Below are 922,746 nucleotides of genomic sequence, written 5' to 3' on the forward strand. Positions count from 1 at the left end.
TGTACATTTTGCTCAATCATTAACTTTTTCTTCTGTAAATCAGAATAAATCGTAAAGAGTGTCTCTAAACTATAAAATTCAGCCAGTGGCTTAAAATCCAAATCATCATTCTTTAATGATTGATTCAACTTTAAACTAATCAAATCCCCTAACAGATATTCAAACATGGTTATCCATTCAGCGAAATTTAATTCTTTAGACCACTTATTTGAATAGTTTAAAGGCATATTCTTTTCGACAACCAACTTAAGCCAATCCTGTAGAAATAAGGCACGTTTCTGTAGCCATTCACTCTTTTCAATTTCAATAGCCGTTAAAGGCATATCATTGGCAAGGTTCAGCAATAAAGAAACTTGCTCAGCACTAATTTCAGGAATTTGCTGTTTTATAAATGCTTGTGCATCTGAGATCGTTAATCGATCTAAAGCAAAATGCTGTAATCGACTTCGAATCGTTGCTGGAAGTTTTAAGTAATGATCAGCCAATAAGATCAGTACCACTTTCTCGCCAGGTTCCTCCAGAGTTTTGAGTAGTGCATTGGCTGAGGCCGTATTTAATGCTTCAGCAGGCTCAATAACGACAACACGCCAACCCTCTCCTGTTTGCTGAACAAATGGAAGTAGATCGCGAATCTTTTCAATTTTAATTTTAGCATTTTGTTTTTTATTCTCTTCATCCGTGGTGATATGCACATAATTTGGGTGAGTGTCAGACTTTAACCATTGGCAACTCGTACATTCACCACAAGCAGCCTGCACTTGCTTATTCAAACAAAGAACCCAAGCCACAAATCGCGCCGCAAACTCTTTTTTTGCGCAGCCTTGCTTTCCATAAAACAAAAGGCCGTGCCCAAGCTCAGGAAACCGTGTAGTTAACAATTCCCATGTTTGGGTATGCCAAGGATATTTCACCGTAGATTGAATATCGACCATAATTATTGAAAGGCACTCACAGGCATAGTGTTTAATCGATCCAGATCCGCTTGCGTATCAACGCCTGGTGGTAAATTGGCTTCTGCAACGGCTATGGCAATACGATGACCATTTTCAAGTACACGCAGTTGCTCTAGACTTTCTAATTTCTCAAGATGCCCCTGTTCCCAAGTGATATACTCTTGCAGTAATTTAACACGATAAGCATATAAACCTAAGTGACGAAAAGCTTGATCATGTAGTGTTAGCTCAGCCTGTTTCGCACCATCACGATCATATGGAATAGTGGCACGGCTAAAATATAGCGCCTCATTACGCTTGCTCATGACCACTTTGACAATACTATCTCGCTGAAACTCATCCAGCTGATGAATCGGTTCACATAGTGTTGACATTGAGCACTGCGGATTGTCGACCAAAAGTTGGCTAACCTGCTGAACAAGCTGTGCTGGTAGCAATGGCTCATCACCCTGTACATTGACGATAATATCATCTTGCAACCATCCCTTCAGCCGCGCAACCTCACTTAAACGGTCTGTACCTGAAGGATGCTCTGTACTGGTGATGACCACATCAACGCCTTCTGCACGGCATACTTCAGCAATCCGCTCATCATCTGTCGCTACACAAAGGTCATCAAAGCCAGCAACTTTTTTGGCTTGATCAACCACACGCAAAATCATTGGGCGGCCATGAATAAGCAATAAGGGTTTTGCAGGCAGGCGAGAACTCGCAAAACGAGCCGGAATAACAATATGTTTCATGGTCGCTCTCTAAGAAAATTGAATACCAACTTGCTGTAGTTGCGACTTCAGCAAATCATAGCAATCAGATGATAAAACAGCCTCAACGGGTACAACCCAGATTGGAATATTAAATTCAGAGTTTTGCTTTAATAATGCCTTGAACTTTACCGCATCTTTCTCAGTGGTAATAATCGCATCATGATTATCGAAAGTTAGATCAGCAATCTCATAATCATGATGATCTGGAAACTCATGGGCCTGATATTGCTGCACCTTCAAGGTATTCAAAGTTTGATAAAAACGCTGTGGAAAGCCGATGCCAACAACTGCATTAAAGTACTGACTGGCATCAAACCATTTCGTCTCTACATCAGGATTTAACAGATAAGGTTCCCCAACTGCTAAATGCATATTTCTTTGTGCTTGTGCAGTTTTAGTATGTGCAATCACGGTGCTTTTTTTTAAGCGTGATTTGGGCTCACGCAAATATCCTTCAGGTAAGAGTTTTTCATTGCCTAAACCACGATTCTGATCCAATACAATCCATTCGATTTGCCGCGCTAAAGCCCAATGTTGCAGGCCGTCGTCACTAATAATTAGATCAAGTTTTTCATTTTCAAGAAGCAACTCAATAGCAGCTTGTCGGTTTGGCCCAACAGCCATCGCTACACCGGTCGATTGTACGATCAGACAAGGTTCATCCCCTGTAGCCTCAGGTTCTGAACCCTTCGTCACCAAAAGTGGAAATGGGCCTGTGCCACCATAACCACGGCTAATTACTCCAACTTTTAAATTATGCTGTTGTAAGTACTTAACCAACTGGATCAATAACGGTGTTTTACCACTACCACCAACTGTAATGTTTCCAATCACCATAACAGGCACTGGCGCTTGATAAACAGGCTTAATTCCATGTTGATACAGCGCCTGATTCGCACAAAAACCGAGTCGATATAACCATGACAATGGGCGCAACAGCACTAACCACGAAGCCTGTTCATTCCAAGCATCCTGAATCCGCTGTGCCATCGACATGCTTAATTTTCCTCAAAATTGCGTTGATGTAGTTGATAGTACATACCATGCTTGGCAAGCAATTCAGCATGTGTCCCTTGTTCAATAATTTGCCCTTTATCCATGACTACGATCATATCTGCATTTTCAACTGTTGAAAGACGATGTGCAATTACAATTGTAGTACGTCCTTGCATGGCTTCATCAAATGCCTGTTGGATGAAATATTCAGATTCATTATCGAGTGCACTGGTCGCTTCATCCAAAATCAAGATCGGAGAATCTTTTAAAATCGCCCTTGCAATTGCGATACGCTGACGCTGACCACCTGACAAATTCAGGCCTTGTGCCCCAAGAATCGTGTCATAACCTTGTGGCAAGTTCATGATAAAATCATGTGCAAATGCTGCTTTAGCGGCTGCAACAACCTGTTCATCAGTCGCATCTTGTAGCTGACCATAAGCAATATTATCACGCACTGAACGGTTAAAAAGTACGACCTGTTGATTCACTGTCGAAATTTGTGACCGCAAATACGACAATTCAATATCTTGAACAGGAATATTATCAAAATAAATTTTCCCTTCGCTTAACTCTTGAAAGCGTGGCAACATATTCACCAGTGAGGTTTTTCCTGCGCCAGACCGTCCTACCAATGCAATAGTTTGTCCTGCTTTGATATCCAAAGAGAAGTCTTTAATTGCATGCGTGCCATCTTCATAACGCAAATTCGCATGCTCAAATTTAATATTACCGTGTAAGACTGGTTTAAGCTGTCCGTTATTGACTTCTTCAGGCATATCCAGCAATTCAAATACGGAATGTGCTGCGGCTAAACCACGTTGTAGCTTTTCATTGATATCTGTTAAGTTTTTTACTGGTTTTGAAATTAAACCTGCTGCAGTAATATAAGAGACAAACTCACCTGCAGATGTATCACCCAATACCTGTGGACGTAGAGCCAACCACAAAATGATTGCCATTGCCATCGACAATAACAGTTGAATGATCGGACTATTAATATTCTGTACCACCACCATTTTCAAACCGCGGCGCAGGTTCTCCTCAGAAGACTTATAAAAACGCTTCTGTTCAAACGCTTCACCGGTAAAACTCTTTACAACAGAGTTTCCTGTAATGGTTTCTTGTACCACGTGGTTGACATCGCCCATGGTATTTTGGACCTGGATCGACAGTTTCCGCATCTTTTTCGATGCAATTCTCACCAGCAAACCAATAAATGGCATAAAAACCACAATACATAGGGTTAAACGCCAATTGGTATAAAGTAAATAACTCAATAAACCAACAACAATCAAACCATCTTTAATCAATGTTTGCAGAGATTCGGAAGACGCTGCTGTTAACTGCTCTACGTTATACATCAGTTTCGCACTGATATGACCCGCACTGTTATCAAGATAATATTGTGATGGGAGCCTTAAAAGTTTTGCATAAACTTCCTGGCGAATGCTAAACACCAAACTGCGTGAAATCACCGCAGAAAAGTAACCACCGAGAAATAGACCAAAACCACGGAAAAACATCAATAAAACAATTAGCGCTGGAAACCAATCCAGATTTGTTCGGCTACCTTCTTGAATGGCATCAATAATGTACTTCAACAGTTTTGCCACAGAAACTTCTGTCGCTGCATTGATTCCGAAACCAAGCAAGACTAATAAGGCAACGCCCCAATAAGATTTTAAATACGATATTAAACGGACATAAACCTTAAAATCCTGATTCACTCAGTAAAACCTCTTGTTGGAACCTTGGTGCTGATATTGACGTTAACAAAACCGAGTTGACCGGCAACATCCATCACGCGAATCACGTCTTGATGCGCAGCTTTGGCATCAGCCGCAATAATGAACATAAAATCACGACGATCTTGTGCAATCTGCTTGATAGCCGTGCTTAAATCAGCAATATCCTTGCTTGATAAAGCTTGACCATTAACAGAATAATGTCCTGTGGAGTCTACCATGATTTCAATTTTGTGATCGAATTGTTTAGGCGGAACACCTTGTGCATCGGGTAATGTCAGATTTATACGACTTTGCTGACTAAATGTCGTCGATAATAATAAAAACACCAAAATAAATAACATACAGTCAATCATTGGTGTCAAATTGATATGAATATCTTCAACTTGAGAGCGTTTAAATTTCATATGAACACCTCGGCTTAGCTTGCACGACGATGTTCATGTGCATAAGCTGCTTTCTTATAAAAAAGTGCAGCATGAAATAGTGTTGATTGCTGTTCCAATTCGGCAACATACTCATGTACTACTCGTTGAAAATAACGATAAGCAATCATTGCAGGAATCGCAATCAGCATCCCTACAGCAGTCGTAATTAAAGCTTTGGAAATACCTGGCATCATCATACTGGCATTACCCGCTGAACCGACATCAATCACTAAAAAAGATTCAATAATCCCGAGCACTGTTCCCAGCAAACCCAACAAAGGAGCAATCGCACTCAAAGTTCCCAAGAAGTTAATATTTTTTTCAAGATGACTAATCTCTTGAGATGCGGTTGCTTCCATCTGAGCACGCGCAAATTGCTCACCCTGATCTTGATGGTCATAACCTGCTTTTAAAATACGACCTAACGGGCTTTTTGATGCTTCCTGTTGTTGTAAATGTTGAATCACCGACTCGGCATCAGAACCACTGATAAGCAAAACTTGCGGTAAAACTTGTGACCGTTTTAAACGAATGTATCGTTCAAGTGCAATGGCAACCGTAAAAATTGATGAGAGAATAAGGGGCAGCATTAACCAACCACCCGCTTTCACAAGTTCCCACATATTATTCCCCAATAATATTTAAAATATAAAAGGATGGAACAGGATTCGCTCATCATTCAATTATCTTTACAGACCCGATAAAGGAACCCAATCCTTAATATTAGTTAGGTAAACAAATATTGAGGATTCCATCCAACTCATCCAATGAGTGGTAATGAATGACCATTTTCCCTTTACCTTTTTGGTTATGGTCAATTTTCACATTTGCCCCGAAACGCTCTGACAGCTTCAGAGTCAAGTGTTCAATATCAGGAGATACCTGAACCTTTTCTTTTTCAGGTTTTGGTTCACTCCACTCACGAACTAACTGTTCAGTCTGTCGTACCGACAAACCTTTTTCAATCACGATCTGTGCAACCGCGATTTGATCTTTTGCTTTCAAAGCCAAAATAGCACGGGCATGTCCCATATCAATCTGACCTTGTTGCATCAAATCTTTAACTGGATCTGCCAAGCTGAGTAAACGTAATAAGTTACTGACTGTCGTACGCGCTTTGCCAACAGTATCTGCAATTTCTTGATGGCTCAAACCAAACTCATCATGGAAACGTTGTAGAGCCACCGCTTGGTCAATCGGATTCAAATCTTGACGTTGAATATTTTCGATCAATGCCAAAGCAATCGCGACTTGATCATTTAAGTCACGCACAATTGCAGGAATTTCTGTTAACCCTGCTAATTGTGCCGCACGCCAGCGTCGCTCACCTGCAATAATTTCATAGGGGTGTTGTTCATCGTCGACAGGACGAATCACAATCGGTTGCATCACGCCATGTTTTTCAATCGATGCGGCAAGCTCTTGTAAATCTTGTTCTTGAATAAAGCGACGTGGTTGGTATTCGCCACGCTTCAATAAATTGACATCAATTTGCTTGAGTTGACCATGATCCAAGGCTTGTGCTTCAAGTTGCAATTTTTCTTTTTGAATTGAACCCAATAGCGCATCTAAACCACGACCTTTAGCCAATCCGCGTTTTTTGATGCTCATACCGCACTTCCTTTTTTCACTTTACTTTTCTTCAACATTTCAGCGGCTAGGTTCAAATATGAAACAGCGCCTTTAGAACTTTTCTCAAAATAAATCACTGGCAACCCATGCGCGGGCGCTTCTGCCAAACGAATATTTCGGGGAATGACCGTTTCATATAACTTTTTACCAAAATATTGCTCCAGCTCTGCTGACACATCACGTGTCAATGCATTCCGAGCATCATACATGGTACGTAATACCCCAACAATTTCCAAGTTTGGATTAAGGGCTTTTTGTATACGATCAATCGTTTGAGTGAGATCAGCCAAACCTTCCAAGGCATAATATTCGCATTGCATTGGAATAATCACACCATTAACCGCAGCTAAGGCATTCACCGTAATCAGGCTTAAGCTTGGTGCACAATCCACTATAATATAGTCAAAGGCAGCATCGACCTCTTGCAATGCATTTTTAAGAATAAACTCTCGTCCTTCCTGCTCTGCAATCGCCAACTCTACGCCAGCAAGCTCTCGGTTTGCCCCAAGTACTTTATAACCCACTTCTGCTTTTTGAATGGCAGTTTCAATCGGCACTTCACCCAACAACACATCGGTCACAGAATAAAGTAAATCATTCTTTTGAATACCAGACCCCATGGTGGCATTCCCTTGCGAGTCCATATCAACCAGCAAGACACGTTTTTTCAAGATCGCCAAAGAAGCAGCAAGGTTGACTGCTGTCGTGGTTTTTCCGACACCACCTTTTTGGTTTGCAATCGCAATAATTTGAGCCATGACTTCCTCTTAATATTTTTATTGAATGCGTTGAAGTAAAAGTAAATGACGTTGTTCATCTAATCTCGGGACACGAAGTTCAATGATCTTACATGAATACTCATCTTTCATCTGTTCAACTTCATCCGCTGGCACCAAGCCTTTCATTGCAGCAATAATACTCTGCTCATGCATATAAGGTTGTGCCGCATCCACAAAGTCAGTCAACGAAGCAAATGCCCGGCTGGTAATCACATCAAACTGCCCCAACTCGCCAATGCTGTCTTCATTTTCAACACGTGTTTGCACAGCAATAACATTTTTCAATTTCAAATCAGCAATAAACTGCTTCAGGAAACGAATTTTTTTCCCATTTGAATCCAATAATACACAAGAACGTTCTGGCTGACACAAAGCAATGATCATGCCCGGCATTCCGCCACCTGTCCCAACATCCAGTAAACGGCCTTGTGGTAAATCATTTAAGATACTTAAACTATCCAACAAATGTTTAACCAACATTTCTTTCGGCTCACGAATCGCCGTTAAGTTGTAGGCCTTATTCCACAGCACGAGAGCATCTTGATATTTCAATAAGAGTGTTAGGCTATCCTCACTCAGGTTTAAACCTAGAGCTTGACTACCTTGCTTTAATTCTTGAAAAAAAGGATGCATAACAGTGCAACATCTCGATAAATTTGCTGTGCAGTATACCGATTTCTGATACAAGGCACAGTAGGACTTGTTGAACGATTATGCAGTTAAACATTTACAAGCATGATAAACTGCACAATCCGCTAATTTTTTGTCTGTTCTTATGCAAATCACAGATAGACAAAGCATTTTTCTTAGGGCTATTGACATTTCAGCCGTGCATTGTGCTATCGGCTAAAATGCCATAAACAAGCCATAACCTTATGCAAATACACCTTGTTGGATTTGCTGATCCAGTTGTTGCAAACGCTCTGGTGTACCAACATCCACCCAAATTGCCTGCATCTTTTCAGCTGAAACCTGCTGCTGTTGCATCGCTTGTTTCAGTAATGGTGCTAAAGGCCGTTTACCGTTTTCCAATCCATTAAACATCTGTGGATCAAATATCGCAACACCACTATAAGTTAATGCCTCACCAAACTGTTCCTGCTCAAAAGTATAAGCTAGATTATTCGCAAGAATAAAATCACCTTTCAAATGCTGTGGTGGATTCTCCACCAGCACCAAATGTGCTTGCTTACCATCTAACTGAACACTGAGCAATGAAGAAAAGTCCATCGTGGTCCAGACATCACCATTCACCAAGATAAAAGGCTGATCACCCAGCAAAGGTAAAGCATTAATGATGCCACCTGCCGTTTCCAGCCCCTCGCCTTCATGCGACCATAAGATCGTCACACCAAATTGCGAACCATCACCAAGCGCCGCCACGAGCTTGTCAGCCAACCAAGCCGTATTAATCACGATCTCAGTCACGCCAATCGCTTTAAGTTTCTCGATATGCCAGACAATCAGTGGTTTCCCACCAACCTCAAGTAAAGGTTTAGGGGTATGTAATGTTAAAGGCCGCATGCGATTACCCAAGCCTGCAGCTAGAATCATGGCTTTCATTATGCTGCAACCTCGTAATCACCATATTTTGCAATAAATTTCGGCATGACTACATCACGGATAAACTGCATGAAATCATTCAGTTCATCATAGCCTTGGCTTTCTTCAAGCAAATACCACATCACACGTGGTAAATCTTTTAAATAGCCAGATTTACCATCACGTTCAAACAGGCGTACAAAGATACCTAAAATTTTCAAATGGCGCTGAATTGCCATCAAGTCCGCATCTCGCTTGAATTGCTCAAAACTACGGTTTTCTTTTGCTGCCGCGGGTAATAAGTTATAAAACACCTCAAACCACTCATATACACGCTCAGCATTCCACTGTACATACGCATCACGTGTAATCGAAATCAAATCATAGGTATCCGCACCAATCACGGCATCCTGAAAATCAATCACGCCAAGCTCTTGCTCATTTTCAATTTTCATCAAGTTACGACTGTGAAAATCACGATGTACAATCACTTGTGGTTGTTGAGTTGCTTCAATGGCAAGGAAATCAAATGCCTGTTCAATTGTTTCCAATTGCTGCTCTGTCGGTTGAATGTTCAGTGAAGGTAACATCCAGTCCGTTAGCAAACGCATTTCAGTCATTAACTTTTCGTATGAATAAGCTGGCAATTGCCCATGACCATCGACCTGTTGCAACGCTATTAACTGCTTAAAGCTTTGTGCGTAGTACTGATCAACCGTGTGATCTGTGAGCAGTGTCGAAAGTACAACATCACCAAAATCTTCCAGCAATAACAGACCATGTGCTAAGTCTTTCGCAATAATATGCGGAACACGCACACCATGTTTGTCAAAAAACTCATCAATACTTACAAATGGTGCACAATCTTCTTTTTCAGGAGGCGCATCCATAAGCATGTATGTTTTGTTTTGTAATCCAATTCGCGCATAACGACGAAAGCTTGCATCTCCTGCTAAAAAATTGATCTCAAATTGATCAGATTGGAGAGTGGCTTGAAGCCAAGTTTGTATCAATTGTTCACGTTGTGTATTCATTTGCAATAAAATCTAAAACTAGCTGAGATTTTGAAAGCTTAAGTGTAGCCACTTATCAACTTTTTCTCTATGATGCGACAATAATTAATTGTGAATTAGCGTACTGGTTAATGAGACAATGAAACATCAGTTTAAATTTAATCCTTTAGCAACAGCTATTTTGACACTCTTGTGTGGCGGCTCGATCCAGTCTGGTTTCGCAGCTCAAGCTGATGCTGTCTCTACGCTTGACAACAAACAGCTCAAAGCAGCAATTCGAAATCAAGGACAGCAAGATCAAGAAAGTTATCCTGGGGAAAGCTTTTTCCAGCAATATTATGTAGATAAATCTGCGCCAGAAGCACAGTTACGTGATAATCGTTATTTAAGTTCTTCCTTTTGCCAAGGGACTTGGGTCACTCCAATTAATCCCCAAACAAAAGCAGGCAACGAAAACACCACGACTTCTGTCATTACTGCTGATTATGGACATTACAACCCTACAGGTGACTCAGTCCTACAAGGCAACGTCGTAATCGATCAAGAAGGTCGTACGATTCGTGCAGATCAAGTTACTATTGATTCAACCCAAACCTATGCCAATGCCGAAGGTCGTGTTCAACTCGCCCAATCTGGCTTACTCAGCCAAAGTGATGAAATTAACTATAATTTAAAGACCCAGACAGGCGATTTAAATAACAGTTACTACATTTCTGAACAACAGCATGCACACGGACATGCAAGCCAGATTAAACGTGCCAATGAAAATTTAGTTATTTTAAAAGATGCGAGCTATACAGCTTGCCCACCAGAACAGAAACCAGCCTGGAAAATTCAAGCGAAACAAATTGAATTAAATCAGGATACGGGGCGCGGTGTCACTCGTGGTACAAAACTTTATGTGAAAAACGTACCTGTACTTGCAGTCCCTTATTTCAACTTCCCAATTGATGATCGCCGTACTACTGGCCTGCTCAGCCCACTTTTCGGCTATAGCAATGATGGCGGGGCTCAACTTGCCACACCAGTTTATCTCAATCTTGCACCTAACTACGATCTTACGCTAACACCAAGCTATATGAGCAAGCGTGGCGAAAAACTAGATGCTGAATTCCGTTATATGACGGAAAACTTTGGTTCGGGCCGTATTTGGGGCGGATATATTGCTAAAGATAAGCAATATGGTGATGAAAATCGTGATGACTTACACTTCCTTCATCACTGGAGCATTAATGATCAATGGTCAACTAATTTAGAATATAATTACGCTTCTGATAAAGACTATTTTGCGGATTTCAATCACAACCCAAATACAAGAACCGATCTCAACTTACGTCGAGCCTGGGAACTGAATTATCGCAATGGTATTCCAGGTCTAAAAGCTCAATTGAAAGTTGAAGACTTCCAGACACTCGATAAAACGATCCCTGATGCAAATAAGCCATATGCTCGATTGCCTCAATTTTTATTAAACTACGTTACAGGTGACCCACAAGGGCTACAATACGAGTTTAACAACGATACCGCTTACTTTAAAAAATCGATCAATGATGGCTCTGCGCTTGAGTCAAGTGGTACGCGTATCTATAACCAGTTTGCAGTTCGATATAATTATCTCACGCCATCTTGGTTCTATGCAGTTCCTGAAGTATCTGTTCGGAGTATTAATACCTATTACGACCAAGATACCAAAGCAAACCTTAGATCTGACAACCAAGAAAAATCTGTTGTCGTACCTCAGTTTACTTTTGCAACAGGTCTAACATTTGAAAAAGATGGAAAATACCTTCAAAGTATTTCTCCACGCGCTTTCTATGCGTATTCACCATATAAAAACCAAGACAACAATCCAAACTTTGACTCAACGACAGCCTCGGTCAATTATGATCAACTGTTCAACCCATATCGCTTTTATGGGCATGACCGCTTAGATGACAACAATTTCCTATCGCTTGGTATTACCTATAGCTTGTTAGACACTGAAGGTTTAGAACGAATTAAAGCCAGTATTGGTCAAAGCTATTATTTTAGTGACCGTCGTGTCAGCCTAAACGAAAAACTGGATGAGTTCGACACTCAGCGCCGTACCGGACCTATTGTAAGTCTTTCTAGTCAACTCAACCAAAATGTCACCATCAGCTCCAACTCCGCATGGACAGAAAATGGTGACAACGCACAACGAGATTTACAAGCGTACTATACGGGTGACAAAGGTAATCTTTACAATCTGGGTTATTTCTATAGAAAAAAAATTACAGACCGACAAGATGCCTACGATCAAGTTGTTGCATCCTTTATACAACCTGTGAAGGACAATTGGCGTATCATGGGCCATGCCCAATATGATATCGACAACAATGTTATGCGTGAATATTTACTCGGTGTAAATTACGAGTCGTGTTGTTGGGCTGTATCCGTCTATGGTCGTTCTTACTACAATGATTTAGATGATCCAAACACCCCAGGCGTTCATAAAAAGAATGCTGTTATGGCTGAATTCACTCTCAAAGGCCTAGGTGCTTTAAACAACAAACTTGCTTCTCTGCTTGAGAATAGAGTTTTAGGTTTCGACAAAATTAATCAATCTTGGACACAACGTTAATGAAGATAAAACCTTTTCAACATATCTTTAAAGCGACTGTTCTCGCTGCCCTAATTTCTTCATCAATGCACAGCTTTGCACAACCAACGGATGAGGTTGTTGCAATTGTTGATAGTAGTGTCATTCTTAAAAGTGATTTAGAACAAGGAGTTGCTGAAACAGAGCATCAGTTAAAGGCGCAAAATAAAACAATTCCGCCACAACAGTATTTACAAATGCAAGTACTGGATCAACTGATTATTCATCAAGCTCAATTAGAGCAAGTCAAACGTTATGGCATCAAACCTGACGAAAAAAGTTTAAATGCGGCTGTTTTAAAAATCGCGAATCAATCAGGTGCAAACTCACTTGAAGCATTCCAGCAAAAGCTGGATTCAATCGCACCAGGAACTTATGAAAATTTACGTAACCGTGTTGCCGAAGACCTTGCTATAGGACGTTTACGCCAACAACAGGTTATGTCTCGTATCAAAATCAGTGATCATGATGTCGAAAACTTCTTAAAATCTCCTGAAGGTCAAGCTGCCCTTGGCACACAGGTCCACGTATTACATATGCGTATCTCTGGAGAAAATGAGAAGGACGTACAGCAAGTTGCTCAACAGGTTAAACAATCGTTAACAAATAGTGATGATACAAAAGCGATCAGCTCTAAGCTATCAACAGCTTCAGTTAAGGTCGATGGTGCAGATATGGGCTTCCGCTCACTCGCAGAAATCCCAACTGAACTTTCGGCACGTATTGCACCACTCCAAATTGGACAAACCACAGAGTTAATCAATGTTCGTGATGGCGTACATGTATTAAAATTACTTGAACGTAAGCAAAACGATCAGAAGGCCTTGGTTCCGCAATATCAGACCCGCCATATTTTGATTCAACCTTCTGAAGTTGTCAGTGTAGATCGTGCGAAACAAATGATCGATAGCCTTTACAACCGCGCTAAAGCAGGTGAAGACTTCGCAACACTGGCTGCAACCTACTCAAATGATACAGGTTCGGCGCGTGATGGCGGTAGCTTAGGCTGGGTTAGCCCGGGCGTTATGGTCCCTGAATTTGAAAAAGTGATGAAAGACACCCCTGTCGGACAAATTAGCAAACCATTCCAAAGCCAATTTGGTTGGCATATCCTGCAAGTGACGGATACACGCCAACAAGATATGACCAAAGAAGTGCAAGAACGTATGGCACGTCAGATTTTAGGTGAACGCTTATTTGATACTGAGGTGGATAGCTGGATGCGAGAGCTACGTGCAAACGCCTATGTTGAAATTAAAGATGCCAATCTAGACTCCAAAGCAAAGCAAAAATAATTGATTTAAAAAAATACCAGCAAATTGCTGGTATTTTTTTAAATCACAAATGAAAAAAGCGGCTATGGCCGCTTTTTTCATTTCACAAATAACGCTTAGATTACTTGTAACGATCAACCATTTTCTCTAAAGAAATTGGGCGAATCTTACTCGCATTACCCGCTGTACCAAATGCTTCGTAACGAGCAACACAGATCTCTTTCATTGCTTCAACAGTTTCACCGAAGAATTTACGCGGATCAAACTCGCTTGGTTTCTCAGCCATCATACGACGCATTGCGCCTGTAGACGCCAAACGCAAATCGGTATCAATATTAATCTTACGCACACCATGCTTGATCGCCTCAACAAGCTGATCGACAGGTACACCATAAGTCTCTTTAATATCACCACCATATTGGTTAATCACAGCCAACCACTCTTGTGGTACAGAGCTTGAACCATGCATAACAAGATGTGTATTTGGTAACGCGGCATGAATTTCTTTAATACGGTCAATGGCCAAGATATCGCCCGTAGGTGGACGAGTAAACTTATACGCACCATGCGAGGTACCCACTGCAATTGCCAAGGCATCGACATTGGTATCTGCAACGAATTGAGTTGCTTCTTCTACAGAAGTTAACAACTGAGAATGGTCAAGCACACCTTCTGCACCAACACCATCTTCTTCGCCAGCCATACCAGTTTCAAGGCTACCTAGGCAACCAATCTCACCTTCAACCGACACACCACAAGCATGCGCCATTGCCACAACACGACGAGTTACATCTACATTGTAATCGTATGTTGTTGGTGTTTTACCATCTGCACCCAATGAGCCATCCATCATCACCGAGCTAAAGCCCAATTGAATAGAACGTTGGCAAACATCTGGACTTGTACCATGATCTTGATGCATTACCACCGGAATATGTGGCCACTCTTCAATCGCAGCTAAAATAAGATGACGTAAGAAAGGTGCACCCGCATATTTACGTGCACCCGCCGAAGCTTGCACGATCACAGGTGAGTTTGTTGCATCCGCAGCGAGCATGATTGCACGCATTTGTTCTAAGTTGTTTACGTTAAATGCTGGTACGCCGTAGTTATGTTCTGCAGCGTGATCCAAGAGCTGGCGCATTGAGATTAGAGCCATAATATCCTCCCAGGTAATGCGCCATATTCTACATGCTGATGTATTTCAATTCAGCAACTAATCACAGGAATTATAAAAAAATCTTCAGTCTTTTGTGTAATTTGAGTAGCAAACCTTATGAAATAAGCAAAAAGACCAAATCATGTGATGATTTGGTCTTTTCAAAGAAGATCTTATCGTCTTAATCAAATACCTTATAAGACTTAGCAATAACCTTCTAAACGCGTTAATGGTAATTTTTTACCAATCGCTTTTTCAATCTCAGGTAAATAGAATGCATCATCTTCAGACAGGAAACTGATACTGACACCTTGCGCTCCCGCACGACCCGTACGGCCAATACGATGTACATAATCATCTGATTGCTCAGGTAAGGTGAAATTGATCACGTGCGAAACCCCATCGACATGGATACCACGACCTGCAACATCGGTTGCAATCATAATATTATTCTTACCTTGCTTGAACTGATCGAGCATTTTCAGGCGTTTATCTTGTGCAATTTCACCAGATAACATCCCGACCTTATAACCATCACGCTTTAAATGATCATATAAACGACGAACCTGATCACGGCGATTCGCAAAAATCATCACCTTATCAATTGGCTCTTCACGAAGAATCTCTTGTAACAGCTTATATTTATCCTGCTTCGCAACCACATAAACACGTTGTTCAACATCGTTATTTGTTTTTTGTTCAGGTTCAATTTCTACCGTTACAGGCTCAAATAACCATTGACGTGCAAGATTCAAAACATCATAGCTAAATGTTGCAGAGAACATTAAGGTTTGACGCTGCTCTTTAAATGGTGAATAACGAACAATTCTTTTAACAGATGGAATGAAGCCCATATCAAGTAAACGGTCTGCTTCATCGATCACCAAGAATTCAATTTTGTCTAACCACACTTCTTTTTGTTCAACAAAATCGATCAAACGCCCTGGCGTTGCCACGATAATATCAACGAAGTTTCGATCCAACATTTTCTTTTGTTTTTCAAAATCCACACCACCCAACAGCGTTACGAGGTGCAAATTTGAAAATTTCGTTAATGCTTGTGCATCACTTTCAATCTGTAATGCTAACTCACGTGTTGGCGCTAGAATTAACGCACGTGGTTCACCACGGAAACGTTGTTCTTTCACTGGATTATTAAGTAGATCATTGATCACACTAATCAAAAAGGCCGCAGTTTTACCTGTACCTGTTTGCGCTCGACCAATGGCATCATGCCCTGCCAATGTATATTTTAAAACCTTTTGTTGAATTGGGGTCATTTGTGTAAAACCCAAAGCATCAATCGCTTTCTTCAACTGCGGATGTAAATTTAAGGTTTCAAAACCAGACGTCATATATGCTCTCGAACCATCAGTGATCAAAAGAAAGTGGCTATTATAAACAAAAACGCCCCAAATTACATTGGAGCGTTTTTATATTGCGTATAAGGCAACAAATTAGTCTAAAGGCTGAACGTTTTCAGCTTGGAAACCTTTTTGTCCTTGAACTACGCTGAATTCTACGCGTTGGCCGTCACGTAAAGAACGGTGACCTTCACCAACAATTGCACGGAAATGAACGAATACGTCATCACCGCCATTACGTTGAATAAAACCAAAGCCTTTAGTGTCGTTAAACCACTTTACTACGCCTTGTTCACGAGCTGTCATAAGTCAATCCTCAGATTTTGAAAGATAAGGACCTTCCGGTGTTGCAAACAGCAGAGCCAACAAGGTTTTAAAATATTTATAATTTTAAAGCTTGTAATCATTCTGTAAAACTATCAACAATTTCCGGTTACATCCATTTGTTATTAGGGTTTATTACAATAATATTGCATTAAACTCTTCCTAAAACGCATCGAGCTTATCACGGGTTTATGACAATTAATAGAATTATTTTTAGTTATTTCCCTAGTTTCTATCTGTTTTTTCACTAATTTAGCTATTTTTTAATGAAATTTTTCTCTCAAAAATTACGCAAAAATTTGTTAATATGATTTTGAATGAAACAATTTAAATGCATATGACTGATACCCCCAATTCTCCTGAAATAATTGATGCACTCGGACAGCCTTGCCCTATGCCATTACTCATGTTGAAACGCGCGTTAAAGAAAACTGAAGGTTCAAAACAATATTTACTGAAATCTTCTGATCCACACAGCGAAATTGATGTAACACGATATTGCAAAATCCAACAACTTCAATGCCAGACACAGAAAATTTCAGATCATGAATTTCACTATTTAATTGAATCTATGTAATTCTTTGCTAAACTCTTGGTTAAAGATAAAATTGCTTAATTTACATTTCTATACTCAAATTTCCTTAGTGATGAAGAACATTCGCATTAAGATGAAATTGTTGACTCAAATATCATCCTATAAGGAGACTCCATGACTACTGACAGCAGCAATCAATTGATGCCCCTGTCATTGTCTGCGCCAGGTGTAAACCTTGGTGCATATATCAGTACTGTCAATCAAATTCCAATCTTAACGGCCGAGCAGGAAAAAGAACTTGCTGAGCGTTATTATTATGACCAAGACCTTGATGCTGCCAAACTATTGGTAATGTCACACCTACGCTTTGTCGTACATATTGCACGTAGTTATGCAGGTTATGGATTACCACAAGGTGATCTTATTCAAGAAGGTAACCTCGGATTAATGAAAGCGGTAAAACGCTTCGATCCGAATATGGGTGTTCGCTTAGTTTCTTTTGCTGTGCACTGGATTAAAGCCGAAATACATGAATATGTGATTCGTAACTGGCGTATTGTCAAAATCGCAACGACCAAGGCACAACGTAAATTATTCTTTAACTTACGTAGCCTTAAAAAATCAAGCAAACGACTCACTTTGGAAGAAGCGAAATCAATTGCCAATGATTTGAACGTCACACCAGAGCAAGTGCTCGAAATGGAAGGTCGTTTAACCGCTTATGATGCTGCTTTTGAAGCACAAGGTGATGATGATGACGATACACCACATACTGCTCCTGCACTTTATCTAGAAGATAATCGTTACGACCCTGCGCGCCTGATTGAAGAAGAAGATTATGAAGAGCAAAGTACCTCTGCCTTACACGAGGCAATGGAACAGCTTGATGATCGCTCTCGTAATATCTTACAACGCCGCTGGTTAGATGATGATAAATCGACTTTGCATGAACTGGCTGCTGAATATAACGTTTCCGCAGAACGAATTCGCCAGCTTGAAAAAAATGCAATGGAGAAAATCAAGACTGCAATGTCTGCGAGCTAGAACCAATACAAACACAAGGGCTTTAATGCCCTTTTGTTTTATCTGGCTTTGTTTAAGCCCTCGAATATGTTAACTTTGTTCATCAAATTTCCAGTTCCATTATCATTATGTGGATAGCTATCTCGGCGCTTAACCTTGCGCTTGCAGTTATGTTGGGTGCTTTTGGTGCTCATGGACTCAAATCTTTTGCAACCCCAGAGCAGCTCGCTTGGTGGGGTACAGCAACCCAATACTTCTTTTATCACGCGATTGGTTTGCTTATCTTGGGTGTCCTGCATAAAACCACAGTAACCTTCCCAATAAAAATTCCTTTTATTTTGATCCAAATTGGTATCATCTTTTTCTGCGGTTCGTTGTACATTATGGCGCTCGGCCTGCCTCGAATCTTAGGTGCAATTACCCCAATTGGCGGTGCATTTATGATTGCGGGCTGGTTGCTACTCGCATGGCAAGCAATCAAGCATGCGAAATAAGGATTGATCATGCACATCTATTTAAATGGCGAGTCAACAGACACGTCTTGTGAAAACCTACAGCAATTGATTCAAAGCTTAGCGCTTGAAGGCAAACGCTTCGCTGTAGAAAAGAACCAACAGATTATTCCGAAAAGTAGACTTGAGCAAACCGCAATTGCTCCTGAAGATCATATTGAAATTATTCAAGCTGTTGGTGGCGGCTAATTGGCTAAAAATGGAGTAAGCCCATGCAAGATTCCCCTTTAATTATTGGTTCTCGTACTTTCCAATCTCGTTTATTGGTTGGGACAGGTAAATATAAAGACCTCAATGAAACTGATTTAGCCATTCAAGCCAGTGGTGCCGAAATTGTGACCGTGGCAATTCGTCGTGTAAATATCGGACAGCATGCTGATCAGCCGAACTTGCTTTCAGTAATTCCACCAGAGAAATACACGATTTTGCCGAATACTGCAGGCTGCTTTGATGCGGATAGCGCAATTCGTACCTGTATGCTGGCACGTGAACTGCTTGATGGTCACAATCTAGTGAAGCTAGAAGTGCTCGGTGATGAAAAAACCTTATATCCGAATGTAACCGCAACGCTTAAAGCAGCGCAAACCTTGATTGATGATGGTTTTGAGATCATGGTTTATACCTCAGATGACCCAATTGTTGCGCAAGAACTTGAGAGCATGGGTTGTGTTGCGATCATGCCATTGGGCAGTTTGATTGGCTCTGGTCTCGGCATTCTGAATCCACATACCATTTCAATTATTAAAGAAAATGCTAAAGTCCCTGTCTTGGTTGATGCTGGTGTTGGTACTGCCAGTGATGCGGCGATTGCAATGGAATTGGGTTGCGACGGCGTATTAATGAATACAGCGATTGCAGCTGCGCAAAATCCGATTTTAATGGCTTCAGCCATGAAGAAAGCGGTTGAAGCGGGTCGTGAAGCATTTTTAGCAGGTCGTATGCCACGTAAGCGCATGGCCAATGCGAGCTCACCAGAGACTGGGTATTTCTTTAAGTAAATCAACTCAGCATGTTTTGGGCGAACATAGTTTGCCCATTACACTCATACAAATTATTTTTAAATAAGCGTTATCATAAAATTATAGATGAATACAGCTACAATAAAATTAAGAAAAGAGATGGTTTATGACAGATTTTATTTTAGAATCAACATATGAAATTATTCCCGTTCAACTCGAATATGGCGCTGAAGAGTTCTTTTGGGAAACTCCTTTTGAAACGCTTACCGAGATTATAACTTGGTGGGAAAATCAGGAAGATATAGACATTTATACAAAAATGTTATAGATATTCTTAGTGGAGGTGTAATACATCGTATTAAAACAGATCTTGAACATGATTTATTTTACAAATTATGCAGCCATTCAATTAATTTAATGATTGATGACAATTACTCATCTTATTTATTTTATCAAGGAAAAAGTATCTTCATAAAGGGATAAAATATTATCCGTAATGGAGTTTTATTTTTTCAAATGATATTGATCTCTCAGGTTTCTAATAAAAGGCGTTATATTCCAACTATCCTCAAATGACTCTACGCCATTTGCCCAATAAAGAACAGTTTGTGTGTGCAAATCAAGATTATTTTCAACAAGAGATAGTGTCCGATACCAACGAGAGTCTTTCTCTAAATCATTCACTTCTTCAAAAGACTGAAAAAGCATTTCAATCAACAGAAATCGCTCATCTTCTGTAATATCGTTTAGATCATAAGCATTCAAAAAATCATCTATGTGAACTGCGTCAGCAACTTCATATTCCCAATCTTGCATATTATCGTGATAAGGTAAGTTCAACCGCTTTGCTAATGCCACCCTAGCATTAGTGTTAGGGAACTTAGGAATGTTTAAACTATTTTCCATCTAATATTCCCCTCAAATTCCCTTTCGCCCTTTGCTCAAAACTCTGTTGAAAATATTCTGTTTGATACAGCGGTTCAGTCTGATAAAAATGCGCTAGAACTTCTTTTCTTTTAATCGAATAGACATCTGGATCAACCCAAGCATTTTCCTGCTGAATCTGCTGCTCATATTCCGCAAAACGGTCTGGTGAAGCCGCTAGAATCGCCAGATCAATATCCAGTAAAAACTGTAAATCCAACTCATCTGTCGATGCATGCTTTTGCGTGGCAACAATCCACCGCTTTATCTTTTCAACAATATCGTTTGGTAAGTCTTGAGCCAGATACTGTTCAAATAGCTCAGCACTTTTAAGTTCATTGTCTTTGGCTTGTGGGTCATAAACTGCATCATGGAACCAGAGCGCCAAGACAACTGCATGTGCATCATTTAAATCAGCTCGAATCGAGTCAACTAGAACTAGACATTCATATAAATGCTGAAGCGTATGATAAGCGCGCTGCTTTTCACTATAGGCAGCAATCAATTTGTTAAAAACCTTCTGCGGCTCAGAAAAATGATAATGCTGATGCAGCTCAAACCATGATTTTTCTAATACGGTTAAATATTGCTGCATTGCCAATCCTCACTGAATCTCTTTATTCAGCCACTTTGCTAAAGATTCCGCATCTTTACGCTCAAGAAAAAGCTGATATAAGGTACAGGAACCAAACTCATGTTTCAGTTCCTGTTGGCGCATAGGATGATTACCAAATCGAAATCGTCGAGTACCATCCCGATCTAAAGGCAGTGCATATACCCCATAACTCCGAGGTTCTGTCAGGTGGCCTTTAATCAGGACTTGATCAGACGATATTGCGTGTTTTAACAAATGCTCTTTGGTTAACATCCCACCCTGCCCAAGGCAAATCTAAGCTGCGTGCTGTTCATCTCGCTTAAAGACCAATTCTTTATCCGATGAACTTTCAGCATCAAAGTAATACCCTTCACTATCAAATGCTTTTAATTGTTCTGCTTGGCTTAATTTATTTTCAATCAAGTATCTTGCCATCAATCCACGCGCTTTTTTCGCATAGAAACTAATGACTTTATATTTTCCGTTCTTCTGATCCAAGAATACAGGCTTAATAATTTCTGCCTGAATTTTCTTTTCATTCACAGATTTATAATATTCGTCAGAAGCCAAATTTACCAATACTTTCGCATCAATTTCAGCTAAATCTTGGTTAATTTGATCAGTGATAATGCTGCCCCAAAATTCATATAGATTATGACCACGCTTATTTTTTAGTTTAGTCCCCATTTCCAAACGGTACGGCATCATCAAATCCAACGGACGCAATAAACCATAAAGACCAGACAACATACGCAAATGCTGTTGGGCAAAATCAATCTCTTGGTCTTTTAAGTGATAAGCATCTAAACCGGTATATACATCGCCTTTAAATGCAAACAAGGCTTGGCGTGCATTGGAAAAATCAAAATCAGCATTCCAGTCACGAAAACGCTCTACATTTAAATTGGCAATTTTTTCGCTTACTGTCATCAAGGATGCGATTTCAGTCGCCGAAAGTTTACGGCATACATCAATCAACTGTTGAGATTGCGCCAATAAACGTGGTTGTGTATGTGTATCAGTAGGAAGTGCTGTAGTGTAATCAAGTGTTTTGGCTGGAGAAATTAAAGCAAGCATAATCAATCAAAAATAAATTTATCTTGGTGAAACTATAACAGTTGATAATTTTTAATGCCAATTCGTGTTCTCGTTCAGTTTTATCGGTAAAATAGTGGATTCTTCCATTATCCATTGCGTATCTTATGTCTGAGCAATTATTCATCCAAGGTCCTGTTGGTCAAATTGAAATGTTTGTTGATCAACCCCAAGGTGAAATCACAGGTTTTGCTGTTGTCTGCCATCCACATCCCTTACAAGGTGGTACACCGCATCATAAAGTCCCTGTTTTATTGGCTCAGATTTTCAATGAAATGGGCTGTGTTGTTTACCGCCCCAGCTTCCGCGGTTTAGCTGGTAGTGAAGGCACACATGACCAAGGCCATGGCGAGACTGATGACATCATGGCTGTGATTGAATATGCCCGTGAAAAGCATGCAGGTTTAACCTTCTACGCAGGTGGTTTTAGCTTTGGTTCACATGTACTGGCAAAATGCCAAGCCCAACTCAGCAATGAGTTACGTCCTAAACAGTTAGTGTTATGTGGTTTACCTACTGGCTCAGTTGTTGATTTACGTCATTACAAAACCCCTGCAATTGACGGCGACATTCTATTTGTTCACGGTGAACAGGATGATATTACCTTGCTCTCAGATATGATCGCTTGGGCAAAACCACAAAAACATCCGATCACGATTTTGCCAGGCGCCAATCATTTCTTCACAGGGTATCTAAAACAGTTGCGTCAAGTTATTACTCGTTTTTTAAAACTGTAGGCTTAACAACAAATTACTAAGAAAAATATACTTTTTTGAATCCAATGTCTGTTATATCAATATAGATGTACAGACATTCGGGTTCTTTAATAATGAAATTAAATAAAAAACAGGGACTTTTTTTAAAGCAAACCATTGAACAATGGCAACAACAAGGCACGATTACGCCTGATGTAGCCAATGAGTTAAATCAGAGTTTTTCAATTCGGCCGTTTGACTGGGAACGGCTGGCAAAATATTCATTCTGGATTTCAATAATTTGTGCCGTGATTGCGATTGCTGCAATTACCGCTGATCAGTTCTTGATGGAATTGATTGAAAAAATCTTTATCAATTCCAAAATCATTCCCTGTTTGATTTTTGCTGTGGTTGCAGCAGCCTTTTATGGCTTTGCATATCATCGACGTAAAACCAAACCCTTACATCAATTTAGTAATGAGGCGATTATTTTTGCAGGCGTGCTCTCTACCGCAGCGTCTGTCGCCTATTTTGGCCAAGCGATTGATACTGGTAGTGGGCATTTTTCTTTATTATTCCTGCTCTCCACCATCATTTATGCAGCACTTGCCTTCTGGTTCCCTTCTAAACTGATCTGGGTGTTTTCGCTGCTATCACTCGGCTCATGGTTTGGGACGGAAACAGGCTATATGTCTGGCTGGGGTGCCTATTATTTAGGCATGAACTTCCCTTTACGCTTTGTCTTTTTTGGCGGTGTATTGATTGGCTTAAGCCTACTGTTTAAACGCTATGCGCATTTTAGAGACTTTGCACATTCGACTTATGTTATGGGCCTGCTGTATCTATTTATTGCCTTATGGATTCTCTCAATCTTTGGCAATTATGGAGACTTGAATAGTTGGTATAGCGTTAAACAATATGAGCTGTTGCATTGGGGTATCTTGTTTGCCTTTATTGCCATCATCGCAATTGTTTATGGTTTAAAACACGATGATGCTACCTCACGTGGTTTTGGTATCACCTTTTTATTCATTAACCTCTACACCAAATATTTTGAGTTCTTCTGGAATGGCATGCATAAAGCCATTTTCTTTATTCTGCTGGCAGCATCTTTCTGGTGGCTTGGTCGGCATGCCGAAAAGCTCTGGAATTTAGAATTTCTACCCAACCAATCCCAAATCAAGAAAGATCATCCGATTGAATGATTATTGAAAATCGCCCCAACTCAAGCCAAACCGAGCCAAATACTTTTTGACTCGGTCACTATCATTGGTGGTATTACGTTGTTGGCGTGAAGCTGCAAACAATTGACGTCCAGCATCCGCCATTGACTTGGCATTTTCACAGACTTGCAGCACCCCACGCAGTTGAATCTGATCAAACTCATCGATCTCGCTCAACTGCGCTTGATCTAAATACTTGAGTAGAACATCCTTTTCCTTGAATTCACTTTGTGTGGTTTGAATCGACCACAACTGCTTTAAACGCTGAATCTCTTTTTCGACTGTTTCTGAACGGATCAGCTCACCACTGGATAATGTCGCTAACCGCGTCACACTGGCAGTTAAATCACGAAAATTGCCTTGCCACGATGCTTCTTTAGACTTGGCAAATTTCAAATACACATCGAGTGCATCACGTTGAAAACGTAGTTGTCGTTGATGATTTGCCGCGAAGCGTTGCAACTCAAATTCAATATTCGGGGCAATATCTTCAATTCGATCTTTAAGATTAGGTAAAAAGAAAGTCCATGTATTCAATCGCGCCCATAAATCCTCTCGGAAACGACCTGCCTGCACTTCAGTTCTTAGATCCCGATTGGTTCCTGCAATCAGTTGGAAATCTGCCTGAACCTCTTTGTCACTTCCGACAGGAAAAAAGGATTTATCCTCCAACGCCTTGAGCAGCATCGCTTGCTCATCCAGTCCAAGTTCACCAATCTCATCCAAAAACAAAATACCCTGATCGGCACTTTTTAATAGACCTGTCCGCGAAGCCGCTGCACCTGTAAATGCTCCTTTGATATGACCAAACAAACTCGACATGGCACTGTCACCACGTAAGGTCGCACAGTTGACATCAATAAAGCGACCATTCAAATGAAACTTATCTTTCTTTAATTGAAAGATTTGTTTGGCTAAATGCGATTTTCCAACCCCTGTTGCCCCCATAATCAGGATCGGGGCACTGGAGCGTGTTGCCACCAGCTCAACCTCGGTGATCAGTTGATTAAATTCGGGGTTATAGGTTGAGATATTGGCTTTTAGTTGCTGCCAGTTTTGTTGTTGTTCATCTTCAAAACGTTGCTTGAGAACATCATAGCGAGACAAGTCCAGATCAATGATACGATATTCACCTTCTGGTGTTTTTTGTTGATTGGGTGCACTTTGAATCAGCTTGGCAGGCAAATAATTGGCATCGACCAAAAGATACCAACAGATTTGACCAACGTGTGTGCCTGTCGTGATATGCAAAAGATAGTTATTTTTTTCAGTATCAAATGGATAGGTTTTTACAAAGTCATACAGCGCACCATAGACCTCGGCAAAATCCCAAGGATCACAGATACTCACTCGCTGCCCGGACACGGTAGTCGATGGCGACACATCCTGCACATCTTCAGCAATAAATTTAACTAAATTATGATGTTGTCGATCATGCAATAGTACCAATTCATCCACAATCAAATCTTCATGCATCAGAAGGCTCAAAGTCGGACGCCAGCGTTGCCATCGATCAGGACGCTTTCCTTGATCTAAAGTAGAACCCACAAAGCCAATCACAACGGTTTTTTTATTCATTTAAATCTATCATGTTGAATATTTAAAATAGCTTGATATTTCCCTGATTCAGGAAGAAAAGCCTTAAACTGATTATTTCCAATACCTATCCATAATCGCCCACATTGCGTACATTCATACATATCTGCAGAATATCGTATAAACCTATCTATAAACTGCTCAGAAAATGTCTGTTTATGATTTAAAGGCGTATTCATCGTGCCATCGACTGCATCATAAAAATCAAATAAATCAACATCAGTAATAAAAGAAGCTTTGTATGGAATTTGATCTGTCTGATCAACAATCACATGACCACATACACATCCTAGTTTACTCATTTGAGGCTATGCCCTTAAATCTTTTTATTGATCTTATGATCTTTGCACATCATTTTCTATAAAATTTTATAGTTTCATATACAATAACCTTTTCATTAAAAAATACCAACAAGATGCTTCATTTTACTTTTTTAGGCACATCATCTGGTGTACCCACACTGACACGCAACGTTTCTGGTTTAGCCATCCGCAACAGCAAGAATAAAGACTGGATATTGGTCGATGCTGGTGAAGGCACACAGCATCGCATTCAACAGGCCAAACTTTCATTACAAAACTTAATCGCGATCTGCATTAGCCATGTTCACGGCGATCACTGTTATGGCCTAGTTGGCTTACTCGCAAGTGCAGGTATGAATGCCCGTACTGCACCTTTAACCATTATCGCTCCCAAAGAAATTCAACAATGGATTGCAGTCACAGCACAACTGACCGATTTACATTTACCTTACCCACTCCACTTTATTGATGTAAATGAAGCGACTCAGATACAGCAACTGACAGATAATCTTTCAATTCAAGCTCACCCACTCAGTCATCGTGTACCCAGTTTCGCATTTAGTATGATTGCGCAATACACTCAAAAAAAATTAGATACGCAGGCTTTAATTCAACTCGGCGTACCCAAAGGCAAAGCTTGGGGCGATTTACAACAAGGTCTGGACATTCAATTTAATGGACAAACTTTAAAAGCAGTCGATTTTACCCAGTTACAGATACAACGCGCACATGCCATCGTCGGCGGCGATAATGACCGTCCTGAATTATTGGCACAGGCTTGCGAAGATGCTCAACTTTTGATTCACGAAAGCACCTACACGCAAGCCGGTTTAGATAAAGTCGGTTCAGGCCCAATGCATAGTTCAGCAAAGATGGTTGCAGAATTCGCTCAGCAACAAGGCCTAAGCAATCTAATCCTGACGCACTTTAGTCCAAGACATCAAGACAGTGCTGGACAGCAAGCCATTGCAGAGGAAGTGCAAGCTTTCTATCAAGGAAACTTCTATTTAGCCCATGATTTCGATCAATTTAGCTTAGATGAGACAGGTCAACTTTCAAAAATTGATAAATCACTATAGTTCTTGTGCAATGTGACCTATCTACAAAATTTTCGGATAGATCACATGGCATTTTAGTAATTATTCAAATCAATAAACCAATCTAATTCTTCTTAGAATCAACTTAATTATTTATGGCACATCAGGATTGAAAAAATCAAATACTCTTCGTAAGAGACGAAATGGTAAGTTAATGATCAAATAAACAGCCTCAACAAACATATCTATTGGATCAAACCAGTACCAAGCATCACTTCTACGTTCACGCTGCTCTCGCTTTGGTTTTACCCAGTAAGCAAATAAAAAACAAACGATACTTAGCGCGAAAAAAATAAGATCAAAATTCTCCCCTAGGAACTGAACAAGATAAAACACCCCAGCTGCAAATAAAAAAATTGTGATTAAATAACGAAAAATATCCATTCGGCTTAGCAATTTATTTGTATTTTGTTATGTTTATAGCATGTCCTTATGCAAAGACATACTTGAATTTCCATAAACACACCACTGCCCATCTGAAAAATATTAGCCTTGCCAATTACCCCCTTTCATAGTCATAAGAAGTGAAATTTGCTTTTCCACATAAAGACAACACCTTAAACAAAATATCTAAAAAGATATAAACTTATATATTTTTATATTAAATTTTTAATCATAAGCTTGCCAGATTGAATAGAAAATATTTTAAAAATTAATTAAATTATGTATATCAAAAACTTACGTAAATTATTTTGTATTCTATAAAAAGTTGGCACACTCGCTGCTATAGTATAAGCACACAACATCATTGGGATCTTGTGAATATCACCTGCCTGCAAACGCTTGGCAGGCAGGCTTTGAAAGGAAAATGAAAATGTCTGTCGTTGAACAACTTAACCAACAAGCTCAATTTGAACAAGAACAGCAACAACGTGCTTATCAGGTTCTACAAAATGGAAAAAGTATGCCAGTAAAAATGTGGACCAATGGCGTACTGGTCGATGACAACTCAAAACAACAATTGCTGCAAACCGCACAAATGCCGTTTATTTATAAATGGATGGCCGTAATGCCAGACGTTCACTTTGGCCTAGGTGCAACCATCGGAAGTGTGATTCCAACCAAAGGGGCGATTATCCCTGCTGCGGTCGGTGTCGATATCGGGTGTGGAATGATGGCGACGCGTACCAGCTTAACCGCTTCTGATTTACCCGATAACTTATATGCTTTACGTACTGAACTGGAACGTCTGATTCCACATGGAATGACCAAAGGCCGTGGTCGAGATAAAGGTTCTTGGGAAACGCCACCTGAAATGGTAGACCAAGCTTGGGCTGATTTAGTTGCAGATTTTGACTTCATCTGTGCAAAGCATCCTCGCCTAAAAAATACCAATAACCGCAAGCAACTGGGAACTTTAGGAACAGGAAATCACTTTGTAGAAATCTGTTTGGATGAACACGACCATGTTTGGATTATGTTGCACTCAGGTTCTCGCGGTGTGGGTAATGCCATCGGTAATCATTTTATCGAGCTGGCACGTAAAGATATGCAGAAGCACTTTATTAACTTACCCAACAAAGATTTGGCTTATTTAGTCGAAGGAACTGAACATTTTGATGATTACTGGTTTGCAGTAGGTTGGGCACAACGCTTTGCCATGAAAAACCGTGAAATCATGATGCAGTCTGCGATTAAGGCCTTAGCAACGATTATTCCGAAACCGTTCCAAGCACGATTGGAAGCCGTGAATTGCCACCATAATTATGTGGAAAAGGAAGAACATTATGGCGAAGAAGTTATGGTAACCCGTAAAGGTGCTGTACGTGCACGTTTGGGAGAATATGGAATTATCCCGGGTTCAATGGGCGCCAAGTCCTTTATTGTTCGCGGTCTTGGAAATCAGGAATCATTTTGCTCATGTTCACATGGTGCAGGCCGCGTAATGAGCCGTGCTGAAGCAAAACGACGTTTTACTGTGGAAGATCAGATTGCGCAGACTGAAGGCGTGGAATGCCGTAAAGATGCTGCGGTAATTGATGAGATTCCATCGGCCTATAAACCAATTGAAGATGTTATGAAAGCACAGCAGGATTTGGTTGAAGTGGTGTATACATTAAGACAAGTAGTATGTGTTAAGGGCTAATTATGGAAAAGGATTGTTTAGATATTCGAAGCTATAGAATCAGAGCAAATGAAGCAGTTCATCTCGCTCTACCTGAGCAATCCTATTACATCATCTTGGCTGTAAATACTGATGAAATTTTACCTGAATGGCGTAATTGGATTTGTGAGCAGATTGTCTATTCAAGACTATGCATTCAAGCAATGGTGGCAGGACATGAGTGCTCTATTTGGGATGATGCCTAGATGAAACGTATCTAGGTTTTTATAACGATCAACCACCAGTCGATCATTGCTTCATGACAACTTGGCATAAAAATGAAACTTTAGAAGATATTACTGAATTTGCAAAATTTAGTATGGAATTGGAAAATGTTTCAAACTTAGTCATTGTACATATTGAATAAAAGGTAAATAAAATGAAACTCGCAGAAGCACTTTTACTGCGAAGCGATCAACAAAAAAAGCTCGCTTCATTAAAACAACGGATCAACGCCAATGTATTGGTACAAGATGGTGATGAACCGAGTGAAGATCCAAATGAACTGATCAAACAGGTGTTTGCTTTGAGCCAAGAAAGCAATCAATTGATTTGTCGCATTCATTTGACCAACGCACAAGCAAAATTAGAGGATGGCAAAATCCTGCTGTCCCTATTAAGCTTACGAGATAGTTATGCTGAGCAACACAAGATTCTCGTTGATGCGATTGCCAATACCCATCGTGAACCTGATCGTTATAGTTCACGCGAGATCAAATGGCAGAAGGTTATCCCTGTCTCTAGCTTGCAAAAACAAGCCGATGATATCAGCGCGAAATTACGTGATTTAAATATCAAAATTCAGGCTGCAAATTGGCAAATTGATTTAGTTGAATAGACAACAGATTTTGTGAATTTAGTTCACAATCACAGTTTGGACATACTGGGCGAGTACAAGATCCTGCGTTACTCCGATCTGAGGGATTGAAAATAATTCAGGCGGCTATGGCAGCATGCGAGCCGTGCATCAATCTTCACTGATTAGGCTCAGCACCATGGACCTCGTAAACCTTTGCCAAAAGCAAAGTCACGCGTTACTTCGCATTACCATGTACTGACAGTATGTTCATTTAATTAGAAAATAAGGAAAATAGACGTGAATAAGGCCTTGGCAAATATGCCAGCAACCATCCAGATTGATGGTTCACAAGGTGAAGGTGGTGGACAAATTTTAAGAACTGCCCTTGCCCTTTCGATGATTACAGGTCAGGCATTTGAATTAATTAACATTCGGGCTAGACGGAAAAAACCAGGTTTAATGCGTCAGCATTTGGTCTGTGTACAGGCATCCCAACAGATTAGCCAAGCGTATGTTGAAGGTGCTGAACTCCATAGCCAGCGCTTGTACTTTGCACCTCAACATGTACAAAGTGGCAAATACCAATTCCATATTGGTTCAGCAGGCAGCACAACTCTGGTTTTACAGACCCTATTGCCTGCTTTGTTATTGCAAAATCAAGCTAGTGAACTCATCATCTCAGGCGGTACTCATAATCCGCTTGCACCGACAGCAGATTTTATCGAGTATTGCTTTTTACCTACACTCACCAAGATGGGAATAGAAACCGAGTTTAAGTTAAATAAAGCAGGTTTCTTCCCGATTGGTGCAGGTGAAATTCAAATCAAGATTCAACCGTGGCAACATCGAAACAAGTTTAGCTTGTTAGAACGTGGCGCTTTACAAAATACTGAACCGTACCGGGTTTGTCGGAGACTCAATATTCTGAGAGACTATTCCGATGAAAAAACCAAACTATACCCCCGAAATTAGAGAAAGAGCGGTTCAATTACTAATTGAATCTGAAAAAGATTATCCATCGAATTGGGCAGCAGTTTCCGCAATTGCTCCTAAAATTGGCTGTACTCCTGAAACACTTCGTGTTTGGTATCAAAAATACTTAGATCAACAAAATCCCGCCAAAGTACAACAGGTATCTGACCAAGAAAAAATGAAGCAAATGGAACGTGAAATTAAAGAATTAAAACGTGCCAATGAAATTCTACGTAAAGCAGCCGCTTTTTTCGCCCAGGCGGAGCTCGACCGCCCACACAAATAATGGTGGATTTTATCCATAACAATAAGGCGTTATATGGTGTTGAAGCGATTTGTAGAATTTTACCGATTGCAGCTTCGACCTATTATCGGGCTTTAGATTTCGTTGATAACCCAGAACATCGAGCGAAACGTGCTCTGCATGATTTACATCATGCAGAGCAAATCAAACGTATTTGGAAAGAAAGTTCAGGTCGATATGGTGTACGTAAAGTTTGGCAAAAATTGAAACGTGAGGGTTATGTTATTGCATCGTTGTACAGTTGCTCGATTGATGCAAAAGCTAGGTATACAAGGTGTTTGGCGTGGTAAGAATAAACAAACCACCCGTAGCCGAGATGATCAAAAACGAGCAGATGATTTAGTGAAACGGAATTTTAGTGCTGATCGACCTGACCAATTATGGGTCAGTGACTTTACGTATATTCAAACACATTCAGGCTGGGTCTATACCGCCTTTATTATTGATGTGTTCTCACGAGCAATTGTTGGATGGAAAGTATCTACACGGATGAATACAGATATGGTGCTCGATGCATTGGAGCAAGCATTGCACGATCGAGGCATGCCAAAGAATGTGATTCATCATTCCGATAGAGGTGTTCAATATCTTTCTATTCGCTATACCAATCGTTTAGATGCTGCAAATTTACGAGCATCAGTCGGTACGACAGGTGATTCATACGATAATGCTCTGGCTGAAACGGTGAATGGCTTATACAAAACAGAGGTGATTGAATATTTAAAAGCAGATTGGCAAGGTTTAGCAGATGTACAACTTGCGACACTAAACTGGGTAGATTGGTTCAATAAAAAGCGTGTACACAGTGCACTGGGTTATGTATCGCCTTTTGAGTTTGAAGCAATGTACTATGATAAGATTAACCCGTTAGGTCAGGTGGCCTAACTTAAATAAAAAAGTCTCCGACAAACCCGGTACGGTTCATACTGCAGCTTTTGCAGCTGTATTGAATGTTTCAAAAGAAGCGCAAATCGCAGAGCGGGAATTAACAACTTTAAGTAAAAGACTGAAATTAGATGCACAACAACAGTTCCATTTAAATGGGATTAGCCAAGGCAATACGGCGTATGTCAGAGTTGAGCATCAACACCACACTCAACTATTTACTGCTTTAGGTGAAATGCGAAAAAGTGCAGAACAAATTGCCAATCATTTGGCTGAACAGGTGCAGCAATATATTGCTTCTCAGGCGGCTGTGGATGAATATTTAGCAGATCAGTTGTTATTGCCTATAGCATTGGGTCAAGGCGGTGAATTTACCGCACAATGTATTAGTGAACATACCCGTACTCAAGCCACTATGATTGAAAAATTTATTAATTGTGAAATTGAATTTATCGAGCTGGATAAAACACTGTTTCAGGTCAAAGTAAACGTAGAATAGTGAATATTAAATATGAAAGAACATACTCAAATAAGCAAATTTTTAAGCCTGATCTTAAGACATAAGCCTGAACAAATTGGGCTTCAGCTTGATCAAGAAGGTTGGGCAAAAATTGCTGAGCTCATTGAAGCTGCGCAACAACACAATGTTCTTCTAGATCAAGCATTCCTCCAACTAATAGTAGAACAAAATGATAAAAAACGCTTCCAAATCTCAGACGATGGTTTGATGATCAGAGCTGTGCAAGGCCACTCAACAAGCACTGTACAGCGGCAAATGATTGCACTAAAACCACCACAATATTTATATCATGGCACAGCGAGTCGATTTATAGATTCAATTCAGACGCAAGGCTTAATTGCAGGACAGCGTCATTATGTACATTTAAGTGAAAATAAAGAAACGGCTTTGAATGTAGGTCAACGCTATGGCAAGCCTGTGCTCTTCTTAATCAATACGGTACAAATGCATAAAGATGGCTTTGAGTTTTATCAGGCAGAAAATGGTGTTTGGCTAACAAAGCATGTACCAACACAATATTTATCACTAAATGATCAGACCAAGGCAGAATCATTGGTCTGATCTGATTCCGAGATTGAGTTAACGCACACTTTCCAAAGCCGTCACTAACAACGTCCAACATTTCTCGACCGTTTCTACTTTAACTCTTTCACCCGGCGCATGCGCCCCTTGAATATCAGGGCCAAACGATACCATTTGTAAATTCGGATAATGTTCAGCGATAATGCCACACTCCAAACCAGCATGAATCACTTTCAAGTTTGGTTCAATTTTAAATGCGGATTGATAAGCTTGTTGTAGACATTTCAATGCAGCCGAATCTGGATTTGGTGTCCAACCCGATACTAACGGCGTTAATTCGGATTGAATCTGGAAATTGGCAAAGTGTTGTTGAATATTTTGTGCAAATGTCACGGCTTCTTGGTTCACCATCGAACGAACCATAATTAAGGTTTTCGCTTCATCTTTTGTCAATTTGATCACACCAATATTATTTGAGGTCTCAACCACATCGGGTAAAGCAGCACTCCACTGTGCAACGCCATAAGGGCAAGTTGCCAAGGCCTGCAACCAAGCTTGTTGCTGCTGCATTGTAATAACTTCATGTATCTGATTGGCATTTTTTTGTATGGTAATGTGCAGTTGATCATCAATACCTTTTAGTTTTTGTTGCCATTCAGCCTGTGTAGCTGCAACTGCTTTTTCTAGAGCAGTCAATTGATCTATCTCAATTGCAATGGTTGCCACAGCTTCACGCGGGATGGCATTTCGTGCCGATCCACCGACAAACTCAACCAGTCGACCATTGAATTGTGCTAAATAGTCATTCAGGAAATTGGCTAAAATCATATTGGCATTACCACGACCTAGATGAATATCAACCCCAGAGTGACCGCCCTTTAAACCTGATACCAGTAAATCTACATAAATTAAATTTGCTGGTGCTGTTTCATATGCAAGTGGCTGCCCCACTTCCAAATCAATACTTCCTGCACAACCAAGATACAATTCGCCCCATTCTTCAGTATCAATATTAAAGAGCCATTGTCCAGTTAAAACACCGGACTCAAGCAAACGAGCACCGCTCATTCCCGCTTCTTCATCAATGGTTAGCAGAACCTCAATCGGCCCGTGCGCAATATCATTTGACTCTAATACGGCCAACGCTAGTGCAACCCCAATGCCATTATCCGCACCTAAGGTCGTATTTTCAGCAATCAACCAGCCATCTTTTAATACAGGTTGGATTGGATCTTTAAAAAAGTCATGTTGGGTCCCGCGGTTTGCCTGAGTCACCATGTCCAAGTGTCCCTGCAAAATCACACCTGCAACCTGTTCTTTACCCGCTGTAGCGGCTTTTCGAATGATTAAATTCCCTATGTCATCAACATAGGTTTCCAAGTTGCGCTGTTCCGCCCAATCTTTTAAATGTTGCCTTAATTGTTGTTCATGCTTGGATGGTCGAGGAATCGTACATAAGGTCTCAAAGTGTTGCCAAACCGCTTGGGGTGATAATTTAGAAAAATCGACCTGTATCATGCACCTATATCCTCAAATAAAGCGTTTAAACCAATATACACCATACACTCAAAGGGCGATGATGTTAAATCACTTCATTTTAGATTTTATGTGCAAATTTGACTTAGCTTTTCCACACAAACTGAGAAAAACTATGCTCTGCTTTTAAGCTATTTTCAACAGCTTGAGCCAATTGGCGAATAACACTCTGGGTTTCAATACGCTCAAACCAGGCTTGTTCTTGCTGAGGATTGGCAGAGATTTCACAGAGAATATGCCCTTCGGTATCTTGCTGTGAGCATAAGATGGAAAGCGGTAATTGGTGATTGTCGATACGCACTTCAATTTTTTCATGCTCATGACGGATATGCTTCGCATCAAAACCGTATTGTTCTAATTGTTTATACAGCAGCGCAGCCACGTACTCTTGCGTGATATAGCATTCATTCGGTGGATGATCAACCATCCCGTGTTTTGGGCAATCTGCTATAAATTGCAACGTTTTCATGCTATTCCCTCTATTCTTATGTTTTTTAGCTCTGGATCGCAGCGCTAAACCAACTGGTACGCTAAGAATTATTATATATACAATTGTCTTTAATGGATTAGCTGATTGTCTTAGTTCTATAGCTAAATTGATAAATTTAGACCCGATTAGATATGTACATCGACAAACTCCGTCTTTTTATTATTTAAGCGTTTTAGCATTATCTTTAGCCAATTGTCTTTATCGATATGCTTATATAAAAAAGCAGCATTTAACTTATTTTCAAAGCTAAACACTGCTTTTTTAAAATCAGCTTATGGATTCACAACCTGTACATCCAAACCCGCTGAATTTGCGAGTTCAGTAAATGTCGGGAAACTTGTCGCCACAGTTTCTGTACCATGAATGGTAATGTTACCCGAGGTACGCAAACCAGCCATACTAAAACTCATGGCAATACGATGGTCATGGTGTGATTCAATTTCACCACCAGTAAAGATCGCAGACCAATCACCAGACTTGCCTTTCCCTTCGATGATAATGCCATCTTCGGTTGGGGTGCAATCAATCCCCATGATTTTCAAGCCATCTGCCATCACTTGGATACGGTCAGATTCTTTAACACGAAGCTCAGCAGCACCTGTCAGAACCGTTTGGCCTTCTGCACATGCAGCAGCAATGAATAATGCAGGGAATTCATCGATGGCTAACGGCACTTGATCTTCTGGCATATGAATGCCTTTCAGCGTTCTAGAACCTTTGATATGAATATCTGCAATGGGTTCACCGCCTGCAATACGTTCATTTTCTACGCTTAGATCAGCACCCATCTGCTTAAGAATTTCAATCACACCTGTACGCGTTGGATTAATCCCCACCGCTTCAAGAATGACGTCTGCTCCTTCAGTAATTGCAGCACCCACCATAAAGAATGCAGCAGATGAAATATCAGAAGGTACCTGAATATCAGTCCCCACTAATTTACCACCACCCACGAGTGAAATTTTATTGCCTTCGGTTTTTACCTCATAACCAAAGGCACGTAACATACGCTCGGTATGGTCACGGGTTGGTTCAGGTTCAGTCACTGAAGTTTCACCAGCCGCCCATAAGCCTGCCAGTAAAATGCCTGATTTCACTTGAGCAGACGCCATTGGTAAATCGTACTGAATCCCTTTAAGGGCTTGGCTACCTGTAATACTGACTGGTGGTGTACCTTTCTCACCTGTGGTTTGGATTTGTGCACCCATTTCACGTAATGGCTTGGCAATACGCTCCATTGGACGTTTAGACAATGAGGCATCACCTGTCATCACTGAATCAAACTTCTGCGCAGACAACATGCCTGACAGCAAACGCATACTGGTACCTGAGTTCCCCATATACAAAGCACTTGCTGGCGCTTTTAAACCGTGCATGCCCACACCATGAATGGTGACTTCACCATTCTTAGGCCCTTCGATGCTCACGCCCATGTCACGGAAAGCCTGCAAAGTTGCGAGTGCATCTTCACCCTCCAAGAAGCCAGTCACATGGGTTGTGCCTTCAGCAATCGCACCAAACATGATGGAGCGATGTGACACAGATTTGTCACCTGGTACGGTGAATTTACCTGTAAATGTTTTCTTTCCCGGTAAAATGGTAAATTGCTGTGTCACCTTGTTTTTCTCCATCAAAGGTTTTTTGGCCAACATATGGTTAAAGTGCTGACGTGCCGCTTGAGCATGCCCAAGTAGTCCCATCAACGCTTGCGAATCTTCCTGTTCAATCAATTTCTTTAAAACTGACAATTGCTGTTCAAAGCCATCAACAGCATTCAAAATTGCAGTCTTATTGGCAAAGAAAATGTCATGCCACATCTGTGGATCACTGGCTGCAATCCGAGAGAAGTCACGGAAACCGCCAGCAGCATAGCGGAAAATGTCTAAATTATCTTCACGATTTGCCAGTTGCTCAACCAAGTTGAATGCCATCAAATGCGGTAAATGACTGGTATGTGCCAATACCTCATCATGTTTTGCCACATCCATGCAAATAACTTCAGCTTTTGCCGCAGACCAGAGTTGAACCAGCTTTTCAACAGCCCAATCCGCACTACTTGGCAAGGGAGTCAAAATTACTTTATGGTTAACAAATAAATCAACTTTACCTGCATGTACCCCAGTATGCTCAGCTCCCGCAATCGGATGCCCAGGTACAAAACCGACTGGCAAGTTTTCGCCAAAGACTGCTTTCGCCGCTTCAACGACATTGCCTTTGGTACTTCCTACATCAGTAATGATGGTATTGTCTGCCAAATAAGGTTTGATTTGCTCAAGCACGTTTTGCGTTGCACGAACAGGCAAGGCTAAAACAATTAAATCTGCATCCTGAACTGCTTCTTCAGGCGTAGCATAACCGTGTTGAATAAGACCGAGTGCTTTGGCATCTTCTAATGTTTTTTTTGAACGTGTTGAAGCCACAATTTGAGATGCAAGCTGTTCTGCCACAATCACACGAGCAAGGCTAGACCCAATCAGTCCAAGCCCAATAAATGCAACTTTTTTAAATAATGGTTGAGACATAAAACATATTTGCCTATGTAAAAATCTCCCCTAACCCCTCTTTTAAAAGAGGGGAAACTCCTCCCTTTATAAAGGGAGGTTGGGAGGGATTTTAAAATTTATTACAATAAATAGACTTACAAAACAGCGATTGGATACGATCCAAGTACACGTAGTTCTTTGACCATTGGACGAATTTCTTCCAATGCCGCCGCAACATTTTCCTGACCAATATGCCCTTCCAAATCGATAAAGAACACATACGCCCATTTTTCAGGTAATGCTGGACGCGTTTCAATGCTGGTCAAGCTGATTTGATGCTTAGCAAATGGTGCAAGAATTTCCAGTAAAGCACCAGCACGATCATGCGCAGAGATCAATAACGAAGTCTTGTCATTACCACTTTGAGGGATCTTCTCACGACCAATGACAAGGAAACGTGTGGTATTTTCAGGGTTATCTTCAATATTGCTATGTAAAATCTCGAGGTTATACATGTTTGCTGCAATATCAGATGCAATTGCTGCTGAATGCCATTCGTTACGAATACGGCGCGCCGCTTCCGCATTTGAGTTCAGCGCAACACGCTCTACACCCGGATAGTGGGCATCTAACCATTTGCGGCATTGTGCCAAGGTTTGCTGATGCGCATAAATCTGTTTAATGCTGTCTTTACGGGTATTCTCGGATACAAGGAATTGATGATGAATACGTAGTTCAACTTCCCCAATCACATTGACGGTCGATGATTTAAAGCAATCCAGCGTATGGTTAACAATACCTTCAGATGAGTTCTCCACTGGAACAACGCCATAATGTGCGCTACCCGCTTCGACTTCACGGAAGACTTCATCAATGGTTGGTAATGGACGTACAACCGCATCTTTACCAAAATGCTTTAACACAGCAGAATGCGTATATGTTCCTTCCGGCCCTAAGAACGCAATACTTTGTGGTGCTTCAAGTGCCAGACAAGCAGACATGATTTCACGGAATAAACGTGCCATGGTCGCATCAGACAAAGGTCCCTGATTACGCTCCATCACTTTGCGCAGCACTTGAGCTTCACGTTCAGGGCGATAAAACAGTGGATTTTCTTCGGATGCAAATTTCGCTTTAGCTACCGCTTCTGCCAGTGTCGCACGGCGGTTGAGTAACTCTTGGATTTGTTGATCAACACTATCAATATCGTTACGAATTTGTTCTAAATTAAGTGAATTCGATGTGTTTTGTCCATCGTTTACCATTGAATGCAGCCTCAGCAAAATCATCTATAAGAATGGATTAAAATCTATGTATGAATCGATTATCCGAACTAGAGTATAACAATACTTTTATGCATTAAACACGCTGAGTTTTAACTCTTTTTCGCATTAAACTTTATTGATAATGATTTTCATTATATATTTCCTGTCAAATTTTTGACGAGTGTAAATAAAGTAATGTTTAGACGTCTTGGTATTTTGACTTTTTCTTTCATGATCGCTAGCCAATCAGTGGTTGCACAGCCTGCTACGGCAAGTTCCAGCTCAACTCAAGAAGTACAAGCAAATACCCAGACCAAACAAAGTTTTATCCTGAAATCAAAATATACTTCTCAAGACTACCTGATCCAGATTGCCGTTCCCGATCGTGCAGCACCTGTAAATGGCTTTCCTGTTTTGTATGTGCTGGATGGCAATGCCGCCTTTGAAAGCGCGGCCAATATTGCGAGATCAGTTGGTGTAGGTGCAAATCGTTTGGGGCTTAGCCCTGTGGTAATTGTTGCAGTTGGCTATCCCCACCAGAGCACCTTTGATGTGCAAAAACGCGCCTTAGACTATACCCCTAAAACGTCTGCCGAATTTCAAGCGCAGGCAAAATATCAGTATGGTGGTGCAGACCAGTTCATCCAGTTCTTAGATAAAGAACTTAAACCTGCAATCAGTTCACGAATTAAGGTCAATGCCCAGCAACAAAGCTTATTCGGACACTCCTTTGGCGGATTGTTTGCATTACATACCTTCTTTTCGAAGCCACAGACATTTCAGCGATATATTGCCGCAAGCCCTTCACTTTGGTTTGACAACTACGCCTTAGCCAATAGACAGGCTGAATGGCTAAAAAATAAAACCAATACAACTCAAAATGTAATGCTTATGACCACCATCGGTACGCAAGAATTAGGGAAAGGACCCGCGGCAGATCCCAATGCTTTAAAAAAGCAAAATGATTTTTATCAAAATTTTAAAGACCAATACTCGAAACAATTTTCTTTTTGGCATTTTCAGCATCCCGCTGAACAGCACCTGACCAATCTGTACGCCAGTCTCCCAAAAGCCATTCTACTTGCAGGATGTCAAACCGAACATTGTGCTGCTTTATTTAATGAGCCAAAGCCTTAATCTCTTCCTGCATAAAACAAAATAGCCTGCTATAGAGCAGGCTATTTTTTTGAGGGGCTGAATTAAGCTTTACCGATAATGCCACGTGCCACGATTTCTTTCATGATTTCGTTAGTACCACCATAAATACGCTGGATACGTGCATCAACGAAGAAACGTGAAATTGGATATTCAATCATATAGCCATAACCACCGAAGAGTTGAAGCAAGTTATCAGCGACTTTCATTTGCATATCAGTACTAAAGCTCTTCAATGCAGCGGCTGTTTCAACATCTAACTTGCCTTCATTGTATAAAGCTACATTTTGGTTATAGAAAGCAGCTGTTGCCAACTCATCAATCTTCGCTTGAGCCAAGACAAAACGTGTATTTTGGAATTGTGAAATTGCCTGACCAAAGGCTTGGCGTTCTTTTACATACGCTGTTGCTAAATCAATTGCGCCACGGATTGCACCCAATGCCGTTGAAGCAATCGCGGTACGTTCACGTGGAAGCTCCTGCATCAGGTAAGCAAAACCTTGCCCTGCTTGGCCCAACAATTGATCTTTCGGTACTTTGACATTATCAAAGAACAACTCTGACGTATCTTGTGAGTGCAAACCAATTTTGTCGAGGTTGGTTCCCTTTTTAAACCCTTCTAAATGTGTATCCACCAACATGAGTGACACACCTTTGGCACGTGCTTGTGGATCAGTCTTCACAGCTAGAACCACAAGATCCGCATGTTGACCATTTGAAATAAAGGTCTTCGAACCATTTAACACATAATGATCATCTTGCAAGATAGCACTGGTACGCATCGCCTGTAAGTCAGAACCTGCACCTGGCTCAGTCATACCAATCGCACCCACGACTTCACCCGACACCATTTTTGGCAACCAATACTGTTTTTGTTCTTCTGTCGCAATGTGCTGAATATACGGCGCAGCAATTTCAGAATGACATGAAATCGCAGTTGATAATGCGCAATAGCCTGCACGTGCAGACTCTTCAACCAACATCAATGAATAATGCGTTGGTACACCATAACCGCCGTATTCTTCTGGAACATCGACACACAAGAATCCATTTTCACCCAATGCGCTCCATACCGAACGTGGCATAATGCCTTCACGCTCCCATTGGTCATAATGCGGTGCAATCTGCTCGCTCATAAAGCGTTTAAAGTTATCGCGGAAGAGTTCCAAATCTGAATCGTAAGCTAACATCATTATTTCCTTTCGCTTTCATTGTTCTTAAAAGTTTGTTCGCAGTCATGCTAATAACTTTTAGATGGGATGTCATGTCCCGTTTACATCAAATCACTAGACTGATTCGGTCAATAATTTTGTTTGCATCACCGATCTTCAGTTCACAGTTGTTTATTGATTAAACAGCTTGTTGGTTTTTTTATGCTATACAGCGCAGTTTTATGTCATATTGATTTTATTCTTTGTGACAACCTTCACTACGGCCATGAACACCAAACGTAATATTTATAAAACCGCAGAACATCCATTTGCTCAGTATGTGCGTATTTTAGGTAAGGGCAAAACAGGGTCTCGTTCGCTCAGTTACGAAGAAGCTTATCAAGCTTTTACGATGATTTTAAAAGATGAAGTACTGGATGTGCAGTTAGGTGCATTCTTGATGCTGTTGCGTGTTAAAGAAGAGTCTGTGGATGAGCTGGCAGGTTTTGTTCAAGCCACCCGTGACCAACTCAGTTTTCAGCCACTTGATGTTGACCTTGACTGGTCTTCTTATGCAGGCAAGCGTAAGCACTATCCATGGTTCTTATTGGCAGCACTGACTTTAGCACATCATGGTTACAAAATTGTGATGCATGGTGCATCTGGTCATACCATTAACCGTGTCTATACCGAACAAGTACTACAATACTTAGGCTATTCAATTTGCCAAAATGAACAAGAGGTTCGTGAGCAGCTGGAACAACACCATTTTGCCTACTTGCCACTTGAGGTCATCTCACCAATTTTAAGTGAATTGATTTCACTACGAAATGTCATGGGATTACGCTCACCAATTCATACACTGGCACGCCTGATCAACCCCTTTAATGCCAAAGCAACCTTACAGGCAATTTTTCACCCTGCTTATCGTAGTTCACACCAGCAAACTGCGTTTCGTTTGGGTTATCAAAACAGTGCAGTGATTAAAGGTGAAGGTGGCGAGTTTGAGCGTAATCCTGATGCCAAAACCTTAATTTGTGGGATTAAAAATGGTGAGTTATACGAACTCGAACTGCCTAAATTGACCCCTGACCGTAGCCCAATTGAAGAAGAGCTTGATTTAGCTGTGTTTAGAGCCGTTTGGCTGGGTGAGCAAACACATGAATATGGAGAAATGGCAGTCATTGAAACTATGGGAATCGCACTATATACCATGGGTGTGGTCAATAGTTATGATGAGGCAATGGAGAAAGCTCAAGCCCTTTGGCAGAGCCGTTTCTAATATCAAATAGACCAAGGCTATCAAACGGCCTTGGTCTTATGGTTCAACATAATAAAAATCTGGCCAAAACGGATATTCATGAGCGGAAGAATGAATATTTCTTAAGCTCAATTGATCACCGATTTTGATTGTAATCTTATTCGAATCATAAGGACCAGACAGATACGCATCTCTTTGTTGACCAATAAGTGTCTTACAATAGGCATGATGCGCTTTGATCTTTTGGGAGTTCCGCATGGTTTGAGCGTCCATGACCTCAATCCCAATCAACAACATAGGATAACCATCATTTTTTATTGCTGTATATTCAGTTTGAGGTGAAGTGTATTTCTGGCTGGCAATCACCTTCACCTTGAGTAAACATTCAATCGGCTGTTTAGCCAAGGCAGTGCCACTCAGTAAACTAAGCAATAAGAACGTGCAGACAAGTTTTATAAGTTTCATCCCATTCATTATTATCTTTTGATAAAGATAAAAAAAGCCCAGTGTTGACTGAGCTCTTTAAGTTTAAACAAAACGAATCGGCTTAAATTCAGGTTCGTTATGATGATGATCATCATCACATTCCTCACCGTCTTTTTTTGTACCGCGGTCGATATAACCACTGCGCTGTTCTTTAGGCAAATGTTCCATTTCCCATGCATACACAGCTTGCATACAAATTTCACGCTGCTCTTTAGTTAATGCAATCCCATTAGGCCATTTACCAATTTCAACAGCAGTTTTCAGGCGCTCAACAATTTCAGGATTTAAAATAGCGAGCATTTGTTCAATATTCATGAGTCATCCTGTTGAAAAGATTCAAAATCTTGATTCCACCCCAATTTGGTACGACACGCCATATAAAAGTCATAACCCGGTGGATGTAATAAGCTTAGTTTAAACGGATGTTTGCGGATATGCACCGTATCACCGACATTTAATGCAACACTATGTTGACCATCAGCACTGACCATCGGCAAAACACGGTTTTCACGGATCGTGATCTTAATTTCACTTTGCCCACCAACCACAATCGGACGTGATGACAAGGTATGCGGATGCATCGGAACCAGTGCAATTGCATCCATACTCGGATGCAAAATCGGCCCGCCTCCAGAAAGTGCATAAGCAGTTGAACCTGTTGGCGTTGACACAATCAAACCATCGCTATGCTGACGATAGACATATTGTCCGTCAATATTCAGTTCAAAATCGATCATATGAACCGATCTGCCCGAATGTAGCACTACATCATTCAGTGCAATGGCATCATAAATTGTTTCACCATTGGTTCGAACTTCCATTTCTAATAAGAAACGGCGATCCAGCTGAAACTGACCTTGTAAAACCTGATCGAGTTTAAAAATCGCTTCAGCAGGTTTGATGTCTGTTAAAAAACCCAGTCGACCACGGTTAATCCCGATCACAGGGGTATTATGCCGAACCAACGCACGTGCAGCATGTAGCAACGAACCATCACCACCGACTACAATCACTAAATCTACAACTTCGCCCAGTAAATTTCGACTTACGGTCTGCCCATGGCTATAGGGAACCAGTTTCGCTGTTTCCTGATCAAAAACGGGGTTTAAACCTAAATTGATCAAATGATCATGAATTAAACATAACGTTTCTACTACAGAATATTTATCTGGTCGTCCAATTAGACCAATATTTCGAAAGGATTTATGTGAAATTTGCACGAATAATTCAGCTCCGTCGCGATTACTGACTATCATATCACTAACAACCAATGTTGCGTTGATGATTGATTAAAAAGTATAAAAATGTCTATCCGTTGTTTTTTTATACGATTAATGTCAACGCATCCTTAAAGTTTTTATTGCATGTAGCTATTTATTCACAGTTTTATGATTGCAAAATGACAATAAGCTATCGCATCATTACCGACATTGTTTTGGTTTTAACGCAAATCTATGAAGTTTGAACGTGGTATTGGTTTTCTAGCACTCATTTTTTCAATGTTAGTGATAGGTGTCTTTGTTGCTTTTAGTATCTATCTGATCAGCTTAGATAATATTATTCGTGACAAGTTTGAAGGTCAGCGTTGGGACATCCCTGCCAAGGTGTTTGCTCGCCCATTAGAAATCTATTCTAATGCCCAGATTACTCAAGAGAATTTTACTCAAGAGTTAAAATTATTGGGTTATAAAAACACAGCGAATTACGATAAGTCAGGCAGCTATGTAGTACAAGGCAATAAAATGTTTGTGCATACTCGTGGCTTTGACTATGGTGACAGTACTGAGCCTGAACAGGTACTTGAACTTGCCTTTACCGATGGTCAGGTGAGTGAGATTCGCTCAACCAAACCCTCAAATACAGGCATTGCACGTTTAGAACCTTTATTAATTGGCGGTATTTATCCTCAACATAATGAAGACCGTGTGCTCATTAAGCTGAATAAAGTACCCAAAACCTTAATTGAAGCGTTAATTTCAACCGAAGACCGTAACTTCTATCACCACCACGGTATTTCAATCCGCGGCACAGCCCGTGCCTTGGTGAGTAATGCGACAGGTGGCCGCCGCCAAGGTGGTTCAACCTTAACGCAACAGTTGGTCAAGAATTTCTATCTCTCTCCAGAGAAAACACTGAAACGTAAAGTCAATGAAGCACTAATGTCTCTATTGATTGAATTACATTACAGTAAAGATGAAATTCTGGAAGCTTACTTGAATGAAGTGAACCTTGGTCAAAATGGTAGTTACTCGATCAATGGTTATGGTTTAGCATCACAGTTTTACTTTGGCCTGCCTTTGCGTGAGCTAAACGTCTCACAGCAAGCCTTTTTGGTTGGCCTCGTCCAAGGTCCATCCTTATACAATCCTTGGCGCAACCCTGAGTCAGCCAAGAAACGACGAGATGTTGTGTTAAACAACATGATGGTGATGGGTTACTTAACCGAAGCTGAATATCAGGATGAAATTGCCCGCCCATTAAATGTGGTGAGTAAACCGACTTTGGGCCCTGCAAAGTTCCCAGATTTCCTTGATATCGTGCGTCGTCAACTCCGTACGGAATATCAAGAAAGCGACATTACCAATCAAGGCCTAAGAATTTTTACGACGCTGGATCCAATTGCGCAGACCCAAGTTCAAAATGCCTTTAAGAATACCGTTGATCGTTTAGCCAAAGCCAATCCCGGCCGTTTGAAAAACTTGCAAGGTGCTGTACTGGTTGCACATCCAGAAAACGGTGAATTAGTTGCAGCAGTAGGTTCAACCCAAGACTTTACAGGCTTTAACCGTGCACTCGATGCCAAACGTCAAGTCGGCTCATTATTAAAACCAATTATTTATTTAAATGCGATTGAGTCTGGTCGTTATACCTGGGCAAGCCCAATCGAAGATAGTGCAGTGAATATTCCAATTGATGGGGATAAGAGCTGGACACCGAAAAACTATAGTGGCGGCGAGCATGGTGTAGTACCGATGCAACAAGCATTGGCCAACTCTTATAACCTCTCTACTGTGCGTTTGGCCAATGAGTTTGGCTTGTCTGCATTTACCAATAAATTAAGACAATTTGGCGTCAGTTCTGATATTCCGGCCTACCCTTCTATTTACCTCGGTGCAGTGAACATGTCACCAATGGAAGTATTAAGCATTTACGGAAATTTTGCGACAGGTGGCTTTAAATACCCTCCACGCTCGATTCGTACAGTCGTCGACGCAAAAGGACATCTACTCGATCGTTATGGCCTAAATGTGCAGCAGACCATAGATCCTGCTGCAGCTTATATTATCAACTACGGTTTACAGCAAGTGATGCGCTCTGGTACAGGCCGCTCTGCTTATAATAGTCTGCCAGAATCGCTTAATCTGGCGGGTAAATCAGGAACCACCAATGACACGCGTGACTCTTGGTTTGCGGGTTATTCCGGAAACCATGTGGCGGTTGTCTGGTTAGGTCTAGACGACAATAAAGTAACAGGCTTAACAGGTTCCTCAGGTGCATTACCAGTCTGGATCAATGTGATGCGCCAGTTACGTCAGGAACCTGTCAATCTGCGTCAAACCGACAATGTGCAATGGCAATGGATTGATAGTGCAACAGGCGACTTATCTGCTCAAGGCTGTGATGGCGCCATGTATATTCCATTACTGCGTCAAACCGTACCGCGTCGTGCAACCCTGTGTGGCCAGTCTCATTATGAGGTAGAACCCACCTATATTCCTCAGAATAATGAAACCCCTGTGGAGGATCATCAGGACGGGATCAGTAATTACATTCGTGAAAGTGAAAACCAAATGGATACAGATTTATCCAATCGCCAGCCAAGCCGTGTGATCTCTAGCGGCAGCTATAGCGGTGACAACTAAGTCAAAAGGATGATGGCATATGATGAAGCATACAACGGTGATGATCGGTGTGTTACTACTTGCAGGCTGTACCGCTGCACCTGAAAAAACACCCACCAAAACAGCACCTACGCAGCCACCAAAGAAAGTAACCCAACCTTCTTCTGGTGTAAAAATTACGCCTTATGATCAAAAAGAGATTAAACGCCAAAGTGTTCCTGTCGTTGTACCGCAACAAAAAGTTCAGCAAACGTTTAATGATGGCAGTCAACTGCCTGCATTTAAAACTTTAATGCAAAAAACACAGGTGGCATATAAGCAGCAGCAACTTGCAGAAGCTGAACGTTATGCTTTACAAGCGCAGCGCATTGCACCACAAGCGACTGAGACTTATCTGTATTTGGCATTAATCGCAGATCAGCGCAAGGAATATGCCAATGCCGAGGCACTGGCACGTCGTGGCTTAAGCTATGCGCAAAGCAATGCCATGAAGAAACAGCTCTGGCTGATCATTCTAAAAGCCAGTGAAGCACGAGGTCATAAGATTCAAGCCCAAGAGGCCAACAAAGCCATTCAAGCACTTTAATTTAAAGTTTGAACTGACGAATCCCTGCAAGCCCATAAGCATGATGTTTTTGGGCTTGTTCTAAATCTGCAGGAGCAACCCCTCCTAAGGCAAATACAGGAATATCACAGCCTTGTGCCAATTCAGCAAAACCCTCCCAGCCTAAGCCCTGTGCTTCAGGATGTGTTGTTGTCGCATTTACAGGACTGAGAAACACCGCATCACAGCCAATCTGATGGGCATGCTGCAAGGCCACAGCATCATGACATGCCGCAATCAAACGTTTCCCTACCACCAATTCAGCTTTGTTCAACTGCATCAACTGGGATTGTTTGAGGTGAATAGTTTGAATTTTTGCTTGCAGATCACTGCTCAATTGCTGCCAAAGTGCGTAATTCACAATCAAGCGTGAATATTGTTCATCAGTTAAAATCTGCAATTGTGAATCAATCTGAGCTTGATCCTCTAAAGCAGTCCGCCAATAGAGCAAGGTGTTGTGTTGTGACATCTGATTGAGCTGATCACTGATTTGAATCAGATGTGGCCAGCTTAAACGTTTTAAAATTGCGGCATTGGCTTTGGGAAAATTTAAATTTACCAACTCATCACGGCGATACCATGCCCAAGGCTGATGGATGAGATTAAGTAACCCATCAGGTACATAGGCATGGAATAAATGTAAATTGACAATGATGTCATCATATTCGTGACAAATCCGATCAAATACATGCCAGTCTTTTAGTCCAATCCCTACTTCTTCAAAAATTTCACGGCGGCAGGCCTGTTCAGGCGTCTCCCCCAATTCAACTTTTCCGCCTGGAAATTCATGTTTATTGCCTTGATGTTGATTGGCTTGTCTCCAGCCCACCAATACTTTGCTTTTATGTAATAGAATTGCGATCGCAACATCAACCGTAGCTTTGGCCATAACAGACTAAAATCTCTCATCTTTTCGGCTTTATTTTAAGGGCTTTAAGGCACTATTCCCATGTCAAAAAACAAAATTAATAGAGGATTTTGTAAATTGTTAAAATTTCCGTTGACAGGCCTATTCGATAATGATTATCATTTAAATCATTAAAAAACACACCACGGAGCATAACAAATGAACGCACCATTTAGCCTTTTCACTCGTAGTACTGATGCAGCTCAATCTTTACCAATGTTGCATTCAAATAACCTTTTTGCCCTAGGCCGAGAAATTCGGATTATGCATGCTGGTGAGGAGTACCGCTTACGTTTAACCCGCAACAATCGCCTGATTTTAACAAAGTAATATAATAATAATCGGACAAAAATAACAAACGTGGGAATAGCAGTATGTCAGCGCATACTGCTTTTTTAATCGCATAGCCCATTTAAATTTGCCTGATTACGTCAACATGATGGTGGCTTTAAAATCCACGTATTCAGCAAATGCATTCATGAGATCTGTCACTTTAATCTTAAAAATAAAACACATGCAAAAAATCAGATGATAACCATGTTGAGTTCTGGAATAACCTAGTGGTTTAAACTTGATCGACAGCAACCTCAAGGTGCTTGACCAGTTTATAGTTAATATCCATTTCACTAGTCAATATCATGGCCTTTTATTTTTAAAGACATATCCTCTTTCATGGTCAGCTTTTTTTGAGCCGTGATGATTTAAACAGACCTCATACTGCTGTCATCAATTCGCGATATCCATTAAAGCAAATGAAATGAGCTGAATCTGAAAATTAGAGCCAGTCTGCACAAATTATCAGCTCAACGGCACCACACGCAGAACTTCTTCAAGCGTGGTTACACCCTCTAGTACTTTACGCGCACCAGCTATACGTAAAGGTTCGATGCCTTCTTTTTTGGCCTGTGCCTTTAAATCATTCAATGTACCATGCGCACTAATCAATGACTTGAGTTCTAAGCTGACTGGCATAAACTCATAAATCCCAACACGGCCTTTATAACCCGTATGGCGACATGCTTCACACCCTACTGCGTTATACATGGTCGTCGGCATATCCATCATATAGTCAAAGGTTAAATGTTCCCATTGTTGTTCATTCATCGGCCCTGCTTGCTTACAGCTTGGGCACAGTCTTCGAACTAAACGCTGAGCCAAAACCCCTAAAATAGTAGCTGCGGTGAGGAACGGCTGGATACCGAGATCATGTAAACGCGTCAAACTAGAAGGAGCATCATTGGTATGTAAAGTGGAAAGTACCAGATGGCCAGTTAATGCCGCTTGAATCGCCATATTTGCGGTATCATGGTCGCGAATCTCACCCACCATGATAATATCAGGGTCTTGACGCATTAATGCGCGCACACCATCAGCAAAACCTAATTCAATATTGGGATTAACCTGCATTTGGTTAAAGCTGGGCTCTAACATTTCAATCGGATCTTCGATGGTACAGACATTGACCTGCTCGGTTGCCAATTGTTTTAAAGACGAATATAGCGTGGTGGTTTTACCCGAGCCCGTTGGTCCGGTTACCAAGATAATGCCATGACTATGCTGAGTCAGTTGCTGCCAACTCTGCAATAAATGCCCTTCAAAACCCAACTGCTGGAAACTACGCACTAATACTTCTGGATCAAAGATACGCATCACCAGTTTTTCGCCAAAGGCCGTTGGCAACGTTGAAAGACGTAATTCAGTCTCTTGTCCTTTTGGTGTTCGCGTTTTTAGGCGTCCATCCTGTGGTTTCCGCTTTTCTGCAACATTCATTCGACCCAAGATTTTAATCCGGGAAATCACTGCAGTAAGCGTATTGGCAGGCATGTTATAGATGGTATGCAACACTCCATCAATACGGAAACGCACCTTACCTTTATCTTTACGCGGCTCTAAGTGAATATCACTGGCGCCTTGCTCAAAGGCAAATTGCAGCACCCAATCTACCAGTTTGACAATATGTTGGTCATTAGCATCGGGGTTCTGGGTATCGCCTAACTGCAGTAAGGCCTCAACACCTTTATTTTCCCGATCATAAAGACTGGCATTTTGCGATGAACTCACTGCCCGACTGACTTGATAATATTCAATAAGATAACGTTGTAGTTGTTCTGGGTTGAGCAGAACTTTCTCAATTTTCTTGGGTGCTAGGCTACGTTCTAGATTATTGAGCCACTCTGTCGTAAAAGGCTGATCCGTTCCAATTAGAATGCGGTCAGGCTGTACTTCAACTGCTAAAATATGGTTTCGTACCGCAAACTCTTGTGACATCACACTGGTTAAAGCCGCCACATCTGCTTTTAACGGATCAATCACAAATAAAGGAATATCGGCTTTTTCAGCCAACCATTGACATAAACGATTCAACGCTAAGGTAGAACCTACATTGAGTTGATCCTTTAAATTGAAATTGGCTATCCACTGTAAGGGATGCCATTTCAACTGATCTTTTTGACGATGTGTGGTTTGGATGAGTAACTTATCCCGTTCAGTAATCCGACCGTCTTTCAGTAGTTGCTCCAAGCACCACGTCACATCAACCGTAAATGAAAAATTTGCAAATTTTGCCTGAGCTTGCATTACCGTCATTTCCCCAAATTTTTAACATATTTATATTTTTAAAGTTTTTAACTTTGCTCTACACTGACTACCGTGACATGCCTATCATCAACTGTAAAACGAATATTCAGTTCTGAAAAACACATACCATAGACCCGTTCAGCATCATCTTGATAAGCCGGCCGTGGATCTAAAGATAACACTTGTTCCAGCTCATCGAATATCTTTTTATCTAAAATCCTCTGCCCCAGTAACTGCTGTTGTTGCGACTGTGCAGTTTCTGTCCAGAGTACTTTTTTTCGAATGGGTTCTTGTTGCGCATAACCACTTATCGAGTTCTCAATGGCATCAGAATATTGGATATACGGTTTGATGTCGAAAATCGGTGTGCCATGTAGTAAATCACTCCCCATCACATAGACGCGCACAGCTTTCCCCTGCTTTTCAACCCGTAAAAAACGCACCACCGACAAACCGATTGGAGATGGACGATACATACTCCGTGTGGCAAAAACTCCAATTTTCTGATTGCCGCCTAGCCGTGGCGGGCGTACCTGCGGACGAAATTTAGACATTTGATTCAAAGCGTTATCTTGATTTTTATTTTCATGAAACTGCCACAGCAGCCACAAATGGCTAAAATCTTCGATTCCCTCAAAGGCTAAAATATCGTTATAGGGTTCCGCCATCTCTATATAGGACTCGACTTGCACGAGATTTGGTTGTCGTGGAATACCAAATTTCTCACGATAAGGAGAATGCATATGACCGATGATCGGCATGACTACAGAATTACTCATCACTTTTTCTTATAAACACAATTAAATATATTCAGTTTATCGAGAATGATTTTAGATTAGAATAGCCATCTGTTTCTTTTAACTGTGATCGAGACCTTTAATGGCTGCTTTTAACGTTGAACGCATTACTCATGTTCACCACTGGAATGACACACTTTTCAGTTTTAAAACTACACGCGATACCAGCTTACGTTTTAAAAATGGTCAGTTTGTGATGATCGGTCTTGAAGTAAATGGTAAGCCTTTGATGCGTGCTTATTCGATCGCGAGTGCGAATTATGAAGAGGAACTCGAATTCTTCTCAATTAAAGTACAAGACGGTCCATTAACTTCTATCTTACAAAAAGTACAAGTGGGCGACGAAATTCTTATTTCTAAAAAGCCGACAGGCACTTTAGTTCATGATGACCTATTACCAGGCAAAAACTTATACCTTTTATCTTCTGGTACTGGACTTGCTCCATTCCTTGCACTGCTTCGTGATCCAGAAACTTACGAAAAATTTGAAAAAGTAATTATGGTTCACGGTACACGTTATGTATCAGAACTTGCATATCAGGATTTAATCCTAAATGAACTCCCGAACCACGAGTTCTTCGAAGAATTAGGTATCAAAGACAAACTGATTTACTATCCAACAGTGACACGTGAACCATTCCATACTCAAGGTCGTGTAACCACTGCAATTGAGTCTGGTGAACTATTTGAAAAAATTGGTTTACCACGTTTCAACCGTGAAACTGACCGTGCCATGCTTTGTGGTAGCCCTGCCTTCCTGAAAGATGTTGCAGCGTTACTTGATCAACATGGTCTGGTTGAATCACCGCGCATGGGCGTGATGGGTGATTATGTAATCGAACGTGCATTTGTTGAAAAATAATTTTCAGCCATAAAAAAACCGAGGTTTCAGCCTCGGTTTTTTTATTATAGCAAGCTTAAAATCAAACTATATCTTATTAATTTGGTTAAAATCGCTATTTAATAAAACTAAACTTAATAAATAATTAAGCAGCTTCCAAATGAATTAAACGCTCAATATAATACCAGCACTCTTCAATTTTAGCGCGATCCTTGTTCACTTTCGCATATGCAGTCATACCATCAAGTATATTGATATACATCGCGGTTAATACATGTGGTTGAAACACCTTCGCCTTTTCAAATAAATCTTCGATCAGCGCCATTAACCACTCACGATATTCAACAATCGGCCCAATAATTGAAGGATACTGTTGTAGTATTTCTAAAGAGGCTTTCTGAAACATACAACCATGAAAATCATCTGTATTAAACCAAGCCAAATGCCAAAAATAAACGGCTTTGATTTTCCCCAAATAATCACCTTCTGCTATTAAACTGATTTCGTGTTCAATGGCGACTTGAATACTTTTATTCCTACGAGAAAGGCATTCTTCAATCAAATTTTCCTTAGAAGGAAAATATTTGTAGAAAGTCATTTTGGCAACGCCAGACTCACTGATAATTCGGTCCACACCTACAGAGCTGTAGTTATGACGGTTAAAAAGATCTAGAGCCGTTACAATGATATCTTCTTTTTTTGACATTTTATTATCCTTTTAGAATTCTATCAAAAAACTTAATGCATTATTTAGACATAGTTTAAGTGCTGGAAATTCTGGCCACTCACTATGTGTGTTTATGTTATTGTAAGAGCATTATAGAAAAGTCATATTTTCTTTATTGTCCCTCTTATAGGGTATGTAAAAATCAGTCTATAAACAAGATCATTTGTAAAAAACCTTTCTATTTTTAAAATATTTTTTTAAACGTGAAGCAATTCACTCTTTATTTACAGTTAAGTTAATTAACCCGAATCGCGGATAAGAAATTGACTTGAAAAATAAGAGGACTAGAGCCATCAGTTGAGTTACCACACCAAACTCACAACTCTAGTCCTGATGTTCAATAGTACCGAATTATTCTGCGTAATTGATGATTTTTTTCTTAAATTTGAATCAACTTATTGGGAGTTTCTCAAACAAAACTGTGGTTCCTTAAGAATCAGAACTGCTCAACTCAAAATTTCAGAAATCTGCTTTATTGCCATTTGGTACAAATGCTCTCATTTCAATAATTTCAAAGCCTTTTTCACCTGGTTAAAAGAAGATAAAAGCCATTTATTTAAGTACTTGCCTTGCTATCAAAGGATGATTCATCTGATCAATATGCACCAATTGGCCCTACACGCTTTACATGTGGCGCTGATGAAAGACCAAACTACACAATATTTATGGATTGATTCAACAACTCTGCCAGTTTGTAAAAATCAACGGATTCAGCGTCATAAATCATTAGTCCAAATTGCATCACGTGGTAGAAGCTCAATGGGCTGGTTTTATGGCTGTAAATTACATATTGCGATGAATCAATTTGGTGAAATTGCCTGTTCTGCTTTATCGAATGGACATGTTGCTGACATAAAAATGGTTGAGCAATTGGTTGCTGGTATAGAAGCAAAACTTTACGGGGATCGAGGTTACATCAGCCAAGAATTAAAAATCAGATTGAAAGATCAAGGTATTGATTTAATTACTTATCATCGAAAGAATATGCAGGCTATTCAACTCTGTGCATCAGATGAATATCACCTAAGACAACGCAATAAGATAGAAACATTATTCAGTTTATTGAAGGGGCAATACAATTTAGTGACGAGTAAAGCACGTAGTATTCATGGATTTCTTGGAGGAATTTATGCCTCGCTATGCGCATATCAATTAACCCATCAAAATAAGCCAACAATTCAAATTAAGGAATCATCGGCTTAAGCAGGATCCGGGTTAATTAATAAACTTTCTTACTATTTTTTAGCCCACTTAATAAATTGATTTCACAAAAAAATCATTTTATATTTAAATCATCCAATAAAAAGATGTTTGGTTGAACCAATAGTTATATTCATAAGCAACCAAAAAAATCTAACTAAATAATTGGAAAAGCAATAATATTATTAATTCATCGAGTACAAGACCATGCCAAAAAAATTTGAAAACTTTAACGACCCAAGACAGAAAGCTATTGAAGGTATGAAAAATAGTATTTCTGCAGATGTCTGGAATAAGAACTTGAATTTTCTGAATGAACTTCGCGCAGAAATTTCAAATCATCCTGTTTCACGACATCCTGCCATTCAACTTTTAAATGACGGTGTCATTGACAAAGAAACTTTGAAACACATTCATTTAGAATATCGTCATGCTATCGTACAAGTATTTACCGATGCATTATTGATGGCTCAATTCCAAAGCAAACAACTAGAACCACGTTTATTATCTGGTTCTAAAATGTTCCCTCGTTTTTTACTTAATCTAAATATTCTGGATGAATTCGGTTTCCGCCCTGGCTTAGACGAAGAAGGTTACTATTCAGGCAACCCTGAATATGCTCATTACCCTCTCTTTGAAGACGTGTTAAATGACTTTGAACTAGGTCAAGCAGAACGTAATGACTATCAACCGTCTCTCATTTCACAACGCGTTCGCAATTTTCTGGAAAACTCATTCCATAGCTATCAGGCGGTGTCGGCACTATTGGCTGTCGCCGAAGAAGAGGTCATTTTATTTAGCCCCGCATTACGTCAGGCAACTAAAGCCGTTGGTTTTGATGTTGATAGCGGTTATTACTATGTCCATGGTGTTTCACATGACGCTTCAGCTGAGGCAGCTGATGATGATCATGAAGATGATTTATGGTTTGTGCTGGCACAAGCTTGCGTTGAATCTGAATACGCATCGATTCGTCAACTCTGTCTTGAATACTGTGATTTATGGGAACAGTTCTGGGATGAACAAATTGCCTACTACGGAAGTTTCAAAAAATTGGCTTAATTTCTTTTATATCAAGGGCCATCGTCAACTTTTCAGTTGAATGATGGCTTTTTTACAACCTAAAAAATTCATTAATACAAGCATAGCAACATATCTTCAGATATCACCTGAAAATGAATTGGCTCAAAGCTAGTGCGTAATTTACGATATAATTCACCTTTCTTTCGCACATATATTCAGCACATGTTTTCTCAACTCGATGTCAACTTATTGGTTCTTCTCGTTTTATTAGGCTGTGGTATCTTTAGTCAAAATACAGCCGTAACCATCGCGGCAGCATGTCTCATTTTGGTCAAACTCACCCCATTGAATCAGTTTTTTCCTTATATTCAAACCCATGGTCTGAATATTGGCATCATTATCTTGACGATAGGTGTCCTTGCTCCTATCGCAAGTGGTAAAATCAGTGGTGAAAGTATTCTGAAATCATTTATCAGCATTAAGTCTTTAGCTGCAATCGCTGTTGGACTCTTGGTCGCATGGCTTGGTGGACGCGGAGTTAAACTGATGAGCAATCAACCCGATGTTGTTGCAGGACTTTTGATTGGAACCGTGGCAGGCGTTGCTTTACTACGTGGCGTGCCCGTCGGCCCTCTAATTGCGGCTGGAATATTGTCCCTGCTGATTGGTAAATCTTAGTACTTCCCAAGCGAGCAACAAGAACATCGCGCTAATCAATAGCAAGGTAGTGTATTTCCCACTACCTAATGATAAACAATGCTTGATTAAGCCTCATAATAAACAGTACGTAATTTTGAAAACTTCTCCAACTGCTTAATAAAACCTTCAAAATAACTCTTCTCTTTATCCTCGACTCGATAGCCTGCATATAAGGTCCTTCTTAAGCCTTGCGGTGAAACACAATCCAGACGACGACTCACCACCCAGCCCTTTTGTTCATATTCATTTACCACCCAATCAGGCAAAGCGGCAATACCTCGTCCACTGGCAACCAGTTGGATCAGCATTTGAGTTAAATCCGTGGTTCGAATCTGCTTAGGGTGAATATTTGCGGGAAGAAACAAATGCGCCATGATATCCAAACGATGCTTATCAACTGGATAAGTAATCAAGGTTTGCTCAGCTAAATCTTCAACAGAAATCTTTTCGGCACGAACCAAAGGATGCGTATTTGAAAGTACTAGTCGTGATTCATATTCAAAAATCGGAAAGTATTCAATTCCTTTTAATGCAATCGGATCAGCAGTAATCAATAGATCAAATTCCGCATTTTGCAGTAATTCATGAGGATTCGATTCAAAACCCGCTGCAAAGTCCAGATCGACATCGGGATATTGATGACGGTACTGATTCAATAAAGGCATAAGCCAATCGAAACAACTATGACATTCCGATGAGAAGATAATCCGTCCGGTTTGGCCATGCACAATACGGGTAATATCGGTTTGTGCAATTTGAACCTGTGGCAAGACATCATCTGCCAGTTTCAGTAAGCGCTCTCCAACATTGGAAAAACTCACTGGACGACTGCGACGATTCACAACTTCTACGCCATACCAGTGGTCTAATTCTTTTAACTGATGTGAAATCGCTGAGGGGGTCAGACATAGATCGGTTGCTGCTGCAACCAAAGAACCGTGCTCTCTTAAAGCAATTAAAGTTTTCAAATGACGAAGTTCTAACATGGCTATGGCCTAGTGATTTAATCCCCTTGCATCCCCCATTTTTAAGCGAAACCGATTACAAATCATCATCAAATTCTAAATATGGGTTTGCTTCCTCGTTAAAGGCAAGCTGCTAAAAAGATTTTTAGTTGAATTTATTTCATCTTAACACAAAACTCATTAATTTGTCTCAACATAAGCTTTTTGTTTAGCTCTTACTCGTGTGTTGTATCAACAATCAACTGCCCGTCATCTCATCGTCGTAATCTCCGACTTGGTACAGTTTTGAAACATGATAACGCTGGGGACTTAGAAATAGAGTCATTAAAAAATTTCAGCTTAAGCTGAGAACATTTCATTTTATTGAGCCGCCACAGGCTTCTAAAACTTTTACAATAGAAAATTACTTTTGCAGACCATGCCTACGATGACAAGACAAAGTCAAAAGACGCTTGAACGCCAAACGCTCAGCCTACCCGAAGGACACAACAAACTGCTGCTGCATTCTTGCTGTGCGCCTTGCTCTGGTGAAGTGATGGAAACCTTGATTGAGTCAGGCATCGACTTTTCGATCTTTTTTTATAATCCGAACATTCATCCTGTGAAGGAATATTTGATTCGTAAAGAGGAAAATATTCGATTTGCCGAAAAACATAATATCCCGTTTATTGATTGCGATTACGATACTGACAACTGGTTTGCCCGTGCCAAAGGCATGGAAAACGAGCCCGAGAAAGGCATTCGCTGTACCATGTGTTTCGATATGCGCTTTGAGCGAACAGCCCTGTATGCCTATGAACATGGCTTTAGCCTGATCAGTAGTTCACTCGGTATTTCACGCTGGAAGAATATGCAGCAAATTAATGATTGTGGTTTGCGTGCAGCAGCGCATTATCCCAATCTTCAATATTGGGACTATAACTGGCGTAAACACGGCGGCGCAGTTCGCATGCTTGAAATCAGCAAGCGTGAAGAGTTCTATCAACAAGAATACTGCGGCTGTGTTTATTCACTCAGAGATACCAACCGCTGGCGTATGAGTAATGGTCGTGATCGCATTCAATTGGGCGTTAAGTTTTATAGTAATGCGATGGAGGATGAGTCAAATCAATCAGACTAATTCTTCGATGTTAATATTGTAAATATATGATCATCTAAATGATTTATATACCATATAAAAGGCAGCTTATATATTTAAATACGCGGCAACGCCATTCGCAACTGTTTGAGACAGGATTACTTTTGCTTGATAATGTTTTTGCGATATAAAGTGTTAAATATTGGTAGCGAACGAGTTTTGCGAATGGCAATGATTTTGCCTACTTTTCCTAAAAGAAAAGTAGGTCGAAATGAAGTTGAATCCTTATACTAATCTTTTCAATTAAAGACTCTGAAATAGCATAATTTCTCTAGATTAAACTCCATTAAAAGGTCAGTTTACAGCAACACTAATTATGCTGTAGAACTGATTACTTGGCTTTTGCTTGGCATCGACCGCCTCACTGACTTCAATCAGATACTCGCCTGCTTTGGCAAATACCAGATCAGCACTGCCATCTGCCGCTGTTCTTAAGTTAATCCCTTGCTTATCGGTTGCACCTTTAGCGCGAATCACAACATTCGCATTGGCCAATGCTTGATTGGCTTTCGATGCTTTAATTTTCGCGGTTTGATTGGCTTTTAACTCACTTGGATGGGTTAAAAACTCAACTTGAATCGGTGCTGTGCTTGCCTGCACAGGCGTATTCTTGTGTTTAGATACATAGGTCAATAATGTCCATTCACGAGTAATCTCAACAGGTGTAATTTTTTTAGCCTTCAAGTCCGCAGGAATGACAAAATCACGCTCAGCTTTTGCAGGTGCTTTGTCTGCTGGCATATCAAAGAACATTTTCCATTGTTTTTGATCTTGTACATATTTCAATGGATAACTGGTGCTAGTTTTAACACTATACGTCCCCACTTCAGGCAACTTTAGATCAAATACAGTTGCCGACCCCAATTTAGACGTGGCTGCAATTGTGGTTTTGCTGTTATTCGGACTGGTAACTTCAAACTTTGCATCTTTTAATGCATATTCACTTTGCAAAGCTTCTTCTGCATAACCCGAGATCATTGCGACTTGAGTTTGTTCCGTGGTATACGCAAGCGGTGCAACATAGGGTTCATGAGCAAAACTATAACCTGAAGCAAGCAGCAATGAACTGATCAATAATTTTTTCACTCTTTTTTCCACCCTTTATAAAAATTCTGCTAAAAACATCTGCTTTGTATTATATATTAATGCAAATAATTATCATTAAAATTATCATATCCTATTTACAACACTTCAGAATTCTACCTCATCAAATCAACAGAGCTTGGTTCTTTTTAGAAGCAATAAAATGCGATGTTTTGGGTTAACAATAGTTTACAAAGGAACGTCGCTATTGTTCAGCAGTATAGATGGGTTCAACATATTCTTTAAAATCAAACTATAAACATGGATCGATAACAATGAAGAAAGTTTTTATTTTAATAACCCTGCTGTTTTCTACCACACTTAGTGGCTGTAATGACGATTCAAAAATGGATAGTGAACCACAAACCACCAATCATCCCCAACAGCAGCAACTGGAGCAAAATAAAGCGCTTGTTAAAACCTTCTATGAAGGTGTATTTGTAGCTAAAAAGGTAAAAGAATTCTCGGATCGTTATATTTCCGAAAATTATATTCAGCACAATCCCTACTTGCCAGACGGACGACAAGCATTTGTCGACTTTTTTGAGAAAGAACTTGCTGATCATCCTGATGCGGCATACAGCATTGAACGCATAATTGCAGAAGATGATCTTGTACTCTTACATGTAAGAAGCAAACTCAATACAGAGGTCGCCACCAATGCAGGAGTTGATCTTTTTCGCATCGCGAATGGCGTTATTGTTGAACATTGGGATACGAATCAGGATGTACCTGAAAATGAACGCACAGCAGCCAATCCAGAGATCATGTTCAATGGGAATAAGAACCATGCGACTTCTCCGGCACACACTAGTGAGAATAAGGCATTAGTCACTACATTTGTTAAAGGTGCATTTGAACAACATAAGGTCAGAGAGTTTTCTGAACGCTATCTCGCAGATCACTACATTCAACATAATCCTTGGATTGAAAATGGTAGAGAGCCTTTTATTTCCTTCTTTGAACAGCTCTTCCAAGCTGACCCCGCTGCCAAGTATGAAATTAAACGCGTGATTGCGGAAGGAGATCTGGTTGCAGTCCAACTGCGCAGCAAATTGAGCAATGAACCTGAAAATGCGGGCTTTGATATTTTCCGAGTAGAGAATGCTAAGATCGTAGAGCATTGGGATGTCAATCAGGCTGTTCCAGAAAACAGTGCAAATAGCAATACCATGTTCTAGACTGATCAAATCTAGTTGAAGACCGATGTGATTAAATAAGGCCCATATTATCTGGGCTTTTTAGGTTTCATCCGCAGGAATTAAATCATAATAATTCATCCTGACCACTTTACTATCAAGCCATTCAGTTCAACGATAGATTTATTTGAAGATTCCTCTTTTTTCTATATCGGTTTATATCGAGGTATGAAAAAATAATCAGCTTTATTGAAATTATTTTTTGAGATATATGAGCTCTCCCGCACATCGCTATTCCCTATTCCTCGTTATTTTTTCCCTTGCTGTAGGTAGTTTCTGTATTGGCACCACTGAGTTTGTAGCGATGGGGCTAATTCAGGAAATCGCCACTGATCTAAATGTCAGTGTGCCGCATGCAGGTTATTTCATCAGCGCCTATGCCCTCGGTGTTATGGTCGGTGCACCAATTATTGCGATCTTAGGGGCCAAAGTACCACGTAAAACGCTCTTGCTCAGCTTGATGCTTTTTTATGGCTTGGCCAATGCAGCGACGGCTTTTGCAACAACACCAGAAGCCATGCTGCTGTCTCGCTTTATTGCAGGTTTTCCACACGGGGCTTACTTTGGCGTAGCCGCCTTGGTTGCGGCTGAACTGGCGGGTAAACAACGCCGTGCCACCGCAATTGCACAGGTGATGATGGGACTCACCATTGCCAATGTGATTGGGGTACCAATTGCCACATGGTTGGGGCAACAATTTGGCTGGAAATCAGGCTTTGAATTTTCTGCGGTCATTGCCTTTATTACCCTAATCGGTGTCAGTTTATTTGTTCCCAATATTCCACTGCAAAAAAGCGCCAGTATTAAAGCCGAATTGGCAGGCCTTAAAAATATCAATATGTGGCTCACTCTTGCCGTCGGCGCGATTGGCTTTGGCGGTATGTTCTCGGTATATAGCTATGTTTCACCGATTCTGACGGAATATACCCATGCCGATATTCGTGTGGTTCCCATCGCCCTTGCCATTTGGGGCATGGGTATGGTGATTGGTGGCTTGGTTGCTGGCTGGTTGGCAGATAAAAATCTGTTTAAAACCATTATCGGCATCCTGATCAGTTCTGCACTCGCCTTTGTCGCTGCCAGCTTTATGATGTCTCATCTCTATACGGCAATTGCGGCCTTATTCCTGATTGGCTTTACGGTGATTGGCCTTGGTGGTGCTTTACAAACCCATCTCATGGATATCGCAGGTGATGCGCAAACCTTGGCTGCATCACTAAATCATTCTGCATTTAATTTGGCCAATGCACTCGGCGCCTTCTTGGGTGGTTGGGTACTCAGCCACAATATGGGCTGGTTAGCACCGATCTGGGTGGGTTTCGTATTAAGTTTGGGGGGCTTGGCGATTTTATTGATTGCTTTGGCTTATGCCAAATACTCACAAAAAAATGGATCTGTTGTGTCTTAAAGGCAAATCATAAAAGAACGATACAGAGAAAACCCGAAAATCAAACTTCGGGTTTTTATTCTAAAATCATCCAGCTGAGTCTTTATTTCACCGCATCTGCCACTTCTTTTAACATGGCCTTCATGCCATCCAAGCCATTATTCATCAAGTACCAGTTACTTGAATCCAGATAGACGATATTGCCATTTTGCGCCGCTTTGGTTTGATTGATAATCTTGTTATTCAAGACCTGCTTGGCACCTTGCTGATTTTCAGTAATCGCAGCGCCACGGTCAATCACAAACAAATAGTCAGGATTTTTCTGAGCAATAAATTCATGTGACACTGCCATACCATGCAAGCCGACTTTGATCGAGGGATCGGCTGGGGTAAAACCATATAGATTATGGATATTACCAAAGCGTGAGCCTGGCCCATACGCTGCAATCTTGCTGTTATTCACCAAGATCACCAACGCTGTTTTCCCTTTGGTTTTGGCTTTTAAGGCGGCAATCTCTTTTTCTAGCGTTTGCAATTGCTGCTCAGCATCCTGTTTTTTGCCGACCATTTCTGCAATATTCAGGGTCTGCTGCTTAAATGAGTTGAACTGATCGTTATAGTCCACATCGACAAAATAAGTCGGTGCAATCTGTTTGATCTGATTCACCAGATTTTCCATCCGTCCACTCATCAAAATCAACTCAGGTTGACTGGCTGCAATTTTTTCCAGATTTGGCTCTTTGACTGTGCCGACATCCAGATATTTGCCATCACTATAGTTTTGTAGCACTTTCGGTAATGGTGTGCCTTTCGGCAATGCCACCACTTTATCATCTGCGCCCAAAGCATGAATGGTATTCAACGCACTGGTATCCAATACCGCAATTCGAGACACGTTTGCAGGAATCGTGATCTGACCCGACTTACTTTCAAAGCTAAGCGTGTCATGTGTAGCAGTCGTATTCCCTTCCTGTGTTGCAGAAGGTGTGTTGGAATTACCACATGCAGCCAGCACCACACTCAGCATCATGACTGGCAATGTTTTTTTGAAAAGCATAACGAACTCCTAACTAATGAAATACAAACCTAATTTATGTTGTTGAACCTGTTGGATCGGGATATGAAAATCAAAAATATCCTTGAGAATACGTTCATCCATCATCTGCTGTGGATGACCTTGATAGACCAATTGCCCTGCTTTCATGGCAATGATGTGATCGGCATAGACCGAGGCAAAATTGATGTCATGAATCACTACAATGATGGACTTGCCATGATTTTCAGCCAGATCCTTTAACACTTTCATAATCTGTGAAGAATGCTTCATATCCAGATTATTCAGAGGCTCATCCAACAAGATATAATCGGTGTCCTGTGCCAGAATCATGGCGATATATGCACGTTGGCGCTGCCCCCCCGACAATTCACTGAGTTGACGATGGCGTAATGCTTCTAAATCCATATAGGCAATGCAGCGATCAATCATCTCACGATCTTCTGCGGTCAAGCGTCCTTGTGAATATGGGAAACGACCAAACGCCACCAAATCTTCAATGCTCAGCCGTAATTCGGTATGATTAGACTGTTTTAAAATCGCCAGCTTTTTCGCAATATCGGCACTTTTCATCTGCTGTAAGTCCTGTCCATCCAGCAACACTTGCCCTTGATCCGCCTCAATTAAACGGCTCATGATGGAAAGCACCGTACTTTTACCCGCACCATTCGGGCCAATAAAAGCCGTAAACTGGCCTTTTGTGATGCTCAGTGAAACATCCGTTACCACCTGCTGTTGCTGATAGCTTTTACTTAAATTCTTTAACTCTATTGCCACTTTTTATTTTCCTTCAGTAATATCCAGAAGAAATAAATTCCACCGACAAAGTTGATAATCACACTGAGCGTGGTTTTAAAATTCAATACATGCAGTACGATGAACTGCCCAATCATCAGACAAAGAATGCTGACCAAAATAATACCCAGCAGTAAAATATGATGCTGATGGGTCTTGAACAGCTCAAGGGTAATGTTAAGTACCAGTAAGCCAAGGAACATCATGGGGCCTGCCAAAGCAGTTGCTGAGGCCAGCGCCAAGACCACCAGAATCAATAACAAACGGCTGGTCTTGTCATAATCCAGTCCTAAATTCAGCGCATGATCACGTCCTAGCGCCATCACATTCAGCTTGTGGTAATGCTTTAAGCTATAAACCAGAATCGGCACAATGGTCAGCAGAGACAATCCAACCGTTTCCATTTTCACCACATTAAAACTGGCAAAACCAGCATAAGCGGCGATCTGAAACTCATCAGGATCGAGCAAGACCTGAAAGAAAGTGGTCATATTGTCGAAAAAGGTTGAAAAAATCAGTCCCACCAACAACAGAAAGTAAATATTTTGCTGTGCCACTTTCTGGAAAATAAAGCGATACAGCAATAAGGCAAAAGTGACCATTAACAACAGGCTGATCAGATAATCCAAGACAAAGTTGAGTGACAGCAAAGTACTGGCACCAAAGAAATAAATCATCTTGGTCTTGGACAATTCATACAGCTTATCTAGTCCTAAAGCCTGTGGAGTCACCACCCGATTATTCACAATGGTATGAAAGACCAAAGTTGACACACCGACAGCGACACCTGCGACAATGATGGCCACAACAGTCTTCAAACGTAAACTTAAGGCATATTGCCATGCCACACCCAAATTCCAGCCCAGATATAAGGCAATGCTCAGCAGCATCAACAGAGCCAGAACAATCAGCTTGGTTTTGTTAGGCATAGCGATACCTCCTGAGCAATAACCACAGGAAAATCACGCTGCCGACCACGCCCATAATCAGACTTACAGACACTTCATAGGGATAAATCACCACCCTGCCAAAAACATCACAAAGCAACACCAGCAAAGCACCCAATAATGCAGTATGCGAAAGCGTTCGACGAATATTGTCACCCAAATACAAGCTCACGAGATTCGGTACAATCAATCCAAGAAAAGGAATTGCACCAACCGTCACAATCACCACACCTGTAATCACTGAGACGAGCAGCAAACCCAGAAACAAGGTCTGCTTATAATTCAGTCCAAGATTAGTAGCAAAATCCTGCCCTAAGCCTGCCAAGACAAAACGATTGGCAAAGAGATAGATCAGAATCAAAACAGGAACACTGAGATAGATCAGCTCATATTGGCCATTTAAAATGGTAGAAAAGTCACCCTGTAACCAACCTGCCAAGTTTTGTAATAAATCCATTTGCAAGGCGATAAAGGTGGTAAAAGCCGAGATAATACTGCCGAAAATCATCCCCACCAGTGGAACGAAGACTGTATCTCGATGCTTGAGGGTCGCCAGAATACTCATAAATGCCATTGCCCCCATCAGTGTCACGGCAATCGCAAAGCCAGTTTTGACAAAGATTGAAGCGCTTGGCAGTAAGATAATCGAAACCAGTACCCCCAAACGTGCGCAGTCATATAAACCTGCTGTGGTTGGAGAAACAAAACGGTTGCGGCTGAGTGACTGCATAATCAAGCCACAGACACTTAGACCCGCACCTGCGACAATAATTGCCATGAGACGTGGTAAACGACTGGTCCAGAACAGTTGCCACTCTTGAAGATTACCAGCCCACAAGCCTGCAAGACTCATCTCACCGACACCGACAAATAAGGAAATAAATGCCAAAGGAAGCAATAATAAAACGAGATAACGCCGCTTAATCATGTTGGGAGAACTTCATAGGATGCGCAAACTTAAAATAAGCTTAAAAAATACAAAAAAGATAATAAGAAACTATCACAAATGATAAAGATTATTGTTAACTTTTTTTAAATGAAATATCATCGATGTGAAGTACGACTTAATTCAGTCAACTTTCCATTCTTTATAAAAAAGCTCCAAACCTCAGCATAACTGCGATTTAGAGCCACATTGAATATCATCTGAGCAGAATGAATAACGTTAAATCCCGAACTTATGCCCGATTGCTCGTCTACATTTTTATAATAAATTTCAAATTATTCCGAAAGTTTTTCGCCACAATGCGGGCAAAAACGGTACGGCTTCTTTTCCTGATCTTGATCTTCAAGTAACTTTTCTCTGACCAGTTGCATAATAATTTCATGAGTTTGCTCTTTAGGCAAACCCACCTTTTTCCGAATCCGTTCAACTTCCACTTGATCATGCAGTAAATCTAAACCTTTGGCCTGTAACGCTTCGCGGAATTCCTGTTCTAGTCTTTGGTTACGCATATTTAATTCGTTGGCAAGCCCCGAAGCCAGAATACCCGCCGGTAAAGCCGCAATACCGACACCCAGAATGGTAATAAATGCACCCAGTATCCGACCTAAATTAGTGACAGGAGTAACATCGCCATAACCGACGGTGGTTAAAGTGACCACAGCCCACCACATGGATTGTGGTATCGAACTAAATGCTTCGGGCTGAGCTTTATTTTCAACCACATAAATTGCAGATGCGGTCATCACAATCATGATCACCAAGATAAAAATAACCGCTTGGAAAGAACCTTTTTCGCGTTGGATGACGCGCAATAAAATTTGCAAGGAAACAAAATAACGAGTCAGTTTCAGTAACCGCACCAAGCGCAAGACCCGCAAGAAACGTAAATCGATCGGAACAATGAAATTGAGATAGGCTGGTAAGATTGCCAATAAGTCGATAATTGCCCCACCACTTTTCATCCAGCGAATCCGCTGTTTCCAAGCCGCTTGTTGTGGTTCTTCCTCAACAATACTCCACAGCCGCAGCAAATATTCCCCGCTAAAAATGATGATCGATAAATTTTCAAAGATATCGAAATAAGGCTTGTACAGCTTATAAAATTCATTGACAGATTCAAGTAAAACCGCCGCTACGTTGCCAATGATCAAGGCAATCAGCAGATAGTTTACGTAGGTACTGACCTTACTTTTATAGTCATCATTATGCAGATTGTTATAAACAAAACGTCTTAACTGTTGCCATGAAAATTGAGTCATACCGTATTTTTTGTTCGATTCAGCAAGCTCAAAATGTAGCATGTTGCTTTCATATTTGATAAGAAATTTTAACCCTAAGCTCCATTTCCCTCACAAAACGAAGCCATTTGCCAATTCATTGCCCTATATCACGCTGTTTCAACAAAACTCTCTTTGCAGTTTGACATTCGCTTCAACGATAATAAAAGCTTAGTGGTTATTTTCTTTAACGATTCATTCATAAAGAACTATAAATTTTATTAAACCCGTGACAACAAGGGGAATTTACATGGGATTTAAAGCTCTCCCGACGCTGATTTCTTTATTTATTGCATTCATCATCTGGTTTGTCATTCCGGTACCCGCTGGCGTTGATCCTGATGCATGGCATTTACTGGCGATGTTTGTTGGTGTGATTGCTTCCATTATTGGTAAAGCCATGCCGATTGGTGCAATTGCAATTATTGCCATTACTTTGGTCGCCGTGACGGGTGTCACCAATGACAACCCAAGTGGCGCCATTCAAGATGCGCTTAGTAGTTTTGCCAACCCGCTGATCTGGTTGATCGGTATTTCGATCATGATTTCTAAAGGTTTGCAAAAAACCGGATTGGGTGCACGCTTAGGCTATTTATTTATCGCGGTTTGGGGCAAGAAAACCATTGGTATCGGTTATAGCATGGTGCTGTCTGAACTGATTCTTGCCCCTGTTACCCCAAGTAATACCGCACGTGGCGGCGGAATTATCCATCCGATTGTCCGTGCCATTTCGACCAGCTATGACTCTGACCCAGCCAAAGACACCGAAGGTCGTATGGGGAAATACTTAGCTTTGGTGAACTACCAAGCCAACCCGATTACTTCTGCCATGTTTATTACCGCAACCGCCCCTAACCCCTTGGTGGTTGATCTGGTGGCAAAAGCAACCAACAGTCAGATTTCCTTGAGCTGGAGTACATGGGCACTGGCGATGTTATTACCGGGTTTGCTTGCCTTGATCATCATGCCATTAATCATGTATTGGATGTATCCACCCGAAGTCAAAGAAACCCCGAATGCAGCTCAGTTTGCCAAAACCAAGTTAAAAGAAATGGGCCCTGTCAGCAAAAATGAAATCATTATGCTCGGCGTATTTGGTATCTTGCTGCTGTTATGGGCAGGCATCCCTGCCATGATTTTTGGTTCAGCTTGGGCGGTTGACCCAACCACAACTGCTTTTATTGGTTTGGGCTTGCTACTGATTACTGGCGTACTGACTTGGGAAGATATCCTGACGCAAAAAAGCGCATGGGATACCATCACTTGGTTTGCTGCCTTGGTGATGATGGCGACTTATTTAAATAAGCTCGGTTTAATCACGTGGTTCTCAGGTGTGTTAGAAACAGGGATTGGTCATTTAGGACTGAGCTGGATGCCGGCCTGTTTACTATTAATGCTCGCCTATCTGTATGCACATTATATGTTTGCCAGTACCACCGCACATATCACGGCTATGTTTGCCGCCTTCTATACGGCTGGACTGGCATTAGGTGCACCACCGATGTTGTTTGCCTTAATGATGGCAGCAGCATCAAGCATCATGATGACCTTAACCCATTATGCAACGGGTACATCACCTGTGGTATTCGGTTCAGGTTACACCACACTGGGTGAATGGTGGAAAGCTGGCTTTGTCATGAGTGTCGTCAATATCATCATCTTTGTGCTGATTGGCGGACTTTGGTGGAAAGTATTGGGTTATTGGTAGGATGATTTAGCTTAAAAAAAGCCCCTTACAAAGGGGCTTTTTCATGTAACTAATTTAAAGGATACTAGAAATATAAACCCAGACACCGAATAAAATGATATCAGCTTCATTCATTAGGCTTGATGTCATAAACCCAGTTTCGTGCTTGCTGATCGGTTGTCGTTTCGCAGACATAGTAATCTTGATGCCACGAGTCTTGATGGAAGATTTCCTTTTTGTGGTAGCTGACTTGTTTGCCATTTTCGACACAGATAAAACTGTCACCTTGATCTTTCACAGCTGAACCGTTAAGAAATCCACCAATACATAAGAAGCGGGATTGTTTCGCCATTAATTTCGATTAACTCCAAATAATTGAATGATAAAAAATAACTCAATTACATTTATGTCGAAAAAATTATAATTGCCATTAGTTAAGCCTTTTTATTTAAAAACTACTTACAATTCTTCACAAAATATTGATAAATTTTCTGAAAAATTGGCAAAATGCTATCAACCTCCATTATATAAAAACTAGGCGCTTGATAAGAACTCGCTCCATTTAAATAATTGTGAGCAGCTTCATTACGTAGTGTTTTAAATGTATTCAACTTAGATTCTAATAAGGCTAAATCACCGGAGCTACGTAAATGGTTTAATAAACTTTCTGTTTTTCCAAACCTAAACTTTTAATTAATAGAACTCTAAAATGATTATCATATGTAAAGCCATAATTTCTCTTAATTGAATCTTCACCAATTTTAACTAGATCAGGGTCATTAATATTCTTCATAATTCTACGTATTAATATATCAATACTAACTTCCAACCATCCACAATATTCTATTAAAGCTAATTTACTATAAAATATCATATGAAGATTGGTATTAACTGATGTATTTTGTGCAGATTTATCATATAGAACTTTCAATTCTTTAAGATTATGCTTAATTTTACTTTTAGACAATCTAGACATTAAGCTCTACCAAATATTTCTTCTGCCACATTCAAACGACTATTCACTTTTTCTTTGCTAGCTAAGCCTTCTTTTAATGATATTAATGAAAAATTCTCGTGCGATTTAAGTTCATTTACTTTACTTCTAAATACTTCCTCATTTAAGAGTGCTTCATTATTCAAATTTTTATAAACACCATAGAGTATGGCTTCTACAATTGTTTTACTAAATTTAGCTATACGCTCATCACGGAATACAAGTGAAAGTGTCTGTAATAGTTTGTTCTTCCATTCTAAACACTTACTATCACTAGGATTAAGATGGTCATCCATAAAATCATTCAAGAAATTTGACAACTTACCATTATATTTATCTAACTTTTCTGAAAAAGCTATCACCCTTAGATATAACTCTTCATATTGATATCTATAATTACTGCCCAATAATGCATTTGCACTCGATATATTTGAAGTTTTATACTTAAAGAAAGATTGGGATTCAGGTGTATTTGCAATTTCTTTCAATAAATTATTCAATTTACCTGAGTATATACAATTACGAATTTCCTGATTATTTAGTTTTGAACCACCTGAATTTAATCTATGGAATATTGTAAACAGATGGCGCATATGCGATTTTTTACTATAGTCACATCTTAATACAGTAATAGGAATTGTTACATTTTCAATCCGAGAAAATAAATCAGGATTTTCATTTTTAATTTGATTAGGTGTTTTACCTCTAAGCCTTTGATCAATTTCTTTAATATTTGATAGAGTCCAACTTTCTTCATTCAAAAACTGACAATAGTAGAAATACGTTGTAAACCATCAATCACCAATCTTTTATCAGTTTTGTAATCGAGACTGATACACATACTTGGAATAGGTAGCTGCTTAGCTAGAGAATCAATAAATTTAGATCGAGCACTAATAGACCATACTAAATTTCTCTGGAACTCGGGATCGATAGTTAATTGATTGGATTTATACATTCTCAATAAATCAGCACATGATCTCAATTCATTAAATGCAATTATGTCACTTGGAGGTGTTTCATTATCATCATGTTCTTCTGACAAACGCTCCTCTTCCTCTACAATTTGCTCTTCATTAATCTCTATTTGTGTCATTTTGAACCTCTAAAATACTTATTTATAAAAATAAGGGCTGATTACTCAGCCCTTATTTTTAGCTCACTAACATATTAGGTTAATTGAGCCGCTTGGATTTTCTTGGTATCAACTTGATCAGCTTCTTTTGTATATTCGCTCATCTTGTCGAAGTTCAAGTATTTGTAGATGTCCGCAGAAGCGCTGTCGATTTGCGACGCGTACTGTTGATATTCTTCTGGGCTTGGTAATTTACCAAGCACCGCAGCAACAGATGCAAGCTCAGCAGATGCCAAGTAAACGTTTGCACCTTGACCTAAACGGTTCGGGAAGTTACGTGTAGACGTCGATACACAGGTAGTGTTCGGTGCTACACGTGCCTGGTTACCCATACACAATGAACAGCCCGGCATCTCTGTACGCGCACCAGCACGGCCATAGATGTTATACAAGCCTTCTTCCATCAATTGATGCTCGTCCATACGTGTTGGTGGAGCCAACCATAAACGAGTAGACAATGAACCACCAGGTACTTTGTCAAGTAATTGACCCGCTGCACGGAAGTGACCGATGTTAGTCATACAAGAACCGATGAATACTTCATCAATCTTGTCGCCTTGAACATCAGAAAGAAGTTTTGCGTCATCTGGATCGTTCGGGCAGCAAAGAATTGGTTCTTTGATGTCAGCAAGATCGATTTCGTAAACTTTTAAGTATTCTGCATCAGCATCAGCTTTTAACAGGCTTGGGTTGTCTAACCACTTCTGCATGTTTTCAGCACGACGCGCTAGCGTACGCGCATCGCCATAACCTTCAGCGATCATCCACTTCAACATGGTGATGTTAGAACGTAAGTATTCAGCAACTTTCTCTTCAGAAAGTGTGATTGAACAACCAGCAGCAGAACGCTCAGCAGATGCATCAGAAAGTTCGAATGCTTGCTCAACCGTCAAGTCATTTTCCATTTCTGATAAATCGATCTCAAGGATACGACCAGAGAAGATGTTTTTCTTACCTTTCTTCTCTACAGTTAAGTCACCCGCTTGAATCGCGTAGTAAGGAATTGCATGTACTAGGTCACGTAAAGTGATACCAGGCTGCATTTTACCCTTGAACTTAACCAGTACAGATTCAGGCATATCCAGTGGCATAACGCCAGTTGCAGCTGCGAACGCAACAAGACCAGAACCCGCTGGGAAAGAGATACCGATTGGGAAACGTGTATGTGAGTCACCACCAGTACCAACAGTATCTGGAAGTAACATACGGTTTAACCAAGAGTGGATAATACCGTCACCTGGACGTAAAGATACACCACCACGGTTCATAATGAAGTCAGGTAATGTATGATGAGTTGTTACGTCAACTGGTTTTGGATACGCAGCAGTGTGACAGAAAGACTGCATCACTAAGTCAGCTGAGAAGCCCAAGCATGCCAAGTCTTTTAACTCGTCACGCGTCATCGGACCTGTTGTATCTTGAGAACCAACAGTCGTCATTTTAGGTTCACAGTAAGTACCCGGACGGATACCTTGGCCTTCTGCTAAACCACATGCACGACCAACCATCTTCTGAGCTTGTGTGAAGCCTTTGCCAGTGTCAGCAGGTTGTACTGGTGTACGGAACAATGTAGACGGTGCAAGACCCAATTCTTCACGGGCTTTCGCAGTCAAACCACGACCAATGATCAAGTTAATACGACCACCAGCACGTACTTCATCTAAAAGTACAGGCGTTTTAAGCTCAGCTTCTGCAATTTGTGCACCGTCTTTAAATGCAGTTACTTTTGCAGCAGCGTGATCAATTTTCAATACAACTTCGTCGCCCATGTTCATGTTGGCAACGTCGATTTCTACAGGTAATGCACCTGCATCTTCCATTGTGTTGAAGAAAATTGGCGCAATCTTAGAACCTAAGCACACACCACCATCTTTTTTGTTTGGAATGTGTGGAAGTTCATCACCGAAGAACCAAAGAACAGAGTTCGTTGCAGATTTACGAGAAGAACCTGTACCAACAACATCACCTACGTAAGCAACTTGGTTGCCTTTCGCGATCAGTTCTTTGATTTGGTTTAGTGGACCAACTTCACCTGGTTTTTCAGGGTTGATACCGTCACGCTCGTTTTTCAACATTGCGTTTGCGTGTAATGGGATGTCTGGACGACTCCAAGCATCTTGAGCTGGAGACAAGTCATCCGTATTGGTCTCACCTGTTACTTTGAACACAGTGATTTTGATTTCTTCTGGAACATCAGCACGGCTTGTGAACCATTCTGCATCAGCCCAAGATTGTAATACCGCTTTAGCAGCAGCATTGCCTGCTTTTGCTTTGTCAGCTACGTCATGGAATGCATCAAATACAAGAAGAGTTTTCTTTAACGCTTCAGCAGCTAATTCAGCCAGCTCAGCATTGTCTAGAAGTTCAACAAGCGGTGCTACGTTATAACCACCAAGCATGGTACCTAGTAAATAAACTGCACGTTCTTTAGATACGAGTGGAGAGGTTGCTTCGCCTTTTGCAACAGCAGCTAAGAAAGCAGCTTTTACATATGCAGCTTGGTCAACACCTGCTGGAACACGATTTTCTAGTAAATCGACTAAATAAGCTTCTTCACCTGCTGGTGGATTTTTTAATAAGGCTACGAGTTCAGCAGTTTGAGCATCATCAAGCGGCTTCGGTGGGACTCCGAGTGCGGCACGTTCTTGAACGTGTTGGCGGTAAGCTTCTAGCACAGTGTTATTCCTCTTTTTTAAAAAATTACTTGTAAGTTCCAGCTTTGTACAAGCTTTACAAGTAATGTGGACAGCAAAATTTTACTAGACTTCGCGTTAAATGTTAATGCAACTACCGTATTTCTACGTGATGCCCATTATTTTATAGCGAAATGTTCATCTATTTAAAATACCGCTTTGGTCTTAGGTTAAAGTCTAATAAAACAATAAATTACATCCATAAAAAAAGACAAACGGTGTTGTCTTTTTTATATACGCATTAAAAAAGTTTATAGTTTGGCAGCTTGTCATGTGGGGTAACCAAGCATTCTTCCATAAACTGTTTCTTTAAGTTTTCACGTAATGCTTCTGGATCTTTTTTCAGTTGATCGGCAGGAAGTGCATAAACCGTGTCCAAAATTTTAAAGATAAATTTGCGTGTGGTCTCATCTTCAATTTTTGCCGCATGTTCCGTTGCTTGTTTTTGCTCAATTCCATTTTGACGATCTAGCGTGATCGAACGTGCTGCGTTGCCCACACTGACACAATAGCCATGCCATCGTTCTTCAGGGGTTAACGGCTTTTTCTCAGCACAACCAGCCAAAACTAAACCTATTGCAATAAACAAAACTTTTTTCATCATCATACTGCGGCTAATTTGATGCACACATCATACTGAAACTTGTTTATTTTGCAAAAGGAAGCCTTTAAAACAATGCTTTCCGTAATAAAAACATACAAATCATTTACTACAGTGCATGTTATTGCCTAACTTTTGACATTTTCCACCATTAGCAGAGAGATACGTTGTTCCAGCGACTAGATTATAGGACTTGCCTTTCATATCCCAACATCTAACCCCGTTGCAGTTTTTGACAGGGATAAGCACTTCACTTGTCGTGACAACATTGCTTGTAGCTGCCGTGTTCGCATTGACAGGCTTAGTCGATGTTGTTGCGACAGTTGCAGTCACCGTTGTGATTTTTGGCTCTTTAGAAGTAGTCAGCGATTGTGCACTCGCCTGTTGGGTGGCCGAAGTACTGGCATTCTTTTTAACAGGATCAAGCTGAGGTTCTTGTCGTTGTACTGGTTGTGGTGTTGCTGAATAGGTAGTAACACCTTTGGCATCCACCCACTTATAGTATTCTTGGGCATTGACGTGGAGTGTTGAACTGATGAACACTAAGCCAAGCACTGCCCAAAGCTGACCAAAAGTGACAGATTTCATTTATTTTCTCCAAAAAACGTCATAAAATCGTTTATTATCAATAATTTACAATAATTCTATCACATTTTTTTATTTTCAAGAAACTTACATCATAAAAAACCTGCTTTAAATAAAGCAGGTTTTTTATATCTACAATCAGAAGCGCCAATTGTAGAATACGTCAATCGCACGCTCTAAAGACTGACTCGCTTCCAGATATAAACGACGGTTCATCTGATAACGCAAGGTCAATTTATTTACAGGGGTAAATACACCAATACCATAGCGAATGAATAGGTCTGGTGTGATATATCCGGTCAGACTGACCTGCGTATCATCGCCCGTACCCTGCGCATCCAACGCCAAGCCACTCAAACCAAAGGTTCGACCAATCTGGTTGGTCAAGGCTCGTGTACCGCCCAAGCCCATACTAATCCCCGCAGCAGCAATGGTGTTATTCACGTCAGACTTAAAGCCTTCGGTATTACTTAAACCACTGTTACCTTCATTAATACGACCAGTAAGTAAAGCATTCAGGGCTTCCTGTTCAGACAAGCCTGCATCGTTATAAATTTGAATATTCGGTACAGTGGCTGTTCCTGTGACACGTACCCCAACCATGCTACCTTGAACGGGTTTATTGGCATCAATATCCAAGGTCGGGTTGGCCAATGGTCCATTGAAACGCGCAATAGCACGGTTCAAATCAAGACTTTGACCGTAGGCTTCAATCTTCACTTTTTGACTGACACCAATCGCACCATTCGCACGCATTGCTGTTTCTAGACCACGTTGAGAAAGGTGTAAACGGCCAGCTAAAGGAATGGTACTTTCGAAGCCTTGGAAGATCACCTGATTGCCAAGAGTTACCGTCATATCGGCACGGATATCCCACGGTTTAGCTGCTTTTAAAGTCGCAAGCAGGTCTTGACCTTGTTGTACTACACGCACATCTGGCGACAAGTTCACCACAGTCGCCGAGCTTTCCGGCATCGAAATGCGCGCACGCGGCACATCAATCGTCCCTTTTAGACTTAAGCGCTGATTAAACGGATAAACGTCCAGCGTCAGATCAGGTTCTACAATTGCAGTAATCATCGGTGCCTGACGCACCAGTAAATTATCACCTTTTAAGGTCAGGTTGAGATGTGGGTCATTTTTCCAGTCAAAGCTACCTTTTAAGCGCCCTACACCTTGTCCACTATTAAATGCACCATCAATACTTGCAGAGTCCTGTCGTATAGAAGAATAAAGCTGGATATTGCTTAAATTGACTGGCAGGGAGATCATACTGATTGCGCCATTTTTTAAACGCATCTCACCTGTAACCTGTGGCTGAGTCAAGGTTCCATTGACCTTACCAGCCAATGATAAAGTTCCAGCCATTGAGCGTACATCTTTAATAAATGGTTTAAAGACTTTTAGCTGTACGTCATCAAATGCCACTTCGCCACGCATCGGCATATTATTTTGAAATGGGTCAATAATCACATTGGCATAACCCGTACCAATATCAGGTGTTTTCATATCCACACGGAATAACAGACCTTCACTGATACTCTTGGCAATCAAACTTAACTCATCATAAGTTACAGTCGTTGCAGGATCCTGAGGATCATCCGCTGCCAATCCAATCTCACCTTTACGCGTCACTAAACGTGCATCAAGTTTAGGATGACTACCATTTGCCCAAGCTGCTTTGGCATAGCCATTCAATTGACCCGTCACAGCCAGACCTTCAGGCATAAATGCCGTGAAGTCTTTTAAATCCAGATTTTTGGTAATAAATGAAAAACTACCTTTTTCCTTACTCATACGTGCAGGTTGATCTAAACATAACTGGCTGCTCGAACTTTGCCAGCAGTGCTGACCTATATAAAGCTCTTGTTGCGCGGTGGTATAGATAATCGGCGCACTCTGATTTTGTACCAAACGAATATTACGTGAAGTAAAATTACCTTTTTGCAGCTGTCCAAGCCAGTCATTCTTCGGATTAAAACCACCCGCAAGCTGAAGATAAAAATTCGATTGACGGTTTTTACTTTCTACTTTTAATACGTGTGCTTTACGTGTTCCCGCCAAGTTTACTGTTGCTTGTTCAATTTCACGATTGCCATTACGCAATCGATCCAAAGTCGCTGTCAATTGTGTAGGTGTGGTTTCAGAAGTCGGCAATTCACCCTGTACACGCAAAGAACGAATCGTCACCAGATCGTTAAAAGCAAAATTATCGACCATGATGTTCGCAGTTGCTCTTAGACGTGGTTTGGACTGTACATTCAAACTGCCATAAGCTCGACCACGCAAGCCCGGATACAGCTCATACAATGCAGGCGCATTCAGTTTAATACGTAAATTTTGTGCATTACCTGTGGCTTGAAGCTGGTTCTGAGCATAAGCAAAGAATAGATCATTGGCTTCAAATTGCTGCGGCAAGAAGCCTTCTTGATTTGAGTCCAATAACAGGCTGAGATTACCACGACCACGAATCGGTTTATTATTGATGAAACCCGCCGTATTCAATTCACGAATATCAATACGCTTGAGCTTGTCTGACCATACGCCCTGTGTTTTTACCCGCCCAGAAATTTCACCTTTCACACTTGAGACAAAATACTGTGGCTTGAAGCGTACCAATGAAGCATTAATATCCCAACCCAGTTTATCTTTGAGATTGACTGCGCCTGTGGCATAAACCTTGCCTGCAACACCGTCATGATTGAGTTCATTAATCTTGATGTAATCTGGTGTGCCCGCAATTTTAATTTTTAATATGCCATTACCTTGATTCAATGCATTTAAGGAACCATCATAATTCACTGCAAAACTCTTGAAGCCACCACCCGCTTTTTCATCATTAAAAATCAGGGCGGCGGTACTTTTACCTTTCAAAGCAAGAGTTTCTGTCTTATTTTCTTGTGGCAATTGCCCTTTTAAATCAATCTGTTCAAGCTGAATAATTTGTTGGTTTGGTTTGGCAAAACCACTGGCTTTGATTTCACCATTTAATAAGTTAATCGGTGCTGCTGCCGCAATCGTTTGCGGGTTAAAATCCTGTGCCTTGAGCTGTGCTTGCCATGATAGCTGTTGTTTTTCAGTTGGTAATTTAACTTTTGCCTGTCCAGTCAAACTGCCTTTTTCAGCTTCATAACGGAAATTTTCAACATTTAACAGGTCACCCTTAACGTCTAAACGGGCATCATATTTACCTGTTGGCAATAATGCCTGCTCATGCGGACGGATTGTCGTTGATACATAGATATCTTGCTGACCTTCTTTTAAGGTCAGATTGGTATGACCTTCTTCACTACTCAGCCAGCCAATATATGGCATAGCACGATCAATCCCTTTCCAAGAAATATCCAATAACATCGGCTGAGGCTTATTGTCTTTTTCTTCGTCCTGATTGAGCTTAACTGCCCAAGTTTCATATTTATCAAATGCGAGCTGTGCATTGACAACCAAACCTTTTTGCAAAGAACCGGTTGAGCTTAAGTTCGCATCCAGATTGGGTGGCAAAAAGTCTTGCGCAATTTGCGGTACAGTTTTGTCTTTTGGATCTAAACGTTCCAAACGTCCTTTTAGATCCCAAGAGACATGATCGTGCCAATTAACGGAACCCAGCAAATTTGCTGTGCCGCCCATCAGTTGACCATTAAACTCGCGAATATTCAATTGATGGGTTAAATCCGTATCCATCAGCGCAGTATATTGCCCCTCAGGAACTTGCTCGCCTTTTAAATCCGTATCTAAAGTCAAGACTAACTTTTGAATATCACCTTTAAATCTAGCGATGCCATCTTTTGCAAATAACTTCTGATCTTTAATTAATGGTAAGTGATAATTTTTAAAGAATAGCTCACCATTCATTGGCACATGATCACGTACTGGATGAACAACTGCCCAACCCGTCAGCAAATCTGGTGTAAGCGTTGCAACACCGACCTTCAGGGTATCCAGACTACCTCTAGCGGCAACTTTGATGATCTCAATATCTAGACTTTTTAATGATGGGATAATCAGATCTGCTTTGGCATTTAATGGGTATTTACCACTAAAATCCATCTCTCCAGAAGCATTTTGCACGGCTAAATGCTCCATCTTCATGCGAGAGTCTTTAAACTTTAATTTGGTTTCCGACCACAATGCGTCTTTTAGAAAGATGTCACTAAAGTCAACCTTCGAGGTTGTGGTTTGAAACTCTAAATGATCTAAAGTTGCATCATCAACACGCAGTACAAAGGGTAATTTAATTGGATCAAATCCAAAGGGCTTGCCCGAAGGTGGTTTTTTATCAATAATTTTGAGATTACGTACATCGGCATGGCTGAGGTGTACTTCTTTTTTTAAAATCGCTCGCCAACCTAAAGACACGTCGGCACGATCTAAAGAGATTTCAATTGCATCCAGTTCAACCAGCACATTTTTAAGAATGATGCCAGATAACAGGTTACCGCTCTCATATTGATATTTGATAATTTTTTGGCTTTGAAGTACACGGTCTAATAAAAAGCGACTCCCTTTATCCGTAGACATCATAACAAGCAAAGAACTGACCAATAACAAAAGAATGATCAATAAAATCAGCGCAATATTTCGAAAAATACGCCGTTGCTGTCTTGGTTCTGCTGGAGGTGTAAGTTGCTGTTCTACTTCCGTCATAATCAACCCGAGATTGTTTTACCCTTATTAAATTAAAGGGCTAAAAAGTTTTAAAGCTGTGGACCAATAAAGAAATGCAAACGAATTGGATTGTTATCATTCGAAATACCCGATGCGATATCTAATCGAATTGGTCCAATTGGCGATCTCCAGCGGATACCAACACCCACACTATATTCTGTTGGGTTGCTAAATTGTTTGTCATAGGCGTTACCAAAGTCCGAGAACACGGCAGCTCGCCAGCCATCTTTAAATTGATAATTATATTCCAAAGAGCCAACAGCCAAGGCTTGACCCCCTATTTTATAGCCGTTTTCTTCGGGCGATAAGCTCTTGTAGTCAAAACCTCGGAGAGATTGATCTCCACCTGTAAAGAAGCGTAAATTATACGGCACTTTATTGAAATTATCGGTGAAGATATAGCTTGTATCGCCACGACCAACAAATTGATGATTGTCGTTTTCACCCAATGAGTAAATAAAACGCCAGCCAGCACTTACAATTGCCATATTGGCATCTGAAAGCAAAGATTCCGTCCCCAATTCAACTTTATAGGTTTGCTTAAAACCACGCGTTGGATTTAAACGCGTATTGGTATTGGTTTTAGAAGCCTCATAACCAAGCAATAATGATTCTTGTTCAGAATCGATCCCGGATACTTTAAAGGCATCTGGTAGCTCATTAATATTCACATCACCTTTTTTGGTTAAGCGATCTAAACGATAACGTAAGCCAAAGGTATGTTGCCAGTCGCCTAATGGGTTTTTAATGACGCGCTCACCACCTAGAACTGCCGACTCAACCAACAAATTCACATCAGGACCAATATCGTTGCGGGTTTCACGCTCATAACCACCCACCAGGTTGAAGTAGTCATTTAATGGATGCTTATAAGGAATACTATAACGCCCATCTATTGATTGACGAATCTCAGATAACTCGAAGTTGGCATCAAATGAGTGACCATATTTATTCACAATCGCACGACGATACTGGGTACGAATACGTGCCCCCGTATCAGTACCATAACCAATACCTGTTTCAAGACTATTTAAGCGATCTGCATTCAGCGTCACCACAACAGGAATTTTTCGTTCTACCCGCGCCTGTTCTTCTAGCTTCTGACGTTGTTCGTCATCATCATTATGTACAGGCGGCATTGGCATAGATCGTGCTAATGCATAAGGTTGAGCAGGTTCACCACCAGAGAATTGTGATTCATCAACAACATCCTGCGTGACTTCTTGCGCAGAAGTGATTTTGGCCCGCGCAATATCCGCCTTTTGTTGACTACTCATCAATTGGGATTGCTGGATACGTTGCTGGTCGACCAACGCCTGTAAATCTGGCGGTAAATCTAAAGGTGGCTGAATTGCATCCGGCTTGATAGTATCAACCAGGGTATAATTAAAATAACGGGTGTTGGTTAAGTTATTTGCCAAAACATTGACACGCCAGAAGGCATAGTCATCACCTTCCTTCCAAGGTGCCAAACTATCTAAAACTTTTTGGGTCAATGGTAATGGCTTGCTCGGATCACTCATCCGATACTCAACTTGCTTTAACTTATAACGTTCACCTGTTTCGTACTTTAAGTTAATGTCAGCCGTTTTATCAGGCTGAGTAATCTTGACATCATGCAAGCGCCAAAACGCATCAAAATAACCATTATCTGCAGCAACGTTGGTAATTTTAGTTTTCATCGCTTCGTACGAGCCATGATTGAAAATATCACCAACATCCTGTTCTGGAATTAAACGAATGACTTGGAACTGTGGTGTATTTGCGCCTGCACCGGTAAATTCAATATTTTGTTCTTTAATTTTGACGGGGTCATTGGGAACCACTATCACTTTTACCTTACTGTCACTTTCTTTGACAAAAGTATAAGTCGCATTGTAATAACCCACCGCCTGTGCAGCTTGATTGGTCAATGCACGCAACTGAGGCAACGCAACATTAAAATCTTCAAAAGACTCTTTAGTAAAGCTTGACAACTTGGCCTTGATATTAAGCGCCAGAATAGGTGGTGCACCACTCACATCAGCAGAAATACGCGGAATTTTATCAGCATTGATTAAATTATCCGGACGCAAACGGTTAATAATGCGCTTAAAGAAGCCAACTTTTTCAGCAGGTTGATCTGACTTGGTTTGGAACTCGGCTAAGGTTTTACCCGTTTCATTGGCTTCAACCACAATTTTACTGTCTGACTGGATATCACTCATTAACTGGTCAATATTCAACGGAGCCTGTTTAATCTCAGTTAATTCAGTTTGCGAAACATCGCCAATGACAGGAGCAGGATTTTTAGCGGTTTGGTCTCGATATGCTTGTGCTTCATTTTTGGCATCTTCTGCAACACGAAAAATTTCATTTGCCATACTCTGATCGACGGGAATCACAGGCAAATTTTCCAGATTATCATCCAACTGAATTGGTTTTAATTCATTAATCTGATTACTTGACTGTTCTTGTTCTTTTAATGCAGCCAAACTGTCTTGTCCGGGTAATATCCCCGAATCAGAAGTATTCATCGCTGGCGGGATTGGTGCAGCGGCAGCAACTGCCACTGCAGCGACATGCTCGTTCTGTTCGGTTGTCTGATTTTCAGGCGCACCCAAAATTTGCTCTTGAGCATAAACAACTGATATACAAGAACTAATTAAAAAACTACTACAAATAAGTTTAGGAACCCCCTGCATTTTAAAAATTAAATGCATAGAATGAACCAGTGTCGACTGTTTAAACTTCGTTTTAGATGGCATGTAAAACTCTAAACTTGTTTTTTAATTTATCGTTTTTGATGGGTGAAATAACTTCAAATCTTTGATTTTTCATCCAATCAGACATAGGTATCATACATGCATTTCATCACATTTTTACAGTTCGTCACATTTTTTTATAAATCACAATGAAGTGAACACATGATGAAACAAGATGAGCGCTTAATGACATCGCGTCGCTTCGCCCCGATGTTTTTCACTCAGTTTTTTGGCGCACTGAATGATAATGTTTATAAGCAAGCGCTACTGTTAGTGATTACTTATGGGTGGATTCAACAACAAAGTGCTGAGATCAGTACCTTAAATAATTTAGCTGCCTTATTGTTTATTTTGCCCTACTTCTTTTTCTCGGCAACTGCTGGGCAAATCGCAGATAAATATGAGCGCTCTCAACTGATTCGTTTTATTAAAATATTAGAAATCGTGATCATGTTGATTGGTACTGCTGGTTTCCTGCTTGGAAATCTATGGTTATTGCTATTTGCCTTATTTTTAATGGGTACCCATTCCACTTGTTTTGGCCCGATTAAGTATGCGATTTTGCCTGAAATTTTAAAACCACAAGAGCTGATGTCAGGTAATGCCCTGTTTCAGTCAGGTACTTCAATTGCAATTTTACTGGGAATGATTTTAGGCGGCGCGGTTATTGCTTCGTCTGCCGGCAACCTGCTGTGGATCAGTGTGACTGTCGTAGCGATTGCCTGCATAGGCTATTTATGTAGCCGCTTTATTCTGCCGCAAAAAGTTGCAGCACCAGATCTCGAAATTGACTGGAACTTTATTCGTACCAGTTTTCAAACCATTGCCTACGCCAAAAGTATTCCGATTGTGTTCGTGATTTTATTAGGTAATTCTTGGTATTGGTTTTATGGTGCAACTTACCTGACTCAAATCCCACAGCTGACCCAGCAAAATCTGCATGCTTCAGAAAATGTCGTCAGCCTATTACTTACCTTTTTCTCGGTTGGTATCGGTGTCGGTTCTTTACTTTGTAGACGCATCGGTGGTACTGATATCAATATCAAAATGGTGCCCTATGGGGCAATTGGTTTGACTGTGTTTGCCCTCTATCTGGCAGCCAGCCTGGCTTTTGTTCCTGAGCGTACAGGTGAGTTACTCAGTTTAAAAGATATGTTTACACTGGGTGCGGTCTATTACCATGTGATGCTGGCAGTGACTTTACTGGGAATTAGTGGTGGGTTCTATATCGTGCCTCTCTATGCCATGATGCAAGCCTATTCACCACGCTCACATCGTGCTCGTGTTGTTGCCGCAAATAATATTTTAAATGCTGTATTTATGGTCTCTTCCGCAGTTTTTTCTATTTTGATCTTAAGCATTTTAAAAATTGATATTAAAATCTTATTTACCATTACCGCTGTTTTAAGTGCAATTTTTTCATTTTGGTTATTAAAACGTCTAAAACCGTTATTGGAAAATGCGCCCAACACATTAGAGGATTAATATATGCGTCATTACACAGGTCTCGATAAACTTATTAATTCCTTTGATCAAGCTTTACGTAGTTTGGTACCTGGTGCGACCAGTGCACAACGCAGTAATCCTGCCAATGAAGAACCGTCACAACTGTGTGTCAGTGATGCCCGCCATGTTGCAGGTTTAATGCGCGTCAATCATAGTGGTGAAGTCTGCGCTCAAGCCCTTTATCACGGTCAGGCACTGACTGCAAAACTGCCACATGTACGTGAAGAAATGCAGCAAGCCGCGATTGAAGAACAAGACCATTTGGCATGGTGTGAAGATCGCTTAAAAGAACTAGATAGCCACACTAGTGTATTAAATCCAATTTGGTACGGGTTGTCTTATGGAATGGGTGCAATTGCAGGGATTGCAGGCGACAAATACAGCTTAGGCTTTGTCGCTGAAACCGAACGCCAAGTGAGTCAACATTTACAAGAACACATCCAGCAGCTCCCCGCTCATGATGACCGTTCACGTAAAATCCTGGAGCAGATGAATGAAGATGAGTTGCATCATCGTGACACTGCACTCAATGCAGGTGGCGTAGATTTGCCTGTACCTGTACGCATTACCATGACTGCCATTTCAAAACTGATGACCAAAACCAGTTATTATCTTTAAACTGTCCGAGGGAATTATTGTAAAATAATTCCCTTTGATTTTACCCAACACAATCAAAATTAACGAAATACAATTTTGCCTTTATCAGTTGAATAACGGTCATCCCAAAAACTTTGCGACTGCTTATTTAAATCAGTAAAAATGGTGTAATTAATTTTACCCTGCCTAAAAGTCAACCGATCCTTTTTATTGACCGCAATCACACGCGTGTCATTAACCCAGACTCGTTGTTGCTGGTCAATTCTAATGAATGCCAGTGCTGTTCCATCCGACCTTTCGGCAATCCACTGTGGTTGCTGAGTCGATAGGGTTGGCGGTGGTGTTTCTAGCGTTTGTTCAACAAATCCAGCGTTGCTATTTTCTTCTTTGCTTTTGCTAATATCACAACCCTGTGCTTCACTAACTTGTGTACAACCTGATTGTTCTAATTGTTGTCTATATTTGGCATCAATTGCATAGGCTGAGTTCATGCTGCCATAGAGCATAATCCCCAAGGCAATAAGTAACTTGGCTTGCATACAGAATTCCTCCCTTCATTATTTATTTGTTTCTTCACCATTTAAACATCCCTATACCATCAGGTATGTAACTCAAATGTGTGCACTAAAAACAAAAAATCCACGGCTGCAAGCATGGATTTTCTAAAATAAGCGTTATTACTTAAAGTTTTAATTCAAACCATGTTCTGCCTTAAAACGTTCCAGATTTCGGACAGCCTGTTGATAACGAGACTGTACCCAACTGCTATTGATACGTAGATCATATAAGCGTTTTTGATAATCATCCCGAACTTTATTCGAAAGATCTTTACGTTCCAACTCTTTTAAATAACGATTCATATCGCTTTGGGAGCGATTAAACTCTGAATCTGCCTGATAATATTCATTGGCAACTTGATAGTAACTACGTAAAGATTCACGCTTTTCGATTGGACACACATGAATATCGCCACGACCTTCCAAGGCTTCACTAAAAATATTTTCCGGTCGGCAGTAATAGCTCAAGCCTTTTTGATAACCTTGATCATACAGCTTTTGATTCGGCACAATATTGGCTTTTTGACAGGAAGAATAATATTTATCCAAGCGTGAATCATGCCCATTCGAGCCATCTTTTTCGCCCACATTGAACCAATTGGCTGTTTTACATTGCTCGACGCTCATGGCCGCACAACCCGAAAGTAAAATCGTCAACGTCGACAAAAGCAAAATCTTTTTCATGAAAATTCTTCCTAATTATTATGGTATTACCCAGCTACAACATTACATTGTAATGACAGGATAATCTGTACTTTGGAAATGAGCTAAATCTGCATGCTGCCACAAATCATATAAAGGAATTTTGACATCCAAAGCTAATGGTAACTTTTTTGGATTAAATTGCATATGCTCTAAAGTTTCACCCCATGCAATCACATCAACATCCAAACTGATCTGATGTGATGGACGAACTCGACCAGATTGTGCTTCTAGTTTTTTCAGAATTTCAGTCATTTCAGCAAGACTGCATCGACTTTTTAATAAGCAGGCTGAATTCCAATAATCGGCACCAATTCCATCCCGACATGGGATTTCATAAATTGGCGAAAACTCCACTACACCCAAACTTGCGATTTGTTGATAAGCAAAAGTGAAATTTTGTTGTTGCTGGAGATTACTCGCCAGTGCGAGCGCAAAAATTGTTTCTGTTGCGTTCAAGGCGAATTCCTACTGCATTGGCTTGTGCAATGATGGCGGGTTTGCGAATGGTGATACTGATCGATTCAATCGAAGGAAAGGTAGTAAATAGACATTCAAGCACCAATTGTGCAGCGTGCTCAATCAGCTTAGGTTGGGCTTGTTGAATCACTTGAGCTGCAAGCTCGCAGATTTGCGCATAGTTGAGCGTATCGTTTAGCTCATCTGATTGTGCAGCTTGCATTAGATCATTATGAATAGTGAGATCTAGCATTAAAGGTTGAATAATTTGGCGTTCCCAGTTGAAACAACCAACCACGGTATCAACCTTCAACCCTTCAATTATAATGGCATCCATAATGACCTAATGAACCGATAAATAAATTAATGCTTTAAAAACGAAGCAGGTTCAATATTGTGAACCATTTTTAAACGTTGGTCAGCATAAATATCGGTATATGGTGCGAGAACACGCATGAAACGATCAAAATATAGCATTTGCTTGAATAACAAAGCGAAGTCACGCGGGAATTTAATACCGTGACGCTCACCTACTGCCACCATATCCATCATGATGTCATTTAAATCTGCCGGATTAGAACTAAGAATTTCTTGTGGATCTGCCAGTAACACCCCACTAAACAAGCGCTCTAAATCATCAGCCAAGATTTGAGTATCAATTTTCTGATGGGTCATGCCCATTTTCAGCATGTTCTCAGCCATGGCGATGTAATTGGTTTGCTGTAATGCATCCATAAATGCCATACACGCAGTCCAAACCTCAGGTTTTAATTGACCGACAATACCAAAATCAATAAAACCGATACGACCATCTTCTAGCAGCATCAGATTGCCTGCATGTAAATCGGCATGGAAACTCTTGCACAGCATTAAACTGCCAAACCAAGTGTTCATGGCCGTAATCAAGACCTGAGTTGGGTCTTTGGCATATTGTTTGACCACATCAAAGTCAGTCAATGATACCCCATACAAACGCTGCATGGTGAGTACACGGCGCGTTGAAAACTGGTGATAAACTTTCGGTGCCGTTGCCGCTTGATTACCTGAAACATTCAAATATTGAATAAAGTCATCCAGATTCTGAGCTTCTTCAATAAAATCAACTTCACGCACCATACGTGTTTTGATCTCATCTACAATTTCAGAAAGTGATGCAAACTTGATTTTTGGAACAGCTCTTTCAAGTAGCTTTGTTGCCCAATGCACCACATTCAAGTCGGTATAAAGAATAGTTTCAACACCTGGCTTTTGCACCTTTAAAACCACATCTTCGCCCGTGACCAATCGAGCGGCATGCACTTGTGCAATTGAAGCCGAAGCCAAAGGCTTTTCATCAATAAAACTAAAAATTTCATTGAGGTTGCGCCCTTCAAACTCTTCTGCCAAAACTTTTTGGATATAGCTAAATGGTAAGGTTGGCGTTTGATCTAAACAGCCTTGGAATTCCTGAACGTATTCACGTGGGAATAAAGACGGCGTACTAGCGATAAATTGACCCAGTTTAATATAAGTCGAACCAAGCGACTCAAAGGTCTCACGCATAAGTTTGGCGTTGCTTGGTTTTTCAGTTGCATACTTCACACCTGCTTGTGCTGCAACCACCACTGTTTCACCAATACGTGCAACAGAGCGTAATCCATCGAATAAAATATTTCTTTTCATAATCTTTCTTGCCTCACAGATGGCTTTAGTTTAGCAAATTTTGCTCAATTTACCGATCAAGTTGCCTGACAAACTGGACAATTTATATCTTTTTCAAATTTAAGAATACGTTGCGTTAAATTTAAGCCATTCCAAAGCAATAGTTTTTGCTTGAGTGGAGTCAAACCTAAGCCTAAAAATAGCAATGTGTGATGTGCTTGTAATGACGCTATCATTACAGGAGTGGTGGCTAATACGCCTGACTCCGCACAGCGCAGCCCTTCATTGGCATGATCTTCTTTCGGAAACAGGCATTCATAACAGGCTGAATCAGCATCTACCATAAACATCTGTCCTTCAAAACCAATCGCCGACGCACTAATTAAAGGGACTTGATGTTTTTTACACACTGCATTGACCAGATAACGAGTTGTAAAGTTATCACAGCCATCTAAGACTACATCTTGATGCTGTACGAGTTCATCAGCATTCGTTTCATCAAATCGTATATTTTGATAACTGACCTGTATATGCGGATTAATGTCTTGTAGATGCTTTGCCAATATTTCTGCTTTGTATCGACCTAAATCATTTGTCGTAAAGGCAATTTGTCTTTGTAGATTACTTATTTCAATCGTGTCGGCATCGACAATGGTAATTTTACCTACACCTGCACGTGCCAACAGCTCGGCACTGGTACAGCCGATTCCGCCTGCGCCGATAATCAACACATTGGCGAGTTTTAGTTTTTCTTGTGCTTCGATATCCCAACCATCTAATAAAATCTGACGACTATAGAGATGCATTTCCTCATTGCTTAGCTCAAATTCGTTTTCTAAATGGTCTGACACGTGGTTTGCTTCTTTATCATCAAGGGTATTGCTGATTTTAAGTCGATGTCTGCTTGGAGGAAAGTAATAAATTGGAACCAGCTCTGTTTTCTTTTGACAAAAAGCTATTTTTACCCCAATATTTTTCTTACTCTTTAACAGCTTAATAAAATCAATAAGTTACTATATCAGTTAGAAACTTTGGGTAATGATGCTTTTTAAGTATAACTTGATGTTTTGGCTGATATTATTTTCATTATTTTATAGTTCATGACGGCATACGTCATTTAGAAATTCATTGGATGCAACAAGAATAAGATTGTTTAGTTCATGACGGCATACGTCATTTAGAAATTTGATTGTCACATTAGATCGAGCCTTTAATAGTTCATGACGGCATACGTCATTTAGAAAGGAAAATAAAAAAACCCCCGAAGGGGTTTGATGTTCATGACGGCATACGTCATTTAGAAAAAGGTCAAGCTTGGTGATTCTGCTCGACAAAAGTTCATGACGGCATACGTCATTTAGAAATAGGAAAGGATGGCTGGAAATCAGACTACCCTGTTCATGACGGCATACGTCATTTAGAAATGATAAAGCCTGTTTGATTCAACCGCAAATGCGTTCATGACGGCATACGTCATTTAGAAAAGTAAAAGGGTTTGCTATTGCAAGCATAGCGGGTTCATGACGGCATACGTCATTTAGAAATTTTGCACTATCTACAATGGATTTTAATGCAGGTTCATGACGGCATACGTCATTTAGAAATAAAATCCGTGTTAACAGAACCACAATCTACTGTTCATGACGGCATACGTCATTTAGAAAAATTTAATGACAGGCGAGTGTGACATACTCGAGTTCATGACGGCATACGTCATTTAGAAAATAGACAGGAATGATCGGCAACATTGGTACAAGTTCATGACGGCATACGTCATTTAGAAATTACCGCCTCCCCGATTCCATTTAGGAAATTCGTTCATGACGGCATACGTCATTTAGAAAAGTCGCTCATTTGGGCAAAGAGTCACAGAATTGTTCATGACGGCATACGTCATTTAGAAAACTTTGGAATATATCATGAGTGGTTTTAGCTTGTTCATGACGGCATACGTCATTTAGAAAAGATCAAAGACATTGTCGAGCAAAACAATGTTGTTCATGACGGCATACGTCATTTAGAAATCACTTGCAACGTGCAACGGTAATCAAGGAGGGTTCATGACGGTATACGTCATTTAAATTAATTTACTAATCGGAGATAAGATTTAAATTGAAAACCACGATGTATCAAAGCGTTTAAAGAAATAGGAAATCGAATTCTGGCAGTTTGTAATACTTGAAGAACCCATGTTTTTTCAGCTAAAAATTCAAATAAGATTTTATCATTACATATCCTCGGGCCAGTAAAGATATCTGTCTGATAAGCCTGTCCTATGCATAATGACTCCAACAATATATTTTTATCCAGGTCGACTAATGCCAAAGTTAAATTTTCCTCGAAGATACAATCCTGACTAAGGAAAAGAAGATAGCAGTGAGAATATACACAGACCACACCTTCTAACACTTTACCCTCAACCATAACCCCTGTCTTTTTCCCCTTAACCAAGACTTCAGACAGAGGCAAACTCTTATCTGTCATATCTTGGATCAATGCTAAACCAATATAATCAGCTACATACATATCCAACCTTACCTAACTAAAATTATGACTGATTATATTTCCATCTATTACTTTTGCTCTACTTCCGATCATGCATCATTTCATAAGACTGCGCTCTTAACAAATCCTCTTTGCTGCCAAAGGATTGATTACGTAACTGATTAATCGCCTGCTGCTTACTGGCATCCGTGGCGTCACTCTTTAAAATCTGATCACGTGCGGCCAAGTAGCCATTGACCTGTGTTTGCCACCCTGCTTCTTCTTGATCGACCTTTTCCAAACGATCTGCCGCTTCTGGCCCTAATAAACTTTCACGCATATTCCGAAGCTCTTGTGCAGAACCACCCTTTTCCCGTACTTCTTGAGTTAATTGCTGCAATTCAGAAAATTGCATCGAAACCCGAACGCCATCGGCCAGTGTACTCGGAAGCTGATCAATCAATTTCGCCAATTCAGCTGCCTTTTGCTGAGCGGTCAGGGTTTTATTGGCATGGATACGCATTTGATCAATATTGAACTGATTCAGGTTATGTTCATTACCAAATAAGGCATTAATCTCAGCCGCATTAAAAAACTGCTGCTGTACTTTATACATCTGATCAATCACTTTCTGATACCCATCAATATCGCCCGTCTTAAAGTTGCCCGTTGGTTTTATATTTTTTAAGGCATGACTATAGGCTACATATTGATCTAACAGATGACTGGCATAACTCGAAGCTGTGTCAGGTAAAGTCGCAGTAAGGTACTGTCGGATATCAGCAACCAATTCTGTTTCGGTTTTCTCTCCTAAACTGGAAAAGAAATAATCGAAACAACTGCGAATACCAACCGTTAAAATTAATTTACCATTGGCATCGACCTGAATTGGACAATCAATTTCTGTACCGCGCAATGAAGCAGCCAATTCTGGTATTTTGCCTTTTTGATTATTTTGCGCGTTGGCTTCTAAGCCATTGCCTATAAGCTGTGATTGAGCCTGTTGGTTTGGCTCATGCGGTGTATTTTGAGCATCTGGTCTAAATATCCAATAGATTAAAGCCAACAAGAGCAATAAACATACAATCAAAACTAAACTGATGGTTTTATTATTCAAAAATTTACCGTTCATAATCCCTTGCTCTATTTATCATTCTTTCTTTGTTTGAACCGTTAAAAATGAAAGGAGCAACGGATTGCTCCTTTCATTAATGAATTACAAACCTAGATTTTTCAGACGATTTGCCTGAGTCCGATAAGGGGTGACCGGATTTTGTAAGAATCCAACCAAACCGAGGATTTGATTGACTTCATCCAAATGGTTAAATGCATAATTGTCACGGATTACCGTACCCAAATGGCTCGAACAACGCGGTACCAAGCCATCATTTTCTCCAGAAATCAGTAACGATGTTGCAGTTAATGCATAGTCCATTGGGTCTAATGCATTGGTAAATGGACTGGTTCCACTCCACGAATAATAACGCACGCCATTCACCAGTTCAGTACCTGAACCACATGCTGTAGTTGGTACAGCTGCGGGGAAACGTTGGTTAAAATTGGCTGAACCGCTGGTGGTTAATGAGTTTAAACCTGCAATCGCATCTTGATCATAATAATGCCCTGAACCAATCCCCACTAATGAGAAGAAGGCATTAACCCCTGCTGAGATCACAGGTGCCAAGACTGGACCCGCAGGTGATTTAACCACTGAGTCGACGACATCTGCCACATCTGAACCTTTAGTTGGACCACCAACTGCTGTGACTGATGCAATTTTATTCGGCAACAAGCTGGCAACATAACGAACCGATTGAGAGCCATGACTATGGCCAATTAAATTAATTTTCTCTGCACCAGTAATCGCCAACACCTGCTTTGCCTGTAGCAATAGTTGCTCACCGCGTACTTCCGAAGAATTAAACGAAGCTTGCTGTGCAACGAAGACATTCGCACCATTACCAACCAAGTCTTCAGTAATCCCATTCCAGTATTGCAAAGGACCTACCGCAGAGAAACCGGCCATCCCATGCGCCAATAAAATTGGATACTTGGTTTTCGCATAACTTGATGTAACACTGGTGCTACCGCCGATTGAACAAGAGTTCACATTACAGTTTTGCCATGATGCCTTGGGTGCAAAAAAATCAAACAAACCTGCGTGTACCACAGATCCGCTGCTCACCACCATGCCTGCCATCAACGCCATGACATTTAAATATTTTTTCTTCACGTTTTTGCTCCTAGCATTTTTCATTTTTATTACAGAGATTTAGTCTTTTTCTTCGTATCTGGAATCATTCCGAGCATACAAACGACTGGCAAAAATCATACTCCTTCAAACTTTTATGTGATTTTTAGACTAAAACAATTTGTGCCAAAATCATAACAATTCGCGCCAAAATTATGATTGATCGAAAAGATTCCGATGAATGCACATTTTCAAATTATCTTGACTGTTTAAGTTCAAACAATCAGCTGGATTAAAAATCGGGTACTGTCACATTTGCAGTTTTAATCGTGCCTGTAAACGTTGGGAAATTGGTTAAAATTTTGCGGAAGTTTGTGTAACAATGACAGAGTACTCCCACCTTTTGGATGTTGTATGCGCCACTCGGAAATAAAGGCTGTTGAACTTTCCAAAGCCTATCGCTTATTAAATCACGGCCCAACGGTTTTGGTTTCTGCTCAATACGGACAAGAATGCAATGTCATGGCAGCAGCTTGGGCCTGTGCTTTGGAATTAACACCTGCAAAAGTCACTGTAGTCTTAGATAAAAGCACCAAAACCCGTCAACTGGTTGAGCAAAGTGGTTATTTTGCCTTGCAAGTTCCCTGCTATGCACAGATTGATCTAGTGCATCAACTCGGAACGATCAGTCAGTTTGAGCATCCAAACAAATTAGAAGAATGCAAAACCGAATTGTTTTACCAAGATGATTTCCCTGTGCCACTGGTGGCAGGCAGTCTGGCTTGGCTAGTCTGTAAAGTGATTCCAGAACCACACAATCAACAAGCGCACGACTTATTTATCGGTTCCGTAGTCGGTGCTTGGGCGGATTCACGCGTATTTCGCGATGGACATTGGCACTTTCAAGATGCCAGTAAAGCGTTGCGCAGCCTACATTACATTGCAGGTAGGACATTCTATTTGATTGGTGATGAAGTTAAGGCCAAATAGTCTTTGATATAAGGCAAAGCCAAACAAGCTTTGTCTCTTTTATTGATCATTGACTTTCATCAACTCACTATACATAAGATCTAAAAACTGCTGCTGTTCTTGAATATTTTTAAAGTAACGTTGATAAAGACCACTACAGCTTTGCACATCAGCAATATTGGCTTTGTTAAATGACCAATCCTTTCGATCTTTGATACTGATTCCTAGATCATCATTACAACGCTGCCATAACTGAGAAAATCTGGTTCGTTTATTTGCATCCAATTTTTTAAAGTCGGCATGTACAGAATAGCCGCGCATAGCTGAATTAAAGAACTGAGAAATCATGGTGACCGGTACACCGCCCCAATCAATGCTTTGACCAATCGGCAACCGAATATCGGTCAGTTTATTTTCTGACATGATCTCAGGCTGCCTACCTTGTTTGAAGTACTGTTCCTCATAAACCAAGGTTGTTCCTGCTGGAACATAGATCTTTTTAACCAACATCGGTTGCTGTGTCACATAGTACGGATAATTCGGGCTTGAATTGCCACCTGTCGGGTTCATATTGCCGATACAGCCTGTTAAGGTCAGTGCCAATGTTATGGATAAAAAAATCATGGGTTGCATCGGTCTATTCCTTCTTGTTGAATCATTTTTATTATTCTTCGACCTTAAATCGAAATTGCTCTAGAAACAATATCCAATAGCGTAAACACCAAAGTATAAAAAACCGTTATGAAATGCTCTCCACAACGGCGTTTGCATAAAAGCTTAACTTATTTCGGCGCCATACGAATCGCACCATCTAAACGGATCACTTCACCATTCAGATAGGAGTTTTCAGCAATATGTGCCACTAAACGCGCAAACTCTTCTGGGCGACCTAAACGCGATGGATAAGGCACCATTTGTCCCAAGGCATCTTGCACATTTTGAGGCAAGCCTTTCAACATTGGCGTTTCCATAATCCCAGGGGCAATGGTCATGACACGAATCGCATGGCGAGCTAGTTCCCGCGCAATCGGTAGCGTCATTGCCACCACTGCACCTTTTGATGCTGAATAGGCCGCTTGTCCAATTTGGCCGTCAAAAGCAGCAACCGAAGCAGTATTCACAATCACGCCTCGATCTTCATCACCTTCTGCAACAGTATTTTTACTCATGGCGTCTGCTGCAAAACGCAGCATATTAAAAGTCCCCGTTACATTGATCTGTAAAGTTTTAGAGAACATCGCCAAATCATGTACGCCGTCTTTACCCACTACTTTTGCAGAAGGGCCAATGCCGGCACAATTGATCAGGCCATATATGCTGCCATGTTTCGCCAACACATCTTTAAAGAACTGCTCTGCCGCAGCTTCATCCGTCACATCTAGTTTTACAAATTCTGCTGCTGCCCCCAAGGCTTGCGCTTGTTGTTCTCCAGCATCGACATTCATATCGACCAATGTGACCGAAGCGCCCTTTTCAACCAAGTATTCCGCTGTTGCTGCACCTAAACCTGAACCGCCACCTGTAATAACAAAATGTTTTCCCTGAATTTTCATTTACGTTTCCTATCAAATTAAAGATATAAATTTTTATCACTAAGCCTAAAGGCAACTTTTTCCGATACAATTTCAAAAAGTAGCAAATTTAATGCAACTTTTGAGCATTCAATCTAATTACTCTCCTGTATTTTATTGATATATGAATAAAAACCTAAACTTTGATCTTAATTCAGCTAAGGACACCATTTCAAATGCTTTGCTTCGTGAAGCGTTGAGTGTCGCCGCAAGTCGTGGTTTAAATATTGTCAATATCGCCAATCGTGCAGGCATTTCAGCAGAATTACTAACCTCATCCAAAGCCCGTGTGCCCGTGACGCAATGTGCGCAGTTATGGGTCGAACTTGCAGAAAGCATGAATGATGAGTTTTTGGGCATGGATCGCCATCCCATGCGCCGAGGCAGTTATCGTCTATTGGCAAAATTAGCCTTCAATGCTGAAACCTTAGAGCAAGCCATTCAGGAGATTTTAAAATTCCTGAGTCTGGTGCTTGATGATATTCACGGTGAATTGGTACAACGCGGTTCCAAAGCCTATCTGATCTTGCACGATCGTGAGCATCCCAAACGGATGTTCACTTATTCTACCTATCTAATGCTGGTGCATAGTTTGATGTGCTGGTTGAGTGATCAGCGTATTGGCTTTCATAAAATGAGCTTTAGATGTCATTCTCCAGTCGAACTACAGGATTATCGGGTGCGCTTTTGCGAAGATATTCAATTTAATGCCGACCAGAATCAGATTGAGTTTGATGCCCATTATCTCAAGCATAAAATCAAAAAAGACAAACAGGCGCTCAATGATTTTCTAAGAAAAACCCCTTATAACCTGATTGTACGCTTTAAGAATGAGAACTCGTTAAGCTTACAAATTCGTCGCCAATTGCTGTTACAACCGCCATCGCAGTGGGATGAATTGAAAGAGATTGCACAACAACTCAATATGTCAACTGCCACCATTCAGCGTCGCTTAAAGCAGGAAGGTGTCAGTTATCAGCAACTTAAAAATGACATTCGCTGTGATATTGCGATTGAACGATTGTGCAAAAGTAATGATTCAATTCAAAATATCAGTGATGATCTGCATTTCCATGACCCAAGTGCGTTCCATCGCGCCTTTAAGAAATGGACAGGACTCAGTCCAGGCAGCTATCGTAAATCTTCACCATATAAAAAGGAACTTTTGGATCGCTCAGAACGCTCAAAGGAGTAAATGATGTATTTACCAGAAATATTTGAAGAAACAGATCTTGAGAAACTCTATCAATTGATTCAGGACTATCCTTTTGCGACTTTAATGAGCCATAGTGCTGAAGGCATAGAAGCCAATCATTTGCCCTTTCATTTATTGCGTGATGAGCAAAGCCAGACAGCGACACTGGTTGCACATATTGCCAAGAATAATCCGTTGCATACGCAAATTAAAAACGACACTGAAGTTCTTATTATTTTTCAGGGTGAGCAAGCTTATATTTCACCAAACTGGTATCCGAGCAAGCAGCAACACCATCAACATGTACCAACATGGAACTATCAAGTGGTTCATGTCAAAGGTCGCATTTATTTCTTACATGATGAAAAAGCCCTACGTGGCATTTTGGCTAAACTGACACGGGTTCATGAAGCCAAACAAGCAACGCCATGGAAAATGTCGGATGCACCAAGTGAGTATATTGCTCGGGAACTGCAAGGGATTGTTGGCATTGAAATTCAGATTTCGCACATTACAGGCAAGTTTAAGCTGAGCCAAAATCGAGATAAAGAAGATGCCTTAGGGGTTGTAAATGGACTGCAACAACAAGGTGACAACCGATTAGCCGATGCAGTACAGCAATATATTGAAGATTAAACGGGCTTTCGTCCTAGACTTACACGATCATTGCCGCCATAGTCCTGAATGGTCTTGATCTGCTCAAAACCTTGTTGCTCAAAAATATCTCGTACTGCTTGGCCTTGGTCATAGCCATGTTCAAGCACAATCCAGCCATTCGGTTTAAGCCAATTCTTGCCTTGGGTGATAATGATCTCAATATCCGCCATGCCTTGCTTATCAGCCGTCAAGGCACGCTCAGGTTCGGACTGGAGCTTTTGCATATGCACATCTTCAGGATCAATATACGGCGGATTCGACACAATCAGATCAAACCGTTGCTGTTCTAAAGCATCAAACCAAGCCCCACAGGCAAATTTCACCTGCATCAGCCCGTGTCGAACAGCATTGTCCTGAGCCACATCTAAAGTCGGGGCATAAATATCTGTTGCAGTCACTTGCCATTGAGCACGTTCACTTGCAAGCGCTAAAGCAATCGCACCTGTGCCCGTACCTAAATCGACAATATTGGCCTTTGCATCAAGTGGCAGTTTTAATACTGTTTCAACCAGAATTTCAGTATCTGGACGCGGCACCAAAGTGTCATGAGTGACTTTTAAATCGAGCGTCCAAAAGGGTTGTGAACCTGTGACATAGGCCAAAGGTTCACCTTGTTCGATACGAGCCAGACCATCCAGATAAGCCTGCTCCTGCATTTCGGTCAACTCTTGCTCAAGTCTTAATTTGAGTTCTAAACTATTTACACCCAAAAGATGTTCGAGTAACCATGCCGCCTCCTGACGTTCATAGCTATCAATTTCACCTTTGATTTCTAAGGCTTGAGCAATATTCATTAGCCGCCATTTTCCTGTGCAAGCATTGCCAACTGATCCGCCTGATATTCACGATGCAAGCTGTCCAGCAATTCTGTTAAATCACCTTCCATAATCGCATCTAACTTATATAAAGTCAGGTTGATACGATGGTCAGTCATACGACCTTGTGGATAGTTATAGGTACGGATACGCTCTGAACGGTCACCAGAACCGACCAAGTCACGGCGCATTTCTGAAGTTGCTGCATCAGCGGCTGCACGTTTGGCATTTTCTAAACGCGAGACCAACAACGCCATCGCTTTGGCTTTATTCTTATGTTGCGAACGTTCTTCCTGACATTCCACTACCACACCCGAAGGAATATGGGTAATACGTACCGCTGAATCAGTTTTGTTAATGTGCTGACCGCCTGCGCCGGATGCACGATAGGTATCAATACGTAAATCGGCTGGATTGATTTCGACTGTAGTATCTACATCGACTTCAGGCAGAATCGCAACCGTACAAGCCGAAGTATGTACACGACCTTGGGATTCAGTTGCAGGTACACGTTGTACACGATGGGCGCCACTTTCAAATTTCAAACGGCCATAGACACCTTCACCATCAATACGGCAAATGATTTCTTTATAACCACCATGCTCGCCTTCATTTTCAGAAAGCACTTCAATACGCCAACCTTGTGTTTCAGCGTATTTGCTATACATACGGAATAAATCGCCTGAGAAGATAGCCGCCTCATCACCGCCCGTTCCAGCACGCACTTCAAGATAGGCTGCATTGGCATCATTTGGATCTTTCGGAATCATCAACACGTTTAACTGCTCTTCAAGTGCAACCAAAAGTGCTTTATTTTCTTTAATTTCTTCTTCTGCCATATCTTTGAAATCAGGATCTGATTTCATCGTTTCAGCCGTTTCGATATCTTCTTCAGCTTGACGATATTTGCTCCAAACTTCAGTGATTTCAGTTAAATCATTGTGTTCGCGAGACAGTTTACGAAAACGTTTATTGTCCGAAATTACTTCTACATCTGCAAGTAATGCAGTCAGCTCTTCGTGACGATCACAAAGTTGATCGAGTCTTAAACGGAGTGATGCTTTCATGGGCGGAATATCTCAAAATCTAAAGACTCAGTGCCGATGAAGCACGAGCAAAATCAAAAAATTGCGCATAGTTTACAGACTCCACCGCTTAAAAGACATAGAGAATCAGGGGAACTTACTATTCCTCACCCATTTCATCACAAATTGTTCAGTTTTAGTTTTCAGTGCTTGTTCTCTGATCAAGGCTTATATATAAATAACGAAGGACAAATAGAAAGATAAAACAACAGGATAATCTATGAATAATTTTATAAACCGCCCCACCTCAGCCTTTATTGCTGCAAGCTGGGTGGCCTTACTCGCAGGTGGCGTTGGCTTTATGATTGGTCTATGGAATGCCAATATGCCCTTGCATGAAAAAGGCTATTATCTTGTGATCTTGCTTTACGGACTTTTTTCCGCGGCTTCTTTACAGAAAACTGTTCGTGACCAACTGGAAGAGATTCCCGTCACGGCGATTTACTATGGCTTATGTTGGGCTTCAATGGCCCTATGCATCGGACTACTTTTAATAAGCTTATGGAACGCAGAGCTCAGTATGAGCGAAAAAGGCTTTTACATCATGTCATTTCTATTAAGTCTGTTTGGTGTAGTGGCAACCCAAAAGAATATTCGTGACTTAAACTATCTACGCCTGCAAGCCGAACTCAATCCACGTCAGCCCAAACTCGAAGAACAAACAATAAAAGATGAACCATTAAATTAATCAAAAAATAAATGGAACCTTAAAATAAGGTTTCATTGTTTTTGTGCAGTTATTGACTATCTTGTTGTTTAATCGAACTTAACTCGCATTTTGCGCTATTTTAAGAAACAAAACACTACAATCTAGACACCAAAGAGTAATAATTCAGAAAAGCTTCTCCATACTTTCATACTCAAATTTTGTTACATTTGCAGCCATGAAAAAGAGGTCCGATGAATTGCGGACACGGAGTCAAAAATGAAATTAAATACTTGGTTATGTGCTGCTATTTTTGCAAGCTCATCATTGGTTACTGCTGCTCATGCTGATAATGCAACCCGTGTTGCTGCAACATCTGCACTTGGTAGTGTGGTTGGTACTGCAGTAGGTAAAGAAATCGGTGGTAATAACGGTGCAATGATTGGCTCTGCTTTGGGTGGCGCTGGTGGTGCAGCAGCAGCAAGTAGCAAACGTACCCGTACTGAAGCTGCTATTGGCGGTGGTCTAGGTGGTGTCGGTGGTTATACTGTTGGTAAAAACATCGGTGGTAGCACGGGTGGTTATATCGGTGCTGCAGCTGGCGCAGCGGGTGGTTCTGCTCTAGGCCGTAAAGTCGGTCAAGACCGTTATTATGACAATCAGCAATCTAAAAAATACAAGAAAAAAAGAAAGCATCGTCATCACTAATTTAAAAAGCACCTTCGGGTGCTTTTTTATTCTCCTAAAAGCCACATCAAATAACAAAATCCGGAGCAGATATCATACTGCATCTTCAAGTTGTTATTGTTATGTCATATCTCAATATAAGAAATTTTAATTTATACGCCGAATAAGCCATCATAAATAAAGTTGAACATCATGTGTTTTTATTAAATAACCTTAGACGATTATTACTAAAGAAAATTCTATATTTTCTCATCGACAACACCCGCCTATCTCACCTACTGAATATAGAATCATATTTTTCTTATAAATTTCAGTAAGTTCCACATCCTCTAACGAATATATTTCTTTAATACTTTTAGATTTGATAAAATAAAATGTAATTATTAGAATAAAAACACCAAATCCAGCAATCGTCAAAGGCAAACCAATATGATCAATCAAAAAACCACATACAACGTTACCAAAAGGAACCATTAAACCTGACATGAATGCGACAGCACTAACAATCCTATTCTGAAATTCCCTTGGTGTAGCTTTAAGCCTAACAGCCATTGTATTTGTCGCAATAATGCTAAAGGATATACCACACAATAAAAATATAAATGAAAGTATCAAAGCAAGCAAATAAACATATTTTCCAAGAAAAATATTCCAAGCCCCATTAAAAACAATGAGAACCCCATACCATAAAACCCTAGACGTATTACTGTATATCGATTCCACTTTTCATTTAAATATGCAATAATTTTTGATCCCCCTAAAAACAAGCCAGTAGCAAAAGCCCCTTCAGCAAAAACCAGCAACCACACATCCTTATTGTATTTATTATAAACCAAAGATGGCATAACTATAGTAAACATTGATGAAAAAACAAAATTAGTTAAAAGTATCAATATACATATATAAAACTCAGACTTAATCTGAAAAACAAAATACAAACTATCTTTAGTATTTACATACCATTCATAGAAAAAATTCTCCTTTATCAATTTTTACTACTCTCAAAATAACTAACATTCAAAATTAACAAAAAGCAAAAAGCAAAATAGAAAAAATTATTATTAACCCATAAAGAATATTAAACACTGATAGAATAGCTGTAGCCAAAATTGGACCAGAAAACATTACAAATGAAGAAATCACCGTTTTAAATCTTAAAGCAATATCTAATTCTTCTTTAGGTACTAGCGATGACAACATACTTGAGTGAAGTGGCTCTCTAATACCAGCACAAACTCCAAGAATAACTAAAGAGAAAGCAATAATCAGAATATTGTATAGTTTCACAAAATAAAAAAAGTTAAAACCAATATAACAAGCATGCTAATAAAATTACAAAATAAAAGAATTTTTCTTATTAAATATATCCCCAAAAACCCAAATATCACTCTTGAAAAAGATCAAAAAACCACCTAAAGCAATCATAGCAGCAAAAATCTTGACATCATTTGTTGCACTCATTATCCACCAAGCAATTATAACTCGTACACTTCTAAGACTTGTGGATGTAAAAAGAATATTAAATTGAAATAAATAAAAATTTTTACTCAGTCCTTGCAAAAAAATCATGTCAACCTATAAATATATAACTAATTATTAACCAATACACTTCCCATTAAACGTGTATTTAGACCTAAAGCCATGTAAGAATTTACTCCTCCATTAAGAGATTTACACAAACCTAATCCAACATACTCTTCAATTAATCCTAAAACCTCTGAACTTCTCTTCCCACTTTGACAATATACTATGGTATCTATATTCTTTTAATAATATTGAGACACTTAGGATCATCTTTTAACAATGCCACAGGTAAGTTAATTCCACCAATAGAAAACTCAATGTGTTCAGAATAATCTCTAACATCAATCAGCTGCACTTCACGATCTGATAATAAAATTTCATTCAATATATTCGGTGGAATTGATTGATGATTAATTTCACACACACCATAATCAATATTAGTTAAATGCTCTTTTTGTGAGGCTAAAAGTCTTAAATTTCTTAATGGATTTTTGGCATTTACTTTAACTTCAACCTTGTTTATTTCAAAATTTTTAACATCAAACAAAATCAACTCTCCACTTTTAAGCTTTTATCACTTATAATTGATTTAATGACTAGAGACGCTTGAAGTGAACCAATAGTTCCCGCCAAAAAACCAAATACTCCTGCTTCAGCACAGTTCTGTGCTAATTGTTTAGGTGGCGGCTCAGGAAAAATATCTCTTAAATTAATAAAATCGCCACTCAAATCTTGGTCTGTATTGAATGCACAGATTTGGCCTTCAAATTGACTAATAGATGCATAAATAAGAGTTTTTATTAAAAAACAGAAATCATTAAGTAAATATTTCGTAGAAAAATTATCTGTTGTATCAACAATAATATCTTGATCACTTAGTATTTCATCTAAATTACCATAATGGATGCATTGATCTACATGTTTAACATTAACAAATTTATTCAAACCTCTAAGTTTTCTTTCGGCAACAACACCTTTCTTCTGCCCAACATCTTCATAGCTATATAGCGTTTGACGATGAAGATTACTAATATCAATAATATCATCCTCTACTATTGTAATATTTCCTATACCTGCCGCTACCAAATAATTTAATACTGGGCAACCTAACCCACCAGCACCAATAACTGCAACTTTTGCAGTTTTCAGCATCATTTGTTTTTCAAATGAAAAATCTGTTAGTAATAAATGTCGTGAATAATGTAAAATCTCTTCTAAACTAAATTTTATGTTAGACATAATCAACCACCTGCAATTGCTGTAAGAAGAAGAATATCATCACCATCCTTAAATTCAATTTTTTAATTTCATCGTAATCAATATATGCTATACCATTTATAATTAATGAAACAAAAGTATTTAACTTATTTTCTGTAACTATTTCTTGATAAAGCTTATCCAAGTTAAATTCTAGAAAAAAATAATATCCTGAATGTTTCGAGCCTCGAGTACGAAGTCTTTTTTCCATTTGTTAATTTCGAAAACTGATTACATAATTTCAAGTCAATCATTTCAACTCCAACTCTTTTTGAACAATGTATATCTAAAAATCTAAGAGGTCTTTTGTCTTAATACGATATTTATTAAATTCTTCCATCTCATTTTTAATTGTTCTTTAGTTAATATTTTTCTATCAATTAGCATCTGACCTACTAAATTTAAAGTCCGCTCCCCATACCAACGACTCTTTACTGAATGCAATATTTCCTCTGAATTAATAATATCTATTCTCCCTTGTAAATAAAGAGAATTCATCCACTCTCTTATATGAACCAAAGGTTCTGTTAATGGAGTAAATGGCGCTTCAGCTTCATGAATTAATGTTACTTCATCATCATCCAGATGATCTAGAAGAAACATATTGTAAACCTGACCAAAACCTTGCATTCCTAAAAAATTCATCTCTGCAGCACGTATTGCCCCCATCGAAGATGCTCCCCATAATTCACAGCCTTTTTCAATGGCTGTTCTTAGTTCAACATGTCCAACAGCAGCCTGTGAATGGAAAACTCCATCGACAATAAGTAATTTAACTGGCTCATCTATTAATTGAGTTAATTTATCAATATCACCTCGTTTAACTGGTGGGTGTATTTCAATGAATGGATTCAACATCAATTCATCATTAAAACCGTATCCTGTTGGTCCAATAAACACATGAAATTTAATCTGATTTTTCATTTTTTTGTTCCTTGATAAATTTCATCAATCTATTTCCTACTCTTTTCAATTCAGGACGGAAATACTCCATCTTTGGAACTATCACTTTTACGACTGTAAGTTGTGAGTTCTTAGGCGTAAGTTCAACACGTAATACCTGATCTATCCCTACAGATTTTAGTTTCTCAATCAATAGATATATACCATCGCCAATTGATCGTATTTCATCTGATTTATCGGGTATTTTAGAATAATGGATAAGCTTAACTTTAGAGGTTACTAACTTTCGAACAATATTAACTGATTGCTGTTCAAATGCTTTACCACCATTTACTGCAAAAAAGTTTGTTCTATCAATAACATCATCACGACCACCATGTATCTGTGTAAGTCTTGATTGTGCCGCTTCACTTATTGCTCTAACGGCAGCAATATTCTTAATAGGATGAAATGCTGAACCATAACTAACCGCTACAGGTGATTCATCACTAGGATCAAGTATGTAAGCATGAAAATATGGAAGTTGATAAATATTATCAACATAGCGACAACTTAATTCAAACCCAGCTTTTTCAATTTTTTGTTTTAGATCGATAATATTTTCATGCTTCTCATCAAATTCAACAAACTGAGACTGATTGGCAAAACTATCAAATGCTTGAATATCTCTTTCAAATAATTCAGCTAAGCCATGTAATGTCGCCTCATCTAAAGAGTTTCCAGAACATAATCCATTTGTACTGGTTCCCAATATACGTTTATTTTTATTTTCTAGAAATGGATGGTAAACAAGTTCAGCGGGGATATAAATTTCTTCTTTTGTAACAATATCTTGTGCCAAAACGCAGGTCACTAGGTTATCTTCCATTAATTCAATACCTAAGATAGGATTTAAATCAAGAAAATTAAATTTACAGTTCGCCTGTTCTATTATTTCCTTGATTTTTAAATCAATAGTTGGAATTATTCGATTTCTATATTCTGCATAACTAAACTCAATAGCTTCCATATATGCGCCAACCATTGCTTCTTTTGGAAACCTACCTTTTCCTGCATTAACACATAATGATCCCTTTACAGCATTTGGACGAATACTTGAAAATACAGGAATACCTATCTTATCTAACCAAGTTATATTAGTAACGCGTGAAACTCCAACTTTCTCACCTATATTTACTGCAATCTCAAGGGTTTCATCTAGATCCTTTATTCTTAAACTCGATGTCATTTGATACATTTTATCACCTAATAATATATTCCATACTTATCCCCTTGAATTAAGCTTATAATCAAATAATATTTATCAAAAACACCCCACTAATTTAAGCGGGGTATTTAGAGCATATTTTACAACTCATCCTCATAAGAACATACTACTTGCGTTAAATTCTCAGCAGGCATTAGCTTTAAAACCATTTCCACTTCCGCACTTGTTAATGATAATTTCATAATATTACTCCTAGTTTTTATTAACGAATAAAATATTCGCAAAACAAAAATAAAATTAAATCTCACTCATTTCAAGGCTTAATCATCAAATAAAGCAATCGTATTTGTAACAAAATATTTATTAAAAATAAAAAATTAAAATTACAATTTATCATCGTAAAAATAAAAACACAATTAAATAAACCATTAAAAATCAAAACAATATCAAAAAAACACTAACACCTAATTAAATAAAATTAATCGCACCATTATAATGCAAAACCAATCCATGTATTTTAATTAAAAAAATAATAATAAAAACAAATTATTCAAAATTTAACATTTAATACCATTTAAATTCAAATAAAAGACCATAAAAATTTAGATTAAAAATCAATAATCGTTTTAAAATTAAAAACTAAACATTAAAAAATCATTTATTCTGAAAAACATACTTAACAATAAGTACAATAGACATAATAATCCCCCCTCCATACACGTATCGTTTTGATTCATTCACTGCACTCTTTTAGTGATTAAATGACGCGTTAGATTAAAAACCTTAATATACTTTCAGGGAAAAGCTTTGACCCCAGTCTCATGACCCAACTAGAAGGTTTGGCCAATCGTGGTTATACCGAAGGCTTCTTGCGCCGCCATGTGCATAGCGATTATCAAAATTATGCCGATGGTTCATCGCATTTTGACTATCAACAATTTTGCGGTGAAGTGATTGGACGCAATGGTGACCATATCCGCATTGAGGTAAAGAACCGCTTTGTGGTTGGTGATTCACTTGAGTTAATGACACCCAAAGGCAATCTCCACTTTCACTTGGAACAGATGCGTGATCTTAAAGGCAATGCCATTAAAAATGCCAAGGGTTCAGGCCATATCGTGGAAATTCCATTTTCTCCAGACATCGATATTGAATATGCACTGTTGATTCGTAATTTGCCGCACGCAAAAACCAAATTACAATCTGCAGCGCTTGCTTATTCGGCAGATTAAGATGGCACTGTTAATTACCAACGCATGTATCAATTGCGATATGTGTTTGCCTGAATGTCCCAATCAAGCGATTAATGAAGGTGCAAAAGTCTATGAAATTGATCCACAACGTTGCACTGAATGCATCGGTTTCTACACAGCACCCACCTGTCTCGCTGTCTGTTCCATCGATTGTGTTCAGCCTGATCCAGCATGGGTGGAATCTACAGATCAACTGCTGATTAAATTCAATAATCTGAATCTATTCAAACATTAAAGACTTGATTACAGATAGGCACAAACCCATGAAAAGTATGGAAAAGTGCCTATCCCACCCTCAACGCAAAACAGCTCATCATGATTTGACCCTTTAAGCTCAGTACTGGCATCAAACTTGCTAATGAGTATTACGTTTTATTCAATTAGTATTACTACGGGTGTGCACCTATGCATCATTCAGTACTGTCCAAAAGGAAAAAGCTTTATTTGAGTTTGGGGTCTTTTCTGATTCCCATCCTGATCTGGAGCTGCGTCAGTTACTTGCCTTTTATCTGGCATCCACAAGTTCAAATTACCCATGCAGGTGCTGATGCTTATTTACAAGTTGGCACGCGCATTGAGAAACAGGCCTATTATGCGGCGGCCCAAGATGCAGTCAATCAAGGTAAAGCACCACCTACAGGAATTCTGGTCAATCCCATTTATTTGCCTGCACCGCATCAAGTCGCGAAAGCCTTATTTACCTCTTTTACCACGCCACCTCAACAGGCCGATGCGCCGTGGTTACATCAAAGTCTGTGGCACAGTATCAAGATTGTATTTACGGCGTTTTTTATCTCTTCATTGATCGGTGTGCCGCTGGGCATCCTGTGTGGCTTTTCCAATACCATTTCCAAGCTGACTGAACCCTTTGTCGAGTTCTTTCGCTACCTGCCAGCACCTGCCTTTGGGGCATTGGCAGTGGCGATTTTAGGCATTAATGATGCCCCGAAAATTGCCATTATTGTGATTGGTACTTTATTTCAACAAATTCTGATCATTGCCAATACCACTCGCATGGTTGATCGCGGCTTGGTTGAAGCTGGTTATACACTAGGTACCAATAAGCTTAAAAGCCTGTTTCATGTGGTGATTCCTGCTGCACTGCCTGACATTTATCGAGATCAACGGGTGTTGCTCGGTTGGGCATGGACCTATCTGATTGTGTCGGAACTGATTGGTGCCACCTCAGGAATTACCTGGTTCATTACTCAACAAGCACGCTATCAAAACTTTGACAATGTTTATGCCGCCATCCTGATTATTGGGGTGATTGGACTGTTGTGTGATTTGATTTTAATGAAACTGGGCACATACCTATTTAAATGGAAAAAGGGAGTATAAATATGACGGATAATTTTGATGCCAAAGCCTATTTTGAGCATATTTATACACGTCCCGTGATGTTGGAAACCAAGCAACTGACGCAGATTTTTCAGCATGGCACATCTGAACGCACGGTACTGAACCAAATTGATTTAAGTATTCATAAACGCGAGTTTGTCTGTGTGATTGGCCCTTCCGGCTGTGGAAAATCAACCTTGAGCCGTGTGGTTGCAGGTCTAGATGACTACCACAGTGGTGAGGTTCTGGTTGAGGGGCAAAAGATTAAAGGCCCAAGTTCAGAACGTGGCATGGTGTTTCAATGCTATACCTTATTTCCATGGAAAACCGTCAAAGAAAATGTGATGTTTGGCCCTTTGATGAAAGGCATCAGTCAAACCCGTGCCGAAGAAATGGCACGTGAGTGGATTAATATTATTGGCTTAGAAAAATATGAAAATCAGTTCCCACATGAACTTTCTGGTGGGATGAAACAGCGTGTCGCTATTGCCCGAGCTTTAGTCAATGAACCCAAAATTTTACTCATGGATGAACCTTTTGGTGCACTCGATCCCTACACCCGACAAAAAATGCAAAAGCATTTGATGGACTTATGGCAAAACATTGATATCACCATTTTATTTGTCACGCATGACATGGATGAAGCTATTTTACTGGCAGATCGTATTGTGGCCTTAAAAGCCAATCCGGGCGAGATCAAAGAGATTATTGAGGTGAATTTACCGCGTCCACGGACAATTGAGCTGGTGCATTCGCCTGAATTTAAACAACTACGGGAACGGGTTGATCTGTTGGTACATCACCAAGAGGAACAACTCGACCCTGCACTACAGGATTTACCTAAAATTCCACGTATGACTCAAATGAGTACACAGAAATAAAATAGCGTTTGGGACGACCCAATCTGCTTCATTTATTGCTGGACGACCAGCCAATGGTGAATCTCATGAACCATGATTATGTGTTGCCCTTAATTGATATTTCACTCCTCAACAGTGCGAGTTTAGAAGATCGCAAACAGGTGGTGAAGCAACTTGATCAAGCCTGTAAGGACATTGGCTTCTTATACATTCAAGGGGAACAATTTCAGCCCGAACTGTTCGATCAGTTAAAACAAACCGCACAGCACTATTTTAGCCAAGACCAAGCCACTAAAATGCAGCATTATATTGGTCTTTCCGAAAATCATAGTGGTTATGTGCCAATCGGTGAAGAACAATTCAAAGCCAATGTCTATGATTTAAAAGAATCTTATGACATTAATTATGACTATCTCGGTGAGCTGCATCGTCGTCCTTTACTCGGCCCAACGCTATGGCCAGAGGATGCAATCTTTAAGCAAAGCGTCCTAAATTATTATCAACATATCAAAGCCATCGGCAATCAGCTATTTAAAGCTTTTGCTTTGGCACTTGAGCTGAATGAAGATTTTTTTGAACCACATTTAAAGCATGCACCGAGCCAATTGAGACTGATTCATTATCCTTATAATCCTGAGGCACACGATCAATCGGGCATTGGTGCACATACCGACTATGAATGTTTTACCCTGTTATTTCCAACGGCGGAAGGTTTACAGGTTCTGAATAAACAAGGTGAATGGATCGATATTCCCTTAATTGAAAACACCATGGTAATGAATATTGGCGATATGATGGAGATCTTGTCCAATGGTCGTTATCTGGCAACCAAGCATCGTGTGAAACGCGTACAGCAAGAACGTTATTCTTTTCCGCTGTTCTTCTCCTGTGATTATGACTATCTGATTCAGCCACTGATTCCCAATGAAGCGCCGTTATATCCACCAATCAAAGGCGGTGAGCATCTATTCAATCAGACGGCTCAAACCTTTATGTACCTCAAGCAACGGATTGAGTCGGGTGAACTGGTACTTGTAAATGCCCGTCCACTGTACTCCTTTGGTTTAAATGAACAAGGAGCAAGTGAATGAATCTAATCAACTTACTCGCGCAACTGGAGCCAACCCCAATTGATGATCACTTGCCCTTACCCCGCTATTTACTGGGATGTTTTAGACGCAAAAGTATCAGCTTCTTTAATGGTATGACCGATGAAAAAACCATTGTGTATTGGTTTCAGTCCAAATCTTTCAGCATTGACCTACGACTGATCGATGCCAATCAAACCACAGTACATGATCGACAAGGATGGATTGGCGATACTCTATGGGATTCAGATCGCGAATTACTCTCTTGGCAGGTTCATCAAAACTATCAGAATCATATTCAATGGCCTGAACCTGCTAAGCTTTACCCAATAGGCAACAGTATTTTAGAGTTTTCACCTTCCCATGCCTATGTAGAAGATTGGCGGCAACAGGCTCAACAGGGCTTACTGCTCGGTTTACGCCTCTTTCAGATGCAACATATCGCAACACAACAGATGATAGCTATAGATGGCGGCTTGATGATCAGCGGTCAGCACATGGCTTATGCACAATCACGCCTTCCCCAACAACAAAATCAACTGAAAAATGGTTCAATTGATCATCCTGAAAATGATCCTGAAGTGATCGAAAGCTATGAAGTCTCAGTTGCTTTAAATGGTTCTTCTATTGATTTTAGTACAATCAGTAGTCGTTTGCAGCAATCGATTTCACTCGATGATTTTGAAATAGAAGATGCCAATACCCTGACCCAACTGAAACAGATTGAAGGTGAACTGTATCGACTTTATTTTCATCTGGATATCTATCAACCTGATTTTGTATTTAGTACCACAACCGCAACCACCACGGATACACAACAATGGCTGGCTGCCGAACAAAAGCATTTATTAAAAAATGCCACGCGGACTTATTAATCCTGTTTGTATGTGATTGATTCTAGAAAGGACTATCAATTATTTAAAAAGATTGTCCTTCAGATTTTAAAATCTGGAAATAAAAAATCGCTCTATGAGAGCGATTTTTTATAGATTAGCTATTTCAACTCATCCACCAAAGCTGGATAAATCAAGCCATCCACATCCACTGCCGTTTTATAAATGCCATTACTGAGATTGAATTGATTGACGTGATAGGTCGAACCATAAATCGAATCAAAACCAGTTCCCTTCTGGAACACTTTCTTATTCGCTGCGATATCCAGTAAATATGTCCCCTCAATAAATTGCTCATACTGTTGAGAATCAACGCCGACACGATTGGCCATGATCTTTACCGCATCGGCATGTGTGGCAGGGTCTTGGATATACTTCACCGTTTTATCCCACACTTTGATTAGCTTTTTCCAGTCCTCTTGATGCGCAGATAAATGACTTGGATTCACCGCAAGGGTATCGTAGATCAAACCCGGCTTGTCTTTGGAGCTATAAATAATCTTGGAACCTGCAACAGCTTTTAACGCTTGATTGGCCACAGGTTGCCAAACTGCAATCGCAGCAACATCCTGACTGCCAAACACTTGAGGAAGTTCATTGGTTACTGAATTGACCAGTTTAATATCTGAAAAAGGAATCCTGGCATCCTTTAAAGCCGTCGATAACAACAGGTGATCGACCAATCCTTTTTCTGTAGCAATGGATTTGCCTTTTAAATCCTGAATACTGTTGATACCATTCTTGGCAATAATGACATCATTACCCGCAGAATAGTCTGTCACCATAATGATCATGCCCTTGCTCCCGCCCGAGGCATTGACCAAATTATCGCCATTGGTAATAAACACCGCATCCAGTTGATTAGCCGCAAATGCAGAAATTGAAGCTGAATAATCGAACCATTTAAAATCAACATTTAAGCCTGCGTCTTTGAGCCAACCTTTTTCAATCGCCACTTGCCAAGCAACCCAACCTGGCCAATCACTATAGCCAATCGTAATAGGCGTGGTTGTCGTTACATCTTTGGCCTCGGTCGCTTTCTCCGCCGTTGGTACTTTAGCCGAATTATCACACGCGCTAAGTACCAGCCCGAACAGCACTGAAACAGATAACGTTGCTATTGCTTGCTTCATAATCACCCCATATCTTTTTTGAAAATTTTGCCCAGAGCACGTCTCAATCACGTGTTCAGCGACAATACCAATGCCGACGCTTCCTATTCATTTTGCTGTAAGGGTGGCATCACCGCATCCATGAGTTCCAGATGCCCTTTAATGACTCCTTTTAAGGCCGTAAATTGTTGACTAATCTGTTTAAGGTCATTACTGCCCCCTTGTAACAGCATGACTTCCAATATTTTTTGTTGATCCAGTTGAATATGTAATGAACTGATCACCTGTTCTAAAAATTTCTGCTGTAAGTCTAAGAGTTGCATCCGCAGCGGCATACAACTGGCGTCGTACAGCAAGGTTAGCGTGCCGACCATGACTGCATTTTGCTGTGCCTGTTCAGCAATGAGATGCTTATTGATCATGTCGACAATCGCCTGAGAGCGACTTTCATAATGCTCTTCAACAATGGTTTGATCTAAAGCTTCAACCGTTTTTTCAGGAACGGTAATGCTGATTCGAGTCAGTTTAGGGCGCGCATTCATCATGATCAGACTACTGTTTAGGCAGCTGGGTTTGCTTTACATACAGACCTGCTCGGACGCTCAGTAAATTGGCAAAACAGCGCGCTGTAATTTTTAAATACTGAATCAGGATTGATTGCGTTTTCATAACCACCTCAGCCTTAGTAATACCAAATTTATAATTCGTAATATTTAATGCAGTATCTATGCCAATTTTTTAGCCAAATAAAGTAGAAAAACCGTGTGAATTGCTGAATAAATGCACACAAAAAAAGCCCGATGTTTCATCATAGGGCCTTTTCTGCATCATGGATTTTGATTGCTATACAGCAGGTGCAAGCGTAAACAATGCCTGTCCTGTTTTTACCGTTTGCGCTTTATCAATCAAGATACTGTCGACTTTCATTTTTGCAGGCGCAAGGATTGGGATTTCAATTTTCATTGCTTCAATCACCGCCAAAGTTTCACCTTCTTCGATAATATCGCCTACGGTACATTCAATTTTCCAGACCGAACCCGGCATATGTGACTCCACGATCATGCCACCGCTCGGAACAATTATTTCTGAATCATCCAGTACTGCATCCATACTTTCGGAAACATATTCAGCCAAGCCTGCTTCATGCCAGCGACGGCGTTCCGCTTCAAAATTACTTTGTTGAACCTGTTTAAAAGCCTGAATACTGCTTTCATTGTCTTTTAGAAAAGCATTGTAGTCTTTGAGATTCAGCACCCCTTCTTCGATCCGCAGTTGCAAACGCCCTGCTTTAAAGTCTTCCCGCATTTCCAACAGCTCAGATTCGGACACTTCATAGAAACGGATTTGGTCAAAGAATCTGAGCAACCACGGTTTGTGCGCTTCAAAATTCGGATTTTGACGATAACGACTCCACACTTGTGTGGTACGTCCTACAAACTGATAGCCACCCGGCCCTTCCATGCCATAAACACACATATAAGCCCCGCCAATTCCGACGGCGTTTTCAGGTGTCCATGTTCGGGCAGGATTATATTTGGTGGTGACTAGGCGATGTCTCGGGTCTAGCGGTGTGGCAACAGGTGCACCCAGATAGACATCTCCCAATCCCATTACCAAATACGCGGTGTCATAGACTACGTCTTTGACTGCTTGCTTAGATGCAAGACCATTAATACGGCGAATGAACTCGATATTATCTGGACACCACGGTGCATCTGGACGAACCAATTGGGTATATTTTTCGGTGGCAAGTTGGGTTTGTGAATCTTCCCAAGCTAGAGGTAAATACACAGTTCTAGACGGTACCTGCATATGTTCAATATCAGGTAATTCACTTTCAGCCACCTGTAACAAGCGAAGTAAATCCAGTTGCTCTAGAACCATTGAATCATAATGAATCTGCAATGAACGAATGCCTGGGGTCAAATCAATGATGCCCTGAATATTTTGTTGCTGCACCCATTGCATCAAGGCATGAATACGAAAACGTAAATTGAGATCTAAGACCAGTTCACCATATTCGACTAACAGATATTGGTTGCCTGCGGGACGATAGCTCACCTTCGGTTTATCGGCACCCTGATCCAAAGTCGCCAACACGGCATTTTTTAAAGTGACAGGCTCTGCTTTGAATATAGGTTCAAAATTAATCTGTGATGCCGTTTCATTCTGTAAGGCCGATTGATAACGCTGTTCTAACTGTTGCGCCTGTGCATAACTGACAGGGATAAATCTCACTTTATCACCTGCTTTGAGTTGACCTAATTTCCATAACTCTGAGTTGATCACCACCGCAGGGCAAACGAAGCCGCCTAGGCTCGGGCCATCAGGCCCCAAGATAATTGGCATATCCCCAGTGAAATCAATTGCACCAATTGCATAAGCATTGTCATGGATATTCGATGGATGTAAGCCTGCTTCGCCGCCATCAATCCGTGCCCATTCAGGTTTCGGGCCAATCAAGCGAATACCGGTACGACTCGAGTTAAAGTGAATCTCCCAGTCTTGATCAAAAAACATGGCAACATCATTCGGCGTAAAGAAATCAGGTGCGCCATGCGGACCATACATGACCGCGATTTCCCATTCGGTTTGAAAACTTGGGATTTGCTCAGGTTTTAATGCAACTGTTTGCTCAGCTTTCGCCTCAGTGATGGGCAACATATCACCGATCAGTAAGTTACGCCCTGCATGACCACCAAATTGCCCCAGAGTAAACGTGGCTAAACTTCCCAAATATGCAGGCAAATTAAATCCATGTTTAATCCCAATATAACTACGGCAACCCGTACTGATACGACCGCATTTTAACACCTGACCTTTACGCACATTGATGCTTGACCACATCGCGACTGGCTGACCATCCAGACTGACCTCCATCTCACCACCTGTGATGGCAATCTGACTATCACAATGAAACTTTAAAGTAGGTCCAAGTAAAGTACATTCTAGCCCCGAACTGTTGAACGCATTGCCCAACAATTGATTGGCAACATTCAAGCTCAATGCATCCATCGCACCTGAAGGCGGAACACCCACATCCCAATAGCCCAAGCGACCTGTTACATCTTGCACTGCAGTTTGAATCCCTGCCTGTAACACCTCTATTTTTTGGGTTTTCCATTCAAACTGATTCAAGAAACGAGTGGTCTGTGTGCCGTTCCGAAATACCTCACCTGCAATAATTTCCTGTAGATACTCGAGATTGGTTTCAATCCCTGCAATCTCTGTATTACTTAGGCTATTTTGCATAGCAACGATGGCCTGCTCTCGATCCGTTGCCGTCACAATAATTTTTGCAATCATCGGGTCATAGAATGAGGAAACATTTGAGCCAGTTTCGACCCAAGTTTCCACCCTTGACTGGGTGTCAAATTTGACACTGGTCAATAAGCCCGCGCTGGGTTGAAAGTTCTTAATCGGATCTTCAGCATATAAACGCACTTGAATCGAATGACCTTTGGGCGGTGCAATCTGTTGCGGTGCTTGCCAATCCCCACTGGCCAAGCTCACCATCCATTCAACCAGATCAACACCATACACCTGTTCCGTCACCCCATGTTCCACTTGCAAGCGTGTATTCACTTCCAGAAAGTAAAACTGTTGTGTGTCGGTATCCATCACAAATTCAACCGTACCCGCGGAACGATACTGCACTGACTGCATCAGTTGAATGGCGACCTGTTGAATATACGTGCGTTGCGCATCATTCAAATGTGGTGCAGGTGTTTCTTCGATTACCTTTTGGTTACGGCGTTGTACCGAACAATCACGCTCACCCAGTGCAATGACATGGCCTTGACCATCTCCAAAAATCTGCACCTCAATATGACGGGCATTTTCGACAAACTTTTCCAGATACAGTCCTGCATCTTTAAAATTGGCTTGCGCCAGATACGAAACGGTTTGATAGGCTTCTTTTAATTCCTGTTCATTCCAGACCAGACGCATGCCAATACCGCCACCGCCTGCGGTACTTTTCAGCATCACGGGATAGCCAATCTGATCGGCCTGAAACAGTGCATCATCCAAGTCATGGAGTAACTGACTGCCTGGTAGCAAGGGCACATGATTCTGAATCGCCAATGCTCGTGCGGTATGTTTTAGACCAAAATCACGCATTTGCTGTGAGCTTGGGCCAATAAAGGCAATCCCCTGTTGCTCGCACAGATCACAAAATTCGGCATTTTCTGATAAAAAACCATAACCCGGATGAATCGCTTCAGCCCCAGTGTGCTGTGCTGCAGCCAAAATTTTTTCAATATTTAAATAACTTTGCTGTGCAGGTGAATCACCGATAAAAATCGCTTCATCCGCTAAACTGACATGCAAGGAGTCCCGATCTGCTTCGGAATAGACCACAACCGATTGAATCCCGAGTTTCTTTAAGCTGCGAATGACACGACAGGCAATCGCACCACGATTGGCAATCAGTACTTTTTTAAACATTATGCCACCTCACGCGTCACGTATAACAAGCTGGATTTTGGTCGGATTGTAGGCATTGCACGGATTATTCAATTGTGGACAGTTTGAAATCAGCACGATCAGATCCATTTCGGCCTTGATCTCGACATATTTACCCGCTGCCGAAACACCATCTTCAAACTTTAAATGGCCGTCTGCAGTCACGGGCACATTCATAAAAAAGTTAATATTGGGCCCAATATGACGGACATTGAGCTGATGCTTTTTGGCGATCGGATGCTGTGCCAAGGCGTACATAAAATTATTACGGCAACTGTGCATCGGATATTTATCATGTGCATAACGGACCGTATTACTTTCACATGAACATGCCCCGCCTAAGGTGTCATGTCTGCCACAATTGTCATCGACAATGCGAGCAATTGGGCGGGCAAAATTACTAAATAAGGTCGTGCCTTTTTCCAAATAAAGCTGTTGATTTTGCGCCAAGGTATCGGTTGCGCTATAACGTTCTTCGGCGTTGTTGGCACTGATAAATAAGGTATCAACGGCTTGGTTGCCTTCCAGATCAATAATGCGGAAATACTGACCTTGCTTCACCTCACCCATCCATGCTTCACCTGCAAGGCAAATCTGGTCTAAAACAATCTGTTCAATTTTTGCTGATGCTGTCATTTTCTCGCTCCCCACCTTAATTGGACAATGCGTAATAGCGTGTGTTATTGGCAAAACCACGCTGATTTTGCGCACATGAATCCCGACAAACATCCTGTTCAGTTAAGGCATTGGCTTTGAATAGGCGGAGTTGGATATCAGAAGGTTGGTATTGTGTGGATGAATCGAGTGGATGTGGTGCCGCAGAAAGAAAGACGAGACAATCCATTTCAAAGCGCAGTTCGATCTTTTGCTGTTGATTATCCACTGTGACATAGCTTAATCGCCCCTGATCATCGGGCTGGACTTTTGAAAATAAATTCACCGTCGCGCTCAAATCCGCTTGGCCTAGACCAAACTTGGTCAGTTCCACCAATAAACTATCCAAACCATTTCGATGCATATCATTACGCGCATCCTGAAAGTTTTTCTGGCCAAACTGTTGTGCAATGTGCTGTGCGGTACTTGGACCACAAAATACATCATTCCAGCCATGCTCATCTTGAATAATGGAGGCCATCACACGGCCCAGATCAGAATACAGAACATGCCCTGTCGAGAGAAAAGCCGTGTGTTGGGCTTTTAGACTATCCGGCATATTAAAGCGCTCGAACTTGTCATCTGCATTGACACAGAACAAAGATACATTGGCCTGACGCCCCAATGCTTCAAACTGTAAAACACCACCACGTTGAATGCGACCAGACCAGTGATGCCCACCCGGTAGTGTTTCTTGCCACAGTATTTTATTGTCGTGATAGAACGATTGATTCATAACAAACCTCTTGCGGATGCTTAACCTCGTTATGGCAATATGCCTGTCCTCCCGGGCTTTTATCCCTCCGTGTAGTTCTATCGAACCGTTATCTCTCGGACCAGTCATGCCTCCATACAAAGACATCGGAACCCTAGACAACTTTATCTAGGTTGTTATGAAGCAAAAGACATGCCAGATTAGTAATACGATTTTTCATATTCGTAATACCAAAAGGATCATTTTTAGCTTGTTCAGAGTGCACTTTTAAAAACAAAGCACCAATGTGAGGCTGTGAGATTAGAATGATTGATATTTTCAGGTTTTCTTTATCCATAAAAAAAGCGCCTTATGGCGCTTTTTTTAGCTATACAAATTAGTTTGCATAGACTGGGAATTTTGCACAAACAGCTTCTACTTTAGCTTTTACGTCAGCAATCACTTTCTCGTCACCTTTGCTGTCGATCACGTCAGCGATCCAACCTGCAAGTTCACGTACTTCAGCTTCACCGAAACCACGAGTTGTCACTGCTGGCGTACCAATACGGATACCAGAAGTTACGAACGGAGAACGTGGGTCATTTGGAACCGCATTTTTGTTTACAGTGATGTGTGCTGAGCCTAACCAAGCATCAACCTCTTTACCCGTTACGTCTTGTTTAATCAAAGACAATAAGAATAAATGGTTTTCTGTACCACCAGAAACAACATCATAACCACGTGAAATTAATACTTCAGCCATTGCTTGTGCATTTTTCACAACTTGTTGCTGGTAAGTTTTAAACTCATCAGACATGGCTTCTTTGAAGCAGATTGCTTTAGCAGCAATCGCATGCATCAAAGGACCGCCTTGGTTGCCTGGGAATACAGCTGATTGAAGTTTCTTCTCGATTTCTTCATTTGCTTTCGCAAGGATTAAACCAGAACGTGGACCACGAAGTGTTTTATGCGTTGTTGTCGTTGTTACGTCTGCAATTTGCACTGGGTTCGGATAAACACCCGCAGCAACTAAACCAGCAACATGCGCCATATCAACAAAAAGGTATGCACCTACTTTGTCTGCGATGTCACGGAAACGCTGCCAATCAACGATTTGGCTATAAGCAGAGAAACCAGCAACGATCATGCGTGGCTTGTGTTCCAACGCTAAACGCTCTACTTCTTCATAATCAATTTCGCCAGTTTCAGTATTTAAACCATACTGAACAGCATTATAGGTTTTACCAGAGAAGCTTACTTTAGCACCGTGAGTCAAGTGACCACCGTGAGCCAAGCTCATACCAAGAACGGTATCACCTGGGTTAAGAAGCGCTAGGTAAACCGCAGAGTTTGCTTGTGAACCCGCATGTGGTTGAACGTTTGCATAGTCTGCACCGAACAACTCTTTTGCACGATCAATTGCAAGTTGTTCAATCACGTCCACATATTCACAACCGCCATAGTAGCGTTTGCCAGGATAGCCTTCTGCATATTTGTTGGTAAGTTTTGATCCTTGAGCTTCCATGACAGCTGGTGAGCAATAGTTTTCAGATGCGATTAACTCGATATGTGCTTCTTGGCGTACGCCTTCAGAAGCAATCGCTTGAGCTAATTCTGGATCAAATTCAGCAATAGAGATATTGGCAAACATTAGCGGAGGGTCCTATGAATTAGGGCTTTTAAGCCGTGCTAAAGATTGGTGCATATTGTAGCACGAAGTTTAGAGTTTCACAGATTGATATTTATTTAATTATTCGTGAATTTTATTCATTCTTACTCATGGTTTTAATAGATAAAAATCAACAAGCTATTTTTTATACATTTTTACATCTTAGAAGCTAAAATTGAAAAAAGCCCAATCTTCTCAAACAGAAAATTGGGCCGCTGCTCTCGTCTCTTAATTATTCGCCGGCATTGCTGCTTTCACATCATTCACAACATTGCCAATATTCAGGACATACGCCGTGCCATGATCCCATTCAGTATTGGTAATGTACTGGATTTTTGACCCTTTATTTTGTGCAGTTGATACCAACACATCCGTTGCAGCTTTAGGAACCGTTGTATCTTTCGCACCTTGATAAATCACCACTGGTTGATCCAATTTCACCTGAGCTGGCTGCGAATCAGTATCCAAGAACGTTTTTACCAATGGAACCGTCATAAAATTTGCTTGTGTCCGAGGATAATTCGCTAAACTATTATTGTTTTTACTCGCATAATCTGTCATTTTATCAATAAATTTATTCTCAAGTGCATCATAACAATCTGATTCAGCTTGACTTGCTATGGTATCCGTTGGCGTCATAAAAACATTAGAATAACTAAAACTTGGATTAAGATTTCTTAATCCCGCCGTGATCAAGGCAGTAAAAGTATCTAGCTGTGCATACATCCCTATCTGTTGTGCAATTGGTGCATTTGCAACTGAGGCATTACCATTCACCAAAATTTCCCCTAGGTTAGAGGCAGGCGCAATAGCAACTGTCCCTTTATAATCCAGCTTAGCCCGACTTTGATATTGCGCTGCACCCAAAGCTGCTTGTCCGCCTTGAGAATGACCAACTGTCATCCATTGACGTGAAAGCAGTTTACCTTGTCCAGCTAAATAATATCGTGCAGCAACCACTGCATCGGTAATCGAATAGGCTTCACTTTTTACATTTAGGAATGGATGAAGTTCTCGCCCGCTTGGCTCTCCTAAACCTTCATAATCGGGTGCAACCACCACGTAACCTGCTGCCAGAAATTGGCTAATCATACTTTGAATGGCTGGATTAGTTGCATTGCGACTTGGCGCGCATTGATCTGCAACACCTGTGGTGCCATGTGCCCAAGCAACAATTTTCCAGCCGCCTGCAGGTGTTGGCCCACCAGGTACAAACAATAAACTGGTTGCCATGGTCTCTTTTCCATCCTGCCCCAACATCTTATAAGTCATGACTGAACTTTCAGCGGCCACGGCACTAAAGTCGGTCTTGGTATAGGCAACAGGAATACCCACCACAGGGTTTTTAATATTATTTTCTGGAATATCTGGCTTAGGTACAAACGAAATATTGTCATTATCGTCATTACAAGCTGTAAGCAACAAGCTTGAGCTAAGAAGTGCAACCGTTAATAATTTCATATTCATGTCATGTTTCCCTGATTATTATCATTTTCATTCTAAAGCTTAGTAATTATTTTACTAAGGCAATTAGTTACATAAGAATGCGCTTAATATCAAATTGTTCAAGTACTTTTTATTTTGTTGCTTATTTATCCACTTTCTTAAAAATTTAAAGCCCCTCTCTCTCATTCAATACTGCTTGCCGTAAATTTCTTGTAAGATATCTCAGCACTCAATTCAAGCTAGGCGGCCTTTAAATGCAAGCAATCATCTTAGATACTGAAACACATACACTGAATGGTTTGCCAATTGAAATCGCCTATGCTCCAATTGAAATCGACAATGGAAAACTCAGTCTCGATAAAAAACAAATTTTTGACCAGCTTTATCAGGTTGGTCAACCAATTTCCTATGCAGCAATGGCTGTGCATCATATTTTAGAGTCTGATCTAATCGACCAACCTTTTTATAATGAGTTTCAGCTTCCTGCTGAAACAACTTATATCATTGGGCATAACGTTGACTACGATGTGGCCGCAATTGCGCGTTGTGGTGTCGACATCTCAAAATTAAAACCGATTTGCACCTTAGCTTTGGCTCGTCGTGTCTGGGAAGATGCTGAAGCGCATAATATTTCCGCCCTGATTTATTTGATTTCAAAAGGGAGCGATAAAGCACGAGAAATGTTGAAAGGCGCGCATCGTGCAGATGCTGACATTATCCTAACCGCCAACATCTTGATGCATATTATTCATCAACTCAACATTCAAAATATCGAACAACTTTATCTTGCTTCAGAAGAAGCGCGTATTCCTAAAAGTATTACTTTTGGCAAACATAAAGGTACAGCCATCCAAGACCTCCCTGCCGATTACATTCAATGGCTGATGCGGCAGGATGATCTTGACCCGTATTTACGCAAAGCTTTAGAGGCTAAACTCGTTAAATAAGGGATTATGTTCTCAGTTTTTAGATTATTTGCCACTTACTTTAAACAAGGCGATGATATTTAATAATTTGTTAACATAATTGTCATTTTTAACCTTATCTTAATCTCCGTCTAGATCTTGATTTGGGGGAGATTAAGAGATGTCACATTTTTTTAAAACTGAGCTTGGGCAAACTGCGTTACAAGAACGTAATATTGCATTAACAGCACGTCAACGTCGTCTATTGCTTTTAATTGATCATGAAGATTTTAAAGACCTTGATCAAGACTATAAAGAACGTATCGCACCCACTGAACTGGTTCAGCAACTCATTGATATGGGCCTGTTAGCTGAACAAGCCCCCCCTCAGGTTAAACAAGCAGACCTAGAACCGATACTAAAAAATAATGATCACAAAACTGTATCAACACCTGTTGTAGTACAACAAACCATTACGCCTGTACCAACACTGGCTGTAACTGAGCCAGTAATAGAACCTGAAATCATCGAGCTAGAAAAATTACCCTTTGTTGAAATCCAGCAAGTCATGATTCAAACACTCACGACCTATTGCGGTCTAATGGCTCGCCCGCTCATCCAAAAGATTCAGTCAATTAGTTCGTTGCAACAACTTAAAGCTTGCCAAATGCAATGGACCACCTCTTTGCAAGAATCACGGATTCCGCCTGCTCAACTGAATCAAACGTTGAAATTAATTAATTATTCAGTGCAGCATTTATAGTTAGATGTGCAGAATCTTGATAAATCTAGAATAAAATTGATGTTTTAATAATCAAGAAGCACCTTTATTAGAAGGTATATATTTACCTGCCTGTGTTTTTTGCCTATGATGTGGCACGCATGCGCTCATAGCTCAACTGGATAGAGTACAGGTCTCCGAAGCCTGTGGCGTGGGTTCGAGTCCCGCTGAGCGCACCATTGCTTCTTCTTTTCTGCACTATTTCTCTTATTTTTATAATCGTTCTGTTTTTAACACGCCATAAACCTATTTTTCTACTTGGTTTATTTTTTCATATCGCTCAAAATACGCGTTCTATTTAACAACGTGAGACGTTTATGACTGATGCTTTGGTGTTGAGCGATTTGTCCAAAACCTATCGTAATGGTTTTCAGGCGTTAAAAGGAATTGATCTGACCGTTCCTGAAGGCGAATTCTATGCATTATTAGGGCCTAATGGTGCAGGCAAATCAACCACAATCAGTATCATTAGCTCTTTAACCAAAAAAACATCTGGTTCAGTTGAAATTTTTGGGCATAACTTAGATACCCATCCTTCACATGCAAAACAATGTCTTGGTGTTGTTCCACAAGAATTTAACTTTGGTCAATTCGAAAAAACCTTCGATATTTTAGTGACTCAAGCAGGCTATTACGGCATTCCTAAAAAACTGGCCGAACAACGCGCTGAACACTATTTAGAAAAACTCGGTTTGTGGGAAAAACGCAATATTCAATCACGTATGCTTTCAGGTGGTATGAAACGCCGCTTGATGATTGCACGTGCCATGATGCATGAACCTAAATTGTTGATCCTTGATGAGCCAACCGCAGGTGTCGATATCGAGCTACGTCGTTCAATGTGGGACTTCCTCACTGAAATGAATGAAAATGGCACGTCGATCATTCTGACAACACATTATTTAGAAGAAGCAGAAATGCTGTGTCGTCGCATCGCGATTATTGACCGTGGTGTAATTAAAGAAGATACCACCATGAAAGGTTTCCTCAATCAGCTAAATGAAGAATCATTTATCTGTGATTTAGCTGAGCCAATTGAAGCCTTTGACCTCAATATTATTGGTTTTAAATTTAATCTGATTGATCCTGTTACTTTAGAAGTCACGATGGATAAAGCACATAACATGAATGACTTATTCTTGTTATTACAGTCACAAAATATCCAAGTCAGCAGTATGCGTAATAAATCCAATCGCTTGGAAGAACTGTTTGTAAAAATGGTCGAAAAGAATCTTGCAGGAGCGGATCAATGAATTTCAGTCAATTACAAACCGCTCTCTGGACTTTAGTGGTTAAAGAAATTCGTCGCTTTATGCGGATTTGGCCACAAACCCTGCTCCCACCCGCCATCACCATGAGTTTGTACTTTGTGATTTTTGGCAATCTGGTTGGTTCACGTATCGGTGAGATGGGTGGCTTTAGCTACATGCAGTTTATTGTGCCCGGCTTGATTATGATGGCCGTGATTACCAACAGCTATGCCAACGTTTCATCAAGCTTCTTTAGTGCAAAATTTCAGAAAAGTATTGAAGAACTGATCATGAGCCCGGTACCTTTACATCTAATCCTATGGGGTTATGTCATTGGTGGTGTCAGCCGTGGCGTGTTGGTCGGCTTGATCGTCACGATAATGAGCCTGTTCTTTACCCATTTGGAAATTTATAATTTATTTGTGACCATATATACTGTCATTATTACTTCATTATTATTTTCACTTGGTGGTTTTATTAATGCCGTCTATGCCAAGTCCTTCGATGATATTTCAATTATCCCGACTTTCGTATTGACGCCACTCACCTATTTAGGTGGTGTGTTTTATGCCATTAGTGCACTCAGTCCATTTTGGCAAAACGTCTCTTTAGTTAATCCAATTGTATACATGGTCAATGCCTTCCGTTACGGTATTTTAGGACACAGCGATGTCAACGTTGCCTTCTCTTTAGCTGTCGTGACGCTTTGTTGTGTTGTCCTCTATGCAATTGCCTATCATTTATTAGCTCGTGGTTCAGGAATGCGTGAATGAGTGTTGAACATTCTTTATTGGGTAAAGATACCCAATACCCTACTCAATATCAGCCAGATGTTTTATTTCCAATTGCGCGTGCAGAGTCTCGCCAACACTATGCGCATATTGAAGGTATTACTCAAGGCAAAGACTGGTGGCATGTTTTTGAAATTTCATGGCTAAATAGCCTTGGTTTGCCTCAAGTCGCCATTGGTCGCTTGACCTTACCTGCCAGTTCGCCCAACTTAATTGAATCAAAGTCACTTAAACTTTATTTCAATAGCATGAACTTCACTCAATTTGAGTCTAAAGAGGCTTTTATTGAAACCGTTGAACGTGATTTATCTCATGCTGCTGGCGCGAAAGTTGAGTTACAGCTTTTTCAAGTCGACGATTTAGAGATTTCCAAACCACAAGGAATCTGTATCGATGATCTGACTCCTGAGCGTTTATCAGAACATCCTGACTCAAGCTTGCTGCAGTTCGATATAACTGCAGAAGATGAGGTTGAAATTGAGCTGTACTCACATTTATTAAGAAGTAATTGTCCTGTGACTGGTCAGCCAGACTGGGGCACTGTTTTTATTCGTTTGCAAGGTAAAAAGCCTTGTTATCGCAGCATTTTAGCTTATATTATCTCGTACCGTCAGCATAATGGTTTTCATGAACAATGTGTTGAGCAAATATTTGCAGATATCTGGCAACTGTTAAAACCAGAAAAGCTGATGGTCTATGCAACTTATACTCGCCGCGGGGGCTTGGATATTAACCCATGCCGAGTATCAGATTTGTCATGGATGCCCGAGCCAATTCGCTTGGCACGACAATAAAACGAATAAATTTGATATAGAGGACGTTCTTCAATGACCAGTTATTTCGGGATTCTTCCGTCAGCAAGTTTGAGCCAGGACATTCAACTTGCGCAAGCCAACCGTGACAGTAAAGAGCCTCAATACCCTTTACGTGACAAAATTTCTCTACAGCTAACTGATGAGTTAATTGACACTATGTTGGTTCACTTGGTTCAACAATTTCCACCAAGTGACAAACGAGATACAACCGAAGGTCTTGCAATTAAAATTCGTAGCATTGTTGAAACCTTAATGAAACAGCTACTGGGTAAAGCTTCTAATGAACAGGTGCTTGAATCTTTAGCCTTCATGGAAAAGAGCCTGTTTATTGATAATGATGGCAAACAACGTATTGGTACTGTGCTACCAGATAGCCTCGTAAACGATATGAAGAAGAGCTTTGCAGAAGTCGCTGCTGGAAACGGCAAAGAACAACGTGATGCTTTAACGCAACAGTTTAAAAAGTTTGCAGATGCCTTGATCCATCACTTTATGACTGAATTCAATAAAACACTTGGTCTAGGTATGGTGAAACGCGGTGTCGCAAGCGTTGCGACCAGTGGCGTAGAAACTGCTGTCCATATCGTCATTAAGAAACTGATCCCAAGCTTGAGCCAAGTTGAACTTGAAGTCTTTACCAAGCACTTCGACCAACTTCTGGTACAAAAATAAGCTAACCATGATCAGAAAGCGACGATTGCAAAATCGTCGCTTTTTTTATGCCAAAATAATCACGTCTAAATGTCACAATTTCTAAATTTGCATTGTCTAAATCGGTGTTTATGTTAGCATTCGCGGAGCGTTGATTTACTTGATTTAGAATCGCATGTCTCCAAGCTCACAATACAAATTTTTGCGTCAAGCACCACGTGATGGCTTGAGTACCGCTAATCAACCCTCTCGTTGGCAACAACTTCACCTCGACCCTTGGCTGTGTCTATTTTTAGTCCTGAATGCCACACTCGGCTTAACTGTTCTCTATAGTGCATCGGCACAAGATGTTGGTCTTGTAAGTAAACAGGCCATCAGTTTTGCGATTGGATTCGGGGTCATGTTCGGTTTGGCTCAGATTCCTCCCAAAGTGTATCAGGCATTTTCACCTTACTTTTATGTATTCGGTGTATTGTGCCTGATTGCAGTGATGATCTTTGGTGAAGTACGTATGGGTGCCCAGCGTTGGATTGATATTCCAGGCTTTGGTAGCGTACAACCCAGCGAGTTCATGAAAATTGGCATGCCAATGATGGTTGCTTGGTTTTTGTCACGCAAAGCACTACCTCCCAGCTTCCCACAAGTCATAATGTCTTTAATGTTGATTGTTGTACCTTTTCTTTTAATTGCTGAACAACCCGACTTAGGCACTTCATTACTGGTACTTGCAAGTGGTATTTTTGTACTGTTCCTCAGTGGCCTCTCATGGAAGCTAATCGCGGGTGCTGTGGGTGTAGCAGGTGTTATTATTCCAATTGCATGGGAATTCTTGCTGCATGACTATCAACGTCAACGAGTCTTAACTTTATTCAATCCAGAAGCCGATGCACTCGGAACAGGTTGGAACATTATTCAATCTAAAACGGCGATTGGCTCGGGTGGTTTCTCAGGCAAAGGTTTTTTGGAGGGAACGCAATCCCATCTGCACTTTTTACCTGAAGGTCATACCGACTTTATTATTGCAGCCTATTCAGAAGAGTTCGGCTTGATTGGTGTTAGCCTGCTTATTCTTCTCTATTGTGCAATTATTTTTAGAACCTTCCAAATAGGTCTTCAAAGCTTCCATAACTATGGCCGTTTGGTTGCAGGTGCATTTGGTTTGTCCTTTTTTGTTTATGTATTTGTAAACGCAGGCATGGTCAGTGGTATTTTACCCGTAGTAGGTGTGCCTTTGCCGTTCATGAGTTATGGCGGAACTGCAATTATTACTCTTATGTCAACTTTTGGACTGGTTATGTCTATTCATACACATCGATAATGAGGAATTTTATAAACTTATGTTTCTTCCTACTTTGAATAAAACTTTTAAATTTTTGACTTTAAGCGCTGGTTTATTCTTGAGCAGCAATTGGGTACAAGCAAATGAATTCTACACCCATCCCAATTATCCTGCATTCAAACAAAAAGCGATGGCAACGTATGGTTTAAGCAGCGAGCAAATTGATGCAGCCATGAGCGGCGCGCGCAACTTGCCCAATATTTTAAACATCATGACACGCCCTGGTGAAAGTAAACCATGGTACGAATATCGTTCAATGTTTTTAGCTGAAGGAACCATCCAGCGCGGCGTTCGTTTTAAAAACCAGTATGATGATGTGCTGAATCGTGCAGAACAGCAATATGGCGTGCCTAAGTCAGTCATTCTCGGGATTCTGGGGGTAGAGACAGGTTATGGCGCCAATAAAGGCTCTTTCATCACTCGAGATGCTTTGGCAACACTGGCCTTTGGTTATCCACGACGTGCTGATTATTTTAGTGATGAACTCGCAGCCTTGATTTCTTGGACCTATAAAGAAGGTTACCCAACCAACAGTATCGTGGGCTCTTATGCAGGTGCAATTGGTTACCCTCAGTTTATGCCAAGTAATATCCAAAAATTAGGTGTGGACTATGATGGTAATGGCCATATTGATTTAAGAAATTCTGCTGCAGATGCCATCGGATCAATTGCCAACTATTTAGCTCAACATGGTTGGCAACGTGATCGCCCAATTGGCTTCCCTGCACGATATACAGGTAACAATCCTGATAGCATCATTGCCAAGGATTTAACCCAACCAACACCTTATGGTGAGTTGAAAAGATTAGGGATCGCACCCGTCAACCCTTTGGTCAAAATTGATGATCTCGACTTGGTCAATGTCATTCAACTACAAGATCAATTTGGTCCCATCTACTATATTACTTATCCAAATTTTCAAGTCATTACGACCTATAACAGAAGCCGTATGTATGCAACTGCTGTATGGTTATTAGGCACAGAAGTAGCTAGCCGATAGGCTAGCTTTTTTAACATAATGAAAAGTCAATAAATTTTTATTAAAAAAGTACATAGATTCGGCATATTTTATAAATTGTTACAATATTGATTATTTTTAACCAGAAACTGTAAGTTTTTGCCCTTTTGTAACTATTTATCGTGAAGGACTAGACACACTTCGTAAGCGATGAATATTATCGCCGCAAGATAAAGTAATTGCAAAAGTGAATAATTAGACATGTGCACTATATTTCAAGGCGTTTTATTGAAATAGAAAAGCATGTTCTCTAGGAGTTTATACAATGCAGTTTTCGCTAAAATATATTCTAGCGCTGACGGCAGGCTTAAGTTTAAGCCCGTTACATGCTGAAATGGTACAGTCTTCATCATTATCAAATGATGTGGAAGGTTCTAATTTGGCTGCCCGCGTTCTAAGCAAAGATTCTCAAAATTTTAATTCTCGTTTCTCTAACGTTAATAGTCTTTCAATCACTGAGAGTTCAGGTGACAAAGTACGTCGCCAAACGATTGCTGCTAAGATCGATATCCCTGAAGAAGAGCCTTCAGTGATTGAAAAACTGAATACTGTTGCTTCGAACACCGTTCGTAAATTCAGCCAAAGTGGCGTTGCGTCATGGTATGGCCGTCAATTCCATGGTCGCAAAACAGCAAGTGGTGAAACATTCGATATGAATGCAATGACTGCTGCGCACCGTAGCCTTCCTTTGAACTGTTACATCCGTGTGACTAACAAAGACAATGGTAAAAGTGTTGTTGTTAAAGTTAACGATCGTGGTCCATTCCATGGTAACCGTGTATTAGACTTATCTTATGGTGCTGCCAAGCAACTCGGTATGTCGAGCGCAGGTACAGGTAATGTAAGTATCGAACGCGTTGATGGTCCTAACTCTTAATCGTTAAGACCTCAACTAAAAAGCCGCTTATTGCGGCTTTTTTTATTTTATACATGCTCATTTTTAATGCTTTGCGCCCTATCCTCTTCTTCGGTATATTGAACACATAAAAATGAATACAGCAAGGAGCGCGCAGTGAAATCGATCGACGAATGGTTTGACGAATATAGTGACAGTCACCAAAACCAAACCAACAAAAAAATCCATTGGGTCTGTGTTCCCGCAATTCTATTTTCAATCATTGGTATTCTGGCGCACTTTAGTACCTTGCTGACCGCATTACTCTTAGTATTAACGCTGGTCTTTTATGCCCGTTTAGATATTGTTTTAGCTGTGGCGATGGCAGCGTTATTAGCAGTAATGGCGTGGTTAATTGTGATTTTACCTGTCGGCGTTGGCTTCTATATTGGCGTGTTTGTGATTGCATGGATCGGGCAGTTTTATGGGCACAAAGTTGAAGGTAAGAAGCCTTCATTCTTTAAAGACTTGCAATTCCTTCTAATTGGCCCTGTATGGTGCATGGACGCTTATTTAGCTAAAGTCCTACCTAAATGGAAACTTCGTCAAAAATCAGCGATTACAGGCTAATTTAGCGCACATCTTGCAACTGACTGACTAGGGAAGAAAGTTATTGATACATTCTTCCCTGATATTTCAGCCAGCCATCCACATGTTTGCCACGTGGATCGTGATGGGTCCAGTGAACAACCCCGCCTTTCTGGCTGTATTCATATTCCCCAAAGAACTCAACTGTATCACCTTTTTTAAGACCTTCGATTCTTGGCGCCAAATCAATATTATGCGCAATTAAAACCGTTAAACCATTCTCCAGCTTGAGAATCATTTTTTGATGTCTTGAACCTTCGTTATCATCTGGCAAAATTGCTTTCACGATACCTTGTGCCTGTACTTGCACATTGCTCCGTTGTTGCTGGTATGCCTGCATGATCTTCTGTTGATCATCAATAGAAACTTGATTACTTGAAGTCTGCGCAGGTGAATTACGACCTGAATTTTGTTTTTGCTTAAAATCAAAACCCAAATAAGCAGCAACTAACACAATGATGGCAATAATGATCAAATTATTTTTTTGAGAGTTCATATCTACTTTTCTCAAGCATAAGACAGCAAAATGCCAATCGATTTGATTGGCATTTTAATCATACAACGTCTAAACCAGTTAGAACAGACGATTCATACCATTCAACGCTGCAACGCGATAGGCTTCCGCCATGGTTGGATAGTTGAAGGTTGTTTCGACAAAGTATTTCAACGTATTGTTTGGGCTATGCATCACCACTTGTCCAATGTGAATAATCTCTGCCGCATTGTTACCAAAACAGTGAATACCCAAGACTTCTAAAGTGTCACGATTGAACAGAATCTTTAATTCGCCTACTGTATCACCTGTAATCTGCGCACGCGCCAAGTGACGGAAAGATGCCTGCCCTACTTCGTAAGGTACTTTTTCTTCAGTCAATTCCTGCTCAGTCTTACCAATCGATGAAATCTCTGGAATAGTATAAATGCCTGTTGGTACATCACGGATTGGCTTAACATTCTTTTCGCCTACCATGTTTGCACCCGCGCAACGACCTTGGTCATACGCAGCCGATGCTAAAGATGGCCAGCCAATGACATCACCCGCCGCATAAATATTTTCAGCTTCAGTTTGATATTGATCATTCACCATGAGCTGGCCACGACCATTTGGAACCAGGCCAACATTTTCCAAACCTAAACCATCAGTATTACCCGAACGACCGTTACACCATAAAATTGCATCAGCTTTGATTTTCTTACCGCTGAGCAAATGCAAGACCACATGGTCATCAAAGGTTTCTAAACGATCGATTTGTTCATTGTGACGAATCAATACGCCTTGTTCACGTAAGTGATATGACAATGCATCGGCAATTTCATCATCCAGATAGCTTAAAAGTTTTTGCTGAGTGTTAATCAAATCAACTTTATGATCGAGTCCAATAAAGATAGATGCGTATTCACAACCAATCACACCTGCACCGTAAATGATGATTTTCTGGATTGAATAATCAAGATCAAGAATCTTGTCTGAATCAAATACACGTGGATGATTAAAATCAAGGCCTTTAGGCTGGTATGGACGACTACCTGTTGCAATCACAATTTGCTTGCAAATAATGGTGTCTTTAATGCCATCCTGACCAAAAATCAAAACTGTGTTTTTGTCTTGGATATACGCACGACCGTGGAAAACTTCAATTTTATTGCGGTCATAAAAACGTGTATGTGTGTCGACTTGCTGCTGAATCACTTTATGCGCATTACGCAACACCTGTTTCATCGTGAATTGTTTCCACTCACCGACTTTTTGAAACATTGGATCACGTTGATAACGAATAATACTTGAAACTGTTTGACGTAATGCTTTACTTGGAATTGTTCCTACGTGTGCGCAGTTACCACCGAGTTGATCACGAACATCAACGATTGCAACACGTTTACCTGCTTTTGCAAGCTTCATTGCCGCGCCTTCGCCAGCTGGGCCAGAACCGAGAATTACTGCATCATATTTAACAATATTCCCACCAACGACCTCTTTCTTACGTGGCATTCAAAGCTCCTTTGTTTCTAACCGTTTTTGCTTTATATATGATAACCAATATGCAGGCAGATGATGTATTTCACAACTATATATTTTTATATATTTACATTTTCAAAATGAATACCACTTTTCATGCTTTATTACGGCAAATTTGACTATAATAACGGGATATCTCAAGTCAAAGGCTGTAGAAATTATATGTCTGAACACCGTAAACCTGAACAGGGTATAAAACTTCGTGGCGCGGAAAAAGTCGCAAGAATTCCTGTAAAAGTTATCCCTACGGTTGAAGTACCTCGCAAACCTGACTGGATTCGAGTCAAGATGACCGCTCCAGAAGAAGTTCAGCGTATCAAAACAACCTTGCGCTCGCAAAAACTGCATACGGTATGTGAAGAAGCTGCATGTCCTAACCTACCTGAATGTTTCGGTGGTGGTACAGCAACCTTTATGATCATGGGTGACATCTGTACACGTCGTTGTCCTTTCTGTGACGTTGCACATGGTCGTCCAAATGCTTTAGATCCAGATGAACCTCGTCATATGGCAGAGACCATTTCCAATCTCGGCCTTAAATATGCGGTGATTACCTCGGTTGACCGTGATGATCTTTTGGATGGCGGTGCTCAACACTTCGTTGATTGTATCAAAGAAGCACGTGAATTGAGCCCTAAAACCTTATTGGAAATTCTGGTTCCCGACTTCCGTGGTCGTATGGATATTGCTTTACGCATCATGACAGAATGCCCACCAGACGTATTCAACCACAACATTGAAACTGTGCCGCGTTTATATAAAGCGATGCGTCCAGGTTCTGATTATCAGCACTCTTTAACACTGTTAAAAATGTTTAAAGAATACTGCCCTGATGTCCCAACCAAATGTGGCTTGATGGTCGGTATCGGTGAAACTGAAGAAGAAGTGATCGCCCTGCTTGATGATCTTAGAGCACATGATGTTGACTACATCACCATTGGTCAATATCTACAACCCTCTAAGCAACATGCACCCATCGATCGCTTTGTTACACCAGAAGAATTCGAGCGTTATGCAGAACATGGTCGCAAACTCGGTTTTAGAAATATCTGGTCTGCGCCAATGGTTCGCTCAAGCTACTTTGCTGATCGCCAATACCATGGTGAACCTGTACCGGCAGTACGTCGAAAAGTTGATCCTGCCAAGAAAATTGCAGTTCAAACCATTGAAGCTTAACGTTTAGTTGGCAATAAAAAACACCACGATTGTGGTGTTTTTTATTATTAAAGTAAAAACTTAAGCAATATGCTTTTGTACCACAATCGAACCAACAGAATAGCCAGCACCGAATGAAGAAATCACAGCGAATTCGCCATTATCTACCTGCTCACCAGTACGATGCATCGCAATGATGACGCCCGCAGATGAAGTATTAGCAAACTCATCCAAGATGATCGGTGCACGATCAAGATCAGCGTCTTTACCTACCACTAATTTTAAAATCAGTTCATTCATGTTGGCATTGGCTTGGTGTAACCAGAAACGCTTGATTTGTTCAGGGGTTAATTCAAGTTTCTCTAATTGTGCCGTAATGATTTTCGCAACCAGCGGACAAACTTCTTTAAAGACTTTACGGCCATCTTGACGGAACAGTTTGTCATCCACCACCGCATCTTCACTGCGGTTTAAGAAACCGAAGTTATTACGAATATTATTTGAGAACTGGGTAAACAAATGAATATCTAAAATTTCAAAGCCAGATTTGCTTTCCGTTTCCTCAATGATCGATGCAGTTGCAACATCACCAAAGATAAAGTGTGCATCACGGGTACGATAATCCAAATGGCCTGAAGTAATCTCAACATTTAGCAGCAACACACGACGAGCACCACATTTCACTGCATCATAGGCTTGTTTCAAACCAAATGTTGCCGCAGAACAAGCCACATTCATATCATAGGCATAGCCTTGAATACCCAAGGCTGACTGGATTTCAATCGCCACTGCCGGATAGGCACGCTGCATATTTGAACATGCCAAGATGACTACATCAATGTCTTCTGCAGTGACACCAGCATTTTCCATCGCTTGTTTCGCTGCGATCACACCCCACTCCGCTTGGAGTGAAAGCTCATCATTACTGCGCTCTTGTAAACGCGGGCGCAAACGATTCGGATCTAAAATACCAGATTTTTCGACCACGTAACGGCGTTTAATCCCAGAGGCTTTTTCAATAAACTCAGGGCTTGAGCCGCGTAAAGCCTCAATCTCGCCTGCTTCGATTTGAGCTGCGTGGTCTTGGTTATACTGTTCTACATAAGCATTTAAACTTTCAACCAACTCTTCATTGGAAATAGATTCGGTTGGGTGGAATAAACCTGTACCAGTTATACGGATGCCCATGTAAAACTCCTGTAAAGAATGCTTCTAACTTTCATATTTCTCAGTTTAACCGATTGCTAATCGATCCCATAGTTTTTGTAATCTAGTTGGTGAAATAGGCAGCTTTGTTTTCATCGGCTGAGAAAACAAGGAAATTCTGAGTTCTTCCAACATCAAATACAATTCTTTGATTCTAAGATCATTTTTAAATTTAAACACTTTGTCCATCCATGGATCGACATCATCAATTGCAGCAAGGTCTCGTTGTAGATTATTGGGCAAACGATCTAAACGCAATAGCAGTGCTTTTAAATAGCGCGGGTATTCCTGCCAAATCTCAGGTGGACGGCTATACACAAAGTTTGCCAAAGACATTAAATCAAGCTGATCTTCAATATCATCTACACTTCGGCCAAAGATCGTCTGATCCAAGACCAATAATTCACGGCGAATCTGCTGCCATTGGGTAAATATTTCAGTTAAATCACTTAATGTCTGTTGACCATTTGCTAAAAACTGCTTTTTGGTTTCAGTCAGTAGTTGCTGAAACTCATCTGAATTTTTAGGTAGCTCCTGAATCGAAACCTGTAAGGTTGCATAGACCAGCATTTGTTCCAGTTTGGCACGATCCCCCAACGGCGAATAAGCCAATGCCAACGGCTTGGAAATCTGCTTTTTCAATTGACGGATTAAATCTCCCAATTGCATATGCACCAGACGAATCACCCCTTCACGATGTTGCTTGATCGCTTCATCTTGATCATTGAAGGTTTGAATCACCACGCCCGATTCATCTTTGGCATCAAGCTCAGCAAATCGCTTACTTGGAACCAACGCCTGATATTGCTTGACGATCACGCCCGTCACTTTTTGAGAGGCTTCAAATACAAAATTCTCAGGGAAGGTCTGGAACTCACCGGCTTGCTGTTTCACTGGACGATGAGTTTCAACACGACAACGTGCTTTTAATTCGTCTAAGTCACGGCCTTGAGCAATGAGTTTACCTTTTTCATCTAACACCTTGATAAAAGGCACCAGATATTGATCAATCCGCTCGAAAGAAAAATCTTTTTCCGTGATCTGCTCGCCACGTAACGCAAAAGCTAAATAATTAAATAGATGCTCACGTAAATGTACCGCATCAATGCCTTGCATCAACTTTTTTGCCGTATCTGGAATCGGAACCAGATTACGACGTTTATCTTTAGGAAGTGCCTTCAGTAAAGCTTCAATTAAATCTTGTCGCCAACCTGGAATTCCCCAAGACCATTGCTTTTCATCCACTTGCGGTAAAGCCTGTACAGGAATTTTAACCGTTGCCCCATCTTCATCATGACTTGGATCAAAACGATAGCTTGCAGCCAAACGTAACTGACCATTATGCAGATAATCTGGAAATTGTTGCGTGGTCGGACGATCATTCATCCACAAAGCATCGTCTTCTACAAAAAGATAACGTGGATTTTCTGTTTCTACCGTTGCGCGCCAATCTTCAAAGCTACGACGACTGGCAATTTCCTCTGGCACTTTCTCGGCATAGAACTGGTAAATGGTTTCCTCATCGACCACCAAATCGCGACGACGCAACTTATCTTCTACCCGTTCAACTTCTTCGAGTTTCAACAGGTTGTGCTTTAAAAACGGCGGTGTAACACCTAAATTACCTGTAGTCAGAGCATCTCGTAGGAAGATTTCATGTGCCGCAGGCTGATCTACTTTCTCAAAATTCACCATGCGTTTCGGTTCAATGATTAAACCAAACAGCGAAATCTGCGCATAGGCATTGACGATGCCTGCTTTTTTCGACCAATGTGGCTCAAAGTAATGATATTTCAATAGATCGCGTGCTGCCAATAAAATCCATTCTGGATCAATTTTGGCCAAGGTACGTAAATACACCTGAGAGGTTTCCACCATCTCAAAGGCCATGACCCAAGCAGTATTGGTCTTATGTAAGGTACTGGCAGGAAAAACTTTGGCCTTCTGCTGGCGTACCGCCATAAAAGTATTACGTTCATCGGTTTTGTTGGCGATAAATGAAAGCAAGCCAGTTAACAGCGCACGGTGTAAGTTTTCATAGTTGGCTGATTTTTCATTAAAACTGAGTTTTAAACCTTCAGCCAGTTCAACCAACTGCTGATGGGTTTGTTTCCATTCACGTAAGCGCAGCCAACTCAAGAAATGCTGCCGTGCAAACTGACGGCGCTTGTTTTCGGTTTGTGTATCTGGACTGGTTTGAATGGTATTCCAAAGTTTTAAATAGAATAGAAAATCAGAGTCAGCTTCTTTAAATAAAGCATGCTTTTGATCTGCCTGCATTTGTTTATCGGCAGGACGTTCACGCGGATCTTGAATGGCCAAGGCACTGACAATAATCAGCGTCTCTTTAAGTACGCCAAAGTGCGCACCGCCAATCAACATTCGTGCCAGTCGTGGGTCAATCGGCATACGCGCCATCATTTGACCGACTTTGGTTAAGCTATCTGGACTTCCCCCTTTGGTAAAGGGGGATTGAGGGGGATTATCTCTAGATGAATCTCCCTTGCGGAACATCGTTTGTTCCTCACCTCTTTGGGAAAGAGGGGCTTTTTTATCTGTTAATGCCCCCAATTCAATCAAGAGTTTGCGACCATCATTCACCAGACGAAAATCAGGTGGTTCAATGAAATCAAAATCTTCCAGACTGCCCAGACCTAAACTTTGCATCTGCAAAATCACGGAAGCCAAGTTGGTTCGTTTAATCTCAGGTTCGGTAAACTCAGGACGGCTTAAAAAGTCTTCTTCGCTGTACAAACGAATACAGACACCCGCAGCAATACGACCACAACGGCCTTTACGCTGATTGGCTGCTGCCTGTGAAATCGCTTCAATCGGTAAGCGCTGTACCCGTGAACGGTAGTTATAGCGGGAAATACGGGCAAAACCACTATCAATCACATAACGAATATTCGGCACCGTCAACGCCGTTTCCGCCACGTTGGTGGCAATAATAATGCGCCGTCCTTTACCACTTGGACTAAAAATCTTTTGCTGTTCAGCCAGCGCCAAACGTGCATATAAAGGCAGTACCTCAGTATGTCGAGGACCATACTTTTGCAAGGTTTCCTGTAATTCCCGAATTTCTTGCTCGGTACTGGCAAAAATCAGAATATCGGCATGTTCAGGATGACCACGACTTTCTGCATCGGCAAAACATTCTTCGACTGCTTGTACCACAGCACGTGGTAGATTTTCTTCAAAGTCATCGAACTCATCATCATCACTACCGACAATACTCAACTCGGAGATGGGACGATAACGTACTTCAACAGGGAAGCTTCGCCCTTCCACTTCAAAGATTGGGGCATTATGAAAGTATTGACTAAAACGGTTTACATCTAAAGTCGCCGAAGTCACGATGACTTTTAAATCAGGACGCTTTGGCAATAACTGCTTGAGATAGCCCATGATAAAGTCAATATTGAGTGAACGTTCGTGCGCCTCATCAATAATAATCGTGTCGTATTTTGATAAAAAACGGTCATTGGTCAATTCAGCCAGCAGAATACCATCTGTCATCAAACGGACGATGGAGTCTTGCGAACCTTGCTCATTAAAACGAATCTTAAAGCCAATTGATTCGCCAAGTTTCTCGCCCACTTCTTCCGCAATACGTTGCGAGACACTGCGTGCAGCCAGACGACGAGGTTGCGTATGACCGATCATGCCTGTAAGACCACGACCCGCCAGCATCGCAATTTGCGGTAGTTGCGTGGTTTTACCAGAGCCAGTTTCCCCTGCCACAATAATGACTTGATGCTTTTGAATCGCAGCAATCAGGCGATCTGCATATTGAGTAACAGGCAAGTCTTGATTGAGCTTGATTTGCGGTATACGGGCTAAACGCTGTTTAACTTTATGATTGGACTGTTCAAATAGTTTTTCGATGTCTGCTTTTTCTGTTTTCTTATCCTTGCGCAGTCGATTTAAACGGTGACGGTCACGTGCCATAACCCATTGATCTACATTTAAATGACTCTGCACTGAACAGCTTTCCTGAAAATAAAAAGAATCGCCTATTTTACGCCTTAAAACCTTGCTATGCAAAGAAAGCTTTTCTAGACCTTAGCCACCGCAGAGACTTAGCACTAAAAATTCAGATCTTGAATCAAGTTAAATAATTATTCATCCGAGGCTGAAACAATAAAAATAGACCTTAATTTTGATTCACTTACTTCGTTTGGATCAAAATCAACGACAAGATTAAGAAAAGTAGAGACCTGTAACCAGTGTTGATAATCTTTTCCTTTTAATACTTTTGGTATGAAAATAGCGCCTTCTCTGATTTCTTGCTGACTTTGTTTTGCATCCAATACAATTATCGAACATGAGAATAAATCAACCGCCTAATGATTTGGAATAAATATTGCCCCCTCTTTTGGGAGATAAGTTTTTGCTTGTGTAAGACTTACTAGACCACTATATGATTCCATTCCTTCACTCCTGCCAATTAATTCCTGTATTTTTATAGTAACAAATCAATAATCTCATCAAACTAATTTCTCTTCTCCTTATCGTATTCGTATTTTTTCTTTTGCAAATCTATCCTAACGCTCAAGGATCACGACCAGATATTTTCAAAAATGAAACAGATAGCCGTAGAAAATTTAATCGTATATCTTGGTTTTTATATATTTTTAGATTTTTTCAATTTTACCCTTGAATTTTAACAGCGTAGACTTCATGTTGTTATGCACATTAGTTTTGGATAGTTTGTCATGTTTGCTTCATCTGTATGCAGTCAAATAAGGCAGATATCCTTGGGTGAAAGTCGTTTTTGATTGAGTTATTCAATTTTCCGATTTTAGTCATGTAAAAATACTATTTCCCCAATAACTAAAAATTATTTATTCTTGACCTCGTAAACAAGTAAGGCGTTAGCCTCTCAATAAAACCTCAATCATGGAGACAATGATGAGCTTAATTAATACTGAAGTTAAACCATTTAAAGCAACTGCGTACCACAACGGTCAATTTGTTGAAGTATCTGAAGCTGATCTTAAAGGCAAATGGTCTGTTGTATTCTTCTACCCAGCTGACTTCACTTTCGTATGTCCAACTGAGTTAGGCGACCTTGCTGACAACTATGCTGAATTCCAAAAATTAGGCGTTGAAATCTATGGCGTATCTACTGATACTCACTTCACGCACAAAGCTTGGCACGACACTTCAGAAGTTATTGGTAAAATCCAATATCCATTGATCGGCGATCCAACTTGGACGCTTTCTAAAAACTTCGAGGTATTAATCGAAGCTGCTGGTCTTGCTGACCGTGGTACTTTCGTAATCGATCCAGAAGGCAAAATCCAAATCGTTGAAATCAACGCGGGTGGTATCGGTCGTGATGCATCTGAACTTCTTCGTAAAGTTAAAGCTGCTCAATACGTTCACGCTCACCCAGGTGAAGTATGTCCAGCTAAATGGAAAGAAGGCGAAGCTACACTTGCTCCATCTATCGACTTAGTTGGTAAAATCTAATTATCTAGATTAGACCTAGTCGTCTGAAACCACCCTTTTTAGGGTGGTTTCTTTTTGCCTGTTTTTTTCAAAATCGTAGATTAGTAATCCTATAATTTTATAGCTAATTTTTTACAATTCTTATACTTATAAGTTTATAGCAAGCTGCACATATGAATTGTCAGACCGTCCCAGTTGGAGTACTGTCAAATGAGGAAACACCAGAGTTATTCATTATGTACTAAAAGATCAAATCAATATGGGGACGAATATATGGAAAAACCGGTTGTTGTAACCTCTTGGAAATACGATGTTTCTTCACGCTATTTAAAAATTTTCTATAGCAATGGCTCAGGCGAGCTTTATCATCCTGTTCCAGAGTTTATCTACAATAATTTGCTTCGTACCAACGATAAAACAGCCTTTGTGCACAAATATCTTGAATTTGATCTACATTTTAAACGGCTCTGTATCTCAGCTTAAAATATAAAAAATCAGCCCAATTGGGCTGATTTGCATTGGATCTGGTCGAGCTTTAAGTGGCACTATGTTGTTCAGCATATTTCTCTAACATTTTCTGTCTGGCCTCAGGATAAACATTAATTCTGTCTAAATCACCTTTGTAGTGCTGCACCACTCGATCATCCATAATTTTTGACCACCACGATGGAATAAACGCAGGTAAAATCATTGCGCCATACCCTGCTGGTAATTGAGGTGCATCTTCAAAATGACGCAAGGTCTGGAAGCTTCGGGTTGGATTGGCATGATGATCCGAATGGCGTTGTAATTGATACAAGAACAAATTGGTCACCACATTATTATTGTTCCAACTATGCTCAGGTAAAGTACGCTCATATTGACCATTGGCCTTTTTCTCGCGCTTTAAACCATAATGTTCAATGTAATTCACTGATTCAAATAAAGTCACCGCATAGGCAGCTTGCGTGACTTGGAACGGTACCGAACGCATGCCAAACTTGCTAAACATAGCCGCATGATACACGGCAGACATCGCCCAGCCATGTATCAACTCATTTTCCTTACAGAAGAAAGGCAACTTCTTACGTGCTAAACGATTCTTTTCAATTTCAATCGCGGATTTAAAGCTGCCAATGACAGTACGCGGTAAGAATTTCCAGAAAGTTTCGCCAAATTGTGACGATGCAGGATCTTCTGGTGTTGCAACACGACGATGATGCCCATATGGATGTTCGATGCGAAAGTGGTTATACCCCGATGGTGCCAAGGCTAAATGGGAAAGGTAATGTTCAAGCCGCCCAGTTTTATGGCTAAGTTCATGCGCGGTATTAATCGCAATCCCATTGACCATGCCCACCAAAGTTCCAAGTAAAACTTGATCCGCGACGGGTGTATTTTTACGACTGGCTAAATAAGCGCCATAAATATTGGTCGCATATTGTAATGGTATGAAAAGCTTCACAATACGTGAATAATAAGGATCTGCTTCCAAGTCTGCGATTGCATCTAATGGCGGATTTTCCGTGTCTTCACCAATTAGTTTATCCAGTGCAGGAATAACGCCATGAATAAATAATGGACCAAAAGAAGCGAAGAATTTTTTGGTTTTCTTCGGGCCAAATTGATAACCCGCCAGACCGCTCATTGCAATTGTAGGGACAGCCAACCCCAATAACCATAAATGACGTTTTTTATCTTTAAAGTTTGTTGTTGCCTGCTCTACATCAATTTGAGTATGCATATTCATTAGAATTTCCTCAATCAAACACAAAATGTTTTGCCTGAATTGAGTGTGTGCTTTTATCGCCCCTCTATATTATCATTTTAAGACTTGCTATTATCATTTTAAGACTTTAATGAACAATTCTTGTGCAAAAGCAGCAAATTCCCGTAATTCCATCGCGTTATTATTTGCGGCTGATTGAAATACTGATCAGTACACATCAATACGATAATGATTTGCTCATCCGTTTAAAAGATGAACTTGCGAAAACAGAACTGCTGTCAGTTCAACAAATTGAACAATTCATTGCGATTGGTTTAAGCCTACCCAATACCCAAGACCTCGCCTTTGAACTGGGGAAAAATCTAAAACTGAGTTCACATAGTTTGGTTGGTTATGCCCTGATGACCAGTCCTCATCTAGAGCATGCACTTAGACTGATTGCACAATACTTTAGACTGATTATGCCGAGCTTTAAGTTGAGCATTCATTTCCCAGCAGAATCAAACAAGGTTGAACTATTATTTGAACCGATTTTACACATGAACAAGCAGTGTCTGGCCTTTCATATTGAAGCGATTGCGGTAGCCTTTTACTACAGCTTATTAGAGTTGGCTGGTCAGCAATTACAACGCTATCAAGTCTATTTAAGTATCCCAGAACCAGTTTATCAGGAACGTTATCTACATTTAGTCAAAGCCAATTTCCACTTTAACTACACCTGGATGTCAGGCATACGGGTTGTCATTGACGCACAACAATTGGCACTGCCCTTACCATTGGCAGATGCGCATAGTTTAAAAGTGGTTGAACAACGTTGTCAGGAACAAATTCAGAAAATCTATCACCAAGGTGAAATTGTGGAATGGGTCAGCATGATGCTCAAGCAAGCCAATCAAGTCCCGACCTTAACTGAATGCGCCAAGGTCTTGAACATTTCTACCAAAACCTTACAGCGTTATTTGCAGCAGCAAGGTGTTGAGTTTCAGGTATTAAAACAGCAGATCAGCACTGAACGTGCCATTGATTTGTTAGAGAATTCTAGCTTTACCATTACAGCGATTGCTTATGAACTGGGTTATTCCAACCCTGCCAATTTTACCCGTGCCTTTAATAAAGTGATGGGTTGTAGTCCACAAGCTTATCGCTTAAACCACCAAGATAAAATCAATTCACTTCAAGATCACCATACATAAGCCCGCGCCAATCGGCAAAGTTGTACTCATGTAATGTTCATCATGCTTGATCAATTCCAGAAAGGTTTTTACTTCGGCAGCATGAGAAATTACGTTATCAATAATCAAGGTACTGCCAGCGTTTTGTAATAAACGCTTTAAATCGGCCCAGTAACTCACGTAATGAATACGCTCTGCATCCAGTAAAATAAAATCAAACGGTTCACTGGCTTGGGCCAGAAAATCCGCTGCGTCTCCCACCCAGAAATCAATTTGCTGTTCTAACTCAAATTCTTCTGCATATTTTTTCGCTTGAGCACTACGTAAAGGATCAATTTCTACAGTTTGAACGTTGCCATCTACCGCTTGGGCAGCCTCAGCCAACCATAAGGTTGAATAACCAGTAGAAGTACCGATTTCCAGAATACGTTTTGATTGCTGGCAACGAACCAACATTGCCAATAATTTTGCCGACTCAGCTTCAATATTCCGATAGCGACTCAGACGATCAGACTGTTGAGCATCATGTTGCTTGAACTGATCATATAAATCAGAAATACGTTGTAAGAATACACTACTGGTCATCTCTGCCCCTCCCAATACCAAGTCAGCAAATTACGCTTAAGTCGCTTGAATCAATTTAAAACGGGGCTGGATTTGTCCATCAGCCAGTTGAACCGTTTCACGAAACATCGCTAATGGACGTACCCACATGGAGTAATCCCCATATAGGCATTGGTAAACAACCAGCTCTTCTTCGGTTTCACTATGACGAGCCACATTGAAGACCTGATAAAGTTGTCCTTTATAGTGTTGATAGATGCCGCGCTGTAATGCCATATTGCTTACCCTTTTATGCCACGCAATGATTGCAGTTGTATAACAAGTTTGATTGTACTGTTTTTTTTATCGAAAGGTACATTTCAAAAATTCAACTGATATACCAAAATTCAAAAAACCGATTAAACTCATAAAAACATACTGTTTTACCTATTTAGTACTTTTGCGTACTATAGCCTCATTGAATGAATTTAGCTGATTTGAAAGTCTTAGCGTTTGGAGAAATAGATGTTAGATCAAAATATTAAAACTCAATTAAAAGCTTACTTAGAACGTTTAGAAAGTCCAATCGAGTTGGTTGCTGCTTTAGATGACTCAGATAAAGCAGACAAAATCAAAGAACTCGTGACTGAAATTGCTGAGCTTTCTGACCAAGTTACGGCGCGTTTTGACGGTTCAAACGCTCGCCGTCCTAGTTTCGGTGTGGCCAAAGCAGGCGAACAACCTCGTGTGTTCTTTGCTGGCTTACCGATGGGACATGAGTTTACTTCTTTGATCTTGGCATTGTTACAAGTGTCGGGTTATGCCCCTAAGGTCTCTGATGAAGTACTGACTCAGATCAAAGGTTTAAATTTAACTGCAAACTTCGATGTATTCGTATCGTTAAGCTGTCACAACTGTCCAGATGTAGTGCAAGCTTTAAACTTGATTGCTATCAATAATCCAAATACCACGGCGACCATGATTGATGGTGCCTTCTTCCAAGACGAAGTTGAAGAACGCAAAATCTTGGCTGTACCCATGGTATTCCAAGACAATCAGCATATTGGCCAAGGCCGTATGACACTGGAAGAAATCGTAGCCAAACTGGATAGCAATTCAGCTGAGAAAGATGCAGCCGCAATCAATGCCAAAGATGCATTTGATGTGTTGGTGATTGGTGGTGGTCCTGCGGGTGGTACAGCGGCAATCTATGCAGCACGTAAAGGCATTAAAACCGGTATCGTGGCTGAACGCTTTGGTGGTCAGGTCATGGATACCATGGACATTGAGAACTTCACTACGGTTCAAAAACGGTAGGTCCACAGTTTGCCCAAGATATGGAAGCCCATGTGCGTGAGTACGGTGTAGACATCATGAACCTGCAACGTGTCAGCAAGATCACGGGGGCAGATCAAACGGCCAATGGTCTGGTTGAAGTGGAACTGGAAAATGGTGCCAAACTTGAATCGAAAACCATCATTCTTTCAACGGGTGCACGTTGGAGAGAGATGAATGTCCCAGGTGAAGCAGAGTATCGGACGCGCGGTGTTGCGTACTGCCCACACTGTGATGGCCCATTATTCAAAGGTAAACGTGTTGCGGTGATTGGTGGCGGTAACTCTGGTGTAGAAGCAGCCATTGACCTTGCAGGCATTGTTGAGCATGTGACTTTGGTTGAGTTTGATACCAAACTTCGTGCTGACCAAGTATTGCAGGACAAATTAAACAGCTTGCCAAATACCACCGTGATCATGAATGCCTTGAGTACTGAAGTGGTAGGTGATGGTTCACAAGTCACGGCGCTGAAGTATAAAGACCGTGCCACTGATGTTGAGCATACTGTTGAACTTGCAGGGATCTTTGTACAAATTGGTTTATTGCCAAACACCGATTTCTTGAAGAACAGTGCAGTAGAGCTGAGTAATCGTGGCGAGATCGTGATTAATGAGCGCAACGAAACCAATGTCAAAGGTGTATTTGCCGCAGGTGACTGTACTACAGTGCCGTACAAGCAGATTATCATTGCGACCGGTGAAGGCGCGAAAGCATCATTATCTGCCTTTGACTATATGATCCGTTCTGGTGTTTAAGCTCACCTAATAGCTATGCACGCACTTACACGATCTGATGTAAGTGCGTGTTTTTACAAGTTATCAACAATTTTTCTACTTTATTATTCCTGTGGTTTATGTTTATATTTTCGCTATCCATTCCTATTGGATGCCACAAAGAAAAGGAAATATGACAATGAATAAATTACTCGTTGCTTTAGGTCTCGCTGCGACTGTTGCCCTTGTAGGCTGTAATAAAGAAAAAGCGCCTGAAACAGGTGCAACAACTGGCGAACATTTAGAGCATGCTGCTAACCAAGCTGGTGCTGATCTTCACAATGCTGCTGATGCCGCTTCAAGTGATGTTGCGACTGCTGTAGATACAGCAAGCAACCAAATTGATGCTGCTGCTGATCACACTGCAAATGCAACTGCTGAAGCTGCTGCAAAAACTGAGGCTGCTGCACGTGATGCAACTGCTAAAGTTGCTGGCGCGGTTGAATCAACGGCTGCTGATGTAAAACAAAAAGCTCAACAATAATTTCGATTATTGCTGAAATAAAAAAGCCTCTGTAAACAGAGGCTTTTTTATTGGAATGCATCAATTAGCTCAATAAGCCTTCATCACGCATTGCGATTTGCACAGACTGACGTTCAGCCACTTTATTACGCAACGCAATAATGTTGATATAAGGCGTCAAGTCATGTTCGATATGATTAGACCAGTTGGTTAACACAAATAAATAAGCATCTGCTGGGCCAAAATTATCATCGACCAGATAATCATATTCAGATTCAGCTAAGTAGTTATCGATATAACTGAGTAAACGATCAACTTCGGCATAGGCTTTGGTCTTTTCATCGTCGGTTAATCGACCACCAAAGAAGACTGAATAAGCATCATGTAATTCTGAGTTGAGATATCCCAACCACTCTAGCACCTTGGCACGCCCCATACCTGAAGGCGGAATCAAATCCTGTTTTGGATCATGCTGAGCCAAGAAAGGTAAAATTGCTACATTCTCAGTTAAAATCAAACCTGGATTAATTTCCAAAGCAGGCACATAGCCCTTTGGATTAATCTCGTAATAATCTGCACCTTTAGAGGTTTTATGTGTTTTTAGATCAACTCGTTCTAAATCAAAATCTACGTTAATTTCATTTAAAATAATATGGGCTGCCAATGAGCATGCACCAGGTGAATAATACAACTTCATAATTGATCCTTGTTATCTAACGACTTATGCTCTAGAACGTTCCAACGAAACTCAAGAACAGAAATAACTAAAATTTATAATAGCTTTCATGCTAAGAACATCCACACCACTACTATTAATGAATTTTTTTCTGCCTTGCAAGTTATATTCCGTGACGATTGATTAATTTATGAAAAAACAAATTAAACAAGGTCACGGAAATCGTGTTACGCCCGACCAAAAATCTTGCCTAACCATTCAAATAATGAGTTTAAAAATTCAACGATAATATTCTTCGGATTGTTTGGTTCTAGTTGCGAATCCGAGCTTTTCATGTCCAGATCCACAATTACAGGATCGTGATCTGAAGAACGATAAGCATCAGCAGCAAAGAACAGTGCTTTTTGCTCATCGGTTTTATATTCCTCGTTATAGTCCAATACCGTTGGCTCATCAGCATTGATATGCCAAGCAAATGTTTTAATCACACGCTTATACAGATTGGCATCGGCAATGGCATGATCAAGGTTTCCTGCCCCACCATAACCATCGGCATCACTCGATACACCAAAGACATAGCTATAGGCCTTGCTGCCTTCACCTACTTTGCTGTCATTCAACAAGACTTTATAGTTGGCTTTCTCAAAGGTCAGAATCGGATCTTCTTTGGCATAACTGTTCATATCACCCAAGAGCAAGATATTCGGATTTTTCACTTGAGTCGGATTCTTGGCAATCCACTGGGTGAGTTGTTCAACCGCTTTAACACGGGTTGGGTTCCAACAGCCTTGACCATCTCTTTGATCGGCATCGAGAGAGTTGGCATCTACGCCCTTACAGCCTTTAGATTTAAGATGGTTTGGAATGACCGTGAAGATCTGACCACCTTGTACTGGTTTAAATGATTGGGCAAGCGTCGAACGGTTTTTATCTCCCAAGTCCAATACTGCGGCCTTATTGACAGGCTGAACCCGCTTGCTGTTATAAATAATCGCAACCGCAATCACATCAGTACCCAGCTGATTCAGGCCTTCTGGAATCACATATTTCCAGTCTGGTCCTAAGGCTTTAGTCAGATTGGCAACCGCACTATCACTCCCATAACCATTGTTGGCAATTTCCATTAGGCCATAAACGTCCGCATCAATCGATTTTAACGCATTCACGATTTTGGCATGCTGTTTATCAAATTCAGCCTGACTGTTGGCACCACGTTCTGTTGGGAAGCCATTTTTACCGTTGTCATAGTTCAGCACGTTAAATGCTGCAGCACGAATATGCTTACTCTGTTTCGCTGCAATCGTTGTGCGTGGATTGGTGGTGGTCACGATTTCTGGCAAGTTTGCCCCTGCAATCGGTTGTACACGCCAAGCATTAAAACGATATTCCAAAATCCCTTGTGCATTCTTTAACTGGTAGCCAGAGCGCAAGGTATTAAGGGCGCTAAAGTTCTGTGGCAACCACGGTGCACGGTTTTGATTGCTATAGCCATCATCAAAAATAATCTTGGAAAGCAGATTTTGCTGTGCCAATGCTTTCGCTTCATTGGACAATGCTGGATAAAGATTGGTTGGAATAAATAAGCGACCTAAACTCAGTGACAATTCACCATAACGGCCAAAGTTATAGTTTTCGCTCACCGTCAGCGTTTGCGGTAATTTTACCAGCATGCCCTGATAACGTTTTGGAGAGTTCCCAGATGCATCGGTTAAACTGCTAAAAGGTAAATTCAAATCCAGTGGTTGAATCAGCGATGCCATATTCTGGTTACAGCTTTGAACATCTTGCTGTAACTGATCAATTTGCAGTTGGTTCTGATAACTGGTTAAACGACCACGCAGAATTACTTCATCGCCAACCTGCCCGCCTTTTACTGCACTGCTGGCAGGAATATAGACAAAGATGGCATTACTGACATTTGCGGTGGCTTTACTGTCAGGGGTTTGTACATAAAAACCAGAGAAACCATTACTATAGCGATAGTCTGCCGTGATCACACCACGAATGGTATAGTTTTGATTCTGTGTCGATTGCGCTAGGCTGGCAATCGGCGTGTCACTGCTATTACAACTGACTGCATCTGTAATCGGTGGTGTGGTGGTTGAGCCCGTTAAATTCGAAAAGTCATTCCGATCTGTCCATGCCTGCCAAGATTGATCTAAATCAAATGGGCTAGTTGGATCAACACTGACGACAGGATTGTCAGTTTGAATGCGCTTAAAGCTATTGCCCATACTTAGCACTGTGGTGCCCCAACCATTTGTTGGACGTTCACCAATGCGACCAAAACGATCTACAGGCGTACCACGATAGAGCAAGACAATGGCATCGTCACCATTAAAGGACAGACCCGCCACCTGATTCACCTTACCTCCCAATTGCGTCTGTAATTCAGAACGACCAATCAAGAATTTTTGTTTACTGGCCAAAGTTCCCTGTAGTGGGAAAGCTACGGTTTTAACTGTACCGCCATTATTGAACTGCTGGATTTCATAATCGGCCAAGTTTACTGCTGTCGCATCGGGGTTATAAATTTCCAGTCCTTTTTTATTGCTGCTGCCATCGACATATTGGCTAAACATCAATTGTGCATTTGCAGCGGAAAAGATTGAAGATGCACCTAACAGCCCTAAACAAATGGCGATCGAATGGTATTTAAAATTGTTCATCATTTTTTACTTAGTGTTAAAATTGTAATTAGGCTATGCAATTTCTGTGACAGCTACATGAAGATTTTTTGACAAATTTTAATCAATTTCAGAAATGACTGGCTAAATAAAATCACTTAAAGTTTGACTTGACCACCTGAACACTTAAAATACGGCATTTCTATATTTATATCTCCAGAATCATGTCAAACGATCAGTTAGAAACGCAAATTACGGAACTCGACAATTTGCCTGAGCACCGTGAAATTGTGACGTTTATGCGTCGTTCAGCTCCGCTCAATACTTCACAACGTACTGCTTTAGAAGATTATCGTGATTTAATTTTGGAATACCCTGTTGGTGATTTACGTCAACACTTTGAACATCCTGAACGCCCATTAACCGTTGAAATCGGTTTTGGTATGGGTCGCTCTTTGGTATTAATGGCAAAAGCCAATCCTGAACGTAACTTTGTCGGAATCGAAGTACATATGCCTGGTATTGCACAGTGCGTCTATGAAGCGGGTATGGCTGGCTTGAAGAACCTATTTGTACTAGATGCCGATGCCATTCAGGTCTTACGTGAAATGCCAGATAACAGCATTAACTGTGTACAGCTTTACTTCCCTGATCCATGGCAGAAGAAGCGTCACTTTAAACGCCGTTTTGTGATTCATGAGCGTATGCAACTGGTTGAACAGAAGCTTGAGCTGGGTGGTACCTTCCACGCAGCGACAGATTGGGAACCGTATGCGGAGTGGATGCTTGATATCCTAGACAATCGTCCTGATATGGAAAACTTGGCAGGTAAAGGCAATAGCTACCCTCGCCCAGAATGGCGTCCAGTGACTAAATTCGAGCGTCGTGGTCTGGAATCGGGTCATAAGATTAATGACTTTATCTTTAAGAAAATTAAATAAGCTGATTTATTTTTCGAAGGAAGCCACTAATTGTTTAGTGGTTTTTATTTCCAAATGTTTAAGTTCTATGCTTTCTTATCAAAATAATCTTCTGGATAAGGGTCTTGACCTTTTAACTTATTACGATATTTCATTACACTAATCTGAACACCGTCATCTGTTAAAAACTCATTATAAAAATCTTGCTCTTTAGGATCATCAAAATTTAATTTTTCAAATATTTGTTCGGATAATTCACCAAAAATTTCATAAGATTTCCGAAAACTAAAATAATTTATGAATGCAGAAAATGAAACTGAAATAAAAATGCAATAAGCACCGTCTGAAAGAAAAATAATATTCCCTCAACAGAATAATCAGAAGAAGAAATAAAACTGAATATCAGTACAATTAGGAGCAAGCCAAACGATGCAATACCCAAATAATAGGTCTGCATCATAATCGCTTTATAACCCATTTTTTTTGAACGACCCATTTCATAGATCATATAAAGCAAACCTGATTTAGGATCGACAACTGCATAAACTTGATGTCGTCCCTTTACAGGCTTTTCATTAATTACAGCAATCAATTCATCATTTTCGTCAAAACGTACAGTGGTAAATTGTCCTAGTAAAGGACACTCTTCTATTTCACCAATAAAAGTTATTCCATCTTTTGCTTTTCCAGCCATTAATAAAATAGGCGAGCTTGTAAGCAATGAACTACTTCCAGCAAGTACACCTGCAAAAGCGGTGCCTGCTGCAATCCCACCCACATTCTGATTTACAGGAATTTTAGACTTGGCTTTTTCTAGAGAGTGGATTGGACCTTGAACAAGCTTTAAGTTTAGTTTCAAATGATTTACCTTATATAACCTTTTAATTTCTAGCTAGTTATGCATTACGTTCTTTTTGATCTATATAACTTTCTGGGTATGGGTCTTTTGAATAACTTTTCTATATTCATATACAGACTCTAAAAGAATTTTATAATCATCACTATAGTGACGTCCAGACAATAAAAAAATTTCTTCTGGATGATCAAAGCCATAGATCTTAAATATTTCCTCTGACTTTTCTGAAAAATGCTTAAGTGATTTAACAGTCCCTTTCATGATAAAAATAACTACAAAATAAAATAATAACTCCACCAAAAATTATAAAGTTATCTTTAGAATAATCATCTATATATAAATAATCCTATCATCATCACTACAGTAAGAGCATATAAAATATTAGCTCCTTTCATAGATGATCTTTCATGACTTTTTATTGAAGTTCCCATCCCTACCTGCATATGAAGTAAGCCTGTTTTAGGACTCAATATAGAATAAAGCTCATAGAGGTTTTTTTCTAATTGCCTAGCCACACAAATAATATATTCATTTTCAACTATTAGCGCACGATGAAATTGACCTACACAAACTTTACCACCTATTTCCATAACAACTGATTTGACATGTAAACGACTATGCGAAGCGAGAAATACCGTCTGTGCAGACAATGAAACACTTTCTGCTACACCACTCAAAATCGCTGAAGATGCAATTTGGGCATCACCAGACTTTCCAAATGCACTTAAAGAGTCATCATAAATCTCTAATCTTTGAATGCGACCTTCGATTTTTAGTAAATCATACATTCCGTTCTTTTTGCTCTATATAGCTTTCTGGGTATGGATCTTGTTCAATGACCTTACGGTATTCATATACAGACTCAAGTAACAAGTGATCTTTTTCACTTAGATAGCGACCTGGCAATAAGAAAACCTCTTGAGGGTCTTTAAATCCATACAAAGCAAAAATCTGTTCTGACTTTTCTGAAAAATGTTTTAATGAATTTGAAGCATTTTTAATAATAAAAATAAAATAAAATAAAATAGAGACTATCAACCAACTCAAAAAATCATCAAAAGAAAAATCCCTCCCAAATAAAAGAATTAAAAGAAGGCCTATCACAGAAATAAAATACATCCATAACCCGCCTTTTCTTGCTGATATATTATGTTTTTTGATAGATGCTCCCATGCCAACCTGCATATGAAGCAAGCCTGTTTTAGGGCTCAATACTGAATAAAGCTCGTATAAGTTGTTTTCTAGCCGTCTTACAATGCAAATAACATACTCTTCCTGTTCGAATAGAGCACGATGAAATTGACCCACATAAACATTACCGCCTATTTCCAAAACAACGGACTTAACATGCAAACGACTACGTGAAGCGAGAAATACAGTTTGTGCAGACAATGAAACACTTTCTGCTACACCGCTTAGAATTGCTGACGCTGCAATTTGAGTATCACCAGACTTTCCAAATGCACTTAAAGAGTCATCATAAATCTCTAATCTTTGAATGCGACCTTCTATCTTTTTCATTTCTTATCAAAATAATCCTCTGGGTAAGGATCTTTTCCTTTTAAATTTTTTCTGTATTCCATGACACTAACATGTATACCATCCATATCAAGTAAACTTTTTTGGAAAAATCCTGACTTTTAGGGTTTTCAAAGCCTAATTTATTAAAAATTCTTTCTGATATTTTTGATAATGAGATTACAGAATTTCCAATTGTAATATAACCTAGCATAAATACAGTAGAAAAAATAAAGCAGCTTAAAAATATTATTCCGCCATATTTAATATAATCTCCACCACCACCATCTAAGAAATTTAAAAGAGAAAAAGTACAGAAAAGAAAAGAAAAAGAACTGACTTTATAGTACTTACATATAGATTTTTAATGATCGTCCCATCTCATACATCATATAAAGCAAACCAGATTTAGGATCAATAATGGCATAGACCTGATAACGTCCATCTACAGGCTTATCATTAATTACAGCGATCAGCTCATCATTTTCTTTAAAACGAGCGGTCGTAAATTGCCCCAATAAATAATGTCCTTCTATTTCCCCTGTAAACGTGATGCCATCTTTAGCTTTACCTGCCATCACCAAAATAGGAGCACTGGTAAGTAATGAACTACTTTCAGCCAGTACACCGGCAAAAGCGGTGCCAGTTGCGATTCCTCCCACATTTTGATTTACGGGTATTTTGGATTTGGCTTTTTCTAAAGAATGGATTGGGCCTTCTACCAGTTTTAGGTTTAATTGTAGGCCAGTCATCATTCATTAACTTTTTTCTTATCAAAATAATCTTCTGGATAAGGATCTTGGCCTTTAAATTTTTTCTATAACCCATAACACTAATGTTGATTCCATCATTAATTAAATAATCATTGTAAAAATCCTGCTCTTTAGGATCATCAAAATCTAGTTTTTCAAATATCTGCTCTGACAATGTTCCAAAATTCTCATAGGATTTTCTATAGCCAAAGTAATTAACAAATCCCATAACTGCAATCACAAGAAACAACCCAAAAAATCCCAAAGCATCAATTTTAAAAATAAATCCCATGAATAGTTAAAATCAAAGATATAAAAAAGTAAAAGTACTATTGTCATTCCTCCCCAGCAAATAAGCGTAAAATAATAGGTTTGCATAATAATCGCTTTATAGCCTTTTTTTACTGAACGACCCATTTCATAGATCATATACAATAAGCCTGATTTAGGATCAAGAATGGCATAGACCTGATAACGCCCATCTACAGGCTTATCATTAATTACAGCAATCAGTTGATCATTTTCTTTAAAACGAGCCGTTGTAAATTGCCCCAGTAAAGAATGTCCTTCTATTTCCCCAATAAACGTGATGCCATCTTTAGCTTTACCTGCCATCACCAAAATAGGAGCACTGGTAAGTAATGAACTACTTTCAGCCAGCACACCAGCAAAAGCAGTGCCTGCTGCAATTCCACCCACATTCTGATTTATAGGAATTTTAGACTTGGCTTTTTCTAGAGAATGGATTGGGCCATCTACCAGTTTTAGATTTAATTGTAGACCGGTCATCATTCACTAACTTTTTGCTTATCAAAATAATCTTCTGGATAAGGGTCTTGACCTTTTAACTTATTACGATATTTCATTACACTAATCTGAACACCTTCATCCGTTAAAAATTCATTATAAAAATCCTGTTCCTCTGGACATTCAAAACCAATTTTTTCAAATATTTGCTCTGATAATGTTCCAAAATTTTCATAGGATTTACGAAACGCAAAATAATTAACAAAAGTAGAAAAAACAATTGATATAACTAACATAATTAAAATGAAAGAAATTAACTTAAAGAAAGTTTCTAAACTGTAAGAAAAATCAAATATAAAGAAAAGTAAAAATATAAAAGAAATAAAAACCCATGAAATTAAAGAAAAATAGAATATCTGCTTGATAATGGCTTTATAACCCATTTTTATTGAACGACCCATTTCATAGATCATATACAATAAGCCAGATTTAGGATCAATAATTGCATAAACTTGATGTCGTCCATCTACAGGCTTGTCATTAATTACAGCGATCAGTTCATCATTTTCTTTAAAACGAGCCGTCGTAAATTGACCTAGTAAAGAATGTCCTTCTATTTCCCCTGTAAACGTGATGCCATCTTTAGCTTTACCTGCCAACACCAAAATAGGGGCACTGGTAAGTAACGAACTACTTTCAGCCAGTACACCTGCAAAAGCAGTTCCAGCGGCAATTCCACCTACATTTTGATTTACGGGTATTTTGGACTTGGCTTTTTCTAAAGAATGGATCGGGCCTTCTACCAGTTTTAAATTTAACTTTAAATCTTTCATTTAGACACTCACCACCGCACTGTTAAACTCTTTTTCTTCTTCTTTAATATCTTTAAACGGACTTTCAGCACTTGTTTTTAATCGAAAAGCACACTTCTGACACCAGTCTTGCATTGCATTGTCCAAAACATAATTTTTTAAATAAATTTCGAGCACCACTAAAGCAATACCTGCAACACTCAAAATAGCACCAACTCTTATAGCACTTATACTTAAAAATGCTCGCCCTAGCATATAACGGTCAATAGAATAATAAAGCGAACTATTTCTCATTAACGGTAGGTTTAAAAGTGCATTGAAACCCACACCAAAAGTAAATAATGAATTGAATACCTTTAAACCACTTAGAACTATAGCATATGGATTTCCTTCATTTTTTGCTTTTACACTACCTTTCACATCAATAATAAATGAAACGATTGCTCCTGCAATCGCAAAAGATGCACCACACTTAGCAATATAAGCGGCACGCTCTGCAAAAGAAAACTTCTCCATCGAACTGCTACCCACTTCCAAAATAGCAGCAGTTGTCGCCATCATACCCGACATATACGACAGTGCATTATCTACCGATGGATCATTATTAAATTTAGAAACCTGTGTTCCAAAGTTAATTAACTCAAATATTGCAACCACACCAGATACACGCAAACCTGCACTTGGTGAGCTATTTGCAATAATCCGATCAATTTGTTTTGCAGCTTTACTTGGGTTGGTCGCGGCTGAAGAATACTTTTTCCAGTTGTTCTGTACCATTTCAGGTGTCAGTTTAATCCGACCCGTTAAAGTCTGAACTGGAATAAGATAATACAGCGAGTTCTTTGCAACATGCTCAACCAATGCCCCACTATGAGCAAAGGTATAAAACGTTAAGCGTCCAAGTTTTTTTGCAAATTCTGAGTCTGGCGTATATTTCATACTCCATTTCACTGCACTTTGAGTCAGTTCAGACATCCAGTAGAACGTTTTTAATAGGCTAAACTTTTGCCCATGTAACATATAACCATTATTGGTTTTATCTGCTGCCCATTCTTGCCAAGCTTTATCCGCAGCAACAAATGCAGCAATTACAGTTTTGGTCGCATTTTGTCCGTCATCCCAAGATATATCGATAATGCTTGGTGCAGCTGTATTATATTTATTTTTTAAACTTTCTTGGTTATAACAAATTGCGCGCATATAAATGTTTTCTTTCGCAATTTTTTCTACCCCTAACCAAGTTTCAAGTAATGCTTGCCCACTTGGAACTCCACTCATGCCATTGATCATATCCATGGCATGAACATAGAAAATATTTCCATAAGGAACTTGCACTTGATCATCATATGCATGCAGCGCATTGATCACAGCTTTAGATAACAACCATTTAATATGATCATTTGCAACGGCTCGCGCCCCCGCCAGCCCTTTCTCGATTAACTCATTTACAGTCGTGTCAAATTTTGATTTTGCATCCACATCTAGATTTATTTTATATTTCTCATTCCAGATTTTCTGACCTTGATCTTTACTTAAAGTTCCCATGTCTTGATTAAAGATACCTTTAGACGGTTGTTGTCTCTGTTGAACCTGACGTAATAATCGTTCTTGCTCTTCTTTTGACTTTCTCTTGTATATTTTTTCTAATTCATAAGTAATATCATCTGCATCCGTTAAATTCTTTGGCAACTCATCCATTAAGGTATATAAAGCTAAGTCTTTTGTGATCTGAGTATTAAATTGGTTACGTTCATTTAACAATTTATTTTCTAAACAAACCTTTATACTATCAATACATTGAGAGCTATGTAATTTATGTTCATTAGAGAACAAACCGTCTTTCTTTGCCAGATACTCCATCACATTTTTAAATTCAGAATTACGCAATGAATTTAACTTTCTCGTAATACCAACTGGATCATACAATGCCATGCAAGCAAGTGAGTTTGGTTCATTTTTAAATTTATTCAGCGTTGCATTAATACGGTTTTCACCAAAACTCTTTATATTATAAACCGTAGTTTTAAACTGGCCAGCTGCAATACAATGCTCTTGTGTACTTCCAGCACTGATTAAAACTTTCTGCCATTTCCCTTCTGTTACGAACTTCTCTGCATTTTTTTCATATTCACTCAGCTTTGCCTTACTCATAGGCACATGCGTATGAATGATATACGCAATTTTGGCTTCATCTTTAGGATTGCTTTCTACCGCAATGACAGAAGAATTAAAGTTGTGTCCAGCACCTTTACAAGCAAATTCAGGCACGCTTTTTGGGGCTTCTTTACCTACAGGGAAATACGATAAATGTCCTTTCGGGGTAACTAAATAACCTGCCCACTCCAAAGCTCCAGATGCCCGTTTTACTAAACGGTATATATATCCAGTATCAATCATTTCAACGGCATATTTAAAATGGTTTAACTGGATCTCTTTTACATTTTTTCCTAAAGTTGCAGGCAAAGCAGGTGCATTGCCACTGACCACCGTATAACGTAAAGGTAAAATATTAAAACCCATTTTACGACAAAAGTTAGAACATTCCTTTTGTGCTTGCCCTGCACTATTGTTCTGTACATTTGCAGCAGTAGACTGCTTAGCAGACTTGGCAATTTCACTTTGTTCTATTTTTTTATTTACGTCTTTAGCAACTGTAGGTATACGCATATCACCAACAGGCTGAGTTTGTCCGAGCTTAGGAATTTGAGCTTGCTTTTGTTTTTGCTGTTGAATTATCTCATTGAATTTTGAGTTGGACGCATTGGGTGCTTTAAGATTTGCTTGTTGATTTGTTGTCATATCACACCTTATACATTTAAATCTTTTTGAATAACTAAATAAGCATCAGATTTCAGATAGTCCATAGCCTCTGAAAATGAGAGCTCGCCCTGCACACAATGTTCATAAAGAATATCCGTGACCAAAGGATGAGTCATAAAATCCTTATGAATAATTTGCCCATACAAACCATAAGTGACGAGATCTAAATTATTTTCTAGTCCATAAACTTTGTATGCCTGTAGTAACGTTTTATGAATCTCTACGGGGCGTAATTTTGAAACATCGACGTCTTTAAAATCATTCAGCTGTTGGAATACACTATTTGCTATTTCAACCAGATCTAATGCGACCGATTGAGATTGATCCAGAGAACGGAGAGCTAATGTTTTAATTTGAGCGCGTTCTTCCTGAGATTCGATGCTATAGAAGCCAGTAGGATGTAAAAAATGCCATGCTGCAAAGCTATCCAATAAACTCAATAAATTTTTTTCTTCTAAAATATCATTTAAGTAGATCAATACTCGTGGATCATACCAACGGAATAAAATTTTCCGTCCCTGATCAAACACAACCAACTTATTTCTTATCTGATCTCTTAACTCCTCAAGAGATTCTGTTTTTGATGCACCAAAGCCATGTACAAAGTAACAGTCATTGGTCATATCTTTATTGCGCAATAAGTTTAGCAACACATCATCTTTTACTTGCTCAAATACCCTTTGATCATCAATACGTATCAAAAAAAGATTAGATGTTTCCATATCCTTTTTGATTGCTAAGGGAATATAAGCAATGTTCTTTTTCGCTAAGGCATTGACCACATCATCAAAAATTGAAGGATTTAAGGTGCTATCCAATAAAAAGATAAGATGTCCATATTGAGTTAAAAGTTTTAAACACTGCTGTTCTAACTGAGCACGATGATTCTGTTCAGGATCATTTTGAACAGCTATAAAAACCGATAAACTCATGATAAGTCTACCTTTGCAGAACCATTTTGAGCTGCCTGTGTCTGCTTCGCAGAACAATCTGGTAAATCAATTGCAGGTACATTTACGGACGCCCCACCCATAAACAAATGCTGCCCTGCTTTCACCTCAAACTTGCCGCCTGTGGTTGGAAAAATCCCCGAACCATTCAGCTTGAGTTCAGATGTATCCCCTTTAAAAACGATCTCTTTTGGACTGATAATCTCAATCCGATCTTCGGTCGAAATAATCTGAATCCCTTGCTTGGCAAGAAAGTCCATCCCTTCGGCCTGAGCCAGCATCTCAAATTTGCCTTTGGCCGCAACTTGTTTGATACCACCTTGTGCAGCAAAAAGACTGGCTTTACCACTGACATGTGCTACTAAATTTTTTTGTGTGCTTAGATTAATACTGTCACCAGCAAACTGATTGATCTGCCCATCTGCAGATAAATGAATATCTTCATTGGTGCTCAGCCCAATACCTGCTGGCGAACTAAGCAACAACATCGCTTGATTAAACTTGGCTATATCAGACTCAATTTCTTCAGCAAAAGCTTTCAATTGTTCCAGTGATTCAATCTCATCAGTCTGTTGGTTCTTGGCTACTTCACTTAAGGCCATGGCATTGTTTTGATTGCCCTCTAGCTGCTGTTTAGCAACTTGGGCATCCAGATGCTCACCTTGGGCTTGATCCTGTTTATGTGTGGAAAGCAGCAAACCCTCGCCTGCACGGACTGCACCCCACTGGTCGGTGCGCAGTTCAAAACCTTCACCGCGGTCTTCACTTTCGGCTTTGTCTTTAGGGTGGCTGAGTTTCCCAAGGTTCAGTTGACTGGCCGCATGGCTACTTTGCAACTGGGCACTGATCTGACCTGTGGTGTCATCAAAGCGCAGTTGGTTAAAGCCTTCACCTTGGTACTCTTTAGATTTGATCCCTGCCAGTTTCTTGGTGTCTGGCAGCTTGCCTGCGTTGTCAAACTTGGTCGGGCTACGATGACCTTCATGAATTCTTCCCACCACAAATGGACGGTCAATATTGCCATCAAAGAAATCAATCACTACGATTTCATCTATACGCGGTAAGAAACGTGCACCATAGCCTTCACCAGCCCAAGGCGTGAGTACATCAACCCAAGCTGAATCGGTATCGTTGTCATTGGCACCCGCACCGCCATCATGGCTATGATCGTCGTTGCGGGTAAACAGGAAGCGGACTTTAATCCGTCCCCATTCATCCACATGGATTTCTTCACCACTTGGCCCAACCACTTTGGCGCGTTGCGGTGAAGCAGTTGGACGGTGTTGCAAGGGATTAAATTCGGGTACGGTTTTAATGCTGCGGCGTTGTAAGGTCAGTTGATTGGCTTGGCGTTCTTGATTGTTGGTTTGGGTTGGCTGCCAATTACTCTGTGCTAATAATTGATTGATCTGTTGATGTAGATCTTTGGGTAAATTATTTTGGTTATAGAAGTTTTTGCCTGTAATCAGAAATTCTTTGTCGCTGCCATCGTGTTGATCAATTTCAGGATGCTCAGCCAATTCAAACCAGTAACCCACATGGGTATCGCGCACGGTGGTATCGGCAGTAAATTGTTTGGATTGCAGGTCGTAGTATTGACCCAAGTTCTGATTCAGCTTTTCAATTTGTGCATTGCCCGATGCAGTTGCACCATCTTCACCATTCAGGTCTTGCATCCAAGCCGGTGAAAAGTGCCATGCCTGTTCCAGACCTAAACTGGCATTGTCGTATTGAGCACTGTGTTTATGCGTGCTTTGTACGCTGCCTGCACCATCTTCTTGTTCTAATGCATCGGCTTGCCAACGCTGTACATGCACGCTACTCGGTTGTAAGCTGCGTTGCCCCACCAAACTGGTCATGCTGTCGTATTGTTCAGTGGCACTGCTGCGGTGGTAACGAATCTGTCGACGATCGAGCGCTTGGTATTGGCTATTGTCATCAATCAAACGTAGCTTTTGTGGTTGAATGGCAGCACTACTGAGCGCAACGGTTCGCTCGGCTTCATCAATTAACCAGCAAATCGATTCGCTCCGTAGCAAACGAGTCAGGAAGTCGTAGTCGCTTTCCAAAGACTGCATAATAAAGGGGCGGATATCGTAGTCTTGACTGAGTCCGCTTAAATCCAAAGTCAAACTGGAAGCAAATAAGGGACTCTTTTGCTGCCACTCCTTGAAGACAATTTGCACCACATCAGGCACGCTCTTGTTCATAAACACGCGACTGTTACGGCGTTGTTTCCACAGTGCGGTTGGATCTTCTAAAGTCAGCTTATATACCGTGAGGCTACCATCAGATTGCCCTTGCAGGGCTTGGGTGATAATGCCTGTGACACGAGTCAGCTGACCTTGATCAGTCACCGTATCAATTGCGGCTTGGCTACCAATAAATTGTTTCAGCGGAATAGTAGCGTTGGTCGATAAGCAAATTAATTCTGCTTTAAAACCCGCATTCAGTTGATGCTGCCCATCAATACGTTGCAGAAAGACTTGAGTATTTAAATTGTGATTGGAAAACTGAATATGGATCGCACGTCTCTGTGCAGTAAGGCCTAGACGCTCTAACGCTTGAAATATATTAGCCAACATTTTTTATAAAATAAATAAATCAAATTTTAGGTATGGTATACAAAACAGACTGATTTGTCTATTTTGTATATTTATTGTTAAATCTCTTTAATGATGCCGTTTTAAAATGGATTCACTCATTAATTGATATATATTCCGTAGATCAGATCGATTCGATTCTGTTAATAACTGGCCATGCATACTTAATATATTTTGATCCCCTCGCATGGCCGGTCCTGTCTGCATATGCTTGGGATCATTGGCTGTGGCTTTGTTTGCGGTCTCCAGAATCAAGGGATATAACAGGCTAAAATCCACCTGCTCGGCATCCACTACTTGCTTGGCCATGTCATAACAATAATTACTAAAATTGCAAGCAAACACCGCTGCCAAATGCAAAGTGAGTCGTTGTTTCGAGCTATATTGATAGACAAATTGGCTTAAACTGTTTGCTAAATCGGTTAATAAGGTTAAATCTTGCTGCTGCACTGCCTCAACAAATAACGGGGTATCCGACCAATTCACCGCTCTTTCCAGACTAAAAGTCTGTAAGGGATAAAAAACGCCTGATCGCACATGCGTTTGTGAAAGTATTGATAAAGCCGTACTGCCCGAAGTATGCACAATCAGATTATCAGGCAAATATGCTGCAATAGAATCCATCACACTGGAAATGGCCTGATCACTCACAGCAATCATCACCAAATCTGTTTGTGAGTTCAGCTGTCTGACATCGTTAATTGCTTGAGCATTGACTTGATTGGCAAGCACTTGCGCGCGCTGTAAATCCCGACTAAAGATTTGAACGATCTGATGCTGTAACTGCAATACTCTGGCTAAATGGGTTGCCACACGCCCTGCACCAATCAATGTAATTCGCATAATTTCTATTTACCTTCGTGATGACTCAAGCATGCCAATAAAAAAAGGACGAATCAATTCGTCCTTTTGCTTGTTGTTCAATTAATTGACATTATTGAGATAAACAATGCGCTCAATGGTACGCTGCGTAAAGCATTTGGTATATTGCATGGCTTGGTCTTGTTGACGCATTGCCTCATTCCAGTAACCTGACTGCTTCTGATACGTTTCACGGTCTTTCTCAGGAATATCATAGACACTTTTCTGTGACAGCACCTTACAATCCACATCACGCTTTTCAAACCAGTCTGATTGATCTTGCTGCAATTGTGTCTTCTGTTCAGGCGTGAACTTATCCCAAGTCTGATTTAAACGCTCAACCTGTTTTGATTTTTCCGCATCCAGTTCTTTCTTACGGATATCCATCGCTTTTTGCGCCAAGTCCATTTGCGCCGAAGATTGCGCATTATATTCTTGTTGAGCCTTTTCACTATCTTGTTCTATCAGGCGATTTTCTTTTAGGTAGGCAACATACTGTACAGCCTTGGTTGCCATAAACACCACACCATCAATCACGGCATTTTGATCTGGAATATCGACAACTAAGCCATCTTTATCAGTTTTGGTTAGATTATAAGTAAAATCACCACGTAACTGATCATCCTCCAGAGTCAATGGATATTCACTGTCAGAGAAGTAATCACCTAAAGTATAAGTCGTTGTACGTGCTTCGCCCTCGCCATCGCCTTGATACTTTTGCGATTCAAGATAGGCATTTTCTGCACGCTTTTGCAGACCTTTCGGGAACGAAATAATTAATTGGCTATCACAGCTCAACAGTGTTTTTGAAGCAGATTGGGTTTCTGTCGCATCTAAAGTCCGAACATTTTTAATTTCGAATTTTAGCCCCTTATTGATTTTATCTAGAACATCATAATCGGCCTGATATTCACTTGCACGCAAACTACGTTCAATTTGCTTTAAATAGGCTTTCTTTAATGCGGCCTGAATATTATTCAGATTATCCTGATTGGTACAGCTCCACTCAGCAACGGCAGCGGCATCAGTATTTTCCGCTTTATCTTTGGGTTTGAACTTATCACAACCAGCTAATAAAACTGCTGCTGTTAATGTTGTGAATATAAAAAACTTATTCATATTAAGACCCTGTAATCTTGTTTTTTCGGGCGTATTCTACTCAATTTAAATCTAGACTTTCGAGTCTTTTCTTTAATTTTATTTAAATCACTGCATATTCAAATTACAACACCAAATAAATAGCTAAAATAAAAGGAGTTATTGCAATAATAACTCCTTTTATTTTTAAAGGATATCAGTTATGGGGTGATTGAAAACTCAATACGGCGATTTTTAAAACGTCCTTCCTCTGTCGCATTATCTGCAACAGGGTTATCGGCACCATGTCCCACGGCTGTTAGTTGAGTTGCAGCAACGCCTTGGCTAACTAAATAGTCCACCACAGCTTGTGCACGTTTTTGAGATAATGCCTTATTGCTATCCGCGTTTCCGGTAGAGTCGGTATAACCTGCAACTGTCAATTTAGCATCCTTGATATTTTTCATTAAGGCAGCGGCTTTGTCTAAAATCACTTTATTTTCATTCGGAATCTTATTTGACCCTGTCGAGAAATTAATAATTTGCAGATTAAGAGCCTTAATCACAGCATTAATATCAACCTGATTTGCATCAATACTTGCCAATGCATCATGAGCGGCATTCAAGCTATTGCTGACAGAATCATCTGCATTGACAGGCGCATCAACCACGACCTCTGTATTTGGCACCAAAGCTTTGATCTTGCCCAGTAACTCATTCAGTTTGTTCGTATCGCCACCTTTTAAAGTAATTTTATCCCCTACCCAATCCAAAGAAACATTTGGAACACCTTTCAGTAGGCCAAGCACACCAGCAAGTCCAGCCTGATCTGTAAATGTCGCCGCATGTGAGGTTGCCGTATCGACAGTACAATCCTGACTGCCCGAAAAAATCTCTTTTACTTTAGCCTGAATATTGCTTAGGAAGCCTTGATCACCGACCCCCACCTGACACTGCGCAACTTTAGCATTTGCATCCGTACTTAAACTCAAGCTTGCTGGAGCAGCCTCTGCCGCAGTCACCTGTGAAGCAGCTTTATCTTGATTATTTACAGGTACGGCCATTTGTTGGTGCTGACAAGATTTCCATAACCATGCAACCAATAGCGCTAAAATAATCAGCGCCACAATCGGCAGCCAAGCGCGTGATTTGGTTGCTGTTTCAGTTGTATTATTGGCAAAATTTGAAACGGGGACAGATGCATTGGAGACCAGTCCTAATGGCGCAAGTAAACCCAATGCCCATGCAGGTAAAAGTGAACGAATGGAGTCGGCATGCTGTTTTAAATAATTGACGATACTCTGAGAGTCATTGCCAGCCTCATTGGTCAAAGCAACAAGACTTTTCGGAATCGCTTGGTTTAATGTTTGTTCTGCTTCTGTAGTAGACAGTTGACCGTCCGTTAGATTCGATAAAAGCGCATTTTTGACTTGATCATTATGACCAAACAAATCGAATAAAGATGGTGAAATCGATTCCTTTAGTTTCTGAATCAGCTCTGGCTTTGCAGTCAAGACTGAAAGAAAAATCGGATAAAATTTGGATAACAGGTTACTTTTTTCATTAGCCAGACTATCTTGGCGACTTACAAGTACAGATGTTACTTGTTGCTTTAACAATTCCATTGGGTTTATTGACATTGTTATTCACTCCAATCAGTTAAATTTATAATATTCAGATCACTTAAGAAATAATGCGAAGTACAAGCAAGCTGATGTTTTTTCATTCTAATCATTTGTTTAGTTTTTAGTCATTTTTAAATAATTTAAATACAATACTTACATCACACTTTACAAAACCGATCACAGACAAAGCGTTAGTGGCTGGCTCAGATTTATATTGAATTACTAGTGAGCCTGTCGACTTAGCGCTTAGATCAGTTATATGTCACTTCGTTATATGGTACAGAAACAGCAAAGAAAAACTGGCAAAAATCAAAGTAAGGAAAGGAAATAACCGATAAGATTTCTTTTCAGCAGGCAGTTCCACTGGTTCATGCATTGTTTCTAATAAAGGTTCTTTTCGCTCCACTTCATCCAATAACGCAAGCACCTCATCAGACCAATGAGGTAATAAGGCAAAGATTGATTCTTTATGCTCTCGAAGATAATGCAGAATACTGATTGCCTCATTTCCCACTTCGTTTGAGAGTACTGCCAAACTTTTAGGAATGGCTCGATTTAATGTGATCTCCACTTCTGTCACTGCAACTTTGCCTGCTGCCAACCTTATCAGTAATGCATTTTTTACTCGCTCGTTCCCTTCCAGCAAATCAAAAACAGAAGGCGTCAGTTTCTCTTTGAGCTGATCAATTAATTCAGGCTTATCTAGAAAAATAGATAAAAAAATTGGGTAAAATCTTGATAAAATATCATTTTTCTCATTAACCAAACAGGTTTGATCATTCACAATCATAGACGATACTTTTTGTTTAAGTAGCTCCATTGGATTCATAGACATATTATTAAGCTCCAATTATTTAAGTTTTAAATAATGTAATTCTCATTTTTATAATTTTATGTAAGGTATATCTCAATTTATTTTTTTACTTTAATCTATTTTTTTAATCTTTATCAGTTTTGTAAAATTTAAATACAATATCTACTTCACATTTAACAAAGCGGAATAAGACCTTGTCGCCTTATCCCGTTGTTTTAGTGCATTTTAGGCAAATGTATGAACAACTTTACCAGTCAACTGCTGTCCAAGTAGTGGTGTATTTTTGCCTTGAGAAACGATTGTTTCTTTAGAAACAGTCCACTTTCGTTCAGGATCAACCAGAACCCAACCTGCTTCTTGTTGCCAGCGCTCAGTCATATTTGCAACTTGAGCCGGCGTTGAAGTCACTTTTTCGACCCACTCTAGTGGCGCAAAAACACCTTCCTCAATCAACTGTATCCCCAAAGCGACATAGGTATCAAAAGCGCTAATACCTGGCTGTGTTTCAGCAAATGGTGCCATTTTTGCAGAGCTGCTTAACGGCTCATGGTGCGTACAGATCGCATCAATTACCCCCTCTTTAACACCCTGACGTAACAAGTCCTTGTCTTGCTCAGAACGTAATGGTGGACGCACATGCGCAAGTGAATTAAAACCATCGGTCAGATGTTCAGTTAAGTGTAACTGATGCATGGCAACATCTGCCGTTACAGGTAAACCTTTGGCTTTTGCTGCACGAATCAATTCAACTGAAGCGCCACAAGACAAGAGTCCAAAGTGTGCTTTCACCCCTGTTGCTTCTATCATGATCAAGTATTTTGCAATCGCGACCGTTTCAGCAATCGCAGGTATCATCGGTAAACCTTGACGAGACGCAATAAAACCTTCATGGGCACAACCATCTTTGGCAATCTGTGGTTCTTCAGCATAGAACACCACCGTCAAGCCCAAGCCTGCCGCATATTCAAGGGTACGAATCACCACATCATCATTTTCAAATGCAGCATTGGCATTTGAAACCGCAGTACAACCACCTTTCTTCAATCCCGCCATATTGGCAGGTTGTTTACCATTCAAACCTTGGGTTTGTGCACCAATAATATGTAGATAAATGCCGCCATCCAAATATGCTTTTTCAATCAAACCATGAATCAAAGCGCCATTATCCTGCACGATTGGCTTCGAATCTGGTGGGGTGATGACATGCAAAATACCATTGGCACGCGCTGCTTTACCTTCAGATTTTAAAGTTCCATGTTGTTGTTGCCCAGGCTCACGTAAACGCGCACACAGATCAACCATGGTTGGCATTAACCATTTGCCTTGGCCGTCAATACTTTCATCGAACTGGCTTACTGTATCAGTCAGCTTACCATTTTCGATATAAACCGTTTTAACTTGATCTATGTTTTGAATTGGATCGAGCACACGGACATTTTCAATTTTTACAATACTCATGTGATCTATCCCTTACAGTGCAATCGCTTCAATTAAACCTTGTTCTTGTAACTGCCCTTGCATTGCAAGTGCCAGTACTGCCATACGAACAGCAATACCATTGGTGACTTGTTTCAAAATCACTGACTGATCGCCATCGGCAACACTCGAATCAATCTCGACACCACGGTTCATCGGGCCTGGATGCATCACAATACAATCAGGCTTAGCCAGTGCCAGACGCTCTTTGTTCAAACCATACATTTTGTAGAATTCAGCTTGTGAAGAGAGTGCTGGCGAGTCAATACGCTCATTTTGGATACGCAAGGCAATAATCACATCACAATCTTTGACACCTTCATCCATTTTATTAAACAGACGTACATGCTCGCCATATTCATTAAAACCCACTGGTAATAGAGTATTCGGCGCAATCACACGAATATCTTTACAACCCAGTGTCTGCAATGCTGCGACATTAGAACGAGCCACACGTGAATGCTTAATATCACCGATGATGGCAACACTTAACGCTTCAAATGGTTTTTTGGTTTCACGGCGGATAGTTAACATATCCAGCATCGCTTGGGTTGGATGCGCGTGGCGCCCATCGCCTGCATTAATAATCGCAACTTTTGGACACACATCTTTGGCAATAAAATGTGCTGCCCCAGAGGATGAATGGCGCACCACGAAGATATCTGCTGCCATCGCCTCCAGATTCCAGAGCGTATCACGTAAAGTTTCGCCTTTAGAGGTACTTGAACGTGCAATATCAATATTCAGGACATTGGCAGACAAACGTTTTGCTGCAGCCTCAAAAGTAGTACGGGTACGAGTAGAGTTTTCAAAGAACAGATTCATCACCGTTAGCCCTTCAAGCAACGGACGATTGATCAAATTATTATTTTCATCTAAAAAGCTTTGCGCTGTATCTAGAATCTTGGTTAAGGTTTCTTTGGAAAGACCTTCAATGGTTAAAAAGTGCTTGAGATTTCCTTGTTGATTGAGCTGGATCTGACTCAAAGTATGCAATGCCGCCAAGTGCATAAGAGATTCCTAACACGTTAAGTTAACGCATTATACAGACTTTGGATTTCATTCGCAGTTGAACTTTTCAGCACTTAAGTAAAAATCTTTTAGATTTTTTCATGATCTTATTTTCTAATTGCTCTAGATAAGATTACTTTTTGGTTTTTAAAATTGCGCTGCCACCTGCTAGTTAAACCACACAAATAAGGATGTCAGCACCTTGACTACATCCTTTGCTTATTTTATATTTTTAATAACTTACAATCTATCTTAATGCACCAATATAGTGATGATGTACCTGTGCCTGATAAATTTCTTCATCAGTAACTTCCATTGAATAAGTTTCTAAAACCTCAACAGGCTGTTTCTCGGTCGCGGTTTTTGTCTCCACAACCAATGGATTTGGCTCAGGATATAAATCAATCAGTGGGCTTAAACGATGTACAAAACGTTCCAACTCTGGGTCCTGAGTTGTTAAAGCAATATCCAGCACATGCTTGGCATAATCTTTATTGTTAACCAGATACATTACATCGATTACACGTCCACAGACCCGTCTTAAACGGACATACATTTGAGTTGCAATCGTAAACGCTTCAGCATTGACCAATACTTCGTTTTTCATGCTTTCCTTCATAACATCCTCACAGCCATCAAATTAAAATTCTTAAATTTCATCAGTTTTAATTAAAATTACGTCACTGATGTACTGTGAATATAGAAGCAAAAGCTATACCAACTCTCTAATAAAATTCAGAATAAAAATGATATATCTCACATTGCAAACAAATTAGGACAGCAGAAATTGAGCAAAAAATGTAATGAATCGCTGATAAAGCTAACAATCACACAAATATGCACCGACAGAACAAACAAAAATCAGTTAAAATAGCCAATTGCTAAAAATGTTTTGGAAATTTGAATGAACGCTAAACCACGTCTAACAGACTATTGGGTGACCTGTGCGGACGGGCTTGAAACCTTATTACAACAAGAGCTTGAAGATTTAGGCATTCAAAATATCCAACGTTTTGCAGGACGACTGGTTTTTAAAGGTAGCCTCGAAAATGCCTATCGCGTTTGTATGTGGTCTCGTCTTGCCTCTCGTGTACTTTTGCCGATTCATACACATGAGCTAGAGCATACGCATGATGCACGTGATGTCGCAGAAGAACTTTATGAGGGTGCAATCAGCTTTGATTGGTCACTGATTTTTGCACCACAAAGTACCTTTGCCGTTCGTTTGCATGTTGAACGTGAAATTAAGGTCAATACCCAATTCGCCACCCTACGTGTCAAAGATGGCGTGGTTGATTCCTTTATGGAAGCAGTGGGTAAACGCCCAAGTATCGATATTAAACAACCTGAAATTACCCTTTACGTTTTAGCTGGTAAAACAGAACACACCTATTGTTTAGATTTATCAGGCGATTCACTGCATAAACGTGGTTATCGTCATTTTATGACTGATGCCCCGATCAAAGAAAACTTGGCTGCAGCGATTCTGCAAAAAGCCCAATTAGCCCAGTATCAACCTGATATTATCCTTGACCCGATGTGTGGTTCAGGCACATTTATTATTGAATCACTCTTGATCTTGACCGATCGTGCACCTGGTTTAGTTCGTCGTTTTGGCTTCAATGGCTGGCATGGACATGACCGTGATCTATGGCTCTCACTCAAAGCTGAAGCAGCAGAGCGTCATCAAAAGGCTTTAGAACAACCTTTACCGAAATTCTATGCCTACGATGCGGATTGGGAAGCGGTCAAAGCCACTCGCCAAAACATCATTGCTGCTGGTTTTGAAAAATTACTGGATCAGATCCAAATTGAAGAACGTACGCTGGCAGATTGGGATGACTTCCACGCCGAAGGCAAAAAAGCCTTTATCGTCACCAACCCGCCTTATGGTGAGCGCTTAGGTGATAAAGCGTCTAGCCGTTCATTCTATTTAGGTTTGTCTGGACTATTACAAAAGAATTTCCCAAACCAGTCTGTTGCTGTGATTGCAGCACAAATTGAACAGGCAGATGTACTTGCTATCAATGATCCACAAACACTACGGTTGATGAATGGTAAACTGCCGATCTACATCCGTTTTGGTACAGTCAAACCTGCAACCGTCACCCAGCCTTTCCTCGCGAACTGGCAACCACAACAGTTTGAGAAAATTGAAGGTGCCGAAGACTTTACCAACCGTTTGCAAAAAAATATGCAAGCCTTGAAAAAATGGGCTGTAAAAGAAAATGTATTCTGCTTACGTTTATACGATGCGGATTTGCCTGACTTTAATGTCGCAGTTGACTTATATGGTGATAAATTACATGTGCAAGAATATGCACCACCAAAAAGCATTGACCCAGAAAAAGCTAAAAAACGCTTTAACTTGGCGCTTGCAGCTATTCGTGCTGTGACAGGTTTAGGCCGTGATGCCATCTTCATTAAAACCCGTGCACGTCAAGCAGGTAGTAATCAATACACTAAACAAAGTACCGCATCTAAACGTTTTATCGTGCAAGAAGGCAAAGCGCGTATCTTGGTGAACTTGACCGACTATCTAGATACAGGGCTATTCCTCGATCACCGTCAAATTCGTTTGCGTATTGCCAAAGAAGCGCGTGGTAAACACTTCCTTAATTTATATAGCTATACCTCTACCGCAAGCTTACATGCTGCGCTCGGCGGTGCAGCCAGCACCACCAGTGTCGACTTGTCCAATACTTACCTAAGTTGGTCAAAAGAAAACTTTGTCTTAAACGGCTTAACTGTAGATCATGCCGATGAACAGCATATGTTCTTTGCCAGTGATTGTTTTGAATGGTTAAAAGAAGGTCATGAACAATATGACCTGATCTTCATTGATCCACCAACGTTCTCGAATTCGAAAAAATTCTATGGAACTTTTGATGTACAGCGTGACCATGTATCCCTGCTCAAACGTGCAATGAATCGTTTAACCAGTGATGGAACCTTGTACTTCTCAAATAACTACCGTGGTTTTGAGCTGGATGAAGAAATTGAGGCGATGTATCAAGTTGAAGAAATCACCTCCGAAACGATTGGTCTAGATTTTAAACGCAATCAAAAAATCCACCGTGCCTGGAAAATTCAGCACCCTGCTATCTAACGACCAGTTCGGCTTTAACATCATCGTTATAAGTCACATGAACATTGCCTGAATCGAATTCGTAAATCATGTATCGATCAGACGGTTGCTCATGTGGCTTGATGGTGGCTATCCTCTTGTCTCTCGGATCAACCGCCATCACTTTCTTCTGTTCTTCATGCGGCGATAACACGCCACCCAAAATGGTGTTGACACGAATTTCGCCTAAGTACTTATCACTCAGGCTCCGTTGTGAGCGCCAACGTTCTTCCTCAGGTTTCAAGGCATCCTGTTGTGCTTTAATGAGAATACTGGGCAGCGCATTGTTCAGCATAGCGGTTTGTAAGGCAAGAGTTCCCTCATTCAATGGCTGAGCAGCATGCAGCATTGAAGTTAAGACGATCATCAACATAATTACACCAACACTTTTGCAATGATGTCTATTCTTTTCCATTGTAATTCATCCTGAATTTTTTTCTTATTTGTTCAGAAACTAGCAAGTTTTTTATAATGTCGCAATGTCATTGGTAATATTCCTGCAAAAATCTGACCAATTGCACCAATATAAAAAAAGATGGTGATTTGCATCACCATCTTTTTTGTCAATCCTTCACATTTAACTTAGCTCAGTTTTACTTTATCGAACACCAGATGACTACCTTCACCTTTGATCAAAATATTATCTCCAGGCTGGAACTCACCAGAGAGTATTTTCTGAGCCAAGTTATTTTCAACTTGCTGTTGAATTGCACGTTTTAGTGGACGCGCACCATATACCGGATCGAAACCAGCATCAATCAATATATCAAACGCCGTATCATCCACGGTTAAGCCCATATCACGATCACTCAAACGTGCACGTAAACGATCTAACTGAATATCCGCGATACCACGAATCTGTGCTTTTTTAAGTGAATGGAAGATCACCAGTTCATCAATACGGTTAATAAACTCAGGACGGAAGTGCTGCGTAACAGCATTCATGACTACAGTACGAACTTCATCATCTGTTGCCCCTTCACCCAGTTCACGCACATCTTGTGAACCCAAGTTAGAGGTCATCACAATCACCGTATTTTTAAAGTCGATAACACGACCTTGCGAATCGGTCAAACGTCCATCATCTAACACCTGTAGCAAGATGTTAAACACATCGGGATGCGCCTTTTCCACCTCATCAAATAACACCACACTATAAGGCTTACGGCGGACTGCTTCAGTTAAAACACCACCTTCTTCATAACCCACATAACCTGGAGGTGCACCCACCAAACGACTGACCGAGTGTTTTTCCATAAATTCGGACATATCAATACGAATCATGGCATCATCACTGTCAAACAAGAAGTTTGCCAATGCTTTGGTCAGCTCCGTTTTACCCACACCTGTTGGTCCAAGGAATAAGAATGAGCCGCTTGGACGGTTCGGGTCAGATAAACCTGCACGTGAACGACGGACTGCATTCGACACGGCAACCACTGCTTCATCTTGTCCAACCACACGGTTATGTAAGAACTCTTCCATATTCAGCAGTTTTTCACGTTCACCTTGCAGCATTTTCGCCACAGGAATGCCTGTTGCAGCACTGACCACTTCAGCAATTTCATTTTCGGTGACTTTGGTACGAATCAGCTTCGGCTCTTCATTTTCCTCAGCCACTTCGGCTTGTTCCAAACGCTTCTGCAATTCTGGAATCACACCATATTGCAAACGCGCTGCTTCTGCCAAATCACCTTCACGTTTTGCCTTCTCTAAAGCAACACGTGCCTGATCAAGTTCAACCTGCGCCTTCTTGTCACCTTCAACCAGTGTTTTTTCAGCTTTCCAGATTTCTTCCAGATCGTTGTATTCTTTTTGCTTCTCAGCAATTTGCTGCTCAAGATGATTGACTTCGGCTTTACTGCCGGCATCTTCATCTTTTTTCACTGCCTCCAATTGCATTTTCAACTGAATTAAACGGCGATCAAGTTTATCTAGAGCTTCTGGCTTAGAGTCGATCTCCATTTTGATACGAGATGCTGCTTCATCAATCAGATCAATCGCCTTATCAGGTAACTGACGATCGGTGATATAGCGATGTGACATCTTCGCTGCAGCAATAATAGCCGAGTCCAAAATTTGCACCCCATGGTGAGTGGCATATTTCTCTTTGAGACCACGTAAAATTGCAATCGTATCTTCAACACTCGGTTCATCGACCAATACTTTCTGGAAACGGCGCTCAAGCGCAGCATCTTTTTCAATATACTGACGATACTCATCCAAAGTGGTAGCACCAACACAACGTAATTCACCACGTGCTAACGCAGGTTTCAACATATTGCCTGCATCCATTGCACCATCGCCCTTACCAGCACCGACGAGTGTATGTAACTCATCAATAAACAGGATGATCTCGCCTTCATGTTTAGCAAGGTCTTTGAGTACTGCTTTTAGACGTTCTTCGAATTCACCACGATATTTCGCACCTGCAAGCAATGAACCGAGGTCTAATGACAATACACGTTTATTCTTCAGGCCTTCAGGTACTTCACCATTGACAATACGCTGTGCCAAGCCTTCCACAATCGCAGTCTTACCCACCCCAGGCTCACCAATCAATACTGGATTATTTTTGGTACGACGGGACAAAACCTGAATGGTACGGCGAATTTCATCGTCACGACCAATCACAGGATCAAGCTTGCCTGCTAAAGCACGTTCAGTTAAATCAATGGTATATTTATTCAGTGAATCACGTTGATCTTCATGATTGTTGCTCATGACTTTGTCATTTCCTCGAATATTTTCAATTACTTTACGTAAATTCTCTGGTGTTACACCAACGCTGTTTAAAATCGTTTTGGTTTCACCCGTTTCCGCTAAACTTAACAACACCCAATCGGTAGATAAAAACTCATCTCCTGCCTTTTGTGCATAACGGTCAGCTAAATTCAAGGCCTTTACCGCTTCAGGATTCAGATTGATATCACCCGTAGGATTGGCCAAGGTTGGCGCATTTTGCAGGGCTTGTTCCAGTTTTTGCTTTAACTCTGGTAAACGAGCGCCCGCTTGTTGCAACAAACTCAGATTGGCAGGTTCTTCAAGTAAGGTAGTCAGGATATGAATTCCTGCAATTGAAGTATGATCCTTACCCATTGCCAATGATTGTGCATCTGAGAGTGCTTGCTGTAAGCGGTTTGTAAATTTTTCAAATCGCATTCTTGTTATTCCTCACAACAAATTTTTAACTTATCACTAAGATGGGAACGATTTTTAAAATTTCAAATAAAAATTATATATTTTTCAATATTTTATAAAAATATCAAGAGATAAAACTCAGTAATAATATGGGTGTATAAACAATCTATTTCAAGTATCTTTTGTATAATTTTTCTGTCTATTCTGTTTTGCACAAAATCCTTATTGTGATTTTAAGGCGAACGTTTTAGCTTAACGCTTTGCTTCAACTAAAAATGCTCATCATGTCGCTAAAAACAATTTTACTCAGCGTTGCTTCTCTTCTTCCACTTCATGCTGCGTTTGCACAGCTGCCACAAGACTCAAGGCGTGCAGGTGGTATTGCCGTGATTCCATTAACGACCAATACAACTCAAGTCTTTTATCAACAAAAACCTGTTCTGATTTCCCAAGAAGGGGCTCAGCGCTATGCCGTGTTTGGTATTCCCCTTTCCGCCCCCTTAGGGACTTTAACCTTAACCACCAATAACGATCCGATTCAGGTAGAGATCAAACCGTATGCATATGCGGAGCAACGCCTTAACGTCAAAAATCAGGACTATGTCAGTCCTAATCAAGAACAACTTGATCGATATGCCAGAGAAGCCAAAGAGCAGAATGATATTTACAGCTCATTTACACCGAGCGCATGGACACAATTCCCCAATTTTATCCGCCCTACTGCAGGGAAATTCAGCAATTCGTTCGGCCGTAAACGATTTTTCAATGGCGAAGAACGCGCACCGCATTCTGGTCTAGATATTCCTGCACCTGTTGGACAAACCGTCATTGCGCCTGCAAATGGCGTCGTGATAGCAACAGGCAACTATTTCTTTAATGGGAATACGGTACTGATTGATCATGGCCAAGGCTTGGTCAGCATGTTCTGCCATTTGAGTAAAATTAATGTACAAAAGGGGCAGCAGATTCGTCAGGGAGAAACGCTTGGGTTCGTCGGTAAAACTGGACGTGTCACTGGACCACATTTACATTGGGGAATGAGTCTGAACAATGCTCGCGTAGATCCACAATTATTTCTAAAATAAAAGAAAAGCTTATAAAAAGTGATCTATAAAAATAGATCACTTTTTAGTAGAACTAATAATTTATAACTTAAGCAGCTTCAATAATTTCAAAATCATGGGTGATTTCAACACCGCCATCTGAAAGCATTTTACTGGCTGAGCAATATTTCTCGGCGGAGAGTTCAACGGCCTTTTCAACTTGCTTGGTTTTTACTGCTTTGCCAGTGACCACGAAATGCAAATGGATTTTTGTAAATACTGCTGGAATGGCATCTGCTCTTTCTGCTTTAAGCTGACATACAACATCCGTCACATCTTGGCGAGATTTCTTTAAAATCGTCACAATATCAAACGAAGCACACCCACCAAGTCCCATTAAAATCAACTCCATAGGACGTGGACCACGGTTTTCACCTCCATATTCAGCAGAACCATCCATCACCACAGTGTGGCCACTTTCTGATTTCGCCTCAAAAGCAACATTCTCTAACCAATGTACACTTGTTTGCATTGCAACTACCCGAAAAACGTTATAAATTTACTCTGTTCTTGTACACTAACATAAAATGAGTTGATAAGGAATTTCATCTCTTCTGTGTAGAAAAGGCTCTATCAAGAGTCTGTGCGATCGGTTTTATCCAAATTCGGAAATTTTAAGCATGACTTCAAATTTTTCACAACTTAGCACTGATGCTTTATCACCAGGCCAACTGCCTGAATCAGTAAAAGCTCTGCTAAAACGTGCTCATATTAATAGATACCCTAAACGCACCACGATTGTTGACGCTGGAACGGAATCAAAATCACTGTATTTAATATTAAAAGGTTCAGTGTCAATTATCTTACGTGAAGATGACGAACGAGAAATCGTTGTTGCTTACCTCAACCCTGGTGATTTCTTTGGTGAAATGGGGCTTTTTGAAAAGAACCCTCAACGTACCGCAGAAGTACGTACACGAGATGTCTGCGAAATTGCAGAAATTTCCTATGACAATTTCCATGAGTTAAGCAAGCAATACCCAGATTTGAGCTATGCAGTATTTGCCCAGCTGGTACGCCGTCTTAAAAACACCACACGTAAAGTGACTGATCTGGCCTTCATTGATGTGTCAGGTCGTATCGCGCGTTGTTTAATTGACTTATCTGCACAGCCTGAGGCAATGATTTTGCCGAATGGCCGCCAGATTCGTATCACCCGCCAAGAGATTGGTCGAATTGTCGGTTGTTCTCGTGAAATGGTTGGCCGTGTCCTCAAGACACTGGAAGATCAAGGCATGATCCAGACTGACGGTAAAGCCATCCTTATTTTTGATGCTTCTCTAGAAGAAAACACCTTCTCTGAAGATGAATATGATGATGAAGATTAATTTGATCTGAGATCGGATTGATTCTAACCAAGCCAGTGCCTGTCACTGGCTTTTATTTTTGAGCAAACAATAAGCTTGGCTGATTACATAATTACAATGATTATAGAGCTATTCAGAATATTAACTATCGCTAACATTTTCTATAATCCACCCTGATCACGACTATATTCATAAGATACTGATTTGGAGAGAATAAGTATGAAGAAATTCGCTTTGAGCCTTTGTGCTGTAACCGTAATGACAATTTCTGGCTGTGCCTCTTTCGCAGACATGGCTGGCGCAGATAGCGCAACTTTAAATGCTCAATCAGCACAAAGCTTCTCAAAAATGACTCAGGAAGCACGTGCAAAAAATCAGCTGGATAGCAGCTCAAGTACGTATCAGCGTATCAATACTGTATTTAACCGCTTAAAACCGTATGCGGATCAAATGAACCAGACTGGTCAGCGTTTTGATTGGCAACTGGCTGTATTAAAATCTGATACCGTGAATGCTTATGTTGCACCAGGCGGTAAAGTTGTTTTCTATACAGGTATTGTCAACAAGCTCAATTTGACCAATGATGAAATTGCAGCGGTGATGGGACATGAAATGACTCACGCGCTTGAAGAACATGCCAAAAGTAAAATTGGCGCTCAAGCGTTAACCAATCTTGCGATTGGTATTGGTAAATCTTATGCTGGCAGCAGCATTGGTGATCTAGGCAGTGCTGCAATCGATTTAGGCAGCCAAGTGGGTATTGGTCTACCTTACTCTCGTAATTTGGAAAGTCGTGCCGATTACGGTGGTTTGATGCTTATGGCAAAAGCGGGCTATAACCCAAATGCAGCAATCAGCTTGTGGGAAAAGATGAATCGTTTAGATGGCGCTGGTGCTGGCGGCTCGTTCTTGTCAACTCACCCATCTAACAGTCAGCGTATTAGCGATATGCGTAAAAATCTTCCTGCAGCCATGGCTGTTTATAATAATCGCCGTTAATCCATACGCCCTTAAATGCTCAAATGCATTTAAGGGCTTTTTATTTAATTACATCAAATACTCTGCAACTGTAGATGTAACATATGTGTCGCAATGGTATGACGGATATGATCAGGACGAGCATGAAAATAACGCTCACTCAAACCATTGCCAGATAAATCCTCAATAACGATATAACCCATTTGCGTGACTGCCTGATGCAATGCCTTGGGTCTAAATTGCCCTTTTAAAGGTTCTTTCAGAAAACGGGTAAATTGAGAGACAAACAAAGTCCCCAAACGCTCTATCCCATCCAACTCGCGATAATCAATCGAATAATCCAACACCACTTCACTCTCTCTCACTGCAATCTTTGCAATACTGGCCAAGGTTTTCAACGTCGTTTCAGGTTCCAGATAATGAGTTGTTCCCAGCCATGAGAAAAAAGCAGTATGCTCCTGTTGAAAAGTGCTGCGTGCCAATGCATCAGCAATCGACTCCTTTTCAAAATCGATGGCAACAAATTCCACATTCTCTGGCAGCTCACCCAATTGATGTAGTTTGTTTTGTTTAACGGCTTGGGTATCAGGATGGTCGACTTCAAAAATCCTGAGTTGTGGATGCTGCTGTGCTTGTCGCAAGGCAAAAGAATCCAATCCAGCGCCAACCAGTACATATTGCGTTACGCCTCGTGCTATGGCGGCCTTGAGTTGATCTTCAGCATAACGGGAGCGTCCAACCACCTGTCCTGTCAATAAGCCTAAAGTACGGTTAAATACAGCTGAATTCATCACCTTAACTGTCAGTGGCGTGGTCAGTAATTTCTTCCAGCCCCTGCTGGTCAACTCAAGCGCAAAGGGATCTGAAAACACTGGGTTGTTCGCATTTTGAAAATGATTGGCACGTAATGCTGCCGCAGCCTCAGCAGTTCGGCTCGACTGTCCTTCTTTCATCTTTTTTTTCCTGTATTTCTTTCTATCTTGCAAAAAATAAGCAGCAAATTCCATCACGAGACAAAATTTACTGCTTTTGATGATTAAGCTAAAAATCAGTTGGTTTTTTCAGTTTGATAGGTCACTTGGTAATCATTTAAATCTATCTGTTTTAAGCGTTGCTTTAACTTCTTCAATGACCAAGGCCAAGCAGCAAAGTTACGGCCATTGGCATCTAAATAATAACTCTTACAGCCACCTGCATTAAATACCGTGGTTTTTAGATGTTTTTGTACCAATTCATTATGCTGCTTAATCACTTCAGGCTTAATGTTGAGTTTGGCAATGCCTTTGTCTCTGATCTTGAGTAAACCATCTACAATGTAGTCGAGTTGTGCTTCTGCCAAACCAATAAAAGAGTCATAGACCAACACATTTGGTCCCAATACCAAGAAAGCATTCGGTACATTTTCAATACTGGTGCCTAAATAGGCTTCCGGTGAACTGCTTTTCCACAGATCATTCAATATCTGCCCTTTTTCATTGCTCACACGTTTGCCAATCGGTGGATGGGATACTTCAAAACCAGTTCCCCAAATAATCACATCCACTTCGTGACGTTCACCATTGGCAGAAACTACCGTATTCCCTTCAACTTTTACCAGTCCATGCGGAATAAGCTTAGTATTCGGCTGCTGTAAGGCTGGATAATAGTTGTTAGCGAATAAAAGACGTTTACAGCCGATGGTAAAGTTCGGCGTTACGTTTTTGCGTAATTCAGGATCTTCGATCTGGAAACGTAAAATCAGTTTGGCTAATTCACCCACAGGTTTTAACACAGCTGGATTACGTAAACCAAAGTTAATCGCATTCAGTGACTGCGCAACCGTTTTGCGCCAGGTTTTTTGAATCAATGGGAATTTTTCAATTAGTGCTTTGCTCACATCACCAAGGTCAGTGTCTGGCTTAGGCACCACCCACGGCGCGGTACGTTGATAGACATATAATTCTTTAGCTAAAGGCTGAATCTGAGGTACAAACTGAATCGCGGATGCACCAGTCCCAATTACTGCAATACGCTTGCCAGTCAGATCGTAGTCATGATTCCACTTTGCCGAATGGAACATTTCTCCTTTAAAGGTCTCTAACCCATCAAGCTTAGGAATTTGAGCCTCGGTAATTGGCCCTGTAGCAAAAATGGTGGTCCGGGCCAAGAATTGCCCTTTATTGGTGTCCATGACCCATAAATTTCGTTGATTGTCCCATGCCGCATTGAGCAACTCAGTACCAAACTCTATTTTTGAGCTCACCCCAAAATCTTGACTGACTTCTTCTAAATAGCTCAGAATTTCAGGTTGACGAGCAAATAAATGGCTCCATTTTGCACTTGGTGCAAAAGAGTATGAATACAGTGCCGATGGCACATCACAGCCACATCCTGGATAAGTATTTTCACGCCAGGTTCCCCCCACACGTGTCGCTTTTTCAATAATCTTGTAATTGTTGTACCCTACTTGATCAAGGCGAATCGCAGTTGCAATCCCTGAAATACCTGCACCCACAATAAAGGTGTCATAGATATGTTGTGGTAATGCCTTTCCTTCAGCTGAGTTTAATTTTTTTGCTTGAGCTGTCATTTAAAATATCCTTTATTCATCCAACTGAAATATGCAAATTGCCTGTGCTGTTTTCGCTTATTTCAATACTTAAAAATGTGTCTTCACTTTGGGTTACTTCATGAATCGGTATGAGTTACCCAAGAATTTGGCATATAAATTCGGAGCAGTACGTTTCATTAACCAGAATAGCTTGGCATCAATTTGTGGGATGGTATAAAGCTGATCTTTATCCAAACGGTCTAGTGTCAATTTTGCCACCTTGTCACTGGTGGTAAATGCCAAATTGGTCAGTGCATAATCCAGAATACCTTTATGTGGAACCTTGCCATTTTTAATGATGTTGGTCGGTACCAGCGTCGGACAAAGTACATTCACCTTGATATTATGTTTTCGAAGCTCGGCAGAAAGCGTTTCCGATAATGCACGTACCCCCGCTTTGGTCACGTTATATGCTGTCATTTCAGGTGCAGCGGTATATGACGCGGCAGAGGCCACATTAATAATTGCACCATGACCAAGTTGCTTAAACTTCGGTACAAAATAGTGGCACCCATGGATGACTCCCCACAAGTTAATGTCAGAAACCCATTTCCAGTCTTCCAGCGAAGTTTCATCAAACTTGCCACCTAGCCCCACACCAGCATTGTTAATGACCAATGTAGTTGGATGCTGCATTAACTGCTCCGCTTGCTCTGCCAGTTTTTCCACTTGCTTGGCATTACCAACATCACATTTCACAGCAAAGGCTTTTGCTCCTAGGCTTTCAATTAATACAACAGTTTCTTTGGCTGCCTCGAGATTGATATCTGAACAGACCACTGTGCCACCACGTTTTGCCAACTCAAGCGCAAAACTACGACCAATACCGCTTCCCGCACCAGTCACCACAGCAAATGCCTTTTGGCTTGGTTTGTTTTTTTTCCCAAATAATTTCATTTTATTTTCCAGCGATCTTGTTATGCAGAAGCTGCACGTACAGGTGGTACAAACTCTTTAAGGAAATAAGGCGTTAATAAGCCTGTTTCAGGGTTTAATAACCGCTCTTTGTAATAGGCCATATAAGCAGTGGTATCATGGTCGTTGGGATGAAAGCTTGGACGTAGATATTCCAGAATATGCATGAAACTGCTGCCAAATACCCCACGTTCACTGCCAAATAACAACGCAGTGCTTTCCACAATATCTTTCATATAGCGTGGATTAACCAAATTGCTGGGTTTACGCACGAATGGCATCAGATATCCTCCCAATGACACCCCGCCAAGAATCGTTAAACTTGCTAACAAGAAGCCTGTAATTCTGAGCCAATAATTACCTGATAACTCAAGGAAGACATCATAAGCAATGTCTTTATGTTCAGATTCTTCCAGCATGTGCCACATCCACATAGCGCGCTGCCGTTCATCTTGCGAACCCAGCAAGTAGTATTCATGTTGCATCATAAATTCAGCAAGTACGGCAGTGTAATGTTCAATCCCGGCCATTAATGAAAGCTGTAAAGATTGCGGTAGCTTGTAGATACCATATTCAAATACTTTATCGGCAATGGCTCGTAGCAACTCAACGGGATAGCCATTTTCCTTTAGTACTTCATCATTAAATTGATTATGGATTTTTGAATGAATCGCTTCTTGTCCAATCAGTGAAGTCAGTCTTTGTTTTAAAATCGGGTCTTCAATAAAATCACGATGATGACGTGCAGTATCGATGACCACATCTTCACCAAAGGTTAGGAAAATGGATAAAGCATGAAAATAGGAGGTTGCTAACTCTTTATTTAAAAAAAACTTTTCATCCAATTCATTTGGATTGAACTTAAAATCAAAATGACGTATTGGAATCGGTGATTTACTCGCAAGGTTCTGAACGATCCCTTGATATTTGGTACTGAGTTTGTCTGAGAAGACATTGCGAAGAACTTGAGCGACCATGTCTTAATTCCTATAGGGAGAGTAAAATAAAATCAAACAGCAATGCATCCATCAAAAATCGTAAAGTTGTCTATAAGATTATTTCTGCAACTTTAACAACTTCGATTCTTAAACTTTAAGTCGGGATGCATCACCCCATACACGGGTCAGTTGAGAATGGTTATTTGCATAGTGCATGAGCGAAATAACGGCAACAAGAACCAAACTGCTCATCACACGCTGAGCTTTTTTGCCAACTCAGCGGGCAATAACAGATATACTGTGCATACATCATTCAGCCTTATGCGGCTTGTACCTTTGGCGTAAATTCCTTCACAAAGAATGGATATAAGGCGCCACCTTCTGATAGAAGTTTCTTTTCGTAATATTCAAAATATGCAGATGCATCATGATCATTCGGATGGAAATCGGTACGTAAATAATCAAAAATACGACCTTGGGTACTACCAAATACACCATCCTTCGGACTAAAGATCAGCTTGACACCACGACGTGCATCTTTCCAGAATTTCGAAGTCAGCATTTCTTGTGGTTTACGTAAGATTGGCACCATGGTTGCCGAAAATGGAATCAATCCCAGAATGGTGAAATAGGCAAGCAAGAAACCCGAAATCCGTAAGGCATAATTACCATTGAGAGTTTGATAGACATCATAGGCAACATCTTTATGCTCAGACTCTTCCAGCATATGCCACATCCATAGCGCACGTGTTTTGGCATCATCAGAGAAATAGAAGTTCTGTTCATGCGCCATCATGTATTCCGCCAATACCGCAGTAAAATGCTCGATCCCAGCCATCAATGAGAGCTTAAGCGGTTGAGGAAATTTTAAGAAAATGTAATCAAAGAATTTTTCACCCAAGAAACGATAAAGTCTGACTGGATAATCAAGCTCAACAATTGCATCATTAAACTCATTATGTAGTTTTGAGTGAATTGCTTCCTGGCCAATCAATGAAGTGACGCGTTGTTTTAAAATCGGATCTTTCAGTTGATCACGATGATGGCGAGCGGTTTCAATCACCAAATCTTCGCCATAGGTCAGAAACACTGAAAGTGTTGCGAAAAAAATCGTTGCGAATTGATTGTTCATATAAAATGATAGATCAACTTGTTTGCCTTCAAATCCGATTGCCAAGTGGCGAATTGGAATTGTTTTTTTACTCGAAAAATCGATTTGCTCAGTTATCGGGTTCGATTTAAATAGATTTAAACCTTTCTTTAATGTGCTGCTAATCATGGCTACACCTACCTACTGCACTTGAGCGTCATTTGCCCTTTTACATTCTTTGCGTCTGGCTCATCTCTTTTTCGCATCTCCATATTTCAGGAAGGTACGAAAAAATATTCGGGAGATTTTTCAGAACCATTTCTTCGTATGAGACAACTGTAAACCGATCTTATGTTCGGATTCAATTCGGGTAATTTTTACACTGATTTATAGATATTTTCTCGATCAGCCTTAAAGCAATCTTTGCTTTAAAAGCTACATACTTTATTAAAAATAATTTATTTTTAATAATTATCAATAAATTAAAACAATTTAAAAATTAATATTTTCTAAAAAATGAATTGATGTATTTCATAAATACTTATTTATTACATCCTAAAGAACAAATATTAAAAACCTGTAATTTTACTTGTTCGGATTAATGAACTAATCCTTTTCACACATTGACCCACATGTTAATCTGACATTATGTTCGGATTTTAACAATAAGACTTCATGGCGACACGAAAACCACGTCAGTCACGTTCGAAAGTGACAGTAGACACGATTATTGAAGCAGGCTTTATTGCCGTTGCAACCAATGGTACCAGCGGCACCACCACACGACATATTGCAGATATTGCGGGTGTCAGTGTTGGATCTCTTTATGAATATTTTAAAAATAAAGAAGAAATTTATGATGCTATGGCAAGAACCTTTGTCAAAGAAGTCTTGGATATGGTGAAAGAGCTGACGCCCATCATGATCGAACAAGAGCTAGAGCCTTTATTTGAAATGATTTTCTATACATTTAGAGATTTACTGACTCGTGATGACGATCGTTATCTCATTTGTCTACGCTATGCAACCGAATTGAAATACGAAAGGTATATTAGTCAGATTGAGATGGCACTGATGGAGGTTTTGATGAAATACATGATTCGCCATCCTCGCTATTTAAAAGTGAATAACCTCAGCGTAACTGCGTATATCAGCATTAACAGCAGTATTTTCAATGTTGCCCGTCACTTAATCTTGCCCAACCCGCAAATCAGCTTTGATGAAATGGTGAAAGGACTCAGTACCATGATTATCAGTTATATTGAGGCCGAATTGGCTAAGGCTGGGGCTTAGCAGGAAGTTTGATTCTGAACACGCTGTTCTGTTGTGGATTAAGGTACTCAATAGAGCCCTTGTGCGCAATGACAATGGCATGAACGACAGCCAAACCCAATCCCGTTCCCCCAAATTCTTTATTTCTGGACTGTTCTAATCTAAAGAAAGGATTAAATAAGTCTTGCTGGTATTGCTCTGCAATACCCGGCCCTTGATCTTCAATTTGCAGCACCCATTCTTGGGCGATCAGAAGCGAAGAAATTTTCAGTTTTCCCGCATTGGCATAGCGAATCGCATTATCAATCAATGCCATAAAAACTTGTTCAATACGACGCTGGTCACAATGGACTGGTGTCGTTGACATCTCAAGTACAGGTTCTAATCCTGCTTGCTGTAAACGATGTTCAAACAGTTTCAATACGTTATCTGCAAGCACTTTTAGATCAACAGCTTCATAATGTAATCTGAGTTGCTGATTCTCAACCAGACTTAAAGTCCGCAAATCCTCCACCAGATGTGACAGTCCTTCCACTTGTCCTAACAAACTTTTAAATAAAGCTTCATCAGGTTTAAATACACCATCAAGAACACCTTGTAAACGCCCTTGTAAAATAGTGATGGGAGTTCTTAATTCATGGGCGATTGCGGCATTCCACACCTGAGCATTTTCCACTGAACTTTCTAATTTTTTCGCCATATTATTAAAATTATGCATCAGTTCAGAAATTTCAGCAGAGTGAATCTGACTGTCATCTGCTCTGGCTGAAAGATCTCCCTGACTAATTTTTTGGGCAGCTTCCGCCAGATAATTAATCGGTTTAATAAAGCGTTGAGCAAGGTGCATACCGATGATCAAGGAAATCACCGCGCCACAAAAAATGACCGTCGATAACCAAATCCAGTCAACAAAATGGAATTCAGTCCAGTCCCCCTGTAAAGAGCTTAGCGTAATCCAGCCTGCATCAATGGCATAGTTATAAATAAAATAGCCAAGCAGGATAGAAAAAAGTGTCACGCTTAAGTTCACAATACTTAAGGCAATAAAGAGTTGTTTACTAATACCTGACTTGTTTTTCATCTCAATTTTCCAGATGGGTTCTTTTGAGTATTTATAATTAAGGCTTATGCATCTTGTGGATGATCAAGTCGATAACCCACCCCTCGCACATTGATTAACATCTGTTGCAAACCGTGTTCTTCCAGTTTTTTTCTCAGCTTACTTACATGGCTGTCGACTGTGCGTTCCAAAGCATCACTATCTGACAGGCAGTGATTTAAAAGCTCACCTCGCGTAAAAACTTTATGTGGATGATCAATCATTTGCATTAATATTTTATATTCGGTCAGGGTAAGGCTAAGCATGACTTTTTTGTCTTGTTGATGAACATAGACACTATGAATATCGGTATTAATTTCGATGTTTTTATAGATGAGATTTTTGTTGATGGGTTGACTGTTTTGCTGAGCCCGTCTTAGCACAGCCTGTACGCGCGCAACGACCTCATTCGGATTAAAAGGCTTGACCACAAAGTCATCTGCACCAATTCTTAATGCCATCACCTTATCAATATCCTGATCAAGTGCAGTCAACATAATGACTGGGGTTTGTGCCTTTTGACGAATTTTATTGAGCACATCCCAACCATTCAGTTCAGGCAATTTAATATCGAGTAGAATTAAATCAATCGGTTGTGCAGCGTGTGTTTCAATGGCTTGCTTACCATTCATGGCACGAATCACGCGCATACCTTCGCGTTTGAGATAGTGTTCGATAATATCGCCTATCTCATACTCATCCTCGACTACGAGAATCAACTTATCCTGACAATCAAAAGAAAAAGAATGCTCAAACATAACCATCTTGGCAAATAAAACAATCTATTCATCATACGATGATTTATCTGTAAATCTCCACACTTTTTCCATACTTCCCCGATGTTGGTTACACAAAGCTGGAAAATAATAGCAGCATCAAAAACTCCCAAGGTTTGGACAGAATGCAAAAGCATCTATTACTTCCATTATTTTTATCCATCGGGCTTGTATTACAAGGCTGTGGTTCTGAACAGGCGAAGCCCGCTGAGACGCCCCCAGCAAAAGTGAGTGTGTTAAATATTCAACCGCAATCTGTGAATTTTAGCGAAAACCTTCCTGCTCGCGTACAAGCATTCCGAACTGCTGAAATCCGACCTCAGGTGGGTGGCATTATTGAAAAAGTCTTATTCAGACAAGGCAGTGAAGTCAAAGCTGGACAAGCATTGTATAAAATTAATGCAGAGACCTTCCAGGCAGATGTAAATAGTAATCGTGCTTCACTCAACAAAGCTGAAGCTGAAGTGGCACGTTTAAAAGTTCAGTTAGAGCGCTATGAACAATTGCTACCAAGTAATGCAATCAGTAAACAAGAAGTCAGTAATGCACAGGCTGAATATCGTCAAGCCTTAGCAGATGTTGCACAGATGAAAGCTTTGCTCACTCGCCAAAACCTGAATCTGCAATATGCTACTGTTCGCGCTCCGATCTCGGGTCGTATCGGGCAATCATTTGTCACTGAAGGTGCATTGGTGAGTCAGGGTGATGCCAATACCATGGCAACCGTACAACAGATTGATAAAGTTTATGTCGATGTAAAACAGTCGATTAGTGAATATGAACATTTGCAAGCCGCATTACAAAGTGGTGAGTTAGCCGCCAATAATGAAAAAACCGTGCGGATTTCAAATAGCCACGGCAAACCTTATAACGTCACTGCCAAGATGCTGTTTGAAGATATCAATGTCGATCCAGAAACAGGTGATGTCACTATTCGAATTGAGGTGCACAACCCAGAACGTAAACTTCTTCCAGGCATGTATGTACGTGTCAGCATTGACCGTGCTTCAGTTCCTCAAGCTTTACTGATTCCAGCCCAAGCGATTCAACGCAATATTAACGGCGATCCTCAAGTTTATGTGATCAATGCCAAAGGTTCAGCAGATATTCGTCCAGTTGAACTGGGACAACAATATGATCAGTTCTATATCGCCAATAAAGGCCTTAAAACAGGCGATAAAGTGGTTGTAGAAGGTGTTGAGCGTATTCAACCCAATCAAAAACTTGAAATAAGTCCGTGGAAAGTACCCGCAACATTAGGAGCTCAATGATGATGTCACAATTCTTCATTCGTCGCCCTGTATTTGCATGGGTGATTGCAATTTTTATTATTTTATTTGGGGTTCTAAGTATTCCCAAATTACCGATTGCCCGCTTTCCAAGTGTGGCACCGCCTCAAGTCAACATTACTGCGGTATATCCGGGTGCAACTCCTAAAACCATCAATGACAGCGTTGTGACTTTGATCGAACGGGAATTATCTGGGGTTAAAAACCTGCTTTACTATAGCGCGACTACAGATACCTCTGGTACGGCTCAGATTTCTGCGACCTTTAAACCAGGTACTGATGTTGAAATGGCTCAGGTCGATGTCCAAAACAAGATCAAGGCAGTTGAAGCACGTCTACCTCAAGTGGTTCGCCAACAAGGTTTGCAAGTAGAAGCCTCCTCATCTGGTTTCTTGATGTTGGTCGGTGTCAATTCTCCCAGTGGTCAGTATTCTGAAGTTGATCTCAGTGACTATTTAGTCCGTAATGTGGTGGAAGAACTGAAACGTGTTGAAGGTGTCGGTAAAGTCCAATCCTTCGGTGCTGAAAAAGCCATGCGGATCTGGGTTGATCCAAATAAACTGGTGTCCTATGGACTGTCGATTAGTGATGTCAACAATGCCATCCGTGAAAATAACGTCGAGATTGCGCCAGGTCGACTGGGAGACCTCCCTGCTGCCAAAGGTCAACTGATTACCGTTCCACTCTCGGCACAAGGCCAATTAGGGAATGTTGAACAGTTTAAAAATATCAGCCTTAAAAGTAAGACCAGTGGTAGTGTGATTAAACTATCTGACGTTGCTAATGTGGAGATGGGTTCACAAGCCTATAACTTTGCAATTCTAGAAAATGGTAAACCTGCCACTGCTGCCGCGATTCAGCTTAGCCCAGGTGCCAATGCAGTAAAAACGGCTGAAGGCGTCAGAGCAAAAATTGAAGAATTAAAACTCAATTTACCTGAAGGCATGCAATTTAGTATTCCTTATGACACAGCGCCTTTCGTAAAAATTTCAATCGAAAAAGTGATTCATACTTTACTTGAAGCCATGGTTCTGGTTTTCATTGTAATGTATCTATTCCTGCATAATGTTCGCTATACCCTAATTCCAGCGATTGTTGCACCGATTGCTTTGTTGGGTACCTTTGCGGTGATGTTACTTGCAGGCTTCTCGATTAATGTGCTGACCATGTTTGGTATGGTGCTCGCGATCGGGATTATCGTCGACGATGCAATTGTAGTGGTGGAAAACGTCGAAAGGATTATGGCAACTGAAGGTCTGCCACCGAAAGAAGCCACCTCCAAAGCCATGAAAGAAATCACCAGTCCAATTATTGGTATTACCTTAGTTCTAGCGGCGGTGTTTTTACCAATGGCTTTTGCCAGTGGTTCGGTCGGGATTATCTATCAACAATTCACCTTAACCATGTCAGTGTCCATTCTGTTCTCTGCGTTATTGGCATTGATCTTAACCCCTGCACTATGTGCCACGATTTTGAAACCAATCGATGGCCACCATCAAAAGAAAGGTTTCTTTGCGTGGTTTGATCGTAGCTTTGATAAAGTCACCAAAAAATATGAATTGATCCTGCTGAAAGTGGTCAAACATAGTATTCCAATGATGGCGATCTTTGCGGTGATTACAGGTCTTACCTTTGCAGGTATGAAATATTGGCCAACAGCATTCATGCCTGAAGAAGATCAGGGCTGGTTCATGACCTCATTCCAATTGCCTTCGGATGCAACTGCAGAAAGAACGCGAGGCGTGGTAAATGAGTTTGAAAACAGCTTAAAAGACAATCCAAATGTAAAAAGTAACACTACGATTATGGGTTGGGGCTTTAGTGGTGCTGGACAAAACGTTGCTGTCGCGTTCACGACACTGAATGATTTTAAAGACCGTACTGCAACTGCAACCGAGATGACCAACTCCGTCAATAAGACCATGGCACATAGCAAAGAAGGCGCGACCATGGCTGTACTTCCACCAGCTATTGATGAACTTGGGACTTTTGCCGGTTTCAGCTTACGTTTACAAGATCGAGCAAATTTAGGTATGCCTGCGCTTTTAGCTGCACAAGACCAGTTAATGCAAATGGCAGCCAAAAATAAGAAGTTCTATATGGTCTGGAATGAAGGCTTACCGCAAGGTGACAATATTTCTTTAAAAATTGACCGTGCTAAATTGAATGTTCTTGGTGTGAAATTCTCTGACGTTTCTGACATCATTTCAACCTCAATGGGTTCGATGTATATCAATGACTTCCCAAATCAGGGACGTATGCAACAAGTGATTGTGCAAGTTGATGCTAAATCCCGGATGCAATTAAAAGATATTTTGAATCTGAAAGTGATGGGTTCAAATGGACAATTGGTCTCTTTATCTGAAGTGGTCACACCGCAATGGAATAAAGCGCCACAGCAATATAACCGCTATAACGGCCGCCCATCGTTAAGTATTGCAGGTATTCCAAACTTCGATACGTCATCAGGCGATGCCATGCGTGAAATGGAGAACCTGATTGCCAAATTACCAAAAGGCATCGGCTATGAATGGACCGGTATTTCACTGCAAGAAAAGCAATCTGAATCACAGATGGCATTCTTACTTGCGCTCTCTATGCTGGTCGTATTTCTGGTTCTTGCTGCGCTTTATGAAAGTTGGGCCATTCCACTTTCAGTGATGCTGGTGGTGCCTTTGGGTATTTTTGGTGCCATCGTTGCGATTATGTCTCGTGGTTTGATGAATGATGTGTTCTTTAAAATTGGCCTGATTACCATTATCGGTTTATCGGCCAAGAATGCGATTCTGATTGTCGAATTTGCCAAGATGTTAAAAGAAGAAGGTATGAGTTTAATTGAGGCTACAGTTGCAGCAGCTAAACTTCGTTTACGTCCGATTCTGATGACTTCGCTGGCCTTTACCTGTGGTGTGATTCCATTGGTCATTGCTTCTGGTGCCAGTTCAGAAACACAGCATGCCTTAGGTACAGGTGTATTTGGCGGCATGATTTCAGCGACGATTCTGGCGATCTTCTTTGTCCCCGTGTTCTTCATTTTCATTCTGGGTGCAGTTGAAAAGCTGTTTGCTTCGAAAAGCAAAAATCCATCTTAACTGACAATGGGCAGAGGAAATCAACCTGTTTCCTCTGCCCCTGCTCTGCCTTCATTTTTATATTATTTGGAGAAGACCATGTCTAAAACGACTGTCTTATCTCGTGGCCTGCTTGTTTCTACGCTTTCAATGGCCTTGACGGCATGTATGAATATGCAGGCACCCCAACCTGTGATCAAATCTGATATTCCACAAAATTTTACACAAACAGAAACTGGCTCTTCAATTGCCATTCAGGGCTATAAACAATTCTTTGCCGATGCACGTTTACTACAAGTGATTGATATCAGTTTAAATAACAATCGTGACTTACGTACTGCAACACTGAATATTCAGCGTGCGCAGCAACAATATCAAATCAGCAAGAATGACCAGTTCCCCACTATTGGTGCAAATGGCAGTGCAGTTCGACAGGTCAACCCTGCGGTGAACCCCAATAATCCTTACTCGACCTTTCAAGTGGGTCTTGGTGTGACCGCCTATGAACTGGATTTCTGGGGGCGTGTACAAAGTCTAAAGGATGCGGCACTGAATAATTACTTTGCCACGCAAAGTGCCCGAGAAGCCACTCAAATTAGTTTAGTCAGCCAAGTGAGCCAAGCATGGCTAAATTATGCCTTTGCACAAGCCAATTTAGACCTTGCAGAACAGACCTTAAAAGCACAATTGGATTCCTATAACCTCAACAAAAAACGCTTTGATGTCGGGATTGATAGTGAAGTCCCTCTACGTCAGGCACAGATTTCAGTTGAAACGGCCCGAAATGATGTGGCGGCTTATAAGACACAAGTTTCACAAGCACAAAACTTACTTAACTTATTGGCAGGTCAAGCCATTCCCCAGAACCTCCTGCCCAATCGTGCACTTCAGCGCATTACCGCGGAAACCAGATTTTCCACTGGCTTAAGCAGTGAATTACTGAATAATCGACCAGACCTCAAAGCTGCTGAATATCAACTTCGTGCCGCAGGTGCCAATATTGGCGCAGCCAAAGCACGTTTGTTCCCAACCATTAGCCTGACTGGATCAGCGGGATACGCTTCGAGCGATCTGAAAGATTTATTTAAGTCGGGTGGTTTTTCTTGGTCAGTTGGCCCAAGTATTGATGTTCCGATTTTTGATTGGGGCACCCGTAAAGCCAATATTAAAATTGCAGAAACTGAGCAAAAAATTGCCTTGTCTGATTATGAAAAAGCCATTCAATCTGCTTTCCGAGAGGTCAATGATGCACTTGCTGCGCATGCCCATATTGAAGAACGTTTAAGTGCACAACGCCGTTTGGTCTCAGCAACCGATACGACCTATAAATTATCTACGGCTCGGTTTAGAGCGGGTATTGATAGTTATTTAACAGTTTTGGACGCACAACGTTCTGCATATGCAGCCCAACAAGGTTTATTGATGCTGGAACAAACCAAATTGAATAATCAGATCGAATTGTATAAAGCGCTCGGTGGTGGTTTTTCTAGACCAGCAGCTTAGCGTTCTATTTTGCACCCAAATTCTAGTTAAGACATCTCGCAATTTTTTATTTGAAATTAAACATTTTGTTTTAACTAGAAAATTTAAATTATTTAACCCGAATCGCGGATAAGAAATTGACTTGAAAAATAAGAGGACTAGAGCCATCAGTTGAGTTACCACACCAAACTCACAACTCTAGTCCTGATGTTCAATAGTACCGAATTATTCTGCGTAATTGATGATTTTTTTCTTAAATTTGAATCAACTTATTGGGAGTTTCTCAAACAAAACTGTGGTTCCTTAAGAATCAGAACTGCTCAACTCAAAATTTCAGAAATCTGCTTTATTGCCATTTGGTACAAATGCTCTCATTTCAATAATTTCAAAGCCTTTTTCACCTGGTTAAAAGAAGATAAAAGCCATTTATTTAAGTACTTGCCTTGCTATCAAAGGATGATTCATCTGATCAATATGCACCAATTGGCCCTACACGCTTTACATGTGGCGCTGATGAAAGACCAAACTACACAATATTTATGGATTGATTCAACAACTCTGCCAGTTTGTAAAAATCAACGGATTCAGCGTCATAAATCATTAGTCCAAATTGCATCACGTGGTAGAAGCTCAATGGGCTGGTTTTATGGCTGTAAATTACATATTGCGATGAATCAATTTGGTGAAATTGCCTGTTCTGCTTTATCGAATGGACATGTTGCTGACATAAAAATGGTTGAGCAATTGGTTGCTGGTATAGAAGCAAAACTTTACGGGGATCGAGGTTACATCAGCCAAGAATTAAAAATCAGATTGAAAGATCAAGGTATTGATTTAATTACTTATCATCGAAAGAATATGCAGGCTATTCAACTCTGTGCATCAGATGAATATCACCTAAGACAACGCAATAAGATAGAAACATTATTCAGTTTATTGAAGGGGCAATACAATTTAGTGACGAGTAAAGCACGTAGTATTCATGGATTTCTTGGAGGAATTTATGCCTCGCTATGCGCATATCAATTAACCCATCAAAATAAGCCAACAATTCAAATTAAGGAATCATCGGCTTAAGCAGGATCCGGGTTATTTATGATTCCAATAATTTAGGTTATCAGGAACATGGGAGGGCAAAATATGATTAGGAATATGCAAAACAAGGCCGTCTCCTGTTTTACAGGACTGGATATATAAATCAAATGAAGTCGTGATACTTGGGTCAATTGAAGCATGTGTCACAAATATTTCTTTGAGCTTGGAAATGTAGTAATCGATAAATTCTTGTTGTTTTTCAAAATCAGCCATAGATTTTAGGTTGCGTTGAAACTCTTGTAAAGTGCTCATATCAGGTGGAATATTAAAACATGATATATCCACCTCCCACTCCATGATTTCATACAAATATAGAGAAGTTTGATTCCTTGTGTCACTATCAAAATCTTGTTGGAAAAAGGGCTGCATGGGAATTGAATATAATAAGGTTTTTCTCCATTAAACATTGAAAATATAATGGTATTATTTTTTAAAAATTCTATAGGGACTCCCTCTAATAATCTTCTTATGATTTCTAAGTAAATTATATTGATATGCTTGATCTCTGTGTCACTTTCTTTAATATTTGTAAAATATTGCATAACACGATTCAAAAGGTAGTTTCTCCAGAGCTTATAAGTGCTCCTCTACACCATAACCTTACTTTTTGTTCATTATCATGAAATAAATACATTCTTCCTGTTTCTACATCACATTTCATAGCACGTTTATCTGCTGCAATGAGTATACAGTCGCCCAAATGGGCTGAGAGGATCATCGTCATAATTAGTCTAAAAATTCCTTTTCCATGATATTATCCACCAACCATTTCACAATATAGGAACAATAATGGCTGGTGGTTCACGAATTTTAATCAATGATCAGGGTATAACAATATCAACTGGCGGACAAATTTTATATCAAGCTGGACAACATAAATTTGATGGTGGAAAGAAAGTTAAAGCTGAAATTCCATCTCTTCCTCTTATTAACCCAACCAATGTATTTACCAATAAATGGGATTTTTATGATTTATTTTATGAAATAGATTTTTCAAATGTAAAATATAAACTAATCAACAATAAAAATCATACCTATGTCTCTGGTGGACTAGATGAACATGGCCGCACACAACGTATAACCACATCTAAAAATGAACATTATGACCTCCTCATAGGAACAGATGATGAGTGGACTGTTTCAATAGATGATGAAAGTGACGATATTGATTTTCAATATGACTGTAGTTGTGGATCACATAAAGACCATGAGGACGAGATATAATTATGGATTGTTTAGCAAATATTAAATTTTTAGATGCCTTAGATCAACCAATTCAAGGATTAGCCCATCAACTTTGGATTGGGCCTTTACTTATATCTGATTATATTAGCTCCGAAAGTGGAGAATCTGTTTGGATTAAACGTCCTATAGGCACCGTCATTGACGTTCGGGTAAGAAGTATGGTCACTGGAGAATACAATTCTCAAGTTAAAATACAGCTTATTGGTGAAAAAACTGTTTTTATTGTACGCAGCCCTAAAATCTTACTTAAAGGGGTAAATCTTTCAGCTAAAGATGTTGCAACTGGAAACTACTTCAGATCAACTTATATCGTTGCCGAAGGAGATTATTTAGGTCGAATTGCAGATGATAACGATACAACTACAGATGAATTAATTAGAATTAATAACTTAAAAAGTGATACAGATATCCGCCCTGGGCAAGTTTTAAAAATTCCTGTCAAAAAAGCTGAGGCACCCGTGCCACCACCAGAAGCCAAGCCAAAACCACAAATACCAAAGCCAAATCGGCAAGAAAAAACAAAGATTATTGTTGTCCAACAAACGGATACCTTACCGTTAATTGCAAAGCTTACAGGTAATACAGTTGATGAAATTAAAAAATTAAGTGGTCTTACGAGTGATAGATTGAGCCATAATCAAAAATTGAGAGTTTATGATCGTCATGTAGAGTCTACAGCCTCACAACCTACGACTCCGAAGAAAAAAATAGAGAAAAAGCCAGCTACACCACCAAAAGTTACCCAAGATGCTTCTAAAAATAAAGACAATACACCTATTGCTAAAGTTGAGTCTGAAAATACTGTAAGTTCAAAAGTTTCTCAAAGAAATGAAAAAGCAATAGCTCGATTACATCCTCAAGTTAGAGATAAAATGAGAAAGTTTATCAAGAGTGTTTATCAAAAACATCAAGTTCAGTTAGTCATTGTTCAAGATTATCGCACATACGCACAACAAGATGCTTTATATGCAAAAGGCTGGTCTGCTGGTGGCCGTGTAGTAACTAATGCTAAAGGTGGTCAAAGTAATCATAACTTTGCCTTAGCTGTCGATGTTTTTCCTATATGGGAAGATGGCCTATTACATATGGATGCCAAGTCTGATAAGAAAAATATCGAGATTCTAAAAAAAGTTGCCCCTATTGGAAAAGAGATAGGATTAGAATGGGGCGGAGATTGGAAATCAATAGTTGATAATCCTCATTTTCAACTTAAAACAGGTAAAAGCATGGCTCAATTAAGACAATTGACTAAAGATGCGGGTGGTGATCCCCTAAAGGTGAAATATGATGTTCAATAAATTAGCAAAAAAATCCTGGTTTTTCTTATTAGCTTTTTAGTAGCATGTAATATTACAGAAAATCAAAATGTTAAAGCAAATGAATCAAATATATTTTCTTTGGATTTAACCGATGAGGGTATAAGTTCAGAAGGAGGAGGAATAGAATTACATAAAGAAGGAAAATTCTGCTTACTTCTCTTGAATGTCTACGAAGAGTCAGGACAAGAAAAATATCGTTTTAAATTTCAAAAGAATAATTTAATAGAAACATCCTATTTGAAATATAGATACCCAAATGGTTTATTAGTTAATGATGATGATTTGAAAGGTCTGATCGCCCATGATGAAAATGCTAATCCTAATAGCAAAGATGAAATGGAACTTGTTAAAAATGAATTAATCATTGGGCAAAAAAATAAAGAAATTTTGCAAAAATTTTTTTATATAAACAAAAAGTTCCTAGTGATCTTTTAAATAAAAATTGTAATTAACATTTATAAAGAAAAATCTATGTTTACACTTTCGATTACACCAAGATTCTATGAAACCGATGCATTCGGACATATCAACAATACCGTGATTACAGGCTGGTTTGAAACTGCACGCGAACCCGTTTTTCGTCTCTTTAATCCAAGTATGGAAATCAAAAATCTGCCTTTGATTCTGGCACGTGTCGAAGTCGATTTTGTGGCGCAGATTTATTATGGTGCGGATATTGAAATCAAAACCTGGATTGAGCTTATCGGCAATTCTTCATTCATTGTTGCGCATGAAGCTTGGCAAAATGATCATTGTGTCGCGCGTGGCAAAGCGGTTCAGGTATATTTTAATTTCAGTACGCAAAAATCGGAGCGTATTCCAGATCAATTCCGCACTCAATTACAACACTATCTCATTGCAGCATCATGATGTTCAGCTGAAATGAAATATTCCATTTCAGCTGATTTAATTTATTCACCCAAATCTTCGAGAAAGTCAAAGGTAGGCACAAAGAATAAACTGCCTGAAACAGGTGTACTAAAATCTAATAAACGATCAACATGTCCTGTTTCCTTACCCAAGAACATATTTTCAAGCATGGTTTTGGTAATGTTAAACGAGCGTGAGTAGCCAATAAAGAAGGTACCGTACTCTCCTTCTGTTGGATTGGAAAATGGCATATTGGCTCTTAAAATTTTGAGTTCATTGCCCTCAGCATCATGTGCCTTACTGGCCACATTATGTGCGCTTTGTGGTTTTACATCATCACCAAGTTCCACGTCATCATATTTCTTGCGACCAATGACTTTTTCCTGCTCTTCAGTGCTGAGGCCTTTCCACATCTCCATGTTATGCAAATATTTTTGAATAAAGACATAGCTGCCGCCAAGAAACTCGGCATCTTCTTCCCCTACATAGGCAATCTCTTTGGCAATTTCATGTTCAGGGTTCTCTGTCCCGTCCACAAAGCCAATAATGGCACGACCATCGAAGTAACGGAAACCTTTGGTTTCGCTGATCGAATAGGTATCGTCTTTGAGTTGTTCATGCAGAATTGCCGCTAACTCATAGCAAATTGCCATTTGATTCGCTCGAATATGGAAGAACAAATCACCTGCCGTTGCGACTGCGGTATGTCTTGGTCCTTTAATTTCTTGAAATGGCGCCAGCTCTTTCGGTTTATTCAGCTCTGGAAAAAGTAAATCCCAAGCATGAGAACCAATACCAACCGAAGCACTAAAATTACCATGAGGAAAACGGTTGGTCAGGCTTCGAACCAATGCAGAAAAATTGGCCAGAAAATCGATTACACCCGAATGATCAGGTTGGGTATTGATTCCAAGCACAATAAATAAGGCATTCTCACCCGAAAGATTATTGATAACAGGTTGATATCTTAAAGGAACATTCATAATTTTTAGGAATAGAAGAACTTAGTGCTCATATCCTACACAATTCAAACCATGAGTCAGCAGCATAATCACAAATTTTTACTATTATTCGGTATATAAAACAAAGCTATCTCCCCGACAGAAACTGGCTAAAGTCAGATTCGATTGCTTTGCCATTGCGATGGCCATACTGGTCGGTGCAGAAATGGTTGCCAGTAAAGCAATATTGGATTGTGCGCACTTACGAATCAGTTCATAACTGGCACGACTGGTCATCACCACAAAACCATCGGCAACATTGAACTTTTGCTCCGCCAGATAACCCAATAGCTTATCTAAAGCATTGTGCCGTCCAACATCTTCAAATAACGCTACGATTTGCCCTTTCACCACCCATGCTGCCGCATGTGCACCACCCGTGAGCGCAGTAATTTTTTGTCTGACTTTGAGTTGGGCAATCGCATTGGGAATCTGATTTAACCATGTTGATGGCACTTGAGTACTGACCACAGGTAAATCAGCATAAAGTTGTTTTAAACTTTCAATCCCGCAAAGACCGCAGCCTGTGCGTCCCACCATCATACGCCGATGCTCTTTTAATGCGACAAAAGCACGGGTTGAAATGGTCATATCGACTTCAACCCCCAATTCATTTTGACGGATGTCGAGTGAATACAGTTCGCTTAAACTATGTAGAATTCCTTCAGACAGACTAAAGCCTTTGGCAAATACCTCAAGATCTGACGGCGTCGCCATCATCACTGCATGAGAGATGCCGTTATAGACCAAGGCAACAGGATATTCCTGCACAATATAGTCTATTTCATTTTCAGAACGATCATGATTGAAACGATGCACTTGCACCGTTTCGTAGCCTCGTGTTTTTGTGTCCACGCCTTACCTCTTTTACATCCAGATTGATGCCCATAAACTATGCGTTACTGACGCGTTCATTGGCATGCTCAGGATCAACTTCCACATTCAAATTGAAATGCGCGGGGGCATTACCGGCATGTAGAATCACAGGAATGCTTTTTGATGCTGGGATTTTGGCATATTTATCATGGCTGCCCAAAGCCACCAATGGATTGGTTTCAGGATAATAGGCCGCCAGACTGCCTTGCGGAATGTTATACGGCACTATACGGAAACTATGTACAATCCGTTTCACACCATCCGAGAACACACTTTCGATATCGACCCACTGATCTGCCACGAAGCCTGCTGCATCAATGTCCGCCTGATTCATAAACAGAACCCGACGCTGTCCGAATACACCGCGGTAGCGATCATCCAAACCATACAAGGTGGTGTTATATTGGTCATGCGAACGTGTGGTCATCAGCGTATAGACTTGCTGCTCCGTATAAGCCGCAGCATACTGATTTTCCTTGTCCTCATAAACTTCTGTTAATGGCGTAATTAAAAACTGGGCTTTGCCACTTGGCGTATGCCAAACATGTTGATTGGCAGGATGCTCTAAATGGAAACCGCTCGGTTGATAAACCCGTTGGTTGAAATCATGAAATTCATCAAAAACATCGGCAATAGAGTCGCGAATACGATCATAACTTTCAATATACCAACGCCATTTCACTGCACTGTCAGGCAGAGCTGCTTCCGCCATACGCGCCACAATATCGGGCTCGGATAAGATATTTTCTGAAATTGGCGGATTGCGACCTGCAGACAGATGCACATTACTCATTGAGTCTTCGACTGAAATTGCTTGAGGTCCATGCAGTTGCATATCCACTTCGGTCCGTCCCAAACACGGCAACATTAAGGCTGTCTTGCCACAGACGAGATGGCTACGATTCAACTTGGTGGTAATGTTAACGGTCAAATCACAACGGCGTAATGCCTCTTGAGTATAGGGCGTATCAGGTGTGGCAACCGCAAAGTTTCCACCCAAACCAATAAAGACTTTGACCTCGCCTTCATACATCGCCTTGATGGTATCGACCACTCCAAAACCATGTTTACGCGGTGACTTGATACCAAAGACCCGATCAATACTATCTAGAAGTGCATCACTTGGATTTTCATTGATGCCCATAGTCCGATCACCCTGCACATTACTATGCCCCCTGACTGGACAGAGACCTGCCCCCGGACGACCAATATGGCCACGTGCCAGCATCAGGTTTGCCAGCATATGAATATTGGCTGTCCCGTGACGGTGCTGGGTAATCCCCATCCCCCAACAGAAAATGGCAGTTTTCGCATCCAGATACATCTTGGCAATTGACTCTAAATGTTCAGGTGACAGTCCCGTATGTTTATGAATCTGTGACCATTCTGTGCCATCGATCTCAGCCAGCATTTCATCAAAACCAATGGTATTCATCTCAATAAAACTGCGATCAAAAACACTCGGTTTCCCTTTTGCCAAAGCTTTTTTATCCCATTCCGATAAATGCTTCATCACCCCAAACATTAGTGCATAATCACCACCAATTTTGGGCTGAAAATAATAACGGCTGATTGGGGTACTGCCATTGGTCATCATTTCCAGTGGCGCTTGCGGATCTTGGAAGCGTTCTAGTCCACGCTCTTTGATCGGGTTAATGGCAACAATATTACCGCCTCTTCGAGAGACCTCTCTCAAGGTTGCTAACATCCGTGGATGATTAGTGCCCGGATTATGCCCAAAACTAAAAATAGCATCGGCCTGATCAAAATCATCCAGAATCACGGTGCCTTTGCCTAAACCTATCGCATCTTTTAAACCGACACTGGTGGTTTCATGACACATATTGGAACAGTCTGGAAAATTGTTGGTACCAAAGCTGCGAACAAAAAGTTGATACAGAAATGCAGCTTCATTACTGGCACGCCCTGAAGTATAAAAGGCTGCTTGATCTGGATGATCCAGCGCCTGCAAATGCTGAGCAATCAGCTGAAAAGCATCATCCCAAGAAATCGGTACATATTTATCCGAAACAGGGTCATAACGCATTGGATCGGTTAAACGCCCGAGGTCTTCTAGATAGAAATCATTTTGTTCAGCCAGCCAACTCACCGTATGTTGCGCAAAGAACTCAGGCGTAACCGTTTTACTGGTTGCTTCAAAAGCAACGGCTTTGGCGCCGTTTTCGCAGAAGTTAAAGGCATGCGCATCTTTTTTCTCAGGCCATGCACAACCTGGACAATCAAAGCCTGTGGGTTGATTAATATTGAGTAAGGTGATTGAACCCTTTTTTAAAACATCCTGCCTTTTGAGGTTTCGGGCAACACTTAACAATGCGCCCCATCCACCTGCAGGTTGGGTATAGGGTTCAATTCTTGCAAAACTGGTATTTTCTTGCTTATGTATAGGTTGTTCTGAGTTATCCATTATGTTGCCCTCATCTGAGCTATTCTTAACATTTGCTACAGATAGGATTAACATGAATTGTGCTTCTTTTCTATTCTTGATTTGTCTTATTCTATTAATAAAAATCTGCGAACTTCATTCAAAAGTAATAAAAAAACTTACTGGTGCGTGCTCTAAGCACCAGTAAGTGAGAAAAACCGCGACATGGTATTTGCTTGTTGATCCATTATTTACTGACAGGCTGAGTATGTTGAGCTTGGGTACTATTTTGCTTTTGTTGAGAAGGCATATAGTCAGGCTGATTGCTGACCGCCAGAAAGAAAAACACCAGAAATAAACAACCCAATAAAATACTGATGCCAACGGCAAGGTATGGAAACTTCGATTGCTCTTGAGACATCGCTCTGCTCCTATTCAAATATTAAAATTCAATTCAATCACATCGTAGACAAGGCCTTAAAACTGGCGCCATTTTGAATACGGGTTTGCATGTATTCTGCATAGACCGATAACTTTTCAAAAATGTGCTCTGAATAAAACATATCTTCAATTAAATGCGCTGCTTGAGCTGGACTAAACTGACCAATTTGTGCGATCAGTTGGGCATTCAACTGTGCAAATAAGGTACAAACTTTTTTGTGCCATTCATCTTTGTTTTTAAATAGCAACTTTCGCGTATTGATCAATTCATCATCCAGCATGCTTTCAATGCTATCCGCATCAATCACATCAATTTTCACATCAAAATAATCTTCCAATATCTTTATCTGTTGGCGATCAATCGGCAAATGTGTGATCAGGAAGATATGAAAGATATCCGTTCGACACAACGCCTTGACCAGACAGCGAAATAAGAAATCTTCTTCACTTTTGGGTCGATCAACCAGATCAACATACAATTTCAGACTATGTAGTACTTCTTCGATTTTCAAACTAAGTTGTTTTTCGGCTTGATAATATTGCTTTAAAATCGACAAAACAGGCGCTGAAATTGGCGTCGTATAAATCACAGACTGATTTAAATTGGCAATAATAAATGGCGCGAATAAATAGCCGAGATTATTGTCATTTTCCATAATTTCAGCCTGTGCAATATAAGCGACCTTCTCTTTAGAAAACTCTCTCAGCACTTTTCCTCTTAGCAAGGTTGCTTCAAGATTTACATATTCAAGGCGTAGCTGTTCTTGTACTGATTGCGAAGGTGTACCGTCTTTAAACAGTCGAATCATCGCATTGAGTTCTTCGGTTACAAACATAGTCATACGCCATTCAGTCAAAAGTTTTGCTTAGACAACTTACAATGATTGATCAATATTCAAACACAATGCATCGTTGCTTATGCTATTTTGAATCAGGTCTAAACTGCTGAATAGCTACAGAGTTTACTTAAAAAAATATAACAGATCATGCTAGAAGCACGTATCTGTTATAAAAACAAAAAGAAATTGTATCTACTTATATACAACAGAAGATTGGATGATGAATAAAACTTAAATTGCTTTGAAATATCCCAATACCGTTTTTAGGTTCTGCTTATTTTGATAAGGGTTTAAGTCCGTTCTTTCACATTTTCCTAGCGACTCGTTTCAGTCTGTTATAGGAGAGGATATATGGATCTCGGTCTCACTGCTTTAGAATTAGCCCGAATACAGTTTGCGTTTACTGTTTCATTTCACATTATCTTTCCCGCCACCTCGATTGGTCTGGCCTGTTTTCTTGCCATGCTGGAATGGAAATGGCTACGTACCCAAAACCCGATTTATAAAGATCTATTCAAATACTGGATTAAAATCTTTGCAGTTGCCTTTGGGATGGGTGTCGTTTCTGGCGTGGTGATGAGCTACCAGTTTGGGACTAACTGGAGCGAGTTTTCCCGCGTTGCTGGGAGTGTCACAGGTCCTCTACTCAGCTATGAGGTATTGAGTGCTTTCTTCTTGGAAGCAGGTTTCCTCGGCATCATGTTGTTTGGTTGGGGACGCGTTGGTCCCAAAGCACATTTCTTTGCCACCTTAATGGTTGCGATCGGCACCTGTATTTCCATGTTCTGGATTTTGTCCTCCAACAGCTGGATGCAAACGCCGCAAGGCTTTGCCATTGAAAATGGCATTATTGTGCCGACCGACTGGTGGGCGATTGTGTTCAACCCCTCCTTCCCTTATCGCTTTGCCCATATGGCAGCCGCTGCATTTTTAGTATCTTCATTATTGGTGGTTGGTACTGCTGCATGGCATCTGATTAAAGGCCGACGCGATGAGTTGGTGAAAAAATCCTTTTCCATGGGACTTTGGATGGTACTCGTCACTTCATGTTTGCAAGTGGTGATTGGTGACAATCATGGTTTAAATACCTTGAAGCATCAGCCTGCAAAATTAGCCGCTATCGAAGGGCACTGGGAAACCAATCATAATGAATCCATGCCACTGCTGTTATTTGCCATTCCCGATATGGATAGTGAAAAAAATCACTATGAAATTGGCATCCCTCATCTTGGTAGTCTGATTTTGACCCACTCTATGCAAGGTAAGGTTACAGGTTTAAAAGATTTCGCAGCTGAAGATCGTCCAAATGCGACCATTGTGTTCTGGAGTTTCCGTGTCATGGTCGGGCTTGGCATGTTAATGGTATTGCTCTCTTTCATTGCCTTATGGCTACGGAAGAAAGGTAAACTATATGGTTCATCTTGGTTTCATAAATTCGCTTTTGTCATGGGTCCAACGGGCTATATCGCGCTACTTGCGGGTTGGGTCACCACTGAAGTCGGTCGTCAACCTTGGGTGGTGTATGGAGTAATGCGCACCAAAGATGGTTTATCGCATGCGGTCACTGCAGATCAAGTCGGCATCAGTCTGATTATCTTTGTGGTGGTGTATACCATCGTGTTTGGTAGCGGTATTTATTACATGTTGAAGCTACTGAAAAAAGGGCCTCAATTTGTAGATGCGATTGATCTTGAGCCTACAGGTCCCGGGCATTTCAAAACCCCGATGCGTCCTTTAAGTGCTGTCGATGAAAGTATTGATCAGCAAGACTCAAAACCAAATAAGGAGAAATACCATGATTGATTTATCTCTGATTTGGGTAGGCATTATCGGCCTTGGTGTCTTGATCTATGTCATTCTCGATGGCTTTGATCTCGGCATTGGCATTCTGTTCCCCTTTATCAAAAGCAGTGAAGAACGTGATGTGATGATGAATACCGTCGCACCTGTGTGGGATGGTAATGAAACATGGATGGTACTTGGTGGCGCTGGCCTATTCGCTGCCTTTCCACTGGTGTATTCAACAGTGCTTTCAGCCTTGTATATGCCGATTATCTTGATGGTGATTGCACTAATTTTCCGTGGTGTGGCCTTTGAATTTCGCTTTAAGGCCAATCGCACCAAGTATTTATGGGATCAAGCCTTTATTTGGGGATCAGTTCTCTCCAGCTTTCTGCAAGGCGTGATTCTGGGCGCCTATATTCAAGGCATTCAAACCACCAATGGTATTTTCTCTGGTTCAGGCTTGGACTGGCTGACTCCATTCGCTCTGTTTACAGGGCTGGGTGTGGTTGCGATGTACGCCGCGCTTGGTTGTGGCTGGCTGATTATGAAAACTGATCATGAACTACAAGATCAGATGTATGGTTTGATGCCTAAACTGATCATCTTACTGTTTGTGGTCTTCGCCGGTGTCAGTCTATATACCCCACTCACTCATCCTGAAATTGCAGCACGTTGGTTTGCCTTGCCAAATCTACTGTACTTTAGCCCAGTGCCGATCTTGGTGTTATTGTTTACCTTCCTGATTTTAAAGGCATGTAAACAACGTCAGGATTTCAAGCCGTTTATCTATACTTTGGCGCTTGTGTTTTTGGCCTTTACTGGATTTGTCATCAGTCTCTGGCCGAATATTATTCCGCCATCCGTTACCATTTGGCAAGCAGCAGCACCACATTCCAGTCAAAAGTTTGCCTTGGTTGGAGCTGTCATTTTAATCCCGATCATTATTGGCTATACCATTCTTTCTTACTGGGTATTCAGAGATAAAGTACGGGTTGGAGATACGGGTTATCACTAAGGAGCAGCTTTGCATGAAAATAAAATCTCTGCATTTAAGCCAAACACAATGGTTTATAATCTTATGGTTAGTTGGTTTTTTTGCACTTGCCATCATTGCAGGTTTATTTAGACTGTTATTGATGTTTGCTTATTAAAAAAAGAGATGGAACAGCTGGCATAAAAGCTGTTCCATCTATACGGATTCACTTGAGTTTATGTATAAATCAGAACAGTTAGCACACCAGCTCAAACTTCTCATTGAGAATGGGTCATGGAAACCCCACACCAAACTGCCCTCTTTGCGTGAACAAGTACAACGCTCAGGCTTTAGCTTAATTACAGTGATGAATGCTTACCAAGAACTGGAAGCACAAGGGCTGATTTATTCCAAAGAAAAATCAGGTTATTTTGTGGCTGAGCAAAATAATATTCAGATTCCGCAAGCCTATTCAGTGGTGTCTTTAAATCCAAAAATTGAAATCAACTCCTTGGTGTTTAAGTATCTTAAATCGATTCAGTCTAAACAGGTCAGCCCCCTAGGTTCGGCTTTTCCAGACAGTCAGTTGCTGTATCCACCCAAGCTGATTCAGATCATGGGACAGCTTTCCCGTAATCGACATAGTTATGATCAGACCACCAATCTACCGCCCGGAAATTTAGCCCTCCGAAAATTGATTGCGCAACGCTATTGTATGCAAGGGATTCCAACCGATGCCGATGACATTGTCATCACCTCTGGAGGGTTGGAAGCCCTCAATCTTTCCCTGCAAGCGATTACCCAACCGGGCGATTATATCTTGTTGCAGCAAACCATTTTCTATGGTGCATGGCAGGCGGCAGAACGTTTGGGCCTGAAAGTGATTACGCTGCCAGAACATCCACAGCATGGCTTTGATATTGAAGCCTTTGAACAGGTCATTAAAAGTTATCCGATCAAGGTCTGTTGGTTTATGTTGAATGCGCATAACCCGATTGGGTTTACCGTCAGCGATGAAATTAAATATAAAATTGCCAAATTGCTGCATGAGCATCAAATTCATTTGATTGAAGATGATGTCTATGAAGAGCTGTTTTATGGCAATCAAAAACCACTCCCAATGAAGTATTTTGATCAGCAGAATCTGGTGTTGCACTGCTCTTCTTTTTCCAAAACTTTAGGTTCAGGTTTTCGTATGGGTTGGGTCTATGCAGGTAAATTTTCCGAGCATATTCAGCATCTGCAATTGATGAGTACCATTTCTGCCAATGCGCTGATCCAGAATGCACTGGTAGAGTTCCTCTCTCATCATCATTATGAAAAGCATTTAAGAACGCTTAGACGGGCGTTGGAAAAGAATAAAAAGCAGTTCTTTCAATATCTGAAACAGCATCTGCCTAAAGACTGTAAGGTGTATAACTATCCAAGTGGCTATTTTCTCTGGATTCAACTGCCAGAAAAAGTCAGTAGCATGCAGGTGTATGAACAACTGATTCAGCAACAGGTGGGTGTTGCGCCAAGTCCGTTATTTAATGTACTGCCCTCACATCAACATTTTATTCGGATGAATTGTTCCTTTGAATGGACCGAACAGATTCAACATGCACTGGAACGCTTTATTCAAACCATTCAAAATGTGATGTTAGATGAATCAGTCTTGGACAAATAGCTTTTCCGATACTGACTCGGCGTTTCTCCAAACATCTTTTTAAAAGCACGGATAAAATTAGTGGCTTCTTCATAGCCCACCAGAGCTGCAACATCCTGAACACTGTATTGTGGCTGTTGCAATAATTTCTTGGCTTGACTAAAACGAACCTCCGCTAAAATCTGTAAGAAGGTGGTTCCTTGCGTCTGCAAATGCCGCTTGATAGTTCGCTCCGACATATTCAAGCGCTGTGCAATTATGGGCAAGGTTGGATAGGCATTACCTGCCTTATAGAGCAGCTCGGAACGAATGCTTTTCTGTAGGTCACGCGTACTTTCTTTTAGCAATTTCAGTTTGTCATTTTCGCAATACAGCAGTGCTTGCTGAAAAGCAACTTGATCTGCATTCGAATTTTTACACTGTAGATAATGCTTAGGAAAACGTAGACCATTACGTTGCTGATTAAATTGAATCTTGATCTGAGATAAATCGACACTTTTATAATTCTGTGAATCTGCCCAGTCGACAAAGACCTCACAATTTTCTGCAATTTTTTCAGAAAATAAACTGAGAAAATGAATGGCACCAAATAGTAAGCTTTCAATTAAAAAGGACCTTAATTGATCAGATTGTTCTGCCCCACCCAATTTTACAGGATGTACATCATCCAAATGCACATAGACAAAGTCGTTCTCGATGTGCCATTCAGGGGTGAAATTCTGGATGCGGGTACAGAAATATTGCTGGCAAAGGCTTAAAGCAGTTTCGACATCGGTACAGCTAAGAAATGCAAAACCTAGCGCCCCATGCGACGTTGGGCGTAATTTAAAGCCATATTCAATGCCTAGACGTGGATTGTCCGTCAACTTTAAGGCATTCACCACCAGCTTCGACCATTGATGTGCACTCATTTTGGCATCGGCTTGTTTCATTTCTGCGAGCCTTAATCCCGTACCAGACAGAACTGTTTCAGTATCAACGGCATAGTCTTGCACAATTTCCAATAACAGATGTGCATAAGAAACAGAAATGGTTTCCTGAAACAATCCAAACGGATCTCGCATCGAACATCCACTGTCCTAAAATGATCATCAATATGGCATAGTCCCACCTATTGTGCGAGTGTTTTATTGGGAATAATGACTGTAATCAAAAAACTAACGCACTATCAGGAAGCGCTTCAATGACCACCATGACGCTTGAGCAACAGCAGTCTATTTATGTTCTCACCTTAACCAATGGCGATCAGGACAATGTCTTAAACCAAGATGTGCTGAATGAATATATCGAGATCTTTGATGAAATTGAGCGTGATTCGCATAACGCCTGTCTGGTGATTCAAAGTGATCACCCCAAGACCTTTTGTAATGGTCTAGACCTCGCTTGGCTAATGCAACAGTCTATGCAAGATAAAAAAGCCTTCACCTTACAACTGGAAAATATGCTGCTGCGTTTGGCCTTGCTCAATCTTCCTGTGATTGCTGAAATTAACGGTAATGCTTATGCAGGTGGTGCAATTTTGGTATCAGCCTGTGACTTTCGCTTGATGCGGGCAGACAAAGGACGCTTTTGTTTTCCCGAAGTCAAACTGACCATTCCCTTTACTGACTGTATTGCAGAAATTGTGCAACTCCTTCCCAATCAGCATGCGATTTGGGAAATGTCTTTAACAGGTAAATCTATGACTGGCCTCGAATGTTTAGACGCGCAAGTGGTGCATCAGATTCACCCTGCCGAATCATTAAATCTGGAAGTATTTAAGTTTGCGGAAGAAATGTCACAAAAGCATCGCCTGACCTATGCCGTAATCAAACGCCAATTACGTCATCGGATTGTCGAGATTGCCAAGCAACGTCAGCTTTATCAGCCTGAAAAATTCGCTCACCCATTTATGATTTAATTCAACCCCAATAAAAATTAAAGACAGGACTTCACCATGAAAAATATGCAAGGAAAAACCATTTTTATTACGGGCGGTAGCCGAGGAATTGGCCGAGCCATTGCACTGAAAGCTGCACAGGCAGGTGCAAATGTGGTGATCGCTGCAAAAACCGAAGTCGAGACCGCTAAATTAACAGGCACAATTTATAGTGTCGCCGAAGAGATTGAGGCTGCGGGTGGTCATGCATTGCCACTGCTTTTAGATGTAAGAGATGAACAGCAGATTCATACTGCCATACAACAAGCAGCCAAAAACTTTGGTGGTATTGATGTATTAATAAATAATGCAGGTGCAATTGCCCTCACCGGTGTGGAAGCCACTTCATTAAAACAATATGACCTGATTCAAAGCATTAATCACCGTGCCACCTTTATTTGTGCCCAAGCCGCCTTACCTTTTCTTAAACAAGCAGAACATCCGCATATTCTGAGTCTATCACCACCTGTGAATATGTCACCGCAATGGTTAGGTATGCTCTCACCTTATGCATTGTCTAAATATGGTATGACCATTTTGACTTTGGGGATGGCAGAAGAATTTCGACACTATGGTATTTCTTGTAATACCCTGTGGCCTGAAACCTATATCGCCACAGCAGCAGTTTCGAAAAACCTAGGTGAGGAAAATACGCGTCAATTGAGTCGTAAACCTGAGATCATGGCGGATGCAGCTTTTGCCATTTACAGTACGATACAAGGTGAACTTACGGGACAAAGCCTCACTGATGAACAAGCGTTGGCGCGTATTGGTATAACTGATTTTGCTCAATATGCCTGTGTCAGCGGCAACACCCAGCTACAAAAAGATTTCTTTCTTGATTAATTCAACAATAAAAAACGACCTTAAAACAAGTGTCTTAAGGTCGTTTCAAAAGCAAAGTTAAAATTAGCTAGTAACACCTACAATCACCACATTTGTAGCAATTGACATAACCTGTGATTTAAAAAAGAAAAGGTCTGATTTTATAATTTTAGGTTATTCATTTAGGCAACCCGGTATAGACCATTAGAAATACCGATCTGAAATATAAGCATATATTATGAGTAACATGGAAGTTAGGCCTGCAAAGAAGCCTAAATATTGAATTAAAAAAACAAAGGATATTTTCTAAGCAAATTAATCAACTGCTCCTTATTAATAGGATAATAAAATTCTTTACCATATAGTTTTTAAAAGATTTATTATATTTTATATTTAGTATTTCACGCCAAAAAGTTGTTGGCAACATACTCACAAAGAAAAAGTTAAAAGGTTCCAATGGCCTTTTATATGTTTTCTTCTCTGGAAACATAATTTTGAATATACCTTTATAATTGAAATTTATATATACATAAAGAATAAAATAAAGAATTGAAGAAATTGCAAAGAGTAAAAACTAGTTGCTATCATAGGAACTTTACTAAAAATTATAAAAATAACATCCATTATTACCTACTCTTATTTCTTCAACAATGTCATATATTTTTCCTGCGCCCCATCCCAATTTCTCACCAAAAACCTTTCCTATTATTGGTGCTGCAATAGCAACTATCCCAATAACTACTAACCTAGCACCACTTATAGCCAAACTAATAATTAAAGCACTCGTTCCAATCCCAAAACCTATTCCACCCCCAACTTTCGCAGTCTCAACCACGGTTGTTCTCGCCTTATCCTCTGGTGCAGCTTCATAAACAGCTATACTTGAATTCACAGCATCCTTATAACAATTGCAAGATATCCTGCTGCTATTTAAACAACAAATTCAAAATCTGAGCACACCTCAAATTTTAAATAAATCCTATTTAAAAAAGTGCTCTATAGAATAACCAAGGAATAATAAGGACATACTTAAAAGCCCCGATAACATGAAAAAATAATGAAGAAAAAGAACATTGGATAATTTTTCAACAACTCTTTTAACTGAGAATCACCTATTTTGTAATATACATTATTCCCATAGAAAGCCTTAAATGAAGTGTTAAACTTTACATTTAATATCTCTTTCCAATATGCACTGGGCAGAATACTCAGATAAAAAAATCAAATGGTTCCATCAATTTTGTAAACCGCTTCTCATCTTTATATACAATCTTGCAAATCCCTTTTAAATAAATATTTATATAAATATAAAGACTTATTACAACCACCCATGCCACTATAATGAATAAAACACTAACTAGAATAATAAATAAACCAGGTCTATCTTTAGACATAGACAATAGAATTTCAAACATTACTTATTCCTAATTTCGTCAATATAGTCATAGGCTTCACCTACGCCATATCCTGAAATTTCACTAACACCTTTCGTAGCTATCGCTCCTGAAGCAGCCACAATACCTATTACAATCAACCCAGTTCCACCTGTGGCGAGTCCAACCACAATAGCACTCACTACAGCTCCAGCAATCAAGCCTGTACCAACTTTAGTTGTCTCAACCACTGTTGTTCTTGCTTTATCCTCTGGTGCAGCTTCATAAACAGCAACACCAGAACTCACCACATCCGCCGCAATCGACATATAACCTGCAATTTTCAACTGACTGGCAAATTTTCCAATCTCACCCATTTTTTTCACATAATCTTTAATCCCACCCTTATAAGTATTATCTCTTACTAAAGCAGATTGTTTCAGTATCCGTCGCATATTATTGGTTTTAATCGACTGATCCCAACGCAAGAATTTCTTTACGGACTCCTGATCTAGCTGATTATATAGGCTGGCGTATTTTTGCTTAAATTGAGCAAAGTTTTTCGGATTTGCCAGTCCTGAGCCTTTGGCTTGTTCTTCGGCATACTTCTGTGCAAGCTCACCATGAATTCGGTAAATTCGATGCGATTGCCCTTCTGCCATACTTAACGCACCATCAACCGCCATTTTCTGCTCAAAAAAACCATCCTTCTCTTCTTTCTGATCAAACTTGATTGTGAGAGGATGCTGATTTTCTTCAAAGATGGTTTTCCCAACAATCCTTGTATTTTCTCGTAATAACGCATCATAAAAAAATTCGTAATTCTGAGCAAAAAAATCGGCATCAAAATCTTTATCCTTTTTCATTTGCTCCAAATTTTGTTGGGCTTGTTGTGCCTGTTTTTTATATTCAGATAATTCCTTGGCTGTGGTTGAATTTGCAATAATAACCACCTGCCCAGACTGTAAAACCCCCATGGAAACGAGGTTAGATAAATGCGGGTTATTTGCCTTTAAAATTTCCCAGTCTTTTACACTCAATGGTTTTTTAAAGATACGCTGTGACCATGTCATCACGGGTTCAGCTTTTTTAATGAGATACCATGCAACCTCACCATCATGAATCTGGATTTCTTTTATATTTTCCTTGGCTTTTTTAGTTGCTTCAACAGTCGTTTTAAACTCAAACAGACTCCACTTATTAGGCTCAGGATATGCTTTGGCTGTAACAGTTTTGATGACCTCGCCACGATATTTAATTTTATACATCAACAATCGATTGGGTTGATAGATATGAAACCATTTGCCAAAACCATGATCGTCAAAATTTCCCTCATCTTTAAAAACAGTCTTGCCAAGCTCTCGGTTCACAACCAAAAACTGAAAGCTAAAATCTTTAAATTGTAAGGGCGGCTTGAGCTTAAATTGCAATCGGGAATAATGTGTTGCCATCTTATTCTCCTTCCGCTTCCTGTGCTTCTTCTATCTCATTCACCATTACATGCGTAATCAGATTTTGAGCGGACGACGTTGTCGTGAGTTTCATTAAACCCTCGGCGCTTGTGATACCTTTTTGCAAATTTCCCGCTTGGTCAATCAGGAGATACGGCTTATTTGCCAATGGAATGTTGTCTTTATTCTTCACCAAATATTGAAGAATATAGGGTTGATCCACCACAGCTAATCTGGGAAGTTGAACAGAAACCTTCTGCCCAGCAACAAATTTATGTTGCCCTGCTTTTGCTTCAAATTTTGCAGGGGTAATAAAAGTAATTCCATCTTTATTAATAATTATTTGAGACCCACCAGCCATAAACATCCCTTTATTTGACACAACTCTCCTAAATAATACAATAATAATATCTACCACCCTTAAAATTTATCGTATGACTTTTATTATAGCCATTCAATTGCAAGATAGTATTATTGTTGCTGCTGATAATAGAAGTGCAACCATTGATTATAAAATTCATTCAGATCAAACACCTAAACTATATGCATGGAAAAATGGGATTATCGTAGGTTCGGGTGAAATGACTGTTATATCCCGTGCAGTTGAGTTCTTTATAAAGTTATCAAAATCGAATATTAAAGACCTACCAAAATGTCTTAAAATTTCAAGACTTATGAGAGAGTTGGAAGCAAAACACTTCCAGATAACAACGACAAAACTAATGTATTCCAAGAGCACGCCATCAGGGGCTCAGCTTTACACCATACAGCCAAACAAAAATGATGAATATCGATTAGAAAAATTCCAAATCAATGAAATTATATTATGGTTTTTCAATCCCGATATTTCACATATTAGGACCGAATTAAAAACATTATATGCCAATCTAAAACCTTGTTACCATTTTAATAATAAAAACGAATGGATAATTTATTATCTCGAACAGTTAAATATAACATTTAACAAACAAGCCCAAATAGATCAAATGATGAGTGCGAGTTTTGATATCTTCTTTCAAACAAAAGATGATTATTTCCATGAGTATATTAGTAGTACCCGTACAATATCGGGACATGGGGAATGATCCAAAACCAAGAGTGCACTGAACAATAAAAAACGACCTTAAGACATGCGTCTTAAGGTCGTTTGGGTATTGATTCGCAGGATTAGCCTGGGAAAATACCACGCTCTTTACGTGCTTTTAAGATACGTTCACAGCCTAAAATGAAGGCCGCAGTACGTAAGGTACATTCTTTCTCACTTGATTTATGCCATACATCATTGATGGCTTGAATCATTAGCTTGTCTAGTCTTTCGTTAATTTCTTCTTCAGACCAGAAGTAGCTCGACATATCTTGAACCCATTCAAAGTAAGATACGGTTACACCACCCGCGTTACAGATTACGTCAGGAACAACGGTAATACCGCGTTCAACTAAAACGTCATCCGCTTCTGGGAAAGTTGGACCATTCGCACCTTCGAGTACCAGTTTTGCCGACAAGTTTTTCGCACGTTCAACCGTGATTTGGCTTTCCAATGCAGCAGGGATCAAAATATCCATGTCTACAGTCCAGAACGCTTCATCACTGATTACTTGTGCACCAGCAAAGCCACCCACACCTTGGTGAGTTTCCATGTGTGTTTTCAATGCAGCAAGGTCGATCCCTTCTGGATTGAAAATCGTACCAGTGTGATCTTGAATCGTCACGATTTTAGATTTTGATTCTGCAAACAAATAAGCAGCTTCACTACCCACGTTACCAAAACCCTGAACCGCAATTTTTGCGCCTTCTAAAGGTAGTTTGATTTTTTCAGCCACTTGTTGACCCGTGATAAATACACCACGGCCAGTCGCTTTAATACGACCCAACGAACCACCAAGATGTACAGGCTTACCCGTTACAACACCTGTCACAGTATGACCTTGACCCGATGAATAAGTATCCATGATCCAACCCATGACATTCGGGTTAGTCCCTACGTCTGGCGCAGGAATATCTTTCTGTGGGCCAATGATATGGCTGATTTCGCTGGTATAGCGACGTGTTAAGCGTTCTAATTCACGTGGAGAAAGCTGACGTGGATCAACACGGATACCGCCTTTTGCACCGCCAAATGGTAAATTTACCACCGCAGTTTTAATTGTCATCCATGCTGAAAGAGCCATTACTTCATTTAAATCTACATCTGGGTGATAGCGAATACCGCCTTTACCCGGACCACGTGACAAGTTGTGTTGTACACGATAACCTTCAAAATGACGAATTGTGCCATCGTCCATAACAATTGGCACATCAACAATCAAAGCACGTTTTGGGCGCTTCAATGTATCCACATAACCTTCTAGACCATCTAGATATGGAGCTACACGCTCGATCTGTTCAAGATAGGTTGCCCATGGACCGTCATTTTGAGAGACATAAGATAAATTAGACATGTTTTAACCTTTTGATGAATTCACATGATCCATCAATCAAATATGTAGTTAAAAATTATATAAGCGGCTAATTTGGCAGTTCTACTATCCAAATCAAACCGTGGATTACATTCCGCCACATCAAAAACTTTAATCTTTCCGGTTTCCTTAATGGCCTCTAGTAATGGGTCAAAAACTGATAAATCAATTCCTTTTACCGCAGGTGCGCTTACACCTGGCGCAATGCTAGCACTAAATACATCAAGATCAACTGTAATATACAAATAGTCAACTTTTCCTGTAAAAGCTGTCAACTTTTCGATTAAAGTTTCAACACTTTGTTTCTGTAACTCATAATCGTAAATATAAGTACAATTCAGCCGATCTGCGGTTTCAAATAAAACCTTGGTATTTGAATGTTTCGCTACGCCAACACACAAATAATGAAATTCTTGCTGATGCTGTTCAGACAGTCTGGCTGCATTCAAAAATGGCGTGCCAGAGGTCACCTGTTCAGCTTCACGCAAATCAAAATGTGCATCGAAATTGATGATGCCAATTTTCTTATTGGGTTCATTGTTTTGCAGATATTGAAACAAGCCAGAAAAGCTGCCAAAAGCCACTTCATGGCCACCACCTAACACAATCGGTTTCATGCCCTGTTTTAAGCTTCTTTCGACCTGTTCAGCCAGTTCAGCCTGTGCTTGTTCCAGTTTTGAACCGTCACACACCACAGTCCCAATATCTGCAATCGTGATGGGTTGATGTACAGGCAAATTGGCTAACTGCGCACGAATGCTATCTGGAGCATCTGCCGCACCTAAGCGGCCTTTATTGCGCTTTACCCCTTCATCCGAGCTAAAGCCAATCAGGGCATAATCTGCTTTTGGCGTGGTATTGATGACTTGGTGAATCCTCAAGTGTTCAGCACCCTCGCCATCTTTACGCCCTTGCCATGTAAATGAATGATTCATTGTCTCTAGCATCCTTTATAAATGAGCTACATCGCTAGATTGAGATTTCTTGGCCATGCTGAATAATCCGCTTTGGCAGATCCCCACCCAACCAGTAAACGATCTCGGATGGATGCTCAATCTGCCATGCAATAAAATCGGCAACTTTACCGACTTCCAACGTACCGTGTGTATCTTGTAAGCCCAAGGCATGCGCTGCATTTGTGGTCACACCCGCTAAGGTTTGTTCAGGAGTTAAACGGAACAAGGTACTGCCCATATTCATCATCAATCGCAATGACAAGGCTGGCGATGTGCCCGGATTTAAATCACTGGATAAGGCAATCCGCACTCCATGTTGATGCAAACTCTCTAACGGTGGGAATTGGGTTTCTCGTAGAAAATAGAACGCACCCGGCAATAACACTGCAACTGTACCTGCGGCAGCCATCGCCTTGACATCATCCTCGGTCATAAATTCTAAATGATCTGCTGACAACGCTTGATAACGTGCTGCCAAACTAGATCCACCAAGTGAAGAGAGTTGCTCTGCATGCAGTTTGATCGGTAAATTCAGAGACTGAGCCGTTTTAAAGAGACGTTCAACTTGTGCTGGAGAAAAGGCCAAGTATTCACAAAATGCATCGACCGCATCGACCAAGCCTTCCTGATGAAGTTTTGGCAGCATCTCATTGCAGATATGCTCAATATAAGCATCACTTTGATCCTTATACTCAGGCGGTAAAGCGTGCGCCGCCAAGCAGGTACTGCGAACTGTCATTGGCAAAGTTTCTGCAATCTGACGAATCACACGCAGCATTTTGCGCTCATTGGCATAGTCCAGACCGTAACCCGACTTAATCTCAATAGTGGTGACACCATCTTTGAGCAAACAGCGAATTCGTTTTAACGCCGATGCCAACAACTGTTCTTCACTGGCTTCACGGGTAGCACGAACGGTACTGGCAATCCCGCCACCGCTGGCTGCGATTTCAGCATAGCTGACACCCTGCAAGCGCTTTTCAAACTCAACACTACGGTTGCCACCAAATACACTATGGGTATGGCAATCAATCAAGCCCGGCGTTACCCATGCCCCATTTAAGTCAATGGTTTCAGAATATGCATCGGCAGGAAGATCTTTAAATGCTCCAATCCAGTGAATATGCTGTCCCAGCGTGACCATCCCTGCATCTTCAATACTGGAATATTGTCCATCTTGCATGGTGGCAATATGACAGTTTTTCCAAAGCTTTTTCATTTAAAACTCCTCTCACTGCTCAGGCATAATCAATACCTGAGCAGTTTGATTGTTAGCTTTCCAATTCAATGTTTTGTTGCAACGTCTGATTTTCTTTTACGCTGTTTTGCTTGGGCTTCACCCAAATGGTATAAGCAATCCAAAGGAGAATTAACCACGTTACCCCGACATAAATCGCAGGTCGTGAGTCAGGGAAATATCCCATCATCGCCAAGATAAACAGCATGAATACAATCGCAAATGCAGGTGCATACGGCCAGCCAATCACAGGGAAATCCAAGGCTTTAATTTCTTCTTTCGACAGCTTACGACGCATTGCGACCTGAGAAAGTAAAATCATCAGCCATACCCAAACGGTTGCAAAGGTTGCGATTGAAGCAATGATGATGAAGACATTTTCAGGAATCAGATAGTTCAGCACAACACCGATCAATAACACCCCAGCCATCACCACAACCGTCATCCAAGGCACGCCATTCTTTGAGATTTTCTGGAAAACTTGCGGCGCTTGTCCACGGTTCGACATGCCATACAGCATACGCCCTGCACCGAATACATCACTGTTAATTGCCGAGATTGCTGCGGTAACCACCACAATATTCAAAATCGTAGCTGCTGATCCAATGCCTAGATTTTCAAAAATTTGAACAAATGGACTACCTTGGCTACCAATTTGATTCCATGGGAAAATCGACATCAACACAAAAATTGTCAATACATAGAACAGTAAGATTCGGACTGGAACGGCATTAATGGCACGAGGAATGGACGTTTTCGGATCTTGCGACTCACCTGCCGTCAAACCAATAATTTCAATCCCACCAAAAGCAAATACCACTACAGATAAACAGGCAACCAAACCTGCAATTCCATTTGGCATAAAGCCATCATGAATCCATAAGTTTTGAATGCCTGTGGTAAAACCACTGTGGTCAGCATGGAAACCATAGAACATTAAACCAAAACCACCCAAAATCATGGCAACAATAGCCGTGACCTTGACGATTGAAAGCCAGAACTCAAGTTCACCAAAGACTTTCACATGAATCAGGTTGATTGCGCCCAAGAACATGATCAGTGACAGAATCCAGATCCATCGTGGTACATCGGGATACCAGAATCCCATATAGATCCCAAAAGCCGTGACATCGGCCAAGGCGACAATCACCATTTCAAAAACGTAGGTCCATCCCGTGGTAAACCCCGCCAATGGACCAATATAATGTGATGCGTACTCACTAAACGAGCCCGATACTGGATTATGGACAGCCATCTCACCAAGTGCACGCATCACGATATAAATTGCAATCCCTGCAACAATATATGCGAGTAATACGGACGGCCCTGCCATTTTGATTGCAGTCGCCGAACCGTAAAAGAGTCCTGTCCCGATGGCTGAACCCAATGCCAAGAAACGAATATGACGGGTGTTTAACCCCCGCTGTAATGTGGAGTGTTGTGACATTATAATCTCCAATCCTTGAGGAAATTTAGTTAGATTCGGCCACTCCATGTGACCGTTTTATTGATCACACTTCAGACAAACTCGGTAATAGCTTCGGAACCAGCAATGCGTTCAAGCAACCACTTGCGAGCAATTCACTTGCCTGCTCGATATCGGGTGCAAAGAAACGATCTTCACTGTAGTAAGGTACTTGGTCACGCAACAGTTTACGCGCGCGCTCCAGTTTTGGAGAACTCTTCAATCCTTCACGGAAATCTAGCCCCTGACATGCACCTAACCATTCAACTGCAAGAATGCCGCGAACGTTATCAGCCATATACCATAAACGTTTGCCCGCATTCGGTGCCATGGAAACATGGTCTTCCTGATTTGCAGAAGTCGGTAAACTATCAACACTGGCAGGATGTGCAAGTGCTTTATTGTCACTTGCTAACGCAGCAGCTGTTACTTGGGCAATCATGAAGCCAGAGTTGACTCCACCATTGGCAACCAAGAACGGCGGCAATTGTGACATATGACGGTCCATCATCATAGAAATACGACGTTCAGATAGCGAACCAATTTCAGCAATCGCCAATGCAAGGTTATCCGCAGCCATTGCCACTGGCTCGGCATGGAAGTTACCACCTGAAATTACATCACCTTCAGCGGCAAACACCAACGGGTTATCTGAAACAGCATTTGATTCAATTTCTAAAACTTCTGCCGCTTGACGGATTTGAGTCAAACAAGCACCCATCACCTGAGGTTGGCAGCGTAATGAATATGGGTCTTGAACCTTGCTACAATCTTCATGTGAATGCGAAATTTCACTTGATTCAGTTAATAGGTCACGATACGCAGCCGCAACATCAATTTGACCACGTTGACCACGCACTTCATGAATACGGGCATCGAATGGTGCACGTGAACCCAGCATTGCTTCAACGCTTAATCCACCGCAAACCGTTGCGGCAGCAAATAGATCTTCTGCTTCGAATAAACCACGCAATGCATAAGCAGTTGATGCCTGTGTACCGTTCAGCAATGCCAAACCTTCTTTCGCCGCCAAAGAAATCGGCTCTAAACCTGCAATTTTTAGCGCTTCAACCGCAGGTAACCATTCACCTTTATAACGCGCTTTACTTTCACCAATTAACACCAAAGACATATGTGCAAGTGGCGCCAAGTCACCTGAAGCACCCACCGAACCTTTTAATGGAATATGCGGATACACTTCAGCATTAATCAAAGCCAAAAGTGCATCAATCACTTTACGGCGAATCCCTGAAAAACCACGAGCCAAGCTGTTCGCTTTCAGCAACATGATCAAACGTACCATAGCATCATCTAGGGGCTCACCCACACCTGCTGCATGTGAAAGTACCAAAGAACGTTGTAATTGCTCTAAGTCTTCTGGTGCAATTTTAGTCGAAGCAAGTAAACCAAAACCTGTATTGATCCCGTATGCGGTACGACCTTCATTGACAATTTTTTCGACACAAGCAACGCTGGCATCGATTCCTGCTGCAGCACTCTCATCCAATTTGACTTTGATTGGATTGAAATAGGCTTTACGAAGGTCTGCTAAGGTGAGTTTGCCGGCTTGAATTAAAAGTTCCATTATTGGCGTCCTGTTTTGCACTCTATTGTTCGCTTACAATGCTCAATGCACAATTGCAAAAAGCATCGTAATGTCCTTGTCTGTTTATTGTGTGATCATTGGCAAGTTCAAGCCTTGCTCTTTGGCACAATCAATTGCGATGTCATAACCCGCATCGGCATGACGCATCACCCCTGTTGCAGGGTCATTGGTCAATACACGTGCAATACGTGCCGCTGCTTCATCAGTACCATCACACACGATCACTACACCTGAGTGCTGAGAAAAGCCCATACCAACACCGCCACCGTGATGTAATGATACCCAAGTTGCACCGCCAGCAGTATTCAACAAGGCATTTAACAATGGCCAGTCAGATACCGCATCAGAACCATCTTTCATTGATTCTGTTTCACGGTTTGGACTCGAGACTGAACCTGAATCCAAATGATCACGACCAATCACGATCGGTGCTGAAAGTTCACCACTACGCACCATTTCATTGAATGCCAAGCCCAATTTTGCACGTAAACCTAAGCCAACCCAGCAAATACGCGCTGGTAAACCTTGGAAGCTAATCCGTTCACGCGCCATATCTAACCAGCGATGTAAATGTTCATCATCTGGAATAAGTTCTTTTACTTTGGCATCTGTTTTATAGATATCTTCTGGATCACCTGAAAGTGCAGCCCAACGGAATGGACCAATACCACGGCAGAACAATGGACGGATATAGGCAGGAACGAAGCCTGGGAAATCAAAGGCATTTTTTACACCTTCGTCTTGTGCCATTTGACGAATGTTGTTGCCATAATCAAAGGTTGGAACACCCATTTTCTGGAAATCCAACATCGCTTGAACATGTTTGGCCATCGATTGTTTTGCTGCTTTGACCACAGCATCTGGCTCAGTTTTAGCACGTTGACGATACTCTTCCCATGTCCAGCCAATTGGCAAATAACCATTCAATGGGTCATGTGCGCTGGTTTGGTCTGTCACCATGTCTGGGTGTACACCACGACGGACTAATTCAGGCAGAATTTCAGCGGCATTGCCATGCAGTGCAATCGAAACTGCCTTGCCTTCTTTGGTGTATTTTTCAATACGCGCCAAGGCATCATCTAAATCCGTTGCTTGTTCATCGACATAACGGGTACGTAATCGGAAATCGATACTGGTTTGTTGGCATTCGATATTAAGTGAACATGCACCTGCAAGTGTTGCAGCCAAAGGTTGTGCACCACCCATACCGCCTAAACCAGCGGTCAACACCCAACGACCTGTTAAGTCGCCGTTATAGTGTTGGCGGCCTGCTTCTACAAAAGTTTCATAAGTGCCTTGTACAATGCCTTGGCTACCAATATAAATCCATGAACCCGCTGTCATCTGCCCATACATTGCCAGACCTTTGGCATCCAATTCATTGAAATGCTCCCAGGTTCCCCAATGTGGAACCAGATTCGAGTTTGCAATCAAAACACGCGGTGCATCTTTATGGGTTTTAAATACGCCAACTGGCTTACCTGATTGAACCAATAAGGTTTCATCTGTTTCTAAGTTTTTAAGTGTTTCAATGATCTTGTCAAAACATTCCCAGTTACGTGCAGCACGACCAATACCACCGTAAACAACAAGCTCTTTTGGATTTTCTGCAACATCAGGGTCAAGATTGTTCATCAGCATGCGTAAAGGCGCTTCTGTTAACCAGCTTTTTGCATTGAGCTTTGTACCACGTGGTGCGCGAATTTCTACATCACGAAATTTTGTTGTCGTTGTTGTCACAATCGGACTCCTTCCATTGAGTTTGAATCAGCAAATTAACCTGCTTTACTGTATAGCAATGTATTAACTTGTATATACATCCATATACTACACAAAACTTTTATCTTGAAAAGATGCTTTTCAATGCTTTTATGAAAATAATTTACAAGCTTATGAAATAAATAGATTTATTTTTATACTGGCAATAAAAACACATACAACCTGGGGTTGCATGTGTTTTAAGAAAAAGTAAAAAACTTAATTTTTCGTGAGTTCGATCAGACAAGCTTGCTTTAAACGCTGTGATTTTAAAACCAGTTTTTTCAATGCTTTTTGCTGCTCTATTTTAAGACTCTCATGCTGGGCTAAACAGAAAAGCTGTTGTTCTACTTCAATTTCTAATGTTTCTGGACTCTGATTGAAAATAAAAATCAGATCGGCTGAACTGAAAATCTCAGAACTCGTTGGCTCACATATCCATTGATAACGAGAACACCATTTTTCAGGATTATAGATCAGATTAAAGTCCCGAATCGGCCCATTGCTGAGTTCACAACTGGTCGTGCTATCTCCACTAAATTGGGCGGACTGTAAGGTTTGCAGATGCTCAGAACCATCATCAATCTTCAGTATAATACCAGCACCCTCCAATACTGTAAGGATGCGCTGCATGCCATCAAACTTGGAAAAGTCACCCGAAGTTTTGACATCCGCCATCGAAATGCGCCAATCAAACGCATCCAGACTGTCCCCGTCGCTTCTGGCGAGCTCTACGGTATAGCCCGCACCATTCTTCCACAGCATCTGCTGATAATCAGATACGCTTAACTGTTGAATCATTGGGTAAATTTACCTTCCAAATAGTAACGGCTACCTGGATAAATCAATCGAGCGCTGGAAATCAGCTGTTTACTCGACCAAGTGCGACGACGAATCAATAGACACGGTTCAGTCTTATTGATTTTCAGCCATTTGCATTCTTGTGCAGAAGCCAGAATCGCTGTGACCACATGCTCACCCTCGGTCACAGGTGCTTTCGACATCAAATACGCATTCGGTGTAATGCTTTTAAAGTCTTGTGACAAGTAATCAGGAATCAACATCGGATCGACCAATCGGTCTTCAATCTGTACAGGCACATCATTTTCATAATGCACAATGATCGAGTGAAAAAGCTTTTGCCCTTCACGCATCTGCATCAACATGCTTTGCTCGGCATTGGCCTGAATTTGTTCCAGCACCAAGACTTCGGCATGATGTTTATGGTTTCGGGCAATGATTTCTTCGGCAATATTATTGACATGAAATAAAGCGGTACGCCCTTGCCCTTCGGCAACAAAAGAACCAACACCTTGAATACGCACCAATAAACCTTCACTGGTCAGTTCGCGTAAGGCACGGTTCACGGTCATGCGGCTACAGCCGAGTAAATTGACCAATTCACTTTCTGAAGGAATCTTTTTATTAACTGTCCATGTTCCCTCATAAATTTTTTGTGAAATCATTTGTTTCACGCGCAAATACAATGGAACTGGACTATCTTCTTCTAAGGACAAATCTAAATCGTTTTGCTTTGTCGCTCTTGACATTGACTAAAACTCATACTAAATATTTTAAGGCATTGTATCTTTATTTTATGACAATTGTATATACAAGCCTATACATATAAAATTTTCCAGTTCCATTATTTTATTTACTCTTTTTAATCTCCATAGAAAATACAGTTATTTCTAAAGCTAGACGGTGTATCGTTTGCTTAACCCCCATTCTGCCAAAATACGACGATACATAGTCGAAGAACGATCTGCTTCAAAATGCGCTTCCATACTTATATCCAAAGGCAATTCTTCTGGCTTTTGCGCCTCAACCATCTCCTGATCTTCAGCAAAAATCTGTGCATTAAAATCATAAACCGCCTGTAAATCACCCGTGGTATCAAAATTACGAGTTAATGGTACAAATAAACGGGTCTTGTTATGCGAGACCGGACAACAGGCGTTTAAAATCTTGAGCACCCCGTCATTCGGAAAATGAATGGTCAGCACTGCTGAAAATGGTGGATAAACATCAAAGATTCTTTCCCACAAGAAATCATCGGGTGCTAAATGCTGCATGCCATGCGGATAGTTGCTGACGTTACTGGTGTAGTTTGTATGCAAGCCATAATTGGTACGTTCAGTCGAATATTTAGGTACGACGGGATTATCTCGATCGGCAAAAGCCTGATGATGTACCCAAGCAAAATGTGCAACATCAATAAAGCCTTCCAGTTGACGGCCACTTGAGCCTGCAATATCTACAGAAGGTGGCAAAATGGCTTGATGTGCCTCATTCTCCCATGTCTCTAACACGGGAAAATTCGCCAAATGTTCATCTCTGCCCCAAATGCTGGTCCAAACCAAGCCATATTTCAAAACCACTGGAAACTTAGTCAGCGAAAAGCGCTCTGAGATTTTGGTTAAGTCAGGCTGAGCGGGGATTTTGCTACATTTGCCCTCTTCATTAAAATGTAGCCCGTGATAAGGACAAATCAAAGTGTCTCCCTCAACCCAACCTTTACTCAAAGGTACACCACGATGTGGACAAATATCCCGAGCCAAATGAATCTGCCCTGTTTCGGTCTTATACAAAGCTAGATTCATATCCAATAAAGTCACTTGCTGAGGTTTGCTGCTTACATCCTCAATGCGTGCAACGGGATACCAATGTTGTGCAAGAATCTGCCAATCCTGATCATCAAATTGGCTATGGCATGGCTTATTTGGAAGATTGATGAATGGAATTGCGTTCATATCCAGTGCTCGTTATTTCGTCTTTCCTCTGTTGTTTGCAGTGTGGAATAGATCATTATTTTCGTCTATTAGAATGATTTACATGACTCATTCTAAAAATTAGAACAGTCTAGGCACTAAAATTGCTTTTGTATTGAAATCTGCTTTATCTCAAGTGAGTTTGCAATGGCCTTGCCATTTTCACGTTTTGCCGATTATTTTATTGCCGTTGCCAAAACAGGCAGTTTAAGAAAAGCGGCCGATCAACTGTTTATTTCTGTCTCCGCGGTACATCGGCAGATCGTGTTGGCAGAAGAAGAACTCGGTGTTGCTTTATTTGAACGGTTACCCAGTGGACTCAAGCTGACTTTGGCAGGCGAATTGCTGTATGCCGATCTACGCAGCTGGCAAAAAGAGTTTCAAATTACCCAGAAACGTTTGAATGAAATTCAAGGGATACAACGTGGTTCAATTGATTTTGGGATGATCGCAGCACTCAGTGAAAGCTTTGTCAGTGCGGTGATGCAGTCTATTATTCAGCAATATCCCTGGATTAATTTTAAGCTTCGTGTCTTGGACAGTGATCGTATCGCGGATCTGGTGATCAATGCTGAGCTCGACTTTGGTCTGATTCTCAACCCTAAACATCAACACCAATTACAGATCGGTGCTTTTATTGAAATGCCCTTGGGTTTCGTGATTCCCAAACAGCATCCGTTAGCCCATAAAGAAAAAATCTACTTCTCCGATACACTGGAATTCAATCATATTGTTCCCGCCGAGCCTTTGGTTATTCATGACCATGTTACGGCCTTATATAAAAAGCAGGACTTTCACCCACGTCATACCATCGAGTGCAATGATATCCATATGATGATTTCATTGCTCAGACAGAACTTAGGCATCAGCATCATGAGTTATCTAGATGCAGCCCCTTATATTGAAAATGGTGAGTTTGAATTTAGAGCAATCAATGACCATGGCCTACATCCAATTACCGTTGCACTTTGTGTTGCACCAAAACGGCAACTTTCTCGGATTGCGCAAATCATGATGAATCAAATCATTATCGAAATGGAGGCACTAAAATCGCGCATGTTAAAGAACATTCATCAATAATATAGTATTTTTGCACCAAAATAAAACACATAAACCACTGATTTAAATCAATATAATATTTGACACTCAAAGATTTTATCGGTTAAGTTGATGTGAAGATTCACCTTTTTCACGATTCAGGCATTACTATGGTTTGGCCCAATATAGACATTAACTTAACAGCAGATTATCCACGTGATATGGTCGGTTATGCCAATCAACCGCCCCATGCCCAATGGCCGAATCAAGCGAAAATTGCGGTGCAATTTGTGCTGAATTATGAAGAAGGCGGTGAAAAACATATTCTGCATGGCGATGAAGGGTCAGAACAGTTTTTGTCTGAAATCAGTGGTGCTGAAAGTTATCCTGCACGGCACCTTTCAATGGACTCGATTTATGAATATGGCTCACGGGTCGGTTTTTGGCGCATTCAGCAGGAATTTGCCAAACGTCAATTGCCTATGACCATTTTTGCCGTTGCAATGGCTTTGCAACGGAATCCTTTGGTGGTCGAAGCGATCAAACAAAACAACTATGATGTGGTATCGCATGGCTTACGCTGGATTCATTATCAAAATATGGATATTGAAACTGAGAAACAACATATGGATGAAGCCATGCATATCCTCAAAGATTTGTTTGGTGAAATGCCAACGGGCTGGTATACAGGCCGCGATAGCCCTAATACCCGCCAATTATTGGCGGAATATGATCAGGTGCAATATGACAGTGATTATTACGGCGATGACTTACCTTTTTGGACAACGCTCAGCAATGCAGCGGGTGCTACACGCCCACATTTAATTATTCCTTATACGCTAGATACCAATGACATGAAATTTGCATCTCCTACGGGTTTTAATCGTAGTGAGGATTTTTTTGAATATTTAAAAGATGCTTTCGATGTTTTATACGCCGAGGGTGCAACCTCACCCAAGATGCTTTCTATTGGCATGCATTGCCGTATTTTAGGACGTCCTGCCCGCTTTAAGGCACTGCAACGTTTCTTGGATTATGTGCAAAATCATGATCGGGTCTGGATTTGCACCCGTCAGCAGATTGCGGAGCATTGGTATACGCATCATCCTCTTCAAGCTTAGGCTTTTTAAAACGTCATAAGGTGTCGTTTAGCCAATTTAAACAATTTACTCAAAGAAAATAAGTTCTAAGATACTCCTTTTAAAATAAGGAGATGATCAGGATGAAAGTACAATATTTTGCAGCGAGTACACTAGACGGATTTATTGCGACCGAAGATGACTCTCTAGAATGGTTATTTGCATTAGGCGAACTAGACAACTCAAGTTATCCCACGTTTATTGCAAATGTTGGTGCTTTGGTCATGGGCTCGGCAACTTATCAATGGATGCTAAATAATGCCGAACAAGTTGCTGCCGAAACAGGTTCATCATGGCCCTACTCTCAGCCAACTTGGGTATTTTCTAGCCGTAAACTGCCCTTGATTGAAGGTGCAAATATCCATTTTGTGCAAGGAAAAATCGCTCCTGTTTATGCTGAAATACAATCCGTCATTGGGGATAAAAATATCTGGATTGTAGGTGGTGGCGAATTAGCGGGCCAGTTTTATGATGCAAATTTGCTTGATGAACTCATTATACAAATTGGTTCAGTCACCCTTGGGAAAGGAAAAGCACTTTTCCCTCGAAGATTACTCGCTCCAACACTTAAATTGATCTCTGTTCATCCAATGGGTGAAGATATGGTTGAGTTACATTATACCGTTGAACATAAAACAAAATTAGCAGAATGCTGAAAGCCTTAAACGGTCTATTTGCCTTACCGTAGATAGTAGCAAGGCAATCGAAAAACACCTCAACTCAATCTAAATAGCCCATTCTGTTAAATAAAATGGGTTATTCGGACGAATTTTCCAATCTTTGAACTGATACAATTTTATGACCTGATTGCAAATCGACGAGATATGTTTATACGACATTTGTTAATGCCTAAATGGAAAATAACTTAAAAAGGAAGAACACTTATGGCGCTTATTTCATGCCCCGAATGCAGCCGTCAGGTTTCGACCCAAGCCAATTCCTGCCCGCATTGCGGCTATCCACTGCAGACACAACATAGAGCGCCTGAGTCAAAGGGATTGCAATCAACGCATGTCTGGAGCCGCTCCATCACGGCTCTCGGCGCTTGGTTGGTGATACCCTGGATCGCGCGACTCCTCTTCGGACTAGCGGTGCTGGTATTTGTCTATCTCTCGCTCAAGAGCCAATGAATAACCTTAATTAAAGAACTACATCGCCTTGTTGTACATGTGGTTTTTTGTAGCCGAAGATCGGCATTCAAAGGACTTAACGCGACTCAATTAAAAACAAAACACAGTCAACATATAAGTAGGGTGATTATTCATGTCTTCAATCAACAGATTCATGGTGCTGGGAATGGCATTGCTCGTTTGCGCCTGCACAAAGTCACCCTCAACTGATGAGGATAATGCCAATACCCAGCCGAAAACAGCCAGATCAGCAGTGAAGTCCGCTGGAGATATCGACTTCCCAGTGATCCCGCAAATCGTCGTGCCAGAGATTATAGGCATTGGCCCAGCCCAACGAGCGTTGGAAACATCAATGCAAGACATCATTGATCCAGTCGCAGGCATTAGTGTCAAACCGGCCAACTGTGCCGCCGACGGCGCATTACTCAACGATGCGGGCATTACCAGCATGGATGCGCAAGGCAATCTGTCGCGCAACGGCGATGAAGGCATCTTTCATGTCAATGCAGACGGTAGTGGTACCGCCAACTATGAAGGCGGCGTCATCGTCGTCAACGCAGATGGCAGTGGTACAATCAACGGCAATGGTGACGGTGGTGCTGACGATGGGATCATCTCGGTCGAAGCCGATGGTTCGGGCACATATAATGGCAAGTACGGCATCATTGTGCTAGATGGCAAAGGCGGTGGCACATGGAACGGCGACCACGGGGTGATTCGTAACCAAGGTGATGGTTCAGGCAGTTGGAACGGCCCGCAAGGCATTGTCACCATCAACGCCGACGGCAGCGGTACATGGAATGGTCCGTACGGGTTAGTGAGCAACGACGGTAAAGGCAATGGTAGCATCGGTACACCAGCACGTCAAGTGAAAATGGCACCAATTCCCAAGGTCGCGCCAGCCGGCAAGTTTCCGCCATTAAAAAAATTTGCTCCTCTAGGTATGCCATGCGGGTTCATCATCACACTCAATGATCAGGTGTTGTTCGATTTCGACAAGTCGGATATCCGCCCTGATGCAGCCAAGGTGCTGGACACCTTAGCTGTAGCCTTGCAGAAAGTGCCAGCCAAGACAATAGAAATCCGTGGTCATACCGACGCCAAGGGCAGTGATGCTTACAATCTAAATTTATCTGAGCGTCGTGCCAAATCAGTAAGCATGGCCTTGCGCCAGCGTGGTGCTGCAACCGACGCCAGCACACATGGTTACGGCGAGTCGCAGCCAGTGGCACCCAACGAGGTCAGTGGCCAAGACAACCCTGCCGGTCGACAGTTGAATCGACGGGTGGAAATCTTCGTACGCACTTAATACGGTATGGTTGAACTAGAGTGTACAGTTGATCGTAGTAGCGTGATTGGATGGGCAGAATTTTAACGCCCTCTCAGAAAATGGTGCGTTACGCTGCGCTAACGCACCCTAAGCTTGTTATTCATCTCGATTATCGCCAAAAGGATAGTTTACTCGCATATTCAACCCTATATCTGCAGAAATCTCTGGTAAATTGCTACTTTGATTAAAGTATATTCTATAACCTGCTTCTAATAACTCATAATCATTGCATATTCTATAGCCAATGATAGAAACAGCATAAACACCTGAAAACAGAGGCAATTTAACTAATCCAGATACTTCATTTTTCCAATTCATTAAGGCATCAAGATCACCAATATAGGCACAGCTCTCAACCCTCAGCGCATAAAAATGATTCTCCACAATATCGAACTTCGTGCGTTCTACTTCTTCGTTGCAGAAAACTTTAATATTATATGTTCCATCATCTATTGCCAAAACAGGTACAAATGCACCACCCGCCAGAACCAAATCGCCGACATCAGACATTAAATATTTCTCAAGCAGGTTTTCGCCAATTGTCGCCGAAGGATCTATAAAATCAACAGTTAGCGGATCAAATATCACAAATCCATTAAAATCTATATCCATTTTCAACTGCATTTTTTTGGCTCGTAGCAGGGCAACACATTTTAGATTAGCGCCAAATCACTCATTCTTTGACGCAGTCGCGCTGTTAAATTATCTTTTTTGGTATCATATCTGAACTTAAACAATTGATCTAATTCAATAGCGTTTAACAGTGCAAAACTAATATCATCAAATTCTTCATCATACGCATCAGCATATTGTACCCATACTAGCAATTCATCACCCTGCGCATTACGTAATTGCCCTCGATTACGCATATCAGTAAGTACTGCTAAAATATGCGCTTGGTAAGTTTGGCGCAGACTATCATATTCAACGTCATCATTGGTTTTTTCAGCAAGTGCTGCAACGACGTTATGGACTAGATTGGGCAAACCATCAAATTGCTCTGTTTTCCATTCGGAAATATACCAATAATTGTATGCTTCATCTTCATCACGGCAAGCTTCTGCTAAATGCTCTAAAGTATTTCCTATAATGAAAAAACCACAAATATCCTCTACCATGCCTAGACCTAATGCATAAAAATGCTGATCTGAGTATCGTTCTTGATAATATTTAACAGCGGCTAATACTTTCGTATGAATTGCTTGATCTAATTCAGGCAAAAATAGCGTTAGCGTCATCGCTGACCTCCATGTTTAAAAAGTATGCGGCTGATAAATTTTACTCATCTTAGGCTATTTTCGCCATGTCCATACTTCGCTGTTGTAACAACTTCACCGCTTGCTTGGCTTGCCAAGCCAACTCCATCATATCCAGATCAGGAATCTGATCATTTTCCATCACCATTTTCCCTGCTACAAACATCGCCTTAATATGCGCTCGTCCGCCACTTGCCACAGGCCCAATCGCCATATCATGCAAGCCAAAATAACGAGGATCATCTAACTGATAAATGACCAAGTCCGCCTGTTGGCCTACCTCAATTGTACCGACTTGATCGAGTCCCAATATCTTGGCACCGCCTACCGTTCCCCAACGGATCACATCCTCAATACTGGCAGCATCTGCACCGCCTTCAAATTGTCCACCCTGATATTGTGGTGTTGCCAGCATCCCTTTTCGGGCCCGTTGTAATAACCAAGCGGCATGGGTTTCAGACAACATATCTGCGGCTTCATTGGAACCCGCACCATCCACCCCAATAGAAATGGTCATACCTGCCTGTTCCAGAGCAACAAGATCAGCAATACCGCTACCCAAACGTGCATTACTCTGCGGACAATGCGCAATGCCTGTTTGAGTTTGGCCCAACAACTGAATTTCTTCAGGCAGTAATTTCACCAGATGCGCAAACCAAACATCATTGCCAATCCAGTCCTGCTCGGCACAGAACTGGACTGGGGTCATAGCAAACTTGGCTCTAGCTGCATCCAGATAATCCACTGTTTCGGATAAATGGCTATGCATCCGAATCCCCAATTGTCTGGCGATTTTGGCACTTTCCCTTAATTGCTGTGCTGTGGTTGAATGCAAAGTTGAAGTTGGTGCCATCACGATTTTTCGGAAAGCATTTGAATCTGGCTGATGATAGTGCTGCACCAAACGCTCAATATCCGCTATATAGTCTTCAAATTTTTCTGGACGTAAGGCTTGAGGTAACTCACTTTCCAAACCACGCGTTAAGGTTGCACCACCACGACACAGCACAAAGCGCATACCCAATTTTTCGGCTTCATCAAATAAAATTGCAGCGCCATCAAACGGCATTTGTGGCCAATATAAATAATGATGGTCTGCTACCGTTGCACACCCTGAACGTAATAATTCAATTAAGCCAATACGCACTGCAATCCGAAAAGTCGCTTCATCGAATGCACCACGAAATCGATACGGCGTACTGGCAAGCCATGAGGTCAGGTTTTGATTCAACCCTTGTGGTTCACCCTTGAGTAAAGACTGAAATAAATGATGATGGGTATTCACCCATGCTGGGTAAATCACACAATCTTTGGCATTCACAATCTGCTCATTCGGCTGAGCGATTAGCCGCCCTATTTCCGTAATTTGTCCTGATTGAATGCGGATATCGGTGGATGTGCAACGTGCTGCATCTCCAGATAATCCCGTCAAAATGGCATGGGCATTTTGAATTAAATAACTTTGATTTAATTGGATTAAACTCATACTTGCTCACTCTCATGCCATTTGCTTAAAAACAACTGGCTTAATAAGGACATCAATACAAATAAGCCCAGACCCGTACAGGTAATCAGGAATAATGCAGCAAACATCAAGGGTAAATCCAACTGAAAACCAGCTTGTAAGATTTGATAAGCCAAGCCTGCACTGGTGCCACCCGCACCTGCAACAAACTCGGAAACTACAGCACCAATCAGTGCCAAACCACAAGAAATCCGTAAGCCACCAAAGAAATAAGGCAAAGCATTCGGCACCCTTAAACGCATTAGAATTTGCCAGCGACTGGCTTTGTTGATTTGGAAAAGGTTAAGCAAACCTTTATTGACACTACGCAAACCTAAGGTGGTATTGGTCAGTATTGGAAAAACCGCAACCAGCGTGGCACACACCACCAATGCCAAAGTGGTATTTTGAATCCAGATGATGACCAGAGGTGCGATTGCAACAATCGGTGTGACCTGAAATAAAATGGCATACGGCATAAAACAGGCTTCGAGCACACGGCTTTGTACAAACACAAAGGCCACTAATGTTCCAATGATCACGGCGCAAGTAAAAGCCAATAAAGTGATTTTTAAAGTTACCCATAAACTACCAAATAGCACATTGGACTGATTGATCATTGCCATGACAATATCACTGGGTTTAGGCACCACATACACAGGTACTTCTAATTGTTGAAAACTCAGTTGCCAAAACATGAGAAAAATCAGACCAAGCCCAAGTGGAGCAGCAATACGTTGTACGGTTGGATGTTGTAGCAATGGTTTAATCATGAGCACGTCCTCCGCTTGCCTCAGCTAATAATTGTGATAGATGCGAACATTGTTGAATAAAAATGTCTGAGCTTCGGAAAGACTCATCACGTTGATAAGGCCCTTTAATCTTCAGATCTGCCACTACGCGCCCTGGTCGTGCCCCCATCACAATAACTCGTGAAGACAGATACACCGCTTCATAAATACTATGCGTGACAAACACCACCGTTAAATCTCGTTCTGACCATAATTGACGGATATCACTGTCGAGTTTATGACGGGTAAATTCATCCAATGCCCCAAAAGGTTCATCCATTAACAATAAATCAGGTTCAGTTACCAAGGCTCTGGCCAAAGAGGCACGCATTTGCATGCCACCCGAAAGTTCACGTGGATAAGCGGTGCTGAATTTTTCCAAACCAACGGCTTTTAAAGCAGCTTGGACTTTGGGCGTACTGGTTGATTTGGCAATATGCTGTAAATCCAAAGGTAAACGTACATTGTCTTCGATATTGGCCCAGGGCATTAGCGTTGCTTCTTGAAATACCATGGCCATTTTGCATTGAGATTGTATTTCAGCCTTACCATTCCAGCGCACCAAACCTGCAGAAGGTTGTTCCAGATCAGCAAACATTTTGAGCAAGGTACTTTTACCGCAGCCTGATGGCCCTAGTAATGAAACAATTTCACCACGGGCAATGTTTAAATCTAGTCGCTGTAAGGCATTGGTCCCATTGGGATAGGTTTTTTCAACTCCTCTGGCCATAATCATCGGCGTGATAAAGGTTGAAGATTCATGTATTGGCGTATCAACTGGTAAAGCAGAATTCATGTGGTTTCCCCTTCGTGCGAGTGCCCTATTGTGTTAACCCTTTCACCATGACTTCCTTCTAAGGGAAGTATCTCAGGTTATTTGGCAGCTTTAACAAACTGCGTGGTATAAGCGGTTTTCCAATTGGTTTGAGCTTTGAGTAAACCTGCATTCACCATAAAATCTCGGGTTGCTTTCCAACGTACATCTGTCATGACGCCAATGCCTTGGGTCTTGGCATCGCCACCATCAATCAGTTTTAATTTGCGCATTTGCCCGACTGCAAAAGTCAGTAGTTCATCATTCATATTCGGGTTTTCTTTTTTAATGATGCTATTGCCCAAACGTGGATCAGCTAAATAGTTTTTCCATCCTTCCATCGATGCTTGAACAAAACGGCGCAGCACATCAGGTTTATTTTGAATGACATCATTGCGAGTCACTAAAATACCGCCATAAGCTGGATAACCTGCATCAGCAAATAAAAAGAAATTACTCGAAGGTTCTGCTTTTTTCGCCTGAAACACTTCTGAGGTGGCATAGGCTTGCTGGACTACATTTTTACCTGCTAGGAATGGCTGCATATTGAAGGTATAAGGGCGTGCCTGTGCGGCATCTAATTTGTATTTGCCTTTTAACCACGGCCACCAGCTTGCTTGTCCGCTGGTCGAGACTAGAATGGTTTTGCCTTTCAGATCGGCCAAAGACTTTACATCGCTGTGAGTTAACACGCCTTGTGGATCAAACTGAAATGGTGCAGCCACCGCTTTGATGGGAAAATTACTTTCGATGCCTTTTAAAACCTGTAGGTCATAATTAATAATAATATCGGCACGTTTTGATAATAATAAGGTCATGTTATTGACCTGTGGCCCACCGATTTTAATATCGACATCAAGCCCGTATTTTTTATAAATTCCTTGTGCCAGTGCTTGGTAATATCCTCCTTGTTCGGCTTGTGCAAACCAAGTGGTTTGTAAAACCAGTTTATCGGCTGCAAAACTGGTTGAGCTCAGAACTGTACCTAGCCCCAATAACGCGCCCACGATAACAGTACGTCGCCCTTTGCCCACATAGTGCTGAATATTCATATTAAGCCCCCTAAATCTGTATGGATTCATCTTGCTATTCTTTTTAGGGGGTCAATCAGTGTATAAGCTACACATTTCTCTCAAAGCCAAATCAATTGGCTTTGTCCCCAAAAGAGGAACAGCAAACGCTGTAGAGCAATGTCCCGTATGTTTGCAACATACTGACCGCTTATACTCAATTATGATTTAGCAAGCTCTATGCCAAGATTGATTTGATCTTGTTTTTTATAGCAATTCTCTAGCTTGGATTTATTATTAGTTGTTTTCAGGTGAATCAACTGCATTGTGTCTTTGGTTTTGTATGCAGTTTAATGGTGCGTTAAGTAAGTGGAGATGCACTCTCGGGGTGCTTGAATTGCCATTTGAAAATGATTTAACTACCAATGTTCAGCTTTCCCAACTCACCGTGACAAATTCACCAGTCTCCGTGAATTTAACAGCAAGAATTTGATCGCTAACCTCAGGGCTAAACACATAGTCCATGACTATGGTGTACTCCTCCACACCATCACTTAACCATAAATCAGGTTGGCATACATATAATGATATGTTTTGCAGTCGCATCGCCAACACAAAATCAGCAATATTTACAGTCGTAACATCACCAAATGGCATAAGTGTTTTGATAAATGACCAATCATGATGAGGTATTTGCTCAGGAATTTCTATTAAATGAAACTCAATAAAATCCCGATCCGCTTCGAGGTATCTGCCAATTTGTTGACGAGCAGTCATGTCAAGTTCAGATAAATGCTTCAAACGACTGGCAAAGGCATCCAGTCGATGTGCGTCCATAGGTTTGTCGGATGTTGCCCAAAGTTTTGCTTGGACATTATCTCTAGTCAGTGAAAACTCCTTATGCCATACAACATCAGCATAATCGTGACTGATCGCATCCGTATTCAATGCACCAAAATAAGAATGATCAATTTTGTTCATATATTCCCTCTGCAATAATTCTTTTCAGGAATTTTAACACCATTATTTGTCCAAAAAATTTATAAACAAAGGCATTAAACCTAGCTCAAAATCTAAACTGATTAGAGCCTGTCTGGTTTCAAATTTCAATATTTTCACAAGAAATTGCAGCGTTTCTCGTCATATTGACCTGTTTCACTTTATAAACTGGCACAAAAAGTGCTTCATTCTTTTTGTCAGAGTAGAAGCGTTCAGCATAGTCCGTTACATCGGCTGTTATGCGGGTCATTGCTCAGAAATCAGCTCACTTTTTTATAAAGCTTTCTCTTATGGAAAAAGTGCGGCTCTTTTTTGAATGTGACCCCGTCTCTTTCAATCTATTTGATTGGGTCACGGTTTATCCAAAAGATGAGGTTGAAAATATGAATAGCGCCAATATGACTGCATTAGCTGAACATGACTACAGCTTAGAAGAACTGCAAAAAGAAGCGCGTATGGGAGCTTTGGGTCAAGAAACTTTTGAACGAGAAGTTCGAGTAATTGATTTATCTGACTTCGAACAACGCAAATATGAAATTGCGGAGCAACTCTGGGCGGCTGCCACTGATATTGGTTTTTTTCAGGTCTCGCATCACGGTATTCCATTTGAGCAGATTCAAACTGCATTTGACATGACACAACAATTTTTTGATCTGCCAGAACCGGTCAAAGCACGCTACCCACTCCATCGAAATGCAGGTTGGGAAAGCAAAGCTCAAGTTCGTCCATCAACCAGTACCCCAGACCAGAAAGAATCCTACCAAATCACTCGTCCACGTATGGCTGGGCTTTATCCAACCGAGCAAGAGCTACCTGATTTTAAAAATACCATGCTTGAATTTGAACAGGCCTGTTGGCACGTGGGTATGAAAATACTCTCCTGCTTTGCTTATAAACTGGGTTTTGCCGATAATTTCTTTAGTCTTGCCCACGATCCTGAACAAGACAGCTATCAAAGTACTTTAAGAATGTTGCATTACTATGCCATTGATCCTGCTTTAAAAGATCAATTGGGTCTTTGGCGTGCAGGCGCACATACCGATTTTGATTGTTTAACCTTATTGTTTCAACGTAACGGTCAAGGTGGTCTGCAAGTCTGTCCAGGTAAAGATATGGAACAGCAACAATGGACCAGTATCGAACCACGAGATGATGTGATCACTTGTAATATCGGCGATATGTTAATGCGTTGGAGTGATGATCAATTACCTTCTAATTTCCACCGAGTCAAAAATCCAGAAGCAGATGAATATCAAGGGCCGCGTTATAGTCTGGCATTCTTCTGCCAAGCCAATGAAGATGTGCTGATTGAAAGCCCACAAAAGAAATATCCAGCAATTACAGCCAAAGAATATCTAAAACAACGCATCAGTGCGAATTTTAAAGGGAAATACTAATCGGTGATTCCTTGTAGACAGAGGCAAATGGTCTCTGTCTGCTATTAGACAATTATCGATTTATTTTTCTCGTTTCTGATCTTTTCCGTGATCTCTCCATCGTATTTTAATATTCACGCTGGATTTTTCGTCCTAAAAACTTTTCTATTTCATCAAAAATTTGGTCAATTTCAAGCACCAGCAAATCGCGGTGGTTTCTTAGCCATTGCCCATTTAACAGGGTTAAATTTTCAGTCTTATTTAAATCATAAAACGCATCATTTTTAAGTGCATCTCTGATTAGGTTAGGACCAAAATATTCGCTGTTAATATATTTTTCCAGTTCACCATCGGGTAGGTTGTCTACTTTTTCACATTGTTGAACAAACAAGTGCAAATGCTTCTCTGCGCCTATTTTTTTAAGGCTATTGCTGATTTCCACATTTAACTCTGGCGACCATTGTGTGTTCCATACAAACTGTGAAAAATTACCATTGTTGTATTGAGCCAAATAAAAATCTACGTAGAAACTGCTCATAGCATCGGGGTGGATAGACTCTATATCAATACCTTCTTCTCTCAATACATTCACTACTGAAATATTAGATTCAATCAGTCTAAAAGAGTCACTACTCTCAAAGGCTTTTTTTGAGACAACAATTTTGTTTAACTGCTGCATGAGTAAATTTTCCCTTTGGTTTTAAGCTAAAATAATGTATCAGCCAAAGAACCTAAAAAAGCTTCTGAATGCACTAGATTACTGAACAGAATAGGCCATTTAAAAGAAAATATAAAAGCATGGTTCAATGGTTACAAATTGACGATCTCTGACTGTACTAAAGCTTCAGTGATCCAGCACGGTTGAGATAAATGATGGACATCACAATTACTGCCACCACCAATACGATCAACAACTAAAAAATCACTATCTGCTTCCAAAGTAATTAAAGGATGATGCCATACCCCTTGATGGTAGGTAACTCCCTGCTGCCCATTGCTGATAAAAGCTTGAATCCGTTGTTCATCAGGTCCTGTTTGATCAAATGGCAACGCCACAACAACAATAAACTGCTGTTGCTGCAATGGAATAAAAGACTGTGAACCATAAGGATGTCGTTCTAACATCTCAATATGAAATGGAATGGGAGTTGCAAATAGATTATGAAAAATGCTCATCCCTACAGCAACTTGATCGCCTGACACTTGCGCCAGAGATAAGGCATGATAGCGTTCAGTGAGTCCCTGATTAATCGGAATAAAGTCTTTGTTACTCTTTTCAATCACATCCCCAAAAGCAGCAAAACTGTCTTGAGTTAAAGGCCGAATTTCAATATTTTTTTCATGCATAGCCATTCTCTTTAATACAAAGAAATATTAGCTAAAATCTCACTTATCTAAATGAAAATCATAGTAATATTTCACTATCGTGGTTGGCGGTATGGATGCCACCTGTTTGGCTGTGGTATCAAGGACGTACCATCAGCCAATGAGCAGCGGCTAAAGCTGCGAAAGATTTTTGCCTTGCGCTGTTTCACAGCTCATCATCCTTGAAAAGTAAAATAACACCTATATAAAAATCAGCTTATAAACTGCCAATTTATGAGATCGCACAATCGTACTAAATAATATAATTTAACTTATTCAACTACTTTCCCCCATAAACGAATCCGACTAATCCCGCCATCAGGAATCATATTGACGCGGATATAATTCACTTTTTGATGCTGAAGCACTTCTGCAACATATTCATGAATATTGTCCATCGTCAAAGGCTGCTGTTCCAATAAAAAAGGCCAGAACATACTCTGCGGAATAAGTTGTGCATCGGTCGCATCTTCAACATAAGCAGCTTGAATCGAACAAAATGCAGGAAAATTGCCTTTAAAATACGCGGTATCGACGTCAATTTTTTCAATCTGCCCGGTTTGACCCAAAGCAATAATGCACCAATCAAAACCAGGGGCACGACGACGTTTGGTCTCCCAACCATCGCCCATATTTAAACCACGATCAGGGCTGAGCAGATTATTCGGATGGCCAAAATGCGCATCGCTAAAGGCCACAATACGCCCGCCATTTTTTAAACCAATCAAATCCATCTGCTGGGTTGTATCGACATTTTCGAGCAGCACACGGCCATAGACTCTTAAACGTGCAATACCGCCATCAGGGAAAATATTAATGCGAATATGGGTAATTTTCTGTGCAGCACAGTCAAAAAAATGATGCTGGTCTGGAGATAAAACCGAGTTTTCCAATAAAGCAGTCCATGTGATACCTTCCAATTGATTATCTGGTGCATAGCAGCCCTCAATAGAAGCAGAGGCTGGATAATTGCCTGTGAAAAATGAGGTATCAATATCAAATCCAGATACAACCCCTGTTGCACCTAGACGAACAATGCACCAATCATAACCGGACTCACGTTTACGCCGCGTTTCCCATCCATCCATCCATTTACCATTGTCATCATATTTTCCTTCAATGAATTGAGCGGGTGTGCTTTGCAACATTCTTGCCGCTTCTGCAAAAAACTCATCGGAACAACTTACGATAGTTGCACCAATTCTGGCATCAGCAAGATTGGTGAACGCCTGCAAATGGGTCGGTAAAGCTACGGTTTTAGCAACATGCACTGTCATTGATCATTCCTGAAGGTTTCATTTCTATTCTATTATGCAAGATCCAGTCCAACTGGTCTGACCTGTTGTTAAAAATATAGCTATTTTTAAGCAACAGCACCAACAAAAAGATAAATTTTGTGTAGAATCAAACTGTTTATTTTGATATTTAAGGTACGTTGCAGATGAATCCACAGGCGATGCTTAATGGAAAATCATCTCAGGTGACTGAGCAAGCGGTGGAAGTGATTCATCAACGCATTCAACAAAATACGTATGCAGTCGGTTCTACCTTACCCTCGCAACGTGATCTTGCCCTCCAGTTGGGAATCAGCCGCGCTTCTTTACGTGAGGCATTAACCCGTCTTGCCGCTTTAGGCTTATTGGAAATCAAGGCAGGTAAAGGGGTTTATGTAATTTCACAGCATAGCCAAGCGGCAGAACAATGGGATGGTGAACACCGTGTTTCACTTAAAGATTTCTATCAATTACGTTATGTACTGGAAGGTTTCTGTGCCCTGCTGGCCTGTGAGTACTTAACCGAAGCGGATAAGTCGACCCTGCAACAACACTACCAGTCTCTTGCCAATGCAATCAAACAACAGAACTGGCAGGCAGCTTCTGAATTCGATTATGTATTTCATCAACATATTATTGAACTCAGCCATAATCAATCAATTATTCAAACACTTAAAATGCATACCGAATGGATTAAAAAAAGCCAGATTCTGCCTTTTGTTCAACCTAATCTGGCATTTAAAACCATTCAGGAACATGAATTAATTCTGCAAGCCTTATTTAATCAAGATGCAGTTGCAGCTGAAAAAGCCATGCAAGCGCATATTATTGGTGCTGCGCAACGAGCGGGTGTGTACTTTTCTCGGCATGAGAAGGTTTAAAAAGCTCTTTATTTAATTGCAATATAAGCATCTAACCACTGTCGTGACTGGTGGCATGGATATCGTATTAAAGTCTACCGAAGCACATTATTTATAATGTGTTTTAAACATATGTATCCTTTCGCAATCACACTCGTTTAAGAAAAATCTTACTTGTGTTTTAGATAAAAACTTGAACTTTTATTCATGCACCACTTTGCCCCATGCTTTGAACCATATCCATGCAGCCTTTCTATTTTTGCTTTTTAATAAAGCAAATTATCTGGTATGACCAGTAAAACCAGTTACTAAAATTGGCACACTTCTCGCTTAGAACTGTTTAGAAACTTATTTATATTTTAGGGTCTGAACGATGAATATTGCGATTGTAGGTGCAGGTATGGGCGGTTTGACTGCTGGTATCGCTTTAAAAAAATTTGGTCATCAGGTCACGATCTATGAACAAGCAGCGGAAATCTTACCCGTCGGTGCAGCCATTTCACTTTGGTCAAATGGGGTAAAGTGCCTCAACTATCTGGGCTTAACCGATCAAATTCAGGCGCTTGGTGGACAAATGGAGTCTCTGGCTTATGTGGATGGACTGAGCCAGCAAACCATGACTCAATTTAGCTTATCACCTTTATATAAAGAAGTTGGGCAACGTGCCTACCCTGTCGCCCGAGCAGATCTACAACAATTACTCATGCAGCAATTTGGTCTGGCAGATATCAAACTGGGCATGAAAATGATCGAGATTGAAAGCCATCAAGATGATGTTACCCTTCATTTTCAAGATGGCTCACAAATTACAGCTGATTTGTTGATTGGTGCAGATGGCACACACTCTCTCACTCGAAAATTTGTCCTCGGTTATCAGGTAGAACGCCGCTATGCCGGTTATGTGAATTGGAACGGTTTGGTCGATATAGATGAAGCGATTGCGCCTGCCATGCAATGGACGACGTATATCGGTGAAGGTAAGCGTGTCTCACTGATGCCCGTTGCCCTAAATCGTTTCTATTTTTTCTTTGATGTGCCGTTAGCGGCTGGATTGGAAAATCAGCGTGAGCAGTACAAGCAAGACCTGAAATTCCATTTCAGTGGCTGGTGTGAACCTGTACAAAAACTGATTGAACGTTTAGATGCGCAAAAAACCAATCGTGTCGAAATCCACGATATTGAACCATTTATGAATTTTTATAAGGGACGAGTGGTGCTATTAGGTGATGCAGCACATAGCACTACGCCTGATATCGGACAAGGCGGCTGCCAAGCCATGGAGGATGCGATTTATCTCGCCCGTGCCCTACAAATTAACACCTTTGGTTTAGAGGATGCATTGGCACGTTATCAAAACAAGCGCAATGATCGTACCAAAGAAATGGTACTTCGGGCACGTAAACGTTGCGATATCACCCATATGAAAGATCCACAAGTGACTGAAGAATGGTATCAATCTCTGTATCAAGAACAAGGTTCACATATCATGCAAGGCATCATCAGTAATATTATTGGCAATCCACTCGATTAAATTAAAAAAGGGGGCGCTTATCAGCCCCCTCCTTTAAATCAATCACGATTTCTTAAGCCGCCAATAAGGCTTTTGCTGCGGCACGATGTTTTGCCTTCAGTTGTTCTAAGTCAAGCCCTTGAATCTCGCCATGTTTGACTTGCCACTGGCCTGCAACCATTACATGTTCCGCTTTATCCGCACCACATAAGAGTAAGGCTGCAATCGGGTCATGACTGCCTGAGAATTTCAATTCATCGAGCTTATAACAGGCTAAATCGGCCTGATAATCAGGTGCAAATTGTCCTAAATGCTCTCCACGCCCTAATAGCTGTGCGGAACCATGAGTTCCCCAATGCAAGGCCAACTCAGGAGTAATCTGTTCAGCACCATATCTTAAACGCTGTAAATACATGGCTTGACGAACTTCCAGAATTAAATTTGAAGCATCTCCAGAGGCAGAGCCATCAACGCCCAAACCCACCTTGGCACCTGCCTGCATTAAATCGAGGGTTGGGCAAATCCCTGAAGCGAGGCGCATATTTGAATGTGGACAATGACAAATCCCTACTCCAGCCTGCCCTAAACGCTGAATTTCATCTGCATTAAAATGAATACCATGCGCCAGCCAAGTCCGTTCATTTAGCCAACCCACATGTTCTAAATAATCTACCGTACGCATACCAAACTTTTCCAGACAGAAGCTTTCCTCATCCAAGGTTTCTGCAAGGTGTGTATGCAATCTAACATCCAGTCTTTGGGCAAGTTGCGCGCTTTCTCGCATAATCTCCTGTGTGACCGAAAAAGGTGAGCATGGGGCCAAGGCAATATTAACCATACCGTTATCCCCGCGTTGATGATATTTCTGCACCAAGCGTTCACTGTCCCTTAAAATGACCTCCATGCTTTGTACGGTGTGCTGTGGCGGCAACCCACCCTGTTCTTGTCCGAGACTCATCGAACCACGAGTTAACATCACCCGCATTCCCAATTGTTGCGCCGCATTGACTTGAATATCAATCGCATCGGTCAACTGTTGCGGGAATAAATAATGATGATCCGCGGCAAAGGTACAGCCCGATAATAACAACTCCGCCAAAGCCACTTGGGTCGCCACATGTAACTGCTCTGGATTGAGACGTGCCCATACCGGATACAGATTAACCAACCATGGAAATAAAGGTAGATTAACCACAGGAGTCCAAGCCCGCGTCAAGGTTTGATAAAAATGATGGTGGCTATTCACCAACCCAGGAATCACCACCAAGTCTTTGGCATCGAATATGTCATCACATGGCAGACTGGGTTGCTGATCCTTTGCCAAAACCTCGACAATTTTATTATTTTCAATCACCAAGCCATTACTCGCGTCGAGTTGATTTGCGGTAAAAATTGCGAGTGGTTGTTTAATCCAGATTCTTGAACGGCTATTTAAGCTGGCCATCATGACTATTATCTCGTCCTTTAAAATTTGTAGCTCAGTGCAAAACGGTTTTGTAAGAAATTTTTGTCATAACGCGGAGAAGTCTGAATCCCTGCAAAATTACTGACACTAAAACCTTTCAAAGCACCCATGAAGTTATAAATGCCAAACAGCATGTATTCAGATTGATTTTGACTGGCAACATTCTCTGCCTCTTTTAAATCCATAATAGATAAAAAGCAGGATTCAGTTTGAACATCCAATCCTGAATCCGTGATGATCAATGCCCTGAATTCAAGGGCAAGCTGGCTACTTGCATTGATTTTTTAGTGAATGGAAGATGATTGAAAATGATGTTAAGTAGAATTGCTGTAATACAGGTTGAACTAATACCAGAGTGTAATAACATCTGCACAGAAACAGGGAACTGCGCATAAAATTCATGGTTTACAATTGGAATCATGCCGATCCCCAATGAGGTTGCGACAATGATCAGATTCTTATGCTCGTTATAATCCACTTTTGCTAAAGTGCGAATTCCACTGGCTGCGACCGTTCCAAACAGGACAATCCCCGCTCCGCCTAATACTGGCATCGGAATCGATGCGACTAAGCGCCCGACAATCGGTAGTAAACCTAAAACAATCAGGATTCCCCCTGCCGTTGCCACCACAAATCGGCTTTTAATTCCAGTAATCGCCACCAGTCCAACATTCTGTGCAAATGCCGTTTGCATAAATGAGCCGAAGATCGGTGAAATTGCACTCGATAGCATGTCTGCACGTAAACCATCCCCAATACGTTTGGAATCGACTTTGCTGCCAACAATTTCACCAATCGCAATAATATCTGCAGTGGTTTCCGTCATCACCACCAATGTCACAATCACCATGGACAGAATGGCAGAAAACTCAAAGACAGGAAAACCGAAGCGGAAAAAGCTCGGCAATGCAAAAATAGAACCTGAACCGACATTGGAAAAATCAGTGAATCCTGCAAAATAAGCCAGTACAGTTCCCAGCACAATGGCAATCAAAATCGCAAGCCGACGTAAGATCTGACTCCGCAACATACTAAAAATAATCACAATCGCCAAGGTCATCAATGCCAAACCAACATTGGCTGGATCACCCCAGTTTTCAGCTTTTGGATTGCCGCCCATAATCCAGCGAATTGCCACTGGTGTTAGCGAAATACCGATCATGGTAATCACACAACCCGTCACCACGGGTGGAAAGAAACGGATAATTTTTGCGAAAAATGGTGTGAGCAACAGGCCAATAATCGATGCCACAATCACAGCACCAAACGCCGAGGCCAAGCCACCGCCTGTGGTCACAATGGCTAGAATGGTGGCGACACCTGCGAAAGAGACCCCTTGAACAATCGGCAATTTTGCGCCGAAATGCTTAAAACCAACAGTTTGCAAAACGGTGGCAATTCCCCCAACAAATAATGCCGCCGCCACCAATAGTCCAATTTCAGAGGCCTGCAAGCCTGCCGCAGCACCAATAATTAATGGCGGTGCAATGATACCGCCATACATGGTCAAGACATGCTGCAAACCATAAATGAGGTTTTTGTTCATGCCTAAATATTGATGTTCTGCTGATCCGTGAGCCTCACGGTCTAGGTTGTCTTGCTGCATGGGTTAATTCCTCTAATTTAATTCATGATGTCCACATTGCTTGAGTTGATTTAGCTGCCACGATAGGTTGAATATGAAAAAGGACTGATTAATAAAGGCACGTGATAGTGCTGTTGAATATCAGCGACCTTAAAATCAATACATACACGTGGATAAAAACTTTCGGTATTTAAAGCTTGAAAATAATCGGCAACTTCAAAAATTAATTGATAATTGCTTTGCGCAAATACCTCGATATTAAATGTTTTAATACGGCCATCTGCATCAGTATATTGTTGGTCCAATAACATATAGTTCTGATCCACTTGTTGCAGTAATTTCACCAGAACCTTTGTCGCAGGCTGACCCAGTGATGCATTTAAAATATGTGTACTGATACCCGCCATTATTGAATCTCCTGATTTAAACGAAGCAGCGCAATTTCAGCCAATTGCTGCTTCACTTCGGCCTGTTCCTGTTCTGCTGTATTTTTAAGTCGGCGCTGCAACTCTGACAATATCTGCTGCCCTGAACGACCTGCCGCACGAATCAAATAGATATGCCCAAATTTGTGCTCATAGTCTAAATTGCCCTGATAAAGTGCCAATTGCAGGACTGCATCTATTTGGATCTGCCCTTGTTCTTGCTGAGAAAACTGCTGTTCTTTTTCAGACAACACCGCTGCTGCTTTTTTCTCGCCAATACGTGGATGTTGCGCCAAAGCCGCAGTGATTTCAGGCCATTGCCAGGTTTGAGCTTGTGCCAGCGCAGTTTGATAAAGCTGTGCTTTAGAGCTGTAAGGACGTTGCTGTAGCAGCTCGGAAATCCAAGTGGGAATGTGCACACAGCCTTGCAAGACCCGTTGGGCCGCATCTGAATCGAGCTGATTGAATGTTTCGAGTTGCATCACTGCTCCAAATTAATGCATTGTCTGACTGGTCTGACCAGATATCATAAATGAAGCAATGAATATGCCAACTCTACTTACCCACACGCAATATCGACTTTCTGACTGTAATGTTCGAATGATTTAAACTAGAAAATACGGCATCTAATTATTTATTTTTATTTAAAATAATATTTAAAAATAGAACCCTATATTTATATTAAAACTATTTGACTATCAAAATATCCTCTGCTAGTTTTTTAAATACTCAAACGATCTTATATATTTAGAGCACTTACATAATAATTTAAGATCAAATAAAAACCAAAAATCATGATTTATTCTAATAATCAAAAGAGAAAATAATATGTGTACCGAGTTTATTCTACCTCAAGCAACAGGCTATCGTATCTCTGGACGTACCATGGATTTTGCCGCCACCTTTACTTGGCAACTGGCTGCAATTCCATTGGCAACGTCCTTAAAGGCAATTGATACCTTAAGTCCGAACACACCAGCTTATCACTGGACTGCAAAATATGGTTTTATGGGGATTGGGATTAAGCTCCCTTTAAATCTGCTTGATACCAAACTATGCGATGCCATGAATACAGACGGATTTTCGGCAGCTGCACTTTGGTTACCACCTTCCCGTTATCCTAAAAAAGCCGATGCACCACCAACTGCCAAACTCATTTCAGCTTTGGATATTTGTGGCTGGGCGGCTTCTAACTACAATTCAGTTGAAACACTAAAACAGGATTTATACGCCATTCAGCAAGGACAGCCGACGTCTCTTGGAGAGGTCTTATATTTTTGGGATCCGCTACAGTTTTCTGAACATAGCGAGTTCAATCACACGGATGAGCTCAAAAATTTAATCCCGATTCATTTCCAGTTTCACGATAAAACTGGCGCAAGTCTGGTGCTTGAATTCCGTGATGGGCAATTAGCAATTACTGACAATACCGATATTGGAGTCATGACCAATACCCCGTTTATTGAATGGCATCGTACCAACCTAGAAAATTATCTGGGCGTTACCAATGTTGAAACGGACAGCCAGACTATCATTGGTCTGAATGTGAATAAAGCCGGTAATGGCGGTGGTTCAATCGGGCTCTCTTCTTCTGCATTGCCTTCTGATCGTTTCCTACGTACTGCCTTCACACTGAATTATTCAATTCCTTGGTTAAACCAAACACAACGCCCAACTAACACTGCCGCGATTGCCCATGTAATGAATGTGATTAAAGGTATTTATGTTACTCGCGAACAATGCATTGATCAAAGTGGCAATATCAAGGGTGACTATACTCAATGGGAAATCGTTCGTGATCACAGCAATCAGGTTTTCTATATTTCAACAACCGCAAGCTTAGGTTTTTGGCAAATTAACTTCTCAGATTATCAACTAGGTCAAAATGCTCAACCACAATTCGTAGTAATTTCTGATGCTGTACAGATGCCCGTGTTAAAAGCGACAGCTTAAGATCAGTTCAATGAAAAAACGGCAATCATAGAGATTGCCGTTTTTTAAGTCAGTTTAAACAGCTTAGTTCAAGCTATACGCAATCACATAATCACCATGATCAGGCGACTGGCGTGCACCGCCCGCAGTAATCAACACATACTGTTTACCGTTTTTTGGAGACACATAGCTGATTGGGGTACCTTGACTCCCTACAGGTAAACGCGCTTTCCATAACTCTTTGCCCGAAGACGAATCCAATGCACGTAAATAATAGTCTTGTGTTGCGGCAAAGAATACCACCCCACCTTGAGTTGCCATTGGCCCACCAATGGTCGGCATTCCAATCGGTGCTTTAAGCCCCATTTTGATGCCCATTGGCCCTGTATCCTGCACGGTTCCCATTGGAACCTGCCAAGCAATTTGACGGGTTTTCATATCAATTGCGGTCATGGTGCCATAAGGTGGTTTTTGGCATGGGATATTCAACTTTGACCAGAAACGATCTTTGTTGACTTTATAAGGGGTGCCTTTCATCGGCACTGCACCCATGCCTGTATTCACTTTCTCTCCACCATTGGCTTGAACAGCCAAATCTTCTGGGGTTTGTTCAATCAGCTGAATCCATAAACCTAAGCGCATGTCATTGACAAACATATATTGATGACTTGGATCAAAGGCGATACTGCCCCAGTTCATGCCGCCCAAAGAACCCGGAAAACTTAAAGATTTATCCGTACCTGGTGCAGTAAATAAACCTTCATAACGCATCGATTTAAAGTTAATTCGGCACATCAACTGGTCAAATGGCGTTGCGCCCCACATATCCGATTCGGTTAAGGTTTGATTGCCAATCTGTGGCATTTCCACCGAACGCGGTTGAGTTGGGCTGTATTGCTCACCTTTGATATCAGCAGGTTTCACTGGCTGCTCAATCACTTTGGTGAGTGGTTGGCCTGTGACACGATCCAAGACAAAGAACTGACCTGATTTGTTGCCAATCACCACAGCGGGTTTATTGCTGCCATCTTGCATTGGGAAATCCACCAAGCTGGGTTGCATTGGCAAATCAAAATCCCACAAGTCATTATGAACAGTCTGATAAACCCACTTTTCCTGACCTGTGGTCGCATCTAAAGCCAATACGGATGAGTTGTATTTATGGTCCAATGGTTGACGATTACCGCCCCATACATCAACAGATGAGCTACCCATTGGCAAGAATACTGTGTTCATTTGCGGATCATAAGACATCGCTGCCCAAGAGTTAGCAGAACTGCGCTTATAGGTTTCACCTTCTTTTAACACATGGTTTGGATCTGGATTACGTGGATCAAAGGCCCAACGTAATTCACCTGTAATGACATCGTATGCACGAATCACTCCACCCGGCATATCGGCGGCAAAGTTATCGGCAATCCGACTCCCCACCACGATCACTGTCCCCGCAATGGTTGGTGCAGATGTCACCTCAAAGCGTGGTGCAGCTGTACCCTCACCCAAACCTTTGAGTAGGTCAACGGTACCTTCTACCCCAAAGTCTTTACAACGCTCACCTGTATCTGCATTGACTGCAACCAGGCGACCATCTGGTGTATTGGTATAAACACGGCGTAGACATGAGGTGTTGTTTGCGACAGCTTTTACAGGCGTCGCACCAGCCAAAGTTGGCTGAACCAAGGTTTGGGTAGAATCGAAATACGCAACCCCACGACAACGCTCCCATGCATCTGACTTGGAGTTGACTTCGGCTTTCCAGAGTTGTTTGCCTGAGTCCGCTTCCAAGGCAAAAATATTGTTATGCGGGGTACATAGGTAAATCTTATTGCCCACCTGTAACGGGGTCATTTGATCTTCTGCACCATTTCCCGAGCCTGTGGTGAAATCACCCGTACGGAAACGCCAGACCTCTTTCAACTGATGCACATTGTCTCGTGTGATCTGATCCAATGCAGCAAAACGACTACCACCTGTATCTTGACCATAATGCTGCCAGTTGCTCTGTTTCATATCAGTTTTCACAGGAACCAAAGGCAAGGCCTGTCCAGAGGCCGCAACCGTTGGATGTGGCTGGAACATCTGATAAAAACCTATCACCATGCCAATCACCGTTAATATCCCAAGACCATAAGCAGGTAGATCTGCACTCGGCTGGAATTGATAACGGCGAATGGCAGGTAAAGTAAACATCAGCGCGGCAAATAAGCCTGCGGGGAACATCAGTCTTGAAAATAAAGGCCAGAATTCCCACCCTGCATCGATCAATGACCAGATAATCGTTCCTGCAAAAACCAGACTGAATAACCAGACACCCAGCGCTTTTTTCTTAAAAATAAAAACAGCCGAGATCAGCGTGAATACACCCGAGATCACGAAATACCATGATCCACCTAACGTCGCGAGTTGAAACCCACCGACTGTAAAAAACAAGCCTGTGAGTAACAAAACTAGCGCCAAAATAAAGCACCATATTTTCAGTATGATATGCGAGCTTGAAGATTCAGACATCTGGCATACTCCTGTATTAAAAATTCAGCCCAACTGAAATACCGGCTACCCAGACATTATCACGAGACTGATTGCCGCTTGGCTGATAAACATACTGGATATTGGGACGGAACATCACTGCTGGGGAATAGTTGTAAACATAGTTCAGTTCAACATTCATCTCATCATCACGATCGCGATTGGCTGCCACCTGATCATTAAATTTATAACGCCCTACACCAAAACCGATCTGGTCGGTTGGTCGTGATGGCAAGGCTCCCTTGTACCAGAAGGCGATTTGCTGAGTATCAGAAATATTGGCGGTTTTATCATTGTTCCAGACCAGATTCACGGCGCCATATAACCCCCCCTTTGAATCCGTGGCATTGCTGCTCAACTGTTGCTGGGTATTCAGCCAGATGGCTGATTTTGGATCTTGTCCTGCTTGTGCATCAACTCGATCATAGTCATGACTACTCCAGAAACCGCCAACTTTATACTCGCCCGCCAAACCGTTTAATTTATTGGTTTTCCAAGCCAACTCGACAGGAATCAAGACACCTTTTGCCCGATCCGTAGACAGGTTGAAATTTGCATTGTCCTTCACTTCAGTATTTTCGGGATTATTTTCATAAACGCCGACACCAAATGTCCATTCAGGCATAAACTGGTATTTCACATTTGCAGCCCACCCACTCACAGGGCCGTTATACCAGACATCGCCCTGACTCTTGCCCACTTGGCCACCACATAAAATCAAACTCTGAAAATTACAGTGTGAGCTATTAAAGTCCTCAGACATTCCCATACGCCCCAATTTAAACTGCAGGGTATTGTCTAGAAATCCTGTTTTAATCCATGCTTGCGTCAAGCGCCAGATATTACCGCGCCCATAAATTTCCGTTGGACTACCGTTCATGCCTATATTACTTGCAATATTACGTCCATCCCGTTTGGTCACAGTTAGAGCGGCTGTCGTGTTGGGTAATCCTGCAATTTTAGCCAAATCAAAATTTGCGCCCAATGCCACCTGATTGGCATTTTTGGTGGGATGATGTTCCAGACCGTCCAGCACTGTTGCCGTTTGGTTCATGACATTCAGGTTAAATTTATAACCGTCTTTTTCCAGTTGCTGACGCTGACCATTCCAGTCACCGAGGAGCCATTGACGCTCTGGTGACCACGGCTGATCCGCAAAACTAGATTGAGCAACACATACAGTAACTGCCAGACAGCTCAGTTTGAGCAATAATGCATTCGACTTCATATTCGGCCTCCTTGCCGTTTATTTCAGTTTTACAGCTGAACTGAGTTCAGATGTTGCACCTACACGGTCAGTGATCGTTGCTGTCACTGAAGCCACTTGGGTTGTTGGTTTCCAAGTCAGCGTTGCGGTTCCTTGTGCATTGGTTGCAGCAACCGCTGAACCTAAATAAAGCTCTGCTTCATTTGAATTTACTGATGTGTTGCCAAAAAACTCGACCTGATAACGCTGGTTCGGCTGGCCTTTGACTTCGACTGCAATTTGTCCTTTGGACAAGCTTAGTTTCGGTGCCTGAATATTCTGGTTCGGTTGAGCATTACAGCCTTGCTCATCTGGTTTGTTGCAGGTTTTTTGCAAGTTGGCAGGATCAATCTTGACCCCATGACCACGTGAACCGACGAAATGTGCATGCTCTAATCCTGGAACGTCAAAGATAATCGCGCCAACACGTTGATTCGATACGCAACTTCCACCCGCCTCACAACGTTTAATATCTTTGCCGTTATTCCAGATTAAGTTTTTGGTCAGAGTAATGTGGGCATTGGCATCTTTTTCAGAGCGGATCGCGATACCCACCCGATTGCCATGTACTTTATTGCTGTCAAAAATGTTGCCGTCACCCGTCAGGTTAAAACCGTTGGAATTATTGGTCAGTTCGTTATAGGCAATATAATTACGTTTACCCCAATTGATCTGTAAACCATCTGAGTAATTTTCAAATTTATTCCCCACAACGGCATTGTCATTGCCCCACAAAATCTCAATTCCTTGAGATGGTTCAGGATTTGCGGCTGTTGATATAAACTGGTTATTGGCAACCAAGTTAAATGCTGCACCACGGGTCAGTTCAAGCCCGTCACCATTGTCCTGAAAATAGTTGTTCAATACTTTGTTGTTATTGGTGGTGGTCGCGGTTGGATTACCCTTGCCATCATCTCCTGTCAACATCACCCCTGCGCCACCATAGTTATGCATGATACGGTTATTTTGAATCAGGTTATTACTGGCACGATTCATCAAAATCCCAATACAGAAATGACGAATTTCCAAGCCTTGGATGGTGACGCCATTGATGTCGCGTAATACGATGCCCGGCAAAGTGGTGGTACGGACATTGGTGCCGAATTGCCCCTCGACTGCACCTGGGCAGGCTTCGACCCCTGTGCCTTTAATATAATTTGATCCATCAATCGCAATAAATTCACCAGTTTTTGCCCATTGCGTTCCAATGATTTTTACAGGCGCTTTGATTTCAGGTAATGGACTGTTGACCTTAATCGCATAGGGTGCTTTGCCTACCGCTTGAATCAGAATCTCGCTGGCTTCTGTCGGTTTGCTATTGGCTTGTTCAATTGCCCAACGTAAAGAACCTTGATCCGCATCATCCTGATAACGATCGACAATATAAGTTTCTGCTGCTGCCCAACCCGAAACGGCCATAGCGATGGCTAAAGTACTTAAACGTAAGCAAATTGTTTTCATATCAAAAAATCCTTTTTAAATTATTGTGTCGGTTGAACCGTTTTTAAAAACTGTTTTAGTTGGGTCACATCAATCTGGCCGGGTGCCGATGCTTCACCAATCATGCCAAAACTGAAACTGCCACCCATATTGGCCGTCGCGATGCGGGAAATGGTGCCGAGTTTCCCCATCGACATGGTGAGCAATGGCTTTTTAGATTGCTGACTCACTTTTAAAGTCGCATTCATGAGGGTAAATACATCCTGTTTGCTTTGCGGCATCACTGCAATTTTCAGAATATCGGCACCTAACTCATCCTGCTTGAGTAAGCGCTTGATGATTTCGGCCTCAGGTGGTGTTTTTTGAAAATCATGATTGGACATCACAATCAGCACTTTTTTTGCATGCGCCAATTTGACGGTATTCTTCACAACTTGCTGATCACGGAACATTTCCACATCAAGAATGTCCATAAATGGCTGCTGTAAATACGCTTGATAAGTCTTGCCATAATCTGCATCGCTAATGGTTAGCTGTCCGCCTTCGTTATGAGTACGAATCGTGGCAATCATCGGCTTAGCGCCCAGAATCTGTTTTAGCTCTTGGCCCAAGGCAATCACTTGCTTGCTATCATTGGCAAAATTGAGTAAATCAATCCGAAACTCCGCGAGATCAGCATCAGGATTCGCGGCAATCACTTTTGCCTGAGCAATTGCCTGCTCTTTGGTTTTGGCAGTGATGGGTACAATAGTTTTCACCGGCAGCGTTGCCAGTTCAGATAATTCAACCTGCTTTGGCAGATTGTCTTGCGCTTGTACTGTTTGAACCATCAATAAGGGGCTAACAAGCAACATTACTGCTGCCAGTGTTTTCATTTTCATCGGTATCGTCCTTAATAAATTTTTTGCAACTCTGCGACGTCTTGCCGAGTTCTCATTTCATTTTCTGATTGCTCCTCACAAATCAAAAGTGAGGAGTATTTTCAATTTCAGGAATTAAGTAATTCCATGATCAGCCCATCCCAGAAACGAAGACATTTAAAGAAATCTCTAAATATCAAAAAACACGGTTTCATCATCACCCTGAATACGAATATCAAAGCGATAAACCACTTCACCATCCACTTCACTGCGTTTGGCGATTAAAGTCTGGCGACGTACTGCCCATTCAATGCTGTTTAAAACAGGATCATTGGCATTGGCGTCCACTTCGTCTTCAAAATAAACGCGGGTGTGCAAACCAATATTGATGCCACGGGCAAAAACGGCGACAGCAATATGCGGTGCCTGAATTGAACCTTTACGCCCAGCAACAGCGCCCGGTTTTACCGTATTAAAGCTCCAAAAGCCTGTTTCAAAATTAGCCCCCGTACGGCCCCAACCCTGAAAATGTGGATCGGCTGTTTTGCCTTGGGTATCGGCCTGACTTGGATAAACCCCATTGGCATCTGCCTGCCAGATTTCCAGTAACACATCTCGTAATGGCAAACCCAGCCCGTCAAACACCTGACCTTCGAGACGAATACGTTGTCCTTGCGTTTGCTCATTGACTAACTGGTTATCAAAGTTATGCTCAAATACTTCAATATTAGCTTGTTGCGGTAATAAACCGATATGCACATAAGGACCGCCGGTTTGTGATGGGGTCTCTTTCAATTCCTGAAAATTCCATGCATTCATCGTATGTCTCCCTTATGTCAAATCATTTTCAAAATAAGTCGCACGACGACCACGCAGATGAATATCAAAGCGGTAACAACGGCTATCTGCTTCAATGAAATTGTTTTTATCTTCCAGTGCGATCAAGGCACGACGCTGATCTTCAGATGGAATGGTTTTTAAAATCGGACAGGTGTCAATCAGCGTGTCGCCTTCAAAATAGAACTGCGAAATCAGACGCTGTGCCCAACCATCTGCGATTAAGGAGAAATGAATATGCGCTGGGCGCCACTCATTAATCCGGTTGCGCCACGGATACGGACCTGGTTTGATGGTACGGAAAATATAAAAACCATTTTCATCGGTTAAGGTACGACCACAACCACCGAAATTAGGGTCCATTGCACCAATAAATTTGTCATTGGGATGACGATAACGACCTGATGCATTGGCCTGCCACACTTCTAATAAGGCATTTTTCACAGGACGACCAAACTGATCACGCACATAACCATGCACAATGATACGTTCACCCACAGGTAGACCTTCTTTGGCATAGTTCAGGATCAAGTCATTATCTTTAGGACCAAAAATACTCGGTGAAAAATGCGGTGAAGTGACTTCAGTCAAGGTTTCATTAATTGAGATCAAGGCATTCTTTGGCGAGCGTAATACACTGGTCTTATAACCGGGTGTATATGCTGGCGGATGATCATCGGTGTTTCGTTGTGGGTATGCACCTAATGTATGCTTTAACATGCCTGTCTCCTTAATCCTGTGGTTGTGCCGCAACGGGTTGCACGTCAATGCCAAGTTCTTTAAAGACGTCTTCGGCCATATGCATCGCCGCATTCGCTGCTGGCAAACCGGCATATAAAGAACTATGTAAAATCAGTTCCTTTAATTCATCTTTAGTCACACCGTTATTGAAGCAGGCACGTAAATGCATTCTCAGTTCGTCTTCTCGTCCTAAAGCCAATAAGATGGCAATCGTGACCAGACTGCGGGTATGGCGTGGTAAACCTTCACGTGACCACACTTCCCCCCAGGCGAAGCGACTAATAAAGTTCTGGAAGTCCTGATTGAAATCATTCAGGTTCTCTAAAGAACGTCCGACATGTTTTTCGCCCAGTACTTCGGTACGGACTTTCAGTCCTTGTTGATAACGCTGCTCATCATTCATTGACTTTTTCCTCGATTAGGTTGCATCGGTATGGGCAACGATAGATTTAACAAAAATGGCGACTGCTGCTGCGGCTGCGGGAATCATTAGCAGGCTCAGAATGGCGGTAAATGACCAGTTATTTCCAAGCAGGATCGCCCCGATCCACGCACCAAATACCGCACCAAAACGTCCAATTCCCATCATCCATGCAATCCCTGTTGCACGACATTGAGTTGGGTAGAAACGGGCACTTAATGCAGGCATGGAAGACTGGGCACCATTGATGGCAACACCGGCACAAAGCACCAGAATGGCCAATAAGGTCGGGCTATTCAGACTTTGACCAACGGCTACAGCGAAAATACCTGCCACGACATAGAACACTGCCAATACTCGATTTGGATTGAATTTATCCATTGCCCAGCCAATCACCAATGCACTGAGTACACCGCCAAACTGGAACAATCCGCCGATAAATGCCGCACGTTCCATGCTCGCACCGGTTTCACGCATCAAGGTTGGCAACCAACTGGTCAATAGATAAATGATGACCAAGCCCATAAAATAGGTGAGCCACAATAAAACCGTACCTTTGGCATATTGTTTGGAAAACAACATCTTGAATACGTTGCCCTTGGGTGCAACATTCGATTCTTCTTCAGGAATATGAAACTGGGTAATACCTTGGACTTGTGAAGGCGCAATATGGTTTAAAATATTACGTACTTTTTCAGGGCTCTTATTTTTTACGATCAGGAAGCGATAAGACTCCGGCAAGAACACAATCACCAGAAGCATCAATATCAAAGGAATAATTCCGCCAAACAGGAATAAGCTGTGCCAACCAAAAGCAGGAATCAGCCAACTACTGATAAAGCCACCAATCGCCATGCCTAGGTTAAAACCGCAGAACATACACACCACTAAAATAGAGCGTACACGTTTCGGGCAATATTCCGAGAACAAAGTTGTGGCATTCGGCATGGCTGCACCCAAACCAATACCTGTTAAAAAGCGTAATACCACCAATTGATTCAGGTTGTCAGCATAAGCAGATGCCAAGGTAAAACCACCAAAAATCAACATTGCAACAGTTAAAACAATCTTGCGCCCAAAACGATCAGCGGTTGGACCTGACACCAGTGCTCCAATAATCATGCCACCGAGTGCTGCACTCATCACCGGTCCAAGCTGAGAACGGTCAATGCCCCAGTCCTGAGTTAATGCTGGTGCAATAAAGCCCATTGCCGCAGTATCGATTCCATCGACAAATACAATGAGAAAACAAATGATTGCGATCATCCACTGATATTTACTTATCGGTGCATTATCAATTAATGCCTGTGCATCTATACTATTTTTTGATACAGCAAATTCCTGTGCCATAGTTGCCTCCTTGTAAGCGAATTCCTTGCTAACCCTGATGGTTATATATTTTGAATAAACTTGGACAGTGCCTGATTAAACACTTGGGGTTGTTCGATATTGGATAAATGCGACGCCGCCAAGATCTCAAGCTGACTGCTTGCAATGAGTTGGTGCATAAACTCTGCATCCTGGATTGTGGTGACGGGGTCGTATTGCCCTGCGATAATTAAAGTGGGAATTTGAATCTGACCAAGTTGCGCCCGAACATCGGCATCAGCTAAAGCACGACATGCATTGGCATACCCCTGGGCAGGTGTCACTGCCAGACTCTGAATGGTTTTTTGTGCCAGCACATCGTGTGCATAATCAAAATGCTCACTAAACCAACGGATATGCGTGGTTTTTACAAGTTCTGCCAAACCGTTTTTCTCTACACTATCTGCACGGGTATTCCATGCCTCGGCATGACCGATTTTTGCAGCCGAATTTGCAACCGTAATGCTATGAAAGCGTTGTGCATGATCGATGGCCAAGGCCAAGGCTGTAATTCCGCCCATTGAAATACCGCAGAAATGTACTTTTTCAACGGCTAAAGCATCAAGAATATCAACCACATCCTCTGCCAGATGTTGCAAGGTCGTATCGGCAATCACGCTACTGGTACCATGTCCACGTGTATCATAGGTGATGACCTGATAATGCTCAGTCAAGGCTGCCACTTGCGCCTGCCACATACCGTGGTCAGTTCCCAAAGAGTTAGAGAACATAATGATTGGTGCATCTTTTAAACCTTCGACCTGAACAGCTAGAGGATGTCCTTGACGATTATTGATATGCGTGATCATGCACTTACTCTCCTTGTGCTGCGTGTAGTACGGCATCAATTTGCGCCTGAATATTGCCGAGGTAAGTTGCGGGCTGGAACAGCTCATCCAAAGCCTGATTATTAAAATGAGCGTTGACTTCATCCATCGCTGACAAAATGACTTTTAAATGCTGCTGTTGGGCAATCGCTTGCTGACAGGCCTGTTCAACCAGATGATGCGCATGTAAACGTCCAAGCTTTGGTGCCAGTGCCATCATCACCGCTTCGGCCATGATCAAACCTTGTGTGCATTCTAGATTGCGTTGCATCGCATCTGGATTGACTTGCATATGTTCAATCACATCACAACTACGTTCTAAAGCACCTGCACATAACTGGAAAATTTCTGGGATTGCTAACCATTCTGCATGCCAAGCCCCCAAAGCACGTTCATGTTCTTGCACCATGCTTTGATACACACTTGCCATTAAGGCAGGCACACGATTAGCTGCGGCAAGAATTGAGGCTGCTGCTACAGGATTACGCTTATGCGGCATGGTCGATGAACCACCTCGCCCTTTTGCTGCTGGCTCGAAGACTTCTGCGATTTCGGTTTGCATCAGCAATGACCAGTCTTTTGCCATTTTGCCGACATTTCCAACGATCAAAGCAAGCGTACTGGCAAGCTCAACCATACGGTCACGTTCACCATGCCAAGTGCATTCAGGAGCAGTTAAATCGAGTTGTGCAGCAAAAGCTTGAACTACCGCTGAACCTTGATCTTGTAGCGAGGCCAATGAACCTACTGCACCACCGAGTTGTGCAGTCAATACGCGAGGTTTCATTGCTTGCAGACGATCAAGATCACGTTTCAAGGCTGCTGCCCATCGGGCAAATTTATGTCCCAAAGTAATCGGCAAAGCTTGCTGTAACCAAGTCCGTCCAATCATGACCTGATGGCGGTATTGTTGGGCTTGCTTTAAGCTCACTTGATACGCCTGTTGCAATTGCTGTTCAATCAATGCCAAGGCATCACGGCACTGTAAAATCGTTGCCGTATCAATCATGTCTTGACTGGTCGCACCCCAATGTACATAGCGCGAAGCATCTTCATCTTGCTGTTTCACCAAAGCGGTGAATTGCTTGACCAATGGAATCGCAATGTTACCTGCCAGTCCTGTTGCTGTAGCCAATGCATCCATATCGATTTGCGTTACGGCATTGTGTCCAACCTGCTCAACCATCGTTGCCGCTGAAGCGGGAATGACATCGACCTGCGCCTGAGCTTTGGCTAAAGCCACTTCGGCTTGAATCATATAACTCAATAAAGCTTGATCACTAAAAATGGCAGTGACTTCAGGCTGATAAAATAAGCTGGCGTATAACTGGCTCATGGCAAACCTCACTCAACACGTTGAATAATCAAGGCAATACCCTGACCGACACCGATACACATCGAACACAGGGCGTACTGACCTTTGATTTGTTCAAGTTGGTTTAAGGCCGTTGTCACCAATCGCGCACCAGAGGCACCTAAAGGATGACCCAAAGCAATCGCACCACCATTCGGATTAATTCGTGCATCATCATCACTCAAGCCTAAATCACGGGTCACCGCTAAAGCCTGTGCCGCAAAAGCTTCATTCAACTCAATCACGTCCATCTGATCTAAAGTCAAATTGGCCTGTTTCAGTAATTTCTTAATGGCAGGTGCAGGCGCAAAGCCCATAATCCGCGGTTCAACACCAACTGTAGTCGCAGCAATGATTTTGGCGCGTGGCTTAAGTTGATATTTTTTCACCGCTTCATCTGAAGCAATCAGCACAGCCGCAGCACCATCATTAATCCCAGAGGCATTACCTGCTGTCACAGTGCCTTCAGCTTTAACCACACCCTTAAGTTTAGTTAGTGCTTCTAACGTGGTTGATGCACGTGGATGCTCATCTGCATCTACAACAATCGCATCACCCTTACGCTGTGGAATCGTCACAGGCACAATTTCATTGGCGAAGAAGCCTTTGGCTTGCGCCGTTGCAGTACGTTGTTGGCTGTTCAGGGCAAACTGATCTTGATCGGCACGATTGATGTTGAACTGTTCCGCCACGTTTTCAGCCGTTTGCGGCATGCTATCGACACCATACATGCCTTTGAGTTTTGGATTGATAAAACGCCAGCCCATGGTGGTGTCTTCAATCTTTTGACTACGGCCAAAGGCACTATCCGATTTACCCATCACATAGGGTGCACGGCTCATGCTTTCCACACCACCCGCAATGATTAAATCAGCTTCATTGGCTTTAATGGCACGGGCAGCCATCGCAATCGCATCTAATGATGAACCACATAAACGGTTCACAGTGGTGGCGGGTACTTGATAAGGCAAACCTGCCAATAGTGCCGACATACGTCCGACGTTACGGTTGTCTTCACCTGCCTGATTGGCACAGCCATAGATCACATCATCGACGTGTTGCCAATCGACACTTGGATTACGTTGCATCAAGGCCTGAATTGGAATCGCCCCCAAGTCATCTGCACGTACTGGAGCTAATCCGCCCGCATAACGACCGAATGGGGTACGGATAGCATCGATGATATAAGCGTTTTTCATTTTAAATATTTTCCTTTATCTAAAATCCCTCCCAACCTCCCTTTAATAAAGGGAGGAGTTCCCCTCTTTAAAAAGAGGGGTTAGGGGAGATTTATTATCCTTACGTCGCATCAATCAACTGAGCACCCGTCAAAGCTTGCAATTCCTCAAAGCTCAGACCATCCACTTTCTCAATAACTTTTAAACCTTCTGTGGTCACATCAATCACACACAAGTCGGTATAAATACGGTCAACACATTTCAGTCCTGTTGCTGGATATGAAAGAGTTTCAACAATCTTCGGCTCACCTTGCTTGGTGTTGTGATCGGTGGTGATAAATACTTTCTTGGCACCGACAGCCAGATCCATCGCACCACCCACCGCAGGAATGGCATCTGCTGCACCAGTATGCCAGTTGGCCAGATCACCATTGGCTGCCACTTGGAAAGCACCGAGTACTGCAATATCCAAATGACCACCGCGCATCATGGCAAAAGAATCACCATGATGAAAAAAGCTTCCGCCCTTCAGCATGGTCACATATTCCTTACCTGCATTGATCAACTCAGGATCTTCTTCACCTTTGGCAGGCGGTGGACCGAATGCCAGCAAGCCATTTTCAGAATGCAGAAATACATCTTTATCGGCAGGAAGATAATTGGAAATCTTGGTGGGCAGACCAATACCGAGATTGACATAAGCACCATCGGGAATATCTTGTGCGACACGTTCAGCAATCTGGTCACGGCTTAATTTTTGATAGCTCATTGTTCTACTCCTGTGCCATTGGCTACATCAACAGCGACCACATGCTGTACAAAAATCCCAGGGGTAATAATGTGTTCAGGATCAAGCTGACCGAGTTCGACCAGTTCAGACACTTGAGCAATGGTGACATCCGCCGCCATCGCCATGATTGGACCAAAGTTACGCGCAGATTTGTTATAGACCAGATTGCCCCAACGGTCGCCTTTGTGTGCTTTGATTAAGGCAAAGTCGGCTTTGATCGGATATTCCAGTACATAGTCTTTGCCATCAATATGACGGGTTTCTTTGCCTTCCGCCAATAAGGTACCAAAGCCTGTTGGCGTGAAGACCGCACCGAGTCCCATACCTGCCGCTTGAATGCGACAGGCCAGATTGCCTTGCGGCACCAGTTCCAGTTCAATCTTGCCAGCACGATACAGTTCATCGAATACCCAAGAGTCTGACTGACGTGGGAAGGAACAGATGATTTTGCGTACTGCACCTGTTTTAAGCAGTTTGGCCAAACCAGAGTCGCCATTACCAGCATTATTATTGACAATGATCAAGTCCTTGATGCCAAGTTCAATTAATCCATCAATCAATTCTGCGGGTTGTCCTGCAGTGCCAAAGCCGCCAATCATGATGGTGGCGCCATCCTTGACCTGTGACAGTACCTCGGTGAATGAGGTGCTACTCTTATCAATCATCTGACTACTTCCTGTACGATGCATCACTCGTATTTTCATCCTGAAAACCGATGAAATTAAGTCGAGTGCTTTGTTCGGATTTCTTCTATTTATTCTTGATAAATTCGGCGCTCACTTCTAGGCTTAGAAGTGCATTTTGTTCGATGATTAATTTTTATGTTCGATGATCGAACATTATCCAAGTAAATTGGTCATCTTTCGCTTAGAATGTTTTTGATAGAAAAACCGTTTTAGCAAGGATGTCTAAATTATGGAAAATGATCAGGAAAAGAATCCGCGTTTGATTCATCATACCGAAAACAAAAAAATGATTCGGCACGAGGATTTTATTGCAGGTATTGCAAAAGGTCTCAGCATTTTGGAATGCTTTGGACCTGATCGCCACCGTCTCAACATGAGTACCGCAGCAGAAAAAACAGGCATGACGCGTGCCGCTGCGCGACGGCATTTACTGACGCTAGAATACTTAGGCTATTTGGATTTTGATGGGCACTACTATTATTTATCGCCCAAGATCCTTAAATTCTCTGGGGCTTATTTAGATGGCTCACCGCTTCCTAAAATCTGTCAGCCTTTATTAAACCTTTTAACCAATCAAACTTCGCTGATTTATTCGGTGATGGTTTTAGATGGTTATGAAGCAATTACCATTGCCCGTAGCGCCGCTCATCAACAAACCGATCGGGTCAATCCTTATGGTTTGCATTTAGGCAATCGACTTCCTGCCCATGCGACTTCCGCTGGAAAGATTCTACTGGCACATTTAACCCCTGAAGCACAAAAACGATGGTTAGCAAAATATCCCTTAAAACGTCTCACCAAATATACTCATACCGAGAGTGAGGCTTTTTTAGCCTTACTACATGAAATCAAAGAGCAAGATTGGTGCTATTCCTGTGAAGAACATGAATTAGGCGTGCATGCGGTCGCAGTGCCAATTTACGACTCTAATGCGACCGTCGTTGCTGCCTTAAATATCGTTTCTCCCACCATGCGTACCACCAAAGATTATTTAATTACTCACATCTTGCCCTTATTACAGGAAACGGCGCGTGATCTACGCCAAGTGATTTAACTCACAATCAAAATATTAAGACAAAAAAAAGCCACATCTGGAAATGTGGCGAAAGGTGTATTGCGACAACAATTGTGTCGGTATGTTTAAGTTAATCACCTTTGCTTAAATGAACATTAATTTTCTGATGATTGTGCTGTTTTATTATTCAGTTATTTCAAAATCCCGAATACTGCTTCATTAAAATAAATAATATTTAAGTGAAATTTTAATTCCCATAGTTTATGAGTTAGATCTAAACGTTTATATTTGATGACAAATATGAAAATTAAATGTTATGAGGATTTAATATTTTTCTTTAATGTGATATTTATCTCACACTTTATACTTTACGACCCTAAATGTTATGTTTTGTATGTAAAAATTACATATTGTAATTAACACCACAATGTTTAAATTTTCTACCAAATTTCTTCTTAAAGTATTCTAATAAAAATTGATATATAAATAATTTTTTAAAAAATAAAGCTAAAAACCAGCTCATTTGTATTAGCGTGAGAAGCATAGTATTTTAAAAAAACATTAAAAATAAATAACTTTAAACCTAAAGATAGATCGAATAATAACAGTGAGATCAAATAATGATTGAATGGTTACAAGGCGAATTAAAACATAGTCCAGAGATATTACTGTTCTTGTCTTTGGCAATCGGTTTCTGGATCGGTCAGTTTCAATTCGGAAAATTTCAGTTCGGTGGTGTAGCAGGCTCTCTACTTGTTGCAGTGGTACTCAGCCTCATCGGTGTCCCAGTCGACAACGGCGTCAAGGCCATTTTATTTGCCTTGTTCATTTATGCCGTTGGTTTTGAAAGCGGTCCCCAGTTCTTTAAATCATTAGGCCCTCAATCAATCAAGGAGATCTTGTTAGCCGTATTCATGGCAGTGAGTGGTTTAATTACCGTGTTGGTGATGGCGAAACTGTTCCACCTCGATAAAGGTTTAGCCGCAGGACTCGCTGCAGGTGGCATGACCCAATCTGCAATTATCGGTACTGCAGGTGATGCGATTTCCCGTCTCGACCTCCCCTTAGCTGAGATTCAAAAGCTGCAAGCCAATGTCGCAATCGGCTATGCCGTGACTTATATTTTCGGTTCATTGGGTGCCATTATTGTCTGCGTGAATATCCTGCCTAAATTTATGGGCAAAGAAATTCATGATGATGCGTTGAAAGCCCAGTCAGAACGTCTCAAGGGTGCTTTTGAATTATCCCCAGGTCAAGAACTGGCGATGCCTGAAATTGTTGGCCGTATTTATAAAGTTAAACAAGCCAGTGGGCAAACTGTGGCAGAGCTGGAAGCAAAACAAGCCAGCATCACCATTGAACGGTTAAAACGTAAAGATCAACTGATTGATGTAGCACCAGAACTGACTTTACAAACCGATGACGTAATATTACTCGTCGGCCGTCGTGCCAGTGTGGTGGCTGTTTCAGATCAAATTGGTACTGAGTTACAGTCCTCACAAGGCATGGAAATGATTATGGATACCACCGATGTAATCCTGAGAAATTCCAAATATATCAATCGTAGTTTAGGCGATATTAAGACCAATACCCCTGACACTTTAAAACATGGGATTTACGTACTGGCAATTAAACGTAATGATGAAACCCAAACGTTGAGTGATGATACCGTGCTGCAACAAGGCGATGTCATTACTGTTTATGGCACCAAAAGTGATCTTGATCGTTTAGTCAAAGAAGCAGGCACGGCCTTGCCAGAAAGCTTAAAAACCGACTGGATTTTTCACGGTGCAGGCCTTGTGGTTGGCTTACTGATTGGTCTGTTTGTGATTCGTATTGGCGATGTCCCTTTAACACTGGGTGCAGGTGGCGGTGCATTGCTCTCAGGGCTTCTATTTGGTTGGCTACGCAGCCGTAATCAGGTTCATGGCAATATGCCTTTAGCTGCTTCGCAACTGCTTAAAGATTTAGGGCTTGCAGGTTTTGTCGCTGCTGTAGGCTTGCAATCTGGTCTACAAGCCATTCAAACCATTAAAGATAGTGGTCTGTCCCTATTTATGATTGGCGTCGTGGTTACCTTAGTTCCACTGATTCTTTCCATGCTTTTCGCCCGTTATGTGCTGCGTTATGACAATGTTGCGGTTATGGCAGGTGCCTTATCAGGTTCGCGAAGTGCCAACCCTGCCTTTGGTGCGATTTTAGATAAAGCTGGAAATTCCATTCCCACGGTTCCATTCGCCATTACTTATGCACTGGCAAACGTATTCTTGACTTTGCTAGGTCCCCTCATCGTCGGCCTTGCCTAAAGATGATTTGTATTCAACTACTTATTGCTTCAACTATAATTAAGGAGACTTCCCATGGGGAACGTTGATTATTCAAAATACTCAAAACTTAGTCCATTCGAACTAAAAGATAATTTAATCGAACTTGCCCAAAGTAAAACAGACAGAATGATGCTGAATGCAGGGCGTGGCAATCCGAACTTCTTAGCCACGATTCCACGTCGAGCCTTCTTTCAATTGGGGCTGTTTTCCACCACCGAATCAGAGTTTTCGTTCTCTTATATGCCAGAAGGTTTAGGCGGATTCCCTCGCCCCGTTGGTTTACAGTCTCGCTTCGACAGCTTCATTATGCATAATCGGGATAAACCCGGTGTAGTATTTTTAGGCAAAGCCATTTCCTATGTCCGAGATCAGCTCGGCTTAGATCCTGATGCTTTTTTACTGGAAATGGTTGAGGGGATTTTAGGCTGTAACTACCCTGTTCCAGACCGCATGCTACGTATCAGTGAATCCATCATCAAAGAATATATCCTGCGTGAAATGGGCGTCCAAGGCATGCCCAAAGAAGGCTTGGACTTATTTGCTGTCGAAGGTGGAACGGCGGCAATGGCCTATATTTTTAACTCCTTAAAAGAGAATAAAATTATCGCCAATGGCGATCGTATCGCGATTGGTGCACCCATTTTCACTCCGTATTTGGAAATTCCAAAACTGAATGATTATCAACTGGAAGAAGTCCTGATCGAAGCCGATCCAAAGCTCGACTGGCAATATCCAGAATCTGAATTACGGAAACTGGAAGACCCATCGATTAAAGCGTTCTTTCTGGTGAATCCAAGTAATCCACCTTCAGTAAAACTCAGCGATGAAGGCTTGGCTATCTTGGCTGATATCGTTAAAAAACGACCTGACCTGATTATTTTAACGGATGATGTGTACGGTACTTTTGCAGACAACTTCAAATCACTATTTGCGATCTGTCCAGACAATACCATCTTGGTGTATTCATTCTCGAAATATTTTGGGGCAACCGGTTGGAGATTGGGCGTGATTGCGCTCTCAAACAATAATATTCTGGATCAAAAGCTAGCGGCACTCTCGAAAAAAGACAAGAAAGAACTGGAAGAACGCTATTCATCTTTAACTACCGATCCTGCCAAGATCAAATTTATTGATCGTCTAGTGGCGGATAGCCGCAATGTGGCTCTGAATCACACGGCAGGTCTTTCTACACCGCAACAAGTGCAAATGGTGCTGTTTGCCCTGTTCAATATGATGGATTCTCAACAGAACTATAAAAAAGCAGTTAAATCCGTGGTGCGTGAACGTGATGCTGCGCTATATCGCCAGTTAGGGGTTGAAGTGCCTGTCGATCCAAATTCGGTCGATTACTATACTTTGGTGAATTTGGAAAACACCTCTCGAACATTGTACGGAGATGATTTTGCAGATTGGGTGATGAAAAACAAGAATCCGACCGAATTATTATTCCGCGTCGCAGATGAAACAGGTGTAGTGCTGTTACCCGGTTCAGGCTTTGGGGTACAGCACCCTTCTGCCCGTGCGTCATTGGCCAATCTGAATGAATACCAATATGCTGCAATCGGAGACTCATTAAGACGCTTTGCCGAAGAAGCCTATCAAGAGTACTTAAAAACTAAGAAAGGCAAAAAATAAATCTGAATCAAGGTTTCAGTCAATAAAAAGCAGCTTCGGCTGCTTTTTATACTTTAAAAATCAACGTTTAAAATTAAAGATCGAGTACCAGTTTTTTACCTTTGGCACGCGACACACAGATCATCATCGATTGCTGTGAGGCTTTTTCATCATCACTCAAGTACTGATCAAAATGTTCGGCTTCCCCTTCCAGAATCATGGTTTCACAGGTGCCACAAACCCCTTCACGACATAAACATTCCACATCAATATTGAGCAATTCAATTGCTTGTAAAATGGTTTGATTGCCTTGCACTTCGACTTGCTGATTGGATTTTGCCAAGACCACCGTAAACGCTTCACCTTCTTCGGGTACAGTAGATGCAAATTGTTCCCAATGGATATATTCATCACGATAACGATGGTAATTACAACGATCAATCACCGCATCAATCATCGGCTTAGGCCCACACACATAGACGTGCGTGCCTTTCGGCTGAGATCCAATCAGTTGATCTAGATCCAGAGATTTTCCATCCGAATCGATATAGCTAAAAATATGTTCAGCATGTTTTTGCTTGAGTTCTTCTAACAGCGCGGCATGCTCTGGAGAACGATAGGCATAATGCAACTCATAGTCAGCACCACGTGCAGCCAGTTCATCCATTTGCGGCACAAACGGGGTGATGCCAATTCCACCCGCAATCAGAATATGTTTCTCCCCATCTTCTGCTAGTGGAAACAGATTCTTCGGTTCAGAAATCAGAATTTCACAGCCTTCATTGCACTGATCATGCATATAGACTGAACCGCCTTTACCTTCAATATCTTTACGGACACAGACTTGGTAAGTTGAAAGATCTTGAGCACAGCTCATCAGTGAATAGGCATTGGATAGCTGGTCATTCATTTTCACAATGATATGACTGCCACCATTGAATTGAGGGAAATTTTGTCCGTCCTGACGTTTAAATGTAAACCGTTTGATCAGTGGGGTCAGTTGCTCTACGCGTGTGACCACTGATGCAAACATTTCATAATGACTAGCCATGTCTAAATCCTCTTTACCGCATGCTGCTCATCTAAGCATTTTCTAATTTTAAGCGCATATTGCCTGCCGGACCGTCCATCAAGAGAGTCCAAACAGGCATTGTTGCTATAACCCTAAACACATATATTTAATGGTCATGAACTCTTCCAAACCATATTTAGAGCCTTCACGACCAACACCTGATTGTTTCACCCCGCCAAATGGCACCACTTCGTTGGAAATCGCGGTTGAGTTCATCCCGACCATGCCATATTCCAGCTGTTCAGCGACACGCCAAATCCGTGAAATGTTTTCGCTATACACATAAGCGGCCAAACCAAAAATAGTATCGTTGGCTTGTGCAATGACATCAGCTTCCTCAGTAAAGCGGATTAACGGCGCGACTGGCCCAAAAATTTCTTCCTGAACAATCTCCATATCACGAGACACATCGGTTAAAACCGTTGGTTCAAAGAAAGTCTGACCCAGTGAATGCTGTTGACCACCACAAGCGACTTGTGCACCTTTGCCACAGGCATCATCAATCAACTGTTTTGCTTTCAGTACCGCCTTGTCATTGATTAACGGTCCGATCTGCACATTAGATTCCAAACCATTGCCGATTTTGAATTTCTGTACCTCTTGTACAAATTTCTCGGTAAATGCCTGATAAATCTTGTCGTGTACATAGATTCGATTGGCACAAACACAGGTTTGTCCTGCATTACGGAACTTGGCAAAGATTGCACCTTGTACCGCTTTATCCAGATCTGCATCATCAAACACGATCAGTGGTGCATTGCCACCCAGTTCTAAAGCCAACTTTTTAATGGTGCCTGAACATTGCTGCATCAATAAACGCCCCACAGGTGTAGATCCGGTAAAGGTCAATTTTTTGACTTTTTCATGGCTAGTAAAGACCAAACCAATCTCTTGTGATTTGCCAGTGACGACATTCACTACCCCTGCCGGAATACCAGCCATTTCCGCCAGTTTGGCAAGCGCAAGTGCACAATACGGCGTTTCATTGGCGGGTTTAATCACGATGGTACAGCCTGCCGCCAAAGCAGGTGCAGCTTTACGGGTAATCATCGCTATCGGGAAATTCCACGGCGTAATTGCCGCAACCACACCGACAGGTTCTTTGGTGATAATAAATCGCTGCTGGCTATTGGTGGTTGGAATCACATCACCATAAACACGCTTGCCTTCTTCGGCAAACCATTGGATAAACGAAGCCGCATATTTCACTTCACCCAACGCTTCAGCTAAGGGTTTACCCTGTTCAATGGTCATCATTCGCGCCAGTTCATCGGCATGTGACAAAACCAATTGATACCAAGCCAATAACAGGTCTGCACGTTTTTGTGCTGTCAAGCCTTTCCACGCTGCTAAAGCCTGATACGCCGCTTCCACCGCGACAGTGGCTTCGTCTGCCCCCATATTGGGAATGACACCAATTTCCTCTCCTGTCGCAGGATTGGTCACAGCAATGGTGGCATCGGATTGTGCACTGACCCATTGACCATTGATCAATCCGCGCTGTTGAAATAACGGACTTGCTTGCAAACTTGACATGTCATGTTCCTATCGATTGAAGCAAGGTACGGCCTGATCACCGCACCTTAAATTATCTAATGCCTGAGACAAAATTACTTGTGATGTTGCGCAACCAGATTCTGGAAATAAGCAATACCGTGTTCACTGATTCCTGAACGTTGCTTGTCGGTCATGATACGCCCCTGACCACGATAACCCCGTGATTTTAAACCACGTTGTACGCTTTCAACCAGTTCAAGGTCTTCAGGGCGGAAGACATTGCGATACCATTCAATCAGATCTTTCTGATCTTGGGTCAGCTCTTCATTGGTGAAGAAAATGTCATAGTGCTGCAAAGTGGTTTCCGCATCCATCGGGAACTCATAGATCACCGTCATGAAGTTTGCACCCGGCGGTACGTTAAACATGGTGCACGGCCACGTCCAGAAACCACTAAAGGTCGGATCTTTAACCGATGGATCAAGCTTGAAAGATTTTTCTGAAGAACGTGCATAACCATATTGCAGCGTCCAGTTTTGATGGGTGGTGTGCCAGTATTTATCCACCTGTACCGAGTCAGCAAAACCCGGATGCGCTGGACCACAGTGATAACATTCTAAATAGTTATCCACGATCACTTTCCAGTTCGCAGGTGTTTCCGTTACAAAACGTGCCGCCAGTTTCAAGTCTTTGATGACCGCACAGGCTTCATTCAGTTTTTGTGCAAATTCAGGCAGCTGATCTTCAACACAGGTGGCATTTTCATCCATATTAATAAAGATAAAACCACCGTATTCTTCAACTTTTAACGGCACCATGCTGGAGTTTTGCTTGTCAAAAGACTCAACATGATCACAGTTGCGTGCCAGCGCCAAACTACCATCCAGCTTAAAGGTCCATGCGTGATACGGACAGGTAATCACGTTTTTGGCTTTACCACTGCCGCTTAATAACTCATGACCACGATGCGGGCAGACATTATAAAAGGCACGTAATACGCTGTCTTTACCTCGAATCACGATGATATTTTCCCCAATCACCTTACGGGTAATATAGTCATTGGCTTGGGCAACTTCACTGCCATGTGCCACGCAAATCCAGCTTTTCGCAAAAATTTCTTCTTTTTCGCGCTCAAACACCTGAGATGAGGTATAGAACACCTTTGGAAATGTCCATGCCACATCTGGGTTTGAACAGAAATCTTCTGGTAATTTTTCAACTGCATTCATGGTTTTACTCCATTAAACTGTTTTGTCCTAACGACCGTTTTATCAAAATTGGCTGATGTCCAAATCACTTGAACATTTGCTTTAACGAACTCAGCATGTGCTGATATAAATCCTGCACTACAGGACAGTCCCGTACTAAACGTAAACTGCCATGTAGTAATCCTTTGCCGAGATAAAACTCGGCGGCAATATTGGCTTGCTTTAACTTGTCCACAAAAATACGTCCGTCATCACTTAGTGGATCGTATTCCGCCACCGCAACAAAGCTGCGTGGCATATCACTGAACTCTTCTGCCAAAAGTGGTGCTAAACGTGTGTCCTGCCAGTCACTTTCATTCGGTGCATATTCCTTCAGGTAATAATGCATTTCCTCGAGCGTCAATAACGGCGCATGTGCATGCTGCTGGCAAGACGCGGTATCAAAACTGCTGCCCAAACATGGGTAGATCAAAGCCAAACCACAAGCCTGATTGCCTGTATGCTGTAACTGAACTGCCAGTGCTGCAGCTAAATTGCCACCTGCACTATCTCCTACTAAGGCAATCTGCGTTGGATTAATGTTCCAGTCTGCGCCATGCTCACGTAGCCAATGATAGACTGTTTCACAGTCTTCATAAGCGGCTGGAAAATGATGTTCTGGTACCAACCGATAATCTACGCTCAGTACCGCAACATTCAGATCACGACATAAATAGCGGGTGATAAATTCATGTGAATCCAGATTGCCCAGCATCCAGCCACCACCATGGATAAACAGCACGCAAGACCAACCTTGCGCAGGTGCTTGGCCCAAGGGTGAATACAACCGAACATTGACGGGATGAGTGGCATGCGCAACGGTTTTATCTTCAATATTCACCGTACCATCGCGGGGTAAAGTGTAGTGCAAGCACATCGCATCGTAGGCTGCACGAATCGAATCAATATCGTTATCCGCTGCTGAATAAATGCTGCTCCAGTACACCAGACTTTGCATTTCTTCGCTTAACGCATCGCGCGTGTTCGGTTGTGCTGTCATGACAATTCCTTTTGACTGCTTTTATGCGCAACTTGAGTTGCCGCAATATCAATCTGCATCTGTTGATTGGAGTCAATGTGCTCAAGCGCTTCCAAGTCATTAAAGCTATTCTGCTCAATCAAATGCGATGGCACTTTTGAGTAATCCTCGATCAGCCATTTCACCAAGCCGTAAGTCTGTACCAGAATAATCACAATAAATGGCAAGGCAGTCACAATGGTGGCGGTTTTCATGGTATCTAATGGCGCTTTAGAGAAAATCATCGCAATCGGCACCAGTGTTAACATCAGACACCAGAATAAACGTGCATTCGGTGACGGGTCTTGCCCTTCACGCAGACCTCGGGTACAAGTGGCAGAGACCGCATAGCCCACTGCATCCATATGTGCTGCGAGGAAAATCACCATAATGCCAAGGAATAACCACATCATCAGCTTGCCTGCGGGCAACAAACCCAGCAGTTGACCAATCGCTACTTCACCACCTTGCTGACTCAAAACTTGCGGTACATTGACCATGCCGTGAATAAAACTATAGACACTGTAGTTCTCAAACACACCGAAGATGAACCATAAACCAACGCTACCGCCGATGACCATGGCAAGAATCACTTCTTTAATGGTGCGACCTTTAGATACACGGGTCACAAACAAAGCCACGCCCGGTGCATAAGAAATCCACCACAACCAATAGAATACGGTCCATTCACGGGTGAACTTCCCATCGCCCATCGGGTCGGTAAATAAACTCATATCGACAAAGTTGGTCGCCATCAGACCAAAACTCATCAATGAATTATTCATAATGAACTGGGTTGGCCCAAAGCACAGCACATAGATCGCAAACAACACCACGCCCAAACACACCATATGGCTTAAACGCTGCATCCCTTTATCCATTCCAACATAAGAGCTCAGTGCGAATAAGATGGATACCGCCAAGATGATGATGACTTTGGTCATGAAGGTATTGGGAATACCCGTGAGCTGCGACAGAATGTTGGTAAAGGTCACCGCAGTCAGTACCAGTGAAATGGTCAAGGCACCAAACATACACAGCAAGAACATCAGATCAACCACACGACCAACTGGGCCTGTAGCTTTAAAGCCCGTCACCGCTTCAATCACAGATGCCAGACTCAGCCCTTTATTCTTTCTGACATGGTAGCTGTAGCACAATGAAATCGACGCCAAGGCATAGATCGACCATGCGCTTAGACCAGAGTGAAAGAAGGAATAGGCCACACTGTATTTCAGTGCTTCTGCCGATTCAGGCGCTAAATTTAACCCAGGAGTTTGATAATAATAAGCCCAGTCTAAAAAGCCCCAGTACAAGGTGGAAGACCCAATCCCTGACAAAATGAACATGAAAATCCATGACATGGTGCTGTATTGCGGTTTGCCCTCACCCAGCTTGATTTTGCCGTATTTACTAAAGGCCAAACCAAAGGTAAAAATAATTGATAAAAAAGCAAATAACAGGACTGGCGTGGTGAACATCGAAGTGGTCCACTGCATCCATTTTGCAGCCAGTTGTATTGATTCAGATGAGTAGATTGCCAGACCAGCTACCCATGTAAACACAACGGCAAGACTGGTGATCGCAAGCGTCTTATCTGTATAAGGTTTTGTAATTTGATTATCCATATCTATTCAATCCATCTCGGATAGTGACTATTCCCTAAGAGATACTTACTCCATCGCGAATAAATCCATTTTCTGCTCAGTCACACAGGAGGCAATCGCATCGCCCACTTCATAGGTCTTGGCAGTACCACCGACATCAGGCGTTTTTGGACCATTTACCAAGACATGTTCAATTGCCTGCATGATTTCCTGTCCTGCCTGAATCACCTGCTCATCTCCATCTGCCAAGAAATCCAGCATCATGGCACCCGACCAGATCGCCGCAATCGGATTGGCAATCTGTTGTCCGTAAATATCAGGTGCTGAACCATGTACAGGTTCAAATAGCGAAGGAAACTTACGTTCAGGGTTTAAGTTTGCCGAAGCCGCCAAACCAATAGTGCCAGTACAGGCAGGTCCTAAATCCGACAAGATATCCCCGAATAAATTCGACGCTACCACCACATCAAAACGCTCAGGCTGCAAGACAAAACGTGCTGCTAAAATATCAACATGCTGCTTATCAGCCTTGATCTGCGGATAATTTTTTGCCATTGCATCGACACGTTCATCCCAGTACGGCATGCTCACCGCAATACCGTTGGATTTGGTTGCAGCCGTGATTTTTTTAGCCTCACGCTGGTCCGCAAATTCAAAGGCATATTTCAAAATACGATCGACGCCATGACGGGTAAACACTGCTTCCTGCAACACAAACTCGCGATCGGTGCCTTCAAAAGCTTTACCACCAATGGCAGAGTATTCACCTTCGCTGTTTTCACGCACCACATAAAAATCGATATCGCCGGGTTGTTTGCCAGCCAGTGGACATTTCACCCCAGGCATTAACCGAACAGGCCGTAAATTCACATACTGATCAAAACGACGACGGAACTGCAGCAATGACCCCCACAGTGAAATGTGATCAGGCACCTTTTCAGGCCATCCCACCGCACCAAAGAAGATGGCATCATATTCCTGCAGAACCTCAAACCAGTTATCCGGCATCATTTTGCCGTGTTCAAGGTAGTAATCACAGCTGGCCCAATCGAAGCTATCCATTTGAAGTTGAATGCCATATTTGTCTGCTGCTGCCTTTACAACCTTGATGCCTTCTGGTAGAACTTCTAAACCAATCCCATCACCCGCAATCGTGGCAACTTTATACTTTTTTGCCATAACGCACCCTTACACCTTTGGTTAATATCCTTAGCTGTAAACATGCTGTTTTCAGCAACAATGATCAATAAGAAAACTATCACCCCAATGGACACGGATCGTGAATAATCTACCTAACCTATCGGATTTAAAGGTTTTTTGCACAGTCGCAAAACGCAAGAGTTTTGTCGATTCAGCTGAGGAGCTGGGTGCTTCACCTGCATTTATCAGTAAACGCATCAACATTTTAGAAACCAACCTGAACTGCAAGCTGTTTCATCGCAGTACCCGTCATGTCAGTTTGACTGAAGATGGCAAACTGATTCTGGATCGGGTTTCGAATATTCTGGATGAATTTGATGAAATCAGTGAGCTGGTGAATAACCCCTTAAGCACACCCACAGGTCATCTCGATATTGTCAGCAGCTTCGGTTTTGGCCGTAAACATGTTGCGCCTATTCTGTCTAAATTGATGACCATGTACCCCAAACTGGAAATTCAATTTGATACCATCGACAACACCAAGGACCTGATTCAACACAGCATTGATCTGGATATTCGCATTGGCAACGACATTGCCCCGAATATGATCGCGAAAAAAATGGTCTCAAATTTTCGGATTTTCTGTGCAGCACCCAGTTATCTGTTAAAACATGGCATGCCTGAAAGTCTGGAGGATTTACGTAACCACGATTGCCTGACCATCAGTGAACGCGATCAATCCTCGGTATTGTGGAAATTACGTCATCCTTCGGAAGATCGGTCGGTGCATGTCACGCCGCGCTTTATCTCCAATAATGGCGAAATTATTCATCAACTGGCCATTGAAGGACATGGCATTATCTTACGTTCAATCTGGGATGTCGCCGATGAACTGATTAGCGGTGAATTGCAGCATATCTTGCCTGAATACTGGCAAGATGCCGATGTTTGGGCAGTGTATCCTTCGCGCTTAAAAAGCTCATCTAAATTACAGACCTGTATCCTGTTTATTCAGAATGAACTGATCAACCGCTTACAGCATGTTCAGAATCTGACTCGGGGTCAGTTGATCCAGCCGATTGAGCCGATCAATCCAAATACGGGAAAAGTCTTTTTATAAGGGCGACAAGCTGCCTGCTTTCTTTTTTCAGCAACATCATGCACATTAGCGAGATCATGAATCAGCAGGCAGCTTATGAGCACGGCAATATTTGTCCTTATTTTAATCGCAGCGGTATGCCATGCCACATGGAATGCCATTGTAAAAGCAGGCACAAATAAGTTTCTTACCACGGTACTGGTCACTGCCTCAGCAGCAGTTTTAGCAGCGCTGCTCTTGCCCTTCTTCCCAATGCCGCACAGCGACAGCTGGTCTTATATTCTGGCTTCAACGGCAATACAAATTCTGTATTTTGGCATGGTGGCTAAAATCTATCGCATCGCCGATATGGGACTGACCTACCCCTTAATGCGTGGCACAGCGCCGCTGATTGTGGCAATTCTAGGTACATTTTTGCTGCATGAAAAACTACAGTTCAATGCATGGCTCGGCATCATCACCATTTCCGTCGGGATCTTATCCATGATCTTGGCTGCTCCCCAAACGGGACGTAAAGGTATTGGTCTAGCTTTGCTGAATGCCGTCCTGATTGCAGGCTATACCTTGCTGGATGGTCATGGGATTCGCCTGTCGGGTTCGCCAATTGCTTATATCCTGTGGAGTTTCGTGCTGTCTGGTCTGATCTTTTTTATGTTTGCCTTGAGAATGCAATATCGTCAGATGGGTGCATATTTCCGTCGTAATTGGCATTTGGGCTTAATCGGTGGCATCGGTTCATTTTTCTCTTATGGCTTGGCGCTATGGGCGATGACCTTTGCGCCTGTTGCCGTTGTGGCGGCACTACGGGAAACCTCAATTCTATTTGCCACGCTGATCTCGATCTTTATTCTAAAAGAACGCATCAATGCGGTACGGATTATTTCCTCTTGTCTCATTTTAATTGGGGCTTTGATTCTAAGAATTGCCTAAACAAAAAAGCCAGTCTATCTCAAACAGACTAGCTCATTTTCAGTGCTGAGTTTAGAAGTAATAACCCAACGATAAATAGAACAGTTTATTCCATTGATTGCTGTCCCCTTGCGCCAGTCCATCTGCGCCACTACCCGTCATTGGGTCATTACGGCTCCAGATATATTCGCCCTGTATGCCGACTTTTTTATAGTTAAAATATAGGCCTGCGATTAAGCGATCTGAATCTTGATAGCCTGATTCATCTTTATAAAAACGGCTATACGACACATAAGGTTTAATATTTTCTAACTGATGGAAAGGCTTGGCAAAGGTGTAGTTAATTTCATTGGCCATATATTTGCCTTTGTTCGCTACTTGATAAGGATAATCAAATGCGCCAATGGTCGAGCTTTTTGGCAAAAGATCATCTGCATTTTTAATATTCTGCTCTCCTGCCAAGAACAACCATTGCCATGCCTGATAATTGGTAGTGCTAAAAACACTCCAAGTACTGCGATGCCCATCTCGATTGGTACGATTATTTTCTAGTTCTGAGTACCAGTAAGAACCGCCAATTTCAGTCGAAAAATTCTGAGATTGATCGAGCTCAAATTTTCGGGATAAGCGTGTCACCCACATATTCTTTTCATCAATATCGGTGCCTTGAGTCAGATCATCTGCCCTCACAAAGTTACCGCTATAGCGACTGGAATCCTTGGAGGTACCTTTGTAATTGCCACCATCGGTTGGATAAAAACCAAGAATGAAATTATACAGATTGTCCTTAAACTGATATTTCACTCCAAGGTTTTGAATGTCTTCCAGTCCAACGGTATTCAGCAAAGTTTCATAATAGCTATTGCCCCATAGTCGTCCAAAGCCAAAATCAACCGATTGAAAACCGACTGTCAGTCGTTGCTGATCTGAAAACTTATAGCCTACCCAAGCATCTTTTAAAAATAGTGCATCACATAAGCGGTCATACTGGTAGCAGCGTACATCCATCGATGCAATCCAGTCTGGGTTTTCATAACTGAGTACCGCTTTAATATCTGCCAGCCGCCAGTCATCGTTCTTAGAGCCTTCATTGGCTTCGACAATATAGTCTTTATGGATATAGCGGGTACGGATTGCGCCTGTCAGTTTCAGTTCACCCGCTTGTGTTTTCGGATCACCGATACTGAAATCGGCGGCCAAGACTGGCGTATTTGCCAAGATACCCATTGAACCCAAGAGAAATAGTGCTTTTTTCATTGTTGTACGTCCTTGTTTAACCTCATAAGAAAATGAAGAAATTCATGCTCACAAACAATGGTTAAACTATAAAGTCGGTCTTTACGGAGTGTGTTTAATGGAACAGGATTAAGCTCAGACAAGTATGGAATATCCTTTTAGATAGATAAAATTATCAATAATTGAATTACAGCCAAAAGAGCATAACTGAGCTTATAACTATCGTAGAACCAAAAAAACAGATAACTTAATATAAAACCATAACTTTTTATGCTGCTCTACCACTCTCATAGCCGAGCTGAAATCCAAGACATAGAATAGTTTTCTTTTTCAAAAAAATTTTAAGCTCTTCTCAGAAAATAAGGAAATTATATTAACAAAAGTAACACTTAAAATTACTGCTTCAATATTAGCAACATCCATTTGCCTGCGTTGTCGAATTTGGTTGGACTACGATGTGCTTCGTGAATCCGACCAACTACAAAGGGAGGATCATTTTCAAAATAACTACTATTAAAAATCAGTTATTTCTCATATTTAATATTGTAAAAACTAAAGTATAAAGAGCTAAAAAATACACCATAAAATTAAGTAGATATTATGATCAAACTTAACTGTATTAATAATGAGTTGGTTTAAAGGATCACTATCGGTCATGAGTGCACATAAGAACAGGAATACATAAGCAAAAAGCCAACTCTCAGAACATATATAATATTCTTCACAAAGAACATTATAGTACCAAGAATAACACTTACAATACCGAAGAACCAAAGGAGTACGCTTTCATCTTCGTTTGAGCCTTCCATTTCCCTCAAATAGACAAATCCTCCCCCGCCATGAGGCACGTAAGTGACAAAACCTTTTGTAAGAGATTCAAAACAAATAGCCAAGATACCTGAAAGAATCAGAATAAGCGCCAAGTAATGTTTTAATGTTAAATTTTTCATAGTCCTGAGTAGCGTGTCCAATATTTATATACTGTGCGTGGAGTTGCAGTACAAGCACTGGCTTAGAGTAAATAATTCCTCGTAAAGCTTCATTACGATTCACATATCTTGCTGCTAATTGATGAAAAATAGCCGCAGCATTAGCAGATTCAACTTTTTTATTTAGGGTAATCTCTCCAAAATAGCTTTTTTATGTCCTTCAACCGTTTTAAGATAATCAACTCTAGCAACCTGAACTTGCAATAATAAAGCAAATTAAATTCAATCCAGAATAAGGGCTACTATCATAAACACCCCAAAGCATTACAAAAAATATATTAAATATTGGAGATAAAAGAAAATTTTATACTTAGCTAACATTTTATTTAATTTATATTTATCTACTGGATAGTAAAAATCTTTACCATAAAGTTTTTTAAATTTAACTTCTTTTTATATTTAAGACTTCACGCCAGAAGACTATTGGTAAAACACTGACAAAAAAGAAATTAAAAGGCTCCAAGGGGACTTTAAAATATTTTTCCTCATTAAAAATAACTTTACACATCCCCTTTAAATGATAAGATACATAAAAATATTGTATAATATAAAAAAGAAGAAAAGGAATAAAAAAGAATGAAAGAACAGAAAATAAAAATTTCCTATCATTAATAAGTAAATCAAAAATATGATTCATTTATTTACTCGCTTTATCATATATATATTCTGAAAGAATACCAGCTCCTTCTCCACCAGCCCATCCAAGAAAAGCAGATGTTCCAGCAGCTAAGCCTAACACAACTAGTGAAGTTCCCCCTGTAGCAACAGTTAATACAATAAAGGCTCCAGCAGCACCTGCAGCAAGTTCTCTAGCTCTAAGTAATATTTTCACTTAGGAAAAATATTATTATTGCTAATATTGATAAACAAAAAGCTGAGAAAATTAAATTTTTACAACCGATTTATACCACTCTCCATGATTGAGTAATAATAGGTTAAGATTTTTATCATTCATATTAGGTGCTAATGGAAAGGGACCTCTAGAAAAACGGTATCTCTTTTAGTACTTTTAGCTCTCTGAATCTAGCAGCTGCAACCATTCCTGTCGTTGTTTCTATTAAAAAAAGCTAGTCAAATCTAACTTTTTAAAGTATTTCGGATTATCAAAGAGTAAACTGGAGATAGAACTCAGATTTTTTTAACATATGCATAACTTTTGAAACTAGATATTAAGGAATAAGAGATCCATATAGAACTAATAACTGCAAAAGCTATTTCAAAATACTTTTCTAACATTTTATTGGGTCATCCATTCTATACTACGATCAGCACCAGTTCCTATAATCTCACCAATCTTCCCTCCTAATATTCCCCCACCTATTCCACCAGCAACAGCACAAGCACCGATAACAACTAATCCAACACCACCTGTTCCAACCCCAATAACTATAACCGCAGCGGCTGCACCTAGAGAAGCTCCTTTTACCCCTCCATAAATACTCCCTCCTAGCTTTAAGGGTTCTACTAAGACTGCTTTTCTAATTTTTTTATTCTCCCCCGTCTCAGTTGCTTGGTAAATATTAATTCCAGCTTCTGCAATTCCGACCCCAATCATAAAGTTACCACCTTGTTTAAGAACACTAGTCACACGTCCAACCTCATTCATATTCTTTAAATAGGCTGGTAATCCACCTTGATAGTAAGCACTTTTTACAAATGCTGTACTTCTCAAATTTTTTCTTAAATTTGTTGTTTGTATTCCCGTATCCCACTTAAACATCCTTTGGGAAATGCTATTTTCAAAATCTTTCAGCAATGCTGCATTGACTGCTTCAAACTTATTAAAGTGCTTAGGATTGGCTAAACGTGTTTTCTTCTGATGTTCTTGGGCATAATTTTTTACCAATTGAGAATAAGCTCCCAAAGTTCTATTTTTAGTTGCCTCAACAAATAATAGTGCGCCATCTACAGTATTTTTTGCTCTTGTTGCTAACATTGTACCAGTACCATCTACATTATCTATAGGTGTGTGGCTAAGGCCGATAAAATCTTCATTTGTTAAGGAGTTATAAAAAAATTCATAGTTTTGTGCAAAGAATTCAGCATCAAAATTTGATGATTTATCAAGAGTAACGGATAATTTTACTATGCTTAAGTCATTAATTTTCAAATATTGAAGTAAAAGTCAAGTCACATATTTATAAGATACAATCTAACAATTCCAAATTTCAATATCTCCCTAAACCTAATACCTCTCTAAAAAAATTAAAGCAAAGATATAGAGCAAACAATACAAAAAGAAGAAGAAATTAAAAAAAACCACTTAGGAAAATCTTCAATTAATTTAATAGCATTAATAAAATTTAAACTTGGATAAAGATACGTAGGACTATTTTCTCCTTCTCTAAAAAGAACATTTTTTCTTTCTTAAGAATCTTGATTTCGATAAAATATGAAACAAAAATCCTTGCAAAACTAGAAGTAAATATAAAAATCTCCTCCAAACTAAATTTTTCTATATATTTTTCATCATTAAATAGAAGTTTACCAATACATTCTTTATTATCAAAAATCATTTTTTTAGAAAAATAATAATAAAATAATATTAAACACCAATGATAAAAGAATATTTTTCACCAAAATTTAGCTCATTCAAAAATTCATTTAATGAACATCCTGTTTTCTATCGCCCCACAGACATAAAATTTATTTTCTTAATAAACTAAAAGAGATATGTGAAAAAGATACACAAAAAATAAAATAAGCCAAAATAAAGTTTAAGAAAAATTTATTTTCTCTTATTACTAAAATAAAAATTTCATTTGTTAAATTCGGAAAAATATAATTTACATTTCTTTTAAAAACATGTATACAATCACGTCTCATCAAAACTACTTCGAGCAAATAAAAATATATAAACGACCAAATGTAGTGGATATTATAAATTTTTTTCAAAATCTATACTTAAAGTATATTCTTTATCTCCAAACAATTTTTCAGAAAAATCATCTCTATTTTTCTAATAAAGTATCCAACCATGGCATAGAAAAAACTGTATATAGTCCTCCAAAAATAATTAAACTAAAAAAACAACATCTGCTGTTGGTATATTTTCCAAACTGATCATTTACAAATCTCTAAATATCTTGAGGCTTTCTCTTGTATTAAATCACTACTTTGTTTTCCGCCGTAATAAGCAGCAATAGCAATAATTACAATAGCACCAGCTCCTGAAGTTCCAACCACTATACCAGCAATAAATCCTCCTAAGTAACAGCAACTCATCTCCACTCCCGCTCAAATTATACCTTTAAGGAAAAGATAAATTTTAAACCCATTAATTTTAATAGGTTTTCTTTTCAACAAGATTAAGATATTAAATTTTAGACTTCCAATATTGTGCTTTTTCTGGATTATACTTCAAACTACTTTCATTGGCATAAATAGAATAAATTAATTTGATGGCAGAATTACTTCCATTATTAGCCGCCATTTCTGCATATTTAACGGCTTCATCTAAATTTTGTTCAACACCCGCACCATTATAATATTTAAGTGCAGTATTATATTGAGCTTCAATCTGTCCATTTTCTGCTGCACGCTTAAACCAAGTGAGCGCTTGAACTGGATCTTTTTGAACCCCTTCTCCTAACTCATAAGAAAGCCCTACATCATTTTGTGATTCTACATCACCTTGCTCTGCTGCTTTTAATGACCATTTAAAAGACTCCTTAACATTTTTAACGATGCCATCACCATTATATAATTGAGATGCCACAATAGTTTGGGACTGTAATAGACCTAATTGAGCTGATTGAATAAAATATTTAAATGCTTTAGCTTTATCTTCTTTTACACTTAAACCTTTATAATAGGCCAATCCGACATTATGAATTGCAGAAGGATTTCCATTTTTAGCCCCTTCTTTAAACCACATCAAAGCTTTTTGATCATCTTTTTTTACAGCCTCATTACCATTACGATAGATCAAGCCTAGTTGTAACATTGCATTAGAAGAACCTAACTTGGCAGATTTTTCAAATAACTCAAAAGCTTTCTCCTGATTAAAATCAGCACCTTCACCTGTAGTAAACATAGACCCCAATACAAATAATGCTTCTGGATCATTCGCTTTTGCTGCCCTTTCTAAATCATTCTTTGACTTGAAATCGGAAATTTGTTTGTAGTCTTTAGTTAAAGTCTCAGGTTTATTATTCTGGTTACCCTCGCTACATGCTAATGTAAAAACAACAAAAAGTATTAATAAGATACGAAATTTCATCATTAATTCCAAAGTTTAATAGAAAATCACCACTTTCAATCCAATCAAGTATTTGATAGTTTTTACTAACTTATGGGCCATTACCAAATAAGATAGCACACTTAGTACAGGGTTCTGTAGTATCTAACTCACTAACTTAAATTTCAATATCTCCTAAACCTAATACTTCTCTAAAAAAATTAAAGCAAAGATATAGAGAAAACAATACAAAAGAAGAAAAAATTAAAAAACATCCTCTTAGGAAAATTTTCAATTAATTTAATAGCATTATTAAAATTAAAATTTGGATAAAGATACGTAGGACTATTTTCTCCTTCTCTAAAAAGAACATTTTTCTTTCTTAAGAATCTTGATTTCGATAAAATATGAAACAAAATCCTTGAAAACTAGAAGTAAATATAAAAACCCCTCCAAACTAAATTTTTCTATATATTTTTCATCATTAAATAGAAGTTTACCAATACATTTCAAAAGAAACTCCCACCTCATCTAAATAATCTTCAATACCATAGATTCTTTCAAAAAGTTCCTTACTATTTTTCTTTATGAAAATGTAATTATATATATAATTAACATCAAAGAAAGAACTAAACCCATTAAACCAAAAGCAATCCAATATCCATAATTAAATAGTTTATCATTCATTCACAGATTCCTGTTTTTTGCTTTTGCCAATCTTCGAATAGCTCACTACCATATTTACCACCAACAATAATACCTGTCCCCACTACAACGGCAGTAATTGTGAACGAAACAGGTAAAGATATGTATAGCTAACTTATTTTAAAACATATTAAAAACCTAAATATATTAGAAAATCAGCAATAGACTCATAGAAAAAAATGCGATTCCAAAGATAAAAACAAACAAAGACAAGATCTCAATTATAATAATTTGTTTTTAAATTTTTCACATAAATAAATAACATTATCCTGATACAGATTTGGATACAAGCTTGGACTTTTTCTCCACGTTTTGCAAAATACGGCATCTTTTCATAATGTTTGTATGTTATAAAATATGAAAACCACATCATGGAGATTATAAAATTAAGTTGTAGTACCTTTTCAAAAGATATTCCTACCTCATCTAAATACTCTTCAATACCATATATTTTTTCAGAAAGTTCTTTACTATTTTTCTTTATAAATAATAGGTTATATATATATGTATATAAAAGTAGAATTAAGCCAATAACAAGCAAGCTAATTAAAACGCTACCATAAAAATCAACTAATTGATTTTCCATTAGCATACCCCCGTCCTTTTCTTGAGTTCATCCTCAGCAAAATCTGCACCATATTTACCACCACCAATTACACCTGCACCAATAACAACAGCTGTAATAGTCAAGGAAACAGGTAGGGATATTGTATATCCAACTGCCCCAGCCACAGTACCAATAATATAAATTAATCCCCTTGCGGCCACTTTTCCTCCAAAGTTACCAGCAGCTCCTCCCATAATGCCACCAGCAATCTTACTACCTTCAATCAAGGCTACTTTCTTTGTGAGTTCCATATCACCCGTGTTATAGGCATCCATTGTATTTTTAAAGAAAATTGCAGCACCTAAACCAACCACCAATTGCTTACCCATTCTTAAACCGATGCTAATTTTCCCTAAATCAACGATCATTTTATCGTAATGCTTCAAACCACCTCTGACAGCTTCTGAACGTATAAGAGAATCTGTCTTCATATATTTTTTCATTAACGGGATTTGAGTTTGAGGCTCTATAACATGCATATCTTTTAGCGCAGTACCCAATTGACTATAAAGTGAGGCATATTTTTTCTTAAAATCTGAATAATGCTTAGGATTCGCATATTTAGATTTCATTAGCTGTTCACTTTGATAAACAGCCATAATCGCATCATTGCTCTTTATCACTTTTTCCAGTGATTTTTCTTTCATCACTTGAAGTTCATTTTTTTTAAGTTTTTTATCTCGTTCACTTTTTTGTTCGGCACTATCTACAATTTGTCCCGTTTTTTCTGCAACTTGATCAAGTAGATTACTATCACCTTGACAGTATTCCTTTTTAAACTCGTCTACTGTGGCGACTTTCTTTCGGTCACTTACATTGGCTAATGCCACTTCAGTAGCATGTGACCAATAGTCGTATAAAAGTTCATAATTTTCTGCAAAAAATGCCGCATCAAAATTTGATGATTTTCTTAATAAATTTAATTTCTCTTCAACACTGCTCGCCAAACTCTTATATTCATTTAACTTTGGATCCTCAGCATATTTATTCGACAAAATGACCACTTGACAAGGCTTAAGCACAGTCATTGGTCCATTGCTTGATAACTCTGACAAATGGGCATTGTTATTTTTAAAAATCGAAAACTCTTTTGTCGTAGGCGGGTATACATAGATGCGTTTTAACAATGCATCAACGGTCTCGTCCTCCCGAATCAGCAGCCAACCAACTTCGACACCTTCTTTTATATAAACTTTTTGGATTTTATTTTCTTCAATAGGGGAACTTTGTGCTTGATGGTACTTAAACTTGATCTCTGTAAACTTTCCGCTTTCAGCTTGTGCTAAATGTGGGAGTATTGCCCCTTGATACCATTTACCATCTAAGAAAATATCTACTTGAACAACTGCTGTATCATAGTTAACCTCAATTTTATGAGTTTTCATAAACTTATTAAAAGATGTCAGTTTAGATACATAGGTAGACTTAGCTTCAGATGTTTTTGCTGTAATCACATAGGTCAAACGTGGCAAAGCGATATATTTTGGAACATTCGTTAATACGGCTTGTGTAATCTTAGGTTGAGGATACTTCGCCATCTTAATTATCCAATTTCTTTATTTTGTCATTAATTGCATGGAGATAGTAATTCTCTTGCTTGTCCGTGACAAATGCCTGAGTCAAACTATTCGCATCTGTTTTTCCATAGCTCACATGTCCTTGATCATTCATTAACATGTAAGAAGTGAAAGGTAGCAGTTCTTGGGTTTCAGTATCCCTCAATTCAAACTGTATTTTGTGCAGCCCCAATTTAGGCATTAACGGAATGGTTGCATGAACATTTTCACCACCCATAAACAAATGCTGCCCTGCCTTCACCTCAAACTTGCCACTGGTCACAGGAAAAATACCTGAACCATTAATTTTAATTTGAGCGTCTTTAGTCGTAATTAAAATTTCTTTAGGACTGGTAATCTCGATCCGATCTTCAGTCGAAATAATCTGAATGCCTTGCTTAGCAAGCAAGTCCATACCATCCCCTTGAGCATGCACTTCAAACTTACCTTTCGCTGCGACTTGTTTAATGCCACTTTGTGCTGCAAACACACTGATTCTGTTTTGCGCATGTGTAATCAGGTTTTTTTGTGTACTTAGATTGATACTATCGCCTGCAAACTGGTTAATCTGTCCATCGGCAGAGAGATGAATATCTTCATTGCTACTTAGGCCAATCCCTGCTGGTGAATTCAGCAATAGCAATGATTTTTTAAACTGGGCGATTTTTTCTTGAATTTGCTCCGCAAACTCTTTCAGTTGATCCAACGATTCTATTTCATCGGTTTGCTGATTCTTGGCAACTTCGCTCAGTGCCTTGGCATTGCTTTGATTGCCTTCTAGCTGCTGTTTAGCAGGTTGGGCATCAAGGTGTTCACCTTGCGCCTGATCTTGTTTATGTGTGGAAAGCAATAAACCTTCGCCTGCACGTACAGCTCCCCATTGGTCGGTACGTAGCTCAAAACCTTCGCCTCGGTCTTCACTTTCGGCTTTATCTTTAGGATGACTCAGTTTACCCAGATTCAGTTGACTGGCCGCATGACTGCTTTGCAACTGGGCACTGATCTGACCTGTGGTGTCATCAAAGCGTAACTGGTTAAAGCCTTCACCTTGGTATTCTTTGGACTTGATCCCTGCCAGTTTCTTGGTGTCAGGCAGTTTGCCTGTATGGTCAAACTTGGTTGGGCTGCGATGACCTTCATGGATACGTCCCACTACAAATGGACGGTCAATATTGCCATCAAAGAAGTCGATGACAACAATCTCACCAATCCTCGGTAACAAGCGTGCACCATAGCCTTCACCAGCCCAAGGCGTGAGTACATCAACCCAAGCTGAATCGGTATCGTTGTCATTGGCACCTGCACCACCATCATGGCTGTGGTCTTCATTACGGGTAAACAGGAAGCGGACTTTAATCCGTCCCCATTCATCCACATGGATTTCTTCGCCACTTGGCCCAACCACTTTGGCACGCTGCGGTGAAGCGACTGGACGGTGTTGTAATGGGTTAAATTCGGGTACGATTTTAATGCTACGGCGTTGTAGCGTCAGTTGATTGGCTTGGCGTTCTTCATTGTTACTTTGTTGGGTTGGCTGCCAGTTGCTTTGCGCTAATAATTGATTGATCTGCTGATTGAGGTCTTTAGGCAAGTTGTTTTGGTTATAGAAGTTTTTACCTGTAATCAGAAATTCTTTGTCGCTGCCATCGTGTTGATCGATTTCAGGATGCTCAGCCAATTCAAACCAGTAACCCACATGGGTATCGCGCACGGTAGTATCGGCGATAAATTGCTTGGATTGCAGATCGTAATATTGACCCAGATTCTGATTCAGCTTTTCAATCTGTGCATTGCCCGATGCAGTTGCACCATCTTCACCATTCAGGTCTTGCATCCAAGCCGGTGAAAAGTGCCATGCCTGTTCCAGACCTAAACTGGCATTGTCGTATTGAGCACTGTGTTTATGCGTGCTTTGTACGCTGCCTGCACCATCTTCCTGTTCCAGTGCATCGGCTTGCCAACGCTGTACATGCACGCTACTCGGTTGTAAGCTGCGTTGCCCCACCAGACTGGTCATGCTGTCGTATTGTTCAGTGGCACTGCTGCGGTGGTAACGAATCTGTCGACGATCGAGCGCTTGGTATTGGCTATTGTCATCAATCAAACGTAGCTTTTGTGGTTGGATTTTTTCATTGATACTACTTACCTTAAGCTGAGCTTCGTCAATTAGCCAGTTAATCCCTTCGCTACGCATCAAGGATGTTAAAAACGCTTCATCTGATTGATTATATTGCATAATAAAAGGACGAATATCGTAATCTTGACTGAGTCCGCTTAAATCCAAAGTCAAACTGGAAGCGAATAAGGGACTCTTTTGCTGCCACTCCTTGAAGACAATTTGCACCACATCAGGCACGCTCTTGTTCATAAACACGCGACTGTTACGGCGTTGTTTCCACAGTGCGGTTGGGTCTTCTAAAGTCAGCTTATATACCGTGAGGCTACCATCCGATTGCCCTTGCAGGGCTTGGGTGATAATGCCTGTGACACGAGTCAGCTGACCTTGATCAGTCACCGTATCAATTGGGCTTGGCTACCAATAAATTGTTTTAGCGGAATAGTAGCATTGGTCGATAAGCAAATTAATTCTGCTTTAAAACCCGCATTCAGTTGATGCTGACCATCAATGCGTTGCAGGAACACTTGAGTATTTAAATTTTGATTGGAAAACTGAATATGGATCGCACGTCTCTGTGCAGTAAGGCCCAAACTTTCCAAGGCCTGAAATATATTACTCAACATTATTTTATAAAAAATCAACTTAAATTTACGCTATTCTATAAACAGCATACAAATCTGTCTATATTTTTAATGTTATATTCTGCAACGAATTTAGGAATAAAGATTTTATTTTAATATAAGTGACTAGAATGATTAGCAATAATTTTTTTAAGACTATCAAATCAAAATACATATTAATCAGTATATTTTATCAAATAAGGACAATTGGCCTTATTTGATAAAACAGCGTTTACTTTAAACTAAATTGTTGCTTTAAAATAATCCTCTTTGGGCATATCAATCACTTCAACACAGAGCTGAACGGGATAGCTGACCTCAGCTTGCATATAGCTTTTTTGCTCGAGTTGACGCAACAATGCTGCACCCGCGGCTTGCTTCTGTGCCTGCGTTCGTCCACTCAATATATACAGCTTTAAATGAATATAGGCCTCTTCTGTTTCATTCAAACCAATTAAAAACACCTCATCTTTAAATGCACGGGATTTAATATCATTTGCGATAAATAATTCCGTTTCAACCAATGCAATATTCGCATCTTTTAATAATTGATGCGGATTTAATTCAGTTAAATTGGCTGAATAGTGGGCAATCAAATGCGGCATTTTTTATCATTCCTATTCAATAAATAATAAGGCTAAACGGACTTGATCATACGCCATTCGCGGACTAGTGGCTTCAACAATAGGACGTAATTTAATTGCACCATCATCGGTAAAATGTTCAGGGTTTTTACGTTTATGCAAACGTTTATAAATCTTACGCACTTCTTCAATCACTTCTTCGCCTGGGCTGGCGACTGAAATATCCAAGCCCTGCTCTTTATGCAAACGCGCCAGATGATTGATGATCGTTGCAGGCGTTAAACCACGCTCATGTGCAATATCTTCAATTTCATACCCCTCTTCAAATAAAGTACGGGTTTCATCCAAGGTTGCAGCGGCATAGTTCTGTTTCGCACCCTTGGCAATTTTCTTTTCATTACGGGCAATTTCAGTGGCATTCAATGTGCCACCACAATGACGAATAAAAGCATTATGCTGTGTGGTTAAATCAATATTTTCAAAGTTGGCTTCTGCTTCACTCGATAACTCCTGAAAACGGCGATCCGCTTTAATGGCTAAGCTATCCAGTTCAAGCGCCTGTTCATTAAAGCCGAGTAGCTTCAGCCCTGTCAGTGATTTTAAACGTGATAAAGCCACATAGCCCTGACCTTTTTCAAAGGTATGGGTGAGATTGATTTCTGCAGCTTCCAAAGTCATCCCTTGGCTTTTATGAATGGTGATTGCCCATGCCAAACGCAACGGAATCTGTTGGAAACTGGCAATCGCCTTACCCGCTTCATTTTCAATCGACCATGTTTCTGGTTCAACCAAGAAGGTTGTACCATCAGTCAATTTTACTTTTGGCAGAATGCCCTGCTTGTCATCTTCTTCAAAGCCGATCACTTCGCCCAAACTGCCGTTGATATAGCCCATATCAAAGTTGTTTTTGACAAACATCACCTTGGCATTTTTCTTCAAGGTCAGTTCTTCAGGCGCACGTACCGATGATTTTAGGGTTTCCATCAACTTTTCATTGCCATCGACAACCGCATTGAATTGATGGCTCTCATTGTCGATTTCATTGAGGTGCTGATAATTAATATTATCGACATCCATATTGTGCGTATATAAACGGGTAAAGGTCTCGCCAATATCATGCTGGCGCGATTGTTGTAAGGCGGTGATGTGATTGCTTTGAATATTCTGGGCACGAATCGCATTTAAAATCTGATTGAGGATTTCATCATCCTGACGATGCTGTTCCGTTAAATAACAGACACGGAATTTGGCTTCGACCCAAGCCTCCGACATAAAGCAGAATTTATCGCGATTGCTTTCATCCTTTTTACCAACGGGCGGTAACTGAAAGAAGTCACCGGCCACAATGACCTGAATCCCGCCAAAGGCCTCATCACTTTCTTTAAAGTACTTCAGGACTTGATTGACCAGATTCAGTTGCTTGGCATGCAACATGGAAATTTCATCAATAATCAGCACTTGGGCATTTTCTAAATGCTCTTTTAAATATTTACGTTCTTTCATTCGCTTGAGGTCATCATCGCTCAAACGATCTTTAATCCCAATCCCTGCCCAAGTGTGAATGGTCATACCATTCATATGGGTTGCTGCAATCCCTGTCGATGCAGTAATCGCCACAGGCACTTTACGGGCTTTTAAATAATGGATGTATTGATTAAGCGTATAGGTTTTACCTGCACCAGCTGAGCCCGTTAAAAAAACATTTTCCCCAGCTTTGAGTAACTTCAGTGCAGTCTCTTGTTTCATAATTTCTTCAGTCAAAAACAACAGCGCATAGCTTAACGATTTTTTGCCTAAAATAAAAATGCAATACGAAATCTCTCCGTATTTCCTCACCGAATCGCCACTTTTTGTGAACGATAGCTATCGCATAATTGCATTGACATACAGATGATTTCATTTAATGTGGTTGTTAATGAATTCAGACTTGATCTATAAAAATGACTACTTCAAATCTCTATACATATCAACCAGATATACTAGGTGAAAATTATCAGCAACTGACCTTAAATTTCGCTGATGATTATGATGGAAAAGTTGTTGCTACTTTGGTTCGCAAGAAGGCTGCTGAAGCGACCAAAAAAGCGGTTTTATATATTCATGGTTTTGCAGACTATTTTTTCCAAAAAGAAATGGCTGAACAATTTAATCAGCATGGCTACGATTTTTATGCCCTTGACCTAAGAAAATATGGTCGCTCTCGCCTCCCTCACCAAAAATTCTACTATGTGCTGGATTTACGTGAATACGATGCCGAAATCAGCAAAGCACTGGAAATTATCGGGCAAGAGAATCACAATCAAGTACTACTAGCTGGTCATTCAACAGGCGGTCTAATTGCCACCTTATATGCGGCACATTATCCAGATCATCGCTTAATCAAAGCAGTCTGGAACAATAGTCCATTCTATGATTTCTATAAAAGTGTGCTTGAGAAAAAAGTGGGCATTCCACTCTTGAGTAAAGTAGGTAAACGCCTACCGAATGGTAAATTTCCAAGCGGTCTAAATCAATGGTATACCCCAAGCTTACATAAAAATTTTTATGGTGAGTGGGATTTCAACCTCGATTGGAAACCGAAAAGCATGCCTTTTGTGCACTTGTCTTTTGTCACGGCGATTCACGAAGCGCAAAAGGAAATTCATCAAGGCGTGACTTTAAATGTACCGACTTTGATCATGCATTCACATCAATCTAACAATCCAAGAAAATGGGGAATCGACGCTCAACAAAGCGATGTGATTCTCGATGTCAAAGACATGACTCAGAATGCCAAGAAAATGAAAGGTGATGTACAAACGCTGTCCATTCAAAATGGTCTGCATGATTTGGTTTTATCTGCACCGCCTGTGCGTGCACAGGTTTATAAAGATCTGTTTGCTTGGTTAGCAGAAAAAATCCAGTAATACTGACGCCCCTTTTAAATATCTGAATGCTCAGTGGTCTTGGTACTTACTGAGCATATTTTTAGCAGGATGCGAAGCTGGCAGTAACTCCAGTAAACGTTCAGCGGCATCAATTGCTTCAGGCGAATAGGCCAAATGCTTTAATAAAGCGTCACTGCCCTGTGTCTGAAAAATGGCATGACTCAAACGGGATTCCAAGCCATCTCGCCATGCACATAAAAATGGACTTTCGGTTTTCGCTAAGAAAATACCGGTATAGCCTTGCAGTGCGGTACTGATATAACCGGCATCCAAGGCTTGCTCAAGTTGCAAGAAATCTGCCTCGACGGCAACGTTGAGACGATAAGGTCGTGAGCCGAGCGCATCGCCTAAACGGTCTCTCAAATGCGACATCTCTGCTTTTAATGTCCCAAGACTGACTTTGCGTTCCCCATACAACGCCTGATGTAAATTCTCTAAATTCAATCCCTGCGGGCACAAGGCTAAAATCACCAGAATTTCAATTTGTCTTGGGGTTAAAGTCAAATTCTGCCCGTTCAGCAAGACCTGTGCCGTATTAAAGGTACGTAAATACAATTGTTGCTGCTGTAATTGCTGTACTGCCATTTGCAAAATTGCGGCACAACGCTCGACGGCCAATAACCCTAAACTATTGTGGTGTTCCCATGTGGTGGATAAATCCACCACACCTAAAAGCTGCTTGGAATAAGGGTCAATAATCGGCGCAGCGTAACAAACCCAATCATGTACCGACGCCATATAGTGTTCATTGGAAAATACACAACTGGATTTACGGGTCTTGAGTGAAAGCGCCAAGGCATTGGTGCCAACCAGTTCTTCCTGCCATTGCCCACCTGCAACAAAGTGAACCTGTTCAGCCGCATTGCGCATTTGGGTACAGGATGCTGTCCAAATAATAGTACTGCCGACATCGCCGACCGCAAGCACCATTGAAGACTGTTCTGCTACATGCTTGAGGTCTTGTTGGCAAACCTGTAATGCCAAAGCCAAAGAACCTGTTTGAGTCGAAACTTGATTGAGCAAAGGCGCAGCTAAACGTTCTTTAGGAATATCAGCGAGTGTAGAACGCTCCCATGAACTGGCGATACTCTGTTCCATTTTTTCAGCATGTTGCGGGTTGAGGCTGCTTTGCGTCCTCAGTTGTTCAACCTGCTTGCGCTGTTGCAATAATTCCTTTTTTGTATGCATTTGTAATTCCCTACATCCTTGACATGCAATTCCAACCTTTTTCCAACCTTTAGCGCGATATGTTCAGTGTTAATAACCTACTGGGTACTTTATTTAAAAATATCAAAACACATAAAGGAGTATGTATATGCGCTATGTTGATCCCAATCAATCTGGTTCAAAAATCCATTTCAAAGACCAGTATGAAAACTTTATTGGTGGGCAATGGGTTGCGCCAGTCAAAGGAGTTTACTTTGACAATATTTCCCCTGTCGATGGCAAAAGTTTTACTCGTATTCCTCGCTCCAGTGCCGAAGATATTGAACTGGCACTGGATGCTGCCCATAAAGCCAAGCAGGAATGGAACAAATCCTCTCCAACCACGCGTTCTAATTTATTGCTTAAAATTGCTGACCGAATGGAAGCCAATTTGGAAATGTTGGCGGTTGCTGAAACCTGGGATAACGGTAAGCCAGTCCGCGAAACACTGGCGGCAGATATCCCGTTAGCCATTGACCATTTCCGTTATTTTGCTGGCTGTATTCGTGCTCAGGAAGGTGGCATCTCCGAAATTGATGAAGATACCATCGCCTACCACTTTCATGAGCCACTCGGTGTGGTGGGGCAAATCATCCCGTGGAACTTCCCGATCTTGATGGCGGCATGGAAACTGGCCCCAGCATTGGCTGCGGGGAACTGTGTGGTGATTAAACCTGCGGAGCAAACCCCAGTTGGTATTTTATTGGTGGCGGAACTGATACAGGATCTCCTACCAGCAGGTGTCCTCAATATCGTCAATGGTTACGGCGCCGAAGTGGGCCGACCACTGGCCACCAGTCCACGCATTGCCAAAATTGCGTTTACCGGTTCAACCCAAGTTGGGCAATTGATCATGCAATATGCCACTGAAAACATTATTCCTGTGACATTGGAACTCGGCGGAAAATCACCGAATGTATTCTTTGCCGATGTGATGGATCATGACGATGATTTTCTTGATAAAACCCTTGAAGGTTTTGCCATGTTTGCGCTGAATCAAGGTGAAGTCTGCACCTGCCCATCTCGTGCCTTGATTCAGGAAAGTATCGCCGATCAATTTATGGAAAAAGCCATCGAACGGGTCAAGCGCATCAAACTTGGACATCCACTCGATACCGACACCATGGTCGGTGCACAAGCCTCCTTAGAACAACAAGAGAAAATCCTGCGTTGTATCGATACAGGCCGACAAGAAGGTGCCGAGGTACTTTTGGGTGGCCATGGTCGCCAAGAAGTCGGCAATGGTTATTACATCGAACCGACCATCTTTAAGGGCCACAACCAGATGCAAGTGTTTCAGGAAGAGATCTTTGGCCCTGTGCTATCGGTAACTACATTTAAGGACTTTGATGAAGCCATTCAGATCGCCAATGACACCATGTATGGCTTAGGTGCTGGGGTCTGGTCACGTTCAACCCATACCGCCTATCGGGCTGGTCGTGCCATTGAGGCGGGTCGAGTTTGGACCAATTGTTATCACATCTACCCAGCTCATGCTGCATTTGGGGGCTATAAAAAGTCTGGGGTTGGCCGTGAAAACCATAAAATGATGCTCGATCATTATCAACAAACCAAAAACTTGTTGGTGAGTTATTCAACCAAAGCCATGGGCTTTTTCTAGGCGATTCAAATCGGTTTGCTGACCGGTATAAGCCTTATCTTTAAAGACTTATACCGGTTTTAAATCGGCAGCTGTTGGTTTATAAACAAAACCTCTATTTTTCACTCAAACTGAATCACCAAAGCAAATAAAAATTAAATTTTGGCACAAGATGTGCAACATCGGCATTGCTTTTGCATCTTGCTGATGAGAACCATACACGGAGCTTTGTATGAACAATCAAGAACCACTTTCTGTACTTTCAGCATCGACAACCTCTTCCGAAGATTATTTTGCCCAGAGAAAACTTAAACAAGGTGCCGTGGGCTGGTTATTGCTGATCGGTCTAGGTGTCGCCTATGTTATTTCAGGTGATTTTGCTGGCTGGAATTTCGGTATTGCACAAGGCGGTTGGGGTGGCATGTTTGTTGCCACCGCAGTCGTTGCCGTGATGTATCTGTGCCTATGCCTTGCCATGTCCGAAATGGCGACCATGCTGCCAACAGCAGGTGGCGGTTATAGTTTTGCCCGTATCGCATTTGGCCCACTCGGTGGCTATTTAACAGGTACCGCAATTCTGATTGAATATGCGATTGCTCCTGCCGCTATCGCGACCTTCATTGGGGCCTATTGTGAATCGTTATTCGGTATAGGTGGCTGGCAGGTTTATTTAGCCTGTTATCTCATTTTTATGGGCATCCACCTGAAAGGTGCAGGTGAAGCGCTTAAAATTATGTTTGCCATCACCTTAGTTGCGGCAATCGCACTGGCTGTTTTTATTGTTGCGATGTTGCCGCATTTTAATTCGCAAAATCTGTTTGATATTGCTGCGGGGCAACAATTTGGCGCAAGCCACTTTTTACCTTATGGCTATTTAGGTATTTGGGCCGCTGTTCCCTATGCGATCTGGTTTTTCTTGGCTGTTGAAGGTGTACCCTTAGCCGCAGAAGAAGCCAAAGATCCTGCCAAATCACTGCCACGCGGATTGATTGGTGCCATGCTGATTTTAACCGCCTTTGCCCTATTAATTCTATTTTTAGGCGCAGGTGCAGCAGGTGCCAGTACCTTGCAACACTCCAGTGCGCCTTTGGTCGATGCCCTTGTCAAAGTCTATGGACAAGGTACTTGGTTGGCCAACTTTGTTAATTTTGTCGGTCTTGCTGGGCTCATCGCCAGTTTCTTTTCAATTATCTATGCGTATTCACGTCAAATTTTCGCCCTCTCCCGTGCTGGCTATTTACCTACCTCGCTGTCATTAACCAATAAAAATCACGCCCCTTATTTAGCCATCATTATTCCCGGCATAATCGGATTCTTGTTGTCCTTAACTAAAGAAGGTGACCTACTGATTTTAATTGCAGTCTTCGGTGCAACCATTTCTTATGTATTGATGATGCTCTCGCATATTAAACTGCGCGTATCTCGACCTTTAATGCACCGTCCCTATAAAACACCTGGCGGTATTTTCACTTCAAGTATTGCCTTGATTCTGGCAGCGATTGCAGTTGTCGCAGGGTTTCTAGTCAATCCTAAAGTGTGGTGTATTGCAGCAGGCATTTATATAGTCTTTATTGCTTATTTTATATTTTATAGCCGTCATCAACTCATCCAAGGAACGCCAGAAGAAGAATTTGCACAGATCACCGCAGATGAAAAGCAATAATCAGGAAGATTAAGGAGAAGCGCATGCGTTACCGTCAAATCGTGGCCCAACAACACTATCAATTTGCTGATCTTAAAACCTTGATGGCAAAAGCCACCCCTTTACGTTCTGGCGATCAACTGGCAGGTGTTGCGGCACAGGATGCAACTGAACGAGTTGCAGCACAAATCACCCTGGCAGATGTGCCTTTAAAAAACTTTTTAAATGAAACCGTGGTCGATTACGAAAGCGATGAAATTACCCGTCTGATTATTGATGAACATCGCGCTGATCTGTTTGCGCCGATTGCGCATTTTACGGTTGGCGATTTCCGTAATTGGTTGCTCAGCGAGGATGCTACCACCGAAAAACTGCAACAGCTTGCAGCAGGATTAACCCCTGAAATGGTTGCCGCTGTGAGTAAAATCATGCGCAATCAAGATCTGATTTATGTCGCAAGCAAATGTGAGGTCATTACCCAATTTCGCAATACCATCGGTTTAAAAGGACATTTATCCACGCGTTTACAACCCAATCATCCGACCGATGATGTACTGGGTATTTCCGCCAGTATTTTGGATGGTTTAATGTATGGCAATGGAGATGCCGTGATCGGAATTAATCCTGCAACTGACAATCTGCATAATTTATCTGAACTGTTAAAACTGATCGATCATGTCATTCAGGAATATCAAATCCCGACCCAGTCTTGCGTTCTGACCCATATCAGTTCAGGCATTCAACTGGCAGAAAAAAATGTTCCAATTGACCTGATGTTTCAATCCATCGCAGGCACACAGAAAGCCAATGAAGGTTTCGGTATTTCGCTTGCCATGCTGCAAGAAGGCTATGAAGCGACGCTGGCTTTAAACCGAGGTACGCTTGGCAACAATGTGATGTACTTTGAAACAGGTCAAGGCAGCGCCCTATCCAGCAATGCGCATCATGGCGTTGATCAGCAGACCATTGAAGCGCGCGCCTATGCAGTGGCACGCAAATACAATCCCTTATTGGTCAATACCGTGGTCGGTTTCATTGGCCCTGAATATCTCTATGATGGCAAACAAATTATCCGGGCAGGTCTGGAAGATCATTTCTGTGGCAAACTGCTCGGTCTGCCAATGGGCTGTGATATTTGCTATACCAATCATGCCGATGCCGACCAAAACGATATGGATGTGCTGCTGACCCTATTTGGTACAGCAGGCATTAATTTTATTATGGGCATTCCGGGTTCAGATGATGTGATGCTGAATTATCAAACCACTTCCTTTCATGATGCACTTTATCTCAGACAATTACTCGGACTACAGCCTGCGCCTGAGTTTGCATCTTGGTTAGAACAGCAAGGTATTTTAAAACAGCAACAACAGCATATTCATTGGGCAAAACAGATGCCTGCTCAATTCTCTAGATTATTGATGCATTGAGGAGAGTTTGATGAAACTTTCAAAAGACATTCAATTTCCAGCCCAAACACATCACGACCAATGGGAAACCCTGAAACAGTTTACTGATGCGCGGATTGCCATTGGGCGCACAGGTTGCAGCATCCCAACCCGCGCTTTACTGGATTTTCAACTCAGCCATGCTCAGGCTAAAGATGCGGTTTTCCAGTGCTTAAATGTTGAATTACTCACTGAGCAATTACAACAATTGGGGCTTAATCCTATCCATGTACAAAGTCAGGCAGAACATAAAGAGCTGTATTTGAAGCGGCCTGATTTAGGACGATTACTTTCAACCGATTCGACGCAACAGCTTCAGCAGATGCAACAAGATCAGCAGGATTATGATGTCTGCATCGTGATTGGTGATGGTTTATCGGCTCGCGCCATTGAAGAAAATGCGCTGCCTTTCATACAGGCACTGATCCAACCTTTTGCAGAACAACAGTGGTCTTTAGCGCCTATTGTGATTGCTACAGGCAGTCGTGTTGCGTTGGGTGATGAAATTGCTGAAATTTTTCAGGCACGTATGTTGATTATGCTGATTGGTGAGCGTCCTGGTCTCAGTTCGCCTGACAGCATGGGCCTCTATTACACATTCGATGCCTTCAGTGGCTGCCTGGATTCGCAACGCAACTGTATTTCCAATATTCGTCCCGCAGGATTAAGTATTCCGATTGCTACCCAACGCTTACTGGCCTTAATGCATAACTCCAAACGGCTGGGGCTGTCTGGCGTTGATTTAAAGGATGAACATGTGGTACCAGTAGTTGAGGAACATCATCAACGCAAATTGCTTTTTTAACGATACAACACTTGGTCAGCCTTATTTTCAGTACTGTCCAAAGTACATAAGATCAAGACATCGATCTTAAAAATGATTTAAGATACAAAATAATTTTTATTCATCGGTACTCGGTCATGACCCTCGCCGCTCATCTCAAAACTGTTTGTGCCATTCAACATCTTACTTTTGAAGATCTCGGCTCTTTAGAAGATGTTTTTTATCAGTTCGGCTTCCGTGTCCGTTATTTCGAAGCGGGTGTCGATGACCTGAGTCCTGCACTAAACTATGAAGGGCTAACGGTAATTCTTGGCGGCCCCATCGGCGTCTATGAAACCGAGGACTATCCTTTTCTAGTCAATGAAATTGAAGGCTTAAAACAACGCTTAAAAGCCAACAAGCCGACCATTGGCATTTGCTTAGGTGCACAACTCATCGCACATGCATTGGGTGCAAAAGTCTATGCAGGACATCAGAAAGAAATCGGTTGGAGCCAATTGGAAATTAAGGCTGTTGAGCAGAGTCCTTTAGCCGCACTGGAAAATGTGGAAGTATTGCACTGGCATGGGGACACTTTTGATTTGCCCCCAAATGCAACTTTATTGGCAAGTTCTGCAATTTATCCAAATCAGGCCTTTTCTGTTGGCAATAATATTCTCGCCTTACAATTTCATCTTGAGGTGGTTGGGCAAAGTTTTGAGAAATGGCTGATTGGACATACCTGTGAAATACGCCATGCAGGTTTATCAATTCCTCAATTAAGACAAGATAATCAGGCCTATGCGGCACAGTTAGAGAATAAAATTGCCCAAATTATGAGCCATTTTCTTTCTCATCTAGATTGAGGCTAAAATCTGCATGCCAAACCCGTAATTCATTCTACCGACTCAATAAATTGAGACGGTAGAAAAACCTGAAGAAACAAACCTTTAAAAAATAATAATTATTCTTAAAAGAAATAAATATTAAATTTTGATGACTAAAATATTGAAAAAAAGTGTAGTTAGTTACAATATTTAATGAAATGTATATTAATTAATACAGTACTTAGTTATATTTTTTGAGTCGGGAAAATGGATATTTTAAAGTTTATTAAAAGTTTTCATACAGTTAACACTTATCTCATGGCTGCTATTTTTTTATTAATTGCGATGATAATTTACTTTTATCATATTAATCCAACTGCATAGAACTTTACTTTAGGTTTTACGTAACTCAATCATTACAGTTCTACGCAGATCTAAATTGAAAGGGCCTAATAAAGTATTAGGCCCTTTTTTTAATTACTTTTTATCTGCTTTAAAACTATCCTTTAAATCAAGGATACGGTTAAACACGGGTTTGTCAGCTTGATGATCATATTGATCCGCAACAAAATAACCTTCACGTTCAAACTGGAAACGATCCTCAGGTTTCGCTTGTGCTAAAGCAGGTTCAATCACCGCTTGTACTACTTTTAAGGATTCAGGATTTAGATGTGCCAAGAAATCATCATCCGCATCTGGTGCCGCTTCGGTAAATAAACGATCATAAATACGAACTTCTGCAGGTACACCTTGACTAGCTGATACCCAATGAATCACGCCTTTTACCTTACGGCCTTCGGGATTTTTACCCAAAGTTTCAGGGTCGATTGAACATTTAAGCTCGATCACTTCACCATTGGCATCTTTAATCACTTCATCACATTTGATCACATAAGCATGGCGTAAACGCACTTCACCCTCAGGAATCAAGCGCTTGAAACCTTTTGGTGGTACTTCTTCAAAATCTTTACGATCAATATAAAGTTCACGTGTCAAAGGAATGATACGTTCGCCCATATCCACGTTCGGATGACGCGCATGCGTGAGATCCATTTCTTCTGGCAAGTTCGTTAGCGTTACTTTAAGTGGATTAAGTACCGCCATCCCGCGTGCTGCGGTATTTTCCAAAGATTGACGAATACAGAACTCAAGCATTGCCACATCGACAATACCATCTGTTTTAGAAACACCAACACGCTTACAGAAATCACGTAGGCCTTCCGCAGTAAAACCACGACGGCGCATACCAACAACAGTTGGCATACGTGGATCATCCCAGCCTTGTACATAATTGCCTTCAACCAATTTACGCAATTTACGTTTAGAAGTAATCGTATAATCAACATTTAAACGCGAAGACTCGTACTGACGCGGAACGGCTTGCGAGTGAACTTTCTCGACAATCCAGTCATAGAATGGACGATGATCCTGGAATTCCAGTGTACATAAAGAATGCGTAATGCCTTCAATCGCATCTGACAATGGATGCGCATAGTCATACATTGGGTACATTTTCCACTTATCACCAGTTTGGTGATGCTCTGAATGCAGGACGCGATAAAGAATCGGATCACGCATATGTACATTCGGGCTGGCCATATCAATTTTGGCACGAAGTACAGCGCCACCCTCTTGAATTTCACCATTACGCATTTGTTCAAAACGCGCAAGATTTTCTGCAACAGTCGCATCACGATAAGGTGAGTTTTTACCCGGCTCAACGAAATTACCACGGTTCAACTTAATTTCTTCTGGTGTTTGCAAATCAACATAAGCATCACCTTGTTCAATCAATTGGACAGCCCATGCATAAAGTTGATCGAAATAACCTGATGCATAACGTGGCTCACCATTCCAGTTAAAACCTAACCATTTCACATCATTGGCAATACCATCAACGTACTCTTGTTCTTCGGCATCCGGATTTGTGTCGTCGAATCGTAAATTACATAAACCTTCGAATTCTTCAGCAATACCAAAGTTGAGACAAATCGCTTTCACGTGACCAATATGTAGATAACCATTTGGCTCAGGTGGGAAACGTGTCACCACTTTTTGGGTACGGCCTTCTTTTAAGTCATCTGTAATCACTTGACGTACAAAGTCTAAGCCTGCCTGTTGTTCTTGCTGCGCAGCATCGACAGAGGCATGAGTATTCGGTGTCGGGGTCTTCGGCAGTTCAGAAACAACATCATTTGGCTTCATAGGGTGTAAATCACTTCTTACAGTTAAAAATGGGAAATAAAAACGCAATCTTTGCTTTTTATGAAAGATTTTAACGTTTTTTACTTGCCTTGTAGTTTACAGTTTGCTTATGCTTCTCTCAACCAAAAACCCATGGTCAATTTGCCCATGTTTAGGAGATTAATGTAATGAGTTTTCCTCAAGTCGAATTAAATACCAATAAAGGTCGTATTGTTCTTGAGCTTAACGCTGAAAAAGCACCAAAAACGGTTGCAAATTTCTTAGAATATGTACGTGACGGTTTCTATGACGGCGTAATTTTTCACCGCGTGATTGATGGTTTTATGATCCAAGGCGGTGGCATGGATGAAAACTTCAAAGAGAAAGCAACTCGTGACTCTATCGAAAACGAAGCTGACAACGGCTTAAGCAACGATGAAGGCACGATTGCAATGGCGCGTACTCAAGCTCCTCACTCAGCATCTGCACAATTCTTTATCAACGTTAAAAATAACTCTTTCTTAAACCACACTGGTAAAACAGCGCAAGGTTGGGGTTATGCCGTGTTTGGTAAAGTTGTTGAAGGTATGGACATTGTAGAAGCAATCAAAGGCGTTCGTACAGGTAACCGTGGTTATCATGCAGATGTTCCTTTAGAAAACGTTGTAATTGAGTCTGCTAAAATTATCTCTGAATAAAAATCTCCCCTAACCCCTCTTTAAAAAAGAGGGGAACTCCTCCCTTTATAAAGGGAGGTTGGGAGGGATTATAAAATAGGATAAAAGTGTGACCTACCTGTTTATTTCAGATTTACACTTGTCACCCGATCACCCTCGACTCATTCGAGGGTTTTTGGCTTTATTAAATGAATATCACAATAAAAATACCCAGCTCTATATCTTAGGAGACTGGTTTAATGCATGGATTGGCGATGATTATACTGCACCGTGGTTAGATGAAATTGTCAATGCCTTACAAGCGTTTACCGATGCAGGCAACCAAGTTTACTTTCAGGTCGGTAACCGGGATTTTGCTTTGGGTCAAAAATTCCTATCTCGATTTAACGGCATTCTATTGCCAGACGTTTATAGCCTACAGATTCAGCAGCATACCTTCCGACTGGAGCATGGTGATGCGCTCTGTACCGATGATGTTGCTTATCAACGTTTTCGCAAAGTGATCCGTAACCCATTAATATTAGGGTTATTAAAACGCACCCCATTGAGCTTTAGACAAAAACTGGCCAATGGTTTCCGGAAAAAAAGTAGCGAAACCAAACAGCTGAAAAGCTATGACATCATGGATGTCAATGCTCAAGCAGTCGAATCCGTGATTGAACATGTTGATTATTTAATTCACGGTCATACCCATCGTCCAGAGATTCATCATGTCCTGAATAAACAGCGTATTGTTTTGGGAGACTGGCGAGCAGATTCAGCTTGGATTTTAGAGCTCAACGAGCAAGAAAATTATCAATTAGAGTTTAAACAGTGGAATTATTAACACTCAAGACATATAAGTAAAATCAATAAATTAATATAAATTTCTTTAAATAAAATTTACTCCCAATATCATATAGCTGTAATTTTTAGTTTCATTTTATTTTAGAAAAACTTAACAATGTTCATCTATATTGAATTTACACAACACAATTCAGGATGAATTTTCGATCCTAAAAAGAGTGTCTTTTCTCACTTTGTTAATTATTTCGACCAACTCTGCTTTCGCAGATGACTCAAATCTCATAAATGAGGCAGAAGCTTTAGCAATTGATGCAAAATTCTATGCAGCTTCATATGATGTACCTTATGATGAGGCCATACGAAGATTATTGATTATGCATGGGACATCTTCTGATATTTCCAATATTAGAAACAATGTAAAAGGTGATCTACAAGGAATGTATTTTGACAACAGTAAAAATGACTTTGCTTTAAAAGTGAATGTCGCGAATTATGCTAAAAATTTACCAACGTCATTAACGGTTAAACCTAAGACTTCACAAGCAGTCCAAAGCATTATCTCAAGTAAAGGAAATTCTAATTTAAGAAAACAATTTAATATTAGCGATGCAGACATCAGAACAGTGGCTACACAATATTCACAACCATTGTCCGCTCCTATTAATTTTAGTCAACAAAATTATAAAACAAAAGAACAACGTTTAAAGAATATTGAATCTAAACGAGAGCAGCTAAAAAAATCACTCCCAGAACTACAGTTAGTCTATGACGATGAGAAAACAGGAAATGCGAAAGTGTATGTTAAATCGGATAAAGGCAATGCAAAACAAATAGCAGAAGTCCTTTTGGCTGTTCCTGTTGAAATTAGTGTTGTTCCTTTTGGGGGAAGAGTGGCTACTCGAGGAGGATCACCCCTACTAGCAACTGCACCAGATTCTGTAAAAGGCCAAATTGCTTGTTTTAGTGGATTTATTGGCAAAAGAAACAATGTATTAGGAATTATAACTGCAGGACACTGTGCATCGGTAGGCCAATTTTCTGAATATCAATATTCAGATCGGGATGGAACAAAATATATCATCCCACTTCTACCCGCATCTCAACCCATTTCAAGTGGCTGGAGAGATGATAGTGTTGCTGACCTTGGATTCCTTCCAGCGGGAACATCTTCAACTCAAGCGGCTAAAGCCGAATTTTATGCAGATTCAAGCGTCAACTTTAGAAAATTAACAGCAACAAAAACTCGTGCAGGAACTCCATATGATAATGGTACAGTAAATGGAGCATATATTTGTCATCTTGGTAAAACAGGTCAATATGTTACAACTCTGACACAGAGTTGCGGTGAAGTTGAAAGCATAAGTGGAGGAAATGCAGAAAACAATGGTAATACCTTTGTTATTGTTAAAAATACCAACGGGAATGCAGGACATGACCATACAACTGGGCAAGGTTCTTTACGTTGTTATCCTGGAGACAGCGGTGGCCCTTGGTTTGCATTAACTACTGGATATGGAATTATGCATGCCTGTTTTTGGAAAGGCCAAGATTCAACGAGTCCAGTAGATATCTCAATCTATACCAGTCTCGATTATTTAAATTCGATAGGTGCCAGCATTGTTACTCAATAAACACCATAACCTTTTTATTATGCTCCTAACTTTCGCCATGTTAAGTGGATGTCATTCAAAAGAGGACATTATGAACATATCTCAGCTTAAACCTGAAATTGAGCTAGTGACTTATAAAAAAATGGGTACGGGCTCAAGACTGGGTATCGCAGGAGGAACCATTAAAGTCATTAACAACTGTGTTTACCTCTCAACAGCGAACAATAATCTTCCACTTATTTTCCCAAATGAATTCCGATGGGAAAATGGAATAATTACCGATGGAAATATTCAACTAAAGCCTGAGCAAGAGGTGAGAATGAATGGTGATATGCTGGAATTAAACAATAAAATAATTGCCTCTTACCATATATCAAATAATCATTGCCTAAATGGAGTGAGTCGAGCTTTGTTTTATATTCAATAATACATTCACATTCCTATTGATAGATACCTCCATACAAAAGCCTGATCGCTGAGACTTGTGATCAGGCTCTACTTTATTTTCTTACAACTCATCAGAACGTTAACCAATCTGATAAAACCCACATACGACTTAAATCGATATCAAAATCACATTTAGCTACTTTCAGCGACAGTGAGATCAAGTAGAATAAATTAAATTTTTTAAATCGAGTGAATGACGGATGGATACTTTAGCTACAGCAAAAACACGTTATGCCACAAAAGCTTATGATGCAGAAAAAAAGATCCCCCAAGCCCAGTTTGAGAAACTGTTAGAAGTATTACGTTTTAGCCCTTCCTCAGTCAATATTCAACCGTGGCACTTCTTGGTTGCAGAATCTGACGAGGCAAAGCAGCGTATCGCATCGGCATTGACAGGCAATTATGTGTATAACGCAGCCAAAGTTCTCAACTCTTCACATACGCTTGTATTTTGTACCCGTACAGATATTTCAGCTGAATACCTAGAGCAACTCTTACAACAAGATGATCTCAGTGGTCGCTTTAAAGATGAAGCAGCCAAACAAGGCCAACGAGATACCCGTCATGGCTATGTTGAATTCTATCGCAATGAACTCAAAAATCTTCCCGCATGGATGGAAAACCAGACCTATCTTGCACTCGGACAATTATTGTTTGCAGCAGGCTTAGAAGGCATTGATGCGACTCCAATGGAAGGATTTGACCGAACACTGATTGATCAAGAATTCGGATTAACTGAAAAAGGGCTAAAAGCCTCTGTAGTTGTTGCTTTAGGTTATCGCAGTGAAACAGACTTCAATGCCAAATTGCCTAAATCACGACTCCCAGATGAAGTGGTTTTTACTCGTCTATAACAGCATTGCTTGAATCAACGCCCTAATAATGACCAATTACACCTTATTATTAGGGCTTAACATTACGCATTCGTATTGATTTGAGATTGACTTAAAACAGTCTGGTCTAATTCTTCAAAGAAGGCCTTCAGATCATCGGCCTGAATAAAATCTGCTTTAAACAGCATTGATGTCTGAACATCATCAATCCCACAATAGGCAAAAATACCTTCTACGATTTGTTTATGAATCGCTTGTGTATAACCATGCCGATCGTATCCAGATTGCGTTCCTGTTGCCGTCCCTATCAATTTGACTGGAATATTTTTTAGAATCCCCAATAGATTCCCCTGTTCATCGTATTTATAGGCCCAGTCCTGACTAAATACACGTTCAATCCAGCCCTTTAAGAAAGCAGGAACTGACCACCAATACACAGGAAAAATAAAATAGACAATATCTGCACGATCAAAGCGCGCTTGTTCAAATTGAACATCGGCATCCAAAGCTTGACGACCACGATAAGCTTCAATATCAGAAAGCGTCATCACAGCTTGAAAGCCTTCCTTATATAAATCAGCAATTTCTACTGAAATTCCCTTTTCTGTTAAATCACGGAAAATATGCTGTGCAATCTGATGAGAAAGTGATCGTGTATCTGGATGTGTTATGACAATCAAAGCATGCTGGAGTTTATTTGAATTAGACATAGATCAATTCCGAATAAATGATTCACACAAGTTACCAATAGTAACTTATACTGTCAACTCAGTTCTTGATGCCTGTATTTAGGTCGCTGAATAATCTTGTAAAATAACTAAAAGTGAATTTTCCATCACCTGTTGTGCAGTCAGTGCATCAATTTGATTTTTACTTGCTGCTGTCGATACCGTTTCAATCAGACCCATGATCGCGATCACGATCGCCTCACCCTCTTTTCCATCCAATTGAATAAATGGACGCATGCTTTGTTTAAAAATTTCTGTGAATTTTTGCTGACATTGCTGAAAATAGTTTTGCAAGATATCACTACCAGACAAAGCAGCAATCACCAATCCAACCTCTGGACCCGTTGAAATAAAACAACTTAAATAGGCTTCGCAAAAAATATGAATAGTTTGCTGTAAGGTTTTTGCTTCGGCAGCTAAAGACCGATTAAGCTCAGCAGTCTGTTTATGATCAAACTCTTGATAAATCGAAATCAATAAACCTTCACGGTCGATAAAGTGTCGATATGTAATTGGCTTAGTAATACCAGCTTGCTCTGCTAAATATCCCAGAGTTAGGGCTTCTACACCCTGAGTGCGAATAATTGAACGGGCCACCTGCAACAACTGTTGTCTACGCTCTTCTTTACTCAGTCTCTTACTAGTCATAATTTTACTTCCATCAAATTTAACCAAGTCGCTTTACATCATTGCTTTGGCTAAACACAGGACAGCAACCACACCACAGATCAATCCAATCCATGTATAGGCTTTTAAGCGTTCTTTAAATACTACTACGCCACTAAGCACGCCAAGTACCACGACAAGAATATTCATACCAGCAAAAACAATCGCTGGGGTTTCTTTAAACATCATATGGGCCTTGACATATAAAGCGATATTGGCGAAATTTAGCACACCCAAAAACAAACCCATAAAAATGTTTTTAGGCTGCCAGTTCGGCTGAGTAATTGCGATATACGCAATCGAAAAAACGAAAGCCACAATAAATGTTAAATTCAGTGTGACTGCGAACTGCAAACCTAAGCTACTGCTATATTTGAGTAGTACATCAACTGCAGCATAACCGGCCCAGACACTCAACAAAAACAAGGCTGATTTTAAATTTATGCCTTTACTTGCTTGCTCTGTGGCCTGTCCAATAATGATCGCTAAAATCGCAATAATCCCGAGTGCTACACCTATTAATTTTAACTGGCTAAACTGTTCGCCAAAAATAAAATAGGCCGCTAATAACGACAGTATCACGGCTAAGCGTTGCGCAATTTCAGTTTTGAGGATGCCTGCAAATTGCAAAGATTTGGCTAAACATAAAAATATACTGGGCAATAACACCGCAAGAATAAGGATCAACCACCATGGGGTATTATTTAAAGATATATGCGTGATATCAGGTTTAAACCAATAAAAACATAAAAGACTGGCGCTCAAATAATTCCACGCGATCATTTGAAAAACATCAAATCCTTTCGCTTTCAAATATTTCAGCAAGATCGAGACAAGTACACTACAACATGCCGCAGCAACAATCATTTCCATAATATTTATTCTAGCTTTTTAAAGACAAAAAAATGCCAGTCTACGCAGAGACTGGCATTTGATTAAAGATCATTGATCAATTAACGATTATTTTCGTCTTCTTGACCATCTTCAAATTTAGTTTCGCCGTCGAAGCCACCTTGATGACCAAAGCCACCTTGACCACCGAAGCCACCTTGACCACCGAAGCCACCACCTTGACCGCCGAAGCCACCTTGACCGCCGAAGCCACCTTGACCACCGAAACCACCTTGACCACCGAAGCCGCCACCTTGACCACCAAAGCCACCTTGACCACCGAAGCCACCAGTAGAACCTTGACCGCCAAAGCCGCCTGCTGCACCTTGAGCTGGGAAGCCACCTGCAGCACCTTGAGCACCAGCTGGGCGTGGATTACGCGCAGGAACAACTGTAGAAATTGCGTGTTTATAAACCATTTGACTTACAGTGTTTTTTAATAAAACAACATATTGGTCAAATGACTCAATATGACCCTGCAATTTGATACCGTTTACAAGGAAAATAGAAACTGGAATACGTTCTTTACGGAGAGAATTTAAGAACGGATCTTGTAAAGTTTGACCTTTAGACATTTTTAACTCCAAAAAATTTTTAAATCAGCGCAAAAAACTATCTTTATTTTTCAACTAAAAATTATAAAAGACAGCCTGCGAATTTTGCTTTATCCAAAGAAGTTTCGCAAGTCTTCTTTCGCCTGCTTTATCGTCACGTAAGTTTTAAAATCGTGTAATTCTTGCAAAGAACGTAACCATGTGTATTGACGTTTGGCTAATTGCCTCGTCGCAAAAGGGCTTTATTCTCCATTTCTAGTTTATTTTCGAGACTTAAATCACTTTTTAATAAAAAATCCAATGCTTGACGATAACCAACAGACCGCATAGACGGTAAATTATCATTTAAATCGTATTTTTAATTAATTCCTCTACTTCATTTAAAAAACCAATACTCCACATTTTGCTCAATCTTTGCTCAATGCGTTGATGTAATTCTAAACGATCAGGCATCAAAGCGTAGTTATGAAATGTGTAACGATATGGTTGATTTTTAGGCTGCTCAGCTTGTAGTTTTGTTATCGGCTGACCGGTAATTCGATAAACTTCAAGTGCACGAATAATGCGTTGTTTGTCCGACACTTTAAATTTTAGCCCTGCCACAGGATCAACTGCAGCCAACTCATCATAAACCGCTTGCCACCCCTCAAGATCAGCTTTAGCAATAATCTCATCCCGTATACCTTGATCAGCATTGGGTAAATTACTCGCTAAACCTTCAAGCAAGGCTTTAAAATACAGCATAGTTCCCCCCACTAAAATCGGGGTTTTGCCGCGTGCATGCATATCATCAATCAGTGGGCATACGTCTTCCACAAATTGTGCTGCTGAATACACCTCTAAAGGCGTAATAATATCAATCAAATGATGCGGATATTGTTGCTGCTCTGCTTTGGTTGGCTTTGCCGTACCAATATCCATATCTTTATACACCAAAGCGGAATCAACCGAAATCAGTTCAAAATTACCGCGCTCATACAGCTCACATGCCAATGCTGTTTTACCACTTGCGGTAGGCCCCATTAAATTGATGACGGGCAATTGATTTGACATGTAAAACTACTCTCCTCGAGCAAATAATTTATCTAATTGATGAAGTGGAAATGCTCGCCAAGTTGGACGCCCATGATTACATTGGCTGGCAAATTCTGTCTGTTCCATTTGACGCAATAAAGCATTCATTTCAGAAAGGCTTAACTGGCGATGGGCGCGCACAGCACCATGACAGGCCATACCTGCAAGCAATTCATCACGTTTTTGTAATAAACCTCGTGCCTCATCATTTGGATCAAGATCATTTAATAATTCAGGAACTAAGTTTCCAAAATCAGCTTTATGCAAAATCGCAGGTACACCACGCACAATCACCTGCTCATCGCCATACTGGTCAATCTCCAAACCCAAACGCTGCAATTGTGGTTGTAAATCTTCTACACGGGTGGCCTGCATACGGGTAATGGAAACCACTTTTGGAATCAGCAACTGCTGTGAGATCCAAAATTCCGGTTTATCCCATGCCGACTTCATTTGTTGCAACAAAATACGTTCATGTGCGGCATGCATATCCACAATGATCAAGCCTTCGGTATTTTGCGCCAAAATATAGATACCATGCAGTTGTGCAATCGCAATCCCCAACGGGAACTCATCCACACGAGAAGGCATCGTTTGATCATCTATAGCTTCTCCTTTATCAAAGGGAGCTGAGGGGATTTGCTCTTCACGCAAAGGCGCCAGATAGGTTTTGAGTGCATTATTCAACTGCGCAGAGCCATTATAACGCGGCTCTTGTGGTGCTGAATTATACTGCACCGCTTGTGGACGACTTTGATTAAACTCAGTCAATAAATCTGTCGACACAGCAACCTGTTCATTTAATTCTGGTTCTGCTTCGACTGCCGCACGATGTAAACTGAATTGTTCTTGGTATTTGGGTTGAGGCTGATAATTAAAATTTTCTGTTGTGGCCTCATCTGTTTTCATGGCTTGTGCCAGATCTGCAGTTGCTGTCTGAAATTGCGATAGAGTAGCTTTGGCATAATGGCGTACAAACTCATGCACTTCACGCTGGTTCAAAAACCGAATTTCATGCTTGGTCGGATGCACATTGACATCAATATTTTCAGGATCAACTTCTAAAAACAATAAATAAGAGGAATGCTGGTGCCCATGCAAGATTCCCTCATAGGCCATACGTAACGCATGCGAAATGGTTTTGTCTTTGACAATACGACCATTCACATAGACATACTGCAAGTCTGCCTGCGCACGGGCATCAGAAGGATGCCCCAACCAGCCAGATAAACGCATATTGATACTTTCAGCATCAATCCAGTAGGCATTTTGGATGAATGCTTGACCCAACAATTGTTGTACGCGCTGATAGCGTAGTTCGCCACTGTCCGCCACTGGCAGATTTAAACGGATATTGTCATTATGCTCCAATACAAAACGAATATCGAAATGTGTTAAAGCCAAACGACGTACAATTTCTTCAATATGATTAAATTCTGTCGTCGGTTTTTTTAAGAATTTACGGCGTGCGGGTACATTAAAAAATAGATCTTGGACACGAATATGTGTGCCTTTTTGTGCAGCCACCGCTTGAATCTGCTGATGATCAAATGCGGTACCATTCACTTCCACCTGGTAGCCCACGCCCTGCTCGTCTTGACTACTCGTGAGAGTCAAGCGTGATACCGCTGCAATCGAAGCCAAAGCCTCTCCACGGAATCCCAAACTTACAATCGCATGTAAATCATCTGCTGTTTGAATTTTACTGGTGGCATGGCGCATCACGGCCAAAGATAAATCATCCGGATGAATACCATTACCGTTATCAATGATTTCTATCAAGGTCGAACCGCCTTGTGCCACACGAATAATCAGTTCGGTTGCACCCGCATCAATTGAGTTTTCTAATAACTCTTTAACGACTGATGATGGACGTTCAATTACTTCACCCGCAGCGATCTGGTTGGCTAAAGCAGCATCAAGGGTATGAATACGACGGGTTGAATCATGCGCCATTCAATTGTTCCTGCAAACTTTGAGATAAAGATTCAGAATTGGTAGTTAAAGTCACGAATCGAGTCAGTTCATCTTCCGATTTTTGCATATCAATCACAATATCGGGTTTTGGAATTTCATCACCACCTTTCGATGGCCATTCAAATAAAAATAGCGCATCTGCTACATCTAAGTAATCACGGATTCCCATCAATTCTAATTCATAAGGATCATTCAAACGATACAGGTCAAAATGAAAAATTTCTTTGCCATGGATGGTATAAGGTTCAACCAAGGTATAAGTTGGACTTTTTACCGAACCTTGATGTCCTAAGTTTTGTAGAAAATAACGGGTAAATGTGGTTTTCCCAGCTCCTAGATCACCAATTAAATAAATAATGCCTGAGTGCACCTGTTCAGAGAGGATCTGCGCAAAACGCTGAGTGTCTTGTTCATGATTTAGAGTAAATTTCACTGAATACGACATGGCAAATAAAACAAAATTGGAATGGCAGCTATGATAACATTGCCCTGCTTTAAAGCCTAATAAAGTCCTTTTAGACTGACTTTTTTTACACCGTTTACCGAGTCGATATCGCTGTATGTCATCAATCATTGAATTTACGCCACCGCTACTCAATGGCGTCAGTGCCAGTAAAGTCTTTTTACCCAATGATGTTGCTGCACATACCGTTTTTGATTATCTCTGCCAGCAGTTTCCACATATTCAGATCAATGAATGGCAACAGCGTTTTGCCGATGGGCTGATTTATGCGGCAGATGGACTCAAACTCCAGTTAGATAGTCTTTACACACCCAATACTCATATTTTTTATTATCGTTTTCTGGCCCATGAAATTCATGTACCGTTTCAGCATAAAATTTTATTTGAAAATGATGAACTACTTGTAGTCGATAAACCGCATTTTTTGACCATGAGTCCAACAGGACAATATGTACAAGAAACCCTGTTAGTCCGACTTAAAAAACAGACGGGCTATGCAGATCTTACCCCCATTCATCGACTGGATCGTGAAACAGCAGGTGTGGTTCTATTCTGTAAAAAAGCGACTGCCAGAGGCATTTATCAGCAGCTTTTTGCCGAAAGAAAAGTGCAAAAAACCTACCATGCGATTGCAGCTTATCGCCCTGAACTGCATTTTCCGCAAATTTTGCAGCTGCATTTAGAAAAAGGCCAGCCTTTTTACACCATGCAAATTAATCAAGAAAAAGCAAATAATACAGAAACCTTGATCGAACTATTGGAACATAATCAAGACTACGCCAAATATCAACTAATGCCTAAAACGGGCAAACAACATCAATTACGTGTTCATTTAAATTATCTTGATATTCCAATACTTAATGATTCATTTTATCCAAATATTGAACATAAAGCAGAAGATGATTTTAGCCATCCTTTACAATTACTGGCCAAAGAAATTCAATTCCTTGACCCGATTTTGAAACAGGAAATGCATTTTAGTTCTCACTTTGAACTTGCATTGCCACCACAACGTAATGACAAAAAATCTATTTTTTCGCTTCAAAAATATTGAAATTACATTGCAATGGTTTAAAATACATGACGATAACTAAAAATATGTGGTTACATTCTTCATGCGAAAAACAGAAGTTTATCAGGTTCGCCTCGATTCACAGGAAAAGAAGCAAGCCTTTGCTGTATTTAAACAGTTGGGGATCTCCCCTGCTCAGGCTGTTCGCCTTTTCTTCAAACAAGTGGTATTGACCAAGTCGATCCCTTTTACGATCGAAAACCAAAACATCAACATGGAACAGTTACTCAAACTGCGTAAATCCAAGGCCGTGGCTAATGCTGAAAATCCATCGGCGACCGAGATTGAAGATGATCATGAAGATTTGTTTGAAGAATTGAATGCATTGCTCGGTGAAAGTGACAAAACTTAACAATGTTGCATTTACAAACAAGTTTTTATTTTTCAGCTGAATTTTTTTGGTTATTCTGACAGTCCGAATAAAATTATAAGTGTAAGGATGTGTAGGAATGATTGTTAAGCGAGCCACAAAAGAAGATCTACATCAACTTGCTGTCTTGTTTGACGAATATCGTCAGTTCTACGGAGCATCATCAAATATTGAACAATCTTATCAGTTTTTAAAGCACCGCTTTGACAATAAAGACAGTGTCATTTTCATTCATGTGAAAGATGATGTATTTACAGGCTTTGTCCTGCTTTATCTCGCCTTTTCTTCCGTTGCTTGTGAAACCTATTACATCCTTGATGATGTCTATGTGACACCATCCTACCGTAAACAAGGCGCCGCCAAACAACTCATTGATACTGCAATTCTATTTGCGCGGCATGAAAATGCTCAACGCATCAGTCTAGAAACCCAGAAAAATAACTATCAATCCCATCGTCTTTATGAACAAATGGGATTTATTCAGGACAGTGAATTCAAGACCTATCACTGCTTCCTTAAATAATTAATCTTCTCCCGAGATATTTTGGCTCAGCTGCTTTTGCTCATCGCTTAAATACATCCATTCACCTTGTGACAATTCAGGCAATTCGAGTGAGCCTATCTGGTGACGATGTAAAGCTTCAACTTTATTACCAACAGCGGCAAGCATTCTTTTGACTTGGTGGTAGATGCCTTGATGAATGGTCATCGACAGTTGATGGGTTGAAAAAAGTTGCACATCTGTTGCCGCGTAAATCCCTTTTTCATTCCGCAGCTCAACGCCCCGCTCTAGTCTCATTTGCTGTTCAGCTGTGACAGGATCAGCAGTGCTGACATGATAAACCTTAGGTACATGTTTACGTGGATGAGTCAATGCCTGTAGATATTGGCCATCATCGGTCAGCAATAATAGCCCTGTAGTATCTTGATCCAAGCGTCCTACACATTGAATACCACGATGAATCAGAATCTCTGGCAATAAACTGAATACACTCTTATGATGTGTGGCTTGATGCGAACACTCATACCCTTGAGGTTTATTTAAGACAATATAAACGTGTTCGCGATATTGATATTCTTCACCAAAGACCTGAAAACAAAGTTGATCTGTCGCAATATTCTGCTTCGGATTATTACAAACCTGCTGATCGATCTGGACAGACCCATTTTTTATTAACTGCTGGCAATACTTACGTGAACCAAAGCCTTGTGATTGCAAAATTTTTTCCAGCAGCATATATGTACCCCAATTTAAACTGCAGCTATTGTACTCGATTCGCACGTGCACCGTTGTTTGTTGCGTATTCATTCTTTATTTTTATAATTTATTCACAATTTCTACACTTGTAATATAAGCCATACAAAAACCTCCTCAAACTCTCTCAATCCAGAGATTGCACTCCATATTTTCACTCAAATCTCTTGTTACATTTATCGCAAGCAAAAGAATACTGTCCAAAAGAATGGACAAGGAGTTTCATTATGAAATCAAATCTGTGGTTATGTAGCGTGGTTCTTGCAGCATCATCGATGATGACTGTGGCACATGCAGATAATACAGCTCGTGTAGCCGCAACTTCCGCTTTAGGCAGTGTAGTGGGTACCGCGTTAGGTAAACAACTAGGTGGTAATACAGGTGCCATGATTGGTTCTGCTTTGGGTGGTGCAGGTGGTGCAGCCGCATCCAGTAACCGACGTGACCGCACAGAAGCCGCGATTGGTGGCGGCTTAGGTGGTGTTGGGGGCTATACTGTTGGCCGTAATATGGGAGGCACAAATGGTGGTTATATTGGCGCCGCTTTAGGTGCTGCAGGTGGTTCAGCTTTAGGCCAAAAAGTTGGTCAGGATCGTGATGCTGACCGCCGTTATGATGACCGTCGCTATGATCGCCGTTATGAAAACCGCCGCCATTATGATGACCGCCGTTATTACAATTCCCGCTATGATGATCGCCATGATAATGGTCGCCACCGTGGTTGGTATAAAGATCGCTAAATTAACAGAACAACAAGTTACCCTTTTAGCGCCTTCGGGCGCTTTTTTTATAGCAACAACACAATATATCGATCAAAAACGATATACAAAACTCAACTTATATCGTATTATTTCGATATATGGTTTTGAGAATCAATGATGAAATCACTACAAGATATAAAATTCTCTATACTTGAACTTGCACCAGTTCGGGATGACAAAAGTATCGAGTTTTCACTGCGACATGCACTAGAACTCGCACAACATGCTGAAAAATTAGGCTATGAGCGATTCTGGCTGGCTGAACATCATAATATGGATGGGATTGCCAGTTCTGCAACTGCTGTTTTATTGGGCTTTATTGCCGCAAATACGCAGCACATCCGTCTTGGTTCAGGCGGTATTATGCTGCCAAACCATGCACCATTGGTGGTTGCAGAGCAATTCGGAACCTTGGCAACACTTTATCCAAATCGTTTTGAACTTGGTTTAGGTCGTGCTCCTGGTACGGATCAAATGACCATGCGTGCCCTGCGACGTGGCCGTCAGGAAACTGAAGATCAATTCCCTCAGGATGTAGCGGAAATTTTGCAATACTTTAAAGCACCACAGGCCAACCAAAGAATTATTGCGACACCAGGTCAAAACACCCATGTCCCAGTTTGGCTACTCGGTTCAAGTTTATTTAGCGCACAACTGGCAGCTAGGCTCGGGCTGCCCTATTCTTTTGCCTCACACTTTGCCCCAAGAATGTTAGGCCAAGCAATCGAAATTTATCGTGATAATTTCCAGGCGTCTGAATATCTGGACAAACCTTATGTTTCCATGGGGGTGCCAACCGTAGTCGCGGCAACAGATGCGGAGGCTCAATATTTAGCGACCAGTTCTTATCAACGTATTTTAAATCTGATTCGTGGTCATAGTTTAAAGCTCAGACCACCGATTGACTCAACTCAAGGGCTTGCAACAAGTGCTGAGCAATTGGCTATTCAGAATTTTTATGCCATGGCACAAATTGGCTCTCAAGCTACAGTACAAGCGGGTTTAAATAAAATTGCAGCACAATATGATGTTGATGAGTTTATTTTTACCTGTGATATTTACGATACAGAAAAACGTTTAGAAAATTTTAGTCTCTTGATGGATCTTAAAGCTCACTAAGCACCTCACCTAAATACAAGGCTTAATATGATAAGCCTTGTTATTTAATTTTTATGATTGAAGTGATACCACTCATACGCCATGTTGAAGCATTGCTGTGGCTTGTTGCACATTCACCGCAGCACTAAATAAATACCCCTGCCCAATCGAGCATCCAGACGATTTGAGTAATTCAAGCTGTTTAATATTTTCAATACCTTCAGCAACAATATCCAAAGACAACTTCGGCCCTAAAGCAATAATGGCCTGAACGATTGCTAAAATTGCATCATCTTCGTTCATTTGACGAATAAAATCACAATCAATTTTCAGACAGTCCACTGGATAATCACGTAAGCGGGTTAAAGATGAGTGACCTGTACCAAAATCATCCAACGCAATTTTAACACCTTGCTGTTTTAATAAATTTAATGCCCGAATCACATAATCAGAACCACGGTCATCCAAGATATGTTCAGTAATTTCAATTTCTACCAGATGGTGCGGAATTTTATATAAATTCAAACGCTGCAATAAACGCTCAGCATAATTATCTTTCAAGAATTCGACTGGTGCTGCATTGATTGACACAGGAACAACATCTAATCCTTGTTCAATCCACATGGCAATGTCTTTAAACACTTTATTTTGAATTGCATCACTAATTTTCGTCGCTAATGAATAGTCTTGAAAAGCCTGTTCTATTTTATGAGGCGAATGAATACATTGATCCTCTGTTTGCCAACGCAGTAATGCTTCAAAACCCACAACTTTCGCATCTGATAACCGTACCTTAGGTTGGTAATAGGGAACCATTAGGCCATCACGGATAATATGTCGTGCCTCATTCAATTGAATGGCAATATTCTGTGCCGCGATCTGCATTTGCGGATTAAACATACGGAAACCACCACGACCGGCAGCTTTCAAATCATTTAAAGCTGTATCCGCACACTTCATTAAATTTGAAGAGTCTTTGGCATCACGCGGATAAATCGCACAACCGATACTCATGCTACCGTTAATCACACTTCCCGCATAAGTAATAGGTGCATCTAGCTGTCGACTCACATCTATAGCCACTTTTTCAAGTTCTGCTTCGGTATCAATACCATTCACGACAATTGCGAACTCATCCCCCCCCAAACGGGCAACAAAGGTATTTTCTGGCAAAATATTTTCGATACGTTTAGATAGAATACGCAGTAAATGATCACCTGCTGAGTGCCCCAGCGTATCATTGATGTGCTTGAAGTAATCCAGATCCAGTAACATCAAGCCAACCAGTTTTTCATCTTTTTTATGTCGATGTAGGGCACGTTTCAACTGGCGTTTCAAAAAACGACGATTATAAAGCCCCGTTAATTCATCTAGTTCACTAGACAGGCGGAGCTGTATTTCCGTTTGCCTCTGTGTCGTTATATCCCGTGACAAACATAAGACCTGCTCAATCTGTCCCTGATCATTTAATATAGGTGTCAGCAAATTATCCCAATATTGCCGCTCTGTGCTCTCGCCACTCATTCCACGAAAGCGAGCTGTCTTTCCTTTGAGTGCTGTTTTCAAGGCATAGGTTGCTTTAGAACGCATTTCTAAAGGCAAAAGTTCAGCCCACTTCATGCCAAATCGATGATTATTTTCTTGGATATTAAGTGCGATACAGCCTGTTTTATTGACATGTAATAATGAGCCATCTGCTTCTAATAATTTGATACAGTCAATACTATTATCCAGCATACTGGTTTGCTCATTAATACACTTCACCAGGTTTTGTTGATATTGTTTGGTTTCATGAATATCAACACTGTTAACAAACCAATAGCCTTGACCCTCAACTTCAGCGTTCAAAAACTTTGCAGACAATGAGAACCAGCGGTACGAACCTGATCGATGTTTCAGGCGGCATTCGAGTTGAAAAGGTAAGCGCGAACAAAAAGCATGCTCCCATTCATTACGGAGCAGTGAAATATCATCAGAATGAATTAAATCCACCCAATTTTGCGCAAAATGTTCTAGATTATTAAAGCCGATATATTCTTGGCTGACACTATTAAAAAAATAGGCATCACCTTGCTCTGAAAGCAACCAGACCAGACTCGGAATACTGTTATAAATGTTTTGCTGAACTTCACTCATTTGGTGGCTGGAGTGAAAAGGGAACGCGAGATTCACAGACTTCTGTTCCAAACAGAACTCTTTCGATCAAGATATTCAGTCGCAATAAAAGCCATAGAGCACCAACAACAAGAAATAAAATGAGATATAAGTCACAATATTATAGCAGAAATGCAGTCAAATTATCACCTGCTATATGACTGGCCAACCATTTTTATTTATTGTTTAATATCAAAAATTTATTAGTAAATAGTATTTCCATACAAATTTTAAATCCGACTAAGATAGTTTTGAGGCAGTCTAACAGACATTTTTAGACTGCCTGATCCACTTAACCAATACGACGCTTTAAACCCGTCATTTGTAAAACACGTGTTGAAATTTCTTCAATCGACATTTCAGTTACATTTAAATATTTAATTCCCTCAGAGATGTAAATCCCCTCAATGGCGCGCAACTCCATTTGGCATTGGCTAAAGCTAGCATAACGACTATTCGCCTTACGCTCATTACGAATTGCCACCAAACGTTCGGCATCAATCATTAAACCAAAAAGTTTATTTTTATGTTCGCGTAGTACTTTAGGCAAGCGGTTATCATCCAAGTCTTCCTCGGTCAAAGGATAGTTCGCAACACGCACACCAAATTGCAGTGACAAATAAATCGAAGTTGGTGTCTTCCCCGAACGAGACACGCCAATTAAAATGATATCGGCTTTATCATAATGGCGCGTTCTTGCCCCATCATCATTATCCAGTGCGAAATGAACGGCATCGATACGTGCTTTATAATATTCTGAATCAGTTACTGCGTGGGTTTGTCCAACTAGAGTTGTTGGCGGGATCCCGATTTCCTGTTCTAGTTTACTAATTAATCCTTCAAATACATCAAGATTTACAGCCTTGGCCGTGTTAATAATTTCACGGACATGCGGATCAACCAACGTATCAAAAACCAGTGGTAAAGAGCCATCTCGAGATTGACAAGCATTGATCTCCACCACCACATTCATTGCGGCTTCTTCTGTGGTGATATAAGGCATAATATGAATGTCAAAATCAACATTCGGAAATTGCGCAAGTAGTGAATGTCCAAGGGTTTCTGCGGTAATTGCGGTACCATCTGAAATAAAAAAAACGCTCCGTTTAATTTCTTTACTTACGGGCATCAAAATTCTCCTTAAACATTTGTCTTAGTGCTCTATAATCTTTATAGTAAACTCATCTAACATGACTGTCGCTTAGTAAAATACTAAATCTAAGCACTTTTGTATAATTTCATACCAATGATGGTCATTCATACTGCAAAAAAAGTGGAGTAAATACTTTGGAAGCGCGCGTAATCGGTCTGGAAAAATTAGGAAAACACGATGTCGAACTCGTAGGCGGGAAAAACTCATCTCTGGGTGAAATGATCAGTCATTTATCCAATGCTGGTGTATCGGTACCGGGTGGCTTTGCAACAACTGCTGCTGCCTATCGTGAGTTCTTAGATCAAAGCGGCTTAAACGCTCGTATTCAAGCTGAACTTTCTCAGCTTAATGTTGATGATGTAATTACACTTGCTGAAACCGGTGCAAAAATCCGTCAATGGATTGTTGATACTCCGCTCACTGCAACTTTAGAACAAGAAATTCGTGATGCATTTGCAGCACTTTCAAACGGTAACCCAGACATTGCCGTTGCAGTTCGTTCTTCTGCGACTGCTGAAGATTTACCCGATGCGTCTTTCGCAGGTCAGCAAGAAACTTTCCTCAACATTCGTGGGATCGATAATATTCTGATCGCGATTAAAGAGGTTTTTGCTTCTCTTTATAATGACCGCGCCATTGCTTACCGTGTACACCAAGGCTTTGAACATAGTGTTGTCGCTCTTTCTGCTGGCGTACAACGTATGGTTCGCTCAGAAACTGGCGCTGCGGGTGTTATGTTCACGCTAGATACAGAATCAGGTTTCCGTGATGTGGTATTTATCACCGCATCTTACGGTCTAGGTGAAATGGTGGTGCAAGGTGCAGTTAACCCTGACGAATTCTATTTATCTAAACCGCTCTTAAATGCAGGTAAACACTCTGTTTTACGTCGTAACCTCGGTTCTAAACACCAAAAAATGATTTATGGTGAAGAAGGTGCGGCAGGTAAATCTGTGGTTGTGGTTGATGTTGAAAAGCAAGAACGTCAACAATTTGCACTCAATGATCATGAATTACATGAATTGGCTAAACAAGCCTTGATCATTGAGCAACATTATGGCTCGCCAATGGACATTGAATGGGCAAAAGATGGCGATGATGGTCAAATCTATATCGTTCAAGCACGTCCTGAAACTGTAAAAAGCCGTCAAAATGTCGGCACAATGGAACGCTACCTGTTAAAACAACGCGGCACCGTGATTTGTGAAGGTCGTTCAATTGGCCAACGTATTGGTTCTGGTAAAGTTCGCGTTGTGACTTCAATTAAAGAAATGGATAAGGTTCAAGACGGTGATGTACTTGTCTCTGACATGACTGACCCAGACTGGGAACCCGTCATGAAACGTGCTGCTGCGATTGTCACTAACCGTGGTGGTCGTACGTGTCACGCTGCCATTATTGCACGTGAATTAGGTGTTCCAGCAATCGTAGGTTGTGGTAATGCCACCGAAGTCCTTTCAGACGGTCAAGAAGTGACTGTTTCTTGTGCTGAGGGTGATACAGGTTTCATCTATGAAGGTGCATTAGATTTCGAAGTTCAACGTAACTCGATTCACTCAATGCCATCACTACCATTCAAGATTATGATGAACGTCGGTAACCCTGACCGCGCATTTGACTTTGCTCAAATTCCAAATGAAGGGATTGGCTTAGCACGTCTTGAGTTCATTATTAACCGTATGATCGGCGTACATCCAAAAGCATTATTGAATATTGAAAGCTTGCCACGTGAAACACGTGCTGCTGTCATGGCACGTACAGCGGGTTACTCTTCACCAGTTGAATTCTATGTTGAAAAGTTGGTTGAAGGCATCTCTACACTTGCAGCTGCATTTGCAGACAAGCCAGTGATTGTACGTATGTCCGACTTCAAATCGAATGAATATGCGAATTTGATCGGTGGTAAGTTATACGAACCTGAAGAAGAAAACCCAATGTTGGGCTTCCGCGGTGCAAGTCGTTATGTTTCTGACAACTTCCGTGATTGTTTTGAGCTTGAATGCCGTGCCTTGAAAAAAGCACGTGATGAAATGGGCTTAACCAACATTCAAATCATGATCCCATTTGTTCGTACTGTTTCTGAAGCAAAACGCGTCATTGAGTTGCTTGCTCTAAATGGTTTAAAACGTGGTGAAAATGGTCTTAAAGTCATTATGATGTGTGAACTTCCAACCAATGCATTATTGGCTGAGCAATTTCTTGAACATTTCGATGGCTTCTCTATCGGCTCAAATGACTTAACACAATTAACACTAGGTCTAGACCGCGACTCTGGTATCGTGTCTCACTTATTCGATGAGCGTGATCCAGCAGTTAAAGCGCTGCTTTCTATGGCCATTCATGCTTGCCGTAAAGCAGGCAAATATGTCGGTATTTGTGGTCAAGGTCCTTCGGATCACCCTGACCTTGCTAAATGGCTTATGGAACAAGGGATTGAATCTGTGTCACTTAACCCTGACTCAGTACTTGATACATGGTTCTTCCTTGCTGAAGAACAAATCAAGCAAGCCTAGTCTTTTTTAGAAAAAGACCCTCCTTTGCAGGGTCTTTTTTCATCTTTCGTAATTGAGATTTTTAAATTATGCAAATTTACTTGGCTCGTAACAATCAACAAGCAGGACCTTATAGTTTAGAACAAGTGAACCAGATGCTTGCTAGTCAACAAGTTTTATTGACCGATTTAGCTTGGCATGAAGGCATGGCCGAATGGAAAACACTTGGCGAACTAACACAAGGCAAACTTGTCTACGAACCTGTAGGTTACTCTCCTTTTAGTGCTCAAGTTAAAACTGAAACGAATGAACCAACTTACAAAATCAAAGTCGAACAGAAAGCACCTGAACTAGCCCCTTTTCACTCTCGTGCATTGGCAAAGGTTTTTGATTTAATCTTATGGCTACCAATGGCCTCAATTCCATCTTTCTTTTTTAATGAAAGCCAATATCAAGAATTATTCGAGATTCAAAAACAGATGCAAGCAACCCAAATTGCATCGGATAAAGCAGTAGAATTACAGCACCAACTGATGCAGTTAATTCCAAGTGAAGCATGGATAATGATCTTTACTTACCTGATTATTATGCTCATGATCCAAGCATTTTTCATTGCAAAATCAGGCCAGAGCCTAGGTAAAAAAATCGCCAAGATTAAAATTGTAGATGTAGAAACCGCTGCGCCAGTCAGCACAATTCGGGCCTTCTGGGTAAGAAGTGTGCTCTTCATTATTCTTAACCTTCTTCTAATCCCAATCATTACCGTGATTGATTATGCTTTATTCGCATTTACTAAAAATCGTCAAACTTTGCACGATAAATTGGCAAAAACCAAGGTAATTAAGCAGTAATCACAAATCAATAAACAAAAGAGGATTTATTCCTCTTTTTATATATTAAATTGATATCTATAGAAAAAAATGTACCGAAACAACAATCCCTACAAGATAAATCGGGTTTTAAAACAAGCAGTTCAGACCACTTTATCAGTAGCTTAGTTTTTCAATATGAGGCATAATGCCCAACAACGTAGCGGTGTCGCGTGATTGCTAAGCATTTTTTATACAATTCTTATCAATCACGCGACACTTTAATCGCTATCCCATAATTTAATTAGGGAATGGGACTCTTCACCGAGGTTGTAAAATGAGACAAACGATTTTAGCTGTATTGTCTTTATCAACGATGGCTGCACTCTTAACTGGGTGCGGTGGTGATATGGTACTTCTAAACAATAAAGGTCCAGTTGGTCAAGGTCAAAGTAACTTGATGATGACTGCGATCTATCTAATGCTATTGGTGGTGATTCCATCAATCGTCATGGCATTATGGTTTGGTTGGAAATATCGCGCGTCGAATAAAGATGCAGACTATAAACCTACTTGGGCACACTCTACGGCAATTGAAATTGTTGTATGGGGCGTACCTGTCATTATTATTGGTATTTTAGCTTGGTTAACTTGGTGGGGTTCCCACAAGTACGACCCTTACCGTCCGCTAGAATCAGATAAAGCACCATTGACTATTCAAGCTGTCGCTGAACAGTTCAAATGGATTTTTATCTATCCTGAGCAAAATATTGCAACGGTAAACGAAGTACGCTTCCCAGAACAAACACCAGTAAGCTTTAAAATCACTTCTAACTTTACGATGAACTCGTTCTTCATCCCACAGTTAGGCGGTCAGATTTACGCAATGGCTGGTATGCAAACTCACCTTCATCTATTAGCCGATGAGCCAGGAGTTTTCCGTGGTTTCTCAGCAAACTATTCAGGTTACGGTTTCTCACAAATGCGCTTTAAAGCACATAGCGTGACTGAGCCAGAATTTGCACAATGGGTAGAAGCAGTTAAAGCTGGTAATGGTACAAGTATCAACCCTGAAGCAATTCAAAAAGGCACACTTGACCAAGCTGAGTTAGCAACGCTTAAAGATGGCGATCGTTCTAAGCATCAGATCGAACATTTAGTGAATCGTGCTAAAGCTGCTGGTGATCAAGAAGCACTTGCTAAAGCTGAAGCGATGAAACCGTTCCCGACTAAGCCACACCCAGTGACTTATTACTCATCAGTTGAGCCAAAATTGTTTGAAACAATCATCAACCATTATATGAGTAACTATCACGGTGCTGACCATTCTGCTGGACATAATGCAACAGCAGAAACTCATGCTGCAGCAGAACACGCTGCTCAAGGGGAATAAGACATGGATATGATTTTTGGTAAATTGGGGTGGGATTCTATCCCGACTGAACCCCTTGTACTTGTCACCATGGTCTTTATGGCACTTGGTGCAATTGCTGTTTTGGGCGGTATCACCTATTTCAAGAAATGGGGATATTTGTGGAATGAGTGGTTTATCACTGTAGACCATAAAAAGATTGGTATCATGTATATCATCGTATCTGTGGTCATGCTTCTGCGTGGTTTCGCCGATGCGATCATGATGCGTCTACAACTTTTCCTCGCGAAAGGCGGCGGCGAAGGTTACTTACATCCTGACCACTACGACCAGATCTTCACCGCGCACGGTGTAATCATGATCTTCTTCGTGGCCATGGGTCTCGTTGTTGGTATGATGAACATCTCTGTACCTTTACAGATTGGTGCTCGTGACGTTGCTTTCCCATTATTAAACTCTTTAAGCTTCTGGTTATTCGCAGGCGCTGCTGGTTTGATGATGCTTTCACTTGTATTAGGTGAATTTGCTGCGACTGGTTGGATGGCTTACCCTCCTCTATCTGGCATTCAATATTCTCCTGGTGTAGGTGTTGACTACTATATCTGGGCACTTCAGGTTTCTGGTCTAGGTACGCTTTTATCTGGTGTTAACTTCTTTGTTACCATCATCAAGATGCGTGCGCCTGGCATGAAATTGATGGACATGCCTATTTTTACGTGGACTTCACTGTGTACGGCTGTATTAATCATTGCATCATTCCCTGTATTAACAGGTACGCTTGCAATGCTTACACTTGACCGTTACTTCGGTTTCCATTTCTTCACCAATGAGCTTGGCGGTAGCCCAATGCTTTACGTGAACTTGATCTGGACATGGGGTCACCCTGAAGTATATATCTTGGTATTGCCAGCATTTGGTCTATACTCAGAAATCGTTGCAACCTTCTCTCGTAAAGCGTTGTTCGGTTATAAATCTATGGTGTATGCAACGATTGCGATTACTGTTCTTGCGTTCGTTGTATGGCTTCACCACTTCTTCACCATGGGTGCTGGTGCGAACGTTAATGCGTTCTTCGGTATCATGACCATGGTTATTGCGATTCCAACAGGTGTGAAAATCTTCTCTTGGTTATTCACAATGTATAAAGGTCGCATCACCTTTACTACTCCTATGTTATGGACGCTTGGCTTCCTGGTAACATTTGGTATTGGTGGTTTAACTGGCGTACTTATGGCTGTTCCACCTGCGGACTTCCTTGTACACAACTCATTGTTCTTGATCGCTCACTTCCATAACGTAATTATCGGTGGTGTGGTGTTTGGTATGTTTGCCGGCATCATCTTCTACTGGCCAAAAATGTTTGGTTGGAAGCTCAATGAAGCATGGGGTAAAGCTGCATTCTGGTTCTGGTTCTTCGGTTTTTACTTTGCATTCATGCCACTTTATATCCTTGGTTTCATGGGTATGACACGTCGTTTGAATACATATGACAACCCAGAATGGGATCCGTACTTGGCGATTGCGTTGTTTGGTGCTGTTCTTGTTGCGATTGGTATTGCCTGCTTCTTGATGCAAATCATCGTTGGTTTCTTACAACGTAAGGACAACATGGACCATACTGGCGATCCGTGGGATAGCCGTACCCTTGAATGGGCAACGTCATCTCCTGCCCCATTCTATAACTTTGCACATGTACCGGAAGCTAGCGGTGTTGATCGTTTCTGGACTGACAAAGAAAATGGTGTAGCATACGCACGTAACACTAAATATGAAGACATCCACATGCCGACTGATCGTGCTGCTGGTTTTGTCATTGCAATGTTCATTACATTACTTGGCTTTGCACTTATCTGGCATATTTGGTGGCTTGTTGTTGTTTCATTCGTTTCAGCTGTTGTTAGCTTGATCGTGAGTTCATTCACCAAGAATGTTGACTACTACGTTCCTGCTGCTGAAGTTGAGCGTATTGAAAACGAACGCTATGCTTTACTTGAAAAACACTTGAAGAAGGACTAAGGAAATGGCTGAAGTACTTCATCACGACAACCACGGCCACGATGGTCATCATGAACATGATGATACGGACTTAACGGTCTTTGGTTTCTGGACATACTTGATGAGTGACTTGATTCTTTTCGGATCACTCTTCATTGCGTTCGCTGTATTAAGCAGTCATATCCCGCCAGGAACCCCAAGTGCATATGACCTGTTCCATGATTCATTAGGCTTCGTCTTAACTGAAACATTTGCCTTATTGATCTCATCGGTAACATTTGGTTTTGCTGTACTTGCATCTTATAAAAAGAATGTAAATCAAGTCATCACTTGGTTATTCATTACATTCCTTTTCGGTGCATCGTTCATTGGTATGGAAATCTATGAGTTCCGTCACCTTGTACATGAAGGTCATGGCCCTACTCACAGTGCATTCTTATCATCGTTCTTTACTTTGGTTGGTACACACGGTATCCACGTAACTTCTGGTTTAGTGTGGATGTTGGTATTGATATATCAAATCAAAAAGAATGGTTTGACCTTACCGAATACACGTCGTCTCGCTTGCTTAAGCTTGTTCTGGCACTTCCTTGACATCGTTTGGATCTGTGTATTCAGCGTCGTTTACTTACTGGGAGTTCTCTAATGAGTAGTCATGACCATAATGCTGCAGGTGCGTCACACGGTAACTTTAAACAATACACTGTTGGATTTATCCTTTCTGTTATCCTCACCATCATCCCCTTCGGGATGGTGATGTCGGGTGGTTTCAGCCGTGGCGTTTTAGTTACAGTAATTGCAATTACTGCTGTTGCTCAGGTACTTGTACAACTTGTGTACTTCTTACACATGAATACATCATCTGAACAACGTTGGAACCTTATTGCATTTATCTACACAATTTTATGTATTGCCGTACTCTTGGTCGGCTCTGTGTGGATTATGAATTACCTACACTACAACATGATGATCTAAACTGATTGTCATGTGGAAAAAGTACTTATTCCTGACTAAACCAGGAATTCTCTTCGGTAATTTTATTACCACCTTGGGCGGCTTCTTCTTAGCCGCCCAAGGCTCTATAGACTGCCTCTTATTATTACTGACCCTACTCGGAACAACTTTTGTTGTTGCTTCAGGTTGCGTCGTCAATAATGTAATTGATCAAGACATCGATCAAAAAATGCAACGCACCATGAACCGTGCCCTTGTGCAAAAAACGATTTCTCCGACTGTTGCCATGTCTTATGCATGGGTTTTAGGCGTAATTGGTTTTAGCATTCTTTGGTTCTATGTGAATGGCTATGCTTTTTTATTTGCTGTCATTGGTTTTGTCGTCTATGTCGGTTTTTATAGTTTGTGGAGCAAACGCACCACCATCCATCAGACCGTCATTGGTAGTATTTCTGGAGCGAGTCCTCCTGTTATTGGTTATACGGCTGTAAGTCATCAGTTCGATGTTGCGGCACTCCTGATCTTTGTTGCATATGCTTTATGGCAAATGCCACATTCCTGGGCCATTGCAATTTATCGTTTTGATGATTACAAAAATGCAGGAATTCCAATTTTACCTGTAGCGCGCTCTATTTTGAGAACGAAAATCGAATCCGTGATTTATGTGATTTTATTTAGCGTTGCAATGAATGCACTGTATGTTTATGGATATACCAACATCATTTTCCTGGTCATCTGTAATGCACTATGTATTTATTGGCTCTATATCGGTATTTTAGGATTCAAAGCTAAAGATGATCAGCTTTGGGCAAAACGCTTTTTCCTTTTCTCAGTAATTCTCGTTACTGTTATCAGTCTAAGCTTTAGTTTTACCTTTAAAAGCCCTGCACCATTCCTCCCTCTTTTTTAAAAAGATAGAGAATGCTCTATCTTTTTATTCTCCCTCGCTGTAATCATTTCGTGCAATAAAAACATTCGCTTCTTTATTGCCTAAATGAAATCTCTCCCCCCTTCCTCGTGATTTTTATTTTCTCACATTAAAATCGGTGGTTACTCACCACAAGATCATTTTGTTTTCAATCCGATCCAACCTACCTCGCTTTTTTCACGGCTATACCCAAAAACTAAAAATCGAGACCACGCCAGATTTGCTTTATCGCGCTGATTTGCATATAATCGCCGCTTCGCAATTTGCGACATAACTTTTAAGTTATGACTCCTTGCTTCTGATTTTTATAATTAGGGGCTGCTTAAACCGTAAGGAGCTGACAATGCGTCACTACGAAATCGTACTATTGGTACATCCAGACCAAAGCGATCAAGTTGTAGGTATGGTTGAACGCTATATCTCTCAGATCAAAGAAGCTGAAGGTCAAATTCACCGTTTAGAAGATTGGGGCCGCCGCCAATTGGCTTACCCGATTAACAAAATTCACAAAGCACACTACATTCTTATGAATGTTGAATGTGGTCAAACGACTCTTGATGAATTAGAAGAATTGTTCCGTTATAACGATGCAATCATTCGTAACATCATCATCCGTCGTGAACACGCAATTACTGAAGAATCTTTACTTGCTAAGAGTGCTGAAGAAAAACGTGCGCGTAAAGCTCAACGTGAAGAAGCACAACAAGCAGTTCAAGAAGCTGAATAAGGAGAACATCAATGGCACGTTTTTACCGTCGTCGCAAGTTCTGCCGCTTTACAGCTGAGAATGTTGCGTACATCGACTACAAAGATATCGACACTTTAAAACAGTACATCACTGAAAACGGCAAGATTGTTCCTAGCCGTATTACAGGTACTAAAGCTCGTTATCAACGTCAATTAGCGTTAGCTATTAAACAAGCTCGCTATTTGTCTTTGATTCCGTACACTGACAACCATAAGTAAGTGAGGTGAGCTGTGGACGTTATCTTATTACAACGCATTAAGAACCTTGGTAAATTAGGCGACAAAGTATCAGTTAAAGCTGGTTACGGTCGTAACTTCTTGATCCCTCAAGGTAAAGCTGTAGCTGCAACTGAAGCAAACACTGCTGCTTTTGAAGCTCGTCGTGCTGAACTTGAGAAGCAAGAAGCTGAAGTATTAGCTGCTGCGAATGCACGTGCTGAACAATTGAACGAAGTTAACATCGTAATCACTGCGAAAGCTGGTGACGAAGGTAAACTGTTCGGTTCTATCGGTACTCGTGACATCGCTGATGCTTTAACGAATGCTGGTCTTGTTGTTGACCGTGCAGAAGTTCGTTTACCAAACGGTGCGCTTCGTCACACTGGTGAATTCAACATCGCAATCCAATTGCATCATGATGTTGTTGCTGAAGTTCTCGTTACTATCGTATCTGAGTAATTTCTGCAAAGAAAAAGAGCATGTTTTACATGCTCTTTTTTTATGTCTAATTAAATACAGAAAATCTAACTCTAAATTAAATTTATATAATTATTTTTCTCTAATAGGGCCCTATATGCAAAAGAAAAATCGTATCATTGCTTTAATACTCGCCATGTTTTTAGGTTTCTTCGGAATAGATCGTTTCTATCTCGGCAAGAAAATCAGTGGTATTCTAAAATTGATCACCTTTGGCGGCTTAGGTTTCTGGTGGTTTATCGATGCTACCCTACTCTTGCTTGATGCTTTCCTCTATTCTTTAGGCAAAGACACGGGCTTTGTTAAAGATGCACAAAAAAATAATCTTCGCTATGGTCTTTCAGCATACCGTTTTAAAAACGGACGCTTTGAACAAGACTGGTTTGTAAAACCTTAATTCAAGACCATCCTCAAAATCACAAGCGTCGATGCAATCACATATATGACTATCTATTGTGCTATTGCATCGCTTACACAATTTTCCCTGAATTAAATTGTCCCGATAGCTTCCATTTGGATTAAGATAGTCAGTCGTTAGGGTTTCATCTTTTTATTAGGTCTTGTTATGTCACAGGCGAATGCCAATTTTTCCAAAAATGCTCCAAACACAGAGAGTAAAGTGAATGACTCTGGTCAACTAAAAGAATTCCGCACCCCACCGCATAATCTTGCCATTGAGCAAGCTGTTTTAGCTGCTTTGATGACAGTTGCCGAATCATTCGAACAAGTCAGTGACTTACTCAAAGAAAATGATTTTTATGCCACACGTCACAAATATATCTATCGTGCCATTGAGAAACTAGCACAAGAGAACTCGCCTTATGATGCAGTTTTAGTGAATGACTGGTTACTCAAACAGAATTTGCTCGATGCTATTGGCGGTGAGGAATACCTGATGCAATTGATGGCAGACTCTCCTTCAAGCTTCTACAATCTTGAAATTTATGCAAATAAAATCAAAGAGTTCTCAACGCTGCGTAACATGATCAAGATCAGCAGTGATATTTTACAAAATGCCTATGACACTAAAGGTCGTCCAGTCAGCGAAATTCTTGATTTAGCAGAAACCAGTATTTTCTCTTTGGCGGAACAGCACAACAACAATAAAAAAGATTCTGGACCAAAATCCATCAGCTCTGTGACTGCTGATGTGATTACCAAATTAGATGAACTATCTAAACTCGATGGTAACATTACCGGTTTAACCACTGGGTTCCTAGAACTGGACAATAAAACTTCAGGCATGCAACCCGGCGACTTAATTATTGTCGCGGCACGTCCATCGATGGGTAAAACCACATTCGCCATGAACCTTGTCGAAAGTGTACTGCAATATAACCGCCTACCTGCATTAGTATTCTCCATGGAGATGCCAGCAGACTCGATTGCCATGCGTTTGATCTCTGCCATGGGTAAAGTCCATCAAGGACATTTACGTTCAGGTAATCTGGATGCCGATGAATGGACCAAAGTCACCGGAACCATTCTTCAGCTACAAGAAATGCATCTTTACATCGATGACTCATCTGCCCTCCCACCTACCGAACTTCGTGCGCGTGCACGTCGTGTGGCTAAAATGCATGATGGTAAAATTGGCTGTATCATGGTTGACTATTTACAGCTGATGAAAGTTCCTGGTATGGGCGATAACCGTGTGGGTGAGATCTCGGAAATTTCGCGAAGCTTAAAAGCGCTTGCCAAAGAAATGCAATGTCCTGTGATTGCACTGTCTCAGTTAAACCGTAGTTTGGAGAACCGACCAAACAAACGTCCTGTCATGTCAGACTTACGTGAATCGGGTGCGATCGAGCAGGATGCCGACTTAATCATGTTCATTTACCGTGATGAAGTCTATAACAAAGAGTCGAAGGAAGCAGGCACAGCTGAAATCATTATCGGCAAACAGCGTAACGGCCCTATTGGTAGCGTTCGTCTGGCCTTCGAAGGCCAATATACCCGTTTTAGTAACCTCTCGCCTGAGTTCTATGCTCAGTATGAAGATGACGAATAATATCTAAACGATTCCTGCTTTATATATGTTTCAAGTCGACCCAAAGGAGAACTCAGGGTGCGCCAAGCTACAGTTTATATTGACAGTAACGCACTGCAATATAATTTAAACCGTGTTAAACAACTTGCTCCACATTCAAAAATTGTCAGTATGGTCAAAGCCAATGCCTACGGACATGGAGTTAAAAACTGTTTAGCCGCCCTTGAGGCCACGGACGCTTTTGGTGTCGCCTGCTTAGAAGAAGCCTTGGAAATCAGGCAACTGGGATATACTCAACCCATTACTCTGATTGAGGGTGTATTCTCTGAAGATGAAATGGCACAAGTCATTGAACAGAAACTCGAATGTATCGTTCATCACACTCAACAAGTTGAATGGTTGATTCAACATAAAACGGCTTACAATGCATTAGGCCTAAAAGTTTGGGTCAAGCTAAACAGCGGAATGAACCGTTTAGGTTTTAAAGTAGATGAAATTATTAAAGTCATTCATCGCTTAAAAACTGAAGGTTTTACTTGTGTACTGGCCATGCATTTTGCCAATGCCGATGTAGAGCATCCTTTAAACGAGCAACAGAAACAACAGTTCTTACAGGTAAAGCAGGCCTGCGAACCCATCTTGGTATCTTGTTGTAATTCAGCTGCAATTTATAAATATCCCGAACTACATTTTGATTTTGTACGCCCGGGTATTATGCTTTACGGCGCGTCTCCCTTTGCCGATAAAAATGTGCATGAGCTTGATCTAAAGCCCGTCATGACCTTTAGTGCCGAAATCATTGCACTGAATCAGATTCAACAAGGGGAATTTGTCGGTTATGGTTCGACCTATTCAGCCACATGCCCAACAAAAATTGCGATTGTTTCAATTGGCTATGGGGATGGCTATCCACGGACTTATATCAAACAAAACTTTGTTGCGATCAATCAACAACTTGTCCCTGTTGTTGGCCGTGTCAGTATGGACATGATCGCCATTGATATCAGCAATGTGGATGCCGAAATTGGCACAAAAGTTGAACTCTGGGGGCAATCTCGCTTGGTTGATGAGGTTGCAGCAGCGAATGGAACTTTAGGCTACGAGTTGCTTTGCCGCCTAACTGCCCGCCCTATACGGCAACTAGATCACTAAATACCACTTGATCATTTTCTGTGTTTTATCTCTAATATGGTTTTAACCATTCCAGAATCGAATGCTCAAACTGGTTTACGATAATCCGCTCTATAAAATGCCGATTCAGCAATTCGTGCTATTTCTAATACGAATTTCAATCGGCATTTTTTTCTTTAGCACGGGATTCAATAAGCTTTTCGTAGAGAAAAACCGATTGATTATGCTGGAAACCATCACCGGAGCTGGCATTCCTTTTCCAGAAATCATGAGTAGCTTTGTTTCTGCCACAGAAATGCTCGCAGGTTTATTGTTGATTATCGGTTTATTTACTCAAATCAGCAGCATTTTACTGTTTGTGATCAGCATGACCGCTTTATACACCGTTGGCATACATACCATTCCTAATGGCTTAGATGCTATGAGCTGGCTGAGTTGGTTCTTCTATGTGCACGACCTGTTGTATATGTTTGTTCTTGCCATACTGATCACAACTCGGCCCACCATCCTGTCACTGGATCGTCTTCTAAGCAAGAACATTTCAAGGGTTTAAATAACTCCCTCTCAAACAAACATCGTTATCAGTCTGAGAGCGAGTCATGATTTACAAACCATAATCGGCAGTTGGCTTGGGCAGCTCTTGCAAACCACGGCGTAAAGTCTCTGACCATTGTTTACTGATCTGCGTAAAGTATGGGTCATCTTCCCCTATGCGCTTACCCTCTGGAATTTTAAAACTGTCTTTATGGTAAACCAAAGCATCTAGGGGTAAACCAACCGATACATTGGAACGTAATGTCGAATCAAAAGAAATCAATGAACAACGTAACGCATCATCCAGCGGCATATCATAGTACAAGGCACGATCCAGAATAGGCTTACCATATTTACTTTCACCAATTTGAAAATAAGGTGTATCCGTGGTTGCACAAATAAAATTCCCTTGTGGATAGACATTATATAGCTGCATCTCTTCGCCTTTAATCTGCCCCCCTACCAAAATACTGCATGAGTAATTCATTTGCTCCTGAGTATCAGTGGTAATATCCTCTAGCACCTTACGTAAGGTTTTACCAACTAGCTCAGTCACCTCAAACATGGTATTGGCACTATATAAGTTTGGTTCTTGATGCAAGGCCAAAGCATTTTGCAAATGTCCAATCACAGCCTGAGTCGTTGCCAGATTGCCCGATGTTTGTAGCGCAATAAAACGCTCACCTTCTACCCCAAAAGTATGCAACTTACGAAATACAGAAATATGATCGACCCCGGCATTGGTTCGAGTATCGCTAATCAATACCAAACCTTGCTCTAATCTTAATGCACAACAATAGGTCATCTTTCTCTCTTTATACTTAACATGCCAAAACTTGTACCACAGACATCATACTTTCCACCCCACCTTGCTCGCGAATACCTCGCACTGGTGCTACATCTAAATAGTCGCGCCCGACCGCAACATAAATATGATTTTGGGGTGTAAATATCTGGTTACTGATATCAAAACAATACCATTCATTCTCCACAAAAACCTCAGCCCATGCATGACTGGCAAGGTGCGGTTGGTTTTCATCATAGATATAACCCGATATATAACGTGCTGGCAACTGTAAAGCACGACACATGGCAATGAAGATATGCGTATGATCCTGACACACTCCCTGCCCTGCATAAAAAGCATCAATCGCCGAGGTGGTTACCGAAGTCGTTTCTGGTTGATATGGGACTTGCTGCAAAATCTTTTCTGCTAACACAATCAAATGCTGGCGATCTTTTAGCTTAACAAACGAATGAGCAAAGTCCGACATGGTCAAATCACAACATGTCATCATTGTACGCTGTAGAAATAGCATCGGCGATACATTCGTTTCTGCATGACCCAACTCAGTTGGGTGTAGATCAACTACCCCCTGTGCCATGATGGTTAAATAACGATAATCATGGCGCTGCGTTGCCGTAATCCACAAATTATTAAATGCATCGCGCTGACAGGAATATTGCCCAGGCACGCTGATCTGCCAGTTTTCAATATGCTGATGCCGTGAACTCTGCGGCATCATTTTAATCGACTGGACACTATTCCTCGCAACCTCCGTATAACGATAATGTGTCTGATGATTGACCATAAGTTTCATGAGGATGCCTCAAATTGATTTTCCAACTTATAAGTAAATGCATAAAACTGATTCAAATAAGGCTGATCTTTCAATATCTCCCAACTTGGTTGTAAATCCTGCCATCCCAACTGAAATAACTGCTCTATTTCAGGATCAATAGCTTCAAATACTTCAGGCACATTGTATTGAAATCTGAAATGTGTATCTATTTTCTCAATACTTTGCCCAATATGAAAGAATAAAAAGATTTCTTCTTGCTCCTTGCTTAGAATATCACAGCAGCTTTGCACGACACTTTGAATCGCCAAGCCATCCGCTACTGTATTTTTAATCAGATAATTCAACTCAGCATAGGCCTGAGCAGATAACAACCCCCTCAATTCTTGAATATTGTCACGCGCAATCTCAAGTTGGCTTAATAAAGAGTAGGGTTGCTGCCGATCCAACATAAAATAATTCAAGCTCTCGGCATCAGCAATATGCAAACAAAGTGCCTGTGCAAAATCTGTGGCCTGAAGATTATCAACAAAAGGCAATTGCCCAGCCACATGACCGATACGAAACAAATAACGTCCTAACCAATAAATATGTTGAGCACTTGAACTCAGTAAAAGCATACATCTCCTCCTGTATATTTGTTATAACGCCACAACACTGTCTTATTTCATCATTCAGACGATGGCATATCATTTAGGAACGTAAGGTTTCAACCACCCATGTATCTTTAATGCCCCCCCCCTGAGAGGAGTTAACAACAAGTGAACCTGCCTGCATAGCGACCCTTGTTAATCCACCAGGTACAATTTCGGTTCGATAAGGTGAACTTAAAACAAATGGACGCAAATCAATATGCCGCTCTGCAACCCCTTCAGTAGTTAGCGTTGGCGCAACAGAAAGTGCCAAAGTCGGTTGTGCTATATATAAATGTGGCGTCTCGATGAGTTTTTGTCTAAATCCGTCAATTTGCTCTTGATCTGCTTGAGGGCCAATCAACATGCCATAGCCACCCGAACCTTGCGCCTCTTTAATCACCAATTTTTCGATATTGGCCAATACATAATCCAGCTGGTCAGCATCTCGACATTGATAGGTGGGTACATTATTTAAAATCGATGTTTCACCTAAATAGAATTGAATCATTTGATCGACATAAGGGTAAATGGATTTATCATCCGCAACCCCAGTTCCTGGTGCATTAGCAATCACTACATTATGTTGTAGATAAGCAGACATTAAACCTGCTACGCCCAGACTGCTGTCAGGTCTAAAACTCAGTGGATCAAGGAAATCATCATCAACGCGGCGGTAAATCACATCGACCTGCTGACGGCCACGGATGGTTTTGACAAAAACTTTCTCATCCTCGACGAACAGATCTCGACTGGTCACCAATGGCACATCCATTTCACGGGCTAAAAATGAATGCTCGTAATAGGCACTGTTAAAACGGCCTGGGGTGAGCACGACAATCATAGGCTGATCAACATAAGCATTTTCTTCCAGAACCGCTTTTAACAAACTTGGATATTGCTCAATGCCCTGCAAATTATTGCTGCTACATAGATCTGGCATCAATTTCTGGCTGATTTTTCGGCTTTCCAGCATATAAGACACTCCTGAGGGCGTCCGTAAATTATCCTCCAAGACAAAGAAATCACCCTGACCATCGCGAATAATGTCAATGCCGCTGATTTGTGAATAGATCTTTCCTTTAAGCTGGTGTTTTAACATATGCGGTTGAAAAGCTTCATGGGCAATGACTTGCTGTGCAGGAATCAATCCTTCTTTTAGAATATGCTGGCCATGATAAATATCATCTAAAAACAAGTTCAGCGCTTTCACTCGTTGCTCACAACCTGCGGCAATCTGTTCCCATTGCTTCTTTTCAATCACACGAGGAATCAGATCATATGGAATGGTTCGTTCTGCACCTGCTTGATCACCATAAACATTAAAGGTGATCCCTTGGTAGAGAAAATGCTGCTTTGCCTGTGCCTCTAACGTTTTTAAGTCTTCAAGACTACGAATACTCAACCACTGTTCAATTTTTTTCGATGCTTCACCGTTAAAGCTTTTGTCATCCAACATTTCATTAAAAAATTGTGATTTAAGCTGTTCAAATAAATTACTGGTCACATTGAACTTTGGAATAAATGTAGACCTGTCAACGGCGACCGCTGCATTCTGTTCTGGTGCATAATAATCTGTGCTGACATGTAGGTTGTGTTCTTGTTCTGACATAAAAAACCTCGTCTCATCATTTATCTATATTTAGTAAAAGCAATTTCAATGCCACTTATATAAAACGATCAATTTTCAACCAGACTTAGAATATTTATGCAAAAGCATACCCATTTCAGTCGTAAATACGTAATCCGTATCCGATAGACTTGATAAATAGGGAGAGTTTTTTTATTGTGTCTGCTTTAGATCATTAAATTACGTATTACGCTTATGTCATCCGTACAAGAAAAAGAAACCTCCAATAGCCTATATCGCCAATGGCAAATTTTATCTCGTCTTTCGACAGGGAAATGGATGGGCACACGTGAATTACAAGAAATATTAGAACGTGAAGGCATTGATATCAGCTTGCGTACCATTCAGCGTGATTTAAACCAAATTGCTCAACGATTCCCTATTGAAAGCAATAAAACCGTACCACAAGGCTGGCGTTGGCGCTCCGATGCACCAATTCAGAGCTTGCCACATATGACCAGCTCACAAGCCGTCACTTTTATGATGGTCGAAGAACATTTGCGCCACTTGCTTCCCCCCAGTTTATTAGAAGAAATGACACCTTGGTTCGATCTGGCCAAACGTAGCCTATCAACGCAAAACAATGTTAGACAATGGATCAACCGTGTCCGTATTGTACCGGCGACACAACCTTTAATCCCACCTGTGGTCGATAAACATGCGCAACAGGCAATTTATGAAGGCTTATTGCAAGACAAACAGATCGAATGTATTTATCGTGCACGAACTCATCAAGGTGAAGATAAAACTTATATTTTGAATCCATTGGCTTTAGTTCAAAAAGGTGCAGTGATTTATTTGATTTGTACCCGAAACGATAAAACTGAAGTGCAAACTTTTGCATTACATCGTTTTAAGGCTGCAACTGTATTGGAAAGCCGCGCCTTGCACCCTGTCAATTTTGAGCTTGATAGCTATATCGAATCGGGTGCACTCGGTTTCCGCGTTGACTACAATAAACCAACCGAACAGATCCAATTAAAGCTGACCATGAGCGAAAGTACGGCCAAAAGCTTCTACGAAAGCCAACTGAGCAGAGATCAAATCATTCAATCCCTAGAAGAAAATATTGTTGAGGTTTCCGCAACAGTCCCGTTCACCTCGCAACTGGTGTGGTGGCTCAGAAGCTTCGGTAAAAAAATCCTCAATATTGAACCTGCAGCGGTCTACAATGCAGTGAAAGAGATTGAACAATAATCCTAATAAAAAGAGAACCTTTCGGTTCTCTTCGATTTTTATAAATTTTATTATCAAACACTCAGTATTATTATTGTTTAAATGTTCAAACCAACCTCTCTCCCCGCCTTGATCAAAATTGGTTTGTACCTTTTTAAGCGCTTAGATTTAAATCAACATCGGCACGCCAATTCATAGCCATTGTAGCGAATTCTCTTTTTGGTCATTATTAAAACCCTCTTTGTTTGAACGTAAAGCTAATATAACGAGGATTTTTCAGGCTGTGAAATAATAAAGATGGGAATTCAAAGCTGTTTTTTTGCTATTGCTGGTTTGGGATCAAGAACTCAATTAAATTACTTAGTTTCTTTATGGGGCAATAAAACCTCAAAACGATGTAGATGGGTAAAACGCCCTATCTGTACTTGATATTGATCAATTTGCGGCACTAATCTTTGGAAATGTTCAGATTGCACATGTAAATCCAGTGCTTCACGATTTATCCATTCTTCAATAAAAACAAAATGTCCTCTTTGCTTATGATCATGATAAAGATCATAAGCAATGCATCCTGCTTCGGTTCTAGTTTTCTCAATCAGTTCCTGATAAAGCGGTAAAACCCTATCAATATGTTCTGGTTGAATAAAGTCTTCAGCAATCAGTTTCAGAGTCACACCCTAACCTCTCACTTGAAATTTTCCCCATAAAAAAAGCCCTCAAAATGATGAGAGCTTTTTTATCATCGACTCAGCTTATGCTGAAAACGGATGACGTAATACGATTGTTTCTGCACGGTCAGGGCCTGTAGAAACGATATCAATTGGGCAACCAATTAAAGTTTCGATACGGCGCACATATGCCAATGCATTTGCAGGAAGTTGCTCGATTTGAGTCAAGCCAACAGTCGACTCGCTCCAGCCCGGCATGGTTTCATAGATAGGTTTCAAGCTTTCGAATGAAATCGCATCAGAAGAACCTGCACAACCTGAATCCACATCTTCATAACCGACACAGATTTTTACTTCTTCCAAACCATCTAGTACATCAAGTTTAGTTAAGCAAATACCAGACAATGAGTTCACTTCAACTGAACGACGTAGGATCTCAGCATCGAACCAACCACAACGACGTTGACGGCCAGTAGATGCACCAAATTCATGACCAACCGTACCTAAGTGACGGCCAATCGCATCGCCAGTATCTGTTGCCGCATCATAGTGTAACTCAGTTGGGAATGGACCTGCACCGACACGTGTTGTATAGGCTTTAGTGATACCCAATACATAGTCTAAATGCAATGGCCCCATACCTGAACCAGAGCTTACACCACCCGCAGTGGTATTTGAACTGGTTACAAATGGATAAGTACCATGATCGATGTCAAGCAATGAACCTTGTGCACCCTCAAACATGATTGCCTTACCTTCTTTACGGTAATCATGTAATACTTTAGTCACATCAATGACTAATGGTGCAAGCACTTCACGCCATTCATTACAAAGTGCAAGAACATCTTCAAACTTAACTTCGTCAACACCATAGAATTGAGAAAGTTGGAAGTTATGAAGCTCAAGCATTTCCTTGAGTTTTTCTTCAAGCAATGCACCGCCACGAATCAAATCTGCGACGCGTACCGCACGACGTGCAACTTTGTCTTCATATGCAGGGCCGATACCACGACCTGTCGTACCAATTTTGGCATTGCCACGTTTTTTCTCACGTGCTTGGTCAAGCGCGATGTGGTTTGGCAAGATTAATGGACAGTTTGGAGAAACACGCAAACGCTCCTTAACAGGTACGCCTTCTTGTTCCAAAATCGCCATTTCTTTAATTAATGCTTCAGGAGAAAGAACGACACCATTGCCAATTAAGCACAATACGTTTTCACGTAAAATACCTGATGGAATGAGGTGTAATACAGTCTTCTTACCACCTACGACAAGAGTATGTCCTGCGTTGTGTCCGCCTTGATAGCGAACTACCGCAGCCGCTTGATCTGTGAGCAGGTCGACGATTTTACCTTTTCCTTCGTCGCCCCATTGGGTACCAAGTACCACAACATTTTTGCCCATAATAGCCTCATTACATCATGCTGTTAAAATTGGAAACCAAGTCTTGAGTGACTTGGCAATTAAATTTTTTCAATCACCCATTGCCCGTTTTGAGACACCAACTGATGGGTCGCATAAGGCACTGAGCTTAAATCATCATTACCTAACAATTGCACCACACGTAAACCTTGGCTACGCGCATCTACAATTGCATTTAATAAATCTTGGTCTTGGCCTTTTGGGGCAACTACAGTTTCAATTTCAACAAACTGAGTTGCACCTAAAGCATATAAATCACAACTAAAACCGGTTGCTGGACGGGCACGACCAAAGTGCTCACCAATACCATCATAACGCCCACCTTGTGCCAGTGGTGCTGCACGATTTGGTGCATAGATGGCATACATCAAACCTGTATGGTAGTGATAACTACGCAACTCCACTACGTCAATGCCAACATTGAGGTCAGACCAACGCGACTGGATTTGCGCCAATGTCGATTTCAATGCATCCAATGCAGTTTTAAAATCAACATCGCTTAAAATATCTTGGCTTAAATGCGCCTGTAATGCATCAAGGTCACTTGCATAACGACCTAATGCATAAAAATCCGTACCCATTGCTAAATCTTGGGTAAACGCCTCAAGCTCTGGCAATGCTTTACGCTGATATAAATCAGAAAGTTCACTTTCTGTATTTTTATTTAAACCAGCACGTTTCACCAAACTACGGAATAAACCGACATGACCGAGGTCTAAGTGAGCCCCTTCTAAAGTATGGGTATGCTCAATTAATGCGAGCATGACATTGATCATTTCAACATCGGCCTCAATGCTGTCATGACCATACAACTCTGCACCTAACTGTAATGGTGCACGTGTTGCATTAAAATTCTGTGGTTTGGTATGCAAGACTGAACCTGCATAGCAATAACGCGCTACGCCTTCAACTGGGCGTACATGAGCATCGATACGTGCCACTTGCGGTGTCATATCCGCACGAACACCAAGTAGACGACCTGAAAGCTGATCAATGACTTTGAATGTAACTAAATCCAAATCTTGATTAGATTCTGAAAGTAACGAGAGCGATTCGATATACTCAATAAATGGTGTATACACCAATTGATAACCTCGAACTGCGAGGAAATCTAACGCTTCTCGACGCAAGGTTTCAACCACTTGCGCTTGTTCTGGCAATACATCTGCTACCCCGTCAGGGAGCAACCATGTCTCTGAAATGGCCATGTTCCAAACCTAAAATCTGTTCAATGTGGAAGCATCCACACAAAAAGCAACCACATAAAAAAATCGGGAGTACGCCCGATTTCTCTAAGTCTAACACGTTAGTGAATACCATGCACAAAAAATTTAGACTAATCTGGATTTAGCTGTATAAATTTTAAAATCATATTTTCAACATCTTTTCTGCATAAATAATTCAAGCATTAAACTGAGCTGTCCCTCAAGCATGGCTTTTCCAAAATGTATTTGGGTGTGTTGCTCAGCCAGCGTTAATAACTTTGTTTTTTCAACTGTTACAACACATTCTGCCACCATTTTTGCTTTTTTAATTATATCTTCTGTCGTTGGCAATGGATCTGCTTCATTCATGCCAAGCGGAGTTGCATTAATAAGCAAATCAAAATGCTCAACCACTTTTTCATTAATTTTGATCTTAATATTTTTAAATTTCGCCTGTAGATGATGTTTTAATTTTTCAGCCCGTTCATGAGAGCGATTCAAAATATTGAGTTCCAAACATTCTTCAGCCAATAAGGCATATGCAATTGCTGAAGCAGCTCCACCAGCACCCATCAAAACGCAGCGCTTATTTTTCAATACATATCCGTTGCTTTTCAGACCTGCAACAAAACCAACTCCATCAAAGTTATATCCATGCAAACTTGCATCTGGCTGACGGTAGATTAGATTGCATGCTTCGATAAACTTTACTTCACTTTCATATGAATCAATTAAAGAAATAATCTGCTGTTTATATGGCATGGTCACAACTGCTCCAACAAAGTTATGAATTTTTTTGATGCCTTCTATTGCATCCTTTAAATGTTCTGGAGAGATGTGAAAACCAATTGCAATATATTCTCCCAGCAATCCTCTATTTGCTAATAATTGATTCATCAACTCTGGCGTTTTAGCTTTTTCAATCGGATCACCAATTAAAACGATTAACTTTGTTTTCCCATTTATATTGATCAATTTAATCCCCTTATTTTTATTAGTATTATATTAAAAATAGAACCTACTTAAGTTCCACCTTGGGTTTCGCTCCACATAATCTTACAAATGAGCTTATTTTTACTACTAAATACTAAGTCTCAAGATTCAAATTTTAAACTTAGCTATCATCTTTAAGATTTTTAGGTGTCTGTATCAACACCTCCAAAACATTCACCAGCTCAACATTTTGTTTTTCTAAAGCAGTAATATTGACTACAGTGCGATCTAGTACCTCTTGTTGTACATGCATCTTCTTAGCGAGATCCTGCATGATTTCCAGACTCTTTTTCAGGTGTAATTCCAGATGCAGTACTTTTTCTTCAAGTTGTTGCACCTGAACATCTTGGTTTCGTACGTCTACGCTTTTAAACTGAAACCAGAATAAAAAAGCCACCGCCAACAATAAAACAGCAATAAATCCCCAAACCAACATCAATGTCATGCAATACCCCACATTATTATTTATATCTTATTTAAAATATTAATTACAAAAGATTCACACAAATCCAGCAAGCGATTTGCATATCCCCATTCATTATCATACCACGCAAAAACTTTTGCTTGATGCCCCACCACCATGGTCTGGGTTAAATCAACAATTAGAGAATACGGTGAATGATTAAAGTCACTCGAAACCAGATCTTCATCTGTCACTTGCATAATCTGCGCATAATCAAATTGTGCAGCTTTGCTCAAAACTTCATTCACTTTATGCACGGTAATCGGCGAATGTGAAACAAAAGTAAGATCAATCGCTGCCACATTAATGGTCGGTACACGAATGGAATAACCATTGATCCGATCTTCCATTTTCGGCATGACCTGCTTCAGTGCACCCAAGGCACTTGATGTGGTTGGAATAATATTTTGCCCAGACGCACGTGCACGACGTAAATCCCGATGCGCATGATCCAATACCGATTGATCTGCCGTAACTGCATGGATTTCTGTCATTAATGCCGTATCAATACCAAAGGCATCATCAATAATTTTGACCAATGGTACCAATGCCTGTGTAGTACATGAAACACTAGAAATAATTTGATCTGAGGCTTTAACCTCGTTGTGATTGACACCATAGACAATCGCCGCATCGACCGAATCAAAAGGTGCAGCACCAATAATCACTCGCTTCGCACCCGCTTCAACATGACGAGTGGCATCAACCCGTGAGCGGAATAAACCTGTACATTCAAGTACTACATCAATATCTAAGTCTGCCCACGGTAATAATTCAGGCTGGGCCTGTTTAAAAACCTGTAGCTTTAACTGGCGTTGGTTGGACTGAATATTCAGAAAAATATGCTGGTTTTCAATCTGAATTTCAACTTTTCCGGCAAAACGCCCATGCGTGGTGTCATATTTGAATAAATGCACCAAGGTCTGTACATCAGCAATATCATTAATGGCAACGATATCAAACTGAAATTGCTTAGGACTCTCAAACCACGCACGTAATACATTCCGACCAATTCGACCAAATCCATTGATAGCGATACGTTGCATGTAGCGTCCTTCTTCATCAAAACATCATCTTTTCTATGCTATATGGTAAAACATCAAGCGCATTGTTGAATATAGATTTTTAGCTTAAACACAGTTTTATATGATATTGCTTGTAAAATCGTTGGTGAGGCGGGTATTTTCCGTTATAATTTAGCACTTTTAAAATCTATGCCACGCACTGGGTTCGATTGTAGAACATTAGACACAACGTACCTTGTTGCAAATAGCCAAATTCAAAATTATGGAGTGTCTTGGTTGTGAGTACTCGCTTTATGACATCAGCTGAAATCCGTGAAGCATTTTTGCGTTATTTCGAATCGCAAGGGCATACACGTGTCGCTTCGAGTTCTCTGGTTCCCGCCAACGACCCAACTTTGCTGTTTACCAATGCTGGTATGAACCAGTTTAAAGATTGCTTCTTAGGTTTAGAAAAGCGCGATTATGTACGTGCTGTTTCATCACAAAAGTGTGTCCGCGCCGGCGGGAAACACAATGACCTCGACAATGTCGGTTATACCGCACGTCACCATACCTTTTTTGAAATGTTAGGTAACTTCTCTTTCGGTGATTATTTCAAACAAAATGCGCTGAAATTTGCTTGGGAATTTTTGACCAGCGAACAGTGGTTGGGCTTACCGAAAGATCGCTTATATGTCACGGTTTATCACACCGATGATGAAGCATTTGATATCTGGAACAAAGAAATCGGAATCGATGCTGAACGTATTATCCGTATTGGTGACAATAAAGGTGGTCAATACGCATCAGACAACTTCTGGGCTATGGGTGACACCGGTCCATGTGGTCCATGTTCTGAAATTTTCTTTGATCATGGAGACCATATCTGGGGTGGCTTACCAGGCACGCCTGAAGAAGATGGCGACCGTTTCATCGAAATCTGGAACAACGTTTTCATGCAGTTCAACCGTACTGCAGATGGTGTCATGCACCCTCTTCCAGCACCTTCTGTTGATACAGGTATGGGCTTGGAGCGTATTTCGGCTGTACTGCAACATGTCAATTCAAATTATGAAATTGACCTGTTCCAACACTTATTAAAAGCTGCGGCTGACATCATTGGTCTAGATACCACTGCAATTGAAGCAGAAGCGAAAGCTCAAAATAAACCAGTTGAATACCCAGCTTCATTAAAAGTCATTGCTGACCATGCTCGCTCATGTTCATTCTTGATTGCTGATGGTGTTAACCCTTCAAACGAAGGTCGTGGTTATGTATTGCGTCGTATCATTCGTCGTGCGGTCCGTCATGGTAACAAGCTAGGCGCAACCGGTTCATTCTTCTATAAGATGTTGCAACCGCTGATTGAAGTGATGGGTGATGCCTATCCAGAACTTGCTGCACAGCAAGCGCGTATCGAAGCACAACTGTTGAAAGAAGAAGAACAATTCGCAAAAACACTTGAGCAAGGCTTAAAACTTTTAGAAGGCGAATTAGCTCAACTGAAAGGGACTGTCATTCCAGGTGAAACTGTATTTAAACTCTACGATACTTATGGCTTCCCGACAGACTTAACAGCTGATATCGCACGTGAACGTGATCTGACGATTGATGAAGCCGGTTTCGAAGTAGAGATGGCAGCACAACGTCAACGTGCGCGTGATGCAGGTAAATTCGCAGTTGACTATAACAGCATTGTCAAAGTTGAAGGCGAAACTCAATTTGATGGCTATGATGCGACTCAGGGTCAAGGCCAAATTGTTGCAATCTATAAAGATGGCGTTCAAGTTGATGAAATCAATGAAGGCGACGAAGCGCTTATCGTATTGAACCAAACCCCTTTCTATGCAGAAAGTGGCGGTCAAATCGGTGACACAGGTCTATTCAAAAATGATACTGGTATCTTTGAAGTTCAAGATACTAAAAAATCTGGTGGCGCTTTTGTACACCAAGGTATCGTGACTATGGGTAACCTCAAAGCGACTCAGAACGTAGACGCGACGGTTAAAGCGGATATTCGTGCAGCAACAGCACGCAACCACTCTGCAACTCACCTCTTACACGCTGCTTTACGCCAGATTCTAGGTGCGCATGTGCAGCAGAAAGGTTCTTTGGTTGCGAGCGATATTTTACGTTTTGACTTTGCCAATGACCAACCTGTTTCATTTGAACAATTGCAACAAATTGAGCGCTTAGTCAATGCCGAAGTTATTGCCAATACTGCGGTAAGTACTGAGTTGCTTGATATCGAAACAGCCAAAGCCAAAGGTGCGATGATGCTGTTCGGTGAAAAGTATGGTGAAGAAGTTCGCGTACTGTCTATGGGTTCAGTAATTGACGAGAAAAACTTCTCAATCGAACTGTGTGGTGGTATTCACGTGAAGCGTACAGGTGACATCGGCCTGTTCAAAATCACTTCTGAAGGTGGTGTTGCTGCGGGCGTTCGTCGTATTGAAGCCGTGACGGGTACTAAAGCACTTGAAGTCGTTCAAAAAGCTGAAACAGATATCCAAACGATCAATGGCTTATTAAAAGCACAGAAAGATCAAACAGTAGAAAAAGTTGAAGCAATTGTTGAAACTGCTTCTAGCTTACAAAAGCAAATCGAACAACTGAATCAAAAGTTAGCCAGCTTCCAAGCAGCAGAACTCCTGGATCAAGTGAAAGACATTGCCGGTCGTCAAACGTTGATTACCACGGTACAAGGTTTAGATGCCAAATCATTACGCAATTTGCACGATAGCGTGAAATCAAAATTGGAAGATGCAGTCATTATTTTAGCTGGCGTTGAAGGTGATAAAGTGAGTTTAATCGCCTCTGTCGCTAAACAATATACTGCAACTCTAAAAGCAGGTGACATCATCAAACACTTGGCTCAAGAGCTAGGTGGTAAAGGTGGTGGCAAACCTGACTTAGCACAAGGTGGCGCGCCACTAAACGAGAAGTTTGATCAAGTGATTGCAGCATTACCTGCTTGGCTTGAACAATAATCAAGACTTCACTTTTGTGTAACTGACCCTGATGCCTCTCAGGGTCATGGCTTATATGGAACAACTATGGCATTAATCGTACAGAAATATGGCGGTACTTCTATGGGTACTCCTGAGCGCATTTTAAATGTTGCTCGTCGTGTCAAGCGTTGGCATGATCATGGTCACAAAGTGGTCGTGGTTGTTTCAGCAATGAGTGGTGAAACCAACCGCCTACTTGCGCTTGCCAAGGCCATTACCAGCACCCCTGACCCACGTGAATTAGATCAAATGGTGTCAACGGGTGAACAAGTAACGATTTCCATGTTAGCAATGGCACTGAATTCAATTGGCGTAGAAGCGAAGTCATATACAGGTCGTCAAGTTGGGATTAAAACCGACAGCGCGTTTACTAAAGCACGTATTGAATCAATTGATACTGATGTTATGACGGCTGATTTAGATGCAGGTCGTGTCATCGTCGTTGCTGGTTTCCAAGGTTATGATGCCAATGGCAATATCACCACTTTAGGTCGTGGTGGTTCTGATACTTCTGGTGTTGCACTGGCAGCAGCCTTGAAAGCAGATGAATGCCAAATCTATACCGATGTAGATGGTGTTTACACTACTGACCCACGAGTTGCACCAAAAGCAAAAAAAGTTGACCGTATCTCTTTTGAAGAAATGCTGGAAATGGCATCTTTAGGCTCAAAAGTGTTACAAATTCGCTCTGTTGAATTCGCAGGCAAATATCAAGTTCCATTACGTGTATTATCGAGTTTTGATAATGAAAACGATGGTGCATTTGACGAAGATTTCAAACAAAATGTAGGCACACTAATTACCACTGAGGCAGAAGACGACATGGAACAACCAATCATTGCAGGCATTGCATTTAACCGTGACGAAGCAAAATTAACAATTTTGGGTGTTCCAGACGAACCGGGTATTGCGTCTAAAATCTTGTCACCAATTAGTGATGCCAACATTGAAGTGGATATGATTATCCAAAATGTTGAAGAAGATGGTACAACTGATTTTACTTTTACTGTAAATCGCAACGACTTAGCGAAAGCAAAAGCGATTTTAGAACAAACAGCAAATAGCATTGAAGGTTGTGAAGTTGTGACCCGTGACGACATTGTAAAAGTGTCAATCGTCGGTGTAGGTATGCGCTCTCATGCTGGTGTCGCGAGTAAAATGTTCACTGCTTTAGCCGAAGAAAGCATTAATATTCTCATGATTTCTACATCAGAAATCAAAGTGTCTGTCATCATCGAAGAAAACTATTTAGAGCTAGCAGTTCGTTGTTTACATACAGCTTTTGGCCTAGATCGTGAACACGGTGAAAGTAGCGCTCGTGCTTAATTATTAGCTGCTTAAACATATTTACTCGCAAGTAAATAAGAAAAAAAACAGAGCCACTATAGTTTTTTTTATAGTGGCTCTGTTATATTAGCTCTGAGGTTTTAAGAAAATTCTCACAGAACTTACGAAAAAGAATGTTTTTTACATATTTCTGTTAGAATTTTCTGTATATTAGGCTGTGCTTTCAAACAATGAATTCCCTGTCGCAAGTTTAAGCGTTTAGCAAGGAGATAAACATGCTGATTCTGACCCGTCGTGTCGGAGAAACATTAATGATTGGGGATCAAGTCAGTGTTACTGTGCTTGGCGTAAAAGGCAATCAAGTGCGTATTGGTGTAAATGCTCCAAAAGAAGTCTCTGTACATCGTGAGGAAATTTACCAACGCATCCAACATGAACGTGCCATGCATGAGCATCTGCAACATCTTGATCAAGATTATCAACATTCTTATGAAGAAGAGAATAACGAGTTCCCTCGTCATAATAACTTCAATCGTTAATGCGCAGAATTCTTCTCGAATAATTAAAGCGACTATCCTTAGTCGCTTTAATTATTTTTATAACCCTAAAGCTTTCTTCACTGGGCCATAGCTGCGTCGATGTTGCTCAATCACACCATGGGCCGCAATCGCTTCAAAGTGTGCTTTAGTTGGATATCCTTTGTGTTTAGCAAAACCATAATCTGGAAATTGCTGATCAAGTTCTTGCATCTGACGATCACGTGTCACTTTAGCCAAAATACTTGCAGCACTGATCTCTGCATGACTGGCATCCCCTCCTACAATCGCTTCACATGGAATCGTTATTCCTTTTGGAATTTGATTACCATCCACGATCACTTTTACGGGTGGAGTATCCAATGCTTCAACTGCACGACGCATTGCCAGAAAAGTGGCTTGTAAAATATTGAGCTCATCAATTTCAGCATGAGTTGCTTCGGCAATTGACCAAGCAAGTGCTTTTTCCTGAATTTCAACAAAAAGCTTTTCCCGTTTTTTTTCGGTCAACTTTTTAGAATCATTCAAACCTTCAATCGGATTATTTGGATCTAAAATAACTGCGGCAGCGACAACAGAACCCACCAAAGGGCCTCGCCCCGCCTCATCCACACCAGCAACTCTCATTTCATCTTTCCATTCACATCTTCAATTCACATATCTCATAGCCATCTCCATCTTATTCAGATTTTTATCCGGCCTTAAATCAAATGACAAAGCCATACATACCCTGACTAGTGCTGTTGAACTACATTCAAAGTGATTAAATGCACTATAAGCTTGGGTAGAGACATGCTGCCCAACCAATTAACTCAGTCTTGGTCAATCTTATCGTTGTAGATATGGTTTTGAAATATGCGCTGGAGCACATTAAATTTGACCAATTTTCAGGTCTTTTATTCGGTGTACTCATAGCATTCTCACACATCCATTCTACGCAATGTGTGATTTTCAAGAAGCAGGCTGATAACTCAGCCTTTTCCGCTTAACTTGCTTTCTTTAACGTCTCTGCAACACAAGCATTTACGGTCTGTGAAACTACTTGAGTCACAATCGTTGCACGTGCAGTCGGATCAATTGCAGCAGTAGCCAATTCAACAGCTGTAACACTATTTGGCGCTTTTTCGCTGACACAACCACATACTTCAGTCTGGATATTGTCACGTTGTTCGGTTGTCATCAAACGTGTCGCTGTCTTCCATGCTGGAAGAGTATTGATTTCATTAATACATTTTGCATTTACAGCAACTTTTAGTGCAGCCATACCAAGCTGCTGAGAAGTTGTTCCTGCAGAGTTACTGCCATTTGGCGTAACGCATCCTGTTAAAGCTAAAACAACAGGGGCAACTATAAGCACCAACTTTTTCATGATTTCTAACCTGTATCTAAATTTTGGCAGGCGTATTGTGCCTAAACGGCACATTTTATGATATGACTCTAGCTAATCTTTACATAATATAACAATTATAACTTAAGATTACCCTTTTGACCGTTCCAAGCATAAAACGCTCCGTTACATTTACACTGTAGGAGAAGCTCAATAGGATATCTATTATTAAAAATAATTACCTATAACAAAGCCAGGATGTTGCAATGTCAAGCTCAGCACAATATTACACTCGCACGGCACAAGTTATTCATTGGCTCATGGCTGCTATTTTCATTGTCGCCTGGTTGATTGGTTTCTATAGTGGTAACTTCCTCAGTTATGACGTTGATGGAAGCCTTAAGGGCAATGTGATTACCCTACATAAAAATATCGCCACCACCATTATCTTTCTGGTCGTTATCCGTATTTTTTGGCGCTATACCCACCCTGTCCCACAACTTCCCGATACCATGTCACCAATGATGAAAATCTTGGCACATGTTGGACATTTCTTGCTTTATTTAATGCTGCTTGCACTTCCAATTACAGGCTGCTTATTTAGCTGGAGTGCCGGGCATCCCGCACCAGTCTTGTACTTATTCGAAATTCCACGCTTAGTGCAAGACAATCCAGACTTGCTCGCCATTGTAAAACCTTTACACATCTACCTCTCTTGGTTTGCGGGTTTACTGGTGGCTGGACATGCTTTAGCTGCCATTAAACATCACTTGATTGATAAAGATAATGTGTTACTTAGCATGTTACGCCAGCCTAAATAAATTTTAGGCTTTAAAAAAACCGCTTAACGCGGTTTTTTTTTATGTGAACTATTATAACTATTATCGTTCCAATTTTGCACGTTTAGCAAGTTTGATGCCTTGCTATCATAGTACAAGTGAACTAATAAATATTTTAACGTTCCTATATTGCACGTTTACATATTAAATAGTAAAATCGTGCATATGAAGAACGTATTGAGCATTCAGAGAACGACCAATAGTTCACATTCGGTAGATTCTACCAAAGTGAAGGTCTATAACTTTTCTTACTTAAGAGGAGATGAACAGACTTATGCTATTAATTTGTTCAAAGATTGGATTGCTCAAGTAAAACATATTCAAGGTTTGAAACAGAATACAATAAATAATCATAGAGATAATTTGATCCGATTATTTAACTTTAGCCAAGTTGCTCCTTGGAAGTTGAAGCCTCATCATGTAGTCGCTTTTTTTGAATCTAAATTTGATGAAAAAACAGGCTCATCAATTTCACCAAGCACATATGCAGCTTATTGTTCATCATGGCGTTCATTTCAGGGTTACATGTGTGATCCTGAACGTGCAAATGAAATTCAGAGAGTGTTCAATATACGTCCATCGAAGTTTGTTAACGATGAGAATAGTATTGCAGTAAAAAGATCTAAAGCTAACAATTGTCCTAAAGCTCAGGCATTAACTCCTGAAGAAATTTCATCAATGGATGAAACATTTAAAGCACTTATTTTGGAAGCTTATAAATCAAGGAGTAAATCATTACTCCCTTTGCAAAGAGACCGTGTGATGTTTCATATAGCAATACATTTTGCATTGCGTATATCGGAGTTAGTTAGCTTGCAAAAGCAACAATTTTCAGCTCACCATGATCAACGTATGAAACATTTTCATAATCATGCATTACTTACTATCACAGGTAAAAACAGTGTGACTGGTACAGTTCCAATGAGAGAACCTGAAATTTATAATTTACTCATTTGGTATTTGGAAAATATTCGTCCCAAAATTTTGATGAGACGAAAAGACCAAAAAGATGGGGTATGTCTTTTTGAGGGAACAGAATATTTAATCTCTAATTTGGTTTTTCCAAGTGAACGTGGTGGTGTGATTACTCCAAATACTTTTAGAAAGAGATTAGAGCAAGTTGCTCTTCTTTCTGGAAATGTTGGATTTAAACCCACACCTCATACGTTACGTCATACAGGCTGTACATTGATGCTACCATTATATTCGCCAGATATAGCACAAAAATACATGCGACATAAAAATCTATTTACCACTTTAGGGTATTATCATCCTACTGTTTTAGATGCAGCTACACAGCCTAATCTTCCTATTGATTTATTTGGCGATGAATCCTAGTGAGGATGATTAAAGGAACATTGTATGAAAGTTAAGTTGAGAAACCGTTTAGAAGTCTTGATGAAAGATAATGGTGTTTCTACATTTGAAGAAATGGCAGAACGTATGACTAATAACCAAAATTGGGAAATTACTCGTTCAGCTCTGAGTCGAAAGTTTAGAAATCCTAACCCCCCTTTGACACTTGAAATTATTGCAGCCATCTGTAATGAATTACAGTGTCTACCTAATGATCTATTTGAGATAGAGATTTCAGATGCTAGTGAAGAAGATATAAGTGACCTACAAAATAGAGTATTACCGTTTCGTTATGGTCAAGTGAAAAAACTACCTAGCAAAGAGGTTGGGCATGAGAATAAAATAGTGGTATCACCACAACAAAAAAGAAAGCATAAAGTTGATACTACCGTTTTAGAAGATGTTCTTGGCCCAAATGTAAGCCATCTACATAAAGGTAAGATTGACAATGGTTGACAAAGCAATGGGATCATGTGTTCTGTGCAATCAAATCCTTTGTAAAGCAAAAAGTGGTTTGATAGGGACACATTGTTCTAAAGCTAAAATTTCGAAGAGAAAAATTAAAAGCGATGAGATATGTTGGGCCGATAGTCATGGACTAAAAAAGTCATGCTCTGATCTGCTGAAAAAAAATTCTAGATTACATCCTCCAAAATTTATTAAACTTGGAGAACTCCTTAAATCATTGGTTGAAAAATCCGAGAAAGGTGAAGCTTCCTTAGAAAAATTTGTAATTGATCTTTCTGATAATGAACGCCATTTTTTAATGCAATATGCAAATGGTGAAATTAAACTTCTTATGGCTGAAATATTTAACAAGTATAATTTGGTTATTAAGCAAGATTTAATTGATTTAAAAATTCCTGAAGATTTACCAGATGACTTTATTTTATTACTAGAAAGTTATAAGCATTTTTTTATACGAAGATATAATGTTTTGATGAGTAAAAATCATTATAGAACTCCGCAATATATGAGGAGAAATCTAACAAAATCTATATCATTAATTCGTTATCTTAGTTCAATTGGAATGACAGACTGGTATCAAGTAAAAGATAAACATATTGTGAGTTATCTAGAAAGTACAAGAAAAAATCTTCATATAGAATTAAAAAGATTTATTAATTATGCCAATAATGATCGAAAACCATTTAAAAAACTAGGTTAGATAAAAAAGATCTGGCTCTGCCTTAAAATCATCTGTAAAAGTAAAAACTTATACAGAGTCAACTATTGATAGTTTTTGGAAGAAATATATGCAAAACATAGTCATGCTGAATATTTGATTGCATGGTTAGTCTGCAAGTTAGGGCTTACCGTGGAATTTTCTTACAACTTAAATATGTCACAAATTGTTTTAAATAAAGAAAATAAATATATTTTTAAGCCTTATCAAGTATGGTTAAAACTACCTAAGAATATAGGCGACCTTTTTTATGAGATATTTGATCAAACTTTTCCAGATTGGAGAAGCTATGATCAAGAAAAATTAATTTTTTTGAAACCTTTTCATTCTCTATTTACTGATGCTAGTAGAGCAAGTAAGGTTCTATTAAAAGGGAAAGCCAGAGAACTACGAACTACTGCTATTATAAATTTAATGAAAAGTGGCTTTCTTGATCGAGTGACTTTACATCAATCTATTGGCGTTTCTATGCCCTCTATCACTAAGTATGAAAATATATTCTCTGTTGACCTTCATTCGACAATACAACCTCATATTATTAAAGATCGAAATAAAGTGATTCAGGGTGAATTCAATGAATCTAAGCCTTTAATTAAAGAAGTCGATAAGAAAAACATAGATATTACTTCTGGAAAGGTTATATGGTATGTATATTTATTAGAATGTGAGAATAATAAAATTTATACAGGTGTAACACCTGATATAAATAATAGAATATTTCTTCACTATGAGGGTAAAGGTGCATTAATGACCAAATTGAATAAACCAAAAGCTTTATTGGCCTATAAGGCGTTTTCATCAAAAAGTGATGCTTTAAGCATGGAGCAACGAGTTAAAAAATGCCTAAAATTGGAAAACTACTACTTGTAAAAGAATGGAATAAAAATTCATCAAATTTCGTAGATGTAAATTAAATGACCATTTTCTTTACACTCATAAAACCATCCTAAAAATTACATTTTTCCTTTCATGAAATGTAAAGAAATTGAGATAATAAATCTATGTAAAGTTTAGGTACGTTTTATTATGATTATTGGATATGCTCGGGTCAGTACACATGACCAAAATCTAGATTCACAATTAGATGCACTCCAAAAGGCAGACTGTGAACAAATTTTTCAGGAAAAGATAACAGGAAAAACTAAGGATCGTCCTGAACTGATAAGTTGCTTGAAAGCCCTAAGAAAAGGTGATGTTCTGATTGTTTGGAAACTTGATCGCCTTGCCCGTTCATTAAAAGATTTAGTCGAGATTATTACTGACTTAAATCAGCGTGAGATAGGCTTTAAATCGCTTACAGAGGCTATTGATACCACCTCTGCTACTGGCAGGCTAGTGTTCCATATTTTTGGAGCATTAGCTGAGTTTGAGCATAGTTTAATTCGTGAACGTACCATAGCAGGTTTAGATGCAGCGAGAGCAAGAGGACGTAAAGGTGGGCGCAAACCATCCATGTCTGAAAAAGATATTAAAAAGGCCCAAGCTATGTTACGAGATCCTCAAATTACTAAAACAGAGGTAGCAAAACATTTTGGAGTAAGCCGAGTCACGCTGAATAACTCACTGAATAAATCTTAGAATTGTTCTTAGTTGCTATCTAACAAGAATTTCATATATTGGGGATGTATTTTCTTAATATCTATTCCTAACCCTTGGAATAGTAAACTAATTGCATCTTCCTTTTCTTTTTGCAGTCTATTATTAAAATCTTTTAAATTTTTGGAATCAGCATCACTATAACAATGCTGATAGCCTGAAACTATCTGCTCCATCCTAGTTATAGTTTTACTAAAGTTTAGCTTCATTTTAATATTACTATTGATATTCGTTAGATGACTTAGATTATCTCTAACATTTTCAATAACATGAGGTGGAATATACCAATCATATTTTGAATTCTCATATCGTAAGTCTAATCCTAAAAATTTACTGTTTCATTTTCAGAAATAATCTGTGTTTTTGACTTTTCATCAATTTCAGGAAGTGTTAAACCTAAGTTACTCAATTCTTGGAAAACTAATTCAAATACCTCTTTACACTGCTGTTCGGAATCAAGAAAAAATATCAGATCATCCGCATAACGGACATGTTTATATTTTTGCTTAATAAGCCAATTATCAAAATCATTTAAGTAAAATGATGCCAGTAAAGGTGATAGAGGCATCCCTTGTCTGACACCTTTCCCAATCTTAGACTCAATTAGCTTTTTATGCGTCTTTGCATATTCATGAGGAATACTTGGATCGCAGCAAATTATGGATTCAAACAAATAGAGTATGTCAGTTGGTATATTTTCTCGTATTTCCTTTAGCAAAGTTGCCCGAACTAAATTATCAAAAAACGATGCAATATCTGTTTTTAAAACAAAGGGCTTTGTATTTCTTAAATCTTTTGCCTTTTGTCTTGCTCGAAATATACCTACACCTGAAACAGAAAAATCGTTAGATTTAAGTACAGCTAACTCATGTTTTAAGTTCTGGGCAATGTAATCAATTAAAATCATCTGCACTAGACGATCTCTAACGGTTGGTATGCAAATTAAACGTGGCTTTTACTAGGATTCTTTTTATTCTCTATAATTACAGGATACAGTTTTTGAAATCTGTAGCTTTGAGTTTCAATTAATTTTATTAAAGACTCTAATTGAACATTTAAATTATTCTCAAATTCTTTAATTGAAACATAGTTGGTATGATATTTTTATCATAATTTTTAATATTTTTTTGTTTGAAAATTTTAAATTTTTCATCAAAATTTTCTTTAATAAAGTCTTTAAAAAACATGATTGTATAACTCTTTCTTCTCCATTGCGTCCTTGTAAAGCTATCTCGCAACGGTTAAAAAGGGACACATCCATTCAAATGGTAATAGCTCTTCTCATCGGTGATAAGACTAGCCAGTCCATCCTCATGGTTCTGTTCTGATGCACATTTCTGTGTTGTCGAGCGAACCAATGGTTTACAACAGTGTGAGCAATTTATTGCCATCTTTTTTCTTGAAATGCTACTATCAGTATAACATAAAACAACATCAAGAATCAACACGAAAAACTCCACAATTACCAACATAACCACCTGATTTTCCTGATAATTTTTTGACAAAAATATCAAAACCAACTGAAACAACCACTTGACAATATAGAGAATATCGGTTCTCCAAACCGCCCGTAGCCCCACGCCCACCATCTTGAAAAAGCCAAGTACCCCCCAAGTAATGATAGCAAGGGGACTGTTACATCCATTCAAATGGTAATAGCTCTTCTCATCGGTGATAAGACTAGCCAGTCCATCCTCATGGTTCTGTTCTGATGCACATTTCTGTGTTGTCGAGCGAACCAATGGTTTACAACAGTGTGAGCAATAGTAGGGTTTTAACCGACCATTTAGATATTTGAAATATATAAGAGTATTTGTATATCAGCAACATACAATAAACAATCAACTGTAATAAATAGTAAAAAAGCCATTTAGATAAATCTAAATGGCTTTATATTTCTAAATATCCAACTTCGGTAAACTTCTCACAATTTTCATTGTTTCCAAGCTGACTGTAATCACACGCAAGAACAAATCCAATGGGTATCTAGCATCACCCATAGTTTCAATTGCCCAATCATTTGCATCGTTTACAATACCACTGTCTTTGTGTGTAGAAACACCTTGACGCTCCATAACCCATTCGAGTGCTGACTTACCATTAACCACATAGTCATACGCCTCTACAGGGATTCCACGAATAGTGATCGCATTGTTATAAACCACTGTATCTTTTTGGTCTTTTTTCGGGAATTTCATTTTAGTCACATAGAAGTCTTTATCTTCTAAATGCTTCAATGATTTATTACCCAAGTCCAATTTGGCTTTGTACGGCTCAACAGTTTCGTAGTTTAAATGCCAATGTGCTAAGTCACGCCCCGCTTTAGAAAACGCCCAAAAATCTTCGGCTTTGTTCACACAAGGGATACGAGGTAATTCTTTAGTAAGATTGTCAGCATAACGACTACGATAATCTTCACTGTGCAATAAACCATACACATAGTAGAAAATATCTTCCTTGCTAATCGTTTCAGTCGGGTAAGCATCTGTGAAATGCTTTAAGCCTGCATCACTAATTGCATCTTTACGATTATATTGACCATCTGAGTTTTGAGCATCGGCTTGGCTAAACAAGTCAGAATCATTAGCTTTTACGGTGTTTTCTTCATAAAGGTAGAGTGGGAAGCATTGACCTTTTTCGATTGTATCTAAGCTTAAGATATTATTGCTGATTATCGTTGAAAATCCTGATCTAGCTCCAATTCCTGAAAGTTGAATTATTAAATTATTCGCATCTGCTGTTGGAAAAATTTGAGGCATCTGTAAAACCATTTCATTTAATCTACGATTAAAATACATCCATGATTTGATAAATGGTCTATATGTAGCACTATAAATCGACTTTCTTTCAAAAGATAATCTTTTATCTTTTTAAGGTCATTTTTAAAGCTCTAGTCCAACTAATTTTTGTTGAATCAATATTGATTAACTCACCTACATCCTTATTAGGATTAGCTTTTAGTAGTGGTTGGATACGATTGTTTTCAGCATTATAAAATTCAATTAATTTATGAACATTAGCTTCTAATTTTTGTTGTGAATATTGATAAACCCAAGCATCACGATTGGTTGCTACACCCAGTGAAAAATTATTAAACAAACTAATTGCTGTTTTAACTTTCTTATTTCCAATTTCAATAAATTCATTAAAACTATCATCACGTTGGTTTACCCAATCATTATGTGTATCAGGTGTAATGGTCACCCAACCATCAATCGTTGAGATACCATTGATACTAACTAGGTCGGAAATTTTTTCTAATTTTTCATTCCGTGTGAGATCATTACCTATGCTGTGATAATAGATTTGACCTTGCAGCTTAGAATTTGGATTCTTTACAAGAATTGAAATAGCTATACCAGCCATACTTCCACTACCAAAAACATTTTGCCCTTCCTGAGCAAGCCCTTTACTGAGCATATTTTTTCTAATATCACCCTTCAAATTAAATATATGTAGAGAAGAAAACTCATTCATTAGACTTTTTCTAAAACCATCCATAGCTGATTTTTCAATAAATCCACCATTGGTTACAAATCCGATTACACCACGGTCTTTAATACGATCACTTGCCCATCTGAATGCTCGAATATACGAATCATATAAACCTTTGGATAAAGTTGCTTTTGAATATTTTGCGTAAGTTTCTTCGATACGATTATCTAGGAAAGGATATTTTACATTGGCATTATCATCATTTGCGCTGGATTGCCCAATTGAATATGGTGGATTTCCAATTATCACCCGAATATCCAATTCTTTTTGGCGTTTACGTCTTGCACTGTTATCTACCAAAACCTTACTGACTAAATCCTCTTTTTCGTACATTTCAAAGGTGTCGGTTAAGCAAATCCCTTCGAATGGTGCATATTCAAGATCGGGATTAACTGTTTTCATCTGATCGTGATATACGGTTTCAATGTTGATTGAAGCAATGTAATACGCCAATAAAACAATCTCATTGGCATGAATTTCATTCTTATACTTATACGTTAAACGATCAGCAGGGATTAAACCTGATTGAAGCAAACGGTTGATAAACGTACCTGTACCCGTAAATGGATCAAGTACATGTACATTGTCATCAGCAAAGGTTTTACCAAACTCACTTTTGAGTACGTCATTCACACTATGAATAATAAAATCTACGACTTCAACAGGGGTATAAACAATCCCTAGTTTTTCAGTCATGCGTGGGAAAGCATTTTTAAAGAATGAATCGTATAGCGTTAAAATAATGCTTTGCTTACCTTCGGCAGTATTAATGCCTTCTGCTCGCATACGGACTGATTCATAGAAGGAATTAAGAGTATCCGCTTCTTTCTCTAAGTGATGCTCATTAAGGGCATCAAGTACCTTTTGCATTGCAAAGCTCATTGGGTTGTGTTCAGCAAAGCTATGGTCTTTAAAGAGTGCATCAAATACAGGTTTAGTAATTAAATGCTGTGCCAACATTTCAATGATTTCAGCATCAGATACGCTGTTATTCAAATCATCTCGTAATTCATGAGCAAATTCATTAAATGCTGCAATTTCATTTGTATTAGCAGGATTCTCAAGAATGGCTTGAATACGGTCAATATGTGTTTTGGCAATTTTTGCGACATCACTTGCCCAATCTTCCCAATGATGGCGATTACCGCATTTTTTTACGATCTTGGCATATAAAGCACGTTCAATCTCGCCGACTTCAAATACCATTTCCTCTTGAACTGGTATTGGAGTTGCGGCTGTTCCAATAGACGAACCGCCTCTGGCTTGTGCTGTACCCCTTCGTTTTTTACCTTCACTTAAACCTGTTGTGTTTGTTTCACCTTCATCACCTTTGGGTTTGGCTTTTTTAGCCTTTTTAACAACCTTATCAGCAACCGCAATGACTTCCATACGAGATACATCTTTGCCATTAAACTCAAGTTTGTTAATCATGGCATCAAAGCGGTCATCATGCGCTCGTAGGGCATTTAATACTTGCCACACTACACGATAGGCTTCGTTATTATTTAATGCTTGTTCAGGCTCTACACCCGCAGGGATAACGACAGGTAAAATTACATAGCCCAACTCTTTGTTTGGAGCTTTACGCATGACACGACCCACAGACTGAACGACATCTACCTGAGAGTTACGAGGTGTAAGGAAAAGCACTGCATCAAGTGATGGAACATCAACACCTTCTGATAAACAGCGTACATTTGATAAAATACGGCATGTGTTTTCAGGTGCTTGTTCTTTTAACCAAGTGATTTTTTCTTTCTTTTCTGTTGCATTCATTCCACCATCAACATGTTTTACTTGGCAGTTCAATTTCAATGATAGGTCAATGTATGGGTCTTCTTCTGTTCTGTACAAATGATCCATTTCTGCTTGTTGGTAGGCTTCAACAACAGCACTAAACATTTCAGTAATTTGTTTTGAACTTACCTTATGTTTTTTACCTTTGTATTCTTTTTCAATGACCTGACAGAAAGCAACTGCACGTTCCATTGGCTTTGCAACTGTACCATCTGGATTATATAAACCTTGTTTAGCTAGTGCTTTCCAACAGCCAACAATTTTTGCAGCATCATCAACTTTTAGAGAGTTATTTTCAGCTTTTAATAAGCTCTGTAATTGACGATTAATATGACTTTCTTCAACAGCAAGTACAATTACCTTGTAGTCACATAAAATGTCCATTTTTACTGCTTGTGAGAATGTGATGACATATAAATCATCACCATACAGTGATTTATCATCCATAGAGCAAAGGGTCACACCCTCTGTTTCTTTAGCGGTATCTCCATAAATACGAGGTGTAGCGGTCATGTATAGACGCTTCTTACCTTGTACATAGCTATTATCGTGAATCCGCACAAACTTGGATTCATCATCTCCCTCAAAAGTTGCACCTGTGGTACGGTGTGCTTCATCACAAATAATTAAATCAAATTCAGGGAATCCTGCTTTTTGAGCTTCTGCAATGACATCAATGGAATGATAGGTTGAGAACACAACATTCATGTCCTCATTGGCTTCATTCGGTTTAAATAAATCTCTTGCCTTAAATGCCTTAACTAAACTTTGGGGGTTGGTTGTAGCAGGGAATTTTAAGTCACTAATCCCAACTACAATATTGTCATCATCTTTTTTCTTACCAACATCACTATCAGAACACACTGCAAAGCTACGAATACCAATCATGGTATCCTGTGTCCATTCATCAAGTGTTTGGCTCAACAACGCAAGGCTTGGCACAAGGAATAAGACATTTTTACCACGGCCCGCTAATTCTTCTGCAATACGCAAAGAAGTAAAAGTCTTACCCGTACCACATGCCATAATGAGCTTGCCACGATCAGCCGCCGCTAAGCCGTGTTTAACAGCTTGAAGTGCAGGACGTTGATGTTTGCGTAATTGTTTTTTGTCACGAAAAATAGGCTTCACATTTGGATCAAAATCAAACTGTGTCCAGTCAATTAAGCTGCCTTCCAAATCTAATAAGGAAATAGTCGCAACAGGGGGATGTGCATCTAATAAAGATGATTTTGCGTTATCAGTCCAATCATCCGTTGAAGCCACGATATAACGATATGAAAAATAGGATTTACCAGAGCCACCTAAAAAGCTATCAATATCTTTCTTCTGAATTTTTGTAGTGTTGTAATTTTTACACTGGATTGGATGAAATTCGCCATCCATCGTTACCGCAACTAGGTCAATACCATAGTCTCGTTTATCCGTAATATTTAATTTTTCACCGTACTTTTCCACCCAATCTGCATAAGACAAAACTTCTGTGTAAAGTTCAGCATATTTAACCCGAATCGCGGATAAGAAATTGACTTGAAAAATAAGAGGACTAGAGCCATCAGTTGAGTTACCACACCAAACTCACAACTCTAGTCCTGATGTTCAATAGTACCGAATTATTCTGCGTAATTGATGATTTTTTTCTTAAATTTGAATCAACTTATTGGGAGTTTCTCAAACAAAACTGTGGTTCCTTAAGAATCAGAACTGCTCAACTCAAAATTTCAGAAATCTGCTTTATTGCCATTTGGTACAAATGCTCTCATTTCAATAATTTCAAAGCCTTTTTCACCTGGTTAAAAGAAGATAAAAGCCATTTATTTAAGTACTTGCCTTGCTATCAAAGGATGATTCATCTGATCAATATGCACCAATTGGCCCTACACGCTTTACATGTGGCGCTGATGAAAGACCAAACTACACAATATTTATGGATTGATTCAACAACTCTGCCAGTTTGTAAAAATCAACGGATTCAGCGTCATAAATCATTAGTCCAAATTGCATCACGTGGTAGAAGCTCAATGGGCTGGTTTTATGGCTGTAAATTACATATTGCGATGAATCAATTTGGTGAAATTGCCTGTTCTGCTTTATCGAATGGACATGTTGCTGACATAAAAATGGTTGAGCAATTGGTTGCTGGTATAGAAGCAAAACTTTACGGGGATCGAGGTTACATCAGCCAAGAATTAAAAATCAGATTGAAAGATCAAGGTATTGATTTAATTACTTATCATCGAAAGAATATGCAGGCTATTCAACTCTGTGCATCAGATGAATATCACCTAAGACAACGCAATAAGATAGAAACATTATTCAGTTTATTGAAGGGGCAATACAATTTAGTGACGAGTAAAGCACGTAGTATTCATGGATTTCTTGGAGGAATTTATGCCTCGCTATGCGCATATCAATTAACCCATCAAAATAAGCCAACAATTCAAATTAAGGAATCATCGGCTTAAGCAGGATCCGGGTTATTTAGGCTCATTCAAAAAATATTGAACCATCAAATTTTCAAATGAAGTGCCTTTATCTCTATTTGTAAGTGTAATTTTTTCGATAGATTGAAGTAAATTAGTTAAAGCTGACATTCTGAATAAGCTCCAAAAATTTTAAGTGTTTTTACACTAAAATTTAAAAATATATTGATGTGAAATTTAACATATTTATAAAAAGGCATTAGGAAATATAAGGTTTTTGAATTTCTTTACTAATAAAAATAAGAACAGTATGTGAAAAAGAAGAATTATTAAATACACATATTATCTAGGCTTTAGACTGTACATTTTACCGCCTGAGCCATGTATAAGATTACATCATGGGCAGTAACGACAAAAGTTGATGTCATTTGTAGGCAAGCTTTTTAAGTTCAACTAGATGCTTACTTATTACACGATTAGCGGCATGCATCATTACACGCATTGAAGCTTCATCATCTCCAGATTGCATTGGCATAACCTGACTCATCGAAGGAGGACGAGGCTTGCGATTTTCAGTCATAAAGTCTTTAAGACGTTTAACCATGCTGCATCTCACAGAGTTTCTTAACAATAGAATTAAATTCTAATACACATAATCTCTTTATTGAAATCACATTTTCACTCGAACTGAGTCAACAAAATGTAGCACTGTGGTCAAGCCACTAGTGGCGGTGTGACAGTCCATGTTAGTGGGCTGCAAGCTATTTTTGCATGGAAATAAATGTGGTTAGCACTTCCAATAGGCTTATAAAATGGATAACCATTGAAAATATTTATATATTTAGGGTGTAAATAAATATTTTTAAATAAAATTTTTTATTTTTCTCGCAAAAATTTTCTTCGATACCTTAAACTTTCAAACAATGCATACTGATCAGCTATTGTTACATTTCCAATGTTTTCATCAAAGATTGTGGCTGACTCTAATGCCCAATCTGGGATTCCATTAATACGTTCAATCATTTCTCCAACAAAAAGAGGACTAAGTAACTTTTGAAAGGGATGAATACTAGGATATTCAGTATTTTTTAATGCTTCAAATGATGCATCTATGGTGCTTTTACAAGCAAGTAGCGATGAACCTTGATCTAAAGCAAAAATCAAACCTCGTCCATCTTTCTGCAATTCAGCTTTAAAGTTTAATGGTCTATCCTGATTCCCAATCCAATAATCAAAAACTGCTATGTAAGAAATTTGCTTTGGATAAAATTTTATTAATTTAAGTAATTCTGGAAGGTGATCAATATCTGCCATTATACCTTTTTTAATTTATTGGGTTGTTCATAACTCCTATTATCTAGTGAAGTAAAATCATAAATCTTTCGATCCTCTTCATAAGCCATCAAAGCAACAAAATTGATGGTATCTTGGGTTGAATTATGTTTTGCAGGAACGCCTAAAGCAACAGGTATCCCTAAAATATTTGCTAATCTATTTGCTACAATTTCGGAATATACTTGTGCCTGAGCGATCTCATGATCACTTTTGATCAATACTGATAATGAACCTTGTCTGGAATCAGTCGTACTTGATGGATTAGGTTCAAAAACTTCTAATATTTTATAATTCAATAAAGACATTTTAAAAAAGCCTTGATTGCCAACTATTGGTAAACACATCCGCTAAGTTTATAATTTGATCAATAATAAAATTATTTTCACTGACAGGGTAATGATAGTTTTTAAAATAATTTGTACCATTAAAATGATTCTTGCCTTATATGTCTGATTATTTTGCCAATCAGGAATTATAGATTTTTTTAGCTTGTCTGTTAGTTCTACTGCCATAGAAATCAATACACGTTCATCTATGTCATGTTCTAGCATAGGATTACTTTTCAACAATTGGTAGAATGTATATTCATCATGAAACAATTCACGTTTAGTAATCTTATCATCAACCAAATATTCTAATGCTGTTAGCTCATCAAGTTCTGGTAAGATTTGACCATCATTTTTCTGTTCATCAACTTTGATAAGATTCACTAAATTGATACAAGCATATCAAATCTAGTCTAAAAATAGAGTAAAAATTTACACTAAAATTAATAGGTATTCGAGTTCGGCATCAGTAGAACTTATCCACTCATTCCAATAGCAAAGAACAATATGATTGGATACAAACTATTAATCCCAACTTATGTTAAGGATTTACAGATTACTCTTATAATAGCGAATAATGATCTGAGTACTTCAATATGAATAAATCTTTAGGTATGAATGAACTATTCTCAAGAAGAAAAGCAATAGTTCACCTTTCCTTAAGTAATAGTTCACCTATCCTGTTAATTTAGATCTTTTTCACTTCTGCAATCCACTTTTGTTTTTCTTCATCAGAAATGAATGAAGCCTCAAAAGAATTAATTGCCAATTGTTTTAATTCATCATTGCTCAAATCCAGAGCCTGCTGAATTGCAACAAAGTTATCATTCATATAACCACCGAAATACGAAGGATCATCCGAGTTCACAGTGACATGCACACCCTTCTGCAATAAACGACGGATGTTGTGATCAGCCATATCATTTACGACACAGAGTTTTAAATTACTTAAAGGACACACGGTCAAAGGCATTTTTTCAGCAATTAAACGTGTCATCAAACACTCGTCCTCTTCTGAACGTACGCCATGGTCAATACGATTCACTTTCAGCAAATCTAACGCTTCCCAGATATATTCTGGTGGGCCTTCTTCACCGGCATGCGCCACAATCAAGAATCCTGCCTCACGCGCTTTGGCAAAAACACGTTCAAATTTCGATGGTGGATGCCCGACTTCACTTGAGTCCAGACCAATTGCAATAATGTCATCTTTGAATGGCAAAGCTTGCTCAAGCGTTTCAAAGGCCTTTTCTTCGCTTAAATGACGCAAGAAACACATGATCAACTGAGAACTAATCCCTAATCTGTCCTGAGCATCCTTACACGCACGTTTTAACCCCGCCAACACGGTTGCAAACTCAACCCCACGCTCAGTATGCGTTTGCGGATCAAAGAACATTTCGGTATGTACCACACGATCTTCAGCACATTTTTCGAAATATGCCCAAGCAAGATCATAAAAATCTTGTTCATGTACCAGCACGTTTGCACCAGCGTAGTAGATATCAAGAAATGATTGAAGATTATGGAAGTTATAGGCTTGCTTCACTTCTTCCACAGATTGATAAGGAATCTGAATCTGATTACGCTGTGCAATAGCAAACATCAGTTCTGGTTCAAATGTCCCTTCAATATGCACATGCAATTCGGCTTTGGGTAAAGCACGAATCAGCTCGATTTGATTCATAGTAACTCCACGTCTAAAGAAAAAAGGGTGTAACCAATATGGACACCCTTTTCGGGTTCTTTGCTTAAACAGCAATTCAAGCAAAGAATTATTAAAGAATAATAAAGATTGGATTAACCGCCAAATGCAGCAAATTTAAATACCCAAAGCGCAGCAATGATCCAAACCATATACGGTACTGTCTTGGCCTTGCCTGTTAACAATTTCACTAGAGCATAGCTAATAAAGCCCATTGCAATACCATCTGCAATTGAATAAGCAAATGGCATAAATACGATGGTTAAAAATGCTGGAACTGCTTCAGTGATATCATCCCAATCAATGTTGGTAATCCCTTGGATCATTAGCACGCCAATGAACAATAATGCAGGTGCTGTTGCAAAACCAGGTACAGATTGCGCCAAAGGTGCCAAGAACAAACAGCCAATAAACAGGAAAGCAACCACCACAGCCGTTAAACCTGTACGACCACCAGCGGCAACGCCCGAAGCCGACTCAATATAAGGCGTTGTTGATGAAGTTCCTAATGCTGCGCCAGCAACAATTGCGGTTGAATCAGCAAAAAGTGCTTTCTTCAAACGTGGTAACTTACCATCTTGCAGTAATCCTGCACGGTGCGACACCCCAACCAAAGTACCCGTACTATCAAATAAATCGACAATAAAGAATACAAAAATCACGCCGACCATACTGGCAGTAAATAGACCTTCAAAATCCATTTGCATGAATGTTGGTGCAATCGAAGGAATCTCCCCAACCACACCTTTAAAGTCATTTAATCCCATCATTGTTGCAATTGCTGTCACAGCCAAGATACTGATGATAATCGCACCTCGTACTTTAAACTGATGCAGCATAACAATGAGCAGGAAACCAAATAAAGCAAGCAATACGGTTGGTTGTTTAATATCGCCAAGGCCAACCAAAGTCGCTTGGTTTGCCACGATAATGCCCGAGTTTTTCAAGGCAACCAATGCCAAGAACAAACCAATACCACCACCAATGGCAAATTTAAGTGACATTGGAATTGCATTGACGATTGCTTCACGAATTTTGAAGAAGCTGATCGCAAGGAAGATAATCCCTGAGACAAAAACAGCAGCTAATGCAGTTTGCCAAGGCACGCCCATGCCCAAACAGACAGAATAGGTAAAATAGGCATTTAAGCCCATACCAGGTGCAAGTGCGATTGGATAATTCGCAATAATCCCCATGACCAAACACCCAATTGCTGCAGCCAAACAGGTCGCAACAAACACAGCACCATGATCCATGCCTGTTTCAGAGAGAATGAGTGGGTTTACAATGATGATGTAACACATCGTTAGAAATGTAGTTACACCTGCTAGAACTTCTGTTCTAAAGTTGGTTTTGTTATCGCTCAATTTAAATAAGCGTTCTAGCAAACCAGCCGAAGCATTAGGCGTTGTCATAACATAGCACCTGTTGAAATCTAAGATCGTAGAATGTGAAATCTATACGTTTGTGTTTGCAATCTTTTTTGAATGTACACAAAAAGGTACGCAAGGCGAGAAGCAATCTATATGCCAGCTTTGCACTTGCTACGCAGAGAATATGTATAAATCCGATTCCGATATCAAAACGTAAAAAGCCGCATAACAAGATGCAGCTTTTTATTGAATGGCAAATATTTTAACAGATTCTATTCAAAACTTGAGTAGCTCAATACAAAAAAAGCGCATTTCATGCTCAATCTCGGTTCATTGAGTTAAGAATAGTCTCATATACCGTACCAAAACTAATGACTACGCTGATATGAGGATAAATGCGTATGCGGATTATGTTGTATTGTGTTCAAGCTGTTTTCAGCATCTTGAACAATTTTTAGTAGCTCTTGACGTTTCTTCGCTTGGGCATCCACATAAGCAACATAACCCAAAATGAACACAAAAAAGGCCAAAGCAATCGCAATTTTAATCTTCATTATTATTATCTCTATTATAAAGTTTTCTTTAATGCTAACAAAAAGAAGGTAAACGAGAACAAAAACGCATATTAAAATCACAAATGATAACTACATCACAATTATATAGCTATTTTAATAATTTTTCCGCTTAATTTTCGCTCAATCAAATATTAGAATATTCCAGTTTTTAGCAATTACATTTTATATAATTCAATAAGATAGATATAAATCACATCTTTCTTGTAGAAAAAATAGTTTATTTTCAGTATGTAAAAACAAAGAGCACTTTCCCTTAGAAAAGTGCTCAACGTCACAACAACTATTTAGCTTAGAACTGGTAGTTCAAACGCACTAAAAAGTTACGTGGCGTGCCTGGCATAGATTCTGAACGCCAATACTCTTTATTGGTCAAATTATTCACAGCTAAAGTAATGTTCCAAGGATTAGCGCTATACCCAATTGCCGCATCTAAACGTGTAAAACCTGCAAAATCGGTTGGTTGTCGATCCAAGTTACCATTTGGATAGATTTTGGCATCTCCAACATAGGTTGCTCCCACCTCACCATAAACTTTATCGATTGGAAGATAACGAACAAAAAGATTCCCTGTATGACGAGGTGTGTTATTTAATTCTTTCCCAACATTTTGCTGTTTAGGATCTTTAGTAACCTCGGTATCCATATAGCTATAACCACCACGCACAAAAAGATTGTCTAAAGCACGTCCAATAAAGCTAAATTCAATCCCCTTAGATTGATGCTGACCACCCACAGCCCATTCATTTGGCATATTGTCAGGATTTGGTTGATAGCGGATATTGTTCTTACGAATGTCAAACACAGAAAACTGGGTATTTAAACGATCATTTAGCCAATCACTTTTTACACCCACCTCATATTGCTCATTGTATTGTGGTTTCGCATCAAATGTATCTACATCTGTATTTGCAGAGACAACATTTACTCCTACTCTCCCACCAAATGGCGCAAAGCTCTTGCTATAAGATGCATAAAAACTCTGACTCTCTACGGGTTGCCAAATAAAACCGATATTTGGGCTAAAACTTTCACCCTCAATACTACGATGATAATCCAGAGCTTCACTTGATTTTAAACGATTGGTTGTTTCAGACTGATAGTAGTCATAACGACCGCCCAACATCATTTTAAAATAATCATTAAAACTGATAAGGTCTTGAATAAACACGCCATAACCTTCGCCTTGATTATAATTATGTGTATTTAAGATTAAGTTGCCAGAACCTCTTGAACTACTTCTTTCACCTGTTAGCGGATTAACATAACCATAAATAGCAGCACCATCTTTCTTATTGGCTAAAAGTGGTTCCCGCTGTTCATAAGTCCAGTCTGCACCGACCAATAGATTATGCTTAATACGGCCTGTACCAAATTCGCCACGAATATCAAAAGTATTGCTGGTGGTTTTATTATCAGTTTTCTGCCAATAATAAATTTGCGAAATATCACCAACATGGCCTTTGCATGTACCCGCATTTGTTATTGCTGTACCGTCTGTCTTACATAAACCACCCGCATAGAAGTGGTCAAAGTTTTGCTCTGCTTGGCGATAACTGAGTGCCCAATGAAAATTCCAGTTGGGTGCAAACTCGTAATTCAGGTCAGAACGTGCAACTTGTAAAACATCATTCACATAGTCGCCGTCTTGAGCAAAACCTGTTTTAATCGAAGTTCCTTTTGGAAGTGCCGTATAAGAGGGGCCACGATCTGGCACGCGATGCAATTTGTCGTAGGTATACTGCATGGTCCAAGTTAGACCTTCATCATTTTTATAGGTAAAACTTGGTGAAAGCATCTCAATCTTATTTTCGATACCCGAACGGAAGCTATTCGACTCTCCATATTCGCCAGTTAAGCGAACAGCAACGTTATCTGTGAGCACTTGGTTTAAATCAACTGTTGTTCCATAGTTATCATATGAACCAGCATAAATCCCCACTGAGCTTTTTGAATCAAAATTGGCGAACTTACTAACCATATTGATGACTCCACCACCTGAACTACGGCCATAAAGTACAGATGCAGGGCCTTTTAATATTTCAATACGTTCAATATTTGCAGTACTACGGCGAACCTGACCACTTTCACGGATACCATCACGATAAATATCGCCACTATCCGCATTAAAGCCTCTTAGATTAATTCCATCACCACGCATGTCATAACTGGTTGATACCCCTGGCGTCCCCTGTAGCATGACACTCAGATCATTAGACCCATAAATTTTATATTTTTGCACATCGATCGTATCGATGGTTTGCGGAATGTCTTTTTTCTTGAGGCCATTACGGGTGACACTTGCCTGATCATAATCGATATAGCTTTTGATCGGATCAAGCTCACTCATTGCTTCAATTTTAATGGTTGGCATCACGGCAGTTGATGACGTGGCCTCATTTGCAGCAGCATATTGGGCCTGGAGGAGCATCAAGCTAAGCAAGCTAAATTTAAAAGCAGGCTTGCCCATCAAAGTTGGATAAAAATAACGCATAAAATTCTCAAAAATTCAGACAAAAATTAAAAAAGATTAAAAATAAAAAACAATTACAATTTTAATAAAAATCATTCTCATTTTCATCATTTTTTACATTAAATTTTAACTAAACAGGCCATTTATTCTTCATTTAAAATAAAGGCTTGCTTTTTAGTCTTCTGAAAAATTCTAAAAATATTTTTTAAATCTTTGAGTTAGTCCTTATAAATTCCATTTTTCTACACAATTTTACATTAGGCTACAGCCAAAATAATTTGATCTTTTTTTGGGGTTTTAGAATGAAATATTCTGTTTATTGTGGAAAGCTCAGTGTGCTGAGTACAGCGTTATTGAGTATCAGTGCTTCAATTTTTGCATCTGAGCCTCAGCCTGAGGCTCCCTCTTCCACCCCCTCAGAATCAAATACACAAGTTTTGCCAACACTTTCATTCAAAGCTTCAGCAGAGCCTAAAAAAGTAAAAGATGATGACATTAGTGCCGTACCTAAAACGGTTATTACCCGTGAAGAAATGCTTCAATATGGGGATCAATCAGTTATGGATGCATTACGACGCGCTGCTGGCTTTCAGATTCCCGCTTTTGGACAAGGTCCTCGCGGTGGCAGTGGCGCTTCGGGAATGCGCTTTCGTGGTGGTGGCGCGCCCACTTTTTTAGTCAACGGCGAACCTGTTCAAGGTGGCCCACGTGGTGGTATGTCTGTCATTGATACCATCACTCCGGAAATGATCGAACGAATCGAAGTCATCAAACAGCCGAGTGTCGCACAGGCTTCGGTCGCCTCCTCTGCCGTGATCAATATTATTTTGAAAGAACCGCTAGATACCCGTTTAAACGGCACAGTAAAAATAGGCTATGGTTTACGTGATAGCGGTGAACAACAAGCTGAACGCAAACAAATTAACATTCAAGCGGATGGGCGTGAAAACCAGTGGTCATACAGTGTTTCAGCCAATCAAATGTGGATGGATAACACCTCGGTCACCAAGACAGAAACGGCAGCAGGAACGCGTGAGCAACTTCGTACCATTAACCGTACCATGCAAATGTTCTCTCCCCGTTTGCAATATGATCTGGATGACCAACAAAAACTGATTGCAGAATTGTTCTATCGCAATATCAAAATGGATGGCTATTCGGCCAATCAAACTCAGGATGACAAGAATGATAGTATTCGTTTAAACACCCGTTATGAACGTAAAGATAAAGACCTGAGTGATAAGATTCGACTCTCTGTCGAGCGTCAAACGGAGACACAACGGACTCGCTCTATAGCCAGCACTATCTATACAGATGAAACCGTGAACCAGTATGGGTTTGCTTATGATGGTGTACGAAAGTTAGATAAAGATCGCCAAGTCAAATTTGGTTTTGATACCCGTAGTAATGAACTGGACAGCAATGTCAGTAAAAGCCTAGATGAGCAACGTTATGCTGTTTATGCTGAAGGCAGTTGGCGTTTCACCGAGCGTCAAACCTTGACTTTAGGGGCCCGTCAAGAATGGCTCAACCGTTCTGGCTTGGTCGATTATCAAGATCAGCATCTCAGTCCTGTTTTGGCATACCGTTTTGACCTGACTGAACAATGGTCAATTCAGACCAACTTAAGCCAAGCATTTAAAAGCCCCAATACAGATCGGCTTGTCCCGAATGTTACTGTCTCAACCGATAGTGATGCAGGTAGCCTGAATAATCCTGATCGTGGTGGTAATCCAAATCTAAGACCAGAAAAAATTCGTGCAGCCGAATCAACCCTTGCCTATGACTCCGCCAGTGGTGGTATCAGCCTAACCGCGTATCATCGTGAAATTAAAGATTACATCGAGAAAGTCATCGCACTGGAAGGTACACGTTTTGTGGAACGACCACAAAACCAAGATCAGGCCACGACTTATGGGGTTGAACTCTCTGGACGCTATGCGCTAAAACAAACCGAAACTGGGCATTCATTTATGCTTAATGGACAACTATCGACGATTCGCGCCAAAATTGAAGATGGGCAGCATAATGAGCGTCTGGTCAGCGATGTAGCACCTTATAATACCAGTGCAGGCTTATCCTATAGCTATAAGCCATGGCAACTATCATCCAGTATGAATGTCAGTTATACCCCTGAATTTACGCGAGCTTTGGATGGTCAGCCCTATGATAGAACCACCAATCAGCGTTTCAGTTTAGACCTCAGTGCAACCAAACGTTTTACTCATGGCTGGGCAGCCAGCCTCAATCTCAATAACCTATTAAGTACTCACTATAAAGAGCGCTTAACCAACCAAGTCGATGGTAGCCTCTATCAAGCGCGAATCAATGAGAGTATTCCGTCCTTCCAGTTGACCTTAGAGAAAAAGTTTTAAGCCAACTCTCTTAAAATGATTCAAATACTTAAAGCCAGCTGATCCACACTGGCTTTTTTAATTCCAGCGGAACGCTTAAACCAAATGATAACAATCACTTGTATTAAAAATGTTACGCTCTTCTGCCAAATTTATCCTTCAGAATCTAGAGCAATATGAGAGCTGAATTAAAAGCCAAAATCATCGAAGTCTGCGATGAAAAAATAGCAAAAAAAGGCGAAAACGTCGGGCTTTCTTTTTATGCATTTTTCGCCAATAAAAATGATGATCCTGAACGTCTGATGGAAGCTGCCCACTGGTGGATCATGGAACATCGACTGGACCATTTTGAAAAAGCCAGCAAGATTAAAACATTGGTTTTAGCTAAATCCGATTGCCTCTAAGGCTCATACACGACACTTTGATAACACTGTTGAAATGACTGAGTAAGCATAATTAACAAAGTATTTATCTTCACATAAGTACCTTCCTTGCTCGAATTTAAACTCGCTCTATTTCTATATTAAAAAGAACAGCGTATATTATTTCAAAACACATCTTTATCCTGTTTTATGACTTCAAGAAAAACCAGTGATGCAGGTATCTTTTTATGGATGGTCTATCAAACCATGCAAAAAATGGATCTGGATGCCGCCGCTATTTTTGCTCGTGTTCATTTACCTGATCAGCCCCCTGATAAATTTGTTCGACGGGACAACGCCACCCAACAGCGTTTTTGGCAAGCAGCGCAACAGATCAGTCAAGACTCTGATATTGGCTTACATATTGGTGCGAATATTCCACCATTTCGCGGACAAGTGATTGAATATCTTTTTTTGAGCAGCCCCACGTTTGGTGAAGGTTTAAAACGTACCATCCGTTATCAAGCCTTACTTACCGACGCGATGTCCTTCCAACTCGACCTCATTAGCGAAACAACAGCGACGATCTCAGGTCTCAATCACCCTGTACGGCATTACTTGGAATGTGCGATTGGGATTTTACTCAATTTTTTTAAATACATCAGCGAAGGAACTTTTACACCCACTGAAATTGGTCTACCTTACCCTGATGGTGCGCATCAAGAGGAATATCAAAAAGTATGGGGATGTCCAGTCAGGCTCGGCCAAAGTAATGGCTACATTTGCTTTGATCAGAGTCAATTAGCAACCCCCTCTGCTGCACATGAACCTGAACTGTTAAAAGTACATGAACACCATGCTGCCGCACAGCTTGAGTTACTAAACAAACACCAGCTTATAAACGAAATCGAAAAAATCTTGGCCAGTGGTTTACTAGAATCTGGTGAATTTGATCAGAACATCATTGCTGAGTATTTAGGACGCAGTGGGCGTAGTTTAAGGGCTGATTTACAACTGTTAAATACCAGCTATGAAAAAGTCATCGCGCATTATCGGGAACGTCTGGCACGACGATTACTTTCTCAAACCGAAGAAAGCATCGACCAGATTGTTTATCTCACTGGCTTTTCTGAACCATCAGCATTTTCCAGAGCATTTAAACGCTGGACTGGTGAAACACCTACGGCGTATCGTCAACGCAAACAAGTTTGAATTGATTTAACAGGCTGATAAAAGCTGCCAGATGGGTCAAAATAATTCCTTCAAACCGTCTTAAAATCCGAACCATGTATTACAAGGTAATCTCTCATGATCGGTTTTCCAGTCGGTATTTTTATTGCTAATGGTATGGAATGGTATTTTCACAAAGTATGGTTACATGAATTTCCAAGCAAAAATAGAAATAGTCCATTCTTTACCCATATTGCTCACCATAAACGTGCTCGTTTAAATCGCTTTTATGATGAAGGTTATGCCGAATCGATGTTTAAAAACTCGGAAATGTATAATGAAAAATCAGCACTTATCGGCTTGGCTGCTGCATCTACGATTTTTCTGCCTGTTGCACCATTCTTTACCGCAGGGTTGTACTATGGTATCTGGAATTATTGGAAGGTGCATGCCAAATCACACCTAGATCCAGAGTATGCGAAAAAAAGAATCCCTTGGCACTACGATCATCACATGACCAGCAACCAAAACGCCAACTGGTGTGTGACTAAGCCATGGTTTGATTATATTATGGGAACGCGAGTGATGACGGATGCGTCAGAGACAGAAACCAATCCATTGGCAATCAACATGCCAAAGTGGTTAGAGCAAAGGGTGAACCGTGCTGCTCGCCGCTTATTGCCTAAAGCGTATGCTCAAATTGATGCCAATACGCAATTTGATCAACAAAATTTAAAACATGGGATTGAAGTTAGCTTGTAGATAGTTCGCGGAGTAAAAAAAACCGAGTATCTCAATCACTCGGTTTTTCTCTTGTTTTATTCAACTTTACCAATCTCGAGTTGCAATAATTTCCTCTTTATCAGCATTCTCAAAACCATAGGCAGCAGCAATAACATCAAAGTCATGACCAATAGCCTCTCTGGCAGCCGTTTCTATTTCACTCTCCTGCTCCCAAAACTCTTCTTGTAATTCATTAAATTGCTCAGTGGCCGCATGCGTTAGCTTATATAGCTCAGCTAATGTCTTAGGTTGCGTTAGCTCAATCTGCTGACATAGTGAAATTAGGATTCGCTCACCTTTCTTGACTAAATCATTAGGAAAATATGAATCGGCATACATATCTACTAAAAAAGAATAGTTCGGCATTTTCTGATTACCAAGCTGCATTTATTTTGATCCTTTTCTTAATATTGTTTAATAAAATTAACATATATTTTTATCAAAGCTCAATTTTTAAATAAGCTAATTGAATAGCCTCAAGCCTCATCCTGTTCAAAAAATTTAAGATTCTGGCTGAGGGGAATTGAGTAAAGAAAATTAAAATTCCATGTAAATTAGGGTCTAATGCGAACTCGTTTTAGACAATAAATTTAAGATCAATACGCCACTCATAATCAACACAATACCAATAATGCCCCAAACATCTAGTTTTTGATCAAATACAAACCACGCAACAGTAGTAATCAAAACGATACCCACCCCAGACCAGATCGCATAAGCAACACCCACTGGAATGGTTTTCAATGTTAATGACAAACAATAAAATGCGATGATATAGCCCACCACGACAACAATTGAAGCAAGTGGTTTGGTAAAACCCTCACTGCTTTTTAAGGCTGATGTTGCAATCACTTCCGCAGTAATAGCAATGAATAAAATAACCCAATTGTTCATTTACCTATCCCCTACGATCAATACAGCCGACCCAATGATATATACAAGAAAAAAACACCCTTATGATAAAGGGTGTTTTTTAATATTGATGTCAACAAGTTTAAAACAAAATTAAGCTGACTTCTTTGCCATATTATTTTTACGCATCGTAATCATCAGTAACTGTACAGCTGCTGGTGTTACACCCGGAATACGGCTTGCCTGCGCCAGTGTTTCTGGACGAACTGTTTTCAATTTTAAGGTAATTTCACGTGATAAACCTGAAATACCCTCATATTCAAAATCAGCTGGAATTTTGGTTTCTTCAAGGCGCTTTAATTGTGCAACATCTTCATGTTGACGATTAATATAACCTTGGTATTTCACTGCAATTTCAATTTGCTCACCCACATGTTCAGACACGTCTGAACCCGTTAATTCGGCAATTTGAGCAAAGTTGATATTTGGGCGTTTTAATAAATCGATCGCACTACATTCTTTACTAAGATCAGCACCTGTCATTTCAATGAACTTTTTCCCCATTGGATTGTTTGGTGCAGCCCATAGATGTTGTAAGCGAGAGGTTTCACGCTCAACTGCTTCCATTTTTTCGCTATAAGCAGCCCAACGCTCATCATCAACCAGACCCAGTTCACGACCAATAGACGTTAAACGCTGATCAGCATTGTCTTCACGCAACATCAAACGGTATTCCGCACGTGAGGTGAACATACGGTACGGTTCTTTTGTCCCTAAAGTAATAAGGTCATCAACCAATACACCCATATAAGCTTGATCACGTTTTGGTGTCCATTCTTCTTGTTCCCACGCACGGCGTGCCGCGTTTAAGCCCGCAAGCAAACCTTGTGCACCTGCTTCCTCATAACCGGTAGTCCCGTTGATTTGACCAGCAAAGTACAGATTTTGAATCGCCTTGGTTTCAAGTGTGAATTTCAATGCCTGTGGATTAAAATAGTCATATTCAATTGCATAGCCTGGACGCAAGATATGTGCATTTTCCATACCACGGATCGAACGAACCAAATTGAACTGTACGTCAAATGGCAAAGAGGTCGAAATCCCGTTTGGATATAGTTCATGCGTATCCAAACCTTCTGGTTCCAAGAACACTTGATGTGAATCTTTATCAGCAAAACGATGAATCTTATCTTCAATCGATGGGCAATAGCGTGGCCCTACACCTTCGATCACACCAGTATACATTGGTGAACGATCAAGTCCGCCACGAATAATTTCATGGGTTTTTTCACTGGTATGCGTGATATAGCAATTCACTTGCTCAGGGTGCATTGACGCATCACCCATAAATGACATGACAGGAGATGGGAAATCACCCGGTTGAGGGGTCATCACCGAAAAGTCGACAGTACGAGCATCAATACGTGGTGGTGTCCCGGTCTTTAAGCGCCCAACAGGAAGTTTAAGCTCGCGCAAACGGTGCGCCAAAGCAATCGATGGTGGATCGCCTGCACGGCCACCACTAGAGTTTTGTAAACCAACATGGATCACTCCACCCAAGAACGTACCTGTCGTCAACACCACTGTTTTAGTGTCGAAACGAATCCCCATTTGCGTCACAACACCCTTAACGGTATCGCCTTCAACAATGAGGTCATCGGCGGCTTGTTGGAAGATGTCCAGATTGGCCTGATTTTCTAGCGTATCGCGAATCGCAGCTTTATAACGAACACGGTCGGCTTGGGCACGTGTTGCACGCACAGCCGCCCCTTTACGGGAATTTAGAATACGGAATTGAATACCGCCTTTATCCGCTGCAAGTGCCATAGCACCGCCAAGTGCATCGATTTCACGGACAAGATGTGATTTACCAATACCACCAATCGCTGGGTTACAGCTCATCTGCCCCAAAGTTTCAATATTATGCGTTAACAATAATGTTTGTCTTCCCATACGTGCCGCAGCAAGCGCTGCTTCCGTACCTGCGTGTCCGCCGCCAATTACGATAACGTCGTAAACTTTAGGATAGTGCATAGTGGTAAATGTGTATTCAAAAAATGACAGAGCATTATACAGGAGTTTTCAATTAATTTGGAAAAAACAGTCAAGATTGTTATTGATTACAAGCGACTGTTCTGACTACAAAATATACAAAAAGAAACCTTATGTTGCATTTTTCTCTTAGACTCCACACAGCCATTCATCACTATTAACTGGAACACCACTGTTTTATTTGGTCAATTTTTTATCCTAATAGTGAATAACAAATACTTTAGGAAAATGATATGAACACCAAGCTTTTATTGTCATCTCTTATTTGTAGTCTTTGTTTTAGCGTAGCTGCACATGCAGGGACTAAGGCAACCCAAGACCAGCAGGCAAAAAAATATGAACAGGTTTGTAAAGGTAAAAAACAAGGTACACCTGTGTCATTTGCATATAAAGGCGTTGTTTTCAATGGGTCATGCGAGCCCAATGCAGCAGGTAAATTAGTATTCCAGCCACCAATGCCTGCTTCAAATGCCGCAGTAGATACACAAAGCCGTATCTCAGAAACACAATCGGCACCTCGTCCCGTTAGTCAGTAAGTCCTGCCTTATTTGGCCACACAACGATATGTTTTCTTGATACGAACTATAAAAGAAGGTCGTGAAGACCTTCTTTTCTTTTCCATAAAATATAAAAACAATATAATAGCGTGCATGTGTCCACAATATTTCATCTTAAAATTGTAATCTGTCTATTTTATAATCCCTTTAATCGACCCGAATCCATTACAATACCCACAAATACATTTATTTAGGTTTTCCTGTGAACTGGCTACAAATTCATATTACTGTTGATCAAAATCAAGTTGAACTGACCGAAACATTACTCCTATCACTAGGTGCTGTCAGTGTTACTTTAGATGATGCAGAAGACCAGGCCTTGCTTGAGCCATTACCAGGTGAAACCCCACTTTGGAATAAGGTCATCGTTACAGGTATTTACCAACAAGAAGAAAGTGATCCAATTGATGTTGATACTTTAGAAGCCTTTTTAAAAGTACAACTTCCTGATGTGCCTATGCGCCATGAATATCTGGAAAACCAAGTCTGGGAACGCGCCTGGATGGACTATTATGAACCAATTCAAATTGGTGAAAAATACTGGATCGTACCAGAATGGCTAGAACCTCCTGAAGCAGATGCAACCAACATCAAGCTTGACCCTGGTCTGGCGTTTGGTACAGGAAATCATGCCAGCACCTTCCTTTGCCTTCAATGGCTGGGTAAAACTGACGTTAAAGATAAAGTTGTGATTGATTATGGTTGTGGTTCAGGAATTCTCGGTGTCGCTGCCTTGTTACTCGGTGCTAAAAAAGTATATTCGACAGATATCGACCCTCAGGCCGTCCTTGCTACAAAACAAAACGCAGAATTGAATGGTGTACTCGATCGCCTTTATGTAGGATTACCAGAAGAGTTTGATCAAGAATTCAAACCACAACAAGCAGATGTCCTTGTCGCAAATATCTTGGCGGCACCTTTGATGGCTCTTGCGCCTGAATTCTCAACTTTATTGAAAAATGAGGGTGAGTTCGCACTTGCTGGTGTAATCGAAGAGCAAGTTGCTGATGTTTCTAGTGTTTACTCACAATTTTTTGATATATTAGAGATTGAAAAGCGTGAAGAAAACTGGTGTCGCATTTCAGGAAAACGTAAAACAACAATTTGAGAACATTGTTACTTATGAGTGAAAAACAAACCCGCTGCCCTAAATGTTCAACTGTGTACAAAGTGACCCTTTCACAACTCAGTGTTGCACAGGGCATGGTTTGTTGTCCAAAATGCGTCATCAACTTTAACGCATTAACCAACTTATTAGAAACAGATAATGAAGCGATACCGACACCTGTCAATCGCTCTCTTTTTTCTTCGATTCAACCTGACAGCTCGTTTGCAGAAAAACAAATGCAGATTTTGAGCATCTTTGATCAGAAAATTGAAAACTCAAACATTGATTTACTGACCTATCTCAACAACCTGAATTACTTCAATACAGAACCTGTCACCGCATTACCCAATCTAAATCTATCAGAAGATAGCTTGCTGATTGATCATGAAAATAACGACAAACAACATGGCTGGATGTATTACACGCTTTGGGGCATTGGTAATATTGCCTTGATTTTGGTGTTTGCTTTTCAGATTTTATGGTTCAACCCAAAACTGATGCATGAGAGCCCTGCTCTCAATCAAATCTTTAACTATGCTTGCGGCATTTTCTCGTGTAAAACCACCAATGACCAATATAAGTATCTCAGCTTTGAAAAAGTAAAATTAAAGCGTGCAGAAAAAGATAGTACAGTTTTTTCAGGTGTACTTTTAAATCATCACGAGAACAGTGTCATGCTGCCTGCTATAAAGGTGATGCTCAAACAGAATGATGATGCTGTTTTTAATGTCGTCTTAAAACCGCAAGACTATTTGGTAGACAGTTTAAAAACCATTCAACGTATTCCATCAAATAGCCCATTTCGCTTCGAATTTACGGTTCCCAAAAGCAAAAATAGCTTCAATGACTATAGTTTAGAATTTGTACAGCCCTAAAAGATCAAAAAAGTGACAAAAAAACAAAAAAAAGTGCAGTTAATTTGCTCACTTTTTCGCTGACAGTGGTATGATACGCGCCACGAATGCTTTGACCTACTTACACCTCGTAATTTACAGACAATAAAATCGTTAAACGAACTGTGCTTCTATCCCATAAGCGCATTGTTGGTTTTTTTGTTTTTAAAAGTAGGCAGTAACAAATATTTAACTATTGTTACGCTTATTTTTTACACAATTCGAGGATTTGTGGCAAGCTAATAGTCCCATTGTTTTAGAGTCACTGTTTTAGGATCTAAAACAGGACTCAGTAATTTAGACCACATTTATATCACTTTACCCAAGTGATATTTTGATTTTTCGGATTAAAACGCATGAATAGCAAATCTCCTATTTTTACGGCTCAATCTGATGTCGCTCTTCGCATCCATGTAGATCGCGCAGTTCGTCATTATTTTGCACAATTGCAAGGTGAGCAACCATCTCAAGTTTATGACATGGTTTTAGCAGAAATGGAGAAACCTCTTTTATCTGTGGTCTTAGAATATACTCGCGGTAATCAAACACGTGCCGCTGAGATTTTAGGCCTTAACCGCGGAACTTTACGCAAAAAGTTAAAAGCTCACGGTTTAATGAGTGAATAATTGATAAAATGCTCACGTTCTCGTGGGCATTTTTTTTGCCTTTTATTTTCAATCTGTAGACTTCAAACTGTTGACTAAAATCATGACTATCAAACGTGCTTTAATCTCTGTTTCCGATAAAACTGGAATCGTTGAATTTGCTCAAAATCTTGCAGCTCTAGGGGTAGAAATTTTATCTACGGGCGGTACATATAAGTTGCTTAAAGACAACAATATCGCCGTAGTAGAGGTTTCTGAACATACAGGTTTTCCTGAAATGATGGATGGTCGTGTCAAAACACTGCATCCTAAAATTCATGGAGGCATCTTAGCGCGTCGTGGTCTGGACGAAGCAGTGATGCAAGAACACAATATTGATCCTATCGATCTTGTTATTGTTAACCTCTACCCTTTTGCAGCGACAGTTGCAAAACCGAACTGTTCACTTGCCGATGCCATCGAAAATATCGACATCGGTGGTCCAACAATGGTTCGTGCGGCTGCAAAAAACCATGCTTCAGTCGGTATTATCGTGAATGCCACTGACTATGATTCAGTCATCGCTGAATTAAAAGCCAATGGTGCATTGTCTTATGAAACACGTTTTGACTTGGCGGTAAAAGCGTTTGAGCATACAGCACAATACGATGGTATGATCGCATCTTATTTAGGTGCGCGTGTTGGCAAAACTGAAGGCGAAGCTGATTTATTCCCGCGCACCTTCAATACTCAACTGAATAAAGCACAAGATTTACGTTATGGTGAAAATCCACACCAAAACGCAGCATTCTATATAGAAGCCAATGCCAAAGAAGCGTCGGTTTCAACTGCGAAGCAATTACAAGGTAAAGAGCTTTCTTATAATAATATTGCAGATACCGATGCGGCACTTGAATGTGTGAAATCGTTTGCAAAACCCGCTTGCGTCATCGTGAAACATGCTAACCCTTGTGGCGTTGCGGTTTCATTAGATGGTATCAAGGCAGCTTATGATCTTGCTTATGCAACCGATCCTGAATCTGCATTTGGTGGCATCATTGCATTCAACCGTGAATTAGACACTGCAACTGCGCAAGCGATTGTAGATCGCCAATTCGTTGAAGTGATTATCGCCCCAAGCATCGCCGATGGCGTGCTCGAAATCACAGGCGCGAAAAAGAATGTCCGTGTGCTGGTGTGTGGTGAACTTCCAGCAATTGATGCACGTGCAGCACAACTTGACTATAAACGTGTAAATGGCGGTTTATTGGTTCAAGACCAAGACTTAGGTATGATCACCAAGGATGATCTTAAAGTTGTGACCAAGCGTGCACCAACCGAACAAGAGATTGATGATCTAATCTTTGCTTGGAAAGTTGCAAAATACGTGAAATCAAATGCAATCGTGTATGCGAAAAACCGTCAAACGATTGGTGTCGGTGCTGGTCAGATGAGTCGTGTCAACTCAGCACGTATTGCTGCAATTAAAGCTGAACATGCAGGTTTAGTGGTTGAAGGTGCAGTTATGGCATCTGATGCATTCTTCCCATTCCGTGATGGTATTGATAATGCGGCCAAAGCCGGCATTAAATGCATTATCCAGCCGGGTGGTTCAATGCGTGATGAAGAAACAATTGCTGCTGCAGACGAAGCTGGTATTGCAATGGTCTTCACAGGCATGCGTCACTTCCGTCATTAATACTACTTTAAAAATTCCGTCTTATTTACCTCCCTCTAAATCTCCCTCCTAAAAGGAGGGAGACTACACCAATATCAATATGGGTTCCCTCTCCTCTTAGGAGATGGGGAACGATTGTAGTTCCGCAAGGGAGAGGTTAAGAGGGACTTTTTTATTCTGAACAGGTATATTCTTAAATACGGAAAAAGGAAATAACTTAATAATGAATATTTTAGTTTTGGGTAGCGGTGGCCGTGAACATGCACTTGCATGGAAAATCGCACAAGATGCAAAAGTCACTCAAGTATTCGTTGCACCGGGTAATGCAGGGACAGCAACTGAAGACAAATGTCAAAACGTTGACCTCGATATTTTAGACAATCCAGCGATTATTGAATTTGCTAAGGCAAATGATGTTGCTTTAGTCATTGTGGGTCCAGAAGCACCATTAGTAAATGGTGTAGTTGATGCTGCTCGTGAAGCAGGTTTAAAAATCTGGGGCCCAACGCAGTATGCGGCACAGTTGGAAGGCTCTAAAGCATTTGCCAAACACTTCTTGAAGCGTCATAACATCCCAACAGCTTTTTACGACGTATTTACAGAAGTTGATGCAGCAAAAGCCTATGTTGAACAAAATGGCGCACCAATCGTGATTAAGGCAGATGGTCTGGCTGCAGGTAAAGGCGTGATCGTGGCAATGAGCAACGAAGAAGCATTTGCTGCCATCGACGATATGCTTGCAGGCAACAAATTTGGTGATGCTGGTTCACGCGTGGTGATTGAGCAATTCCTTGCTGGTGAAGAAGCCAGCTTCATTTGCATGATCGATGGCAACAACATTTTGCCAATGGCAACTTCACAAGATCACAAACGTATTTTCGAAGGTGATGAAGGTCCAAACACAGGTGGTATGGGGGCTTACTCTCCTACGCCAGTGGTGACTGCAGAAGTCTTTGAACGTGTAATGAACGAAGTGATGCGCCCGACTGTAGATGGTATGGCAGCAGATGGTCATGTTTATACTGGTTTCCTGTACGCGGGCTTAATGATTGATGAACAAGGTCAACCACGTGTGATCGAGTTCAATTGCCGTTTTGGCGATCCTGAAACCCAACCAATCATGATGCGTTTAAAATCATCATTGGTCGATTTGGTTGAAGCTGGTATCGACGGTAACTTACCAAGCGAAGCTGAATGGGATGAACGTAAATCGATCGGTATCGTACTTGCAGCTGAAGGCTATCCTGAAACTGTGCGCAAAGGCGATGTGATTTCAGGTTTAGGGCAATCTCCAGAAGACACCAAGATTTTCCATGCTGGTACTGCAATGAGTGCAGATGGTCATGTCATTACTGCAGGCGGTCGCGTACTTTGCGTAACGGCATTAGGTGATACTGTACTTGAAGCACAAATCAATGCATTAGAAGTCTGTGGTCAAGTCACCTTTACAGGTATGCAATACCGCAGTGACATCGGCTACCGTGCCATTGCACGAGAAAAAGCTGAGTAAGGACTTGTCAATAAAAAGCCTTCTCCGGAAGGCTTTTTATTCCTTAAACAGCATAAATACAATTTCTATATTCATTATTTAAATATAAAATTCAGAAAAATATATATTTATTATTCAATTGATCTGTCTCAATATCTTTTTAGAAAAATTCATAAAACTATCATCTATTTACATTTACCCTATACCTAATTTCCCTTAAATAATCATACCCTTATACGCTTTGACAGCATTTTCTGCACTGTCACCTGCTCTAATTTGTTGGTATGATTGCCGAAATTTTAGATGTTGTTTTTATGTTAACTTGATATTCTTCTTCCATTATTTTCAAATGGTTAGAATATTCACTCTAACAAAACAAATTGCAGCTAAATCCAAATTCGATTAGAAACATAAGATGGACAACGCATGTCTCCTATTTTGAGATATAGAATGGGCACATGAATATTCATCTATTTTTCTGATGTTGTGGAAAGGACTCTTGTTCAAACTTCAAGAATAATTCACGTGATGGTTTGATGCCGATGCCAATTTACAACATACAAACCTATTGCAATCATTAATGCTAGAGAAATGCTGATTTTCTCGACATTATTCCGATTAGGATTTATACATGAAAAAGCTGATTAGTCTTTTTTTAAGTGTATCGGTGTTATTACTTGCTGCATGCAGTAAACAACCAGATACCGCATCGACCGAAAAAAAAGGTGATGCTGCTGCATTACAAACTGTTGTAATCGCTTCCACAGGTTCAGACGCTGACATCTGGCGTTATATTGCGACTTTGCCTGAAACCAAAGCTGCTGGTGTTAAACTCGAAATTAAAAACTTCACTGACTACGTTGCCATGAATACCGCTGCAGCGAATAAAGAAGTCGATTTAAATGCATTCCAATCTTACGCTTACCTTGTTGCTTTCAATGCAGCAAATAAAGACAAGATTGCGCCTGTTTCAACTACATATTTGGAACCAATGGGGATCTACTCAAGCAAAGTCAAGAAAGTAGAAGAATTTGCTGAAGGTGCAACCATTGCCATTCCAAATGACGGTGCAAACGAATCCCGTGCTTTATTACTTTTACAAAGTGCAGGTTTAATCAAGTTAAAAGCTGACTTTGACCCTGTCAAAGGCACCCCTGCTGATATTATTGAAAACAGCAAGAAAATCGTCATCAAGCCAATTCAAATGGCAACAGCAGTCCGTGTCAAAGACGAAGTTGATGCAATTTTATTGGGTAATACCTTGGCAATGGAAGGCGGTTTAAACGTCCTTAAAGATGCGATCTTCTATGAGCCAGTAGATCAAAGCACTAAGTTAAACGTAAACGTATTGGCAACAGCTGAATCTCGTAAAGATGATCCTCTATTGCAAAAAGTTGGTACGCTTTATCATACTGAAGCCGTGAAGAAATATGTTCAAGAACACTTCGCTGGTACTAAAGTTGATGTAAACAAACCGACAAGCTACCTCACTGAAGCAAATTCGTAATATAATAACCTCAAATAAAACAGGCAAAGTGATTTTGCCTGTTTTTTCTTTTCTGCCATAGTACTGACGAACATGATCCAATTTAAAAACATTTCGAAACACTATCAGTTGAAAGGTCAAACGATCAATGCGTTGGATCAGATCAATTTAGAGATCCCAGACGGTAGTATCTTTGGCATTATCGGCTATAGTGGTGCAGGTAAAAGTACGCTTATCCGTTTGATTAATTTACTTGAGCGCCCAACTCAGGGACAGGTCATTATTAATCAAAAAGACTTTACCGCAATGGATGCGCGTACCCTTCGTCAAGAACGTGCAAATATCGGCATGATCTTCCAGCACTTCAACCTGCTTCAGAGCAAAACTGTATCTGAAAATATTGAAATGCCACTTAAATTACTCGGCCATAGTAAAGCTGAGCGTGAAAAACGTCTGGCGGAACTGCTAGATTTTATCGATCTCAAACATAAAAAAGATGCTTATCCTGATGAACTTTCAGGCGGTCAAAAACAACGTGTCGGGATTGCACGTGCATTGGCGAATCACCCTAAAATCTTATTGTGTGACGAAGCCACCTCTGCACTTGACCCACAAACGACAAAATCAGTTTTAGCTTTGTTAAAAAAGATCAATCAGGAACAAAATATCACTATTGTGATGGTGACCCATGAAATGGATGTGATTGAATCTGTTTGTGATTATGTTGCTGTAATGGAAGCAGGTCATGTGATTGAAACTGGCCCAACACTGGATATCTTCAGCCAGCCTCAACACCCCACCACAAAAACCTTTATTCAAACAGTTTTGCAACAACAATTACCAATTAACATTCTGAATAATCTTGAGCATCAGCATCATAATAGTATTTATAGCTTACAGTTTTTAGGAACATCGGCGCAGGAAACCGTGATCCAAGCTGCAATTAAGCAGTTTGATATCAGTTTGAATATTTTGTTTGCCAATATGACTGAAATTAACGGTACGGTCATTGGTCAAATGTTTATCCAGCTACTGGGTGATCCGCTCATGATTCAAGAAACTGTAGCGTTTCTTGAGCGTCAAGGGGTGAAAGTTGAACAGTCTGGAGTGGTAAGCCAATGAGAGATTTAATTGTACAATGGCTGACCGAAGTCACAGCACCATTTTGGCATAGCTCGCTATCAATTGACCAGTTTGTCACAGCCTTGCAAGAAACCTTCCAAATGGTGTTTTTCTCGCTACTGTTTGGTTGTATTTGGGGCTTGATTCAAGGCATCACCTTAGTGGTGACACGTACTGGCGGCATTTTACAAAATCGTGCGATTTATTATTTTCTGAACCCAATTGTGAATGCACTGCGTTCCCTGCCCTTTATTATTTTGCTGATTGCAGTTATTCCATTAACCAAAATGTTGGTTGGAACGTCAATTGGGACATGGGCTGCAATTGTGCCTTTAACCATTTATGTCGGCCCATACCTCGGTCGTTTGATCGAAACTTCATTACTTGAAGTAAATGAAGGGATTGTGGAATCCGCTCAGGCAATGGGTGCTTCGCCTTGGCAAATTATTTTTAAGTTTATTATTCCAGAAGCACGTAGCTCGCTGATTTTAAACCTAACCACAGGTACAATTTCCCTGATCGGTGCAACAGCAATGGCCGGCGCAGTGGGTGCAGGCGGTATTGGTGACTTGGCCATTTCGTATGGTTACCAACGTTTTGACACCAGTGTCGTGATTTTGACCGTAATCGTATTATTGCTGCTGGTACAAATGGTACAAATGCTCGGGGACTGGTTAGCAAAATTACGCTAACTTATACTCTATCGATGTGTTATCAAGGAATATATTGAAAACTCAATATATTCCTTTTATTTTGTTCTCAAAAACTGACCAATTGATATAAAATAATGCGCTATTAAAATAAAGTAAAAATCCATCAATGAGAACAATATGGCATCGCTTGAAATACTAACCTCCTTTTTAATTACTACATTTATTTTTGCTTATATTCCTGGTCCAGCAATGCTATATACCGCCGCACAAACTTTAGCAAAAGGGCCAAAATCTGGTTTCATGGCAACTTTAGGACTTTTTATCGGAGGATGTGCTCATATCATAGCCGCCGCAGTTGGACTTACGACACTGTTTCATTTATTGCCCGTTTTATACACAGTAATTAAAGTGCTAGGCGCATGTTGGCTGATCTGGCTAGGAATAAAACTTATTAAAGATACTGCACCATCGAGCATGCTAAATGCTCCTGACAATATTGCAGAAAAAACATTCAAAGAAAGCATTTTAGTCGAGATATTAAACCCTAAAACTGCAATTTTTTACCTCGCATTTTTACCACAATTTATCAATAACTCTTCTGAGTCACCAATTTGGCTACAATTTATCCTTTTAGGTTTAATCGTTAATACGATTTTTATTTCTGCAGATCTGGTATGCGTTTTTCTTGCAGAATTCATCATGACAAAAATCAATAAATCCCAAAGTGTCCAAAAATTTATGTCCATATTAGGCGGGACAATCTTCATTACTTTGGGCTTATTTCTCGTTTTAGGCCAACACTAAATGAGCTGATGGAAAATAAACTTCATTCGCTGCTTTAAAAGTATTCACATGTAACGGCACTAAATCATCCAGTGCCTGATATCCCCCCGCCAACACAAACAACATCGGGATTTTCATTTTTTTCGCCATCTCAAAAACAATCCGATCACGCTCAAATAGCAATTCGGTACTAAACCACTTTGAACCATATTTATCGTGTTGATGGCAATCCATGCCCGCCTGATAAATCATAAGATCTACCTCCCAACCTGATGCATATTGGAAAGCCTCATAGATCGCCTCACGATATAAGTCAAAATTCCCCTGTTTAGGATGAATATAGCGGGTCAAACTACGTTCACTGGCTTTACAACCAAAGCGAATCCCAAAAATTCCGAAATTGACCAAGTTTGTCATACGGTTGGTAAACACTGCTGTCCCATCCCCACCATGCTGATCACAGTCCAGAACGAAAATGCGCTTTTCTGGATACTGCTTAGCCACCAGAGCTAAGCCATTAAAAGTACAATAGGCTGCACCAGATTCATAGCTAGCGTGATGAAAGCCTTGGGCAATATTGGCAGCAATGCCTTCTTTCAAAGCAATCTCTGCACCCACCAATTGCCCTGCCTGTACTGACAGAATCGCATCCCGAAGCTGCTCATTCCATGGCTTAAAGCCTTGTATGGTGGCAAACGCAGACTGACCAGATAAAAAAGCATCCACATACTGAGGATTATGCAACTTTTTGAGCAACTCGACATCGATCATGCCAGGATCAATCAGCTCAGCTATATGTTGCGCTGCTAATACATCCGCAACGGCGGTGAGTTTTTCCATACTATTGGTGTGCGTTTGGGCAAAATAACGCGGCGAATAACAAGCTTTTAGCATGGATGTCCTACGTAAATTTGATCATGCGCAATGTCCATCAACTGACTTAATTCAGTAGTATCTGGTCGGAACAATCCGTTATCCACCTGTTGTTTAAAATGATATCCAAAAGCACGTGCCCGATTTTCAGGTGACACAGCCAAAGTAGTTAGACGCAAAAACCAAAAACCACTCATTTCAGCAATCGGGATCACATAGCCTTTGTACTGCTTATTTTTGTGTTTAGCCAGTTGCTCAATCTCATAGTCAGCTGAAAATAAACTACCCGCAGGTAAACGCACCCCATTCATCATCAAAGGCACTAAGCTGATACAGGAATGATTATCTCCCATATTGAGCTTTTCCATCATGATTGGTTGTTCGTGCTCATCCACAAAGATATTGATTTCCCCCTGTCTGAGTAAGCGATGATGTGCGATACGCAGGAAGAATTTTTCTGCCATGGGACAAGAACCGACTTTAGGCTTTTCTGCTAAGGATTGGCAATCAATCATATCCTGCACTGCTGCATCTTGAGGCAAAATAATATCCGTCAGCAACTGGCAAATCAGTTTACTTTCTTCTCGCTCGGCATATTGATGTATATGTCTCAGTGTGGACTGAAACTCAATTTCCTGTTGTAAATTCTGCGCAAATCCCTCTTGTGGATTTAAACGTTGCAAACACTCCTGAACATCAGCGTTAAGATCCAGATTACGCCATGTCTGCAGCACTAAACCATAAGATGAACTTTGATTGAGAAGATTTTTTAACGTCTTGGTATCATAATCTTCAAAAATGCGTAAATCCTGAAACCCCATTGGATCACGTGCCTGTGAAACAAATTCTGCAATTACACGGGTGGCTTGCGTATAACCACAACCGCGTCGCTCAGTTTGGTGACTAAAATGCTCATTCAGCATTTCTGTAAGTTTGGCAGAGAGCGGATATAAATATTTTTTAAAAATAACGACCACTTCATGGTCGACCATCTCAGACATGATTCCCTCTCTTGTTATTCTGATTTATCAATTTTCATCTATCGCAAATGATCTGTACGATGCTTGCTTCATCATCCACATTATTTAGCTTTAATTAACTATTCTTATACGACCAAAGATGAATATAAATCATTAACTTATAAAACTTTAATTCCATCTTCATTGAAAACAGGATGCTTGTCAACGAGAAAGATATCGACTGAATTTTGCTGTCAAGATTTGCCCGAAATCGTCAGCCTTTTGCTTTCAACTCTATTCTACTTTTTTGCACTCAGCAGCATTTACACTTACACTAGAATCAGGCACTAACATTCAGTAGCCAACTCGCAATAACCACCCGGAACAAAAGATTTAGGATTCGGCTATGCATTATAAGATTCACGCAATTGATGTCAAAAATGCCTTAAAAAACTATATTTGGTTATTGGAGGATACCGAGGCGCAAGAGGTGGTTGCAATTGACCCGACCGAAGCAGATTTGGTGATCGAATTTTGTGAAAAAAACCAGCTCAAGCTGAAACAGATTTGGTTGACCCATTGGCATAAAGATCATACAGGTGGAGTCGAAGGTTTACTCGCAGATCAAAATATTATGGTCTATGGCCCACGAGATGAACTCAGTAAAATTTCGCTAATTTCAAACCCTTTGCAAAATGACGATCATTTTCATTTTAATGAGTTAAAAGTTGAAATTATTGCAACGCCAGGTCATACCCTAGGTCATATTGTTTATTTTATTGAAAAAATAGAGACACTGTTTAGTGGCGATACCTTGTTTGCAATGGGTTGTGGCCGCCTATTTGAAGGTACAGCTGAACAAATGTATCACTCATTAAATCGTCTGGCCGCCTTGCCTATTCAAACCAAAGTCTATTGCACACATGAGTACACACTTGCCAATGCAGAATTTGCGGTTACGGTTGAACCGCATAACGCGGCATTACAACAGCGCATCAAACAGGTTCGAGCACTGAGAGCGACAGATCAAATCACCTTACCAAGTACAATTGAATTAGAACTCGAAACCAATCCATTTTTGCGTACCGAAAGTGCCGAAGATTTTGCACGTATCCGTAGTTTGAAAGATCAGTTCTAATGAATGCATTAAATTTAAGCGATTCATTTTCCATTTTTGTTAAAAGTGGAAAATGAAATTATTTTACATTTATCTGGTTCAATTTATAAAATATCCGAGCTTAAATTTCCAAAAAACAAAACCAAATAATCAAATAAAATCAAAAATATAAATAAACACCAGATAACGTTCTCTCTATAAAAATTACGCTCAACTTACATTATTTACATGTGGAAAAATAAATCTATGCAATCCCCCTTTAAAAAATTTTAACCGACCCTTATTAATATTTACATGTTCACAAGGAGATCTGTCATGAAAAACAGAGTTGTTAAAGCAAAAAACGTATTGGCTTTCCGTATTTGGTTAGAAAAATTAGGCTATTCAGTTAAAAATCTGACAGATAATCGTGGTTTTACATTTAGCTTTAAAAAAGAATATGGTCTAGTGACGTGTGACTTATCTGGTAATGCCTTGGCAATGCAGCTTGGCGAAGAATTCGAAGACCACTTAAAAGCTTAATGACAAAATTTCTAAGAGATCAGGATTGCAAAGGGATTTTGCAATCCTGATAGATGAAGTCTAAAAAATTTAAACATTTCTCCCCTTCGATTTAATCCCTCATTTTCTAAGCATTTCATACAAAATATTATTGGAACCAACGCAATTTCCAAGTATCATAATGCCCAGTCGAGGGATGCTGCGACAATTGATCGGCACTAAAGATCAATTTGCCAGGCTCGACGATCGGTTAGACATTCGTTTTTAACCAACAACGGCATCCGCGAACAGAATGATCCATACTATTTTTTCTAGGAGATCCTGATGAACGCGGTGAATGCTTCATTTACAGATTACAAAGTTGCTGATATTTCCCTTGCTGACTACGGTCGTAAAGAGATCAAACTTGCTGAAGCAGAAATGCCAGCTTTGATTGGCTTACGTAAGCGTTATTCAGCAGCTAAACCACTTGCTGGCGCAAAAATTTTGGGTTGTATTCACATGACAATCCAGACTGCGGTTCTCATTGAGACCTTGGTTGAACTTGGCGCAGAAGTGCGTTGGACATCTTGCAACATCTTCTCTACTCAGGACCATGCTGCTGCTGCAATCGCTGCAAGTGGTGTACCTGTTTTTGCTTGGAAAGGCGAAACTGAAGAAGAATATGTTTGGTGTCTAGAACAACAGATCAATGTCAATGGTCAACCTTGGGATGCCAACATGATCTTGGACGATGGCGGCGACTTAACTGCACTTGTTCATGACAAATATCCTGCGCTTTTAGAGCGTATTCACGGTATTACCGAAGAAACCACAACAGGTGTACAACGTCTGTTAGAAATGTGGAAAGACGGCTCGCTTAAAGTTCCTGCAATCAATGTGAATGATTCGATTACTAAATCGAAAAATGATAACAAATACGGTTGCCGCCACTCGTTAAACGATGCGATCAAACGTGCGACTGACATGTTGCTTTCTGGTCGTCGTGCGCTTGTGATTGGTTATGGTGACGTAGGTAAAGGTTCTGCACAATCTTTACGTCAAGAAGGCATGATTGTACGTGTAACTGAAGTTGATCCAATCTGTGCAATGCAAGCATGCATGGATGGTTATGAAGTTGTTTCTCCATACAAAAATGGCGTACAAACTGGTAAGAAAGAAGACATCAATCAAGACTTATTAGGCAATACTGATCTTGTTGTCACGACGACCGGTAACTATCACGTATGTGATTCTGCAATGTTAGATAGCTTAAAAGCGGGTGCTGTGGTATGTAACATCGGTCACTTCGATACAGAAATTGACACTGCCTACCTCCGTGGTTATAAGTGGGTTGAAGTCAAACCGCAAGTCCACCAAGTCTATCGTTCAGAAGACGAAAATAACTACTTGATCCTTCTTTCTGAAGGTCGTTTAGTAAACCTTGGCAATGCAACAGGTCACCCATCACGTGTCATGGATGGTTCTTTTGCCAACCAAGTATTAGGTCAAATGCATTTATTTGCTGAGAAATTCGCTGACTTACCTGCTGATCAGAAACAAGCTGCAATTCGTGTAGAAGTGCTTCCTAAGAAATTAGATGAAGAAGTTGCTGCTGCAATGGTCGTTGGCTTTGGCGGTGTATTAACGCAATTGACGCAAGTACAAGCAGATTACCTCGGCGTTCCTGTCGAAGGTCCGTTCAAATCTGACGCTTATAAATACTAAGAAAATCAGGGCAGACGTTTTACGGACTGCCCTTTTTTCTAAAATTTCCGAGCGATTTTAAAAAGGATTTGAAATGACAAAACGTGTTCCTATTTCTTTTGAATTTTTCCCACCTAAAACTGATGCCGGTGCGGAAAAATTAAAAACTGTTCATCAAGAATTACAATTATTAAATCCAGAATTTTTCTCGATTACTTACGGCGCGGGTGGCTCTACTCGTGAACGGACTTTAGCGGCGATTAATGAATTTAATGGCAAAGGCACACCTGTCGCACCGCATTTGTCTTGTATCGGTGATGATAAGCTCCGTATCGCTGAACTTTTAGATTTATATAAATCTCAAGGTATTGATCGCATTGTGGCATTGCGTGGAGACTTACCGTCAGGTCAAGTCGGTCTAGGTGAATTACCTTATGCACAGGATCTGGTTCGCTTTATCCGTGAACATTCAGGTGATCACTTCCATATCGAAGTGGCAGCCTATCCTGAAATGCATCCCCAAGCTGAAACCTTTGATGGTGACATTCAACGTTTTGTTGAGAAGGTGAATGCTGGTGCGAACGCTGGTATTACTCAATTTTTCTTCAATCCAGATGCCTATTTCTATTTTATCGAGCGTATTGCCAAAGCTGGCGTGAATATTCCAGTTGCACCAGGTATTATGCCGATCACCAACGCAAGTAACCTGATCCGCTTTGCCGATGGCACTGGTGCAGAAATTCCGCGTTGGATCCGTAAGCAACTGGCAGCTTATGGCGATGACAGCGAGAGCATCAAAGCTTTTGGTCATGAAGTGATTGTGAAGCTTTGTGAACGCTTGATTGCGGGTGGCGCACCTACCCTGCATTTCTATTCAATGAATCAAACAGAGCCGACTCGACAACTCGTTGTTGATCTTGGTTTAAACTAATTTGTACGAGCACGACCCAAGCATGAATCGTTTTTATATCGAAACTGAATTACACACTGGCAATACCATTGAATTAACTGAATCGGTATTTCACCATTGGGTCCGTGTACTCCGTGCAAAAGAACAAGAACAAGCCATCTTTTTCAATGGAAAAGGTGGTGAATATATAGTCACACTCACTGAAATCAATAAGAAAAATGCTTTTGTTTCAGTGGATCAGTTTGATGCAGCCGATCGCACAGCGCCTTTTCAAGTTATTCTAGGGCAAGTGATGAGCAAAGGTGATCGCATGGATTATGCGATCCAGAAAGCAACTGAGCTCGGTGTTACAACGATTCAGCTACTCACCAGCGAACGCTGTGAAATGCGATTAAAATACGATCGTGATCAAAAGAAAATCGATCATTGGCAGTCTGTTGCAATTGCAGCATGTGAACAGTGTGGTCTGAACCGAGTCCCTGAAATTCTTGCCCCGATCGCTTTAAATGATTGGGTCAATTCTGAATTACCTGCATCACGCTTTGTCCTTGCACCCAATAAAGATCAAGCCAATGTACTGCTTGACAGCAGTCCAGATATCGCATTGTTGATTGGCCCTGAAGGCGGGCTCAGTGAAGCAGAAATTACTACTGCAAATCAACATCAATTTAAAAACTGGTGTATCGGAGACCGTGTGTTAAGAACAGAAACAGCACCTGTAGTTGCTTTATCTATCTTGAATTATCATTTTTCGTTGAAATAACAGAGCCCAAATTCAGTTATGATTGACGTGAATTTAAAATAAAATGCTGTTCTGTTTACAAAAAAACAAAGACTGTAAATATAGATAAAAAACGAAAAGGATTATTCTTTGTATGTTAGCAGCTCAGGAAAAAAATTTGCCACAGTTTATCTATACAGATCAAATCAATTATCCAAATCATGTCCGCTTATTTGTATTAAGCGTGTTTTGTATTTGCCTGTTAGATTATACACTCTTTGGTATTTTTATTCTTTTGAATCTAATATTTTCACAACCTGGATGAGTATTACGCTCATCATTTTGTTTAGTTTTTTCGGTCTTTGTCATTTTTTATTAAAACGTAACGCCTCAATTCAGTATAGTAGTAAAACCAATATTATTTTTCAGACCGTCTGTTTCCTGACTGGTTTACTGATTGGTGTGAATACCATTGTCATTAACCACTACTTAGTGACTGATGTTCCTCATTTAATTGGATCACATGTTTTAACACTTACTGCTTTATTACTCACAGCATCGCATATTATTGCACTGACTTTTTTAACTCAGCATATTCGTTATTTCTTTTTATTTTTTATTCCAAGTATTACACCATTAATCGTTTCTCAACTGCTACACCAAGATCATGATCATACCCTTTTCTATCTAGCTTATTACTCATCATTTTTTGCTACAGTTCTATGTGCTCAAGCCACGTTTAAAATTCATAAACGTTTGGCCTTGGTACTGGATAAAAACAAGCAATTGATTAATGTCGCCGAGCAGCACAACCAATGGACTGAAGAACTTTGCCAACAATTGCAACGTGAAGTGAATAAATCTAAAGATATTGAAGCCCAACTACAATTTAATAATCATCTCTTAGAGCAAAAAGTTCGTGAGCGCACGTTTGATCTGACTCAGATGAATGAAAGCTTACAAGAGCATCGTCAAAACTTGAGCTTTGCGCATGAAACTGCGGGCATTCGTCCTTGGGATTGGAATCTTGAAAATCATACTGTTGGCGTGACCAATGCACATAGCCAGTCAGTCACACGTAACTCTGAGAACCATTATACTCTGCTGCATAAAATCATCCATCCTGATGATCTCGAGCGTGTCAAAAATACCCTTTATCATCATCTATGTGGTCAGACTAAACGTTATGAAGAAACCTTCAGAATCAAACGTCATAATGGTGAATGGTCTTGGATACATGATGTCGGCCAGGTCATTCTAAGAGATCCAAAAGACAATACGCCATTACGTATGGTCGGTATCCATCGTGATATCAATCAGGAAAAAAGAGATCAGGAGCGTTTAAAACTTGCTGCCAGTGTGTTTGAACAAGCCTCCGAAGGTATTTTTATATTAGATGAGAAATTCAATTATGTTGAAGTAAATCCTAAATATGAGCAACTCACAGGTCTTGATAAACAAGACATCGTGGATAAACATCTATTTGAAATTACCAAACAGAATAAACAACATCATCATAATTTTCACTTATCCATACTCGACACACTTCGAGCAGAACAAGAATATGAAGGCGAGTTCCAAGAAACCTATAGTTCTGAAAAATCATGTTTTTTATGGATGCATATTAACGCAGTGAAAGATGAGCAAGATCGGGTGATCAATTATATTGGTATTGTTTCGGATCAAACTGAGCGTAAACATCAAGAACAACGCTTATCTTATCTGACCAATTACGATACGCTCACCGATCTGCCGAATCGTTTTTATTACCAACAGCAGTTACATCAATATTTAATCAATGAAACATCAATTCAGCACTTGGCTGTCATCCGCCTCAACATTGATCGCTTCCGGGCATTGAATGAAATCATCAGCAATCAAGCTGGGAATGAATTATTGAAAGAAGTAGCGCAACGCTTACGCATTAGCAATATTGATGCACTGTTAGTTGCGCATTTAAGTGCAGACGACTTCGCAATTATCTATGAGATGTCTCCGTTACATCCGCCAATTCATCAACTCTGCAACAACATTGTTGAAGCATTTAGCAAACCCTTCTATCTCGCCGATCAAGAACATTTAGTCAGTATTTCAATCGGAGTCGCGATTTACCCAGAGCATGGCCGCCAAGTTGATAACTTAAATACACATGCAGAACAGGCATTAACCGAAGCAAAACGTTTAGGTGGCAATACCATTCGTTATTATTCCAATGAGCGTGCCAATTTCGTTGCCAAATATACAGACTTGGAGCTTGATCTTAGAAAAGCTATCCAGAACAATGAATTGGTGGTTTACTATCAACCTAAAATTAATGCACAAGATAATCAAATTAATAGCTTTGAAGCCTTGATTCGATGGAAACATCCAACCAAAGGGCTCATCATGCCAAGCATTTTTATTCCTTTAGCTGAAAGTACCAGTTTGATTTCAGATATTGGACAATTCGTTTTACATGAAGCAGCCAAGCAATTACAGACATGGCAACAGCTTGGTTTTAACAATATCAATATTGCCGTCAATATTGTGGCACAGCAAATTTTGCGCGGCCAACTGTTGCATGACATTGATACAGTATTAAACAGTTATGCAATTTCAGGCAAAAATCTTGAATTAGAAATTACCGAATCAGCATTCATTGAAAATACTGAAAGTGTCAAAACGGTATTACTCGCCATTAAAGAACGTCAAATTTCAATTGCGCTGGATGACTTCGGCACGGGCTATTCTTCACTCGCCTACCTCACCGAATATCCAATTGATATTTTGAAAATTGACCGTGCTTTTATCTCAAAAATTGGTAACCCTAAACAAGATGCAATCGTTAATGCCATGATTGCAATGGGCAAGACCATTGGCCTAAAAGTTGTAGCAGAAGGTGTTGAGACAGAGCAACAATATGAGTATTTAAAACGACAAAATTGCGACATATTACAGGGTTATCTATTTTCGCAACCACTAAGCCCAGCTCATGCAACTGAATATCTGCAAAAACAAATGCAGCAGTCAACGGCTAGACCTTCCATTTAAACATGAATTTTAAGCTTTTGAGCTATTTATTTTGCCTTCAAACTCGCCAGTCAATAAGCATACGGTTCAGTGAAAATAAGCTTTTTTGACTGGGCGAAAGCATGAACTAGTGCTATATTCTTGTGCACTTATCTTAATATCGTAATTAGACAGCTAGATGTCTGATTATTATCGGAACAAACGAGACTCAGATGGACGATCAATCTTTAAAACAAGCCGCTTTGTATTACCATGAATTTCCAACACCAGGAAAAATCAGTGTGACACCTAGCAAGCAGCTCGTTAACCAACGAGATTTAGCGCTTGCATATTCTCCAGGCGTTGCAGCTCCATGTTTGGAAATCGAACGAGACCCTTCTGCCGCTGCAAAGTATACAGCACGCGGAAATCTGGTCGCGGTTGTGAGTAATGGTACAGCCGTGCTTGGTTTAGGAAATATTGGTCCACTCGCATCTAAACCTGTAATGGAAGGTAAAGGCGTTCTGTTCAAGAAGTTTGCTGGTGTTGATGTATTCGATATCGAAATTGATGAAAATGATCCAGACAAAATCGTGGACATCGTTGCTGCATTAGAACCAACATTTGGTGGTATTAACCTTGAAGATATCAAAGCGCCAGAATGTTTCTACATTGAAAAGAAACTTCGCGAGCGCATGAAAATTCCAGTCTTCCATGATGACCAACATGGTACCAGTATTATTGTTGGTTCTGCGTTGCTCAATGCTTTGCAACTGGTCAATAAAAAGATTGATGAAATTAAAATCGTTGCATCAGGCGCAGGCGCTGCTGCCCTTTCTTGTTTAGATTTACTTTGTGCTTTAGGTGTAAATAAAGCCAATATCGTTGTTGCCGACTCTCGCGGTCTTCTCACTACGTCTCGAGAAGGATTGGATGAGTCTAAAAAACGTTATGTGCAAGACATTCAAGCAAGCCAACTCCATGAAGTGATGGCTGGCGCAGACATGTTTCTAGGTCTTTCAGCAGCCGGCATCCTAACCAAAGAAATGGTTAAGGAAATGGCTGAAAATCCAATTATTTTTGCTCTCGCAAACCCAGATCCTGAGATCTTGCCTGAACATGCGCATGAAGTACGTCCAGATGCCATCATGGCAACAGGCCGCTCAGACTATCCTAACCAAGTCAACAATGCGCTTTGCTTCCCTTATATCTTCCGTGGTGCTCTTGATGTAGGTGCAACCACCATTAATGAAGAAATGAAAATTGCTTGTGTACATGCTATTGCACGTATGGCACATGTTGAAGCAGATGCAGCAACCTATGGTGAAAAATCAGCTTCATTTGGTCGTGACTATTTAATCCCTCGTCCACTTGATCAGCGATTGATTTTAGAAATTGCACCGGCAGTAGCAAAAGCAGCAATGGACTCTGGTGTAGCCACACGTCCAATTGAAGATTTTTCGGCATATCGCCAACGACTTTCTGAGTTTGTTTATAACTCAGCATTCCTGATGAAGCCAATTTTCTCTCAAGCAAAAACAGATCCAAAGCGTATTGCTTATGCTGAGGGCGAAGATCAACGTGTATTACGTGCTGTTCAGATTGTTGTCGATGAAGGCTTAGCGAAACCAATTCTGATTGGTCGTACCGCAGTCATTGAAGATAACATCAGAAAGCTAGGTTTACGTTTACAGCATGGTGTGAACATTGAGATCGTCGATCAGGAAAAAAATCCTTTATATGATGATTTCTGGAAAGAATACCATCAAATCATGCAGCGCAAAGGTGTCACTGTTGAATATGCACAACGTGAAGCACGTCGTCGCTCTACTTTAATCGCAGCGATGCTAGTTAAACTTGGCAAAGCAGACGGTATGTTATGTGGTACCTATTCAAGCTATGACATTCACTTAGATTTCGTGAAAAATGTCATTGGTTTAAAAGAAGGTCGCAGTACATTCTTTACATTGAATGCATTGATGCTTGAAGATCGCAATCTATTTATTGCAGATACGTATGTCAACACGAATCCAACTGCTGCTCAGCTCGCTGAAATGACCATTTTAGCAGCAGAAGAAGTCCGTCGTTTTGGTATTACACCACGTGTTGCCCTACTTTCTCACTCAAGCTTTGGTAGTGACCAAACGGATCCAAGCGCTCAAAAAATGCGTGAAGTTTATCGTTTACTGTCTGAACAAGCACCTGAACTTGAAGTCGAAGGCGAAATGCACGGTGATGCAGCCCTAGATGAAAACATCCGTCATTTTGCATTTCCAAATTCACGTTTCAAAGGTTCTGCAAACTTGTTGATTATGCCAAATCTTGATTCAGCAAATATTTCATTCAACTTGTTAAAAGCAACTTCTGGTAATAATGTAACCATTGGCCCTATCTTATTAGGTGCTGCAAAACCTGTTCATATTCTTACACCTACAGCAACAACGCGTCGCTTGGTGAATATGACAGCTTTAACGGTTGCGGAAATTCAGCAAAGTCAAAACTAAATCTATTTAAGCTCTGCTTTTCTTGAAAAGCTTCGCTTAACTCTTGAGAAAACCTCTATTCTGTAGCATGATTGTGTGAAGAATAGAGGTTTTTTCATGCAAGTTTATTTAGTAGGCGGTGCTGTTCGGGATCATTTACTCGGCCACCCCTATCACGAAAAAGATTATGTGGTGGTTGGAGCAACGCCCGAGCAATTACTTGCCGAAGGTTATCAACCCGTGGGAAAAGACTTCCCGGTATTCCTACATCCTATGACAAAAGAAGAATATGCACTTGCACGCACGGAGCGTAAGTCAGGCATTGGTTATCATGGGTTTCAATTTTTCACGGACACGACTGTTAAACTAGAAGAAGATCTGATTCGTCGTGACTTGACGATTAATGCTATGGCCATGGATGAAGCAGGTAACATTTATGATCCTTATGGCGGACAACAAGATTTAGAGCAGAAAATTCTGCGTCATGTTTCGGATGCATTTACTGAAGATCCTTTACGTGTTCTTCGTGTGGCTCGTTTTGCTGCCCGTTATGCAGCCTATGGCTTTAAAATTGCGGATGAAACGCTACAATTGATGCAAGATATTGCTCAATCTGGCGAGCTAAATGCCTTAACGCCTGAACGCGTCTGGAAAGAAACGTCTCGTGCTTTACTGGAAGATCACGCCGATATTTACTTCCAAACCTTAAGAGATTGTCACGCCTTAAAGATTTTATTCCCCGAGATTGATGCCCTTTTTGGTGTACCGCAACGTCCAGAATATCATCCTGAAATCGACTGTGGTATTCATACATTGATGGCGCTCAAACAAGCTTGTTTAGCAAAATATGCATTGGATGTCCGTTTTGCAGTACTGGTTCATGATCTAGGTAAAGCACTTACCCCTGTAGATGAACTCCCACGGCACATTATGCATGAAGAGCGTGGTATCCAGCCTGTGACCGTGCTCTGTGACCGCTTAAGAGTTCCTACACATTTAAAAAATTTGGCGCTGATCGTCTGCAAAGAGCATCTGAAATGCCACCAAATCAAAAACCTTAAACCAGGCACGTTATGGCGGCTATTACAGCGCTTAGATGTACTACGTCGTCCCGAGAAAGTTGTCGCCTTTGTACAAGCCTGTGAATGCGATGCCAAGGGCCGTTTAGGTTTAGAGCAGCGTCCTTATCCTCAGGCACAGTTTGTTTTAGATGCAATGGAAATTGTGCGCAATATTCGTGCTCAGGATTTACCAGATCATGTCACAGGTCCAGAAATTGGTGAAATGCTGATTCAGTATCGAATTGATGCACTTGCCAAATTTAAGGAGCTGCACAATAACTGATTAATTTTTAAGTAAATAAGGTTATTTTTAAACAAGTTTACTTTAGTTTCGCCAGAAAAGCTTATTAATCAAGCAAACGATTAATTTTCTTTACTATTGTTGTTGACGCATCCGCTTTTCATGCCTAAAATGCGCATCAGATTCTCCAATAGCTCAGTCGGTAGAGCGACGGACTGTTAATCCGCAGGTCCCTGGTTCGAGCCCAGGTTGGAGAGCCAATCTACTATTCTCCCATAGCTCAGTCGGTAGAGCGACGGACTGTTAATCCGCAGGTCCCTGGTTCGAGCCCAGGTGGGAGAGCCAAGATTCTAAAAAGCCCTGATCATTGATCAGGGCTTTTTTTATTCCCAATAAAAATATAAGCCAATAAAAAAGACCTCTGAGATACAGAGGCCTTTTTATCGTAAATTAAGCTGCAACTTTTGCAGGTACACCACTGTGGAAACGGAAGGTATTGTCTGGAGTTAAAATCAGATTTTTTTCCACCTCACGAATATGCTCAATACGTTGCTGGATCGTCTCTTCTGGATCTTTAAGTTTCGCCGTTTTTGCAACATCTAAAGCTAAAGCCAGATAGTCCTCAAAATGACGAGATTCAGACTTCAGTAAATAGCGGTAGTAGCGCCCCAGCTCATCATCCACAATCGGTGCCAACGCATAGAAACGCTCACACGAGCGTGCTTCGACAAATGCACCAATAATCATCACATCAATTAGAGCCTCAGGCTCATAAGTACGGATTTCTTTACGTAATCCACCTGCATAGCGCCCTGCACTCAAACCCTTCCACTCTTGGCCGCGTTTGTTCATGAATTCCAAAACCTGCTCATAATGCAGCATTTCTTCACGCACCAATTGCGCCAATTTCACTTGCAGGTCTGTAAAGAAACTATAGCGGAACATCAAGTTCATTGCTGTACTCGCCGCTTTTTTCTCACAGTTGGCATGGTCTTGCATTAAGATGTCCAGATTATTAATGGCTTCATCCAACCATGCCTGAGGAGTCATACAACCCAAAAATGCGATGACAGGTTGCATCAACTCATCATAATTTACACTACTCATCAACTTATCTCGCAGCAGCCTGAATTGCTGCTTTCATATCTTTTACTGCTTGAGTCAAACCAACAAATACGCTATCTGCAATGATCGAATGACCAATATTTAATTCATGAATTTGTGGAATCGCAGCAATCGCAGCAACATTGTCCAAATTCAAACCATGACCAGCATTCACCACCAAACCTTTAGCGGCAGCATATTCTACACCTTTGATAATACGCGCCAATTCAGCTTTTTGCTGCTCATCTGTCTCGGCATCAGCATAAGCGCCCGTATGGATTTCAATGGTCGGCGCACCACATGCCACAGCGGCATCAATCTGAGCCAAATCTGCATCAATAAATAAAGAAACATCACTACCAATCGCTTTGAGCGCTTCAGTTGCAGCCTTGACCTTTTCAAAATGACCAACCACGTCCAAACCACCTTCCGTGGTGACTTCCTGACGACGCTCAGGCACGAAACAAACATGTTGTGGCTGTATCTCTTTGGCAAATTCAACCATTTCATCCGTCACGGCCAATTCGAGATTCATTCGTGTTTTTAATAATGGACGCATACGACGTACATCATCATCTTGTATATGGCGGCGATCTTCACGTAAATGCAAAGTAATCCCTTCAGCACCCGCTTCTTCACAAACCAAAGCAGCCTGAACAGGATCAGGGTAAGTTGTACCACGTGCCTGTCTTAACGTCGCAACATGATCAATGTTTACACCTAAGATTGCAGCCATAAAAAATATCCTATCGTTTATCTCTTTGTTTACATCATCAATGCATCAAAGAAATCAAGTTTGCGTATTTTGAATCCAGAGTTGACGGCTTTTCAACGGCCGATCACCTAACAATGAGCTAATCATTTGGCGATATAGTTTACCTAATAATTGCAGTTGTTCGGGAGAAAAATTCTGACCATCTTCATAACATTGCATTGATGCAATCAAAGCCCCTGCAAGCGAAGAGCGCGAAGCTTGTGAAACTGGTAAAAAACCGTCATTGAGCTGAAATTGATAGTACCGAAACGGCAAGATTTCCTGCTGATTTGCATCCACTGAAAAATCAATTGCATAACCTAATTCTTGCAGCAAAACATGCTCAAACTGACGTAATATTTGCCGCAAAAATAAAGCCGCTTGCTCATGAGAAGCCAATTGCTGTAATTGTAATAATATCAATTGATATTGTTCAAAGCTTTGTGGCATGGCCTCTTCTAGAGGACATAATCGCAATAAAATTTCATTTAAATAAAAACCGGCAAAAAAAGCATCACCATGAAAAAACACAGGCTGATTCAGAATTTCAAGTTTGGTGAAATTCTTCAGTTCAGATTTTCCTGTAGCTTGCAAACGAATCGGCTGATATTGCGGTGGTGGAATTTGTCTTAAAATTCCATCCACCCGACCAAACTCTTGTGTGTATAAATGCACAATATGGCTTTTTTCACGATATTTACGATGATGAATCAAATAGCCATGCAGGACTTCATTACGCATCATAGAACGATACTAGTCCTTTTCTTTTTCATCCTTTTTATCATCACCGTCTGGGATTACAGCACCCACAACCGCAGCTGTTCCCTTTACGACCCCTTTCGTGGTTTTATAAGCCACTTTGACCGGGACGGTAACAACTTTAGTAATACATCCTTGTAACAAAAAGATGCAGGATAAAACCATGAGTGCTTTAATCATTCCGAATCCTTTTAAATATCGCTATAACCCAAGCTTTTTAAAGCACGCTCATCATCAGACCAACCCCCTTTGACTTTCACCCAAAGTGTGAGCATGATTTTCTGTTCAAACATTTTTTCCATGTCTGCACGTGCATCCATTCCAATACTTTTCAGCTTTGCACCTTTGTCACCAATCACAATCGCTTTTTGACCTTGGCGTTCTACAAAAATCGTTGCATCAATATAAGTACAAGGTGGTTTTAAACGACCTGTTTTTTCGTTCACAGTCGCTTCTTCAGTTTTAAATGATTCGATTTGTACGGTCAAATCATATGGAAGCTCTTCACCCAACTGACGCATGATTTTCTCGCGAATGATTTCACTCGCAAGGAAACGTTCAGAGCGATCGGTAATCTGATCTAATGAATACAAAGGCGGCTGATACGGCAAATATTTCTCAATGGTATCGCGCAGGTGTTCCAGATTCGCTCCACGTAGTGCAGAAACAGGAACAATCTCAGCAAAGTTCATTAACTTTGCACGCTCGCGAATCAGTGGTAAAGCTTCATTTTTATTTTCAAAAGTATCTAACTTATTGATCACAAGAATAACAGGCATTTCTGCATTTTTAAGTTTTTCCAAAACCAATTCATCGTTTTGAGTCCACTTCTGTGCATCCACCACAAATAAAACCAAGTTCACATCACGCAATGCTGAGTGCGCAGCACGGTTCATCATCTTATTGATGGCACGTACTTCTTTTTTGTGCATCCCTGGGGTATCAACAAATACGGCCTGAGATTTCTCACGTGAATCAATTCCCACAATCTTGTGACGCGTAGTTTGTGGCTTACGTGAAGTAATCGATAACTTTTGACCCAGTAAATGATTCATCAACGTAGATTTACCTACGTTTGGGCGACCGACAATAGCAACAAAACCGCTTTTAAAATCTGAAGGAATGGTAGTTCCTTGAGAGCTAAAAAATTGATCAATTAAGTTATTGCCATCTTGCTGTTCAATTGCTTCTGGCTTATTTTCATTTGATTGAGACATCAGGTTATTGCTCCAATAATTTTAAAATCTCTGCCGCTGCCGTTTGTTCGGCAAAACGACGACTTGAGCCCTCGCCTATAATTTTTGGCAATCCCGTTACATCACATTCCACTTTGAAATGTTGGTTCGGGGCATCACCTTGAATATCTACAACCTCGTAAACTGGGAGAGGTTTTTTACGTGCTTGTAAATACTCTTGCAAACGTGATTTCGGGTCTTTCAGTTGATCTGTCGGTTCGATATGATCCAGATATGGTTCATACCATTTTAGCACAATGCGTTCCAGCAAGTTGAGATCATTACTGTCTAAATAAATAGCACCAATAATGGCTTCTACGGTATCCGCCAAAATCGACTCTCGGTGATGTCCACCAGATTTTAACTCGCCTGTGCTTAAAATTAATGACCGGCTTAATTGCAAATCATTTGCGATTTTTCCCAACGCTTCCTGTCGAACCAAAGTCGCACGCATTCGCGTTAAACGACCTTCATTTTCCAATGGATAGGCATTGTACAAATAATTTGCGACGATCATCCCTAATAATGAATCGCCTAGAAACTCTAGGCGTTCATAATTATGTTTATGGCTAACCGAGCGATGGGTCAAAGCCAGCTTTAACAAGTCAAACTGTTTAAACTGGTGACCTATGCGCCCTTGCAGCCGTGTATCATTGAGCTTGTTTTGCAGATTTTTGGTCAAAAGTCTTCTCAAAGGTCATAACTAAACTGATATTCAGCATGAAAGGCTTACGTATTTCATACTTCTTCATCACCACAAGATCATCTTTATAAGTCACTTGCGCAATATCTTTAAAACGCAGATCACGAATCCCGTTCATATCAAAACGCTGATCCATCTGAGACGCGAACTTACTTGGCGTAGTATTCGGAGGGCTATCTTTTAATAAGCCCTCAATCTGAGTATTAATCAGTTTATCGTCCCAGTATGCTGGCCAAATCGCAATTGCTGCCTTAACAGCAACTGCAAATAAAACCACCCCAAATAAAATTGCAATATACGAAGTCCCTTGTTGAGATTTACGCATCTATCTATTTCCTATCTATTTTTATTAGTCAATCTTACCATTTCGGTTAAAACTTGGAAGATTAAAACCAGGTTCTTTATGCATCCATACATAAAAAGCTCGACCTGTTAAATTCGCCTCAGGTACAAAGCCCCAGAAACGACTGTCTGCACTTTGATCACGGTTATCACCCATGGCAAAGTATTGCCCTTTTGGTACAGTCACTTCCCAATCTTGACCATTACTTTGAATAAACACATCATTTTCTTTGGCCACAAATGGGATTAATGCTTCAGCACCTCGCAATTGTGCAAACTGGAATTGCTCAACCAAAGGATTTCGCCCTTCCAAGTAACGGACTAAATGCTGATGCTCACCTAAGGTTTCTTTAAAGTAAAGTGCAGTTGGCGTATCTTGCTGGTCTTTCTCACGCGAGTATTGTGTCTCTACCTTTGCGACTTGCTGACCATTAATAATTAATTGCCCATTTCTGAATTGAACATGGTCACCAGGCACACCAACTACGCGTTTAATATAGCTAATCGTTGGTTGTGGCGGATAACGGAATACGATCACTTCTCCACGTTTTGGCTCACTAACATCAATGATTTTAGCGTTCACGATGGGTAAACGCACACCATAATCAAACTTATTCACCAAGATAAAATCACCCGTTTCTAAGGTCGGAACCATAGAATCTGATGGAATATTAAATGGTTCATATAAGAAAGAACGTAGCACCAGCACAACAGCTAACACAGGCCAAAAGTCATATGCCCATGTAATGACAAAATTCTCTTGATTACGCCCTCGTGTTGCACGCTGTTTCAATACCAACTTATCCAGTAACCACACCAAAAAGAAAATTAGTGTTGCTGGTACCAGAATCAAGTTAAAATCAAAATCCACAAACCCTCTCTTGCAGTTTCACTGCTCGTCGTTCGACTGGGTAAAGCAGTATGCCTCCCCAGCCTCATGTTTCTTTATCGATCAACTTTCAATACAGCTAAGAAAGCCTCTTGTGGGATCTCGACACTTCCCACTTGCTTCATACGCTTCTTACCTTCTTTCTGCTTCGCGAGAAGTTTCTTCTTACGTGAGACATCACCGCCATAACATTTAGCCAATACGTTTTTACGCATGGCTTTCACGGTAGAACGGGCAATAATTTGCGCACCAATCGCCGCCTGAATCGCAACATCATACATTTGGCGAGGGATAAGATCTTTCATCTTCTCAACCAATGCGATACCACGATGGCGCGCATCTTGACGGTGACAGATCATTGCCAAGGCATCGACCTTTTCGCTATTGATTAGAACATCAACCTTAACCAGAGCTGAACTCTCAAAACGTACAAAGTTATAGTCTAATGATGCAAAACCACGTGAACACGATTTTAATTTATCAAAGAAATCCATGACCACTTCTGCCATTGGAATTTCAAAAGTAATTGACACTTGATTACCCAAGAACTTCATATCTTTTTGCACGCCACGGCGCTCAATACACAAAGTCATGACATTACCCAGATATTCTTGCGGCACCAGAATATGACATTCAGCAATTGGTTCACGTAGATCTTCAACTGTTGAACCATCTGGCATTTTTGAAGGACTGTCGATATAAATAATATCGCCCTTCTTGGTCAATGCTTCATAAATAACGGTTGGCGCAGAACTGATCAGATCAAGATCGTATTCACGTTCTAATCGCTCTTGTACGATTTCCATGTGCAGCATGCCCAAGAAGCCACAACGGAAACCAAAGCCCAATGCATCCGAACTTTCAGGTTCGAAAAATAAAGCCGAGTCATTGATCTGTAATTTTTGCAGCGCTTCACGGAATGGCTCGAAGTCACTCGAATCAATCGGGAACAGGCCCGCATAGACCTGCGGCTTAACCTTTTTAAAACCTGGTAAAGTTGTAACTTCTGGTGTTGCTGCAAGGGTAATGGTATCCCCCACTGGCGCGCCAAAAATATCTTTAATACCTGCAATCACGAAGCCCACTTCACCCGCTTCGAGGATGTCAGTTTCGGTATGCTTCGGATTAAATACCCCCACTGAAGTTACTGGATGTGTTTGGCCTGTCGATTTCACCAACATCTTGTCGCCCTTACGGATACGACCTTGTTTGATACGAACCAACGATACAACACCAAGGTAATTATCGAACCATGAGTCGATAATCAACGCTTGTAAAGGCGCATCACGATCACCTTCTGGTGCAGGAATCACATCTACCAAACGCTCTAAAACACCCTCAACCCCCAAACCTGTTTTTGCTGAACAGGTTGGCGCATCAGTCGCTTCAATTCCGATAATTTCTTCAATTTCGTGAATTACACGCTCTGGTTCTGCTTGCGGTAAATCAATCTTGTTTAAGATCGGTAAAACTTCCAGACCTTGCTCAATTGCGGTATAGCAGTTTGCGACAGACTGTGCTTCAACACCTTGCGCAGCATCTACGACCAACAATGCACCTTCACAGGCTGCTAAAGAACGTGATACTTCATAAGAGAAGTCAACGTGCCCTGGAGTATCAATAAAATTCAATTGATATTCTTGACCATTTGGATGCATGTAGTACAAGGTTACCGATGCAGCCTTAATGGTAATCCCACGTTCACGCTCAAGCTCCATAGAGTCTAATACTTGAGCTTGCATCTCACGATCTTGTAAGCCACCGCACATTTGAATAAAACGGTCAGCCAAAGTCGACTTACCATGGTCAATATGAGCAATGATCGAGAAATTGCGTATATTTTTGATATCTACGGATTTTTTAGCTTGCGCCATGGGTTACCTTAAGAAAAATAGAACGCTCTATACTTCAGAAAAGTAAGGAGCCAAATGGTTTAATAAAATTGCTCGGGATTATAACAGAACAGCTTTTCAAAGTATTCAAAATAATAAAAGCTTTCATTGCGAAGACTGAACAATTTACTCACATTTAAGTCAATCAAACTGCTTCATATGAAATAGAGAAATCCATTGGATCTAAATCAGCAGCAATTGGCTGGTAAGCTTGGCTAAAACTCGGTGACATCCGCTTTGGTCGCCCTGAAGCAATTTCAATGCACGCCCATTTGGTATTGCCAACAAATAAAATGCTCTGATCTTTAGGGCGATAGAACGCATACTGGCGGAATGAATAGAGTGCATTAATATCATCCAGCCATGTCCGTAGAATGATTTCCTCACCCTCCAGTGCTGCCTTGCGATATTGTACGTGATGCTCAACTGCCACCATGGCGTGTTTCAGCTCGAGATATTGAGCTAGGCCTAAACCCAATGTCTCGATATGCGCTGAAGCAACATCTTGCATCCACTGGATATAAATGACGTTATTGACATGCCCCAATACATCGATATGTTTAGGCTGAACCTGTATTTTTAAATCAAAAATCGTACTCATAATTTTGCGTATTTCATCACGACCAACGTTTCGCTAGCTACACTAGTCTAAACACAACAGGATTTCAAAATAAAAACCACCCTAATTCTAGAGTGGTTTTTATTTAAGTAGTATTCAATAAAATTTAAATCTTAAGGTAAACGCAACCCAAGGATTGCACGTTGACCTTGGCGAATAATCGTTACACGCGCAACACTATTCTTCGGCAAGGCCGAAACCGTTCTTGCAAACTGCTGGCTATTGGTAATTGCTGTACCATTCACTTGTACAATCACATCACCAGCAACCAGATTGGATAATGAAGCCGTACCGCCACGCTTCACATCTTGAATTAAGATACCACCACGCACATCTAAGCGCGCTTGTTCAGCTGCGCTTAAATCACGAATACTCATACCCAAACCACTAGTCGGGTTATTTTTCTCAGCATCCGCAGCCGTATCATCTGGCGCAGTACCCAATGTTGCTGAGATCGTACGTGTTTTATCATCACGCAGAATTTCTAATTGAACCGTTTGATTTGGCGCAATACGGTTAAGGGAATAAAGTAAATCGCTAGTACGTGAAATTGGAGCACCATTGGCTTTCAAAATCACATCACCCGATTTTAGACCTGCTTTTTCAGCTGGCGATTTCGGTGCAACCTGAGTAATCAGTGAACCTTCTGGTTTCGGTAATTTATAGGCTTCAGCCAGATTACGATCAATATCCTGCATCATAATACCAAGATATGAGCGAGTCACCTTACCTGTTGTTTTCAACTGCTGTACAACATCCATTGCCACATCGATCGGAATTGAGAAGGATAAGCCCATATAGCCACCCGTACCACTGAAGATACGTGAATTCACCCCAACGACTTCACCACGTTGGTTGAACAATGGACCACCTGAGTTACCCGGATTCAGAGCGGCGTCAGTTTGAATGAAGGGAACAGACGTTTCACCACTCATATTACGTGATTTCGCACTGACAATCCCCGCTGAAGCAGAGTAGTCAAAACCAAATGGTGAACCAATTGCCAATACAGGTTCACCCACACGGAGCTGATCAACATTACCAATTTTTAACTCTGGAAAGTTATTTCCATTGACTTTAAGCAGCGCAATATCGGTACGCTCGTCACTTCCCACAAGTGTCGCATCAAGCTCCCGACGGTCATTCAGGATAATACTGATACGGGAAGCATTTTCAACCACATGACGATTCGTTAATAAATAACCGTCCTTACCAATAAAAAACGCACTGCCATAGCCAGTTTTTTCTTGAGGCCCTTGCTGTTGTGGGATAATCACTTGATTGCCAAAAAAGCGCCGTAAAATTTCAGGGACTTGTTGTTGCAATAACTCTTCCTGAGTCATTTTCTTGACAACATTGACACTCACAACTGCAGGGCTGACCTGCTCAACCAGATTTGAAAAATCTACTGGCGATGCAGCATTGACTTGAGATGCTGCTATCGTAAATACCGCAGCATACATTCCTTGTTGTAAATAGCGACTTTTCATGAAGCAAGAACCCACATACTGATGATTAAAATAAGGTTTAGGTCTATGTTTTTAGCATAACCCTACCATTCTTTTCGTAAAAATATGTTTATATTTTCAATGCATACAACGATCTAGAATGATGAAATGTGAATAAACTATGGAGAAACACGCCATGATCCACTGTCTAAGAATGGTTTTATCTTGGGGAGCTTAATCACAGATTAAAACAATGTACTGAAACGTAATCATTTTCACATTCATACAGTTGGGGCAAAAATTAATAAGCAAATAAATCGCATTCGCTAAAAATTCATTCAATTCTAGGCAGATTAGCCCTTGCCTTTTTGATCAAAAAGCGGTGTCATTAGCGAACGTTTAAAACTGAAGCAGATCGACGACATGCCTGATTTAAAAACAATTCACCATTTTGATGTGATTATTGTGGGCAGTGGTGGTGCAGGTTTAAGCCTCGCACTCTCTTTACCAAGTCATTACAGCATTGCAATTTTAGCCAAGGCGGCATTGACAGAGGCCAGCACCTTCTATGCACAAGGCGGTGTTGCTGCAGTCTTAGACGAAACAGATTCTATTCAACAACACATTAATGACACTATGATTGCAGGCGGTCATCTTTGCGAGTTGGATGCAGTCAAACATACCGTTGAAGGCGGTAAACCTTCGGTTGACTTCCTGCTTAAACAAGGTGTGCAATTTACGCTAGATGAAGATGAACAACTTCATCTCACCCGTGAAGGTGGTCACTCACAACGTCGCATCATTCACTCTGCCGATGCCACAGGTAAAGCCATTTCAACCACCTTAGTTGAACGTGCCAAAGAACGAAAAAATATTACGATTTTTGAAAATTATATTGCGATTGATTTAATTACTTTGCATAAACTTGGCCACCAAAACCAAGCCAATCGTTCAATCGGCCTTTATGCTCTAGATGAATCCAACGAACAGGTTCATACTTTCTTAGCACCATTTACGGCACTTGCCTGTGGTGGTGCAATGAAAGCGTATCTATACACCTCAAACCCAGACATCGCAACAGGCGATGGGATTGCCATGGCTTATCGTGCGGGATGTCGTGTAGCGAATATGGAATTTAACCAATTCCATCCAACTTGCTTATATCACCCCAAAGCCCGTTCTTTCTTAATTACCGAAGCAATGCGTGGCGAAGGTGCTTATTTGCGCCTACCAGATGGCGAACGTTTTATGCTGCGTTTTGATGAACGTGCTGAACTGGCGCCGCGTGATATTGTGGCACGTACCATCGACCATGAAATCAAGCGTTTAGGGATTCGTCACGTCTGGTTAGACATTACCCATAAATCACCCGAATTTATTACCGAACACTTCCCGACACTGTATGCCCGTTTGCTTGAACTCGGTATTGATATCACCAAAGATATGATCCCTGTTGTGCCTGCAGCACACTATACCTGTGGCGGTGTGGTGGTGGATGAACATAGCCAGACTGATTTAGATGGCTTGTATGCCATTGGTGAGACCTCTTATACAGGCCTACATGGTGCTAATCGTATGGCGAGTAACTCATTGCTCGAATGTTTCGTTTATGGCATGAGTGCAGCAGAAGATATTGAACAGAAGTTTGATACTGAGTTTAAATTCCCTGATGTTCCAACATGGGATGAAACCCAAGTCACCGATGCTGATGAAGATGTGGTGATCTTACAAAACTGGGACGAACTACGTTCGACCATGTGGAACTATGTCGGTATTGTGCGTACCACTAAGCGTTTACAGCGTGCCTTACACCGTATTGAAATGTTGAAGCATGAAATCACTGAGTATTATCAGGATTATCGCGTCAGCAAAAACTTGATTGAATTGCGTAACCTAGTGCTGGTTTCAGAAATGATTGTACGTTGTGCAATGGAGCGTAAGGAGTCACGCGGTTTGCATTACACACTGGATTATCCTGAACTTTCGAATGAAATTCGCAAAACGGTGTTAACGCCACCGAATTTTAAAGTGGAACAGCCGTTGGTGAATGACTGATACTTTTAAGTTTTTGAGCTTTTCAAGACGACTTAAAGTTATGATTAGCTATCGCGGTAGGCGACATGGATGTCGCCCGTTGAGCTGCGGCATCAAGGATGTACCGTCAGCTCAACAAAGGATTTTTGTTACTTTTCATCCTTGAAAAGTAAGACATAAGTCATAGTGTTCAAAGCGTGATTTCAAACTTTTTTAACAATAAAAATTGAGAATATAGCTGTTTTTATTTCAAATATTGCAAAGCATCTTCAAACACAACATCCGCATTCTGTGTCGCATCCAATCGCTTCATCCGTTCAGGCTCTGCTTGCCATAAAGTCTCATAACCTGCACGAACTTTAGCAAAGAAACTCAATTTCTCTTGTTCAAAACGATCCAATGCCCCGCGCTCCCGAGCACGGGTCATCCCCAACTCAATCGGCGCATCCAGCCAAAAGGTAATATTCGGCATTTTCGCGACAAAGGTTTGATTTAACAGTTGCAACTTTTCCTGACTCAAACCACGTCCAGAACATTGATAAGCAAAGCTGGCATCAGTAAAGCGATCACTCAACACAATCTTGCCTGCCTGCAATGCTGGTAAAATCACTTGCTGTAAATGCTGTGCACGTGCGGCATAAATCAAAAGTAGCTCAGTATCATGACTCATCTGCTCTTCATGATTCACGGCCAATAATAATGAGCGGATCTGCTCAGCTAAAGGCGTACCACCCGGTTCACGGGTCAATACCACCTCCTTACCTTGCTGTTCAAAGTACTGATGAATTTTACGAATCAGTGTAGTCTTGCCTACACCTTCCGTCCCTTCAAAACTAATAAACATCATTCGCCCTGCTTTTTCTTTGAACGTAGTACAGTTAAATATTCTTGCACTGCCCGATTATGATCGTCTAACGACGCTGTAAATTTATGCCCACCATTACCTGTCGCAACAAAATAAATATTTTTGGCATCATCAGGATGCATCGCTGCTTCAATGGCTTTTTTGCCTGGTAGAGCAATTGGTGTTGGTGGTAAACCATTGATCGTATAAGTGTTATATGCAGTTGGGGTACGCAAGTCATTACGGGTGATATTGCCTTTATAGTTATCACCCATGCCATAAATCACGGTTGGATCTGTTTGCAAACGCATTCCGATTTTTAAGCGACGAACAAATACGCCTGAAACCTGTTCTAACTCACTGTCTAAACTGGTTTCTTTCTCGATAATCGAAGCCATGATCAACGCTTCATACTTATCCTTGTACGGTAAATTCGGTGCTTTCTTTGCCCATGCTTCATCCAGCGATTTCATTTGACGGCGGTATAAATCGGTTAAGATTTTTTTATCTGTTTCACCTTTGGCAAAGAAGTAAGTGTCTGGTGCAAACAGACCTTCTGGATGTGTATATGGAATATCTAACTGCTTTAATAGCTCACTGTGTGGAAGATCAAGTAAGGTATTAGTGACATTCGGATCTTTTTTCAGACTCTGGATCAGCTGTGAAAAAGTCGTTCCTTCAATCACCAAAATACGATTCATCTGCGCATTATCTGCATCAGCCAACATATCCATGACCTGACGAATACTCATTCCCGCTGTCACTTCATAGACACCTGCTTTCATGGTGTCATGAATCATAAACTTCTGATACAGCTTTAAAACTATTGGAAAGTTCACTTTATTTTCTTTGGCTAAACGATCGATAAATCGTGAGTACGTATCACCAGAAGAAATCACCAGAAGCTGTTTCTTACCTTCTACAGGATAATTTTTAAATAAACTTGACCATACAACGCCAAAGCTCCCCAATAGCACAATCATAACGACGATTAAAAAGGCTTTAAAAAAAGAAAATCTGGCTTTCGGTTTCGCTTTAGGCTTTTTCTTACTTTTGCTGGAATTAGGCTGCTTTGGCATATTAATCAATCTGGCTAAGTTTTAAAGTTTCAAATAAATCAAGATAGGGTTGTTGCTCTAAAGCCCGATCATTGAATCGAACAACCGCTTTCATGGGATGTAAGGCATTACAAAAAAATAGATTCTGGATGTGCCCAATCTCATTGATATCGATACATCGCTGCTCACATTCAATCTGGTATTGCTGCATTCTCGATAAGATTCTGGCTCTCATCACACCATGGACGCCATTATAACGAAGTTCAGGCGTAATCCATCGGTCATTTATACGAATAAAACAATTACTGCTCACCCCTTCAACAATATAACCTTGTACATCACTCACCAACGCTTCCAGCCAACCATGTTGATCCGCTTCTTGCTTGAGTAAAACCTGCTCTAATCTATTCAAGGTTTTTAAACCCACCAAATGTGGCATATTCAAGCCCAAGGCATGATGCAACATCCCGCTTTCTATCCATTCAGGCTGAAAAACTTGAGTTGCACGCGGGTAATACCAAACATATACATCAGCAGCATGTAATGGAAGGCTATAGCCTCGATCTCCGATACCTCGACTGATCACGACTTTTATGGTGCCATTGAGACGTTCATTCTGTTGCGCTAAGTGCTGTAAAGAGCTTTCAATAAAACTCAGATCAGCCTCAAGGCTTAAATTTTTACAAGCCAACTGCAAACGTGCAAAGTGTAATTCTTTTAGTTCAAAAATTCCGTGAAAAATACGTGCTGTGGTAAAACAACCATCGCCATAATGAAAAGCTCGATCTAATAAAGGAATGGAATCAATCAATTGTCCATTTTTATAACATTGCATGACCTAAGTACCTATTCACTTTCTGTGAGCCTGATAACAAATACTAAATAACCACTTGATTTTAAACAAGGATGTTAATTTAATTTTCGCCAAAAAAAACAAATCTATATCAATAATTCAGCAAAGCTTAGCTGTTTTATGCAATTGCATTTTTTTCATATCAAATTCGATTTTAATTATTTTTTTTGCAAAAAAACTGACGTTATGCTGCGTACATATTCCAAACAGTGATTTAGTTTTTAAGGGGTCTTTCATGCGTTTATCTCAAGTTAAAGTTGGCATCATTGCCGCACTACTCTCAGTTTCTTCATTTGCTGCACAAGAATTTTTAAATGTGTCTTATGATCCAACTCGTGAACTTTATACAGATTTCAATAAACAATTTGGTACATTCTGGAAACAACGTACAGGACAAGACATTGATTTTAAACAGTCTCATGGCGGTTCAGGTAAACAAGCGCGCGCGGTAATTGACGGCTTAAATGCAGATGTCGTTACGCTTGCACTTGCAGCGGATATTGACGAAATTGCTAAAAATGCAAAATTACTTCCTGCAGACTGGCAAAAGAAATTACCAAACAACTCTACGCCATACACTTCAACAATTGTATTCCTTGTTCGTAAAGACAATCCAAAGCAAATTAAGGACTGGGGTGATCTGGTTAAACCTGGTGTAGAAATCATCACACCAAATCCAAAAACATCAGGTGGAGCACGTTGGAACTATTTAGCAGCATGGGCATGGGCGAAACATCAAAAAGGCGGTAATGACGCTAAAGCACAAGAATTTGTCCGTCAAATTTATAAGCAAACCAAAGTGCTTGATTCAGGTGCTCGTGGTGCAACCACGACATTTGCTGAACGCGGTATCGGTGACGTATTACTGGCTTGGGAAAATGAAGCTTATCTTGCTGTACGTGAACAGCCTGGTAAATTCGAGATTATCACGCCATCCCTCTCAATTCTTGCTGAACCACCTGTTGCAGTCGTAGAAAAAAATGCCGAGAAAAAAGGCAATTTACAAATCGCTCGTGGTTATTTGAACTATCTCTACTCACCTGCGGGTCAAGAGATTGCGGCACGTAACTTCTACCGCCCACGCAATGCAGCGGTATTAAAGAAATATAGCAATGTATTCAAACCCCTAAAATTAGTGACGATTGATCAAGAATTCGGTGGCTGGACCAAAGTGCAAAAAACTCACTTTGATAATGGCGGTATCTTTGACCAAATCGTCAAGCTCAACAGCACAGGCAAATAAAAATCTCCCTTGCGCTGCTATAAACGCAGCTCACCTCTTTAAAAAGAGAGGAATTACACGGATCTTCGTTTAGTTACTAAATTCGTGTCACTTCTCTCTTTCTTAAAGGGGGAGGTTGGGAAGGATTCTAAGGAGAATAGACATGATTCATACCGTAATTGTTCCTGGTGTAGGTGGTAGCGAAGCACAACATTGGCAGTCTTGGTTACAACAGCAACTCGTGTCTAGCTCTCGCGTTGAACAGAAACATTGGGATCGTCCTGTGCTCAGTGAATGGGTTGCTCAGTTTGTCAAAACGGTTTCAGTTGCGCCAGCACCTGTGCAAATCGTTGCCCACAGCTTTGGTTGTTTGACTAGTGTCGCAGCGCTTGCTGAACACCCTGAACTCCGAGCAAAAGTGAAAAATCTGGTTTTGGTTGCTCCAGCAAATCCTGCACGTTTTGGTGAAGCAGGTTTTGCTCGGCATAGCTTGACGGACTACCAACAGTACTTTCAGCAACTCAAAATTGATGTACCCAGCACTTTACTGATCAGTGAAAATGACCCTTGGTTAGGTTATGTCGATGCCTTGCAATTGGCTCAGGCATGGAAATTAACTCCTATCAATTTAGGTGCTGTTGGTCATATCAATGTCGCATCTGGATTTGGACCCTTCCCTGAGATCCTGAACTATTTGCTTCCTGAAAAAAAGATATCACCCATCGTCCGAATGAGTCAGGCAAATTTTAATTTGAAATTTGCCTGACTCCAGCTTTCCGTAATTTTAGTATTCGCATTATTTATTTGCTTGTTTTAGCAAAAATTTCTCTTTGAGGAAATATCATGTCGCAGCGTTCCCGAGTGCTGCCTGGGTTTGGTCTCTCATTAGGCTTCACCCTCGCTTACGTGTCTTTGATTGTGCTTATTCCTTTATCTGCTGTCTTTATCAAATCTTTAGGGATTGGATGGGACGGCTTATGGGAAATCTTAACCTCAGAACGAATTTTAAAGTCTTTACAACTTAGCTTTAGCGCCGCACTGATTGCCGCTTTGGTCAACGTAGTATTTGGTCTCCTACTCGCATGGTGTTTGGTTCGCTATAGCTTTCCAGGTAAACGCATTATCGATGCTTTAGTGGACTTGCCATTTGCCCTACCAACAGCTGTTGCAGGTATTGCATTAACCTCTTTATACGCACCAACAGGCTGGATTGGACAATATCTTTCACCGCTAGGGATTGAAGTAGCTTATACCCCCATTGGGATTACATTAGCCTTGATCTTTATTGGCCTACCTTTCGTGGTTCGTACTGTACAACCTGTATTGAGTGATATTGAAACCGAATTGGAAGAAGCCGCTTCTGCCTTAGGTGCAAATCGTTGGCAAACCATTACCAAAATCATTTTGCCAATTTTATTCCCAGCCTTACTGACAGGCTTTGCTTTGGCCTTTGCCCGTGGGGTCGGTGAATATGGTTCAGTCATTTTCATTGCAGGTAACCAGCCCTATAAAACAGAAATCGCCCCCCTAATGATTATTTCGCGTTTAGAAGAATATGATTATGCGGGCGCAACCACCATCGCTGTAGTCATGCTTGTCCTCTCTTTCGGGATCTTATTTTTAATTAACTTGGTACAAGCATGGGCAAGCCGCCGCACAGGGAGAGTTGCACAATGAGCTTAAATACCAATGGCAATGCTTTAGCACTGAAATTACAAACCAGAGATGCAACCCGTGAACCGACTTGGGTTCGTTATAGCCTAATCAGTGTTGCATTAATCTTTTTTTTGAGTTGTTTACTCCTTCCTCTGATTCTGGTTTTTGTTGAGGCGTTTAAGCAGGGTCTCACAGTTTATATTAATGCTTTAACTGATTCAGATACCTTATCGGCAGTTAAGCTGACCTTGCTCACTGCTGCAATTGCAGTCCCAATTAATGTGGTATTCGGGATTGCAGCAGCTTGGGCGGTTGCGAAATTCCAGTTCCGTGGTAAAGCCATTTTGACCACTATTATTGATATACCATTTTCGGTTTCTCCTGTCATTGCAGGTCTAATGCTAGTACTCATATTCGGTGCGCAAGGCTGGATGGGTGGATGGTTAATGGATCATGACATCAAAATCTTGTATGCCGTACCTGCAATTGTATTAGCCACCATTTTTATTACGGTTCCTTTCGTTGCTCGTGAACTCATTCCATTGATGGAAGCTCAGGGCACAGAGGAAGAAGAAGCAGCCATTGTTCTTGGAGCTTCAGGTTGGCAAACCTTCTGGAAAGTAACCTTACCCAATATTAAATGGGGTCTGATTTATGGTGTGATTCTGTGTAATGCCCGTGCAATGGGCGAATTTGGTGCCGTCTCTGTGGTTTCAGGACATATCCGAGGCCAAACCAATACACTGCCGTTGCATGTTGAGATTCTCTATAACGAATATACCTTTAGTGCTGCATTTGCTGTGTCTTCATTACTGGCATTTTTAGCGATCATTACTTTGATTTTGAAAACTTGGCTAGAAGTTCGCCAAGACCAAGCAAATGAACATCAACCCAATCACTAAGGAATGAACACATGAGTATTCAAGTTAAAAATATTGAAAAACACTTTGGTGCATTCCATGCGCTGAAAAATATCTCTTTAGACTTTCCGGAAGGTGAATTGGTTGCCCTGCTTGGCCCTTCTGGTTGTGGAAAAACAACCTTACTACGCATTATTGCAGGTTTAGAGTCTGCAGATGACGGTCAGGTTTTACTTGAAGGTGAAGATGCCACCAATATCCATGTACGTGAACGCCAAGTTGGTTTCGTATTCCAGCATTATGCCCTGTTTCGCCACATGACTGTTTTTGACAATATTGCCTTTGGTTTACGCGTGCGTCCGCGTGCAACACGCCCATCAGAAGCTGAAATCAAAAAACGTGTCACTCGTTTACTCGATTTAGTCCAACTCGGCTTTTTGGCAGACCGCTATCCAGCTCAGCTTTCAGGTGGCCAACGCCAACGTATCGCCTTGGCACGTGCCTTGGCAGTTGAACCTCGTGTTTTATTACTCGATGAGCCATTTGGTGCATTAGATGCCAAAGTCCGTAAAGAATTACGTCGCTGGTTACGAACGTTACATGATGAACTTCACATCACTTCAATCTTCGTAACACACGATCAGGAAGAAGCCTTAGAAGTTGCAGATCAGATTATTGTCATGAACAAAGGTGACGTCGAACAAATTGGTTCACCACGAGAAGTGTACGAAAAACCTGCAACCCCATTTGTTTTTGATTTCCTTGGTCAAGCAAATCGTTTTGAAGGTGAGCATACTGGCGGTATTATTCGTATCGGTGATGATCGTATTCAGCTACCAACTAGCCTAGAAGCGCCACAAGGGAAAGTGATTGCCTTTGCGCGGCCGAATGAATTACATATTCATACTCAGCCTCAAGCTAATACCATTGAGGCAACCTTCTTGCGGGAAGTATGGATTGCAGGTCGTGTCGTAGCTGAATTACAAGATCGTAGTGGACGAACGATTGAAATTTTATTAACTGTAGAAGAGGCGAACTTACATCAATTCAAACCAAATCAAACCGTTTGGATTAGTGCGGCTCAACTTCATTTATTCGCAGATCAAACAACGCAAGTTGCTTAAAATAATATTGATGGGGTAAAACACGCCCCATCCTCTTATGAGGAAAAACTTTTATGAACTTCCAACAACTCAGAATTATTCGAGAAACTGTTCGCCAAAACTTTAATTTGACTGAAGCATCTGCGGCACTTTATACCTCCCAATCTGGTGTCAGTAAACACATTAAAGATTTAGAAGATGAATTAGGTGTACAACTATTTGTCCGTAAAGGCAAACGTTTGCTTGGCCTAACCGAACCGGGTCAGTCCTTATTAAGCATTGTAGAACGCATGCTGGTCGATGCCGACAATATTAAACGTCTGGCCGATGATTTTAACAAAGTCGATGAAGGGACGCTCACAATTGCCACAACACATACACAGGCACGTTATGTCCTTCCGCCAATCGTTAACCAATTTAAAAAATTATTTCCAAAAGTACATTTGGTTTTACAACAGGCCAGTCCTGTTGAAATTGCAGAAATGTTGCTACAAGGTGAAGCAGATATCGGCATTGCAACTGAATCTTTGACCACAGAAGAGAATTTAGCCAGCGTGCCTTATTATGAGTGGCACCATAGCATCATTACGCCAAAAGATCACCCACTCACAAAACTAGATAAAATCAGCTTAGACGTATTAGCTGAATATCCTTTAATTACCTACCATGGTGGTTTCACAGGACGCTCTAAAATTGATAAAGCGTTTGAAGATGCACAATTGCATGCTGATATTGTGATGTCAGCACTCGATGCCGATGTTATCAAAACCTATGTTGAGCTTAATATGGGGGTTGGAATTGTCAATGATGTCGCTTACGATGCGGAGCGCGACTATCGTTTACAACAGATTAAAACCGATATTTTTGGGGTAAATACCACTTGGATTGCGGTGCGTAAAGGACATTTACTCCGTGGCTATGGCTATGAGTTCATCTCACTGTGCTCACCACAAACAGATATTAAAGCCTTGAAAAAAGTGGCTTATCCAGAAGAGTAACCCTCTAAAAAATAAAAAGGCTCATCTAGAGCCTCTTTGTTTGTCTTTGATCTGATATCAGAACATAAAAAAACGAGCATGCTGCTCGTTTTTTTATGTTGAATGCATGGATTAGAACTTGAAGCTCACACCCACTTTTGCAACTGGCATCCACTCATAGCGGCCTTTATTCTCAAGCTTATGCGCATCACGATCCGCAGCAACTTGACCATCTTCAATACCACCTACTTTTTGTAAACCTGTCGCTTTTAAATCAACATCAGGGTTACCAGTATAGTAAGTACCAACTTCACCAAATAAGCCTACATTCTTATAAACAGGTGCGTTAATACCAACACCTAAGTATGGAGCAAGTTGATTGTCATACTTTAAATTACCATCGACCGAACCATTACCACCCGGTGCATAATAGTTTGAGCCATCAATTTTAATCGTATCATTTGAATTAGATACAGATTTTTTCAAGTCATATTTACTATCGATATAGCCCACACCAGCAGCTACATAAAGCGAACGTGCCAGTGTATTTTCACTAACACCCCATGGATGAACCTCAGCATTCAAATATGCATTTTTATTACGCATTTTAGTGTCATATTTCGTGCCATCAATTTTTACATCAGACCAAGAAATTTTCCCGCCATCGTAACCCGCTGTTAATCCCACATAAGGGTTAACACGATAAGTTACGGCGCCGCCGTAGCCTGTCGTACCTACTTCAGCACGAACTGAAACTGGAGCTAAATATGAAGGGAATGCATAAACTGATTCCCTAACCACTTGCTCATCTGCTGCAAATGCAGTACCTGCAATTGCTGTTAATGCACCTGTTGCTAACATAACACGCAAAGCTTTCATTGAAGTCTCCTCAAAAAATGCTTTTATTTAAATAAATATATAATTGTTGCTTGTGAAATAAGCATAAAAGAATGATCGCTATTTTTTATACAAAAACTGATTACTTTTTGTTATTTTTTGATACAAATTCGAAGTAATTATGTATTTATAAAATATAGATAAAAAACAATAAGCTCCATTTTTATTACAGTTTTATTGCTCAAATTTAAAACAAAATATTGTAACTACTTTTTCAAAGATTCTGAGGGGCTACTAGCTCTTTATCCATGGTCTCGACATGAGCCCTATACGACACAAGATTTTTTAGGCGATACAAGGCCTTAGCCACTCTAAATGAACAAGACACAACGATGTAGCGACAAAAACACCCCGATCCTTGAGCTTCGCCCTGCGTTGCGATCAAAGCAGTACTTTGCTCTTGCCCAGGTTATGGCTAAAATTTCCTCACACTGCGTTATGAAACTTGGCAAGCGCATAGTCATTCCCTGCGTTTCATGCCTCATTTCATAAAATTTTAGCCTATAACGCAACCTATTTAGAAAATGGCAACAGACCCTAAAAAATTAGTGTAAAATCTACAAAATTTTTTTGGAAGAAGGAAGATCATGTCTCAGCTTTCTACAATCATTGAGCAAGCATTTGAAGACCGTGCCAACTATAGTGCAGCGGACTGCCCAACAGAAATCCGTCAAGCCGTAGAAGAAGCATTGACTGGTTTAGATAACGGTACCCTCCGTGTTGCAGAAAAAATTGATGGTGAATGGGTTGTTCATCAATGGTTAAAAAAAGCAGTTTTACTTTCATTTAAACTCAACGACAATACGCCGATTGAAGCGTGCGATCTTCGTTTCTATGACAAAGTAGCAACCAAATACTCAGGTTGGACAGAAGAACAGTTCAAAGCTGCTGGTGTGCGTGTTGTACCACCTGCAGTCGCACGCCGTGGTAGCTTCCAAGCAAAAAATGTAGTGTTGATGCCTTCATATGTCAACATTGGCGCGTATGTTGATGAAGGTACCATGGTTGACACATGGGCAACGGTCGGTTCATGTGCACAAATTGGTAAAAATGTTCACTTATCAGGCGGCGTTGGTATTGGTGGCGTATTAGAGCCATTGCAAGCAAACCCGACCATTATTGAAGATAACTGCTTCATTGGTGCACGTTCTGAAATCGTTGAAGGTGTGATTGTTGAAGAAGGTTCTGTGATTTCAATGGGCGTTTTCATTGGTCAATCAACCAAGATCTTCGATCGTGAAACTGGCGAAGTTCATTACGGTCGCGTACCAGCAGGTTCTGTGGTTGTTGCTGGTAGCCTTCCATCGAAATGCGGTACTTACAGCCTTTATGCTGCAATCATCGTCAAAAAAGTAGATGCGAAAACTCGCGCTAAAACCAGCTTGAACGATTTATTACGCGCTGACTAATTTGTAATATTTATTGTGGAACTTGATCGTTCCTCGGAGCTTGAATTGCTCCTCGTCTCTACGATCAGTCATGGTCGTAGAGATTTTGTTTTTTATGTAGCATGCTGCTTATGCGGCACCTGTTTGTGGTAACTGTTTATGGCTTCCTTACGTTCTTCGGCAATTCCTGTCTCTGATCCTGCGGCTGGTTTACGCATTACGGAGATCTTTTACTCTTTGCAAGGCGAAGCGAATACGTTTGGTCTACCGACTGTTTTTATTCGTTTAACAGGCTGTCCTTTACGTTGTAGTTATTGTGATACCACCTACTCTTTTGAAGGCGGTGAGCGTTTATCACTCGAACAGATTATCGAAACTGCTAGCCAGCATAAAACACCCTATATTTGTGTCACAGGGGGCGAGCCACTTGCTCAACCGAATTGCCTGATCTTATTACAGCGTCTGTGTGACCTCGGTTTCGACGTTTCCTTGGAAACCAGTGGTGCTTTAGATGTCTCTAAAGTTGATCGCCGTGTTTCTAAAGTACTGGATTTAAAAACACCGACCTCCAAAGAAGATCATCGAAATCTGTACAGCAATCTTGACTATTTAACCCAGCACGATCAGATCAAATTTGTGATCTGTAATCGTGAAGACTATGAATGGTCAAGACAACAACTTGAACAGTTTCAGTTGCAAAACAAAGTGAGTACGGTCTGGTTCTCCCCCGCTTTTGCAGTTGAAAAAGGTGCGGTCGCCCTGCCTGCATTGGCGCGCGATTTAGCACAGTGGATTTTAGAAGACCATCTCCCTGTTCGCTTCCAGCTCCAGTTGCATAAACTGTTATGGAATGATGAATCTGGTCGTTAAAACTCATGAAACCATTCTACTCATCAGAATGGTCTTCTCCAATTTAAATTTAGGTTAAATAATGGAAAATAATATGCGTTCCCGTGCCATCGTATTATTGTCTGGCGGTTTAGATTCAACAACGTGTCTAGCTTGGGCACAAGCTAACTACGAATGCATTGCCTTGAGCTTTATGTATGGTCAACGTTCGACCACAGAACTTGATGCAGCCAAAGCACTGGCTCAACACGCAGGTGTAGAACACCGGATCATTAATATTGATTTGGGTAATCTAGGTGGTTCTGCACTTACAGATCATAACATTGAAGTCCCAGAACAATTACAAGAAGGCATTCCTGTAACTTATGTTCCAGCACGTAACACCATTTTCTTATCTTATGCGCTCGCGGCAGCTGAAGTATTTGACGCTGAAGCCATCGTCATTGGGGTCAATGCTGTTGATTATTCAGGGTATCCAGACTGCCGTCCAGAATTTATTGACGCTTTTGCCAATTTAGCTCGTCTTGCAACAAAAGCAGGTGTTGAAGGAAAACCTCTTAAAATTGAAACACCTTTGTTACATTTATCCAAAGCGAATATTATACGCTTAGGCATCGAACATGGCGTAGACTATAGTCAAACGGTATCCTGCTATCAGGCAGATGCTCAAGGACGTGCATGTGGCAAATGCGACAGTTGTCGTCTACGTCAACAAGGTTTTATCGAAGCAGGTATTGCAGATCCTACGCGATACGCTGAATAACCGATATAGGGTAAAAAATTAGGTACATTATATGAAGTTTTCTAAATCAAATCTTATTCTTTCTACCATGATGTCAGCTGCTGCATTATTTGCAACAGCAACTCACGCAGCTGATAATCCATTACAAACTGCGTATAAAAGTACCAATGTAAAAGCAGCATTGGTCAATGTATGTAAAGATCAAACTGCGAAAGGCGGTAAATTAACAGCAGCAGAAGTCAGCAAGTTCTGTGGTTGCCAAATTGACGCACAAGGTAAAGTAACCGAAGCTCAGAAATGGGAAATCCAAAGCGCAATTAACGCGAAGAAAAGCCCAAGTTCTTTAGCTTTTGTACAACAGCAAAATAAAGACCTACAAGCATGCTTAGGTGCGCCGCTTGTCAGCAAACTTGAAAAGTTAACTGAAGAAGCAATGAAAGCTGCTCAGCAACAGCAGCAACAAGCTCCTAAAAAATAAGCTTGGATTGCCTAGAAAAAGCCTGCATTAATGCAGGCTTTTTTATTGGGTTTTGTTAAAATCCCTTTTATCTAGAATCAGTTGAATAACAGTATGCAAGACCAGTGGAGAACCAATGCTGATCAACGGCGGTCGATTGTGTCATTTAGTGGTGGCAAAGACAGCTCCCTAGCCCTCTACCATACGATGCAGACAGGCGTTGCTGTTGGTCTAATCGTGATGTTAGAAGAACAAGGTCAGCGCTCTCGTTCACATGCCATGCCACTCGATATCATTCATGCACAGGCAAATGCGGTTGGTTTACCGGTGTTTATGGCCTCTTCCAGTTGGGCAGACTATGAAAATAAATTTATTGCTCTACTCGATCAAGCCAAACAACAGGGTGCCGAAGTTCTGGTAACGGGTGATTTAAATATGCCTGAACATGGCTGTTGGCATGATCGTGTGACCCAACAGGTTGGACTTAAACTAGGCATGCCGCTGTGGTTACGTCCACATAAAGAAGTGGTAGAAGAGTTTATCAATCTTGGTTTCCGCAGTGTGATCGTCACCGTCAATCTTAAACTTGGGATGAAAGTCGAAGATCTGGGCAGAACCCTCACCTTAGACTACATCCAAGAACTAGAAAATCGAGGGGTTGATCCATGTGGTGAAGGTGGTGAATTCCATACAACAGTCATTGATGGACCAATTTTTAACAAAGCTATTCCTGTACGTCACGGCGATATTGTTTATCATGAGGAATATGCTTTTTTAACACTTGAGCTTGAAAACAATTAATTTTATCGAAGGATAAGCAATGTCTGAGAATATTCAATTACCGAATCACAGCTTCCCAACCACACAAGGTGAAGTCAATCTTACTGAACTAAGCAGCGAATGGTTGATTCTTTATTTCTATCCAAAAGACTCAACTCCAGGCTGTACCACACAGGCAGTCGGGTTTTCATGCTTAAAAGATCAATTCGATGCCTTAAATTGTCAAATCATTGGTGTGTCACGAGATTCCGTTAAAGCACATCAGAACTTTACTGAAAAACAAGCGCTCACGATTGATTTAATCAGCGATAAAGAAGAAGTACTCTGTAAACATTTCGATGTGATTAAAGAAAAAAATATGTATGGCAAACAAGTGATGGGCATCGAGCGCTCTACTTTTATTTTCCATAACAAGCAATTGGTCAAGACCTATCGTAAAGTTAAAGCTGCTGGTCATGCCGAACAAGTGCTTGAAGACTTAAAAGCATTACAAAAAGCATAATCATGGTGAGTAACAAAAAAGCGAGTTCAATACTCGCTTTTTTGTTGAAGCAAATTACGTTTGACGTATGATAAATAGATTAAAAAATTAAATGAAAGACATTAACAATGAATTATTCCCATGTTTTTTGGCCATTCGCTTTGGTGTTTTTTTTAGTAGCATGTAATTCCAATACACCAACAACAATCCAAGATCAGCCACCTCTAGTGCCACAAATTACGATAACAGCGACTGAAATTCGCTGCCAAGATCTACAGAACCCAGCCTATCAGCGCATGCTGCTGCAAGCGATCAATGAAATTAGACAACATCCTCAGCAATGTGGAGAACAATATTTTCCAGCAGTTGCACCACTCAAATGGAATAATCAACTCTATCAAACTGCTTTGAGTCATGCTCAGGAAATGGCTCAACACAATTTTATAGGACATGTCAGCATCACAGGGCAAGATTTTAGAACCCGTTTGAAACATTCACAATTTAGCGGTCGAGGCGGTGGAGAAAATGTGGCACGCGGACAAAAAAACCTGCATGCTGTTATGGCAACCTGGTTAGCCAGCCCTGTCCATTGCCATAATTTAATGCATCCAAAATTTACAGATTACGCCATTGCTTGTACCACCGATCAATCCGCTCGGCAAAAAAACTATTGGGCGCAACACTTCGGCGTTCGTTAAAAGGAAAAACTAATGCAATCAGGTTCAATTACCCCGATTTTTCGTATTTTTGATCTTCCACTTGCCCGATCATTTTATCTTGATTATTTAGGCTTCCAACAGGATTGGGAGCATACCTTTGCGGATAACTTCCCTATTTATCTACAAATTTCTAAAGGTGATTGTATTATTCATTTATCTGAGCATTTCGGTGATGCCAGCCCACACAGTGCAATTCGGATTTATTGGCAAGATCTGACACAGCTACATGCTGAAATTGCAGCAAAAGATTATAAGTTTGCCAAGCCACAAATTGAGAAAACGGATTGGGAAACTTTGGAACTCATTATCACCGATCCATTTTCCAATCGACTTATTTTTTGGGAAGATGCTTAATCCTCTTCCCCAACCTCAAGATTCATCGATATTGGAACGATCATCTTGATCAAAACGTTGCTGCAACTTTTGATAAGCCGATGACTTTTGAAATTCTTCCAGGAAGCGTATCGTCCCTGCGGGGAAAAATTCAGTTTGAATCTCGCCACGATAATAGGCTTCACGCATCGGTGTTGCTGAAATCGAGTTCTTTAAACTGTCTAGTTCCAGCATTTGCCACTCAGGGAATAAACGTAAATAATACGAAGATTCATCCTTGAAATGACCGATTAAACCAACTTTTGCATTTGGCTGAATAACGCCATTGACCAAATCTTTGACCTGTTTAACCCATTTCTCATCATTATACACATCGACCACATGGACAAAATGAATCCGCTTTTGATCTTGTTCAGAAAAGTTCGACAGAATCATCTGTTCACGTTCAGTGGCTAAAAAGGGATTTTTGATATTCCGTTCAGATTGAGCCGAGCCCAAAGCCAAGATCACGTTTTTACTTTTTTCTAATGCAATTTCAATGGTTTGCATATGTGCCAAATGAAAAGGCTGAAAACGTCCAATAAAAACAAGATAGTCAAATGTGTACATAGTCGTAATTTCACTTTTTGTGAACTCATCAGTTGTGTCATTCAGACAAATATGCGACATAATGAGGGCACTTAAAAATCAATCTGGATTAAAGCAAGGATAGTACGATGACACTTAGCTGTATTCAACAACCTCATCAACATTTGCAAGCAAATTTAGAAGATGGCGTACTCACCTTAGCCATTAACCGTTCAGAAGCAAAAAATGCACTCTATGGCGAACTTTACCTTTGGATCGCAAAAGCTCTAGATGAAGCCGATGCAAACAAAGACGTTCGTGTGGTAATTTTCCGTGGTGCAGAACAAGACTTTACTGCGGGTAATGACATGAAAGACTTTATGGGTTTTATTCAAAAACCACATGAAGGCAAAGCGGGTGATCAGCCTCCTTTTATCTTATTAAAAGCGGCTGCTCGTTTTTCTAAGCCGTTGATTATTGCGGTTAAAGGTGTCGCAATCGGTATCGGCGTAACGATCTTATTACATGCTGATCTGGTTTTTGCAGACAATACTGCTCTGTTCCAAATTCCATTTGTCAGCCTTGGTCTATCTCCAGAAGGTGCTGCAAGTCGTTTATTGGTCAAACAAGCGGGCTATCAAAAAGCCGCTGAATTGCTCTTCACTGCGAAAAAATTTGATGCAGCAACTGCGGTTAAAGCCAATCTGGTGAATGATGTGGTTGAAGATGTTTATGCCACAGCGCAAAAAACAGCGCAACATTTAGCAGCATTACCATTGGCTTCGATCAAACAGACTAAAGCCCTAATGAAACAAGACTTGACTGAGATCATTCAGTGCGTGGATGATGAAGCTGAAATCTTTATGCAACGTGTACGCTCACCTGAAATGATGGAAGCAGTGCAAGCCTTTATGCAAAAACGTAAACCTGATTTTTCTCAGTTTAATTAATGCAATAATCGTTGATTAAACCAAGCCACTGAGTTGATACAATTCAGTGGTTTTTTTGTTTTTGGCATTCATCTAGCTATTCCACACTAGACCGACTAAGCTCAGGTCAGAACAAGATGAAGATACAAAGAATTTATGAAAGTTGTGATTGCCCCAGATTCTTTTAAGGACAGCCTATGTGCACAGGAGATTGCTCAAGCAATTGCTTCAGGCTGGCAAAAGGTGTTTCCTGATGCAGAAATCATTCAATGCCCCATGGCAGATGGTGGTGAGGGCTCTATAGAAGCGGTACTGGAAGTCTGTTCAGGGCAATGGCGTGAGCAGTTGGTACAGGGCCCACTCGGTGAACCTGTATTGGCAAAATGGGGCTGGTTAGCCACAGAAAAAATCGCCATTATTGAAATGGCACAAGCCAGTGGTATCCAACTGGTTAAACCCGCTCAACGTGACGCATGTAACAGCAGTAGCTATGGAACAGGACAGCTGATTCTGGCTGCCTTAGATGCAGGTGCAAAGGAAATTGTACTGACTGTCGGCGGCAGCGCAAGCAATGATGCTGGTACAGGTTTATTGACTGCATTAGGGGCAACATTTCTAGATGCAAAGCATAATCCCCTAGCCGCTGGCGGCATTGCACTGCAAAACTTAGCTAAAATCAATTTAGATCAGCTTGACTCGCGGATTCGACAGACCCATTTTCGATTAGCTGCCGATGTGACCAATCCTTTATGTGGACCAAATGGTGCTTCACATATTTTTGGGCCTCAAAAAGGCGCTTCACCTCAACAAGTGTTAGAGTTAGATCAAGCGCTCTCCCATTTTGCCGATGTCACGGCACAATTGCTTGGCGTCGATCAACGTCATGAAGCTGGTGCAGGAGCCGCAGGCGGACTTGGTTTTGCAGCTAAAACATTCTTAAAAGCCGAGTTTCGATCTGGAGTCGAAGTCATTGCTGAACTGAATCAACTTGCCACTAAAATCCAAGGTGCAGATTGGGTGATTACAGGCGAAGGCAAGTTTGATGCACAAACTCTAAATGGCAAAACTCCATTCGGTGTCGCCAAAATAGCACAAGCCGCCAATGTCCCCGTCATTGTAATAGCAGGAACACTTGGAGAGAATTACCAAGCACTTTACCCACATGGTGTTACTGCTGCCTTCTCTTTAACCTCAGGCCCAACCAGTCTAGAAGAAGCCTGTCAAAATGCGGCAGAGCTGATTCATGCACGGACGACAGATATCGCTCGGTTGATTCAAAGCAGTACGCTTAAAAATAGCTAGGCGCATTCAATATCTAAAATCTGGATAAACTCAAAAGCAGGTTCTTCATAAGGATGGCTTGCTTTTAAGGCTTTTGCCACAGCACTGGCCTTTTCTTCTGTGACAATAGTTTCAACGCGCCATTCTTCGAGCTGCTCTAATCTATCCAATTGCCCTAAAAATGGATTTGCACTTTTTACGGGCTTAAACTGCCCAATGCCTTTGACTTGCCAAGCACAATGTTCGTAATTGCCAATACCACCCGCCCCAGCAGCAAAAATCGCTTGCTTAGTCGATTCCAAATGAGACTCAGGCACGTAATAAATCAGTTTTAGCATCGCTTAAACAGCTCAAATCAAATAGATAAGATCTTAATCATAACGCGACAAAAGCTGAATAATCAAAGCGAAATATTGATCACCAAATAGCTCACCACAATAAATAACATTTGAATCGCCACCGTTAGACCAAACCAAAACCAGTCTCGATCTTTGGTATGCACTGTTCTTAAATAATTTGTATTTTTCATCATCAGACTTCTCATATTTTGTTCATTGTCTAAATATAAGAAGCAAGAATTGAACCAATCCTAAAAGGAGAAAAATTTATAGATGTCATAAAGGTAAATAAAATTATTTGTGGATTTATCTTTTTAGCTCTATCCAATAATATATATTTTTCATAAAATTTTTATACATTAATATGTCTTATTCTTTTCAATCACAATGGGATCTTTTTTATCCCAACAAACTCCCAATTTCTCACCTACTTAAGCACTACTTTCCACAATCTTGGTTAAGAATTCATAGCCTACCCGAATCAAAAAGATATGCCGATACGGCTGCTGAATATGAATTATTGCTAGATCGACATAATAAAATTATTACAGACTGCTTTGGAGATGATACTTCTATATTCATTGTCTCAGGTCACTATTTTAGCCATTCCCGTAACAATAAAGCCTATGACCCAGCCTTTATACTCCCCTACCAATTTCATTTAGAGCAAGAAATAAACTTAAAGCTACTCAATCCTGAAGATTATGATGATAACGAAGAGAATTCTTTTTTTAGGCCATATTCTATAGAAACAATTTGGCAACCTAAGACTCACAATGAGTTATTGAGAAAAATTGCTGATGATGAGTTGAGGGCTTTTATGATTTGAACCGTACCGGGTTTGTCGGAGACTCAATATTCTGAGAGACTATTCCGATGAAAAAACCAAACTATACCCCCGAAATTAGAGAAAGAGCGGTTCAATTACTAATTGAATCTGAAAAAGATTATCCATCGAATTGGGCAGCAGTTTCCGCAATTGCTCCTAAAATTGGCTGTACTCCTGAAACACTTCGTGTTTGGTATCAAAAATACTTAGATCAACAAAATCCCGCCAAAGTACAACAGGTATCTGACCAAGAAAAAATGAAGCAAATGGAACGTGAAATTAAAGAATTAAAACGTGCCAATGAAATTCTACGTAAAGCAGCCGCTTTTTTCGCCCAGGCGGAGCTCGACCGCCCACACAAATAATGGTGGATTTTATCCATAACAATAAGGCGTTATATGGTGTTGAAGCGATTTGTAGAATTTTACCGATTGCAGCTTCGACCTATTATCGGGCTTTAGATTTCGTTGATAACCCAGAACATCGAGCGAAACGTGCTCTGCATGATTTACATCATGCAGAGCAAATCAAACGTATTTGGAAAGAAAGTTCAGGTCGATATGGTGTACGTAAAGTTTGGCAAAAATTGAAACGTGAGGGTTATGTTATTGCACGTTGTACAGTTGCTCGATTGATGCAAAAGCTAGGTATACAAGGTGTTTGGCGTGGTAAGAATAAACAAACCACCCGTAGCCGAGATGATCAAAAACGAGCAGATGATTTAGTGAAACGGAATTTTAGTGCTGATCGACCTGACCAATTATGGGTCAGTGACTTTACGTATATTCAAACACATTCAGGCTGGGTCTATACCGCCTTTATTATTGATGTGTTCTCACGAGCAATTGAACCGTACCGGGTTTGTCGGAGACTCAATATTCTGAGAGACTATTCCGATGAAAAAACCAAACTATACCCCCGAAATTAGAGAAAGAGCGGTTCAATTACTAATTGAATCTGAAAAAGATTATCCATCGAATTGGGCAGCAGTTTCCGCAATTGCTCCTAAAATTGGCTGTACTCCTGAAACACTTCGTGTTTGGTATCAAAAATACTTAGATCAACAAAATCCCGCCAAAGTACAACAGGTATCTGACCAAGAAAAAATGAAGCAAATGGAACGTGAAATTAAAGAATTAAAACGTGCCAATGAAATTCTACGTAAAGCAGCCGCTTTTTTCGCCCAGGCGGAGCTCGACCGCCCACACAAATAATGGTGGATTTTATCCATAACAATAAGGCGTTATATGGTGTTGAAGCGATTTGTAGAATTTTACCGATTGCAGCTTCGACCTATTATCGGGCTTTAGATTTCGTTGATAACCCAGAACATCGAGCGAAACGTGCTCTGCATGATTTACATCATGCAGAGCAAATCAAACGTATTTGGAAAGAAAGTTCAGGTCGATATGGTGTACGTAAAGTTTGGCAAAAATTGAAACGTGAGGGTTATGTTATTGCACGTTGTACAGTTGCTCGATTGATGCAAAAGCTAGGTATACAAGGTGTTTGGCGTGGTAAGAATAAACAAACCACCCGTAGCCGAGATGATCAAAAACGAGCAGATGATTTAGTGAAACGGAATTTTAGTGCTGATCGACCTGACCAATTATGGGTCAGTGACTTTACGTATATTCAAACACATTCAGGCTGGGTCTATACCGCCTTTATTATTGATGTGTTCTCACGAGCAATTGTTGGATGGAAAGTATCTACACGGATGAATACAGATATGGTGCTCGATGCATTGGAGCAAGCATTGCACGATCGAGGCATGCCAAAGAATGTGATTCATCATTCCGATAGAGGTGTTCAATATCTTTCTATTCGCTATACCAATCGTTTAGATGCTGCAAATTTACGAGCATCAGTCGGTACGACAGGTGATTCATACGATAATGCTCTGGCTGAAACGGTGAATGGCTTATACAAAACAGAGGTGATTGAATATTTAAAAGCAGATTGGCAAGGTTTAGCAGATGTACAACTTGCGACACTAAACTGGGTAGATTGGTTCAATAAAAAGCGTGTACACAGTGCACTGGGTTATGTATCGCCTTTTGAGTTTGAAGCAATGTACTATGATAAGATTAACCCGTTAGGTCAGGTGGCCTAACTTAAATAAAAAAGTCTCCGACAAACCCGGTACGGTTCAAATTGTTGGATGGAAAGTATCTACACGGATGAATACAGATATGGTGCTCGATGCATTGGAGCAAGCATTGCACGATCGAGGCATGCCAAAGAATGTGATTCATCATTCCGATAGAGGTGTTCAATATCTTTCTATTCGCTATACCAATCGTTTAGATGCTGCAAATTTACGAGCATCAGTCGGTACGACAGGTGATTCATACGATAATGCTCTGGCTGAAACGGTGAATGGCTTATACAAAACAGAGGTGATTGAATATTTAAAAGCAGATTGGCAAGGTTTAGCAGATGTACAACTTGCGACACTAAACTGGGTAGATTGGTTCAATAAAAAGCGTGTACACAGTGCACTGGGTTATGTATCGCCTTTTGAGTTTGAAGCAATGTACTATGATAAGATTAACCCGTTAGGTCAGGTGGCCTAACTTAAATAAAAAAGTCTCCGACAAACCCGGTACGGTTCAATTTCTTTCGAGAAAAATATAATTGTTGCACCTTATGATGGTGGTATTGATTTTATTATCTTTGATGAAGTGAAAAGAAATGATTTAAGAAATAAATATCAAGATTGGCTTTCACCCAGAGCAGATGGATTATGACGACGTTAATAAATTTCTTAAAAAGCTTAAAGCTTCTCTAAAAGTTTCATGCCAATGAGCATCTGGTTGTTGATCTAAAGAATACCAAAAGAAGCTAAAGTCTAAAACACCGTCATCCTGACAATGATGGCGCCACCTACAGCCAATTCACACCTCACCTCGTATAAATAGAAATACCAGTTTTGCTGATTAATACTCAGTATGAGATCACCTATAAACTAGGGATTAGGCTGAGCAATCAACCCTGTTTCTTCAAACAATTCATCAATCATAACCTGTTCATATTGCTCATCATATTTAATAGTGCCTTTAACTAATTGAGTCTCAGCCACCAGTGGATGATGGAAAGCCAATATTTCTCTACCTTGATTTGAATGTCTTCAAATTACAGGGACAACTTTTTCATCGTTTTAAAAATGTAAAAAAACATGCATGAATTAAAAAGTCATCATCTTCAACATATTAATCTTTAATAACAAACATCATAGGACAACTTTAACCTTTCAGCATGCACTCTGCTTTTAACAACACTAAAAAGCGATATAAAAAGATCATTCAAGGGCAATGATGGTTTAGCAACCATGATAGGGCTCCCCAAAAATTTTAAATAATCATAAATCTAATTTTAAAACTAGCAATCCAAGTTCACAAGATAAGAGTATTTCTATGCAGCCAAAACTCATGATGACTTTACTATTTACAATCGGTGTGTTGGCCGAATCTAATATTGTTTATGCAAATGAAACTTCTGAACATGTATCCCAGAAAAATAGTACATTCAGCCTGGAACAGCATCATGTGATCGCACGAAGCATGAAGCAAATCTATCAAGATGAGAATGGTACATGGTTCCTCTCTAAACATAAGGGCAGAAAAGGTGGCTGTGCCGTCACTTATAGCTCCGATTTAAATCAACTCACCCTATTGGGTCCTTCAGAGAAAAGTACAGGAGCATTTGCCTTTATCGGTCCGCTTATACCAACACCTCAACACAATAAACGACTCAATATCATCATGCGCACTGATAAATCTGAAACGCCAACTGCTGCAACACTGGTATCAAGCCAGAAAAAAGGTGTATTGCTCGTTCCAGTTATTATGGAACAAACAGCAGCTCATATGGATGATGCTGGAATAATGGAAATTTTATTAGATGGAAAAACAGTCTATTCTTCCTCAATTAGTGGTGGCTTTAAAGCACGAGATGCGTTGGTCAGTTGTATTAAAAGCTAAGTCAATTACTCTATCTAAATTATTCAATCTGACGTATTTCCAAGAATTTTTAAATGTCTTTTCTCATACTGGGTCATCAAGAAAGCTAAGCCACATAAGATCACGAAGCCACTGGTCATTGGAATTAAAGTGCCATTATACAACTGGCCTATAATCGAGGCCAAAATGAGAGATAAAACTGAAGACGATGCCCCAATAATTGCAGAAGCCATGCCCGCAACATGTCCCATCGGCTCCATGGCAATCGCATTGAGATTACCAAACAAAGTTCCAAATAATAAAAATAGGATGCAGGCATAGAGCATAAACATCCAGAAGGAAATAGATACACCTGCAAGCTGGATCACAAGAAACAGCAAGGAAATGAGGCTAAGACCTAGAAAGCCATAAATACAGATAGGCCGCATCCCAAATTTCAGAACAATTCTAGAGTTGGTAAAAGATGCAATCCCCATCACACCTGCCAATAATGCAAAGTAGGCACTAAACTCCTGTCCTGTTTTGCCAAATTGCTGCATAAAAATTTGCTGTGAAGTGCCGAGATAGCCAATAAACCCACCAAAGCAAAAGCCTGCACATAACAAATAACTCATGGTGGTTTTATTACTTACCACTTCTTTAAAGCCATCCTTAAATGCTTGTGCCCGCATCGGCAAACGATTTTCAGGAATTAGCGTTTCTTCCAGTCGTAAAGCGACCCATGCTCCAACGACTGTGGCATAGATCATATACAGCACAAAAATATCACGCCAGCCAAAGAAATGGATGATCAGCTGTCCCAAGCTCGGCGCAACTGCAGGTGCCACCATAAATACCATCATGATCAGCGACATAATACGTGCCATTTGAGCACCACTGTATTTATCCCGAACAATCGAAATCGAAGCCACATAAGGCCCAGAAACACCAATACCTTGAATAAAGCGACCAACTAAAAACCATTCAAAACTTTGAGTGGAATAGCACAATAAACTGCCCAAAAAGTAGATCAGGATGCCTGTAAATAAAATCCGTTTCCGCCCAATCGCATCGGACAATGGCCCTGCAATAAGTTGCCCAATGGTCATTCCTGAGAAAATACTAATAATGACCCATTGCGCCTGATTATTATTTTGTAGACTAAAAACTTTTCCAATTTCACCCAGTGCAGGTAAAACTGCATCAATCGAAAAAGAGACAATGGACATCAGCAATGCCATCAGTAATGCAAACTCGCGGAAATGGATTTTTGATTTCATTGTGCTTCCCATTACTGGCCATTTTAGCTGCATGAACTAAGTTACTTAGGTCAATACACATCATTTTTGCTTGATTCTAGCAATAAAACGATATCAAAAATCGAGGTAAAATTTCACTCATCCTAATATGATTTTTACCATTATCGTTCCGAGAAACAATTTATCTTGCAAACATTTAACCTAGATGAATGATACCTATAAGTTTTTTAAATATGTAGTTATCACAGCATTGCATATAAATAGGATTAAACTGATATAAAAATAGTTTAGGTTTAAAAAGTTATTTCTTTGCCTTTTATAGACATAGACTGGGAATAAGATAAACCACTCCCATGCAGGACAAAAGGCGTGTTTTTCCTTCAAAAATTTTCGATCTTTTATAAAAATAATAATTTGTAAGATGACGCAAGCTAGATAAAAAATATAAATCACCTGAAAGCTGAATCCTGCCTTTGCCAATAGCAGACTTCCAAGAAAATTGATCAGTGGTAAAAAATTAGTAGCTTAAAACTTAAGCTATTTAGTTTTTCTAATTCTTGAAGGTTATTCATTTTTTCTGAGTGTCCGGCTCTCTTTTCTTTTAATATTCCATGATTTTATTCATGCATCCATGATAAAGAAAATGCCACTCAAGAGTGGCATTTTCAAGCATTTATATTTTAATTAACCAATAAATTTACGTGCATTGCGGAACATACGTAGCCAAGCACCATCTTCTGCCCAATCTTCAGGCTTCCAAGAGTGCTGTAAAGCACGGAAGTTACGCTCAGGATGCGGCATCATCACGGTTGCACGACCATCTTTAGAAGTTAAACCTGTAATCGCTTCAGGTGAACCGTTCGGGTTCAATGGATAGTGTTGCGTTGGTTGACCCAAGCTATCCACATAACGCAAGATCACTTGGTTCTCAGCATTTAAAGCAGCAATTTGCTGTTCAGTTGCAACCAGACGACCTTCACCATGTGCAACTGCGATTGGTAAAATCGAACCTTGCATATCTTCAAGCAATACAGAAACTGATTTTTCTACGCGAACATTGACTGCACGCGCTTCGAATACTTCTGATGTATTGCGGTGGAAACGGCCCCAATGCTCAGCACCTGGAATTAGTGGTGCAAGTTGCGACATCATTTGACAGCCATTACATACGCCTAAGCTAAAAGTGCTCTCACGATGGAAGAACTGCTCAAACTGGTCACGCAATTTTGCATTGAACAATACTGATTTCGCCCAGCCACCGCCAGCGCCCATCACGTCACCGTATGAGAAACCGCCACATGCCACTAAACCTTCAAAGTCGCTCAAGCTCACGCGACCTGCAAGTAGGTCACTCATGTGTACGTCGATGGTATTAAAGCCGACTTTATCAAATGCAGCCGCCATTTCAACATGACCGTTGACACCCTGTTCACGCAAGATGGCCATATTTGGACGACGGGTATTGATAAACGGCGCTTCAACGGGTTCATTCAAGTCATAGGTTGCTTGTGCAATTAAACCTTTATGATTTTTGTCTGCAATTAAAGCAAACTCTTGATCAGCAGTTTCAACATTATCACGTAAGCGCTGGATCTGATGTGATACCTCAGCCCATGCTTGTTGTAATTCAGCACGCTCTAAAGTTAAACCATTGACAGCCAATTGATCAGTGGTATTGACACGACCTACAACCGCAATTGCATCTTTCAGACTTGACGCTGCAACTTCAACTTCTAACTGTGCCCAATCAGCCGCTGTGATTTGCAGCACAGCACCAATTTCTTCAGCAAATAAGCTTTCAGTGGTTTGATTTTCTAATGCCACACCTAAACGAGATGCGAACATCATTTCCGCGACAGTTGCCAATAGACCGCCATCGCCGATGTCATGGTAAGCCTTGATCACACCACGATTGTTCCAGTCTTGAATCAAGGCAAAGAATGCTTTGAAGTCATCAAAACTATCGACATCAGGGGTTACTGAACCAATGGCTTTATACACCTGCGCAAGGATCGAGCCGCCTAAACGGAACTGCCCTTTAGATAAATCAATACGAACCAATACTGAATCGGCTAAGTTTTTCAATTCAGGCGTTAATGTTTTACGCACATCTAACACTGGCGCAAATGCAGTAATGACACCTGACATCGGTGAAGTCACCGCTTTGTCTTCACCATCATTCCATGTGGTACGCATTGAAAGTGAATCTTTACCAACTGGAATTGCAATGCCTAATGCAGGGCACATTTCCATACCAATCGCTTTCACGCCTTCAAACAAGGCTTGGTCTTCACCTTTTTGACCCGCCGCAGCCATCCAGTTTGCAGAAAGTTTGATATCGCTGATTTGTTCGATGTTGGCACAAGCAATGTTGGTAATCGCTTCAGCAACCGCTAAACGAGCCGATGCAGCAGGATTTAACAAGGCCACTGGTGGACGTTCGCCCATGGCCATTGCTTCGCCTGTGAAACCTTGCAAGCTGGTCGTCGTCACTGCTGCATCCGCAACAGGTACTTGCCAACGACCCACCATCTGATCACGAGCAACCATACCGGTAATCGAACGGTCACCAATAGTGATCAAGAATGATTTAGATGCAACCGTTGGATTTTTCAAAACGCGGAAAATCGCATCTTTCAAATCAACTTTTGCAGCATCAAAGTCATTACCTATGCGCTCAATCGTTTCATAAGCACGTTGCATCCGTGGCGTGCCACCCAACATCACTTGCATTGGGATATCAACCGCATTGTTTTCAAACAATGGGTCTTCAACGGTTAAGTGACGCGCTTCAGTCGCTTCACCCAGTACCGCAAACGGACAACGCTCACGTGCACAAATTTCTTCAAATTGTTCTAAAGATTCTGGACGAATCGCAAGGACATAACGCTCTTGTGCTTCGTTTGACCAGATTTCCATTGGGCTCATACCCGGCTCTAAAGATGGAATCTTACGAAGATTCAATACTGCACCTAACTCATGATCATTCACAAGCTCAGGCATAGCATTGGATAAACCACCCGCACCGACATCATGTACAGACACGATTGGGTTAAAGTCTTCTAAACGCCAGCAGGTATCGATGACTTCTTGGCAACGGCGTTCCATTTCTGGGTTTTCACGTTGTACCGAAGCAAAGTCCAAGCTCTCGCCCATGGTACCGCTGTCTACAGAAGATGCTGCACCACCGCCAAGACCGATCAACATTGCAGGGCCACCCAATACAATGAGCAAGTCACCCGGTTGAATCGCATCTTTTTCAACATGGTCAGGACGAATGTTGCCGTAACCACCAGCAATCATGATTGGCTTGTGGAAGCCTTTCACTTCGCCATTGACATTCTGTTCGAAGGTACGGAAGTAACCATTCAATGCAGGACGGCCGAATTCGTTATTAAACGCCGCACCACCCAATGGACCTTCAATCATGATTTGTAATGGCGATGCCATACGTGAAGGTTTACCGTAGTTTTCTTCCCAAGGTTGTTCAAAACCAGGAATATTGAGGTTTGAAACCGTAAAGCCAGTTAAACCTGCTTTAGGTTTACCACCACGACCTGTAGCACCTTCGTCACGGATTTCACCGCCCGAACCTGTCGCAGCGCCCGCAAATGGAGCAATTGCAGTTGGATGGTTGTGTGTTTCAACCTTCATTAGGATATGAGCGGCTTGGCTCTTATATTTATAAACGAAGTGACCATTTTCATCCGCTTTCGGATAAAAGCGCATAGTGTCATAACCCACGATCACAGACGCGTTATCTTTATATGCTGACAACACATCCGTTGGAGATTCTTTATAAGTATTTTTAATCATCTGGAACAAAGATAATGGTTGTTTTTCACCATCAATTGTCCATTCAGAACCAAAGATTTTATGACGACAATGTTCAGAGTTTGCCTGAGCAAACATCATCAATTCAATATCATTTGGATTACGGCCGAGCTTGGTAAATGCTTCAGTTAAATAATCAATTTCTTGCTCAGATAAAGCAAAGCCAAACTCATTGTTGGCTTTAACTAACGCTTCTTTTCCTTGACCCAAGATATCAATTGAGTTCAATGGCTTCGGTGCGGTTTCTGAGAATAAAGCTTTTGCATCATCAATATGAGCAAAAACACTCTCTGTCATACGGTCATGTAAAGCCAATTTCACTTCATTCGAAATCTCTTTTACACCTTTCAGTGTAAACAGTAGACCACGTTCTAAACGGTGAATTGGGGTATTACAGTTTTGGAAAATATCGGTTGCTTTAGATGACCACGGCGAAATGGTGCCAATACGTGGTGTCACTAAAATCTGGATTTCATCACTTGCAGCTTGGCGAAGTTCGAAAGATTGACCATCGTTTAAAAGTTGTAATGCCGATTGATGTTGCTGCTCGCTGAGCGCTTGATCAAACAAATAAACCCACTGGCTGTCAAAAGATTGAACAGAACTCATTGACGTTAAACGGTTTAAGAGTTGAGCTTTCTTAAAAGAAGAATGTGCTGATGCACCGGCCACGATAAACATGTTGAGTTTGGCTCCACGGGCAGGTCTAACGATCCCACCGCCATGTGACTTATGAGAGAGCGCATATTCTACTGTGAAAGGCGCATTTCAGCTAGCCATATCCATCTTAAAAATCAGAGTTTTCTGCTTCAAATCGCTTAATTTATTGTAGCTTTCCCAATTTTACTTTATTCGTAACAATTCATTTAAATTAATCTAACTAAGCTATATGTTTAAGTTTGGTTGCTTTTCCCTATATTTTTTGACTTTATTATTTCTTTTCAGTTACCCAAATCGTGATATAACCTTTTACAACCGGCTGCCCATCATTTCGTTTGGCGATGACTTCTACCTGCATATCCCCCACCTTCCAATCCTCGTTAATCTTTGCGCTCAGTTGAATATCAGAATTCGCCTTAGAGACATAATCAACATGCATCCCTTTGGGTAACCATCGAAGATGTGCTGGAATTGACGCCTCTACAGCAACGCCCATCACAAACTCTAAACCATTGCAGATTGCAATCACATGTACTGTTCCGATGTGATTTTCAACAGCTCTACGTTTAGACATAACTGCTTGGCAAAAATCGATCTCTAGCTTTGTAATGACCGGGTTAACTGTACGGAAATAAGGAGCAACTCGACTAATGACATTTGAAAGTACCGTTAAACCACCCGGTATTTTTTGTAATATCTGATAGGCAAGCAATACTGTATTTGATTGGAGCTGAGTGTACTTTTTTATCTTGCCATTTAAATCATGGATTGAATTTTTCATTTTAGCTACAGCATGTTCAAATAGCCCACAAAATAACATGTGTATATTAATAGCTATATCGCCCACTAAGCTCTTATAACTGTCAAAAAAGACAGATCAGTGCTTTTACAATTAAGCAGCCAAATTAATTAAGACAACTTATGTCGCCCTACTCTAGTGCTTTAATCTTTTTTTTGGCATGATAAAACTGAATTCATAGTGAATAATGATAAATGGAACAAATGCGTTGGTTAGAATTGCTTTCTGCAATTCGCTTAGGTAGTAAAAAAAGCAGTACAGAATTGGCTCGAAGCCCTTTCCATAAAGATTATGACAGAATTATATTTTCCCAAAGTTTTCGTCAGTTGAATAGAAAAACACAGGTTCATCCACTAACTCAACATGATGGTATTCACACCCGCCTTACTCATTCCCTAGAGGTTTCTTGTATCGGACGTTCACTGGGCATGCTCGCTGCAGAAAAGATCAAAGACGAACTACCAATGTGGATTTCCCCTGCTGATGTCGGGGCAATTATCCAGGCAGCCTGTCTGGCACACGACATTGGTAACCCCCCATTTGGTCATGCGGGTGAATATGCCATTCGTGAATGGTTTGATGATGCTTCGCATCGAGACTTTCTGGCTAGACTCACGCCAGAAGAAGCAGCCGATGTCCGTCAGTTCGAAGGCAATGCCCAAGGACTTCGGCTACTTAGTCGGATTGACTATCACCCTGATGATGGGGGTATGCGCTTAACCTGTGCAACACTCGGCGCCTACTTAAAATATCCGTGGTTATCTAAAACCATCGAAGAACAAGGCGAGATGCCATCACATCAACGGGCAAAATTTGGCTGTTATCAATCTGAAAAAGAAATTTTAAGACAGTTGGCAGAACAGCTGGGTCTTATTCAGCTTGGTGAATACCATTATTGCCGTCATCCATTGACTTATTTATTGGAAGCCGCTGATGATATTTGCTATGCACTGATCGATTTAGAAGATGGCATTATTCTAAATATGTTGAACTATGCCGAAGTTGAACCGATTTTTCTGAATTTAATTGCGGATTATGGTTATCCTGAAGAATTACAATTACCGCATACCACATGGCAGCAAAAAATTGCCGCTCTACGTGGCCGTGTCATGAAACGCCTTGTCGATGAAGTGACCACCGCTTTTGCCAAACATCATTACGAAATTTTAACCGGTCAGCTCAAAGGCAACCTGTTACACTATTGCTCACCAGATATTGAGGCAGGCATTCAGACCGCAAAAAATCTCGCCAGAGACCGTATTTTTGAACATCCCCAGAAATCTGGTTTGGAGATTATTGCACACCAAAGCCTTCAAACGATTTTAGACGCCTTTATCCCCTTGACTATGCCACATAAGACCTTAAGTTTTAAAGAACAGCGTTTGATGTCAATTTTGCAACATTCAGGGGTAAATCTGCAAAACAACCACTATAATAATATTATGCAAGTCTTAGATATTATTAGTAAGTTCTCAGACCACCAAGCCTATAGTCTAGCACAGGAGTTGCAAGGCAATAAGATAGGTTTTTTTTAGTGAAGCGATTTTTTGATGACGGAAAGACATGGAATACTTTTACCCAGTATCCTATTTTAGTTGTATGTCCTTTTTGCCAAAGTCATGCACTGGTAATTCAATACGAACAAAATGATCAAACTGAAAAAAAAATAATTTTTAGTTGTGGATTGTGCTGTAAAACTTTTGACCAAAGCTTACAGCAGCAAAAGAACTTAGGCTATTTTGATGAGATAAACTTAGACATTAATGAAACCTGCTCTTGTAAGCGTGGTAAATATAACTTTTCTCAATCTTATGCTCAGCCGAGTGTTCTTCCGCCTTTTATAAAATTAAGCTGTGATTTCTGCCAAAAAGAAAAAGTATATAATTCACCCTATACGTTATTTATCCATAAAATCCCGAGAAAGACAGGATTTGAAATCAATACAGATCCTTTTTTTGGCTATCGTTTGTATCTCACCACAGAAACAAGGCATGGTCTCATTTTCGTGTATAACACAGAACAATTAAACGATTTGAAAGCTTACATCTCTGCAGAGCTAAGACAGAGAACCTATACCAATAAGAATAAAGCTTACTTAAGCCGCTTACCTTCTTGGATAAAATCCGCGCGAAATCGTAAAGAAATTCTAAAAGCCATTTTGCGTTTAGAACAAATGGCATCTACTATTCAACCATTAACAAATAAGTGAAAGACTCAATGATCGGATGTTTAATTGGCGAAGTGTTTGCCCTAGAAGCCCCAACCGTATTACTCAACGTAAATGGCGTTGGCTATGAAATTGACACACCACTTTCGACATTTTGCCAATTACAAAAAGGACAGAAAGTCACTTTATGGACGCATCTAGTTGTTCGTGAAGATGCTCAGCAACTTTATGGTTTTAGTGATGCACAAGAAAAGACCATTTTCCGTACACTACTCAAAGTAAATGGCGTTGGCCCCAAAATGGCTTTGGGCATTCTATCTACATTAAGTGTTGAACTGCTCATCCACACAATTGAACATGATGATATTAACACCCTGATTAAAGTTCCGGGTGTAGGCAAAAAAACTGCTGAACGATTAATGATTGAATTACGCGATCGTTTCAAAGCGTTGGCGCATTCAACCAGCAGTACCACGAATGCAGCAGTTGCTCAAATTCAATTTATGGCAAATTCACCAGTTGCCGAAGCTGAAGCTGCTTTACAATCCTTAGGTTATAAACCAGCAGAAGCACAAAAAGCAGTGGCAGCAGTTAAAGCAGACTATACTGAATCGGCTGACATTATCCGTGCTGCGCTTAAATCCATGATGAAGTAATAGATATATGCAAGATCGTCTTATTAGCGGAACAGAAAAACCCGAAGATCATTTTGATCGCGCCATTCGTCCAACCTCATTAGCAGACTATATTGGTCAGCCTGTAGTTCGTGAGCAAATGGAAATCTTCATTGGCGCAGCACGTGGTCGTGGTGAAGCTCTTGACCATACCCTGATCTTTGGTCCACCAGGTTTAGGTAAAACCACGTTGGCCAATATTATCGCAAGAGAAATGGGCGGTAATCTAAAGTCAACTTCTGGCCCTGTATTGGAACGTGCGGGTGACCTTGCTGCCATGCTGACCAATTTGGAAGAAGGTGATGTGCTGTTTATTGACGAGATTCATCGTCTTTCCCCAGTGATCGAAGAAATTCTCTATCCAGCCATGGAAGACTACCAACTCGATATTATGATTGGTGAAGGCCCTGCTGCCCGCTCAATTAAGCTAGATCTTCCCCCTTTCACTTTAGTCGCGGCAACAACACGTGCAGGTCTTTTGACCTCTCCTTTACGTGATCGTTTCGGGATCGTACAACGTTTAGAGTTTTATTCAGTTGAAGACCTGACCCATATCGTGACCCGTTCAGCCAACTTGATGGATGTGCCGATTACTCACGAAGGCTCAACAGAAATCGCTCGTCGTGCACGAGGTACACCCCGTATTGCCAATCGATTATTACGCCGTGTCCGTGACTATGCCCAAGTCAAAGGCACAGGTGAAGTAACTCAGGAGATGGCACAACGGGCTTTGGACATGCTCAATGTCGATAAAGCAGGTTTAGATACGCTCGATCGGCGTTATCTCAGCATGTTACTGGAACGTTTTGAAGGACGACCAACTGGTGTTGAAGCTTTAGCCGCAGCCATGGCGGAAGATAGCGGAACGCTTGAAGATGTAATTGAACCGTATTTGATTCAGCAAGGTTATGTGATGCGGACTGCACGCGGTCGTATTGCAACCAATATGGCATATTTACAATTTGGTATGACGCCGCCTGAATAATATTAAATATTTTTAATAAATGCTTCTTATAATGAGATGATTAGAATAGCATATACGTCATTCTAATCATCTCATTATTTTTAGGGTAACAATGAAAATTAAAACATTAACTGCCGTATTTTTGAGTAGCTTATTTTTAACAGCCTGCGGGGGTGGAGGTGATAATGCAAATAACGGAAATTCATTTCAAGGTAAAGAAAGACTAGATTATAGCAAACCAGAAAATCTTGAATTGATTTATGCTCCGATTATCAATTTATCAAGTATTCATGAAAATCAGCTCATTGATACCATTACACTTGCCGAATCCGTTTTTTATTTAATACAAGGTGGAGAAAAAATGGGCTACAAAGCCTTCTGCCGAAATAAAGAAGGAAGCTTTAGCAGAAGTAGTCAAATGGTTACGCTGAATAAATGTGATCTACAGTATACAAAAGATGGCGTGATTCAACCTGTTTCTGAGGAACCAATGTTCCTATCTGGAAGTGTTAGCTCACAAGGATACTGGTCACAGGATAACTTTAAAATCGATACGACACTGAACCAATTTAAAGTAGAAGTTGATAATGAAATAACAACCTTTAATGGAAGCAAAAGTAGTCTATCTTATTATGCTGATACTCGTCCCTTCAAATATGACATTGCTCAAATGGAATTCACATGGGCTGATAAGAAATATACAGAACGCTATAAACTCACAAACTATAGCTTTGAACCTTGGTCAACTGGATCAATTACTAAAGGACGCCTAATTGGGATAAACAATAATAAAGAATTCTCTGTAAATTTTGACAATCAAATCAAATTTGGAAGTGTCGAAGATGCTTTGGCTTTTTATCCAAGCTTTGCGGAGATTTTTATTGAAGACACCAACAACAATAAAAATTCAATCACTATTACCAGAACCACTGACTATAAAGCGTTAATGCGTGCCTATGCGAATGGGACTACCGTTCCTGGCTTTCCTAAAGTCGTCGCTTGGGAAGAACTCAACTATTAAAAAAAAGAGGCCCTTAGATAGGGCCTCTTTTTTTATCTAGGTCAACAATATGTTATTTATTACTATTTCCTTAGCTCTCTTGAGGCAATATCATTCCTGATTGCTCACAGTACGCAAAAATAGGTAATAGAAATGGCCAATCATTTTGAGTTCAACATTCGCGTTTATATCGAAGATACAGATGCAGGCGGTATCGTTTACCATGCCAACCATATACGTTTTATGGAACGTGCTCGTACCGAATGGTTACGTGCAGCTGGTGTTGATCACTACTGGCACCAAAAAGATTACAGCTTCGTGGTACATCAGATTCAGGTCAAATATGTACGCCCAATATTAATGGATGATTTAATTACCGTTACAGCACGTGTTATTTCGTGTAAAGCCGCATCTTTTGTGTTGCAACAAAATATTTATCGTGGTGAAATCTTGCTGGCTTCAGGTGAGGTTGTGTTGGCATGTTTAAATAAAGAGTTAATGCCACGTCGACTTCCTGATGAAATTCGTGATCTAATTCAAAAAGAGTTAGCACAGGACTAAAATAAACTTTCGGCACAGCGACTTATGGCAACTAACTTAGAATCTTCCCTGCATATTTCTGACCTAATTTTACAAGCAAGTCCTGTTGTACAACTGGTCATGCTGATCTTACTTCTTGCTTCAATTTTTAGCTGGTATTTGATCGCTAAATTACATATGGGCTTTAAAAAAGCAGAACAAGAGGATGAGCATTTTCAAAAAATGTTCTGGTCAGGTGCCGAATTAAATACCCTTTATAACAATGCACAACTCAATTCTAAGCGCCGTGGTCTAGAAGATATTTTCTACCAAGGCTTAGGTGAGTTTTTCAAATTACAGAAACGTAAAGCCGATACCAATCAAACCATCGAAGGAACCGAACGTATTCTTCGTGTTGGCCTAAGCCGTGATCAAGGTGGTCTAGAGCAAGGCTTAGGTTCGCTTGCCAGCATCGGCTCTGTTGCTCCTTATATCGGCTTATTCGGTACGGTCTGGGGCATTATGAATGCCTTTATTGGTCTTGCTGCCGTTGATCAAGTGACTTTGGCAACTGTTGCACCTGGTATTGCAGAAGCCCTCATTGCAACTGCAATTGGTTTATTTGCAGCAATTCCTGCGGTACTTGCGTTTAACCACTTTACCGCTAAAGGTGAATCAACCTATTCAGATCGTGCCTTATTTGCAGAAGAAATGGTTGCTCTTTTACAGCGCCAAGCGATTGGAACGACACAGGAAGATGCATAATGGCGATTCAACGATCTGGACGTTTTGAACGCATTAAAAAGCCACTCAAAAGTGATATGAACGTCGTTCCTTATATCGACGTGATGTTGGTGTTATTGGTCATTTTCATGGTGACAGCACCTATGATCACCAGTGGTATTAAAGTAGATCTACCTCAAGCCAATAATCACCCTATCGAGTCCAAAGATACGCCTGCTCTGGTAACGATTGGTAAAGATGGCAATATCTTTTTGCAATACCAAGAACATAAAGGCAGCGACCCTCTTTCGCTCAAAGAACTGGAAAATGTTTTAAGTGAAGCTCAAACTCAAGCAGAGCAAGACAACAAACAACTGACAGTTTTGGTTAATGGTGATAAATCTCGTCCATATGGTGAAGTGGTTTCACTCATGGCGAGCCTACAAGAAGCAGGCCTTACCCAAGTCGGCTTACTGACAGAGCCGTTAAAATAAGCTATGAAAAAATTTAAAGAGCCACCTTTTAAACAAAATGCGATTGCGCTGGGTTTCACGCTCGGCGTCCATGCAATCGCGATTGTTGGCTTACTGTTTTTAGGCTTGAGTAAACCACCTGAACAGCCTAAAAAACTCACCACTATTTTGGTGAAGCCAGAAGATTTACCTCAGTCTTTACAGCAACCAGAACAACAAGTCACAGCAAATCACCAAGCTGAACAGGTTGAAAGTCCAATTGTTGATAAGACCTTGCCTGAGAATATTCCCGTAATTCCTCCACTGCCAACTGCGCAACAGCTTGCTGCTGAAAAGCAAAAAGCTGAACAGGCTCAGCAAGCCAAGCTTGCCGAACAAAAACGTAAAGCCGATGAAGCTGCGCGAGCTCAGCAGGTTGAAGAACAACGTAAACTCTCAGAAGCGCAAGCACAAAAACAACGTGCAGACGCTGAAGCCAAACGCCAAGCTGAGGTAAAGGCGAGAACAGAGGCTGAAAAACATAGAGCTGAACAATCTGCCAAAGCCGAGGCGGAAGCCAAAGCACGCCAAAAAGCGGAACAAGATGCGAAATTAAGACAGCAAAAAGCTGCCGAGAACGCAAAACTTCAAGCCCAGCAAGATGCAAAACGCAAAGCAGAAGCTGATGCCAAGGCTCGTGCTGAAGCCGATGCAAAACGCAAAGCAGAACGAGATGCGAAAGCAAAAGCTGAGGCGGACGCAAAACGTAAAGCCGATGCTGATGCCAAAGCTCGCGCGGAAGCCGATGCAAAACGTAAGGCGAATGCAGATGCAAAAGCAAAAGCTGAGGCTGATGCAAAACGCAAAGCTGATGCTGATGCAAAACGCAAAGCCGATGCTGATGCAAAACGCAAAGCTGATGCTGATGCGAAGGCAAAAGCAGACGCTGATGCTAAGCGTAAAGCTGATGCAGACGCAAAACGTAAAGCCGATGCAGATGCCAAAGCAAAAGCGGACGCTGATGCCAAACGCAAAGCCGATGCAGATGCGAAACGCAAGGCCGATGCAGATGCCAAAGCAAAAGCAGACGCTGATGCGAAACGTAAAGCCGAAGCTGAAGCAGATGCCAAAGCGGCTGCAGCCAAAAAAGCGGAACAAGAAGCAGCTCAGAAAAAGGCTGATGCAAAACGTGTGGCTTCAACGGCTAAACGCGACTTTGAACAAAAAATCTATCGGGCTTGGAATATGCCATCGGGCTCTTCAGGACAACGTGCCAGCGCACGTGTAACCTTAAGTGACAGTGGTGCAGTACTTTCTGTTGTTGTTTCTGCAAGTGATCCTGATGTGAAAGCCAGTGTAGAAGCAGCTGTTCGCGCCGCAGCACCCTACCCAATGCCAGATGATCCTGTTGCCCGCCGTGAAGCAAGAAGCTTTACTTCAAGTTTTACTGCAAAATAGTAATGAATAGTTAACGTTACATGCTTTTAATAGCACAAAGCATGTAACTATGTTAAATAATCAACAGCCACAAAAATACGAACGCAAGTAATTGTAACTATGGACAAGACTCGTAAACACCTCATCTCTTTAGCAGTTTTCACTGCGATTAGCACTGTTGTTCCAACAGCAACTTTCGCACAATTACACCTCGAGATTGCAAAAGCCCCTGAACAAGCCCCTAAAATCGCGATTGTCCCCTTTACAAATGACAATGCGATCTATCCTATCGTAGAAAGCGATTTAAATCGTTCAGGTCGTTTTACCAGTGCATCTCAAAATTTACCAGCAACTGCAAGCCTGAATCAGGTTCAAGCAGCTGATTGGCAAAATGCGGGTGTACCTTACGTTGTCGTTGGGCAAATGAAAGCGGTTGATGCAAATACCTTTGAAATTCATTACCAGCTTTATGATATACAAAAACAAAAATATCTACTGAATGAGGTACTCACTGTACCAAGCTCACGTATACGCCAAGCTGGTCATATGATCAGTGATACGATTTATCAAGCGTTAACGGGTATTGCGGGTGACTTTAGCGGTCGTATTGCCTATGTATTACGTAATCAGGCAACGCCAGCCCAACGTTATACTTTGCAAATTGCTGATACTGATGGCGAACAGCCTAAAACTGTCCTGTCTTCACGCGATCCTATTCTTTCTCCAGCCTGGACACCAGATGCCAAGAAAATTGCATATGTGTCATTTGAGACCAAGCGTCCTGCGATTTATCTGCAAGACTTAGCCACAGGCCAACGTGAAGTTTTAGCCAGCTTCCGTGGATTAAATGGCGCACCAAGCTTCTCACCAGATGGTAAATCAATGCTATTTACCGCATCGATGAATGGTAATCCTGAAATTTATCAAATGGATTTAAGTACGCGTCAAGTACAGCGTATGACCAATGATACTGCGATTGATACTGAAGCACGCTATGCACCCGATGGTAAATCATTCATTTTTACCTCAGACCGCGGTGGCTCACCACAGATTTATCGCTACAGCTTTGATGATAGTTCAGTTAAACGCTTAACCTTCAAAGGTGCTTTCAATGCACGCGGTACGCTAAGTGCCGATGGTAAAAAAATTGCTTTGGTTCATCGCCCAAGCGGTAGTAACTATAAAGTCGCAATTCAAGATATCAATACTGGCATTACCAACATTCTTACACCAACTAGTTTAGACGAATCGCCAAGCTTCTCACCAAATGGACAAATGGTGGTTTATGCAACGCGTGAAGGTAGTCGCGGTTTGCTATCCGTCATGTCTACTGACGGCCGTTTCCGCATGAATTTGCCAAGTGAGCAAGGTGAAGTTCGTGAACCAGCTTGGGCACCAAAATAAATTTAGTTTATTGGAGAATCAAATGAACATTAAATATCTAACGCTTCCACTTATTGCTGCAACGCTTGTATTTACAGGCTGTGCAAGTCGTAAACCGGCTGCTGAAATTACCACAGGTACCAATCCAAATGGTTCATCAACAGTCAGTACCGAGGGTTTAAGCGAAGATGCAGCACTCAATGCACAAAACTTGGCTGGCGCATCTTCAAAAGGTGTAACTGCTGCAAACAAAGCATTCTTGGCAAAACGCGTTGTTCACTTTAACTATGACAGCAGCGATTTATCAAATGAAGACTATCAAACACTTCAAGCACATGCTCAGTTCTTGGTTGCCAATGCCAACTCTCGTGTTGCTCTTACAGGTCATACGGATGAACGTGGTACACGTGAATACAACATGGCGCTTGGCGAACGTCGCGCAAAAGCGGTTGAAAGCTTTTTGATTACCAACGGTGTAAACCCACAGCAACTTGAAGCAGTCAGCTACGGTAAAGAATCACCTGTTAACGCAGGCCATGATGAAGCTGCATGGAAAGAAAACCGCCGTGTAGAAATCAACTATGAAGCCGTTCCACCACTATTAAAATAATCGTGGTTACGCTTTAAATAAAAATGCTCACTTAAGGTGAGCATTTTTATTTATTGATCAAGACGAAGACTGAGTATCCGGCTTGCTTTGCATCGACTCAATCAAATCGTGCTTGTTAAACTTTTTATATTCAGGCTTGGCCTCATACTGTTTCCATGCATCCTTCACATTTTCTTTGGAAATCGTATCTAAGCTAATGGGCTCACTTGGCGTGGGCGTTGCCTCAAAATTCTTGGTTGTCATATTTAACCTCCAAACATCCTGTTTAGTATCTATGCAACATAGCATGTAATGGCGTACTTGTAATCATAAAAGCAACATAAATAAAGTAAGATAATTTTTATTTTTGCACGATCTCATCTAGAATAGCCACATTCTTTTTTATCAATTTTGACACGGCTAAATCGGAGCTATTCAATATGTCAAACCTTACTTTGACCCAATATCTAGAACAACAAAATGGGAATTTGACTCCAGAGTTGGCACAAGTCATCGAAACAATTGCTGCAACTTGCCAAACTATTGATCAAGCCCTACAAAAAGGTGCTTTAGCAGGTATTTTAGGCAGTGCTGGCAATGAAAATGTTCAAGGTGAAACACAAAAGAAATTAGACGTTATTTCAAATGACTACCTGATTGATGCATTAAAAGTACATCCTCAAGTAGGCGGTTTAGCTTCCGAAGAATTAGATGATTTCACCCCTGCTCAGGAAAATGGTAAATATCTGGTTTTATTTGATCCACTCGATGGTTCAAGCAATATCGACATTAACATGTGTGTCGGTACAATTTTCTCTATTCTTCCTGCAAAGAATGCAGTGACTCAATCTGCTGACTTTATGCAAGCTGGTACAGAACAAGTTGCTGCTGGTTATGTACTGTATGGCCCATCGACCATGCTCGTGCTTACTGTGGGTTCTGGTGTGGTGTTCTTTACTTTTGATCCGACCACAAAGAACTTCCTGTTAACAACAGAACAAGTGCAAGTTACAGCAGATACGCAAGAATTTGCAATTAATTCATCTAATCAACGTCACTGGGAAAATCCGGTAAAACGTTATATTGATGAGCTGTTAGCAGGTAAAACCTCTGTCCGTGAAAAAGACTTCAACATGCGCTGGGTGGCATGCATGGTTGGTGATATCCACCGTATCTTATGCCGTGGTGGTATTTTCCTTTATCCTTACGACTTAAAAGACCCGAAGAAAGCAGGTCGTTTACGTTTAATGTATGAAGCAAACCCAATGAGCATGCTGATTGAACAAGCAGGTGGTGCTTCTACAACAGGTCGTGTTCGTATCATGGAAATCCAACCAACTGAATTACACCAACGTGTTCCAGTAATTATTGGCTCTAAAAATGAAGTCGAACGCGTAACAAGCTATCACTAATTACTTTTATAATCAGGGTATTATAAATTTATAATACCCTTTCGGATGTTATTTTATGGCGGTTATTTTCCTAGAATCAAAAGACAATGCAAAAATCAAACATTTGCGTGGGCTGATCGAGCTCAACAGTGCTCGAAAAAAACATCAGCAAACCGTTCTAGAAGGTACACATCTGTGCTTGGCGTGGTTACAGCAACAGAAAAAAATCTTTTCTTTATTTACCACTGAACAAGCCTTAGAACATCCAGATTTACAAGAAGTGATCGAACTCCACCAAGGTCACATCTTCGTTATCAGTGAAGTCCTATATAAGGATTTAAGCACCTTGGGTACCACCCTGCCATGTCTAGCGATTGTCGACCTACCCAAAACTGCTGCCACTATTGATTTTAAGGCCGACACTTTAATTCTAGAAAATGTTCAAGATCCTGGAAATGTAGGTACACTCCTCCGCTCTGCTGCCGCTGCAAACATCAAGCAGGTGATTTGCACACAAGGTTCAGCTGCACTATGGTCTCCACGTGTGCTTCGAGCAGGTATGGGGGCTCATTTTAGTCTTCAATGTTTTGAAAACTTTCAGCTCACGGATATTTTACCAAAATTTCAAATACCTGTGTTTGTCACCAGTTCACATCGTTCAACCAGCCTATATAGCAAGGATTTAACCCAAGCCTGTGTCTGGATTTTAGGTAACGAAGGTCAAGGTGCGAGTGATTATGCGCTAGCACATGCTCAAGCTGTGACAATCCCTCAACCGGGTGGGCAAGAGTCCCTCAATGTTGCGATTGCAGGCTCTGTGTGTTTTTTTGAAATGGTTCGTCAACGTCAGTAAAACGTTAAATTATTTTAACTACGAGTTTTTTACTGAGAAAATCAATTACACTACTAAAAATAATTGCTTAAGTTGTCAACGCGCTCACCATTTTCAACGTTATATGATTAATGAATTGGAATTAATGGTGGGTATCCATGACAGGATTTTCCATCTCTATGGATTTAGCACCGAAAAAGGCTCGAATTGAAAACAGTGCTGATCGTAGTACTGTTGAACAACGCCTGCGTTTTTTCATGCAGGACGTTACAGGTCGTGCCTTGGTTATGATGGAAAGTGCAACACAGGGGCAACAAGGCATTGCCATGGATTTAGTGCAAGAAGCATTTATTTCATTACATAAATCATATGCCGACAAAAGTACCGATGAATGGTATCCCTTGTTCTATACCATATTGAACAATAAGCTCCAAGACTGGCGACGAAAGGAAGCTCGTCGAGCAAGTCCTTTTTCTTTATTTAAAAAAATTAGTTTAGATGATGATGAAGAAATCATTGATGTTGTAGATGAATCTACGCCTAATCCATTTGAATTTCTTGATCAGGAAGTCACGATGGAGGAAATTCAGGCAGCGATCAATCAGCTACCTGTTCGTCAACAACAGGCATTTATGCTCAGAGCGTGGGAAGGGTTCGACACAATGACCACAGCACAAATTATGGATTGCAGCGAAGGCAGCGTTAAAACGCATTACCACCGTGCAATTCAGGGACTTCGAATTGCTCTTGAGCATTTAAACCCACATACAGGAGGATCATCAGATGAAAAAAGATGAGTTCACGAACCATGTGACTTCCAGACTTGACCAACTTGCGAAAGAGCAGCATCACAACAAAATGCAAGTCATGAATCATGTTCTAGATACGATACAAAAGAAGCCAACTTCTTATTATAGTATCTGGAAAATGACAGGTTTTGCTGTTGCTGCTGCAATCATGGGAATTGTGGTTCTGCCAAGCTCTTTACAGCTTGCTGATCAACCACAAAATCAGGTTGTCGTAAATCCAAAGCTTTCGCCGCAAATGGTTGAAGATATGGAGATGTTATTGGTCTTAGGTGAGGATAAGGTTCCACATGGCAGCTAAAAAATTAGCACTTGTTGTGTGTACGCTCGGGTTACTACAAACCAGTTTTGCAGGTTCTGAACGCTTTTGGGTATTTTCTAAACCCAATAAAGCCACAACAGAAGAAGCATGGGATGATCTATCGCCTGAAGAGCAACGTGTTTTAATTAAACGTTACCAAACCTTGAAAGAAGTTCCTAATAGCCAGAGTTCTCAACTACAGCAAAGGATGGAATGGTTCACGCAACTGCCAGAAGATGAAAAACAAAAAATGCGTGATGTCTGGCAAAAGATGAGCACACAGGAACGCAATACATTACGTAAGCGCATGTTAAATGCCAGTACCGAAGAACGGATAAATATTAGAGAAGAATATCTCAGTAAATATTCTGAGCACTGAGTTTATAGTGTATAGAAATAACAATAGCGCCTAAATGGCGCTATTATTATATTTCGGGTTATTTACTTTTAAAGCGGCGATAAGCCAATAACCCCAACAACCCCAATACTGAATAAAAACTAAAACTCCCCCCCCCACTGTTACTGGCAGAACGTGTATCGTCTGTTGTGGTTGCCGTGCTAATGGTTCGCACTGTCGCCACATTGGAGGATACGCCATCAGCATCGTAAACTTGGTAGTTAAATGAGAAGTTAAATGGATTAAATGCATTAACTTCTTGAACATAAATATTACCACCATAGCAGGTTTCTTTTTCATCTGGCGCAGGGCAAGCACCTTGGCGATCTGCCGTAATACCTAGATCTTTGGTTGGCACATTGGTTAAACGAATTGGTAATTCGATACCTTCGGCATTCTTCCAAAACTGAGGTTTATTCGGATTCTTTTCTGGCCCAGATCCACCCTCGCCTGTATCGCCATTGTCATTTGCAAAATTTAATAAGTTTAAGCTTAACTTTTGCTTTTCTTTATATTTGAAAGTTAAGGATGTATTTGTTGCAACTGGTGCAATATTTACAAATGCTGCTCGGATTAAACCAGATGAACTCACTTGTGGACTAGTTCCTGGTTTAGAGGTAATCGTATATTTACAGAAAATCTTGTCACCAGCTTGAGTAACCCTGTCATCTTTTCGATAAAAAATAATTTGCTGTAAATCTTTATTCCAAGTACACACCAAATTTTCTATATCACTTTTATCTATATCAGTAACCGTATCATTGATTTGTCCTTTACCTAAAGGTTCTGTCGTTACATCATATAAATCTGGGCTAAAGAACTGTAATTTATAACTGCCATCAGCTTGCTGTACATCTTGTGGTAAAGGTAGTTGATAATTTCTTAAATCAATGTAAATTGCACGATAATGTAAATTAGCTTTGGTGTATTGCAATAATTTTTGATATTGATCCAAACGAGATTTGTAATACGTTAAAAAATCAGGATTATTTGGATTTTTCACCAAATTATCGAAAAAGTCATATTGTGTTTGATAACTTGTAATCAAGCTGCTAATCGATGTATTGGTTAGATCCTGTAAATCACCTGCTGTAAACTTCATTAGTTCAACCGAACCAATATCACAGCGGTTGCTTGCTTTAGGGTCATAATATAAAGTGCCGTCGGTGATACGGGCTAAACCACGCTGGTCCGTCAAACTACAATTGACTCCATCAACATCTAATAAGCCAACTAATTTTGTATTCCCCTTATCATCGCTAGGCACGCTTGTCGCATTTTTTTTAGGGTAATACATTGGTAAGAATGCCGTATCAGCTGAAGCTTTTTGTAAAGGGCTCAATAAGGTATTAAAATCAATCGCACTTACATTCAAATTGGTTTTATTGTCTTTAAGCGACGCTTTTGGCACATCACACACATTATTTACTACAGAACTAGAACCATCCTGCTTTAGCGCAAGTGCATTGTAAGCAATTCCAAGACCTACCCCTTCTTGATCAGCGACATTTCCAAATAAATATCGACAGGCATATGTATTGCTATCACCATTATAAGCAAGAACATTGAACTGTAATAATTTAGCACCAATTTTATCATAGAGAAGCGTCGTAAAAGCTTGATTTTCTACGATTGTATTACTCGTCAAGCTTAAAATACTGTTTTTACTTAAAATACTAGACTTATTATCTTCTACAGTTCCAGCTTTGGTATCACCAGTGAATTTAAGTAGATTTCCTGTTGAATTGTTTACAATATTTTTTGCAATGGTATTGGTCGTTAAAGTTGCTGTAGATTCCCCACAAAACTCAATCATACTACTTGAATTGGGTGAACCATTATTAATAAAACTGTTGGAGGTTAAGTTGATGGTCCGCTTTGCATATGTAATATCATTAAAGCAACTCATCGACAGTACACTGCCTTTCTCCGCACGGTTACCCTGAATCACACTCTTATTCAATGTTAATGTCGTTGAAGGACCAGCTAAAAAAATAGCTCCACCTTCTTTTGCCTCAGAATCAAGGATTTGTGTACTTTGTAATGCAACATCAGCACCTGCATATATTGCACCACCAAAATCAGCCGAACGTCCACCTGTTAAAATCAAATTGGTTAGGCTTAAACCCTTGGCACCAAGTGTCGTGTTAAAAATACGTGAATTTTCTGCTTTGATTGTTGTTTGCAATGGGATTTGAGCTGGATATTGATTAACAACATCATTTAGCAGGACATTTTTTCCTTCCCAATTTACAGGACTTGCCCCTAGAATTGAAACGCTCACATTTGGCGTCAATTCCTTTTTCAGGGTATATACCCCTTTTTCCAGCTGAATAACTTTTTGCGTACTTGGTAAGGTATCTGTTACAACACAACCACCATAAGAGACACGCGTCTCGGCAGTTTTTATTGCCTCACGTAATGAGCAAGCATTTGGATTTTCGCCATCCTCATCCACAAATGTAGTTACCTTAATGGGCGTGCTGCTGGTGGCAGCTAACAACGGCATAGTTGCCAAAACCATAGTTGCTAATATTGTTTTTCTATAATATTTCATCTCATCACATCCCTGATTATGATTTTAAGCGGCGCAATCCTATTAAACCGAATAATGCCAAGATCGCTCCTAGACCAAAACTTCCTACATTTACGGTTTTACTTTTAAAAGTGTTTGGTGGGTCTTGTACAATTGTTGCTGGAATATCAATAAAATAGTTTGATACATCATTAAAACGAGTCGTTGTCGTCATAACACGTAAGTTAAATTTATCTGCACCATGCCAATCACTATCAGGCACGTAAGTTACATTACCATCCTGATCAAGAGTTAGCTTTCCTTTAGATGGCGTTTGGGTTTGAACCACTTGCAAACAACCAACTTGCCAAGGCTGGCCATCAGGACTTTTACCTAATTGAGCCTCGCATGTGGCTGGATCTAACAATTCACCATCTAACAAACTCTCTGCAATACTGAATTTCGCAATTTGTCCATATAAAATATCTTGACCAACGATTGGAATCTCCCCCCGGTTAACAACCAGTTCAATTGCGCCTAAGTCACACAACTCATTAAAGCCCGTACGGCTTTTCCCACGCTGGTCAGTTGCTTCACAACTCGCTAAACTAAAGGTCGTACCATCACTATAAATGCGTCCTTTATTGACAATGAGCGAATCCGATAACTGCTTATAAGAAGTGAGTAAACGTGGTTTAAAGAAACCCAGCATTTGATCTTTTGGCGTCGAGTATGGACATAATAATCCTTTTGCTGGAGGAGCAGCACAAATCCCTTCATCATTTGTACCGCCAGCAATTAATGTTTGCTCAGGATCATTCTGATTCCACATAAAATTGGGTAATCGTTCACCCGCATTACGGTCGCACTCTGATGTCGTTAAATTACTTTGAACAATCGTGGTATCGTCTGAGGTAGTACCACAATTACTATTTCCATTTGCAACTAAAACACTATTCGACACATAAGAGCTTGGGTACTCTTTGACTGTTTCTTTTTTCACTCCATTGACATCTTCTTCTGTCGTTACTTTAAAATTTAAAGATTGTAAATACAGCCCCGCAGCATTCTTAATAATCGTATTATTATTAAGGATCATGCCTTCACGAATATTCGCTACATAACCGCCTTTATTATGGAAAATAGTGCTACTGCGAATACCGGAAGATCTTACGGCAAGTGCCCCAGCTATCGTGTCATTATTGAAGCCCGTTTGAACAAATAATAAAGCACCATTTGGCCCTGCTACACCTTCATTGTCACGTATGACCGATTGTGTAATCAGATACATTGGCATTTCGCTATAAATGACTGCCCCCTGATCTGCTTTATTATTCTGAAAAATACTATTATTAATAAAAACATAGCCTGCAGTGTTCTTCGCGTCCGATGAAACCCCAGCATTATAAATTGCACCACCACGGTTTGCAGAACCACCTGTCAGGCGAGAATACTGAATCGATAGACTTTCACGATTAAGAATTAGCCCGCCGTCATTCAGCTTATTTGCAGCACCTTGTAAATTTAATTCAATCAAATTAACTGCAAGTAATGCACTTTCAACATTATTATCATCAATGACAAAAAGACGATCATTTCCCGCCATTTTAAGCGTCGCATTGTTCAATCCTTTTTTATTATCATTAAAACCATCACTCACTACAGTACGAATTGTCATCGCGGCTTTGATATTTAATGCCGAGTTAAGTTGATAGGTTTGATCGCGTTGTAAAACAATTGTATTGCTTGCATCCTTGTTACCACATCCGTGATAACCATTTTCAAATTCTTTTTGGCTTCTTTTATTTAAAAACTCGACAGCTTCTCGTAATGAACAAACGGCGTCATCTTTGTCTTCATCAACTAATGTTGTGACTTGAATATCCGCAGAATATGCATATCCAGTAACGGTAAATAAAGCACAGGCAAGCATCCGTTTGAGCATACCAATCTCCTTCTATTTTTCATTTTTTTTCGTCTTGCAAACTAGCTGTTTACAACCACATTCCTTTGTGCGTACTTTGTCATAGCTCTCAAAATTACTCAAGAAATTTTATACTATTGGCGATATTCATCAATCAATGCATAAATTTGCTTAAGTGTTGTATTTGATAGTTTAGTTTTCTCGCCTTTGAGCATTTTTTCAAGCTGAGCCAATCTCTGTAATAAAATCGAAGCCTGATGCGGCCCATTGCTCAATAAATAGTCAACAATTTGCTGGTCAAAATGAATACCTCGGCGCGTCATGACCGAGTGCAACAGGGCTTGTCGATCACTATAAGAACTGCCATTAGGTACTTTAACACTCACAGCTTGGGTCAGCCTTGACTGTAAGTCAGGTAATTCTAATTTTAATTCAATAGGCGCCACACGAGAGGAAAAAACCAACTGCCCCTCATGATTATTCATCAAATGAAATACAGCTTTCTGCCAATGTGGAACACCACTGATCGCATCAATATCATCCAAAGCGACCAAATCATAAAATTCTAATGAAGTAATGGCTTCAATAGGTGCATCTAATAATTCTAGTAATGAGACTTTAATTGCTGGGCGACCGAGCTCCAGATAAGAATCACAAATCGCAGAAAGTAAGTGACTCTTGCCAGTACCTGCCCCGCCATAAACATAAAAGCGGCTGACTAATCCGGCATGTAACTGTCTAACTGCGTCAACCACAGGCCCCCAACCCGGCCCCGAAAAATCACTGATTCGGGCATCGAGTTGTGGTTCTATATCCAGTTGGAGTTGACGCATATCCTTAATTTTTTCCTCAATTACTTTAAGTCATTCGTGTTTGAAGTCTCTGTATCTTGAGAGTTTTTAATTTGAATATCAAGCTCTACATGATCTGTTTCAACATTTATATGCTTGGTTTGCCCTTCTGCCAGCACAACTTCAGTTGGCAGACCATATAAACGACTTTTTTCATAATGGTCGCGTGCATGTTTTAGCAGTACCACAATAACTGCTGCAACAGGTAAAGCGATTAACATGCCAAGGAATCCACCTAGTTGTGCCCCTGCAAGTACAGCAAAAACAACTGCAACTGGCGACAAACCAATTTTATCACCCAGTAAAAATGGCTGAAGAATATAACCTTCGACCATTTGGCCAATCATGAAGACAACACCCACTAGCAGCAATTGTGTCCAGTCAAGTCCAAACTGGAACAGTGTTGCAATGATAGCTGCAATAATTCCGACACCAAATCCTAAATAAGGAATAATACTGGCTAGACCAGCAATCATGCCAATAATCAAGCCAACTTCTAAACCAATAAATTGTAAACCAACAGCATAAACAATTCCCAATAAAAGCATGACAAGGAATTGTCCTTTGACAAAAGCACCTAGAACACTATGGCACTCACGAACAATGGTTAAGGTAGAGGCTTCATAAGGACGTGGTATCAAACGTCTAAAGCTTTGTAACATACGATCCCAATCCAGTAAGAAATAGAAAGAAATAATTGGAATCAGTACAACCACACCACCAATCTGGATGAAATTCAGTCCAGACTGAGCAACCCTTAACGCCATCGTTTGGATACTATCCGCACTGTAATTGGTTTGAATATAATCCATCAAGGCCTTGGTAATTTGATCAGTATCAATTTCCATTGGAACCACATTAAAGGTATGTGATACCCACGGCAAGAAAGTTGCATTCACCCAGTGAATACCAGCAGGAATGCTATCTCGAGCATACATCAACTGTTTCCAAATCAATGGCACCAAGAACCATAAAACCATGGTCAAAGTAACACCAATACCTATAAAAACGATGCTGATAGCCAACCAACGTGGAAGTTTAATTTTTACAAGAACATCGACTAAAGGACTAAATAGGTAAGCAATAAAAAAAGCACCAACAAAAGGGATCACAATGGGCTTTAATAAATAGAGAACCCAAAGGAATAATGCGAGCCCAGCGAGGATAAAGATACGACGCAGTACCTGATCTTGCATAAAATCTAGCCTTTTTTCGTGTAATCGTTATAAATGAAAAAAAAATTTAATTAAAGATAGCATTTTCGAGCATAAATAACATAAGAGTTTCGTATATTCAGGTTATAATCTGCCGCCACTGCGGAGACTTCACTATGAGCAACTCAACTTCTACCCCAAATACTGGTTTAAGCTATAAAGATGCGGGCGTCGACATTGAAGCGGGCGACGCACTGGTCGATCGTATCAAATCTGTCGCTAAACGTACCACTCGTCCTGAAGTAATGGGCGGCCTCGGTGGTTTTGGCGCGCTATGTAAAATCCCTAAAGGTTATGAAGAACCTGTATTGGTTTCAGGAACAGATGGCGTAGGTACAAAATTACGTCTGGCGCTGAACCTCAACCGTCACGACACCATTGGTCAAGATCTCGTTGCAATGTGTGTAAACGACTTACTTGTTTGTGGTGCTGAACCATTATTCTTTCTCGACTACTATGCAACGGGTCATTTGAATGTTGATGTTGCAGCAGATGTAGTGACAGGTATCGGTAAAGGTTGTGAACTTGCTGGTTGTGCATTGGTTGGTGGTGAAACTGCTGAAATGCCTGGCATGTATGAAGGTGAAGATTACGACCTTGCTGGTTTTGCTGTGGGTGTGGTTGAACACAGTAAAATTATTGATGGAACTAAAGTGAAGTCTGGTGATGTACTTCTTGGTGTGGCATCAAGTGGTGCACATTCAAATGGTTATTCTTTACTACGTAAAATTTTAGATGTTAAGAATGTCGACTTAACTCAAATCGTAGATGGTCGCCCACTTGCTGACGTTGCAATGGAACCAACGCGTATTTATGTTAAACCGGTGCTCGAACTATGCAAACAAGTTGATGTACATGCTATGGCACACATCACTGGTGGTGGTTTACCAGGTAACTTACCGCGTGTTCTTCCAAATGGTGCGCAAGCTGTGATTGACGAATCAAGCTGGGAATGGTCTGAATTATTCCAGTTGTTACAACGTGAAGGTAACGTAGAGCGCTTTGAAATGTACCGTACATTTAACTGTGGCGTGGGTATGGTGATTGCAGTTGATGCCAGCGAAGCTGACAAAGCAATTGAGGTATTGAATGCTCAAGGCGAAAAAGCATGGAAAATTGGTTATATCCAAGAAAATGCTGCATCAGTTGAAGGTGCTGACGAAAAAATTCGCGTGATCTTTGCATAATGAGAATTGCGGTCCTTGTCTCTGGCAACGGTAGCAACTTACAGGCCCTGATAGATGCAAATCTGTCAGGGCAAATCATTGGTGTGCTCTCAAACAAAGCCGATGCATACGCATTACAACGTGCTGAGAACGCCAATATTGCGACCGCTGTGATTTCACATAAAGACTATCCAAGTCGAGAAAGTTTCGATGAAGCCATGCACCAGCAGCTATTAGCATGGCAAGTAGATTTAGTTATTCTTGCAGGTTTCATGCGGATTTTAACGCCAAGCTTTGTGAACAATTGGCAAGGCAAAATGTTAAACATCCACCCTTCTCTGTTGCCTGTTTATAAAGGCATCAATACTCATCAGCGCGTATTGAATACAGGCGACCGTTTGCATGGCTGTACCGTTCATTTTGTCACGGCTGAACTAGATGCTGGCCAAAGTATTGCCCAATCCGCGATTCAAGTCAGTGTGCATGATAACGTAGAAAGTCTGGCACACCGTGTACACGAACTTGAGCATTTTATTTATCCTCAAGTGGCCGAATGGCTCTGTAACGGCCAGCTTAGCTGGAAAAACGGGCAAGCCTATTTCAATCGAAAACCTCTAGAACGCCCCATTCAGTTTACCCAGTTTTAAAAATAAAAACGCATCCTCGGATGCGTTTTTTCTTTATATCTTTCAATAATTTATATTATCAATTTACAATCTTGTTGCACTGAAATTCTATTTTTATTTTTCCAAAATAATTTTAAATAAATTTGTAAATACTGAGCTTAAATGCTCATAATTTACCCAATACAGAATTTGAGCAAATCCCATGCGCCTTCACTATTTGAAAAAAGGTAACTTGTACTTGCATATTCAGACTGACTTGTTTGAGCAATACGAGGATTACTCAGATATAAGTGGAATGTTTAATCAGCAGTACATTTTTTCTGAAAAGAAGGAAGGTGCTATGGAGTTTCAAACAAAGGTAGCAGCAGAACGTTATTTGTTTTTGAATAAGAGAAAACTCAAAGGCTTCATAGTTGTTCGGGAATAAAAAAGAGCCCCTAGTTATAGGGGCTTATCTCTCCTGCACACATTGAAGGCATATAGATATGCTCACATTAGTTTTTATTGAATGTGCAGTGCAACCCGGTAATAGAATTAGAATGCAGACGCTAAACAGCAAAGAACTGATAGATCGGCTGCATCTGTGAATTACTTTTTTAAGAATAGGTCACGCTCGGCTGCACGACGACGAGTAAGGCCATTCAAAACTTTACCCTTAGCTTTGTTCCATCTTGGGAATTGGTCAGCAGCGCCAACATAATCTTTGGCATTCAGCTTTTTAAGAAGTGTGGATGATGCAAAGTTGCCTGAACCGATGTTATAGACAAACGACACAAGTGCATCAAATTGATTCTGAGAAAGTGGCACTTTCACCAGGTTATTCACAGAGGTTTCAAAGCGCTTTAGATCGTGTGCAAAGTACGACTTGGCTTGGTCTAAGGTACAAGTGTCGCCTTTCTTAACTTTCACACCATTTGGGTAAACAGTGGTTCCAATGCCAATAGTCCAAACTCCCACCCCATCATCATAAGCGTTAAGGCGTGTTCCTTCGAAACTGGCAATAAGATCAAGTCCTACATTACTTGTTGTTTTGCTCATCACCCACCCCACTTATTAACATTTTTCTTCAAGTACTCTTCAATGAACGTACTTCCCAAGATGCCGAGTGCACATGCGATGGCCACCAAAGCAATCGGGCTTAATGTTGGGAACTGAATTAATACGACACCAGCAATTGATGAAGTTGCTGAACCTAGAATTGTCCGCCCAACAATCAAACGCACTGATAGCGGATCGCTTGAAACTAAGAGTCTGCTCATTCCGATAAGCCCTCCAACAATAAATAATGTGAGTAATGTCTTCTCATGGTCTTGCATTCACTTTTCTCCAGATAATAAAAAACGCCCAAATTGGGCGTTTACATAACTTTTTATATTCAACTAACTACACCAAAACCCTTCCATGTACCCACTGCTGAACCGGCACCATCTACTGTACAAACGTACCCGATTGGCTGACCACTTGATGGTGCCGTGTTGTCGACAATGTCCCCTTGTACATCTCCAAAGAATCTAGGAGTAGTTGGCGCAGCCAAGGCATCAAATGATCGATGCATATTCCATTTTTTTGAAACACCAGCTTTTTTCCAGAAGTACTGTCCATCAGTAATTTGGATTTTCCCTGAAACTTTTATTGATTGCGCATTGATAGGTTTGGATCCATCTATTTCACTAAGTACATAGTTGTAAATAGCGGTATCTGATGAATTAGGCTCATCACCGTAATACGGAATAATCCACTTATCTGAAGTAAGGACATATTCAGAATTAATAGGCGACACTCCGATATTAAAACTGATGGCCTCGTACAAACAATTCTTCAATGTGTCATCACAAACAACTAGTTTAATTTGCCCAGCCGCCCATGCAGCATCAATATTTTGATACCAGAGTAGAGAGTTAACATTTGGTCGTGATGCATCAAAAATATGACCACAACTAACAAATGTGTCTTCAAAATAATATTCAGCAAAATTATTTCTGTAATTTAAATGTCGTCCACTACTGAAACCTACATAAGTATTCCCCTTTGAAACAACTTTATTGAATTTACCACCCTGAAAAACAGCATTATCAGAATGATTGAATGAGCTCCAGTCACTACCTTTTGCTTGTTGATATACAGTATTATTCGTCAAATTAACTTCAATGTAATTACCAGTATCTGGTGTTACACCTGCAAAACTAAATTCACTATGACCAAAAGCCACATTAGGGCGATTATCGTAAGGTTTTTGAGACCTTAACCATGCTGTATTGCTGTAGACATCGGAAATTAAATCAGTCCCTGTGGAGCCGTCAAATTCAACAACTTGAGAGCAGTTTTTGAAAATATTGTCATGAATCTTCACATTTCTGGACTTTTGCCCAAAGTATGCTGCTCTCACAACACCTACGGCATAACCTACTGTTGTATTCGCATAGACGTTTGCATCAATACCATGCACCTCAATTGCTGTACCAAGCTCTGGTAATCGATCACCGGTCACATTAAAGGTGTTAGAAGCAATCTCATAATCGAGTCCATACTGTCTAGCCACACCATCCCATGTATCTTTAAGGAATTGATAGCGACCTGCAGCAGTTGTGTATTTCACTTGCCCGTCAGTTTGTGTAAATGGCTTTTTTACGTTTGGGTGCCAAGAAAGGTCATCTATTCGTTGATTGCCAAAGAGAGTGTTATAGCCATATTTCACACCCTCTGTGGCTGCAATCAAATCAAGCATTTTTCTTGCATTTGGATTATTCATTAATTGCATTAGCTGTTGTGATGTAGCCATAACTTTTCCTCGGGCAATAAAAAACCGACCATTTTTAGGCCGGCTTTAGGTTTTAATCGCTGAAATAATTTCTGGAAGTTTCCAGATTAATATTGGTATGGAAATTATGAAAGATGACTTAAATATATCCCACCAATAATATTTTTCTTTCATCGAATGACCTCAATCAATTTTGCAGTTGCATTAAGAATGTTTGAAAACTGCCATATCAAAATGCCTAGTAAGACAGATCCTGTTACCTTCCAGTAGCCATGTTCTTTCATAATTACCTCTACTTTTTGCAGAATTACTGCTATAATTTCAGGCATAGATTGTATTTCTCCTTAATCTTGCTCCGGTTAAGTTGTAAAAAAACCCCGATGCGTCAACATCGGGGTTTTGTTTTGGTATTAAGAAAGCACCCTAGGGTGCTTTAATTAAATCAATTAATTCTATATTTCTGTTTAAGCTTTTGATTTATGAAATTGGTATCAAAGATATTTTGAGATGGATCAGCTTCTGCATTAATGCAGCGCGCATCTAAGGTTGTTTTTGCTCTATGCACACTTTGCAATCCACCACCATAAGTTGTGGTGGTTGCATTGGCTGTGGCGTAATTACCATAGGCATATACATTTGCATTAGTAGAGGTTGTGCGTGGCAAATCAACATAAGAAGTATTCACTGTATCTTTACCATTTAAAACCTGAAAGCTTTTACATCCTCTTGATAGCATTAAGTCTGATGCTCTTAATAAAGCAAACTCATTCACTTTTTCTCTAGATGTAACACCGTTGCCACGGAAAGTTATACGGTAATATCCTGGAGATAACTCGGTATCTTCAAAACCGCCAGTTAACCCATTACTTTGATAACTTGTAGCACAAGCTGATAATAAAATTATTGGTATTAAACTAAAAAACTTCATTATAAATCCCCCACCTTGATGAGGGATTTATAGCATATTTAACGACCAAACAGAATGTTATTTAACTTAGCTTTATCTGCATTTGATTGCACACCTTGTGTCGCTTTTTGCTGTGGTCTCGATACACCGTAGTTGTCATAAATACTATTCATATTCTGATTAAGAGCTGAAATAGTATTTTGCTGAACTGCTGCAAGTCGCTGAAGAACTTGAAGGGCTGCTGCATTATCTCGTGGTGGGTTTGCAGCAATGACTTGTGCAGCACGTTGTGCGTCACCTTCTGTCTGTGTGCCTTTGGCCATCATTAAAACATCATTAACAGCCTGATTAAGTGCAGTCTGGAAGTTTTCAACTCCGCGGCTATTTTCATCAGACAAACCGACAAGGTTTTTAGCTTTTGCGCCTAACTGATTTGCTGCACTCAAATTCAACTTACCACTTTGTACATCAGAAATAAGACTATTAATCTTTTGAGCATTTTGTGTTGCAGTTGAAAGATTAGTATTGATCTCATTAACCGATTTTAATGCTTGATCACTGATTTGAGGTTTGCCACTACCCTTTTGGTTTTCAAAAATATAATTGCCCTTTTCATCTTTGATGTACTTTGAGTCACCATTTGATAAAATTGCATATTTTCGCCCATTGACGTCAACTCCAAAACTAACAGGTTTATTTTTCTCAAAATAATCTTGTTGTGATTTAAAATTGAAATCCTGTTGGAATTGCTTTTCTTTCTGGTTGCGATCCTTATTTGCAGTTTCTGCTGTGATATCTTGCCCACGCATTGTTGCATTGGTTGTGCGGATATTGTTAGCTTCAGATGCAGCATTATCTGCTTCATTGTTTTTAGTTTGAAAAAGATATGGCGCAAGCTCTTTATTCAACAAACCACTATTCAATCCATACTGCTTAACTTCTTCAGGTTTCATCACACTTAAAATGCTGGCGTTGTGATCGTAATCCTCAGGTGAAATCATTCCTGTTCTTTTCATAGCATCTAGTGCCAATAAAACTTGTCCTTTATCTCCATTTAATGCTCCTTGCTGGAATGCTCCTTGAATAGCGCCATATTTCTTTTGGGAGTTATCTAAAGTAAATCCACCTGCTTGAGCATTGTTTTTAGTAGCTTCACTGTTAGTTTTGCCAATTTCTGCTTGAGCCTTTAAAAGGTCTATTGCATTTTTTTGCGCTGTTTGTTGATTGGCTTTTAAAACTCTATTCAAATAAGGTGAGAAAATAGAATTATTGGCAAAGGCTTGCTGTTCTTGTGGAGTAGCTAGCTGGCTCATCTCTTGAGCTTTGCGACCAAGCACCAATTGCCCAAGAGCACCTGTTAGCCCTGCAAGTTTATTGCCTATTTCATTTTGCTGTGCTTGCTGTTGTAGTGTTGCATTCGTAATGATGCTTGGATCAATAGCCATAACAATTCCTTAAATAAACATGCCTGCTACAGCAGTACCAATACCCAGTAAGTTGTTAAAGTTATTTGCTGTTTTATTGCCGGCAGCAATTGTTCCAGCTGCTTGAGCATTTGCACCAGCCATTGTGTTGTTTGCGATGGCTTGCCCTGTTTGCATACCAGCATTACCAACACCAGCAGCAGCACTTTGCCCTAAACCAACAAGATTAGATAACCGGTTATATTGGTTAGTTTGGTCTGCGTTATATCTGTTGTAAGCATTCTGATATTCTTGACTAGCAAAGTTTTGGGCATAGTCATTAAGTGCTTTCTGTGTTGCGCCACTTAGCAACCCACCTTGTGCAGCCGCACCACTTTGCACAGCATCTAAGCCTTGATTTAAGCGGAACTTATAACTTGGGTCGTTATAAATATCTTGGCCGTATGCTTGCATGAATTGCCCATTCTGGCCCATTCCACCCATAAGCTGTTTGAGTGCATCATAGCCAGCTTGCATATAGGGTTGCTGATCTTTACGCACTTCATCAAACATTTGCTTTTGTTGGTCAGTAGCGTATTTAGTAGCCTCATACTGCTGGTTGCTAGCTTCCTGGGCGGCTTTTGCCTGCTTGTTTGAACCAGTGATTGATCCTAATGCATTACCAATAAATGACATGGCTCACCTCATAATTTTAAACATAATTGTTTCAATTGGCTCAAATCCTTTTCTGCACCAGACCTGCTCACGATCTACTGCTTTTAGATTTGCTAATGTCCAGAAAGACGCCAATCTTTTTATGTACTGCTCAGAAAATTCAATAAGTTTATTTGAGTAATTTCGATACTTTGGATCTACAAAAATTGCATCTGTATGCGCTTGAAATAACCCTTTATGTCGAAGCATTGGCGTAATGAAAATCCAATGGAAACCTACTGGCATTCCATTTGAACGCATAACTAGACAATGAAAGCGGTCCGCTTCTTCAACTGCTTGATATAGGTCAAGATCAAAATCTAATTGCAAACCTGTAAATTTAGCTTCTTCTAAGTCAAATACCTGTTGGCAAAGCGGCATAATCTGGTCAATGCATTCAATCCACTTTTCACGCCTTACCGTGATCATGTGACCTGTTCCATTACAGAAATATAAGCATTCAAGCCTTCACCATTGATATAGAGCTTGTCGCCAGCTTTAAGCACATGGTTAATGATTTCAGGATTTAAATAGCTGCTGGTTGCTGGAATGTTTTTCTGAGCAACTTGATGTTGTGCACCCAGCGTTGCACCACTTGGAACAACTGAAACTTTGAGTGTGATAGGTGCAGCTGATTTGTTATAAAACGTTGAAGCTCGTACTTGCGCCACTGTGCTTGCTGGCACTGTATAAGCAAGGAAATCACCAGCTGGTAGAGTTTGGGGTATAACTGCTTGTGTGTAGTTAATTAGTGCCATTTATAATTACCTGCATATCATTAGTGATCTGTACAGTTGGCAAGGGATAAAGCTTGTCATCACAACAGATGTTTGTTGTTGGAAAGATATTGTCTGACTCAAAATAAAAAACCGATGCAGTTGGCATCGGTTGAATATCTTCGCTTTGAGCAGTTGGACTTATAGGAAAGTTCCGCTGTAAATCATCAATATCAGAAAGTATTCCATTAGATACTGTCACAGCGGGTAACTGACTTGAAAGTTGAAGAAGTTGACCAGTATCAATTTCCTCACCTTTACTCGCATTTTGACTAAGGGCATAGAAAAACATATACCACGCTTGATCCATAACCCCATTGTTAAACATTTGAGTCGCTGGAATTTCAATGGCAGTGCTTAGTTTCATTTCTATCTCACCCTAGCCTTTGCGCCTAAAATAATTAATCTACTTGAATCAGTTAAACGCAGTCGGAAAACCCTATTAAATGCTTGCCCTAATCGTCTAAATATCAATCTTTTGTTCCATTCCCCAACTTTCCCAAGTGTCTCTTGACGATCAAAAGACCATGTCTGTCCATGATCATCTGACCAGTCAAGCATAACAATAGGCTCTCGATTTGATTTCTGCCCAGCTTGTATAAGAACTTCTAGCTCATCGAATATTAGACGTTGTGCTTGAGGATTAATAACTGGGGTAATGCGCTCTCGCATAATTAATCGACCATTGTCTGTTTCAGCATCAAGACTTAACTCATAAATGATCCCATTCGTATGATCACCAACGTAATGCTTACCTTTATAAAAACAGTGTACTTGAGACCTATGTCTTTCATGCTGAGCATCTAAATTGTAATAACTTCGCTCATGCCACATTCCAGTTGAGCCATCAAAACACCACGTTTTATTTGCTTTTGGAAAAGACAATACATAAAAAGAATGACCTTCTTGCTGATAAGAATAAGCTATAGCATCATCAAGACGATCATATCCTGCAAATTCTTGTTCCATAGCATGGTTGGAAATTCGCTTAACTTGATAACCTTCTGTCATCACAACTTGCCCTTGTCCAACATCTGTCTGGGAAAGCCAAATCAAACCTGTTCCAAACTGAGCTAAAGAGTTCTTTGCAATACAACCGCAGTTAATATATGCACCAGAAACCCGGAGAAAAGGTTGATCAGTATTACCTGTGCTATGCCAGATCTCTGTTGTTCTTTCGCCTATTAGCCACAACTGTCCATTTTGAGTAAATATTCGTACCAACTTGTCAGAGTTCGCTTCTGCTGTAGCATAGCCAAGTGCTGAGAATTCTGTATTCAATAATCCAGACCACTGGACCTGATCAGACTCTGGATTTAATACAATGAAACGTGAATCTAGAAAAGTTACATCTTCAGCACCTAAGAAACCACCACCAGTTAAAATTTTTAGCTCTTTTGATGCAATGTTAAAAGTATAAGTATATGGATTACTTACGATAAGAATATCTAACCGATTATTAGCAAAGTAGGAAATCCCATTCCCTTGAATATCACTAATTAACTCTGCAGTTTGATTAATCAAGTATAGTTTTGAACCTGCAATTGCAAGAAGTCCTATGCTAGTTGGGAAAAGCCCACGGATTGGTCCAGATAGCTCATATTTAGCAATTAAACCGGGGGTTGGTAGTAATGCAGAAACCTGTGGAGCATTACCACTTTCAACAACTTGTGGGTAAAGATTTAATGTTCTTTGGCAGTCGACTGCCCAGTCTTTCAAATGATAAGACTGACCAACGAAAGGAACATCAATAATAGTCGCCATAACAGTACTGAACTCCTACACCAACAGGTAAATCGTTTTTTACATACAAGGGCGTTACATTGCTGTTCTTTAGCATATTGAATGCTTCAGTCTGTTTTAGTTGCAAGGTTGGAAGTGGCTCAACACCAAACATTGGGCAGATTTCAACCGCAAGTGTGAGCTTTAATGCTCGCTCGTATACTGGCGGAATGTTTAACTCATCATGAGGTTTTAGTTCAAAAGGCATAGTAAATGCTTTGAAGCATAGAAGACCTTTTCCACTAAATTCCCACAGTTGCCCTAATACCTTGTATGTAACTTGAGGATAGTCAGCGCTGATGTTTAAATCTCGAACTATCTCAACAGGCCGATTGTCTAGCGTCCCCATTTGGGGAATACGTGATATTGCTGCTAATAGGTCCGGACTATCTAATGGATCTGGTGAAACTCTAAAGATCCCATTGAGATTCAGGGTTAAATCTTCTACCTTGTAAACTAGAAGATTATCTGTTGCCCACTGCGCCAATAGGTCTTTTAGAGCATCAATTCCGTCTGCAAGATCCTGTGCCGAAGCATTTTCACCTGTAGCTAAAATGCCCGCACGTTTCATTGCTCCGGTCACAATCTCACTGACGTTCATAGATTATTCCTGCTCAGATTTTAGGACGAGTTGAACAAGTTCAGGCTTTGAGTCACGGGCACCAAATGTCTGAACCGTACCGGGTTTGTCGGAGACTCAATATTCTGAGAGACTATTCCGATGAAAAAACCAAACTATACCCCCGAAATTAGAGAAAGAGCGGTTCAATTACTAATTGAATCTGAAAAAGATTATCCATCGAATTGGGCAGCAGTTTCCGCAATTGCTCCTAAAATTGGCTGTACTCCTGAAACACTTCGTGTTTGGTATCAAAAATACTTAGATCAACAAAATCCCGCCAAAGTACAACAGGTATCTGACCAAGAAAAAATGAAGCAAATGGAACGTGAAATTAAAGAATTAAAACGTGCCAATGAAATTCTACGTAAAGCAGCCGCTTTTTTCGCCCAGGCGGAGCTCGACCGCCCACACAAATAATGGTGGATTTTATCCATAACAATAAGGCGTTATATGGTGTTGAAGCGATTTGTAGAATTTTACCGATTGCAGCTTCGACCTATTATCGGGCTTTAGATTTCGTTGATAACCCAGAACATCGAGCGAAACGTGCTCTGCATGATTTACATCATGCAGAGCAAATCAAACGTATTTGGAAAGAAAGTTCAGGTCGATATGGTGTACGTAAAGTTTGGCAAAAATTGAAACGTGAGGGTTATGTTATTGCACGTTGTACAGTTGCTCGATTGATGCAAAAGCTAGGTATACAAGGTGTTTGGCGTGGTAAGAATAAACAAACCACCCGTAGCCGAGATGATCAAAAACGAGCAGATGATTTAGTGAAACGGAATTTTAGTGCTGATCGACCTGACCAATTATGGGTCAGTGACTTTACGTATATTCAAACACATTCAGGCTGGGTCTATACCGCCTTTATTATTGATGTGTTCTCACGAGCAATTGTTGGATGGAAAGTATCTACACGGATGAATACAGATATGGTGCTCGATGCATTGGAGCAAGCATTGCACGATCGAGGCATGCCAAAGAATGTGATTCATCATTCCGATAGAGGTGTTCAATATCTTTCTATTCGCTATACCAATCGTTTAGATGCTGCAAATTTACGAGCATCAGTCGGTACGACAGGTGATTCATACGATAATGCTCTGGCTGAAACGGTGAATGGCTTATACAAAACAGAGGTGATTGAATATTTAAAAGCAGATTGGCAAGGTTTAGCAGATGTACAACTTGCGACACTAAACTGGGTAGATTGGTTCAATAAAAAGCGTGTACACAGTGCACTGGGTTATGTATCGCCTTTTGAGTTTGAAGCAATGTACTATGATAAGATTAACCCGTTAGGTCAGGTGGCCTAACTTAAATAAAAAAGTCTCCGACAAACCCGGTACGGTTCAGTCACACCACGCTCATTCAGGATTGCCTTGAGTTCATCTGCTGATTGGCCTTCTAACTCTTTTGTGCGAAGTTGGCGGTGCAATTCGATATTTTCGGCTGAACCTTTTTTGATTACTTTCTCAAGCTCTGTAATTTTGGTAAGAGCCTCATTTCGCTCATTCAGGATTGCTTCATATTCTTCTAATGAAACTAATTCTTTATCGCTGCGTGATGCGTCTTTAATAGTATTTGTTTCTTGGATGGGTTCACCAAGCTCTGAATGCTCGATCCAGCCTTGTTCTTTTAGTTGTTCTTCGTGCTCGCCTGTTTCTGCTAGAGCATAATCAAAATTAACTTTATCGCCCTTATAGAGCATCTTTGGATAATTCATTTTTTACTCCAAAATGAAGGGGCCGAAGCCCCTATTTTTATGGTGCTTGGAAAATACGGCATGAATGGATACCACGAACAACAGTGAATCCATATAAAACGTCAATACGTGTTCTTTCTAAGTCATTCAAGCCATCACCAAACGTCATGACACGAACCGACATACCGTTAGGTAAACGAGCTGTGTAACCTTCACAAGAGGCCAATACTGGCAATGGAGCAAATGCGGCTGTAAATGCATCCTTCTGGAACATTAAGTTTTGTGCGCCATTGGTAGAAACCACAGTTACAGCAGCAGAAGCAGCCGGTGCAGCAGTTACCGTTTGACCAGGCTGTGCTGTGATGATTTCAGGGTAAATTTTTACTGGGGCAGCTGTTGCATTAAGAGAGGTATCTTCTGTTACAACGAATTGTTGCAATACACCTGTATTGGCACCAGTCAATGGGTGGACTGCGAAAACTCCAGCAATTGTGATAATTGTCCCTTTAGTAACCGTGCCAGCTGTAGATGCCACCATAGTGATAGATCCACCAGTTTGACCAGCAGTAGTACTAACAGTGATTCCAGCAGCTGTACCATTTGTATGGACACCAATTGATTGATGTTCATAAACATCGGAATTGAAAGCGCGTCCAATATAACCTTCAAGATAGGCTTTATCTGACTCAACTTTCGGGTTAAACATTTTTGAAACTTCACCTGAAAGCGCAATGTTCGCTGGAGAGTTAATTAAACTTGTACGATCAGATGGTGGTGCCAAATACTGGTTGAGTTTACCGCGAGCCAGAGCTGACATTTTCTTCTCTTACTTAGCGACTACATTTCAGAAGATGAATGGAATGCGCTAGGCTTCTTTGAAAAGCAAGAATTTGTTGAAAAGGAAATCTTAGCCGAATGGGCCAATGGCTATATTGAGAAAAGTGTTTGGGTTGAAGAAGCAAAAGCGGATGCGGAGGGGTTGAAGTGAGCGAAAATAGAATGATACTCATACATGAATCAGAGCTTGAATCCATGCTTGACCGTGTATGTAAAAAAGCAATTTTAGAGGCATTCGCCGAAAAAGATGATGAGCTTTTGAACATTACACAGCTTTGTGGCCGTATTCCTGGTCTAACTTGGTACACTTTTAAGAAGTTGGCCAAGAATAAAAAATTGCCTAATGTTCAAGGGAAATATTCTTTGAAATTGGTTAAAGCCGCGATGCAATCTCGCTAGCAGTTGCATTGTAGTAAGTCATCGCTTGTTTGGGATTGTTCCACCCAAACATCTTACACAGATCTAAAACTTGGATTTTTTGAGCGATACGTGTTGCAGCAGTATGCCGCGTATCGTGGAATCTAAATCCTGACAAGTTTGCTGCCTCACGTGCTTCTCTAAAATCCTTACAAACATCATAAGGCGCATATTCAAATACCATGAGTGACTGTTTTTTTCTTCTTTCCTTGAGAATTGATTTGGCTTTTTGACTAAGCGGTACTTCCCTAGCCCTACCGTTTTTTGTTTTGTCTAGCCTTAAAAAACTTTTATCAATAAACACTCTATTCCATGTCAGCCCGCAAATCTCAGCTTGTCTCATTCCGGTTTCTAAAGCCAAATAAAAAATATCTTTAAGATCACTATTCAAGAATGGTGTTATTGCCTCAATTTCCTCATCATCAATAACACGCTCTCTATGGTTCCCAGCTTTAGGTTTTTGAACTTCTCGAGCTGGGTTGCTACCAATCCAGAGCTTTATTTCTTTACACCATGTAAGGAATCCTGAAAACATCATCAATTCTCGTTGCACGGTTCCGCTTTGGGCTTTATTTAGGCGCATTTCGCACCAGTCAATTAAGAACTGTTTGTCTACTTGAACTAACGGGATATCACATTTCATATGTTTTAAAAAAAAGTTTAACCGGGTAATTTCTTTATCAGCACTTTTCTTTTTAATTGAAACTGTATCTCGGTACTCAATCAAAGCATCACGTAAAATAATATGATCAAAAATTTGTACTTTTTCATTTCGTAGTTTCACTTCTAAATCTTGCGCCCATGCCTTGGCATCGCGCATAGTATCGTGTGTTTTTGACTTTGGAGGATGTGGTTTAATCCTCACAGTAGCTGTAACTCTGCCATTTCTTTTTTGGTATGTTGCCATTTGAGCACCTGTTGCACTTTTGTTGCACTTGCTTTTTAAATCCTTTTAAAAGCAAATTCAATACTTTTAGAATATTATTAAATATTAATAACTTAATAAAAGTATTTTACTTGTGAAACAACAGATTCTCAAACTAAAAGCATCCTCGGATGCGTTTTTTCTTTATCAAATCACCAAGCTTTTAATTTTATCGGCTGTTTCCAGTGGATGCTCTAATGGGAACATATGCCCGCCATCCACGACAGAATAAGGAATTCCCAGTTTTTTTTGTGCGACTTGCGGGAATTTCTCTTTTAAGAAAACACTGTTTTGACCCACCGCCAAATGTACAGGAACAGGTGGCTTGGGCATTGGCAACCACCACATCGATGGAGTTGTTCTAAACATGGCCACTTCATCATCTTTAGGAATGGTCAGTGTTACGCCACCATTTTGAGGATCATCTGTTAATGCATAATCAATATAAGCTTGAAAGCAATCTGCATCAAAGTGTTGATAAAAACCTCTCGAACCTAAAAGCGCTGCAGCTTGCTCACGCGAATCCCAATGATCCCGTCGACGTACCGACAAACCTGCTGGGGTAATTTTATCCACCAGCTTCGGTTTAAAGAGTTTAGCCAGATGAAATACAAACGAAGCTTTACCAATAATTAAGGGTGGATCAAGCATGATCACTTGTGAAAATAATTCTGGACGGCGATAGGCTGCCATTAAGGTCAATACTGAGCCCAAAGAGTGTCCTAAGCCAATTACTTTACGTCCTTGTGCTTGCTGTACAATGCTATCAATCACTTGATCGACTAAATGCGTCCAGCCATGTGTGATTGGGTAACGCTTATCTGTCCCAATCTCAGCAACATAAATAATGTCATATTGATCTTTTAACTGATCAAACAACTTTTGATAAACCTTAGATGGAACACCATTCGCATGGGCAAAATGAATCAAGGGTTTCATAAACTTGTCTTTTATTTCCACGGATTGATCAATTATCTCGCTCTACACATGTATTGCAAATAAAAAGAAAAACTGTGCAGTTATTTTTAGAATAAAAAAAGGGCTGTGATCAACACAACCCTTTTTTGGAAATATTACTGTATTTTTGCGTTTTGCTGTGTCTCTAATTGCGCTGCAAGTGAACTACTAATCCCTTCACCAATTTTAGCCCCCATACGCCCCAAGATTGACTCAAGCGGATTACGTTGCACCGTATAATCAATCTTTTGTTCAACCTTAAGATCACGCATCAGCGTCGTTAGACTACCGCTACGATCAGCAACCCCTAGTGCAATTGCCTGTTCACCTGTCCAAAACAAACCTGAGAATACCGCTGGATCATTTGATTTCAAGCGTTTACCACGGCCTTCTTTAACAGCATTAATAAAGTGGGTGTGTACATTATCAAGTACAGACTGCACATGTTGCTTTTGTGCAGGATCAATTGGCTTGGTCATGCTTAAAATATCTTTATTGCTACCAGAAGTCAGAGTACGGTCTTCAATCCCAAGCTTTTGTGCTAAACCACTTAAACCGTAGTTCGGCATAATCACACCGATTGAACCAACAAGACTAGATGGATTGACAATAATTTCATCCGCCGCAGAAGCAATATAGTACGCCCCAGATGCGCCCATATCACCAATCACAGCATAGACTTTTTTATCAGGATGCTGCTTTTTCAAATAACGGATTTCTTGCCAGATTTCATCTGACTGCACTGGTGAACCACCTGGAGAATTTATATTTAAAGCAACGGCTTTGCTGCCACTGGCTTCAAATGCACGCTTTAATGCTTTATTGGTATCTTCACTATTCACCGAAGATTGACTGGTAGATGAATCAATCGTTCCAATAATATCAACCACAGCCAAATGATCACTACTTATATTCGTAGTTGATTTTTCTGTCGAAGTTGAACAGCCTTTACTCATTGCAATCAGGACAATCAGAAGATAGGCGAAACCTAAACATTTAAAAAAGATGCTCCAACGACGACTACGGCGTTGTTCCTCAACAGAAGCTAAAACAGCTTTTTCTAAAATTTGCCATTCTTTGCCTGTCACATTATTACTATTTGTCGATTCGTTTTGTGGTTTTGGTGGCCAATCGGACATAAGATTCCAATCCAATATGTTTTAAAGTGGCTTTATTATATACGCTGATTTGAGCAAAACTGTTTAAATAACTTGTTTTAACTTATAATTATTTTTACATTATACTTTCCCTTTGTAACTGTTCTCATTTTGAATACATGACTCAATCCAAATCCAGTAATGCAAACTATCGTCTGATCAAGTTCGCAAGTCGCATGCCGATGCAATTTAGCCGTTTTTTTGCGCGTATGGTTGCAGGATTGGTGAGTACCTTTCAGCTCTCTAAACTTTCAAAAATTATTGGGCTGAACATTCAAATTGTATTCCCAGAGATGGATCAGCAACAAAGACAAAAACTTACCAGACAAACCATTCAAAATGAGTTGATGTCATATTTTGAGTTTTTGAGTATTTGGGGTTCATCCAATCAAAAAAATATTCAACGTATTCAAAAAGTGCATGGTGAACACTATTTACATGAAGCACTTGCAGAAAAAAAAGGCGTAGTGTTAATTGTTCCCCACTTTGGCACCTGGGAAATTATGAATGCATGGGTCGCCCAATATAGCCCCATGACTATCCTGTATAAACCCGTAAAAAATCCAGATGCCGACCAGTTTGTCCGTGATGCCCGAAGTCGTGAACAAGCTCATCTGGTCCCCACAGATGAAAGTGGTGTCAGACAAATTTTTAAAGCCTTAAAGCAAGGTGGAACTACGGCAATTTTGCCTGATCATACCCCTGACCACGGCGGAGACATGATCAACTATTTTGGTATTCCTCTTGCCTCTAGCAGCTTAAGTGCCAAACTCATTCAAAAAACCAAAGCCAAAGCCCTACTTCTTTATACCAAAAGAAATGAACAAGGTGGCTTTGACATGTATATCGAGCCGATTGATCCGAATATTTATGAAGGCAGCGCTGAAGATGGCACCTTAATTATTCATCAGGCCTTAGAGCAACTAATTCAACGCTATCCTGAACATTATCACTGGAGCTATAAACGTTTTCGTGCCAACCCTGCGCTCAAGAAAATTTATGACATTGATGAAGCTGAAGCACTTGCACAAGTTCGTACAGTTCGCCAGCAACAACAAGAGCTTACAAATACTTAGGCTATTCTCGTTGCAGCCACCTGCGTTGCTGCCGTTGTTGTTTTAATTCAACGGCACCTTTGTTAAAGATAAAACTTAAACAGCCTGTCTGTGCCGTATTCAACAATGGAATTTTCAAAGCGAGCAAGCGACTTTGTAACTCCTGACTAGGATGACCATAGCGATTATCAAAACCAGCTGACGCAACTGCCAGTTTAGGTTTGAGCGCTGCTAAAAAATCATAAGCTGAGCTATTTTTACTGCCATGATGTCCTAGCACCAATACATCTACTTTTAAATCAGGATATTGTTTTAATAATTTATACTCAGTTTCCCATCCTGCATCTCCCATAATCAAAAAATTTTGATACGGCTGAGCATTGGAGAATTGCAAATAAACCACGCAAGACTGCTCATTTTTCTGATCTTGAGCAATCCTTAGCCCCTCTTGCGTAGGCGACAAAATCTCAATTTCAAGATCGGTATATGACCAATGCTGACCCTGTTGGCAATAGGAGAAATTATCCTTAAACGGGAACTTTTCACTTCGTTCACTTGACTGAACTTGAGTAATCGCAAAAGCATTTTGGATTGCTGGAAATGCGCCACTATGATCTTGATCAAGATGAGATAAAATTAAATGATCTAACCTCCGTATACCTTGCTGTCTTAAGAATGGAATATCAACTCGCTCACCAATACCAAACTTCGCTTCGTCATGTAAACCACCCGTATCAATCATGAGTGTCTGTTGAGGATGCTGTAAAAAAATTGCTTGACCCTGACCAACATCCAGAATATTCAATACGGTAGGTTGAGTCTGTACGCCCAAAACCATTGGTAAAAAGCAAATAACAGCCCATAACTTGGGAATTGTTGCTTTCGGCATAAATAAAATCACTAACCCCAATGTCAAACTCAGCAACATCAAAGGCGTATAACTAACACCATAGAGTTGAGGAGATAGCTGCTGTAAGTGATTTAATATCCACATTAATATTGACAGCAATCCATCATTGAGCTGAAACAAAAGTAGCCCGAATGCAGGAACTACTAGCCAAATACAGGCTGCAATAATATCTAGTGGTACGATTAAAGTACTGAGTAATGGGATCGCGATTAAATTACTGAGCGGCGCAGACCAAGAAATTTGCTGAAAAAAGATAAGCATCAGTGGTAATAAAGCGATAAAAATTTTCCATTGCGACTCAACAACCATATTAATGGCCAAGATTTGCTTTTGTACGCTTGTCAGGGTCTGATCTTGTGTGAAGTGTTCAATGGTTTGGTAGATTCGCAGCAGAATAAAACAAGCCCCATAAGACAACCAAAAGGCTGCGGATAGAATACTAAATGGATCATAAATAAGAAGTAGGCTGGCACTATAAAGCAATAGGGTGAAAGGTTGAATTGACTGTCGGAACAATAGAAAAACACTGGCGATAATGACAGTGAACAAGGTTCTCAGAGCAGGAATTTCAAAACCAACAAATGCCACATACAACAACACACTTAACCCAAATGGTAAAAGCAATAAAATCTGCCGTGGTTGCCATAAATATAATGTTGGAGCATAACGCTGTATCATGCACTTCAATAACCAAGTCAACATCAATGCAAAGATCAATACATGTGGGCCTGATATTGCCAGTAAGTGTGAAATGCCCAACTGCTGAAATTGCTGCTTTAAACGATTTGATAATAAACTTTCATCACCCGTCAACAAAGCCAGTAGCAACCCTTTATGTTGAAAAGCTGATATCTGTAGCATTTCACGAAATGACAATCGCAGCATTTCAACATTTAATAGAAATTTTGCTTGCAGTGTATGTTGTTGCTTTAGGTGCCACTGGTAACCCAGACGATCAATGTCATCCTGAGTTAAAAGCTGCATATGCCTGACCTGATATGCAGACATGATATTTTGTTGCAAAAACCATTTTTCCTGATCGAATACGCCTGCCACAGCATAGCTATGGGCTGGTTTGATCATACCTTCAAGGCGATAATAACGACCTAACTGTAAGTTTTGCTGTGGAGCAAGCAGACTATTCGATTGACTTAAATACAGGAACCAATCTACAGACTGAGCATGTCGGTTCAGCACTTCTGCTGTCTGTTTACGCCCCTCCTCCGTGAGCTCATCTATTTTCTTGATATAAACAATGGCTTCAAAAGGCTGCGCCTCCACTTCTCTTAAGCTTAGCCGTTGCTCTAAGGCGGAATCCGCATAATAAAAGCCCGTACAAAACAAAGCCCAGCTAGCACTGATCAACAGTACCGACTTATAGCAAACAGATTGAAAATACCGAGATCTTTGATATAAACCGATGCAGAAAATCACGATCGCTAGAATTAGCCAAACCCACCAAGTGCGAACAGCAAAGCTAAAATGATATCCCATCAAAGTTATACCAGCGATCCAGCTGAGTAATATTACTTTTAACATTTTTTAAAATTAAGTTTTAGTTTTTCTAAGGACAAAATTAAAGCCCGTTTCCAGGGCTTTAACAAGAGATAAATCAATTTTTTTCTTATTGATCAATCCACAAACCATCTTGCATATGCAAAATCGAATCAGCGGACTGCGCCAGTTGCTCGTCATGGGTAACAATCAACATGGCCATATTCAGCTCTTTTTTCAAATCTGTCAGTAATTCGAAAATACTAAGTGCTGTTTTACGGTCGAGGTTCCCTGTCGGCTCATCAGCTAAAACCACAGCAGGTTTAGTTACCAGTGCACGTGCTAATGCCACACGCTGACGCTCGCCACCAGACAACTCGCCAGGTTTATGATCCATACGATGAGATAAACCAACGCGATCTAATAAATATTCAGCCTGTCTTTTGACATCTCTAAAGTTGCTTTCACTACGCAACATTAAAGGCATGGCCACATTTTCCAAGGCTGAAAATTCAGGTAAAAGATGGTGGAACTGATAGACGAAACCAAGATATTGATTGCGCTTATAACCGCGCTCGGCTTCACCCAAATCATCGAAACGCTGCCCTTGTAAAAATACTTGACCTTGTGAGGGTTGCTCTAAGCCTCCCAATACATGTAACAAAGTACTTTTACCAGAACCACTTGAACCAACAATGGAGACAAACTCACCTGCATTCACTTGAAGAGATAAACCTTTAATCACTTCAACTTTGCTTTTGCCATCGTCAAAATGTTTAAAGATATTTTTTGATTCCAGTACAATCTTACTCATAACGTAACGCCTCGGCAGGTTGAACTTTGGCTGCACGCAATGCAGGATAAATTGTTGCCAAGAAACTCAATAGCAAAGATACCGTTACAATGATCACCACATCTTGCCATCTGAGATATGAAGGCAAGTAATGTACAAAGTAGGCATCAAATAAATTTAAACCTAACACGGTATTAAACCAGGAAATAATATCACTGATCGTTAAGGCTAAAGTAACCCCTAAGATTGTCCCAGCAATCGTACCAATCACACCAATTACGGTACCTTGTACCATAAAAATCTTGGTAATCATCGAAGGTGAAGCACCCAGCGTACGTAAAATCGCGATATCGGATTTCTTATCAGTCACGACCATGACCAATGAGGACACAATATTAAATGCAGCCACCACAATAATCAGTACCAGCAACAAACCGACCAAGGTTTTTTCCATTTGAATGGCATTAAACAAATTGCCATGCGTATAGGTCCAGTTTGATGCATAGAAATTACTTGGAAGCTGACTAACGATATCATTGGCCACTTTAGGAGCAGCAAAAATATCATCCAGTTTTAAACGTACACCTTGCGCGCCATCAGGTAAACGCAATAAGGTAGAAGCATCATTCAGGGCGATATAACCCACCATTGAATCCACTTCAGCACCAACACTAAAGATTCCAACGATTTTAAAACGTTTAAAACGTGGTACAACCCCTGCAGGTGATGGCGTTGCTTCAGGCAATACTAAGGTGACATTGTCATTTAAACCCAATCCGAGTGCATCCGTCATGTCCTTACCGAGGACAATACCAAACTCACCTTTCTTCAAAGCACTTAAATCACCCGAAACCATGTGGTTCTGGATAATCGAAACCTTCTTTTCATATTCAGGCTCAATTCCCGTCACCATGATTCCAGCCACTTGCCCCTGTGCGGTCAACATCCCCTGTAACTGAGTAAATGGTGCAACACCAGTGACATGTGGATGGTGCTCAACTTTTTTTACAAGCTCAGGCCAATCTGTTAGAATTTGAGTAGAAGAAACAGTGGCTTGTGGAACCATTCCCAAGACACGAGTTTTCAATTCACGATCAAAACCATTCATGACAGATAAGACTGTAATGAGGACAGCAACGCCGAGGGTTAAACCAATCATGGAAACCAAGGCGATAAAAGAAATAAAATGATTACTCCGCCGAGCACGAGTGTATCTCAACCCTATATACAGCGAAATTGGCTTAAACATACCATCTAGTCCGAGGTGATTTATTATGGAAAATTCACAACATCATCTTGTTGACGACAACACTGAACGTCGTGTGATGTCTCGTATTGATGCCGTGTTGAGAATCAATTATCAAATCATTCCAGATGATGTTGCGCTGAATGACCCATATGATTCCCATTTCGTATTGCCACGCTATTTTCTACTACTTGCAGAATTAGATCAATTTGATCATGCGTTTCGCTACGAATTAGAACAATTAAATGAAAAAGATCAACAAATTGCTCGCATCTTATCCCTGATTAACCAGAAATTGAATCTGATTACCGGGTCATATTATGACAATATCGTACAATCTTTACTGCCTGTACCCGAGCAAGTCAACTTTTCAGAAAATGGCTTAAGTTTCTTTAGTTCTCAAGATATTAACGAAGGCACTTATATTCATATTACCTTAAGCCATCCAGAAAACTTCTTCCATATCGCAGCAACCGCACAAGTAGTGCATAGTACTGCAGAAGAGCAAGGTAAGTTCCGCATCGGAGCTTATTTCATTACCTTAAATCCACAGGACCGAGCCAAATTAGCTGCCAGTATTCGTCAAGCTCAGCTCACAGATAGCAATTAATTTCTACCTCGCTTAAACCTTTAAACGGCGGTATGCGCGTAGGTCTCGAAAGAAATAGAGTAGTAAACCCAAAAGGATAATCGTTGCGCCGATAAAGACCTGAACGGATAACTGCTCATGATTCAGGTACGCACCAATCAAGATCGCCAACATTGGCGTCATTACCGTTGTTAATGACAACGTTGTCGCTTGTAGATTTTGAACCAATTTAAAATAACAAAACATCGCAATCAGCGATGCCATAATTACGGTATATGTCAGCGCCAATAGTGATTTCGCTGATGGGATATGTGTCGGTGCATAAGGCCAAATCCACGGCAATAACAAGACCGCCAATAAGGTTGAAACCAGAATCGAACCTGTTGCCTGTGCCATAACAGGCAAATCAGCATCAATCTTTTTGACTAGAAAAATAGATAAGGAATAAGAAAAAACACTGATCAGCATCAAAATAATACCAATCGGCTGGACATGCTGTTGGCTTCCACTTAAACAAATCATCGCCAAACCGACAATTGAGGTAGCCATACCCAACCACTGTAATCCCGCCAGTTTGTGTTGAAAGCCAAAACGACCAATCAGCCCTGCCATAATGGGCGCCAAACCGAACATCAGGGCAATTAAACCTGAACTGAGATATGCCGTTGCCGCATAAGTAAAGATTTGTGAACCAATCAAGCTTAAAGCACCTGCGCTATAGCTTAACAAGGCAATTTTATGCGTCGGAAACTCCACCTTTAAAAGTAAGACCATACTGACCGCCAAAGGTAAGGCAATAAAAAAGCGAATGACCAGTGCCCACATTGGATGCAAGTCCGAGACACTCCACACAATCGCCAATGGCGTCGTTGCCCAGATAAAAACCAGCAACCCGTAGGTCAGCATTAAATTAAGGCGTGATGGCATAATCGACTCAAAGCGCGGTTTTGCGTTTTTGTTTTAAAATGGTCTGATCCAGTGAACTGGAAAACTCACGTTTATCACGTTCTGAAATTGGTGGTGGCCCACCAGTTTGTACTCCTGCGCCGCGTAAAGTATCCATAAAATCACGTAAATGCAGACGAGCTTTTACGTTGGCTGTGGTATAAATCTCACCACGAGGATGAATTGCAATTCCGCCTTTTTCAATCACTTGCGCTGCAAGCGGAATATCTTGTGTAATGACAATATCATTCTCTTGCATACGATCTACAATTTCCTGATCCGCCTGATCTGCCCCGCTCATGACCTGAATGGATTTAATCCGTAACGACGGCGTAATGCCGACATTCTGATTGGCAACAAAAGTGACTTCGAGTTGATAACGATCAGATGCACGTAAAATTACTTCACGTAAAATTTTAGGTAAAGCATCGGCATCCACCCATAATTTAAATGGCAGCACGTTGGCAAAAGCTCTTGAGAAAACGCTAGTGTAGCAGATTAAAGTAAAAGTAGAGTTCTGATCATGTCCGCACATACATTAATTCATGCTTTAGCAGGCAACTGAATCAGTACATTGATATTTCAGGCTAAAAAGTGAATTATTTTTCACGAATTACATATCCAGACTTGAAAAATGAGCATTACCCTCGATTTAATAGAATAAGTTCAATCTTTTTAGCATTTCGCTTTATGAAAAATCAAAACAGTCCAGAAACCATTAAAATTCAAGATCAAAATTTTGGTAATCATGCTGAGCACTGGAATTTACTCACCGATACTCCTGAAAACGATGTTCCCAAATGGTTAGGATTGGCACTTGATGCACCCGTCATGCCGATGGGGCTCTGTGAAGATGAACATGAGATGGATCAGTCCTTCTGGTTAATTCAGGGCCCAAGCGGACACGCTGTTTCCATTAATCAGATTATTGCAGTCGAAGATCAGAAACCACGTGCATTAAAAACCGCATTCCCAAGTTTTGAAAGCCCATATAAGTACCATGCAAAAATTGAGCGAATTATTACCTGTGATTCTGCAACTCAAGCCGTATTGCGCTTGAATTTAAATAAAGATACGACGATTTATGCATTTGATAATTTATTCAGTGTAAATAGTTGCCAATATGACAAGAATCAAACCTATCAAGTTCAATTTAATGCTTGGGCATATGAATTAGAAACTGTTTCTGAAGATGAGAAAATCATTGTTGATGATCCAGCGTCAATTAAACACCATCGTGCTTTAAATGCGATTCTGGCTGAACATAATGGAATTGCACCTGAAAACTTACAAGAACTGATTAATGAGTGGCAGCCAAAAATACCAGAAGATCAAGAACCTGTTACAGTCGACTTTTCTAAAATGGTGGCTTATTTATTCGGTGAAACTTTAGGTCAGGAAGATGAAGCTTGGTTTCAGGGTAATATCGTAGGTAAAACATCGATGCAGTTTATGCAGGATGAATATACGCTTTATGATGTCACCTTAGTTTTAGAAGATGATTTACCAGCAATCATAATTCGTATTGCCACTAAAAATGAATTGTATAAAAACTTTAACATTGGCCAATATATTCGTGGCAACCTATGGATTCAGGCCAATATTTATGCTAAAACTGCTATTGAGTGACAAAAAATCACATAAATGGCATTTTTAGGCGTTCTAATGAAAATTATACCAGAACAAACAACCACCAGTTTGATTCATTCGGGTGATCAAGGTCTTAAACTTGATGTTGGTGCTTTTTGCTTTTTTTTACTGGGCATGTTCTTAGCAGCAATAATTTTTCATCAAATTGGCTTTTTCTAATTTTTGACCATAACCCTATTCATACATAAAAGCCCTCACTAACGAGGGCTTTTATTTGAGTAAGACTACTCTATTGCTTAACCATGACGTTTTGCAAACTCATCCATGAAATTCACCAAAGCCTGCACACCTTGTAATGGCACGGCATTATAAATACTTGCACGCATACCGCCGACAGAACGGTGGCCTGCCAAGTTCAATAAGTGATGTTGTTCAGCTTCTTTCAGGAAGGTTTTTTCAAGTGCTTCATCAGCTAAGGTGAATGGTACGTTCATCATTGAACGGTTTGGTACGGCGATCGGATTATTATAAAAATCACTTGAATCAATATAACCATAAAGCAGTTTCGCTTTCTCTTGGTTCATTTTATAGATCGCATCTACCCCACCCTGCTCAAGCAACCACTCAAACACCAGACCAGATAAGTACCATGCATAAGTTGCTGGTGTATTCACCATTGAGCCATTTTTTGCTTGATCAGCATATTTTAAAATGCTTGGAATCTCAGGTTTGGCTTGATCCAATAAATCATCACGGATGATCACAATAGTTAAACCTGCTGGGCCAATATTCTTTTGCGCACCCGCATAAATCAAACCAAATTTGCTGACATCTAATGGCGCAGACAAAATGCTTGATGAATAGTCACATACCAACGGTGCATTCACATCTGGAATAGCTGCGAATTGCAAACCACCAATCGTTTCATTATCCGCATAATGAACATAGGCTGCATTGTTTGAAAGATTCCAAGTACTTTGTTCAGTGATGGCATGTTTACCGTCAATTAAAGTACCTGCTTCAACAATATTAATATCGCCATAGCGTTTTGCTTCTTTTAAGGCTTTTTCAGACCAGATACCTGTATGGATATAATCGGCCTTGTTATTTTTACCTAACAGGTTTAATGGGATCGCTGAAAATTGTAATGACGCCCCGCCCTGTAAAAATAAAACTTTATAGTTCTCAGGAATATTCATGAGCTTACGTAAATCAGCTTCAGCCTTTTCCGCCACAGCAACATAGTCATTGCTACGATGACTCATTTCCATGATCGACAGACCTTTGCCTTGCCAATTCAACAATTCTTGTTGAGCTTTTTCTAAAACGGCAGTAGGTAATGCAGCAGGACCAGCGCAGAAATTATAAGCACGCATGAGTTTTCCCTTGTTAAAGTGGAACAAATTGGAATGGGAATTTAATCATAGATTGGCGAAGCTTGCAGCAGCTTATCCAGTAAATATTTCAATTTTACTGCAAAAAAACTATTAATTTTTCCATCATGTTTTTGTCATTACAATTATTTTAGGCCAGATCAGCACCGCCTATTTATGAGCCTTCAATTCTTTAACTTATAGTGTTTTTATTTAGATTAAAAACTCTACTTTTACAAATTCACTACACCAATCCACCCCATATAACTATTTAATTAAAAAATAATATTTAATTTTTATAAAAAGAATTTAGACTTACTCAGGATATTCTTAAATTGCGACATACCCAAATGTTGAAACAACATAATCGACCGAGTTTTAAGCTCCAACGGTTTCCCAAAATGTTAAGCTTGAGTATAAGTTTAATCAGCTGTGCCCTGTTGCCCACAACTCTACTCGCGCAAACTTTTAGTTATAGTGACGCTGAACAATATGTTGTGGAAAATGCCTATGCCTCACAGGCACAACAAGCATTACAACAAGCCTCTCAGCTGGAAATGGAAGCCGTAAAGCATTTAGGTCTTCCACGTATTGACTTGAACGCACGTGCTTACTCATTTCGCAGTGAGACCAGCGTACCGTTAGAATCTAGTAAACGTCGACTAGAAAACTCGCTGACACGTGGTTTTGATGACAAATTATCGCAATGGGGAGGTACACTTCCGCCAGAAGTAATAGATCAGGTCAGTCAAGGTTTTGATCAAACCGTTAACGAAGGTTTAAATCAGGTTCCCAATAATCTTGATGTGACGGTAAAAGATCATGACGTTCGGACTTCCATTTCAATGGTCATGCCACTCTATACTGGCGGTAAAATTAGTAGCGCCAAACAAATTGCCAGCATTCAGGCACAACGCTCAAACATCAGTGAAAAACAACAACAAGACTCACAACGTTTTGAGATGATTCAGTCTTATTTTAATGTGCAGTTACAACAGCAATTACTCAATGCCAGCCTTTTCAATTTAAATGCGATGCAAGAACACTATAGCAATGCACTTAAACTCGAACAGCAAGGCTTCATTAATAAAGGTCAACGCATGCAATTTGAGGTGGCGCGCAATAATGCGGAGCGAAGCTATCAAAATGCGCAGTCGAATCTGCAAGCCAGCCAATTCAGCTTACAGAATTTATTAAAAACCAAAGAAGGTTTAAAACTCACCACCCCTCTTTTTGTCAATACCACACAAAATCATTCTTTGGATAAGCTGCTTGCCAATTACGATCAAAATTCAAGTTTGATTAAAAAACTGCAGATGGATACACAACTTGCCAATGAAAATGTCAAAGTTCAACAATCCGCGAAAAAGCCCAGCCTATTTGCCTTTGGCGAATATGGATTAGAGAATAAAGACAACTGGATTGTTGGCGTGATGGCCAAATACAATCTATTCTCTGGGATTGATAATAATAAAAATATCCGTGCCGCTGAGCTCAAAAAGTACGCTGCTGAACTCATGACTGAACGCACTAAACAAGAAGTTGAAAATGTGCTGTATAAGTCATATAGCGAATTAAGCTCGTCCCAAACCAGTCATCAACTGCTTACTCAAAATACTAAAGCCGCACAAGAAAACTTACGCATTCAACAGCTTTCATTTAAAGAAGGTATGGGCACTGCCACCCAAGTGATTGATGCACAAAATGCTCTCAGTGCATTAAGAAGTGAAATGGCAATCAACTCGTACAAATATATTTTATCTTTGGCGACCTTATTGCAAAGCTATGGTTCGATTGATGAATTCAAGCTTTATGTTAATCAACCACGTACTGACTATATCCGCTAATTGGAGAAATTTATGAACCAAAATCAATCATCATCCAATTCAGAACACGATATAGATCCAGTGGAAAAAACAACGACGACTCAAAGTTCTGAAACAGCAACAGCGCAAGTGAGCCCTGCTGAAAAAGCGAATCAACCAGAGCCGAATACTGGAACTTCAAACTCTCAACAGCCACCTGCTGAACCGCCGAAAAAATCAAAAGCGAAATTGATTGGGTTGATCATTTTGATTCTGCTATTGGGCGTCATTGCATTTGGATTATGGAAAGCGTATCAACCTCAAGCGATTGAACTACAAGGTCGGGTTGAATCTGAAACTGTTCATATCAGCACCAAAGTTCCAAGCCGCATTGAAGAGTTTTATGTCACTGAAGGCCAACCAATTAAAAAAGGCCAAGCATTGGTTCGTTTCGTTAGTCCTGAACTCGAAGCGAAAAAAGAACAAGCACAAGCCGCTTTACAGAGTGCCACAGCGTTCCATTCAACTGTGTATCGTGGGGCGCAACAAGAAAACATCGATACGCTTTATGCTAATTGGCAAGCGATGAAAACCCAAGCTGAATTGGCCGCTACGACTTATAAGCGTGGTGAGACACTCTATCAACAAGGAGTGATTTCACGTCAACGCCGTGATGAAATGCTGGCAGCACAAACCTCTGCTCGTGAAACAGCAGAAGGATCTTATCAACAATATGCACGTGCCAAACGAGGTAGTACTGAGCAGCAAAAATCCACAGCTGACGCACAAGTTGCCATGGCACAAGCGGCAGTTAAAGAAGCCAATGCCTTGACGGAAGAAACCAAACTGTATTCGCCAACCGATGGTACGGTGTCTAAGACCTATGGTAAGCCAACTGAACTCGTTGCCACTGGTGTGCCTGTGGTCAGTATCATCGAAGACCACGATTTATGGGTCAGCCTGAATGTCCGTGAAGATATGTATAGTTCAGTCTATAAGACCAAAACCCTTGAAGGCTTTATTCCTGCACTGAATCAAAAGGCCACTTTTAAGGTAAAAAATATTGATGCTGAAGGTGACTTTGCCACCATCAAAACTACACGCCAAACTGGTGGTTATGATATTCGCAGCTTCAAGTTTCATCTGGTGCCAGAACAATCAATTCCTGATTTGAAAGTTGGCATGAGTGTATTGTTTAAAATTGAAGAGGCAAAATAAGCAATGTTTGCAGTCATGCTGCGGGAATTGCGCTATTTAAAACGCCATAAAGTAGATCTATTTATGGCAGTGATTGCCCCCCTGTTGGTGATTCTATTATTTGGCAGCATGTTTTCGTCAGGTAAAGCCGAACACATACCGATTGTCGTCATCGATCAAGATCAAAGTCAAATGAGTCGCAAAGTGATTCATGCGCTTAGTATTAACCATACACTGAAAGTTAAGACCATTACTGCCAGTCAAGATGAAGCTGAACAGCTGATCAATAAAACAGAAGCTTGGGGCTTCGTGATGATCCCTGAAGGTGCTGAACAACGTCTGGTCAAGGCCCAAGATGCGCAGATCAGTATTGCCTACAACCAGTCTTTTTTTAGTATCGGCAATACCATTTCTTCTGCCATGCTGATTAGCACCTTGAATGGCATGGCAGATTATATGGGGCACAGCTATTTAGCCAATAGTATTCCTTATCTGGATATGCCAACACCGCATATCAAGATTTCAACCCTATATAATCCAAGCATGAGTTATGAACTGTTTCTCGAACCATTTATGGTGCCTGCCGTTTTACACTTATTGTTATGCTGTTGTGTCGCTTTTGCGATTGGACAAGAATTTAAGCGCAAAACAGTCGGTGAATGGGTCATCTCAAAGCAGATTATTTCCAGCCTACTGGGTAAAATCTTGCTTTATGTCTTTATTTTTTGTGCATGGACTTGGTGCTGGATGTTCTGGCTGGCACATATTCGCGGTTACTTCATTGCAGGTTCGCTCAGCTTGATTCTGGTCGCGCAATTTTTATTATATTTTGCCTATGCAGTCATTAGCAGTACGGTGGTCTTGGCAACCCAGAATTTACCCAAAACCTTTGGCTTTATTGCGCTATACGGTGGCTCATCTCCTAGCTTCTCGGGGATTACCCTACCTTTAAATAATGCACCCGCATTTACTCAATTCTGGTCGATGATTATTCCCTACACGCCTTATGCCAAACTACAAACTGAACAATGGATTATTGGTAGCGACCTCTATGTTTCAGTGGTGCCTTTTGGGATATTAATCCTCTTTGCAGCTTTATTCTTTATGTTGAGCGTGCGTCTGTTAAAGAAAAATACTCAGGAGCTTTGTTCATGAAGTCATTTTTCAGTTATTACATACAGACCTTTAAAAACATTTTTGCCAACAATTCAGTGTTTACCACTTTAATTGCCGCAACACTTATTTATAGTTTCTTCTACCCGACTGCTTATAAAGCACAAACAGCCGAAGATATTCCGATTGTGATTGTGGATGAAGAACAAAGCATTTTAACCTCAAAAATCATTAGCCAAGCATCGAATAGCCCACATATCAAAATCACAACGGTGACTGATAACTTTCTGGAAGCGCAGCGGATGGTTCAAAACCAGCAAGCTGAAGGCATCTTGTTACTCCCTGAAAATCTAACCAATAGCTTAAAACGAGGTGAAATGGGTGGGATTGGTCTCTATTTGAGCACGGCGTATTTTATTCGAACCAAAGAAGTTGGAGTCGGTTTAGCAAGTTCAATTGAATATACACTGAAAGAACATTTAGAGAAGTTTGGCAATGCTTCCTCTTTTGAACCAGAACTTTCGATTCATCAAATTCCATTATTTAACACCATGTCTGGTTATGGCAGTTATATCTTCCCTGCTGTCGCCAGTTTAATTATCCATCAAACGATTTTGCTCGGACTTGCCATGCTGATTGCCAGTTATCGTGAACAAGGCTGGGTAGCAAAACCTATTGAATTCTGGGCAACATTTGCTGCAATTTTTACAACAGGTTGTCTCAGCTGTCTGTATTTGTTTGGCTTCACCTTCTGGTTATATGAATTTCCACATGGCGGTAATTTTTGGGGCATGTTACTCGCTGTATCCATTTATGTCAGCTGTGTCATAGGCTTGGGCATGTTGGTCGGCTCACTGGTAGATATGCCTGAACGTGTTGGGCACTTGATCGTGGTCACCTCTGTGCCGCTGTTCTTGCTAACAGGAACAGCGTGGCCTCACGAAGCCATGCCGCAGTGGATGCAATGGTTGGCGTGGACACTCCCATCTACCCATGGCGTACAAATGTTTGTTCAGCTTAACCAAATGGGTGTACCGATCTCGATTGTGGCACCGAAATTAATTTATCTTGCAACGCTTGCAGCAGTTTTACTGACACTTTCTTATTATCGTCTCGTGAAAAAATAGCTTTTAATAGTTTAAGTTGCTATTAAGGATATATTGGCATATTGCTTTAATGAAAATTAATTAAAAGGTAAGACTAGATCACTATCTTATCTTTTAATTGGTCTAAATTGAGGTATTGAGATGGCTAAAGTCTGCTATTGTGCTGATGATTTTGCAATGAACCCTGAAATTTCAGAGGCAATTCTATTGCTGATCAAAAAAGGGGTTTTACATGCTACTTCATGTATGACCCAATCTGAGCATTGGCCAATTGCAGCACAACAACTCAAAGCATTAACGGCTCATGCAGAAGTCGGTTTACACCTTAATTTTACCCATCCCTTTCAAGCAGAAACCTTCGCATTGCCGCTTCCCATGCTGATGTTGAAAGCATGGGCACGCCAGTTAGATGCCCAAATGATTCAACGCAGCCTCGAACAGCAATGGAATAATTTTATTGTAGCGATGGGCAAACAACCTGATTTTATTGATGGACATCAGCATATCCATCAATTTCCAGTGATTCGGGATGTCTTGATTAACTTCCTTAAACAGCAAAATTTTCAGGGATGGGTCAGAAACCTGCAACACCCCCTCACTATTTCTCATTACACCATCAAAACACGTTTACTTGCAGCGCTAGGTGCAACAAGCTTAGCGACGCTATGTAAGCAAAAAAATATCTATCAAAACCAATATTTCGCAGGCATTTATGATTTTGAGCAGGAAGACTACGCTCGATTAAACCAACAGTGGTTAATGCGTGCACAAGATAATTTATTAATCATGTGCCATCCAGCAACCCAAGCAATTGACTATCAGGACCCGATAGCTCAGGCACGTGTTAGGGAGTTCCAATATCTCAGTTCATCTCAGTTTCGTGATGATTGTCGACTCTATCAAATTTCGCTGACCACAATGGGTGCATTATAATGACAAACAATCCATTTTTATCTTGTGTCGTCCCAGCTTATAACGAAGCAGAGAATCTGAAAAAATTTATTCCTGCATTGGCTCAGCAACTGGAACAACAAAATTTACGCTATGAGATCATTATTGTAGATGATGGTAGCCAAGATCAAAGTATCGCAGTTTTACAGCAAATGCTTGACGACTATCCATTACGTATACTCACCCTATCACGTAATTTTGGTAAAGAAGCTGCGTTAAGTGCGGGTCTGGATCATGTCAGAGGCGATGCTGCATTACTGATTGATGCAGATTTCCAACACCCTCTGGATGCCATTCCAACCATGATTCAACTTTGGAAAAGTGGTTATGACATGGTGTACGGTATCCGAGATCGAAGCACCGAATCATGGTTGAAAAAGCTTTTTACCCAAGGTTATTACCATATCTTAAATCTCAGCTCTACTGTCGATATTCCTGAAAATGCAGGTGATTTTCGTTTGCTCGATGCGAAAGTTGTTGAGGCGGTTAAAAACTTACCTGAAAAAAACCGCTACATGAAAGGGCTATTTGCCTGGGTTGGTTTTAAAACTATCGGGATCCATTTTACCGAGCAACAACGCCAGCATGGACAATCGAGCTTCAACTTTAAATCCCTGTTTCAGTTGGCTATGTCTGGCTTAACAGGGTTTTCAGACCTACCTTTACGTTTATGTATTTACATCGGAGCTCTACTTGCAGTATTTGCAATGGGTTATGGCATCTGGATTATTATTGAAACTTTAATTGAAGGAGTGAGCGTACCCGGCTGGGCGACACTGGCAGCAGGTATGACACTTTTAGGCGGGATTCAACTGCTTTGTATCGGGATTTTAGGTGAATATATTGGACGTATTTATGCGGAAGTTAAAAATCGACCTAAATACATTGTCTCGGCAGAATATTCACATCTTCAGTCCAAACCCGTTATTCAAGATAAACAAAACAATGTAGCTTCTCTCTGATGCAGACTCATTTCCTCCAGTTCTTTCGGTTTGGTCTTGTTGGTTTAATTGCGGCATGTGCTCATTATCTTATAGTCATTCTGTTGATTCAGCCTCAATACCAAATCGCATTGAAATACGCCAATTTCTTCGCATTTTTAATTGCATTCTGGATCAGTTATTTCGGTCACCGTATTTTTACTTTTAAAGCGACCCACCTACAACATAGAGAAACCCTGAAAAAATTTATTGTGGTCGCTGGACTTGGCTTTATTTTTAATGAATCGCTATTACTCATCAGTCACCACTTTCTTGAGACCAACGTCTCCGTACTGGTTATTTTCAGTATTGGCGTTACTTCTTTATTTACCTTTTTACTTAACCGTTATTTTGCATTCCAATAATGGGGATTAAATATATGCAACAATGGCTACGCTCATCCAAGTTTTTGCTTATTTTTTTACCACTTTGGTTATTGATAACCTCATGGATACGTCCACTATCGGTCCCAGATGAAGGTCGATATGGTGACATCAGCCGCTTCATGCTGGAATCTGGAGACTGGCTGATTCCTCGTATCAATGGCTTACCATTTATGCACAAACCACCATTGTTGCATTGGCTTTCAACCGCTTTGATGGAAGTATTTGGTATACACATTTGGGTGCTGCGACTGGTTCCAACCCTAGCTGCCTGCATGATGCTGATCAGCCTGTTCATTTTTTTAAAAAAACATGTATCAGAACAGATTGCCCAACTCAGCATTATAATTCTGGCAACCAGTTTATTGTTTTATGGAAGCAGTGAATATATCAACCATGACCTGTTAGTGGCCTCATGGATGACGGTTTGTATTTTAAGTTTTGTTGACTTTACCCTCTCAGGAAAAAAATCAGTTTTATTTTTAGCTTACTTTGCAGCAGCTGCGGGCTTCTTGAGCAAGGGGTTAATTGGTGTGTTAATTCCTGGCATGGTTTTATTACCTTGGTTACTTTACACACAGCAATGGCGAAAAATCCCAGCCTTACTCAACCCTTTCGCAATTCTGTTTTTTCTTGCTCTGACTGCACCATGGATCTATTGGGTGCAATTAAAATACCCGCAATTTTTACACTATTTTTTCATTGATCAACAATTTAGCCGATTCAGCTCGAATGAGTTCAATAATAAACAACCTTGGTTTTTCTATTATCTCATTTTGTTTGTAAGTTTTTTGCCATGGTTCTTTGTCAGTCGATTTAAATTTCCAAAAGGTATTTTTCAAACATCACTGTCTCCATCTTTATTGGCACTATGCCTATGGTGGTTTATCTCGGTGAGTATTTTTTTCTCAATTCCTCCCTCAAAATTGGCAGGCTATATCTTACCAGCTGTCGCCCCAATGGCGATCTTGCTTGCTGTTGCTGTGCGTGCCGCATTGCAGAATCCAGAGAAGAATCGATTACAAGTCTGGGGAACGGCTGTTTTTATTTTTGTACTTGGGCTGGCGATCACTTTAGCACCACACTTTATCAAGAATGCGCATGCGTTCTACCAAGCACATGCCATTCAAATTTACATCATAGGTGCAATTTTATGCATCGTTCCTTTTGGTCTAGGCTGGTTATTCAAGCAAAAGAAAATTGATTATTTAACTGCAATTTTCTTAAGTTTAATCATCTTCTGTACCTCTATTTCAATTGCCGTACCATTACTCGATAGTAAAAATAACGCTGACCAAGTCGATTTTGCACATTCGATCTCGCCAAATTCAGATGTTGTTTTCTACTATAACTATTTTTATGACATTCCCTTTTTATTGAATCTGAAAAAACCAGTTTATATTGTCAACGATTGGGACAGTGTCAAAACAGATAACTCATCATTAGAGCTTAAAGATGGGCTGCTATTTGAGCCTGAACGCAAACAATACTTATGGAATAAACAGCAACTTGAAAAAGCTTTAGAGCAAAAACAGCCAATGGTCATTATTAGTAATCTGAACGGCTACCAGACAGATAACCCAAATATAAAAGTACGTCACTATCGCAACTACGATGTATTTTTAATTAATCAAAATCACTAAAGAAAAAAGGAAGCTAATCAGCTTCCTTTTTTCTTACTTAAAAGCATTACGCGTCAGGCGTATCCTCTTTTGGTTCAGCGGCAACTTCCTCAGAAGTAATCGCTTCTCCCCCAGTATTTTCTACATCATCAATCGCATCTAACTCTTCGTCATCTTCAACTGCTTCAATAGATACAACACCGACTAAGGTTTCAGCATCGCTTAGACGAATCAAACGAACACCTTGCGCATTACGGCCTGTCGTTGCCACTTCAGCAGCACGCGTACGAACCAAAGTACCGCCATCAGAAATTAGCATCAGTTCTTTGCTTTCATCAATCGATACGGCACCGATCAGCTCACCATTACGCTCACTGGTCTTAATCGCAATTACGCCCTTACCACCACGTTTCTTGGTTGGGAAGTCATCCACAGGAGTACGCTTACCATAACCATTGGCGCATGCACACAGCACTTCACCCGTTTCAGGCACAACAACCAGTGAAACAATGCGGCTAACTAAGTTTGAATCTGATGAATCATCATTGTCATCACTATCATCATTTTCAACATCGGCATCTTCAGCTTCAATGGTATTGCTTGCGAAGCTAACGCGCATACCGCGTACACCTTTGGCAGTACGACCCATGGCACGAACATCAGTTTCAGCAAAACGGATTGCCTTCCCTTCATTCGAGAACAACATGATCTGCTGATTACCGTCGGTAATCGCAACACCAATCAAGGTATCTTCTTCATTCAGCTCAATCGCACGCAAACCATTTGAACGAACATTACTAAATTGTTCTAGTTCAACACGTTTTACCGTACCTGAGGCAGTCGCCATAAAGACATAGTGATTTTCAGGGAATTCCGTCAACGGTAAGATTGCAGTCACAGTTTCATTTGCATCCAATGGAAGCAAATTAATAATCGGACGACCTTTGGCACCACGTGACGCTTGCGGCACTTCAAACACGCGTAAGCGATAGACTTTACCGACATTGGTAAAGCACAGTACCGTTGCATGATTCGATGCCACAATTAAATGCTGGATGATGTCATCATCTTTCATTGCAGTTGCAGACTTACCGCGACCACCACGACGTTGCGCTTGATAATCAGAAAGTGGCTGAGTTTTCGCATAACCTGTTTGAGACACAGTCAATACAACTTGCTCTTCAGGAATCAGGTCTTCACGGCAGAAATCAACACCAGACTCTACAATTTCAGTGCGGCGACCATCACCATATTGTTGCAAGATCAACGCAAGTTCTTCACGAATCACATTCATCAACAAGTTAAAATCATTCAGAATTGCAGTTAATTCAGCAATTTGACCTAAGATTTCAGTATATTCTGCATGTAACTTGTCTTGTTCCAAGCCCGTTAAACGATGCAAACGTAATTCTAGGATCGCGCCAACTTGAGTCGGTGACAAACGATAAATATCACCCGATAAGCCAAATGGACGTGCTGGGTCTTCACCTTCAATTTCATCTGGGCGAACAGAGATAGCACCTGCTTTTTCAAGCAATGCAACTACACCACCACCAGCCCACTCACCTGCTTGTAAACGCTCGCGCGCTTCAGCTGGATTCGCAGACGTTTTGATGGTTTCAATAATGGCATCAATATTGGCTAAGGCAACCGTCAAACCTTCCAAGATATGACCACGCTCGCGTGCTTTGCGCAATTCGTACATGGTACGACGGGTCACCACTTCTTGGCGGTGGCGAATAAATGCCGCAATAATCTCTCTCAGATTCATCAACTTTGGCTGACCATTGTCGAGACAGACCATGTTGATGCTGAACGAGTTTTGTAATTGTGTATGCAAGAATAAATTATTCACCGCAACTTCAGCGTTTTCACCACGCTTCAAGTCGATGGCAATACGCATACCGTCTTTATCAGACTCGTCTCGAAGTTCAGAAATTCCTTCAAGTTTCTTTTCTTTGACTAACTCGGCAATACGCTCAATGGTTTTTGCCTTGTTGACCTGATAAGGAATTTCAGTAAATACGATCGTGGTACGACCTGTTTTCTGGTCTTCTTCGAAGTGATATTTACCACGAATATGCAAACGACCTTTACCAGTGCGATAAGCATCTACAATGCCTGATTTACCGTAAATAATACCGCCTGTAGGAAAATCTGGACCAGTAATGTGCTCCATCAGACCTTCTACAGAAATATTCGGGTTATTGGCATAAGCCAAACATGCATTCACAACTTCGGTCATGTTGTGTGGCGCCATATTGGTCGCCATACCTACCGCAATACCCGTCGTACCATTGATCAGAAGGTTTGGAATACGCGTTGGCATCACCTGAGGAATACGCTCAGAACCGTCGTAGTTATCTTCCCAATCAACCGTATCTTTTTCCAGATCGGCTAAAATTTCATGGGTGAGTTTTTGCATACGGACTTCGGTATAACGCATTGCTGCTGCGCTATCCCCATCGACCGAACCGAAGTTACCCTGACCATCAACCAACATGTAACGCAAGCTGAAGTCCTGCGCCATACGAACAATTGTTTCGTATACTGCACTGTCACCATGAGGGTGATATTTACCGATCACGTCCCCGACAACACGAGCAGACTTTTTATACGCTTTGTTATAATCATTGCCCAATTCGTGCATCGCATATAATACGCGACGATGAACAGGTTTTAGACCGTCTCTCACATCTGGCAATGCACGAGATACGATTACGCTCATCGCGTAATCTAGATATGAATGCTTGAGTTCGTCCTCAATGGCAATCGGTCTGATTTCCGATACGCTCATGCATACTCCTTGTTTACAGGTAGAGAGTTGTACCTGTTTTTATGTCTTCAATCTTGCAAAAATTTAGCTCAAGGGCTTGAACTAAAAATAAAAAATACAGCGGAAAAGTATAGCATAAAGCACTCATCAACTGTGAGTTTATGCATCTAAAAATAGCATTTTTTACAATAAAAATTTATATAAATTAATAACTTAAAATTATCAAATATCATGTATGCCGATAAAAGGATTCGTAGACTTTTTGAACAAAAGTTCATCAAATGATTCAATAAAAGTATTGAATCAAATAAAATTTAGCTTCTTCTTTCAGACCGATAAATGCGTATTAAACTTTAGGCAACAGATGACCTAATCTGAACCGTATTTAAAACATCTTGTTCATAAAAGCTCTTCACAGGCCCATAAAATGAAAAAATAGAGCGAAATGTTTATTCAAGAAAAACTGCATTAAAAGAAATGTTGTATCAACATCAGGAAATAGCCCCCCAATGATCACAGCTCTGAGTACGAATAGCCCTTATTTTGATTCTAGCGCCATTCAGGCATCGATTGAGGAGTGTGCATTACTTCATGATGTATTGTTCTTATAACACGAATACAACCCATATTTGGCTCACCACAAGCTTTAGGTACACCGCATAACAAAAACAAAAAAATAAATGGTGATAACGATTCCCCTTACATTTAAAGCATAAAAAAACGCCCCTTTCGGAGCGTTTTCAACTTTATTCAGAGCGAATTAAAGTTTAGATACCAATTCAGGTACCACAGTGTTCAAATCGCCGACTAACCAGTAGTCAGCAACACTGTTGATTGGCGCTTCTTCGTCTTTGTTGATTGCAACAATAACTTTAGAATCTTTCATACCTGCCAAGTGCTGAATCGCACCAGAGATACCAATCGCCATGTAAAGATCTGGTGCAACGATTTTACCAGTTTGACCAACTTGGAAGTCGTTTGGTACGAAACCAGCATCTACCGCAGCACGTGATGCGCCTTGAGCAGCACCAAGCTTGTCAGCCAATGGGTCAAGTACTTTGTGATAGTTCTCACCAGAACCGACACCACGACCACCAGAAACAACGATACGCGCAGCAGTTAATTCTGGACGATCAAGTTTCACGATTTCTTCGTTTACAAACTTAGAAATTCCTGCATCTTTCACTTCAGCAACCGCTTCAACTGCAGCAGAACCGCCTTCAGCAGCAACTGCATCAAATGCTGTACCACGAACTGTACCCACGATAATTGCTTCGTCAGATTGAACAGTTGCAATCGCGTTACCCGCATAGATTGGGCGTTTGAACGTGTTTGCAGATTCAACAGCAATAATGTCTGAGATCATGCTTACGTCAAGAAGTGCAGCAACACGTGGAAGAAGGTTCTTACCCGTTGTTGTAGAAGCAGCCAATACGTATTTGTATCCGCCTTTCGCGATGTCAGCAACTAAACCAGCAACGTTTTCAGCCAATTGGTTTGCATATGCAGCATTGTCAGCAAGTAATACTTTGCTTACACCAGCAACTTTAGCAGCAGCATCCGCAACTGTTTGAGCACCAGAACCAGCAACCAATACAGTAATATCACCACCGATTTTTTGAGCTGCCGCAACAACGTTTAAAGTTGCACCGTTAAGTGTCTGGTTGTTGTGATCAGCGATAACTAAAATACTCATGATTTTATCCTTCTGTATTAGATCACTTTCGCTTCGTTTTTCAATTTTTCAACAAGCTCGTCTACAGACTTCACTTGTACACCAGCTTTACGTTCAGCAGGAGCTTCAACTTTAACTGTTTTAAGTTTAGTACCAGTTGCAACGCCATAATCAGCAGGTGACTTAGTATCAAGCGGTTTTTTACGCGCTTTCATAATGTTTGGAAGAGCAGCATAACGTGGCTCATTCAAACGTAAGTCAGTGGTGATGATTGCAGGAAGTGTAAGCTCAACAGTTTGTAAACCACCGTCGATTTCACGAGTGACCTGAACTTTACCATCTTCAACTTTAACTTCAGATGCGAAAGTCCCTTGACCTGCACCCAGTAAAGCACCAAGCATCTGACCTACTTGGTTAGAGTCGTCATCAATTGCTTGTTTACCAAGAAGAATAAGCTCTGGTTTTTCAGCATCAACTACGCCTTTCAAGATTTTAGCAACTTCAAGAGCGCCAACTTCATCAGCCGTTTCAACTAAAATACCGCGGTCAGCACCTAGAGCCATTGCAGAACGAATTTGTTCTTGAGCTTCTTTAGCACCCACTGAAACAACAACGATTTCAGAAACTGTTCCTTTTTCTTTTAAGCGAACCGCTTCTTCCACTGCGATTTCACAGAATGGGTTGATTGACATCTTAACGTTGGTAAGGTCAACCCCACTATTGTCCGGCTTAACACGAACTTTAACGTTGGCATCAACCACACGTTTTACAGCGACAAGAGCCTTCATGTAATCCTCGGCTGTTCTAAGCAAGTAAATGTAATGAAGAGCATTCTAACTCTTCGATTGAAACTTTTTAGGTGCCCTATCTTGCAATGTATTTGGCATTTCGGTCAAGTCACAATTTCCGCTACAGCCATAAAAAAGATGAAACGCTCAGTTCACATATTGAAAATAGTGATTGGTACTACAAATTTAGTTTATAAACCTGATGAATATTAAACTTTGATTTTTTAATATTTTATAAAATTCAACGATCTAAAACAGGCATTTTTATTTCATGAGGGTGTTCTGTAACGGATCGTTTCTGACGAATTTGCAGGTGTTTTCACTTTCGAAAAAACGCGTCAATTAAGTAAGAACATCAATTCAACAAATCTCACCCCCAAAGTGGAAAAGTCATTGATGATTAAATGCTCAATTTTGCAACATAATATATCAAGATTTAGTTTTTTTGCGCTCGTGGATGAGTTTGATCATAGACTTTGGCCAGTTGCTCAAAATCAACATGGGTATAAATCTGGGTAGTTGACAGATTGCTGTGTCCCAACATTTCTTGCACAGAACGTAAATCCCCACTAGCAGACAGCATATGACTGGCAAAACAATGGCGCAATAAATGCGGATGCAGATCGACATTGACGCCTGCACGTTGTGCTTGCAGCTTGACCCGATTTTCAATTTGACGCGGTGTTAAGGCATTGCCACGTTGCGAGATAAAAACCGATGAATCTGCATTAAAGTCGCCTTGCCAGATCCGATAGATTTTCAACCATTCAACCAAACTATCTTTGGCCTTTAAGCCAAAAGGCACAATTCGGGTTTTATTGCCTTTACCTGTGATCCGTAAAAGTTGTCGATTAAAATCGATATCTTTAATTGTTAAGCCCTGCAATTCAGCTAAACGCAAGCCGCTCGAATATAACAGCTCTAATATCGCCTTATCACGTAACCATAATTGTTGTTCAATCGGCTTTTCTGGTGCAGCTTGATCTAAAATTTGGTGAACAGTTTCAATATCAATCATCCCCGGTAAAGGCCGCGGTTGACGTTTTAATCGAAAATCTTCAGATGGATTTTGTTGTAGATATTGACCTTGTTCCGCCCACTTCATAAATTGGCGAATTGAAGTCAAATGCCGCTGTAAACTACTGCTACCCAGTTGATCTCGCTCAACCCTTGCAGCCAGATATTCCCGCAAATCAGAGGCTTCGACATCTTGCAATTGCAATTGTTTATATTCACAAAACTTAAAGAAATCGGTTAAATCACGCTGATAGGCTGCAATGGTATGTTCAGACTGATTTTGAATGATCCGTTCTTTTAACCACATGGACAGCAGTTTTTCATGGCTTTCCAAATTGCTCTCCAGTGTTATGCCAATACCCACAACGACAGTCTAGCAAATTTTACTTCTACTTATCATTAAACAAATATCGAAGAATCTATGGCTCTGTACTACAATTATTTTCAAGTTTTAAATGGTGCTTGATCAATGACAGCCATACTTATTCCTTATCTCATTGCAATTACCCTGCTCACGCTGACTCCAGGTTTAGATACTACGCTGATTATTCGTACCGCTACATTGGAAGGTAAAGCCAAAGCATTCCAAGCGGCTTTGGGTATCAATCTTGGCTGTATTGTGTGGGGAATCATTGTCGCCTGTGGTTTAGGTGCATTGCTGATGACATCGGATCTGGCCTTCAATACCTTGAAATGGATGGGTGCAATTTACCTGACATGGTTAGGACTCAATCTCCTTTTAAAGCCCCGCAGCCAACTTGCGAATTTAAATGATTCAGCAGTAACAACACAAAATTGGTTTATTAAAGGTTTTTGGGGCAATTTACTCAATCCCAAAGTCGGCATTTTTTATATTTCTTTTCTGCCACAGTTTATTCCACAGTCTTCGTCTCCAGTGATTTGGACCATGGGGTTGGTGATGATTCATGTGGTGATCGGCTTGATCTGGTCAGTTTTTCTAATCGCTGCGATGCAGTCCATTTCTGCTTATTTAAAGCAGCCCAAATTTATTCGCTATATGGATCGCATCACAGGCAGTATTTTTATCTTGTTTGCACTCAAACTTGCATTCAGCAAACGATAAGCGATACAAAAAGTGTGCTGATCTCAGCACGCTCAATTTCAATCATGATCTAAATTTTTTAAATAATCATTGATTTGTATGGCAACCTCATCAGCACATTTCTCTGCGAGTTGATGATCGCCATCTTCAACAGTATAGAGTTTAGATTTTTGCAAGATCTGATTTAAATATTGTCCAACCTCAATCGGACTAATCGGATCTTGATTACCCCAGATCAATAAAGTGTCCACCTCGATATCTGATAAATATTGCTCATAATCGACTTTCGTTGTCACAAACCAATCAGGATATTCAATATATTCTTGTTGATAAAACTGCCGCCAGTCTTGAACTTGAAATCGGTCTAAATTAATTCCACCAGAGGTTGCAATCAAAACTAAACCTTTAACCAAATCTGATTTTTGTAAAACTGCTGCAATCGCAAAGATTCCACCCATGGATTGAGCAATGAGAATAGAAGGTTGCTGAATCTGTGCAAGCACATAATGACTCAGATCATCAAAACTATTAATGTCTGAATCTGTTGCCACCCCATGAAACCCAGGATAAGCAATCACTTGTTTTGTATAATTAGTAGGAAGCTGTGCAATCAGAGGATTCCAAAATTGTGTATTGCCTGATGCACCAGCAAGAAAGACGAGATGATTCATTCTTATCCTTTTAAATTATAATTTTTTTTAAACGTAAACACCCCTATTTAGGAGTGTTTACAGCGTTCAACTTTAGCCTTGGAAATATCGTAAATCCAGACGGGCATCATAAACATGTGTAGTTGGACCAGTCATCCACACCACATCACCTTCACGCCAAGCAATATGTAACTTACCACCTGCAAGCTGCACTTCAACTTCATTGGCCAGCAAACCACGGCGCATACCACTGACCGCTGCGGCACAGGCACCCGTACCACAAGCCAAAGTCTCACCGACACCACGTTCAAACACACGTAAACGGATATGCTTTTCATCCAGAATCTGCATAAATCCAGCATTCACCCGTGCAGGAAAACGTGCATGTGATTCCACTTGCGGACCGATATGCTCAACATCAGCTGTTAAAACATCAGGCACGATAGTGACGGCATGCGGATTCCCCATGTTCACGACATCAATATTAATGCTCTGATTATCTGCAAGTTCCAATGCATATAAGCCTTCAATATCTTCATGCGCTTGAGTCACAAACGGAATTTCTTCTGGAAGAAATTTCGGCGGCCCCATATTGACACGAACCCAACCATTGGCACCCAATTCAGGTTCAACGATACCGGCTTTGGTCTGTACGCGAATTTTGGTTTTGGTCGTCAATTGACGCTCATGCACAAAGCGGGCAAAACAACGCACGCCATTGCCACACTGTTCAACCTCGGAACCATCGGCATTAAAGATTCGATATTTAAAATCGACATCGGGCAAATCAGGTGGTTCAACAATCAATAGCTGATCAAAACCCACACCAAAATGACGATCAGCCAAACGTTGAATCGTCACGGTATCTAAATAAGCACGCTGGGTCACAAGGTCAACGACCATAAAATCATTGCCCAAACCATGCATTTTGGTAAATTCTAAATACATCTTCATTTACTCCTCAGGCAACAAACGCTCTTTGTCCCAGAGTGATTCTATGGTTTCACGTTCACGAATTAAATAGGCTTGATCACCATTGACCATCACTTCAGCGGCACGACCACGGGTATTGTAGTTCGAGCTCATCACAAAACCGTATGCGCCTGCACCTAATACCGCCAACACATCATTTTCCTGAAGGGCTAAATCACGCTCTTTACCCAAGAAATCGCCAGTTTCACAGATCGCACCGACCAAATCCCAAGTTTTAACTTCAACATCAGGGTTTACATTAACAGATTGAATATCCATCCACGCTTCATATAAAGCAGGACGAATCAAATCATTCATGGCCGCATCAATAATGGCAAAGTTACGGTGATTGGTTGGTTTGAGTAAATCCACCTTGGTGAGTAATGCACCTGCATTGGCAGAAATACTACGCCCTGGTTCCATATAGACTTTTAGCCCAAGTTTTTCTAAAGCTGGGCGCATGGCATTGGCATACGCTTCAACACTTGGCGGTGTTTCATCTTTATAACGAACCCCCAAACCACCACCGATATCAATATGTTTGAGGTTGATACCCAAGCTTTTCAACTGCTCAATCATTAAAATGACACGATCAAGTGCATCGACAAAAGGTTTGGTTTCAGTCAATTGTGAACCGATATGACAGTCAATCCCGACAATCTCAAGATTCGGTAACGACGCTGCATATTGATAGGTTTCATTCACGCTATCGCTTGGAATACCAAACTTGTTTTCTTTCAGACCTGTTGAGATGTACGGATGCGTTTTGGCATCCACATCTGGGTTTACCCGTAAAGAAATCGGTGCCTTTTTACCAAGCTTGGCTGCAACTTTTTGAATTCGATCTAACTCAGCATGTGATTCCACATTAAAGCAAGCAATCCCGACATTGAGCGCTTTTTCGATATCGGCTTCCGATTTACCCAAACCAGAGAATACGATTTTGGCAGGTTCACCACCCGCTGCAAGTACACGAGCCAATTCTCCACCCGTCACAATATCAAAACCGGCACCCGCTTTTGCCAATACATTCAGAACAGCTAAATTTGAGTTTGACTTCACTGCAAAACAGATTTGATGATCAATAAAATCAAAAGCACGGTGCATATCCAAATAATGCTTTTCAAAAGTTGCTTTTGAATAAACATATAAAGGCGTGCCATATTGCTGTGCGAGCTGATCCAGTGAACATTGCTCAGCGTGCAATACTCCATTAATGCGAGTGAAACTCATGAAGATGTCCTTATTTACAAACTTAAGGGGAGATTGTTTGTGATTGAGTCGTTGACGATGTTGCTTGGTTTTCCACGTCTACTTGGTCTGCTTTAGCAGCCGCTGACGCTTTTTTCTGAGATGCTTCATTTTTATAAAGCAGATATTTCGCGCGTTTATCTTGATTCTGATCAGATGGTAATTGCAATGCACCTGACTGACCACATGCAGTTAAAATAACGCTGCTCAGCAACACACTGATAGAACAAATGACTTTAAGCATCTGTGCACCTAACTTTTACAATTCGGAGCAGTATAGCGTGATCATCCCATTGGCTAAAGTCTAAACTTGAATGAATCAAACAATAACCATAAAAAAACGCCGACTCTAAAGTCGGCGTTTTGGATTCAATTCGCTCCAAAATTACTTTTTCTTATAGAAGAAATAACCAATCGCCAAAATAACAAACCAAAGTGGACTCACCTTCAGTGATTCCAAAGTGGTTTCATCCAAGGCAAGGAAATAGATCGTTGCAAGGAAGAAAATAATCACCACCCAACAGGTAAACACGCCACCAGGCAGTTTAAATGTTGATTGCGCATGTAGCTCAGGACGATTTTTGCGATAGTTGATATAACTCCACATAATAATGATCCATACACAGATGAACAAAATCGTTGATAGCGTTGTTGCTAAAGTAAAAGCTGTTACTTCATCATTGGTGCCCGTTTGTAATTTATAAACAAACTGAACGAATGCACCAATAAAGATACAGATTGATGAGAAAATCAAAGCTTTTGCAGGAACTGCAGACTTAGATAATTTACCAAACAGCTTCGGTGCTTGTTCATCCGTCGATAAACCAAACAACATACGGCTGGTTGAGAATACACCACTGTTCATGGATGACATCACTGAAGATAACACCACCAAGTTCATGATAATCGCAGCAGAAGCAATCCCTGCTTGCGAGAAGATGTTGACGAATGGACTAACTTTAGGATTGATTTGATCCCAAGGCGTGACACACATCACCACGAACAATGCCAATACATAGAAAATAATGATACGGATTGGAATCGAGTTAATCGCTTTCGGTAAGTTGCGCTTTGGATCTTGCGTTTCAGCAGCCGTGGTACCAACCAATTCCACCCCGACAAAGGCGAAAATTGCAATCTGGAAGCCAGCCAAGAAACCGTCAAGGCCTTTCGGGAACATCCCACCATGTGTCCAAAGGTTTGAAACGCTTGCAACCGTACCCGTGGCATTGGTAAATCCAGTAAAGATCATCCACAAACCCACAGCAATCAAGACAATGATCGCCGTGATCTTCACCATCGCAAACCAGAACTCCATTTCACCGAATAGTTTTACGGTGACCAAGTTCAAGCCCAGTACAAAAGCAATAGCAACAGTACTAATCAGTAAACCACCCAATGGGGTAAATGACTCACCACCATTAAAGAATTCAAGATAGTAAATAATGGCCGATAAATCTGCGATACCAATGGTCACCCAACACAGCCAGTAGGTCCAGCCGACAAAATAACCTGCCCAAGGGCCAATTAAATCAGTCGATAAATCAATAAAAGACTTGTAGTTAAGGTTGGATAATAACAATTCTCCCAATGCACGCATTACAAAGAACACCATCAAACCAATGGTCATATAAATAAACAGAATAGATGGTCCAGCCAAACTAATGGTTTTACCAGACCCCATGAACAACCCTGTTCCGATTGCACCGCCAATCGCAATCAACTGTAGATGTCGATTAGATAGACTACGGTGAAGTCCGCTTTGCTCAGCAGCCTCACTCAGATTTTGATTCGACATTTTACAAAAACTCTCCAGTGTTTTTAATTCATTAACTAAAGTCCACTCTCAATAACGATTCGTACTATTTTCGGTATCTTTTCTCGTTATCTATAAATTGGCTGACTTTAGCTAAGCAATTTTTACCTGTATTTTTCAAGTTAAATACAATTGAATTCGATCATACGCACAAGGCCAAAACAATACAATGAACTTATCAGGACAACACAGGTAAGACCAAAACGAATTATAAAAAAGAACACTAAACTTAGCCGAGCTGTTCTTTTCTATTCCAAAACATCCATCCAAAAATTGATTTATAATTCAATCATTAGATAAAAATCTCTGTGTACGTTTAATATGTTCTTTGCTGAATGTTGCATTTATAGCTAAGCAATTTAATTGGATCATATATAAACGCTTTCACACCCACTTCTTATATCTCCTTATCCTCTACACCATTAATACTTGGTGTTTGCACAAAATAAGGCACAATAATGCCAATATTTCATTCCGCTTTGCATGAGCAATATCTATGCCATCAAATCGTCATCTCATGACATCAGATTAAGCAAACATAGCCCTCCCATCCTTGGAAAAAGTGAATTGAACAAAAAAAGTGATTGCTAAAAACACACTGTCTATAACTTGTAAAAGTTGTATATCATGTTATTTTTCTGAGCACTTCCCTTTAACCAATCTGCGACGAAATCATGCCGTCTTCGTTTTGTTATTCCTTAAACAACGATTAGCATTGTTAGAAATTTTCGTCCTGATTCTTTTTTATCTAATTTTAAGAAAGTTTTCAATTTTATCTTATGGCAAAAATTAAAACCGTTTACCGATGTGAACAATGTGGTGCAGACCATCCCAAATGGACGGGTCAATGTACTGAATGTGGCGAATGGAATAGTCTGCTTGAGGTTCGTATCGAGCCAGCAGTAACACATCGTGGCCAGCCTAAAATAGGTGGCTATGCAGGACAAGCGTCTAGTATCACTACGCTCAACCAAGTCACAGTCTCCAATGAAAGCCGTGTTCCAACAGGGATTAGCGAATTCGATCGCGTGCTCGGTGGGGGGTTAGTTATTGGATCTGTTGTATTAATCGGTGGTGACCCAGGGATTGGTAAATCAACCATCCTACTGCAAACCGCAACGCATATGGCCAGCAAAAAAAGTACAGCCCTGTACGTCACAGGTGAAGAATCTTTATCGCAAGTGGCTTTACGTGCACAACGTTTAGATCTACCGACAGACTCACTCAAAGTCATGGCGGAAACCTGTGTAGAACGTATCTGTGAAGTACTGGCACAAGAACGCCCAGTGGTGGCCATCCTCGATTCGATTCAAACCTTATATACCGAGACTTTACAGTCTGCCCCAGGGGGTGTTTCACAGATTCGTGAATCTGCTGCCTTACTGACACGTTTCGCCAAAAATAGTGGCACCGCTTTGTTTATTGTCGGTCATGTCACCAAAGAAGGCTCTCTTGCAGGTCCTCGTGTTTTAGAACATATGGTCGATTGTGTACTCTACTTTGAAGGACAATCTGATTCTCGCTACCGTATGATTCGTGCGGTAAAGAACCGTTTTGGTGCGGTTAATGAACTCGGTGTGTTTGGCATGACCGATAAAGGTCTGCGTGAGGTTGCCAACCCATCGGCGATTTTTCTGAGTCGTTATGATGAAGCCATTCCGGGCTCTATTGTGATGATTAGCCGTGAAGGTACTCGCCCACTACTGGTTGAGGTGCAAGCACTGGTTGATGATGCGCATGGGCAACCCCGTCGTGTTGCACTCGGTTTAGAACAAAACCGTTTGAATATGTTGCTTGCAGTCATGCACAGACATGGTGGTGTACAAACCTCAGGACAGGATGTTTATGTCAATGTTGTCGGTGGTTTAAAAATTACTGAAACTGGCTCAGATTTGGCTGTATTACTTGCCTGTGCTTCCAGTTTAAGAGGCAAAGCCCTACCACAGCAATTGGCTGTCTTTGGCGAAGTTGGGCTCTCTGGCGAAATTCGTCCTGTACCCAATGGTCAGGAACGTTTAAAAGAAGCGGTCAAACATGGCTTTAAGTATGTGATTTTACCTCGAGGCAATGCGCCACAAAAAACAATTGAAGGTGTTCAAATCATTGCGGTCGCACGTTTGCATGAAGCTTTGACTGAAGCAATGCAATTGAGTGATGAATTGACATAAAAAAACATACTTTTCTTATTGAAATTCCATGCAAATACCTTCATAAATACATTTACGAATTGGATTTAAATAGGAATTTTCGATGAAAGCAAAGCAGCGTAGTTTAGTCGCAGCGCTTTTAATGGCAACTTTGGTTGCTGCACCACTTGCAGAAGCAAAACGTGCAGGTGGTGGTAAAAGTCATGGGATGAGCCGCTCTAGTTCATCTAGTCAATCTTATAACCAGTCTTATCAACAGCCACGTCAAGCTGCTCCTGCACCACAACAAGCTGCTCCGCAGAAGTCTGGCCCAGGTGTTGGTTCAATGGTTGCTGCGGGTGTTGCTGGTGCTGCGATTGGTGCTGTAGCCGCGAATGCGTTAGCAGATGACAAGCAACACAACCCAACTGCAACTGAGCAGCAGGCAACCAATGCTCAAGCGGCTCAACAGCAACAAGCTCAACAGCAAGAGAAAAAAGGCGGCATTCCAACGTGGATATGGCTATTGTTAATTGCTGGGGGTGCCTTCTTTATTTTCCGTCGATTCAGCGGTAAACAAAAAGTTGCAGCAAACAACCCTTACGCACCAAATAACAATGGTCAGAACAATTTCACTCGTCAAGCTGCACCTCAAGCAAATGATAACACCAATATTTTTGGTCAATCTGTAAATGGTGGCGCTGCACCGCAAGCACCGTTTGGTAGTGCATCAATGAATAGTGGCAACCAATTACCAGATGGTACGGAACCTGCTGCATTCTTACGTATTGCACGTCAACGCTTTAACCACATTCAATCAGTTAACAGTGCCAGTAATGTTGAAGAAATTCGCCGTTACTTAACCCCTGAACTGTACGATTCAATGTACAACGACATCATGTCAAACCAAGACCAAGACGTTGCTGAGTTTAGTAACCTCAATGCAATGGTAGTTGAAAGCGCAACTGAAAATGGTCAATACGTTGTAAGCGTACGCTTTACAGGTACAGTAAGTGAAGACTTAAACAGCTTGCCACAACCATTCACTGAAATCTGGCATTTTGTAAAACCTGCCGGTTCACAACAAGATTGGGTTGTTGCGGGTATCCAACAAGCTTAATGCTTTGTGAAATAAAAAAGAGCTGTTTTTAACAGCTCTTTTTTATTGGCTGAATATTATAGAAACAAAACATCAAAACTAAAAAAAGCCACTCTCTATATCGGAGAATGGCGGAGTGTAAATAGAACAACATTTTATGTTTATTATTACCGTGAAAACACAACCTCGCACGATCTGTCTCTTGATACTAACGGATATGATCATAGAAAAACTATTCCTCTTTTGGGGAATATAGCCGACTTTGTTGGGATCATTTTAGCTTAACTCAAATCCCCCACTATTCAGCTATTCAGCTATTCAGCTATTCAGCTATTCAGCTATTCAGCTATTCAGCTATTCAGCTATTCAGCTATTCAGCTATTCAGCTATTCAGCTATTCAGCTATTCAGCTATTCAGCTATTCAGCTATTCAGCTATTCAGCTATTCAGCTATTCAGCTATTCAGCTATTCAGCTATTCAGCTATTCAGCTATTCAGCTATTCAGCTATTCAGCTATTCAGGACAGCATACGCTTACCTATTTCGAAAGACCAACTGATACCCAAAACCAACCAATCTTAAAGAAACCCCGATAACAGGCATAAAAAAAGCTTTGCCGAAGCAAAGCTTTTACATTCCGTCTTAAACGCAACAATTTATTTGCATTATGAAACGAACTGCAAGAATAACCAGTATAAGCCGCCCGATAAAGCAATCGTCGCTGGCAAAGTAAAGATCCACGCTGAAAGAATGGTTTTCACTGTTGCGAAGTTCAAACCTGATTTATTCGCAACCATAGTACCCGCAACCGCACTATTTAATACATGTGTTGTTGATACAGGCATACCTAAGCCATCCGCTGCTGCAATGGTACTCATTGCGACAAGCTCAGCCGACATCCCCTGACCGTAAGTCATGTGGTTCTTACCAATACGCTCGCCAACAGTCACCACAATACGCTTCCAACCGACCATGGTACCAAGACCCAATGCCAATGCAACTGCGACTTTCACCCAGTTCGGAATGTATTGAAGAAATGAATCCAAGCTACTACGGTATTCTTTAACTACTTTCGCTTGATCTTTATCCATTTCAGGTAAAGCTTCTGCTTTATCTAAACGCTTGAAGGTCGTGGTACTTAAATACATGTCGTTACGGATTTCACTGACAGCGGCTTCAGGAATCGCCTTAAGATCGCCATAACCGGCAACACGGTTACCCAAGTGTGCAGTCATGCTTGCAAGTGCAGGTACAACTTCATCTGTTTGTTCTTTGGTTTGGATATATTTGGTTAATACATCACGTGCCTTTTCATCCGTCAGCTCATTTTGGTTAACATTCAACACGGTTGCTGTCTGTGCAGAAAGCTGTTCAAAAGACTGTAATTGCTGGGCATCTAAATTTTTGTTTAACGAATAAGCCAATGGCACCAAACCGATCAAGATCAACATGATCAGGCCCATACCTTTTTGACCATCGTTTGAACCATGGGCAAAACTTACACCCGTACAGGTGAAAATCAGAATAGCGCGAATGAGTGGTGGTGGTGGCTTATTGCCTTCAGGCGGCTGAAACAGCTCCATTTGGCGTTTAAAGACTTTCTTCACCAATAAGAATAAGATGGCTGCAAATGCAAAACCAATCAATGGAGAGAATAATAGCGCCTTACCAACTTTAATCACCTGATCCATATCAATACCACTGCTGGTCGCACCAACTGAAGCATTCAAGAAATGGTTCATGATACCCACACCTAAAATCGAACCGATTAAAGTGTGTGAACTTGATGCAGGAATTCCTAAGAACCACGTACCCAGATTCCAGAGAATTGCTGCGATTAACAATGCAAAAACCATCGCAAAGCCAGCGCCGCTGCCGACATTCATGATCATTTCTACAGGAAGTAATGCAATAATACCGTACGCAACTGCGCCACTCGCTACCATAACTCCAAGGAAGTTACAGAAACCAGCCCACATCACTGCTGCTGGAGCAGGTAATGCATTGGTATAAATAACCGTCGCTACAGCGTTTGCCGTATCGTGAAAACCATTTACAAATTCAAAGCCTAAAGCAATGAAAAGTGCCGTCGATAAAAGAATAACTGAATATAAACTTAAAGGCGGTACATGTGCCAAATCAGCGCTGAGCTGAAAACCGATATAAATCAGTGTTGCAACAATAACTGTTAAGAACACCGGCATAAAAAATTTCGGTGTTGGTACATGTACATTCGTCGATTTTGCCTGAGAGCTGGCAAGCGGTGAATCCGAAACAGGAGGAAGATTAGAATTCATGTAGACGGTTAGGGGATAATAAAATCCCCTGTATTGTTTAATTAAATTATGACAATTATATGACAAAGGACTGTCACATAAAGCCAAAATTTCATGTTTTCCTCACATTTTTTTGTATTTTCTTACAATAAATACGCCCTGTATTTTATTTTAGTTAATAAAAAACAATACATTATAAAAACAAAAACACCATAAGAACTGTTTGTCTGATTTTGCAACAAATGCTACGAAATATGACATCGAATTGTCACATTTCGAACAACCTGTTTTCTTTTTAAGCATTATCCAATTCAATTATGACAACTTCGTGAAGCTTTTATGACATTTTATGAATGAACTAATGGAATCATCTTGCTGACTGCTGAAAATACGCGCTTTGGCGTAGCTTCTGTTACAATGCCCCTGCTTTTTATCTTCATCAGCTCCTGGGGTTCCTGAATGTCCACGCTTACCACCCTACAATCACTTCTTGCCCAACGTATCCTGATTATTGATGGCGCAATGGGAACCATGATTCAACGCCATAAATTAGAAGAAGAAGATTATCGTGGTGAACGTTTTGTAGATTGGGCATCAGACCTAAAAGGCAATAACGACTTATTGGTATTAACCCAGCCAAAAATTATTCAAGGCATCCACGAAGCCTACTTGGATGCAGGTGCGGACATTATTGAAACCAACAGCTTTAACGGCACCCGTGTTTCAATGTCGGATTATCACATGGAAGATCTTGTTCCAGAGATCAACCGTGAAGCGGCACGTTTAGCGCGTGCAGCATGTGACAAATACTCGACCCCAGAAAAACCACGTTTTGTGGCAGGTGTACTCGGCCCGACCTCACGTACCTGTTCAATCTCGCCGAATGTCAATGATCCGGCTTTCCGTAATATTACTTTTGATGAACTCAAAGAAAACTATATTGAAGCTGCCCATGCCCTGATTGAAGGCGGTGCTGACATTCTGTTGATCGAAACTGTATTTGATACTTTGAACTGTAAGGCTGCAATCTTTGCGGTGAAAGAGGTATTCAAGCAAATTGGTCATGAACTGCCATTGATGATTTCAGGCACCATTACCGATGCATCTGGCCGTACCTTAACAGGTCAAACCGCAGAAGCCTTCTGGAACTCGGTACGTCATGGCGATTTACTCTCGATTGGTTTTAACTGTGCCTTGGGTGCAGATGCCATGCGTCCACATGTGAAAACGATTTCTGATGTTGCAGATACCTTCATTTCTGCCCATCCTAATGCGGGTTTACCGAATGCCTTCGGTGAATATGATGAAACGCCTGAACAAACGGCAGCATTCATTAAAGAATTTGCTGAAAGTGGTTTGATCAATATCACGGGCGGTTGCTGTGGTACCACACCTGACCATATTCGTGCCATTTACAATGCAGTCAAAGACATTCAGCCACGTCAAGTGCCTGAAACTGTTCCTGCCTGCCGTTTAAGTGGTTTAGAACCATTTAACATTGATGAAAATTCATTATTCGTGAATGTTGGTGAACGTACCAACGTGACGGGTTCAAAAAAATTCCTACGTCTCATCCGTGAAGAGAACTTTGCCGAAGCTTTAGAAGTGGCTCAGCAACAGGTTGAAGCTGGTGCACAGATCATCGACATCAACATGGATGAAGGGATGCTCGATTCGCAAAATGCGATGGTGCACTTCCTCAACCTCGTCGCATCTGAACCAGATATCTCTCGTGTGCCGATCATGATTGACTCATCGAAATGGGAAATCATTGAAGCGGGCTTAAAGTGTGTACAAGGTAAACCAGTCGTCAACTCAATTTCCTTAAAAGAAGGTTATGACGAGTTTGTCGAAAAAGCACGTTTATGTCGTCAATACGGTGCTGCGATTATTGTCATGGCCTTTGATGAAGCAGGTCAGGCTGATACCGCTGCACGGAAGCGTGAAATCTGTAAACGCTCTTATGATGTTTTGGTCAATGATGTCGGCTTCCCTGCTGAAGATATTATTTTTGACCCGAACGTATTTGCAGTGGCAACAGGGATTGAAGAACATAACAATTACGGCGTCGACTTTATTGAGGCTACAGGTTGGATTAAACAAAACTTGCCGCATGCCATGATCTCAGGCGGTGTCTCTAACGTATCGTTCTCTTTCCGTGGTAATGAACCAGTGCGTGAAGCGATTCACTCGGTATTCCTTTACCATGCCATTAAACAAGGCATGACCATGGGGATCGTGAACGCTGGTCAAATGGCGATTTACGACGATATTCCAAAAGAACTAAAAGATGCGGTTGAAGATGTGGTTCTGAATCAGAACCAAGGTGAATCGGGTCAAAACGCGACAGAAAAACTGCTTGAAGTGGCTGAAAAATACCGTGGTCATACTGGCGCACAACGTGAAGCTGAAAACCTTGAATGGCGCAATGAATCGGTTGAAAAACGTCTTGAATATGCCTTAGTCAAAGGTATTACCACGTATATCGATGAAGATACCGAAGAAGCTCGTTTAAAAGCTAAACGTCCACTCGATGTGATTGAAGGTGCATTGATGGATGGCATGAACGTGGTTGGTGACTTGTTTGGTTCAGGTAAAATGTTCCTACCACAAGTGGTGAAATCTGCACGTGTAATGAAACAAGCCGTGGCATGGCTGAACCCGTACATCGAAGCTGAAAAAACAGGAAGCCAGTCTAAAGGTAAAGTGTTGATGGCAACTGTAAAAGGTGACGTACACGATATTGGTAAAAATATCGTGGGCGTGGTCTTGGGTTGTAATGGTTATGACATCGTTGATCTTGGTGTGATGGTCCCTGCGGAAAAAATCTTGCAAACTGCGATTGATGAAAAATGTGACATCATCGGTTTGTCTGGTTTAATCACCCCATCTTTGGATGAAATGGTGTTTGTTGCCAAAGAGATGCAGCGTAAAGGCTTTAATATCCCATTGTTGATTGGTGGTGCAACCACATCGAAAGCCCATACCGCAGTCAAGATTGATCCGCAATATCAAAATGATGCAGTGATCTATGTGGCCGACGCCTCTCGTGCAGTGGGGGTGGCAACGACCCTATTATCAAAAGAAATGCGTGGCAATTTTATTGCTGAGCATCGCGCTGAATATGCCAAGATTCGTGAACGCCTAGCCAATAAGCAACCGAAAGCAGCCAAACTCAGTTATGCCGAATCGATTGAAAATGGTTTCAAAGTGGATGACAACTATATCCCACCGATTCCAAATAGCTTAGGCACGCAAGTCATTACCAATTATCCATTGGCGACCTTGGTTGAATATTTTGACTGGACGCCATTCTTTATCTCTTGGAGTTTGGCGGGTAAATTCCCGAAAATCCTGACAGATGAAGTTGTGGGTGAAGCGGCAACTGATTTGTATAACCAAGCACAAGCGATGTTGAAAGACATTATCGAGAATCATCGTTTTGATGCACGTGCTGTATTTGGTTTATACCCTGCACAACGTACAGGTGCAGATACCGTCAGCGTGTTTGATGAAGCTGGTCAAAAAGTTACGCATACTTTTGAGCATATTCGTCAGCAATCAGACAAAGTCACAGGCAAACCAAATTTATCTTTAGCGGACTTTATTAGTACTTCTAAAGACAATACCGATTATCTTGGTGGTTTCACTGTATCGATCTTTGGTGCTGAAGAATTGGCAAATGAATATAAAGCCAAAGGTGATGATTACTCTGCAATTTTAGTTCAGTCTTTGGCTGACCGTTTTGCCGAAGCTTTTGCTGAGCATTTGCATGAGCGTATCCGTAAAGAGTTCTGGGGCTATAAAGCCGATGAGACTCTAGATAATGAAGCGCTGATCAAAGAGAAGTATGTGGGTATTCGTCCTGCACCAGGTTACCCTGCTTGCCCAGAGCATTCTGAAAAAGCGGTGTTATTTGACTGGTTAGGTTCGGAAGCGAAAATTGGTACCAAGTTGACTGAACACTTTGCGATGATGCCACCTTCTTCTGTCAGTGGTTTCTATTATTCGCATCCTGAAAGTGAATACTTTAACGTAGGCAAGATTTCTCAAGATCAGCTTGAGGATTATGCCAAACGTAAAGGCTGGACACTGGATGAAGCGAAGCGTTGGTTAGCGCCGAATTTAGATGATTCGATTGGTTAATTGAATCCCCCTCTTGCGAAACGTAGTTTCTCACCTTTAGTAAAGGGGGACTTGCACGTATCTAATAAATTACGTGACAGCTCCTCCCTTTTCAAAGGGAGGTTGGGAGGGATTGAATTGATAATTGTATAAAAAATAATTTTCTGAATAGCCAAGAGAAAGAAATTTGACTGGCAAATGTATAATCTAGAAACTAAAAAGTATGAAGCAAGATTCTAATCGGCCAACCCTCCTTTAAAAAGGAGGGAACGGCGGGAATCCACGACATAGATCCAATTCACAGCAAAGCTTCCCTCTTATAAAGCAGGATTAGAAGGTTTCTAACCTTTGCCGAACCATAGAATAAATCTGCTATACCACAGCATCCATCTCAGTCAAAATCTGATGATTAGTAAATCTTAAAGTGATCAGTCCTAATTCACTTAAAGCATGATCACGATTTTGATCAGCCTCTAACCCCAATTTGGTGTAATGCTGCCCACCATCACATTCAATGACCAAATTCACTGCTGGACTATAGAAATCCACAATAAAATTTAGAAGAGGTTTTTGTCGATAAAACTGTAATCCTAAAATCTGTTTACGTCTGATTCTTTGCCATAGCAGTTGCTCAGCATCTGTCATATTGCTTCTTAAATTTCGAGATACTTGCTTTAGATTTTTATTATAAGGCTTCATCTAATTAATTCAGCGTTAGAGTAAAATTAAGAAATAAAAGGCAGCTAAATCTTTAACTTATCAATCCTATATACTTAATCTTCCAAAATTAACAATTATCAAAGAACAACTTATATTTTAAAAGTTTTCCATTTTTAAAAACAAATTCTATTGAATCATTTCCACTTTCAGCCAGCCCACTATAAACAGCATTCTTATTTTCAGCGTCCATCCACAATTCATATTTTTTAAATTGTTGCATAAAACTCTTTTGATCTATCCCACTACCAATCTTTTGTCCATGAAACACTAGTGCATTGTTCTGACTAAAATAAACCTCTTTAATGACACCTGTATCTAAAAGTTTAAAGCTGCCATAATCATATTCATCTGGGAAATAGCCACCGTTACATTCATCAGGTTTTCCTTTAACAACGCTTTTCGGTTTACCCAATGAACGTATAGGCACCTCCCAATTATTGTACGTTTTACCCTGAATCACAGGTTGAACAAATGGAGCTGCAAACAGTGGCTGTGAAACCAGACACATCAACCCTAAACCCAATATTTTATTTTTCATTCTAGATATTCTTCAAAAACTAATCGGCTCAGTATAAATAAAATTTGAAGTAAATACGCCCCACAAGCGACAATTCATCCAACGATATTATTTAATACGATGTTTAAACCTCACATCGGAAAAACATCGCACTAATTTAGAACCTATATCACTTCAATATAGGCTCTTTGCACTTACAGCTCTTTATGCTTCTCAATCAAATCCTCTAGATTCTGATAAACATGCAACACCCGATCTTTATGCGTTCGCGCATGATCCAAACGCTGCTCAGGATCAACCAACAGCAAGCTGTGACCATCATCAATCAAACGATCAATGCCTTCCAAAAACATCCGTTTTCCGACCTCATGAATCAGTGAAATCTGAGTTAAATCAATCACAATAGAACTTTTATCGACAGGCTCACATTGCAAGGTCCGTAACAACATTTCCGCTTCAGTAAATTTCAATACACCGCGAAGCACATACACACTCAAAGATGCATCTTTTCCAGTTCGATAATGACTCTGCACAATCGTTTGTGCGGAAGGTGTGCCTTCCATCAAATGCAAGCCCATATCACGAGAGAGCCGTTCCAAGATATCAATGCCGCGTATACTATTACCGTGCTCATCGAGTCGAGGAGAAAAAGCCGCAATACTCACCTGACCCGGCAACACCCCCAAGATTCCACCAGCAACACCACTTTTGGCAGGAATCCCCACCGTTGTGAGCCAATCCCCCGCAGCATCATACATCCCACAACTCATCATCACACTCAGGACTTGGCGTACTACAGCACGATTCAATAAGCGTTTTCCAGTTTTAGGATCTACTCCGCCATTGGCAAAAACACTGCCCATCCGTACCAGATCTTTAACTGTCACCAAGATCGCGCATTGGCGAATATAGCCATTCACAATTTCTTCAGGATCGGACTCTAAAATTCCTACGGTTCGCAACATATAACCGATCGAGAGATTGCGGTAAGCCGTTTTCACCTCAGATTCATATACTGCATCATCAAATTGCAGCTCACGTCCTGCCAGCTCACTCATAAATCGACGTAAAATTTCTGCGCCTGATAACTCATCTTTGACTGGAATCAATGAATGTGTAGTGATTGCACCCGAATTAATCATCGGATTTTTGGGACGGCGGTCTTTGCCCAATGAAATTTCATTAAAAGCTTCACCTGAAGGTTCAACCCCTACTTTCTCTAATACCGCGTCTATACCAAGCTGTTGTAGCACATAGGCATACGTAAATGGTTTGGACATCGACTGAATGGTAAATTCAATCTCATCATCCCCAACGGAATAAATTTCACCATCAACTGTAGATAAAGCCAGTGCCAAACGATCAGGATTGGCGTTGGCCAACTCAGGAATATAATCGGCGAGATTTCCTCTATTATCTGTATCGCAGGCCTCAATCACATGTGCCAAGTAATCAGGAAGAGGAGTTTTCATGGTCATCTAACCTTTAAATATTTCAAGTTTTAATTTAGATGAAAGTTATAATACAGATCACTGATCATATAAAAATTATAGCTTTTGTAATGATTTTATGAGCTTACAAAAACAACTAACTCAAACGCTCAACAAATAAAATACCATCCAAATGATCCACCTCATGCTGAACAATACGCGCAGGAAAACCTTCAAAAGTGGTTTCAATCACTTCACCCTGTAAGGTGTAATAACGTACTTTGACCGCTTGTGCCCGTTCTACCTGCCCACGTTCATCTGGCACACTGAGACAGCCTTCCTCACCCAAACAAGACTCTTGAGAAAACGCCAGAATCTCAGGATTGACCATCACCACGGCATCCATTTCAGGTGCATCGGGATAACGCGGATTGGGACGCGATGCCACAATAATTAATCGTTTAGAAATATAAACTTGTGGTGCCGCAATCCCGACACCATTCCGCTCCAGCATGGTCGCATGCATGGCAGAAGCCAATTGCAATAACCATTCACTGTTAAATTCCCCGCTCGCGACCGTTGCCGCTTTAATTTTTAGAACTTCTTCACCACGTTGTGCTACAGGTAGAATTACACTCATCCCACGCCCTTATAATTGTTTTGACCAAATAGTGAATAATATCGTATTGGATATTTTATCGGGTTACCATAATTTTCATTTAAGAATCTTGTCATAATATATGCGCGATAAAAATAACCGATGGCAAACCACAATGAATGCAACCCAACTCTTTCTTGGTGTGATCTTTAGCTCAATTGGCTTAGGCTATTTTATGTATGGCAAAAAACAGAAAATGACCGTGCCTTTGGTCTGTGGTTTAGTTCTGATGCTCTTTACCTACTTCATCGATAGCAACACCGTAGTTGGCATCATTGGTGTGATTGTTTCAATTATTCCCTATTTCTTGCGTTTCTAAAAACATAAAACTCTCCACTTGAAGAGTTTTATGTTGATGGAAAATTAAAGATGCTGCTTTAACTCATCAGCAACAATCTCGATTTCAAGCGTGCTGAATCTACGGATTTCGCCTTCAGCATGCTTTTCCAACATCCCGCCAATCAAGGGAACTTTGACTTTGACAGTCCACGTTAAAGCGATATGTACTTTCTCACTATCCCCGGTCACACTACGTTCGCCCTTCGCTTCCAAAGGCAGATTTGCACCAAGCTCAACTGTCGAGGTTAAGTTTTTCAAATGAGTAATGTCTGCACGTTTTAGACGGAATGCATTTTTTAATAATTTTTTGGCGACCTCTGGAATATTCACATCCAGATTATATTCACGACGTAGCGTATAAATATCGCCCTTGATATTCGATTCAATAATGTCCAAGTTTTCACCCGGAATACGTTTGCATACAGCTTCATGCAATGAAGTATCCGCCACCAGTCTTGAAAAATCTTCAATTGAAACACCATGAATTGTTTCATTCACCGTAAATTGATGTGCCATTTTTAAATGTCCATTTTGTTTTATTAGGATTTCATGATTGCGCAAAAGTATAGCACTCGGACTTAGATCTCAAAATCTGGGGGCTCAAAAATAGATGACTGTTCGGATTAGTTATTTTGATTGTAATGATGTCGTATACCTAATTTAACCGTCACCCGCTGCAAGCGACTGATATATAGATAATGGTCGCCATATTCAATTACCGCATAAAATTGTTCCGCGCCATCATCCAAACCTGTTGCTGACCATGTTGTTCCTTGTGGAAATTCATCTAACCATGCGGCTTTATAAAAGTCTGAAACGGACTCAAAGTCTAGATAAAAGGATGGATTTGCCATAATTTTGGCCGCCATCTGGTCAAATTTTTGTTGCTTAAATGCGTCTAAACTAAGTAACACGAACCTTCCTTATCGTTTCAAATCAAGCTTAAATTTCATTGTTCAATCTAAAGTTAATCTTAAGCAAAATTACAAAAATACAGTGATTTTCTGATCGCTCCATTTTGCGCGGGAATGCGCTGTTTTTCTAGATTATTTTCAGTTTTATCATACATTTTCCGGTACTGCTGATTTGCTCACGCGGACTCAATATGTTATCAACATATTATGCTTTATTATTTTTTATAACCATAAAGGAGCAATATAAAATGTCATATCAGAATATATTAGTCCCTGTTGACGATTCTCCAATTTCTTATGCAGCGGTTGAACATGCACTGTCTTTAGCAAAATTATCAGGGGCAAAAGTCACGATCTTGAGTGTCGTTGTCGTTGATCCTTTTGTGGGTGTGGATTTCTATCAGTTTGCGCCTGCGGTAACAGATTATTTTATGCAAGCCGAAGCGCATGCCAAAACCCAGCTACAAGATATTTCCCAATCCTTTATCCGTGACGGTATTGAAGTTAATACCAAGATTCATCATGGTTCAGCCAGTGAAGGGATTATTTTTGTGGCCGATGAAGTCGGTGCAGATTTGATTGTGATGGGGTCTCATGGCCGTACAGGAGTAAAACGTTTACTGCTCGGTAGCGTAGCACGTGCCGTTTTAACCGAATCACATATTCCTGTACTGATCGTTAAGCAATAAGCGCCTGCTTTTACTAAAAAAACCCTGTGTCTCGATACGGGGTTTTTTATTATCTGAAAGCTCCCGACCAGACCGATTAGCCCCCCATATTGATCATTTACAACCCTATGCCATGATCTAAAAAGATGCTTCACTTATAGCTAGACATTCATTTTAAAATCAAAATAGTGTGTGGAATCAGCTCGCTATCTTTCAAAAATGAGTGTTTATCAAGAACACTTTTAATAATAAGACATAATATTGCAAGGATGATCAATATGAAACTCAATCCAATGGTGATTGCCCTCTGTGGGATGTGTATCACAACATTAAACCACGCTGCAGCACTGGATCAATCAGCACAATCCATTCTCCCTTTTCTAGAAAATGGCAATTATGTCGAGGTCAATGCCACTGCAGTAGATCCAAGTATTTCGGGGAAAATTCGTAATCGCCCAGAACTGGTCAATGATCCTCAGAATCTTAACTCAGGCAATATGGGCAATAATTTTCAATATTATAGTGCCGTACTCAAATTACAGCTAACAAATCAAATCAGCTTTGGCCTGCTTTACGATCAACCGTTTGGTGCTAATATTACTTATCCTATGCAGTCCAATAATACCTTTTCGGATAATGAGTTTACCCAACAAGGGACATCGGTCAATGTCGATACCGAAAGCATCAGCATGATTTTAGGTGTGAATCCTTTTCGCAATTTTCAACTCTATGGCGGTGCCGTCTATCAATCTGTCAAAGGTGATGTAGCACTGCGTGGTAATTCATACGGCGAAGCCTTTAATGGCTATGATGCCAAATTTAAAGCCAATCATGCGGTCGGTTGGTTGGCAGGTCTGGGTTATCAAATTCCAGATATCGCCTTAAAAGCAGCGGTGACCTATCGTTCTAAAATCGACCATGATATGCAAGCAACTGAAACCATGTTGGGTCAACCTTTGGAAGTCACCACAGCAAGTAAAACCAGAATTTCCACTCCACAATCCGTCAATATTGATTTTCAAACAGGCATATATAAAGACACGCTACTCTATACCAATCTACGTTGGGTCAACTGGAAAGATTTTCACATTCGCCCTACTCAATTTGGCGCAGTGACCGAATATCTAACAGGCTTGATCAGCGAAGGAAGCTATACAGGCGGCTTTGATCTGGACAGCTATCAAAAAGATCAATGGACGGTAAATGTCGGACTTGGGCATCAGTTTACTGAAAAATGGAGTGCATCGACGGAAGTCAGTTGGGACTCAGGTACAGGCGACCCTGCATCGACCTTAAATCCAACCAAAGGCTCTTGGGGGCTTGGCTTAGGTGTTCAGTTCAACCCTGCTCAGAACTACTTTATTGCGGCTGGAGTTAAATACTTCTGGTTAGGCGATGTCGTTGCCGAAGATGGTACTTATTACATCCCAGTGCCTGGCATTAAACCGATTGCAGAACAGGCCGATTTTAACAATAACAGCGCCATCGCTTATGGTCTAAAAATTGGCTATCGTTTTTAGCAAATCATTTCAATCAGCTATTCAGCCACGTAGGAACATGATCCGCTTCAAATCCTGTTCCTACTTCATGATTTCCTATGCTTGAGGAAAACAGTTAGATTAGAATCTCGGCAATATTATTCTGATAATGAACCTAATCACGAGCAAAAATCCAATGCAAAAAATCTCCTTTGTCTTTTTTATATTTAGCTTACTTTTTCCTTTCACTACTTTTGCCAATTCAACTGAACCGCAAGAAAGTATGGATATTTTTATGGGCACCTTAACCATAAAGGATAAAAAAGCCACTTTGACGCGATGTGATAGTGTAGAAAATGAATATGTGCTAAAAGATGCAGATTGGTCTAAGGAAAAGGCGGTATCAAGTTTTATCTCCAAAGCCTCAAAACTCAAACAGCCGATTTATGCAGAAGTGATTGCAGCCTATAAAAGCGAAAAAGATACCAATGTTTTACTGGTCGATTCCATTGAAAATCTGACTGAAGCGAAAAGCTGTCATTTGGCAGATTTCTTTTAAGGCTCAAAATCGTTAACAAACTTTTAGGTCGGCTATTGGCAATCGCAATGCCGTTACTCACTAAACGTTTGCCATGTCTCAAAAGCATGCGTGCGATACAGCTTTAACTTGGAAAACTGAGGAATAATTGCTTCACTTTGTGTCGGTCTTAAAAACACAAAATCATCGACTTGAATATCACAATCCTTCGGTACATTGACCAACTCCTGATTACTGCTACGACCATACAATGCATGGGTATGCGCTTGGTCAGGATAGACATAATCAGCCAGCCAATAGCCACCATAAATAAACAGCGCCTTACACTTATGTGGCAATTTATCCAACAATGACATCGATGGCAGTTGAGTAAATGGCAAGATTTTTAATACCGGTGCAGCAATCCATAAGGCGGGTTGCAAGGCCCTTAAAAAATCACTGTCAAAATCACTCGGTTTGAGCAGCATTGAACCAAAAGACAAATCATTGCAGACACTTTCAGTCGTATGAAAACTAAAGGTTGGACTGCCTCCGCCATTAAAGCAAAGCTCATCCCTCCACAGCGTTGGGAACTGCTCTTTAATTAGCTTTTGGTAATCGGCATAGGTCTGCTGCGAGCTTTGATAGGCCAATTCAGGCTTTTTAATAATGGCTGGGATTTTGCTGACATGCGCATCATAGCCCATCAAACCAGAAAGTTTTAAATACTGCGGATACTGTTGAATTAACTTTAATATTTCGCCCATTTGCGCTGTCGACTGCACGCCACCACGATGTAAACCGACATCAATCTCAATATTTACATCCAAGCATAGCGAATAGAGCTGAGCAATCTCTAGGTATTGCTGTAAACGTTGCTTGCTATCAATCAGCCACTGGATATTGGCATTTGACCATTCTGGATGCTGTTCAAAGAAGTGACGTACGGCTTGGGCGGGCATCGGCTTACCCAACAAGATATCGGCTTCAGCAAAATTTTCTAGGATTGAAACGATATGTGGTTGATGAAACACCATAAAGCGCTGTGTATCAATCTGTTCAGATAACAATTTGAGTAAGTCTAGGCTCGCTAATGACTTCACCACCAAGCGCGCTTTTAAATGTGGTGCATGAGACAATCGTACTTGCACATGCTGGATATTCTGTTTTAAAGCCGCTGCATCGATGATCAGTTGCGGAGTGGCAATCCCCTGTTTTTTTAGATCGAGATTGAGTTGTTTAAAATAATGATCCAACATGGCGATACCTTTTTTATTTAATCGTGATCCTAAAAAACCATCTTATACGAGGGAATGTCATCTACAACCTGAGCAAGCCAAAGCGACCAAAGCTTTGGCAAAACGCAAGAGTTTAAATACATCTTGCGAAGCTTGAAATGCTTCTCAGGACGAAACCAAAGTAAATCTAGCCGAAAGCTTCACCCTTAATTGGATGGGAATTCGATATGATTCCGTTAAGTACTTTCAACTCATAAAAATTCGATTTAACCTAAAAACAGCTTTTCCAGATAGGGGTTTAAAAATTTGGCTTCTGGGTCAAGCTGCTGACGCAAAGCCATAAAATCATCCCACTTTGGATATAAAGCCCGAAGCTGTGTCTTGTTCATTTGATGCATTTTACCCCAATGTGGACGCCCCTGATATTTTTGCAAGATTGGCTCAACCACATCAAAAATCAAACGTGGGTCTTGCTTATGATATTGATGCACCGAGATCGAAATGTAATCCTGCTGATAAAAAGGACTGAGCCAAATATCATCGCCTTTGACAAAGCGAAATTCGAGCGGAAAAAAGGTTGCAACTTTATACGTTCTTAAGGCATGCAACACTTCATCTAGACACTCAATTCCACGATCAACAGGGATCTGATACTCCATTTCATTGAACTTGGTATTGCGCGGTGTTGGAAATATCTTGCTCGACCAATCGACATAAGTGGTTGGTTTGACAAAGATCCCTAATAGCTTCTGTAAATAAGGATTCAGCGAAGGAAAGTTTTTGGTTAATTCGGAACATAAGGTTAATAAAGTATCATCCGATGGGAAATTTTCCTTACGAGGCAAAACAGCTTCATCGGTCTCATCCAAGGTTTTCAACATCAACTGCTTTTCATGGGAAAACACAAAGCACTCAATATGTCGATGCTGATGTTTCCATTGCTGAATGTGTTGCATCATGTCCTCTACAGGACAAAGTTCAATGTGTTCTTTGAGTTTATAGCGTGGGCGATTTTGCATGGTGATCTGGGTCAAGATGCCTAAACTACCTAAAGAAACTCGCCCTGCGGCAAAAACTTCAGGATGTTCTGTGCGACTGCATTTCAGGATTTCACCCGATGCCGTCAATAACTCAAATGCCTCAACATAGGCCGAAATACAATGTAAATCTGCGCCTGTGCCATGTGTGCCTGTAGAGGCCGCACCCGCCAGACTTTGTTGATCAATATCGCCCTGATTCATTAAAGCCTGATTGATCGATTGTTGTTGTAAATGTTGGTCTAGGTCATATAAACGTGTGCCTGCATAAATGCTGCTTTGGCAGCGTTCGAAATCGGTAGAGGCTATTCCGGCAATATGATCCAAAGACAATAAGGTTGCATCAGTACAGACCAACGGCGTAAAAGAATGCCCTGCACCCACTACCCGTATTTTTTGCTGCGCCTGAACAATAGCCTGTAGTTCTTGAATATTGGCAGGTTGCAAAATCTGTTGTGGCTTGGCTTTTTGAAAGCCAGACCAGTTCGACCAAATGCCTTGTGTTAAATCACTCATACTGCCTCTCCTTGGCTGACGGCAGTTTTTAAATTGCCATGATTAGTGCGTTTTGCGAGTTCCTGCACTGGAATATGCGGTGGTCGTGTCATTTCATCGTAATGACGTTTATCTTTTTCTAATAATAACTGTTCTGCTAAGCCTTGGAACTTGCTCTGACAGGCTGCCAATGTCCATTGACCAAATAAGGTATGTCCACCTTCATACGCCTGCGCTTGGTATTCTTCATAGGTGGTGACATAACCCATATAATCATTGCAGTACGATGCCAACCAAACGCTTTCAATTGAAGCCTGTGCTGCAAGCATCTGTTTAACTGTATCAACTACACGCTGCCCTGCGATAGTCGTAAATTCTCCTGGGCAGCAAATCAAAGCCAATTGACCTAATCGCACAATTTGTAAGGGAACCACACTTGGGACTAAAGGACTGTGCTGAATCGCCCCTGCTTTCACTTGTCGATTCATTTCGGCAATCAGCGGATCAAGCATACTCGGCGGAAAACCAATCGGTTGACCTAAAATCTTTTTGGCACCTGCTTCCAGTAAAATCTGTTTCGGCCCTTGAGATGCATATAGCTGTTGATAGTCTGCAAAGTCTGCTGCTTTGGGATGCTTGATTTTTTGTTTGCGAAATTGATCGGCTAAAAATTGCATCCCCATGATTAAGGGTTTGGGTGCACCTAAACCATCCACAGGTGTGCCTGCAAAAAATGCAGTGCCATGACAGGGCTGGCTGGTCTTCGCATGCTTTTGCCCCGCTACGAACGCCTCTGGAATCTCAATATTGCTCAGATCAACATAGGACAAAACAGCATCGATCCTGCCTTCGACTTTTTCCAAAGTTTTAGCAATATTCTGCTGTAAGGTACTTAAGGCCAGTTCACTTTGATAACGCCCATTTTGTTGCGCGTATTGATATTCCTGCTCACCCTTAATTCGATTGCGAATCTTGAGCTGATCTTTGCCATGAAAATGTGGCGATACATCCCCTGCGGTTGCTTGAGCAAAAATCGTGACTGGATTTTCAATTCCTTGCTCAGTTAAAGCCTGCTCAGAAAATGCAGCCGCATAACCTTTATTATCGCCATCATAGGCGTTTAAAGAATTTCCCAAACAGGTTGCATGTACCCCAAATAAGGAGATAAAGGACTGCAATTTTTGTTCACGATAAAAACCAATCAATTGCATTTCACGGTTTAAAGCCAAATGCGTTTCAGCGTCAGTGCGTGGCTGAACCTCTGGGTTACGATTATACGCTTTGATTGAGCGATTCCATGCGATAGGTATTGGTTCTGAAAAATGTTGCGTCCCCAAGAAAATCTCGGTGTCTTGTTCAGACCCGATTGCATTTTGAATACTCAGTACAATCGCCTCGACAATTGCACTGAGATGTTCAGGCACAAAACCAGGTGTCGGTAGATTATATAAGGCTTCATAACCACAGCCACCAGGCCCAGAGTGGGTATGGGTCGCCATTAACACCAATTGATTATCATCAAATTGTGAACCTAAGATCTGCGTGAGCTGCGCTATCGTTTGGCTGCGCATGGCATGGGTAATACAACCTAAATCAAGACAACAAAGTAGCAGTCGATGACCGGATGGATCGACGATGCTCACACTACGGGCATATAAAGCCGTACGCTGTTCATAAGCACGATGCGACCATTGCCCATAACCAAACATAGCATAGCCTTTCGGTGTAACTTTGATTTGCTGTTTATCCCAGCCCGCTTGATACATTAGCGCGTCCCTTTCTCAATTCTTTTTCTAACGGTGTTAAAGCCTGTTGAAAGTTAATCAAAATTATGCGATACCCAACAGGGTTAAAGACACTTTTCTTTGGGGGGCAAAACGGACTTATGCCTAAACAATTCATCAATAGCGCTGAAGCACAGCAGTACATCCCACCAACCATTCTGGCCAGCCTGATTCACTATGCGGAGCAACAGCAGTGGGAGTATGCTGCATGGTTTCAGGATTCAGGCTTGGACATCGCTCACATTCAGCAAACCCAAGGCGTGGTTCGTTTCCCTCAACTATGTGATGTGATACGTCAGGCTATTGCAACCTACCAACAACCCGACCTTGGTTTAAAACTTGGCAGTAGTGAAGGTTTGATTTCAATGGGGATTCTAGGTTTCGCCATGCAATCCTGCAAAACCGTTGCAGATGCCTTAGAAATTGCTCTTCGTTATCATCGAATTTCTGGCAGTGTCTTGAATATCAACTTTTCCATTCAAGGTGATCTTTGTGAATTGGAAGTGACTGAGGCCTCTCCCTGCAATGAACTCACTGCCTTTTTCCATGATGAATTATTTAGCAGCATCATCACCTGTTTAAATGCGATGCTGGGTGATCATGATGATGTAGTGAGCCTTGAGCTCAGCTATTTTCCAAGCGAATACCAAGCACAATATAACGATATTTTTGGCTGCCCAGTCCAATTTAACCGTGATAAAAATATCATGCGTTTTAGTCGTCGCCTGTTGCAGCGCAGCTTAAAAAATTACAGCCCCGCCAACTATGCAACTGCGATACACATCTGTGAACAAGCCCTAAAAGAAATAGACCAATTAAATCAAGTCGGATACGTTCACTTACTTGATCATTTAATTGAACAGCATTTACCTGAACGTTTTGAGATGCAACATGCTGCTGAACAATTACATCTCAGCGAGCGTCATTTAAGACGGCAATTATTAGCAGAGGGCTTGAGTTTTCAACAAATTCGGCAAAATGTATTAGAACGCAAAGCCAAGCAATTACTGGAACAAAACCTGTCGATGAGTGAAATTAGCCTGCAATTGGGTTTTAGCGAATTACGTGAATTCCGACGTGCCTTTAAACGCTGGACCGGACAAGCGCCTTCGATCTATAAACAAGAGGCTCATTTTTAATTAAATAACACTTTGAAAATTTTGGATTAATTGATGCTATCTACCATTTTATATAGAACTGTTCTCAGGAATCACTGGTGCTACAGGTCATCCACAACCTGCGTGAGATTAATCAAACGCCATTTCTGCGATTAATTTAAAGAGATGATGGAAGTAAACAGGTTTTGTGGATGACAATGGTTTTGGTTACTTTTGCCGAAACAAAAGTAACTCCAGCTGAAGGCTTATCCAAAAATAAGATGAGATCTCTGTAAGATTCCACCGAAGCAAAAAATTAAAACTAAATTTTAACTCGCTGCTTGATAAAACGGCACATCACCGTTAATCGTGGCACGATGCATAATTCGATGTGCATCACCATAATCAAATAAAGCCTTATGCTGCGTACAACGATTATCCCAAATCGCGACATCGCCTGCCTGCCACTGCCAACGCAAATGGAACCGTTCATTGGTGGCATGCGCAAATAAATATTGCAACAATTCAGCACTTTCAACCTCATCCAGCTCATTAATACGTGTAGTAAATCCTTCACTCACAAACAAGATGGGCTGGCCTGTTACAGGATGTGTTCTGACCACAGGATGAACAACGGGTGGATTACGCTTAAAGGTGTCTTCCAGTTTTTGACGCTCAACATCATTATGCGCAAAACGTTCAATCGGGAAAGACTGACGAATGTCATGTGTTGCGGTTAAGCCTTTTAACTTCTGCTGCAAGTCTTTATTCAAAGCAGCAAATGCCGCCGCGCCACTTGACCAGAGTGTATCACCGCCTACAGGTGGAATCTTGATGGCTTGTAATACACAGCCCAATGGTGGCTTTTGGCTGAAAGTGACATCGGTATGCCAAAGTTCATTATCACGTAAGTCTTGTTTCCAACTGTCCAATACAATGATTTCAGGCACATCCACGATAGATGGATAGATCGGATGAATATGCAAAGAACCAAAACTACGTGCCAACTCAGCTTGCGCCTGAGGTGCGAGCTGCTGATTGCGGAAGAAAATTACATGATGGTCTAGCAAGGCCTGTTGAATTTGTTGTGTAGTATTTTCATCAGCCGTGTTTAAGTCAACATCGTGAATAATGGCACCGATTGTTGGTTTAATAACTTCAATATTTAAGGTCATCTTTTACTACTCACACTTATAACTGTTGGCCATACCAAGGAGATAATTGCTTCTGTAACCAACGCAAAAACAATTCAAAACTAACCGCGACAATCGCAATCACAATAATGCCGAGAACCACTGTGTCGGTAATCAGGAACTGTGCTGCAGACTGCACCATAAAACCAATGCCTCGATCTGCTGCCACTAATTCCGAAGCCACCAATGTTGACCAGCCCACCCCCAAACCAATACGGATACCCGTCAAGATATGCGGTAAAGCGGTTGGTAAAATCACATGCCAAAACACTTGCGACTGGCTTGCGCCTAAAGACAATGCTGCACGCTCACGGTTGAGCTGATGGCTGAGTACGCCATGGGTACTGCTGATAATCACAGGTGCAAGGATCGAAAAGAAAATCAAAAGCACTTTAGTGGTTTCACCAATCCCGAACCAGATCACCAATAGTGGTAAATAGGCCAAAGGTGGAATCGGACGCAATAACTCAACCAATGGATCAAGCACTGCACGCACCCATTTGTTTAAACCCATCCATAAACCTAAAGGCACACCAATGGCTATCGCGGCAACTAAGGCCAATAAGACACGTGAAATACTTGCTGCCAAGTGTTGCCATAAAGTGGCTTTCATAAAACCTTGCTGGCTGACTTCAAGGAACTTCTGCCATACCGCTTGTGGACTGGGTAAAAACAGGCTTGGGACAATTTTTAATGCGGTAATCAAATACCAAATCACCAAGACACCGAGTACACTGGAAAGACTGAGTGCTAAACTACGATGACGAGTAAAGAAAGCTCCTATTGGACTCAAAAAAGAAGCAGACTGAGCTTGATTCGTCGATTGTAGTTGTTCTGTCTTACTCAGCTCATAAGCTGTATTTTTTGCTTGACCCGTCATACAGCCACCTCATGTCCTGTCTGTTTCTGCGCACGTAAACGTTCAAACAATTGCTCGCGTAATTGGATAAATTTCGGATCAGACTTAATCGCACGAATCGATTCGCCTTGCTTATAACGCGCTGCAAAATCCAGCTTTAAAGTTTCGACAATCTTGCCTGGGCGAGCAGTCATTAGCACCAGTTGATTACTCAGCAATAGTGCTTCCTCAATGTCATGAGTAATCAGGAAGAACGATTTATTTTGTTCAATCCATAAATCCAGCACCAACTGTTGCATGGTTTCACGGGTAAAGGCATCAAGCGCAGCAAAAGGCTCATCCAGTAAAATAAATGCCGCATGGCTGATCAAGGCACGTGCAATCCCAACCCGTTGTTTCATGCCACCGGACAATTCCCAGATATTGGCTTGAGCTACGTGACTTAAACCAACAATTTTTAGAATTGCATCGACTTGCTGCTGAATTTCTTGCGCTTTCAAACCCTTGAGCTGTAAAGCAAAACCGATATTTTCAGAGACATTTAACCAAGGTAACAGCGCATGATCCTGAAATACCACTGCACGGCGCGCATCAGGCGCAGTCACCACTTCACGATCCAGTTTAATCTGACCTGAACTTGGCTGTTGAAAGCCAGCTAAGATGTTGAGTAATGTCGTTTTACCACAGCCAGACTCACCCAAAATCACAGTCAACGTACCTTCTTCAATCTTCAGATTGATATCTTGCAATACAGGTACAGTCTGCTTTGGAAAAGTTAAATGAAGATGCTCGGCAGCTAATACGCTCATTTAGATCTCCTATGGCTGTAAGAAATTGGTGGTCACATTATTTTGATAATCAGGTTTGACTTGATCGACTTTACCTTGGCTCTTTAAAAAAGTTGCGGTATCGAAAATATTCTTGGCAAATTCACCCGATAAAGTCGCTTGCTGTTGCTGACGATCAAGGTACAGATTTCCTGAAAGAAGCAATGGAATATCTTTGCTGTCCGACCCTGTCAACTGAGCAATTTTCTGGATATTCTCCGCATTTTGCTCAAATGCTTTCGGATCTTGGTTATAGCTTTCAATCTGCTTTAAGCTGGTTTGTACAAAGGCTTTTAAGAATTCTGGATTTTTTTCAGCGAAATCTTTACGCACTACCCATAAATCATAAGTTGGTGCACCCCACTCGCCGACTTGTTTTGAGTCTGTTAAGACATGACCACTGGCTTTAACTTTACTCAATGCAGGTTCCCAAACATAAGTTGCATCAATATCACCACGCTCCCAAGCTGCTGTAATTTCAGGTGGGCGTAAGTTAATGATCTTGACTTGATTATCTGCAATATTCCAATGCTTGAGTGCTGATAACAGGCTGTAATGTGTCGTTGAAACAAACGGAACGGCAATAGTTTTGCCAATTAAATCTTGAGGCGTCTGAATCCCAGATTTATTACTCACAACTAAAGCTTCGGAGCCACCTAATTTTGCAGTCACCAAAAATACTTCTATCGGTAAATCACGGCTAGCTGCGGCTGCCAATGGACTAGAACCGATATTACCAATCACGACATCACCAGAAGCAAGTGCATTGACCACATCTGATCCTGCATCAAACTTGCGCCATTGAATTGCTTGATTACTATCACGTTCATAATCACCATTGGCTTGTGCCACTTTGGTTGGATCCACACCCGTTTGATAGGCAATCACCACTGCCTTGTTATTTTTAGACTGAACTGGTGCAGCATCTTTTTGATTTTGATAGACAATAAAAGCAACAATCGTCACAAGGACGATCGCTGTAACAATTAGCGGCTTAACGTTCTTGATGCCCATAATTAAATGATCTTTCAACAATATAGGCTTATGGTATTCGGCTTGCTTTATGATTAAAAATAAGAAAAAGTGAGTTGCTTATTCTTTTATGAGATAAGAATAAGGCTTAGACAATTTATGCTGCTTTTATCATCAATTTTGATATTTTTACTGTTCTTGCATTTAATTTTCCAAGTCACTCTTTTAAATATTTATCCTTTATTTTAATTGAAAAGTAAAATATTTAATCCTGATAATTCTATATTTAAATTAAATAAGCACATTCACTTTAAAATTCAGTTTTAAACTATATTCCCAACAAGTTAATAAAAACCTATTATTTATCAAAAATAGATATATAAATAAATTTTGCTTATTTTCCTGAATATCGAAACAGTCCTAAGATAAAAAAAACATCACGTTGATGTATATAGAGGTTATAAAAATGAATGCTCAATTTGATTCTGCTCAAGCTGTGGAATCCAGCTTTAGTTCTCACGGTTCTTCAAACGATCCACAACATATACTGCAGCGTGCGCAACATTATGCAGAAGAAAATGAGCTTGATTTTACAGGCAGCATTCCTCCTGCTGAAGCCTGGTTTCTTGTTCAACAAGGCCATGCTGTTTTAGTGGATGTCCGTACCAATGAAGAACGTAAATTTGTGGGTTATGTTCCAGAAAGTATCCATGTAGCCTGGGCTACTGGAACATCATTTAACCGCAATCCACGTTTTCTGAAAGAACTAGATAGCAAAGTCGGTAAAGATCAAACCATTTTATTACTCTGCCGTAGTGGAAAACGCTCAGCCTTAGCAGCGGCAGCAGCTTTTAGTGCGGGTTTTGCCCAAGTTTATAATGTGCTGGAAGGTTTTGAAGGTGATTTAAACGAGCAACAACAACGTAATCAAAGCAATGGCTGGCGTACGCATCAGTTACCTTGGTTACAAGATTAAAGCTGCTTTTTTAAGCAATTATTTTACGATTTATTTAATATCTCGTTTTGCAAGGAACTCGCGTGAGCCAATGGAAAATACAGCCTGTCGTGGAAGGCCTACAACAAGCACGACATGAATGGAGAGAGCGTCAACATCGCATCAAAGAATTTGGTGGACGCGAACTGCCATCTAAAGATGCGCTTAAATCAATTTTAGATGATCTGTGTGGGATCTTATTTCCAATGCGGCTTGGGCCGAGTGATCTACGCCAAGAAACAGAAGATTATTATATTGCCTATACCCTTGATCGCGTCTTGAATGAACTGTTTGCGCAGGTCAAGCTGGCTTTAAATTATGAAGCCAAAAGTCGGGTTAAACCCATCCCTGTTTCAAGTAACGAGCGTCTGCTGTACGAACAGCAAGTCGCTTTGGCACAGACCATCGTACAAGATTTTGCCAATACCTTACCTAACATCCGTCGCTTATTGGATGCCGATGTCTGTGCAGCTTATGAAGGTGATCCCGCCGCACATAGTGTTGATGAAGTCCTGCTCTGCTACCCAGGTATTTTGGCAATCATCCATCATCGTGTAGCGCATCAGCTCTATCACAGTGTTCCACTGCTCTCACGCATTATTTCTGAATTGGCGCATTCGGCCACAGGGATTGATATTCATCCAGGCGCCCAAATTGGAAAAGGCTTCTTTATCGATCATGGCACAGGTGTAGTGATTGGTGAAACCTCAGTGATTGGCGAGTATGTGCGCATCTATCAGGCCGTTACGCTCGGCGCAAAACGCTTCGAGCTGAATGAAGATGGGGCACTGAAAAAAGATTATGCCCGTCACCCAATTGTTGAAGACCATGTGGTGATTTATGCAGGTGCAACCATTTTAGGCTGCATCACCATTGGTAAGGGCTCCATTATTGGCGGTAACGTTTGGCTGACACATAGTGTTGCAGCAGGCAGCCAGATTTTACAGTCGCCAAGTGAGTCATTACATAATAGTAAAGTTTAAATTAATGAGTTATTTAAATATTTTTCAGAATAAACAAACGTATATTCAACACTTATATTTATTTTTTATAAATATATTCTTATGAGTAATAAGTAAATAATTTATGATTATTTATCTCATAATAATATTTTTAAAAATACTAAATAGTCACTAGTCTAGTTGAATAAATCATTAAACATTATTGCAAGAAAACCAATTTTATTAACAAAGCCAAAGACAACAGGAAAATTGATTCATGGCAAAAACCACTGATAAAGTCCAACTTGCACTTGGGGACCATGCCGCTAGACAGCTTGCCAATGCCACCAAGACCGTTCCACAACTTTCGACCATTACCCCGCGTTGGCTCACGCATTTATTGCAATGGATTCCTGTTGAAGCAGGTATTTATCGCGTCAACCGTGTCAGCAATACCGATGACATCCAAGTTGCATGCACACAACGTGATGAGGCTACATTGCCCCAAACTTTTGTTGATTATGATGCGCAACCGCGGGAATATTTCTTAAATGGTGTTTCTACCGTTTTGGATATTCATACCCGTGTTGCCGATCTTTACAGCAGCCCACACGATCAAATTAAAGAACAATTACGTTTAACCATTGAAACCATTAAAGAACGCCAAGAAAGCGAGCTGATCAATAATCCTGAATATGGTTTATTGGCCAGTGTCGCAGATGAACAGCGTATCTCAACTTTAAATGGCCCCCCAACGCCAGATGACTTTGATGATTTATTGCGTAAGGTCTGGAAAGAACCAGGTTTCTTCCTTGCACATCCAGATGCGATTGCTGCATTTGGCCGTGAATGTACCCGTCGTGGTGTACCGCCACCAACTGTCAGTTTATTTGGTTCACAGTTCATCACATGGCGTGGTGTCCCACTGATTCCATCCAATAAAATTCCAGTGGAAGATGGTAAAACCAAAATCCTGTTACTCCGTGTAGGTGAAAAACGCCAAGGTGTTGTGGGCTTGTTCCAGCCGGGCTTGGCTGGCGAGCAGTCCCCAGGGCTTTCCGTACGCTTTATGGGCATCAATCGCAATGCAATTGCGTCTTATCTGATCTCACTATACTGTTCATTGGCAGTATTGACTGAGGATGCTTTGGCTGTGCTCGAAGATGTGGAGGTGGACAAATATCATGACTACCCAGTTAACTACAAATAATTTGCAAGGTAGTCCAACGGGTTCTGAAGTGGTCGGTGTTAGCCCACCGTCCAACTTCCCAGATGAAGCAACACTTTCAAGACTCGCCTCTGAATTTTTTGCTGCACTGCCAAGCTCAGGCAGTGGTCACCCTTCTGGTTTGAATTTGGACTTACCTCATGTTGGTGCACCTCCCCACCAACCTCAGCCTGCTGAACCTTTAGCAGCGTTAAGTGGTCGTGCGCCCAATATTGCTTATGAAAAAAGTTTGAACCCTGAATATCCCGAGCATATCCCAAACTATCCCGATTATCCTGAACGTCGTGCGATTGCATCTGCGCCAGTAGTCGGTGGGGCGAACTTGCCTCGTCCACCAATTGAACCAAATTTTCCACAAGCTATTCATAGCTCACCGAATGTGCCTTTGGTTGAACCTTCTCGCCCATCGGCAAGCGAGGCATCACCATTTTATTTTTTAAATGATTTTGCAGCACCCAGCACATCAAATTCTGAATTTGATGCTGCCAGTTTTGCAACAGCACAATCATTTCAATTACCACACGGCGATGCGCTAAAAAGTTTATTGCAGCAAGACCAGCCACGTTCAGCCCAACCCCAAAGTACTGCGTCCTCAGGTTTCTACTTTCTAGATCTACCTCAGAGCAATACAGATTACGGCAATTACCAAGCCTCACAGCCGCAGTTTGTTGCCAATGCCGCTCAGCCCTTGGATATTCAGGCCATTCGTCGTGATTTTCCAATCTTGCAAGAACGCGTCAATGGCCGTCCTCTGGTCTGGTTTGATAATGCAGCAACGACGCAGAAGCCACAAAGCGTGATTGATCGTATTGCCTATTTTTATCAGCATGAAAATTCCAATATTCATCGTGCAGCACATGAACTGGCAGCGCGTGCGACCGATGCTTATGAACATGCACGTAATGTCGTGGCCCGTTTTATTGGGGCAAAATCATCCAAAGAGATCATTTTTGTTCGTGGCACCACCGAAGGGATTAATCTGATAGCCAAGACGTGGGGTGAGCAGAATATTGCTGAAGGTGATGAGATCATTGTGTCGCATCTTGAGCATCACGCCAACATTGTACCCTGGTTCCAACTCACCAAAAAAGTCGGTGCCAAACTCCGTGTCATTCCAGTGGATGATACTGGCCAAATCATTTTGGAAGAACTGCCAAAATTGATCAATGAGCAAACCAAACTGATCTCGATTACCCAAGTCTCCAACGCCTTAGGTACGGTCACCCCTGTGGCTGAGGTGATCAAAATCGCGCATGCCAAAGGGGTGCGGGTCTTGGTTGATGGTGCTCAATCGGTTTCGCATATGCCAACCGATGTGCAGGCAATTGATGCGGATTTTTTTGTATTCTCAGGACATAAAGTCTTTGGGCCAACAGGTATTGGTGCAGTCTATGCCAAACCTGAAATTCTGGAGACCATGCCTGTGTGGGAAGGTGGCGGCAATATGATTCAGGACGTCAGCTTCGAGCAAGTTGTTTATCAACCTGCACCCAACAAGTTTGAAGCAGGTACAGGCAATATTGCCGATGCAGTTGGTTTAGGCGCTGCACTGGAATATGTGGAACGCCTCGGCATTCATAATATTGCCCGTTATGAACATGACTTGCTGGAATATGGCCAGCATGCATTAAGCAGCGTTGCAGGTTTGAGACCGATTGGCACGGCGAAAAACAAAGCCAGTGTCATGTCCTTTACCCTTGCAGGTTATTCAACCGAGCAAGTGGGTAAGGCACTGAATCAACATGGCATTGCAGTGCGTTCAGGACACCATTGTGCTCAGCCGATCTTGCGTCGTTTTGGTGTTGAACAAACGGTGCGCCCATCTTTGGCGTTTTACAACACCACGGAAGAAATTGATTTGCTGGTGTCAGTCTTACATCAACTGAGCAGAAACAAACGCAGTGCTTAACCCCTCTCCAATAAAAAAGACTGCCTCAGTGCAGTCTTTTTCTATTCAGGCAAAGGCCACACTCCAAATCAATCGTAATGCAACTGCACTCAGAATAACCCCCATTACCCGTTCAAAGTACACCCCAAACTCCAAAAAGCGTTTCCGTACAACCGGTTGTGCAAACATGATACTGACCAAAATAAACCATGACGCATTGACCAGACACATCCAGATGCCATAACCAATTTGAACCTTTAACGGTGTGGTTGGGCTAACAATCGTGGTAAAAATCGCCAGAAAGAAAACCGTCGCTTTAGGATTCAGCGCATTGGTTAAAAAACCCATATTAAAGGCTTGGATCAAGCTCGGTTTGCCCAGCGCTTCCCCTGCCAAAATATCCAGATTGGCATTCGGCTGACTACGTAAACATTGCCAGCCCAAATAAATCAAATAAGCGGCACCGACTACGCGTAATACAGACATTAACCAGACACTTTGCTGGATCAGTACCCCCACTCCAACCAAGGTATAAAATACATGTACCGAAATGCCGACACCAATGCCGATTGCAGTGATACAGCCAATTAAATAACCATAACGAACACTCTGTCGTACCGTAATAATAAAATCAGGCCCCGGTAATACAACAGCCATAAAATGGATCAATGCCAAGGCTAAGAATTCATGCCCATATAACTCCCACATTTCATTTATCTCCACACCATGACAATAGAAAATGATTGTATTTCGATTTTCCAAACGCGATAATCCAATAAAAATCAAAATAACTTTTGCCTCATGAGCACAAATCAAAGTCTGGTTCTGTTAAATGAAATGGCTACTTTTGTCAAAGTTGTCGAAACGGAAAGCTTTTCTGAAACGGCGCGTCAGCTCGGTTCCACTCCGTCTGCAGTGAGCCGTGCCATTGCCCGTTTAGAACGCGCTTTAGGCACACGCTTATTGCACCGCACCACACGTAAACTGCGTTTAAGTGAAAGTGGTCAACAGGTGTACGAACGCTGTGTCGACATGGTCAATGCGGCACAGGCAGTAATGGAAAGCTCAGGTCAGTTTCATATTGAACCACAGGGCATTATTCGGATCAGTGTGCCCAAAGCCGTTGGGCATTTTATGCTGCACCCACATTTGCCTGAATTCCTGGCACTATATCCAAAAATTGATATTCAATTGCTATTGGAAGACCGCTATATTGACTTGATTGATGATGGTGTCGATCTGGCGATTCGTATTACCGAACAGCCACCGGGTGGCTTAATGGGACGAAAACTGATTGATATTGATCATTTGATTTGTGCCACGCCTGAATATTTACACAAGAATGGGATACCACAACATCCTCATGATTTAAAGCAGCACCAATGTATTTATTTGGGTGAACAGCCCAATGATTCGAAGTGGAAATTCCAGCAAGAACAGAAATCGATTACGGTGCCAGTCCGTGGTCGTTATGCAGCCAATCATACCGGCGTGCGTCTCAGTGCTGCTTTACAACACTTAGGCATTGCCAGTTTGCCTTACTTCGTGGCACGCCATGCCTTAGAACAAGGCACACTGGTTCAGGTCTTACCTGATTGGCATTTTAAAACCCACTACAGTGGTGGCGCATGGTTGCTCTATCCACCTACTCGTCATGTTCCACCTAAATTAAGTGTCTTCATTCAATATCTGGCGGAAAAATTAGCCGCAGAACCAGTCTTGTTTCAGCAAAACACCCCAAGCGAAAACGATCAATTTCATTTATAAATTTAACGCTAATAGCAAACAACATAAAAATTAATATATTTTAAGATATTAATTTTTATAAATATAAAAAACAAAACGATCCATTCATAAAACAATAAAAAGCATCTTTATTTTTATCTCTCTCAATAGACAATGCACAAAAACAGATATTTTTTGCTGCATAAGTTATTTTTCTTCATTTTGCATAATCGCTAATCTAACAACCAAGTTGTTATAACAAGTTTAAATTCAATGAACCAACCGATTGTAAATAAACTGAGTGGCGAACGCCCGTTGTATGATCAAGTCTATCAAGCCCTGCTGCAGCAGATTGTTGATGGAACTTATCAGATTCATCAGCAGTTACCATCTGAAAAAGAACTGAGTGAATTATTTAACGTCAGCCGTATCACCATTCGTCAGGCACTCAATCAACTTCAGCTCGAACACTTGGTTTACAAGATTCAGGGCAAAGGCACTTTTGTGAGCGCACCGAAAGCCTTTCAGAACATTTCCCAGTTACAAGGCTTTGCAGAAGCCATGACCAATATGGGACATGAGGTGTTTAACGTGGTCAAAGAATTTCGCTTCATTCCCGCTACACCACAAATTGCATCGAAATTAAAACTTTCGCTGAACAGCACCGTGGTGGAAATCAAACGGATTCGCCTGCTCAACCGTAAACCGGTTTCATTTGAACTTACTTATTTACCCGAAGCGATTGGACTAGCTTTGCAGGAGATCAACCTCTCCACGCGCGATGTGTTTTTAGCGATTGAAGAAGATTTATCCATTGCCTTGGGACATGCCGATCTAAACATTGATGCCACCCTTGCCGATGAAGAACTCAGTGAACTACTGCAAGTCGATATCAATGCCCCTCTGTTAAGAGTGGAACGACTGACCCATGATCATACTGGCCACCCAATTGACTTCGAATATCTGTACTTCTCAGGAGAGACCTTCCAATACCGTTTAAGAGTCGATCGAAAAAGAAATACCTAAGGTCATCAACCTTGTGAATTAAAACGCACTCAATAAAGGCACAACATGAATACGATTACACTGGACTATGACATTGTCGTCATCGGTGGGGGAACGGCTGGCCCAATGGCAGCCATCAAAGCCAAAACAGCCAACCCCAACCTGAAAGTTTTACTGATTGAAAAAGCCAATGTGAAACGCAGTGGTGCAATTTCAATGGGCATGGATGGCCTGAATAATGCCATTATTCCTGGCTATGCCACGCCTGAGCAATACACCAAGGAAATTACCATTGCCAATGATGGCATTGTCAATCAAGCTACAGTCTATGCCTACGCCAAACACAGTTTCACCACCATTCAGCAACTGGATCAGTGGGGTGTGAAATTTGAAAAAGATCAAACAGGTGAATATGCCGTCAAAAAAGTCCATCACATGGGCGCTTATGTGCTGCCGATGCCTGAAGGTCATGACATTAAAAAAGTCCTGTATCGCCAATTGAAACGTGCGCAAGTCAAAATCAATAACCGCATCGTCACTACTCGCCTGCTGAAAAATGCTGAGGGAGCGATCAACGGCATACTCGGCTTTGACTGTCGCAATGGTGATTTCTATGTGATCAAAACCAAGGCTGCGATTTTATGTTGCGGTGCAGCAGGACGTTTGGGCTTGCCTGCATCTGGCTATTTGATGGGCACCTATGAAAACCCAACCAATGCAGGTGATGGCTATGCCATGGCTTACCATGCCGGAGCTGAACTCTCCAATCTGGAATGCTTCCAGATCAATCCGCTTATTAAAGATTATAACGGCCCTGCCTGTGCCTATGTGACTGGTCCTTTAGGGGGTTATACCGCCAACAGCAAAGGCGAACGTTTTATTGAATGTGACTACTGGTCAGGCCAAATGATGTGGGAGTTCTATCAAGAACTGCAAAGTGGCAATGGCCCAGTATTCCTGAAAATGGATCATTTGGCCGAAGAGACCATTCAAACTATTGAAGAGATTTTACATACCAATGAACGCCCAAGTCGTGGACGTTTCCATGAAGGACGTGGCACCGATTATCGCCAAGATATGGTAGAAATGCAGATTTCAGAAATCGGTTTCTGTAGCGGTCACAGTGCTTCCGGGGTGTGGGTCAATGAAAAAGCAGAAACCTCGGTCAAAGGCCTGTATAGCGCGGGTGATATGGCAGCCGTTCCACATAACTACATGCTCGGTGCCTTTACCTATGGCTGGTTCGCTGGGGTCAATGCCGCTGAATATGTCATTGAACAAGCTGATTCAGAACTGAATGCCGATGAAATCGAAGCTGAAAAAGCTCGTATTTTTGCCCCTTTGCAACGTCCAGAAGGATTGTCATCCGAGCAAGTGGAATACAAGTTACGCCGTATGGTCAATGACTACCTCCAGCCGCCCAAAACCCGACAGAAAATTGAGATTGCGCTGAAACGCTTTGAGGAAATCAAAGCCGATATTGAGCAGATCAATGCCAGTCACCCACACGAATTGATGCGTGCCGCCGAAGTGGCTGTGATTCGGGACTGCGCCGAAATGGCCGCACGTGCCTCACTCTTCCGTGAAGAAAGCCGTTGGGGACTCTATCACTACCGTGCAGATTGCCCTGAAAAAAACGATCAGGACTGGTTCTGTCATGCCCATCTGAAAAAAGATCAGCACGGCAATATGGTCTGCTTTAAAAAAATGGTTGAGCCCTATCTGATCCCGATTGAGCAAGATGAGGCCAACTCCTACAACCGATTACGGATTAATAAAAAATTAGTGGCTGAAACAGTCAAATAAGGAACATCACATGGCTTTTATTTTTAAAGAAATTCCCCATCGTACTGCCGCCCCCGTATTGGTGGATGAAGACAAATGTATTGCGGACAAGGGTTGTACCGTCTGTGTTGATGTTTGCCCGATGGACTTATTGGCGATTCATCCAATCAGCAACAAAGCCTACATGCAGTTTGATGAATGTTGGTATTGCATGCCATGCGAAAAAGACTGCCCGACCGATGCCATTCAGGTCAACATTCCATATTTACTTAAATGAGGGGAACAACATGAGACTCAACCACTTCGCCAAAAGCCTGATTCTGAGTAGTAGTTTGCTAACGATCTTTAGCTCGGCACATGCAGAAAAGATTCGGATTGCGATTGGTACCCAAGATACCACCATTAACTGTGCTACTGGCGGCTTGCTGATTCGCGAGTTAAATCTACTGCCTAAATATTTGCCCAAAACAGGTAAATATAAAGATGCCCAATACGATATTGTCTGGAAAAACTTTACCTCTGGTGCACCATTGACCAGTGAAATGGTTGCAGGTCGTTTAGATATTGGCGCAATGGCAGATTTCCCAGCAGTCAATAACAATGTCGCTTTTAAAAAGACAGGCAAAGAAAGTATTTTCCTGAGTGTGCTTTCTGGCAGTACCACGGGAAGTGGTAATGGCATTGTGGTTCCGCTGGATTCTGATGTGAATTCCATTCAGGATTTAAAAGGGAAAACCATTTCTGTTCCTTTCGCTTCAACCGCACATGGTCTTTTACTGCGTGCTGTTGCTGCACAAGGTTGGGACCCGAAAAAGGATGTCAAAATTATTGCGCAAGCCCCTGAAGTGGCGGGTCCAGCACTCAAAAGCAATAAGATTGATGCACATGCTGACTTCGTCCCTTTTGCCGAATTATTCCCTTATCAAGGTTTTGCCCGCAAAATCTATGACGGTGCGCAGGCCAAAACCCCCACCTTTCATGGTTCTTTAGCCAGCAAAGCCTATGCTCAACAATATCCAGAAATTATTCAGGCCTATTTACGCGCGACGATTGAAGCCGATCAATTGATCCGTAAACAACCTGAAAAATACAGTGAACTGATCGCAGCTAAAACAGGGATTCCTGCAGAAGTGGTGTATTTATTTCATGGACCTCTCGGTGTACAAACTCGTGACCTGACCTGGAAACCTGAATACAAACAAGCCACTCAAACTGCTGTCGATACCTTGAAATATCTGGGTCGTGATGATGTTGATATCAATGTCAGTCAGTTCATTGATGACCAATACATCAAAAAAGCCTTCCAGAGTGCAGGCTTGAATTATGCACAACAACTCAAAAATTACGCTCAATCCCCTCTGGTTGCCACAGATGCCCTGACGCAAAAACCAATTCAGAATTTTGATCGGGTCACACAGATTTGGGTGAAAGGTGAGGCCAAAGTACGTAGCTATGCCACCCCTGAAACGGCCTTTGCAGATTTAAATAAATTAAAGCAAAGCGGTAAAAACATCCGTGTGGTCTATAACCAAGATCGTCATTTAAGAATCAAATTACTGGCGAATCTGGCATGGTATGCCACCGATAAAAGCGGTCAGATCAGTGCCTTCTTACTGCGTGGTGATGCCAACAATTGGGCCAAAACACATGGCGGCAAAGTCTATGACTTTAATAATGCCCAAAAGTTGGTGAAGTGAACAAATCCCTCCCAACCTCCCTTTAGAAAGGGAGGAGCCTCACGGAGCTTAGTCAGTCTTTAGACTCGTGAAAAGTCCCCTTTTAAAGGGGGGATTTTGAGATTCAGGAGAAAACAATATGAATAGTTTAGCGGATACCCAACCGACTCAGTCTAAGGCAATCCGCCATGTGCTGAAATTTTCAAAAAGTCGTATCATTTCATACAGCTTGAGTACTATGTCACTGGTGTTCAGTCTGGTATTTTGGCAACTGGCTTCACAGCATCATTTAAATTTAGGGCTAATCAATTTTTCCAATGTACCTTCGCCACGAGAGGTGATTCAGTCTCTACTGGCTTTTGCCGAACTGGATACCGCACTTGCTCACGTAAAGGCCAGTATTGCTCGAGTTTTGATTGGTTTCTTACTCGCGTCAGTGATTGGGGTCATTGTAGGATTGTTGATTGGTTATTCCAAAACGCTAGCGGCCCTATTGATGCCACCTCTAGAAATCTTGCGCCCGATTCCTGCGGTGGCATGGATACCCTTGGCAATTTTGATGTTTCCATCATCAGAAGCTTCAATGATTTTCATTACCTTTTTAGGGGCGTTATTTCCAATCTTGCTCAATACCATTCACGGCGTTGAGGCCGTTGATCAACGCCTCATTGCGTCCGCAAAAAGTCTAGGCGCAGGTCAGTTTGCCATTTTGCGAGAAGTGATTATTCCTGGATCTTTACCTAGTATCACCACTGGTCTTGCTATTGGTATGGGCACTTGCTGGTTCTGTCTGGTCACAGCTGAAATGATTTCCGGTCAGCTCGGTATCGGCTATTTCACTTGGGAATCCTTCACCTTACAAAACTATGCAGACATTATTGTTGGCATGCTCTTGATCGGTGCCTTAGGGATGTTCAGCAGTGCTTTTCTGCGCTATCTCGGTAAAAAACTTACCCCTTGGTATCAGTTAAGGAAGGCATAACATGCATCACTACGGTCATATTCATTTAAACAATATCAATCTGCATCTGGGTCAGGATAAACAACGCTTTCAGGCACTGGATCATGTCTCTTTTGACGTTCAGGCAGGTGAATTTGTCTGTTTGCTGGGTCCTTCGGGTTGTGGTAAATCAACATTGCTTGGCGCACTGGCAGGCCATTTGCCGATTAGCTCGGGCACCATGTTACTGGATCAAAAAACTATTGAAAAACCCTCTTCCGATCGTGGTTTAGTATTTCAGCAGCACACGCTCTTTCCTTGGAAAAGTGTGCTAGAGAATGTGTGCTTTGGCTTAAAAATGAAAGGGATTTCCAAGGCCAAAAGACGAGAACAAGCAGTGCAAATGATTGAACTGGTCGGCTTAAAAGGCTTTGAACATAAGTATCCTGCCGAACTGTCTGGTGGTATGCAACAACGGGTTGAAATTGCACGCGTACTGATTAATCAGCCTCGAGTATTGCTCATGGACGAACCCTTTGGTGCATTGGATGCTCAAACACGTTTAAAGATGCAGGAACTATTGCTTGAAATCTGGCAAAGCATTCAAACCTCGGTGCTGTTCATTACCCACGATATTGATGAAGCTTTATTTCTGGCAGATCGGGTCTTGATCATGAGCCATCGTCCGGGACGTATCATTGAAGAAATCAAACTGGATTTTGCACGTCCACGTCATGTTGATTTGGTCACTTCAAGCGAATTTACCCAAATTAAAAAACATTGCATTCAAGTATTAAAACAGGCCACTCAAGCTGAACTCAGCCGGTTAAATCCACTCGGTTTAAATCAGAAAGTCGCTATTTAGGAACAATAAAAGATGAGTCTAAATTACCCAGTCCTGACGGATATTGATGAGGATTATGCGGATTATCTCCTTCAACTGAATCAGCACGATGAAAATATCCGCTTTGTCGCAATTATGAATATTGCCGATGAGGAACAAACCGAATTATTAAACTGGTTACAGCATGCTGTGTTACATGATCCTGCCAGCAAGGTACGTGAGTTGGCCGCCACCCGTTTAGAGGGTTGGGAGGATACAACATCTTTACATACTTTGGCCCAAGCCTTGAACGATCCACATGAAAATGTACGTATTGCAGCAGCGCAAAGCTTAAGTGAAATTAAACATGTCGAATCTGCTGATCATCTGGCAACATATTTGCAGCATCACGATGACTTTGTGATTGCTTCGATTTTGAGAGCAATTAGGGAGTTACGGGCTGAACACTTATTTGAAGCTATCCTAGAGCATGTTCAGCATCGCAATGCCTTGGTCCGTAAAGAAGCAGTCAGTACATTGTGTTGGTTGCAGAAACAGGAAGGCTTAGCAACCTTAGCACATATCGCACAGCATGATGTTGATACTGAAATCCGCCGTACCGCCACAGGTGGCTTGGCGGCAACTCAAGTTTCAACACCTGAAATTTTATCAGCTTTACACAGTTCTCTCACAGCCGAGGCATGGCAACTCAGGGTCGAAGCTGCTTTGACCATTGGAAAATTAAAAGTCCTTGAATTAGAACAACCACTTTTGCAACAACTAGATGACCCTTATTGGCAAGTTCGCATTGCAGTTGCACGCAGTTTGGGTTTACTCAAATCCAAAGCGGCAATCGCCAAACTCCAAGAAAATTTCCAGCATGACATCAGTAACCTCCGTAAAGAAGTTGCGATTGCCTTGGGAGAAATTGGTGGGGAATCCGCTCAGCATATTTTATTACAGCATGCCGAAGATCCTGACCCAGAAGTGCGTAAATCGATTCGGATTGGACTCGCTTTGATCAAGGAGAAACAATGTGTCAGTTGAACCGTATCAGCTTAGAGTCGATATCGAACAGCAACGCCTTTTTCTCTCTTGGGCAGATGGTACAGAGAAGAATTTTAGTCACGCACAGCTCAGAGCCAGTTGTCCTTGTGGATTTTGTCGTTCTAATCGTCTGCGCCAAAAGCAAATCCCAAAGACAGATCATGTCTCTATTACAGCAATCTATTCTCAAGGTTATGGGATTCAAATCTGCTTTGATGATGGGCATGAACAAGGGATTTTCCCTTGGACTTTTTTAAAAGAACTGAGTCAATAAAGAATATTCAAAATGATAAGCTCTATTATTAAAACTAATCATTTTGAATTATGAGGCAAATAGAATAGATCATCTAAATTGTGATCTTCCCTATTTTATTGCAATCAAAATATAAAGTTCATCGAGTAGATCAAAATGCCACTCGATGACGTTCTAAGTTAAATATGATGAATTTCGACTGAGGCATGCACAATTTCCTCATGAATCGCCAGCGCGGCTTTGACCTGATCAGGATTAAGATCGGTCAATGTCGTTTCCAGACCAACAATACACGAGAACTTGCCTGTCCCCACTTTCCACACATGCAGATCGGTAATGTCAACCTGTGAAAACCCGGCAATCACCTCACGTATTTTCTCAACCACAGGATGACCCATTTCGGCATCCAGTAAGGTTTTACCGGTTTCCTGCATTAGCCTCCAAGACCATTTCGCCACCAGCAATGCACCCACAGTTCCAAGCAAAGCATCGAGGAAATTCCAGCCGAAGTATTTGGCCGCAAATAAGGCAATAATGGCCAGAACAGAGGTTACCGCATCGGCAACCACATGCAGAAATGCAGCTTTTTGATTTAAATCATGATGGTCATGAGCATGATGATGTGCTTCATGATGCTGGCTATGCGAATGGTGATGGTGATCACCACCTTCATGTAATAGCCAAGCACAAATCAGATTGACCATCAGACCAATAATCGCAATTGGAATCGCCTCATTAAAATGAATGGTGACTGGATTGAATAAGCGCTCCAGTGACTGAATCCCCATCAACAGCGCGACCACCATCAATAAAATCGCACTGCTATATCCCGCCAGAATTTCAATTTTCCATGTACCAAAACTAAAGCGTTGATCCTGCGCATAATGTCGCGTCATACGATAGGCAAAATAAGCCAGTCCCAAGGCCAGCATATGCGAGCTCATATGCCAGCCATCGGCAAGTAAAGCCATCGAATTAAAAAACCAGCCACCCAGAATTTCCAAGACCATCATCACAGCGGTCAAAATGGTGGCAATTAAAATTCTTTTTTGAGCCAAGGGATTTCCTTGATCAAACTGATGAGAATGACGTCGTTCTAGGTTACTATGCTGCATTTATTTTAGTCTTCCAATATACTCCCCCTAGTATATATTTTTTAGGAAAAAAAGTATGTCTCACCTCCATCAAGATAAGAAAATTTTAAATCGTCTTAAGCGGATTCAAGGACAGTTCGCAGCAGTCGAGAAATCAATCACAAATCCTGAGAGTTCTTGCATAGAGGTTTTACAGCAGGTTGCAGCAGTCAAAGGTGCAGTGAATGGCTTAATGAATCAGTTGATTGAACAACACCTAAAAGAGCATGTATTAAAAGGGGCTGATCACGTCGAAGAGGAGGAAGTCGAAAAATTTTTCACCTTATTACAACGCTATCTATAAATACCAAATGGTGTTACTCAGTTGTTCTAGCTCGGAATGATCATGACTCACATACAACATTGGGATCTTGATTTCCTGTTTAACGCGTTGAAAAAAAGGAATGATCTCAGCTTTATGCGCGGTATCCAGTGCAGATAGCGGCTCATCTAAAAGCAGTAATTGTGGCGAGTATAATAATGCTCGTCCCAAAGCCACTCGCTGTTTTTCTCCCCCAGACAGCTTAATCGGCATACGTTCCAGCAAATGCCCCAATTTGAGTAACTCAACAATATAGTCCACTTCGAACTGACGTTGTTGTGGCGCAATATGCTTAAAACCAAACACTAAATTCTGTTTGACGTTTTTATGCGGAAACAATTGGGCATCCTGAAAGACAAGCCCTACCCGACGCTGTTGTGTAATTAAATTAATTTTTTGAGCGTGATCAAACCATGTCTGGTTCTGGATTTTGATCCATCCCGATTGTGGTCGGATTAAACCTGCAATACTGTGCAATATGGTGGTTTTTCCCGAACCTGAAGCCCCAAATAACCCAATCACAGAATGATCCGACTGAAAGCGTTGATCCAAAGAGAATTGTCCTTGTTGTAGCTGTATATAACAATCAATCATGCTGAATACCCACGCTTGTTTCTCTGGTAACGATTGAACCACTGCGCAAACCATAAGGCAAAGAACGCTACCGATAAAGACAGCATAATCAATCGCCACACCGCCGCTTCGGTATCAGGTTGCTGCATTAAACTATACATTGCCAGCGGTAAAGTGCGGGTTTCACCAGCAATATTGCCAACAAAAGTAATGGTTGCGCCAAACTCACCTAAACTTCGGCAAAAACATAGAATAGCACCGACCAAAATCCCACTACTAGCCAGTGGCAATGTCACTTGCATAAATGCCCCAAGAGGGGATGCCCCTAAGGTTTTCGCAGCAAACTCCAAGCGTTGATCCACCAGTTCAATTGCCAGTCGAATCGATTGTACCAACAAGGGAAAGCCCATCACTGCCGAAGCCAATACAGCCCCTTTCCAGTTAAAGGCAAACTCTAAACCCAGCGGCGCAAGATACTGCCCCAGCAATCCCCGATTACCAAACAATTGCAGTAACAAATAGCCCGGCACAACAGGTGGCAAAACCAAAGGCAAGAACACCAAGGTCTCAAACAGCGATTTACCCCAAAATTCTTTACGGGCCAATACCCAAGCCACTAAAGTTGCAGGAATTAAGCTAAACACCAAACACGCTGCCGCCACTTTGCATGACAGCTTCAATACTTCGATTTCTTCAGGGCTCAAGATCATCATTCAGTTACTGCAACACACTAAACCCATATTTTTTAAATATCGTTTTGGCCTGTCCGCTTTGTAGAAATTTATAGAATTTAACCGATTCCGCATTCTTTTTGGTTAAACCCACTGGATAAATAATCGGTGGATGAGTATTTTCAGGGAAGATGCCTGCCACCACCACATCTTTACTGATTGCTGCATCAGTTGCATAGACGATTCCGACCTGACACTCACCACGGGCAACAAAGTTGAGAGCTGCACGTACATCTTCGGTTTCAACCAACTTTGGGGCAACTTTGTCCCACCAACCCAATGATGTCAAAGCCTGTTTGGCATATTTTCCAACCGGTACACTTTTGGTATCCCCTGTACAGAGCTTGCCTTGAATGACCTTGGTCGGGTCAAAATTCTTATCCATTTTCAACTTAATCGGGTGATCTTTAGGCGTGATCACAACTAAACGATTGCCTAATAAATTAATCCGATCCGCTGCAGCAACCCGCTGTTTATTCTGTAAATAATCCATCCATTGCACATCAGCAGACATAAATACATCTGCTGGTGCCCCTGCTTCAATTTGCTTGGCTAAAGTTGAAGAACCTGCATATGAGGTTTTGACCTCGGTTTTATTTTTTTGCTCATAGATTCTATCAAGTTCATTCACTGCATTGGTCAGACTTGCTGCTGCATAAATAGTCACAGCATCTGCAGCAAAGGCATGTGTCTGAATCAATAAACTCGCCCCGAAAACGACAGTGTATAGGTATGTTTTTTTCATCATTGTTGGCATTATATCGTCCTCAAATTTCGATATGTTTTAAAAAATATATCGCTTAATAAAGATACACGAAAAATAACAATTCGCTAGTCTTGTTCTTCTTATTCATTCATCTGTTTGTAACGCTATCAAGTATCGAACGTTATGTGTTGTGATCAGTATTTTTGGATGCAAAAACAAAAAAACGTCTATTCAAACATCAAGTTAATGATGGTGAATAGACGTCGTCTATCTTGAGTGGATAATAGGAGTTGTTATCTTAGGAATGAGACAGTAACAAATGGACCAGCAATATGATTTACTATTTCTGATTTTCTTTCAACTTTACGGACTCAATAAAAACTATATTAAATACTTGAGACACCCTTTCTTTTTAGATTATTCACATATAGTTTTACCAGGATCAATATATTTTATGTCTATCCGACCATTGCTCTCCAGCAGACAAATACTTCTATGATAAATTTTATTTGTTTCCAAAGTAATTTCATATACAACATTTTTTTCAAAAATATCTATAGGTACCTTGGTACAGCTTTTTTCATTTATAGGCAATACTCCATTTTTATAAAGCTGCTCATAATTACTTTGAAATTCTTTTGTATGATCTACTTTACCTGTAGAGATAACAATACTACTATCATATCCATAATCGGTTTTAGGATTATTCGTAAATACGCATAAATTACCCTGATTAAGTTTTACCTCAAGATCCTTACTTTGAGGATTACATCCAGTGATAAAAACACAAAAACCCAAAAAAATAATAGATTTAAATATGTAGACTTCATCTTTTATGATCTCGGCAATAATGATTTATCATATGGATTTAGAATAAAATCTCTCAAGATTCTTTCTATGTGACCTAAAAGTTTTAAACTGCGCTGATGATGTAATCTTCCCGGTCTAACCTCTTGTAAATAACATGCATCAAACCAAAACTCTACTAACCGTCCTTGTTGTTCAAAATTAAATTCATTAAATTTTTTTCCTGCATCTCTCCCTAAGATATCAGTATCATAAGCCTTTAACTCATCCGCACCAGAATCGGCAGAATCAACTAAAGACGTATATCCGCCTTTACAAAGTTGTTTTAATCCATACCAAGCATTTGGTGTACCTAGTTGGAATTGCCAAATATGAGTCATTTCATGTATGAACCAGTGTCTATCTTCTCCAGGAGCTAAACTAAAATCCGGATTTCTATCATAGGCTTTTTTGGGAAGGTAAATTTCACCAGCAGGTGACATTGCATTTCCAGTTGCGCTATGCAAATAACCTCCTATATGAATCCATACTTTCGAATAATCTACTGCATCTTTGAAGACTAACTGACACATTTTAATTTCACCAGAAGTTAGTTTTCTTTTAGTTTCAATTTTAATTTCTGTTGTAGGAGGTGGTTGATTGTTTTTTAGTTTTGATAATTTTGCTGTTGCATTTGCTACTATTATCCTAGCTGATTGAGTTAATGGGTCCTTATCCATGTTGGTGCTCCTCATAAATAATACTAATTTTTATTTCTTCCACATTTTTATTCGTAACTAACTCAGTAAAACCTTGATTATCAGTTGTTCCATGAATCTTCTCTCCACTCTTATCAATTTCATAACAGATATTCCCTAAAGGCTTCCCCGTTATCTGATCTTTTAATTGAAATCTATGTCCATAATTCTCTAAACTTAAGAAGTTATTAGTATTATTACTTTCAGAAGATTTGTCTGCACCACTACCAGAACCACCAGCATTATCCTGAACCACTAGACTCTGCTTCGGCAGCAACTTGCAACCACATGATAAAGGATCATTCACACGTGCTGCTGCTTTGCCCATGACTTGCATATATGGGTCACCCGCCACAATCGTAGCAACCGTTTTATGCTTGGGACAGGTTGCCTTATCGCCCACACAGGCAATCGGAATCCCTTCGATAAGAAAACTACTGTTGCCACTAATCACTTGCCCGCCACCTGTGGTTGGACAACCGACAACAATATAAGGTGTTGCCATAATCACATCCCTCGCATTTAGATTTTTAATTTAACTAAAGCACTTCAAATTCAATTCGACGGTTTTTACGACGTCCATCTGCTGTTGCATTATCAGCAACGGGTTGGCTAGAACCCTTACCTTCTGTACTCAAACGATCTGCAGCAATACTTTTACCGACCAGATAAGTTTGTACCGCTGCTGCACGTTGCTGACTCAATACGGTATTTTTATTGGCATCACCAGAACTATCGGTATGGCCAATAATTTTGACTTTCTTGCCGCCAACCTTGTTTAAAGCCACCGCCATTTCATCGAGAATCTGTTGCCCCGCCTTGGTCAGGATTGCACTGCCTGATTCAAATTCAATGATTCGATTCTTAAGTGCATCATCGATAATTTTTTGCTCTGCCTGATTCACTGAAAGTTGTGCATTAAAACGATACGGTTGCTGTACCAAAGCCTGAAAACTGCTGGTGGTCGGTTGAATCTGATTCGGATCAGTCATTTTACCGGTTAAATCAACCTGAGTGCCTCTCACACGCAACTGACCTTGTGAAATCTTCTTCAAATCAGGTGTAATCACACGGGTCACTGAATCACTCCAGCCACTCGGCGCAGACACTGGACGTACCTGAATTTTATCCACGACTTGATCTGCCCCATAGACAGACTGCATTTTCACCAAGATCGCCTGCTTGCTCTCCTCATTCGGAACCACGCCCTCCACCACAATCGGTGCAGCATGAAGCAGATGACTTTGACCTAAAACACATAAGCCAAACAGTAAACTTACCCAGATAGATTTCGGATTATTTCTCATATTCATTCATCTAAAAAAGTTTGTCTGAACAGCTTCAAACCTTGATTAAGGCTCAACTGACGCTGACAAAGTGATTGTTCGAGTGTGGCAAGCCCTGCATTCTGCTCGAGATAAGCATCAATCCATTGTGCCTGGATTAAAGATACCCAGTGCTCGCTCTGCATGTTTTGTGTAAAAATATCGCTGAGTGCCATAATATCGGCACCTTGGAAACCAATGAATAAAATCGGCTCATCACGATGCAAGATACCAATCAGAATTTCTGCATTATTCATGCCTAAGAAGCGTCCAACCATACCGACCCAGAATGCTGCAATTTCATAGCAATACATTGAATTATTGATTGGAAGAATCAGCACTTTGTTTAAACGACTGGTACCATTTTTTAAGATCGGTTGTAGCAAAAGCCCCAATCCGATCATGCTCTGTGCCAATTCATAGACATTGATTTTCATCAATTGGGCAAAAGAATGCATGGTATGGTTTTCATAAAAACCATGACATTCGTCAGCGCTAAAAATCTGAACCACATTGGGTAAGTTATTCAGCTTCTCCAACATAATATTGGTATCACGAATACTGCGTAATACCCGATTGCGCTGAAATAAATCGACCAATACCGATTTGTAGTAAAACGGGGCCAATAATAAATTTTGATAAGGCTGCTCAACTTCAAGCAACTGACTCAGTACCATTGGAAATGCACGCCCTGAGCTGTCTTGGCTTGCAATCAGATTGGCAGCCAAAAACATCGATTCAGCCGGATTGGCAATAAAGAAATCCAGTGCTGGCAAAGACTCATAACGCTGTTTAAAGTCAGACGCACGCATCGCATGTTCAAGTGCTTCCGTAATCCACTGATCCAGCACCTGAATTAATGCATACTGTCCTTTTGATTTCAGAAAGTCCCCGCGAGCGGGTGTCTTTCCATAATACAAAGGTGTTGTCCTTACTTGTTGCATCCAAGTGCCTCCTGCTGTTCCCTGATTATCCCTAACATTACGGGGTTACTCCTGGTTGTGCTGGCGCTGTTGCTGGTGGTTTCACTGCGGCGGCAGCAGGCGTTGCTTGTGCAGAAACTACACGTACCGCTTTGTCAGTTACCACTTTGTCCACCAGTTGTAAGCCTGCATAACCTCGGCTAGAGCCAATACTGCCCGAGCTATTGCCACTAATCAGTCGGAAGTTTACTTTCAGCGTTAAAGAAGGTTCTGTTTTGCTGGCCCAGGTCATTTCAAAACTACCATTTTGCTCTTTGCGCTGTGCCGCATCAATCAAACGATTAATCCCGTATTCACCTGGCTCTTCAAAAATGGTATGGGTTTTGCCTTCCAAGTCCACTGCAGTAATTCGTGCACCTGGGATAGCACCTTGATTTGGCCAAACGAAGTTCACCCACTGTTGGATTCCGTTTTCAAACACCATACGCTGACCATCAATGTCGATGGTGTACGACAGGTATTGTGGGTTCGGCAATGGATAGAACTGGAAGTTGGACTGATTCGATACCGGTGCAGTTGCAGGTTGATCTAGACTGCCTGTCGCCATGCCATTAATTGGTGCCACATATTGCTGGAATGCAATCACAAATTGTGGATTCAGGCTAATCCCTAAGTCCTTCCATGTTTTCGACGTTAAGACATAACCACGACGAATCACAAATGGATCTAATGCTTCTTTCACAAAGCGTGCGATGCTCCCCGTCTCACCAAAGATTTGACCAATTTCATTGCTGGTCGCTTGTAGGGTCACGCCTGCATTAAACGGATATTTTTGGCTCAAATTGGTTTTAAATGGTTGATAGGCTTGAATCCCCCACAATTTATTGAGCTCATCTTGAGTCGGTGCAATCAAGCTGGCAAAAGATTGTGTCAGTGGTGTCATTAGCAATTTTTGTAATAACTGCTGATCCGTATCCTTCAGACCCACCATCATTTTCTCATCTACATATTTCTGTGTGGTATTAAACACAGATGTCTGATCATTGATGGTCTGTTTAACCAGTGCCATAGCACTTGGGCCAATTTCTCCCGCAGTTTTCAAATCATTAAACTTACTGCGTACTTGTGCCAGATTGTTCATGTACTCATCAAATAATGATTTATCTTGTAAATCATCACGCTTACGTACCAGTTGATAGAACATTTGATATTCTTGTGAAATTGCCCCTTGAGCCTTGTTTACCGCCTGAGCTGCTGCCTTATCATCTGAATTATTGAGTACCTTGCGTTTGAACCACGCCACAAAGCCTTTTTCAGGCACTGCAAGTTCAGCCTGTACGATTGGATTATCCCAGTTGGTTTCAATTGCAATACGCTGTAACAGGGTTCGAATTGGTGAGTTTTGTGGCTCACCCAGAATATCAATACTCTTCACTTGCTGAGTGAACTGATCCGCCTTGGCATAATAAATACCGTTCAGGAATTTCTTCCATTCCGTCACATATTCTTGCTTATACAAGGCCACTAATTGCTTGCGAATCTGTTCAGGACTACCTGAGAAAGTTAAGTCATCAGATTGGCGACTATTCAGCACCCAGTCTTTGCTGTCTGTTGGTTTATTCGCTGCTTCCTCAATTGCTTTTTCAACATACTCATCCCATGCTTTTTGGGTAAAGACACCGGGTAATGCGTAGCTGCCCAGTACAATCGCTCGGTTTTGCTCCCCAACAATCTGTCCAACTGTCACTGCTGGAAAGCGCACTGCTGCACGCATCTTGATTTCGTTATAAACGCGATCACGCGCAGGCATACCACGAATCACTGACAATAAAACTTGACGAGTTTGATCAACCACCTGAGCATCTGTTTCAAGTATCGGGAAACCATCTTGATTAGCCAAAGTCATGGCATAAGATAGAATCTTCTCTGCATCCTGAATCATTTCGCCACGCGGCATTTGACCACGATTGGCATCCAGCCAAGAACGCCAGAAACGAGAAACCTGATCACTTAAATGACTGGTATCCATATATTCATGATTACTCATCATTAAGTAGGCTTTTAATGCATTATAAGCATCTTGTGGATTGCTATCTGAAGGCTCTAAATACTGCTGTGTTTTCGCAACTTGTTTGATTTCGACATTGACGTGATTGGCTTTTAAAGTCGCCTCGTTATTTTTAACACGCTGTAAATATTGCGCAATATTTTGCTGTGTTGGGGTCAAAACAATTTGCTTGATGCCTTTGAGGTATTCAGCTTTTAAACTCTCGCGTAACTGGTTGCCCTGATAGAGACCAAAGCTAAATTTCAGTGGGCGATTTTCATCGAACTGATCCAACTGCTGTAACCGTTCTTGTAAAATCAATAAGGCTTCAAGCTGGGTTGATAATTGCTGTCCAGAGGTTTTCTCCAAATGTACCACTTTATCTAAATCAGCCTGCACATCGGCAATCAACTGTTGGTTATTGCGATAAGACCAGACCCAAACCCCAAGTACCAGAGAAACCCCAACCAATGCCGCAATAAAGGCGATATAACGCTGACGTTTTTTCGCTGGATTGATGTGTTGTTTGACCAGATCTTTATCTCTCAAAATAACATTGGAGAATAAGCCCTGTAAGAAATAACCATGATTCGGTGCAACAGAAGAATTCCCTCCCTCCTGACCATTCCCCGGAATTTGCTGGAGTTGAAATTCTTGTGCAATGTTTTCCGTCATTGGGCTTTCAATCACACCTTCTTGTAAAGCACTGGTGAAATAGAAACCTCTAAAAACGGGCTGGAACTGATATGGATTATCTTCAAACAAAGTGCCAATAAAGCTTTTCAATGCTGGCTTTAAAGTTTTGAACTCTAACGGGAACGTCATCACACTTGGAGAAATATTCTGAGAATGACGGCGGCTCAAGTGTGTGGTACTGACACTCTTTAAACCGTCATACAAAATGCTGTAATGCTTATCGAATAATTCAACCGCATTCTGCGATGAGTTCTGCTCATAGGGTAAAGTTGCACCCCAAGCCTGATTGTATTCTTGCGACTCATAGCAATCAAAAAATTCGGTAAAGCCTGCAATCAAATCCATTTTAGAAAAAACCAGATAGACAGGAACCACCACTTCCAGTTTTTCGGTTAAATCCTGAATTCGGGCACGCAAGTTTTTTGCCAGTTTCAAAGAGTTTTCAGGACTTTGACTGATTAACTCAGCAATACTCACGATCAAAATCAGGCCATTAACAGGCGCTTTAGAACGGTTTTTCTTTAAAATATTTAAAAAGCCCAACCATTCAGAATGATCTTCTGAATACACCGAATAACGCCCAGCGGTGTCCAGTAAAATACCCTCCGTTGAAAAGAACCAGTCACAGTTACGGGTGCCACTTAAGCCCGCTGAAACCATTTTCTGATGTGTTTCTTCAAATGGAAACTTCAACCCAGAATTATAGATCGCAGAACTCTTACCTGCTGCAGGGTTACCAATCACCATATACCAAGGCAATTCGTATAATGCAGCATTACCCTTTTTATCACCCAATTTAGATTTACGAATCAATTGAATTGATTCTTTCATCTGCTGCTGAATTAACTGTAGTTCGGCTTTGTCTTTGTGCTGACCATATTCCGCTTGGCTATCTTGCTCTATGGCATTGGCAAGTTCTTCACCTTGTTCGGCATGACGTTTTCTTTGAATCAGCCAATAAATCCCATAAACGATTAAACCCAATACATAGGTCGCCGCCAATGCCCAAAAGATATGCCGAGGAATAGACGAATATGAAGAAATCAGTGCAACGAATAAGGATAAAGCAATAATAGCTTTAGGATTCGTGATGTACTGCCACAGATAACCTAAAATGATATACATTGAGTTCTCGAATTCTTAATAAAGTTAATTAATCAGCAATTGCTACACTTTCCTGATCTTGCGTGATCTCAGGAACAGCTTGAATAAATGCTTTTAAATTGTGTCCATAAACAAAGGCAACATGTGACTCAGAAAAATGCGCCCCTAACATTATTCCAAAAAGTTTTGCTACGTTTTGGCTATGCCCAAAAATAGGTTTGCAGTACAAGTAATGATGCGCCTCAACAGGACTTTGCTTAAAAAACTGTTCCAGTTTTTTGGCCACTTTTACATCCGTACCATCCTCAACCACCAATACAAAAGGTTCTTCTGCTTGATACTGCGGTAAATCATCAAGCTTGAGCTCTTGGAAAATTTGATCGAGATTATTTTGGTTGCTCACCAACTTAAAGGTCTTTTCAGGCTGTAACCGTTCCAACTGAACTGCTGGATGCGCTAAACAACTGCTACTGACAAATTCCGAAGGGATATAAGCACCCGCTCCCCAAGACTTTTCATCAATAATTTCCTGATCTATTTCTGAATCTGCTGCAATCACCAATGAAACTTCATGGGCTTGATTCTGAATCCGGTCGAGCAATTCAAGCAGATACTGCTCTGTTGAAGCTGCACTAAGGTAGTGATATTCAATATGGAACTTTTGCGGAATCATACCGAGATCGTAGAAAATGGCCTGAATACTTTCATTACTACTCTGGTCATTCCAGGTATGCACCACATCCTCAGACAATAAAATGTGCAGATTTAGCTTATCTAAACGATAGATCTGCTCCACCTCCACCTGTAGCGCTTCTCGCTCTTCATCACCTGAAAAACTCGGATCAATCCATGCAGGATGCATACGGTATTCATGTAAATTCTGGCTTTCATAAAACAGGCTTGAGCGCTTTAAGTGATCAGCAATCGATGCTAAAAGCTCTGTATGCTGTTCAATCTGATGGTGGATCAGCGTCATAATGCGCTGCTGTCGAACCGATAGAAATTGCAAGTCCTCGTCATCCGTATTTTGAATTTGCTGATCAAGCTCTTCAATTCGATAAGAGAGAATCGGTATCCCATGAAAATTCACCAGATTCTGATCTAACTGAGGACTGCTAAACTTCTTGATTCCATCAAGAATCGAATCATTTTCACCCAAAGCGCTATATGCACCTGCTGCATAGAGATTCAGTTCTAACCATTTACTTTCTAAAACTGGCAGTGATAGCTCGGTTGAACGATGTTCTTGCTCTTGTTCAGCCTGCAAAACACGTTGCTTTTTCTCTTTATAATGTTGATATGTCTTATAAATCAGCCAAGGTGACAGCAACAGTAAGCTAATCACAACGGGTAAAATAAGAAAATAATTAATTAAATCAGCAGATTCTGGTTGATATTGGATATCACGCCAATAAAAAATCACCACCAAACCAACCAAGATAAAGCAAGCGATGAGTGTCGCTAAAATTTTCTTCATCATTATGCGGCTCCTAAAAGTGCATAACGCGTTTCGGTGTTATGTTGTAATTGTGCTGATGGCATTAAAAATGCCCCTTGCCCCAAACCAATCTCCTGTACTGAATCCAAGCAAATCGGGCGCACTTCATCTTTATCCAGAATCAGCCGGACATCAATAAACAAGGTTGGGCTACACCACGTTTGAACCAGATGTTTTAACTTTTTATTTAAAGGTTGATCTGGTAAAAAAGCTAAATATTGTTCACGACTTAATGGGCCAATTTGAATCTCGATTTTGCCATCAATCTGCTGAACCGTATCGCCACAAAAGGTATTGATGCCCAATAAACTTGGATTATTTCCACCTAAACAGGTTTTTTGCTCATCCCCGAGCTGAAATCTTTCTTTGATAAATTCCTGTATATGCACCTGTGTACCAAACACACAACCAAGTATCGTTTTTAAAGCATGTGCGGTATTGTTCTGCCCCTGCATTAAACCTGAAAACTCAGCAAAATATTCATCCAAATCATGCTGTTCATGTTGCGAACGAATATAGCCATTCAAGGCATGTAAAATATCGAGATAATGGTTTTCTTGCTCTATTTCATAACGAATGGGTAGATTATAAGCAATACTCGCATCGACATATTTCGTGGTGAGTTTATGGTTGAATAAACCCAAAAAAGCCTTAATCTCCAGACGTTGTTGTCGAGAGCTCTGTTTTAATTTATTGGTATAGGTATAAGGCAATGCGCCTTGCGTTCCAGTTAAACCAACAACTAAATTGGTTAACTGAATACGTTCTTCTTGATAACTCAGTGCTTCAATTTCAGTCGCAGGGAAACTTAAACTGAAAGAGGTATCGAATTGAAAATCGTCAGACCAATCCTGCTGCCGCTTTGCCACAGGTAAATGACGTAATAGTCGAGTCGACTGCACAAATTCAAATGAACTGGCCTTTTTAAAGACCTGGTCGACTACAGAAGAGTCTTGCCACCAACGTTCTGTACGCATTGGTATATCTCCTGTTGATTAAGACTGTCTTTTACAACCACATCGACAAAACTATTAATCTGAACTTTCAAATTAAAAATATGACTCAGTAACTGACTGAAAATATAGAGACTATGCCCTCGGAACACATTCTTATTGACCGAAAGCTCGGCCTTAACCCCACGGATGAACATTGGGAACGGTTTTGCATTCATAAGCTTATTGGTGGTTGAAAAATTGAGCTGTTTTAAGGCATCAATCAATAAAATATTTTCTTTGGAATGCGGTAAATTATATAAAGCCAATAGCTCTTTGACATGACTCAAGGCATCCCCTTTCATCAAGGCCAAGGTATTCAGAGATAAATGGGAAATAATGCGCCATTGTTCGTTTTTATTTTTATCGAAATAAAAAGGCGAAGTTGGACGTTTTAAAATTAATGCACGTCGTGCCAAACTACTGTCATTTAAATTTAGAATATTATTGCTTTGGCTCAAAGCTTCATGTGGTAGATCACCATTGGAACAGAGCAACTGGGTACTAATGAAATCTGATTTAATTTCATAAGGTTTCAAATGTTTTGAAACAATCGAATAGCCCATTTGCATGGCTTTGCCTTGTGAAGGTAAATAATTGAGTGAATAGAAAAACTGGACTTTATCGTTATGGTAATGACTCATCGCAAAAAAAGGCAGAACAGCAAGATACGTTTGCTCCTGATTGGTTTTTTCACGCACCATGTTCATCTCAAGCACAGAATATACGTGGTAAAGCTCTGGATGATGCGCATCAGTTACAAGTGGATACTGCAATTGGGTATGTAAAACCTTTTGCGGTTCAGCCTGCTTTTCAAATAAATTAATTGCAGGTGTCGTAAACAGCTTAAAATTGGCAATATTTAATTCTGAATAATTACGCACCACCGCTTGATCATTCAAATTCAGCTTGAGATGGATCAAAATTTCAAATTGATTGTGTTGTTGAAGCATGCCCTTTAAGCAACTCAAATCAAGATTCAGATAATTGAACTTTTCAGGAAAGCAGAAGTATTCCATCAATAAACGATAGGCATGGTGTGTATGCTGGTCAACTGGTAACAGGCTTTCCTGTTCGCTAAAACCCATCACTTCAAAAGGATTACTGACCTCGACCACACGCTGTCCGACACGGATCGCAAAACCAGTATCTTTACGAAAAATACTATCCAAAACCTGTAAGGGAAAGTTTGAGATAGCATCTAAATAGATCGGCAATTTTTCATCTAGAATCCATTTTTGTGCATCATTAAAAACTTCAAACTTCAAACTTAAAGTTGCATTCTGATTCAAATGCATATGAATACTTGGCGAGGTTTGAAACTCAAGTTGCATCAATGAAATCGGTAGTAATCGAACTTCATTAGTCGTATTAAACTCACACTGTACCCCCTTAAAACTACGTGACTTCAATGCGGTTTTCTGTGGGATAATATGCGCAGAACTCAGTTGTTTTAGTTTATTAATATCTTCAAAACTTACCACAGTACATGCAGGGAAATGACGTAGATATTGAGGAAACATCACCTCAAATAAAGAATGGGTAAAAACGTCGTAACTGTCTTCTAGTTTTTTATCAATACGCGCTGCAATCAAGGAAAAAGCTTGAATTAAACGCTCAATATGCGGGTCGTCAATTTGTTCTTGATTGAGTGAAAGTCGCTGCGCAATCTTTGGATACTTCTGTGCAAACTCTCTGGATTGCTGACCGAATTCTTGTAGTTGTTTTTCATAATACGGTAAAAGTTGCTCTATCACAGGTCGCTCACACTAAGTTCTGGCAGAAATAACATATTGTTGTGTTGTCGGCTTAAGTAAAGCGTCGAAGAACACCGGCTCGTACAAAGGATGGATATTTAAATAAGCTTGGATACTTAAACAAAGTGACCCCATATTGTGCCCATCCAATAACATTTCAACTTTGATCTGCCGCAATCTCGGCTCATGTGCTGCAATAGACTGCTCTATCGACTGGCAAATTTTATCTCGATCCAATGGATTGGCTGTTGATAAACCAACAAAATCAATAATTCCAAACTGCAAAATTGATCTCTTTGCGAGTGGATATTCATCCATATCACAATCAAATTGTGCGATCCGACTATTCAATAAGTCTTCCAAATCACGAGCAACCGACTCTCGTAACTGCTGAATCGACATCCCTCTTAAATAATCTTCTTGCTCTGGTACTAAACGATCAAATAATGTTGATCTGAATCCATAAGGATATAGATGATCTAAATTCATTTTTATAGGAACGGCATCTTGGAAAAATAGAGGCTAATAGGCGACTATTAACCTCTACTAGAACATCACAGTCTCGATTACGCAGCGTATGAAGCTGTGTTATTAGACAATGACCATTTCTTCGTCACGGCACCTTTCGCAGTACCGTTAATGTCTTGTTGGTTATAAGTCCACTCAACAGCAGCGTATTTCAAACCAAATGTTTCAGTTGGAACACCTTCTTCGTTTACAGTCGGTGTTACGCTAGAAACTAGAACGTGTTTCAATTTGATTTGTAAGTACTTGATACGTTTATCACCATTGGCACGGTAGTAATCGATCTGTACTTCATCAAACGTATAACCCGCAGAACACGCTTCCCAAAGTTTAGGACTAGTTGCATCCAAGTCTTTAACAAAGATCATGTCTGAGTGTTCAACACGTTCAGCTGTATGGCCACCTACGCTACTTGAAGTCGCAGATTTAGGTTGACGAATGTTATGAGCCCAAGAGTTAACTTCAAGCCAACCTTTGTGTTCAGAATCGCGAGATTCTCCGTCTACCTTGTACTTACCACGAAACTCAACATATATATCTTTCATTTAAAATTTACCTCTATTTTATTTAAAGTTATTATCTAGCTGATCTCATTATTAATTTGAGGACTGAGGTAGTTCAGTCACGAGTCGTAAAGAAACCGACAACTCATCCAGCTGGAAATGTGGTCTTAAGAAAACCACAGACTTGTAGTGACCCGGTTGAGCTGGGTCTTCTACAACTTTTACAGATGCCTCACGAAGCGGATATTGTGCTTTTGCTTCTTGAGATGCACCATCATCTAGCAAGACATATTGCGAGAGCCATTCATTTAAAAATGCTTCAACATTGCCTGCAGATGCAAAACTTCCCACTTTGTCACGCATCATTGCTTTTAAATAATGTGCAATGCGCGATACCGCCATAATGTATTGGATTTGGCTAGAAAGTGCAGAGTTTGCATTCGCCGTATCACTGTCATATTTTTTAGGTTTTTGAGCCGATTGTGCGCCAAAGAAAGCTGCATAATCCGTATTCTTACAATGTACCAGCGGGATAAAGCCCAGATCACTCAGTTCTTTTTCACGACGGTCAGTGATTGCGATTTCAGTTGGACATTTAAATACCACTTCACCATCTGAAGTCTTGAAGGTATGCACTGGCAAGCCTTCAACCAGACCACCACCCTCTACACCACGAATCGCAGCACACCAGCCATGCATATCAAATGCATTGGTTAAACGGGTACCGAAGGCATATGCCGCATTCATCCATAAATAATCATCATGGTTTTCACCAGAGACATCTTCAATGAAGTTGAAACCTTCAGTTGCAGTACCTTCTTTTGGATGGTATGGCAAACGGCCCAAGACATGTGGCATGGTCAATGCCACATAACGAGAGTCTTCGCTGTCACGGAAAGAACGCCATTGAACGTATTCCGCTGTTTCAAAGATTTTTGAAACATCACGTGGACGATCAATATCAGTAAATGATTCAAGGCCTAAAATACTTGGGCTTGCAGCTGAAACAAACGGGGCATGTGCAGCAGCAGCAACATGAGAGATTTGTTCCAGTAAATACATATCTGATGGGGTACGATCAAATTCGAAGTCACCAATCAGTGCCGCATAGGGTGCACCACCAAATGAACCGTATTCTTCTTCATAAATCTTTTTAAACAAGGTACTTTGATCGAAATCTGTCGCGCCTTGGAAATCTTTTACTAATTCTTTTTTGGTCGTATTTAACATACGAATTTTAATCATTGAATTAGATGGTGTTTCTTGACAGAAATAGTAGAGTCCACGCCACGTTGATTCAATCTTTTGGAATTGCTCGTGGTGCATAATTTCACTCAGCTGATTCGAGATGAGTGCATCAATTTCTGCAATACGCTTGTCAATTGACAAGGTCATATTTTCAGAAACGGTAATCGTTCCTGCCATGACCTCTTTTGCCAACTCACCAATTAGGCTTTTCGCACGAACATGTTCATCGTCATTACGTGCAATGCGGCTTTGCTCAACGATTGAGTCGAGTAAATTCACTGACTCTGTTTCTACACTTGCTGCAGCGGCAGCCTGTAAATTACTCATTTTCAGCCTCCGCACTTAACTGACGGATTTGATCGGTATTTTTTAATACTTCATCCAACAAGTCTTCTAAACGTTCACTGTTAGAAATCTTGTTACGCAAATCAGTTAAACGCTCACGTGCTTCAACCAATTTACGCAATGGATCAACCTGTTGTACTACCTGCTCTGGACGAAAATCTTCCATCGAGTTGAAGGTTAAATCCACAGACATACGACCACCCTCTTCCGTCAAGGTATTCTGAACCTGAAACGCAGCGCGTGGTGCCAATGATTCCATCACTTCATCGATATTATCTAAATCGACATTGATAAATTTTTTGTCTTTTAGTTTGGTTTTTTCTAACTCAGACGCTGCCGAGAAATCACCCATCACACCAACAACAAAAGGAAGTTCTTTTGATTCCTTACCATCACCAACTTCAACATCATATGTGAGTTGTACACGAGGAGGACGTATGCGTTGCAGTTTCTTCTGTACGCTTTCTCTCTTTGCCATAACTTTTCACCCTTGATTATTATTTCAACGAATCGAATGGATTCGAACCTGTCTTTTGAACAGTATTTGGTTGTTTCGTAACTGCAGGTGTTACAGGTGTTTGACGTTTCACCGGTGCAACTGTTTGAGTTACAGTACTACGTGTTGGTTGAGTTGTACGTACTTTTCTGTTCGTAGTACGTCGCGTTGTGTTATTGCTTGACGTATTTCGAATTTCTTTCTTTAAAGATTCATCAGTAATTGCTTTGCTCGTTGAGGTATCTGGAGCAGGTAAAGCAACACGAATGTTATCGCTGAGCTGTTTCGCAGGTGGGTAAGTGAGTTCATTACTCAGATAACGCATTTCACTCGAACGCATGTGTTGCAATGATTGATTGGCAATCTCAACACTGGCTAAAAAAGTAACATCTGTTAAAGTTGTACCACGTACATTTTGCTCTTGTAATTGCGTCGCGAGTTTTAAAGCATTCATCGGTTGCTTTAATTCATACATACGCATTGCTGCTTGAGCTAATAAATCATTTACACGAGAAGCATTATCCTTATCACAAGCCTGCTGATAAAGATCCAAGAGGGTATGATCCGTTTGGTTTGCTGCCAAAGGATACTGTTTAATGCATTTACTTTTTAATTTAATTGGTTTTACTGGTTGATCATCAGCATAAACTGCATTACCGATTAAACTCGTTGTTATACAAAGAATTGATATTACAATACCTTTTTCAAAATATGCCTCATATTATTTAACTTATAATTGAAGAGCTGACAATTATTGTTAAAAACCCTCTTACTCGTCAATTTTTGTACATTTACATCATTTCCGCGAATTTAACAAAAAACACATATAAAGTCAATACTAGTTACGTTTATTAACATTATTAAATTTTCATGACAGACATTCTTGTAAAAAAACTTAAAACGCGTGCATTTTTGTTTAAATGTGACATTTTTGTTGTAGAATAATCTGTATATTCGCACAAAGATACACCAAGTTTTTGATTTTATTCAAAAAATATTTTCAATAGAAAACAACCATATCAAGCTAGAACTCAGCGAATAGGGCTTGGTATTTAAAAATTATTGTGAGTAATAAATGAGTAACTTAAAGGTTTTAATTACAAAACTATCACCTCCTACTCGTACCGCATTAGAAAAATCTGCGAATTATTGTATTAACCAATTGAATTATGAGATTGAAATTGAACATCTATTTGTTGAACTATTAAATCAAAATATAGTCAATGATTTACATATTCTCTTAAAAAAATAATATCTCTTCAGATGCCTTAACTACTGATTTAAAAGAAACAATTGCTTCATTACCAAAAGGTAATACTCGTACGCCAATCTTTGCAAAATCAATTGTTCGGTTATTTGAACAAGCGTGGTTACTCGCTTCAGCAGAACAGACGCCTTTGATTCGGAGTAGTCATTTATTAATTGCATTATTGACCGCACCCGATTTACAACAAATCGCTTTTAGAGCTTCAAGTTTATTTGAACGCTTCCCCATCGATACCATGAAGCACAAGTTTCTCGATCTTTGTGGGAAAAGCAGTGAACAACCACAAATCGAAAATTCCGCTACAACAACTGAACAAACGGCAGATCCTGAATCCACTGTAACTTCAGCCAAAACCCCAGCGCTCGATCAGTACACGATTAATTTGACTGAAAAAGCCAAACAAGGCGGCATTGACCCTGTCATTGGTCGCGAATTTGAAATTCGTCTGATGCTCGACATCCTGATGCGTCGCCGTCAGAACAATCCGATTTTGACGGGTGAACCGGGTGTGGGTAAAACTGCCGTGGTTGAAGGTCTGGCCTTAAAAATTGCACAGGGTCTGGTTCCTGAAGCACTTAGAAATGTTCACCTACATGTTTTAGACATGGGCTTGTTGCAAGCTGGTGCCAGTGTCAAAGGAGAATTCGAGAATCGTTTAAAACAGGTGATTCAAGAAGTACAGGCCTCTGCTCATCCTATTATTTTGTTCATTGATGAAGCACACACCATGATTGGTGCTGGTGGTCAGGCTGGACAAAATGATGCTGCCAACTTACTCAAACCCGCTTTAGCGCGCGGTGAATTAAGAACAATTGCGGCAACGACTTGGGCTGAATACAAACAATACTTTGAAAAAGATGCTGCACTGAGTCGTCGTTTCCAAGTGGTTAAAGTTGAAGAACCAACGGAAGAAGTAGCGATCGATATGTTACGTGCCATGATTCCAGTCATGCAAAGTCACTTCAACCTTCAGATTGATGATCAGGCCATTGTTACGGCCGTTCAAGCATCACACCGTTATATCAGTGGCCGCCAACTCCCAGATAAAGCAGTAAGCGTACTGGATACCGCTTCGGCTCGTGTTGCACTGACGCAAAATGCTCAACCCGTTGTTCTAGATCAACTCAAAGCACAACAGCACAATCTCAAGCTAGAACATCAGATTATTAACAATGAACATCAACAGTTCCCTATTCATCATGAACGCTTACAGGAACTGGATCTGCAACTTGCAGACTTGGGAAAAGAGATTCAAACCACTGAAAGCAAATGGCAACAAGAGCTTGCTTTGGTGAAACAGATTCAAGCGCTGAATGCACAAGCAGAACAAGACCATAAAGCACAAATTGCGACATTGAGAGCGGATTTAGCTCAGTTACAAGGTCAAACGCCTTTAGTGTTTGAACGTGTAAATGCCCAAATCATCAATGAAATTATTTCTGACTGGACTGGTATTCCTGTTGGCAAGATGGTCAATGATGAAATCAAACAAATTCTAAGCCTTGAGGATAAACTGGGCGAACGCGTGATGGGCCAAGACTATGCCCTCACCCAACTCGTGCAAGGTATTAAAACCTCTAAAGCCAAATTAGAAGATCCGAACAAACCACAAGGTGTATTCCTACTGGTTGGCCCAAGCGGAGTAGGTAAAACTGAAACTGCCCTTGCTCTCGCCAATGAGTTGTATGGGGGTGAACAACACCTGATCACCATCAATATGTCTGAATATCAGGAAGCACACACTGTTTCATCCTTAAAAGGTGCACCTCCTGGTTATGTCGGCTATGGTCAAGGTGGCGTTCTCACTGAAGCCGTTCGTCGCAACCCCTATAGTGTTGTACTGTTAGACGAGGTTGAAAAAGCCCACAGTGATGTACAAGAATTATTTTATCAAGTCTTCGATAAAGGGATGCTGGAAGATGGCGAGGGTCGCGTGATCGACTTTAAAAACACCACTATTTTGCTGACCTCGAATACCGGTTCAAGTGCCATCATGCAGGCCTGTTTAAATCAGCCTGTAGAAGACTGGCCACATGCCGAAGATTTGATCGAGCATTTGAAACCAAGTTTGTATAAACAGTTTAAGCCAGCATTTATTGGCCGTATGCGTATCGTGCCTTACTTGCCATTGCATGATGAACTTTTAGTTCGCATCATCAAACACAAACTTGGGAAAATCGTTGCCCGTATTGAAAAACAATATGCAACACAGGTTCAATATTCAGATGATTTAATTGAATTGCTATTAAACCGTTGTACTGAGGTTGATAGCGGTGCGCGTAATGTGGACAACATCCTCAATTCGACCGTTCTTCCTGCTTTGGCAACAGAAATTTTAGTCGCTTTGGCCGAGCACAAATTACCGAAGTCGATTGTGATTGATACCAAGGATGATGAAATTATCTATCAATTGGATCCGGCAGAAAAAACCACCAAGAAACGTTCAAGTAAAAAAGCCAAAGCTGAAGTTTAAAATTTTAAGATTGAGCCAAATTTGTGATGCATATGGATATTATATCTTTACTTACGCCGATTAATGAGCAGTCACCATGTGGTGAGGATTACTCCTTCTCCAATGAGTTCCATGCCATTAAAAAAGCAAAAACCCAAGATGATGTGTTGCTTGATCAAGGGGATTGGGTGACTGAACCCAAACAGGCGGATTGGGACTTTGTCGCAAATACCTCAATGGATTTACTGCAATCGAAAAGTAAAGATATCCGTTTGCTGACTTGGCTTTCTGAAGCCTGGGCCAACCTGTATGGCTTTGAAGGCATTAGTAAAAGTCTGGAACTCAGCCACCGTATACTAGAACAATATTGGTTAACCCTGCACCCTGAAGTCGAAGATGATGATTTAGACCAACGTATTGGGTTATTACAAGGGCTTATTAATCAGCTCCCTTTGCTGATCAAAAAAGTAGCGTTAATTAACCATGCGCCTTTTTATCATTTACTTGATTATGATAATTTTCTTTATCATCAGAATATTCGTCGTAAGCAAAGTGATGATTTTGAAGGTTCAAATAGTCCCTCTGAGTTAGAGCAGTTTGAACAAGCCCTCTCCAATACTGATAAAAACTTTCAACGTCAAAACTACCAACGTTTTAATGAAATTTTGCAGCAATGGGCAACGCTGAAACAAGTTTTAGATGGTTTACTGGGTCTAGATTCACCAAGTTTCGCAGCGATTGATTCAAGTCTTGATACCATTCATATCACGCTGAAAAAGATTTATAAAACCGAGTTGTTTGAGCAAATAACACAAACAGCAATTACAGAAATTGAAACATCGACAACACCGATGGTACAACACGTGACGACACAATCTTCTGCCCCCCAAAATCAGCTGTCTTTCCAGCCGCAAGTTCAATCGCATATTGAAAATCGCGAACAAGCAATGCGTGTATTGCAAGAAATTGCCACTTATTTCGAAAAGAATGAGCCACACAGCCCCGTTAGCTATATGTTGCAAAAAACCATCAAGTGGAGCCAAATGCCACTGCATGAGTGGTTAACCCAAGTGATTAAGGATGAACATCCTTTACAAATGTTGCAGGACACCCTCGGTGTTCAGCCAAAGAATGAATACGAATAATTGTTGGTAATTGAATATGTTTAAAGCAGAAAAGATTCTTTGGGGTGAAGGTTTATTTTTACGTCCCCAGCATTTTCAGATCCAAGATACCTATCATGAACAACGTTTGAATCATACCATTCGGGCGATGATTCCACATGCTTATGGTGTCCAGAAATTAAAATTTGATGAAGTTCAACTCTCTACCCATATTCTCGCTTTACAAGAAGTCGAAATTATTTGGCAAGATGGTGAAATTTATCATGCACCAGCCCAAGATTTATTGCCAGAACCATTATTGTTAGATGACCTCAATCTACAAGGTGAAATGACGGTTTATCTCGCATTACCCATCCTGCAAGCCAATAAGAAAAATATCGCAGATGAAACACGTGCTGTGTCGAGTCGTTACCACAACTATTTGACAGAAACACACGACCTGTTTACCGATGCCAGTCCAGCTGAGCTGAATCTATTGCGTCGTCGTGCTGAATTTAAATTGTTAGAGCAACATATTCAGCCGAGTCAGAATTTAGATGGTTTCTTATATATTCCTGTGGGTAAAATTAAGCGTCAAAGCTCGGGGCACTTCGAGTTAGACAACAAGTTTATTCCACCGATTTTACATATTGCAGCTTCTGAATCTCTGATTAATAACCTAAAGCGTACGCTCAATGTCATTAAGGCCAAAATTAAAACCATTCAGAGCAATAACCGTGAAAACGAACAAAAACTGATTGAATTCCGTTCAGGAGATATCGTTTCCTTCTGGTTGATCAATGCCTTAAATACCGCCTATGCCGGATTGAACCATTTACTCCAATATCCATTGATTCACCCAGAACGTTTATTTTCAGAATTATTGCGTTTAACAGGTTCATTGCTGACCTTCTCGACCGCTTATGATGTCGATCATCTGCCTCATTATAAACATCATCAACTACAAGACAGCTTTCAGCAGCTTGACCTGATCTTAAGAGATTTATTGGATACCATTATTTCAAGCCGCTACTTCAGTATCGCCTTGAAAGAAACGCGACCATCCTATTGGGTGGGCAGTCTTGAGTCAGACAAAATTACCCGTGATACGCGTCTTTATATTGCTGTGTCGAGCAGTATGATGCAAACCCATGAACTGATTCAAATTGTACCTTTGCGTTTCAAAGTGGGTAGTACCATTGATGTAGAACAGCGTGTCATTGCTGCGCTTCCTGCTGTTCCACTCCATCATTTAATGCAAGTACCTACTGCAATTCCTGTACGTTCTGGTGTCAGCTATTTTGAAATCGAGCCGCATCACGAACTCTATCAACGTATGCTTGAGTCAGAGTCCATCTGTGTTTATGTACCTGCTGGATTCCAAGATATAAGTATTGAACTCATTGCGGTAATGAATAGTTAAGAGAACAACAATGACTCAACCCACTGGCATCCCCTCTTTATTTGATGATGGAAAAATTGGTTCAGGTTTACCTACCGCTGATCAACCACAGAATAAAGCGCAAGCAACCAACTTGATTGACCTCTTACATGATGGGTTCTATCTGGTTTTTTTACTTCGTAATCGTTATATCCCGACAAATCCAAGTGATTTTCGCGAAAAGATTGTCGACTTACTCAATCGTTTTGAACAACAGGCCAAGCGTTTACAATTTTCTGCTGACGATATTCATGATGCCAAATATGCTTTTTGTGCCCTGATTGACGAAACCATTGCCACACAACAAGATGCTGCTTATTTTAATTTGCAAAATTCCTGGCTGATCAGCCCATTGCAATTGAGCTTATTTGGCTCTCAATTGGCTGGTTATCGTTTTTTTGAAATCTTGGAACAACTCCGTAGTCGTGGTAAAGAGCGCTTAGCATCGCTTGAAGTATTTCACTACTGCTTGCTACTTGGCTTTCAGGGAAAATATCGCCTGGAATCAGTGGAAAGTTTAAACCATTTGGTTGCACGCGTGGGCGATGAAATTGACTACCTCAAAGGCAAAAAAGCGGCATTCTCGCCATTCGCAGCGATCCCTGATCATATCAAACATATTATCCATCACGAGTTGCCATTTTTCTGGATTTTGATCTTTTTATTAATCTTTGCTGCCCTGACTTTTGCAGGCTTGAAATTCATGCTGTCCAAGCAGAATCACAATGCCCTAAACCCTTATCAAAATGTGATTTCAGCACCTGCTGAAGAAGCACATATCACCATCCATTTACCTTAGTTGATAACGTATGACTCAGGAAAGAACAACTTCTTTACGCATATTACAGACCAATAAGAAAAAAACCTTATCTCCTGTAATTTATTTACTGATTGGATTTCTTTCAGGGATTATTTTTACCTCGCTGATTTTCTTTCTGTTTGTTACGGACTCAAATACAGTTGAAGCAGTACCACTAGAACAAGAACAGACCGTGGACGAAAATACAAATATCCAACCTCATGCAAAAGTGCCATCTCATAGTTCTGAAGAACCCATGCCTGTTCATCATGAAACAGCCGAATCAGCAGAAGACAATGGGTTTGCTCAGCCAGGCAGTAATGATTTAAATAAATTTTTCCAGCGCACGCCTCCACCCACTGCGCCTGTCCGTACTGGTCAACAAATTTCACCTTTTGCGAATGAACCGAATAGCAAAGCAATCCAGCCGTCAGCACCTGCAAAACCTGTAGCAACTAAAAATGAACTACCGACGACCAATAAAGTTGTTAAACCCGCATCTCAGCCAGTCAAAGCAGCGTCTCCAAAAACGGTAGAACCTGAAGCCGAAGCACCTGATGCAACTGTGCAAATCAAAGTCACTCAGAAACCATTTGCTGTGAATGAACTGAAATAACACATGATCTGGTTTATCTTTTTCTGCTTCATCGCGGTTGCGATCGGATTAACACTGCTCATGTCTCATGAGTTGCGTTATAAATCCAAACAGTTCCTGCAATCCTTATTGCCAAGTAGCAAAAAGAAAATCGTAAATGCCATGCAGTTTGCGGAAAATATGCACCAAGCAGCTTCACCAGACAGACTGCAATCACATTGGCATTTGCAACAATGGTGGATTTTAGTTGCGGGTTTCTTTTTATTTGCAAGTATCCTCATTTTTGCTTTTACACGTCCGATCAACTCCACACGTATAGAGGCAGAATACCTAAAAGAAACAGATCCACAAATTTATAGCCTACTCAATGGTGAAATGTTAAGCCCGCCACCAGAAGTAGATGAAACCCTTATTCAAGATGCAATTGTGGAAGCCACTCGTCTTGAACAAGCTTATCAGGCGCAACACCCAACTGATCCAAGTATTGATGCGTCTCAGATTGAAATTCCACTGACTCATTCGCATGGCAGTTTAGATTCGTCTTTGGTTGATCGTAAATGGGATAAAATTAATCCACGTTATAAACAGCGCTTGCTCATGGTGTTCAAAATTATGAAAGAGCAGCATGGTTATGAACTGGTTTTACTTGAAGGCTATCGCAGTCCAAATCGCCAAAATATGTTAGCGGGTAACCCGAACACAACACGTGCCAAAGGCTATCAAAGTTATCATCAATTTGGCTTAGCCGCAGATGTTGCCTTTAAACGGAATGGTAAAGTGGTTATCTCGGAACGTGATCCATGGGCAATGCGGGGTTATGAACTTTACGGACAAGTTGCTGAATCTGTTGGCTTAACATGGGGTGGTCGTTGGAAATCCATCAAAGACTATGGCCATACCGAATACCGTATGCCAGGCTTAAGAAAAACCAAAGAAATGGCCGATCAACTAACAGCTGAAGGGCAATTAACTGCTAAATCTGAGGACTCTTAATGCATCTGGTTATTATTCCACTGCTCTAAAAATAGATAAACCTGTGCATTTTTATATGGTTGCACAGGTTTTGGTGTTATATTCAATTATAAGTAATATCTAAAATCGACTCTTCAATCTCTACCTCTGCTTAAATAACTTTATTTAGCTAGGGATATAGAAACGGGTTTCCTGAATTTTAAAATAAACTCTTTGAAAACCAGATTCATAATTAATACAAGTATAAAAGCAATAACAAATGAACCTAATATATCAAAAGGAAAGTGGACACCAATATAAACTCTTGACCAGCCCACAATGACGCCCAGTAAAAGTGCCATACTGCCAATTTTTCGGTAGCCTGAGAGCAAGTATGAAAAAGCAATCGTCATGACTGTTAAGGTATGCTGACTTGGAAATGATGAAGATGAACCATGCCCTGTCAAGATATGCCCAATCCCAAGATCAAAAGGACGTGGATGGTAATACACGGCATGAATCAGTTGTGTCACCAATAAAGAAGCCAACACTGTAATCAACGTTTTTATAAACTGCCCTTTATATGCCTTATCCTTAAAAAATAAAGAGACAATTAAAAATATAAATAAAACTGCAATTAAATTATGTGAAGAAAATAATGCAATTTTATCTAAAATAGGGTTTTGTGTTGCAGTAGCGTTTATCCAGTTAAATAAACGAATATCGATAGCTTCAATTGACATCGCCAATCGTTCCATGATGATTTGACGCTAAAATATAAGAAGTCCACCTTAAACTAAAATTAAAGATTCTAAAATTTTGAATAAAATTACAATTTAAGCTTAAGCCTGAATTAATAAAAAAGGCTAAATTTTACTCACCCTCAAATTGGAGTGAATAATGGATAAAAATACGCTCAGTCAGACATTTAGCAAAGTTCCTGAAGTTACCCTCATCTTCTGGATCATAAAAATTGCAGCAACCACGCTGGGTGAAACAGCGGGTGATGCTTTATCTATGTCGCTTAATTTTGGTTATATCTTAAGCACCTGTATTTTCTCTATTATTTTCATTGGCTTTGTTGCATTGCAAATGAAAGCCAGACAATACAAACCTTTCTTATATTGGGCAACAATCATTTCCACCACTACACTCGGCACCACCATCGCAGATTTTGTGGATCGCTCTTTAGGAATCGGCTATTTCGGAGGCAGTACACTGCTTCTTATTTTATTACTTGCTTCTCTGGCAGTCTGGTATCAGAGTTGTGGAAATATTGCAGTTAATAGCGTTCAGTCTACAAAAAGTGAAGCTTTTTATTGGATCACCATCATGTTTTCACAAACCTTAGGCACCGCTTTGGGAGACTGGACAGCTGATACGCAAGGATTGGGTTATACCGCCTCGGCATTGATCTTTGGTTCTCTCCTCTTAATGCTAGCTGCATTTTATTACTGGACTCAAATCTCAAGAACCTTACTTTTCTGGTCCGCCTTCGTTCTCACAAGACCTTTAGGTGCTGTCCTAGGAGATTTCCTTGATAAACCACTGGATCATGGGGGCCTTGATTTAAGTCGATTCGGTGCTTCATTCGTGTTATTGGCTTTTATTGTAATGTGTCTCATGTTCTTTAAAACCAAACCAGCCTCAACAGCACATTAAGTATTGTTATGACATGACCACGTTCTTTAAAACATCTAAGAAAAAGGGATAAGCACTTGCGCTGCTTACCCCTTTCATATGTTTGGCTAGTTATAAACTTATTGATGTCTCCAAGGCACAGCAGGTGAACCAATCCAAGCCGATTTAGCTGGAATGTTCTCACCCTTCATCACCAGGGTCAGTGGACCCAATACCGCATGATGACTCACATTGGCATTATATAAAATAATACTGCGCGCATTCACCACCACATCATTGCCCACTTTCACCTGACCAATTTTCATGATTCGGTCTTCAAATAAGTGCGTCTGTGGACCAGAGAAACTGTTAAACTCCGCTCGATCTCCAATCTCAACACAGTCAAACTCAGTGATATCTGCACTATCCATATACACATCCTTACCTATACGTACCCCTAACAGGCGCAGGAAGAACGGTAACATTGGTGTGCCTCTGAGATAGTTCAGGAAGTTCGGGATGGCAACCGCTTCATATAAACTGGTCACCCCTTCACTTAACCAGACAAACATGGTCCACATCGGTGCTGAACGTGGTTGGTAACGTCCAATTAGAATCCACTTCAATAACGCCACGATCACAAAGCAGCCCACTCCATAGAGTAACCCCGCCAAAGTCAAGGCCAATAGCCCTGTCGCGATATTGTAGTTATTAATCACATCGATAATTTCCAATACGATCATATAACCCACACCAATCGCCAGCGCTGCCGGTAATACGATCCGTAGACCTTCAATCAAACCACGCATCAGACGTCGTTTGAAACTCGGCTGAAAGGTCAGGTGATCTGGATATTGTTCTGCGGCTTCACGTGCAGGCAGCAGTAAAGGTGGAGAACCAAACCAGGTTTGACCTGAATACATTTCTCGGTTATCTGGTGTTTTGGATTGCACCCCAATCAACACATTGTCCGGTAATACCGTCCCATCCGCGATATAGGCACTATTCCCCACAAAGCTGCGGTTACCAATCTGGGTCGATTTTAAGGTCATCCAGCCACCCTTGATTTCCTCATCCCCAACATCACGGCATCGGCAATAAAGCTTTCCTCTCCCAAGGTCAGCATTTCAGGAATTACTCCATTTGCTGTTGAGATTTCAGTGTTCTTACCGACTTTGGCACCCAACAAACGGAACCAGGTCGGTGCGTAAATGGTGGCGAATAAACCATGCAGGGTTTGTAAACTGGTTTCCAGAATCTGTGATGCAAACCATTTACGGTAATAAGTACCACCATGAATGGCATAGCTGCCAGTCTCTAAACGCGGCAAAGCCACTTTGCGTAAGACCGAAGAGATCAGTGCGGTAATTACCATCATCATCGCACTGGCTGGAATCGCCAGAATGAAATAGTACAATGCAATCTGTAAGTGGTTGTTCGAATCAATATTAAAAATATTGACATCTAACCAGTCCACCAACAGGAAGCTTGGAAAGATCGGGATAAAAAAGATACAGGCAATGAATAAGGCACTGATTGCATAGTAGGCATATTCTGAGATTTTGCGGATAAACGACAGTTTTGGGCGTGCAGCCAATGGCTCCAGGCTGTCAACATGGCCAATTTTCTTCGCAGGTGTACCGTCCCAGATTTCCCCTGCTGGCACTGTGGTGTCATATTCAATCGCAGTTAAGGCATTTACATGAGCACGGGGTTCTAATACGGTATTTTCTTCCAGAACGGCATAGGAACCAACATAACTGTCTTGTTTGAGCTGGATTGAGCCCAATACCAGATGACCATGTTCAACTTTGGCATTCTCTAGATTGACATTGGAACCAATACTGACCCCATCTTCAATGGTCAATAAAGATGGCATCCGGATATGTACGGAACTGATGTTGACATCATGGCCAATCTTTGCGCCCAGTGCCTTGAGGTAGAGATTCAGCAAGGTGGAACCCGATAAGAGATATACAGGTGAAATGCTGCTGATTCGGTCCGCCAGCCACCAACGGAAATAGGTCATTCCCCAGAGTGGGTAACGCCCTGCTGGTATCCCGAGTAATAACACCCGTTTTACGGTAATCGACAGCGCAAAGCTGGCAAGAATCACCGTTATATAGACCAGTAATGACAATAGAATCGCCGATGGAATGGTGTCTCGGGTACCGCCGGTAAAATAATGGTAGGTAAAGAACGGAGCCAGCCATTGTAAGATGTTGATCGAAATCAGCACTGGAATCGTCACCAATTGTGCCAGACCACACAGCCATTTATAGCGGGTATTCCGTGGATTATCCTGCCCAAGCTGGCTATCGAATAATGATGCTTCAGGTTGTTCCAGCATCAGTGCGGCAATGGCACCCACTCTGCGAGCCTGATACAGGCTTTGAATGGTTAGGTGACTGTATTCAGGGTGCTCGCGTAGGTTGGAAATCAGTACAGCAGCCAGCAGTGAATGTCCACCGAGATCGTCAAAGAAGTCTGCATCTAATTTAATCGGGATATTTGGAAATAAACGATTGAGTATGCCAAATAAGATTTCTTCGGCCTGATTCTGCGGCTGATCTGATTCGCTCCGATCGACCACACTGGTTAATGGACGTGCTTTCAGTGCCTTACGGTCAATTTTTCCTGACAATAAGCGTGGTACTTCTTCAATCACTTCAAAGCGGTTCGGCACCATATAAGGTGGCAAGCGCTGACTGAGGTGATGACGCAGCTGTTTAATTTCAATGGCCTGTTGGGCATCAATTTCAGGAGCAATGAAGGCAATCAACTGATCAATACCGTCTTCAGCACGTAGAATTACGGCTGCGGTGCCAATGCCATCCAGATCACATAACGCAGCTTCAATCTCACCGAGTTCAACCCGGAAGCCGCGGATTTTAACCTGATCGTCGGCACGGCCTAAGCAATGTACCTGACCAAATTCATCGATTTTGGCCAGATCCCCAGTGCGATACAGGTTTTCTTCATCAGGGTTACTGGCCCATGGATTCTGAATAAATTTATCTGCGGTCAGATCAGGACGTCCGAGATAGCCAGGGGCCACACTTGGTCCAAAGATACATAGTTCCCCTGTTTCTCCTTGCGGCAACAATTCGCGCTCCGCATTGATGACCAGCATGCCATAGTTGGGTAAAGGCTTGCCAATGGTCACTGGTTTGCCACGCTGCAACAGTTCCAGACTGGCAGAGACCGTGGTTTCAGTTGGCCCATAGGTGTTAAACATTTGGTGGTGAGCTAAGGCCCAGCGATCGACCAGTGAATCCGGGCACATTTCTCCACCCAGATTGATGATGCGCAGATTCGGTACATCTTCCGGGAATAAAGCCAATAATGTTGGCACCGCATGTAGAACCGTGATCTGTTGCTGTTGCAAGGTTTTACACAGGCGTTCTGGATCACTGACCAGTGATTTAGGTGCTATCCACAATGTTGCACCGACCAGATAAGACAGCCAGATTTCCTCAAAAGACATGTCAAAAGCCACTGAGAAGCCTTGATAGACCTTGTCTTGCTCCTGAATGCCCAGGATACTGTTTTCACTACGCAGGAAATGGCAAATATTCTTCTGGGTAATGACAATCCCTTTCGGTTTACCTGTCGAACCTGAGGTATAAATAATATAGGCGGGTTGCTCAGGTGTGGTTCTGGCGAGTTCAACCGCCTGATCGAGTGGGCGTTGTAATTCGGTATTGGTCCACTTGCTTTGTGGGACTTCAGCCAAATGTTCATACCACTCATCGGTGGTGATCATGCCGACTGCCGCAGCATCGTCAAGACACACTGCAATCCGGTCTGCCGGGGTATCCATATCAAAAGGCAACCATGCAGCGCCACTAAGGCAGATCGCCAATTGGGATTTTAATAATTCAATTCCTCGCGGTAACCACAAGCCAACAATATCTCCCGCTTTAACCCCCTTCAAGGTTAAGTGCTGTGCCATGACCAGTGCTTGCTGATATAACTCGGCATAACTGATCTGTTGCTCTGCTTCGATCAGGGCAGTCTTTTGAGGGAGGCGTTGCGCAGTCTGGACAAAAATATCGGTTAAAACTTCTTCCTGCAAAAACTCTGGGTGGTGCTTACCACGAATAATATTTTTTGCGCTCATCACACATTGATTCATTGTTATACTCTCTTTAATGCTCTGATTTAGCTAAAAGCGAATAGACTATTCGTATGAGCTGTAACTTAAAGAGAACAACTTAAAACAATATTAAAGCACTAGATGGATATAAAGATTAAAACGTTAAGTGAACATCTATGCTCCATTTCCACCATATTTCATCTAGATTATGAACAAATCACCCCATTGATGTTGGTTTGAGTTTTCGAATCCGAGGCCATAATTGACAGTGCAATGGCGTCAACAACTCTGCTCAATGATCCACTAACTGCACTCACAATATTCTGCATTGAATCATTATGATCCTGTATCGGTTGACTAAAGCTCATCCGACACGCCAACTGCTGATTTTGATTTGAATTTTGATCCAAAGTGATATTGGGATCATTACGTTTAATAATCCAAGCCACAGCGACCTCTACATTTTTCTTGGTAGCATCAGCAGTGACAACATCAAAATGGGAAAAATCAGTCGCAACCCGATAAGACACTTTACCGCCTGCCATACCGCTATTATAACGATCGACCGCGCCAAGCTTTTGCTGCAAACCGGCTGACAAATTGTCTCTTAACTCCGCACCCAACGTTGAGGTCCAGCGCTCGTTCTCTAAAATTCGTGATTTACCCGCAGCATCCTGCACTACGATCGGCGCACGATTGATACGATCAGGCAAACCAACAGGCAGAACCTCGATCACACGCACCTTCGAATTTGCCAAAGGTGAGACTTTGCTTGCCAAGGTATAATAATTTGGCGTAGGCGTACTTGAACATGCAGCCAACAATAAAGCCATGGACAAGAGACTGATTTTCGATGAAACCATCAATAGTGGTTTGACTGTGCTGTTGATCATTTCTTGTCTGCCTCTGTTTTTTTACCACGAATCAATGATTCAGGATGCTGTTCAATATAATCCGCCATTAATTGCAAGGATGCGGCTGCTCTGGTCATTTGTTGTAAAGCTTTACGCACATCCTGTTGCATCGGCGCGTCACTAGATAAAATCGACTCACTAGATTGCATGGTTTTACGCACATCATTCAGTGTCGCTTGCAAGCCCGGTGCAACTTTGCCATCCAACTGTTTCACCAACTTGTCGGTTGACTCAATGGTGGTATTCATATTCTTAAGTGTCTTACGAACATCCTGCCCAATCTCTTCGAGTGGGAACTTACTGACTTTATCGGCAATTTGTGAAACTTGCGCCTGTAAACCGCTCAACTCTGTTGCAGTAGTTGGCACTTCGGCACGTCCATCTGCATGCATAATTAAAGATGCAGCTTTAGCTTTTGGAAACTTATCAAAAGCAATATAGTTCTGGCCTGTTAATAAATTACCCGTCCGCATCTGCGCGCGCCAGCCTTTTTCAATGAAGTATTTAAAAATTTCACCATCTGGATCCAGCTCTTTACCGTGGGCCAAACGCGATGGATAAATCACTGCATCCACGCGCATTCTTAAATGCGTATAAGACTGATCAAACTCAACATTGATTGATTTGACATTACCAATCTCAATCCCCATAAAGTCAATCGGTGCGCCAGCCGTTAAGCCGCGTAGCGAATGATCAAAGTACATAATAATTGGACGTGGTTTACCATCTGGTTCTTTCATTGCCTCTTTGCGGGAATCAGACAAAGTAAAATAGCTGTTGTCAGGTGCTATAGCTCCTGCCGAATTTTCTGGATAACCAAATGCAATCCCACCAGCCACAATACTGGCAAGCGATTGGGTATCTAAATTAAATCCAGATGCATTTAAAGTCACATCGACACCGCTGGCCTGCCAGAAACGGGCATCCGTTGTCACAAATTTATCGTAGGGCGATTGAATAAAAGTTTGCAATTCCACACTTTTACCATCTGCCGCTAATTTATAGGCCGTAATCTGCCCGACATTAATTCGACGATAATAAATCGGTGCACCAATATCCAATGAACCTAAATCTTGTGCTTTGAGGAAAAAAACTTTACCAGGGATATCCGAAGACACCACAGGTGGTACTTCCAGCCCTGTAAAATTCTCTTGTTTTTGCTCTGCTTTTCCACCATCGACTTCAATATAGGCCCCAGACAATAAAGTATCGATACCCGAAATCCCACCAGTTCCTACTCTGGGTCTCACCACCCAGAAGCGTGAATCTTTGGCTGCAAAATTACTGGCATCTTTGCGTAGTTCAATTTTGGCAATAACATGTGAACGATCATCTGAAAGATCAATCTGGCGAACCAAACCAATATCGACCTGTTTATAACGCACAGTGGTTTTACCCGCAACTAGGCCCTCTGCGGTACGGAAAGACACTTCAATGGTTGGACCTGTATCGAGGACAGCTTTGGCCGCCAGTGAAATCCCAATTAAAAGCGCAACAAAGGGAACCAGCCAAATCAATGCAGGTCGCCAACGCCCTTTCTTTTTTTCTGGCTCGGCAAATACTGCATCGTTCTGAGTTAACTCGATTGAGTTCTCTTCAGTATTTTGGCTATTGTGTGTATTTTCTGACATAGTGATCATTCTTTTATTGGTCAAAAATAGGACAATTCATCTTAACTTTTCAATGGATGAACAACGCTTGCTTTTAACTGCTTGGGTATCTGGCTGTCCATCTGCTGCGCCTTGAAATAATTGTCCCAAATAATTCTGGGGTCGAAACTGAGAGAAGCAAGCATGGTTAATACTACAACGGCACCAAAGGCGACTGCACCGGGTCCTGCCAAAATAGTGGCCAGTGACTGAATTTGAATCAATGCAGTCAGCAATGCAACCACAAAAACATCGATCATAGACCACCGTCCAATAAACTCAACAATACGGTACATCAGTGCACATTGTTCAGGGGTAAAATGCCATTTGGAGGAGGATTGCATATATACCGAAACCAATAAAAAAATCAGAATCAGTAATTTTAAAATCGGAATAAAGATACTGGCCATAAAAATCACCGCAGCGACCAAATAATCACTATTTTGCCAAAAATAAATCACGCCACTGATAATAGTATCTTGCTGACGGCCCAATAAAGAATCGGTAACGGTCATCGGAAGAACATTGGCAGGAATATATAAAATCGCAGCAGCAACCACCAAGGCAAAGGTACGGTTTAAACTTTCTGGCTTGCGTGAATGCAACACACTTTTACATCGGGTGCAGTGTGCATGCCCATGTTGATTAGCATGAGCATCAACTTGGTTAAGTAATCCACAACAATGGCATTGAACTAGCCCGATATCTTTTGCCCGAATATAGTTTTTAACCTGCAAATCAACATCTGAAAGCTGTTCTACAATTGAAAATGTTTCGGAGTTCTGATCTTGGTCCTGCTTCATCCCAAACTCCTATCCACTTCATTCCAGAGATCTTTAATCTTAAGTGAGGCAATATAGACCAAAAGTACGCTGAGCAAGGTAAAGGCCCAGAGTGCAATGCCTGGAATAACTGTCACCATTCCTACCAGTTTAACCAATGTTACCAGTACACCGATTAAAAACACTTCCACCATTCCCCATGTCCGAAACAGGAATAATATACGCAGTGCAGGAATTAAATATGCAGGTCTACGTTTCCAGAAACTAATACAAGCAAGAACATAGCTGAGTAATAACAATTCAATCAAAGGCACAATAAAGGTGGTAATTAGAATCAGCACACCGACCAAGGCACGATCAATATGAAACATGGTCCATGCTGCACCCATTAAGGTGGTTTGTGAGGTATTGCCTTGCAACTCAACAATCACAATGGGAAAGCTATTCGCAATCACAAAAACAATCAATGCAGTTAATACCAAGGCCAGCAAAGACGAAAATGAACGGCTTCTTCGATACAACTCTGCCCCACAACAGGTGCAGTAAGCTCGCTCATTGGGTAAAAGATCAATCTTACGGTAAATTGCATCGCATTCTTCACAAGCTGCTAATTCACTTAAGATGACTTTTTGGCCTATTGCTAAAGGCTGATTATTTTTATTCGCCATGCAGTCATGCCCATTTCAAAGACTCGCTATGATTAAAAAAACCGACTTAAGTTCTGTTATACCGCTTATTTTTGTAATCACAACGCATCATGGTCATTCTTACACAATATATAAACAAATTATCTAAATCAATTCAGTCATCTAATCACACAAGTTTACTGATGAATACGGTATTGTGCATCCCTACGTACAATAAAAAAACGAATAAAATTGCACAACTACCGCAATCTTACTCGTCTAGTCTTTTTAAATAATATTATGATTTAACTAATTTTTTCTTTATAAAACATATAGTAGCTTGCATAGCACGCGATAATGAACAAAATACAACAGATAAAGCCAACCTGCATCGATGGGTCTGTGACCATACTAATACAGGTAATCACACAAAATAGGCCACCTAAAATCGGTGTTAATGGAAATAATGGCGCAGCAAACTTAAGATCTTTCACCGTTTTGCCTGATTTAATCCATTGTCTGCGAAAATTAAACTGGCATACACAAATCGAAATCCACACCACTACCATCGTAAAGGCAGCAACCCCCAATAAATTCTTGAAAATTGTTTCAGGTGCAAAATGTTCCGATAACAGACCTGGAATTGCCCCAAACATGGTCACAATAATCGCAACAATTGGTGTTCCGGAGCGGGTTAATTTGGAGAAAACTTTCGGTAACTGATTCTTTGCCGAGAGTGACCACATCATACGTGATGCAGCAAATAAACCCGAGTTCGCTGCGGATAAAAGTGCGGTAATAATAACAAAACGGATGATATCTTCTGCATATGCGATGCCAATATAATTAAATACCGTAACGAATGGACTATTACTCACGCTATTTGAATTAAGGCCCGCCATTTCAAAAGGAAGGAGTGCGCAGATCACCACAATGGTACCGACAAAGAAAATCAATAAGCGCCAAATTGCAGCATTGATTGCCTTGGGTACCGTTTTTGCTGGCTCTTCTGCCTCACCTGCTGCAACCCCAATCAATTCAGTTCCCGAAAAGGCAAAATTTACAATCAACATTGTTGCAAAAATTGGAAAAATACCATGGGGAAACCAGCCGTGTTCAGTGAGCTTACTAAATAATGGTGCAGACTCATGCCCATGATAAGAAATAAAGCCAAAGATCGCAGCTAAGCCTAAACCAATAAAACAGATAATGGTCAGCACTTTAACCAAGGATAACCAGAATTCAGACTCAGCAAATAATCGAGTAGAACTGACATTCAAACTAAAGACCAACCCAGCAAACAGCAAAGTCCATGTCCACATCGAAACGGAAGGAAACCACTCCTGCATCAGCAATGCCGCAGCGGTAAATTCAGTCCCTAAAGTTGCGGTCCAAGTCAACCAATACAACCAAGTAATCATATAGCCTGTGCCTGGTCCAATATATGTTCTGGCATACTCACCAAATGAACCAGAAACAGGCATATGTACGGCCAACTCACCCAAACATAACATGACCATATAGGCGATTACGCCACCCAGAAAATAGGAAATAATTGCACCAACGGGACCCGCCTGAGAAATGACATCACCAGAACCTAGAAACAATCCGGTTCCGATTGCTCCACCCAATGAAATCATGACCAAATGACGTTTGGTCATGGCACGTTTTAAGGGTTTTCCAGCCTCGATCTCGGCACTAGAAATGCCCGATGCGCTGGTTACCTCTTGCTGCGGTACATATGACCCACTCAGGATTTCTCCTGATAAAAATGTCTTTTCATTATTGTTACTCATACACGGTCACTCCAAGTGTATATATGACAACCTATCCTTGCTATTTCACTTTCATAAAAAAAATGAATATCTAAACGATCTTATTTGACGCGTTTTGTTTTACTGAACATCCATATTCAAACTCCATTTATGTCGATTTCCTGTTGACATCTACGCAGTGACCCTGCCGAGATTTATACCATTTCTGTTAAAATTAAGCCTGCCCGAAGCCCTACCTTTACCTTCGGATTAGGAAATAAGATCCAGACTTGCTGATCGTGTACCACATAATCACCTGCCTGTTGAGTTGCAATTACCTGATCTTTCTGAAAAGACGAGAAGTTTGGTGCATCGGCACCGAGTTGCAACTGAAAATCGTCACTTTGCTTTAAAATTGAATCCACGACTTTAAATTGGTGAATCGCGTCTTTTTGCCGAACAGGTAATGCTTGATCTGACAACACAGCACGCAACATCTGATCAGTACTGGAAAATTCAGATAGATCATTGGCACCAAAGGGTTTCGCTTTACCTAATTCCAAAGTACTACTCGCAGCCTGAAAACGTTCAGCAGTAAAATGAGTAAAAGTTTTACCCGCCGCATTGTGATAGACCAATGCATCCAAATCAGCGGCATTCAGACTTTGAATCAAAAAATCATCATAAGGATGTGTTTGGTAAGGAAATAAGGCAAATACTGGCAATAACGATGTACGAATCGCGGTATGCAAATCATAATGATAGCGCTGACTCGCTGGACTGCTCTGCTGAAAAAACTGTGCTGTGACTTGCTCTAAATGTGCTGCTCGTTCAGTTTCCTGATCCTGAATTAAATGCTGATATGCACCACAGAACATGCGGTTCATATCATTCTCTAAATAACGTACCCCATGACGGATCGCCTCAGGATTACCCAAAACGAAAAGTACCTGTACTGCAAGTGCTAAACGCTCAGCAAATAAGTCATGAATGATCTGATCCAATAGCTCGATGGGTGCAGTTTCATTGCCATGAATGCCTGCCGAAAGTACGATGGTTTTTCCATAGCCAGTCTTGGGTGTACATTGCAATAGCCCTTCACCTAGCCACTGCCATGTAAATCCTGCTATTTCACCTTGCATCTGCACAGGCATTTTCTGCGCGAGTGTCAACGCCAATAGATCAACCATGTACTTTCATCCTTAAAAGCTGTTATTGAAGGTTTTATCTCTGGAAGTGATAAACCGAACCTAGTGCCAAAATTTTTGTGAGCTCATCCAGTGCCGTACGGCTCTCAATCAATAAACATGGATCAGCCAGATCATCCTGCGTTAATTCATCACGATAATGCTGATCCACCCACTGATTTAAGGTTTTGAACAAAGCATCATTCATAAACAAGTTCGGATTTACTGCATTCAGTTCAGCTTCATTCACAGCAACCCGCAATCTCAAACATGCTGGTCCACCGCCATTACGCATACTTTCACGCAAATCAAACACCTTAATGTCATCAATTGGCGTTCCCATTTGAATCATGTCAGTCAAATAGCTCCATACGGCTTGGTTTTGACGTGATTCTTCTGGTACCACAATGCTCATGCCACCATCAGCACGCGTTAAAATCTGGCTATTAAATAGATACGTTGAAACTGCATCTTCTACCGTCACACGATTGTCTGGTACTTCAATCGAAATAAACTCTTGCTCGATCCCCGCCATTTTTCTACGGATGTCATCCAAGGCCAGCGCTTGATTTAAAAAAGCGTGTTGATGATGGAATAACACCTGCTGATTACTCACGGCGATCACATCATTATGAAATACACCTTGATCAATCACATCTGGATTTTGCTGAATGAATACTGTGCGTTTCGCATCTAAACGATGTAAACGTGCAATCGCTTCACTTGCCTCACGGGTTTGACGCGCAGGAAATTTCTGCGGTGCAACCGTCCCACCCAGTTGCTGTTGTCCATAGACAAAAACCTGTATACCTGCCTGATCATATGCACCGCCAAGACGGTTATGATTGGCTGCACCTTCATCTCCAAACAAGGCAGCTTCTGGCAGGGCTTCATGATGTGCAAAATATACATCATTATTGAACATGGCTTGAAGAATACGGGTAGTCGTATGATGCTCAATTGATCGATGAAACTTATTATTTAAGTTTGCCGCAGTAAAATGCATACGCCCGTCAGCACTATCTGCCGATGGAGACACCGTACACGAGTTAGCCGTCCACATCGATGATGCTGAACTCAGTGATGATAATAAGGCTGGCGCAGTACGCATGGCTTGAGTAATGACATCAATATCACTGCCGGTAAAGCCCAAACGGCGCAGCGTTGGCACATGTGGGCGTTCTTGTGGTGCAAATACCCCTTGCTTGAGACCTAAATCCGCAAGCGCCTTCATTTTTTTCAAGCCTTGTTTTGCGGCTAATTTCGGATTTGATGCATTATTACGGTTTTTAGTCGATGCAACATTACCGAATGATAAGCCTGCATAATGATGCGTCGGCCCAACCAAACCATCAAAATTGATTTCATAACCTGACATATTCTTCTCCCTGTGTCCCGATACCCGCTGACTTACAGCACAATGCCCGGTGATAATTTTGAAGGTAAGCTAACGCCCTCACTTTCCAGTGATGCCATTGGCCACGCGCTATAATCTGCGGCATAGAAGGCACTGGCACGGTGGTTACCCGAAGCACCAACCCCACCAAAAGGTGCTGCACTTGAAGCACCTGTCAATGGCTTATTCCAGTTCACAATCCCCGCACGTGCCTCAATCAGTACACGCTCAAACAAATCACGGTCAGATGAAACCAAACCTACTGCCAAACCAAAGCGGGTGTTATTGGCAATGTTTAAAGCTTCATCAAAATTGTGATAACGATAAATTGTAGTAAGTGGTCCAAAGTATTCATCATCTGGAATATCATTAGCTTGGGTTACATCTAAAATGCCAGCAGTGAGTAATGAGCTGTCTGCTTGTGGACGTGTCATTTCTAACAGCGGTTTGGCTCCCAGAGCAATCAATTTGCTTTGTGCCGCTAGCATTTGTTCAGCCGCACGTGCAGAAATGACCCCACCCATGAACGGTTGTGGTTCAGCATTCCACGCCCCCACCACCAGATTTTTAGCCACTTCCACAAACCGCTCAATGAAGGCATCTCCATTGGCACCTTGCTTGACAATAATACGGCGCGCACAAGTACAACGTTGTCCCGCAGAAACAAAAGCAGACTGGATTGCTAAGTTCACTACGGCATCGATATCGCTGGCTTCATCAATAATCAGGGCATTATTACCGCCCATTTCCAAAGCAAGAATTTTTTCAGGCGCACCAGCCATTTGCTTATGCAAGTGATAACCCGTATTGGCACTACCAGTAAACAGTAAACCGTCAATCTGCTCAGCGGCAGCCAATGCCTCTCCAGTACTGCGTCCACCTTGTACAATATTCAGCACACCTTTTGGCAGACCTGCCTGTTGCCATAATTTTGCAGTTTCTTCAGCCGTCCAAGGTGTGAGTTCACTTGGCTTAAATACCACCGTATTACCTGCAATCAATGCAGGAACAATATGACCATTGGGCAAATGACCCGGAAAGTTATAAGGACCAAATACCGCAAGTACACCGTGTGGACGATGACGTAAAGAAGCAATCCCGTCTGGCATTTCAGTTTCACTAAAACCCGTACGTTGATGATAGGCGCGAATCGAAATCGCCACTTTACCAACCATCGATTGTACTTCAGTCAAAGTTTCCCAAAGCGGTTTACTGGTTTCCTGACTAATCACTTCAGCCAATTGCGTTTTATTCTGTTCAAGTAAAGCAGCAAAACGTTCAATAATCGCAATACGATCTTCCAGTGCTAAGCGTGCCCATGCCGGGAAAGCCTGTCTTGCTGCATCACATGCCTGATTCACATCAGCTTGGCTTGCTTCATGTCCCGCCCAAATTTGCTGATTGTTAACGGGGTTGTTTTTTTGAAATGCGGCTCCTTGTCCTTGGACCCAAGCACCATCAATCAATAATGTACCTTGTGACATTAGTTGTTCTCCATTTTTTCTAATGCTAAAACGCGCACTTCATCCTGTTCATTGACATTCAGAGCTTGAGCTTGTGCAACTGTTACTTGCAACGTATCGCTCTCGCTGACTTTGTTCATCATCAGCAACACGCAGTAATCTCTATATTGGTCATTGGCAACCAAGTAATGCGTTTCTGTGGTTTCAACTTGCTCAACAATGCTAACTTTGAGCAAACGGCTTTCATTCACTGCCCGTAAATCGGCAGTATTGGCTTCCAAGGTTGGACCTGCATCAAAAATATCGACATAGCCTTGATATTTAAGACCTTCTGACATCAACACCTTTGCTGCTGGCAGCGTATGTGGATGTACTTCTGCAATCACCCGACGAGCCTCTAAGCTCAGCAAGTCTACGTAGACGGGAAATCTTGGCATCAGTTCCGCAATAAAGACTTTCTGTCCAGTTCCACTTAAATAATCCGCAGCCGCAAAATCCATATTAAAAAATAGGTTGCCTAACGAATCCCAAAATGGTGAATGCCCATTTTGATCAGAAAAGCCCCGCATTTCAGCAATCAGTCTTTCTTCAAAAAAACTACGGAATGCTGCAATAAACAGAAAACGAATTTTAGATAAAAACTTACCGTTCTGATTTTTGCGATATTCAGGGTCAAGGAACAAAGTACACAGTTCACTACAGCCCGTATGGTCATTACTTAAAAACAAGGTGTCAAAAGCCTTATATACATTTAAAGCTTTAGATGCATGCACCTGCTTTGCCACACGAAAGTTGTAAAAGGGCTCATTCAATCCAACAGCGACTTCAATTGCACTGACACCCACAATTTTGTGAATGCTGGTGTCTTCCAATACAAACAGATAACTTGCCTCACACTTTTCGGCTAAGCCATCCAAAGTGCGAGTGGTACGTGTAATACGTTCAGCCAAGATGTCTTTATTTGGGGGTAAGGAAGTCAGACCAATGCCAGACTCCCCCGCTCGTTGCGCTAAACGATAAATATCATCTAAGTCCCGATGCGCTGCATGTCGAACAATCATCATGGGCAGATGCTCACGGCAGACTTAGAGACGTGCTAATGCACGGGTAAAACGGTTTAGACCTTCATCAATATCCTGTTGTGGAATGATCAGTGAAGGAGTAAAACGAACCACATCGGCGCCCGCCACCAAAGCCAGTAATCCTTCTTCACCCGCCAGTGTAACGATATTTTTTGCTTTGCCTGCATGCTCATCTTTCAGCACACAGCCAATCAATAGACCTTGCCCACGGATTTCTTTGAACAACCCATATTCCGCATTGATTTTGTTTAGGGCATCAATGAAATATTGATGACGTTGCTTTACACCATCTAAGACTTCAGGCGTATTGATCAATTCAAATACCGCACCTGCCACCGCACAAGCCAATGGGTTACCACCATAGGTGGTCCCGTGATCGCCTACTGCATACATGTTGGCATAGTGGTCTGTGGTGATCATTGCACCAATTGGAAAACCACCACCCAATGCTTTTGCCGTGGTTAAAATATCAGGCGTAACACCCGTGTTCATGTAGGCATATAAGGAACCTGTACGACCAACACCAGTTTGTACCTCATCAAAAATCAGTACCGCACCTTTTTCATCACAGAGTGCACGTAAACCTTTTAAGAACTCAATATTTGCAGGAAGAACACCGCCTTCACCTTGAATCGGTTCTACAATCACCGCACAGGTGTTGTCAGTAATTACGGCTTTCGCAGCTTCAAGATCATTAAAAGCAGTATGTTCAATGCCACCTGGTAAAGGTGCAAAATCTTGAGAATATTTTGGCTGACCGCCCGCTGTTACGGTAAATAAGGTACGACCATGAAAGGCATTTTTAAAGGCTACGATCTGGTTCTTATTTGCATTGCCACTGAGTAAACCCACTTTACGCGCCAGTTTTAATGCGGCTTCATTGGCTTCGGCACCAGAATTACAGAAAAAGACCTTATCAGCAAAAGTGCTGTCGACCAATTGTTTCGCGAGGCGTAATACTGGTTCATTGGTATAACCATTGCCGATATGCCACAATTTTTGCGCTTGCTCAGTCAAGGCTTTTACTGCAACAGGATGTGCATGGCCTAAAGCATTTACCGCGATCCCACCTGCAAAATCAATATATTCTTTATCGTTTTGATCCCACAGACGTGAACCTTCGCCACGCACTAAAATGAAATTTGCCGGGGCAAAAACGGGAACCATCCACTCATTAAAGTTACTACGTGTAATTGCGACTTCGCTCATTTTATTTACTCACTTCCTGTTTAATCTTCAGGCTTATTGAATGCTCAACAAGCCCTTTACTTTCATTTTTTGAATTGCTTAACCCGGGAAAATACCGCGTTCTTTGCGCGCTTTCAGAATACGCTCACAGGCCAAGATATATGCTGCCGTCCGCAAGCTACATTCTTTCTGTGCTGCGGTATTCCAGACATCAGCAATGGCTTGGATCATCAGTTTGTCTAGACGTTCATTGATCTCCTCTTCGCTCCAGAAGTAACTCGCCATATCTTGAACCCATTCAAAATAACTGACGGTTACACCACCTGCGTTACAGATCACATCAGGTACAACGGTAATGTCACGACTGACAAACACGTCATCGGCTTCTGGATAAGTTGGGCCGTTGGCGCCTTCAAGTACGATTTTGGCTTTTAATTTTTGTGCGCGTTCAACGGTAATCTGACTTTCCAATGCTGCTGGAATCAGGATGTCCATCTCAACCGTCCAGAATTCCTCATCTGAAATCACGGTTGAATCTGCAAAGTCCTTCACTCCACCAGTTTCCACCACATGTTTTTGTAGTGCTTTTACATCCAGGCCTTCTGCATTAAAAATCGTGCCTGTGTGGTCTTGTACCGCAACAATTTTTGCACCTGCATGGCTAAACAAATAAGCTGCTTCATTGCCCACGTTACCAAAGCCTTGTACAGCGACTTTGCTGCCTTCGACAGGTAATTTAATACGTTCTGCAACTTGCATACCCGTTACAAATACACCGCGGCCTGTGGCACGAACGCGGCCAAGTGAACCACCTAAATGTACAGGTTTGCCTGTTACCACACCCGTGACGGTATGACCTTTAATACTTGAATAGGTATCCATCATCCAGCCCATGATGTTGGCATTGGTGCCGACATCGGGTGCAGGAATATCAATTTGTGGACCAATAATTGGGCTGATTTCACTGGTAAAACGGCGGGTTAACCGTTCTAATTCACGTGGTGAAAGCTCTTTGGGATTCACGCGAATCCCCCCTTTAGCCCCACCGAATGGTAAATTAAGTACCGCGGTTTTAATGGTCATCCATGCAGACAATGCCATGACTTCGTTCAATTCAACATCTTGATGATAACGAATACCGCCTTTACCTGGACCACGTGATAAATTGTGTTGTACGCGATAACCTTCAAAATGACGGATTGAGCCATCATCCATTACGATTGGTACATCGACAATTAGGGTACGTTTTGGCGTTTTCAGTGTATTGACAAAGTTGCTGAGGTCAGCATCCAAATAAGGTGCCACTCGATCGACCTGAGTGAGAAAAGTTTGCCAAGCACTGCCATTTTGAGCCGCATATGATAAAGACATCATCTATTCCTTAATTAATCCATTGTCCCTGTTGTTCACAGATTCCCTTTGTTTCAGGGCATCCTACCCCATCCTCCCTGGTGTGCATTTTTGTGCTTTTCTGCAAAAGTAAAAATGCTTGGGGTGCTGTATAGTCATTATTATTAAGAATCAAATTGATTCACAAAATTTGTTATAATGATTAAAATGAATTATTTTTTATCAATTTGCTAATAGTAAATATCAAAATGAACAATATCGATCATATTATATTAGGATTACTCAAAGACAATGCACGGATGTCAATTACCGACTTAGCAGCAAAAACACGTGTGTCACGCGCCACAGTACAAAAGCGAATTGAATACATGGAGTCCACGGGTGTCATCACAGGTTATACAGTACGGTTCCGTCCAAATGCAGAGAAGAATATTATCCGGGCCTGGATGAATATTATGGTGGAAGGTACACGGGCTCAGGCTGTTATTCGGGAGTTGCGCCTAGAGTCCGCTGTGGAACGTCTACATACCACCAATGGCAAGTGGGATCTGCTGGTGGAACTCCAATCCGACAGCTTAGAGAATTTCGATAAAGCATTGGAACGAATCCGAAATATTTCAGGCATTTATAATAGCGAAACCAGCATTTTACTCTCCACCTACAAAACCTAAAAAAAGGGACTCTATTCAGAGTCCCTTTTTTGTATCAGCTCATGGCTTAATAACTGACACGGCGATAACTACGATATTCAGGTGTCCAGAAATTATCTTCAATCGCTTGTTTCAAGACATCATTGCTCAACGGTACTGCCAAGCCATCAGCCATGGCCGCTTTTGCTACTTTAAAAGCAATAAATTTTGACACTTGTTGAATATCATTGATATTCGGCAATAAGTCTGCTGCTGCATTTTTCAAACGTGGTGAACAATCGGCCAAGGCGGTACTTGCAGCCATCAACATCGAATCGCTGATATGAGTTGCGCCACATGCAATCACGCCTAAACCAATCCCTGGGAAAATATAGGAGTTATTGCATTGTGCAATGCTATATATCTTACCTTGGTAATAGACGGGTGCAAATGGACTGCCTGTTGCCACAATTGCAGCACCTTGGGTCCACTCGATAATATCTTTTGGCTGTGCTTCAACCTGTGAGGTCGGGTTCGACAAAGGCAACACAATCGGATGTTTATAGTATTTGGCTAAGGTTTTGATCACTTCTTCACTAAACAGGCCAGCCTGACCAGAAACACCAATCAAGATACTCGGTTTGGCATTTTTCACCACATCCAATAAAGCGACATTGTCACCGCTATATTCCCAAGTCGCAATTGCATCGACAGGTGTTGCCAGTTTTTGCTGGAAGTTGAGTAAATTCGGTTGCTGATCGGTCATCAATCCAAAACGATCCACCATAAAGATACGTGAACGTGCTTCGTGATCACTCAGACCTTCATCCATCATTTGTCTGACGATCTGTTCTGCAATCCCGCAACCTGCTGAACCTGCTCCGACAAAAGTAACGGTTTGGTCTTTCAATTGTTTGCCTTGCGCGCGCGATGCGGCAATCAAGGTCGCAACCGTCACTGCGGCAGTGCCCTGAATGTCATCATTGAAACAACAAATTTTATCGCGGTATTGAGTCAATAAAGGCATAGCATTGGTTTGTGCAAAATCTTCGAACTGAATCAACACATCTGGCCAGCGTTGACGCACTGCCGTAATAATTTGCTCAACAAATTCATAATATTGCTCGCCACGAATACGTGGCTGTTTCCAGCCCATATAGATTGGGTCATCCAGCAATTCTTGGTTATTGGTTCCGACATCAATAGTAATCGGCAAAGTATAGGCAGGACTAATCCCTCCACATGCGGTATAGAGCGACAATTTACCAATTGGAATGCCCATGCCACCAATACCCTGATCGCCTAGACCTAAAATACGCTCACCATCGGTAATCACAATCACCTTAACGTTTTTCTTGTTGACGTTATGGATAATTTGATCGATGTATTGACGTTCTGGATAGGAAATAAAAATACCACGATGGCGACGGTAGATATCCGAAAAGCGCTGACAAGCTTCGCCAACGGTAGGCGTATAAATGATCGGCAGCATTTCATCTAAATGCTGACTCAATAAATTATAGAACAGCGTTTCATTGGTATCTTGAATATTTCGCAAATAAATATGCTTATTCAAGTCGCTATCGAATGAAAGGTACTGTTGATACGAACGCTGGGTCTGCTCTTCAATATTCTCAATATTGTATGGAACGAGGCCATGTAAGTTAAAATTCTCGCGTTCTTCTTCAGAAAATGCAGAGCCTTTATTTAGCAGAGGGAGTTCTAAAAGAGCATTTCCAGCATAGTGAATATATAAAGGTTTTTTGGTTTTACTCGGGTTCACAGACATACCTGACTCTTTAGACTCTCTCTCAAATGTACGAAAAATGGATTGGCTGAAGCACTTTAAAAAAGGCTTTGGCATGGGCAATAATTTACACCAATCCGAGCCCGAAGCCGAATAATCTGACAGTATGTAAAGTGATTCAACATTTAGTAAATAAATAGTAGTGCCTATTTTGGATCATTTTTTAACCTTCCATGCAACATTTTGAATTATTTTTGCAACATTGAGACTTAAATTGTAGTGAAATCGTTTGATACACGGTTTAACACAAATGAAAGCCTGACCCTCAGCCAGCATAGGCCATTTATCCAACTTACTGTTTTTGCTCTATCCTGCTTTGTTATTTGCCCGATTGTGTAATGAACAAAATGATAGATCGATCAATAAAACAAGATTCACAGCCATTAAACCCTCTAAAACACTACAAAATAGGACAATCTTTCTCAATTTCTTGCAAATAAGCCTCAATTTTATATGATTTTGAGTGAAAGCATTGCTCTCCCAATAACCTCCTTGTTTAACAGTGAGCAATGCCTTCACCCATAAAAATCAAACAAATGAAAGATGAAATGATGTATCCAAATCACAACGGAAAATATTATCAATATATAAGCATTGATTAGAAGATTCTTCAGTTTTGATCCTTATTGTCATTTGCTTGATAATTATAAAAATTATCACTATTTTGATACATACCCCATCATCATTTGAATTTGAAACAGGTTCAATCAAGCAAACACCTAGTTATTTTCTTGTTCAAATTCCTGAATCGCTTCTTTTGCAATCCGGAAACTGTCTACCGCAGCTGGCACACCACAGTAAATTGCAACCTGTAACAGTACTTCACGGATTTTTTCTTTTGGCACATCATTTCGTAACGCACCTTTGACATGAAGTTTAAGTTCATGCGGACGATTGAGCGCTGAAATCATAGCCAGATTAATCATGCTGCGTTCTGGTTTACTTAATTCCTCACGCCCCCAGACGGCTCCCCAACAATATTCTGTGACTAATTCCTGTAAAGGTAAGTTAAAGTCATCCGCATTATTGATTGAATTATTGACGTAGCTTTCCCCAAGCACCTGTTTACGGATCGCTAAACCTTTTTCAAACTTTTCATTGCTCATGGATTCAATCCTCCAAATAAGGTGTATTTGATTTCAAGATAATCTTCAATGCCGTATTTTGAGCCTTCACGGCCCAAGCCTGAATGTTTAATTCCGCCAAAAGGAGCAACCTCATTGGAAATTAGACCTTTATTAATTCCCACCATCCCATATTCAAGTTGCTCACTCATGCGCCAGGCTCGTCCTAAATTTTGGGTATAACAATAAGCAGCTAGACCAAATTCCGTCGCATTCGCCATGGCTATTGCCTGCTGTTCGGTTTCAAATTTAAATACTGCTGCTAAAGGCCCAAAAGTTTCCTGAGTTGCAACATCCATTTTAGTTGTTGCATCGGCAATGATGGTCGGTTCATAAAAAAGCTCGCCGGCCTGATGGCGCTTTCCGCCGGTAATTAAGCGCCCGGCTTTGGCTAAGGCATCTGCAACATGTGCTTCCACTTTTTTCACTGCATTCGCATTAATTAAAGGACCAATTTCATTTCCTGCTTCGAGTCCGTTGCCAATGGCAAAAGCCTTTACTTTAAGACTTAAGGCCATAATGAAGCGTTCATAAATACCATCCTGAACCAGAAAACGATTTACACAAACACAGGTTTGTCCAGCATTACGATATTTGGCAATCACTGCCCCTTCAATTGCAGCATCCAAGTCAGCATCATCAAAGACAATGAACGGCGCATTACCACCCAACTCAAGTGAGACTTTCTTCAAAGTCTGAGCTGAACGCTGATAAAGTAATTTCCCCACAGGTGTCGAGCCAGTGAAGGTAAATTTACGTACATCATCACTCTCAAAAATTGCATCACCAATGGTCACGGCATCCCCCGTGATGACACTAAAAATTTCTGCTGGAATACCAGCCTGAATAGCAAGATCAACTAAAGCTAAAGCAGTAAAAGGAGTTTCTGGTGCAGGTTTTACAATACATGGACATCCTGCTGCCAAAGCAGGTGCAACTTTACGGGTAATCATGGCTGCCGGAAAATTCCATGGGGTAATCGCTGCAATGACTCCTATCGGCTGTTTACTCACGATAATACGTGCATCAGGATATGGGCTTGGAATGGTATCCCCATAGACCCGCTTGGCTTCCTCTGCGAACCATTCCACAAAGCTGGCGGCATATAGAATTTCTCCTCTTGCCTCTGCTAAAGGTTTGCCCTGTTCACTGGTTAAAATAAATGCCAGCTCATCGGCATGTGCGACCATGAGATCAAACCATTTTCTTAAAATAATAGAACGATCTTTGGCTGTTTTATTTTTCCACGCTGCCCAATGCTTCACAGCAACCTGAATTGCACGATCCGCTTCAGCTTTGCCCATCTTCGGCACTGTTCCAATGACTTCTTGTGTCGCAGGATTATAAATCTCTGAAGTTTGCTGATTATCGGCATCACACCACTGCCCAGCAATAAGCGCTTGTTGGTGGAATAATTGCATTTGTTGAAGTTGCATACACGTTATCCTGTATTGGCGTTGGAATAGTTCAACAGATGATTAAAAATCTGAAAAACCACCCCTCCTGTATTATGGCATACCAAATAAATCTTGAAAAAATTTTAGGTTGCTCGAATGTGATGACTCATCCTAAAAATAATAGAACAACGTCAGGTTTAATAATTTGTTCCACTTTCCGTCATCACCCATAGCCAGTGAGTCTTGAGTTCCACCAATAAAGGGATCATTTTTACTCATGATATATTCAGCAACCAAAGAAAGCTGTTTATGGTCAATTGCGAGCCCCAGAATAGACCATGAAATCAACCAAACGTGAAGTCTCAGGTTATCAACGTATAAAAAATATGTGTGAAGCCATTTACTTGCATCAAGATGCTGAGAAGGCCAAACAGGCTGTTGCTGAACATATTGCCGAAGCTGCCTCAGTAGCAAAAAACATTTTGGAAAGTTCATAATTCAAATGGAACTATAAATGCCGTTAAAGCCTTAAAGAGAACAAAAGGATATAAGAATGTCAGCTTACTGGATTGCACACGTTACGGTTCATGATCTGGAGCAATATAAACAATATATGGCTTTAGCACCGCAGGCTTTTGAAAAATATGGCGCAACGTTTCTTGCCAGAGGCGGCAACTCAACTTGCTTAGAAGGCACAGAATATCAACGTCATGTTATTATTGAGTTTTCTGATTTAAAAACAGCTGAAGCTTGTTATCATTCAGAAGAATATTCAAAAGCACGTCTTGCCCGTCAAGGTTGCGCTGATGTAATGATCAGTATTGTAGAAAGTCTAGATTAATCGAAATATGCATAAAAGAAAGTTGAGCTCAACCTTCTTTTATGCACCTTAAAGCCATCAAGTTACCTTCTTAAAAATTGAATACAACCTCAATGATTGAGAGAGCAGCTCAAGCATTTTAAGCTTTCTTTTTTTTACTTTTCTTGCTAAAAAAACTCAAGGCATATGAATAATGGGTCGGGCTAATACGCTGAATCAAATCCAGAGCTTTGGCATCATTACCAATCAAGATCCGCGCTTTATCCGCTTTCACCGCATCTAGAATGATTTTAGCTGCCTGCTCTGGTGGAGTTTTTAAGACTTTATTAAATGCCTGACTGGCCTTGGCTGGATTCATGCCCAAGCTGCGAATACTGTCACTCATGCGGGCACTATTGGCAATATTGGTGCGGATACCACCTGGATGCACACAGGTTGCACTGAGGCTCTCATTTTGAAGTTTCAGCTCTTGTCTTAAAGATTCAGTAAAACCACGAACAGCAAATTTGGTCGCATTGTAAGCACTTTGCGTTGGCTGTGCGGTTAAACCAAAAAGACTGGAAATGTTAATAATATGCCCTTCACCACTTTGCTTGAGATAAGGCAAGAACTCTTTAGTGCCATAAACGACACCCCAAAAATTAATCTTGAAAATCCATTCCAGTTCTTCATAGCTCATGCCTTCTACCGTACTGGCTAAGGCTACACCTGCGTTATTGAAAATCAGGTTGATCTTGCCATGTGCCTTGAAGCTGTCTTCAGCCCAATGACGAACGGCCTGCTGATCTGATACATCCAGCTGAGTCAGGCTAACTTTGACTGGATATTGCTGTACTAAAGCCTGTGTTTCTGCCAAGCCTTTTTCATTGACATCACTCAGCGCTAAATCAACACCCTGCTGTGCCAATAAAATTGCGAGCTGTTGCCCAATACCAGATCCCGCGCCCGTAATTGCAGCGACTTTTTGATTAAAACTTTTCATATCATGACTCTATTTTAAGTTGATAAAAATTGGCAGCGTTTTGTCTAAACATGGCATGTAAAGCCTGCTCACCATAAGGACTTAACATTTGGATATAAGCTTGAATTAAGTCAACCAAAGCAACGTTGGGTTTATCCATCGGAAAATTAGAAGCAAACATAATGCGATTGATTCCAAAAACCTGAATCGCATGTTGCAGCATTGGATTTAGTAAATTGACAATTTCAGAGATTGTTGCTGTTCGCTGTTGCTGATAAAAGCGATGTCCAAGTACTGGCATCATCAAGCCTGATATTTTGGCATAGACATTTTTCTGCTCGGCGAGGCGTGCCAAATCCTGTTGCCATTGCTGAAAAATCGCTATCCGTTGTGCTGGCGTTTTTCCTGTACGTTTACCCACGGCGCCAAATAGTCCCGCAGGTGTGGCCAAATGGTCGACTACAATCCTTGTTTGAGGGAATTGCCGAGCCAAGGCGGTTATCTCGGATAATTGTGTTGAGTAGCCCCATGCATCAAAGGACAAATCCAGTCGTGCCAGTTGCTCAAAGCCTTTGAGAAATTTTTTGTGCTGATATAAATGCGGCCGATCACACCATCGATAAATACCAGTGTCCTCATGCCACGCTGCCATTTTTCGAATACCACGAAATAGCGGACTTGCCTCTTGATGTGCGTTAAGAATGTCTTTGAATTTCCGGTCTCGGGGATCAGCTGTTGCAACAATGGCACCGAGTTTTAAGCCTTGCGCTTTAAAGTCTAATTGCTGAATCCACTGGGTTTCTTCCACCACGCCAAAGCCTTTGTGATGATGCCAATTGGCTTCAACATGCACCACACTTTCCACTGAGAATGACACGCTGTCGGCGTGATAATTTTCAGGCAAATAAGGACTTAAAGCATATTGCGTGATTCCTAAACTTTCCAACAAGGGTTTGGGTTTGACCCAGCGAATGACTCGATCCATCGCGGCAGGATATTTCCCTAAAACTTTGACCAGGAACGCTGCTGAATGAGGGGTGTGATAAGGATCCCACTGATGAATATGAGGATCAATTATTGCAAAATCTAATCTTTTCATTTTTAGACTCTATGTCATTTTAAATATTGTGTTTTGAGTGTTATACATCCATGCCTCATGTTACTTATGTTCTAACTCATCCTGATCATTTAAGCCTACTGAACAAGTGATTATGCATAAAATGATTTATTTAAATATTGAACTATGAATGACATTCATTGCCATGTTCTGACAAAGCATAAATAATGAAATAATTATGATAAATTTTATAAGCTTACGAATATGTTCCTTTCAATAACGCCCCTCTTTTTTTCTTGAGTAAAAATAAAATCATTTTTAAAAATAATGAACGCATTATCAATTGTTTAATTTTTTTCACTGCATTACTGCGGCTTAAGTTCTTGTAAATGATTCTTATTTAAATATACTTAAGCACTTTCTATGGCCTTGCATATGTCGCCGTCTGCTTAAATGGCCATGCCTCTCCTGCCTCAACTTCATGTTCTGTATCGCTCAGGTATGCTTATGTCTGCATTCTCCCCACGTAAAAATCTCCTTACTGTTGAAATTTTAAAACATAGCAGTCCTTTGCTGTTATCTCTCCTTCCAGTTGCGTCATGGGCAGAAACGGCGGTGGTTCAACCCACGCAACTACAGACCATTAGCGTGCAGGCTGAATCCAGCACTGGTTATATTGGATCACAATCGGCATCGACCTTGAGAGGCAATCAAAAAAATCTGGAAAGTCCACAAACAGTCAATGTAGTGTCTAAGCAGTATGTGAAGGATTATATGCCTGCAAACTTAGACAATGCACTGACTCAAGTGAGTGGTATTACCCAAGGCAATACATTAGGGGGCACTCAAGATACCGTGATGAAACGCGGCTTTGGTGAAAATCGTGACGGTTCAATTACCGTCAATGGTATGCCGATTGTACAAGGTCGCACCATGAATGCCGCCGTTGAACAAGTTGAAGTGTTAAAAGGCCCAGCTTCTTTACTTTATGGCATCATGGACCCAGGGGGGGTGGTCAATGTTATTACTAAAAAACCTGAACGCACACAAAAAACCGAGCTTTCAGTTTATGGGTCAAGTTTTGCTGCCGGTAAAAATGGTTTAGGTGCCAGTCTGGATAGCACGGGTGCAATTAATGACAGTAACTTTGCCTACCGTTTTATTGCAGATCATTCCGATGCGGACTACTGGCGTAATTTTGGCAATCTAAAGCAGACCTTGATCGCCCCATCCTTAGCTTGGGATAATGGCCAAACCAAAGTCAATCTCAGCTATCAGTATCGTGACTTTGATGTGCCTTTTGATCGTTCCACTATTTTTGATCCTAACACTAAGAAAGCCTTGCCGATTTCAAAATATCAACGCCTAGATGAAGCCTTTAACCAAATGAAAGGCGAAGCTCATCTGGCACAATTGCTGATTGACCATCAAATTAATGATACTTGGTCAGCACATTTAGGCTATAGCTATAACTATGAAACCTATGATGCCAACCAGTTACGTGTAACCAAGTTAAATACAGCCAATCATACAGTGACACGTCGTACCGATGCGACCTTAAATGCAGAAAGTGTCGACAGTAATGCCCAAGCCTATCTCAATGGCTCAGTCAATTTACTTGGCTTAAAGCATGATCTTCAAATTGGTTCAGATATCGAATACCGTAAATATTTCCGTCCAGATATGGTCCGTGGTGATACTTCAACTTTAGATTATTTAAATCCAGAGTTTGGTGCTGTTGAAGCCTCTCGGAATATCGTGGCATCCGATAGCGACCAAACCGATAAACTGCATACCTACGGCGTTTATGTTCAAGATGCAATTCACTTAAATGATCAATGGATTGCAGTACTGGGTGGCCGTTACCTCAATTATCAACAAACTGCTGGACGTGCCAGACCGTTTAAGGAAAACACCAACAGTAAAGATGATGCTTGGCTGCCCCATGCAGGTTTAGTTTACCAATGGAATGATCAGCTTTCCTTCTATGGCAGTTATACCGAATCACTTAAGCCATCGTCTTCTATCGCGCCTTTAGGTGGCAATGCAGTCATTGATGCAAACGTGAGTCCTGAACAAGCAAAATCCTATGAAATCGGTGCAAAATACCAACTCAATGATCGTATCAAAGCCAATTTTGCACTCTATGATATAAAAAAACGTAATGTGCTCGCCAAAATAACCAACGCTGCAAAAGAAGTCGAACTGCATACCACAGGCGCCGTACGTTCTAAAGGTGCTGAACTAGATCTTACCGGCCGTCTGACCGATCAGCTTGATGCAACCCTGACCTATGCCTATACCGATGCCAAGGTCACTGAAGATGAAATTGGTCTACAAGGCAATCGTTTGAGTAATGTCGCACGAGATACCGCGTCGCTTGCGCTGGCCTATAATTATGGTGAACTTTATCATGGCAACTTACGTTTAGGTCTCAGTGGCAATTATGTGGGTAAACGCGCAGGTGATTCAGAAAACACCTTTGATTTGCCTGAGTATACATTGGCCAATGCCTTTATCAGCTATGACACCACCATTGCCAAACAAGCAGTCAACTTCCAATTTAATTTAAATAATCTCTTTGACAAAACCTATTACACCGCCAGCGTCAATAATCTGGCCGTATCTCAAGGCGATTCTCGCCAAGCCGTATTGCGTGCAACCTTTAAATTCTAAAACATGATATCGGCGCAGCAAGTTCATGACTGCGCTTTTGGGATTAATATGAAAAAGCTTATTTCTATCATGGCGGTGATCATTGCATTCTGCGTATGGACATCTTCTGTTTATGCCCAAGCCCGAATTGCACTGGTCTCTCAGATCCATGGTGCATCCTCAGCCATAGATGTTGCGATTCAAAAACACTTACAGCATCAAGGCTATCAAGTTGAAATATTCGATCAATCGATTTCCCCTGACCATTTAAAAAACACCAATCTCGTGATTATTTCTTCAACGGTGGCTTCCAAAAATCTGCAATCAGGTTGGCGACAACTGCCGATTCCACTAATGACATGGGAAAATGATTATCTGGATGATCTAGCCATGACTGGCAAACGAATCCATACCGATTTTGGCGAGGTTGAAAAAGAGCGTTACTTATGGCTGGTCAATGCCCCACACCCCTTGTCTGCACAACTCTCGGCAGGGACGCATAATGTATATAAAGCACAAGCGCCAATGAGTTGGGGTAAACCGGGATTAGGTGCCACCATTATCGCGACTATTTATGGGCAACCTGAAAAAGTGGCAATCTGGGGCTATGAAAAAGGTGCAACCATGGACTATGAATCACTTGCCCCAGCAAAACGGCTGATGTTTTTTCTCAACAATGATACCTTTACCAATCTATCAGCAGAGGGTTTAAAACTGTTTGATGCCGCGATCCAATGGTCACTGAGGAAGTAAAAGCCCTGCTTAGATTTCAGTTTGCCAGAACTGGTGCATTTAAACAGGCATCAGTTCAATCCGCTCCAAGCCATAGATTTCACCAAAGATACCAATCCATCAGTCACTATCAAAAAAAGATATCGGTTAATACCCATTTATTATGTTTCGTCCTCCACCTAACAACATTTACCCGTTGCTGTACTAGATTTAGCAGCTGATAGCGATGCTTATCTCTGGTAAAAATAGATAAGTTTCACGAAAGTTGCTGTCAGGATTTAACCCAAGATGCAGGCTTCGCAATAAGGGGGACTCAAAAGCCTCTTTAGCCACTAGCTTTGGCGATAACCTGAGCAACCCTGAAAATCAAGCCGTCATGTCTGATCGATTGAATGCAAAAAAGTCATTTCGCTCAGTGCCAGTCACGCTCCATTAACTTCACAACCGAAAGAGGTCTCCGCCTTGATTACAGAAGCTGTGGCATTTCTAAGCAAATCAATGATCTGTGACAGAGGAAAATAGCAATTCTCGCTGTCATCTCTTCATTCAATTCAGTTTCAATAAGGCAGCACAGTCACGGTTTACAGTAAATATTCCCAGATCATGTAGCCTAATCCGAATCCAATGAATGCATACAGTGTGATAATGAAGAACACAAAACTGGCATTATTCTTTTTTTTCAAAAAACTCATATCGGCACCTTTGGCTTTGCTCAACTCATATTGTTATAGTGCAATAAGATACAGAACAAGGAAAGACACAGAATTTTCTAAAAAAAATATAACAGATCAGCATAAAAATTTAGAATTGTTATGAAAAACAGCCCAGAATATGATTAAAGTATGAGTGATCTCACCCCTAATATATTAAGGACTGTTCTCAGTTGATCTCAACAGCCTAACAAATCAGCTATTAAGGTGCGGATTTTCAAGTGGTAAATCATGTTCTAAATGTGCATCAAAAATATCGGTCAGCATACTGTCATAACGTTTGGCATTGTATTGTAAAAGCCATTCTGCCTCTGCCTCGCTAATAAATCCGATTTCAACCGCATTGGCGATTCTTTCCTCAAAAGTCAGTCCACTAAACTGATCTTTTGACTCGGCTTTCTTGAATTTATTCCACAACGGTTGTCGCTGTAATAACATCTGAAAGGTCGATTCCATACGTCCCATCACATCATTGGCATCGGTACTATAGTAAACGTGTTGTTTCAATTGCTCACGGAATGCATGTTCTTGCATAATCAACTGAGCAACCTCCTGCTTTAACTGATCCGATGGTGCTGCAATCGGGCGACCAAATGGAAAACAGATCAATCTCACCATGCAGGCAGCAAGTTTCATCGGGAAATTAGCATAGAAACCAAAGAAGGCTTCTTGCACTTGATATAACGCTTTATTTAACGCCAATTCGGCATGCTTCTGTTCAGCCTCAGTTCGTTGTCCATGCTCATAGTATTTCAAGATTGCCGTTGCGATAAATAAATGTGCATGGATATCCGCCAAACGCCCAGACAGCATTTCTTTACGTTTTAAATCACCCGCTAGTATGCCCAGCGCCATGTCTGCCGTTAAGGCAAAATTAGCGCTGAAACGGTTGATCTTGCTGTAATAAGGTTTAGAAAAATCATCGGCCTGTTGAGAGCCTGCATTGGAACCACCGCTGATACCATACGCCAATGCTTTGGCAGCGCGATTAAAGGTATAAGCCAGGTGTTTAAACAATAGCGGCGAAAATTGCTTGAACGCAGCGGCTTTCTCTTCGGATTGCAATAACTGTAATTCTTCAAACAAATAAGGATGGCAACGCATCGAGCCTTGACCAAAAATCATCAAAGAACGGGTCAGAATATTTGCCCCTTCCACTGTAATTGCAACCGGAATAGATTGATAAGTCAGTGCGAGGAAATTACGGGGGCCTAACTGAATTGCGCGGCCACCAACCACATCCATACCATGATTGACCACTTTTCGCATGGTTTCAGTCGCATAGTATTTGGCCATTGCCGTCATCACGGCTGGCGTTCCGCCTTGATTTAAACCACAAGTAACAAGATAGCGGAAGGACTCCAACATATAGGCATCACTGGCGATATCACTGGTTGCCTCTTGCACCCCTTCAAAATGCCCGACTGAGATTTTGAATTGTTGACGCACACTGGCAAATGCACCGACCAGTAAATAACTCATTTCCGCTCCTGCCGTTGCCAGAGCAGGCAATGAAATCCCCCGACCCACACCGAGGCATTCCATCAGCATCCGCCAGCCTTTACCCGCATTTTGCTGTCCACCAATAATCCAGTCCAGTGGAATAAAAACGTCACTGCCCTCAACCGTACCATTCATAAACGGCGCACCCGGATTATGGCGAGGCCCAATCTTGATTCCATCATGATCCGCCGGAATCAAGGCACAGGTAATACCATATTCCACTTTCGCCTTATCACCTAACAACCCTTCTGGATCATACAGTTTAAACGCCAAGCCAATGACCGTAGCAATCGGTGCAAGGGTAATCCAGCGCTTGGAGAAGTTCATTTTTAAACCCAGCACCTCTTGGCCTTGGTACTGTCCATAACAGACCACGCCAGTATCAGGAATTGCACCTGCATCCGAACCCGCTTCAGGGCTGGTCAAGCCAAAACAAGGCACTTCTGTCCCATTTGCCAGCCCTGGTAAATAGCGTTGTTTTTGTTCCTCGGTGCCATAGTGCAGCAGTAATTCACCCGGACCAAGTGAATTCGGTACCATACAGCTGACTGCTGCAGTGAGCGAGCGAGAAGCAATTTTGCTCATAATCCGACTTTGAGCAAAAGGCGTAAACTGTTTACCGCCGAATGATTTTGGAATAATCAGGCCTAAAAAACCTTTGTCTTTGATAAATTGCCAGACCTCAGGCGGCAGGTCTTTTTCTTGATGATGAATCTGCCATTCATCCAACATTGAACAGAGTTGTTGGACTTCATTGTCCAAAAAGGCTTGTTCTTCTGTCGATAAAGTCGGATACGGATATTGATCAAACTTTTCCCAATCCGGCGCCCCCATAAACAGTTCTTTTTCCCACCAACTGGTCCCCGCTTCTAAAGCTTCTCTTTCCGTAGTACTCATACTCGGCATGGCTTTTGAAAGAATATTAAAGGCAGGCCGACTCACCAAAGCATCACGTAACGGTGCAATCAGTACAATCACACTAGCAAGAATAATCGGTACCCCCAATAACAGACTCCACGGTGTGATCAACACACTACAGAAAATGGCAGCGACAATGGAAATAAGACAGCCAACCATTCGATTGGCTTCAAAATAAAAAACAGCCCATACCACAACGAGCTGAATCAATAGGCCAAGCAATATCAATAATACAATCATATTTGCTCCGTTATCTCAGATTGGGATGAAGATGAAATGAGAAAGATCTAAATTAATTTATAATGAAAGTCATTCTTCAATAAACAAAATGGCTATTTTTTATTCTACATATCAAAGCGCTATTTGCTTGATTAACTACTAAAATTTACACAAAGTCATTCAGATGACACCGAAACTGAGTTTCTTGCTTACGCAAGCTTACTGAACCAACAAATTGTGATTATTCACACGATAAATCTAAAAATAAAATAACAAATACTTTTTTCTATCTTTAAAAATTTTGATTAAAAAAACCATCTTATTCGCAGAATTAAATAAGATGGACTAATCGCTTTTGTATTGAATCGACAATTAAAACTGATGTGTATACGTCGTCATGATTCGATTTTCGACAAAATCTGTGCCGGGGTTATTGCCTGCGCCGTATTGAATATCAGCTCGGATATGTCGCCATTCAAAGCCCAAACCTTTCAGTTTACCTTCTGGTACGGTGTAATTGACGATCACATTCGTCTCAGTTTCTTTATTATCCTTAAAGCCTTCCCGATAGATTTCACTGCCATTTAAATAACGTAAAGTCAGTTTTAGCCCAGGGATACCCTGCTCTTTAAAGTCATAACTATATAAAACATGCCAAGTAAACTCTTTGGCTTTGTAGAAAGCAATTGCAGACCAACTCTGTAAATAAGCTTGCGGTACATAACCGTTCAACAAAGGAATATTATTCTCACCCATATGTTTTTGCAGACCAGTCAAAATGGTATGCGGTCCATTTTGCACACTGGCTTGCAGACCAATTGACTGGACATCAATATCGCCAAAATAAGCATCCCCATCTTGTTTATAGTTAAAGTAGCGGGCATCCACTTTAAGCTTGCTTTTGTTGACCGTTTCCGTAAAGGCCACACTCAAATATTGTTGTTGGTAAATATCTTCAAGCTGCCCAAACCAATAAGACCCAGTCAACTGAGGGGTAAATTGATAATCGAGACCTAGAAAATTCAACCCGTCACTTCTTTTGTTTGGGTCTGTCGAGTTACCTAAGGTGAATTTTCGATATTCATCATCATCTCGGGCATTCACATGAGTAAAACGCCCTGCTGATACTTTCAAATTTTTGATGTCCTTACTTTCTAGCATTGCACCCGCGTAAGTGGTGACCAACTGCCGAGAATCATCAATAAACAGTACCGGTGTTTTGGGGAAAAGCTCACCGACTTTCAGTTCAGTATTGCGATATTTAAATTTCAAAGTCGCACCTAATTTTAAATAATCGCGCTCCTGTCGACCTTGATGCTGATCATATTTAAATACAGTATCCAGACGTTCATCATAGCGATCCGTTAAACGCAGTGCATATTGAAAGCCCATATCCAAACCGACTTGAATCGGTGTATCGGTATAGCCAGATTCAAAGCGTCCTGTCATCGCCTGAGACCAACTGCCCAGATCTTTATTGGTATTTTCAAAATCGCGTTCTAAGTAGAAATTACGTAGATAAATGCTTTTTTCACTGTCTTCAAAAAAATCGGCATAAGCCGCATTGATATTAAGACAGCCAAACAATGTGTACAGTGCCACGCGCTGTGCTTTATACAGCGTATCTGGTTTTAACATGGGAAATCCTTTCCTGAGTATTTGAAATTCTTATTCATTCACGTCATGGGTACATCTGCACTCATCACGTCGACCACGCTTCCCGATACCTTTTAAAAACCTGCATAAATTCAGAAAGATATATTTGAGCAAATATTGGTCACGCTTTTATTATTTGAATTATTAATGTAATTTTCCATAGATAATGAAGTATATAGTTATACCTTTTAAGTCTGGTTTTAAGCCTTTCACAAACATTAAAAAGCGATCATGATGACCGCTGATAATTAAACTGAGTACTTCGAGTGGCTTAGTCACCCTCTAGTTGGATCGGAATACCTTCTTCTTCAAATACTTGCTTAACGCATTCTAAAATCTGCGGTAGATACGGACTCTGATCCATATTACGTACCGCCAATGAAATTGGGGTATAGGCCTCCAAATCCAGAATGGGGATATACACCAGATTCTTCATACCAATGTCACTGGCACTTTCTGGAATCAAGCAAATCCCCTCACCTGATGACACCAAACCAAGCGCCATATGAATTTCCCGTACCTCGACCATGTCTTTAGGCACCAGCCCCAAATCGGTGAAAATCGATTGAATCAAAGTTGAAAAATTTGGTTTTTGGGTCGCGGGATAAGAAAAAATAGGTTCATCAATGATCTGGGATAGATAAATCCCCTGATCGATAAAGCGGGTTAAATGATGGTTTTTATGAATGGCCAATTTAAGTTTTTCTTTGCGCAATAAAATCCGTTTAATCGCAGGATCACTAATTCTTAGGCGTCCAAAGCCTAAATCGATTTTACCCAGCTTTAACGCTTCGATCTGATCTTTGGTACCATGCTCAACCAACTCCACCTGAATATCAGGATGATTTTGACGGAATAGATAAATCACTTGGGGTAACAGCGCATAAAGCAATGAGCTGACATAGCCAATACGTACAATCTTATTCACTGTGCTAATGCGTTTTGCCATTGAAGCCGCTTGAGCGGTATGGGTTAAAATCTGCACCGCATGCTGATAAAAAAACTGCCCCGCTTCTGTGGTTTTCACAGGCCGAGAACCACGTTCAAATAACAGGATACCGAGTTCCTCTTCCAGCTTTTGGATCTGACGGCTTAATGGTGGTTGTGCAATACATAACTTTTCTGCCGCTTTGGTAATGCTCTGTTCCTCGACTACCGTCACGAAATAACGAAGATGTCTTAATTCCATTTAATATACCTTTTAAGTATCTAAAAATACCAAATTCAGCCTAGTTCTAAATATTACATTAATTTAGGGTATGTAAATAGCTCAGGATCAAAGAAATACCCAAGATGTATAAATCCATAGAAACCCTACTTGTCGAGATTCCAACCATCCGCCCACATAAGATGGCGGTTGCAACTATGCAAACCCAAACCTTGGTTCTCATTAAAGTGACAACAGAGGATGGTTTAATTGGTTGGGGTGAAGCAACGACCATTGGCGGTTTGGGTTATGGCGATGAAAGTCCTGAAAGTGTCAAAACCAATATCGAGCATTACTTTTCGCCATTGTTAAAAAGCTTGGGCAGTTTTAATGTGGCTCAGACCCTACAGGCCATTCAACACAGCATCAATGGGAACCGTTTTGCCAAATGTGCCATTCAAACAGCGCTACTGGATATTCAGGCGCAACGTTTAGGTTTACCGCTCAGTGAAGTATTAGGTGGGCGCCTACGTGATAGTGTCCCTGTACTTTGGGTTTTAGCCTCTGGCAATACTGAAAAGGACATTGCTGAAGCAGAAAAAATGATCGCGTTAAAACGCCACAATGTGTTCAAGCTCAAAATCGGTTCCCGCCCAGTTGAGCAGGATGTTGAACATGTACTGGCAATTAAACAAGCCTTAGGCACAGAGGTTTCGATTCGTGTCGATGTCAACCGTGCATGGTCTGAATTAAATGCGATTAAAGGGATTCAAATGCTTCAGGATGGTGGAGTCGATCTGATCGAGCAACCGTGTGCAATTCACAATATTGATGCCATGCAACGCCTGACGCGCAAGTTCGATATTGCCATTATGGCGGATGAATCTTTAACCGGTCCGCAAAGTGCGTATCAACTGGCAAAAAGCAATGCCGCCTCAGTGTTTGCAGTAAAAATTGCCCAATCAGGCGGTCTGATTGAAGCCTGTGAAGTCGGAAAAATTGCCAATCTGGCAGGGATCGATCTTTACGGTGGCACCATGTTAGAAGGTCCAGTTGGCACCATCGCTTCCGCACATGCCTTCTCTACCTTTAGCAATTTAGCCGCTGGCACGGAACTGTTTGGTCCACTGTTACTCACGGAAGAAATTTTAAAAACACCGCTTCAATATGGCAATTTTGAACTCAAAATTCCAACTGGTCCGGGTCTCGGTATTGAACTGGATGAAGACAAAATCGACAAGCTGCGTCGTCAATAATTCAAGGAGTTGCCATGCTTTTTCATGTACGAATGGATGTAAATATCCCGCTCGATATGCCAGTTGAACAGGCCAATCAAATTAAAGCTGTTGAAAAGGCCTATTCACAAGATTTACAGCGTCAAGGCAAATGGCGTCATATCTGGCGCATCACCGGACAATACTCAAATATCAGTATCTTTGATGTGGACAGCAATGAAGAACTGCACAATATTTTACAGGGATTACCGTTATATCCCTATATGAAGATTGAAGTGATGGCGATGAATCGTCATCCATCAGCCATCCGCGAAGACGATAGCTAAAGATCACAACAGAATTTGAACAAGGAATGTGGCAAGCCAAGCAAGCAGCAAAACAGCAAGTCTGCGAGCCACCAAAAATTATCATACTTCAGGAGATTATGTATGAACCGTCAAGAAATCGATGCACTGGTTAAAAAAATGAATGTGGATACTGCGACAGGTGAAGTCAATCCACGTGTACAACAAATTGTGGTTCGTCTACTCGGTGATCTGTTTCAGGCGATAGAAGATTTGGACATCTCGCAAAGCGAACTGTGGAAAGGTCTGGAATACTTTACCGATGCAGGCCAAGCCAATGAACTCGGTTTATTGGCAGCAGGCTTAGGTCTTGAGCATTATCTAGATTTACGTGCCGATGAAGCAGATGCCAAAGCAGGTATTACGGGTGGAACTCCACGTACCATTGAAGGTCCACTCTATGTGGCTGGTGCCCCAGAATCTGTCGGTTTTGCCCGTATGGATGACGGTTCTGAATCGGACAAAGTCGATACCTTATTCATCGAAGGAACGGTCACTGATTCTGAAGGTAATATTATCGAAGGTGCTAAAGTCGAAGTTTGGCATGCCAACAGCTTAGGTAACTATTCATTCTTTGATAAGTCCCAATCTGACTTTAACTTACGCCGTACCATTTTATCGGATGCCGATGGTCACTATGTGGCACAAACGACCATGCCTGTGGGCTATGGCTGCCCACCTGAAGGGACTACTCAAGCAGTGCTGAACTTGCTCGGCCGTCATGGTAACCGCCCTTCTCATGTGCACTATTTTGTTTCTGCACCAGGCTATCGCAAATTAACTACGCAGTTCAATATCGAAGGTGATCAATACCTGTGGGATGACTTTGCCTTTGCAACACGTGAAGGCTTGGTCGCAACTGCAGTTGATGTGACTGATGAAGCTGAACTTGCTCGTCGTGGTGTGAATAAACCATTCAAACACATTACGTTTAATGTGGAATTGGTGAAGGAAAAAACAGGTGCACCAAGCACTGAAGTTGACCGTCGTCGTGTCGGTGCTTAACTTCCCAAAATCACTGTGAGCTAGACCTTAGCTCACAGTTTTTAAATTTCTATGCATACCCGTTTATACAGCAATCTGTATGTATAGAAATTTGAAAACATGGATAAAAGGTTGGCCTTATGATTGATAAAAGCACGCTCTCATTGACTGAGGCACTGTCACAGATTAAGGATGGCGCCACCATCATGATTGGGGGCTTTGGCACCGCAGGACAACCCGCTGAATTGATTGATGGATTAATCGAACTTGGCATCAAGGACTTGGTCATCGTCAATAACAATGCTGGTAATGGTGATTATGGCTTGGCCAAACTGCTTAAAACAGGTGCAGTACGCAAAATCATCTGTTCCTTCCCACGTCAGTCTGACTCTTGGGTATTCGATGAGCTGTATCGTGCTGGCAAGATTGAACTGGAACTGGTGCCGCAAGGCAATCTGGCCTGTCGCATTCAAGCTGCGGGGATGGGCTTAGGTGCTGTGTTTACCCCAACAGGTTTTGGAACCCTCTTGGCGGAAGGCAAAGAAACCCGTCATATCGACGGTAAAGACTATGTGCTTGAGTATCCGATCAAAGCTGATTTTGCCTTGATTAAAGCCCATCAGGGCGACCGCTGGGGCAATCTGGTCTACAACAAATCTGCACGTAACTTTGGCCCGATCATGGCGATGGCGGCGGATGTCACCATTGCTCAAGTGTCTGAATTGGTCGAACTGGGTCAGCTTGATCCTGAACAGATCATTACCCCGGGGATTTTTGTACAGCATGTGGTCGCTGTCGATGCAGCCAATGGCACAGGAGCAGAACAATGAGCTATCAAAAACTAAGCCGTGACCAGATTGCTGAACGTGTGGCACAAGATATTCCCGATGGCGCTTATGTCAATCTCGGTATTGGCCTGCCGACCAAGATTTCAAATTATCTTCCTGCAGATAAAGATGTATTCCTGCATTCGGAAAATGGCTTGCTGGCATTTGGGCCACCGCCTGCCAAAGGTGAAGAAGACCCTGAGTTAATCAATGCGGGTAAGGAATATGTCACCATGCTAACCGGTGGCAGTTTTTTCCATCATGGTGATTCCTTTGCCATGATGCGCGGTGGTCATTTGGATATTGCAGTACTCGGTGCTTTCCAAGTGGCAGCCAATGGTGATCTCGCCAACTGGCATACTGGTACAGCAGATGCGATTCCTGCGGTGGGTGGTGCCATGGATCTCGCGGTCGGTGCCAAGAAAGTATTTATCACCACTGATCACAACACCAAGCAAGGTGAACCGAAGATTGTTGAAACTCTTTCATATCCTGCAACAGGCTTGAAATGTGTCGATCGTATTTATACCGACCTGTGTGTGATTGATGTGACCACAGAAGGTTTAAAAGTGATTGAGAAAGTAGACGGTTTGAGCTTTGAGGAGTTACAGGCATTGACGGGTGCTCAGTTGATTGATGCGACTGATCCATAAACCTGCACTGCTGCAAAACGTTTCCCGTAATTGACTATCGTGACAGGCGACATGGATGTCGCCCGTTGAACAGGGAGGCAAGGAAGCCTCCTCTGTTCAACAAAGATTTTTGGTTACTTTTTTAAAAAAGTGACGAAAACGAGCTGTTGGTATGGAATTAAATGCATTAAGACTCCGTCATAGCTAGTTCTTATTAATTAATGGCGAGTGCTACTACCGCCATTGCCCGTATATGAAAGTGGTTTTCGAAACTCGTTTGTATAGGCAATACCTTACTTTTGAAAGGTCAAAAGTAACAAAAACCTTTGTTACTCAGACACAACCTCCCTGTTGTGCTGAGTAACGAGGCGACATCCATGTCGCCACCGCGAAATACCTAAGGAGAATGGCTGAAAGGCCCGAAGTAAAGGACAAGATTCAAAATGAAAAACGCTTATATCATCGATGCCATCCGTACCCCATTCGGTCGTTATGCTGGCGGATTAGCTCCAGTACGTGCTGACGACTTGGGAGCCATTCCAATTCAGGCTCTGATGCAACGCAACCCAAGTGTCGATTGGCAACACGTCGATGATGTGATCTATGGCTGTGCCAATCAGGCAGGTGAAGACAACCGTAATGTCGGACGTATGTCAGCGTTATTAGCAGGTTTGCCTTATCAAGTACCCGCCACCACAGTGAACCGTTTATGTGGTTCATCATTAGATGCGATTGCGATGGCTGCCCGTGCCATTAAAGCCAATGAAGCGGATTTAATCATTGCAGGCGGTGTGGAAAGTATGAGCCGTGCACCCTATGTGATGGGTAAATCGGATAGTGCCTTTGGCCGTAGTCAAAAGATTGAAGACACCACCATGGGCTGGCGTTTTATCAATCCAAAACTCAAAGAAATGTATGGTGTCGACAGCATGCCGCAAACCGCGGAAAACGTGGCGGAACAGTACAATATCGATCGTGCCGATCAAGACCAATTTGCCCTCAACAGCCAACAACGTACTGCAACCGCACAAGCCAAAGGTTTCTTCAGCAATGAAATCGTGCCTGTCAGTATTCCACAGCGTAAAGGTGATGCAGTTGTGGTGGATGCGGATGAGCATCCACGTGCATCAACCACGTTAGAAGCACTAACTAAACTTAAGGGTGTGGTTAAAGCTGAAGGTACCGTCACGGCGGGTAATGCCTCTGGGATTAATGATGGTGCAGTCGCTGTATTGATTGCTTCGGACGAAGCGGTGGAAAAATACCAGCTCAAAGCACGTGCCAAAATCATTGCTGCGACTACAGTTGGTGTTGAACCACGGATTATGGGTTTTGCACCTGCGCCTGCCATTAAGAAATTACTGAAACAGGCCAATCTCAAGCTAGAACAAATGGACGTGATTGAACTAAACGAAGCTTTTGCGGCACAAGCTTTAGCCGTCACTCGTGATTTAGGCTTGAGTGATGATGATGCACGAATTAATCCGAATGGTGGTGCGATTGCTTTAGGTCATCCTTTAGGTGCCTCAGGTGCGCGTTTGGTGACAACGGCCTTGAATCAGCTTGAACAGATCAAGGGACGTTATGCTTTATGTTCAATGTGCATTGGTGTTGGTCAAGGCATTGCGCTGATTATTGAACGTATCGAACAGAATTAAGGAATAGTGAATGTCAGTTTTTCAATCCACCGATGCACAGATCAACTATCAAAGCTTTGGCGATCCCAGCTCCCCTGCACTAGTGTTTTCCAACTCTTTAGGCACCAACTATGGCATGTGGCAAAAGCAGTTCAATTATTTTAAAGAGCACTTTTATGTGATTTGTTATGACACACGCGGTCATGGATCTTCATCGACACCGCAAGGTTCTTATACCCTGCAACAATTAGGTGAAGATGTCATTCGCCTGCTCGATCATTTAAAGATTGAAAAAGCCAATTTCTGTGGTATTTCTATGGGGGGAATAACGGGTCAATGGCTAGCGATCCATTATCCAGAACGTTTTCTGCGTGTGGTTGTGAGTAATACCGCTGCAAAAATTGGACAGGAACAAGCATGGCTGGATCGTGCCCAACTGGTTCGAAAGCAGGGTTTGGTTCCAATCGCCACCACAGCGGCTTCACGCTGGTTTACAGATCCCTTTATCCAAAGCCACCCTGCAATTGTCAATCACCTGTGTAACGACTTAAGTGCTGGCAGCGCAGAGGGTTATGCCAGTTGTTGTGAGGCTTTGGCTAAAGCGGATGTCCGTGAGCAACTCAAAGATATCCACATTCCTGTTTTGGTGATTGCAGCAACTCAAGACCCAGTCACTACAGTGGCGGATGGACAATTTATGCAACAACAGATACCACAATCGCAACTGGTCGAAATAGATGCTTCGCATATTTCAAATATTGAGCAGGCTGAAACCTTCAATCATATTTTAAAAGACTTTCTGATTGACTAGCGGATATAGTCAATCATTAAAAAATGGCCATTTCAGGCCATTTTTTAGATCTTATATAAAGTTAGTATCGAATCATCACTGATTTAAGTTCAGTATAATCTTCGATAAATGCATCAGAAAATTCACGCCCCAGACCCGATGCTTTCACTCCACCAAAAGGCACCGATGGATCAAGAAAGGTATGCATATTGACCCAGACCGAACCCGCTTCAATTTGCGGGATTAGACGCAAGGCTTTAGCCAAATCATTGCTCCAAATACTGGCTGTTAAACCAAAACGGGTGTGATTCATCATCCGAATGAGTTCTTCATCATTTTCAAATGGAATAACGTCCACCACAGGGCCAAAGGTTTCTTCAATAAATAAGGGATCATCCACACCGAGTACCTTTAATAAAGTCGGCTCCACAAAATAACCCGTTCCTTGCAAAGCCTTACCGCCACAAATCACTTGCTTATTTTGATTGGCAAGGTCGAGATAATGTTTGACCTTGTCAAAATGTGGCTTATTGGAAAGTGGGCCAAACATGCTCGATTCATCCAGCGGTGAACCAATTTTTATCTGTTGAATTGCTCCTGTCAGCTTTTCTACAAATTCATCATATTTGGACTGATGTATAAAGAAACGTTCTGGTGCTGCACAGACTTGCCCTTGATGAACAAAAGTCGCTTGCAGTAAAGTCGATAAAATTTCATCCAGATTGGCATCCGCGAGAATTGCTGCGGCATTCTTTCCACCGAGCTCCAAACTGACCCGAGTAAGATCATTCTTCATCGCTTGTTGCCCAATCGCAATACCTGTAGGAACTGAACCCGTAAACGAGACTTTTTTTACTAAAGGCGAATTTATTAAGTGTTGTCCAGTCTCCCCCTTACCTGTGACTATATTAATCACTCCTGCTGGAATGCCTGCTTCAATTGCAAGTTCAGCCAAACGCAATAATGACAAGGTGGTAAATTCACTTGGTTTTAATACAATCGTACAACCCGTGGTTAATGCTGAACCAATTTTCCAGCATCCAATCATCAGAGAAAAATTCCATGGCACAATTCCAGCCACCACACCAACAGGTTGGCGCATACTATAAGCGGTATATTTTTCACCCTGCATGGAAGGAATTGACGGTTGCATAGTCTGACCATTGATCTTGGTCGCCCAGCCTGCAAAATACCTTAAAAATACAACCGTTTGTGCCACTTCCAAATGTCGCGCCAGATGAATCAATTTGCCCGTAGTTAAGGTTTCCAGTTGCGCTAATTGTTCAGCATGTAATTCCACTAAATCGGCTAATTTATTCAGCCGCAGACCACGTTCATAGGGTGATGTATTGGCCCACGCATTTCGAAAAGCATCATCGGCACTCTGGACGGCCTTGGCAACTTCATTTTGAGTCGCCATCGCAATGCTTGATACAACTTGTTCAGTGGCTGGATTGACTAATTCAATCCGTTCAGCTGTTTCTGCGGCAGTCATTTTACCGCCAATAAAATGGCCATGTTGACGTGCCATAAATTGCTGTACGCTGGCTAGAATTTGTACTTCACTCATTTTATCCTCCTCTTTTAATACCTACAGACAGCAATTAAGCAACTTGATTTAAAATAAAATCGGCACCACGCTCACCAATCATGATGGCAATGGCATTGGTATTTCCGCTTGGCACCTGCGGACAGATTGAACAATCAATAACACGCAAATTCTGGAAGCCATGTACTTTAAGGGTCTGGTCTGTGACTGAATCTTTTGGTGTATTGCCCATTTTGCAACTGCCTGCCGGGTGGTAAACGGTTTTAATGTTCTGGCGCATCCAGACATCAATCGCTTCAATATCGTCAGGATCGATATTTGCAGGTTCAATCACCGCTTGAACAATCGCTTTTAATGCAGGTTGCTGCAATAGACGTAATCCTGCCTGCACGGCGCGAATATTGGCATCAACATCCTCTGGATGACCTAAATAGTTAGGATCAATGATTGGTAAGGCATTCGGATCTTTGCTACTCAAGCGGACGCTACCACGTGCTTTGGGTTGTACATGTCCTACCTTAATCGTTAGACCATGTGCGTGTGCGGCTGCCTTCTCCCCAGGGGTATTATCAAAATTATCCAGTACAGGCAGAAAATGGAACTGTACATCTGGTCGACCATTGTCATGGGTATCAATAAAACCACCACCCTCTAGAATATTTGAAGTCAGCACACCTGAGCGAGTGAATTGCCATTGCAAAAAGTTTCGCACCGCTTTTAAGCCCTGATCTTCTCCAAGCAAACTATTCTGGGTAGTGACTGTTGCATTCACGGACATATGCAAATGATCATGGAAGTTTTCACCCACAGGGAGGTCTTGGATACATTCAATCCCGAGTTCATCTAAATGTTGCTTCGGCCCAATCCCTGACAGTAATAACACCTTAGGACTGCCAATCGCCCCCGCACTGACAATCACTTCTTTACGTGCTTTTACAGTCACTGGGGCTTTGCCTGCAATGCTAAAAGTCACACCCGTGACTTGATCCGCGTGAGTTTCGATTTTATGCACCAGTGCATTGGTCATGACCCTAAGATCTGGATGATGCTCAACGGATTTTAAATAGGTTTTTGAGGTACTGGCTCTTTCGCCATTCTGTGTGGTGGTCTGATAAAATCCAACACCGGCTTGGTTCCAACCATTGAAATCGTTGACATAGTGCAGGCCCATTTGCTGCCCTGCCTGAATACAAGCAAGGGTTAAAGGATGGCGGTAACGGTTTTCACTGACCGCTAAGATGCCATTTTGTCCATGATATTCATCCGCCAGACTTTCATTTTTTTCAGCTTTTCTAAAAAATGGCAGTACATCTTGATAAGACCATTGCTCACAGCCCCATTCAGAGGCCCATAAATCATAGTCCTGACGCTGTCCACGGCAATACACCATGCCATTGACTGAACTGCCACCCCCCATAACTTTGCCTTGTGCAAGAATCATTTCTCGCTGGTTGCAGTGTTGTTGTGGCACAGTCATATACGGCCAGGATTTTTGTTGAAAGACTTTGATCACTGTTGCAGGAATAGTATGGAACAGGCTGCTATCCTTGCTCCCTGCTTCAAGCACCAATACTCGGCCTGCATTGGCTTGTAATAAACGTGCTGCAACCACACAGCCCGCTGAACCCGCCCCAATAATGATATAGTCATATTCTGTGTTCATCATGCTTCCCTATGCTTCAAACTCCATGCCTAGGATTTGATCATCACTTACTGGTCTTGTTCTTGTTTAAACGTGACAGATATGATGCACAATTGTGACATGTGCAGCGTATTTAAAATAAATACCGTATTTAAATTTTCAGACGATATTGTTTAGGCGTCAGTCCAATCATCTTACGGAACAGTTTGGAAAAATGTGCACTGTCACCAAAACCCCATTTCAAAGCAATTTCGGTAATCGACAGACTTTTATTTTTGTTATCTTTTAATTCATACTGAATTTTTTTGATGCGATGTGTTTGAATAAATTGATGTACAGACTGCTGCTGATGTTCAAATAAACGATGTAACTGTCGCAGCGAAATGCCTAAATGATCCGCAATCATGGTGGCATTTAAGCTTTGTTTGCTTAGGTGTTCAAAGATAAATCGTTCTGCTCTTATCTTGAGATGATCGGCAATTTCAACATTTTTATAATTAATGGTTGGCTTAATCAGGGCAATCAAAGCATCTTCAAAAGCATTCTCATCCTCTTTTGCATACCAGAGTTCAATCTTTTCAGGTGACAGATTCTGCAGCATGCACTTCAATAAATGTCCACTCATATTCGAAGTAATCAATTTGCCAAAATGATCGACCGTAATGCCTTGTCTGAACAATTTCTCCCGTGACAAATGAACCGATACATGGCTAAACAAGCCTTGTGGATACATATCAATCGTTTCGTCCGGATCAAGTAATGCAACATCCCCTTCATTTAACTGAATGCTTTGGTCTTTATATACAATGCGCATCTTGCCTGTGTATTGGATCAGTAAGAAACATAAACGGCCTTGGACTCGATCAAGCATTCCGCTTTTTCTAGAAATATGGCTGGCATTACTTTTGATAAATGCCACCTCAGTCTCGCCCAATAAAAAAGACTTTACTTCGCCAATAAATAAATTACCGTGTTTATCAAAAGTCGTCTCAAAATCACCACAAACCTTTTGAATACATTCGGTCCACTGCAACATTTCATTTTTTTGATCTTGATTCATATCCATTTCCCTCGGATAGATCGATTTAATCTTTTGCGTAATTACACTGATCTCACTTTTGGTTCAGTTAAAATATGAGGGAAATATCCCCAACAGTGACCGACAAATTCATGTACAAATTTGCCGGTAACTGGGAACTTAGATAATCCCTGCAATATCCTTCAAAATTTTAATGAAAATCTCTTTTTCTTGTTCAGTATATTTTTCAAACACCTCATTTTGATGGCTATCGGCGATATCAAACAGATAATGTGCGGTTTTCTTACCCTTTTCAGTGAGTTTGAAAAAGCCATCAGTTTCAATCAGCAAACCATCTTTTTTCAGGATCGATGCTGCCTGCTCCACTTCGCGCATCGGCATGGCAATATCACGCGGCAAATCTGCTTTATTGGACGCAGTACCACTACCGAGTACCAGTAATAAACGCGCTTCACTGGTGCGGAAACCCGTCACCAACTGCTTCGGTATATAATCAGTCTGGTAGAACTTAAAAGCACGACTCATCAAATAACAGACATTGCTATATAAATGGCCCTGATGCATTTCACCAATATCTTCAGCTTCAACGGTGTCTTTTAACTGCAATAACGGATGTGGAATTACCCCCGAATAAGCCCCTTGGTGATACACCAGCGGACTACGCCCTTCATCACGAAAACGTACCACTTTACCAATAATAATCCAGTGATCACCGCCTTCAATCACCTCATGGCGTTCACATTCAAACACCGCAGAACAATGGTCTAAAATGGGTGCTTGACCCGAACCGATCTGATAACTGGTGCCTTCATATTTATCGATATTACGGCGTGAAAATTTATTGGATAACTCAATCTGCGAGCCCGATAGAATATTCACTGCAAAATGCGTGGCTTGCTCAAACACAGGGAAACTGGACGAGTTTTTGTCAATACTCCATAAAATCAACGGTGGATCTAGCGACACTGAATTAAAACTATTGGCGGTCACACCAACCTTTTCACCCTGTTCATTTTGCGCAGTGACAATGGTGACGCCTGTGGCAAAATTGCCCAAAGCACGTCTGAACTGCATTGGATCTATTGTGATTTCATCCATTGATTTTAGTGAATTCATTCTTCTCTCCTGAATCTTTTGTCCTACTTGGGCCGTTCGCTGTACCTAAATCCCTTAAATATCCAGTACCAATCGTGCCGATTTGGAACGTGAACAGCACACCAGAATTTGCTCATTACTGGCCTTTTCTTCATCGGTAAAATACACATCGCGATGGTCTGGCTCACCTTCGATTACATCGCACATACAGGTACCACACACACCTTGCTCACAGGACATTTCAATCTCAATACCTTCACGTGCCAAGGCCTGTAAAATGGTTTCTTCAGCATCAACCAGAATGATCTTGCCACTTTGCTGAGCCACCACCTCAAAGGCATCACCGCCAGTTTCCACCTCAACCTGAAAATATTCCTTATGAATCTGCTGTTCAGGGAAATGTTGAGTGAGGGCTAGATTAATCACCCAATCCATAAAACCATTGGGACCACAGGTATAAATATGGCTGTCTGGATCAATATCCTGAATGGCAGATTGGAAAAACTCGCGGTGACTCGCCCCTTCTGATTTAAAATGGAAAGTGGTGAAAGGTGCCAAGATGCCATGTTTAATTTCATCGACAAAAGCACAACGTTCTGGGCTCGCACCGCAGTAATGCAGTTCAAAAGAAGCCCCTTCCTGTGCCAATTGATAGGCCATGCTAATCAGAGGCGTAATCCCGATCCCCCCACCCACTAATACCGCATGTTTGGATTTGACCAGTGGAAACAGATTTTTCGGTTCGCTAACCTGAATCTGCATGCCATCTTTTAAATCATCAAATGCCGACACTGAACCACCACGTGATTCAGGATCGCGTAAAATCCCAAGTCGGAACGTCCCGACATCATTTGGGTTCTGACATAATGAGTACTGACGCACCATGCCATTGGGCAGATGCACATCGATATGTGAACCTGCTTCAATTTTGGGTAAAACGGTGGAATTTGCAGATTCAAACTCCATGACTGCAACATTTCCACCTTCGACATGACGGTTTCTCACCACCACGTTATACAGTATTGTCATGATTTCTCTCCCTGATATGCATCTCGCCAAAGGCTTAACGCATAAATAATCCACCGTTAATATCCCATGTTGCCCCAGTCACAAAAGCTGCACTTGGACTGGCCAATAAAGCACAGGTTTCCGCAATAAACTCCATGCTACCTAAAGCTTTGACGGGGATATTTTGAATAAACTGCGCCATTTTCTCATCAGACACCACGCTATGCACAATCGGTGATTCCATCGGTCCAGGGGCAATCGCATTTACGGTCACCCCTTTAGCGGCAAACTCTTTGGCAAAGATCTTGGTCAGAGTAATGATTGCACCTTTAGTTGAGGCATAATGTGCGCCCGTGGCAGTGCCGCCATTTTGCCCTGCCAAAGATGCCATATTGACGATACGGCCATAACCTTGATCGGCCATATATTTGCCAATAATCTGGCAAGACTGGAACGTGCCACGCTGATTCACTTGCGTGATCAGGTCAAAATCCGCGGCACTAATCTCTAAAACAGGGGTTGCTTTGGTCATGGTGGCATTGTTAATCAACACATCCAGTTTTGAGAATGTCTGCTGAATCCACTGCACGGCGGCATGAAAATCCGCTTCCACTGAAATATCCAGTTTTAAGGCAGACATATTCTGTGCATGTGGACTGCGTGCTTTGGCCTGTTCAGCCTTCTCTAAAGTACTGGCAGACACAATCACCTGATGTCCCTGCGCTGCAAAATACTCAGCAATGACATTCCCTAAACCCGAAGCGGCACCTGTGACTAATACAACCTGTTTCATTTTTTGCTCCTAGAGAATGTAGCTGATACCCGCCAAGGTATCGGTTGAGTTGACTAAATTGATAATTTTACGATTGATCTTAAACCCTTGTTCCGCATCACGAACCAAATGGAAAGTTACATCAGCTGTATAGTGTTTTAGATTTTCTTTACGGAATTCACGCAAGTTCTGTGCACAACGTAGAATGATTTCACCATCTTGATCTTTGACAATACGGATACGGGAAACACTGCGCACCGTATTGGCTTTTGGAGAGGCTGAAATCGCTTCGCCATTTTCCAGACGGGCAACACGTAATTTACGCATGTGATGATCGTCATAGGCATAGTTCAGATTATTTTCATAATCGGTCAGTTTTGGATCAATCGGAATGATATACACCCCTTTTTCATTCCACAGATCCAGCCAAGTATCATGCTCAGAATGATCCAGCATATCGGCTTCAGCCCAGATAAAAGCGGTCACTTCATTCAGTAAGTTTAAATCGATTTTCATGGCGCTCTCCTTAAGCCGTCATCATCTTTTTCCACTGCTGATAGGCAGCGCGCATCCCTGTTTCAGCACTGACATCACTCTTTAAGCCATCTTCAGTTTTGACTTCACCGGGCAAGCCACGATTAAGCATAATCCACAGGTCATTGCCCGCATTGGCACCGTGTTGCACACGCTCCCACGCTTCCGAATCATCTGGCGTACCAAAACCAAATGGGCCTTGGAAATGTTCATGCAGACGCAAGCGATATTGGTTGGCAATTTGTGGACCGCCATCCATGGTAATGACGGAGTGGTGAATCTCAGTTTCATTGACAGAAATGGGTTGCATCACACGGAAAAACGCCATTGAACAGGCAATATTCGGGAAAATGTTCAAATTAAATCCGGAACCACCTACCGCGCGCACAATACGGCGTATTTCCAGTTCTTCATGTCCTTCATCACGTAAGGCTTGAGCCAGGTCTTCAAAACGTTCCTGAATCGGACGTTCCATCAATTCTTCATCCAGATCAACCAGTTCAGGAATCATCACCATGACACTGTGACCATTGCCGAGGTCTTCAACATAGCCGGGCTGATTTTCAAAGTTAAACAGTTCTTCGGTTTTTTCATCGACTGAACTTAAGAATGACTTGTGTACCAATGGGAAATGATAAGCATCGGTGGTATTTTCCAGCTGAATTTTCCAGTTACCCGGAAAGCGGAAACGATGCTCACCCAATACCTTGATCGGATAACCAGCCCCTTGTTTCATAAACAGGTCGATCCATTTTTTCGCAGCACCTAAGAAATCATCTAAAGGTTCAATATCCTGTTTAAAGGTGGCGAAAATCATACCGTTGTATTCTTCAACACGTAAGCTGATCAATGGAAACTCTGATTTATCCAGACATTCGCCATAGCTTTCGGGTGAAGGCACACCACGTAATGAACCATCTAGCGCATAGCTCCAGCCATGATAGGGACAGACAAAACTGTTGGTTTTACCTTTTTTATGTTCGCATACAGTGGCAGCACGATGGCGACAGCGGTTTAGCAAGACATGCACTTTCTTCTTGCGATCACGTACCACCACCACGGGTTGCTTACCAATATTGATGGTTTTATAGCTGCCTGCATCTGGGATTTCACTGGCATGCGCCACCCAGACCCATGTGCTGTAATAAATCTTTTCCATCTCATCTTCAAAGATACGTTCATCTTTATATAAAGAGGTATGCGCACGATCACTTTGCACTAAGCTACTGTAATCCATCTCAATATTCTGCATTGGAATAATACTGCTGTTCATATCCATGATCCTTTTCGATTATCAGTTATTGCTGAGACGGCACTGGCAATATGGCTGTGCTGTCCCAGTGAGATACAGGGCGACTAAAAATATTTTCAGTCTGAAAATGTTTGATCTTCCAACGTCCATCCTGTTGCTGTTTAAACTGCACCGTGAGTTTGGCGGCATTTAAATGGCTACGACCATCACGGAAAGTTGAGGTCTGCAACATCATCCAACTGGCATTGGCTTGATCGGCTTCGATATACATTTGTTCTGAACTGACAAAATGCGCATTCATGACAAAATGTGATTGCTGTTGGGTATAACTTTTGAACATGCCATAAATGGCTTGCCAAGACGCATAACGGCCAAAAGACTGGGCATATTTCTCACCAATGCCTTCCCAAATGCTGTCTTGATCAAATAAATCCATCAATTCATTCAGGTCGGTATCAGCATTCAAGGCATCACAAATTTCCATATAACGATTGATACAGTTACGGATCGCATTTTGAGCTTCAAGCTGTTGCAAGCGTTGTAACAGTTCCGTTATATCCATTGGCGCATTCATGTCATTCATCCTTGTTGCCGCACGAGTTGATAAAATCTGGCTTATAAATAACCGGGTGCCGGCTTCATACCGAAGCTGACCAGCCCAGCATTTTGCAAAGTGGCATCGCCCATAAAGGCATGTTGGGTCACTACATTGGTATCATTCACAAAACGGCTAAACGGGTTATGGGTATAAATCGCGGTCATCCCTGCCAACATCTGGATTTTTCGGGTCACACGTGCACAAACCCGTGCCACATGGGTACAAGACAAACGCATATCACTGATCTGTTCCGCGCTTGGGTTACGTCCTGCCAGTACTTCATTCCAAACAATCTGCATGGTGTCGTAGAACCAGACGCGTGCCGCCTTAAACTCTGCTTCGACTTGGGCAAATTCATATTGCGTCACTGGACGACTGGCAATTTCAGCGCCACCCGTAATTGAAGACTTGCCCGGTGCCAATTTTTGAAATTCTTCAATCGCTGCGGCAGCAACACCAATCCCGACCACAGTTAGAACTTGAGTGGCTAAAGATAAAGATGGATATTTAAAAAATGGCTCAGGCAGTTTTGAAGGTTCACCACGGACAAAGGTCCATTCCTTCGCTACCAGCACCTCTTTCACCACCAGATCATGACTGCCCGTACCCTTCAGACCAACCGTATCCCAAGTCATATCAATCTGTGCTTTATTGGCTGGCATCACCGCCATACGTGGTAAACCTTGGGCTTCATTGTCCTTTTGTGGTGAAATCCCGACACCAACAATATCTGCACCCATACAGCCACTGGAAAATTTCCAACGTCCGCTCACCACCACGCCATCATCGGTAATTTCGGCAGGTTGTGGCGGGAAAATGCCACCAGCAAACACGATGTCTGGACTGTCTTTATACAATTGCTCAAGTGTTGCTTCTGGCAAACTGCCCAAATAGGCAGGACTCATACCAAAACTTGCGACCCACCCCACTGAACCATCAGCTTTGGACAGTTGCTCGATCAATTCACAGAACTGTTTCGGTGACCATTCATTGCCACCAAAACGCTTCGGTACCAAAGCACGGTAAACGCCAATCTGTTTCAGCTTTTCAATCATGTCCTGACTGACATAGGCCTGATTATCGAACTCTCCTGTACAGGCACGTTCACGAATTTCCTGACATAAGCTCTCTAAGTCGATTGTGTTGCGGTCCATTACACATTCCTTTATCGCTAAATGATTCATTCCCTAATTCCTTGTCATTTATTTATTGCGCTGCACTCACGATATATGTCGCAACAGCACACAGATATTCATCGGCATTGTGTTTTGCCACGATTTGTAACCCCACAGGTTGACCATGTTCAGTTTGCAGCGGGATGGAAATTGCAGGATGCCCAGAAAGATTAAAAGGCCGGACCAAACCCGTCAGATTTAAAAAAGCCAGCGTATTTTCAGCCTCGGCGACCTTAGGCGGTAACTGCGGTAAAGTCGGTAAAATCAAAGCGTCGTATTGATCGAGCAAGGCATCAATCTCAGCAGTGAAACTTGCTTTTACCTGCTCAGCCTGCTCGACTTGCGCCAAAGTAGTAGCGGCAGCCTTGAGTAAACGGGCATTGACATCTGTGCCAAGTAAGCCTGTTTCTGTTAACTCGCCATAGGCCTGCCAGTTTTCGTAATTGATGATCTGCATGCCTGCATCAAACGCAGCGTCAAAACCTTTCACCGTCACATGGATGGGTTGTAAATCAGCCTGAGCAAGATAGTGTTGGATGCACTCAGCCACAGTAGAATCCGCTTGTACATCCAGCCAAGCCAGTTTCGGTGCCTGAGTTAATTCGGTAGATTGATGGAAAGTTGGATCAATAATCTGCATTGCGGTTTCAATCATGTCGATTGAATTTGCAAAGGGGCCAACGCAATCCAATGAACTGGTTGCTGGATGTACACCTGCACGGCTGACACGCCCAAAAGTCGGCTTTAAACCGTAAACACCACAACAGGCTGCTGGCATACGAATAGAACCACCCGTATCGGTGCCTAAGGTGAAATCCGCCAGACCTGCTGCAACTGCCGCTGCCGAACCACTCGAAGAACCACCCGGAATCAGTTCAGGATATTTTGGATTCACTGCCGTACCAAACACATGGTTAATGCCTGTAATGCCAAAAGCCAGTTCGTGCAGATTGGTCTTGGCGGTAATTTGGCAATCCGCAGCGAGAATACGATCTACCACTGCTGCATTGCGAGTTGCAGCTTGGCTTTGCATTAAGGCTTTGCTGCCTGCCATGGTCTGCATGCCTTGAATATCGATGGAATCCTTGACCATGACTTTCAAAGCACCTGCGCCTTTTTGTACCTCTTGTACAATAATATTCATTCACTTTTCCATGTATTTTTATACTTAATACAAATATCGGAAAAAGTAATGTAATTGTCAAGTATTTTTAGATACGAAGAATCAAGAAAATGTTTCCAATTTTTGTATAATGCTGAATGTCCATTTTTATAAAAGTAATGATTTGGCTATGCTTACTCATTTAGAACAATTTCTACCCAACAATGAACCGAGCAGCTTACAAAGCTATCCTTTTTTCTGGATCTCGCAAGTGAATGGGAAATACACGCAGCTTATTGAAAAATCAATTAAAAAACTAGGCATCGACAATACTCGTCGTAAAATTATTTTAAGTACCAATGCGCTGCAACAAGCCAGTATTACCGAGATTGCCAACCTCTCTACCCTCAAGCTGACCACGGCGACCAAAGCCATTTATCGTCTGGTTGAAGATGATATCGTGCAGGTGTTCTCATCAGAGTCAGATGAACGCATCTCAATGGTGAAACTCACTGACAAAGGTAAAGAGATGGTTGAGCAAATTAACCAGATCAGTCAGGTCACTTTATCTGGGATTCTGAATGCCTTTGACGATGCTGAACTGCACCAGCTCAACGGTCAATTGAAAAAGCTATTTGATTTAATGCCCTCAAGTTAAGACAACAACAAAAGCCCATGTCTATACAGAGATGGGCAAAGCTTCGAATCGAGCCGGTTACTGATTTAAAATATTAAACGGCGGCTTCAGCTGATTTGCGGCAATCCGATCTGAAAAAGTATGCAAAACCTGTTGCTTATAGGCAGGAATATCGACCTGCTGATAGTCATAAAAACCCTGCTGCTCCCGTAAACCATTGCGTTGCTGTCGCATATTCTCAGCAATAATTTCAGGTGTTCGATAACGATCACCCAGCTCTTTTTGTAAATATTGCGAGGCATAGTACAGGATATCGCCACCGCCCCAGTCAATAAATTCCAGTAAGCCCAATACCGAAAAGCGCAAACCAAAACCTGTCCGAATCGCGATATCAATATCCTCCGCCGAGGCTACACCTTCTTCCACCATCCGTGCCGCTTCGTTCATTGCCAAGGCCTGAATCCGTGGCACGATATAGCCTGCTTTGGCATGACACACCACAGGGACTTTCCCAATCAACTGTAAAAAGCTTTTCAGTTGCGCAACCACGCGCTCAGAAGTTTGCTCTGAACGACTTAATTCCACCAAAGGAATCAGATAGGCAGGATTCAGCCAATGGGCATTGAGCACCCGTTCAGGCTGTGAAATCATCTCTGCAATATCAGTGACCAGAAAAGTAGAAGTGGTCGACGCCACAATACAATGAGGCGAAATGTATTGGTCTAACCAAGCAAAAATTTCCTGTTTGACTGGTTTCACTTCTGGCACGGCTTCCATTACAAGCTCACAGCCTGCTAAGCGCTGTACGGAGCCAGCTCGACTCAGAATCGTAATCTGATCCAGAATAAAAAGCTGTTGTTCAGGCTGAATAAATTGAATCTGTTCAAGTAACCCTAACTCCTGCTGCAAATCAGCTTGAATCTGGCTCTGATATTGCCCGAACTCAACTTCACTACGCTCTCTGGCATCAATCAAATCCACTTTCAGTCCTGCATAGGCAAAGGCTATCGCAATCGCTTTGCCCATTCGCCCAGCACCCAATACCGCAACTTGTTGAATTGTGCTCATCCTAGACCCCTTGCTGCAAAATCACGTGCAACTCGGCTTTGCTTTTCTCTGCCAATCCTAGGCTCTCAAAAGTCCGCCCGTCCTGATACAAATCCTTGCCAGTCACCGCAGAAGCAATATTTAATAATCCTTGCGCTACAGGTGTAGCCACCTCCGCCCAACGACCTACAGATACTAAAAACGATAATCCTAAACGCGTATCTTCCAGCATATAACGATGTGACTGCAGGTCGATGTCTTCACGCCAGTCACCACTATCGGTTAATTTGCCATGTGCTCCGCGTCCATACATCCACTCCTCACCTTCACCCTCTATGTTGTAGTGATCGGCTAAAGGGAAATGCGGTGCAGCATAGCCAAGTGCTTCCCGAACTTGCATACGTTCTGCATCCAACTGATTGGTGACACGGCGGATTGAGGGCTGTGTACCCTCATGGTGAATATCCCAAGCTTCAAAATGTTCCAGCGGTCCAGCATTCATTAGAATCAACGGTGGATGAATAATTGGCCCTGCATTCATCAAAGCACCACTGAGGCTGTCTTCAATCGGTTCTACACTTGGATAAGCCTGTTTGAGAACTTGAAATGCCTGTTCAGACAAGGCACTTGGAAAAACCCCAGTCGGTAAACGGGTCGCATAAGCACTGACCACGATCTGATTGACCCCATGCTTACGCACCAAATAAGGTAAGGTTCCAGTTTCAGCAAATGCGACTTGGGCATTGTTACCGGCCTCTCGCATGGCTTTGGCAAAGATAAAGCTACCAAAGGTCGCTGGTGGTAAATACACCACTTGTCCTGCTTGAAAAAACGGCGCCGCCTGCTTGGCCAAGTCCTGATGCGTGGTGGCAGGTAAAGGAATAATGATCAGTTCGGCATGCTGAATGGCTTTTTCTAAATGATCTGATAGCTTGATCTGGCTGTTTTCAAAGCCAACACTTACTGAGCGCTCACCCTGATAATCTTTGATCTTAAGCTCGCGCGTTGCAGCAAGCTGCTGCAAAGCTTCTCTATCACGACGCCATAACACCACGTCATGACTTTTCTCTGCCATTTCGACTGCTGCGGCATAACATCCGTGCCCACCACCAAGTACTGTAATTTTCATATGCGTTCCTGCTGATTGATTTTCAATTCAGCATAGGACAGTCACAACAAACAGGCTTATCCAAATACGCAAGCATTATTCCATTTACGCATCCATTTAATTCACTGACACAGCATCCTTTTTTAAAGTATGCGAAGGTAAGCAGCCGTAGCGTTTTTTATATAGACTGGAGAAATGTCCAAAACTTTGGATGCCATGCTCCAGTAAAATATCGGTGACGGTTTCATCTGCCTGTGCATGCTGCAAAGCCCAATGCACCCGTTCCAAGCGTTGCTCACGGATATATTCCACTGGGCTTTGCTGTAGATACTGACTAAAGCCTTTTTGCAAGGTTCTTATCGACACCTCGCAATACTGACCGAGATCAGACAATGAAATGGCCTGTTGTACATGTTCCCGAATATATTGCTGTGCTCTTTTAATATAGCTTGGCAGCAGCTGTTGCCGTTGGGCATTCAAGCGTTCAGTATAATTATTCGGAATTTTCAACAAAATGAGTTCAATCAAATACTGGCTAAAACTGGCTGAAATAAAGCTCCAGTTCTGAATATGGTAATAGGCATGACACAGATAATTCAGCGTTTCAATGATCGCATCCATACCTTCAGCACTACATGATAAAGAAGGATCAAAACGCAGGGGTTCTTGGCTACAATGCCCCAACATGTTAAACAACTGGGTCTCGATATCCTGCTGTGCCAGTTTTAAAATAATATTACGGCAATGCTGATTGGTAATGATCTGCTGTCGCGTATGCGGATGAGTCACTGACATCACCCCAACCGATTGCATGATTTTGTGCTGATCGAATCCAATCTGGCATTGTCCTTCCAGTGTGATTCGAAATAAATAAAAATCGGCGCTATCTTCAATATTGATCATGACGGGCGCACTATATTTCAGGTCATACAATGCACCACGACCAAAACTAAAACCGTTTAATCGAGTATTTAATGGCTCATGTGTCTCAACATCAAAGCGATGCGGGCAGAGATAGTAACTGATTCGATCTTTAATGGTTTGATAATCATCAGATTTAAATAATAACAACTCATCCAGATAATGCAGATGATCCAGTTTCAAAGTTGTTTGCATCATTTCACTCCCTTGTGATGAATCAACCAAAGCAAGCACAAAGCCCATTACCATGAATGGGCCTGTGACCTACTCAGTGCAGCATCAAATCAAGATGCATGTTCCTGCTGCATACTGTCACTAAATGCCTGACAGCCTTTTTTCAATAGGATAAAGGCCAACACACAAGAAATCGTGCCCACAATCGACAGTGACATGCCGACCATGAGCGGATTTTCAAACACCTTATCGGTAATGAGTGCCACCAATGTGGTGCCAATCCCAACGGCAACCAGATTACTGATCAATAGGAATACCGCTGAGATTTGTGCGCGTAACTGGTTCGGCGCCAACATTTGCATGGCCGTGGTTGAAATCGGCATCGGGAATGAAGCAAAGAACATCGCAGGGACTAAAAACACCACTGATAGCCATAGTTCATTGACCTGAGTAAAGATCATGATTGGTAAAATTAACCCAACAATCCCAATCACACCTGTAATCATCGGCGCATCTTTACGGCCTTTTTGAATAAACCAGTCATTCAGCCAACCCGCACAAAATACGCCTAGAATATTGGCCACCAATAATACACTCCCGAGCATATAACCTGCTTCGGTCGGTGTTAAACCAAACTTACGCATATAGAATGCAGGTGACCAACTGATCAGGCAATACAACGCCATCGCGTAAAAAGTAAAACCTAAGTAATGACATTTGAAGGTGCGACCATGCTTTTTAATAAACTTGAATGCATCCTTCATACTGGTTTTTTCTACTTGCCCCTGTGCATTGAGACGCTGACCTTTACGTTGTGGCTCTCTCACGGTGAGTAAAACCAATAGACCAATAAAGACACCCGGTAGACCCACAATAATAAAGGCCGCTTGCCATGCCTTAAGCGCACCAAAAACCGGAACCATGATGCTATCCATATTTTTCAGTAAGCCAATCACATAGCCACCGACTAGAAAAGCGATCCCGCCGCCGACAAAAGAACCAATTGAATACACTGCAACAGCACGTCCAAGCTTATCCTTACTAAACATATCACTAAACATTGAATAGGCTGCTGGAGACAAAGCAGCCTCACCTACACCCACTCCCATACGACTGAAAAATAGCTGAACAAAGTTCTTACTCAGCCCACAAAATGCCGTTGCAATACTCCAAAAGACCACCCCGATGGCAATGATTTTTGGTCGTGAAAAACGGTCTGCCAGATAGGCCAAAGGTAAGCCCATAAAGGCATAAAACAGTGAAAAAGCCAAACCGTGTAATAAACTAAACTGCGTATCTGAAAGTCCGAGATCTGCTTTAATCGGCTCGATCATCAGCGCCAGTATTTGCCGATCAATAAATGAAAAGATATAAGCCAGCATGCAGAGCAAAACCACATACCATGCATAGAGATTTGATTGAGCTTGTTTCGGCTCAGTTGAATGCTTATCCATTGTTCTTCCTTGTCCATGCCATTTTTCTAATCCATTTGCCTCTTGAAAGCATAAAAGACCAGAACACATCCCCTTTTCTGGTCAATTTTTCAATAGGCCTTAATCCTCTCCTATAATTATTATTTTTACATGTAATTTTCCATAATATTTAAGGTATATAGTCATACCTTTTTTGAGCTATGGTTTTTGGCTATTATTTCCTGTCACTCAAAAATATAATTTAAGCCTATGATAAAACAAATATTTCTTATATTATCTCGCTAAACTCAATTTTAATTCTAACCATTCAGCGAATAATTTAATTTAAAATTATATTGAATTTTACATTTATTTTTGGTTTAAAATAAACTCAATGTATTCTCAATGGAAATGAATATGGCCCTTGTAAAAGAACAAGCAATCGAAAGCATTCATAGCATGCACGTGCTGATTGAAAACATTTTTAGTGGCAAACATGCTGAACAAGACCTTCCCCGACTGATCGCCTATTTTGCTGATCATTTTGAAATGGTCGGTGCGGCAGGCAAGCGTATTTCACTCGAACAAGTAAAAGGCTTATTTGCCAATAATCAGGGCAAAATGCCCGATATCCAGATTGAAATCTATGACGAACAGGTCTTGATGCAAAAGCCCGATACAATTGTGCTGACCTATACGGAAAAGCATAGCAAAGCCTCTGGTGTTCTGATTCGACGCTCATGCGCACTCATTGAAGAGATTGATGGCAAAATGCTGTGGAGTTATCTGCAAGAAACCTTCTTGCCATAAAACCACGCCCTGCTTGTCGCAGCTGACTCAATATGACATCCAAACGCCGTACTGAGTCTTCAGCTCGATTATTGATTTAATTTTTGCATTAGCCATGCAATAAAATCATTCATTTTTTGATGGTGAATATTTTCTTTATTTGGAACGTAATAGCAGAGATCAGATTGAATTGACTGGGTCTGACATTGCTGGATCTGTTGCTGTTTCAGTAATCGGTTCATCAAGGTACTAGAAGCAAATACCCAGCCATTTCCTGCCAATGCCTCCTGAATGCCAAATAGCTCTTGATCAAAGCTTTTCACCACAATCTTCGATAAGGCGATACCATTTTGCCTACACCATTGTTCTAAGGGCGGTGCAGCCAAAGCTTTATTTTTCCAAGCCGTGGTAAAAACAACCAGTGGCGCATCATTCGCGTTTAACAGATCGATCTGCTGTCTGCCGTATAGATTAAATGTTTCGTAGCGAATAATTTCAGATGCTGGAACAGCCTTGGTATTGCCCAAACGAATCGGTAAATGATAGAGCTGATTGTCTAATGCTTCCCCTGTGGAAACTTCAACCGAAAGCTCTGGACGATGTTCTGAAAATTCATGCAATGCCGGAATTAAAACCAGTGCTGCCAATGAAGAGGTGGTACTTATGCGAATCGCATGGCTGACCTGTCCCAGCTCATTTACAGCATCCTCAATTGTCCTGAATCCTGCAGAAATTTGCTTTGCTAATCTCTCTCCGACTTCTGTGAGTACAATTTTTCTGACTTCTCTGTGGAATAAATCCACATTGAACCGCGCTTCAAGATTCGCAATATGATGCGAAATTGCTGTCGGTGTCAGTGCAAGCTCTTCAGCCGCCAATTTAAAACTGCCTAAACGGGCAGCTGATTCAAATGCTTTTAATGCTGGTAATGAAACTTGCATTGTTCACTCCCCAAAACATATAGATGAAATAAAATCATCTATAACTGTAATTTACTCGTTTGTCGAGGGAGATTTTTAATTTCAAAATGAGTGCTTGTTTAACGCCTAAAGGTCATTTTAAATGAGCACAATATTACATATCGATGCCAGTATTCGTAACATAACCAATCCAAACCCAAGTCATAATTCTATTTCAAAGAATATTGCCCATCGCTTTATCCAGACTTGGGAAAAACATTCCCTTATAGATGAATATATCTATCGTGATATCGGTATTAATCCACCACCTTTTATTACTCAAGCCTGGATGGGAGCAGCATTTACACCAGAAGAAAAAAGAACCACTGAACAAAAGGAACTCTTAACGCTTTCAGATCAACTGATTGCTGAAATTGTCGTGGCTGACCTGATTGTCATTTCCTCACCGATGTACAACTATGGCATGCCTGCTCAGTTAAAAGCATGGTTTGATCAAATCGCCCGAGTGAATAAGACCTTTGATTTTGATCTTTCGCGGGGCGATTTCCCATTACAACCGCTTTTATCAGGCAAAACGCTGGTCATTATTAGCTCTAGTGGGGAATTCGGTTTTGAAAAAGGTGGGATTAGAGAACAAATGAGTCATCTGGCTCCACACCTATATACAGTCAGCAAATATTTAGGTGTAGAAAAAATCTATGAAATTGCAGCTGAATATCAGGAATTTGCCGATGATCGGCATCTAAAGTCTCTAGCAAATGCTTATCTACAGGCTGAAGAGCTGGCTTTGCAACTCAGCCATTTTTCACATAAAACAGTCGAATTGAAGAAAGCCATTCATACTTAATCTGCTTAGTGCTTCCTCATAAGGATTTGATCTTGAAGAATAAGTAATTCCGTTGCAATCTATTCTTCTCAACTTGATTGAGCTCAATCACAATGAATGCTGATGAGAAAAAGTCAGCATCTGGATGGCACAGCAAAGCCAAAAGCATTTACATGAACTATAAATACTTATGTCATTGTTCCGCTAGAATCAAAACTGTAAAGTGATGTTGTCAATTGCCTTCAGCACAAACATATTTTCTCCTAAAGTATAATGTAGACTCACTGCTCTGACTAAGCAAAATCAACTTAGTCACCCAATCAAGAAAGACAGGATAGATCGTTTTATGGAAAAACCAATCGAATGCCCTAAATGTGGTTCGACTGAAATTGAAACACGTAATCATGACAAATTACTGAGAACAACAGGTGGCGTGTTACTGATGGCCGCAGGAACAACGGCTGGGACTGTTGGTGGTGCAGCAAGTGGTGCTTCTGTTGGCGCAGCGATTGGCACCGTTGCTGGTCCTTTAGGTGTAATTGTTGGTGGAACGGTTGGAACCTTTGTCGGTGCGATCAGCGCAGGCATTACTGGTGGTGTTGTGGGTAATATTTTTGGGAAAAAGGCAGGCGTCATGGTCGACAAGAATATTTTTCAGGATTATCGCTGTCTGAAATGTAACTATCGTTTTAAACAAAAGAAATAATCTGCCCACTTCAATTCAGGTCTGGAAAATACGTTTTTCAGACCTTTTCCAAAACCTAAGCAATCCCTATTCCCTGTATCGACACTACTCAGATCAGCTAAAATGGATCGTTCAAGCATTTCTACGATAAAAAAAATCCCAAACTCTTGGGGAAGAGTATGGGACTACGATATTAACTATCGTGAATAGTGTTATTTATATCACACATTTAATTAAAAAACACAGAATAAGTCACAAAAACAATACATAACTGTCTACCCAACAGTTGAAGAAGAGTGAGCCAGACTACATCTAATGCGAGAATTTGCATCTTTAATGTTATTTTAAAGCATTGGTTTTGTGTTCCTGCATCGGGCTTTCATAAGTCGTCTGAGCAATCGGTGATACACGCCAAACCGTATTCCCAACATCATCAGCCACTAAAAGCGCACCCGAAAAATCGATTGCAACACCAACTGGTCGTCCATAGGCTTGTCCTTTGTCACTTAAAAAACCTGTCAACACATCTTGCGGTTCACCATCAGGTTGACCACTTCTAAACGGCACAAAAATCACCTTATAACCACTATGGGGTTTACGGTTCCATGAACCATGTTGACCAATGAATGCCCCACCTCGATACTGTGGCATCAATTCAGTCGCATAAAATGCTAAACCTAAAGATGCGGTATGATTGCCCCTCTTTGTCTGCACCATCATGCTGATCAATTTCAGGATGTTCATTCAGTTCAAACCAATAACCCACTGGGGTATCGCGAACGGTCGATGTCGCAACAAACTGCTTGGCCTGTGAGTCATAATATTGGCTCAGGTTCTGATTCAGTTTTTCAATTTGAGCATTACCCGCTTTGGTCGCGCCATCTTCGCCTTTTAAATCCTGAATCCAGGCAGGTGAAAAATGCCACGCCTGTTCTAAAGCAAGCTGTTGGTTATCATGTTGATCGCTCTGATAATGTTTACTCTGAACACTGCCAGCCCCTTCTTCTTGTTCTAAAGCATCCGCTTGCCAACGCTGTACATGTACTGCGCTTGGTTGCAGGGAACGCTGTGCCACAAATGCCGTGATGCTATCTTGTGTTTCAGTCGCACTACTGCGATGAAAGCGAATATTACGGCGCTCTAGGGCCTGATATTGATTATTGTCATCAATGAGTCTGAGTTTCTGCGGCTGAATCTGTTCACTTGAACTGGATACTTTCAGCTGTGCTTCATCAATTAAAGTGCTAATGCCTTCCGAAGCCAAAAGCCTTTGAATAAAGTCAAAATCCCGTTCATTATGTTGCATGATGAACGGCCTGACATCGTAGTCCTGAGTAAGTCCACTTTTATCGAGAGTCAGACTGGAAGCAAATAAGGGACTCCGTTGCTGCCATTCAGAAAAAATGGTCTGCACAACGTCCACAACAGATTTCGCCATAAAAACACGGCTGTTACGACGGTGCTTCCATAATGCAGTTGGATCTTGTACGCCTAAACGATAAATGGTCAGCGAACCATCACTGGCGCCAATATCGGCTTGGGTAATAATCCCAGAGATACGCGTCAGTTCTGCCTTATCGGTCACGATATCAATGGCCACCTGACTGCCAACAAAGCTTTTTAAAGGAATGACCGCATTGGTCGAAAGACAGAGTAATTGTAGATCAATCCCATGATTGAGCTGATGCAGACCATCAATACGTTGTAAGAAAACTTGGTTATTTAAAGATGTGTTGGAAAACTGGGCGTGAATCGCACGTTTTTGTGCTGTCAGGCCCAAACTTTCTAGAGCTTGAAAGATATTATTCGCCATCTTTTTATAGATTATCTACTTAAATTTAGCGCATTTTACTCAGAATATCGTGTTACTGTCCATACAGAACCGTCTTTTTATGACAATTTACGTCACATTTCTTATCGGATTTATTTCATCTAATCCTATTAAATCCAGTGATGTATTTAAGTGCTATCCAATTTAGACCAATAATCAATCTCGTTCCCGCTCTAAAATGCGAGGACCCGAACCCTCTTCTGCCAGAATATCTTCGGGATTACGTAAACGGCATTGCTCCAGAGACAAACAACCACAGCCAATACACCAGTCCATTTCATCTCTTAAACGAGTCAGCTTTTGGATTCGCTCATCCAAGTCCTTACGCCAACAGGTCGATAATTCGGCCCACTGCTCAGCCGTTAACTTGCTGCCTATCGGGTAGACACTCAACGCTTTTTTAATCTCCTCCAATGAAATGCCAACTTTTTGCGCGACTTTAATAATTCCGATATAGCGCAGCACAGTCAAAGGAAAACGACGTTGATTGCCATTGGTGCGAATACTTTTAATCAGTCCTTTGGACTCATAAAAATGTAGGGTGGAAACGGCGACACCACTTCGTTTTGCCACTTCTCCGACGGTCAGCATTCGATTGATATCAATTTTTCGTTCGAGTGTCATGATTGAATATGTCAAGATTACTTTAGATTTTATAGTTCAGGGCAAACTGAGTTGTCAATTTTATCCCGAATATCATGCTGTAAAAATAAGGCATGATCTTCATATTTCAAATAAAAACAAAAAAATAAACTTTGTTCAAGCTGGTTTTGGGCATGTCTTATTGCGCGCTTTAATTTTTCAATACACTCTATTAGCCCCATTATTATTTGGGTTTTATGCGGTTTGGCACTGCATTACCAAATGCAATTAAACAATTCATTCTTAATGTTGTTCAGCAGTCCATCTGAATCTACTCAGCAAATACGCCTATGCCATACTTCATTAAATCAAGTTTCGAAAGCCAATGGTTATGCGCATGAGTCGGTATTGTATGGCACTGTTATTTTATCGCTTATGGCTTAGCAAAATGCTTGATAACGATGCAGGATTTCAGACAATACAGGCAAAGATCACGCTGTATTTTGCACTTGAACATATTTTGGTGATTGGTGGTTTAATCGGTATTACGATTAGCAGCCATTTTCCTCAAAACCGAATTGAGAGCAACAAGTGAAGTCAGGTCGATAAAGCTCAACCTGACTGAATGACTAGTTTAGCGCAGCATGTATCAAGCCTTTTAATTGCTCAATTTCAGCCCCTGTTGCACTTTGCAAAGGCGGTCTTGGCGAACCAACCGAGAAGTCCAATAGATTGAGTCCCGATTTCACTGTTTTCGGTAAGCCCCCTTTGACAATGAAACTCAGCACAGGTAATTGCTGATAAAATATCGCTTGCGCTTTGGACAGATCAGCTTGTTGAATCGCTTGATACAATTGCTTTGGCAAATCACCGAGTAAATTCGGAGCAGCAGTACACCAACCGGCTGCCCCAGCACAAAAGGCTTCTAGCGCCAATGGATTAGAACCATTATAAAATGGCAACTTTCCTTGGCTCAAGGCATGAAATTTATGCATGCGCTGAATATCACCAGTGCTGTCTTTGACCATGCAAATATTGTCGATCTCATTAAACATTTTTACGATCAACTCAGGTGACATATCAATCCCACTGGTGGCTGGATTGTTATAGACCATAATCGGCAACTTCACTGACTCAGCAATCTGTTGATAATAATCATAAATTTCCTGATCGGTGAGTTTCCAGTAAGACACTGGGATCACCATAATCACATCTGCGCCCAATTCTTCCGCTTTCTTGGCTTTTTGAATCGCCATCGCAGTGGTCAGTTCAGAAATTCCAACAATCACCGGAACACGCTGATTCACCACCTCAATGGTGGTTTGTGCCACCTGCTGCCATTCCTGCCAAGACAAATAAGCACTTTCCCCGGCACTACCCAAAGGTGCAATCGCATCACAGTGTGATTCAAGCAATGCATTTAAACTGATCGTTAGGGCCTCAAGATCAAGTTGTTGCCCGCCCGCTTTAAATGGCGTGACGGGATAAGCAATAATGCCTTCAATTTTCATGTGCTTTACTCCTCGATACAATCTTGATGGTTTTTCAACGCCTTACGTGCGAAGTAGGCAAAATTGACTTTGTTGCGCTTATCAGTAGACAACCAGTCATGGGCTTCTTTTGCCAGTTCATGTGGAATCGGCTGGATTTGACCTGCTGACATCGCTAATAGTTGCAAACGTGCAGCACGTTCAATCAGCAGGGCTAAATTACAGGCTTCTTCAATGCTCTTGCCAGCCACCAATTGACCATGATGAGACAACAATACTGCTCGATTTTTTCCCAAAGCCTCAGAAATAAAAATGCCTTCTTCATTGCCGACAGGCACCCCCGGCCATTCACCGACAAAAGAGCAATCTTCATATAGAGCACAGGTATCCATTTGCGAAATGGTCAGTGGCACACGTAGTATCGATAAGGCTGCAATATGAGTAGGATGAGTATGGATAATGCAATTCACTTCTGGATGCTGCTGATAAATCCAAGTATGAAAACGGTTGGCTGGGTTGGCCATGCCTTGCTGATCTAAAGGTTTGAGGTCTTGATCGACCACCAATAAATTGGCTGCGGTAATTTCGTCAAAGCCCAGACCAAAACGTTGTGTAATAAAGGTATTTTCTTGTTCGGCACGACAGGTAATTTGCCCCGCCAAGCCTGCATCATGGCCATGATCAAATAAAATACGACAAGTTAAAGCCAACTTCTGTCGGTCACTATAATTGATCTCTTGGATCATATTCATATTCTGCTGTGCAGTTTGCATCAATTGCTGTTTGCTGAGTAATGCGGTTTGCATAACACCACCTCGCTACGGTTGATTTGTGGATGGGACAGATGCAGAATACGAAGTCAGTGGATGGGTTAAAATATCCAGTTTTTAAAACTTATATGGTCCAGATCAGCATGCAGCAGCCATGGAAGATTCGTCTTCATCTTGAAGATCGAGAAGAAAAAACCATCTTTCTCAAGTTGGCCAATCAGATTATTGAAGAGATTCTGTCTGGACGGCTCAGCTCAGGTTCACGTCTGTCTGGCTCACGCTCGCTGGCGGATGAATTAAAGATTAATCGTAAAACCGTACAGTCGGTTTATGAAGATTTAGAAGCACAAGGTTGGCTGATCTCCAAGCCAAGACAAGGCACCTTTGTGGCAGAGAATTTGCCTGAGTTAAAACATAAAAAGATCAATGCTGCACTAGCACTCAATCCGTCAACGAGTACAACTCGCCCAACAGCAGTTAAAAATGACGGCATTCCAGATACGCGTCTCATTCCCTATGAATTATTTTCACGAGCCTATCGACATGCCTTAATTCGAGTGACCCGTTCTCAAATCATGGGCTATGGCGACCCACAAGGCAGTATTGAGTTACGTCAGGCATTGCAGCAAATGCTGTCGATGGAACGCTTTATTAAAACCACAATCGACAATATTGGTGTGGTTCGCGGCAGCCAAATGGGGATTTTTTTAGCGGCTCGTGTCTTGGCCAAATACCCCTCACCACGCAAGGTGATTGTGGTGGAACAATGGTCTTATCCACCGGCGATTGAAACTTTTTTATCGCATCATTATCACATCGTTCGGGGTCGACTGGATCAGTACGGTCTTGATATTGAACATCTTGAACAACTACTAGAAAAACATGCTGTGGCTGCAATCTATACCACCCCGCATCATCAATATCCTACCACTGTGACCATGGCGATGGATCGGCGCTTAAAATTATTAGAACTCTCCAAAAGCTTTGATTTTTATATTATTGAAGATGACTACGATCACGAATTTCATTATGACAGCCGTCCGATTCCACCACTGATCAGTTTGCCACATTCAGAAAAAGTCATTCATATTGGTTCACTGTCCAAAGTGTTTGCGCCGAGTTTAAGGATTGGCTATGTGGTCGCCAATCGAGACATCATCCACGCCATGAATCAGGAGATTCTGTTGATCGATAAACAAGGCAATATCATCACCGAACTGGCGATGGCAGAACTGATGCAACAGGGAGAAATCAAACGGCATATCCGCAAGATGCGCAAAATTTATCAACAACGGCGTGATTTTGCAGTGAATCGCTTCCAAGCGGTATTTAACGATCAAGTAGACATTAACCCTCCCTTGGGAGGCATGGCGCTATGGGTCAAATTCAAATTCCCCTATCGCGCTGAATATAATGAGCTTCTGAATCAGTTGCATATTGATGCTGAAGCACATTTTGCGGCTGAAAGCCAAACATCAAATCAGCATTTTCATATCCGTTTTGGCTATGCCGCCATCAATGAAACTGAAATTTCAAACATCATCAACCTGCTCTATACTGCATTTCAGCCCAAAGCTTGAATAAACGTGATTTTATAATCCTAAGCGTAACTCCTGACTCCATGTCGATTTGGGTTGTTGATACAGATGCCAACAGGTCTGTTGTAGCGATTGCATCAATGCATGGTTAGTACTTTGCCAATGTGCCAGCGCACAATAGACCACGTGAATTCCCTTAGGATGGAACTCTCGTGCCAAGGATTGTGCCAAAGCTCGAATACTGGCAGAGAGGCTTTGGCTGAATAAATCCTGCTCCGATTGAACGGGCTGCTGAGTCCCTAAAAAAATCAAAGTCCCTTGTTGTTTGGACAGCATGTGTCGAATCACAGCTTGGGCAAGACTCACCGCGGTTAAGCCTGTATTTTGCCAATAGTTCTCAAGCTGTTCAGCAGACAAAGGATGACTATGTTCAGGCAGTACAAAGTCAGGCTGAAAAATGCATAAATCGACAAAATGCCCTGCTTTCTGAATCTGCTGTATAACACTTTTTAGCGCAGCAGCATCAAGCAGATTTAGTCGAACACGGATCAGCCTCTGTGCTTGAACCTCAAGCTGTGGCTGTGTTTGGGTCACATCATGTTGAAGTTGATAAACAGGTATTTCAGGGCTAAAAAGCGGGCTCAACGCTTGTACATCATTACCCACGATCACCGCACAGCCCTGCATTTTTTGTTGGGCTTTCAACCAGTGTGGTAGCAACTTGCTCATCTTAGAATTTCTCCTGATAAGGACGTAGATCCAGTTCATGCGTCCATAAATCAGCATTTTGCTGATAGAGCATCCAATAATTTTCAGCAATTGCCTCAATATTTAAACCACCTGTACCGCGGGTTAATCGCGCCAGCCGCCCCAAGCCCCATAAGGCTTTATTGACACGATCACCATCGACCATACCATCCACCACCACATGTGCCACATGGATATTTTGCGGGCGATACAACGCTGCCAAATTTAAGGCATAGCTTCTCAGCGCAGACTTACCCATGGTAAATGCTGCAAAAAACGGTTTCCCACGCAATGAGGCACTGGCACCAGTAAAAATCAAGGTGCCCTGCTGCTGTTTTTGAAAAATGGGAAGACTACGCTGCGCCACCAACACTGCGGATAAAAAGGTGGAACGCCACATTTGGCTAAAAAACTTCAGACTGCTTTGCAAAAAGATCGAAGGAATATTACCGCCCACATTATGTATCACCGCGGCCAATGCTTCCGGCTGACTGTTCAAATGATCAAATAAGGTCCGCACCTGCTGCTCATTTTCAGCATCCAGTGCATAAGCAATAGCCTGCCCACCTTGCCGATTGATTGTTGCGGCGACCTTTTCAACTTTATTGAGCGTTCGCCCCACCACATAGACTTTGAATTTTTCTTGAGCAAAACGGCGACACACTGCTGCACCAATGCCTTGCTCGGCCCCTACGCCAACCACCGCAACAATCGAGGTTGGCTGCGTTATCTCTTGCTTCGAGCGATTCATAATTGTTGTATCCAATGCTGAATATGCGGATAACTGTTAATTTTTGGTCCCCAGATTTTACTGGTGCGTATCACTTCTAACAGCTGAGAACCGACTGCAATATCGGCAATGGTTTTGCTCTCACCGACGAGCCAGCCCGTTTGGCCCAATACCAACTCGATCCGCTCTAAATGCCGAGTAAATTCTGCCTCGATATCGGCCTTCGCCATTCGTCCTGTGCCTTGCATCTTCACTTGCAGATTCAACGCAGCTTTGAGCAACGGTTTCATCAGTACAACCTCATGCTTGGGACGACCTTCCGCACTAATCGCGACCGCATGATTCAGGGCATCGGCATCACTGACCCGAAAATACACTTCATAGAAATATAACAATTCGTCCGACCAGTCTTCCCACAATTCAACATAAGCTTTTTGTAGTGGCTCCACAGGATATAACCGTGGCAAATCTGGATATGCTTCATCCAGATAACGGGCAATGCGGGTACTGTCCTGAATCCGTTGTCCGTTGATATCCAGTACAGGGACTTTACCGACTTTGCTGAGTCCTGGGACTTTGGCCCCCAATACGCCGTTATAATTCACGGTTTCAAATGCAATGCCTTTAAACTGTAACATCCGCGCAACTTTCTTGCAGAACGGTGAAATTTCCCATTGATGTAAGACCACTTTACTCATTGTTATTTATCCATTTTTTATTGAATTCTCTCGATGATAAGCGAGCAGCTTAATACTCACTCAACTTATCTTACAGATATTTGTGACTTTAGCGATGCATTCATGCAGATGATTTTCTCTACAATTTATTAATGCATAAAAGTCGACTGCTCAGCAGACAGACCAATTTTGATTTTGGTTTTTGCCACGATGTCAGATTCATCGGTATCATTGGGATGGAAGTCACGACGATAATAAGAGAAAAATTGTGGTACCAGTTTTCGATAAGCCTGCATGGTGAAACCTGCAAATTTAGCCCACGATTTTAAATTCAGTAATTGCTTATCTCTGGACATCAACACCACTTGGTAGGCATTCGAGAAGCTTGTGATGAGTAGCAAGCTCAAACTAAAAATCGCTATGCGTGGGATATAAGCATCCAAACCTTTGCCATAAAGATATTCATACATGTCATAGGCAACCGCTTTGTGTTCGGTTTCTTCTACGCTGTGCCACAACCATAAATTGCGAATGGTGGTATCGGTCATTAATTCATTAACGTTCTTCATCATCTCCACCACCAGTACTGCAGTGTAATGCTCCAATCCCACTGTGACCAATAAATTCCACTTTTTCGAAAAAGTACGTTCAATGGCTTTGAGGATGATACCTGTTACTTTTTCCAGTGACTCAGGGTCTAGCCCGTATTGTTGTGCACTGATATGAAAAGCATGGTGTTCTTTGGAATGCATGGCTTCCTGACCAATAAATGCGCCAATATCACGATCCAGTTGTGGGTTGCTTGTGACTTGGTCCCGTAAAGCTCTGACTGAACGAACAAAGTAAGACTCTCCTTCTGGAAATAAGGTGGAAAGACCTGTGAAATAATGGGTAAAGCTTGGTTCATTATTACACCAGTATTTGGGCATACTCTGAAATTCATAATCCATTCGGCGGACTGGAAATGAGGCAGATATCTTTTGCTTTGATTTTTCTTTTAACGCTGACGCAGACATAACTCACCTCAAGAATAGATCTCAAAATAATAAGTTCCAAAAAAGAACTAGTTTGAAAAATATAGCTGGCATGGTAAGTTGTCAATAAAGCGGATATCTTAATGATTCAAGTTGTCCTAAAATGACAGCCTGCTTCCTGTAAAGACATATAGATGGTATTGCGATGAAATGGCATGAACTCGGTGAAATGAATTGTCCAATTGCACGGACTTTGTCAATTTTTGGCGACCGTTGGACTCTGCTGATTATTCGTAATGCTTTTATGAAAACCCGTCGTTTTGATGATTTTCAAAAGCAACTCGGGATCACCCGTCATCTGCTGACCGAGCGAATTAACCGTTTGGTGCAACACAAGATTTTTGAAAAGGTGCTGTATCATGAAGCACCAAAACGTTATGAATATAAGCTGACGGAAAAAGGTTTAGCGCTGTACCCGATTATTGTCACCATGAGTACATGGGGCAATATTTGGCAGAATGAAAATAAGCAATTTCCTGAGTTACGTTATCTGCATAAAAACTGTGGGCATTTGACCAGCCCAAGCCTGACCTGTGATTGCTGCAAGCAGCCTCTTGATGCGAGACAGATGTCACCTGTTTATGTATCGGGTGAGGATGGGGAATAACGTCCCCTTGCCTTATATGGAAACTCAGCTCAAATAAGCGTTCAATTCAATATATAATTTTTTCATAACCCTTGATTAGCGATTGTCAAAAAGACACCAATTTAAAAAGTTCTAAATTGTTTATCCATTAAATTTTCTCGTAAATTACGATATTGTTTTGGAGTCTGATTGGCCCAGCGCTTGAATGCACGGGTAAAATGTGTGACATCGGAATAACCTAATTTTTCTGAAATATAAGAAATACTATATTCATGATGATTCAGCAGCTTTTTTGCATAACGCTCTCTGACTTGATCCATGAGAAACTGAAAAGTGGCTCCCTCTTTTGCCAATTGGCGTTGTAAAGTTCGTTCAGTCAAATGTAACTTATCTGCAACCTCTTTCATTTTGAAAAAACCTTCAACCTCTTATTGGGAGTGGTGCTTCAGCAATCCAATTCTTGCCTGCTATCCAACCCCAAGTCGGTCATTTATATAGTTTCCAGCGGACTCCATCTTGGGTACTGCCAAAACCGGATTTTGCTGTTCCCAATATTGTGAAAAAGGTTTTTAAAAAAGCACCTTTGCTCGAAAAAATGATTCGTGAAGGCGCCTTGTGGAGTCTAGAACCGTCACTGCCAGTATTCATGAATATCAAGATTATGGAAAAGCTGCATGCACTAGGTAAACTGAATATCAATCTGAGCATTAAAGATCCTGAAATGCGTCGGGCCATTACACCGACACATACGCTGGGCTGTAAACGTCCGATGTTCTCCAACAACTGGTATGATGCGCTGGTGAAACCCAATGTATCTGTACTTTTTCAAGGTCTATCGCATATCACTAAAAATGGTGTCGTCGGTGAAGATGGTAAAGAAATTGCAGTAGATACCATTATCTTTGGAACCGGCTATGCTGTTGCTGAACCTGCGATTTATAAGATTATTAAAGGAACCGATGGTCGCAGTTTAAGTGACATATGGCAACGTCAACCACGTGCCTATATGGGCATGTCAATTTATGGTTTCCCAAATATGTTCATGATGTTAGGACCAAATTCGCAGAATACTGTTGGTTCCGTTATGTGGACAGCGGAGCAACAATCTATCTATATATCCAAAACTATTAGGCTCATGCAGGATCGACGACTTGATCGTATTGAAGTGAAAGAAGCAGTACAAAAACAATTTAATGCTAACATTGATAAACGATTAGCTAAGATGCCCGTCAGAGCAGATATATGTAAAAGCTACTATCTCGATGATGCAGGACGTAACCATATCATTTGGCCAGAGTTTGGCTTTGTGATTAAACATAAATTACATCATGTCAATCTCAAAGATTACAACACTGAAGCAAACATAATCAAAGTCATCGCTTAAACCTGACATCTGAGTCTGCTCTTAGCGGGCAGACTTTTTATTCTCTGCAATGATCCTAAGATCTTGAAACCGTTTGCATCGAGGCTGATTTATCATGATTAATGCAACCACAAGATCGCATGGGTTTGCACCATCATCTGGAAACTTTCTTATAGGGCAACGAATGTTTCTCTAGGTTTGAATCTGCTGTATAAAACCATTCAACCATATCGATGTCCCATGACACAGCCAGTATTACCACAGACCTCTGTTGCCATATGATCGATTGAATTCTGCTGATCAAACCGCAGCTATTTTGTTCTTTTCATCATTTAATTTAGGGAAGATAGATTTAGCTAAAACCACCTATATTGCATTTCACATCATATTCACGCTGCCCCTTTTAAGCTAACTTTAAAATAGTGTGAGTTTAACAATATGACATTTCTAAGAACTGTGACTCTCTCTGCACTGACCTTACTTTCATTGGTTTCTTGTAAAAGTATACCAAGCTATAGCGCGGACTATGATAGGGCAAATAAGCAAATCTCAGGAATTATATTGAATGATGAACAAGCTCAGCTTGTCGGTCAGCACTTTGTAGCTGCATTTAATACAATGGGAACCGCTGATTTTGTCAAAAATGCGGGTCAACTTTATGCAGATCATTTATACATCAATGATACCCTTTCTCAATTTTCTACTAAAAAAGAGCTGGTTAAACATTTTGAAGGAATGAATGAACATGTCAGCAATGTCTCAGTAAAATTAATCAGTGCAACACATACACACGATTCGGCCTATATTCATTGGCATATGGTATATGACTTCAAAATGTTGGGCCGTATGAAAACCATGTCCTCATATGGAATTAGCCAAATCAAAATAAATGACGAGGGCTTGATCATTTTTCAGCAAGATTACTGGGACCCTGCTAATGGTTTATATCGTTCACTGCCCTATGTCGGCAATGCTTATTCTTTGATCTTACCATTGAAAAAAAATAGTTAAAGTTCAGTCAAACAAATAGCCATGATGAACAACTGTAGATTGTTAAATTTGTTGAATAAAATATATAAAATAAAAGGTAGAGGTGGCAAATGCTTCATTATTTAGCAAAAATTGGACTCAGCAGCTTATGTCTTATGGCACCTTTAAGCTTAGCCCATGCAAATACGCAACTATGTACCACAGCCCCCTTAATTGTCACAACAAAAAATGTGGGATCAGTCAGCTATTATGCCAATAATTGCAGTCAGAACTGGGAAAATCAAAATATTCGATTAGATTTTTCTTATAACCAAAATATTCCAGAATGGGCATTTAAAAAGGCGGCCACTTACTACCTCAAAAAGAACATTGCTCATTTTTCGGATGAATCAGTTTTAAATAGAATTACAGAATTATATCACCCCGTTAAAAAGGGCGATCTCTACACTTTAAATTATGACCAGATGAACAAACAATTAAGCTTGTCTCTGAATCAAAAACGATTAGGTTCAATTACTGATTCCCAAGCGAATCAATACTTTAAAATATGGTTTGGAGACTCACCATTTAATGCTAAATTAAAGCAACAATTATTAAATCGATAACTTGATCAAATTATTATGAACAATCAATTTATTCTTATGGTTGAAGATCACTTCGAGCTGGCCGCCACCGTATGTGAATTTCTAGAACAACATGGCTTTGTCATTGATCATGCCCGTAATTTAGATGCTGCACGCAATTTTTTAAAAACAAACCCCTATCATTTACTTTTACTCGATATTAATTTACCCGATGGTTCAGGCTATGATTTGTGTGAATGGCTTAGAACTGATCAAGGTAGGGATATTCCAATTCTCATGTTAACGGCCAGAGACACTTTAGATGATAAACTAAAAGGTTTTACCGCAGGTACCGATGATTATTTAATCAAACCTTTCGATTTTAATGAGTTAGTGATGCGTATTCGAGCTCTCATTAAACGTTCTCTTGGAGAAGTATCAACAAATAAAATTCAAATTCATGATCTAATCTTAGACAGTTCCACCCAAACTGTAACACGTGCAGGTCAATCGATTGAACTCCCACGCATTCAATTCAAATTACTTAAAATTTTGATGAGAAATTCTCCCAAGGTTATTACTAAACAAGAAATTATTATCGAACTATGGGGCGATGAAGAACCTGAAAGTGATGCATTACGCAGTCATATCTACAACTTAAGAAAAATGATAGATAAACCTTTTCAAGAAAAGTTGATCCATACCATTTCAGGTGTTGGTTTAAAAGTGGCATTTGATTTGAATTCACATTAATTCATATACACCACAACAATTAAACCAGTTGTATTTTCTAATTGTAGATGAGGATGAGTGCTTAAATAATATTGGCGATCAAATAGCTCAACTCTCCATCCCAATTGGGTGCATAGCTTTCTAACCAGTTGTAAACCAATCCCATGACCTTTGACTGTAAGTTGAAATTGTGAACTTAGCTCCTGAACTTTACAATCATTTGGCATTACAATTCCAATTCCATTGTCAGCTATGACAATACTGTTTTGGCGTTGAATGATATGGATATTAGAGCCTTGAGAATAATTTAATGCATTACGCAGAATGTTACTCAAGACCATCTTTGTCATTGAGGGATAAATCTGTCGAGGTAACTCTTGTGGATCATAGTGAACAAAAATTTGAACACCTTTGCTTTGACTAACAGGCTCTAAATCCTTTAGCAAATCACTAATGACAGCGGATAATCGTGTTTGTTCAGCAGTTAAGGTATTGGTGGTATTGCGTGCGATCGCCAATAAGGTTTCGACAAGCAGTTGCATATCCTCAATGGTGTTAGAAATGCGGTGCAATGCTTTATCGTCCCCGTATTTAACCTGACAAAGCTGTACATTGCCTTTTAGAATCGTCAGTGGTGTGCGTAATTCATGACTTACATCACCTGTAAATTCACGCTCTCGATTGATAAAATCACTTAAAACCTGATGATACTTTTCTAATGCTTGCTTTAAATATTCAGCTTCCATATTGCCATTGGTGCTGATTCCCTGAAAGGGAGAAGCCTCTTTATTTTGATGGGCCCAATCAATATGATCCAAAGCATTTGCCAGCCGTGTAATTGGTGAAAAATAGCGTTTAGCTCTCCGGTTTGAAAACCATAAAATGCTATACAGTACAATCAAGCTGAACATCAGCGGGGCTAAGCCAAACATCCACACAATTTTGTTGACATTACTTTCACCAAAAACAAGCAGGACATGTTGTCCATTTCTTTCGCCATAAACAGACATTCGATCTTTGCCATCGACGAAGACGCGATGAACGCCTTGTTTTAAAGTCTGATTTTTAAATGCCAAAGGTGGATCCTGACTCTGCCAACGATAACCATATAAGTTTTTTGTATCTGGCAAATCAGCATTCGGATTACGATCAACTCGCATCCAATAATGTTCCATTTCTTGCTCAAGTGCTGTTTTGAGCAGTGAGCCTTTAATGACCCAGGCACTACATGCAATGCCGATGATAATTGACAGCGCGATCAACCCGATTTGCAACCAATAATGACGGTTAAACATCTCACTCAATGGATGAATATTTTCACCGCTCTTATTGGACCTAAACATACGCCTATCTACTGCTCGATTCTCATTTTAATTATACGGTTTTCTGTTTGAACAGGAAGTGACCAACGACCCATTCTTGTCCTTGTTCAAATCCAAACAATTCCGCGCAAGCCATAAAAAAGATACGCCAACGTTGCCACCAAGCATCGGCATCCTGTGTATATACCTGCTCGAAAAGTGGTTTGAGTTGTTCAGCGTTACGATCCATGTTTTCAAGCCAGGCATTTGCTGTTTTTTCGTAGTGTGTGCCTGACCACTGCCAATGCTGTGATAACTCCAGATGTGTTTGAAAATGCAAAAATGTAGACGTTGCTGGCATTAATCCCCCCGTAAAGAAGTAGCGTGACATCCAGTCATATTCACTTTTTATTTCAAATGGATAATGTAAGAAGCGATGGCAAAAAATATGACACCATAACAATCCATTGGGTTTGAGCCATAATTGAATTTTCTGAAATAATTTTTCATAGTTTCTAACATGCTCAAACATTTCTACAGAAACAACACGATCAAACGAGTTTTCTTTTAATTCGAGAATATTTACATCACAAGTAATCACCTTAATATTTTCCAGACCACGTTTTTCCGCTTCAGCTAAAATATGTTGGCGTTGCGTTGCGGAGTTAGAAACAGCAGTAATCTTGGCGTTCGGATAATGCTCTGCCATCCATAAGGTAAAAGATCCCCAACCACAGCCCAGTTCCAAAATATTCTGACCATCATGTAGTTGCGCCCGCTCACAGTATATTTGCAGTGTTAGTTCTTCTGCCTCATTTAATTGGGTTATATCGTCAGCAAAAAAGCAGGCACTGTATTTTAATCGTTTGCCTAAAACGGCCTGAAAGAAAGCGGTTGGCAATTCATAATGCTGCTCATTGGCTTTGTCAGTTTCAATCGCAATTTCACTCTGCTTCAACATATTGAGTACATCCATATAGCGTTGAGCACCCTGTTCGGGATCATAGCGACCTTCCTGAATCAAACGCTTTTTACTTAACGCTCGAATCGCCGCCCGAATTGCTTGATCGGGTACTAAACCGCTCTCAACGAGTTTCAAAGATTGCTGAATAATAAAGTCCATACACACACCTACTGTTTGGGTTTCCATGGAATAAACATCGAAGTTCGTTTTTGATAATCGAGATAATTTTGACCTCGATTTTTTAATGCCTGTTGTTCACTAAACGGAATTCCCGTGATGTAATACAAAAAGAACCACATCAAAACAGGATAAATCCAGAGGCTATATAGTCCTGCTGCCAACCCGATTACTGGATAGGCAAACCAATGGATCCATTCAAAAAAATAGTTTGGATGACGTGAATATTTCCATAGTCCCCGATCCATGGTCTTTCCATGATTCTGTGGATTTTGCTTAAAGCGGTATAATTGCTGATCCGCAACTACTTCACCCATAAATGCAATTACCATAATCATGCCTGCAATCATGAGAAGACCATTACTTTGGTTATTCCAAACCGTACTTGGCACATTTAACAGGCTCCACATGGGAATACTGAATAAAATTGCTAAACCAGCCTGAAACATAAAAAAACTAAAAAACCAAGATGTTGATATTTTCCCATCGCTAAACGCATGTTGGCATAGCGACGATCTTCTTCGTGCTCGGCCACATAACGGCGAAATAAATGCACACTCAATCGTAAAAACCAGATAGAACTCAGAATGGCTATAAACCATCTGACATTATCCGGCGCGACATCTACACACCAAGCAGTAATGACAATATTCAGAAAAATACAAAAACTCCATGCCACATCAACAATGCCTGCACGGCGGTTATATGTTGTCCATAACCAGCAAACTGTCATCACGACAACATCAAGTACAAACAATTGCCACAACATGACTGTCTCCTTGATGTATCAAATAACTTTATGGTGAATAAGGGCTTGCTTCGAATAAAAGCTGTACATTACTAATCACACCTTCTTTAAAGCCACCTTCGCAGTAGCAAAGATAGAAATCCCACATTCGAATAAATTGTTCATCAAAACCCAATGCCAATACTTCTGCCTTGGCATTTAAAAAACGTTCACGCCATTGATGAAGCGTTTCGGCATAGCTAAGCCCAATATCTTCAAGATGTTTTAAACGCAGCTTCTGTTCAGATGCGGCTTGAGTCAGCACACTAATACATGGAATAAAGCTACCCGGAAAAATATAGCGCTTGATATAATCCACTGTACTTAATGCTTTTTTATAGCGTGCATCTTCAATCGTAATGGCCTGAATCAATCCCAAACCATTTGGCTTGAGTAAGGATCTACATTGATTAAAGTAAGTTGATAAATATTGTTCTCCCACAGCTTCGATCATTTCGATGGAAACCAGTTTGTCGAATTTCCCTTCCAATAAACGGTAATCTTTGAGTTCAACCTGTACACGATGGCTTAGGCCTGCCGCCGCAATACGTTTATTTGCTTCATCATATTGAGCTTGTGAAATCGTAATTGTGGTCACTTTACAGCCATAATGCTGGGCTGCATAAATCGCAAAACCACCCCAGCCGCTTCCGATTTCAACGACATGGTCCATGGGTTTCAACTGTAATTTTTCACAGATCAATTCTTTTTTATAATCAGATGCTTGCTCTAATGTCATGTGTGTTTGCTTATACACTGCACTAGAATACATCATGGAAGAGTCAAGAAAGAGTTTGAAAAAATCATTGCTAAGATCATAATGCTCTGCAATGTTTTTACGGCTGCCTGATAATGAATTTTTACGTGTTTTATACCACGCTTTTAAAATCAGTTGGCTTGCTTGGGAAAGTATATTTTGATTGATTTGATCGAGAACATGGCGATTTCTAGCCAAAATTTGGATCAATTCAACCAGATTGTTACTACTCCAATATCCGTGAATATAACCTTCTGCAGCCCCAAGCACACCATTTTTAAAAATCAGGTTCATCAGGGCTTTATCATGTACGTCTATCGTTACTTCTAAATCAGAAATTTCACCGACCGTACCATTCCATTCACCACGGAAATGGATTTGACCATGACGAAGTTTGAGCAAGCTCCGTAAAACCAATGGCAGTGAATCATTTTCACCGAAAATAAGCGTTTTTATCATCTTGTTTTAAATCCTTATCTTTTTTAGGGTGCCGATAAAATGGAACTTTCTTTCGCCATAAATAAAACGCTTGTACATATATCGAAGCGAGCATTTTGAAAGGTTCAAAAACATAATGAACAGCATAACGATCAAGCTGTGAAGGAACTGTGATATTTTCCAATTCAAAAAGCATCGTTGCATCAAAAATTAATTTTTGTGTTTGATAAAGCTGCATATGAATCACGTTTTGAATATCAGAAAAGTTAAAGCGCCATTTGTACTGAATATCCATCGGCATAAATGGAGAAACATGAAAACTTTTTTGAAATTCGAACTCTGCACCATGATAGCCAGAATGCGCTTCTAACCTCTCACGACAATCATGCACATAAACTTTACGTTCTTTCCAAGGGGTGTTGGTGATCTCTGTCAAGATAAAAACAAGCTGTTGCTGAGCATTAAAAATGAAATAAAACACCACAGAATTAAAACTGAAACCAAGCATTCTTGGTAAAGCCAAGACACGAATTGCTGATTGTATCGGTAAGACCACATCTACTTGTTGCAATAAGATTTTTTTTATTCTTTGCCTTAAATTCCCAGTATAGCCCTTCAAAAAATCATTTTCGTCTAGCTTTAAAATATTCCAGTGTGCTGTTGAACACAACCATGAATGACGGAGTTTCTTTGTGATCTGATCTGGATCAAAATATAAATAGCTTAAGGTTGCTTCAAATTGATGAGCCTTGGGGATAAATCGACGATGTCTAATTTTAGCTTTTGCGATAGCAAGTGGAGTTTGCAACATATTCAACGCCCCTATTCATCAGCCATAGTCATTAAATGTTCTACTACACGTTCGGCACTCCTTGCCCCATCTTCGTGAAATCCCCACCCCCAATACGCCCCACAAAATGAACTGCAATGTTTACCATTTAATTCATGCCAACGGGATTGGGCCTCAAGCGCATTTTTATTAAATACGGGATGTCGATAATGTCTTTCAATATAAATCTTATCTTTGGCTATCGGTGTATTGGGATTAAGTGTAGAAAAAACTTGTGTTTTACAGTTCAAGTTTTGCAAGCTGTTCATCCAGTAAGTAAAGCCAAAATGAACATTTTCAGCCAAGGTCTGTTGTTCAGTTTGAGGCTGAGGAGTCACATGAACATGCCAGCTCGCCCACTGTGATCGGGATTTCGGCATAATTGCTGTATCACTATGTACCACCATACGATTATCTTGATAATCAAAACAACCTAAGATTTCACGCTCTGTCTCGGAAGGCTCACTCAAAAGTTTTAATGTATCATCGGCATGACTTGCAAAAATGACCCAATCAAATTGCTCTTCTGCCTGTGCTGTTACAATAGAAATATGATCATGACTTCTGATCACTTGCTTTACTTGGTTTTTTTTCCAGACAATTGTTGGACAGTGGCGCTGAATTGCGTAGATGTAGGATATTGAACCACCTTTAACTGTTTGCCACTGCGGTCGATCTTTTAATTGCAACATACGATGGTGCTGAAAAAAACTGATCACAAACTTGTAGGGAATATTCCCCACTTGATCAACAGGACTTGACCAAAGCGCACCACACATTGGATAGAGGTGCTCGTCTCTAAATACTTGTGAATACCCATGAAGATTTAAATACTGGTCAATGGTTAATTCAGGATTACTTTCTTCGACAGAAATATCTTTATTTTCTTTATAAAAACGAAGTAAATCTGACAGCATCAATCTAAATTTCTTATTTAAAAAGTTTTGTGGTCTAACCAATAAGGACCATTTTTTTGAAGGATTATATTGAAGTCCTGTCACTTGGTTATTCACGGAAAAACTCATGTCACTGCTTTGCGCCTGCACCCCTAACTCGGCAATCATGGCACTAAAGAGAGGATAGTTATACGCATTGAAAACAATAAAACCGCTGTCTATGCTTAGGTTCTTTTGATCAATCCTAAACTCATGGGTATCTGTATGCCCACCAAAATAATTTTCTTTTTCAAAAATAGTAACATTATGCTTTTTTGAGAGTTTCCAAGCTGCATACATTCCAGAGATACCAGAGCCAACGATTGCAATGTTCATGAAGACTCCTTCGTTTGAATTTTGATTACGTTGATTTTAAGATTTTGTTTTTGGTTTTTATAAGCAGCATAAATACGTTGTGGCACAGGTTTTATTGCCCAAATCAAGCCCAACCAAGACATTGCTTTTAACACATAATAGGTGATATCGATTTGCCACCAGAAAAATCCTTGTCGAGTACTACCTGCATAATAATGATGATTGTTATGCCATCCCTCACCTAGCGTTATAATTGATAGAAGAAGATTGTTACGACTACTATCTGGAGTATCAAAATCTCTGCTGCCATATAAATGGGCAAGTGAGTTAATACATAAAGTCGCATGAATCAATAACACAGTTGAAATAACAAATCCCCAGACCAATAATTGCAGTCCAGAAGTGCCTAAATTCGGATGAGCAACAGCGAGCCACTCGCCCAATAGATAGATAGCAAAAGCGGTCATTAAAACAATGGGTAAGCTAAAGCGATCTAACCAAATGATTTCAGGAAACTTTAACCAGTCCTTGATGAGATTTTTGCGCGTCGAAAAATTCTGTGCATTTAAAAACCATCCAATATGGCTGTACCAAAAACCATGTATAGATGAATGAGGATCTTGCTCAGTGTCGGTAAAGCGATGATGATTTCTATGATGTGCTGCCCACCAAAGTGGACCGCGTTGTGCACTCATTGTTCCTAAAAGCAGGAATATAAATTGTATAGGACGTGAGGTTTGAAATGTTTTATGGGATAAATAACGATGAAAAAAAGCAGTAATTGCAAACATTCTGATCACATAAAATATGACCATAAAAATAATCGCAAACCATGAAACTCCTACCCAAAAAACAGCCAAACAAGCAAGGTGCAATAAGATAAATGGAATAATTCTCAACCATTGGATTTGAGTATCTTTGGTACTTTTAGGGCCATCAACTGGATTTGATCCAAGCCTATCTGTATTTGACCAACTATCTATCCATCCCAGAAAAAATTTAAGCATTGATTCTTCCCGACCTACCTATTTTTATAATTTTCATTTTAGAGAGCTGGATATGAAATTTATGTGAACCCCATAACACGAACTTAAATTTTAATTCAAAACTATTAAAAAACAAAAATTTATAGTTAATTTTAATTAATATTTAATATAGTTCAGTCGTCCCCTTAAAGATTTCACCTGAATAGTTTTATGGATAAAATTTTGCATCAATAGGCGTTTTGAGATAGACATACAATCTTAGAGAAGGATGATATATCTTTTAGTGATCCAACTAAAAATTTAAGTACTTGAATGAACCATGTTTTAAACACGATCGTATCAAAAACGCCTCAATCAATGCTAGATGTTAATTACCCGATTCTACACACACAATCTATAGATTTCGCACGTCTAATATGTAAATGTTATTGCAAATTTAGTTGAACTAAAAAATTAAACCTGCCCAACGATTTCCATTTATTTTTTCTGTGGCGTGCGAACCAGCTTAGACACATCATATCCATAATCCCGTGCAGTTTGCACATACGATTGATACGTTGCCGCATCCAGATTCGGATCTCTTGATAATATCCACAGGTACTTATGAGATGGGCCTCCGACCAATGCGACACGGTAATTAGAATCAACTCTTAGAACCCAGTAATCTCCTTTGGTGAACGGAATCCATCGTAATCCAGAAGGCAAGAAGCTAACTTTTAGCATACTATTCCCTGCATTTTGTGGATAAGCAACACCTTCAGAACGGATCGTTTCACCTGCTTTGGTACGGCAACTGTTAATGACCGCAATAGTTTGATCAGCGTTGATTGAATAGTTGGCTGTAGTATTACTCACACATTTTCGCTGAAAATACATTGGGAAATGTGCTATTTCATACCACTTACCGACATACTTATTTACTTCAATCTTATCTACTGCTCTAAGAGTCTGGGGTTCTGCATGCGATGCAAAAGAACCAAGAAAACCGAAAGAAGCGATCAAAGCAGGAAAAATCACTGTTGGCTTGCCAAGCTGCATAAATAACCTCTTTACGTTTATCATTTTTTTTAGCTTAATAGATACCGATGTGAATAAAATGTGAAAATTAAATTTTTATACATCACAGACCAAAATATAGATACTTTCTACTTTATTGAATTCATGAAAATTATATAGACAGGGGTGGTTTTGCTTTTTTGGATTCTATTTTCGCCCCACGAGCACAATCAAAATCACACTTCAAACCCATTCTTTTTCTCTGACCTAAAAGCTGACAATGTCTTAACTACACTCGGCAGCTGATCTAAAACTTTCTGATATCTCAATACAGCTTTGCTCTTTTCATTTATACATAGGGATTTCACAAGGGCTATGATTATGAACATGACATTCAGGTGAGATCAGTTCGACCAGGTCAAGAGTATCCTGTTTTGTTAAATTTGATTGTTACAGGCGTTGCAATTTACTCGATATTCACCCACACTATTTTATATATTTTTCAATGGCTTAAATTTTAACTCAATAACATAAGAGGATATATGTATCCTCTTGTCTTGTTTAAATTACACTATATAAAATTTAATACGCTATACGGCTACAGTCGTTTTATGGTGTAGTCTTGCTTCCGCAACTTCTAAATCAGGCACCTCAATAGAGGGTAATATAGAATCTTGTTCAACTTGTTTATTGATACTCAAGTCTCGATTGGCCTGTTCTGATTTAGCTTTGACCTTTTGCTCACGTAATCCTTTCGCTGGTGCCCATTGCAAAATTGGTAACGCTCGAGCAACGGCAAGCAAAATACGGTCATTCAAGGCTTCACTCTTGACTGTATATTCAGGCGTAAAGTCTCGGTCTGTTGCATAAACACCGATAGGCAAAGTCTGTGCCTGAAAAAAGCTGAACAAAGGACGAAGTTGGTGCTCAAGTACCAAAGCATGTCGGTCACTCCCACCTGATGCTGCCAGTAATACGGGGACATCCACTAAAGCGGTCTGCTCAACAAAATCAAATAAATGTTTAAACAACCCCGTAAAAGAAGCACGATATACTGGTGTGCCCACAATTAAGGCATCAGCGGCTTCAATAGCAGCCAAATCATCCTGTACTTGCTTGGGTAATTGACTCCGATAAATTGCACCACCCAATAAAGGACCAATCTCACTGAGTTTTACAAATCTCACATTTATTTCTATTGCTTGCGCTAATTCATCCAAGATCGTTTGAATCAAACTTTCAGTTTTTGAGGGGCTGTTAAGCCCACCTGAAACCGCGACAATGTTAAGTGGTTTATCATTTGAATATGACATGACTTGGCCTTTAGAAAAATTAATATTTTGACTTATATAGAACAAACCAAGACTTCTAGTTAAAGTCTTGGTTGAATAGGATTGAGAATGATTCTAGGCAATACGATACTTTGATTCTTCTGGTATACGCTGTAATGCCTGACGTTGGTTTTTAAAATGTGGCAGAACATGTTCACCTAAGCGATAAGCTTCTTCTAAATGCGGATAACCGGCAAGGAAGAACAAGTCGATTCCAATACTGTTATATTCCTTAATGCGTTCAACAATCTGTTGGTAGCTACCCACCAAAGCAACACCTGGAGGGATACCAATGTAGCCAAAGCCAGACCAAACATTGGGATGAATGAAGAAATCATTCACATTTTTGCTGCCATCTTTATCCGCATATTCTTTTTCAAAACTGAGTACCCGCGCTGATCTGAGTCCTGCATGGGCAGCTGAAGCATGCAAACGTTGCTTCTCTGCTGCTTCATCTAAATAGCGTTGCGCCTCAGATAAAGCTTCCTGTTCTGTACGGCGAGCAATTGTATCAATGGATAGACCAAACTTGATGTTGTCTCGACCATACTTCGCAGCACGTTGACGTACATCCGCAATCAATGCAGCAATCTCACTTGGTTTTTCAGCACGCATTAAATAATAATCTGCGTGCTTTGCGCCAAACTCACGTGCGGCTTCAGAAGAACCTGCAGTACAAATAATCGGTAACTCAGCCTTGTTGAGCGGATATTTCAGTCCTCCACCCTCAGCAGAATAATATTTGCCTTGATAATGGAATGATTCATTGTGCCAATATCCTTTCACCACATCTAAAAATTCTGCGGCACGAATATAACGGTCATCATGAGGCGTGGCATCGCCAACTTGACGCTGAATGAATTCAGAACCTCCATTAATGATATTCCACACCAGACGGTTACCTGTTGCACGTTGGTAGGTTGCTGCACTTTGTACGGCGTTATATGGACTAAAGTGATAAGGCTGGAATGCAGTCACAAAATTCAGTCGCTTGGTTTCTCTCGCCAATAGCGAACACACCGTCCAAGGCTCCTCTCCTGTTGGTGCATTGACCATCAAAGCACCTGCGAAACCATTGATTTCTGCTGCGCGCGCCACCTGTGCTAAATAGTCAATATAAGTAAAGTCATCCCCGACTTGATAGTTAGATGTCGCTCCCGTATTTTCCACGCCAGATACCCTTGCCCAATCCCCACGATTTCGAGGATCTCCAGCCAGAAATTCAGCTTCACCATGTAAAGGTAGGCGAGTAAAAAATTCAATTCCCATCATATTTATCCTTATCATTTAAAATCTTGCAGTTAGAGAAACACCAACCTGACGTGGGTTTCCGTAAGTTAAAACATATTGTCCTGCTGGACCATTTGGACGACCATGTACCTGATATTCTTCATTCAGTAAATTCTTCACATAGGTATTAACTTGGTATTTATTATTTGCGCTGTGATAACCAATATTGGCATTCCATAAGGTATAGGCTTTTTGGCTGAGGATTGGATCAACCGAATCGTCTTGGCGATTCACCAAGAAGTATTCACGGTCGCGATAGCTTGCGTCAGTACCCACAACGATACGAGCACCATCATTTAAGTTGAAAGTATATTCACCGCCAATACCGACGGTATATTTAGGTGAACGGACCAGACGATTACCGGTATTGTCAGCATTGACCACATTAGTTACCGGGTTCTTGTCAACAAAGTCAGTGTATTCACTATCTAAATAAGCACCGGCAAAACGTAAACGTAGATTTTCAGTGGCTAAATAATCCAGCTCTAACTCTGCACCTTTCACTTCTGCTTTTGGCCCATTGGCTAAAACTGAAGTAACACCGCCCCCTTGCCCCTCTGTTGCAACTAATAAATTGGTTTGAATATCTTTATAGTCATAATAGAAAATATTGGCATTTGCGACTAAATCCCCATCCAATAAGTTCGATTTCAAACCGAGCTCGTAACTGTTTAAATATTCAGGGTTAACATCTGCAAGTTGGGTTAAGCTACTGGATAAACCTGTATTAAAACCACCAGAACGAAAACCACGTGCAAATCTGAAATAGCTATTTAAATCAGGCGTGATTTCATATTCTGGGGTAATATCATAGGTCAATTCATTCCATGTTTTCTTTCGGCTGGTTGAACCATTGGCATTTGCAGTTGGGTTATAGACCGCATTGCTATACCCATCTTTTTTCCACCAACTACCTTGGGTATAGTCACCTGTGGTGATTTGAGTCAGATCCAGATCAATATCTTTTTCTTCACTGGTCCAACGTAATCCACCCGTCACCTTAAATTTATCTGTAAATTTATAGGTACTATTTCCAAATACAGCAAAACTTTGTGTGGCTTGGTTATAAGTAATGTCTCTAAATGCAGGAGTTGATGCCGTCTGTGCTGCAGCACCATTTGGCAGAGTTTTCTTGACCCGTGCACTCACACCCTTAGAATCTAAATCTTCGTTAAAATAATGTAATCCTGCAATCCAGCTTAAACGTTTGTCCGCATCGGATGAAACTCGAAACTCTTGGCTATATTGACGCCATTCATTATCGCTATAACTTCTCGCAACATCATAAGGTGTATAATCACCATCTGAAATCGACTTTTGTGTGGTCTTGTCAAAAGCAGTGATGGAGGTAAAGCTATGGCCTCCTCCCAAATCTCCATTTAAAGTGAATGAAGCACCGTCATGCTGAATTTTATTACTTTCATCTAAGTCTAAATTGGTATTACGTCCCTCTGGTCTTTCATAAACGCCCCAGTATTTCCCAACGCTGAGCGCACCATTATTTCCTAAACCATTGTAGGTTTGGCTATGTAAATTAACTAATGCATTCCATTGCTCATTCACTTTACCTAAAATCTGGAAACGGAAAGATTTCTTATCAACATCACCATAATCTTCGCCATTCGCTAAATTTTTTGCATAACCATCACGATCTTCAGAATAAAAAGCACCTCGAACCGCAATATTGTCTGAGACTTTGCCATTCGCTGCACCTTCAAAGGTACGTAGATTATGATCACCTACACCTATCGTTGCGTAGCCATTTGGTTTTTCTGAGAAAGTTGGTCTTTTGGAAATATAATTAACCGCACCTGCTGTGGTATTTTTACCGTAGAGCGTGCCCTGTGGCCCACGTAAAACCTCGATACGCTCTAGATCGAATAAGTCTCCTGCACCTGCAACGGGTGCATTCAAATACACACCATCAGCATAGATTCCAACAGGAAATACCGTCGATGCAGCAACATCCCCTGTACCTAAACCACGGATATACCAACGTGGTCGGCTATCACCATCTGGATTTTCCGCTGCTGCATTCGGTGTATACGTTAAAACATCACCAATAAAGGTTGAGCCCTTGGCAGCCAAATCTTTACCAGAAACAGCCGTAATCGCGGTTGGAACTTTTTGAATATTTTGTGCTCGATATTGTGCTGTTACAATTACGTCACTTAACTTTTTGACATCTTTTGCATTGACCACCTGTGCTTGTTGCTCAGCTGTAACACCTGTATCGATCTCTTCATTTGCCAAAGCCAGTGTTGAAACACTCGCTGTTACCCCCCACATCGCAGTTAAAATACTCTGCCTAATTTTTGTGACCTTAAACATGCTGACTCCATTTAAATAAATCTATTGTTATAGTCGCAACTTCCATGCCACTTAATTTATTTTATAAATTTCAATATCTTAAAAAACAAAAGTAAAACTTATGATTCAATTTTGCTGATAGATAAACATTTTCTCCTGTGCTGTTGTTGTTATTCCAACATTGTTTATTTTGGAAAAATGAAACAAAAAAATAGCCATACAACTGTATGGCTATTAAGAATTGAAAATATTTCATGTATTTAAAATTTATAACTAAATTGTCCCTGCACCGTGAGTGGACGCATTGGCTGTAAGAATTCACTGTTTGCACCAGCTAAACCATTCACAAAATTACGTTCATTGGTTAGATTCAAAATATTTAAGCCCACAGTCCATTGGGGTTGTCGATAATATAATCCCAAATCTAAATTATAGTTATTTGGAACTTTAACCGTCTGGCTTAAATTGGTATACCAGTTACTGGTCCACCAGCCTGAGAGATTTACACCAAAGCCTGATTGATGTTGATAATCCACATAAGCACTGGCAGAGTATTTCGGAATGCCCGCCGCATCATAACGACCTGCTTTACGCTGGTTTAACCCATTACTGTCCCCCCAGACAGTTGCATTGTCTGCATGGAAGCCAAAGGGAGAAAAACCTGCTGGAATAATTGAGCTATATTCAGCATTCAAATAGGTTAAGTTACCGCCTATCGCAATATTTTTTTGGAGCTGCCAGCGTAATGAAGATTCAATCCCTTTCACTTCAAAGCGTGCCATATTGCCATTAGTATCCGGTGATAAATCTCGCTTCTGCTCAAATCCGCTTAATGTGAGGAAGAGTTGATCGATGATCGGCTCATATTTAATTCCTAATTCTTTTAATTCACTTTGACTGTCAAAAGCCAAAGGATTCAGTTGATTGCCTGCCCCCCAAATTAGAAATGGGCCAAAAACACCGGTGTTGAGTGCAGTGCTCTTATCATAGGTAAAATACAGGGTACTTTTTGCTGTTGGCTTGATAAATGTACTGGCTTGATAACTGAGCAAACTATATGTATTGCGATCTGAACGGACATCTGTCGGCACTAACACCAACGGGTTTTCCAGTTTGGCTTTGATTGAACTATGATTAATCCCAAGATTAATGCCAAACACATCATTAAACGTAAAGTTCTGCTGAGTAAACACACTCCACGTATCCCAAGACCCCGTTCCTGTATAAACAGCACCACCACCATTGGGAGGGAACCCCCCTTTTTCAGCATATAAACCATGGCCGACTGGATACATTCTTGGCAAATTTAAATAACCAAAGTATTGAGAATATTGAGGAACACCGGCCTGTCCAATCCAGCCTCCTGTTGAACTGCCATTATTGACCAACCCCAGTAAATCACCTGGATTTTTTTGAGAAGGATCATTGGTCAGATCATAAGGATTAATATTAAAACTATTATTTGCCGCTAAAGAAGTAAACTCCTCACGGCGATAAGCGCCTCCTGTACTGCTTTTATTATTCACTTTCAGGCCAAACAACTCGAAATCATAATCTGCGAGGAATTCTAGGCGATTATCAAATAACTCATGTTCCAGATCAGTAAAGAAACTTCCAACCGAATCACCTAAATCCTTACTGTTTTGATAAAGCGTACTATTAGAAACAGACCAATGCGTATTCAAATCTTTAACTAATTTTAATTGGGTGCTGAATCGTGTGGCACTATTTTTATCTTCGCTTCGACCAGAAATATTATCGTCTAGTTTGACCAATCCATTTCCAGGTATAGATGGATCATAGACCCAACCTCGAATCGTTCCAGCCTGATCTGCTGTTGCATTCGGTAATGGTGTTGTTTGAACTGGACCTACAGCAATATATTGGTTCTTATCATTCTTTTGTCGATTCTGCCAACCAATTACTTTCGAATTCGCTGCTCCAGATTCAAATACAGGTGACCAGAAAGCTGAACCATTTTGAATAATTGGCGTCGCTCTGCCTTTGTAATACTGGCGGTTATCAACAGATTGTTGTGTTGCCCTATTCCAACCATGCGTCACGTTAAAATCATAATAATCGTCATAACTTATATTCCAGTCGACACGTAAACTATCATCTGGACGCCAAGCTAAGGCACCATAAAATGCATTAAAATTATTTTTCACATTGTCATAATAATCATCGTTTTTTTGGGCTGTTGCACTAACACGAAATGCAAGTTCTTTAGAGATCGGAGCGGTATGATCAATACTGACAGAAAAATTAGGTTCTGTACCTTTTCCGGCATAGATTGAACCAACTGAACCAGAAATCGTTGTTTCTGCTTTATTAAAATTAGGTTTTTTAGTGAGATAATTAATATATCCACCTGAACCCGAAGTAGGCGCAAAAATCACTCCCGTCGGCCCTGCCACAATATCTGCCGCTTCATATGCATTGAGATTGGTCGGATGACGGGTACTATAAATCCGTTGGCTATCTTGGAAGACCTCTGAATTTTGCCCACGTATCTGCGGTGCGAAATTGGCATTTTGTCCCCCGCCTCGGGTAATACTCGGCGCATATTTAACCAGATCATCTGCACTACGAATCACATCTTCACGAAATTGTTGTTCCGATACTTGGGACACCACACGAGGTGTGTCTAATACTGAGCTATCAGTTCCATAGATTGAAGTCACTTTACGTTTGGGAACAACAGTTTGTTTTTTATTTGCACCAGTCACCACGACATCTGCCAAAGTAATCACATCACTTTCAGTATCTGCCGATGTTTTTTGGGTTTCTTCGGCAAACACATGTATGGGTAAAGATGCCCCCGAAAAGGCTAAGGCAATCACTAAAGGTTTTAATTGAAAAGTTTGCTTCATATCATACTCAGTAAAGTAAATTTACAGTACGTTACGCAAGGCCTATGCCAATCATTAAAAAGCATCAAAACAACACCCAAGATATTGATTTAATAGTTTTTAATTTTTATATATTTAGATATCAGCTTTATAAATGTTTATTTTTTCAACAGATTTGTTGGAATAAAGACAGTAAACAAAAACCACAATCAAATAAAACACTGATAAATATAAATAAATTATTGGCATTTATTCTGCAAGTCCATAAAGATGACTATCCAATATGAGTATTTATAATGACAAACCGATCAATTCTATTGTCACGTCGAAAATTTTTAGCACAAAGTCTTAGCGCAGTAGGTGGCGTTTCTTTAATAGGGAGCTTGTCTGGCTGCGATCAATCACCACAAACGGGTACTGACGTACAAAGCCCATCTTCTCTCACTCCCAAACATGGTGGAACGATTCGATTGGGTCTAATTGGTGGACAACAATCTGGCAGTTTAGATCCACATCTGTCTACTTCAAGCGCAGGAATTACCCGAGGTTTTGCCATATATAACAAGCTATGGGAATGGGATGAAAAGATGCTGCCACGTCTTGCCTTGGCTGAATTTGCTGAACCCAATCATAATGCGAGTGAATGGACTATTCGTCTACGTAAAGGTCTAGAATTCCATCACGGTAAAACGATGACTGCTGATGATGTGATTTTCTCAGTAAAACGTTTAACTGATCCAAAGCTTGCTTCACCGTTTCGCAATCTGGTGCAATGGATTGATCGGGATCGTATTCAAAAATTAGATGAATATACCGTTCGTATTCCTTTTATCAATTCAATTACTGGTTTCGTTGCACTACCTGAAACTTGGGTGAATTTTGGTGGAATCGTCCCTACCGACTTTGACCCAGTCCATAACCCAATCGGTGCAGGCCCTTATAAAGTCAAACAGTTTATACCAGGTCAACGTTCTGTGTTTACCCGTTTTGAAAACTATTTTAAAGCGGATCAACCTTATGCAGACAGTTTTGAGGTGATTGATTTTAAAGATCAAGTCTCACGTTTAAATGCCTTATTAGCAGGACAAATTGATATCGCCAATGCCATTTCACCTGAATACATTAAAATTCTGGAGCAGGCGAAACACATCCAAACCATTCGTTCTGAAACCAATACCCATAATGGTTTTGACTTTAATACGCAACAAGCCCCTTTTAATGATCCTAAAGTCCGTCAGGCATTTCGTTTAATTGCCAATCGTGAGGAGCTTGTACAACGTGGGTTAAATGGTCAGGGACGTATTGCCAATGATCTCTACTCACCACAGGACCCTGCTTTTCTTAACCTACCCCAACGTCAACAAAATATCGAGGAAGCAAAAAAATTATTGGCACAAGCTGGTTTTAAAGATGGTTTAAGTGTTGAACTTATTGCACCTGCTGGCAGCGCTCAGCCTGCACTGATCTTTGCAGAACAAGCAAAACATGCCAATGTAAATATACGGGTCAAACAAGTCGATGCCGCAACATTTAATGGACCAGACCGCAATAAATGGCAATTGTCGAGTAACGCCACCAATGTCGGTACACCCTATTTATCTACTGCTGTTGTCAATGATGCACCGATTTCAACCACCCATAAAATCAATTTTAAAGATCCTGAATATAGTGAGTTGTTTTATAAGGCGCTTGCCGAACCAGATTTAGCAAAGCGAAAAGTGTATTTGACCCAAGCACAGAAAATTCAACATGAACGTGGTGGAATGCTGATCTGGGGATTTAGCCATACCATTGATGCAGCCACAAAAAATATTGGAGGCTTAGCCCCAGAACATACTATTTTTCCAACGTGGCGTTTTGAGAAATTATGGAAGGCTTAAGCACATCCGTTTATCTTTGCTTCCCCTCTTTATGAGGGGATTTTTATTCTGCTGGCAGAATAAATTAAAAAAGCTGCCGAAGCAGCTATTTGAGATGTGGCAGGGATTATTGAGGAACGGTGATTACCGATAATTTATCTACACCGACTCGTTCAATACTTGCCAATAATTTTACCACTGTCCCATAAGGAACAGTTTCATCCGCATTCAGGTTCAAAGCCAGCTTCGGGTTGCTATTCTTACGTGACTGAATTTCTTGTTCAAAACTTGCAAGTGACACTTTGTCCTTATCCAAAAATATTTCACCCTGTGGATTAACACTAATTACGACAGCTTTATTCTGATCAGTGGATTGAGTCGGTGCGGCCTTAGGTAAATTGACTTTCACCGTATTGGTCAGCAAAGGTGCTGTGACGATAAAGACAATCAGCAAAACCAACATCACATCCACCAACGGTGTAATGTTGATTTCACTCACCACATCATCATCTTGAGAAGTAGAAATTGCCATTATGCGAATACTCCTTTCTCTTTCACTTCTTTTGTTGAAGCATCATTCAGAATCGTACTCTCTGCTGTATTCTTGGTTTTAGCAGTCGGCAATTGAAAACCAGCCTTTTGATTTAAACTGACAAAATCTGTTGCAAAATCATCTAAGTCTGCACCAATCGCTTTAACTTTACGTACAAAGTAGTTATAGGCAAGCACTGCAGGTACAGCAACAGCGATACCAATTCCTGTTGCAATCAATGCTTCACCAATCGGTCCAGCAACGACATCCATACTTGCATTACCAGAATGGGCAATCGCCTGTAATGCATGAATGATTCCGAATACGGTACCAAACAAACCAATAAAGGGTGCATTATTACCAATAGACGCCAATAGCGCTGAACCTTTCTCCAATTGACGACGTTCAGTTAGAATTTGTTTGCGTAAGTGACGTTCCAATAGGTCCTGACGGCTCCAACTGTTTTGCAAGTCATGGTGTGTTTTTTCATCTGCTTCTATCAGTGTTTTAAACCCCGCATTTGCAACACGTGCTGCTGGTCCTTGACCCGATTCAGATTGAGTTACGGCGTCAGATAAATTTTTTGCTTTCCAAAACGCCTCTACGAAACGTTTATCTTGTTTTGATGCTCTTTGGGTCTGAACGATTTTGATGACAACCAGTGCCCAAGTCACAATAGAGAAAACAACCAATAACCAGATAGTGCCGTCATGGATCAATGAATTAATGTCAGTCATGTAAATATCCTCTTAATCTATAAAATTAAATTTATTTCGGTAATTGATAATGAATTGGAACATCGACCCAACCTTCTACAGGGGTTTTACCTTTTAAAGCGGGTGAAAATTTCCATTGCTTTACTGTTCTTACAGCAGCGCTATCTAAAAGTTTTTTGCCACTACTTTGCTTGACACTGACCGTATCAGGGCTCCCATTTGCGAGTACTTTGACCCTTAAAATCACGGAACCCTCCCAACCACGTTCGAGTGCCTGTTCTGGATATTCGGGTGCAGGATTACTCAGATAGCCTGCATATCCTTTCGCTTCTGTCACAGGTAAGTTGTCATCGACCGACTTCACAGGTTCAACCACTTTCTGAACAGGTGCAGGAGCCACCTCTTTGGTCACAACAGCCTCTTCCACTTGTTGTGGCGTAGGTTGAGTGACTGCTTTTGCGACTGGTTTAGGTTGCTCTACCGCTTTCTGTACAGGTTTGGGTTGTTCAACCTGTTTAACGATTGGTTTTGGCTTTTCCACAACCGGTGGAATTTTAGGTTTCTCTGTGACAGGAGGAATTTTGGGTTCAATTACTTTGGGGGGTTGTTCAGGTTTTACAATTTCAATCACCACCGGTTCTGGCTTATGAATGTCCAAAGTAGGTGTAGGCAAGTGTTTTGCGATATACCAAATTCCTAAATGCGCAGAAGTAACTGCAATAATCGCAATCAACACCTTATTCAAGCGAGGTAGTGATGGTTGGCTCAGCGCCAAGGTATGCCGTGTAAACGGATCTGCTATGTTGTTTGAACTAGCTTCAGGTGCATATTGTTCAAATAGCAACGCCCGTTTATGCGAGTTAAATATTAGTTCACTCATAGGGTTTTAAACGAAAAATAAAATATTGAATAAAAATTGCACAAGTCATGCCAAAATAACAAGTATTTGATTTTTATATTCTTAATCAGTATTTTTCAATTAATCGATATTCAATATGTTGGTTTTCAGACAGTGTTATGCTGTTCAAACAACAAGATCCCTTTGATATCTCAAAGGGATCTAAATTTATTATTTTAATTTATATCCAACCAGTGGTAAGACCTCTTCTGCTACCCGATAGGCTTCTTCCAAATGAGGGTTACTGGCTAAAATGAAATGACCAACACCAATATCAATATATTCTTGCAAACGCTCTGCAACCTGTTCATAGCTACCCACTAAAATACAGTTTGGTCCGCCACGTACATTGGACATCCCCGCCCAAACGTTCGGACTTACAAATAAGTCTTCGAAACGATTGCCCTGCGCCAAAGCCTGCTGACGTTTTGCACCAACCGACTCAGTATCTTTTCGTTCAAAGGCATGACCATCAACAGCAATGGTTTCATACATCTGTTTAAGCTCCTGAAAAGCTTGCTCTTGTGTAGGCCGTGCCAGTATATCAATACGCATACCAAATTTAACTTTCCGATCAGGCGAGTTTTGTTCAAAAAACGCTTGCGCCTGTTCAATGACTTTTTTCTGCTGCTGAACAGGTTCACCCCAAGTTAAGTGAATATCAGCATGACGTCCTGCGACGTGTAAGGCGGCATCACTCGCACCAGCCAACCATAAACGAGGGACATCATATTGATTCATTGGGTATCTCAACCCACCCTGCTCAACATGAAAAAACTTGCCATCATAGTCAAATGGAGCATGATGTGAATAACCTTTTACAAACTCCAAAAACTCGTTGGTCCGTGCATAGCGCTGGTCATGTTCAATAAAATCACCGTAAGCACGTTGCTGCGCACCGCCTCCACCTGAAATGACATTCCACTCGACTCGCCCCTGACTTAAACGCTGTAAACTGGCAGCCATTTGACTGGCATAGGCTGGATGAATAAACCACGGCTGAATCGCAATCAACAGTCGAAGTCGTTTGGTTTCCCTTGCTAATGCTGAAGCCAATACCCAAGGCTCTTCCGTATGAGGAAAAGCGGGAATCAATGCGCCATGAAAGCCAACAATATCAGCCGCTTTTGCCACTTGTTGTACATAATCATAGTAGGCAAACAACTGATCTTCATGTTGTGGTGCTACGCGTTGTGGAGATTGAATTGCTGGATTTAACTGATTCCATTCACCACGGGTATGTAACTGATGTGCTCGACGACCATCCCCATGAACAGGAATTCTCCATAAAAACTCAACTGACATAATAGTTCTCAATAATTAAACATTTCACGACATCGTGTTCGTTAGCTATGTCATGAGCAGAAATCATGCCGTTTTTTATTCGATAAATTTTTGACATATATTATTGTTTTATTTAAACTTTATAAAAACATACCAAAACGTAGTGTTGAAATTTCAACACTTCTCCACATTTAAATGTCTGTTTCACAGCATACATGGCTGATTCAACAACAATAATCCGAATAAAAAATAATAAACAATTGATTTTTATATATTAATTATTTTGGCTTGGTTCTTGCTCTATTCCTCTATATTTTTTAATTCCTATGACGATATGCGTATTCTTCCTAGCTTATTTTTAAGTTTGAGTCTTTTAGGACTCGTCGCTTGCGATGCAAAACAAAACCAACAAGCATCTGAGAATAAACCCACTCAGCAACAGTTGCGTATTGCTGTCGTAGCAAATGGAACATCAGGTAGTCTGGACTTTATTGGCGTACCACAACTCATCTCTCAAGACCCTATTTTTCTCAAGGCCTTAAAGCAACAACATATTGAATTGAAATGGGAGCCAGTGACCACTGCAGCTGTAGCGACTTTAGTGAATGAAAGTTTCCTGAACAATAAAATTGATTTTGCTTTTTATGGCAACCTACCGGCTGTGGTACTGAATGCAACTGGGGTAAGAACACAAATTGTAGTGCCTGGGGGGATTGGTAATAATGTCTATCTGATTGTGCCACCTGATTCACAGGTAAAAAGTATTGAGGACTTAAAAGGTAAAAAAATTGCTTTACATCGTGGCCGTCCTTGGGAAATCAATTTTGGTCAACTGATACAAAGCAAAGGTTTAAACCTCAAAGACTTTCAAATTATTAACCTAAACCCTCAGGCAGGTGCAGCAGCTTTATCTGCCAAAAGTGTGGATGCATTTTTTACTTTAAGTGATGCGCTGACTTTACAAGACCGCCATCTCGGTAAAATTATCTGGTCATCTCAATCTTTGCCTGCTGACTGGAAAATGCGTGCAGAATTATGGGGACGTAAAAACTATCTTCAACAACACCCAGAGACCACTCAGTTACTTGCTGACGCAACAGTGAGAGCAATGAACTGGATATCCCAACACCAAGATGAATTTCAGCAAAGTCAAACCAAGTTTGGTCAACCTTTAACTGTGATTCAACGTGAAAGCCAGAATAGTGCAAGTACATGGCAACAGGATTGGTCTCCTGAATACAACGTTGATTTCCTTAAACAACACTATGCCAAAGTCATTGATCATGCTGTGAAAAACCAGTTGATTCAAACGCCTATCAAAGCAGATGAACTGTTAAATCCAAAATTTGCCGATCAAGCAATTCAAAATTTACATACAAACGATCAGCAGAATAAACAGGGAGACTAAGCGATGAAAACGCTTGTAAATCCTTCTCTTGAAAAGAATATCGTTGTGAATAGATCGCCATTATGGAGGAGGATTTCTGCTGAGCAGTGGTATGGGCTGCTCTCGCTGATTTCCCCCTTATTGGCTGTACTTACTTGGCAATTTATTTGCTCGCTGCAAATTTTCCCAACTCAAATTTTGGTGCCACCCACAACGGTCTGGAATACATTTATTGGTTTATTGCAGAGTGGTGAGTTACAGCTGCACTTAAAGGATAGTCTCTCCCGATTGTTTTTTGGATTTTGTATTGCAGCACTCAGTGCCATTGCTTTTGGAATTGCCTATGGTTCAATCAGCACATTCCGTAATTATGCTTATATCTTATTCAACCTCCTTTATCAGATTCCGATCTTTGTCCTTATTCCTATTTTTATTCTCGTTTTTGGGATTGGCGAACTGTTTAAAATTTTACTCATTATCAAAGCCTGTTTTTTCCCAATTGCTTTGGCAACAGCAGATGCAGTGAAAAATATTCCTAAACACTATATTGAACTCAGTCAAATCTACAAACTTAAAACACGAGCGTGGCTGAGGTACATCGTCATTCCCTCAACATTACCACCCTTGATCAGTGGACTGCGAATCGCATTAGGCCGAGCATGGTTGATTTTAGTAGCCGTTGAATTACTTGCAGCAGGTACTGGTATTGGTCAGATGATGGAACTAGGACGGCAAATGCTTCGTCTGGATGTGGTGATGGTCGGGGTATTTATCACAGGCATGATTGGTTTTAGCCTCGATAAACTTTTACGTTTGGTCGAACAACGCTTTATATCACCTGCGCTCAGTTCAAGGGGGAAATAATGTCGCCACTATCACTGACTTTGAAAGGTGCATTACAACAGCCTGTGGTCCTATTACAAGGTCTCGTACTTCCTGTGCTATTACTGGTTTTATGGCAGTACAACTCAGAACTAGGCTCTAGTCATGCCTATGCCTTTGTCCCTTTACAGAATATTTATTCTGCTTCTCTTCAACTACTAGAAACAGGGGAATTGTGGGTGAATACATGGGGTAGTCTGAAGAAAGCGGGATTAGGCTTTTTATTTGGTTCAACAGCTGGACTAATTTTAGGCGTCTTACTCGCCTATTCAAAAGTTTTTAATGCGCTGGTTTCTCCACTGTTTAACAGTATCCGACAAGTTCCACTCCTCGGTTTAACGCCATTAATTGCTTTATGGTTTGGCAATGGTGAAGAAGCCAAGATCTTTATTATTGCACTGGCTTCTTTTTTCCCCTTGGTCATTAATACCTTTCAAGGACTTAGCCACTATGATGAAAAATACAGTGAAGTCGCACGAATGTATCAGTTTTCATTTTGGCGTGAATTTAAAAGAATCCGCTTGCCACAAGCCTTGCCACATATTTTAACGGGGTTAAATTTAGCGGTCCCTTTTACCTGGATCACCACCACCGCAAGTGAGTTGCTATTCAATGCAGGCGCTGGCTTGGGCAATCTCATGATGAAAGCTGAAATTAATGCCGAAATGGACATCCTACTGGTGTGCGCAATGACCGTCACGATCAGTGGTATTGTGATGACCACATCTATCCACTTCATTTCAAAACGTGTGCTGCAATGGCGAGCTTAGTAGCCTCTAATTTAAAAATACAATCAGGATTTCAACATGTCTTTTCCTTTACTCTCGATTAAAAAACTCAATAAATCATTTCAACGTGATCAGAACACCTTAACGGTTTTAGACGGTATTCATCTCGACATTGAGCAAGGCGAATTTATCTCCATTGTCGGCAGCAGTGGTTGTGGAAAATCGACGTTACTTCGTCTGATTGCAGGACTAGACCCAGACTATCAAGGTGAAATTTTACTCAATAAAATTCCGATCCAAGGAACAGATTTAAAACGAGGCTTAATTTTTCAGGAACATCGCTTACTGCCTTGGCTCACCGTTTCCGAAAACATCCATTTGGCGCTGGAAGAAACGGGGTTAAGCCGTTCAGAAAAAAATGCACGTGTGAAAGAGCATATCGAAATTGTTGGACTTACTGGATTCGAGAATGCCTACCCTCACGAATTGTCTGGCGGTATGGCGCAGCGGGTTGCCATTGCACGTGGCTTGGTCAATAAACCTGATATTTTACTTTTAGATGAACCATTTGGTGCATTGGATGCCATGACGCGGAGTCATTTACAGGCTGAACTGCAACGTATCTGGCAACATGAAAAAATCACCATGATTCTTGTGACGCACGATATTGAAGAAGCAGTCTATCTTGGAGATCGTGTGATTGTGATGTCAGCTCGACCAGGGAAAATCAAGGAAATTATACCTATTCCTTTAGCCCATCCAAGACATAAAGACAGTGAAAGCTTATTCAATTTTCGTAATCAAGCACTTCATCTGCTGGATCATAGCGCATAATTAAATCGAATATTGATCGATATTAATATGATTTAGAAACCATACGATGTGTGATATTAATAGTCTTTAACTTATATTATTCAGGAGCTTTAGCATGGGTTTATCAATTTGGCATATTCTATTATTTGCCGTTATTGTTATTTTATTATTTGGCACTTCAAAGCTAAAAAATCTAGGAAAAGATTTGGGTGGTGCAATTAAAGACTTTAAAGATTCTGTTCATCCTGATGATCCAAAACTAATACAGAATCAGCAATACAAAGATATTAATTCGTTAGAATCAAATAACGAAAAGCAGACCAAATTATAAGTGATATATTGTCATGTTTAATATCAGTTTTGGGGAACTATTTGCTTTTGGAGTTATTGCCCTCATCATTTTAGGGCCTGAAAAGCTTCCTCAAACATTAAGAACGGTACTAGTCAAATATAGAGCAATTAAAAACCAGCTTCATAAAATCCAGAATGATCTAGAGAATGAACTGGAATTGATTGAACTCAAAAGAATCATGCAAGAAGAGCTGCAAAAAATAAAACAAAATGAAGAACAGCTCAAACAACAACTCGCGCTCATGCAACAAGAAATTGAAAATGTACAATCCACTGTTGCTATGGAACAAAGAACTACAGCAACGTACACCACGGATTATGTCTATATCCAATCATATGACAAGTTAAGGACGCCATTTTTAACTCATTTTAAAACAGTCAATAAATTCAATGAGGATCAAGCCGCATGACTGAACATCTCGTCAGTGAAAACCTCTAACTTGGGTTAATACCATTGCCTTGTTCTGTGCTGACTTTATTTTGCCCATAGGTCGCATAAAGATCATATTTACCTGACTTCAACTCCCCTTTTTTCACTCCAACTGTGGTGGCAAAATCATCTACAGTGACTAAGCTCAATGGCGAGCGTCCATCTGGATAACGTTCTTTAAAATAGCTGGATTGATTCAGTACTGTTTTGGTTGTTGGTGGCTCATAAAAGTTTTCACCTATTGTTTTGCGATGGCCATAGCTACTAAAACCATAAAGTGCAAGGTCATCTGTCAAAGGTAAATCTAGATTGGCAGTCACATTGACTTGATCTTTTTGTTCGGGTGAACCAAATTTCCATGTTCTATAGGGGACTGTTCTAAATTTTGTGTAAGTACTTAATTTTCATTTATCCTTCAGAGGATAATTACAAAAGGTACTTCACATGGATGAAGCAACAATCAAAAGTATGGCTGCCGAATTGGCTAAAGGTCTAAAAACACCAGAAGACTTAAACCAAATGACAGCAGTCTTTAAAAAATTCATGATTGAAACTGCACTCAATACTGAACTTTCAGACCATCTCGGTTATGAAAAGCATCAGTCCAGGAAAGGCTCAAATAGCCGTAATGGGTTTAGTTCTAAAACCATTACAACTCAAGATGGACAACTGGCTTTAGATATTCCCCGTGATCGAGAAGGTTCATTTGAGCCACAAATTATCAAAAGCACCAAACACGCATCACCAGTATGGATGACCAAATCCTCTCACTGTATGCAAAAGGAATGACTAATAGGGAAATTGTAGCCTTCTTCAAAGAAATGTACGATGCCGATGTCTCAGCATCTCTCATCAGCAAAGTTACCGATGCTGTGATTGAGCAAGTGACTGAGTGGCAAAATAGAGCCTTAGATAGCCTTTATCCTGTTGTCTATCTTGACTGTATTGTTGTCAAAGTCCGTCAGCACTCCAATGTGATTAACAAGTCCGTATACCTTGCTTTAGGCATCAATATGGATGGACAAAAAGAATTACTGGGTATGTGGATTGCTCAGACAGAAGGTGCCAAATTCTGGCTGTCAGTCATGACAGAGCTAAAAATCGAGGAGTACAGGATATTCTTGTTGCCTGTGTAGATGGATTAAAAGGCTTTCCTGACGCGATAGCCTCCGTTTACCCTCATACTGATATTCAACTGTGTATCGTGCATGTTGTACGCAATAGCCTGAGATTTGTAAGCTGGAAAGACTACAAGGCTGTTACCTCGGGTCTGAAAGCGATTTATCAGGCAAGTACAGAGGAAAATGCTTTAAAGTCCCTAGACATCTTCTGTGATCAATGGAATCACCAGTATCCCAAAATTGGAGAATCCTGGCGGGCCAATTGGGAAAATATCCGAACGATCTTTAGCTATCCAGCCGAAATACGTCATGCAATTTATACAACAAATGCGATTGAGTCGTTGAATAGCGTAATACGCCATTCAACGAAGAAGAGGAAAATCTTTTCATCTGATGACTCAGTAAAGAAGGTCATTTACTTAGCAACATCAAATGCTGCGAAGAAATGGACGATGCCAATTCAAAATTGGCGTTTAGCAATGAATTGGTTTACGATTCAGTTCGATGATCGATTAAAAGATCATTTATAAAAAATGGAACTTACACAAAATAATTTACAGGCTCTTCTATAGGGTGTATTTTGTTCTGTATATTGAGCTTTGGTTGAACCATCATAAAAAGTTCGCGTATCAGGTGCCGTGTTACTTGCAGCTTCACGTTTACCTAAATCTAAGGCAACCGTCAAAGCACCATCATTAGGGAGTGCAAAACCTTTCCAAAGATTAACTTTATGTTGTTCACCATCTCCTTGAGTATAGCCACCCGTTTGATAGCTTACCCCACCGCCATGATCTCGTGACTTCAAGATAATATTCACAACACCAGCAATAGCATCTGAGCCATATTGTGCTGCCGCGCCATCCCGTAAGATTTCGATACGCTCAATCGCACTCACTGGAATTAAACTTAAATCAGTTACTGCTGCTCCCCTTCCACCAGCATAGGCTTGGCGGGTGAAATAAGCGGATGTATGTCGACGTTTTCCATTAATTAAAATTAGAGTTTGATCCGCAGATAATCCTCTGAGCGCAATACTTGGTGGAACTGATGCACCAAAACCACCTGCAGGAGAACTCGGTAAACTCACAGAAGGAGACAACCGTGTTAACGCCGCAGCAAGATCAGTTGCTCCAGTCTGTTGTAAGTCTTTAGCAGTTAAAATATCAACAGGCGCAGGCGCATCGAGCGAACTATGAATTGCGCGTCTAGAGCCTGTGACAACCACAGATTGTAATGTGATGGCATCCTCTTTCTCTGACAAATTCTTTTGATCATTTGCCATCGCCATTGAGGCAGTCAGTGTACTCAGTGCAAAAAGTGAGGAGTGAAGAATGAATTGAGAAAAATATGTACGCATATAAGCTTCCTTAACGATCTAAACCGATATAGCAAAGCCAATGCCAAATATTTTATTTATTATTATCAATATATTGAGTGTCAAAACAAAAGAATCATTGTTTAAATTTAAACAATGATTCAAAAAATGTTTATAAAACTACAGTTTTTAAATTTGTAGACCGCTAGACAAGCTGATTTTGTAGATAGGACTGATACAATTGAAAATAAGCTGCCTGTTGCTGCATTAACTGCTCATGCGAACCTTGCTCTACGACATGACCATTTTCAATCACGACAATTTTATCCGCCTCACGAATGGTACTGAGCCGATGTGCAATGACTATACAGGTTCTATTTTGGCATAAGCGTCTAAGCGCATATTGTATTTTTTGCTCAGTATAAATATCAATTGCAGAAGTCGCTTCATCTAGAATTAATATTTTAGGGTTTGCCAAATAAGCTCGAACCAGACAAACAAGTTGCCTTTGTCCATGACTGAGATTTTTACCAAGCGCTCCTACTTCGGTGAAATAGCCTTGCGATAGCTGCTGTAATATCTCATCGGCCCCTAACTCTTCAATTACCTGAATCAGTTGCTGATCTGAAGCATCAGGTTGAACTAGACGCAAGTTATCTAAAATTGTTCCACTAAATAAAACATTATCTTGTAAAACAATACTGACATGCTGTCTTAAACTGGCAAGCTGAATACTCTCTATTGGATAACGGTCTAGAAAAATTCCACCCTGCTGGGGTTCATAAAACCGTGTTAGCAACTGTGCCATGGTACTTTTGCCATGTCCTGTTGGCCCGACAATCGCAACGATTTTTCCAGCTTCAATCTCCAAATTAAAATTTTGTAAAACAGGTTTGTGGGTATAAGCAAAATCTACAGCCTGAAATCGAATATGACCATTCAACTGTACAAGCTTTACAGCATTCGGTTGTTCTTGAATCGTAGATTGGGTATCTAAAAGTAAAAATATACGTTGTGCACATGCTGCCCCATTTGCATAACGTTCAAATAGATCGGTCAGTTCCTGTAAGGGTGCTAAAAATAAAAATACATAGAAAATACTTTCTGCAAACTGGCCAATACTAATGATGCCGTCACTATAAGCATAACTACCAATCACAATAAATCCAGCAGTGGCTAGCGTTGAAAGTAAGCCTGTAAAAGGGGCAAACCAACTGGTCCGCTTACTGCCATAAATAATAGAATGATTAAAGTCTTTCAATAATTCTTGATAACGAGATTGATTGGTTGCGGTGTAATTTAACTGCTGAATGATTTTTGCTCCATTTACTGTTTCAACCAAATGAGCAGTAAATCGACTGCGTTCCTCTGCAACTCGCCCCCAATGTTTTTGCGATGATTTCTTAAAAATTGCAGTCATCCCAAATAAAATGGGGAGCGTCGCAAATAAGCACCAAAAGAAAGGGGGATAGATATGCCAAAGCAGTACTGAAGCTAATCCACAACGCAAAATTGCGGAAAGTAGCTCTGGTGGCCCTTGTATTAACACAGGCTCTAGCGTTTCGACATCGCGATCGGCACGCGAAATAATCCTGCCAGCTTTGGTACGATCAAAATACCCAATATTTAAACTTTGGATATGCTGAAATAGAGAACGTCTTAAACCATTAATCACTTTCAAAGCTGCTCGGCCTGAAAGATATTTTGATACGCCCGCTAAAGCAAAACGACACATCCAACTCAAGGTTAAAATGCTCATCGCAATCAATAAAACAGGCTGATGCAATACTACTTTTCCAGCAATCTGTTGAAAGCCCGAATCCAGAATATATTTCACCACCCAAGGTCGAACAAAAACACTCATCACTTGTAAAATCTCTACCACAATTAACGCGAGCAGCAAGTAGCGAATGGGATAAACCAAAGGAATAAGTTTTTTTAGCATTGCTCTATGAATTGAGGTATTTGCCAAATTTTCTTCGATTTGTAGATCAGCTGATTTTGCGAATGGGCGGAAATTTTTAACACTGCTATTCATGCATTCATCTCCTGCTGTTGTAACTGAAAGCCCATCAACTCACGATAAAATAAACAATCTCGAACTAATTCAAGATGCGTGCCTTGGGCAATAATGTGGCCCTGATCAAGCACAATCACTCGATCAGACAATGCAATCGTGGTTTGTTTATTCGAATTAATAATGATTGTTTTATTCAAAGGGTTGCCACTGCCAGAAAGTGCTGAAAGCCGCTGTAAAACCTGTTTTTCTGTGGTCGCATCCAAGGCACTGCTTGAATCATCTAAAGCTAAAATGGGTGAATTCTTTAGAATAGAACGGGCCAAAGCAAGACGTTGTTTTTGTCCTCCCGACAAGGTAACGCCCTTGTCCCCAATCAGTGTGTCTAGTCCATGATCAAGTCGTTGTAATAGTTCTGATGCAGAGGCTAAATGTAGAGCATCCCTCATCTCTTGCTCAGTTGCATCTTGCTTAGCAACTCTTAAGTTATCTGCCAATGTACCGCTAAAAAAGAAATTTTCCTGAGGAATGATCTGAACCAAATGGCGTAATTCAACTAGGCTTAAATCTTTGATATTCGTCCAGCCCGTTTGCTCAGAGCCAATCGAAACTTGCCCTTCTGTTGGGTCAATAAACCGATTGAGTAAATTCATCAAAGTCGTTTTACCTGAGCCAGTTTTACCGACTACAGTGACGATTTCACCTGCTCTAAATTCAACATGACAGTGTTTTAGAATATACTTTTGCGTTGTCTTATCTTGAAAGCTGACATTTTCTAATCGAATATTTAACTCATCATTTCCTTGCCAAGACATCGGATATTGTGGATCTTCAATGGCAGACTGCTGATCGAGCATTTGCCAGATTCTTGTCGCAGACGAACGTGCATCAGCAAAAATATGTAAGACCTGACCAATGCTTTCAATACGAAACACCAATAAATTTGCCATCAGAATGGCAGCGACAAATTGCCCCACTTGCAACTGATTTTGTCCAATTAAATAAGCACCAAAAGCGATGACCCACAAATAAGAGCATGCAATAATCACTTGGGGGATAGGTAAGCGTTTCGCACTTGTGCTGATGGTCTGAATGGAATGATGAATAAATAGATCTACGGCATGATTAAAGCGCTGTAAAAGTTTCTGTTCGAGTTGAAACGCTTTGACCACCCGAATCCCATTCACGCTTTCCGCTAAGCTATCACTGACTTTTTCGTAGGTAGATGCAACTTGATGATCCAATACCACCAATTGATTGGTCAGTTTAAATAGAACCCCAAGCCCTAAAAAAATAAAGAATAAAGGAACTACTCCCAGCCAAGGATGGTACCAGCACAACAGTCCGACGGTCACAGCAACAACCAGACTTGACTCAAACACTTGTCGCCAGAAATTGATCAATGCTTCTTTTAATTTATCTGAATCACGGGTAGTTCGGGATAACACTTCTCCCAGCCCATGCTTCCAGTGCCATGAAACATCTAAATGCTGTACTTGGGAAAAGATTCTTTCTCTTAAAATACTCAGTAATTGCTGACCAATGCTTAAAGCACTTAACCCTGCCAGATACTGAACAACCGCCCTCATGCCAGCTATACTCGCAAGTAGAATAAACCAGAACCAAGGATTTAAAGGATCAGAAAGCGCATGCTGAAATAAAGTTTCTCTTTCACTATGTTTTAAGCTATCAATCGCATGTCCGATTGAATATTGTTGCAGTGCCAAGCCGATATTCGCAATAACAAATAAAGTCGCCGTTAATAAGAAACGAAATGGCATAAAGCGATACAAAGCCAAACTTCGTAATAATGGATAATTTTTAAACATAAAAGATAGTAAAAATTTGAGATTTTGTATGAGTGCGAGATTCATGCCAAATTAATGATCTGAAAAAATATTTTAATTCTTTGTTTTATATTACTTTTATAGATGGCTATTTATGGGGTGTTGATTTTAAAACACTATAGAAATTGATTTGCTGTAATCGCAACAAAATTTGATATATCAACATCATAAAAACGATATTAAAAATAATTAATAAATATCAACAATTTAATAAATGGCATCAATTTTGCTTTAAAGCATAAAAATCACAAAAGGATGTCATGATGACAACACTTCAAACTCAACCCTTAAATACGCTTTGGTACACGCGCTGCCCTGTACCAACAGGCCTAGGCATTTCAATTCAAAAAGGCTGGCTCAAAGAAAAGTTTAATGAGCAGCAGATTGAAATAAAATCAATTCGAGAATCAAATTCCAAAGATATTCGTAACTCTCATTTTAATCATACGCTTGCCAATTCAGTTCGACACGGTGGCAGTATTCCTGCAATCTGGGCATATGCATCTGGTCAAAAAACTAAAGTGATTGGATTATCTTGGGCTGATGAAGTCCAATTATTGTTAACACGCTACGACTCAAACATCAAAACGGTTGCAGACCTAAAAGATAAACGTTTTGGAATTCCATTCAATCAGGATGCAATTATTGATTTCTCGCGTGCACAGGCGATTCGTGGTTTAGAGAATGCCTTAAAGACAGTAAATTTGGAGGTAAGCGATCTTGAATTAGTCGATTGTTTACGAGCAGATATTTTAACAGCACAACAACAACAGCCAGAAGAAAATGATTCTAGCTTTTATGGTAATCGCAACAAAATCAGCGCAAATGCAGAGATCGTGGCATTAATTAAGAGCCTGTAAATTATTTTGTGTAAGTTCCATTTTTTATAAATGATCTTTTAATCGATCATCGAACTGAATCGTAAACCAATTCATTGCTAAACGCCAATTTTGAATTGGCATCGTCCATTTCTTCGCAGCATTTGATGTTGCTAAGTAAATGACCTTCTTTACTGAGTCATCAGATGAAAAGATTTTCCTCTTCTTCGTTGAATGGCGTATTACGCTATTCAACGACTCAATCGCATTTGTTGTATAAATTGCATGACGTATTTCGGCTGGATAGCTAAAGATCGTTCGGATATTTTCCCAATTGGCCCGCCAGGATTCTCCAATTTTGGGATACTGGTGATTCCATTGATCACAGAAGATGTCTAGGGACTTTAAAGCATTTTCCTCTGTACTTGCCTGATAAATCGCTTTCAGACCCGAGGTAACAGCCTTGTAGTCTTTCCAGCTTACAAATCTCAGGCTATTGCGTACAACATGCACGATACACAGTTGAATATCAGTATGAGGGTAAACGGAGGCTATCGCGTCAGGAAAGCCTTTTAATCCATCTACACAGGCAACAAGAATATCCTGTACTCCTCGATTTTTTAGCTCTGTCATGACTGACAGCCAGAATTTGGCACCTTCTGTCTGAGCAATCCACATACCCAGTAATTCTTTTTGTCCATCCATATTGATGCCTAAAGCAAGGTATACGGACTTGTTAATCACATTGGAGTGCTGACGGACTTTGACAACAATACAGTCAAGATAGACAACAGGATAAAGGCTATCTAAGGCTTGAACCGTACCGGGTTTGTCGGAGACTCAATATTCTGAGAGACTATTCCGATGAAAAAACCAAACTATACCCCCGAAATTAGAGAAAGAGCGGTTCAATTACTAATTGAATCTGAAAAAGATTATCCATCGAATTGGGCAGCAGTTTCCGCAATTGCTCCTAAAATTGGCTGTACTCCTGAAACACTTCGTGTTTGGTATCAAAAATACTTAGATCAACAAAATCCCGCCAAAGTACAACAGGTATCTGACCAAGAAAAAATGAAGCAAATGGAACGTGAAATTAAAGAATTAAAACGTGCCAATGAAATTCTACGTAAAGCAGCCGCTTTTTTCGCCCAGGCGGAGCTCGACCGCCCACACAAATAATGGTGGATTTTATCCATAACAATAAGGCGTTATATGGTGTTGAAGCGATTTGTAGAATTTTACCGATTGCAGCTTCGACCTATTATCGGGCTTTAGATTTCGTTGATAACCCAGAACATCGAGCGAAACGTGCTCTGCATGATTTACATCATGCAGAGCAAATCAAACGTATTTGGAAAGAAAGTTCAGGTCGATATGGTGTACGTAAAGTTTGGCAAAAATTGAAACGTGAGGGTTATGTTATTGCACGTTGTACAGTTGCTCGATTGATGCAAAAGCTAGGTATACAAGGTGTTTGGCGTGGTAAGAATAAACAAACCACCCGTAGCCGAGATGATCAAAAACGAGCAGATGATTTAGTGAAACGGAATTTTAGTGCTGATCGACCTGACCAATTATGGGTCAGTGACTTTACGTATATTCAAACACATTCAGGCTGGGTCTATACCGCCTTTATTATTGATGTGTTCTCACGAGCAATTGTTGGATGGAAAGTATCTACACGGATGAATACAGATATGGTGCTCGATGCATTGGAGCAAGCATTGCACGATCGAGGCATGCCAAAGAATGTGATTCATCATTCCGATAGAGGTGTTCAATATCTTTCTATTCGCTATACCAATCGTTTAGATGCTGCAAATTTACGAGCATCAGTCGGTACGACAGGTGATTCATACGATAATGCTCTGGCTGAAACGGTGAATGGCTTATACAAAACAGAGGTGATTGAATATTTAAAAGCAGATTGGCAAGGTTTAGCAGATGTACAACTTGCGACACTAAACTGGGTAGATTGGTTCAATAAAAAGCGTGTACACAGTGCACTGGGTTATGTATCGCCTTTTGAGTTTGAAGCAATGTACTATGATAAGATTAACCCGTTAGGTCAGGTGGCCTAACTTAAATAAAAAAGTCTCCGACAAACCCGGTACGGTTCAGCTCTATTTTGCCACTCAGTCACTTGCTCAATCACAGCATCGGTAACTTTGCTGATGAGAGATGCTGAGACATCGGCATCGTACATTTCTTTGAAGAAGGCTACAATTTCCCTATTAGTCATTCCTTTTGCATACAGTGAGAGGATTTGGTCATCCATACTGGTGATGCGTGTTTGGTGCTTTTTGATAATTTGTGGCTCAAATGAACCTTCTCGATCACGGGGAATATCTAAAGCCAGTTGTCCATCTTGAGTTGTAATGGTTTTAGAACTAAACCCATTACGGCTATTTGAGCCTTTCCTGGACTGATGCTTTTCATAACCGAGATGGTCTGAAAGTTCAGTATTGAGTGCAGTTTCAATCATGAATTTTTTAAAGACTGCTGTCATTTGGTTTAAGTCTTCTGGTGTTTTTAGACCTTTAGCCAATTCGGCAGCCATACTTTTGATTGTTGCTTCATCCATGTGAAGTACCTTTTGTAATTATCCTCTGAAGGATAAATGAAAATTAAGTACTTACACAAAATTTAGAACAGTCCCTTAATTAAAGGTGATGTGGATGCCATTTTTCTAAAAGGTGCACATGCTGCGCAGATTGCCCATGATTTCGCCCTGCATACCATTATTGATATTGGCTCACATCCAGATCCTATTCTACGCTCCAATAATGGAACACCGAGAACGCTCACTGTTGATGAAGATTTTCTAACGCAATATCCAGAACAAGCCCAATCGATTGTTGATGCTGTTTTACAAGCAGAACAATGGGCACATGCACATGCAGATGAAACCCATCGTTATTTAGCAAAAGAATGTAATAGCAGTGAGCAATGGGTTCATGCAGCATATGGTGCAGATGCACATCTGAAACTGAACACTAACTTTGATGAAATCTCTATTATTGCTTTACAAGACTTGAGTGATTTTCTCTATCGCTGGAACTTTATTCCTGCACAAATTAATGTTCGTGAATGGCTTGCACAGGATATTTCTATTCAAACTCAAGTGGCTTAATACTTTAAAATTAAAAAGGTTGTCATGATGACAACCTTTTTTTATTGACTTCATTTTACTTAGAAAATTTAGTCACATTTTCCGCCTGCTTCTTTAGAAGTACGGAGTTGTATTCTCCTGGTGGAATATTATTTAAATAATAATTTCCAACATGATAGAGCCTCCAGCGAATTGGATCATGCGTGGTGTGAGTTCGTGCATTTCGCCAGAAGCGGTCTAGGTTCCATTTCGATAAAGTTGAACTTGCCCCAAGTAATCCAAAAATTTCACTCGAAATTTTTAAAGATGCATGATCAGACTGACTACGGGTAGCAGCAACCGATAAAATCAGTTCAGTTTGTAAATCTTCATCCTCTACATTTGCCAAATGCTGTTCAAAAATCTGTGCTGAACGATCCAATAATGCCTCAGCTGAACGAACTAAAACAGCGAATTCACCAATCTGTTTGATGATATGAGGTTCATGCGTAGGCGAATCGACGCCACTTTCTACCCAAGGTCGAGCATGATGTTGTAAATAATCAATCCCACCTTGTAGGGCTCCTTTGGCAATTCCTGTGTCCATTGCAGCGTGTAAAATCTGAGGCCAAGTGAGTCCCGTACGTAAAACAGTACCTAAACCACCAGTATTCCGCTTGGCAACATAACGTTCATCAACAATCACATCTTTAAAATTAACAGTGCCACTGACACTATGAACCGTACCGGGTTTGTCGGAGACTTTTTTATTTAAGTTAGGCCACCTGACCTAACGGGTTAATCTTATCATAGTACATTGCTTCAAACTCAAAAGGCGATACATAACCCAGTGCACTGTGTACACGCTTTTTATTGAACCAATCTACCCAGTTTAGTGTCGCAAGTTGTACATCTGCTAAACCTTGCCAATCTGCTTTTAAATATTCAATCACCTCTGTTTTGTATAAGCCATTCACCGTTTCAGCCAGAGCATTATCGTATGAATCACCTGTCGTACCGACTGATGCTCGTAAATTTGCAGCATCTAAACGATTGGTATAGCGAATAGAAAGATATTGAACACCTCTATCGGAATGATGAATCACATTCTTTGGCATGCCTCGATCGTGCAATGCTTGCTCCAATGCATCGAGCACCATATCTGTATTCATCCGTGTAGATACTTTCCATCCAACAATTGCTCGTGAGAACACATCAATAATAAAGGCGGTATAGACCCAGCCTGAATGTGTTTGAATATACGTAAAGTCACTGACCCATAATTGGTCAGGTCGATCAGCACTAAAATTCCGTTTCACTAAATCATCTGCTCGTTTTTGATCATCTCGGCTACGGGTGGTTTGTTTATTCTTACCACGCCAAACACCTTGTATACCTAGCTTTTGCATCAATCGAGCAACTGTACAACGTGCAATAACATAACCCTCACGTTTCAATTTTTGCCAAACTTTACGTACACCATATCGACCTGAACTTTCTTTCCAAATACGTTTGATTTGCTCTGCATGATGTAAATCATGCAGAGCACGTTTCGCTCGATGTTCTGGGTTATCAACGAAATCTAAAGCCCGATAATAGGTCGAAGCTGCAATCGGTAAAATTCTACAAATCGCTTCAACACCATATAACGCCTTATTGTTATGGATAAAATCCACCATTATTTGTGTGGGCGGTCGAGCTCCGCCTGGGCGAAAAAAGCGGCTGCTTTACGTAGAATTTCATTGGCACGTTTTAATTCTTTAATTTCACGTTCCATTTGCTTCATTTTTTCTTGGTCAGATACCTGTTGTACTTTGGCGGGATTTTGTTGATCTAAGTATTTTTGATACCAAACACGAAGTGTTTCAGGAGTACAGCCAATTTTAGGAGCAATTGCGGAAACTGCTGCCCAATTCGATGGATAATCTTTTTCAGATTCAATTAGTAATTGAACCGCTCTTTCTCTAATTTCGGGGGTATAGTTTGGTTTTTTCATCGGAATAGTCTCTCAGAATATTGAGTCTCCGACAAACCCGGTACGGTTCACTATTATTTTGTCCCATCGCATCCCAGTCATCGAGCAACTCGACTCCCTGCGTATCACGATGAATTAAAATCGACACAGGTCCATCATCACTACCAGCGAATAAGGAAATCCATTCTGCGAGTAAAGAGCCGGTAGAATAGAACTTACTACCATTTAATATTAATTGCCCTTCTGAATTTCGCTCTACACGCGTCTTATGCTGAAATTTATCTTTGCCACCCACTTCTGCAAGTGCATTGCCCAAACGCTTTCCGCTTAAGATATCACCCAGTAACTGATCACGAATTTCATCATCATAGCCCGTTAAAACGCCTCGGAACATGGTGAAGTGAATCTGTAATAACTGCCCGACACCACCATCGGCGGATGAAATAATTTTCACCACATTGACCAAGGTTGAAATACTGGCGCCCAAGCCCCCAAATTGCTTGGGGACAATAATCGCAGTTAAACCCGCTTCTGAAATTAAGCGAGCTTGTTCATAAGGTACGGCCTTGTTATAACTGGGGTCTCGAGCAAATTGATTCAGTTGATCCGCCACCTCTTTTGCAATGTCAAGTGCTTCTTGCTCACTTTGAATATGCCTGATACTACCTAATTCTAAAAAATTACGTTGGTTAATGTCGTTCATTGTTAACTCCGGAAAATCTGTTCTTTTTTATGCGCAAACTTCAAGTACCTTGTTTTTAAACAAGCTTGGCGCATGAGTAAGCAAAGTTTTGGTATATGTATGTTGAGGGTGACTCAGCACTTGATCTGTTTCGCCATATTCAACAATATGTCCATTTTTTAATACGGCGACTCGATCTGCGATTGCACGAACAACCCCTAGGTTATGGGTCACAAATAGTAAGGTCACCCCTTGCTGTTGGAGGTCTTGTAGCAGTTTTAAGATGGAAGCCTGAACTGAAACATCCAAAGCAGATGTAATCTCATCACAAATCAAAACATCAGGTTGGCATAGCAAAGCGCGTGCGATAGCCACGCGTTGTCGCTCCCCACCCGATAAATCTCTTGGATAGAGTTCTTGAACTTGTATAGGCAGAGAGACTTGTTGAAGTACCTGTGTGACTTTTGCTATGGCGTCTTGTCGAGATGCTCCAAAGAAATGCTGTACAACTTTAATTAATGTCTGACCAATCGTATGCGCTGGATTCAAAGCCTTATAAGGGTTTTGAAAGATATATTGCAGTTTATGCCGCTGCTGCAAATGACGCTGTTGCCCACGCAACGACAAGACTTCATCTGCTAATATAATTTGTCCATCTGCATTTTCATTCAGCCCGGCAATGACACGTGATAACGTGGTCTTACCCGAGCCCGACTCACCTACCAATGCTAAACACTCGCCTTTTTTGAGTTGAAATGAGATATCAAAAAGTGCCTGTTGCTGCCCATACCATGCATGAATATGTTCAACTTTTAATAGAGCTTCCCTGTCTGTTTCTCTTTCAATCACTTGATGATCAATCTCTTTAAAATGAATCACACCGACATGATCCGAATGGTGACAAGCAACAAAATGCGAATCAAACTGATCTTTTAATTGAGTTAATTCAGGTTGTTTTTGACGACATATATCTGTAGCGAAAGCACAACGTGCCGCAAAAGCACATCCTACTGGGCGCTCATTGGGCGAAGGAGCATGTCCTTCAATTGGAGATAAATATTTACGAATGGCCACATCGGGAATGGCGTTCAGTAAACCTTGCGTATAAGGGTGCTTAGGAGTTTCAAATAGTTGGGTTAATACCGCATCTTCTGCAATTCGACCCGAATACAGAACAATCACCCGATCTGCAATATCTTTGACCACCGTTAAGTCATGCGATACGTAAATAGCCGCAACATGATATTCCCGACATAATTTACGAATGATGTTCAACACCAAGGTCTGGGTCGTCACATCTAATGCGGTGGTTGGCTCATCCAGAACGATCAAACGTGGCTGTAGCAAGAATGCCAAGGCCAATAAAATTCGTTGTTGTTGCCCACCCGAAAGCTGATGAGGATAACGCTTTAGAAATAGCTCATCCTGCGGCAATCCCACTTCATTTAAAATTTTGGCAACCTTTTGGTATTTTTCAGCGCTCGATAACTGTGTCTGATGGACATCTAATAATTCAAATAAATGTTGTCCAATACTTAATGCTGGGTTGAGTGCTGTTCCAGGATCTTGGGCGACATGACTGATTTTATAACCACGAACCTGACGCAAAGCATGATCATCTAAACTGAGAATATCTTGATTCTCTAGCTCGATTGAGCCTTGAATAATCTTGGCTCCATAGCGTGCATAGCCCAATAAAGCACTTGATAATGTGGTTTTACCTGAGCCACTTTCTCCAACTAGCCCTAGAACTTCTCCTTCTCGTAGGCTAAATGAAATATCAGAAACGATGTGATTGCCGGTGTTGACCAATGCCACGGTTAAGTCTTTTACCGTTAATACGGTATTTTTAAATAGATATGCCATGCTTATTTTTCCTCAATCCGAGCCGCTGCACGTCCAACGCCCTCAGCCAATACATTGGTTCCGAGCGCAAACAAAGCAATTAAGAGGACAGGAGCAAATACCGCCCATGGCTGTACCAATAAACCAGCGCGATTTTCATTAATCATGAGTCCCCAATCTGCTGCTGGAGGTGCCACACCATAACCAAGAAAAGCCAAACCAGATAACATACCCACAGCCCATGTCAGCATCACACCCAAATGGATGAGTAAAGGCGTCAACATGTTGGGTAAAATTTCACGAAATAAAATATAGGTTTTTGAGTACCCAAGCATTCTGGCTGCTTCGATATATTCTTGTTCCACCAGATTCAGTGCAACGCTTCGCGCAAGACGCACGACCCCAGGAATAAAAGCAATTGAAACCGTTAAAACAATGAGCCAAGGTTCCCGACCTAACATTGAAACGATAAGCAAGACCAATATAAGATCCGGAAAGGCCATAAAAACATCAGTCAGCCAAGTCACGAACTGATCAATCTTATTTCGGGCAAAAGCAGCGAATATGCCTAAACTAGAACCAATAATTAATGCAACCAAACTGGCAGCCAGTGTCATCCAGATAATAGAAGCCCCACCAGCAAGGACACGTGACCAGACATCATGACCAATATAGTCATAACCTAAAAATGATTTTCCTTCAGGCGGGCCATACGTCATGCCGACTAATGCAGTGGGTTCAAATGGAACCAGTAGCGGGCCAACCAGTGCAAAAATTAAAACTAGAGCTGTGACAACAAATCCAAACCGTACTTGTCTTTCACGAATTAAGGTTTGAAAAAAATTTCTTTGGTACCAATGAAGTGAGCTCATTTCCCACCTCCTTGCTGAAGGTTCTTTAACGCATTGCGGCGGTCAACAGGTTTTACCGTAATGGGCCGACCCGACTTCCATAACCGTAGCGCCTGACGACGACCTGGCGAACGTGCTTTATGCCTTTTGGCTGTTCGTATCTTGGGGGTGAGTAAGGTTGTGATTAAATCTGCAATTAAATTGACCACCACTACACAAATGGTGAGCAATAAAACAATCGCTTGAATGGTTGGGATATCTCTTAATTCAATTGCGGCATTGAGTGCATTACCAATACCGGGATAACTAAACACCACCTCAATGATGAGTGCACCGCTCAGCAGAACTCGTATGGTGAGGGCTGTTCCCTGCACCACTGGCACCAGTGCATTGGGTAAAACATGTTTCCATATGATCCGTCGCTCAGGAATACCACGTAATCGTGCAGAGGTCACATAGTCGGACTCAAGTGCGTCAATCATGGAACCGCGCACCAACCGCATCAGATATGGAATAAGCGATAAGGCCAAAGTTAAAATCGGTAAAACCAAAAACTCGATTTGGCTAAAAGCTGACTGCTCTGGAATCAACAAAGATGCTGCTGGCAATATGTGCAGGATTGAGGTTGAGAAAAACATCATGAGCCAAATTGCAATCACAAATCCAGGAACAGCCTTGAATAGAATAGAGCTAGAAACAATAATACGATCGAGTTTGCTATCTCGACGGAGTGACAGCCACACACCCAACACGACTGAAAGTGGTACAGTAATGACAATCACCAAGCTTGTTAATGCAACGGTATTACCAAAATAATTCTGAACAATTTGCACAACAGGGACATTGGAATCAATCGAACGGCCAAAATTACCTTGCAATAATTGACTCAACCAATGCCAGTATTGAAGCAGTATTGGATCATTCAGGCCCAATTGTTCACGAAGAATTTGAACTGTCGCTTCCGGTGCTTCTGGGCCCAAAATGACGCGAGCCGGATCAGATGGGAGTGCTTGTGTGGCAATAAATACAATAAGACTAATCACCAATACAACCAATACACCTGACAACAACCGTGTGAAAAACCAAGGTAACCATGCTGGTATTTCAAATGATCTCGTCATTGTTTGATGTGGAATGGCTGTCTCTATTTTGCTGGATTGCGTTGTCATAGCGGTCACCCCCTACGCCAAAATTCATCTGTACGCCACGCAGCAAAGCCTGTGCGATCGGGTGTTACGCCACCAATTTGGCCAGAATGTGCATCGAGTACATGGTTAAAACCCCAAATGAGCAAACCACCTTGCTCATGTTGAATATGCTGTGCTTCATGAATGAGAACTTTGCGTTTTTCCAAATCAGGCTGTTGTAATGCTGAATGAACCAATTCAGTAAAACGTTCATTGTTAAATCGGGTTTTATTATTTGCCGCACCTGGCCCATCAATTTGCAAGACGGTTAATAAAAAAGGTCGTGAAACGTTTGAACCTGTACTAAATGCCCAATCCTGTTTTACAGCATCAGCAAAGGTGGCAGCTTCAACCTGTTTAACATTAACGATAACACCCGCCTGAGCTGCATGCTGAGCAAAAACCAATGCAGCATTGCTATCTGGACCTGTATATAAATCAACCGCCAAACTATTGCTAAAACCAGCTTCTTTCAGCAACGCCTTCGCCTTATTTAAATCTTGCTTACGTTGCGCAATACTGTGGTCATATACAGGATCACTAAATGAATAGAGATCATTGGCAACGCGTCCTTGACCAGCTAAAGCCCGTTTAACCAAATCATCTCTATTGGCAATCAATCTAAAAGCTTGACGTACTCGAGGATCATTAAACGGTGCTTTGGAGGTATTCATATCAAAAGATTGCCAAGCATCTGTTTCAGATGAGACGAGATTCAATCGTTTATTGGCTTGAATTAAAGAAATATGCTCGGCACTTACCCCTGAAGCAATGTCAATTTGACCAGATTGCAAAGCAGCAAGACGTCCTGTCTGATCTTTAAAATCAATGATTTCGATTGCATCAGCATAAGGCTTATTTTCTTTCCAATAGTTTTCAAAACGAACAAAGCGTGAACGTTGACCTGGCGTAAAACTGTCAAGCTTAAAGGGCCCAGCCCCGACCACATTTTTAACTGGGTCATAATCTGTAGGAACAATCCCTCCCCAACTCATCCATGCCTCAGGTAAAGCAACTAAGCCTTTTCCTTGAGCAAAAGGGATCTCAACGGTGTATTCATCGACCTTCTTAACTCCATCTCGTTGTAATGAATAAAGATAGGCAGCAAATGGAGAAGCAAGTTTAGGGTCCGTCAAACGGCGTAAGGAGAAAATAACATCATCCGCAGTAATCGTCTTACCATGATGAAATTCGAGTCCTTTTTTTAAGCGAATGGTCCATTTCGTCCCATCATTATTCGGCTCTGCAAATTCAGCAAGTGCGAGTTTAGGCTGGATATCTCTACCCCATTCCCATAATTTTGCATATAAAGGCCAACCTCTAAATGCACTAGACATACCAATAGGCTTGTGCGCATCTAAATTACCTGCTTGATTGCCGTTGATTACTCCAATTTTGATCACACCACCTTTTTTCGGAATATCATTCTGAGTATTGCTAGGATTAGCACTTTCAGAAGATGAAGAATCAGTTTTAGAGCATCCTATCAGACTGATTGCAGCAACAGCGCCAACCCCCAATCCAGTTTGTTTAATGAGTTCTCGACGTGTAATTTTGTTCATGTTTTCTCCCTTAAACGACGACTTCTTGATTCAAGAGAGAATCAATGGATGAATTTTTATTGAGCTTAGGTAACTCAAAACCATGATCGAGCGCTAATAACGGGAACAATAAATCAGCTACACGATAAGCTTCTCCAATTAAAGGGAAACCAGATAAGATAAAGGCAGATACACCATAGCTCTCGTATTCTTTAATCCGTTCAGCAATATTTTCAGCACTGCCGACCAAGGCAGTACCTGCTGCCGGGTTTAAAATATCAAAACCAAATAAAGATGGCCCAGTCCAAACATTAGGATAAATTTCAAAATCTTTAGCACGAGGTAATACTCCATGGCGGAGCAATGTCAGATTTCTTTGAACGATCGGATTTGGACTTTGATAACTCTCAAAAGTTTCATGAGGAGGAAGCTGTCGTTTAACCGCTTCGATTGCATAATTGACATCAATTTTGTCGAGTAATGACTGAGCATACTGCCAAGCCTCTTCTTCTGTTTCTCGAACAATAATTTGTAATCGAGTACCAAACTCTAAACTGCGCCCAATTTTTGCAGCCTCAGCCGCAACTTTGCCAAACTTTTCTCCGAGCAACGGTGGGGTATTTGCAAAACTTAAGTACACGTCGAGTAACTCGACAGAATGCTGAACACCTTTGGCAGAAGTTCCAGCTCCCCACAATGGAACACCCTGCTTTTGAGTTGGACCACGCCATTTGGACATAGGCGATCCACCTTCTAGACGTGGGGCAATTTGAATAAATTCGCCCTCAAATCCAGACCGATCACCTAAATAGTTTTGCTGAAATGCTGTCCAGTATTCTTTGCTAAAGTCATAACGCTTATCATGCGTATAGTGAATACCTAAAGCGGCTAAACCCTGATCACTTCCATTGACGACATTAAATAACAAACGTCCTTTAGAAAATGCATCAAACGTTTGCGCATATTTTGCCAATACTGCTGGCTGGACTTCTCCAGGATGTTGGGCAACCAGAAACTTTAACCGTTCAGTAAATGGAATTAAACTTGCAGCAACAGCAAGTGTTTCATACTCGCTGGTACCCATAAGTGAACCGTAAAAACCAAGTCGATCCGCAGTAATCGCAATCTGTTGCAAGTGTTCATAATCGGTATCCCACCGCCCAGATTCCAACCAAGGATATGGCCCATCGGGAGCAGTGAGATACCATAAAAGTTTTACAGCCATAGTATTCTCTATATTTATATTTGAATCAGATTTCTAATGAAGTGGAAGTAATCCAAGCGACTTCGCTTTATCGGTTAAACCACTCATTCGCCACTGCTGCTGTAAAACACCCTGTCCGTATTCACGGCTTCCCCCAGCTAATTCAGCCAGTAGCTGAATCTGTGCACCTTCCTCAAGTAACAAGATAAATTCAGCTGTTTCTTGTAATCCCTGACGTCCCCATACGGTTGCACCACCGTTGGCTTCTAAAATTGCTCGATGTTCGATATCAACTTTGAGTTGATCTAAAATGAAATCGACTTCTGCCTGACGGCGATCAATATAAATTGGTAGTTCTTTAAATAAATGAAAGCGCTGAACAGGCACATAACGAATCGGTAAGGTACGATGGGTTTGCGCCCAAGCCCCTAAATTCGGCGCGTGTACATGAGATATTGTGGTGACATCTGCATGCTCGCGAAAAAGTTTGTTATAGCGCCCGCCTGCATTTTTTCTTCCCAATAAAACTTCACCATCAATGGTCTCCACAAGTACTTTGCTTTTTTGATCTTTAGACCACGGTCCTGCATAGTTAAAAGTGACTAAGGTATTATCAGGTCCACGTTCAACAAAATTAACCGTTCCATTTGCCGTGATTGTTCTTGTTTCACGGAACACTTCAAAAGCAAATTCAGCTTTTTCACGGTTCGATTCGATAAAATCATTAAGTTCAGGAGACAGTGGGGTTTGAATAAGTGTTGTCATGATTAATACCCTATTAAAATTGTTTATTTTGGCGACGTTTTAAAACTTCGAGCAAAGGACGGTGATCAACCCAAGTATCAAGATCGATATCGCGCTCGAGAAAACCGTGTAACCAAAGGAAATCTTTTTGTTGTCTTAGAAGCTCTAAGCGCTCTTCACTTAATGATGGATGTAACGATTTATGAAAGTTATTACGGTAGGCCGTTGCGACACTCTCTGCACCTGCAATCGTTTCGTCTTCAAGAATAACCAGCACTTCATCTAAATGATCTTGCGCCCAATCTGCGGTATCAAACAGCTCTTCCAGAAAATCAACGACGACCTCAAAGTGATCTTTTAACAAATCTTCATGTACGGTAATTGGACGAGGCGTACCATTGTTTACACGGGAGCTCACATCTTCAAATTGATCCAGATCAATCCCAACTTTTAACCCGCGTTTCGTCGCAGCTTCGACAGCAGATGCGCCTTTAACATAAACAGCATCAACTTCACCAGTGATTAATGCATCTAATCCAGACCAATAGGTACTTGCATCACGTTGTTGTGTATTCGATTCTGCTCGTTCAGGGACTTCAATAAAATCCACATCACGGAAGGTTAAATTTGCGAGTTGCAAAGCACCTCGAATACCCTGTAAAGACATCGCTCTAAAAATGCTACCTGCCCGTTTGTCTGCATATTCAGGTAAAGCAACTTTTACATTTTTTAAATGCTCCGGTTTGCTGATTTCAGAATCAGGGCGAACAATGATCACTTGCCATTCATCAATCCATGTCAAACCAATGAGTCGACTTGGCGCACCTTCAGAACGAGCAGCTAATGCTGGAACATTTCCACCTTCACGAAACAATGCTGGCAGTTGATGGTCAAAATGATGAACAGAGAGACCTTTACGGGCATCTTGTAAAACAGCAACATCAATACCATGCTGTTCAAACTTTTCGATCAGTGTCCCACGTTTTAGTGAGATGCCTGTTGCCGTTGGGACTGGACATCGAGTGACCCAGATTTCAGATAAAGTGCTTTTTACAAATTCTTTAGAATTTTCTTTTTTATCGATAACAAGTGACATAGGTATTCCTTAGGATATTTCCAATTTCATATCACTTGTATTGAGCAGCTTTTGTGCCAACATTAATTATTTATAATTTTCAATATCTTATTAAAAATCAAAATCAAGTTATTGTTTATATTTCATCATTTTTTAAATCAGTGTTGTTTTCACAACACCTAATAAAGAACTGACTTGGCTTAATCATTTTTTAAAATTAGAAATCTATTCTTTGTATATATACCTTAATTTATTATGTGTAATATATTAAACAAAATAAGTTGAGTATATTACATGAAAATATCCTTACTCATATCCTCACTACCTACACAGAATACAACCACTCGTATGAGAGTCTGGCGATCTGTCAAAGCAAGCGGCGCAGCGATTCTAAGAGATGGTGTCTATTTACTTCCTGTTTCCCATAGTGCAAAGCTTGACCCTATTGCTAATGATGTTATTTCAGAACAAGGAACGGCTTATATCTTTCATGCAGAGCAACCTACCAATCTTGAATTAGCTGCTTTGTTCAGCCGAAAAGAAGAATACGACGCTCTCTATAAACAACTCTCTGAGTTAAGGGATAGACAGACCAAAGATGAAAAGAAAGAGCTGCTCAAGCAAATCCGTAAATTAAGAAAAAGTATCGATGCACTTATAGAAATTGACTATTACCCTGATGAAACTCAAGCACAGGTTTTAAAGGAACTTTCCGGTTTAGAACTTTCAATTGCTCGTCTTGGTGAAGTAAATGAGCCTCAAGCAATACAAGCTCATATCCAACTGCTCGATAAAAATTGTTATCAAAACAGAACTTGGGCAACTCGTAAAAAACCTTGGATTGATCGTCTAGCCTCTGCATGGCTAATCAAGACTTTTATAGATACCTCAGCAACATTTATTTGGTTAGAAACCCCAAGTGACTGCCCAAAAGCAGCATTAGGATTCGATTTTGATGGTGCAACTTTTAGCCACGTCAATCACTGGGTAACCTTCGAAGTTCTTTTACACAGTTTTAATTTAGAAACACCTGCATTAAAGAGACTCGCTGAAATTGTTCATTACCTAGATGTAGGGGGAATTGAGCCTCCTGAAGCGATCGGTATTGAAAAAGTTATTCAAGGTATTCGAAGTCAGATAAATGATGATGATCAGCTATTTGCATTATCGAATCAGATTTTCGATGGTTTATATGCCACCCTAGCAAGAGAATAATCATGAAACAAGAACTTGTTATACAACCAGAACAAGAGATACAGTCAGTTTCATTTTGGCAAGCATTCTTATTCTGGCTTAAATTGGGATTCATTAGTTTTGGTGGGCCAGCAGGACAAATTGCTGTCATGCATCAAGAACTGGTTGAACAAAAACGTTGGATCTCTGAAAAACGTTTTTTACATGCGCTCAACTACTGTATGTTATTACCAGGACCTGAAGCACAACAATTAGCAACCTATATCGGTTGGTTAATGCACAGGACTATAGGGGGTATTGTGGCAGGGGTCTTATTCGTTTTACCCTCATTATTTATCCTAATCGCACTCTCATGGGTCTATGTAAAGTTTGGTGATGTGCCGATCATTGCTGGACTCTTTTATGGAATCAAACCTGCTGTTGTTGCAATTGTCTTTCATGCAACATATCGAATTGGTAGCCGATCATTAAAGAATAAGTTTTTATGGACCATCGCTGCTCTTGCATTTGCTGCTATCTTTTTCTTTAACCTCCCTTTCCCCTTAATTGTTCTAAGTGCTGCAATCATTGGATACTTAGCAAGTAAAAAGTATCCAAACTTTTTTACGGGTGGAGGTTCTCATCAGCAAGGTAAAAAGGATTATGGTCCTGCATTCATTGATGATGATACCCCAACCCCAGAACATGCCATGTTTAGTTGGAAGCACTTAGGAAAAATCTTATTTATCGGTGCAACTTTATGGTTTACACCAATTGTAGGTCTAACTCTGACCTTGGGATGGGATCATGCCTATACACAAATGGCTTGGTTCTTTACCAAAGCAGCGCTGTTAACCTTCGGTGGGGCTTATGCGGTACTGCCTTATGTGTATCAAGGTGCTGTAGATTTTTATGGCTGGTTGAGCCCAACACAAATGATCGACGGCCTAGCACTTGGTGAAAGTACCCCTGGCCCACTGATTATGGTGGTTGCCTTTGTAGGATTCCTAGGTGGTTTTAATCATACATTATTGGGAAGTGATCATGCATTTTTAGCTGGTGCTTTAGGTGCCATCATTGTGACTTGGTTTACATTCCTTTTTTCTTTCATATTTATTCTAGCTGGCGCCCCAGTGATTGAAACAACGCATAACGAGTTAAAATTTACTGCACCATTAACAGCAATTACTGCTGCGGTAGTGGGTGTAATTTTAAATCTCGCACTTTTCTTCAGTTATCACGTTTTATGGCCTAGTGGATTCAACCATCCCTTCAACTATGAAGTAGCATCGATTGCCATTGCAGCATTCATCGCCTTATTCCATTTTGAAGTTAAAGTCATGTATGTAATTTTTGCTTCTGCCTTCTGTGGCTTGATCTTGTATATAAGTCCGATAAGCTCAATGTTTTCATCTTGAATAGAAAAGAAAGTGTTTCTATTTATGGTACTCACAATGTCCAGTATCAGTATTTGTCACACATCCTGATGGATCTGTAAAGTCTAATCTAAAAGCCTTTAATTATTGAAATTAAAGGCTTTTAATACCAATTCAAATGATTTCGAATAATATTTTGGTGCAGATGAAGGGAATTTTTGCTCTTAGTCTGAATTGCAATGACAGGAACCAAAGCTGGTCTTCGGTGCAACATGAGAGTGGCGTAACACTGCAGCCAGAATTCGGATATGGTCGACGCCTGTAATACTAAAATAAATGAATCTAATTCACCCAGATTTACCTAAAGATCAACTCACATCTATATAAGAACTCAAACACCTTGTTTAAATTTTAATTGATATGTGTAAACTAAAATTAGAAAAATATCTACAAGCATCTGGAATCTTTTAAAAAATCATTTAGGTTTATGAGCAATAATTAATCGCAAGAATAAATTAAATTTATTTTTAACTTTGTTCAAGGCAATTCAAATCAACACTCACAAGTACCAAACATATTATAAATAAAATGCATGGGAGCACATTCAAGATAGACATCAACATTTAGTACTTTAAATATCTCTCCACCACTTAAAACCGTAATAAGATTTCCACGCTTACTTAAAACGACACCTCTCACAATATTCATTTCAACTTTTTCAAAATAACGATTGATATAATTTTTATTTTTATAAAAATAAACCTTCTGTCCAGCCTTAATCACTTTAGGGTTTACTTTTTGATATAAACCACATTCTTTACAAACCCACTTTTCCATTATTGCATCTCGAAATTTAGACTATGAATTTCTGAACGGCGCTAATGTGTGTGACCCAAAGTAATAGACCCAATTTTAGATTAGGTCTATTCCACATTGCTTTGATTTATATTATGTATAAGTCAAATAAATGGATATCGTCGAGAGATATGAAAGATGTAGTACAACAATGATTTCAATGTAGGGGAATAACTACAAGCCTGCGATATTGATTAATAATTAAATTATTATTTTTATAATTTTATTTGTCATCCATCCCCTACAAACATTTACAGCTTGGATTCAAAATAAAAGCTTGAATCTGACAAATTAATTATCTACTTCCGATAAATAAAATATAACATTTCTAATACTATTCACTCCAAAATTAAAAGCCATAACCAAGTGAGTTATTGACTCATTGTTTATATTTATTTGGAAGTCTGATCATGCCCAGAATAGCACTCGCTCTTAGCTTAATATTATATTTTTAATGACTTCATATATCTTTGCTAGCTCTACAGGAGAAATTTATTTTCATGGTGCAATTATCGAGGAATCTCAATGTCAGGTTTTACAAATAAATCATAAAATACTGTTAGATTGTTCAAGAACAGACCATACTGTATCTGAGTCTAAGGTTTTATCCGATTCACAACTAAAATATCTTGACGAAGGGACAGTTAATTACGAAATAGCGGCTTTCCAGTTGCAATACCGCAGGACAACGACTTGCAGACTTAACATGTTTAGTCTGTGACTGAGAACGCATCCGATAAGGTGGTTCGAAGAGAATCGACGATTTATCCTCAGTAAAGAACCAGCCAACCTGAATTGGACCTTCCCCAATGTTTTTTTGATCATCTTCAATTGTAAAGTTAATGTACATTTTTAAGCTTTTTTAAGTTATAGATGTTCAATAATAATACTATTAAACTACATATTTTCCATACAGAACAGTCTATATTTTTGATTTATATATCAAAAATATTGTACAAACTGTGAAATTAATCACTATAGACTTAAAAATTTATTCTTAATGCAATCAGTAATCTCACTAAGGAAAAACTCTGAATTTTGGTGGAGATAGCGTCAGTTGAATCAAAACAGCAACATACTGTTTTATATAAATTTTATTCCCATACAACTTAAATTTATCCAAACTTGCCCCCCTGCGTTTTTGTATTTTTAGGAAGTGGCTAAACTCAACCACTCCTTCTCTTACTTCTAGAATCGGTAACCAATTTTTAAACCATAAGCGATAGCATGATTATTTTTAAATTCAGCCTGTTCTGCCATTTCTTTAATCCCTTCGACAGGTAAGTAGTAAGCGCCATCTTCAGACTTGGCATCTCCTAACCAGTAGTATTTAACACCAGCGGCGATAAAATAATTCTGAGCAGGATTGAATTGCGCACCGAGTCCAATGGACCATGATCCCTTCATTGGCCCCAGCGTAGAAGCAGGATTACCCGTCCCTGAACCGTACCGGGTTTGTCGGAGACTCAATATTCTGAGAGACTATTCCGATGAAAAAACCAAACTATACCCCCGAAATTAGAGAAAGAGCGGTTCAATTACTAATTGAATCTGAAAAAGATTATCCATCGAATTGGGCAGCAGTTTCCGCAATTGCTCCTAAAATTGGCTGTACTCCTGAAACACTTCGTGTTTGGTATCAAAAATACTTAGATCAACAAAATCCCGCCAAAGTACAACAGGTATCTGACCAAGAAAAAATGAAGCAAATGGAACGTGAAATTAAAGAATTAAAACGTGCCAATGAAATTCTACGTAAAGCAGCCGCTTTTTTCGCCCAGGCGGAGCTCGACCGCCCACACAAATAATGGTGGATTTTATCCATAACAATAAGGCGTTATATGGTGTTGAAGCGATTTGTAGAATTTTACCGATTGCAGCTTCGACCTATTATCGGGCTTTAGATTTCGTTGATAACCCAGAACATCGAGCGAAACGTGCTCTGCATGATTTACATCATGCAGAGCAAATCAAACGTATTTGGAAAGAAAGTTCAGGTCGATATGGTGTACGTAAAGTTTGGCAAAAATTGAAACGTGAGGGTTATGTTATTGCACGTTGTACAGTTGCTCGATTGATGCAAAAGCTAGGTATACAAGGTGTTTGGCGTGGTAAGAATAAACAAACCACCCGTAGCCGAGATGATCAAAAACGAGCAGATGATTTAGTGAAACGGAATTTTAGTGCTGATCGACCTGACCAATTATGGGTCAGTGACTTTACGTATATTCAAACACATTCAGGCTGGGTCTATACCGCCTTTATTATTGATGTGTTCTCACGAGCAATTGTTGGATGGAAAGTATCTACACGGATGAATACAGATATGGTGCTCGATGCATTGGAGCAAGCATTGCACGATCGAGGCATGCCAAAGAATGTGATTCATCATTCCGATAGAGGTGTTCAATATCTTTCTATTCGCTATACCAATCGTTTAGATGCTGCAAATTTACGAGCATCAGTCGGTACGACAGGTGATTCATACGATAATGCTCTGGCTGAAACGGTGAATGGCTTATACAAAACAGAGGTGATTGAATATTTAAAAGCAGATTGGCAAGGTTTAGCAGATGTACAACTTGCGACACTAAACTGGGTAGATTGGTTCAATAAAAAGCGTGTACACAGTGCACTGGGTTATGTATCGCCTTTTGAGTTTGAAGCAATGTACTATGATAAGATTAACCCGTTAGGTCAGGTGGCCTAACTTAAATAAAAAAGTCTCCGACAAACCCGGTACGGTTCACCCTGAATCCCAACCAACATCAGTCACAAAACTCCATTTTTCTGTAAATTGATGCCCTATTCCTATCGTTGCATTATATTGATCCTTTTGATAAGAATCTAAATCAACACCTTCCGTATATGCGCCTCCCGTAAGTTCATCCAGATAACTTGCTGTAAGCGCATTATATTGCGTTGGGCGGATATTAAAATCTTTCCAGTTCACCCATCTTAAATTCATATAAGCAATTGTATTTTCGGCAATCCCAGTTTGAGAATCTATATTGATGGATTGTGGGGTTTCGATTGTCGTTTTTGCTGCTCCGACATAGCGTAAAGGTTCACCAAATATATTTTCCTCGACCTGAAATTTATATTTGATTTTAGAGCGATAAGTAACAGCCGCTTTCAACGCAATCTCTGGAATTTGATAGCTCGCCCCAGCAAGCCAGCCCAACTCTCCTTTTTCTTTAAAATTCGCCTCGTAACCATTAAAAGCCTCGGTATACGCCATGCCTCGAAAAGAAGCTTTTCCTTTGACCTCTTGATAAACAGGCCCGCCATAAATCTGGAAGTTCTTAAAAGGTGAATATCCAAATATAAAACTCAAATCCTGACTTTCCACATTTACAGATGTGCCTTCATGACTAAAATCATTATCTGAATAGCTATTGTTGGAGCGAAGTGGATATGCGGTTTTTGCAGCAAATGGTTGGTCGTAAAGCAGGCCGAAACTAAACTGATCGGTTAATTGTAGCTTCAATGCAGCCGTATAAAATTGCACATTTTGCCCAATATCACCTGTTTCACGGCTTTGATTTGCACGCACAAGATCTGGACGATCATGCACGACACCAGAAACTGAAGCGTCAACAGCAAAGGCATTGACTTCAAAATAATGACCATTCTCTAAAAATGGCAGTATAGACTGACCAGACTGATCAAGTGCGGAGGCTTGGGTATAATTACTGATCAACACACCTATTATGCCAAACATAATAGGAGCGAAGTGGAACCGATGGATATTAGAAAATGAGCTATTCAAGCCCTTATGTCTATTCACCTCTCTGGTTTTCGATAATAACCAAGGTAAGCCCACACTTTCCTTGCATATAGATTTTTCCATTATTAAATTCATCCTGAAATTATAATTTTTTGTTTCACCACACGAATGATGAGATATCTCCTTATCCATTTATTCACAAGAAAACAGGATTAAATGGACAAATAACATACTGATAAATAAATTACACAGTGTCAATGACTGTGTGTAATTTATGCAAAAACTGTTGCATGGAATAATTACATTCAATGCAATTAACTGACAAATAAAATATTTTTAAATATAAAAGCAATAAAATGTATAAATGAATTTTTTTATTTATTCACATAAAGTGTTGAAGTCCAAATATTTCGAAGTACCCTGATAACGACCTCGGGTTCTACATGAGATGAACGCCCAAATGCTTCCGAAAGATAACGTTCTTCTAACCAAATCAGCGCTTTTGCTGTTTCGTCGATATCCAAATTTTTTTTAATATTTCCTGCCAGTTGTTCTGCTCTTATGTGTTGAGCAGCCGCCTTGATAAAGTCTTGAATTATAGTTCGATAGACACTATCAACACGTTCATCTCCACTTGCTGCTTCGACAAAGGCCCTTAATAAACGACCATGTTGTACATAGACATTTATAGAGTCGACCAAGGCTCGCTCTAAATCGTCCTGAAGATTATTTCCTGCCAACCACCGTTCCGTGATATTAAACAATTCTCTGGCAATGTTCTCAACAAGACGAAGCGTAAGATCGTGTTTATCACGGAAATGAACATAAAAAGCTGGTCGTTTTAAACCCGTGCGTCGCATGACTTCATCAATATTTAGGTCACGAAAATGGTGTTCATTTAAAAACTGTTCGGCAGCTTTTAATATTTCTCGCTCAGATTCTTTTGGATCATGTTTAGGTCTACGGCGAGAAGTTGTCATATGGTCCTATTCCTATTGGTATGAAGTCATTGTAGGTATTAATAAATCTTTCGACAAGTCTTTGTGCCATTACTCGCCCTCTCTGCCCACTCAAAACCAGAAAAACATGACTCAATAAAAAGCAAAATATAAATTATAAAATTCAGTAATTTAATTCAACCCAACCCTAACCCATTTTCTTTTCCCCCGAACCAGATAGACAATATTGCAATAATTACACAGAGTCATTGACAGTGTGTAATTATTAGCTTAATAATATTCACATGCCTAAACGTCATTCGATACAAATCGAAGTGAAAGTGGACTGGATCAAGGACTTTGTTCATCAGGGAAAATGAAGATTATAAAAATCATCATCTTAGAAATCTAACTGATGCTCAATTTATTAAAATCGTGTGAAGAGGAAAAAGATATGAGTACATCAGATCAAATTACTATTACTGATGTTTTAATTATCGGCGCAGGGATCTCAGGTATTAGCGCAGCCTACCATTTAAAAAAATATAGACCAAATACAACATTCACACTGCTAGAAGGTCGTGACGAAATTGGAGGCACATGGAGCCTGTTCCGTTACCCAGGCATTCGTTCAGATTCAGACATGCAGTCATTTGCATTTGGCTTTAAGCCGTGGACCAATAAAAGGGTTTTTGGCAGTGCTCAAATGATCTGTAATTATTTAAAAGAAACGATCACTGAGAACGACATCGAATCTCATATTCGCTTTGGCCATTATATGAGCAGCGCCGAATTCTCATCTTCTGAAGGTCTATGGACAGTAAAAGTGAAGCGTCAAGATCAGAAAGTTTTAACCACTTTCCGCTCCCGCTTCTTACTGATGAGTACAGGTTATTATGACTATGATAACGGCTATACACCTGAGTTTAAAGGAGCTGAGGAATTTCAAGGACTCATTATTCACCCCCAACACTGGCCAGAAAATCTCGATTATTCTGGTAAAAAGGTGGTGGTGATTGGTAGTGGCGCAACAGCCGTGACCTTAATTCCTGCCATGGCTGAAAAGGTTGGGCATATTACCATGCTCCAGAGATCACCAAGCTATGTCATGGCAGCGCCAAGTACAGATGCAATCGCGAATACTCTCAATCGTGTTTTCTCACCACAACGTGCTTTCGATCTGATCCGCCATAAAAATATTGCCTTAACTCGGGGCGTCTACAATTTAAGTCGTCGCTTTCCGAAGCTGATGCGTCGCTTTCTAATCTCGGATGTACAACGAAATCTACCAAAAGACTTTGATGTAGCGACTCATTTTTCACCGAAATACAATCCGTGGGATGAACGTTTGTGTGTTGTACCCGATGGCGATATGTTCAAAGCAATTTCTGCGGGTAAAGCGTCTGTGGTCACCGATCATATTGAGTGTTTTAGCAAAGAAGGGATTTTACTTAAATCAGGAAAAACGCTGGAAGCCGATATCATTGTGACCGCTACAGGCCTCAATGCTGTCGCATTTAGCAAGACACAATTGATTGTGGATGGAAAAAAAATAGTTTATCCAGAGACCACGATTTTCAAATCAATGATGTTATCCGATATTCCCAACTTTGCTTTCGCATTCGGCTACACCAATCTGGCATGGACCTTAAAAGTTGATCTAGTCTGGAAACACTTCTGTAGATTACTGGATTACATGGATGAAAATAAGTACGCAACATTCACACCAGTCATCAGTGATAAAAGCATGAAACGCATTCCATTTGTAGACCTGAATTCAGGCTACATTCAACGAAGCATCGCACAATTTCCAATGGCAGGTACACAAGGTCCATGGATTGTAAAACAAGATTATAAATTCGATGTTGAACGACTCCGTAAAGGTCCCGTTTTTGATAAAGAACTATGTTTTACAGATGTTGGGCTTAAGAAAAAGCCAAGTGTTGTTCCGGCAGAAACAATGCCAGAACAGATCAAAATTCAGGCTTAACATAACGATTTACATTGATATCTCTTATTGCCAATAGCAATCAAGGATAGAAATCGATCAAGGAAAATATAATGGAAAATATTAAATTTACAAGTAAAGGAATTACCTGTTCTGCGTGGTATCTCCCTGCAACCTCAGAAGAGTTTATGACAGCTCAAGGACGGCCTTGCATTGTGATGGCCACAGGTTTTGGCGGTACCAAAGATACAGGATTACTCGATTTTGCCGAGCCGTTCAGCCAAGCAGGTTTTGATACATTGGTATTTGACTATCGCGGATTTGGCGAGTCAGCAGGCTCTCCTAGACAACATGTCTCTTACATTCAACAGCGTGAGGATTATCATGCTGCAATTGAAGCTGCAAGGAGTTTGCCCCATGTAGATGGAAGTCGTATTGCGCTGTGGGGCACGTCTTATTCGGGTGGTCATGTGGTGGTGGTTGCTGCCCAAGATTCAAAAATATCGGCTGTCGTCTCCATGAATCCAGCAACTGATGGTTTAGCCGCTCTAAAACAAGTATTCCAGTATGGTGGAATAAAGCAGATAACAACTGCGATCGGTCATGGCATTAAAGATTTAATGCATGCCATCACTCAACGCCCTCCTCATCTCATTCCAATTGTTGGGCAGCCAGGTACCGCTGCAATGATCAGTACACCTGGCGCTGAAGAAAGCTATACCGCAATGGCGGGTCCAACCTGGCGGAATGAGGTCTGTGCTCGCGCAGCTCTGGAAGTTTCATACAACCGGCCCGTTACTTTTGCAAAAAAAGTGAAGTGCCCTGCTTTGATCCAAGTGGGTTCCAATGACCAGATCGCACCACCAAATCCAGCCCGAAAAACGGCACGTCTGATTCAAGGCCCCACTGAACTGCTGGAATATCCGATTGATCATTTTGATTTTTATACCGAATCATGGCATGGCGCGGTACTCAATGATCAGATCGGTTTCTTGAAAAAGGCACTTGCTCCACAACCCCAGAGAAATGAAAGTTTATAAATTTTCACTGTAGAAAATAATTTAATTCAAATACATACATAAGCTCATAGCATTCTGCGACAGCCTCAAAAATTTAATCAGCTATCGCGATGAAGACTAAAAACTGAAGTGTTATGTATGCAAACCAATCGCACAACAAAGCAGTTCATTGAAATGCTTTGAAATATCATCAATCAGGATGAATAAGGAATTCTTATGTCACTCGTCAAATTAAGCAAAGATACACAAGTCGATGAAATTGTTTCGATTATTAAAAGAGATGGTGGTGTCATCATTGAAAATTTTTTAAATGATGAAATGACCCACGATATTTATCAAATATTATCTGAGCAATTAGAGTTGATTCCAGATGGAGAAGATGAATATTTTGCGGGTACGAAAACCCGCCGAATGAGCCGTTTATTTGCGCGCTTGCCACAAATGCCATTGGTCGCAATGAATCCAGTATTTTTAGATACCGCAAAAGCGATTCTCCAAACTCCACTACAGGCATGGAGCGGTGAAAATAGAATTGAACTCTATCCAGACATTCAGGTTGGTGTGACTCAAGCGATTCAGATCTGGCCAGGTCAAAAAGCACAACCCCTACATCGTGACGATACGGTATGGATGTGGCAACATCCGGGTTATGGTCGTGAAGCCAGAGTACAAATCATGTTTGCTGTGACTGATTTTACAGAAGAAAATGGTGCGACTCGCGTCATTCCAGCCAGCCATTTGTGGGATGATCAAAGAGTACCTAAAGAAGATGAAACCGTCGCGGCCGAAATGAAAGCAGGAGATGCTTTAATCTGGATTGGCTCAACCTATCATGGTGGAGGTGCCAATGTCAGCCATGCACCTCGTATTGGATTGACTATGTCTTATGATCTGGGCTTTCTCAGACAGGAAGAAAATCATTATTTATCTCTCTCCACCGAAACAATTAAAAGCTTCCCTGATGAGTTAAGAGGATTACTTGGTTGGAATATGAGCACGACTTTTGTTGGATTTGTCGAACATGAAGGTAAGATGATGAGTCCAATCGATATGTTAAATGTTCAGGAATTTAAAACCACTGGGATTATCTGAGCCTTGGTATCTGGAAATTGGAAAGTAAGAAAACGTCGATCAAGTCGACGTTTTCTTACGCTTTTTATCGCAAATCACTACCTGAATATTTAAAAATTTCTGGATGCTTTAAATATTTTCATCACATTCTTATCAGTTCATTTAGACAATAAAATCAATCACTGGTATGCAAGAACTTATATGCACTGTGCCCTGCATATTTTAAATCACCTTCAGTACTGTCCTTACTTCAACACGAGTCAGTGGTTTGGCTAACACAGCTAAAATACTCAATCTAAGCTGATTAACTCTCTGGTCTCCACACTGTTTCCACACTTTTCTAATCGTTACTACACAAATATTCAAAATAATAGCAGCATCAAAAACTCCCCTCATCTGAACAGAATGCTTAAGAGTCAATTTATGCCAAGACTTACATTTCCTCTATTTCAGCCGCTATGTATTCTGACTGTATTTAGCGTTCTAATAATAAGTGGCTGTCAGGTGGTTAGCCTAAAAAAACAGACGTTGCATACTACGATTGCCAATGAACGTAACAGTATTCTCACTCAAGGAAAGTTGAGTGGCGCCAGCCTGAATCTGCTCTATATGTCCGATATGGACATGAAATTGTGCATGAAAAACCCAGATGCATGTATTGTCGATCTGGAAAAAATTCCTCAGGTACAAACAGAACAACTATTATCAGCCGCTAGCGAGTTGTATCTATCCAGAGCTCTGACGCTTGCAGACTCGCATGATTGCAAAATCAATAAAAATACTAAACTAGAATCTAAACAAACCCAACAGGTGAATGAATGTTTAGACCAACAACTGCAAGCTTTAGATAAAAGTATTCGTTACAGCTATGCCTATCTGTTTAAGACTTCTCGTCAGCCTCAAGAGCGTATTTTTGATAACCGTCAGGTGCAAATTCGGGACTTTTATAATCAGGCACTCAACCAATTAGTAAATGTGTACAGCGCCAAGAATACTTCTGCAACGATTCCAGAAAACATTAAAATTGGTGAAAGTACCTATACGATTGATATTGATTCATATCCCAAACTACAAGGTAAAAAGCTTGAGAAATTTACTTCAAGCTACAATATGAACTTTTCTGGATTAAGAACCATTAACCGTCGTGATGGTTTTGGTGCAGATTTTGTCGCGGTTTTACACACTAAAGAGAATGATCCCAAGAATGGAAATCCCTATATTCTTGACCCACTCACCTATGCTTATCCAAACGGCGTTAATCCCAATATCCATGAAGCCCATTATCTTGCTTCAACTCTGATTGCCCAGCCAGTCGATGAGCAAGCCACACTCAGCGAGATATTAAGTCGCCCAGATTTCAAAATAAAAATCTATGATCCCTACAATGTAGAAAAGATCAAAATTGAAGATAAAGAATACGCTCTGGCAGCGAACTTCTCTGCGCCCTATGGTTTATGGTTAGCAGAGAATAACTTAGGCTCTGCTGCATATCTAACCTTGATTGACCGTAATCAACGTTTGACTATGCCTCATCTATATATGCTTGAACCCTATAATCCGAATAAAAAAGTGATTGTTTTGATTCATGGACTGGCCAGCAGCCCAGAAGCATGGATTGCTGTAACGAATGAAATTATGGGGGATAAGACACTACGTGAGCATTATCAGGTTTGGCAAGTATTTTACTCGACCAATATGCCCATTCTGGAAAGTCGCTTTCAGATTTCTGCTTTACTCAAACAAACATTTGCCTCTCTCAACCCACAAGACCCTGCATCTCAAAATGCTGTTTTGATTGGTCATAGTATGGGAGGAATTATTAGCCGCCTTTTAGTCAGTCATGCAGATATTTCAAAAGAAGCCTTACCGATGATGAGTAACCACGTTCAAGCTCGGATGAGAAAACATCCAGTTATAGGCGAACGCTTAAAGATGGAACCGATTCCAAACTTTGATCGCGTCATTTTCCTTGCTGCTCCTCATCGTGGAACAAGCTATGCCGACCGCTGGTTCACCGTAACTGCACGAAACATTATTGGACTGCCCTCAGCATTTTTAAAAACATTAACCAATACACTCACGAGCTATGACGATGATCTTAAAGATTTTGTCAGAACCATCAATAACAGGCTACAAAATGGCCCTAGCGATCTGAGTAATAAGTCAGAGTTTATGGAACTCACCTCGGATATACAGCCTAAAGAAGGTTTGGTTTTTCATTCCATCATGGGCAATATCACCAAAAGTAATGATACTGATACCATTACGGATGGCATTGTTCCTTATAAAAGTGCCCATTTAGAAGGTGCGATTTCAGAGAAAATCATTAAAGGCGGGCATTCTATTCAAATAAAGCCTGAAACGGTATTGGAACTTGGGACTGTTCTAAATTTTGTGTAAGTACTTAATTTTCATTTATCCTTCAGAGGATAATTACAAAAGGTACTTCACATGGATGAAGCAACAATCAAAAGTATGGCTGCCGAATTGGCTAAAGGTCTAAAAACACCAGAAGACTTAAACCAAATGACAGCAGTCTTTAAAAAATTCATGATTGAAACTGCACTCAATACTGAACTTTCAGACCATCTCGGTTATGAAAAGCATCAGTCCAGGAAAGGCTCAAATAGCCGTAATGGGTTTAGTTCTAAAACCATTACAACTCAAGATGGACAACTGGCTTTAGATATTCCCCGTGATCGAGAAGGTTCATTTGAGCCACAAATTATCAAAAAGCACCAAACACGCATCACCAGTATGGATGACCAAATCCTCTCACTGTATGCAAAAGGAATGACTAATAGGGAAATTGTAGCCTTCTTCAAAGAAATGTACGATGCCGATGTCTCAGCATCTCTCATCAGCAAAGTTACCGATGCTGTGATTGAGCAAGTGACTGAGTGGCAAAATAGAGCCTTAGATAGCCTTTATCCTGTTGTCTATCTTGACTGTATTGTTGTCAAAGTCCGTCAGCACTCCAATGTGATTAACAAGTCCGTATACCTTGCTTTAGGCATCAATATGGATGGACAAAAAGAATTACTGGGTATGTGGATTGCTCAGACAGAAGGTGCCAAATTCTGGCTGTCAGTCATGACAGAGCTAAAAATCGAGGAGTACAGGATATTCTTGTTGCCTGTGTAGATGGATTAAAAGGCTTTCCTGACGCGATAGCCTCCGTTTACCCTCATACTGATATTCAACTGTGTATCGTGCATGTTGTACGCAATAGCCTGAGATTTGTAAGCTGGAAAGACTACAAGGCTGTTACCTCGGGTCTGAAAGCGATTTATCAGGCAAGTACAGAGGAAAATGCTTTAAAGTCCCTAGACATCTTCTGTGATCAATGGAATCACCAGTATCCCAAAATTGGAGAATCCTGGCGGGCCAATTGGGAAAATATCCGAACGATCTTTAGCTATCCAGCCGAAATACGTCATGCAATTTATACAACAAATGCGATTGAGTCGTTGAATAGCGTAATACGCCATTCAACGAAGAAGAGGAAAATCTTTTCATCTGATGACTCAGTAAAGAAGGTCATTTACTTAGCAACATCAAATGCTGCGAAGAAATGGACGATGCCAATTCAAAATTGGCGTTTAGCAATGAATTGGTTTACGATTCAGTTCGATGATCGATTAAAAGATCATTTATAAAAAATGGAACTTACACAAAATAATTTACAGGCTCTGGAACTTCGCCGTATCTTGAGCCAACATTTAACCGAGCATGGTTTATACAAAGTAAAAAACTAAACATCCAGAGCTAAAGTGAACGCACTTTAGCTTTTTTCGTTATATCACTCGTTTTCCCGTATTCTATTCCGGATCTCTTCTTGCCCTTTTAGCGCATTGTCTAATAGTTTACTGAACAAGATACCCACTCGGTATATAAGCTAAATAAAGCATCTTGAGTGCTGGTTTAATTCAGAGCATCTTTTCCTAAGCGATCTTTCGCAATTTTTTCTGCTGACCAAATTACATCAAGCGATTCAACAGCATTAATACTGTTTGTTCCATTTGCTTTTGTTTTTGTGTATCCGAAACACCTTGAACACTGAATCCCCAATATGCTTCAAATAAACAAGCAAGAACATATGCTGTCGAACTAATCGCATCTTGAGTTGCCTTGGGATACTCCTGTGCCAACTGACTTTCAAAATCAGGTAGCCAATGCTGTGTCCAAAGATCATGCAACATTTGCTTGATCAAGGGATTTCTGGCACTTTGCGCAACCAGTTCTAGCCAAACAATCAAATCATCCTGAGTCCGATAAACTTCGGGCGTGAATAACATGATAATTCTATCACTCAATGGTTTTCCACTGAAACGATGAATAATTTCAGTCCCCATTTCGCCAATGTAATGCTCTATGAAAGCATTGATTAAATCTGCACGTGAAGAAAAATAATGATGAACTAGCGTACGTTGCATGCCTGAAGCTTCCGCTACTTTGGCAAAGGTAATACCTTCTAATCCTTCCTTTGCAACTACTGAGACAGCAGCTTGAAGAATTTCATATGACCTTTCATGCGCCTTACTCGGTCTTCCTACCTTGTTTTCCATCATCGCCATAAATAAAAAAATGTTTACTAATTAATCATACCATATTACTTTACTGACATGACAGTCAATTAATTAAGGGAAGTCATATCATGAAAATTCTTGGGCTTGCTGCCGGTAGCGAAATGGACGCTACAACAGCAAAAATCTTAACTGATAGTGAAATGCTGCATGCCGCTATTCTAGAAATTATCAATATATGTGGGCTGGTTGCCTGTATTGTATTGGCGCTTTCGGGCTGGATTTACGGCGCAAAATTTCTCAAGAAAAACAATTATCTGCTTGGACTAGAATGGTGGATTGTGGCTTTTTCTGCGACAAACTTTGTTTTGTATATGCTAACGGGTGAGCATGTTCATTATTCAATTACAATGTTTCTAGATTCATTCTCACGCAGCTTTGGTATGCCCGTCATTGCCGTACTAGGCTTAATGGCATTGACCCATAATTATAAACCCACAGCGTTGAATGAAGTGCTGCTGTTCGCCGCTGCATTCGCGGGCACTTTTGTTATCTTCTTGGCCGATTTCTTTGACGGTATACGCCCGTATTTTTACGTCGTCATGTGGCTGATTCTTGCGATCTATCTCTGCTACTTCATTCTTTGCTTGGCACGTGCTGGGGAAACTCTGCATGCCGTGGCGACAACATTCACTTTAATCGTCAGCCTCGCCGTCGCAATCGTCTATGACTTCTTCCCGATCCCTGGCGATGATACGCATATGATTTTTATGACCTGGGCATTCATCACTTGGGCTTATGCTGTTATCCAGTTGTATTACGCCTATAACGCACTAGCACGTTCCCAGACACTTTCCAGAGAATCTCTGATTCCAGCCCACTAACCAACAAACCACCAAATAATTACTTTTAAAATCAAACCCTGTACGCAAGTACAGTAAAGATAAAAGGATAGCAAATGAATCATTTCAATGAAGAAATGGCGAACTACAATCCAAGCACATTGCCATTTCGACCTCTTGGTGGCTGGGTAGAAGAACCAAGTGATCTTCAGCCTGAGCTGGAAGGCTCTGTCAACGCTGATGTCATTGTGGTTGGGGCTGGATTTGCGGGGCTCTCCACTGCCCTTGAGCTGAATGCCCGTGGTGCAAAAGTGATTGTGCTTGAACAGGAGTTCGGTGGCGTTGGTGCCAGTGGCCGTAATGCTGGTTATCTGCTTGGCAGTATGGGCATTGAGTTTGAAATGTTCGCAAAACGCGTCGGTGTTGAGCACGCACGAAAATTTGTGAATTTTTATGACGAGGCCGTGTGCTACGTCGAAAAGCGTCTAGCCGAGTTGGAAATTCAATGTGATTACAATCCTTCTGGCATCATACGTGCTGCGATTGATCCTTCTCAGGAAAAATGGCTACGTCGCAGTATGGAGGTTGGTCGTGAACTGGGTTCAATCACTCGCTTTGTAGATCAAGCAGAGATGCGCGCTCGCGGTATTCCACCAGCGTTTCTATTTGGTAGTGAGCAACGTGGCGGCACGCTCAATCCTGGTAAATATGTCGGCGGTTTACGTCGTGCGGCAATTCAGGCAGGCGTTAAGCTCTATGAAAAAAACGCCCTTGCTGTCTTACAGTGAAGGCGCGGAGATAACCTGCAAGACTCCACGAGGTCGTGCAACTGCCTCAATCGTAGTATTGGCGACAAATGCGTTCACACCTCAGTTAGGGTTACTACGTGATAAGGTTGCGCCGATACGCGTATCAGCAATTGAAACCCAACAGTTGTCTCCAAAGCAATTGGCATCTTTGGGTTGGCAGAATAGAGAAGGAATTATTACACCGCATTTGATGATGGAGAGCCATCGTCTCACAGCACACAATACGATGGTGTTGACGGTGAAGAAGTTAAATTATGTTTATGGTTCAAAGACTCCTAATGTGCCAGATCAAGATGCCTATGCTGCACTGGCACAGACCTTGCGTGAACGTCATCCTACCTTGCAAGGTCTTGGTATTAAGCACTGCTGGAGTGGTTACGTTAGCGTGGCATATGATTTTCTGCCTGTGGTAGGTACTACAGGAACGCATCAAAATATAATCTATGTTGCTGGCTGTACTGGGCATGGGCTTGCTACTCAGTCCTTTATGGGGCAGTTACTTGCCGAGAAAATCAAAGGCATTGAGAATCCTATTTTAACAGCCCTGTATCATAAAACGCCTTCGACCCTCCCTGAACCATTGCAGTGGTGTGCTTTTAAAACCGCTTTCTCCGCAGCTGGTTTTTATGATCGTCTAACTGACCGTAAAGCACGTTCTATGAGTACAAATTCGGAGATATAAAAGCTTTAAATAAACAAGCCCTTGAAAGATCAAGGGCTTGTTTAAATGTTTATGAAAACGGTGACAGTTTTTCATTTATTATTTCTGCGGAGTTCGAACCAGCTTAGACACATCATATCCATAATCCCGTGCAGTTTGCACATACGATTGATACGTTGCCGCATCCAGATTCGGATCTCTTGATAATATCCACAGGTACTTATGAGATGGGCCTCCGACCAATGCGACACGGTAATTAGAATCAACTCCTAGAACCCAGTAATCTCCTTTGGTGAACGGAATCCATCGTAATCCAGAAGGCAAGAAGCTAACTTTTAGCATACTATTCCCTTCATAAAGGCAAAAATAAGGTCAAATCAAGTCGGATGATATCGGACAAACAGGCAAATAAAAAAGCCTTCAAGTATTGAACTTAAAGGCTTTTTTATATCGGATCGAACAATCCCTAATAATATTTTGGTGGAGATGGCGGGAGTTGAACCCGCGTCCGCCAGCACTACACTCGAGAATACTACATGCTTAGATATCGTCTATTGTTTTAACACTAAGTGACCCGACGAACAGGGTACAAAGTGCGATCCTCTAGATTTGGTATAGTGTCCCGAGGCTCAACACTATACGGACTTGTGTGCGTGCGCTTCAGTCGGGTTCACTGACCACAAGTATTCAGTGAAGCGGACAAGCTGCCCTTAGGCAGCTAGAGCGTATGATTCGTCGTTTGCGACTATTAAAATGCAAATTTTATTTACGAGAGGAAATGCGCTCTCGGCATGCATCTATGAGTTTCATCACCAGCGTCGAAGCCAATAACATCCCCAAAGTACAGCGCAATGATAACATAGATGGCTAGAATTTAAATGTTAATTTCTAAGCATCGAACAAAATATGCGCTTATAAGTCTATATTGTTGCTGAACTTGGTTTTTCAAGACCTGAATTAAAACAAGCTGCCACAAAGACAGCATTCTCGATATAAACTTATAATGCACCATTACCTAACACAATGCCCTCACGGCGTGGGTCTACACCACCAGCATATTTGCTTTGATTATCAATTTTGACTTTCATAATCGTGGCAATACCACTGGTTTGTGCCGTATTGGAAATACCATGCCCTTTTGCTTTTAAACCATCAATCAGTTCCAACAAAGACAACTGGTCGTTTGAGCTATCAATATTAGTATTAGGGCTATTGGTTGCACCGAAGTTCACCAGCGAAGTTGCCTGCTGGGCATTCAGGTTCCAGTCCAATGCCCCAACCAAGGTTTTAACCACATATTGAATAATGGTGCCACCGCCCGGTGAACCTGTTGCCATATAAAATTCATCAGCTGTGGTGCCTTTGAATACCAAAGTGGGTGCCATGGTACTGCGTGGACGTTTGCCCCCTTCCACCCGATTGGCCAACAAGGCCCCTGTTTGATCGACAGGGTAGGCACTAAAGTCGGTTAGCTGATTGGATAACAAGAAACCATCGACCATATGAAATGATCCCATACTGGATTCGACTGTCGATGTCATGGATACCACATTGCCATAAGCATCGACGATGGTGAACTGTGTAGTACCATGCTCAACTGTCTTATCGATGCCCGCATTTGAGTCGAATTGACCTGCTTGCGCCACCCCCATACTTTGATCTGGACTGATCAATGCGGCCCGTTGTTTTAAATAGTTTTTATCAAGCAAACTGGCAATGCCTTTCGCGGGTAATGAAATGAAGTCAGTGTCTGCCACATATTTATCACGGTCTGCATAGGCCAAGCGCTCTGTCTCAGAAACTAAATGTACGCCCATGACATCGGGTATCCCGCCTTCATTTTCTGGCTGTTTCGGCGGATATTTGCTCATATCGAAGTTCTCTAGAATACCCAGTGTTTGTGCAACTGCAATTCCTCCTGAGGATGGCGGTGGCATGGTACACACATAATAACGGTCACGGTAAGTCGTACAGATTGGCGTGCGTTTTTTAACTTGATAATTCGATAAATCCTGTAAAGTCATCAAGCTTGGAGTAATCGGTGTACGGGCAGCATCGTCCCCGATTGTTTGTCCAGCTTTTGCCACGATATTCTGCGCCATTGGCCCACTGTACATGGCTTTTGCACCTTGGCTTGCCAGTGCTTCCAGCGTTTTGGCATAAGCTTTATTGGTCATGGTTTCACCAACTTTACGAGGCGTACCATCTGGGTAGAAATAGGTCGATACCGCATTGGCATCCAGCGCCAAATGGTCGGCATTACTTACAATTGCATCGGCCAAACGTCCCGGAATACGAAAACCATGATCGGCCAGATCAATGGCTTGATAAAAAAGCTGATCCCATTTCAGTTTGCCATGCTCCTGCTGAGCCTGTTCCAGTAACCGCATCACCCCAGGAACCCCGATCGAACGTCCGCTACGGCGGGTGCTTGGTACAGGGGCTGGAGATTCTGGATCATGTATATCCTGTCGAATCAGATAGTATTCATTGGCTGCGGCAGGCGCAGTTTCTCGCCCGTCATAAGCTGTGACCGTTTTGCTTTTGGCATCGTAATACATCATAAAGCCACTGCCTGCGATAGTACTGGATTGTGGCTCAACCAATCCCAATACCGCCTGTACCGCAACGGCCGCATCAACGGCACTGCCACCCGCTTTTAAAATCTCGCATCCCGCCTTTACTGCCAATGGCGTGTTCGCGACCACCATATATTGATCAGCATATTTAACCGTATTGTTTAATCGATAGCCTGACGCACCTTCGGGGGCCGCTGGATCACCATTCTGGTCTGAACCCACCACCACACTGGAACCATCCTGTACCAGTTTGCTACAGCTCGTTGAATCTTGGTCAATAATTACATTGGAATTTGATGGGTGATTGCTATTGGAGTCATTGCCCGATTGATCTGATGAGGAATTATTTCCACATCCTTGTAATATGCCAACAGCCAATAGACTACTGAACAAAAATGAATATTTATGATTCACGTGATAACTCCACTATATCGATCGACCTATCCATGCAATTGTCATGCAAGCGTCTTTATTTTTAGGTACAAATGTTTTTAATCTTTGATAAAAATAACTTTTAGTCATCTCTAATAATTTTGGGCCTTCAATCCTAAGCCCACCAATGTCCCTCCTTGTTTGATCATGTCGTCCTTTTGAACTTTCAGCCCGATTCTGGCACGTATTTCTGCTATAAAAACAGGCAAAATCTAACAATTCCTAGCCAAGACACTATTTTTATACATAAAAAAAGCACCTCCCAAGAGATGCTTTTTTTCTTCAAAATATCTAGTGTGTTGGCATGCCACTCGTATTGCCTTTCGGCTTTGGACTCATCCAGATCAAGGCACTGGCAAATACAAACACAATCGCCAACAGCATAAACACATGATTGGCAGACATGGTAATGGCCTCTTTATCGACCAGATTCGAAATCATAGCGAGTGTCGCATCAGAAGAGAATCCATTCTGCAACAGGGTATTTTGTACTTCTTGCGGATGTAAATTATTCACCATTTCACTACGCGCCACTTTGGCATGATCATCCCAAATCGTGACTGCAATCGACGCACCAATCGCCCCTGCCATGGTTCTCAAGAAGTTCATCAAACCCGCAGCCGAGGCCATTTCCTGTGGCAACACCGAACCCATTGCAATATTCGACAGCGGTATAAAGAAGAATGGCACGGCAAAGCCCTGCAAGATTTGCGGCCAAGCCAAAGACATAAAGTCAGCATCCGTCACCCAAAAAGCGCGCATTAAAGTCACCACACCCAGCAAGGCTAAACCAAAACTGGCCAATGCACGCGGGTCATATTTGGTTGACAGCTTGGCTACAATCGGGGACATGGTCAGACTGCCAAACCCCATGGTTGCAGTTAGATAACCCGCCCATGTGGCGGTATAGCCTAAATTAATCTGTAGCCACTGTGGAATCAGTACAATACTGCCAAAGAAGGAACCGAAGCCAAAAGCCAACGCCAATACGGACACGGCGAAGCCCCGATGTCGGAACACATGCAAATTCACCACGGGATGCTTTTCGGTCAGCTCCCAGATCATAAACACAATAAAACCAACCACGGCAATTAAAGCCAACATGATTATACTGCTGCTGTTAAACCAGTCTCGTTCATGCCCCAAATCGAGCATCAATTGCAGTGCGCCAATCCAGAGCACCAACAACCCCAAACCAATCGCATCAATTCGTAGTTTTTCTGTTTTGGTTTCAGCTACAGATAACAACCGTATCGCAGCTAAAGCACAGAAAATCCCGACAGGAATATTGATAAAGAAAATCCAGTGCCAAGAAAGATTGTCACTGATTAATCCACCAAGAATTGGACCTAAAATTGGTCCGATCACCGTGGTCATCGCCCAGAGACCCATCGCCTGTGCATGCTTTTCAGGTGGGAAAATCCGCATCAATAAGGTTTGGCTGAGTGGCATGAGTGGGCCACCACACAGACCCTGTCCGATACGGAAAAACACCAGCATTTCCAAGGAAGTGGCAAGACCACATAGAAAGGAAAAGATAGTAAAACCAATCAGACCAAAAACAAACACGCGCACTGTACCAAAGCGTCCTGCAAGCCATCCGGTTAATGGCACACAAATCGCTTCTGCAACGGCGTAGGAGGTAATGACCCAAGTGCCTTGTGAACTGGAAACTGCGAGGTTACCTGTAATATGAGGCACAGATACGTTGGCAATGGTGGTATCTAGGACCACCATAAAATTGGAAAGGGCGATGACAAATGCTGCAAGCAGTAGACGCCCACCACTAAGTTCTGCAAAAGGATTTTGCGTTTTCATGGCTAATTACTTCGATGCGAGATCAATATCCGCTTGCATCGACAGCCCCACACGCAATGGATGTTGTGCAAGTTCTTTCGGATCAAGACTGATACGTACAGGTAAACGCTGTACCACTTTAATCCAGTTACCCGTAGCATTTTGTGCAGGAATCAAGGCGAAAGCAGCCCCCGTACCACCAGAAAAACCTTGTACTACGCCATGATAGACCACATCATCACCATACAAGTCAGAACGTAAAGTGACTTTCTGTCCGGCTTTGACTTTCGCCAATTGGCTTTCTTTATAGTTGGCATCGACATACAGTGCAGACACTGGGACTACCGACATCATTACCGTACCCGGTGCAACGCGTTGTCCAATCTGGATATTACGGCGTGCGATCACGCCATCGATAGGTGCTCGAATTACCGTACGTTCTAGATCCAGTGTAGCTTGTTCCACATGTGCTTTCGCCACCAATACATCAGGAGTCGATGCTTCATTCAAACCTTGGATCAAGGCATCGTTGGCAGCCAATGTACTTTCCGCAGCTTTACGGCTCGAAGAGGCTTGCGCCAAACCAGCCTGAGCTAATTCCAGACTGGCTTTTGCCGTAGAAACCGCACTTTGTGCCTTACTCAATTCTTCTTTAGAAATCGCGCCAGATGCAGCCAGCTCATTACGACGATTCAATTCCAGTGCAGCACGATCGTAGTCTGCTTGCGCCTTGCTCACTTGTGCTTGTGCACTGGTGATTTCATCATTACGCACCACCACTTGAGAGTTCAAAGAACTGCTATTGGCCTGACTTTGTTTATATTGACGCTGCGCCTTGGCAAGTTCCGCCTGCGCCTGTGCCAATTGAATCTTGGCATCACGCTCATCAATACGCACCAACACATCACCCTGTTTAACCTGTTGCGTCTCTTTCACCAATACATCGGTCACCTGCCCACTGACCATCGAGGTAATCTGTGCGGTTTCTGCGCCGACATAGGCGTTGTCGGTACTAACTGAATGGTTAAAGAACAGTGCCCAAATACCGTACAGGATTGCAGCAAGAATAAGAATGAGTGCGAAAAATCCGAGAAACTTTTTACGTTTTGCTTTCATTGCATCATCTGATGCCGAGTCTGAAGCAACATCCTGAGGCTTGGCTTGGGCGTCGGTCATAGGTTATTCCTGAAAATTAAAGAGACTTTTTAACTTTTGGTTTAATCAGCCGATCAGTTTATTTAAAAAAACTTAACTGAATGTTAAAACCCAAAGTGCAAAACGGCAGCAAAATATTATTGGGCATTTTAACGATAAAAAATCATAATACGAGAATAAAAAAATAACTGATGCGTTCAATTATTAATTAATGATATTTTTTAAGTAGACTCACGATACAAGTCTTTCCAAATCCCCCCAATCAGCTCTTGGTTTAAAGTTTAATCGCGCGTGTTGCCAAAAACGTTGGCATAAATCGATCTACTCAAAAACGTGGCTACAATTGATCATCTTCATAAAAGCTCTGAAGCAGAAAGCCTGCAGCCAGTTGCCGCTGAATTAAATCAATGAAGCTATGCCCAAATACCACTACTTCTCCTCTTTGTAACTTGGCATTGAGCGCGTCCGCACTTAGATCCTGAAGATCTGAATAAGGCAAGGTATACATCGGATGAATCAGTCCCTGCTTGGCATATTCAGGATTACGATCTGAAATAAAAACCACAGGATTATAAAACTGGCGATCAGAATCCCTTGAGGTTTTTTAAGACTCGAGAACACATCTTCCAGACCGCTTGAATATCCGCAACCTAGAGGTTTGAAATGGGTTGGATGATCAGGTCAAATTCAGCATTGTGAAAGGCATGCAAATCACACATATTTCCCTGTACAGTCTTGAGATGCAGTCCTTCCCGCTCAGCCACCATGCGATCTTGCTGTAGTTGCTGATCGGAAAGATCAAACACCGTGACATTCGCACCCGCAGCCGCCAACACAGGTGCTTGTTGACCACCTGCAGAGGCTAAACACAAAATATTTTTCCCGACAATCTCACCGAGCCATGCTTTGGCTAATGGTCTTGGGATAATATGCACTTCCCAATCGCCCTGAAGGGCTACAGTGATGAGTTCATGACTAACAGAACGTGACCATGACTGCTGCTCTTGCGCCTGCTTATCCATGCTGCTCGAATATGTTTAAGCAAATCAAAATGATGCTTCAGATGAGGTACAACAGCTCCTTTTTCTTGCTGAATCACGTATTCCTTAGGATAGAAATACGTTATCAATGCGGAAAAAGGAAGTTGAATGAAAGACAGAAGTCCATGCTAAAAAACAGCTTAAGTGTTCAACACTTTTTAGTAAGCATAAGAGGCAATTGCTGTCGCAATAGGCTTATCTTCATCATTGACCATGGTCATGCGCATGGTACAACCTTTACGCCCTAAACGTAGCGTTTCAGCACGGGCAATGAAGTATTTTCCACGCCCAGGGGCCAGATAATCGACACGCATGTCTACAGTGGCCAAACGGGATACTTTCTTGATGGTATCAGGCAGATCTTCTGGCGTGGCACGGAGATAGAGTTGCTCCATTGCCGCAACCCCCCCAATACTGTCCAGAATCGTGGCGGCGACACCCCCATGTAAAATCTGAAATGCCACATTACCCACCAGTTCTGTTTGCATCTCCACATAGGCTTCAATCTGGCCATCGACCACCCGCATCACCATGCCGCAATATTTAAAAAACGGACAGGCATTGAATGCCTTACATAATTGCTTCGAGACCACTTGGTGGTCTGCCTTGGCACCTAACTGAATATTCCCAGTCCAGTTTCTCTTTACATCATTCATACGCGGCCTACACTCAATGGAGAGAATAACTTTCCATTCTTTTGCACAAATCTAAAAATATGGGGCTACAATAGCGGGGTTTGTAATTGAGTGATGTCGCTGAACTCTCCCCTAGCATGGCTGAATCACTCAATTATTCCTATAGTGTAATACTGAACATCGAGATTGTTATGACTTATACGTTCAATCGTCCAGCTTTTCCTGCGACTCGCATGCGCCGTATCCGTAAAAATGACCAACTACGTGCCATGGTCAGCGAAACACATCTGACAACGGATCATTTGATTTATCCAGTGTTTGTATTACCAGGACAACAACAGACCCAAGACATTCCAAGCATGCCCAATGTGCAACGTTTGTCCGCTGATTTATTATTAAAAAAAGCAGAAAACCTGCTTGAACTCGGGGTTTCAAAACTGGCTTTATTCCCAGTCACCCCTCAACAAGATAAGAGCTTAACTGCAGAAGCCGCTTGGCATGAAGATGGCTTGGTACAAACCACTTGCCGCCTCCTTAAAAAAGAATTACCAGAGATGGTCTTGATTACCGATGGTGCACTTGATCCTTATACCACTCATGGTCAAGACGGTATTATTGATGACACGGGTTATGTACTCAATGACGAAACCGTTGAATGCTTAGTAAAACAGGCGCTGAGCCATGCTGCGGCAGGTGCCGATGTGATTGCACCAAGTGACATGATGGATGGCCGTATCGGTGCGATTCGCCAAGCACTTGAACAAAATGATTTTATCTACACCAACATCATGGCCTATTCAGCCAAATATGCTTCTAGCTTCTATGGTCCTTTCAGAGATGCAGTCGGTTCTGCCAGCAACTTGAAAGGCGGTAATAAATATAATTACCAAATGGATGTGGGGAACCGTGCTGAAGCCTTGCATGAGATTGCACTGGATCTACAAGAAGGTGCGGATATGGTGATTGTTAAACCAGGTATGCCTTATCTGGATGTAGTGCGTGAAGTCAAAGATACTTTTGGCGTACCTACCTTTATCTATCAGGTCAGCGGCGAATATGCCATGCTTGCCGGTGCAATTCAAAATGGCTGGTTATCTGACAGCGTGATCTTAGAATCATTATTGTGTTGCCGTCGTGCAGGTGCAGATGGGATCTGGACCTATTTTGCTGAAGATGCAGCCCGTAAATTAAAAGAGATGAAATAGAAGTTATATTTCATCTATCCGAAAATGATAGTATCTACTCCAGAGTCTTGTTGAGCTCTCATCCTTTTTCTGGATTAGCCTTCGGCTCGACCTACTTTTCTTTCGGGAAAAGTAGGCAAAACCATTGTCATTCGCAAAACCTGTTCACTTCTTACATTTTTCTAATATTGAGGATGTATAACAGGGCTTCTCTTAGCGTATATCACGCAGGTTGCGAATGACGTCTTCCGTGTAGCAAATTTCAAGATACGTTTTATCTTAGAAACCACTTAAATTAAAGTTATGCATATTGCCATCATTGGTGCGGGTATTAGTGGCTTAATGTCAGCATTGGAACTTGCTGAACAAGGCTGCTCTGTCGATATTTTTGACCAACAACAAGCAGGTCAAGCCGCCTCATGGGCAGGTGGAGGTATCCTCTCGCCGATGTATCCTTGGCGTTATGCGCCCGAAGTCAATCAACTGGCGCAATATGGCAAGCCCCTCTACCAAGTATGGAATGAAAAACTGCTGCCTGTTACGGATATTGATTTTCAAATCCACGATACAGGCATGCTAATTTTCGATCAGGACGATTTTGAAATTGGCTTGAATTACGCCACTCGATATCAAGAACCGATGCAACACAGTGAACTGCTCAATCGTTCTCAACTACAGCGCGTCAACCCATATATTTCAGCACAATTCCAACACGCAATGTATTTCCCATACCTGTCCAATGTCCGTAATCCACGTTTATTACAATCGTTAATTTGCTATTTAAAACAACACGCTGCGGTACGTTTCTTTGAGCATTGCCCTGTTGAAAAACTGATGATTCAAAATAAAAAAGTTCAATGGATTGAAACCGAAGATAGTCGGAAATTTACTGCAGATCATATGGTGATTACGTCTGGGGCATGGAGTCAGCAATGGCAACAGCAGCTTCAACGCAATATCCCGGTATATCCCGTGCAAGGGCAAATGCTGTTATTTAAAACCCCTGAAAACTGGCTGCCAACCATGTGCATGAATCGGGTGATGTATCTGATTCCACGTCAAGATGGTCACATTGTCTGTGGTTCAAGCATGGCAGAGACTGGCTTTAGTACTGCGGTGGATGAACATACCCAGCAAGATATCCTCACTGCCTGCTTAGAGATGGTGCCTGAGTTAGCGCAATTCCCGATTGTAAAACGCTGGGCAGGTTTACGTCCAAGTTCCCCACAGGGTATTCCCTATATCGGCCTCATGCCAGACTTGGAAAATCTTTGGGCTAACTTTGGGCATTTCCGCAATGGCCTGTGTATGGGATCAGGCTCAGCGCGTCTACTACGTCAGCTCATTTTGAAGCAAGACCCACTGGTTGATCCCCTAGCCTATTCACCTCTGCGCTTAAAGCGACAGGATTTAATTTCCTGCTAAAATTTCAGTTAATGCCACATTCAAATCTGGATATTGAAATTGGAAGCCCTGTTCTAACAACGCCGTAGGTGCCACATACTGACCATTCAAAATAAGCTGCGATTGTTCACCAAGCACCGATTTAAACACACACTTAGGCATTGGTATAAAAGGTTTACGTCTTAACATCTGAGCAGCCATTTGAACGAACTGCTTTTGATTGATTTGTTCTGGGGCGACAAGATTATACGCCTTTTGACTGTGATTAGATTGCAACAGAAAAACCATGGCATTCAGTACATCTTGGATATGAATCCACACGACTGGTTGCTGTCCTGAACCAATTTGTGCAATGGTATTCAGTCGAATCGGTAACAGCATTTGTGGCAAAATCCCGCCCCGTCCAAAAACTACACCTAAACGAATGATCTTGGTATTTTGTTGACTAAATTTTAAAGCGGTCTGTTCCCATTTTTGGCAAAGTTCGGACATAAAAATCGCTTGTGGTGGCGTATTTTCATCACAAACAAGTTTCCATTGCTCTTGTGGATCAATACCGTAATAACCAATCGCAGAGCCAGAAATAATGCATTTGGGAACAATTTGCCGATGTTCCAGCCATTGATATAGTTGTTCTGTCACCGTAACACGGCTGTGTATTAATTGCTGTTTACGCTGTTCCGTCCAGCGTTTTGCACCAATATTTTCACCAGCCAGATTAATCACATAATCAATCTGTTGCGTTGCAATTTGATCAAGATCATTCACCCAACGTAGCGCTGAATGCTGAGAAACCCGATTTGGCTGTCGGGTCAGTGCAATGATTTGATAGTGTTGTTCTAATAAAAAAGGCAACAAATGTGAGCCAATAAAACCACTTGCACCTGTGATTAAAACCGTCTGTTTTTGCATCGCACTCTCATCCCGCATGATATTGATCAGATCAATGTCTAACTCTTAGCAGAATGAAAGTGAATTACAAGTGAACTTTGTTCAACTAATTGAACATTTTATTGGCCATTCGCTGTGCTTGCGGTCCATAAAACCAATAGGTAATCAAGAACAGTGGCACGGCTATCACAAACCACATTGCTATAATACTAAGCAAAAATGCAGGTTGTTTCAGATATAACAAGAAGTTTTGCCACACTTCGGGATCTTTGCGTGCAAAAATAAATAGCCCGAACAATAAGCCACAGACGTTGTATCCCCAAAAGATCAGACTAAATCCAATACTTAAACGTTTCCTTTCCTGTGGCGTGGGTGCACGGCGCTGTTTCTTCAAAAATTTAAATAAAAGCACAATGATGGCAATTAAATAAGGAATAGCAGTCAATACGCCGCCAATACTATTAGGCAAAATGGCTGCTAGCACACCAACCAACAAAGTCGCAGTAAAACAAATTATGAAAAACCAGAAATAATACAAACGCAATGAAATCATATAGATAAACCTAATTAGACTGGTCTTAAGTAATAATTATAAATTTTTTTCACTTTTTTTTCATTTTAATGTCAACCAATCCTCAAGCAACAGCGTTATATAGGGTACAAGGTCGCAGCAACCGATTGGACATTGCACGGCATCCGCAGTGTTTTCGGTGACCTTTCATTATGACTCTCCATCTTTCGCAATGGTTGTGTTAGCAGCCAGAACCATTGAAAAAGATTTTGACCGACGATTTATCATCACTCGAATCGTCGGTTTTTATTTGCCTGAAATTTGTATGCTAAAACGTATCAGCAACATACATTTTCATCAATTCCCCCTCATCATCTTGAACCCTTGTTAAAAATACCCAACCGCATTTTTCATAAAAATCATCTAGGTCTGTGACCAAATACAGTTTCTCAAACCCTAAATTTTTCATTTCCGCACGTATGAAGTCCAACAGTTCCCTTGCAATATTCTGCTTCCGATAAGCCTCTTCAACAAATAGCGCACATAGATTGGGACTAAGGTCGTTACGGTCATGAAAATCATTCTCGATCACTCCAGCCCCTGCAATGATTTGCTGATGTTTATTCAGAATCAGATACCATTGTGGAATTTCTCCTGGCTGTTCAATTGAGATTTGTATGCTGTCTCGATAGGCCTCAATAGGGATTTCCCATTTATCTGAAAACCACATTGCGGCCTGCGCTAAAAGCTCTGGTGTATTAACCAGTTTAATGATATTCATCAATTTCAACTTCATCTCTTTAATCAAGACTAAATTACATTCTTTCAATCAAGTACGCGGCCCGAGGAATCTACTTACATAAATCGTTATCTGTAATTTCCCCGATCTATTTAGAATAATTTCTAGACAATAACTACAAAAGGATAGCTGCCATGAACAGTATTATTTATTTTGAAATACAGTCGTCAGATCCACAACGTGACATTCATTTTTATCAATCAGTATTTGGCTGGAAATTTGAAAAAGTGCACGACTTACCGATCGAGTATTATCGAATTGCCACAGAGGGGATTTACGGCGGTTTACTGCAACGTCCCGTTGCAACACCACCAACAGGATGTGGCAGCAATGCTTTTACCTGTAGCATCGAAGTAGAAAGTTTCGATGCTGCAGCAGCTAAAATTCTTAGCTTAGGCGGCATTGTAGCGATGGATAAATTCGCCATCCCGAATCGTTGTTGGCAAGGTTATTTCCTGGATCTTGATCACAATACCTTTGGGATTTGCCAGATTGATGAAAAAGCAGTATAAAAAAATTATTAATTTTTTATTGAAAAATCACAATGCCTTTTCCGATTGAAGAAGAATATATCATGGCGGCTGAACTGGAATTACAGCTGAGATTTCCTCAATCATTTAGAAATAAAATGATTGAGGAAAATGGTGGTGAATTGTTCATCGTCGATCATAATTGGCAAATTTTTCCTTTTTTTGATCAATCCAATCCCAAAAGAAAAATGCGGACATGTAATCATATTGTTCGAGAAACTAAACTCGCACAGGCATGGGATGGATTTCCTGAATCTGCAATCGCATTTGCTCAAAATGGCTGTGGCGATTATTTAATTTTTCTTCCTGATCCGCTCAAGCCAAATGTTTTAGCAGAATCCATATTTGTTTGGTTTCATGAAACTCATCAAGTAGAGCAACTCACTCATCCTGTATTTTAAAAATATTAATTACCGCCCCTTAAACTGCGGTGGGCGTTTTTCTAACATCGCGCGAATCCCTTCTTGAGCATCTTCAGATACAAACAGTGGCATTAAATAATTGTTCATTTTTTCAAATGCAACTGTTTGCCCTTCCACGACTGCATCTGTTGCAGAAGCCAATAACGCCTGTACAGCCAATGGTGCAGAAACACAGATTTCTTTAGCAATTTCCAAGGCACGCTCAAGTTGCTGCCCTGACGCCACCACCTCCGAGACGAGGTTCAATTCATAGGCCGTTTTACTATCAAAAGTTTTGCCCGTTAATAAATAAGGCATCGCTTTTTGCCAACCTGCAGCCTGCACGAAACGAACAGTTGCACCACCAAATGGCATGATGCCGCGTAATACTTCCAACTGACCAAAGATGGTATTTTCACCGGCAATCACCACATCGGCATTCAGCATTAACTCCACCCCAGCGGTATAGCAGATCCCTTGTACTGCCACAATGACTGGTTTAGTCCGATGCCGACCACCTGTTCCCCACGGATTCACCTGATCCGCTGCAAAATTAAAAATGCCTTGTGAAATTTTAGACTGTAATTCCACCAGATCTAAGCCCGCGGTAAAATGATCACCATGCGCAAAAATCACGGCGCAACGCAATTCAGCATTGTTTTCATATTCTGTTAAAGCAAGGGATAAATCCTGAATCATATGGCTATCGAAAGCATTGCGCTTTGCCACCCGATCCAAGCCAATCAACATGATGTGATCAATAATTTCGCGGCTTACTTGACCTAAGCTCATTCTATATTCCTCATTGTTAAAATAATGCTATGGAGCTCAAACTAGAGCATCGCTTAAAAATGATCAAGCGGCATCTTGTAGTGCTTTTTCTGCTGAGCAAGACGCTCCCTTCGCCCTAAATACGTGCTACCTTATTCGGGTTTATTTTATTTTTAGATTCATTTATGACCGTGCGTTTTTTTCATACGTCTGATTGGCATTTGGGGCAGTTTTTTTATAATCATTCCCGCCACTACGAACATGAACAATTTCTGGCATGGTTACTTGAGCAGATCAAAGCCAAACAACCGCATGCCTTATTGATTGCGGGCGATATTTTTGATGTGATTAATCCCAGCTCACAGGCACAAAAACAACTGTATCAGTTCCTTGCCGATGCTCATGAGCTTGCCCCACACATGCAAACCTTAATGATTGCAGGCAATCACGACTCGGGTTATCGCATTGAACAGGTTGAGCCTCTTTTAGAAAAATACAATGCCAAAACCGTTGGAGTGATTCGCTGGAATCAAGATAAAAGCCTCGATCTAGAACGTTTAATTTTGCCAATTTATGACGAGCAAAAACAGATTGTGGCGTGGTGTATTGCCCTGCCATTTCTACGATCAGCTGAAATCACAGGCTTTAATGAACACACCACCAACAGTCAAAATGCGATTGCTTATTTGCATCAACAATTGATCGAAGAAGCCAAACGCCGTAAAACTGATGATCAAGCCCTGATTCTAATGTCGCATGCGCATATGCAAGGCGGAGAAACCTCCGATTCAGAACGACCAATTATTATTGGTAATGAAGAAGCCCTATCTACGGCTCTGTTCGATGACAGCATTGATTATGTAGCACTGGGGCATTTGCATAAACCGCAAAAAGTACAGCATCCACATATTCGTTATAGCGGTTCACCTATTCCTCTGTCATTTAGTGAAATCAACTATAAACATCAAGTGGTTGAAGTGACCGTTGATCCTAAAAAAAATGAAGACGCGTTTAGCTTTGAAACTTTGCCGATACCTCGAAGTATTCAACTGCATAAAATTAAAGATGAACTCAGTGCAGTCATGCAACGCCTGCGCAATCTGCCAAATGAACCGATCGAAAATCTCGAGCATCGTGAATATGTCGATATCGAATATCACACCACGACCCCACCACAGCCTAACCTACGACAACAATTTGAAGATGCCTTACCGAAAGATCGTTATCGACTGGTGCGGATTTCCAGACAATACCTCTCCAATGAAAGCACTGCCGAGAGCAAGCAAACGATTAGCCTAGAGCCACCAACACCCGAAAAACTATTTCAGCAAATTTGGGAGAAAAAAGGCTATCACGCCGATGATGAAGTCACCAAAGACTTTATGAGTTTAGTCGCAGAAGCGCAAAAGCAACTTGAAGATGATCAGACTGTTTAGGGACCTGCCATGAAAATTTTATCAATTCGGCTGAAAAATTTGGCATCTTTAGCAGATGAGCATTTTATTGATTTTGAGACTGAGCCTTTGGCCAGTGCGGGACTGATCGCCATTGTCGGAAAAACTGGCGCAGGAAAATCCACGATTTTAGATGCCATGTGTCTGGCATTATTTAATAAAATTCCGCGCCTCAAAGAAAGTGATGGCAAACTGTTAGATGTCGATGGTTCGGAACTACTGACCAACTCTCCTTTGACGGTTCTACGTCGTGGTACAGGACATGGTTTTGCCGAACTGTGTTTTGTGGCACAAGATCAAAAGCATTACCTTGCACGTTGGGAAATTAAACGTGCCCGTGAAAATGCCAGCGGCAAACTGCAAAGTGTGCAACGTTCCCTGAAATGCCTGACCGATGGCGTAGTAATTGCAGATAAAACCAAAGCGGTTGAAGCACATATTCAACAGATTACCCAACTCAGCTTTGAACAATTTACCCGTGCAGTACTGTTGGCGCAGTCCGAAGTCACGGCATTTTTAAAAGCACGCGATAATGAACGTGGTGAATTATTAGAATATCTGACCAATTCCAGTATTTTTGCAAAAATTGGGCAACTGGCTTTTGAAAAAACCCGTGAAATCAGCAACCAGCGCAAGCAACTGGAAAATGTGCTCGGTCATATTGAAATCAGTTCAGATGAAGAAATTGCCGAATTAAAAGCTCAATTCCAGCAGGTACAGCAACAGGTTCAACAGTTGGAAGCTAACAAAGTTCAGCTCAATCAACAGCAACAATGGTTTGAACAGCAACAGAAACTTCAAACTGAAATCACACTAAAACAGCAACAGCATGACATTCAGATTCAAGCATATGAGGCATTAGCAGCAGATCGCAGTCGACTCAGTCAACTCGAAACCTTTTCAGGCATTCGTCCTGTTGTATTCCAACAACAACAGCTGGAAAAAGCACTGCAACAGCTTGAGCCACAGATTCAACACAAGCAGCAGCACTTTTCGACATTAAGCACGCACTTTGAGCAAGAAAAAACAGCTTATACCCAAGCTGAAACAGCCTTACAGCAATTTCAAAGCTTTGAACAAAAACATCAGCATGAACTCTCCCAAGTGCGTAAATATGTACAAGAACGTGAATATATTGCCGATGAATATAAGAAAACTAAAGTACGCTTAAGCCAAAACGAAGCGCAACAACAACCATTGCTTGAGCAACAACAGCAGTTTGAACAAAGCCACCATAACCTATCCATACAACAGCAGCGCTGTTTTGAACAACTGCAACAAAGCGTACAATTCTCCGCTTTAGATAAAGGGTTGAATGCTCATATTCAGCAGCTCAATCAATTTATTCAGCAATACCAAAAAGTCGAACAAAATTTAGGTTCGATTCAACAGGCACAGTCCAAGCTTGAGCAAGATAAAATCCTATTGCATGAACTCATGCAAAAATTTGGTCCACCACAACAGATTGAAAATCAGATTGAGCAGAAACAAAAACTCAGAGAACAGCAACAGGCTCGACTGAATCAACTGGATCTGACTCAACAAAAATTACAGTATTATTTTGAACTTAAAAAAGAATACGAGGCACTGACTCATCAGCTTAGTACCACACAGCAACAATATCAGCAGCTGGAACAACAACTGCAAACAAGTGAAGTCGACTTTCAATCTGCCAAAACTGAACGGGAAAAATTACAGCAAGTATTGCAACAACAACGTTTATTGCATGCTGAAAATATCGAACATCTGCGGGCTGAACTCAAACACGGCGAAGCTTGTCTGGTCTGTGGCAGTACCGAACATCCCTACCGAGATGATGCAAGTCAGCTCTCCAAAGCCTTGTATAAACTACAACAACAGCAAGAACAACAGGCTCTTCAACACGAACAACACTATTTTCAGCTTTGGCAAAATATACAGCAGCAATTTACCCAAATTCGTACCGAACAGACCCAATTACAGTCGGCCGTGCAACAAGCGGATGACAAATTCAAGCTGCAACATCAGGAATTAGTCAAACATGCAGCACAGTTCGACGTCCAGTTAGATTTAACTCAGCCGCATGCGGAAATAGCTAGAGCGCAACAGCAATGGGTCAATGAGACAAGCCAATTCAAACAACAGATCGAACTTGAGTTACAGCAACTGCATCAGGCCAATAAAGACCACTACAACCTGACCCAGATCATTCAAAATATTCACTATCAAATCGAAAGCGTACAGCAGTTACAACAACAGATTCAGCATATTATAGATTGCCTAACGCATGATGAACAAAGCCTATGGCAGCAACAAACCTTAGGCTACGCGCCACAGCTCGTGCAACGTTTGCAGCAGCGCACCCAACAACTTGAACAAGCTGAGACCCTAAGCAAACAACAAGACCAACTCAAACAGCAACTGAATTTATTAAAGTCCAATCTAGTCGGTTTACTGACTCAACATACCGAGTTTAACCAGCAACTCAAAGACATCGAAGTTAAAGGCAAACAAAATACAGAATCTGCGCATCAACTCATTGTAGCGATGACCGGTTTAACCGAACTTAAAGCCAATGAATGGCTAAATCAACATGATCAACAACGCCAACAATTACAACAGCAATATCATCAAAACAAGCAAAGTTTTGAACAAGCTCGTCAAAGTTTTGAACAGCAGAAAAATGAATTGGAACTGCTTAAAGCCCACCAGCAGCAGCAACAAGCGACCCATGCTCAAGCCAAAAATGAAATTCATGCATGGCTGAGCCAACATCCCGAGTTTGCAGAAAAGCAGTTGGCTGACTTACTTAGCATTGGTACAGAACAAGAACAGCAGATTCGAACGGCATTACACAATGCAGAGCGCTTGCTCAATGAAGCCGCCTCTGCACTCAAAACACTACAACAGCAATTAGATGTTCATCAGCAACAACAACCGCACATTGAACAAACACAGTTGCTTGAGCACATCCGTCTCAATCATGAACAGTTGCAACAACACGCTGAACAACGTGATCAGTTCAAACTGAAATTGGAAGTCCATCAACAAAATGTCGCCAAACAAAAGCAGTTTGCCGATCAAATCCAGCAGATTCAGCAGCAGGAACACCGCTGGAATAAAATTTCCAGTTTGATTGGTGATTCTAAAGGCAAGGATTTCCGTGATTTAGCCCAGCAATATAATCTGGATATTCTGCTCGAATATGCCAACCAGCAACTCAACATGTTGTCACAGCGTTATACCTTAAAACGTTTGGATAACTCCCTCAGCCTAGCCATCATTGACCATGATATGGATGGAGAAACCCGTTCCGTGGCTTCATTGTCTGGCGGTGAGTCTTTCCTGACCGCCCTTGCGATTTCTTTGGCGATTGCCAATATGGCGTCTGGCTCAATGAAAATCGAGTCGCTGTTTATTGATGAAGGTTTTGGCACGCTGGATGCCTCTTCGCTACATATGGTAATGAATGCCTTGGATCAACTGCAAAGCCAAGGACGCAAAGTCATCCTCATTTCACATATTCAGGAGATGCACGAACGGATTCCTGTACAAATTCAGGTACAGCCGATTGGGTCAGGTTCGAGTCGGATTGAGGTGGTCGGGTAAATAAAAGAATGCATAGAATAAACAACTTCGGTTTATCCGCGATTGAAATGTTGAGCATATTTAATAATATATTTTCATAGGGAGTACTCTATCTTCCCTATGAAAATATAAGCAGTCATGCGTTGTTAGTGAATACACAACACCACAACAGCAAAACCTAAACAATATAGACCAAACAAATGCCAACGGCCATGCTCTAACCAAGAGGAGAGCCATTTCAATGCAAGTAGACCAGCACCAAAGCTAAAACACATGCCAAGCAAACTTGGGGTTATGACATGTGATAATTGCCCATGCGCAACAACTTGCCCCCCTTGAGCGTGAACTAAACGATACAGCTCTTTTAAAATAACAGCTGGGGTTAATACCACCGCCAGTGCAAAACTAAATTCTTCTGCTCTCTGACGCGATACTCCCAAGAATAAACCCGTCGAAATCGTCGCACCTGAGCGGGAAAAACCGCGAAAAGGCAAACAAAGTGCCTGTACGGCGCCAATAATCGAAGAACTCCGTAAATTGATATTGCCTTGCTGTCCTCGATCTAAGCGCGATGATAAAATAATCAGTATCCCTGCTGCTGCAAGTGCCGCTGCCATTAATTTTGAATTACTAAACAGATGTTCAATCTCAAAACTACTCGCCCCACCAAAAAATACATGTTTAATTAAAGCTTGCAATGCTAGACCCAATACACCCGTAATCAGTGTTGCCAGCACAACATAGAATGCCTGACGTTTAAAACTTTCCCATGAAGAAAAATAGGTGTCTTTCCATGATTTCCAAAAATAGACAATAACCGCAAACATTGTACCTGTATGCAACATGACCAGCAGGAAGGTCATATCTGGTGCAGAAGGATCATACCCCATGAGCTTTTCAGCTAAAATTACATGTGCTGAGCTAGAAACAGGTAATAATTCTGCGAAGCCCTGAATGATCGCTAGAATAAAAACGTGTAATAAATCCATACATTACAAACTCAAACATTAAAATATTTGCGTTATAAATGAGAAAAATTAAGCTTAAATTAATTGATTACAGATTCACCACAAAATACCCGACCCAAAGCGGAAATTATTCTTTCTTTAGCGCTTCCCTCGCTCCAAACAAGGCTGTTCCAATTCTGACCATGGTTGAACCTGCTGCAATTGCAGCATCTAAGTCAGCCGACATGCCCATACTCAGGGTATCCCAGTCTTGCGGCTGTACATGTTGAGCTTTTACTTGTTCAAACAAAGCTTTAGCATCAGCAAATGCAGCATGATTCTCGGGTGCAGGAATCACCATCAAACCACGTAAACGTAGCTTGGGCAGTTGGCTAATTCGCTGAACCAGCTCCGCCACCTCTTCTGGCTGGCAGCCATCTTTAGAATCCTGTCCATCAATATTCACCTGTAAACAAAGATTCAATGCTTTTTGCTGATCTAACCGTTGGCTGGATAAACGTTCGGCAATAATCAAACGATCAACCCCATGCACCCAATCAAATTTTTCCGCCAGATGTTTGGTTTTATTGCGTTGCACATGACCAATAAAATGCCATTCGATCTCTAAATCTTGCAGTTCCTCAATTTTTTCTAGTGCCTCTTGCAAATAATTTTCCCCAAAACAACGCTGCCCAACTGCATACATCGTTCTAAGACGAGTACTTGGGTGTGTCTTTGAAACAGCCAACAATTGCACTGTTGCAGGATCTCGTTGTACATGCTGACAGGCCTGTTCTATTTGATTTAAAACAGATTGACGGGATTGTTGCGATTGATTCATTGACACAGTTCTCATTTACGGAATCTTTTTTTGCTCAGACATTCTTTCAGGTGTTGGTATGCCTGCATGAAAGCCTTATATTATTCTACAAAATAATGAGACATTTTAGTTTGTTTCGGGGAAATTATGGATATTACAGAATTACTCGCCTTTTCAGTTAAAAACGGTGCTTCAGATTTGCACCTTTCAGCGGGTATGCCTCCTATGATTCGTGTGGATGGTGAAGTCCGCCGTATCAACTTGCCAGCACTTGAACATAAAGATGTACACCGCTTGGTGTATGACATTATGAATGATAAACAACGTCGTGATTTTGAAGAAGATCTAGAAACTGACTTTTCATTTGAAGTTCCCAATATCGCCCGTTTCCGTGTCAATGCATTTAACCAGAACCGTGGTGCTGGTGCAGTATTTCGTACCATTCCATCGAAAGTTTTAACCATGGAAGATTTGGGTCTGGGTAGCATTTTTAAAGAAATTTGTGACTATCCACGTGGCATTGTACTGGTGACTGGCCCAACAGGTTCGGGTAAATCAACCACCCTTGCAGCGATGATCGACTATATCAATGAAAACCGTTATGACCATATTCTAACCGTCGAAGACCCGATCGAATTTGTTCATCAATCAAAGAAGTGTCTGATCAACCAGCGTGAAGTTCATCGTGATACACATGGCTTTAATGCAGCACTGCGTTCAGCGCTGCGTGAAGACCCTGATATTATTCTGGTCGGTGAGATGCGTGACTTGGAAACCATCCGCTTGGCGCTCACGGCCGCGGAAACAGGTCACTTGGTGTTTGGGACACTACATACTACCTCTGCGGCAAAAACCATTGACCGTGTCATCGACGTATTCCCTGCAGAAGAAAAAGACATGGTTCGTGCCATGCTGTCTGAATCATTGCAAGCCGTAATTTCTCAAACGCTGTTGAAAAAGAATGGCGGTGGTCGTGTGGCTGCTCATGAAATCATGATCGGGATTCCTGCGATTCGTAACCTTGTACGTGAAAACAAAGTCGCACAAATGTATTCTGCGATCCAAACAGGTGCCAACTACGGTATGACCACTTTGGATCAAAGCTTGAAAACACTAGTGTCTAAAGGCTTAATTAGCCCACAAACTGCTCGTACAGTAGCAAAACAACCCGAATCATTCCTATAAAAATAAATGGATTAGAGAAATATCATGGATTTTAATGATTTACTCAACTTGATGATTCAACAAAATGCATCGGACTTGTTTGTCACCGCAGATGTTGAACCATCAATGAAAATTAACGGACAAATTGTGCCTGTTTCAAAAAGCAAACTTTCAGGGGAAATTGTGGGTCAATTGGTGCAATCCATTATGACCGATAAACAGCGTAAAGAATTTGCCGAGACACGTGAATGTAACTTCGCGATTATGAATCGTGAAAAGACGGCACGTTTCCGTGTCAGTGCCTTTCAGCAGCGTGATATGCCAGGTATGGTACTGCGTAAGATCGAAACCCATATTCCAAGCATGGATGATTTGAAACTGCCTGAAGTGCTGAAAGAACTGGCCATGACCAAACGTGGCATTATCATCTTTGTCGGCGCAACAGGTACTGGTAAGTCGACCTCTTTGGCTTCCATGATTGGTTACCGCAATCAAAACTCGAAGGGTCATATCATCACCATTGAAGACCCAATCGAATTTGTGCATCAACATGCAGGCTGTATTGTCACGCAACGTGAGGTCGGCATTGATACCGATTCATTTGAAATTGCGCTGAAAAATACACTGCGTCAGGCACCGGATGTGATCTTGATTGGTGAGATCCGTTCTCGTGAAACCATGGACTATGCCATCGCCTTCGCAGAAACAGGCCACTTGGTCCTCGCCACCCTGCATGCCAACAATGCCAACCAGGCGCTGGATCGTATTATTCACTTCTTTGAAGCCGATCGTCATAGCCAGCTCTATATGGACCTGTCGCTGAACTTAAAAGCATTGGTTGCACAGCAACTGATTCCAACCCCAGATGGTAATTCACGTCGCGCTGCAATTGAGATCTTAATTAATACACCACTTTTGGCTGACTATATCCGTAAGGGCGAAATTCATGAGATTAAAGATCTAATGAAACGTTCTCGTGAGTTAGGCATGCAAACTTTTGACCAAGCCTTATTCGATCTATATAAGGCAGGTCAGATCACCTATAAAGATGCCTTAAAGCATGCAGACTCTCCAAATGATCTACGTCTTACCATCAAACTGTCAGAAGAAGGTGCTGACCAGTTATTAAGTGCAAGCCGTAATATCACCTTCGATGGTCAATAATTCAAATTAACCCATTAAAAAAGGGAAGGTTTTTGTAACCTTCCCTTTTTTATTTGTTCACTTTTGGTGAACTTTTCGATTTTAATACAATCGTGCTTATTTTTTACGATAAGCCTCTTGGCATTCGGCATCACTACAGTAACCGTATAGGTTTAAAGAATGTCCAGTTAGGGCAAAGCCATGCTGGTCTGCAACTGAATGTTGCTCTTTCTCAATAATATCATTTGTAAATTCAACAACTTTATTACAGTTCAAGCATACAAGATGATCATGGTGATCTTCCTGCATGATTTCAAAAACCGAGTGATTGTTTTCAAAATGGTGACGCTGAATAATACCTGCAGCTTCGAATTGTGTTAACACTCGGTAAACCGTTGCTAAGCCAACATCTTCGCCTTGTTCAAGCAAAGTTTTATAAATATCTTCAGCACTTAAATGATGTTGTTTTGAATTTTCTAATAATTCCAAAATCTTAATACGAGGAAGGGTAACTTTAAGTCCAGCTTTGCGTAAGTCTTGATTGGAAATCGGCATAAAAAAAGGTCTCTCAACAAATCTTAAGTTGGAATAGGCAATAGAGTTTAGATGCAGTATGATCTATCCTTGAACCAAATGCATCATCATTTATCAGGATAGTGTAGCAAAATGCAAAAAATCATGCTGGCGTTGTTCGTCACTTCAGTACTTAGCGGTTGTTCAGTCTTTGGTGTTTATAAAGTCGATATTCCACAAGGAACACCATTAACCAAAGCACAAGCTTCTCAAGTACAAGTGGGCATGAGCTTTCAGCAAGTCCGTTTCTTGCTTGGCAGCCCAACGGTTACAGATCCACTGAATCCACAACGTTGGGACTACATTTACAACTATATCCCAGGCACTTATGCGAAAAAAGCAAAAATACCTGCAGCACATGGTCAACATTTAAAAGTTTATTTTGATGCGAATGGTAACGTAGAACGTATAGAAGGCTTAGATACGATTCCAGAATCACAACCTGGTTTACCGGCATCAAAAGAAGCCATTTTGACTGCGCCACCACTATAACGGCTTTCCCATAAAAAGAAACCCCTCATCGAGTCAATCATGAGGGGTTTTATTTATGAACTTGATGGTCTAAAACGATTACCCTTGATAAAACGTCCGACTGGGTTCTTAGCAGCCCGATTACGGCGAATATCTTTCGGATTAATGGTTAAAGCTCGGTAAATCTCGACTCGATCGCCTGCCTGAAGCACGGTATGGATTTCAATTTTGCTGCCAAACACACCCAAATGTAAAACTTCTGGCAATGTAGTTTGTTCAGCCAGACCACTCGATTCAATTGCCTGTTGCGCGGTCATACCTTCACGAAAGGCAACAGCAAGATGAAATTGCTGCTCAGGCGTTGCAAAGGCCACCCAAACTTGTTTTGTTTGTTCCATTAGAGTGTTTGTCCAACCACCGCAACAATTGCGATCAGGATTGAAAGTGGCAGCACTAAACGTACCGCGATACGCCATACGTTGTAGAACATCTCATTACTAAAACCCATGGCTTTACGGAGATGACTAATCTTCATAATCCACCCCGCAAACACGGCGTAAATCAGACAAATTACCAATCCCCATAACATCAACAAGCTATTAAAAATTTGTTCAACTTGTGGCGCTGCCCATACAGCAATTGCTGCAAGCAGGATTGCCCATTGCACCACAATCGCAAGCTGGCGTTGTACTAATTGTTCTTTTGCAAACTGAATCAGTAATGCCGCAGACATAATTGCGGCAAAAATCCATGCCAGAGCAGGAAGTTGTGCCTGAACAGAGAAGAAACCAAATGCAATCACTGCAAGTAACTGAGCCACCCAGATCGGTAAAACCGCAGTTGTTGCCGCATTCTGTTGTTTAACCACGGTTAGACTGCTTTGCCAATAGATGCCTAAGCCCAAGCCACTTGCGACCAAAGCCAATACCGTTGCATTACCCCACTCTTTAAACTCGACACCCGTCCAGTGCCAAGCCTGTAAATGTGTTCCCATTACATTGGCAAACACAAATGCAGCCAGTACGCCAATGGTTGTGAGTCCAATTAAAATCTGACGGGGAATGAAAGAAAGTCCAACTGCGACAATGGCAAAGATTGCGAAAAGCGCCTGATTGGGTAAATTAGGGCTCAGTTGCTGTGTAACGACATGCGTTGCAGTCGTCAACACACTACCTGCAAAAAAAGGTACGAATACAACGGCTAACCATCCCACAATCCGCCATCTAGGTGAAGCATCTGCATCACGCGTTAAGCCCGAAAGTGCTTGTAGCGCAGTAGTCTGTGAACGCTTAGCTAAAGCAATTTCAAGATAACCAATCGGTAATGCCAATAAAATCATGGTTCCCAACCACAGTAACCAAAAATCAAATTGGCGGTCAATCTGGATACCCACAGTCGGAGCCAATGTGGTAATCATGACAAATGATAGGCAAAACGCCATCACTGGAGCCAACCAGCGTGACAGAGTTGTGTCCTGCATAATGCATTCCTTGAAAAATCTTTGAACTCATTGCGCTTTATGGAGTTTGCAATGAAATATTCAATCTATTTTGCCTTTCTCACGCCTGAAAATCAAAACAAAAGATATCGAAAGAAAAAAGCAAATCACCGGTGAAGATGATTTGCTGCGCACGAGTTATTATTTTATTCATTAGACCCCCTGTATATCACTCATACCAACCTTATTATTTTTCATAACAAGGAGTCTTTTTTATTATCTTATTATTATGAGAAGAAACGAGCGAACCAGTTTTTCCCTTTTTTCTTTTCATTTTCTTTGATGATTCCAATCATATTTTCTTTCACTGCACCAACATAATCTGCATCATCATGACGGATATGGTTAATCAACCATTTTGAAAGAGCTTCATGCAGTTCACTATCAATTTCCTGCCCCAGCTCAAAACGTTGGCGATAGGTCTCAATCTTTTTGATAAATAAATCATGCACTCGCTTGTGTGGTACACGATATTTATAGTTTGCTTCTTCTTGCAAACTTTCTTCAAAGGTAAAATGCGATTGGGTATAATCAATAATATTATCTAAAATACCTTTTAATTTGGCTCGATCATCACCTTCGTTTAATTCATCAATTTCATTAATATAATCTAGAATACGACGATGCTGATCATCGATCACCTCTATTCCTGTATTATATTCGACAGACCATTTCATACCCATATCGAACCCCAAACCATATTTGATTTATTGAATAAGAATATAATATCGGCAATGCAATTAAATAAAAACGCAGCATTTTTGTCAGGTTTTAAATATTTTTACACAAAACAAATTAAACTATTGTTTTATATTTAATTAAATATTTTAACCAATCAAAACACTCAAGTATTTTTAACCAATAAGAAAAAATATCTATCTAATTTTATTAAACTAACTACAGAATATGAAGATAAATTTGATATAAAGATATATTTAATATATATATTTATATTATCTTTAATACTGGTCTGCTTTGGTTACGCGTTTTAATGCAGGATTTTGCGCCTCGCGTATTAAGCGCTCTACTTGAGTTAATGCCTGTAAAATGGGTTGACCATGCTGAAATAAAATCATTTCCCCTGCTTGGTAAGCAGTCCATGCTTCATTATGTGTTAAAGGCTCAGTCGTGATCACAGCAACCCGATCTTCTGGTGTGGTAACTTCACTAAAATCCACTTTAACGTCGAGATCAATCAAATGTGCGTGCTGGAATGGATACTCGCGTACAAGCCAATGCAACTTGGTGGTGGCATAACTAAATAAAGCTTTACCATTCGACAAGCAGAAATTAAATGTGCCATGTTCCGCAATCTGAGGCGCTATACGCTGTAAAAGTGCAAAAATCTCTTCCAAACTTGGCTCGGTATAGCCAAATGCTTGCACGAATTGATCAAGTAAATAACAGAATGCAAGTTCACTATCGGTATTGCCTACTGGCTCAAAACGACCACTCAATTCAGGTTTAAAGTCATGCAAATCACCATTATGGGCAAAAATCCAATGTCTGCCCCAAAGCTCGCGCAAAAAAGGATGTGAGTTTTCAAGGTTAATTTTACCTTGAGTCGCTTTACGGATATGCGCGATGACATTACGTGATTTAATTGGATAATTACGAATTAAATCAGCAATAGGTGATTCGACCGCAGATTGATTATCCACAAATAAGCGGCAAGCTTTGTCTTCAAAAAAAGCAATTCCAAAGCCATCACAATGATCTGAGGTTACCCCTGCCCGTTGTGAAAATCCACGGAAAGAAAAGGTAATATCGGTTGGAGTGGCGCAATTCATTCCTAATAGCTGGCACATATCTTTAAACTAGCAAACATCTAAGCCTATTGTGCATGAGGGATAGATATTTTGTAAATCTGAATATGTGCTCAGTATTAGATTAACAATGATAAGAGGTTCTGTTGATATTACACAGATGCTTGCGACAGAGGGTATTTTTAGCTGATACGAGGCAGGGCTTGTAAAATTTAGTAACTCTAAATGAACAAGACATAACGACGTAGCGGCAAAAAATATCCCTGTCCCGTAGGGTTATGGCTAAAACGGCTCTAAACGTCAGTATGAAACTTGATATGAGCCATCATAGTAGGTATTTCATGCATTGATTATGTTGTTTTAGCCCATAACGCAATGCATGGTTGAAGTATCAACAAAACCTTACTAGCGTTGTACCATTTTGTTCATTACAAAAGAGGTCGCAATCTTATTCACTTCCAGAAAAACAAAATAATCCAGACATTTAAAATTTTCGTCATAAAACGCTTGTTTGGAAAGTTTAGACTGCATGCCCAGATAGGTCTGAAATAATTTTGGCATGCGTTCATCTTGCGGAAAGCTATAATCAGGACGTTCTGGTTCAAAACTGCGTTTTGAACGAATATCAATCGTTTGATGTTCACTCAACTGCTGAATTTGGCGATGGGTATAATAAGCGCGCGCCAAGTTGTCTTCTAAATGAATACTGACACAGCCCATTAAGTATTTGGCACGCATGGACCAGAGTACTTTAGGAACCAAGTTTAACCAGAGCATGGACAGTGCCTTCCCGGAACGGAATTTGGGATGTACACAAGTTCGTCCAATTTCGAGAATACTGGGTAAATGAGAAAATTGCGGGATGATTTCAAATTCTTTTGCACTGTAACTTTGCCCAATTTCATAGCCCTGAAACAGTTTAAGTCGCGTATACGCAACAATTTCACCCGTCCATTTTTCGCGTAAAACTGCATGTTCACAACCGAAATCATAAAGATCCTGATCTAGACCGTCTTCAAAGTGCATACCAAATTGGTGACTAAATTGTGTTGCTCTAAAACGTTGTACTTCTTGTAATTCTTTTAAATTATCCACCCATTCAAAACGGAATTGATTTTGAGCTGGTTTGTGGCGTAAAGGTAAAGTCAATGTCTGGCGATATTGATTTAATTTTTCTAGCATAATGAAAGCTCCTTATGGCTAAATTCACCTTAAATCGCTTAAATGACACTAACATGACTAAAACATGAACAGGTCGTGACAAAAAAAGACCTGCTAGAGGTCTCTTTTAACGCAAATACAATGAATTAATGCTTCACACGATTGGTAATTAAAGTACCCACACCATGATCGGTAAAAATTTCTAATAGACTTGCATGTGGTACACGCCCATCCACAATATGCGCGCTTACAACGCCACCTTTAACTGCATCTAACGCACAACCCACTTTTGGAATCATGCCACCATAAATCACCCCAGTTTCTATCAGACGATCAACTTCTTGCGTGCTTAAACCCGTCAATAAGTTTTTATTTTCGTCCAATACACCGCTGATATTGGTCAGTAGAATCAACTTTTCCGCACCCAATGCTTCTGCAACTTTTCCAGCCACAAGATCCGCATTGATATTATAAGTATTCCCTTCCTCGTCTACACCAAGAGGGGCAATCACAGGGATAAAATCGCTTTGCGTGAACATTTCCAGAACGTCGGTTTTCACACCAGTCACTTCACCAACCATGCCCAAATCAATTTGCGAAACAGAGCCATCGGCTTCCTGTTTTTCCATCAATAATTTGCGAGCACGCAACAAGTTTCCATCTTTACCTGTTAAACCAATAGCACGTCCACCATGCTTATTAATTAGGTTAACAATCGATTTATTGACGCTGCCGCCCAAAACCATTTCAACCACTTCCATCGTGGCTTGGTCGGTTACACGCATGCCATCGATACGAGCAGACTCTTGTCCAAGACGTTTTAACAATGAATCCACTTGTGGACCACCGCCATGTACAACAATTGGATTTAGGCCAACGGTTTTTAACAACACGATGTCACGAGCAAAGGAACTTTCTAGCTCTGGGTCCGTCATCGCATTACCACCATATTTTACAACCAGCGTTTTTCCTGCAAAACGTTGGATATACGGCAAAGCTTCGATCAAAATTTTTGCTTTATCAATGCCGATATGCTCATGTGGCATGCGTCTCTCCTTATTCGGTCTGTGCGAGTTCTTGGGCAATCTGTGGATATTGGTCTTGTAGCATAACAACAAATTTCTGACGAATTTCAATTAATCGGTTTTGATTATCTGCATCAAAACGGACGGTAAAATATTCGCCAGTATTGGATGCTCGAATAATGCCAAATCCATCGTCAAAATCAAGTCTTACCCCATCAATTTTACTTAAGCGTGCCCCTAAACCATGACTTAAGATTGAAATATCATTTAAAACCTGATGAGGATTGGCATCATGGGTATTGATATAAGTATCTTCCGTACAGCAGCGTTCTGGATAGCCGCTTAACAGCTCAGATAGGCTGGATGCACCAGATTGAGTCAGATATTCCATCACCCGCAATGCTGCATAAAGTCCATCATCATAGCCAAAGCCACGTCCATCATTAAAGACATAATGACCAGCATATTCACCACCAAATACTGCCGCACCTTTGGATTGAGACAAATAGGTACGCAGGAAACTACTCCCTGTACGAATCATTTTAGCTCGCCCTTCCAAGCGCTGTACCGTATCCGCAACTAAACGGGAGCACTTCACATCAAATACGATTTCTTTATGTGGATGTTGCTGTAAACACATTTGTGCAAATAAAGACAATAAACGATCAGGACTTATAATATGTGCATTTTCATCCAGTAAAACCACCCGATCACCGTCACCATCCAAAGCAATGCCGATATCTGCTTTTTCAGCAAGAATGGCAGCCTGTAACTTGGTTAAATGCTCAGCATGTGACGGATCTGGTGCATGATCCGGAAAATGCCCATTGGCATCGCAACGCAACGCAATTACCGTACAACCCAGTTTTTCCAAAACCAGCTTGGCACAACGCCCTGCTGAACCGTTCAATCCATCTAAGACTACTTTTAATGGACGCGCTAGCTGAATATCAGTCAGTAAGGAATGTTGATACTGTAAACAATATTCAGGAACAATATGGTGTGCTGTATTTTCTAAACAGAAAATATTATCATTTTGTATTAATGCGATTTGTGCAAACTGTCCAACTTGTTGAATGGTTTCTGGTGTTGGCGGTTCACCTTGTAAAATCCACTTAATACCATTATCAGACTTCGGATTATGGCTGGCTGTCACCATAATACCGTTACCACCAAAATCACGAGCAATAAAATACATCATGGGTGTGGAACAACAGCCAATATTGATCACGTGTAATCCTTGCCGCTCAAATATCTGCTGAATGATATTGGCATAAGCGGGACTGCTTAACCGTGCGTCATAACCAATGACAACCTGCGTCTGTTCAGCATTTTTATATTGTGATGCCAAAGCGTAGGCAATCGAGCAAATAATATTGGGCGTTAAATTACTTAGCTTTCCGCGAATATCGTAGGCACGGAAAATATTCAGAGGAAATGTATGTTGTATATTCACTGCAAGCCCCTATTTTTATAATCTTTTGATCCATATAAAACGCAGAACTATTAAGAAATTAATTCCTCTTTTTCAGAAAAATTAAAATAATGAATCAGCTGCTTTGTAATATATATCGGAGCAACAATCAATATGAAAAATGCAACGTTTTTCAGCAAAACATTGCATTTAAAATGATAATGACTAAAAAGCTTACTGTTTTCCAGTGTGACCAAAACCACCCGCACCACGCTCAGTTGCCACAAATTCATTTACTTGTTCAAACTCAGCCTGAACGACAGGAACCAATACATATTGTGCTAAACGTTCACCTGGCTCTAAACGGAAGGTATTCCGACCACGGTTCCAGACTGAAACCATCAACTCACCTTGATAATCAGAATCAATCAGACCAACCAAGTTACCTAATACAATACCATGTTTATGGCCTAGCCCTGAGCGAGGTAAAATCAAACCCGCAAAATTTGGATCTTCAATATAAATCGCCAAGCCAGTTTTTACTAAAACAGTTTCACCGGCAGCAATTTCAATCGCTTCATCTAAACATGCACGCAAATCGAGACCTGCTGAACCCGTCGTTGCATAGGAAGGCAAAGCCCACTCTTGACCTAAACGTGCATCTAATACTTTAACTTGGACTTTCATTACAACTTCCTACTTACAATCTATTAACGTTTCAATAATGCTTTTAAATTGGCGAGATACTGCTGTGCCTGCTCTTTTGGATCAACATTCGGCGCCAATTTCTTTTTACGGCCATGCCATTCCAAATCATCTTGTGGCATCTCATCCAAGAAACGGCTTGGCGTCATTTGACGCATTTGCCCACCATTCTTACGCTGCTCCGCCAAGGTTAGAGTCAAGCCCTGACGTGCGCGGGTAATGCCTACATACATCAAACGGCGCTCTTCTTCGATGGTTTCCGATGCAATCGAGTTTTTATGTGGAAGTAGTTCCTCTTCCAAACCGATCATATAAACATACGGAAACTCTAACCCTTTTGCTGCGTGTAGGGTTAATAAATTCACCTTATCGGTGTCTTCTTCTTCCTGTTGTTGCTCAAGCATATCCAGCAACACCAACTTACGAATCACACTCTCGATGTTTTTCTCATCCACATCATCGGTACGATTGAGTAGATTTTGAATACTGCTATATAAACTTTCGATACTGTCGAGTTTGGTTTTTTCCTGCGCAGGTGTAGCGGCCTGTTCACGGATATAATCGATATAGCCTGCTTCATTGATCATTTGACGCACTTTCGGCATCGGCTCATCGTCATCCAGCAGCTCACGCGTAAAGGTTGCGATAAAATCAGCAAACTCATGTAATTGTGTGGCAGCTTTCTTTGGCAACACCATGCTTAAGCGCTGATCTGAAGATGCGGTTAATAAAGACAAGGTATTTTCTTGGGCAAATAAACCGAGTTTTTCTAAAGTGACAGGGCCAATTGCACGTTTGGGTGTATTAATAATACGCAAGAATGCACTGTCATCTTCCGGGTTAATGATCAGGCGTAAATAACTCATCACGTCTTTAATTTCAGCGCGTGCGAAGAATGACTGGCCACCAGACAATTTATACGGGATCTGCATCTGACGCAGCTGCGTCTCGATTACACGTGCTTGGAAGTTCCCCCGATACAACACTGCATAATCTTTCCAGTTTTTACCATTCATTAACTTATGCGTAATCAGGTCTTTCACTACGCGTTCTGCTTCATCGTCATCATTTAGACAGGTAATGACCCGAATAGTTTCACCATGCCCTTTATCACTCCACAATTTCTTATCGAAGATATGCGGATTATTTTCAATTACGGCATTGGCTGCTTTTAAGATACGACTGGTTGAACGATAGTTTTGCTCAAGTTTAATGACTTTGAGATTATGGAAGTCATCCTTCAATAAAGCCATATTTTCAGGCTTTGCCCCACGCCATGCATAAATCGACTGGTCATCATCACCTACGGCGGTGAACTGCCCCATCACGCCAACTAACAGCTTCACCAAGGTATATTGCGCAGTATTGGTATCCTGATATTCATCGACCAGTAAATAGCGAACACGGTTTTGCCATTTGTCACGTACTTCAGCATTTTCCTGCAGCAAACGGGTTGGCATCACGATCAAGTCATCAAAATCTACTGCGTTATAGGCACGTAAATTTCGCTCATAAAGCTGATAAAGATGCGCGAACTGTACATCTTCAACCGTTTCACAGGTTGAATGGGCTTGTTCAGGCACAACCAAGTCGTTTTTCCAATCTGAAATTTTCTTCATGGCCTTAGCAAGAAGCTCTTTGCTCTCCGCCCCCGATAAATTATCGCGTTGCATCAAATCCATCAGAATGCGTTTGCAGTCATCGGCATCTAAAATAGAGAAATTATTTTTAAGTGGTAAATGTTTTAATTCCAGACGCAATAAATTCAAACCAAAAGTATGGAAAGTCGAAACAGAAAGCCCTTTTGCTTCTTCACGTGACAGCAGTTTCCCCACACGTTCCTTCATTTCTCGTGCAGCTTTATTGGTAAAAGTCATTGCCGTAATACGATAGGCTGGAATCCCACATTGCTGCACCAGAAAAGCAACTTTTCGGGTGATTACAGAAGTTTTACCTGAACCAGCACCTGCAAGTACCAACAATGGCCCCTGAACATATTTCATTGCTTCAAGTTGCTTGTCATTGAGTTGACTGGCAGATGACATGGGTTATACCTCTCTCGTTTCCGAGCCTGATTTTTCGAGCACAATTATAGACATCTCTGTTTTATAATCCCAATAGTAAATCTAGGGATATGTATAAATTATGATGTTTCAATTTTATAATCACGACATAGCTTGTCGTAAGTTTTAGCATGCCATAAAAAAACCACCCGAAGGTGGTTTTTTAGAAATCAGTAAAAATTACTGTTTCGCATAAATGCTGATTTCTACACGACGGTTTTGCTCTTTACCAGCAGCAGTTGTGTTTGATGCGATTGGGTTTGCTGAACCTAAACCTTGAGCATCAATACGGCTACCAGAAATACCTTGACCTGCTAAATAGTTTTTAACAGATTGAGCACGTGCTTGAGATAATGGAAGGTTGATTGAATCATTACCTGTGTTATCGGTATAACCCGTTACAAGGATCGCACTCTTGTTATCTTCAGCTAAAGTTTGTGCTACTTTGTTTAAAGTACCGTAAAAATTAGGTTTGATGTTTGATTTGTTGGTATCAAAGGTGATGCTACCAGGCATAATGAGCTGAACAGAACCATCTGGATTACGGCCAACTTCTACACCTGTACCAGCCATTTGTTCACGTAACTTTTTCTCTTTATTATCAAGATATAAGCCACTTGCACCGCCAAGAACCGCACCAATTGCCATCGCACGGTTATTTTGCGAACTGCTACCGTTACCAATACCTTTAGAAATACCGTAACCTAAGGCTGTACCAAGTACTGCGCCCATTGCAGCTTTGTCATATTCAAAACCGTTACCGCCATTTCCCGTAGTTTGGCAACCAGAAAGAACCAAACCAGCCCCTACGAGTGTTGAAATTACTAATGCACGCATTGCGTAGCTCCTGTCTATGTATTTTGTTGTCTGGACAAATAATGAATGAGAAAATTCAGCTAGACCATTGATATTTTGTTAATAATAAACAGTTTATTTGTATTTTTGTAATATTTTGATGCATTTTACTTGATTGCAGCAACACAATTTCTCCAATATTAATCAGATCTCACTCTTAAAGACAAATTGAGACATATATCACAAAACAAAAATCGTTTGAATTTTAAATATGACATTATATTTCAAGTTGCCCTTTCATTTATTGAAATCAGCTTATCGGGTGAATATATAAAAAATGTCAATATCTTAAAATATACAGTTGTATTTCAACATCTGTTGTTTATAGTTGGAACATCTCTTTTTTCAAACATATGCACTCAAGGCTGAATTTATGGCTACCGTGAATAAAAAAGCATCCCTATTGCAAAAAGTCAGTAAAGGATTAACCGTTAGTTCAGTAATTACTGGAAGTACCTTTTTTCATGGTCCACCTGTACTTGCTTTAGGTTTAACCAAATTATTCAAAAAATCTGCAAAAGTCGATGAAACCAACATTCAAATTACCAACAGTTGGTTAGGGGTTAACAACTGGTTAATTGACCATGTATTGCCCGATTTACACTGGGACATCAGTATTGATGAGCAGCTCGATCTTAATTTACAAGGTCGATATATGATGATCTGTAATCATCAAAGTTGGGTAGATACCACCGTGAATCAGTATTTTGGCCTAACCCGCATGCCCTTGACGCGTTTCTTTACCAAGTGGGAACTAATTTTTATTCCATTTGTAGGCCAAGCGTTCAAAATCTTGGGCTTCCCGATGATGAAACGTCATAGCAAAGAACAGATTGCCCAAAATCCAGAACTAAAATCGCGTGATATGCTGGAAGCACGTAAAGCCTGTGAACAATTACTCAGCCAGCCATTTACTTTATTAAACTATTTAGAAGGCACTCGATTTACCCCTGAAAAACATGCTGCACAGCAATCCCCTTTCCAAAATCTGCTCAAACCTAAAGCAGGTGGTTTAGCCTTGGCGCTTAATATTCTGGGTGATCAAATTGATGCCCTCGTCGATATGACCATTGTTTATCCTGACGGTGCACCAGGTTATGGTGAGTTTTGGCTTGGAGATGTCTCCCGTATTGCGGTAGATTTACGTAAAATCGATATTCCCGAATGGGTCATTGGCGGCAATTATGAAGATGATCCTATTTATCGTGAACGCTTCCAAAAATGGGTTGATCAGATCTGGACAGAAAAGGACCAGCTGATTACACAAATGAAAGCCAAGTATCATCAATAATCTCTTCAGGGATTGAGCACAAACATGACCGAGCAAGACTCAGGAAAAAACTCTAAATATAGCTATGTTAATCCGAACAGCCCGTTCTTTAAGCTGTTTTTGGTCTATGACATTTTCATGGTTTTTATTATTGTTTTCAATTTGTTCTGCTTAGGCATGAACTTTTTCCTGATGAGCAATATCGGCGCCTGGTTTTTTAATACCATTCATTTGGCCAATGTGCTTGAGTTCTATCGAACCCATTTACATCCGTGGGTCATTACCACAGAGGCCTGGTTCATTATCTTCTTGATTGTAGAACTCGGCGTACGTTGGTTTTTATCAATTGTACAAAAGCATCATGCGCGATGGTGGTTTTTCCCTTTTGTACATTGGTACGAGATTATTGCGATTATTCCGCATTTACGTTTTTTACGATTATTTCGGGCTGGGATTATTGCTTATCGTTTGCATGAACTAGGGTATAAAGTGATCCCCGAGGGGATGCGCACCAAAGCTATTTTCTATTATCGCGTGGTGATGGAAGAGCTATCTGACCGTGTTGTCATCACGGTGATCGATGGCGTTCGACATGAGCTTGAAACCAGTTCCAGTCATAAAAAAATTATTCATGATTTAGTTGACCATCATCGCCAGCTCTTTACAGTAACGCTTGCCTCAATGTTACAAGAGTCGCTTGCCAGTGCTTTGCAACAGCAACAACCAATGATTACTCAAAAAGTTGGTGTCATTGTTAACCAAGCCATTGAAGACACCCCTGAGCTAACACAATTGTTGCGTTTGATTCCAATCGTAGGTGGAAAAATCGAACAACAAATTCAAAGCATTGGTCAACGCTTAGGAGAAAATATTAGTGCTGGTCTGATTGAACCATTTACAGCAGGTTCAACAGAAAGACCCAATGAGAATTATCAGTTGATTGCGCAAAAAGTGAGTGAGTTAAATATCGACAATCAATATCTGGAAGAACTGGTTGAGTCTGTGGTCTATGAAAGCCTAGAAGCCATTCGAAAACAGGTCAAAGTCAAACAATGGCAGCAAACTTTGCAAGAATCTGATCAATTGGATAAAAAAGCGGAATGATTACAAGAAAAATTACCAATCAAGCTAGAGAATTGGTGTAATTTGTTCTAGCATTTGCTTTTATTTACAACTGCTTTAACACAATAGAGCGCTTAAAAAGCCCTGAAGGATAAATTATGGCTGACATACGGATTACGGGCAGAATGGTCAATTTTAGTCGACTGACTTTCGACACCAATGACCATAATGCAATCCGCCAGCAACTTAGCAATACCCTGAACGAAGGTTCTTATACTGGAACATTGGTCATTATCGACAGTACTGTTGAACAAGAACTGATTGCGCTCATTCAACTGCTCATTGATTTAGGCCTACAGCCAATGGCCGTTATTGATGGTATTTTGGGTGATGAAGCTCGTGCAATTCAATTCCCTGTACTACCAACAGATCAGCCCTTGCAGCGTATCAAAGCATCAAAAGAGCAAGTGGTTGAGCATGCGCCTGCAAAAACAGCAGATAACTCTGCAATACAAACACCACAAAAAAACACATCGAATGCGTATATCACCTCTTATCATGATGAGATTTTGCGTACAGGCCAATGTTTGGTACAAGATCAAGGCGATATCATCTTAAATGCCGGCATGAATAGTGGATCAGAGGTCATTGCATCTGGAAATATTCACATTTATGGCAACGCTCGTGGTAGAGTCATTGCAGGTGCAGGTGGGCAAGCTGCGGCACGTATTTTCTGCCACTCGCTAGAAGCAGAATTAATTTCGATTGCAGGGACCTATTGTGTTGCAGATGATATTCCCAAAGATATGATCAAAAAGCCTGTACATATTTATTTAAATAACAAGCAAGAACTTGAATTTGAAGCCTTGCAGTTTTAATTTATTTAATTGAGTTTTAAGCACCAAATAAGCCCTTTTAGGGGCGTATGACCATAAATAGGAGTGGATTCGGTGGCCAAAATTGTTGTCGTAACGTCAGGCAAAGGTGGTGTAGGTAAAACTACAACAAGCGCATCTTTTGCAACAGGTTTAGCCCTACGTGGTCATAAAACTGTTGTGATTGATTTCGATGTAGGTTTACGTAATCTAGATTTGATTATGGGCTGCGAACGCCGCGTTGTTTATGATTTCGTCAATGTCATTAATAATGAAGCACGCTTACAACAAGCGCTGATCCGTGATAAAGATATTGAAAACTTATACATTCTCCCTGCATCACAAACTCGTGATAAAGATGCCTTGAGTGATGAGGGTGTTGCACGTGTGATTGATGAACTTTCTCAAGAGTTTGACTACATCATCTGTGACTCGCCAGCGGGGATTGAACGCGGTGCGATTTTAGCCATGTATCATGCGGATGAGGCAATCATTGTCACTAACCCAGAAATTTCATCAGTTCGTGACTCAGACCGCATTATTGGTATGCTCGACAGCAAAACCAAAAAAGTTGAGCAAAATGAAGGACGTATCCGTAAGCATTTATGTATCACTCGTTTTAACCCAGAACGTGCTGATAAACAAGAAATGTTGACGATCGATGATATTTCAAAAGATATTTTACGTGTGCCGACATTAGGGGTTATTCCTGAGTGCCCAAGCGTACTCCAAGCATCAAACGAAGGTAAGCCAGTGATTCTTTATTCAGAAGCAAAAGCTGGTCAGGCTTATGATGACTTAGTGGCTCGCTTCCTTGGTGAAGACCGTCCTTATCGACACATTGCAGTACAGCCAAAAGGTTGGTTAGCTAGACTATTTGGAGCGTAATTATGGCAGGATTCTGGAGTAAACTTTTTAGCAGTGATGAAAAACCATCAAGTGCACAAACTGCCAAAGATCGTTTAAAGGTCATTGTTGCCTCTGAGCAAGGTTTAGGTCGTCGCCTAGGCCAAGACAAAATCGACCAGATGAAGAAAGAAATCATGCAGGTGGTGAGTCGTTATGTTCGTGGTGTGGATGAACAGCATATTCAAATGCAGGTTCGTTCAGAAGCAAATATCGAAATGTTAGAAATGAATATCAATTTACCTGAAGATCGATAGAAGTTTTTTCATTAGCGATTTCTCGCAAATAAAGGCAAAATACGCGGGTGGATCAGGAAAGCATGGCTTTCCTCCACTTCAAGGATTTTGCCTTTATTATTTTATAAGACTGAGGAGATTGTCATGGCATTATCACAGCCAGCAACTTTCAATGAAGAATGGTCAGATGAGCGTGTGTTTGCCTACCTTAACCAACTTCCTCCCACTGGCGTCAATGCTGACTTTCACGTGCTTTATCATGCCTTCAAACATATGCGCCCAAATGACTATGAGCGCTTAATTACTCAGTTTTTGGCCGATGGCCGTAACTTGAATGCCACCAACCCAGAAGGTCAGCGCATTCATGATGTGATTGCACAGTTCCCACGTCAAAAAGATGGTTTCCTAGAAGTATTGGCAAAATTTGCTTAATGACTTAAAAAATAAAGCCATAAAAAAGCCTCTAATCATAGAGGCTTTTTTATTAGATCACTGCTGATTAAACCAGAATATCCCGTTTACCATTGGCGCCCATTGAGCTGACAATGCCATTCTCTTCCATCTGGTCAATAATGCGCGCCGCACGGTTATAACCCAAGCTAAATTTACGCTGCAGCGACGAGGTGGATGCCTTACGGGTTTCCAGCACAAAGGAAACACATTGGTCATATAACGCATCACGGCTTGGGTCACCATCGCCATCTTCAAAGCCACGAGAAGTTGGCTCTTCATCAAATGGTGTCAGGATCTCATCGACATAATCAGGCTCACCACGTTCACGCCAAGCATCACAAATACGGTTGACTTCATCATCACTAATAAATGCACCATGGACACGCTCAGGCTCGATTTTACCCGGCCCCAAGAACAACATATCACCATGACCGAGCAAGTCTTCCGCGCCACCTGCGTCGAGAATGGTGCGCGAGTCAATTTTACTGTTTACGCGTAAAGCAACGCGGGTTGGAATATTGGCTTTAATCAAACCTGTAATCACGTCAACCGAAGGACGCTGTGTTGCAAGCAGTAAGTGAATTCCTGCTGCACGCGATTTCTGTGCCAAACGGGTAATCATTTCTTCGGCTTTTTTACCGACCTGCATGATCATGTCGGCAAACTCATCCGCAACAATTACAATCGATGGTAATGGCGCCAAACGCGGTGCACGCTCACCCACAACAGAATCACTGGCTTTCCATGTAGGATCAATTAAATCCTCACCATTGGCAATCGCCTCTTCGACCTTACGGTTATAGTCACTGAGTTTACGAATTTTCAGGAATGACATCAGTTTATAACGGCGTTCCATCTCATTCACACACCAGTTTAATGCACTGACCGCATCTTTCATGTCAGTGACTACAGGCGTTAATAAGTGTGGAATATCGTTATAGTTAGCCAATTCGAGCTGTTTCGGATCAATTAGAATCAAACGTAACTGATCAGGTGTGTACTTCAATAACATCGAAAGGATCATCGAGTTGACTGCAACCGACTTACCAGAACCTGTGGTCCCTGCAACCAGCATATGTGGCGCTTTACCGAGGTCAGTAATGACAGGATTACCTGAGATGTCTTTACCCATCGCCATAGAGAGCAAACCCGCAGGGTCTTCAAAAGCTGGCGTTTTCAATAACTCAATCAACCGCACCATTTCACGGCTACTATTTGGTACTTCAATTCCGATATATGGTTTTCCTGCAATCACTTCAACCACACGAACAGATGCCATCGACATTGAACGTGCCAGATCGCGTGAAATATTGGTCACTTTAGAGGCTTTTACACCCGGTGCAAGATCGAGTTCAAAGCGTGTTACGACTGGTCCCGGCTGAGCTTCGACTACCTGCGCCTTCACATTAAACTCTTGTAGTTTAATCTCTAAAAGCTCAGAAAGGCGCGCGAGTTGCTCAGCGGTAAAATTGACCTTTTTATTTGGATCAACTTCATCCAGCAATTCCAGACCCGGTAAAGTCGGTAGATCACGGCGTTTTTGCGCGACTTGCATGGCGCGTGACATTGGACGACCAAACGCATCCGTTAACGGAGCATCTAGATCAAAATCTTCTTCGAGATCTAAATCCGTATCTGGATCTGCTTTACCCGCCGTTTCCTGCCATGCTTCGATAAAGGCTTCTTTAGACAAGGTTTCTTTCGGCGCAGCGACCTCAATCGGTGCTTTTACAAAAGCAGAGGATTGGGCATAACTGCTACTACGAGGAGATGCTTGTTCGCGCTCTTCCTCCACCATAAGATCACGAAAGTCATCTCTATCCTGTTCAGCAGTGCCGTGCGTTTCTTCTGCAACAGGATGGATTGTATTTTGTGCTGGAGCAATATAAGGCTGCTGAGCTACAGGTCGTGCAGACTCGGTGATAAGTGCTTCGATATCTGATTCAAATTCAATATCATCCCCACGCGGAGAAGGATGAGATGGAGGCTCTTGCGTAAACGGCGTATGTAAATCTGTTGCTGTCTTACTATTCGGTACAGCAGCCAATAACTCATCAAAGATTTGGTCATCGTTCCAATCTAGATGACTATGATTGGCTGTTTGAGCTGTTGCTACATGTGCAGCAGGCGCTGTGAACTGGGCAGAATCATCTGCAGCTCTCAACAATGCATCAATCTCTTGTTTATGGCTGGCATCATCACGCTGTAAGGCACGCCATACTTCACCCGTTTGAACCAGACGTTGACTTTCATTTTCAAACTGATGTGCACGTTGTAAGGTCTGTTCAAACGCGTCTTCTTGCGGAGCTATTTGAGCTTGGGTACTGCCCTGTTGTTCTTTCGCAACCACATCAGCAAATAATTTTTCCGCCATCAACTGATGATGTGAATCATCAATTTTAATCAGTTTTGCCTGAACCTGATTGGCTTTAGGCGCATCCATCTCTGGTGCAGAGTCCGAGTCTTTTACTGCTTTATTTTTGATTGCTGCTGTTTCAGAAGCTGCCAGTTGCTCGGTCAGATCATACGCAGACTCATGCTGAGGTACATTTTTATAGAATAAATCTTGTAGATAAGCAGGTGTATTTTTCAATGTTGCCCAAGTTTTGTTCCACTGAATCCCAAAAGCCAAGGTCAATAATAAAATACTAAACGCGAGTAAGAACAAGGTTGCACCATAAATGGTCAACAAATGCGATAAGCTTTGCCCCAATTCATAACCAATGATCCCCCCTGCCGCATTATCCAAAGTATCTGCGGGTGTATTCCAATGCAGATACAACAAGCTGGAAATTGAAAGAATCAAGAAAAACTGAGCTGCATAACGAAATGGACGATTGAGAAAACTTCTCGGCCACCACACTTGAATGGCTTCAATAAACAAGAAAATCGGGATAAGTAAACTCGCCCACCCCAGAAAACCGAACAGTAAATCTGCGATCCAAGCACCCGCTACACCGCTGGCGTTTGAGACCTGTTGGGTATCACTGGAAATATGCATCCAGCCCGGATCAAACGGTGTATAGGTTACTGTGGCAAGAAATAAATAAATGCCAAAAGAAATCAAAAATAATGTCATTAAAAAGCGTTGTGCATAAACACTTGACACCGCAGTCATATACAGTCCTGTAACCCAATTCGTTATTTGTTGGTATCTTTTAAGGTCTAAATTACCTTAATCAATAAGTTTTATATTATGCACTCGTTCTTACAAAAAAGATGCACGATTGTTTACTGTTGTTGTTAACATCCTGCACGGATATAGTTCAATTCGATTGAGTTAATCAATATTATCCCGATCGATTTACCCCACTCCCCGCTGGATTCACGTATAATTTTAGCAGTTTCAATATAAAAAGGATGTTCTTTAATGAGCGCTCGTCACTCACGATTAATTATTTTGGGTTCTGGTCCTGCAGGCTATAGCGCAGCAGTATATGCAGCACGTGCTAACCTCAAGCCAACACTGATTGCAGGTTTGCAACTCGGTGGTCAATTAACAACGACCACTGAAGTTGACAACTGGCCAGGTGACCCAGAAGGATTAACGGGGCCTGTACTAATGGAACGTATGCAAGCTCATGCGGAACGTTTCGGTACAGAAATCGTCTACGATCATATCAATGAAGTAGATCTTAACACTCGCCCATTCGTGCTCAAAGGCGATATGGAAGAGTACACATGTGATGCGCTAATTATTGCAACAGGTGCGACAGCACAGTATTTAGGTCTTGAGTCAGAAGCCGCATTTATGGGGCAAGGTGTGAGCGCATGTGCAACCTGTGATGGCTTCTTCTACAAGAACCAGAATGTCATGGTTGTCGGTGGAGGTAATACAGCCGTTGAAGAAGCACTGTATCTTTCTAATATTGCAGCGCATGTCACACTGGTTCATCGTCGTGACAGCTTACGTTCAGAAAAGATTTTGCAAGATCATCTTTTCGCCAAAGAAAAAGAAGGCAAAATCAGCATTATCTGGAACCATCAAGTCGATGAAGTCTTGGGGGACAAAACTGGCGTAACGGCTGTTCGCATTAAATCTACCCAAGATGCAAGCACGCAGGATGTTCAAGTTCAAGGCTTGTTTGTTGCGATTGGACATAAACCGAATACTGGCATGTTTGAAGGTCAATTAAATCTACGGGATGGTTATATTCAGGTACATAGCGGTACTGCGGGTAATGCCACTGCGGCCTCTGTTGAAGGTGTTTTTGCTGCGGGTGATGTTGCTGATAGTATCTACCGTCAGGCCATTACTTCTGCAGGATCAGGCTGTATGGCGGCTTTAGATGCAGAGAAATATCTCGATAATCTAAACTAATTAGGCCAATATCGAAAAACCACCAATCTTTGGTGGTTTTTTTATGCAACTATCCATACAATCAAAAAATTGACGACTTTTTACACACACCTGCAATCAGCCTTTTAGGATATATCAATGACAACGACCTGGACGAATGGCTACCAAACGGAAGTGAACTATACCTACGGTTATTATCGAGACCTCAGCCCGAATTTCCAAAAGTTTTGCTTACTCTTGAACGGTATCGATAGCCCAGACTTTCAGGAAAATCATCATCATTGCGAACTGGGCTTCGGTCAGGGCGTCAGCATTAATATTCATGCAACCTCGAATGAAGCCGCATTTTATGGAACGGACTTCAATCCAGCCCACGCAGCTCATGCCAATCAGCTGGCTGAACAAAGCAAGACCGAACACTATTTCTATGACGACAGCTTTGAAGAGTTACTGCATCGTTCTGACTTGCCCATGTTTGACTCTATTAGCTTGCATGGGATCTGGAGTTGGATCAGCTATGAGAATCAATACATTATTCTTAAATTTATCCGCAAGTTTCTAAAGCCCAATGGTATTGTTTATATTAGCTATAACTGTGTTACGGGTTGGGCAGCCAATATGCCAATTCGCGAGTTGTTCCATAGTCACTTCAAGTTCAATAGTAAAAGCACCAATCCACTGCAAAAGGTCAATGAAGCACTAAACTTTAGTGAAGATTTATTGCAACAAAACCCTATTTTTGCCCAACGCAATCCCAATGCATTGCAAAAAGTAGCCGATTTAAAACAACAAAATCCCAATTATTTGATTCACGAATATCTCAATCAAGACTGGCAATGTTTTTCCTTTCAGCAGATTGTCCGAATTCTGGATGAAATCAAACTGTCTTATGCAGGCTCAACCGATTTAAGTACACACTTAGATAATATTAATTTTTCTGAGCAACACCAAGCCTTTCTAAATGCCATTGAACATCCCATTTTCAAAGAACAATGCCGTGACTATTTTGCCAATACCCAATTTAGACGCGATCTGTTTATTCGAGGGAAAAATAATTTAACCCCGTTACAAACACAAGAACGACTGCGCAAAACGGCCTTTGTATTACTGACGGCCAAGGAACAACTCCCAACCAGTATCAGTGGCCTGTTAGGAACATTTAATCTCATTGAAGAAATTTATCAGCCTATTGGAGATAAATTTGCTCAGGAAAACTATCGCCCACTGACCATTGCTGAATTAGAGCAAAGTCTTCCTCAGCTCAATTATGCCAAAATTCTCAATGCCTTGGTCATTCTCTCGCATCTCGGACTGGCCCAACCCTGCCAGAGCTTAGAGCCAAAGCAGCAGACGTTGGAGCAATGCCACCGTTTGAATCATTATTTACTGCAACAAGCCAGCTTTCATCAAAACTATAATGTGTTGATTAGCCCAATTACGGGTATCGGTTTAGCAACAGAACACTTCCATCAATTGTTTTATCGCGCACATTTTGTTGAAGGTCTAAAGTCTGCGAGCGAATTTGCTCATTATGTGCAGGATGTGCTGAATCAACTGAATTGGTTAGTTTTGAACAGTGAAGGGAAAACCGTATCGGACCAAGAACAAAGCCTCGAAATTATTCAAGGCAAAGCACAATTGTTCTTGGACAGCAAAAAACTCCATATTGCTAAACAACTGCGCTTATTTAGTTAAACCCGATATGGGAATGGCAATAACGAAGATTGCCATTCCTGACAACTTCAGTTAGCTTAAAATGATTGTTATTTACTTTTTGTGCTATGCAACTGCTTCCGCCCTCATATTATATTTTCCCCAATCCAGTTGAAGCTGATCCCGAAGGTCAAGGATTTATCTGTATTGGAGCTGATCTGTCGCCTTCTACTTTATTTGAAGCTTATACGCATGGATTATTTCCTTGGTTCAATGAAGATGAACCGATTTGCTGGTGGAGTCCCGAGCCAAGGTGCATTATCGAACCTCATGCCTATAAACCGAGTAAATCTTTGCTTCGAAATATGAAGAAACATGATTATCGAATTACCGTCAATCATGCTTTTGAACAAGTGATTCGCTCATGCTCTATGCCACGTAGTTATGCCAATGAAACCTGGATCAGTGAAGATATCATTGAAGGCTATTGCGCATTATTCCAAACAGGATATGCGTACAGTGTTGAAGTCTGGCAGCAGGATAAATTGGTTGGTGGCTTATATGGAGTCAGTATTGGTAAAGGCTGCTTTGGAGAGTCGATGTTTAGTACCGAAACCGATGTTTCTAAAATGGCTTTCTACACCCTGATGCTGATTGGACAAGAAAATCAGTTGCCTTGGATTGATTGCCAATTGGTCAATGATCATCTTCTGAGCCTTGGTGCCCGTACACTTTCTCGCCAAGACTATCTTAAATCGTTACAAGATGTAATTATTGCCCCCTCTATCAATTGGAAAAGTTATCAAGAACGTGTATTTTCAAGTAAAACAATAGCAGTTTTTGCAAAATTAGACGGTTAACGGATGAACGCCTTGGAGGGACAGATTAATGAAATCATATCAACCCAAGTCCCTTTTAAATGACTTACAGTACTATATTACGCCGCCACATGATTGCAGTTATCTCGATAACAAATCGGCACGGATGGTGTTTTTAGATCCAATTCACCGTATTGATGTGGTGACCTTGTCAGAACTTTCTCGTGTCGGTTTTCGTCGTAGCGGCGATTTTGTCTATCGTCCAGAATGTCATCTGTGTCGCCAGTGTTTATCCTGTCGTGTTCCTGTTCAAGAATTTAAAATGAACAGCAGCCAAAAAAAGGCATGGAAACGCAATCAAGATTTACAAATGAGTATCTTGCCAACCTCACAGGCAACCCAACAACATTACGACCTATATGAACGTTATATCAATGAACGCCATGCCGATGGCGATATGTTTCCTGCCAGCCTAGATCAGTTTGAGAAATTTCTTGTACATAGCTGTACAGAAAGTTTCTTTATTGAGTTGTGGAAAGATCAAAAGCTGATTGGGGTTTCAACCTGTGATTTAATGGATGATGGACTTTCAGCGGTTTATACCTTTTTTGATCCAGATGAGCAACGTCGCTCACTCGGTGTTTTCGCGATTCTCAAACAAATCGAATATGTACGCACACTAAACCTAGATTATCTCTACTTAGGCTATTGGGTACCACATTCACCTAAAATGAATTATAAATCGCAATATACCCCACTGGAGTTATTGCTCGATGGACAATGGCGTCGACTCAATCGCCCGCTCTCAGACCATGAAATCCATCAGCTAGGAAATTCATTGATGAGTACGCTCCCCTCTGAGTGGAATAATTTAATTATTAAATAATGCAGCAAAATCATCGGTGCATGTTTTGACCATAATCACAGCATGCTCTCTTGAGCCATCCGTATTGGGATAATAATTTTTGCGTAAGTCAATTTGATGAAAGCCGGTTTTTTCATACAAACCAATGGCGGCTGTATTACTTTCACGGACTTCTAAAAAAATCTGAATTGGATTGTTTTTTAACTGTTGAATAGACTCATCCAACAATTTATAACCGAGCCCCTTACCTTGCTGGCTTGGATGTATCGCCATCAACAATAAATTTGCTTCATCTAAAACTGGCTGTAGAATACAAAAACCCACCACCTGATTGGCTTGCTGATAAACCGTACATTGATACGAAACCAAGGATTCTTGGAACTGCTGCCTAGACCAAGGATGGCTTTGCACCAAGCCCTCAATCTCAGTCACACTCTCCAAGTCATTTTCTTGCATCAATCGAATCACGAGTTATCACTCTATAAAATACTGATGCAGATTATCAGCAATTTAAAACAAAATTTGAATAAAAAAATGGGCAGTTTTACTGCCCTATATCCTTAACTTAGATTAAAACCTAATTCAGCGCGCCATTTATTCAAAAGCGCGGTAGTATCGTCATCATTCGGATGAAATTTCGGTCTTAAAAAATCTAATAAGGTCGGAATTTGACGGGTCATAAAACCTTTATAGCCATACATAAATTTAATCATGTATTTGCTATCACGCCATGTCAGCTTGCCATCTGTTTGCAGCAGTTTGGCCGTGAAATAAGATTGAGTAACAAAAATGAGCCCCATTGCGATGACTAAAGCTAATGAACGCATAAAATACGCTTTAACACCTTGACCATACATGGCTTGATAGACATCAAAAGCAACCGCTTTATGCTCATTTTCTTCTACCGCATGCCACATCCATAAATGATACATGGTTTGATCCATAAACATGGCTTGGATATCGGGATTACTTAATAACTCTTCAGCAATGGTAGAAGTAAAGTGTTCCAACGCACAGGTTCCCGTTAAACCAATCATTTCTTTACTAAAACCAAAAGGTTTTAAAATTTTTGAAGCAATACCAATGGTTCTATTAATTAACCGGCCAGTTTGTTCTTCCATTTCACGTACTTTATAACCATACGCTTCAGCCGAAGCGTTAAAGGCCAAATGCTCTTTAGAGTGCATTGCTTCTTGACCAATAAAGGCACTGATTTCTTTCTGAAGTCGCTCATCTACAAGTTTGGGATCATTTCGCACCGCACGGGTGCTATTCACAAAGAACTGCTCACCTTCTGGGAATAACGCTGAAAGTGCAGTCATAAAATGTGTTAATGCTGCATCGCCATTAGCCCAATAACGTGGTACTTCACCAAATTCAAAATCCATGCGACGTACAGGAAAACTGGCGCCAGCTCGGTTTGAAATATTGACTTTCGCATTCATACCTTGTTCTCCTACGCGATAAATATTTTTTGCCTGATTGTTTTTATACTTTATTTATACGCTCTTTTCAGTGCATGAAATAAGTGCAGATAAGGTCAGAAAAACATCATATGAGGACATCTGAATCTGCTGAAAATCTTGTATGAAATGAACAATTAAAATGAAAAAAGGACAACATTGATTGTCCCCTTTTCAGTAATTACAGAGCTAAACCAAAGAGATTTTACAGACCTAATTTTGCCTTCCAATCTTGTAATAGTTGTACGGTATCTAAATCATTGGGATGGAAACCAGGTTTGAAGTACGCCAGCATTTCACCCGCCATTCCAGCGATAATTCCTTTCGATGGACTATAGGCATATTGATAAATCATACCCAATTCTTTCAGGTTCAATTTTCCATCATCTCTCAATAGTTTTATAACGAATGAAGATTGGGTCAGAAAAATCGCAACCATCGAAACAACCAGTGCAGTATTACGTAATGCGTATGCTTTTACGCCACGACCAAAAATTTCCTCATACACATCATAGGCAACTGCTTTATGTTCATTTTCTTCTACCGCATGCCATAACCACATATATTCCATGGTCTTGTCTTGCATCAATGCTTGAATATGCGGATTACGTAGCAACTCCGAAGCAATCGTTGCAGTAAAATGCTCCAGTGCCGTTGTTGCGGTCAAATCTACCATTTCTTGTGTCATACCAAATGGCTTTACTAATTTAGCAAATAGTTTACGACCCGTTTGAATGACGACACCTGTTCTTCGTTCCAAGGTTTCAACGTCATGTCCATATTTTTGAGCGGAAGCATTAAAGTTGACATGTTCTTGGGTATGCATGGCTTCTTGACCAATAAAAGCACTGATTTCTTTTTGCAGTTTATCGTTATCTTTAATGGCTGGGTGGTAACGTACAGCACGAACCGAATCGATGAAGAGTTTTTCACCGTCTGGGAATAATGCAGATAAACCTGTCATAAAATGCGTTAGACCAGCAGAGCCACTGACCCAATATTCTGGAACCTGATCAAAATCAAAATTCATACGACGTACTGGGAAACTTGCACCTGCACGATTCGAAACATTTACTTTAGCATTCATGCTACCTACTCCTTTTCAGTGAAATATCTTCACTGAGCACTTTTGTTCGTTTTCTTGAGTTTTATATTACGTTTTTATACGAATCAATTAAGTGCAGTTTAGGACAGCGTATTATCAGTTTAGGACATGAGGAGGAAATTTTAATTAAGTATTAAAATTTTCGACGCAAGAGAAAAGGAGTGATAAGTGAAACTACTTTTCTAACCTAAAAGAAAAATTTAATTGAAGACTAGAGTTTCGATAGTAAGACAAGAAATACAAAAACAATAGGCATAAAAAAACACCCCAAAGGGGTGTTTTTTTATCACTCTAAGCGATTATGCAGTTACTTTAGCAACAACACCAGCGCCTACAGTACGACCACCTTCACGGATCGCAAAACGTAGACCTGGGTCCATTGCGATCGGGTGAATTAATTCTACTGACATTTCTACGTTGTCACCAGGCATAACCATTTCAACGCCATCTTGTAATTTGATCGCGCCAGTTACGTCAGTTGTACGGAAGTAGAACTGTGGACGGTAACCGTTAAGGAATGGAGTGTGACGACCACCTTCTTCTTTAGAAAGTACGTATACTTCTGCATCGAATTTAGTGTGCGGCTTGATTGTACCTGGTTTAGCAAGTACTTGACCACGTTGTACGTCTTCACGCTTAGTACCACGAAGTAAGATACCACAGTTCTCACCAGCACGGCCTTCGTCAAGAAGTTTACGGAACATCTCAACGCCAGTTACAGTTGTCTTAACCGTATCTTTGATACCTACGATTTCAACTTCTTCACCAACTTTTACGATACCCGCTTCTACACGACCAGTTACTACTGTACCACGGCCTGAGATTGAGAATACATCTTCGATTGGCATCAAGAATGCTTTATCGATAGCACGCTCTGGTTCTGGGATGTAAGAGTCAAGCGCTTCAACAAGAGCAAGAACTGATGATTCGCCATATTGACCAGCATCACCATTAAGCGCTGCAAGTGCTGAACCACGGATAACTGGAGTGTCATCACCTGGGAAGTCATAAGTAGATAGAAGTTCACGAACTTCCATTTCTACCAATTCAAGCAATTCTTCATCATCAACAAGGTCACACTTGTTCAAGAATACGATGATGTAAGGTACACCAACCTGACGTGAAAGAAGGATGTGTTCACGAGTTTGTGGCATTGGACCATCAGTCGCAGCACATACAAGGATCGCGCCGTCCATCTGAGCAGCACCAGTAATCATGTTTTTAACATAATCGGCGTGACCCGGGCAGTCTACGTGAGCGTAGTGACGGATTGGAGAATCGTATTCTACGTGTGATGTATTAATTGTAATACCACGTGCTTTTTCTTCAGGAGCTGAGTCGATTTGTGAGTAATCTTTCGCTTCACCGCCGTAAGTTTTTGCACAGATAGTTGCAATCGCAGCAGTTAAAGTTGTTTTACCATGGTCAACGTGACCAATTGTACCCACGTTTACGTGTGGTTTATTACGTTCAAACTTGGCTTTAGCCATGATGATCTTCCTTTATAAACTGCTCATGAGGGTCGCCCATGAGCACTTGGTTTTTTAACTAAATTTTAGTTGGGTAATATAGTAATCGAAAGATTACTCGTCGTCACCTTTTTTACCGCCAGCTTGGAACTTAGCGATGATGCCTTCCGCCACGTTACGTGGAGTTTCAGCGTATTTAGCGAATTCCATAGAATACGTCGCACGACCTTGAGACATAGAACGCATTTGAGTCGCGTAACCAAACATCTCAGCCAATGGAACTTCTGCTTTAATTGCTTTTGTTCCACCAGGAAGATCGTCCATACCTTGAACCATACCACGACGACGGTTTAAGTCACCCATGATATCGCCCATGTAGTCTTCTGGAGTTTCAACTTCAACTTTCATGATTGGTTCAAGAAGGATAGGATCTGCTTTCATGAAACCGTCACGGAAAGCATATGAACCAGCCATTTTGAACGACAATTCATCAGAGTCGACATCATGGTAAGAACCATCGAATAATGTCGCTTTGATACCCACAACAGGGTAACCAGCCAATACACCATTCTTCATACGTTCTTGAATACCTTTATCAACCGCACCAAAGAATTCTTTAGGTACAGTACCGCCGACAACTTCTTCAGCGAATTCGTATTCTTTACCAGCTTCTTCAACATCCATAGGTTCTAAACGAACATATACATGACCGAATTTACCTTTACCACCTGTTTGACGAACAAACTTACCTTCTTGTTCAACAGACTTTTTGATCGTTTCACGGTAAGCAACCATTGGTTTACCAATGTTCGCTTCAACACCGAATTCACGCTTCATACGGTCAACGATGATGTCAAGGTGAAGCTCACCCATACCAGCAATAATTGTTTGACCAGATTCTTCGTCTGTACGAACGCGGAACGATGGATCTTCTTTCGCCAAACGACCTAAAGCAATTGACATTTTTTCTTGGTCAGCTTTAGTTTTTGGTTCAACAGCCAATGAAATTACTGGCTCTGGGAATTCCATACGCTCAAGGGTAATGATGTTTTTCTCATCACATAATGTATCACCCGTAGTTACGTCTTTAAGACCTACACACGCTGCGATATCACCTGCACGGATTTCATCAAGATCTTGACGTTCGTTCGCATGCATTTGCACGATACGGCCGATACGTTCACGCTTAGATTTAACTGGGTTATAAACCGGATCACCTTGTTTAAGAACACCAGAATAAACACGTACGAAGGTTAAGTTACCTACGAACTTATCGTTCATGATTTTGAACGCAAGTGCAGAGAACGGCGCTTCGTCAGATGCTTCACGAGATGCTTTAGTTTCATCTTTGTCGTCAAGAATACCTTCAATTGCTTTAACTTCTGTTGGAGAAGGCAAGAATTGAATTACAGCATCCAACATACGTTGAACACCTTTGTTCTTGAACGCTGAACCACAAAGCATAACTTGGATTTCAGACGCCAATGTACGTGAACGAAGACCAGCGATGATTTCTTCTTTAGAAAGATCACCTTCTTCTAAGTACTTGTCCATTAACTCTTCAGATGCTTCAGCCGCAGCTTCAACCATCTTAGTACGCCATTCTTGAGAAGTCTCAACGAGGTCAGCAGGAATATCACCGTATTCGAACTTCATACCTTGAGATGCTTCATCCCAGATAATCGCTTTCATTTCGATAAGGTCAACAACACCTGTAAATGTATCTTCTGCACCGATTGGCACAACGATAGGTACAGGATTACCACCTAAACGAGTTTTAACTTGCTCAACAGCACGGAAGAAGTTTGCACCAGTACGGTCCATCTTGTTCACGAATGCTAAACGAGGCACTTTATATTTGTTCGCTTGACGCCATACAGTTTCAGACTGAGGCTGTACACCACCAACTGCACAGTAAACCATGCACGCACCGTCAAGAACACGCATAGAACGTTCAACTTCGATTGTGAAGTCTACGTGTCCCGGTGTATCGATTACGTTGATACGGTGTTGTTGGAATTGGTTAGCCATACCAGACCAGAAACAAGTTGTAGCAGCAGAGGTAATTGTAATACCACGCTCTTGCTCTTGTTCCATCCAGTCCATTGTTGCTGCACCATCGTGTACTTCACCAATTTTGTGAGATACACCTGTGTAGAACAAAATACGTTCAGTTGTAGTTGTTTTACCTGCGTCAATGTGCGCAGAAATACCGATGTTACGGTAATTACTAATTGGGGTTTGGCGAGCCATGATGTCTACATTCCTAAATGTTATATTTAAAACAGGACGCATCAATTAAATTGATGCGCGCGAATATCCATGCAGGCAACTTAAATACCCGCAAAGCCCCCACTTTGGTAAAGAGCGATGTTGAATCGTGCTGCGGTACGCATGAATATTCTCCTGATTAGGGACTGTTTTATCCGCTTAGAAACGGTAGTGAGAGAAGGCTTTGTTGGCTTCAGCCATACGATGCACGTCTTCACGTTTTTTGATCGCTGCACCTTTACCTTCAGCTGCATCAAGCAACTCACCAGCAAGACGTAAAGCCATCGTTTTTTCAGAACGCTTAGCAGCAGCATCTACTAACCAACGCATAGCTAGAGCAGTACGACGGGATGGGCGTACTTCCATAGGTACTTGATAAGTAGCACCACCAACACGGCGTGCTTTTACTTCAACCATAGGACGAACTTTTTCAAGAGTAGTCTCGAAAAATTCAACTGGGTCTACTTTGTTTTTTTCTTGAACGCGGTCTAAAGCACCGTAAACGATACTTTCAGCAATAGATTTTTTACCATCTTGCATTACGTGGTTCATGAATTTAGCGATTGTTTGGCTGCTAAATTTTGGATCTGGAAGGATCTCACGAGCAGCGACTACGCGACGTCTTGGCATTTTAATACACCTAATAATATGACACTTCAGGATAATCCAGCAGTTTGTACAAGTGTCATGTACACGACGCTGGCCTTACTATACGTCGCTTGAATTACAAATCTATGAAGAATTCAAACAAGCGAAACGCTAAAGGGTTGTTTGGGCTAGTTTCCTAGAATTACTTCTTAGGACGCTTAGCACCGTATTTAGAACGTGACTGGTTACGATCTTTAACGCCAGCACAGTCTAAAGAACCACGAACGGTATGGTAACGTACACCTGGTAAGTCTTTAACACGACCACCACGGATAAGAACAACACTGTGCTCTTGTAAGTTATGACCTTCACCACCGATATAGCTAGATACTTCAAAACCTGAAGTTAAGCGAACACGGCAAACCTTACGCATTGCTGAGTTAGGTTTTTTAGGTGTAGTAGTATAAACACGTGTACATACACCACGACGTTGTGGACAAGCCTTCAACGCAGGAACTTTTGATTTTTCAATCAAAGTCGTACGACCCTTACGGATCAACTGATTTGTTGTTGCCATTTGGCAATTCTCCCGTTATTAAACAACCTTAAAAAAAGAAAATAACCTCTTTTTAAGGGCACATAATTGTAAGCTAAGAAGTAAAAATGGTCAACATTGTTAGTGCTGACCATTTCTTGGCTTTGTTGTGTTTTGATATCTAAAATTGCATACAACGCTTAACTAGGTTTTGTTGATGCAGGTTCGATATCAAGTGCCTTCGTTTCTGTACCCATTTCAGTACTCTCTTCTACCGACAGGTGCTCTTGCTGCTTTAGCGCAGGCTGCTGTTCAGTATGCAGATGCTCAACCACATGCTGCTCAGCTAATTGCTGAATTCCCTCTTCAACCTTGTCATCCACAGAATCCGTAGCAGCCGTATTTTCTTTGGTTTGAACAGTCACTTTGGTAATCACATTATTCTGTTGCTCTGATGTGGTGTTATTGCCTTCAACTGCCACAGAACTTAATAAACGTGGACTCGCTTTTTTCAGCTGCTGTTCTGCTTTGAAATAAGCCTCTAAAGGTGAAGTTTTTTCATTGGGATGTTGATTGATATAAAATCGGGCCGCACCAAAAATTGCCTGAGATTTATGGCCGACATCATCCAATAATCTCCAACTATAGAAACCACCCAGTGCTGCACCCGCAATTGGTGTCAGTTTACCAATTACTGATGCTTGAGGAATACGATTGAGCCAGTTCCATTTAAACTGACCATTTTCATCGACCAACCACTTTTTCACCAGTTCAATATCATTATTTGAACCGAGCAGCTGCTGGAATTGCTGTAAATTATGGGTTTCCAACATGGATTGCAATGCTTTTAAGGCGACGAGCAAAGTCTGTTTTTCCGCAACCAAACTTAAGTCAATTTCTTTAAAGACAAAGGCAACGATCTCTTGATCTGCATCTTCGGTTAAATCAAAACCGTGCGAACGTCCTGTCTGATATATGGTTCTCAAAGCCAGTACGATTGAAGCCGGGATATCAATCGCCGCACCCCACACCCCAGTAGCACCTGTAATTGCACCTTGAGCTGCTGCGAGTAATTTATTCTGCTCAATCAATGCCTGACTTAAACGTTGTGAACGCCCCGTATCCTGTGTCAGCTCAATAATATCTTTCACCCCGGCTTCTTCCAGAATTTTTTCTGTTAAGGAGCTATTCGAACTAAACTCATTCAACCATTGAAATAAATAGTCAGACACCTTTTCCCCTAAATCTGGAGATACAAATGAAGCAACATTATTGACTCGGTTGTAATGGCGACCTAACAGCTGATGCGACAGTTTCGGGAGTTGTTGGCGTAACATTTGTTGAGGATTTTCATATTTTTCCACCTCAAACGGGCTTTTAAAACGTGCCTTCCCTTCGACAATATTGGATGAGTTGGCCAATTCCGCACCCGATGTTGTTGGAGCCACTTGCAGTTTTTGTAATTCTGAACTGAGCTTTTTAGCCACTCCAAAGGCTTGTGCAAATAAACCTGAAGATTGCTTGTTTTTAGATTTTGTCATCAAGTACCTCTGTTGTGTAATCTGTGCATCTCTAGGTAAATACTAGGTTGAATGCAGATTTATCTCAACTTTTATCTGTGTACTTTCATTACGTTTCGTCACAACCACACCAATATTTACGAATATTTACACAACTGGAAATAGTCATAAAATTTGCCATAAGAAATAAAAAACCTTTCTGCTATTATGGTGTCATTCACTCATAAGCCATTTTAATCGTTATTTTCTCCTGATTTGTATTCGTAGCGAGATGCGCAAGGCTTAGTATTACCAGAAAAGGGAACTGTAAATGAAACGTGTTGTAATCACTGGTATGGGCATTAACTCATGTATCGGTAACTCTTTAGAAGAGGTCACTCATTCTTTAAAAAATGGAATCTCAGGAACACGTTTAAACCCTACTTATGCAGAACTGAATTTCAAAAGCCATGTCAGTGCAGCTGCTGAACAGGATTTTGAGGGCATTGACCGCAAACTCAAACGCTTTATGGGCGTGTGTGCAATGTATGCTTATAATGCAGCAGTTGCAGCAGTAGAACATGCCGGACTTAAACAAGAAGATTTGGCCAACAATCCACGCTACGGTATCGCAGGTGGTAGTGGTGGTAACTCAACAGCATCTGTTGCCGAAATGGTGAAATTATTAGAAGAAAAAGGCGCACGCAAAATCGGTCCGTTCTTTGTTCCTCGTAATATGAGTAATACCATTACCGCAAATGTGGGTGTTGCCTTTAAACTCCAAGGGATCGCTCATTCGATTACCAGCGCATGTGCAACGTCTGCCGATGCCATTGGTTATGCCTACAACCTGATCCAACTGGGTAAACAAGATTTAATGCTTGCCGGTGGCGGTGAAGAAGACCATTGGTCACAAAGCTTGTTGTTTGATGCGATGGGTGCCTTATGTTCAAAATACAACGACGCACCTGAAACTGCCTCACGCCCATACTCAAAAGATCGTGATGGCTTCGTCATTGCAGGTGGTGGTGGTTTCGTGGTACTTGAATCACTCGAACATGCACAAGCCCGTGGTGCTAACATTTTAGCTGAAGTGATTGGCTATGCCGCAAACAGTGATGGTGCAGACATGGTTGCACCAAGTGGTGAAGGTGCAACACGTTGTATCATTATGGCCTTGGACGAAGCTAAACAGCATGGCGTAGAGCAGATCGACTATGTCAACACCCATGGTACATCTACACCGGCAGGCGACGTGACTGAGCTTAAAGCCATGGAGCGTGCATTTGGTGAAGGTCAGGTTCCGCCACTCAGCTCAACCAAATCAATGACAGGTCATAGTCTTGGTGCTGCGGGTGTCCAGGAAGCCATCTATTCGGTATTGATGATGCAAAATGACTTTATTGCACCCAACATCAACGTGACCGAGCTGGATGAAGGTGCGCAAGGTTTCGATATTGTACTTGAAAAACGTGATGCAAAACTGAATACTGTCATGAGTAACAGTTTTGGCTTTGGCGGCGTAAATGCTTGCCTTATTTTCAAGAAGTGGGATGCGTAGAGGGTCCGTTAACATTTCACAGATGCTTGCGACAGAGGATATTTTTTAGCTAATACAAGGCATGACTTATGAAACTTAGTCATTCTAAGTGAATAAGGCATAACGTAGTAGCAGCAAAAAATATCCCTGTCCCGAAGGGTTATGACTAAAACTTCCCTAAACTTCGTTATGAAACTTGGCAATGGAGTCACCATTACCTACGTTCCATGCCTTGTTTAAGTCATTTTAGTCTATAACGCAAGCATAGTTGAAATATCAACACACCCTCGCCCCCACTGAGGATGATCAATGGATGCACCTTCTGATGCTTTTTTGTGGGTAAAAGCATTACATATTATTGCTGTGGTGTGTTGGTTCGCTGCTTTGTTCTATCTACCACGTCTTTTTGTTTACCACGCCATGAGCGAAGATACCGTCAGTCATCAACGCTTTGAAGTGATGGAACGCAAGTTGTATCGCGGGATTATGTGGCCATCTATGATTGCCACACTCATTACCGCCCACTTTCTGGTTGACTGGGGTGATGCAACCCGACATTACCATGAGGCATTATGGTTCTATCTCAAAGTCGGCTTGGTAGGTCTGTTAGTGATTTACCATTTTGTCTGTGGTTATTACCGTAAAAAACTGATTGGCAATGCGCACTATAAATCACATAAGTTCTGGCGTTTCTTCAATGAAATGCCAACCCTGATCTTGTTTGCGGTGGTGATTTTAGTTGTAGTCAAACCTCAGTTTTAATTCAACAGCACTGTTCTTTTTCTAATGCTGTAGCTTAGACTACAGCATTAACCCCAATTCAAACTACAAACAGCTTATCCCCTTCAAGTTTAAAGACACTTGCTGAAAGTGAGTCTCTTTTTTTGTTTTAAAATTACGATAGCTTGCGCCATAAAGAATATAGCCTTGTGACACAAAGGTATATTGCCCCGTTACTTTGCCATCAATCAGCTCATTCATGGTTTTATAAACCTCAGGCTGAGCAAACTTCTCCACCTCAACCTCTTCAATATGGACTGGCACAGAAAGCTTTATATCTTTGAGATAGGGATAATACTTAATCGACTGTATCTTTTGATATTCTGGTGAAACCAATAAAATTGAATTTTTACCATCCGTAAAACAGTAATATTCATTACTTGCATAGCTTTGTACGCACACAGATAAAAATAAGCACAACAAGACAATTTTCTTCATTTTTTCTCAACCAATGATTGATCTGTATAGATATTCTGACAATCAGATCATAAAAATTGCTTTATTCTTAACGGTACTTTATTTGATAAGCCCGACTTTTTCATTTGATCCGCATAGATCATGTAATTTTTTCTGGCTTGACCTAGATTTTTTAAAGCGAAATAGACATCCGCTCGATTTAAATAAGCCACGGTCCGATTCGGATCCAACGTTATCACATGCTTTAACAACCTCAAGGAATCATCATAATAGCCCATTTGATAGAGAAAAAATGCAGCATCATTTAGCTCAGCTGCATCCTGTTTTTGATAAGTCGATAATTGGCAGTCAATGCTTTTAATAATTTGCCTGATCCCTGATACTTCACTTTTATGGACCTGTTTTAATTGTTCCGAGGGTAAATAAGGAAAATACTCAACTCCGTCTTTGCCACCACCAATATCGGCCATCCATAGCGGCGTTTTACTCTTTTTATCCCATTGCCCACTACAACTATTTGAAATCAGACTCGGTATCGTATCTAAAATCACTTTCCGGTTATTATCGACCACAAAACACTGTGTCATTTCGGTTTCAAATCGATCCAAGACTGCTGAATAGTGATATTGATGATTTTGATAAGAATCAATGACTGGAAGGACAAGCTTGGAATGACCATTTAACTCCTCTAAGGGAGAACCCGTACAATTTTTATAATGCTTGATATCTAAATCCGCATAAGACGCACTACTCATCAAGCAGAATGAAAAAAACATTGATTGAATGCTTCGCATACCAAAATTCATCCTTCCTACGGCGTATTTTTGTTCTAAAATAAACGGTATATCTCAGTTTTTAATACTTAAAGCTCAAATGATCAAAGCATTTCCAGCGTTTATACAAAGATTAAAAGCTCGCTTTATTTCCAGCTTAATCTTTTATCTCAAAATGAATCAATTCCAATATCGTGGTTTGACGTCTGGTGAAATCGAAATGGCGCGTCCCGTCTTTGGTGATTTAATTGATTACACAAAAATTAAAATCTTTAACATCCCCTATTTACCTTGGCAACCTGTCAATATTTTTATGGCACCGAATGGCAACCTATTCGTTCATCAAAAATATTTCAGTCCGGACTACTCGACTTGCTCCCTCTCCTTGCAGGGAATTTTTATTCACGAACTGGCGCATATTTTACAGTTTCAACAACACACCCATGTGATTGTTAAAGGTGCAATCCTTCAGGCAGGCTATTACCTCAGCTTTAAACAATATAACCCTTATCAATATCGCTTGATCCAAGGTAAAGCTTTTTCTAGCTATAACATTGAGCAGCAAGGGGATATTGCACGCGATATTTTTTTGAACAGAATTCCCAATATTATCCTCAAAAACTAAAAAGCCCCGTAATTTATATTTACAGGGCTTTTTAAGTAAGTAATTCACACTTGAACTTATGCAGCAGTGCCTTTACCAGTTTCAATTGGGTGTTCATGACTATCATCCATATCAGTCGTAAATTCTACACGCATCGCATCCTTAACAATGGTTCCTATACGCCCAACACCAATGGCTAAACCCAAGGCAATGACAGGCAATAAAATCGTTGAAGTCATAATTTGCTACCTCTTTATTTAAATGACTATTTAACAAATCAGCTTAAGCTTGCTGGTCTTGCTCACGGAACATGACTGTACCAATACGACCCACAACCACTGCTAAACCAAACGCAACCACAGGAAATAATAAAACTGACATCTTCTTTACCTCATCAATCCATACATAAAAATTGAATGATCAATTAAACTTGTTGATCTTTTTCTTGGAACATTACGGTGCCTACACGGCCAACGACAACAGCCAATCCAAAAGCAATCACAGGAAATAATAAAACTGACATTATTGTTACCTCTTTATTTTCGTGTTTGAGTACACTGGATCTACATCAAAGTGTACGCCTGTTCACATTAATTAGGATAATAGCAGTGCACAAATGTACACTCAAGTGTCGCAAAGATATTCCCGACAAACGGTATAAAAAACACTCAAAATAAACCCAAGACCATGAATATGCTATATTTTTAAAAAAGTACAAGTGTTTCACCTATTCCGATACAATAAAAATATAGAAAGTGATTATTTTTCTCAAGTTTTTGAAATACCCATAACTGTTGTAATTGATATGTCATATCCAGATGTAAAAATGGCATGAAAAAACTTGCTATGATACTCTTCAATTTCTTCACAATTACGCACCATAATCATGCAAATATTGAGAAATGTTGCTGTTTTATACAGAAAAACTTGTTATTTTTACGCAGAAAAATGCGCATTTAGTATATATTAGTAAACTTGTCATTTTTCTTTAAGATATAAAATGTTTGGCGCCATGATATACACTTGTTTTTAATAACTATACCCATATAAATCAGAAACTTGTATATCAGAACTTGTTAAAACTCAGGACTAGGTTTGAATGAAAAATTTTAAAGTTGCCCTTGCTCAATTCTCTCCGCACATTGGCAATATTGATGCAAATACTCAAAAGATGGTTGAGCAAGCAAATTTAGCGAAACAACAACAGGCTGATTTGATCATCTTCCCAGAGCTTTCTACGATAGGTTATCCAGCCGAAGACTTATTACTTCGCCCAAATCTACAAAAACGCACTCAAAAAGCGTTTGCTCAACTCAGCGAAGTTAAAGATATCCTCATGGTGTTTGGTTTTGTACATCAAACTGAGGACGGTCATCGCTATAACTCCGCTGCTGTCATGAAAGATGGGCAGGTTTTAGGGGTTTATAACAAACACAACTTACCAAACTATGGCGTGTTTGATGAAAAGCGTTACTTCCAAGAAGGCCATCAACATCTTGTGTTTGAATATTTAGGTCACAAGTTCGGTGTGTTGATTTGTGAAGATGTCTGGTCATTGAATACCGTTAAACAACTCAGTCAACTGAATGTTGAAACGGTACTGGTCTTAAATGCTTCACCTTATGAAGTAGGTAAACCGCAACATCGTATCCAGACCTTAAATGAACTGGCAAAACAGTTAAATCTCAATCTGATCTATGTCAACCAAGTCGGTGGACAAGATGATTTGATTTTTGATGGTTCAAGTTTTGTCAGCAATCATGATGGTCAATTGGCATTACAAATTCCAAGCTTCCAAGAAGCTTTGGCTTATGCTGAATACGATACTGAGCAAAAGCAATACAAAACAACTGATGCGATTCCAGCCTTAGAAACCTTTGCCGAGATTTATCAAGCATTGGTCATGGCAACACGTGATTATGTACAGCGCTCAGGTTTCCCTGGTGTGATTCTAGGCTTATCTGGTGGGATCGACTCTGCTTTGACCCTAGCCATTGCAGTTGATGCAATTGGTGCTGAGAAAGTCCAAGCCGTGATGATGCCATATACCTACACCTCACAAATGAGTGTCGAAGATGCGACTGAACAAGCCCGTCGCATGGGTGTGACTTTTGGTATTGCAGAAATTCACCCGATCGTGAACAGCTTCATGCAAACCTTGTTCCCATTCTTTGGCAACGCACCTGCTGACGCGACAGAAGAAAACTTACAAGCGCGTACTCGCGGTACTTTATTGATGGGTTTATCGAATAAGTTTGGTAACCTCGTGCTTTCTACTGGCAACAAGTCTGAAATCTCAGTAGGTTATTGCACCTTGTATGGTGACATGGTCGGTGGTTTCTCTGTACTTAAAGATGTGTATAAAACCATTGTATTTGAACTGGCAAAATACCGTAATACGCTAGAAGCAACCCCTGTAATTCCAGAGCGTGTGATTACACGTCCGCCATCGGCAGAACTTCGTCCAGATCAAAAAGACCAAGATTCCCTACCTGCGTATGATGTACTTGATGCCATCTTATATGCTTATATTGAGGAAGATCTCAGCCAAGCAGACATTATCGCCAAAGGCTACGAAGCCGAAGTGGTCGAGAAAGTGATTCGCCTGGTTGATCGTAATGAATACAAGCGTCGTCAGGGCGCGATTGGGCCACGTATTAGTTCGCGTGCCTTCAGTCGCGAACGACGCTATCCTATCGTCAACGGATGGACCGCGAATGACTGAAAAAATTGTTTCTGAAAAGTCACAATTACTTGCTCAAGCAATGATGCTTGAGCAAGTTTCATTTTACAAAAACCAACTTAGCACTCAACTCTCCGCTGATTTCTTTCAGCAATTTATTCAACTGTTTCTTCAACATGCACCCAATATTCAACTCAAAGAAGTGGTTGAACTCGCGCAAATTCAGGCTGTGGTTAAACGCTATGCCTTTGAAATGCAACTTGGTGCAGGCCTATTAGAATTTATTGGGGAAATTGCTCAAAGACTGCATGTCTTTTCATTACAATCCTCGGCACAATTACAAGATGTATTTTCCGACCACCAGTTTGAAATGTGGCTGTCCAAGTTTTTAGAGCTGGAAAACATCCGCCATTATTTAAATCAATTTTTAAAAGAAAGCCCTTCTATTCAGCAACTGTGCCAATACATTGCGACCACAACACTACAAAACAAATTACCAAAACTGTTTGCTCAATCAAATGAGGTACGTATTTCTGAAAGTAAATATGAATGGCAACATAAGCTCAAAAGCTTCTCACATCGCCAGCAGCAACGGATTGAACAAAAAATAGAAGAGAGCATTGGTCGCTTCATTCAAGAACAATTAGTCGATCTCAGCCTACTTTCTGATGATGATCTTGAGAGTCTGGTTCGCAATATCTGGGATGATAATAAAGCTCAGCCCCTATCCGAATACACCAAACAAGTGACGCCACTGGATGTAGAAGAATTCTTTGTTATGATTTATGAGTACTGGAAAGAATTACGCCAGTCCACTTTCATACAGGATTTAATCTTATACGGTGTTAAAGTGTTTTATGACTTCTATAAAGATGAAAGCCTGGCCGATGTGTTCGCGGCAATTGGCTTAGAAGAAGCCGACCTGCTCAATGAAGCCGTACGATTCTATCCAAAAGTTGTGAAAGCATTGGATGAGCACGGCGTATTAGAACCGATCATTACTTTGATCCTCAAACCGTTCTATGAAAGCCCACAAACCCTAGCCGCCATCGAAAAGCATCTATAAAAATAAAGCCTGTAAATGAATAACTCGTTTACAGGCTTTTGCATGTCTGATGCATTATTTTTTTCGAGCAGAATCCAGATAAAAAGAAACCACGCAGGAGCGTGGTTTTTAAAATGGTGGCTATGACGAGACTTGAACTTGTGACCCCCGCATTATGAGTGCGGTGCTCTAACCAACTGAGCTACATAGCCGTAAACTGTGTGCGCATTATCTAGTGTTCCGCATAACGGGTCAAGTCTATCGCCTTGAAAATATAGAACATATGAACAGTTTTTAGGCTTTTAATCCTTAATTGATCAAATTTCAACACATCTTTACCTCAACCACGGGATTTAGTCATGATCGGGCTTTGATTTGAATAAAAATAACCAGAAAACTTCGCATCAAAAAGATTGTTTTGAAGATTATAAAAACTGCAGATAAAAAGAGACCACGCAGGAGCGTGGTCTATAAAATGGTGGCTATGACGAGACTTGAACTTGTGACCCCCGCATTATGAGTGCGGTGCTCTAACCAACTGAGCTACATAGCCGAAAACTGTGGGCGCATTATCTTAACTTTCAATACACACGTCAAGCACAATTTTAAAAAATTTGAGAAGTGGGCCTATAAGCCGGGTTCTGTCGAGGACGATCATTCCTCTAGGCGTACAATCACTCGTACGCTCAAGCGACCTACCCGAATCCAGCACGGGCCGTGCCTCAGGATTCCTATTTGGTCTTGCTTCTGGTGGGGTTTACCTTGCCGTGAACTGTTACCAGACACGCGGTGCGCTCTTACCGCACCCTTTCACCCTTACCTATCCTACCTAGCCTCCCTTTATTCAAGGGAGGAACGGAGGGATTGGCGGTCTACTCTCTGCTGCACTTGCCGTCGACTTTCGCCGCCCAGGCGTTACCTGGCACCATGCCCTATGAAGCCCGGACTTTCCTCCCCTGTTTCAGTCACGGAGACCTCCACAGCAGCGACCGTCCGGCCCACTTCGTGGCGCATCTTATCAAAGTTCGCCGTTAATTGCTCGTATTTTTTTGCGCAGTTAATTTTTTGTATTTCGCCATCAGATCATCATGCGATTCGACATGTTGAGGATCGAGCGGAATACAATCAACGGGGCAAAACAACTGACACTGTGGTTGATCATGATGACCAATGCATTCTGTACAGAGTGCAGGATCAATCTCATAAATCAGCTCACCCATATAGATGGCTTCATTGGGACATACAGGTTCACAGACATCACAGTTAATGCATTCATCTGTAATATATAAGGACACGCTACCAACCTTGTTGATGTTTACGTTCAAAGGCCTCAACCACAACGGGAGGCACAAATTTGGTCACATCACCTTTTAAACGAGCAATTTCTCTCACCAGAGTAGATGAGATAAATGAATATTGCTCAGATGGAGTTAAAAATACCGATTCAAAATGTGGATCAAGCTGACGGTTCATATTGGCCAGTTGAAATTCATATTCAAAATCTGAGATTGCTCTTAAACCTCGGAGTACCGCTGTTGCATGCTGTTCACGGAAGAAATTGACCAATAGGCCATCAAAGCCAACAAATTCAACATTGTTCAAATGACTCAATGATGCTTTTGCTAATTCAACACGCTCTTCTAAACTAAACACTGGATTTTTATGATGACCAATCGCAATTGCAACCACAACTTCATCAAACATTTTTGATGCTCTTGCAACCAAATCGACATGTCCATTGGTTATTGGATCGAAAGTCCCCGGATAAATCACACGTGTTTTAGACATGCGGTGTACTCTAGTTAATGAGATAAGGCTTGTATTTTAACAAATGCTGGCTCTAAATGCGAAATTCCTAAACATTGGAAAAAGGTTGCGTTTTACGGCACAATAGAGCCAATTGTGGAAGTTTAAATTATGGCGCAAGCAACAGTAGTGAAGAAACATAATGGTGGCACGATTGCTCAAAATAAAAGAGCGCGCCACGATTACTTTATCGAAGAAAAATTTGAAGCAGGCATGTCCCTACAAGGTTGGGAAGTAAAATCTCTGCGCGCTGGGCGTATGAGCTTAACTGAAAGCTATGTCATTTTTAAAAATGGTGAAGCTTTTTTATTTGGCTCACAAATTCAGCCCTTGTTATCTGCCTCAACCCATGTGGTTCCAGAAGCAACGCGTACGCGTAAATTGCTACTCTCTCGTCGTGAGTTGGAAAAGCTTTTGGGTGCAGTCAATCAAAAAGGTTATTCATGCGTGCCTTTGGCATGTTATTGGAAAGGCCATTTGGTCAAACTCGAAATTGCCTTAGTGAAAGGTAAGCAATTACATGACAAGCGTGCCACTGAAAAAGACCGTGACTGGCAACGTGATAAATCTCGTCTGCTGCATAAGTAATAAAAAAACCTCCAATTGGAGGTTTTTTATAAACCATTATTTTTAAAAATAAAATAATTTTCTGTATAATATATGGATGTAATAGACCCATTACTAATCCATTTAACAGCAATAATAAAAAGTATTATCTAAGCTATCTACCTACCAATTAAATTTCTCATACAATGTTTCAACTTTCAAGTCATTTATAAAAACCTCAACTTCAGATTTAGGCGGAAGATATAAAATTACGCCATCATCAACATAAACAAACTCAAAAACATTATCTAACAGCTTATTAGAAAAATTTATTTTGATTACATCATCTTTCTTCAAAAAAATGTATCTGTTGATGGCTCAAAATAAATTTTAACTTCCTTAGCAGAGTCATTAATAAAACTAAATAGCATTACCATTTCTCCAAAATCATTTTCATTAATTCAGCTCGAACTGCTAGTGTTCTTGTAGGATTATTCTTATCTTGTCTAAGCTCTTCGTATTTCCACAGTAATCATAAAATGATGTTTAATTTTGAGTAGTCATTTATCTATATTTCAGGAAAATTTTGATCTTGCGATAAATCTTCATACCACCATTTTGTTGAATCAGAGTTTTTTTCATATGAAAATTATAATTAAGAATACCTACAAGAAGTAAAAAGATTGATTTTGTTCAGTTTTTGGTAACTTTAAAAACTTATGTAACCCAACTTTTAAAGCTGATGTACTCATAAGACCAGTTTGCTCTATACTTTTCAATATTTGAACAGGTGTGTGTCCAATTTTTAAACCCGAGAATAATCTTGCAGGCTCAAGAAAGTTTTTTATTGAACTCGCAGACATTCCTGATTGCTGTATATAGTAAATTAAAGTCTCTAGCATCAGAATTATTTGTTCATCATCTAAGTTATTAAACCATTCCAATGAATCATTTAATGGTATAATTCCTTGTGCAACCTTATTCAAATAAATAGCGATTTCATTCTTCATTTACTTATACTCCCTCGGAGTAAAAATTATATGTGGCTATACTTTATTTAATTATATTAACTACATTTTTTTAATTTTTAATACTGACCATCAACGAATATTTTCCAACCAAGCTCTACCCTCTACAATGCGGATTAGCATCAACTACTTCATTCTTCCCTTCAATTGTGTACTTCCCATAACCAGTATAAGTGGGCTCTTTTGAAGGCTCCAATATGAAGAGACCTTTAGACATGGCGGGGAACTATTACGAGCAAAAAAACAGGCAATAGTTCAATTATGATTGTCTTACTAAAAATCAAGCCACAACGTGTTTTAATCGCAATTCAGCCAAATATTTCCCAAACTTGCGCGCAGTTTCCAAATCTCCTTCAGGTGGAGTGACTTCTACACTGGCATTGTCAGACTGGGTCATCAATCCTAAAAAGCTCGACATACGGTTAATATCCGAAGGACTTCTGCCTGTTGGCATAAACGGTAAGCCTGCCCATAACATGCCGTGCTGCATCGCAAATAAATTAATCTGTTGTAATACTGCCAGCTTATCACCGCTGAGACCACCGCCATTGGTGAAACCCGCTGCCAACTTACCTTGCCAGCTCCGCGCCAACCAGCGTTTAGACGAGTCTTCCATAAACTGTTTTAAAGCTGAGGTTAAACTTCCCATATAGGTCGGACAACCCATTACAATCACATCAGCCTGATCGAGCAAATCCCATTGTGGCGCAGCCACAGACAGTAGATGCACTTCGGCACCCGCCTGCTCTGCACCCTGAGCAATGTATTGCGCAACTTTGGCGGTATGTCCATAAGGACTATGATAAACCACACAAACTTTAATTTGGGAACTTACTTGCTCAATCACAGACATGGAGAATTTGAAAACCAATGAATTGGATCAAGTTTAACATTTTTAAATACCACAAGGCGAATCAAGCACGCCAAGCGTGCTTTTATTGCATAAACACCAAACTTGCCATCCGTCCCGTTTTGGCATCACGGCGATAAGAGAAATAATCTTGGTTCTGTTGATACGAACATTGATCGCCACCTAAAACAGTCTCGACACCTAGACGATTGAGAATAAAACGAGCGATTGCATATAAATCGGCTTGGTATTTACCTTCCACTTGACCTGTAATAAATGCCGAAGCTAATTCAGGATATTTGTCACAGAAAGCTGCTTTCACTTCGGCACCGACTTCAAAGCAGGGTTGGCTAATGGCCGCACCTAACCATGCCCAAGTGGGCTGAGATTGCATTTCAGCCACGGTATTTTCAATAATCCCATTGGCCAAGCCACGCCAACCAGCATGTAGGTTGGCAACTTCCGTCCCTTCGGCATTGCCCAACACCACAGGCAAGCAATCAGCCGTCATCATCATTAAGGCATGGCCTGTTTTTTGGGTGACCAGACCATCGCCTTCAAGGGCAATAAATGGAATCTGCTCATTGACGGTATGGCAAATGGTGCTATGCGTTTGCGTCATCCATGTGATTTTATCTACGCCGAATGCTGATAACTCATTCAGCAATAACATGCGATGTTGCTGAACACGTTGCGCATCATCATTGACATGCAAAGCCAAATTAAATCCTGATAGATTCTGATTCGATGTTGTAATGCTCTGAGGATGTTCAATCCGCGTTTGTGCTACATAGACCCCTTTCGGCAGACCTTGTACAAATTCCATAACTATCTCCTGAGCTATATTTTCTACCGTCAACCTCTCCCTAACCCTTTTCTCAAAGGAGAGGGAATTTAAGGCACTCTAAGACATTGAGTTCACGAAAGTCTGCCTCCTTTAAAGAAGGAGATTTAGAGGGAAGTAGTGCTTTACTTAATAGGCTTCATTTTCACTGCGCAATACTTCAACCAATTGGGTGAAGTCTTCTGGCCACGGCGCTTCAAACATCATTTCTTCACCTGTACGTGGATGAACCAGCCCCAACTTCGCGGCATGCAGCGCCTGACGCTTAAAGCTACGCAACATATCCGTTAATTTTTCTGAAGCACCTGCTGGGAAACGGACACGGTTGACATATACAGGATCACCCACCAAACCATGACCTAGATAACTAAAATGCACACGGATCTGATGAGTACGGCCTGTTTCCAGCTGTGCCTGAACACGGGTAAAGTCACGGAAGCGTTCTTTTACATTGTAATGTGTTACTGCATCACGTCCGCCCGGTAAAATCGCCATTTTGATACGATCCACAGGATGACGTTTGATCGGTTCATCAATGGTGCCACCTGCAATGATGTTGCCATAGGCAATCAAATCATAAACACGGTAAACCGTTTTCTTAGCCAATTGCTTGCTGAGTGAGAATTGTGCTTCAAGATTTTTTGCAACCACCAGTAAACCACTGGTGTCTTTATCGATACGGTGAACCAAGCCAGCACGAGACAGCTCGGCCAGTTTAGGTGCATGATAAAGCAAGGCATTCACTAAAGTTCCTGTTGGATTCCCCGCACCAGGATGAACCACCATGCCTACTTCTTTATTGATGACAATAATATCGTCATCTTCATAAACAATATTCAATGGAATATTTTCAGGCTGGCTTGAGGTTTGTGCTTCAAGTTCAACATCGAGTGTTAATAATTCATTTCCTTCACAGCGGTACTTGGGCTTAACGATGTTACCATTTACCAATAGATGGCCATCTTTCATCCATTGCTTGAGTTTTTCACGAGAAAACTCGCTCCAAACCAATGCGGCAACCTGATCAATACGTTGGCCTAAATAGTTTTCATCAAGTTGAATTTGCAACGATAAACGTGTTGCAGTTGAATCGGAATTATGATTATCTGCATCGACAGAATCTTCGAGTAAGAAATCTGTTTCAGAGAAGTTTGAATTGGAAGATTGTGCTGAAGTCATTTGATGATCGGTACAAAAATGGTTTAATAGCACCATTGTAGCTCATTGCCCAGAATAACAGAGGAGTTTTTATGTCGCTACCACGTTATAAAATTACGGTGCTTGCACTATCTTTAGGTGTAGCGTCTGCATTTGTGGGCTGTAGCAGCAATCCAAGTAAGAAAGAAGTGGTTGATAAAGGACCACAATCAAGTGAACAAGTTTATTATGACAAAGCCTTAAAATCGCTTGAACGTAATCAATATACCGATGCGGTTAAATCACTTGAAGCTTTAGATACGTATTATCCTACTGGACAATATACACAACAAGCTCAACTTGAGCTTCTCTACGCGAAATTCAAGCAAAAAGATTATGAAGGTACGATTGCACTGGCTGATCGCTTCATTCGTTTAAATCCGCAGCACCCAAATGTTGATTATGCCTACTATGTTCGTGGCGTAGCCAATATGGAACTGAACTATGACAGCTTGATTCGTTATACCTCATTGCAACAATCTCATCGTGATGTGAGCTATGTCAAACTGGCTTACCAAAACTTTGTAGACTTAATTCGCCGTTTCCCAAGCAGTCAATATTCAGTCGATGCGGCACAGCGCATGAAATTTATTGGTCAGGAACTTGCTGAAAGTGAAATGAATGCTGCACGTTTCAATATCGAGCGTAAAGCGTGGTTGGCTGCGGCGGAACGTGCGCAATGGGTAATTGAACACTATCCGCAAACACCACAAACGCCAGAAGCTTTAGCAACCTTGGCTTATAGCTATCAAAAATTGGGCGATCAAGCGACCTCTCAACAATATATTGAGATTTTAAAACTTAATTATCCAAACTTGGTCAAATCCAATGGTGAAGTGAATTTACGTGCAGCACGTAAAGAAGGTAGCTGGGTCAATCGTGCAACTTTAGGTTTGCTGGGTCGCGAATCAAAAACGGTACAAACCAAAGCGGAAACAGCAAGCACTGCTGAACAGCGCAGTTTAACCAACCGCTTAAGCTTTGGTTTACTGGACAAACCAGAAACAGAGCAAGTTGCACCCGTTGCTGTACCAGAAACCTCTGCTCCAGCCAATGCCAACAAACCAAGCTGGAAAAACCGTTTAAGTTTTGGCCTGTTAGATAAACCTGAAGCAAATAACTCATCGGAGAATGATGCTGCAAACTAATTTGCAATCATCTGATACATCAAACAGGCAAGTCTTTCTTGCCTGTTTTTTATTTTATGCAACAATGTGCTACTCCCCGTCTTAAATGGTTAAATACATATGGCAATTCCACAACATACGATTGATCAAATTTTAGATCGAACCGACATTGTCGATTTGATCGGTCAACGTGTGAAGTTAAAAAAGACGGGACGTACCTACTCAGGCTGTTGCCCATTCCATCAGGAAAAATCGCCCTCTTTTCATGTTTATCGCGATAAGCAGTACTTTCACTGCTTCGGTTGTCAGGCCAACGGCAATGCCATTCGTTTCTTGATGGATATTGATGGCCGTAACTTTGTCGATGTGATGAAAGAGCTGTCGAATAAAACTGGCATCGAGTTACCTAAAGATAATCAAGACAATAAAAAGCTGTCCTATAAACGCAGCCCTCAACACGTGGCAGTACCGCAAGCGACAGTTACACCTGCAGCTGAGAATGTCGCGCCCGTACCTGCGGCTGAGGAATTCATCGACGGGCATTTTGTCGATATGGATCGTTATATCGATGATCCTTTTGCCCAGTTCGATCCTTCTTTCAGTATCGTTGATGAACAAGTACAGGAAGGCAATCTCTACGATCTGCTGGAAAATGTGGCTCAGTTTTATGAGCGTCAACTACCCAATAGCCAAAAAGCGCAAAACTATTTCAAACAGCGTGGCTTATCCCCCCAGACCATTCAATTTTGGCGTTTGGGTTATGCCCCTGAAGACTGGCAACATTTAGAAAAAGCTTTTCCACAGGATATTGAAGGTTTAAAACAACTTGGCCTGATCCGTTCCAGTGACAGTGGTCGAGATTTCGATTTATTGCGTGAACGGGTGATTTTCCCGATTCGTGATCATAAAGGTCGTGTGGTCGGCTTTGGTGGGCGTGCCCTCAACGATGAGATCAAACCCAAATATATCAACTCACCAGACTCGGAAGTATTCCATAAAAACCAACTCCTGTATGGACTATACGAAGGCCGTAAACTTAAAGCCAATGACTGGTTAATGGTTGAAGGCTATATGGATGTAATTGCCTTACAGCAATATGGGATTAATGGCGCGGTGGCAACGCTGGGAACCGCCAGTAATGCCGAGCATTTAACCACCCTGTTTAAACAAAATTCTCGTATTACCATTGCTTTTGATGGTGATGCAGCAGGCCAAAAAGCAGCACGTCGTACGCTAGAAATAGCACTACCTCTGCTCAATGATGGTCGTGAATTAAAATTCTTTGTGCTTCCCAATGAACATGACCCTGACTCTCTCATTCGTCGAGAAGGTTTAGAAAACTTCCAAAAACTCTTACAACAAGCACCGCTCCTGTCAGACTTTGTATTTGCACACCTGACTGGACAACATGATGTTAGCACCCCCGAAGGCAAAAGCTTGGTCATGGGTGAACTACGCGAATTAACCGAACTGTTGCCCAAACACGGCTCATTTCGTTATTTGCTGAGCCAGTCTTTCCGAGAAAAACTTGGTCTGGGCAAACGTTTTACTCCACAAATCAGCCATGATGCCTCATTGTCTTTTAACATTCAGACCAAAGATGAAGATTTTGCAGTGGCAATTTTAATGCACCATCCCTTCCTCTATATCCATTTTGAAGAACTGCGTGCGGTGATCGACCCAAATGAACTGTTAGCCAAGATTCTGGCGGCACTCAATATTGTGTTTGATGACTTGCCTGATGATCAAGAACTGGCGACCTATTATGTACTCGGCGCATGTAGCAGTTATAGCCATGAACTGGCAGATATCATGCAACGAACCAATATTCAATCACTAACCCAAGCACCTGAAATTGCAGACAAACTGGCGAAAGAATATGCGTTGGGACTGCAAGAAAAGTATTTACGCTTAAAGCTCAAATCGCCAATTTCTTTAATTGAATCGCGTAATTTACGTCAACAACTGAACGAGTTGACCAAACAGATTAGTTTACGTTTATTGTCTTGATGATCATTACTGGCGTGGCTTACGCTCATGTTCAAACACATCTTGCAAATGTTGCTGTAGCCATTCGAAATAATCTGGATTTTCAGCTTTAGCGGCTTCTCTGAGTAAAATCGAAGTGGGATGCATCAGTTTTTGCGTCAGACGATGCGCAAACTCTTGCATCACCTGCTCTGCAGCATGACCATGTTGCAGTGACTCTAAAGCATGTGCCAACTCTTTTTGGCTGACTTCCTCACTGTGCTGACGGTAAGCCTGAATGGTACCACTGGCCTCTTTAACCTTTTGCTGGGTCATCAATTGGGTTGCCAATTGATTGACCATGATTTCAGCTTCAACCGCGGCCTGACGACGTTGTGCCAGATTCTCATCAATCACGCTTTGTAAGTCATCAACACCATACAAATACACGTTATCCAATGATTCCACTTTCGGATCGATATCACGAGGAACGGCTAAATCGACCATTAGCATCTGCTGATAACGGCGTTTTTTCAGGGCAACTTTAACGTCTGAATACTCAATCACTTGATGCAAACTACCTGTACAACTAGAGACCACATCCGCTCGATGCAAATTGTGTGCAAGTTCAGCAAAGGGAATGATTTCAATCTCGACCTGATGGGCAATTTCTTGCGCCAATAGATCAGCACGTTCACGACTACGGTTACAAATCAGAATTTTTGCTACGCCCATTTCTGCCAAATGTTTAGCAACCAGACTGTTCATTTCGCCTGCTGCAACCACCATCACCGTCAGTTTTTCGGTATGGCTAAACACTTGTGATGCCAATTGCGCAACGGCATAACCCATTGAAACAGCATGACTGCCCACCGAAGTTTCGGAACGGACACGCTTTGCTGCATAAAAGGCATATTCAAAAACACTGTTCAATTCAGGCGAAACAGTTTCTGCATCTTTGGATAAGGCCAAGGCGCTTTTAACCTGACCTAAAATTTGCGGCTCACCCAGCATTAGCGAATCCAAACCACTGGCTACACGCATCAAATGTGTAACCGCCTGAGCATTCTCGTAACGATAAACATGATGAATTAACTGTTTTACATCAATATTATTCACGTGGGCCAGCCAATTCAGGATGCTCTCAGCATCTTCTGTCATGGCATAGACTTCGGTACGGTTGCAGGTTGACACCACCACCAAATCATTTAGCGATGCATGTTGGTTTTGTTCAAGCAATAGCGCAGCTAATCGCTCTGCATTGAAAGCAATTTGTTCACGAAGTTCAACAGAAGCTGTTTGATGGTTGACGCCCAATGCAAAGAAAGACATATCAGATCATCATTTCGCTAAATTTATGTTATTGTGCAACATCGGTGTCATAAAAAGCATTACTTTGGATCAATAAAAATTGCGTCAGCTATATCGCCGTACCCTTTTTAGCGGCAAGACGATTAGACGGTATTCTACCACAATCTTGTTGTTAGGTAGCATGAGCTCTTATGTCTCTGCACAAGCAATACACGACATGTATGCAGAGAAGAGCTTTGAGCATGCCCTGCAACAGAGCATGGTCGCTGAATTTTCCCTTGCTTATGATGATATTGCAACTGCATTACACAATTATACTGTACTTGCGATTCGCAGCAATTCAACCACGATTAAACAGCGTGCTTTAGATATCGCATTAGAATACAATGATTTACAATCAGCACTTAACATTGCCACACATTGGGTCGAACAGGAACCCAAAGATGTGCCTGCGCTGTTTTATTTATCACATATTGCACTTAAAACTCATGAATATGAGTTAGCAGCAAAGACATTAGATAAAATTTTAAATATTGACCCAACTGCCGATCTCGAGGAAATTTTAGTTGGGATTGCTCCTGAACAAGCCCCAGATCGGGAAATTCTGCTAAATGCACTGCGCGCCAGCGAAGAACGAAACAACCCCTCCATTCTGGCCTTGATTGCGGGTTTAGAAGCCCAAGATGGTTTATATGAACAGGCACTGAATAATATTAATCAAGCCTTACGCAAACGTTCAAAATCCACCAGTTTTATTTTAATGAAAGCCAATCTCCTGATGGCTCTGCGTAATGATGAGGAAACCAAAAAATGGTTTGCCCAAGCAAGTCGCAAAAACAAGGGCAATGTGGATGTTCGAATGGCAGAAGCACGTTATTACATTCAAATTAATCAGCAGCAAGAAGCCTTAGATAAACTAGAAGATATCATCAAGGATCATCCCAAGGCCGAAGAAGCCCTGTTTATTGCTGGTTTGACCAGCATTGATTTGAAGCAATACGAAAAAGCTGAACAATATTTAGTTGATTTGCGTTCCTCGGCAAAATATCAGAATGAAGCCTATTACTATCTAGCGATTAATGCACAACGCAAACAGCATTATGAAACGGCCAAAGCCTATTATCGTCTGGTCGATGGTAGTCTCTATATCGTGTCCCGCCGCAATATGATTTCAATTTTTGAGAAACAGGGACAATTAAATGATGCTTTACGCTTCTTAACGCAGGAACGGGTCAACTATCCGCAACATGCCAGCTTCTTATATCAGGCACAGGCTGATATTTTAAAGAAGATGGATAATAAAAAGGCAGCTTTAGCACTATTAGACGAAGCAATTAAAAGCTTGCCGGATGATCCTGAATTAATTTATGCCGAGGTATTGTTACTCGACCCTTATACAGATCGGGATAAATTAGACAAAACCTTAAAGCAGCTTTTAGCTATTGAACCAAACAGTCCGACCTATCTGAATGCTTATGCCTATACACTGGCGCTGCAAAACCGCCGTCTCAAAGAAGCCCGTAAATACGCAGAGTTGGCACTGGATTTTGCCCCTGAGCAAGCCTCAATTCTCGATACATTAGGTTATATTGCCTTCCTGCAAAATGATTTTGATACCGCAGCCAAAGTCTTAGGACAAGCCTATTCGCTAAGTGAAAATGTCAATATCGGAATTCGTTATGCCAAAGCCTTGTATATGCAAGGGGCACTCACGCAATTTAGCGAGGTGTTACAGCAATTAAAACAAAAACATGCCAATGCCCCACAATTACAACAACTTGATAGCTTAATCTTACCCATCACCGTAAAAAAGAGTTAAACCATGCATTTGTTTTCAAAGTTATGCATCACCGTATGTAGCAGCAGTATTTTATTGCTAACAGGTTGCCAACATTTGAGCCAGCCCAATAAAGTGCCAGTCTCACCACAAGTACAAGATGAAAATAACTTTAGTTTACAAGGCAAAATCGGTGTCCGTACCCCACAACAATCTGGTAGTGCTTTTTTTACATGGGTACAGCAACAACAGCAATTTGATATTGAGCTGACAGGCATTTTAGGTGTGGGTAAAACCCAAATTGAAGGCAAACCTGGTCAAGTTACTTTAAATAGCGCCAAAACGGGCCTGATTACCGCCGAAACACCAGAGGAATTACTTGAAAAAGCCACTGGTTGGCAAGCCCCAATTATGCATCTTGCCTACTGGGTACAAGCCAAGCCAGCCACTCAAAATGCACAGATTAGCAAAGATGAAAACAATCGCCTGAAACAACTGATTGAAGATGGTTGGACTGTTGATTTTAGTTATAACGATGCGCAAAACCTCCCGAATAAACTTTTGTTGAAGCAAGCGCTTGCAGATGGCAAAGAAAACCGTATTACAATGGTCATTCAAAACCGATAATTTAGATTCTTTTATGATTAGAGTGCCTTCCCCAGCCAAATTGAATTTATTTCTACATATCACAGGCCGTCGTGACAATGGTTATCATGAGTTACAAACCATTTTCCAACTGATAGATTTATATGACTGGATGACTTTTGAACCATGTTCAGAAGAACATATTCAAATTGAAGGGCTCGCAGAAGTACAGATCGAACAGAACTTGATCTATCGTGCCGCACAACTGCTCAAGCCACATGCAAAAAAAATCTGTGGATTGAAGATTAAAATTGAAAAAAATATTCCGATGGGCGCAGGCCTCGGTGGTGGTTCATCCAATGCCGCCACCACCTTGATCGTACTCAACCAACTCTGGCAATGTGATCTAAATGAACAGCAACTGGCCGATTATGGAGTGCAGTTGGGTGCTGATGTTCCCATCTTTGTTTTAGGCCGAAATGCATGGGCCGAAGGCATCGGTGAACATTTATCATTCATAGACTTAGCTCAAAAAAAATTCATAATCTTAAAACCTGACTGTTTTATCAGCACTCAACAGCTTTTTTCGCAAAAAACATTGACAAGAGATTCTAAGATCACTACATTTTGCGCCTATCAGATAGAACCTTCTAATTTTGGAAATAACTTTGAACCTCTGGCTCGACAGTTATACCCTGAAGTAGAAGAAGCAATGCAGTATTTAGATCAGTTTGGTCTAGCAAAGCTTACAGGTACAGGTGCTTGTGTTTTTACTGAAGTAACCGATGAAATGGATACAGAGCAAATTTTGCAAAACGCGCCTTGTAAAGCTTACTTGGTCAACAGTTTAGCAGAATCACCTCTAAGACATTTTAAAGTTACCTGTTAGGGGCGTCGCCAAGTGGTAAGGCACCGGGTTTTGATCTCGGCATCCGTTGGTTCGAATCCAGCCGCCCCTGCCAATTCATCTGTAGATATATGTAATATATAGGGGCGTCGCCAAGTGGTAAGGCACCGGGTTTTGATCTCGGCATCCGTTGGTTCGAATCCAGCCGCCCCTGCCATTACATATCATCAAATTTAGGGGCGTCGCCAAGTGGTAAGGCACCGGGTTTTGATCTCGGCATCCGTTGGTTCGAATCCAGCCGCCCCTGCCATATCTAAGACAGACTTGTTTTATATTGATATTTGATCAAATATATTGACATTATCCTGTAAAACTATTAAAGTTCTGCCGCATTAGGGGCGTCGCCAAGTGGTAAGGCACCGGGTTTTGATCTCGGCATCCGTTGGTTCGAATCCAGCCGCCCCTGCCATCCAAATTCATTATAAGCCAACCGCCAAGGGTGCTTCATGCCCAATCTTGTCGTTTTTAGTGGAAGTGCTCATCCACATTTCGCGCAAAAAGTCGTAAGCCATTTACACATTCCTTTAGGTGCTGCTTCTGTAAGCAAGTTCTCTGATGGTGAAATTTCAGTAGAAATTACTGAAAATGTTCGTGGTAAAGACGTTTTTATCGTTCAGTCTACCTGTGCGCCTACCAATGATAACCTGATGGAAATCTTGGTTATGGCTGATGCTTTGCGTCGCGCAAGTGCTGGTCGTATCACTGCTGTCATTCCTTATTTCGGTTATGCACGTCAAGATCGTCGTCCGCGTTCTGCGCGTGTACCGATTACAGCGAAAGTTGTTGCAGATATGCTGACAACCGTTGGAATTGACCGTGTGGTAATGATTGACCTACACGCAGACCAAATTCAAGGTTTCTTCGATATCCCTGTTGACAACATTTATGGTACGCCAGCGTTATTGGCTGACTTACGTCAACAACAACATCATAACCTCGTGGTGGTTTCACCTGACGTTGGTGGTGTTGTTCGTGCCCGTGCTGTTGCAAAACAAATGGGTGATATCGACTTAGCTATCATCGATAAACGTCGCCAAAAAGCAAATGAATCACAAGTGATGCATTTGATTGGTGATGTAAAAGATCGTGACTGTGTCATTGTTGATGACATGGTAGATACAGCAGGTACGCTTTGCAAAGCTGCCGATGCACTGAAACAGTTTGGTGCTCGCCGTGTTGTTGCGTATGCGACTCACCCTGTTCTATCTGGCAAAGCAATTGATAACCTTCGTAACTCTGTGATTGATGAACTGGTTGTTACAGACACCATTCCACTTTCAGATGAAGCATTGAATCTAGGCAAAATTCGCCAAGTTTCTGTTGCTAGCATGGTTGCTGAAACAATTCGTCGTATCAATAACGAAGAATCTATTAGCGCAATGTTCGATAGTTATCTATAATAGCCCAGCTTTTTTCTTAAACCCTAGCTCGCTAGGGTTTTTCTATCACTAAACTGGTCGCAAGTTTAGTTACTTACACTCAATGAGGATATGCCCATGGCAAACTTCGTATTAAATGCTCAATCACGTGAAGCTGCACAACAAGGGAAAGGTTCGAGCCGCCGCCTTCGTCACGCTGCTCAAATTCCAGCAATCATCTACGGTGGTAGCGCTGAGCCTGTAGCAATTACTTTAGAGCTTCGTGAAATTGTTAAAGCTTTAGAAAACAACGCTTTCTTCGAAGAAGTTATCGAAATCAAAATCGGTGACAAAGTTGAAAACGTTAAAATCCAAGCGTTACAACGTCACCCAGCTAAAAACACGCCTATGCACGCTGACTTCAAACGCGCATAAGTGTTAAAGGCGTAAATTAGTGTCAAATATTTCGCTAATTGTTGGTTTGGGCAATCCTGGAAAGGAATACGCCCAAACCCGCCATAATGCAGGTTTCTGGTTCGTTGAACAGCTTGCAGATCGTTATGGTATCTCTTTAAAAGCTGATCCTAAGTTTCATGGATACAGTGGTCGTGGCCAGATCGAAGGTCATGACGTTCGTTTATTACTCCCCACCACTTTTATGAACCGTTCTGGTCAGAGTGTTGTCCCCTTCGCCAAATTTTATCAAGTTGCTCCTGAAGCAATTCTGATCGCGCATGATGAACTGGATATGAATCCAGGTATTATTCGTTTGAAAACAGGTGGCGGACACGGCGGACATAATGGTCTTCGCGATATCGTTCCACATATCGGTGCGAATTTTCATCGCTTACGCATTGGAATTGGACACCCTGGTTCAAAAGATCGTGTTTCTGGCCATGTGCTTGGTAAAGCACCAAGCAGTGAGCAAGGCTTAATGGATGCAGCCATTGATCATGCCCTATCCCAAGTGAAAATGCTGGTTGATGGACAAGTGTCACAGGCCATGAATCAAATTAATGCTTACAAGCCTGCTTGAACTGAATTGTTGATCAATCCCGCTTGCCATATTGCATTTTTAAGCGCAAAATGCGCATCAAACCGCCCATAGCCCGCGGAAAACGTGACAAGTCAACCTTAAGAGAATCATCTTAGGTCTTACTCAGGAGACGCTAGCCATGCTATCTCGTTTATTAAAATGTAAAATTCACCGTGCAGTTGTGACGCATGCAGAGCTTCATTATGAAGGTTCTTGCGCAATTGATGGCGTATTAATGGACTTAGCAGGGATTCGTGAATACGAAGAAATCCACGTATGGAACGTCACCAATGGTAAACGCTTTACCACTTATGCAATTCGTGGTGAAGACGATTCAGGCATTATCTCAGTCAATGGTGGCGCAGCCCATCAAGCTGATGTCGGTGATTTAGTGATTATTGCGACTTTTGGTGATTTTACCGAAGTTGAAGCCAATCTTCACAAACCACGTTTAGTCTATGCAAATCCAGACAATACAGTGAACCACACTGCAAACTGTATTCCTGTACAAATTGCATAAGCAATCAAAGATTTCCAAAAAGCCAGTCGCATATATGAACTGGCTTTTTTATTGACTGAATAACATCAATTTAATATTTCCAGTATCAATACAAAAACACTGAAAAATAAGGTCAGGTTTTACGCAAGCAAACTTGCAAAATAGCGCTAGAATTTGTTCAATAAAAAGACAATAAAGATAATTTGAACAATATGGATATTATTAATATTTTAACTAAAGTGAGCCTCTTTGCTGAGCTAGATCATGCGATGCTTGAGCCATTGCTACCCTATTGTCATATTCGTCATCTGCAAACGGGACAACAACTGTATTGTGCCCATGATATTGCCGATCATGTCTATATTGTTGCCTATGGGCGCGTCAAACTTACCACCACGACGGGACTATTGACCTATTATGGCCGTCATGAGCTTATCGGTGAAACAGGCGTAATTTCCAATCAGCCCCATCATGCTACGGTCAATGCTGTTCGAGACACAGCTCTACTCGGTATTCCTCAGCAACAATTTCTAAATTTTATCCATCAACATCCCAAAGTCCTGTTCGCCTTATCCAGACTGATCATCAATCGTTCACAGCCCGAACAGCAACATTGTCATGTAATGGGAAGCAGCCGGACACTTTCGGTTATTCCTGTCTCTGCCCACATTCCAGCTACTCACTTGGCAGAAAAACTCACTGAGCACCTACAACGTTGGCCACGTGTACGCTTGGTGACTGCCGCGCATATTGATGCCCTGTTTGGAGCAGGTTTCAGCCAAACCCCACTGGATTACAGCCCTGAAGATTTACAGCTTAGACAATGGTTAGCCAGCTTAGAAGAAAAACATTGCTATGTACTTTATGCCGCCGACAACAGTGAGGATGAATGGTCAAAGCGCTGTTTGCATCAGGCAGATCGGATTCTGATTCTGGCGGAGGCCAATCAAACACCAACCCAAACCCCACTCTCGCATGTGCTTACTCAACACGACTGGCAAAGCCCAATTGAATTGGTTTTGCTTCGTTCCGAAGGTGATCCTTCACCCCATACCCTCATCTGGAAACAGCTCTATCATGCCCGTGCCCATTACTTTGTCCATCCTTGGGCTCAGAATGATATCTGTGCGGTGGCGCGTCAGATTTCCAGTCAAGGGGTGGGTTTGGTCCTTGGCGGTGGCGGTGCACGTGGCTTTGCCCATATTGGTTTAATTCGTGCGCTGGAGCAATTGCATATCCCGATTGATATTGTCGGTGGTACCAGTATGGGGGCTTTTGTGGCCGCATTGGTCGCTTGTGGTTTTGACAGTGTCGAAATGACCCATATCGCTTATGAGACTTTTGTAGCACGCAACTATCTCAATGATTACACCATGCCAAGGGTTTCCCTGATTCGGGGACAACGTTTTCATAGCCGCCTCCATGCCATTTTTGGACACCGACGTATCGAAGAACTTAGACAGACCTATTACTGTATTTCGACCAATCTCACCACAGGACAGGCCGTTATTCATGATCAAGGTGAACTTGCAACTTGGGTCGGCACCAGTATGAGCGTACCTGGGGTAGCACCACCAGTGGCTTGGCATGAAAATCTCCTCTGTGATGGTGGTGTGATTAATAATCTACCTACCGATGTCATGCAGAATTTAGAAAGAGGAACAATTATTGCCAGTAATGTCAGTTTACACGATGATATCCGAGTCCCCGGCATTGGACTGGACAAACCCGATCAAAGTGCCCTGCTCAACTGGAATAAAGTGATTAAAGATAAACTATTACATGCACCACGACTGGCAGAAATCCTGATGCGTACTGCGACCCTTGCCAGTGATACCATGATTCAAACAGCAGCCATTGAACGGGCCAATTTACATGTGCGCATGCCGATTGAAGGCATTGGTATGTTTGACTGGCATAAACTTGATGAACTGGTTGAGCGTGGCTATGACCACGCCATAGAGATATTGCTCCCTATTCGAGAAACGCTACCCAGTGCATAAGCAAGAAATGGAATTACACAATGGCAGACCGAATCTGATAGCGATCTAGTAAAGTGTCTAAATACCGATAAGTTTCAGGGTCTAATTGCTGCATATAACCATCAAGAATACGATGACACTGTTGCTGCTTTGCAACAGGCATCCGTCGCATGATGTCAAATGTCACTTCCCATTGTGAGCGTAATAATGACGCATAAGCAATATGATGCAGGACTTGCTCATCAATTTGGGCAATTGCGGTCGCGACGACCTCTCTCGCTTCATCTTGCATATAGTTCACAATAACCAACATATCGGTCCACAAATCGCAACGATCAGCCGCCTCGACAATACTCTGGATAATCTCCACACGCCTTAATGCTGGCAAATTAGCAACAAAACGCTGTGCTTGTGCCGACAAGCAAGCCACAACAGGCAACATATCTTCCCATAACTGGTCTTCTTGCGTCGCCTGAATAATAGCATTGACCACAGGTTCGCCTTGCAGAACCGCTAGATCGCCAAGCTCCTGCTTCAGTCCATAACTGATATAACTCATTAGCGCCAGAACTTTGGGCCAGACTAGACGTTGACTTGGATCACCAATGATTAATAAGGCTTTCTCAATCCGCTGTTTGGGTAAGACATGCACCAAATGGTCAATTTGCTCACGCGACTCGATAAAAAAAGCAATCTCCAGCAGATCGCTCTCACTCTCAACCACTTGTGCCACGTCCTGCAAAACCACATCAGACAACATGCTGACGAAGCGCCCCATGGTGACAAAATCACGCTGTTCCAGCAGGACTTGAGTAATCTCGGTAATCTGATGCGTAGTGAGATAGCCCAACAACTCTCTCGCCAAGCGTGGGTCTAAATACACTGAGATTGCAGCAACAGTTTTAGCTGGCAAGTGCTTCACGATACGATAAGAACGTTCCGTGGGCAAATACACCGCAATTTGCGCCACGATAAAGGGTTCCAAGACGTGTTTCACCATAACAACACTGATCCAGCGCGGTAGCCAATTGACCCAGGCAGCCAAATAGCGAAATCGTTTTTTCTGCTGATTCTGTAATCGTTCTAAGAGCGCAAAACGGAATTGCCTTAAATTTTCAGGCGCCAAAGACTGCATAAATACCAATTCTGGTTCAGTGACCCTCAAGATACGTGCCAACTTGATGATTTCTGCCTGTACCGCAAGTCGAGTCATGACTTTCCATCCCCCTTATCGATCTCGGAACAACCAACGTAGAAAAAAAGGAGTCTGATATAAGCTCTGATTCATTTTCTGATCTTCATGCTCAAGGGTGCGTTGTAATTGCTGATTGAGCCAAGCCAAATCTTGACTAGATAATTGAGAAAATGCTTGAAGACTCATCACCGGTCGATGTAATTGTTGCGCTAATTGTTCTAGCTCAGTTTTCGCTACTTTCTCCATTTTACTAATCCCTGCCCATCATTATTGTTTTATCTATTGAGTGTATGCTCAATTTGATGCGATTGCCAATTTCACAGATCGGCAGCAAAACCTAAACAACAGCTCAGTTCTTTTTTTCATTTTTATAGAACGATTCATTCTATAAAAAGTCACCTTTTCGCATAAAAATCTGGCTATAATCAAGGCACATCGCTTCAGGGCGGGGTGAGATTCCCCACCGGTGGTAAGTTAGGCCTTGCAACCCAATGACCTAATCAGCCCACGAGCCTGTATATATTTATATATACTCGCAGATTTGGTGAGAAACCAAAGCCGACGGTATAGTCCGGATGAAAGAAGACGAAATCACTAGAACACGCTTTTGGCGTTGTTTTTGTGCACGCTTATTTTTACATCAGTCCTGAAATGTTCAACCGTATCCTAATTACGAGAGCGTTTCATTATGTCCAGTTTAATTCAACCCGAACTTTTCTTTTCAGCCCTTTCTCCTGCTGAACAACGTATTCAACAAGCTTTAGAAGACATCCGCCAAGGCAAACCTGTGTTGGTGATGGATGACTTTGACCGTGAAAATGAAGCAGACCTGATTATCGCGGCGGAAACACTGAGCGTTGAAACCATGGCACAAATGATTCGGGATGGTTCAGGTATTGTGTGTTTATGCCTAACTGAAGCCTTGGCTGATCATTTAGAACTTCCACCCATGGTAGTCGACAATTCTAGCCAATTCAAAACCGCATTTACCGTAACGATCGAAGCCGCACAAGGCGTGACCACGGGTGTTTCAGCCAAAGATCGCGTCACCACCGTTTTGGCAGCAACCCAAGCAGGTGCCGTAGCGAGTGACCTCAATCGCCCAGGTCATGTTTTTCCTTTACGCGCACGTGAAGGTGGTGTGTTGAGCCGTCGTGGCCATACTGAAGGAACCATTGATTTAGCACGTTTGGCAGGTTTAAAACCAGCTGGAGTACTCTGTGAATTGACCAATCCAGATGGTTCAATGGCGTCGGGTATCCAAGTGCTTGCTTATGCACAAACCCATGGTCTTACGGTAATCAGTATCGATGAACTGGTGCAATATCGTCTCAAACATAATCTCTGATGAAAATAAAAAGCCTCGATCATTCGAGGCTTTTTTATGTCATCGATATTTATGATACTTTCCGCTCTGCATTCAGTTCAGCAATCGCTATAAGCAGTTGACTAAATTGTGAAATTTGGCTCACGGGTTGTGCCTGAGCCAACTCCTCTGCTCGACCATAGCCATAATTCACTGCAATGGTTTCAATGCCATTGGCACGTGCGCCCATAATGTCATATTGGCGATCCCCCACCATAATGCAATGCTGAGCATCCAGTTGTTGTTGCTCAAGAATATAGGCAATTAAGTCAGCCTTATTGGTTCGCTCACCAGTCAGTTCACTGCCATACATTTCGGTAAAATATTGATCCAACTGAAAATGAGCCAGAATCTGCTTGGCATAAATGATGGGCTTGGCTGTCGCTAAGAACAAAGCATAACCTTGTGCTTGTAATTGTTGCAAAGTCTCGACGACGCTTGGATAAACCTCATTTTCAAATAAGCCAATGACCGAAAAACGTTCACGGTAAGCCAACAGAGCCTGTTCAGCCAACGCATCATCTTGGGTATTCAGTAATTTTGCCAAAGATGCTTTGAGTGGCGGCCCAATAGTCCAGTCCAGATCCACATCATCAGCGACAGGCTGGCCTAATTTTTCTAATGCAAAACGAATTGAACCATGAATCCCAGTTTTAGGATCGGTTAAGGTTCCATCTAAATCGATGAGAATATTTTTGATCGTCATTCGTTCAATCTCTTGCAGTCTTACACAACAGTGTCGAGAGTTTCTCGAAACTTCCCTATACTACCGTAGATTGAAGAATAAAAGGAAATTGCAGTGCGCCCAACCGTACTTTGTTTTTCAGGTTTAGATCCCTCTGGTGGAGCTGGCCTACAGGCCGATATTGAAGCAATTGGACAAAGTGGCGCACATGCAGCCATTGCCTGTACTGCTTTAACCATTCAAAACTCACAACAAGTGTTCGGTTTTGAAGCCACTTCCAAAGAATTACTCTTGGCGCAAGCCAATGCTGTAGTCGGTGACCTGCCGATTAAATGCGTGAAGTCAGGTATGCTCGGCACAACTGATAATATTGCGGCACTGGCTGAATTTTTACGTGAGCATCCCGATTATCTCTATGTGCTCGATCCAGTACTGGTCGCAAATAGTGGGGGTTCACTCGGCGATCAGGCGACCTTAGTCAAAGCCTTTGTAGAATTGATTCCTTTGGCGACGGTGATCACCCCCAATACGGTTGAGCTAAGAGCCTTAACTGGTCTGGATGATATTGAACAAGCGACCCATAAACTGTTTGAAATGGGTGCAAAAGCAGTATTGGTTAAAGGCGGCCATGAAGACACCCCTGATCATATCCGTAATGTGCTTTATGCCGATGGCAAAATGCTGGCTGAGAGCCGCTGTCCTCGCTTAGAAGGTCAATACCACGGTTCAGGTTGTTCATTGGCAAGTTTCATTGCTGGACGTTTGGCCCTAGGTGATTCTTTAAAAATTGCGGTTCAGCATGCTGAAACCTGGTTATTTGGTGTATTAAAACAGGCAGAAACACCCGTACCCAATGGGCAAAAGCTTCCAAAACGCTTTTAAACGCTCCAGAAATCGTTAATTTTTTCAAAAATTTTTTATTAAAAAAGGCGCATCAAGCGCCTTTTTTAATACTCACAGATTATTGTGGAATACGTAAAACTTGTCCTGGGAAAATATCATCTGCATTTTTAAGTAATGGACGATTAGCTTCAAAGATTTTATTGTATTGGTTTGGATCACCATAATACTCTTTTGAAATCTTCGACAAGTTGTCGCCTGATTTTACCGTGTAGAATTTACTTTCTGGCTCAGGACTTTCTACCGTCATCTGATCATCCACTTGTGCGACATGATCGGTATTTCCTACAGCAAGTACGATCTTTTCTTTATCTGCCTGACTTTTAACTTGCCCTTTAATTGTTGCAGTATCCGTTGTGCCGTTATATGTCACAGCCAAGCCTTCAACCCCAAGACCTAAACTTTTAATCAAACCTAATAATTTATTTGCAATCTCTTGAGCTGAAGGTTCAGCTGGTGTTGCTGGCGCAGCTTGAGGCTCTGCAGGCGCTGTATTTTTCTTACCAATACCTTTAACAAAATCAAAAAGACCCATTGTTATTTCCTCTGTAATTATAAACCGCATATGGTCAAAATCGACCTACATCTAGTTATACAGAAAAAATAAATCACTCGAGTTTCAATTTAAAGCGGTCTTGTAAATATATGTATATGCCATAGAACTTAATTAAAAACATTCTGTTGCGAAAGCATTACACACAAAAAAGCCACCTTGCGGTGGCTTTTGATCATGCAAGATGATTAACCAAGTTTCTTAGTTACGTAATCGATTGCAGATTGAACAGTTGTGATTTCGTTTGAATCTTCATCCGGAATCGTGATGTCAAAATCATTTTCGAAAGACATTACAAGTTCAACCAAATCTAAAGAGTCAGCACCTAAGTCATCCATGAAAGATGCTTCGTTCTTAATCTCTTCAGCACGCATACCTAATTGTTCAGCTACAGCTTGTTTGATGCGTTGTTCGATATCGCTCACAGGAATTCTCCTCATTGCTTGTGGCGTTTTAATTTGCCACTAGTTTAATTGAATATTAAATTTTTTAAAAGTTTATACATCGCCACTTAGGCCATGTATAGACCACCATTTACATGTAAAACTGTACCAGTAATGTAACTAGCCTTATCGCTGGCAAGGAAACTCACTGCATCCGCAATATCTTGAGGTTCACCTAAACGATTTAAAGCGACTTGATCAGTCATTTTTTTACGAATCTCTTCGCTTAACTGATCAGTCATTTCAGTGGCAATGAAACCAGGTGCAACACTGTTCACTGTAATCTGACGGCTCCCCATCTCTTTGGCTAAGCTACGACTGAATGCTTCAATTCCTGCTTTTGCTGCCGAGTAGTTTGCTTGTCCAGGATTGGCAAAATGTGCAACCACCGAACTGATATTAATAATGCGACCAAAACGCGCTTTGGTCATGCCTTTCAATACACGCTTAGACAAGCGGTAAACGGCTTTCAGATGGATATTGAGAATGTCATCCCAATCATCTTCAGACATACGAAGCAACAAATTATCTTTGGTAATGCCTGCATTGTTGACCAATACCAACACTGAACCATATTTTTGCTCAATGTCTGATACCAGTGCATCAATGGCTGCGCCATCGCGAACATCCAGTACAGCGCCTGTTCCATGCTCAGCAAAGCTTTCTGTCAATTTTTGCGCGCCTGCTTCAGAAGTCGCGGTACCAACTACAAAAAAACCGTCTTGAATGAGTTGCTGTGCAATCGCTGCGCCAATACCGCGGCTTGCTCCTGTCACTAACGCAACTTTTCGTTGTTGTGTCATGCAATTTTTCCTTCTGCCACTAACACTGCGTTTAGGGCATCTTCCATACGTGCTTTGCTATCAATGGCAAATGCTTTTTCTATGTTCGGTAATCGCTTGGCAAGATTACTGAGCACGGTACCTGGTCCACATTCAACCACATACTGAATACCCTGATCTTGCAGATATTGCATGGTCCGTGTCCATTGAACTGACTGATACAACTGAGCCGTTAATGCCTGACGTAACTGGGCAACATCTGTCGCGATTTCCGCGTTGACATTTTGTATTACAGGAAGGCATGGTAGCTCAATGGCAGTTTGTTCCAAAGCTTCCGCAAACTTTTCTGCGGCTGGCTTCATCAAGGTACAATGTGAAGGCACCGAAACAGGCAATGCGATGGCCTTACCTGATTGTTCTTTTGCTTCTGCCATGACTTGCTGAACCAAAGCCGTGCTACCTGCAATCACAACCTGCCCTTGTGCATTATAATTTGCCGCTTCAACCGAGCCTTGTCCCGCAGCAGAGGCATTGGCATTCTGACAAAGCTCAATCACTTTTTCATCCGCCAAGCCAAGAATCGCAGCCATGGCACCTGTACCCTGAGGAACAGCACCCTGCATCAATTTGCCACGCAAATGAACCAGTTTAACCGCATCAGCTAAAGTCATTGCTTCTGCCGCAACCAACGCACTGTATTCCCCTAAAGAGTGCCCGGCAAGGTACTTTGGCACAATTCCACCCAGTTCTAACCACACACGCCACAAGGCAATGCTTGCTGTCAATAACACAGGTTGAGTATTTTCAGTTTGGTCTAAGCCTTCACCACTCTGGGCAATCTGCCACAGATCAAAACCGAGTGCTGCTGATGCTTCTGCAAATGTATCTTGAACGACACTAAATTGCTCTGCAAGTTCAGCCAGCATACCTGCTTTTTGTGAGCCCTGACCCGGAAAAACAAATGCTGTTTTTGTTGCTTGAGCTGCCTGCTCAAGTCGTTTAGTCGACATATAAAAATCCTTAAAATGGTCTATCGCCAGTTTCATCAACTCCCATGATTCTACATGAGAATGACAACAGACTCTTTTCCGATGCGGCAATTTACCATTGATTAAATCGTTTTTTAATTGCGAAAAACAACAAAAAAGGGAGCTTTCGCTCCCATTTTTTCTATACTTTAAGCTAACGCTTAATGCATATGGTTCAATTATTCAGCATCAGCTGCTTTAGCGAATAATTGACGACCACGGTAAATACCGTCTTTAGTCACGTGGTGACGACGATGAGTTTCACCAGTAGTTTGGTCTACAGATAATGCATTCTCGGTTAAAGCGTCATGTGAACGGCGCATGTCACGGCGAGAGCGACTTTTACGGTTTTGCTGAACGGCCATGATGGCTCCTTACAAAGATCGAAAAAATGGATCAGAAACAAATTCAGTTGTCTTAACTCAACATTATATCACAAATTATGAGTTAAGTTTACCCTTCAAACTTGCCAAAACATCAAACGGGTTATCCCGCTTCTCTTCGACAACATCCTGAATGGCAGGTCGATGTTTATGCTCACAAACATCATGCTTGGGAGATAAAGGCATCAACAATAACAGTTCATCTTCTAGTAGTGCGAGCAAATCAATCGAAGCAGGTGTATCAAAATCACCTTTTTTCGAAGACTCACTTTCACCTAAAACGATGAAATCAGCATCCTCATCCAAGCGCTCTATCAGTGACTCATCATCGATCAAAGCCAAATGAAAGCTTGAAACAAGTTCAGTTTCAACGGTATCCAAACAACGTTGGCATTCCATTGGAACTTTCGTTTCAATATGTCCATCCAGCCATACAATACGATGATATGCATCCATTGATAGCTTACAGTCTACGTTGATCAATCGATCATTAATTGATCCAACAGCTTCACGAGCGATACGAGCAAAGCGAGACAATGGCAGTGTGCCTGACCATGTAAAGCCCTGTTCAGCCCATTTAAACGGCTCAATCTGTGCCGGAAAGGTATTTGCTGACATAATTAAGGCGGCAATTCTACAAATTCATCGGTACTCTGTCAAAGATTAAGATACAATTTTGCACTTCTTTAGACAGAACTCGGGGTAAATTAAGCAATGCACCTGTTGCAGCCGCAACTTGAAGTAACAACTTCATTACTCGTAAGCACCCATTCAACCTCTGCTCCTGCATTAACGCCAGATCAAGTGCAACGCTCATCTTGGCAAAAGTTAACATCAGAACCAGAACAGGTTGATTGGCTTATTTTACACTTTAATCACTGGTTTTCCCACCATAATGTGACACTAGTTAAAGGTGATTTTGAACCAGAATATTTCCCATCAGAAAATGGACAGCCCGCAAGAATCCAATTTGCCCACGGTTTCTTTAATAGTGCGCTGCATGAAATTAGCCATTGGAGCATTTCTGGCGCGCAACGTCGCCTACTGCCTGATCTTGGGTATTGGTATGCACCAGATGGCAGGACGGCTGAACAACAAGCCTTATTTGAACAAGTCGAAATCAAACCCCAAGCGATTGAATGGCTATTCGCAACTGCCTTTGGTCGGAAATTTCGTGTCTCTTTGGATAATTTAACCGGCGACAGCGGCAATGGCCAACAATTTAAAGATCATGTCTTTGCACAAGTACAGCGTTATTTTTCTGGCGAAGCTAAATTGCCACGCGACGCAGCGCATTTCATTCATTACATCTGCCATTGCACACGGAATAGCACACCATTACAACGAGATGAATTTAAACGCGAAGACCTTGATTAAAAGACAAAATTGTCACATCTAATGCTTGCAACTTAACCATAACCCGTTTCATACTAAATTTAGCCATATAGATCAGGGAGTTCAAAGATGTTGCATTTACATATTCATCCTGAGAATCCACAGGCTCGCTTAATTACCCAAGCGGTAGAACGTATTCGTGCAGGTGATGTGGTGGTGTATCCTACCGATGCCGCCTATGCAATTGGTTGCCAAATCGGCAATAAAAACGCAATGGAACGAATTGCGCAAATCCGTGGCTTAGGCCCGAAACATCAATATGCGATTATGTGTTGTGATTTATCTGACATTGCGACCTATGCCAAAGTCGATAATGCCATGTATCGCTTATTGAAAAACAACACCCCCGCAGTCACAACGTTTATTTTGCCCGCGACTAGCGAGGTGCCAAAACGATTAATGCATCCAAAGAAAAAAACCATTGGTCTGCGTATTCCAAGTAATCCTGTTGCACAGGCCTTATTACAAGAACTGGGTGAACCGCTGCTAACCAGCACCCTGATTTTGCCTGAGCAAAAAGATCCGCTGGATGATCCTTATGATATTGAAAACCAGTTAGGCAAACGTATAGATGTATTTATCGACAGCGGCTTCGGTACCTTATCCACCACCAGTATTGTGGATTTATCTGGAGAAAATCCTGAAATCGTACGTCGTGGTGTCGGTGATGTCAGTGCTTTTGAATAAACACTGATTTTTAATTTATAAAGAAATCAGATAGCCGCTGTTTCTGAAAACCTTGTGCATCAAAATTATCAGGACTAAGCCATTGCTGATAGGTTTTTTCTAAATCAGGCCACTCCTCATCGAGGATTGAAAACCATGCCGTATTACGGTTATGCCCTTTGGTAATCCGATCTTGACGGAATAAACCTTCGTACTGAAAACCAAACCGTAAAGCAGCAGCTTTAGAAGGTGCATTACAATCATCACACTTCCACTCTACACGCCTAAACCCATGGGCAAAACATTGTTGTAACAGTAAAAATATCGTTTCAGTTGAAGCTTTAGATTTTTTCATTCGATGAGAAAAATAAACATTACCGATCTCAATTACCCCCAGCTCCAGTCTTGGATTCAACAATGCAATCCAGCCTTGAATTTCCCCATCGACTTCTATTAAGAAATGTGTAGAGCCATTAAAACCAAATCGATTTTGCAAATCCTGTTTTAACAAAAACTGGCTTTGCGGTGCAGCATAAGGTAAATAAGTCCAGCATGCTGCATTGGGCTCTGTGGCAACCACTTGCCAAATCTGACTAGCTGCCTGATCAGAGATTTCACCGACGATATGAATCAGTCTTAGGGAGCGACTGACAAGATCGCTGCTGATTGGCTGACTAGGTGGATGGTCTAAGGCAAAGCCAACGGTTTGTCCAAATGAGTTTTGTTGTGTTTTTAAATATTGTTTCATGGCAATTTATCATTTAAATAAAATAATGATTTCGCTGCTCATTTAAGCATATGTTTTTTCTATAGCCGATATAATCTTGCATAAATACAGAAAATACCCTGAGAAGTTTAAGGTTTTTGTAAGTCAGTAATTTATTAAATTGGCAATTTCGATTAGAATAGACTTGCTCTTGGTAGCATGTGCCCTCCTTGCACACAAAATTATATCTTTCATGCTTTTGAAAATTCGCGTGGCTTATAACGGTAATGAACCAAATTCTCCCCCAAACATTGGAGTCCACTCCTTCCATTCGCGTGCTTGACGAGTGGCAAGAAGTCATACCTGAAGATTTATATATACCCCCTGCTGCGTTTGAAATTTTACTGGAACAATTTGAAGGTCCTTTAGACTTTCTGATCTATCTGATTCAAAAAAATGGCTTTGATTTATTACAGGTCGATATTTCTCCGATTGCAACCCAATATCTATCCTATATGGATAGTATGAAATCACTCAATATCGAATTAACTGCAGATTATATGGTGATGGCAGCCTTACTCGCTGATCTGAAATCACGTCTACTTCTACCAAAACCTGTTGCTGTTGATCAGTTTGAAAAAGATCCGAAACAGGAATTGATTGATCGTCTAGAAACCTATTTACGTATCAAGCAAGCGGCGGAACGATTGGGGCAAATGCCAATTTTCGAGCGCGATACTTTTAGCACCAATGTCAGTATTGGGCATATTGCCCCGATTTATGAAGGCTATGATGTTGCTGCCTTACATGATGCTTTATTTTGCGTCTTCAACCGCCCAGAACCGATCACCCATGTGGTCGCACAAGAGCCCGTCCTCTTAGAAGAACGTATTGCCTTTATTGAAAGCCAACTAGCATCAGGTGAAGCCTTGAGTTTTATTGAATTATTAAATCCGATGCAAGGCCGTATGGGTATGGTTGTGACGTTTATGGCGGTACTTGAACTGACACGTCAGCAAAAAATTCAAATTATTCATACCGGAATTGAAGCTCCCTTAACGATTCAAGGAGTGACGGCATGAGTTTAGATCAATTTGAGCAGAATGAAGGCATGTCATTTGAAGACATTCATCATGAGGTGTTATTGCAAATTGAAGCGATTTTATTCGCCAGTGACTCCCCAGTTTCTCTTGCGCGCCTAAAAGAAGCCTTTCAAAACCAATATAATAAGCAACAATTACGTACGTTTTTACAACAACTTGCGATGTTGCAACATGGCCGATCCATCGAGTTGATTGAAACGGCGCAAGGTTTCCGCTTTCAAGTACGTGCTAAATATCGAAATGTTATTGCGCAGGTTTGGCCAGAACGCCCAACCAAATTATCACCATCATTGCTCGAAACAGTCGCAGTGATTGCTTACCATCAGCCCGTCACGCGTGCTGATATTGAACAAATTCGTGGTGTGTCCAACAATAGCCAGAATTTAAGAACGCTTTTTGACTGGAACTGGATTAAAGAAGCTGGTTTCAGAGATTTACCTGGAAGACCTGCGTTGTTAATTACAACGCCCCAATTTTTAAATGCATTTGGTTTAGCTTCGCTAGGCCAATTGCCTCCCCTGCAGAACGCCAAGGAAGCATTCATGGCTCTCGATGCACATGCACCGAAGTCTTGAGAAGGTGAACTGTTGATCATTATGTCTAAGGTTGTGCTGTCATGAGTGAAAAATTACAAAAGGTTTTAGCGAGAGTCGGGTTAGGCTCGCGTCGCTATATGGAGGAAGTCATTGCTGCTGGTCGTGTCAGTATCAATGGTCAGATTGCCCAAGTCGGTGAACGTATCGAACCAGGTGATGAGCTTCGTATCGATGGTCGTAAAGTACAATTCCAAATTGAAGACGAAATCCGTCGTCGTGTTTTAATTTACTATAAGCCAGAAGGTGAAATTTGCTCACGCAATGACCCTGAAAAGCGTCCTACCGTATTTGATCATTTGCCGCAAATCGCCAATGACCGCTGGGTCATGGTCGGTCGTCTGGACATTAACAGTACTGGTTTGTTGTTATTCACCAATGATGGTGAACTTGCCAACCGTTTAATGCACCCTTCAAACGAAGTTGAACGTGAATACGCGGTTCGTGTGATGGGCGAAGTGACACCTCAAATTCGCAATAACATGCTGAAAGGGGTTGAGCTTGAAGATGGTCCAGCCAAGTTTGAATCATTCTCTGAAATTGGTGGTGACGGGATCAACCGTTGGTATCAAGTGGTGGTGAAAGAAGGTCGTAACCGCGAAGTTCGCCGTATCTTTGAATCACAAAGCCTGAAAGTCAGCCGCTTATTGCGTACCCGTTATGGCACGGTCATTTTACCGCGTGAGTTACGTACAGGTCGCTGGATGGAACTGGATAAAACCGATATCGACAACTTGGCAAAATCAGTGGAATTAAAACCACGTCAAGGGACAGGTTTATTCGGTATGGCAAAACGTCGTACCGAGCGTATGGCCGACAAACCTATGGCAGCGCGTCGTGGTGGTTACCTACGTCAACAACGCCGTGATGACGAACAAGACCAATCACAGCAACGTTCAGGCGCAAATGGTAACAACAATAATGGTCGTAAAACCATTGGTTTCAATAAAGGTTTTAAAAAGTTCTAATCTTTTTTCCTTTAAAATAAAAAAACGCTCTGATCAGAGCGTTTTTTTATGCCTTGCTTTTAATGAGGCTGGGCAATCCCCTGAGGAATCGCATTCAGCAACTTTTTGGTATATTCATGTTGTGGATGGAGGTACAGTTCATCCGAATTGGCGATTTCCACCAACTCACCATGATTCATGACCATCACCTGATCTGAAATATATTTCACCACCGATAAATCATGGGAAATAAAGATATAACTCAAACCAAACTCGTCTTGCAGGTCCTGCAATAAATTCAGCACCTGTGCTTGTACCGATACATCCAGCGCAGAAACCGATTCATCACAAATCAAAATCTCTGGTTTTAAGGTCAAGCAACGTGCAATCGCAATCCGTTGTCGCTGCCCGCCAGAAAACTCATGCGGATAGCGATCATATGCTTGCACTGGTAGGCTTACTCTTTCCAGTAATTCCAAAGCAATCGTTTTACGTTCTGCATCATTCTGACCAATGCCATGAATTCGCATCGGTTCCAATAGAATCTGTCCGATGGTAAAACGGGGATTAAGCGATGCATACGGATTCTGGAAAATAATCTGAATCTTGCGCTGGTACTGACAAAACTCTTTCTCACTCATGGCAAGAATATCTTTTCCACCAATCAATGCCTGTCCGCCGGTTGCTTCATGTAAACGCATCAGCAACAAGCCCACAGTGGTTTTACCTGAACCTGACTCGCCAACCAGCCCTAAAGTTTTACCTTTTGCAAGCTGAAAAGAAACCCCTTTCACCGCTTGAAACTCGTCACGTCCCCACAAGCCCTTACGGCTATAAAACGACTTTTTCAGATCTTTGACATCTAAAACAATGGGTTCTTCGCCAGTCAGACCACGGACACGTTGTTTCAAGTTTAAATCAGACAGATTGGTGGCTTCGATCAGTTGTCCATTTTCGTCCTGCTTCATAAAATCACTGGTCACAGGTAAACGATATGGACGAGTCGAGAGCTGTGGACGACAATGCAGCAAAGCACGGGTATACACATCTTGTGGTTGTTCCAGCACCTGTTTAACTGGGCCATTTTCACGAATTTCACCATGACGCATCACAATCACTTCATCTGCAATTTCCCCGACCAAAGCCAGATCATGGGTAATAAACAGCATCGACATTTCATGACGTTGCCGTAAAGACTCCAGTAAATCAATAATCTGCTTCTGAATCGTGACATCCAAAGCCGTAGTTGGTTCATCCGCAATCAACAGCTTAGGTTCACAGGCAATTGCCATCGCAATCATCACCCGTTGCTGCTGGCCTCCTGAAAGCTGACTCGGATAGGCATCAATCTTGGTTTCGGGTGCTGGTATACCCACTTCTCGAAGTAGCTCTAATACACGTCCTCGCGCTTGCTTGCGCCCCATACCTAAATGAATACACAATACCTCGGCAATCTGGTCGCCTACAGTAAAGACTGGATTCAGTGAGGACATCGGTTCCTGAAAAATCATGGCAATGTCTTTACCACAGATCTTTCGAATTTCTTTGGCCGATAAATTCAGTAAATCTTTTCCCTCAAAGCTGATTTGGCTCTGTTCTGCAATCTGGCTTTGCCCTTTGGGCAACAACCCCATCACCGCAAGGGAGGTGACCGATTTGCCACTACCCGACTCTCCAACCAAAGCCACGGTCTTGTTTTTAGGAATGGAAAATGAAATACCTTTGACCGTTTCAATCCACTGTTTATTTTCACCTTTAAAGCTGACATGCAGATTGTCGACATGTAATAGCGTCGTTTCATTTTGATCTTGCATAATTATCTCTCCGCTATTTCAACTTAGGATCTAAAGCATCACGCAATGCGTCGGTAAACATTGAGAATGCTGTGACCAAAACCGCCATTGCGATCGATGCCGCTGCCAATTGCCACCATTTGCCCAAGATCAACTCACTTTGCGCTTCATTCAACATACTGCCCCAAGACACCACCCCCACAGGTACGCCAAAACCGAGGAAGCTGAGAATCACTTCGGATTTGATAAATGACACCACCAAAATCGAAATCTGTACCAAGGCAATATGACTGACGTTCGGAAAGATATGCACGAACATACGACGTAAATGGCTGACACCAATGGCTTTGGCCGCAAGCACATACTCCCGTGATTTATGCTTCATATATTCAGCACGTATCAAGCGGAAAACACCTGTCCATCCCGTCAATCCAAGAATTAACACAATCGACAGAATGCCTTTTTGTTGTAGGACTGCGGCAATAGCCAATACCAATAGCAAATAAGGGATCGAGGTAAAAATGTTATAGAACCAGTTCAGTACATCGTCGACCCAGCCACCAAAATAACCGGCAATGGCGCCTAAGAAAGTACCAATCACGACGGCCAATACTGCTGACAGTAAGCCGACTAGAATTGAAGTCTCAGCTCCTTTAATGGTTTTGAGCAATACATCTTGTCCCCATTTATCTGCACCAAAAGCCAAGGTGGTTTTTAATTCTTGTTTTTGATCCAGTAAATGTCCACCGAGCTGCTGATCAATCTGCTGCATATCCTCAGCCAATGGATCAACCATGCCATAGTTATCTATAGGAGAACCGTTTTGTTGTTCCTTTTGAATTTCTGCATTCAATTGTTGAATCACCTCTTTCAAGGGATCAACTGGATTTTCAGGCAAAGCGGCAGCTGTTTCCGTCTTGGTTTTGATTTGGTCTAACTCTTTATCTGCACCTAAAAATGTCGGCGGCGCATAACTGACGGCCACTTCTTTATTCCAGTTTGATGCAATTACCCCCGTCATGGATAACGCCAATAAAATGAAATAGAACAGCACCACAATAAAAGAAACGACAGCGATACGATCTGCTTTCAAACGCCGTAATGCCAGTTGCCATAAACCTGTTGCAGCTGTTGAATCATTTGAAGAGACTTTGCCTTTAAAAATTGTATTAAGCATCTTCATCCTCCTACTTCAGCTGTACACGAGGATCGAGGAGCTTATAAATCAGATCGGCGATCAGGTTAAAAATCATGGTCACCGCAGCGATATATACGGTAATCGCTTTAATCACTGGAAAATCACTACGTTCAACAGCAATAATAATTTCACGGCCGATTCCGGGAATACCAAAGAAACGTTCGATCAGGAAAGCTCCGATCAACAAGGCAGGCAAACTGGCCATCACTTCGGTCACAATCGGAATCGAGGCATTCCGCAATACATGCACACCAAGAACCCGAGACTCCCCCACGCCTTTAGCACGTGCTGTACGGACATAATCTTGATTGATTTCATCCAGCACAAAGCTGCGATATAAACGTAGCGTCGGGGCAATACTGACCACCAACATGATTAAGATCGGCAACAAGGCATAATGGAATAGATTTTGGCTAAAACTATCACTCCAGCCCTGTACCGGGAACCAACTGAGTTGATACGCCAAAACATATTGAAATACGATGATATACACCAAGATACTGATCGACATGCCAATGGTACACAGCATCATCACCATACGATCGGTCAATGAACCACGAACCGATGCAACCGCCAACGCCAAGATGATAGAAATGACGGTTTGTAAAATGGTCAGTGGAATCAATAAGGTCAACGATGGCCCTAAACGGGTCAGAATAATCTGCGAAACGGACTCTCCTGTACTCCAGCTTGCACCATAGTCAAAGGTCAGAATCTGCTTAATAAAAATCCAAAGCTGTACATAATACGGTTGGTCAACGCCCAACTGTTTACGGATGTTTTCAATTTGCTCAGGGTTAGACATCTTCCCTGCCAAGATATATGCAGGATCACCTCCAACCCAGTTAAACAAGAAGAAAATCAGCAAAATAACACCCAACATGGTCGGGATCATTTGCCATAGTCTACGCACGACATAAGCAAGCATAATGGCAAATCCTTATTTAACCCGTTGACCTGTAATTTCATTAAAGAAAGCTTTGTTATCTGGTTCTCGACCTAAAAAGTCTTTGACCAATTGTGCAGCATCTTTCTGACTACCTTGCGACAAAATCGTTTGACGGTAACGCTGACCAACTACTGGATTATTCAGGTTGTCACCAAAAGCAGATAACATATCCAAGGCCAACACCTCAGACCACATATAACCGTAATAACCCGCTTGATACCCCATCAAATGTCCAAACTGTCCCGGGAATTCAGTATTCGGTACGTAGCCCAATGCTGTTGCAGACTCCATTTTTTTCCAGACATCCATCGGCTGTACTTTCAGTGCATCCGCACCATGTAACGCCATGTCATATTGCGCATAAAGGGTTTGACGTGCATAGCGCAGACCACGTCCATAATTATGGACTGATTTAAGACGTGCAATCAGTGCATCATCGACGCGTGGGCAAGCCGGATCACAATAGTCGGCCACTTTAGCTAAGGTTTCTTTACGACGCGCCCACTCTTCATACATTTGTGACGGTGCTTCAACAAAGTCACGTTCGACCGAAGTCCCTGACTGACCTGAATAACGGGTTTTCGATAAAATGCCATGCAAAGCATGTCCAAACTCATGTACAAAAGTTTCCAGTTCATCACTGTTTAAACCTTTGCGGTTAAAGTTGGTGACCAATACCGAAATGGGTTTACGCTTGCTGAGCGTACTGCCCCCATAAACACCCCACACCGCCGCATGACCATACTTGCCTTCACGCGGAAATTTATCCATGTATAAACCGCCAAGGACTTCACCCGTCTTCTTATCGGTAACATCGTAATATTCAACTTCATCTTGCCATGTAGCGACTTTGGCGGGTTTAAACTCAATGCCATATAGATCAGATGAAATCGCAAATAACCATTTTTGAGCGGCCAATGTCGGGAAATAATCACGGAGTTTTTCTTGATCGATCTGGTATTTTTCCTTGCGGAGTTTTTCACTCCAGTAATTGACATTCCAGCGGTTAATTTCGGCTTGTTCTAAAGCAATATTCAAGGTTTTGGCTTTAAATGCACGTAATTCTTGTACTTCTTTTTGCTCTAATGGTGCAACCACTTGATGCACATCGGACAAGAACGTATTGACCGTCTTAGGTGTTTTGGCCATGCGTTTCTTTAAAGCCCAGTCAGCATAACTTGGCTGACCAAATTGCTGCGCCAATTCATAACGCAAATCGATAATCTGTTTCAGTAAAACTAAATTCTTTTCAGTACCACGGCGTGTAAATGCGGTTTGATAACGTTTCCGTGCCGCATCGCTGTCTGCCAACTCCATAAACGGTTGATACTCTGGATATTCAAAGCCTAATAAATAATTGCCTTTGTCATTTTTCTTTAGGCCTGCAGTATAGCTGTCAGGTAGTCCCTTCAATTCGGCTGGCGTAAATTCTAATTTTTCTGGGTTATCCCGAATATTGCGGGAGAACTCTTGTGAAAGTTTGGTGAGCTCATCAAAAATCGTTTTGACCCGTGCTCTTTTCGCAGGGGGAAGTTGTACCCCGGTATCTTCAAAGGCATCGAGGATATCCTGCCGATATTTACGGTCAATCGCATCCTTGGCTTTGGTGTTTTTAAAACGTTGATACAGTTTTGGATTTTGATAAATTTCCGTCTGTAGTTGATTGAGTTTGACCTCACAGTCTTCTGCCGCTTTACGCAATTTCGCATCAGGATCGACATTGCTATACAGGCTAATCGGCCCTGAAAAATCTTCAAAGCTGGCCATCAGTTGATCCCACTCTGCCAAGACAGGTGCCGCATCAGATTGAGCGGTTACGGTTTGTTTTTCGAGTTGAGCGATGCGCTGCTTTAAAGTCTGCACATTGGCATCACACCATTGCGCACTTTCACTGGTTTTTAAAATTGGTAAAGTCGTTCGGGTATTTTCAGCCCAAATACCTTGGCTCATGCCTAGCGCTGCCAAGGAGAACAGCCCCAGTGTTGATCGTTGTAATATTTTTTTCGCCATTTCTCTCTCCAATTTAATCTGTTTGTTATTTCTTGTCTTGAATATCGATGTACATCCACTCTGCGGGTAATACCGGATGCTTTTTATAACCAATCACACGCGGTTGAGCGACTACAGTACGGTAGCGAGTCGACATGAACTGTACAGGTGAATAAAACTCTAACAGCCGTGACATTTTGCGATACAGTAGATCACGCTCAGGACTGTCATCCAGTTTCTGTGATTGCTCATAGAGACGATCATATTCTGGTAATTTAAAGCAGGTATGGTTGGTCGCGTGGATATTATTGCCATAGAACAACTGCACAAAGTTATCTGCATCAGGGTAGTCTGCAATCCAAGCGGAGGCCTTAAACATGGTCTTACATTGTTTTTCTGCTTTTAAACCTTCAGCAAATGGAACGGGCTTGGACACCATATTAATTTTGATATTGGTCAGATCTTTTTTCAGCAATTCTGCCATTTGCATACTACGGGCACTGCTGGTTGAAGGCATAAACTCAATCACTAAAGGTTTGCCATCCGGTAGAGTCCGCCAGCCGTTCTTACCGACTTTATAGTTATAGCGATCCAGTAACAGATTGGCTGCCTTGACTGAATAAGGAATGCTGCTTTTATAATTTGGATCATGCCCTGCCACACCAAAGGGAATTGGCGACTCTAATTTTTGAGCATTGCCTTTGGCTAAAATACTAATGAATTTATCTTTGGAAATTGCCATAGACATGGCACGGCGCAGTGCAATCTTGTCCTTACTCAAGCCCCCGACCACAGGGTTCTGGATATTCCAATACAGATAGTCAATCGACGGATCTAAGATACGCGATAGCTGGATACCCTTCTTGGCAAGTTCAGGTTTTAATTTGCCATCTTGATCTAAGGCCTGTACGGGTAACTCACCATCCAAGGTAAATAAATCCAGTCCATCTTTCTGAAAAGACAGCCATCCAGATTGCGATTCTTCAATCACCTGAATATCAACTACACCAATCTGCGGCATTTTCTTGCCTTGCATTTGTTGCACGATTTTCTGATCGGCAGGATCACTGGACTTAAAATCCCAGATAAAACCACGATAATCTGGATTTGCTTTCAGAATAATCCGAGAACCCGGTGTCCAGTGTGACAGCATATAAGGGCCTGTTCCGACAGGTCGCCCCATCACATAACCCGCTTTATCCCGATATTTTTCAATCACCTCGCGCGCCACTGCACCCGTCGGTTGATGCGCCAACAGCATCGGAAAATTATGATTCGGTTCTTTTAAACGGATCACCAAAGTATACCGATCAGGTGTTTGTATCCCCGCCATCGGCTGATCATAATTAAATTTCCCAGTTTTACTGGCTTGTTGAATAAATGGTTCAATGCCCACGATTTTATCTTCGAACAACCAGCTGTTTGGTGAATGTAGATTTGGATCAAGTAAGCGTTTAAATGAATACGCATAATCAGCAGCAGTGAGTTCACGCGGCTTGCCTTGAAATGCAGGATCAGGGGTGAAATAAATCCCTTTCTGAATCCGAATGGTATAGGTCAAACCATCTGCACTCACTTCAGGTAATGCCACTGCCGTTTTTGGCACCAATTTGGCAGGAGAAGCTAAATAATCGTAGGTATAAAGGGTTTCAAATACCGAATAAAGAATATGTGCAGAATATAAATCTTGCGTGGCAACGGGATCAAAACCCGTTTCTGCGACTGGAAAAGCATAACGAAGTACTTTTTTAGGATCCGCTGGGCTTTTCGCTTCTGTAATCGTTACCCCTAGACTTAATGTTGTCCCCAACAACAGCGCCACACTCATGTGTTGCATCGAAAGTTTAAAATTCTGCTTCATCATAAATGCATCGCTTATTTTTGAGTTGGTGAAACAATATCTAAATATTGCCAATTGGTATTCATGATCGGATGGGCCTTAAAGCCCTGTACTTCAGGTTGAATCAACCAGTTGCGAATCCGTGTATCTTGTAAAATCCAAGTATTGTCTGCTTCGATTTGGCGACTCATTTTTTCATAGAATGGCATCCGTTTTTCAGGGGGTTGCTGCATCGCTTGTTTGTATAGATTGTCATAGGCATTAGACTGATAACAGGACTGATTACCTCGTCCAACATTCGGGCCATAAAGTAACTGCGTGAAATTTTCACCCTCTGGATAATCCGCATGCCATGCCCCACTCCACATCATGTATTGACACTGGGTTGCGGCTTTTAAGTTATCGGCAAAATTACTGACTTTAAAGTCTGCCCGAATCCCGACTGCATCTAAATTTTTCTTCCATAACTCAGAATACATTACGGAAGATGTGCCACTCTCGGTATTTATTTTTAAGGTTAGAGGCTTGCCATTAGGCAAATTACGATAACCATCGCTGCCTTTTTTATAACCAAAATGATCCAATAATTTATTGGCCAATACCGGGTTATAACCGATGCTGCTGCGGTAATTCGGGTTATATCCACTTACGCCAGCTGGTACTAACATTTCTGCCTTAACCGCCTGTCCCTTTCTTAAAATACGGATATATTCATTGACATTAAAAGACATAGCGATGGCACGTCTTAACGCAATTTTATCTAGGCTATTACCACCAACAATAGGATCACGCATATTCAACATCGAATAGGTAATCTCCGCCTCTTTATTGGCATAAAGACGTATACCCTGTCTTTGCATTTCTGCTTTTAACTGATTATTTTGATCAAGCACTTTAGGAATTGCATTTGAAGTGACCTTATCAAAATCCAGTTGCTTGGACTGAAAGGCGAGCCAACGTGATTGTTCTTCTTCGATAATGCTGATATTGACTTTGCCAATTTGCGGCATTTGCTTGCCACTCATTTCTTTGACCAGTTGATCATCCCAAGCCGTGCCTGTGGATTTAAAATTCCAGACAAAACCGCGGTAATCTGGATTGGCCACCAATTCGATCTTGCTGCGGGGCACATATTTACTCAGCATATAGGGCCCTGTTCCCACAGGATGCATAGCCAAACGATCTTTATAATATTCAACAACTTCACGCGCAGTTGCGCCAAAGCTACTATAGGCTAGAATATAAGGAAAATTATAATCAGGTTGCGTCAAGGTAAATTGAATCGTATATTTATCCAGTGCCTTAACACCTTCAATCTTGGCATCATAGTTAAATGTGCCGGTTTTTTTAGCTTGGTCAACCAGTGCATTGGCACCGACGATTTTATTATCAATAAAAGAAAATGATGAGGCATGATTTTTAGGATCGAGTATCCGCTTAATGGAATAGACATAATCCTCAGCAACCAACTCCCTACGCATGCCTTTAAATGCTGGATCATCAGTAAAATAAATCCCAGGCTTTATTTTAAATATATAAATCTGACCATTTTTTTGAATGACAGGTAGGCTTTCTGCTGTGGACGGAACCAATTTCACTGGGCTAGCCAGATAATCATATTGTAGCAATCTTTCAAAAATCACATCGGCAACATTACCACTGTAAAAATTAAAAGTTTTAACCATGTCAAAACCATCATCTGGTGCTTCAAAAGCAACACGGAGTACTTTATCTGCTTGGGCAGGTGTTTTTGCATACCCCATCGGCATGCATGCAATAATGGTTGAGAATACAGTGACCGTAAAAAAAGTTGACTTCAAATCAGTGCTCACATTATCGTTTTTTAATAAATACTAGACTTTTGCATAGCATTCAACACTACAACCGTTTCCCTTTCAGCATGTCTCATTCCAGTTTTTACTAAAAATCATTTATTTAATGATGTTTTACCAGTTGGAAAAATTCAGTCAAAAGAAAAACCCCTCAAAGATCGAAAATTACCTAGCTATTTTCATGCCACTTTTCCAATAAAAAAATAAGCCTGTTTTTAATCAAAAGACATTCCAAGCAGACTTATTTTTGACGCATCTTAAATAAAAGTAACTTTATGCCAAATCATATTTTTATATATTATTTTCCATTTCAATGAAATAAAAATAATAAACCTAATGTTTTATAGCAATAAAAGACTTAATGCACCACAAAAAGCAAAAATAAAACTTTATGATTCATTTTAATGCATTAAAAATCATACCTTATCTGGAAGTTTATGTTAACTAGGCGACATCTGAAATTATTTCAACATTTTTAATATTTAGTAAAAATATGAAAAGCTTATATATAAAAACTAAAACACTTTTACACATTTTATTCTACATTAAGCAAAATCTAAAAATAGGGTTTGGCACAGCTCTTGCTAAAACGGATTTATTGAATTTTTAGAGTGGCAATCCATTTAGGGGTTAAATAATCAATGAAAAAAGCCAACTTCGCTCAACCAACTGCTCTGCCAAAAGCGGGCAAAACCATACTCAAACTCAGTACACTTAGTTTAAGTATGTTGTGTTTAACCATGGCTCACGCTGCTGAGGCAGAATCATCATCCGAGGAAAAAGTAGCCAAAGTTGTAAAAGTTGCAGTTACAGGTTCTTCCATTAAAGGCGTTGCAGCACAGAGTGCTTCACCGATCACAGTCGTCAAGGTTGATGAGATTCTAAAACAAGGGGTAACCACAACAGAAGAAGCACTCACTAAAATTACGGCCAACCAAGCAGGTTTTGTTACTTCACAAAACGTCGGACACTCTGGTACTGCAGGAGCAACAGCCAATTTACGAGGAGTTGGCGAAAATAAAACATTGATTTTACTCAATGGTCGCCGTTTGGCTGCAAGTGCATTTGATAGTGGTGTAACCAATTTAAATGTGATTCCACTGGCCATGCTTGAACGGATCGAGATCGTCCGTGATGGTGCTTCTGCAATTTATGGTACCGATGCCATTGGTGGAGTCATCAACTTTATTACCAAGAAACAATTCACTGGATTAAATATCAGTGGTGGCCTTACCCAACCTGAACATAAAGGTGGTGATACTCAAGACATCAGTATTTTTGGTGGCTATGGCGACCTTGAAGACAATGGTTTTAATGTATTTGGTGTGGTTGATTATCGCCATGGCAATGACATCATGGCTAAGGATAGAAAGATTAGCGCAAAAGGCAGCCTGATTCCCGAACTTGGTCTTGATACACGAAGTTCAGCCTCGTTCCCTGCCAATTTCGTTGATTCTAAAAATGGAACCAGTGGAAATCCTTATGCAGCAACAGGCTGTGGCGGTTATGCAGGTACTGAAGCACTTGGTAAAGTTTGTCTACTTAACACGCAAAACATGATCGGGATTGTGCCGAAAACAGAAGATATTTCCGCGATGGGCCGTTTAACGCTGAAGCTAAATAATAACTTCAACGCCATTGGTGAATATGTTTATGCCAACAATAAGGTCTCAACATCAGTCGCACCCGATGTCTATAACGGCAATAATAAAGTGAGCCTTGGCAAAAATAGTAAATATTATCCAGGGAATGGTTTCGTACCTGCTGTTGCTAACCTCAGTGGTGAACCACTTCTACTCTCACTACGCTCACAAGCTGGTAACCGTATTAGTGATACAGAGAATGAATCTCATCGAGTTTTTGCAGGTATTGAAGGTGAAGCATATGGTTGGGATATCAATACAGGTGTCAGCTACGCACGTAATGCAGTCACAGAAACAGCAACCAGTGGATATTTAGATAAAGCGGCTGTGCAATCAGCTTTAGATGCAGGCCAACTTAATCCATTTGGGCCACAGGCGGCTGGAGATGATCCGAATCTTTGGAACAAACTCTCACTTTCAGGAGATTATAACAAAGCAAAATTAGAATCCAGTACAGTCGACTTTACTGCAAGCCGACCAATTTATACCTTACCTGCTGGTGATGTTGGTTTCGCATTTGGTGGCAGTTTCCGCCATGACAAGTGGGATTCTACTGTAAATTCAGATCTTGCTGCTCGCTTACCAAGCCTTGGAACTGATCCTAATAATCCACATCAAGAAGGCAAGCGCGATATCTCATCAGTATTTACCGAACTACAAATCCCACTACATAAAACGTTAGAAGCACAAATTGCAGCGCGCTACGACAACTATAGTGATGTCGGTGATACCTTTAATCCAAAAATTGCTTTACGTTGGGAACCACTTAAACAACTCATGTTCCGTACTTCGTACAGCACAGGCTTCCGTGCACCAACCTTATATGAAATCAATAAAACCAATAGTCGAACTTTATCACCAAATAACAGTGACCCAATTTTATGCCCAGGGGGTAAAGTTGCCGCTGGCGGTAGTGAGGCTCGTGACTGTAATCAGCAATTCGATCGTATGCAAGGGGGAAATAAAGAGTTAGAGCCTGAGAAGTCAACCTCGGTTACCGCAGGATTTGTACTTGAACCAATCAAAAATCTTGTGTTCTCTTTGGATTACTACAATATTGAAATCAAAAATCAGATTTCTGCCCTAGATTCTGCCGCTATTTTTGCAGATCCAAACAAATATCAAGATAAATTTGTCCGTAAGACAGATGGCTCCATTGACTATCTCATTACCACCATGCAAAACATGGGGAATATAAAAACAGAAGGTTTTGATCTAGGCTTAAATTATCTCACGCCCATGACCTCAACTGGACGTTTTGGTTTTGGTATTGATGGAACCTATATCACGAAATACGATTACCAAACCGAGAAAAATGGTGAATGGTTTAGCAACCTAGGGGCATATCAAGATAATAGCCCGATCAGCAATGGCGGACCAACAATTCGCTGGAAACATGTGGCAAACCTAAATTGGTATTACGAAAATTGGGCTCTGAATTTCCAGCAACAATTCACAAGTGGCTACAAAGATCAAAACTCGGACAATCTTGCTGATGGTTATAAGAATCATCGTGTCAGTGACTATACCGTTTATAACGTTTCAGGAACCTATAAAGGCTTTAAAAATCTAGATTTAACACTTGGTATTAAGAATCTGTTTGATGAAGAACCAACGGTTTCCAATACAGTGACTAACTTCCAGTATGGCTATGATCCACGTTTTAGCGATCCAACAGGCCGTACCTACTTCGCCCGTGGCACCTACAAATTTTAATACGTTTCGTCACTACGGCATCACTCTTGTTCTGTCGTAGTGGTTTACCGCAATCCTCTGATTCATCAAAAATTAAAGTGGTCAGTATCAATTTTTTAATTGGTCTCATCCTCCAAACGATGGTGAATCCATGATTGTAATTTCAGGAGTAATTATGGGCATCCCCTTTTCTGAGAATGAAAATCAACCCGCCAAACGCCTAGTCGGCATTGGTCTGGTGTTATTTCTACATCTCATTATCGCCTATATTCTGATGACAAGTTTAGCGACAGACTTTAGCAAGCCTGTCGATAAACCTGTAGAGCTACAGATTATTCAGGACATCAAACCACCACCGCCGCCAAAACCTGAGGAACCTAAACCGAAAGAAAAGCCCCCAGAACCACCGAAGATGGTCGAAAAAGTGGCCAAGATGCCTGACCCACCGAAACAGGTGGAGAAAGTCACCCCTGTGCAAAAACCAGCACCTGCCCAACCGACTAAAACAGCCGTGGCGACACCAACACCCGCGCCTGCTACTGCAAGTCCAAGCCCTGTTGCTGCTGCACCATCAGCCCCCGTAGCAGCTGCAGCTCCGCCTCCAAAACCTGCGGGGATCTCGCGTGGTGTTTCTGAAGGTGAAGCAGGTTGCCAAAAGCCTGAATATCCACGTGAAGCCTTGATGAATGAAGAAGAAGGTACGGTGCGTATTCGGGTACTGGTCGATGGCTCAGGTAAAGTGATTGACTCAAAAGTAAAAAAATCGAGTGGTAGTAAAAGTCTGGATAAAGCAGCGGTCAAAGCCTATAGCTTGTGCACATTTAAACCAGCCATGAAAGACGGTGTACCACAACAAGACTGGTACGAAATCGAATATCCATTCACGATTTCCTAAAGAAAAGCATTGAACAAACAAATTTTTGGAGAATTTAAAATGAAAAACACAGCAAAACGTATTTCTAGAATCGCGGCAATTGGTCTCATTGCAGGAACGACCTTACTTCCAGTTGCAGCTGTTTGGGCTGATGAAACTACGCAGACCACCGCCATTACCACAACCAGTACCGATGCGACTGCACAAGCTGCACCGACACCACCACCATTACCTGCAACAGTGGAAAAAGTACATAACCCTTATGGCTTGGAAGCCCTCTGGCGCGAAGGTGATTTAGTTGCAAAATCGACTTTATTCATCCTGGTGCTGATGTCAATTGGTACGTGGTACATCATTCTGTCTAAAGTGTTTCAGCAAAGTAAAATCAAGCGTCATGGCACAGAAGCGGAACGTCATTTCTGGGAAGCAGAATCGCTGAATAGCGCAGCAGAAAGCTTAAATAGCAATAGTAGCTATCGTTATATTGCTGAAAAAGGCATTCGTTCGACCAAACATCACGATGGCACCTTATTAGAGCGTATTGATTTCAACACATGGGTGACCATTTCTATTCAACGTGCTATCGAAAAAGTACAAAGTCATCTCAGTAATGGCTTGGCCTTCCTTGCAACCGTTGGGTCAACAGCACCCTTCGTAGGATTATTTGGAACAGTTTGGGGAATTTATCATGCGCTGACCGCGATTGGTATTTCAGGCCAAGCATCGATTGATAAAGTAGCAGGCCCTGTGGGCGAAGCCTTAATTATGACGGCGATTGGTTTGGCTGTCGCAGTGCCTGCGGTACTGGGCTACAACTGGTTAACTCGTCGTAATAAAGCCGTAATGGACAATGTTCGCTCCTTTGGTTCGGATTTACATGCGGTATTACTCAGCGGTGATTTAAATCGCAATCACCCAGACCGTGATCTTAAATAAGGAAGAATGCTATGGGCATGATGATAAATTCTGATCAAAGTGACGATGAAGTCATTGGGACGATTAATACGACACCGCTGGTCGACATCATGCTGGTGCTGCTGATTATCTTTTTAATCACAGTTCCAGTGGTCACGCATACCGTTCCAGTTAAACTCCCAGAAGAGAAAAATACGCCTTATGCCACCACCCCACAAAATATCCAGCTTTCAGTGAATAAAACAGGGGATATTTTTTGGAATGAACAACACGTTGCAAATAAGGAAACCCTACTCGCACGTTTACAAGTTGAAGCACAAAAGCGTCCACAACCTGAGGTTCATATTCGTGGTGATCAATTGACGCACTATGAAGCAATTGATCAAGTGATTAGTACAACTCAACAAGCTGGGATTGGCAAAATTGCATTTGTCACTACTCCGCCTGCTTCCGCACAATAACAGGAGGAACCACAGATGGGTATGAATGTAGGTTCAAAAAAGGATGAAGATGAGGTGATGCTTGACGTCAATATGACACCACTGATTGATGTCATGCTGGTGCTGCTGATTATGTTCATTATCACCATCCCGATTCCAAATAATGCCATTAACATTAATTTGCCGAATGGTACACCGCCACCACCAACAGATCAGAAGCCACCAGAAACGATTAACCTGCGTGTCGATGCACAAGGACATATTTTCTGGAATGATCAAGCGGTTGCAGATCGTCAGGCACTTAAGGTTTTATTCGAATCTGTGGCCCAAAAAGCCGATCAGGATCAAATTAAATTTAAACCAGATGCTCAGGCGGAATATAAAAATATTGCAATGGTGATGGCGCTGGCTCAACAAACCAATGTCACTAAAATCGGTATCGTCAGTAATAACTAAATAATAAAAACAAGAAACTATTCTCATAATGAGAGTTTACTCCTGCGCTAACAAGTTCGCTTGTTAGCTTTTTTATTGCCCTTTATGCTCATTCAGCAATACGCCTTTCTTATTAAAAAAATTATATATATCAATTATTTTAGTTAATTAAAACCCTTTCAAATCAGTTATATTTTCCATACTCATATGTGAAATTATAGTGATTTTTTATTAAATGAGGGTGTCTATAAAAGTACATTTCATTCATCCAACCCCAACAACATTTTAGATAAAACAAACATCAAATACGTGTCTTTTAATTAATCATGAAAAAACGGTATTGCATTATTACTCACTGCCTGTGCTAGCCTTGCACATACAGCAACGACTGGCGCCACATTCACCAATGAGCAGTGCCAACAAGATTTTAATTTTATTGCAAATTTTTTATTAGAAAATGATGCAGGCATTCATGCAGATGAATGGAAACAATATCCAGATATTATCAATAGGTTATTCAAAACACAGCAAAATAAAATGACCCAAATTAAAACAGTTAAAGACTGTACTGTAATCATTGAGCCTTTTTTACGCTCGATACGCAAAGGACACCTTAGAGCATCAGATCAATCAATATTTCATGGCTTTCATGTCAGCACAAATTCAAGTTCAGATCAAAGTTTAATAGAAACTCAACAACTATCTGAATTAACGTCTTATATCAAAGTCACCTCTTTTCGAGAGGGAATGAAACAAAAACTAGAAAAAGTCATTCAGAAAAATCAGGATAATATTCGTACTGCCCCCTATATCATTATTGATGTCCGTGAAAATAACGGTGGTAATGATTCAAATTATTTCCCTTTAATACAATTATTAGGTCAGCATGAGTACTGGTTTCAGTCACCTAAAATGTTCTCTACCCCAGAGAATATTAAAGCATGGGCAATCTATAAAACATTATTGAACAGTGCTTCACATAACAAATGGAATGATGCAATCACTGCAAAACTGCGAACACAACCTTGGCGTTGGGTCAGTCTATTTGATACAAATGAAATTAGACAAACCATTAACAAAAAAGAAGCTTTAGCCCAACCTAAAAAAATAATGATTTTGATGAGTTCAGAATGTGGAAGCTCATGTGAGCAATTTATCTTAACTGTAAAACAAAACCCCAAGGTCATCACGATGGGGCAAAATACTTATGGCACTATCGCAGCATCTAACATGCTTGAAAAATTGACACCATCCAATAAAATCTACTTAAGTTATGCAGGAACTTATGTCAATTCAGGCATCAAAGATGTCGATCGTTTGGGTATCCCACCTCAAATAAAACTGCCCCAGCCCCAGAATAAAACGGCCTATAATGCCGAAATTTCGTTGGCGCAAAGCTTGTTGGAAAATGAAAAACTATAACGTCATTCAAGGATGAGACTAAAACTTTTCCAACTCAATCCATTTTGCTTCTGGAAGGTGATGGCATTAGCTCAACAAACCAATGTCACTAAAATCGGTATCGTCAGTAATAACTACATAATAAAAACAAGAAACTATTCTCATAATGAGAGTCTACTCCTGTGCTAACAAGTTCGCTTGTTGCTTTTTTTATTTTATTTCACTGATCATGATCGGAATAAGCTTACTACTTACTTTATAGCCTTGCGGTTTGTTATTACAAGCATCCCCCGTCACTGTGGTTCGAATGACATAAGGTGAATAAGGCATCACATTTAAATAGCCAGAGTTCTCTCGTCCCGTACGACAATCTTCTGCACCTAGTTTTTCATCATAGCGCCCGTTATAAGAAGATTCTTCTACTCTTGTAATCAGCTTAGTACTCCATTGATTTAAATAAACTAGACTTTTACTCGATTCAACCGTGCCCTGTCCTGAGCCTGCGCTTTCAATTTCGATCAGTTGAATCGGCTTACCTTTATAAACGGTTGGATGTACTTTAAAGCTATTCGATTGACCACCAAACTCTTTTAAGATTCGAGCCTGTTTTAATTTGGGACGGGTTAATACATAACCAGCCCAAAAATTCCGTCCCGCATTTTCAAAACTCACGCCCGATAAATAGGCTTCTTCCCCTGAGATCAGTTTTACGGCTTCGGTAGAATCAATCTGAATGGCTTGAGGAGGATTGGCATTTGAATCTTGTAAGTTGGTGATCCAACTAATGATGGTTTTATCTGTTGGCACAGCAGCATGAGTTGTTGAGACTGGAATCAAAAATCCAAATAAAATGGATAGAGCTAATTTATTTTTCTTGTTCATTTTAGGCCTTACTTTTATAAAATCGAAACTCTCAGATGAAATATGATACTCGGAAACGTCATCCATAACCTGCGTGAATTTTGCAATATATTGTTTCTGCGAAATAATAAAAACAAGAACAGAGAGAGCAGGTTTTGTGGATGACAATGCCTTTGCCTACTTTGGGCGAAACCAAAGTAGGGCGAACCTGAACGAAGTTGAAATATATTTCAACTGAAGCGCAAGACATAGTGGTTTATCCCTAACTTTAGCTTGAACTCAGCGAGACTCCGTGAAGAGCCACTATTTTGATTCTAATTAAAATTTAAGTTATTTAAACTTTTCCAACTCAATCCATTGAGCATCAGGAAAATGCTTTGCCAAATAAGCTTTTAAATAATCTGCGGTATCTTTCGAAATAACTGGATCTTTCGACTCATCCTTTAAGTTATACACCAAAGCATGCAAACTCAAACCACGCTGCTTTAATGCTTCTAAACTCAATAAAGTATGGTTAATACTGCCCAAACGTCCAGAAGTCACCAAAATCACAGGAAATTGATGCTGAGCAATATAATCAATAGTCAACATCTCTGTAGTTAAAGGTACCATCAAACCACCTGCACCTTCTAACAGCACCACCTCAAAACGTTGGGCAAGTTCCTTAGTCGCTGCCTCGATTTTGGCAAAATCCAGATCACGTCCATCCAGACGTGTGGCTAAATGTGGCGAGGCAGGATAAGTAAAAATTTCAGGCATGGTCAGCTTTTCGTGATCTTCCTGAAACCAGCCACTGCCCATAATTTCACGGTGTTTTTCGATATCTTCTGAGATACCTACATTACCTGTTTGTACTAATTTCTGAGTAATAACACGTAGCCCTTGCTCGGTCCAAAGTTTGGCGAGATAGCCTGTGGCATATGTTTTACCAATTTCAGTATCAATACCGCTGACAAAATAAATACGACTCATCTATTTAATCTCCTTTCCCTGAGTTATCGAACTTTGAGGGTAAATTTCATGAATATAAGGATAATCACTCAAACGCTGATCTAAAGAATATTCAATACAGATTTCACTACCTGCATAGTCTTGTATCTGGTAGGTATAAGGGAAAATTTGACTATTCTGCTCATTTCGTAATAAAAACTGACCACTGCTTCTGCCGGATTTCTTAATATTTTTAGCCCAACCACACATGGCTTTTCGCGGCGCATTTTGGTTCATATAATCTGTTATCCAGCTCGCCAACCCAAAAGACAACAAAATCATCATTAAAACTATCCCTTCAATAATCAGATTGGGGATTTGATCTTTTTTCCAGATGCGTATATATCCTAAGCTGATCAGTAAAACACCCAAAATCAAGCAAACCATTGTCCAGAAGAAAGCAGAAAACAGCAGAAACATTAAACTTATGCTCAATGCAAAATAACCATGCACAATATTATGTCTGGACGTTAACCGATCTGGCATAATCCTACTCATTTCCTAAAGATAATGACTCTGCTCTCCGTGCAATCACATAAATCGGATCATAAGTCAGGCGGAAACCCTGTTCATCATAAAACTGTTGATAATCTAAATAAAACTGCTGCAAGGATTGCTTGGTCCAGCGATGCGATTTGGCTGTTGCAGTCACGCCTGTCGCCTTTAAATGCTGCAAAACTGATTTTGGATGATCGAAGTAAATCTGCTTCAGTTCTTGCGCGATGAACAATACTTCAAAGCCTTGCTGTTCCAAATGCCGTTTCAGCACATCATGATCAATATAAATTAAACCTTGATCTGTCAGTTGTTTAATTTCAGTGAGATTATCTGGCCCAAAAGTAGAAAAACCGAAATACCCATTAGGTTTTAACGCCTCATAAATCCGTTGTAATAATGCAGGCAGATCCATCATCCATTGCAATGCTGAACTGGAAATCACCGCATCCAAGCCTTGAGGTAATGCCAGTTGTTCAATATCACCAATCAGCCAATCAACCTTAGGTCTCCCCTTAACAAAAGGGTGAGAAGTATCACTTCGCAAGTGAGGGGATTTAAAATTGAGAAAATGCTGATCCACATCTGCATATAAATCATTTAAGCACAGTTGCTCAACCTGAAAATAAGACTCACATAAATAGGTGAGATTGCCTGAACCACAGCCAATCTCTAGGACTGAATCCAAGTTTTGCGGACAATACACTTTAAGGTATTCAAATAACTGCGCACTAATTTGCTTTTGTACCACAGCATGCTCAACATAGCTTTGCCCTGCTTTGGCAAAACGTCGTGCAACCAATGCTTTATTGATGCTCACAAACACTCCACCAATTGTTCCAATTCAGCTTTTTGCACCAAAGAAGTCAAGGAAATACGCAAGCGTGAACTATTCTGTGGCACTGTTGGTGGGCGTACTGGCATGGCATAAAACCCTTGTTGCTGCACATAGCGTGCTTTTTCAATGGCCGCTTGGCTTTCACCTACGATAATCGGAACAATATGGCTGCTGGATGGACTGGAGAAACCTTTTGCAATTACCGCCTGTTGTAAATACTGACTGATCTCAGTCAAGTGCTGACGCTGCTGCTGCATGCTCAATACTTTATTAAAAATAAAATCTGACCATGCCATCGAGATCGGTGGTAAAGCCGTGCTGAAAATCAATGGACGCATTTTATTGATCAGATAGTCACGGATGATTGAATCACAAATGATATAGCCGCCCACAGACGCAATTGCCTTACCAAAGGTTCCAACCAAGAAATCAATCTGATCCAATACGCCATATTGTTCGGCACAGCCCAGACCCTGCTCACCCCTGACCCCAATCGCATGGGCTTCATCGACATACAACATGGTTTTGGCAAAGCGCTGTTTTAACTGTGCCAATGCTGCCAAATCAGTCTCATCGCCATCCATACTAAAAATACTTTCAGTCACCACAATAATGCGTTCAACTTGCTCATCTTGATGATACTTTTGCAATAATTGTTCCAGATGCTGCAAATCATTATGACGATAACGCACATATTGAGCAGTCGATAATCGAATGCCATCAATCATACTGGCATGCACCAGTTTATCGGCCAGAATCACGGTTTTGCTATCGGCCAAGGCAGGCAAAAGACCGATATTCATGTGATAACCGCTATTAAAGAGTAAGGCCGTGCGACCAAATGCTTTGCTTAGGCTATTTTCAAATTGCTCATATTCTGCAAAATTGCCTGTAAGCAAGCGTGATGAAGATGAACTAAAGAGTGCTCGTTCAATTTTCAGCGTATCCAGAAATTCTTCTCTTAAACTTAAATCAGCGGCCAAACCTAAATAATCATTGGATGCCAGATTCAACATGCTTCGATCTTGAATGGTGATCCATTTTCCCAGCTGTTGATTTGCAGTAAATTGGCGAAAATTACCTTGCTGTTTAAGTTGCTCAAGCTGCTCGGCATAATGATCAAGCAAAGACATTGGCATTTGCTCCTTGCATATTTTTCACCACTTCGCTCATCTGTGCTAATAAGTAATGGAGTTCATCATCCGTGATCACATACGGCGGCATCACATAAACTAATTTACCAAATGGCCGCACCCAAATACCCCGTTCAACGAACTGTTGCTGCAAGGTTTTCATATCGACATTGCTGGTTAATTCAACCACCCCGATCGCACCTAACACACGGACATCAGTAACATGATCGAGCTGTGCTAAATCATTTAACTGCTCAGCAAGAATCTTTTCAAGCCGTTCAATATTGGCTTGCCAATCTTGCTCTACCAATAGTTGAGTACTTCTTAAAGCAACCGCACAGGCCAGTGGATTTGCCATAAAGGTTGGGCCATGCATAAACACACCCGCTTCACCACGACTGATTGTTTCAGCCACTTGTTTAGTGGTTAGAGTTGCTGACAGCGTCATATAGCCGCCAGTTAAGCCCTTTCCAATACACATAATGTCAGGTTCAACTTGCGCATGTTCCCAAGCAAACATTTTACCGGTGCGTCCAAAACCTGTCGCAATCTCATCAAAGATCAACAGCAAATTGTACTGCTCACACAATGCTTTGGCTTGGCGCAAATATTCAGGATGATAAAAACGCATCCCGCCTGCACCTTGTACAATTGGCTCGATAATCAGCGCTGCAATAGTGTGATGATGTTGTTCGATCTGTTGTTTGAGTTGTTGAATATCTTGCGGATTCCATTCGCCATCAAAACGACTTTGTGGCGCGGGAACAAAAATTCGATTGGGTAAACTTGTCCCAAAAATCTGATGCATTCCTGTGACTGGGTCACACACCGACATTGCATTCCAGGTATCACCATGATAACCAGAACGGGTGGTAATAAAGTTGGTTTTCTCAGGTTGATGCAATGCAGCCCAATACTGCACTGCCATTTTTAAAGCAACTTCAACCGAAACAGAACCTGAGTCTGCGTAGAAAATCTTATCCAAGCTCGGTGGCGTGATTTTTAATAATAATTTGCCTAATTCAATTGCAGGTTCATGGGTCAGACCACCAAACATGATATGCGCCATGTTCTGCAATTGATCTGTAACCGCTTGGTTTAGTTCAGAGTGGTTATAACCATGAATGGCACACCACCATGACGACATGCCATCAACCAAAGTTCGCCCATCTTCCAATTCAATCGTTGCGCCATAGGCACGTTTCACTTTAAAGGTTGGCAATGGATTTAACATCGAAGTATAGGGATGCCATATATGTTCTAAATCAAATGGGTCTGTCATCCTTTACCTCTATAAATTCAATATTTAATGATGTGCTGTACAGTGTCATTCCGAGTACTCACCCAATTTCAGGATAAGCCTTCGGCTCGACCTACTTTTCTTTCGGGATGAGGAGCGCTGCTCCGCAAGGGTAACCATCTTGCGCAGCTTTAGCGCTGCTCATCCACAAAACCTGTTCACTTCCTGAGCCCATCCAAGTGTATCTACTCATCCATTTTCATCACTTTTACGATAACCACGCAGGTTGTGGATGACGTTACCGAGTATCAACATTTTAGATAAATTCATACAGAAGAACTTGTGAACATCTTAGACTTGTCAAAATCTAAAATATATTGCGATAACTTTCAATTCAAGCAAGATTAAACCGTCTGTTGAATAAAATCTTCAATTATTTGCACAGTCTGCTCAACCATAAAGCACGGAAAACCATGCGAAGCTCCATCAATCGAAACAACACATAGATTCTTTGCAGCTAAATCCTTTGTTTTTTGCATAACTTGGTAAGGAACTAAAGCATCATGCTCCACAAAGACATGTAACTGTCTGCCCTGATAATTTTCATACAACTCAACCAAGTTTAATTGCTCCAGCAACTGCAATCCCTGCCGAAGCAAGGCAATCGGTTGTGGACGAATCAATTTTTGCATAGCCAAAAAGTCTTTTTTTGCTGAACTGGCACCTTGACAGACCAACAAACCAAAACGCTTTAAAGTACTAATCGCATTCTGTTCAAATGATTGTTTAAATTGGATAAAGGTTTCAATAGGCATGGCAGCCATCCAGTCTGTTTGTGCCACAAAACATGGATTTGACGCTAACGTGATTAAAACTTTCTTTTCAGCATATTGTTGCTGGATTTGATCGACCAGCAAGGTTGCCAGTTGTCCACCAAGCGACCACCCTACAATCACATCAAATTTCACTGCACGTTCAACATGCTGTTGCAAGATGTCATCATTCAGCGCATTAAAGATATTGATCCGCTCAACGCTATGCCCCTTTTGTTCTAAAGCCTCATGTAAAGGTTTTAATAATTCAGCACCACCGCCCCATCCTGTAATCAGTAGAATCTTATAACTCACATGCTTGCCCAATTCTAAAAACGTCAATGCAGTATACGCTGATTAACATTGGTTATTATTTTCCAAATCTACCAAAAGCTGTGCAGGAATCACCTGCTCCCAATGTTGCTTAAACTGTCGATGCACTTGATCAATATCAAAGACACTGTTTCTTGCTACCTGTTGTGCATGCGCAATATCTTTAGCACGCATATAAGCCAGTAAATAATGATCACCATTCAGTTTAAGTTGAAACCAAGATTCAACGGTTACCCCTTCGGCTTGCAGTGTCTGAATGGCTTCGGCTTTACGTTTTTCAATTTCTTGTTGCCAAGCATCAACTTTTGCCTGCGTATTTGCTTTTAGCTTAATTAGAACTGCGCCAACATCCATGCTTTTACCTTTTCTGTTAGTATTTATGAAATATATACAACAAATGCATCACGGGAAAAAACATAATTCACTTACTGCTTATAAGTTAAAACTAAGATTATTTAAGTCATCAGATGAATTTTCGATATACATAATCATTATTTTCTTCATCGATTTTTTCAAACCCGAATTTTTCAAGAATTTTTTTGAAAATATATTCCGATAATCGACATAAGCCTCTATTTTTTTAACATCTTCATTTTTTCTAGAAAATTTTTAAGCCAATTTACAGCTAAAGATCCGTAACCTTGATTCCAAAATTTTTTATAAATTACATAACCAATATAAGCCTTGTGCTCATCTTTCAAAATTGTTGCCTGAAGAGTACCAATAGGCTCTTTTCTCTCCAAGTCATGATAGATGATCCAGTTTAACCACACTTCATTTTCACTTTTAGATCCATCTATTAAAAATTGATATCGATCTTTCAACGCTTGTATATTTTTATATTTAACATCTGGAATATATAAATATAATTCATCATCTTGCAAAGATAAAAAAGTTTTATCTGCATCATCGACGCTTAATAAAAAAGTGTTTATTTTATTCATTACAAACCCACCATTTTTAAATAATCATTCATATTTATTTTTCACCACTCAATCTAATTGACTAAGTTAAAAGGATTATTCCTTTTTGTTACTGCGAATTTAATGAAAAAATTGTGCCAACTTTTCATCTATTTCTACTTCTTTTTAAATTCACCATTCAATTAGAATCGATCAAAATCCTGTAAAGAATTTTCTAACACATCTCTTTTGTAAATTTGCTAAAGTAGCTGCTATTACACTTTGAGATCAACATGATGAATACGATAAAGTCCAAAGTTCTCGTTTTATGTAGTTCACTTTTTTTACTCAGCACGCCTAGTCTCAGTACAGCGCAAAGTACCTTATTTTCCAAGCAAGATACTGCACAAAAAGAATGGGTTGGACAGTCTGCGCCAGACTTTAAACTGCAAGATCAGAGTGGCAAATGGCATACACTAAGCCAGTATAAGGGTAAATGGGTGGTGCTATATTTCTATCCTAAAGATAATACGGCGGGCTGTACTCAAGAAGCCAATCAATTTAAATCACTGTATCCTCAATTTACCAAATCAAATGCTGTAGTGTTGGGTGTCAGTCTGGATGATGTCGCATCACATCAAAAATTCTCAGAAAAACTCGGTTTACCCTTCCCGATTCTTGCTGATGATCAAGGCGAACTGGCCAGTAAATTTGGCATCGTTCGAAATTTAGGAATTGCCAAGATCGCCAAACGAGAAAGCTTTTTGATTAATCCTCAAGGTGCGGTAATGTATCACTACACCAGCGTGAATACTCAAACTCATGCAGATCAAGTCTTGAAAGATCTAAAAACCTTACAAAGCAAATAATCGCTTTAAAGATTTTGGATCAGCTTATTGATTGCTTTTATGCCTAGCTTTTTTAGTCTAGGCATTTTTATATGCGTTTAAAAATCAATGCCAAGCGAATCATCAATCGGGTTCTGGTCCAGTGTAAACAAGGTCCGCTGATACGGAATGCCTTCCAGATCATACACCTGATAAACCCAATCAAATAACAGTGGTCAGCGTTGGCACCTGTAGTAGGTTTAAGGCTAGATAAGCATGTGACTGATACCATATTGCCATTCGACATCCAAACCTCTGACTACTTTAAATATGCTGCAAGTTTATTTTAAAGGCTTTGCACTACAATATATCCGCATTGATATCAGGTAAAACACGGCAATGACTTTAGCGAAGGCAATTTATTTATCAACTATAGTAAAAAATTCTAGGCTAGATATAAATTTTTCACAAAAAGAGAACTTCAAATGAAGTTCTCTTTTTACGTATCACAGCTTAAGATCTGATCGATTAAATTTGTGATTGAATATAATTCTGTAAACCAATCAATTCAATTAAACGTAATTGCTTTTCTAACCAATAGGTATGATCTTCTTCTGTATCTGAAAGCTGCTGACGCAACATATCACGGCTAATATAATCGCCTTTTTCTTCACACAGTTTTATACCCACTGCCAATTTTTCACGGACATGGTATTCAAGGGCTAAATCAGCTTTTAAACAACTCACCACATCGCTACCGACATTGATGTCTTCACGGTTCATATTCGGTTGAGCACCTAGGAACAGTACACGACGAATGATTGAATCTGCATGAGATGCTTCTTCTTGCATTTCATGGTCAATACGCTCATAGATCTTGTTTAAGCCCCAATCTTCGTACATTCTTGAATGAATTAAATATTGATCACGAGCAGCCAATTCACCGCCAATGAGCATATTTAAATAGTCGATGACTTCTGGATTGCCACGCATAATACTTACTCCTATCGAATGACAATATTATGGCCAAGTTACACTGGAATTGCAAAAACAAAAGTGTGTAAGTTTATGATTTTTATAAAATTAAAATGAGAAGCATACGCATTTACAGTTCGAATTGGCTGAATTTATCTAAATAAAATAAGCCTTTGCATATCATTTATCAGTTTTAAAATAGATAATTCTATTGAAAATCATTTGTTTGATTTTTTGTAACGACTAGCAATGCTTCTTATTTCGCCAATGTTTTGATCAAAAAAACATAAAAAAATGACTGCTCAGCTGTTGTTTGTTCAGTCAAAATTCGGTAAATAACAGCAATCACAAAAACATAATGCGGAAACCACAATGGATAAAAGCAAACCAATTTTGGTCACTGGCGCGACGGGTTATATTGCAGGCTGGATTATTGAACGTCTGTTGAATCAAGGCTATACGGTTCATGCCACGGTGCGAGACCCATCCAAGAAAAATAAGATTCAGCATTTGTATGCTCTTGCAGAGCAATCTTCTGGAAAAATTGAGTTTTTTAAAGCCGATTTACTTGAGCCACAATCATTTGATGCAGCCATGCAAAATTGTGAAATCGTGATTCATACCGCATCCCCTTTTGTGGTAACCAATTACAAAGATGCAGTCAAAGACATTATTGAGCCTGCGGTGAAAGGCACAGAAAATGTATTGGATAGCGTTAATCGTACTGAATCGGTCAAACGTGTGGTGCTGACCTCAAGTATTGCCTCAACCTATGGCGATGCAGTTGAAATTCAACACACTGCCAATAATGAGTTTGATGAAAATCACTGGAACAAAACCAGTAACGAAACACACCAGCCTTATCCTTATTCAAAAGTCATGGCAGAACGTAAAGCTTGGGAAATGGCAGAACAACAAAATCGTTGGGATTTAGTCTGTATTAATCCCGCCTTGGTGATGGGGCCATCTCTTACTGATGCGAGCCAGTCAGGTAGTATTGAAGTATTACAACAGTTCGGCAATGGCACCACCTTGTTCGGTGTACCGCCCATGTGGAATGGTATTGTGGATGTTCGTGATGTTGCCGATGCGCATGTGGCTGCTGCATTAAATCCAAAAGCACAAGGCCGTTACATTATTTGTGGTGGCACACTCAGTTTATTGGACATGGGTAAGGCACTTACTCAGAAGTTTGGCTATAAGTTTCCATTCCCGCACTTTACTGTACCAAAAACTGCCTTTTCATTTGTCGCACCAATCCTCGGTTATTCACGTCAATTTGTAAAATTGAATATGGGTTACCCAATCTATTTTAATGCGCAACGCAGTGTCAAAGAGCTTGGGATTGAATATCGTGATGTACGTGAAAGTGTCTGTGAACATTTCCAGCAATTGCTGGATGATGGCATTGTGAAAAAATATATTTAACATCAAAAAAAGGCGGCATAAATGCCGCCTTTTTTATCCCTTCGTCCTAACTCAAAACTTAAATAAAGAATCAGGCTTCATACTGCTTCAAAAATTCTAAGAACTCTTGCTCATTCAAAACTCGAATGTCTAATTTCTGCGCTTTATCTAGCTTACTACCTGCCTTCTCGCCAGCAACCACACATTTGGTTTTACTCGACACACTACCACTGACACGTGCACCTAAGGCTTGAAGTTTCTGGGTTGCTTCATCACGCCCCATGGTTTCCAGTGTTCCTGTCACCACCCAACTCTCACCATTTAATGGCTGACGCGTTGGTGCAGTTGGTGCATCCCAATGAATGCCTGCCGCCATTAAACGATCCAACACTTCAACGTTATGCGGTGCTTGGAAAAAGTCGGCAATCCATTCTGCGGTAATATCACCTACATCTGGGGTTTTCTTGAGTGCTTCAATATCCGCAGCTTTTAAAGCTTCAAGCGTCTGAAAGGTATTCGCCAGCATACGTGCGGTGGTTTCACCCACCCCACGAATCCCCAAGGCATAAATAAAGCGTGCTAAAGTGGTTTTCTTACTGGCTTCAATCGCATCAATCAGGTTCTGAACCGATTTCTCACCCATTTTCTCAATGGTCAATAAAGTCGCGCGGTGCTCATGCAAATGATAAATATCAGCCACATCTTTAAGTAGGTCGAGATGCAGAAGTGACTCCACCCAACGGTCGCCTAAGCCTTCAATATCCAAAGCTTTACGTGAAACAAAGTGACGAATGGCTTCAATCCGTTGCGCAGCACAATACAGGCCACCCGAACAACGTGCTAATGCTTCACCCTCTGGCATCACCACAGGTGATTCACAGACTGGACAATTGGTCGGAAGATGCACCATCTCCGCATCGGCAGGTCGGAACTCAGCCCAAACCTTCTCAACTTTTGGAATCACATCACCGGTACGATAGACACTGACGGTATCGCCAATACGCACATCTAAACGATGGATTTCACCAATATTATGCAAGGTCACATTAGACACCGTCACCCCACCAACAAAGACAGGGGTTAAACGTGCGACAGGTGTCAGTGTTCCTGTACGCCCCACTTGCCAGTCAATATTTTCAACTTTGGTCAGTGCTGCCTGCGCCGGGAATTTATAAGCCGTTGCCCAACGTGGTTCGCGACTCAAGAAACCTAATTGTTGTTGCTGTTTAAGGCTATCCACCTTAATCACCATGCCATCAATTTCAACTTTAAGCTCTGGACGTTCTTGTTGAATCTGTTCATAGCGTTGCTGTACTTCTTCAATCGAAGCACACAGGAATTGACGTTCAGCAATTTCAAAACCGAACTTGGTGAGCCAATGCAAACTATCATGCATGGTCTCAAGTCCATGATCTGGCTGGCACTGTGCAATCCCGTAGGCATAGAAGGCCAAAGGACGTGACGCGGCGATATTTGGGTCCAGCTGACGCAGGCTTCCTGCTGCAGCATTACGTGGATTGGCAAAGGTTTTATCGCCTTTGGCTTCCTGATCGGCATTGAGTTTTTCGAAGCCTTGTTTTGGCATTAACACTTCACCACGAACTTCCAGAAACGCTGGAATAGCTTGATGCTGACTGGATAACACCTTCGGCAAATTACGAATGGTTTTGACATTTTGGGTAATGTCTTCACCTGTCTCACCATCCCCACGTGTTACCCCACGAACCAATATGCCATTTTCATACCATAGTGAAATTGCCAAACCATCCAGTTTCAGTTCAACATCATATTGAACCTCTTGGTGGGGTAAACGCTCGTCAATACGACGGGCAAAGGCAAACAGATCTTCCTGATTAAAGACATTGCCCAATGACAGCATTGGCACTGCATGAGTCACACTTTCAAATTTTGATAGCGCTTGACCACCCACCTTATTGGTCGGGGTATCCGCCTGAATACAGTCTGGATATTGTTGTTCTAAGGCTTTGAGCTGATGAAATAAATGGTCATATTCACTGTCAGAAATGGAAGGTTGATCCATCACATAGTAAGCATGATTGTGTTTTGCAATCAGTTGAATCAACTGACGCATTTGCTCAATAACTGAGTTGTGTTCCATTTAAATTTCACCATATAAAAGGGCGGAAAAACCGCCCTATAATTTTTTACTGAATTTAGTATATCGAACCTGAGTTAGACATGAAATATGATACTCAGAAATGTCATCTGCAACCTGCGTGATTTAAACAAGATAATGTTTTTGCAATAAAATCACTTTAATGAAAGTAGTGAACAGGTTTTGCAGATGACAATGGTTTTGCTTACTTTTGTCGAAACAAAAGTAAGTCGAACCGAAGGTTTAACCTAAAATAGGATGAGAACCGAACATGACTCCGTTAAGTTCTTTATTTTTCAAATTTAAAAACATGTTAATCAGTTTATGAAAAAGCAACTGGGACTGTTCTAAATTTTGTGTAAGTACTTAATTTTCATTTATCCTTCAGAGGATAATTACAAAAGGTACTTCACATGGATGAAGCAACAATCAAAAGTATGGCTGCCGAATTGGCTAAAGGTCTAAAAACACCAGAAGACTTAAACCAAATGACAGCAGTCTTTAAAAAATTCATGATTGAAACTGCACTCAATACTGAACTTTCAGACCATCTCGGTTATGAAAAGCATCAGTCCAGGAAAGGCTCAAATAGCCGTAATGGGTTTAGTTCTAAAACCATTACAACTCAAGATGGACAACTGGCTTTAGATATTCCCCGTGATCGAGAAGGTTCATTTGAGCCACAAATTATCAAAAGCACCAAACACGCATCACCAGTATGGATGACCAAATCCTCTCACTGTATGCAAAAGGAATGACTAATAGGGAAATTGTAGCCTTCTTCAAAGAAATGTACGATGCCGATGTCTCAGCATCTCTCATCAGCAAAGTTACCGATGCTGTGATTGAGCAAGTGACTGAGTGGCAAAATAGAGCCTTAGATAGCCTTTATCCTGTTGTCTATCTTGACTGTATTGTTGTCAAAGTCCGTCAGCACTCCAATGTGATTAACAAGTCCGTATACCTTGCTTTAGGCATCAATATGGATGGACAAAAAGAATTACTGGGTATGTGGATTGCTCAGACAGAAGGTGCCAAATTCTGGCTGTCAGTCATGACAGAGCTAAAAAATCGAGGAGTACAGGATATTCTTGTTGCCTGTGTAGATGGATTAAAAGGCTTTCCTGACGCGATAGCCTCCGTTTACCCTCATACTGATATTCAACTGTGTATCGTGCATGTTGTACGCAATAGCCTGAGATTTGTAAGCTGGAAAGACTACAAGGCTGTTACCTCGGGTCTGAAAGCGATTTATCAGGCAAGTACAGAGGAAAATGCTTTAAAGTCCCTAGACATCTTCTGTGATCAATGGAATCACCAGTATCCCAAAATTGGAGAATCCTGGCGGGCCAATTGGGAAAATATCCGAACGATCTTTAGCTATCCAGCCGAAATACGTCATGCAATTTATACAACAAATGCGATTGAGTCGTTGAATAGCGTAATACGCCATTCAACGAAGAAGAGGAAAATCTTTTCATCTGATGACTCAGTAAAGAAGGTCATTTACTTAGCAACATCAAATGCTGCGAAGAAATGGACGATGCCAATTCAAAATTGGCGTTTAGCAATGAATTGGTTTACGATTCAGTTCGATGATCGATTAAAAGATCATTTATAAAAAATGGAACTTACACAAAATAATTTACAGGCTCAAGCAACTAATTAAACCGTCGCCTGATTTGGACGATAATCAATCACATGATGACGCCAATGTTCTTTCAACTGCGGTGTAAACTCCAAATTATTTTCATCATAGACCTTGCCATCGACTTCACGCGCAATTAATCCCGCAATACTGGTCATCATGTCATAACCCGTAACCGCTTTGCTATTTGGCAGCGCAAGGAAAAATGCTAGACCTTGGACTTGTTCGCCAGATAAGCTTTCCAAATCAAAACCTGCTGGACCATTATCCGTCATACGCAGCACAGAGAACATCAAGGCACTTGGCTCATCAGTGTTTTCATAACGATGGAAACACGACATTTCACCGAAACGTAGACCGTATTTTAACAATACCTTGAGTGCTTTATCGCCTGATAAGGCACGGCGTGGATTCGGATAAACATTCAAGGCGATAATCTGTTCTGCGGTGGCTAAAGCACTTTCATCATCATAACGCTGCTGTTCATGTAAATGTACATCCAGAATATTACTTTCACCATCAAACTCTTCTATTGCGACGGTTTCAATATTTGGATTTAAACTAAGCTCAGCTTCCGCTTTGCTGTCCTCTGCTTTCTCTGTAGCTTCTACATTTTCAGAGACCACTGTTGTTTCTGCTTCAACTGCTACTGTCTCATCTTTTTGTGCCGCTTCAAGCTCTGCAACAGCTTCAACAACCTGTTCTACTTTAGCAGTTTGTTCTGTTTCGGCTGTTTTTGTTTCAGCACCAGTTGTGTCAACGGCTTGCTCAGTTACAGGCTCCGATGCAATTGCTTCAGTATTTAAACTTGGTTCAACACGCTCAGTTGTGGTCATCACTTCTTTTTGTAAAAGCTGGTCACGTACATGACGTGGAATCACAGGTTGCTGACTTTCAGGATTAATATGTAAATCTGCATCTAATGATGGCTCAACTGGTTTTGGTTTTCTTAAAATCATGATTAAACCAACGAGCATAATCGCAACGGCAGCAACAATGCCTATTATTGTATTCATTTCCATACTAAGACTCCGCAACTAACCCGTATTCTTTTGCCTGTTCTAAATCGACAGTCACTAATTTTGATGTGCCTGGCTCTGGCATGGTGACTCCAAGTAAATCAGTTGCCATGGTCATCGCCAATTTATTATGTGTAATGTAAATGAATTGCACTTGTTCAGAAAGCTCTTTTACCAAATTACAATACCGTTGTACATTGGCATCATCAAGTGGCGCATCAACTTCATCCAGTACACAAAAGGGTGCAGGGTTCAATCTAAAAATCGCAAACACCAAAGCCAAAGCTGTTAGGGTCTTTTCACCGCCTGAAAGCAAGGCCAAGGAGCTGTTACGCTTGCCGGGTGGACGCGCCATCAGTTTCACCCCAGACTGCCAATCATCTTCAAGGCTTAAAGTCGCTTCACCACCACCAAATACCTTTGGAAACAACAGTTGCAGTTCTTGATTGACCTGATCAAAGGTGGTCATAAACAACTTACGGGTTTCTTGATCAATACTTTTCATCGCGTCTTTAAGCTGATCAACGGTATTTTGTAGATCCTGCATCTGGTGACTCAGCTCATCAAAACGCTGTGACACTTCTTCATATTCTTGTGAAGCTGCCAAATTCACTGCACCAATTTTTTCAAATTGCTGCTGCGCTTTTTCCAGTTTCTGCTGATGATCTTTCATTTCAATCGACACATCAGATAAAGCGTCTGTATTCAGTTCTTTCAACTGCTCCAGATAATGCTCACGATCTGATTTCGCTGCCTGCCAAGCCAACCGCTTTTGTTCTAACTGCTCGCGCACCTGCTCATCTTTTTGCTGTGCTTGATGGCGTTGTTCCGTCAGTTGCTGCTGCTTCTCTTGCACTTGATTCAGTTCAAGCTGCCATTCATTCCAGGTTTTTTGCAGCTTTTCGGTTTGCTGAAATTGCTGTTGGAATTGTGACTCTAAATTCGGCAGCTCAAGTTGAATCGGATCAACAAACTTCTTGGCCTGCTCGATTTGTTCGATGATTTGACGATATTGTGTTTTTAGGAACGAGATATCTTTCTCTAACAACTCAATTTGCTGATTGGCTTGTGAAGTTTGGCGACGCAAAGTTTCACGTTGCTGCTGTTGTTGAGTCAGCTGCTGTTGTTGCTCATCCAACTGCTCATTCAAGTTTTCTACCTGAAATTGCAAAGTCTTATAATTTGGCAACACGGCTTCTAATTTCAGTGCAAGCGCATGCAGATCAATCTCCAGATCATCACGCTGCATGGCATCTTCTTCAAGCTGTAGATCAAGCTGTTTCAGTTGATCTGCCAGTTGCTGTTGCTGCAATACAAAGGCTTGTGCCGTACTTTGCAGCTTGGCAATTTGTACATCCAGCTGTTGCAGTTCTTTTTGCTTTTGCTTCAGGTTTTGTTGTTGCTGCTGCAAGCGCTGTTGCTGCTGTTGCAAAGCCTGCTGCTGTTGCGAAAACTGATGTTCCAGATCAAGCAACTGCGGTTGTTTCTGTGCGAGTTGCTGTTCAATTTCCTCTAAACGGACTTGATGACTGAGCATGCCCTGCGCAGTTTGGCTGTCTTCATCGTAATGCAAAGCAATTACCCAGTCCGCCCCGACATGATAACCATCCAGCGTTAAAATGGATTGTGCGTGCTGGAGATCCGCTTGGTATCGCAAAGCTGTGGCTAAATCTTCTGCAACGGCGACATTGGACCATAAAGAAGATTGTGGTGCTTCGATCCATTCACTTAAATAACCATTAAATCCACCCCAGCCCTCCTTTATCAAAGGAGGGGAACTCCTCCCTTTATCAAAGGGATGAGGAACGGTTGTAGTTCCGCAAGAGGGATTCTTTAACTGTCTCGCCACACCTTGCTGAAATGACTGCTCACCATCCAGTAAATGCGCTTGTAACCACTTGGCTAAAAACTTCTCAATAATGCTTGCATGCGCTTTAGCTTGAGCGCTCAAACGTAGGCTTTGCATCAATCGAACTGCATCTTGATTCTGCTTCGGACTTTGCTTGGCAACGAGCTGATTCAAGTTCTTTTGTTCAGCCAATAAAACCTGAATCTCGGTTTTCAGGCTTTGCAGATCCGTTTTGTTCGTCTGTTGTTGATCTTGCTGTGTCTGGACATTCTGCTGTAATTGCTCAATTGCAGTTTCTAATGCAATGATTTCCTGTTGCAGTTGTTGCTGCAATTGTTCTAGCTGCGCTTGCTCATCATCCTGAACCTGAGCACGAATCTGAGTGGTTTGCGTTTGCAAGGTCTGCTTTTGCTGCTCAATCCGCAGCACATTCTTACCCAACTGCTCAATTTGCGCGGCCATCTGCAACTTTTTTTGTTGTTGCTGATCGACTTGGATTTTCAGTTGTTCAAATTGCTGCTGTGCTTGCTTATGTTGTGCTTGAACATCGCTAAAATTGTGCTCAGCCGTTTGTGTCTGCTGCTCTAAGGCAAGCAAAGTTTCATTTTGCTCATCAAATTGGGTACTTAGAGTTTCAACCTGCAATTCGGAGAGTTGCAAACGCTCTTTGGTTTGTACTTTCTGCTGCTCAAGTTGCTGCAAACTGGTACTGTTTTGTTGGAATAAACTCTGTTTTTGTTCCAAAGTCATTTTTAATTCAGACAGTTTTTTCTCGGCTTGCTGCCATTCATGCTGCAAAGGTGAAGACTGCTGAATTAAGCGTTGGAATAAAGCACTGGTGGCTTCAAGATCGTGCTCAATGGTCTGTGACTCAGAACGAACCAACTTAAAGTTTTCACCCAGTGCCGTCATTTCCACCGTATATTCTTGTTGTAGCTTTTGACTTTGATTGGCTTGAAACGAAAGGATTTCGATTTTTAAAGTACGGATCTGTCCTTCTAGGGTCTTATATTGAATTGCAGCTTCTGCCTGACGTTTTAAACTTCTGAGCTGAGATTTGAGTTCAGCCGCAATATCATCTAAACGTGCCAGATTTTGTTCAGTATGCTCTAAATGCTGTAAGGTTTCACGACGACGTGCCTGATAACGCGATACACCGGCCGCTTCTTCAATAAACACACGCATTTCTTCGGGCTTGGCATCGACCAAACGGTTAATCATGCCCTGTTCAATCACCGCATAAGAACGTGGTCCTAAACCCGTCCCCAAGAAAATATCGGTAATATCACGACGGCGGCAACGGGTGCCATTCAGGAAATATTCAGATTTACCTTCACGTGTGACCTGACGACGAACCGCAAGCTCGCTATAAGCATTATAAGCGCCACCGAGTTTACCATAGGTATTGTCAAAACGAAGTTCAACACTGGCAACCCCGACAGGTTTGCGCTTGGCGGTGCCTGTAAAAATGACATCCTGCATACTGCCACCACGCAACTGACGTGCGTTGGACTCGCCCATCACCCAGCGAATCGCATCAATGACATTCGATTTACCACAACCGTTCGGCCCAACCACCGCAGTACGGTTGGCCTTAAAATGTAATGTTGTACTATCGGCGAAAGATTTAAAGCCTGAAAGTTTTAAACTGCTTAAACGCATACTGCCCTAACTAGCGGCGTGAGCGTCTAGCCCAAGCCAATTCAATCTGTTTCATACGTGTCAGAGATTCCAACACAAGGTTGCGCAAGTGTCGACAAAAATCTTCCATAAATAAAGCAGCTTGTTGTGATTTTCGGATCAAAATAGCATCAATCACCAACTTAAACAGCGTAAACGATTCTTGTAGCTCTCGACGGGAAGTATTCAGAGTCAAAAAATAGCTACGGCGTAAGGAAGGGAGTAGCTCCTTATAAAATTTCATCAGATAAGGATTCGCTACCATCTCATGCTGTTCTGCTAAATATTGAAAGATCGCATCGTAAAATTTTTCAATATCACCTGCACGGACAAACTCAACCAGTTGATCCAATAAAGTTTGTAGTTGTTCTGCTTCATTAACCCGCCACGTTTCACTGATACGTTGCACAATGTGTCCAAGTACCATCACATTGGTATCAAATAAAGCTTTGACCTGCTGAGCTGACATTTCAGAGACAATGGCACCACGACGTGGAAAAATTTCAATTAAATAAGTACGTTCCAGTAATAGCAATGCCTCACGAACCGAGCCACGGCTGACATCTAACTCTTTCGCAATGCGCAACTCCTGAATGCGTTCGCCTTCAACCAGCTCACCACTAATAATTTGTTCACTAATATATTTTGCAATCTGTTCAGAAAGACTATCAGCCTCTTCGAGATTCATGAGCCCCTCGCTATCTTTGTTATACACATTGACCCAATGTTAATTGCGCTTTTTTGTTTTAACTGATCTGAGGGTATAAATTCTATATCATTGTCTGACAATTTTATTGCTTTTTAAGCCAATCAACCTAAAAATCTCACTCACATTCTCAATATGGACTAAAAAGCCAGTTTTTCTATAATTAATATCAGCTAGTTAAGCTTTACTGTTTGAATTCACCATATATCTGAAAATATGTTCTTTCATCACATTTTTATTGATACACATCACAAAAATAATATTTTCATTAATTAAATCGCATTTAAATTCTCCTACTGAATCATTCAGTCCATCTATAGATGAGTCATAACATGGGTATTCATCAAGCTGTCAATATTGCAATTTTTGGGTTAAGCCTCAGAACCTTGAATGAGTTAAAGCAGCAGGTTCAAACGGCTGTGCCTGATCATATCCAAATCAACTGGAGCAATATTGCTGAACCACAACTTGATATCCTTATGATCAATCAAGTGTTTTTTGATTCACCCAATATCAAGAGCCTGCTCCAGAACAATAAGATCAATGTACTCAAAATTGCCAATGATGAAAATAAAAACAGCGCCATTGAAAATGACACTTTATTTTTACCACTCAATCATCTGCATCCTCTACATCACTGGCTCAGCTTCCATCTAAACGAACGTTTGAATCAGGGCCTAGAAAATATTGAAATTGAGTCAGCCCCAAGCTTTCATCGCAAGCAAATTAAAGAGGTCTTACAAGAAATCCAGAATCCTAAAAATGGTAAGATTCAATTGTTTGATAACCAAGGCTTAGTTGCGATTGCCGACCCACGCAATCAATGGCTATGGCAACACCCTGAATTCCACTCATTTCAAACGGATCCAAGCCTAAACTATACCTACGCCACGCAAAATGATCTGCATTGGACCCTAGATACGCCACAACAAGATTTACAACAGTGGCTCTGGCATTTACTCTGGACATCAATGGATTTTGAAGGCTTATGTCCCGCCTCTGCCTCCAGTTTTTATCTGCAATTCTGGCCTCAACCGAAGCATAAAGCAGATCGCCAAGATATCCTGCGGATGTCTGCCTGCTTTGCCCAAGGTGCACAAATCAGTACGGTTGCGCAGCAACTTAAGCTACCTGAACAAAAAGTCAGACACTTTGTCGCTGCATGTTTAGGGGCAAATTGTGGAACACTGATTAAAGATCAACAGGCAAAATATCAACCTAAAGCATCACAAAGCGAGCCAGAACAACATTTTATGAAAAAGTTGTTTGGCCGACTACGTCATCGTTTAGGCTTTTAATCAAGGACACACATATGATTCTACATCAATATAAAATTGTCTTTGGTGGCACTATGGGTTCAGGGAAATCCACAGCGATCAAAGCCCTATCTGAAATTGAAGTCCTCAGTACCGAAGCACTGAATACCGATACCGGATCGCATGACAAGTTACTGACCACTGTTGGGATTGATTATGGCGAATTGACTTTGGAGGATGGTGTCAAGGTTGGCCTCTATGGCACGCCAGGGCAAGATCGCTTTGATTTCATTTGGGCTGTAATCTGTAAAGGTGCGATCGGCACCATTGTGATGATTGACCATGCTGCCGAAAATCCGTTGCTGGATTTAGAGCAATATATTCAGGCATTTCAGCCCTTTGGTCACAATATTGTGATTGCAATTACCCATATAGATCGTATGCCAGAACGCACCCTATCCATCTATCGCGAGTGGTTGGCCAGCAAAGAGCTCAATTACCCACTGTTCTTTATTGATGCACGTCAGCAAGATGATGTACTTCTTCTGGTCGAAACCTTGGTTGCTACCATTGAAGTACATTATGGACTCACCAGTTAAAAGAGCTTAGAACAAGCCTTTATAAATAAAATAGCTGCCCACCACCACCAATAGACCTGCAAAACATTTTTTTAGCATGGCGGGTGAGAGACGATGGGCTACTTTGGCGCCAAATTTTGCGGTGATAAAACTCATCACACTGATACCCAGAAAAGCATAAATATGCACATAACCAATCGTGTTCGGTACCTCAATTTGTTCTTTGGCACCAAACCACATAAAACCGATTGCTCCCGCAACTGCGATGGGTAAACCACAGGCTGCGGAGGTCGCCACTGCCTTTTGCATCACGACGCCATGTCGATTGAGATAAGGTACGGTGAGGCTACCCCCACCAATGCCAAAAATCGCGGATGCCACCCCAATACCGCCACCCGCGGCAAGTTGTAACGCTGCTGAAGGGAGATGACGATTGGGATCAACCACTGCACTCGCCCCTCTAAACATCTTATAAGCCATCCAAACCGCAAATACCCCAATCACTAACTGTAAATGCTGTCCTGACATTAAGTCCGCTACCCCCGCACCCAGAAATGAACCCAGCACCAATCCTGGTGCCAAATTACGAAACACAGGCCACAACACCGCCCCTTTTTTATGATGTGCCATCACCGAACTAATCGAGGTCACAATAATGGTTGCCAATGATGTCCCAACTGCAATATGCATGATGACATTCGGTTCATAATGCATTTGAGTGAAGACAATATATAAAATCGGCACAATAATTAGGCCACCGCCCACACCAAATAGCCCCGCAGCAAATCCAGCAATTGCGCCAATCAGCAAATATATGATTAACTCCATAAACACATGACCACTCTACTTGTAAAAATGATGGATGATTTCGCAACCCGCCAGCTGCAGCAATTATTGAACGCAAAAAATCAATCTCCAGAAGTGGTACTGCTTAAAACAACCACAACATCGACCAATGATGATATGCGTGAAATTGCGCAAAAAGGGATAACCACAGGATTGGTCTGTAGTGCACAGCAAACGCAAGGTCGTGGTCAGCACCAACGACAATGGGCCTCTCCTGAAGGCAACATTTATTTAAGCACACTGATTCAAACCAATACAGCACTGGATGGTCGCTTAGCGCTTGAAGTTGCGTTAAATATCTTACAGATGCCAAGCTTGCATGGCTTGAGCTTGCAGGTCAAATGGCCCAATGATTTATATAGCTCTCAGGGAAAATGGGGCGGAATCTTGGTAGAACCACTTTCACCCAATCAAGCCATTGTGGGGGTAGGAATGAATTTAAATACGCCACCTGTAGCAAATGCAGACCAACCGATCACTTCTTTAGCCATGCTCGGTCTCGCCCATGCAGATCGTTTAACCTTGATTGCGGAACTCTACACCGCCATTCAACAGGCAGCGCAGTGGTTTGAGCATGGCAGCTATAATCTCGCTGAACGCTTTAACCATCATGCGATTTGGCTCAATCAACAGGTCGAATTTGAACATGCTAAAGGGAAAGTTCAGGGAGTCTTTCAAGGGATTTCCAATGACGGTGCGGTATTGATCAAAAACGATCAGCTTCAGCAATTCTATCAAGGCCGTTTGCGCCTCGCATCGATTTGAGGAAATGGTGATTCTATGAAAAGTTTATGGCTGGATATTGGTAATACCCGCTTAAAATACTGGATTACGGCACATGATCAAGTGATTGAACATGCAGCCGAACTTCACCTGCAATCCCCCGCCGATTTATTACTGGGTTTGATTCAGCACTTTCGTCATCAAAACTTAAGTCGTGTCGGGATTTCGTCCGTTTTGGATTCGGAAAATAATCAACGTATTCACATGATTCTCGACATTTTGGATATTCCGATTATTTTTGCCAAAGTGCATGCCGAATATGCGGGTTTACATTGTGGCTATGATGTCCCAAGCCAGCTCGGGATTGACCGCTGGTTGCAAGTCTTGGCCATGGCAAAGCCAGATCAAAACTTTTGTGTGATTGGCTGTGGTACAGCATTAACGATTGATCTGGTCGAAGGATTGCAGCATTTAGGTGGTTATATCCTGCCAAATCTGTATTTACAAAGAGACTCGCTAATTCAAAATACCAAAGGCATCAAGATTCCAGACTCGGCTTTTGATAATTTAAAACCTGGCCACAATACTGTAGATGCGGTACATCACGGTATCTTGCTTGGCTTGATCAGTACGATTGATCAAATTATGCAACAGTCTCCTAAAACGCTGATTCTGACTGGTGGTGATGCTGCTTTATTTGCCAAGTTCCTCAGCCATTATCAGCCTCAAGTTGAATCCGACTTATTGCTCAAAGGCTTACGTCATTATGTTCAACTAAATTCTGCTTTCAACAAAGTTTGAACAACTTGCAATAATTGAGGGAACTCACTAAACCCATCCTCTGTACGAAAATGCCCAGCCTGAGCTACCTCAATCAGTTGGGCATTGAGTAGATGAGAAAATTTAAAGGTAAGTGGTACAGGAATGATCGGATCATTACTGGAAAAGAAAACCAGACGCCTTTTGATATTGGCACGCAATAAACCACTCTCAAAATGTGAATGCTCAATAAGACGATTAAACTCAGGATGTTTTAAAATAGGATCATGAAAACCAGCAATAAAAATACCAGCTTTCAAGGCATGCTGCTTGAGTCGTTTGGCCAGAAATCGAGCCACGGTCACACAAGATAAGCCATGTGCCACGACAATGCTGTGCTCATTCATTCCCTTTAACTGTGCCTCCAAGCAGGCTTGCCAAACTTCAGCTTCGGGATGATCGGCATCAGCAAGTAAAATACGTTCAACCGCAACCTCTTCACTTTTCAGTTGTTGTTCCAGCCATGCATACCAATGCTGTTCCGGATCAGCATTTTCACAATGCAGAATAAATACGCTATTCTTTGAATTATGTGACATATTTAACACTACTTTTTAATGTAAAACATAGACTTATTTTTAATTCTCTTCTTTTTAAAGCACCTTGAATGTTGATGTTTTGTATTAAATTCATACAACACTCTCGCATTAAAAAAGGCGCATCAAGCGCCTTTTTAGGAAGTATAGAACTTACTTTTTCTGGTCATTACTGCCAAATAAAGGTCCCATATTTCCGCCACCACCAAATTGCTTTTGCATATTACCCAATGACTTCAGCATTTTGCTCATGCCTGATGGATTAGCAAATTTCTTCATCATTTTTGCCATCTGCGCTTGTTGCTTGATCAACTTGTTGACCTCGGCAACATCCATCCCACAACCTGCTGCAATACGTTTTTTACGACTTGGGTTAATCAAATCAGGATTACGACGCTCTTTGATCGTCATCGACTGAATGATGGCTTCCATACGCTTCACTTGCTTTTCAGGATTGGCTTTTTCAATCGCATCCTGAATGCCCGCATTGCTCATACCAGGCAACTTATCCAAGAAGCCCATCATGCCGCCCATTTTGCTCATTTGCTCAAACTGCATCAGCATATCTTCAAAGTTGAAGGTTCCGCCTTTTTGCAATTTTTTCGCCATTTTTTCGGCTTTTTCTTTGTCGATTTTACGTTCAACTTCTTCGACCAAAGAAAGGACGTCACCCATCCCAAGAATACGTTGGGCAACACGATCAGGATGGAATGGCTCAAGTGCATCCAGTTTCTCGCCAATGCCCAAGAACTTGATTGGCTTGCCTGTGATGGCACGAACAGAAAGTGCCGCACCACCACGTGCATCACCATCAGTTTTGGTGAGGATCACACCTGTTAGTGCTAAAGCATCATTAAACGCTTTGGCTGTATTGGCAGCATCCTGACCCGTCATTGCATCAACAACGAATAAGGTTTCAGTTGGCTTCACCGCAGCATGTAATTCTTTGATCTCATCCATCATGTCTTCATCGACATGCAGACGGCCGGCTGTATCGACAATCAAGACATCTGCGAATTGGATTTTCGCTTGCTCAATGGCACGATTGACAATATCAATTGGCTTTTCAGTTGCTTCTGAAGGGATGAAACCAACACCAACTTCGTTCGATACGGTTTCTAACTGCTTGATCGCTGCCGGACGATATACATCGGCAGAAACAGTCATGACTTTTTTCTTTTGGCGTTCTTTTAAGAAACGCGCCAATTTTGCAGCCGTTGTGGTTTTACCCGCGCCCTGCAAACCTGCAAGCAATACAACCACAGGGGGTTTTGCGCTTAAATCAAGTGTTTCATTTGCCTCACCCATCATCTTGGTGAGTTCATCATAGACAATCTTGACAAATGCCTGACCAGGAGAAAGCTGAGTCATGACCTCTTGACCGAGCGCTTCTTCCTTAACCTTCGCGATAAATTCACGAGTTACAGGTAACGCCACATCGGCTTCAAGAAGAGCCATACGTACTTCACGTAGGGTATCTTTAATATTGTCTTCGGTCAGCTGCCCTGAGCCAGTAACATTTCTTAAACTCTGTGTGAGTCGTTCTGTTAAGGTATCAAACATTGCGAAATCCGCTTAAAATGGCTAGTTGCAAAAAAATCTTTCTTAAAATAGAAAATTTATGCATAAGATGCTATAGGATACTGTAGTTCGAAGCGAATTTATATCTTATATGGCGAATATTATTCATCCTCCTAAAAAAGGTTTGACATGATCAGTCTCCCCTTGGTTTACACAATTTTGGCACTCATCGCCTATACCAGTTCATTTTGGTATTTGTTTATTCACTTGATGTCAAAACGTACTCCAAATCTTTGGTGTTATGGTCTGATGGTTGGGTTAGGATTGATCCTACATAGTACTGTACTCTATCAAGACATGATGACAGCGCTTGGCGTGAATTATGATGTCTTTAACCTGATGTCATTTACCTCTGGATTGATGTTGGCGCTGAGTTTAATTTTGAGCCTGATTCGCCCAATTCTGCCATTGAACCTGATCGGAACACCTGTCGCAGCCTTTGGGTTAATTTTGGGTTTTGCCTTTAGCCAACCCAATCAAATTATTGAACAACATAGTTTTGGCCTAGATCTACACATCATTCTCTCCTTATCTGCTTATGCCGTGCTGTTAATGGCCACGATCCACGCCGTTTTGCTATGGTTTCAAGATCGTGAACTAAAAAAGAAACAAAAACGTCGTATTTGGGTCAATTTACTCCCGCCTTTTCAGGTGATGGAGTCTTTGCTTTTTGATCTGATCATCACTGGGTTTGGTTTACTGACAGTAGCCCTGTTATTTGGTTTCTTTACTATTGATAACTTCTTCGCCCAGCATCTAGCCCACAAAACCGCCTTTAGTATTATTTCATGGTTCTTATATGGGGCATTGTTGATTGGGCATTACAAATTTGGCTGGCGTGGCCGTAAAGCCATTCAATTTACTATTACGGGTTTTATCCTGCTCGCCATCGGCTTTATGGGCAGTAAATTTGTTTTGGAAATGATTTTAGGGCGTTAGTTTTTTCACATTCTAATAAAAACTAGACAGCCTATCTGAAAATGCGTATAACGCTGTTTTCGCTTCGCTAGGTAAAAATCGTGAAACTTGTACTCGCTCCGATGGAAGGTCTGACTGATCCGATCATGCGTGATGTGCTCACCCATGTTGGCAGTTTTGATTGGTGCGTGACTGAGTTTATCCGTATTACCGATAGCATCTTGCCAGATCATATTTATTATAGCTTTTGTCCTGAATTAAAAAATAAAGGTAGAACTGCTGCGGGTACGCCTGTACATGTACAATTCCTTGGCAATAATCCAGACATGTTGGCAGCCAATGCAGCCAAAGTGGTTGAACTGGGCGCACCAGCCATTGATCTTAATTTCGGTTGCCCTGCCAAAACAGTGAATCGCCATCGTGGTGGTTCTGTTCTGCTTGATGAACCTGAAACGGTACATCTATTAGTGAAAGCCGTCCGAGATGCTGTACCTGCACATATTCCTGTTTCAGCTAAAATGCGTTTGGGCTATCTTGATGAAAATCATACCCTAGACAACGCCCATGCCATTGAAGATGCGGGTGCGAGTTGGTTAACCGTACATGCGCGTACCAAAGCCGATGGTTATACCCCGCCAGCCTATTGGGAAAAAATACAGCCAATTACCGAGGCATTGAATATCAATGTGATTGCTAACGGCGAGATCTGGAACAATGCCCATGCTAAGGCCTGTTTAGAGCAATCATATTGTCAAGATTTAATGATTGGACGCGGTGCAGTGACCACCCCTGATTTAACCTTGTGTATCCGTCAAAATATGGATCAGGCGTTGCTGTCTTGGCAGGATTTGGTGGAACTACAACTACGTTTCTTAAGTGGGCAATATAAAACTGAAATTGGTATGGTGGGTCGTTATAAACAATGGCTAGGTATGATGAGCAAAGCCTATCCGGAAGCACAAGCATTGTGGGCTCAGGTGAAAAAGATCAAACAACTCGAAGAAATCATCCAGCATTTGAAACAAAGTTAAGATTTTTAGTCACAGCCATATCCTTCAATAAAAAAGCGGCTTATGCCGCTTTAAAGTAAAAAATTACTGTCTCATTAACTTGTTATGCTACATTCCATTGACTCGGATTTTTAAATCCGTCACAGATGCATTGGTAAAACCAATATTCCCAATTGAGCTATTTTGTAAGCCATTAAAACGATATGCAGCATCAGATGTAGCCGGAATAGCTGCCGTATTACCAAACTGAATGTTATTCAGTTTTAAATCGACATTATCTGATTTTCCTTCATTTCCAAAAACCAGCGCCCCATCCCCTTGACCCGCACTCGATTCACCAATAATTCCAGCATAGAATTTATCTAAACCAAATCCTGTTGGGTTTGAGGCTTTTAACTGAAAATTAAAACTTGCACCAACAGGGTTATTGATTCCATCATAACCAGAAACAAGCATCATATTACAGCCTGAACCAGCACCACAAATTGAATCAATTGCACCACCAAAACGTATCATTTTACCTTGTGGCGCGGCTCCCAATTGGATATTCATCTTTGGTTTATTACTTGCTAAGAATTTAACATTCAAGCCATTTTGGAGGCGTAATATTTCTTTTACACCACTCTTCAGTGTGCCTGGGTTCGTGTCGAAAATAGAACCTCTAAGATAATTTGATCCAACCAAACTGGATAAAACACCTGTGCTATCACTGGCCGCATAAACAGATAAAGGAGAAATCACAAATTCATCTACATTCCCAAATGACAAGGCAATATTGGCAAATGCACCACCTGTACCTGTCCCCTTATCAGTATCGATAACCGCTTTTAAATTTAAATCGCTTGCAGCCCCAGCTGCTTTGAATGTGATGTTCGGATTGGACACAGTGGTATTTGGACTTTGTCCAAATACCAGACCAGCGCGCCCACGATATTCAGTCGCCGCAGCATTTTTAGTATCCCAGCCATCACTATCGATCACTGAGATTTGTTTAAACTCAATTTTTGAAACATTAACACCAATATTCAAACCATCCTGTCCCGTTGCACTAGATAGGCTTTGGTCATCAAGCGGTTGCATCGCCATTGCAAATGGCGTCAATAACAGCGACAAACATCCAATTATTTTATTCATCATGCCTATCCTTAGTTTCGAGGAATAATTCCAAGCTGCCCTGTTATACGACCACCTGTGAACACAGCCTCACCTAGGCGTTGCGGTGCACTTGTTGCTGATGGTGGATAGAAGTTAATATCCCGAACCCGTAACACACCATCAATTTTATCTTGGGCAGTTCCCGTTCCCGTAGTTCCAGCAGGGTTAAGGGTTAAACCGGCTTTAAATGACACCATGCCGTCACATCCCGCAGTAGGACATGCAGTTCTTGTATCTGGTGCAATAATAATCGCATTGTTGAATGCAACCTTACCATCAATATTGTCAAAGCCAACTGTTGATCCATCCAGAGGATCGCTCAACTGAATCGCACTTTTTCCACCATCTTTTACCGCTTTTAATTCTAATTCACCGACAACACTTAAACGACTTCCATCTGTCGTTGTATATTCACTATTGGGAATCAGGGAAAGATCAATTTTTTTACCATCTAAACGCAGTTTAGTAGAAAGTAACACGTCATTATTATTCGAGAAATCAGCCGATGAAGCTAAGGCTGCCGTAGATGTACCAGCATACCTTGCACCTGGTAAATAACCACCTGCGATTTGTGCAGATAAAATAATTAATATATCTTTTAAACTTGCGTTAAAACTACCATTTTCAAGGCCCAGTGTCCCTGTTCCTTTCAACAACATATCAATATTACGTAAGCCCATATAACGAACAGAGTTTGTATCGGCATTATCCAATAATAAAATTGAAGTTGTTTTTTGCTTGGTGGTATCTGTACTACCATTCATACCTGTGGTACTCATGGCAAGAGAGAAACCTAGACGTTCAGAACCAGCAACAACATTGTAGGGTTTACCATTCAAATCATAATAATAGGCATCTGAAGGGGCTGTTGTACCATACATGGCCAGATTGGCATTCAGATCATAAAATGGTAAGGCCAAACCCCATGTATTTCCTGCAGTGTCATTAATCTTCGGAATGGTTGTTCCGACCGTCCTTGCACTATTGGTAAATCGTCCACTTCGTGAAAACGCCTGAAATTCAGCACCGCGAATAGCGGCAAGAATTGCATAAGGGTTTTGATCCGTTTTGTCATTATGAATGCTCTGCACATAATCCGCATCGGTCGTAAGCATTGTTGAGGTAGAACCATTCCAATACCGACTGGTTTGTAAAGCCTTATTCGCAGGCAGCAAAACAGTTTTGGTATCGACCAAATTTAAATAAACATTACCAGTATCAAATGAACCACGATTTTGCAGGTTCAGTCCTGTCAGTTCTCCAAACTCAAAACCATAGGTATTAAAGCCAGCTCCACCAATTTCCAAAGTGGTCGCCTTAGAATTATCCCCTTCCAGCATCGGATCATTCTTTTTGGTAAAATCCGCTCGCATACGGAAAGCAATACCCGTATCCCCGATGATATTTTGTGAGCCAGTAGCACTAACCGCATTATTGGCTTTACCTAGAATATTGGTATTGTCAGGATTACCATATTGATTCGCAGACACATTGTAAACAGGATCTGTCCGTAATGTCCCGTTATTCACACCACTATCAAAGCTGTTGGAGTTTGTTCCTCTCACCTGTACTGAGCCATTGACCATACGGCCACTTGCACCGAGACGAATAAGACCTTTTGCAGTGTCTGACGTCAGTTGCCCATTCAGTGGCGTTTTTGTTGCATCTACTGAATAAGGGGTGTTAGCGTTGACATTCTTATTGAGCATAAACTCAAGATTTAAACCCGCATTACTTGCCGTAGCGGAATAGGTATTTCCTGTAATTGTTCCAGCATTGGCAGGGTCTGTGACTCGGGTAAAATCAACATAACCATACGTTGAATTTGGTTTGGTACTTGTTGCGGTATTTACCGAGCCATCTGCATTATAGTTAATCACAGCATTGGGAGCATTAGCAGCATTGGTTCTCACAATAAAACCGTCTGTGCCATCTATATACATCACGCCTTTAGCGGCGAAATTAAAATTGAAATTCTTCAGAATCAACTGATTAAGAATTTGGCTGGTTGATGGTCCAGTCTTTTGACCTAAATAGATGTTCGCATTTCTTGAACTAAAGACTAGCTCACTCTGGCCATCTTTACTAAACAGGCCATCTCTTGTTTTAAAGCTGATACTGGTGTCTGAGTTGGTTTGTACAGCAATATCTCCCACAGGACTACCACATACCGTTGTATCACAGACTTTGAACTTATTCATACTGATCAACACAGGTGCAACTTTTAAATTAAAATCCAGACCTGTCTTACCAGCTTGACTACCACTATTCAGTTTAATATCGACATTAGGATTTACTGTAGGTGTTGACGTATGCGATTGGATTTTAAAATTTTCCCCTTCAGCACGCAAAGTCGTATCCGTTGTTTTTCCTGCACTGCCTCGTCCAGCATTATCTTGCCAGAAGAATGTCCCGACATTCACTTCTTTAAAGTCTAAATTGACATGCAGGCCATCTTGGCCATTGACATTACTTAGAGATCTGTCATCAAGTTCTTGCAAGGCATATGCAGAATGGCTAATCAATAGCAGACTTGCTGCAAGTGCATTCAGTACAAAGCATTCCTTATGCAGCTTTTGATTATTTTTTTTCATAGCTCAATCCTTTGAAACCGATAAATTTAACAACGTGCATGATTACTACAAGCAAAAATCTGAACTTTGCCTTCCATTGCAAGGTTGCCATTCATTTTCAATCCCATAAAACCGGTTTCTTTATTGGTATCATAATTATTTGCAGTTGTGCCTGTTGCACCAGTACTTTGTGGGACTGCACTATAAGTTGCTGTTTTTAAAAAACCATAATCTTGCGGATTGCTACTGGTTTCCTCAACCAGTTTTCCTGATGCATCAAAATATGATAGAACCTTATCCTGTTCTATCGACAAAGCATTAAAACCGAAATCACGAATTTGAATCGGTTTAGTCGGATCAAATGAAAACTGCATTGCAGGTTTAATCATTGAACCAGACGCTGCTCCATTTACATACTTGGTATAATTTAAATCAATCCCCTCTAGACCAATTTTTTGGATATTCAAGGTCCCTTGCAAGCCTTTAAATACCACCCACAATTTACGTGCTTTGTTTGTACTGGTTGGATCACTTGCCGCTAAAGACCAAACATCAGCTGAATCACCCGACTGAAATTGAACAAAACGTTTATTTACAGAAACGGCTAAGCGGCAATATTCCAAATTTGTACAGTTAAAGGTCGGTGTTGTACCAGTCAACAACGCATTATCTGTGAGTACATCATGATTTAAAGAAACCTTTAAGGATAAGTCTGCTCCACCCTGTCCTCGTATAGACTGAAGTGTTTCATTATCTAAAGCTTGTAATTCGGCATAAGATAAGCTTGAGGTTAACGATAAGAGCAAAACGAGTATTTTTTTCATGTATATGCTCCTATAGCCCTGTCGTTGTAATTTTTAGATGCTGAATAAGTAGACCATCAATGACTGCCGAACCCATATTGTTATTTGGAATTGTTGGGGTTGGTGCAGTGTTGGTTGTTGGAATTACAGCACCTGTTGTTCCATTGGATGATCCAATAAAACTGTCTAAAATCGGATTAGCTGTGGTACGCCACGCCCCACTATTTAAATTGCTATCCGACCATGTCCGGTTACCAACAGTGGCATATTTTGGTGTTGAAGTATCAGTAGCAGTCCTATTACAATTTGATGCACCACCCATACAACTATCTACGCCAGTCGGAGTAGTAGTCCACACATTTCCATTCACTAATGTGCCAGAACTATTATAGTATTGCCATTGATATAAATAACCAGTTGTATCGTTTACGCTATTACAAGTCCCCCACGAACTACCCGTACATCTACTACTGGTGAGCCAAGTAGAGGTATTCATTTCACGTTGTGCATAACGGATCTGTGTTGCGGTATTGGTTGTGACATTACTCAGTATACCCGCTGGATTTTGCATATTCCCAAAAGAAATACCGACAGCATCATCAACGCCAGCAGTTCCTTTATAAGCCTGTAAAGTTTTACCACCATCACCGCTATAAACAGAACCTAGGCTAATACTACTATGCGTTGCCAGCTTCTTGCCTGAAAGTGCCGAGGTCGAATAATCGATACGTGCTGAACCACCCTGATAACCTGCGATGTCAGAAGTACCACATTGATAGACATTACAGGTTGAACCTAAGTAAGACGGATCCGCGCCTGTATAATCGGTATAGATCTTCTTATAAACTGCAGGATTATTTGGAATACGAGCAATTTCCAGACTAAAGTTTCGGCCATTCGAGCCTAGAATAACAGGTTGGTATAAGCCACCTAATACCAGGTTGATATTCGGGTTATAAATAAATATGCCTTCATTGGCATCAAAACTGGGTGCTGTTGCGCCACTTGACAATGCGGGTGTTTCCAGACATTTAGCAGGATTGGTCGAACAGTCGTAAGCTGACGTTTCTCGTGTACTGAGTCTTAAAACGCTGTTAGTAGGCACATTCCACACGCGTTTGATTTGCTGAGTATCTGTTCGAGTCTGCTTTTGAACAATAAACTTACATCCTGCAGATGTGCTGTCAAACGAACCTGTTCCCGTATTACCACAACTGCCTGTCGCAGCTGTTTTCGATGTTCCTAAGGTTGCATCCTGTCCATTATGAATCGTCGTCCATGCCGATGTCGTTCCAATACTTCCCAATTGGGTATCGGTATATGTCGCTTTTAGGTTCGCACCATCCCCACTGTTGATACGAATAACGCCTGCGAGGCCTAAAGTATTATTATAAAAAGAGCTCATACCATTGGCATTACTTGAACCTGCTAGAGTCTGAAAGACTTGCAAGTTACTACCATTGATACTAAAACCATTCATAATTGCCTGTAATCTTAGGCGATTTGCACGATTTGCATCACTGGTACTAAATAATTCACCCAAATTAAATTGATCAGCAGCGCCATCAGATTTACTTTGGTCACGAACAAAAGCATCTGCCCAGAAAGCAAGCTTTAAATTATAGGCATCGACCCCAGTTTTAGTGCCTGTTTCATATAACGGCGCTTCTAGATTCAGATAGGTAACAGCCCCATCAACGCCAGAAAAGTTGGGTACATTTGCTGCTGTTTTTGCTTTTAGTACCCATGGATTCTCAGCTGTTCCCCAACTTGCTATCTGGGGCGAAACTGAATCAAAACGACTATTTGTGTCATTACTATTATTTTTCGATAAAGCAAGACCATATAAATAAATATCAGCCTTACCTACTGAATGGTCAGATCCATTCACAACACCATCTTTATTGGTATCCTGAGCAAGTGACGTCAGACCACCAACAGGCAGGTAATGGATATAACCCGTATCTTTACTACGATCATTCAGCAAAGCAGTGTTGGTTTCGTTCCCCGTATTTGCACCACGAAAAATAAAATCAAAATTGGTGGGTAAAATCGCAATCCCTTCACCTGTTGTCTGGCTTAGAGCTTCATCTGAAATTTCCTGCAATGCAAAAGCGTATCGGCTTAAACATAAGCCAATCAACGTTGCTAAAACAGTTCGTTTAAATGATACCGTATGAAATGTCGTCATCTTGACCTTCCTGTTACACGATGCTCCGCACCAGTATTATTTTTCTAAATCTTGCTGAGTGACTTCCTACTGCGAAAAATCACAGTCAAAGATATGCTTCCAAGCACCACTCCAAACTTAGGCCAAATCCACCTAGTCAATCTCAGTTTTTATTATGCCTACTATTTACGCAAATGCAAAAAAAACCCGTTAAAAGTTACATTTTTCCGATGTATGAAAATAAATATAACTTTGCCCTGAACACATGCAACAAATTACAGTGCTAACTGTTGCTTTATTTCCTGCAAATACTTCGCTAATTTCTGCTTTTTTTCTGGTGACAATGCATAGAGTTCCGCCGAAGTCGCTTCAGGCTTGATGACCCCAACCCCAGCCCCCACAGCAAACCAGCTGGCAGCACTAAACATCGACATCCCTCCCATACTATGTTCTACAAAATCAATATCTCGTGGTGTCCGATGTAGCCAGCATTTTTTTAGTTCTTGATAGCTTTCTGACTGTGGTACGGTCAGCATATATTGCCAAAATGGGGTGTCTGACCGTCCAGTATCATAATGCATGCGAATAAAATCACGTATACCCTGCCAATATTGGGCATTTTGCTGGTTATAAAAATCTATATTCTGCTGTGAAATCACCCCATGATTTTCTTGGATAAATGAGATCAACAGCGCTAACTGACTGAGCATCTGGCCAATTGACGTTGCCTCCAATGGTTCAATAAAACCCGATGCCAAACCAATAGCTACGACATTTTTGATCCAGACCTCTTGAAAATAGCCTGCCTCAAATGCGATAGGTTTAACCGGATTGATTGAATAGCCCAACCATTGCTCAACTTCCTGCTGCGCTTGCTGATCTGTAATGAATTGATCATGATAGACATAGCCCGCACCTATCCGTTCTTGTAGTGGAATCTGCCATACCCAGCCCGAACTCAAGGCAGTCGCTCTTGTCACCAACTCAATTTTATTCTTATGCGGTAAATGAAAAGGTAAAGCTCTATTCATCGGTAAAATGTCAGCAAAAGAGCACCAATAACTTTGGTATTTTTTCCCGATCAAGAGTTTTGAAAATCCAGAGGCATCAATGACAAAGTCACAACTAATCTTCTGATCTATGCATTGAATTGCAGAGACATAGCCTGTTGCAGAGTCGAGTTCAAAATCCTCTATTTTATTTTCAATATGAACTATCCCTCTAGATAGAGCAATTTTCTTTAGATATTGACCAACCCGAAAAGTATCAAAATGCAGCGAAGCTCCAAAATTATTTTTTCCTTCTAATAAAATCTGTAAAACCTCCTGAAAAGGTTTACGATCTTCACTAAATTGATAAGATGCCATATAGCGACTAACATCTATGCCATGATTAAATAGTCCAGATAAATAAGGATTAAATCCAAATTCATTCCATGCAAAGTCTTCTGTTGGAAGCGGAAAAAGATGGTAGTAATAGTCATCTTCTTTACCCGTTCGCCAACGTTCATAGCGAAACCCCAATTTAAGTGTAGCCCCTGTTTTATCTATAAAATCCTTTAAATCAATCTCTAAATCACGCAATACCGTCAGTAAATTGAGTACCCCACCTTCACCCACACCAACAATCGGAATCTCTGGCGCGGAAATAACCATTACCTCAACAGATGGGCCAAACACCTGCCTAAGCTGCAAGGCTGCAAACCAACCTGCTGTCCCACCTCCCACAACCGCGACTCGATTTAATCCTCTTAAATTTAGCATCAGACTTCCCTTCAATATAAATAAAAAGTGGAAGCTTATAACTTCCACTTAAATTCCATTTTAAATAGTTCAATTTTGCATAGACATTAACAGAATGATAATGAGCCATAGCAGTTTGAAACAACCTTTTGGTTGTTTAACTGCTGATTTTGTAGTGTTAAAGTTGCAGGATTGGTTGTTGTATATGCCCCTAAATCAATATTAATTTGTTGCACGATTGGTGCTCCGGTTAAAGCTCCAATCGCCGATCCAAAACTAACATATGTATATGGAGACGTTTTCAATTGATCGGATGCCATTTTTGCAACTTGCGGCAGCACCGAACTGATATCTACAGGATTAGTCACATTTAATTTACCTAACTGTACTGGCTCGGCAAAAGACATCCACCATCCAGGTTGCGCTACATCCGTTCCACTGCTCATCGCATTCAAATTATTGATTCCCTGATCAGAGGTAGCAACAGTTGCACCAGGCCAAAGAAGTTGTTGGTTTTGCAAAGATAAATATCCACCTGTCCCTGTAAGTGGTATGTTATGAATCATACTCAGTGCTTGGTTAAAAGTAATATTCATTTTCAAGTTGGTAATGCTTGAGTTATTTGCCATTTTAAATATGGTATTTGGTACTGCGGCGGTGATCAGCCCACAAAGTCCTGAACCTGGGGCATTACACCCTAAATCAACATATAATTGATCATTTCCCCAAGTTGTGTTTCCAGAACCACAAGCTAAATTTGTCCCCGTAATATTTCCTGAACATCCTGTTTGTGGCGCAATTGGAATAATCGGAATATTCGCCATAATATTTTGTACATTAGCTTGAGTTTGTCTCACACCATTAATACTAAAGGAAGGAAGTGTAAATGGAACGGTCATACTTGGAATTGTAATCCCGGTTGTTTTACTATTAGACGGGTCACTCACAAATGATGCATTACCTAAACCAGAAATATTTGCATAGCCGCTAAGTGACTGATTACTAGCTCCTTTACCAAAAGTTGCAGCTTGAGTCACTGCAGTACCTGTGGTGCTGGCAATTTGCATAAAACCGCTTAAACTTTGGATTCCATCTGTTGTCGATGGAGTCGCACTATTGTTTGTTCCTGCAGTCAATAAACCACTAATAGCGGCAGCTCCTAACTGTAAACCAACCACTTGTCGTGTTGAAGCAGAATTCGGATTCTGGATAGCAAATTGAATAAAAGGGTTTGTAATTGTCGCATCTGTAGATGCACGGCTATTAAAAATAGGACTACCATTTGCATCATAACTATCAGGCAAACCACTTAAAGAAAGATTCTTAATATCAATATCACAATTAGCAGCACCGTTCATGCCGCCACAACCTAACTGTAAATTTTTAATATTTGCATTAAGTTCAACTTTGGCTTCCATACCTAATTTATAAAAGCCAATATTATTGGAACCAGCAATATTTTTCATTAAATTAGCATTGTCCGTAGGTGCGATATAAGACAGACTCATTAAAGCCTGACCTGTAGTCGCTGAAAGTTCACTATCTGACATTGACTGCAAAGTGGTAGAACTCGCATATGCAGAATTTACACATAACCCCATAGTTCCCAAAAGAACCATAGATAAATATCTATTTTTCATTATAAAAATCCTTTTAGATTCTAAAGTTTAAAGTGAAATACTTATCTCCATGAACTCCACTTATAGACAAATAAGGTTAATGAGCTAACCACATGCCATATTACGCTTTCCAATATAAACTCAAAAATTGTTAAATAATAGACAATATCCGATAAAAATGGCCTATAAAGTTATAAGTGACATTCAATAATGAACCAAACAGTAAAATTTTCAGATAGAGAGTTTCCATCTACATAAAAAAAAGACAGCTTATGCTGTCTTTTCAAAAAGAAAGAGAATTAACAAAATGTTAAACTGCCATAACAGTTTGTTGGAATAGATTGGTTTTTAAGCTGTTGATTTTGAAGAGTTAGTGTTGCAGTGCTGGTGCCCACTGGTATGGTTAAGCTTTTAACAATTGGATTATTCGTTAAGGCCCCCGCCGCATCGGCTAAATTAATATTGATTGGGTCGCCTGCATATAAAGCCTGAGTAACAAATGTAGAAACCTGAGGTAAGACGCCACTAATATCAACTTGTTGTGATGCTTTGAGATATCCTAATTGTACTGGCTCAGCAAATGACATCCACCAACCTTTTTGCGCAATATCATCGGCATTTGCACCTGGCCATTGCAAAGCTTGTTTTTGCAAAGCCAAGTATCCACCCGTTCCTTTTAAAGGTATGTTATGAATCATACTCAATGCTTGTTCAAAGGTAATGTCTATATTTAAGTTAGTCAGTTTTGAATCTGCTCCCATTTTAAACTTCGCATTACTAACAAGGCAGATCAAAAGAGCAACACAGTCGGTCTGAGCCAAATTGGCAGCATTATAACCAGAACCACTTGCCTTTCTAAGACTGACATATAACTGATCATTGTCATAATTAACAGTACATGCCGCTCGAGTATCACCAGCAACACAATTTGATGCTTTTGCAATTGGAATTTCAGGAATCGTTGCGCTTACATTTGGCGCAACCGCTTTTGTTTGTCGATTACCATTGACGGTAAATGCTGGTAAAGTAAATCCGACATTCATACTTGGAACCGTAATACCCGTCGTATTACTATCAGCAGGTAAACTAGCAAAATCTCTACGGCCCCACAGTACGACATCCAATTTCCCCGCAATTGATTGGCACGCCGTTGGACCACTAATTCCAGGCAAACAGTTTGAATCACTCTTTCCGAATGTAGCTGCTTTTGTCCAGACATCACCTGTCGTACCTGCGATTTGCATATAGCCACTCAAGCTTTGTATCCCATCTGTTGATGATGGGGTTGCTGCATTTGCAATACCCGCTGTTAATAATGCATTAATTTTTTCGGCACTGAGTCTTAAGCCAACAAACTCTCGGGTTGAAGCACTATTTGGATTTTTAATCGCAAACTCAATAAATGGATTGGTAATTTCCGCACTAGTCGATGCACGTCCATTATTAAAAGTTGGGCTTCCTTCATTCGGATTTGTAGAACCACTCACGACACCATCATTTAAGCCGCTCAGTGATAAATTTTTAATATCAATATCACAGCCGCCAGTGCCATTTGTACCACCACAGCCAAGTTGTAGATTTCGGATATTGGCATTTAATTCCAGTTTTGCTTCTAACCCCAATTTATAGAATCCTACACTTTGTTCGCCACCTGCACGTTGCCTTTCCAAATTGGCTGTATCATTAGGTGCTATATAAGACAGACTCATTAGTGCCTGGCCTGTAGTCGCAGACATTTCACTATCGGACATAGAATATAAAGTTGCAGAGTTGGCATATGTAAAATTCGCACAAGAACTAAACATTCCTAAAAAGGCCATTGATAAATATCTATTTTTCATTATAAAATTCCTTTTCAGTTTTTTAAAATTAAAATAATTATCCTTGTTAAATTTACTTATAGACAAAATATTAGCGAACTAACCCTGTGTCCTATGTCTCGTGTCAATATAAAGCTATTTTTTGTTAAATAATAGGCAATTTCCGACAAAAATAACCTAAAAAGTAAAACAAAATTTACCGAAAAAGCCAAATAATCATAAAATCAACCAGATAGATTATTTCTATCCGTCTAATTTGATAAAAAAGCAACCTTAGTTACTTTTTATCAAACTAAAAATTAACAAAATTTCAAATTACCAAAACAGTTTGGTTGAAAATTTTGGTTTGTTAATTGCAAATTACCTAGATTTAAATTTAATGACTTACCCGCTAAATCTACAGTACCAATATCAACATCTAGAACACCTAATCCAAGTAGTCCACCAATATCACCCGTATAGGCCTCATGCCCACCACCATCACGTAACCAATCCGAAACAGCAGCTGCAATTTGAGGAAAGAGTGGAGAAATATCAATTGGATCTTTTGGTACAACATAACCAATATTTACAGGGTCTGAAAATGACATCCACCAACCTTTTTGGGCAATATCATCACTTTTAGCACCAGTCCACTGTAAGGCATTTTGCTGTAATGATAATGAGAAAGGAGAGTTAATCGGTAAATTATGAATTAAACCTAGTGATTGAGTTAAATTCAGATTCGCTGAAATATTTGAAATCGTACCATTCATCATGACCTGATTAAATCTTTTCCCAACCCCAGCAATTAAACACGCGGTAATATTGCAACTGGTTACTTCAGCTTGGGTTAACCCTCCTTGTGTGTAAATACCTGAAGGTTCTTGATAGGAAGGATCATGTGGCCCATTTGGATTGTACTGAACAGAGCCATTTATAGGATAATTCGCTCCACTACCTAAATAAATATTGGGAACTTTTACTGGAGCCGACAAAACTTTAGATTTAGCTCTATTCTCATTTACTAATATTGCAGGAACTTCAAAATAGTTATTATTAATTTGTGGAATATTAAATCCGCCCCCAACCGTTTTAAAGCCAGCTTTAGCTCCTAAAATTGATTTTAGCGTACCTGTGATCACCAGATCATCTTGATTGTACATCGTTCCATATAGATTATCTCGTGTTACCGCTGTAGTTGCATATCCTTTAATTACACCAGCATTATCTGATTGAACTTTCATATAGCCTGAAATTGTATTGATCCCATTCGGTGTGGAAGAGTTCTCATTACCTGCGGTTAATAAGCCAATAGCTTTTTCTGCACTTAAACGAAATCCTACGACTTGTCTGGTAGCTGCACTATTTGGATTTTTTATCGCAAACTCTAAGAAGGGGTTGGTTAATTTTGCTGATGAAGAGGCTCGTTCTTCTCTTGTCATCGCAACCGGTTTACCACTGGAATCAAGTTTCAGACCACTTAAGCTTAAATTATCAATATCAATATCACAGTCATTTGCGCCATTAGCTCCACCACAGCCCAACTGGAATTTTTTTATATTGGCATTCAGTTCAATCTCCGCCTCCATGCCCAGTTTATAAAATCCAATGGTTTTATCGCCACCTGCTCTTTTTGTCTCTAAATTCGTTGCATCTGTTGGTGCAATATACGACAAACTCATTAAAGCTTGTCCTGTCGCTGCAGACAACTCATGATCTGTCAGACGCTGTAAAGTAGAAGAGGCAGCCCCAGCGGAACCTAGATAAAAACCACTCACCCCTAAAAAAATATAAATAAACATCTACTTTTCACTATAAAATCCTTTTTAGTTTTTAAAAAACAGCTTAAACATTTATCTCAATAGCAACCTGATCTAAAAATAAATAGCACTTATAAAAATGATAGTAATCACTTTAATATAAACATAATGCTTATAAAACAATAAATATTTTCCGATAAAAGTGACCTATAATGATAAATAAATATGCTTTTCAAGAGAATTTAACAAAGAATTAGATCAAGCTATTTTATAAAGGTGAATAAAATAAAAAGACAGCATAAGCTGTCTTTTTTATTAATACAAAAACTAACAGAAACTTAAACTCCCATAGCAGTTTGGCGCAAAATTTTGTCCATTCAACTGCAAATTAGATAAATTCATCTGCAACGCTGCAACATTCGACAAGTCTAAATTTCCAATATCCACATCCAAACCATTACCCGTCATGACACCAAGAAGATCATTTGTTCGCGCAGGATTCTGTTTTAAGTAATCTCCAGCTTTTGTAGCAAACTGCCCCAACAATGGTTCAATACTCAGTCTTTGTGTCGGTTCAACTCGTCCAATACTTACAGGATCTTGTAAAGCAAGCCACCATCCAGATTGAGCAATATTTGCGGCATCAGAATCTGGCCACAAAATATTTTGCTTTTGCAAACTTAAAGAGGCTGCCGAATTAATCTCTAAGCGATGAATAAATCCTAAAGCCTCTTGAAAGTTGACCGTTGCTTTCGCTCCATTTACAGAGCCGCTCATTTTAATATTGCTAAACTGCCGCCCTTCCCATGCAACTAGACATGTTGGTGCTAAAGTTAAATTTCTACATCCTGTAATCACGGCATCAACTGGATTACCCGCGGTATACACTGCAGTTGTTGTTCCATTTGCATCTGTTGTAGTTCTACCTGATGCAGGGTAATCACTTCCTGTTCCTAAATTAATTGTTGGAATATTGACGGTTGCATTTAAACCTATTGAGCTATTCCTTTTACCATTGACGACAATTTGTGGATTTTCAAACGGAAGATTATTCATTTCTGGAATACTAAAACCACCACCATTTGTTCTGAAATCGGCATCAGCTAAGTCAACCAATACATTTGCGATTAAACGCCCTTCAATCGGATAGGTCGCTAAACTCATATATTGTGCTGCTGTATTAGCATAACCCTTAACTTTACTTTGCTCTATTTCGGTATCCCCAATTCCAGATCGAACTTTCATATACCCAGAAAGACTATTGATTCCATTGGGCGTAGTCGAGTTTTCTGTGCCCAGTGACAATAATCCTAAAACCTTTTCAGCACTTAATCTGAGTCCAACCACATTTCGAGTCGAGGCCTGATTTGGATTTTGAATCGCAAATTCAATAAAAGGATTGGTTAATTTTGCACTTGAACCTGCTCTACCGTCACGTGTATCAGAAACGCCACTGAGACTTAAATGATCTATATCAATATCGCATCCACCTGCTCCATTTGCGCCACCACAGCCTAACTGTAATTTCTTGATATTGGCATTCAGTTCTAATTCCGCTTCCATTCCTAAACGATAAAAACCAAGATTTGGATCGCCATCTGTACGCTGACTTTCTAAATTTTTAGTATCACTAGGAGCAATATAAGACATACTCAACAAAGCCTGCCCTGTGGTTGCAGACATTTCAGTATCTGATAAACGATGCAACGTTGTAGACGCTGCATAAGCAGAATTTAAGCACAAGCTACCTAGAGTCAACATTGCAAAATGAAGGGATTTAAAGCCTTGCATAACCCACCTCCGTGTTTAGCACATCCATATTTGTTTATTTTTATAATGTTTTTATATCAATTAATCACAGGAGATTTTCTAATCCATTATCTGCTGTGAAGCTGTATAAAAACGAATCATCTCTAAATAATATATTAATTATTCTAAAATACTAGTTTTATTTTTCTAAACAATTTAGGCCATAAATATAAAATTTATTTAAATAGGTCACTTAAAAATCTCACTCTACTTGCATAGAATAAGTTACACTCCAACCCTCATTTATATGTTAAGCGCTTGACATATATTAAAAACAGATCTACAAGTCACATATATAATTTATCTAAGCATGATATTAGGTCATAACAAAAGAATAGCTCTATTCTAAAATATAGATTATTAATAATATTTACAGAAAATATTAATCGTTGATTTAACTTAAAATCTCCAACCTACCCCAAATTGAAATCGTGGTTGCTGATCCTGATCACTCTTTGCTGCCGAGGTAGTTCGCCATGCAAGCGTGGCATTGTAATCAAAGTCCTGAGAGCCACCACCAAAACCAATCCCAGTGCTTGCCAGAGCACGGGTATTTTTGTCGTTAAGATACGGATTTTTATTTTGCTGTATTCGCCCAAAATCTTGGAATAGATACGTATTTAGCCATGGTGTTAGTTGGTAGTAAAAATTAATTGATACTCCCCAGCCTTGATCACCAAGCCCTTCTGCCGCTGGATAAGCACGCATCTGGCTCAAAGAAAGTTTTTCCGCTGAATCAAGATTTTTAGATGCAAGCTGTCCATATAACTCACTGGTGAACCATGAGGATGCGGTTAATCTTTGCTGTCTAGCAAGTTTCAGTTCATATTTATTGAAACTGCCTTGGGTCCTTGCCGATAATCGATCAATATTCAAAGCCGATGGGCTTTGTATGTCCAGGTTGCCAATGGTCGTAATTAATTCAAGCTGATTGATTCCCCCTTTTATCTCACCAACGCCCCAATCATCCATGCGACTAAAACTTAATGCAATTCGACTCGCCTCGATCTGTTTGAATGTCTCTGTATCTGTTAAAGCAATTTCATCAAATAGCTTTCTTTTTTCGGCTAACAGCTTCAAATTCAGATTCGACTTTTGGCTTCGGATTAATGGATAAACAAGGTTTAAATTATAGTTTTCAGATCTTCCTTTTGCCTCTAACTGCTTAAATTGCTCACCAAGCTCATATTGAGTTCTACTATAACCACCGCCTAACCATAAACCCGTTCCTGTTACAGGAAATCGAGCATTTAGACTTCCAGAAACCAAGTCCTGATTACTGCCAAGTAGTTGAGCAGATAACTTCTCTCCATAGCCCAGCAAGCTATTACTTTCGAGATAGCCTGAAAGTCGATATTTTCCTGTATAGCGACTACCAGAGTTATCAATCCCGATTCGCCCAAACCAAGTCTGTTGTTCTAGAACATCCAAAACAAGGTCTGTTTGCCCAGTCTGTTCGCCAGCCTGTAAGTTTGCTTGGATTTGCCCCACGCCCGATAAATCTGAAATAAGCAACAAAGTCTTATTACTTTGCTGTTGTTGCAAGGCTTGATGATGAGGGAGTTGATCTGTGTAGCGTTGAATCACCTTATCTTTAATTTTAGACTGATTATTTAAAATAACCTTCCCCAGTTGGCCTTCAAGCACACGAATAATTAATGTTCCATTTTCTAGTTTTTGCTTGGGCAAATATGCTTTCGCTAAAAAATACCCCTGCTTCTTATAATATTGGGTAATTTTTTCTGCGCCGAACTGTAAATCGGCCATAACATTATTTTTGTTTTCTAGTGACTTGACTAAATCATGCAAAATCGTTGTCGCAATTTGCTGATTGCCTTCTATCTGGATTTTTGTGACCCATATGGGGGTCTGATCCTGACTATAATTTTGCTGCGATGAATCAGAACCAAAGTACTGTTGATCTGTTTTAGGTATTTCTTTGAATTGTTCAGGACTTAATTGCTGAGTAATAGTACCACTATCAGGAATCACAATTTCGGCATGAACCATAGAAGACATAACCACTAAAACACTCATCCCACTGATCATTCGAAGAGTTTTTTGATTATGTCTGGCTACTTGTTTTCGTAAATAAAATTTCATTGTGACTCTAATTCATTCAATATCTTATTTTTAAAGACCAGAAGCTTCGGCCTCTGGTCTTATATTTTAATAATCTGTTTTAATCTCAATGATTATAGCGAAGCCATGGGGTTTTGTGATTTTCATCAATTACCCATGTCGAAGTTGAATTTGGGACAGAGACATCAGCAATGTCCCACCCTGTAAAGGTCAGGATTTTTTGCATTTCTGCTGTATTTTTTCCAACCCCTCCTGCACTGGTAGATTGTCCTGAAGTTTCAGTGTTCCAATAGCTATTTTTAGCGATAGAGATACCATTATTATTACCAATGAGCCCACCTGTATAGACTGTCCCACTAACCCAACCAGAAGAAAAACTATTCTCAACATTTGCCAGATTATTCGAAGAAGTGCCTCCTAGTAAGCCACCAGTAGAATTCTCTCCTGTCACATTGCCCACGGCATAGGTATTTACAAGGCTGCCCCCTTGTATATTTCCAAGTAGGCCACCAGTATATTGATATCCTTTTACTGCTCCGCTGGCATAACTCGAAGATATCTCACCTAAAAAGTTAGCACCAACCAACCCTCCTACATTTTTATTAGCTTCAACTCTCCCTGTCGCATAAGTATTACTTATCTCACCTCCAGTTACCCATTTTTCATTAGAACCCGCTAGGCCACCGACATTTTCCTGTCCTTTTACATCTCCTGTCGCATAACTATCCTTTATTGTCTGTCTATTCTTCCCGACCAATCCACCGACATAATTTTCACCGTTTACAATACCTGTAGCTGAGCTATTTATAATTTCAGTCCCATTAAAACCCACTAGACCGCCTACATAATTTGTTCCGTTCACTTGCCCCTGAGCTGAACTGTCCCGGATAATACTTTCTGATAAATTATTCCCTACTAGACCACCTGTATATTCGGTTCCAGTGACATGACCTGTTGTATAACTATTTTCAATTTCAGTTTTATGCTGTGTGCTTGGGAAGTTGTTACTAATTGAACCAACCAGGCCTCCTGTCTTGGATGCTCCATTCACATCTCCAGTAGCGTGGCTGTTCTTGATCTTGACCGCCCCGTTAATTGAAGCAATAAGTCCACCAGTAGATGCAAGATAAGTATCATCAAAAGCACTTACGTTCCCTGTGGCATAACTTTGTTCAACGGTTGCTATCGAATCTATATCACGGCTTGGATTATTATAAGAGGCTTCGAGTCCAACAAATCCGATTAATCCACCTGCTTGAACTTTACCGTGCAGATTTCCCGTTGCATAACTCTGATAAATTTGGGTATTACCCTGAGCATATCTTAATACACCAACCAGTCCCCCCAAATATTCAACATTGCCCCAGATATTTCCTGTTGCATAACTGCGAATAATGTCATTATTGACCTGCTCACCAACTAAGCCACCTACTCCATATGAACCAGCACTTTCTGAATCAATACTCCCCGTAGCATAGCTATCTTTAATCAGACTGAAACTTTGACCAACCAGTCCCCCTATATTGGTCGCATTTACTGAAGGAGCAATATTAGAAATTTTAATATTTCCAGTCGCATAAGAATTTAAAATCGATGCCGCAGTTTGCTGGTTACTGGCATTCCTGTCACCACTCTTACCAATAAGTCCCCCTACTTTTGATACCCCCTCTATAGAATTCGAACTGAAAATGTTTTTAGCAACTCCAGATTTTTGGAATCCGATCAGCCCTCCGACATTACTGCTTCCTTTTATTGAACCATTGGTAGTTCCAATATCTCTGATTATATTGGTTGTGGCACCAAATAATCCTATCGAATGAAAGCTAAAAGTTGCAGGTAACTCTGTTGGCAATGCCAATAGCAATTGATCAGGTCTATTAATATGAAGCCCAGTAACAGAATGCCCTAAACCATGAAAATTTCCAGTAAAAGGTTGATTGATCAGACCTTGAGAAATACTCATTCCTCCCGGAGCATTTGGATCATTGTTTATCGTTACTGTTTCAATATAATCCCCGATAGGTTTAAATCCCTTACCACCATTCCAGTTCACGGTATCAGAAGCATCAATATTACTGCCTAGGACATAATTTCCTGTCAGGTTATTGTTCATTCCTTGCAAGGTATTGATATTGGCATCACCCTCTTCACCTAGATCATTGATCACAATGTAGGAAGTTCCATTAATCAATAAGGTCGGGGATGAACCACTGATATTAATCTTGGCGCCATTATTTAGGTTGTAATCCGAACCCGCACCATAATTCATGGCAAGCTTGGCCTTATCTCCACTTAAATCCAAGTCACTATTAAAGTTAATATCTTTGTTTGCGCTTAGTGTAAGTGCTGTATTGGCATTCCAACTGGTGGCATCATTGATATTAATATTGCCTTGGCCTTCGGCTGTACCCATCGCATTTAAGCTCACATTACCTTTGTTTAAAGCATCACCCAAGGTGCTACTGCTGACACTGCCACCAAAGAAATCGACATCGATATTTTTAGCTTTCAGTTCCCAACCACTGCTGGTCGGCGGTAAGCTGCTCGCACTATTACGCTGTGTTGTGATATTCGTGCCTGAACTGACATGAACCTCTGCCGCAGCAGTTTTGATTTGCCCACCATTGCCTCCATTCGGAGCCGATGCATCTAGCGTACCGCTGACATTTACCGTACCACTACTTAAATCACTGCCAAGCTCAATCACGCCACGGACATTGTTCACCGTTTGCGCTTGGATCACCCCAACACTGTTCACTACGGCATTGCTTAATTCATCAATCCCTTTTGCAGTCAGGATCACTTTACCACCATCGGCTTGAATCATGCCGCCTGAGTTAATCAAGGCTTGTGCCTTGCCCTGATTAATGGTGTAACCCAATAAACTACCATTATTTAGATTCAGGGTGATATCTCCACCAGCCGCTAATAATACATTGCCCTGCGTTGCATTAATCGTGCCTGTGTGTTTTACCGTTGGTGCAATCAAGGCCACTGTACCACCTGTAGGCACGGTGATTTTGCCGCGGTTCTCAACGGTTTTGTTATTGCTGGTATTGGTAAAATTAAATAGATTATTATTAAAATCGTTGTTGCTCAAATTCAGGGTCGATGCCACCAAACCTGCCGTATTGACCTGCGAGGTGCTGCCAAATAACACCCCATTCGGGTTAATAATAAATACCTGTCCATTGGCATTTAGCTGACCATTTAAATTGGATGCACTTGTCCCCGTGACGCGATTTAAGGTAATCGAGCTGCTATTTGGTTGCACGAAATTCACGATTTCATTGCTATTGGTGGAAAAACTGCTCCAGTCAATCGCGGCTTTTGCGGTTGACTGGTTAATGGTGGTGGTGGTTCCTGCGGTTGAAATCGTGGCTGTTCCTGAACTGACCACTCCACCTGTTGGTCCTGCAAATGCAATACTGGCACTCAGCACATTCACCGCAAAGAATGCTGCTCGTTTTACTGTATGAGCAATAGAGGTTTTAGATTTGATTGTTGTTGTTGATTGCGTTGCAACCACGCCCCCTTTCGCCATTTCACTCACTGCTTGCCAGCAAAGATATGTCGCATTCCATACTAGTTGATAGATCTTATTCACAATTATTCTCACCTGTTCTTAATATTTTAAAAATTGCGGTTTATTTTTAGCATATCTTCTTTATTGTTTGATTAATTAACCCGAATCGCGGATAAGAAATTGACTTGAAAAATAAGAGGACTAGAGCCATCAGTTGAGTTACCACACCAAACTCACAACTCTAGTCCTGATGTTCAATAGTACCGAATTATTCTGCGTAATTGATGATTTTTTTCTTAAATTTGAATCAACTTATTGGGAGTTTCTCAAACAAAACTGTGGTTCCTTAAGAATCAGAACTGCTCAACTCAAAATTTCAGAAATCTGCTTTATTGCCATTTGGTACAAATGCTCTCATTTCAATAATTTCAAAGCCTTTTTCACCTGGTTAAAAGAAGATAAAAGCCATTTATTTAAGTACTTGCCTTGCTATCAAAGGATGATTCATCTGATCAATATGCACCAATTGGCCCTACACGCTTTACATGTGGCGCTGATGAAAGACCAAACTACACAATATTTATGGATTGATTCAACAACTCTGCCAGTTTGTAAAAATCAACGGATTCAGCGTCATAAATCATTAGTCCAAATTGCATCACGTGGTAGAAGCTCAATGGGCTGGTTTTATGGCTGTAAATTACATATTGCGATGAATCAATTTGGTGAAATTGCCTGTTCTGCTTTATCGAATGGACATGTTGCTGACATAAAAATGGTTGAGCAATTGGTTGCTGGTATAGAAGCAAAACTTTACGGGGATCGAGGTTACATCAGCCAAGAATTAAAAATCAGATTGAAAGATCAAGGTATTGATTTAATTACTTATCATCGAAAGAATATGCAGGCTATTCAACTCTGTGCATCAGATGAATATCACCTAAGACAACGCAATAAGATAGAAACATTATTCAGTTTATTGAAGGGGCAATACAATTTAGTGACGAGTAAAGCACGTAGTATTCATGGATTTCTTGGAGGAATTTATGCCTCGCTATGCGCATATCAATTAACCCATCAAAATAAGCCAACAATTCAAATTAAGGAATCATCGGCTTAAGCAGGATCCGGGTTAATTAATATATTTTCCTGACCAATGGTTAAAACATCACCAAGTAATAAAGTAAATCAGCTCGAGCGAGTAAGTTTGAAATGTCTGTATGAAGGAAGAAGAGCAAAGGCAATGGTGAAATAAGAATCTTATTTAGAATGATAAAAACCACCCCCATTAAAAATGAGAAAATATTAAAAATAAAAGTAGAAAGAGCGTTATTATTTTTAAAGTAAGTAAATTTGAACATCAGTATTAAAATTATTATTCAATTCTTAGTTAGAACGTTTTAACCATTGACCCATTGATCAATGGTTAAAATTTAGAATGATTAAAAATTAGGTCTTTGGTAATGTCACACCAGTTTGGCCTTGGTATTTACCGCCACGATCTTTATATGAAGTTTCACACACTTCATCGCTTTCAAAGAACAACATCTGTGCAACACCTTCACCGGCATAAATACGTGCAGGTAAATTGGTTGTATTTGAGAACTCAAGGGTAACGTGACCTTCCCACTCTGGTTCTAACGGCGTTACGTTCACGATAATCCCGCAACGTGCATAAGTCGACTTACCTAAGCAAACAGTTAAAACATTACGTGGAATACGGAAGTATTCAATGGTGCGCGCCAAAGCAAATGAGTTGGGTGGAATAATGCATACATCAGATTCGATATCGATAAAGCTTTTATCATCGAAATTCTTTGGATCGACAATCGCTGAATGAACGTTGGTAAACACTTTAAACTCGCGTGCACAACGGACATCGTAGCCATAGCTTGATACCCCATAAGAAATCAACTTTTCACCGTTTTCATCAAAACGAACTTGATTCTCTGCATAAGGTTCAATCATGCCGTGTTTTTCGCTCATTTCACGAATCCAACGATCAGATTTTATTGCCATGACTTTTTATCCATAGACGAAGTTAATAATTGGCGAGTACTTTAACGTAAAATGATATCAATGAAAACAACAGCACCATCCTGTTCTTCGGGATAGCGCTGTGAAAGTTATAAATTGATGAGGGCTGAGTAGCTAATCGGGATGGCAAAAGCCATAAGAACCACAGAGGCAGTACGTTGTAATTTTGATTGAGACAACCATGTCACTTTATTGGTCGCTAACATTGCACCAACAGAAATCCAGAATAAAGCGATCGGCAGAATTAGTCCAACAAAGCTCCCCATATGCGCCATATAAATTTCTTGGTTTTGCCATGCGGCAACAGGAAAAATAGCTGAGGCAAATAACAGTGCCTTAGGATTCAACAAGGTCGCGCATAACAACTCTCTAGGTCGAATGGTCGGTTGATTTAAGGCCATTTCTTGATTTGCAGTACGCCACAACTTAATTGCAAGAAATACGATATAAGCCGCACTTAATAATTTCAGGAAAATCGGCAATGCTGGCAAGGTTGCAGACACTTTACCAATCAGTATTCCCCAAGCACTAATCGCAATGATATAGCCCACAGCTTCTGCGGGAATCAATAATAAAGAGCGACGTAATCCTACCTGAATACCAGAAGATGCTAATAAAGTATTGGTAGGACCAGGAGTCAGCAAAATGGTGATGACTAAACCAATAAAGAACCATGAAATCATTGAATGACCCCACTACAAGATCGTTTCAGATTAATCCAATTCTCAAGGGATAGCAAAAAAACAACTGTAAGCACTTATGTTGAAAAATAAATTAAGCTTTTGTTTTACATGCATTTTATAGATTTCAAGCCCTCTCTACTCAATAGTCACAGCATAAAAAATCATCATATAAATAGAATAAATGTAACCTATTGACAATCAGCTTGTTTTTTAAAGGAATAAGTTTGTGTTTCTTTTAAGTTTTCACTAAGTAAATAATGCTATTTTATATACGATCAACTGTTTCCTTGTCCTGTTGGGTTTATTGCAACGTTTATGCCTAAGCAATTCTTTCACAAGTGGCTGCCTTCAGCAGAGAAAGTCGCTAGTCTAAAGCTAATGAAAATTTTTGGTGAGCGCACCTTAAATCCATTACTTTGGTATGTGAATCGCCGATCAATTGCAAAAGCAATACTAATTGGCACCTTTTGGGGAATTTTACCCGTCCCATTTCACAGTGTGTTTATTATTCTGACAGTTTTATTCTTTGAAGTGAATTTACCGATTGGCCTGTGTATGGCGTGGCTCACCAACCCTTTTACCGTTGTACCCATTCTTTATTTGGGCTTTTGGTTTGGGACTAAAATTTATCACGTCAATATGATCAATAAAGACATGCTATTGGGTGTATTGCATCAAATTTTGAATTGGATCAAAAACTTTGGACATGGTCATATTGATTTCAGTCTGGCTAAAATCTTGGTTTCAGGGCTGATCATTGAAGCGATTTTGTTTGCGATTTTGTTCTATCTGGCAACCCTTCTGCTATGGCGCTGGATCGTGATCCGAAGCTGGCGAAATCGAAGGAAACATCAGAGAGAAGAAATCATTTAAATGACGTCTTCTCTCTAGAAAACTATTTTGCTGCTTTTGCCTTCATATATTGTTCAGCAACATCGAGTGCATAATCCTGACATGCTTCACCTGTCGCAGGGTCATATGCTCCATTATTGGTAATGTTATTCGATAGCACACGAATACCCAGGAATGGGACTTTAAATTGTTGCGCAATTTGAGCAACAGAAGCGGCTTCCATTTCTTCGACCGAAGTTCCATAAACCGTATGAAAAAGTTTGATGCGATCCAGCTCATTGTTCCATGTATCCGCTGAACCGATAACCCCTTCGACTACCTGCCCCTTGGTATAGTTCACTTTGGCCTTATAGGCTGCTGTGAGTAACTCCTTGTCCCCTTCAAATTTACGGATTGCAATCGGCTCTGGATCAGATTCATCATCTGGCAACACATCAAAAGCTTCATTCCATTCAAGTGCATTAGAGCCACCACCAATCGGTTTATGGGGTGTTTTAAATGCACCAATATTGGTCGTGTATTTACCCAATACAATATCAAACACATGCAGGTCTGGGTCATGTCCACCCGCAGTCCCCTGATTGATGATGGCAATTGGTTGATAATGTTGAATCGCAAGCACTGTTGCCGCTGCAGAGTTACTCATGCCCATCCGGGTTTTAGAGACCACAACAGGATATCCCTTATAGGTCCCTTTCCAGAACTTCCAGCCACCAATGGTTTCTACTGTCGCATTGTCTAGTTTTGCCGCCATTCTTTCAGATTCAACAGGTAAAGCACCCTGTATCACTATGGGCTGTAATGTTGGTTTTTCTTGTACTTGGTTACTGCTGCTTGAAGAGTTATCTCCATTACAAGCACTAAGCAATACAGCCGTACAGACACTGGCAATGCCGATAAAATATTTAAATTGCATCTTGATCGAGAACCTATCTAAAAATAAAAGCAAATACGAAGCAAGCAACGTACCATTTTAGTTTTTCAGTCGCTTTTAAGCGATGAAACAAAAACCACTAAAATTAAAATCAGAAAGTAAAAACCCAACACGTTGATGTTGGGTTTTTTGTTTATTTAGAAGATACGTTTATCATCTTTCTGGCGCTTTGGCAGTTTTTCCATCTGTTGCAGGACTACCTGTGCAATATTGAGATAGCTCTCCGCCGCTGTATCTTTGGCAATCACACTTGGCGTACCTTTATCTGCATGTTCACGGATTTTTACATCCAGTGGCAAACGGCCGAGCAATGGGATCTGATATTGTTCAGACAACTGATCGCCACCACCAGTCCCAAAGATTTGCTCTTCATGACCACAGTTCGAACAGATATGCGTCGACATATTTTCAATCACACCCAATACCGGAATATTCACTTTATTGAATAATTCAATCCCTTTGGTGGCATCCATTAACGCCACATTTTGTGGTGTGGTCACAACCACTGCACCCGTCACTGGAATACGTTGTGCCAGAGTCAGCTGGATATCACCCGTTCCCGGTGGCATATCAATTACCAATACATCTAAATCAGGCCATAAGGTTTGATTGAATAATTGCATCAACGCCCCTGTTGCTTTAGGGCCACGCCACGCCACAGGCGTATTGTGCTCACCAATAAGATGCCCGATCGACAGTACCGCCATGCCATACGCATCTAAAGGTACGAAGTGCTCATTTTCAATCTGCGGTGTTCTACCTGCATTACCCAACATGGTCGGGATACTTGGACCATAGATATCCGCATCCAGAACACCCACTTTTAAACCCAGTTGCTGTAACGCCAGTGCCAGATTCACCGTAGTGGTTGATTTACCCACCCCCCCTTTACCAGATGAAACCACAATCACATTTTGAATGCGAGGATGTGCCGCGACGTCGCGTTGTTGCGGAGCCGCTTTCTGGATTGGTGGATTATTAGGATCGGCTTCTACTTGAGGTGAAGCATCCATGACTGGCGGCAAATTGCTATTTTCTGCTTTAGGCTTGGATGAGCAGCTATGACCTGCTTCACCATGCGCTGCATGTTTTTGTTGAATAATATGCAGGTTTAATTCCTGGATACCACATTTTTCCAAAGCTTCAGCCAACTCATCATGGATCTGCTGTAAATGATCTTTTTCTTCAGGAAAGGTATTCACCGTCAGTTGTAAAATACGACCTTGTACATTGACTTGGCTGATACGATCTTTTAGCGCATTGTCTGAATGTGGCAGTACATAATTTTGTAGAACTGCTTGAATCTCGTCTTCCTTCACTTCTTGTGCTGGCGAAAAAACAGATTTTAAGGAAGAAAGCCACGACATTTTGTTTACTCCAAAAACAGATCAACATTTCACTGAGTCTGGTTAGTTTAGCAGTATTGAAGAATGGACGCTCATATCAAAACAGATAATTGCTCATTTTTTTATAGTAACTTTTCGGCTTTATATGGCTAGCGTAAACAACTGTCATTCTTCTAGCAGAACAAGTTATATTCATAAGCTTATGATGTGTGCTGCAGCAAATGGATGTTTATGCTTTGAGCCACATTCTCGTTATTCTTGTCATAGGGGCGTTTAATGACACGGTGTTATTTCGTGATATGCAGTTTACTGACATCTTTTCCCCTGTTCGCCCAAGAATCTATCAATCGGGTACCTTACCCATTGCCACCACAAACAGAAATTGTGGTGAATGAGCAAACAGGTCAAGAGCCTTGGTCTGAAATTAAGGTCTCTGTTAGAATTATCCCAGAAAAACAAGGAATGAAATTTCAATTATTTAAACCAAGCAACTCAGACATACTCAATCACCATGCTTTAGCACTTGCCCAACAGATAAAACCAGAGGATTTGCCCAAACGCGATGCTTCGACAGAGCAGCATGACCGCAACCCCCAACAACTATTTTCAGACTATGAGCAAGTTTATTCTTTTATCTCTATGCAAAATCAGTCTGTGATACAGCGTATTCGACGATTAGCATCCCCCTCTTTCCTAACCGAAACGGCTTGTTTGCTTTTACAAAAAGATTCGCTCTCAGAAGATGATTCTTTCAGATTCAATGTAAAACTATATATAGATAAACAAGGTCGAATCTACATCCAAGATATTCAGCCTCTGTTAGAAAAATCATTACTAAATCAGCTTTTCCCGGACAAAAAACGTTCGCAACCTTTTTATAGAATTTTTGATATCGAAAACCAGCAATACACAGATACTCATCTTAACCAGCCTGTACAGTTCATTTGTACGGACGAATAGGCGAAGCAAGAAACTTCTTTAAAAGAGATTAAAAATAAAAATCCTCAAACATAGTTTGCCTATGTTTGAGGAATATTTTCAGTCGATCCGTCGGTTAGTAAGCTTAACCTTTGAATTTATTTAAAGTATCTGTTGCTGCTTTCTTTAAATCATCTAGCTTATGGCTGGCTTGAGCTTTTAGATCATCAAATTTGGCAACTGCTTCATCCTTTAATTCAGCTGCTTTGGCTTTGGCATCATCCAGTTTATGACTTGCTTCTTCTTTAAAGTGATCAAATTTATCTTGAACTGCATTTTGAGTATCTTCAAATTTGGTTTTCAGATCATCCACTTTATTCGAAAGCGCTTCTTTACCTTCTGCATTTTGCTCAGACACATCTTTCTTGAGGTCATCAAGCGCTTTTTCGCCCTTTAACTTCAATTCCTCTGCCGAATGTTTTAAGTCATCAACTGCTTTTTCACCTTGTAGCTGAGCTTCTTTTGCTTTGTATTTTAAGTCATTACCCAATTCTGCTGCCTGATCTTTTAATTCATTAAGTTTTTCGTTTGTCATGGTATTTCCTCACTATAGGTAAAAAACATATTGTTTGGATCAGTCTTAGTTATACCGTGTTTGGAGTTTTTTTTTGTCTATTGCTGCAAATTGAAACAAATGGGATACAGGAAGATTCAATTAATTGCGGATTGTTAAAGCTATTCATTTTTAGATATAAAAATCATATAAATGAATAACATCCTATTTATTCAATAAAATCAGATCGTAGAATTTCATACAGTACATGCCAGCTTAAAGGATGCTCCGTCGCTAAAGCGGGATGTTGAAACTCAGACACTTTTTTCATCCTTAATTTTCGCATCACCGTTTGTGACTTGGCATTTTCCAAAGTGGTAAAGGCAACCACTTTATCCAGTTTCAACTGATTAAAAGCAAATGCGAGTGCAGCTTGAGCCGCTTCGGGTGCATAACCCTGCCCCCAATAGGCATGATCGAGTCGCCAGCCAATTTCCACACAAGGCGAGAAGGAAAATTGTGTAGGTTGATCATGTAAACCAACAAAACCTATAAACTGTTGATTTTGCTTTAGCTCAACCGCCCACAAACCCCAGCCTTGGGTTTCGATAATCGATTGCATTTTATCGATCATGGCATCACTTTCTGCTCGGGTCAGGAGTTTAGGAAAATATTCCATCACCTGAGGGTGGGTACTCATTGCAGCAAAGCATGCAGAGTCTTGTGCTTGCCACTGTCTTAAACGTAGTCGGGCTGTTTCGATCATTTTTACAACCAATAAGTTTGTATTAAAAACTATTAACAATATAAGGAGATAGTTCGGATATACTTCCGCAATATCTCAATCATAGACCTCGTTGTCAGAATTACCTAATATGAATGAAAATGAACTTTTAGAAATTCAGCAGGAACTTCAAGCCCAAGAAAAACGCTTGAACTACATTCTTTCCAGTAAAAGAAGAATCCAGAACATGATTCTTTCGTTTGAAAAGGATCTGGCTGAACAGTTAATTCCAGTGATTGATCAACAGAGTGATGATCAAGCCCCTGTTGAAAGCAGTCTGGCGCTTACAATCTGCTGGAAATTTTCTAAAGCTGAATTTCCTAAAACTGAGCATTGGTGCAGTGAACTGAGTATTACTGAACTTGAGTGCAAAGATGAATTTACTGTGGCGCTAAAAGCACAGGCGTGGTTAGGTACTTTGGGCAGTGATGAACTTTGGCAAACGCCGATGTGTGCTGAAATTACGCTTGATCCGAAAACGGACGGCTTAAAGAGCTATCACATTCATTTCCTGTCTAAAGGAAAGATTATCTCTTTAAGAAAAAATTCAAAGCATAGTGTCACTGTGAAACAAATGCAGAGTATGTAATCCTTCGGGGTACATACTTTTCTCTAAATTCCATGCTTAAAAATGAGTAGATAAAATTACTCAAAATCAAATATGAATAAAGAAGAACATACACAGCAAAAACAAGAAGAGGAACGGTATGCAAAGTGGTCAAGATATGTTTATTCCAGCAAAAGAAGAATTCAACGTAGAGTCTTGTCTATAGAGCGTGATATTGCCCAAACTATTCTTCGATTCAAAACATATCAACAAAGTGAAGACTTAGAAACATTTATTGCTTTTTTAAGTTGCTGGAAATTTTCTAAAATAGATTTTAGTCAAAATACATTCTGGTGCGATGCAGTCTATTTGGATGACTTTACAATGAAAGATGATCGTACGTTTACATTTAGTGGTCATGCTTGGATCGGGTTTACTGAGAATACAGAGAAGCAATGGCGAGTACCCTGTTCAGGTTATTTCACCTTGAATGGACATCAGACTAAACTCAAAAGCTACAGTGTTTATTTCTACTACGAAACAAAAAAGCTTCAGTTAATTAAAAGTAATTAACTAAAAGTACTTGTGTACTTTTTCTTGCACATCAGAACATAACAGATATTGGCACTGATACAGCCCACTGCAAGCACAGGTAAAACCGCAACAAAAATGAAAAGACTCATGGCCAATGTTTCAAAATCAAAGCCATTAACCTGATCTTCAAATAAAATCAGCAGCACCAAACACATCCACGCGATAAAAAAGATCAGACTTATTTTAAAAAACTGAACAAGATCGAAAATCTTGGTTGGTAATTTCAATAGGGCAAACAAAATTGCATAGCAGATAAAAGCAAATACGATAAGAATGGGCGTGAGGTATAACATCACTTCCATGCCGTTACTCACCACATGAAATAAATGGTTCTGTTGAAAATTTAAGAACAAACAATACGGAATCACAAAACTAAAAACCGATGCCACACTTGCGCAAAAAGATGCACAAAGCAAATGCCAAGATCTCATTTCTATTCCTTTCACTGATGAACCATGCAGCCATTATCAGTAAAGGAAATGTGTTTTGATTGAAGTGCAAGTGAAGCTTGCATGAAGTCGCCAAAATAGAATAAGAACGCAGCTTGAAAAGATTTCACTGAATCCCTTGTGCAAGTCAGCGTCAAGTCATGTAAAATCATCTGCCTTGTAAATACGAATGAGAGAACAATATCCGTGCGTAAAATTTTAGTCACCAATGCCCTACCTTATGCCAATGGTCCTATCCATATGGGTCACTTACTCGGTTATATCCAAGCAGATATTTGGGTTCGTGCGATGCGTGCAATGGGCCATGATGTGACTTATGTATGTGCGGATGATGCTCACGGTACTGCAATCATGCTGCGTGCTGAAGCCAATGGCATTAGCCCAGAACAACAAATCGCCAATGTTCAGAAAGAACATATCCGTGACTTTGATGGTTTTGGCGTACATTTCGATCACTATGATTCAACCAATAGTGACGAGAACAAAGCACGTTCAGAAGAAATCTATATCAAAAACCGTGAAGCAGGCAATATTGCCATTCGTCCTGTTACCCAGTTATTCGATCCTGAAAAAGGCATGTTCCTGTCTGACCGTTTCATTAAAGGCACATGCCCGAAATGTAAAGCGGAAGATCAATACGGCGATGCCTGTGAAGTATGTGGTACAACGTATAACGCCACCGAATTAGAAAATCCACGCTCAACCTTGAGCGGTGCGACCCCAGTTGAGAAATCATCAGACCACTACTTCTTTAAGCTTCCGAATTTCTCAGAATACTTACAGAAATGGACCCGTGACCAAGGTCGTCTGCCTGTTTCGATTGCCAACAAACTCGATGAATGGTTTGAAGCGGGTTTATCGGATTGGGATATTTCGCGTGATGCGCCTTATTTCGGTTTTGAAATTCCAGATGCACCTAACAAATATTTCTACGTTTGGGTCGATGCACCGATTGGTTATATGTCGAGTTTTGAAAACTACATCAAAACTAAACGTCCAGATTTAAGTTTTGATGATTTCTGGAAAAAAGACAGCGACAAAGAAGTCTATCACTTCATCGGTAAAGACATCGTTTACTTCCATGCGCTGTTCTGGCCTGCAATGCTTGAAGGTGCCAACTACCGTACCCCGTCAGGTTTGTTTGTGAATGGTTTCTTGACCGTGAATGGCCAGAAAATGTCGAAATCTCGTGGCACCTTCATTAAAGCTGAAACCTATTTAGAACATTTGAATCCTGAATATTTACGTTACTACTTTGCCTCTAAGCTGTCTGACAAAGTTGAAGACTCAGATTTGAACCTAGATGACTTCGTTCAAAAAGTGAATTCTGACCTTGTCGGTAAAGTGGTGAATATTGCCAGCCGGTGTGCAAAATTCATTAACACCAACTTCAATAATACTTTGTCGAATACATGTGCAGAGTCTGAACTGGTGCAAAGCTTTATTGATGCAGGTGATTCAATCGCACAGGCTTATGAAGCACGTGAATTCTCAGCAGCAATCCGTGAAATCATGGCATTGGCTGACCGTGCCAATCAATATATTGATGAGAAAAAGCCTTGGGCACTTGCCAAGCAAGAAGGTCAGGAACAACAAGTTCATGATGTGTGCTCGGTGGGTATTAACTTATTCCGTCAACTTGCGATTTACTTGGCGCCTGTGTTACCAACGCTTGCAGCACAAGTTCAAGCCTTCTTACAGCTTGAAAGCTTTGACTTTGCATCACGTCAGCAAATTTTGCTTGCACATGAAATTGCGCAATTCCAACCGTTAATGCAACGTGTTGATGCCAAAGCGGTTGCTGCAATGGTGGATGCATCTAAAGATTCTTTAGCTGCGGCGGCAGAAGCGCCAAAAGCTGAGAAGAAAAAAGAAAAGAAAGCCGAGAAAAAACCTGAGCCAAAAGTAGGTGAAGCTGAAATCATTGGTATTGAAGATTTCATGAAAATTGATCTTCGTGTGGCAAAAGTATTAGAAGCTGCAACTGTTGAAGGTTCTGATAAATTGCTGCAATTGACTTTAGATGTCGGTGAAGCTGAACCACGTAATGTGTTTAGTGGTATTCGTGAGTTCTATCAGCCAGAAGATCTCAAAGATAAATTGGTGGTGATGGTGGCTAACCTTGCACCACGTAAAATGCGTTTTGGTATTTCTAACGGTATGGTGCTTGCCGCAGGTAATGGTGAGGGTGTTTGGGTGATTTCACCTGAATCTGGCGCTAAACCGGGTGATAAAGTGTCTTAAGATTTAAAATTAAAAGGGCTTCTGCGGAAGCCCTTTCATGTTATTAAAAAAAACTAAATCCAGCAGCTCAAGTGAATAAAAATAACGCAACAACAGCATTTACACGTTATGGTCCAATCCTTGGAACAGTTATTATTGTGATCAGCTTTCATATGCTAATTTATTTAGATCATCCAACACGTTTTTTACAAAGTTTAATCACGCCCAGTGTGGTTATTCCTATGTTTTTCATCATGCTGATTGCAATTGTTGTAGATTATATCATTGGGTATATTCCAGCTTATATTACTGGTGAATTATTTTTACATCTTTTTCAGAATAAATTAGCCAGAGCCAGTCTATATCAAATCATTGCTTATGGTTGTTTCAGTGGTCTTCTGTGGGCACCCCTCCTTTTCCTACTCGTACAGTTTTCTCAACAACCATTGTTGCCTTTTTTGTATCTACAATTCATTTTAATTCTGCCAATTACGATAATTTGTGCAATGATTGAATGGAAAAAATTAAAGTAACATTCACTCAATTTTGTCTTTTATGCAGATATTACTGATTTAAAAAGCATATAGAGATTATTTATTCTGATATTCAATTGAAGAGTAAAATGATTTTCTTTTGAGGATTTATTGACTTTAAATCTACAGATATGCATGCTAAAAATAGACAATTCAACTAATTTAGAGAATATTTATAAATGAAAAAAACAGCCCTACTCCTTTCAGCCTCATTCCTTTGTAGCTTCCCTTTACTCAGCCATGCAGGAACCAGCAAAACCCTGCCGATTATTGAACAACAAAAACAGGTTGCGGGTTTCTATCAACATCAAGTCGGTGATGTACAAATTACTGCCCTGCTCGATGGCACCAATTTTATGTCGCCAAGCTTGTTTAAAGATATCTCACCGCAACAAGTCCAGCAAATCTTGAAGAAATACTACGCTGATCAAGAGAAAGGCGTACAGACTTCTATCAATGCTTTCCTCGTCAATACCGGAAAATCACTGGTTTTAGTGGATAGCGGTGCAGCCAGTTGTTTTGGCCCACATTTGGGCTCGATCCTAAAAAATCTGGTCGCTTCGGGTTACAAGCCTGAACAGGTCGATACCATTTTACTCACACATTTACACCCTGATCATGTCTGTGGCATCAGTAAAGATGGCGTTGCCAACTTCCCTAATGCAACCGTGTATGTCTCAAGTGACGAAGCCAATTATTGGCTAGATCCCAAACAGGCAGCCAAGCTTCCAAAAGACAAACAAGCGGGTTATGAAGGAACGGTGAAGCACATTAAACAGGCCATCACCCCTTACCAAGCCAAGCAACGCTTTAAAACCTATAAACTGGGTGATGAGATTCAAGGTTTTAAAGTCATCAATACGGCGGGACATACGCCAGGGCACTTTAGCTATGAATTAAAGAGCAAAGGTGAAAGCGTGGTGTTTATTGGGGATATCGTGCATTCACATACCGTACAGTTTGATCAACCGAAAACAGCGATTGAATACGATATTGATCCGAAAAAAGCGGTTGAAACACGTTTAAAACAGTTTGCTGATTTCGCCAAAAACGGCCAAACCATAGCAGCTCCGCATTTACCTTTCCCGGGGATTGGGCATATTTATTCTGCTGATGGAAAAAGCTATCAATGGATTCCTGTACACTTTAAAGATTAAGACAAATGAGCTGATTCTAGGCAATAAAAAAGCGACCTTCTCGGTCGCTTTTTTATTGCTGCATCATTTCATGCCAAAGATTAACTTTAACCCCAGCAAGGTCATGACCCCACCTGCGATACGATCAAATATCGATTTAGATTTTAAATAAACTTTGCGTGGCCCTTCTGCTGACAATGCCACCGCAACCAACGAATACCAACCTGCATCAATAAAGAAACACAGCATTGGCAACACCACATAGTAATAACTTGGAATCTCTTTCGGTAATAAGGCGGTAAAAATACTGGCAAGAATAATCGCAATCTTCGGGTTACTGAGTTGGGTAATCAGCCCTAAGCGAAAAGCTTGTGCATAACTCATACGGTTCACAGTGCCATTGACTGCTTCCATCGGTTCTTTGGCATGTTTAATGATTTTATACGCTAGCCAAAGCAAGTACAGGCCACCAAATATTTTTAACGCGACATAGGCAGAAGGCACAGCCAGTAAAATGGCTTGTAGCCCCATGACTGCAAGAAAACCAAATAGCGCAGCGCCCGTCCCTGTCCCCAAAGCGGTAAACAGTCCATGCTTACGCGAAATCGCAATTGAGTTTTTGGCGACATAAATAAAGGTAGGGCCAGGGCTGATTGCACCCAACATTAATGCCAAAGCAATTGAGCCTAAAATCAATAACGATTCCAAGTGAAACCTCTAGATTAGAATAATTTTCAAATACTAATTTTACTGAAAAATCTCAGCAAGAAGATATAAAAATTTTGACTCATCTTATCAATTTATTGGCACTTACATATGCCTTACCCGACAGGGAAGTCACAATCTAGAGCAAACACTCAATTTATTTTTAATATCAAACACTTAAAAATAGCATATTTATATTACTCATAAACTCAGCATCCATTTTTTCTATCAAACTAATTTTATGATCAAAATTTGTCATCTTTTTTACTGTAACTTTCATTTATTTTTAGAAGATTAAATCCCATAATAAAATTATGGAATTAAATTCATTTTCATTCATAACGATAAACAACGGGGCACATCAGATGCAAACGAAGAAACTGAAAACTTTAGACCCTTCACAATCACATCTCTGGATCATTGGCGGCGGTATTGCAGGTATGGCAGCGGCAGCCTTTGCCATTCGGGATGCCAAAGTGCCAGCCCAAAACATTCATATTTTAGAAGAGCTTGAGGTTTCAGGGGGTTCAATGGATGGTGGTCATAACCCACTCAACCCCAATCATGCTTGGGTGACGCGTGGTGGACGAATGCTGACCGATGAAACCTACCTCTGCACATGGGATCTATTCTCTAGCATCCCCTCACTCGAAGATCCCACTATTTCGGTTCGGGAAGAATGCCGTGAATTTAATGAAAAAATTAAAACCCACGCCCAAGCCCGTTTAATTGATGCCAATCATGTCATTGCAGAAGCTGAAAAGCTCGGTTTATCTACCTTGAATCGTGCCCAGATGCTACGTCTGTTGGCACTCAAAGAAGATCGGATTGGTAGCCGTCGTATTGATGAGTTTTTTGATGATGCTTTTTTCCAAAGCAATTTTTGGCGGATGTGGCGCACCACCTTTGCCTTCCAGAAATGGCATAGCGCAGCAGAATTACGTCGTTATTTCTTACGTTTTATTCAAGAATTACCGCGTATTCATACGCTAGCAGGGGTTAAACGCACCAAATACAATCAATATGACTCGATGATTTATCCCTTACAACGTTGGCTGGTCGAACAAGGCGTAGATGTGCGTTTTGGTACTTATGTCACTGACGCTGATTTTATTGAAGATGCACAGAGTAAAGAGCGTAAGGCAAGCAAATTGTATCTCAACCTGCCAGAAGGCACGGAACAGATTGTATTGGGTGAACATGATTTGGCACTTTTCACTTTAGGTTCTATTACAGCAGATTCACGTTATGGCGGTCAGCATGATGTGCCTGCCTTAATTCGTGATCGACAGGATCATGGTTGGCGTTTATGGGAAACCCTTGCACAAAAAGCACCTGATTTTGGTCGCCCAATGACTTTCAATGGCAATATCGACGAACATAAATGGAAGTCTTTTACCCTGACGCTGCACGATGATGTCTTGCTGAAACGTATCATCGAATACACAGGCAATGAACCGGGAACAGGCGCACTGATGACCTGGTTTGAATCGGGCTGGCATTTATCCATTGTTGTGCCTGCACAACCGCATTTTGCCGACTTACCTGAAGGTAAATTCACTTTGTGGGGCTATGGTTTTGAAATTGACTACATCGGTGACTACATCAAAAAACCAATGAGTGAAGCCACTGGTCAAGAGATTGTAATTGAGTTAATCCAGCAACTTGGATTCGACGATATTCTGGATCATGTCCTAGCGCATAGCGATATTAGCACAGTGATGATGCCTTATGCCTCTGCCCTGTTTGCCTGTCGTAAAGCGGGCGATCGTCCCTTACTGATTCCAGAAAATGCAGCCAACTTTGCCTTCTTGGGTCAATTTGTGGAACTGGAAGATGATGTGGTGTTTACCGTGGAATATTCCGTCCGTGGTGCCATGCTTGCCATTTATCAGCTCTTAGGAGTGGATCGTCAAATTCCAGAAATCTATAACGGTCTGCTCGATCCTAAAGTCGGTTTAAAAGCTTTAGAAACGGTATTTCATTAAACAAGCATAAATTGATAAAAATGAAGTAGATCTTGATAATCTACTTCATTGACCACATCGAGAAAGTACCAAATACATCACCTCACTGCTGAACGAACCATCTGCTTGAATACGATAATATTGCTGGGTTTGATCAGATGCCTTTTTTTGTAAAGCACGAATAGTCTGAATCGCATATTCAGGGGTTTGCATGCGCGCCGTCCAACTTGTAAATTCTAAATCTAAATACTGCTTTTCAACGGTCTCAATCCTAAAACCTGTAGATTCAGCAAAGCGCATCCATTCCTGCAAACTATAATTGCGTACATGACTTGGATCCCGAATCGTTTCAATCGTCTGAAAAAATGTATCCATCACCGGATTTGAATGCCCTAAAATATCGACAATGATCACTTTACCTTGTGGCACCAAGACGCGATGTATTTCCGCCATTGCCTGTGCCACATTTTGCCAATGGTGTGCTGAATATCGAGTCATCACACAGTCAAAGCTTTGATCGGCAAAAGGTAAAGACTCCGCGGCACCTTGCTGAACTGTTATATTATCAAAGCCCCTTTGCTTGGCTTGTTCAGCAACAAGTTCAACCATCGACGGTGTTAAATCATAGGCCGTCACCTGATCTGCAAATGCTGTAATCTGGTAACTGACATGCCCGCCGCCACAGCCTAAGTCCAAGACCTTCTTCAATTGAGATGACTGGATCAAGTGCTGCATTTTCGCAAACTCTATTCCTTGCGCATGTACTGTGCTGTTTAAATAAGCTTGGGATTTATTTTGATATTGTTGCTGATTAACTTGATGCTGGGTATTCATCTTCTTATCCTTGCGAGCTTGGTCTCTTTTTAAAATAACCGACACTATGCAAAAATTAAAATAATCAATTTTATAACTAGATATAAAAATAAGTTATCAATTATAACCCAATCAAACTGGCGGCGACATTGATCGTAACCGCCAAAATTACGGTATTAAAAATAAAGGCCAGCACGCAATGAAAAATATTAAGATGCCGTAGGGCTGAGCTGGTAATGGAAATATCTGCGGTTTGTGCAGAAGTTCCAATGATATAGCTGAAGTAAATAAAATCCAAATAATCTGGCTGCTCAGTTTTGGGAAAATCCAGGCCCGGTTCCTGATGACGACTTTTCGCCAGATAAAAATCATGAGCGTAATGAATCGCAAAGAGTGTATGGAGCAATAACCACGTTGAAAAAATCGTCCCGATGGTGAGCAAAATAAGTACACCTTTTAAAACGGGCTGATCTTTCGGTACATGCCCCAATTGCATCACAATCGCAATAAAACAGATTACGATGGCAATCAACACGACAATCAGGATCATCCATTTCCCTTCATCTTGCTGCTTGGCACGATTTAAGATCAGTGTCGCCTCCAGATGCCACATCATTTTCAAGGTCAGAAATAGATACAGCCAAATCGCAATATTCCAGCCAAGCAATAAACAGGTTGCCCAATGCCATGGTGTAAATAAATGCAGGGTAGCAAAAAGTAAAAGACCTAATGCAAAGGTTGCCGATAAATACGGTCGATATTTTATTCCTCTGAGCAAATGATGTATGAATCTTGGCATGTTTCACCTATTTGTATTTTTTATACATGAGTAATTTACGCTTATTTTTTAACATTGTATGCTGTTATAACAGTACGATGTTGCTACTATTTAACCTAAATTAAACAAAATAAAGTTTCCGTAGATATTTACTTCGGACAAAAATGTCCGTTTAATTTACATTCAATCTCCCACGAATTTTAATCATGGCAAAACGTCAGCAGCTGGCAGCACATAATCGTGATGAACTCCTCAATGCCGCCGAAGAAATCTTTCGCAAGCAAGGCGTTCATGTGCCTTTGCAAGCCATCATTGATCATGCGGGTGTCGGGCGTGCGACGTTTTATCGTAATTTTGCTGATCGCAAAGCACTGGTTGCAGCCTTATTAGAACGTGCCATTACCCGTCTGGAACAACGCTCACACGCTTTATTAGCTTTTAATGATGGTTTTATCCGTTTGATTGAAGGCCATATCGAACAACTGCCGCATTTAGTTGTACTGATTGATTACTGGCGCATTATTGATCGGAAAGACCCAATCATGCTAAACATTTATCAAAGACGCGATAAAGCATTACAACCCCTGATTGATCAGGCCATACAGCATCAACTGTGTCGTCCTGATCTTACCCCGCAAGACTTCGGGATGATTACGGCGATCTTGGGGTCTTCATTTCAAGGACATCATGCCTCTGATCAAGTTCGGCTGGCAAAACGCGCAATAGAATTATTATTAAACGGCATTAAAGTTTAGTTCGAGGAATAACATGGATAAAAGCCCTCGCTATCTTGAGACTCCTCCGGATTGGTCAGCAGATGAGCGTCCAACTTTGCCGGGTTCGCCTGCTGCAATTGCGCATGCCAGACCAAAACGTTTTGCCTACTTCATTATTGGTTTATTGATTTGTATCGCAGCCAGTTTAAGTAATGGTTTTATTGTTGCAAACCTGCCGATCTTCCAAGGTGAATATGGGCTAACCCCATCGCAGGCAGCATGGTTACCCGCAGCCTATGTCATGGCCAATGTCAGTTCTAACCTCATCTTGTTTAAGGCACGACAGCAATACGGCTTACGTCTGTTTTCTGAAATAGGTCTACTGGTCTTTATTGGTGTCTTGGTTCTACATATCTTTGTCAAAACCTATGAAATGGCGCTATTTGTGCGTTTTATCGCAGGGTTGGCCGCTGCTCCACTCAGTTCACTGGGGATGTATTACACCATGCAAGCCTTCGGCAAAGCAGATATGGCCAAAGGGATCTATCTCGCATTTGGCTTTCAGCAGCTGGGTTTGCCATTGGCATGGATTATTTCTCCTTTTCTGCTGAGTGCCAACCAGTGGGATGTGATCTATACTTTTGAATTAGGTCTGGCGATTTGCTGTTTTGCCATGGTGGTGGCGTTAAAGCTACCACGCAGCTTACGTATGGAAGTATTTGAGAAGCAGGACTTCTTTACCTTTGCCCTACTCGCACCGGGTTTTGCCTGCCTCTGTATTGTACTCACCCAAGGGCCAATTTTATGGTGGTTTGATAGCCCGTGGCTCGCCTATACCTTGATCGTGGGTTTTTGTTTGATTGTGATCGGTCTCACCTACGAGCATTATCGTTCGAACCCCCTGATTATGACCCGTTGGTTAGCGGCAGGCGATTTACTCAGTTTCGTGGTCAGTGCCTTTGCCTTACGCTTACTGATGTCAGAGCAAAGTTATGCCGCAGTCAATTTCCTGAAAACCATGGGAATGGGTCCCGACCAGTTTGTACCGCTGTATGTGGTGATCTTCTGCGGAACAATAGCAGGTTCCGTGTTTAGTGCCCTGACCTTTCACCGCGAACGCGTTATTCTTAATTTATTCCTTGCTGAGATTTTAATTTTAATCGCCTGTGCACTGGATTATCACCTGACCAGTGATGTGCGACCCGCCAACTTCTATCGCAGTCAGTTTCTCGTCAGCTTTGCAGGTGGTGTCTTCATTGGCCCGCTCTTGCTGATGGGTTTTATGCGCACTTTACAGCGTGGTCCACAATATGTGGTGACCTTCATTGTATTGTTTTCAGCAACACAGAACTTTGGTGGTTTGGTCGGCTCTTCCTTCTTTAATACCTACCAGCAACGCCATACCTATGATTACAAAGTTGAAATTAACAGCAACCTTAATCCAACCGATCCGATTGTGGCACAACGCTTACAAAGCTATCAGCGTAGTGCCATGATCAATAGCAATGATCCAGTTTTGCAAAACAACCAAGCCTTACAGAACCTGAATAAAGTGGTGACTCGTGAAGCCCAAGTCCGCGCCTATAACGATGTCATCGTATTGAATGGTATCTTTGCAGTGGTGTTATTGCTCTGGGGGCTATTTAAATATGCACGGGATAAATACAAAACCCGAAAAAATCTGCAAGCAGCCAGTTAGTCCTTTTTGATTGAGAAAAGATGATGTCAGAACAAGATAAACCCGAAAATAATCAGGCTCAAACTACTGGGCAAAATGAAACAGCGCCAGCAGTAAAGGCACCTGAAACAGTGACACAAATGCCTCCGCCACCTCCACCACCGACCAGTAAACTGATCAAGACCAAACGTTCGACTCTGTGGTGGATGCTACTGGTATTATTGGTTGGCATCACCATTATCTTATGGGCGTGGCGCATTGGCCCATTCCATACAGCAATTGAGCAAACTGACAATAGCTATGTGAAAGGTAAAACCACCATCCTGTCTTCGCAGATTAATGGCTATATCAAAGATGTACTGGTCAAAGACTTTGACCAAGTCAAACAAGGTCAGGTGTTGATGCATATTGATGCCACCACCTACGACCAAAAGGTCACACAGGCGGCCTCAGGTGTCGAGCAGGCAGAAAACAGTCTTGCCAATCAAACCCAAACGATTGCGCAACGTCAAGCCGATGTTGTGGCTGCACAAGCCAAGCTGGATCAGGTCAAGGCGCAATATGATTTATCTGTGGCGCAATTAAAACGTTATCAACAATTGGGCGATAGTGGCGCTGCATCCAAATCTGAACAAGACAAAGCCGCGGCAGATGCACAAAATAATCATGCCTTACTCAAACAGGCTGAAGCCAATATCTTGGTGGCACAAGAAGCCTTAAAAACAGCGCAAGTGGCGCAGTCTGGCTTAAAAGCACAAGTGAATAGCGCACAAGCGCAACTTGACCAAGCCAATACCACCAAAGACTACAGCACCATTGTTGCCCCTCTAGACGGACAATTGGGTGAGGTTAATCCGCGCGTCGGTCAATATGTTGCGGCAGGAACACAGCTGCTTTATCTGATTCCAACGCAAACGTGGGTGATTGCCAACTTTAAGGAAACTCAAATTGCCAATATGAAAATCGGGCAAAAAGCCTATTTCACTGTCGATGCGATGAATCATCAGAAATTTACAGGACATGTTGAACAGATTTCCCCTGCGGCAGGTTCAGAATTCAGCGTGCTTAAACCCGACAATGCCACAGGTAACTTCACCAAAGTGGTACAACGGATTTCTGTTCGTATTGCCATTGACCCAAATCAAAAAGGCATCGAAAACTTACGTCCGGGCATGTCGGTGATTAGCTCTGTAGATACCGACTCCTAATGCAACACTGACATTCTCAATCAAATCCATTTACAATGTGATCAAATCCATTTCTCTTGTTCGAAAATGTTTGATCACATTGCTTTTCCCCCCCCCTATCAAACATTAACGCTTCCCAGTTCGGTTCAACTGACCATTAAGCGTTTGGATCTGATCCATCCGCAAATTTCAGGCAATAAATTTTATAAACTAAAGTACAACCTACTCGCAGCTCAACAACAAGGTTTGACCGAAGTACTGACTTTTGGTGGTGCATTCTCCAATCATATTGCCGCAACTGCCTATGCCGCCCAGCGCTTCGGCTTTCAGAGTATTGGCATGATCCGAGGTGAAGAGCTTGCGACCCGTGACTTAAACCCGACCCTACAGACAGCGCAAGATTTTGGCATGCAATTGCATTTTGTCAGCCGAGCTGAATATCGGCTGCGTCATGAAGCCGAATATTTGCAACAGTTACAACAGCAATATGCTCAAGCCTTTATTATTCCAGAAGGTGGCAGCAATGCACTTGCCCTGCAAGGGACACAGGAGATTTTGAGCGAAGATGACCGAGAGAATTATGATGTGATTTGTTGTGCCGTCGGAACAGGTGGCACCATTGCGGGCTTAATTGAAAGTAGCTCAGCACAACAACAGATTTTGGGCTTTTCTGCATTGAAGGGCGACTTTCTGAAACAGGATATTCAGCAGTGGACCGATAAAAGCAACTGGTCCTTAACCGATGCTTATTGTTGTGGGGGCTATGCCAAGACCAGCATCGAGCTGCTGCAATTTATGCAGTATTTTGAGCAGCAATATGCAATTCCTTTGGAGCAGGTCTATACCGCGAAGATGATGATGGGGTTACTCGATTTAATCCAGCAGCAGTATTTTCCAGAAAACAGCCGTATTTTGGCGATCCATACCGGAGGATTGCAAGGGAAGTTGAAAACATACTAAAAGCTGCATAAATCTTTTATAATTGCCCGCTTTTCGTCGATCGAGTATTGCTCATGGTTCATCAAGTTGATGTTGTTGTTTTAGGTGCAGGTGCATCAGGCTTGATGTTGGCTGCGGAAGCAGCTAAACGTGGGCGTTCAGTAGTTGTACTGGAAAAAGCCAATAAAGTTGGCAAAAAGATTTTGATGTCTGGTGGTGGTAAATGTAACTTTACCAATCTGGAGGTTGAACCCTCCAATTATCTGTCTGAAAATCCGCACTTTGTCATTTCTGCACTGACCCGTTATACCAACTGGGACTTTATTGGTTTGGTCTGTGAATATGGGATTGAGTACGAAGAGCGTAAACATGGGCAACTGTTTACATTGAAAGGATCAAAAGAAATTCTGGAACTTTTGCTGTCAGAATGTAGCAAAGCCAAACATGTACAGATCCAAACCCATTGCGAAGTACAGCAAGTCAAGGCTCAGGCAGATTCAGATTTTATCGTGGAAACCAGCCAAGGCACCTATCGTTGTGAGTCTTTGGTGGTGGCAACTGGCGGTTTATCCATTCCCACCCTGGGTGGTTCAGGCTTTGGCTATGAACTGGCGCAACAGTTTGGTCATCATGTCTTCCCAACCCGAGCTGGTCTGGTTCCTTTCACCTTCTCCGATCATTTCAAAGAAGTCACCACCCGCCTAAGTGGCAATGCCTTAGATGCAACACTGGTCAATGATCGCCATCAATTTACTGAAGCTTTGCTATTTACTCATCGTGGTCTTAGTGGTCCAAGCTCATTACAACTTTCAAACTACTGGCAAGTGGGAGAAAGCTTCAACATTGATTTTTTCCCAAGCCAAGATTTTGTGCAATTCTTTAAAGACAAGAAAAAATCACAGCCTAAAGTGTTATTACGTACCTTAATCAGTGAATTTACCGCCAAAAGCATCGTGCTCGAACTACAACAATTGATTTGGGCAGAGCAAAGTGAAACAGCGATTGGAAATATCAGTGATGTGCAACTGGAACAGATTGCTACACAATTGCATGCATTTACGGTAAAGCCATCGGGAACTGAAGGCTACCGTACTGCTGAAGTCACGCTTGGCGGCGTGGATACCAGTGAAGTGTCATCCAAAACCATGGAAAGTAAAAAGCAGAAAGGCCTTTATTTTATTGGTGAAGTCCTTGATGTGACTGGACATCTCGGCGGTTATAATTTCCAGTGGGCATGGTCTTCTGCACAAGCTGCAGCACAATTTGTTTAAGGCTTTCTCGCTACAGTACAGTGGGCTTCATCCAATAAGTCCACTTTAATTGTGTGGCTCCGAAGAGTTTGCCGCTTCTGAAGTGGTGATCTGCTGCGTATTTTCAATTGGTTTCTCTTTAGAAGAGTTTGATTTAGCAACCACAAACTTATAAGCACTCGCCAGAAATCCAACCGTAATTCCTGCAATAATAATCGGTGCAAATACTCGATTTGGTCTCTTCATTTCATTCTCCTATCGATTTTTTATTTAGAGACTATTGATACTTGAGCTATAAATGAATTGCTTTTGAGGTCAAATTCCTTCATTAAAGCATTTAGACCCACTAAAATACCCAATTATAATCCCAAATAACACCCAATAATGCTGATACAAACAAAACGACCACCCTGCTTAGAGTGGTCGAATTAATCAAAAAAATCAAAGATTATTTTTTCTATTCATCCGAATACGGCGGTGTTGGTGGGGTTGGATTCAACGTATTATTCGGCGTTGGAGCCACTGGATTCACCGTATTGCCCGGTGCAACCTCCTGCTTATGTAAAGGATTCGGCTGTTTTGCTTCAGTTTTGGCTTTATCCAGTAAATCACTCAGCAAACGTTCCGCAGGTTGACGACCGCCTAAACCGAAAGCCAAGGCAAAGGCCACCGCAACGGAACCCAAAGTGAGACCAAAGGCCAAATTCACAATCGAATCTGCAATGCCCATAGCTTTTAGGCCCATTGCAATCACTAAACCCATAATGAGTATACGAACCAAATTCGCCAACCAGCGCGAACTGTTATATTCACCACGTTGAACAATATTGGCAACTACATTGGCCAACCAGAAGCCAATCACCAGAATAACCGCACCAAGCAAGATACTGGCGCCGAACTGGATAAACATGGCAATCAGTACACTAACCTGCTCTAAGCCAAGTCGGTTAGCTGCTTCTGACACTGCAAATAACATGGTAAAGAAAACAATCAGATAACCGACAACATCAGAAACACGGGTCTGTCCCAAGAAGCGTTGTAAATCAAGCTTCATCGGGATTTCATCGACACCTGCGCCAGAAACGAGTTCAGCCACCAAGCGTCCAACAAAACGTGAGACGATATACGCCACGATCAAGATCAAACCTGCTGCAATAATTTGTGGAATTGCATACATAATTTGATTCAGCATCGCTGTTGCTGGTTGAGAAATCGCTTGGATTCCCAATGCTTCAAAGGCCACAATTAAGGTGGTGATAATAATGATGGCAAAGACGAATGAACCTAAAAACTTAGCGACATTCGAGTTTTTAAATAAACCCACTTTCTCAGCTTGGGCTTGCAAACCAAGACTATTACTCAGTCCCTCGACAATCCCGCGCACGATTTTCGCGAGAATATATCCAACAAAAATGATGACCGCAGTAATAAACAGATTAGGAAGGTAGGCGATCGATTCGTTCACCATGTTCTGGACAGGGATCAATAAACCAGTTAAACCCAAAATTGATAGAACGATGGGTAAAAACAGTAATAATACCAGCCAATAAAAAATCTCACCGATATTGCTACTGAGTGAGCTAATGCCGACTTCACTACTTAGTTTCTCGTCCAGTTCAGTTCTGGCAAGTACATTGCTCAACCCAGCCCGAACCAACCTTGCGATGATCCAGCCAATAAATCCAACTGCTGCCGCAGCAAGCAAGTTTGGTATATAGGCCAAGACACGCCCCACCATATTGCTAAATGGGTCACTAACACCACTGATATTTAACACATTGAGTGCACCAACCACAGCCAAAATCATCACGAACCAGAACACCAGTTTGGAGACTAGATTTTCGATATTTGGAGTACGGCCAGTTGCAGAGGACAATTTATGATTGGTATCAAGTTTTTGCAGTAATTTTTTCACACCTGCTGCAATCACTAAAGCAACAATCCATCCTACCAGTAGGATGACAATTGCAGCAAAGATAGGATGAAACTGATCCCAGTAATACATTGCATCAAATCCTCCTCGATTGGAGGGGTCATTCAAAAATTCATTCATGTTGTTATCCTTATGTTGTGTTTTTAAATCTTGATACACATCCACCCAAGAACGTTCTGCAATTAAAGAACATGATTTATGGATGCTTCCACCTTAGTTTTTGTCTATTTTCCAATCAATCAATGGCTGCACTAATACAACAAAAAGGTCTCATAATATTTCAAAAAAGCCCATTGATTCACACCAATGAGCTTTATGGTAAATTGAGTCTTGGTCTAAAATACGCTTGCCTAAGCATTCAGAATAGCCGACTGCATATGTGCCATTGTCACTTGTGCAGTTGGATTAGCTGAATGATCAGCAACCATATAAACAAGTAGTGCAATCAGGAAGATCCCAACCATAATCAAAATATAAACAGGTAATCTTCTCTTTTTGGTAATTTCTTCTTTGCTTGCCACATGAGGCTGTGGCTTACTAAAATCATGCATGATAGCAGCCCTCATCCTTTTACTTTTCAAGTCTTATATTAGCAATCCGCTATGTAGCATTGTGTGAAAAAGCTTCGGACTATCGTTGCGCCAGTTGCAGAACTCTACTTTTTTTTATTATTTTTTTGTTTAAAATATAGTCGCTTTTAGAATGCGATAAAAATAAGCTATAATGCTCGGCTTCATTTCTTTAATGTTTTGCTTTATGTCCTATAGCCAACAAAGCGTTTCTCTTGATCTAGACACTGATGTCACCCATCAATGTTTTTTACATCACACACGCGATGAACATTTGATTGGAATTATTGAGTTTAATAAGCCAAGCTATATTCTGAAATGGGGAGATTTAGAGTACTTCCGTCGCCGTACCGAAGAATTCTCAGTGATGCCATTACCCGACTGCATCAATGCCATGATTGTCGATATTCGCAATGTGCAACCCTTCCTCGACAACGAAGTCCCGATTCTGCCTTGGCGTTTACTTGAAGAAGATTGCCCAGTGCGTCTTGTGGTGCCACAAGATCGTCTGGAACATTATATCGGCTTGTTTGAACCAACGTGGTTAACCACGGACGTCGATACTGCCATTCAAGAAATCCGTGAATTTATGGATATGTTTGTACATTAAGACATATCCACTTACTTACACACGCTTAATCATCCTAGCAGCACGACAATGCCGCCATTACCAATAATTCTCTACGGCAATATTGCCTTCACCACGACGATTCATAATCAGACCACGTTGCTTCAGCGCTTCTTTGGTATCTTCCACCATTTGTGGATTACCACATAACATCACATGACTACTGTCTCGGTTAAAAGAGAATCCTGCTGCTTTTTCTAATTCACCATTGCCAATTAAAACAGGCAGGCGGTCATGCAGTGCCGCATTCGGATCACGGGTAATAATTGGAATAAACTTAAAGCCTGTATGCCCTTCACCAAAGAAATCTGCTATTTCCTGAATACGCTCGACATACGCCAGCTCAGATTCAGTACGCACGCTATAGACCAGATTAATCTGCTGATATTTTTTCCAGGTTTCAAAGTCTTGTAACATGCACAAAAACGGCGCCAGTCCGGTGCCTGTTCCCAATAACCATAAGTCTTGTGGTAATGGCTGTTGATAACGCGCCAAGGTCAAATAACCGTATGGAATTTTTTCCAGATACAACTCATCACCAACTTTGAGGTGTTGCAGATTCGAGGTAAAAGCACCTTCTGGCACCACAATTGAAAAGAATTCTAAAGTTTCATCAAAAGGTGAAGAAACCACAGAATAAGCACGTACCACCAATTCGCCCTCAACCATTAAACCAATACGGGCGAACTGCCCTGCGGTAAATTTAAAATGAGCAGGGCGAGTCATGGTGAAACTAAAAAGATTATGAGTCCAACGGTGTACAGATAAAACCTTTTCTACGCTAAATTTTTCAATTGACATGATGAGAACGTGGCACGAAACAGTGCGCTCATGTTAGCATGATCAGATAAATCATGAATACTCTTAGGATCTGTTAAATACATGAGATCCTCAATACGTTAAGGCTTTTAACATGCGCATGACATTACGCCAATTGGCTGTTTTTGTGGCGGTCGCTCAAGAGGGAACTGTAACCAAAGCGAGTGATGCTGTCCGACTCACACAAAGTGCGGCAAGTATGGCCTTAGCTGATTTGGAAGATGGCCTCGGCGCCCCCTTATTTGATCGCTTGGGTAAACGGTTACAACTCAATGATCTCGGGCGTTTCCTGTTGCCGCAAGCCTTAGAGATCCTCGGTCGTTGCGATGCTTTTGAACAGGCAGCAAAAGGTGAGCTACAAAGTATTGATTTACGCCTTGGTGCAACTTTAACAATCAGTGATTATTTAATGCCTGATCTGATGGCTAATTTTTTACAATGCCATCCACAAGCACATTTACAGTTACAAGTGGGCAATACCCGTCAAATGATTGAAGCAGTCAATCAATTCCAGTTGGATTTGGCTTTAATCGAAGGCTCTTGTCATCTGCCACAATTACAATGCATTCACTGGCGTGATGATGAGCTTGCAGTTTGCTGTGCGCCGGATCACCCACTAGCCAAGTTGAATCGCCCTCTCAGCCCAACTGATTTTCATCATGTGGAATGGATCTTGCGTGAAGAAGGTTCGGGTACTCGTGAAGTATTTGATAATGCCATTTTACAAGACCTTCCCGACGCCAACATCCGCTTAACCCTAGGTCATAATGAAGCGATTCTAAAAATCGTCGCAGGTGGTTTAGGCATGTCTTGTGTATCAAGATTAGCGATTGAACCGTTGCAAGAAAAAGGCCAACTGGTGATACTGGATACACCTTTCTGGGAACTAACACGACCGCTATATATGCTGGTGCATCGCCAGAAATATCAAGGACCAGGACTGAAAGCTTTTTTGCAGTTTTGTGAAAATAAAGTTTAATTGTTTCGAATATATAAAAAACGCTTCTAGTCAGAAGCGTTTTTTATTACAGCTCGATTTAGAAATCGAAACTCACCCCTAACTTATAAGTCCGGCCTGCTCCTACTGTGGTAAAACCGCTAGTGAACACACCATCCCAATATTTTTTATCTGCAACATTATCAACATTCGCACGGAAAGTTGTGTTTACACCTCCGAGTTTAGTCGCATACTTCGCGCCTAAATCAACCAGCGTATAATCAGGTAACTTGAGTGTGTTATCAGCCGTTAAATATTGGTCATCCACATAAGTCACGAAAGCATTGACACTTAAGCCTTCAACCACTGGAATTTGGTAGTCAACCCCAACACCAGCAGTAAATTCAGGTGTACCTTCAATCGTTTTACCTGAAAGATTCACACCGCCTGAAATCCCTTTTTTATATTCGGTATCGATATAAGCCAAATTACCGTAAACAATTAGATCATCCGTAACTTTACCTGAAAAGCCGTATTCAACCCCTTTGGATTCGGTCTTCGCACCATCGGTTGTGATTTGGGTAATGGCTTTATTATTTGGGTCGCGATAGCTTGTATCTATCATCGTGCTTGGTTTTTTAATTTGATATAACGCTAAAGTGTGTAACCAACGATCTCCTTGATATTTCGCACCCACTTCATATTGCTTACTTTCAAATGGCGCAAAGGTTTTACTGTAATTCGCATCTGCCTCATTAGATACCTTTGCACCTCGAACCAAACCTTCAACATAGCTCACATAGAACGAGGTTTCTTCACCAAAAGGTTTCACAACAATAGCTGCGCTTGGAGATACTTTATCAGCCTTCAGTGGTGGTAGATTCGTCGTGAGTGCCTTTAAATTCATATCTTGATAACGCACACCTAAAATAAACTGTAGCTTGTCATCCAGCATAGAGATTTGATCACTTAGGCTATAACTGACATACACATCATCCGCAGTAGGAACAATCTCTGGCCACGTATTTGGCATATGCCCTTCATTGCTTGGATTGTAAATATTAGTTGGGAAATAAACCTCTGTTGCCCCCCGCCCTTTATGTTGGCTGTATTTACGTTTGAGATAATCAGCACGGAATGCCAAAGTATGAGAAATATCACCCGTGAAAATTTGACCTTCTAAACCCGCATTAAAGGTCGTGTTATGTTCCTTTGAACCAACACGATAATATTGTGCCAGTGCATCACCATTCGCCCCAACCAAAGCAGGATTCTTCATTCCCATTGAGTTGACTGGCAGATCACGCACAACCATACGCGTACCAAATAAATGTCCACGATACTCACGTTCATTAAAACCAGCGCCTGCAAATGCTTTTAAATTAGGTAGAAGCTTATATTCACCCGATAAACCTACATAGTTAGCACTTTGCATACCTTCTAAATGCGGGAAATAATTCAGTTTGCCATCTGGTGCAGCTAAAACACGTTTCAAAGTTGAAAAAGAGATCATGGCAGGTGAGCCACCCTCACGGCTATCTCGTGTGGTATAGGCATCAAAGTTAATTTTAGCTTGGTCCGTGGTGTAGTCGAGAGCCAAAACTGCTGCAGTATTTTTATCTTCTAGGCCATCAACAATATGTTCACCTTGTCCATAAGTCGCACTGACGCGTGCTCCGAACTCCTTGTTTTCACCAAAACGGCGGGCAACATCAAAACCTGATTTATAATAGCCGCCATCTTCATACATGGCCGAAACTTGGGTCAAATCTCGATCGGCACGCTTAGTGGTGGCCATTACCACACCACCAATACTACCGCCCGGTGCCATTCCTGCAATTAATGCATTGGGACCTTTGAGTACACTGGCAGAGCTCAAAATATCAGTCGGAGTACGACCACTCGGTGACATCCCATAAGAACCATTGATATTGGCATCTTCCCATGTCACAGGAAAACCACGAATCATAAAGTTTTCGTTTAAATGGCCACTGTTGGTGGTGGTACGAATACTTGGGTCATTTTTCAAAATGCCTGCGATCGAGTCAGCTTGTTTATCCTTAATCGCCTGTTCTGTGTAAGACTGGATACTAAAAGGTGTATCCAATACTGCTTTCTCACCAAGGATACCTAAGGTTGTGTCTTTTTTAAGTTTGCCTGTTGCATCTGTTGCCTGTGAATCAGCTTTCACGGTAATGGTCGGTAACACGGTACCATCATCAGCAACCGCGAACATTGGTAAAGCAATGAGAGATAGAAATAATATGTTCTTTTTCAATTGATCAAACCCCGATAAAAATTTGACCACAGTATATAAGACAAATTTACAAATGATAATAAAAATCATTAACAAAATAATAACTATTATTTATTGAATCTCCAAAATCTCATGATCAGAATTCAAAGATATCGGCAGCATATCGTTAAATATCATGGTTTGCATGCTTAGTGTCCAAATTGACGCTCACAAGGTATACCGTCACCATCTCCATCCATCTTGGTATTCGGACAATGTCTTAAGAAGAAGACAGCCTCTTCATAAGATCGCATTTGCGAACAATATTCACGCCCATCACAGCTAAACTGAGTAGCTACAGCAGTTGTTGCTGGTGCTACTTGGGTCGGCTGTCTCTGATCATGTTGCAAAGCTCTCTCTGTTTTTGCTGACAGCTTTACTTCAGGTAGGTCACCAACTGCTTTGCGTTGTTCTGCAATAATCTGCTTTTGTTCCTCGATCAGTTGTGCTGCTCTTAATTTTTTTGATTGCTGATAAGACTGATATTTCTGAAATACCAAAGCCGCTAAAATCACAATGACAATTAAGCCAACAACCGTAAATAGCTTTCCAGCTTTGGTCGCTGACTGAGTACGATCTAACTTAACGGTTTTCATCAAAATACTGCTAGATGGAGAAGCATACTTGACTGGTGCTGGTTTTAAATCCAAACGAACAATATTGGCTGCTTTAAATTTTCCCCTGTCCTCCACCATAATAAATTTAAGTTTTTCTCCCAGTCGAGGCTCACCCGCTGCTTGTGGAAAATCACCAATATGGAAGAATAGATCCTTTTGATCCCCGTCTAATTCAATAAAACCAAAACCTCTCTCTGCATTATATTTTTTAATTTTTCCCTCAAGAAACATCATCAACACTCTATTTTTATATTGCACCCTATTCTAATCAAAAAGAGGCTAGAAAGCCCCTTTTATCATGTACCTAAACCAAATTCTAAGATTGAAAAATATCAATCATCACAATTAGCGTCGAAAATTTGACAGCAACTCTGTGGTAATCGACTTATTGTGATTAGCAATTTTGGTCTTCTTGGTTTTCGCTGGATTAGGATCAATACGCTCAATTTGTGTTGCTTTAAACTTTCCATCATTTTCCAGCGCGACAAATTTCACTTTTTCATTTCTTTTCGGCTCGCCTTCTTCTGCAGGAAAATCTGAGATATGAAAAAAGATATCTCCTTCAGAAGTTGCAATAAAACCAAATCCTTTATCAGGATTATATTGTTTGACTTTTCCTTGATAGAACTCTTGTGCCATGACCTTTATCCTACGTTCTCAATGCAATCATTACAGTATATAGAAATAAAAAAGAGACTTTCAATCCATCCTGAAATGCTCTACGGTTGGACTCAGTCTCTTTTTCTCAATATGACAAAAATTAGTCTTTTTGCACGCTACCAAAAATTTTGTCACCAGCATCGCCCAAACCAGGAACAATATAACCTTCTTCATTCAGACCTTGGTCAACCGAAGCGGTATAAATACGGACATCTGGATGCGCAGCTTCAACTTTGGCAATGCCCTCTGGTGCAGCGACCAAAATCATGACACGGATATCTTTACAGCCACTTGCTTTCAAGACATCAATTGCTGCAATTAAAGAATTTCCTGTTGCCAGCATTGGATCAATGATCATGGCTAAACGATTAGCAACATCAGGCACTAACTTTTTGTAGTAGGTGCGCACTTCTAAAGTCGCTTCATCACGTTCCAACCCCAAGACACTGACCTTAGCACTTGGAATCAAGCTTAGTACACCTTCGAGCATACCAATACCTGCACGTAGAATCGGTACAATGGTGATTTTTTTCCCTGCGATACGTTGAGTTGAGACTTTCCCTGCCCACCCATCAATTTCATGATCAACAACAGGAAGATCCTTTGTTGCTTCATAAGTCAGTAACATCGTGACTTCTTGCGCTAATTCACGAAAATTCTTGGTACTGATGTCAGAGCGACGTAGTAAACCAAGTTTATGGCGAATAAGCGGATGACGAATTTCTTGAATCGACACGAGTGAGTACCTAGGTAATGTTAATCTCGTTCTATTATAAAGTGTTTTTTTACTCATCAATAAAAAAGCCCCCAACTTTGGAGGCTTTTTTGTACAAATCCGACGATTACTGTTGTTGAGACATCATAAAGTGCAATGGAGAAAGAATCTCTGACTTCAATGCCAAGTTAATCATTGGGTCTGGATAGACACCAAGTACGAATACCAATAACGCAGCAGCAAGTACCATCAGACCACCGACTTTGGTTCCCCAATGCGCATCAGCATCAATACGAGGTACGTCTGGTGGGGTCATATACATCACCACCATCACACGCAAGTAATAGTACAAACCGATACCACTACCCACCACGATCATCGCAGCCAAGAACCAGTGTTGTGTTGTTACTGCAGCCATCACCACAAGGAACTTACCAATAAAGCCCGCTGTTAATGGGATACCCGCTAAAGACAACATCATCACGGTTAAAGTTGCGGTCAAGATCGGACGGCGCCAGAACAAACCACGATAGTCTGCAAGACTTTGTGCTTCATCTACGTTGTTATATGGGCTCGACATTAATGCCACAGCACCAAACGCACCGATTGTGGTCAGCACATAAGTAATCACATAAACCGTTACACTGCCTAAGCTTGCATAAGTCATGCTGATTAAAGCAATCAACAAGTAACCAAAGTGCGCAATTGATGAATAACCCAAAATACGCTTCAAATTCACTTGACGTACTGCAAGTAAGTTACCTACCACAATCGACAATACCGCGATAATGGTTAACACAGTTACTAATGATTCAACCAGAATTGCACCAGAAGTCAGTAAGTAACGTACAAACAAACCAATCGTTGCCACTTTTGCAGCCGTTGCCAAGAAGGTTGCCATTGGTGCTGGTGCACCCGCATACACATCTGGCGTCCATTTATGGAATGGCGCAAGTGAAAGTTTAAACGCAACCGCAAAAATAATTAAGCCAAGGCCCAACAACACCATGGGTTGCTGGATTGCCGTAAACAAGGCTTGTACCGAATCATAGAATGACAAGGAACCTGTGTAAGCATAGATGTATGCCATACCCATCAACAACATTGCAGATGCAGTTGCTGAAAGCACTAGGTATTTAATCCCTGCTTCCAAAGACTGACCACGTTGATAGGTATAGGCCAACATGCCGTATACAGGAATCGACATCAACTCCAAGCTGATGAAGAAAGCTGCATAATGCGAACTTGCCACCAATAACATTGCACCTGTCACTGAACACAGTAACAAGATATACAGTTCTTCGCGGTTTTCCTTATAAGTCTCAATATAAGCATGAGACAAGGTGCAGCACGCCAAAGCAGCAATCAAAATCAGGAATTGATAGAGCATGGTAAATGGATCAACCATAAACATGCCCATCACGTTAACCGGCACAAAGTGTCCGCTAAATACGGTATAGCCGATATAAATCGCAGCAAGGTTTAAACCGACAACCGAAGTTGTCGCAATAAGGTTGTGATTGCGTTTAATCGCAGTCAACAACATCACTACGATTGCAGTCAAAGCCACAATCATCACTGGCGCTAGCGGCATAAGCTCAGAAAAAGAAATTGTGAAGTTCATGATTTATTGCATCTCCACATGTTCTAGTTGGGTTGTAGCCTGTTGAACAGTTTCAACAACTTCTTGTACTGGCAAATAACTATTGACCAACCACTGCATGCTTGAATGAGACATATCCAAGAAAGTTTGTGGATAAAGACCTAACCAAAGCAAACCGATCGCACAGACCATCAAAATGCTGACTTCACGTGCAGATAAATCTTTCAATGGTGTCGTGTAGTGCTGCTTTTGTTCTGAATTTGGTTCACCAAATAACGCTTTGTGAATCAGAATCAGACCATAAAGACCTGCAAACACCAAACTTACTGCAGCAATAATGGTGAAGGCTGGATAGGCTTTGAATGAACCCATCAGGATCAGGAATTCACCAATAAAGTTACCTAAACCTGGTACACCCACAAGTGCTGCAACAAAGAACATCAAGAAGAATGGCAGGTATTGCAGTTGACCACGAAGACCGCCCATCAAGCGCAAGTCACGGGTATGTACACGCTCATAGACTTGACCCGACATAATGAACAATGCCGCAGATGACAAGCCATGTGCCAACATCATGATCATTAAGCCTTGGAAGGTCAGGATATTACCTGCATAAATTGCAAGTAAGATGAAACCCATGTGTGAAATCGACGTGTACGCAAGTAAACGTTTCATGTCTGTTTGCTGGTACGCAAGGAATGCACCGTAGAAAATACCAATCAAGCCCAAAATAATGGCAATGTCAGCGAACTGCGCTGAAGCTGCCGGGAAGAATGGAATCACGAAACGGAGCAAACCGTATGCTGCTGTCTTAATCAAAATACCTGCTAAATCCACAGAACCCGCTGTTGGTGCTTGCGCATGCGCATCAGGCAACCAACCGTGTAATGGGAAGACAGGTAATTTCACCGCAAAACCAATGAAGAAACACAACATGAATGCGTAAGCAACTTCAGGTGGTAAGTGGTTTGCAACGGCCAAGAGGTAGTTGTAATCGAAGCCGATCATACCGGTCATCATGTATCCATAGACCACTAAGCCCAAGATACCGATCAACATGATCAAACCCGCGATTTGTGTATACAAGAAGAACTTGGTTGCAGCGTAAACACGTGAACGACCATTCGAGCCTTTATGACCCCATAACGCAATCAGGAAGTAGATTGGTACCAGCATCATCTCCCAGAAGAAGAAGAACAGGAATAAGTCAATCGCCAAGAATACACCGATGACCCCACCTAAACTCCACAGGAGGTTTAAATGGAAGAAACCTACGTTCTTTTGGATCTCGCCCCATGAACAGCCCACTGCAAGTACACCCAGTAAAGCAGTCAGCAACACCATAAGCAGAGATAAACCATCCACCGCTAAGTGAATGCTGATGCCTAAAGTCTGAATCCAAGGAAGATGGAACTCAGCCGCCCAAGTCGGAACTTTACTGCCCAACTCGTAGCTAAATGTACCACTTTGCCAAAGTGCAATGCCCAAACCAAAGGTAATGAGCATACCAATCAAGGCAATCCAACGCGGTAAATGTTGGTCGTATTTATCAACCAACCAACAAATAAAACCAGCAATGAAAGGAACTAAAATCAGTGCGGGTAAAATTAAATTGTTTTCCATTTTATTTCCCCACAACCTGAATCACGATCAAGATCATCAATAACACCACTACACCGAGTGACATGCTTGATGCGTATTCACGTAATGAACCGGTTTGACGCGAACTGGTAAAGCTATTACCACCCTTCACAATGGCAGGCAGTAACAACCATAACCCATCAACAGGATCACGACCTAAAATTTTCGCAATCAATAAATAAGGTTTTACAAATACGATGTTATACAAAGCATCGAAACCAAATGCAGTACGGCAAATATGTGCTAAACCTGAACCCAGAGAGGTCTGAGCAAATGATTTCACTGCACCATACGCAAAGGCAAACAAGAAGATACCGACAGCTAAACCAACAAGGGCAACACCACTTGCTAAATGTTCAGCATGAGAAACGGCTGCTTCTAAGCTTTCAGGAACGATAAAACTTGGAATGCTTGCAGCAGTCAATAACTTGGCTACTGGTGCTTGCAGGAAGTAACCAATGCCTGTTGACAACGCAGCAAGGATTGCAAGCGGCGCCCAGTAAGTCACACCATGAATCGCATGTGCATGGGTTTTCTCTTCACCAAAGAACACCACCCAGATTAAACGGAAGGTATAAATAGAGGTTAAGAATGCACCTGCAACACCCACCCAGTACAAGGTATGGTAAAGCGGAAGGTTGGCAATAGCCGATTGAGCATATACCGCGCCCAAGATCGCATCTTTAGAGAAGAAGCCAACCGTCACGATTGGAAGTGCTGCCAATGCGCCACCACCGATCACGAAACACCAGAATACAAATGGAATCTTATGACGTAATCCACCCATTTTGAAAATGTTTTGTTCATGATGACATGCAAGAATTACGGCACCTGAAGAAAGGAACAATAACGCTTTGAAGAATGCGTGAGCCAACATGTGGAATAAGCCCGCTTGGTATGCTTCCGCACCCACCGCCATAAACATATAACCGAGCTGACTCATGGTTGAGTAAGCCAAGATACGTTTGATATCGGTTTGAACCAAGGCCGCAAAGCCAGCAACCAGCAAAGTCACAGCACCAGTAATCGAAATGAACTGCATCACTGCTGGCGCCATTTCCATCACAGAGAACATACGGCAGCATAAGTACACACCTGCTGTGACCATGGTCGCAGCATGGATCAATGCAGATACTGGTGTAGGACCAGCCATCGCATCGGCTAACCAAGTTTGTAATGGAATCTGCGCTGATTTACCTGCCGCACCCAAGAACAACATCAATGCTGTCCAGATCGACAATGATGAACTTTGTGTCATCACAGTCGCTGCATTTTCAACAATGTACTGGGTATTCAACGTACCAAACTGTTGATAGAGCAAGAACAGTGCGATGAGTAAGAAAACGTCACCCACACGTGTTACGGTAAATGCCTTGATTGCTGCCCAACCATTTGCAAGGTTCGAGTAGTAGAAACCAATCAACAGGTATGAACACAGACCTACACCTTCCCAACCCAAGAACAATAACGCCAGGTTATCGCCGAGTACCAACAACAACATGCTGGCAACGAACAGGTTGAAATAAGAGAAGAAACGTGCGTAATCTTCTTCACCACGCATATACCAAGATGCGAAGATGTGAATCAGGAAACCAACACCCGTGATCATGCCTGTCATCAGTAATGACAAACCATCAAGGTGCAAGCTGATACCTGGCTCAAAACCGCCAACACTGAACCATGTCCATAGGTGTTGAACAAAAACAGTTTGGCCGCTGCTGGTAAATGCAAGACCCGCAATTAAAGCGAATAACGCAGACAAACCGACTGAACCAACACCAATAATAGCTGCCAGGTTTTCAGACAGTTTATTACGCCCTGCCGCCAAGAGGATAAAACCAATGAGCGGAAATAAAATGGTTAAATATAATGTACTCATCCGCGCATCTCACTAGCAGCATCCACATCCAGATGATGGAAGCGATGATAAAACTGAAGGACGATCGCAAGACCGATACATGCCTCTGCTGCAGCAAGCGTCAAAATCAGAATGAACATGATCTGTCCATCTGGCTGTGCCCAAACGCTACCCGCTAAAACGAATGCCAGCGCAGCGGCATTCATCATCACTTCAAGGCTCATTAGCATAAATAAAAGGTTACGTCGCACCATTACACCGTAAAAACCCAGTGCAAAAAGGATGGTTGCAACGATCAAACCATGTTCTAAAGGGATGTGTCCCATTATTCTTTATCCTCTTCTGCACCTGGTTCACGTTTGCCTAAGTGGAATGCTGCAACCAGTGCTGCAAGCAATAACATCGCGGCAACTTCTACCAATAATAGATAGTGAGTAAATAGCGCTTGACCGACAGCTTTCGGACCTACAATTTCTGTCCCCATAGGTGCAGAAATTGTGGTGTATTCACCACCCAGCATCCACACCAAGATCAAAGCCAATAAAAAGCTCATCAGTGCAGGAAAAGCCCAAGCGTCTGAACTCAACCATTTACGCTCTTGTTCAATGGTTTCTTGTCCAAGATTCAGCATCATTACAACAAAAACGAACAAGACCATGATGGCACCAGCATAAACGATGATCTCAAGGGCAGCCGCGAACGGCGCACCCACGATCATGAAAATACCAGCAACCGCTAGAAGAGAAACGATCAAACTTAACAGTGCATGCACTGGATTCGTATTGGTTACAACACGAATCGTCGAAACGATGGCCACAAGTGCCATCAAATAAAATGGCCACATCATGGTAATAAGCTCCGTACATCTACTGGTGCACTTTCTTTCTGTGCTTGACCTTTTTCTTTGCCACTTACCGCCATACCGGTAACACGGTAGAAGTTGTAGTCAGGATATTTACCCGGTCCAGAAATGAGTAAGTTTTCTTTTTCATAAAC

General features: G+C 41.0%; 823 protein-coding genes, 9 tRNA genes, 2 other RNA genes, 51 pseudogenes, 1 CRISPR repeat array, 2 riboswitches and 7 other annotated features (2 of these 895 running past the window's edge). Of the genes and pseudogenes, 372 read left to right on the top strand and 513 right to left on the bottom strand.

The features are described 5' to 3' along the window. The 11 genes from NQU59_RS13850 to NQU59_RS13900 all read right to left on the bottom strand — a co-directional run. Positions 1-932 carry the 5' portion of a DNA polymerase III subunit delta' gene (locus NQU59_RS13850; RefSeq protein ID WP_257063830.1) on the bottom strand. It extends 52 nt beyond the left edge of the window, so 932 of the gene's 984 nt are visible here — the first part of the coding sequence; it begins with the start codon at positions 930-932; its stop codon lies beyond the left edge, outside the window. A gap of 2 nt (positions 933-934) precedes the next feature. Next, the gene (gene kdsB / locus NQU59_RS13855) at positions 935-1,696 is read right to left on the bottom strand and encodes a 3-deoxy-manno-octulosonate cytidylyltransferase (RefSeq protein ID WP_257063831.1); all 762 of its coding nucleotides are present in this window, start codon (positions 1,694-1,696) and stop codon (positions 935-937) included. Between the two features lie 9 nt (positions 1,697-1,705). Further along, on the bottom strand, positions 1,706-2,713 hold the full coding sequence (lpxK, locus tag NQU59_RS13860; protein WP_257063832.1) for a tetraacyldisaccharide 4'-kinase: 1,008 nt from the start codon (positions 2,711-2,713) through the stop codon (positions 1,706-1,708). A gap of 2 nt (positions 2,714-2,715) precedes the next feature. Then, entirely contained in the window at positions 2,716-4,443 is a 1,728-nt protein-coding gene (gene msbA / locus NQU59_RS13865) for a lipid A export permease/ATP-binding protein MsbA (RefSeq protein WP_043969771.1), read from the bottom strand. Next, positions 4,440-4,868 carry an ExbD/TolR family protein gene (locus tag NQU59_RS13870; protein ID WP_005241894.1) on the bottom strand — a complete coding sequence of 143 codons (429 nt, stop codon included), beginning with the start codon at positions 4,866-4,868 and terminating at the stop codon, positions 4,440-4,442. Before NQU59_RS13870 ends, msbA begins: the two co-directional genes overlap by 4 nt. A 14-nt stretch (positions 4,869-4,882) precedes the next feature. Then, positions 4,883-5,512, bottom strand: a complete 630-nt coding sequence (locus NQU59_RS13875) for a MotA/TolQ/ExbB proton channel family protein (protein WP_005241895.1) — start codon at positions 5,510-5,512, stop codon at positions 4,883-4,885. 100 nt (positions 5,513-5,612) lie between these two features. After that, positions 5,613-6,500: a ParB/RepB/Spo0J family partition protein gene (locus NQU59_RS13880; protein ID WP_257063835.1), complete on the bottom strand. Its 888-nt coding sequence runs from the start codon at positions 6,498-6,500 to the stop codon at positions 5,613-5,615. Then, on the bottom strand, positions 6,497-7,279 hold the full coding sequence (locus tag NQU59_RS13885; protein ID WP_005241897.1) for a ParA family protein: 783 nt from the start codon (positions 7,277-7,279) through the stop codon (positions 6,497-6,499). Before NQU59_RS13885 ends, NQU59_RS13880 begins: the two co-directional genes overlap by 4 nt. A gap of 18 nt (positions 7,280-7,297) precedes the next feature. Then, positions 7,298-7,933 (bottom strand): 16S rRNA (guanine(527)-N(7))-methyltransferase RsmG, encoded by a 636-nt coding sequence (gene rsmG / locus NQU59_RS13890; RefSeq protein WP_005241898.1) that lies wholly within the window; start codon positions 7,931-7,933, stop codon positions 7,298-7,300. A gap of 240 nt (positions 7,934-8,173) precedes the next feature. Next, positions 8,174-8,863, bottom strand: coding sequence for an N-acetylmuramate alpha-1-phosphate uridylyltransferase MurU (gene murU, locus NQU59_RS13895; RefSeq protein WP_005241899.1), 690 nt, complete (start codon positions 8,861-8,863; stop codon positions 8,174-8,176). After that, positions 8,863-9,876, bottom strand: coding sequence for an aminoglycoside phosphotransferase family protein (locus NQU59_RS13900; RefSeq protein ID WP_005241900.1), 1,014 nt, complete (start codon positions 9,874-9,876; stop codon positions 8,863-8,865). Before NQU59_RS13900 ends, murU begins: the two co-directional genes overlap by 1 nt. A 118-nt stretch (positions 9,877-9,994) precedes the next feature. On the opposite strand from NQU59_RS13900, the gene NQU59_RS13905 reads away from it, so the two are divergent. Together NQU59_RS13905 and NQU59_RS13910 are read left to right on the top strand one after the other, a co-directional pair. Then, a complete protein-coding gene (locus tag NQU59_RS13905) occupies positions 9,995-12,457 on the top strand; it encodes an LPS-assembly protein LptD (RefSeq protein ID WP_043969769.1) in 2,463 nt (820 codons plus the stop codon). Further along, positions 12,457-13,770 carry a peptidylprolyl isomerase gene (locus NQU59_RS13910; protein ID WP_257063837.1) on the top strand — a complete coding sequence of 438 codons (1,314 nt, stop codon included), beginning with the start codon at positions 12,457-12,459 and terminating at the stop codon, positions 13,768-13,770. Before NQU59_RS13905 ends, NQU59_RS13910 begins: the two co-directional genes overlap by 1 nt. A gap of 100 nt (positions 13,771-13,870) precedes the next feature. Here NQU59_RS13910 and fba read toward each other — a convergent pair whose 3' ends face one another. From fba to NQU59_RS13925, 3 genes are all read right to left on the bottom strand, one after another. Next, complete coding sequence (gene fba, locus NQU59_RS13915; protein WP_005241903.1) at positions 13,871-14,908, bottom strand: class II fructose-bisphosphate aldolase; 1,038 nt, start codon at positions 14,906-14,908, stop codon at positions 13,871-13,873. 203 nt (positions 14,909-15,111) lie between these two features. Then, complete coding sequence (rhlB, locus tag NQU59_RS13920; RefSeq protein WP_005241904.1) at positions 15,112-16,263, bottom strand: ATP-dependent RNA helicase RhlB; 1,152 nt, start codon at positions 16,261-16,263, stop codon at positions 15,112-15,114. A gap of 102 nt (positions 16,264-16,365) precedes the next feature. After that, entirely contained in the window at positions 16,366-16,578 is a 213-nt protein-coding gene (locus NQU59_RS13925) for a cold-shock protein (RefSeq protein WP_004911569.1), read from the bottom strand. Between the two features lie 355 nt (positions 16,579-16,933). Between NQU59_RS13925 and NQU59_RS13930 the strand changes: the two genes are divergently transcribed. The 6 genes from NQU59_RS13930 to NQU59_RS13955 all read left to right on the top strand — a co-directional run bounded on the left by NQU59_RS13930 (position 16,934) and on the right by NQU59_RS13955 (position 19,953). Continuing rightward, on the top strand, positions 16,934-17,173 hold the full coding sequence (locus NQU59_RS13930; protein WP_026040228.1) for a sulfurtransferase TusA family protein: 240 nt from the start codon (positions 16,934-16,936) through the stop codon (positions 17,171-17,173). A 132-nt stretch (positions 17,174-17,305) separates the two neighbouring features. Further along, positions 17,306-18,175: an RNA polymerase sigma factor RpoH gene (rpoH, locus tag NQU59_RS13935; protein ID WP_005241906.1), complete on the top strand. Its 870-nt coding sequence runs from the start codon at positions 17,306-17,308 to the stop codon at positions 18,173-18,175. A 107-nt stretch (positions 18,176-18,282) separates the two neighbouring features. After that, positions 18,283-18,648 (top strand): DUF423 domain-containing protein, encoded by a 366-nt coding sequence (locus NQU59_RS13940; RefSeq protein WP_005241907.1) that lies wholly within the window; start codon positions 18,283-18,285, stop codon positions 18,646-18,648. Positions 18,649-18,657: 9 nt separating this feature from the next. Next, a complete protein-coding gene (gene thiS / locus NQU59_RS13945) occupies positions 18,658-18,855 on the top strand; it encodes a sulfur carrier protein ThiS (protein WP_257063838.1) in 198 nt (65 codons plus the stop codon). Positions 18,856-18,878: 23 nt separating this feature from the next. Beyond that, positions 18,879-19,664: a thiazole synthase gene (locus tag NQU59_RS13950; protein ID WP_004639328.1), complete on the top strand. Its 786-nt coding sequence runs from the start codon at positions 18,879-18,881 to the stop codon at positions 19,662-19,664. A gap of 127 nt (positions 19,665-19,791) precedes the next feature. Then, on the top strand, positions 19,792-19,953 hold the full coding sequence (locus NQU59_RS13955) for a hypothetical protein (protein WP_257063839.1): 162 nt from the start codon (positions 19,792-19,794) through the stop codon (positions 19,951-19,953). Positions 19,954-20,129: 176 nt separating this feature from the next. On the opposite strand, the gene NQU59_RS13960 is transcribed toward NQU59_RS13955, so the two are convergent. The 4 genes from NQU59_RS13960 to yaaA are packed head-to-tail and all read right to left on the bottom strand — an operon-like array spanning position 20,130 to position 22,221. Continuing rightward, a complete protein-coding gene (locus tag NQU59_RS13960; RefSeq protein ID WP_257063840.1) occupies positions 20,130-20,531 on the bottom strand; it encodes a hypothetical protein in 402 nt (133 codons plus the stop codon). Next, positions 20,521-21,144 carry an HD domain-containing protein gene (locus NQU59_RS13965; protein ID WP_257063841.1) on the bottom strand — a complete coding sequence of 208 codons (624 nt, stop codon included), beginning with the start codon at positions 21,142-21,144 and terminating at the stop codon, positions 20,521-20,523. Before NQU59_RS13965 ends, NQU59_RS13960 begins: the two co-directional genes overlap by 11 nt. 9 nt (positions 21,145-21,153) lie before the next feature. After that, on the bottom strand, positions 21,154-21,417 hold the full coding sequence (locus tag NQU59_RS13970) for a hypothetical protein (protein ID WP_005241911.1): 264 nt from the start codon (positions 21,415-21,417) through the stop codon (positions 21,154-21,156). A gap of 21 nt (positions 21,418-21,438) precedes the next feature. Next, positions 21,439-22,221 carry a peroxide stress protein YaaA gene (yaaA, locus tag NQU59_RS13975; protein ID WP_005241912.1) on the bottom strand — a complete coding sequence of 261 codons (783 nt, stop codon included), beginning with the start codon at positions 22,219-22,221 and terminating at the stop codon, positions 21,439-21,441. 125 nt (positions 22,222-22,346) lie between these two features. On the opposite strand from yaaA, the gene NQU59_RS13980 reads away from it, so the two are divergent. Continuing rightward, on the top strand, positions 22,347-22,976 hold the full coding sequence (locus NQU59_RS13980) for an alpha/beta hydrolase (RefSeq protein WP_043969763.1): 630 nt from the start codon (positions 22,347-22,349) through the stop codon (positions 22,974-22,976). 92 nt (positions 22,977-23,068) lie between these two features. Further along, positions 23,069-24,139, top strand: coding sequence for a DUF2157 domain-containing protein (locus NQU59_RS13985; RefSeq protein WP_257063842.1), 1,071 nt, complete (start codon positions 23,069-23,071; stop codon positions 24,137-24,139). Here NQU59_RS13985 and rtcR read toward each other — a convergent pair whose 3' ends face one another. Beyond that, positions 24,140-25,735, bottom strand: coding sequence for an RNA repair transcriptional activator RtcR (rtcR, locus tag NQU59_RS13990; protein ID WP_257063843.1), 1,596 nt, complete (start codon positions 25,733-25,735; stop codon positions 24,140-24,142). After that, the gene (locus tag NQU59_RS13995) at positions 25,732-26,055 is read right to left on the bottom strand and encodes a hypothetical protein (protein WP_257063844.1); all 324 of its coding nucleotides are present in this window, start codon (positions 26,053-26,055) and stop codon (positions 25,732-25,734) included. The genes rtcR and NQU59_RS13995 overlap by 4 nt, the downstream gene beginning before the upstream one ends. Positions 26,056-26,168: 113 nt before the next feature. Between NQU59_RS13995 and NQU59_RS14000 the strand changes: the two genes are divergently transcribed. Further along, positions 26,169-27,134: a ribonuclease Z gene (locus NQU59_RS14000; protein WP_257063845.1), complete on the top strand. Its 966-nt coding sequence runs from the start codon at positions 26,169-26,171 to the stop codon at positions 27,132-27,134. A 111-nt stretch (positions 27,135-27,245) separates the two neighbouring features. On the opposite strand, the gene NQU59_RS14005 is transcribed toward NQU59_RS14000, so the two are convergent. After that, entirely contained in the window at positions 27,246-27,536 is a 291-nt protein-coding gene (locus NQU59_RS14005) for a hypothetical protein (RefSeq protein WP_257063846.1), read from the bottom strand. Between the two features lie 430 nt (positions 27,537-27,966). Here NQU59_RS14005 and NQU59_RS14010 point away from each other — a divergent pair, with 430 nt between their 5' ends. The 7 genes and pseudogenes from NQU59_RS14010 (at position 27,967) to NQU59_RS14040 (ending at position 33,297) form a co-directional block, all read left to right on the top strand. Then, positions 27,967-29,238 carry an RtcB family protein gene (locus tag NQU59_RS14010; protein WP_257063847.1) on the top strand — a complete coding sequence of 424 codons (1,272 nt, stop codon included), beginning with the start codon at positions 27,967-27,969 and terminating at the stop codon, positions 29,236-29,238. 2 nt (positions 29,239-29,240) lie between these two features. Beyond that, positions 29,241-29,623: pseudogene (locus NQU59_RS14015) on the top strand (DUF7684 family protein). 12 nt (positions 29,624-29,635) lie between these two features. Next, a complete protein-coding gene (locus NQU59_RS14020) occupies positions 29,636-30,094 on the top strand; it encodes a DIP1984 family protein (RefSeq protein WP_257063848.1) in 459 nt (152 codons plus the stop codon). Between the two features lie 258 nt (positions 30,095-30,352). After that, positions 30,353-30,976: pseudogene (rtcA, locus tag NQU59_RS14025) on the top strand (RNA 3'-terminal phosphate cyclase); the annotation flags it as partial. A gap of 19 nt (positions 30,977-30,995) precedes the next feature. Then, a pseudogene (locus NQU59_RS14030) lies at positions 30,996-32,216 on the top strand (IS3 family transposase). Next, positions 31,271-31,387 (top strand) — a sequence feature (AL1L pseudoknot). It overlaps the preceding pseudogene by 117 nt. Before the next feature lie 40 nt (positions 32,217-32,256). Then, positions 32,257-32,715: pseudogene (locus tag NQU59_RS14035) on the top strand (RNA 3'-terminal phosphate cyclase); the annotation flags it as partial. A gap of 12 nt (positions 32,716-32,727) precedes the next feature. After that, positions 32,728-33,297 carry an RNA 2'-phosphotransferase gene (locus NQU59_RS14040; protein WP_043969755.1) on the top strand — a complete coding sequence of 190 codons (570 nt, stop codon included), beginning with the start codon at positions 32,728-32,730 and terminating at the stop codon, positions 33,295-33,297. 18 nt (positions 33,298-33,315) lie between these two features. Here the strand turns inward: NQU59_RS14040 and NQU59_RS14045 are convergent, their stop codons facing one another. The 4 genes from NQU59_RS14045 to pheA form a co-directional block, all read right to left on the bottom strand. Continuing rightward, the gene (locus NQU59_RS14045) at positions 33,316-34,776 is read right to left on the bottom strand and encodes an aminoacyl-histidine dipeptidase (protein ID WP_257063850.1); all 1,461 of its coding nucleotides are present in this window, start codon (positions 34,774-34,776) and stop codon (positions 33,316-33,318) included. A 103-nt stretch (positions 34,777-34,879) separates the two neighbouring features. Continuing rightward, positions 34,880-35,263 carry a hypothetical protein gene (locus NQU59_RS14050; RefSeq protein ID WP_257063851.1) on the bottom strand — a complete coding sequence of 128 codons (384 nt, stop codon included), beginning with the start codon at positions 35,261-35,263 and terminating at the stop codon, positions 34,880-34,882. Positions 35,264-35,556: 293 nt separating this feature from the next. Further along, complete coding sequence (locus NQU59_RS14055) at positions 35,557-37,806, bottom strand: bifunctional prephenate dehydrogenase/3-phosphoshikimate 1-carboxyvinyltransferase (protein ID WP_257063852.1); 2,250 nt, start codon at positions 37,804-37,806, stop codon at positions 35,557-35,559. Between the two features lie 116 nt (positions 37,807-37,922). Beyond that, a complete protein-coding gene (gene pheA, locus NQU59_RS14060; protein WP_005241924.1) occupies positions 37,923-39,032 on the bottom strand; it encodes a prephenate dehydratase in 1,110 nt (369 codons plus the stop codon). Between the two features lie 195 nt (positions 39,033-39,227). Between pheA and NQU59_RS14065 the strand changes: the two genes are divergently transcribed. Beyond that, on the top strand, positions 39,228-40,169 hold the full coding sequence (locus NQU59_RS14065) for an alpha/beta hydrolase (protein ID WP_257063853.1): 942 nt from the start codon (positions 39,228-39,230) through the stop codon (positions 40,167-40,169). A 62-nt stretch (positions 40,170-40,231) separates the two neighbouring features. On the opposite strand, the gene NQU59_RS14070 is transcribed toward NQU59_RS14065, so the two are convergent. Continuing rightward, positions 40,232-41,377 carry an acyl-CoA dehydrogenase family protein gene (locus tag NQU59_RS14070; RefSeq protein WP_257066297.1) on the bottom strand — a complete coding sequence of 382 codons (1,146 nt, stop codon included), beginning with the start codon at positions 41,375-41,377 and terminating at the stop codon, positions 40,232-40,234. Positions 41,378-41,624: 247 nt separating this feature from the next. Here NQU59_RS14070 and NQU59_RS14075 point away from each other — a divergent pair, with 247 nt between their 5' ends. Next, positions 41,625-42,620 carry a glycosyl transferase family protein gene (locus NQU59_RS14075; protein WP_257066299.1) on the top strand — a complete coding sequence of 332 codons (996 nt, stop codon included), beginning with the start codon at positions 41,625-41,627 and terminating at the stop codon, positions 42,618-42,620. A 36-nt stretch (positions 42,621-42,656) separates the two neighbouring features. Here NQU59_RS14075 and NQU59_RS14080 read toward each other — a convergent pair whose 3' ends face one another. The 3 genes from NQU59_RS14080 to NQU59_RS14090 all read right to left on the bottom strand — a co-directional run bounded on the left by NQU59_RS14080 (position 42,657) and on the right by NQU59_RS14090 (position 44,305). Continuing rightward, positions 42,657-43,064 (bottom strand): hypothetical protein, encoded by a 408-nt coding sequence (locus tag NQU59_RS14080; protein ID WP_373462939.1) that lies wholly within the window; start codon positions 43,062-43,064, stop codon positions 42,657-42,659. A 63-nt stretch (positions 43,065-43,127) separates the two neighbouring features. Beyond that, positions 43,128-43,400, bottom strand: coding sequence for a YeaC family protein (locus NQU59_RS14085; protein ID WP_005241929.1), 273 nt, complete (start codon positions 43,398-43,400; stop codon positions 43,128-43,130). Next, on the bottom strand, positions 43,397-44,305 hold the full coding sequence (locus tag NQU59_RS14090; RefSeq protein ID WP_010589837.1) for an NAD(+) kinase: 909 nt from the start codon (positions 44,303-44,305) through the stop codon (positions 43,397-43,399). The genes NQU59_RS14085 and NQU59_RS14090 overlap by 4 nt, the downstream gene beginning before the upstream one ends. A 234-nt stretch (positions 44,306-44,539) precedes the next feature. Here NQU59_RS14090 and mrcB point away from each other — a divergent pair, with 234 nt between their 5' ends. Together mrcB and NQU59_RS14100 are read left to right on the top strand one after the other, a co-directional pair. Then, the gene (gene mrcB / locus NQU59_RS14095; protein WP_257063855.1) at positions 44,540-46,948 is read left to right on the top strand and encodes a penicillin-binding protein 1B; all 2,409 of its coding nucleotides are present in this window, start codon (positions 44,540-44,542) and stop codon (positions 46,946-46,948) included. A 19-nt stretch (positions 46,949-46,967) separates the two neighbouring features. Then, positions 46,968-47,513 carry a hypothetical protein gene (locus tag NQU59_RS14100; RefSeq protein ID WP_005241932.1) on the top strand — a complete coding sequence of 182 codons (546 nt, stop codon included), beginning with the start codon at positions 46,968-46,970 and terminating at the stop codon, positions 47,511-47,513. 1 nt (position 47,514) lies between these two features. On the opposite strand, the gene NQU59_RS14105 is transcribed toward NQU59_RS14100, so the two are convergent. Continuing rightward, on the bottom strand, positions 47,515-48,420 hold the full coding sequence (locus NQU59_RS14105) for a thiamine phosphate synthase (protein ID WP_257063856.1): 906 nt from the start codon (positions 48,418-48,420) through the stop codon (positions 47,515-47,517). Between the two features lie 177 nt (positions 48,421-48,597). Here NQU59_RS14105 and hemP point away from each other — a divergent pair, with 177 nt between their 5' ends. Further along, entirely contained in the window at positions 48,598-48,768 is a 171-nt protein-coding gene (gene hemP, locus NQU59_RS14110) for a hemin uptake protein HemP (protein WP_004653932.1), read from the top strand. A 468-nt stretch (positions 48,769-49,236) separates the two neighbouring features. On the opposite strand, the gene NQU59_RS14115 is transcribed toward hemP, so the two are convergent. Both NQU59_RS14115 and tsaA read right to left on the bottom strand, forming a co-directional pair. Next, on the bottom strand, positions 49,237-51,015 hold the full coding sequence (locus NQU59_RS14115) for a GspE/PulE family protein (protein ID WP_257063857.1): 1,779 nt from the start codon (positions 51,013-51,015) through the stop codon (positions 49,237-49,239). Between the two features lie 47 nt (positions 51,016-51,062). Then, positions 51,063-51,776, bottom strand: coding sequence for a tRNA (N6-threonylcarbamoyladenosine(37)-N6)-methyltransferase TrmO (gene tsaA / locus NQU59_RS14120; RefSeq protein ID WP_257066302.1), 714 nt, complete (start codon positions 51,774-51,776; stop codon positions 51,063-51,065). A gap of 118 nt (positions 51,777-51,894) precedes the next feature. On the opposite strand from tsaA, the gene NQU59_RS14125 reads away from it, so the two are divergent. Then, positions 51,895-52,674 carry a ferredoxin--NADP reductase gene (locus NQU59_RS14125; RefSeq protein WP_005241937.1) on the top strand — a complete coding sequence of 260 codons (780 nt, stop codon included), beginning with the start codon at positions 51,895-51,897 and terminating at the stop codon, positions 52,672-52,674. 124 nt (positions 52,675-52,798) lie between these two features. On the opposite strand, the gene NQU59_RS14130 is transcribed toward NQU59_RS14125, so the two are convergent. Continuing rightward, positions 52,799-53,359, bottom strand: coding sequence for a TetR/AcrR family transcriptional regulator (locus NQU59_RS14130; protein ID WP_005241938.1), 561 nt, complete (start codon positions 53,357-53,359; stop codon positions 52,799-52,801). A 354-nt stretch (positions 53,360-53,713) separates the two neighbouring features. On the opposite strand from NQU59_RS14130, the gene NQU59_RS14135 reads away from it, so the two are divergent. The 3 genes from NQU59_RS14135 (at position 53,714) to NQU59_RS14145 (ending at position 56,281) form a co-directional block, all read left to right on the top strand. Further along, positions 53,714-54,583, top strand: a complete 870-nt coding sequence (locus NQU59_RS14135) for an IS982 family transposase (RefSeq protein ID WP_161419859.1) — start codon at positions 53,714-53,716, stop codon at positions 54,581-54,583. 204 nt (positions 54,584-54,787) lie between these two features. Then, positions 54,788-55,642: a hypothetical protein gene (locus NQU59_RS14140; RefSeq protein ID WP_043969744.1), complete on the top strand. Its 855-nt coding sequence runs from the start codon at positions 54,788-54,790 to the stop codon at positions 55,640-55,642. A 183-nt stretch (positions 55,643-55,825) separates the two neighbouring features. Beyond that, positions 55,826-56,281: a DUF441 domain-containing protein gene (locus tag NQU59_RS14145; RefSeq protein ID WP_043969743.1), complete on the top strand. Its 456-nt coding sequence runs from the start codon at positions 55,826-55,828 to the stop codon at positions 56,279-56,281. An 86-nt stretch (positions 56,282-56,367) separates the two neighbouring features. Here the strand turns inward: NQU59_RS14145 and NQU59_RS14150 are convergent, their stop codons facing one another. Next, the gene (locus NQU59_RS14150) at positions 56,368-57,288 is read right to left on the bottom strand and encodes a LysR family transcriptional regulator (protein ID WP_016652267.1); all 921 of its coding nucleotides are present in this window, start codon (positions 57,286-57,288) and stop codon (positions 56,368-56,370) included. Positions 57,289-57,685: 397 nt separating this feature from the next. On the opposite strand from NQU59_RS14150, the gene NQU59_RS14155 reads away from it, so the two are divergent. Continuing rightward, entirely contained in the window at positions 57,686-58,387 is a 702-nt protein-coding gene (locus NQU59_RS14155) for an epoxyqueuosine reductase QueH (protein WP_043969741.1), read from the top strand. Between the two features lie 312 nt (positions 58,388-58,699). Here the strand turns inward: NQU59_RS14155 and NQU59_RS14160 are convergent, their stop codons facing one another. Further along, the gene (locus tag NQU59_RS14160) at positions 58,700-59,491 is read right to left on the bottom strand and encodes a DUF4198 domain-containing protein (protein ID WP_257063858.1); all 792 of its coding nucleotides are present in this window, start codon (positions 59,489-59,491) and stop codon (positions 58,700-58,702) included. A gap of 272 nt (positions 59,492-59,763) precedes the next feature. Here NQU59_RS14160 and NQU59_RS14165 point away from each other — a divergent pair, with 272 nt between their 5' ends. Together NQU59_RS14165 and NQU59_RS14170 are read left to right on the top strand one after the other, a co-directional pair. Continuing rightward, the gene (locus tag NQU59_RS14165) at positions 59,764-60,669 is read left to right on the top strand and encodes a nuclear transport factor 2 family protein (RefSeq protein ID WP_005241945.1); all 906 of its coding nucleotides are present in this window, start codon (positions 59,764-59,766) and stop codon (positions 60,667-60,669) included. A 229-nt stretch (positions 60,670-60,898) separates the two neighbouring features. Continuing rightward, a complete protein-coding gene (locus NQU59_RS14170; RefSeq protein WP_005241946.1) occupies positions 60,899-62,095 on the top strand; it encodes an MFS transporter in 1,197 nt (398 codons plus the stop codon). A gap of 82 nt (positions 62,096-62,177) precedes the next feature. Here NQU59_RS14170 and NQU59_RS14175 read toward each other — a convergent pair whose 3' ends face one another. From NQU59_RS14175 to NQU59_RS14195, 5 genes are all read right to left on the bottom strand, one after another. Then, positions 62,178-63,131, bottom strand: coding sequence for a siderophore ABC transporter substrate-binding protein (locus NQU59_RS14175; protein WP_257063861.1), 954 nt, complete (start codon positions 63,129-63,131; stop codon positions 62,178-62,180). A gap of 9 nt (positions 63,132-63,140) precedes the next feature. Next, positions 63,141-63,905, bottom strand: a complete 765-nt coding sequence (locus NQU59_RS14180) for an iron ABC transporter ATP-binding protein (RefSeq protein ID WP_257063862.1) — start codon at positions 63,903-63,905, stop codon at positions 63,141-63,143. After that, positions 63,896-64,852 carry an iron chelate uptake ABC transporter family permease subunit gene (locus NQU59_RS14185; protein ID WP_257063863.1) on the bottom strand — a complete coding sequence of 319 codons (957 nt, stop codon included), beginning with the start codon at positions 64,850-64,852 and terminating at the stop codon, positions 63,896-63,898. The genes NQU59_RS14180 and NQU59_RS14185 overlap by 10 nt, the downstream gene beginning before the upstream one ends. Then, complete coding sequence (locus tag NQU59_RS14190) at positions 64,845-65,798, bottom strand: ABC transporter permease (protein WP_005241953.1); 954 nt, start codon at positions 65,796-65,798, stop codon at positions 64,845-64,847. Before NQU59_RS14190 ends, NQU59_RS14185 begins: the two co-directional genes overlap by 8 nt. Positions 65,799-66,091: 293 nt before the next feature. Then, a complete protein-coding gene (locus NQU59_RS14195) occupies positions 66,092-67,075 on the bottom strand; it encodes an ion transporter (protein WP_257066304.1) in 984 nt (327 codons plus the stop codon). A gap of 268 nt (positions 67,076-67,343) precedes the next feature. Between NQU59_RS14195 and NQU59_RS14200 the strand changes: the two genes are divergently transcribed. After that, positions 67,344-68,801 carry an anion permease gene (locus NQU59_RS14200; RefSeq protein WP_257063864.1) on the top strand — a complete coding sequence of 486 codons (1,458 nt, stop codon included), beginning with the start codon at positions 67,344-67,346 and terminating at the stop codon, positions 68,799-68,801. Between the two features lie 106 nt (positions 68,802-68,907). Here the strand turns inward: NQU59_RS14200 and NQU59_RS14205 are convergent, their stop codons facing one another. From NQU59_RS14205 to NQU59_RS14245, 9 genes are all read right to left on the bottom strand, one after another. Next, on the bottom strand, positions 68,908-69,132 hold the full coding sequence (locus NQU59_RS14205; protein ID WP_257063865.1) for a hypothetical protein: 225 nt from the start codon (positions 69,130-69,132) through the stop codon (positions 68,908-68,910). A 303-nt stretch (positions 69,133-69,435) separates the two neighbouring features. After that, positions 69,436-69,756: a hypothetical protein gene (locus NQU59_RS14210; protein WP_257063866.1), complete on the bottom strand. Its 321-nt coding sequence runs from the start codon at positions 69,754-69,756 to the stop codon at positions 69,436-69,438. Next, positions 69,756-70,535: a hypothetical protein gene (locus NQU59_RS14215; protein ID WP_257063867.1), complete on the bottom strand. Its 780-nt coding sequence runs from the start codon at positions 70,533-70,535 to the stop codon at positions 69,756-69,758. The genes NQU59_RS14210 and NQU59_RS14215 overlap by 1 nt, the downstream gene beginning before the upstream one ends. Continuing rightward, positions 70,532-70,870, bottom strand: coding sequence for a DUF262 domain-containing protein (locus tag NQU59_RS14220; RefSeq protein WP_257063868.1), 339 nt, complete (start codon positions 70,868-70,870; stop codon positions 70,532-70,534). Before NQU59_RS14220 ends, NQU59_RS14215 begins: the two co-directional genes overlap by 4 nt. Positions 70,871-70,944: 74 nt before the next feature. Further along, complete coding sequence (locus NQU59_RS14225; protein WP_257063869.1) at positions 70,945-73,584, bottom strand: bifunctional aconitate hydratase 2/2-methylisocitrate dehydratase; 2,640 nt, start codon at positions 73,582-73,584, stop codon at positions 70,945-70,947. A gap of 259 nt (positions 73,585-73,843) precedes the next feature. Then, on the bottom strand, positions 73,844-74,203 hold the full coding sequence (locus NQU59_RS14230) for a hypothetical protein (protein ID WP_005241959.1): 360 nt from the start codon (positions 74,201-74,203) through the stop codon (positions 73,844-73,846). A gap of 102 nt (positions 74,204-74,305) precedes the next feature. Beyond that, the gene (locus tag NQU59_RS14235; RefSeq protein WP_005241960.1) at positions 74,306-74,791 is read right to left on the bottom strand and encodes a DUF4124 domain-containing protein; all 486 of its coding nucleotides are present in this window, start codon (positions 74,789-74,791) and stop codon (positions 74,306-74,308) included. A 135-nt stretch (positions 74,792-74,926) separates the two neighbouring features. Further along, positions 74,927-79,432, bottom strand: coding sequence for a translocation/assembly module TamB domain-containing protein (locus tag NQU59_RS14240; protein WP_257063870.1), 4,506 nt, complete (start codon positions 79,430-79,432; stop codon positions 74,927-74,929). Between the two features lie 50 nt (positions 79,433-79,482). Further along, positions 79,483-82,200: an autotransporter assembly complex protein TamA gene (locus NQU59_RS14245; RefSeq protein ID WP_257063871.1), complete on the bottom strand. Its 2,718-nt coding sequence runs from the start codon at positions 82,198-82,200 to the stop codon at positions 79,483-79,485. Between the two features lie 159 nt (positions 82,201-82,359). Here NQU59_RS14245 and NQU59_RS14250 point away from each other — a divergent pair, with 159 nt between their 5' ends. Together NQU59_RS14250 and coq7 are read left to right on the top strand one after the other, a co-directional pair. After that, entirely contained in the window at positions 82,360-83,682 is a 1,323-nt protein-coding gene (locus NQU59_RS14250) for an MFS transporter (protein WP_026040154.1), read from the top strand. 3 nt (positions 83,683-83,685) lie between these two features. Then, entirely contained in the window at positions 83,686-84,321 is a 636-nt protein-coding gene (coq7, locus tag NQU59_RS14255; protein ID WP_005274783.1) for a 2-polyprenyl-3-methyl-6-methoxy-1,4-benzoquinone monooxygenase, read from the top strand. Positions 84,322-84,380: 59 nt separating this feature from the next. Here the strand turns inward: coq7 and NQU59_RS14260 are convergent, their stop codons facing one another. From NQU59_RS14260 to NQU59_RS14295, 8 genes are all read right to left on the bottom strand, one after another. Continuing rightward, entirely contained in the window at positions 84,381-84,839 is a 459-nt protein-coding gene (locus NQU59_RS14260) for a hypothetical protein (protein WP_043969690.1), read from the bottom strand. A 150-nt stretch (positions 84,840-84,989) separates the two neighbouring features. Next, on the bottom strand, positions 84,990-85,541 hold the full coding sequence (locus NQU59_RS14265; protein ID WP_005241967.1) for a DUF2799 domain-containing protein: 552 nt from the start codon (positions 85,539-85,541) through the stop codon (positions 84,990-84,992). 42 nt (positions 85,542-85,583) lie between these two features. Continuing rightward, a complete protein-coding gene (locus NQU59_RS14270; protein ID WP_043969689.1) occupies positions 85,584-86,018 on the bottom strand; it encodes a 2-amino-4-hydroxy-6-hydroxymethyldihydropteridine diphosphokinase in 435 nt (144 codons plus the stop codon). Then, positions 85,975-86,355 carry a dihydroneopterin aldolase gene (gene folB / locus NQU59_RS14275; RefSeq protein ID WP_043969688.1) on the bottom strand — a complete coding sequence of 127 codons (381 nt, stop codon included), beginning with the start codon at positions 86,353-86,355 and terminating at the stop codon, positions 85,975-85,977. Before folB ends, NQU59_RS14270 begins: the two co-directional genes overlap by 44 nt. 26 nt (positions 86,356-86,381) lie before the next feature. Beyond that, the gene (locus NQU59_RS14280; RefSeq protein ID WP_005241970.1) at positions 86,382-87,680 is read right to left on the bottom strand and encodes an ABC1 kinase family protein; all 1,299 of its coding nucleotides are present in this window, start codon (positions 87,678-87,680) and stop codon (positions 86,382-86,384) included. Between the two features lie 56 nt (positions 87,681-87,736). Continuing rightward, positions 87,737-88,465: a HesA/MoeB/ThiF family protein gene (locus tag NQU59_RS14285; RefSeq protein ID WP_280638629.1), complete on the bottom strand. Its 729-nt coding sequence runs from the start codon at positions 88,463-88,465 to the stop codon at positions 87,737-87,739. Positions 88,466-88,755: 290 nt separating this feature from the next. After that, positions 88,756-89,743: direct repeats of the CRISPR family, unit length 28 nt; unit sequence GTTCATGACGGCATACGTCATTTAGAAA. Positions 89,744-90,243: 500 nt separating this feature from the next. Beyond that, positions 90,244-91,275 carry a lipase secretion chaperone gene (locus NQU59_RS14290; protein WP_257063872.1) on the bottom strand — a complete coding sequence of 344 codons (1,032 nt, stop codon included), beginning with the start codon at positions 91,273-91,275 and terminating at the stop codon, positions 90,244-90,246. An 84-nt stretch (positions 91,276-91,359) separates the two neighbouring features. Then, on the bottom strand, positions 91,360-92,376 hold the full coding sequence (locus NQU59_RS14295; protein ID WP_005241974.1) for a lipase family alpha/beta hydrolase: 1,017 nt from the start codon (positions 92,374-92,376) through the stop codon (positions 91,360-91,362). Positions 92,377-92,748: 372 nt separating this feature from the next. Between NQU59_RS14295 and NQU59_RS14300 the strand changes: the two genes are divergently transcribed. Next, on the top strand, positions 92,749-93,324 hold the full coding sequence (locus NQU59_RS14300) for a flavin reductase family protein (protein ID WP_257063873.1): 576 nt from the start codon (positions 92,749-92,751) through the stop codon (positions 93,322-93,324). 39 nt (positions 93,325-93,363) lie between these two features. Here NQU59_RS14300 and NQU59_RS14305 read toward each other — a convergent pair whose 3' ends face one another. Continuing rightward, on the bottom strand, positions 93,364-93,936 hold the full coding sequence (locus tag NQU59_RS14305) for a hypothetical protein (protein ID WP_257063874.1): 573 nt from the start codon (positions 93,934-93,936) through the stop codon (positions 93,364-93,366). A gap of 149 nt (positions 93,937-94,085) precedes the next feature. Further along, on the bottom strand, positions 94,086-94,856 hold the full coding sequence (locus tag NQU59_RS14310) for an SDR family NAD(P)-dependent oxidoreductase (RefSeq protein WP_257063875.1): 771 nt from the start codon (positions 94,854-94,856) through the stop codon (positions 94,086-94,088). 142 nt (positions 94,857-94,998) lie between these two features. On the opposite strand from NQU59_RS14310, the gene NQU59_RS14315 reads away from it, so the two are divergent. Both NQU59_RS14315 and NQU59_RS14320 read left to right on the top strand, forming a co-directional pair. Next, on the top strand, positions 94,999-96,069 hold the full coding sequence (locus tag NQU59_RS14315) for an AraC family transcriptional regulator (RefSeq protein WP_005241978.1): 1,071 nt from the start codon (positions 94,999-95,001) through the stop codon (positions 96,067-96,069). Positions 96,070-96,072: 3 nt separating this feature from the next. Continuing rightward, positions 96,073-96,705, top strand: a complete 633-nt coding sequence (locus NQU59_RS14320) for an FMN-binding negative transcriptional regulator (protein ID WP_005241979.1) — start codon at positions 96,073-96,075, stop codon at positions 96,703-96,705. Here NQU59_RS14320 and prmC read toward each other — a convergent pair. Together prmC and prfA are read right to left on the bottom strand one after the other, a co-directional pair. After that, positions 96,702-97,520, bottom strand: a complete 819-nt coding sequence (gene prmC / locus NQU59_RS14325; protein ID WP_005241980.1) for a peptide chain release factor N(5)-glutamine methyltransferase — start codon at positions 97,518-97,520, stop codon at positions 96,702-96,704. The genes NQU59_RS14320 and prmC overlap by 4 nt on opposite strands. Further along, on the bottom strand, positions 97,520-98,608 hold the full coding sequence (gene prfA / locus NQU59_RS14330; protein WP_005212840.1) for a peptide chain release factor 1: 1,089 nt from the start codon (positions 98,606-98,608) through the stop codon (positions 97,520-97,522). The genes prmC and prfA overlap by 1 nt, the downstream gene beginning before the upstream one ends. 238 nt (positions 98,609-98,846) lie before the next feature. Between prfA and yiaA the strand changes: the two genes are divergently transcribed. Continuing rightward, positions 98,847-99,314, top strand: coding sequence for an inner membrane protein YiaA (yiaA, locus tag NQU59_RS14335; protein ID WP_257063876.1), 468 nt, complete (start codon positions 98,847-98,849; stop codon positions 99,312-99,314). Positions 99,315-99,551: 237 nt separating this feature from the next. Beyond that, positions 99,552-99,980 carry a hypothetical protein gene (locus tag NQU59_RS14340; protein ID WP_005241982.1) on the top strand — a complete coding sequence of 143 codons (429 nt, stop codon included), beginning with the start codon at positions 99,552-99,554 and terminating at the stop codon, positions 99,978-99,980. 228 nt (positions 99,981-100,208) lie between these two features. Here NQU59_RS14340 and NQU59_RS14345 read toward each other — a convergent pair whose 3' ends face one another. The 7 genes from NQU59_RS14345 to NQU59_RS14375 form a co-directional block, all read right to left on the bottom strand. Beyond that, positions 100,209-100,445 carry a hypothetical protein gene (locus NQU59_RS14345; protein WP_257063879.1) on the bottom strand — a complete coding sequence of 79 codons (237 nt, stop codon included), beginning with the start codon at positions 100,443-100,445 and terminating at the stop codon, positions 100,209-100,211. Between the two features lie 125 nt (positions 100,446-100,570). Further along, positions 100,571-100,804, bottom strand: a complete 234-nt coding sequence (locus tag NQU59_RS14350) for a hypothetical protein (RefSeq protein WP_257063880.1) — start codon at positions 100,802-100,804, stop codon at positions 100,571-100,573. Positions 100,805-101,291: 487 nt separating this feature from the next. Continuing rightward, complete coding sequence (locus NQU59_RS14355; protein WP_257063881.1) at positions 101,292-101,420, bottom strand: hypothetical protein; 129 nt, start codon at positions 101,418-101,420, stop codon at positions 101,292-101,294. Between the two features lie 295 nt (positions 101,421-101,715). Further along, on the bottom strand, positions 101,716-102,030 hold the full coding sequence (locus tag NQU59_RS14360) for a hypothetical protein (RefSeq protein ID WP_257063882.1): 315 nt from the start codon (positions 102,028-102,030) through the stop codon (positions 101,716-101,718). Between the two features lie 2 nt (positions 102,031-102,032). Next, positions 102,033-102,722 (bottom strand): HesA/MoeB/ThiF family protein, encoded by a 690-nt coding sequence (locus NQU59_RS14365; protein ID WP_257063883.1) that lies wholly within the window; start codon positions 102,720-102,722, stop codon positions 102,033-102,035. A gap of 312 nt (positions 102,723-103,034) precedes the next feature. Next, positions 103,035-103,664, bottom strand: coding sequence for a TfuA domain-containing protein (locus NQU59_RS14370; protein WP_257063884.1), 630 nt, complete (start codon positions 103,662-103,664; stop codon positions 103,035-103,037). Beyond that, entirely contained in the window at positions 103,648-104,880 is a 1,233-nt protein-coding gene (locus NQU59_RS14375; RefSeq protein ID WP_257063885.1) for a YcaO-like family protein, read from the bottom strand. Before NQU59_RS14375 ends, NQU59_RS14370 begins: the two co-directional genes overlap by 17 nt. A gap of 761 nt (positions 104,881-105,641) precedes the next feature. On the opposite strand from NQU59_RS14375, the pseudogene NQU59_RS14380 reads away from it, so the two are divergent. The 6 genes and pseudogenes from NQU59_RS14380 to NQU59_RS14405 all read left to right on the top strand — a co-directional run. After that, positions 105,642-106,082 (top strand): annotated as a pseudogene (locus NQU59_RS14380) (U32 family peptidase C-terminal domain-containing protein); the annotation flags it as partial. A gap of 1 nt (position 106,083) precedes the next feature. Beyond that, positions 106,084-106,338 carry a YfhL family 4Fe-4S dicluster ferredoxin gene (locus NQU59_RS14385; protein ID WP_257063886.1) on the top strand — a complete coding sequence of 85 codons (255 nt, stop codon included), beginning with the start codon at positions 106,084-106,086 and terminating at the stop codon, positions 106,336-106,338. 170 nt (positions 106,339-106,508) lie between these two features. Beyond that, on the top strand, positions 106,509-107,444 hold the full coding sequence (locus tag NQU59_RS14390) for an ABC transporter permease (protein WP_257063887.1): 936 nt from the start codon (positions 106,509-106,511) through the stop codon (positions 107,442-107,444). A gap of 2 nt (positions 107,445-107,446) precedes the next feature. After that, on the top strand, positions 107,447-108,325 hold the full coding sequence (locus NQU59_RS14395; RefSeq protein ID WP_257063888.1) for an ABC transporter ATP-binding protein: 879 nt from the start codon (positions 107,447-107,449) through the stop codon (positions 108,323-108,325). A 53-nt stretch (positions 108,326-108,378) separates the two neighbouring features. Next, a complete protein-coding gene (locus tag NQU59_RS14400) occupies positions 108,379-109,395 on the top strand; it encodes an isopenicillin N synthase family dioxygenase (protein WP_257063889.1) in 1,017 nt (338 codons plus the stop codon). After that, positions 109,392-110,267 (top strand): hypothetical protein, encoded by an 876-nt coding sequence (locus NQU59_RS14405; protein WP_005241989.1) that lies wholly within the window; start codon positions 109,392-109,394, stop codon positions 110,265-110,267. Before NQU59_RS14400 ends, NQU59_RS14405 begins: the two co-directional genes overlap by 4 nt. A 119-nt stretch (positions 110,268-110,386) precedes the next feature. On the opposite strand, the gene NQU59_RS14410 is transcribed toward NQU59_RS14405, so the two are convergent. The 9 genes from NQU59_RS14410 to NQU59_RS14445 form a co-directional block, all read right to left on the bottom strand. Next, a complete protein-coding gene (locus tag NQU59_RS14410; protein ID WP_373462940.1) occupies positions 110,387-111,418 on the bottom strand; it encodes an ABC transporter substrate-binding protein in 1,032 nt (343 codons plus the stop codon). 83 nt (positions 111,419-111,501) lie between these two features. After that, positions 111,502-111,939 carry a CopG family ribbon-helix-helix protein gene (locus NQU59_RS14415; RefSeq protein WP_004654007.1) on the bottom strand — a complete coding sequence of 146 codons (438 nt, stop codon included), beginning with the start codon at positions 111,937-111,939 and terminating at the stop codon, positions 111,502-111,504. 10 nt (positions 111,940-111,949) lie between these two features. Then, a complete protein-coding gene (locus NQU59_RS18875; protein ID WP_005241992.1) occupies positions 111,950-112,066 on the bottom strand; it encodes a hypothetical protein in 117 nt (38 codons plus the stop codon). Between the two features lie 174 nt (positions 112,067-112,240). Beyond that, on the bottom strand, positions 112,241-115,846 hold the full coding sequence (uca, locus tag NQU59_RS14420) for an urea carboxylase (protein WP_257063891.1): 3,606 nt from the start codon (positions 115,844-115,846) through the stop codon (positions 112,241-112,243). Positions 115,847-115,855: 9 nt separating this feature from the next. Then, positions 115,856-116,500, bottom strand: coding sequence for an urea amidolyase associated protein UAAP2 (locus NQU59_RS14425; RefSeq protein ID WP_005274703.1), 645 nt, complete (start codon positions 116,498-116,500; stop codon positions 115,856-115,858). 16 nt (positions 116,501-116,516) lie between these two features. Continuing rightward, positions 116,517-117,254: an urea amidolyase associated protein UAAP1 gene (locus NQU59_RS14430; RefSeq protein WP_043969673.1), complete on the bottom strand. Its 738-nt coding sequence runs from the start codon at positions 117,252-117,254 to the stop codon at positions 116,517-116,519. A 46-nt stretch (positions 117,255-117,300) separates the two neighbouring features. Then, positions 117,301-117,402, bottom strand: a riboswitch (guanidine-I (ykkC/yxkD leader). Next, on the bottom strand, positions 117,388-117,570 hold the full coding sequence (locus NQU59_RS14435) for a hypothetical protein (protein ID WP_257063892.1): 183 nt from the start codon (positions 117,568-117,570) through the stop codon (positions 117,388-117,390). It overlaps the preceding riboswitch by 15 nt. 39 nt (positions 117,571-117,609) lie before the next feature. After that, positions 117,610-118,863: a serine hydroxymethyltransferase gene (gene glyA / locus NQU59_RS14440; protein ID WP_005241997.1), complete on the bottom strand. Its 1,254-nt coding sequence runs from the start codon at positions 118,861-118,863 to the stop codon at positions 117,610-117,612. A 246-nt stretch (positions 118,864-119,109) separates the two neighbouring features. Further along, positions 119,110-120,348, bottom strand: a complete 1,239-nt coding sequence (locus tag NQU59_RS14445; RefSeq protein WP_257063893.1) for an alpha/beta hydrolase — start codon at positions 120,346-120,348, stop codon at positions 119,110-119,112. Positions 120,349-120,581: 233 nt separating this feature from the next. On the opposite strand from NQU59_RS14445, the gene NQU59_RS14450 reads away from it, so the two are divergent. The 11 genes from NQU59_RS14450 to NQU59_RS14500 all read left to right on the top strand — a co-directional run bounded on the left by NQU59_RS14450 (position 120,582) and on the right by NQU59_RS14500 (position 129,342). Next, positions 120,582-121,274, top strand: coding sequence for a putative quorum-sensing-regulated virulence factor (locus tag NQU59_RS14450; RefSeq protein WP_043969670.1), 693 nt, complete (start codon positions 120,582-120,584; stop codon positions 121,272-121,274). 139 nt (positions 121,275-121,413) lie between these two features. Further along, entirely contained in the window at positions 121,414-121,995 is a 582-nt protein-coding gene (locus NQU59_RS14455; RefSeq protein ID WP_257063895.1) for a hypothetical protein, read from the top strand. 121 nt (positions 121,996-122,116) lie between these two features. After that, positions 122,117-122,192: transfer RNA gene (locus NQU59_RS14460), tRNA-Arg, on the top strand. A gap of 138 nt (positions 122,193-122,330) precedes the next feature. Beyond that, a complete protein-coding gene (locus NQU59_RS14465; RefSeq protein WP_005242001.1) occupies positions 122,331-123,266 on the top strand; it encodes an ABC transporter ATP-binding protein in 936 nt (311 codons plus the stop codon). Next, positions 123,263-124,036 (top strand): ABC transporter permease, encoded by a 774-nt coding sequence (locus NQU59_RS14470; RefSeq protein WP_005242002.1) that lies wholly within the window; start codon positions 123,263-123,265, stop codon positions 124,034-124,036. Before NQU59_RS14465 ends, NQU59_RS14470 begins: the two co-directional genes overlap by 4 nt. Beyond that, entirely contained in the window at positions 124,033-124,848 is an 816-nt protein-coding gene (gene queF, locus NQU59_RS14475) for an NADPH-dependent 7-cyano-7-deazaguanine reductase QueF (protein ID WP_257063898.1), read from the top strand. Before NQU59_RS14470 ends, queF begins: the two co-directional genes overlap by 4 nt. Before the next feature lie 33 nt (positions 124,849-124,881). Beyond that, positions 124,882-125,541, top strand: coding sequence for a hypothetical protein (locus tag NQU59_RS14480; protein ID WP_257063899.1), 660 nt, complete (start codon positions 124,882-124,884; stop codon positions 125,539-125,541). Between the two features lie 154 nt (positions 125,542-125,695). Continuing rightward, a complete protein-coding gene (gene rodA / locus NQU59_RS14485; protein WP_257063900.1) occupies positions 125,696-126,838 on the top strand; it encodes a rod shape-determining protein RodA in 1,143 nt (380 codons plus the stop codon). 19 nt (positions 126,839-126,857) lie between these two features. Further along, positions 126,858-127,859: a lytic murein transglycosylase B gene (mltB, locus tag NQU59_RS14490; RefSeq protein ID WP_005242007.1), complete on the top strand. Its 1,002-nt coding sequence runs from the start codon at positions 126,858-126,860 to the stop codon at positions 127,857-127,859. 283 nt (positions 127,860-128,142) lie between these two features. Next, the gene (locus tag NQU59_RS14495) at positions 128,143-128,754 is read left to right on the top strand and encodes a septal ring lytic transglycosylase RlpA family protein (RefSeq protein ID WP_004654033.1); all 612 of its coding nucleotides are present in this window, start codon (positions 128,143-128,145) and stop codon (positions 128,752-128,754) included. A 135-nt stretch (positions 128,755-128,889) separates the two neighbouring features. After that, positions 128,890-129,342, top strand: coding sequence for an Mpo1 family 2-hydroxy fatty acid dioxygenase (locus NQU59_RS14500; protein ID WP_016652220.1), 453 nt, complete (start codon positions 128,890-128,892; stop codon positions 129,340-129,342). A gap of 40 nt (positions 129,343-129,382) precedes the next feature. Here the strand turns inward: NQU59_RS14500 and NQU59_RS14505 are convergent, their stop codons facing one another. Both NQU59_RS14505 and sthA read right to left on the bottom strand, forming a co-directional pair. Then, the gene (locus tag NQU59_RS14505) at positions 129,383-129,856 is read right to left on the bottom strand and encodes a DUF3465 domain-containing protein (protein ID WP_005242009.1); all 474 of its coding nucleotides are present in this window, start codon (positions 129,854-129,856) and stop codon (positions 129,383-129,385) included. A gap of 78 nt (positions 129,857-129,934) precedes the next feature. After that, the gene (gene sthA / locus NQU59_RS14510; protein ID WP_004806376.1) at positions 129,935-131,350 is read right to left on the bottom strand and encodes a Si-specific NAD(P)(+) transhydrogenase; all 1,416 of its coding nucleotides are present in this window, start codon (positions 131,348-131,350) and stop codon (positions 129,935-129,937) included. 189 nt (positions 131,351-131,539) lie between these two features. Here sthA and lipA point away from each other — a divergent pair, with 189 nt between their 5' ends. Further along, positions 131,540-132,553 (top strand): lipoyl synthase, encoded by a 1,014-nt coding sequence (gene lipA / locus NQU59_RS14515; protein WP_096911374.1) that lies wholly within the window; start codon positions 131,540-131,542, stop codon positions 132,551-132,553. Between the two features lie 60 nt (positions 132,554-132,613). Here lipA and NQU59_RS14520 read toward each other — a convergent pair whose 3' ends face one another. The 3 genes from NQU59_RS14520 to NQU59_RS14530 form a co-directional block, all read right to left on the bottom strand. Further along, the gene (locus NQU59_RS14520; RefSeq protein WP_257063902.1) at positions 132,614-133,720 is read right to left on the bottom strand and encodes a beta-ketoacyl-ACP synthase III; all 1,107 of its coding nucleotides are present in this window, start codon (positions 133,718-133,720) and stop codon (positions 132,614-132,616) included. Positions 133,721-133,765: 45 nt separating this feature from the next. Continuing rightward, positions 133,766-137,722: a DUF3418 domain-containing protein gene (locus NQU59_RS14525; protein WP_257063903.1), complete on the bottom strand. Its 3,957-nt coding sequence runs from the start codon at positions 137,720-137,722 to the stop codon at positions 133,766-133,768. A 137-nt stretch (positions 137,723-137,859) separates the two neighbouring features. Continuing rightward, entirely contained in the window at positions 137,860-138,051 is a 192-nt protein-coding gene (locus NQU59_RS14530) for a hypothetical protein (protein ID WP_257063904.1), read from the bottom strand. A 601-nt stretch (positions 138,052-138,652) separates the two neighbouring features. Here NQU59_RS14530 and ahpC point away from each other — a divergent pair. Beyond that, entirely contained in the window at positions 138,653-139,216 is a 564-nt protein-coding gene (gene ahpC, locus NQU59_RS14535) for an alkyl hydroperoxide reductase subunit C (protein WP_005242015.1), read from the top strand. A 252-nt stretch (positions 139,217-139,468) separates the two neighbouring features. Then, a complete protein-coding gene (locus tag NQU59_RS14540; RefSeq protein ID WP_005204416.1) occupies positions 139,469-139,678 on the top strand; it encodes a KTSC domain-containing protein in 210 nt (69 codons plus the stop codon). A gap of 52 nt (positions 139,679-139,730) precedes the next feature. Here NQU59_RS14540 and NQU59_RS14545 read toward each other — a convergent pair whose 3' ends face one another. Beyond that, the gene (locus NQU59_RS14545; RefSeq protein WP_257063908.1) at positions 139,731-140,924 is read right to left on the bottom strand and encodes an alkane 1-monooxygenase; all 1,194 of its coding nucleotides are present in this window, start codon (positions 140,922-140,924) and stop codon (positions 139,731-139,733) included. A 122-nt stretch (positions 140,925-141,046) separates the two neighbouring features. Between NQU59_RS14545 and NQU59_RS14550 the strand changes: the two genes are divergently transcribed. Continuing rightward, positions 141,047-142,096, top strand: coding sequence for a helix-turn-helix domain-containing protein (locus NQU59_RS14550; RefSeq protein ID WP_257063910.1), 1,050 nt, complete (start codon positions 141,047-141,049; stop codon positions 142,094-142,096). On the opposite strand, the gene NQU59_RS14555 is transcribed toward NQU59_RS14550, so the two are convergent. Next, positions 142,073-142,660: an O-methyltransferase gene (locus tag NQU59_RS14555; RefSeq protein ID WP_005242019.1), complete on the bottom strand. Its 588-nt coding sequence runs from the start codon at positions 142,658-142,660 to the stop codon at positions 142,073-142,075. The genes NQU59_RS14550 and NQU59_RS14555 overlap by 24 nt on opposite strands. Before the next feature lie 36 nt (positions 142,661-142,696). After that, entirely contained in the window at positions 142,697-142,915 is a 219-nt protein-coding gene (locus NQU59_RS14560; protein ID WP_005242021.1) for a DUF1653 domain-containing protein, read from the bottom strand. Positions 142,916-143,143: 228 nt separating this feature from the next. On the opposite strand from NQU59_RS14560, the pseudogene ahpF reads away from it, so the two are divergent. Then, positions 143,144-144,708: pseudogene (ahpF, locus tag NQU59_RS14565) on the top strand (alkyl hydroperoxide reductase subunit F). A 157-nt stretch (positions 144,709-144,865) separates the two neighbouring features. Further along, on the top strand, positions 144,866-145,210 hold the full coding sequence (locus NQU59_RS14570; RefSeq protein ID WP_005242023.1) for a hypothetical protein: 345 nt from the start codon (positions 144,866-144,868) through the stop codon (positions 145,208-145,210). A gap of 64 nt (positions 145,211-145,274) precedes the next feature. Here NQU59_RS14570 and NQU59_RS14575 read toward each other — a convergent pair whose 3' ends face one another. Both NQU59_RS14575 and NQU59_RS14580 read right to left on the bottom strand, forming a co-directional pair. After that, positions 145,275-145,886 (bottom strand): glutathione binding-like protein, encoded by a 612-nt coding sequence (locus NQU59_RS14575; RefSeq protein WP_005242024.1) that lies wholly within the window; start codon positions 145,884-145,886, stop codon positions 145,275-145,277. Positions 145,887-146,092: 206 nt separating this feature from the next. Then, on the bottom strand, positions 146,093-148,534 hold the full coding sequence (locus NQU59_RS14580) for an ExeM/NucH family extracellular endonuclease (protein WP_257063911.1): 2,442 nt from the start codon (positions 148,532-148,534) through the stop codon (positions 146,093-146,095). A gap of 182 nt (positions 148,535-148,716) precedes the next feature. Between NQU59_RS14580 and trmB the strand changes: the two genes are divergently transcribed. Then, positions 148,717-149,433 carry a tRNA (guanosine(46)-N7)-methyltransferase TrmB gene (gene trmB / locus NQU59_RS14585; protein WP_257063912.1) on the top strand — a complete coding sequence of 239 codons (717 nt, stop codon included), beginning with the start codon at positions 148,717-148,719 and terminating at the stop codon, positions 149,431-149,433. A gap of 65 nt (positions 149,434-149,498) precedes the next feature. Here the strand turns inward: trmB and NQU59_RS14590 are convergent. The 17 genes and pseudogenes from NQU59_RS14590 to NQU59_RS14665 form a co-directional block, all read right to left on the bottom strand. Continuing rightward, positions 149,499-150,271 (bottom strand): annotated as a pseudogene (locus tag NQU59_RS14590) (putative type VI secretion system effector). A gap of 37 nt (positions 150,272-150,308) precedes the next feature. Further along, positions 150,309-151,056: pseudogene (locus tag NQU59_RS18880) on the bottom strand (putative type VI secretion system effector). Beyond that, complete coding sequence (locus NQU59_RS14600; protein ID WP_257063913.1) at positions 151,049-151,789, bottom strand: putative type VI secretion system effector; 741 nt, start codon at positions 151,787-151,789, stop codon at positions 151,049-151,051. The pseudogene NQU59_RS18880 and the gene NQU59_RS14600 overlap by 8 nt, the downstream one beginning before the upstream one ends. After that, a pseudogene (locus tag NQU59_RS18895) lies at positions 151,786-151,949 on the bottom strand (putative type VI secretion system effector); the annotation flags it as partial. The gene NQU59_RS14600 and the pseudogene NQU59_RS18895, both read right to left, overlap by 4 nt. Before the next feature lie 199 nt (positions 151,950-152,148). After that, positions 152,149-152,538, bottom strand: a pseudogene (locus NQU59_RS14605) (putative type VI secretion system effector); the annotation flags it as partial. Then, positions 152,538-153,327, bottom strand: a pseudogene (locus NQU59_RS14610) (putative type VI secretion system effector). The pseudogenes NQU59_RS14610 and NQU59_RS14605, both read right to left, overlap by 1 nt. After that, entirely contained in the window at positions 153,327-154,118 is a 792-nt protein-coding gene (locus NQU59_RS14615) for a putative type VI secretion system effector (RefSeq protein WP_257063915.1), read from the bottom strand. The pseudogene NQU59_RS14610 and the gene NQU59_RS14615 overlap by 1 nt, the downstream one beginning before the upstream one ends. After that, positions 154,119-156,896, bottom strand: a complete 2,778-nt coding sequence (locus NQU59_RS14620; protein WP_257063916.1) for a T6SS effector BTH_I2691 family protein — start codon at positions 156,894-156,896, stop codon at positions 154,119-154,121. Positions 156,897-156,904: 8 nt separating this feature from the next. Then, complete coding sequence (locus NQU59_RS14625; RefSeq protein WP_257063917.1) at positions 156,905-157,849, bottom strand: DUF4123 domain-containing protein; 945 nt, start codon at positions 157,847-157,849, stop codon at positions 156,905-156,907. After that, entirely contained in the window at positions 157,846-160,452 is a 2,607-nt protein-coding gene (locus tag NQU59_RS14630) for a type VI secretion system Vgr family protein (protein WP_257063918.1), read from the bottom strand. The genes NQU59_RS14625 and NQU59_RS14630 overlap by 4 nt, the downstream gene beginning before the upstream one ends. Positions 160,453-160,539: 87 nt before the next feature. Then, entirely contained in the window at positions 160,540-161,313 is a 774-nt protein-coding gene (locus NQU59_RS14635; RefSeq protein ID WP_005242035.1) for a Rossmann-like and DUF2520 domain-containing protein, read from the bottom strand. 81 nt (positions 161,314-161,394) lie between these two features. Then, the gene (locus NQU59_RS14640; protein ID WP_043971885.1) at positions 161,395-162,450 is read right to left on the bottom strand and encodes a hypothetical protein; all 1,056 of its coding nucleotides are present in this window, start codon (positions 162,448-162,450) and stop codon (positions 161,395-161,397) included. Between the two features lie 179 nt (positions 162,451-162,629). Further along, positions 162,630-164,048 (bottom strand): OmpA family protein, encoded by a 1,419-nt coding sequence (locus NQU59_RS14645; RefSeq protein ID WP_257063920.1) that lies wholly within the window; start codon positions 164,046-164,048, stop codon positions 162,630-162,632. Between the two features lie 247 nt (positions 164,049-164,295). After that, complete coding sequence (locus NQU59_RS14650; RefSeq protein WP_043971890.1) at positions 164,296-164,868, bottom strand: hypothetical protein; 573 nt, start codon at positions 164,866-164,868, stop codon at positions 164,296-164,298. A gap of 204 nt (positions 164,869-165,072) precedes the next feature. Further along, complete coding sequence (locus NQU59_RS14655) at positions 165,073-166,305, bottom strand: dihydroorotase (RefSeq protein ID WP_005242040.1); 1,233 nt, start codon at positions 166,303-166,305, stop codon at positions 165,073-165,075. Between the two features lie 12 nt (positions 166,306-166,317). Then, positions 166,318-167,334, bottom strand: a complete 1,017-nt coding sequence (locus tag NQU59_RS14660) for an aspartate carbamoyltransferase catalytic subunit (protein ID WP_005242041.1) — start codon at positions 167,332-167,334, stop codon at positions 166,318-166,320. Between the two features lie 247 nt (positions 167,335-167,581). Beyond that, positions 167,582-167,953 carry a hypothetical protein gene (locus tag NQU59_RS14665; RefSeq protein ID WP_005242044.1) on the bottom strand — a complete coding sequence of 124 codons (372 nt, stop codon included), beginning with the start codon at positions 167,951-167,953 and terminating at the stop codon, positions 167,582-167,584. Between the two features lie 285 nt (positions 167,954-168,238). On the opposite strand from NQU59_RS14665, the gene rlmKL reads away from it, so the two are divergent. Beyond that, entirely contained in the window at positions 168,239-170,443 is a 2,205-nt protein-coding gene (rlmKL, locus tag NQU59_RS14670) for a bifunctional 23S rRNA (guanine(2069)-N(7))-methyltransferase RlmK/23S rRNA (guanine(2445)-N(2))-methyltransferase RlmL (protein WP_043971897.1), read from the top strand. On the opposite strand, the gene NQU59_RS14675 is transcribed toward rlmKL, so the two are convergent. Both NQU59_RS14675 and clpB read right to left on the bottom strand, forming a co-directional pair. Further along, complete coding sequence (locus NQU59_RS14675) at positions 170,436-170,876, bottom strand: hypothetical protein (RefSeq protein ID WP_005242048.1); 441 nt, start codon at positions 170,874-170,876, stop codon at positions 170,436-170,438. The genes rlmKL and NQU59_RS14675 overlap by 8 nt on opposite strands. Before the next feature lie 167 nt (positions 170,877-171,043). Continuing rightward, complete coding sequence (gene clpB, locus NQU59_RS14680) at positions 171,044-173,623, bottom strand: ATP-dependent chaperone ClpB (protein WP_005242049.1); 2,580 nt, start codon at positions 173,621-173,623, stop codon at positions 171,044-171,046. 263 nt (positions 173,624-173,886) lie between these two features. Between clpB and NQU59_RS14685 the strand changes: the two genes are divergently transcribed. After that, complete coding sequence (locus tag NQU59_RS14685) at positions 173,887-174,687, top strand: M23 family metallopeptidase (protein WP_257063921.1); 801 nt, start codon at positions 173,887-173,889, stop codon at positions 174,685-174,687. A gap of 67 nt (positions 174,688-174,754) precedes the next feature. Here the strand turns inward: NQU59_RS14685 and NQU59_RS14690 are convergent, their stop codons facing one another. After that, positions 174,755-175,177, bottom strand: coding sequence for an OsmC family protein (locus NQU59_RS14690; protein ID WP_005242053.1), 423 nt, complete (start codon positions 175,175-175,177; stop codon positions 174,755-174,757). A 148-nt stretch (positions 175,178-175,325) separates the two neighbouring features. On the opposite strand from NQU59_RS14690, the gene crp reads away from it, so the two are divergent. Next, positions 175,326-176,033: a cAMP-activated global transcriptional regulator CRP gene (gene crp, locus NQU59_RS14695; RefSeq protein ID WP_004654102.1), complete on the top strand. Its 708-nt coding sequence runs from the start codon at positions 175,326-175,328 to the stop codon at positions 176,031-176,033. 198 nt (positions 176,034-176,231) lie between these two features. Beyond that, positions 176,232-177,011 (top strand): M48 family metallopeptidase, encoded by a 780-nt coding sequence (locus tag NQU59_RS14700; protein WP_005242054.1) that lies wholly within the window; start codon positions 176,232-176,234, stop codon positions 177,009-177,011. 53 nt (positions 177,012-177,064) lie between these two features. Here the strand turns inward: NQU59_RS14700 and NQU59_RS14705 are convergent, their stop codons facing one another. The 5 genes from NQU59_RS14705 to NQU59_RS14725 form a co-directional block, all read right to left on the bottom strand. Beyond that, positions 177,065-177,943, bottom strand: coding sequence for a class I SAM-dependent methyltransferase (locus NQU59_RS14705; protein WP_005242055.1), 879 nt, complete (start codon positions 177,941-177,943; stop codon positions 177,065-177,067). Between the two features lie 95 nt (positions 177,944-178,038). Continuing rightward, positions 178,039-179,559, bottom strand: a complete 1,521-nt coding sequence (locus NQU59_RS14710; protein ID WP_257063922.1) for a flavin-containing monooxygenase — start codon at positions 179,557-179,559, stop codon at positions 178,039-178,041. A gap of 93 nt (positions 179,560-179,652) precedes the next feature. Next, complete coding sequence (locus NQU59_RS14715; RefSeq protein WP_005242057.1) at positions 179,653-180,477, bottom strand: SDR family NAD(P)-dependent oxidoreductase; 825 nt, start codon at positions 180,475-180,477, stop codon at positions 179,653-179,655. 20 nt (positions 180,478-180,497) lie between these two features. Next, positions 180,498-181,472 (bottom strand): metal-dependent hydrolase, encoded by a 975-nt coding sequence (locus NQU59_RS14720; protein WP_005242058.1) that lies wholly within the window; start codon positions 181,470-181,472, stop codon positions 180,498-180,500. Between the two features lie 280 nt (positions 181,473-181,752). Further along, complete coding sequence (locus NQU59_RS14725; protein WP_257063923.1) at positions 181,753-182,712, bottom strand: metal-dependent hydrolase; 960 nt, start codon at positions 182,710-182,712, stop codon at positions 181,753-181,755. A 486-nt stretch (positions 182,713-183,198) separates the two neighbouring features. Here NQU59_RS14725 and NQU59_RS14730 point away from each other — a divergent pair, with 486 nt between their 5' ends. After that, positions 183,199-183,816 (top strand): TetR/AcrR family transcriptional regulator, encoded by a 618-nt coding sequence (locus tag NQU59_RS14730; protein WP_005274549.1) that lies wholly within the window; start codon positions 183,199-183,201, stop codon positions 183,814-183,816. Here NQU59_RS14730 and adeS read toward each other — a convergent pair. Together adeS and adeR are read right to left on the bottom strand one after the other, a co-directional pair. Beyond that, on the bottom strand, positions 183,800-184,876 hold the full coding sequence (adeS, locus tag NQU59_RS14735; RefSeq protein ID WP_005242064.1) for a two-component sensor histidine kinase AdeS: 1,077 nt from the start codon (positions 184,874-184,876) through the stop codon (positions 183,800-183,802). The genes NQU59_RS14730 and adeS overlap by 17 nt on opposite strands. Before the next feature lie 44 nt (positions 184,877-184,920). Next, positions 184,921-185,652: an efflux system response regulator transcription factor AdeR gene (adeR, locus tag NQU59_RS14740; RefSeq protein ID WP_005242067.1), complete on the bottom strand. Its 732-nt coding sequence runs from the start codon at positions 185,650-185,652 to the stop codon at positions 184,921-184,923. A 143-nt stretch (positions 185,653-185,795) separates the two neighbouring features. On the opposite strand from adeR, the gene NQU59_RS14745 reads away from it, so the two are divergent. From NQU59_RS14745 to NQU59_RS14760, 4 genes are all read left to right on the top strand, one after another. Beyond that, the gene (locus NQU59_RS14745) at positions 185,796-186,941 is read left to right on the top strand and encodes an efflux RND transporter periplasmic adaptor subunit (RefSeq protein ID WP_257063924.1); all 1,146 of its coding nucleotides are present in this window, start codon (positions 185,796-185,798) and stop codon (positions 186,939-186,941) included. Continuing rightward, a complete protein-coding gene (locus NQU59_RS14750) occupies positions 186,941-190,051 on the top strand; it encodes an efflux RND transporter permease subunit (protein WP_257063925.1) in 3,111 nt (1,036 codons plus the stop codon). The genes NQU59_RS14745 and NQU59_RS14750 overlap by 1 nt, the downstream gene beginning before the upstream one ends. A gap of 78 nt (positions 190,052-190,129) precedes the next feature. After that, complete coding sequence (gene adeC / locus NQU59_RS14755; RefSeq protein ID WP_257063927.1) at positions 190,130-191,533, top strand: AdeC/AdeK/OprM family multidrug efflux complex outer membrane factor; 1,404 nt, start codon at positions 190,130-190,132, stop codon at positions 191,531-191,533. A 186-nt stretch (positions 191,534-191,719) separates the two neighbouring features. Then, the gene (locus NQU59_RS14760; RefSeq protein ID WP_161419859.1) at positions 191,720-192,589 is read left to right on the top strand and encodes an IS982 family transposase; all 870 of its coding nucleotides are present in this window, start codon (positions 191,720-191,722) and stop codon (positions 192,587-192,589) included. A gap of 12 nt (positions 192,590-192,601) precedes the next feature. Here the strand turns inward: NQU59_RS14760 and NQU59_RS14765 are convergent, their stop codons facing one another. Continuing rightward, positions 192,602-192,892 (bottom strand): hypothetical protein, encoded by a 291-nt coding sequence (locus tag NQU59_RS14765; RefSeq protein ID WP_257063928.1) that lies wholly within the window; start codon positions 192,890-192,892, stop codon positions 192,602-192,604. 504 nt (positions 192,893-193,396) lie between these two features. Between NQU59_RS14765 and NQU59_RS14770 the strand changes: the two genes are divergently transcribed. The 4 genes from NQU59_RS14770 (at position 193,397) to NQU59_RS14785 (ending at position 196,041) form a co-directional block, all read left to right on the top strand. Continuing rightward, positions 193,397-193,831 (top strand): DUF2345 domain-containing protein, encoded by a 435-nt coding sequence (locus tag NQU59_RS14770; RefSeq protein ID WP_257063929.1) that lies wholly within the window; start codon positions 193,397-193,399, stop codon positions 193,829-193,831. Between the two features lie 2 nt (positions 193,832-193,833). Continuing rightward, a complete protein-coding gene (locus NQU59_RS14775; protein ID WP_257063930.1) occupies positions 193,834-195,150 on the top strand; it encodes a LysM peptidoglycan-binding domain-containing protein in 1,317 nt (438 codons plus the stop codon). 99 nt (positions 195,151-195,249) lie between these two features. Beyond that, a complete protein-coding gene (locus NQU59_RS14780) occupies positions 195,250-195,606 on the top strand; it encodes a hypothetical protein (protein WP_257063931.1) in 357 nt (118 codons plus the stop codon). 36 nt (positions 195,607-195,642) lie between these two features. Next, positions 195,643-196,041, top strand: a complete 399-nt coding sequence (locus NQU59_RS14785; protein ID WP_257063932.1) for an acyl-CoA thioesterase — start codon at positions 195,643-195,645, stop codon at positions 196,039-196,041. A 41-nt stretch (positions 196,042-196,082) separates the two neighbouring features. Here NQU59_RS14785 and NQU59_RS14790 read toward each other — a convergent pair whose 3' ends face one another. The 5 genes from NQU59_RS14790 to NQU59_RS14810 form a co-directional block, all read right to left on the bottom strand. Further along, the gene (locus NQU59_RS14790) at positions 196,083-197,024 is read right to left on the bottom strand and encodes a Dyp-type peroxidase (RefSeq protein WP_043971917.1); all 942 of its coding nucleotides are present in this window, start codon (positions 197,022-197,024) and stop codon (positions 196,083-196,085) included. 84 nt (positions 197,025-197,108) lie between these two features. Beyond that, the gene (gene fdhD / locus NQU59_RS14795; RefSeq protein ID WP_005274538.1) at positions 197,109-197,897 is read right to left on the bottom strand and encodes a formate dehydrogenase accessory sulfurtransferase FdhD; all 789 of its coding nucleotides are present in this window, start codon (positions 197,895-197,897) and stop codon (positions 197,109-197,111) included. A gap of 37 nt (positions 197,898-197,934) precedes the next feature. Next, entirely contained in the window at positions 197,935-200,343 is a 2,409-nt protein-coding gene (locus NQU59_RS14800; RefSeq protein ID WP_257063933.1) for an FdhF/YdeP family oxidoreductase, read from the bottom strand. A 205-nt stretch (positions 200,344-200,548) separates the two neighbouring features. Beyond that, positions 200,549-200,722, bottom strand: coding sequence for a cbb3-type cytochrome oxidase assembly protein (locus NQU59_RS14805; RefSeq protein ID WP_005242087.1), 174 nt, complete (start codon positions 200,720-200,722; stop codon positions 200,549-200,551). Between the two features lie 37 nt (positions 200,723-200,759). Further along, entirely contained in the window at positions 200,760-201,578 is an 819-nt protein-coding gene (locus tag NQU59_RS14810; RefSeq protein WP_257066311.1) for a hypothetical protein, read from the bottom strand. A 354-nt stretch (positions 201,579-201,932) separates the two neighbouring features. Here NQU59_RS14810 and NQU59_RS14815 point away from each other — a divergent pair, with 354 nt between their 5' ends. Genes NQU59_RS14815 through NQU59_RS14830 form a run of 4 tightly spaced genes read left to right on the top strand, consistent with a single transcriptional unit; the run spans position 201,933 to position 206,008 of the window. Beyond that, complete coding sequence (locus NQU59_RS14815) at positions 201,933-203,384, top strand: cytochrome ubiquinol oxidase subunit I (protein ID WP_005242090.1); 1,452 nt, start codon at positions 201,933-201,935, stop codon at positions 203,382-203,384. Beyond that, entirely contained in the window at positions 203,377-204,381 is a 1,005-nt protein-coding gene (cydB, locus tag NQU59_RS14820; protein WP_257063935.1) for a cytochrome d ubiquinol oxidase subunit II, read from the top strand. Before NQU59_RS14815 ends, cydB begins: the two co-directional genes overlap by 8 nt. Positions 204,382-204,394: 13 nt before the next feature. Further along, a complete protein-coding gene (locus NQU59_RS14825) occupies positions 204,395-204,517 on the top strand; it encodes a hypothetical protein (protein ID WP_005154018.1) in 123 nt (40 codons plus the stop codon). Between the two features lie 60 nt (positions 204,518-204,577). Continuing rightward, on the top strand, positions 204,578-206,008 hold the full coding sequence (locus tag NQU59_RS14830; protein ID WP_043971930.1) for an aminotransferase-like domain-containing protein: 1,431 nt from the start codon (positions 204,578-204,580) through the stop codon (positions 206,006-206,008). Here the strand turns inward: NQU59_RS14830 and NQU59_RS14835 are convergent. After that, on the bottom strand, positions 205,969-207,051 hold the full coding sequence (locus NQU59_RS14835) for an AraC family transcriptional regulator (RefSeq protein WP_257063937.1): 1,083 nt from the start codon (positions 207,049-207,051) through the stop codon (positions 205,969-205,971). The genes NQU59_RS14830 and NQU59_RS14835 overlap by 40 nt on opposite strands. Before the next feature lie 119 nt (positions 207,052-207,170). Here NQU59_RS14835 and NQU59_RS14840 point away from each other — a divergent pair, with 119 nt between their 5' ends. Further along, positions 207,171-207,887, top strand: coding sequence for an enoyl-CoA hydratase/isomerase family protein (locus NQU59_RS14840; protein WP_257063938.1), 717 nt, complete (start codon positions 207,171-207,173; stop codon positions 207,885-207,887). Positions 207,888-207,923: 36 nt separating this feature from the next. Then, the gene (locus NQU59_RS14845) at positions 207,924-208,751 is read left to right on the top strand and encodes an SDR family oxidoreductase (protein WP_257063939.1); all 828 of its coding nucleotides are present in this window, start codon (positions 207,924-207,926) and stop codon (positions 208,749-208,751) included. A gap of 577 nt (positions 208,752-209,328) precedes the next feature. Here the strand turns inward: NQU59_RS14845 and NQU59_RS14850 are convergent. From NQU59_RS14850 to NQU59_RS14860, 3 genes are all read right to left on the bottom strand, one after another. After that, positions 209,329-209,622, bottom strand: a complete 294-nt coding sequence (locus NQU59_RS14850; RefSeq protein WP_005242137.1) for a hypothetical protein — start codon at positions 209,620-209,622, stop codon at positions 209,329-209,331. 522 nt (positions 209,623-210,144) lie between these two features. Continuing rightward, positions 210,145-211,554 (bottom strand): hypothetical protein, encoded by a 1,410-nt coding sequence (locus NQU59_RS14855; protein WP_257063940.1) that lies wholly within the window; start codon positions 211,552-211,554, stop codon positions 210,145-210,147. A 1-nt stretch (position 211,555) separates the two neighbouring features. Then, complete coding sequence (locus NQU59_RS14860) at positions 211,556-211,915, bottom strand: hypothetical protein (protein WP_005242140.1); 360 nt, start codon at positions 211,913-211,915, stop codon at positions 211,556-211,558. Positions 211,916-211,988: 73 nt separating this feature from the next. Here NQU59_RS14860 and NQU59_RS14865 point away from each other — a divergent pair, with 73 nt between their 5' ends. Beyond that, positions 211,989-212,639, top strand: a complete 651-nt coding sequence (locus tag NQU59_RS14865; protein ID WP_257063941.1) for a hypothetical protein — start codon at positions 211,989-211,991, stop codon at positions 212,637-212,639. Between the two features lie 82 nt (positions 212,640-212,721). Here the strand turns inward: NQU59_RS14865 and NQU59_RS14870 are convergent, their stop codons facing one another. The 9 genes from NQU59_RS14870 to NQU59_RS14910 form a co-directional block, all read right to left on the bottom strand. Continuing rightward, positions 212,722-213,993, bottom strand: a complete 1,272-nt coding sequence (locus NQU59_RS14870) for a Glu/Leu/Phe/Val family dehydrogenase (RefSeq protein ID WP_005242142.1) — start codon at positions 213,991-213,993, stop codon at positions 212,722-212,724. Between the two features lie 32 nt (positions 213,994-214,025). Beyond that, a complete protein-coding gene (gene hutG / locus NQU59_RS14875; protein WP_257063942.1) occupies positions 214,026-214,946 on the bottom strand; it encodes a formimidoylglutamase in 921 nt (306 codons plus the stop codon). A 34-nt stretch (positions 214,947-214,980) separates the two neighbouring features. Next, entirely contained in the window at positions 214,981-216,186 is a 1,206-nt protein-coding gene (gene hutI, locus NQU59_RS14880; protein WP_005242159.1) for an imidazolonepropionase, read from the bottom strand. A 52-nt stretch (positions 216,187-216,238) separates the two neighbouring features. Beyond that, positions 216,239-217,651, bottom strand: a complete 1,413-nt coding sequence (locus tag NQU59_RS14885; protein WP_005242160.1) for an amino acid permease — start codon at positions 217,649-217,651, stop codon at positions 216,239-216,241. A 64-nt stretch (positions 217,652-217,715) separates the two neighbouring features. Continuing rightward, positions 217,716-219,254: a histidine ammonia-lyase gene (gene hutH, locus NQU59_RS14890; RefSeq protein WP_257063943.1), complete on the bottom strand. Its 1,539-nt coding sequence runs from the start codon at positions 219,252-219,254 to the stop codon at positions 217,716-217,718. A gap of 84 nt (positions 219,255-219,338) precedes the next feature. Next, a complete protein-coding gene (hutU, locus tag NQU59_RS14895) occupies positions 219,339-221,015 on the bottom strand; it encodes a urocanate hydratase (RefSeq protein ID WP_257063944.1) in 1,677 nt (558 codons plus the stop codon). Positions 221,016-221,252: 237 nt separating this feature from the next. Beyond that, positions 221,253-221,834: a HutD/Ves family protein gene (locus NQU59_RS14900; RefSeq protein ID WP_257063945.1), complete on the bottom strand. Its 582-nt coding sequence runs from the start codon at positions 221,832-221,834 to the stop codon at positions 221,253-221,255. Further along, entirely contained in the window at positions 221,831-222,583 is a 753-nt protein-coding gene (hutC, locus tag NQU59_RS14905) for a histidine utilization repressor (RefSeq protein ID WP_257063946.1), read from the bottom strand. The genes NQU59_RS14900 and hutC overlap by 4 nt, the downstream gene beginning before the upstream one ends. A gap of 147 nt (positions 222,584-222,730) precedes the next feature. Continuing rightward, entirely contained in the window at positions 222,731-223,786 is a 1,056-nt protein-coding gene (locus NQU59_RS14910; protein ID WP_257063947.1) for an aromatic ring-hydroxylating oxygenase subunit alpha, read from the bottom strand. Between the two features lie 165 nt (positions 223,787-223,951). Here NQU59_RS14910 and NQU59_RS14915 point away from each other — a divergent pair, with 165 nt between their 5' ends. The 5 genes from NQU59_RS14915 to NQU59_RS14935 all read left to right on the top strand — a co-directional run bounded on the left by NQU59_RS14915 (position 223,952) and on the right by NQU59_RS14935 (position 228,420). After that, positions 223,952-224,884, top strand: coding sequence for a LysR family transcriptional regulator (locus NQU59_RS14915; RefSeq protein ID WP_005242166.1), 933 nt, complete (start codon positions 223,952-223,954; stop codon positions 224,882-224,884). Between the two features lie 128 nt (positions 224,885-225,012). Then, on the top strand, positions 225,013-225,963 hold the full coding sequence (gene puuE, locus NQU59_RS14920) for an allantoinase PuuE (RefSeq protein WP_257063948.1): 951 nt from the start codon (positions 225,013-225,015) through the stop codon (positions 225,961-225,963). A 101-nt stretch (positions 225,964-226,064) separates the two neighbouring features. After that, positions 226,065-226,637, top strand: a complete 573-nt coding sequence (locus NQU59_RS14925; RefSeq protein WP_257063949.1) for a dihydrofolate reductase family protein — start codon at positions 226,065-226,067, stop codon at positions 226,635-226,637. 228 nt (positions 226,638-226,865) lie between these two features. Further along, positions 226,866-227,111 (top strand): zinc ribbon domain-containing protein, encoded by a 246-nt coding sequence (locus NQU59_RS14930; RefSeq protein WP_010590119.1) that lies wholly within the window; start codon positions 226,866-226,868, stop codon positions 227,109-227,111. A 133-nt stretch (positions 227,112-227,244) separates the two neighbouring features. After that, positions 227,245-228,420, top strand: coding sequence for an OmpA family protein (locus NQU59_RS14935; RefSeq protein WP_257063950.1), 1,176 nt, complete (start codon positions 227,245-227,247; stop codon positions 228,418-228,420). Positions 228,421-228,537: 117 nt separating this feature from the next. Here NQU59_RS14935 and NQU59_RS14940 read toward each other — a convergent pair whose 3' ends face one another. The 8 genes from NQU59_RS14940 to NQU59_RS14975 form a co-directional block, all read right to left on the bottom strand. Continuing rightward, a complete protein-coding gene (locus tag NQU59_RS14940) occupies positions 228,538-229,053 on the bottom strand; it encodes a hypothetical protein (protein WP_257063951.1) in 516 nt (171 codons plus the stop codon). A gap of 41 nt (positions 229,054-229,094) precedes the next feature. Next, the gene (locus NQU59_RS14945; protein ID WP_257063952.1) at positions 229,095-229,679 is read right to left on the bottom strand and encodes a DUF4303 domain-containing protein; all 585 of its coding nucleotides are present in this window, start codon (positions 229,677-229,679) and stop codon (positions 229,095-229,097) included. Positions 229,680-229,728: 49 nt separating this feature from the next. Beyond that, positions 229,729-231,183, bottom strand: a complete 1,455-nt coding sequence (locus NQU59_RS14950; protein WP_257063953.1) for an amidohydrolase family protein — start codon at positions 231,181-231,183, stop codon at positions 229,729-229,731. After that, positions 231,180-231,974: an ABC transporter permease gene (locus NQU59_RS14955; RefSeq protein ID WP_257063954.1), complete on the bottom strand. Its 795-nt coding sequence runs from the start codon at positions 231,972-231,974 to the stop codon at positions 231,180-231,182. Before NQU59_RS14955 ends, NQU59_RS14950 begins: the two co-directional genes overlap by 4 nt. Then, positions 231,967-232,788, bottom strand: coding sequence for an ABC transporter ATP-binding protein (locus tag NQU59_RS14960; RefSeq protein WP_257063956.1), 822 nt, complete (start codon positions 232,786-232,788; stop codon positions 231,967-231,969). The genes NQU59_RS14955 and NQU59_RS14960 overlap by 8 nt, the downstream gene beginning before the upstream one ends. Positions 232,789-232,865: 77 nt before the next feature. Next, positions 232,866-233,858, bottom strand: a complete 993-nt coding sequence (locus tag NQU59_RS14965) for an ABC transporter substrate-binding protein (protein ID WP_257063957.1) — start codon at positions 233,856-233,858, stop codon at positions 232,866-232,868. Positions 233,859-234,245: 387 nt separating this feature from the next. Beyond that, positions 234,246-234,797 carry a DUF2004 domain-containing protein gene (locus tag NQU59_RS14970; protein ID WP_257063958.1) on the bottom strand — a complete coding sequence of 184 codons (552 nt, stop codon included), beginning with the start codon at positions 234,795-234,797 and terminating at the stop codon, positions 234,246-234,248. A gap of 118 nt (positions 234,798-234,915) precedes the next feature. Beyond that, positions 234,916-235,065, bottom strand: a complete 150-nt coding sequence (locus NQU59_RS14975; protein ID WP_257063959.1) for a hypothetical protein — start codon at positions 235,063-235,065, stop codon at positions 234,916-234,918. 133 nt (positions 235,066-235,198) lie between these two features. Between NQU59_RS14975 and NQU59_RS14980 the strand changes: the two genes are divergently transcribed. Further along, positions 235,199-236,212 carry an isopenicillin N synthase family dioxygenase gene (locus tag NQU59_RS14980; RefSeq protein ID WP_257066313.1) on the top strand — a complete coding sequence of 338 codons (1,014 nt, stop codon included), beginning with the start codon at positions 235,199-235,201 and terminating at the stop codon, positions 236,210-236,212. Between the two features lie 106 nt (positions 236,213-236,318). Here NQU59_RS14980 and NQU59_RS14985 read toward each other — a convergent pair whose 3' ends face one another. The 3 genes from NQU59_RS14985 to alc form a co-directional block, all read right to left on the bottom strand. Continuing rightward, the gene (locus tag NQU59_RS14985) at positions 236,319-236,870 is read right to left on the bottom strand and encodes a DMP19 family protein (protein ID WP_257063961.1); all 552 of its coding nucleotides are present in this window, start codon (positions 236,868-236,870) and stop codon (positions 236,319-236,321) included. 131 nt (positions 236,871-237,001) lie between these two features. Beyond that, on the bottom strand, positions 237,002-237,538 hold the full coding sequence (locus NQU59_RS14990) for an ureidoglycolate lyase (protein ID WP_257063962.1): 537 nt from the start codon (positions 237,536-237,538) through the stop codon (positions 237,002-237,004). A 290-nt stretch (positions 237,539-237,828) separates the two neighbouring features. Further along, positions 237,829-238,833, bottom strand: coding sequence for an allantoicase (alc, locus tag NQU59_RS14995; protein WP_257063964.1), 1,005 nt, complete (start codon positions 238,831-238,833; stop codon positions 237,829-237,831). Between the two features lie 164 nt (positions 238,834-238,997). On the opposite strand from alc, the gene NQU59_RS15000 reads away from it, so the two are divergent. Beyond that, positions 238,998-239,711 (top strand): FadR/GntR family transcriptional regulator, encoded by a 714-nt coding sequence (locus tag NQU59_RS15000; protein ID WP_257063965.1) that lies wholly within the window; start codon positions 238,998-239,000, stop codon positions 239,709-239,711. A 352-nt stretch (positions 239,712-240,063) separates the two neighbouring features. Beyond that, positions 240,064-241,221 carry an FAD-dependent urate hydroxylase HpxO gene (gene hpxO, locus NQU59_RS15005; RefSeq protein ID WP_257063966.1) on the top strand — a complete coding sequence of 386 codons (1,158 nt, stop codon included), beginning with the start codon at positions 240,064-240,066 and terminating at the stop codon, positions 241,219-241,221. 52 nt (positions 241,222-241,273) lie between these two features. Here hpxO and NQU59_RS15010 read toward each other — a convergent pair whose 3' ends face one another. From NQU59_RS15010 to uraD, 5 genes and pseudogenes are all read right to left on the bottom strand, one after another. Beyond that, positions 241,274-242,647: an 8-oxoguanine deaminase gene (locus tag NQU59_RS15010; protein ID WP_257063967.1), complete on the bottom strand. Its 1,374-nt coding sequence runs from the start codon at positions 242,645-242,647 to the stop codon at positions 241,274-241,276. Positions 242,648-242,664: 17 nt separating this feature from the next. Then, positions 242,665-242,856, bottom strand: a pseudogene (locus NQU59_RS15015) (hypothetical protein); the annotation flags it as partial. Between the two features lie 47 nt (positions 242,857-242,903). Then, positions 242,904-244,271, bottom strand: a complete 1,368-nt coding sequence (locus NQU59_RS15020) for a nucleobase:cation symporter-2 family protein (protein ID WP_043973639.1) — start codon at positions 244,269-244,271, stop codon at positions 242,904-242,906. Positions 244,272-244,321: 50 nt separating this feature from the next. Then, the gene (gene uraH, locus NQU59_RS15025; protein WP_043973637.1) at positions 244,322-244,657 is read right to left on the bottom strand and encodes a hydroxyisourate hydrolase; all 336 of its coding nucleotides are present in this window, start codon (positions 244,655-244,657) and stop codon (positions 244,322-244,324) included. After that, positions 244,657-245,157, bottom strand: coding sequence for a 2-oxo-4-hydroxy-4-carboxy-5-ureidoimidazoline decarboxylase (gene uraD / locus NQU59_RS15030; RefSeq protein ID WP_005242213.1), 501 nt, complete (start codon positions 245,155-245,157; stop codon positions 244,657-244,659). The genes uraH and uraD overlap by 1 nt, the downstream gene beginning before the upstream one ends. A 346-nt stretch (positions 245,158-245,503) precedes the next feature. Here uraD and NQU59_RS15035 point away from each other — a divergent pair, with 346 nt between their 5' ends. Then, complete coding sequence (locus NQU59_RS15035) at positions 245,504-246,628, top strand: linear amide C-N hydrolase (RefSeq protein ID WP_257063968.1); 1,125 nt, start codon at positions 245,504-245,506, stop codon at positions 246,626-246,628. Positions 246,629-246,691: 63 nt separating this feature from the next. Here NQU59_RS15035 and NQU59_RS15040 read toward each other — a convergent pair whose 3' ends face one another. The 13 genes from NQU59_RS15040 to NQU59_RS15100 form a co-directional block, all read right to left on the bottom strand. Further along, positions 246,692-249,115, bottom strand: coding sequence for a glucose/quinate/shikimate family membrane-bound PQQ-dependent dehydrogenase (locus tag NQU59_RS15040; protein ID WP_257063969.1), 2,424 nt, complete (start codon positions 249,113-249,115; stop codon positions 246,692-246,694). A 16-nt stretch (positions 249,116-249,131) separates the two neighbouring features. Next, positions 249,132-250,361, bottom strand: a complete 1,230-nt coding sequence (locus tag NQU59_RS15045) for a carbohydrate porin (protein ID WP_257063970.1) — start codon at positions 250,359-250,361, stop codon at positions 249,132-249,134. A gap of 18 nt (positions 250,362-250,379) precedes the next feature. Continuing rightward, positions 250,380-251,840 (bottom strand): right-handed parallel beta-helix repeat-containing protein, encoded by a 1,461-nt coding sequence (locus NQU59_RS15050; RefSeq protein ID WP_257063971.1) that lies wholly within the window; start codon positions 251,838-251,840, stop codon positions 250,380-250,382. Between the two features lie 20 nt (positions 251,841-251,860). Next, on the bottom strand, positions 251,861-252,649 hold the full coding sequence (gene aroD, locus NQU59_RS15055; protein WP_257066315.1) for a type I 3-dehydroquinate dehydratase: 789 nt from the start codon (positions 252,647-252,649) through the stop codon (positions 251,861-251,863). Positions 252,650-252,868: 219 nt separating this feature from the next. After that, on the bottom strand, positions 252,869-253,498 hold the full coding sequence (pcaG, locus tag NQU59_RS15060) for a protocatechuate 3,4-dioxygenase subunit alpha (RefSeq protein WP_257063972.1): 630 nt from the start codon (positions 253,496-253,498) through the stop codon (positions 252,869-252,871). A gap of 12 nt (positions 253,499-253,510) precedes the next feature. Continuing rightward, positions 253,511-254,236, bottom strand: coding sequence for a protocatechuate 3,4-dioxygenase subunit beta (gene pcaH, locus NQU59_RS15065; RefSeq protein ID WP_004806145.1), 726 nt, complete (start codon positions 254,234-254,236; stop codon positions 253,511-253,513). A 10-nt stretch (positions 254,237-254,246) separates the two neighbouring features. Then, positions 254,247-254,660 (bottom strand): 4-carboxymuconolactone decarboxylase, encoded by a 414-nt coding sequence (gene pcaC / locus NQU59_RS15070; RefSeq protein WP_101236375.1) that lies wholly within the window; start codon positions 254,658-254,660, stop codon positions 254,247-254,249. Positions 254,661-254,675: 15 nt separating this feature from the next. Continuing rightward, positions 254,676-256,028, bottom strand: a complete 1,353-nt coding sequence (locus tag NQU59_RS15075; RefSeq protein ID WP_257063973.1) for an MFS transporter — start codon at positions 256,026-256,028, stop codon at positions 254,676-254,678. 41 nt (positions 256,029-256,069) lie between these two features. Then, positions 256,070-256,855 (bottom strand): 3-oxoadipate enol-lactonase, encoded by a 786-nt coding sequence (gene pcaD / locus NQU59_RS15080; RefSeq protein WP_257063974.1) that lies wholly within the window; start codon positions 256,853-256,855, stop codon positions 256,070-256,072. A gap of 4 nt (positions 256,856-256,859) precedes the next feature. Next, on the bottom strand, positions 256,860-258,209 hold the full coding sequence (gene pcaB / locus NQU59_RS15085; protein WP_257063975.1) for a 3-carboxy-cis,cis-muconate cycloisomerase: 1,350 nt from the start codon (positions 258,207-258,209) through the stop codon (positions 256,860-256,862). Positions 258,210-258,217: 8 nt separating this feature from the next. After that, complete coding sequence (gene pcaF / locus NQU59_RS15090) at positions 258,218-259,426, bottom strand: 3-oxoadipyl-CoA thiolase (protein WP_257063976.1); 1,209 nt, start codon at positions 259,424-259,426, stop codon at positions 258,218-258,220. Between the two features lie 100 nt (positions 259,427-259,526). Beyond that, complete coding sequence (locus NQU59_RS15095) at positions 259,527-260,174, bottom strand: 3-oxoacid CoA-transferase subunit B (protein ID WP_110925070.1); 648 nt, start codon at positions 260,172-260,174, stop codon at positions 259,527-259,529. Beyond that, positions 260,171-260,860, bottom strand: a complete 690-nt coding sequence (locus NQU59_RS15100) for a 3-oxoacid CoA-transferase subunit A (RefSeq protein ID WP_257063977.1) — start codon at positions 260,858-260,860, stop codon at positions 260,171-260,173. The genes NQU59_RS15095 and NQU59_RS15100 overlap by 4 nt, the downstream gene beginning before the upstream one ends. A 250-nt stretch (positions 260,861-261,110) precedes the next feature. On the opposite strand from NQU59_RS15100, the gene pcaU reads away from it, so the two are divergent. From pcaU to NQU59_RS15115, 3 genes are all read left to right on the top strand, one after another. After that, positions 261,111-261,935 (top strand): IclR family transcriptional regulator PcaU, encoded by an 825-nt coding sequence (gene pcaU / locus NQU59_RS15105; RefSeq protein WP_005242248.1) that lies wholly within the window; start codon positions 261,111-261,113, stop codon positions 261,933-261,935. Positions 261,936-262,516: 581 nt separating this feature from the next. Continuing rightward, entirely contained in the window at positions 262,517-264,202 is a 1,686-nt protein-coding gene (gene aspT / locus NQU59_RS15110; protein ID WP_257063978.1) for an aspartate-alanine antiporter, read from the top strand. 54 nt (positions 264,203-264,256) lie between these two features. Next, on the top strand, positions 264,257-265,858 hold the full coding sequence (locus NQU59_RS15115) for a bifunctional aspartate transaminase/aspartate 4-decarboxylase (RefSeq protein WP_005242250.1): 1,602 nt from the start codon (positions 264,257-264,259) through the stop codon (positions 265,856-265,858). 73 nt (positions 265,859-265,931) lie between these two features. Here NQU59_RS15115 and cntB read toward each other — a convergent pair whose 3' ends face one another. From cntB to NQU59_RS15145, 6 genes are all read right to left on the bottom strand, one after another. Further along, a complete protein-coding gene (cntB, locus tag NQU59_RS15120) occupies positions 265,932-266,888 on the bottom strand; it encodes a carnitine monooxygenase, reductase subunit CntB (RefSeq protein ID WP_257063979.1) in 957 nt (318 codons plus the stop codon). Positions 266,889-266,993: 105 nt separating this feature from the next. Beyond that, positions 266,994-268,445, bottom strand: a complete 1,452-nt coding sequence (locus NQU59_RS15125) for an NAD-dependent succinate-semialdehyde dehydrogenase (RefSeq protein ID WP_257063980.1) — start codon at positions 268,443-268,445, stop codon at positions 266,994-266,996. Between the two features lie 74 nt (positions 268,446-268,519). Continuing rightward, on the bottom strand, positions 268,520-269,635 hold the full coding sequence (cntA, locus tag NQU59_RS15130; protein WP_005242253.1) for a carnitine monooxygenase subunit alpha: 1,116 nt from the start codon (positions 269,633-269,635) through the stop codon (positions 268,520-268,522). Positions 269,636-269,699: 64 nt separating this feature from the next. Then, positions 269,700-270,653 (bottom strand): alpha/beta hydrolase, encoded by a 954-nt coding sequence (locus tag NQU59_RS15135; protein WP_096911173.1) that lies wholly within the window; start codon positions 270,651-270,653, stop codon positions 269,700-269,702. Beyond that, positions 270,650-272,305, bottom strand: a complete 1,656-nt coding sequence (locus NQU59_RS15140) for a BCCT family transporter (protein ID WP_257066317.1) — start codon at positions 272,303-272,305, stop codon at positions 270,650-270,652. The genes NQU59_RS15135 and NQU59_RS15140 overlap by 4 nt, the downstream gene beginning before the upstream one ends. A gap of 39 nt (positions 272,306-272,344) precedes the next feature. After that, positions 272,345-273,457: a tartrate dehydrogenase gene (locus tag NQU59_RS15145; protein ID WP_005242257.1), complete on the bottom strand. Its 1,113-nt coding sequence runs from the start codon at positions 273,455-273,457 to the stop codon at positions 272,345-272,347. Between the two features lie 100 nt (positions 273,458-273,557). Between NQU59_RS15145 and NQU59_RS15150 the strand changes: the two genes are divergently transcribed. Further along, positions 273,558-274,538, top strand: coding sequence for a LysR family transcriptional regulator (locus NQU59_RS15150; RefSeq protein ID WP_257063981.1), 981 nt, complete (start codon positions 273,558-273,560; stop codon positions 274,536-274,538). Between the two features lie 75 nt (positions 274,539-274,613). Then, entirely contained in the window at positions 274,614-275,447 is an 834-nt protein-coding gene (locus NQU59_RS15155; protein ID WP_257063982.1) for a DMT family transporter, read from the top strand. A gap of 51 nt (positions 275,448-275,498) precedes the next feature. Here NQU59_RS15155 and NQU59_RS15160 read toward each other — a convergent pair whose 3' ends face one another. The 10 genes and pseudogenes from NQU59_RS15160 to NQU59_RS15205 form a co-directional block, all read right to left on the bottom strand. Continuing rightward, on the bottom strand, positions 275,499-276,683 hold the full coding sequence (locus NQU59_RS15160; RefSeq protein WP_257063983.1) for a porin: 1,185 nt from the start codon (positions 276,681-276,683) through the stop codon (positions 275,499-275,501). 1,605 nt (positions 276,684-278,288) lie between these two features. Beyond that, complete coding sequence (locus tag NQU59_RS15165) at positions 278,289-278,483, bottom strand: hypothetical protein (protein WP_257063984.1); 195 nt, start codon at positions 278,481-278,483, stop codon at positions 278,289-278,291. 405 nt (positions 278,484-278,888) lie between these two features. Beyond that, on the bottom strand, positions 278,889-279,761 hold the full coding sequence (locus NQU59_RS15170; protein WP_257063985.1) for a hypothetical protein: 873 nt from the start codon (positions 279,759-279,761) through the stop codon (positions 278,889-278,891). Between the two features lie 953 nt (positions 279,762-280,714). After that, positions 280,715-280,876: a hypothetical protein gene (locus tag NQU59_RS15175; protein WP_155522869.1), complete on the bottom strand. Its 162-nt coding sequence runs from the start codon at positions 280,874-280,876 to the stop codon at positions 280,715-280,717. Between the two features lie 91 nt (positions 280,877-280,967). Then, a complete protein-coding gene (locus NQU59_RS15180) occupies positions 280,968-281,873 on the bottom strand; it encodes a tetratricopeptide repeat protein (RefSeq protein WP_043973717.1) in 906 nt (301 codons plus the stop codon). Between the two features lie 880 nt (positions 281,874-282,753). Continuing rightward, entirely contained in the window at positions 282,754-283,122 is a 369-nt protein-coding gene (locus NQU59_RS15185) for a hypothetical protein (RefSeq protein ID WP_257063986.1), read from the bottom strand. Continuing rightward, complete coding sequence (locus tag NQU59_RS15190) at positions 283,122-284,681, bottom strand: hypothetical protein (protein ID WP_257063987.1); 1,560 nt, start codon at positions 284,679-284,681, stop codon at positions 283,122-283,124. Before NQU59_RS15190 ends, NQU59_RS15185 begins: the two co-directional genes overlap by 1 nt. Position 284,682: 1 nt before the next feature. Next, positions 284,683-287,441: pseudogene (locus NQU59_RS15195) on the bottom strand (type VI secretion system Vgr family protein). A 239-nt stretch (positions 287,442-287,680) separates the two neighbouring features. Next, positions 287,681-288,043 (bottom strand): 5-carboxymethyl-2-hydroxymuconate Delta-isomerase, encoded by a 363-nt coding sequence (locus tag NQU59_RS15200; RefSeq protein ID WP_257063988.1) that lies wholly within the window; start codon positions 288,041-288,043, stop codon positions 287,681-287,683. Between the two features lie 12 nt (positions 288,044-288,055). Then, positions 288,056-289,768, bottom strand: coding sequence for an AAA family ATPase (locus NQU59_RS15205; protein ID WP_257063989.1), 1,713 nt, complete (start codon positions 289,766-289,768; stop codon positions 288,056-288,058). Positions 289,769-289,962: 194 nt separating this feature from the next. Between NQU59_RS15205 and NQU59_RS15210 the strand changes: the two genes are divergently transcribed. Then, complete coding sequence (locus NQU59_RS15210; protein WP_257063990.1) at positions 289,963-290,928, top strand: alpha/beta hydrolase; 966 nt, start codon at positions 289,963-289,965, stop codon at positions 290,926-290,928. A gap of 30 nt (positions 290,929-290,958) precedes the next feature. On the opposite strand, the gene NQU59_RS15215 is transcribed toward NQU59_RS15210, so the two are convergent. Next, the gene (locus NQU59_RS15215) at positions 290,959-292,137 is read right to left on the bottom strand and encodes a transcriptional regulator (protein ID WP_257063991.1); all 1,179 of its coding nucleotides are present in this window, start codon (positions 292,135-292,137) and stop codon (positions 290,959-290,961) included. A gap of 127 nt (positions 292,138-292,264) precedes the next feature. Between NQU59_RS15215 and exaC the strand changes: the two genes are divergently transcribed. The 5 genes from exaC to NQU59_RS15240 all read left to right on the top strand — a co-directional run bounded on the left by exaC (position 292,265) and on the right by NQU59_RS15240 (position 298,474). Further along, the gene (gene exaC, locus NQU59_RS15220) at positions 292,265-293,776 is read left to right on the top strand and encodes an acetaldehyde dehydrogenase ExaC (protein ID WP_043970388.1); all 1,512 of its coding nucleotides are present in this window, start codon (positions 292,265-292,267) and stop codon (positions 293,774-293,776) included. A gap of 211 nt (positions 293,777-293,987) precedes the next feature. Next, positions 293,988-295,418, top strand: a complete 1,431-nt coding sequence (eat, locus tag NQU59_RS15225) for an ethanolamine permease (protein ID WP_257063992.1) — start codon at positions 293,988-293,990, stop codon at positions 295,416-295,418. Positions 295,419-295,441: 23 nt separating this feature from the next. Next, entirely contained in the window at positions 295,442-296,827 is a 1,386-nt protein-coding gene (locus NQU59_RS15230) for an ethanolamine ammonia-lyase subunit EutB (RefSeq protein WP_005242286.1), read from the top strand. 10 nt (positions 296,828-296,837) lie between these two features. Next, entirely contained in the window at positions 296,838-297,650 is an 813-nt protein-coding gene (eutC, locus tag NQU59_RS15235) for an ethanolamine ammonia-lyase subunit EutC (RefSeq protein ID WP_043970398.1), read from the top strand. Between the two features lie 116 nt (positions 297,651-297,766). Continuing rightward, entirely contained in the window at positions 297,767-298,474 is a 708-nt protein-coding gene (locus NQU59_RS15240) for a glutamine amidotransferase (RefSeq protein WP_257063993.1), read from the top strand. 438 nt (positions 298,475-298,912) lie between these two features. On the opposite strand, the gene NQU59_RS15245 is transcribed toward NQU59_RS15240, so the two are convergent. Further along, a complete protein-coding gene (locus NQU59_RS15245; protein ID WP_257063994.1) occupies positions 298,913-300,640 on the bottom strand; it encodes a glutamine--tRNA ligase/YqeY domain fusion protein in 1,728 nt (575 codons plus the stop codon). A 167-nt stretch (positions 300,641-300,807) separates the two neighbouring features. On the opposite strand from NQU59_RS15245, the gene NQU59_RS15250 reads away from it, so the two are divergent. The 5 genes from NQU59_RS15250 to nfsB all read left to right on the top strand — a co-directional run bounded on the left by NQU59_RS15250 (position 300,808) and on the right by nfsB (position 304,993). Beyond that, complete coding sequence (locus NQU59_RS15250; RefSeq protein WP_004654349.1) at positions 300,808-301,317, top strand: peptidylprolyl isomerase; 510 nt, start codon at positions 300,808-300,810, stop codon at positions 301,315-301,317. An 88-nt stretch (positions 301,318-301,405) separates the two neighbouring features. Next, on the top strand, positions 301,406-302,122 hold the full coding sequence (locus NQU59_RS15255; protein WP_005242295.1) for a UDP-2,3-diacylglucosamine diphosphatase: 717 nt from the start codon (positions 301,406-301,408) through the stop codon (positions 302,120-302,122). A gap of 130 nt (positions 302,123-302,252) precedes the next feature. Continuing rightward, positions 302,253-303,713: a S1 family peptidase gene (locus NQU59_RS15260; RefSeq protein ID WP_257063995.1), complete on the top strand. Its 1,461-nt coding sequence runs from the start codon at positions 302,253-302,255 to the stop codon at positions 303,711-303,713. Between the two features lie 70 nt (positions 303,714-303,783). Beyond that, complete coding sequence (locus NQU59_RS15265) at positions 303,784-304,119, top strand: hypothetical protein (protein WP_005274333.1); 336 nt, start codon at positions 303,784-303,786, stop codon at positions 304,117-304,119. A 220-nt stretch (positions 304,120-304,339) separates the two neighbouring features. After that, positions 304,340-304,993, top strand: a complete 654-nt coding sequence (gene nfsB / locus NQU59_RS15270; RefSeq protein ID WP_257063997.1) for an oxygen-insensitive NAD(P)H nitroreductase — start codon at positions 304,340-304,342, stop codon at positions 304,991-304,993. Positions 304,994-305,055: 62 nt separating this feature from the next. Here the strand turns inward: nfsB and NQU59_RS15275 are convergent, their stop codons facing one another. From NQU59_RS15275 to tsaE, 7 genes and pseudogenes are all read right to left on the bottom strand, one after another. Next, on the bottom strand, positions 305,056-305,682 hold the full coding sequence (locus tag NQU59_RS15275) for an NAD(P)H-dependent oxidoreductase (protein WP_257063998.1): 627 nt from the start codon (positions 305,680-305,682) through the stop codon (positions 305,056-305,058). Positions 305,683-305,760: 78 nt separating this feature from the next. Continuing rightward, positions 305,761-306,348, bottom strand: a complete 588-nt coding sequence (locus NQU59_RS15280) for a TetR/AcrR family transcriptional regulator (RefSeq protein ID WP_257063999.1) — start codon at positions 306,346-306,348, stop codon at positions 305,761-305,763. A gap of 33 nt (positions 306,349-306,381) precedes the next feature. Continuing rightward, positions 306,382-307,239, bottom strand: a complete 858-nt coding sequence (locus NQU59_RS15285) for an EamA family transporter (RefSeq protein WP_257064000.1) — start codon at positions 307,237-307,239, stop codon at positions 306,382-306,384. An 80-nt stretch (positions 307,240-307,319) separates the two neighbouring features. Then, positions 307,320-307,832, bottom strand: coding sequence for an RNA chaperone Hfq (hfq, locus tag NQU59_RS15290; protein ID WP_005242305.1), 513 nt, complete (start codon positions 307,830-307,832; stop codon positions 307,320-307,322). A gap of 89 nt (positions 307,833-307,921) precedes the next feature. Beyond that, positions 307,922-308,864 (bottom strand): annotated as a pseudogene (gene miaA, locus NQU59_RS15295) (tRNA (adenosine(37)-N6)-dimethylallyltransferase MiaA). Positions 308,865-308,870: 6 nt separating this feature from the next. After that, a complete protein-coding gene (gene mutL / locus NQU59_RS15300) occupies positions 308,871-310,841 on the bottom strand; it encodes a DNA mismatch repair endonuclease MutL (protein WP_043970412.1) in 1,971 nt (656 codons plus the stop codon). Further along, entirely contained in the window at positions 310,831-311,307 is a 477-nt protein-coding gene (gene tsaE / locus NQU59_RS15305) for a tRNA (adenosine(37)-N6)-threonylcarbamoyltransferase complex ATPase subunit type 1 TsaE (protein ID WP_257066319.1), read from the bottom strand. Before tsaE ends, mutL begins: the two co-directional genes overlap by 11 nt. 115 nt (positions 311,308-311,422) lie before the next feature. Between tsaE and NQU59_RS15310 the strand changes: the two genes are divergently transcribed. The 3 genes from NQU59_RS15310 (at position 311,423) to NQU59_RS15320 (ending at position 313,290) form a co-directional block, all read left to right on the top strand. Beyond that, positions 311,423-312,379, top strand: a complete 957-nt coding sequence (locus NQU59_RS15310) for a pseudouridine synthase (protein WP_257064001.1) — start codon at positions 311,423-311,425, stop codon at positions 312,377-312,379. 61 nt (positions 312,380-312,440) lie between these two features. Then, entirely contained in the window at positions 312,441-312,749 is a 309-nt protein-coding gene (locus tag NQU59_RS15315) for a type II toxin-antitoxin system RelB/DinJ family antitoxin (protein ID WP_005242315.1), read from the top strand. 97 nt (positions 312,750-312,846) lie between these two features. Continuing rightward, complete coding sequence (locus NQU59_RS15320; RefSeq protein WP_005242317.1) at positions 312,847-313,290, top strand: GNAT family N-acetyltransferase; 444 nt, start codon at positions 312,847-312,849, stop codon at positions 313,288-313,290. Here the strand turns inward: NQU59_RS15320 and NQU59_RS15325 are convergent, their stop codons facing one another. Continuing rightward, entirely contained in the window at positions 313,291-314,004 is a 714-nt protein-coding gene (locus NQU59_RS15325) for a pseudouridine synthase (protein ID WP_257064002.1), read from the bottom strand. A 245-nt stretch (positions 314,005-314,249) separates the two neighbouring features. Between NQU59_RS15325 and NQU59_RS15330 the strand changes: the two genes are divergently transcribed. Further along, on the top strand, positions 314,250-314,762 hold the full coding sequence (locus NQU59_RS15330; RefSeq protein WP_005242321.1) for a hypothetical protein: 513 nt from the start codon (positions 314,250-314,252) through the stop codon (positions 314,760-314,762). A 138-nt stretch (positions 314,763-314,900) separates the two neighbouring features. Beyond that, positions 314,901-315,902: an LLM class flavin-dependent oxidoreductase gene (locus tag NQU59_RS15335; RefSeq protein ID WP_257066321.1), complete on the top strand. Its 1,002-nt coding sequence runs from the start codon at positions 314,901-314,903 to the stop codon at positions 315,900-315,902. Between the two features lie 72 nt (positions 315,903-315,974). On the opposite strand, the gene NQU59_RS15340 is transcribed toward NQU59_RS15335, so the two are convergent. Further along, on the bottom strand, positions 315,975-318,053 hold the full coding sequence (locus tag NQU59_RS15340) for a sensor domain-containing protein (RefSeq protein ID WP_257066323.1): 2,079 nt from the start codon (positions 318,051-318,053) through the stop codon (positions 315,975-315,977). A gap of 274 nt (positions 318,054-318,327) precedes the next feature. After that, positions 318,328-319,164, bottom strand: coding sequence for a posphoenolpyruvate synthetase regulatory kinase/phosphorylase PpsR (gene ppsR, locus NQU59_RS15345; protein ID WP_005242327.1), 837 nt, complete (start codon positions 319,162-319,164; stop codon positions 318,328-318,330). Between the two features lie 158 nt (positions 319,165-319,322). Between ppsR and ppsA the strand changes: the two genes are divergently transcribed. The 14 genes from ppsA to NQU59_RS15415 all read left to right on the top strand — a co-directional run bounded on the left by ppsA (position 319,323) and on the right by NQU59_RS15415 (position 332,855). Further along, the gene (gene ppsA, locus NQU59_RS15350) at positions 319,323-321,701 is read left to right on the top strand and encodes a phosphoenolpyruvate synthase (protein ID WP_043970423.1); all 2,379 of its coding nucleotides are present in this window, start codon (positions 319,323-319,325) and stop codon (positions 321,699-321,701) included. Between the two features lie 68 nt (positions 321,702-321,769). Further along, positions 321,770-322,531, top strand: coding sequence for an RDD family protein (locus tag NQU59_RS15355; protein WP_043970426.1), 762 nt, complete (start codon positions 321,770-321,772; stop codon positions 322,529-322,531). A 295-nt stretch (positions 322,532-322,826) separates the two neighbouring features. Continuing rightward, the gene (gene cyoA / locus NQU59_RS15360) at positions 322,827-323,882 is read left to right on the top strand and encodes a ubiquinol oxidase subunit II (RefSeq protein WP_005242332.1); all 1,056 of its coding nucleotides are present in this window, start codon (positions 322,827-322,829) and stop codon (positions 323,880-323,882) included. Between the two features lie 3 nt (positions 323,883-323,885). Continuing rightward, positions 323,886-325,877 carry a cytochrome o ubiquinol oxidase subunit I gene (gene cyoB / locus NQU59_RS15365; RefSeq protein ID WP_004771587.1) on the top strand — a complete coding sequence of 664 codons (1,992 nt, stop codon included), beginning with the start codon at positions 323,886-323,888 and terminating at the stop codon, positions 325,875-325,877. Between the two features lie 4 nt (positions 325,878-325,881). Further along, positions 325,882-326,502, top strand: a complete 621-nt coding sequence (cyoC, locus tag NQU59_RS15370) for a cytochrome o ubiquinol oxidase subunit III (protein ID WP_257064003.1) — start codon at positions 325,882-325,884, stop codon at positions 326,500-326,502. Next, the gene (locus NQU59_RS15375; protein WP_005242336.1) at positions 326,502-326,831 is read left to right on the top strand and encodes a cytochrome o ubiquinol oxidase subunit IV; all 330 of its coding nucleotides are present in this window, start codon (positions 326,502-326,504) and stop codon (positions 326,829-326,831) included. Before cyoC ends, NQU59_RS15375 begins: the two co-directional genes overlap by 1 nt. A 10-nt stretch (positions 326,832-326,841) precedes the next feature. Continuing rightward, positions 326,842-327,720, top strand: a complete 879-nt coding sequence (cyoE, locus tag NQU59_RS15380; protein ID WP_005242339.1) for a heme o synthase — start codon at positions 326,842-326,844, stop codon at positions 327,718-327,720. Between the two features lie 361 nt (positions 327,721-328,081). Beyond that, entirely contained in the window at positions 328,082-328,465 is a 384-nt protein-coding gene (rpsF, locus tag NQU59_RS15385) for a 30S ribosomal protein S6 (RefSeq protein WP_004638540.1), read from the top strand. Positions 328,466-328,476: 11 nt separating this feature from the next. Next, positions 328,477-328,704: a 30S ribosomal protein S18 gene (gene rpsR, locus NQU59_RS15390; protein WP_000090661.1), complete on the top strand. Its 228-nt coding sequence runs from the start codon at positions 328,477-328,479 to the stop codon at positions 328,702-328,704. Between the two features lie 12 nt (positions 328,705-328,716). Then, complete coding sequence (rplI, locus tag NQU59_RS15395; protein ID WP_004654410.1) at positions 328,717-329,163, top strand: 50S ribosomal protein L9; 447 nt, start codon at positions 328,717-328,719, stop codon at positions 329,161-329,163. A gap of 115 nt (positions 329,164-329,278) precedes the next feature. Next, on the top strand, positions 329,279-329,578 hold the full coding sequence (locus NQU59_RS15400; RefSeq protein WP_257064004.1) for a TM2 domain-containing protein: 300 nt from the start codon (positions 329,279-329,281) through the stop codon (positions 329,576-329,578). A 168-nt stretch (positions 329,579-329,746) separates the two neighbouring features. Further along, positions 329,747-331,192 (top strand): replicative DNA helicase, encoded by a 1,446-nt coding sequence (gene dnaB, locus NQU59_RS15405; RefSeq protein WP_005242346.1) that lies wholly within the window; start codon positions 329,747-329,749, stop codon positions 331,190-331,192. 57 nt (positions 331,193-331,249) lie between these two features. Continuing rightward, positions 331,250-332,323, top strand: coding sequence for an alanine racemase (alr, locus tag NQU59_RS15410; RefSeq protein WP_257064005.1), 1,074 nt, complete (start codon positions 331,250-331,252; stop codon positions 332,321-332,323). 61 nt (positions 332,324-332,384) lie between these two features. Further along, a complete protein-coding gene (locus NQU59_RS15415; RefSeq protein ID WP_257064006.1) occupies positions 332,385-332,855 on the top strand; it encodes a DoxX family protein in 471 nt (156 codons plus the stop codon). Between the two features lie 51 nt (positions 332,856-332,906). Here NQU59_RS15415 and NQU59_RS15420 read toward each other — a convergent pair whose 3' ends face one another. From NQU59_RS15420 to NQU59_RS15435, 4 genes are all read right to left on the bottom strand, one after another. Next, on the bottom strand, positions 332,907-333,641 hold the full coding sequence (locus NQU59_RS15420; RefSeq protein ID WP_005242361.1) for a proteasome-type protease: 735 nt from the start codon (positions 333,639-333,641) through the stop codon (positions 332,907-332,909). Between the two features lie 16 nt (positions 333,642-333,657). After that, positions 333,658-334,437 carry a transglutaminase family protein gene (locus NQU59_RS15425; protein WP_005242364.1) on the bottom strand — a complete coding sequence of 260 codons (780 nt, stop codon included), beginning with the start codon at positions 334,435-334,437 and terminating at the stop codon, positions 333,658-333,660. After that, on the bottom strand, positions 334,434-335,036 hold the full coding sequence (locus tag NQU59_RS15430) for an alpha-E domain-containing protein (RefSeq protein ID WP_257064007.1): 603 nt from the start codon (positions 335,034-335,036) through the stop codon (positions 334,434-334,436). Before NQU59_RS15430 ends, NQU59_RS15425 begins: the two co-directional genes overlap by 4 nt. Before the next feature lie 73 nt (positions 335,037-335,109). After that, a complete protein-coding gene (locus NQU59_RS15435; RefSeq protein ID WP_043970439.1) occupies positions 335,110-336,660 on the bottom strand; it encodes a circularly permuted type 2 ATP-grasp protein in 1,551 nt (516 codons plus the stop codon). 213 nt (positions 336,661-336,873) lie between these two features. On the opposite strand from NQU59_RS15435, the gene NQU59_RS15440 reads away from it, so the two are divergent. Then, a complete protein-coding gene (locus NQU59_RS15440) occupies positions 336,874-337,875 on the top strand; it encodes a helix-turn-helix transcriptional regulator (protein ID WP_005242370.1) in 1,002 nt (333 codons plus the stop codon). A 335-nt stretch (positions 337,876-338,210) separates the two neighbouring features. Here the strand turns inward: NQU59_RS15440 and NQU59_RS15445 are convergent, their stop codons facing one another. From NQU59_RS15445 to NQU59_RS15470, 6 genes are all read right to left on the bottom strand, one after another. Further along, a complete protein-coding gene (locus tag NQU59_RS15445) occupies positions 338,211-338,528 on the bottom strand; it encodes a putative quinol monooxygenase (protein WP_005242372.1) in 318 nt (105 codons plus the stop codon). 78 nt (positions 338,529-338,606) lie between these two features. Further along, positions 338,607-339,926, bottom strand: coding sequence for an adenylosuccinate synthase (locus NQU59_RS15450; protein WP_005242374.1), 1,320 nt, complete (start codon positions 339,924-339,926; stop codon positions 338,607-338,609). Positions 339,927-339,985: 59 nt separating this feature from the next. Then, positions 339,986-341,152, bottom strand: a complete 1,167-nt coding sequence (locus NQU59_RS15455) for an ATP phosphoribosyltransferase regulatory subunit (RefSeq protein ID WP_005242376.1) — start codon at positions 341,150-341,152, stop codon at positions 339,986-339,988. Positions 341,153-341,320: 168 nt separating this feature from the next. Beyond that, positions 341,321-342,124: a shikimate dehydrogenase family protein gene (locus tag NQU59_RS15460; protein WP_043970443.1), complete on the bottom strand. Its 804-nt coding sequence runs from the start codon at positions 342,122-342,124 to the stop codon at positions 341,321-341,323. A gap of 139 nt (positions 342,125-342,263) precedes the next feature. Beyond that, a complete protein-coding gene (locus NQU59_RS15465) occupies positions 342,264-342,587 on the bottom strand; it encodes a hypothetical protein (RefSeq protein WP_005242381.1) in 324 nt (107 codons plus the stop codon). 20 nt (positions 342,588-342,607) lie between these two features. After that, positions 342,608-343,651: a type I glyceraldehyde-3-phosphate dehydrogenase gene (locus NQU59_RS15470; protein WP_257064008.1), complete on the bottom strand. Its 1,044-nt coding sequence runs from the start codon at positions 343,649-343,651 to the stop codon at positions 342,608-342,610. Positions 343,652-343,908: 257 nt separating this feature from the next. Here NQU59_RS15470 and alaS point away from each other — a divergent pair, with 257 nt between their 5' ends. From alaS to csrA, 3 genes are all read left to right on the top strand, one after another. After that, on the top strand, positions 343,909-346,599 hold the full coding sequence (alaS, locus tag NQU59_RS15475) for an alanine--tRNA ligase (RefSeq protein WP_171057815.1): 2,691 nt from the start codon (positions 343,909-343,911) through the stop codon (positions 346,597-346,599). Between the two features lie 66 nt (positions 346,600-346,665). Then, positions 346,666-347,946, top strand: coding sequence for an aspartate kinase (locus NQU59_RS15480; protein ID WP_005242387.1), 1,281 nt, complete (start codon positions 346,666-346,668; stop codon positions 347,944-347,946). Positions 347,947-348,182: 236 nt separating this feature from the next. After that, the gene (gene csrA, locus NQU59_RS15485; RefSeq protein WP_004654447.1) at positions 348,183-348,446 is read left to right on the top strand and encodes a carbon storage regulator CsrA; all 264 of its coding nucleotides are present in this window, start codon (positions 348,183-348,185) and stop codon (positions 348,444-348,446) included. A 57-nt stretch (positions 348,447-348,503) separates the two neighbouring features. On the opposite strand, the gene rnhB is transcribed toward csrA, so the two are convergent. Together rnhB and NQU59_RS15495 are read right to left on the bottom strand one after the other, a co-directional pair. Then, positions 348,504-349,070 carry a ribonuclease HII gene (gene rnhB, locus NQU59_RS15490; RefSeq protein ID WP_043970453.1) on the bottom strand — a complete coding sequence of 189 codons (567 nt, stop codon included), beginning with the start codon at positions 349,068-349,070 and terminating at the stop codon, positions 348,504-348,506. A gap of 358 nt (positions 349,071-349,428) precedes the next feature. Next, positions 349,429-349,812, bottom strand: coding sequence for a hypothetical protein (locus NQU59_RS15495; RefSeq protein ID WP_005242392.1), 384 nt, complete (start codon positions 349,810-349,812; stop codon positions 349,429-349,431). A 224-nt stretch (positions 349,813-350,036) separates the two neighbouring features. On the opposite strand from NQU59_RS15495, the gene NQU59_RS15500 reads away from it, so the two are divergent. The 6 genes from NQU59_RS15500 (at position 350,037) to NQU59_RS15525 (ending at position 354,729) form a co-directional block, all read left to right on the top strand. Beyond that, a complete protein-coding gene (locus tag NQU59_RS15500; RefSeq protein WP_257064010.1) occupies positions 350,037-350,591 on the top strand; it encodes a cytochrome b in 555 nt (184 codons plus the stop codon). A 246-nt stretch (positions 350,592-350,837) separates the two neighbouring features. Further along, positions 350,838-351,947, top strand: a complete 1,110-nt coding sequence (locus tag NQU59_RS15505; RefSeq protein ID WP_228129741.1) for a tyrosine-type recombinase/integrase — start codon at positions 350,838-350,840, stop codon at positions 351,945-351,947. A gap of 24 nt (positions 351,948-351,971) precedes the next feature. After that, positions 351,972-352,421: a helix-turn-helix domain-containing protein gene (locus NQU59_RS15510; protein WP_005204738.1), complete on the top strand. Its 450-nt coding sequence runs from the start codon at positions 351,972-351,974 to the stop codon at positions 352,419-352,421. Further along, a complete protein-coding gene (locus NQU59_RS15515) occupies positions 352,414-353,133 on the top strand; it encodes a hypothetical protein (RefSeq protein WP_257064014.1) in 720 nt (239 codons plus the stop codon). Before NQU59_RS15510 ends, NQU59_RS15515 begins: the two co-directional genes overlap by 8 nt. A gap of 75 nt (positions 353,134-353,208) precedes the next feature. Next, the gene (locus tag NQU59_RS15520; protein ID WP_257064015.1) at positions 353,209-354,021 is read left to right on the top strand and encodes a GIY-YIG nuclease family protein; all 813 of its coding nucleotides are present in this window, start codon (positions 353,209-353,211) and stop codon (positions 354,019-354,021) included. Positions 354,022-354,177: 156 nt separating this feature from the next. Then, a complete protein-coding gene (locus tag NQU59_RS15525; protein ID WP_005204743.1) occupies positions 354,178-354,729 on the top strand; it encodes a recombinase family protein in 552 nt (183 codons plus the stop codon). 8 nt (positions 354,730-354,737) lie between these two features. Here NQU59_RS15525 and NQU59_RS18810 read toward each other — a convergent pair. The 3 genes and pseudogenes from NQU59_RS18810 to NQU59_RS15540 form a co-directional block, all read right to left on the bottom strand. Then, a pseudogene (locus NQU59_RS18810) lies at positions 354,738-355,934 on the bottom strand (reverse transcriptase domain-containing protein). A 711-nt stretch (positions 355,935-356,645) separates the two neighbouring features. Further along, positions 356,646-357,584 carry a type ISP restriction/modification enzyme gene (locus NQU59_RS15535; protein ID WP_306436589.1) on the bottom strand — a complete coding sequence of 313 codons (939 nt, stop codon included), beginning with the start codon at positions 357,582-357,584 and terminating at the stop codon, positions 356,646-356,648. Between the two features lie 25 nt (positions 357,585-357,609). Further along, complete coding sequence (locus NQU59_RS15540) at positions 357,610-361,515, bottom strand: DEAD/DEAH box helicase (protein ID WP_257064016.1); 3,906 nt, start codon at positions 361,513-361,515, stop codon at positions 357,610-357,612. A gap of 119 nt (positions 361,516-361,634) precedes the next feature. Between NQU59_RS15540 and NQU59_RS15545 the strand changes: the two genes are divergently transcribed. After that, entirely contained in the window at positions 361,635-362,504 is an 870-nt protein-coding gene (locus NQU59_RS15545; protein ID WP_161419859.1) for an IS982 family transposase, read from the top strand. A 382-nt stretch (positions 362,505-362,886) separates the two neighbouring features. Here NQU59_RS15545 and NQU59_RS15550 read toward each other — a convergent pair whose 3' ends face one another. From NQU59_RS15550 to NQU59_RS15585, 8 genes are all read right to left on the bottom strand, one after another. Further along, positions 362,887-363,066: a hypothetical protein gene (locus NQU59_RS15550; RefSeq protein ID WP_005204749.1), complete on the bottom strand. Its 180-nt coding sequence runs from the start codon at positions 363,064-363,066 to the stop codon at positions 362,887-362,889. Between the two features lie 272 nt (positions 363,067-363,338). Then, positions 363,339-363,776 carry a hypothetical protein gene (locus NQU59_RS15555; RefSeq protein ID WP_257064017.1) on the bottom strand — a complete coding sequence of 146 codons (438 nt, stop codon included), beginning with the start codon at positions 363,774-363,776 and terminating at the stop codon, positions 363,339-363,341. Further along, positions 363,776-364,102: a hypothetical protein gene (locus tag NQU59_RS15560; protein WP_257064018.1), complete on the bottom strand. Its 327-nt coding sequence runs from the start codon at positions 364,100-364,102 to the stop codon at positions 363,776-363,778. Before NQU59_RS15560 ends, NQU59_RS15555 begins: the two co-directional genes overlap by 1 nt. A gap of 48 nt (positions 364,103-364,150) precedes the next feature. After that, positions 364,151-364,507, bottom strand: a complete 357-nt coding sequence (locus NQU59_RS15565) for a DUF3387 domain-containing protein (protein WP_257064019.1) — start codon at positions 364,505-364,507, stop codon at positions 364,151-364,153. A gap of 304 nt (positions 364,508-364,811) precedes the next feature. Further along, the gene (locus NQU59_RS15570) at positions 364,812-365,810 is read right to left on the bottom strand and encodes an adenosine deaminase (RefSeq protein ID WP_257064020.1); all 999 of its coding nucleotides are present in this window, start codon (positions 365,808-365,810) and stop codon (positions 364,812-364,814) included. Between the two features lie 113 nt (positions 365,811-365,923). Then, on the bottom strand, positions 365,924-367,243 hold the full coding sequence (locus NQU59_RS15575) for an NCS2 family permease (RefSeq protein WP_005242399.1): 1,320 nt from the start codon (positions 367,241-367,243) through the stop codon (positions 365,924-365,926). 326 nt (positions 367,244-367,569) lie between these two features. Continuing rightward, positions 367,570-367,755 (bottom strand): hypothetical protein, encoded by a 186-nt coding sequence (locus NQU59_RS15580; RefSeq protein WP_005242401.1) that lies wholly within the window; start codon positions 367,753-367,755, stop codon positions 367,570-367,572. A gap of 310 nt (positions 367,756-368,065) precedes the next feature. Beyond that, positions 368,066-370,267, bottom strand: coding sequence for a TonB-dependent receptor (locus NQU59_RS15585; protein ID WP_257064021.1), 2,202 nt, complete (start codon positions 370,265-370,267; stop codon positions 368,066-368,068). Positions 370,268-370,548: 281 nt separating this feature from the next. On the opposite strand from NQU59_RS15585, the gene NQU59_RS15590 reads away from it, so the two are divergent. From NQU59_RS15590 to NQU59_RS15605, 4 genes are all read left to right on the top strand, one after another. Then, a complete protein-coding gene (locus NQU59_RS15590) occupies positions 370,549-372,621 on the top strand; it encodes a TonB-dependent receptor plug domain-containing protein (RefSeq protein WP_257064022.1) in 2,073 nt (690 codons plus the stop codon). Between the two features lie 155 nt (positions 372,622-372,776). Further along, positions 372,777-373,004, top strand: a complete 228-nt coding sequence (locus NQU59_RS15595) for a DUF6500 family protein (protein WP_005242407.1) — start codon at positions 372,777-372,779, stop codon at positions 373,002-373,004. Between the two features lie 168 nt (positions 373,005-373,172). Further along, positions 373,173-374,174, top strand: coding sequence for an AraC family transcriptional regulator (locus tag NQU59_RS15600; protein ID WP_005242410.1), 1,002 nt, complete (start codon positions 373,173-373,175; stop codon positions 374,172-374,174). Between the two features lie 96 nt (positions 374,175-374,270). Further along, complete coding sequence (locus tag NQU59_RS15605; protein WP_257064023.1) at positions 374,271-374,894, top strand: sterol desaturase family protein; 624 nt, start codon at positions 374,271-374,273, stop codon at positions 374,892-374,894. Between the two features lie 66 nt (positions 374,895-374,960). Here NQU59_RS15605 and NQU59_RS15610 read toward each other — a convergent pair whose 3' ends face one another. The 3 genes from NQU59_RS15610 to mnmG all read right to left on the bottom strand — a co-directional run bounded on the left by NQU59_RS15610 (position 374,961) and on the right by mnmG (position 377,801). Further along, complete coding sequence (locus NQU59_RS15610) at positions 374,961-375,302, bottom strand: DUF5713 family protein (protein ID WP_257064024.1); 342 nt, start codon at positions 375,300-375,302, stop codon at positions 374,961-374,963. A gap of 174 nt (positions 375,303-375,476) precedes the next feature. Continuing rightward, positions 375,477-375,809 carry a DMT family transporter gene (locus NQU59_RS15615; protein WP_005242417.1) on the bottom strand — a complete coding sequence of 111 codons (333 nt, stop codon included), beginning with the start codon at positions 375,807-375,809 and terminating at the stop codon, positions 375,477-375,479. Between the two features lie 111 nt (positions 375,810-375,920). Continuing rightward, on the bottom strand, positions 375,921-377,801 hold the full coding sequence (mnmG, locus tag NQU59_RS15620; protein WP_005242420.1) for a tRNA uridine-5-carboxymethylaminomethyl(34) synthesis enzyme MnmG: 1,881 nt from the start codon (positions 377,799-377,801) through the stop codon (positions 375,921-375,923). Between the two features lie 251 nt (positions 377,802-378,052). Between mnmG and NQU59_RS15625 the strand changes: the two are divergent. The 10 genes and pseudogenes from NQU59_RS15625 to NQU59_RS15670 form a co-directional block, all read left to right on the top strand. Beyond that, positions 378,053-378,349: pseudogene (locus NQU59_RS15625) on the top strand (hypothetical protein); the annotation flags it as partial. A 229-nt stretch (positions 378,350-378,578) separates the two neighbouring features. Further along, positions 378,579-379,484 carry a 50S ribosomal protein L11 methyltransferase gene (gene prmA / locus NQU59_RS15630; RefSeq protein WP_005242424.1) on the top strand — a complete coding sequence of 302 codons (906 nt, stop codon included), beginning with the start codon at positions 378,579-378,581 and terminating at the stop codon, positions 379,482-379,484. Positions 379,485-379,498: 14 nt separating this feature from the next. Next, positions 379,499-380,359 (top strand): DUF3426 domain-containing protein, encoded by an 861-nt coding sequence (locus NQU59_RS15635; protein WP_005242426.1) that lies wholly within the window; start codon positions 379,499-379,501, stop codon positions 380,357-380,359. Between the two features lie 374 nt (positions 380,360-380,733). Then, a complete protein-coding gene (gene fis, locus NQU59_RS15640; RefSeq protein WP_001086304.1) occupies positions 380,734-381,003 on the top strand; it encodes a DNA-binding transcriptional regulator Fis in 270 nt (89 codons plus the stop codon). 82 nt (positions 381,004-381,085) lie between these two features. Next, positions 381,086-382,660: a bifunctional phosphoribosylaminoimidazolecarboxamide formyltransferase/IMP cyclohydrolase gene (purH, locus tag NQU59_RS15645; protein ID WP_257064026.1), complete on the top strand. Its 1,575-nt coding sequence runs from the start codon at positions 381,086-381,088 to the stop codon at positions 382,658-382,660. A gap of 202 nt (positions 382,661-382,862) precedes the next feature. Further along, positions 382,863-384,149: a phosphoribosylamine--glycine ligase gene (gene purD, locus NQU59_RS15650; protein ID WP_257064027.1), complete on the top strand. Its 1,287-nt coding sequence runs from the start codon at positions 382,863-382,865 to the stop codon at positions 384,147-384,149. 610 nt (positions 384,150-384,759) lie between these two features. Then, complete coding sequence (locus tag NQU59_RS15655; protein ID WP_005242440.1) at positions 384,760-385,635, top strand: MetQ/NlpA family ABC transporter substrate-binding protein; 876 nt, start codon at positions 384,760-384,762, stop codon at positions 385,633-385,635. A 72-nt stretch (positions 385,636-385,707) separates the two neighbouring features. Further along, on the top strand, positions 385,708-386,736 hold the full coding sequence (locus NQU59_RS15660) for a methionine ABC transporter ATP-binding protein (RefSeq protein WP_005242442.1): 1,029 nt from the start codon (positions 385,708-385,710) through the stop codon (positions 386,734-386,736). After that, a complete protein-coding gene (locus NQU59_RS15665) occupies positions 386,733-387,428 on the top strand; it encodes a methionine ABC transporter permease (protein WP_005242445.1) in 696 nt (231 codons plus the stop codon). The genes NQU59_RS15660 and NQU59_RS15665 overlap by 4 nt, the downstream gene beginning before the upstream one ends. 138 nt (positions 387,429-387,566) lie before the next feature. Continuing rightward, positions 387,567-388,193 carry a LysE family translocator gene (locus NQU59_RS15670; protein WP_043970474.1) on the top strand — a complete coding sequence of 209 codons (627 nt, stop codon included), beginning with the start codon at positions 387,567-387,569 and terminating at the stop codon, positions 388,191-388,193. Here the strand turns inward: NQU59_RS15670 and NQU59_RS15675 are convergent. Further along, complete coding sequence (locus tag NQU59_RS15675) at positions 388,179-389,066, bottom strand: histone deacetylase (protein WP_043970478.1); 888 nt, start codon at positions 389,064-389,066, stop codon at positions 388,179-388,181. The genes NQU59_RS15670 and NQU59_RS15675 overlap by 15 nt on opposite strands. Beyond that, the gene (locus NQU59_RS15680; RefSeq protein ID WP_005242453.1) at positions 389,060-390,046 is read right to left on the bottom strand and encodes a hypothetical protein; all 987 of its coding nucleotides are present in this window, start codon (positions 390,044-390,046) and stop codon (positions 389,060-389,062) included. Before NQU59_RS15680 ends, NQU59_RS15675 begins: the two co-directional genes overlap by 7 nt. 364 nt (positions 390,047-390,410) lie before the next feature. Between NQU59_RS15680 and gloB the strand changes: the two genes are divergently transcribed. From gloB to NQU59_RS15730, 10 genes and pseudogenes are all read left to right on the top strand, one after another. Continuing rightward, entirely contained in the window at positions 390,411-391,142 is a 732-nt protein-coding gene (gene gloB, locus NQU59_RS15685; protein ID WP_257064030.1) for a hydroxyacylglutathione hydrolase, read from the top strand. Positions 391,143-391,436: 294 nt separating this feature from the next. After that, positions 391,437-391,643, top strand: coding sequence for a hypothetical protein (locus tag NQU59_RS15690; RefSeq protein WP_004654498.1), 207 nt, complete (start codon positions 391,437-391,439; stop codon positions 391,641-391,643). Positions 391,644-391,946: 303 nt separating this feature from the next. Then, the gene (ahcY, locus tag NQU59_RS15695) at positions 391,947-393,329 is read left to right on the top strand and encodes an adenosylhomocysteinase (protein WP_005242458.1); all 1,383 of its coding nucleotides are present in this window, start codon (positions 391,947-391,949) and stop codon (positions 393,327-393,329) included. Between the two features lie 73 nt (positions 393,330-393,402). After that, positions 393,403-394,239, top strand: a complete 837-nt coding sequence (gene metF, locus NQU59_RS15700) for a methylenetetrahydrofolate reductase [NAD(P)H] (protein ID WP_043970480.1) — start codon at positions 393,403-393,405, stop codon at positions 394,237-394,239. Positions 394,240-394,261: 22 nt separating this feature from the next. Then, a complete protein-coding gene (locus NQU59_RS15705) occupies positions 394,262-394,981 on the top strand; it encodes a 16S rRNA (uracil(1498)-N(3))-methyltransferase (protein WP_005242461.1) in 720 nt (239 codons plus the stop codon). Positions 394,982-395,093: 112 nt separating this feature from the next. Further along, positions 395,094-397,969: pseudogene (locus NQU59_RS15710) on the top strand (bifunctional diguanylate cyclase/phosphodiesterase). Between the two features lie 191 nt (positions 397,970-398,160). Continuing rightward, positions 398,161-400,431, top strand: coding sequence for an NADP-dependent malic enzyme (locus NQU59_RS15715; protein WP_043970485.1), 2,271 nt, complete (start codon positions 398,161-398,163; stop codon positions 400,429-400,431). A gap of 96 nt (positions 400,432-400,527) precedes the next feature. Continuing rightward, complete coding sequence (locus NQU59_RS15720; protein ID WP_043970487.1) at positions 400,528-401,754, top strand: multifunctional CCA addition/repair protein; 1,227 nt, start codon at positions 400,528-400,530, stop codon at positions 401,752-401,754. Positions 401,755-401,896: 142 nt separating this feature from the next. Beyond that, positions 401,897-401,972, top strand: a tRNA-Asn gene (locus NQU59_RS15725). Between the two features lie 9 nt (positions 401,973-401,981). Continuing rightward, a tRNA-Asn gene (locus NQU59_RS15730) sits at positions 401,982-402,057 on the top strand. A gap of 105 nt (positions 402,058-402,162) precedes the next feature. On the opposite strand, the gene NQU59_RS15735 is transcribed toward NQU59_RS15730, so the two are convergent. From NQU59_RS15735 to NQU59_RS15785, 11 genes are all read right to left on the bottom strand, one after another. Beyond that, entirely contained in the window at positions 402,163-402,819 is a 657-nt protein-coding gene (locus NQU59_RS15735; RefSeq protein WP_043970489.1) for a tRNA-(ms[2]io[6]A)-hydroxylase, read from the bottom strand. Between the two features lie 4 nt (positions 402,820-402,823). Next, complete coding sequence (gene pdxJ / locus NQU59_RS15740) at positions 402,824-403,552, bottom strand: pyridoxine 5'-phosphate synthase (RefSeq protein ID WP_043970491.1); 729 nt, start codon at positions 403,550-403,552, stop codon at positions 402,824-402,826. A gap of 54 nt (positions 403,553-403,606) precedes the next feature. Continuing rightward, on the bottom strand, positions 403,607-404,314 hold the full coding sequence (gene recO, locus NQU59_RS15745) for a DNA repair protein RecO (protein ID WP_005242484.1): 708 nt from the start codon (positions 404,312-404,314) through the stop codon (positions 403,607-403,609). 9 nt (positions 404,315-404,323) lie between these two features. Continuing rightward, positions 404,324-404,509 carry an NF038104 family lipoprotein gene (locus NQU59_RS15750; RefSeq protein ID WP_005242486.1) on the bottom strand — a complete coding sequence of 62 codons (186 nt, stop codon included), beginning with the start codon at positions 404,507-404,509 and terminating at the stop codon, positions 404,324-404,326. An 11-nt stretch (positions 404,510-404,520) separates the two neighbouring features. Then, positions 404,521-405,546, bottom strand: a complete 1,026-nt coding sequence (gene era / locus NQU59_RS15755; RefSeq protein ID WP_005242488.1) for a GTPase Era — start codon at positions 405,544-405,546, stop codon at positions 404,521-404,523. Positions 405,547-405,550: 4 nt separating this feature from the next. Next, entirely contained in the window at positions 405,551-406,246 is a 696-nt protein-coding gene (gene rnc / locus NQU59_RS15760) for a ribonuclease III (RefSeq protein WP_005242490.1), read from the bottom strand. Beyond that, positions 406,215-406,592 carry a DUF4845 domain-containing protein gene (locus NQU59_RS15765; protein ID WP_005242492.1) on the bottom strand — a complete coding sequence of 126 codons (378 nt, stop codon included), beginning with the start codon at positions 406,590-406,592 and terminating at the stop codon, positions 406,215-406,217. Before NQU59_RS15765 ends, rnc begins: the two co-directional genes overlap by 32 nt. A gap of 24 nt (positions 406,593-406,616) precedes the next feature. Next, positions 406,617-407,480, bottom strand: coding sequence for a signal peptidase I (gene lepB / locus NQU59_RS15770; protein WP_005242498.1), 864 nt, complete (start codon positions 407,478-407,480; stop codon positions 406,617-406,619). 74 nt (positions 407,481-407,554) lie between these two features. Further along, positions 407,555-409,372 (bottom strand): translation elongation factor 4, encoded by a 1,818-nt coding sequence (gene lepA, locus NQU59_RS15775; protein ID WP_257064032.1) that lies wholly within the window; start codon positions 409,370-409,372, stop codon positions 407,555-407,557. Positions 409,373-409,535: 163 nt separating this feature from the next. Next, positions 409,536-409,991: an acyl-CoA thioesterase gene (locus NQU59_RS15780; protein WP_005242634.1), complete on the bottom strand. Its 456-nt coding sequence runs from the start codon at positions 409,989-409,991 to the stop codon at positions 409,536-409,538. Between the two features lie 131 nt (positions 409,992-410,122). Then, positions 410,123-411,499 carry a Do family serine endopeptidase gene (locus tag NQU59_RS15785; protein ID WP_005242636.1) on the bottom strand — a complete coding sequence of 459 codons (1,377 nt, stop codon included), beginning with the start codon at positions 411,497-411,499 and terminating at the stop codon, positions 410,123-410,125. 381 nt (positions 411,500-411,880) lie between these two features. Between NQU59_RS15785 and nadB the strand changes: the two genes are divergently transcribed. Then, entirely contained in the window at positions 411,881-413,512 is a 1,632-nt protein-coding gene (nadB, locus tag NQU59_RS15790; RefSeq protein WP_257064033.1) for an L-aspartate oxidase, read from the top strand. Positions 413,513-413,735: 223 nt separating this feature from the next. Here the strand turns inward: nadB and tmk are convergent, their stop codons facing one another. Genes tmk through pabC form a run of 3 tightly spaced genes read right to left on the bottom strand, consistent with a single transcriptional unit; the run spans position 413,736 to position 416,228 of the window. Continuing rightward, positions 413,736-414,335: a dTMP kinase gene (gene tmk, locus NQU59_RS15795; RefSeq protein WP_005242641.1), complete on the bottom strand. Its 600-nt coding sequence runs from the start codon at positions 414,333-414,335 to the stop codon at positions 413,736-413,738. Then, positions 414,335-415,414, bottom strand: coding sequence for an endolytic transglycosylase MltG (gene mltG, locus NQU59_RS15800; RefSeq protein ID WP_257064034.1), 1,080 nt, complete (start codon positions 415,412-415,414; stop codon positions 414,335-414,337). The genes tmk and mltG overlap by 1 nt, the downstream gene beginning before the upstream one ends. Position 415,415: 1 nt before the next feature. Beyond that, positions 415,416-416,228 carry an aminodeoxychorismate lyase gene (gene pabC, locus NQU59_RS15805; protein ID WP_043970504.1) on the bottom strand — a complete coding sequence of 271 codons (813 nt, stop codon included), beginning with the start codon at positions 416,226-416,228 and terminating at the stop codon, positions 415,416-415,418. 253 nt (positions 416,229-416,481) lie between these two features. On the opposite strand from pabC, the gene NQU59_RS15810 reads away from it, so the two are divergent. From NQU59_RS15810 to NQU59_RS15835, 6 genes are all read left to right on the top strand, one after another. Next, a complete protein-coding gene (locus NQU59_RS15810; protein ID WP_005242651.1) occupies positions 416,482-417,489 on the top strand; it encodes a sulfate ABC transporter substrate-binding protein in 1,008 nt (335 codons plus the stop codon). A gap of 142 nt (positions 417,490-417,631) precedes the next feature. Continuing rightward, positions 417,632-418,234, top strand: a complete 603-nt coding sequence (locus tag NQU59_RS15815; protein ID WP_005242652.1) for an RBBP9/YdeN family alpha/beta hydrolase — start codon at positions 417,632-417,634, stop codon at positions 418,232-418,234. Positions 418,235-418,311: 77 nt separating this feature from the next. Beyond that, on the top strand, positions 418,312-419,145 hold the full coding sequence (gene cysT, locus NQU59_RS15820; RefSeq protein ID WP_005242653.1) for a sulfate ABC transporter permease subunit CysT: 834 nt from the start codon (positions 418,312-418,314) through the stop codon (positions 419,143-419,145). Beyond that, positions 419,142-420,026, top strand: coding sequence for a sulfate ABC transporter permease subunit CysW (gene cysW, locus NQU59_RS15825; protein WP_257064037.1), 885 nt, complete (start codon positions 419,142-419,144; stop codon positions 420,024-420,026). Before cysT ends, cysW begins: the two co-directional genes overlap by 4 nt. 11 nt (positions 420,027-420,037) lie before the next feature. Continuing rightward, the gene (locus NQU59_RS15830; protein WP_005242655.1) at positions 420,038-421,108 is read left to right on the top strand and encodes a sulfate/molybdate ABC transporter ATP-binding protein; all 1,071 of its coding nucleotides are present in this window, start codon (positions 420,038-420,040) and stop codon (positions 421,106-421,108) included. A gap of 53 nt (positions 421,109-421,161) precedes the next feature. After that, complete coding sequence (locus NQU59_RS15835) at positions 421,162-422,085, top strand: CysB family HTH-type transcriptional regulator (protein ID WP_005242656.1); 924 nt, start codon at positions 421,162-421,164, stop codon at positions 422,083-422,085. Positions 422,086-422,196: 111 nt separating this feature from the next. On the opposite strand, the gene carO is transcribed toward NQU59_RS15835, so the two are convergent. Further along, positions 422,197-422,943, bottom strand: coding sequence for an ornithine uptake porin CarO (gene carO, locus NQU59_RS15840; protein WP_005242657.1), 747 nt, complete (start codon positions 422,941-422,943; stop codon positions 422,197-422,199). A 605-nt stretch (positions 422,944-423,548) separates the two neighbouring features. Between carO and dapD the strand changes: the two genes are divergently transcribed. The 8 genes from dapD to NQU59_RS15880 all read left to right on the top strand — a co-directional run bounded on the left by dapD (position 423,549) and on the right by NQU59_RS15880 (position 428,731). Next, a complete protein-coding gene (gene dapD / locus NQU59_RS15845; protein WP_005195842.1) occupies positions 423,549-424,370 on the top strand; it encodes a 2,3,4,5-tetrahydropyridine-2,6-dicarboxylate N-succinyltransferase in 822 nt (273 codons plus the stop codon). Positions 424,371-424,508: 138 nt separating this feature from the next. Continuing rightward, positions 424,509-425,219: a 7-carboxy-7-deazaguanine synthase QueE gene (gene queE / locus NQU59_RS15850; RefSeq protein ID WP_005242659.1), complete on the top strand. Its 711-nt coding sequence runs from the start codon at positions 424,509-424,511 to the stop codon at positions 425,217-425,219. 73 nt (positions 425,220-425,292) lie between these two features. After that, positions 425,293-425,961 (top strand): 7-cyano-7-deazaguanine synthase QueC, encoded by a 669-nt coding sequence (queC, locus tag NQU59_RS15855; RefSeq protein WP_257066329.1) that lies wholly within the window; start codon positions 425,293-425,295, stop codon positions 425,959-425,961. Between the two features lie 31 nt (positions 425,962-425,992). Further along, positions 425,993-426,418 carry a hypothetical protein gene (locus NQU59_RS15860; RefSeq protein ID WP_005242661.1) on the top strand — a complete coding sequence of 142 codons (426 nt, stop codon included), beginning with the start codon at positions 425,993-425,995 and terminating at the stop codon, positions 426,416-426,418. Positions 426,419-426,511: 93 nt separating this feature from the next. Further along, positions 426,512-427,198, top strand: a complete 687-nt coding sequence (locus tag NQU59_RS15865) for a diphthine--ammonia ligase (protein ID WP_005242662.1) — start codon at positions 426,512-426,514, stop codon at positions 427,196-427,198. A gap of 19 nt (positions 427,199-427,217) precedes the next feature. Then, on the top strand, positions 427,218-427,679 hold the full coding sequence (locus tag NQU59_RS15870; RefSeq protein WP_005242663.1) for a peroxiredoxin: 462 nt from the start codon (positions 427,218-427,220) through the stop codon (positions 427,677-427,679). Positions 427,680-427,786: 107 nt separating this feature from the next. Next, positions 427,787-428,356 carry a CAP domain-containing protein gene (locus NQU59_RS15875; protein ID WP_043970517.1) on the top strand — a complete coding sequence of 190 codons (570 nt, stop codon included), beginning with the start codon at positions 427,787-427,789 and terminating at the stop codon, positions 428,354-428,356. Between the two features lie 12 nt (positions 428,357-428,368). Beyond that, entirely contained in the window at positions 428,369-428,731 is a 363-nt protein-coding gene (locus NQU59_RS15880) for a glyoxalase superfamily protein (RefSeq protein WP_043970519.1), read from the top strand. Positions 428,732-428,746: 15 nt separating this feature from the next. On the opposite strand, the gene NQU59_RS15885 is transcribed toward NQU59_RS15880, so the two are convergent. Next, complete coding sequence (locus NQU59_RS15885; RefSeq protein WP_168926872.1) at positions 428,747-429,319, bottom strand: nicotinate-nicotinamide nucleotide adenylyltransferase; 573 nt, start codon at positions 429,317-429,319, stop codon at positions 428,747-428,749. A gap of 107 nt (positions 429,320-429,426) precedes the next feature. Here NQU59_RS15885 and NQU59_RS15890 point away from each other — a divergent pair, with 107 nt between their 5' ends. Together NQU59_RS15890 and NQU59_RS15895 are read left to right on the top strand one after the other, a co-directional pair. Then, complete coding sequence (locus NQU59_RS15890; protein WP_005242667.1) at positions 429,427-430,227, top strand: enoyl-CoA hydratase-related protein; 801 nt, start codon at positions 429,427-429,429, stop codon at positions 430,225-430,227. A 135-nt stretch (positions 430,228-430,362) separates the two neighbouring features. Continuing rightward, complete coding sequence (locus NQU59_RS15895; protein ID WP_257064038.1) at positions 430,363-431,508, top strand: glycerate kinase; 1,146 nt, start codon at positions 430,363-430,365, stop codon at positions 431,506-431,508. On the opposite strand, the gene NQU59_RS15900 is transcribed toward NQU59_RS15895, so the two are convergent. Together NQU59_RS15900 and NQU59_RS15905 are read right to left on the bottom strand one after the other, a co-directional pair. Beyond that, the gene (locus NQU59_RS15900) at positions 431,505-431,825 is read right to left on the bottom strand and encodes a hypothetical protein (RefSeq protein ID WP_005242671.1); all 321 of its coding nucleotides are present in this window, start codon (positions 431,823-431,825) and stop codon (positions 431,505-431,507) included. The genes NQU59_RS15895 and NQU59_RS15900 overlap by 4 nt on opposite strands. 62 nt (positions 431,826-431,887) lie before the next feature. Further along, positions 431,888-432,019, bottom strand: a complete 132-nt coding sequence (locus NQU59_RS15905; protein WP_257064039.1) for a KGW motif small protein — start codon at positions 432,017-432,019, stop codon at positions 431,888-431,890. A gap of 170 nt (positions 432,020-432,189) precedes the next feature. Between NQU59_RS15905 and NQU59_RS15910 the strand changes: the two are divergent. The 5 genes and pseudogenes from NQU59_RS15910 to NQU59_RS18900 all read left to right on the top strand — a co-directional run. Further along, positions 432,190-432,651, top strand: a pseudogene (locus NQU59_RS15910) (DUF3885 domain-containing protein); the annotation flags it as partial. A gap of 50 nt (positions 432,652-432,701) precedes the next feature. Next, positions 432,702-433,531 (top strand): annotated as a pseudogene (locus tag NQU59_RS15915) (IS3 family transposase); the annotation flags it as partial. Next, positions 432,977-433,093 (top strand) — a sequence feature (AL1L pseudoknot). It overlaps the preceding pseudogene by 117 nt. A 19-nt stretch (positions 433,532-433,550) precedes the next feature. Further along, positions 433,551-434,770 (top strand): IS3 family transposase gene (locus tag NQU59_RS15920; RefSeq protein ID WP_107114716.1). Its coding sequence is split into 2 segments (ribosomal slippage): positions 433,551-433,827 and positions 433,827-434,770, totalling 1,221 coding nucleotides; the frame shifts between segments, so codons are not numbered across the junction. Continuing rightward, positions 433,826-433,942: a sequence feature (AL1L pseudoknot), on the top strand. Its footprint overlaps the gene before it by 117 nt. A gap of 40 nt (positions 434,771-434,810) precedes the next feature. Beyond that, positions 434,811-435,233, top strand: a pseudogene (locus NQU59_RS15925) (integrase core domain-containing protein); the annotation flags it as partial. A 39-nt stretch (positions 435,234-435,272) separates the two neighbouring features. Continuing rightward, positions 435,273-435,407: pseudogene (locus NQU59_RS18900) on the top strand (DUF3885 domain-containing protein); the annotation flags it as partial. Here NQU59_RS18900 and NQU59_RS15930 read toward each other — a convergent pair. After that, positions 435,402-435,763 (bottom strand): annotated as a pseudogene (locus tag NQU59_RS15930) (NUDIX domain-containing protein). The pseudogenes NQU59_RS18900 and NQU59_RS15930 overlap by 6 nt on opposite strands. A 310-nt stretch (positions 435,764-436,073) precedes the next feature. Here NQU59_RS15930 and NQU59_RS15935 point away from each other — a divergent pair. Next, positions 436,074-436,640: a hypothetical protein gene (locus NQU59_RS15935; RefSeq protein ID WP_005242683.1), complete on the top strand. Its 567-nt coding sequence runs from the start codon at positions 436,074-436,076 to the stop codon at positions 436,638-436,640. 23 nt (positions 436,641-436,663) lie between these two features. Here the strand turns inward: NQU59_RS15935 and NQU59_RS15940 are convergent, their stop codons facing one another. The 3 genes from NQU59_RS15940 to NQU59_RS15950 all read right to left on the bottom strand — a co-directional run bounded on the left by NQU59_RS15940 (position 436,664) and on the right by NQU59_RS15950 (position 443,132). Then, positions 436,664-437,878, bottom strand: a complete 1,215-nt coding sequence (locus NQU59_RS15940) for a multidrug effflux MFS transporter (RefSeq protein ID WP_257064040.1) — start codon at positions 437,876-437,878, stop codon at positions 436,664-436,666. 663 nt (positions 437,879-438,541) lie between these two features. After that, positions 438,542-442,372: a phosphoribosylformylglycinamidine synthase gene (gene purL, locus NQU59_RS15945; RefSeq protein WP_257064041.1), complete on the bottom strand. Its 3,831-nt coding sequence runs from the start codon at positions 442,370-442,372 to the stop codon at positions 438,542-438,544. Between the two features lie 250 nt (positions 442,373-442,622). After that, a complete protein-coding gene (locus NQU59_RS15950) occupies positions 442,623-443,132 on the bottom strand; it encodes a hotdog fold domain-containing protein (RefSeq protein WP_026040125.1) in 510 nt (169 codons plus the stop codon). 212 nt (positions 443,133-443,344) lie between these two features. Between NQU59_RS15950 and NQU59_RS15955 the strand changes: the two genes are divergently transcribed. The 11 genes from NQU59_RS15955 to pal all read left to right on the top strand — a co-directional run bounded on the left by NQU59_RS15955 (position 443,345) and on the right by pal (position 453,079). Further along, a complete protein-coding gene (locus tag NQU59_RS15955) occupies positions 443,345-444,685 on the top strand; it encodes a deoxyguanosinetriphosphate triphosphohydrolase (protein WP_257064042.1) in 1,341 nt (446 codons plus the stop codon). After that, entirely contained in the window at positions 444,685-445,359 is a 675-nt protein-coding gene (locus NQU59_RS15960; RefSeq protein WP_257064043.1) for a hypothetical protein, read from the top strand. Before NQU59_RS15955 ends, NQU59_RS15960 begins: the two co-directional genes overlap by 1 nt. An 8-nt stretch (positions 445,360-445,367) precedes the next feature. After that, a complete protein-coding gene (ruvA, locus tag NQU59_RS15965) occupies positions 445,368-445,973 on the top strand; it encodes a Holliday junction branch migration protein RuvA (protein WP_004654590.1) in 606 nt (201 codons plus the stop codon). A 7-nt stretch (positions 445,974-445,980) separates the two neighbouring features. Continuing rightward, positions 445,981-446,976, top strand: a complete 996-nt coding sequence (ruvB, locus tag NQU59_RS15970) for a Holliday junction branch migration DNA helicase RuvB (protein WP_005242691.1) — start codon at positions 445,981-445,983, stop codon at positions 446,974-446,976. Positions 446,977-447,067: 91 nt separating this feature from the next. Further along, positions 447,068-447,976: a hypothetical protein gene (locus NQU59_RS15975; RefSeq protein WP_257064044.1), complete on the top strand. Its 909-nt coding sequence runs from the start codon at positions 447,068-447,070 to the stop codon at positions 447,974-447,976. A 132-nt stretch (positions 447,977-448,108) separates the two neighbouring features. Beyond that, positions 448,109-448,516: a tol-pal system-associated acyl-CoA thioesterase gene (ybgC, locus tag NQU59_RS15980; RefSeq protein ID WP_005242693.1), complete on the top strand. Its 408-nt coding sequence runs from the start codon at positions 448,109-448,111 to the stop codon at positions 448,514-448,516. 24 nt (positions 448,517-448,540) lie between these two features. Beyond that, on the top strand, positions 448,541-449,239 hold the full coding sequence (gene tolQ / locus NQU59_RS15985; protein ID WP_005242694.1) for a protein TolQ: 699 nt from the start codon (positions 448,541-448,543) through the stop codon (positions 449,237-449,239). Then, positions 449,239-449,691: a protein TolR gene (gene tolR, locus NQU59_RS15990; RefSeq protein ID WP_257064045.1), complete on the top strand. Its 453-nt coding sequence runs from the start codon at positions 449,239-449,241 to the stop codon at positions 449,689-449,691. Before tolQ ends, tolR begins: the two co-directional genes overlap by 1 nt. 3 nt (positions 449,692-449,694) lie before the next feature. Next, positions 449,695-451,107, top strand: coding sequence for a cell envelope integrity protein TolA (gene tolA / locus NQU59_RS15995; protein ID WP_257064046.1), 1,413 nt, complete (start codon positions 449,695-449,697; stop codon positions 451,105-451,107). Between the two features lie 99 nt (positions 451,108-451,206). Then, on the top strand, positions 451,207-452,490 hold the full coding sequence (gene tolB, locus NQU59_RS16000) for a Tol-Pal system beta propeller repeat protein TolB (RefSeq protein WP_257064047.1): 1,284 nt from the start codon (positions 451,207-451,209) through the stop codon (positions 452,488-452,490). 22 nt (positions 452,491-452,512) lie between these two features. Then, the gene (gene pal / locus NQU59_RS16005; RefSeq protein WP_005242702.1) at positions 452,513-453,079 is read left to right on the top strand and encodes a peptidoglycan-associated lipoprotein Pal; all 567 of its coding nucleotides are present in this window, start codon (positions 452,513-452,515) and stop codon (positions 453,077-453,079) included. Positions 453,080-453,136: 57 nt separating this feature from the next. Here the strand turns inward: pal and NQU59_RS16010 are convergent, their stop codons facing one another. Then, the gene (locus NQU59_RS16010; RefSeq protein WP_005242703.1) at positions 453,137-453,322 is read right to left on the bottom strand and encodes an NF038105 family protein; all 186 of its coding nucleotides are present in this window, start codon (positions 453,320-453,322) and stop codon (positions 453,137-453,139) included. Between the two features lie 176 nt (positions 453,323-453,498). Here NQU59_RS16010 and NQU59_RS16015 point away from each other — a divergent pair, with 176 nt between their 5' ends. The 5 genes from NQU59_RS16015 to NQU59_RS16035 all read left to right on the top strand — a co-directional run bounded on the left by NQU59_RS16015 (position 453,499) and on the right by NQU59_RS16035 (position 456,767). After that, positions 453,499-454,470: a class 1 fructose-bisphosphatase gene (locus NQU59_RS16015; RefSeq protein ID WP_005242704.1), complete on the top strand. Its 972-nt coding sequence runs from the start codon at positions 453,499-453,501 to the stop codon at positions 454,468-454,470. A 55-nt stretch (positions 454,471-454,525) separates the two neighbouring features. Continuing rightward, on the top strand, positions 454,526-455,302 hold the full coding sequence (locus NQU59_RS16020; RefSeq protein WP_257064048.1) for a TrmH family RNA methyltransferase: 777 nt from the start codon (positions 454,526-454,528) through the stop codon (positions 455,300-455,302). A 158-nt stretch (positions 455,303-455,460) separates the two neighbouring features. Then, complete coding sequence (locus NQU59_RS16025) at positions 455,461-456,078, top strand: RNA polymerase sigma factor (RefSeq protein WP_257066332.1); 618 nt, start codon at positions 455,461-455,463, stop codon at positions 456,076-456,078. After that, complete coding sequence (locus tag NQU59_RS16030; protein ID WP_043972698.1) at positions 456,065-456,388, top strand: hypothetical protein; 324 nt, start codon at positions 456,065-456,067, stop codon at positions 456,386-456,388. Before NQU59_RS16025 ends, NQU59_RS16030 begins: the two co-directional genes overlap by 14 nt. Continuing rightward, on the top strand, positions 456,378-456,767 hold the full coding sequence (locus NQU59_RS16035; protein ID WP_005242716.1) for a DUF3106 domain-containing protein: 390 nt from the start codon (positions 456,378-456,380) through the stop codon (positions 456,765-456,767). The genes NQU59_RS16030 and NQU59_RS16035 overlap by 11 nt, the downstream gene beginning before the upstream one ends. Positions 456,768-456,825: 58 nt before the next feature. Here the strand turns inward: NQU59_RS16035 and NQU59_RS16040 are convergent, their stop codons facing one another. The 4 genes from NQU59_RS16040 to cxpE form a co-directional block, all read right to left on the bottom strand. After that, positions 456,826-459,342 (bottom strand): CSLREA domain-containing protein, encoded by a 2,517-nt coding sequence (locus tag NQU59_RS16040; protein ID WP_257064050.1) that lies wholly within the window; start codon positions 459,340-459,342, stop codon positions 456,826-456,828. A 16-nt stretch (positions 459,343-459,358) separates the two neighbouring features. Next, complete coding sequence (rbtA, locus tag NQU59_RS16045; protein WP_257064051.1) at positions 459,359-461,245, bottom strand: rhombotarget A; 1,887 nt, start codon at positions 461,243-461,245, stop codon at positions 459,359-459,361. A 113-nt stretch (positions 461,246-461,358) separates the two neighbouring features. Next, positions 461,359-462,057 (bottom strand): DnaA ATPase domain-containing protein, encoded by a 699-nt coding sequence (locus NQU59_RS16050; protein ID WP_005242723.1) that lies wholly within the window; start codon positions 462,055-462,057, stop codon positions 461,359-461,361. 20 nt (positions 462,058-462,077) lie between these two features. Continuing rightward, positions 462,078-463,271 carry a chloramphenicol efflux transporter CxpE gene (cxpE, locus tag NQU59_RS16055; protein WP_005242724.1) on the bottom strand — a complete coding sequence of 398 codons (1,194 nt, stop codon included), beginning with the start codon at positions 463,269-463,271 and terminating at the stop codon, positions 462,078-462,080. 134 nt (positions 463,272-463,405) lie between these two features. Here cxpE and purM point away from each other — a divergent pair, with 134 nt between their 5' ends. From purM to NQU59_RS16070, 3 genes are all read left to right on the top strand, one after another. After that, positions 463,406-464,476 (top strand): phosphoribosylformylglycinamidine cyclo-ligase, encoded by a 1,071-nt coding sequence (purM, locus tag NQU59_RS16060; RefSeq protein WP_005242726.1) that lies wholly within the window; start codon positions 463,406-463,408, stop codon positions 464,474-464,476. After that, positions 464,473-465,102, top strand: a complete 630-nt coding sequence (purN, locus tag NQU59_RS16065) for a phosphoribosylglycinamide formyltransferase (RefSeq protein ID WP_171057820.1) — start codon at positions 464,473-464,475, stop codon at positions 465,100-465,102. Before purM ends, purN begins: the two co-directional genes overlap by 4 nt. Positions 465,103-465,283: 181 nt before the next feature. Further along, positions 465,284-465,508, top strand: coding sequence for a hypothetical protein (locus NQU59_RS16070; RefSeq protein ID WP_257064053.1), 225 nt, complete (start codon positions 465,284-465,286; stop codon positions 465,506-465,508). 161 nt (positions 465,509-465,669) lie between these two features. Here the strand turns inward: NQU59_RS16070 and NQU59_RS16075 are convergent, their stop codons facing one another. The 12 genes from NQU59_RS16075 to NQU59_RS16130 form a co-directional block, all read right to left on the bottom strand. Further along, positions 465,670-466,119 carry a lysozyme gene (locus NQU59_RS16075; protein WP_257064054.1) on the bottom strand — a complete coding sequence of 150 codons (450 nt, stop codon included), beginning with the start codon at positions 466,117-466,119 and terminating at the stop codon, positions 465,670-465,672. Further along, positions 466,119-466,397 carry a holin gene (locus tag NQU59_RS16080; RefSeq protein WP_065342414.1) on the bottom strand — a complete coding sequence of 93 codons (279 nt, stop codon included), beginning with the start codon at positions 466,395-466,397 and terminating at the stop codon, positions 466,119-466,121. Before NQU59_RS16080 ends, NQU59_RS16075 begins: the two co-directional genes overlap by 1 nt. Before the next feature lie 59 nt (positions 466,398-466,456). Continuing rightward, the gene (locus NQU59_RS16085) at positions 466,457-467,860 is read right to left on the bottom strand and encodes a hypothetical protein (RefSeq protein ID WP_257064055.1); all 1,404 of its coding nucleotides are present in this window, start codon (positions 467,858-467,860) and stop codon (positions 466,457-466,459) included. 149 nt (positions 467,861-468,009) lie between these two features. After that, positions 468,010-468,168, bottom strand: coding sequence for a hypothetical protein (locus tag NQU59_RS16090; RefSeq protein WP_004888418.1), 159 nt, complete (start codon positions 468,166-468,168; stop codon positions 468,010-468,012). Positions 468,169-468,281: 113 nt separating this feature from the next. Next, positions 468,282-468,767: a CC0125/CC1285 family lipoprotein gene (locus tag NQU59_RS16095; protein ID WP_257064056.1), complete on the bottom strand. Its 486-nt coding sequence runs from the start codon at positions 468,765-468,767 to the stop codon at positions 468,282-468,284. Between the two features lie 38 nt (positions 468,768-468,805). Further along, a complete protein-coding gene (locus NQU59_RS16100; protein WP_257064057.1) occupies positions 468,806-470,191 on the bottom strand; it encodes a hypothetical protein in 1,386 nt (461 codons plus the stop codon). Positions 470,192-470,200: 9 nt separating this feature from the next. Continuing rightward, positions 470,201-470,845 (bottom strand): DNA transfer protein p32, encoded by a 645-nt coding sequence (locus NQU59_RS16105; protein ID WP_257064058.1) that lies wholly within the window; start codon positions 470,843-470,845, stop codon positions 470,201-470,203. A gap of 3 nt (positions 470,846-470,848) precedes the next feature. Continuing rightward, on the bottom strand, positions 470,849-471,292 hold the full coding sequence (locus NQU59_RS16110; protein WP_114166649.1) for a GNAT family N-acetyltransferase: 444 nt from the start codon (positions 471,290-471,292) through the stop codon (positions 470,849-470,851). Continuing rightward, a complete protein-coding gene (locus NQU59_RS16115; RefSeq protein WP_257064059.1) occupies positions 471,289-471,621 on the bottom strand; it encodes a hypothetical protein in 333 nt (110 codons plus the stop codon). Before NQU59_RS16115 ends, NQU59_RS16110 begins: the two co-directional genes overlap by 4 nt. Next, the gene (locus NQU59_RS16120) at positions 471,608-472,006 is read right to left on the bottom strand and encodes a hypothetical protein (RefSeq protein WP_257064060.1); all 399 of its coding nucleotides are present in this window, start codon (positions 472,004-472,006) and stop codon (positions 471,608-471,610) included. Before NQU59_RS16120 ends, NQU59_RS16115 begins: the two co-directional genes overlap by 14 nt. Positions 472,007-472,008: 2 nt before the next feature. Next, entirely contained in the window at positions 472,009-473,403 is a 1,395-nt protein-coding gene (locus NQU59_RS16125; RefSeq protein WP_257064061.1) for a packaged DNA stabilization protein, read from the bottom strand. After that, on the bottom strand, positions 473,387-474,022 hold the full coding sequence (locus NQU59_RS16130; protein ID WP_130136036.1) for a hypothetical protein: 636 nt from the start codon (positions 474,020-474,022) through the stop codon (positions 473,387-473,389). Before NQU59_RS16130 ends, NQU59_RS16125 begins: the two co-directional genes overlap by 17 nt. A gap of 120 nt (positions 474,023-474,142) precedes the next feature. Here NQU59_RS16130 and NQU59_RS16135 point away from each other — a divergent pair. Then, positions 474,143-475,362, top strand: a protein-coding gene (locus NQU59_RS16135) for an IS3 family transposase (RefSeq protein ID WP_107114716.1) whose coding sequence is annotated in 2 segments (ribosomal slippage) — positions 474,143-474,419 and positions 474,419-475,362 — 1,221 coding nt in all. Because the reading frame shifts where the segments join, the coding sequence is not laid out codon by codon here. Continuing rightward, positions 474,418-474,534: a sequence feature (AL1L pseudoknot), on the top strand. Its footprint overlaps the gene before it by 117 nt. On the opposite strand, the gene NQU59_RS16140 is transcribed toward NQU59_RS16135, so the two are convergent. Together NQU59_RS16140 and NQU59_RS16145 are read right to left on the bottom strand one after the other, a co-directional pair. Beyond that, a complete protein-coding gene (locus tag NQU59_RS16140; RefSeq protein WP_257064062.1) occupies positions 475,359-475,772 on the bottom strand; it encodes a hypothetical protein in 414 nt (137 codons plus the stop codon). The genes NQU59_RS16135 and NQU59_RS16140 overlap by 4 nt on opposite strands. 37 nt (positions 475,773-475,809) lie before the next feature. After that, the gene (locus NQU59_RS16145; RefSeq protein ID WP_257064063.1) at positions 475,810-476,568 is read right to left on the bottom strand and encodes a P22 phage major capsid protein family protein; all 759 of its coding nucleotides are present in this window, start codon (positions 476,566-476,568) and stop codon (positions 475,810-475,812) included. Between the two features lie 6 nt (positions 476,569-476,574). Between NQU59_RS16145 and NQU59_RS18905 the strand changes: the two are divergent. Together NQU59_RS18905 and NQU59_RS16150 are read left to right on the top strand one after the other, a co-directional pair. After that, a pseudogene (locus tag NQU59_RS18905) lies at positions 476,575-476,739 on the top strand (DUF7167 family protein); the annotation flags it as partial. Continuing rightward, positions 476,736-476,987, top strand: coding sequence for a hypothetical protein (locus NQU59_RS16150; protein ID WP_257064064.1), 252 nt, complete (start codon positions 476,736-476,738; stop codon positions 476,985-476,987). The pseudogene NQU59_RS18905 and the gene NQU59_RS16150, both read left to right, overlap by 4 nt. Here NQU59_RS16150 and NQU59_RS16155 read toward each other — a convergent pair. The 3 genes from NQU59_RS16155 to sppA all read right to left on the bottom strand — a co-directional run bounded on the left by NQU59_RS16155 (position 476,962) and on the right by sppA (position 480,026). Further along, a complete protein-coding gene (locus NQU59_RS16155) occupies positions 476,962-477,912 on the bottom strand; it encodes a tyrosine-type recombinase/integrase (protein ID WP_257064065.1) in 951 nt (316 codons plus the stop codon). The genes NQU59_RS16150 and NQU59_RS16155 overlap by 26 nt on opposite strands. 165 nt (positions 477,913-478,077) lie before the next feature. Beyond that, a complete protein-coding gene (locus NQU59_RS16160; protein WP_010589736.1) occupies positions 478,078-478,869 on the bottom strand; it encodes an alpha/beta fold hydrolase in 792 nt (263 codons plus the stop codon). Positions 478,870-479,003: 134 nt separating this feature from the next. Then, complete coding sequence (sppA, locus tag NQU59_RS16165) at positions 479,004-480,026, bottom strand: signal peptide peptidase SppA (protein WP_005242732.1); 1,023 nt, start codon at positions 480,024-480,026, stop codon at positions 479,004-479,006. Between the two features lie 137 nt (positions 480,027-480,163). Here sppA and NQU59_RS16170 point away from each other — a divergent pair, with 137 nt between their 5' ends. After that, the gene (locus NQU59_RS16170) at positions 480,164-481,120 is read left to right on the top strand and encodes a lysophospholipid acyltransferase family protein (protein WP_043972705.1); all 957 of its coding nucleotides are present in this window, start codon (positions 480,164-480,166) and stop codon (positions 481,118-481,120) included. 1 nt (position 481,121) lies between these two features. Here NQU59_RS16170 and NQU59_RS16175 read toward each other — a convergent pair whose 3' ends face one another. From NQU59_RS16175 to NQU59_RS16185, 3 genes are all read right to left on the bottom strand, one after another. Then, positions 481,122-483,548 carry a DNA internalization-related competence protein ComEC/Rec2 gene (locus tag NQU59_RS16175; protein ID WP_257064068.1) on the bottom strand — a complete coding sequence of 809 codons (2,427 nt, stop codon included), beginning with the start codon at positions 483,546-483,548 and terminating at the stop codon, positions 481,122-481,124. An 85-nt stretch (positions 483,549-483,633) separates the two neighbouring features. Further along, on the bottom strand, positions 483,634-484,317 hold the full coding sequence (lolD, locus tag NQU59_RS16180) for a lipoprotein-releasing ABC transporter ATP-binding protein LolD (protein ID WP_043972710.1): 684 nt from the start codon (positions 484,315-484,317) through the stop codon (positions 483,634-483,636). Continuing rightward, positions 484,310-485,545 carry a lipoprotein-releasing ABC transporter permease subunit gene (locus NQU59_RS16185; protein WP_005242747.1) on the bottom strand — a complete coding sequence of 412 codons (1,236 nt, stop codon included), beginning with the start codon at positions 485,543-485,545 and terminating at the stop codon, positions 484,310-484,312. Before NQU59_RS16185 ends, lolD begins: the two co-directional genes overlap by 8 nt. A gap of 25 nt (positions 485,546-485,570) precedes the next feature. Between NQU59_RS16185 and NQU59_RS16190 the strand changes: the two genes are divergently transcribed. Next, on the top strand, positions 485,571-486,152 hold the full coding sequence (locus NQU59_RS16190) for a PilZ domain-containing protein (protein ID WP_005242748.1): 582 nt from the start codon (positions 485,571-485,573) through the stop codon (positions 486,150-486,152). Between the two features lie 12 nt (positions 486,153-486,164). Here the strand turns inward: NQU59_RS16190 and NQU59_RS16195 are convergent, their stop codons facing one another. Both NQU59_RS16195 and NQU59_RS16200 read right to left on the bottom strand, forming a co-directional pair. Beyond that, complete coding sequence (locus NQU59_RS16195) at positions 486,165-487,058, bottom strand: DMT family transporter (RefSeq protein ID WP_257064070.1); 894 nt, start codon at positions 487,056-487,058, stop codon at positions 486,165-486,167. Between the two features lie 7 nt (positions 487,059-487,065). After that, a complete protein-coding gene (locus NQU59_RS16200) occupies positions 487,066-487,536 on the bottom strand; it encodes a YaiI/YqxD family protein (RefSeq protein ID WP_005242754.1) in 471 nt (156 codons plus the stop codon). Between the two features lie 230 nt (positions 487,537-487,766). Here NQU59_RS16200 and NQU59_RS16205 point away from each other — a divergent pair, with 230 nt between their 5' ends. Together NQU59_RS16205 and NQU59_RS16210 are read left to right on the top strand one after the other, a co-directional pair. Then, complete coding sequence (locus NQU59_RS16205; protein ID WP_257064071.1) at positions 487,767-488,705, top strand: hypothetical protein; 939 nt, start codon at positions 487,767-487,769, stop codon at positions 488,703-488,705. A gap of 36 nt (positions 488,706-488,741) precedes the next feature. Next, positions 488,742-488,885, top strand: coding sequence for a hypothetical protein (locus NQU59_RS16210; RefSeq protein WP_005242759.1), 144 nt, complete (start codon positions 488,742-488,744; stop codon positions 488,883-488,885). Between the two features lie 77 nt (positions 488,886-488,962). Here the strand turns inward: NQU59_RS16210 and serC are convergent, their stop codons facing one another. After that, positions 488,963-490,042: a 3-phosphoserine/phosphohydroxythreonine transaminase gene (gene serC / locus NQU59_RS16215; protein ID WP_043972717.1), complete on the bottom strand. Its 1,080-nt coding sequence runs from the start codon at positions 490,040-490,042 to the stop codon at positions 488,963-488,965. A 347-nt stretch (positions 490,043-490,389) separates the two neighbouring features. On the opposite strand from serC, the gene NQU59_RS16220 reads away from it, so the two are divergent. The 8 genes from NQU59_RS16220 to NQU59_RS16255 all read left to right on the top strand — a co-directional run bounded on the left by NQU59_RS16220 (position 490,390) and on the right by NQU59_RS16255 (position 499,217). After that, the gene (locus tag NQU59_RS16220; RefSeq protein ID WP_257066335.1) at positions 490,390-491,886 is read left to right on the top strand and encodes a TolC family protein; all 1,497 of its coding nucleotides are present in this window, start codon (positions 490,390-490,392) and stop codon (positions 491,884-491,886) included. Between the two features lie 12 nt (positions 491,887-491,898). Continuing rightward, positions 491,899-493,062, top strand: coding sequence for an HlyD family secretion protein (locus tag NQU59_RS16225; protein ID WP_005242765.1), 1,164 nt, complete (start codon positions 491,899-491,901; stop codon positions 493,060-493,062). A 3-nt stretch (positions 493,063-493,065) separates the two neighbouring features. After that, positions 493,066-494,196, top strand: a complete 1,131-nt coding sequence (locus NQU59_RS16230) for an ABC transporter permease (protein ID WP_005242766.1) — start codon at positions 493,066-493,068, stop codon at positions 494,194-494,196. Beyond that, the gene (locus NQU59_RS16235; protein WP_257064073.1) at positions 494,193-495,281 is read left to right on the top strand and encodes an ABC transporter permease; all 1,089 of its coding nucleotides are present in this window, start codon (positions 494,193-494,195) and stop codon (positions 495,279-495,281) included. The genes NQU59_RS16230 and NQU59_RS16235 overlap by 4 nt, the downstream gene beginning before the upstream one ends. 120 nt (positions 495,282-495,401) lie before the next feature. Beyond that, positions 495,402-496,193, top strand: a complete 792-nt coding sequence (locus NQU59_RS16240) for a ChbG/HpnK family deacetylase (RefSeq protein ID WP_005242770.1) — start codon at positions 495,402-495,404, stop codon at positions 496,191-496,193. Continuing rightward, positions 496,193-497,173, top strand: coding sequence for a glycosyltransferase family 2 protein (locus NQU59_RS16245; protein WP_257064074.1), 981 nt, complete (start codon positions 496,193-496,195; stop codon positions 497,171-497,173). The genes NQU59_RS16240 and NQU59_RS16245 overlap by 1 nt, the downstream gene beginning before the upstream one ends. Continuing rightward, positions 497,173-497,556 carry a GtrA family protein gene (locus tag NQU59_RS16250; RefSeq protein ID WP_005242772.1) on the top strand — a complete coding sequence of 128 codons (384 nt, stop codon included), beginning with the start codon at positions 497,173-497,175 and terminating at the stop codon, positions 497,554-497,556. The genes NQU59_RS16245 and NQU59_RS16250 overlap by 1 nt, the downstream gene beginning before the upstream one ends. A 14-nt stretch (positions 497,557-497,570) precedes the next feature. After that, positions 497,571-499,217 (top strand): ArnT family glycosyltransferase, encoded by a 1,647-nt coding sequence (locus NQU59_RS16255; protein WP_257064075.1) that lies wholly within the window; start codon positions 497,571-497,573, stop codon positions 499,215-499,217. 46 nt (positions 499,218-499,263) lie between these two features. Here the strand turns inward: NQU59_RS16255 and gyrA are convergent, their stop codons facing one another. The 4 genes from gyrA to xerA all read right to left on the bottom strand — a co-directional run bounded on the left by gyrA (position 499,264) and on the right by xerA (position 505,759). Next, positions 499,264-501,993, bottom strand: coding sequence for a DNA gyrase subunit A (gene gyrA / locus NQU59_RS16260; RefSeq protein WP_005242775.1), 2,730 nt, complete (start codon positions 501,991-501,993; stop codon positions 499,264-499,266). Between the two features lie 739 nt (positions 501,994-502,732). Further along, positions 502,733-503,668 (bottom strand): electron transfer flavoprotein subunit alpha/FixB family protein, encoded by a 936-nt coding sequence (locus NQU59_RS16265; protein ID WP_005273845.1) that lies wholly within the window; start codon positions 503,666-503,668, stop codon positions 502,733-502,735. 17 nt (positions 503,669-503,685) lie between these two features. Then, positions 503,686-504,435, bottom strand: coding sequence for an electron transfer flavoprotein subunit beta/FixA family protein (locus NQU59_RS16270; protein WP_005242778.1), 750 nt, complete (start codon positions 504,433-504,435; stop codon positions 503,686-503,688). Positions 504,436-504,871: 436 nt separating this feature from the next. Then, a complete protein-coding gene (gene xerA / locus NQU59_RS16275) occupies positions 504,872-505,759 on the bottom strand; it encodes a site-specific tyrosine recombinase/integron integrase (RefSeq protein WP_257066336.1) in 888 nt (295 codons plus the stop codon). Between the two features lie 162 nt (positions 505,760-505,921). Here xerA and NQU59_RS16280 point away from each other — a divergent pair, with 162 nt between their 5' ends. Beyond that, complete coding sequence (locus NQU59_RS16280; protein ID WP_005242780.1) at positions 505,922-506,536, top strand: LysE family translocator; 615 nt, start codon at positions 505,922-505,924, stop codon at positions 506,534-506,536. Positions 506,537-506,574: 38 nt separating this feature from the next. Here NQU59_RS16280 and NQU59_RS16285 read toward each other — a convergent pair whose 3' ends face one another. From NQU59_RS16285 to NQU59_RS16305, 5 genes are all read right to left on the bottom strand, one after another. Next, positions 506,575-507,186: an alpha/beta fold hydrolase gene (locus NQU59_RS16285; RefSeq protein WP_257064078.1), complete on the bottom strand. Its 612-nt coding sequence runs from the start codon at positions 507,184-507,186 to the stop codon at positions 506,575-506,577. Positions 507,187-507,258: 72 nt separating this feature from the next. After that, positions 507,259-508,113 (bottom strand): diaminopimelate epimerase, encoded by an 855-nt coding sequence (gene dapF, locus NQU59_RS16290; protein ID WP_257064079.1) that lies wholly within the window; start codon positions 508,111-508,113, stop codon positions 507,259-507,261. A gap of 6 nt (positions 508,114-508,119) precedes the next feature. After that, on the bottom strand, positions 508,120-509,370 hold the full coding sequence (lysA, locus tag NQU59_RS16295; protein WP_043972730.1) for a diaminopimelate decarboxylase: 1,251 nt from the start codon (positions 509,368-509,370) through the stop codon (positions 508,120-508,122). A gap of 22 nt (positions 509,371-509,392) precedes the next feature. After that, entirely contained in the window at positions 509,393-509,632 is a 240-nt protein-coding gene (gene lptM, locus NQU59_RS16300) for an LPS translocon maturation chaperone LptM (RefSeq protein ID WP_005273833.1), read from the bottom strand. Between the two features lie 141 nt (positions 509,633-509,773). Beyond that, positions 509,774-511,186, bottom strand: a complete 1,413-nt coding sequence (locus tag NQU59_RS16305) for an amino acid permease (RefSeq protein WP_005242790.1) — start codon at positions 511,184-511,186, stop codon at positions 509,774-509,776. 797 nt (positions 511,187-511,983) lie between these two features. Here NQU59_RS16305 and radA point away from each other — a divergent pair. Continuing rightward, positions 511,984-513,372, top strand: coding sequence for a DNA repair protein RadA (gene radA, locus NQU59_RS16310; RefSeq protein WP_005242792.1), 1,389 nt, complete (start codon positions 511,984-511,986; stop codon positions 513,370-513,372). An 82-nt stretch (positions 513,373-513,454) separates the two neighbouring features. Beyond that, entirely contained in the window at positions 513,455-514,450 is a 996-nt protein-coding gene (locus tag NQU59_RS16315; protein WP_005242794.1) for a Tim44 domain-containing protein, read from the top strand. Positions 514,451-515,094: 644 nt separating this feature from the next. Here the strand turns inward: NQU59_RS16315 and NQU59_RS16320 are convergent. Then, complete coding sequence (locus tag NQU59_RS16320) at positions 515,095-516,726, bottom strand: inorganic phosphate transporter (RefSeq protein WP_043972073.1); 1,632 nt, start codon at positions 516,724-516,726, stop codon at positions 515,095-515,097. Between the two features lie 438 nt (positions 516,727-517,164). Here NQU59_RS16320 and metH point away from each other — a divergent pair, with 438 nt between their 5' ends. Beyond that, positions 517,165-520,851 carry a methionine synthase gene (gene metH / locus NQU59_RS16325; RefSeq protein ID WP_257064080.1) on the top strand — a complete coding sequence of 1,229 codons (3,687 nt, stop codon included), beginning with the start codon at positions 517,165-517,167 and terminating at the stop codon, positions 520,849-520,851. A 351-nt stretch (positions 520,852-521,202) separates the two neighbouring features. Here the strand turns inward: metH and NQU59_RS16330 are convergent, their stop codons facing one another. The 4 genes from NQU59_RS16330 to def form a co-directional block, all read right to left on the bottom strand. Further along, the gene (locus NQU59_RS16330; protein WP_257064081.1) at positions 521,203-521,529 is read right to left on the bottom strand and encodes an endonuclease domain-containing protein; all 327 of its coding nucleotides are present in this window, start codon (positions 521,527-521,529) and stop codon (positions 521,203-521,205) included. 88 nt (positions 521,530-521,617) lie between these two features. Further along, positions 521,618-522,088, bottom strand: coding sequence for a hypothetical protein (locus NQU59_RS16335; RefSeq protein WP_257064082.1), 471 nt, complete (start codon positions 522,086-522,088; stop codon positions 521,618-521,620). Positions 522,089-522,261: 173 nt separating this feature from the next. Further along, positions 522,262-523,539: a glutaminase gene (locus NQU59_RS16340; RefSeq protein ID WP_257064086.1), complete on the bottom strand. Its 1,278-nt coding sequence runs from the start codon at positions 523,537-523,539 to the stop codon at positions 522,262-522,264. A gap of 115 nt (positions 523,540-523,654) precedes the next feature. Then, on the bottom strand, positions 523,655-524,137 hold the full coding sequence (gene def / locus NQU59_RS16345; protein ID WP_257064087.1) for a peptide deformylase: 483 nt from the start codon (positions 524,135-524,137) through the stop codon (positions 523,655-523,657). Between the two features lie 133 nt (positions 524,138-524,270). Here def and NQU59_RS16350 point away from each other — a divergent pair, with 133 nt between their 5' ends. Next, positions 524,271-524,474 carry a hypothetical protein gene (locus tag NQU59_RS16350; RefSeq protein ID WP_032861955.1) on the top strand — a complete coding sequence of 68 codons (204 nt, stop codon included), beginning with the start codon at positions 524,271-524,273 and terminating at the stop codon, positions 524,472-524,474. Positions 524,475-524,518: 44 nt separating this feature from the next. Here the strand turns inward: NQU59_RS16350 and NQU59_RS16355 are convergent, their stop codons facing one another. Continuing rightward, positions 524,519-525,010 (bottom strand): DUF2505 domain-containing protein, encoded by a 492-nt coding sequence (locus NQU59_RS16355; protein WP_257064088.1) that lies wholly within the window; start codon positions 525,008-525,010, stop codon positions 524,519-524,521. A gap of 107 nt (positions 525,011-525,117) precedes the next feature. Beyond that, positions 525,118-525,408 carry a hypothetical protein gene (locus tag NQU59_RS16360; protein WP_005242828.1) on the bottom strand — a complete coding sequence of 97 codons (291 nt, stop codon included), beginning with the start codon at positions 525,406-525,408 and terminating at the stop codon, positions 525,118-525,120. A 248-nt stretch (positions 525,409-525,656) separates the two neighbouring features. Between NQU59_RS16360 and NQU59_RS16365 the strand changes: the two genes are divergently transcribed. The 3 genes from NQU59_RS16365 (at position 525,657) to NQU59_RS16375 (ending at position 528,113) form a co-directional block, all read left to right on the top strand. Then, positions 525,657-526,097: a universal stress protein gene (locus tag NQU59_RS16365; RefSeq protein WP_005242829.1), complete on the top strand. Its 441-nt coding sequence runs from the start codon at positions 525,657-525,659 to the stop codon at positions 526,095-526,097. Between the two features lie 257 nt (positions 526,098-526,354). Next, complete coding sequence (locus NQU59_RS16370) at positions 526,355-527,596, top strand: OmpP1/FadL family transporter (protein ID WP_257064090.1); 1,242 nt, start codon at positions 526,355-526,357, stop codon at positions 527,594-527,596. A 154-nt stretch (positions 527,597-527,750) separates the two neighbouring features. Continuing rightward, positions 527,751-528,113, top strand: coding sequence for a hypothetical protein (locus NQU59_RS16375; protein WP_257064092.1), 363 nt, complete (start codon positions 527,751-527,753; stop codon positions 528,111-528,113). 53 nt (positions 528,114-528,166) lie between these two features. On the opposite strand, the gene NQU59_RS16380 is transcribed toward NQU59_RS16375, so the two are convergent. Then, positions 528,167-529,330 (bottom strand): alanine racemase, encoded by a 1,164-nt coding sequence (locus tag NQU59_RS16380; protein ID WP_257064093.1) that lies wholly within the window; start codon positions 529,328-529,330, stop codon positions 528,167-528,169. Here NQU59_RS16380 and NQU59_RS16385 point away from each other — a divergent pair. Next, positions 529,329-529,466 carry a hypothetical protein gene (locus NQU59_RS16385; RefSeq protein WP_155522863.1) on the top strand — a complete coding sequence of 46 codons (138 nt, stop codon included), beginning with the start codon at positions 529,329-529,331 and terminating at the stop codon, positions 529,464-529,466. The two genes, NQU59_RS16380 and NQU59_RS16385, sit on opposite strands and share 2 nt — an antisense overlap. Positions 529,467-529,575: 109 nt before the next feature. Here the strand turns inward: NQU59_RS16385 and NQU59_RS16390 are convergent, their stop codons facing one another. Then, entirely contained in the window at positions 529,576-530,862 is a 1,287-nt protein-coding gene (locus tag NQU59_RS16390; protein ID WP_257064096.1) for a D-arabinono-1,4-lactone oxidase, read from the bottom strand. Next, complete coding sequence (locus NQU59_RS16395) at positions 530,859-532,607, bottom strand: neutral/alkaline non-lysosomal ceramidase N-terminal domain-containing protein (protein WP_257064097.1); 1,749 nt, start codon at positions 532,605-532,607, stop codon at positions 530,859-530,861. Before NQU59_RS16395 ends, NQU59_RS16390 begins: the two co-directional genes overlap by 4 nt. A gap of 65 nt (positions 532,608-532,672) precedes the next feature. On the opposite strand from NQU59_RS16395, the gene NQU59_RS16400 reads away from it, so the two are divergent. Continuing rightward, the gene (locus tag NQU59_RS16400) at positions 532,673-533,764 is read left to right on the top strand and encodes an AraC family transcriptional regulator (protein WP_257064098.1); all 1,092 of its coding nucleotides are present in this window, start codon (positions 532,673-532,675) and stop codon (positions 533,762-533,764) included. Between the two features lie 287 nt (positions 533,765-534,051). On the opposite strand, the gene tauD is transcribed toward NQU59_RS16400, so the two are convergent. The 4 genes from tauD to tauA are packed head-to-tail and all read right to left on the bottom strand — an operon-like array spanning position 534,052 to position 537,633. Further along, complete coding sequence (tauD, locus tag NQU59_RS16405) at positions 534,052-534,897, bottom strand: taurine dioxygenase (protein WP_257064099.1); 846 nt, start codon at positions 534,895-534,897, stop codon at positions 534,052-534,054. A gap of 16 nt (positions 534,898-534,913) precedes the next feature. Then, entirely contained in the window at positions 534,914-535,795 is an 882-nt protein-coding gene (gene tauC / locus NQU59_RS16410) for a taurine ABC transporter permease TauC (protein ID WP_005242849.1), read from the bottom strand. Further along, positions 535,792-536,583 carry a taurine ABC transporter ATP-binding protein gene (locus NQU59_RS16415; protein WP_005242850.1) on the bottom strand — a complete coding sequence of 264 codons (792 nt, stop codon included), beginning with the start codon at positions 536,581-536,583 and terminating at the stop codon, positions 535,792-535,794. The genes tauC and NQU59_RS16415 overlap by 4 nt, the downstream gene beginning before the upstream one ends. Positions 536,584-536,592: 9 nt before the next feature. Then, complete coding sequence (gene tauA / locus NQU59_RS16420; protein ID WP_257064102.1) at positions 536,593-537,633, bottom strand: taurine ABC transporter substrate-binding protein; 1,041 nt, start codon at positions 537,631-537,633, stop codon at positions 536,593-536,595. A gap of 406 nt (positions 537,634-538,039) precedes the next feature. Here tauA and NQU59_RS16425 point away from each other — a divergent pair, with 406 nt between their 5' ends. The 4 genes from NQU59_RS16425 (at position 538,040) to NQU59_RS16440 (ending at position 542,645) form a co-directional block, all read left to right on the top strand. Next, the gene (locus NQU59_RS16425; RefSeq protein ID WP_257064103.1) at positions 538,040-538,549 is read left to right on the top strand and encodes a rhodanese-like domain-containing protein; all 510 of its coding nucleotides are present in this window, start codon (positions 538,040-538,042) and stop codon (positions 538,547-538,549) included. Between the two features lie 62 nt (positions 538,550-538,611). Then, positions 538,612-539,550 carry a serine O-acetyltransferase EpsC gene (epsC, locus tag NQU59_RS16430; RefSeq protein ID WP_257064104.1) on the top strand — a complete coding sequence of 313 codons (939 nt, stop codon included), beginning with the start codon at positions 538,612-538,614 and terminating at the stop codon, positions 539,548-539,550. A 235-nt stretch (positions 539,551-539,785) separates the two neighbouring features. Beyond that, the gene (locus NQU59_RS16435; protein ID WP_004654714.1) at positions 539,786-540,718 is read left to right on the top strand and encodes a family 2A encapsulin nanocompartment shell protein; all 933 of its coding nucleotides are present in this window, start codon (positions 539,786-539,788) and stop codon (positions 540,716-540,718) included. Continuing rightward, complete coding sequence (locus tag NQU59_RS16440; protein ID WP_257064105.1) at positions 540,693-542,645, top strand: family 2A encapsulin nanocompartment cargo protein cysteine desulfurase; 1,953 nt, start codon at positions 540,693-540,695, stop codon at positions 542,643-542,645. The genes NQU59_RS16435 and NQU59_RS16440 overlap by 26 nt, the downstream gene beginning before the upstream one ends. Before the next feature lie 45 nt (positions 542,646-542,690). On the opposite strand, the gene NQU59_RS16445 is transcribed toward NQU59_RS16440, so the two are convergent. Further along, positions 542,691-543,332, bottom strand: a complete 642-nt coding sequence (locus NQU59_RS16445; protein ID WP_257064106.1) for a LysE family translocator — start codon at positions 543,330-543,332, stop codon at positions 542,691-542,693. Positions 543,333-543,425: 93 nt separating this feature from the next. Here NQU59_RS16445 and NQU59_RS16450 point away from each other — a divergent pair, with 93 nt between their 5' ends. The 9 genes from NQU59_RS16450 to NQU59_RS16490 all read left to right on the top strand — a co-directional run bounded on the left by NQU59_RS16450 (position 543,426) and on the right by NQU59_RS16490 (position 551,899). Next, positions 543,426-544,391: a LysR family transcriptional regulator gene (locus NQU59_RS16450; RefSeq protein WP_257064107.1), complete on the top strand. Its 966-nt coding sequence runs from the start codon at positions 543,426-543,428 to the stop codon at positions 544,389-544,391. Positions 544,392-544,622: 231 nt separating this feature from the next. After that, a complete protein-coding gene (locus tag NQU59_RS16455; RefSeq protein WP_257064108.1) occupies positions 544,623-545,375 on the top strand; it encodes a GntR family transcriptional regulator in 753 nt (250 codons plus the stop codon). A gap of 45 nt (positions 545,376-545,420) precedes the next feature. Further along, positions 545,421-547,160: a fumarate reductase/succinate dehydrogenase flavoprotein subunit gene (locus NQU59_RS16460; protein ID WP_257064109.1), complete on the top strand. Its 1,740-nt coding sequence runs from the start codon at positions 545,421-545,423 to the stop codon at positions 547,158-547,160. A 10-nt stretch (positions 547,161-547,170) separates the two neighbouring features. After that, positions 547,171-547,416 carry a 4Fe-4S dicluster domain-containing protein gene (locus NQU59_RS16465; protein WP_005242870.1) on the top strand — a complete coding sequence of 82 codons (246 nt, stop codon included), beginning with the start codon at positions 547,171-547,173 and terminating at the stop codon, positions 547,414-547,416. A gap of 10 nt (positions 547,417-547,426) precedes the next feature. After that, the gene (locus NQU59_RS16470) at positions 547,427-548,836 is read left to right on the top strand and encodes an ABC transporter substrate-binding protein (RefSeq protein WP_257064110.1); all 1,410 of its coding nucleotides are present in this window, start codon (positions 547,427-547,429) and stop codon (positions 548,834-548,836) included. 118 nt (positions 548,837-548,954) lie between these two features. Beyond that, a complete protein-coding gene (locus NQU59_RS16475) occupies positions 548,955-549,797 on the top strand; it encodes an ABC transporter permease (RefSeq protein WP_257064111.1) in 843 nt (280 codons plus the stop codon). 1 nt (position 549,798) lies between these two features. Next, positions 549,799-550,620: an ABC transporter ATP-binding protein gene (locus NQU59_RS16480; RefSeq protein ID WP_005242876.1), complete on the top strand. Its 822-nt coding sequence runs from the start codon at positions 549,799-549,801 to the stop codon at positions 550,618-550,620. A gap of 12 nt (positions 550,621-550,632) precedes the next feature. Beyond that, positions 550,633-551,625: a HEAT repeat domain-containing protein gene (locus NQU59_RS16485; RefSeq protein WP_043972132.1), complete on the top strand. Its 993-nt coding sequence runs from the start codon at positions 550,633-550,635 to the stop codon at positions 551,623-551,625. Further along, positions 551,615-551,899 carry a gamma-butyrobetaine hydroxylase-like domain-containing protein gene (locus NQU59_RS16490; protein ID WP_005242881.1) on the top strand — a complete coding sequence of 95 codons (285 nt, stop codon included), beginning with the start codon at positions 551,615-551,617 and terminating at the stop codon, positions 551,897-551,899. Before NQU59_RS16485 ends, NQU59_RS16490 begins: the two co-directional genes overlap by 11 nt. A 158-nt stretch (positions 551,900-552,057) precedes the next feature. Here the strand turns inward: NQU59_RS16490 and dmeF are convergent, their stop codons facing one another. Continuing rightward, on the bottom strand, positions 552,058-552,993 hold the full coding sequence (dmeF, locus tag NQU59_RS16495) for a CDF family Co(II)/Ni(II) efflux transporter DmeF (protein WP_005242883.1): 936 nt from the start codon (positions 552,991-552,993) through the stop codon (positions 552,058-552,060). A gap of 55 nt (positions 552,994-553,048) precedes the next feature. On the opposite strand from dmeF, the gene NQU59_RS16500 reads away from it, so the two are divergent. Then, complete coding sequence (locus tag NQU59_RS16500) at positions 553,049-553,315, top strand: metal/formaldehyde-sensitive transcriptional repressor (protein WP_005242884.1); 267 nt, start codon at positions 553,049-553,051, stop codon at positions 553,313-553,315. On the opposite strand, the gene NQU59_RS16505 is transcribed toward NQU59_RS16500, so the two are convergent. From NQU59_RS16505 to NQU59_RS16585, 17 genes are all read right to left on the bottom strand, one after another. Continuing rightward, on the bottom strand, positions 553,310-553,927 hold the full coding sequence (locus tag NQU59_RS16505) for an ATP-binding cassette domain-containing protein (protein WP_005242886.1): 618 nt from the start codon (positions 553,925-553,927) through the stop codon (positions 553,310-553,312). The genes NQU59_RS16500 and NQU59_RS16505 overlap by 6 nt on opposite strands. After that, the gene (gene modB, locus NQU59_RS16510) at positions 553,924-554,619 is read right to left on the bottom strand and encodes a molybdate ABC transporter permease subunit (RefSeq protein WP_257064112.1); all 696 of its coding nucleotides are present in this window, start codon (positions 554,617-554,619) and stop codon (positions 553,924-553,926) included. The genes NQU59_RS16505 and modB overlap by 4 nt, the downstream gene beginning before the upstream one ends. Positions 554,620-554,623: 4 nt before the next feature. Next, complete coding sequence (modA, locus tag NQU59_RS16515; RefSeq protein ID WP_257064113.1) at positions 554,624-555,394, bottom strand: molybdate ABC transporter substrate-binding protein; 771 nt, start codon at positions 555,392-555,394, stop codon at positions 554,624-554,626. 366 nt (positions 555,395-555,760) lie between these two features. Then, a complete protein-coding gene (locus tag NQU59_RS16520) occupies positions 555,761-556,162 on the bottom strand; it encodes an NF045616 family extracytoplasmic (lipo)protein (protein ID WP_373463009.1) in 402 nt (133 codons plus the stop codon). Between the two features lie 14 nt (positions 556,163-556,176). After that, positions 556,177-556,869 (bottom strand): hypothetical protein, encoded by a 693-nt coding sequence (locus NQU59_RS16525; protein ID WP_043972147.1) that lies wholly within the window; start codon positions 556,867-556,869, stop codon positions 556,177-556,179. Further along, positions 556,862-557,392: a PAAR domain-containing protein gene (locus NQU59_RS16530; RefSeq protein WP_043972150.1), complete on the bottom strand. Its 531-nt coding sequence runs from the start codon at positions 557,390-557,392 to the stop codon at positions 556,862-556,864. Before NQU59_RS16530 ends, NQU59_RS16525 begins: the two co-directional genes overlap by 8 nt. 34 nt (positions 557,393-557,426) lie before the next feature. Further along, positions 557,427-558,200, bottom strand: a complete 774-nt coding sequence (locus NQU59_RS16535; RefSeq protein WP_081408447.1) for an OmpA family protein — start codon at positions 558,198-558,200, stop codon at positions 557,427-557,429. Further along, positions 558,197-559,156 (bottom strand): type VI secretion system-associated protein TagF, encoded by a 960-nt coding sequence (gene tagF / locus NQU59_RS16540; protein WP_257064116.1) that lies wholly within the window; start codon positions 559,154-559,156, stop codon positions 558,197-558,199. Before tagF ends, NQU59_RS16535 begins: the two co-directional genes overlap by 4 nt. Before the next feature lie 37 nt (positions 559,157-559,193). Next, complete coding sequence (gene tssM, locus NQU59_RS16545) at positions 559,194-563,003, bottom strand: type VI secretion system membrane subunit TssM (protein ID WP_257064118.1); 3,810 nt, start codon at positions 563,001-563,003, stop codon at positions 559,194-559,196. A 28-nt stretch (positions 563,004-563,031) separates the two neighbouring features. Continuing rightward, a complete protein-coding gene (locus NQU59_RS16550; protein ID WP_257064120.1) occupies positions 563,032-564,462 on the bottom strand; it encodes a hypothetical protein in 1,431 nt (476 codons plus the stop codon). Next, entirely contained in the window at positions 564,462-565,457 is a 996-nt protein-coding gene (tssG, locus tag NQU59_RS16555) for a type VI secretion system baseplate subunit TssG (protein ID WP_151837964.1), read from the bottom strand. The genes NQU59_RS16550 and tssG overlap by 1 nt, the downstream gene beginning before the upstream one ends. Beyond that, a complete protein-coding gene (gene tssF, locus NQU59_RS16560) occupies positions 565,421-567,229 on the bottom strand; it encodes a type VI secretion system baseplate subunit TssF (protein WP_257064122.1) in 1,809 nt (602 codons plus the stop codon). The genes tssG and tssF overlap by 37 nt, the downstream gene beginning before the upstream one ends. Positions 567,230-567,241: 12 nt before the next feature. After that, positions 567,242-567,718, bottom strand: a complete 477-nt coding sequence (gene tssE / locus NQU59_RS16565) for a type VI secretion system baseplate subunit TssE (protein ID WP_005273745.1) — start codon at positions 567,716-567,718, stop codon at positions 567,242-567,244. Between the two features lie 77 nt (positions 567,719-567,795). After that, positions 567,796-568,299 carry an Hcp family type VI secretion system effector gene (locus NQU59_RS16570; protein WP_005151564.1) on the bottom strand — a complete coding sequence of 168 codons (504 nt, stop codon included), beginning with the start codon at positions 568,297-568,299 and terminating at the stop codon, positions 567,796-567,798. A 51-nt stretch (positions 568,300-568,350) separates the two neighbouring features. After that, positions 568,351-569,832 (bottom strand): type VI secretion system contractile sheath large subunit, encoded by a 1,482-nt coding sequence (gene tssC / locus NQU59_RS16575; RefSeq protein WP_151837962.1) that lies wholly within the window; start codon positions 569,830-569,832, stop codon positions 568,351-568,353. Then, the gene (gene tssB, locus NQU59_RS16580; protein WP_005273741.1) at positions 569,825-570,328 is read right to left on the bottom strand and encodes a type VI secretion system contractile sheath small subunit; all 504 of its coding nucleotides are present in this window, start codon (positions 570,326-570,328) and stop codon (positions 569,825-569,827) included. Before tssB ends, tssC begins: the two co-directional genes overlap by 8 nt. A gap of 19 nt (positions 570,329-570,347) precedes the next feature. Beyond that, on the bottom strand, positions 570,348-571,043 hold the full coding sequence (locus NQU59_RS16585; protein ID WP_257066337.1) for a hypothetical protein: 696 nt from the start codon (positions 571,041-571,043) through the stop codon (positions 570,348-570,350). A 378-nt stretch (positions 571,044-571,421) separates the two neighbouring features. On the opposite strand from NQU59_RS16585, the pseudogene tssH reads away from it, so the two are divergent. From tssH to NQU59_RS16615, 6 genes and pseudogenes are all read left to right on the top strand, one after another. Continuing rightward, a pseudogene (tssH, locus tag NQU59_RS16590) lies at positions 571,422-574,086 on the top strand (type VI secretion system ATPase TssH). Positions 574,087-574,112: 26 nt separating this feature from the next. Further along, positions 574,113-575,210 carry a type VI secretion system protein TssA gene (tssA, locus tag NQU59_RS16595; protein WP_005273736.1) on the top strand — a complete coding sequence of 366 codons (1,098 nt, stop codon included), beginning with the start codon at positions 574,113-574,115 and terminating at the stop codon, positions 575,208-575,210. Between the two features lie 16 nt (positions 575,211-575,226). After that, entirely contained in the window at positions 575,227-576,591 is a 1,365-nt protein-coding gene (tssK, locus tag NQU59_RS16600; RefSeq protein WP_005242902.1) for a type VI secretion system baseplate subunit TssK, read from the top strand. A 10-nt stretch (positions 576,592-576,601) separates the two neighbouring features. Further along, positions 576,602-577,408 carry a type IVB secretion system protein IcmH/DotU gene (gene icmH / locus NQU59_RS16605; protein WP_005242904.1) on the top strand — a complete coding sequence of 269 codons (807 nt, stop codon included), beginning with the start codon at positions 576,602-576,604 and terminating at the stop codon, positions 577,406-577,408. A gap of 10 nt (positions 577,409-577,418) precedes the next feature. After that, complete coding sequence (locus NQU59_RS16610; RefSeq protein WP_257064124.1) at positions 577,419-578,024, top strand: hypothetical protein; 606 nt, start codon at positions 577,419-577,421, stop codon at positions 578,022-578,024. Between the two features lie 3 nt (positions 578,025-578,027). Further along, positions 578,028-578,996, top strand: a complete 969-nt coding sequence (locus NQU59_RS16615; RefSeq protein ID WP_257064125.1) for a M15 family metallopeptidase — start codon at positions 578,028-578,030, stop codon at positions 578,994-578,996. Between the two features lie 140 nt (positions 578,997-579,136). Here NQU59_RS16615 and NQU59_RS16620 read toward each other — a convergent pair whose 3' ends face one another. Next, complete coding sequence (locus tag NQU59_RS16620) at positions 579,137-579,697, bottom strand: undecaprenyl-diphosphatase (RefSeq protein WP_005242908.1); 561 nt, start codon at positions 579,695-579,697, stop codon at positions 579,137-579,139. 157 nt (positions 579,698-579,854) lie between these two features. Between NQU59_RS16620 and NQU59_RS16625 the strand changes: the two genes are divergently transcribed. Continuing rightward, positions 579,855-580,616 (top strand): COG4705 family protein, encoded by a 762-nt coding sequence (locus NQU59_RS16625; protein ID WP_257064127.1) that lies wholly within the window; start codon positions 579,855-579,857, stop codon positions 580,614-580,616. A 98-nt stretch (positions 580,617-580,714) separates the two neighbouring features. Here NQU59_RS16625 and posA read toward each other — a convergent pair. The 12 genes and pseudogenes from posA to NQU59_RS16685 all read right to left on the bottom strand — a co-directional run bounded on the left by posA (position 580,715) and on the right by NQU59_RS16685 (position 598,088). Beyond that, positions 580,715-584,712: pseudogene (gene posA / locus NQU59_RS16630) on the bottom strand (delta-poly-L-ornithine synthetase PosA). Positions 584,713-584,879: 167 nt separating this feature from the next. Beyond that, positions 584,880-585,566: a PqiC family protein gene (locus tag NQU59_RS16635; RefSeq protein ID WP_257064128.1), complete on the bottom strand. Its 687-nt coding sequence runs from the start codon at positions 585,564-585,566 to the stop codon at positions 584,880-584,882. Then, positions 585,563-587,218: a PqiB family protein gene (locus NQU59_RS16640; RefSeq protein ID WP_005238885.1), complete on the bottom strand. Its 1,656-nt coding sequence runs from the start codon at positions 587,216-587,218 to the stop codon at positions 585,563-585,565. Before NQU59_RS16640 ends, NQU59_RS16635 begins: the two co-directional genes overlap by 4 nt. Before the next feature lie 41 nt (positions 587,219-587,259). Next, a complete protein-coding gene (locus tag NQU59_RS16645; RefSeq protein WP_043973003.1) occupies positions 587,260-588,039 on the bottom strand; it encodes a paraquat-inducible protein A in 780 nt (259 codons plus the stop codon). After that, the gene (locus NQU59_RS16650) at positions 588,036-588,686 is read right to left on the bottom strand and encodes a paraquat-inducible protein A (RefSeq protein WP_005238887.1); all 651 of its coding nucleotides are present in this window, start codon (positions 588,684-588,686) and stop codon (positions 588,036-588,038) included. The genes NQU59_RS16645 and NQU59_RS16650 overlap by 4 nt, the downstream gene beginning before the upstream one ends. A 263-nt stretch (positions 588,687-588,949) precedes the next feature. Beyond that, the gene (locus tag NQU59_RS16655) at positions 588,950-590,440 is read right to left on the bottom strand and encodes an amino acid permease (RefSeq protein ID WP_257064129.1); all 1,491 of its coding nucleotides are present in this window, start codon (positions 590,438-590,440) and stop codon (positions 588,950-588,952) included. A gap of 173 nt (positions 590,441-590,613) precedes the next feature. After that, positions 590,614-591,588, bottom strand: coding sequence for a succinylglutamate desuccinylase (gene astE / locus NQU59_RS16660; protein WP_257064130.1), 975 nt, complete (start codon positions 591,586-591,588; stop codon positions 590,614-590,616). A gap of 34 nt (positions 591,589-591,622) precedes the next feature. Further along, a complete protein-coding gene (gene astB / locus NQU59_RS16665) occupies positions 591,623-592,963 on the bottom strand; it encodes an N-succinylarginine dihydrolase (RefSeq protein ID WP_257064132.1) in 1,341 nt (446 codons plus the stop codon). Positions 592,964-592,995: 32 nt separating this feature from the next. Beyond that, entirely contained in the window at positions 592,996-594,465 is a 1,470-nt protein-coding gene (gene astD / locus NQU59_RS16670; protein WP_257064133.1) for a succinylglutamate-semialdehyde dehydrogenase, read from the bottom strand. After that, positions 594,465-595,508 carry an arginine N-succinyltransferase gene (gene astA / locus NQU59_RS16675; RefSeq protein WP_257064134.1) on the bottom strand — a complete coding sequence of 348 codons (1,044 nt, stop codon included), beginning with the start codon at positions 595,506-595,508 and terminating at the stop codon, positions 594,465-594,467. Before astA ends, astD begins: the two co-directional genes overlap by 1 nt. 21 nt (positions 595,509-595,529) lie before the next feature. Further along, on the bottom strand, positions 595,530-596,735 hold the full coding sequence (locus tag NQU59_RS16680; RefSeq protein ID WP_043972994.1) for an aspartate aminotransferase family protein: 1,206 nt from the start codon (positions 596,733-596,735) through the stop codon (positions 595,530-595,532). Between the two features lie 78 nt (positions 596,736-596,813). Beyond that, positions 596,814-598,088: a Glu/Leu/Phe/Val family dehydrogenase gene (locus tag NQU59_RS16685; protein WP_257064135.1), complete on the bottom strand. Its 1,275-nt coding sequence runs from the start codon at positions 598,086-598,088 to the stop codon at positions 596,814-596,816. Between the two features lie 224 nt (positions 598,089-598,312). Between NQU59_RS16685 and NQU59_RS16690 the strand changes: the two genes are divergently transcribed. Next, positions 598,313-598,735 carry an Lrp/AsnC family transcriptional regulator gene (locus NQU59_RS16690; RefSeq protein ID WP_005238904.1) on the top strand — a complete coding sequence of 141 codons (423 nt, stop codon included), beginning with the start codon at positions 598,313-598,315 and terminating at the stop codon, positions 598,733-598,735. Positions 598,736-598,781: 46 nt separating this feature from the next. Here NQU59_RS16690 and NQU59_RS16695 read toward each other — a convergent pair whose 3' ends face one another. From NQU59_RS16695 to NQU59_RS16710, 4 genes and pseudogenes are all read right to left on the bottom strand, one after another. Then, positions 598,782-600,482 carry an NAD-dependent malic enzyme gene (locus tag NQU59_RS16695; protein ID WP_005238906.1) on the bottom strand — a complete coding sequence of 567 codons (1,701 nt, stop codon included), beginning with the start codon at positions 600,480-600,482 and terminating at the stop codon, positions 598,782-598,784. Between the two features lie 737 nt (positions 600,483-601,219). Then, positions 601,220-601,606: a carboxymuconolactone decarboxylase family protein gene (locus NQU59_RS16700; RefSeq protein ID WP_257064136.1), complete on the bottom strand. Its 387-nt coding sequence runs from the start codon at positions 601,604-601,606 to the stop codon at positions 601,220-601,222. Next, positions 601,603-603,060 (bottom strand): NAD-dependent succinate-semialdehyde dehydrogenase, encoded by a 1,458-nt coding sequence (locus tag NQU59_RS16705; RefSeq protein WP_257064137.1) that lies wholly within the window; start codon positions 603,058-603,060, stop codon positions 601,603-601,605. The genes NQU59_RS16700 and NQU59_RS16705 overlap by 4 nt, the downstream gene beginning before the upstream one ends. Before the next feature lie 132 nt (positions 603,061-603,192). Continuing rightward, positions 603,193-603,357: pseudogene (locus NQU59_RS16710) on the bottom strand (hypothetical protein); the annotation flags it as partial. Here NQU59_RS16710 and NQU59_RS16715 point away from each other — a divergent pair. Continuing rightward, a pseudogene (locus tag NQU59_RS16715) lies at positions 603,357-603,518 on the top strand (GntR family transcriptional regulator); the annotation flags it as partial. The pseudogenes NQU59_RS16710 and NQU59_RS16715 overlap by 1 nt on opposite strands. Before the next feature lie 56 nt (positions 603,519-603,574). After that, a complete protein-coding gene (locus tag NQU59_RS16720; RefSeq protein ID WP_257064140.1) occupies positions 603,575-603,862 on the top strand; it encodes a DUF1330 domain-containing protein in 288 nt (95 codons plus the stop codon). Positions 603,863-603,980: 118 nt separating this feature from the next. Here the strand turns inward: NQU59_RS16720 and NQU59_RS16725 are convergent, their stop codons facing one another. After that, entirely contained in the window at positions 603,981-604,823 is an 843-nt protein-coding gene (locus NQU59_RS16725; RefSeq protein WP_257064142.1) for an SDR family NAD(P)-dependent oxidoreductase, read from the bottom strand. A gap of 1 nt (position 604,824) precedes the next feature. After that, positions 604,825-605,901 carry an amidohydrolase family protein gene (locus NQU59_RS16730; protein ID WP_257064143.1) on the bottom strand — a complete coding sequence of 359 codons (1,077 nt, stop codon included), beginning with the start codon at positions 605,899-605,901 and terminating at the stop codon, positions 604,825-604,827. 465 nt (positions 605,902-606,366) lie between these two features. Between NQU59_RS16730 and NQU59_RS16735 the strand changes: the two genes are divergently transcribed. From NQU59_RS16735 to NQU59_RS16745, 3 genes and pseudogenes are all read left to right on the top strand, one after another. Next, entirely contained in the window at positions 606,367-608,535 is a 2,169-nt protein-coding gene (locus tag NQU59_RS16735; RefSeq protein ID WP_257064144.1) for a TonB-dependent siderophore receptor, read from the top strand. A 48-nt stretch (positions 608,536-608,583) separates the two neighbouring features. Next, a complete protein-coding gene (locus NQU59_RS16740; protein WP_257064145.1) occupies positions 608,584-609,267 on the top strand; it encodes a hypothetical protein in 684 nt (227 codons plus the stop codon). A gap of 162 nt (positions 609,268-609,429) precedes the next feature. After that, positions 609,430-609,768 (top strand): annotated as a pseudogene (locus tag NQU59_RS16745) (alpha/beta hydrolase); the annotation flags it as partial. A gap of 59 nt (positions 609,769-609,827) precedes the next feature. Here NQU59_RS16745 and NQU59_RS16750 read toward each other — a convergent pair. The 4 genes from NQU59_RS16750 to catM all read right to left on the bottom strand — a co-directional run bounded on the left by NQU59_RS16750 (position 609,828) and on the right by catM (position 615,441). Then, positions 609,828-609,938: a hypothetical protein gene (locus tag NQU59_RS16750; protein WP_096911414.1), complete on the bottom strand. Its 111-nt coding sequence runs from the start codon at positions 609,936-609,938 to the stop codon at positions 609,828-609,830. Positions 609,939-610,151: 213 nt separating this feature from the next. Continuing rightward, complete coding sequence (locus tag NQU59_RS16755; RefSeq protein WP_257064146.1) at positions 610,152-612,617, bottom strand: acyl-CoA dehydrogenase; 2,466 nt, start codon at positions 612,615-612,617, stop codon at positions 610,152-610,154. A gap of 351 nt (positions 612,618-612,968) precedes the next feature. Beyond that, positions 612,969-614,234 (bottom strand): OprD family porin, encoded by a 1,266-nt coding sequence (locus NQU59_RS16760; protein ID WP_257064147.1) that lies wholly within the window; start codon positions 614,232-614,234, stop codon positions 612,969-612,971. Between the two features lie 289 nt (positions 614,235-614,523). After that, positions 614,524-615,441 carry a cis,cis-muconate-binding transcription regulator CatM gene (gene catM, locus NQU59_RS16765; protein WP_043972956.1) on the bottom strand — a complete coding sequence of 306 codons (918 nt, stop codon included), beginning with the start codon at positions 615,439-615,441 and terminating at the stop codon, positions 614,524-614,526. A gap of 104 nt (positions 615,442-615,545) precedes the next feature. On the opposite strand from catM, the gene NQU59_RS16770 reads away from it, so the two are divergent. From NQU59_RS16770 to pcaD (NQU59_RS16800), 7 genes are all read left to right on the top strand, one after another. Continuing rightward, a complete protein-coding gene (locus NQU59_RS16770; protein ID WP_043972954.1) occupies positions 615,546-616,655 on the top strand; it encodes a muconate/chloromuconate family cycloisomerase in 1,110 nt (369 codons plus the stop codon). A gap of 14 nt (positions 616,656-616,669) precedes the next feature. Continuing rightward, positions 616,670-616,960, top strand: a complete 291-nt coding sequence (gene catC / locus NQU59_RS16775) for a muconolactone Delta-isomerase (RefSeq protein WP_043972950.1) — start codon at positions 616,670-616,672, stop codon at positions 616,958-616,960. 102 nt (positions 616,961-617,062) lie between these two features. Beyond that, positions 617,063-617,983, top strand: coding sequence for a catechol 1,2-dioxygenase (gene catA, locus NQU59_RS16780; RefSeq protein WP_257064149.1), 921 nt, complete (start codon positions 617,063-617,065; stop codon positions 617,981-617,983). A gap of 119 nt (positions 617,984-618,102) precedes the next feature. Continuing rightward, entirely contained in the window at positions 618,103-618,792 is a 690-nt protein-coding gene (locus tag NQU59_RS16785; RefSeq protein ID WP_257064150.1) for a 3-oxoacid CoA-transferase subunit A, read from the top strand. Then, positions 618,789-619,442: a 3-oxoacid CoA-transferase subunit B gene (locus NQU59_RS16790; RefSeq protein WP_257064151.1), complete on the top strand. Its 654-nt coding sequence runs from the start codon at positions 618,789-618,791 to the stop codon at positions 619,440-619,442. Before NQU59_RS16785 ends, NQU59_RS16790 begins: the two co-directional genes overlap by 4 nt. A gap of 422 nt (positions 619,443-619,864) precedes the next feature. After that, positions 619,865-621,079 (top strand): 3-oxoadipyl-CoA thiolase, encoded by a 1,215-nt coding sequence (gene pcaF / locus NQU59_RS16795; protein WP_257064152.1) that lies wholly within the window; start codon positions 619,865-619,867, stop codon positions 621,077-621,079. A gap of 10 nt (positions 621,080-621,089) precedes the next feature. Beyond that, positions 621,090-621,869 (top strand): 3-oxoadipate enol-lactonase, encoded by a 780-nt coding sequence (gene pcaD, locus NQU59_RS16800; protein ID WP_257064153.1) that lies wholly within the window; start codon positions 621,090-621,092, stop codon positions 621,867-621,869. A 61-nt stretch (positions 621,870-621,930) separates the two neighbouring features. Here pcaD (NQU59_RS16800) and NQU59_RS16805 read toward each other — a convergent pair whose 3' ends face one another. From NQU59_RS16805 to NQU59_RS16855, 11 genes are all read right to left on the bottom strand, one after another. Beyond that, complete coding sequence (locus tag NQU59_RS16805; protein ID WP_257064154.1) at positions 621,931-623,418, bottom strand: aldehyde dehydrogenase family protein; 1,488 nt, start codon at positions 623,416-623,418, stop codon at positions 621,931-621,933. Positions 623,419-623,452: 34 nt separating this feature from the next. After that, positions 623,453-625,060 (bottom strand): GMC family oxidoreductase, encoded by a 1,608-nt coding sequence (locus tag NQU59_RS16810; protein WP_257064155.1) that lies wholly within the window; start codon positions 625,058-625,060, stop codon positions 623,453-623,455. A 130-nt stretch (positions 625,061-625,190) separates the two neighbouring features. Further along, positions 625,191-626,099: a transcriptional regulator FeaR gene (feaR, locus tag NQU59_RS16815; RefSeq protein ID WP_257064156.1), complete on the bottom strand. Its 909-nt coding sequence runs from the start codon at positions 626,097-626,099 to the stop codon at positions 625,191-625,193. A gap of 138 nt (positions 626,100-626,237) precedes the next feature. Continuing rightward, entirely contained in the window at positions 626,238-627,194 is a 957-nt protein-coding gene (locus NQU59_RS16820; RefSeq protein WP_257064157.1) for a p-hydroxyphenylacetate 3-hydroxylase reductase component, read from the bottom strand. A gap of 54 nt (positions 627,195-627,248) precedes the next feature. Then, positions 627,249-628,202, bottom strand: coding sequence for a PDR/VanB family oxidoreductase (locus NQU59_RS16825; RefSeq protein ID WP_257064158.1), 954 nt, complete (start codon positions 628,200-628,202; stop codon positions 627,249-627,251). A gap of 34 nt (positions 628,203-628,236) precedes the next feature. Then, a complete protein-coding gene (locus tag NQU59_RS16830) occupies positions 628,237-628,974 on the bottom strand; it encodes an SDR family NAD(P)-dependent oxidoreductase (protein WP_043973161.1) in 738 nt (245 codons plus the stop codon). Positions 628,975-628,983: 9 nt separating this feature from the next. Further along, complete coding sequence (locus NQU59_RS16835) at positions 628,984-629,469, bottom strand: aromatic-ring-hydroxylating dioxygenase subunit beta (RefSeq protein ID WP_257064159.1); 486 nt, start codon at positions 629,467-629,469, stop codon at positions 628,984-628,986. Positions 629,470-629,479: 10 nt separating this feature from the next. Then, on the bottom strand, positions 629,480-630,760 hold the full coding sequence (locus NQU59_RS16840; RefSeq protein ID WP_257064160.1) for an aromatic ring-hydroxylating oxygenase subunit alpha: 1,281 nt from the start codon (positions 630,758-630,760) through the stop codon (positions 629,480-629,482). Between the two features lie 25 nt (positions 630,761-630,785). Then, complete coding sequence (locus tag NQU59_RS16845) at positions 630,786-631,313, bottom strand: nuclear transport factor 2 family protein (protein WP_005238968.1); 528 nt, start codon at positions 631,311-631,313, stop codon at positions 630,786-630,788. 41 nt (positions 631,314-631,354) lie between these two features. Then, positions 631,355-632,491 (bottom strand): acyl-CoA dehydrogenase family protein, encoded by a 1,137-nt coding sequence (locus NQU59_RS16850; RefSeq protein WP_373462945.1) that lies wholly within the window; start codon positions 632,489-632,491, stop codon positions 631,355-631,357. 52 nt (positions 632,492-632,543) lie between these two features. Continuing rightward, positions 632,544-633,656, bottom strand: coding sequence for an amidase (locus NQU59_RS16855; RefSeq protein ID WP_257064163.1), 1,113 nt, complete (start codon positions 633,654-633,656; stop codon positions 632,544-632,546). A 148-nt stretch (positions 633,657-633,804) separates the two neighbouring features. Between NQU59_RS16855 and NQU59_RS16860 the strand changes: the two genes are divergently transcribed. Continuing rightward, positions 633,805-634,272, top strand: a complete 468-nt coding sequence (locus NQU59_RS16860; protein WP_010589967.1) for a MarR family winged helix-turn-helix transcriptional regulator — start codon at positions 633,805-633,807, stop codon at positions 634,270-634,272. Positions 634,273-634,329: 57 nt separating this feature from the next. Here NQU59_RS16860 and NQU59_RS16865 read toward each other — a convergent pair whose 3' ends face one another. The 4 genes from NQU59_RS16865 to NQU59_RS16880 all read right to left on the bottom strand — a co-directional run bounded on the left by NQU59_RS16865 (position 634,330) and on the right by NQU59_RS16880 (position 638,955). After that, a complete protein-coding gene (locus NQU59_RS16865) occupies positions 634,330-635,319 on the bottom strand; it encodes a 3-hydroxybutyryl-CoA dehydrogenase (protein ID WP_257064164.1) in 990 nt (329 codons plus the stop codon). Between the two features lies 1 nt (position 635,320). Continuing rightward, positions 635,321-636,427, bottom strand: a complete 1,107-nt coding sequence (locus NQU59_RS16870) for an NAD/NADP-dependent octopine/nopaline dehydrogenase family protein (RefSeq protein ID WP_257064165.1) — start codon at positions 636,425-636,427, stop codon at positions 635,321-635,323. A gap of 96 nt (positions 636,428-636,523) precedes the next feature. After that, positions 636,524-637,522 (bottom strand): AraC family transcriptional regulator, encoded by a 999-nt coding sequence (locus NQU59_RS16875; protein ID WP_257066342.1) that lies wholly within the window; start codon positions 637,520-637,522, stop codon positions 636,524-636,526. Positions 637,523-637,611: 89 nt separating this feature from the next. Beyond that, a complete protein-coding gene (locus NQU59_RS16880; protein WP_257064166.1) occupies positions 637,612-638,955 on the bottom strand; it encodes a spinster family MFS transporter in 1,344 nt (447 codons plus the stop codon). A 375-nt stretch (positions 638,956-639,330) separates the two neighbouring features. On the opposite strand from NQU59_RS16880, the gene NQU59_RS16885 reads away from it, so the two are divergent. Continuing rightward, on the top strand, positions 639,331-639,723 hold the full coding sequence (locus NQU59_RS16885) for a DUF4440 domain-containing protein (RefSeq protein WP_257064167.1): 393 nt from the start codon (positions 639,331-639,333) through the stop codon (positions 639,721-639,723). A gap of 68 nt (positions 639,724-639,791) precedes the next feature. On the opposite strand, the gene NQU59_RS16890 is transcribed toward NQU59_RS16885, so the two are convergent. Then, positions 639,792-640,643 (bottom strand): LysR family transcriptional regulator, encoded by an 852-nt coding sequence (locus tag NQU59_RS16890; protein ID WP_257064168.1) that lies wholly within the window; start codon positions 640,641-640,643, stop codon positions 639,792-639,794. A gap of 121 nt (positions 640,644-640,764) precedes the next feature. Between NQU59_RS16890 and NQU59_RS16895 the strand changes: the two genes are divergently transcribed. Together NQU59_RS16895 and NQU59_RS16900 are read left to right on the top strand one after the other, a co-directional pair. Further along, positions 640,765-641,469, top strand: a complete 705-nt coding sequence (locus tag NQU59_RS16895) for an FMN-dependent NADH-azoreductase (RefSeq protein WP_257064169.1) — start codon at positions 640,765-640,767, stop codon at positions 641,467-641,469. Positions 641,470-641,794: 325 nt separating this feature from the next. Further along, positions 641,795-642,154, top strand: coding sequence for a hypothetical protein (locus NQU59_RS16900; RefSeq protein WP_005273589.1), 360 nt, complete (start codon positions 641,795-641,797; stop codon positions 642,152-642,154). A gap of 318 nt (positions 642,155-642,472) precedes the next feature. Here the strand turns inward: NQU59_RS16900 and NQU59_RS16905 are convergent. The 3 genes and pseudogenes from NQU59_RS16905 to soxR all read right to left on the bottom strand — a co-directional run. Beyond that, positions 642,473-642,832: pseudogene (locus NQU59_RS16905) on the bottom strand (sorbosone dehydrogenase family protein); the annotation flags it as partial. Between the two features lies 1 nt (position 642,833). After that, positions 642,834-643,946: pseudogene (locus tag NQU59_RS16910) on the bottom strand (phage late control D family protein); the annotation flags it as partial. Positions 643,947-644,120: 174 nt separating this feature from the next. Beyond that, positions 644,121-644,588, bottom strand: coding sequence for a redox-sensitive transcriptional activator SoxR (gene soxR, locus NQU59_RS16915; protein ID WP_005239029.1), 468 nt, complete (start codon positions 644,586-644,588; stop codon positions 644,121-644,123). Between the two features lie 370 nt (positions 644,589-644,958). On the opposite strand from soxR, the gene NQU59_RS16920 reads away from it, so the two are divergent. After that, entirely contained in the window at positions 644,959-645,141 is a 183-nt protein-coding gene (locus NQU59_RS16920; RefSeq protein WP_005239030.1) for a hypothetical protein, read from the top strand. A gap of 34 nt (positions 645,142-645,175) precedes the next feature. On the opposite strand, the gene NQU59_RS16925 is transcribed toward NQU59_RS16920, so the two are convergent. Next, the gene (locus NQU59_RS16925; RefSeq protein ID WP_257064170.1) at positions 645,176-646,057 is read right to left on the bottom strand and encodes a dihydrodipicolinate synthase family protein; all 882 of its coding nucleotides are present in this window, start codon (positions 646,055-646,057) and stop codon (positions 645,176-645,178) included. A gap of 5 nt (positions 646,058-646,062) precedes the next feature. Then, positions 646,063-646,842 carry an aldolase gene (locus tag NQU59_RS16930; RefSeq protein WP_257064172.1) on the bottom strand — a complete coding sequence of 260 codons (780 nt, stop codon included), beginning with the start codon at positions 646,840-646,842 and terminating at the stop codon, positions 646,063-646,065. Between the two features lie 38 nt (positions 646,843-646,880). Here NQU59_RS16930 and pdxR point away from each other — a divergent pair, with 38 nt between their 5' ends. Further along, positions 646,881-648,386 (top strand): MocR-like pyridoxine biosynthesis transcription factor PdxR, encoded by a 1,506-nt coding sequence (pdxR, locus tag NQU59_RS16935; RefSeq protein WP_257064174.1) that lies wholly within the window; start codon positions 646,881-646,883, stop codon positions 648,384-648,386. A 12-nt stretch (positions 648,387-648,398) separates the two neighbouring features. On the opposite strand, the gene NQU59_RS16940 is transcribed toward pdxR, so the two are convergent. The 4 genes from NQU59_RS16940 to NQU59_RS16955 form a co-directional block, all read right to left on the bottom strand. Then, positions 648,399-649,073, bottom strand: a complete 675-nt coding sequence (locus NQU59_RS16940) for an SDR family NAD(P)-dependent oxidoreductase (protein WP_257064175.1) — start codon at positions 649,071-649,073, stop codon at positions 648,399-648,401. 1 nt (position 649,074) lies between these two features. Then, complete coding sequence (locus NQU59_RS16945) at positions 649,075-649,842, bottom strand: SDR family NAD(P)-dependent oxidoreductase (RefSeq protein ID WP_257064176.1); 768 nt, start codon at positions 649,840-649,842, stop codon at positions 649,075-649,077. Beyond that, on the bottom strand, positions 649,839-650,519 hold the full coding sequence (locus NQU59_RS16950; RefSeq protein WP_005239036.1) for a glutathione S-transferase family protein: 681 nt from the start codon (positions 650,517-650,519) through the stop codon (positions 649,839-649,841). The genes NQU59_RS16945 and NQU59_RS16950 overlap by 4 nt, the downstream gene beginning before the upstream one ends. A 128-nt stretch (positions 650,520-650,647) precedes the next feature. Next, the gene (locus NQU59_RS16955) at positions 650,648-651,514 is read right to left on the bottom strand and encodes a metal-dependent hydrolase (RefSeq protein WP_257064177.1); all 867 of its coding nucleotides are present in this window, start codon (positions 651,512-651,514) and stop codon (positions 650,648-650,650) included. A gap of 163 nt (positions 651,515-651,677) precedes the next feature. On the opposite strand from NQU59_RS16955, the gene NQU59_RS16960 reads away from it, so the two are divergent. Next, positions 651,678-652,139 (top strand): winged helix-turn-helix transcriptional regulator, encoded by a 462-nt coding sequence (locus NQU59_RS16960; RefSeq protein WP_005239038.1) that lies wholly within the window; start codon positions 651,678-651,680, stop codon positions 652,137-652,139. 101 nt (positions 652,140-652,240) lie between these two features. On the opposite strand, the pseudogene NQU59_RS16965 reads toward NQU59_RS16960, so the two are convergent. After that, positions 652,241-652,546, bottom strand: a pseudogene (locus NQU59_RS16965) (helix-turn-helix transcriptional regulator); the annotation flags it as partial. Between NQU59_RS16965 and NQU59_RS16970 the strand changes: the two are divergent. From NQU59_RS16970 to NQU59_RS16985, 4 genes and pseudogenes are all read left to right on the top strand, one after another. Continuing rightward, positions 652,546-653,502: pseudogene (locus NQU59_RS16970) on the top strand (flavin-containing monooxygenase); the annotation flags it as partial. The pseudogenes NQU59_RS16965 and NQU59_RS16970 overlap by 1 nt on opposite strands. Positions 653,503-653,919: 417 nt before the next feature. Beyond that, positions 653,920-654,492: a nuclear transport factor 2 family protein gene (locus NQU59_RS16975; RefSeq protein WP_043973059.1), complete on the top strand. Its 573-nt coding sequence runs from the start codon at positions 653,920-653,922 to the stop codon at positions 654,490-654,492. A gap of 89 nt (positions 654,493-654,581) precedes the next feature. Next, positions 654,582-655,076, top strand: a complete 495-nt coding sequence (locus NQU59_RS16980; protein ID WP_043973057.1) for a chalcone isomerase family protein — start codon at positions 654,582-654,584, stop codon at positions 655,074-655,076. Between the two features lie 15 nt (positions 655,077-655,091). Then, positions 655,092-655,787 carry a response regulator transcription factor gene (locus NQU59_RS16985; RefSeq protein ID WP_005239047.1) on the top strand — a complete coding sequence of 232 codons (696 nt, stop codon included), beginning with the start codon at positions 655,092-655,094 and terminating at the stop codon, positions 655,785-655,787. On the opposite strand, the gene NQU59_RS16990 is transcribed toward NQU59_RS16985, so the two are convergent. From NQU59_RS16990 to NQU59_RS17045, 12 genes and pseudogenes are all read right to left on the bottom strand, one after another. Next, entirely contained in the window at positions 655,784-657,109 is a 1,326-nt protein-coding gene (locus NQU59_RS16990) for a sensor histidine kinase (RefSeq protein WP_005239049.1), read from the bottom strand. The two genes, NQU59_RS16985 and NQU59_RS16990, sit on opposite strands and share 4 nt — an antisense overlap. A gap of 31 nt (positions 657,110-657,140) precedes the next feature. After that, the gene (locus NQU59_RS16995) at positions 657,141-658,190 is read right to left on the bottom strand and encodes an SAM-dependent methyltransferase (protein WP_043973073.1); all 1,050 of its coding nucleotides are present in this window, start codon (positions 658,188-658,190) and stop codon (positions 657,141-657,143) included. Positions 658,191-658,198: 8 nt separating this feature from the next. Next, a pseudogene (locus tag NQU59_RS17000) lies at positions 658,199-658,977 on the bottom strand (DUF1295 domain-containing protein). A gap of 28 nt (positions 658,978-659,005) precedes the next feature. Further along, entirely contained in the window at positions 659,006-660,211 is a 1,206-nt protein-coding gene (locus tag NQU59_RS17005; protein WP_257064179.1) for an SAM-dependent methyltransferase, read from the bottom strand. Next, positions 660,186-661,001, bottom strand: coding sequence for a DUF1365 domain-containing protein (locus tag NQU59_RS17010; protein WP_005239072.1), 816 nt, complete (start codon positions 660,999-661,001; stop codon positions 660,186-660,188). Before NQU59_RS17010 ends, NQU59_RS17005 begins: the two co-directional genes overlap by 26 nt. 11 nt (positions 661,002-661,012) lie before the next feature. Continuing rightward, complete coding sequence (locus tag NQU59_RS17015; protein WP_257064180.1) at positions 661,013-662,290, bottom strand: NAD(P)/FAD-dependent oxidoreductase; 1,278 nt, start codon at positions 662,288-662,290, stop codon at positions 661,013-661,015. Then, positions 662,287-663,276, bottom strand: coding sequence for an acyl-CoA desaturase (locus NQU59_RS17020; protein WP_257064181.1), 990 nt, complete (start codon positions 663,274-663,276; stop codon positions 662,287-662,289). Before NQU59_RS17020 ends, NQU59_RS17015 begins: the two co-directional genes overlap by 4 nt. A gap of 456 nt (positions 663,277-663,732) precedes the next feature. Beyond that, positions 663,733-664,293, bottom strand: a complete 561-nt coding sequence (locus NQU59_RS17025) for a lipocalin family protein (protein WP_005239078.1) — start codon at positions 664,291-664,293, stop codon at positions 663,733-663,735. A 548-nt stretch (positions 664,294-664,841) separates the two neighbouring features. Next, entirely contained in the window at positions 664,842-665,564 is a 723-nt protein-coding gene (gene msuE / locus NQU59_RS17030; protein ID WP_257064182.1) for an FMN reductase, read from the bottom strand. 93 nt (positions 665,565-665,657) lie between these two features. Then, positions 665,658-666,851: an LLM class flavin-dependent oxidoreductase gene (locus NQU59_RS17035; protein WP_257064184.1), complete on the bottom strand. Its 1,194-nt coding sequence runs from the start codon at positions 666,849-666,851 to the stop codon at positions 665,658-665,660. A gap of 18 nt (positions 666,852-666,869) precedes the next feature. After that, complete coding sequence (locus NQU59_RS17040; RefSeq protein ID WP_373462946.1) at positions 666,870-669,203, bottom strand: TonB-dependent receptor; 2,334 nt, start codon at positions 669,201-669,203, stop codon at positions 666,870-666,872. Between the two features lie 239 nt (positions 669,204-669,442). Further along, entirely contained in the window at positions 669,443-672,055 is a 2,613-nt protein-coding gene (locus NQU59_RS17045) for a TonB-dependent receptor (RefSeq protein ID WP_257064185.1), read from the bottom strand. A 275-nt stretch (positions 672,056-672,330) separates the two neighbouring features. Between NQU59_RS17045 and NQU59_RS17050 the strand changes: the two genes are divergently transcribed. Next, positions 672,331-673,914: an ABC transporter substrate-binding protein gene (locus NQU59_RS17050; RefSeq protein WP_257064186.1), complete on the top strand. Its 1,584-nt coding sequence runs from the start codon at positions 672,331-672,333 to the stop codon at positions 673,912-673,914. Positions 673,915-674,020: 106 nt separating this feature from the next. On the opposite strand, the gene NQU59_RS17055 is transcribed toward NQU59_RS17050, so the two are convergent. The 4 genes from NQU59_RS17055 to NQU59_RS17070 form a co-directional block, all read right to left on the bottom strand. Beyond that, positions 674,021-674,425 carry an ExbD/TolR family protein gene (locus tag NQU59_RS17055; protein ID WP_005205333.1) on the bottom strand — a complete coding sequence of 135 codons (405 nt, stop codon included), beginning with the start codon at positions 674,423-674,425 and terminating at the stop codon, positions 674,021-674,023. Continuing rightward, positions 674,425-675,162: a MotA/TolQ/ExbB proton channel family protein gene (locus tag NQU59_RS17060; RefSeq protein WP_257064187.1), complete on the bottom strand. Its 738-nt coding sequence runs from the start codon at positions 675,160-675,162 to the stop codon at positions 674,425-674,427. The genes NQU59_RS17055 and NQU59_RS17060 overlap by 1 nt, the downstream gene beginning before the upstream one ends. Before the next feature lie 31 nt (positions 675,163-675,193). Continuing rightward, positions 675,194-676,021 carry an energy transducer TonB gene (locus tag NQU59_RS17065; protein ID WP_005239090.1) on the bottom strand — a complete coding sequence of 276 codons (828 nt, stop codon included), beginning with the start codon at positions 676,019-676,021 and terminating at the stop codon, positions 675,194-675,196. 189 nt (positions 676,022-676,210) lie between these two features. Then, positions 676,211-677,344 carry an LLM class flavin-dependent oxidoreductase gene (locus NQU59_RS17070; RefSeq protein ID WP_257064189.1) on the bottom strand — a complete coding sequence of 378 codons (1,134 nt, stop codon included), beginning with the start codon at positions 677,342-677,344 and terminating at the stop codon, positions 676,211-676,213. A gap of 313 nt (positions 677,345-677,657) precedes the next feature. Between NQU59_RS17070 and NQU59_RS17075 the strand changes: the two genes are divergently transcribed. The 6 genes from NQU59_RS17075 to tatB all read left to right on the top strand — a co-directional run bounded on the left by NQU59_RS17075 (position 677,658) and on the right by tatB (position 681,894). Further along, the gene (locus NQU59_RS17075; protein ID WP_257064190.1) at positions 677,658-678,731 is read left to right on the top strand and encodes an ABC transporter substrate-binding protein; all 1,074 of its coding nucleotides are present in this window, start codon (positions 677,658-677,660) and stop codon (positions 678,729-678,731) included. 3 nt (positions 678,732-678,734) lie between these two features. Continuing rightward, positions 678,735-679,574 (top strand): ABC transporter permease, encoded by an 840-nt coding sequence (locus NQU59_RS17080; protein ID WP_257064191.1) that lies wholly within the window; start codon positions 678,735-678,737, stop codon positions 679,572-679,574. Then, positions 679,574-680,362 (top strand): ABC transporter permease, encoded by a 789-nt coding sequence (locus NQU59_RS17085; protein ID WP_257064192.1) that lies wholly within the window; start codon positions 679,574-679,576, stop codon positions 680,360-680,362. Before NQU59_RS17080 ends, NQU59_RS17085 begins: the two co-directional genes overlap by 1 nt. A gap of 36 nt (positions 680,363-680,398) precedes the next feature. Further along, entirely contained in the window at positions 680,399-681,154 is a 756-nt protein-coding gene (locus NQU59_RS17090) for an ABC transporter ATP-binding protein (protein ID WP_257064193.1), read from the top strand. A 94-nt stretch (positions 681,155-681,248) separates the two neighbouring features. After that, positions 681,249-681,464: a Sec-independent protein translocase subunit TatA gene (locus tag NQU59_RS17095; protein WP_005239096.1), complete on the top strand. Its 216-nt coding sequence runs from the start codon at positions 681,249-681,251 to the stop codon at positions 681,462-681,464. Between the two features lie 13 nt (positions 681,465-681,477). Then, positions 681,478-681,894: a Sec-independent protein translocase protein TatB gene (gene tatB / locus NQU59_RS17100; protein WP_005239097.1), complete on the top strand. Its 417-nt coding sequence runs from the start codon at positions 681,478-681,480 to the stop codon at positions 681,892-681,894. 28 nt (positions 681,895-681,922) lie between these two features. Here the strand turns inward: tatB and NQU59_RS17105 are convergent. Then, positions 681,923-682,306 (bottom strand): annotated as a pseudogene (locus tag NQU59_RS17105) (TonB-dependent receptor); the annotation flags it as partial. Positions 682,307-682,358: 52 nt separating this feature from the next. Between NQU59_RS17105 and NQU59_RS17110 the strand changes: the two are divergent. Then, positions 682,359-683,565 (top strand): annotated as a pseudogene (locus tag NQU59_RS17110) (IS256-like element ISAba26 family transposase). Between the two features lie 35 nt (positions 683,566-683,600). Here the strand turns inward: NQU59_RS17110 and NQU59_RS17115 are convergent. From NQU59_RS17115 to NQU59_RS17130, 3 genes and pseudogenes are all read right to left on the bottom strand, one after another. After that, positions 683,601-684,392 (bottom strand): annotated as a pseudogene (locus NQU59_RS17115) (TonB-dependent receptor plug domain-containing protein); the annotation flags it as partial. A 163-nt stretch (positions 684,393-684,555) separates the two neighbouring features. After that, positions 684,556-686,388 carry an ABC transporter ATP-binding protein gene (locus tag NQU59_RS17125; RefSeq protein WP_257064197.1) on the bottom strand — a complete coding sequence of 611 codons (1,833 nt, stop codon included), beginning with the start codon at positions 686,386-686,388 and terminating at the stop codon, positions 684,556-684,558. Next, entirely contained in the window at positions 686,385-688,196 is a 1,812-nt protein-coding gene (locus tag NQU59_RS17130; protein WP_257064199.1) for an ABC transporter ATP-binding protein, read from the bottom strand. The genes NQU59_RS17125 and NQU59_RS17130 overlap by 4 nt, the downstream gene beginning before the upstream one ends. A 281-nt stretch (positions 688,197-688,477) precedes the next feature. On the opposite strand from NQU59_RS17130, the pseudogene NQU59_RS17135 reads away from it, so the two are divergent. Further along, positions 688,478-689,065: pseudogene (locus NQU59_RS17135) on the top strand (ABC transporter substrate-binding protein); the annotation flags it as partial. 33 nt (positions 689,066-689,098) lie between these two features. Here the strand turns inward: NQU59_RS17135 and NQU59_RS17140 are convergent. Continuing rightward, positions 689,099-689,842 (bottom strand): annotated as a pseudogene (locus tag NQU59_RS17140) (IS256-like element ISAba26 family transposase); the annotation flags it as partial. 54 nt (positions 689,843-689,896) lie between these two features. Here NQU59_RS17140 and NQU59_RS17145 point away from each other — a divergent pair. Further along, positions 689,897-691,116 (top strand): IS3 family transposase gene (locus tag NQU59_RS17145; RefSeq protein ID WP_107114716.1). Its coding sequence is split into 2 segments (ribosomal slippage): positions 689,897-690,173 and positions 690,173-691,116, totalling 1,221 coding nucleotides; the frame shifts between segments, so codons are not numbered across the junction. Then, positions 690,172-690,288 (top strand) — a sequence feature (AL1L pseudoknot). It overlaps the preceding gene by 117 nt. A gap of 41 nt (positions 691,117-691,157) precedes the next feature. Here the strand turns inward: NQU59_RS17145 and NQU59_RS17150 are convergent. Continuing rightward, positions 691,158-691,619, bottom strand: a pseudogene (locus tag NQU59_RS17150) (transposase); the annotation flags it as partial. Between the two features lie 75 nt (positions 691,620-691,694). On the opposite strand from NQU59_RS17150, the pseudogene NQU59_RS17155 reads away from it, so the two are divergent. Continuing rightward, positions 691,695-692,168 (top strand): annotated as a pseudogene (locus tag NQU59_RS17155) (ABC transporter substrate-binding protein); the annotation flags it as partial. A 55-nt stretch (positions 692,169-692,223) separates the two neighbouring features. Here the strand turns inward: NQU59_RS17155 and NQU59_RS17160 are convergent. The 10 genes and pseudogenes from NQU59_RS17160 to NQU59_RS17205 all read right to left on the bottom strand — a co-directional run. After that, positions 692,224-692,868 (bottom strand): annotated as a pseudogene (locus tag NQU59_RS17160) (acyl-CoA dehydrogenase family protein); the annotation flags it as partial. Between the two features lie 34 nt (positions 692,869-692,902). Further along, positions 692,903-694,122 (bottom strand): IS3 family transposase gene (locus tag NQU59_RS17165; protein ID WP_107114716.1). Its coding sequence is split into 2 segments (ribosomal slippage): positions 692,903-693,846 and positions 693,846-694,122, totalling 1,221 coding nucleotides; the frame shifts between segments, so codons are not numbered across the junction. Further along, positions 693,731-693,847 (bottom strand) — a sequence feature (AL1L pseudoknot). Its footprint overlaps the gene before it by 117 nt. A 49-nt stretch (positions 694,123-694,171) precedes the next feature. Beyond that, positions 694,172-694,804 (bottom strand): annotated as a pseudogene (locus tag NQU59_RS17170) (acyl-CoA dehydrogenase family protein); the annotation flags it as partial. 27 nt (positions 694,805-694,831) lie between these two features. After that, positions 694,832-696,649 carry a dipeptide ABC transporter ATP-binding protein gene (locus NQU59_RS17175; RefSeq protein ID WP_257064200.1) on the bottom strand — a complete coding sequence of 606 codons (1,818 nt, stop codon included), beginning with the start codon at positions 696,647-696,649 and terminating at the stop codon, positions 694,832-694,834. A 2-nt stretch (positions 696,650-696,651) separates the two neighbouring features. Next, entirely contained in the window at positions 696,652-697,500 is an 849-nt protein-coding gene (locus tag NQU59_RS17180) for an ABC transporter permease (RefSeq protein ID WP_257064201.1), read from the bottom strand. Further along, positions 697,497-698,648 (bottom strand): ABC transporter permease, encoded by a 1,152-nt coding sequence (locus NQU59_RS17185; RefSeq protein WP_257064202.1) that lies wholly within the window; start codon positions 698,646-698,648, stop codon positions 697,497-697,499. The genes NQU59_RS17180 and NQU59_RS17185 overlap by 4 nt, the downstream gene beginning before the upstream one ends. A 5-nt stretch (positions 698,649-698,653) precedes the next feature. Beyond that, a complete protein-coding gene (locus NQU59_RS17190; protein WP_257064203.1) occupies positions 698,654-700,228 on the bottom strand; it encodes an ABC transporter substrate-binding protein in 1,575 nt (524 codons plus the stop codon). A gap of 10 nt (positions 700,229-700,238) precedes the next feature. Then, positions 700,239-701,432: an LLM class flavin-dependent oxidoreductase gene (locus tag NQU59_RS17195; protein WP_257064204.1), complete on the bottom strand. Its 1,194-nt coding sequence runs from the start codon at positions 701,430-701,432 to the stop codon at positions 700,239-700,241. Between the two features lie 33 nt (positions 701,433-701,465). Continuing rightward, entirely contained in the window at positions 701,466-702,176 is a 711-nt protein-coding gene (locus tag NQU59_RS17200; protein WP_257064205.1) for a class II aldolase/adducin family protein, read from the bottom strand. A gap of 13 nt (positions 702,177-702,189) precedes the next feature. Beyond that, positions 702,190-703,251 (bottom strand): ABC transporter substrate-binding protein, encoded by a 1,062-nt coding sequence (locus NQU59_RS17205; RefSeq protein WP_257064207.1) that lies wholly within the window; start codon positions 703,249-703,251, stop codon positions 702,190-702,192. 273 nt (positions 703,252-703,524) lie between these two features. On the opposite strand from NQU59_RS17205, the gene NQU59_RS17210 reads away from it, so the two are divergent. Next, on the top strand, positions 703,525-704,445 hold the full coding sequence (locus NQU59_RS17210) for a chromate resistance protein ChrB domain-containing protein (protein WP_257064208.1): 921 nt from the start codon (positions 703,525-703,527) through the stop codon (positions 704,443-704,445). Between the two features lie 2 nt (positions 704,446-704,447). Beyond that, on the top strand, positions 704,448-705,821 hold the full coding sequence (gene chrA, locus NQU59_RS17215) for a chromate efflux transporter (RefSeq protein WP_005239136.1): 1,374 nt from the start codon (positions 704,448-704,450) through the stop codon (positions 705,819-705,821). A 510-nt stretch (positions 705,822-706,331) separates the two neighbouring features. On the opposite strand, the gene NQU59_RS17220 is transcribed toward chrA, so the two are convergent. The 3 genes and pseudogenes from NQU59_RS17220 to NQU59_RS17230 form a co-directional block, all read right to left on the bottom strand. Further along, positions 706,332-706,616, bottom strand: coding sequence for a hypothetical protein (locus NQU59_RS17220; protein WP_005239137.1), 285 nt, complete (start codon positions 706,614-706,616; stop codon positions 706,332-706,334). Positions 706,617-707,268: 652 nt separating this feature from the next. Then, positions 707,269-707,484 (bottom strand): annotated as a pseudogene (locus NQU59_RS17225) (hypothetical protein); the annotation flags it as partial. A 338-nt stretch (positions 707,485-707,822) separates the two neighbouring features. Continuing rightward, a pseudogene (locus NQU59_RS17230) lies at positions 707,823-708,083 on the bottom strand (transporter); the annotation flags it as partial. Positions 708,084-708,124: 41 nt separating this feature from the next. Between NQU59_RS17230 and NQU59_RS17235 the strand changes: the two are divergent. Continuing rightward, positions 708,125-709,344 (top strand): IS3 family transposase gene (locus tag NQU59_RS17235; protein WP_107114716.1). Its coding sequence is split into 2 segments (ribosomal slippage): positions 708,125-708,401 and positions 708,401-709,344, totalling 1,221 coding nucleotides; the frame shifts between segments, so codons are not numbered across the junction. Beyond that, positions 708,400-708,516: a sequence feature (AL1L pseudoknot), on the top strand. It overlaps the preceding gene by 117 nt. 212 nt (positions 709,345-709,556) lie before the next feature. Here NQU59_RS17235 and NQU59_RS17240 read toward each other — a convergent pair. Further along, positions 709,557-710,487 (bottom strand): annotated as a pseudogene (locus NQU59_RS17240) (transporter); the annotation flags it as partial. Between the two features lie 251 nt (positions 710,488-710,738). Beyond that, a complete protein-coding gene (locus tag NQU59_RS17245; RefSeq protein WP_005239144.1) occupies positions 710,739-711,344 on the bottom strand; it encodes a TetR/AcrR family transcriptional regulator in 606 nt (201 codons plus the stop codon). A gap of 412 nt (positions 711,345-711,756) precedes the next feature. On the opposite strand from NQU59_RS17245, the gene NQU59_RS17250 reads away from it, so the two are divergent. The 5 genes and pseudogenes from NQU59_RS17250 (at position 711,757) to NQU59_RS17270 (ending at position 718,999) form a co-directional block, all read left to right on the top strand. After that, complete coding sequence (locus NQU59_RS17250) at positions 711,757-713,292, top strand: flavin-containing monooxygenase (protein ID WP_257064209.1); 1,536 nt, start codon at positions 711,757-711,759, stop codon at positions 713,290-713,292. A 71-nt stretch (positions 713,293-713,363) separates the two neighbouring features. Beyond that, positions 713,364-714,290 (top strand): alpha/beta hydrolase, encoded by a 927-nt coding sequence (locus NQU59_RS17255; RefSeq protein WP_257064210.1) that lies wholly within the window; start codon positions 713,364-713,366, stop codon positions 714,288-714,290. A 195-nt stretch (positions 714,291-714,485) separates the two neighbouring features. After that, on the top strand, positions 714,486-715,361 hold the full coding sequence (locus tag NQU59_RS17260) for a phytanoyl-CoA dioxygenase family protein (RefSeq protein WP_257064211.1): 876 nt from the start codon (positions 714,486-714,488) through the stop codon (positions 715,359-715,361). Positions 715,362-715,763: 402 nt separating this feature from the next. Next, the gene (locus NQU59_RS17265) at positions 715,764-717,740 is read left to right on the top strand and encodes an esterase/lipase family protein (protein ID WP_257064213.1); all 1,977 of its coding nucleotides are present in this window, start codon (positions 715,764-715,766) and stop codon (positions 717,738-717,740) included. 51 nt (positions 717,741-717,791) lie between these two features. Continuing rightward, a pseudogene (locus NQU59_RS17270) lies at positions 717,792-718,999 on the top strand (IS256-like element ISAba26 family transposase). A gap of 321 nt (positions 719,000-719,320) precedes the next feature. Here NQU59_RS17270 and NQU59_RS17275 read toward each other — a convergent pair. Continuing rightward, a complete protein-coding gene (locus NQU59_RS17275; RefSeq protein ID WP_005239153.1) occupies positions 719,321-719,917 on the bottom strand; it encodes a TetR/AcrR family transcriptional regulator in 597 nt (198 codons plus the stop codon). An 80-nt stretch (positions 719,918-719,997) separates the two neighbouring features. Here NQU59_RS17275 and NQU59_RS17280 point away from each other — a divergent pair, with 80 nt between their 5' ends. Beyond that, positions 719,998-720,750, top strand: coding sequence for a hypothetical protein (locus tag NQU59_RS17280; protein ID WP_005239155.1), 753 nt, complete (start codon positions 719,998-720,000; stop codon positions 720,748-720,750). Positions 720,751-720,824: 74 nt separating this feature from the next. Then, positions 720,825-722,199 (top strand): annotated as a pseudogene (locus NQU59_RS17285) (NAD(P)/FAD-dependent oxidoreductase). 78 nt (positions 722,200-722,277) lie between these two features. Here the strand turns inward: NQU59_RS17285 and NQU59_RS17290 are convergent. The 8 genes and pseudogenes from NQU59_RS17290 to NQU59_RS17325 all read right to left on the bottom strand — a co-directional run. Continuing rightward, positions 722,278-722,532 (bottom strand): annotated as a pseudogene (locus tag NQU59_RS17290) (lipocalin family protein); the annotation flags it as partial. A gap of 124 nt (positions 722,533-722,656) precedes the next feature. After that, positions 722,657-723,016: a transfer-messenger RNA gene (ssrA, locus tag NQU59_RS17295) on the bottom strand. A gap of 160 nt (positions 723,017-723,176) precedes the next feature. Further along, complete coding sequence (gene ggt / locus NQU59_RS17300; RefSeq protein WP_257064214.1) at positions 723,177-725,171, bottom strand: gamma-glutamyltransferase; 1,995 nt, start codon at positions 725,169-725,171, stop codon at positions 723,177-723,179. A gap of 309 nt (positions 725,172-725,480) precedes the next feature. Continuing rightward, the gene (locus tag NQU59_RS17305) at positions 725,481-727,007 is read right to left on the bottom strand and encodes a DHA2 family efflux MFS transporter permease subunit (RefSeq protein ID WP_257064215.1); all 1,527 of its coding nucleotides are present in this window, start codon (positions 727,005-727,007) and stop codon (positions 725,481-725,483) included. A 6-nt stretch (positions 727,008-727,013) separates the two neighbouring features. After that, entirely contained in the window at positions 727,014-728,162 is a 1,149-nt protein-coding gene (locus NQU59_RS17310; RefSeq protein WP_005239164.1) for an HlyD family efflux transporter periplasmic adaptor subunit, read from the bottom strand. A gap of 316 nt (positions 728,163-728,478) precedes the next feature. After that, positions 728,479-728,706 (bottom strand): hypothetical protein, encoded by a 228-nt coding sequence (locus NQU59_RS17315; RefSeq protein ID WP_257064216.1) that lies wholly within the window; start codon positions 728,704-728,706, stop codon positions 728,479-728,481. Between the two features lie 85 nt (positions 728,707-728,791). Next, entirely contained in the window at positions 728,792-729,163 is a 372-nt protein-coding gene (locus tag NQU59_RS17320) for a class I SAM-dependent methyltransferase (RefSeq protein ID WP_228267640.1), read from the bottom strand. A 176-nt stretch (positions 729,164-729,339) separates the two neighbouring features. Next, positions 729,340-729,837, bottom strand: a complete 498-nt coding sequence (locus NQU59_RS17325) for a thioesterase family protein (protein ID WP_257064217.1) — start codon at positions 729,835-729,837, stop codon at positions 729,340-729,342. A gap of 170 nt (positions 729,838-730,007) precedes the next feature. On the opposite strand from NQU59_RS17325, the gene hemB reads away from it, so the two are divergent. Next, the gene (hemB, locus tag NQU59_RS17330; protein ID WP_043973068.1) at positions 730,008-731,021 is read left to right on the top strand and encodes a porphobilinogen synthase; all 1,014 of its coding nucleotides are present in this window, start codon (positions 730,008-730,010) and stop codon (positions 731,019-731,021) included. A gap of 282 nt (positions 731,022-731,303) precedes the next feature. Next, on the top strand, positions 731,304-732,425 hold the full coding sequence (gene thiO / locus NQU59_RS17335) for a glycine oxidase ThiO (RefSeq protein ID WP_257064218.1): 1,122 nt from the start codon (positions 731,304-731,306) through the stop codon (positions 732,423-732,425). On the opposite strand, the gene NQU59_RS17340 is transcribed toward thiO, so the two are convergent. From NQU59_RS17340 to NQU59_RS17350, 3 genes are all read right to left on the bottom strand, one after another. Then, positions 732,411-733,316: a TIGR01777 family oxidoreductase gene (locus NQU59_RS17340; protein WP_257064219.1), complete on the bottom strand. Its 906-nt coding sequence runs from the start codon at positions 733,314-733,316 to the stop codon at positions 732,411-732,413. The genes thiO and NQU59_RS17340 overlap by 15 nt on opposite strands. 85 nt (positions 733,317-733,401) lie before the next feature. Continuing rightward, on the bottom strand, positions 733,402-733,848 hold the full coding sequence (locus NQU59_RS17345) for an ABZJ_00895 family protein (RefSeq protein WP_096911375.1): 447 nt from the start codon (positions 733,846-733,848) through the stop codon (positions 733,402-733,404). 286 nt (positions 733,849-734,134) lie between these two features. Beyond that, entirely contained in the window at positions 734,135-734,587 is a 453-nt protein-coding gene (locus NQU59_RS17350) for a GNAT family N-acetyltransferase (RefSeq protein WP_257066348.1), read from the bottom strand. A gap of 152 nt (positions 734,588-734,739) precedes the next feature. Here NQU59_RS17350 and NQU59_RS17355 point away from each other — a divergent pair, with 152 nt between their 5' ends. Both NQU59_RS17355 and NQU59_RS17360 read left to right on the top strand, forming a co-directional pair. Next, on the top strand, positions 734,740-735,117 hold the full coding sequence (locus NQU59_RS17355; protein ID WP_257064220.1) for a VOC family protein: 378 nt from the start codon (positions 734,740-734,742) through the stop codon (positions 735,115-735,117). Between the two features lie 32 nt (positions 735,118-735,149). Next, positions 735,150-735,536 carry an SMI1/KNR4 family protein gene (locus NQU59_RS17360; RefSeq protein WP_257064221.1) on the top strand — a complete coding sequence of 129 codons (387 nt, stop codon included), beginning with the start codon at positions 735,150-735,152 and terminating at the stop codon, positions 735,534-735,536. A gap of 9 nt (positions 735,537-735,545) precedes the next feature. On the opposite strand, the gene NQU59_RS17365 is transcribed toward NQU59_RS17360, so the two are convergent. Continuing rightward, positions 735,546-736,328, bottom strand: a complete 783-nt coding sequence (locus NQU59_RS17365) for a crotonase/enoyl-CoA hydratase family protein (protein ID WP_257064222.1) — start codon at positions 736,326-736,328, stop codon at positions 735,546-735,548. Between the two features lie 164 nt (positions 736,329-736,492). On the opposite strand from NQU59_RS17365, the gene NQU59_RS17370 reads away from it, so the two are divergent. Continuing rightward, positions 736,493-737,743 (top strand): exonuclease SbcCD subunit D, encoded by a 1,251-nt coding sequence (locus NQU59_RS17370; RefSeq protein ID WP_257064223.1) that lies wholly within the window; start codon positions 736,493-736,495, stop codon positions 737,741-737,743. 9 nt (positions 737,744-737,752) lie between these two features. Then, positions 737,753-741,349 carry an AAA family ATPase gene (locus NQU59_RS17375; RefSeq protein WP_257064224.1) on the top strand — a complete coding sequence of 1,199 codons (3,597 nt, stop codon included), beginning with the start codon at positions 737,753-737,755 and terminating at the stop codon, positions 741,347-741,349. Between the two features lie 125 nt (positions 741,350-741,474). Here NQU59_RS17375 and NQU59_RS17380 read toward each other — a convergent pair whose 3' ends face one another. Next, entirely contained in the window at positions 741,475-742,317 is an 843-nt protein-coding gene (locus NQU59_RS17380; protein ID WP_257064225.1) for an undecaprenyl-diphosphate phosphatase, read from the bottom strand. 106 nt (positions 742,318-742,423) lie between these two features. Further along, positions 742,424-743,116, bottom strand: a complete 693-nt coding sequence (locus tag NQU59_RS17385; RefSeq protein ID WP_257064226.1) for a YggS family pyridoxal phosphate-dependent enzyme — start codon at positions 743,114-743,116, stop codon at positions 742,424-742,426. A 126-nt stretch (positions 743,117-743,242) separates the two neighbouring features. On the opposite strand from NQU59_RS17385, the gene NQU59_RS17390 reads away from it, so the two are divergent. Further along, positions 743,243-744,280, top strand: coding sequence for a type IV pilus twitching motility protein PilT (locus NQU59_RS17390; RefSeq protein WP_004655144.1), 1,038 nt, complete (start codon positions 743,243-743,245; stop codon positions 744,278-744,280). A gap of 24 nt (positions 744,281-744,304) precedes the next feature. Next, positions 744,305-745,423, top strand: a complete 1,119-nt coding sequence (locus tag NQU59_RS17395) for a PilT/PilU family type 4a pilus ATPase (RefSeq protein ID WP_005239193.1) — start codon at positions 744,305-744,307, stop codon at positions 745,421-745,423. 96 nt (positions 745,424-745,519) lie between these two features. On the opposite strand, the gene fur is transcribed toward NQU59_RS17395, so the two are convergent. Further along, positions 745,520-745,957, bottom strand: a complete 438-nt coding sequence (fur, locus tag NQU59_RS17400) for a ferric iron uptake transcriptional regulator (protein WP_005239195.1) — start codon at positions 745,955-745,957, stop codon at positions 745,520-745,522. A gap of 111 nt (positions 745,958-746,068) precedes the next feature. Between fur and NQU59_RS17405 the strand changes: the two genes are divergently transcribed. Continuing rightward, positions 746,069-746,467, top strand: a complete 399-nt coding sequence (locus NQU59_RS17405; protein ID WP_005239197.1) for an outer membrane protein assembly factor BamE — start codon at positions 746,069-746,071, stop codon at positions 746,465-746,467. A gap of 53 nt (positions 746,468-746,520) precedes the next feature. Here NQU59_RS17405 and NQU59_RS17410 read toward each other — a convergent pair whose 3' ends face one another. The 10 genes from NQU59_RS17410 to NQU59_RS17455 all read right to left on the bottom strand — a co-directional run bounded on the left by NQU59_RS17410 (position 746,521) and on the right by NQU59_RS17455 (position 756,915). After that, complete coding sequence (locus tag NQU59_RS17410; protein WP_257064234.1) at positions 746,521-746,844, bottom strand: RnfH family protein; 324 nt, start codon at positions 746,842-746,844, stop codon at positions 746,521-746,523. Beyond that, positions 746,844-747,926, bottom strand: a complete 1,083-nt coding sequence (locus NQU59_RS17415; protein ID WP_257064236.1) for a hypothetical protein — start codon at positions 747,924-747,926, stop codon at positions 746,844-746,846. Before NQU59_RS17415 ends, NQU59_RS17410 begins: the two co-directional genes overlap by 1 nt. Before the next feature lie 245 nt (positions 747,927-748,171). Beyond that, positions 748,172-748,627 (bottom strand): bacteriohemerythrin, encoded by a 456-nt coding sequence (locus NQU59_RS17420; protein ID WP_005239202.1) that lies wholly within the window; start codon positions 748,625-748,627, stop codon positions 748,172-748,174. Positions 748,628-748,903: 276 nt separating this feature from the next. Continuing rightward, positions 748,904-749,752, bottom strand: a complete 849-nt coding sequence (locus NQU59_RS17425; RefSeq protein ID WP_257064240.1) for a class II glutamine amidotransferase — start codon at positions 749,750-749,752, stop codon at positions 748,904-748,906. A 363-nt stretch (positions 749,753-750,115) separates the two neighbouring features. After that, positions 750,116-750,892, bottom strand: a complete 777-nt coding sequence (locus NQU59_RS17430) for a GNAT family N-acetyltransferase (protein ID WP_005239205.1) — start codon at positions 750,890-750,892, stop codon at positions 750,116-750,118. A gap of 125 nt (positions 750,893-751,017) precedes the next feature. Continuing rightward, positions 751,018-751,917 carry an acetylglutamate kinase gene (gene argB / locus NQU59_RS17435; RefSeq protein WP_005239207.1) on the bottom strand — a complete coding sequence of 300 codons (900 nt, stop codon included), beginning with the start codon at positions 751,915-751,917 and terminating at the stop codon, positions 751,018-751,020. A gap of 10 nt (positions 751,918-751,927) precedes the next feature. Beyond that, entirely contained in the window at positions 751,928-753,352 is a 1,425-nt protein-coding gene (locus NQU59_RS17440) for a phosphomannomutase/phosphoglucomutase (protein WP_257064242.1), read from the bottom strand. Positions 753,353-753,544: 192 nt separating this feature from the next. Next, positions 753,545-753,997, bottom strand: coding sequence for a dUTP diphosphatase (gene dut, locus NQU59_RS17445; protein ID WP_257064244.1), 453 nt, complete (start codon positions 753,995-753,997; stop codon positions 753,545-753,547). Between the two features lie 23 nt (positions 753,998-754,020). Then, positions 754,021-756,060 (bottom strand): UvrD-helicase domain-containing protein, encoded by a 2,040-nt coding sequence (locus NQU59_RS17450; RefSeq protein WP_043973799.1) that lies wholly within the window; start codon positions 756,058-756,060, stop codon positions 754,021-754,023. Positions 756,061-756,258: 198 nt separating this feature from the next. Continuing rightward, complete coding sequence (locus NQU59_RS17455) at positions 756,259-756,915, bottom strand: OmpA family protein (protein WP_005239214.1); 657 nt, start codon at positions 756,913-756,915, stop codon at positions 756,259-756,261. Between the two features lie 391 nt (positions 756,916-757,306). Here NQU59_RS17455 and NQU59_RS17460 point away from each other — a divergent pair, with 391 nt between their 5' ends. From NQU59_RS17460 to NQU59_RS17485, 6 genes are all read left to right on the top strand, one after another. Further along, entirely contained in the window at positions 757,307-758,224 is a 918-nt protein-coding gene (locus NQU59_RS17460) for an acyltransferase (protein WP_043973802.1), read from the top strand. Positions 758,225-758,248: 24 nt separating this feature from the next. Then, positions 758,249-759,307, top strand: coding sequence for a hypothetical protein (locus NQU59_RS17465; RefSeq protein WP_005239219.1), 1,059 nt, complete (start codon positions 758,249-758,251; stop codon positions 759,305-759,307). 116 nt (positions 759,308-759,423) lie between these two features. Further along, a complete protein-coding gene (gene minC / locus NQU59_RS17470) occupies positions 759,424-760,143 on the top strand; it encodes a septum site-determining protein MinC (RefSeq protein WP_005239221.1) in 720 nt (239 codons plus the stop codon). A 72-nt stretch (positions 760,144-760,215) separates the two neighbouring features. Next, on the top strand, positions 760,216-761,028 hold the full coding sequence (minD, locus tag NQU59_RS17475) for a septum site-determining protein MinD (protein WP_005239223.1): 813 nt from the start codon (positions 760,216-760,218) through the stop codon (positions 761,026-761,028). Positions 761,029-761,030: 2 nt separating this feature from the next. Continuing rightward, positions 761,031-761,303 carry a cell division topological specificity factor MinE gene (minE, locus tag NQU59_RS17480; protein ID WP_004655180.1) on the top strand — a complete coding sequence of 91 codons (273 nt, stop codon included), beginning with the start codon at positions 761,031-761,033 and terminating at the stop codon, positions 761,301-761,303. Positions 761,304-761,426: 123 nt separating this feature from the next. Further along, positions 761,427-761,714 (top strand): PA4642 family protein, encoded by a 288-nt coding sequence (locus NQU59_RS17485; protein ID WP_005239225.1) that lies wholly within the window; start codon positions 761,427-761,429, stop codon positions 761,712-761,714. A 67-nt stretch (positions 761,715-761,781) separates the two neighbouring features. On the opposite strand, the gene NQU59_RS17490 is transcribed toward NQU59_RS17485, so the two are convergent. Continuing rightward, entirely contained in the window at positions 761,782-764,853 is a 3,072-nt protein-coding gene (locus NQU59_RS17490) for a DNA translocase FtsK (protein ID WP_043973808.1), read from the bottom strand. A gap of 252 nt (positions 764,854-765,105) precedes the next feature. Here NQU59_RS17490 and trxB point away from each other — a divergent pair, with 252 nt between their 5' ends. The 4 genes from trxB to NQU59_RS17510 all read left to right on the top strand — a co-directional run bounded on the left by trxB (position 765,106) and on the right by NQU59_RS17510 (position 769,392). Beyond that, the gene (gene trxB / locus NQU59_RS17495; RefSeq protein ID WP_005239227.1) at positions 765,106-766,056 is read left to right on the top strand and encodes a thioredoxin-disulfide reductase; all 951 of its coding nucleotides are present in this window, start codon (positions 765,106-765,108) and stop codon (positions 766,054-766,056) included. A 117-nt stretch (positions 766,057-766,173) separates the two neighbouring features. Next, entirely contained in the window at positions 766,174-767,730 is a 1,557-nt protein-coding gene (locus tag NQU59_RS17500) for a class I SAM-dependent methyltransferase (RefSeq protein ID WP_005239229.1), read from the top strand. 86 nt (positions 767,731-767,816) lie between these two features. After that, the gene (gene aat, locus NQU59_RS17505) at positions 767,817-768,548 is read left to right on the top strand and encodes a leucyl/phenylalanyl-tRNA--protein transferase (RefSeq protein WP_257064252.1); all 732 of its coding nucleotides are present in this window, start codon (positions 767,817-767,819) and stop codon (positions 768,546-768,548) included. Positions 768,549-768,576: 28 nt separating this feature from the next. After that, positions 768,577-769,392 carry an arginyltransferase gene (locus NQU59_RS17510; protein WP_005239233.1) on the top strand — a complete coding sequence of 272 codons (816 nt, stop codon included), beginning with the start codon at positions 768,577-768,579 and terminating at the stop codon, positions 769,390-769,392. Here NQU59_RS17510 and rimI read toward each other — a convergent pair. The 8 genes from rimI to NQU59_RS17550 all read right to left on the bottom strand — a co-directional run bounded on the left by rimI (position 769,378) and on the right by NQU59_RS17550 (position 778,343). Next, positions 769,378-769,839 carry a ribosomal protein S18-alanine N-acetyltransferase gene (gene rimI, locus NQU59_RS17515; protein ID WP_257064263.1) on the bottom strand — a complete coding sequence of 154 codons (462 nt, stop codon included), beginning with the start codon at positions 769,837-769,839 and terminating at the stop codon, positions 769,378-769,380. The genes NQU59_RS17510 and rimI overlap by 15 nt on opposite strands. A gap of 92 nt (positions 769,840-769,931) precedes the next feature. Next, positions 769,932-770,816, bottom strand: a complete 885-nt coding sequence (locus NQU59_RS17520) for a metal-dependent hydrolase (RefSeq protein ID WP_005239237.1) — start codon at positions 770,814-770,816, stop codon at positions 769,932-769,934. Positions 770,817-771,039: 223 nt separating this feature from the next. Beyond that, entirely contained in the window at positions 771,040-771,921 is an 882-nt protein-coding gene (locus NQU59_RS17525; RefSeq protein WP_043973817.1) for a metal-dependent hydrolase, read from the bottom strand. 317 nt (positions 771,922-772,238) lie between these two features. After that, positions 772,239-773,429 (bottom strand): elongation factor Tu, encoded by a 1,191-nt coding sequence (gene tuf / locus NQU59_RS17530; RefSeq protein ID WP_004655200.1) that lies wholly within the window; start codon positions 773,427-773,429, stop codon positions 772,239-772,241. Positions 773,430-773,522: 93 nt separating this feature from the next. Continuing rightward, positions 773,523-775,661, bottom strand: a complete 2,139-nt coding sequence (gene fusA / locus NQU59_RS17535; protein WP_005239239.1) for an elongation factor G — start codon at positions 775,659-775,661, stop codon at positions 773,523-773,525. Positions 775,662-775,838: 177 nt separating this feature from the next. Further along, the gene (gene rpsG, locus NQU59_RS17540; RefSeq protein WP_004655203.1) at positions 775,839-776,309 is read right to left on the bottom strand and encodes a 30S ribosomal protein S7; all 471 of its coding nucleotides are present in this window, start codon (positions 776,307-776,309) and stop codon (positions 775,839-775,841) included. 160 nt (positions 776,310-776,469) lie between these two features. Further along, complete coding sequence (gene rpsL / locus NQU59_RS17545) at positions 776,470-776,844, bottom strand: 30S ribosomal protein S12 (protein WP_004638184.1); 375 nt, start codon at positions 776,842-776,844, stop codon at positions 776,470-776,472. Between the two features lie 158 nt (positions 776,845-777,002). Next, the gene (locus NQU59_RS17550; protein WP_257064281.1) at positions 777,003-778,343 is read right to left on the bottom strand and encodes an EcsC family protein; all 1,341 of its coding nucleotides are present in this window, start codon (positions 778,341-778,343) and stop codon (positions 777,003-777,005) included. Positions 778,344-778,632: 289 nt separating this feature from the next. Here NQU59_RS17550 and NQU59_RS17555 point away from each other — a divergent pair, with 289 nt between their 5' ends. Together NQU59_RS17555 and hemJ are read left to right on the top strand one after the other, a co-directional pair. Next, complete coding sequence (locus NQU59_RS17555; protein WP_005239242.1) at positions 778,633-779,862, top strand: beta-ketoacyl-ACP synthase II; 1,230 nt, start codon at positions 778,633-778,635, stop codon at positions 779,860-779,862. 288 nt (positions 779,863-780,150) lie between these two features. Continuing rightward, entirely contained in the window at positions 780,151-780,603 is a 453-nt protein-coding gene (gene hemJ / locus NQU59_RS17560; RefSeq protein WP_005239243.1) for a protoporphyrinogen oxidase HemJ, read from the top strand. Positions 780,604-780,666: 63 nt separating this feature from the next. Here hemJ and NQU59_RS17565 read toward each other — a convergent pair whose 3' ends face one another. After that, positions 780,667-781,059: a hypothetical protein gene (locus NQU59_RS17565; protein WP_043973572.1), complete on the bottom strand. Its 393-nt coding sequence runs from the start codon at positions 781,057-781,059 to the stop codon at positions 780,667-780,669. Between the two features lie 47 nt (positions 781,060-781,106). Next, positions 781,107-781,832 (bottom strand): tetratricopeptide repeat protein, encoded by a 726-nt coding sequence (locus tag NQU59_RS17570; protein WP_257064284.1) that lies wholly within the window; start codon positions 781,830-781,832, stop codon positions 781,107-781,109. Positions 781,833-781,911: 79 nt separating this feature from the next. Between NQU59_RS17570 and NQU59_RS17575 the strand changes: the two genes are divergently transcribed. Next, on the top strand, positions 781,912-782,436 hold the full coding sequence (locus NQU59_RS17575; protein WP_005239250.1) for a hypothetical protein: 525 nt from the start codon (positions 781,912-781,914) through the stop codon (positions 782,434-782,436). 56 nt (positions 782,437-782,492) lie between these two features. On the opposite strand, the gene NQU59_RS17580 is transcribed toward NQU59_RS17575, so the two are convergent. After that, the gene (locus tag NQU59_RS17580) at positions 782,493-782,654 is read right to left on the bottom strand and encodes a hypothetical protein (protein ID WP_005239251.1); all 162 of its coding nucleotides are present in this window, start codon (positions 782,652-782,654) and stop codon (positions 782,493-782,495) included. Positions 782,655-783,514: 860 nt separating this feature from the next. Between NQU59_RS17580 and NQU59_RS17585 the strand changes: the two genes are divergently transcribed. Next, entirely contained in the window at positions 783,515-785,140 is a 1,626-nt protein-coding gene (locus NQU59_RS17585; protein ID WP_043973579.1) for an NAD+ synthase, read from the top strand. Continuing rightward, positions 785,133-786,164: a hypothetical protein gene (locus tag NQU59_RS17590; protein WP_005239258.1), complete on the top strand. Its 1,032-nt coding sequence runs from the start codon at positions 785,133-785,135 to the stop codon at positions 786,162-786,164. Before NQU59_RS17585 ends, NQU59_RS17590 begins: the two co-directional genes overlap by 8 nt. 114 nt (positions 786,165-786,278) lie before the next feature. Here NQU59_RS17590 and NQU59_RS17595 read toward each other — a convergent pair. The 5 genes from NQU59_RS17595 to coaD all read right to left on the bottom strand — a co-directional run bounded on the left by NQU59_RS17595 (position 786,279) and on the right by coaD (position 787,931). Further along, positions 786,279-786,355 (bottom strand) — tRNA-Met (locus NQU59_RS17595). Between the two features lie 264 nt (positions 786,356-786,619). Further along, positions 786,620-786,696: transfer RNA gene (locus NQU59_RS17600), tRNA-Met, on the bottom strand. A 61-nt stretch (positions 786,697-786,757) separates the two neighbouring features. After that, positions 786,758-787,148, bottom strand: an RNA gene (gene rnpB / locus NQU59_RS17605) — RNase P RNA component class A. A gap of 26 nt (positions 787,149-787,174) precedes the next feature. Further along, positions 787,175-787,438 carry a YfhL family 4Fe-4S dicluster ferredoxin gene (locus tag NQU59_RS17610; RefSeq protein WP_004655229.1) on the bottom strand — a complete coding sequence of 88 codons (264 nt, stop codon included), beginning with the start codon at positions 787,436-787,438 and terminating at the stop codon, positions 787,175-787,177. Between the two features lies 1 nt (position 787,439). Further along, positions 787,440-787,931: a pantetheine-phosphate adenylyltransferase gene (coaD, locus tag NQU59_RS17615; RefSeq protein ID WP_005239260.1), complete on the bottom strand. Its 492-nt coding sequence runs from the start codon at positions 787,929-787,931 to the stop codon at positions 787,440-787,442. 129 nt (positions 787,932-788,060) lie between these two features. On the opposite strand from coaD, the gene smpB reads away from it, so the two are divergent. Next, a complete protein-coding gene (smpB, locus tag NQU59_RS17620; RefSeq protein ID WP_005239263.1) occupies positions 788,061-788,537 on the top strand; it encodes an SsrA-binding protein SmpB in 477 nt (158 codons plus the stop codon). Positions 788,538-789,160: 623 nt separating this feature from the next. On the opposite strand, the gene NQU59_RS17625 is transcribed toward smpB, so the two are convergent. The 4 genes from NQU59_RS17625 to rluD all read right to left on the bottom strand — a co-directional run bounded on the left by NQU59_RS17625 (position 789,161) and on the right by rluD (position 792,396). Then, complete coding sequence (locus NQU59_RS17625; protein WP_257064290.1) at positions 789,161-789,505, bottom strand: DUF5958 family protein; 345 nt, start codon at positions 789,503-789,505, stop codon at positions 789,161-789,163. A gap of 298 nt (positions 789,506-789,803) precedes the next feature. Continuing rightward, positions 789,804-790,376 carry a flavodoxin family protein gene (locus NQU59_RS17630; RefSeq protein WP_005273320.1) on the bottom strand — a complete coding sequence of 191 codons (573 nt, stop codon included), beginning with the start codon at positions 790,374-790,376 and terminating at the stop codon, positions 789,804-789,806. 82 nt (positions 790,377-790,458) lie between these two features. After that, entirely contained in the window at positions 790,459-791,199 is a 741-nt protein-coding gene (gene pgeF, locus NQU59_RS17635; protein WP_257064294.1) for a peptidoglycan editing factor PgeF, read from the bottom strand. A gap of 147 nt (positions 791,200-791,346) precedes the next feature. After that, complete coding sequence (gene rluD, locus NQU59_RS17640; protein WP_010590145.1) at positions 791,347-792,396, bottom strand: 23S rRNA pseudouridine(1911/1915/1917) synthase RluD; 1,050 nt, start codon at positions 792,394-792,396, stop codon at positions 791,347-791,349. Positions 792,397-792,467: 71 nt separating this feature from the next. On the opposite strand from rluD, the gene NQU59_RS17645 reads away from it, so the two are divergent. Both NQU59_RS17645 and NQU59_RS17650 read left to right on the top strand, forming a co-directional pair. After that, positions 792,468-793,562, top strand: coding sequence for an outer membrane protein assembly factor BamD (locus tag NQU59_RS17645; protein ID WP_005239276.1), 1,095 nt, complete (start codon positions 792,468-792,470; stop codon positions 793,560-793,562). Positions 793,563-793,661: 99 nt separating this feature from the next. Further along, the gene (locus NQU59_RS17650; RefSeq protein ID WP_257064296.1) at positions 793,662-795,551 is read left to right on the top strand and encodes a DNA primase; all 1,890 of its coding nucleotides are present in this window, start codon (positions 793,662-793,664) and stop codon (positions 795,549-795,551) included. Between the two features lie 6 nt (positions 795,552-795,557). On the opposite strand, the gene hemA is transcribed toward NQU59_RS17650, so the two are convergent. After that, the gene (gene hemA / locus NQU59_RS17655) at positions 795,558-796,841 is read right to left on the bottom strand and encodes a glutamyl-tRNA reductase (protein WP_005239278.1); all 1,284 of its coding nucleotides are present in this window, start codon (positions 796,839-796,841) and stop codon (positions 795,558-795,560) included. A 79-nt stretch (positions 796,842-796,920) separates the two neighbouring features. On the opposite strand from hemA, the gene NQU59_RS17660 reads away from it, so the two are divergent. The 12 genes from NQU59_RS17660 (at position 796,921) to NQU59_RS17715 (ending at position 804,985) form a co-directional block, all read left to right on the top strand. Next, positions 796,921-798,639 carry a tetratricopeptide repeat protein gene (locus NQU59_RS17660; RefSeq protein WP_043973598.1) on the top strand — a complete coding sequence of 573 codons (1,719 nt, stop codon included), beginning with the start codon at positions 796,921-796,923 and terminating at the stop codon, positions 798,637-798,639. A gap of 3 nt (positions 798,640-798,642) precedes the next feature. Continuing rightward, complete coding sequence (gene lolB / locus NQU59_RS17665; RefSeq protein ID WP_005239280.1) at positions 798,643-799,224, top strand: lipoprotein insertase outer membrane protein LolB; 582 nt, start codon at positions 798,643-798,645, stop codon at positions 799,222-799,224. A 13-nt stretch (positions 799,225-799,237) separates the two neighbouring features. After that, positions 799,238-800,071 (top strand): 4-(cytidine 5'-diphospho)-2-C-methyl-D-erythritol kinase, encoded by an 834-nt coding sequence (ispE, locus tag NQU59_RS17670; RefSeq protein ID WP_010590143.1) that lies wholly within the window; start codon positions 799,238-799,240, stop codon positions 800,069-800,071. Beyond that, positions 800,070-800,144 (top strand) — tRNA-Gln (locus NQU59_RS17675). Before ispE ends, NQU59_RS17675 begins: the two co-directional genes overlap by 2 nt. A gap of 27 nt (positions 800,145-800,171) precedes the next feature. Continuing rightward, positions 800,172-800,246, top strand: a tRNA-Gln gene (locus NQU59_RS17680). A gap of 18 nt (positions 800,247-800,264) precedes the next feature. Continuing rightward, positions 800,265-800,339, top strand: a tRNA-Gln gene (locus NQU59_RS17685). Between the two features lie 84 nt (positions 800,340-800,423). Then, positions 800,424-800,498 (top strand) — tRNA-Gln (locus NQU59_RS17690). A gap of 37 nt (positions 800,499-800,535) precedes the next feature. Continuing rightward, complete coding sequence (locus NQU59_RS17695; RefSeq protein ID WP_005239282.1) at positions 800,536-801,489, top strand: ribose-phosphate pyrophosphokinase; 954 nt, start codon at positions 800,536-800,538, stop codon at positions 801,487-801,489. Positions 801,490-801,585: 96 nt separating this feature from the next. Then, on the top strand, positions 801,586-801,882 hold the full coding sequence (gene rplY, locus NQU59_RS17700) for a 50S ribosomal protein L25 (RefSeq protein WP_005239283.1): 297 nt from the start codon (positions 801,586-801,588) through the stop codon (positions 801,880-801,882). A 19-nt stretch (positions 801,883-801,901) separates the two neighbouring features. Beyond that, positions 801,902-802,483 carry an aminoacyl-tRNA hydrolase gene (pth, locus tag NQU59_RS17705; protein WP_005239284.1) on the top strand — a complete coding sequence of 194 codons (582 nt, stop codon included), beginning with the start codon at positions 801,902-801,904 and terminating at the stop codon, positions 802,481-802,483. A gap of 139 nt (positions 802,484-802,622) precedes the next feature. After that, positions 802,623-803,003, top strand: coding sequence for an aspartate 1-decarboxylase (gene panD, locus NQU59_RS17710; RefSeq protein WP_004655255.1), 381 nt, complete (start codon positions 802,623-802,625; stop codon positions 803,001-803,003). 191 nt (positions 803,004-803,194) lie between these two features. Beyond that, positions 803,195-804,985, top strand: a complete 1,791-nt coding sequence (locus NQU59_RS17715) for a patatin-like phospholipase family protein (RefSeq protein ID WP_005239285.1) — start codon at positions 803,195-803,197, stop codon at positions 804,983-804,985. A gap of 13 nt (positions 804,986-804,998) precedes the next feature. Here NQU59_RS17715 and NQU59_RS17720 read toward each other — a convergent pair whose 3' ends face one another. Beyond that, positions 804,999-806,177: a hypothetical protein gene (locus NQU59_RS17720; RefSeq protein ID WP_257064303.1), complete on the bottom strand. Its 1,179-nt coding sequence runs from the start codon at positions 806,175-806,177 to the stop codon at positions 804,999-805,001. Between the two features lie 15 nt (positions 806,178-806,192). Continuing rightward, positions 806,193-806,405 (bottom strand): hypothetical protein, encoded by a 213-nt coding sequence (locus tag NQU59_RS17725; protein ID WP_005239287.1) that lies wholly within the window; start codon positions 806,403-806,405, stop codon positions 806,193-806,195. Positions 806,406-806,592: 187 nt separating this feature from the next. Beyond that, positions 806,593-806,750, top strand: a riboswitch (FMN riboswitch). 97 nt (positions 806,751-806,847) lie between these two features. Between NQU59_RS17725 and ribB the strand changes: the two genes are divergently transcribed. Continuing rightward, positions 806,848-807,507, top strand: coding sequence for a 3,4-dihydroxy-2-butanone-4-phosphate synthase (gene ribB, locus NQU59_RS17730; protein WP_257064306.1), 660 nt, complete (start codon positions 806,848-806,850; stop codon positions 807,505-807,507). A gap of 49 nt (positions 807,508-807,556) precedes the next feature. Here ribB and NQU59_RS17735 read toward each other — a convergent pair whose 3' ends face one another. Continuing rightward, complete coding sequence (locus NQU59_RS17735; protein WP_257064308.1) at positions 807,557-808,231, bottom strand: HAD-IA family hydrolase; 675 nt, start codon at positions 808,229-808,231, stop codon at positions 807,557-807,559. A gap of 93 nt (positions 808,232-808,324) precedes the next feature. Between NQU59_RS17735 and NQU59_RS17740 the strand changes: the two genes are divergently transcribed. After that, positions 808,325-809,092 (top strand): hydroxymethylpyrimidine/phosphomethylpyrimidine kinase, encoded by a 768-nt coding sequence (locus NQU59_RS17740; RefSeq protein WP_016652875.1) that lies wholly within the window; start codon positions 808,325-808,327, stop codon positions 809,090-809,092. Positions 809,093-809,171: 79 nt separating this feature from the next. Here NQU59_RS17740 and lysM read toward each other — a convergent pair whose 3' ends face one another. The 6 genes from lysM to NQU59_RS17770 all read right to left on the bottom strand — a co-directional run bounded on the left by lysM (position 809,172) and on the right by NQU59_RS17770 (position 812,917). After that, entirely contained in the window at positions 809,172-809,645 is a 474-nt protein-coding gene (gene lysM, locus NQU59_RS17745; protein WP_005239294.1) for a peptidoglycan-binding protein LysM, read from the bottom strand. A gap of 206 nt (positions 809,646-809,851) precedes the next feature. Continuing rightward, positions 809,852-810,088 carry an acyl carrier protein gene (acpP, locus tag NQU59_RS17750; RefSeq protein ID WP_004655272.1) on the bottom strand — a complete coding sequence of 79 codons (237 nt, stop codon included), beginning with the start codon at positions 810,086-810,088 and terminating at the stop codon, positions 809,852-809,854. An 86-nt stretch (positions 810,089-810,174) separates the two neighbouring features. Next, positions 810,175-810,909, bottom strand: coding sequence for a 3-oxoacyl-ACP reductase FabG (gene fabG / locus NQU59_RS17755; protein WP_005239296.1), 735 nt, complete (start codon positions 810,907-810,909; stop codon positions 810,175-810,177). Continuing rightward, positions 810,906-811,898 carry an ACP S-malonyltransferase gene (gene fabD, locus NQU59_RS17760; RefSeq protein WP_010589901.1) on the bottom strand — a complete coding sequence of 331 codons (993 nt, stop codon included), beginning with the start codon at positions 811,896-811,898 and terminating at the stop codon, positions 810,906-810,908. Before fabD ends, fabG begins: the two co-directional genes overlap by 4 nt. Before the next feature lie 197 nt (positions 811,899-812,095). Further along, positions 812,096-812,281, bottom strand: coding sequence for a 50S ribosomal protein L32 (gene rpmF, locus NQU59_RS17765; protein ID WP_004638135.1), 186 nt, complete (start codon positions 812,279-812,281; stop codon positions 812,096-812,098). A gap of 75 nt (positions 812,282-812,356) precedes the next feature. Further along, a complete protein-coding gene (locus NQU59_RS17770) occupies positions 812,357-812,917 on the bottom strand; it encodes a YceD family protein (RefSeq protein ID WP_005239300.1) in 561 nt (186 codons plus the stop codon). Between the two features lie 96 nt (positions 812,918-813,013). On the opposite strand from NQU59_RS17770, the gene NQU59_RS17775 reads away from it, so the two are divergent. Beyond that, positions 813,014-813,676, top strand: a complete 663-nt coding sequence (locus NQU59_RS17775; RefSeq protein ID WP_043971238.1) for an elongation factor P hydroxylase — start codon at positions 813,014-813,016, stop codon at positions 813,674-813,676. A gap of 87 nt (positions 813,677-813,763) precedes the next feature. Further along, the gene (locus tag NQU59_RS17780; protein ID WP_005239305.1) at positions 813,764-814,381 is read left to right on the top strand and encodes an L-threonylcarbamoyladenylate synthase; all 618 of its coding nucleotides are present in this window, start codon (positions 813,764-813,766) and stop codon (positions 814,379-814,381) included. A gap of 10 nt (positions 814,382-814,391) precedes the next feature. Here the strand turns inward: NQU59_RS17780 and NQU59_RS17785 are convergent, their stop codons facing one another. Then, positions 814,392-815,108, bottom strand: coding sequence for a GNAT family N-acetyltransferase (locus NQU59_RS17785; RefSeq protein WP_257064311.1), 717 nt, complete (start codon positions 815,106-815,108; stop codon positions 814,392-814,394). Between the two features lie 245 nt (positions 815,109-815,353). Here NQU59_RS17785 and NQU59_RS17790 point away from each other — a divergent pair, with 245 nt between their 5' ends. Genes NQU59_RS17790 through rluB form a run of 3 tightly spaced genes read left to right on the top strand, consistent with a single transcriptional unit; the run spans position 815,354 to position 817,730 of the window. Beyond that, positions 815,354-816,148, top strand: a complete 795-nt coding sequence (locus NQU59_RS17790) for a segregation and condensation protein A (RefSeq protein WP_005239308.1) — start codon at positions 815,354-815,356, stop codon at positions 816,146-816,148. Next, on the top strand, positions 816,145-816,744 hold the full coding sequence (gene scpB, locus NQU59_RS17795) for an SMC-Scp complex subunit ScpB (protein WP_005239310.1): 600 nt from the start codon (positions 816,145-816,147) through the stop codon (positions 816,742-816,744). Before NQU59_RS17790 ends, scpB begins: the two co-directional genes overlap by 4 nt. Before the next feature lie 41 nt (positions 816,745-816,785). Then, positions 816,786-817,730 carry a 23S rRNA pseudouridine(2605) synthase RluB gene (gene rluB / locus NQU59_RS17800; RefSeq protein WP_005273264.1) on the top strand — a complete coding sequence of 315 codons (945 nt, stop codon included), beginning with the start codon at positions 816,786-816,788 and terminating at the stop codon, positions 817,728-817,730. A 59-nt stretch (positions 817,731-817,789) separates the two neighbouring features. Here the strand turns inward: rluB and NQU59_RS17805 are convergent, their stop codons facing one another. From NQU59_RS17805 to NQU59_RS17830, 6 genes are read right to left on the bottom strand one after another with little or no spacing between them, the layout of a single operon-like run. Continuing rightward, positions 817,790-819,523, bottom strand: coding sequence for an ABC transporter ATP-binding protein (locus tag NQU59_RS17805; protein ID WP_257064323.1), 1,734 nt, complete (start codon positions 819,521-819,523; stop codon positions 817,790-817,792). Between the two features lie 13 nt (positions 819,524-819,536). Further along, entirely contained in the window at positions 819,537-820,679 is a 1,143-nt protein-coding gene (locus NQU59_RS17810; RefSeq protein WP_257064324.1) for an ABC transporter permease, read from the bottom strand. A gap of 10 nt (positions 820,680-820,689) precedes the next feature. After that, on the bottom strand, positions 820,690-821,628 hold the full coding sequence (locus NQU59_RS17815) for an ABC transporter permease (RefSeq protein ID WP_004655290.1): 939 nt from the start codon (positions 821,626-821,628) through the stop codon (positions 820,690-820,692). 12 nt (positions 821,629-821,640) lie between these two features. Further along, positions 821,641-823,659 (bottom strand): M3 family metallopeptidase, encoded by a 2,019-nt coding sequence (locus NQU59_RS17820; RefSeq protein ID WP_257064325.1) that lies wholly within the window; start codon positions 823,657-823,659, stop codon positions 821,641-821,643. 25 nt (positions 823,660-823,684) lie between these two features. Beyond that, positions 823,685-825,502, bottom strand: a complete 1,818-nt coding sequence (locus NQU59_RS17825) for an ABC transporter substrate-binding protein (RefSeq protein ID WP_005239318.1) — start codon at positions 825,500-825,502, stop codon at positions 823,685-823,687. 11 nt (positions 825,503-825,513) lie between these two features. Then, a complete protein-coding gene (locus tag NQU59_RS17830; protein ID WP_010589902.1) occupies positions 825,514-827,298 on the bottom strand; it encodes an ABC transporter substrate-binding protein in 1,785 nt (594 codons plus the stop codon). Between the two features lie 653 nt (positions 827,299-827,951). Between NQU59_RS17830 and NQU59_RS17835 the strand changes: the two genes are divergently transcribed. The 6 genes from NQU59_RS17835 (at position 827,952) to NQU59_RS17860 (ending at position 834,734) form a co-directional block, all read left to right on the top strand. Further along, the gene (locus tag NQU59_RS17835; RefSeq protein ID WP_043971250.1) at positions 827,952-830,669 is read left to right on the top strand and encodes a TonB-dependent receptor; all 2,718 of its coding nucleotides are present in this window, start codon (positions 827,952-827,954) and stop codon (positions 830,667-830,669) included. A gap of 154 nt (positions 830,670-830,823) precedes the next feature. Beyond that, entirely contained in the window at positions 830,824-831,543 is a 720-nt protein-coding gene (locus NQU59_RS17840) for a TonB family protein (RefSeq protein WP_005239321.1), read from the top strand. A gap of 39 nt (positions 831,544-831,582) precedes the next feature. Continuing rightward, positions 831,583-832,458: a MotA/TolQ/ExbB proton channel family protein gene (locus NQU59_RS17845; protein WP_005239322.1), complete on the top strand. Its 876-nt coding sequence runs from the start codon at positions 831,583-831,585 to the stop codon at positions 832,456-832,458. A gap of 11 nt (positions 832,459-832,469) precedes the next feature. After that, positions 832,470-832,898 carry an ExbD/TolR family protein gene (locus tag NQU59_RS17850; protein ID WP_005239323.1) on the top strand — a complete coding sequence of 143 codons (429 nt, stop codon included), beginning with the start codon at positions 832,470-832,472 and terminating at the stop codon, positions 832,896-832,898. A gap of 15 nt (positions 832,899-832,913) precedes the next feature. Beyond that, entirely contained in the window at positions 832,914-833,333 is a 420-nt protein-coding gene (locus NQU59_RS17855) for an ExbD/TolR family protein (protein WP_005239324.1), read from the top strand. A gap of 516 nt (positions 833,334-833,849) precedes the next feature. Further along, positions 833,850-834,734: a S41 family peptidase gene (locus tag NQU59_RS17860; RefSeq protein ID WP_257064327.1), complete on the top strand. Its 885-nt coding sequence runs from the start codon at positions 833,850-833,852 to the stop codon at positions 834,732-834,734. A gap of 189 nt (positions 834,735-834,923) precedes the next feature. On the opposite strand, the gene NQU59_RS17865 is transcribed toward NQU59_RS17860, so the two are convergent. The 9 genes from NQU59_RS17865 to NQU59_RS17905 form a co-directional block, all read right to left on the bottom strand. Beyond that, entirely contained in the window at positions 834,924-835,595 is a 672-nt protein-coding gene (locus NQU59_RS17865) for a hypothetical protein (RefSeq protein WP_010589903.1), read from the bottom strand. Positions 835,596-835,904: 309 nt separating this feature from the next. After that, on the bottom strand, positions 835,905-836,546 hold the full coding sequence (bioD, locus tag NQU59_RS17870; RefSeq protein WP_257064328.1) for a dethiobiotin synthase: 642 nt from the start codon (positions 836,544-836,546) through the stop codon (positions 835,905-835,907). Further along, on the bottom strand, positions 836,547-837,050 hold the full coding sequence (locus tag NQU59_RS17875; RefSeq protein ID WP_257064329.1) for a hypothetical protein: 504 nt from the start codon (positions 837,048-837,050) through the stop codon (positions 836,547-836,549). 4 nt (positions 837,051-837,054) lie between these two features. Continuing rightward, positions 837,055-837,879, bottom strand: coding sequence for a malonyl-ACP O-methyltransferase BioC (gene bioC, locus NQU59_RS17880; RefSeq protein ID WP_257064330.1), 825 nt, complete (start codon positions 837,877-837,879; stop codon positions 837,055-837,057). Beyond that, positions 837,876-839,030 (bottom strand): 8-amino-7-oxononanoate synthase, encoded by a 1,155-nt coding sequence (locus NQU59_RS17885; RefSeq protein WP_043971256.1) that lies wholly within the window; start codon positions 839,028-839,030, stop codon positions 837,876-837,878. The genes bioC and NQU59_RS17885 overlap by 4 nt, the downstream gene beginning before the upstream one ends. Continuing rightward, positions 839,017-840,312, bottom strand: a complete 1,296-nt coding sequence (gene bioA / locus NQU59_RS17890) for an adenosylmethionine--8-amino-7-oxononanoate transaminase (protein ID WP_257064331.1) — start codon at positions 840,310-840,312, stop codon at positions 839,017-839,019. The genes NQU59_RS17885 and bioA overlap by 14 nt, the downstream gene beginning before the upstream one ends. Before the next feature lie 362 nt (positions 840,313-840,674). Continuing rightward, positions 840,675-841,397, bottom strand: coding sequence for an alpha/beta fold hydrolase (locus tag NQU59_RS17895; RefSeq protein ID WP_257064332.1), 723 nt, complete (start codon positions 841,395-841,397; stop codon positions 840,675-840,677). Between the two features lie 42 nt (positions 841,398-841,439). Beyond that, complete coding sequence (locus NQU59_RS17900) at positions 841,440-841,769, bottom strand: DUF6176 family protein (protein WP_257064337.1); 330 nt, start codon at positions 841,767-841,769, stop codon at positions 841,440-841,442. A 218-nt stretch (positions 841,770-841,987) separates the two neighbouring features. Next, complete coding sequence (locus tag NQU59_RS17905) at positions 841,988-842,359, bottom strand: GNAT family N-acetyltransferase (RefSeq protein WP_257064339.1); 372 nt, start codon at positions 842,357-842,359, stop codon at positions 841,988-841,990. A 251-nt stretch (positions 842,360-842,610) separates the two neighbouring features. Here NQU59_RS17905 and NQU59_RS17910 point away from each other — a divergent pair, with 251 nt between their 5' ends. Continuing rightward, positions 842,611-843,186 (top strand): peroxiredoxin, encoded by a 576-nt coding sequence (locus NQU59_RS17910; protein ID WP_005239344.1) that lies wholly within the window; start codon positions 842,611-842,613, stop codon positions 843,184-843,186. Positions 843,187-843,263: 77 nt separating this feature from the next. Here the strand turns inward: NQU59_RS17910 and NQU59_RS17915 are convergent. Continuing rightward, a pseudogene (locus tag NQU59_RS17915) lies at positions 843,264-843,374 on the bottom strand (LysR family transcriptional regulator); the annotation flags it as partial. A 106-nt stretch (positions 843,375-843,480) separates the two neighbouring features. On the opposite strand from NQU59_RS17915, the pseudogene NQU59_RS17920 reads away from it, so the two are divergent. Beyond that, positions 843,481-843,593, top strand: a pseudogene (locus tag NQU59_RS17920) (hypothetical protein); the annotation flags it as partial. Positions 843,594-843,672: 79 nt separating this feature from the next. Here the strand turns inward: NQU59_RS17920 and ftn are convergent. After that, positions 843,673-844,137, bottom strand: coding sequence for a heteropolymeric bacterioferritin subunit Ftn (gene ftn / locus NQU59_RS17925; RefSeq protein ID WP_005239345.1), 465 nt, complete (start codon positions 844,135-844,137; stop codon positions 843,673-843,675). A gap of 354 nt (positions 844,138-844,491) precedes the next feature. Between ftn and NQU59_RS17930 the strand changes: the two genes are divergently transcribed. Then, positions 844,492-845,547: an SDR family oxidoreductase gene (locus tag NQU59_RS17930; protein WP_005239347.1), complete on the top strand. Its 1,056-nt coding sequence runs from the start codon at positions 844,492-844,494 to the stop codon at positions 845,545-845,547. A 70-nt stretch (positions 845,548-845,617) separates the two neighbouring features. Here NQU59_RS17930 and ligA read toward each other — a convergent pair whose 3' ends face one another. After that, positions 845,618-847,645, bottom strand: coding sequence for an NAD-dependent DNA ligase LigA (gene ligA, locus NQU59_RS17935; RefSeq protein WP_043971264.1), 2,028 nt, complete (start codon positions 847,643-847,645; stop codon positions 845,618-845,620). A 410-nt stretch (positions 847,646-848,055) separates the two neighbouring features. Here ligA and NQU59_RS17940 point away from each other — a divergent pair. Further along, a pseudogene (locus NQU59_RS17940) lies at positions 848,056-849,263 on the top strand (IS256-like element ISAba26 family transposase). 44 nt (positions 849,264-849,307) lie between these two features. On the opposite strand, the gene NQU59_RS17945 reads toward NQU59_RS17940, so the two are convergent. From NQU59_RS17945 to NQU59_RS17955, 3 genes are read right to left on the bottom strand one after another with little or no spacing between them, the layout of a single operon-like run. Then, positions 849,308-850,312, bottom strand: a complete 1,005-nt coding sequence (locus tag NQU59_RS17945) for a cell division protein ZipA C-terminal FtsZ-binding domain-containing protein (protein ID WP_257064343.1) — start codon at positions 850,310-850,312, stop codon at positions 849,308-849,310. 1 nt (position 850,313) lies between these two features. Next, positions 850,314-853,820 (bottom strand): chromosome segregation protein SMC, encoded by a 3,507-nt coding sequence (gene smc / locus NQU59_RS17950; RefSeq protein ID WP_257064345.1) that lies wholly within the window; start codon positions 853,818-853,820, stop codon positions 850,314-850,316. Positions 853,821-853,830: 10 nt separating this feature from the next. Further along, positions 853,831-854,526: a GntR family transcriptional regulator gene (locus tag NQU59_RS17955; protein ID WP_005239356.1), complete on the bottom strand. Its 696-nt coding sequence runs from the start codon at positions 854,524-854,526 to the stop codon at positions 853,831-853,833. Positions 854,527-854,876: 350 nt separating this feature from the next. On the opposite strand from NQU59_RS17955, the gene NQU59_RS17960 reads away from it, so the two are divergent. Then, a complete protein-coding gene (locus tag NQU59_RS17960) occupies positions 854,877-855,842 on the top strand; it encodes a hypothetical protein (RefSeq protein ID WP_005239358.1) in 966 nt (321 codons plus the stop codon). 14 nt (positions 855,843-855,856) lie between these two features. Next, positions 855,857-856,399 carry a GTP-binding protein gene (locus NQU59_RS17965; RefSeq protein ID WP_257064357.1) on the top strand — a complete coding sequence of 181 codons (543 nt, stop codon included), beginning with the start codon at positions 855,857-855,859 and terminating at the stop codon, positions 856,397-856,399. A 6-nt stretch (positions 856,400-856,405) separates the two neighbouring features. Here NQU59_RS17965 and NQU59_RS17970 read toward each other — a convergent pair whose 3' ends face one another. After that, positions 856,406-857,206, bottom strand: coding sequence for a sulfite exporter TauE/SafE family protein (locus NQU59_RS17970; protein ID WP_043971338.1), 801 nt, complete (start codon positions 857,204-857,206; stop codon positions 856,406-856,408). A 6-nt stretch (positions 857,207-857,212) separates the two neighbouring features. Here NQU59_RS17970 and NQU59_RS17975 point away from each other — a divergent pair, with 6 nt between their 5' ends. Both NQU59_RS17975 and NQU59_RS17980 read left to right on the top strand, forming a co-directional pair. Then, a complete protein-coding gene (locus NQU59_RS17975) occupies positions 857,213-857,989 on the top strand; it encodes a biotin--[acetyl-CoA-carboxylase] ligase (RefSeq protein WP_005239363.1) in 777 nt (258 codons plus the stop codon). A gap of 15 nt (positions 857,990-858,004) precedes the next feature. Then, entirely contained in the window at positions 858,005-858,748 is a 744-nt protein-coding gene (locus NQU59_RS17980; protein ID WP_005239364.1) for a pantothenate kinase, read from the top strand. Here the strand turns inward: NQU59_RS17980 and NQU59_RS17985 are convergent. Both NQU59_RS17985 and ffh read right to left on the bottom strand, forming a co-directional pair. Next, positions 858,718-859,305, bottom strand: a complete 588-nt coding sequence (locus NQU59_RS17985; protein WP_257064361.1) for an RBBP9/YdeN family alpha/beta hydrolase — start codon at positions 859,303-859,305, stop codon at positions 858,718-858,720. The genes NQU59_RS17980 and NQU59_RS17985 overlap by 31 nt on opposite strands. 150 nt (positions 859,306-859,455) lie before the next feature. Continuing rightward, a complete protein-coding gene (ffh, locus tag NQU59_RS17990) occupies positions 859,456-860,865 on the bottom strand; it encodes a signal recognition particle protein (protein ID WP_005239368.1) in 1,410 nt (469 codons plus the stop codon). Between the two features lie 147 nt (positions 860,866-861,012). On the opposite strand from ffh, the gene NQU59_RS17995 reads away from it, so the two are divergent. Together NQU59_RS17995 and NQU59_RS18000 are read left to right on the top strand one after the other, a co-directional pair. Beyond that, positions 861,013-861,822, top strand: a complete 810-nt coding sequence (locus NQU59_RS17995) for a cytochrome C assembly family protein (protein ID WP_005239370.1) — start codon at positions 861,013-861,015, stop codon at positions 861,820-861,822. Positions 861,823-861,902: 80 nt separating this feature from the next. Next, positions 861,903-862,832, top strand: a complete 930-nt coding sequence (locus NQU59_RS18000) for a tRNA dihydrouridine synthase (protein ID WP_257064362.1) — start codon at positions 861,903-861,905, stop codon at positions 862,830-862,832. Positions 862,833-862,919: 87 nt separating this feature from the next. On the opposite strand, the gene NQU59_RS18005 is transcribed toward NQU59_RS18000, so the two are convergent. From NQU59_RS18005 to NQU59_RS18055, 11 genes are all read right to left on the bottom strand, one after another. Beyond that, positions 862,920-863,948, bottom strand: a complete 1,029-nt coding sequence (locus NQU59_RS18005; RefSeq protein ID WP_257064363.1) for a DUF6160 family protein — start codon at positions 863,946-863,948, stop codon at positions 862,920-862,922. Between the two features lie 8 nt (positions 863,949-863,956). Further along, complete coding sequence (locus NQU59_RS18010) at positions 863,957-866,560, bottom strand: DUF6160 family protein (RefSeq protein ID WP_257064364.1); 2,604 nt, start codon at positions 866,558-866,560, stop codon at positions 863,957-863,959. Between the two features lie 26 nt (positions 866,561-866,586). Further along, entirely contained in the window at positions 866,587-867,363 is a 777-nt protein-coding gene (locus tag NQU59_RS18015) for a DUF6160 family protein (protein WP_005239379.1), read from the bottom strand. A gap of 10 nt (positions 867,364-867,373) precedes the next feature. Beyond that, positions 867,374-869,533: a hypothetical protein gene (locus NQU59_RS18020; RefSeq protein ID WP_257064365.1), complete on the bottom strand. Its 2,160-nt coding sequence runs from the start codon at positions 869,531-869,533 to the stop codon at positions 867,374-867,376. A 254-nt stretch (positions 869,534-869,787) separates the two neighbouring features. Beyond that, a complete protein-coding gene (locus tag NQU59_RS18025) occupies positions 869,788-871,275 on the bottom strand; it encodes a tryptophan halogenase family protein (RefSeq protein ID WP_257064366.1) in 1,488 nt (495 codons plus the stop codon). Positions 871,276-871,361: 86 nt separating this feature from the next. Further along, positions 871,362-872,894, bottom strand: a complete 1,533-nt coding sequence (locus NQU59_RS18030; protein ID WP_005239385.1) for a hypothetical protein — start codon at positions 872,892-872,894, stop codon at positions 871,362-871,364. 278 nt (positions 872,895-873,172) lie between these two features. Continuing rightward, positions 873,173-874,714: a hypothetical protein gene (locus NQU59_RS18035; protein WP_043971295.1), complete on the bottom strand. Its 1,542-nt coding sequence runs from the start codon at positions 874,712-874,714 to the stop codon at positions 873,173-873,175. A 278-nt stretch (positions 874,715-874,992) separates the two neighbouring features. Next, positions 874,993-876,477 carry a hypothetical protein gene (locus tag NQU59_RS18040; protein ID WP_257064367.1) on the bottom strand — a complete coding sequence of 495 codons (1,485 nt, stop codon included), beginning with the start codon at positions 876,475-876,477 and terminating at the stop codon, positions 874,993-874,995. 285 nt (positions 876,478-876,762) lie between these two features. Continuing rightward, positions 876,763-878,226 (bottom strand): hypothetical protein, encoded by a 1,464-nt coding sequence (locus NQU59_RS18045; protein ID WP_043971301.1) that lies wholly within the window; start codon positions 878,224-878,226, stop codon positions 876,763-876,765. 417 nt (positions 878,227-878,643) lie between these two features. Continuing rightward, entirely contained in the window at positions 878,644-880,347 is a 1,704-nt protein-coding gene (locus NQU59_RS18050) for a ShlB/FhaC/HecB family hemolysin secretion/activation protein (RefSeq protein ID WP_257064368.1), read from the bottom strand. Between the two features lie 85 nt (positions 880,348-880,432). Further along, entirely contained in the window at positions 880,433-883,933 is a 3,501-nt protein-coding gene (locus NQU59_RS18055; RefSeq protein ID WP_257064369.1) for a GLUG motif-containing protein, read from the bottom strand. A gap of 169 nt (positions 883,934-884,102) precedes the next feature. Here NQU59_RS18055 and NQU59_RS18060 point away from each other — a divergent pair, with 169 nt between their 5' ends. Further along, entirely contained in the window at positions 884,103-884,972 is an 870-nt protein-coding gene (locus NQU59_RS18060) for an IS982 family transposase (RefSeq protein WP_161419859.1), read from the top strand. 329 nt (positions 884,973-885,301) lie between these two features. On the opposite strand, the gene dcd is transcribed toward NQU59_RS18060, so the two are convergent. Both dcd and NQU59_RS18070 read right to left on the bottom strand, forming a co-directional pair. After that, positions 885,302-885,871: a dCTP deaminase gene (gene dcd, locus NQU59_RS18065; protein ID WP_003653416.1), complete on the bottom strand. Its 570-nt coding sequence runs from the start codon at positions 885,869-885,871 to the stop codon at positions 885,302-885,304. A gap of 107 nt (positions 885,872-885,978) precedes the next feature. After that, a complete protein-coding gene (locus NQU59_RS18070) occupies positions 885,979-886,572 on the bottom strand; it encodes a LysE family translocator (protein WP_257064370.1) in 594 nt (197 codons plus the stop codon). A 315-nt stretch (positions 886,573-886,887) separates the two neighbouring features. On the opposite strand from NQU59_RS18070, the gene NQU59_RS18075 reads away from it, so the two are divergent. Then, on the top strand, positions 886,888-887,445 hold the full coding sequence (locus NQU59_RS18075) for a DUF2062 domain-containing protein (protein ID WP_005239401.1): 558 nt from the start codon (positions 886,888-886,890) through the stop codon (positions 887,443-887,445). 22 nt (positions 887,446-887,467) lie between these two features. Here NQU59_RS18075 and NQU59_RS18080 read toward each other — a convergent pair whose 3' ends face one another. After that, on the bottom strand, positions 887,468-888,340 hold the full coding sequence (locus NQU59_RS18080; RefSeq protein WP_257064371.1) for a 5'-methylthioadenosine/S-adenosylhomocysteine nucleosidase: 873 nt from the start codon (positions 888,338-888,340) through the stop codon (positions 887,468-887,470). Between the two features lie 155 nt (positions 888,341-888,495). Next, complete coding sequence (gene apbC / locus NQU59_RS18085; protein ID WP_257064372.1) at positions 888,496-889,725, bottom strand: iron-sulfur cluster carrier protein ApbC; 1,230 nt, start codon at positions 889,723-889,725, stop codon at positions 888,496-888,498. A gap of 342 nt (positions 889,726-890,067) precedes the next feature. Here apbC and NQU59_RS18090 point away from each other — a divergent pair, with 342 nt between their 5' ends. Further along, positions 890,068-890,664, top strand: a complete 597-nt coding sequence (locus NQU59_RS18090) for a hypothetical protein (RefSeq protein ID WP_257064373.1) — start codon at positions 890,068-890,070, stop codon at positions 890,662-890,664. Positions 890,665-890,767: 103 nt separating this feature from the next. Here NQU59_RS18090 and NQU59_RS18095 read toward each other — a convergent pair whose 3' ends face one another. Together NQU59_RS18095 and NQU59_RS18100 are read right to left on the bottom strand one after the other, a co-directional pair. Further along, positions 890,768-891,217, bottom strand: coding sequence for a hypothetical protein (locus tag NQU59_RS18095; protein WP_257064374.1), 450 nt, complete (start codon positions 891,215-891,217; stop codon positions 890,768-890,770). 187 nt (positions 891,218-891,404) lie between these two features. Further along, positions 891,405-891,941: a GNAT family N-acetyltransferase gene (locus NQU59_RS18100; RefSeq protein ID WP_005239411.1), complete on the bottom strand. Its 537-nt coding sequence runs from the start codon at positions 891,939-891,941 to the stop codon at positions 891,405-891,407. 109 nt (positions 891,942-892,050) lie between these two features. Between NQU59_RS18100 and NQU59_RS18105 the strand changes: the two genes are divergently transcribed. Together NQU59_RS18105 and NQU59_RS18110 are read left to right on the top strand one after the other, a co-directional pair. Beyond that, the gene (locus tag NQU59_RS18105) at positions 892,051-892,548 is read left to right on the top strand and encodes a hypothetical protein (protein ID WP_005239413.1); all 498 of its coding nucleotides are present in this window, start codon (positions 892,051-892,053) and stop codon (positions 892,546-892,548) included. Between the two features lie 72 nt (positions 892,549-892,620). Further along, on the top strand, positions 892,621-893,079 hold the full coding sequence (locus NQU59_RS18110; protein ID WP_005239415.1) for a hypothetical protein: 459 nt from the start codon (positions 892,621-892,623) through the stop codon (positions 893,077-893,079). Here the strand turns inward: NQU59_RS18110 and NQU59_RS18115 are convergent. Next, complete coding sequence (locus NQU59_RS18115) at positions 893,076-893,531, bottom strand: hypothetical protein (protein ID WP_257064376.1); 456 nt, start codon at positions 893,529-893,531, stop codon at positions 893,076-893,078. The two genes, NQU59_RS18110 and NQU59_RS18115, sit on opposite strands and share 4 nt — an antisense overlap. A gap of 204 nt (positions 893,532-893,735) precedes the next feature. Between NQU59_RS18115 and metG the strand changes: the two genes are divergently transcribed. From metG to NQU59_RS18130, 3 genes are all read left to right on the top strand, one after another. Next, entirely contained in the window at positions 893,736-895,793 is a 2,058-nt protein-coding gene (gene metG, locus NQU59_RS18120; RefSeq protein ID WP_005273111.1) for a methionine--tRNA ligase, read from the top strand. A 71-nt stretch (positions 895,794-895,864) separates the two neighbouring features. After that, entirely contained in the window at positions 895,865-896,305 is a 441-nt protein-coding gene (locus tag NQU59_RS18125; RefSeq protein ID WP_257064378.1) for a hypothetical protein, read from the top strand. 179 nt (positions 896,306-896,484) lie between these two features. Next, the gene (locus tag NQU59_RS18130) at positions 896,485-897,462 is read left to right on the top strand and encodes an MBL fold metallo-hydrolase (RefSeq protein WP_257064379.1); all 978 of its coding nucleotides are present in this window, start codon (positions 896,485-896,487) and stop codon (positions 897,460-897,462) included. Positions 897,463-897,525: 63 nt separating this feature from the next. On the opposite strand, the gene NQU59_RS18135 is transcribed toward NQU59_RS18130, so the two are convergent. Next, positions 897,526-898,149, bottom strand: coding sequence for a LysE family translocator (locus tag NQU59_RS18135; protein WP_005239427.1), 624 nt, complete (start codon positions 898,147-898,149; stop codon positions 897,526-897,528). Positions 898,150-898,511: 362 nt separating this feature from the next. On the opposite strand from NQU59_RS18135, the gene NQU59_RS18140 reads away from it, so the two are divergent. Next, the gene (locus NQU59_RS18140; RefSeq protein ID WP_373462949.1) at positions 898,512-900,134 is read left to right on the top strand and encodes an oleate hydratase; all 1,623 of its coding nucleotides are present in this window, start codon (positions 898,512-898,514) and stop codon (positions 900,132-900,134) included. A 45-nt stretch (positions 900,135-900,179) separates the two neighbouring features. On the opposite strand, the gene NQU59_RS18145 is transcribed toward NQU59_RS18140, so the two are convergent. Both NQU59_RS18145 and NQU59_RS18150 read right to left on the bottom strand, forming a co-directional pair. After that, positions 900,180-900,947, bottom strand: coding sequence for a class I SAM-dependent methyltransferase (locus NQU59_RS18145; RefSeq protein ID WP_257064382.1), 768 nt, complete (start codon positions 900,945-900,947; stop codon positions 900,180-900,182). Positions 900,948-901,047: 100 nt separating this feature from the next. After that, positions 901,048-901,725 carry a DUF1345 domain-containing protein gene (locus NQU59_RS18150; protein ID WP_005239432.1) on the bottom strand — a complete coding sequence of 226 codons (678 nt, stop codon included), beginning with the start codon at positions 901,723-901,725 and terminating at the stop codon, positions 901,048-901,050. A 185-nt stretch (positions 901,726-901,910) separates the two neighbouring features. Between NQU59_RS18150 and NQU59_RS18155 the strand changes: the two genes are divergently transcribed. The 5 genes from NQU59_RS18155 (at position 901,911) to NQU59_RS18175 (ending at position 907,495) form a co-directional block, all read left to right on the top strand. Further along, complete coding sequence (locus NQU59_RS18155; protein ID WP_005239435.1) at positions 901,911-902,459, top strand: TetR/AcrR family transcriptional regulator; 549 nt, start codon at positions 901,911-901,913, stop codon at positions 902,457-902,459. Positions 902,460-902,472: 13 nt separating this feature from the next. Next, positions 902,473-904,119: an MFS transporter gene (locus tag NQU59_RS18160; RefSeq protein ID WP_005239436.1), complete on the top strand. Its 1,647-nt coding sequence runs from the start codon at positions 902,473-902,475 to the stop codon at positions 904,117-904,119. A 119-nt stretch (positions 904,120-904,238) separates the two neighbouring features. Further along, positions 904,239-905,306, top strand: a complete 1,068-nt coding sequence (locus NQU59_RS18165) for an HlyD family secretion protein (protein ID WP_257066357.1) — start codon at positions 904,239-904,241, stop codon at positions 905,304-905,306. A gap of 66 nt (positions 905,307-905,372) precedes the next feature. Beyond that, entirely contained in the window at positions 905,373-906,245 is an 873-nt protein-coding gene (locus tag NQU59_RS18170) for a 1-aminocyclopropane-1-carboxylate deaminase/D-cysteine desulfhydrase (protein ID WP_257064383.1), read from the top strand. A gap of 53 nt (positions 906,246-906,298) precedes the next feature. Then, the gene (locus tag NQU59_RS18175) at positions 906,299-907,495 is read left to right on the top strand and encodes an NAD(P)/FAD-dependent oxidoreductase (RefSeq protein WP_257064384.1); all 1,197 of its coding nucleotides are present in this window, start codon (positions 906,299-906,301) and stop codon (positions 907,493-907,495) included. Between the two features lie 45 nt (positions 907,496-907,540). Here NQU59_RS18175 and NQU59_RS18180 read toward each other — a convergent pair whose 3' ends face one another. The 3 genes from NQU59_RS18180 to NQU59_RS18190 form a co-directional block, all read right to left on the bottom strand. Next, positions 907,541-907,720, bottom strand: coding sequence for a hypothetical protein (locus NQU59_RS18180; RefSeq protein ID WP_005239442.1), 180 nt, complete (start codon positions 907,718-907,720; stop codon positions 907,541-907,543). A gap of 211 nt (positions 907,721-907,931) precedes the next feature. Further along, entirely contained in the window at positions 907,932-909,527 is a 1,596-nt protein-coding gene (locus NQU59_RS18185) for a mechanosensitive ion channel (RefSeq protein ID WP_257064385.1), read from the bottom strand. A 230-nt stretch (positions 909,528-909,757) separates the two neighbouring features. Beyond that, positions 909,758-909,958 carry a hypothetical protein gene (locus NQU59_RS18190; protein WP_005239445.1) on the bottom strand — a complete coding sequence of 67 codons (201 nt, stop codon included), beginning with the start codon at positions 909,956-909,958 and terminating at the stop codon, positions 909,758-909,760. A gap of 205 nt (positions 909,959-910,163) precedes the next feature. On the opposite strand from NQU59_RS18190, the gene NQU59_RS18195 reads away from it, so the two are divergent. Then, entirely contained in the window at positions 910,164-910,586 is a 423-nt protein-coding gene (locus tag NQU59_RS18195; RefSeq protein ID WP_005191251.1) for a hypothetical protein, read from the top strand. Positions 910,587-910,643: 57 nt separating this feature from the next. Here the strand turns inward: NQU59_RS18195 and NQU59_RS18200 are convergent, their stop codons facing one another. Further along, positions 910,644-911,405: a ferredoxin--NADP reductase gene (locus NQU59_RS18200; RefSeq protein WP_005239447.1), complete on the bottom strand. Its 762-nt coding sequence runs from the start codon at positions 911,403-911,405 to the stop codon at positions 910,644-910,646. 112 nt (positions 911,406-911,517) lie between these two features. Here NQU59_RS18200 and gigC point away from each other — a divergent pair, with 112 nt between their 5' ends. Further along, the gene (gene gigC, locus NQU59_RS18205) at positions 911,518-912,402 is read left to right on the top strand and encodes a LysR family transcriptional regulator GigC (protein ID WP_005239449.1); all 885 of its coding nucleotides are present in this window, start codon (positions 911,518-911,520) and stop codon (positions 912,400-912,402) included. A gap of 58 nt (positions 912,403-912,460) precedes the next feature. On the opposite strand, the gene NQU59_RS18210 is transcribed toward gigC, so the two are convergent. The 10 genes from NQU59_RS18210 to nuoI all read right to left on the bottom strand — a co-directional run. Then, positions 912,461-914,707 (bottom strand): TonB-dependent receptor, encoded by a 2,247-nt coding sequence (locus NQU59_RS18210; protein ID WP_257064387.1) that lies wholly within the window; start codon positions 914,705-914,707, stop codon positions 912,461-912,463. A gap of 98 nt (positions 914,708-914,805) precedes the next feature. Next, the gene (locus NQU59_RS18215) at positions 914,806-915,504 is read right to left on the bottom strand and encodes a cold shock domain-containing protein (protein ID WP_005239453.1); all 699 of its coding nucleotides are present in this window, start codon (positions 915,502-915,504) and stop codon (positions 914,806-914,808) included. Positions 915,505-915,618: 114 nt separating this feature from the next. Continuing rightward, complete coding sequence (locus tag NQU59_RS18220) at positions 915,619-915,912, bottom strand: cold shock domain-containing protein (RefSeq protein ID WP_005239454.1); 294 nt, start codon at positions 915,910-915,912, stop codon at positions 915,619-915,621. Between the two features lie 121 nt (positions 915,913-916,033). Then, positions 916,034-916,669, bottom strand: a complete 636-nt coding sequence (gene upp, locus NQU59_RS18225; RefSeq protein ID WP_005239456.1) for a uracil phosphoribosyltransferase — start codon at positions 916,667-916,669, stop codon at positions 916,034-916,036. 106 nt (positions 916,670-916,775) lie between these two features. Next, positions 916,776-918,272, bottom strand: a complete 1,497-nt coding sequence (gene nuoN, locus NQU59_RS18230) for an NADH-quinone oxidoreductase subunit NuoN (protein WP_005239458.1) — start codon at positions 918,270-918,272, stop codon at positions 916,776-916,778. Positions 918,273-918,275: 3 nt separating this feature from the next. Beyond that, positions 918,276-919,874, bottom strand: coding sequence for an NADH-quinone oxidoreductase subunit M (nuoM, locus tag NQU59_RS18235; protein ID WP_257064388.1), 1,599 nt, complete (start codon positions 919,872-919,874; stop codon positions 918,276-918,278). Position 919,875: 1 nt separating this feature from the next. After that, positions 919,876-921,771 (bottom strand): NADH-quinone oxidoreductase subunit L, encoded by a 1,896-nt coding sequence (gene nuoL / locus NQU59_RS18240; RefSeq protein ID WP_257064390.1) that lies wholly within the window; start codon positions 921,769-921,771, stop codon positions 919,876-919,878. Further along, positions 921,768-922,076: an NADH-quinone oxidoreductase subunit NuoK gene (nuoK, locus tag NQU59_RS18245; RefSeq protein WP_004655436.1), complete on the bottom strand. Its 309-nt coding sequence runs from the start codon at positions 922,074-922,076 to the stop codon at positions 921,768-921,770. Before nuoK ends, nuoL begins: the two co-directional genes overlap by 4 nt. Beyond that, positions 922,076-922,594 carry an NADH-quinone oxidoreductase subunit J gene (nuoJ, locus tag NQU59_RS18250; protein ID WP_171057844.1) on the bottom strand — a complete coding sequence of 173 codons (519 nt, stop codon included), beginning with the start codon at positions 922,592-922,594 and terminating at the stop codon, positions 922,076-922,078. Before nuoJ ends, nuoK begins: the two co-directional genes overlap by 1 nt. Continuing rightward, positions 922,594-922,746, bottom strand: the 3' portion of a protein-coding gene (nuoI, locus tag NQU59_RS18255; RefSeq protein WP_005239465.1) for an NADH-quinone oxidoreductase subunit NuoI. 390 nt of this gene lie beyond the right edge of the window; only the last 153 of its 543 coding nucleotides appear in the window; its start codon lies beyond the right edge, outside the window; the stop codon is at positions 922,594-922,596. Before nuoI ends, nuoJ begins: the two co-directional genes overlap by 1 nt.

Origin of the sequence: Acinetobacter colistiniresistens, assembly GCF_024582815.1 — a bacterium.
Taxonomy (GTDB): Bacteria; Pseudomonadota; Gammaproteobacteria; order Pseudomonadales; family Moraxellaceae; genus Acinetobacter.

Bases quoted from the DNA above. Each gene is read 5' to 3' on its own strand.
- kdsB (WP_257063831.1), bottom strand. From the start codon at position 1,696: ATGAAACATATTGTTATTCCGGCTCGTTTTGCGAGTTCTCGCCTGCCT.
- lpxK (WP_257063832.1), bottom strand. From the start codon at position 2,713: ATGTCGATGGCACAGCGGATTCAGGATGCTTGGAATGAACAGGCTTCG.
- NQU59_RS13870 (WP_005241894.1), bottom strand. From the start codon at position 4,868: ATGAAATTTAAACGCTCTCAAGTTGAAGATATTCATATCAATTTGACA.
- NQU59_RS13875 (WP_005241895.1), bottom strand. From the start codon at position 5,512: ATGTGGGAACTTGTGAAAGCGGGTGGTTGGTTAATGCTGCCCCTTATT.
- NQU59_RS13880 (WP_257063835.1), bottom strand. From the start codon at position 6,500: ATGAGCATCAAAAAACGCGGATTGGCTAAAGGTCGTGGTTTAGATGCG.
- NQU59_RS13885 (WP_005241897.1), bottom strand. From the start codon at position 7,279: ATGGCTCAAATTATTGCGATTGCAAACCAAAAAGGTGGTGTCGGAAAA.
- rsmG (WP_005241898.1), bottom strand. From the start codon at position 7,933: ATGCATCCTTTTTTTCAAGAATTAAAGCAAGGTAGTCAAGCTCTAGGT.
- murU (WP_005241899.1), bottom strand. From the start codon at position 8,863: ATGAAAGCCATGATTCTAGCTGCAGGCTTGGGTAATCGCATGCGGCCT.
- NQU59_RS13900 (WP_005241900.1), bottom strand. From the start codon at position 9,876: ATGAATACACAACGTGAACAATTGATACAAACTTGGCTTCAAGCCACT.
- NQU59_RS13905 (WP_043969769.1), top strand. From the start codon at position 9,995: ATGAAACATCAGTTTAAATTTAATCCTTTAGCAACAGCTATTTTGACA.
- NQU59_RS13910 (WP_257063837.1), top strand. From the start codon at position 12,457: ATGAAGATAAAACCTTTTCAACATATCTTTAAAGCGACTGTTCTCGCT.
- fba (WP_005241903.1), bottom strand. From the start codon at position 14,908: ATGGCTCTAATCTCAATGCGCCAGCTCTTGGATCACGCTGCAGAACAT.
- rhlB (WP_005241904.1), bottom strand. From the start codon at position 16,263: ATGACGTCTGGTTTTGAAACCTTAAATTTACATCCGCAGTTGAAGAAA.
- NQU59_RS13925 (WP_004911569.1), bottom strand. From the start codon at position 16,578: ATGACAGCTCGTGAACAAGGCGTAGTAAAGTGGTTTAACGACACTAAA.
- NQU59_RS13930 (WP_026040228.1), top strand. From the start codon at position 16,934: ATGACTGATACCCCCAATTCTCCTGAAATAATTGATGCACTCGGACAG.
- rpoH (WP_005241906.1), top strand. From the start codon at position 17,306: ATGACTACTGACAGCAGCAATCAATTGATGCCCCTGTCATTGTCTGCG.
- NQU59_RS13940 (WP_005241907.1), top strand. From the start codon at position 18,283: ATGTGGATAGCTATCTCGGCGCTTAACCTTGCGCTTGCAGTTATGTTG.
- thiS (WP_257063838.1), top strand. From the start codon at position 18,658: ATGCACATCTATTTAAATGGCGAGTCAACAGACACGTCTTGTGAAAAC.
- NQU59_RS13950 (WP_004639328.1), top strand. From the start codon at position 18,879: ATGCAAGATTCCCCTTTAATTATTGGTTCTCGTACTTTCCAATCTCGT.
- NQU59_RS13955 (WP_257063839.1), top strand. From the start codon at position 19,792: ATGACAGATTTTATTTTAGAATCAACATATGAAATTATTCCCGTTCAA.
- NQU59_RS13960 (WP_257063840.1), bottom strand. From the start codon at position 20,531: ATGGAAAATAGTTTAAACATTCCTAAGTTCCCTAACACTAATGCTAGG.
- NQU59_RS13965 (WP_257063841.1), bottom strand. From the start codon at position 21,144: ATGCAGCAATATTTAACCGTATTAGAAAAATCATGGTTTGAGCTGCAT.
- NQU59_RS13970 (WP_005241911.1), bottom strand. From the start codon at position 21,417: ATGTTAACCAAAGAGCATTTGTTAAAACACGCAATATCGTCTGATCAA.
- yaaA (WP_005241912.1), bottom strand. From the start codon at position 22,221: ATGCTTGCTTTAATTTCTCCAGCCAAAACACTTGATTACACTACAGCA.
- NQU59_RS13980 (WP_043969763.1), top strand. From the start codon at position 22,347: ATGTCTGAGCAATTATTCATCCAAGGTCCTGTTGGTCAAATTGAAATG.
- NQU59_RS13985 (WP_257063842.1), top strand. From the start codon at position 23,069: ATGAAATTAAATAAAAAACAGGGACTTTTTTTAAAGCAAACCATTGAA.
- rtcR (WP_257063843.1), bottom strand. From the start codon at position 25,735: ATGAATAAAAAAACCGTTGTGATTGGCTTTGTGGGTTCTACTTTAGAT.
- NQU59_RS13995 (WP_257063844.1), bottom strand. From the start codon at position 26,055: ATGAGTAAACTAGGATGTGTATGTGGTCATGTGATTGTTGATCAGACA.
- NQU59_RS14000 (WP_257063845.1), top strand. From the start codon at position 26,169: ATGCTTCATTTTACTTTTTTAGGCACATCATCTGGTGTACCCACACTG.
- NQU59_RS14005 (WP_257063846.1), bottom strand. From the start codon at position 27,536: ATGGATATTTTTCGTTATTTAATCACAATTTTTTTATTTGCAGCTGGG.
- NQU59_RS14010 (WP_257063847.1), top strand. From the start codon at position 27,967: ATGTCTGTCGTTGAACAACTTAACCAACAAGCTCAATTTGAACAAGAA.
- NQU59_RS14020 (WP_257063848.1), top strand. From the start codon at position 29,636: ATGAAACTCGCAGAAGCACTTTTACTGCGAAGCGATCAACAAAAAAAG.
- NQU59_RS14040 (WP_043969755.1), top strand. From the start codon at position 32,728: ATGAAAGAACATACTCAAATAAGCAAATTTTTAAGCCTGATCTTAAGA.
- NQU59_RS14045 (WP_257063850.1), bottom strand. From the start codon at position 34,776: ATGATACAGGTCGATTTTTCTAAATTATCACCCCAAGCGGTTTGGCAA.
- NQU59_RS14050 (WP_257063851.1), bottom strand. From the start codon at position 35,263: ATGAAAACGTTGCAATTTATAGCAGATTGCCCAAAACACGGGATGGTT.
- NQU59_RS14055 (WP_257063852.1), bottom strand. From the start codon at position 37,806: ATGTCTCAACCATTATTTAAAAAAGTTGCATTTATTGGGCTTGGACTG.
- pheA (WP_005241924.1), bottom strand. From the start codon at position 39,032: ATGGTAAACGATGGACAAAACACATCGAATTCACTTAATTTAGAACAA.
- NQU59_RS14065 (WP_257063853.1), top strand. From the start codon at position 39,228: ATGTTTAGACGTCTTGGTATTTTGACTTTTTCTTTCATGATCGCTAGC.
- NQU59_RS14070 (WP_257066297.1), bottom strand. From the start codon at position 41,377: ATGTTAGCTTACGATTCAGATTTGGAACTCTTCCGCGATAACTTTAAA.
- NQU59_RS14075 (WP_257066299.1), top strand. From the start codon at position 41,625: ATGAACACCAAACGTAATATTTATAAAACCGCAGAACATCCATTTGCT.
- NQU59_RS14080 (WP_373462939.1), bottom strand. From the start codon at position 43,064: ATGAAACTTATAAAACTTGTCTGCACGTTCTTATTGCTTAGTTTACTG.
- NQU59_RS14085 (WP_005241929.1), bottom strand. From the start codon at position 43,400: ATGAATATTGAACAAATGCTCGCTATTTTAAATCCTGAAATTGTTGAG.
- mrcB (WP_257063855.1), top strand. From the start codon at position 44,540: ATGAAGTTTGAACGTGGTATTGGTTTTCTAGCACTCATTTTTTCAATG.
- NQU59_RS14100 (WP_005241932.1), top strand. From the start codon at position 46,968: ATGATGAAGCATACAACGGTGATGATCGGTGTGTTACTACTTGCAGGC.
- NQU59_RS14105 (WP_257063856.1), bottom strand. From the start codon at position 48,420: ATGGCCAAAGCTACGGTTGATGTTGCGATCGCAATTCTATTACATAAA.
- hemP (WP_004653932.1), top strand. From the start codon at position 48,598: ATGAACGCACCATTTAGCCTTTTCACTCGTAGTACTGATGCAGCTCAA.
- NQU59_RS14115 (WP_257063857.1), bottom strand. From the start codon at position 51,015: ATGCAAGCTCAGGCAAAATTTGCAAATTTTTCATTTACGGTTGATGTG.
- tsaA (WP_257066302.1), bottom strand. From the start codon at position 51,776: ATGCCGATCATCGGTCATATGCATTCTCCTTATCGTGAGAAATTTGGT.
- NQU59_RS14125 (WP_005241937.1), top strand. From the start codon at position 51,895: ATGGCTGCTTTTAACGTTGAACGCATTACTCATGTTCACCACTGGAAT.
- NQU59_RS14130 (WP_005241938.1), bottom strand. From the start codon at position 53,359: ATGTCAAAAAAAGAAGATATCATTGTAACGGCTCTAGATCTTTTTAAC.
- NQU59_RS14135 (WP_161419859.1), top strand. From the start codon at position 53,714: ATGTTCAATAGTACCGAATTATTCTGCGTAATTGATGATTTTTTTCTT.
- NQU59_RS14140 (WP_043969744.1), top strand. From the start codon at position 54,788: ATGCCAAAAAAATTTGAAAACTTTAACGACCCAAGACAGAAAGCTATT.
- NQU59_RS14145 (WP_043969743.1), top strand. From the start codon at position 55,826: ATGTTTTCTCAACTCGATGTCAACTTATTGGTTCTTCTCGTTTTATTA.
- NQU59_RS14150 (WP_016652267.1), bottom strand. From the start codon at position 57,288: ATGTTAGAACTTCGTCATTTGAAAACTTTAATTGCTTTAAGAGAGCAC.
- NQU59_RS14155 (WP_043969741.1), top strand. From the start codon at position 57,686: ATGCCTACGATGACAAGACAAAGTCAAAAGACGCTTGAACGCCAAACG.
- NQU59_RS14165 (WP_005241945.1), top strand. From the start codon at position 59,764: ATGAAGAAAGTTTTTATTTTAATAACCCTGCTGTTTTCTACCACACTT.
- NQU59_RS14170 (WP_005241946.1), top strand. From the start codon at position 60,899: ATGAGCTCTCCCGCACATCGCTATTCCCTATTCCTCGTTATTTTTTCC.
- NQU59_RS14175 (WP_257063861.1), bottom strand. From the start codon at position 63,131: ATGCTTTTCAAAAAAACATTGCCAGTCATGATGCTGAGTGTGGTGCTG.
- NQU59_RS14185 (WP_257063863.1), bottom strand. From the start codon at position 64,852: ATGCCTAACAAAACCAAGCTGATTGTTCTGGCTCTGTTGATGCTGCTG.
- NQU59_RS14190 (WP_005241953.1), bottom strand. From the start codon at position 65,798: ATGATTAAGCGGCGTTATCTCGTTTTATTATTGCTTCCTTTGGCATTT.
- NQU59_RS14195 (WP_257066304.1), bottom strand. From the start codon at position 67,075: ATGACTCAATTTTCATGGCAACAGTTAAGACGTTTTGTTTATAACAAT.
- NQU59_RS14200 (WP_257063864.1), top strand. From the start codon at position 67,344: ATGGGATTTAAAGCTCTCCCGACGCTGATTTCTTTATTTATTGCATTC.
- NQU59_RS14205 (WP_257063865.1), bottom strand. From the start codon at position 69,132: ATGGCGAAACAATCCCGCTTCTTATGTATTGGTGGATTTCTTAACGGT.
- NQU59_RS14210 (WP_257063866.1), bottom strand. From the start codon at position 69,756: ATGTCTAGATTGTCTAAAAGTAAAATTAAGCATAATCTTAAAGAATTG.
- NQU59_RS14220 (WP_257063868.1), bottom strand. From the start codon at position 70,870: ATGACACAAATAGAGATTAATGAAGAGCAAATTGTAGAGGAAGAGGAG.
- NQU59_RS14230 (WP_005241959.1), bottom strand. From the start codon at position 74,203: ATGAAAAAAGTTTTGTTTATTGCAATAGGTTTAGTTTTGGCTGGTTGT.
- NQU59_RS14235 (WP_005241960.1), bottom strand. From the start codon at position 74,791: ATGAAATCTGTCACTTTTGGTCAGCTTTGGGCAGTGCTTGGCTTAGTG.
- NQU59_RS14240 (WP_257063870.1), bottom strand. From the start codon at position 79,432: ATGACGGAAGTAGAACAGCAACTTACACCTCCAGCAGAACCAAGACAG.
- NQU59_RS14245 (WP_257063871.1), bottom strand. From the start codon at position 82,200: ATGCCATCTAAAACGAAGTTTAAACAGTCGACACTGGTTCATTCTATG.
- NQU59_RS14250 (WP_026040154.1), top strand. From the start codon at position 82,360: ATGATGAAACAAGATGAGCGCTTAATGACATCGCGTCGCTTCGCCCCG.
- coq7 (WP_005274783.1), top strand. From the start codon at position 83,686: ATGCGTCATTACACAGGTCTCGATAAACTTATTAATTCCTTTGATCAA.
- NQU59_RS14260 (WP_043969690.1), bottom strand. From the start codon at position 84,839: ATGCAAGCCAAGTTACTTATTGCCTTGGGGATTATGCTCTATGGCAGC.
- NQU59_RS14265 (WP_005241967.1), bottom strand. From the start codon at position 85,541: ATGAAAAAGATTTTGCTTTTGTCGACGTTGACGATTTTACTTTCGGGT.
- folB (WP_043969688.1), bottom strand. From the start codon at position 86,355: ATGGATGCCATTATAATTGAAGGGTTGAAGGTTGATACCGTGGTTGGT.
- NQU59_RS14280 (WP_005241970.1), bottom strand. From the start codon at position 87,680: ATGAAAAGAAATATTTTATTCGATGGATTACGCTCTGTTGCACGTATT.
- NQU59_RS14285 (WP_280638629.1), bottom strand. From the start codon at position 88,465: ATGCATCTCTATAGTCGTCAGATTTTATTAGATGGTTGGGATATCGAA.
- NQU59_RS14290 (WP_257063872.1), bottom strand. From the start codon at position 91,275: ATGAACGGTAAATTTTTGAATAATAAAACCATCAGTTTAGTTTTGATT.
- NQU59_RS14300 (WP_257063873.1), top strand. From the start codon at position 92,749: ATGCGCCACTCGGAAATAAAGGCTGTTGAACTTTCCAAAGCCTATCGC.
- NQU59_RS14305 (WP_257063874.1), bottom strand. From the start codon at position 93,936: ATGCAACCCATGATTTTTTTATCCATAACATTGGCACTGACCTTAACA.
- NQU59_RS14310 (WP_257063875.1), bottom strand. From the start codon at position 94,856: ATGAAAATTCAGGGAAAACATTTTGTTATTACAGGTGGCGGTTCAGGT.
- NQU59_RS14315 (WP_005241978.1), top strand. From the start codon at position 94,999: ATGAATAAAAACCTAAACTTTGATCTTAATTCAGCTAAGGACACCATT.
- NQU59_RS14320 (WP_005241979.1), top strand. From the start codon at position 96,073: ATGTATTTACCAGAAATATTTGAAGAAACAGATCTTGAGAAACTCTAT.
- prmC (WP_005241980.1), bottom strand. From the start codon at position 97,520: ATGAATATTGCTCAAGCCTTAGAAATCAAAGGTGAAATTGATAGCTAT.
- prfA (WP_005212840.1), bottom strand. From the start codon at position 98,608: ATGAAAGCATCACTCCGTTTAAGACTCGATCAACTTTGTGATCGTCAC.
- yiaA (WP_257063876.1), top strand. From the start codon at position 98,847: ATGAATAATTTTATAAACCGCCCCACCTCAGCCTTTATTGCTGCAAGC.
- NQU59_RS14340 (WP_005241982.1), top strand. From the start codon at position 99,552: ATGAAATTAAATACTTGGTTATGTGCTGCTATTTTTGCAAGCTCATCA.
- NQU59_RS14345 (WP_257063879.1), bottom strand. From the start codon at position 100,445: ATGTCAGGTTTAATGGTTCCTTTTGGTAACGTTGTATGTGGTTTTTTG.
- NQU59_RS14350 (WP_257063880.1), bottom strand. From the start codon at position 100,804: ATGCCATCTTTGGTTTATAATAAATACAATAAGGATGTGTGGTTGCTG.
- NQU59_RS14355 (WP_257063881.1), bottom strand. From the start codon at position 101,420: ATGAGTGCAACAAATGATGTCAAGATTTTTGCTGCTATGATTGCTTTA.
- NQU59_RS14365 (WP_257063883.1), bottom strand. From the start codon at position 102,722: ATGTCTAACATAAAATTTAGTTTAGAAGAGATTTTACATTATTCACGA.
- NQU59_RS14370 (WP_257063884.1), bottom strand. From the start codon at position 103,664: ATGAAAAATCAGATTAAATTTCATGTGTTTATTGGACCAACAGGATAC.
- NQU59_RS14375 (WP_257063885.1), bottom strand. From the start codon at position 104,880: ATGTATCAAATGACATCGAGTTTAAGAATAAAGGATCTAGATGAAACC.
- NQU59_RS14385 (WP_257063886.1), top strand. From the start codon at position 106,084: ATGGCACTGTTAATTACCAACGCATGTATCAATTGCGATATGTGTTTG.
- NQU59_RS14390 (WP_257063887.1), top strand. From the start codon at position 106,509: ATGCATCATTCAGTACTGTCCAAAAGGAAAAAGCTTTATTTGAGTTTG.
- NQU59_RS14395 (WP_257063888.1), top strand. From the start codon at position 107,447: ATGACGGATAATTTTGATGCCAAAGCCTATTTTGAGCATATTTATACA.
- NQU59_RS14400 (WP_257063889.1), top strand. From the start codon at position 108,379: ATGGTGAATCTCATGAACCATGATTATGTGTTGCCCTTAATTGATATT.
- NQU59_RS14405 (WP_005241989.1), top strand. From the start codon at position 109,392: ATGAATCTAATCAACTTACTCGCGCAACTGGAGCCAACCCCAATTGAT.
- NQU59_RS14410 (WP_373462940.1), bottom strand. From the start codon at position 111,418: ATGAAGCAAGCAATAGCAACGTTATCTGTTTCAGTGCTGTTCGGGCTG.
- NQU59_RS14415 (WP_004654007.1), bottom strand. From the start codon at position 111,939: ATGAATGCGCGCCCTAAACTGACTCGAATCAGCATTACCGTTCCTGAA.
- NQU59_RS18875 (WP_005241992.1), bottom strand. From the start codon at position 112,066: ATGAAAACGCAATCAATCCTGATTCAGTATTTAAAAATTACAGCGCGC.
- uca (WP_257063891.1), bottom strand. From the start codon at position 115,846: ATGTTTAAAAAAGTACTGATTGCCAATCGTGGTGCGATTGCCTGTCGT.
- NQU59_RS14425 (WP_005274703.1), bottom strand. From the start codon at position 116,500: ATGACAGCATCAGCAAAAATTGAACAGATTGTTTTAGACCAGATTTGC.
- NQU59_RS14430 (WP_043969673.1), bottom strand. From the start codon at position 117,254: ATGAATCAATCGTTCTATCACGACAATAAAATACTGTGGCAAGAAACA.
- NQU59_RS14435 (WP_257063892.1), bottom strand. From the start codon at position 117,570: ATGGATAAAGAAAACCTGAAAATATCAATCATTCTAATCTCACAGCCT.
- glyA (WP_005241997.1), bottom strand. From the start codon at position 118,863: ATGTTTGCCAATATCTCTATTGCTGAATTTGATCCAGAATTAGCTCAA.
- NQU59_RS14445 (WP_257063893.1), bottom strand. From the start codon at position 120,348: ATGAATATGAAATTATTAACGGTTGCACTTCTTAGCTCAAGCTTGTTG.
- NQU59_RS14450 (WP_043969670.1), top strand. From the start codon at position 120,582: ATGCAAGCAATCATCTTAGATACTGAAACACATACACTGAATGGTTTG.
- NQU59_RS14455 (WP_257063895.1), top strand. From the start codon at position 121,414: ATGTCACATTTTTTTAAAACTGAGCTTGGGCAAACTGCGTTACAAGAA.
- NQU59_RS14465 (WP_005242001.1), top strand. From the start codon at position 122,331: ATGACTGATGCTTTGGTGTTGAGCGATTTGTCCAAAACCTATCGTAAT.
- NQU59_RS14470 (WP_005242002.1), top strand. From the start codon at position 123,263: ATGAATTTCAGTCAATTACAAACCGCTCTCTGGACTTTAGTGGTTAAA.
- queF (WP_257063898.1), top strand. From the start codon at position 124,033: ATGAGTGTTGAACATTCTTTATTGGGTAAAGATACCCAATACCCTACT.
- NQU59_RS14480 (WP_257063899.1), top strand. From the start codon at position 124,882: ATGACCAGTTATTTCGGGATTCTTCCGTCAGCAAGTTTGAGCCAGGAC.
- rodA (WP_257063900.1), top strand. From the start codon at position 125,696: ATGTCTCCAAGCTCACAATACAAATTTTTGCGTCAAGCACCACGTGAT.
- mltB (WP_005242007.1), top strand. From the start codon at position 126,858: ATGTTTCTTCCTACTTTGAATAAAACTTTTAAATTTTTGACTTTAAGC.
- NQU59_RS14495 (WP_004654033.1), top strand. From the start codon at position 128,143: ATGCAGTTTTCGCTAAAATATATTCTAGCGCTGACGGCAGGCTTAAGT.
- NQU59_RS14505 (WP_005242009.1), bottom strand. From the start codon at position 129,856: ATGAACTCTCAAAAAAATAATTTGATCATTATTGCCATCATTGTGTTA.
- sthA (WP_004806376.1), bottom strand. From the start codon at position 131,350: ATGCCACGTAAGAAAGAGGTCGTTGGTGGGAATATTGTTAAATATGAT.
- lipA (WP_096911374.1), top strand. From the start codon at position 131,540: ATGTCTGAACACCGTAAACCTGAACAGGGTATAAAACTTCGTGGCGCG.
- NQU59_RS14520 (WP_257063902.1), bottom strand. From the start codon at position 133,720: ATGGGCATCCGTATAACTGGTACAGGTTTATTCCACCCAACCGAATCT.
- ahpC (WP_005242015.1), top strand. From the start codon at position 138,653: ATGAGCTTAATTAATACTGAAGTTAAACCATTTAAAGCAACTGCGTAC.
- NQU59_RS14540 (WP_005204416.1), top strand. From the start codon at position 139,469: ATGGAAAAACCGGTTGTTGTAACCTCTTGGAAATACGATGTTTCTTCA.
- NQU59_RS14545 (WP_257063908.1), bottom strand. From the start codon at position 140,924: ATGAATATGCATACTCAAATTGATGTAGAGCAGGCAACAACAAACTTT.
- NQU59_RS14555 (WP_005242019.1), bottom strand. From the start codon at position 142,660: ATGACCAGTAGTGTATTCTTACAACGTATTTCTGATTTATATGATCAG.
- NQU59_RS14560 (WP_005242021.1), bottom strand. From the start codon at position 142,915: ATGGCATTACAGCGCGGCATCTATCAACACTATAAAGGACAACTTTAT.
- NQU59_RS14570 (WP_005242023.1), top strand. From the start codon at position 144,866: ATGAATAAATTACTCGTTGCTTTAGGTCTCGCTGCGACTGTTGCCCTT.
- NQU59_RS14575 (WP_005242024.1), bottom strand. From the start codon at position 145,886: ATGAAGTTGTATTATTCACCTGGTGCATGCTCATTGGCAGCCCATATT.
- NQU59_RS14580 (WP_257063911.1), bottom strand. From the start codon at position 148,534: ATGAACAATTTTAAATACCATTCGATCGCCATTTGTTTAGGGCTGTTA.
- trmB (WP_257063912.1), top strand. From the start codon at position 148,717: ATGTCAAACGATCAGTTAGAAACGCAAATTACGGAACTCGACAATTTG.
- NQU59_RS14600 (WP_257063913.1), bottom strand. From the start codon at position 151,789: ATGAAAAAGATAGAAGGTCGCATTCAAAGATTAGAGATTTATGATGAC.
- NQU59_RS14615 (WP_257063915.1), bottom strand. From the start codon at position 154,118: ATGAAAGATTTAAAGTTAAATTTAAAACTGGTAGAAGGCCCGATCCAT.
- NQU59_RS14620 (WP_257063916.1), bottom strand. From the start codon at position 156,896: ATGACAACAAATCAACAAGCAAATCTTAAAGCACCCAATGCGTCCAAC.
- NQU59_RS14625 (WP_257063917.1), bottom strand. From the start codon at position 157,849: ATGAGTTTATCGGTTTTTATAGCTGTTCAAAATGATCCTGAACAGAAT.
- NQU59_RS14630 (WP_257063918.1), bottom strand. From the start codon at position 160,452: ATGTTGGCTAATATATTTCAAGCGTTAGAGCGTCTAGGCCTTACTGCA.
- NQU59_RS14635 (WP_005242035.1), bottom strand. From the start codon at position 161,313: ATGCGAATTACATTGATTGGTGCAGGGCGTGTGGCAACCCATTTAGCC.
- NQU59_RS14640 (WP_043971885.1), bottom strand. From the start codon at position 162,450: ATGAATAAGTTTTTTATATTCACAACATTAACAGCAGCAGTTTTATTA.
- NQU59_RS14645 (WP_257063920.1), bottom strand. From the start codon at position 164,048: ATGTCAATAAACCCAATGGAATTGTTAAAGCAACAAGTAACATCTGTA.
- NQU59_RS14650 (WP_043971890.1), bottom strand. From the start codon at position 164,868: ATGTCTATGAATCCAATGGAGCTACTTAAACAAAAAGTATCGTCTATG.
- NQU59_RS14655 (WP_005242040.1), bottom strand. From the start codon at position 166,305: ATGAGTATTGTAAAAATTGAAAATGTCCGTGTGCTCGATCCAATTCAA.
- NQU59_RS14660 (WP_005242041.1), bottom strand. From the start codon at position 167,334: ATGCACTTGGCGGCATTGCATACTTTGAGTCAGATCCAGCTCAATCAA.
- NQU59_RS14665 (WP_005242044.1), bottom strand. From the start codon at position 167,953: ATGAAGGAAAGCATGAAAAACGAAGTATTGGTCAATGCTGAAGCGTTT.
- rlmKL (WP_043971897.1), top strand. From the start codon at position 168,239: ATGAACGCTAAACCACGTCTAACAGACTATTGGGTGACCTGTGCGGAC.
- NQU59_RS14675 (WP_005242048.1), bottom strand. From the start codon at position 170,876: ATGGAAAAGAATAGACATCATTGCAAAAGTGTTGGTGTAATTATGTTG.
- clpB (WP_005242049.1), bottom strand. From the start codon at position 173,623: ATGCGATTTGAAAAATTTACAAACCGCTTACAGCAAGCACTCTCAGAT.
- NQU59_RS14685 (WP_257063921.1), top strand. From the start codon at position 173,887: ATGTCGCTAAAAACAATTTTACTCAGCGTTGCTTCTCTTCTTCCACTT.
- NQU59_RS14690 (WP_005242053.1), bottom strand. From the start codon at position 175,177: ATGCAAACAAGTGTACATTGGTTAGAGAATGTTGCTTTTGAGGCGAAA.
- crp (WP_004654102.1), top strand. From the start codon at position 175,326: ATGACTTCAAATTTTTCACAACTTAGCACTGATGCTTTATCACCAGGC.
- NQU59_RS14700 (WP_005242054.1), top strand. From the start codon at position 176,232: ATGAAGAAATTCGCTTTGAGCCTTTGTGCTGTAACCGTAATGACAATT.
- NQU59_RS14705 (WP_005242055.1), bottom strand. From the start codon at position 177,943: ATGAAAGAAGGACAGTCGAGCCGAACTGCTGAGGCTGCGGCAGCATTA.
- NQU59_RS14710 (WP_257063922.1), bottom strand. From the start codon at position 179,559: ATGACAGCTCAAGCAAAAAAATTAAACTCAGCTGAAGGAAAGGCATTA.
- NQU59_RS14715 (WP_005242057.1), bottom strand. From the start codon at position 180,477: ATGAAATTATTTGGGAAAAAAAACAAACCAAGCCAAAAGGCATTTGCT.
- NQU59_RS14720 (WP_005242058.1), bottom strand. From the start codon at position 181,472: ATGGTCGCTCAAGTTCTTCGCAATGTCTTCTCAGACAAACTCAGTACC.
- NQU59_RS14725 (WP_257063923.1), bottom strand. From the start codon at position 182,712: ATGATTAGCAGCACATTAAAGAAAGGTTTAAATCTATTTAAATCGAAC.
- NQU59_RS14730 (WP_005274549.1), top strand. From the start codon at position 183,199: ATGGCGACACGAAAACCACGTCAGTCACGTTCGAAAGTGACAGTAGAC.
- adeS (WP_005242064.1), bottom strand. From the start codon at position 184,876: ATGAAAAACAAGTCAGGTATTAGTAAACAACTCTTTATTGCCTTAAGT.
- adeR (WP_005242067.1), bottom strand. From the start codon at position 185,652: ATGTTTGAGCATTCTTTTTCTTTTGATTGTCAGGATAAGTTGATTCTC.
- NQU59_RS14745 (WP_257063924.1), top strand. From the start codon at position 185,796: ATGCAAAAGCATCTATTACTTCCATTATTTTTATCCATCGGGCTTGTA.
- NQU59_RS14750 (WP_257063925.1), top strand. From the start codon at position 186,941: ATGATGTCACAATTCTTCATTCGTCGCCCTGTATTTGCATGGGTGATT.
- adeC (WP_257063927.1), top strand. From the start codon at position 190,130: ATGTCTAAAACGACTGTCTTATCTCGTGGCCTGCTTGTTTCTACGCTT.
- NQU59_RS14760 (WP_161419859.1), top strand. From the start codon at position 191,720: ATGTTCAATAGTACCGAATTATTCTGCGTAATTGATGATTTTTTTCTT.
- NQU59_RS14770 (WP_257063929.1), top strand. From the start codon at position 193,397: ATGGCTGGTGGTTCACGAATTTTAATCAATGATCAGGGTATAACAATA.
- NQU59_RS14775 (WP_257063930.1), top strand. From the start codon at position 193,834: ATGGATTGTTTAGCAAATATTAAATTTTTAGATGCCTTAGATCAACCA.
- NQU59_RS14785 (WP_257063932.1), top strand. From the start codon at position 195,643: ATGTTTACACTTTCGATTACACCAAGATTCTATGAAACCGATGCATTC.
- NQU59_RS14790 (WP_043971917.1), bottom strand. From the start codon at position 197,024: ATGAATGTTCCTTTAAGATATCAACCTGTTATCAATAATCTTTCGGGT.
- NQU59_RS14800 (WP_257063933.1), bottom strand. From the start codon at position 200,343: ATGGATAACTCAGAACAACCTATACATAAGCAAGAAAATACCAGTTTT.
- NQU59_RS14805 (WP_005242087.1), bottom strand. From the start codon at position 200,722: ATGTCTCAAGAGCAATCGAAGTTTCCATACCTTGCCGTTGGCATCAGT.
- NQU59_RS14810 (WP_257066311.1), bottom strand. From the start codon at position 201,578: ATGTTTGTAACCGAAGAACTCAATGCGATGATTCGACTGTTTAAAGAC.
- NQU59_RS14815 (WP_005242090.1), top strand. From the start codon at position 201,933: ATGGATCTCGGTCTCACTGCTTTAGAATTAGCCCGAATACAGTTTGCG.
- cydB (WP_257063935.1), top strand. From the start codon at position 203,377: ATGATTGATTTATCTCTGATTTGGGTAGGCATTATCGGCCTTGGTGTC.
- NQU59_RS14825 (WP_005154018.1), top strand. From the start codon at position 204,395: ATGAAAATAAAATCTCTGCATTTAAGCCAAACACAATGGTTTATAATC.
- NQU59_RS14830 (WP_043971930.1), top strand. From the start codon at position 204,578: ATGTATAAATCAGAACAGTTAGCACACCAGCTCAAACTTCTCATTGAG.
- NQU59_RS14835 (WP_257063937.1), bottom strand. From the start codon at position 207,051: ATGCGAGATCCGTTTGGATTGTTTCAGGAAACCATTTCTGTTTCTTAT.
- NQU59_RS14840 (WP_257063938.1), top strand. From the start codon at position 207,171: ATGACCACCATGACGCTTGAGCAACAGCAGTCTATTTATGTTCTCACC.
- NQU59_RS14845 (WP_257063939.1), top strand. From the start codon at position 207,924: ATGAAAAATATGCAAGGAAAAACCATTTTTATTACGGGCGGTAGCCGA.
- NQU59_RS14855 (WP_257063940.1), bottom strand. From the start codon at position 211,554: ATGGCAACACATTATTCCCGATTGCAATTTAAGCTCAAGCCGCCCTTA.
- NQU59_RS14860 (WP_005242140.1), bottom strand. From the start codon at position 211,915: ATGGCTGGTGGGTCTCAAATAATTATTAATAAAGATGGAATTACTTTT.
- NQU59_RS14865 (WP_257063941.1), top strand. From the start codon at position 211,989: ATGACTTTTATTATAGCCATTCAATTGCAAGATAGTATTATTGTTGCT.
- NQU59_RS14870 (WP_005242142.1), bottom strand. From the start codon at position 213,993: ATGTCTAATTTATCTTATGTCTCTCAAAATGACGGTCCATGGGCAACC.
- hutG (WP_257063942.1), bottom strand. From the start codon at position 214,946: ATGAATCATTCATTTACATGGCAAGGGCGTAAAGATGGCGAGGGTGCT.
- hutI (WP_005242159.1), bottom strand. From the start codon at position 216,186: ATGAAAAAGCTTTGGAAAAACTGTCATATTGCCACCATGCAAGATGGA.
- NQU59_RS14885 (WP_005242160.1), bottom strand. From the start codon at position 217,651: ATGTCACAACACTCCACATTACAGCGGGGGTTAAACACCCGTCATATT.
- hutH (WP_257063943.1), bottom strand. From the start codon at position 219,254: ATGGAACTTTTAATTCAAGCCGGCAAACTCACCTTAGCAGACCTTCGT.
- NQU59_RS14900 (WP_257063945.1), bottom strand. From the start codon at position 221,834: ATGATTCAACAGTTAAGCGTATCTGATTATCAGCAGATGCTGTGGAAG.
- hutC (WP_257063946.1), bottom strand. From the start codon at position 222,583: ATGTCAAGAGCGACAAAGCAAAACGATTTAGATTTGTCCTTAGAAGAA.
- NQU59_RS14910 (WP_257063947.1), bottom strand. From the start codon at position 223,786: ATGAACGCAATTCCATTCATCAATCTTCCAAATAAGCCATGCCATAGC.
- NQU59_RS14915 (WP_005242166.1), top strand. From the start codon at position 223,952: ATGGCCTTGCCATTTTCACGTTTTGCCGATTATTTTATTGCCGTTGCC.
- puuE (WP_257063948.1), top strand. From the start codon at position 225,013: ATGGTTTGGCCCAATATAGACATTAACTTAACAGCAGATTATCCACGT.
- NQU59_RS14925 (WP_257063949.1), top strand. From the start codon at position 226,065: ATGAAAGTACAATATTTTGCAGCGAGTACACTAGACGGATTTATTGCG.
- NQU59_RS14930 (WP_010590119.1), top strand. From the start codon at position 226,866: ATGGCGCTTATTTCATGCCCCGAATGCAGCCGTCAGGTTTCGACCCAA.
- NQU59_RS14935 (WP_257063950.1), top strand. From the start codon at position 227,245: ATGTCTTCAATCAACAGATTCATGGTGCTGGGAATGGCATTGCTCGTT.
- NQU59_RS14940 (WP_257063951.1), bottom strand. From the start codon at position 229,053: ATGGATATAGATTTTAATGGATTTGTGATATTTGATCCGCTAACTGTT.
- NQU59_RS14945 (WP_257063952.1), bottom strand. From the start codon at position 229,679: ATGACGCTAACGCTATTTTTGCCTGAATTAGATCAAGCAATTCATACG.
- NQU59_RS14950 (WP_257063953.1), bottom strand. From the start codon at position 231,183: ATGAGTTTAATCCAATTAAATCAAAGTTATTTAATTCAAAATGCCCAT.
- NQU59_RS14955 (WP_257063954.1), bottom strand. From the start codon at position 231,974: ATGATTAAACCATTGCTACAACATCCAACCGTACAACGTATTGCTGCT.
- NQU59_RS14960 (WP_257063956.1), bottom strand. From the start codon at position 232,788: ATGAATTCTGCTTTACCAGTTGATACGCCAATACATGAATCTTCAACC.
- NQU59_RS14965 (WP_257063957.1), bottom strand. From the start codon at position 233,858: ATGAATATTCAGCACTATGTGGGCAAAGGGCGACGTACTGTTATCGTG.
- NQU59_RS14970 (WP_257063958.1), bottom strand. From the start codon at position 234,797: ATGAACAAAATTGATCATTCTTATTTTGGTGCATTGAATACGGATGCG.
- NQU59_RS14975 (WP_257063959.1), bottom strand. From the start codon at position 235,065: ATGACCCGCATAACAGCCGATGTAACGGACTATGCTGAACGCTTCTAC.
- NQU59_RS14980 (WP_257066313.1), top strand. From the start codon at position 235,199: ATGAATAGCGCCAATATGACTGCATTAGCTGAACATGACTACAGCTTA.
- NQU59_RS14985 (WP_257063961.1), bottom strand. From the start codon at position 236,870: ATGCAGCAGTTAAACAAAATTGTTGTCTCAAAAAAAGCCTTTGAGAGT.
- NQU59_RS14990 (WP_257063962.1), bottom strand. From the start codon at position 237,538: ATGCATGAAAAAAATATTGAAATTCGGCCTTTAACTCAAGACAGTTTT.
- alc (WP_257063964.1), bottom strand. From the start codon at position 238,833: ATGACAGTGCATGTTGCTAAAACCGTAGCTTTACCGACCCATTTGCAG.
- NQU59_RS15000 (WP_257063965.1), top strand. From the start codon at position 238,998: ATGAATCCACAGGCGATGCTTAATGGAAAATCATCTCAGGTGACTGAG.
- hpxO (WP_257063966.1), top strand. From the start codon at position 240,064: ATGAATATTGCGATTGTAGGTGCAGGTATGGGCGGTTTGACTGCTGGT.
- NQU59_RS15010 (WP_257063967.1), bottom strand. From the start codon at position 242,647: ATGATGGCCAGCTTAAATAGCCGTTCAAGAATCTGGATTAAACAACCA.
- NQU59_RS15020 (WP_043973639.1), bottom strand. From the start codon at position 244,271: ATGCAGCAAGACAACCTAGACCGTGAGGCTCACGGATCAGCAGAACAT.
- uraH (WP_043973637.1), bottom strand. From the start codon at position 244,657: ATGGCGGGTATCAGTACACATATTTTAAATGCATCACTGGGTCAGCCT.
- uraD (WP_005242213.1), bottom strand. From the start codon at position 245,157: ATGCAACTCGAAACATTCAATCAGCTCGATTCAGATGCGGCCCAACGG.
- NQU59_RS15035 (WP_257063968.1), top strand. From the start codon at position 245,504: ATGTGTACCGAGTTTATTCTACCTCAAGCAACAGGCTATCGTATCTCT.
- NQU59_RS15040 (WP_257063969.1), bottom strand. From the start codon at position 249,115: ATGTCTGAATCTTCAAGCTCGCATATCATACTGAAAATATGGTGCTTT.
- NQU59_RS15045 (WP_257063970.1), bottom strand. From the start codon at position 250,361: ATGAAGTCGAATGCATTATTGCTCAAACTGAGCTGTCTGGCAGTTACT.
- NQU59_RS15050 (WP_257063971.1), bottom strand. From the start codon at position 251,840: ATGAAAACAATTTGCTTACGTTTAAGTACTTTAGCCATCGCTATGGCC.
- aroD (WP_257066315.1), bottom strand. From the start codon at position 252,649: ATGGTTCAAACAGTACAAGCGCAAGACAATCTGCCAAAGCAGGTTGAA.
- pcaG (WP_257063972.1), bottom strand. From the start codon at position 253,498: ATGAATGCATGGAATTTTCAGGAATTGAAAGAGACCCCATCACAAACC.
- pcaH (WP_004806145.1), bottom strand. From the start codon at position 254,236: ATGTTAAAGCATACATTAGGTGCATACCCACAACGAAACACCGATGAT.
- pcaC (WP_101236375.1), bottom strand. From the start codon at position 254,660: ATGAATGATGAGCAGCGTTATCAACAAGGACTGAAAGTCCGTACCGAA.
- NQU59_RS15075 (WP_257063973.1), bottom strand. From the start codon at position 256,028: ATGGCACAGGAATTTGCTGTATCAAAAAATAGTATAGATGCACAGGCA.
- pcaD (WP_257063974.1), bottom strand. From the start codon at position 256,855: ATGATCACGCATATCAATAATCGTCAAGGACATCCTCTAGCTGTTCAG.
- pcaB (WP_257063975.1), bottom strand. From the start codon at position 258,209: ATGAGCCAGTTATACGCCAGCTTATTTTATCAGCCTGAAGTCACTGCC.
- pcaF (WP_257063976.1), bottom strand. From the start codon at position 259,426: ATGAAAAACGCTTATATCATCGATGCTATCCGTACCCCATTCGGTCGT.
- NQU59_RS15095 (WP_110925070.1), bottom strand. From the start codon at position 260,174: ATGAGCTATCAAAAATTAAGCCGTGACCAGATTGCTGAACGTGTCGCA.
- NQU59_RS15100 (WP_257063977.1), bottom strand. From the start codon at position 260,860: ATGATTGATAAGAGTAGCACCTCATTCACCGAGGTACTGTCACAGGTC.
- pcaU (WP_005242248.1), top strand. From the start codon at position 261,111: ATGGAAAATGATCAGGAAAAGAATCCGCGTTTGATTCATCATACCGAA.
- aspT (WP_257063978.1), top strand. From the start codon at position 262,517: ATGATTGAATGGTTACAAGGCGAATTAAAACATAGTCCAGAGATATTA.
- NQU59_RS15115 (WP_005242250.1), top strand. From the start codon at position 264,257: ATGGGGAACGTTGATTATTCAAAATACTCAAAACTTAGTCCATTCGAA.
- cntB (WP_257063979.1), bottom strand. From the start codon at position 266,888: ATGGCTAGTCATTATGAAATGTTTGCATCAGTGGTCACACGCGTAGAG.
- NQU59_RS15125 (WP_257063980.1), bottom strand. From the start codon at position 268,445: ATGTCAAGTTTGCAAGCAAGTCCGTTATTTCAACAGCGCGGATTGATC.
- cntA (WP_005242253.1), bottom strand. From the start codon at position 269,635: ATGAATGCAGTTGAAAAATTACCAGAAGATTTCTGTTCAAACCCAGAT.
- NQU59_RS15135 (WP_096911173.1), bottom strand. From the start codon at position 270,653: ATGACAGCACAACCGAACACGCGCGATGCGTTAAGCGAAGAAATGCAA.
- NQU59_RS15145 (WP_005242257.1), bottom strand. From the start codon at position 273,457: ATGGCAAAAAAGTATAAAGTTGCCACGATTGCGGGTGATGGGATTGGT.
- NQU59_RS15155 (WP_257063982.1), top strand. From the start codon at position 274,614: ATGAGCACGGCAATATTTGTCCTTATTTTAATCGCAGCGGTATGCCAT.
- NQU59_RS15160 (WP_257063983.1), bottom strand. From the start codon at position 276,683: ATGAAAAAAGCACTATTTCTCTTGGGTTCAATGGGTATCTTGGCAAAT.
- NQU59_RS15175 (WP_155522869.1), bottom strand. From the start codon at position 280,876: ATGAGTTGCTGTTACTTAGGAGGATTTATTGCTGGTATAGTGGTTGGA.
- NQU59_RS15180 (WP_043973717.1), bottom strand. From the start codon at position 281,873: ATGAAATTTCGTATCTTATTAATACTTTTTGTTGTTTTTACATTAGCA.
- NQU59_RS15185 (WP_257063986.1), bottom strand. From the start codon at position 283,122: ATGGAAAATCAATTAGTTGATTTTTATGGTAGCGTTTTAATTAGCTTG.
- NQU59_RS15190 (WP_257063987.1), bottom strand. From the start codon at position 284,681: ATGGCGAAGTATCCTCAACCTAAGATTACACAAGCCGTATTAACGAAT.
- NQU59_RS15200 (WP_257063988.1), bottom strand. From the start codon at position 288,043: ATGCCGCATTTGATTGCCCACTATTCAGCCAATTTAACTGAATTAAAT.
- NQU59_RS15205 (WP_257063989.1), bottom strand. From the start codon at position 289,768: ATGAAACAAGAGACTGCACTGAAGTTACTCAAAGCTGGGGAAAATGTT.
- NQU59_RS15210 (WP_257063990.1), top strand. From the start codon at position 289,963: ATGACTACTTCAAATCTCTATACATATCAACCAGATATACTAGGTGAA.
- NQU59_RS15215 (WP_257063991.1), bottom strand. From the start codon at position 292,137: ATGCATACAAAAAAGGAATTATTGCAACAGCGCAAGCAGGTTGAACAA.
- exaC (WP_043970388.1), top strand. From the start codon at position 292,265: ATGCGCTATGTTGATCCCAATCAATCTGGTTCAAAAATCCATTTCAAA.
- eat (WP_257063992.1), top strand. From the start codon at position 293,988: ATGAACAATCAAGAACCACTTTCTGTACTTTCAGCATCGACAACCTCT.
- NQU59_RS15230 (WP_005242286.1), top strand. From the start codon at position 295,442: ATGCGTTACCGTCAAATCGTGGCCCAACAACACTATCAATTTGCTGAT.
- eutC (WP_043970398.1), top strand. From the start codon at position 296,838: ATGAAACTTTCAAAAGACATTCAATTTCCAGCCCAAACACATCACGAC.
- NQU59_RS15240 (WP_257063993.1), top strand. From the start codon at position 297,767: ATGACCCTCGCCGCTCATCTCAAAACTGTTTGTGCCATTCAACATCTT.
- NQU59_RS15245 (WP_257063994.1), bottom strand. From the start codon at position 300,640: ATGAAGCCAAATGATGTTGTTTCTGAACTGCCGAAGACCCCGACACCG.
- NQU59_RS15250 (WP_004654349.1), top strand. From the start codon at position 300,808: ATGAGTTTTCCTCAAGTCGAATTAAATACCAATAAAGGTCGTATTGTT.
- NQU59_RS15265 (WP_005274333.1), top strand. From the start codon at position 303,784: ATGAACATATCTCAGCTTAAACCTGAAATTGAGCTAGTGACTTATAAA.
- nfsB (WP_257063997.1), top strand. From the start codon at position 304,340: ATGGATACTTTAGCTACAGCAAAAACACGTTATGCCACAAAAGCTTAT.
- NQU59_RS15275 (WP_257063998.1), bottom strand. From the start codon at position 305,682: ATGTCTAATTCAAATAAACTCCAGCATGCTTTGATTGTCATAACACAT.
- NQU59_RS15280 (WP_257063999.1), bottom strand. From the start codon at position 306,348: ATGACTAGTAAGAGACTGAGTAAAGAAGAGCGTAGACAACAGTTGTTG.
- NQU59_RS15285 (WP_257064000.1), bottom strand. From the start codon at position 307,239: ATGGAAATGATTGTTGCTGCGGCATGTTGTAGTGTACTTGTCTCGATC.
- hfq (WP_005242305.1), bottom strand. From the start codon at position 307,832: ATGTCTAAAGGTCAAACTTTACAAGATCCGTTCTTAAATTCTCTCCGT.
- mutL (WP_043970412.1), bottom strand. From the start codon at position 310,841: ATGGCGCATGATTCAACCCGTCGTATTCATACCCTTGATGCTGCTTTA.
- tsaE (WP_257066319.1), bottom strand. From the start codon at position 311,307: ATGTCGTATTCAGTGAAATTTACTCTAAATCATGAACAAGACACTCAG.
- NQU59_RS15310 (WP_257064001.1), top strand. From the start codon at position 311,423: ATGTCATCAATCATTGAATTTACGCCACCGCTACTCAATGGCGTCAGT.
- NQU59_RS15315 (WP_005242315.1), top strand. From the start codon at position 312,441: ATGCGAAAAACAGAAGTTTATCAGGTTCGCCTCGATTCACAGGAAAAG.
- NQU59_RS15320 (WP_005242317.1), top strand. From the start codon at position 312,847: ATGATTGTTAAGCGAGCCACAAAAGAAGATCTACATCAACTTGCTGTC.
- NQU59_RS15325 (WP_257064002.1), bottom strand. From the start codon at position 314,004: ATGCTGCTGGAAAAAATTTTGCAATCACAAGGCTTTGGTTCACGTAAG.
- NQU59_RS15330 (WP_005242321.1), top strand. From the start codon at position 314,250: ATGAAATCAAATCTGTGGTTATGTAGCGTGGTTCTTGCAGCATCATCG.
- NQU59_RS15335 (WP_257066321.1), top strand. From the start codon at position 314,901: ATGAAATCACTACAAGATATAAAATTCTCTATACTTGAACTTGCACCA.
- ppsR (WP_005242327.1), bottom strand. From the start codon at position 319,164: ATGCCCGTAAGTAAAGAAATTAAACGGAGCGTTTTTTTTATTTCAGAT.
- NQU59_RS15355 (WP_043970426.1), top strand. From the start codon at position 321,770: ATGCAAATTTACTTGGCTCGTAACAATCAACAAGCAGGACCTTATAGT.
- cyoA (WP_005242332.1), top strand. From the start codon at position 322,827: ATGAGACAAACGATTTTAGCTGTATTGTCTTTATCAACGATGGCTGCA.
- cyoB (WP_004771587.1), top strand. From the start codon at position 323,886: ATGGATATGATTTTTGGTAAATTGGGGTGGGATTCTATCCCGACTGAA.
- cyoC (WP_257064003.1), top strand. From the start codon at position 325,882: ATGGCTGAAGTACTTCATCACGACAACCACGGCCACGATGGTCATCAT.
- NQU59_RS15375 (WP_005242336.1), top strand. From the start codon at position 326,502: ATGAGTAGTCATGACCATAATGCTGCAGGTGCGTCACACGGTAACTTT.
- cyoE (WP_005242339.1), top strand. From the start codon at position 326,842: ATGTGGAAAAAGTACTTATTCCTGACTAAACCAGGAATTCTCTTCGGT.
- rpsF (WP_004638540.1), top strand. From the start codon at position 328,082: ATGCGTCACTACGAAATCGTACTATTGGTACATCCAGACCAAAGCGAT.
- rpsR (WP_000090661.1), top strand. From the start codon at position 328,477: ATGGCACGTTTTTACCGTCGTCGCAAGTTCTGCCGCTTTACAGCTGAG.
- NQU59_RS15400 (WP_257064004.1), top strand. From the start codon at position 329,279: ATGCAAAAGAAAAATCGTATCATTGCTTTAATACTCGCCATGTTTTTA.
- dnaB (WP_005242346.1), top strand. From the start codon at position 329,747: ATGTCACAGGCGAATGCCAATTTTTCCAAAAATGCTCCAAACACAGAG.
- NQU59_RS15415 (WP_257064006.1), top strand. From the start codon at position 332,385: ATGCTCAAACTGGTTTACGATAATCCGCTCTATAAAATGCCGATTCAG.
- NQU59_RS15420 (WP_005242361.1), bottom strand. From the start codon at position 333,641: ATGACCTATTGTTGTGCATTAAGATTAGAGCAAGGTTTGGTATTGATT.
- NQU59_RS15425 (WP_005242364.1), bottom strand. From the start codon at position 334,437: ATGAAACTTATGGTCAATCATCAGACACATTATCGTTATACGGAGGTT.
- NQU59_RS15430 (WP_257064007.1), bottom strand. From the start codon at position 335,036: ATGCTTTTACTGAGTTCAAGTGCTCAACATATTTATTGGTTAGGACGT.
- NQU59_RS15435 (WP_043970439.1), bottom strand. From the start codon at position 336,660: ATGTCAGAACAAGAACACAACCTACATGTCAGCACAGATTATTATGCA.
- NQU59_RS15440 (WP_005242370.1), top strand. From the start codon at position 336,874: ATGTCATCCGTACAAGAAAAAGAAACCTCCAATAGCCTATATCGCCAA.
- NQU59_RS15450 (WP_005242374.1), bottom strand. From the start codon at position 339,926: ATGGGCAAAAATGTTGTGGTACTTGGTACCCAATGGGGCGACGAAGGA.
- NQU59_RS15455 (WP_005242376.1), bottom strand. From the start codon at position 341,152: ATGGCCATTTCAGAGACATGGTTGCTCCCTGACGGGGTAGCAGATGTA.
- NQU59_RS15465 (WP_005242381.1), bottom strand. From the start codon at position 342,587: ATGACATTGATGTTGGTTTGGGGATTTATTGCTGTTTTATTGTTGGCG.
- NQU59_RS15470 (WP_257064008.1), bottom strand. From the start codon at position 343,651: ATGCAACGTATCGCTATCAATGGATTTGGTCGAATTGGTCGGAATGTA.
- NQU59_RS15480 (WP_005242387.1), top strand. From the start codon at position 346,666: ATGGCATTAATCGTACAGAAATATGGCGGTACTTCTATGGGTACTCCT.
- csrA (WP_004654447.1), top strand. From the start codon at position 348,183: ATGCTGATTCTGACCCGTCGTGTCGGAGAAACATTAATGATTGGGGAT.
- rnhB (WP_043970453.1), bottom strand. From the start codon at position 349,070: ATGAGAGTTGCTGGTGTGGATGAGGCGGGGCGAGGCCCTTTGGTGGGT.
- NQU59_RS15495 (WP_005242392.1), bottom strand. From the start codon at position 349,812: ATGAAAAAGTTGGTGCTTATAGTTGCCCCTGTTGTTTTAGCTTTAACA.
- NQU59_RS15500 (WP_257064010.1), top strand. From the start codon at position 350,037: ATGTCAAGCTCAGCACAATATTACACTCGCACGGCACAAGTTATTCAT.
- NQU59_RS15510 (WP_005204738.1), top strand. From the start codon at position 351,972: ATGAAAGTTAAGTTGAGAAACCGTTTAGAAGTCTTGATGAAAGATAAT.
- NQU59_RS15515 (WP_257064014.1), top strand. From the start codon at position 352,414: ATGGTTGACAAAGCAATGGGATCATGTGTTCTGTGCAATCAAATCCTT.
- NQU59_RS15525 (WP_005204743.1), top strand. From the start codon at position 354,178: ATGATTATTGGATATGCTCGGGTCAGTACACATGACCAAAATCTAGAT.
- NQU59_RS15545 (WP_161419859.1), top strand. From the start codon at position 361,635: ATGTTCAATAGTACCGAATTATTCTGCGTAATTGATGATTTTTTTCTT.
- NQU59_RS15550 (WP_005204749.1), bottom strand. From the start codon at position 363,066: ATGGTTAAACGTCTTAAAGACTTTATGACTGAAAATCGCAAGCCTCGT.
- NQU59_RS15555 (WP_257064017.1), bottom strand. From the start codon at position 363,776: ATGGCAGATATTGATCACCTTCCAGAATTACTTAAATTAATAAAATTT.
- NQU59_RS15560 (WP_257064018.1), bottom strand. From the start codon at position 364,102: ATGTCTTTATTGAATTATAAAATATTAGAAGTTTTTGAACCTAATCCA.
- NQU59_RS15570 (WP_257064020.1), bottom strand. From the start codon at position 365,810: ATGAATCAAATCGAGCTGATTCGTGCTTTACCCAAAGCCGAATTGCAT.
- NQU59_RS15575 (WP_005242399.1), bottom strand. From the start codon at position 367,243: ATGACAACGCCTAATGCTTCGGCTGGTTTGCTAGAACGCTTATTTAAA.
- NQU59_RS15580 (WP_005242401.1), bottom strand. From the start codon at position 367,755: ATGAAGATTAAAATTGCGATTGCTTTGGCCTTTTTTGTGTTCATTTTG.
- NQU59_RS15585 (WP_257064021.1), bottom strand. From the start codon at position 370,267: ATGCGTTATTTTTATCCAACTTTGATGGGCAAGCCTGCTTTTAAATTT.
- NQU59_RS15590 (WP_257064022.1), top strand. From the start codon at position 370,549: ATGAAATATTCTGTTTATTGTGGAAAGCTCAGTGTGCTGAGTACAGCG.
- NQU59_RS15595 (WP_005242407.1), top strand. From the start codon at position 372,777: ATGAGAGCTGAATTAAAAGCCAAAATCATCGAAGTCTGCGATGAAAAA.
- NQU59_RS15600 (WP_005242410.1), top strand. From the start codon at position 373,173: ATGACTTCAAGAAAAACCAGTGATGCAGGTATCTTTTTATGGATGGTC.
- NQU59_RS15605 (WP_257064023.1), top strand. From the start codon at position 374,271: ATGATCGGTTTTCCAGTCGGTATTTTTATTGCTAATGGTATGGAATGG.
- NQU59_RS15610 (WP_257064024.1), bottom strand. From the start codon at position 375,302: ATGCAGCTTGGTAATCAGAAAATGCCGAACTATTCTTTTTTAGTAGAT.
- NQU59_RS15615 (WP_005242417.1), bottom strand. From the start codon at position 375,809: ATGAACAATTGGGTTATTTTATTCATTGCTATTACTGCGGAAGTGATT.
- mnmG (WP_005242420.1), bottom strand. From the start codon at position 377,801: ATGCACTATCCTAAAGTTTACGACGTTATCGTAATTGGCGGCGGACAC.
- NQU59_RS15635 (WP_005242426.1), top strand. From the start codon at position 379,499: ATGAGTGAAAAACAAACCCGCTGCCCTAAATGTTCAACTGTGTACAAA.
- fis (WP_001086304.1), top strand. From the start codon at position 380,734: ATGAATAGCAAATCTCCTATTTTTACGGCTCAATCTGATGTCGCTCTT.
- purH (WP_257064026.1), top strand. From the start codon at position 381,086: ATGACTATCAAACGTGCTTTAATCTCTGTTTCCGATAAAACTGGAATC.
- purD (WP_257064027.1), top strand. From the start codon at position 382,863: ATGAATATTTTAGTTTTGGGTAGCGGTGGCCGTGAACATGCACTTGCA.
- NQU59_RS15655 (WP_005242440.1), top strand. From the start codon at position 384,760: ATGAAAAAGCTGATTAGTCTTTTTTTAAGTGTATCGGTGTTATTACTT.
- NQU59_RS15660 (WP_005242442.1), top strand. From the start codon at position 385,708: ATGATCCAATTTAAAAACATTTCGAAACACTATCAGTTGAAAGGTCAA.
- NQU59_RS15665 (WP_005242445.1), top strand. From the start codon at position 386,733: ATGAGAGATTTAATTGTACAATGGCTGACCGAAGTCACAGCACCATTT.
- NQU59_RS15670 (WP_043970474.1), top strand. From the start codon at position 387,567: ATGGCATCGCTTGAAATACTAACCTCCTTTTTAATTACTACATTTATT.
- NQU59_RS15675 (WP_043970478.1), bottom strand. From the start codon at position 389,066: ATGCTAAAAGCTTGTTATTCGCCGCGTTATTTTGCCCAAACGCACACC.
- NQU59_RS15680 (WP_005242453.1), bottom strand. From the start codon at position 390,046: ATGTCTGAGATGGTCGACCATGAAGTGGTCGTTATTTTTAAAAAATAT.
- gloB (WP_257064030.1), top strand. From the start codon at position 390,411: ATGCATTATAAGATTCACGCAATTGATGTCAAAAATGCCTTAAAAAAC.
- NQU59_RS15690 (WP_004654498.1), top strand. From the start codon at position 391,437: ATGAAAAACAGAGTTGTTAAAGCAAAAAACGTATTGGCTTTCCGTATT.
- ahcY (WP_005242458.1), top strand. From the start codon at position 391,947: ATGAACGCGGTGAATGCTTCATTTACAGATTACAAAGTTGCTGATATT.
- metF (WP_043970480.1), top strand. From the start codon at position 393,403: ATGACAAAACGTGTTCCTATTTCTTTTGAATTTTTCCCACCTAAAACT.
- NQU59_RS15705 (WP_005242461.1), top strand. From the start codon at position 394,262: ATGAATCGTTTTTATATCGAAACTGAATTACACACTGGCAATACCATT.
- NQU59_RS15715 (WP_043970485.1), top strand. From the start codon at position 398,161: ATGGACGATCAATCTTTAAAACAAGCCGCTTTGTATTACCATGAATTT.
- NQU59_RS15720 (WP_043970487.1), top strand. From the start codon at position 400,528: ATGCAAGTTTATTTAGTAGGCGGTGCTGTTCGGGATCATTTACTCGGC.
- NQU59_RS15735 (WP_043970489.1), bottom strand. From the start codon at position 402,819: ATGAGTAGTGTAAATTATGATGAGTTGATGCAACCTGTCATCGCATTT.
- pdxJ (WP_043970491.1), bottom strand. From the start codon at position 403,552: ATGGCTGCAATCTTAGGTGTAAACATTGATCATGTTGCGACGTTAAGA.
- recO (WP_005242484.1), bottom strand. From the start codon at position 404,314: ATGATGCGTAATGAAGTCCTGCATGGCTATTTGATTCATCATCGTAAA.
- NQU59_RS15750 (WP_005242486.1), bottom strand. From the start codon at position 404,509: ATGATTAAAGCACTCATGGTTTTATCCTGCATCTTTTTGTTACAAGGA.
- era (WP_005242488.1), bottom strand. From the start codon at position 405,546: ATGTCTCAATCAAATGAAAATAAGCCAGAAGCAATTGAACAGCAAGAT.
- NQU59_RS15765 (WP_005242492.1), bottom strand. From the start codon at position 406,592: ATGCGTAAATCTCAACAAGGGACTTCGTATATTGCAATTTTATTTGGG.
- lepA (WP_257064032.1), bottom strand. From the start codon at position 409,372: ATGGCGCAAGCTAAAAAATCCGTAGATATCAAAAATATACGCAATTTC.
- NQU59_RS15780 (WP_005242634.1), bottom strand. From the start codon at position 409,991: ATGAGTACGATTTTTGATTTAAAAATACAGGTTCAGCCTAAACATATC.
- NQU59_RS15785 (WP_005242636.1), bottom strand. From the start codon at position 411,499: ATGAAAAGTCGCTATTTACAACAAGGAATGTATGCTGCGGTATTTACG.
- nadB (WP_257064033.1), top strand. From the start codon at position 411,881: ATGCCTGATTTAAAAACAATTCACCATTTTGATGTGATTATTGTGGGC.
- tmk (WP_005242641.1), bottom strand. From the start codon at position 414,335: ATGTTTATTAGTTTTGAAGGGACGGAAGGTGTAGGCAAGACTACACTG.
- mltG (WP_257064034.1), bottom strand. From the start codon at position 415,414: ATGCCAAAGCAGCCTAATTCCAGCAAAAGTAAGAAAAAGCCTAAAGCG.
- pabC (WP_043970504.1), bottom strand. From the start codon at position 416,228: ATGCAATGTTATAAAAATGGACAATTGATTGATTCCATTCCTTTATTA.
- NQU59_RS15810 (WP_005242651.1), top strand. From the start codon at position 416,482: ATGCGTTTATCTCAAGTTAAAGTTGGCATCATTGCCGCACTACTCTCA.
- NQU59_RS15815 (WP_005242652.1), top strand. From the start codon at position 417,632: ATGATTCATACCGTAATTGTTCCTGGTGTAGGTGGTAGCGAAGCACAA.
- cysT (WP_005242653.1), top strand. From the start codon at position 418,312: ATGTCGCAGCGTTCCCGAGTGCTGCCTGGGTTTGGTCTCTCATTAGGC.
- cysW (WP_257064037.1), top strand. From the start codon at position 419,142: ATGAGCTTAAATACCAATGGCAATGCTTTAGCACTGAAATTACAAACC.
- NQU59_RS15830 (WP_005242655.1), top strand. From the start codon at position 420,038: ATGAGTATTCAAGTTAAAAATATTGAAAAACACTTTGGTGCATTCCAT.
- NQU59_RS15835 (WP_005242656.1), top strand. From the start codon at position 421,162: ATGAACTTCCAACAACTCAGAATTATTCGAGAAACTGTTCGCCAAAAC.
- carO (WP_005242657.1), bottom strand. From the start codon at position 422,943: ATGAAAGCTTTGCGTGTTATGTTAGCAACAGGTGCATTAACAGCAATT.
- dapD (WP_005195842.1), top strand. From the start codon at position 423,549: ATGTCTCAGCTTTCTACAATCATTGAGCAAGCATTTGAAGACCGTGCC.
- queE (WP_005242659.1), top strand. From the start codon at position 424,509: ATGGCTTCCTTACGTTCTTCGGCAATTCCTGTCTCTGATCCTGCGGCT.
- queC (WP_257066329.1), top strand. From the start codon at position 425,293: ATGCGTTCCCGTGCCATCGTATTATTGTCTGGCGGTTTAGATTCAACA.
- NQU59_RS15860 (WP_005242661.1), top strand. From the start codon at position 425,993: ATGAAGTTTTCTAAATCAAATCTTATTCTTTCTACCATGATGTCAGCT.
- NQU59_RS15865 (WP_005242662.1), top strand. From the start codon at position 426,512: ATGCAAGACCAGTGGAGAACCAATGCTGATCAACGGCGGTCGATTGTG.
- NQU59_RS15870 (WP_005242663.1), top strand. From the start codon at position 427,218: ATGTCTGAGAATATTCAATTACCGAATCACAGCTTCCCAACCACACAA.
- NQU59_RS15875 (WP_043970517.1), top strand. From the start codon at position 427,787: ATGAATTATTCCCATGTTTTTTGGCCATTCGCTTTGGTGTTTTTTTTA.
- NQU59_RS15880 (WP_043970519.1), top strand. From the start codon at position 428,369: ATGCAATCAGGTTCAATTACCCCGATTTTTCGTATTTTTGATCTTCCA.
- NQU59_RS15885 (WP_168926872.1), bottom strand. From the start codon at position 429,319: ATGTACACATTTGACTATCTTGTTTTTATTGGACGTTTTCAGCCTTTT.
- NQU59_RS15890 (WP_005242667.1), top strand. From the start codon at position 429,427: ATGACACTTAGCTGTATTCAACAACCTCATCAACATTTGCAAGCAAAT.
- NQU59_RS15895 (WP_257064038.1), top strand. From the start codon at position 430,363: ATGAAAGTTGTGATTGCCCCAGATTCTTTTAAGGACAGCCTATGTGCA.
- NQU59_RS15900 (WP_005242671.1), bottom strand. From the start codon at position 431,825: ATGCTAAAACTGATTTATTACGTGCCTGAGTCTCATTTGGAATCGACT.
- NQU59_RS15905 (WP_257064039.1), bottom strand. From the start codon at position 432,019: ATGATGAAAAATACAAATTATTTAAGAACAGTGCATACCAAAGATCGA.
- NQU59_RS15935 (WP_005242683.1), top strand. From the start codon at position 436,074: ATGCAGCCAAAACTCATGATGACTTTACTATTTACAATCGGTGTGTTG.
- NQU59_RS15940 (WP_257064040.1), bottom strand. From the start codon at position 437,878: ATGAAATCAAAAATCCATTTCCGCGAGTTTGCATTACTGATGGCATTG.
- purL (WP_257064041.1), bottom strand. From the start codon at position 442,372: ATGTTTATCGTGGCCGGTGCATCAGCACATTCTTCTTTTAAGAAAGCT.
- NQU59_RS15950 (WP_026040125.1), bottom strand. From the start codon at position 443,132: ATGAAAAATTCAATCCATGATTTAAATGGCAAGATAAAAAAGTACACT.
- NQU59_RS15955 (WP_257064042.1), top strand. From the start codon at position 443,345: ATGGAACAAATGCGTTGGTTAGAATTGCTTTCTGCAATTCGCTTAGGT.
- ruvA (WP_004654590.1), top strand. From the start codon at position 445,368: ATGATCGGATGTTTAATTGGCGAAGTGTTTGCCCTAGAAGCCCCAACC.
- ruvB (WP_005242691.1), top strand. From the start codon at position 445,981: ATGCAAGATCGTCTTATTAGCGGAACAGAAAAACCCGAAGATCATTTT.
- NQU59_RS15975 (WP_257064044.1), top strand. From the start codon at position 447,068: ATGAAAATTAAAACATTAACTGCCGTATTTTTGAGTAGCTTATTTTTA.
- ybgC (WP_005242693.1), top strand. From the start codon at position 448,109: ATGGCCAATCATTTTGAGTTCAACATTCGCGTTTATATCGAAGATACA.
- tolQ (WP_005242694.1), top strand. From the start codon at position 448,541: ATGGCAACTAACTTAGAATCTTCCCTGCATATTTCTGACCTAATTTTA.
- tolR (WP_257064045.1), top strand. From the start codon at position 449,239: ATGGCGATTCAACGATCTGGACGTTTTGAACGCATTAAAAAGCCACTC.
- tolA (WP_257064046.1), top strand. From the start codon at position 449,695: ATGAAAAAATTTAAAGAGCCACCTTTTAAACAAAATGCGATTGCGCTG.
- tolB (WP_257064047.1), top strand. From the start codon at position 451,207: ATGGACAAGACTCGTAAACACCTCATCTCTTTAGCAGTTTTCACTGCG.
- pal (WP_005242702.1), top strand. From the start codon at position 452,513: ATGAACATTAAATATCTAACGCTTCCACTTATTGCTGCAACGCTTGTA.
- NQU59_RS16010 (WP_005242703.1), bottom strand. From the start codon at position 453,322: ATGACAACCAAGAATTTTGAGGCAACGCCCACGCCAAGTGAGCCCATT.
- NQU59_RS16015 (WP_005242704.1), top strand. From the start codon at position 453,499: ATGTCAAACCTTACTTTGACCCAATATCTAGAACAACAAAATGGGAAT.
- NQU59_RS16020 (WP_257064048.1), top strand. From the start codon at position 454,526: ATGGCGGTTATTTTCCTAGAATCAAAAGACAATGCAAAAATCAAACAT.
- NQU59_RS16025 (WP_257066332.1), top strand. From the start codon at position 455,461: ATGGATTTAGCACCGAAAAAGGCTCGAATTGAAAACAGTGCTGATCGT.
- NQU59_RS16030 (WP_043972698.1), top strand. From the start codon at position 456,065: ATGAAAAAAGATGAGTTCACGAACCATGTGACTTCCAGACTTGACCAA.
- NQU59_RS16035 (WP_005242716.1), top strand. From the start codon at position 456,378: ATGGCAGCTAAAAAATTAGCACTTGTTGTGTGTACGCTCGGGTTACTA.
- NQU59_RS16040 (WP_257064050.1), bottom strand. From the start codon at position 459,342: ATGAAATATTATAGAAAAACAATATTAGCAACTATGGTTTTGGCAACT.
- rbtA (WP_257064051.1), bottom strand. From the start codon at position 461,245: ATGCTCAAACGGATGCTTGCCTGTGCTTTATTTACCGTTACTGGATAT.
- NQU59_RS16050 (WP_005242723.1), bottom strand. From the start codon at position 462,057: ATGCGTCAACTCCAACTGGATATAGAACCACAACTCGATGCCCGAATC.
- cxpE (WP_005242724.1), bottom strand. From the start codon at position 463,271: ATGCAAGATCAGGTACTGCGTCGTATCTTTATCCTCGCTGGGCTCGCA.
- purM (WP_005242726.1), top strand. From the start codon at position 463,406: ATGAGCAACTCAACTTCTACCCCAAATACTGGTTTAAGCTATAAAGAT.
- NQU59_RS16070 (WP_257064053.1), top strand. From the start codon at position 465,284: ATGCGCCTTCACTATTTGAAAAAAGGTAACTTGTACTTGCATATTCAG.
- NQU59_RS16075 (WP_257064054.1), bottom strand. From the start codon at position 466,119: ATGAGCAAAACAACAAGTAATGTAGGACTTGATCTTATTGCCAGTTTC.
- NQU59_RS16080 (WP_065342414.1), bottom strand. From the start codon at position 466,397: ATGCAAGACCATGAGAAGACATTACTCACATTATTTATTGTTGGAGGG.
- NQU59_RS16085 (WP_257064055.1), bottom strand. From the start codon at position 467,860: ATGGCTACATCACAACAGCTAATGCAATTAATGAATAATCCAAATGCA.
- NQU59_RS16090 (WP_004888418.1), bottom strand. From the start codon at position 468,168: ATGCCTGAAATTATAGCAGTAATTCTGCAAAAAGTAGAGGTAATTATG.
- NQU59_RS16095 (WP_257064056.1), bottom strand. From the start codon at position 468,767: ATGAAGTTTTTTAGTTTAATACCAATAATTTTATTATCAGCTTGTGCT.
- NQU59_RS16100 (WP_257064057.1), bottom strand. From the start codon at position 470,191: ATGGCTATTGATCCAAGCATCATTACGAATGCAACACTACAACAGCAA.
- NQU59_RS16105 (WP_257064058.1), bottom strand. From the start codon at position 470,845: ATGTCATTTATTGGTAATGCATTAGGATCAATCACTGGTTCAAACAAG.
- NQU59_RS16110 (WP_114166649.1), bottom strand. From the start codon at position 471,292: ATGATCACGGTAAGGCGTGAAAAGTGGATTGAATGCATTGACCAGATT.
- NQU59_RS16115 (WP_257064059.1), bottom strand. From the start codon at position 471,621: ATGGCACTAATTAACTACACACAAGCAGTTATACCCCAAACTCTACCA.
- NQU59_RS16120 (WP_257064060.1), bottom strand. From the start codon at position 472,006: ATGAAACTAAGCACTGCCATTGAAATTCCAGCGACTCAAATGTTTAAC.
- NQU59_RS16125 (WP_257064061.1), bottom strand. From the start codon at position 473,403: ATGGCGACTATTATTGATGTTCCTTTCGTTGGTCAGTCTTATCATTTG.
- NQU59_RS16130 (WP_130136036.1), bottom strand. From the start codon at position 474,022: ATGAACGTCAGTGAGATTGTGACCGGAGCAATGAAACGTGCGGGCATT.
- NQU59_RS16140 (WP_257064062.1), bottom strand. From the start codon at position 475,772: ATGAATTATCCAAAGATGCTCTATAAGGGCGATAAAGTTAATTTTGAT.
- NQU59_RS16145 (WP_257064063.1), bottom strand. From the start codon at position 476,568: ATGTCAGCTCTGGCTCGCGGTAAACTCAACCAGTATTTGGCACCACCA.
- NQU59_RS16155 (WP_257064065.1), bottom strand. From the start codon at position 477,912: ATGGCAACATACCAAAAAAGAAATGGCAGAGTTACAGCTACTGTGAGG.
- NQU59_RS16160 (WP_010589736.1), bottom strand. From the start codon at position 478,869: ATGAAACCCTTGATTCATTTTGCCCATGCGAATGGTGTTCCATCTAAG.
- sppA (WP_005242732.1), bottom strand. From the start codon at position 480,026: ATGTCCGATTGGCCACCAAAACCACAAAACGAATCGACAAATAGTAAT.
- NQU59_RS16170 (WP_043972705.1), top strand. From the start codon at position 480,164: ATGACTCAATCCAAATCCAGTAATGCAAACTATCGTCTGATCAAGTTC.
- NQU59_RS16175 (WP_257064068.1), bottom strand. From the start codon at position 483,548: ATGTTAAAAGTAATATTACTCAGCTGGATCGCTGGTATAACTTTGATG.
- lolD (WP_043972710.1), bottom strand. From the start codon at position 484,317: ATGAGTAAGATTGTACTGGAATCAAAAAATATCTTTAAACATTTTGAC.
- NQU59_RS16185 (WP_005242747.1), bottom strand. From the start codon at position 485,545: ATGTTTAAGCCAATTTCGCTGTATATAGGGTTGAGATACACTCGTGCT.
- NQU59_RS16190 (WP_005242748.1), top strand. From the start codon at position 485,571: ATGGAAAATTCACAACATCATCTTGTTGACGACAACACTGAACGTCGT.
- NQU59_RS16195 (WP_257064070.1), bottom strand. From the start codon at position 487,058: ATGCCATCACGCCTTAATTTAATGCTGACCTACGGGTTGCTGGTTTTT.
- NQU59_RS16205 (WP_257064071.1), top strand. From the start codon at position 487,767: ATGAAAAATCAAAACAGTCCAGAAACCATTAAAATTCAAGATCAAAAT.
- NQU59_RS16210 (WP_005242759.1), top strand. From the start codon at position 488,742: ATGAAAATTATACCAGAACAAACAACCACCAGTTTGATTCATTCGGGT.
- serC (WP_043972717.1), bottom strand. From the start codon at position 490,042: ATGCGTGCTTATAATTTCTGCGCTGGTCCTGCTGCATTACCTACTGCC.
- NQU59_RS16220 (WP_257066335.1), top strand. From the start codon at position 490,390: ATGTTGAAACAACATAATCGACCGAGTTTTAAGCTCCAACGGTTTCCC.
- NQU59_RS16225 (WP_005242765.1), top strand. From the start codon at position 491,899: ATGAACCAAAATCAATCATCATCCAATTCAGAACACGATATAGATCCA.
- NQU59_RS16230 (WP_005242766.1), top strand. From the start codon at position 493,066: ATGTTTGCAGTCATGCTGCGGGAATTGCGCTATTTAAAACGCCATAAA.
- NQU59_RS16235 (WP_257064073.1), top strand. From the start codon at position 494,193: ATGAAGTCATTTTTCAGTTATTACATACAGACCTTTAAAAACATTTTT.
- NQU59_RS16240 (WP_005242770.1), top strand. From the start codon at position 495,402: ATGGCTAAAGTCTGCTATTGTGCTGATGATTTTGCAATGAACCCTGAA.
- NQU59_RS16245 (WP_257064074.1), top strand. From the start codon at position 496,193: ATGACAAACAATCCATTTTTATCTTGTGTCGTCCCAGCTTATAACGAA.
- NQU59_RS16250 (WP_005242772.1), top strand. From the start codon at position 497,173: ATGCAGACTCATTTCCTCCAGTTCTTTCGGTTTGGTCTTGTTGGTTTA.
- NQU59_RS16255 (WP_257064075.1), top strand. From the start codon at position 497,571: ATGCAACAATGGCTACGCTCATCCAAGTTTTTGCTTATTTTTTTACCA.
- gyrA (WP_005242775.1), bottom strand. From the start codon at position 501,993: ATGAGCGTATCGGAAATCAGACCGATTGCCATTGAGGACGAACTCAAG.
- NQU59_RS16265 (WP_005273845.1), bottom strand. From the start codon at position 503,668: ATGAGTATTTTAGTTATCGCTGATCACAACAACCAGACACTTAACGGT.
- NQU59_RS16270 (WP_005242778.1), bottom strand. From the start codon at position 504,435: ATGAAGGCTCTTGTCGCTGTAAAACGTGTGGTTGATGCCAACGTTAAA.
- xerA (WP_257066336.1), bottom strand. From the start codon at position 505,759: ATGTGGTTAAAAGAACGGATCATTCAAAATCAGTCTGAACATACCATT.
- NQU59_RS16280 (WP_005242780.1), top strand. From the start codon at position 505,922: ATGACAGCCATACTTATTCCTTATCTCATTGCAATTACCCTGCTCACG.
- NQU59_RS16285 (WP_257064078.1), bottom strand. From the start codon at position 507,186: ATGAATCATCTCGTCTTTCTTGCTGGTGCATCAGGCAATACACAATTT.
- dapF (WP_257064079.1), bottom strand. From the start codon at position 508,113: ATGTATTTAGAATTTACCAAAATGCATGGTTTGGGCAATGATTTTATG.
- lysA (WP_043972730.1), bottom strand. From the start codon at position 509,370: ATGAGTTTCACTCGCATTAATGGAGTATTGCACGCTGAGCAATGTTCA.
- lptM (WP_005273833.1), bottom strand. From the start codon at position 509,632: ATGCTTAAAGTCATTTGTTCTATCAGTGTGTTGCTGAGCAGCGTTATT.
- NQU59_RS16305 (WP_005242790.1), bottom strand. From the start codon at position 511,186: ATGTCGAATCAAAATCTGAGTGAGGCTGCTGAGCAAAGCGGACTTCAC.
- radA (WP_005242792.1), top strand. From the start codon at position 511,984: ATGGCAAAAATTAAAACCGTTTACCGATGTGAACAATGTGGTGCAGAC.
- NQU59_RS16315 (WP_005242794.1), top strand. From the start codon at position 513,455: ATGAAAGCAAAGCAGCGTAGTTTAGTCGCAGCGCTTTTAATGGCAACT.
- NQU59_RS16320 (WP_043972073.1), bottom strand. From the start codon at position 516,726: ATGAATTCTAATCTTCCTCCTGTTTCGGATTCACCGCTTGCCAGCTCT.
- metH (WP_257064080.1), top strand. From the start codon at position 517,165: ATGTCCACGCTTACCACCCTACAATCACTTCTTGCCCAACGTATCCTG.
- NQU59_RS16330 (WP_257064081.1), bottom strand. From the start codon at position 521,529: ATGAAGCCTTATAATAAAAATCTAAAGCAAGTATCTCGAAATTTAAGA.
- NQU59_RS16335 (WP_257064082.1), bottom strand. From the start codon at position 522,088: ATGAAAAATAAAATATTGGGTTTAGGGTTGATGTGTCTGGTTTCACAG.
- NQU59_RS16340 (WP_257064086.1), bottom strand. From the start codon at position 523,539: ATGAAAACTCCTCTTCCTGATTACTTGGCACATGTGATTGAGGCCTGC.
- def (WP_257064087.1), bottom strand. From the start codon at position 524,137: ATGAGTGTAATTCTACCTGTAGCACAACGTGGTGAAGAAGTTCTAAAA.
- NQU59_RS16350 (WP_032861955.1), top strand. From the start codon at position 524,271: ATGAATGCAACCCAACTCTTTCTTGGTGTGATCTTTAGCTCAATTGGC.
- NQU59_RS16355 (WP_257064088.1), bottom strand. From the start codon at position 525,010: ATGGCACATCAATTTACGGTGAATGAAACAATTCATGGTGTTTCAATT.
- NQU59_RS16365 (WP_005242829.1), top strand. From the start codon at position 525,657: ATGTCATATCAGAATATATTAGTCCCTGTTGACGATTCTCCAATTTCT.
- NQU59_RS16370 (WP_257064090.1), top strand. From the start codon at position 526,355: ATGAAACTCAATCCAATGGTGATTGCCCTCTGTGGGATGTGTATCACA.
- NQU59_RS16375 (WP_257064092.1), top strand. From the start codon at position 527,751: ATGCAAAAAATCTCCTTTGTCTTTTTTATATTTAGCTTACTTTTTCCT.
- NQU59_RS16385 (WP_155522863.1), top strand. From the start codon at position 529,329: ATGGCGATACCTTTTTTATTTAATCGTGATCCTAAAAAACCATCTTAT.
- NQU59_RS16380 (WP_257064093.1), bottom strand. From the start codon at position 529,330: ATGTTGGATCATTATTTTAAACAACTCAATCTCGATCTAAAAAAACAG.
- NQU59_RS16390 (WP_257064096.1), bottom strand. From the start codon at position 530,862: ATGAGTGATTTAACACAAGGCATTTGGTCGAACTGGTCTGGCTTTCAA.
- NQU59_RS16395 (WP_257064097.1), bottom strand. From the start codon at position 532,607: ATGTATCAAGCGGGCTGGGATAAACAGCAAATCAAAGTTACACCGAAA.
- NQU59_RS16400 (WP_257064098.1), top strand. From the start codon at position 532,673: ATGCGATACCCAACAGGGTTAAAGACACTTTTCTTTGGGGGGCAAAAC.
- tauD (WP_257064099.1), bottom strand. From the start codon at position 534,897: ATGACCTTAAATATTGAAGTTATTAAACCAACAATCGGTGCCATTATT.
- tauC (WP_005242849.1), bottom strand. From the start codon at position 535,795: ATGACGGGTCAAGCAAAAAATACAGCTTATGAGCTGAGTAAGACAGAA.
- NQU59_RS16415 (WP_005242850.1), bottom strand. From the start codon at position 536,583: ATGAGCGTATTAGCTGCCGAGCATCTTCATTTAACTTTTCCAAAGCAG.
- NQU59_RS16425 (WP_257064103.1), top strand. From the start codon at position 538,040: ATGAATGCTCAATTTGATTCTGCTCAAGCTGTGGAATCCAGCTTTAGT.
- NQU59_RS16435 (WP_004654714.1), top strand. From the start codon at position 539,786: ATGGCAAAAACCACTGATAAAGTCCAACTTGCACTTGGGGACCATGCC.
- NQU59_RS16440 (WP_257064105.1), top strand. From the start codon at position 540,693: ATGACTACCCAGTTAACTACAAATAATTTGCAAGGTAGTCCAACGGGT.
- NQU59_RS16445 (WP_257064106.1), bottom strand. From the start codon at position 543,332: ATGTGGGAGTTATATGGGCATGAATTCTTAGCCTTGGCATTGATCCAT.
- NQU59_RS16450 (WP_257064107.1), top strand. From the start codon at position 543,426: ATGAGCACAAATCAAAGTCTGGTTCTGTTAAATGAAATGGCTACTTTT.
- NQU59_RS16455 (WP_257064108.1), top strand. From the start codon at position 544,623: ATGAACCAACCGATTGTAAATAAACTGAGTGGCGAACGCCCGTTGTAT.
- NQU59_RS16460 (WP_257064109.1), top strand. From the start codon at position 545,421: ATGAATACGATTACACTGGACTATGACATTGTCGTCATCGGTGGGGGA.
- NQU59_RS16465 (WP_005242870.1), top strand. From the start codon at position 547,171: ATGGCTTTTATTTTTAAAGAAATTCCCCATCGTACTGCCGCCCCCGTA.
- NQU59_RS16470 (WP_257064110.1), top strand. From the start codon at position 547,427: ATGAGACTCAACCACTTCGCCAAAAGCCTGATTCTGAGTAGTAGTTTG.
- NQU59_RS16475 (WP_257064111.1), top strand. From the start codon at position 548,955: ATGAATAGTTTAGCGGATACCCAACCGACTCAGTCTAAGGCAATCCGC.
- NQU59_RS16480 (WP_005242876.1), top strand. From the start codon at position 549,799: ATGCATCACTACGGTCATATTCATTTAAACAATATCAATCTGCATCTG.
- NQU59_RS16485 (WP_043972132.1), top strand. From the start codon at position 550,633: ATGAGTCTAAATTACCCAGTCCTGACGGATATTGATGAGGATTATGCG.
- dmeF (WP_005242883.1), bottom strand. From the start codon at position 552,993: ATGCAGCATAGTAACCTAGAACGACGTCATTCTCATCAGTTTGATCAA.
- NQU59_RS16500 (WP_005242884.1), top strand. From the start codon at position 553,049: ATGTCTCACCTCCATCAAGATAAGAAAATTTTAAATCGTCTTAAGCGG.
- NQU59_RS16505 (WP_005242886.1), bottom strand. From the start codon at position 553,927: ATGATTGATTGTTATATACAGCTACAACAAGGACAATTCTCTTTGGAT.
- modB (WP_257064112.1), bottom strand. From the start codon at position 554,619: ATGATGATCTTGAGCCCTGAAGAAATCGAAGTATTGAAGCTGTCATGC.
- modA (WP_257064113.1), bottom strand. From the start codon at position 555,394: ATGCCAACAATGATGAAAAAAACATACCTATACACTGTCGTTTTCGGG.
- NQU59_RS16525 (WP_043972147.1), bottom strand. From the start codon at position 556,869: ATGGATAAGGACCCATTAACTCAATCAGCTAGGATAATAGTAGCAAAT.
- NQU59_RS16530 (WP_043972150.1), bottom strand. From the start codon at position 557,392: ATGGCAACACCTTATATTGTTGTCGGTTGTCCAACCACAGGTGGCGGG.
- NQU59_RS16535 (WP_081408447.1), bottom strand. From the start codon at position 558,200: ATGAATATGAGAAATAATCCGAAATCTATCTGGGTAAGTTTACTGTTT.
- tagF (WP_257064116.1), bottom strand. From the start codon at position 559,156: ATGCAACAAGTAAGGACAACACCTTTGTATTATGGAAAGACACCCGCT.
- tssM (WP_257064118.1), bottom strand. From the start codon at position 563,003: ATGTATATCATTTTAGGTTATCTGTGGCAGTACATCACGAATCCTAAA.
- NQU59_RS16550 (WP_257064120.1), bottom strand. From the start codon at position 564,462: ATGATGAAGAAAATTTTAGCGACACTCATCGCTTGCTTTATCTTGGTT.
- tssG (WP_151837964.1), bottom strand. From the start codon at position 565,457: ATGCGTACAGAACGTTGGTGGCAAGACTCTTCTGTAGTCGACCAGGTC.
- tssE (WP_005273745.1), bottom strand. From the start codon at position 567,718: ATGAATTTAGATCATCTATATCCTTATGGATTCAGATCAACATTATTT.
- NQU59_RS16570 (WP_005151564.1), bottom strand. From the start codon at position 568,299: ATGAAAGATATATATGTTGAGTTTCGTGGTAAGTACAAGGTAGACGGA.
- tssC (WP_151837962.1), bottom strand. From the start codon at position 569,832: ATGAGTAATTTACAGGCTGCCGCTGCAGCAAGTGTAGAAACAGAGTCA.
- tssB (WP_005273741.1), bottom strand. From the start codon at position 570,328: ATGGCAAAGAGAGAAAGCGTACAGAAGAAACTGCAACGCATACGTCCT.
- tssA (WP_005273736.1), top strand. From the start codon at position 574,113: ATGCATATGGATATTATATCTTTACTTACGCCGATTAATGAGCAGTCA.
- tssK (WP_005242902.1), top strand. From the start codon at position 575,227: ATGTTTAAAGCAGAAAAGATTCTTTGGGGTGAAGGTTTATTTTTACGT.
- icmH (WP_005242904.1), top strand. From the start codon at position 576,602: ATGACTCAACCCACTGGCATCCCCTCTTTATTTGATGATGGAAAAATT.
- NQU59_RS16610 (WP_257064124.1), top strand. From the start codon at position 577,419: ATGACTCAGGAAAGAACAACTTCTTTACGCATATTACAGACCAATAAG.
- NQU59_RS16615 (WP_257064125.1), top strand. From the start codon at position 578,028: ATGATCTGGTTTATCTTTTTCTGCTTCATCGCGGTTGCGATCGGATTA.
- NQU59_RS16620 (WP_005242908.1), bottom strand. From the start codon at position 579,697: ATGTCAATTGAAGCTATCGATATTCGTTTATTTAACTGGATAAACGCT.
- NQU59_RS16625 (WP_257064127.1), top strand. From the start codon at position 579,855: ATGGATAAAAATACGCTCAGTCAGACATTTAGCAAAGTTCCTGAAGTT.
- NQU59_RS16635 (WP_257064128.1), bottom strand. From the start codon at position 585,566: ATGATCAACAGCACAGTCAAACCACTATTGATGGTTTCATCGAAAATC.
- NQU59_RS16640 (WP_005238885.1), bottom strand. From the start codon at position 587,218: ATGTCAGAAAATACACACAATAGCCAAAATACTGAAGAGAACTCAATC.
- NQU59_RS16645 (WP_043973003.1), bottom strand. From the start codon at position 588,039: ATGAAGCAGGACCAAGATCAGAACTCCGAAACATTTTCAATTGTAGAA.
- NQU59_RS16650 (WP_005238887.1), bottom strand. From the start codon at position 588,686: ATGGCGAATAAAAATAATCAGCCTTTAGCAATAGGCCAAAAAGTCATC.
- NQU59_RS16655 (WP_257064129.1), bottom strand. From the start codon at position 590,440: ATGAGTAACAATAATGAAAAGACATTTTTATCAGGAGAAATCCTGAGT.
- astE (WP_257064130.1), bottom strand. From the start codon at position 591,588: ATGGTTGATCTATTGGCGTTGACACTCGCGCAGAAAATGCCTGTGCAG.
- astB (WP_257064132.1), bottom strand. From the start codon at position 592,963: ATGTCAGGTTATGAAATCAATTTTGATGGTTTGGTTGGGCCGACGCAT.
- astD (WP_257064133.1), bottom strand. From the start codon at position 594,465: ATGTCACAAGGTACATTATTGATTGATGGTGCTTGGGTCCAAGGACAA.
- astA (WP_257064134.1), bottom strand. From the start codon at position 595,508: ATGATGATTGTTCGACATGCAGCGCATCGGGACTTAGATGATATTTAT.
- NQU59_RS16680 (WP_043972994.1), bottom strand. From the start codon at position 596,735: ATGAGCGAAGTCGCAATTACACGTAGTAACTTTAATGAGTGGATGGTT.
- NQU59_RS16685 (WP_257064135.1), bottom strand. From the start codon at position 598,088: ATGATGTCTTTATCATATGCGGCTCAAAATGGCAGTGCTTGGCAAACT.
- NQU59_RS16690 (WP_005238904.1), top strand. From the start codon at position 598,313: ATGAACAATATCGATCATATTATATTAGGATTACTCAAAGACAATGCA.
- NQU59_RS16695 (WP_005238906.1), bottom strand. From the start codon at position 600,482: ATGTCTGTGAACCCGAGTAAAACCAAAAAACCTTTATATATTCACTAT.
- NQU59_RS16700 (WP_257064136.1), bottom strand. From the start codon at position 601,606: ATGAGCAATGAAAAGTTTGAAAAAGGTTTAGCGATCCGTAAACAGGTG.
- NQU59_RS16705 (WP_257064137.1), bottom strand. From the start codon at position 603,060: ATGCAACTTCAACAAATGCAATTATTCCACCAACAAGCGCTTATTGCT.
- NQU59_RS16720 (WP_257064140.1), top strand. From the start codon at position 603,575: ATGTCAGCTTACTGGATTGCACACGTTACGGTTCATGATCTGGAGCAA.
- NQU59_RS16725 (WP_257064142.1), bottom strand. From the start codon at position 604,823: ATGAAAAGTTTTAATCAAAAAGTCGCTGCAATTACGGGCGCGGGATCT.
- NQU59_RS16730 (WP_257064143.1), bottom strand. From the start codon at position 605,901: ATGAAAAGATTAGATTTTGCAATAATTGATCCTCATATTCATCAGTGG.
- NQU59_RS16735 (WP_257064144.1), top strand. From the start codon at position 606,367: ATGTCTGCATTCTCCCCACGTAAAAATCTCCTTACTGTTGAAATTTTA.
- NQU59_RS16740 (WP_257064145.1), top strand. From the start codon at position 608,584: ATGAAAAAGCTTATTTCTATCATGGCGGTGATCATTGCATTCTGCGTA.
- NQU59_RS16750 (WP_096911414.1), bottom strand. From the start codon at position 609,938: ATGAGTTTTTTGAAAAAAAAGAATAATGCCAGTTTTGTGTTCTTCATT.
- NQU59_RS16755 (WP_257064146.1), bottom strand. From the start codon at position 612,617: ATGATTGTATTATTGATATTGCTTGGCCTATTGATTCAGCTCGTTGTG.
- NQU59_RS16760 (WP_257064147.1), bottom strand. From the start codon at position 614,234: ATGTTAAAACCAGATACGCTGTATAAAGCACAGCGCGTGGCACTGTAC.
- catM (WP_043972956.1), bottom strand. From the start codon at position 615,441: ATGGAATTAAGACATCTTCGTTATTTCGTGACGGTAGTCGAGGAACAG.
- NQU59_RS16770 (WP_043972954.1), top strand. From the start codon at position 615,546: ATGTATAAATCCATAGAAACCCTACTTGTCGAGATTCCAACCATCCGC.
- catC (WP_043972950.1), top strand. From the start codon at position 616,670: ATGCTTTTTCATGTACGAATGGATGTAAATATCCCGCTCGATATGCCA.
- catA (WP_257064149.1), top strand. From the start codon at position 617,063: ATGAACCGTCAAGAAATCGATGCACTGGTTAAAAAAATGAATGTGGAT.
- NQU59_RS16785 (WP_257064150.1), top strand. From the start codon at position 618,103: ATGATTGATAAAAGCACGCTCTCATTGACTGAGGCACTGTCACAGATT.
- NQU59_RS16790 (WP_257064151.1), top strand. From the start codon at position 618,789: ATGAGCTATCAAAAACTAAGCCGTGACCAGATTGCTGAACGTGTGGCA.
- pcaF (WP_257064152.1), top strand. From the start codon at position 619,865: ATGAAAAACGCTTATATCATCGATGCCATCCGTACCCCATTCGGTCGT.
- pcaD (WP_257064153.1), top strand. From the start codon at position 621,090: ATGTCAGTTTTTCAATCCACCGATGCACAGATCAACTATCAAAGCTTT.
- NQU59_RS16805 (WP_257064154.1), bottom strand. From the start codon at position 623,418: ATGAGTGAAGTACAAATTCTAGCCAGCGTACAGCAATTTATGGCACGT.
- NQU59_RS16810 (WP_257064155.1), bottom strand. From the start codon at position 625,060: ATGAACACAGAATATGACTATATCATTATTGGGGCGGGTTCAGCGGGC.
- feaR (WP_257064156.1), bottom strand. From the start codon at position 626,099: ATGAATCAAGATCAAAAAAATGAAATGTTGCAGTGGACCGAATGTATT.
- NQU59_RS16820 (WP_257064157.1), bottom strand. From the start codon at position 627,194: ATGAATTCACTAAAATCAATGGATGAAATCACAATAGATCCAATGCAG.
- NQU59_RS16825 (WP_257064158.1), bottom strand. From the start codon at position 628,202: ATGACAATACTGTATAACGTGGTGGTGAGAAACCGTCATGTCGAAGGT.
- NQU59_RS16830 (WP_043973161.1), bottom strand. From the start codon at position 628,974: ATGAAACAGGTTGTATTAGTCACAGGTGCCGCTTCGGGTTTAGGGAAT.
- NQU59_RS16835 (WP_257064159.1), bottom strand. From the start codon at position 629,469: ATGAAAATCGATTTAAACTTACTGAATGAAGTGACCGCTTTTATCTGG.
- NQU59_RS16840 (WP_257064160.1), bottom strand. From the start codon at position 630,760: ATGAACAGCAGTATTATTCCAATGCAGAATATTGAGATGGATTACAGT.
- NQU59_RS16845 (WP_005238968.1), bottom strand. From the start codon at position 631,313: ATGAATGCGCCAATGGATATAACGGAACTGTTACAACGCTTGCAACAG.
- NQU59_RS16850 (WP_373462945.1), bottom strand. From the start codon at position 632,491: ATGGACCGCAACACAATCGACTTAGAGAGCTTATGTCAGGAAATTCGT.
- NQU59_RS16855 (WP_257064163.1), bottom strand. From the start codon at position 633,656: ATGAATATTATTGTACAAGAGGTACAAAAAGGCGCAGGTGCTTTGAAA.
- NQU59_RS16860 (WP_010589967.1), top strand. From the start codon at position 633,805: ATGCTTACTCATTTAGAACAATTTCTACCCAACAATGAACCGAGCAGC.
- NQU59_RS16865 (WP_257064164.1), bottom strand. From the start codon at position 635,319: ATGAGCACAATTCAACAAGTTGCGGTATTGGGTGCTGGGCGAATGGGC.
- NQU59_RS16870 (WP_257064165.1), bottom strand. From the start codon at position 636,427: ATGAAAATTACAGTACTTGGTGGTGGGCACGGATGTTATGCCGCAGCA.
- NQU59_RS16875 (WP_257066342.1), bottom strand. From the start codon at position 637,522: ATGCAAACAACTTTGAAACTGGATCATCTGCATTATCTGGATGAGTTG.
- NQU59_RS16880 (WP_257064166.1), bottom strand. From the start codon at position 638,955: ATGGATAAGCATTCAACTGAGCCGAAACAAGCTCAATCAAATCTCTAT.
- NQU59_RS16885 (WP_257064167.1), top strand. From the start codon at position 639,331: ATGGCCCTTGTAAAAGAACAAGCAATCGAAAGCATTCATAGCATGCAC.
- NQU59_RS16890 (WP_257064168.1), bottom strand. From the start codon at position 640,643: ATGCAAGTTTCATTACCAGCATTAAAAGCATTTGAATCAGCTGCCCGT.
- NQU59_RS16895 (WP_257064169.1), top strand. From the start codon at position 640,765: ATGAGCACAATATTACATATCGATGCCAGTATTCGTAACATAACCAAT.
- NQU59_RS16900 (WP_005273589.1), top strand. From the start codon at position 641,795: ATGGAAAAACCAATCGAATGCCCTAAATGTGGTTCGACTGAAATTGAA.
- soxR (WP_005239029.1), bottom strand. From the start codon at position 644,588: ATGACACTCGAACGAAAAATTGATATCAATCGAATGCTGACCGTCGGA.
- NQU59_RS16920 (WP_005239030.1), top strand. From the start codon at position 644,959: ATGGCACTGTTATTTTATCGCTTATGGCTTAGCAAAATGCTTGATAAC.
- NQU59_RS16925 (WP_257064170.1), bottom strand. From the start codon at position 646,057: ATGAAAATTGAAGGCATTATTGCTTATCCCGTCACGCCATTTAAAGCG.
- NQU59_RS16930 (WP_257064172.1), bottom strand. From the start codon at position 646,842: ATGCAAACCGCATTACTCAGCAAACAGCAATTGATGCAAACTGCACAG.
- pdxR (WP_257064174.1), top strand. From the start codon at position 646,881: ATGCAGAATACGAAGTCAGTGGATGGGTTAAAATATCCAGTTTTTAAA.
- NQU59_RS16940 (WP_257064175.1), bottom strand. From the start codon at position 649,073: ATGAGCAAGTTGCTACCACACTGGTTGAAAGCCCAACAAAAAATGCAG.
- NQU59_RS16945 (WP_257064176.1), bottom strand. From the start codon at position 649,842: ATGAATCGCTCGAAGCAAGAGATAACGCAGCCAACCTCGATTGTTGCG.
- NQU59_RS16950 (WP_005239036.1), bottom strand. From the start codon at position 650,519: ATGAGTAAAGTGGTCTTACATCAATGGGAAATTTCACCGTTCTGCAAG.
- NQU59_RS16955 (WP_257064177.1), bottom strand. From the start codon at position 651,514: ATGTCTGCGTCAGCGTTAAAAGAAAAATCAAAGCAAAAGATATCTGCC.
- NQU59_RS16960 (WP_005239038.1), top strand. From the start codon at position 651,678: ATGAAATGGCATGAACTCGGTGAAATGAATTGTCCAATTGCACGGACT.
- NQU59_RS16975 (WP_043973059.1), top strand. From the start codon at position 653,920: ATGACATTTCTAAGAACTGTGACTCTCTCTGCACTGACCTTACTTTCA.
- NQU59_RS16980 (WP_043973057.1), top strand. From the start codon at position 654,582: ATGCTTCATTATTTAGCAAAAATTGGACTCAGCAGCTTATGTCTTATG.
- NQU59_RS16985 (WP_005239047.1), top strand. From the start codon at position 655,092: ATGAACAATCAATTTATTCTTATGGTTGAAGATCACTTCGAGCTGGCC.
- NQU59_RS16990 (WP_005239049.1), bottom strand. From the start codon at position 657,109: ATGTTTAGGTCCAATAAGAGCGGTGAAAATATTCATCCATTGAGTGAG.
- NQU59_RS16995 (WP_043973073.1), bottom strand. From the start codon at position 658,190: ATGGACTTTATTATTCAGCAATCTTTGAAACTCGTTGAGAGCGGTTTA.
- NQU59_RS17005 (WP_257064179.1), bottom strand. From the start codon at position 660,211: ATGATAAAAACGCTTATTTTCGGTGAAAATGATTCACTGCCATTGGTT.
- NQU59_RS17010 (WP_005239072.1), bottom strand. From the start codon at position 661,001: ATGTTGCAAACTCCACTTGCTATCGCAAAAGCTAAAATTAGACATCGT.
- NQU59_RS17015 (WP_257064180.1), bottom strand. From the start codon at position 662,290: ATGAACATTGCAATCGTTGGCTCTGGTATCTCTGGAATGTATGCAGCT.
- NQU59_RS17020 (WP_257064181.1), bottom strand. From the start codon at position 663,276: ATGCTTAAATTTTTTCTGGGATGGATAGATAGTTGGTCAAATACAGAT.
- NQU59_RS17025 (WP_005239078.1), bottom strand. From the start codon at position 664,293: ATGCAGCTTGGCAAGCCAACAGTGATTTTTCCTGCTTTGATCGCTTCT.
- msuE (WP_257064182.1), bottom strand. From the start codon at position 665,564: ATGTCATATTCAAATGATAAACCACTTAACATTGTCGCGGTTTCAGGT.
- NQU59_RS17035 (WP_257064184.1), bottom strand. From the start codon at position 666,851: ATGGGAATTGAATTTTTTACTCGCCTACCTTTACATGGTGAAGCTGAA.
- NQU59_RS17040 (WP_373462946.1), bottom strand. From the start codon at position 669,203: ATGTTTAAGGTCACAAAAATTAGGCAGAGTATTTTAACTGCGATGTGG.
- NQU59_RS17045 (WP_257064185.1), bottom strand. From the start codon at position 672,055: ATGAAGCAAACTTTTCAATTAAAACCTTTAGTGATTGCCTTAGCCTTT.
- NQU59_RS17050 (WP_257064186.1), top strand. From the start codon at position 672,331: ATGACAAACCGATCAATTCTATTGTCACGTCGAAAATTTTTAGCACAA.
- NQU59_RS17055 (WP_005205333.1), bottom strand. From the start codon at position 674,425: ATGGCAATTTCTACTTCTCAAGATGATGATGTGGTGAGTGAAATCAAC.
- NQU59_RS17060 (WP_257064187.1), bottom strand. From the start codon at position 675,162: ATGACTGACATTAATTCATTGATCCATGACGGCACTATCTGGTTATTG.
- NQU59_RS17065 (WP_005239090.1), bottom strand. From the start codon at position 676,021: ATGAGTGAACTAATATTTAACTCGCATAAACGGGCGTTGCTATTTGAA.
- NQU59_RS17070 (WP_257064189.1), bottom strand. From the start codon at position 677,344: ATGTCAGTTGAGTTTTTATGGAGAATTCCTGTTCATGGGGATGGTCGT.
- NQU59_RS17075 (WP_257064190.1), top strand. From the start codon at position 677,658: ATGCGTATTCTTCCTAGCTTATTTTTAAGTTTGAGTCTTTTAGGACTC.
- NQU59_RS17080 (WP_257064191.1), top strand. From the start codon at position 678,735: ATGAAAACGCTTGTAAATCCTTCTCTTGAAAAGAATATCGTTGTGAAT.
- NQU59_RS17085 (WP_257064192.1), top strand. From the start codon at position 679,574: ATGTCGCCACTATCACTGACTTTGAAAGGTGCATTACAACAGCCTGTG.
- NQU59_RS17090 (WP_257064193.1), top strand. From the start codon at position 680,399: ATGTCTTTTCCTTTACTCTCGATTAAAAAACTCAATAAATCATTTCAA.
- NQU59_RS17095 (WP_005239096.1), top strand. From the start codon at position 681,249: ATGGGTTTATCAATTTGGCATATTCTATTATTTGCCGTTATTGTTATT.
- tatB (WP_005239097.1), top strand. From the start codon at position 681,478: ATGTTTAATATCAGTTTTGGGGAACTATTTGCTTTTGGAGTTATTGCC.
- NQU59_RS17125 (WP_257064197.1), bottom strand. From the start codon at position 686,388: ATGAATAGCAGTGTTAAAAATTTCCGCCCATTCGCAAAATCAGCTGAT.
- NQU59_RS17130 (WP_257064199.1), bottom strand. From the start codon at position 688,196: ATGTTTAAAAATTATCCATTATTACGAAGTTTGGCTTTGTATCGCTTT.
- NQU59_RS17175 (WP_257064200.1), bottom strand. From the start codon at position 696,649: ATGGCATATCTATTTAAAAATACCGTATTAACGGTAAAAGACTTAACC.
- NQU59_RS17180 (WP_257064201.1), bottom strand. From the start codon at position 697,500: ATGAGCTCACTTCATTGGTACCAAAGAAATTTTTTTCAAACCTTAATT.
- NQU59_RS17185 (WP_257064202.1), bottom strand. From the start codon at position 698,648: ATGACAACGCAATCCAGCAAAATAGAGACAGCCATTCCACATCAAACA.
- NQU59_RS17190 (WP_257064203.1), bottom strand. From the start codon at position 700,228: ATGAACAAAATTACACGTCGAGAACTCATTAAACAAACTGGATTGGGG.
- NQU59_RS17195 (WP_257064204.1), bottom strand. From the start codon at position 701,432: ATGGCTGTAAAACTTTTATGGTATCTCACTGCTCCCGATGGGCCATAT.
- NQU59_RS17200 (WP_257064205.1), bottom strand. From the start codon at position 702,176: ATGACAACACTTATTCAAACCCCACTGTCTCCTGAACTTAATGATTTT.
- NQU59_RS17205 (WP_257064207.1), bottom strand. From the start codon at position 703,251: ATGTCACTTGTTATCGATAAAAAAGAAAATTCTAAAGAATTTGTAAAA.
- NQU59_RS17210 (WP_257064208.1), top strand. From the start codon at position 703,525: ATGAAAATATCCTTACTCATATCCTCACTACCTACACAGAATACAACC.
- chrA (WP_005239136.1), top strand. From the start codon at position 704,448: ATGAAACAAGAACTTGTTATACAACCAGAACAAGAGATACAGTCAGTT.
- NQU59_RS17220 (WP_005239137.1), bottom strand. From the start codon at position 706,616: ATGGAAAAGTGGGTTTGTAAAGAATGTGGTTTATATCAAAAAGTAAAC.
- NQU59_RS17245 (WP_005239144.1), bottom strand. From the start codon at position 711,344: ATGACAACTTCTCGCCGTAGACCTAAACATGATCCAAAAGAATCTGAG.
- NQU59_RS17250 (WP_257064209.1), top strand. From the start codon at position 711,757: ATGAGTACATCAGATCAAATTACTATTACTGATGTTTTAATTATCGGC.
- NQU59_RS17255 (WP_257064210.1), top strand. From the start codon at position 713,364: ATGGAAAATATTAAATTTACAAGTAAAGGAATTACCTGTTCTGCGTGG.
- NQU59_RS17260 (WP_257064211.1), top strand. From the start codon at position 714,486: ATGTCACTCGTCAAATTAAGCAAAGATACACAAGTCGATGAAATTGTT.
- NQU59_RS17265 (WP_257064213.1), top strand. From the start codon at position 715,764: ATGCCAAGACTTACATTTCCTCTATTTCAGCCGCTATGTATTCTGACT.
- NQU59_RS17275 (WP_005239153.1), bottom strand. From the start codon at position 719,917: ATGGCGATGATGGAAAACAAGGTAGGAAGACCGAGTAAGGCGCATGAA.
- NQU59_RS17280 (WP_005239155.1), top strand. From the start codon at position 719,998: ATGAAAATTCTTGGGCTTGCTGCCGGTAGCGAAATGGACGCTACAACA.
- NQU59_RS17305 (WP_257064215.1), bottom strand. From the start codon at position 727,007: ATGAAAACGCAAAATCCTTTTGCAGAACTTAGTGGTGGGCGTCTACTG.
- NQU59_RS17310 (WP_005239164.1), bottom strand. From the start codon at position 728,162: ATGACCGACGCCCAAGCCAAGCCTCAGGATGTTGCTTCAGACTCGGCA.
- NQU59_RS17320 (WP_228267640.1), bottom strand. From the start codon at position 729,163: ATGGATAAGCAGGCGCAAGAGCAGCAGTCATGGTCACGTTCTGTTAGT.
- NQU59_RS17325 (WP_257064217.1), bottom strand. From the start codon at position 729,837: ATGAATGATGTAAAGAGAAACTGGACTGGGAATATTCAGTTAGGTGCC.
- hemB (WP_043973068.1), top strand. From the start codon at position 730,008: ATGACTTATACGTTCAATCGTCCAGCTTTTCCTGCGACTCGCATGCGC.
- thiO (WP_257064218.1), top strand. From the start codon at position 731,304: ATGCATATTGCCATCATTGGTGCGGGTATTAGTGGCTTAATGTCAGCA.
- NQU59_RS17340 (WP_257064219.1), bottom strand. From the start codon at position 733,316: ATGCAAAAACAGACGGTTTTAATCACAGGTGCAAGTGGTTTTATTGGC.
- NQU59_RS17345 (WP_096911375.1), bottom strand. From the start codon at position 733,848: ATGATTTCATTGCGTTTGTATTATTTCTGGTTTTTCATAATTTGTTTT.
- NQU59_RS17350 (WP_257066348.1), bottom strand. From the start codon at position 734,587: ATGAATATCATTAAACTGGTTAATACACCAGAGCTTTTAGCGCAGGCC.
- NQU59_RS17355 (WP_257064220.1), top strand. From the start codon at position 734,740: ATGAACAGTATTATTTATTTTGAAATACAGTCGTCAGATCCACAACGT.
- NQU59_RS17360 (WP_257064221.1), top strand. From the start codon at position 735,150: ATGCCTTTTCCGATTGAAGAAGAATATATCATGGCGGCTGAACTGGAA.
- NQU59_RS17365 (WP_257064222.1), bottom strand. From the start codon at position 736,328: ATGAGCTTAGGTCAAGTAAGCCGCGAAATTATTGATCACATCATGTTG.
- NQU59_RS17370 (WP_257064223.1), top strand. From the start codon at position 736,493: ATGACCGTGCGTTTTTTTCATACGTCTGATTGGCATTTGGGGCAGTTT.
- NQU59_RS17375 (WP_257064224.1), top strand. From the start codon at position 737,753: ATGAAAATTTTATCAATTCGGCTGAAAAATTTGGCATCTTTAGCAGAT.
- NQU59_RS17380 (WP_257064225.1), bottom strand. From the start codon at position 742,317: ATGGATTTATTACACGTTTTTATTCTAGCGATCATTCAGGGCTTCGCA.
- NQU59_RS17385 (WP_257064226.1), bottom strand. From the start codon at position 743,116: ATGAATCAATCGCAACAATCCCGTCAATCTGTTTTAAATCAAATAGAA.
- NQU59_RS17390 (WP_004655144.1), top strand. From the start codon at position 743,243: ATGGATATTACAGAATTACTCGCCTTTTCAGTTAAAAACGGTGCTTCA.
- NQU59_RS17395 (WP_005239193.1), top strand. From the start codon at position 744,305: ATGGATTTTAATGATTTACTCAACTTGATGATTCAACAAAATGCATCG.
- fur (WP_005239195.1), bottom strand. From the start codon at position 745,957: ATGCCGATTTCCAATCAAGACTTACGCAAAGCTGGACTTAAAGTTACC.
- NQU59_RS17405 (WP_005239197.1), top strand. From the start codon at position 746,069: ATGCAAAAAATCATGCTGGCGTTGTTCGTCACTTCAGTACTTAGCGGT.
- NQU59_RS17410 (WP_257064234.1), bottom strand. From the start codon at position 746,844: ATGGAACAAACAAAACAAGTTTGGGTGGCCTTTGCAACGCCTGAGCAG.
- NQU59_RS17415 (WP_257064236.1), bottom strand. From the start codon at position 747,926: ATGCAGGACACAACTCTGTCACGCTGGTTGGCTCCAGTGATGGCGTTT.
- NQU59_RS17420 (WP_005239202.1), bottom strand. From the start codon at position 748,627: ATGGGTATGAAATGGTCTGTCGAATATAATACAGGAATAGAGGTGATC.
- NQU59_RS17425 (WP_257064240.1), bottom strand. From the start codon at position 749,752: ATGTGCCAGCTATTAGGAATGAATTGCGCCACTCCAACCGATATTACC.
- NQU59_RS17430 (WP_005239205.1), bottom strand. From the start codon at position 750,892: ATGCTAGAAAAATTAAATCAATATCGCCAGACATTGACTTTACCTTTA.
- argB (WP_005239207.1), bottom strand. From the start codon at position 751,917: ATGCCACATGAGCATATCGGCATTGATAAAGCAAAAATTTTGATCGAA.
- dut (WP_257064244.1), bottom strand. From the start codon at position 753,997: ATGAAAGTCCAAGTTAAAGTATTAGATGCACGTTTAGGTCAAGAGTGG.
- NQU59_RS17450 (WP_043973799.1), bottom strand. From the start codon at position 756,060: ATGTCATCTGCCAGTCAACTCAATGACAAGCAACTTGAAGCAATGAAA.
- NQU59_RS17455 (WP_005239214.1), bottom strand. From the start codon at position 756,915: ATGCGTGCATTAGTAATTTCAACACTCGTAGGGGCTGGTTTGGTTCTT.
- NQU59_RS17460 (WP_043973802.1), top strand. From the start codon at position 757,307: ATGGCTACCGTGAATAAAAAAGCATCCCTATTGCAAAAAGTCAGTAAA.
- NQU59_RS17465 (WP_005239219.1), top strand. From the start codon at position 758,249: ATGACCGAGCAAGACTCAGGAAAAAACTCTAAATATAGCTATGTTAAT.
- minC (WP_005239221.1), top strand. From the start codon at position 759,424: ATGGCTGACATACGGATTACGGGCAGAATGGTCAATTTTAGTCGACTG.
- minE (WP_004655180.1), top strand. From the start codon at position 761,031: ATGGCAGGATTCTGGAGTAAACTTTTTAGCAGTGATGAAAAACCATCA.
- NQU59_RS17485 (WP_005239225.1), top strand. From the start codon at position 761,427: ATGGCATTATCACAGCCAGCAACTTTCAATGAAGAATGGTCAGATGAG.
- NQU59_RS17490 (WP_043973808.1), bottom strand. From the start codon at position 764,853: ATGACTGCGGTGTCAAGTGTTTATGCACAACGCTTTTTAATGACATTA.
- trxB (WP_005239227.1), top strand. From the start codon at position 765,106: ATGAGCGCTCGTCACTCACGATTAATTATTTTGGGTTCTGGTCCTGCA.
- NQU59_RS17500 (WP_005239229.1), top strand. From the start codon at position 766,174: ATGACAACGACCTGGACGAATGGCTACCAAACGGAAGTGAACTATACC.
- aat (WP_257064252.1), top strand. From the start codon at position 767,817: ATGCAACTGCTTCCGCCCTCATATTATATTTTCCCCAATCCAGTTGAA.
- NQU59_RS17510 (WP_005239233.1), top strand. From the start codon at position 768,577: ATGAAATCATATCAACCCAAGTCCCTTTTAAATGACTTACAGTACTAT.
- NQU59_RS17520 (WP_005239237.1), bottom strand. From the start codon at position 770,816: ATGAATGCGAAAGTCAATATTTCAAACCGAGCTGGCGCCAGTTTTCCT.
- NQU59_RS17525 (WP_043973817.1), bottom strand. From the start codon at position 771,921: ATGAATGCTAAAGTAAATGTTTCGAATCGTGCAGGTGCAAGTTTCCCA.
- tuf (WP_004655200.1), bottom strand. From the start codon at position 773,429: ATGGCTAAAGCCAAGTTTGAACGTAATAAACCACACGTAAACGTGGGT.
- fusA (WP_005239239.1), bottom strand. From the start codon at position 775,661: ATGGCTCGCCAAACCCCAATTAGTAATTACCGTAACATCGGTATTTCT.
- rpsG (WP_004655203.1), bottom strand. From the start codon at position 776,309: ATGCCAAGACGTCGCGTAGTCGCTGCTCGTGAGATCCTTCCAGATCCA.
- rpsL (WP_004638184.1), bottom strand. From the start codon at position 776,844: ATGGCAACAACAAATCAGTTGATCCGTAAGGGTCGTACGACTTTGATT.
- NQU59_RS17550 (WP_257064281.1), bottom strand. From the start codon at position 778,343: ATGACAAAATCTAAAAACAAGCAATCTTCAGGTTTATTTGCACAAGCC.
- NQU59_RS17555 (WP_005239242.1), top strand. From the start codon at position 778,633: ATGAAACGTGTTGTAATCACTGGTATGGGCATTAACTCATGTATCGGT.
- hemJ (WP_005239243.1), top strand. From the start codon at position 780,151: ATGGATGCACCTTCTGATGCTTTTTTGTGGGTAAAAGCATTACATATT.
- NQU59_RS17565 (WP_043973572.1), bottom strand. From the start codon at position 781,059: ATGAAGAAAATTGTCTTGTTGTGCTTATTTTTATCTGTGTGCGTACAA.
- NQU59_RS17570 (WP_257064284.1), bottom strand. From the start codon at position 781,832: ATGCGAAGCATTCAATCAATGTTTTTTTCATTCTGCTTGATGAGTAGT.
- NQU59_RS17575 (WP_005239250.1), top strand. From the start codon at position 781,912: ATGATCAAAGCATTTCCAGCGTTTATACAAAGATTAAAAGCTCGCTTT.
- NQU59_RS17580 (WP_005239251.1), bottom strand. From the start codon at position 782,654: ATGACTTCAACGATTTTATTGCCTGTCATTGCCTTGGGTTTAGCCATT.
- NQU59_RS17585 (WP_043973579.1), top strand. From the start codon at position 783,515: ATGAAAAATTTTAAAGTTGCCCTTGCTCAATTCTCTCCGCACATTGGC.
- NQU59_RS17590 (WP_005239258.1), top strand. From the start codon at position 785,133: ATGACTGAAAAAATTGTTTCTGAAAAGTCACAATTACTTGCTCAAGCA.
- coaD (WP_005239260.1), bottom strand. From the start codon at position 787,931: ATGTCTAAAACACGTGTGATTTATCCGGGGACTTTCGATCCAATAACC.
- smpB (WP_005239263.1), top strand. From the start codon at position 788,061: ATGGCGCAAGCAACAGTAGTGAAGAAACATAATGGTGGCACGATTGCT.
- NQU59_RS17625 (WP_257064290.1), bottom strand. From the start codon at position 789,505: ATGAAGAATGAAATCGCTATTTATTTGAATAAGGTTGCACAAGGAATT.
- NQU59_RS17630 (WP_005273320.1), bottom strand. From the start codon at position 790,376: ATGTCTGTGATTGAGCAAGTAAGTTCCCAAATTAAAGTTTGTGTGGTT.
- pgeF (WP_257064294.1), bottom strand. From the start codon at position 791,199: ATGGAATTTGTACAAGGTCTGCCGAAAGGGGTCTATGTAGCACAAACG.
- rluD (WP_010590145.1), bottom strand. From the start codon at position 792,396: ATGACTTCAGCACAATCTTCCAATTCAAACTTCTCTGAAACAGATTTC.
- NQU59_RS17645 (WP_005239276.1), top strand. From the start codon at position 792,468: ATGTCGCTACCACGTTATAAAATTACGGTGCTTGCACTATCTTTAGGT.
- NQU59_RS17650 (WP_257064296.1), top strand. From the start codon at position 793,662: ATGGCAATTCCACAACATACGATTGATCAAATTTTAGATCGAACCGAC.
- hemA (WP_005239278.1), bottom strand. From the start codon at position 796,841: ATGTCTTTCTTTGCATTGGGCGTCAACCATCAAACAGCTTCTGTTGAA.
- lolB (WP_005239280.1), top strand. From the start codon at position 798,643: ATGCATTTGTTTTCAAAGTTATGCATCACCGTATGTAGCAGCAGTATT.
- ispE (WP_010590143.1), top strand. From the start codon at position 799,238: ATGATTAGAGTGCCTTCCCCAGCCAAATTGAATTTATTTCTACATATC.
- NQU59_RS17695 (WP_005239282.1), top strand. From the start codon at position 800,536: ATGCCCAATCTTGTCGTTTTTAGTGGAAGTGCTCATCCACATTTCGCG.
- rplY (WP_005239283.1), top strand. From the start codon at position 801,586: ATGGCAAACTTCGTATTAAATGCTCAATCACGTGAAGCTGCACAACAA.
- panD (WP_004655255.1), top strand. From the start codon at position 802,623: ATGCTATCTCGTTTATTAAAATGTAAAATTCACCGTGCAGTTGTGACG.
- NQU59_RS17715 (WP_005239285.1), top strand. From the start codon at position 803,195: ATGGATATTATTAATATTTTAACTAAAGTGAGCCTCTTTGCTGAGCTA.
- NQU59_RS17720 (WP_257064303.1), bottom strand. From the start codon at position 806,177: ATGACTCGACTTGCGGTACAGGCAGAAATCATCAAGTTGGCACGTATC.
- NQU59_RS17725 (WP_005239287.1), bottom strand. From the start codon at position 806,405: ATGGAGAAAGTAGCGAAAACTGAGCTAGAACAATTAGCGCAACAATTA.
- ribB (WP_257064306.1), top strand. From the start codon at position 806,848: ATGTCCAGTTTAATTCAACCCGAACTTTTCTTTTCAGCCCTTTCTCCT.
- NQU59_RS17735 (WP_257064308.1), bottom strand. From the start codon at position 808,231: ATGACGATCAAAAATATTCTCATCGATTTAGATGGAACCTTAACCGAT.
- lysM (WP_005239294.1), bottom strand. From the start codon at position 809,645: ATGGGTCTTTTTGATTTTGTTAAAGGTATTGGTAAGAAAAATACAGCG.
- fabG (WP_005239296.1), bottom strand. From the start codon at position 810,909: ATGACACAACAACGAAAAGTTGCGTTAGTGACAGGAGCAAGCCGCGGT.
- fabD (WP_010589901.1), bottom strand. From the start codon at position 811,898: ATGTCGACTAAACGACTTGAGCAGGCAGCTCAAGCAACAAAAACAGCA.
- rpmF (WP_004638135.1), bottom strand. From the start codon at position 812,281: ATGGCCGTTCAGCAAAACCGTAAAAGTCGCTCTCGCCGTGACATGCGC.
- NQU59_RS17770 (WP_005239300.1), bottom strand. From the start codon at position 812,917: ATGTCAGCAAATACCTTTCCGGCACAGATTGAGCCGTTTAAATGGGCT.
- NQU59_RS17775 (WP_043971238.1), top strand. From the start codon at position 813,014: ATGCACCTGTTGCAGCCGCAACTTGAAGTAACAACTTCATTACTCGTA.
- NQU59_RS17780 (WP_005239305.1), top strand. From the start codon at position 813,764: ATGTTGCATTTACATATTCATCCTGAGAATCCACAGGCTCGCTTAATT.
- NQU59_RS17785 (WP_257064311.1), bottom strand. From the start codon at position 815,108: ATGAAACAATATTTAAAAACACAACAAAACTCATTTGGACAAACCGTT.
- NQU59_RS17790 (WP_005239308.1), top strand. From the start codon at position 815,354: ATGAACCAAATTCTCCCCCAAACATTGGAGTCCACTCCTTCCATTCGC.
- scpB (WP_005239310.1), top strand. From the start codon at position 816,145: ATGAGTTTAGATCAATTTGAGCAGAATGAAGGCATGTCATTTGAAGAC.
- rluB (WP_005273264.1), top strand. From the start codon at position 816,786: ATGAGTGAAAAATTACAAAAGGTTTTAGCGAGAGTCGGGTTAGGCTCG.
- NQU59_RS17805 (WP_257064323.1), bottom strand. From the start codon at position 819,523: ATGCAAGATCAAAATGAAACGACGCTATTACATGTCGACAATCTGCAT.
- NQU59_RS17810 (WP_257064324.1), bottom strand. From the start codon at position 820,679: ATGCTTAATACAATTTTTAAAGGCAAAGTCTCTTCAAATGATTCAACA.
- NQU59_RS17815 (WP_004655290.1), bottom strand. From the start codon at position 821,628: ATGCTTGCTTATGTCGTGCGTAGACTATGGCAAATGATCCCGACCATG.
- NQU59_RS17820 (WP_257064325.1), bottom strand. From the start codon at position 823,659: ATGGCGAAAAAAATATTACAACGATCAACACTGGGGCTGTTCTCCTTG.
- NQU59_RS17825 (WP_005239318.1), bottom strand. From the start codon at position 825,502: ATGATGAAGCAGAATTTTAAACTTTCGATGCAACACATGAGTGTGGCG.
- NQU59_RS17835 (WP_043971250.1), top strand. From the start codon at position 827,952: ATGAAAAAAGCCAACTTCGCTCAACCAACTGCTCTGCCAAAAGCGGGC.
- NQU59_RS17840 (WP_005239321.1), top strand. From the start codon at position 830,824: ATGGGCATCCCCTTTTCTGAGAATGAAAATCAACCCGCCAAACGCCTA.
- NQU59_RS17845 (WP_005239322.1), top strand. From the start codon at position 831,583: ATGAAAAACACAGCAAAACGTATTTCTAGAATCGCGGCAATTGGTCTC.
- NQU59_RS17850 (WP_005239323.1), top strand. From the start codon at position 832,470: ATGGGCATGATGATAAATTCTGATCAAAGTGACGATGAAGTCATTGGG.
- NQU59_RS17855 (WP_005239324.1), top strand. From the start codon at position 832,914: ATGGGTATGAATGTAGGTTCAAAAAAGGATGAAGATGAGGTGATGCTT.
- NQU59_RS17860 (WP_257064327.1), top strand. From the start codon at position 833,850: ATGACCCAAATTAAAACAGTTAAAGACTGTACTGTAATCATTGAGCCT.
- NQU59_RS17865 (WP_010589903.1), bottom strand. From the start codon at position 835,595: ATGAACAAGAAAAATAAATTAGCTCTATCCATTTTATTTGGATTTTTG.
- bioD (WP_257064328.1), bottom strand. From the start codon at position 836,546: ATGAGTCGTATTTATTTTGTCAGCGGTATTGATACTGAAATTGGTAAA.
- NQU59_RS17875 (WP_257064329.1), bottom strand. From the start codon at position 837,050: ATGCCAGATCGGTTAACGTCCAGACATAATATTGTGCATGGTTATTTT.
- NQU59_RS17885 (WP_043971256.1), bottom strand. From the start codon at position 839,030: ATGTCTTTGCTTGATCATTATGCCGAGCAGCTTGAGCAACTTAAACAG.
- bioA (WP_257064331.1), bottom strand. From the start codon at position 840,312: ATGACAGACCCATTTGATTTAGAACATATATGGCATCCCTATACTTCG.
- NQU59_RS17900 (WP_257064337.1), bottom strand. From the start codon at position 841,769: ATGGATGTTGGCGCAGTTCTAATTAAGCTAAAAGCAAATACGCAGGCA.
- NQU59_RS17905 (WP_257064339.1), bottom strand. From the start codon at position 842,359: ATGAATAAAATAAACACTTTTTTATTAAGCGTCGATGATGCAGATAAA.
- NQU59_RS17910 (WP_005239344.1), top strand. From the start codon at position 842,611: ATGATGAATACGATAAAGTCCAAAGTTCTCGTTTTATGTAGTTCACTT.
- ftn (WP_005239345.1), bottom strand. From the start codon at position 844,137: ATGCGTGGCAATCCAGAAGTCATCGACTATTTAAATATGCTCATTGGC.
- NQU59_RS17930 (WP_005239347.1), top strand. From the start codon at position 844,492: ATGGATAAAAGCAAACCAATTTTGGTCACTGGCGCGACGGGTTATATT.
- ligA (WP_043971264.1), bottom strand. From the start codon at position 847,645: ATGGAACACAACTCAGTTATTGAGCAAATGCGTCAGTTGATTCAACTG.
- NQU59_RS17945 (WP_257064343.1), bottom strand. From the start codon at position 850,312: ATGGAAATGAATACAATAATAGGCATTGTTGCTGCCGTTGCGATTATG.
- smc (WP_257064345.1), bottom strand. From the start codon at position 853,820: ATGCGTTTAAGCAGTTTAAAACTTTCAGGCTTTAAATCTTTCGCCGAT.
- NQU59_RS17955 (WP_005239356.1), bottom strand. From the start codon at position 854,526: ATGAATCTCGAAGAGGCTGATAGTCTTTCTGAACAGATTGCAAAATAT.
- NQU59_RS17960 (WP_005239358.1), top strand. From the start codon at position 854,877: ATGGGTATTCATCAAGCTGTCAATATTGCAATTTTTGGGTTAAGCCTC.
- NQU59_RS17965 (WP_257064357.1), top strand. From the start codon at position 855,857: ATGATTCTACATCAATATAAAATTGTCTTTGGTGGCACTATGGGTTCA.
- NQU59_RS17970 (WP_043971338.1), bottom strand. From the start codon at position 857,206: ATGGAGTTAATCATATATTTGCTGATTGGCGCAATTGCTGGATTTGCT.
- NQU59_RS17975 (WP_005239363.1), top strand. From the start codon at position 857,213: ATGACCACTCTACTTGTAAAAATGATGGATGATTTCGCAACCCGCCAG.
- NQU59_RS17980 (WP_005239364.1), top strand. From the start codon at position 858,005: ATGAAAAGTTTATGGCTGGATATTGGTAATACCCGCTTAAAATACTGG.
- NQU59_RS17985 (WP_257064361.1), bottom strand. From the start codon at position 859,305: ATGTCACATAATTCAAAGAATAGCGTATTTATTCTGCATTGTGAAAAT.
- ffh (WP_005239368.1), bottom strand. From the start codon at position 860,865: ATGTTTGATACCTTAACAGAACGACTCACACAGAGTTTAAGAAATGTT.
- NQU59_RS17995 (WP_005239370.1), top strand. From the start codon at position 861,013: ATGATCAGTCTCCCCTTGGTTTACACAATTTTGGCACTCATCGCCTAT.
- NQU59_RS18005 (WP_257064363.1), bottom strand. From the start codon at position 863,948: ATGATGAATAAAATAATTGGATGTTTGTCGCTGTTATTGACGCCATTT.
- NQU59_RS18010 (WP_257064364.1), bottom strand. From the start codon at position 866,560: ATGAAAAAAAATAATCAAAAGCTGCATAAGGAATGCTTTGTACTGAAT.
- NQU59_RS18015 (WP_005239379.1), bottom strand. From the start codon at position 867,363: ATGAAAAAAATACTCGTTTTGCTCTTATCGTTAACCTCAAGCTTATCT.
- NQU59_RS18020 (WP_257064365.1), bottom strand. From the start codon at position 869,533: ATGACGACATTTCATACGGTATCATTTAAACGAACTGTTTTAGCAACG.
- NQU59_RS18025 (WP_257064366.1), bottom strand. From the start codon at position 871,275: ATGCTAAATTTAAGAGGATTAAATCGAGTCGCGGTTGTGGGAGGTGGG.
- NQU59_RS18030 (WP_005239385.1), bottom strand. From the start codon at position 872,894: ATGAAAAATAGATATTTATCTATGGTTCTTTTGGGAACTATGGGGTTA.
- NQU59_RS18035 (WP_043971295.1), bottom strand. From the start codon at position 874,714: ATGAAAAATAGATATTTATCAATGGCCTTTTTAGGAATGTTTAGTTCT.
- NQU59_RS18040 (WP_257064367.1), bottom strand. From the start codon at position 876,477: ATGTTTATTTATATTTTTTTAGGGGTGAGTGGTTTTTATCTAGGTTCC.
- NQU59_RS18045 (WP_043971301.1), bottom strand. From the start codon at position 878,226: ATGCAAGGCTTTAAATCCCTTCATTTTGCAATGTTGACTCTAGGTAGC.
- NQU59_RS18050 (WP_257064368.1), bottom strand. From the start codon at position 880,347: ATGAAATTTTATTTACGAAAACAAGTAGCCAGACATAATCAAAAAACT.
- NQU59_RS18060 (WP_161419859.1), top strand. From the start codon at position 884,103: ATGTTCAATAGTACCGAATTATTCTGCGTAATTGATGATTTTTTTCTT.
- dcd (WP_003653416.1), bottom strand. From the start codon at position 885,871: ATGGCAATAAAATCTGATCGTTGGATTCGTGAAATGAGCGAAAAACAC.
- NQU59_RS18070 (WP_257064370.1), bottom strand. From the start codon at position 886,572: ATGATTTCATGGTTCTTTATTGGTTTAGTCATCACCATTTTGCTGACT.
- NQU59_RS18075 (WP_005239401.1), top strand. From the start codon at position 886,888: ATGCCTAAGCAATTCTTTCACAAGTGGCTGCCTTCAGCAGAGAAAGTC.
- NQU59_RS18080 (WP_257064371.1), bottom strand. From the start codon at position 888,340: ATGCAATTTAAATATTTTATCGGCATTGCCAGTGTCTGTACGGCTGTA.
- apbC (WP_257064372.1), bottom strand. From the start codon at position 889,725: ATGTCGTGGCTTTCTTCCTTAAAATCTGTTTTTTCGCCAGCACAAGAA.
- NQU59_RS18095 (WP_257064374.1), bottom strand. From the start codon at position 891,217: ATGACAAACGAAAAACTTAATGAATTAAAAGATCAGGCAGCAGAATTG.
- NQU59_RS18100 (WP_005239411.1), bottom strand. From the start codon at position 891,941: ATGATCGAAACAGCCCGACTACGTTTAAGACAGTGGCAAGCACAAGAC.
- NQU59_RS18105 (WP_005239413.1), top strand. From the start codon at position 892,051: ATGAATGAAAATGAACTTTTAGAAATTCAGCAGGAACTTCAAGCCCAA.
- NQU59_RS18110 (WP_005239415.1), top strand. From the start codon at position 892,621: ATGAATAAAGAAGAACATACACAGCAAAAACAAGAAGAGGAACGGTAT.
- NQU59_RS18115 (WP_257064376.1), bottom strand. From the start codon at position 893,531: ATGAGATCTTGGCATTTGCTTTGTGCATCTTTTTGCGCAAGTGTGGCA.
- NQU59_RS18130 (WP_257064379.1), top strand. From the start codon at position 896,485: ATGAAAAAAACAGCCCTACTCCTTTCAGCCTCATTCCTTTGTAGCTTC.
- NQU59_RS18140 (WP_373462949.1), top strand. From the start codon at position 898,512: ATGCAAACGAAGAAACTGAAAACTTTAGACCCTTCACAATCACATCTC.
- NQU59_RS18145 (WP_257064382.1), bottom strand. From the start codon at position 900,947: ATGAATACCCAGCATCAAGTTAATCAGCAACAATATCAAAATAAATCC.
- NQU59_RS18150 (WP_005239432.1), bottom strand. From the start codon at position 901,725: ATGCCAAGATTCATACATCATTTGCTCAGAGGAATAAAATATCGACCG.
- NQU59_RS18155 (WP_005239435.1), top strand. From the start codon at position 901,911: ATGGCAAAACGTCAGCAGCTGGCAGCACATAATCGTGATGAACTCCTC.
- NQU59_RS18160 (WP_005239436.1), top strand. From the start codon at position 902,473: ATGGATAAAAGCCCTCGCTATCTTGAGACTCCTCCGGATTGGTCAGCA.
- NQU59_RS18165 (WP_257066357.1), top strand. From the start codon at position 904,239: ATGCCTCCGCCACCTCCACCACCGACCAGTAAACTGATCAAGACCAAA.
- NQU59_RS18170 (WP_257064383.1), top strand. From the start codon at position 905,373: ATGTTTGATCACATTGCTTTTCCCCCCCCCTATCAAACATTAACGCTT.
- NQU59_RS18175 (WP_257064384.1), top strand. From the start codon at position 906,299: ATGGTTCATCAAGTTGATGTTGTTGTTTTAGGTGCAGGTGCATCAGGC.
- NQU59_RS18180 (WP_005239442.1), bottom strand. From the start codon at position 907,720: ATGAAGAGACCAAATCGAGTATTTGCACCGATTATTATTGCAGGAATT.
- NQU59_RS18185 (WP_257064385.1), bottom strand. From the start codon at position 909,527: ATGAATGAATTTTTGAATGACCCCTCCAATCGAGGAGGATTTGATGCA.
- NQU59_RS18190 (WP_005239445.1), bottom strand. From the start codon at position 909,958: ATGCATGATTTTAGTAAGCCACAGCCTCATGTGGCAAGCAAAGAAGAA.
- NQU59_RS18195 (WP_005191251.1), top strand. From the start codon at position 910,164: ATGTCCTATAGCCAACAAAGCGTTTCTCTTGATCTAGACACTGATGTC.
- NQU59_RS18200 (WP_005239447.1), bottom strand. From the start codon at position 911,405: ATGTCAATTGAAAAATTTAGCGTAGAAAAGGTTTTATCTGTACACCGT.
- gigC (WP_005239449.1), top strand. From the start codon at position 911,518: ATGCGCATGACATTACGCCAATTGGCTGTTTTTGTGGCGGTCGCTCAA.
- NQU59_RS18210 (WP_257064387.1), bottom strand. From the start codon at position 914,707: ATGATTTTTATTATCATTTGTAAATTTGTCTTATATACTGTGGTCAAA.
- NQU59_RS18215 (WP_005239453.1), bottom strand. From the start codon at position 915,504: ATGTTTCTTGAGGGAAAAATTAAAAAATATAATGCAGAGAGAGGTTTT.
- NQU59_RS18220 (WP_005239454.1), bottom strand. From the start codon at position 915,912: ATGGCACAAGAGTTCTATCAAGGAAAAGTCAAACAATATAATCCTGAT.
- nuoN (WP_005239458.1), bottom strand. From the start codon at position 918,272: ATGAACTTCACAATTTCTTTTTCTGAGCTTATGCCGCTAGCGCCAGTG.
- nuoM (WP_257064388.1), bottom strand. From the start codon at position 919,874: ATGGAAAACAATTTAATTTTACCCGCACTGATTTTAGTTCCTTTCATT.
- nuoL (WP_257064390.1), bottom strand. From the start codon at position 921,771: ATGAGTACATTATATTTAACCATTTTATTTCCGCTCATTGGTTTTATC.
- nuoK (WP_004655436.1), bottom strand. From the start codon at position 922,076: ATGGGACACATCCCTTTAGAACATGGTTTGATCGTTGCAACCATCCTT.
- nuoJ (WP_171057844.1), bottom strand. From the start codon at position 922,594: ATGTGGCCATTTTATTTGATGGCACTTGTGGCCATCGTTTCGACGATT.